This window comes from Actinomadura formosensis (assembly GCF_050948385.1).
Lineage (GTDB): Bacteria > Actinomycetota > Actinomycetes > Streptosporangiales > Streptosporangiaceae > Spirillospora > Spirillospora formosensis.
Map to the genome: position 1 here is coordinate 5,189,970 of NZ_CP192011.1, position 903,931 is coordinate 6,093,900.

The 903,931-nt window shown below is 71.3% G+C and carries 817 protein-coding genes, 5 tRNA genes, 1 other RNA gene, 13 pseudogenes and 2 riboswitches (2 of these 838 only partly in view); of the genes and pseudogenes, 349 read left to right on the forward strand and 487 right to left on the reverse strand.

What is annotated here, in order from left to right; genetic code table 11:
* On the reverse strand, window positions 1-449 hold the 5' end (the start) of the coding sequence (locus ACQP1N_RS24470; protein ID WP_433226844.1) for a SelB domain-containing protein. The gene continues 1,318 nt to the left of window position 1, outside the view; 449 of the gene's 1,767 nt are visible here — the first part of the coding sequence; its start codon is at window positions 447-449; its stop codon lies off the left edge, out of view.
* Complete coding sequence (gene selA, locus ACQP1N_RS24475) at window positions 446-1,765, reverse strand: L-seryl-tRNA(Sec) selenium transferase (RefSeq protein ID WP_433226846.1); 1,320 nt, start codon at window positions 1,763-1,765, stop codon at window positions 446-448. The genes ACQP1N_RS24470 and selA overlap by 4 nt, the downstream gene beginning before the upstream one ends.
* A 134-nt stretch (window positions 1,766-1,899) precedes the next feature.
* Between selA and ACQP1N_RS24480 the strand changes: the two genes are divergently transcribed.
* From ACQP1N_RS24480 to ACQP1N_RS24495, 4 genes are all read left to right on the forward strand, one after another.
* The gene (locus tag ACQP1N_RS24480) at window positions 1,900-3,090 is read left to right on the forward strand and encodes an MFS transporter (RefSeq protein ID WP_433226848.1); all 1,191 of its coding nucleotides are present in this window, start codon (window positions 1,900-1,902) and stop codon (window positions 3,088-3,090) included.
* 106 nt (window positions 3,091-3,196) lie between these two features.
* Window positions 3,197-4,903: an ExeM/NucH family extracellular endonuclease gene (locus ACQP1N_RS24485; RefSeq protein WP_433226850.1), complete on the forward strand. Its 1,707-nt coding sequence runs from the start codon at window positions 3,197-3,199 to the stop codon at window positions 4,901-4,903.
* A 101-nt stretch (window positions 4,904-5,004) separates the two neighbouring features.
* Window positions 5,005-5,289, forward strand: a complete 285-nt coding sequence (locus tag ACQP1N_RS24490) for a hypothetical protein (RefSeq protein WP_433226852.1) — start codon at window positions 5,005-5,007, stop codon at window positions 5,287-5,289.
* Between the two features lie 38 nt (window positions 5,290-5,327).
* Window positions 5,328-6,329 (forward strand): LLM class flavin-dependent oxidoreductase, encoded by a 1,002-nt coding sequence (locus tag ACQP1N_RS24495; protein WP_433226854.1) that lies wholly within the window; start codon window positions 5,328-5,330, stop codon window positions 6,327-6,329.
* A 22-nt stretch (window positions 6,330-6,351) separates the two neighbouring features.
* Here ACQP1N_RS24495 and gabT read toward each other — a convergent pair whose 3' ends face one another.
* Complete coding sequence (gene gabT / locus ACQP1N_RS24500) at window positions 6,352-7,713, reverse strand: 4-aminobutyrate--2-oxoglutarate transaminase (RefSeq protein ID WP_433226856.1); 1,362 nt, start codon at window positions 7,711-7,713, stop codon at window positions 6,352-6,354.
* A 91-nt stretch (window positions 7,714-7,804) separates the two neighbouring features.
* Here gabT and ACQP1N_RS24505 point away from each other — a divergent pair, with 91 nt between their 5' ends.
* Both ACQP1N_RS24505 and ACQP1N_RS24510 read left to right on the forward strand, forming a co-directional pair.
* On the forward strand, window positions 7,805-9,277 hold the full coding sequence (locus tag ACQP1N_RS24505; protein WP_433226858.1) for a PucR family transcriptional regulator: 1,473 nt from the start codon (window positions 7,805-7,807) through the stop codon (window positions 9,275-9,277).
* A gap of 5 nt (window positions 9,278-9,282) precedes the next feature.
* On the forward strand, window positions 9,283-10,710 hold the full coding sequence (locus ACQP1N_RS24510; RefSeq protein ID WP_067801043.1) for an aldehyde dehydrogenase family protein: 1,428 nt from the start codon (window positions 9,283-9,285) through the stop codon (window positions 10,708-10,710).
* Between the two features lie 3 nt (window positions 10,711-10,713).
* Here ACQP1N_RS24510 and ACQP1N_RS24515 read toward each other — a convergent pair whose 3' ends face one another.
* The gene (locus ACQP1N_RS24515; RefSeq protein ID WP_433226860.1) at window positions 10,714-11,754 is read right to left on the reverse strand and encodes an alpha/beta hydrolase; all 1,041 of its coding nucleotides are present in this window, start codon (window positions 11,752-11,754) and stop codon (window positions 10,714-10,716) included.
* 473 nt (window positions 11,755-12,227) lie between these two features.
* Between ACQP1N_RS24515 and ACQP1N_RS24520 the strand changes: the two genes are divergently transcribed.
* Window positions 12,228-12,704: a plasmid mobilization protein gene (locus tag ACQP1N_RS24520; RefSeq protein ID WP_067801008.1), complete on the forward strand. Its 477-nt coding sequence runs from the start codon at window positions 12,228-12,230 to the stop codon at window positions 12,702-12,704.
* 6 nt (window positions 12,705-12,710) lie between these two features.
* Here ACQP1N_RS24520 and ACQP1N_RS24525 read toward each other — a convergent pair whose 3' ends face one another.
* Together ACQP1N_RS24525 and ACQP1N_RS24530 are read right to left on the reverse strand one after the other, a co-directional pair.
* Window positions 12,711-13,325 carry a class I SAM-dependent methyltransferase gene (locus ACQP1N_RS24525; protein ID WP_433226863.1) on the reverse strand — a complete coding sequence of 205 codons (615 nt, stop codon included), beginning with the start codon at window positions 13,323-13,325 and terminating at the stop codon, window positions 12,711-12,713.
* 46 nt (window positions 13,326-13,371) lie between these two features.
* The gene (locus ACQP1N_RS24530; protein ID WP_433226865.1) at window positions 13,372-14,838 is read right to left on the reverse strand and encodes a carboxyl transferase domain-containing protein; all 1,467 of its coding nucleotides are present in this window, start codon (window positions 14,836-14,838) and stop codon (window positions 13,372-13,374) included.
* 101 nt (window positions 14,839-14,939) lie between these two features.
* On the opposite strand from ACQP1N_RS24530, the gene ACQP1N_RS24535 reads away from it, so the two are divergent.
* Window positions 14,940-16,373, forward strand: coding sequence for an amidase (locus tag ACQP1N_RS24535; RefSeq protein WP_433226867.1), 1,434 nt, complete (start codon window positions 14,940-14,942; stop codon window positions 16,371-16,373).
* A gap of 4 nt (window positions 16,374-16,377) precedes the next feature.
* Here ACQP1N_RS24535 and ACQP1N_RS24540 read toward each other — a convergent pair whose 3' ends face one another.
* Window positions 16,378-17,721, reverse strand: a complete 1,344-nt coding sequence (locus ACQP1N_RS24540; protein ID WP_433226869.1) for a sensor histidine kinase — start codon at window positions 17,719-17,721, stop codon at window positions 16,378-16,380.
* Between the two features lie 270 nt (window positions 17,722-17,991).
* Between ACQP1N_RS24540 and ACQP1N_RS24545 the strand changes: the two genes are divergently transcribed.
* Window positions 17,992-19,221, forward strand: a complete 1,230-nt coding sequence (locus tag ACQP1N_RS24545) for a protein kinase domain-containing protein (protein WP_433226870.1) — start codon at window positions 17,992-17,994, stop codon at window positions 19,219-19,221.
* Window positions 19,222-19,245: 24 nt separating this feature from the next.
* Here the strand turns inward: ACQP1N_RS24545 and ACQP1N_RS24550 are convergent, their stop codons facing one another.
* Window positions 19,246-20,364, reverse strand: a complete 1,119-nt coding sequence (locus tag ACQP1N_RS24550; protein ID WP_084263130.1) for a PP2C family protein-serine/threonine phosphatase — start codon at window positions 20,362-20,364, stop codon at window positions 19,246-19,248.
* 170 nt (window positions 20,365-20,534) lie between these two features.
* Between ACQP1N_RS24550 and ACQP1N_RS24555 the strand changes: the two genes are divergently transcribed.
* A complete protein-coding gene (locus ACQP1N_RS24555; RefSeq protein ID WP_067801028.1) occupies window positions 20,535-20,747 on the forward strand; it encodes a hypothetical protein in 213 nt (70 codons plus the stop codon).
* Window positions 20,748-20,780: 33 nt separating this feature from the next.
* On the opposite strand, the gene ACQP1N_RS24560 is transcribed toward ACQP1N_RS24555, so the two are convergent.
* From ACQP1N_RS24560 to ACQP1N_RS24595, 8 genes are all read right to left on the reverse strand, one after another.
* Window positions 20,781-21,251 carry a ribose-5-phosphate isomerase gene (locus ACQP1N_RS24560; protein ID WP_131732452.1) on the reverse strand — a complete coding sequence of 157 codons (471 nt, stop codon included), beginning with the start codon at window positions 21,249-21,251 and terminating at the stop codon, window positions 20,781-20,783.
* Between the two features lie 43 nt (window positions 21,252-21,294).
* Window positions 21,295-22,293 carry a hypothetical protein gene (locus tag ACQP1N_RS24565; RefSeq protein ID WP_433226873.1) on the reverse strand — a complete coding sequence of 333 codons (999 nt, stop codon included), beginning with the start codon at window positions 22,291-22,293 and terminating at the stop codon, window positions 21,295-21,297.
* Window positions 22,294-22,338: 45 nt separating this feature from the next.
* Window positions 22,339-23,298 (reverse strand): ATP-binding protein, encoded by a 960-nt coding sequence (locus tag ACQP1N_RS24570; RefSeq protein WP_433226875.1) that lies wholly within the window; start codon window positions 23,296-23,298, stop codon window positions 22,339-22,341.
* Between the two features lie 116 nt (window positions 23,299-23,414).
* Window positions 23,415-24,170, reverse strand: coding sequence for an energy-coupling factor ABC transporter ATP-binding protein (locus ACQP1N_RS24575; protein ID WP_084263135.1), 756 nt, complete (start codon window positions 24,168-24,170; stop codon window positions 23,415-23,417).
* Complete coding sequence (gene cbiQ / locus ACQP1N_RS24580; protein ID WP_067801151.1) at window positions 24,167-24,931, reverse strand: cobalt ECF transporter T component CbiQ; 765 nt, start codon at window positions 24,929-24,931, stop codon at window positions 24,167-24,169. Before cbiQ ends, ACQP1N_RS24575 begins: the two co-directional genes overlap by 4 nt.
* Entirely contained in the window at window positions 24,931-25,284 is a 354-nt protein-coding gene (locus ACQP1N_RS24585) for a PDGLE domain-containing protein (RefSeq protein WP_433226877.1), read from the reverse strand. The genes cbiQ and ACQP1N_RS24585 overlap by 1 nt, the downstream gene beginning before the upstream one ends.
* A gap of 13 nt (window positions 25,285-25,297) precedes the next feature.
* Window positions 25,298-26,011, reverse strand: coding sequence for an energy-coupling factor ABC transporter permease (locus ACQP1N_RS24590; protein WP_433226879.1), 714 nt, complete (start codon window positions 26,009-26,011; stop codon window positions 25,298-25,300).
* Window positions 26,012-26,119: 108 nt separating this feature from the next.
* On the reverse strand, window positions 26,120-26,737 hold the full coding sequence (locus ACQP1N_RS24595; protein WP_067801164.1) for a mycothiol-dependent nitroreductase Rv2466c family protein: 618 nt from the start codon (window positions 26,735-26,737) through the stop codon (window positions 26,120-26,122).
* Between the two features lie 177 nt (window positions 26,738-26,914).
* On the opposite strand from ACQP1N_RS24595, the gene pepN reads away from it, so the two are divergent.
* Both pepN and ACQP1N_RS24605 read left to right on the forward strand, forming a co-directional pair.
* Window positions 26,915-29,449: an aminopeptidase N gene (gene pepN, locus ACQP1N_RS24600; RefSeq protein WP_433226881.1), complete on the forward strand. Its 2,535-nt coding sequence runs from the start codon at window positions 26,915-26,917 to the stop codon at window positions 29,447-29,449.
* An 88-nt stretch (window positions 29,450-29,537) separates the two neighbouring features.
* Complete coding sequence (locus ACQP1N_RS24605) at window positions 29,538-30,536, forward strand: hypothetical protein (protein WP_433226883.1); 999 nt, start codon at window positions 29,538-29,540, stop codon at window positions 30,534-30,536.
* Here ACQP1N_RS24605 and malQ read toward each other — a convergent pair.
* From malQ to ACQP1N_RS24625, 4 genes are read right to left on the reverse strand one after another with little or no spacing between them, the layout of a single operon-like run.
* Entirely contained in the window at window positions 30,497-32,509 is a 2,013-nt protein-coding gene (gene malQ, locus ACQP1N_RS24610) for a 4-alpha-glucanotransferase (protein WP_433226885.1), read from the reverse strand. The two genes, ACQP1N_RS24605 and malQ, sit on opposite strands and share 40 nt — an antisense overlap.
* Window positions 32,510-32,537: 28 nt before the next feature.
* Window positions 32,538-33,602 (reverse strand): amidase, encoded by a 1,065-nt coding sequence (locus ACQP1N_RS24615; RefSeq protein WP_433226887.1) that lies wholly within the window; start codon window positions 33,600-33,602, stop codon window positions 32,538-32,540.
* A gap of 39 nt (window positions 33,603-33,641) precedes the next feature.
* A complete protein-coding gene (locus ACQP1N_RS24620; protein WP_433225973.1) occupies window positions 33,642-35,021 on the reverse strand; it encodes an IS701 family transposase in 1,380 nt (459 codons plus the stop codon).
* 56 nt (window positions 35,022-35,077) lie between these two features.
* Window positions 35,078-35,503: an amidase family protein gene (locus tag ACQP1N_RS24625; protein ID WP_433226889.1), complete on the reverse strand. Its 426-nt coding sequence runs from the start codon at window positions 35,501-35,503 to the stop codon at window positions 35,078-35,080.
* A 224-nt stretch (window positions 35,504-35,727) separates the two neighbouring features.
* Here ACQP1N_RS24625 and ACQP1N_RS24630 point away from each other — a divergent pair, with 224 nt between their 5' ends.
* The 3 genes from ACQP1N_RS24630 (at window position 35,728) to ACQP1N_RS24640 (ending at window position 39,149) form a co-directional block, all read left to right on the forward strand.
* Window positions 35,728-36,573 (forward strand): nuclease-related domain-containing protein, encoded by an 846-nt coding sequence (locus ACQP1N_RS24630; RefSeq protein WP_067801179.1) that lies wholly within the window; start codon window positions 35,728-35,730, stop codon window positions 36,571-36,573.
* A gap of 261 nt (window positions 36,574-36,834) precedes the next feature.
* Window positions 36,835-38,697: a dihydroxy-acid dehydratase gene (gene ilvD, locus ACQP1N_RS24635; RefSeq protein WP_067801184.1), complete on the forward strand. Its 1,863-nt coding sequence runs from the start codon at window positions 36,835-36,837 to the stop codon at window positions 38,695-38,697.
* Window positions 38,698-38,792: 95 nt separating this feature from the next.
* Window positions 38,793-39,149 carry a DUF1330 domain-containing protein gene (locus tag ACQP1N_RS24640; protein ID WP_067801189.1) on the forward strand — a complete coding sequence of 119 codons (357 nt, stop codon included), beginning with the start codon at window positions 38,793-38,795 and terminating at the stop codon, window positions 39,147-39,149.
* Here the strand turns inward: ACQP1N_RS24640 and ACQP1N_RS24645 are convergent.
* Both ACQP1N_RS24645 and ACQP1N_RS24650 read right to left on the reverse strand, forming a co-directional pair.
* The gene (locus ACQP1N_RS24645) at window positions 39,146-39,361 is read right to left on the reverse strand and encodes an FmdB family zinc ribbon protein (protein WP_067801192.1); all 216 of its coding nucleotides are present in this window, start codon (window positions 39,359-39,361) and stop codon (window positions 39,146-39,148) included. The genes ACQP1N_RS24640 and ACQP1N_RS24645 overlap by 4 nt on opposite strands.
* Window positions 39,362-39,385: 24 nt before the next feature.
* Entirely contained in the window at window positions 39,386-39,895 is a 510-nt protein-coding gene (locus tag ACQP1N_RS24650; RefSeq protein WP_067801195.1) for an HNH endonuclease, read from the reverse strand.
* A gap of 272 nt (window positions 39,896-40,167) precedes the next feature.
* Here ACQP1N_RS24650 and ACQP1N_RS24655 point away from each other — a divergent pair, with 272 nt between their 5' ends.
* Window positions 40,168-42,306 (forward strand): prolyl oligopeptidase family serine peptidase, encoded by a 2,139-nt coding sequence (locus ACQP1N_RS24655; RefSeq protein ID WP_433226893.1) that lies wholly within the window; start codon window positions 40,168-40,170, stop codon window positions 42,304-42,306.
* On the opposite strand, the gene ACQP1N_RS24660 is transcribed toward ACQP1N_RS24655, so the two are convergent.
* Both ACQP1N_RS24660 and ACQP1N_RS24665 read right to left on the reverse strand, forming a co-directional pair.
* A complete protein-coding gene (locus ACQP1N_RS24660) occupies window positions 42,282-42,881 on the reverse strand; it encodes a GNAT family N-acetyltransferase (protein WP_433226895.1) in 600 nt (199 codons plus the stop codon). The two genes, ACQP1N_RS24655 and ACQP1N_RS24660, sit on opposite strands and share 25 nt — an antisense overlap.
* A gap of 6 nt (window positions 42,882-42,887) precedes the next feature.
* Window positions 42,888-44,492, reverse strand: a complete 1,605-nt coding sequence (locus ACQP1N_RS24665) for an XRE family transcriptional regulator (RefSeq protein ID WP_242608673.1) — start codon at window positions 44,490-44,492, stop codon at window positions 42,888-42,890.
* 421 nt (window positions 44,493-44,913) lie between these two features.
* On the opposite strand from ACQP1N_RS24665, the gene ACQP1N_RS24670 reads away from it, so the two are divergent.
* From ACQP1N_RS24670 to ACQP1N_RS24685, 4 genes and pseudogenes are all read left to right on the forward strand, one after another.
* A complete protein-coding gene (locus ACQP1N_RS24670) occupies window positions 44,914-45,213 on the forward strand; it encodes a hypothetical protein (RefSeq protein WP_433226897.1) in 300 nt (99 codons plus the stop codon).
* 292 nt (window positions 45,214-45,505) lie between these two features.
* Window positions 45,506-46,549, forward strand: a complete 1,044-nt coding sequence (locus tag ACQP1N_RS24675; RefSeq protein WP_433226899.1) for a mechanosensitive ion channel family protein — start codon at window positions 45,506-45,508, stop codon at window positions 46,547-46,549.
* Between the two features lie 49 nt (window positions 46,550-46,598).
* A pseudogene (locus ACQP1N_RS24680) lies at window positions 46,599-46,976 on the forward strand (globin); the annotation flags it as partial.
* Window positions 46,977-47,014: 38 nt separating this feature from the next.
* A complete protein-coding gene (locus tag ACQP1N_RS24685; protein WP_433226901.1) occupies window positions 47,015-48,586 on the forward strand; it encodes a glycoside hydrolase family 13 protein in 1,572 nt (523 codons plus the stop codon).
* Window positions 48,587-48,667: 81 nt separating this feature from the next.
* Here the strand turns inward: ACQP1N_RS24685 and ACQP1N_RS24690 are convergent, their stop codons facing one another.
* From ACQP1N_RS24690 to ACQP1N_RS24765, 16 genes are all read right to left on the reverse strand, one after another.
* The gene (locus ACQP1N_RS24690; protein ID WP_242608674.1) at window positions 48,668-50,062 is read right to left on the reverse strand and encodes a S28 family serine protease; all 1,395 of its coding nucleotides are present in this window, start codon (window positions 50,060-50,062) and stop codon (window positions 48,668-48,670) included.
* Between the two features lie 180 nt (window positions 50,063-50,242).
* The gene (locus ACQP1N_RS24695; RefSeq protein WP_407642199.1) at window positions 50,243-50,665 is read right to left on the reverse strand and encodes an acyl-CoA thioesterase; all 423 of its coding nucleotides are present in this window, start codon (window positions 50,663-50,665) and stop codon (window positions 50,243-50,245) included.
* Window positions 50,666-50,713: 48 nt separating this feature from the next.
* Entirely contained in the window at window positions 50,714-50,959 is a 246-nt protein-coding gene (locus ACQP1N_RS24700; protein WP_131732453.1) for a hypothetical protein, read from the reverse strand.
* Between the two features lie 160 nt (window positions 50,960-51,119).
* Complete coding sequence (ettA, locus tag ACQP1N_RS24705) at window positions 51,120-52,784, reverse strand: energy-dependent translational throttle protein EttA (RefSeq protein WP_067801217.1); 1,665 nt, start codon at window positions 52,782-52,784, stop codon at window positions 51,120-51,122.
* A 62-nt stretch (window positions 52,785-52,846) separates the two neighbouring features.
* On the reverse strand, window positions 52,847-54,136 hold the full coding sequence (locus ACQP1N_RS24710) for a GGDEF domain-containing protein (protein ID WP_433226905.1): 1,290 nt from the start codon (window positions 54,134-54,136) through the stop codon (window positions 52,847-52,849).
* 347 nt (window positions 54,137-54,483) lie between these two features.
* Window positions 54,484-54,948 carry a single-stranded DNA-binding protein gene (locus tag ACQP1N_RS24715; RefSeq protein ID WP_084263140.1) on the reverse strand — a complete coding sequence of 155 codons (465 nt, stop codon included), beginning with the start codon at window positions 54,946-54,948 and terminating at the stop codon, window positions 54,484-54,486.
* Between the two features lie 83 nt (window positions 54,949-55,031).
* Window positions 55,032-56,744 (reverse strand): ABC transporter, encoded by a 1,713-nt coding sequence (locus ACQP1N_RS24720; protein ID WP_433226907.1) that lies wholly within the window; start codon window positions 56,742-56,744, stop codon window positions 55,032-55,034.
* Window positions 56,741-58,669, reverse strand: a complete 1,929-nt coding sequence (locus ACQP1N_RS24725; RefSeq protein WP_433226909.1) for an AAA family ATPase — start codon at window positions 58,667-58,669, stop codon at window positions 56,741-56,743. The genes ACQP1N_RS24720 and ACQP1N_RS24725 overlap by 4 nt, the downstream gene beginning before the upstream one ends.
* A complete protein-coding gene (cobA, locus tag ACQP1N_RS24730; RefSeq protein ID WP_067804716.1) occupies window positions 58,666-59,904 on the reverse strand; it encodes a uroporphyrinogen-III C-methyltransferase in 1,239 nt (412 codons plus the stop codon). Before cobA ends, ACQP1N_RS24725 begins: the two co-directional genes overlap by 4 nt.
* A 182-nt stretch (window positions 59,905-60,086) precedes the next feature.
* Window positions 60,087-61,241, reverse strand: coding sequence for a nicotinate-nucleotide--dimethylbenzimidazole phosphoribosyltransferase (gene cobT / locus ACQP1N_RS24735; protein ID WP_433226911.1), 1,155 nt, complete (start codon window positions 61,239-61,241; stop codon window positions 60,087-60,089).
* A gap of 10 nt (window positions 61,242-61,251) precedes the next feature.
* Window positions 61,252-62,265 carry an Rv2231c family pyridoxal phosphate-dependent protein CobC gene (cobC, locus tag ACQP1N_RS24740; RefSeq protein WP_433226913.1) on the reverse strand — a complete coding sequence of 338 codons (1,014 nt, stop codon included), beginning with the start codon at window positions 62,263-62,265 and terminating at the stop codon, window positions 61,252-61,254.
* Entirely contained in the window at window positions 62,262-62,858 is a 597-nt protein-coding gene (locus tag ACQP1N_RS24745; protein WP_067804712.1) for a precorrin-8X methylmutase, read from the reverse strand. The genes cobC and ACQP1N_RS24745 overlap by 4 nt, the downstream gene beginning before the upstream one ends.
* A gap of 51 nt (window positions 62,859-62,909) precedes the next feature.
* Window positions 62,910-64,166, reverse strand: coding sequence for a bifunctional cobalt-precorrin-7 (C(5))-methyltransferase/cobalt-precorrin-6B (C(15))-methyltransferase (locus ACQP1N_RS24750; RefSeq protein WP_433226915.1), 1,257 nt, complete (start codon window positions 64,164-64,166; stop codon window positions 62,910-62,912).
* A 19-nt stretch (window positions 64,167-64,185) separates the two neighbouring features.
* Window positions 64,186-64,677, reverse strand: coding sequence for a hypothetical protein (locus ACQP1N_RS24755; RefSeq protein WP_067804707.1), 492 nt, complete (start codon window positions 64,675-64,677; stop codon window positions 64,186-64,188).
* Window positions 64,674-65,309: a GNAT family N-acetyltransferase gene (locus ACQP1N_RS24760; RefSeq protein WP_067804704.1), complete on the reverse strand. Its 636-nt coding sequence runs from the start codon at window positions 65,307-65,309 to the stop codon at window positions 64,674-64,676. Before ACQP1N_RS24760 ends, ACQP1N_RS24755 begins: the two co-directional genes overlap by 4 nt.
* Window positions 65,310-65,404: 95 nt before the next feature.
* Window positions 65,405-65,977 (reverse strand): ATP-binding protein, encoded by a 573-nt coding sequence (locus tag ACQP1N_RS24765; protein WP_067804702.1) that lies wholly within the window; start codon window positions 65,975-65,977, stop codon window positions 65,405-65,407.
* A 191-nt stretch (window positions 65,978-66,168) separates the two neighbouring features.
* On the opposite strand from ACQP1N_RS24765, the gene ACQP1N_RS24770 reads away from it, so the two are divergent.
* The 3 genes from ACQP1N_RS24770 to ACQP1N_RS24780 all read left to right on the forward strand — a co-directional run bounded on the left by ACQP1N_RS24770 (window position 66,169) and on the right by ACQP1N_RS24780 (window position 68,342).
* On the forward strand, window positions 66,169-67,014 hold the full coding sequence (locus ACQP1N_RS24770; protein WP_067804695.1) for a helix-turn-helix domain-containing protein: 846 nt from the start codon (window positions 66,169-66,171) through the stop codon (window positions 67,012-67,014).
* Window positions 67,011-67,211 carry a DUF397 domain-containing protein gene (locus ACQP1N_RS24775; protein ID WP_067804692.1) on the forward strand — a complete coding sequence of 67 codons (201 nt, stop codon included), beginning with the start codon at window positions 67,011-67,013 and terminating at the stop codon, window positions 67,209-67,211. The genes ACQP1N_RS24770 and ACQP1N_RS24775 overlap by 4 nt, the downstream gene beginning before the upstream one ends.
* Before the next feature lie 111 nt (window positions 67,212-67,322).
* Window positions 67,323-68,342 (forward strand): LLM class F420-dependent oxidoreductase, encoded by a 1,020-nt coding sequence (locus tag ACQP1N_RS24780; protein ID WP_067804689.1) that lies wholly within the window; start codon window positions 67,323-67,325, stop codon window positions 68,340-68,342.
* Between the two features lie 33 nt (window positions 68,343-68,375).
* Here the strand turns inward: ACQP1N_RS24780 and ACQP1N_RS24785 are convergent, their stop codons facing one another.
* From ACQP1N_RS24785 to ACQP1N_RS24800, 4 genes are all read right to left on the reverse strand, one after another.
* On the reverse strand, window positions 68,376-69,167 hold the full coding sequence (locus ACQP1N_RS24785) for a methyltransferase domain-containing protein (protein WP_433226919.1): 792 nt from the start codon (window positions 69,165-69,167) through the stop codon (window positions 68,376-68,378).
* A gap of 112 nt (window positions 69,168-69,279) precedes the next feature.
* Window positions 69,280-69,498, reverse strand: a complete 219-nt coding sequence (locus ACQP1N_RS24790) for a hypothetical protein (RefSeq protein WP_131732455.1) — start codon at window positions 69,496-69,498, stop codon at window positions 69,280-69,282.
* Window positions 69,499-69,675: 177 nt separating this feature from the next.
* Complete coding sequence (locus ACQP1N_RS24795; protein WP_433226921.1) at window positions 69,676-71,673, reverse strand: FtsX-like permease family protein; 1,998 nt, start codon at window positions 71,671-71,673, stop codon at window positions 69,676-69,678.
* Complete coding sequence (locus tag ACQP1N_RS24800) at window positions 71,673-72,344, reverse strand: ABC transporter ATP-binding protein (protein ID WP_067804719.1); 672 nt, start codon at window positions 72,342-72,344, stop codon at window positions 71,673-71,675. The genes ACQP1N_RS24795 and ACQP1N_RS24800 overlap by 1 nt, the downstream gene beginning before the upstream one ends.
* A gap of 160 nt (window positions 72,345-72,504) precedes the next feature.
* Here ACQP1N_RS24800 and ACQP1N_RS24805 point away from each other — a divergent pair, with 160 nt between their 5' ends.
* The 4 genes from ACQP1N_RS24805 to ACQP1N_RS24820 all read left to right on the forward strand — a co-directional run bounded on the left by ACQP1N_RS24805 (window position 72,505) and on the right by ACQP1N_RS24820 (window position 75,581).
* Window positions 72,505-73,719, forward strand: a complete 1,215-nt coding sequence (locus ACQP1N_RS24805; RefSeq protein WP_067804677.1) for a sensor histidine kinase — start codon at window positions 72,505-72,507, stop codon at window positions 73,717-73,719.
* Between the two features lie 13 nt (window positions 73,720-73,732).
* Entirely contained in the window at window positions 73,733-74,380 is a 648-nt protein-coding gene (locus ACQP1N_RS24810) for a response regulator (RefSeq protein WP_084263347.1), read from the forward strand.
* A gap of 82 nt (window positions 74,381-74,462) precedes the next feature.
* Complete coding sequence (locus ACQP1N_RS24815; protein WP_433226924.1) at window positions 74,463-74,801, forward strand: hypothetical protein; 339 nt, start codon at window positions 74,463-74,465, stop codon at window positions 74,799-74,801.
* Between the two features lie 99 nt (window positions 74,802-74,900).
* A complete protein-coding gene (locus ACQP1N_RS24820) occupies window positions 74,901-75,581 on the forward strand; it encodes a DUF4328 domain-containing protein (protein WP_067804672.1) in 681 nt (226 codons plus the stop codon).
* Window positions 75,582-75,618: 37 nt separating this feature from the next.
* Here the strand turns inward: ACQP1N_RS24820 and ACQP1N_RS24825 are convergent, their stop codons facing one another.
* Window positions 75,619-75,894 (reverse strand): DUF6504 family protein, encoded by a 276-nt coding sequence (locus ACQP1N_RS24825; protein ID WP_131732456.1) that lies wholly within the window; start codon window positions 75,892-75,894, stop codon window positions 75,619-75,621.
* Between the two features lie 104 nt (window positions 75,895-75,998).
* On the reverse strand, window positions 75,999-76,271 hold the full coding sequence (locus ACQP1N_RS24830; protein WP_067804668.1) for a hypothetical protein: 273 nt from the start codon (window positions 76,269-76,271) through the stop codon (window positions 75,999-76,001).
* 318 nt (window positions 76,272-76,589) lie between these two features.
* Here ACQP1N_RS24830 and ACQP1N_RS24835 point away from each other — a divergent pair, with 318 nt between their 5' ends.
* The 4 genes from ACQP1N_RS24835 to ACQP1N_RS24850 all read left to right on the forward strand — a co-directional run bounded on the left by ACQP1N_RS24835 (window position 76,590) and on the right by ACQP1N_RS24850 (window position 81,491).
* The gene (locus ACQP1N_RS24835) at window positions 76,590-77,282 is read left to right on the forward strand and encodes a TetR family transcriptional regulator (RefSeq protein WP_433226926.1); all 693 of its coding nucleotides are present in this window, start codon (window positions 76,590-76,592) and stop codon (window positions 77,280-77,282) included.
* A gap of 76 nt (window positions 77,283-77,358) precedes the next feature.
* The gene (locus ACQP1N_RS24840) at window positions 77,359-78,321 is read left to right on the forward strand and encodes a quinone oxidoreductase family protein (protein WP_067804664.1); all 963 of its coding nucleotides are present in this window, start codon (window positions 77,359-77,361) and stop codon (window positions 78,319-78,321) included.
* Window positions 78,322-78,393: 72 nt separating this feature from the next.
* On the forward strand, window positions 78,394-79,695 hold the full coding sequence (locus tag ACQP1N_RS24845; RefSeq protein WP_131732457.1) for a DUF4389 domain-containing protein: 1,302 nt from the start codon (window positions 78,394-78,396) through the stop codon (window positions 79,693-79,695).
* 77 nt (window positions 79,696-79,772) lie between these two features.
* A complete protein-coding gene (locus tag ACQP1N_RS24850) occupies window positions 79,773-81,491 on the forward strand; it encodes a serine/threonine-protein kinase (RefSeq protein ID WP_131732458.1) in 1,719 nt (572 codons plus the stop codon).
* Here ACQP1N_RS24850 and ACQP1N_RS24855 read toward each other — a convergent pair.
* From ACQP1N_RS24855 to ACQP1N_RS24880, 6 genes are all read right to left on the reverse strand, one after another.
* Complete coding sequence (locus tag ACQP1N_RS24855; protein ID WP_433226929.1) at window positions 81,488-82,447, reverse strand: alpha/beta hydrolase; 960 nt, start codon at window positions 82,445-82,447, stop codon at window positions 81,488-81,490. The two genes, ACQP1N_RS24850 and ACQP1N_RS24855, sit on opposite strands and share 4 nt — an antisense overlap.
* 71 nt (window positions 82,448-82,518) lie before the next feature.
* The gene (locus tag ACQP1N_RS24860; RefSeq protein WP_433226931.1) at window positions 82,519-83,157 is read right to left on the reverse strand and encodes a LysE family translocator; all 639 of its coding nucleotides are present in this window, start codon (window positions 83,155-83,157) and stop codon (window positions 82,519-82,521) included.
* A gap of 102 nt (window positions 83,158-83,259) precedes the next feature.
* The gene (locus ACQP1N_RS24865; RefSeq protein ID WP_433226933.1) at window positions 83,260-83,886 is read right to left on the reverse strand and encodes a DUF1444 family protein; all 627 of its coding nucleotides are present in this window, start codon (window positions 83,884-83,886) and stop codon (window positions 83,260-83,262) included.
* Window positions 83,887-83,929: 43 nt separating this feature from the next.
* Window positions 83,930-85,459, reverse strand: a complete 1,530-nt coding sequence (locus ACQP1N_RS24870; protein WP_067804595.1) for a cobyric acid synthase — start codon at window positions 85,457-85,459, stop codon at window positions 83,930-83,932.
* Complete coding sequence (locus ACQP1N_RS24875) at window positions 85,456-86,361, reverse strand: cobalamin biosynthesis protein (protein ID WP_433226935.1); 906 nt, start codon at window positions 86,359-86,361, stop codon at window positions 85,456-85,458. Before ACQP1N_RS24875 ends, ACQP1N_RS24870 begins: the two co-directional genes overlap by 4 nt.
* Entirely contained in the window at window positions 86,336-87,127 is a 792-nt protein-coding gene (locus tag ACQP1N_RS24880) for a phosphotransferase enzyme family protein (protein WP_242608678.1), read from the reverse strand. The genes ACQP1N_RS24875 and ACQP1N_RS24880 overlap by 26 nt, the downstream gene beginning before the upstream one ends.
* Window positions 87,128-87,252: 125 nt before the next feature.
* Here ACQP1N_RS24880 and ACQP1N_RS24885 point away from each other — a divergent pair.
* Window positions 87,253-87,326, forward strand: a tRNA-Arg gene (locus ACQP1N_RS24885).
* Window positions 87,327-87,533: 207 nt separating this feature from the next.
* Here ACQP1N_RS24885 and ACQP1N_RS24890 read toward each other — a convergent pair.
* The 3 genes from ACQP1N_RS24890 to ACQP1N_RS24900 form a co-directional block, all read right to left on the reverse strand.
* A complete protein-coding gene (locus ACQP1N_RS24890) occupies window positions 87,534-88,058 on the reverse strand; it encodes a tyrosine-type recombinase/integrase (RefSeq protein WP_433226937.1) in 525 nt (174 codons plus the stop codon).
* A 577-nt stretch (window positions 88,059-88,635) separates the two neighbouring features.
* Complete coding sequence (locus ACQP1N_RS24895; RefSeq protein ID WP_067804608.1) at window positions 88,636-88,893, reverse strand: hypothetical protein; 258 nt, start codon at window positions 88,891-88,893, stop codon at window positions 88,636-88,638.
* Window positions 88,890-89,189 carry a DUF6247 family protein gene (locus ACQP1N_RS24900; protein WP_067634761.1) on the reverse strand — a complete coding sequence of 100 codons (300 nt, stop codon included), beginning with the start codon at window positions 89,187-89,189 and terminating at the stop codon, window positions 88,890-88,892. Before ACQP1N_RS24900 ends, ACQP1N_RS24895 begins: the two co-directional genes overlap by 4 nt.
* Before the next feature lie 222 nt (window positions 89,190-89,411).
* Here ACQP1N_RS24900 and ACQP1N_RS24905 point away from each other — a divergent pair.
* Window positions 89,412-90,208 (forward strand): IS5 family transposase gene (locus ACQP1N_RS24905; RefSeq protein WP_433232805.1). Its coding sequence is split into 2 segments (ribosomal slippage): window positions 89,412-89,754 and window positions 89,754-90,208, totalling 798 coding nucleotides; the frame shifts between segments, so codons are not numbered across the junction.
* Here the strand turns inward: ACQP1N_RS24905 and ACQP1N_RS24910 are convergent.
* Window positions 90,187-90,816: an MFS transporter gene (locus ACQP1N_RS24910; protein ID WP_433226940.1), complete on the reverse strand. Its 630-nt coding sequence runs from the start codon at window positions 90,814-90,816 to the stop codon at window positions 90,187-90,189. The genes ACQP1N_RS24905 and ACQP1N_RS24910 overlap by 22 nt on opposite strands.
* On the reverse strand, window positions 90,786-91,418 hold the full coding sequence (locus tag ACQP1N_RS24915) for an MFS transporter (RefSeq protein WP_433226942.1): 633 nt from the start codon (window positions 91,416-91,418) through the stop codon (window positions 90,786-90,788). The genes ACQP1N_RS24910 and ACQP1N_RS24915 overlap by 31 nt, the downstream gene beginning before the upstream one ends.
* Before the next feature lie 309 nt (window positions 91,419-91,727).
* Here ACQP1N_RS24915 and ACQP1N_RS24920 point away from each other — a divergent pair, with 309 nt between their 5' ends.
* The 4 genes from ACQP1N_RS24920 (at window position 91,728) to ACQP1N_RS24935 (ending at window position 96,524) form a co-directional block, all read left to right on the forward strand.
* A complete protein-coding gene (locus tag ACQP1N_RS24920; protein WP_433226945.1) occupies window positions 91,728-92,894 on the forward strand; it encodes a cytochrome P450 in 1,167 nt (388 codons plus the stop codon).
* 419 nt (window positions 92,895-93,313) lie between these two features.
* The gene (locus ACQP1N_RS24925) at window positions 93,314-94,687 is read left to right on the forward strand and encodes a M28 family peptidase (RefSeq protein WP_433226947.1); all 1,374 of its coding nucleotides are present in this window, start codon (window positions 93,314-93,316) and stop codon (window positions 94,685-94,687) included.
* The gene (locus ACQP1N_RS24930; protein ID WP_067804637.1) at window positions 94,684-95,745 is read left to right on the forward strand and encodes an aspartyl/asparaginyl beta-hydroxylase domain-containing protein; all 1,062 of its coding nucleotides are present in this window, start codon (window positions 94,684-94,686) and stop codon (window positions 95,743-95,745) included. Before ACQP1N_RS24925 ends, ACQP1N_RS24930 begins: the two co-directional genes overlap by 4 nt.
* Window positions 95,746-95,750: 5 nt before the next feature.
* Window positions 95,751-96,524: a class I SAM-dependent methyltransferase gene (locus ACQP1N_RS24935; protein ID WP_433226950.1), complete on the forward strand. Its 774-nt coding sequence runs from the start codon at window positions 95,751-95,753 to the stop codon at window positions 96,522-96,524.
* A 203-nt stretch (window positions 96,525-96,727) separates the two neighbouring features.
* Here the strand turns inward: ACQP1N_RS24935 and ACQP1N_RS24940 are convergent.
* Window positions 96,728-98,062, reverse strand: a pseudogene (locus ACQP1N_RS24940) (ATP-binding cassette domain-containing protein); the annotation flags it as partial.
* 150 nt (window positions 98,063-98,212) lie between these two features.
* Window positions 98,213-98,629, reverse strand: coding sequence for an ABC transporter permease subunit (locus ACQP1N_RS24945; RefSeq protein ID WP_433226952.1), 417 nt, complete (start codon window positions 98,627-98,629; stop codon window positions 98,213-98,215).
* Window positions 98,630-98,644: 15 nt separating this feature from the next.
* On the opposite strand from ACQP1N_RS24945, the gene ACQP1N_RS24950 reads away from it, so the two are divergent.
* The gene (locus ACQP1N_RS24950; protein WP_433232807.1) at window positions 98,645-99,118 is read left to right on the forward strand and encodes an FMN-binding negative transcriptional regulator; all 474 of its coding nucleotides are present in this window, start codon (window positions 98,645-98,647) and stop codon (window positions 99,116-99,118) included.
* Window positions 99,112-99,426 (forward strand): hypothetical protein, encoded by a 315-nt coding sequence (locus tag ACQP1N_RS24955; protein WP_433226954.1) that lies wholly within the window; start codon window positions 99,112-99,114, stop codon window positions 99,424-99,426. The genes ACQP1N_RS24950 and ACQP1N_RS24955 overlap by 7 nt, the downstream gene beginning before the upstream one ends.
* A 192-nt stretch (window positions 99,427-99,618) precedes the next feature.
* Here ACQP1N_RS24955 and ACQP1N_RS24960 read toward each other — a convergent pair whose 3' ends face one another.
* On the reverse strand, window positions 99,619-100,053 hold the full coding sequence (locus tag ACQP1N_RS24960; protein ID WP_067804652.1) for a pyridoxamine 5'-phosphate oxidase family protein: 435 nt from the start codon (window positions 100,051-100,053) through the stop codon (window positions 99,619-99,621).
* Window positions 100,050-100,328, reverse strand: a complete 279-nt coding sequence (locus ACQP1N_RS24965; RefSeq protein ID WP_433226956.1) for a hypothetical protein — start codon at window positions 100,326-100,328, stop codon at window positions 100,050-100,052. Before ACQP1N_RS24965 ends, ACQP1N_RS24960 begins: the two co-directional genes overlap by 4 nt.
* A 122-nt stretch (window positions 100,329-100,450) precedes the next feature.
* Between ACQP1N_RS24965 and ACQP1N_RS24970 the strand changes: the two genes are divergently transcribed.
* The gene (locus ACQP1N_RS24970) at window positions 100,451-101,380 is read left to right on the forward strand and encodes a LysR family transcriptional regulator (protein ID WP_433226958.1); all 930 of its coding nucleotides are present in this window, start codon (window positions 100,451-100,453) and stop codon (window positions 101,378-101,380) included.
* Window positions 101,381-101,502: 122 nt separating this feature from the next.
* Here ACQP1N_RS24970 and ACQP1N_RS24975 read toward each other — a convergent pair whose 3' ends face one another.
* Window positions 101,503-102,024, reverse strand: a complete 522-nt coding sequence (locus tag ACQP1N_RS24975; protein WP_433226960.1) for a YceI family protein — start codon at window positions 102,022-102,024, stop codon at window positions 101,503-101,505.
* Between the two features lie 441 nt (window positions 102,025-102,465).
* Between ACQP1N_RS24975 and ACQP1N_RS24980 the strand changes: the two genes are divergently transcribed.
* Both ACQP1N_RS24980 and ACQP1N_RS24985 read left to right on the forward strand, forming a co-directional pair.
* Complete coding sequence (locus ACQP1N_RS24980; RefSeq protein WP_067807297.1) at window positions 102,466-103,095, forward strand: ClpP family protease; 630 nt, start codon at window positions 102,466-102,468, stop codon at window positions 103,093-103,095.
* Window positions 103,092-103,694, forward strand: a complete 603-nt coding sequence (locus ACQP1N_RS24985; protein ID WP_067807300.1) for a ClpP family protease — start codon at window positions 103,092-103,094, stop codon at window positions 103,692-103,694. The genes ACQP1N_RS24980 and ACQP1N_RS24985 overlap by 4 nt, the downstream gene beginning before the upstream one ends.
* Window positions 103,695-103,705: 11 nt before the next feature.
* On the opposite strand, the gene ACQP1N_RS24990 is transcribed toward ACQP1N_RS24985, so the two are convergent.
* Window positions 103,706-104,071 (reverse strand): helix-turn-helix domain-containing protein, encoded by a 366-nt coding sequence (locus ACQP1N_RS24990; protein WP_067807303.1) that lies wholly within the window; start codon window positions 104,069-104,071, stop codon window positions 103,706-103,708.
* Window positions 104,072-104,316: 245 nt separating this feature from the next.
* On the opposite strand from ACQP1N_RS24990, the gene ACQP1N_RS24995 reads away from it, so the two are divergent.
* On the forward strand, window positions 104,317-107,562 hold the full coding sequence (locus tag ACQP1N_RS24995; RefSeq protein ID WP_433226963.1) for a S8 family serine peptidase: 3,246 nt from the start codon (window positions 104,317-104,319) through the stop codon (window positions 107,560-107,562).
* A gap of 181 nt (window positions 107,563-107,743) precedes the next feature.
* Here the strand turns inward: ACQP1N_RS24995 and ACQP1N_RS25000 are convergent, their stop codons facing one another.
* From ACQP1N_RS25000 to ACQP1N_RS25040, 9 genes are all read right to left on the reverse strand, one after another.
* Entirely contained in the window at window positions 107,744-109,054 is a 1,311-nt protein-coding gene (locus tag ACQP1N_RS25000; RefSeq protein WP_433226965.1) for a cation:proton antiporter domain-containing protein, read from the reverse strand.
* A 154-nt stretch (window positions 109,055-109,208) separates the two neighbouring features.
* On the reverse strand, window positions 109,209-110,456 hold the full coding sequence (locus tag ACQP1N_RS25005; RefSeq protein ID WP_433226967.1) for an MFS transporter: 1,248 nt from the start codon (window positions 110,454-110,456) through the stop codon (window positions 109,209-109,211).
* A gap of 165 nt (window positions 110,457-110,621) precedes the next feature.
* On the reverse strand, window positions 110,622-111,356 hold the full coding sequence (locus ACQP1N_RS25010; RefSeq protein WP_433226969.1) for a thioesterase II family protein: 735 nt from the start codon (window positions 111,354-111,356) through the stop codon (window positions 110,622-110,624).
* 16 nt (window positions 111,357-111,372) lie between these two features.
* Window positions 111,373-112,494 (reverse strand): cytochrome P450, encoded by a 1,122-nt coding sequence (locus ACQP1N_RS25015; RefSeq protein ID WP_433226971.1) that lies wholly within the window; start codon window positions 112,492-112,494, stop codon window positions 111,373-111,375.
* Between the two features lie 137 nt (window positions 112,495-112,631).
* Entirely contained in the window at window positions 112,632-114,455 is a 1,824-nt protein-coding gene (locus ACQP1N_RS25020) for a non-ribosomal peptide synthetase (RefSeq protein WP_067798494.1), read from the reverse strand.
* Window positions 114,456-114,573: 118 nt separating this feature from the next.
* Window positions 114,574-119,997 (reverse strand): amino acid adenylation domain-containing protein, encoded by a 5,424-nt coding sequence (locus ACQP1N_RS25025; protein ID WP_433226974.1) that lies wholly within the window; start codon window positions 119,995-119,997, stop codon window positions 114,574-114,576.
* On the reverse strand, window positions 119,990-124,495 hold the full coding sequence (locus ACQP1N_RS25030; protein WP_433226976.1) for a condensation domain-containing protein: 4,506 nt from the start codon (window positions 124,493-124,495) through the stop codon (window positions 119,990-119,992). The genes ACQP1N_RS25025 and ACQP1N_RS25030 overlap by 8 nt, the downstream gene beginning before the upstream one ends.
* A gap of 81 nt (window positions 124,496-124,576) precedes the next feature.
* Complete coding sequence (locus ACQP1N_RS25035) at window positions 124,577-124,789, reverse strand: MbtH family protein (RefSeq protein WP_067798503.1); 213 nt, start codon at window positions 124,787-124,789, stop codon at window positions 124,577-124,579.
* An 8-nt stretch (window positions 124,790-124,797) separates the two neighbouring features.
* Complete coding sequence (locus ACQP1N_RS25040; protein WP_084262923.1) at window positions 124,798-128,313, reverse strand: non-ribosomal peptide synthetase; 3,516 nt, start codon at window positions 128,311-128,313, stop codon at window positions 124,798-124,800.
* Between the two features lie 196 nt (window positions 128,314-128,509).
* Here ACQP1N_RS25040 and ACQP1N_RS25045 point away from each other — a divergent pair, with 196 nt between their 5' ends.
* Window positions 128,510-129,277, forward strand: coding sequence for a hypothetical protein (locus tag ACQP1N_RS25045; protein ID WP_067798509.1), 768 nt, complete (start codon window positions 128,510-128,512; stop codon window positions 129,275-129,277).
* On the opposite strand, the gene ACQP1N_RS25050 is transcribed toward ACQP1N_RS25045, so the two are convergent.
* Entirely contained in the window at window positions 129,243-133,859 is a 4,617-nt protein-coding gene (locus ACQP1N_RS25050; protein ID WP_433226979.1) for an amino acid adenylation domain-containing protein, read from the reverse strand. The two genes, ACQP1N_RS25045 and ACQP1N_RS25050, sit on opposite strands and share 35 nt — an antisense overlap.
* Before the next feature lie 657 nt (window positions 133,860-134,516).
* Here ACQP1N_RS25050 and ACQP1N_RS25055 point away from each other — a divergent pair.
* Genes ACQP1N_RS25055 through ACQP1N_RS25075 form a run of 5 tightly spaced genes read left to right on the forward strand, consistent with a single transcriptional unit; the run spans window position 134,517 to window position 141,147 of the window.
* On the forward strand, window positions 134,517-136,331 hold the full coding sequence (locus ACQP1N_RS25055; protein WP_433226981.1) for an amino acid adenylation domain-containing protein: 1,815 nt from the start codon (window positions 134,517-134,519) through the stop codon (window positions 136,329-136,331).
* Window positions 136,332-136,384: 53 nt separating this feature from the next.
* Entirely contained in the window at window positions 136,385-137,356 is a 972-nt protein-coding gene (locus ACQP1N_RS25060; RefSeq protein WP_067798519.1) for a chlorinating enzyme, read from the forward strand.
* Window positions 137,353-138,546, forward strand: coding sequence for an alpha/beta fold hydrolase (locus tag ACQP1N_RS25065; RefSeq protein ID WP_207393979.1), 1,194 nt, complete (start codon window positions 137,353-137,355; stop codon window positions 138,544-138,546). The genes ACQP1N_RS25060 and ACQP1N_RS25065 overlap by 4 nt, the downstream gene beginning before the upstream one ends.
* Window positions 138,543-139,943 carry an FkbM family methyltransferase gene (locus ACQP1N_RS25070; protein WP_067798522.1) on the forward strand — a complete coding sequence of 467 codons (1,401 nt, stop codon included), beginning with the start codon at window positions 138,543-138,545 and terminating at the stop codon, window positions 139,941-139,943. The genes ACQP1N_RS25065 and ACQP1N_RS25070 overlap by 4 nt, the downstream gene beginning before the upstream one ends.
* A gap of 49 nt (window positions 139,944-139,992) precedes the next feature.
* Window positions 139,993-141,147, forward strand: coding sequence for an acyl-CoA dehydrogenase family protein (locus ACQP1N_RS25075; RefSeq protein WP_433226984.1), 1,155 nt, complete (start codon window positions 139,993-139,995; stop codon window positions 141,145-141,147).
* A 72-nt stretch (window positions 141,148-141,219) separates the two neighbouring features.
* Here ACQP1N_RS25075 and ACQP1N_RS25080 read toward each other — a convergent pair whose 3' ends face one another.
* The 5 genes from ACQP1N_RS25080 to ACQP1N_RS25100 form a co-directional block, all read right to left on the reverse strand.
* Window positions 141,220-142,329 (reverse strand): nitric oxide synthase oxygenase, encoded by a 1,110-nt coding sequence (locus tag ACQP1N_RS25080; RefSeq protein ID WP_433226986.1) that lies wholly within the window; start codon window positions 142,327-142,329, stop codon window positions 141,220-141,222.
* A gap of 46 nt (window positions 142,330-142,375) precedes the next feature.
* Entirely contained in the window at window positions 142,376-143,467 is a 1,092-nt protein-coding gene (locus ACQP1N_RS25085) for an amidinotransferase (RefSeq protein WP_067798527.1), read from the reverse strand.
* A 67-nt stretch (window positions 143,468-143,534) separates the two neighbouring features.
* Complete coding sequence (locus ACQP1N_RS25090) at window positions 143,535-144,557, reverse strand: cupin-like domain-containing protein (protein WP_433226988.1); 1,023 nt, start codon at window positions 144,555-144,557, stop codon at window positions 143,535-143,537.
* Window positions 144,558-144,566: 9 nt separating this feature from the next.
* The gene (locus ACQP1N_RS25095; protein ID WP_433226990.1) at window positions 144,567-146,873 is read right to left on the reverse strand and encodes an AAA family ATPase; all 2,307 of its coding nucleotides are present in this window, start codon (window positions 146,871-146,873) and stop codon (window positions 144,567-144,569) included.
* Between the two features lie 255 nt (window positions 146,874-147,128).
* The gene (locus tag ACQP1N_RS25100; RefSeq protein WP_165488337.1) at window positions 147,129-148,043 is read right to left on the reverse strand and encodes a M28 family peptidase; all 915 of its coding nucleotides are present in this window, start codon (window positions 148,041-148,043) and stop codon (window positions 147,129-147,131) included.
* Between the two features lie 755 nt (window positions 148,044-148,798).
* On the opposite strand from ACQP1N_RS25100, the gene ACQP1N_RS25105 reads away from it, so the two are divergent.
* On the forward strand, window positions 148,799-149,782 hold the full coding sequence (locus tag ACQP1N_RS25105) for a cytochrome P450 family protein (protein ID WP_433226993.1): 984 nt from the start codon (window positions 148,799-148,801) through the stop codon (window positions 149,780-149,782).
* Here the strand turns inward: ACQP1N_RS25105 and ACQP1N_RS25110 are convergent.
* Window positions 149,762-152,002, reverse strand: a complete 2,241-nt coding sequence (locus tag ACQP1N_RS25110; protein ID WP_433226995.1) for a tetratricopeptide repeat protein — start codon at window positions 152,000-152,002, stop codon at window positions 149,762-149,764. The two genes, ACQP1N_RS25105 and ACQP1N_RS25110, sit on opposite strands and share 21 nt — an antisense overlap.
* 212 nt (window positions 152,003-152,214) lie before the next feature.
* On the opposite strand from ACQP1N_RS25110, the gene ACQP1N_RS25115 reads away from it, so the two are divergent.
* The gene (locus tag ACQP1N_RS25115) at window positions 152,215-152,451 is read left to right on the forward strand and encodes a hypothetical protein (RefSeq protein ID WP_131732467.1); all 237 of its coding nucleotides are present in this window, start codon (window positions 152,215-152,217) and stop codon (window positions 152,449-152,451) included.
* Between the two features lie 316 nt (window positions 152,452-152,767).
* Here the strand turns inward: ACQP1N_RS25115 and ACQP1N_RS25120 are convergent.
* A pseudogene (locus ACQP1N_RS25120) lies at window positions 152,768-153,202 on the reverse strand (PfkB family carbohydrate kinase); the annotation flags it as partial.
* Here ACQP1N_RS25120 and ACQP1N_RS25125 point away from each other — a divergent pair.
* From ACQP1N_RS25125 to ACQP1N_RS25135, 3 genes are read left to right on the forward strand one after another with little or no spacing between them, the layout of a single operon-like run.
* Window positions 153,121-153,435, forward strand: a complete 315-nt coding sequence (locus ACQP1N_RS25125) for a hypothetical protein (RefSeq protein WP_433232928.1) — start codon at window positions 153,121-153,123, stop codon at window positions 153,433-153,435. The pseudogene ACQP1N_RS25120 and the gene ACQP1N_RS25125 overlap by 82 nt on opposite strands.
* An 18-nt stretch (window positions 153,436-153,453) precedes the next feature.
* Complete coding sequence (locus tag ACQP1N_RS25130; RefSeq protein ID WP_433226996.1) at window positions 153,454-153,687, forward strand: hypothetical protein; 234 nt, start codon at window positions 153,454-153,456, stop codon at window positions 153,685-153,687.
* Window positions 153,611-153,934 (forward strand): hypothetical protein, encoded by a 324-nt coding sequence (locus ACQP1N_RS25135; protein WP_433226998.1) that lies wholly within the window; start codon window positions 153,611-153,613, stop codon window positions 153,932-153,934. Before ACQP1N_RS25130 ends, ACQP1N_RS25135 begins: the two co-directional genes overlap by 77 nt.
* Before the next feature lie 153 nt (window positions 153,935-154,087).
* Here the strand turns inward: ACQP1N_RS25135 and ACQP1N_RS25140 are convergent, their stop codons facing one another.
* Window positions 154,088-154,699 carry a TetR/AcrR family transcriptional regulator gene (locus ACQP1N_RS25140; RefSeq protein ID WP_067792428.1) on the reverse strand — a complete coding sequence of 204 codons (612 nt, stop codon included), beginning with the start codon at window positions 154,697-154,699 and terminating at the stop codon, window positions 154,088-154,090.
* A gap of 9 nt (window positions 154,700-154,708) precedes the next feature.
* Complete coding sequence (locus ACQP1N_RS25145) at window positions 154,709-155,497, reverse strand: IclR family transcriptional regulator (RefSeq protein WP_433227000.1); 789 nt, start codon at window positions 155,495-155,497, stop codon at window positions 154,709-154,711.
* A gap of 224 nt (window positions 155,498-155,721) precedes the next feature.
* On the opposite strand from ACQP1N_RS25145, the gene ACQP1N_RS25150 reads away from it, so the two are divergent.
* Complete coding sequence (locus tag ACQP1N_RS25150) at window positions 155,722-156,945, forward strand: NAD(P)/FAD-dependent oxidoreductase (RefSeq protein WP_433227002.1); 1,224 nt, start codon at window positions 155,722-155,724, stop codon at window positions 156,943-156,945.
* Between the two features lie 78 nt (window positions 156,946-157,023).
* Here the strand turns inward: ACQP1N_RS25150 and hcaB are convergent, their stop codons facing one another.
* From hcaB to ACQP1N_RS25170, 4 genes are read right to left on the reverse strand one after another with little or no spacing between them, the layout of a single operon-like run.
* The gene (gene hcaB, locus ACQP1N_RS25155; protein WP_433227004.1) at window positions 157,024-157,833 is read right to left on the reverse strand and encodes a 3-(cis-5,6-dihydroxycyclohexa-1,3-dien-1-yl)propanoate dehydrogenase; all 810 of its coding nucleotides are present in this window, start codon (window positions 157,831-157,833) and stop codon (window positions 157,024-157,026) included.
* Window position 157,834: 1 nt separating this feature from the next.
* Window positions 157,835-158,176: a non-heme iron oxygenase ferredoxin subunit gene (locus ACQP1N_RS25160; protein ID WP_242608773.1), complete on the reverse strand. Its 342-nt coding sequence runs from the start codon at window positions 158,174-158,176 to the stop codon at window positions 157,835-157,837.
* The gene (locus tag ACQP1N_RS25165; protein ID WP_433227006.1) at window positions 158,136-159,008 is read right to left on the reverse strand and encodes an aromatic ring-hydroxylating oxygenase subunit alpha; all 873 of its coding nucleotides are present in this window, start codon (window positions 159,006-159,008) and stop codon (window positions 158,136-158,138) included. The genes ACQP1N_RS25160 and ACQP1N_RS25165 overlap by 41 nt, the downstream gene beginning before the upstream one ends.
* Window positions 159,005-159,913, reverse strand: a complete 909-nt coding sequence (locus ACQP1N_RS25170) for a VOC family protein (RefSeq protein WP_433227008.1) — start codon at window positions 159,911-159,913, stop codon at window positions 159,005-159,007. Before ACQP1N_RS25170 ends, ACQP1N_RS25165 begins: the two co-directional genes overlap by 4 nt.
* A gap of 155 nt (window positions 159,914-160,068) precedes the next feature.
* Here ACQP1N_RS25170 and ACQP1N_RS25175 point away from each other — a divergent pair, with 155 nt between their 5' ends.
* On the forward strand, window positions 160,069-160,920 hold the full coding sequence (locus ACQP1N_RS25175) for an alpha/beta fold hydrolase (protein WP_433227010.1): 852 nt from the start codon (window positions 160,069-160,071) through the stop codon (window positions 160,918-160,920).
* A 50-nt stretch (window positions 160,921-160,970) separates the two neighbouring features.
* Here the strand turns inward: ACQP1N_RS25175 and ACQP1N_RS25180 are convergent, their stop codons facing one another.
* From ACQP1N_RS25180 to ACQP1N_RS25220, 9 genes are all read right to left on the reverse strand, one after another.
* Window positions 160,971-161,615 carry a DNA alkylation repair protein gene (locus ACQP1N_RS25180; RefSeq protein WP_207394020.1) on the reverse strand — a complete coding sequence of 215 codons (645 nt, stop codon included), beginning with the start codon at window positions 161,613-161,615 and terminating at the stop codon, window positions 160,971-160,973.
* A 189-nt stretch (window positions 161,616-161,804) separates the two neighbouring features.
* Window positions 161,805-163,310 carry a hypothetical protein gene (locus ACQP1N_RS25185; protein WP_433227012.1) on the reverse strand — a complete coding sequence of 502 codons (1,506 nt, stop codon included), beginning with the start codon at window positions 163,308-163,310 and terminating at the stop codon, window positions 161,805-161,807.
* Window positions 163,311-163,471: 161 nt separating this feature from the next.
* Window positions 163,472-164,308: an SAM-dependent methyltransferase gene (locus ACQP1N_RS25190; RefSeq protein ID WP_084262303.1), complete on the reverse strand. Its 837-nt coding sequence runs from the start codon at window positions 164,306-164,308 to the stop codon at window positions 163,472-163,474.
* Between the two features lie 184 nt (window positions 164,309-164,492).
* Window positions 164,493-165,233: a hypothetical protein gene (locus ACQP1N_RS25195; protein ID WP_433227014.1), complete on the reverse strand. Its 741-nt coding sequence runs from the start codon at window positions 165,231-165,233 to the stop codon at window positions 164,493-164,495.
* A gap of 44 nt (window positions 165,234-165,277) precedes the next feature.
* Complete coding sequence (locus ACQP1N_RS25200) at window positions 165,278-166,015, reverse strand: SDR family NAD(P)-dependent oxidoreductase (RefSeq protein WP_067792389.1); 738 nt, start codon at window positions 166,013-166,015, stop codon at window positions 165,278-165,280.
* Window positions 166,016-166,041: 26 nt separating this feature from the next.
* Entirely contained in the window at window positions 166,042-166,818 is a 777-nt protein-coding gene (locus tag ACQP1N_RS25205; protein WP_433227017.1) for an SDR family NAD(P)-dependent oxidoreductase, read from the reverse strand.
* 92 nt (window positions 166,819-166,910) lie between these two features.
* Window positions 166,911-168,245, reverse strand: a complete 1,335-nt coding sequence (locus tag ACQP1N_RS25210) for an MFS transporter (RefSeq protein ID WP_067792383.1) — start codon at window positions 168,243-168,245, stop codon at window positions 166,911-166,913.
* A gap of 226 nt (window positions 168,246-168,471) precedes the next feature.
* Complete coding sequence (locus ACQP1N_RS25215) at window positions 168,472-169,350, reverse strand: polysaccharide deacetylase family protein (protein ID WP_433227019.1); 879 nt, start codon at window positions 169,348-169,350, stop codon at window positions 168,472-168,474.
* Window positions 169,351-169,383: 33 nt separating this feature from the next.
* The gene (locus ACQP1N_RS25220; protein WP_433227021.1) at window positions 169,384-170,508 is read right to left on the reverse strand and encodes an asparaginase; all 1,125 of its coding nucleotides are present in this window, start codon (window positions 170,506-170,508) and stop codon (window positions 169,384-169,386) included.
* Between the two features lie 214 nt (window positions 170,509-170,722).
* Between ACQP1N_RS25220 and ACQP1N_RS25225 the strand changes: the two genes are divergently transcribed.
* Complete coding sequence (locus tag ACQP1N_RS25225; protein ID WP_067792366.1) at window positions 170,723-171,793, forward strand: LacI family DNA-binding transcriptional regulator; 1,071 nt, start codon at window positions 170,723-170,725, stop codon at window positions 171,791-171,793.
* Between the two features lie 281 nt (window positions 171,794-172,074).
* Here the strand turns inward: ACQP1N_RS25225 and ACQP1N_RS25230 are convergent.
* From ACQP1N_RS25230 to ACQP1N_RS25270, 9 genes and pseudogenes are all read right to left on the reverse strand, one after another.
* Window positions 172,075-172,515: pseudogene (locus ACQP1N_RS25230) on the reverse strand (alpha/beta fold hydrolase); the annotation flags it as partial.
* A gap of 148 nt (window positions 172,516-172,663) precedes the next feature.
* Entirely contained in the window at window positions 172,664-173,257 is a 594-nt protein-coding gene (locus ACQP1N_RS25235) for a biotin transporter BioY (RefSeq protein ID WP_067792363.1), read from the reverse strand.
* Between the two features lie 33 nt (window positions 173,258-173,290).
* Window positions 173,291-173,506, reverse strand: coding sequence for a biotin/lipoyl-binding carrier protein (locus tag ACQP1N_RS25240; protein ID WP_067792360.1), 216 nt, complete (start codon window positions 173,504-173,506; stop codon window positions 173,291-173,293).
* Between the two features lie 12 nt (window positions 173,507-173,518).
* Window positions 173,519-174,889 (reverse strand): acetyl-CoA carboxylase biotin carboxylase subunit, encoded by a 1,371-nt coding sequence (locus tag ACQP1N_RS25245; RefSeq protein ID WP_433227024.1) that lies wholly within the window; start codon window positions 174,887-174,889, stop codon window positions 173,519-173,521.
* Window positions 174,886-175,674: a LamB/YcsF family protein gene (locus ACQP1N_RS25250; RefSeq protein ID WP_433227026.1), complete on the reverse strand. Its 789-nt coding sequence runs from the start codon at window positions 175,672-175,674 to the stop codon at window positions 174,886-174,888. Before ACQP1N_RS25250 ends, ACQP1N_RS25245 begins: the two co-directional genes overlap by 4 nt.
* Window positions 175,674-176,666, reverse strand: coding sequence for a 5-oxoprolinase/urea amidolyase family protein (locus tag ACQP1N_RS25255; protein ID WP_067792349.1), 993 nt, complete (start codon window positions 176,664-176,666; stop codon window positions 175,674-175,676). The genes ACQP1N_RS25250 and ACQP1N_RS25255 overlap by 1 nt, the downstream gene beginning before the upstream one ends.
* A complete protein-coding gene (locus ACQP1N_RS25260) occupies window positions 176,666-177,628 on the reverse strand; it encodes a carboxyltransferase domain-containing protein (protein WP_433227028.1) in 963 nt (320 codons plus the stop codon). The genes ACQP1N_RS25255 and ACQP1N_RS25260 overlap by 1 nt, the downstream gene beginning before the upstream one ends.
* 11 nt (window positions 177,629-177,639) lie before the next feature.
* Entirely contained in the window at window positions 177,640-179,196 is a 1,557-nt protein-coding gene (locus tag ACQP1N_RS25265; protein WP_207394018.1) for a purine-cytosine permease family protein, read from the reverse strand.
* Window positions 179,197-179,351: 155 nt separating this feature from the next.
* Complete coding sequence (locus ACQP1N_RS25270) at window positions 179,352-180,869, reverse strand: PucR family transcriptional regulator (protein ID WP_433227031.1); 1,518 nt, start codon at window positions 180,867-180,869, stop codon at window positions 179,352-179,354.
* A 650-nt stretch (window positions 180,870-181,519) separates the two neighbouring features.
* On the opposite strand from ACQP1N_RS25270, the gene ACQP1N_RS25275 reads away from it, so the two are divergent.
* Complete coding sequence (locus ACQP1N_RS25275) at window positions 181,520-182,683, forward strand: CapA family protein (protein ID WP_433227033.1); 1,164 nt, start codon at window positions 181,520-181,522, stop codon at window positions 182,681-182,683.
* Window positions 182,684-183,230: 547 nt separating this feature from the next.
* Here the strand turns inward: ACQP1N_RS25275 and ACQP1N_RS25280 are convergent.
* The 3 genes from ACQP1N_RS25280 to ACQP1N_RS25290 form a co-directional block, all read right to left on the reverse strand.
* Window positions 183,231-184,238 (reverse strand): hypothetical protein, encoded by a 1,008-nt coding sequence (locus ACQP1N_RS25280; RefSeq protein ID WP_433227035.1) that lies wholly within the window; start codon window positions 184,236-184,238, stop codon window positions 183,231-183,233.
* 148 nt (window positions 184,239-184,386) lie between these two features.
* On the reverse strand, window positions 184,387-185,061 hold the full coding sequence (locus tag ACQP1N_RS25285; protein ID WP_433227037.1) for an RNA polymerase sigma factor: 675 nt from the start codon (window positions 185,059-185,061) through the stop codon (window positions 184,387-184,389).
* Window positions 185,062-185,215: 154 nt separating this feature from the next.
* Entirely contained in the window at window positions 185,216-186,052 is an 837-nt protein-coding gene (locus tag ACQP1N_RS25290) for an SAM-dependent methyltransferase (protein WP_433227039.1), read from the reverse strand.
* A gap of 208 nt (window positions 186,053-186,260) precedes the next feature.
* Between ACQP1N_RS25290 and ACQP1N_RS25295 the strand changes: the two genes are divergently transcribed.
* A complete protein-coding gene (locus ACQP1N_RS25295; RefSeq protein WP_433227041.1) occupies window positions 186,261-189,947 on the forward strand; it encodes a hydantoinase B/oxoprolinase family protein in 3,687 nt (1,228 codons plus the stop codon).
* 84 nt (window positions 189,948-190,031) lie between these two features.
* Here ACQP1N_RS25295 and ACQP1N_RS25300 read toward each other — a convergent pair whose 3' ends face one another.
* Window positions 190,032-190,916, reverse strand: coding sequence for a DUF4231 domain-containing protein (locus tag ACQP1N_RS25300; RefSeq protein ID WP_433227043.1), 885 nt, complete (start codon window positions 190,914-190,916; stop codon window positions 190,032-190,034).
* Between the two features lie 149 nt (window positions 190,917-191,065).
* Between ACQP1N_RS25300 and ACQP1N_RS25305 the strand changes: the two genes are divergently transcribed.
* The 4 genes from ACQP1N_RS25305 to ACQP1N_RS25320 all read left to right on the forward strand — a co-directional run bounded on the left by ACQP1N_RS25305 (window position 191,066) and on the right by ACQP1N_RS25320 (window position 197,500).
* A complete protein-coding gene (locus tag ACQP1N_RS25305; RefSeq protein WP_433227045.1) occupies window positions 191,066-192,343 on the forward strand; it encodes a hypothetical protein in 1,278 nt (425 codons plus the stop codon).
* 555 nt (window positions 192,344-192,898) lie between these two features.
* On the forward strand, window positions 192,899-194,284 hold the full coding sequence (locus ACQP1N_RS25310) for an MBL fold metallo-hydrolase (protein ID WP_067792444.1): 1,386 nt from the start codon (window positions 192,899-192,901) through the stop codon (window positions 194,282-194,284).
* A gap of 70 nt (window positions 194,285-194,354) precedes the next feature.
* Window positions 194,355-195,560, forward strand: a complete 1,206-nt coding sequence (locus ACQP1N_RS25315) for an FAD-dependent oxidoreductase (RefSeq protein ID WP_433227047.1) — start codon at window positions 194,355-194,357, stop codon at window positions 195,558-195,560.
* Between the two features lie 476 nt (window positions 195,561-196,036).
* Window positions 196,037-197,500: an MFS transporter gene (locus tag ACQP1N_RS25320; protein ID WP_433227049.1), complete on the forward strand. Its 1,464-nt coding sequence runs from the start codon at window positions 196,037-196,039 to the stop codon at window positions 197,498-197,500.
* A gap of 61 nt (window positions 197,501-197,561) precedes the next feature.
* Here the strand turns inward: ACQP1N_RS25320 and ACQP1N_RS25325 are convergent, their stop codons facing one another.
* Genes ACQP1N_RS25325 through ACQP1N_RS25340 form a run of 4 tightly spaced genes read right to left on the reverse strand, consistent with a single transcriptional unit; the run spans window position 197,562 to window position 202,069 of the window.
* Window positions 197,562-199,022, reverse strand: a complete 1,461-nt coding sequence (locus ACQP1N_RS25325) for an APC family permease (RefSeq protein WP_067792320.1) — start codon at window positions 199,020-199,022, stop codon at window positions 197,562-197,564.
* Between the two features lie 17 nt (window positions 199,023-199,039).
* Window positions 199,040-199,858: an alpha/beta fold hydrolase gene (locus tag ACQP1N_RS25330; RefSeq protein ID WP_433227051.1), complete on the reverse strand. Its 819-nt coding sequence runs from the start codon at window positions 199,856-199,858 to the stop codon at window positions 199,040-199,042.
* 34 nt (window positions 199,859-199,892) lie between these two features.
* Window positions 199,893-200,768: a FadR/GntR family transcriptional regulator gene (locus ACQP1N_RS25335; protein ID WP_067792314.1), complete on the reverse strand. Its 876-nt coding sequence runs from the start codon at window positions 200,766-200,768 to the stop codon at window positions 199,893-199,895.
* Complete coding sequence (locus ACQP1N_RS25340; RefSeq protein ID WP_433227054.1) at window positions 200,765-202,069, reverse strand: ArgE/DapE family deacylase; 1,305 nt, start codon at window positions 202,067-202,069, stop codon at window positions 200,765-200,767. The genes ACQP1N_RS25335 and ACQP1N_RS25340 overlap by 4 nt, the downstream gene beginning before the upstream one ends.
* Window positions 202,070-202,259: 190 nt before the next feature.
* On the opposite strand from ACQP1N_RS25340, the gene ACQP1N_RS25345 reads away from it, so the two are divergent.
* From ACQP1N_RS25345 to ACQP1N_RS25390, 10 genes are all read left to right on the forward strand, one after another.
* A complete protein-coding gene (locus tag ACQP1N_RS25345; protein ID WP_067792308.1) occupies window positions 202,260-202,466 on the forward strand; it encodes an alpha/beta fold hydrolase in 207 nt (68 codons plus the stop codon).
* Between the two features lie 192 nt (window positions 202,467-202,658).
* The gene (locus ACQP1N_RS25350) at window positions 202,659-203,870 is read left to right on the forward strand and encodes an RNA-guided endonuclease InsQ/TnpB family protein (protein WP_067792305.1); all 1,212 of its coding nucleotides are present in this window, start codon (window positions 202,659-202,661) and stop codon (window positions 203,868-203,870) included.
* 29 nt (window positions 203,871-203,899) lie between these two features.
* Window positions 203,900-204,409, forward strand: a complete 510-nt coding sequence (locus ACQP1N_RS25355; RefSeq protein WP_433227056.1) for a hypothetical protein — start codon at window positions 203,900-203,902, stop codon at window positions 204,407-204,409.
* Between the two features lie 596 nt (window positions 204,410-205,005).
* Window positions 205,006-205,701: a Crp/Fnr family transcriptional regulator gene (locus ACQP1N_RS25360; protein ID WP_433227058.1), complete on the forward strand. Its 696-nt coding sequence runs from the start codon at window positions 205,006-205,008 to the stop codon at window positions 205,699-205,701.
* Window positions 205,698-206,168: a hypothetical protein gene (locus ACQP1N_RS25365; RefSeq protein WP_433227060.1), complete on the forward strand. Its 471-nt coding sequence runs from the start codon at window positions 205,698-205,700 to the stop codon at window positions 206,166-206,168. Before ACQP1N_RS25360 ends, ACQP1N_RS25365 begins: the two co-directional genes overlap by 4 nt.
* Window positions 206,169-206,252: 84 nt before the next feature.
* On the forward strand, window positions 206,253-206,579 hold the full coding sequence (locus tag ACQP1N_RS25370) for a cyclic nucleotide-binding domain-containing protein (protein WP_433227062.1): 327 nt from the start codon (window positions 206,253-206,255) through the stop codon (window positions 206,577-206,579).
* Window positions 206,580-206,677: 98 nt separating this feature from the next.
* The gene (locus tag ACQP1N_RS25375; protein WP_433227064.1) at window positions 206,678-206,977 is read left to right on the forward strand and encodes a hypothetical protein; all 300 of its coding nucleotides are present in this window, start codon (window positions 206,678-206,680) and stop codon (window positions 206,975-206,977) included.
* Window positions 206,978-207,335: 358 nt separating this feature from the next.
* Window positions 207,336-207,680 (forward strand): ArsR/SmtB family transcription factor, encoded by a 345-nt coding sequence (locus ACQP1N_RS25380; RefSeq protein ID WP_433227066.1) that lies wholly within the window; start codon window positions 207,336-207,338, stop codon window positions 207,678-207,680.
* 2 nt (window positions 207,681-207,682) lie between these two features.
* Window positions 207,683-208,450, forward strand: a complete 768-nt coding sequence (locus ACQP1N_RS25385; protein ID WP_433227068.1) for a methyltransferase domain-containing protein — start codon at window positions 207,683-207,685, stop codon at window positions 208,448-208,450.
* Window positions 208,451-208,717: 267 nt separating this feature from the next.
* The gene (locus tag ACQP1N_RS25390) at window positions 208,718-213,457 is read left to right on the forward strand and encodes a hypothetical protein (RefSeq protein WP_433227070.1); all 4,740 of its coding nucleotides are present in this window, start codon (window positions 208,718-208,720) and stop codon (window positions 213,455-213,457) included.
* Window positions 213,458-213,512: 55 nt separating this feature from the next.
* Here the strand turns inward: ACQP1N_RS25390 and ACQP1N_RS25395 are convergent, their stop codons facing one another.
* Together ACQP1N_RS25395 and ACQP1N_RS25400 are read right to left on the reverse strand one after the other, a co-directional pair.
* Window positions 213,513-216,227, reverse strand: coding sequence for a tetratricopeptide repeat protein (locus ACQP1N_RS25395; RefSeq protein WP_433227072.1), 2,715 nt, complete (start codon window positions 216,225-216,227; stop codon window positions 213,513-213,515).
* 11 nt (window positions 216,228-216,238) lie between these two features.
* Window positions 216,239-217,465, reverse strand: a complete 1,227-nt coding sequence (locus ACQP1N_RS25400) for a hypothetical protein (RefSeq protein ID WP_433227074.1) — start codon at window positions 217,463-217,465, stop codon at window positions 216,239-216,241.
* Between the two features lie 98 nt (window positions 217,466-217,563).
* Here ACQP1N_RS25400 and ACQP1N_RS25405 point away from each other — a divergent pair, with 98 nt between their 5' ends.
* Window positions 217,564-217,941 carry a hypothetical protein gene (locus ACQP1N_RS25405; RefSeq protein ID WP_433227075.1) on the forward strand — a complete coding sequence of 126 codons (378 nt, stop codon included), beginning with the start codon at window positions 217,564-217,566 and terminating at the stop codon, window positions 217,939-217,941.
* Here ACQP1N_RS25405 and ACQP1N_RS25410 read toward each other — a convergent pair.
* The 11 genes from ACQP1N_RS25410 to ACQP1N_RS25460 form a co-directional block, all read right to left on the reverse strand.
* Complete coding sequence (locus ACQP1N_RS25410) at window positions 217,928-219,637, reverse strand: CHAT domain-containing protein (RefSeq protein WP_433227077.1); 1,710 nt, start codon at window positions 219,635-219,637, stop codon at window positions 217,928-217,930. The two genes, ACQP1N_RS25405 and ACQP1N_RS25410, sit on opposite strands and share 14 nt — an antisense overlap.
* Window positions 219,638-219,658: 21 nt before the next feature.
* Entirely contained in the window at window positions 219,659-220,990 is a 1,332-nt protein-coding gene (locus ACQP1N_RS25415) for a CHAT domain-containing protein (protein WP_433227079.1), read from the reverse strand.
* A 123-nt stretch (window positions 220,991-221,113) separates the two neighbouring features.
* Window positions 221,114-222,598, reverse strand: a complete 1,485-nt coding sequence (locus ACQP1N_RS25420) for an NADH-quinone oxidoreductase subunit C (RefSeq protein WP_433227081.1) — start codon at window positions 222,596-222,598, stop codon at window positions 221,114-221,116.
* A complete protein-coding gene (locus ACQP1N_RS25425; RefSeq protein ID WP_433227083.1) occupies window positions 222,598-224,076 on the reverse strand; it encodes a proton-conducting transporter transmembrane domain-containing protein in 1,479 nt (492 codons plus the stop codon). The genes ACQP1N_RS25420 and ACQP1N_RS25425 overlap by 1 nt, the downstream gene beginning before the upstream one ends.
* On the reverse strand, window positions 224,076-224,735 hold the full coding sequence (locus ACQP1N_RS25430) for a hypothetical protein (protein WP_433227085.1): 660 nt from the start codon (window positions 224,733-224,735) through the stop codon (window positions 224,076-224,078). The genes ACQP1N_RS25425 and ACQP1N_RS25430 overlap by 1 nt, the downstream gene beginning before the upstream one ends.
* Window positions 224,732-225,676 (reverse strand): respiratory chain complex I subunit 1 family protein, encoded by a 945-nt coding sequence (locus ACQP1N_RS25435; RefSeq protein ID WP_433227087.1) that lies wholly within the window; start codon window positions 225,674-225,676, stop codon window positions 224,732-224,734. Before ACQP1N_RS25435 ends, ACQP1N_RS25430 begins: the two co-directional genes overlap by 4 nt.
* Window positions 225,673-227,688, reverse strand: coding sequence for a proton-conducting transporter transmembrane domain-containing protein (locus tag ACQP1N_RS25440; RefSeq protein ID WP_433227089.1), 2,016 nt, complete (start codon window positions 227,686-227,688; stop codon window positions 225,673-225,675). Before ACQP1N_RS25440 ends, ACQP1N_RS25435 begins: the two co-directional genes overlap by 4 nt.
* Window positions 227,685-228,170 (reverse strand): NADH-quinone oxidoreductase subunit B family protein, encoded by a 486-nt coding sequence (locus tag ACQP1N_RS25445; RefSeq protein ID WP_433227091.1) that lies wholly within the window; start codon window positions 228,168-228,170, stop codon window positions 227,685-227,687. The genes ACQP1N_RS25440 and ACQP1N_RS25445 overlap by 4 nt, the downstream gene beginning before the upstream one ends.
* 90 nt (window positions 228,171-228,260) lie before the next feature.
* Window positions 228,261-228,620 carry an ArsR/SmtB family transcription factor gene (locus ACQP1N_RS25450; RefSeq protein WP_067792434.1) on the reverse strand — a complete coding sequence of 120 codons (360 nt, stop codon included), beginning with the start codon at window positions 228,618-228,620 and terminating at the stop codon, window positions 228,261-228,263.
* Between the two features lie 396 nt (window positions 228,621-229,016).
* The gene (locus ACQP1N_RS25455; protein WP_067792259.1) at window positions 229,017-229,454 is read right to left on the reverse strand and encodes a VOC family protein; all 438 of its coding nucleotides are present in this window, start codon (window positions 229,452-229,454) and stop codon (window positions 229,017-229,019) included.
* Window position 229,455: 1 nt separating this feature from the next.
* Complete coding sequence (locus tag ACQP1N_RS25460; protein WP_067792256.1) at window positions 229,456-230,028, reverse strand: DinB family protein; 573 nt, start codon at window positions 230,026-230,028, stop codon at window positions 229,456-229,458.
* 61 nt (window positions 230,029-230,089) lie between these two features.
* On the opposite strand from ACQP1N_RS25460, the gene ACQP1N_RS25465 reads away from it, so the two are divergent.
* Complete coding sequence (locus tag ACQP1N_RS25465) at window positions 230,090-231,049, forward strand: helix-turn-helix transcriptional regulator (protein ID WP_067792253.1); 960 nt, start codon at window positions 230,090-230,092, stop codon at window positions 231,047-231,049.
* A 62-nt stretch (window positions 231,050-231,111) separates the two neighbouring features.
* Here the strand turns inward: ACQP1N_RS25465 and ACQP1N_RS25470 are convergent, their stop codons facing one another.
* The 21 genes from ACQP1N_RS25470 to ACQP1N_RS25570 all read right to left on the reverse strand — a co-directional run bounded on the left by ACQP1N_RS25470 (window position 231,112) and on the right by ACQP1N_RS25570 (window position 261,083).
* Window positions 231,112-231,639: a VOC family protein gene (locus ACQP1N_RS25470; RefSeq protein ID WP_433227094.1), complete on the reverse strand. Its 528-nt coding sequence runs from the start codon at window positions 231,637-231,639 to the stop codon at window positions 231,112-231,114.
* Between the two features lie 173 nt (window positions 231,640-231,812).
* Entirely contained in the window at window positions 231,813-232,505 is a 693-nt protein-coding gene (locus ACQP1N_RS25475; RefSeq protein ID WP_067792247.1) for a vWA domain-containing protein, read from the reverse strand.
* Between the two features lie 31 nt (window positions 232,506-232,536).
* The gene (locus tag ACQP1N_RS25480) at window positions 232,537-233,670 is read right to left on the reverse strand and encodes a hypothetical protein (protein WP_433227096.1); all 1,134 of its coding nucleotides are present in this window, start codon (window positions 233,668-233,670) and stop codon (window positions 232,537-232,539) included.
* Window positions 233,667-234,545: a protein phosphatase 2C domain-containing protein gene (locus ACQP1N_RS25485; protein ID WP_067792241.1), complete on the reverse strand. Its 879-nt coding sequence runs from the start codon at window positions 234,543-234,545 to the stop codon at window positions 233,667-233,669. Before ACQP1N_RS25485 ends, ACQP1N_RS25480 begins: the two co-directional genes overlap by 4 nt.
* Window positions 234,533-235,684 carry a hypothetical protein gene (locus ACQP1N_RS25490; RefSeq protein ID WP_433227099.1) on the reverse strand — a complete coding sequence of 384 codons (1,152 nt, stop codon included), beginning with the start codon at window positions 235,682-235,684 and terminating at the stop codon, window positions 234,533-234,535. Before ACQP1N_RS25490 ends, ACQP1N_RS25485 begins: the two co-directional genes overlap by 13 nt.
* A 5-nt stretch (window positions 235,685-235,689) precedes the next feature.
* Window positions 235,690-237,852, reverse strand: coding sequence for a hypothetical protein (locus ACQP1N_RS25495; RefSeq protein WP_433227101.1), 2,163 nt, complete (start codon window positions 237,850-237,852; stop codon window positions 235,690-235,692).
* On the reverse strand, window positions 237,849-238,628 hold the full coding sequence (locus ACQP1N_RS25500) for a hypothetical protein (protein ID WP_433227103.1): 780 nt from the start codon (window positions 238,626-238,628) through the stop codon (window positions 237,849-237,851). Before ACQP1N_RS25500 ends, ACQP1N_RS25495 begins: the two co-directional genes overlap by 4 nt.
* Window positions 238,625-240,871: a hypothetical protein gene (locus ACQP1N_RS25505; RefSeq protein WP_433227105.1), complete on the reverse strand. Its 2,247-nt coding sequence runs from the start codon at window positions 240,869-240,871 to the stop codon at window positions 238,625-238,627. Before ACQP1N_RS25505 ends, ACQP1N_RS25500 begins: the two co-directional genes overlap by 4 nt.
* Complete coding sequence (locus ACQP1N_RS25510; RefSeq protein WP_433227107.1) at window positions 240,868-241,755, reverse strand: hypothetical protein; 888 nt, start codon at window positions 241,753-241,755, stop codon at window positions 240,868-240,870. The genes ACQP1N_RS25505 and ACQP1N_RS25510 overlap by 4 nt, the downstream gene beginning before the upstream one ends.
* On the reverse strand, window positions 241,752-242,618 hold the full coding sequence (locus tag ACQP1N_RS25515; protein WP_433227109.1) for a hypothetical protein: 867 nt from the start codon (window positions 242,616-242,618) through the stop codon (window positions 241,752-241,754). The genes ACQP1N_RS25510 and ACQP1N_RS25515 overlap by 4 nt, the downstream gene beginning before the upstream one ends.
* The gene (locus ACQP1N_RS25520; RefSeq protein WP_433227116.1) at window positions 242,615-243,466 is read right to left on the reverse strand and encodes a hypothetical protein; all 852 of its coding nucleotides are present in this window, start codon (window positions 243,464-243,466) and stop codon (window positions 242,615-242,617) included. Before ACQP1N_RS25520 ends, ACQP1N_RS25515 begins: the two co-directional genes overlap by 4 nt.
* Window positions 243,467-243,471: 5 nt before the next feature.
* Complete coding sequence (locus ACQP1N_RS25525) at window positions 243,472-245,223, reverse strand: hypothetical protein (RefSeq protein WP_433227118.1); 1,752 nt, start codon at window positions 245,221-245,223, stop codon at window positions 243,472-243,474.
* A gap of 1 nt (window position 245,224) precedes the next feature.
* Window positions 245,225-247,198: a hypothetical protein gene (locus ACQP1N_RS25530; protein WP_433227121.1), complete on the reverse strand. Its 1,974-nt coding sequence runs from the start codon at window positions 247,196-247,198 to the stop codon at window positions 245,225-245,227.
* Window positions 247,199-247,201: 3 nt separating this feature from the next.
* Entirely contained in the window at window positions 247,202-248,260 is a 1,059-nt protein-coding gene (locus tag ACQP1N_RS25535) for a hypothetical protein (protein WP_433227123.1), read from the reverse strand.
* Window positions 248,257-250,410, reverse strand: coding sequence for a hypothetical protein (locus ACQP1N_RS25540; RefSeq protein WP_433227125.1), 2,154 nt, complete (start codon window positions 250,408-250,410; stop codon window positions 248,257-248,259). The genes ACQP1N_RS25535 and ACQP1N_RS25540 overlap by 4 nt, the downstream gene beginning before the upstream one ends.
* Entirely contained in the window at window positions 250,407-253,553 is a 3,147-nt protein-coding gene (locus ACQP1N_RS25545; protein ID WP_433227127.1) for a tubulin-like doman-containing protein, read from the reverse strand. The genes ACQP1N_RS25540 and ACQP1N_RS25545 overlap by 4 nt, the downstream gene beginning before the upstream one ends.
* 24 nt (window positions 253,554-253,577) lie before the next feature.
* Window positions 253,578-255,881: a vWA domain-containing protein gene (locus ACQP1N_RS25550; RefSeq protein WP_433227129.1), complete on the reverse strand. Its 2,304-nt coding sequence runs from the start codon at window positions 255,879-255,881 to the stop codon at window positions 253,578-253,580.
* A gap of 309 nt (window positions 255,882-256,190) precedes the next feature.
* Window positions 256,191-257,537, reverse strand: a complete 1,347-nt coding sequence (locus ACQP1N_RS25555) for a tetratricopeptide repeat protein (RefSeq protein ID WP_433227131.1) — start codon at window positions 257,535-257,537, stop codon at window positions 256,191-256,193.
* A gap of 140 nt (window positions 257,538-257,677) precedes the next feature.
* The gene (locus ACQP1N_RS25560; RefSeq protein WP_433227133.1) at window positions 257,678-258,376 is read right to left on the reverse strand and encodes a Crp/Fnr family transcriptional regulator; all 699 of its coding nucleotides are present in this window, start codon (window positions 258,374-258,376) and stop codon (window positions 257,678-257,680) included.
* A gap of 103 nt (window positions 258,377-258,479) precedes the next feature.
* On the reverse strand, window positions 258,480-259,535 hold the full coding sequence (locus ACQP1N_RS25565; protein ID WP_131732990.1) for a tetratricopeptide repeat protein: 1,056 nt from the start codon (window positions 259,533-259,535) through the stop codon (window positions 258,480-258,482).
* Window positions 259,536-259,664: 129 nt separating this feature from the next.
* Window positions 259,665-261,083 carry an MFS transporter gene (locus ACQP1N_RS25570; RefSeq protein WP_433227136.1) on the reverse strand — a complete coding sequence of 473 codons (1,419 nt, stop codon included), beginning with the start codon at window positions 261,081-261,083 and terminating at the stop codon, window positions 259,665-259,667.
* Between the two features lie 239 nt (window positions 261,084-261,322).
* On the opposite strand from ACQP1N_RS25570, the gene ACQP1N_RS25575 reads away from it, so the two are divergent.
* A complete protein-coding gene (locus ACQP1N_RS25575) occupies window positions 261,323-261,901 on the forward strand; it encodes a snapalysin family zinc-dependent metalloprotease (RefSeq protein ID WP_242609026.1) in 579 nt (192 codons plus the stop codon).
* Window positions 261,902-262,034: 133 nt separating this feature from the next.
* On the opposite strand, the gene ACQP1N_RS25580 is transcribed toward ACQP1N_RS25575, so the two are convergent.
* On the reverse strand, window positions 262,035-263,003 hold the full coding sequence (locus ACQP1N_RS25580) for a suppressor of fused domain protein (RefSeq protein ID WP_433227138.1): 969 nt from the start codon (window positions 263,001-263,003) through the stop codon (window positions 262,035-262,037).
* 381 nt (window positions 263,004-263,384) lie between these two features.
* On the opposite strand from ACQP1N_RS25580, the gene ACQP1N_RS25585 reads away from it, so the two are divergent.
* Genes ACQP1N_RS25585 through ACQP1N_RS25600 form a run of 4 tightly spaced genes read left to right on the forward strand, consistent with a single transcriptional unit; the run spans window position 263,385 to window position 266,474 of the window.
* The gene (locus ACQP1N_RS25585) at window positions 263,385-263,810 is read left to right on the forward strand and encodes a hypothetical protein (protein WP_067806831.1); all 426 of its coding nucleotides are present in this window, start codon (window positions 263,385-263,387) and stop codon (window positions 263,808-263,810) included.
* On the forward strand, window positions 263,800-264,993 hold the full coding sequence (locus ACQP1N_RS25590; RefSeq protein ID WP_433227140.1) for a hypothetical protein: 1,194 nt from the start codon (window positions 263,800-263,802) through the stop codon (window positions 264,991-264,993). The genes ACQP1N_RS25585 and ACQP1N_RS25590 overlap by 11 nt, the downstream gene beginning before the upstream one ends.
* Window positions 264,990-265,586: a hypothetical protein gene (locus ACQP1N_RS25595; RefSeq protein ID WP_067806825.1), complete on the forward strand. Its 597-nt coding sequence runs from the start codon at window positions 264,990-264,992 to the stop codon at window positions 265,584-265,586. Before ACQP1N_RS25590 ends, ACQP1N_RS25595 begins: the two co-directional genes overlap by 4 nt.
* 3 nt (window positions 265,587-265,589) lie before the next feature.
* The gene (locus ACQP1N_RS25600) at window positions 265,590-266,474 is read left to right on the forward strand and encodes a hypothetical protein (RefSeq protein WP_433227143.1); all 885 of its coding nucleotides are present in this window, start codon (window positions 265,590-265,592) and stop codon (window positions 266,472-266,474) included.
* Window positions 266,475-266,676: 202 nt separating this feature from the next.
* On the opposite strand, the gene ACQP1N_RS25605 is transcribed toward ACQP1N_RS25600, so the two are convergent.
* Window positions 266,677-267,573, reverse strand: coding sequence for a hypothetical protein (locus ACQP1N_RS25605; protein WP_433227145.1), 897 nt, complete (start codon window positions 267,571-267,573; stop codon window positions 266,677-266,679).
* Window positions 267,574-267,726: 153 nt separating this feature from the next.
* Between ACQP1N_RS25605 and ACQP1N_RS25610 the strand changes: the two are divergent.
* Window positions 267,727-267,813: pseudogene (locus ACQP1N_RS25610) on the forward strand (IS5/IS1182 family transposase); the annotation flags it as partial.
* A 30-nt stretch (window positions 267,814-267,843) separates the two neighbouring features.
* Here ACQP1N_RS25610 and ACQP1N_RS25615 read toward each other — a convergent pair.
* Complete coding sequence (locus tag ACQP1N_RS25615) at window positions 267,844-269,091, reverse strand: M24 family metallopeptidase (RefSeq protein WP_067806815.1); 1,248 nt, start codon at window positions 269,089-269,091, stop codon at window positions 267,844-267,846.
* Between the two features lie 125 nt (window positions 269,092-269,216).
* Here ACQP1N_RS25615 and ACQP1N_RS25620 point away from each other — a divergent pair, with 125 nt between their 5' ends.
* Both ACQP1N_RS25620 and ACQP1N_RS25625 read left to right on the forward strand, forming a co-directional pair.
* Entirely contained in the window at window positions 269,217-270,896 is a 1,680-nt protein-coding gene (locus tag ACQP1N_RS25620) for an AAA family ATPase (protein WP_433227147.1), read from the forward strand.
* Window positions 270,779-271,933 (forward strand): helix-turn-helix transcriptional regulator, encoded by a 1,155-nt coding sequence (locus ACQP1N_RS25625; protein ID WP_433227149.1) that lies wholly within the window; start codon window positions 270,779-270,781, stop codon window positions 271,931-271,933. The genes ACQP1N_RS25620 and ACQP1N_RS25625 overlap by 118 nt, the downstream gene beginning before the upstream one ends.
* A gap of 284 nt (window positions 271,934-272,217) precedes the next feature.
* Here ACQP1N_RS25625 and ACQP1N_RS25630 read toward each other — a convergent pair whose 3' ends face one another.
* Genes ACQP1N_RS25630 through ACQP1N_RS25640 form a run of 3 tightly spaced genes read right to left on the reverse strand, consistent with a single transcriptional unit; the run spans window position 272,218 to window position 273,415 of the window.
* On the reverse strand, window positions 272,218-272,406 hold the full coding sequence (locus ACQP1N_RS25630; RefSeq protein ID WP_165488476.1) for a DUF397 domain-containing protein: 189 nt from the start codon (window positions 272,404-272,406) through the stop codon (window positions 272,218-272,220).
* Window positions 272,407-272,408: 2 nt separating this feature from the next.
* Window positions 272,409-272,603: a DUF397 domain-containing protein gene (locus ACQP1N_RS25635; RefSeq protein WP_067808085.1), complete on the reverse strand. Its 195-nt coding sequence runs from the start codon at window positions 272,601-272,603 to the stop codon at window positions 272,409-272,411.
* Entirely contained in the window at window positions 272,600-273,415 is an 816-nt protein-coding gene (locus ACQP1N_RS25640) for a helix-turn-helix domain-containing protein (protein ID WP_067808083.1), read from the reverse strand. Before ACQP1N_RS25640 ends, ACQP1N_RS25635 begins: the two co-directional genes overlap by 4 nt.
* A 178-nt stretch (window positions 273,416-273,593) precedes the next feature.
* On the opposite strand from ACQP1N_RS25640, the gene ACQP1N_RS25645 reads away from it, so the two are divergent.
* The 6 genes and pseudogenes from ACQP1N_RS25645 (at window position 273,594) to ACQP1N_RS25670 (ending at window position 278,313) form a co-directional block, all read left to right on the forward strand.
* The gene (locus tag ACQP1N_RS25645; RefSeq protein WP_165488475.1) at window positions 273,594-273,944 is read left to right on the forward strand and encodes an ATP-binding protein; all 351 of its coding nucleotides are present in this window, start codon (window positions 273,594-273,596) and stop codon (window positions 273,942-273,944) included.
* Window positions 273,945-274,079: 135 nt separating this feature from the next.
* Window positions 274,080-274,445: pseudogene (locus tag ACQP1N_RS25650) on the forward strand (hypothetical protein); the annotation flags it as partial.
* A 284-nt stretch (window positions 274,446-274,729) separates the two neighbouring features.
* Window positions 274,730-275,695: a nucleoside triphosphate pyrophosphohydrolase family protein gene (locus tag ACQP1N_RS25655; protein WP_067807658.1), complete on the forward strand. Its 966-nt coding sequence runs from the start codon at window positions 274,730-274,732 to the stop codon at window positions 275,693-275,695.
* The gene (locus ACQP1N_RS25660; protein WP_067807655.1) at window positions 275,692-276,273 is read left to right on the forward strand and encodes a hypothetical protein; all 582 of its coding nucleotides are present in this window, start codon (window positions 275,692-275,694) and stop codon (window positions 276,271-276,273) included. Before ACQP1N_RS25655 ends, ACQP1N_RS25660 begins: the two co-directional genes overlap by 4 nt.
* The gene (locus ACQP1N_RS25665) at window positions 276,273-277,238 is read left to right on the forward strand and encodes a TylF/MycF/NovP-related O-methyltransferase (protein WP_067807665.1); all 966 of its coding nucleotides are present in this window, start codon (window positions 276,273-276,275) and stop codon (window positions 277,236-277,238) included. The genes ACQP1N_RS25660 and ACQP1N_RS25665 overlap by 1 nt, the downstream gene beginning before the upstream one ends.
* A gap of 46 nt (window positions 277,239-277,284) precedes the next feature.
* Complete coding sequence (locus tag ACQP1N_RS25670; protein ID WP_165488474.1) at window positions 277,285-278,313, forward strand: nucleotide kinase domain-containing protein; 1,029 nt, start codon at window positions 277,285-277,287, stop codon at window positions 278,311-278,313.
* A 963-nt stretch (window positions 278,314-279,276) separates the two neighbouring features.
* On the opposite strand, the gene ACQP1N_RS25675 is transcribed toward ACQP1N_RS25670, so the two are convergent.
* Window positions 279,277-279,471: a DUF397 domain-containing protein gene (locus tag ACQP1N_RS25675; protein ID WP_067807653.1), complete on the reverse strand. Its 195-nt coding sequence runs from the start codon at window positions 279,469-279,471 to the stop codon at window positions 279,277-279,279.
* The gene (locus ACQP1N_RS25680) at window positions 279,468-280,283 is read right to left on the reverse strand and encodes a helix-turn-helix domain-containing protein (RefSeq protein WP_067807651.1); all 816 of its coding nucleotides are present in this window, start codon (window positions 280,281-280,283) and stop codon (window positions 279,468-279,470) included. The genes ACQP1N_RS25675 and ACQP1N_RS25680 overlap by 4 nt, the downstream gene beginning before the upstream one ends.
* Before the next feature lie 180 nt (window positions 280,284-280,463).
* Between ACQP1N_RS25680 and ACQP1N_RS25685 the strand changes: the two genes are divergently transcribed.
* Window positions 280,464-280,814, forward strand: a complete 351-nt coding sequence (locus ACQP1N_RS25685) for an ATP-binding protein (protein WP_165488472.1) — start codon at window positions 280,464-280,466, stop codon at window positions 280,812-280,814.
* Window positions 280,815-281,167: 353 nt separating this feature from the next.
* On the opposite strand, the gene ACQP1N_RS25690 is transcribed toward ACQP1N_RS25685, so the two are convergent.
* The 9 genes from ACQP1N_RS25690 to ACQP1N_RS25730 form a co-directional block, all read right to left on the reverse strand.
* Window positions 281,168-281,914: a DUF6069 family protein gene (locus ACQP1N_RS25690; RefSeq protein WP_433227154.1), complete on the reverse strand. Its 747-nt coding sequence runs from the start codon at window positions 281,912-281,914 to the stop codon at window positions 281,168-281,170.
* Between the two features lie 5 nt (window positions 281,915-281,919).
* Window positions 281,920-282,918, reverse strand: coding sequence for an RNA polymerase subunit sigma-70 (locus ACQP1N_RS25695; RefSeq protein ID WP_067808078.1), 999 nt, complete (start codon window positions 282,916-282,918; stop codon window positions 281,920-281,922).
* Between the two features lie 64 nt (window positions 282,919-282,982).
* Complete coding sequence (locus ACQP1N_RS25700; RefSeq protein WP_433227157.1) at window positions 282,983-283,282, reverse strand: hypothetical protein; 300 nt, start codon at window positions 283,280-283,282, stop codon at window positions 282,983-282,985.
* Window positions 283,283-283,346: 64 nt separating this feature from the next.
* Window positions 283,347-283,610: a hypothetical protein gene (locus ACQP1N_RS25705; protein WP_433227159.1), complete on the reverse strand. Its 264-nt coding sequence runs from the start codon at window positions 283,608-283,610 to the stop codon at window positions 283,347-283,349.
* Between the two features lie 2 nt (window positions 283,611-283,612).
* Window positions 283,613-284,995, reverse strand: a complete 1,383-nt coding sequence (locus ACQP1N_RS25710; RefSeq protein WP_433227161.1) for a hypothetical protein — start codon at window positions 284,993-284,995, stop codon at window positions 283,613-283,615.
* An 86-nt stretch (window positions 284,996-285,081) separates the two neighbouring features.
* Complete coding sequence (locus ACQP1N_RS25715) at window positions 285,082-286,188, reverse strand: SRPBCC family protein (protein ID WP_433227163.1); 1,107 nt, start codon at window positions 286,186-286,188, stop codon at window positions 285,082-285,084.
* 259 nt (window positions 286,189-286,447) lie between these two features.
* On the reverse strand, window positions 286,448-286,939 hold the full coding sequence (locus tag ACQP1N_RS25720; protein WP_433227164.1) for a hypothetical protein: 492 nt from the start codon (window positions 286,937-286,939) through the stop codon (window positions 286,448-286,450).
* A gap of 83 nt (window positions 286,940-287,022) precedes the next feature.
* Window positions 287,023-289,554, reverse strand: a complete 2,532-nt coding sequence (locus ACQP1N_RS25725) for a multicopper oxidase domain-containing protein (protein WP_433227166.1) — start codon at window positions 289,552-289,554, stop codon at window positions 287,023-287,025.
* Window positions 289,551-290,672 carry a hypothetical protein gene (locus ACQP1N_RS25730; RefSeq protein ID WP_433227168.1) on the reverse strand — a complete coding sequence of 374 codons (1,122 nt, stop codon included), beginning with the start codon at window positions 290,670-290,672 and terminating at the stop codon, window positions 289,551-289,553. The genes ACQP1N_RS25725 and ACQP1N_RS25730 overlap by 4 nt, the downstream gene beginning before the upstream one ends.
* Before the next feature lie 63 nt (window positions 290,673-290,735).
* Here ACQP1N_RS25730 and ACQP1N_RS25735 point away from each other — a divergent pair, with 63 nt between their 5' ends.
* Window positions 290,736-291,524 carry a DUF2249 domain-containing protein gene (locus ACQP1N_RS25735; RefSeq protein ID WP_433227170.1) on the forward strand — a complete coding sequence of 263 codons (789 nt, stop codon included), beginning with the start codon at window positions 290,736-290,738 and terminating at the stop codon, window positions 291,522-291,524.
* 73 nt (window positions 291,525-291,597) lie between these two features.
* Here ACQP1N_RS25735 and metH read toward each other — a convergent pair whose 3' ends face one another.
* Window positions 291,598-295,203 (reverse strand): methionine synthase, encoded by a 3,606-nt coding sequence (gene metH, locus ACQP1N_RS25740; RefSeq protein ID WP_433227172.1) that lies wholly within the window; start codon window positions 295,201-295,203, stop codon window positions 291,598-291,600.
* Window positions 295,204-295,431: 228 nt separating this feature from the next.
* Window positions 295,432-296,577, reverse strand: a complete 1,146-nt coding sequence (locus ACQP1N_RS25745; RefSeq protein WP_067793638.1) for a glycosyltransferase — start codon at window positions 296,575-296,577, stop codon at window positions 295,432-295,434.
* A 91-nt stretch (window positions 296,578-296,668) separates the two neighbouring features.
* Here ACQP1N_RS25745 and ACQP1N_RS25750 point away from each other — a divergent pair, with 91 nt between their 5' ends.
* From ACQP1N_RS25750 to ACQP1N_RS25780, 7 genes are all read left to right on the forward strand, one after another.
* Window positions 296,669-298,036 carry an N-6 DNA methylase gene (locus tag ACQP1N_RS25750; RefSeq protein WP_433227175.1) on the forward strand — a complete coding sequence of 456 codons (1,368 nt, stop codon included), beginning with the start codon at window positions 296,669-296,671 and terminating at the stop codon, window positions 298,034-298,036.
* The gene (locus ACQP1N_RS25755) at window positions 298,029-299,060 is read left to right on the forward strand and encodes a restriction endonuclease subunit S (protein WP_131732590.1); all 1,032 of its coding nucleotides are present in this window, start codon (window positions 298,029-298,031) and stop codon (window positions 299,058-299,060) included. Before ACQP1N_RS25750 ends, ACQP1N_RS25755 begins: the two co-directional genes overlap by 8 nt.
* A gap of 253 nt (window positions 299,061-299,313) precedes the next feature.
* Window positions 299,314-299,829 carry an ATP-binding protein gene (locus tag ACQP1N_RS25760; RefSeq protein ID WP_165488371.1) on the forward strand — a complete coding sequence of 172 codons (516 nt, stop codon included), beginning with the start codon at window positions 299,314-299,316 and terminating at the stop codon, window positions 299,827-299,829.
* A gap of 83 nt (window positions 299,830-299,912) precedes the next feature.
* A complete protein-coding gene (locus ACQP1N_RS25765; protein WP_169804027.1) occupies window positions 299,913-300,632 on the forward strand; it encodes an SAM-dependent methyltransferase in 720 nt (239 codons plus the stop codon).
* Between the two features lie 132 nt (window positions 300,633-300,764).
* The gene (locus tag ACQP1N_RS25770) at window positions 300,765-301,811 is read left to right on the forward strand and encodes a hypothetical protein (protein WP_067793643.1); all 1,047 of its coding nucleotides are present in this window, start codon (window positions 300,765-300,767) and stop codon (window positions 301,809-301,811) included.
* Between the two features lie 40 nt (window positions 301,812-301,851).
* On the forward strand, window positions 301,852-302,607 hold the full coding sequence (locus ACQP1N_RS25775; RefSeq protein ID WP_433227178.1) for a class I SAM-dependent methyltransferase: 756 nt from the start codon (window positions 301,852-301,854) through the stop codon (window positions 302,605-302,607).
* 31 nt (window positions 302,608-302,638) lie between these two features.
* On the forward strand, window positions 302,639-303,238 hold the full coding sequence (locus ACQP1N_RS25780) for a class I SAM-dependent methyltransferase (RefSeq protein ID WP_067793645.1): 600 nt from the start codon (window positions 302,639-302,641) through the stop codon (window positions 303,236-303,238).
* Here the strand turns inward: ACQP1N_RS25780 and ACQP1N_RS25785 are convergent.
* Window positions 303,235-304,053, reverse strand: coding sequence for an exodeoxyribonuclease III (locus ACQP1N_RS25785; RefSeq protein ID WP_067793646.1), 819 nt, complete (start codon window positions 304,051-304,053; stop codon window positions 303,235-303,237). The two genes, ACQP1N_RS25780 and ACQP1N_RS25785, sit on opposite strands and share 4 nt — an antisense overlap.
* 192 nt (window positions 304,054-304,245) lie before the next feature.
* Between ACQP1N_RS25785 and ACQP1N_RS25790 the strand changes: the two genes are divergently transcribed.
* The gene (locus ACQP1N_RS25790; protein WP_067793647.1) at window positions 304,246-305,391 is read left to right on the forward strand and encodes an FKBP-type peptidyl-prolyl cis-trans isomerase; all 1,146 of its coding nucleotides are present in this window, start codon (window positions 304,246-304,248) and stop codon (window positions 305,389-305,391) included.
* A gap of 237 nt (window positions 305,392-305,628) precedes the next feature.
* Window positions 305,629-308,232, forward strand: coding sequence for a transglycosylase domain-containing protein (locus ACQP1N_RS25795; protein WP_433227181.1), 2,604 nt, complete (start codon window positions 305,629-305,631; stop codon window positions 308,230-308,232).
* A gap of 21 nt (window positions 308,233-308,253) precedes the next feature.
* On the opposite strand, the gene ACQP1N_RS25800 is transcribed toward ACQP1N_RS25795, so the two are convergent.
* Window positions 308,254-308,625, reverse strand: a complete 372-nt coding sequence (locus ACQP1N_RS25800; RefSeq protein ID WP_131732591.1) for a hypothetical protein — start codon at window positions 308,623-308,625, stop codon at window positions 308,254-308,256.
* 50 nt (window positions 308,626-308,675) lie between these two features.
* Window positions 308,676-308,792, forward strand: a riboswitch (SAM riboswitch).
* A 41-nt stretch (window positions 308,793-308,833) separates the two neighbouring features.
* Between ACQP1N_RS25800 and ACQP1N_RS25805 the strand changes: the two genes are divergently transcribed.
* The 4 genes from ACQP1N_RS25805 (at window position 308,834) to ACQP1N_RS25820 (ending at window position 314,676) form a co-directional block, all read left to right on the forward strand.
* On the forward strand, window positions 308,834-309,094 hold the full coding sequence (locus tag ACQP1N_RS25805; protein ID WP_067793649.1) for a hypothetical protein: 261 nt from the start codon (window positions 308,834-308,836) through the stop codon (window positions 309,092-309,094).
* Between the two features lie 101 nt (window positions 309,095-309,195).
* Complete coding sequence (locus tag ACQP1N_RS25810) at window positions 309,196-313,149, forward strand: SseB family protein (RefSeq protein ID WP_433227183.1); 3,954 nt, start codon at window positions 309,196-309,198, stop codon at window positions 313,147-313,149.
* Complete coding sequence (locus ACQP1N_RS25815) at window positions 313,146-313,514, forward strand: hypothetical protein (protein WP_067793651.1); 369 nt, start codon at window positions 313,146-313,148, stop codon at window positions 313,512-313,514. Before ACQP1N_RS25810 ends, ACQP1N_RS25815 begins: the two co-directional genes overlap by 4 nt.
* A gap of 118 nt (window positions 313,515-313,632) precedes the next feature.
* Entirely contained in the window at window positions 313,633-314,676 is a 1,044-nt protein-coding gene (locus ACQP1N_RS25820) for a hypothetical protein (RefSeq protein ID WP_433227185.1), read from the forward strand.
* A 353-nt stretch (window positions 314,677-315,029) separates the two neighbouring features.
* On the opposite strand, the gene ACQP1N_RS25825 is transcribed toward ACQP1N_RS25820, so the two are convergent.
* The gene (locus ACQP1N_RS25825; RefSeq protein ID WP_433227187.1) at window positions 315,030-315,845 is read right to left on the reverse strand and encodes a TrmH family RNA methyltransferase; all 816 of its coding nucleotides are present in this window, start codon (window positions 315,843-315,845) and stop codon (window positions 315,030-315,032) included.
* Between the two features lie 204 nt (window positions 315,846-316,049).
* On the opposite strand from ACQP1N_RS25825, the gene ACQP1N_RS25830 reads away from it, so the two are divergent.
* The 3 genes from ACQP1N_RS25830 to ACQP1N_RS25840 all read left to right on the forward strand — a co-directional run bounded on the left by ACQP1N_RS25830 (window position 316,050) and on the right by ACQP1N_RS25840 (window position 321,808).
* Entirely contained in the window at window positions 316,050-318,326 is a 2,277-nt protein-coding gene (locus ACQP1N_RS25830) for a substrate-binding domain-containing protein (protein ID WP_433227189.1), read from the forward strand.
* A gap of 276 nt (window positions 318,327-318,602) precedes the next feature.
* Window positions 318,603-320,117 (forward strand): RNA polymerase sigma factor, encoded by a 1,515-nt coding sequence (locus ACQP1N_RS25835; RefSeq protein ID WP_433227191.1) that lies wholly within the window; start codon window positions 318,603-318,605, stop codon window positions 320,115-320,117.
* A 215-nt stretch (window positions 320,118-320,332) separates the two neighbouring features.
* A complete protein-coding gene (locus tag ACQP1N_RS25840; protein WP_433227193.1) occupies window positions 320,333-321,808 on the forward strand; it encodes an RNA polymerase sigma factor in 1,476 nt (491 codons plus the stop codon).
* Window positions 321,809-321,815: 7 nt separating this feature from the next.
* On the opposite strand, the gene ACQP1N_RS25845 is transcribed toward ACQP1N_RS25840, so the two are convergent.
* Window positions 321,816-322,901: a phosphotransferase family protein gene (locus ACQP1N_RS25845; RefSeq protein ID WP_433227195.1), complete on the reverse strand. Its 1,086-nt coding sequence runs from the start codon at window positions 322,899-322,901 to the stop codon at window positions 321,816-321,818.
* A gap of 438 nt (window positions 322,902-323,339) precedes the next feature.
* Between ACQP1N_RS25845 and ACQP1N_RS25850 the strand changes: the two genes are divergently transcribed.
* Window positions 323,340-324,020 carry a hypothetical protein gene (locus ACQP1N_RS25850; protein WP_433227197.1) on the forward strand — a complete coding sequence of 227 codons (681 nt, stop codon included), beginning with the start codon at window positions 323,340-323,342 and terminating at the stop codon, window positions 324,018-324,020.
* Window positions 324,021-324,025: 5 nt separating this feature from the next.
* On the opposite strand, the gene ACQP1N_RS25855 is transcribed toward ACQP1N_RS25850, so the two are convergent.
* Window positions 324,026-325,345, reverse strand: coding sequence for a PLP-dependent aminotransferase family protein (locus ACQP1N_RS25855; RefSeq protein WP_433227199.1), 1,320 nt, complete (start codon window positions 325,343-325,345; stop codon window positions 324,026-324,028).
* Between the two features lie 117 nt (window positions 325,346-325,462).
* Here ACQP1N_RS25855 and ACQP1N_RS25860 point away from each other — a divergent pair, with 117 nt between their 5' ends.
* The 5 genes from ACQP1N_RS25860 (at window position 325,463) to ACQP1N_RS25880 (ending at window position 327,736) form a co-directional block, all read left to right on the forward strand.
* Entirely contained in the window at window positions 325,463-326,113 is a 651-nt protein-coding gene (locus ACQP1N_RS25860) for a pyridoxamine 5'-phosphate oxidase family protein (protein ID WP_067793661.1), read from the forward strand.
* 52 nt (window positions 326,114-326,165) lie between these two features.
* Window positions 326,166-326,762, forward strand: a complete 597-nt coding sequence (orn, locus tag ACQP1N_RS25865; protein ID WP_067793662.1) for an oligoribonuclease — start codon at window positions 326,166-326,168, stop codon at window positions 326,760-326,762.
* 54 nt (window positions 326,763-326,816) lie between these two features.
* Window positions 326,817-326,892: transfer RNA gene (locus ACQP1N_RS25870), tRNA-His, on the forward strand.
* Window positions 326,893-327,013: 121 nt separating this feature from the next.
* Entirely contained in the window at window positions 327,014-327,580 is a 567-nt protein-coding gene (locus tag ACQP1N_RS25875) for a response regulator transcription factor (RefSeq protein ID WP_067793663.1), read from the forward strand.
* An 83-nt stretch (window positions 327,581-327,663) separates the two neighbouring features.
* A tRNA-Lys gene (locus ACQP1N_RS25880) sits at window positions 327,664-327,736 on the forward strand.
* 97 nt (window positions 327,737-327,833) lie between these two features.
* Here ACQP1N_RS25880 and ACQP1N_RS25885 read toward each other — a convergent pair.
* Window positions 327,834-328,223 (reverse strand): methyltransferase, encoded by a 390-nt coding sequence (locus ACQP1N_RS25885; protein WP_067793664.1) that lies wholly within the window; start codon window positions 328,221-328,223, stop codon window positions 327,834-327,836.
* Between the two features lie 27 nt (window positions 328,224-328,250).
* On the opposite strand from ACQP1N_RS25885, the gene ACQP1N_RS25890 reads away from it, so the two are divergent.
* The 4 genes from ACQP1N_RS25890 (at window position 328,251) to ACQP1N_RS25905 (ending at window position 330,877) form a co-directional block, all read left to right on the forward strand.
* The gene (locus ACQP1N_RS25890; protein WP_433227203.1) at window positions 328,251-328,535 is read left to right on the forward strand and encodes a hypothetical protein; all 285 of its coding nucleotides are present in this window, start codon (window positions 328,251-328,253) and stop codon (window positions 328,533-328,535) included.
* An 11-nt stretch (window positions 328,536-328,546) separates the two neighbouring features.
* Complete coding sequence (locus ACQP1N_RS25895; RefSeq protein ID WP_433227205.1) at window positions 328,547-329,026, forward strand: hypothetical protein; 480 nt, start codon at window positions 328,547-328,549, stop codon at window positions 329,024-329,026.
* Window positions 329,027-329,224: 198 nt separating this feature from the next.
* Window positions 329,225-329,845, forward strand: a complete 621-nt coding sequence (locus ACQP1N_RS25900) for a hypothetical protein (RefSeq protein ID WP_433227207.1) — start codon at window positions 329,225-329,227, stop codon at window positions 329,843-329,845.
* A gap of 471 nt (window positions 329,846-330,316) precedes the next feature.
* Complete coding sequence (locus tag ACQP1N_RS25905) at window positions 330,317-330,877, forward strand: sigma-70 family RNA polymerase sigma factor (RefSeq protein WP_067793667.1); 561 nt, start codon at window positions 330,317-330,319, stop codon at window positions 330,875-330,877.
* Window positions 330,878-330,932: 55 nt separating this feature from the next.
* Here the strand turns inward: ACQP1N_RS25905 and ACQP1N_RS25910 are convergent, their stop codons facing one another.
* The 4 genes from ACQP1N_RS25910 to ACQP1N_RS25925 all read right to left on the reverse strand — a co-directional run bounded on the left by ACQP1N_RS25910 (window position 330,933) and on the right by ACQP1N_RS25925 (window position 334,505).
* Window positions 330,933-331,712 carry an ABC transporter ATP-binding protein gene (locus tag ACQP1N_RS25910; RefSeq protein ID WP_067793668.1) on the reverse strand — a complete coding sequence of 260 codons (780 nt, stop codon included), beginning with the start codon at window positions 331,710-331,712 and terminating at the stop codon, window positions 330,933-330,935.
* Complete coding sequence (locus tag ACQP1N_RS25915; RefSeq protein WP_433227210.1) at window positions 331,712-332,773, reverse strand: FecCD family ABC transporter permease; 1,062 nt, start codon at window positions 332,771-332,773, stop codon at window positions 331,712-331,714. Before ACQP1N_RS25915 ends, ACQP1N_RS25910 begins: the two co-directional genes overlap by 1 nt.
* Window positions 332,766-333,839 carry an ABC transporter substrate-binding protein gene (locus ACQP1N_RS25920; RefSeq protein ID WP_433227212.1) on the reverse strand — a complete coding sequence of 358 codons (1,074 nt, stop codon included), beginning with the start codon at window positions 333,837-333,839 and terminating at the stop codon, window positions 332,766-332,768. Before ACQP1N_RS25920 ends, ACQP1N_RS25915 begins: the two co-directional genes overlap by 8 nt.
* Before the next feature lie 78 nt (window positions 333,840-333,917).
* Window positions 333,918-334,505 carry a hypothetical protein gene (locus ACQP1N_RS25925; RefSeq protein WP_067793670.1) on the reverse strand — a complete coding sequence of 196 codons (588 nt, stop codon included), beginning with the start codon at window positions 334,503-334,505 and terminating at the stop codon, window positions 333,918-333,920.
* Window positions 334,506-334,874: 369 nt separating this feature from the next.
* Here ACQP1N_RS25925 and ACQP1N_RS25930 point away from each other — a divergent pair, with 369 nt between their 5' ends.
* A complete protein-coding gene (locus ACQP1N_RS25930; protein ID WP_067793671.1) occupies window positions 334,875-335,750 on the forward strand; it encodes a hypothetical protein in 876 nt (291 codons plus the stop codon).
* 79 nt (window positions 335,751-335,829) lie between these two features.
* Here the strand turns inward: ACQP1N_RS25930 and ACQP1N_RS25935 are convergent, their stop codons facing one another.
* The gene (locus ACQP1N_RS25935) at window positions 335,830-336,294 is read right to left on the reverse strand and encodes a transposase family protein (RefSeq protein WP_433227215.1); all 465 of its coding nucleotides are present in this window, start codon (window positions 336,292-336,294) and stop codon (window positions 335,830-335,832) included.
* Between the two features lie 349 nt (window positions 336,295-336,643).
* Here ACQP1N_RS25935 and ACQP1N_RS25940 point away from each other — a divergent pair, with 349 nt between their 5' ends.
* From ACQP1N_RS25940 to ACQP1N_RS25970, 7 genes are all read left to right on the forward strand, one after another.
* The gene (locus tag ACQP1N_RS25940) at window positions 336,644-337,639 is read left to right on the forward strand and encodes a beta-ketoacyl-ACP synthase III (protein WP_433227217.1); all 996 of its coding nucleotides are present in this window, start codon (window positions 336,644-336,646) and stop codon (window positions 337,637-337,639) included.
* A gap of 40 nt (window positions 337,640-337,679) precedes the next feature.
* On the forward strand, window positions 337,680-337,940 hold the full coding sequence (locus tag ACQP1N_RS25945) for an acyl carrier protein (RefSeq protein ID WP_067793674.1): 261 nt from the start codon (window positions 337,680-337,682) through the stop codon (window positions 337,938-337,940).
* A gap of 32 nt (window positions 337,941-337,972) precedes the next feature.
* Window positions 337,973-338,830 (forward strand): (3R)-3-[(carboxymethyl)amino]fatty acid oxygenase/decarboxylase, encoded by an 858-nt coding sequence (gene scoE, locus ACQP1N_RS25950; protein WP_433227219.1) that lies wholly within the window; start codon window positions 337,973-337,975, stop codon window positions 338,828-338,830.
* A 120-nt stretch (window positions 338,831-338,950) separates the two neighbouring features.
* Window positions 338,951-339,442 (forward strand): FcoT family thioesterase, encoded by a 492-nt coding sequence (locus ACQP1N_RS25955; RefSeq protein WP_433227221.1) that lies wholly within the window; start codon window positions 338,951-338,953, stop codon window positions 339,440-339,442.
* A gap of 104 nt (window positions 339,443-339,546) precedes the next feature.
* Window positions 339,547-341,127 carry a long-chain-fatty-acid--CoA ligase gene (locus ACQP1N_RS25960; protein ID WP_433227223.1) on the forward strand — a complete coding sequence of 527 codons (1,581 nt, stop codon included), beginning with the start codon at window positions 339,547-339,549 and terminating at the stop codon, window positions 341,125-341,127.
* 12 nt (window positions 341,128-341,139) lie between these two features.
* The gene (locus ACQP1N_RS25965; protein ID WP_433227225.1) at window positions 341,140-345,873 is read left to right on the forward strand and encodes an amino acid adenylation domain-containing protein; all 4,734 of its coding nucleotides are present in this window, start codon (window positions 341,140-341,142) and stop codon (window positions 345,871-345,873) included.
* Complete coding sequence (locus ACQP1N_RS25970; RefSeq protein WP_433227227.1) at window positions 345,870-347,111, forward strand: MFS transporter; 1,242 nt, start codon at window positions 345,870-345,872, stop codon at window positions 347,109-347,111. The genes ACQP1N_RS25965 and ACQP1N_RS25970 overlap by 4 nt, the downstream gene beginning before the upstream one ends.
* Window positions 347,112-347,186: 75 nt before the next feature.
* Here the strand turns inward: ACQP1N_RS25970 and ACQP1N_RS25975 are convergent, their stop codons facing one another.
* The 4 genes from ACQP1N_RS25975 to ACQP1N_RS25990 all read right to left on the reverse strand — a co-directional run bounded on the left by ACQP1N_RS25975 (window position 347,187) and on the right by ACQP1N_RS25990 (window position 352,236).
* Window positions 347,187-348,614, reverse strand: coding sequence for a GntP family permease (locus ACQP1N_RS25975; RefSeq protein ID WP_067793679.1), 1,428 nt, complete (start codon window positions 348,612-348,614; stop codon window positions 347,187-347,189).
* Between the two features lie 75 nt (window positions 348,615-348,689).
* Complete coding sequence (locus ACQP1N_RS25980) at window positions 348,690-349,817, reverse strand: glycerate kinase (protein ID WP_067793680.1); 1,128 nt, start codon at window positions 349,815-349,817, stop codon at window positions 348,690-348,692.
* Between the two features lie 163 nt (window positions 349,818-349,980).
* Window positions 349,981-351,060: a CdaR family transcriptional regulator gene (locus ACQP1N_RS25985; RefSeq protein ID WP_433227228.1), complete on the reverse strand. Its 1,080-nt coding sequence runs from the start codon at window positions 351,058-351,060 to the stop codon at window positions 349,981-349,983.
* A 189-nt stretch (window positions 351,061-351,249) separates the two neighbouring features.
* Entirely contained in the window at window positions 351,250-352,236 is a 987-nt protein-coding gene (locus ACQP1N_RS25990) for a patatin-like phospholipase family protein (protein WP_165488372.1), read from the reverse strand.
* Window positions 352,237-352,512: 276 nt separating this feature from the next.
* On the opposite strand from ACQP1N_RS25990, the gene ACQP1N_RS25995 reads away from it, so the two are divergent.
* The 3 genes from ACQP1N_RS25995 (at window position 352,513) to ACQP1N_RS26005 (ending at window position 356,019) form a co-directional block, all read left to right on the forward strand.
* On the forward strand, window positions 352,513-352,644 hold the full coding sequence (locus ACQP1N_RS25995) for a hypothetical protein (protein ID WP_433227230.1): 132 nt from the start codon (window positions 352,513-352,515) through the stop codon (window positions 352,642-352,644).
* Window positions 352,645-352,773: 129 nt separating this feature from the next.
* Entirely contained in the window at window positions 352,774-353,730 is a 957-nt protein-coding gene (locus tag ACQP1N_RS26000) for a DUF5954 family protein (RefSeq protein WP_131732594.1), read from the forward strand.
* A gap of 348 nt (window positions 353,731-354,078) precedes the next feature.
* Window positions 354,079-356,019 (forward strand): ATP-binding protein, encoded by a 1,941-nt coding sequence (locus ACQP1N_RS26005; RefSeq protein ID WP_433227232.1) that lies wholly within the window; start codon window positions 354,079-354,081, stop codon window positions 356,017-356,019.
* Here ACQP1N_RS26005 and ACQP1N_RS26010 read toward each other — a convergent pair.
* The 3 genes from ACQP1N_RS26010 to ACQP1N_RS26020 are packed head-to-tail and all read right to left on the reverse strand — an operon-like array spanning window position 355,964 to window position 358,897.
* The gene (locus tag ACQP1N_RS26010; protein ID WP_433227234.1) at window positions 355,964-356,479 is read right to left on the reverse strand and encodes a hypothetical protein; all 516 of its coding nucleotides are present in this window, start codon (window positions 356,477-356,479) and stop codon (window positions 355,964-355,966) included. The two genes, ACQP1N_RS26005 and ACQP1N_RS26010, sit on opposite strands and share 56 nt — an antisense overlap.
* Window positions 356,479-357,720, reverse strand: a complete 1,242-nt coding sequence (locus ACQP1N_RS26015; protein WP_433227236.1) for a hypothetical protein — start codon at window positions 357,718-357,720, stop codon at window positions 356,479-356,481. Before ACQP1N_RS26015 ends, ACQP1N_RS26010 begins: the two co-directional genes overlap by 1 nt.
* A gap of 1 nt (window position 357,721) precedes the next feature.
* The gene (locus tag ACQP1N_RS26020) at window positions 357,722-358,897 is read right to left on the reverse strand and encodes a hypothetical protein (RefSeq protein ID WP_433227238.1); all 1,176 of its coding nucleotides are present in this window, start codon (window positions 358,895-358,897) and stop codon (window positions 357,722-357,724) included.
* A 254-nt stretch (window positions 358,898-359,151) separates the two neighbouring features.
* Here ACQP1N_RS26020 and ACQP1N_RS26025 point away from each other — a divergent pair, with 254 nt between their 5' ends.
* Window positions 359,152-362,283, forward strand: coding sequence for a tetratricopeptide repeat protein (locus ACQP1N_RS26025; RefSeq protein ID WP_433227240.1), 3,132 nt, complete (start codon window positions 359,152-359,154; stop codon window positions 362,281-362,283).
* 372 nt (window positions 362,284-362,655) lie between these two features.
* Window positions 362,656-362,769: pseudogene (locus ACQP1N_RS26030) on the forward strand (hypothetical protein); the annotation flags it as partial.
* A 57-nt stretch (window positions 362,770-362,826) separates the two neighbouring features.
* Here ACQP1N_RS26030 and ACQP1N_RS26035 read toward each other — a convergent pair.
* The 8 genes from ACQP1N_RS26035 to ACQP1N_RS26070 all read right to left on the reverse strand — a co-directional run bounded on the left by ACQP1N_RS26035 (window position 362,827) and on the right by ACQP1N_RS26070 (window position 367,695).
* The gene (locus ACQP1N_RS26035) at window positions 362,827-363,612 is read right to left on the reverse strand and encodes a protein-L-isoaspartate O-methyltransferase family protein (protein ID WP_433227242.1); all 786 of its coding nucleotides are present in this window, start codon (window positions 363,610-363,612) and stop codon (window positions 362,827-362,829) included.
* A gap of 398 nt (window positions 363,613-364,010) precedes the next feature.
* Window positions 364,011-364,247 (reverse strand): hypothetical protein, encoded by a 237-nt coding sequence (locus ACQP1N_RS26040; protein WP_433227244.1) that lies wholly within the window; start codon window positions 364,245-364,247, stop codon window positions 364,011-364,013.
* Between the two features lie 260 nt (window positions 364,248-364,507).
* A complete protein-coding gene (locus ACQP1N_RS26045; protein WP_433227245.1) occupies window positions 364,508-365,443 on the reverse strand; it encodes a hypothetical protein in 936 nt (311 codons plus the stop codon).
* The gene (locus tag ACQP1N_RS26050; protein ID WP_067807387.1) at window positions 365,440-365,649 is read right to left on the reverse strand and encodes a BldC family transcriptional regulator; all 210 of its coding nucleotides are present in this window, start codon (window positions 365,647-365,649) and stop codon (window positions 365,440-365,442) included. The genes ACQP1N_RS26045 and ACQP1N_RS26050 overlap by 4 nt, the downstream gene beginning before the upstream one ends.
* Window positions 365,650-365,727: 78 nt before the next feature.
* Window positions 365,728-366,096 (reverse strand): hypothetical protein, encoded by a 369-nt coding sequence (locus ACQP1N_RS26055; protein WP_433227248.1) that lies wholly within the window; start codon window positions 366,094-366,096, stop codon window positions 365,728-365,730.
* The gene (locus ACQP1N_RS26060) at window positions 366,093-366,512 is read right to left on the reverse strand and encodes a hypothetical protein (protein ID WP_433227250.1); all 420 of its coding nucleotides are present in this window, start codon (window positions 366,510-366,512) and stop codon (window positions 366,093-366,095) included. The genes ACQP1N_RS26055 and ACQP1N_RS26060 overlap by 4 nt, the downstream gene beginning before the upstream one ends.
* Window positions 366,509-367,345, reverse strand: coding sequence for an SAM-dependent methyltransferase (locus tag ACQP1N_RS26065; protein WP_433227252.1), 837 nt, complete (start codon window positions 367,343-367,345; stop codon window positions 366,509-366,511). Before ACQP1N_RS26065 ends, ACQP1N_RS26060 begins: the two co-directional genes overlap by 4 nt.
* A 56-nt stretch (window positions 367,346-367,401) precedes the next feature.
* Entirely contained in the window at window positions 367,402-367,695 is a 294-nt protein-coding gene (locus tag ACQP1N_RS26070) for a hypothetical protein (RefSeq protein WP_433227254.1), read from the reverse strand.
* 268 nt (window positions 367,696-367,963) lie between these two features.
* On the opposite strand from ACQP1N_RS26070, the gene ACQP1N_RS26075 reads away from it, so the two are divergent.
* The gene (locus ACQP1N_RS26075; protein ID WP_433227256.1) at window positions 367,964-368,704 is read left to right on the forward strand and encodes an XRE family transcriptional regulator; all 741 of its coding nucleotides are present in this window, start codon (window positions 367,964-367,966) and stop codon (window positions 368,702-368,704) included.
* On the opposite strand, the gene ACQP1N_RS26080 is transcribed toward ACQP1N_RS26075, so the two are convergent.
* Window positions 368,673-369,404: a haloacid dehalogenase-like hydrolase gene (locus ACQP1N_RS26080; RefSeq protein WP_433227258.1), complete on the reverse strand. Its 732-nt coding sequence runs from the start codon at window positions 369,402-369,404 to the stop codon at window positions 368,673-368,675. The genes ACQP1N_RS26075 and ACQP1N_RS26080 overlap by 32 nt on opposite strands.
* Before the next feature lie 536 nt (window positions 369,405-369,940).
* Here ACQP1N_RS26080 and ACQP1N_RS26085 point away from each other — a divergent pair.
* The 3 genes from ACQP1N_RS26085 to ACQP1N_RS26095 all read left to right on the forward strand — a co-directional run bounded on the left by ACQP1N_RS26085 (window position 369,941) and on the right by ACQP1N_RS26095 (window position 372,887).
* Complete coding sequence (locus ACQP1N_RS26085) at window positions 369,941-370,756, forward strand: SAM-dependent methyltransferase (protein WP_433227259.1); 816 nt, start codon at window positions 369,941-369,943, stop codon at window positions 370,754-370,756.
* Between the two features lie 104 nt (window positions 370,757-370,860).
* Window positions 370,861-371,991 (forward strand): acyl-CoA dehydrogenase family protein, encoded by a 1,131-nt coding sequence (locus ACQP1N_RS26090; RefSeq protein ID WP_433227261.1) that lies wholly within the window; start codon window positions 370,861-370,863, stop codon window positions 371,989-371,991.
* The gene (locus ACQP1N_RS26095; protein WP_067805640.1) at window positions 371,988-372,887 is read left to right on the forward strand and encodes an acyl-CoA dehydrogenase family protein; all 900 of its coding nucleotides are present in this window, start codon (window positions 371,988-371,990) and stop codon (window positions 372,885-372,887) included. Before ACQP1N_RS26090 ends, ACQP1N_RS26095 begins: the two co-directional genes overlap by 4 nt.
* On the opposite strand, the gene ACQP1N_RS26100 is transcribed toward ACQP1N_RS26095, so the two are convergent.
* Both ACQP1N_RS26100 and ACQP1N_RS26105 read right to left on the reverse strand, forming a co-directional pair.
* On the reverse strand, window positions 372,871-374,433 hold the full coding sequence (locus tag ACQP1N_RS26100) for a FadD3 family acyl-CoA ligase (protein WP_433227263.1): 1,563 nt from the start codon (window positions 374,431-374,433) through the stop codon (window positions 372,871-372,873). The two genes, ACQP1N_RS26095 and ACQP1N_RS26100, sit on opposite strands and share 17 nt — an antisense overlap.
* Before the next feature lie 49 nt (window positions 374,434-374,482).
* Window positions 374,483-375,874, reverse strand: a complete 1,392-nt coding sequence (locus tag ACQP1N_RS26105) for a GH1 family beta-glucosidase (protein WP_433227265.1) — start codon at window positions 375,872-375,874, stop codon at window positions 374,483-374,485.
* A 99-nt stretch (window positions 375,875-375,973) separates the two neighbouring features.
* On the opposite strand from ACQP1N_RS26105, the gene ACQP1N_RS26110 reads away from it, so the two are divergent.
* The 8 genes from ACQP1N_RS26110 to ACQP1N_RS26145 all read left to right on the forward strand — a co-directional run bounded on the left by ACQP1N_RS26110 (window position 375,974) and on the right by ACQP1N_RS26145 (window position 384,327).
* Window positions 375,974-376,594: a TetR/AcrR family transcriptional regulator gene (locus ACQP1N_RS26110; protein ID WP_433227267.1), complete on the forward strand. Its 621-nt coding sequence runs from the start codon at window positions 375,974-375,976 to the stop codon at window positions 376,592-376,594.
* Between the two features lie 83 nt (window positions 376,595-376,677).
* Window positions 376,678-378,366: a Coagulation factor 5/8 type domain-containing protein gene (locus ACQP1N_RS26115; protein ID WP_433227269.1), complete on the forward strand. Its 1,689-nt coding sequence runs from the start codon at window positions 376,678-376,680 to the stop codon at window positions 378,364-378,366.
* Window positions 378,363-379,580, forward strand: coding sequence for an MFS transporter (locus ACQP1N_RS26120; RefSeq protein ID WP_433227271.1), 1,218 nt, complete (start codon window positions 378,363-378,365; stop codon window positions 379,578-379,580). The genes ACQP1N_RS26115 and ACQP1N_RS26120 overlap by 4 nt, the downstream gene beginning before the upstream one ends.
* 10 nt (window positions 379,581-379,590) lie before the next feature.
* Window positions 379,591-381,360: a sulfatase gene (locus ACQP1N_RS26125; protein WP_433227273.1), complete on the forward strand. Its 1,770-nt coding sequence runs from the start codon at window positions 379,591-379,593 to the stop codon at window positions 381,358-381,360.
* A complete protein-coding gene (locus ACQP1N_RS26130; RefSeq protein WP_067805619.1) occupies window positions 381,357-382,148 on the forward strand; it encodes a formylglycine-generating enzyme family protein in 792 nt (263 codons plus the stop codon). The genes ACQP1N_RS26125 and ACQP1N_RS26130 overlap by 4 nt, the downstream gene beginning before the upstream one ends.
* Window positions 382,149-382,314: 166 nt before the next feature.
* The gene (locus ACQP1N_RS26135; RefSeq protein WP_084263407.1) at window positions 382,315-382,902 is read left to right on the forward strand and encodes a hypothetical protein; all 588 of its coding nucleotides are present in this window, start codon (window positions 382,315-382,317) and stop codon (window positions 382,900-382,902) included.
* A gap of 34 nt (window positions 382,903-382,936) precedes the next feature.
* Complete coding sequence (locus ACQP1N_RS26140) at window positions 382,937-383,734, forward strand: SAM-dependent methyltransferase (RefSeq protein ID WP_067805617.1); 798 nt, start codon at window positions 382,937-382,939, stop codon at window positions 383,732-383,734.
* Window positions 383,735-383,772: 38 nt separating this feature from the next.
* Complete coding sequence (locus ACQP1N_RS26145) at window positions 383,773-384,327, forward strand: HXXEE domain-containing protein (protein ID WP_433227276.1); 555 nt, start codon at window positions 383,773-383,775, stop codon at window positions 384,325-384,327.
* A gap of 68 nt (window positions 384,328-384,395) precedes the next feature.
* Here ACQP1N_RS26145 and ACQP1N_RS26150 read toward each other — a convergent pair whose 3' ends face one another.
* Window positions 384,396-385,157: a TioE family transcriptional regulator gene (locus ACQP1N_RS26150; protein ID WP_433227278.1), complete on the reverse strand. Its 762-nt coding sequence runs from the start codon at window positions 385,155-385,157 to the stop codon at window positions 384,396-384,398.
* 81 nt (window positions 385,158-385,238) lie between these two features.
* On the opposite strand from ACQP1N_RS26150, the gene ACQP1N_RS26155 reads away from it, so the two are divergent.
* The gene (locus ACQP1N_RS26155; RefSeq protein WP_433227280.1) at window positions 385,239-386,390 is read left to right on the forward strand and encodes an erythromycin esterase family protein; all 1,152 of its coding nucleotides are present in this window, start codon (window positions 385,239-385,241) and stop codon (window positions 386,388-386,390) included.
* 15 nt (window positions 386,391-386,405) lie between these two features.
* On the opposite strand, the gene ACQP1N_RS26160 is transcribed toward ACQP1N_RS26155, so the two are convergent.
* The 16 genes from ACQP1N_RS26160 to ACQP1N_RS26235 form a co-directional block, all read right to left on the reverse strand.
* Window positions 386,406-387,650: a DUF222 domain-containing protein gene (locus ACQP1N_RS26160; RefSeq protein WP_433227282.1), complete on the reverse strand. Its 1,245-nt coding sequence runs from the start codon at window positions 387,648-387,650 to the stop codon at window positions 386,406-386,408.
* An 818-nt stretch (window positions 387,651-388,468) separates the two neighbouring features.
* Window positions 388,469-389,098 carry an HNH endonuclease family protein gene (locus ACQP1N_RS26165; RefSeq protein ID WP_433227284.1) on the reverse strand — a complete coding sequence of 210 codons (630 nt, stop codon included), beginning with the start codon at window positions 389,096-389,098 and terminating at the stop codon, window positions 388,469-388,471.
* A gap of 366 nt (window positions 389,099-389,464) precedes the next feature.
* The gene (locus ACQP1N_RS26170; protein ID WP_433227286.1) at window positions 389,465-390,298 is read right to left on the reverse strand and encodes a MaoC/PaaZ C-terminal domain-containing protein; all 834 of its coding nucleotides are present in this window, start codon (window positions 390,296-390,298) and stop codon (window positions 389,465-389,467) included.
* Window positions 390,295-391,470: a lipid-transfer protein gene (locus ACQP1N_RS26175; protein ID WP_067806183.1), complete on the reverse strand. Its 1,176-nt coding sequence runs from the start codon at window positions 391,468-391,470 to the stop codon at window positions 390,295-390,297. The genes ACQP1N_RS26170 and ACQP1N_RS26175 overlap by 4 nt, the downstream gene beginning before the upstream one ends.
* Window positions 391,471-391,498: 28 nt before the next feature.
* Window positions 391,499-391,930: a MaoC family dehydratase gene (locus ACQP1N_RS26180; RefSeq protein WP_433227289.1), complete on the reverse strand. Its 432-nt coding sequence runs from the start codon at window positions 391,928-391,930 to the stop codon at window positions 391,499-391,501.
* Window positions 391,927-392,997 carry an acyl-CoA dehydrogenase family protein gene (locus ACQP1N_RS26185; RefSeq protein WP_433227291.1) on the reverse strand — a complete coding sequence of 357 codons (1,071 nt, stop codon included), beginning with the start codon at window positions 392,995-392,997 and terminating at the stop codon, window positions 391,927-391,929. The genes ACQP1N_RS26180 and ACQP1N_RS26185 overlap by 4 nt, the downstream gene beginning before the upstream one ends.
* Entirely contained in the window at window positions 392,997-394,043 is a 1,047-nt protein-coding gene (locus ACQP1N_RS26190; RefSeq protein WP_433227293.1) for a bifunctional MaoC family dehydratase N-terminal/OB-fold nucleic acid binding domain-containing protein, read from the reverse strand. Before ACQP1N_RS26190 ends, ACQP1N_RS26185 begins: the two co-directional genes overlap by 1 nt.
* A complete protein-coding gene (locus ACQP1N_RS26195; RefSeq protein WP_067806195.1) occupies window positions 394,040-395,203 on the reverse strand; it encodes an acyl-CoA dehydrogenase family protein in 1,164 nt (387 codons plus the stop codon). Before ACQP1N_RS26195 ends, ACQP1N_RS26190 begins: the two co-directional genes overlap by 4 nt.
* Before the next feature lie 32 nt (window positions 395,204-395,235).
* Window positions 395,236-396,906 carry an AMP-binding protein gene (locus tag ACQP1N_RS26200; RefSeq protein WP_433227295.1) on the reverse strand — a complete coding sequence of 557 codons (1,671 nt, stop codon included), beginning with the start codon at window positions 396,904-396,906 and terminating at the stop codon, window positions 395,236-395,238.
* Window positions 396,899-398,098, reverse strand: coding sequence for an NADH:flavin oxidoreductase (locus ACQP1N_RS26205; RefSeq protein WP_067806199.1), 1,200 nt, complete (start codon window positions 398,096-398,098; stop codon window positions 396,899-396,901). Before ACQP1N_RS26205 ends, ACQP1N_RS26200 begins: the two co-directional genes overlap by 8 nt.
* Window positions 398,099-398,187: 89 nt before the next feature.
* Window positions 398,188-398,541 (reverse strand): hypothetical protein, encoded by a 354-nt coding sequence (locus ACQP1N_RS26210; RefSeq protein WP_433227298.1) that lies wholly within the window; start codon window positions 398,539-398,541, stop codon window positions 398,188-398,190.
* A gap of 6 nt (window positions 398,542-398,547) precedes the next feature.
* Window positions 398,548-399,315, reverse strand: a complete 768-nt coding sequence (locus ACQP1N_RS26215; RefSeq protein WP_433227300.1) for an ABC transporter ATP-binding protein — start codon at window positions 399,313-399,315, stop codon at window positions 398,548-398,550.
* The gene (locus tag ACQP1N_RS26220; protein WP_433227302.1) at window positions 399,308-400,057 is read right to left on the reverse strand and encodes an ABC transporter ATP-binding protein; all 750 of its coding nucleotides are present in this window, start codon (window positions 400,055-400,057) and stop codon (window positions 399,308-399,310) included. The genes ACQP1N_RS26215 and ACQP1N_RS26220 overlap by 8 nt, the downstream gene beginning before the upstream one ends.
* Window positions 400,050-402,290, reverse strand: a complete 2,241-nt coding sequence (locus ACQP1N_RS26225) for an ABC transporter permease subunit (RefSeq protein WP_433227304.1) — start codon at window positions 402,288-402,290, stop codon at window positions 400,050-400,052. The genes ACQP1N_RS26220 and ACQP1N_RS26225 overlap by 8 nt, the downstream gene beginning before the upstream one ends.
* 95 nt (window positions 402,291-402,385) lie before the next feature.
* Window positions 402,386-403,795, reverse strand: coding sequence for an ABC transporter substrate-binding protein (locus tag ACQP1N_RS26230; protein ID WP_067797987.1), 1,410 nt, complete (start codon window positions 403,793-403,795; stop codon window positions 402,386-402,388).
* A 171-nt stretch (window positions 403,796-403,966) separates the two neighbouring features.
* Window positions 403,967-404,728: an SDR family NAD(P)-dependent oxidoreductase gene (locus tag ACQP1N_RS26235; RefSeq protein ID WP_067797990.1), complete on the reverse strand. Its 762-nt coding sequence runs from the start codon at window positions 404,726-404,728 to the stop codon at window positions 403,967-403,969.
* A 248-nt stretch (window positions 404,729-404,976) separates the two neighbouring features.
* Here ACQP1N_RS26235 and ACQP1N_RS26240 point away from each other — a divergent pair, with 248 nt between their 5' ends.
* Complete coding sequence (locus ACQP1N_RS26240; protein WP_433227306.1) at window positions 404,977-406,578, forward strand: class I adenylate-forming enzyme family protein; 1,602 nt, start codon at window positions 404,977-404,979, stop codon at window positions 406,576-406,578.
* 105 nt (window positions 406,579-406,683) lie between these two features.
* Here ACQP1N_RS26240 and ACQP1N_RS26245 read toward each other — a convergent pair whose 3' ends face one another.
* Together ACQP1N_RS26245 and ACQP1N_RS26250 are read right to left on the reverse strand one after the other, a co-directional pair.
* Window positions 406,684-407,898: an NAD(P)/FAD-dependent oxidoreductase gene (locus ACQP1N_RS26245; protein WP_067797996.1), complete on the reverse strand. Its 1,215-nt coding sequence runs from the start codon at window positions 407,896-407,898 to the stop codon at window positions 406,684-406,686.
* A gap of 58 nt (window positions 407,899-407,956) precedes the next feature.
* Window positions 407,957-409,126, reverse strand: coding sequence for a saccharopine dehydrogenase family protein (locus tag ACQP1N_RS26250; RefSeq protein ID WP_433227309.1), 1,170 nt, complete (start codon window positions 409,124-409,126; stop codon window positions 407,957-407,959).
* A gap of 195 nt (window positions 409,127-409,321) precedes the next feature.
* Here ACQP1N_RS26250 and ACQP1N_RS26255 point away from each other — a divergent pair, with 195 nt between their 5' ends.
* Window positions 409,322-409,966, forward strand: coding sequence for a TetR-like C-terminal domain-containing protein (locus ACQP1N_RS26255; RefSeq protein WP_084262882.1), 645 nt, complete (start codon window positions 409,322-409,324; stop codon window positions 409,964-409,966).
* A gap of 24 nt (window positions 409,967-409,990) precedes the next feature.
* On the opposite strand, the gene ACQP1N_RS26260 is transcribed toward ACQP1N_RS26255, so the two are convergent.
* The gene (locus ACQP1N_RS26260) at window positions 409,991-410,887 is read right to left on the reverse strand and encodes a LysR family transcriptional regulator (protein ID WP_067798002.1); all 897 of its coding nucleotides are present in this window, start codon (window positions 410,885-410,887) and stop codon (window positions 409,991-409,993) included.
* A 70-nt stretch (window positions 410,888-410,957) separates the two neighbouring features.
* On the opposite strand from ACQP1N_RS26260, the gene ACQP1N_RS26265 reads away from it, so the two are divergent.
* From ACQP1N_RS26265 to ACQP1N_RS26275, 3 genes are all read left to right on the forward strand, one after another.
* Window positions 410,958-411,974: a YeiH family protein gene (locus ACQP1N_RS26265; protein ID WP_433227312.1), complete on the forward strand. Its 1,017-nt coding sequence runs from the start codon at window positions 410,958-410,960 to the stop codon at window positions 411,972-411,974.
* A 34-nt stretch (window positions 411,975-412,008) separates the two neighbouring features.
* Window positions 412,009-412,518, forward strand: a complete 510-nt coding sequence (locus ACQP1N_RS26270; RefSeq protein WP_433227314.1) for a DUF4240 domain-containing protein — start codon at window positions 412,009-412,011, stop codon at window positions 412,516-412,518.
* 141 nt (window positions 412,519-412,659) lie between these two features.
* Window positions 412,660-413,838 carry a WD40/YVTN/BNR-like repeat-containing protein gene (locus ACQP1N_RS26275; RefSeq protein WP_433227316.1) on the forward strand — a complete coding sequence of 393 codons (1,179 nt, stop codon included), beginning with the start codon at window positions 412,660-412,662 and terminating at the stop codon, window positions 413,836-413,838.
* A 12-nt stretch (window positions 413,839-413,850) separates the two neighbouring features.
* On the opposite strand, the gene ACQP1N_RS26280 is transcribed toward ACQP1N_RS26275, so the two are convergent.
* Window positions 413,851-415,272 (reverse strand): AAA family ATPase, encoded by a 1,422-nt coding sequence (locus ACQP1N_RS26280; protein ID WP_433227318.1) that lies wholly within the window; start codon window positions 415,270-415,272, stop codon window positions 413,851-413,853.
* A gap of 133 nt (window positions 415,273-415,405) precedes the next feature.
* Here ACQP1N_RS26280 and ACQP1N_RS26285 point away from each other — a divergent pair, with 133 nt between their 5' ends.
* Window positions 415,406-416,044, forward strand: a complete 639-nt coding sequence (locus ACQP1N_RS26285) for a GNAT family N-acetyltransferase (RefSeq protein WP_433227320.1) — start codon at window positions 415,406-415,408, stop codon at window positions 416,042-416,044.
* 55 nt (window positions 416,045-416,099) lie between these two features.
* Here ACQP1N_RS26285 and ACQP1N_RS26290 read toward each other — a convergent pair whose 3' ends face one another.
* The 4 genes from ACQP1N_RS26290 to ACQP1N_RS26305 all read right to left on the reverse strand — a co-directional run bounded on the left by ACQP1N_RS26290 (window position 416,100) and on the right by ACQP1N_RS26305 (window position 421,712).
* Window positions 416,100-416,711: a PaaI family thioesterase gene (locus tag ACQP1N_RS26290; protein ID WP_433227322.1), complete on the reverse strand. Its 612-nt coding sequence runs from the start codon at window positions 416,709-416,711 to the stop codon at window positions 416,100-416,102.
* On the reverse strand, window positions 416,711-418,879 hold the full coding sequence (locus ACQP1N_RS26295) for an acyl-CoA dehydrogenase (RefSeq protein WP_433227324.1): 2,169 nt from the start codon (window positions 418,877-418,879) through the stop codon (window positions 416,711-416,713). Before ACQP1N_RS26295 ends, ACQP1N_RS26290 begins: the two co-directional genes overlap by 1 nt.
* Before the next feature lie 8 nt (window positions 418,880-418,887).
* Window positions 418,888-420,048, reverse strand: coding sequence for a steroid 3-ketoacyl-CoA thiolase (locus ACQP1N_RS26300; protein WP_433227326.1), 1,161 nt, complete (start codon window positions 420,046-420,048; stop codon window positions 418,888-418,890).
* 68 nt (window positions 420,049-420,116) lie between these two features.
* Window positions 420,117-421,712 (reverse strand): acyl-CoA synthetase, encoded by a 1,596-nt coding sequence (locus ACQP1N_RS26305; protein WP_433227328.1) that lies wholly within the window; start codon window positions 421,710-421,712, stop codon window positions 420,117-420,119.
* Between the two features lie 170 nt (window positions 421,713-421,882).
* On the opposite strand from ACQP1N_RS26305, the gene ACQP1N_RS26310 reads away from it, so the two are divergent.
* On the forward strand, window positions 421,883-422,803 hold the full coding sequence (locus tag ACQP1N_RS26310) for a 3-oxoacyl-ACP reductase (RefSeq protein ID WP_067798033.1): 921 nt from the start codon (window positions 421,883-421,885) through the stop codon (window positions 422,801-422,803).
* Between the two features lie 50 nt (window positions 422,804-422,853).
* Here the strand turns inward: ACQP1N_RS26310 and ACQP1N_RS26315 are convergent, their stop codons facing one another.
* The 3 genes from ACQP1N_RS26315 to ACQP1N_RS26325 are packed head-to-tail and all read right to left on the reverse strand — an operon-like array spanning window position 422,854 to window position 425,066.
* Window positions 422,854-423,630: an SDR family oxidoreductase gene (locus ACQP1N_RS26315; RefSeq protein ID WP_433227331.1), complete on the reverse strand. Its 777-nt coding sequence runs from the start codon at window positions 423,628-423,630 to the stop codon at window positions 422,854-422,856.
* Window positions 423,631-423,644: 14 nt separating this feature from the next.
* Window positions 423,645-424,394, reverse strand: a complete 750-nt coding sequence (locus ACQP1N_RS26320) for an SDR family NAD(P)-dependent oxidoreductase (protein WP_433227333.1) — start codon at window positions 424,392-424,394, stop codon at window positions 423,645-423,647.
* A 48-nt stretch (window positions 424,395-424,442) separates the two neighbouring features.
* Entirely contained in the window at window positions 424,443-425,066 is a 624-nt protein-coding gene (locus ACQP1N_RS26325; protein WP_433227335.1) for a TetR family transcriptional regulator, read from the reverse strand.
* Window positions 425,067-425,227: 161 nt separating this feature from the next.
* Here ACQP1N_RS26325 and ACQP1N_RS26330 point away from each other — a divergent pair, with 161 nt between their 5' ends.
* The 3 genes from ACQP1N_RS26330 (at window position 425,228) to ACQP1N_RS26340 (ending at window position 429,135) form a co-directional block, all read left to right on the forward strand.
* Window positions 425,228-426,727: an FAD-binding protein gene (locus ACQP1N_RS26330; protein WP_067798045.1), complete on the forward strand. Its 1,500-nt coding sequence runs from the start codon at window positions 425,228-425,230 to the stop codon at window positions 426,725-426,727.
* 32 nt (window positions 426,728-426,759) lie between these two features.
* Complete coding sequence (locus tag ACQP1N_RS26335; protein WP_433227338.1) at window positions 426,760-427,974, forward strand: alpha/beta hydrolase family protein; 1,215 nt, start codon at window positions 426,760-426,762, stop codon at window positions 427,972-427,974.
* A gap of 198 nt (window positions 427,975-428,172) precedes the next feature.
* Window positions 428,173-429,135 carry a ferritin family protein gene (locus ACQP1N_RS26340; protein WP_433227340.1) on the forward strand — a complete coding sequence of 321 codons (963 nt, stop codon included), beginning with the start codon at window positions 428,173-428,175 and terminating at the stop codon, window positions 429,133-429,135.
* A gap of 42 nt (window positions 429,136-429,177) precedes the next feature.
* Here ACQP1N_RS26340 and hsaA read toward each other — a convergent pair whose 3' ends face one another.
* Window positions 429,178-430,350 (reverse strand): 3-hydroxy-9,10-secoandrosta-1,3,5(10)-triene-9,17-dione monooxygenase oxygenase subunit, encoded by a 1,173-nt coding sequence (gene hsaA, locus ACQP1N_RS26345; RefSeq protein WP_067798051.1) that lies wholly within the window; start codon window positions 430,348-430,350, stop codon window positions 429,178-429,180.
* Between the two features lie 146 nt (window positions 430,351-430,496).
* On the opposite strand from hsaA, the gene ACQP1N_RS26350 reads away from it, so the two are divergent.
* The 7 genes from ACQP1N_RS26350 (at window position 430,497) to ACQP1N_RS26380 (ending at window position 435,198) form a co-directional block, all read left to right on the forward strand.
* On the forward strand, window positions 430,497-431,660 hold the full coding sequence (locus ACQP1N_RS26350; protein ID WP_067798053.1) for a Rieske 2Fe-2S domain-containing protein: 1,164 nt from the start codon (window positions 430,497-430,499) through the stop codon (window positions 431,658-431,660).
* Complete coding sequence (locus tag ACQP1N_RS26355) at window positions 431,657-431,899, forward strand: ferredoxin (RefSeq protein WP_067798056.1); 243 nt, start codon at window positions 431,657-431,659, stop codon at window positions 431,897-431,899. The genes ACQP1N_RS26350 and ACQP1N_RS26355 overlap by 4 nt, the downstream gene beginning before the upstream one ends.
* Window positions 431,892-432,689: an SDR family NAD(P)-dependent oxidoreductase gene (locus ACQP1N_RS26360; RefSeq protein WP_067798059.1), complete on the forward strand. Its 798-nt coding sequence runs from the start codon at window positions 431,892-431,894 to the stop codon at window positions 432,687-432,689. Before ACQP1N_RS26355 ends, ACQP1N_RS26360 begins: the two co-directional genes overlap by 8 nt.
* Window positions 432,686-433,474: an SDR family NAD(P)-dependent oxidoreductase gene (locus tag ACQP1N_RS26365; protein ID WP_067798062.1), complete on the forward strand. Its 789-nt coding sequence runs from the start codon at window positions 432,686-432,688 to the stop codon at window positions 433,472-433,474. The genes ACQP1N_RS26360 and ACQP1N_RS26365 overlap by 4 nt, the downstream gene beginning before the upstream one ends.
* Before the next feature lie 116 nt (window positions 433,475-433,590).
* Entirely contained in the window at window positions 433,591-434,118 is a 528-nt protein-coding gene (locus ACQP1N_RS26370; protein WP_433227344.1) for an RNA polymerase sigma factor, read from the forward strand.
* Complete coding sequence (locus ACQP1N_RS26375; protein ID WP_433227346.1) at window positions 434,115-434,984, forward strand: hypothetical protein; 870 nt, start codon at window positions 434,115-434,117, stop codon at window positions 434,982-434,984. Before ACQP1N_RS26370 ends, ACQP1N_RS26375 begins: the two co-directional genes overlap by 4 nt.
* 64 nt (window positions 434,985-435,048) lie before the next feature.
* Entirely contained in the window at window positions 435,049-435,198 is a 150-nt protein-coding gene (locus ACQP1N_RS26380; RefSeq protein ID WP_433227348.1) for a hypothetical protein, read from the forward strand.
* Between the two features lie 22 nt (window positions 435,199-435,220).
* Here the strand turns inward: ACQP1N_RS26380 and ACQP1N_RS26385 are convergent, their stop codons facing one another.
* The 9 genes from ACQP1N_RS26385 to ACQP1N_RS26425 all read right to left on the reverse strand — a co-directional run bounded on the left by ACQP1N_RS26385 (window position 435,221) and on the right by ACQP1N_RS26425 (window position 445,474).
* Window positions 435,221-436,801 carry an AMP-binding protein gene (locus ACQP1N_RS26385; RefSeq protein WP_433227350.1) on the reverse strand — a complete coding sequence of 527 codons (1,581 nt, stop codon included), beginning with the start codon at window positions 436,799-436,801 and terminating at the stop codon, window positions 435,221-435,223.
* Window positions 436,802-436,813: 12 nt separating this feature from the next.
* Complete coding sequence (locus ACQP1N_RS26390) at window positions 436,814-437,275, reverse strand: nuclear transport factor 2 family protein (RefSeq protein ID WP_433227351.1); 462 nt, start codon at window positions 437,273-437,275, stop codon at window positions 436,814-436,816.
* The gene (locus tag ACQP1N_RS26395) at window positions 437,272-438,153 is read right to left on the reverse strand and encodes an LLM class F420-dependent oxidoreductase (protein WP_433227352.1); all 882 of its coding nucleotides are present in this window, start codon (window positions 438,151-438,153) and stop codon (window positions 437,272-437,274) included. Before ACQP1N_RS26395 ends, ACQP1N_RS26390 begins: the two co-directional genes overlap by 4 nt.
* A complete protein-coding gene (locus tag ACQP1N_RS26400) occupies window positions 438,150-439,604 on the reverse strand; it encodes an FAD-dependent oxidoreductase (RefSeq protein WP_433227353.1) in 1,455 nt (484 codons plus the stop codon). Before ACQP1N_RS26400 ends, ACQP1N_RS26395 begins: the two co-directional genes overlap by 4 nt.
* A 70-nt stretch (window positions 439,605-439,674) precedes the next feature.
* Window positions 439,675-440,583: a VOC family protein gene (locus ACQP1N_RS26405; RefSeq protein ID WP_433227354.1), complete on the reverse strand. Its 909-nt coding sequence runs from the start codon at window positions 440,581-440,583 to the stop codon at window positions 439,675-439,677.
* A gap of 86 nt (window positions 440,584-440,669) precedes the next feature.
* Window positions 440,670-441,854, reverse strand: coding sequence for an acyl-CoA dehydrogenase family protein (locus ACQP1N_RS26410; protein WP_067798080.1), 1,185 nt, complete (start codon window positions 441,852-441,854; stop codon window positions 440,670-440,672).
* 22 nt (window positions 441,855-441,876) lie between these two features.
* On the reverse strand, window positions 441,877-442,896 hold the full coding sequence (locus ACQP1N_RS26415; protein WP_067798083.1) for a ferredoxin--NADP reductase: 1,020 nt from the start codon (window positions 442,894-442,896) through the stop codon (window positions 441,877-441,879).
* Complete coding sequence (locus ACQP1N_RS26420; protein ID WP_242608838.1) at window positions 442,893-444,608, reverse strand: FAD-binding protein; 1,716 nt, start codon at window positions 444,606-444,608, stop codon at window positions 442,893-442,895. The genes ACQP1N_RS26415 and ACQP1N_RS26420 overlap by 4 nt, the downstream gene beginning before the upstream one ends.
* On the reverse strand, window positions 444,605-445,474 hold the full coding sequence (locus ACQP1N_RS26425) for an alpha/beta fold hydrolase (protein ID WP_067798085.1): 870 nt from the start codon (window positions 445,472-445,474) through the stop codon (window positions 444,605-444,607). The genes ACQP1N_RS26420 and ACQP1N_RS26425 overlap by 4 nt, the downstream gene beginning before the upstream one ends.
* A 309-nt stretch (window positions 445,475-445,783) precedes the next feature.
* Between ACQP1N_RS26425 and ACQP1N_RS26430 the strand changes: the two genes are divergently transcribed.
* Complete coding sequence (locus tag ACQP1N_RS26430) at window positions 445,784-446,383, forward strand: flavin reductase family protein (RefSeq protein ID WP_067798087.1); 600 nt, start codon at window positions 445,784-445,786, stop codon at window positions 446,381-446,383.
* A gap of 14 nt (window positions 446,384-446,397) precedes the next feature.
* On the opposite strand, the gene ACQP1N_RS26435 is transcribed toward ACQP1N_RS26430, so the two are convergent.
* Window positions 446,398-447,321 (reverse strand): IclR family transcriptional regulator, encoded by a 924-nt coding sequence (locus ACQP1N_RS26435; protein ID WP_067798090.1) that lies wholly within the window; start codon window positions 447,319-447,321, stop codon window positions 446,398-446,400.
* Between the two features lie 176 nt (window positions 447,322-447,497).
* Here ACQP1N_RS26435 and ACQP1N_RS26440 point away from each other — a divergent pair, with 176 nt between their 5' ends.
* From ACQP1N_RS26440 to ACQP1N_RS26480, 9 genes are all read left to right on the forward strand, one after another.
* Complete coding sequence (locus ACQP1N_RS26440) at window positions 447,498-448,373, forward strand: TIGR03619 family F420-dependent LLM class oxidoreductase (protein WP_433227355.1); 876 nt, start codon at window positions 447,498-447,500, stop codon at window positions 448,371-448,373.
* Window positions 448,370-448,894: a nuclear transport factor 2 family protein gene (locus ACQP1N_RS26445; RefSeq protein WP_067798096.1), complete on the forward strand. Its 525-nt coding sequence runs from the start codon at window positions 448,370-448,372 to the stop codon at window positions 448,892-448,894. The genes ACQP1N_RS26440 and ACQP1N_RS26445 overlap by 4 nt, the downstream gene beginning before the upstream one ends.
* Window positions 448,895-448,991: 97 nt before the next feature.
* Window positions 448,992-450,497, forward strand: coding sequence for a protein kinase domain-containing protein (locus ACQP1N_RS26450; protein ID WP_433227356.1), 1,506 nt, complete (start codon window positions 448,992-448,994; stop codon window positions 450,495-450,497).
* Window positions 450,498-450,812: 315 nt separating this feature from the next.
* Window positions 450,813-451,349, forward strand: coding sequence for a hypothetical protein (locus tag ACQP1N_RS26455; protein ID WP_433227357.1), 537 nt, complete (start codon window positions 450,813-450,815; stop codon window positions 451,347-451,349).
* Window positions 451,350-451,392: 43 nt separating this feature from the next.
* Window positions 451,393-452,115, forward strand: a complete 723-nt coding sequence (locus ACQP1N_RS26460; RefSeq protein WP_067808121.1) for a vWA domain-containing protein — start codon at window positions 451,393-451,395, stop codon at window positions 452,113-452,115.
* 24 nt (window positions 452,116-452,139) lie between these two features.
* Window positions 452,140-453,201 carry a protein phosphatase 2C domain-containing protein gene (locus tag ACQP1N_RS26465; protein WP_131732668.1) on the forward strand — a complete coding sequence of 354 codons (1,062 nt, stop codon included), beginning with the start codon at window positions 452,140-452,142 and terminating at the stop codon, window positions 453,199-453,201.
* Window positions 453,185-454,297 carry a hypothetical protein gene (locus ACQP1N_RS26470; protein ID WP_067804362.1) on the forward strand — a complete coding sequence of 371 codons (1,113 nt, stop codon included), beginning with the start codon at window positions 453,185-453,187 and terminating at the stop codon, window positions 454,295-454,297. The genes ACQP1N_RS26465 and ACQP1N_RS26470 overlap by 17 nt, the downstream gene beginning before the upstream one ends.
* A gap of 16 nt (window positions 454,298-454,313) precedes the next feature.
* The gene (locus tag ACQP1N_RS26475) at window positions 454,314-456,638 is read left to right on the forward strand and encodes an ATP-binding cassette domain-containing protein (RefSeq protein ID WP_433227358.1); all 2,325 of its coding nucleotides are present in this window, start codon (window positions 454,314-454,316) and stop codon (window positions 456,636-456,638) included.
* A gap of 15 nt (window positions 456,639-456,653) precedes the next feature.
* Window positions 456,654-457,100, forward strand: coding sequence for a hypothetical protein (locus ACQP1N_RS26480; protein ID WP_067804368.1), 447 nt, complete (start codon window positions 456,654-456,656; stop codon window positions 457,098-457,100).
* 97 nt (window positions 457,101-457,197) lie between these two features.
* Here the strand turns inward: ACQP1N_RS26480 and ACQP1N_RS26485 are convergent, their stop codons facing one another.
* The 9 genes from ACQP1N_RS26485 to ACQP1N_RS26525 all read right to left on the reverse strand — a co-directional run bounded on the left by ACQP1N_RS26485 (window position 457,198) and on the right by ACQP1N_RS26525 (window position 465,657).
* Window positions 457,198-457,398, reverse strand: a complete 201-nt coding sequence (locus ACQP1N_RS26485) for a hypothetical protein (protein ID WP_131732667.1) — start codon at window positions 457,396-457,398, stop codon at window positions 457,198-457,200.
* A gap of 78 nt (window positions 457,399-457,476) precedes the next feature.
* Window positions 457,477-458,322, reverse strand: a complete 846-nt coding sequence (locus ACQP1N_RS26490; RefSeq protein ID WP_084263326.1) for an acetate uptake transporter family protein — start codon at window positions 458,320-458,322, stop codon at window positions 457,477-457,479.
* A gap of 173 nt (window positions 458,323-458,495) precedes the next feature.
* Complete coding sequence (locus ACQP1N_RS26495; RefSeq protein WP_433227359.1) at window positions 458,496-458,906, reverse strand: STAS domain-containing protein; 411 nt, start codon at window positions 458,904-458,906, stop codon at window positions 458,496-458,498.
* 144 nt (window positions 458,907-459,050) lie between these two features.
* The gene (locus tag ACQP1N_RS26500) at window positions 459,051-460,694 is read right to left on the reverse strand and encodes an L-lactate permease (protein ID WP_433227360.1); all 1,644 of its coding nucleotides are present in this window, start codon (window positions 460,692-460,694) and stop codon (window positions 459,051-459,053) included.
* A gap of 96 nt (window positions 460,695-460,790) precedes the next feature.
* Window positions 460,791-462,848, reverse strand: a complete 2,058-nt coding sequence (locus tag ACQP1N_RS26505; protein ID WP_433227361.1) for a xanthine dehydrogenase family protein molybdopterin-binding subunit — start codon at window positions 462,846-462,848, stop codon at window positions 460,791-460,793.
* Window positions 462,845-463,825 carry an FAD binding domain-containing protein gene (locus ACQP1N_RS26510; RefSeq protein ID WP_067804382.1) on the reverse strand — a complete coding sequence of 327 codons (981 nt, stop codon included), beginning with the start codon at window positions 463,823-463,825 and terminating at the stop codon, window positions 462,845-462,847. The genes ACQP1N_RS26505 and ACQP1N_RS26510 overlap by 4 nt, the downstream gene beginning before the upstream one ends.
* Window positions 463,822-464,352, reverse strand: coding sequence for a (2Fe-2S)-binding protein (locus ACQP1N_RS26515; RefSeq protein ID WP_242608842.1), 531 nt, complete (start codon window positions 464,350-464,352; stop codon window positions 463,822-463,824). The genes ACQP1N_RS26510 and ACQP1N_RS26515 overlap by 4 nt, the downstream gene beginning before the upstream one ends.
* A 53-nt stretch (window positions 464,353-464,405) precedes the next feature.
* On the reverse strand, window positions 464,406-465,272 hold the full coding sequence (locus tag ACQP1N_RS26520; protein WP_067804385.1) for a Cgl0159 family (beta/alpha)8-fold protein: 867 nt from the start codon (window positions 465,270-465,272) through the stop codon (window positions 464,406-464,408).
* Between the two features lie 13 nt (window positions 465,273-465,285).
* Entirely contained in the window at window positions 465,286-465,657 is a 372-nt protein-coding gene (locus ACQP1N_RS26525; RefSeq protein ID WP_433227362.1) for a phage holin family protein, read from the reverse strand.
* A gap of 149 nt (window positions 465,658-465,806) precedes the next feature.
* Here ACQP1N_RS26525 and ACQP1N_RS26530 point away from each other — a divergent pair, with 149 nt between their 5' ends.
* Both ACQP1N_RS26530 and ACQP1N_RS26535 read left to right on the forward strand, forming a co-directional pair.
* A complete protein-coding gene (locus ACQP1N_RS26530) occupies window positions 465,807-466,385 on the forward strand; it encodes an RNA polymerase sigma factor (RefSeq protein WP_433227363.1) in 579 nt (192 codons plus the stop codon).
* Window positions 466,382-467,314 (forward strand): hypothetical protein, encoded by a 933-nt coding sequence (locus ACQP1N_RS26535; protein ID WP_433227364.1) that lies wholly within the window; start codon window positions 466,382-466,384, stop codon window positions 467,312-467,314. The genes ACQP1N_RS26530 and ACQP1N_RS26535 overlap by 4 nt, the downstream gene beginning before the upstream one ends.
* A gap of 87 nt (window positions 467,315-467,401) precedes the next feature.
* Here the strand turns inward: ACQP1N_RS26535 and ACQP1N_RS26540 are convergent, their stop codons facing one another.
* From ACQP1N_RS26540 to ACQP1N_RS26550, 3 genes are all read right to left on the reverse strand, one after another.
* Complete coding sequence (locus ACQP1N_RS26540) at window positions 467,402-467,662, reverse strand: DUF397 domain-containing protein (protein ID WP_433227365.1); 261 nt, start codon at window positions 467,660-467,662, stop codon at window positions 467,402-467,404.
* Window positions 467,663-467,780: 118 nt separating this feature from the next.
* Window positions 467,781-468,008: a DUF397 domain-containing protein gene (locus ACQP1N_RS26545; protein WP_433227366.1), complete on the reverse strand. Its 228-nt coding sequence runs from the start codon at window positions 468,006-468,008 to the stop codon at window positions 467,781-467,783.
* A complete protein-coding gene (locus tag ACQP1N_RS26550; protein WP_433227367.1) occupies window positions 468,005-468,898 on the reverse strand; it encodes a helix-turn-helix domain-containing protein in 894 nt (297 codons plus the stop codon). The genes ACQP1N_RS26545 and ACQP1N_RS26550 overlap by 4 nt, the downstream gene beginning before the upstream one ends.
* Before the next feature lie 177 nt (window positions 468,899-469,075).
* Between ACQP1N_RS26550 and ACQP1N_RS26555 the strand changes: the two genes are divergently transcribed.
* The gene (locus ACQP1N_RS26555; protein WP_433227368.1) at window positions 469,076-469,828 is read left to right on the forward strand and encodes an ATP-binding protein; all 753 of its coding nucleotides are present in this window, start codon (window positions 469,076-469,078) and stop codon (window positions 469,826-469,828) included.
* On the opposite strand, the gene ACQP1N_RS26560 is transcribed toward ACQP1N_RS26555, so the two are convergent.
* Complete coding sequence (locus tag ACQP1N_RS26560; RefSeq protein ID WP_433227369.1) at window positions 469,773-470,411, reverse strand: NADAR family protein; 639 nt, start codon at window positions 470,409-470,411, stop codon at window positions 469,773-469,775. The two genes, ACQP1N_RS26555 and ACQP1N_RS26560, sit on opposite strands and share 56 nt — an antisense overlap.
* Window positions 470,412-470,614: 203 nt before the next feature.
* Between ACQP1N_RS26560 and ACQP1N_RS26565 the strand changes: the two genes are divergently transcribed.
* Window positions 470,615-470,740: a hypothetical protein gene (locus tag ACQP1N_RS26565; RefSeq protein WP_255218834.1), complete on the forward strand. Its 126-nt coding sequence runs from the start codon at window positions 470,615-470,617 to the stop codon at window positions 470,738-470,740.
* Between the two features lie 66 nt (window positions 470,741-470,806).
* Here the strand turns inward: ACQP1N_RS26565 and ACQP1N_RS26570 are convergent, their stop codons facing one another.
* The 4 genes and pseudogenes from ACQP1N_RS26570 to ACQP1N_RS26585 form a co-directional block, all read right to left on the reverse strand.
* On the reverse strand, window positions 470,807-471,559 hold the full coding sequence (locus ACQP1N_RS26570) for a hypothetical protein (protein ID WP_433227370.1): 753 nt from the start codon (window positions 471,557-471,559) through the stop codon (window positions 470,807-470,809).
* Window positions 471,560-471,573: 14 nt separating this feature from the next.
* Window positions 471,574-471,708, reverse strand: a complete 135-nt coding sequence (locus tag ACQP1N_RS26575) for a hypothetical protein (protein ID WP_433227371.1) — start codon at window positions 471,706-471,708, stop codon at window positions 471,574-471,576.
* Between the two features lie 107 nt (window positions 471,709-471,815).
* Window positions 471,816-472,796 carry a hypothetical protein gene (locus ACQP1N_RS26580; protein ID WP_433227372.1) on the reverse strand — a complete coding sequence of 327 codons (981 nt, stop codon included), beginning with the start codon at window positions 472,794-472,796 and terminating at the stop codon, window positions 471,816-471,818.
* 187 nt (window positions 472,797-472,983) lie between these two features.
* Window positions 472,984-473,173: pseudogene (locus ACQP1N_RS26585) on the reverse strand (hypothetical protein); the annotation flags it as partial.
* 390 nt (window positions 473,174-473,563) lie between these two features.
* Between ACQP1N_RS26585 and ACQP1N_RS26590 the strand changes: the two are divergent.
* The 4 genes from ACQP1N_RS26590 (at window position 473,564) to ACQP1N_RS26605 (ending at window position 477,380) form a co-directional block, all read left to right on the forward strand.
* Window positions 473,564-474,046: a peptidase inhibitor family I36 protein gene (locus ACQP1N_RS26590; protein ID WP_433227373.1), complete on the forward strand. Its 483-nt coding sequence runs from the start codon at window positions 473,564-473,566 to the stop codon at window positions 474,044-474,046.
* Between the two features lie 45 nt (window positions 474,047-474,091).
* Window positions 474,092-475,450: a NucA/NucB deoxyribonuclease domain-containing protein gene (locus ACQP1N_RS26595; protein WP_433227374.1), complete on the forward strand. Its 1,359-nt coding sequence runs from the start codon at window positions 474,092-474,094 to the stop codon at window positions 475,448-475,450.
* Between the two features lie 91 nt (window positions 475,451-475,541).
* Complete coding sequence (locus ACQP1N_RS26600; protein WP_433227375.1) at window positions 475,542-476,039, forward strand: hypothetical protein; 498 nt, start codon at window positions 475,542-475,544, stop codon at window positions 476,037-476,039.
* Window positions 476,040-476,786: 747 nt separating this feature from the next.
* Window positions 476,787-477,380: an IS110 family transposase gene (locus tag ACQP1N_RS26605; RefSeq protein ID WP_433232811.1), complete on the forward strand. Its 594-nt coding sequence runs from the start codon at window positions 476,787-476,789 to the stop codon at window positions 477,378-477,380.
* 94 nt (window positions 477,381-477,474) lie between these two features.
* Here ACQP1N_RS26605 and ACQP1N_RS26610 read toward each other — a convergent pair whose 3' ends face one another.
* From ACQP1N_RS26610 to ACQP1N_RS26620, 3 genes are read right to left on the reverse strand one after another with little or no spacing between them, the layout of a single operon-like run.
* Entirely contained in the window at window positions 477,475-478,107 is a 633-nt protein-coding gene (locus ACQP1N_RS26610; RefSeq protein WP_131732835.1) for a GTP-binding protein, read from the reverse strand.
* The gene (locus tag ACQP1N_RS26615; protein WP_067808211.1) at window positions 478,088-478,465 is read right to left on the reverse strand and encodes a DUF742 domain-containing protein; all 378 of its coding nucleotides are present in this window, start codon (window positions 478,463-478,465) and stop codon (window positions 478,088-478,090) included. Before ACQP1N_RS26615 ends, ACQP1N_RS26610 begins: the two co-directional genes overlap by 20 nt.
* Before the next feature lie 6 nt (window positions 478,466-478,471).
* On the reverse strand, window positions 478,472-480,937 hold the full coding sequence (locus ACQP1N_RS26620; RefSeq protein ID WP_433227376.1) for a sensor histidine kinase: 2,466 nt from the start codon (window positions 480,935-480,937) through the stop codon (window positions 478,472-478,474).
* A gap of 277 nt (window positions 480,938-481,214) precedes the next feature.
* Here ACQP1N_RS26620 and ACQP1N_RS26625 point away from each other — a divergent pair, with 277 nt between their 5' ends.
* A complete protein-coding gene (locus tag ACQP1N_RS26625; protein WP_433227377.1) occupies window positions 481,215-482,438 on the forward strand; it encodes an extracellular solute-binding protein in 1,224 nt (407 codons plus the stop codon).
* A gap of 77 nt (window positions 482,439-482,515) precedes the next feature.
* Here ACQP1N_RS26625 and ACQP1N_RS26630 read toward each other — a convergent pair whose 3' ends face one another.
* A complete protein-coding gene (locus tag ACQP1N_RS26630; protein ID WP_433227378.1) occupies window positions 482,516-483,181 on the reverse strand; it encodes a hypothetical protein in 666 nt (221 codons plus the stop codon).
* A gap of 301 nt (window positions 483,182-483,482) precedes the next feature.
* Between ACQP1N_RS26630 and lpdA the strand changes: the two genes are divergently transcribed.
* A complete protein-coding gene (gene lpdA / locus ACQP1N_RS26635) occupies window positions 483,483-484,886 on the forward strand; it encodes a dihydrolipoyl dehydrogenase (protein ID WP_433227380.1) in 1,404 nt (467 codons plus the stop codon).
* Between the two features lie 48 nt (window positions 484,887-484,934).
* Here lpdA and ACQP1N_RS26640 read toward each other — a convergent pair whose 3' ends face one another.
* The 3 genes from ACQP1N_RS26640 to ACQP1N_RS26650 form a co-directional block, all read right to left on the reverse strand.
* The gene (locus ACQP1N_RS26640) at window positions 484,935-485,540 is read right to left on the reverse strand and encodes a hemerythrin domain-containing protein (RefSeq protein WP_433227382.1); all 606 of its coding nucleotides are present in this window, start codon (window positions 485,538-485,540) and stop codon (window positions 484,935-484,937) included.
* A gap of 59 nt (window positions 485,541-485,599) precedes the next feature.
* A complete protein-coding gene (locus ACQP1N_RS26645; protein WP_067798671.1) occupies window positions 485,600-486,523 on the reverse strand; it encodes a DUF2637 domain-containing protein in 924 nt (307 codons plus the stop codon).
* Window positions 486,524-486,610: 87 nt separating this feature from the next.
* Window positions 486,611-487,864, reverse strand: a complete 1,254-nt coding sequence (locus ACQP1N_RS26650; RefSeq protein WP_067798674.1) for an NAD(P)/FAD-dependent oxidoreductase — start codon at window positions 487,862-487,864, stop codon at window positions 486,611-486,613.
* A 138-nt stretch (window positions 487,865-488,002) separates the two neighbouring features.
* On the opposite strand from ACQP1N_RS26650, the gene ACQP1N_RS26655 reads away from it, so the two are divergent.
* The 4 genes from ACQP1N_RS26655 (at window position 488,003) to ACQP1N_RS26670 (ending at window position 492,465) form a co-directional block, all read left to right on the forward strand.
* The gene (locus tag ACQP1N_RS26655; RefSeq protein WP_067798677.1) at window positions 488,003-489,538 is read left to right on the forward strand and encodes a helix-turn-helix domain-containing protein; all 1,536 of its coding nucleotides are present in this window, start codon (window positions 488,003-488,005) and stop codon (window positions 489,536-489,538) included.
* A gap of 149 nt (window positions 489,539-489,687) precedes the next feature.
* Entirely contained in the window at window positions 489,688-490,530 is an 843-nt protein-coding gene (gene ddaH / locus ACQP1N_RS26660) for a dimethylargininase (RefSeq protein WP_084262951.1), read from the forward strand.
* A gap of 61 nt (window positions 490,531-490,591) precedes the next feature.
* A complete protein-coding gene (locus tag ACQP1N_RS26665) occupies window positions 490,592-491,866 on the forward strand; it encodes a hypothetical protein (protein WP_433227385.1) in 1,275 nt (424 codons plus the stop codon).
* Entirely contained in the window at window positions 491,863-492,465 is a 603-nt protein-coding gene (locus ACQP1N_RS26670) for a hypothetical protein (protein WP_067798682.1), read from the forward strand. Before ACQP1N_RS26665 ends, ACQP1N_RS26670 begins: the two co-directional genes overlap by 4 nt.
* Here ACQP1N_RS26670 and ACQP1N_RS26675 read toward each other — a convergent pair.
* Window positions 492,425-493,729, reverse strand: a complete 1,305-nt coding sequence (locus ACQP1N_RS26675) for an MFS transporter (RefSeq protein WP_433227388.1) — start codon at window positions 493,727-493,729, stop codon at window positions 492,425-492,427. The two genes, ACQP1N_RS26670 and ACQP1N_RS26675, sit on opposite strands and share 41 nt — an antisense overlap.
* Window positions 493,730-493,848: 119 nt before the next feature.
* Between ACQP1N_RS26675 and ACQP1N_RS26680 the strand changes: the two genes are divergently transcribed.
* Window positions 493,849-494,862: a hypothetical protein gene (locus ACQP1N_RS26680; protein ID WP_433227390.1), complete on the forward strand. Its 1,014-nt coding sequence runs from the start codon at window positions 493,849-493,851 to the stop codon at window positions 494,860-494,862.
* Here the strand turns inward: ACQP1N_RS26680 and ACQP1N_RS26685 are convergent.
* The gene (locus ACQP1N_RS26685) at window positions 494,849-496,294 is read right to left on the reverse strand and encodes a WS/DGAT/MGAT family O-acyltransferase (RefSeq protein WP_433227392.1); all 1,446 of its coding nucleotides are present in this window, start codon (window positions 496,292-496,294) and stop codon (window positions 494,849-494,851) included. The genes ACQP1N_RS26680 and ACQP1N_RS26685 overlap by 14 nt on opposite strands.
* A gap of 256 nt (window positions 496,295-496,550) precedes the next feature.
* Between ACQP1N_RS26685 and ACQP1N_RS26690 the strand changes: the two genes are divergently transcribed.
* Window positions 496,551-497,228 (forward strand): uracil-DNA glycosylase, encoded by a 678-nt coding sequence (locus ACQP1N_RS26690; RefSeq protein ID WP_067798690.1) that lies wholly within the window; start codon window positions 496,551-496,553, stop codon window positions 497,226-497,228.
* 65 nt (window positions 497,229-497,293) lie between these two features.
* Here ACQP1N_RS26690 and ACQP1N_RS26695 read toward each other — a convergent pair whose 3' ends face one another.
* Window positions 497,294-498,151, reverse strand: coding sequence for a hypothetical protein (locus ACQP1N_RS26695; protein WP_433227394.1), 858 nt, complete (start codon window positions 498,149-498,151; stop codon window positions 497,294-497,296).
* Between the two features lie 135 nt (window positions 498,152-498,286).
* Here ACQP1N_RS26695 and ACQP1N_RS26700 point away from each other — a divergent pair, with 135 nt between their 5' ends.
* Together ACQP1N_RS26700 and ACQP1N_RS26705 are read left to right on the forward strand one after the other, a co-directional pair.
* On the forward strand, window positions 498,287-499,063 hold the full coding sequence (locus ACQP1N_RS26700; protein ID WP_067798697.1) for a lysophospholipid acyltransferase family protein: 777 nt from the start codon (window positions 498,287-498,289) through the stop codon (window positions 499,061-499,063).
* Between the two features lie 56 nt (window positions 499,064-499,119).
* Window positions 499,120-500,283 (forward strand): DUF5925 domain-containing protein, encoded by a 1,164-nt coding sequence (locus tag ACQP1N_RS26705; protein ID WP_306303166.1) that lies wholly within the window; start codon window positions 499,120-499,122, stop codon window positions 500,281-500,283.
* On the opposite strand, the gene ACQP1N_RS26710 is transcribed toward ACQP1N_RS26705, so the two are convergent.
* From ACQP1N_RS26710 to ACQP1N_RS26755, 10 genes are all read right to left on the reverse strand, one after another.
* Window positions 500,280-501,461: a trans-sulfuration enzyme family protein gene (locus ACQP1N_RS26710; RefSeq protein WP_433227397.1), complete on the reverse strand. Its 1,182-nt coding sequence runs from the start codon at window positions 501,459-501,461 to the stop codon at window positions 500,280-500,282. The two genes, ACQP1N_RS26705 and ACQP1N_RS26710, sit on opposite strands and share 4 nt — an antisense overlap.
* A gap of 357 nt (window positions 501,462-501,818) precedes the next feature.
* The gene (locus ACQP1N_RS26715) at window positions 501,819-502,817 is read right to left on the reverse strand and encodes a hypothetical protein (protein WP_433227399.1); all 999 of its coding nucleotides are present in this window, start codon (window positions 502,815-502,817) and stop codon (window positions 501,819-501,821) included.
* A 22-nt stretch (window positions 502,818-502,839) separates the two neighbouring features.
* The gene (locus ACQP1N_RS26720; RefSeq protein ID WP_433227401.1) at window positions 502,840-504,135 is read right to left on the reverse strand and encodes an MCE family protein; all 1,296 of its coding nucleotides are present in this window, start codon (window positions 504,133-504,135) and stop codon (window positions 502,840-502,842) included.
* Window positions 504,132-505,193, reverse strand: coding sequence for an MCE family protein (locus ACQP1N_RS26725; protein ID WP_067798707.1), 1,062 nt, complete (start codon window positions 505,191-505,193; stop codon window positions 504,132-504,134). Before ACQP1N_RS26725 ends, ACQP1N_RS26720 begins: the two co-directional genes overlap by 4 nt.
* The gene (locus tag ACQP1N_RS26730; RefSeq protein WP_067798708.1) at window positions 505,193-506,221 is read right to left on the reverse strand and encodes an MCE family protein; all 1,029 of its coding nucleotides are present in this window, start codon (window positions 506,219-506,221) and stop codon (window positions 505,193-505,195) included. Before ACQP1N_RS26730 ends, ACQP1N_RS26725 begins: the two co-directional genes overlap by 1 nt.
* The gene (locus ACQP1N_RS26735) at window positions 506,221-507,243 is read right to left on the reverse strand and encodes an MCE family protein (protein ID WP_067798710.1); all 1,023 of its coding nucleotides are present in this window, start codon (window positions 507,241-507,243) and stop codon (window positions 506,221-506,223) included. Before ACQP1N_RS26735 ends, ACQP1N_RS26730 begins: the two co-directional genes overlap by 1 nt.
* Window positions 507,243-508,322: an MlaD family protein gene (locus ACQP1N_RS26740; RefSeq protein WP_242608941.1), complete on the reverse strand. Its 1,080-nt coding sequence runs from the start codon at window positions 508,320-508,322 to the stop codon at window positions 507,243-507,245. Before ACQP1N_RS26740 ends, ACQP1N_RS26735 begins: the two co-directional genes overlap by 1 nt.
* Window positions 508,319-509,419, reverse strand: a complete 1,101-nt coding sequence (locus tag ACQP1N_RS26745; RefSeq protein ID WP_084262953.1) for an MlaD family protein — start codon at window positions 509,417-509,419, stop codon at window positions 508,319-508,321. The genes ACQP1N_RS26740 and ACQP1N_RS26745 overlap by 4 nt, the downstream gene beginning before the upstream one ends.
* Window positions 509,416-510,270, reverse strand: a complete 855-nt coding sequence (locus tag ACQP1N_RS26750) for an MlaE family ABC transporter permease (RefSeq protein ID WP_067798715.1) — start codon at window positions 510,268-510,270, stop codon at window positions 509,416-509,418. The genes ACQP1N_RS26745 and ACQP1N_RS26750 overlap by 4 nt, the downstream gene beginning before the upstream one ends.
* The gene (locus tag ACQP1N_RS26755; protein WP_067798717.1) at window positions 510,270-511,073 is read right to left on the reverse strand and encodes an MlaE family ABC transporter permease; all 804 of its coding nucleotides are present in this window, start codon (window positions 511,071-511,073) and stop codon (window positions 510,270-510,272) included. Before ACQP1N_RS26755 ends, ACQP1N_RS26750 begins: the two co-directional genes overlap by 1 nt.
* Window positions 511,074-511,397: 324 nt before the next feature.
* On the opposite strand from ACQP1N_RS26755, the gene ACQP1N_RS26760 reads away from it, so the two are divergent.
* The 4 genes from ACQP1N_RS26760 (at window position 511,398) to ACQP1N_RS26775 (ending at window position 514,208) form a co-directional block, all read left to right on the forward strand.
* Window positions 511,398-511,973, forward strand: coding sequence for a MarR family winged helix-turn-helix transcriptional regulator (locus ACQP1N_RS26760; RefSeq protein ID WP_084262955.1), 576 nt, complete (start codon window positions 511,398-511,400; stop codon window positions 511,971-511,973).
* A gap of 131 nt (window positions 511,974-512,104) precedes the next feature.
* Entirely contained in the window at window positions 512,105-512,743 is a 639-nt protein-coding gene (locus tag ACQP1N_RS26765; protein ID WP_067798724.1) for a lytic transglycosylase domain-containing protein, read from the forward strand.
* A 67-nt stretch (window positions 512,744-512,810) separates the two neighbouring features.
* Entirely contained in the window at window positions 512,811-513,455 is a 645-nt protein-coding gene (locus ACQP1N_RS26770) for a TetR/AcrR family transcriptional regulator (protein ID WP_067798727.1), read from the forward strand.
* Between the two features lie 105 nt (window positions 513,456-513,560).
* Window positions 513,561-514,208: a TetR/AcrR family transcriptional regulator gene (locus ACQP1N_RS26775; RefSeq protein ID WP_067798730.1), complete on the forward strand. Its 648-nt coding sequence runs from the start codon at window positions 513,561-513,563 to the stop codon at window positions 514,206-514,208.
* Between the two features lie 3 nt (window positions 514,209-514,211).
* On the opposite strand, the gene ACQP1N_RS26780 is transcribed toward ACQP1N_RS26775, so the two are convergent.
* Window positions 514,212-514,592 carry a nitroreductase family deazaflavin-dependent oxidoreductase gene (locus ACQP1N_RS26780; protein WP_084262956.1) on the reverse strand — a complete coding sequence of 127 codons (381 nt, stop codon included), beginning with the start codon at window positions 514,590-514,592 and terminating at the stop codon, window positions 514,212-514,214.
* A gap of 17 nt (window positions 514,593-514,609) precedes the next feature.
* A complete protein-coding gene (locus ACQP1N_RS26785; RefSeq protein WP_433227407.1) occupies window positions 514,610-516,073 on the reverse strand; it encodes a flavin-containing monooxygenase in 1,464 nt (487 codons plus the stop codon).
* 82 nt (window positions 516,074-516,155) lie between these two features.
* Here ACQP1N_RS26785 and ACQP1N_RS26790 point away from each other — a divergent pair, with 82 nt between their 5' ends.
* Window positions 516,156-516,818 (forward strand): TetR/AcrR family transcriptional regulator, encoded by a 663-nt coding sequence (locus ACQP1N_RS26790; RefSeq protein ID WP_433227409.1) that lies wholly within the window; start codon window positions 516,156-516,158, stop codon window positions 516,816-516,818.
* On the opposite strand, the gene ACQP1N_RS26795 is transcribed toward ACQP1N_RS26790, so the two are convergent.
* Complete coding sequence (locus tag ACQP1N_RS26795; protein ID WP_067798739.1) at window positions 516,754-517,443, reverse strand: TetR/AcrR family transcriptional regulator; 690 nt, start codon at window positions 517,441-517,443, stop codon at window positions 516,754-516,756. The two genes, ACQP1N_RS26790 and ACQP1N_RS26795, sit on opposite strands and share 65 nt — an antisense overlap.
* A gap of 191 nt (window positions 517,444-517,634) precedes the next feature.
* On the opposite strand from ACQP1N_RS26795, the gene ACQP1N_RS26800 reads away from it, so the two are divergent.
* Complete coding sequence (locus tag ACQP1N_RS26800) at window positions 517,635-518,498, forward strand: SDR family NAD(P)-dependent oxidoreductase (protein ID WP_067798743.1); 864 nt, start codon at window positions 517,635-517,637, stop codon at window positions 518,496-518,498.
* A 337-nt stretch (window positions 518,499-518,835) separates the two neighbouring features.
* On the opposite strand, the gene ACQP1N_RS26805 is transcribed toward ACQP1N_RS26800, so the two are convergent.
* Complete coding sequence (locus ACQP1N_RS26805) at window positions 518,836-519,576, reverse strand: hypothetical protein (protein ID WP_433227410.1); 741 nt, start codon at window positions 519,574-519,576, stop codon at window positions 518,836-518,838.
* 123 nt (window positions 519,577-519,699) lie between these two features.
* On the opposite strand from ACQP1N_RS26805, the gene ACQP1N_RS26810 reads away from it, so the two are divergent.
* A complete protein-coding gene (locus ACQP1N_RS26810; protein ID WP_433227411.1) occupies window positions 519,700-521,226 on the forward strand; it encodes an ATP-dependent DNA ligase in 1,527 nt (508 codons plus the stop codon).
* On the opposite strand, the gene ACQP1N_RS26815 is transcribed toward ACQP1N_RS26810, so the two are convergent.
* The gene (locus tag ACQP1N_RS26815) at window positions 521,223-522,401 is read right to left on the reverse strand and encodes a hypothetical protein (protein ID WP_433227412.1); all 1,179 of its coding nucleotides are present in this window, start codon (window positions 522,399-522,401) and stop codon (window positions 521,223-521,225) included. The genes ACQP1N_RS26810 and ACQP1N_RS26815 overlap by 4 nt on opposite strands.
* An 87-nt stretch (window positions 522,402-522,488) precedes the next feature.
* Between ACQP1N_RS26815 and ACQP1N_RS26820 the strand changes: the two genes are divergently transcribed.
* On the forward strand, window positions 522,489-523,586 hold the full coding sequence (locus ACQP1N_RS26820) for a PLP-dependent cysteine synthase family protein (RefSeq protein WP_067797241.1): 1,098 nt from the start codon (window positions 522,489-522,491) through the stop codon (window positions 523,584-523,586).
* On the opposite strand, the gene ACQP1N_RS26825 is transcribed toward ACQP1N_RS26820, so the two are convergent.
* Window positions 523,576-524,874, reverse strand: a complete 1,299-nt coding sequence (locus ACQP1N_RS26825; protein WP_433227413.1) for a M50 family metallopeptidase — start codon at window positions 524,872-524,874, stop codon at window positions 523,576-523,578. The genes ACQP1N_RS26820 and ACQP1N_RS26825 overlap by 11 nt on opposite strands.
* A 175-nt stretch (window positions 524,875-525,049) precedes the next feature.
* Window positions 525,050-525,145: riboswitch (glycine riboswitch) on the forward strand.
* 167 nt (window positions 525,146-525,312) lie between these two features.
* Here ACQP1N_RS26825 and gcvT point away from each other — a divergent pair.
* The 4 genes from gcvT to ACQP1N_RS26845 are packed head-to-tail and all read left to right on the forward strand — an operon-like array spanning window position 525,313 to window position 529,503.
* Window positions 525,313-526,416 carry a glycine cleavage system aminomethyltransferase GcvT gene (gene gcvT / locus ACQP1N_RS26830; protein WP_433227414.1) on the forward strand — a complete coding sequence of 368 codons (1,104 nt, stop codon included), beginning with the start codon at window positions 525,313-525,315 and terminating at the stop codon, window positions 526,414-526,416.
* A gap of 15 nt (window positions 526,417-526,431) precedes the next feature.
* Complete coding sequence (gene gcvH, locus ACQP1N_RS26835) at window positions 526,432-526,821, forward strand: glycine cleavage system protein GcvH (protein ID WP_067797234.1); 390 nt, start codon at window positions 526,432-526,434, stop codon at window positions 526,819-526,821.
* Entirely contained in the window at window positions 526,818-528,074 is a 1,257-nt protein-coding gene (gene glyA, locus ACQP1N_RS26840; protein WP_433227415.1) for a serine hydroxymethyltransferase, read from the forward strand. Before gcvH ends, glyA begins: the two co-directional genes overlap by 4 nt.
* Window positions 528,075-528,132: 58 nt before the next feature.
* Window positions 528,133-529,503 (forward strand): L-serine ammonia-lyase, encoded by a 1,371-nt coding sequence (locus ACQP1N_RS26845; protein ID WP_433227416.1) that lies wholly within the window; start codon window positions 528,133-528,135, stop codon window positions 529,501-529,503.
* Between the two features lie 110 nt (window positions 529,504-529,613).
* Here the strand turns inward: ACQP1N_RS26845 and ACQP1N_RS26850 are convergent, their stop codons facing one another.
* Window positions 529,614-529,985: a VOC family protein gene (locus ACQP1N_RS26850; protein WP_067797263.1), complete on the reverse strand. Its 372-nt coding sequence runs from the start codon at window positions 529,983-529,985 to the stop codon at window positions 529,614-529,616.
* Between the two features lie 346 nt (window positions 529,986-530,331).
* Between ACQP1N_RS26850 and ACQP1N_RS26855 the strand changes: the two genes are divergently transcribed.
* From ACQP1N_RS26855 to ACQP1N_RS26865, 3 genes are read left to right on the forward strand one after another with little or no spacing between them, the layout of a single operon-like run.
* Window positions 530,332-530,568, forward strand: coding sequence for a hypothetical protein (locus ACQP1N_RS26855; RefSeq protein ID WP_242608896.1), 237 nt, complete (start codon window positions 530,332-530,334; stop codon window positions 530,566-530,568).
* Window positions 530,569-531,087 carry a DUF6879 family protein gene (locus ACQP1N_RS26860; protein WP_067797228.1) on the forward strand — a complete coding sequence of 173 codons (519 nt, stop codon included), beginning with the start codon at window positions 530,569-530,571 and terminating at the stop codon, window positions 531,085-531,087. It abuts the gene before it with no gap.
* 5 nt (window positions 531,088-531,092) lie between these two features.
* Complete coding sequence (locus tag ACQP1N_RS26865; RefSeq protein WP_084262839.1) at window positions 531,093-531,398, forward strand: helix-turn-helix domain-containing protein; 306 nt, start codon at window positions 531,093-531,095, stop codon at window positions 531,396-531,398.
* A 13-nt stretch (window positions 531,399-531,411) separates the two neighbouring features.
* On the opposite strand, the gene ACQP1N_RS26870 is transcribed toward ACQP1N_RS26865, so the two are convergent.
* A complete protein-coding gene (locus ACQP1N_RS26870; RefSeq protein ID WP_174548849.1) occupies window positions 531,412-532,785 on the reverse strand; it encodes an XRE family transcriptional regulator in 1,374 nt (457 codons plus the stop codon).
* Between the two features lie 471 nt (window positions 532,786-533,256).
* Window positions 533,257-533,718, reverse strand: a complete 462-nt coding sequence (locus tag ACQP1N_RS26875) for a nuclear transport factor 2 family protein (protein WP_433227417.1) — start codon at window positions 533,716-533,718, stop codon at window positions 533,257-533,259.
* Window positions 533,719-533,807: 89 nt separating this feature from the next.
* Here ACQP1N_RS26875 and ACQP1N_RS26880 point away from each other — a divergent pair, with 89 nt between their 5' ends.
* Window positions 533,808-534,377 (forward strand): TetR/AcrR family transcriptional regulator, encoded by a 570-nt coding sequence (locus ACQP1N_RS26880; RefSeq protein WP_433227418.1) that lies wholly within the window; start codon window positions 533,808-533,810, stop codon window positions 534,375-534,377.
* Window positions 534,378-534,388: 11 nt separating this feature from the next.
* Here ACQP1N_RS26880 and ACQP1N_RS26885 read toward each other — a convergent pair whose 3' ends face one another.
* The 4 genes from ACQP1N_RS26885 to ACQP1N_RS26900 all read right to left on the reverse strand — a co-directional run bounded on the left by ACQP1N_RS26885 (window position 534,389) and on the right by ACQP1N_RS26900 (window position 538,179).
* On the reverse strand, window positions 534,389-535,552 hold the full coding sequence (locus ACQP1N_RS26885) for a thiolase family protein (RefSeq protein ID WP_433227419.1): 1,164 nt from the start codon (window positions 535,550-535,552) through the stop codon (window positions 534,389-534,391).
* Between the two features lie 152 nt (window positions 535,553-535,704).
* A complete protein-coding gene (locus tag ACQP1N_RS26890) occupies window positions 535,705-535,863 on the reverse strand; it encodes a hypothetical protein (RefSeq protein ID WP_157419180.1) in 159 nt (52 codons plus the stop codon).
* A gap of 46 nt (window positions 535,864-535,909) precedes the next feature.
* Complete coding sequence (locus tag ACQP1N_RS26895) at window positions 535,910-536,581, reverse strand: response regulator (protein ID WP_067797214.1); 672 nt, start codon at window positions 536,579-536,581, stop codon at window positions 535,910-535,912.
* Window positions 536,578-538,179 carry a sensor histidine kinase gene (locus ACQP1N_RS26900; RefSeq protein WP_067797210.1) on the reverse strand — a complete coding sequence of 534 codons (1,602 nt, stop codon included), beginning with the start codon at window positions 538,177-538,179 and terminating at the stop codon, window positions 536,578-536,580. Before ACQP1N_RS26900 ends, ACQP1N_RS26895 begins: the two co-directional genes overlap by 4 nt.
* A 296-nt stretch (window positions 538,180-538,475) precedes the next feature.
* Here ACQP1N_RS26900 and ACQP1N_RS26905 point away from each other — a divergent pair, with 296 nt between their 5' ends.
* Window positions 538,476-539,849, forward strand: coding sequence for a cation:dicarboxylate symporter family transporter (locus tag ACQP1N_RS26905; RefSeq protein ID WP_433227420.1), 1,374 nt, complete (start codon window positions 538,476-538,478; stop codon window positions 539,847-539,849).
* Between the two features lie 48 nt (window positions 539,850-539,897).
* Here the strand turns inward: ACQP1N_RS26905 and purU are convergent, their stop codons facing one another.
* The gene (gene purU, locus ACQP1N_RS26910) at window positions 539,898-540,746 is read right to left on the reverse strand and encodes a formyltetrahydrofolate deformylase (RefSeq protein WP_067797208.1); all 849 of its coding nucleotides are present in this window, start codon (window positions 540,744-540,746) and stop codon (window positions 539,898-539,900) included.
* 171 nt (window positions 540,747-540,917) lie between these two features.
* Between purU and ACQP1N_RS26915 the strand changes: the two genes are divergently transcribed.
* Genes ACQP1N_RS26915 through ACQP1N_RS26935 form a run of 5 tightly spaced genes read left to right on the forward strand, consistent with a single transcriptional unit; the run spans window position 540,918 to window position 545,358 of the window.
* The gene (locus ACQP1N_RS26915) at window positions 540,918-541,841 is read left to right on the forward strand and encodes an alpha/beta hydrolase family esterase (RefSeq protein WP_433227421.1); all 924 of its coding nucleotides are present in this window, start codon (window positions 540,918-540,920) and stop codon (window positions 541,839-541,841) included.
* Between the two features lie 41 nt (window positions 541,842-541,882).
* A complete protein-coding gene (locus ACQP1N_RS26920) occupies window positions 541,883-543,067 on the forward strand; it encodes an amino acid deaminase/aldolase (protein ID WP_433232813.1) in 1,185 nt (394 codons plus the stop codon).
* A 16-nt stretch (window positions 543,068-543,083) separates the two neighbouring features.
* Window positions 543,084-543,755, forward strand: a complete 672-nt coding sequence (locus ACQP1N_RS26925; protein WP_433227423.1) for an SIMPL domain-containing protein — start codon at window positions 543,084-543,086, stop codon at window positions 543,753-543,755.
* The gene (locus ACQP1N_RS26930) at window positions 543,752-545,026 is read left to right on the forward strand and encodes a glycoside hydrolase family 4 (protein WP_433227424.1); all 1,275 of its coding nucleotides are present in this window, start codon (window positions 543,752-543,754) and stop codon (window positions 545,024-545,026) included. The genes ACQP1N_RS26925 and ACQP1N_RS26930 overlap by 4 nt, the downstream gene beginning before the upstream one ends.
* Before the next feature lie 44 nt (window positions 545,027-545,070).
* Window positions 545,071-545,358, forward strand: a complete 288-nt coding sequence (locus ACQP1N_RS26935; protein WP_131732758.1) for an anti-sigma factor family protein — start codon at window positions 545,071-545,073, stop codon at window positions 545,356-545,358.
* Here the strand turns inward: ACQP1N_RS26935 and ACQP1N_RS26940 are convergent.
* Window positions 545,309-545,620 (reverse strand): DUF3618 domain-containing protein, encoded by a 312-nt coding sequence (locus ACQP1N_RS26940; protein ID WP_433227425.1) that lies wholly within the window; start codon window positions 545,618-545,620, stop codon window positions 545,309-545,311. The genes ACQP1N_RS26935 and ACQP1N_RS26940 overlap by 50 nt on opposite strands.
* A 151-nt stretch (window positions 545,621-545,771) precedes the next feature.
* On the opposite strand from ACQP1N_RS26940, the gene bcp reads away from it, so the two are divergent.
* On the forward strand, window positions 545,772-546,239 hold the full coding sequence (gene bcp, locus ACQP1N_RS26945; RefSeq protein ID WP_067797189.1) for a thioredoxin-dependent thiol peroxidase: 468 nt from the start codon (window positions 545,772-545,774) through the stop codon (window positions 546,237-546,239).
* Between the two features lie 34 nt (window positions 546,240-546,273).
* Here bcp and ACQP1N_RS26950 read toward each other — a convergent pair.
* Together ACQP1N_RS26950 and ACQP1N_RS26955 are read right to left on the reverse strand one after the other, a co-directional pair.
* Window positions 546,274-546,358, reverse strand: a tRNA-Leu gene (locus ACQP1N_RS26950).
* On the reverse strand, window positions 546,321-547,913 hold the full coding sequence (locus ACQP1N_RS26955; protein ID WP_084262837.1) for an MFS transporter: 1,593 nt from the start codon (window positions 547,911-547,913) through the stop codon (window positions 546,321-546,323). Before ACQP1N_RS26955 ends, ACQP1N_RS26950 begins: the two co-directional genes overlap by 38 nt.
* 41 nt (window positions 547,914-547,954) lie before the next feature.
* Between ACQP1N_RS26955 and ACQP1N_RS26960 the strand changes: the two genes are divergently transcribed.
* The 3 genes from ACQP1N_RS26960 to ACQP1N_RS26970 all read left to right on the forward strand — a co-directional run bounded on the left by ACQP1N_RS26960 (window position 547,955) and on the right by ACQP1N_RS26970 (window position 550,692).
* Window positions 547,955-548,572 (forward strand): TetR/AcrR family transcriptional regulator, encoded by a 618-nt coding sequence (locus ACQP1N_RS26960; protein WP_067797186.1) that lies wholly within the window; start codon window positions 547,955-547,957, stop codon window positions 548,570-548,572.
* A gap of 160 nt (window positions 548,573-548,732) precedes the next feature.
* On the forward strand, window positions 548,733-549,764 hold the full coding sequence (locus ACQP1N_RS26965) for an anti-sigma factor RsbA family regulatory protein (RefSeq protein ID WP_433227426.1): 1,032 nt from the start codon (window positions 548,733-548,735) through the stop codon (window positions 549,762-549,764).
* Window positions 549,765-549,795: 31 nt separating this feature from the next.
* Entirely contained in the window at window positions 549,796-550,692 is an 897-nt protein-coding gene (locus ACQP1N_RS26970) for an MEDS domain-containing protein (RefSeq protein WP_067797183.1), read from the forward strand.
* Between the two features lie 48 nt (window positions 550,693-550,740).
* Here ACQP1N_RS26970 and rdgB read toward each other — a convergent pair whose 3' ends face one another.
* The 11 genes from rdgB to clpS all read right to left on the reverse strand — a co-directional run bounded on the left by rdgB (window position 550,741) and on the right by clpS (window position 557,659).
* The gene (gene rdgB, locus ACQP1N_RS26975) at window positions 550,741-551,343 is read right to left on the reverse strand and encodes an RdgB/HAM1 family non-canonical purine NTP pyrophosphatase (RefSeq protein WP_067797180.1); all 603 of its coding nucleotides are present in this window, start codon (window positions 551,341-551,343) and stop codon (window positions 550,741-550,743) included.
* Window positions 551,340-552,059, reverse strand: a complete 720-nt coding sequence (gene rph, locus ACQP1N_RS26980) for a ribonuclease PH (RefSeq protein ID WP_067797178.1) — start codon at window positions 552,057-552,059, stop codon at window positions 551,340-551,342. Before rph ends, rdgB begins: the two co-directional genes overlap by 4 nt.
* 52 nt (window positions 552,060-552,111) lie before the next feature.
* A complete protein-coding gene (locus ACQP1N_RS26985) occupies window positions 552,112-552,861 on the reverse strand; it encodes an MBL fold metallo-hydrolase (RefSeq protein WP_433227427.1) in 750 nt (249 codons plus the stop codon).
* A 46-nt stretch (window positions 552,862-552,907) separates the two neighbouring features.
* Window positions 552,908-553,747: a glutamate racemase gene (gene murI, locus ACQP1N_RS26990; protein WP_067797249.1), complete on the reverse strand. Its 840-nt coding sequence runs from the start codon at window positions 553,745-553,747 to the stop codon at window positions 552,908-552,910.
* A 196-nt stretch (window positions 553,748-553,943) separates the two neighbouring features.
* Window positions 553,944-554,738 carry a thioesterase family protein gene (locus ACQP1N_RS26995; RefSeq protein ID WP_433227428.1) on the reverse strand — a complete coding sequence of 265 codons (795 nt, stop codon included), beginning with the start codon at window positions 554,736-554,738 and terminating at the stop codon, window positions 553,944-553,946.
* 151 nt (window positions 554,739-554,889) lie between these two features.
* Entirely contained in the window at window positions 554,890-555,837 is a 948-nt protein-coding gene (locus ACQP1N_RS27000) for a PLP-dependent cysteine synthase family protein (protein ID WP_433227429.1), read from the reverse strand.
* Between the two features lie 21 nt (window positions 555,838-555,858).
* Window positions 555,859-556,131 carry a MoaD/ThiS family protein gene (locus tag ACQP1N_RS27005; RefSeq protein ID WP_433227430.1) on the reverse strand — a complete coding sequence of 91 codons (273 nt, stop codon included), beginning with the start codon at window positions 556,129-556,131 and terminating at the stop codon, window positions 555,859-555,861.
* 94 nt (window positions 556,132-556,225) lie between these two features.
* Window positions 556,226-556,375 (reverse strand): hypothetical protein, encoded by a 150-nt coding sequence (locus ACQP1N_RS27010; RefSeq protein ID WP_433227431.1) that lies wholly within the window; start codon window positions 556,373-556,375, stop codon window positions 556,226-556,228.
* A gap of 16 nt (window positions 556,376-556,391) precedes the next feature.
* Window positions 556,392-556,811 carry a Mov34/MPN/PAD-1 family protein gene (locus ACQP1N_RS27015; protein WP_433227432.1) on the reverse strand — a complete coding sequence of 140 codons (420 nt, stop codon included), beginning with the start codon at window positions 556,809-556,811 and terminating at the stop codon, window positions 556,392-556,394.
* A gap of 20 nt (window positions 556,812-556,831) precedes the next feature.
* Window positions 556,832-557,359, reverse strand: a complete 528-nt coding sequence (locus ACQP1N_RS27020) for a DUF2017 domain-containing protein (protein ID WP_433227433.1) — start codon at window positions 557,357-557,359, stop codon at window positions 556,832-556,834.
* 3 nt (window positions 557,360-557,362) lie between these two features.
* Window positions 557,363-557,659: an ATP-dependent Clp protease adapter ClpS gene (gene clpS, locus ACQP1N_RS27025; RefSeq protein WP_067797156.1), complete on the reverse strand. Its 297-nt coding sequence runs from the start codon at window positions 557,657-557,659 to the stop codon at window positions 557,363-557,365.
* Window positions 557,660-557,765: 106 nt separating this feature from the next.
* Here clpS and ACQP1N_RS27030 point away from each other — a divergent pair, with 106 nt between their 5' ends.
* From ACQP1N_RS27030 to ACQP1N_RS27070, 9 genes are all read left to right on the forward strand, one after another.
* Complete coding sequence (locus ACQP1N_RS27030) at window positions 557,766-559,118, forward strand: nicotinate phosphoribosyltransferase (RefSeq protein WP_433232815.1); 1,353 nt, start codon at window positions 557,766-557,768, stop codon at window positions 559,116-559,118.
* Window positions 559,119-559,189: 71 nt separating this feature from the next.
* A complete protein-coding gene (locus tag ACQP1N_RS27035; RefSeq protein ID WP_433227434.1) occupies window positions 559,190-559,771 on the forward strand; it encodes an isochorismatase family protein in 582 nt (193 codons plus the stop codon).
* Window positions 559,772-559,785: 14 nt separating this feature from the next.
* Complete coding sequence (locus ACQP1N_RS27040; RefSeq protein ID WP_433227435.1) at window positions 559,786-560,289, forward strand: gluconokinase; 504 nt, start codon at window positions 559,786-559,788, stop codon at window positions 560,287-560,289.
* Window positions 560,290-560,405: 116 nt separating this feature from the next.
* Window positions 560,406-560,714 (forward strand): hypothetical protein, encoded by a 309-nt coding sequence (locus tag ACQP1N_RS27045; protein ID WP_433227436.1) that lies wholly within the window; start codon window positions 560,406-560,408, stop codon window positions 560,712-560,714.
* The gene (locus ACQP1N_RS27050) at window positions 560,711-561,256 is read left to right on the forward strand and encodes a DUF6879 family protein (protein ID WP_433227437.1); all 546 of its coding nucleotides are present in this window, start codon (window positions 560,711-560,713) and stop codon (window positions 561,254-561,256) included. The genes ACQP1N_RS27045 and ACQP1N_RS27050 overlap by 4 nt, the downstream gene beginning before the upstream one ends.
* Window positions 561,257-561,265: 9 nt before the next feature.
* The gene (locus ACQP1N_RS27055; RefSeq protein ID WP_433227438.1) at window positions 561,266-562,114 is read left to right on the forward strand and encodes a helix-turn-helix domain-containing protein; all 849 of its coding nucleotides are present in this window, start codon (window positions 561,266-561,268) and stop codon (window positions 562,112-562,114) included.
* A 117-nt stretch (window positions 562,115-562,231) separates the two neighbouring features.
* Window positions 562,232-562,438, forward strand: a complete 207-nt coding sequence (locus ACQP1N_RS27060) for a hypothetical protein (protein WP_433227439.1) — start codon at window positions 562,232-562,234, stop codon at window positions 562,436-562,438.
* A gap of 48 nt (window positions 562,439-562,486) precedes the next feature.
* Window positions 562,487-562,705: a hypothetical protein gene (locus ACQP1N_RS27065; RefSeq protein ID WP_433227440.1), complete on the forward strand. Its 219-nt coding sequence runs from the start codon at window positions 562,487-562,489 to the stop codon at window positions 562,703-562,705.
* Window positions 562,705-563,130 carry a hypothetical protein gene (locus tag ACQP1N_RS27070; protein ID WP_433227441.1) on the forward strand — a complete coding sequence of 142 codons (426 nt, stop codon included), beginning with the start codon at window positions 562,705-562,707 and terminating at the stop codon, window positions 563,128-563,130. The genes ACQP1N_RS27065 and ACQP1N_RS27070 overlap by 1 nt, the downstream gene beginning before the upstream one ends.
* 155 nt (window positions 563,131-563,285) lie before the next feature.
* Here the strand turns inward: ACQP1N_RS27070 and ACQP1N_RS27075 are convergent, their stop codons facing one another.
* The 3 genes from ACQP1N_RS27075 to ACQP1N_RS27085 all read right to left on the reverse strand — a co-directional run bounded on the left by ACQP1N_RS27075 (window position 563,286) and on the right by ACQP1N_RS27085 (window position 564,557).
* Window positions 563,286-563,471, reverse strand: a complete 186-nt coding sequence (locus ACQP1N_RS27075; protein ID WP_433227442.1) for a DUF397 domain-containing protein — start codon at window positions 563,469-563,471, stop codon at window positions 563,286-563,288.
* Window positions 563,472-563,568: 97 nt separating this feature from the next.
* Window positions 563,569-563,754, reverse strand: a complete 186-nt coding sequence (locus tag ACQP1N_RS27080) for a DUF397 domain-containing protein (protein WP_433227443.1) — start codon at window positions 563,752-563,754, stop codon at window positions 563,569-563,571.
* Window positions 563,745-564,557 carry a helix-turn-helix domain-containing protein gene (locus tag ACQP1N_RS27085; RefSeq protein ID WP_433227444.1) on the reverse strand — a complete coding sequence of 271 codons (813 nt, stop codon included), beginning with the start codon at window positions 564,555-564,557 and terminating at the stop codon, window positions 563,745-563,747. The genes ACQP1N_RS27080 and ACQP1N_RS27085 overlap by 10 nt, the downstream gene beginning before the upstream one ends.
* A 174-nt stretch (window positions 564,558-564,731) precedes the next feature.
* On the opposite strand from ACQP1N_RS27085, the gene ACQP1N_RS27090 reads away from it, so the two are divergent.
* Complete coding sequence (locus tag ACQP1N_RS27090) at window positions 564,732-565,118, forward strand: ATP-binding protein (protein WP_433227445.1); 387 nt, start codon at window positions 564,732-564,734, stop codon at window positions 565,116-565,118.
* A 92-nt stretch (window positions 565,119-565,210) separates the two neighbouring features.
* The gene (locus ACQP1N_RS27095; protein WP_433227446.1) at window positions 565,211-565,456 is read left to right on the forward strand and encodes a hypothetical protein; all 246 of its coding nucleotides are present in this window, start codon (window positions 565,211-565,213) and stop codon (window positions 565,454-565,456) included.
* Here ACQP1N_RS27095 and ACQP1N_RS27100 read toward each other — a convergent pair.
* The 3 genes from ACQP1N_RS27100 to ACQP1N_RS27110 all read right to left on the reverse strand — a co-directional run bounded on the left by ACQP1N_RS27100 (window position 565,453) and on the right by ACQP1N_RS27110 (window position 568,305).
* Window positions 565,453-567,195: a DEAD/DEAH box helicase gene (locus ACQP1N_RS27100; RefSeq protein WP_067797245.1), complete on the reverse strand. Its 1,743-nt coding sequence runs from the start codon at window positions 567,193-567,195 to the stop codon at window positions 565,453-565,455. The genes ACQP1N_RS27095 and ACQP1N_RS27100 overlap by 4 nt on opposite strands.
* 263 nt (window positions 567,196-567,458) lie before the next feature.
* Window positions 567,459-567,719: a DUF3039 domain-containing protein gene (locus ACQP1N_RS27105; RefSeq protein WP_174548848.1), complete on the reverse strand. Its 261-nt coding sequence runs from the start codon at window positions 567,717-567,719 to the stop codon at window positions 567,459-567,461.
* A 10-nt stretch (window positions 567,720-567,729) separates the two neighbouring features.
* The gene (locus tag ACQP1N_RS27110; protein WP_067797243.1) at window positions 567,730-568,305 is read right to left on the reverse strand and encodes a YqgE/AlgH family protein; all 576 of its coding nucleotides are present in this window, start codon (window positions 568,303-568,305) and stop codon (window positions 567,730-567,732) included.
* 160 nt (window positions 568,306-568,465) lie between these two features.
* Between ACQP1N_RS27110 and ACQP1N_RS27115 the strand changes: the two genes are divergently transcribed.
* Window positions 568,466-569,098: a hypothetical protein gene (locus ACQP1N_RS27115; RefSeq protein WP_433227447.1), complete on the forward strand. Its 633-nt coding sequence runs from the start codon at window positions 568,466-568,468 to the stop codon at window positions 569,096-569,098.
* 67 nt (window positions 569,099-569,165) lie between these two features.
* Here ACQP1N_RS27115 and ACQP1N_RS27120 read toward each other — a convergent pair whose 3' ends face one another.
* Together ACQP1N_RS27120 and ACQP1N_RS27125 are read right to left on the reverse strand one after the other, a co-directional pair.
* Complete coding sequence (locus ACQP1N_RS27120) at window positions 569,166-570,569, reverse strand: NAD-dependent malic enzyme (RefSeq protein ID WP_067797113.1); 1,404 nt, start codon at window positions 570,567-570,569, stop codon at window positions 569,166-569,168.
* 384 nt (window positions 570,570-570,953) lie between these two features.
* Window positions 570,954-571,904: a tetratricopeptide repeat protein gene (locus ACQP1N_RS27125; RefSeq protein WP_433227448.1), complete on the reverse strand. Its 951-nt coding sequence runs from the start codon at window positions 571,902-571,904 to the stop codon at window positions 570,954-570,956.
* Window positions 571,905-572,319: 415 nt separating this feature from the next.
* Here ACQP1N_RS27125 and ACQP1N_RS27130 point away from each other — a divergent pair, with 415 nt between their 5' ends.
* Both ACQP1N_RS27130 and ACQP1N_RS27135 read left to right on the forward strand, forming a co-directional pair.
* Window positions 572,320-573,297, forward strand: coding sequence for an ATP-binding cassette domain-containing protein (locus ACQP1N_RS27130; RefSeq protein WP_433232819.1), 978 nt, complete (start codon window positions 572,320-572,322; stop codon window positions 573,295-573,297).
* On the forward strand, window positions 573,290-574,627 hold the full coding sequence (locus ACQP1N_RS27135) for a hypothetical protein (RefSeq protein ID WP_174548887.1): 1,338 nt from the start codon (window positions 573,290-573,292) through the stop codon (window positions 574,625-574,627). Before ACQP1N_RS27130 ends, ACQP1N_RS27135 begins: the two co-directional genes overlap by 8 nt.
* Here ACQP1N_RS27135 and ACQP1N_RS27140 read toward each other — a convergent pair.
* Window positions 574,573-574,884 carry a DUF3817 domain-containing protein gene (locus ACQP1N_RS27140; RefSeq protein ID WP_131732859.1) on the reverse strand — a complete coding sequence of 104 codons (312 nt, stop codon included), beginning with the start codon at window positions 574,882-574,884 and terminating at the stop codon, window positions 574,573-574,575. The genes ACQP1N_RS27135 and ACQP1N_RS27140 overlap by 55 nt on opposite strands.
* Before the next feature lie 132 nt (window positions 574,885-575,016).
* On the opposite strand from ACQP1N_RS27140, the gene ACQP1N_RS27145 reads away from it, so the two are divergent.
* On the forward strand, window positions 575,017-575,712 hold the full coding sequence (locus ACQP1N_RS27145) for a DUF4230 domain-containing protein (RefSeq protein ID WP_067803048.1): 696 nt from the start codon (window positions 575,017-575,019) through the stop codon (window positions 575,710-575,712).
* 7 nt (window positions 575,713-575,719) lie between these two features.
* On the opposite strand, the gene ACQP1N_RS27150 is transcribed toward ACQP1N_RS27145, so the two are convergent.
* Window positions 575,720-576,946, reverse strand: coding sequence for an acetyl-CoA C-acetyltransferase (locus tag ACQP1N_RS27150; protein WP_207394152.1), 1,227 nt, complete (start codon window positions 576,944-576,946; stop codon window positions 575,720-575,722).
* Between the two features lie 107 nt (window positions 576,947-577,053).
* On the opposite strand from ACQP1N_RS27150, the gene mce reads away from it, so the two are divergent.
* The 3 genes from mce to ACQP1N_RS27165 all read left to right on the forward strand — a co-directional run bounded on the left by mce (window position 577,054) and on the right by ACQP1N_RS27165 (window position 580,687).
* A complete protein-coding gene (mce, locus tag ACQP1N_RS27155) occupies window positions 577,054-577,488 on the forward strand; it encodes a methylmalonyl-CoA epimerase (protein WP_433227449.1) in 435 nt (144 codons plus the stop codon).
* Between the two features lie 339 nt (window positions 577,489-577,827).
* On the forward strand, window positions 577,828-579,135 hold the full coding sequence (locus ACQP1N_RS27160) for a DivIVA domain-containing protein (RefSeq protein WP_433227450.1): 1,308 nt from the start codon (window positions 577,828-577,830) through the stop codon (window positions 579,133-579,135).
* Between the two features lie 154 nt (window positions 579,136-579,289).
* On the forward strand, window positions 579,290-580,687 hold the full coding sequence (locus tag ACQP1N_RS27165; RefSeq protein WP_433227451.1) for an AI-2E family transporter: 1,398 nt from the start codon (window positions 579,290-579,292) through the stop codon (window positions 580,685-580,687).
* A gap of 9 nt (window positions 580,688-580,696) precedes the next feature.
* On the opposite strand, the gene ACQP1N_RS27170 is transcribed toward ACQP1N_RS27165, so the two are convergent.
* The 7 genes from ACQP1N_RS27170 to ACQP1N_RS27200 form a co-directional block, all read right to left on the reverse strand.
* On the reverse strand, window positions 580,697-581,488 hold the full coding sequence (locus ACQP1N_RS27170) for an alpha/beta fold hydrolase (protein ID WP_433227452.1): 792 nt from the start codon (window positions 581,486-581,488) through the stop codon (window positions 580,697-580,699).
* Window positions 581,489-581,579: 91 nt separating this feature from the next.
* Window positions 581,580-582,302, reverse strand: coding sequence for an alpha/beta hydrolase (locus tag ACQP1N_RS27175; protein WP_433227453.1), 723 nt, complete (start codon window positions 582,300-582,302; stop codon window positions 581,580-581,582).
* Between the two features lie 39 nt (window positions 582,303-582,341).
* Window positions 582,342-582,656, reverse strand: coding sequence for an ATP/GTP-binding protein (locus ACQP1N_RS27180; protein ID WP_433227454.1), 315 nt, complete (start codon window positions 582,654-582,656; stop codon window positions 582,342-582,344).
* A 13-nt stretch (window positions 582,657-582,669) separates the two neighbouring features.
* On the reverse strand, window positions 582,670-584,241 hold the full coding sequence (locus ACQP1N_RS27185) for a 3-hydroxyacyl-CoA dehydrogenase family protein (RefSeq protein ID WP_433227455.1): 1,572 nt from the start codon (window positions 584,239-584,241) through the stop codon (window positions 582,670-582,672).
* A gap of 163 nt (window positions 584,242-584,404) precedes the next feature.
* Window positions 584,405-584,791 carry an SCO5389 family protein gene (locus ACQP1N_RS27190; RefSeq protein ID WP_433227456.1) on the reverse strand — a complete coding sequence of 129 codons (387 nt, stop codon included), beginning with the start codon at window positions 584,789-584,791 and terminating at the stop codon, window positions 584,405-584,407.
* Window positions 584,792-584,934: 143 nt separating this feature from the next.
* Window positions 584,935-585,114 carry a hypothetical protein gene (locus tag ACQP1N_RS27195; RefSeq protein ID WP_433227457.1) on the reverse strand — a complete coding sequence of 60 codons (180 nt, stop codon included), beginning with the start codon at window positions 585,112-585,114 and terminating at the stop codon, window positions 584,935-584,937.
* 127 nt (window positions 585,115-585,241) lie between these two features.
* Entirely contained in the window at window positions 585,242-587,362 is a 2,121-nt protein-coding gene (locus ACQP1N_RS27200) for an MMPL family transporter (protein ID WP_067803069.1), read from the reverse strand.
* Window positions 587,363-587,485: 123 nt separating this feature from the next.
* On the opposite strand from ACQP1N_RS27200, the gene ACQP1N_RS27205 reads away from it, so the two are divergent.
* Window positions 587,486-588,091, forward strand: coding sequence for a TetR/AcrR family transcriptional regulator (locus tag ACQP1N_RS27205; protein WP_067803072.1), 606 nt, complete (start codon window positions 587,486-587,488; stop codon window positions 588,089-588,091).
* 41 nt (window positions 588,092-588,132) lie between these two features.
* Complete coding sequence (gene nucS / locus ACQP1N_RS27210; RefSeq protein WP_067803074.1) at window positions 588,133-588,813, forward strand: endonuclease NucS; 681 nt, start codon at window positions 588,133-588,135, stop codon at window positions 588,811-588,813.
* 81 nt (window positions 588,814-588,894) lie between these two features.
* Here the strand turns inward: nucS and ACQP1N_RS27215 are convergent, their stop codons facing one another.
* Complete coding sequence (locus ACQP1N_RS27215) at window positions 588,895-589,302, reverse strand: helix-turn-helix transcriptional regulator (protein ID WP_433227458.1); 408 nt, start codon at window positions 589,300-589,302, stop codon at window positions 588,895-588,897.
* 3 nt (window positions 589,303-589,305) lie between these two features.
* Window positions 589,306-589,716 (reverse strand): VOC family protein, encoded by a 411-nt coding sequence (locus ACQP1N_RS27220; RefSeq protein ID WP_067803079.1) that lies wholly within the window; start codon window positions 589,714-589,716, stop codon window positions 589,306-589,308.
* A 198-nt stretch (window positions 589,717-589,914) separates the two neighbouring features.
* Here ACQP1N_RS27220 and ACQP1N_RS27225 point away from each other — a divergent pair, with 198 nt between their 5' ends.
* From ACQP1N_RS27225 to ACQP1N_RS27235, 3 genes are read left to right on the forward strand one after another with little or no spacing between them, the layout of a single operon-like run.
* Window positions 589,915-590,322, forward strand: coding sequence for a DUF3224 domain-containing protein (locus ACQP1N_RS27225; RefSeq protein ID WP_433227459.1), 408 nt, complete (start codon window positions 589,915-589,917; stop codon window positions 590,320-590,322).
* A gap of 30 nt (window positions 590,323-590,352) precedes the next feature.
* The gene (locus ACQP1N_RS27230) at window positions 590,353-590,937 is read left to right on the forward strand and encodes a TetR/AcrR family transcriptional regulator (protein ID WP_433227460.1); all 585 of its coding nucleotides are present in this window, start codon (window positions 590,353-590,355) and stop codon (window positions 590,935-590,937) included.
* A gap of 51 nt (window positions 590,938-590,988) precedes the next feature.
* A complete protein-coding gene (locus ACQP1N_RS27235; protein ID WP_067803088.1) occupies window positions 590,989-591,777 on the forward strand; it encodes a site-2 protease family protein in 789 nt (262 codons plus the stop codon).
* On the opposite strand, the gene ACQP1N_RS27240 is transcribed toward ACQP1N_RS27235, so the two are convergent.
* A complete protein-coding gene (locus ACQP1N_RS27240) occupies window positions 591,758-592,387 on the reverse strand; it encodes a TetR family transcriptional regulator (protein WP_433227461.1) in 630 nt (209 codons plus the stop codon). The genes ACQP1N_RS27235 and ACQP1N_RS27240 overlap by 20 nt on opposite strands.
* Before the next feature lie 72 nt (window positions 592,388-592,459).
* On the opposite strand from ACQP1N_RS27240, the gene ACQP1N_RS27245 reads away from it, so the two are divergent.
* The 3 genes from ACQP1N_RS27245 (at window position 592,460) to ACQP1N_RS27255 (ending at window position 595,533) form a co-directional block, all read left to right on the forward strand.
* A complete protein-coding gene (locus tag ACQP1N_RS27245) occupies window positions 592,460-593,281 on the forward strand; it encodes an NAD(P)H-binding protein (RefSeq protein WP_067803094.1) in 822 nt (273 codons plus the stop codon).
* Window positions 593,282-593,483: 202 nt separating this feature from the next.
* Window positions 593,484-594,983, forward strand: a complete 1,500-nt coding sequence (locus ACQP1N_RS27250) for an aldehyde dehydrogenase family protein (RefSeq protein WP_433227462.1) — start codon at window positions 593,484-593,486, stop codon at window positions 594,981-594,983.
* 55 nt (window positions 594,984-595,038) lie between these two features.
* Complete coding sequence (locus ACQP1N_RS27255) at window positions 595,039-595,533, forward strand: GNAT family N-acetyltransferase (RefSeq protein ID WP_067803100.1); 495 nt, start codon at window positions 595,039-595,041, stop codon at window positions 595,531-595,533.
* 347 nt (window positions 595,534-595,880) lie between these two features.
* Here the strand turns inward: ACQP1N_RS27255 and ACQP1N_RS27260 are convergent, their stop codons facing one another.
* Window positions 595,881-597,488 carry a GMC family oxidoreductase gene (locus ACQP1N_RS27260; protein ID WP_433227463.1) on the reverse strand — a complete coding sequence of 536 codons (1,608 nt, stop codon included), beginning with the start codon at window positions 597,486-597,488 and terminating at the stop codon, window positions 595,881-595,883.
* Window positions 597,489-597,559: 71 nt separating this feature from the next.
* Here ACQP1N_RS27260 and ACQP1N_RS27265 point away from each other — a divergent pair, with 71 nt between their 5' ends.
* Together ACQP1N_RS27265 and ACQP1N_RS27270 are read left to right on the forward strand one after the other, a co-directional pair.
* On the forward strand, window positions 597,560-598,192 hold the full coding sequence (locus ACQP1N_RS27265) for a cob(I)yrinic acid a,c-diamide adenosyltransferase (RefSeq protein ID WP_067803110.1): 633 nt from the start codon (window positions 597,560-597,562) through the stop codon (window positions 598,190-598,192).
* A 117-nt stretch (window positions 598,193-598,309) separates the two neighbouring features.
* The gene (locus ACQP1N_RS27270) at window positions 598,310-599,239 is read left to right on the forward strand and encodes a DUF4097 family beta strand repeat-containing protein (protein WP_165488433.1); all 930 of its coding nucleotides are present in this window, start codon (window positions 598,310-598,312) and stop codon (window positions 599,237-599,239) included.
* A gap of 13 nt (window positions 599,240-599,252) precedes the next feature.
* On the opposite strand, the gene ACQP1N_RS27275 is transcribed toward ACQP1N_RS27270, so the two are convergent.
* The 13 genes from ACQP1N_RS27275 to ACQP1N_RS27335 form a co-directional block, all read right to left on the reverse strand.
* The gene (locus ACQP1N_RS27275) at window positions 599,253-599,753 is read right to left on the reverse strand and encodes a DUF2550 domain-containing protein (RefSeq protein ID WP_242608951.1); all 501 of its coding nucleotides are present in this window, start codon (window positions 599,751-599,753) and stop codon (window positions 599,253-599,255) included.
* Window positions 599,754-599,769: 16 nt separating this feature from the next.
* A complete protein-coding gene (locus ACQP1N_RS27280; protein WP_067803120.1) occupies window positions 599,770-600,156 on the reverse strand; it encodes a F0F1 ATP synthase subunit epsilon in 387 nt (128 codons plus the stop codon).
* An 83-nt stretch (window positions 600,157-600,239) separates the two neighbouring features.
* On the reverse strand, window positions 600,240-601,670 hold the full coding sequence (atpD, locus tag ACQP1N_RS27285; RefSeq protein ID WP_067807137.1) for a F0F1 ATP synthase subunit beta: 1,431 nt from the start codon (window positions 601,668-601,670) through the stop codon (window positions 600,240-600,242).
* Window positions 601,671-601,672: 2 nt separating this feature from the next.
* Entirely contained in the window at window positions 601,673-602,569 is an 897-nt protein-coding gene (locus ACQP1N_RS27290) for a F0F1 ATP synthase subunit gamma (protein WP_067807134.1), read from the reverse strand.
* A gap of 5 nt (window positions 602,570-602,574) precedes the next feature.
* On the reverse strand, window positions 602,575-604,209 hold the full coding sequence (gene atpA / locus ACQP1N_RS27295; RefSeq protein ID WP_067807131.1) for a F0F1 ATP synthase subunit alpha: 1,635 nt from the start codon (window positions 604,207-604,209) through the stop codon (window positions 602,575-602,577).
* 40 nt (window positions 604,210-604,249) lie between these two features.
* Entirely contained in the window at window positions 604,250-605,071 is an 822-nt protein-coding gene (locus tag ACQP1N_RS27300) for a F0F1 ATP synthase subunit delta (RefSeq protein ID WP_067807128.1), read from the reverse strand.
* Window positions 605,068-605,625, reverse strand: coding sequence for a F0F1 ATP synthase subunit B (locus tag ACQP1N_RS27305; protein ID WP_174548913.1), 558 nt, complete (start codon window positions 605,623-605,625; stop codon window positions 605,068-605,070). Before ACQP1N_RS27305 ends, ACQP1N_RS27300 begins: the two co-directional genes overlap by 4 nt.
* A gap of 32 nt (window positions 605,626-605,657) precedes the next feature.
* Window positions 605,658-605,894, reverse strand: coding sequence for an ATP synthase F0 subunit C (gene atpE / locus ACQP1N_RS27310; RefSeq protein WP_067807125.1), 237 nt, complete (start codon window positions 605,892-605,894; stop codon window positions 605,658-605,660).
* A gap of 100 nt (window positions 605,895-605,994) precedes the next feature.
* Window positions 605,995-606,789, reverse strand: coding sequence for a F0F1 ATP synthase subunit A (atpB, locus tag ACQP1N_RS27315; RefSeq protein ID WP_067807122.1), 795 nt, complete (start codon window positions 606,787-606,789; stop codon window positions 605,995-605,997).
* A gap of 70 nt (window positions 606,790-606,859) precedes the next feature.
* Window positions 606,860-607,084, reverse strand: a complete 225-nt coding sequence (locus ACQP1N_RS27320) for an AtpZ/AtpI family protein (RefSeq protein WP_067807119.1) — start codon at window positions 607,082-607,084, stop codon at window positions 606,860-606,862.
* A gap of 84 nt (window positions 607,085-607,168) precedes the next feature.
* Entirely contained in the window at window positions 607,169-607,585 is a 417-nt protein-coding gene (locus ACQP1N_RS27325; protein WP_067807116.1) for a hypothetical protein, read from the reverse strand.
* A 231-nt stretch (window positions 607,586-607,816) separates the two neighbouring features.
* A complete protein-coding gene (locus tag ACQP1N_RS27330; RefSeq protein WP_067807112.1) occupies window positions 607,817-608,974 on the reverse strand; it encodes an MraY family glycosyltransferase in 1,158 nt (385 codons plus the stop codon).
* An 83-nt stretch (window positions 608,975-609,057) separates the two neighbouring features.
* A complete protein-coding gene (locus ACQP1N_RS27335; RefSeq protein ID WP_433227464.1) occupies window positions 609,058-610,152 on the reverse strand; it encodes a DUF2207 domain-containing protein in 1,095 nt (364 codons plus the stop codon).
* 226 nt (window positions 610,153-610,378) lie between these two features.
* Between ACQP1N_RS27335 and ACQP1N_RS27340 the strand changes: the two genes are divergently transcribed.
* On the forward strand, window positions 610,379-610,810 hold the full coding sequence (locus tag ACQP1N_RS27340; protein ID WP_131732858.1) for a hypothetical protein: 432 nt from the start codon (window positions 610,379-610,381) through the stop codon (window positions 610,808-610,810).
* A gap of 111 nt (window positions 610,811-610,921) precedes the next feature.
* Here the strand turns inward: ACQP1N_RS27340 and ACQP1N_RS27345 are convergent, their stop codons facing one another.
* From ACQP1N_RS27345 to ACQP1N_RS27360, 4 genes are read right to left on the reverse strand one after another with little or no spacing between them, the layout of a single operon-like run.
* Entirely contained in the window at window positions 610,922-613,096 is a 2,175-nt protein-coding gene (locus ACQP1N_RS27345) for a hypothetical protein (RefSeq protein ID WP_433227465.1), read from the reverse strand.
* Window positions 613,093-613,764 carry an ABC transporter ATP-binding protein gene (locus ACQP1N_RS27350; protein ID WP_433227466.1) on the reverse strand — a complete coding sequence of 224 codons (672 nt, stop codon included), beginning with the start codon at window positions 613,762-613,764 and terminating at the stop codon, window positions 613,093-613,095. Before ACQP1N_RS27350 ends, ACQP1N_RS27345 begins: the two co-directional genes overlap by 4 nt.
* Window positions 613,765-613,817: 53 nt before the next feature.
* Window positions 613,818-614,501 (reverse strand): hypothetical protein, encoded by a 684-nt coding sequence (locus tag ACQP1N_RS27355; protein WP_433227467.1) that lies wholly within the window; start codon window positions 614,499-614,501, stop codon window positions 613,818-613,820.
* Complete coding sequence (locus tag ACQP1N_RS27360) at window positions 614,498-614,860, reverse strand: PadR family transcriptional regulator (RefSeq protein WP_084263498.1); 363 nt, start codon at window positions 614,858-614,860, stop codon at window positions 614,498-614,500. The genes ACQP1N_RS27355 and ACQP1N_RS27360 overlap by 4 nt, the downstream gene beginning before the upstream one ends.
* 547 nt (window positions 614,861-615,407) lie before the next feature.
* Here ACQP1N_RS27360 and ACQP1N_RS27365 point away from each other — a divergent pair.
* Window positions 615,408-615,596, forward strand: a pseudogene (locus tag ACQP1N_RS27365) (histidine kinase); the annotation flags it as partial.
* Between the two features lie 359 nt (window positions 615,597-615,955).
* Here the strand turns inward: ACQP1N_RS27365 and ACQP1N_RS27370 are convergent.
* Window positions 615,956-616,129 (reverse strand): type II toxin-antitoxin system prevent-host-death family antitoxin, encoded by a 174-nt coding sequence (locus ACQP1N_RS27370; RefSeq protein WP_131732855.1) that lies wholly within the window; start codon window positions 616,127-616,129, stop codon window positions 615,956-615,958.
* A 53-nt stretch (window positions 616,130-616,182) separates the two neighbouring features.
* On the opposite strand from ACQP1N_RS27370, the gene ACQP1N_RS27375 reads away from it, so the two are divergent.
* Window positions 616,183-617,364, forward strand: coding sequence for an RNA-guided endonuclease InsQ/TnpB family protein (locus tag ACQP1N_RS27375; protein ID WP_433227468.1), 1,182 nt, complete (start codon window positions 616,183-616,185; stop codon window positions 617,362-617,364).
* Here ACQP1N_RS27375 and ACQP1N_RS27380 read toward each other — a convergent pair.
* The 14 genes from ACQP1N_RS27380 to ACQP1N_RS27445 form a co-directional block, all read right to left on the reverse strand.
* A complete protein-coding gene (locus tag ACQP1N_RS27380; RefSeq protein WP_084263367.1) occupies window positions 617,275-618,057 on the reverse strand; it encodes an L-threonylcarbamoyladenylate synthase in 783 nt (260 codons plus the stop codon). The genes ACQP1N_RS27375 and ACQP1N_RS27380 overlap by 90 nt on opposite strands.
* Window positions 618,058-618,087: 30 nt before the next feature.
* Entirely contained in the window at window positions 618,088-618,495 is a 408-nt protein-coding gene (locus ACQP1N_RS27385; RefSeq protein ID WP_084263368.1) for a type II toxin-antitoxin system HicB family antitoxin, read from the reverse strand.
* 102 nt (window positions 618,496-618,597) lie between these two features.
* Window positions 618,598-619,458, reverse strand: coding sequence for a peptide chain release factor N(5)-glutamine methyltransferase (prmC, locus tag ACQP1N_RS27390; RefSeq protein ID WP_067805057.1), 861 nt, complete (start codon window positions 619,456-619,458; stop codon window positions 618,598-618,600).
* Complete coding sequence (prfA, locus tag ACQP1N_RS27395; RefSeq protein ID WP_433227469.1) at window positions 619,455-620,519, reverse strand: peptide chain release factor 1; 1,065 nt, start codon at window positions 620,517-620,519, stop codon at window positions 619,455-619,457. The genes prmC and prfA overlap by 4 nt, the downstream gene beginning before the upstream one ends.
* 117 nt (window positions 620,520-620,636) lie before the next feature.
* A complete protein-coding gene (gene rpmE / locus ACQP1N_RS27400; RefSeq protein ID WP_067805063.1) occupies window positions 620,637-620,855 on the reverse strand; it encodes a 50S ribosomal protein L31 in 219 nt (72 codons plus the stop codon).
* Between the two features lie 192 nt (window positions 620,856-621,047).
* On the reverse strand, window positions 621,048-621,701 hold the full coding sequence (locus ACQP1N_RS27405; RefSeq protein WP_067805066.1) for a response regulator transcription factor: 654 nt from the start codon (window positions 621,699-621,701) through the stop codon (window positions 621,048-621,050).
* A 57-nt stretch (window positions 621,702-621,758) separates the two neighbouring features.
* Window positions 621,759-623,141: a sensor histidine kinase gene (locus tag ACQP1N_RS27410; protein ID WP_242609014.1), complete on the reverse strand. Its 1,383-nt coding sequence runs from the start codon at window positions 623,139-623,141 to the stop codon at window positions 621,759-621,761.
* Between the two features lie 186 nt (window positions 623,142-623,327).
* On the reverse strand, window positions 623,328-625,352 hold the full coding sequence (gene rho / locus ACQP1N_RS27415; RefSeq protein ID WP_433227470.1) for a transcription termination factor Rho: 2,025 nt from the start codon (window positions 625,350-625,352) through the stop codon (window positions 623,328-623,330).
* 455 nt (window positions 625,353-625,807) lie between these two features.
* A complete protein-coding gene (gene thrB, locus ACQP1N_RS27420) occupies window positions 625,808-626,749 on the reverse strand; it encodes a homoserine kinase (protein WP_131732968.1) in 942 nt (313 codons plus the stop codon).
* Window positions 626,750-626,751: 2 nt separating this feature from the next.
* Window positions 626,752-627,819 (reverse strand): threonine synthase, encoded by a 1,068-nt coding sequence (gene thrC, locus ACQP1N_RS27425; RefSeq protein WP_067805075.1) that lies wholly within the window; start codon window positions 627,817-627,819, stop codon window positions 626,752-626,754.
* A gap of 79 nt (window positions 627,820-627,898) precedes the next feature.
* Complete coding sequence (locus ACQP1N_RS27430; protein WP_433227471.1) at window positions 627,899-629,203, reverse strand: homoserine dehydrogenase; 1,305 nt, start codon at window positions 629,201-629,203, stop codon at window positions 627,899-627,901.
* Window positions 629,200-630,591, reverse strand: coding sequence for a diaminopimelate decarboxylase (gene lysA, locus ACQP1N_RS27435; RefSeq protein WP_067805078.1), 1,392 nt, complete (start codon window positions 630,589-630,591; stop codon window positions 629,200-629,202). The genes ACQP1N_RS27430 and lysA overlap by 4 nt, the downstream gene beginning before the upstream one ends.
* Window positions 630,588-631,148 carry a DALR anticodon-binding domain-containing protein gene (locus ACQP1N_RS27440; RefSeq protein ID WP_169804059.1) on the reverse strand — a complete coding sequence of 187 codons (561 nt, stop codon included), beginning with the start codon at window positions 631,146-631,148 and terminating at the stop codon, window positions 630,588-630,590. The genes lysA and ACQP1N_RS27440 overlap by 4 nt, the downstream gene beginning before the upstream one ends.
* Before the next feature lie 153 nt (window positions 631,149-631,301).
* Window positions 631,302-631,664: a response regulator transcription factor gene (locus ACQP1N_RS27445; protein ID WP_067805102.1), complete on the reverse strand. Its 363-nt coding sequence runs from the start codon at window positions 631,662-631,664 to the stop codon at window positions 631,302-631,304.
* A 128-nt stretch (window positions 631,665-631,792) separates the two neighbouring features.
* Between ACQP1N_RS27445 and ACQP1N_RS27450 the strand changes: the two genes are divergently transcribed.
* A tRNA-Arg gene (locus ACQP1N_RS27450) sits at window positions 631,793-631,864 on the forward strand.
* Between the two features lie 208 nt (window positions 631,865-632,072).
* Here the strand turns inward: ACQP1N_RS27450 and ACQP1N_RS27455 are convergent.
* Genes ACQP1N_RS27455 through ACQP1N_RS27465 form a run of 3 tightly spaced genes read right to left on the reverse strand, consistent with a single transcriptional unit; the run spans window position 632,073 to window position 633,544 of the window.
* On the reverse strand, window positions 632,073-632,693 hold the full coding sequence (locus ACQP1N_RS27455; RefSeq protein ID WP_067805084.1) for a dihydrofolate reductase family protein: 621 nt from the start codon (window positions 632,691-632,693) through the stop codon (window positions 632,073-632,075).
* Window positions 632,693-633,199 (reverse strand): SRPBCC family protein, encoded by a 507-nt coding sequence (locus ACQP1N_RS27460; RefSeq protein WP_433227472.1) that lies wholly within the window; start codon window positions 633,197-633,199, stop codon window positions 632,693-632,695. Before ACQP1N_RS27460 ends, ACQP1N_RS27455 begins: the two co-directional genes overlap by 1 nt.
* Window positions 633,200-633,202: 3 nt before the next feature.
* Window positions 633,203-633,544: an ArsR/SmtB family transcription factor gene (locus ACQP1N_RS27465; RefSeq protein ID WP_067805104.1), complete on the reverse strand. Its 342-nt coding sequence runs from the start codon at window positions 633,542-633,544 to the stop codon at window positions 633,203-633,205.
* 205 nt (window positions 633,545-633,749) lie between these two features.
* On the opposite strand from ACQP1N_RS27465, the gene ACQP1N_RS27470 reads away from it, so the two are divergent.
* The 4 genes and pseudogenes from ACQP1N_RS27470 to ACQP1N_RS27485 all read left to right on the forward strand — a co-directional run bounded on the left by ACQP1N_RS27470 (window position 633,750) and on the right by ACQP1N_RS27485 (window position 635,421).
* Window positions 633,750-634,373, forward strand: a complete 624-nt coding sequence (locus ACQP1N_RS27470) for a tyrosine-type recombinase/integrase (protein ID WP_433227473.1) — start codon at window positions 633,750-633,752, stop codon at window positions 634,371-634,373.
* A 43-nt stretch (window positions 634,374-634,416) separates the two neighbouring features.
* A pseudogene (locus tag ACQP1N_RS27475) lies at window positions 634,417-634,503 on the forward strand (hypothetical protein); the annotation flags it as partial.
* A 91-nt stretch (window positions 634,504-634,594) separates the two neighbouring features.
* On the forward strand, window positions 634,595-634,717 hold the full coding sequence (locus tag ACQP1N_RS27480; protein ID WP_433232931.1) for a hypothetical protein: 123 nt from the start codon (window positions 634,595-634,597) through the stop codon (window positions 634,715-634,717).
* Window positions 634,718-635,025: 308 nt separating this feature from the next.
* Complete coding sequence (locus ACQP1N_RS27485; protein WP_067805090.1) at window positions 635,026-635,421, forward strand: DUF4234 domain-containing protein; 396 nt, start codon at window positions 635,026-635,028, stop codon at window positions 635,419-635,421.
* 1,057 nt (window positions 635,422-636,478) lie between these two features.
* Here the strand turns inward: ACQP1N_RS27485 and ACQP1N_RS27490 are convergent.
* From ACQP1N_RS27490 to ACQP1N_RS27510, 5 genes are all read right to left on the reverse strand, one after another.
* Window positions 636,479-637,060, reverse strand: a complete 582-nt coding sequence (locus ACQP1N_RS27490) for a hypothetical protein (RefSeq protein WP_433227474.1) — start codon at window positions 637,058-637,060, stop codon at window positions 636,479-636,481.
* A 144-nt stretch (window positions 637,061-637,204) separates the two neighbouring features.
* Window positions 637,205-638,890 (reverse strand): SulP family inorganic anion transporter, encoded by a 1,686-nt coding sequence (locus ACQP1N_RS27495; protein ID WP_433227475.1) that lies wholly within the window; start codon window positions 638,888-638,890, stop codon window positions 637,205-637,207.
* A 76-nt stretch (window positions 638,891-638,966) separates the two neighbouring features.
* Complete coding sequence (locus tag ACQP1N_RS27500; protein ID WP_433232822.1) at window positions 638,967-639,248, reverse strand: hypothetical protein; 282 nt, start codon at window positions 639,246-639,248, stop codon at window positions 638,967-638,969.
* Between the two features lie 102 nt (window positions 639,249-639,350).
* Window positions 639,351-640,775: a DUF1254 domain-containing protein gene (locus ACQP1N_RS27505; RefSeq protein ID WP_433227476.1), complete on the reverse strand. Its 1,425-nt coding sequence runs from the start codon at window positions 640,773-640,775 to the stop codon at window positions 639,351-639,353.
* Between the two features lie 175 nt (window positions 640,776-640,950).
* Window positions 640,951-642,510 carry a DUF1254 domain-containing protein gene (locus ACQP1N_RS27510; protein WP_433227477.1) on the reverse strand — a complete coding sequence of 520 codons (1,560 nt, stop codon included), beginning with the start codon at window positions 642,508-642,510 and terminating at the stop codon, window positions 640,951-640,953.
* Window positions 642,511-642,661: 151 nt separating this feature from the next.
* Here ACQP1N_RS27510 and ACQP1N_RS27515 point away from each other — a divergent pair, with 151 nt between their 5' ends.
* On the forward strand, window positions 642,662-643,141 hold the full coding sequence (locus tag ACQP1N_RS27515; RefSeq protein ID WP_433227478.1) for a hypothetical protein: 480 nt from the start codon (window positions 642,662-642,664) through the stop codon (window positions 643,139-643,141).
* A 119-nt stretch (window positions 643,142-643,260) separates the two neighbouring features.
* Here the strand turns inward: ACQP1N_RS27515 and ACQP1N_RS27520 are convergent, their stop codons facing one another.
* Complete coding sequence (locus ACQP1N_RS27520) at window positions 643,261-643,722, reverse strand: hypothetical protein (RefSeq protein ID WP_433227479.1); 462 nt, start codon at window positions 643,720-643,722, stop codon at window positions 643,261-643,263.
* Window positions 643,723-644,542: 820 nt separating this feature from the next.
* On the opposite strand from ACQP1N_RS27520, the gene ACQP1N_RS27525 reads away from it, so the two are divergent.
* Complete coding sequence (locus tag ACQP1N_RS27525) at window positions 644,543-645,910, forward strand: glycosyltransferase (protein WP_067798188.1); 1,368 nt, start codon at window positions 644,543-644,545, stop codon at window positions 645,908-645,910.
* A 107-nt stretch (window positions 645,911-646,017) separates the two neighbouring features.
* A complete protein-coding gene (locus tag ACQP1N_RS27530) occupies window positions 646,018-647,517 on the forward strand; it encodes an ArnT family glycosyltransferase (protein ID WP_433227480.1) in 1,500 nt (499 codons plus the stop codon).
* 66 nt (window positions 647,518-647,583) lie between these two features.
* Here the strand turns inward: ACQP1N_RS27530 and ACQP1N_RS27535 are convergent.
* Window positions 647,584-647,851: pseudogene (locus ACQP1N_RS27535) on the reverse strand (transposase); the annotation flags it as partial.
* A 147-nt stretch (window positions 647,852-647,998) separates the two neighbouring features.
* Here ACQP1N_RS27535 and ACQP1N_RS27540 point away from each other — a divergent pair.
* Window positions 647,999-648,628: a class I SAM-dependent methyltransferase gene (locus ACQP1N_RS27540; RefSeq protein ID WP_433227481.1), complete on the forward strand. Its 630-nt coding sequence runs from the start codon at window positions 647,999-648,001 to the stop codon at window positions 648,626-648,628.
* An 11-nt stretch (window positions 648,629-648,639) separates the two neighbouring features.
* Here the strand turns inward: ACQP1N_RS27540 and ACQP1N_RS27545 are convergent, their stop codons facing one another.
* Complete coding sequence (locus ACQP1N_RS27545) at window positions 648,640-649,251, reverse strand: LuxR C-terminal-related transcriptional regulator (RefSeq protein WP_433227482.1); 612 nt, start codon at window positions 649,249-649,251, stop codon at window positions 648,640-648,642.
* A gap of 1,328 nt (window positions 649,252-650,579) precedes the next feature.
* Between ACQP1N_RS27545 and ACQP1N_RS27550 the strand changes: the two genes are divergently transcribed.
* The 3 genes from ACQP1N_RS27550 to ACQP1N_RS27560 all read left to right on the forward strand — a co-directional run bounded on the left by ACQP1N_RS27550 (window position 650,580) and on the right by ACQP1N_RS27560 (window position 654,892).
* Window positions 650,580-652,127 carry a methyltransferase domain-containing protein gene (locus ACQP1N_RS27550; protein ID WP_433227483.1) on the forward strand — a complete coding sequence of 516 codons (1,548 nt, stop codon included), beginning with the start codon at window positions 650,580-650,582 and terminating at the stop codon, window positions 652,125-652,127.
* Window positions 652,128-652,194: 67 nt separating this feature from the next.
* On the forward strand, window positions 652,195-653,460 hold the full coding sequence (locus tag ACQP1N_RS27555; protein ID WP_433227484.1) for a flavin-containing monooxygenase: 1,266 nt from the start codon (window positions 652,195-652,197) through the stop codon (window positions 653,458-653,460).
* The gene (locus tag ACQP1N_RS27560) at window positions 653,453-654,892 is read left to right on the forward strand and encodes an MFS transporter (protein ID WP_067798173.1); all 1,440 of its coding nucleotides are present in this window, start codon (window positions 653,453-653,455) and stop codon (window positions 654,890-654,892) included. The genes ACQP1N_RS27555 and ACQP1N_RS27560 overlap by 8 nt, the downstream gene beginning before the upstream one ends.
* Window positions 654,893-654,907: 15 nt before the next feature.
* Here the strand turns inward: ACQP1N_RS27560 and ACQP1N_RS27565 are convergent, their stop codons facing one another.
* On the reverse strand, window positions 654,908-655,480 hold the full coding sequence (locus tag ACQP1N_RS27565) for a site-specific integrase (RefSeq protein WP_433227485.1): 573 nt from the start codon (window positions 655,478-655,480) through the stop codon (window positions 654,908-654,910).
* Between the two features lie 165 nt (window positions 655,481-655,645).
* On the opposite strand from ACQP1N_RS27565, the gene ACQP1N_RS27570 reads away from it, so the two are divergent.
* Window positions 655,646-656,518: a hypothetical protein gene (locus ACQP1N_RS27570; RefSeq protein WP_433227486.1), complete on the forward strand. Its 873-nt coding sequence runs from the start codon at window positions 655,646-655,648 to the stop codon at window positions 656,516-656,518.
* An 8-nt stretch (window positions 656,519-656,526) separates the two neighbouring features.
* Here ACQP1N_RS27570 and ACQP1N_RS27575 read toward each other — a convergent pair whose 3' ends face one another.
* Window positions 656,527-657,717 carry a cytochrome P450 gene (locus tag ACQP1N_RS27575; protein WP_433227487.1) on the reverse strand — a complete coding sequence of 397 codons (1,191 nt, stop codon included), beginning with the start codon at window positions 657,715-657,717 and terminating at the stop codon, window positions 656,527-656,529.
* Between the two features lie 284 nt (window positions 657,718-658,001).
* Here ACQP1N_RS27575 and ACQP1N_RS27580 point away from each other — a divergent pair, with 284 nt between their 5' ends.
* Together ACQP1N_RS27580 and ACQP1N_RS27585 are read left to right on the forward strand one after the other, a co-directional pair.
* Window positions 658,002-658,655: a LuxR C-terminal-related transcriptional regulator gene (locus ACQP1N_RS27580; protein WP_433227488.1), complete on the forward strand. Its 654-nt coding sequence runs from the start codon at window positions 658,002-658,004 to the stop codon at window positions 658,653-658,655.
* A gap of 277 nt (window positions 658,656-658,932) precedes the next feature.
* Window positions 658,933-660,921, forward strand: a complete 1,989-nt coding sequence (locus tag ACQP1N_RS27585; RefSeq protein ID WP_433227489.1) for a carbamoyltransferase family protein — start codon at window positions 658,933-658,935, stop codon at window positions 660,919-660,921.
* A 68-nt stretch (window positions 660,922-660,989) separates the two neighbouring features.
* Here the strand turns inward: ACQP1N_RS27585 and ACQP1N_RS27590 are convergent, their stop codons facing one another.
* From ACQP1N_RS27590 to ACQP1N_RS27625, 8 genes are read right to left on the reverse strand one after another with little or no spacing between them, the layout of a single operon-like run.
* Window positions 660,990-661,220, reverse strand: coding sequence for an acyl carrier protein (locus ACQP1N_RS27590; RefSeq protein ID WP_433227490.1), 231 nt, complete (start codon window positions 661,218-661,220; stop codon window positions 660,990-660,992).
* A 23-nt stretch (window positions 661,221-661,243) separates the two neighbouring features.
* A complete protein-coding gene (locus tag ACQP1N_RS27595; RefSeq protein WP_433227491.1) occupies window positions 661,244-662,992 on the reverse strand; it encodes a fatty acyl-AMP ligase in 1,749 nt (582 codons plus the stop codon).
* Window positions 662,992-664,194 (reverse strand): acyl-CoA dehydrogenase family protein, encoded by a 1,203-nt coding sequence (locus ACQP1N_RS27600; protein ID WP_433227492.1) that lies wholly within the window; start codon window positions 664,192-664,194, stop codon window positions 662,992-662,994. Before ACQP1N_RS27600 ends, ACQP1N_RS27595 begins: the two co-directional genes overlap by 1 nt.
* 10 nt (window positions 664,195-664,204) lie before the next feature.
* The gene (locus tag ACQP1N_RS27605; protein WP_433227493.1) at window positions 664,205-665,344 is read right to left on the reverse strand and encodes an acyl-CoA dehydrogenase family protein; all 1,140 of its coding nucleotides are present in this window, start codon (window positions 665,342-665,344) and stop codon (window positions 664,205-664,207) included.
* A 16-nt stretch (window positions 665,345-665,360) separates the two neighbouring features.
* A complete protein-coding gene (locus tag ACQP1N_RS27610) occupies window positions 665,361-666,185 on the reverse strand; it encodes a thioesterase II family protein (protein WP_433227494.1) in 825 nt (274 codons plus the stop codon).
* A 7-nt stretch (window positions 666,186-666,192) separates the two neighbouring features.
* Complete coding sequence (locus tag ACQP1N_RS27615; RefSeq protein WP_433227495.1) at window positions 666,193-670,866, reverse strand: amino acid adenylation domain-containing protein; 4,674 nt, start codon at window positions 670,864-670,866, stop codon at window positions 666,193-666,195.
* Window positions 670,867-670,886: 20 nt separating this feature from the next.
* A complete protein-coding gene (locus ACQP1N_RS27620; RefSeq protein WP_433227496.1) occupies window positions 670,887-676,322 on the reverse strand; it encodes a type I polyketide synthase in 5,436 nt (1,811 codons plus the stop codon).
* 25 nt (window positions 676,323-676,347) lie between these two features.
* Window positions 676,348-676,608: an acyl carrier protein gene (locus ACQP1N_RS27625; protein WP_433227497.1), complete on the reverse strand. Its 261-nt coding sequence runs from the start codon at window positions 676,606-676,608 to the stop codon at window positions 676,348-676,350.
* Between the two features lie 365 nt (window positions 676,609-676,973).
* On the opposite strand from ACQP1N_RS27625, the gene ACQP1N_RS27630 reads away from it, so the two are divergent.
* A complete protein-coding gene (locus tag ACQP1N_RS27630) occupies window positions 676,974-677,960 on the forward strand; it encodes a beta-ketoacyl-ACP synthase 3 (protein WP_433227498.1) in 987 nt (328 codons plus the stop codon).
* A 29-nt stretch (window positions 677,961-677,989) separates the two neighbouring features.
* On the opposite strand, the gene ACQP1N_RS27635 is transcribed toward ACQP1N_RS27630, so the two are convergent.
* The 3 genes from ACQP1N_RS27635 to ACQP1N_RS27645 all read right to left on the reverse strand — a co-directional run bounded on the left by ACQP1N_RS27635 (window position 677,990) and on the right by ACQP1N_RS27645 (window position 682,670).
* Window positions 677,990-680,542, reverse strand: a complete 2,553-nt coding sequence (locus ACQP1N_RS27635; RefSeq protein ID WP_433227499.1) for a methyltransferase domain-containing protein — start codon at window positions 680,540-680,542, stop codon at window positions 677,990-677,992.
* A gap of 73 nt (window positions 680,543-680,615) precedes the next feature.
* Complete coding sequence (locus ACQP1N_RS27640) at window positions 680,616-681,905, reverse strand: aminotransferase class V-fold PLP-dependent enzyme (RefSeq protein ID WP_433227500.1); 1,290 nt, start codon at window positions 681,903-681,905, stop codon at window positions 680,616-680,618.
* A gap of 189 nt (window positions 681,906-682,094) precedes the next feature.
* Window positions 682,095-682,670 (reverse strand): helix-turn-helix domain-containing protein, encoded by a 576-nt coding sequence (locus ACQP1N_RS27645; RefSeq protein WP_067798118.1) that lies wholly within the window; start codon window positions 682,668-682,670, stop codon window positions 682,095-682,097.
* A gap of 138 nt (window positions 682,671-682,808) precedes the next feature.
* Between ACQP1N_RS27645 and ACQP1N_RS27650 the strand changes: the two genes are divergently transcribed.
* Window positions 682,809-683,498, forward strand: coding sequence for a Clp protease N-terminal domain-containing protein (locus ACQP1N_RS27650; RefSeq protein ID WP_067798115.1), 690 nt, complete (start codon window positions 682,809-682,811; stop codon window positions 683,496-683,498).
* Between the two features lie 126 nt (window positions 683,499-683,624).
* Here ACQP1N_RS27650 and ACQP1N_RS27655 read toward each other — a convergent pair whose 3' ends face one another.
* Window positions 683,625-685,979, reverse strand: a complete 2,355-nt coding sequence (locus ACQP1N_RS27655; protein WP_433227501.1) for an arylsulfatase — start codon at window positions 685,977-685,979, stop codon at window positions 683,625-683,627.
* A 494-nt stretch (window positions 685,980-686,473) separates the two neighbouring features.
* On the opposite strand from ACQP1N_RS27655, the gene ACQP1N_RS27660 reads away from it, so the two are divergent.
* Window positions 686,474-689,812: a type ISP restriction/modification enzyme gene (locus tag ACQP1N_RS27660; protein WP_433227502.1), complete on the forward strand. Its 3,339-nt coding sequence runs from the start codon at window positions 686,474-686,476 to the stop codon at window positions 689,810-689,812.
* Between the two features lie 236 nt (window positions 689,813-690,048).
* On the opposite strand, the gene ACQP1N_RS27665 is transcribed toward ACQP1N_RS27660, so the two are convergent.
* A complete protein-coding gene (locus tag ACQP1N_RS27665; protein WP_131732840.1) occupies window positions 690,049-690,315 on the reverse strand; it encodes a hypothetical protein in 267 nt (88 codons plus the stop codon).
* 656 nt (window positions 690,316-690,971) lie between these two features.
* On the opposite strand from ACQP1N_RS27665, the gene ACQP1N_RS27670 reads away from it, so the two are divergent.
* Window positions 690,972-691,481: an Lrp/AsnC family transcriptional regulator gene (locus ACQP1N_RS27670; protein WP_131732841.1), complete on the forward strand. Its 510-nt coding sequence runs from the start codon at window positions 690,972-690,974 to the stop codon at window positions 691,479-691,481.
* Here ACQP1N_RS27670 and ACQP1N_RS27675 read toward each other — a convergent pair.
* The 7 genes from ACQP1N_RS27675 to ACQP1N_RS27705 all read right to left on the reverse strand — a co-directional run bounded on the left by ACQP1N_RS27675 (window position 691,460) and on the right by ACQP1N_RS27705 (window position 700,074).
* The gene (locus tag ACQP1N_RS27675) at window positions 691,460-692,188 is read right to left on the reverse strand and encodes a gamma-glutamyl-gamma-aminobutyrate hydrolase family protein (RefSeq protein WP_067798775.1); all 729 of its coding nucleotides are present in this window, start codon (window positions 692,186-692,188) and stop codon (window positions 691,460-691,462) included. The genes ACQP1N_RS27670 and ACQP1N_RS27675 overlap by 22 nt on opposite strands.
* 38 nt (window positions 692,189-692,226) lie before the next feature.
* A complete protein-coding gene (locus tag ACQP1N_RS27680) occupies window positions 692,227-693,699 on the reverse strand; it encodes an APC family permease (protein ID WP_433227503.1) in 1,473 nt (490 codons plus the stop codon).
* A 25-nt stretch (window positions 693,700-693,724) separates the two neighbouring features.
* Window positions 693,725-695,002: a DUF1116 domain-containing protein gene (locus ACQP1N_RS27685; protein ID WP_433227504.1), complete on the reverse strand. Its 1,278-nt coding sequence runs from the start codon at window positions 695,000-695,002 to the stop codon at window positions 693,725-693,727.
* Window positions 695,003-695,012: 10 nt separating this feature from the next.
* Complete coding sequence (locus ACQP1N_RS27690) at window positions 695,013-696,356, reverse strand: hypothetical protein (protein ID WP_067798783.1); 1,344 nt, start codon at window positions 696,354-696,356, stop codon at window positions 695,013-695,015.
* A 382-nt stretch (window positions 696,357-696,738) separates the two neighbouring features.
* Window positions 696,739-698,040, reverse strand: a complete 1,302-nt coding sequence (locus ACQP1N_RS27695) for a hypothetical protein (protein WP_433227505.1) — start codon at window positions 698,038-698,040, stop codon at window positions 696,739-696,741.
* A 115-nt stretch (window positions 698,041-698,155) separates the two neighbouring features.
* A complete protein-coding gene (locus ACQP1N_RS27700; protein ID WP_433227506.1) occupies window positions 698,156-698,830 on the reverse strand; it encodes a LuxR C-terminal-related transcriptional regulator in 675 nt (224 codons plus the stop codon).
* Complete coding sequence (locus ACQP1N_RS27705) at window positions 698,827-700,074, reverse strand: ATP-binding protein (protein WP_433227507.1); 1,248 nt, start codon at window positions 700,072-700,074, stop codon at window positions 698,827-698,829. Before ACQP1N_RS27705 ends, ACQP1N_RS27700 begins: the two co-directional genes overlap by 4 nt.
* A gap of 142 nt (window positions 700,075-700,216) precedes the next feature.
* On the opposite strand from ACQP1N_RS27705, the gene ACQP1N_RS27710 reads away from it, so the two are divergent.
* Window positions 700,217-700,846 carry a hypothetical protein gene (locus ACQP1N_RS27710; RefSeq protein WP_067798797.1) on the forward strand — a complete coding sequence of 210 codons (630 nt, stop codon included), beginning with the start codon at window positions 700,217-700,219 and terminating at the stop codon, window positions 700,844-700,846.
* 116 nt (window positions 700,847-700,962) lie between these two features.
* Here ACQP1N_RS27710 and ACQP1N_RS27715 read toward each other — a convergent pair whose 3' ends face one another.
* Both ACQP1N_RS27715 and ACQP1N_RS27720 read right to left on the reverse strand, forming a co-directional pair.
* Window positions 700,963-701,754 carry an SAM-dependent methyltransferase gene (locus ACQP1N_RS27715; protein WP_433227508.1) on the reverse strand — a complete coding sequence of 264 codons (792 nt, stop codon included), beginning with the start codon at window positions 701,752-701,754 and terminating at the stop codon, window positions 700,963-700,965.
* A 320-nt stretch (window positions 701,755-702,074) separates the two neighbouring features.
* Window positions 702,075-702,269 (reverse strand): hypothetical protein, encoded by a 195-nt coding sequence (locus ACQP1N_RS27720; protein WP_433227509.1) that lies wholly within the window; start codon window positions 702,267-702,269, stop codon window positions 702,075-702,077.
* A gap of 172 nt (window positions 702,270-702,441) precedes the next feature.
* Between ACQP1N_RS27720 and ACQP1N_RS27725 the strand changes: the two genes are divergently transcribed.
* A complete protein-coding gene (locus ACQP1N_RS27725) occupies window positions 702,442-703,803 on the forward strand; it encodes a M28 family peptidase (RefSeq protein ID WP_433227510.1) in 1,362 nt (453 codons plus the stop codon).
* 126 nt (window positions 703,804-703,929) lie between these two features.
* Here the strand turns inward: ACQP1N_RS27725 and ACQP1N_RS27730 are convergent, their stop codons facing one another.
* The 11 genes from ACQP1N_RS27730 to ACQP1N_RS27780 all read right to left on the reverse strand — a co-directional run bounded on the left by ACQP1N_RS27730 (window position 703,930) and on the right by ACQP1N_RS27780 (window position 714,170).
* On the reverse strand, window positions 703,930-705,090 hold the full coding sequence (locus tag ACQP1N_RS27730) for an MFS transporter (RefSeq protein ID WP_433227511.1): 1,161 nt from the start codon (window positions 705,088-705,090) through the stop codon (window positions 703,930-703,932).
* 126 nt (window positions 705,091-705,216) lie between these two features.
* The gene (locus ACQP1N_RS27735) at window positions 705,217-705,498 is read right to left on the reverse strand and encodes a hypothetical protein (protein WP_131732843.1); all 282 of its coding nucleotides are present in this window, start codon (window positions 705,496-705,498) and stop codon (window positions 705,217-705,219) included.
* The gene (locus ACQP1N_RS27740; RefSeq protein WP_067798816.1) at window positions 705,458-706,345 is read right to left on the reverse strand and encodes a YdcF family protein; all 888 of its coding nucleotides are present in this window, start codon (window positions 706,343-706,345) and stop codon (window positions 705,458-705,460) included. Before ACQP1N_RS27740 ends, ACQP1N_RS27735 begins: the two co-directional genes overlap by 41 nt.
* A gap of 19 nt (window positions 706,346-706,364) precedes the next feature.
* Window positions 706,365-707,189, reverse strand: a complete 825-nt coding sequence (locus tag ACQP1N_RS27745) for an NAD-dependent epimerase/dehydratase family protein (protein WP_067798819.1) — start codon at window positions 707,187-707,189, stop codon at window positions 706,365-706,367.
* A gap of 715 nt (window positions 707,190-707,904) precedes the next feature.
* A complete protein-coding gene (locus ACQP1N_RS27750; RefSeq protein ID WP_433227512.1) occupies window positions 707,905-709,356 on the reverse strand; it encodes a glycine hydroxymethyltransferase in 1,452 nt (483 codons plus the stop codon).
* Between the two features lie 124 nt (window positions 709,357-709,480).
* Window positions 709,481-710,836, reverse strand: coding sequence for an aldehyde dehydrogenase family protein (locus tag ACQP1N_RS27755; RefSeq protein ID WP_433227513.1), 1,356 nt, complete (start codon window positions 710,834-710,836; stop codon window positions 709,481-709,483).
* Entirely contained in the window at window positions 710,833-711,390 is a 558-nt protein-coding gene (locus ACQP1N_RS27760; RefSeq protein ID WP_067798825.1) for a cupin domain-containing protein, read from the reverse strand. Before ACQP1N_RS27760 ends, ACQP1N_RS27755 begins: the two co-directional genes overlap by 4 nt.
* Complete coding sequence (locus tag ACQP1N_RS27765; protein WP_067798828.1) at window positions 711,387-711,641, reverse strand: indolepyruvate ferredoxin oxidoreductase subunit alpha; 255 nt, start codon at window positions 711,639-711,641, stop codon at window positions 711,387-711,389. The genes ACQP1N_RS27760 and ACQP1N_RS27765 overlap by 4 nt, the downstream gene beginning before the upstream one ends.
* A gap of 6 nt (window positions 711,642-711,647) precedes the next feature.
* Complete coding sequence (locus ACQP1N_RS27770) at window positions 711,648-712,013, reverse strand: Rieske 2Fe-2S domain-containing protein (RefSeq protein ID WP_084262967.1); 366 nt, start codon at window positions 712,011-712,013, stop codon at window positions 711,648-711,650.
* A complete protein-coding gene (locus ACQP1N_RS27775) occupies window positions 711,917-713,638 on the reverse strand; it encodes a hypothetical protein (RefSeq protein ID WP_433227514.1) in 1,722 nt (573 codons plus the stop codon). The genes ACQP1N_RS27770 and ACQP1N_RS27775 overlap by 97 nt, the downstream gene beginning before the upstream one ends.
* Window positions 713,625-714,170, reverse strand: a complete 546-nt coding sequence (locus ACQP1N_RS27780) for a hypothetical protein (RefSeq protein ID WP_131732845.1) — start codon at window positions 714,168-714,170, stop codon at window positions 713,625-713,627. Before ACQP1N_RS27780 ends, ACQP1N_RS27775 begins: the two co-directional genes overlap by 14 nt.
* A gap of 260 nt (window positions 714,171-714,430) precedes the next feature.
* On the opposite strand from ACQP1N_RS27780, the gene ACQP1N_RS27785 reads away from it, so the two are divergent.
* The 11 genes from ACQP1N_RS27785 (at window position 714,431) to ACQP1N_RS27835 (ending at window position 725,825) form a co-directional block, all read left to right on the forward strand.
* A complete protein-coding gene (locus ACQP1N_RS27785) occupies window positions 714,431-714,682 on the forward strand; it encodes an acyl carrier protein (RefSeq protein WP_067798837.1) in 252 nt (83 codons plus the stop codon).
* A gap of 1 nt (window position 714,683) precedes the next feature.
* Window positions 714,684-715,853, forward strand: coding sequence for a ferritin-like domain-containing protein (locus ACQP1N_RS27790; RefSeq protein WP_433227515.1), 1,170 nt, complete (start codon window positions 714,684-714,686; stop codon window positions 715,851-715,853).
* Window positions 715,834-716,622 (forward strand): hypothetical protein, encoded by a 789-nt coding sequence (locus ACQP1N_RS27795; protein WP_067798840.1) that lies wholly within the window; start codon window positions 715,834-715,836, stop codon window positions 716,620-716,622. Before ACQP1N_RS27790 ends, ACQP1N_RS27795 begins: the two co-directional genes overlap by 20 nt.
* 13 nt (window positions 716,623-716,635) lie before the next feature.
* A complete protein-coding gene (locus ACQP1N_RS27800; RefSeq protein ID WP_433227516.1) occupies window positions 716,636-717,646 on the forward strand; it encodes an alpha/beta hydrolase in 1,011 nt (336 codons plus the stop codon).
* Between the two features lie 19 nt (window positions 717,647-717,665).
* Entirely contained in the window at window positions 717,666-717,896 is a 231-nt protein-coding gene (locus ACQP1N_RS27805; RefSeq protein WP_067798846.1) for a phosphopantetheine-binding protein, read from the forward strand.
* The gene (locus tag ACQP1N_RS27810) at window positions 717,886-719,499 is read left to right on the forward strand and encodes an AMP-binding protein (protein ID WP_433227517.1); all 1,614 of its coding nucleotides are present in this window, start codon (window positions 717,886-717,888) and stop codon (window positions 719,497-719,499) included. Before ACQP1N_RS27805 ends, ACQP1N_RS27810 begins: the two co-directional genes overlap by 11 nt.
* Window positions 719,496-720,710 (forward strand): aspartate aminotransferase family protein, encoded by a 1,215-nt coding sequence (locus ACQP1N_RS27815; protein ID WP_433227518.1) that lies wholly within the window; start codon window positions 719,496-719,498, stop codon window positions 720,708-720,710. The genes ACQP1N_RS27810 and ACQP1N_RS27815 overlap by 4 nt, the downstream gene beginning before the upstream one ends.
* A gap of 47 nt (window positions 720,711-720,757) precedes the next feature.
* Entirely contained in the window at window positions 720,758-722,176 is a 1,419-nt protein-coding gene (locus ACQP1N_RS27820; RefSeq protein WP_433227519.1) for an MFS transporter, read from the forward strand.
* A gap of 18 nt (window positions 722,177-722,194) precedes the next feature.
* Window positions 722,195-723,193 carry an acyl-CoA desaturase gene (locus ACQP1N_RS27825; RefSeq protein ID WP_433227520.1) on the forward strand — a complete coding sequence of 333 codons (999 nt, stop codon included), beginning with the start codon at window positions 722,195-722,197 and terminating at the stop codon, window positions 723,191-723,193.
* Between the two features lie 39 nt (window positions 723,194-723,232).
* Window positions 723,233-724,843 carry an AMP-binding protein gene (locus ACQP1N_RS27830; RefSeq protein WP_433227521.1) on the forward strand — a complete coding sequence of 537 codons (1,611 nt, stop codon included), beginning with the start codon at window positions 723,233-723,235 and terminating at the stop codon, window positions 724,841-724,843.
* A 94-nt stretch (window positions 724,844-724,937) separates the two neighbouring features.
* A complete protein-coding gene (locus tag ACQP1N_RS27835; protein ID WP_433227522.1) occupies window positions 724,938-725,825 on the forward strand; it encodes a class I SAM-dependent methyltransferase in 888 nt (295 codons plus the stop codon).
* A 61-nt stretch (window positions 725,826-725,886) separates the two neighbouring features.
* Here the strand turns inward: ACQP1N_RS27835 and ACQP1N_RS27840 are convergent, their stop codons facing one another.
* Both ACQP1N_RS27840 and ACQP1N_RS27845 read right to left on the reverse strand, forming a co-directional pair.
* Window positions 725,887-727,182 carry a condensation domain-containing protein gene (locus ACQP1N_RS27840; protein WP_433232825.1) on the reverse strand — a complete coding sequence of 432 codons (1,296 nt, stop codon included), beginning with the start codon at window positions 727,180-727,182 and terminating at the stop codon, window positions 725,887-725,889.
* Window positions 727,183-727,248: 66 nt separating this feature from the next.
* Window positions 727,249-728,046, reverse strand: coding sequence for an AfsR/SARP family transcriptional regulator (locus ACQP1N_RS27845; RefSeq protein WP_131732846.1), 798 nt, complete (start codon window positions 728,044-728,046; stop codon window positions 727,249-727,251).
* Between the two features lie 1,003 nt (window positions 728,047-729,049).
* Between ACQP1N_RS27845 and ACQP1N_RS27850 the strand changes: the two genes are divergently transcribed.
* The 16 genes from ACQP1N_RS27850 to ACQP1N_RS27925 all read left to right on the forward strand — a co-directional run bounded on the left by ACQP1N_RS27850 (window position 729,050) and on the right by ACQP1N_RS27925 (window position 741,575).
* Window positions 729,050-729,487: a hypothetical protein gene (locus ACQP1N_RS27850; protein ID WP_433227523.1), complete on the forward strand. Its 438-nt coding sequence runs from the start codon at window positions 729,050-729,052 to the stop codon at window positions 729,485-729,487.
* Window positions 729,484-730,017, forward strand: a complete 534-nt coding sequence (locus ACQP1N_RS27855) for a hypothetical protein (protein ID WP_433227524.1) — start codon at window positions 729,484-729,486, stop codon at window positions 730,015-730,017. Before ACQP1N_RS27850 ends, ACQP1N_RS27855 begins: the two co-directional genes overlap by 4 nt.
* The gene (locus tag ACQP1N_RS27860) at window positions 730,007-730,375 is read left to right on the forward strand and encodes a hypothetical protein (protein ID WP_433227525.1); all 369 of its coding nucleotides are present in this window, start codon (window positions 730,007-730,009) and stop codon (window positions 730,373-730,375) included. The genes ACQP1N_RS27855 and ACQP1N_RS27860 overlap by 11 nt, the downstream gene beginning before the upstream one ends.
* Window positions 730,362-731,792, forward strand: coding sequence for a hypothetical protein (locus ACQP1N_RS27865; RefSeq protein WP_433227526.1), 1,431 nt, complete (start codon window positions 730,362-730,364; stop codon window positions 731,790-731,792). The genes ACQP1N_RS27860 and ACQP1N_RS27865 overlap by 14 nt, the downstream gene beginning before the upstream one ends.
* Window positions 731,777-732,028, forward strand: a complete 252-nt coding sequence (locus ACQP1N_RS27870; protein ID WP_084263482.1) for a hypothetical protein — start codon at window positions 731,777-731,779, stop codon at window positions 732,026-732,028. The genes ACQP1N_RS27865 and ACQP1N_RS27870 overlap by 16 nt, the downstream gene beginning before the upstream one ends.
* A complete protein-coding gene (locus tag ACQP1N_RS27875; RefSeq protein ID WP_131732848.1) occupies window positions 732,025-732,267 on the forward strand; it encodes a hypothetical protein in 243 nt (80 codons plus the stop codon). The genes ACQP1N_RS27870 and ACQP1N_RS27875 overlap by 4 nt, the downstream gene beginning before the upstream one ends.
* Complete coding sequence (locus tag ACQP1N_RS27880) at window positions 732,264-732,788, forward strand: hypothetical protein (protein ID WP_433227527.1); 525 nt, start codon at window positions 732,264-732,266, stop codon at window positions 732,786-732,788. The genes ACQP1N_RS27875 and ACQP1N_RS27880 overlap by 4 nt, the downstream gene beginning before the upstream one ends.
* Entirely contained in the window at window positions 732,773-734,299 is a 1,527-nt protein-coding gene (locus tag ACQP1N_RS27885; protein WP_433227528.1) for a V-type ATP synthase subunit A, read from the forward strand. The genes ACQP1N_RS27880 and ACQP1N_RS27885 overlap by 16 nt, the downstream gene beginning before the upstream one ends.
* Window positions 734,296-735,753, forward strand: coding sequence for a V-type ATP synthase subunit B (locus tag ACQP1N_RS27890; protein WP_433227529.1), 1,458 nt, complete (start codon window positions 734,296-734,298; stop codon window positions 735,751-735,753). Before ACQP1N_RS27885 ends, ACQP1N_RS27890 begins: the two co-directional genes overlap by 4 nt.
* Window positions 735,750-736,352, forward strand: coding sequence for a V-type ATP synthase subunit D (locus tag ACQP1N_RS27895; protein ID WP_433227530.1), 603 nt, complete (start codon window positions 735,750-735,752; stop codon window positions 736,350-736,352). The genes ACQP1N_RS27890 and ACQP1N_RS27895 overlap by 4 nt, the downstream gene beginning before the upstream one ends.
* The gene (locus ACQP1N_RS27900; RefSeq protein WP_433227531.1) at window positions 736,349-736,819 is read left to right on the forward strand and encodes a universal stress protein; all 471 of its coding nucleotides are present in this window, start codon (window positions 736,349-736,351) and stop codon (window positions 736,817-736,819) included. The genes ACQP1N_RS27895 and ACQP1N_RS27900 overlap by 4 nt, the downstream gene beginning before the upstream one ends.
* A 262-nt stretch (window positions 736,820-737,081) precedes the next feature.
* Complete coding sequence (locus tag ACQP1N_RS27905; RefSeq protein ID WP_433227532.1) at window positions 737,082-738,959, forward strand: hypothetical protein; 1,878 nt, start codon at window positions 737,082-737,084, stop codon at window positions 738,957-738,959.
* Window positions 738,956-739,906 (forward strand): hypothetical protein, encoded by a 951-nt coding sequence (locus ACQP1N_RS27910; RefSeq protein ID WP_433227533.1) that lies wholly within the window; start codon window positions 738,956-738,958, stop codon window positions 739,904-739,906. The genes ACQP1N_RS27905 and ACQP1N_RS27910 overlap by 4 nt, the downstream gene beginning before the upstream one ends.
* 218 nt (window positions 739,907-740,124) lie before the next feature.
* On the forward strand, window positions 740,125-740,628 hold the full coding sequence (locus ACQP1N_RS27915; RefSeq protein WP_084263001.1) for a COG4315 family predicted lipoprotein: 504 nt from the start codon (window positions 740,125-740,127) through the stop codon (window positions 740,626-740,628).
* A gap of 1 nt (window position 740,629) precedes the next feature.
* Window positions 740,630-741,151, forward strand: coding sequence for a COG4315 family predicted lipoprotein (locus ACQP1N_RS27920; RefSeq protein ID WP_067799219.1), 522 nt, complete (start codon window positions 740,630-740,632; stop codon window positions 741,149-741,151).
* Window positions 741,144-741,575, forward strand: a complete 432-nt coding sequence (locus tag ACQP1N_RS27925) for a hypothetical protein (protein ID WP_131732626.1) — start codon at window positions 741,144-741,146, stop codon at window positions 741,573-741,575. The genes ACQP1N_RS27920 and ACQP1N_RS27925 overlap by 8 nt, the downstream gene beginning before the upstream one ends.
* A gap of 60 nt (window positions 741,576-741,635) precedes the next feature.
* On the opposite strand, the gene ACQP1N_RS27930 is transcribed toward ACQP1N_RS27925, so the two are convergent.
* Window positions 741,636-744,119, reverse strand: a complete 2,484-nt coding sequence (locus ACQP1N_RS27930; protein WP_433227534.1) for an ATP-binding protein — start codon at window positions 744,117-744,119, stop codon at window positions 741,636-741,638.
* A gap of 67 nt (window positions 744,120-744,186) precedes the next feature.
* On the opposite strand from ACQP1N_RS27930, the gene ACQP1N_RS27935 reads away from it, so the two are divergent.
* Both ACQP1N_RS27935 and ACQP1N_RS27940 read left to right on the forward strand, forming a co-directional pair.
* Window positions 744,187-744,618 carry a rhodanese-like domain-containing protein gene (locus ACQP1N_RS27935; protein ID WP_433227535.1) on the forward strand — a complete coding sequence of 144 codons (432 nt, stop codon included), beginning with the start codon at window positions 744,187-744,189 and terminating at the stop codon, window positions 744,616-744,618.
* Window positions 744,615-745,016, forward strand: a complete 402-nt coding sequence (locus ACQP1N_RS27940) for a hypothetical protein (protein ID WP_067799207.1) — start codon at window positions 744,615-744,617, stop codon at window positions 745,014-745,016. Before ACQP1N_RS27935 ends, ACQP1N_RS27940 begins: the two co-directional genes overlap by 4 nt.
* A gap of 36 nt (window positions 745,017-745,052) precedes the next feature.
* On the opposite strand, the gene ACQP1N_RS27945 is transcribed toward ACQP1N_RS27940, so the two are convergent.
* The 10 genes from ACQP1N_RS27945 to ACQP1N_RS27990 form a co-directional block, all read right to left on the reverse strand.
* The gene (locus ACQP1N_RS27945) at window positions 745,053-746,981 is read right to left on the reverse strand and encodes an APC family permease (protein WP_433227536.1); all 1,929 of its coding nucleotides are present in this window, start codon (window positions 746,979-746,981) and stop codon (window positions 745,053-745,055) included.
* Window positions 746,982-747,083: 102 nt separating this feature from the next.
* The gene (hpnH, locus tag ACQP1N_RS27950; protein WP_067799201.1) at window positions 747,084-748,088 is read right to left on the reverse strand and encodes an adenosyl-hopene transferase HpnH; all 1,005 of its coding nucleotides are present in this window, start codon (window positions 748,086-748,088) and stop codon (window positions 747,084-747,086) included.
* 105 nt (window positions 748,089-748,193) lie between these two features.
* Window positions 748,194-750,059 (reverse strand): squalene--hopene cyclase, encoded by a 1,866-nt coding sequence (gene shc, locus ACQP1N_RS27955; RefSeq protein ID WP_067799199.1) that lies wholly within the window; start codon window positions 750,057-750,059, stop codon window positions 748,194-748,196.
* A 35-nt stretch (window positions 750,060-750,094) separates the two neighbouring features.
* Window positions 750,095-751,105, reverse strand: a complete 1,011-nt coding sequence (locus ACQP1N_RS27960; protein ID WP_433227537.1) for a polyprenyl synthetase family protein — start codon at window positions 751,103-751,105, stop codon at window positions 750,095-750,097.
* Window positions 751,102-752,463: a hydroxysqualene dehydroxylase HpnE gene (gene hpnE / locus ACQP1N_RS27965; RefSeq protein ID WP_433227538.1), complete on the reverse strand. Its 1,362-nt coding sequence runs from the start codon at window positions 752,461-752,463 to the stop codon at window positions 751,102-751,104. The genes ACQP1N_RS27960 and hpnE overlap by 4 nt, the downstream gene beginning before the upstream one ends.
* The gene (hpnD, locus tag ACQP1N_RS27970) at window positions 752,460-753,320 is read right to left on the reverse strand and encodes a presqualene diphosphate synthase HpnD (protein ID WP_433227539.1); all 861 of its coding nucleotides are present in this window, start codon (window positions 753,318-753,320) and stop codon (window positions 752,460-752,462) included. Before hpnD ends, hpnE begins: the two co-directional genes overlap by 4 nt.
* A 9-nt stretch (window positions 753,321-753,329) precedes the next feature.
* Window positions 753,330-754,187: a squalene synthase HpnC gene (gene hpnC, locus ACQP1N_RS27975; protein ID WP_067799187.1), complete on the reverse strand. Its 858-nt coding sequence runs from the start codon at window positions 754,185-754,187 to the stop codon at window positions 753,330-753,332.
* A gap of 270 nt (window positions 754,188-754,457) precedes the next feature.
* Window positions 754,458-755,339 carry a DUF5753 domain-containing protein gene (locus ACQP1N_RS27980; protein WP_433227540.1) on the reverse strand — a complete coding sequence of 294 codons (882 nt, stop codon included), beginning with the start codon at window positions 755,337-755,339 and terminating at the stop codon, window positions 754,458-754,460.
* A gap of 116 nt (window positions 755,340-755,455) precedes the next feature.
* Window positions 755,456-756,268 (reverse strand): SAM-dependent methyltransferase, encoded by an 813-nt coding sequence (locus ACQP1N_RS27985; protein ID WP_067799184.1) that lies wholly within the window; start codon window positions 756,266-756,268, stop codon window positions 755,456-755,458.
* A 245-nt stretch (window positions 756,269-756,513) separates the two neighbouring features.
* The gene (locus tag ACQP1N_RS27990; RefSeq protein ID WP_067799181.1) at window positions 756,514-757,554 is read right to left on the reverse strand and encodes a PucR family transcriptional regulator; all 1,041 of its coding nucleotides are present in this window, start codon (window positions 757,552-757,554) and stop codon (window positions 756,514-756,516) included.
* A 203-nt stretch (window positions 757,555-757,757) separates the two neighbouring features.
* Here ACQP1N_RS27990 and ACQP1N_RS27995 point away from each other — a divergent pair, with 203 nt between their 5' ends.
* Window positions 757,758-758,453 carry an SDR family NAD(P)-dependent oxidoreductase gene (locus ACQP1N_RS27995; protein ID WP_433227541.1) on the forward strand — a complete coding sequence of 232 codons (696 nt, stop codon included), beginning with the start codon at window positions 757,758-757,760 and terminating at the stop codon, window positions 758,451-758,453.
* On the forward strand, window positions 758,453-759,199 hold the full coding sequence (locus tag ACQP1N_RS28000; RefSeq protein ID WP_067799174.1) for an SDR family NAD(P)-dependent oxidoreductase: 747 nt from the start codon (window positions 758,453-758,455) through the stop codon (window positions 759,197-759,199). The genes ACQP1N_RS27995 and ACQP1N_RS28000 overlap by 1 nt, the downstream gene beginning before the upstream one ends.
* 10 nt (window positions 759,200-759,209) lie before the next feature.
* On the opposite strand, the gene ACQP1N_RS28005 is transcribed toward ACQP1N_RS28000, so the two are convergent.
* The 5 genes from ACQP1N_RS28005 to ACQP1N_RS28025 form a co-directional block, all read right to left on the reverse strand.
* The gene (locus ACQP1N_RS28005) at window positions 759,210-760,901 is read right to left on the reverse strand and encodes a bis-aminopropyl spermidine synthase family protein (RefSeq protein WP_433227542.1); all 1,692 of its coding nucleotides are present in this window, start codon (window positions 760,899-760,901) and stop codon (window positions 759,210-759,212) included.
* A gap of 246 nt (window positions 760,902-761,147) precedes the next feature.
* The gene (locus ACQP1N_RS28010; RefSeq protein ID WP_433227543.1) at window positions 761,148-762,203 is read right to left on the reverse strand and encodes an SRPBCC family protein; all 1,056 of its coding nucleotides are present in this window, start codon (window positions 762,201-762,203) and stop codon (window positions 761,148-761,150) included.
* Window positions 762,204-762,234: 31 nt separating this feature from the next.
* Window positions 762,235-763,038 (reverse strand): SRPBCC family protein, encoded by an 804-nt coding sequence (locus ACQP1N_RS28015; RefSeq protein ID WP_433227544.1) that lies wholly within the window; start codon window positions 763,036-763,038, stop codon window positions 762,235-762,237.
* Window positions 763,039-763,185: 147 nt separating this feature from the next.
* Window positions 763,186-763,644 carry an SRPBCC domain-containing protein gene (locus tag ACQP1N_RS28020; protein WP_433227545.1) on the reverse strand — a complete coding sequence of 153 codons (459 nt, stop codon included), beginning with the start codon at window positions 763,642-763,644 and terminating at the stop codon, window positions 763,186-763,188.
* A gap of 38 nt (window positions 763,645-763,682) precedes the next feature.
* Window positions 763,683-764,072 carry an ATP-binding protein gene (locus ACQP1N_RS28025; protein ID WP_433227546.1) on the reverse strand — a complete coding sequence of 130 codons (390 nt, stop codon included), beginning with the start codon at window positions 764,070-764,072 and terminating at the stop codon, window positions 763,683-763,685.
* Window positions 764,073-764,208: 136 nt separating this feature from the next.
* On the opposite strand from ACQP1N_RS28025, the gene ACQP1N_RS28030 reads away from it, so the two are divergent.
* The 4 genes from ACQP1N_RS28030 to ACQP1N_RS28045 all read left to right on the forward strand — a co-directional run bounded on the left by ACQP1N_RS28030 (window position 764,209) and on the right by ACQP1N_RS28045 (window position 765,610).
* Window positions 764,209-764,988, forward strand: coding sequence for a helix-turn-helix domain-containing protein (locus ACQP1N_RS28030; RefSeq protein WP_433227547.1), 780 nt, complete (start codon window positions 764,209-764,211; stop codon window positions 764,986-764,988).
* Window positions 764,979-765,155, forward strand: coding sequence for a DUF397 domain-containing protein (locus ACQP1N_RS28035; RefSeq protein ID WP_433227548.1), 177 nt, complete (start codon window positions 764,979-764,981; stop codon window positions 765,153-765,155). The genes ACQP1N_RS28030 and ACQP1N_RS28035 overlap by 10 nt, the downstream gene beginning before the upstream one ends.
* Window positions 765,156-765,231: 76 nt before the next feature.
* Window positions 765,232-765,408: a DUF397 domain-containing protein gene (locus tag ACQP1N_RS28040; protein WP_433227549.1), complete on the forward strand. Its 177-nt coding sequence runs from the start codon at window positions 765,232-765,234 to the stop codon at window positions 765,406-765,408.
* 25 nt (window positions 765,409-765,433) lie between these two features.
* Window positions 765,434-765,610 (forward strand): DUF397 domain-containing protein, encoded by a 177-nt coding sequence (locus ACQP1N_RS28045; RefSeq protein WP_433227550.1) that lies wholly within the window; start codon window positions 765,434-765,436, stop codon window positions 765,608-765,610.
* A 24-nt stretch (window positions 765,611-765,634) separates the two neighbouring features.
* Here ACQP1N_RS28045 and ACQP1N_RS28050 read toward each other — a convergent pair whose 3' ends face one another.
* The 5 genes from ACQP1N_RS28050 to ACQP1N_RS28070 form a co-directional block, all read right to left on the reverse strand.
* Complete coding sequence (locus ACQP1N_RS28050; protein ID WP_433227551.1) at window positions 765,635-765,880, reverse strand: hypothetical protein; 246 nt, start codon at window positions 765,878-765,880, stop codon at window positions 765,635-765,637.
* Between the two features lie 6 nt (window positions 765,881-765,886).
* Complete coding sequence (locus tag ACQP1N_RS28055; RefSeq protein ID WP_433227552.1) at window positions 765,887-766,789, reverse strand: hypothetical protein; 903 nt, start codon at window positions 766,787-766,789, stop codon at window positions 765,887-765,889.
* Window positions 766,786-767,862, reverse strand: a complete 1,077-nt coding sequence (locus tag ACQP1N_RS28060; RefSeq protein WP_433227553.1) for a hypothetical protein — start codon at window positions 767,860-767,862, stop codon at window positions 766,786-766,788. Before ACQP1N_RS28060 ends, ACQP1N_RS28055 begins: the two co-directional genes overlap by 4 nt.
* A gap of 26 nt (window positions 767,863-767,888) precedes the next feature.
* On the reverse strand, window positions 767,889-768,860 hold the full coding sequence (locus ACQP1N_RS28065; RefSeq protein WP_433227554.1) for a radical SAM protein: 972 nt from the start codon (window positions 768,858-768,860) through the stop codon (window positions 767,889-767,891).
* A 112-nt stretch (window positions 768,861-768,972) separates the two neighbouring features.
* The gene (locus tag ACQP1N_RS28070; protein WP_433227555.1) at window positions 768,973-769,839 is read right to left on the reverse strand and encodes a TauD/TfdA family dioxygenase; all 867 of its coding nucleotides are present in this window, start codon (window positions 769,837-769,839) and stop codon (window positions 768,973-768,975) included.
* 212 nt (window positions 769,840-770,051) lie between these two features.
* On the opposite strand from ACQP1N_RS28070, the gene ACQP1N_RS28075 reads away from it, so the two are divergent.
* Together ACQP1N_RS28075 and ACQP1N_RS28080 are read left to right on the forward strand one after the other, a co-directional pair.
* Window positions 770,052-770,471 carry an NUDIX hydrolase gene (locus ACQP1N_RS28075; protein ID WP_433227556.1) on the forward strand — a complete coding sequence of 140 codons (420 nt, stop codon included), beginning with the start codon at window positions 770,052-770,054 and terminating at the stop codon, window positions 770,469-770,471.
* Entirely contained in the window at window positions 770,447-771,655 is a 1,209-nt protein-coding gene (locus ACQP1N_RS28080; protein WP_433227557.1) for a helix-turn-helix domain-containing protein, read from the forward strand. The genes ACQP1N_RS28075 and ACQP1N_RS28080 overlap by 25 nt, the downstream gene beginning before the upstream one ends.
* Before the next feature lie 103 nt (window positions 771,656-771,758).
* On the opposite strand, the gene ACQP1N_RS28085 is transcribed toward ACQP1N_RS28080, so the two are convergent.
* Together ACQP1N_RS28085 and ACQP1N_RS28090 are read right to left on the reverse strand one after the other, a co-directional pair.
* Window positions 771,759-772,679: an NADP-dependent oxidoreductase gene (locus ACQP1N_RS28085; RefSeq protein WP_433227558.1), complete on the reverse strand. Its 921-nt coding sequence runs from the start codon at window positions 772,677-772,679 to the stop codon at window positions 771,759-771,761.
* Window positions 772,680-772,730: 51 nt separating this feature from the next.
* Window positions 772,731-774,612: pseudogene (locus tag ACQP1N_RS28090) on the reverse strand (ABC transporter ATP-binding protein).
* A gap of 117 nt (window positions 774,613-774,729) precedes the next feature.
* Between ACQP1N_RS28090 and ACQP1N_RS28095 the strand changes: the two are divergent.
* A complete protein-coding gene (locus tag ACQP1N_RS28095) occupies window positions 774,730-775,893 on the forward strand; it encodes an aminotransferase class V-fold PLP-dependent enzyme (RefSeq protein ID WP_433227559.1) in 1,164 nt (387 codons plus the stop codon).
* 74 nt (window positions 775,894-775,967) lie between these two features.
* Here the strand turns inward: ACQP1N_RS28095 and ACQP1N_RS28100 are convergent, their stop codons facing one another.
* The 3 genes from ACQP1N_RS28100 to ACQP1N_RS28110 all read right to left on the reverse strand — a co-directional run bounded on the left by ACQP1N_RS28100 (window position 775,968) and on the right by ACQP1N_RS28110 (window position 778,127).
* Window positions 775,968-776,387 (reverse strand): CBS domain-containing protein, encoded by a 420-nt coding sequence (locus tag ACQP1N_RS28100; protein ID WP_067799145.1) that lies wholly within the window; start codon window positions 776,385-776,387, stop codon window positions 775,968-775,970.
* 115 nt (window positions 776,388-776,502) lie between these two features.
* Window positions 776,503-777,513 carry an LCP family protein gene (locus ACQP1N_RS28105; protein ID WP_433227560.1) on the reverse strand — a complete coding sequence of 337 codons (1,011 nt, stop codon included), beginning with the start codon at window positions 777,511-777,513 and terminating at the stop codon, window positions 776,503-776,505.
* Between the two features lie 2 nt (window positions 777,514-777,515).
* Window positions 777,516-778,127, reverse strand: a complete 612-nt coding sequence (locus ACQP1N_RS28110) for an RNA polymerase sigma factor (RefSeq protein ID WP_433227561.1) — start codon at window positions 778,125-778,127, stop codon at window positions 777,516-777,518.
* Between the two features lie 52 nt (window positions 778,128-778,179).
* On the opposite strand from ACQP1N_RS28110, the gene ACQP1N_RS28115 reads away from it, so the two are divergent.
* The 3 genes from ACQP1N_RS28115 (at window position 778,180) to cutA (ending at window position 782,673) form a co-directional block, all read left to right on the forward strand.
* Window positions 778,180-779,559, forward strand: a complete 1,380-nt coding sequence (locus tag ACQP1N_RS28115) for an IS701 family transposase (protein WP_433225973.1) — start codon at window positions 778,180-778,182, stop codon at window positions 779,557-779,559.
* A gap of 307 nt (window positions 779,560-779,866) precedes the next feature.
* Window positions 779,867-782,173, forward strand: coding sequence for a hypothetical protein (locus ACQP1N_RS28120; protein WP_433227562.1), 2,307 nt, complete (start codon window positions 779,867-779,869; stop codon window positions 782,171-782,173).
* A gap of 164 nt (window positions 782,174-782,337) precedes the next feature.
* Entirely contained in the window at window positions 782,338-782,673 is a 336-nt protein-coding gene (gene cutA / locus ACQP1N_RS28125) for a divalent-cation tolerance protein CutA (RefSeq protein WP_433227563.1), read from the forward strand.
* On the opposite strand, the gene ACQP1N_RS28130 is transcribed toward cutA, so the two are convergent.
* A complete protein-coding gene (locus ACQP1N_RS28130; RefSeq protein ID WP_433227564.1) occupies window positions 782,645-783,925 on the reverse strand; it encodes a helix-turn-helix domain-containing protein in 1,281 nt (426 codons plus the stop codon). The two genes, cutA and ACQP1N_RS28130, sit on opposite strands and share 29 nt — an antisense overlap.
* A gap of 442 nt (window positions 783,926-784,367) precedes the next feature.
* Between ACQP1N_RS28130 and ACQP1N_RS28135 the strand changes: the two genes are divergently transcribed.
* The 11 genes from ACQP1N_RS28135 (at window position 784,368) to ACQP1N_RS28185 (ending at window position 791,873) form a co-directional block, all read left to right on the forward strand.
* The gene (locus ACQP1N_RS28135; protein ID WP_433227565.1) at window positions 784,368-784,562 is read left to right on the forward strand and encodes a hypothetical protein; all 195 of its coding nucleotides are present in this window, start codon (window positions 784,368-784,370) and stop codon (window positions 784,560-784,562) included.
* Window positions 784,559-785,401, forward strand: a complete 843-nt coding sequence (locus tag ACQP1N_RS28140) for an SAM-dependent methyltransferase (protein WP_433227566.1) — start codon at window positions 784,559-784,561, stop codon at window positions 785,399-785,401. Before ACQP1N_RS28135 ends, ACQP1N_RS28140 begins: the two co-directional genes overlap by 4 nt.
* A 58-nt stretch (window positions 785,402-785,459) precedes the next feature.
* Entirely contained in the window at window positions 785,460-785,789 is a 330-nt protein-coding gene (locus tag ACQP1N_RS28145; protein ID WP_433227567.1) for a hypothetical protein, read from the forward strand.
* A 45-nt stretch (window positions 785,790-785,834) separates the two neighbouring features.
* Window positions 785,835-786,359 (forward strand): hypothetical protein, encoded by a 525-nt coding sequence (locus ACQP1N_RS28150; protein ID WP_433227568.1) that lies wholly within the window; start codon window positions 785,835-785,837, stop codon window positions 786,357-786,359.
* Entirely contained in the window at window positions 786,299-787,069 is a 771-nt protein-coding gene (locus ACQP1N_RS28155) for a helix-turn-helix domain-containing protein (protein ID WP_433227569.1), read from the forward strand. Before ACQP1N_RS28150 ends, ACQP1N_RS28155 begins: the two co-directional genes overlap by 61 nt.
* A gap of 5 nt (window positions 787,070-787,074) precedes the next feature.
* Window positions 787,075-788,001, forward strand: coding sequence for an endonuclease/exonuclease/phosphatase family protein (locus tag ACQP1N_RS28160; protein WP_433227570.1), 927 nt, complete (start codon window positions 787,075-787,077; stop codon window positions 787,999-788,001).
* 89 nt (window positions 788,002-788,090) lie between these two features.
* Window positions 788,091-789,053 carry a CPBP family glutamic-type intramembrane protease gene (locus ACQP1N_RS28165; protein ID WP_433227571.1) on the forward strand — a complete coding sequence of 321 codons (963 nt, stop codon included), beginning with the start codon at window positions 788,091-788,093 and terminating at the stop codon, window positions 789,051-789,053.
* Window positions 789,050-789,355: a hypothetical protein gene (locus ACQP1N_RS28170; protein ID WP_433227572.1), complete on the forward strand. Its 306-nt coding sequence runs from the start codon at window positions 789,050-789,052 to the stop codon at window positions 789,353-789,355. The genes ACQP1N_RS28165 and ACQP1N_RS28170 overlap by 4 nt, the downstream gene beginning before the upstream one ends.
* A gap of 96 nt (window positions 789,356-789,451) precedes the next feature.
* Complete coding sequence (locus tag ACQP1N_RS28175; protein WP_433227573.1) at window positions 789,452-790,282, forward strand: radical SAM/SPASM domain-containing protein; 831 nt, start codon at window positions 789,452-789,454, stop codon at window positions 790,280-790,282.
* A gap of 5 nt (window positions 790,283-790,287) precedes the next feature.
* Entirely contained in the window at window positions 790,288-791,445 is a 1,158-nt protein-coding gene (locus tag ACQP1N_RS28180) for a methyltransferase domain-containing protein (protein WP_433227574.1), read from the forward strand.
* Window positions 791,446-791,558: 113 nt separating this feature from the next.
* A complete protein-coding gene (locus tag ACQP1N_RS28185) occupies window positions 791,559-791,873 on the forward strand; it encodes a hypothetical protein (protein ID WP_433227575.1) in 315 nt (104 codons plus the stop codon).
* 26 nt (window positions 791,874-791,899) lie between these two features.
* Here ACQP1N_RS28185 and ACQP1N_RS28190 read toward each other — a convergent pair whose 3' ends face one another.
* From ACQP1N_RS28190 to ACQP1N_RS28215, 6 genes are all read right to left on the reverse strand, one after another.
* Window positions 791,900-793,336, reverse strand: a complete 1,437-nt coding sequence (locus ACQP1N_RS28190; RefSeq protein ID WP_433227576.1) for a pyridoxal phosphate-dependent decarboxylase family protein — start codon at window positions 793,334-793,336, stop codon at window positions 791,900-791,902.
* Window positions 793,326-794,666 (reverse strand): MFS transporter, encoded by a 1,341-nt coding sequence (locus ACQP1N_RS28195; protein WP_433227577.1) that lies wholly within the window; start codon window positions 794,664-794,666, stop codon window positions 793,326-793,328. The genes ACQP1N_RS28190 and ACQP1N_RS28195 overlap by 11 nt, the downstream gene beginning before the upstream one ends.
* Entirely contained in the window at window positions 794,663-795,271 is a 609-nt protein-coding gene (locus tag ACQP1N_RS28200) for a TetR/AcrR family transcriptional regulator (RefSeq protein ID WP_433227578.1), read from the reverse strand. Before ACQP1N_RS28200 ends, ACQP1N_RS28195 begins: the two co-directional genes overlap by 4 nt.
* Before the next feature lie 106 nt (window positions 795,272-795,377).
* A complete protein-coding gene (locus ACQP1N_RS28205) occupies window positions 795,378-796,007 on the reverse strand; it encodes a LysE family translocator (RefSeq protein ID WP_433227579.1) in 630 nt (209 codons plus the stop codon).
* Between the two features lie 67 nt (window positions 796,008-796,074).
* Window positions 796,075-796,686 (reverse strand): TetR/AcrR family transcriptional regulator, encoded by a 612-nt coding sequence (locus tag ACQP1N_RS28210; protein WP_433227580.1) that lies wholly within the window; start codon window positions 796,684-796,686, stop codon window positions 796,075-796,077.
* 223 nt (window positions 796,687-796,909) lie between these two features.
* On the reverse strand, window positions 796,910-797,062 hold the full coding sequence (locus ACQP1N_RS28215) for a hypothetical protein (protein ID WP_157419210.1): 153 nt from the start codon (window positions 797,060-797,062) through the stop codon (window positions 796,910-796,912).
* Window positions 797,063-797,345: 283 nt separating this feature from the next.
* Between ACQP1N_RS28215 and ACQP1N_RS28220 the strand changes: the two genes are divergently transcribed.
* From ACQP1N_RS28220 to ACQP1N_RS28235, 4 genes are all read left to right on the forward strand, one after another.
* Window positions 797,346-798,260 (forward strand): cytochrome P450, encoded by a 915-nt coding sequence (locus ACQP1N_RS28220; RefSeq protein ID WP_433227581.1) that lies wholly within the window; start codon window positions 797,346-797,348, stop codon window positions 798,258-798,260.
* Window positions 798,261-798,345: 85 nt separating this feature from the next.
* Complete coding sequence (locus ACQP1N_RS28225; protein WP_433227582.1) at window positions 798,346-799,647, forward strand: sensor histidine kinase; 1,302 nt, start codon at window positions 798,346-798,348, stop codon at window positions 799,645-799,647.
* Entirely contained in the window at window positions 799,644-800,309 is a 666-nt protein-coding gene (locus ACQP1N_RS28230) for a response regulator transcription factor (RefSeq protein ID WP_067807465.1), read from the forward strand. Before ACQP1N_RS28225 ends, ACQP1N_RS28230 begins: the two co-directional genes overlap by 4 nt.
* Window positions 800,310-800,396: 87 nt before the next feature.
* Window positions 800,397-801,008 (forward strand): response regulator, encoded by a 612-nt coding sequence (locus ACQP1N_RS28235; RefSeq protein ID WP_067807468.1) that lies wholly within the window; start codon window positions 800,397-800,399, stop codon window positions 801,006-801,008.
* A gap of 154 nt (window positions 801,009-801,162) precedes the next feature.
* Here the strand turns inward: ACQP1N_RS28235 and ACQP1N_RS28240 are convergent, their stop codons facing one another.
* Genes ACQP1N_RS28240 through ACQP1N_RS28250 form a run of 3 tightly spaced genes read right to left on the reverse strand, consistent with a single transcriptional unit; the run spans window position 801,163 to window position 806,198 of the window.
* A complete protein-coding gene (locus ACQP1N_RS28240; RefSeq protein ID WP_084263493.1) occupies window positions 801,163-802,581 on the reverse strand; it encodes a serine/threonine-protein kinase in 1,419 nt (472 codons plus the stop codon).
* Window positions 802,582-802,605: 24 nt separating this feature from the next.
* The gene (locus ACQP1N_RS28245) at window positions 802,606-804,258 is read right to left on the reverse strand and encodes a protein kinase domain-containing protein (RefSeq protein WP_433227583.1); all 1,653 of its coding nucleotides are present in this window, start codon (window positions 804,256-804,258) and stop codon (window positions 802,606-802,608) included.
* Window positions 804,258-806,198, reverse strand: a complete 1,941-nt coding sequence (locus tag ACQP1N_RS28250; RefSeq protein ID WP_242608806.1) for a serine/threonine-protein kinase — start codon at window positions 806,196-806,198, stop codon at window positions 804,258-804,260. The genes ACQP1N_RS28245 and ACQP1N_RS28250 overlap by 1 nt, the downstream gene beginning before the upstream one ends.
* 185 nt (window positions 806,199-806,383) lie before the next feature.
* Here ACQP1N_RS28250 and lysX point away from each other — a divergent pair, with 185 nt between their 5' ends.
* The 6 genes from lysX (at window position 806,384) to ACQP1N_RS28280 (ending at window position 815,819) form a co-directional block, all read left to right on the forward strand.
* Window positions 806,384-809,689: a bifunctional lysylphosphatidylglycerol synthetase/lysine--tRNA ligase LysX gene (gene lysX / locus ACQP1N_RS28255; RefSeq protein ID WP_174548873.1), complete on the forward strand. Its 3,306-nt coding sequence runs from the start codon at window positions 806,384-806,386 to the stop codon at window positions 809,687-809,689.
* A 12-nt stretch (window positions 809,690-809,701) separates the two neighbouring features.
* Window positions 809,702-809,881, forward strand: coding sequence for a hypothetical protein (locus ACQP1N_RS28260; RefSeq protein WP_131732623.1), 180 nt, complete (start codon window positions 809,702-809,704; stop codon window positions 809,879-809,881).
* Between the two features lie 418 nt (window positions 809,882-810,299).
* Window positions 810,300-812,498, forward strand: a complete 2,199-nt coding sequence (locus ACQP1N_RS28265; RefSeq protein ID WP_067801562.1) for an AfsR/SARP family transcriptional regulator — start codon at window positions 810,300-810,302, stop codon at window positions 812,496-812,498.
* Between the two features lie 4 nt (window positions 812,499-812,502).
* Window positions 812,503-813,117, forward strand: a complete 615-nt coding sequence (gene wrbA, locus ACQP1N_RS28270; RefSeq protein ID WP_433227584.1) for an NAD(P)H:quinone oxidoreductase — start codon at window positions 812,503-812,505, stop codon at window positions 813,115-813,117.
* Between the two features lie 205 nt (window positions 813,118-813,322).
* Window positions 813,323-814,402: a methyltransferase gene (locus ACQP1N_RS28275; RefSeq protein WP_433227585.1), complete on the forward strand. Its 1,080-nt coding sequence runs from the start codon at window positions 813,323-813,325 to the stop codon at window positions 814,400-814,402.
* 100 nt (window positions 814,403-814,502) lie between these two features.
* Window positions 814,503-815,819, forward strand: a complete 1,317-nt coding sequence (locus ACQP1N_RS28280) for an NAD-dependent epimerase/dehydratase family protein (protein WP_067801553.1) — start codon at window positions 814,503-814,505, stop codon at window positions 815,817-815,819.
* Window positions 815,820-815,877: 58 nt separating this feature from the next.
* Here ACQP1N_RS28280 and ACQP1N_RS28285 read toward each other — a convergent pair whose 3' ends face one another.
* The 8 genes from ACQP1N_RS28285 to ACQP1N_RS28320 form a co-directional block, all read right to left on the reverse strand.
* Window positions 815,878-817,284, reverse strand: a complete 1,407-nt coding sequence (locus ACQP1N_RS28285) for a class II 3-deoxy-7-phosphoheptulonate synthase (RefSeq protein WP_433227586.1) — start codon at window positions 817,282-817,284, stop codon at window positions 815,878-815,880.
* A complete protein-coding gene (locus ACQP1N_RS28290) occupies window positions 817,281-818,768 on the reverse strand; it encodes an anthranilate synthase component I family protein (RefSeq protein ID WP_433232828.1) in 1,488 nt (495 codons plus the stop codon). Before ACQP1N_RS28290 ends, ACQP1N_RS28285 begins: the two co-directional genes overlap by 4 nt.
* A 2-nt stretch (window positions 818,769-818,770) precedes the next feature.
* The gene (locus ACQP1N_RS28295) at window positions 818,771-820,087 is read right to left on the reverse strand and encodes a cytochrome P450 (RefSeq protein ID WP_433227587.1); all 1,317 of its coding nucleotides are present in this window, start codon (window positions 820,085-820,087) and stop codon (window positions 818,771-818,773) included.
* Window positions 820,084-822,993, reverse strand: coding sequence for an aminotransferase class V-fold PLP-dependent enzyme (locus ACQP1N_RS28300; protein WP_433227588.1), 2,910 nt, complete (start codon window positions 822,991-822,993; stop codon window positions 820,084-820,086). The genes ACQP1N_RS28295 and ACQP1N_RS28300 overlap by 4 nt, the downstream gene beginning before the upstream one ends.
* Window positions 822,994-823,196: 203 nt before the next feature.
* Window positions 823,197-826,955: a hypothetical protein gene (locus ACQP1N_RS28305; RefSeq protein ID WP_433227589.1), complete on the reverse strand. Its 3,759-nt coding sequence runs from the start codon at window positions 826,953-826,955 to the stop codon at window positions 823,197-823,199.
* Window positions 826,956-827,099: 144 nt separating this feature from the next.
* A complete protein-coding gene (locus ACQP1N_RS28310; RefSeq protein WP_433227590.1) occupies window positions 827,100-827,303 on the reverse strand; it encodes a PspC domain-containing protein in 204 nt (67 codons plus the stop codon).
* 146 nt (window positions 827,304-827,449) lie between these two features.
* Window positions 827,450-828,199, reverse strand: a complete 750-nt coding sequence (locus tag ACQP1N_RS28315) for an HAD family hydrolase (protein ID WP_433227591.1) — start codon at window positions 828,197-828,199, stop codon at window positions 827,450-827,452.
* Window positions 828,196-828,846, reverse strand: coding sequence for an MBL fold metallo-hydrolase (locus tag ACQP1N_RS28320; protein WP_433227592.1), 651 nt, complete (start codon window positions 828,844-828,846; stop codon window positions 828,196-828,198). The genes ACQP1N_RS28315 and ACQP1N_RS28320 overlap by 4 nt, the downstream gene beginning before the upstream one ends.
* Window positions 828,847-828,954: 108 nt before the next feature.
* Here ACQP1N_RS28320 and ACQP1N_RS28325 point away from each other — a divergent pair, with 108 nt between their 5' ends.
* Window positions 828,955-829,155, forward strand: a complete 201-nt coding sequence (locus ACQP1N_RS28325) for a hypothetical protein (RefSeq protein WP_433227593.1) — start codon at window positions 828,955-828,957, stop codon at window positions 829,153-829,155.
* A gap of 91 nt (window positions 829,156-829,246) precedes the next feature.
* Here the strand turns inward: ACQP1N_RS28325 and ACQP1N_RS28330 are convergent, their stop codons facing one another.
* The 3 genes from ACQP1N_RS28330 to ACQP1N_RS28340 form a co-directional block, all read right to left on the reverse strand.
* Window positions 829,247-829,546, reverse strand: coding sequence for a Fe-S cluster assembly protein HesB (locus ACQP1N_RS28330; RefSeq protein ID WP_433227594.1), 300 nt, complete (start codon window positions 829,544-829,546; stop codon window positions 829,247-829,249).
* A gap of 95 nt (window positions 829,547-829,641) precedes the next feature.
* A complete protein-coding gene (locus ACQP1N_RS28335; protein WP_433227595.1) occupies window positions 829,642-830,601 on the reverse strand; it encodes an LLM class F420-dependent oxidoreductase in 960 nt (319 codons plus the stop codon).
* Between the two features lie 8 nt (window positions 830,602-830,609).
* Window positions 830,610-831,377: an SDR family oxidoreductase gene (locus ACQP1N_RS28340; RefSeq protein ID WP_067801524.1), complete on the reverse strand. Its 768-nt coding sequence runs from the start codon at window positions 831,375-831,377 to the stop codon at window positions 830,610-830,612.
* Window positions 831,378-831,567: 190 nt separating this feature from the next.
* Between ACQP1N_RS28340 and ACQP1N_RS28345 the strand changes: the two genes are divergently transcribed.
* Both ACQP1N_RS28345 and ACQP1N_RS28350 read left to right on the forward strand, forming a co-directional pair.
* Entirely contained in the window at window positions 831,568-832,017 is a 450-nt protein-coding gene (locus ACQP1N_RS28345) for a Zn-ribbon domain-containing OB-fold protein (RefSeq protein WP_067801521.1), read from the forward strand.
* On the forward strand, window positions 832,014-833,204 hold the full coding sequence (locus tag ACQP1N_RS28350) for a lipid-transfer protein (RefSeq protein WP_067801565.1): 1,191 nt from the start codon (window positions 832,014-832,016) through the stop codon (window positions 833,202-833,204). The genes ACQP1N_RS28345 and ACQP1N_RS28350 overlap by 4 nt, the downstream gene beginning before the upstream one ends.
* On the opposite strand, the gene ACQP1N_RS28355 is transcribed toward ACQP1N_RS28350, so the two are convergent.
* Window positions 833,205-834,836: a serine/threonine protein kinase gene (locus ACQP1N_RS28355; protein WP_433227596.1), complete on the reverse strand. Its 1,632-nt coding sequence runs from the start codon at window positions 834,834-834,836 to the stop codon at window positions 833,205-833,207.
* Window positions 834,837-835,325: 489 nt separating this feature from the next.
* On the opposite strand from ACQP1N_RS28355, the gene ACQP1N_RS28360 reads away from it, so the two are divergent.
* The 5 genes from ACQP1N_RS28360 (at window position 835,326) to ACQP1N_RS28380 (ending at window position 838,636) form a co-directional block, all read left to right on the forward strand.
* Window positions 835,326-835,925 carry an ATP-binding cassette domain-containing protein gene (locus tag ACQP1N_RS28360; RefSeq protein ID WP_433227598.1) on the forward strand — a complete coding sequence of 200 codons (600 nt, stop codon included), beginning with the start codon at window positions 835,326-835,328 and terminating at the stop codon, window positions 835,923-835,925.
* 23 nt (window positions 835,926-835,948) lie between these two features.
* Window positions 835,949-836,089 carry a hypothetical protein gene (locus ACQP1N_RS28365; RefSeq protein WP_433227600.1) on the forward strand — a complete coding sequence of 47 codons (141 nt, stop codon included), beginning with the start codon at window positions 835,949-835,951 and terminating at the stop codon, window positions 836,087-836,089.
* Between the two features lie 70 nt (window positions 836,090-836,159).
* On the forward strand, window positions 836,160-837,860 hold the full coding sequence (locus ACQP1N_RS28370) for a hypothetical protein (RefSeq protein WP_433227601.1): 1,701 nt from the start codon (window positions 836,160-836,162) through the stop codon (window positions 837,858-837,860).
* Between the two features lie 57 nt (window positions 837,861-837,917).
* Window positions 837,918-838,049: a hypothetical protein gene (locus ACQP1N_RS28375; RefSeq protein WP_433227602.1), complete on the forward strand. Its 132-nt coding sequence runs from the start codon at window positions 837,918-837,920 to the stop codon at window positions 838,047-838,049.
* 11 nt (window positions 838,050-838,060) lie between these two features.
* Window positions 838,061-838,636, forward strand: coding sequence for a TetR/AcrR family transcriptional regulator (locus ACQP1N_RS28380; RefSeq protein ID WP_433227603.1), 576 nt, complete (start codon window positions 838,061-838,063; stop codon window positions 838,634-838,636).
* Here ACQP1N_RS28380 and ACQP1N_RS28385 read toward each other — a convergent pair.
* Genes ACQP1N_RS28385 through ACQP1N_RS28400 form a run of 4 tightly spaced genes read right to left on the reverse strand, consistent with a single transcriptional unit; the run spans window position 838,633 to window position 843,503 of the window.
* Window positions 838,633-840,243 carry an AMP-binding protein gene (locus ACQP1N_RS28385; RefSeq protein ID WP_433227604.1) on the reverse strand — a complete coding sequence of 537 codons (1,611 nt, stop codon included), beginning with the start codon at window positions 840,241-840,243 and terminating at the stop codon, window positions 838,633-838,635. The two genes, ACQP1N_RS28380 and ACQP1N_RS28385, sit on opposite strands and share 4 nt — an antisense overlap.
* The gene (locus ACQP1N_RS28390; RefSeq protein ID WP_433227605.1) at window positions 840,240-841,211 is read right to left on the reverse strand and encodes a phosphotriesterase family protein; all 972 of its coding nucleotides are present in this window, start codon (window positions 841,209-841,211) and stop codon (window positions 840,240-840,242) included. Before ACQP1N_RS28390 ends, ACQP1N_RS28385 begins: the two co-directional genes overlap by 4 nt.
* A 19-nt stretch (window positions 841,212-841,230) precedes the next feature.
* Window positions 841,231-842,715: an aldehyde dehydrogenase family protein gene (locus ACQP1N_RS28395; protein WP_433227606.1), complete on the reverse strand. Its 1,485-nt coding sequence runs from the start codon at window positions 842,713-842,715 to the stop codon at window positions 841,231-841,233.
* Window positions 842,712-843,503, reverse strand: a complete 792-nt coding sequence (locus tag ACQP1N_RS28400; protein WP_067805967.1) for an alpha/beta fold hydrolase — start codon at window positions 843,501-843,503, stop codon at window positions 842,712-842,714. Before ACQP1N_RS28400 ends, ACQP1N_RS28395 begins: the two co-directional genes overlap by 4 nt.
* A 147-nt stretch (window positions 843,504-843,650) precedes the next feature.
* Between ACQP1N_RS28400 and ACQP1N_RS28405 the strand changes: the two genes are divergently transcribed.
* Complete coding sequence (locus ACQP1N_RS28405) at window positions 843,651-845,387, forward strand: acetolactate synthase catalytic subunit (RefSeq protein WP_433227607.1); 1,737 nt, start codon at window positions 843,651-843,653, stop codon at window positions 845,385-845,387.
* Window positions 845,388-845,399: 12 nt separating this feature from the next.
* Window positions 845,400-846,179 carry an IclR family transcriptional regulator gene (locus ACQP1N_RS28410; protein WP_433227608.1) on the forward strand — a complete coding sequence of 260 codons (780 nt, stop codon included), beginning with the start codon at window positions 845,400-845,402 and terminating at the stop codon, window positions 846,177-846,179.
* A gap of 57 nt (window positions 846,180-846,236) precedes the next feature.
* Here ACQP1N_RS28410 and ACQP1N_RS28415 read toward each other — a convergent pair whose 3' ends face one another.
* The 6 genes from ACQP1N_RS28415 to ACQP1N_RS28440 all read right to left on the reverse strand — a co-directional run bounded on the left by ACQP1N_RS28415 (window position 846,237) and on the right by ACQP1N_RS28440 (window position 853,172).
* Window positions 846,237-846,707 (reverse strand): MarR family winged helix-turn-helix transcriptional regulator, encoded by a 471-nt coding sequence (locus ACQP1N_RS28415; RefSeq protein ID WP_207393947.1) that lies wholly within the window; start codon window positions 846,705-846,707, stop codon window positions 846,237-846,239.
* A gap of 114 nt (window positions 846,708-846,821) precedes the next feature.
* Window positions 846,822-848,390 (reverse strand): acyl-CoA synthetase, encoded by a 1,569-nt coding sequence (locus ACQP1N_RS28420; RefSeq protein WP_067805985.1) that lies wholly within the window; start codon window positions 848,388-848,390, stop codon window positions 846,822-846,824.
* A gap of 42 nt (window positions 848,391-848,432) precedes the next feature.
* On the reverse strand, window positions 848,433-849,590 hold the full coding sequence (locus ACQP1N_RS28425; RefSeq protein WP_067805988.1) for a thiolase domain-containing protein: 1,158 nt from the start codon (window positions 849,588-849,590) through the stop codon (window positions 848,433-848,435).
* Window positions 849,583-850,635 carry a thiolase domain-containing protein gene (locus tag ACQP1N_RS28430; protein WP_433227609.1) on the reverse strand — a complete coding sequence of 351 codons (1,053 nt, stop codon included), beginning with the start codon at window positions 850,633-850,635 and terminating at the stop codon, window positions 849,583-849,585. The genes ACQP1N_RS28425 and ACQP1N_RS28430 overlap by 8 nt, the downstream gene beginning before the upstream one ends.
* Window positions 850,636-850,678: 43 nt before the next feature.
* Entirely contained in the window at window positions 850,679-851,623 is a 945-nt protein-coding gene (locus tag ACQP1N_RS28435) for a Zn-ribbon domain-containing OB-fold protein (protein WP_433227610.1), read from the reverse strand.
* Window positions 851,613-853,172, reverse strand: a complete 1,560-nt coding sequence (locus ACQP1N_RS28440) for an acyl-CoA synthetase (protein WP_433227611.1) — start codon at window positions 853,170-853,172, stop codon at window positions 851,613-851,615. Before ACQP1N_RS28440 ends, ACQP1N_RS28435 begins: the two co-directional genes overlap by 11 nt.
* 152 nt (window positions 853,173-853,324) lie before the next feature.
* Between ACQP1N_RS28440 and ACQP1N_RS28445 the strand changes: the two genes are divergently transcribed.
* Complete coding sequence (locus ACQP1N_RS28445) at window positions 853,325-854,137, forward strand: crotonase/enoyl-CoA hydratase family protein (RefSeq protein WP_433227612.1); 813 nt, start codon at window positions 853,325-853,327, stop codon at window positions 854,135-854,137.
* Between the two features lie 209 nt (window positions 854,138-854,346).
* Here ACQP1N_RS28445 and ACQP1N_RS28450 read toward each other — a convergent pair whose 3' ends face one another.
* Both ACQP1N_RS28450 and ACQP1N_RS28455 read right to left on the reverse strand, forming a co-directional pair.
* Window positions 854,347-855,456, reverse strand: a complete 1,110-nt coding sequence (locus tag ACQP1N_RS28450) for an NAD(P)H-dependent flavin oxidoreductase (RefSeq protein ID WP_433227613.1) — start codon at window positions 855,454-855,456, stop codon at window positions 854,347-854,349.
* Between the two features lie 158 nt (window positions 855,457-855,614).
* Complete coding sequence (locus ACQP1N_RS28455) at window positions 855,615-856,736, reverse strand: DUF3068 domain-containing protein (protein WP_433227614.1); 1,122 nt, start codon at window positions 856,734-856,736, stop codon at window positions 855,615-855,617.
* A gap of 244 nt (window positions 856,737-856,980) precedes the next feature.
* Between ACQP1N_RS28455 and ACQP1N_RS28460 the strand changes: the two genes are divergently transcribed.
* Window positions 856,981-857,754: a methyltransferase domain-containing protein gene (locus ACQP1N_RS28460; RefSeq protein ID WP_433227615.1), complete on the forward strand. Its 774-nt coding sequence runs from the start codon at window positions 856,981-856,983 to the stop codon at window positions 857,752-857,754.
* A complete protein-coding gene (locus ACQP1N_RS28465; RefSeq protein ID WP_433227616.1) occupies window positions 857,751-858,992 on the forward strand; it encodes an acyltransferase family protein in 1,242 nt (413 codons plus the stop codon). Before ACQP1N_RS28460 ends, ACQP1N_RS28465 begins: the two co-directional genes overlap by 4 nt.
* A 1,168-nt stretch (window positions 858,993-860,160) precedes the next feature.
* Here ACQP1N_RS28465 and ACQP1N_RS28470 read toward each other — a convergent pair.
* The 12 genes and pseudogenes from ACQP1N_RS28470 to ACQP1N_RS28525 all read right to left on the reverse strand — a co-directional run.
* A pseudogene (locus tag ACQP1N_RS28470) lies at window positions 860,161-863,277 on the reverse strand (alpha-(1->3)-arabinofuranosyltransferase domain-containing protein); the annotation flags it as partial.
* A gap of 35 nt (window positions 863,278-863,312) precedes the next feature.
* Complete coding sequence (locus tag ACQP1N_RS28475) at window positions 863,313-864,503, reverse strand: glycosyltransferase family 4 protein (protein ID WP_433227617.1); 1,191 nt, start codon at window positions 864,501-864,503, stop codon at window positions 863,313-863,315.
* Entirely contained in the window at window positions 864,500-865,333 is an 834-nt protein-coding gene (locus ACQP1N_RS28480; protein WP_433227618.1) for a glycosyltransferase, read from the reverse strand. Before ACQP1N_RS28480 ends, ACQP1N_RS28475 begins: the two co-directional genes overlap by 4 nt.
* A 13-nt stretch (window positions 865,334-865,346) precedes the next feature.
* Window positions 865,347-865,478, reverse strand: coding sequence for a hypothetical protein (locus ACQP1N_RS28485; RefSeq protein WP_255218801.1), 132 nt, complete (start codon window positions 865,476-865,478; stop codon window positions 865,347-865,349).
* Entirely contained in the window at window positions 865,478-867,178 is a 1,701-nt protein-coding gene (locus ACQP1N_RS28490; RefSeq protein ID WP_433227619.1) for a hypothetical protein, read from the reverse strand. Before ACQP1N_RS28490 ends, ACQP1N_RS28485 begins: the two co-directional genes overlap by 1 nt.
* Window positions 867,179-867,191: 13 nt before the next feature.
* Window positions 867,192-869,318, reverse strand: coding sequence for an acyl-CoA dehydrogenase (locus ACQP1N_RS28495; RefSeq protein ID WP_433227620.1), 2,127 nt, complete (start codon window positions 869,316-869,318; stop codon window positions 867,192-867,194).
* Window positions 869,319-869,372: 54 nt separating this feature from the next.
* Window positions 869,373-870,596, reverse strand: coding sequence for a hypothetical protein (locus ACQP1N_RS28500; RefSeq protein WP_067797591.1), 1,224 nt, complete (start codon window positions 870,594-870,596; stop codon window positions 869,373-869,375).
* A 75-nt stretch (window positions 870,597-870,671) separates the two neighbouring features.
* A complete protein-coding gene (locus tag ACQP1N_RS28505; protein ID WP_242608609.1) occupies window positions 870,672-871,520 on the reverse strand; it encodes an EI24 domain-containing protein in 849 nt (282 codons plus the stop codon).
* A gap of 11 nt (window positions 871,521-871,531) precedes the next feature.
* Window positions 871,532-872,398, reverse strand: a complete 867-nt coding sequence (locus ACQP1N_RS28510) for an SDR family NAD(P)-dependent oxidoreductase (protein WP_067797594.1) — start codon at window positions 872,396-872,398, stop codon at window positions 871,532-871,534.
* Window positions 872,399-872,446: 48 nt separating this feature from the next.
* The gene (locus ACQP1N_RS28515; RefSeq protein WP_433227621.1) at window positions 872,447-874,621 is read right to left on the reverse strand and encodes a hypothetical protein; all 2,175 of its coding nucleotides are present in this window, start codon (window positions 874,619-874,621) and stop codon (window positions 872,447-872,449) included.
* Window positions 874,621-875,370, reverse strand: coding sequence for a hypothetical protein (locus ACQP1N_RS28520; RefSeq protein WP_433227622.1), 750 nt, complete (start codon window positions 875,368-875,370; stop codon window positions 874,621-874,623). The genes ACQP1N_RS28515 and ACQP1N_RS28520 overlap by 1 nt, the downstream gene beginning before the upstream one ends.
* Window positions 875,371-875,415: 45 nt before the next feature.
* Window positions 875,416-876,072: a Crp/Fnr family transcriptional regulator gene (locus ACQP1N_RS28525; protein WP_242608610.1), complete on the reverse strand. Its 657-nt coding sequence runs from the start codon at window positions 876,070-876,072 to the stop codon at window positions 875,416-875,418.
* 64 nt (window positions 876,073-876,136) lie between these two features.
* Here ACQP1N_RS28525 and ACQP1N_RS28530 point away from each other — a divergent pair, with 64 nt between their 5' ends.
* From ACQP1N_RS28530 to ACQP1N_RS28545, 4 genes are all read left to right on the forward strand, one after another.
* Window positions 876,137-877,000 carry a TIGR03619 family F420-dependent LLM class oxidoreductase gene (locus ACQP1N_RS28530; RefSeq protein ID WP_433227623.1) on the forward strand — a complete coding sequence of 288 codons (864 nt, stop codon included), beginning with the start codon at window positions 876,137-876,139 and terminating at the stop codon, window positions 876,998-877,000.
* 25 nt (window positions 877,001-877,025) lie between these two features.
* On the forward strand, window positions 877,026-877,520 hold the full coding sequence (locus tag ACQP1N_RS28535; protein WP_433227624.1) for a nuclear transport factor 2 family protein: 495 nt from the start codon (window positions 877,026-877,028) through the stop codon (window positions 877,518-877,520).
* 118 nt (window positions 877,521-877,638) lie between these two features.
* The gene (locus ACQP1N_RS28540) at window positions 877,639-877,782 is read left to right on the forward strand and encodes a hypothetical protein (RefSeq protein ID WP_433227625.1); all 144 of its coding nucleotides are present in this window, start codon (window positions 877,639-877,641) and stop codon (window positions 877,780-877,782) included.
* Window positions 877,783-877,821: 39 nt separating this feature from the next.
* Window positions 877,822-878,577 carry an SDR family NAD(P)-dependent oxidoreductase gene (locus ACQP1N_RS28545; RefSeq protein ID WP_433227626.1) on the forward strand — a complete coding sequence of 252 codons (756 nt, stop codon included), beginning with the start codon at window positions 877,822-877,824 and terminating at the stop codon, window positions 878,575-878,577.
* A gap of 251 nt (window positions 878,578-878,828) precedes the next feature.
* Here ACQP1N_RS28545 and ssrA read toward each other — a convergent pair.
* The 6 genes from ssrA to ftsE form a co-directional block, all read right to left on the reverse strand.
* Window positions 878,829-879,201: a transfer-messenger RNA gene (gene ssrA / locus ACQP1N_RS28550) on the reverse strand.
* 310 nt (window positions 879,202-879,511) lie between these two features.
* Window positions 879,512-881,425 (reverse strand): penicillin-binding transpeptidase domain-containing protein, encoded by a 1,914-nt coding sequence (locus ACQP1N_RS28555; RefSeq protein ID WP_242608611.1) that lies wholly within the window; start codon window positions 881,423-881,425, stop codon window positions 879,512-879,514.
* A 9-nt stretch (window positions 881,426-881,434) separates the two neighbouring features.
* Window positions 881,435-881,941, reverse strand: coding sequence for an SsrA-binding protein SmpB (smpB, locus tag ACQP1N_RS28560; RefSeq protein ID WP_067797613.1), 507 nt, complete (start codon window positions 881,939-881,941; stop codon window positions 881,435-881,437).
* A gap of 26 nt (window positions 881,942-881,967) precedes the next feature.
* On the reverse strand, window positions 881,968-883,161 hold the full coding sequence (locus ACQP1N_RS28565; protein WP_433227627.1) for a S41 family peptidase: 1,194 nt from the start codon (window positions 883,159-883,161) through the stop codon (window positions 881,968-881,970).
* Window positions 883,162-883,222: 61 nt separating this feature from the next.
* Window positions 883,223-884,125 (reverse strand): permease-like cell division protein FtsX, encoded by a 903-nt coding sequence (gene ftsX, locus ACQP1N_RS28570; protein WP_067797620.1) that lies wholly within the window; start codon window positions 884,123-884,125, stop codon window positions 883,223-883,225.
* A 131-nt stretch (window positions 884,126-884,256) separates the two neighbouring features.
* Window positions 884,257-884,946 (reverse strand): cell division ATP-binding protein FtsE, encoded by a 690-nt coding sequence (gene ftsE, locus ACQP1N_RS28575; protein WP_067797622.1) that lies wholly within the window; start codon window positions 884,944-884,946, stop codon window positions 884,257-884,259.
* A gap of 409 nt (window positions 884,947-885,355) precedes the next feature.
* Here ftsE and ACQP1N_RS28580 point away from each other — a divergent pair, with 409 nt between their 5' ends.
* Entirely contained in the window at window positions 885,356-885,541 is a 186-nt protein-coding gene (locus ACQP1N_RS28580; RefSeq protein WP_067797625.1) for a hypothetical protein, read from the forward strand.
* Window positions 885,542-885,574: 33 nt separating this feature from the next.
* On the opposite strand, the gene ACQP1N_RS28585 is transcribed toward ACQP1N_RS28580, so the two are convergent.
* Window positions 885,575-886,633 (reverse strand): hypothetical protein, encoded by a 1,059-nt coding sequence (locus tag ACQP1N_RS28585; RefSeq protein ID WP_433227628.1) that lies wholly within the window; start codon window positions 886,631-886,633, stop codon window positions 885,575-885,577.
* A 147-nt stretch (window positions 886,634-886,780) separates the two neighbouring features.
* Here ACQP1N_RS28585 and prfB point away from each other — a divergent pair, with 147 nt between their 5' ends.
* Window positions 886,781-887,896: a peptide chain release factor 2 gene (gene prfB / locus ACQP1N_RS28590; RefSeq protein WP_067797632.1), complete on the forward strand. Its 1,116-nt coding sequence runs from the start codon at window positions 886,781-886,783 to the stop codon at window positions 887,894-887,896.
* A 277-nt stretch (window positions 887,897-888,173) separates the two neighbouring features.
* On the opposite strand, the gene ACQP1N_RS28595 is transcribed toward prfB, so the two are convergent.
* A complete protein-coding gene (locus ACQP1N_RS28595) occupies window positions 888,174-893,015 on the reverse strand; it encodes an NAD-glutamate dehydrogenase (protein WP_067797635.1) in 4,842 nt (1,613 codons plus the stop codon).
* 123 nt (window positions 893,016-893,138) lie between these two features.
* Window positions 893,139-894,725 (reverse strand): protein kinase domain-containing protein, encoded by a 1,587-nt coding sequence (locus ACQP1N_RS28600; protein ID WP_433227629.1) that lies wholly within the window; start codon window positions 894,723-894,725, stop codon window positions 893,139-893,141.
* Between the two features lie 339 nt (window positions 894,726-895,064).
* Here ACQP1N_RS28600 and ACQP1N_RS28605 point away from each other — a divergent pair, with 339 nt between their 5' ends.
* Window positions 895,065-895,721, forward strand: coding sequence for a Uma2 family endonuclease (locus ACQP1N_RS28605; protein ID WP_433227630.1), 657 nt, complete (start codon window positions 895,065-895,067; stop codon window positions 895,719-895,721).
* A gap of 3 nt (window positions 895,722-895,724) precedes the next feature.
* Here ACQP1N_RS28605 and ACQP1N_RS28610 read toward each other — a convergent pair whose 3' ends face one another.
* From ACQP1N_RS28610 to ACQP1N_RS28640, 7 genes are all read right to left on the reverse strand, one after another.
* Entirely contained in the window at window positions 895,725-897,680 is a 1,956-nt protein-coding gene (locus ACQP1N_RS28610) for an acetoacetate--CoA ligase (RefSeq protein ID WP_433227631.1), read from the reverse strand.
* A gap of 192 nt (window positions 897,681-897,872) precedes the next feature.
* Window positions 897,873-898,583: an HAD family hydrolase gene (locus ACQP1N_RS28615; RefSeq protein WP_067797646.1), complete on the reverse strand. Its 711-nt coding sequence runs from the start codon at window positions 898,581-898,583 to the stop codon at window positions 897,873-897,875.
* A gap of 120 nt (window positions 898,584-898,703) precedes the next feature.
* A complete protein-coding gene (pruA, locus tag ACQP1N_RS28620) occupies window positions 898,704-900,335 on the reverse strand; it encodes an L-glutamate gamma-semialdehyde dehydrogenase (RefSeq protein WP_067797649.1) in 1,632 nt (543 codons plus the stop codon).
* 131 nt (window positions 900,336-900,466) lie between these two features.
* On the reverse strand, window positions 900,467-900,976 hold the full coding sequence (locus ACQP1N_RS28625; RefSeq protein WP_433227632.1) for a DUF6912 family protein: 510 nt from the start codon (window positions 900,974-900,976) through the stop codon (window positions 900,467-900,469).
* A 24-nt stretch (window positions 900,977-901,000) separates the two neighbouring features.
* Window positions 901,001-901,648 carry an HAD family hydrolase gene (locus tag ACQP1N_RS28630; protein WP_242608612.1) on the reverse strand — a complete coding sequence of 216 codons (648 nt, stop codon included), beginning with the start codon at window positions 901,646-901,648 and terminating at the stop codon, window positions 901,001-901,003.
* Between the two features lie 265 nt (window positions 901,649-901,913).
* Entirely contained in the window at window positions 901,914-902,753 is an 840-nt protein-coding gene (locus ACQP1N_RS28635; protein ID WP_242608620.1) for an N-acetylmuramic acid 6-phosphate etherase, read from the reverse strand.
* 53 nt (window positions 902,754-902,806) lie between these two features.
* Window positions 902,807-903,784 carry a MurR/RpiR family transcriptional regulator gene (locus ACQP1N_RS28640; protein ID WP_084262860.1) on the reverse strand — a complete coding sequence of 326 codons (978 nt, stop codon included), beginning with the start codon at window positions 903,782-903,784 and terminating at the stop codon, window positions 902,807-902,809.
* Window positions 903,785-903,846: 62 nt separating this feature from the next.
* Between ACQP1N_RS28640 and ACQP1N_RS28645 the strand changes: the two genes are divergently transcribed.
* Window positions 903,847-903,931, forward strand: the beginning of a protein-coding gene (locus tag ACQP1N_RS28645; protein ID WP_242608613.1) for an N-acetylglucosamine kinase. The gene runs 1,169 nt beyond the window's last position; only the first 85 of its 1,254 coding nucleotides appear in the window; the start codon lies at window positions 903,847-903,849; its stop codon lies beyond the right edge, outside the window.

Sequence of the window (903,931 nt, forward strand, 5' to 3'; positions counted from 1 at the left end):
CCGCTCACCATGACGGACTCGACTTCGCCGAGCGAGGTGGCCGCGATGCGGGAGAGTGCCTCCTCCCGCGCCAGGTCCGCCATGCCGGCGCCCGCGAGGTCGCGGCGCGTCACGACGAGGAGCCCGTGCCGCACGCCGAGCGCGTCCAGCACCGCCAGGTGCTCCTCCGACTGCCGCTGCCAGCCCTGGTCCGCCGCGACCACGAACATGACGGCCGGGACGGGCCCGACACCGGCCAGCATCGTGGCGACGAGGCGCTCATGCCCGGGGACGTCGACGAACGCGAGGCGATCCCCGCCGGGGAGGGTGGTCCAGGCGAAGCCCAGTTCGATCGTCAGGCCGCGCCGCCGCTCCTCCTCCAGCCGGTCGGGTTCCATCCGGGTGAGGGCGCGGACCAGCGTGGACTTGCCGTGGTCCACATGCCCGGCGGTCGCGACGACGTGCATCATCGCGCCGCCTCCCGGACCGCTTCGGCCAGGTCGTCGTCCTGGCCGGGCGGTACCGAGCGCAGGTCGAGCAGGCATCGCCCGTCCTCGACCCGCCCCATCACGGCCGGGACGCCGCGCCGCAGCCGCGCCGCGAACGCCTCGGGCACCGCCACGGCCGCGCTCGGCAGGACGACACCGGGCGCGCCGCCGCCCCCGACCGCCGCCTCGCTCTCCACGGCCCTCGCGTCGATCCCCTCGCCGCGCAGGAGCGCGGCCAGGCGCCCGGCACGCTCCCGCAGCGTCCCGGCGGCGGCGTGCAGGGCCTGTTCCGTCGGGGTGCGCGGGCCCCGGACGGTGGCCTCCAGCGCGGCGAGCGTCATCTTGTCGACGCGCAGCGCCCGCGCCAGCGGATGGCGGGCCAGCCGCCGCACCAGGTCCCGCCGCCCGAGGACGAGCCCGCACTGCGGGCCGCCGAGCAGCTTGTCGCCGCTGGCGGTGACCAGGTGCGCGCCCGCCTTGAGCATGGACGCGGCGTCGGGCTCGTCCGGCAGCAGCGGTTCGGGCGCGAGGAGACCGGAGCCGATGTCGGCGACGACCGGGACCCCGAGGCCGGTCAGCTCGGCGACGTCCGCGGCCCGTGTGAAGCCGGTCATGCGGAAGTTCGACGGATGCACCTTGAGGATGAAGCCCGTGCCGGCGCCGACGGCCGCCGCGTAGTCGTCCGGCGACGTCCGGTTCGTGGTGCCGACCTCGCGCAGCCGGGCGCCCGTCGCGGCGAGCAGTTCCGGGATCCGGAAGCCGTCCCCGATCTCCACCATCTCGCCGCGGCTGATGACGATCTCCCGGCCGGGCGCGAGCGTGGCCGCGGCCAGCACGAGCGCCGCCGCGCCGTTGTTGACGACGTGCGCGGCCTCCGCCTGCGGGACCCGCTCCACCAGGGCCGCCAGCACGGACCGTCCGCGTCTCGCCCGCCGGCCCGTCTCCAGGTCGAGTTCGACGTCGGTCGCACCGGACGCCACCGCGACCGCGTCCCGGGCGGCGTCCGACAGCGGCGCCCGCCCGAGGTTGGTGTGCAGCAGGACACCGGTCGCGTTGATCACGGGGCGCAGCCCCGACGCGGTCACCGGCAGCGCCGCGGCGGCCGCGTCCGCCACCGCGTCCGGCGCGATCTCCCCCGTCCGGGCCCGCCGCTGTGCCGCGACGACGGCCGCCTTCACCACGCCGCGGCCGAGCCGCCCGGCGGCCTCGGCGAGCCGCGGGTCGGCGAGCAGCGTGTCGGTGCGGGCGATCCGCCGCCGCCCGTCCTTCCCCACGACGGGCACGGCTTCACGATCCATCAGGCGACCTCCGGGAGACACCGCTACCCGTCAGCATCGCACGCAAACGGCCGGCCGTGGCGGCGTGATCCTTCGCGTAGCCGGTGGCGGACTCGAAGGCCGGAATGTCTGGTCGGTCGCCTAGTGTCGCGGTCATGAGCGAGTCACTCCGGCACGCCGAGCACCCCCGGGCCGAACGGCCGCGCCTGGTCACGCGGCCCGTGGCGCAGGTGTTCGCGGCCACCTTCACGAGCCTGTCGGGTGTGTTCCTGCTGATGTCGGTCGTCCCGATGTACGCGGTGGCCGGCGGGGCGGGCCGTACCGGCGCCGGTGTCGCCACGGGCGCGCTGATGCTGACGACGGTGCTCGCCGAACTCGCCCTCCCCCGCCTGCTCACCCGGTTCGGGTACGTGCCGGTGCTCGCGGCGGGGCTGCTGCTGCTCGGGCTTCCGCCGCTCGTGCTGACCGCCTCGTCCGGCATGGCGGCGATCACCCTGGTGAGCCTGGTGCGCGGGCTCGGCTTCGGGGTCGTCGTGGTCGTCCCGAACGCGCTGGTGGCGGCGCTGGCCCCGGCGGGGCGGCGCGGCGAGGCGCTCGGCGTGTTCGGCATCACGGCCGGCCTGCCGGCGGTGCTCGCGCTGCCGTTCGGGGTGTGGCTCGCCGAACGCGTCGGCTACCCGCCCGTGTTCATCGCCGCCTCGGTGATCCCGCTCGCCGCGCTGGCCACGCTCCCCGGCCTGCCGCGCCGTCCCGCGCCGGCGTCCGCCCAGGAGTCCTTCGGCATCGTCGCGGGGCTGCGGTCGCCGGCGCTGCTCCGCCCGGCGGCGGCGTTCGCCGCGACCGCGATGGCGGCGGGCATCCTGATCACGTTCCTGCCGACGGCGGTCCCGGCCGGGGGCGTCGCCGCGGCGGCACTGTTCGTCCAGGCGGCCGTGACCACGCTCACCCGCTGGTGGGCGGGACGGATCGGCGACCGGCACGGCACCGCGCGCCTGCTGATGCCCGCCATGGCCATGGCGGCGGCCGGCATCGCCCTGCTGTGCCTCGTCCCGCACCCGGCCGCCGTCTTCGCCTCGATGCTCCTGTTCGGCGCCGGTTTCGGCGCCACCCAGAGCGCGACCCTGCCCATCATGTACGAACGGGTGCCCGCCTCGGGCTACGGCACGGTCAGCGCCCTGTGGAACGTCGGCTACGACGGAGGCATGGGCATGGGCAGCGCCGCCTTCGGCCTGGCCGCCACCCATACCGGCTACCCCTGGGCGTTCGCCCTGACCTCCGCCGTCATGGTCCTCGCGCTCCCGCTGGCGGCCGGAGCGGCGGGGAGGAGGCCGGAGGTCTCCAGGTAGTGGCGGCCGCGGGGGGTGATGCTCGAATCTGACAAGCCGTTGCAAATTGGTGGAGTCTTCATTAATGGTTCGCCGGGCCGGCGACGCGCCGCCCTACCCTCCCGCCATGCGCCGAACAGCAGCAGCACTCGCGACCGTCCTGACCGCCGGCCTCGCCGCCGGCGTGCCGCCGGCCGCCGCGGCGGAGCCGTCCACCTGCGGCACCCCCGCCGACCACCAGATCGCCGACGTCCAGGGCAGCGGGACCGCGAGCCCTCTCACCGGGCGGACCGTCCGGGTCGAAGGCGTCGTCACCGCCGACTTCCAGCGGCCCGACCAGCTCAAGGGCTTCTTCATCCAGGACCCGACGCCCGACCGCGACCCCCGGACGTCCGACGGGTTGTTCGTCTACTCCACCGAGGAGGTCGCGCCCGGTGACCGGGTGCTCGTGACCGGCACGGCCGTCGAGTACAACGGGCTCACCGAACTGTCGCCCGTGTCCGCCGTCGACGTGTGCGGCACGGGGCGGATCGCTCCGGCCCGCGTCCGGCTTCCGCTGCGCGACGGCGCGGACGCTCCAGGCGTCCCGCCCCTGGAGCGGTACGAGGGCATGCTGCTGCGGTTCGGGCAGCGGCTCACCGCCACCGAGGTCTACCGGCTCGGACGGTACGGGGAGGTCACGGTCTCGGCGGGCGGCCGGCTCTTCCAGCCGACCGACGGCCACGGCTCGACGCAGGCGGGCAACGACGCGCGCAGGCTGCTCGTCGACGACGGCTCGAACGTCCAGAACCCGGACACGATCCCGTACACCGACCCGCGCGTCCTGCGGATCGGCGACTCGGCGTACGGGCTGACGGGCGTCCTCGGTCACGGGTTCGGCGAATACCGGCTGGAGCCCACCAGGACGGTGCGTTTCGCCGCCACCGACCCGCGACCGGAGAAGCCCCGGCATGTCGGCGGGGACGTGCGCGTCGCGAGCTTCAACACGCTCAACTGGTTCACGACGCTGAACAGGCGCGGTGCCGACACGGCGGAGGAGCAGGAGCGGCAGCTCACCAAGCTGGCCGCCGCGCTCAAGGGGCTGGACGCCGACGTCGTCGGGCTCATGGAGGTCGAGAACAACGGCGACACCGCCGTGCGGGCCATCGTGGACCGGCTGAACCGGGACGCGGGCGCCGCGACGTACGCGTGGGTGCGGCACCCGTACCCGGGAACGGACGAGATCCACGTCGCGCTCATCTACCGGCCCGCGCAGGTCGCCCCGGTCGGCGCGGCGCGCTCCTCGCAGGACCCGGTCTTCGACCGCCCGCCGCTGGTGCAGACGTTCCGGCCCGCGTCCGGCGGGACGGCGTTCACCATGATCGTCAATCATTTCAAGTCGAAGGGCTGCGGCGGCGCCACCGGGCCCGACCGGGACCAGGGCGACGGCCAGGGCTGCTACAACGCCCGCCGCGTCGCCCAGGCGGAGGCGATCGGCGCGCTCGCGGCGGAGTCGGAGAACCCGCTCGTCGTCGGCGACCTCAACGCCTACACGGCCGAGGACCCGGTGAAGGTGCTCACCGGCGCGGGGCTCGTGTCGCAGACGCAGCGGTTCGTCCGTCCCGGTGAGCGGTACAGCTACGTGTTCGACGGGCAGTCGGGCGAGCTGGACCACGCGCTGGCCGGAGGGTCCCTGTCGCAGCGCGTGACGGGCGCGACGATCTGGCACGTCAACAGCGACGAGCCCGTGTTCCTCGACTACAACACCGAGTACAACCCGCCGCGGTTCTACCGGCCGGACGCGTTCCGCTCGTCCGACCACGACCCCGTGCTGCTGGGTCTCGATCTGCGCTGACCCCGTGCCGGGCCGGCCGCCGGAGAATGGCGGCCGGCCCCTCGCGCACTGCGGGCACGAAGCGTATGATCCGGGTCACATTTCTAGAGATCGGTGCTGAGATGACCGGAACCGTCGCTGCTCCCCCGCTCGCCTTCGGTATCGGCCCGGACGGAACCTACACCCGGTTCGGGCAGGTCGCCGCGTTCGTCCTCGGGCTCCTCACGACGTTCGTGTTCCTGCCGCTGGTCGTGGTCGCCGCGCTGCTGTACACCCGGGCCGAGACCCGGTTCGCCGAGGACCCGGCGCGGGCCCGCGCGCTCGTGAACTGGTCCTGGCTCTGCGTCACGGCCCCCATCGTGATCGCCGCCGTCGCCATCGCCGCCCTCCTCGCGCTGAAGGGCTGACGGGAAGAGGACCCGCACCGGGCGGGTTGGCACACGGTATGAGCGTGCGCTTCTCCGTCCTCGACCTCGCCCCCGTCGTCAGCGGCTCCACATCCGCCCAGGCCCTGCGCAACACCCTCGACCTGGCCCGGCACGCCGAGCGGCTCGGCTACCACCGGTACTGGCTCGCCGAGCACCACGCGATGCCCGGCATCGCGAGTTCGGCGACGGCGGTGCTGATCGGGCAGGTCGCGGCGGTCACCGCCACGATGCGGATCGGGTCCGGCGGGATCATGCTGCCGAACCACGCGCCGATGGTCGTCGCCGAGCAGTTCGGCACGCTGGAGGCGCTGTATCCGGGCCGCATCGACCTCGGCCTCGGCCGCGCGCCCGGCACCGACCAGGCCACCGCGCTCGCGCTGCGCCGCTCCCCGGACGCACTGTCGGTGGACGACTTCCCCGAGCAGGTCATCGAGCTGCGGAGCTACTTCGGCGCGGACGGCAAGGTGACCCCGGCCGCCGGCAACGAGCCGCCGGTGTGGCTGCTCGGGTCCAGCGGCTACAGCGCGCGGCTCGCCGGGCTGCTCGGGCTGCCGTTCGCGTTCGCGCACCACTTCAGCGCCGCGAACACCGTGCCCGCGCTGACGCTGTACCGCGAGTCGTTCCGTCCGGGCGCGCTGGACGAGCCGTACTCGATGATCGGCGTGTCCGTCACCGCCGCGGACACCGACGAGCGGGCGCGCGAGCTGGCCGCGCCCCAGGCGCTGGCGTTCCTGCGGCTGCGGCAGGGCCGTCCCGGGCCCCTGCCGACGCCGGCGGAGACCGCCGCCCACCCGTACACGCCGCTGGAACGGCAGATGATCGACGAGCGGCTGGCGGACCAGGTGGTGGGCGGCCCGCAGACCGTCCGCGCGCAGATGGACGCCCTCATCGAGCGGTCGGGCGTCGATGAGGTCATGGTGGTGACGCAGGTGTTCGACCACGCCGACCGGCTGCGGTCCTACGACATCCTCGCCGACCTCTACAAGGACGACTTCGCGGCAGGGCCGACGACGGAGTGACGCGCTTCGCGGCCGGGCCGGGTCAGTCGGCGAACGCCTCCTCCAGGACGTCCAGCCCCTCGGACAGCAACTCCTCCGGGATGACCAGCGGGGGCAGGAAGCGCAGCACGTTCCCGTACGTACCGGTCGTCAGGACGAGCAGGCCCCGCTCGTGGCAGCGGCGCGCCACCCGCGCGGTCAGCTCGGGATCGGGGTCCTTCGTGCCGGGCCGGACCAGCTCGATCGCGATCATCGCGCCGCGTCCCCGGACGTCCCCGATCGAGGGGTGCCGCTCGGCGAGCGCCCGCAGCCGGGGCAGCATGATCTCCCCGATCCGGCGGGCGCACTGGGTGAGCTTGCCGTCCTCGATCTCCTCCAGGACGGCCAGCGCCGCCTCGCAGGCCAGCGGGTTGCCGCCGTAGGTGCCGCCGAGCCCGCCGCCGTGCACCTTGTCCATGATGTCCGCGCGTCCGGTGACGGCCGCGAGCGGCAGCCCGCCCGCGATGCCCTTCGCGGTCGCGACCAGGTCAGGGACGATCCCCTCGTGCTCGCAGGCGAACAGGTCGCCCGTCCGCGCGAAGCCGGTCTGCACCTCGTCGGCGATGAACAGGATGCCGTTGGCGCGGCAGAACTCGGCGAGCGCGGGCAGGAAGCCGGGCGCGGGCTCGATGAAGCCCCCCTCGCCCTGGATCGGCTCGATCAGCACGGCCGCGACGTTCGTCGGGCCGATCTGCTTGGTGATCTGGTCGATGACCTGCGCCGCCGCCTCCGGGCCGCAGTTGTCCGGGCCGGTCGGCCAGCGGAACGGATACGCCAGCGGCGCCCGGTACACCTCGGGCGCGAACGGGCCGAACCCGTGCTTGTAGGGCATGTTCTTGGCGGTCAGCGTCATCGTCAGCAGCGTCCGGCCGTGGTAGCCGTGGTCGAACACCACGACCGCGTCCCGGCCCGTCGCATAGCGGGCGATCTTGACGGCGTTCTCCACGGCCTCCGCGCCGCTGTTGACCAGGAAGGACCGCTTCTCGTGATCGCCGGGCGTGAGCCGGTTGAGGTGCTCGCACACCGCCACGTACGACTCGTAGGGCGCGACCATGAAGCAGGTGTGGGTGAAGCGGTCGGCCTGCGCCTTCACCCGCGCGGCGACCCGCGGGTTGGCGTTGCCCACGTTCGTGACCGCGATACCGGAGCCGAAGTCGATCAGCGAGTTGCCGTCCGCGTCGACGATCACTCCGCCGCCGGCGTCCGTCACGTATACCGGGAGGACGCTGCCGACGCCCGGCGGTACCGCCGCGACGCGCCGTGCTTGCAGCTCCCGGGAGCGGGGGCCGGGGATCTCGGTGACGACACGGCGTTCCTGCGGCAGACGTCCGCCGCTTGCCCCAAGGGCAGTGTCCTGGCTGGTCATGGCCTGAACATAAGCCGGGTCCCGCCTACGATGAACCGTACGGGGCGGCGAAATCCGCCCAGCGAGGTAGACACTTTGCACAAGGATTGCGATGCCGCCGACGCTGGCCACCGTGGCCGCCCTCCCCCAGCTCGGCCTGCGGTCGCTCACCGGGCCGCTGCCGGACGCGCCGGTCGTGTGGGTCGCCGTCAGCGAGCTGGAAGACCCGACACCGTTCCTCGAAGGCGGCGAGCTGGTGCTGACCACCGGGATGCGGCTGACCCCGGCGAACGCCGCCGCGTATGTGTCCCGGCTGGTCGGACGGGGTGTCGCCGGGCTCGGTTTCGCGGTCGGGGTCATCCATGAGGACGTCCCGGCGGAGCTGCTCGCCGCCGCCCGCGGCCAGGGGCTCGTGCTGCTGGAGGTACCGCGCCCGACCCCGTTCATCGCCATCGGCAAGGCCGTGTCGCGGATGCTCGCCGCCGAGTGGTACGAGGACGTCACCCGCGCGTTCCAGGCCCAGCGGGAGCTGACCCGTGCCGCGCTCGCCGGGCCCGGCGCCCTGGTCACCCGGCTGGCCCGGCTGCTCGGCGGGTGGGCGCTGCTGCTGGACGCCTCCGGGGCCGTCCAGCACGCCGAACCCGCCGGGGCAGGCGGCCGGGCCGATGCCCTGGCGCCCGAGCTGGCCCGGCTGCGGCGCCGGCCGGGGAGGGGCGGCCCGGCGGCGAGCGTGGCGCTGGCCGGCCCGGACGACCACATCGCGGTGCAGCGGATCGGGCTCGGCGGACGGCCGCGCGGGTTCCTCGCGGTGGGAACGGACACGCCGCTCCCCCCGGCCGCGCACACCATCGTGGGCGCGGCGGTCGCGCTGCTGACGCTGCAGTCGGAGACGCCGCGCACCGGCCGTGAACTGCGCGCCTCGCTCGCGGCGCTGCTGCTCGGACGGCCGGGCGAGGCGCCTTCGGCGCCGCGCGGGCCGGTCCGGGTACTGGCCTGCACGGGCGGGACCGCGGTGCTGGACGCGCTGGAGTCCGATCCGGCGGGGGCGCGCTGCCTGGCCCTGCCGCTGGGCGGGCACAGCGCCGTGATCGTCCCGGCCGAGCTGAGCGGGACGGTCGCGGCGCTGCTGACCGGCCCGGTCGGCGTCAGCGACCCGGCATCGGGCGACCTGGCGGCCGCGCTGCGGCAGGCCGAGGAGGCCCTCGCGGCGGCCGGGCGGGCGAAACGCGACGTCCTCCACTACTCCGAACTCCCGGGACAGGGCGTTCTCGGGCTGCTGGAACCCGGCCTCGCGCACGCCTTCGCCGACACACTTCTCGCACCACTCCGCCAGGAAGGTCTGGTGGAGACCGCCCGGGCCTATGTCGCGGCCAACGGGCAGGGTGAGGCGGCGGCGCGGGCGCTGGGCGTCCACCGGCACACCCTCCGGACCCGGATGCGCAAGGTCGCCGGTCTTCTGGGACGCGACCCGGACGACCCGGCCGTCCGCGCCGAACTGTGGTTCGCGCTCGCCATCACGTCCAAACAGGGCGACGGGATTGGACACCGTGGAGACTCGCAATCGGGGCCGCCGGGGCTAGCGTGAGCGCCATGAACGTGACCCCATTCTGGCTGGCCGGCCGGCCCGAGACCGGTGACGGTGAGCTGACCGTTACGCATCCCTACGACGGCCGTGTGGTCGGGACGGCGGCCGTCCCGACGCCCGCGCAGGTGGAGGAGGCGATCGCCGCCGCGGACGCGATCCGCAAGGAGGCCGCCGCGCTGCCGCTGCACGTGCGGGCCGAGGCGCTCGCGCACGTGTCCGCGCGGATCGCCGAGCGGTCCGCGGAGATCGCCCGGCTGATCACGGCGGAGAACGGCAAGCCGCTGCTGTGGGCGCGCGGCGAGGTCGCCCGCGCGGTCTCCACGTTCCGGTTCGCCGCCGAGGAGGCCCGCCGCTTCAGCGCCACCACGCAGCGGCTCGACACCGACCCGGCCGCCGAGGGCCGGATGGCCTACATCACCCGCGTGCCGAAGGGCCCGGTGCTCGGCATCTCGCCGTTCAACTTCCCGCTGAACCTCGCCGCGCACAAGGTCGCGCCGGCGATCGCGGCGGGCACCCCGATCATCCTCAAGCCCGCACCCGCGACGCCGCTGTCGGCGCTGCTGCTCGGCGAACTGCTCGCCGAGACCGACCTGCCCGCCGGCATGTTCTCGATCCTGCCGGTGCCGAACGAGCGCGCCTCGGCCCTCGTGGACGACCCGCGCCTGCCGATCGTGTCGTTCACCGGCTCGGTTCCGGTCGGCTGGGCGATCAACGACCGGGCGCCGCGCAAGCACGTCACGCTCGAACTCGGCGGGAACGGCGCGGCCGTCGTCCTGCCGGACACCGACCTCGACTGGGCCGCCAAGCGCATCGGGCTGTTCTCCAACTACCAGGCCGGGCAGAGTTGCATCGCCGTCCAGCGCGTCTACATCGACCGGTCGGTGTACGAGGAGTTCGTGCCGAAGCTGGTCGACACCGTCTCCTCGCTCGTCACCGGCGACCCGTGGGACGACAAGACGCAGGTCGGCCCGCTCGTCAGCCAGGAGGCCGCCGAGCGCATCGAGTCCTGGGTGGACGAGGCCGTCGCGGCGGGCGCGAAGGTCCTCACCGGCGGCACCCGGGAGGGCGCCGCGTACGCGCCCACGGTGCTGGCCGACGTCCCGTCCGACGCCAAGATCTCTTGCGAGGAGGTCTTCGGCCCGGTCATGCTCGTCCAGCCCGTGGACGGTGTCGACGAGGCGTTCGCCCTGGTCAACGACTCCAAGTTCGGCCTGCAGGCGGGCGTGTTCACCCGGAACCTCGACATCGCGTTCCGCGCCTACCGCGAACTGGACGTCGGCGGTGTCGTGATCGGCGACGTTCCGTCCTACCGCGCCGACCAGATGCCGTACGGCGGCGTGAAGGACTCGGGCGTCGGCCGCGAGGGCCTGCGGTCGGCGATGGCCGACTACACCGAGGAGAAGGTCATGATCTTCACGGGCCTGCCGCTCTGACCCTCACCTCCCGGGCCCTGCGTACAGCCCGGTGCGCAGGGCCCCGGCCGCCTCGGACAGCGCCTCCCGGAAGCGCCCGCCCAGCGACCACATGTTCGCGAATCCGTGGATGAGGTCCTCCTGCCGCCGCAGCGCGACGCGCACCCCGGCCTCCGCCAGCCGCCTCGCGAACTCCTCCCCCTCGTCCCGCAGCGGATCGAACCCCGCGGTGACCAGGTACGTCGCCGGGAAGCCGCGCAGGTCACCGGCGAGCAGCGGCGACGCCTTCGGCTCCGCGCGGCGATCCAGCGGGCAGTAGTGGTCGCTGAACCAGGTCATGTCCTCGTCGGTGAGGTAGAACCCCGCCGCGAACAGCTCCCGCGACCGCCGCCGGACGGATATGTCGGTCACCGGGTAGAACAGCAGGGCGAAATCCGGTGTGCGCTCGGCGAACCTCCCCACGACCGCCGCGAGGTTGCCGCCCGCGCTGTCGCCGCCGACCGCGATGGCCGACGGATCGGCGCCCAGCTCCCGGGCACGCGCGACCGCGTACCCGTACGCCGTGAGCGCGTCGTCCGCCGCCGCCGGATACGGATGCTCCGGGGCGAGCCGGTAGTCCACCGACAGCACCCGCACCTCGGCATGCACCGCCAGATACCGGCACACCGTGTCGTGCGTGTCGAGGTCGCCGATCACCCATCCGCCACCGTGGTAGAAGACGAGCAGCGGCGACCCGTCCGCGAGCCCCTTCGGCGTGTAGAGCCGCGCCGGCACGCCGTCCGCGTCGACGTTCCGTGTCGCCACCGGCCGCGCGGGCACCTTCGGCAGATACACCTTCGCCCTGGCGAGCCCCCGCCGCGCCTCCTCGGCCGTGCTCCCGCCGAGGCGCTGCCCCTCCAGCCGCGTCATGAGCAGCAGCAGCTGCGCGTCCAGCGCCAGCTCCTGCCCGTCCCGCCGCACCGGCGCACCCGCGATCAGCCGCTTGACCGGCTCCGGCAGCGTGAACAGCCCCCGCAGCACCCGCCCCGCCGCCGAAGGCGGCACCCTCTCGACGATCGACGCCACACAACCCTCCAACCCTGCGATTCCGGCCACCGTACTCCCCGGTAGCCGCACAGGAGGCGCATGACCTGCCATCACCGCCGGTCGATCGCGACTCACCCATCACATCCCGAGTGACCACCCGGTCGACTGGGTAATCTGTGTCATACATCGTGCCTACGATGTATGACGTGATGGAGGCATGAAGTTCGAGCTTCGCTCGACTGGGACGAGTCCAACACCTGGCATTCGGGCGGTCATGGAATCACCCGCACCGAGGTCGAACAGGCGGCACGCAACGACCATGAGATCTTTCGGTTACCCGGCGGCGGCCATGACGAGGACCGCTACCTTCTGCGCGGCACGACGGACGGCGGGCGGCGGATCATCGTGATCTTCGCCTATCCGGTCTTCGTCCGGCGTGACTGGGGCGTGCAGGAACTGGACATGGCGCGACCGATCACGGCCTACGACAATCCGCGAAAGGAGTGAGCACCATGGCGGAGAAGAACGAGGTCAAGTCCTTCCGGGGCATGACATCGGCGGAAGAGGCCGAGTACCACCGGGCCAACGCCGACCGGTACGCCGAGTACATGGAGACCGCCGAGCCGGTCCAGCTCGACCGGGTGGTCTCCACCCGGTTCGCCTCCGACGAACTGGAGCAGGTGAAGGCGGCGGCGAAGGCCGCGGGGGTCAGCGTGTCAGAGCTGATCCGCAGGGCCACCGTCGCCTACTTGGCTCCCGCCGGACGCGACGCGGCCGACAGAGAGCCCGCGGTGCCGGCCAGCGCCGTCATCGATCTACTCGGCGACTACGGCGTCACCGTCAGCGAAGTGGAGGTGACGTCGAGACGCCGTCGGCGGGGGAAGCTCTCCGAAATCCGGAATTGGGCCCAGCGCAACCATGTCGTCCTCAAAGAGACAGACGGCACGGAGACCGGCGGATTTGAGGGCGGGAAGGCAGCGGACGCCTGAGGGCGGTCAGGGTTTGCGGACGATGAGGTTGCCCGCCGGGAAGCGTTCGATCTCGCTCGGGCGGCGCAGGAAGCGCGCGACCTCGGTGAATCCCGCCTCGCGGGTGAGGGCGGCGATGTCGTCGATGGGCCAGCGATAGGCGAGGGCGACCTTGTGGTCGAACGCCTCCGGCCCGCCTTCGCCGGACGACTGGAAGGCGAGGAACAGGTGGCCGCCGGGGGCCAGGACCCGGTGGAGTTCGGTGAAGACCGCCGGGAGTTCCGGCGGGGCCATGTGGATGATCGAATACCAGGCCAGGACGCCGGCGAGGGCGGCATCGGGAAGGTCCAGGGACCTCATGGAGCCCTCGGCGAAGCGCAGGTGCGGGTGGTCGGCGCGGGCCTGGGCGATCATCCCGGGCGACAGGTCGATGCCGGACACGTCCACGCCGAGGGCGTGCAGGAACGCCGTCAGGTGGCCGGGGCCGCAGCCCAGGTCGGCGACCGGGCCGGGACGGACGAGTTCGGCGAACGCGGTGAGCAGGGAACGGTCGAGCGGCAAGTCGTCCAGCACGTTGCGGAAGGTGTCGGCGTAGAGGACGGCGACGGCGTCATAGGCCGTGCGGGTGGCGGTTTCGGTCACGGGAGACGACGGTAGTGCTCCTCCGGCGGCGCCGCGGCCGAACGGGTCACCGGTACCGGGCCTGGCGGGCGGCCGGTCCGCCCGGTGCCAGCCCGGACAGGCCCGCCTCGATCGCGGCGGCGGCGCGGCGGCAGAACTCCTCCGGCTCGTCGGCCGCGTCGGGGCGCTCGTCCACCAGCGCGTCGGCCACACCGTCGCGCAGGAGGTCGGCCGACCGGACGCCCTGGGAGGCCGCCATCTCGTCCGCCCGGGAGGGGACGCGGTGGACGATCACCGACGCACCCTCGGGCGGCAGCGGTGAGAGCCAGGCGTGCCGGGCCACAAGGACGCGGTCGGCGGGCAGCAGGGCGAGGGCCGCGCCGCCCGTCCCCTCCCCGAGGAGCAGGCACAGCGTCGGCGCGGGCAGCGTGATCAGGTCGGCGAGGCAGCGGGCGATCTCGCCGGCCAGCCCGCCCTCCTCCGCCTCCGCCGACAGGACCGCGCCGGGCGTGTCGACCACGGTGACCAGCGGCAGGCCGAGCTGGGCGGCCAGCCGCATACCGCGCCGCGCGACCCGCAGCCCGGCCGGGCCGAGGGGATGGCCGGTGCGCTGGCTGTGCCGGTCCTGGCCCACGAGGACGCAGGGCGCCGCACCGAACCGGGCGAGCGCGAGCATGAGCCCGGGATCCGCCTCGCCCTGGCCGGTGCCGGAGAGGAGGGTGACGTCCGACGCGCCGTGCCTGAGCAGGTCACGGACGCCCGGACGATCGGCGCGCCGGGACCGTTCGATCGACTCCCATGCCGTCCCGGACGCGGGCGTGCCCGCGGGGAGCCGAGCCACCGTCGCCGGCGGCGGTTTCCCGCACAGCACGTTCAGTGCCCGCGACGCCACCTCGGCGAGGTCGTCGATGCCCACCACGGCGTCCAGCAGCCCCTTGGCCGCGAGGTTCTCGGCGACCTGCACGCCGGGCGGGAACGGCTCCCCGTACAGCCCCGCGTAGACGCGCGGGCCGAGGAAACCGATCAGCGCGCCCGGCTCGGCGGCCGTGACGTGGCCGAGCGACCCCCACGAGGCGAACACCCCGCCGGTCGTCGGATGCCGCAGGTAGACCAGATAGGGCAGCCCGGCCGCGCGGTGCGCCGTGACCGCCGCGGTGATCCGGGCCATCTGCACGAACGCGGCCGTCCCCTCCTGCATCCGGGTACCGCCCGAGGCCGGCGCCGCCAGCAGCGGCAGGCGTTCGGCGGTGGCGCGTTCCACGGCCGCGACGATCCGGTCGGCGGTGGCGAGCCCGATCGAGCCCGCGAGGAAACCGAACTCCGACACCACGAACGCGACCCGGCGGCCCCGCAGCAGCCCCTCCCCGGTGAGGACGGCCTCGTCGCATCCGCTGCGCTCCCCGGCGGCGGCCAGTTCCCGGCCGTAGGCGGAGTCCGGGGCGGGTCCCCCGCGAGGCGGCGTGTCCCAGGACGCCCGGCCGCCCTCGTCCAGCACGCGGCGCAGCAGTTCCCGCGCCCCGACCCGTTCCGCCACGCCGCCCCTTCCACCGGTCTTCCCAGCATGATGACCTCAAGGCGGGGCCATCCGGCATCCGGGGGTGGCCCCTGGGGGAACCCGGAGAAAGGGGAACGCACGTGTCCGAGGAGATCTGCTTCGCGTCCGCCCGTGACCTGGCGCGCCGGATCCGCGCCCGCGAACTGTCGGCCCGCGAGGTCGTGCAGGCGCATCTCGACCAGATCGAGCGGACTGATCCGCAGGTCAACGCGATCGTCACCCTGGTCGCGGAGCGCGCGCTGGAGCAGGCGCGCGATGCCGACGAGCGGCTGGCGGCCGGGGAGCGGCCGGGCCCGCTGCACGGCCTGCCCGTCGCGCACAAGGACACGCACGCCACCGAGGGCGTCCGCACCACGTCCGGATCGCCGATCTTCGCCGACCACGTCCCGGACGAGGACGAACTGATCATCGAGCGGATGCGGGCCGCGGGCGTCATCACGCTCGGCAAGACGAACGTGCCGGAGTTCGCCGCCGGGTCGCACACGTTCAACCCGGTCTTCGGCCTCACCCGCAACCCCTACGACCTCTCCCGGTCGGCGGGCGGCAGCAGCGGCGGCGCGGCCGCCGCGCTCGCGTGCGGGATGCACCCGCTCGCGGACGGCAGCGACATGGGCGGCTCGCTGCGCAACCCCGCGTCGTTCTGCAACGTCGTCGGGTTCCGCCCATCGCCGGGACGGGTGCCGTCCTGGCCGGTGCCGGCGGGCTGGGCCACGATGGGCGTGCAGGGCCCGATGGCCCGCGAGGTCGCGGACGTGGCGCTGCTGCTGTCGGTCCTCGCCGGCCCCGACCCGCGCAGCCCGATCGCGCTGGAGACGCCCGGCTCGGCGTTCGCCGGGCCGCTCCACCGCGAGCCCGGCGGGCTCCGCCTGGCCTGGTCCCCCGACCTCGGCGGGACGGTCCCGGTCGATCCGGCCGTCACCGGCGTCCTCGAACCCGCCGTGCGGGTCTTCGGGGAACTGGGCTGCGCGGTCGAGGAGGCGTGCCCCGACCTGGCGGGCGCCGACGAGGTGTTCCGGACGCTGCGCGCCTGGCACTGGGACATCGCCCTGCGCCCCCTCCTCGACGAGCGCCGCGGCGATTTCAAGCCGTCCCTCGCCGAGAACATCGACGCGGGCCGCACCCTCACCGGCGCCGACCTCGGCCGCGCCGAAACCCTGCACACCGCGCTCTTCCACCGGGTCCGGGAGTTCTTCGAGCGGTACGACGCGCTGCTCCTGCCGGTCAGCCAGGTCCCGCCGTTCGACGCCGGCATCGAGTATCCCGAGCAGGTCGCGGGGCGGCCGATGCCGGACTATCTGGAGTGGATGCGGTCGTGCTTCCTCATCTCGGCGACCGGGTGCCCGGCGCTGTCGGTGCCCGCCGGTTTCACCCCGGACGGGCTGCCGGTCGGCCTGCAGATCGTCGGCCCCCACCACGCGGACCTCGCCGTCCTGCGGATCGGGTACGCCTTCGAGCAGGCGACCCGGCACGCGGCACGGCGCCCGCCGCTCGCCCTGCGGGACTACGGGCCCTGAAGGGCTACGGCTCGGCGAGCGGGATGCGCAGGACGAACCGGGCGCCCCGGTCGCTGTCCGCCGCGACGAGCGTCCCGCCGTGCGCGCGGGCGATGTCGCGGGAGATCGTCAGCCCGAGCCCGGTGCCGCCCGCGTCCCGCGCCCGGGCCTCGGGCAGCCGCTGGAACCGCCAGAAGATCCGCTCGCGGTCCTCGGGGGCGATGCCCGCGCCGTCGTCGAGGACCTCCAGCACGGCCTCCCGCCCCTGCGCCGCCACCGTCACCCAGACCCGTGACTTCGCGTGCCGCTCGGCGTTGTCCAGCAGGTTCGTCAGCACCCGCACCAGATGGTGCGGGGCGATCCGCACCATCACGCCCGCGGCCGCGTCGATCTCGATCGGGATGCGCCGGACCCGCCGGGACGTCTCCGCGCGCACCAGCTCGCCGAGGTCGACCCGCTCCCGCTCGACGTACACGCCCGCGCCCAGTTTCGCCAGGACCAGCAGGTCGCTGACGATGCCCTGCAGCCGGTCGGCGTCCGCGAGCGCCGCCCGCGCGACCGCCGGCCAGTCCTCGTCCTCCGGATGCTCCAGCGCGACCTCCAGCTCGGCGCGCAGCCCGGTCAGCGGGCTGCGCAGCTCGTGCGAGACGTCGGCGACGAACGCGCGCTGGCGGTTCAGGACGTCCTCCAGCCGGTTCAGCGTCACGTTCACCGACTCGGCCAGCCCGGAGACCTCGTCGTTCGGGCCCGGAACGGTGACCCGGCGGTCCGCCCCGCCGGTGATCTCCGCCAGCTCGGCGCTCATCAGCCGTACCGGCCGCAGCGCCCAGCGCACCGACAGCGACACGGCCACCGCGAGCGCACCGACCGCGGCCAGCACCGACGCCACGAGCAGGCCGACCAGCAGGCCCTTGTACCGGGTGTACCGGGTGACGGGCGCACCGACGTACACGATCCGCACGCCCGCGCGGGTGTTCAGCTTCTCCGAGATGAGGTAGACGTCCCTCTCCCCGTTCAGATGGACGACGCGGTACTCCGGCCGGTTCGGCACGTGCGGGAGCGGCGCCTGCAGCGGGCCCTGGCCGTACAGGGACTCGCTCGACGCCAGGACCTCCCGGTCGCCGCTGATGACCTGGAGCAGCGTGAAGTCGGGATCCTGGACGTGCAGCGTCCCGCGCGGGTCGGTCTCGCGGACGATGGTGGCCAGGTCGGCGGTGACGAAGGCCCCGCGGTCGTGCAGCCCGCTGTACACCGTCTGCCGGACGGCCGCGTAGAAGAAGACGGCGCCGGCCGTGAGGAGCAGCGCCACGATGAGGGTCGCGGCGACGGTCACGCGGGTCCGCACCGACCAGCACGACGGTGACAGCAAACCCCCGAGTCTCCGCACTGCGGCGGCCCTCCCCCTTTCCGGCTCGCATGCGGGCCGTCCGGCACGCGCGCCGTCCGGCGCCGGGGGGTTGGCGCAGAAAGGGTTGTTACCTGGTCATTGCCCTGCGAAACCTCGCCGCGCCAGGCCGCCGGAGTGTCACGTCGGCCGCCCTGGATCGCGTTTCCGCACTTCCTCGGCGAACCCGCCATAATCCGCCGCCGAACGGGGATGGACGGGACGGCAGAGATCCGAGGGAGCCAGGAACACCGCATGGACGGAGACATCAGACCGCTCGAACCCGCCGACCCGCGCCAGGTCGCCGGGCACCGGCTGCTGGGCCGCCTCGGGTCGGGCGGCATGGGGACGGTCTATCTCGGCGCCGACCCGGTGTCCGGCGGGCGCGTCGCGGTGAAGACCATCCACCCGCACCTGGCCGGCGATCCGCTCTACCGGCGGCGGTTCACCGAGGAGGCGCACCTCGCGAGCCGGGTCGCGTCGTTCTGCACCGCCCGGGTCATCGCGCACGGCGAGGAGGACGGCCGGCCCTACCTCGTCACCGACTACGTCGGCGGCATCTCGCTGCACAACCGGCTGGTGGCCGAGGGGCCGCTGCCGCCCGCCGACCTGCACGGCGTCGCCGTCGGGGTCGCGTCCGCGCTCGCCGCGATCCACGCCGCGGGGCTCGTGCACCGCGACATCAAGCCCGCCAACGTGATGCTCACCCTGTCCGGCTGCCGTGTCATCGACTTCGGCATCGCCAGCGGACAGGACTCCCCGGACGCGGCGGGCGCGTCCGGCCAGGTCCTCGGCACGCCCGGCTGGATGGCGCCGGAGGTCCTCCTCGGCGGGCCCGCGACCCCGGCCGCCGACATCTTCGCCTGGGGCTGCCTCGTCGCGCACGCCGGGACGGGCCAGATGCCGATCGGCGGCGACCCGGCGACGCTTCGCATCGGGGATCCCGACCTGTCCGGGTTGCCGGATTCGCTGGTGCCCGCGGTCCGGTCCGCGCTCGCGCCGGACCCCGCCGACCGCCCGACCGCGTCCGAACTGCTGCTCGCGCTCGTCGAGCAGCAGCAGCCGCACGCCGGGGGACGGCCGGCGGTCCCGGCGCGCTCGGAGCGGGCCGGGCCGGCGGGCTGGGAGGAGACCGACACCCAGGCGTTCACGCCGCCCGGCATGGCCGGCACCGCGCCGTCCACGCGCACCCGGCTGCTGGCGGGCCTCGGTGCCGCCCTCGGCACCGTCCTGATCGGGGCCATCATCATGGGGCTCGCGCAGGGCGAGGACGACACGCGGTCGGCGCCGTCCGTTCCCGCGCCATCGGCGCCCGCGGTCTCGGCCACGCCGACGAAGAAGGCGAGCGCCATCAGACCGGGAACGTCCAAGCGGCAGCCGCCCAAGGCACACAAGTCCCAGCAAAAACCCAAGTACACCCCTAAGTACCAGCAGAAACCTCCGCCGAAGCACGGCAAGAACAGGGGCAAGCGCAAGCGCGGCTGAGCCCGCCCTCGCAGACGCGGCCCGTCAGGTGCGCCAGATCAGCACGAGCGCGCAGTCGTCGTCGCGGGCCGCCGCCATCGTCTCGACCAGTTTCCGCGCCCCGGTGCCGAAGCCCTGCGGGACGAGCCGCTCGGCCTCCCCGAGCAGCCGGTCGATCCCCGCGTCCAGATCGGAGCCGGGAGACTCCACCAGCCCGTCGGTGTAGAGGAGCAGCGCGTCGCCGGACCGCAGCTTCCCCTGCTCCGGGACGCAGTTCAGGTCGGGTACCACGCCCAGCACCACGCCCTTGGCGGAACCGACCCGCCAGACCCCGCTGCCCGCGTCGAACTGGACGGCGGGCGGATGCCCGGCAGACTCGACCGTGTACTCCCCAGTCTTGAGGTCGACCACGACGTGCACGGCCGTGACGAACCCCTCGTCCCAGCCCTGCCGGTGCAGGTAAGCGTTGCAGGCGGGCAGGAAACGATCAGGCTGGACCGATCCAAGAAGGCCACCGAACGCGCCCGACAGCATCAGCGCGCGGGTTCCGGCGTCGGTGCCCTTGCCGGAGACGTCGACGAGCGCCACCTCCAGCGTGTCACCGTCGCAGGACGACACCACGAAGTCGCCGCCGAACGACGACCCGCCGGCCTGGAGCATCACGACCTGCGATCTCCAGCCCTCCGGCAGCTCGGGCATCTCGCTCTGGCGGCGCAGCCGGTCGCGCAGCTCCAGCAGCATCGAGTCGCCGCGCAGGCCCTGCACGCCGAGCTGCTGGCGCGTCCGGGCCAGGGTGAGCGCGAGCACCGCGGTGATCGTCAGCGTGGCGACCATGCCGGGGCCGATCGTGGGCACGTCCTGGGAGGCGTTGTAGGCGGCCATCGCGACCACGACGCCGAGCAGCAGGACCAGGCTGCGCACCTTCAGCAGCAGCCCGCCGCCCAGCACGATCAGCACCAGCGCGCCGGACGGGGCCAGCCCGCGCGAGTCGCCGGTGGTGGCGAGCCCGATCGCGATCGCGAGGAGCGCCAGCACCGCGAAGACGTGGCGCTCCCGCGTCAGCTTCCCCTGCCGCGCCCATCGGTACAGCGCAACGAGCAGCGGGATCCGGCGCAACACGGCGCGGACCCGCGGCGGAAGGAGCTGCACAAGTCGTTGAAGCATGACCCCGGCACTGTATCGAGCAATCACACCGGACGGTCGGTATCCCGGGCGCCGGAAACTCCTTGCAACGGTCCAGGACCGTTTCATACGGGTACATGTCACCGGGAGGACACCTGGCGCGCCGGTAAGGATGAGCTGCGGGGAGAGCCTCCGGATGAGAGGAGCGGCGGATGGTCCAGTCCGGCATGCGGATCACGGTGGACGCGGCGATGCGCGCGCGGGACGTCTCCCGGCCCCGGCCCGAGGGCGGGGAACCGCCGGCCGCCCGCCCGGCGCAGGGCGGATCCGCCGAACCCGCCCGGCGGACGAAGGCCGCCAAGAACGAGCGGCGCCGCCAGGGCAAGCGCGGCGGCGCCCGCAAACCCCCGGAGAACGGCCTGTGAGCCGGCGAGCCGGGCGTGTCGCGCGTGCCCGCTCTAGTGCGGGAGCGGCGGGAGCTCGCCCGTGTGCTCGTACTCGCTGAGCATCCTGATCCGGCGGGTGTGCCGGGGCTCCTTGGAGTAGGGCGTCGTGATGAACAGCTCCACGAACCGGGTCGCGGTGTCCAGGTCGTGCTGCCGCGCGCCCAGCGCCATGACGTTCGCGTCGTTGTGCTCGCGGGCGAGCGTGGCGGTGTCCTCGCTCCACACCAGCGCGGCGCGGACGCCCCTGACCTTGTTGGCGGCGATCGCCTCGCCGTTGCCGGACCCGCCGATCACGATCCCCAGCGCCCCCGGCTCCGCCACCGTCCGCTGCGCCGCCCGCAGGACGAACGGCGGGTAGTCGTCCACGGCGTCGTACTCGAACGCACCGCAGTCGACGGCCTCGTGCCCGTTCTCCTTCAGCCAGGAGACCAGGTGCTCCTTCAGCTCGAAGCCGGCATGGTCGGATCCAAGAAACACGCGCATGTGCCCGATTGTCGCAGGCCCGCGGACGGCGTGTGCGCGCGGGTCAGCTCTCGCCGGCGTCCCGCTTGCGGTCGATGACCGTCCGGTCGGCGAGGTCGAGGTCATCGTCCGCCGAGTCCTGCGGTGAGTCCTGCGGCGCGTCCTGGGCCGCGTCCTGCGGGGGCTCCTTGGGCTCGGCCTCCGGGGCCTCGTCCTTGTCCTCGGGAGCCGCCGGAGGCACCTGCTCGGGCGGCGGCGCGGACGGCTGCGGCGGGATCGGCGGCGCGGACGGCTGCGGCGGGATCGGCGGCGCGGGCTGCTGCGGCGGGACGGGCTGCTGCGGCGGGTACGGGCCGGGCTGCTGCGGAACGGGCGGGCCGGCCCAGGCGTGCTGCTGCGGCTGTCCCTGCGGCGGAACGTACGGCGGCTGCATCGGCATGCCCGGCTGCATGGGCTGCATCGGCTGCTGGGCCATCGGCTGTCCATAGGGCGGCTGCATCGGCATGCCCGGCTGCTGCGGCGGATACGGGCCGGGCTGCCGGCCGGCCACGCCGCGCGTCCGGGTGATCAGATAGCCCAGCAGCATGCCGAGGCCGGCGAGCCAGCCGTACCCGAGGCCGAAGGACGCCCCGTGGGAGACCGCCTCGAAGACGTTGGGGCCGCCGTTGGGCAGGTCCAGCGCCCAGTTCAGCAGGGCGCCCTGGACGAGGCCGGCCACGCCGCCCGCGACGGTCGTGGCCCACCAGCCGGTCACCAGCGCGCCGAACCCGCCGCGGTTCGGCTCGACGGCGCGGGCGCCCGCCGTCCCGAGCAGGATCAGCAGGACGAAGAACAGCACGGTGGTGAAGTCCAGCGCCACGGTGAACTTCCAGCCGACCGGCCCGCCGGTCAGCCGCCAGTGCGGGAACTGCAGCCACCACAGCGGCGGCGCGAGTCCCTCGTCATAGTGCAGCCCGGTGTCGTTGATCGCGTCGACGACCCATTGGTTGTCGAGGAGGAGCGAGAGAAGGGCGATGGGAAGCACCGCACCGCCCGCCATGACCAGCATCCGCCGCATCGTCATGGCGGGCAGAGTAGTGCCGATCGTTGTCCGCCGGTAGGGGCCGGACTACCCGGCGTAGGCGCCCGCCATGGCGGGCGGGAAGCGGAAGTCCGGATCGACCTGGGCTTCCAGGTCCTCCCCCGCCGCGCGGCTCGCCCAGCTGCGCGCGTTCTTGACGTGGAATTCAACGGCCTGCCGCTGGAACCCGTCCCAGTCCTTGACGCGTCCGTCGACCTCGGCGCGCATGCGGTCGAGGGCGGCGACGTTGCCGTCCTCCAGTTCGATGCCGTGCCGCCCCTGCTCCAGCGCCCGGACGGCGGCGGACTGGCCGAGCCACGTCAGCAGGTCGTCACCGACGTGCTCGCGCAGGTAGGCGACATCCTCCTCGCTCTGGACCTTGTTGCCGACGACGCGGATGGCGACCTCGTAGTCGCGGGCGTACTCGGTGTACTGCCGGTAGACGCCGACGCCCTTGCGGGTGGGTTCGGCGACCAGGAACATCAGGTCGAACCGCGTGAACAGCCCGGAGGCGAAGGTGTCCGCCCCCGCCGTCATGTCGACGACGACGTACTCCCCCGGACCGTCCACAAGGTGGTTGAGGTAGAGCTCCACCGCGCCGGTCTTGGAGTGGTAGCAGGCCACGCCGAGGTCGTCGTCGTTGAACGGACCGGTGGCGAGCAGCGTGACGCCGCCCACCTCCTGCCCGGCCTCGTGGAACGGGTCGTCGCCGCGGAACCGCAGCAGCCGCGACCCGCGTCCCGGCGGGGTCGTCTTCACCATCGCGGACGCGGACGAGATGCGCGGATTGTCGCCGCGCAGGTACTCCTTGATCTCGGGGAGCCGGCCGCCCAGCGCGGGGATCTCGGCGGCGCGGGCCTCGTCCAGGCCGAGGGCCACACCGAGGTGCTGGTTGATGTCGGCGTCGATGGCCACCACCGGCAGTCCGCGCCCGGCCAGGTGCCGGACGAACAGCGACGACAGGGTGGTCTTGCCGCTGCCGCCCTTGCCGACGAACGCAACCTTCACGAATGCCTCATTTCGGATATGAAAACCGTTACCAGTGTCGGGACATCCGAGTCTGGCGAAGGGTGGCCGGCGAGGCAAGCGGAATGGCCGAACAGCCCGTGGATCAGGGCCGTGGATCAGGGGCGGGCTGCGGCGGCCGGGTCGAAGCCGAACGGCAGTTCAAGGCGGTGGGCCGCCAGCAGGTCGGCGTCCATGAGCAGGTCCCGGGTGGGACGGTCCGCCGTGATCACGCCGCCGGACAGGATCACCGAGCGCGGGCACAGCTCCGCCGCGTACGGGAGGTCGTGCGTGACCATCAGGACCGTCACGTCCAGGCTCAGCAGGATCTCGGCCAGCTCACGGCGGCTCGCCGGGTCCAGGTTGGAGGACGGCTCGTCCAGCACGAGGATCTCCGGCTCCATCGCCAGGACGGTGGCGACGGCGACACGGCGGCGCTGCCCGAAGCTGAGGTGCTGCGGCGGGCGGCCCGCGACATGCGCCATGCCGACCCGCTCCAGGGCGTCCATGACACGGCGGTCCAGTTCGGCGCCGCGCAGCCCGAGGTTGGCGGGCCCGAACGCGACGTCCTCGCGGACGGTCGGCATGAACAGCTGGTCGTCGGGGTCCTGAAAGACGATGCCGACACGGCGGCGGATCTCGCGCAGCGCCTTCTTGTCCTTCGGGTCGACCGCCAGGCCGCCGACCCTGACCTCGCCCAGGCCGCCGTGCAGGATGCCGTTCAGGTGCAGGACGAGCGTGGTCTTCCCGGCGCCGTTCGGCCCGAGCAACGCGACACGCTCACCGCGCTCGATCGTCAGGTCAACGCCGAAGAGGGCCTGTGTGCCGTCCGGATAGCCATACGCGAGGCCCTCCACCTCTAGCGACGGGCTCATGGGGACATCCAGGCAGCCAACGCGACCAGGGCGGCGGCCAAGGGCAGCACGGCGGCGAGCGTCCACTGCATGGCCGTCGCGCCGACGTCGTACAGGACGGGCATGCGGCCGTCGTAGCCGCGGCTCACCATGGCCAGGTGGACGCGTTCGCCGCGCTCGTACGAGCGCAGGAAGAGCGCGCCGACCGACTTGGCGAGCACGCCCGTCGCGCGGATGTCGCGTGCCTCGAAACCACGGGACGCGCGCGCCACCTTCATCCGGCCCAGTTCCGCCGTGACGACGTCGCCGTACCGGAGCATGAACGTGGCGATCTGGGTGATGAGCGACGGCATCCGCAGCCGCTCGATGCCGAGCAGCAGCAGCCGGGGCTCGGTGGTCGCGGCCAGCAGGATCGAGGCGACCACGCCGAGGGTCCCCTTGGCGAGGATGTTCCAGGCGCCCCACAGCCCGCTCTCGCTCAGCCGCAGCCCCAGCACGGTGATCTTCTCGCCCTCCGCGACGAACGGCATGAGGAAGGCGAACGCGACGAACGGCACCTCGATGACGATCCGCCGCGCGACCGTCCGGAACGGGACCCGCGCGGCCACCGTGACGGCCGCGAGCAGCAGCGCGTACACGCCGAACGCCCAGATCCGCTCGCGCGGCGTGGCGACGACCAGCAGCACGAACGCCAGGACGGCGACGAGCTTGCACTGCGGCGGCAGCCGGTGCACCGGTGACGCGCCCGGCAGGTAGAGCCGGTGCGCGTGCCCCGCGCCCATCAGCCCTTCCGCGCCGGCTCGGACGGCGCCCGCTCGTCCCGCCCGGCGGCCTGCTCCGGCTCGGTGCCGCGCCGTCGGACGCCCCAGAACAGCCCGCCGCCGACGAGCAGGACGGCGCCCACGCCGATCACCCCGGACAGCCCGCCGGACAGCCGCGCGTTGCCGACGCCCTTGACCCCGTAGTCACCCAGCGGGGAGTCCTTGAGCGAGTGGTCCTTCTCCTTTGCGCTGATGCCCTTGTCGGCGGCGATCTTCTCCAGCCCGTCGGGGTGGCTGGACGCGTAGTAGCTGACGAACCCGGCGAGGACGAGCGACACGAGCAAGAACCCGGCGAGGAAGCGCTTGGTGGTCATGTGAGTTCCCCTCTCACGCGCGGGACGGCTCGGCGGGGCCGTCCGCCTTCCGCGCGGCGACGCGCAGCTCCAACGGCTTCATCAGCCCGCGCGCCCCGTACACGAGGTCGGGACGGACGGCGAGCACACTGGACACGGTCGCGGCGGTGATCAGCGCCTCGCCGATGCCGATCAGCACGTGGACGCCGATCATCGCGGTGGCGACCTTGCCGATCGAGACGTCCGCCGTCCCGCCGGCCGCGTAGATGATCGTGAACGCGGCGGCCGCCGCGGGCACCGACACGAGGGCGGCCACGAACGACGCCGCCGCCACCGACGCCCGCGTCTTGGGCAGCATCCGCAGCAGGAGCCGGAACAACCCGTAACCGGCGAGCACCGTGACGAGCGCCATCGTGGTGATGTTGACGCCCAGCGCGGTCAGGCCGCCGTCCGCGAACAGGAGCGCCTGCATGAGCAGGACGACCGAGACGCACAGGACGCCCGTGTAGGGCCCGACGAGGATCGCCGCGAGCGTCCCGCCGAGCAGATGCCCGCTCGTCCCGGCCGCGACCGGGAAGTTGAGCATCTGCGCGGCGAACACGAACGCGGCCGTCAGCCCGGCGAGCGGCGCGGTCCGGTCGTCCAGCTCCCGCCTCGCCCCGCGCAGGGCGATCCCGATCCCGGCCACCGCGACCGCACCGGCCGCGATGGACACCGGGGCATCGATGAATCCGTCCGGTACGTGCACGCCCCACTCACCGTCCTACCTGGATGTATCGGCAGAACCAGTGTGATGCCATATCCTCGTAGTTGCAAGATATTCGCAACAGACGAATGTCACGGAGGGTGAGCAGGCTCAGTCGAAGACCGGGTCGCGGTCGCGAGTGCGCTTCAGCTCGAAGAAGCCGTCCGTCGAGGCCACGGCGACGACGCCGTCCCACAGCTTCGCGGCGGCGTCGCCGCGCGGGATCGGGGACACGACGGGGCCGAAGAACGCGCTGCCCTCGACCTCGATGACGGGGGTGCCGACCTCCTGCCCGACGCGGTCGATGCCGTCCTTGTGGGACGCGCGCACGGCCTCGTCGTAGTCGGTGGAGTCGGCGGCGTCCGCAAGCATCGGGTCCAGGCCGGCCGCGGTCAGCGCCGCCTCGAAGTAGGCCCGGTCGAACTTCTGCCCCTCGTGGTGGCGCCGCGTGCCGAGCTCGGTGTAGAGACGTCCGAGTACCTCGGGGCCGTACTTCTGCTCCGCGGCGATGCACACGCGCACCGGCCCCCAGGACCCCTCAAGGCCACGCCGGTACTCCTCCGGGACGTCCTTGTCCTCGTTGAGAACGGCCAGGCTCATCACGTGCCAGCGCACCCGGATGGGACGCAGCTTCTCCACTTCCAGGATCCAGCGGGACGTTATCCACGCCCAGGGGCACAGGGGATCGAACCAAAAGTCCACCGGGGTGGGGGCGTTCTCAGCCAACATCGCCTCCAAGAGCGTGAAACGGGATGCCTGAAGGCGACAACCGGCATGTACCCGCCCCGATTCCCCATGCCGGAAGATGATCGAAGCCGGTGTCAAAGCCCGTGGCGGGCGGACCGGGACGGCGTCCGGTTGGTAGACATGACTTCACCAAGCGAATAAGCCGACCAAGGAGTACATGTGGCAGGCAACCTCACGCGCGACGAGGCGCGGGAACGGGCCCGGCTGCTCACCGTCGAGTCATACGCGGTCGAACTGGACCTCACCACCGGTGAGGAGCGGTTCGGTTCCACCACCGTGGTCAGGTTCGGCAGCGCCGAGGCCGGCGCGTCCGCGTTCATCGACCTGCACGACGCCGTCGTGCGGGAGGTGACGCTGAACGGCAAGGCGCTGGACCCCGCCTCCTATGACGCCGAGAAGGGCCGGGTGCCGCTGCCGGACCTGGCCGCGGACAACGAACTGCGGGTCGTGGCCGACTGCGCGTACACGCGGTCGGGCGAGGGCCTGCACCGGTTCGTGGACCCGGTGGACGGCAGCGTGTACCTGTACTCGCAGTTCGAGACGGCGGACGCGCACCGCATGTTCACCTGCTTCGACCAGCCCGACCTGAAGGCGACCTTCGAGTTCACCGTCAGGGCGCCCGAGGACTGGCAGGTCGTCACGAACGAGCCGGCCGAATCCGCCGAGGGCGGGACATGGCACTTCCTGCCGACGCCGCAGATCTCCACCTACATCACCGCGCTCGTCGCCGGGCCGTACCACGTCGTCCGGGACGAGTACCGCCGCGACGACGGCACGGTCATCCCGCTCGGCGTGTTCTGCCGGGCGTCGCTGGCCGAGCACCTCGACGCCGACGCGATCGTGGACGTGACCCGGCAGGGCTTCGCCTACTTCGAGAAGGTCTTCGGGCGCCCGTACCCGTTCACCAAGTACGACCAGCTGTTCGTCCCGGAGTTCAACGCGGGCGCGATGGAGAACGCGGGCGCCGTGACGTTCCTGGAGGACTACGTCTTCCGGTCGCGGGTCACCGACGCCGCCTACGAGCGGCGGGCGGAGACGATCCTGCACGAGATGGCGCACATGTGGTTCGGCGACCTCGTCACCATGCGCTGGTGGGACGACCTGTGGCTGAACGAGTCGTTCGCCACGTACGTGAGCGTCCTGTGCCAGGCCGAGGCCACCAAGTGGACGGGCTCGTGGACGACGTTCGCGAACCTGGAGAAGGCATGGGCGTACCGGCAGGACCAGTTGCCGTCCACGCACCCGATCTCCGCCGACATTCCCGACATCCGCGCGGTGGAGGTGAACTTCGACGGGATCACCTACGCCAAGGGCGCGTCCGTCCTGAAGCAGCTCGTGGCCTATGTCGGTCTCGACAACTTCCTGGAGGGCGTGCGGCGCTACTTCGACCGGCACGCGTGGGGCAACACCGTCCTGACGGATCTGCTGGGCGCGCTGGAGGAGACGTCCGGGCGCGATCTCGCGTCGTGGTCGAAGGAGTGGCTGGAGACGGCCGGCGTCAACACCATGCGGCCCGAGTACGAGCTGGACGGCGAGGGGAACTTCTCGTCGTTCGCCGTCTTGCAGGAGGCCAAGGCCGACTACCCGACGCTGCGGTCGCACCGCCTCGCGATCGGCCTGTACGACAGGACGGCGGAGGGGCTCGTCCGGCGTGAGCGGGTCGAACTGGACGTGGTGGGCGCCCGGACGGAGGTTCCGCAGCTCGTCGGCCAGAAGCGGCCCGACCTCGTCCTGGTCAACGACGACGACCTCACCTACGCCAAGATCCGGCTGGACGAGCACTCGCAGCGCACCCTGATCGAGAGCATCGGCGACGTCAGGGAGAGCCTGGCGCGCGCGCTGTGCTGGTCGGCGGCGTGGGACATGACGCGCGACGCGGAGATGGCCACGCGCGACTACATCCGGCTGGTCGCGAAGGGCATCCGCGGCGTCACCGACATCTCGGTCACCCAGACGCTGCTGCGGCAGGCGCGCACCGCGATCCAGCAGTACGCGGACCCGGCCTGGCGCGAGGAGGGCCTCGCGCTGCTCGCCGACACGCTGTCGGGGCTGGCGCGCGAGGCCGAGCCCGGCTCGGACCTCCAGCTCGCCTACACGCAGGCGTTCGCCGCGTCCGCCGTGAGCGAGGAGCACCTGGCGTTCGTCCAGGCCCTGCTGGACGGCTCGCAGGTCCTCGACGGCCTCACGGTCGACACCGACCTGCGCTGGGCGCTGCTACGCCGCCTGGTCGTCACCGGGCGGGCGGGCGAGGCCGAGATCGACGCCGAGCACGAGCGGGACCGCACTGCGGCCGGCGAGCGGCACGCCGCCGCCTGCAGGGCCGCGATCCCGACCGCGGAGGCCAAGGCCGCCGCGTGGGAGCGGATCGTGTCCGGCGACCTGCCCAACGCGGTGTACCGGGCGACGCTCGGCGGCTTCGTGGAGCCCGACCAGGCCGAGCTGCTGCCGCCCTACGTCGACCGCTACTTCGCCGAGGTCGGGCGGATCTGGAAGGAGTGGTCGAGCGACATGTCGCAGACGTTCGCCGAGGTCGCCTACCCCTTCCTGGTGATCGAGCAGTCCACGATCGACCGGACCGAGTCCTACATCGCCGAGCAGAACCCGCCGGCGGCGCTGGCCCGGCTGCTGTCGGAGGGACGCGACGGCGTCGCCCGCGCGCTGCGCGCCCGCGCGAAGGACGCCGCGTCGGCCTGATCCGGCCTGACCGCCCCTGTCCCCGGCCCCCGTGACCGTGGGATCGTTGCACGGTCATGGGGAGGGGGCGGCCACGGGGAGGGACGGTATGGAAACGGCTCATGACGTGCTGATGGCGCTCGCGCGGCGGTACGCGTTCGGGGATCTGGCGGCGCTGATCACGCAGGGCACCCTGGCCGCGGACGGCCGCCCGGCGCGGATCGCGGCGCTGTGCGCGTTCGGGCAGCGCGTCCTGGACCTGGACGCCGAGGACTTCGGCATGCCGGAGGACGCCGGGGAGGTCCCGCGCGACCTGCTCGACCGGGCCCGCGCCAGCCGGATGCCGCAGACACCGTGGGAACGGCCGCGCGGCGCCCTCGCGAGCCTGCGTCCCGCCTACTCCCTCCTGCTGGAGGTCATCGCGATCCGCTGGCATCGCCGCGACATGGCCGCGCTGGTCGCCGCCGTCCACATCGCCGCCGAATACCTGCCGATGCTGGCCTGGGAGCCCGTCCTCGGCCACGCCGGCGATCCCGCGCTGATCGGCGCGTCGGTGTGCGGGGAGGGCAGCCGGTTCGGCGTTCCCGTGGAGCCCGGCTCGGCCCGGATGTGCGACCACACGCGGGCGGAACGTTCCGCCTGCGAGCGGACGCTCCGCGTCGCGAAGGAACCGGGGCCGGGCTGGCGCGCCTACCTGGACCGGCAGCACAGCCAGGTCGCGTCCGCACTCGGCGACTGCGCGGCCCGCTGCCGGACGCCGTGCACGGTCATGACCCGCCTGGACGGCCTCGTCCGCGCCGACCTGTCCGACCGCTGCAGGCTCGCCTGCGACTTCACCGACGGCGCCCTCGTCAAGCTCCGCCATGCGGCGCCGGTCGGGCACGGGTTCGGCGTCCCGTCCCCCGAAGAGGTGCAGACGGCGTGGAAGCGGGCGCTGAGGTCGCTGTCCCGCCACCCGCTCGGCCATAAGGCGCTGGCGGGCGCCGACGACGACCCCTACCCCCTGCGGGGCCTGCCCGCGCTCTTTTCGGCCATCGCCGGGGCCGATCTGCATCCCGACACGCTGCTTCACGACGTGACCGAGCGCATCGCGTCCACCCTCGCCTGAAGGTCCTCCAGGAGGACGGGACGTCCTTCGGCGTCGGCGAGCGGGACGCGCCAGTTCGGGTACTCGTCGATGGTCCCGGGCTGGTTCTGGGTGCGGCGTTCGCCGACGGCGTCGGTGAGAGAGATGCCCCTGAGCCGGGCCGGGGTGCGGGCCAAGAAGGTGTGCAACGCCGTCACGATCTGCTCGTCATAGGTGGTCGCGCCCTCCGCGAGCGCCTGCATGACCTCGTCGGGCGGGGCCGCCAGCAGTTTTTCGTCGTGCAGGAGGGCCAGCCAGTCGTTGAGCTGACGGCGGTGGTCGTTCTCCTCTTCGGAGCGGGGACGGGCCAGCAGGCCGAGACGGTCACGGAGGGCGATGTGGTCGCCGTGGACGAATCCGGTGATCGGCGGCATGTCGTGGGTGCCGACCGTGGCGAGCGACAGTTCCCGCCACTGGGCCGCGGGCTTGGGGCGTCCCTTTGCGTCGCGTTCGAACCAGAGGAGGGACGTGCCGAGGATGCCGCGGTCGGCCAACCGGTCGTGGAACTCGGCTTCCACGGTGCCAAGGTCCTCGCCGACCACGACGGCGTCCGCACGTTCGGCCTCCCAGGCGAGGCAGCCGAGAAGCGCGTCCCGGTCGTAGCGGACGTAGCAGCCGTCGGCCGGGGAACCGCCCTCGGGCACCCACCACAGCCGCGACACCTGCATGGCGTGGTCCAGGCGCAGGCCGCCCGCGTGCCGGAGCACGGCGGCGAGCATCTCCCGGAACGGGGCGTAGGCGGCGCCCGCGAGGCGCCGCGGGTGCCAGGGCGGCTGCCCCCAGTCCTGGCCGCGCTGGTTGAACTCGTCCGGCGGCGCCCCGACGCTCATGCCGGGCGCGAACAGGTCCCGGTAGATCCAGGTGTCGGCGCTGCCGTGCGCGACCCCGACCGCCAGGTCGTGGACGATCCCGACCGGCATCCCGGCGTCGCGGGCGGCCCGCTGCGCGGCCGTCAGCTGGCCGTCCAGGCGCCATTGCAGCCAGGAGTGGAAGTCCACGCGGCCGGCGAGCCGGGCGGCCTCGTCCGCGACGGCCCGGCTCCCGGCGTCGCGCAGTTCGGCGGGCCAGCGCCGCCAGTCCGGGCCGTGCTTCTCGGTGAGCGCGCACCAGGTGGCGAACGCGGTGAGGTCGCCTCCCTCGCGGGCGCGGAACGCATCGAGCCCGCGCTGCGCCTCGGGGCCGCGCGGCAGCCGGTGCAGGGATTCGAGGGCCTGGAGCTTGGCCGTCCACACCGCGTCCCGGTCCAGGGCGCCGCCGGGGACGCGCAGCGGCTCGGCGAGGGCGGCGAGCCGGTCGCGGTCGCCGGGCGGCAGCGCCGCGTACTCGGGCAGGTCCTCGACGCGCAGGTAGATCGGCGCGGCGAAGCGGCGGCTCGTCGGCGAGTACGGCGACGCCGTCACCGGCGGGACGGGTTCGGCCGCGTGCAGCGGGTTGATCAGCGTGAACCCGGCACCCAGCTCGCGCGCGCTCCACGACGCGAAGTCGGCGAGGTCGCGCAGGTCCCCGAGACCCCAGGACGCACGGGAGCGCACCGAGTACAGCTGGGCGGTGAACCCCCATCCGCGCTCCGGCGTGCGGAGCCTGCGCGGGGCGACCAGCAGCGGCGTGCTCCGCGACCCGGCGCGCAGGCGGTGCCAGCCGAGCGGGAGTTCGGCCGTCGCCGGGAGGGTCCGCCCGGTCGCGAGTTCGACGGCCGCGTCCTCCGGGAGGGCATTCGGGAGGACGGCCGGGAGGGCGTCGCCGCGGCGGATGACGACGACCGGCGGGAGCCCCGGCTCCCGGGCGCGGTCCAGTTCCGCCCGGACGGCGGCCGGGGTGGAGGCGTCCACCCCGAGCGCCGACAGTACGGCGACCAGCGTGTCCGGTGCGACGGCCACCTTCCGCCCGCGCCAGTCGGTGTACCGGGCCGCGGCCCCGTGCCGCTCGGCCAGCCTGATCAGTTCGTCGTCGCCCACGCCCGCACCATGCCCGGTGCGGGCGGGGTCACGCCATCCAGATCTCCGGCTTGCGGCCGATCCAGGGGCGCGCCTCCTCCAGCTGCGCGGACAGCGAGATGAGCGTGCCCTCGCCGCCGAGACGCCCGGCGAGCATGACCCCGATCGGCAGCCCGTCATCGTTCCAATGCAGCGGAACGTTCACAGCGGGCTGCCCCGAAACGTTGTACACCGCCGTGAACGGGGTGAAGTGCGTCTGGCGCCGGAAGTTCTCCTCCGGCTCCTGGCCGTGGAAGTAGCCGACGGGGACGGGCGGCATCGCGAGCGTCGGATGCAGGATCGCGTCGAACTCGTCCATCAGGGGGAACGCCGCACGCAGCGCCCCCTGCAGCGCGGCCTGCGCCTGGAGCAGCTGCGGCGCGGTAGTGGCCTCGCCCAGGCCGCGGAGCCAGCGGGTCAGCGGCTGCAGGAGGTGCTCGTCCTCCTGCGGGACGGGGGTCATCGTCGCCATCACGCCCCAGAGGGTCGCAAAGTGCGGGAGCAGATCGGAGCCGAGCACCGGCGGCAGCTCCACGATCTCGTGGCCCAGTTCCTCCAGGAGCGCCGACGCCTCCTCGTAGGCGGCGACACAGTCCGGGTGGACCTCGACACCGGGCACCGGAGGCTCCGCGCCCCGCGCGATCCGCAGCCGGCCCGGCGCCCGGTCGGCGTAGGACGAGAACGGTTCACCGGCCTGGGGCGCCCTGTACAGGTCTCCGGGCATGGGACCGGACATCACGTCCAGCAGCAGGGCCGCGTCGCGGACGGTCCGGGCGATCGGCCCGTTCGTGGCCAGCCCGAACAGGTCGGGGAAGATCGGGCCCTGCGAGACGCGGCCGCGGGTCGGCTTGATCCCGAACAGCCCGCACGCGCTGCTCGGGATGCGGATCGAGCCGCCGCCGTCGCTGCCCTGCGCGACCGGCGCCAGCCCGGACGCGACCGCCGCCGCGGCGCCGCCGCTGGAACCGCCCGCCGACCTGGACAGGTCCCAGGGCGTCCGGGCCGGGGGCGCAACGTCACTCTCCGTGTAGCAAGGCAGCCCGAACTCGGGTGTCGTCGTCTTGCCGATGAGCACAGATACGGCAGCTGTAATTTCGGCTCTGACCTGCTGTGATCATGGGGTGGTTTCGGCGTAGGTGTGCCAGGCGTGGTGGCAGGCTCGGGCTCGTTGCTGGTGGCGTCGGCGCCATAGTGACCATGCGTGTCGGTGCTGGGGGTCGGTGCGGGGCGGGGGTACGACGGTCCCCCGGATGAGCCGTAGCAGTTCGGGGACGGTGATGGGGATCAATTCGGGGTCGCCGGGGTGGCGTTCGGTGGCGGTGGTGACGGCGAGGTAGGTGTAGGCGAGCAGGGCCAGGCAGGTCCAGCGGTGCCAGGAGACCCAGCGGGTGGTCTGGCCTTTGTCCAGGCCGCAGGCCTGTTTGGCGAGCTGGTGGTCTTCTTCGATCTTCCAGCGGACGGTGGCGATGGCCACCAGCCGGGCCAGCGGCACCGGGGTCGGGCTGTAGCAGCGGTAGTAGGACAGTTTGCGGGTGTAGCGGTGCCGGCGCACCAGCAGGACCGTGCATCCGGCCTGGTCACCGGCCTGGTGGCTGTCGGGGGTGTCGTCGGGTGTGATGGCGAGCATGGCCCAGTCGTAGGAGCGGACGCCTTTGGTCCCGGTGCCGGTGCGCATGCGCTGCCACCCGCCGTCACTGATCAGCCGGACGGCCCTGCGGGCGGTGGTGGTGTGCGGGCCGAGGGCCACGGTGTGGTCGTGCTTGACGGCCATCACATAGCCCATGCCCAGGCTCCGGACGCAGGTGCGCAGGTCTCGGCCGCCGTAGACCTCGTCCCCGGCCACGAACCCGGCGCCTATCCCGCGGCCGCGGGCGCGGGCGAGCATCGCGGCGGCCAACTGCGGTTTGGTGGCGAACTCGACCTGTTCGGGGACACCGGCCAGCTCGCGGCGTTCCTCATCGGCCGCCCAGTCTCTGGGCAGGTACAGGCGGCGGTCGATGATGGTGTGGCCATGGCCGGTGGCGTAGGTGAGATTCACCGTCACCTGGCACAACGCGACCCCGCCCAGGCTCCCCGAATACTGGCGCGCCGCCCCGACACAATCGGTGGAGGATTTGGCGTCGCCGGTCTCGTCCACGATGAACACCGCGTCCTGGTCACCGTCGGCGCCACCGTCGCCGCCGGTCAAGTGTTCAACGGCCCAGGCCGCGACCTCGTCCAGGACCTGCCGCTCGTCCCATTTCGCCCTCGACAGCAGGTGCTGCAGCCGGTGCGGGCCTGTGTGCCCGAGCGCCTCGCCCAAGGTCCAGCAGTTGTGGTCCTCCAGCTCCATCAGCAGGCCCAGCACGAACTCCCGGGCCAGCCGTCGCGGCTCACACCTGCGGAAACACCCCGCGATCCGGGTCATCACCGCGTCCAGAAACCGGGCCCGCCGCTGCTGTTCGGCATGCGCTATCGTGCCCCCGACGGTCGTCGGGGTTTTGGTTTTCGTCACACAAAGCAAAGATCACGGCGGCCGTCCCGCATGTCCGGGACTCCACCCGATCGTGATCATCTCAAGCTGCCCCGCTGACCAGCAGCGACATCCCCAAATTCACGATCTACAGCTGCCGTAACAGATCCCGCTTGCGCCAGCTTTGACACGACATGGTCGTCCGCGAACCCGGTCAGTTCGGAGAAGGCGGACGAGCCGCAGGTCATCCGGACCCCGTGCACCATGTTCAGGTCCTTGATCGGGACCGGGACGCCGTGCAGCGGCGGCAGGTCTGCCGGGTCGGCCGCGCCCAGCACCGCCTTCTCGGCCTGCCGTGCCTCCTCCAGAGCCCGCTCGGCGGTGACCGTCACATAGGCACCGACCTGCGGGTTCAGCCGTTCGATGCGGTCCAGGTAGTGCTCGGCGAGCTCGACCGGAGATACTTCCCCGGTGCGGACGGCGGCGGCCATCCGGGTGGCGCTGAGGTCATGGGTTCGTGTCACAAACCGGAACGCTAGACGCCATGTACACGGGTATCCAAAAGGACAGGGACACTGCGGGGGGAAGGGAGAAGAGTATCGGCGTACCCCTCCGTACCGTAAGTTACCCACTGTCCTGATGGCAACAAAACTATTAACCCTGCATGACTAGTCGCCGACCGGCCGGATGATTACTCTGCGCACGGAGGATCATGCCCCCGATAGGAAAGGAATACGGAGCGTCACTTATGGCGATCACGGAGCGGGGCAACACGCAGGGATCCGGGGGCCGGCCCCAGGCCGAATCCGAGGAGACGCGGGCGGACGAGGCACGGCCGGAGGAAACACGTGAGCACCATCACCCGGCGCCGTTGAAGGAACGGCCCGACGAGCGCGCCGCGGCCGCGCTCGACGACCCCCAGGTACGCCGGTGGCTGTGGCGCGCCGGCGCGGCCGTCGCCGCGGGCATCGCCGTCACGCTCGTGACCGGCTGGCGGCTCGGGCTCGCCGTGGCCGTCCTGGTGGTCATCGGCGACGTCGTCCGGACGTCCCGCAGGAGTTCCTCCGTCACCGCCTGGCAGAAGTCCTCGGCCGCCGAACGGCGCACCGAGCGGCAACTGAGGTCCCTGGAGCGCAACGGGTACCTCGTGCTGCACGCGCGGGCCGTTCCCCGAGACGACGAGGGCGTCAGCGACGGGCGGATCGACCACCTGGTGATCGGGCCGAGCGGCGTCTACGCCATCGACTCCGAGAAGTGGGACAAGCGTCTCCCCGTGCGCACCATGTCCCACCTCAAGCTCTTCCACGGCCCCTTCAACAAGAAGGACCGGCTGGACGAGGCGCGCTGGGAGGCCCAGATGGCGAGCAGCATCCTCGCCGAACGTGTGGGCTTCGACGTGCCCGTGCAGCCCTCCGTGGCCATCTACGGCCCGTCCATCCCGTGGAAGGTCATGCGGGTGCGGGACGTCGACGTCTACGCGGGCAACCGGGCGCGCGCGTACCTGCGCCGCCGCCCGAAGATCCTCACCGACAGCGACGTGCAGCGCATCTTCCAGGCGGCCGAGAAGGCCCTGCCGCCGAAGTACCCCGACTGAGTCACCGCGAGGGCCGCGGGCGGCCTGCTTCCCCGGGCCGCCCACCCGAAGGCTCAACGACGAGCCCCGGCAGCGCCGGTGTCCGCCCCCCGGAGACCGGCGCTTTTTCCATGCCCTCCCGGCGGTTGGTAGCATCGAGGGTCACCGGCCGGCCCATGCGCGACCTCCGCAGCGCCGGCGGCAGCGTCGCGATCCGCCGCTGCGAACGACGCTCCCGGAACAACTCGCCGGCACGGCATGTCACAGGTTGGAGAGGTCTCGATGCCACCGCTCAGGTCACGCACGGTCACGCACGGCAGGAACATGGCGGGCGCCCGCGCGCTCATGCGGGCCAGCGGCGTCGAACGCGAGGACTTCGGCAAGCCGATCGTCGCGGTGGCCAACAGCTTCACCCAGTTCGTGCCCGGCCACGTCCACCTGAACGAGGTCGGCAAGGTCGTCGCCGGCGCGGTCCGCGAGGCGGGCGGCGTGCCCCGCGAGTTCAACACGATCGCCGTGGACGACGGCATCGCGATGGGCCACGACGGGATGCTGTACTCGCTGCCGTCCCGCGAGGTGATCGCCGACGCGATCGAGTACATGGTGAACGCGCACTGCGCCGACGCCCTGGTCTGCGTCTCCAACTGCGACAAGATCACCCCGGGGATGATGCTGGCCGCGCTGCGCCTCAACATCCCGGCCGTGTTCGTCTCCGGCGGCCCGATGGAGGCCGGCAAGCCCGTCGAGGGCGTGATGGGCGGCAACAAGCTCGACCTGATCGACCCGATCATCGCGTCCGCGGACGGGTCCGTCGCCGACGACACGCTGCTGGCGATGGAGGAGAGCGCCTGCCCGACCTGCGGGTCCTGCTCCGGCATGTTCACCGCCAACTCGATGAACTGCCTCACCGAGGCGATCGGGCTGGCGCTGCCGGGCAACGGCACCGTCCTCGCCACCCACACCGCCCGCCGCCGCCTCTACGAGGACGCCGGCCGCACCGTCGTCGAGATCGCCAAGAGGTACTACGAGGGCGACGACGAGTCCGTCCTGCCGCTGAACATCGCCACCCGCGACGCGTTCGAGAACGCCATGGTGCTGGACATCGCCATGGGCGGTTCCACGAACACGATCCTGCACCTGCTCGCCGCCGCGACCGAGGGCGGCGTCGACTTCGGCCTCGCCGACATCGACGCGCTGTCCCGCCGCGTCCCGTGCGTCTGCAAGCTGGCCCCGGCGACCGGCAAGTACCACGTCGAGGACTGCCACCGCGCCGGCGGCATCCCCGCCCTGCTCGGCGAACTGAACCGGGCCGGGCTGCTGAACAGCTCCGCCCACTCGATCCACTCGGCGTCCCTGGACGAGTTCGTCGCCAAGTGGGACATCCGCTCCCCCGGCGTCCTGCCCGAGGCCGTGGAACTGTTCCACGCGGCGCCGGGCGGCGTCCGCAGCACCTCCGCGTTCTCGCAGAGCGCCCGCTGGGAGGAACTCGACCTCGACCGCGAGAACGGCTGCATCCGCTCCGCCGAGCACGCCTACACCGCCGACGGCGGCCTCGCCGTCCTGCGCGGCAACATCGCCCCCGACGGCGCGATCGTCAAGACCGCCGGGGTCGAGGAGGAGCTGTGGACCTTCACCGGCCCCGCCGTCGTGTTCGAGTCGCAGGACGACGCCGTCGAGGGCATCCTCAGCGGCAAGGTCAAGGCGGGTGACGTCGTCGTGATCCGCTACGAGGGCCCGAAGGGCGGCCCCGGCATGCAGGAGATGCTGTACCCGACGAGCTTCCTCAAGGGCCGCGGGCTCGGCAAGGCGTGCGCGCTGATCACCGACGGCCGGTTCTCCGGCGGGACGTCCGGGCTGTCCATCGGGCACGCCTCTCCCGAGGCCGCGAGCGGCGGCATCATCGCGCTCGTCGAGGACGGCGACCGCGTCGTGATCGACATCCCGAACCGGCTGCTGGAGCTGGACGTCCCGGCCGACGAGCTGGGGATCCGCCGAGAGAAGCTGCTCGCCGACCTCGGCGGCTACCGCCCCCGCGACCGGCACCGCCCCGTCAGCGCCGCACTGCGCGCCTACGCGGCGATGGCCACCTCCGCCTCCACCGGCGCCGCCCGCGACGTGTCGCAGCTCGACCGCCTCAACGGCTGAGCATTACCCGGCGGGTAATCGCCTTCGTTCTCACTCCGCACGAGAGTGGTGGGTGCAGGGCCGCCCTGCACCCACACCTGCCGAAGGAGCCCGCGATGACCGCCTACGCCCTCGCCCACCTGCACCCGCAGCCGCCCCTGCACGACGACGTCTTCACCTACATCGAGCGCATCCAGGACACGATGGACCCGTTCGGCGGCCGTTTCCTCGTCCACGGAACGACCCCCGAGGTCATCGAGGGGCCGGTGGACGGCGGCTACGTCCTGATCGAGTTCCCCGACATGGAAAAGGCCCGCGCCTGGTACGAGTCGGACGCCTACCGGGCGATCCTGCCCATGCGCACCGACAACATGGAGGGCACCGCCGTCCTCCTGCAAGGCGTCCCCACGAGCTACGACGCCGCCGCGACCGGCCGCGCCATGCGCACGGCCCAGGAGGCTCAGACCGGCTAGGAGCAGCAACCCCCGCCGCAGCAGCCGCCGCCGGCGGGCTTCGGCGGGGGCGCCGTGGCGCGGGACGTGCCGGTGACGGCGATCGTGGACAGCAGTTTGACCGTGTCGTCGTGGCCCTCCGGGCACGGGGCCGGATCGGATGCGTTGATCATCGGGCGGGAGACCTCGAAGGTCGACCCGCACGCGCGGCAGCGGTAGTCATAACGAGGCACGTCACCAGGATACGGGGTCGCCGGTCACGCCGCGGGTTCGGTGACGTAGGCGGCCCACTGGGGATCGCCGTCGTGGACGAGGCCGATGAGACGCCAGTGCGCCCCGCGCGGGACGGCGGGCGTGACGCTGAGCGTCCAGCCCAGCTCGGACAGGAGACGGTCGGCCTTGCTGTGGTTGCAGGTCATGCAGGAGGCGACGCAGTTCTCCCACACGTGCTTGCCGCCCCGGCTGCGCGGATGGACGTGGTCGATGGTCTCGGCGCGGCGCCCGCAGTAGACGCAGCGGAAGTTGTCGCGGCGCATCAGGGCCGCGCGGGTCAGCGGGACCCGGGTCCGGAACGGGATGCGGACGTAGCGGCGCAGCCGGATGACGGACGGCACCTCGATCGTCATCGTGGCCGAATGCAGCTCGGCGCCGGAGGTGTCATGGTGGACGATCTCCGCCTTCTCCCGGAGCACGAGGCAGACCGCCCGCCGCAGCGGCAGCGTGGTGAGTGGTTCGTACGTCGCGTTCAGGAGGAGGACCTGCCGCATCAGACGGCCTCCACCGGGTTCTGCCGGTCGTTCGCCTCGGCGGGCGCGGCCGACCGCGCCTCGAACCGAGGCCCGAGTATTGTCTCCGGTTCCTGCGCACTCGCCATGAGGACCTCCCCAGGGGCGAACCGACCCACCTCAGTGTGGCGTCTGAGGAGCGCGTCCGCTACCCCAATATTCCCCCATCGGAGGCCGGATCGAACGCGACCGCGCGTTCGGGCGGGTCGGAATGTACGGGACAGGCAGGGCGGCGGGGCCAATACAGTGCATCCATGACGCCGTACCCGCCCGCGCCGCGCCAGGACATCGTCGAGACCATCCACGGACACCGGGTCGCGGACCCGTACCGCTGGCTTGAGGACGCCGACGGCGACGAGACCAAAGAGTGGCTCGCCACCCAGGACACGCTTTTCCACAAGGCCGTGGACGCGCTGCCCGGGCGGGACGTCCTGCGCGAGCGCCTCGGCGAACTGCTCGGCGCGGGCAGCGTCGGCTCCCCCGTGTGGCGGGGTGAGCGGCGGTTCTTCACCCGCCGCGCCGCCGACCAGGAGCATCCCGTCCTCTACACGGCCGGCCCGGACGGCACCGAACGCGTCCTGATCGACCCCATGGCCCTCGACCCCGGCGGGACGACCACGCTCGACGGCTGGCAGCCCGACAAGGAGGGACGCCTCCTGGCGTACAAGATCTCGACCGGCGGGGACGAGGAGTCGCTGCTCTACATCATGGACGTCGCGACGGGCGAGCGCGTCGAGGGGCCGATCGACCGGGTGCGGTACTCGTCGGTGGCGTGGCTGCCCGGCGGTGAGGCGTACTACTACGCGCGCCGGCTGCCCGCCCGGGACGTCCCGGAGGGCGAGGAGCAGTACCACCGGCGCGTCTACCTGCACAAGGTCGGCAGCGAGCCCGACACCGACGACGTGCTGATCTTCGGCGAGGGGCTGGACAAGACCAACTACTACGGGGTCGGGGTCAGCCGGGACGGGCGCTGGCTGACGATCTCCTCCTCGCAGGGCACGGCGCCGCGCAACGACCTGTGGCTGGCCGACCTGTCCGCCTCCTCGCCCGAGGCACCCGACCTGCGCGCCGTCCAGGAGGGTGTGGACGCCGGCACCGGCCTGCACGTGGGACGCGACGGCCGCGCCTACGTCTTCACCGACCGCGACGCGCCCCGATCCCGCCTGTGCGTCGCCGACCCCTCCGACCTGTCCTACGACCGGTGGCGGGACCTCATTCCGGAAGACCCCGAGGCCGTCCTCACCGACTTCGCGATCCTGGACGCCCTGGACCGCCCCATCCTGCTGGCGGGCTGGACGCGGCACGCGATCAGCGAGATCACCGTCCACGACCTGGAGACCGGCGAACGTGTCGGAACCGTCCCCACCCCCGGGCTCGGCTCGATCGGCGGGATCATCGAGCGGCCCGAGGGCGGGCACGAGGCGTGGTTCGGCTACACCGACAACGTCACGCCGTCCTCGGTGATGCGCTACGACGCGCGCACCGGCGAGACGACGCTGTGGGCGTCGGCTCCGGGCACGGTCTCCGTCCCCGAGATCGAGACACGCCAGATCACCTACACCTCGCGGGACGGAACCGAGGTGCGGATGCTGGTCGCGTCCCGTCCCGGCCTGTCCGGGCCGCGCCCCACGGTCCTGTACGGGTACGGCGGCTTCAACGTCTCGCTCACGCCGTCCTACTCGGCGAGCATCCTGGCCTGGGTGGAGGCGGGCGGCGTCTACGCGGTCGCGAACCTGCGCGGCGGGTCCGAGGAGGGCGAGGAATGGCACCGCGCGGGCATGCGGGAACACAAGCAGAACGTGTTCGACGACTTCCACGCCGCCGCCGAGAAACTGATCGCGGACGGTCTGACGACCCCCGCCCGGCTCGCGATCTCCGGCGGCTCCAACGGCGGCCTGCTCGTGGGCGCGGCGCTGACCCAGCGTCCCGACCTGTACGCGGCGGTGGTGTGCTCGGCTCCGCTGCTGGACATGGTCCGCTATGAGAAGTTCGGCCTGGGCCAGACCTGGAACGACGAGTACGGCACCGTCTCCGACCCCGAGGAGTTCGGCTGGCTCATCGGCTACTCCCCGTACCACCACGTCCACCCCGGCACCGCCTACCCGGCCGTCCTGTTCACCACGTTCGGCAGCGACACCCGTGTGGACCCCCTGCACGCCCGCAAGCTCTGCGCCGCTCTCCAGCACGCGACGGCGTCCGACGCGCCGATCCTCCTGCGCAACGAGGCGGAGGTGGGCCACGCGGCCCGCTCGGTGAGCCGCTCGGTCGACCTGATGGCCGACACCCTCACCTTCATGGCCGCCCGGACCGGCCTGACCTTCGGCTCTTCGGCGGAGGAGGCCGCGGTGGGGGCACCGCGGCCGGCGGGTCAGGGCAGGGGCTTTTCCAGGTAGACGTTGACTATGCCGCCTATGGTCTCGCGGCGGGTCTCCGTCCAGCCGAACTTGCGGTAGAGGGCCAGGGCGGGGGTCTGGAGTTCGGTGGTGTCCGCGCGGAGGACGCGGTAACCGTATTCGGCGGCGCGTTCCTCCAGGGCCTGGACCAGGGCGGCTCCGTAGCCGCGGCGCTGGACGGCGGGCAGGACGCGCAGGCGCACCATCTCCACGGCGTCCAGGGCGGAGGGTTCGGGAGTGTAGGCGCCGAAGGCGCGGGCGTGGCCGCCCGGGATGAGGTCGGCGCGGCGCAGGCCGCCCATCGCGACGATCCGGTCGCCGAGTTCGCCGACGAGGAACTCCCCGTCGTTGCGGAGGTAGATGTCCTCCATGCGGAAGAAGTCGTGGTCGTAGTAGACGCCGTCGCCCGGGCGCAGGCCGACCTGTGCGAGGCCCTCGCGGTGCAGGGCCAGGACGGTGGCGTGGTCGGCAGCGCGGTAGCGGCGGAGCCAGAGGTCCCCGAACCGCCATATCGGGGGTTCGGCCTGGACGCGGACGAGGTGGCTCTGCCAGGAGGCGCTGTCGGGCGGACCCATGCCGGGTCAGACCTGCTCGGCCGGGGGCATGGGGGCGGGGCTCGTCACCGAGGGGCCTGCGAGCGCCTCGTAGAACTCTTTCAGCGCCGGGATCTCGCCGTGCTTGGCCGCGACGGCCGCGCCGATCTGGCGGGCGCGGTGCACGAGGATGTCGGAGCGGTGGTCGGCCGGCAGGTCGAGGATGGCCTCCTGGCCGGCCGCCAGCGCGGCGTCCGGGTGGCCGGCGTGCAGTTTGCACATCGCACGGTCGAGGCGCACCAGGGTCAGGTCGACGCGGTCGGTGGGCGAGTAGAGGGTGAGGGCGTGGCTGAGCACCTCGTCACCGTGCTTGTGGTCGCCGAGGTTGGTGAAGGTGTCGCCCTCGTAGAAGGCCATCTGCCGGTCGGTGAACCCGAACACCAGGTCACTGGTATCGGCCTTGGACAGCTGGTCGAACACCGAACGGCCGCGGACGAGCGCGCGGCGGGCGCTGGGGGCGGCGTCGCCGCGTCCGCGCAGCGCGAGCATGCCGAGCGCACGCGCCTCCACGGCGGGTGCCATGGCGGCGGCGACGCCGGGGGTCCGGCCGGCGAGGTCCTGGGCCTTGCGGGCCAGGTGCAGCGCCTCGCGCGGGTCGCCGTAGTACATCGGCACCAGCGACTCGCGGACGGTCACCCAGGCGCGCAACTGCCGGTCTCCGGTCTCGTCGGCGGCGGTGCGCGCGGTGCGGAAGAACGAGCGGGCCAGCCGGTGGTCGCCAAGATTGATCATGATCAGCCCGGACAGCCCGGCCAGTTGCGCCGCGATCCGGCACAGCCGCTCCTGCAACTCGACCGGCTGCCGCTTGTCGCACATGCGCCGCACCTCGCTGAAGTCCAGCAGGACGTCGCAGAGCATCCGGAGGGACGGGGTCGCCTGGTACTGCCGGCCGTAGCCGTAGGTCGTCTCCTCCCACTGGTCGAGCATGGTCGGCGAGACGGTCGCGCCGACGAGCGTGTCGTCCATCTTGCGGCGCAGGCCGTCGACGGCCCCGAGGAACTGACCGTCGAGCGCCACGCCCGCCCCGGCCAGAAGTTGCAGAAGGGTCCTACGAAGCACGATGTCCTCCTCACCCACGTCAATGGTCAGGGGGCCGTCGGCACGGGCGGGGCCCCGTGCGTCGTTCACGGTCGCCCAGGGACGCTCCTCGGCCCTGGGCACGATCGCCCCGACGAGCGCGTCGGGGTCGGGCGCCGGACGCCGATCCGCGGCGCGCGGCTGGGGGACGCCGGGGGCGCCCGTACGGCCCGCGTGACCGCGGCCGCAGATGCAGGGCCCCTGGTAGTCGAGCGCGTCGGGCTCCACCCAGTACACGGCGCAGAGGTAGTGCAGGTACTCGGGACCGGGTCTTTTGTACCCGCTCTCATAGGCGGACAGCAGCGTCTCCCCGAGCCGGGGCGGCGGCTTGCCGTCGACCTCGTAGAGGGCCCGGACCTGCGCCACGATGTCGGACAGCGCGACCCCGTGGGCAAGGCGGTGCGCCTTGATCCGGCTGGTGCCGAATAACGGCCCGCACTGCTCATGGATGTCCTGCGCGATCCGGACCGGCCCGTGACCTCGCGCAAGGCCGTGCGCACGGATGCGGCGAGCCACGTCCGTTTCTTTCGGGGGGGGATCCGACATCGACTCCGGCCTCCTCATCGTCGTGCCGGGACGCCGTGCCCTGGGGGGAAGAGCGGCCGGCCGTCCCTGCCACGGCGACCGGTCACTGGTTGGCCACGACAGATAATCTCTCGCGCACGCAGCGTAACCCTCGTCACAGTGGCCGCCAAGCGGTTTCGGCGAAGAGGGGCCGACGGGGCGGTCTCCCGCCCCTCACGGGTAGAGATTTTTCCCCCGGGGGAGAGACCCCTTCCTCTGAGGTGGGGCAATCCGGTACCGCGCGGGCCGGACGGGCCCTTGACTCACCAGTGTGAGAATTGCAATTCTCGCTGGGAGTGACCGGACGGATTCAGAGAGTCGATCATATCGGTCGGCACATGGTCGGTGCTCGCTCATGGAGGGGGTGGTGAAGGTGGCCAGCGACAGACGCGTCAGCCACCTGGAGGAGCTGGAGCACGAACTCGACACGCAGGGGCTCGTCGCCCGCGTCGTCCGGACCCGCTCGGGCCCGGCCTTCTTGCGGGTCGTCAACCCGGAGGCCGCGAGCCTCGCGGAGGACGTCACCTGCGCGCCGGCCCCCGAGGGCAAGGACCACTACTTCTGGTGGTCGTGGGGGGAGCGCATGCACCGCGTGGACGACGTCGGCGGCGCCGCCATGAAGCTGGCGCACGTCCTGCAGCCGCTCGGTCGCGAGGCGGGCGGCCACCGCTGAACACGACACCTCCTCGATCGAGCACCACCGCACCGGGCTCTTCCTGAGACCGGCGTCCGTCCTGCGGACGCCTCCTCGGCCGGGCGTGTCCCGCGGGCCGTGGCCGGAACGGCGTGGCAGCCGCGGGCCGCGGGGCACGTTCGCCGGACCATCCTCTCCCCCACCGGTCAGCGTCATCTCACCCGGGTGCCGTACGAACCGGTCCGAGCCGTCCCTTACGATCAGGCTCGTACCCGCCGCGAGTCCACTGTGAGGCGGCAAGGCAGCACAATGGCCGGGGAGGGGCTGCACCATGTCACTGGCCGCGTCGTCGATCGCCGCGTCGCTCACCACGTCCACCACGGCACTCGCCGGCAGCCCGCTGCTGCCCTGGGCCGAGAAGGGCACCCCCGAGCTGGCCTGCAAGGACCAGACACCGACCACCGCGTGCCGGCTCGTGTGGAACGTCTCGCACAACACCGGCTTCACCGGGTTCTTCGCGACATGGCTCGACAAGCCCCTCACCACCCTCCTGTGGATCATCATCACCTTCGTGGTCGCGCTGATCGTGAAGAACATCGCGCACCGGATGATCACCAAGGTCACCCTGCGGATGGCCGAGGGGACGATGTCGGAGCGGGCCCGGGAACGGTCCCGGACGATCTTCGAGGGCAGCCCCGTCCTGCTGAACAAGCGGCGGGCCCAGCGCGCGCAGACGCTCGGCTCGGTGCTGCGCTCGATCGCGTCCGTCCTGATCATGGGGACGGCCCTGTTCAGCATCCTCGGGTCGCTCGGCCTCAACCTCGCCCCCATCCTGGCCAGCGCGAGCGTCATCGGCGTCGCGGTCGGCTTCGGCGCGCAGAACATCGTCAAGGACCTCCTCGCCGGGCTGTTCATGCTGCTGGAGGACCAGTACGGCGTCGGCGACCTCATCGACGTGGGCAGCGCGAAGGGGACGGTCGAGGCCGTCACGCTGCGGGTCACCCGGATGCGGGACGTCAACGGCATCGTCTGGTACGTCCCGAACGGCGAGATCAAGAAGGTCGGGAACGAGTCGCAGAACTGGGGCCGCGCCGTCCTCGACATCCCCGTCGACATCCGCGAGGACACCGAGAAGGTCAAGGAGATCCTGCAGACCACCGCCGACGAGATGGCCGCGGACTCGCCGTGGCAGGACCTCGTCCTGGAGAAGCCGTCGGTGTGGGGCGTGCAGGCCCTCGCCGGTGACGCCATCGTGATCCGCATGGTGCTGAAGACCGCACCGGGCAAGCAGGGCGACGTCGCCCGCGAGCTGCGCGAACGCGTCAAGCGCGCGTTCGACGATGCGGGCGTCATGGTGGCCACCCCGGCGCCGTAACCGATCAAGGTGGGGATCGGGGGGCATCTCACATAGGGTGGGGAGCGCTATGGCTGAACAGGTGACGTTCTACGAGGCGGTCGGCGGCGAGGAGACCTTTCGCCGGCTGGTGCACCGCTTCTACCGGGGTGTCGCGAGCGACCCCGAGCTTCGTGCCATGTACCCCGAGGAGGATCTCGGGCCCGCCGAGGAGCGGCTGCGGCTGTTCCTGATCCAGTACTGGGGCGGCCCGAACACCTACAGTCAGCGGCGCGGCCATCCGCGGCTGCGGATGCGGCACGTGCCGTTCGTCATCGGCGAGGCCGAGCGGGACGCGTGGCTGCGGCACATGCGGGTCGCGGTGGAGGAACTGGAGCTGCCCGAGCCGCTGGAGAAGCAGCTCTGGGACTATCTCACGATGGCGGCGCGCAGCCTGGTGAACTCCCCCACGTGACCGGCGCGGGGTAATCGGGTAGATCGGCGTGTATGACGCGAATCCCGTGGTGGCGCCACGCCGTCGTGTACGAGGTCTACGTCCGCAGCTTCGCCGACTCCGACGGCGACGGTGAGGGCGACCTCCAGGGGATCCGGTCCCGGCTCGGCCACCTGCGCGACCTCGGCGTGGACGCGCTGTGGCTCACCCCCTTCTACACGTCCCCGCTGGCGGACGGCGGCTACGACGTGGCCGACTACCGCGACGTGGACCCGCGCTTCGGCACGCTTCACGACTTCGACGCCCTGGTGGCGGACGCGCACGCGCACGGGTTGCGGCTGATCATCGATATCGTCCCGAACCACTCGTCCGACCGGCATCCCTGGTTCCGGGAGGCGTTGGCCGCGCCGCCCGGGTCACCTGCGCGGTCGCGTTACATTTTCCGCCCTGGACGGCCAGGGGAACGTCCCGGCGAGATACAGCCCCCGAACGACTGGCCGTCGGCGTTCGGCGGCCCGGCCTGGACGCGAGTGGACGACGGCGAGTGGTACCTGCATCTGTACGCGCGCGAGCAGCCGGACTTCAACTGGCGCAACCCGGAGGTCCGTTCCGAGTTCGAGGAGATCCTGCGGTTCTGGCTCGACCGCGGCGTGGACGGGTTCCGCATCGACGTGGCCGCCGGCCTGGTCAAGGACGAATCGCTCCGCGACCTCAACGGGCGGGACAGCCGCGCCCTGAACGGCCCCGTCTACAGCCGTCCCGAAGTCCACGACGTGTACCGCGGCTGGCGCCGGATCCTGGACGAGTACGACGGCGACCGCATGGCCATAGGCGAGGTGTGGACGGACGGCCCGGAAGACCTCGCGCTCTATCTGCGTCCCGACGAACTGCACCAGGTGTTCCAGTTCGACCTGCAACTGGCCCCGTGGTCGGCGGCGGCATTCCGCGAGGTGATAGACGCCGCGTTGAAGGCCGTCGCGCCCACCGGCACCGCACCCACATGGGTGCTGTCCAGTCACGACTCGATCCGCCACGTGACCCGGTATGAGCGGCCGGAGAGCGTCCCTGGGATCGGACATGCGCGGGCCAGGGCGGCGCTGCTGCTGCTCTTGGCGCTCCCAGGATCGGCCTACCTGTACCAGGGTGAGGAACTCGGCCTGCCCGAGGTGACGGACCTGCCGGACGAGGCCCGGCAGGACCCGATCTTCGAGCGCACGAACGGGGAACTCGCCGGACGGGACGGCTGCCGCGTCCCGCTGCCCTGGTCGGGCGACACCGAACCGTACGGGTTCTCCCCGGGCGGTGTCCGGCCGTGGCTGCCGATGCCGGCGCGGTGGGCGCCGATGACCGCGCAGGCGCAGGCGTCCGACCCGTCCTCCATGCTGACGTGGTATCGCGACGCGCTGGCGCTGCGCCGCCGCCTCCTGGACGACCTGCCGGAGGACATCGACTGGCTCGACTCCCCCGGCACGGCGCTCTGCTTTCGGCGCGGCCCGCTCATATGCGCGCTGAACTGCGGCGAGAACCCGGTGCGCCTCCCGCCCGGCACCCCGCTGCTGACCAGCACGCCGCTCTACGGCGACCTGCTCCCCGGCAACTCCGCCGCCTGGCTCACGCCCTCCTGAGACGCTCACGCGGTGCGCCGGTGCGGGCCAGGGGTCGGGACGCGCACCGGCACACCGCGGGCATTCGGCGGCGGTCTCCGGCTACAGCGGCGGACGCTGGAGCTGGAGCGGGTCGTCGGCGCGCGGAGCCTGCTTGAGGGCCTGCACGCCGGCCTCGACGTCCGCCCAGCGCCGGACGTCCGCCATCGCCTTGGCCTGCTCGTCCGCGGGCAGCCTGGCGATGAGGCGGGCGCTGTGGTTCATGCCGGGCGCCACGTAGACGGCCGAGTCACGGGCGCCCTTGCCGAGGCGGAACGGCTCGGCGCCCCACGGGTCGTTCGCACCGTAGAGGAACAGCATGTGGTTCGAGTTCTGGCGGACCCAGCCGTCGATGTCGCGCATGGCACGGCCGCGGTCGAACCGCATCGGGATGTCACGCGGGACGTAGGTGCGCGGCTGGTAGCTGCTCTCGTAGCGCAGCAGCGGCCGCAGGTGCTTGAACTTGGGCGACGGCCAGCCGAGCTGGGTGCCCGCCTGGTAGTAGTACGGGATGTACGGCTCAAGCCCCTGGTCGCTGTAGAAGGACAGCCCGGAGACGGTGTCGAGCGACTCGTAGAGCGCGTCGTCGGAGGCGTCCACCGGCGGCAGGGACGCGCAGTCGGACTGCAGGCTGTACTGCCAGAAGCCCCACTCGTAGTCCATCACCGAGTTCTCGAACGCGCGGTCCTGCGTACGGAGGATGGTGAACGTGAGGCCCTGCCTGTCCGCGGCGGCCTTGAAGCGCTTGAGCATCTCGGGGCGGCGTTCGAGGAACTTGCGCGCGAGCGCCTTGAGGTGCGCGCGGCATCCGGGGTCGCTGCCGACCGTCTTGAAGAACTTGTCGTAGGCGATGTCGTCGTTGTTGTCGACGTCGTTGGGCGCGACGTACACGACGCTGCCGTCCACGTCGTGCGGGTAGAAGCGCTTGTGGTAGACGGCCGTCATGCCGCCCTTGCTCGCGCCCGTCGAGATCCACTTGCCCTGGTAGATGGTCTTGAGTGCGCCGATGAGGCGGTGCTCGTCGGTGGCGGCCTGCCAGATCGTGTCCTTCTTCCAGTCCGCCGGCTCGGGACGGGACGGGGTGAAGTACCGGTACTCGACCGAGATCTGGTTGCCGTCGACCAGTGCCGTCGGCTCGGAGGTGAACATCACTTCCGGCGTGTGGTAGCCGCTGGTGTAGAGCACCATGGGCTTGTCCGCCGACTTGTGCTGCAGCATGACGCGCTGCTCGAACCACTGCCCCCCGGGGTTGCGGTGGTCGACGGGCTGCCGGTATTCGAGCCAGAACCAGCGGGTGCCGGGAATCTTCGAGGTCTTCTCCGTCACCTGCATTCCGGGAATCGCCTTGAGCTGGGCGAGAATGTCGCCCGCCTCGGCCGCACCCGCCCGCGCGGTGACCGCCGCCTGCGCCGCGGTGGCGCCGGCTCCGGTCATTCCCGCGGCGAGCAGCAGTGCCATCGCTCCTCGTGAGACGCGCCGCATTGTGCCCCTTTCACGTGGGTTCTCCACATTCGCGTCGCGACACTAGAGGAAAAGGGGGCGGAAAGCGGATTGCTGTCGCGCTTGTTACCTATCCGTGACGGCTCGGCTGTCGCCGGGCTGATCAGGACGGGGCACCGTTTACCCCGGCGAGCGCCGTCATGCGGTGGGCGCCACGTAACGCCCGATGAACTCCCGCTCCTCCGGGGTGAAGCGCCGCAGCCGGTTCGACTCGACGTCGAACGCGACGAGCGTCGAGGTCGCCTCCGCGTACACGTTCTCGTCGTCCCGCACCTCGTAGGCCAGCTTGAACGAGGCCGCGCGGGCCTCGGTCACCCACGTCTCCACGCGGATCGGGTAGACGGTCGGCAGCAGCGGCAGCCGGTAGTCGATCTCGTGCCGCGCGATCACCATGCCGCGGACGGGCTTCTCGCCCTTGCGCACCGGGTCGCCGTGGAACATCTCCAGCCGCGCGTCCTCCAGGTAGCCGAGGAACTTGACGTTGTTCACATGGCCCTGGGAGTCGATGTCACCGAACCGGATGTTGAACTCGTAGACGTGCCGGTACTCGGCCGGAGGCATCCGCTGCATGTCCTCGCCCGGGGTTTGGGAACAGGGGTCGGCCCGATGTTACCCGTCGCGGAAGGCGCCCGGTGGGAGGCCGGCGGCGGCGGTCCTGAGCAGGGCGACGAACTCCGCCAGGCAGGTGATGCACTGGGCGGCGTGGCGGCTCGACTCCTGGATCTGCGTGTCACTGAGGACCCCGTCCGCGGGGACGGTCTCCCGGACGTGCGTGCACCGATCCTTCCCCGTCCGCCCGAGGGCGGGGGGACGCGGCGGCGACTCCCGCCGGCCTGCACTGATACGGCAAGTCAAGATCGAAACAGAATGGAAACTCTCGAAACAGACAACCATTCAAAATCGCCACGAACCAAATTCGGCTCGCTCGCGTCAGGGGTGCGCGAAATACGCGCGTGCTCAGCGCGACGGCCGCGTGATCGGCGGGATCACGCGGCCGTCGGGGAAGCGGGGGCGGTCAGTCGCGGGTGAGCTTGCGGTGGGTCACCCGGTGCGGACGGGCGGCCTCGGCGCCGAGACGCTCGATCTTGTTCTTCTCGTAGTCGGCGAAGTTGCCCTCGAACCAGAACCAGTTCGAGCCCTCCTCCCACGCGAGGATGTGAGTGGCGATGCGGTCCAGGAACCACCGGTCGTGCGAGGTGATCACGGCGCAGCCGGGGAATTCGAGGAGCGCGTTCTCCAGGCTGGACAGGGTGTCGGTGTCCAGGTCGTTGGTCGGCTCGTCCAGCAGGAGGACGTTGCCGCCCTGCTTGAGGGTCAGCGCCAGGTTGAGGCGGTTGCGCTCACCGCCCGACAGGACGCCCGCAGGCTTCTGCTGGTCGGGGCCCTTGAAACCGAACGCCGCGACGTAGGCGCGGGACGGCATCTCGACCTGGCCGACATTGATGTGGTCGAGACCGTCCGAGACGACCTCCCACACCGTCTTCTTGGGGTCGATGCCACCGCGGCTCTGGTCGACATAGGAGACCTTGACGGTCTCGCCGAGGCGCAGTTCGCCCGCGTCCGGCTGCTCCTCCCCGACGATCATGCGGAAGAGCGTGGTCTTGCCGACGCCGTTCGGGCCGATGATGCCGACGATGCCGTTCGGGGGCAGGTTGAACGACAGGTCGTCCATCAGGAGGCGGTCGTCGAACCCCTTCGTGAGCTTGTCGGCGACGATCACCGTGTTGCCGAGGCGCGGGCCCGGCGGGATCTGGATCTCCTCGAAGTCGAGCTTGCGGTGCTTGGCGGCCTCGGCGGCCATCTCCTCATACCGCTCCAGACGGGCCTTGCTCTTGGTCTGCCGCGCCTTGGGGTTGGACCGCACCCACTCCAGTTCGTCCTGGAGTCGCTTCTTGCGCTTGGCGTCCTTGTTGCCCTCGACCTTGAGCCGGTCGGCCTTCTTCTCCAGGTAGGTGGAGTAGTTGCCCTCGTAGGGGTAGCAGCGGCCCCGGTCGAGCTCCAGGATCCAGGTGGCGACGTTGTCGAGGAAGTACCGGTCGTGGGTGACGGCCAGGACGGTGCCCTCGTACTTGGCCAGGAACTGCTCCAGCCACTGCACGCTCTCCGCGTCCAGGTGGTTGGTGGGCTCGTCCAGCAGCAGCAGGTCGGGGGCTTCGAGCAGGAGCTTGCACAGCGCGACGCGGCGGCGCTCACCACCCGACAGCTTCGTCACCTCGGCGTCCGGCGGCGGGCAGCGCAGCGCGTCCATCGCCTGTTCGAGCTGGCTGTCGAGGTCCCACCCGTTGCGGTGGTCGAGCTGCTCCTGGAGCTTGCCCATCTCCTCCATCAGCTCGTCGGAGTAGTCCGTCGCCATCTTCTCGGCGATCTCGTTGAACCGGTCGAGCATCGCCTTGGTCTCGGCGACACCCTCCTGCACGTTCCCGAGGACGTCCTTCTCCTCGTTCAGCGGGGGCTCCTGCTGGAGCATGCCGACGGTGAAGCCCGGCATGAGGCGCGCGTCGCCGTTGGAGGGCTGTTCCAGACCGGCCATCATCCGCAGCAGCGTCGACTTACCGGTGCCGTTCGGCCCCAGGACGCCGATCTTCGCGCCCGGAAGGAAATGCAGGGTGACGTCGTCCAGGACGACCTTGTCGCCATGTGCCTTGCGCACACGCTGCATCGTGTAGATGTACTCGGCCATGCCTTAAGACTAGGGGGTCCGCGAGGCTGTTTTTCGCGTCGCCCCAGCCCGGCCCGCCGGTTTCAGGCGCCGGACGCCGCGGGACCGTCCAGAGCGGGGAGGCACACCCGGTCACGGCCGGACGACTTGGCGCGGTACAGAGCCAGGTCGGCGGCGGCCAAGAGCTCGAGAAGGTCCTGGCCGTGGGTGCGGAACAGGGCGACCCCAACGGAGACCGTGACCGTGACCGTGCCCTCCTCCGTGGGGACGGCCAGCCTGCGGACACGGCCGCGCAGGCGTTCGGCCACCCGGCACGCCTCCACCGTGTCGGCACCCGGCAGCAGGACGACGAACTCCTCCCCGCCGAACCTCCCCACCACGTCGTAGTCGCGGAGCTGGTGGCAGAGGGTGCTGGCCACCCCGACCAGGACCTGGTCGCCGATCAGGTGGCCGTGGGTGTCGTTCACGCGCTTGAAGTGGTCGATGTCGATCAGCAGCAGGGCCACGGCGCCGTGGCCGCGCTGGGCCCTCGACAACTCGGTGTCGGCCTCCCGCTGCCAGGCCGCGGCGTTCAGGAGGCCCGTCTTGGCGTCCGTCCGGGCGGCGGCCTGGAGCTGCTGGTACATCAGGCTGCGCTGCAGGAGCACCACGGGGGGCAGCGCGAGGAGCAGGAGACCGAGGGACAGCGCACTGGTGATCGCCACGAGGACGCCCACGCAGAGTTCCACCACGTCCAGCAGCAGGCTTTCCCGGGTCCACAGGACGTCCCGCCACCGGCTCTCGGGGTTCGCCGCGTGGGCCGCCACGGCGACCAGCGCCGCGTTCACCACGGTGAACAGGGCCGCGCAGCCCAAGGCGGCGGGGATGCCCGGATAGGCCTCGACGACCCAACGCGGCGCCCCCTCCAGCGGATCGGGCACCACCAGATGGAACACCACGGACGCGCACGCGCCGGCGATGCCCAGTGCCGCGGCGACCAGCGCCCGCCGGTAGGCCAGCGTGCGGCGCACCCGGAACTGCAGCAGCGCCTGAAGCGGCACCGGGATCAGCAGGGCGTACACCGGCGGCAGCAGCAGCGCCACCGGCAGCCACCAGGCCGACAGCAGGTCGCGGGCGACACCGGCGGGCATGCCCAGCCGCCGGGTCGCCTCGATGCACACCGCCCCGCACGCCAGCAGGGCCGCGAACGTCATCAGGTCATCGCCCCGGAACGAGGTCGTCAGCAGCCCCGCCACGGTGAGCCCCAGATGAACGGCCACGACCACCGGCACATAGACCACGAGCAGGGACGGACGCCCCCATCGCGCCCGGCGACCCGGCCTGCCGGCCAGCTCCCCACCACGGTCCTCGGCGGACGACTGCACAGCCGTCATCCTTCCCCCTTACGCGCCTCACGATGTGTAACACGATAGTTGCAACGCGTGCGGAACGGACGTGAAACGGGTACCTTCGGGACGGCACATGCCGGCGACCGACCGGTCACCGGCATCGGGACCGCGAAATCGCGGTGCTCAGCACGTCCGCGGGGGAATCCGAGGGGGAATCGCCATGCGCGCCGTCTCCTGGATCTGACCGGAGCGTACGCCCCTGACCGCCCCGCCCCTGGCGGCGGGGGCGCCGACCGCCACCGGCCCGCCGGCCGCAACCCGCCGAACCGGCCTCGCCGGGACGCCGCGGGCAGGCGGCACTCCGCCGGTATCGCGGCATCGGCGGTGCCGGGTCAGGCGGCCTTGGGCTCCTCCTCTTCCGCCGGAGCCGTCAGGGCCCACTGGTCGGCGGTTTCACGGGCCAGCCTGCGGTCTTCGTCGGTGAGGGGGCCGCTGCGCTGGGCGGGGCGGAAGTCGACGGTGCCGCGGTTCAGGTCGGGCCCCACCGTCGTGGCCTCGACCTCGGCGGAGAAGCGCCACTGGTCGTCGCGCTCGTACTGGCGGACGCGCAGGCGGCCCGTGACCAGGACGGGGGTGCCCCGCTGGAGTTCGGAGGCGTTGACGTTGTCCGCGAGGTGCCGCCAGCAGTTGACGGTCACGAACAGTGACTCGTCGTCCTGCCACTGGTTGGTCTGCCGGTCGAAACGGCGGGGCGTGCAGCCGACCCTCAACGACAGGAAGGGCGTTCCGTTGGCAGTTACGGCGTAGCGGGGCTCCGCGGCGACCCAGCCGGTGATGGTGACATGTGCCTCGTTCACTGCGACCTCCATCGTCTCGCTTACGCGTCAACGGTGGCGCGGCGCGGGCGGGCGGCGAAGGTCTTCGTGGAACTGTGGATAACTCAGCGGCCCAGAGCCACGTCCACGTCCTGGCGGAAGCGGGCGTAGACCTCCAGGTCGTCCTCGATGGGCTCGATGACCTTCTCGAACGCGACGCGTTCGATGCCCTGGCGCATGTGATGTTCCATCTTGTCGCCGTGTTTGGCGGACGACAGCGCGACCAGGTTGCGGCAGGCGGATGCCGTGAGCCACCCCATCCCGAGCGTGCACACCACGAGGACGGCCACGTACGGGATCAGGCCGGCCTGCCCGATGAGGCCGCTCCGGTCCTCGCCGTCGGCGCCCAGCAGGCCGTAGGCGACGAGGAAGCCGATCCACACGACGCTGAGGACGGCCACCAGGACGAGGAAGTACTGCCAGGTCTTGACCAGCCACCACCAGCGCGGCACCGCGTTGAACGCGGGCAGCGCCCCCTTCAGCGACTCGCCGAGCGCTTCGGGGATCTCGGTCGCGTGGGAGCGGGCCGCCGCGCGCACGGACCGCCCCCAGTGGGCCGGCAGTTCGGTGGCCACTCCCCCGGTGACGGCCTGCAGCGCGTTGTCGACGTCGCCCTGCTGGGCGCCGACCGGGCCGGTGAAGGCGCCCCGGAGTTCCTCGCGCAGTTCGGTGAGGCGCATCCGGCGCAGGGGGTCCGACCGCAGCCGGGCGATCATGGCGGCGACGGGCCAGCCGACGAAGTCGGCGGCGCGCAGCTCGTAGGCGCTCTCCATGGCCTCGGCGACGGCGGGCGCGCCGGCGGCGTCCGTCAGGGCCTGGATCAGCTCGGCGCGGCGGTTCTCCTCGACGGTGGTGGGCGGCTCGGCGTCGAAGCGGTAGGCGGTGAAACGCTCGGCGACCCGGTCGACGTCGGCGGAGAGGCGCTGGGCACGGGCGCGGCGGGCGGCGACGGTGTCGATGAGGACCTCGCGGAAGCCGTGGACGCCGTCCTCGGCCACCGCGGACGCCGTCACGATCCGCGGGTCGGCGAGGCCCTCGGCCTCCAGGAGGCGGCGCAGGTCGGCGACGCAGTCCTCGATCTCGTGCGGGGCGAGCCGGTCGACCTGGTTGAGGACGATCAGGGTGACGCCGGTGTGCCGGGCGAACGGGACGATGTAGTTGCGGTGCAGGGCCGCGTCGGCGTACTTCTGCGGGTCGACGACCCAGACGAGCAGGTCGGCGATGGCGACGAACCGGTCGACCTCGGCACGGTGCACGGCCTGGATGGAGTCGTGGTCGGGCAGGTCGATCAGGACGAGGCCCTGCAGGCCGGCGTCGCCCCGCTCCAGGTCGAGGGCGCTGGCACGGGCGTAGCGGTGCTGCTTGTCGACGTCGAGCCAGTCGAGCAGCGGCCCGGCACCGTCCAGCCCCCAGACGCAGGAGTGCGCCTTGGACGTCATCGGGCGGCGCAGCCCGGTGGGTGACAGCTCCAGCCCGCAGATGGCGTTGAACAGGGACGACTTGCCGCTGCCGGTGCCGCCGGCGAGGGTGACGACGGTGTGCTCGCCGGACAGCCGCAGCCGCTGCCCGGCCCGGTCGAGCAGCGCGCCGGCCTCCTCCAGGACGGGCTGGTCGAGCCGCCCGACGCCGGCCCGGACGAGCCGTTCGAGGCCGCCCAGCCGGTCGACCAGCCCGGGCGGGCCGGCGGACGCCGCGGCGGGCGCGGACCCGTTCGCGCCGAGGGACGGAACGCCGCCGGTTCCCGCCGGCGAGTTCGCGGGGAGGGCCGAGGTGGTCATCGGGCAACCTCAAGGTTGTAGGTGGCCTGGTACAGCTGTACGGGGACGGTCTCGTCGGGGATGCCCGCGGAGTCGAGCACCTGCCCGAACCGGATGGCCTCCTCATCGAACAGCATCCCGATGCGGCTGCGCAGGTCGGCGCGGGCCTTGGCGCCCATGCCGCGCAGCGACTCGGCGCCGAACAGCGCCTTGAGCAGCCGCTGCGGGACGGCGCTGTTGCCGCCCTCGACCGCGACGTCGGACGTGCCGTAGCCGAGCAGGCCGATCATCAGGACGAGCGAGACCGCCTCGGTGTCGAAGGAGACCAGCTTCGCGACCGAGCGCTTGGTGACGCCCTCGGTGCGGATCAGCTCCTGGACGTGGTCCTGCCAGGAGCTGACGGCCCGGGTGACGCGGCGCGACAGCTCCGGGGAGACGTGCGCGAGGTCGCCCTCCATCCCGGCGAGGACCTGGGCCCCGGCCGGGTGGGCGCGCCAGCGCTCCAGGACCTGTTCGGCACCGTGCTCCGCGGACGCCATGATCAGTGATTCGAGCCCGCTGCGCAGCGCCGCCTTGAGCGCGCGCACCCGGGCCGGGCTGCGGCGGGCGGCCCGCCGGCTCGCGGCGCGGCCGCGCCGGGGCCGCTGGGCGTGCAGCGAGCGCAGCAGGTCGCCGGTGCCGGCGAAGTCCTGCCAGCGGGCGAGGACCTCGCCGCGCAGCAGGGAGCCGTTGCGGGTGGCCTCGTCCAGTTCGGCGAGGGCGGTGCCGTATCCGGCCTCGACCTCGCGGGCCAGCTCGGCGCGCTGCTCGACCTGCGCCTCGACCTGCCGGGCGAGCTCGGGGACGCGGGTGCGGAGGCTGTCCAGGACGGCGGCGAGCGTGTCGCTGATGACGATCTCGCGGTCCTCGACGTCCTCGGCGACGCCGATCAGCCACTCGCGGATGTCCGCGACGGCCTCCTCGGGGAGCCGGCTGTTCTCGATACGGGTCTCGGGAATGGTGAAGCGCTGCGCGTCGCCGACCTCCTGCTCGTCCAGCATCTCCCCGAAGTGCTCGACGATCTCGGCCCCCGCGCCGTCCGGCACCCGGGACAGGACGACGCCGATCGTGGCGCCGTTCTCCTTGGCGCGCTGGAGCATCTGCCACACCTGCGCGTCGGCGTACCGGGCGGCGGTGGTGACGCACAGCCACAGGTCGGCGGCGGCCATCAGCTTGGTCGCGAACTCGTAGTGGTCTTCGAAGACGGAGTCGAAGTCGGGGCTGTCGAGGAGCGCGAGACCGGGCGGCAGGGCGTCGCTGCCGATGACGACCAGCTGGTCACCCGCGATGGCGTCGGGCGCGGGGCCCCGGACCCGTCCCATGCCGGGCAGCAGCGGCCCCTCCATGAACCACCGCGTGTGGTCGGGGTGGCAGACCAGGATCGGGCTGCTCGTGGTGGGCCGCAGCACGCCGGTGGCGCTCACCCGGGCGCCGACGAGCGTGTTGACCAGCGTGGACTTGCCGGCGCCGGTCGATCCGCCGAGGACCACCAGCATGGGGGCGCCGGCGGCCTGGATGCGCGGGAGAACGTAGTCCGCCAGCTGGCCGCGCAGCTCGTCGCGGGCCTCGCGGGCCTGCTGGACGCCGGGAACGTCCAGCAGCAGGTCGAAGGAGCCGAGCTGCTCGCGCAGCGCGGTCAGGGCCCGGATCAGCTCGGCCTTGCGGACGGTGCCGCCGCCGGCCGCGCCGCCGCCGCGGGGGGCGCGGCGCCGGCCGCCCTTGGCCCTGCCGGGCTCGGCGGCCTGCTCGGGAGCATCTTCCCGGGGCGTCTCAGGGGAGTCTTTCTCGGACACGGCGTCCTTCTCGGGCACGGCATCCCGGCCGGGCGCCGCGGAGTCCTCGACCCCGCGTTCCGGGCCGGCGGCCTCCTCATCGTGGACCGCGCTTCGCTCTGCCGGGGGTGTCACGGATCCCGTCCCATGTCCGCTCGAATCATGTCGATCTCTCGTGCCACATTGACGACGTCGCCCACGACCACGATCGCCGGGGGCCGGACCTCACCGGCGGCCATCTCACCCGCTACTGTGCCCAGCGTCGCCGTCAGCGTCCGCTGGCCGGGCAGGGTGCCGTCCTGGATCACGGCCACCGGCGTGTCGGACGACCGACCATAGCGCATGAGGGCCGATGCGATGAGTGCCATCCGTTCCACCGCCATGAGCAGGACGAGCGTGCCGTTCGCGCGGCCCAGCACCGCCCAGTCGACGGTCGAGTCGGGATGGTCCGGCGGGACGTGCGCGGAGACGACGTGGAACTCCTGTGACACGCCCCGGTGGGTGACCGGGATGCCGGCGGCGGACGGCACGGCGACCGCGCTGGTGATGCCGGGGACGACCGTGACCGGCACGCCGTGGCGGGCGCAGTACAGCGCCTCCTCGCCGCCGCGGCCGAACACGAACGGGTCGCCGCCCTTGAGCCGGACGACGAAGCGGCCCCGCCGGGCGTGCTCGACGAGGCAGGCGTTGATGTGGTCCTGGGCGACGGTCCGCCCGTAGGGGATCTTGGCGGCGTCGATCACCTCGACGTCGGCGGCCAGCTCGTCCAGCAGGCCGCCGGGAGCGAGCCGGTCGGTGACCACGACATCGGCCATGGCGAGCAGCTGCCGCCCGCGCACGGTGATCAGGCCGGGGTCGCCGGGGCCGCCGCCGACGAGCGCGACACCGGCGGGCTTGCGCCGGGAGTGCCGGGATTCGAGCGCGCCGTCGCGCAGCCCCTCCACGACGGCGTCCCGGATGCCGGCGGCCCGGCGGGGATCGCCGCCGAGCAGGACCCCGACGGTCGCATCGCCCGCGTGCCCGCTCGCCGGCGTCCAGGCCGGGGACGACTCGGCGTCGTCGGCCCGCACGGACCAGATCCGCGCGGCGTCGGCCTCCGCCACCACGTCCCCGTTCACCTTGGCGTCGTCGGTGACGGCCTGCACCAGCCAGGCGCCCGCGCAGTCGCCGGGCTCGAAGGGGCGCCGGTGCCAGGTGATCCGGCCGCGTTCGGCGAGGCCCTCCAGGGTGGCGGTGACGTGCGGCGAGACGACGACGACGTCGGCGCCCGCGTCCAGCAGCGCGGGCACGCGGCGCTGGGCGACCCGGCCCCCGCCGACGACGAGGACGCGTCGCCCGCCGAGTCGCAGGCCTAGCAGGTACGGGGGCACGTGGTGGTTCTCTCGATCGGGTGACTGGTGGGGGACGCGCGGGCTGTTCGCTTGCGGACGGCTTGCGGACGACGGTGACCGGCAAGTTTCTTTGTGGAACAAAGGTACTCGGGTTGCGGAGTCCATGGAGAGGGGCCGCGCCCAGTCGATAGCCGAGCGTGACTCAACCCGTGATCACGTCGTTACGGCCGCCCGGCGTCCTTCTCGCTGACGCCCGCCGAGTCGAACGTGGCGACCTCGTGCAGGACCCGTACCGCACCCTGGACCAGCGGCAACGCCAGCAGCGCGCCGGTCCCCTCGCCGAGCCGGAGCTCCAGGTCGACGAGTGGGCGCAGGCCGAGGGCCTCGATGGCGGCGGTGTGGCCCGGCTCGGCCGAGCGGTGCCCGGCGACGCACCCGCCGAGGGCGTCCGGGGCCAGCGCGGCGGCCACCAGGGCGCCGGCGCCGGCGATCACCCCGTCCAGCACGACCGGGACGCGCAGCGCCGCCGCGCCGAGGACGAATCCGGCGATCGCGGCGTGCTCCAGCCCGCCGACCGCCGCGAGGACCTCCATGGGCTCCTTGCCGTGCCCCGGGAGGAGGCCGTGCCGGGTCAGGGCCTCACGGACGACCTCGACCTTGTGGGCGTGGGTGGCGTCGTCGATGCCGGTCCCGCGGCCCGTGACACGTTCCGCCGGCAGGCCGGTGAAGGCGGCGATCAGCGCGGCGGACGCGGTGGTGTTGGCGATCCCCATGTCACCCGTGATCAGGCAGCGCGCGCCTCCGGCGCTGTTCGAGGGGGGACCCCCCACACCCCCGGCCTCAGCGGGGGCGCCTTTTGTGACCAGCTCACGGGCCACCCGGATACCGGCCTCGACGGCGCGGCGGGCCTCGTCCGCGGTCATCGCGGGGCCCCGCGTCATGTCGGCGGTGCCGGGCGCGATCTTGCGCCGGAGCAGGCCGGGGGCGGCGTCCAGGTCGGTGGCGATGCCGACGTCGACCACGGTGACCCCGGCGCCGACCTGGGCGGCGAACGCGTTGACCACGGCGCCGCCGGCCAGGAAGTTCGCCACCATCTGGGCGGTGACCTCCTGCGGCCATGGGGAGACGCCCCGGGCGTGGACACCGTGGTCGGCGGCGAACACGGCGACGGCGGCGGGCTCGGGCAGCGGCGGCGGGCACTGCCCGGCCAGCCCGGCGAGCCGCACCGGCACCTCTTCCAGGACGCCGAGCGACCCGGGCGGCTTGGTGAGCCGGGACTGGTGGTCGCGGGCGTCCCGCATGGCCGCCTCGTTCAGCGGGCCGATGGCGGCGATGGTCTCCTCGATCAGGTTCACAGGGTCCTCTCCGAAGTTCACATGCCGAGGGTCATATGCCGAGCTCACCGAGCACTTCCAGCAGCCGGTCGTTGGACTGGCGGTCGCGCACGGCGATCCGTAGCCAGTCGGAACCGAGTCCTGGGAACGTGTCGCCGCGCCTCACGGCGTAACCACGCTGCCTTAGCAGGGCCCTGATGCCGAGAGCGTCCGGCACGCACAGGCACAGGAAGGATGCTCGTGCCTCCGGGACGACATAGAGGCCGCGTGCGGTCAGTTCCGCGGCCAACCGGTCGCGTTCGGCGCCGAGTTCGACGGCCCACGCCTCCGCTTCGGCGACGGCCTCCGGCGTGGAGCACGCTTCGACGGCGACGAGCGCGGGGGTGGACACCGCCCAGAGCGGCTGCGCTTCTGTGAGCCGTCCCACCAGATGAGGATCGGCCAGGACGTACCCGGCGCGGAGCCCAGCGAGGCCCCATGTCTTGGTCAGGGACCGGATGACCACGACCCCCGTCGGCAGCCGGCCTGCGAGGGACTCCGGTTCACCTGGGACGCAGTCCATGAACGCCTCGTCGACGACGACCGTCCGGCCTGGCTTGGCGAGGGCGGTGATGGCGCCGGACGGGTGCAGGACCGAGGTCGGGTTGGTCGGGTTGCCGACCACGACGAGGTCGGCGTCGTCCGGGACCAGGCAGGGGTCCAGGGTGAAGTCCTTGCTGAGGATGACCCGCTCCACCTCGTGCCCGGCGGCCCTCAGCGCGGCCTCGGGCTCGGTGAACTGCGGGTGGACGACCACCGCCCGGCGCGGCGTGAGGACCCGCGCGAGCAGCACGAACGCCTCCGCGGCACCGGCGGTGAGCAGTACCTCCTCGGCGGATCTGCCGTGCCGGCGCGCGACCGCCCGGCGGGCGGGACGCGGGTCGGGGTAGGCGGCGAGGCCCGCGACGGACGCCCTGATCCGCTCGGCCAGCCATTGCGGCGGCGTGCCCGTCCGGACGTTGACGGCGAAGTCGGCGAGCCCCTCGCCGACCTCCGCGTCTCCGTGATGACGCAGACCGGGGTTCATGCGCGTCCCACCTCGTAGTACAGCAGCGCGTTGACGGCCGCCGCGGCGACCGCGGACCCGCCCTTCTCCGAGACGTTGCTGAGCTGCGGCAGCCCGCTGGCGCGCAGCGCCTCCTTGGCCTCGCAGGCGCCGACGAAGCCCACCGGCATGCCGATGACCAGCGCCGGGTCCACCCGGCGGGCGATGATCTCGAAGATCGCCTCGGGCGCGGAGCCGACCACCCAGACCGCGCCCGGCCCGACCTCGGCGTACGACAGCCGGACGGCCGCGGCGGACCGGGCGATGCCGGCGGCGCGCGCCATCCGGGCGGCGGCCGGGTCGGCGGTGTGGCAGATCGTCTCCCGGGCGGTGATCCCGGCGGCGACCATGCCCTCGTCGGTGACGATCGGCGCCCCGTCGCGCAGCGCGGCCCAGCCCCGGGTGAGGGACTCCTCCGTGGTCAGCAGGTCCACCGCGTACTCCAGGTCGGCGGTGGCGTGGATCACCCGTTCGGTGACGGCCCGCCACAGCGGCGGCATCGGGGACAGGTCGACGCGGGACCGCAGGATCTCATACGACCGGACCTCGATCGGGTGGGGCTGACGGACGGTCAACTGCGCTCCTCCAGTGCACCGGATGCTTGTCCCGGACGGGGTACCAGGGTGTCACGCCTTGCGGGGAGGTATGTCCGCCTCGCCGGGCAGGGCGGGGATGGTCTCGATGGGACGATGCGTCCGGGACGGCCGCGCCGCGGCGCTCCGAGCGTCCCGGCTTCCCCAGACGACGATCACCGGGTCTCCGGGCGGTTCCGGCGGGTTCAGGCGCGTGGCCTGGAGCCGGATGGCATCGGGGAGGTAGCCCCGCTCGTTCAGGACGTCCAGGACCGCCTGAACGTCGCCGGGCGCCACGACGGCGACCATGCGGGCGGGTTTCAGGGCGGCGCAGACCCGGACCTTCTCCGCTCCGCCCTGCCCCAGGAACACGGCGTCGGGTCTGGGCAGGTGCTCGGCGGTGGACCGGACGTCCCCGGCCGCCAGCGCGACCTTGACCCCGTACAGGCGGACGTTCTCCCGAACACGCTCACACGTCGCGTAGTCGCGGTCGACGGCGACCACGGCGGCGCCGAAGCGCGCGCACTCGATGCCCACCGAGCCGTCGCCGGACTCCACGTCCCACACCATGTCGCCGATTCCGGGGCCGAGCTTGGCCAGCACAAAGGCCCGGACGTCAGGACGCAGGCCGGGGCCGTCACCGAAGGCGTCCTCCGGCAGCGCCCAACCGGCGGGGGCGCGCGGGGGCCCCGAACTCCAGCCCGCCTCCCCCAGCGCGCGACGATTGTCCAGGACGAGCACCACATCGGGGTTGTTCCAAGGACGAGTGGTCGCCTCCGCCGGACGGACGTAAACGACCCGCTCCCCAGGCCCGCCCAAGTTCTCGCAGACCACGAACGAGCGCGGAGTGACGGGGAACAGCGCGCGCGCCAGTTCTGCCGGCCCGGCGCCGGGCCCGGTCAGCACGGCCACCTTCGGATGAGCACGGCACGCGTTCACGGCCTGCCTCAGATGCCCGTCCCTGGCAGAGACGACCAGGGCGTCCTCCCAGGGCAGTCCCGCTTGGGCGAAAGCCCGCGCCACCTGGGGCGTGGCCGGGAAGGCTTCCGGCGCGTGCCCCTGTTCGAGGAGTTCGCGGACGACACCGAAGTAGCCCGGATCACCGTCCACGACGAGCACGACATCCTGCTCGACGACATCGACCCCTTGCAGCGCTTCTATGACGTCCGTGGTGGCCACCCGGCGAACATTCGGCGGTAGGGGCAGGCCGTCCAGCAGGCCAGGTTCACCCACCACCAGGTCAGCGCTCTCCACAGCCGCCTGGGCCGCCTGAGAGAGCGGCGAACCATCGCGGCCGACGACCGTAAGCATCGTCCTGCCCGCCCATCATCTACCGGGCCATGCGCCCGTACATGCCGACCATGCGCTCGCCCGACGCGTCCACCAGAACGACCTGGGCGGCGACCGGGCTGTGCGGCACGCCGGCCGCCTCGGCGGTGAGGCGCTCCAGCGCTCCGGCCGTCCGGCGGCACAGTTCCCGTCCGCACGGCCCGAGCCTGCCCGCGCCCTCCCACAGCCTGTAGGCGTCCTGGACCGACGCGGCCCGCGCCACCGCACCGGCCAGCGCGACCCCGCAGTCCATGTCGAGCGTGATCGACTCCAGCAGGCCCGCCGCGCCGCCCAGCACCGCGACCAGGTCGTCCATGCCGGCGACCAGGACGACCTGCGTGAGCCCGTCCTTGGCCGCGTTCCCGGCCGCCGCACGCACGCGCTCCGCGCCGGCCGGGACGAAACACGCCTCCGGCAACTTCGGCAGCATCCGGCGGGCGGTCTCGCGCGCGCCCTCCCCGTACAGAACGAGCGTCCGGTCCGTGGCGGTCACTGGTGCCCTTCCCCCTCTTCGTCGGCGACGAGCCTCGCGGAGGCGCCGTCCGGGCGCGGACGCGGCACGCCGCGGCACGGCGGATCGGACGCGATCCGGCTGAAAACGATCATGTCGCGGCTGATGCCGTCCGCGTCGCGTTCGGCACCGCGGGCGACCCCCTCACGCAGGTAGCCCGCCTTCTCGGCGACGCGGATGGAGGCGTGGTTGGTGACCATCGCGCGGAGTTCGATGCGGAACAGCCCGCAGTTGTGCAGTGCCCAGTCGGAGACCAGTGAGAGCGCCTCAGTGGCGTAGCCGCGCCCGCGCGCGCTTGGCCGCATCCCGTAGCCGACCTCTGACGTCAGATGCGTCCAGTCCACTTTGAACAGCCCAATGGTGCCGACGAGGTCGCCTGTGTAGCGCTCTGTCACGGCCAAGTGGATGCCCATCCCGAACTGCTGAACCTTGTGGACGCCCTCCCGCAGGAACCATGCGATGGGCTCGGCCTCAAGGACGGCCGGGAAGTTGGGCGGCAGGAAGTCCTCCTTGGCACGGATGACCTCGATCAGCGCGGCGGCGTCGTCCAGGCCGAACGGGCGGAGGACGAGCCGGCCGCCCACCAGGCGCACGGTCCCCTCGAAGGCGTTCACGCGCGCTCCCCCTCACCTCGCCCGCGCCGCGCGGGCCGCCCGCACAGAATAGGCCGTCGAGGTGAGCCACCGGCGCCCGTCCCCGGGGGACGGCGCTATGCGGGCCCCGCCGCCGGGCGAGCGGCGCCGGGGACGGCGAACCAGACGGCCTTGCCGCGGACGGGCGGGCCGAGCCGGGACAGCGTGCGCCGCAGCCCCCAGCGTCCCCCGGACAGTTCCCGGACGATGCTCAGCCCGCGCCCGCAGTCGCCGGACGTCCACGAGTAGCCGGGCAGCGCGGCGTCGGCGAGCGCGTCGAAGACCGCGCAGCGGACCTCCCGGGTCTCCCCTTCGTCCAGGTAGAGCCACAGTTCGTGGGGGCCGTGCGCGCCCGCGTGCTGGTGCGCGTTCGTCGCCAGCTCGCTCACCATGAGCTGCGCGTCGGCGATCGCGTCCGGCGGCACGTCCAGCGAGGCGAGCGCGTCATGCAGGACGCGCCGGGCGTGGCCCGCGCAGCCGGGGCCGCCCGGCAGCGCCCACGCCCATCCGGGCCCGCGGCCGGCCGGAGCCTCCGCGCGGGTCCCCGCCGCCTCGGCCGCGGACGCCGCGTCCGCCATGGTCCTCACGTCGGTCTCGGTGGTCGCGTCGGCATGGGTGTCCGCCGTAAAGTCGGCCGGCGTACTTTTCACGGGTCCTCCCGCGGTCTACGTGCCCGGTGCGCGACCGCCCGCTGTCACTGTGCGTCCTCAGCCGGTCACTCGTTCCAGACTCTCGTGAGATTCTCACGATCGCAACCATCTCCGTGGAATTCCCCCGTCCTACCTGCCGTGTTTCCCAATCGCGTTGTGACGCGGGTCAAGAGTCGTAAGACTCCACTGCCATGACCTACCGCCCCACCGTCCGCGGTCGCCGCCTCGCGCGGGAGCTTCGCAAGCTGCGCGAGGAGCAGGGCCTGACCCTGCAGGAGGTGGCGGACCGGCTGGACTGGTCGCGAGCCACCGTCTCCCGCCTAGAGACCAGCCAGACCCGCCCGAAGCCCGGCGACATCGCCGACATCCTCGACCTCTACGGAGTCCCGAGCCCGGATCGCGACGCGCTCATCACCCTCGCCCGACAGGCCGGCCAGCGCGGCTGGTGGACGGCCTACCAGGACGTCTTCGCCGGCAGCTACGTCGCGTTGGAGGACGAGGCGTCCCATATCCGGACCTGGGACCCGCAACTCGTCCACGGGCTGCTGCAGACCGAGCCGTACTCCCGCGCCGTGATCACGGCGGGCCGGCTGCTGCCCGCCCAGGAGGACATCGAGCGCCGCATCGCCGCCCGCAAGATCAGGCAGTCGCTGCTGGACCGCGCCGACGCGCCGCGGCTGCACGTCATCTTCGACGAGGCGGTGCTGCACCGCCCGATCGGCGGCGAGAAGGTGATGCGCGGCCAGCTGGACGCCCTCGCAACCGCCGCGAAAACCCACCCAACCGTGATGATTAAGGTACTTCCGTATACGGCTGGGGAGCATGCGGGCCTAGACGGACGTTTCACCATCCTGTCGTATCCGGACCCCGCAGACCCCGATATCGCCTACGTAGAGGGCACCATGGGTGACGTTTACCTTGAGAGTGCCGAGGCAATAGCAAAACATAGGGACCGCTTCGATCGGATCGAGGCGGCAGCCCTGTCCGTCGAGGAATCCGCGCACCTCATAGCCGAGGTAGCAAGGAGTAGCCCGTGACCAACCTGCAGCGCGCCCTCACCGGCGCCGTCTGGCGCAAGTCGTCCCACAGCGGAAGCGGCGACCAGTGCGTCGAGGTGGCGCCACTGTCCCACCATCTTCGCGCGGTGCGCGATTCCAAGGACCCAGGCGGCCCGGCCCTGGTGCTGACGCCGTCCGCATGGCGGGGCCTGCTGGACGCGATCAAGGAAAGCTAGCAATCGGCCGGGGGCCGCGGCGAGCCACGCCGCGGCCCCTCACCGTGTCCCCTTCCAGAAAAATAGAACGTGTTCTAGTATCGCCGTGCGTCGACGACCGGAGGGTGGACCGTGACCGCGGAACTGAAGCTCGGCATCAATGTCGGCTACTGGCAGCGCGACCCCGACGACCAGACCGAGACGGTGCTGGCCGCCGAGCGCTGCGGCTACGACTCGGTGTTCACCGCCGAGGCGTACGGCTCGGACGCGTTCACCCCGCTGACCTGGTACGCGGCCCGCACGTCCCGGATCAAGCTGGGTACCGCGGTCGTCCAGATGTCGGCGCGGACCCCGGCGGCCACCGCGATGCACGCGCTCACCCTGGACGCGCTGTCGGGCGGGCGGATGATCCTCGGTCTCGGGGCGTCCGGCCCGCAGGTGGTGGAGGGCTGGTACGGGCAGCCGTTCCCCAAGCCGCTCGCCCGCACCCGCGAGTACCTCGACATCGTCCGGCAGGTGTGGCGGCGGGAGGCCCCGGTGACCAGCGCCGGGCCGCACTATCCACTCCCCCGTCCCGGCGGCGCCGGGCTCGGCAAGCCGCTGAAGTCGATCGTCCATCCCCTCCGGCCGGAGATCCCCGTCTACCTGGGCGCCGAGGGCCCGAAGAACGTCGCGCTGTCCGCCGAGGTCGCGCAGGGCTGGCTGCCGCTGTTCGTCGACCCGTCCCAGATCGAGCCGGTGTTCGGCGAATCCCTCCGGAACCGGCCGGACGGCTTCGAGATCGCCGCGACCGTCACCACCATCGTCACCGACGACCTCGACTCGGCACTGGCGTTCGCCAAGATCCCGCTCGCGTTCTACATCGGCGGGATGGGCGCCCGGGAGCGCAACTTCCATCTCGACCTGATCGGCCGGCTCGGCTACGCCGAACAGGCCGAACGCGTCCAGGAGCTGTTCCTGGACGGCCGCCGCGACGAGGCGGTCAGGGCCGTCCCGGACGAGCTGGCCGACGCGATCTCCCTCCTCGGCCCGCTCGGCCGCATCAAGGAGCGCCTCCAACTCTGGCGCGACAGCCCGGTGACGACCCTCCTGATCGCCGGTGTGAGGGACGAGCCGACCCTGCGCGCCCTCAAGGACCTGGCCGACTCCTGACGCGCGCCGGGGCCGGGCGAGGTGAACCCCCGGTCAGGCGCGGCAGAGGATTTCGCCGTGGGTCACCGAGTACCAGCCGTCCTCGGCGGCGGCCCACCGCTTCCAGCCTTCGTAGATGTGCTGGAGTTCCGCACGGGTCGCGTGGCCGCCGGCGATGGCGTGGTCGGCGACGGATGATCTGAGCAGGCGGCCGCCCCAGGATTCGCTCCACCATTCGCGTTCCTCGGGGGTGGCGTAGCACCAGGCGGAGGCGGACGCGGTGATGTCGGCGAAGCCGGCGGCGCGGGCCCAGGAGACCAGGCGGCGGCCGGCCTCGGGCTCGCCGCCGTTACCGCGGGCCACCTTGTAGTAGATCGGCAGCCAGGAGTCCATGCCGGGCGGGTTCGGGTGCCAGATCATGGCGCCGAAGTCGACCTCGCGCACGGCGACGACGCCGCCGGGCCTGGTGACGCGGCGCATCTCACGCAGGGCCTGGACAGGGTCGGGGACATGCTGCAGGACCTGGTGGGCGTGGACGATGTCGAAAGCGCCCTCCGGAAAGTCCAGGGCGTGGACGTCCGCCACCGCGAACTCGACGTTGTCCAAGGTCGCGGTGTTCTTGCGGGCCTCGTCCAGGACGCTCTCCGCGGAGTCGGCGGCGACGACGCGGCCCGGTGCGACACGTGCGGCCAGGCCGGCGGTGATCGTGCCGGGGCCGCAGCCGACGTCCAAGACGCTGTGCCCTGGGCGCAGGTGCTCGATCAGGTAGGCGGCGGAGTTCTCCACCGTCCGCCACTGGTGCGCGCTCAGGACGGTCTTGTGGTGGCCATGGATGTAGGGCGACATGGCCACCACGGTACGAGCCTTCTCGCAATTTGAGAAGGATGTATCAATATATGAGATGTATGGACGCGAAAAAGGGGATCGAGATGGCTCGATCCCCTGTTCGGTGTTCGGGTCAGGCCGCGACGGCGACGTGGCTGGCGGGGCGAGGCCGCGAACGGACGGGCCGCGGGACGGGCAGGGCCTCGACCGGGGCCAGCGGCGGCGTGGGCTCGGCATAGGCGTTCAGCGACGCGTGGGAAAGTTCGGTGAGCCACGGCTCCACCACGGTCCGCTCAGCGGGCCCGTCCAGCCGTGGGCGGGAGAGATGGAACGTGTCGGTCACTGCGCTCATGCCAACACCCCTTCCTTGAACCCCGGTGGGCCGCTCCAGTACGGGTACCACCGGTATGCCACATACCCTAAGTACGTGATTACAAGCCACTTGGTTCGACGCGTGTTCCCAGGTGTCTCCTAAATCACGTGGTCAACGCTACGCCGCACCTCTGACATTTTCGAACGTTCATTCGGCTCAGTCGGGGCGCGGGGCCGGGTCGAGGGTGACCGCGCGGAGCAGCGGACGGCTCAGCGCGCTCGCCCCGAGGACGCCGCCGAAGCCCAGCACGGCGAACGCGGCGAGCCCCACCAGCCCGGAGAAGCCGAAGCCCCGCGCGAACGGCAGCCCGAAGAACAGGCCCGTGAGGAGGGAGCCGCCCCCCATGACGACGAGCGGGATCAGCGTCTCCTGGCGTCTCGCCCGGTCCAGGACGGACAGCGGGGTGCCCGCCAGGCGCAGCATCGCGTAGGCCTGCCGGCGGTCCAGGACGGCGGACGCCCCCGTGATGCCCGCGCTGGTGATGGCGATCAGGAACGAGACGACGAGCACGGTGAGCGCGCCCGTCCGCAGGTCGGCGAGCAGCCGGTCGCCCGGCACGCCGTCGTCCGCGGGGGTGGTGGCGACCTTGCCGGGGACGAGGCCGGTCAGCGCCGTGCGGGCCCGGTCGACGGCGGCCGTCCCCCCGGGGACGGTGATCGTCACGACACCCGTAGTGGTGACGGGGCTGTGCGCGGCCGGCGGGTCGTCCTTCGTCTCGATCTTCCGCACCGAGACGGCGGCGGCCAGGCCGGTGAGGCGTTCGCTCGCCTGGTCCGCGACGGTCGCGGAGTTCACGTACGGGACGTCCACCCGCAGTTCGTCCGAGCGGCCGGACACGCCCGGCGGCGCGTTCAGCAGGGCGAGGAAACCGGCGATGAACCCGGTGAGCGCGACGCCGGCGACCGTCCGCCAGGCCGAGCGCGGGTCGTCCACGAGCCGGCGCCCGGCGAGCAGCCGGGCCGGGCGGCGTGCCATGCCGACGGTGAGGCGGCCGATCAGCGACACCGCGAACGGGCCGGCGAAGTTGATCGCGAGGAAGGCCGACACGAGGAAGACCATCAGCACGATCATTCCCGCCCGGCCCATGTCGATCAGCCCGCCGCCGGCCACGGCGAACGCGACCACGACGGCGAGCAGCACCACGATCCGGACGGCCCGCAGGCCCGGCGGGGTCTCCCGGCGCGCCACGCCGAGCGGGCTGACGACGATACGGCGCAGGCCGATCACGGCGCTGACGCCGACGAGGACGGGCACCGCGGCGAGGACGGCGGCGGCGAGCGGCAGGCCGGGCCACAGGTCGGCGGCGAACCAGCCGCCGCCTGCGATCGTTATCCGGGTCAGCGCCGGGATCGCCGCCGTGTACAGCAGCAGCCCGGCGACCGCGCCCGCGACGGCGGTCAGCACCGCCTCGGCCGTGGTGATCGCGACGACCTGGCCGGGGGTGGCGCCGACCAGCCGGAGGGCGGCGAGCCGGGCGTCGCGCCGGGCCACGGTGAGGCGTGCCGCCGCGCCGCCGAACACCAGCAGCGGGACGACCATCAGCACCGAGGCCAGTCCGGCGAGGAGCAGGTAGATGTCCGCGGCCCAGGAGGCGTCGGTCTCGAACCGGTCGATGCGGGACGGGGCGCCGGTCGTCCCCATGTGCTCGTTCTCGTCGCGGTGGGCGGTCATGGCGGGATCGTCCGCGGTCCGCCCGATCACGGCGACGAGTTCGCCGGGGTGGACGAGGGCGTCCCGGCCGAGCGTCCCGGCCGGGGGCGGGAACCGCCTGGCGAGCCGGTCGGCGGGCAGGTCCTTCATCAGGCGGGCCAGCGCGGGCGATGTCCAGGTCTCCCCCGGCCTCGGGAAACGCGGCATACCGGGAGGAACTGGAGCATCACCGTTGAGGGCCGCCAGCTCGACGATCGTGATCGGTTCGCCCCGGACGTAGTCGGTGGACAGCGCCTCAATCGCGGTGGGATTCGCGACCGATGCCCCTGGATGCCGCCAAGCGTCGGCATGGGCGCGCTGCAAGAACGCGTGGTCGGCGCCCACCGCGAACAGCAGCAGCCCCGTGGAGACGGCGACGGCGGCCAGGGTGAGGAGCGATCCCAGCATGCCGCGCCGACCCCCGCCGCGAAGCAGCCGCCAGGACAGCCCCAGTGCCGTGCGCATCAGGCCGCCCTTCCCAGCACGCGGCCGTCCCGGACCTCGATGATCCGGTCGCACCGGCCCGCCACGGACGGGTCATGGGTGACGACGATCAGCGAGGCTCCGTTGCGCCCGGTCGCGTCGGTGAGCAACCGCATCGTGTCGTGACCGGTCGCCTGGTCGAGCGCGCCGGTCGGCTCGTCGGCGAACACGACGGCGGGACCGGTGACGAGCGCGCGGGCGATCGCGACCCGCTGCGCCTGGCCGCCGGACAGCTCGCCCGGCCGCCGGAGCTCCATCCCGGCCAGGCCGAGCGGCGGGAACCACGTGCGCGCCGCGCGCACCGCATCCCGGCGGGCCGTGCCGTTCAGCATCAGCGGCAGCGCGACGTTCTCCACGGCGGGCAGTTCGGGGAGCAGCTGCCCGAACTGGAACACGAAGCCGAACCGGGTGCGGCGCAGCGCGCTGCGGCGCCGCTCGCCCAGCGTGTCGATCCGCTGGCCGAGCAGGTGCACCTCCCCCGTGTCCGGCTTCATGATCCCGGCGAGGCAGTGCAGCAGCGTCGACTTCCCCGAGCCGGACGGACCCATGATCGCGACGGCTTCGGCGCGGCCCACGGCCAGGTCGACACCGTCCAGCGCGACGGCCGTCCCGAACCGCTTCACCAGCCCGCGCCCGATGAGGACGCTCTCCATCATGTGCGGGGAGCCGTGCGGGGAACAGAGATCAGGTACATGCCCCCAGCCTGCGCCGGACGGCCGGCCGCCCACATCGGACACAGGTTCGGACGGGACCGGGCGGGATCGTCCGAATGGCCGATCCGCCGGTCGGCCAGGGGTCGTACGCTGCCTTGACGTGAGCGACATCGGGGCCCGGCTGGACCGCATCCACTCGGTGGGCGGCTGCGTGGTGCGCGCCGCGTACTCGGCGTTCGCGGCCCTGTACCTGCTGGTCAGCCTTGTCGCCGCCGCCCGGGCCACCTCCGGCGTCGCCGCCAACCTGTGGATGGTGCTCGTCGCCGCGGTCGCGAACATCGCCGCGGTGTCCGGACGCCTCGTCCCCTGGGCGGCCGCCGCCGGGACGCTGTCGGCGTTCACCACCCTGTACCTCGGGATGGCGGTCCGGCCGCACTTCAACGCCCCCAGCCTGTTCGCCGAGATCGGCGGCCTGCTGATCGTCATCGCGCGGGTGGTGTGGAAGGCGCGCCGCGAGCAGCTCGTCCCGCTCACGTTCCTGCTCGGCACGGCGGTCCTCGCGATACCGCTGCGCTGGGCCGTGTTCGGCGCGGTCCTGTACAGCGCGCCGCTCGGCATCACCGTGGCGATCGCCCTCGGCATCGGCCTCTACCTGCGGGCGCTGGACGCGCGGCGGTCCCGTTCGCTGGCGGCGGCGCGGCGGGACGAGCGGCTGGAGCTGGCCCGCGACCTGCACGACTTCGTCGCCCACCATGTGACGGGCATCGTCGTCCAGGCGCAGGCCGCCCGGTTCGCCGCCCAGGCGGGGGCGGGGCAGTCGCCGGAGCAGCTCGACACGATGTTCGGCGGGATCGAGAAGGCCGGCACCGAGGCGCTGACCTCGATGCGCCGCATGGTCGGCCTGCTGCGCGACGCCCAGAACGTCAACGCCCCGGACGGGGAGGCCGTCGCGGACGGCGGCGCCACGACCCGTCCCGTCGGGGACCTCGCGCAGCTGCGCGCCCTGGTCGAGGGGTTCGCCCATCCGCCGGCCGCGCTGACGCTCGCGCCCGGCCTCGGCCCGCTGCCGCCCGAGGTGGTGGCGTCGGCGCACCGCGTCGTGCAGGAGGCGCTGACCAACATCCGCAAGCACGCCGCCGACGCCGCGACCGTGCGGGTGACGCTCGCGCGGATCGGCGGCGACGTCGAGGTGGCGGTGCGCGACGACGGGCGGGGACGCGGCCGGCGGCTGCCGTCCGGCGGGTTCGGGCTCCCCGGGCTCGCCGAGCGGGTCGGCGCGCTCGGCGGGCGGCTGCGCGCCGGTCCGCGCCCGGAGGGCGGCTGGGAGGTCGTCGCGTGGTTGCCCGCCGGAGGGACGCCGGGCCGGGAATGCTGACAGAATCGCTCTCGTGGCCATCCGCGTACTTGTCGCCGACGACCAGGAGATGGTCCGGACCGGATTCCGGATGATCGTCGATTCACAGCCCGACATGGAGGTGGTCGGGGAGGCCGCCGACGGCGCCGAGGCCGTCGCGCTGGCCCGCCGGCTCCGTCCCGACGTGTGCCTGTTCGACATCCGGATGCCGAAGGCGGACGGGCTGGAGGCGACCCGCGCGCTGGCCGGCCCGGGCGTCCCCGACCCGCTCCGCATCGTGATCGTCACCACGTTCGACATGGACGAGTACGTGTACGGGGCGCTGCGCGGCGGCGCGGTCGGGTTCCTGCTGAAGGACAGCGGGCCCGCACTGCTGGTGGAGGCGGTCCGCGCGGCGGCGACCGGCGGGTCGCTGGTGTCGCCGTCCATCACCGTCCGGCTGCTGGAGCGGCTCGCGAGACCGCGGCCGGCGCCCGTGCCGCCGCGCGAGCCGCTCACCGACCGGGAGCTGGACGTGGTCAGGCTCGTCGCCCGCGGCCGGACGAACGAGGAGATCGCCGGGGAGCTGTTCGTGTCGCTCTCCACGGTCAAAACGCATCTCGGGAGCGTCCACCGCAAGCTGGGCACCCGGAACCGGGTGGAGACGGCCGCCTGGGCGTGGGAGTCGGGCCTCATGACCTGACCCGCGGCGAACGCACGGGAAGACGGGATACGGGGCACTCGGGGGAAGGAACACGGCACTGGCACCGGAGTCGCTGAACGGCATGCCCGTGACCGTCCTGGTCATCTGGGGTCTGTGCGGCATCGGCTGGGGCGTCGTCCTCCTGCGGCTGCGCAGCGGCCTGCACGGCCCGGCCCGCGGGGCCGCGCTGTTCGCGCACACCGCGACCCCGGTCGCCGTCGTCCTGTTCTTCTCGCTCATCGGGTTCGGTTCGCTGTACGCGACGATCGCGCTCACCGCGCAATGGTGGGCGCTGCTCGCGGTGACCGGTTTCCGCCCCGAGCGGCTGGTGGCCACGGGCGGCCTCGGCAGGCTCGCCGCCTGGGCGGCCGTCACCGCCGGCTTCGCCTGTTCGGCCGCGGAGTTCATGTTCCGCGTGTGACGATCGGTGGGCCCCGTCCGCGAACCCTCGTGAGGCCGCGGCAGTCAAACGTACGTAGTATCCGAAGCAGCTAGGCGCAAAGGCCGAGGGAGGCTGATCATGCCGTGTGCGTTGTGCGGCGACATCATCCCGACCGAGGTCGACCGGTGCCCGGCGTGCGGCGCGTGGGCGCGGCGCCGCGACTTCCGCGCGGTCGGCGTGGCCGTGTTCATGCTGCTCGGCTTCAACGCGTTCGTCGCCCTCGGTTCGGGGATCAGCCTGCTGAGGATCGCGCATCCGCTGCGCGGGGCGACGCACGACAGCTATGACGCGGTGACCACCGGCAAGGCCCTCGCCCCCTACACCGACGTGTTCACGATCGGGACGATCATGGCCACGGTCACCGGGCTGCTCTACCTGACCTGGCTGTGGCGCGCGTTCCGGCAGTCGCCCGGCCCGCACCGGCACCACCGCGCCTGGGTGCTGCTCGGCTGGTTCATGCCCGTCGTCAACCTGTGGCTGCCGCCGCGGATGGTGTACGAGGTGTGGGTCAACAGCGGCCGGTACCGGATGACCGAACGCCACGCCGCCGGGTTGGTCGTGGCGGGCTGGTGGGTGTGCGCCCTTCTCGGCCTGCTCCTCAGCCACATGTTCGCCCACGGCAGCGTCGACACCCTCGCCGACGCCCGCTTCGACGTCCACGTGGGCGTGGCGGCGGCCGCTCTCCAGGCCCTCGCCGCCGCCCTCTGCATGGCCACCGTCTTCCAGATCACCCGCCTCCAGCTCGGCCGCGAAGGCTAGGGGCGGCGCCGGAGCCGCGGCCCCGGGGACGCACGCGTCAGTCCCACATCCGGGAGAGCAGCCAGGCGCCCGAGGCCGCGTCATGGCGCAGTTCGTAGACGCCGATCTCGCTGTCCGGGGTCGCCTCGACCCGCCAGAACTCCCGCTCCCCGGCGGCCTCGCCGGCGGGCTGCTGCTCCCGCCACCAGTCACGGGTGGTGACCCAGTGCTCCAGCACCCTCCGGACGGCGTAGAGCCGGCCGCGCCAGACGAACCGGACCGGGCGGCCGTCGTTCGTCCAGACGTCCACCGGATCACCGAACACGCGTGTCATCCGCCTCACCCTCCCGCTCACCGCACGGGGGAAGGGCATGCGGCTTCGAACAAATGTTCGCATCAAAGTCTAGGGAAGCCGCCGCTCCGGGAGCAAGGCGGGGGTCAGTCCAGCAGAGCCTTGATGCGGTCGGCGGCCAGGAGGAGGTCGGTCACGTCGGCCATGCCGCCGTTCGCCCACAGGTACGACCAGCCCTCGCCGGTCGGGGTCGCGACCACCATGAGGCGGCGGCGGGTCCGCGGGCCGTAGACGACCAGCAGGGCCTGGCCGGGCCCCGCGAATCTGCAGGGCAGGCCCCGGGCCTCGATCTCACGCGCGAGCGCCACGAGGTGACGCCGGCGCACCTCGGCGATCTCTTGTCCACCGACTACAGACATCAGCCGCCTCACCGTGGTCCGAGCCGCCCCGATGACCTTGGGCGATCATCCGGCGACGAATGGTGACCGGTTCTCAGCATGACTCGAAAAACGCGGTTGTGCAGGGAGAATCCGCAGAGTGGGACGGCCGGTACGGCATTCTCACGATCCTGGTGCCCGGAATGAGAGTGAAGCGTGTTCTCCCGGTGCGCCAATTACCGTGGAAGGTGTCTTCCGGTGGCCGGAACCCGCCCTGCATGCGGAGGCTCCGTCCGTGATAGAAGCCTCTGTGAGCCGGGCGGCCCGTGCCCGTGTCAGGCGGATAGAAGGAGCGAGCCGATGAGCGCCGTCTCTGCCGGCGACCCGTCAGGCCCCACATCAGGCCGCACGTCAGGCCGCGTCCCGGCGCCGGACCGCGCGCTGGCCGGGCTTCGCGAGCGCAAGAAGCAGCGGACCCGGCTCGCGCTCATCGACGCCGCCCTCGAACTGTTCCTCGCCAAGGGCTACGAGGCCACGACGATCGACGAGATCGTGGCGGCGGTGGAGGTGTCGCAACGGACGTTCTTCCGTTACTTCGCCACCAAGGAGGATGTGGTCACGAGTTTCCTGACCGAGCACGACCAGATCCTCGCGGACGCGCTGGCGGCCCGCCCGCCCGGGGAGCGGCCGTTCACCGCGCTGTTCGAGTCGATGCGCGTGGTGCTGCAGACCATCGCGGAGGGCGCCCCCGCGGACGGCGTCCGGTTCCGCCGCGTCCGCCAGGTGATCGAAAGGACGCCGTCGCTGATGGCGGCGCAGATGGCGCGGTACTCGGCGGCCGCGGAGGCGCTCGCCGCGCAGATCGCGCGGCGCGAGGGCGTCGACCTGGAGCACGACCTGCGACCGCGGATCGTCGTCGCGTTCTACCTGGCCGCGGTCAAGGTCGCGTTCGAGGACTGCGCCCGCCAGGACATCTGGGACGCCGGGACGGTCGCGGCCCGGGTGGAGGAGGCCGTCGCGCTCGTCGGCCGGACGATGCGCGACTGGGTTTGACCGCCGCGCGGGTGGAATAACCGCCGCCGGCCCCCGGTTTTTCGAGATCGTCATTTCCGAGCCGCAGGAGGACGACATGCGCGCGATCGTCATCACCGAACACGGCGGACCCGAGGTCCTGACGCCGGCGGACCGTCCCGACCCGGAGCCGGGCCCCGGCGAGGTGCTGATCGACGTGGCGGCGGCCGGCGTCAACTTCATCGATGTCTACTACCGGACGGGCGCCTACCCGCAGGAACTCCCGTACACGCCGGGTGTGGAGGCGGCGGGGACGGTCGCGGCGGTCGGCGGCGGCGTCCGCGAGTTCTCGGTCGGCGACCGCGTGGCCTGGGCCAACATCCAGGGCGGCTATGCGGAGAAGGCCGTCATCCCGGCGGACAAGGTCGTCCCCGTGCCGGGCGGCGTCGGGCTTGAGGACGCGGCGGCGTCGCTGCTGCAGGGCATGACCGCGCACTACCTGACCCGTTCGACCTATCCCGTCCAGGCGGGCGACACCGTCCTCGTGCACGCGGCGGCGGGCGGGATGGGCCTGCTGCTCACCCAGACGGCGAAGGCCCTCGGCGCCCGCGTCATCGGGACGGCGTCCACCCCGGAGAAGGAGAAGCTCGCCAAGGACGCGGGCGCGGACGTCACGATGGGATACGACGGTTTCGCCGCCCGGGTCAGGGAGCTGACCGGCGGCGAGGGGGTCGCCGCCGTGTACGACGGTGTCGGGGCACCCACGTTCGACGGAAGCCTGGCGAGCCTGCGGCGGCGCGGCACGCTGGCGCTGTACGGGTCGGCGGGCGGCGCGGTGCCGCCGTTCGACCCGCAGCGGCTCAACAAGGCCGGTTCGGTCTACCTGACGCGGCCGTCCCTCGTCCACTTCGTCGAGAAGCGCGAAGAGCTGCTGGAGCGGGCCGCCGAGGTCTACGGCTGGATCGGATCCGGCGCGGTGAAGCTGCATGTCGGGCACCGCTACGACCTCGCCGACGCCCGCACCGCGCACGCCGATCTGGAGGCGCGGCGCAGCACCGGCAAGCTCCTGCTGATCCCCTGACCGGCCCACCGGGGCCCGCCCGCTCCCTTAGGCTGGACGGCAGAGACGATCTTCCAAGGAGTGCCGCCCCCCATGACGACGACCGCCGCCGGACCGCTCGAGCGCGACGAACCCCGCGTCCTCGGCCCCTACCGCCTGCTCGGGCGGCTCGGCCGCGGCGGCATGGGGACCGTCTACCTGGGCGCCGAGCCCGACGGGCGCCGGGTCGCGGTGAAGGTCGTCAACCGGGACCTCGCCGGGGAGCCCGCGTTCCTCGACCGGTTCCGCCGCGAGGTGACCGCCGCACGGCGCGTCCACCGGTTCTGCACCGCGCCCGTGATCGACGCCGAACTCGACCAGGACCCGCCCTACATCGTCACCGAGTACATCGACGGGCCGAGCGTGGAGCGTGCCGTCGCCGAGCGCGGCCCGCTGCCCGGCTCCGACCTGGAGGGCCTCGCGGTCGGGGTCGCCACCGCGCTCGCCGCCATCCACGGCGCCGGGATCGTCCACCGCGACCTCAAACCCGCGAACGTCCTGCTGTCGTCCACCGGACCGCGCGTCATCGACTTCGGCATCACCCGCGCACTCGACGCGCCCGGCGGCCCGACCCGCACCGGGCAGTTCACCGGGACGCCGAACTACATCGCGCCGGAGGTGCTGCGGGGCGAGCCGGTCGCGCAGGCGTCGGACGTGTTCGCGTGGGGCTGCGTCGTCGCCTACGCCGGGACGGGACGTCCCCCGTTCCAGGGCGGGACGGTCGCGGAGACGTTCCACCGCGTCGGCCACGAGGAACCCGACCTCACCGGCCTCGACCCGCGGCTGCGCGAGATCGTCGCCGCCGCGCTCGGCAAGGAGCCCGGGAGGCGGCCGACCGCGCGGGAACTCCTCACCCGGCTCGTCGGTCCGGAAAAGGCCGAGTTGGAGCGCGCCACCGAGACGATCTCGATGTCCTGGCGGGGGCCGGAACCGGTCCGGGCATCGGTGCCCGAGCCCGTCCCGGACGCTCCCGCGGTGCACGCGGAGGCACCGCGACCGGGCCCCGTCCCCGAGCCGGCCCCCGCACGGGAGCCGGCGCCGGACGGGCGGGCCGTCACGGTCGACCTGCCGTTCCCTGCCGCCTGGCGGGGCCCGAGACGCTGGCTCACCCCGCTCCGGGGGCTGCTGGTCATCCCGCACCTGGTCGCGATGCTGCTGATGTACGCGGCGCTGGTCATCGTGATGCCGCTCAGCTGGCTGGTCATCCCGTTCACCGGCCGCTACCCGCGCCCCCTCTACGCGCTGGCCGTCGGCTGCCAGCGCTGGTCGAGCCGCGTCGTGGCGTACGCGTTCGGACTCACCGGCGAGAAACTGCCGCCGTTCCGCACTCTTGCGCGGGCACGGCGAACCTCCTGACGACTTGGCGCGTCCGAATGACGGCAGGCCGCTAGGGTGCTGCGAAAGACTCCCCCCGACTCCCTTCCAGGATCACGATGACCACGCACGCAGGACAGAACGGTGAGGCCCTGCGCCCCGAGGACCCCGCAGAGCTCGGCCCGTACCGGCTGATCGGGCGTCTCGGCCGGGGCGGCATGGGAACGGTATACCTCGGTGAGGACGCCTCCGGGCGCCGTGTCGCGGTGAAGGTGATCAACCGGGAGCTGGCCGGGGAGGGCGCGTTCCGGGAGCGGTTCCGCCGCGAGGTGACCGCCGCGCGGCAGGTCCGCCGGTTCTGCACCGCGCCCGTGATCGACGCCGAACTCGACCAGGACCCGCTGTACGTCGTCACCGAGTACATCGAGGGGCCGAGCCTGGAGAGCGCGGTCGCCGAGCGCGGCCCGCTGCCCGGCTCCGACCTGGAGGGCCTCGCGGTCGGGGTCGCCACCGCGCTCGCCGCCATCCACGGCGCCGGGATCGTCCACCGCGACCTCAAACCCGCGAACGTCCTGCTGTCGTCCACCGGACCGCGCGTCATCGACTTCGGCATCGCCCGCGCACTCGACGCCTCCGACGGGCCGACCCGCACCGGGCAGTTCGTCGGGACGCCGAACTACCTGCCGCCCGAACTGCTGCGCGGCGAGCAGGTGACGCCCACGTCCGACGTGTTCTCGTGGGGCTGCGTCGTCGCCTACGCCGGGACGGGGGCCGCGCCGTTCGCGGGCAACACCGTCCCGGAGATCTTCTACCGCGTCGTGCACGAGGAGCCGAAGCTGGACGGGCTCGACTCCGGCCTGCGGGACGTCGTCGCCGCCGCGCTCGACAAGGACCCGCGCCGCCGCCCGTCCGTCCAGGAGGTGCTCGGGCGGCTCGTCGGCAACGGGACCACGGACCCGGCGACGCTCGCCGAGACCGTCCAGGCGGGCTGGCACCGGCCCGCCGCCGGACCCGCCACGCAGCCGGCCGCCGCGCCCACGGCGTTCCAGCAGCCGGCCGCCCCGCACGGCACCGACACCACCCGCCGCGACACCCGCCCCGGTCCCGGCCCCCGGCCGGGCGGCGGGAGTCTTCCCCGCCGCCCGCTGCTCATCGGGGGCGCGGCCGTCGCGGTGCTCCTGCTCGCCGTCGTCGGGCTCACCGTCCTGCGTCCGGACGGCCCGCCCGACGACCTCGCGACCGCGTTCAGCGACGCGTTCTCCAACACCGGCTCCAACTGGGGCGACATGTACGACAACACCTACGGCTACGAGAACGGCAAGTACCGCATGCAGACCAGCACCACCGCCGGTGAGGTCGCGCGCTGGGTGCCGAAGGCCAGGGTGGAGGACTTCCCCGACCCGATCCTGGCGACCGTGACGGTGTCCGTCGAGCAGGGTGCCGCGGACAGCATGTTCGGCCTGCTCTGCCGGGCGACCGGAGAGGACAAGAACAAGAAGCAGTACATGTTCCTCGTCCGCCACGACGGCAAGGGCGCGGTGCTCCGCAAGGTCAACGCGGACCGCGGCACGAAGGACCTCGCGACCCCCGACTCCGTTCCCGGCTTCGACGCCAAGGGGCCGAACAAGGTGCAGGCCGCCTGCGAGGGTCAGGAGAAGGACGGCCCGAAGGTCCGGCTGCGGCTCTGGGTGAACGGCGAGAAGGTCATCGACGAGACCGACACCGACCAGCCGCTCCCCAACGGGTGGGTCGGGCTGCAGATCCAGCGGGGCGGCAACGCGGCCGAGCAGATCGTCGCCGACTTCGACGACTTCGACATGTCGAAGATCCGCGGCTAGGCCCCGGCGGGCAGGTAGCCGTTCGTCCAGCGGGTCAGCTCCTCGAACACCCGGGTGCGGGCGGGTTCGGCGGACAGCACCAGGTCGTGCAGGCCGCCCTCGATCCGGACGAGCGTGACATGCCATCCGATCCTGGGCGCCCAGCGGGCCATGTGCTCGACGTCCAGGACGGCGTCGGCGCCCGTCACGTCCAGCACCCTGCGGGTCGGGCGGATGCTGCGCGCCGACGCCATCACGAGGACCGGCACGTCCACGTCCAGGCCCCGGTGCAGGCGGAGCTGACCGCGGCGGACCGCGGCGAGCCACGCCGCCCGCACCGGGAACCCGAGCAGCGGCTTCCAGCCGAGGTCGAAGTCCCACTCGCCCTCGTGCTCGCGGTGCAGGCTGCGCGGATACAGGTCGGACACGCCCGCCGGCAGCTTGGCCTTCGGGAACCGTGACCGCAGCGCCCGCGCGAGCCCGGCGCCCGCCTTGCGCATGAGGAGCGGCTCGGCGAGGTCGAAGAACGGGCTGTTGAGGAACAGGCCGTCCACCAGGCCCTTGCCCCGGACCCTGTCGGCCCACAGCACGGCGATCAGGCCGCCGGTCGAGTGGCCGTTCAGCAGAAGCGTGTCGTGGCCGTCCACGTCCCGGATGATCCGGACCGCCTCGTCGATCTCCGGGAAGTAGTCCGACAGGCTCTCGACGTAGTTCGGCGTCTGGTGCGGACGCAGCGACCGCCCGTACTTGCGCAGGTCGAGCGCGTAGAAGTCGAAGCCGAGGTCCATGTAGAAGTCGGCCAGGTGCTTCTGGAAGAAGTAGTCGATGAAGCCGTGCACGTACAGCACCGCCCGCCGGGACGGGTCGGTGCGGCGCCGCCGCACGAGCGTCGCCACGACCTCGCCCTCGGCGTCCCGGCCCATCGGCAGCTCGATCGCCTCGTATCCGGGGCCGAGCACGTCGTCCGTCACGTCCACGCTTCCTCCCATCCGCAGAGTCCCAGCGTACGGGTGGAGGGCCGGCGTCCCACAGCCGGGCGAGGCGGGGTTCAGTCCTTGCGGCCGGTGGCGGCGATGGTGACGCCGAGGCCGATCATCATCAGGCCGCCGGTGCCGCCGAGCACGGCGAGGCGGCGGGGCGAGCGGGCGAGCCAGTCGCGGGCCGTCCCGGCGGCGATGCCCCACACGCTGTCGCTGAGTAGCATGATGACCGCGAAGACCGCCCCGAAGACCGTCATCTGGAGCGGGACGTGCCCCTGCTCGCGGACGACGAACTGCGGCAGCACGGCCGCGAAGAACACCGTCGTCTTCGGGTTCGTGACGCCGACGACGAAGCCCTGCCGGAGCGCCCGGCCACCGGCGGCGCCCGGACCGTCCGCGCCGATGGCCTCCCGCAGCGAACGCCGGTGCCGGATGGCCTGGACGCCGAGGTAGACGATGTAGACCGCGCCCACGATCTTCAGCGCGGTGAACACGACCACGGAGCGTTCCACGAGCGATCCGATGCCGACCGCGACGGCGACGGTCAGCACGAGCGCGGCGAGCACCCCGCCGACGACACCGGCGAGTGCGGTGCGGCGGCCGTGCGCCAGCGCCCGGCCGACCACGAACAGGACGGACGGCCCGGGGATGACGATGATGGCCAGCGCCACCGCCGAGAAGGCCAGTAGCTGATGCAGCGAAACCATGTCGGCACAAACTACGCCGCATGTCCGGCGTTCCCCACCGGTTATCCGAGCGAGCGGAGCGGCATGCCGGCACGGCGCGTGCCGCCCCCTCCGTGGTGCCCTTCAGCTCGGGAGGACGTCCCACACACCGCCGCGGCGCACCATCAGGTTGTGGGTGAGCAGGTTCCCGGCGGGCACCTCCCACGCGGGGTCGGCGGCGTCGCGGTCCTGGGCCCACACCTGCGCGACCGCCCAGCGCAACCGGTCGATGCCGTCCGGATGGCCGGTTCCGGACGCCACGAACACATCGCGCGCGGGCACCGCGACGACGAGATCGCCCTCCACGTCCTGGGCCAGCTTCTCCAGGAACCCGTCGTCCAGCAGAAGCCCCGACTCCAGGGTTCCGCGCCCGGCCGCCCCACCGAGCGACACCGTCACGGCGCGGACGTCGGGGTACCAGCTGAGGCCCAGCTCCGGCCGCAGGTCGCGCAGGTTGATCACCGCGCGGCGGCGCAGCTCGCCCGGCGCCACGCCCAGCTCGGCGCAGTGCCGGCGGGCCACATGCTCGTAGCGGCGGCCGGACGGGGCGCCCTCGTCGGCGATCTCCAGCGCGTAGGTGATGTAGAGGTCACCGGCGAACGGGTCGCGGATCGGCTCCTCCTCCGCGGGCAGCGGGAACTCCAGCTGGATCTCGGCCGGCACCCGTGCCTTCAGCAGCGGGACGATGAGACTGGACCGCGGCTCGGTCACGGAACGTTCCTCCTGATGCCTGTTGCGGCCTGAGTGGCTCACCCTACCGCCGCGGCGGGGACGTCCGTGCGTGACCGGACGGCGCCTCCGGTGCCCCGCCGGGAGGGACTACCGGCAGGCCCGGCGGCGCGCCCCGCTCGATGATCCGCCACACGGCGCCGGTGTCGAGGTGCTCCTCGACGAGATCGCCGAGCGCGTCCAGGGTCGCCTCCCGCAGCGCCGCGAACGACACGCCGGGCGCGGGGGTGAAGTCCCTTTCCGCCCGCTCGGCCACGTCCTTGAGGAACGCCCTTCTGAACCCGTCGTTCTCCATGGCGCCGTGCCAGGTCGTCCCCCACACGGCGTCCTTCCGGCAGCCGTCCAGGAAAGGTTCTCCCTGCGCGGTCACGATTCCGTGGTGGATCTCGTAGGCATGGACGTCCTCGCCATAGGCGCGTCCCGTGGGCCGCCCGAGGGTCTTCTCCTCCCCGAATTCGACTCGCGCGGGCAGGAGCCCGAGACCTTGGACGCGTCCGGCCCTGCACTCGACGTCGTCCACGATCTCTTCGGCGAGCATCTGGTAGCCGCCGCAGATACCGAGCACGGGCCGCCCCTCTTTGGCCCGCTTCTCGATCTCGTCGGCCATTCCCCTGTCGCGAAGCCAGGCCAGGTCGTTCACCGTGGCCCTGGTGCCCGGCAGGACGACGAGGTCGGCCTCGGCCAGATCCCCCGCGCTCGCCGCGTACCGGACGACGACCCCCGGTTCGCAGGCCAGGGCGTCCATGTCCGTGAAATTCGAGATGCGCGGGAACCGGACGACGGCTATTCGCAGCGTCTCTCTCCCGTACGGCCCCTTCGCGTCCGGCCTCGGCGCATCCAAGGCCAGGGTGTCCTCGGAGTCGAGATACAGCCCGAGCTTCCACGGCAGCACGCCCAGCGTCGGGCGCCCGGTCAGCATCCGCAGCTGTTCCAAGCCCGGCTCCAGCAGTTCGTGCGCGCCCCGGAACTTGTTGATGACGAACCCGGCGACGAGAGCCTGATCCGCGGGCTCCATCAGGGCGACCGTCCCGTACAGGGACGCGAAGACACCGCCCCTGTCGATATCGCCGACGACGACGACCGGCAGTTCCGCCGCCCGCGCCAGCCCCATGTTCACGATGTCGCCGGCCCGCAGATTGATCTCGGCCGGGCTCCCGGCGCCCTCGCACACCACGACGTCGTACTCGGCGCGCAACTCGGCGAGACTCTCCAGGACCACGCCCTTGAGCCGTTCCTTGTGCCGCCCGTACTGCAGCGCATCGACCTCCGCCACCGGCCGCCCCAGAAGGACGACCTGACTGCGCCGATCACTGCCCGGCTTGAGCAGCACGGGATTCATGACGGCCCTGGGCTCGACCCCCGCCGCCTGGGCCTGCATGTACTGCGCCCGCCCGATCTCCGCCCCGTCCCCCGTCACCATCGAATTCAGCGACATGTTCTGGGCCTTGAACGGCGCGACCTTCACCCCCTGCCTGGCCAGCCACCGGCACAACCCCGCCGTGACGACGCTCTTCCCCGCATCGGACGTCGTCCCCGCCACGAGGAGCCCGCTCACCGCAGCACCCCGATGACGGCCGCCGCCGCGAACGTGACCGCCGCCGACAGCCGGACGGCCCTCCTGATGTCCCGCACCTCGGGAGCCCTGCCGTCCCCCATCTCGGGCCGCCGCTCGACCCGCCCCCCGTAAGCGTTCACGCCCCCGAGCCGCACACCGAGCGCCCCGGCGAACGCCGCCTCGACCCGTCCGGCATTGGGACTCGGATGCTTCCTCCCGTCCCTGCGGAGAACCCGCCAGGCCCCGCCCCCCGAGCAGGCCACGACCAGCGCCCCGGTCACCCTCGCGGGAACCCAGTTGGCGGCGTCGTCAAGCCGGGCCGCCGCCCACCCGAACCGCTCATACCTCGGATTCCGGTACCCGACCATCGCGTCGAGCGTGTTCACCGCCCGGTACATCAGCAACCCGGGAATGCCCGCCACCGCCCCCCACAGCAAAGGAGCCACCGAAGCGTCCGACGTGTTCTCGGCGACCGACTCCACAACCGCCCGGCTCACCCCGGCGGCGTCCAGCCCGTTCGGATCCCGTGCGCACAGATGCGGAAGCCGTTCCCTGGCCGCCTCCAAATCCCCCCGCTCCAGCACCCGGGCCATGACGAGCCCCTCACGCCCGAGCGACGTCCCCCCGAGCACGGCCCAAGTGACCCCGGCCGTGGTGAGAGCGTGCACGACAGGCCGCCGGCTCACCTTCTCCAACACGACACCGACCGCACCCGCGCCCCCCACGAGAACCCCGGCATGGACGATCCCACGCCACCGGGAATCCGCGTAAACGCACCGCTCGACGACCCCGGCGACACGCCCGAACCCCGCGACCGGATGCCACCGCCGCGGATCCCCCAGAAAGGCGTCGAGCACGGCCCCCAGCACGAGCCCCTCAGCAGAGACACGCATCAAGCTCATCCCAGTGCCTCTCCAGCCAGTCCTGCGCCCGCCGAATCCGCGGCCCCGCGCCGCCCTGCCAGATCCGGGCCCATCCCCCACCGCGCTCCGCCCTCTCCCTCATCGCCCGATACGACCGCTCGAACCTCACCCGCGCCGCCGGCAGCACGTCCCGCCGCAGCTCACGCTCCAACCCGTACGCATCACAGAAGACCCGCAGCCTCCGCCCCACATCGGCCCGGTACAACAGCGCATCCCGATCGGCCGGATCCTCGATGGGCCCCCAATGCCGCAACGCCGTGACCACATCGAACAACCGCGTAGTGGGCCGCGCCAGATCGAAATCGATCAGCGCCGCGGGCACACCGGCCCGGAAGACGACATTCTCCGGGGTCACATCGCAGTGCCCGACGACTTCGGGCTCCCCGTCCATATTGGAGGTGTCCTCGTCCCAGTACGTCCCCTCCGGCACCTCATAGGACGCGACCGCCTCGTGGTACCGCCGCAGCAGCCGCCCGACACCCCGAAGCGCGTCCTCCGAAACGACATACGCCGCGAGCGGCCGATGCGGTACCTCCCCCGGCACCCAGCTGAGCACCTCCCGCCCCCGCTCATCGACCCCCAGCACCCGCGGCGCCGCGTCGAACCCCACCTTCTCCAGATGCCGCAGCAACCCGTGCACGGCCGGGCTGTGCGCCCGCAACGGCCTCCGCACCGTCTCCCCGACCCGCACCACACCCTCCGACACGTCCCCGCCGGAGAGCGGCACCTCAATGTCCACCGCCACAGCACCCAAAGATAGATCCCCAACCCCATCCCCACGGCCCGTTCACCCATGGTGGTGGCGTGATAGATGTGGAGCTGAAGGACCCGCACCCTTACACTGTGTCCCGGCGTCCCGCCGGGCGCCGGGCGCCCGTAGCTCAGCTGGACAGAGCATCGGACTTCTAATCCGACGGTCGCGGGTTCGAATCCTGCCGGGCGCGCCCCTCTTATCAGCCGATCAAGGCTTTGACCTGCGAGGATCTCTCTCGCGCCGGTTCCGCCGGATGCAGCCGGATGCCACCGAAGGCAGCCGCGCGGCACCGCTCCCGGAATATACGCGGAATGACCTGGGCCGCGTTTGCCCAGGTCAGCACACAAGAGAAGAGAGGCCCCGAAACGCCCCGGAGCCTCTCCACCACAGTTGCCGATCATGCCGCCAACGGGGACTCGATCTGTTCGGGCATGAGGGCCAGGGCGCGAGCCCGCTTCCAGACCTGCGCGTAGGCCGAGCCAGAGAACGACCGGCCGCTACTGGTGACGAACAGCCGTCCGTCCTCGGCCGTCCCGAAGGTGTCGAGGTGTTCCCGGAGAATCGCCACCAGCTCAGGCGGGATCGGGACCGGCCGGACGATGTCATCGTCCCGATGCTTGAGGCCCCGATCGTCGAAGGTCTCCCCCGAGTCGGTGTACCGCTTGTTCGTCTGGGGCCGGGTCTTCTTGAGGTTGATCAGGCCCCAGCCGGTTGCCGGAAGTTCGCAGTCCTGCCGCCGCAGGCCCGCCGCCTCAGCCGGACGAAGGCCGGCGAAGTACATGCACGCGAACATCGTCCGCAGCCGAGGGCCGCGCAACCGGCCGACATAGGACACCGCCGTCAGCAGTTCCCGAGCTTGGGCCGGGTTCACCACGACGCGCCGGTCAACGGCCCCGTTCTGCTTTGGCGGACGCCACTTCACGCGGTCAAGGGGCGGCGGCGCTCAGACCGCTGCGCGGCCCCGCGCGAGGCCGCCCGGAGCGTGCGGCGTGGGCGCCGGTCACCGGACGGCCGCGCCGGACCGCGCATCGCGCCACGCCCGCCGGCCCCGCCCCGAACGGCCAACGCGGGGGCGCGCCGCCGCCACTCATTCAGCGAAGCCACCTGCGCCAAAGAACCCATGTGCACCACAACAGAGCTGCCCCGATGAGAGCCTCCAAGCAGCGCACCCACCACAGCGCTTCCCCGGCCAATGCCAAGACCAGCACCAGAACCAACCCCAGCCAGCCGACCAGCACAACCGCTATGCGTCGAAGCACGCGAGACAGCATTCCGGGAGCCTAACCCGCGGCAGCGCATCGTTGATAGCCGAGCTGGAAGGGTGCGGGGCTCCCCCCGACCCGGGGTGTTGAGGATGGCGGCGGCCGGAACCTGTCAAGGGCGCCCTTCGGGCGTCACTACGTGATGGCTACGCCACCCTTGACAGAACCCGTCCGCCGCTAGGTACAGGTCTCGACGGGTCGGGGGAAGGAAGGTGGGGAAGAACAGCGGCTACGCCGCTACCCCATCCACAGGATGTCGATGATGCGCAGCGTCTCAGCCTCGTCGTCGACCAGCAGCGTGAGCATGCCCTCGCCGTTCGCGCTGAAGAAGGCGTGTCGGATGGCTGTCTGGCCTGGCCGTTCAGGCACCGCATCCCATGGCGTTTCCAGGAGGTCAAGGAGGCGCTCAAGTAGTGGGCCGTCGCGGACTTCGTTGGGGAGCCCGTTCAGCTCGTACAGCGCGCGTCCGTGGAAGCCGTCCCAGCGGTACGTCACACCCGGCCTTCCCAGCCCGGAGGGGTGTAGCGGACGAAGCTGTCTTCCCTGCCCTGTAGGGCGTCCTGCACCGCTTCTTCGTAGCCGGGACGGTCGTAGGCGATGGCCCGCAGGCGCCACCGGCGCAGCAGGGCTTGGACCTGCTTGAACCGCGCCAGGTCGTGAGCCGCGTCGAGCGCCTCGTCATACTCGGCCCGGAACTGGTCACGATGCGCCGGCGGGAGCGCATCGAAGATCGCGGCCGGATCCTCACCTGGATCGCGCGGCGCGGTCGGTTCCTCGGGCTGAGCGGTCATGATGTCCAATCTACCTGTGAGCCCGGCAGGGCGTGGAGACTCCCGCGGAGCAGAGAGTGGCCTCACGAGCAAGATCCGGAACATGCACGAATGATCTTGCGTGGCGCACGGTACTGCCGGAGAGTACGCGCAGGTGGGCGCGGACACGGAGCCACCGGAGAGCTTCGGACTTCTAAGACGTCATCTCATTTGGTTTGGTGGCGGTAGCCTGCGGTCGTGGAGATGGTCGAGCGGCTGGTGCCCGAGGAGTTGTGGGAGCTGTTCCAGCGGGTGGTGCCGCCCGCTCCGACGCGGCCGCAGGGGGGTGGCCGGCGCCGGTACGGGGATCGTGAGGTGCTGGCGGCGATCATCTTCGTGGCCACCACGGGTTGTACGTGGCAGCAGTTGCCGCCGGTGTTCGGGCCGTCGGGTCCTACCGCGCACCGGCGCTTCACCGAGTGGACGGCCGCGCGGGTGTGGGGCAAGCTGCATCGCCTGGTGCTGGACGAGCTGGGCGCGCGCGGAGAACTCGACTGGTCGCGGTGCGCGATCGACTCGGTCAGTGTCCGCGCCGCCAAAGGGGGGAGCTGACAGGCCCGAATCCTGTAGACCGCGGCAAGCGTGGGGCGAAGATCCATCTGCTGGTCGATCGTGCCGGCCTGCCGCTGTCTGTCGGGATCTCGGCGGCCGGCACCCACGACAAGCTCGCGCTGGAGCCGCTGGTGCGGGGCATCGCGCCGATCCGCTCCCGGCACGGGCCGCGCCGGCGCCGCCCGGCCAAGCTGCACGGCGACAAGGGCTACGACTACGCCGACCTGCGGCGCTGGCTACACAGGCGGGGCATCACCCCGCGCATCGCCCGACGCGGCATCGAGTCCTCCGACCGGCTCGGGCGGCACCGCTGGGTGGTGGAACGGACGGTGTCCTGGCTGAGCGGCTGCCGCCGACTGCACCGCCGCTACGAACGCAAACCCGAGCACTTCCTCGCCTTCGTCGGCATCGCCGCCACCCTCATCTGTCACCGCCGCCTCGCCAAATGAGATGACTTCTTAGTGCCCGGCGAGCGAACCGAAGGCTCAGGTTTTCGGGGTGCCGGGTCGAGGTCTTTGCGCGGAGGGTCCTGCGGCTCGGTTTCGGCCGGTACGTGTACCAGCCAGATGGCGCACACGGCGGTGACCGCGGCCATGAGGACCAGCAGGACCCGGTAGTCGACGACTAGGGGCAGTGCCGTGCCGAGGGCGATGGAGACGGTCTGCGGAGTGCTGACGACGCCCATCGCCGCGGTCAGTGCTCGGCCGCGCAGGGCGTCGGGCGTTCGTCGCTGCACCGCCATGACCAGACCGACGGTCGTCCAGCACATGCCGAAGCCGAAAAGGAACGCCCCCACCGCCACCGGGGGGATGGCGGGCGCCAGATAGACCAAGGACGCCACCGTGACCAGGGCGATGCCCAGCATCACCGTGCGCAGGTCGCCTACGCGGCGGATGGCGGCGCCCGCCGCCAGGCCGGCACAGATCGCGCCCGCGCCCTGCACACTGCTCAGCACGCCGACGAACACGGGAGCGCGGTGAAGCCCGTCGTCGACGATGGAGAAGATGAGAGTCTGAGAGAAGCCCGTCACCAGCATGGCAAGGCCCAGTGCGCCCACCAGCGTGCGCAGTGGCGGGACCGGTAGATGTGGCGCAGGCCCGACAGCACCTCTTCGCGCAACTCCAGTGCACCGGTGACGTGACGCTGGTCACCGAGCGCCCGGATGAGCCACACGCATACCGCGGCCACCAGGAACGTCGCCGCGTCCAGCAGAGCCACTGCGTGGCCGCCCACCACTGTGAACAACGCCGCGCCGAAGAGGGGAGCCAGCAACTTCACTCCGTCGGCGGAGGTCTGCAGCGGGCCGTTGGCGTCGGGGAGTGCGTCCTCGTCCACGATCGCCGGAACGAGGGCGGCCTGGGTGGCGGTGATGATCACAGCGGCGATGCCGTAGCAGAGGATGGTCGCGTACAGCAGCCAGACCTGGCCCTCGCCGCGCACCAGCAGGCCGAGCAGCATGACGCCCGCCATCGCCAGGTTGGTCACGATGAAGATCTGGCGCCGCGGGAACCTGTCGATGGGCACCCCGGCGAACGGGGCGAACAGGAACGGCAGGGCGACGAAGAAGAACGCGCCACCCGCCGCGGCATTGCTGCCGGTCAGCTCTTTTACCCAGATGCCGAAGGCAATGATGAGTGCCCGGTCACCCAGGGTCGACAAGGACTAGCCGATGATCAGGAGCCGGAACCCACGATTGGTCAGCAGAACCCTCACAGGCGACCTCCTCGGCGGTGAGGCGGAACTACAAGATCATGCCATAGCGGAGCGTGCGGGGATATGGAAGGCCGGTGGCCGGATCCGGCACTCGGCAATTCCGCCTTGCCCATTTACCATCGGTAAAGATCATGTTTCGGATGATCTATCGGAAACCTGAGCGACAGCGCCGTCGCCCTCTCGGCAACCCCGTCCGGGATGCGACGAACGGGCCTGAGGCCGCTCGCCGGTAGCCGTCCGTGCGAGGAGGTCGATATGTCGGAGGCGCCGGCCGCAGACCCGGCCGCGGGACTCGCGGAGCCCGCGGCGCTGCTGGATCCCTACTCCCTCTTCGGCCGCCTGCGCGAGAGCGCGCCCGTCTACCGCAGCGCCTTCCTCGACTCCTGGGTGGTGACCCGGTACGACGACTGCGCCGCGGTGCTGCGCGACACGGAATCGTTCGCCTCGGACTGGCGCCGGATCGGCGAGGTCGTACCGGAGCCGTTGCTGAGCATCCAGTCACTCGACCCGCCCGAGCACACGGCCATCCGGCACTTCATGGTCGACGCGGTCCGCAGTCTCGACCTGGGCATGCTGCGCGAGCGCATCGCCGCGCAGGTCCGCGCCCGAGCCGAGCGGCTGCGCGCGGCCGGGGAGTTCGACTGCGTGTCCGACCTCACCGCGCCACTCGCACTGGACACCATCACCGCGGTGCTCGGGGCGCCGCCCATCGACGCCGCGTGGTTCCTGCCCGTGTCGCAGACGATCGTGAACGGCATGGACGCCGGGATCTGGCCGGAGACCGCCGGACCCGCCGTGCGAGCCCGCGCTGAGCTGGCCGAATACACCGGCCGGTGGCTGGACGACCCGCCGGCGGACGGGCTGGTGGCGCATGTGGCGGCCAAGGCGCCCGGCTCCGGCATCGCGCGCCCGGTGCTGCTGAACACGCTGCGGGCCGTCCTGCACGCCGGGTTCGAATCGGCGGGGCGGCTGCTCAGCAACGCTCTGGTCGTCCTGCTGAACGCGCCGGACATTTTGGCACGTTTCACCCGGGCTGACCTGTCACTCGCAGTGGAGGAACTGGTCCGGTACGTGACGCCGGTGCAGGCCGACGGGCGGGCGTGTGTACGGAGGACGCGCGTCGGCGGCCATGTCATCGCGCCCGGCGAAGCGGTGACGCTGCTGCTGGCCGCCGCGAACCGGGATCCGGCCAAGTTCGCCGAGCCCGACGAACTGGACTTCACCCGCCATCCCAACCCGCATCTGGGGTTCGGCCGGGGCGCCCACTCGTGCCTCGGGCAGTCGCTGGCGGTCCTCCAGGCACAGGTCTTCCTCGGCCTGCTCGCGACCGAGTTCCCAGGCATCCGCCTTGCCGACGAGCCCGTCTACCACCGGAACCTCACGCTGCGAGGCGTGGCTCGACTCAGAGTCCGCCTCAGCTGACCGACCTCAGATCCGTCTTGGCAGAAAGGAGGTGGCACGGATGCGTTACCTCCACTGAGTGACATAGAGGGTGCCCGGCATATCGGGGCACGCTTCCCACCCGCCCCGATATGCCGGGCATTCATTATTCACCGCGCGGCCAGCCTCAGAGACTATCTGCGCATATCAGCATGGTTTCTGTTTCTTGGCATTACATGTCTTCCTCTGGAGCGCTGATGAGGGTGTTCGTTCGCACAAAATCCGTATTGGTGACCGGCCTCGTCACCATAACCGCCACCATCCTTTCGGTCGCTCCACCGTCCGCCACCCCCCATGCCGCCGCAACCTCACCCCACGCGACATCGGCCCACGCGGCGTCCGCCCACGTGGCGGCAGGTCGTTCGGGCGGTAGGTCTGGGGAGCTGTGGCTGGCGCGGCTGTTGGCGGGGTCCACCCGTGGCGGCGACGCCTGGCGGCACCTGCGTGTCCTCGACCAGATCGCCGCACGGAACGGCGGGGTGCGCGCCACCGGCACGCCGGGGTTCGAGGCCTCCGCGCGCTACGCCGCCCAGGTGCTCACCGCCGCCGGCTACCGCGTTCACCAGCAGCAAGTGCCGTACACCGACTATCGGGTCGACGCGGAGAGCGCGACGGTGACCGCGCCCGCCGCCCGGCAGGTGCGCGCGCTGGTCATGCGCTGGTCACCCGTCACCCCGCCCGGCGGTCTCGACGCCCACCTCGTCGTGCCCCGGGCCACGACGGGCGACACCGCCGGATGCTCCGCCGCCGACTACGACGGGCTGCCCGTGGCCGGATCCATCGTGCTCGTACAGCGCGGATCCTGCGGCTACACGGCACAGCAACGCGTTGCCGCCGGGCTCGGCGCGCGGGCGATGCTGATCTACCTGTCCACGCCGAGTCCGAACAACATCTACCGGCTGCACGCGTTCAACCCGCAGGCGTTCACCATCCCGGTGGCCAGCGTCACGCAGGCGCAGGCCGAACAGCTCGCCCAGGAGGCCGCGCAGCACCAGGTGCGGCTGCGTCTCGACCTACGCGGGCACGAGGTCGCGGGAGTCACCACCAACCTGTTCGCCGAGACGCGCGGCGGCAGCGACGACCGCACCGTCATGGCCGGCGCCCATCTGGACAGCGTGACCGAAGCACCCGGCATCAACGACAACGCCGCCGCGGCCGCCGCGCTGATGGCGACCGCGCTGCGGCTGGCTCCCCATCAGGACAAGGTGCGCCACAAAGTACGGTTCGCGCTGTGGGGGGCCGAGGAGCTCATCGACATCGGCTCCAACTACTACGTGCGCAACCTGCCACCGGCCGAACGCGCCAAGATCGCGCTCTACCTCAACTTCGAACTGATCGCCGCGCCGAACGGGGTGCGGTTCGTTCTCGACGGGGATGCGAGCGAGCAGCCGCCGGGCACCCCGCCGGGCCCGGCGGGTTCGCAGGTCGTGGAGAAGGTCTTCAAGGACTACTTCGACCGCGCCGGCCTCCCCTACGAAAGCCACGACCTGCGGGCCGTCGGCTCCGACCACGAGCCGTTCATGGCCGCGGGCATCCCGGTCGGCGGCCTGAACGGCGGCGTCCTCGGGGTCAAGACCGCCGCGCAGGCGGCGCGGTTCGGCGGGACGGCCGGGCAGCTGTACGACCCCTGCTACCACCAGCCATGCGACACGATCAGCAACCTCGACCGCCGGGCTCTCGATGAGAACGTGCCCGCCATCGCGTGGGCCGTGGGCCGCTTCGCCCTCGACGTCTCCGATCTGCCCGCCGGCGGCGCCCAGGAGCAGCGACCATGACGACGTACCACCAGGCCATCGAATCGCTGGCGGATCCGCCCGCCGCCTACCCGCCGTCGTCGCCGATGCGGCTCAGCTTCGACGTCGACGCGCTGCGCGCCGACCTCGACCTGCTGCGGCACCGGCGGTGGCGCGCCCAGCGCGCTTACAGCCAGGACGGCGCCGCCACAGAGTCCGGCGTGGACTGGCGCATCCTGCCGCTGCGCAGCGTCGGCGGCGATCCGGTACGGACCGACCCGGGCGGCGCGGGCCTGACCGACTTCGCCGACACCCCGTGGCTGGCCGGCGCCCCGGCCCTCGCACAGGTCATCGACGCCCTGCCGGCGCCGGTCCGGGGCGTACGGCTGATCGCCCTGGGCGCGGGTGCGACCGTGCACGAGCACCGCGACTACAAGTACGGGTTCGAACGCGGGCTCCTGCGGCTGCACGTGCCGATCGACACCAACCCGGACGCCGTCGTGGTCATCGACGGCGTGTCCGAGCACTGGACGGCGGGACGGTTGTGGTTCGGCGACTTCGGCCGAAGGCACTACGTGGCGAACGGCGGGGACCGCCCTCGGGTGCACATGGTGCTCGACTGCCTGGTCAGCCGGGAGGTCGTCGGGTTGTTGCCGGACGAGTTCCGGGAGCTGCTGCCGCTGAGCGAGGTGATGTTCGCCCGCGATCCGGTGCCGCTCACCGCGTCCGAACGCGACCGGCTGTGCTGCCGGTTCCGGCTGCCAGGCGACTTCGCGCAGTGGTCAGAGGAGGAGGTCGAGGCCAGGCCCGACAGCGACGCCGCGGTCCTCGTGCACGAGGACCGGCTCGTCCTCGCCATCGACGGCGAGCCCGCCTTCGGCCTGGTGCATCTCGGGCTGGGCGAGTTCCGCCTCAGCGGCTGGAGCGAGGAACGCACCATCGCCATCGAGTCCACCGGCCAGGTGCGGATCAGGGAACGCGCCGGCCGCGCTCTCCGCGAGTGGACACGCCCGGCGCAGCCCACCCATGGCGGTCGGACGACGACGGCCACGCACGATCATCTGACGACGCGCCCGCGTAACGACCAGACAGGCAGGTGACTCGCATGTCCTCCCCCGCCCGGGTCGCTCCGCTCGGCACCGACCCGTACGCCTTCCAGCCCGGTTACTACGATCTCTTCCGCGCCTCCCGCGGAGAGGGCGCCCTCCCCGACCCCCGGTTCTTCGCCGGCCGCGCACCCCAGGGTGGACACGCGCTGGAGATCGGCGCGGGTACCGGCCGGATCACGCTGGCCGTGGCCGAGCGAGCCGCCACCGTACTGTGCCTGGAGCGGTCCGCCACCATGCGCGCGGTGCTGCTGGCCAAGCTCGCCGAACGCCCGCACCTGCGCGCCCGCGTCACCGTGCTCGACCGCGCGGCGCCCCACTTCGACCTGGCCCGCCGCTTCGACTTCGTGTACCTGGCGGGTGTGCTGGAGCACGTGCCGCACCCCGAACGGCCTGCTCTCTTCGAGGCGATCGCCGAACATCTGGCCGAGGACGGCGAGGTGGCGATGGACATGGTGCTGTCAGAACCCGTACCGGACTGGCCCGAGCACGTCGCCGACGAGGCCACCCTCGGCGACTGCCGGTACGAGATGTCATGCGAGGCGCGGCCCGACGGCGACGACCAGGCGCACCTGCGGTTCGTCTACCGCACGTACCACCGAGGCGATCTGGTGGCGACCGAAGTGGTGGAACGCGCCCACTACCTGCACCGGCCGGACGCCGTCGCCGCCGACCTGGCGGCGGCCGGGCTGACCCCGACGGCCGGAACCGCCCTCCACCCCGTCGCCAACGGCGAAGACCCCGGCACTCTGGTCGCCCGCCGTACGACCTGACCGACCCAAACGTCATCACGCTTCATCCTGAGGAGAGTTCGCGTGCAGGTCATCGGCGTCGGTTCCAGCAGTTCGCATACCAGCCGCCGGTGCTCGCCGCGCGGGGCGACGTCGCGGTGGATGAGGAGCGGTTCCCGGACGATCGCCTCCGCCGTCATCCGCGGGTCGAGCGAGGTGTACGGGTCCTGGAAGACGAGCTTGATGTGCCTGCGGGCCCGCCGCAGTTGCCTGCCTCGCATGTGGTCGATCCGTTCACCGAGCACCGAGATCTCCCCGGAGGTCGGGTGGTCGACGGCGGTCAGCAGGCGGGCGAGGGTCGATTTTCCGGAGCCGGACTCTCCCACCACGCCCAGCGTCTCACCGCGGCGCAACTCCAGGTTCACGCCGTCAACCGCTCGGACGGTTCCGGTGGCACGCCGGAAAAGGCCGCCCTGGGTGACGTGGATGTGTCTGACGAGGTCACGCGCCTGAAGGACCACGGGTGCGCCGCTCATCGGACGGTCACCTCCGTCCAGCGGTGACAGGCGCTGGAGCGTTCGAACGCCACCTCGTACAGTGGCGGGTCCGTCGCGCAGGACGCGTCCGCCAGCGGGCACCGCGGCTGCAACGCGCACCCGGCGGGCCGGTTCGCGGGATCGGGTGGCGCGCCTTGGAGGGACGGCCAGTGGCCGCCCGCGGGAGCCGCGTCCGGGGATGGCGTTCAGCAGCGCTCTGGTGTAGGGATGCGCCGGTGCGGTGCACAGGTCGCGGGCGGGGGCCCGCTCGACCACGCGCCCCGCGTACATGACCATGACCCGGTCGGCGACGTCGGCGACCACGCCCATGTCGTGAGTGATGAGCAGCAGGCCGATTCCGTGCTCGGCCTGGAGGTCGGCGAGAAGTTCCATGATTTGTGCCTGGACGGTCACATCGAGGGCCGTGGTCGGCTCGTCGGCGATGAGCACGTCGGGGTTGAGCGCGAGCGCCACCGCGATCATGACGCGCTGCCGCATCCCGCCGGAGAACTGGTGGGGATGGTCGCGGACGCGCCGTGCGGCGGCCGGAATGCGCACGCGCTCGAGCATCTCGATCGCCTTCCGGTGCGCCTCCCGGCGGGACATCCGCCGGTGCACCCGGAAGACCTCGGCGATCTGGTAGCCCACCGGCAGCACCGGGTTCAGCGCGGACAGCGCGTCCTGGAAGATCATCGCGATGCGGTCGCCGCGCAGCCGCCGTCGCCGCCGCCGGTCAAGCCCCAGCAGGTCGACGCCGTGCAGCCGGATCGCTCCGGCCGCGATCCCGGCCCCGGGCGGCAGGATGCCCATGACCGCGCGGGCGGTGATGCTCTTGCCGCAGCCGGATTCGCCGACGACGGCGAGAGTCTCGCCGGCCGCGACCGCGCAGTCGACACCGTCGACAACGCGGATCCGGCCGTCCCGATCACCGAACTCGATCTGCAGTCCCGCGAGTTCGAGCACCGCGGCATCGGCGTCATAGCCGGGGAGCGTGGTCAGCGGATCGGCCCGCACGGACGGAGTGGCGGACGGAATGGTCGTCATGGGTCACCGCAGCTTCGGGTCGAAGACGTCGCGGAGGCAGTCACCCAGCAGCACGAAGCTGAGCACCGCGACCGAAAGGAATAGAGCCGGGAACACGAGCAGGTGGAGGTCGGACGAGAAGTACTGCTGGGCCGTGTTGAGCTGGACGCCCTACGAGATCGCGGGCGCCCTCAGCCCCACGCCGAGGAACGTCAGCGCCGCCTCGGCGGTGATGACGCTGCCGATGTGCAGGCTCGTCAGCACGGCCACCGGCATGATCGAGTTCGGCACGACGTGCCGCGTCAGCACGCGGATGGGGCCGGCCCCGAGTTCGCGCGCCGCAGTGACGTAGTCCAGATTGCGGGTCACCAGCACCGAGGATCGCATGATCCGGGTCAGCACCGGCCAGGAGAAAAGCGTCAGCACCAGCGAGACGCTCAGCACACTGCGCACGTCGAAGGTCTGGAGCACCACGATCATCCCGACGAGCATCGGGAAGCCGAAGAAGACATCCATGACGCGGCTGACCACCACGTCGACGACGCCACCGGAGTATCCGGCGACGGAGCCGAGGACGACAGCGACCACGAGGCTGTGGTCATCGTGGCCGGCCCGAACGGATACATTTCACCGTCCCTGTACAGGGCCGGCCCATACGTGCCGACCTGGAACTTCGTCGTCGTGCACCTGCGCGGCCGGCCCGAGCCGCTCGGTCCGGAGGAGACCTATCGGGTCCTCGGTCGTACCGTCGAGCATTTCGAGGGGGCCCGGCCGCACCCGTGGCGGATGGACACCGTGGAAGGCTATGCGCGCTCCATCGCCCCGCACACCGCCGGTTTCCGGTTGCGCCCCACGAGGGTGGTGGGCGATCACAAGCTCAGTCAGGACAAGCCAGCAGAGATCGTCCAGCGGGTTATCGACGGTCTGGGAAGCACCGACTCGCCCGGGGACACCCGGCTGGCCCGGGAGATGCGGCGCGTGCACACGCCGGGTGCGGTCGTGAGCCGCGGCATGCCCGGAGCGCTGCTGCTGCGCGAGGTACGGTTGGCTCGCGCGGACCGGTGGCGAACGTGCTGATCAGCAACGGCCGCATCGCGGCCATCACCGAGGACCTCCCACCCGGTCCCGTCGATGAGGCCGTTGACACCGGCGGCTGCACTCTGCTGCCCGGGTTCTGGGACGCCCATGTGCACATGACGCAGTGGGCGAGCGCCCGGCGCCGTGTCGATCTGTCCGGCGCGGTCACCGACGAAATCTGGACCAAGGCCGCAAGGCACCACGACGAACGGCAACTGGGAGCCCCGGTGCTGATGGTGGCGATCACCAACTTCCTCAACCGCATCAACACCACCCTCCGGGTGCCCGCCGGAACCAGCTGGCACTGACACCAGACCCGCGACCCGCCACATCGGCGGCACACGAAGCAACAGCAGTCGGCCCACCCCAGACGTCGGTGCACCGGCCTGGTCGGTGTGCTCGCCGCGGTACGGGCCGGGCTTCGAAGACCATTTCCCGTTGACCTGCCGCCCAGCCCGGCGAGCGGTCGTGCGGCCGGCCTCCGTTGCGCGCAGTGTGTCTCAGGCCGAGGTGGCAGTGGTGAGGGCTCGAACACGGGCGGCGAGGGCGTCCCTCTGCTCGGTGTCGATCCATCGGCGGTCGATGCCGGCTTCGACGACGAAGCCGGGTTGGCGGTGGTCATCGATGTCCGTGGCGGTGATGGCCACCGAGACATAGTCGGGGTCGGCCGCCATGGGCTCGTCGACAACCCGCGCCGTGCCGCGAACCGTGAACGCGATGTCGTTCTCGGCGAGGACGGTCAAGGCGACGTGTGGACGCTCACGCAGCCGGGCGAGGGAGCCGCGGGTGCGGTGCAGGGCCAGCAGGACGGTGTGGTCATCGGCGCGGACGGGCGCGGAGACCGGGATGGCGTGCGGGCCGTGGTCGGGCGGACCGCTCAGGGTCGTGAGGATCGCGATGGTGCGAGGCGGCCAGGACGGCAGGGTGCCGGTCATGGACGGCTCATTTCGGGCCCGGGTTTCCTGGTTCCCGACCGCCTGACGCCGAACCGTTCGTGCAGCCGGCGCAACCGCGGCATCACCACCAGCATCACGATCGGCACCACAACGGTGGCGACGATCATGGGCCGCACTATCGCCGGAAGCCGGCCGAGCACATGTCCGAGGGACATCTGGACGGCCGTGAGCGTGGGCAGGACCGCGGCCCACACCATCAGCGTCTGCATTCCCGTCGATGGCGGCGCCGCCTCATCACGGTGTACTTCGGGCATTCGGCCTGCTCCCGTCCGGTGTCGGTGAGCGGCCGGGTCCGCCGCTCCTGCATCGCAACCTTGCCTGCCTGCCTCGCAAAAGTCCAAGATATGAACGCTATGGCGTTAGATAAGGGAAACTTATGGAGCTGCGGCAACTCGCCTACTTCGTCGCCGTTGTCGAGGAGTCGAGCTTCACCCGCGCGGCAGCCCGCGTCCACGTGGCGCAGCCGGCCATCAGCCAGCAGATCGCTCAGCTCGAACGCGAACTCGGCCACCGCCTCTTCGACCGTTCCGACCGGCCCGTCCGCCTCACCCCCGCGGGCGAGGCCTTCCTACCGCACGCCCGAGCGGCCCTCGACGCCACCACCGCAGGACAGGACGCGGTCGCCACCCTGCACGGCCATCTCGCCGGACGCCTCGCCGTCGGCACCATCCCGTGCCCACCCGAATGGCTCACCACACGTCTCGGCGACTTCCAGCACCACTACCCCAAGGTCCGCCTCGTCCTGCACACCGGCGACCCCGAAGCCCTCACCGACGACATCTCCTCAGGCGCCCTCGACGCCGCCCTCATCAGCCTGTCCGCCGACCGGCTCCCCGCCGGACCCGCCGGCCGGCACCTCCCGCACGTGCTGGCCTCCCAGACCGTCGGCACCGAACCCCTCGTCCTGGCCGCCGCCCCGGACCATCCACTCGCCCAGTCCGCCACCACCACGCTCTCCGATCTCCGCGACCAGCCCTTCCTCACGCTCACCCAGGGCACCGGCCTGCGCGCCGCTCTCGAAGCCGCCTGCGCCGACGTCGGCTTCACCCCTCGTGTTCAGGCCGAGACCAACGACCTCAACACCCTCACCGACCTGCTCCGCCACAGCCGCGCCATCGCCCTGCTACCGGAGACCGCCGTCGCCCGCGCCGGCACATCCCTCCGGACGATCCGCCTCACCCGGCCTGCGATCCACCGGCCCCACGTCCTCATCTGGCACCGCCAGCACATGACCGCGCCCACAAAGGCATTCCTCCGCCACGTCCAAGCCCACGACGAAGCCATCCCACCGACGACCGAGCGATGACCTCACCACCCGGCCGGCCGGATGCGGGCTCTTCCGCGGGGGTTCGCCCAGCTCACCAGGTTCCACCAGGAGAGCCGCACCCGTGCTCGCCGGCGGTCGCTGGTCGGGTAGAGGCGGGCCTGTCAGGACCGCCGGATCGCCGCGGCCTCGAAATCCACGACCACTCTCGGGCTGATCATGACCTTGGTCGCCGCGTTCCCGTTCACACCCCAGTCGTTGCGGTCGATCGTGACGCCGCCCTTGAAGCCGACCCGCACGCCGTTCTCGCTGCCGGTCACCTCCACGTTGACGGTGACCGATCTGGTCACGCCCCGCATGCTGAGATCACCGGTGACTTTGAAGGCGGCGTCGGTCTGCTCCACCTCCGTCGAGATGAAGGTGATGACCGGGTGGTCGGTCACGCCCGGGAACTTGCCGCGCAGGAGGTCGTCGCGCTGCGCGCTGCGGGTCTGGATGCTCTGCGTCCGGATCGTGAGCCGTACGCCGGACTTCGACGGGTGGTCGCCGTCCAGGTACACCTCGCCCTCGAACTCGTCGAATCGCCCGCGCACCCTGGTGGCCATCGTGTGCCGGGCGACGAACCCGATCCGAGTGCGGACGGTATCGAGGACGTAGTCGCCCGTCAGCCCGCTGAGATCGGTCATGCTCGGTCACTCCCGTAGGGAAAAGAGGTGGTCGGGACTTCAATCTCCGGGCCGGATCGCGCTTCGTCCGAAGTTCGGTACGGCGGTGCCGACACCGGAGCACGTGGTGCCGCCTCTGCTCACGGTTCAGCGGTCCGACGACACAGCCACCCGGAATGTGAGGCGGGCACGCCGACCCCGCACTTGGTTGCGATGTCCCGCCGGACGAGTGGAAGCAGACGCGACCGAGGGAGCCGGGCTCATCGGACACGCCCTAGTGGGCGTCTGCGGACCGGGTGCCTTCTTCGGCGAGCGCCAGCGCGGCCCGTTCGGCTTCGCCTCGGCCTGGTCGAGTACCCCGGGCCGGGTCGGTGGTGATCGTCGTGGTTCTGCCGCTCTGGGCGGATCCGCCGTGGGCAGATCGGGCTGTGGCCGGTGCGCACGGTGGCGCAGAGTGAAGGCATGAGCGAGGAACAGAAAGTCCCGTTGTTCAACGAACGAATGCGGCGTGAGCTCTACCAGGAACGTGTTCTCGTGCTCGACGGCGCACTCGACGACGACAATGGCACGCTGCTGGCAACGCAGCTGATCACCCTGGCGAAAGAGGATTCGTCGTCCGATATCGCGCTGTGGATCCATTCCCCCGGCGGATCGGTGCCGTCGATGCTCGCGATCCGCGATGTCATTCGGCTCGTCCCGTGCGACGTGTCCACGATGGTGCTCGGCATCGCCTACAGCGCCGGCCAGTTCCTGCTGTCGTCCGGAACCCGCGGCAAGCGCCGTGCCATGCCGCACGCACGCGTGCTGATGCACCAGGGCTCCGCCGGCATCGCCGGCGCCGCCGTCGACATCGAACTGCAGGCGGGCGACCTGCGCCACACCCGCGACACGGTGCTCGGACTCATCGCCGAAGACACCGGCCAGCCCCTCGAACGGGTCTTCGAGGACTCGCTGCACGATCGCTGGTATACGGCGCAGGAAGCGCTCGAATACGGGTTCATCGACGGGATCGTCAGCAGTTTCGACGAAGTCATGCCCACCAGTCATCGACCCATCGGGCTCGGCTTCCCGTCCGAAGGAGCCGTCCGATGAGCACCTACACGATTCCGAACGTCATCGCGCAACATCCTCGCGGTGAACGGATCATGGACGTCTACTCGCACCTGCTGACGGAGCGGATCATCTATCTCGGCACCGCCATCGACGCGGGTGTCGCGAACGCTCTCGTCGCGCAGTTGCTGTACCTGGAATCCGACAGTCCCGACCGCGATATCCAGCTGTACATCAACTGCGAGGGTGGAGACCCGAGCGCGATGCTCGCCGTGTACGACACGCTGCGCTACATCCGTCCGCAAGTGGCGACGACGTGCGTGGGGCAGGCGGTCGCGGTCGGCGCCGTGCTCCTTGCCGCGGGCACTCCCGGCAAACGCGCCGCGCTGCCCCACACCCGCGTCGTCCTGCACCAGCCGGTGGGGCAGGGGCGAGGAGCGATCCCGGACCTCATTCTCCAGGCGGACGAGGTCGTCCGCGTGCGCGCGGACATCGAGAGCATCCTCTCCCGGCACACCGGGCGGGACGTGGCGACGCTGCGCGCCGACACGGATCGCGATCGTGTGTTCACCGCGACGGCGGCGCTGGACTACGGTCTCATCGACCATGTGATCGAGGAACGGCAACCGACCGCCGGGTAGGGAGAACCCGCCTATGCGGCCAGCGCGTAGGCGGCCCGGCAGGTCGGGGCCGCCGGAGCGGTTCCGATCGGCGCGGCCCGCAGGCTCGTGGCGACCTCAAGCGTCAGCTCACCGAGCGTCACGTCCAGGGCGCCGGCGACCGCGGCGATCATCTCGCTCGAAGGCTCCTTGACACCGCGTTCCATCTCGGAGAGGTACTGCGGCGAGACCCCGGCACGGCGGGCGGTCTCGATCAGTATCTCGCCGCGTTCGAGGCGCAGGCGCCTCAGGCACTGGCCGAGCGCGTCACGCCACAGCGGCTCCGCCGGCCGGCGGGGCGCGGTCGGCTCGTGCGGCGTCTCGCCGGCGGGTACGGGCGGGCGGGTGGTGTCGGGCATGCGCACATCGTAGGTCGGTGGCGCGGTCCGTTCCCATGCGTTCCGCCCACCGCAGAACAAGGGACGCCGTAGCAGCGGCCCTGGCCCTCGCCTGTCTTCGCCGTTCTGACGCGCGAGCGGCGGAGGGGTTGTCCCGCAAGCCACGACCGGCCACCGCCGAACCCTCCCCGCAACCGAACGGGTCCTAGTGATCAGGAATGTTCGGATATCGGAGGCGCATGGGGAGAAGATGGACAACTCTCGGGGTGATCGGCGTCGTGACCGTGGTGAGCGCGGTGGGCGGTGCGGGAGACCCGGCGGGGGCCGAACCGGGGCCGGGCGGTGCGCCGGCGCGAAGCGGGACGGCCCGGTCGGTGACGCTGCTGACCGGTGACAAGGTCTTACTGCGGCGGGCGGCGGACGGGACGGACGCGGTCGAGGTGCGCCACGGCCCCGGACGGGACCGGATCCGGTTCGGCATCACCGCTTACGGCGGCCAGGGCACCATGGTCGTCCCGTCCGACGCGCGGGCGCTGCTCGCGTCCGGCCGGCTCGACCCGCGCCTGTTCAACGTGACCCGGCTGCTGGCCTGCGGGTACGGCGACGCGTCCCGCGCCGACCTGCCCGTCCTGGTGCAGGGCGCCGCGCCGCGGGCCGCCGGCGGGACCGTGCGGACGGCCGAGGCGCCCGGCCTGGGCTTCACCGGGCTCAAGGTCGCCAAGAACCGGGCGCCGGACGTCTGGCGGTCGCTGACCGGCGGAACCGCCGGCATGCGCACGCTCGGGCCCGGCACGGCGAAGATCTGGCTCGACGGGAAGGTGCACGCGCTCGACGACAAGAGCAACGCGCAGATCGGCGCCCCGGCCGCCTGGCGGGCGGGCTATACCGGCAAGTCCGTCGGGGTCGCCGTGCTCGACAGCGGATACGACCCCGGCCACCCCGACCTGAAGGGAGTGGTGACCGCCTCGAAGAACTTCACCTACGAGGCGGACGTCCGGGACCATCTCGGCCACGGCACGCACGTGGCCGCCACCGTCGCCGGTTCCGGTGCCGCCTCCCACGGCCGCTACCGGGGCGTGGCGCCCGGCGCCCGGCTGGCGATCGGCAAGGTGCTCGACGGCGAAGGCGTGGGCTACGACTCCGGCATCCTGGCCGGAATGGACTGGGCGGCCAGGACCGTGCACGCGAAGGTCGTCAACATGAGCCTCGGCGGAACGGACGAGCGCGGCCTCGACCCGGTCGAGCAGGCCGTGAACACGCTCAGCCGGCGGACCGGCACGCTGTTCGTGGTGGCGGCCGGCAACGAGGGTCCCGCCGCGGCGACGGTCGACTCCCCCGCCAGCGCGGACGCCGCGCTCGCCGTGGGCGCGGTGGACGGCCGGGGCCGGCTCGCCGGATTCTCCAGCCGCGGTCCCCGCAAGGGAGACTCGGCGGTCAAGCCCGACATCACCGCACCCGGCGTCGGCATCATCTCCGCCTGGGCCAAGGGCACCCCGGCCGCCGACCCGGTGGGCACCTCCTACCGGCGGGCGTCGGGCACGTCCATGGCCACGCCGCACGTCGCCGGGGCCGCCGCGATCGTGGCCCAGCGGCACCCCGGCTGGACGGGCGAGCAGATCAAGGCCGCGTTGATGAACACCGCCAAGCCCACCGCGGCGCCGTTCCTGCGGGGCGCGGGCCTGGTGGACCTCGCGCACGCGGTCAGCGAGCCGATCAGCACCTCCCAGGGTTCGCTCAACGCCTACCTGCGCTGGCCGCACACCGCGGGGCAGAGCACCGTCCGGACCCTCACCTACCGCAACGATGGGACGAGTCCGGTGACCCTGTCCCTGAACGTCCGGGCCGCCCGCCGCGGCGGCGGCGCCGTGCCCGCCGGCATGTTCGCCCTCTCGGCGAGAAGGCTGGCGGTGCCCGCACACGGGCAGGCTCAGGTCCGGCTGACGGTGAGGGCCGGCGGCGCCCGTGCGGGGGCCTACGCGGGCGCGGTGACCGCCACGCACGGCGGAGCCGGTACCGCGGTGCGGACCATCGTCGGCGCCTACGTCGAGCCGAAGGCCACCGACCTCACGGTGACCATGCTGGACCGGCGGGGCAAGGCGCCCCTCGACGACGGCCAGCAGACGATCGAGCTGACGAACATGCGGTCCGGCGAGGTCGACGAGGTGCCCCTGCGCAGGGGGAAGGCCCGGGTCCGCCTGCCGTCCGGCCCCTACTTCGTCGGCGCGACCGGGGAGAACGCCGCCTCCGACGGGTCACTGGTGCTGTCCCGGCCCCTCGACGTCCGCCCGGGGACGCAACGGCTGCTCCTGGACGGGCGCAAGGCCGTCCGCACCGGCCTGACCGTGGACGCTCCCGGCGTGACCATCTCCGACAGGGGCCAGTTCGTGCAGCTCGCCTACCGGCGGGGGAAGGTGCGCGCGGAGATGTACTTCGGCGGTGACCCGCTGTACGTCCTGCCGTTCCGCGCCGCCGGGACGACGTTCCTCGCGGAGTCCGACTGGGCCAAGACCGGCGAGTGCTACGCCGTGGCCGACGTGCATACCGGCGGGGTTCCCGCCAAGCTCGTCCGCAAGGTCGCGCGGAAGACCATGGCGGTCGTGCCGTCCGTCTACCGGGCTCCCGACAACGGGAAGGCGCAGCAGTACGCCACGCTCCTGCACGGCGTCCAGCTGCCCGGCTCCGCCGGCATCGTCCCCTACGACCCCTGCGCGACCGGCACCCTTCCGGCGAAGGTCAGCTACTACTTCTCTCCGCTGCCCGCCGGCGCCTCCTGGTGGCGGATGGCCTATTTCAACCACGCGGACCAGCGCAAACAGAGCGTTCAGCTCGCCCTGCCACGGAATTTCACCGGCCGCCGCCACCCGGTCGAAGTGTGGGGCGGCGCCGTGGCGGGGCCGTCGATCGCGATGGCCGGCGCCCGCCGCACCGGCAATGAGATGAACATCCCGCTGCCGTCCATGTTCTCCGACGGCGGCGGGCACCTCGGCGACAGCGACGGCCCCCACACGATCACCCTGGACGCCGACGGGCGGCGGATCGCGCAGGCGGCTGACACCTACGGGCTGACGGCCGGGGTGCCGGCCCGGGACGCCCGCTACACGCTGACCGTCGACCACCGCCGCGCGCTCCCGATGTCGACCCGCGTCACGTCGGTGTGGACGTTCCGTTCCGGCCCCGCCGGCCCCGCCGGGCGGGCGCTCCCGCTGCAGGCGGTGCGGTTCGCCCCGCCCGGACTGGACGGCCGCAACCAGGCGAAGGCGGGCACCACGCTGAACGTCCCGGTGCGCGTCGAGGGCACGACGACGGCGAAGGTGAAGCGGCTGACCGTCCAGGCGTCCTTCGACGACGGGCGGACGTGGACGCCGCTGCGCGCGCGCCCGGCCGGCGGCGGCTGGCAGGTCGCCGTCACCAACCCGGGACACGCCGGATTCGTCTCCCTGCGCGCCACCGCGCAGGACCCGGCGGGCGACACGGTGACGCAGACGATCCTGCGCGCTTACGCCGTGACCTGAGGTCTGGCCAGTCGAGCTCGCGGCCCATGCCCGCGTAGCACCACTGACGGCCCGCGCCCGGGGGGAGGGACGCCCCCGGGCCGGGCTCGTGGGGCCGTGCATTGTCAAACCTCGTCCGTGCAGGTCAGGCGGCCTGCCGGATCGGGCCGCGGTGATCGTGCGGGGCCGGTCCGGGCGCGGCTCATCCGGCAGGTCCTCTGGCCGGCCGGCCGGGAACCGCGAACGCCGGTCGACCGGCTTGTCGGGGGGAGGCCGGGGGGTTCGGCAGGAGCGGGCCGGCCAACGCCGTCGTGATGACGGCCATCAGCACCATCATGGTGAACATCTGGTCGTCGAGGATCCCCAGACCGACGCCCGCGTTGAGGATGATCAGCTCTGTCAGGCCGCGCGTGTTCACCAGCAGGCCCAGGGTGCCGGCCTCGCGCCACGGCATCCCGGTGAGCCTTCCGGGGATCGCCGCGCCCAGTATCTTGCCGGCACAGGCAACGAGAACGATGGCGACCAGTTCGACGGCTCCGAGGCCGGAAATGGCGCTGATATCTACGTTCAGGCCGGTCACGATGAAAAAGACCGGAAGCAGTACCATGCTGATTCCGTCGAACGGCTGCTTGACGCCGTCGGCCAGTGTCTCGAACGGCTTGCGCGGCATGATGAAGCCGAAGGCGAAGGCACCGAAAACGGCATGGATGCCGATCCACGTGGTGGCGTACGACGACAGGAAGAGCCCGGCGACGAGTACGATGACATAGACCGGCGGCATCCGGTTACGGACCATCCGGCGGGTCAGGTAGGCCAGCAGCGGGCGCATGACCAGCGCCATGACGGCCACGTACAGCACCGACAGCGCGCCGATCTGCACCATGTCCTTCACGGTGCCGCCCGCGGTGACGATCGCCGCGGTCAGCGCAAGCAGGCACCACGCCAGCACGTCGTCGAGGGCCGCGCTGGCCAGCGCGAGAGCGCCGACGCGCGTGCCCATCATCCGGTGTTCGGTCAGCATCCGGGCCAGCACGGGAAACGCCGTGATGGACATCGCCGCACCCATGAACAACGCGAACGCGGTGAAGGGGACATGGTCGCCCTTCACCGTGTCGTGGTAGGGGTACAGCAGCGCGGCGAGGCCGGCACCCAGCCCGAAGGCGAGGGCAGTGGAGCTGATCGAGATCGCGCCCGCCGCCCCGCGCCGCCCCCGCAGAAGCCCTTTGTCGAATTCCCAGCCGATTTGGAACATGAAGACGAGCAGGCCGACCTGCGCGATCGCCGACAGGTACGCCCGCGTCTCAGCCGGGAAGATGTGCGCGGTGAGGTCGCCCGGAAGCAGCCCGAGAAGGCTGGGGCCCAGCGCGATACCGGCGACGATCTCACCGACGACCGGCGGTTGTCTCAGATACCGGGCCAGCCGGCCGAGAACGGCGCCGGTCAGCAGGACGATGGCGATATCGGCCATCACGACCGCAATCACCAGATCGGAATGCTGAGCGAGACTCTTCATCAAAGGCTCCCCGGAAATGCCTGCCGATACTGCGCCTAACGTGGCGCACGCCAGGTCCGTCAGCGTGATGATGTGCTGGTGATGCCACTCCCACGATCGGTTCCGTGGAGGGTGAGATCGTCCGCGAAGCGGCGGATGGGCCTCGTGAAGCAGGTCATCCAGGGGACGCTGTGGATCCGGGGACGACCGCGCTGTCCCGGTCGGTGAGTACGTCGTCCTCGGCACGGGCTCTCGACCGGCCCGCGGCGAGGTAGAAGGCCGACGCGGCGAAGACGGCGATCATGGCGAGGAGGATGAGGCGGTAGTCGATATAGGCGACCATCGCGGCGCCATACGCGATGGACAGCATCTGCGGCGTGTTGGTCAGGACGTCGAACGCCGCATAGGTCCGGCCGAGCAGCTCACTCGGCGTCCGCCGCTGGAGCAGCGTGGTGAACCCGACGATCGCCCACGGCAGGCCGAAGCCGACGAGCAGGACCCCGGCCAGGACGGCGGCCGTGGCCGACGGGATGAGCAAGGCGCTTCCGACAGCGAAGGCGCCGAGGGCGAGGGCCGTGGTGACCGTCTCGCCGAACCGGTTCACCGCGCGGCCGGCGACCGGGCCGGACAGCACCGAGCCCAGGCCCTGGACGGTCATGAGCACGCCGAAGAAGGTGGGCGAACGGTCCAGGCCGTCGCCGATCACCGCGAAGAGCAACGACTCGAAGATCCCCCAGACGGCCATCGCGACGGAGATGGCGATGAGCATCCGCCGGAGTTCGGCCCGTCCCACCAGGTACCGGAATCCCGTCGCGACCTCCGCTCTCCAGGAGGACTGCTCGGTGCGCCGGGGAGGCCGCTCCTTCAGCCGCATCAGCAGCAGGGCGGCGGCGGCGATCAGGAAGGTCGCGCAGTCCAGCGTGATCACCGACTCGGCACCCCAGGCGGAGAACATGCCCGCTCCGATCAGCGGGGTGATCAGGCGCAGGGCCTGGCGGCAGGTCTGCAGCAGGGCGTTGGCGTCGGGCAACTGGTCGTCCGACAGGAAGGCCGGCATGAGCGCCGTCTGACCGGCGTCGAAGAGGCTGTTGAACGAGCCGTAGACGAACAGCACGACATAGACGAGCCACAGATCGGATTCGTCGCCGACCGCGAGCAGCGCCAGAATGTACACGGCGCTGAAGAGATTGGCGGCGATCAGCAGCGGACGGCGCCGGACCCGGTCGATCAGATGGCCCCACAGCGGACCCATCAGGGTGCCGGCCATGAACGCGAAGAAGACCAGGCCAGCCTGGGCGTTGCTGCCGGTGATGACCTTCACCCAGACGCCGATCGCAAGCCAGAGCGAACTGCTGCCCGTGATGGAGAGGCACTGGGCCATAATATAGAGCAGGGCATTGCGGTTGCGAAAGACTTCCCGCATGAAATCTGACCTTCATTGTCAGAGGCGATTCGCCTGTAGTGGATGATCCTGATTGCCGGAGCGCAATTCCAGCCGTGCTGGAACTAAGAAATATGGATCACGACAGCCCGGAAAAGACTCTATGACTCCACTCCGACTTTCTGCTGTCAGGGGCGTTCTACGCTATCACACCACCGCGCCCATCCCGCGGCGCAGCTCGTCCTTGAGTGTTTCGGGCGCGGAAATGAACCGGTAATGGCCGCCCTCAAGTTCCCGGAAGGCGACCTCGCCGCATTCGCTCCAGCCGCCCATCAGCGCGCCGGGCACCTCCTTGTCTTCCCGCCAGCTCAGCGCGGTGATGGGAACGGGCAGGACAGTCGGCTCGGCGGGCTTGTAGCGACGGTTCGCCGCGATGTCCGCGAGGAGAGTGCCCATGGCCACATCGATGATATCGGGACGCGGATTCCCGCCCATCTCGGTGATCAGCAGGGAAAGCTCGTCCGCGAGCTGCTCATCGGTCATGTCGAGGAATCTCCCATGCGGGCCCTGGTGCGGAGCGACCTGCGAGGAGACGAACAGCCGGGTGGGCAGCGGCAGCCCTCTTCCCAGCAATTGGACCGTGACCTCGTACCCGACCAGCGAGGACGCGCAGTGCCCGAAGAAGGCGAAGGGCCGGTCGAGGTAGGGCAGCAGTTGCGGGATGAGCGCCTCGGCGAGTTCCTCGTAGGTGTCGAAGGCGGGCTCGCGCAGCCGGTTCTCCCTGCCGGGCGGTTGTACCGCGCACATTTCGACGCCGTGCATGACTTCGGGCCACTGCCGGTACATGCTCGCGCCGCACCCGGAGTAAGGCAGGCAGAACACGTAGGCGTGAGAGTTTGGTTTGGGTTCGCGGGCGAACCAGCGGTTTCTGACAGCGGCCACGGCGCTCTCCGCCTCTCTATTCGGACCGGCCGGCGGCGTCCGGCCGGACACTCATCTTCATGGGAAGGCGTTTGATCCCCGCGACGAAGTTCGAGGCCAGATGCTGTCCGGGTTCGAGCTGCTCGAAGTCGCAGAAGGTACCGAGCAGCTCGGTGAACAGGATGCGCAGGGAGAGCCGCGCGACGGTGTGGCCGATGCAGTAGTGCGGGCCGATACCGAAGGCCACATGGCGGTTGGGACGGCGCGTGATGTCGAATTCGAACGAGCGCTGGAAGACGTCCTCGTCGCGGTTCACGGAACCGAGCCAGACCACGACCGCGTCGCCGGAGCGGATCGACTTGCCGCGCATCTCCACGTCGCGGACGGCATACCGCATGAAGTGGTTGGCCGGCGACGCCCAGCGCAGCGCCTCCTCGGTCCCGGTACTGATGAACCGCGGGTTCGCACTCCATTTCTGGGCCAGCTCGGGTGAGGCCAGCATCTGCTCCATGGCGGCGATCGGCGGGAAAGGTGTGGTGACATTGGCGCCGAGCAGCAGGCTGTAGCAGTTGGAGAGCACCTCTCCCAGGGTCAGGTTCTCTCCTTCGACTTCCATCGTGAGCAGGGTGCTGATGAGGTCTTCTCCTGTATTTTTCCGGCGCGCGCTGACCATGTCCTGGAAATAGCTGAACAGTTCTCGGTGCGCGGTCTGGAGTGTGGCCTCCGGACCACCGGGACCGACGTAGTCGTTGTCGTCGGGACATACCGCGGCCATGGTCAGGGAGGCCAGCCGGTCCCAGTCCTCCTCGGGGAGCGCCATCATCGTCCCGGTCACCGCCATGGGCAGCTTGATCATCGCCTGTGCGAAGTCGAACGGCTCGCCGGTGGCGCCGGGCGCCAATATCTTCTTCACCTGTTCCTGAATCCGCCCGGCATAGCGCTCGACGTTCTTCTTCGCCAGGACCCGCTGCAGCGGCTCGCGCATGCGGGTGTGGCGCGGCGGGTCGGTCGCGGCCATCTGCTTGCCGCCGGCTGGATCGTCCTTGCCGAGCAGGTTGAGCAAAGTGCCGCGCTGCGAGGTGAAGGCGGTGTGGTCTCGCAGCACGAAGTCCGCGTCGTCGAGTTTCGTGATGGACCAGAATCCGATGTCGCTGGCCACCTGATGCCAGTGGACGGGGTCGTTGGCCCTCATGTACCGCCATACGGTGTGCGGGTTCCCGGTCTGCTGCCAGAACGGGTCGATCATGTCGACCGCGTCGAGGTCGACGGCCGCGTCAGTGTTCGGTGCCGACATTCTCATCCTTGTGAGCCACCTTCGTTGTGCTCGGTCGTGCCCTGGGTCTGCGCGACGATCTGTGCCGCGAGTTCGCGCACCGTCGGGTTGAGATACAGCGTCCGCGCCGGGATCAGGATGCCGAAATCGTGCTGTACCGCGTCGAGGAGCTCCGCGGCGACCAGCGAGTGTCCGCCGAGGTCGAAGAAGTCGTCGTCGATGCCGACGTGCTCAGTCCTGAGGTATTGGGCCCACAGGCGGGTCAGCCGCGGTTCGGGCCGCCGGGAAGAGGCGTTCTCCAGGACGCCCGTCGCCGTCTCCGATTGGAGGGGATCGGCTTCGTCCGTTCTCTCCAGGGCCGCGAGGCGGTCATGGTCGATCTTGCCGGTGGGGCCGAGCGGGAAGGCGTCGACCAGCGTGATCGTGGCCGGGACCATGTAGGGCATGAGCGTCCGCGCGACACGGCCGCGGAGCCCGGCGGCCGCCCGGGCCGAGCACGGCGCGGCGCCGGCCGGGACCGCGAACGCGGCGAGCCGGACGTCGCCGTCCGCGCCGCGCCGCGCCATGACGAGCGCCTCGCGCACCTCACCGGTCCTGAGCAGCGCGGCTTCGATCTCCGCCGGTTCAACGCGATAGCCGCGAATCTTGATCTGCCGGTCGACGCGGCCGAGGAACTCCAGGTCCCCGCCGGCCGTCCACCGTCCCAGGTCGCCGGTGGCGTACATGCGCCCGCCGGGACCCGGGGAGTGCGGGTCGGGGACGAACCGTTCGGCGGTGGCCGCCGGAGCGTTGAAGTACCCCCGGGCCAGGCCGTCGCCGGACGCGTAGATCTGGCCGGTCTCCCCGGGTCCGCACACGGTGAGGTCGTCGCGCAGGAGCTGGACGCGGGTACCGCTGATGGCTCGTCCGATCGGCAGCGCCTCCAGGTCCTCGGCCGGCGGGTCCAGCGTCGTCCAGCAGGTGGTGAACGTGGTGTTCTCGGTCGGCCCGTAGCCGTTGGTGAAGGTCATTCCGGGATGCCGGTCGAGCACCATGCGCACGTGCCGCGGCGAGACCACGTCGCCGCCGACGAGGAGGTGGCGCACCGAGCCGAGCGCGTCCAGGTGCCGGTCGGCGAACCTGCTGAACAGGCCCGCCGACAGCCAGAGGACGGTGACGCGCCGCTCGGCCAGCGTCGCCGCGAGTTCGGCGAGGTCCAGCGGGCCGGGCGGCATCACGACGAGCCGGGAGCCGGTGGTCAGCGGCGCCCAGATCTCCAGGGTCGAGGCGTCGAACGCCACCGGCGCCAACTGCAGGAAGGTGTCCTCGGGGCGAAACCGGCACCAGTCCGGATCGCGCACCAGGCGGACCACCGCGTCGTGCGGTACGCAGACGCCCTTGGGCTCGCCGGTGGAGCCGGAGGTGAAGCTGACGTAGGCGAGCCGGCCCCCGAAGGCCGCCGGCGCGGCGCGAACGCGGGCGCCGTTCTCGGCGGGCGGCCGTCCAGCGTCGGCGGGGGCGTCGAGCGGGATCACGGTGTCGTAGCCGTCCAGCAGGGCGGACGCGCCGCCCGGGCTGAACGCGGCCCGGCGCTGGACGTCCTTCAGCATCAGCGTGGCCCGGCTCGCCGGCAGCTCGGGTTCGAGAGCGAGATAGGCGGCGGACGCGGTGAGGACGCCGAGCAGTGTGACCACCAGGCCGACGCAGCGTTCGGCCACGACGGGCACCACGTCGTCCGGCTGCACGCCGAGTTCACCGAGCCGCGCGGCGACCTGTCCCGCGCTCTCGACCAGCTCCGCGTAGGTGATCGCCTCGGAGCCGCAGGACACGGCTATGGCGTCAGGTGTGCGGGCGGCCTGCTCGGCCACGAGTTCATGAACGCCCGTGGCCGTCCGGCCCGGGCCGGGCTCAGGTGGCCGCGCAGCGAGATGCCGAGTTTCTCCATGCACCCTTCCACTCCCATCTCTTGCGCTTCTCAGATCCTCTTCATCGCCCTTCGGCGCTCCTGCCCAGGAGTGCGGCGGTCTCCTCCGCCGACATGGCGCGAAGGCGCGCCAGCGCGCGGCGCAGTTCCTCCGGCCGGGCGCGCTTCATCTGCCGCTCCACGACGAGCCGGGCGATTCCTCTGGCGGTGGTGTGCCTGACGAGCAGGTCCGCGGGATCCAGCTCGACGCCGAAGCTCTCGCGGATGCCGGCGATGATCTGGATGGCGAGCAGCGAATGGCCGCCGAGCTCGTAGAAGTCGTCGTCAGCGCCGACGGCGTCCACGCTCAGGTGGACGGAGAAGAGCCGCACGACCCGCTGCTCGACCGGGTTCGACGGAGGCGCGGGCGCGCGCTTCCCGCCCGGGCGCGCGGACGCGAAGTCCGGCAGGTCGGAGTAGGAGACCTTCCCGGTGGAGCCCAAGGGCAGTTCCGGCAGGAACATGTACTCCACCGGGACCATGTGGCGGGGAAGCTTGGCGAACAGGTAGGCGCGCACGTCGGCGACCGAAGGCTCGGCCTGGTCGCAGACGATGTAGGCCCCGATCCGGACGCCGCCGCGGTCGTCGCTGACACCGCGAACGGCGCAGGACGCGACGGCGGGATGTCCGTTGAGGACGCTTTCGATCTCGTCCGGCTCGACCCGCTGTCCGCGGATCTTGAGCTGGCGGTCGGCACGGCCCAGGTACTCCAGGTTCCCGTCCGGCCGCCATCGGGCCACGTCGCCCGTGCGGTAGATCCGCGCGCCCGCCTCGAACGGATGCGGCAGGAACACCTCCGCGGTCGCGCCCGGACGGCCCAGATAGCCGAGTGCGAGGCAGACGCCCGAGATGTAGAGGTCGCCGGCCGTGCCGGCCGGAACCGGGTTGAGCGAGCCGTCGAGGACGTAGACGCGCGCACCGGGCAGCGCACGCCCGATGGGGACGCGCCCGCCGCCGGCTCCGGGCTCGACCTGGTGCGCGGTGACCGCGATCGCCGCCTCGGCGGGACCGTAGTGGTTGTGCAGCCTGCTTCCGATCAGCACCCGCTCGAACTTCGCGGCCACGTCGGCGGGGAGCTGCTCGCCGATGCAGATCACGTCGCGCAGGGTCCCGGCGCACGTCCCGGCGTCCTGGTGGGAGAGGAACAACCGCAGCGTGGACGGCACGAACGTGCACGTGGTCACCCGCTCAGCGGAGATCAGCTGAGCCAGGTACTCCGGTTCCTGGATCCGGGACGCCCGCGGCAGCACGAGCTTCCTGCCGCTCACCAGCGGCCACAGCAGTTCGCCGACCGACACGTCGAACGCGATCGGCGTGTTGTGCAGCACGGCGCCGTCAGGGTCGTCGCCGAAGAGGCCGGTCAGTCCGGCCAGATAATTGGCGAGGCCCCGGTGCGTGTTCACCACGCCCTTCGGAGTACCGGTCGATCCGGAGGTGAAGATGACGTACGCGGGGCTGTCGGGGTGCGCGGTGCTCGGCAGCGGATCCGCCGCGTTCCGTGCGATGGCGTCGGCCGCGGCCTCCAGGTCGACGACCGGAACCCCGGCTTGTGCGGCCCCTTCACGCCAGCTCTGCGGGGCGCCGGGCTCGGCGAGAGTGCCCGCCGACGTCAGGACCACGGCGGGACGCGCGTCGCGGACGACGGTTTCGAGCCGCTCGGCCGGATACTGCGGGTCGAGCGGAAGGTAGGCGGCCCCGGCCTTGAGGACGGCCAGCGCGGCCGTCGGCAGCAGGAGGGAGCGGTTCAGGTGGACGCCCACGATGTCGCCCGGCCGTACGCCGAGGCCGAGCAGATGCCGCGCCAGCCGATTGGCATCCTCGTCGAGCCGCCGGTAGCTGATCGCCGCGTCGCCGAAGACGGCGGCCGTCGCGTCGGGTGCGGCCGCCACGCGGCGTCCGAACTGGACGTCGACGCAGCCGTCGAAGACGGCCGCACCGCGGGCGCCGCTCAGCTCGTAGACGATCCGGTCCCGCTCCGAAGCCTCGACCGCGGTCAGCGCCGAGAGCCGTTCGGCGGGCGCGGCCACCGCCGCCGTCAGGACGCCGAGCAGACTCGTCCGCAGGGACTGCGCGGAGATCTCGCCGAACAGCGCGGTCGAGTACGACATGTTGCCCGACAGGCCGCCCGTCCCGGTCTCGGTCAGGTGAACCGCCAAGTCGCAGATGGTCCCCGGCAGGTCCGAGACGAAGGGCTCCGCGAGCAGGCCGCGCTGGTTCCATGGCTCCAGGTCGTGGCCGTTGTAGATGAGCATGGCGCGGATCAGCGTGTCCTGGCGCGTTCCGGTCCGCGCGGCGCGTTCGTGGACGATCTGCTCGAACGGTGTAGCGGCGTGCCTGTACGCGCTCAGCGCGGCCGTCCGGACCCGGGCGAGCAGGTCCAGGTACGTCGGGTCGCCGGAGGTGTCCACGACGAGGGGCAAGGTGTTGACGTTGTAGCCGACCTCGTCGTCGCCCGGTGCCCGCAGCGAGTACGGGATGCCGACGACGAACCGGTCCTGGCCGCTGCGGCGGGACAGCATGGCGGCGAAACCGGCGAGGAAGACCATGAACGGCGTGACCCCGGCGGTCCGCGCGAGGCGGCGCACGCCGTCCATCAGGTCCGTGCCGATCGGGAGCGGCAGCCGGTCGCCCGCGTGGGACCGCTCGGCGGTCCGAGGCGTGTCGGTCGGCAGGTTCAGGTCCGGGACGCCGTCCAGGGTCTGCGCCCAGTAGTCGAGGCCCGTCCGCGGGATGGCGTCGTCGTCGCCTGTCCGGGTTCTGGCGGACGCCGGGCCGTCCGCTGCGACGGGACGGCCCGGCGATGCGGAACCGGCGTCCGCGCCTTGGGCGGCCAGTTCGTATTCGTGTTCCATCTGGCGGACGATCCGGCTGACCGACCAGCCGTCCACGGCGATGTGGTGGAAGACGACGCAGAGCACGTGCTCGTCCTCGGCGAGCCGCGCGAGGGCGTACCTGAAAGGCTCCTCCCGCCCCAGGTCGAAGGGCCGCAGCGCCAGCCGCTCGCACCAGGCCGTCACCGACTTCTCGTCCGCGGTGCCGTCGTCGCCGGACAGGTCGACGGGCTCCAAGGGCCGCTCGGTCCACGGGCGCACGACGCACTGGAGGACGGCTTTCCCGGTGTCGGCTCCGCTGAACTCGAAGGTGGTGCGCAAGGAGGGGTTGCGTCGGCGGATCGCGCCGAGAGCGCGGTCCAGCGCATCGAGATCGAGCCGGCCGCGGAACCGGATCCCTCCGGCCAGATGGTAGGCGGCCGATGCGCCGAGCCGGTTGAGCGTGAACAAGCGCTGCTGGCCCGGCGAGGCGGCGGCGTGCCGGCCGGTTTCGGCGCCGCCGCCGTCCTCCGGTGACCGGTCCGTGGCGGCGCCCGCGCCGGCGGCTTCCCCGATGCCCGTCCGCCCGCCGCGGCCCGCCGGTTCCCCGGCGACCCCGCGGAGGACGTCGCCGAGCGGATCCATGCTGAACAGAGCCTCGAACTCCAGCCTGAACCCGAACTCCGCGTCGAGGACGGCGAGCAGTTCGGCCGCGCGCAGCGAGTCGAGCCCCTGCGCCACGAGCGGGACGGAAAGCCTCAGCTCGGAGGCGTCCCGCAGCCGCAGGACGGCGGCCACCCGCGCCCGCAGCTCCTCGGCCCGCGCCGTGGACGCTCCGGCCGCGGACGTCCCGGCGGTCTTCAGCGAGGCGAGTACGGGCAGCTCTCCGGACAGGTAGCGCGCCTTGCACGCCGCCCGCCGCACCTTGCCGCTCGACGTGCGCGGCACCTTGCCGCCGCCCACGATGACCACGTCGGCCAGCCGCACCCCGGACTCGGTGGCCACCGCCCGGCTCACCGCGTCGAGAATGCCGTCCCGGTCGCGCGCTTCGGGTCCGGCGGCCTCGCAGACGAGCACCACCTGCTCGCCCGCCCCCGGCTCCTCGACACCGAATGCGATCAGGCGGTTGGGCCGCAGCGCGGGGTGGGCCTTCTGGGCGATCGCCTCCAGGTCCTGCGGGTACAGGTTGCGGCCGCGCACGACGATCAGATCTTTGCTCCGTCCGGCGATGTACACGTCGCCGTCGTGCTCGAACCCGAGGTCGCCCGTGCGCAGGAACGTCCGTTCGTCGCCGGCGAGGCGGGCGCGGAAGAGCCGGTCGGTGTCGGCTGGGCGTCCCCAGTAGCCGCGGGCGACCGTCGGGCCGTTGACCCATATCTCACCGACCGTGCCGGGCTCGACCGCGCGGCGCGTACGCGGGTCCACGATGAGGACGGAGTCGGGGTCCCGGACGTGACCGCAGGCCACCAGGGTCTGGACGGCGGACGAGTCGTCCTGGCGATCTTCGGGGGCTTCGGTGGTGGCGTGCGCCTCGACCGCTCGTCCGGCCGCGAGCGCGTCCTTGGCGAAGGCGGTCGCCCGCGCTCCCGTCCCGCGCTCCGGGCCGGTGACGAACAGCGTCGCCTCGGCCAGGCCGTAGCAAGGAAAGAACGCCGAGCCGTCGAACCCGCAGGCGGCGAAGCGCCGGGCGAAACGGCCGAGCGTCTCCGCGTGCACCGGCTCGGCGCCGACCAGCGCGTGGTGCCAGCGGCTGAGGTCCAGGTCGTCCAGCGCCTCGTCGGGGACGCGCCGCACGCATTCCTCGTAGGCGAACGTCGGCGCCGTCGAGATGGTGGTCCCCGTCCGGCTGATGGCCCTCAGCCAGGCGGCGGGGTCGCGGAGGAAGGCCATCGGCGGCATCAGCGCGCCGGGAAAGCCGCTGTAGAGCGGTTGCAGGATGCCGCCGATGAGGCCCATGTCGTGGTACGGCGGCAGCCAGCTCACGCTGCGGTCCTGCGGCCCGAGGCCGAACACGCGGGCCACGACCGCCGTGTTGTGCAGGAGGTGGCGGTGGTGGAGGACGACACCGCGCGGGGTCGCCGTGGAACCGGAGGTGTACTGCAGGAAGGCCACCGCATCCGCGTCCTCCGCGGGCCCGGTCCACAGGTCGGCGTCGGCGTCGCTTCCCTCGTCCGCGGCTGCCCGGGGCAGATGCGCGAACGCGGCGCCGGCCGGACCGTCCGGAAATTCCGGTGCGCCGCCGGAACCATGGACCACCAGGGCCGGGGTGCAGTCGCCGGCGATGCCCGCGACACGCTCGGCGTCCCGCGCGCCGCGGGGCGGGTACGCCGGCACCGCGATCAGGCCGGCGTACAGGCAGCCGAAGAAGGACTCGACGTACTCGCGTCCGGGCGGGCACAGCAGCAGGGCCCGCTCCCCGGGGTCGGCGCAGTCGCGGAACCGGACGGCCAGCGCACGGGCCCTGCGGTCGAGCTCCCGGTAGGTCACGGAATCCTCAGCGTCACCGGCACCGAGGAAGACGTAGGCGATGCCGTCCGGACGCTCCGCCGCACGGGCGCGCAGCAGCGACGGGAACCCGGCCGGCCCGTCCGCGGGTGGGCGGGTGGACGCGTCGGTGTCGAAATCGTGCTCAGCCATCGCCGCTCACTTTCGGGTTTCTCGGAGTGCGGGAGGGACGGTCGAGCCGGCGGATCCGTGAGCGTGCCGGCGGCGCCGCCGGTTCCGGCCGCCGCTCCTCGATGAAGCCGGCGACCGCGGCGATGGTCGAGGACTCGAAGAGGCGGGCCAGCGGGAGGTTCACCGAGAACCGCTCCTCGATGCGGTCCACGACCAGCGTGCCCAGCAGGGAGTGGCCGCCGAGCGCGAAGAAGTCCTCGTTCACCCCGATGTTCTCCAGGCCCAGCACCTCGGACCAGATGGCGGCCACCTCGCGCTCGGTCTCGTTGCGCGGCTCCTGCCGTGGCGCGTCCTCGGCGGGGGCCGGTGAGTGGGCCTGCGTCCTCGGCAGTTCGCCGACCGCGATCCGGTCGTCATCCAGCAGGGGCCAGTGCGTGACCACGGTGACCTCCGGGACGAGCGACTCGGGAAGCTCGTCGAGCAGGTGCGCCCGGACGCGCGGCACCGCCGCCCGGGCGGCGCGTGCGCGGAGCGGGTCGTTGGCCAGAGGCGCCGTCACGGTACTGGGCCTCCGGGTCTCGGCCCGCGCCCTCGGCGCGGTCGGCGCCGCGATGTGGTCGCCGGTGCGGGTGAAGCGGATGTCCAGGTGACCGGGCGGGCAGTCCGCGCGGAGCGTCTCGTGCGCCGTCCATCCGCAGGAGCGCGCGATCTCGCGCACGGCGTGCACGTCCGGGACGGGCGCCGGCGTCTTGGCCATGGCGCGCAGCTCCGCGACGTCCGCGGCGCCCGCCTTCGCGCCGTTCCAGGCGGCCGTCTCGGCATGGATCCTGGCGTCGGGATAGTGACGCAGCAGGAGCGTGTCCCCGCCCGCCGCCGAGAGCAGGCCGCGCAGCGCCTCGTCGCCGGAGCAGCCGGTGTCCTTCCAGATGAGGGACTCATCGGCCCGGTGCGCGATCCCGCCGGCACGGCCGTCGGGCGTACCTTCGTCATCGTGCCGTCGTCTCTGGATGACGACGTCGTAGCGGAACTGGGCGAGTTCGTTGCGGCCCGTCTCGCGTTTCGGGAGCGGCTCGACGTGGGCGACGTCCGGCAGCACGTCGGCGAGTTGGAGGAAGTACTCGGGGGCGATGGCCAGCTCGTCCTCCTGCGTCGCCTGGCGCTCCACCAGGCTGACCAGCCTGGACGCCGGAGTCTCGGGCGGCAGCGTCTCCAGCAGCGTGGAGCAGTGCAGCACGTGGAGCATCGGCAGGCTGCGGACGTCGCCGACGAAGACCCGGCCGCCCGGCCGTGTGCGCCGTACCGCCTCGGAGAGGACGGTGAAAAGGTATTCGACGTCCGGGAAGTACTGCGCCAGCGAGTTGACGACGACGACGTCGAAGGCCGCGTCCGGGAAGTCGTCCAGCTCGTCGGCGGCCCGTTTGAAGAGCCGCAGGCCGGACGCCTTGAGCGCGAGGCGGCTCTGGTTCTGTCGCACGTAGTCGAGTGCGCGGTCGGACGCGTCCGTGGCGCTGTAGGAGGCGCAGCGCGGCGCGATCCTGAAGAGCAGCGGGCCGTTCCCGCAGCCGATCTCCAGTACGTCCTCCGGCTCGAAGGCCAGGATGCGGTTGACGGTGCCCGAGAGCCACGCCCGCATGTCCTCGGCGGACACGTAGCGTCCGGTGTAGGCGCTGTTCCAGCCCGTCAAGTTGAACTCCGGAACCTTGGCGGCGGTACGCGAGGAGTAGGTCTCGACGAACGAGGCCCGGCGCCGCGCGGCGAGGTCGTCCGCGTCCTCCCGCAACGAGACGTACAGCTTCGACCTCTCCTGGCCTCCGTCCGGCCCTGGCACGACGAGCGCCTGCTCCACCGACGCGTCCGTCGCGATCACGCCGAGCACGTCGTCGGTGTGGGCGGACGCGTGCGACTCGGGAGCGAGCAGGTCCAGTTCCCCGCCGGGCAGGAGGCGGCCGCGGTCGCCCGTCGGCACCGCTGCCCGGTCTCCGCCCGGCCCGGTGGGGCCGCAGAGCGGCGGTGTCAGGTGGATGCGGCCCGCGACACCGACCGGAACGGCGTGCCCGTACCGGTCGAGGACGCGCAGTCCGACGCCCGGCAGGACCGGGCCGACCGGCACACCGCCGGAGGCCGTGCCCGTCCGTGCCGCGGCGCCGGAGCCGTCGTCGCACACCGGACGCGCGGCGACCGGGCCCGCGGCATCGTCGAGCATGTACGCGTGGATGAGCGACGCCTCCGGGAACCGCCGGTGGAAGCGCCCTGCCAGCGCGGGCGTGAGCCTGTCGCCGGTGACCACCGCGCGGCGCAGTGAGCCGCACCCTGCGCCCGTCCCGTCCACATGGTCGAGGAAGGCGGCCAGCGCGGCCGGTCCGAAACGGCAGACGGACACCCGGTGGCGCTCCACCAGAGACGCCAGGTACGCCGGGTCGTGCCGCCGGGCCGGATCCGTGATCACCGCCGGCGCACCGGACACCAGCGGCCGGATGAGCTCCAGCAGCGACGCGACCCTCCAGAACGGGGCACGGGACAGCACGGGCCCGCCCGCGTCCAGGACGGCATCGATGCGGTCGAGGGCCGCGGCGACCTCGCGGTGGCTGAGCATGGTGTGGCGCGGCGGCCCGGGGCGTCCGGTGCTGCGCAGGACGATGGCACAGGCGTCCGGCGAGACCACGGCGGCGCCGTCCTCCGGCGGCCACGCCTCGCCGTCGCCGCTCTCTCCGGCAGCGCCCCCGTTGACGGCGAGCACGCCGGCGGAGTCCGTCACCCGGTGGCCGGCGGCGTCCCCGGTGAAGTCCGGCGGGGCCACGGCGCAGCCCGTTTTCCATACGCCGAGCAGCGCCGTGGCCAGATGGCGCGGTTGCGTCACGTCGACGCGGACGAAACCGCCGGGCCGTGCTCCGGCGGCGTGCAGACGTGCGGCGAGCGCGCGCGCCCGGGAGTCCAAGTCCCGGTAGGCGATCTCGTACCCGGTACCGGTGGCGGCGACCGCGTCCGGCGTCCGGCGAGCCTGCTGCTCGATCAGCTCGTGGAGCAGGGGTTCGGAGCGCGGCGCGACGGCCTGCTCCCGCGACGGCGCCGGAGCGGACTCGTCCTCGGCGACGAGACGGTGGCCGGAGATGGCGGCGTCGGGCCGCTGGACGCCCTGTTCGAGCACCCGCCGCAGCGCGTCGACGATGGCCTCGGCCAGTTCCGTGCTGAAGAGGTCGGTGGCGAAGTGCATGGCGCCGTCGAGCCGCCCGTCGGGGACGGGCGTGAACTCGAATTCCAGGTCGAACCTGGCCATGCCGGTCGGCGCCGTCGCCAGCTCCGCGGTCAGGCCGGGCAGCCGCAGTTCCGGGCGCGGCGTGTTGTGCAGGCCGATCATGTGGCGGATGAGCGGGGTCCGGGAGCGCGCGTCCCGTTCGGGGTTGACCGCCTGGACGATCCGTTCGAACGGCACGTCCTGGTTGGCGTACGCGGCGAGGCATGTCTCGCGCGCGTGCTCCACGAGCTGCCGGAAGGTCTGTCCTTCCCGCACCTTCAGGCGCAGCGGCAGCGCGTTGATGAAGCAGCCGAGCATCGCTTCGGTCTCGGGATGGTTCCGGTTGGCGACGGGCGTGCCGACGACGAAGTCGTCCTGTTCGGCCCAGCGGGAGGCGATCACGCTGAAGGCCGCCAGCAGTCCCATGAACAGGGTGCCGCGCACCGAGTCCGCCACCTGCCGCAGGTTCGCGACGAGGCCGGGGTCGAGTTCGAAGCCCAGCGTCTTCCCGTTCCAGGTACGGGCCGCCTGAGCGGAGAGGTCTCCGGGGAAGTTCAGCGGCCTGGCGCCGTCCAGCGCACCCTTCCAGAACTCCAGTTGACGGTCGGAGATGCCTCCGGCCTGCTCGCGTTGCCACAGCGCGAAGTCCGCGTACTGGAGGTCCGGTTCGGGCAGCGGTGACGGGGCGCCGCCGGTGTAGGCGGTGTACAGCACGCTGAACTCATGCAGCAGGACGCCGAGCGACCAGCCGTCCGCCGCGATGTGGTGCTGGCTGAGCAGGAGCAGGTGGTCGTCGTCGGCCAGGTGGAGCAGCACCGGCCGCAGCATCAGGTCGCGTTCCAGGTCGAACGGACGCCTGGCCTCCCGCGTCTTCGCCGCCCGCACGGCGGCGTCGCGGGAGCCGGGGTCGCCGCCGCGCAGGTCGTGGATCTCCAGCGGCAGGCTCGCCGCCGCGCGCACCACCTGCACGGGCTCGCCGTCGCGCAGCGCGTAGGTGGTCCGCATGACCTCGTGCCGCCGGACGATCTCGTCCATGGCGCGGCGCAGCGCGTCGACGTCGAGCCGCCCGCGCAGCCTCGCCGTGCCGACCACGTTGTAGAGGGCCGAGGTCGGATCGAGCTGGTTGAAGAACCAGATCCGCTGCTGGGCGTAGGACAGCGGCACCGCGTTCCGGTCCAGGTCCCTGACCGGACGCGGCCCGTGCGCCGGGGCGCTGCCGGGAAGGCGTTCCGCCAGCAGGGCGTCGAGCCGCTGCCGTTGCCCCGCGGTAAGGATGCCGATGTCCATTTCCCGATCCGCTCCTTTTGACCCTTGAGACTTGCTGCAGACAGGCCGAGACGGGACCGGAAAGGCCGCCTCGGCGCCGGTTCAGGAATCTCGTATCGCGCGGCGCAGACTGGCCGGCCGCATGTCCGTCCACTGCTCCTCGATATAGGCCAGGCATTCGTCCTTCGGGCGGGGCCGGCCGACGGCGTGCCACCCGGCGGGCAGTTCCATGCCGGCCCGCCAGATCGAGTACTGCTCTTCGTCGTTGATGACGACGTGATAGGCCGCTGACGATTCGTGTGATTCGTGCGCCATGGGGCTCCTTACCTTGCTTTATCGTGGGTCCGTTCCTGGTCATCCGTAAGATCGGGATCGGCCGCGGCGTTCCCGGCGGCGGGCGCCTCCGCGTCCGTGGTCTCCAGGACCTCGAGGATCACTCCGGCCACGACGTCGACGTCCATGTCCGCGCGCTCTCCCGCGGTCCGCATGTACCCGGCGAGCTCGCGGACCGTGCCGCAGCCGATCATGTCGGGGATCGACAGTGGGACGGCGAACATGTCCCGGAGCCGCGAAACGGTCTGCGTGGCGAGCAGTGAGTGCCCGCCGAGCAGGAAGAAGTCGTCCTGGACTCCGAGCCGCTCGATGCCGAGGACCGAACTCCACACGCCGCAGAGGACCCGCTCCAGGTCGTCCTTCGGCGGGACCAGCTCATGGTCCAGTGCGGAGCGGTCGGACTCGGGCAGGGGCAGGGACAGGGCCGACCTGTCCAGTTTCCCGTTCGGGAGCAGCGGCAGCCGGTCGACGATCACGAACGCGCTCGGCACCAGGTGCCCGGGCAGGCGGCGGCCGAGGAACGCGCGCAGTTCGCCGACGCCTGGCGCGGTGTCGCCCGCGACCGTCAGATGCGCGCAGAGCAGCGGCCGTCCCAGGGGGCCGGTCTGGACGGAGACGAACGGTTCGTCCACGGCGGGGTGCGCAGCCAGCGCGAACTCGATCTCCTGCGGCTCGATCCGCAGTCCGCGGATCTTCATCTGGTGGTCGATCCTGCCGAGGAACTCGACGGTGCCGTCCGAGCGGAACCGGACCAGGTCGCCCGTGGCGTACAGCCGGCCGCCGGGTTCGTTCGCGAACGGGTTGGGCACGAAACGCTCCGCGGTCAGCGCGGGCCTGCGCCAGTATCCGCGGCCGGGCGCGGCGCCGCCGACGTGCAACTGCCCCGGGACGCCTTCGGGCACCGGACGGCCCAGCCGGTCGAGGATGTACACCTCGTGATTGGGCAGAGGACGTCCCCAGGCCGTGTCCGCCCGCCCGGCCGCGTCCATGGTGACGTCGTAGGACAGCGTGCAGTACGAGCTTTCCGTCATCCCGGCCAGGTTGATGAGCCGCGCCCCGGGCACGAGGTCGCGCAGCCGCGCGGGCAGCGCGGGCGGTATCCGGTCGCCGCCCAGCCCGACCGACCGAAGCACCAGCGGCGGCGGGTCGGGCCGGCTCGTCCCGTAGCCGACCAGCAGGTCCAGGAACGCGGGTGCCGAGCTCCAGCAGGTGATCCGCTCGTCGTGGACCAGCCGGTACAGCCGCTCGGGATCGGTCGAGGTTTCCTGGCCGCAGACGACGACCGTGGCGCCGGCCGCGAGCGTGCCGAAGATCTCGTAGACCGACATGTCGTAGTTCAGCGAGGAGATGGCGAGCATCCGGTCCGCCGGCCGCGTCCCGTACACGTGGTCGAGGCCCTTCAGGGTGTTGGCCACGCGGCCGTGCTCGTTGACCGCGCCTTTCGGCATCCCGGTCGATCCCGACGTGTAGAGCATGTAGCAGGCGTTCGGCTCGCCGGCCGCGGCCGGCGGCCGGTCCGGCGGACGCTCGGCGATCAGCTCCTGCTCGGTGTCCAGGCAGAGCAGCGGCACCGGGCGGCCGTCCTCGGCGCGCAGCACCGGCCGCGGGCCGGACGCGCCGCCGTCCTCGGATGTCTCCGGCCGCAGGATCGAGGAGCGGGTGATGATCAGGGGCGTCCCGCTGTCGGCGGCCATGTAGGACAGCCGCGCCAACGGGTAGGACGGATCGAACGGAACGTAGACCGCACCGGCCTTGAGGATGGCCATCAGCGCGACGACGGCCTCCGCGCCGCGGGGCAGGCAGACCCCGACGAGGTCCTCCGTGCCGACACCGGACGCGCGCAGATGCCAGGCCAGCCGGTTGGCGCGCCGGTCGAGGTCGGCGTAGGTCAGCCGCTCCTCCGCGCAGACCAGCGCCTCGGCGTCCGGGCTCGCGTCGACGGCCCGTTCGAACAGCCCGTGGAGCGTCCCGGACGTGCGCGCGGCCTCCGGGTCCGATCCGCCGCTCCAGCGGGTCGCCAGCTCGGCGAGCCGTCCGGCCGAACCGATGGGCAGGTCGAACGCGGGCGACTCCGGCCGCTCCGCACCGGCCTCCAGGAGCACCTGGATCCCGTCGCGCATCGCGGCCACCACGGCCGGGTCGAGCAGCTCCGCGTTGAACTCGATGCGGCCGCCGACACCGCCCTTGGAGTCGACGGCGAGGTCGAGGCAGATGTCGAACTTGGTGGAGACGCTCGGATGGTCCAGCAGTTCCAGCGACAGGCCGCCGGGCAGTTCGAGCACCGGCATCGGCACGTTGCGCAGGGCCACCATCGCCTGCAGCAGCGGACCCGAGCCCAGCGCGTGCTCGGCGCGCAGATGGCGGACCATCTGGCCGAACGGGAGGGCCTGATGGTCCAGCGCCCCGACGCAGGCGTCCCTGACCCGGTCGATCACCTCTGCGAAGGTCGGGTCGCCGTCCAGGCGCAGCCGCAGCGGCAGCGTGTTGACGAACAGTCCGACGAGTTTCTCGGTCGCGGGGTGGTCGCGGCCCGCCACCGGCATCCCGATGAGCAGGTCGCGCTGCTCGGTCCAGCGGGCCAGGACGACCGCGACCGCAGCGACCAGCACCATGTACGGCGTCGCCCGCGCGGCGGTGGCGCGGCTCTCCACCAGCCCGGTGAGGTCCGGGCCGAAGTCCAGCGGGACGGACGACCCGCGCCACGATCCGGCCGTCGCGCCCGGCCGCCGCGCCGGCAGGTCGAGCACCGGGATGCGGTCGAACTGCTCACGCCAGTACGCGAGCAGGCCGCCGGTCCGCCGATCGTCGAGCGCGGCGCGCTGCCAGGCCGCATGGTCGGCGTACTGGACGGCGAGCGGCGCCGGCTCGGGCGCGCCGGGAATCGTCTCACGGGCATAGAACGCGGCCAGATCGCCCAGGAAGACGCCCATGGACCAGCCGTCCGCGACCAGATGGTGGAAGGTCACCAGAAGGACGTGGTCACCGCCGGGCAGGACCATCAGCCGGGCCCGCAGGAGCGGGCCTTCGGCGATGTCGAACGGCCGCTCGGCCTCCTCGCGGTGAGCGGCCGCCACCGCCGCGTCCGCGGCGTCCGCGCCGAGCGCGGAAAGATCGGTGACCGGCAGCGGGACCGCCGCCCGCTCCGCGACGCGGAGCCTCGGCCTCCCGTCGATGTCGGCGAAAGTGGTGCGCAGGCTCTCGTGCCGGTCGACCACGGCGGTGAGGGCCCGCTCCAGCGCGCCGGGTGACAGGTCGCCGCGAATCCTGATGCCGACGGGCATCACGTATGCGGTACTGCCTGGATTCTGCTGCTCCAGATACCACATGCCCTCCTGGGCGAAGGACGCCCGTGGGGCGGAACCGTCACTCGGCAGGCACGGAATTTCGTCGCTACGGCCGTTATCCGAAAGCTCCAGCGTCAGCAGGGCGCGCTGCTCGTCGGAGAGGCTTTCCAGATCGGCAAGTAGATCGGCGTTGACTTCTCCACCATCGGGCACTGTCGTCATCGCTGTCCCAAGAATCGATCGCCGGGTCCGCCACTGCTCTGTCAGGGTCCAGCGCGGCCCCGATGCGCTCAAGTCAGGCTTTTTCCGGACCCGGAGCGGATTGCACGCGGCCGGTGTCCCGACTCCAATGAAGTGGTCCGCGTAGATGTCCTCAAGACGTCTGCCCTTTAGCCCCAGCGACGAGGATCAGGCAACCATGCACAATACGGCCGGACCACGGGACGCGGATGGGCGTGCCGCCGACGGGCCGCTGTACCTGCCCCGCCGGTTCAACGGCCCGCGGGACAGCGCGCAGGGCGGTTACGCGTGCGGTCGCATCGCCGCGGCGACGGGACTGGACCAGCGGGCGGGCGTGGCGGTGACGTTGCTGCGTCCGCTGCCGCTGGACGCCGGCCTGGCCGTGCGCAGAGCGGGCAGGCGCTGGCACGTCTGGCATGGAGCCGACCTCGTCGCCAGCGCCGAGGCCGCGCCGTCGGACGGGCCGCCCGTACCGGCGCTGGGCGGTCACGACACGGTGGAGGGACCGGCCCCCGGCGGCGGGAGCCCGATCTTCGCGACCTGCTTCGTCTGCGGCACCGAGCGCACCGGGGACGACGGGCTGCGCCTGTCCGCACGGGCGGTGCGCGGCCGGCCGGACACGGTCGCCGTCACCTGGACGCCCGCGGCGGAGCACTGCGACGGCGAAGGGTTCGCGCGTTCCGAATTCCTGTGGGCAGCGCTCGACTGCCCGGGTGGCTGGGCGATTCCCGCCGAGCACCGGAAGCCGCTCGTCCTGAACAGGTTCAGGACGGCGGTGTACGTCCGCCCGCCGGCCGGCACGCGGATCCAGATCGTCGGCCGCCTGGACGGACGGGCGGAACGGACGGTTACGGTGAGCACCGCGGCCTACGCCGATGGCGTCCTGTGCGCCCGCGCCCGGGCTCAGTGGGTCATCGTGGACGCCGCTCAGTTCGGACCCGGCTGAGGTGGGCCGCCCCGCCCGGGGCGGCACCGTCCTGGCGCGGCATCCCCGGGGACGCCGCGGCCTTCCCGCTCTGGCCCGCCAGCACGCTCAACTCCCAGGACCACTCCCGCGCCAGCTCGCGGACGTCCTCCTCGGCGAGCACGCGCGACGCCCACTGCCAGGTCGCCGACAGGGCCGGGCCGGCCGCGAGGTTCTCGACCACGGCGGTGACCTGCAACGCGTGCGGCAGAGGCGTGTGCGCGCTGAGCCCGCTTCCCATGGCCGTGGTCAGCTCGACGTCCAAACCCCAGCCATCGGCTCCGGCGTCGCCGGAGCCGATCCGGCCGAGATGGTTGAACCCGATCTGCGGGCCGGGCGTCCTGGTCAGGACGCCCGCGGTCTCCGGATTGAGATACCGCAGAAGGCCGTACCGGATCCCGTTGTCCGGGATCGCGCGCAGTTGCCCGGCGACCCGGCGCACCGCGGCGGCGGCCTCGGAGCCCGCGTCCGTCCCGCCCGCGGGGTCGGCGCTCCCGGGATCCAGCGCGACGGGAAACGAGCTGGTGAACCAGCCGACCGTCCGCGACAGGTCGGCGCCCGCGACGATCTGCTCCTCACGGCCGTGGCGCTCGATCTGCAGAAGGACGGCGGACCCGTGCCCGCCCCGCCGGGCCCGCCATGCGCCGACGGCGCGGGCCAGGCCGGTGAGAAGCATCGCGTCCGGACCGGGCCGGCCTGCGGACGCCGGCGTGCCGGACAGCAGCGGCGCGGCCACCTCCGGAGGCACGGTCACGGTGAAGTATCGGGACGTGTCCTCGGTGTCCAGCGCAGGGTCCAGTGGGCGCGTGCCGAGCAGTGGGTCGGGCGTCCGGACGATGTCCTGCCAGATCCCCAGTTCGCGGAGGGCCGACGGCGATGTGGCGACGTCCGCCATGTCGTGCGCCCATTGCCGGAAGGACGTGCCGACGTCCTGCAACTCCCCCGGTTCGCCACCGCCGGTCGCGCCGTAGGCCAGGGCGAGATCCGGTAGCAGGATCCGCCATGACACCCCGTCGACGGCCAGGTGGTTCAGCATGATCATGAGACGGCCGGCGTCCTCGCCCGCGTCGAACCACACGAGCCGGCCCATCCCGGCTTCGGGCGATTCGAGCCGCCGCCGGGCCCGCCGCGCCTGCTCGATGACCGACTCGCGCAGTCGCCGCGGGGGAAGGCCGGCCACGTCCGTCCGGGAGAACCAGTCCGCGGCGTGGACCGTCCCGGGTTCGGCGATCTCAGTCTGCCAGGTGCCCCCGTCCACGATCATGTTGGTCCGCAGCGCGTCATGGTGGTCGATGACGCGCTGGAGCGCACGGATCAGCCGTTCCTTGTCCAGGTGGGGCGGAACCTTCAGCACCATCGCCTGGCTGACCACGACTCCAGCCGTCCCCGACGCCGCGCCCAGTTCGGCCAGCCACGCCGCGGCCGGGGTGAGAGGCATCGGGCCCACCGGCGCGACGACGTCCGCGCGGGCCGCCGCCCCGTCCTCGGCGGCCGCCGCGAGCCTGGCGGCGGTGCGGTGGGTGAACACGTCCCGCGCGGAGATCGGCAGCCCGGCCGACCGGGCCGAGGACGCCAGCTGGATGGCGGTGATGCTGTCCCCGCCCATGGAGAAGAAGTCGTCCTCGGCGCCGGCCCGCTCGATGCCCGCCACTTCCGCGAACAGGCGGCACAGCAACTCTTCCCGGGCGGTGGCGGGTGCGCGCGACGGCTTCCACGCCGGAGCCTCGATCTCCGCCAGCGCACGGCGGTCGATCTTGCCGCTGGACGTCATCGGCATGGCGGCGACGACGACCACGGCCGGGATCAGGAACTCGGGCAGGTTCGTGCCGATGAAGGCGCGCAGGGCCTCCGGATCGAGGTCGGCTCCGGGCACCGGGGCGGCATAGGCCACCAGCCGCTTCCCGCCGTTGCCGTCCCGGGAGAGCACGGCCGCCTGCGCCACGTCCGGATGGCTTGCGACGGCCTCCTCGACCTCGCCGGGCTCGACCCGGTGCCCGCGGATCTTCACCTGGTGGTCCACCCGGCCGAGGAACTCGATTCCGCCGTCGCGCCGCAGCCTGGCCAGGTCGCCGGTGCGCAGCATCCGTGACCCGGGCGCCCCGAACGGGTCCGCGACGAAACGCTCCGCGGTCAGCGCCGGGTCGTTCAGGTAGCCGCGCGCCAGGCACGCGCCACCGATGTGGATCTCGCCGACGGCGCCGGGGGCCACCGGGCGGAGGCAATGGTCGAGCACGTAGACCCGCGCGTTGGCGAGAGGTGTTCCGATCACGGCGGGCGGCGGCTCGCCGCCCGCCCTGTCCCCGCCCTTGTCGGACACCGTCGCGGTCACGGTGGTCTCGGTCAGCCCATAGACCTCGATGAGGCCGGTACCGAAGCGCAGCCATTTCTCGACCGACTCGGGCAGCATCCGGTCACCGCCGACGACCGCGAGGCGCAGCGGGTCCGGCGGACCACCTCGTCCGGCCAGTTCCCGGGTCCATTCGTGCCAGTAGGCGGGCGTCAGGTCCACCACGGTGATCCGCTGCCGCTCGACGTGGGCGGTCAGGTCGGCGCCCGACGCCAGGATCCGCTCCCCGGGCAGGACGACCGTCGCACCGGCGACCAGCGGCGCGAACAGCTCCTCCAGAAACGTGTCGAAGCCGATCGATGAGAGCTGGAAGTACCGGTCCCGCTCGGTCAGGCCGAACTCGCGGCCGATGTGAACGGCGAAGTCGGCCAGCGCGCCGTGCTCGAACATCACCCCTTTGGGCCTGCTCGTCGAGCCGGACGTGTAGAGGACGCACGCCAGCCCGGCGGCGTGCGGCAGGCTCCGGTCGACGGCTCCATCCGGGCCGGGGACGACCTCGTCACGGTCGAGGCGGATCACTTCGCAGCCGCCGAACACCTCGTCCAGCTCGCCGCTCAGCGCCTCCTCGGTCAGCACGACCCGGGCGCACGCGTCCCGTGCCATCTCGGCCAGCCGCCGCGGTGGCAGGCGCGGATCGAGCGGGACGAAGGCACGGCCCGACTTGAGGGTGCCGAGCACCGCCACCGCCAGGTGGACCGACGGATTCATCGCGATCGCCACGGCGGGTTCGTGCGGAGCGTCGCCCGTCGGGCACGACCGCAGGAATGCGGCGAGTTCGTCGGTCCGCCGCCTCAGCTCCGCGTAGCTCAGCGCGTCCCGCGGGTCCTCGACGGCGACCGCCGCGGGCCGGCGCTCGGCCTGCCGGTCGATGAGTTCGTGGACGAGGCCGTCCGGCCGCTCCCGTCCGGTCGCGTTCCGAGCGTGCAGGGCCTGGAGCCGGTCACGGTCTCCGCGGAGCTCGATCCGGTCCGTCCGGCGCCGCGGATCCATGACGAACGCCTCCAGCACCTCCACATAGGACCGCCCGAAGAGATCGATCGTCTCCCGGTCGAAAAGGTCGGTGCTGTATTCGATGAGGACCGTCTGGCCGCCGCCTTCCGCGCCTTCGACCGTGATGCTCATGTCGAGCATCGACGTCCGGCTGTCCAGCCTGATCGGCTCGAACACCAGATCGCCGGACACCCACGGCTCCGTCGGCATGTTCTGCAGGACGAGCATCGCCCGCACCAGCGAGTTTCCCGCCGCGCCGTCCGCGTGCGCGGGCTCGACGCCGTCCAGCACCTTGACGAGCGGCATGTCCTGATGGGCGTAGGCGCCCAGGCACGTGTCCCGGCAGCGGGCGATCAGTTCGGCGACCGTCAGCTCGCCCAGAACCTCGGTGCGCAGGACCAGCATGTTGAGGAAGTCGCCGATGACATTCACGACCTCGGCCCTGTTCCGGCCCGCGACCGGCGTCGTTATCACGATGTCGCGCTGTCCCGAGTATCGCGAGAGAAGCGTTTGCAGCGCCGCCAGCAGGACCATGAACAGCGTGCCGCGCTGCTCCCGGGCGAGCCGCTCAAGGGCCGCGACCAGCTCGGCCGGTATGCCGAACTCGGCGGTTTCACCGGCGCTGGACCGAACGGCGGGCACGGGGCGGTCCGCCGGCAGGAGCAACGGCTGGGCGCCGGCGAGCCGGCCGGTCCAGTAGCCTTCCAATTCGGCCAGTTTCGCGCCGCTCAGTTCCTCGCGCTGCCAGACGGCGTAGTCGGCGTACTGGATCTCCAGCTCCGGAAGATCGGGCTCCGGCCCTCCGACGAAGGACTCGTAGAAGGCGGACAGCTCGCGGAACATGAGCGCGGCCGACCAGCCGTCCATTACGAGATGGTGCATGACCAGGACCAGGACGTTGTCGTCCCGGCCGAGCTCGAAGACGTGCATTCTCAGCAGCGGTCCGCGCTCGACGTCGAAGGGCGTCTCGACCAGGCGGCGCGCCGCCGCCCGCACGTGCGACGGAGGAATCTCGCTGACCGGCATGGGCAGTTCCAGCCGGTCCTTGACGACCTGCATCAGCACGCCGTCCTCCATGCGGAAGGTCGTCCGCAGCGATTCTTGCCGGTCGATGATGGAGTTCAGCGCCCGATGCAGCGCGTCGGTCCGCAGCGGGCCGCGGACCCGCGCGGCGGCCGAGATGTTGCAGGTGGGCTGATCGGGGTCCAGTTGGTGTTGCAGCCACATGCCTTCTTGGGCGAAAGAGGCCTCAACCACGAAAGCATCGTCTGTCACAGCACGCCTCGCTGGTCCCTGTAAAGGTCTCCGCATATCTAACGGAAGCCGACAACAGAGATATGGTCAGGATCGCGGCGGCGGGCCACAAGTCAGGAAAATCATTGACCACGCGCACCGGCGCGCCCTTCGTGCCTCCCGCCGGGCGGCCACGCACCGTCGCGTAGCCGCCGCCCGCCCGCGAACCCGCGAACCCGGTTCGATCACACGCGACGCCACCTGCGGCACCCTGCCTTCGGCCCGTCGCGCGGCGCGCCCGATGCGCGTAAGGAATTTTCCGGACTTGTGCCGCACTAAGCGGCTATCGACTATGTCACATTAGCGGTGTGCTGCGTTAGTTCGGCGGGCCGGCGGAAGGGAACCAATGCGTATGATCATGAAACGGCGGCGACGGCCGGTCCTGGAAGTCTCCGCGGTCGGACGAGGAAAGTCTTTCCTTGTACTTTCAGTTCGGTCATCCGCCATTCCGTCCGTTGCCGAAGCCCCCCGACACCGGACCCGGCGTCACCAGCCGGAGAAGCCTGACATGCCGTTTCGTCGTCGCTGGACCGTACCGATCGCCGGTACCCGTGGTCATGTCAGTGAGCTGAAGCGGGAGGCTGGATTCAGATGAGGACCACAGCGAACACGCTCGCGCACGCATTCCGGGAGGTGGCCGCGCGTTTCCCGGAAAGGACGGCGGTCACCGCCCCCGACGGGGAACTCACGTACCGCCGGCTCGACGAACGATCCGACGCGCTCGCCGGCCGTCTCGCCGGCCGCGGAGTGCAGCCCGGCGATGTGGTGAGCCTCCTGGCCCCGCGCGGGACGGGGCTCATCGTGGGAATGGTGGGAATCCTCAAGGCCGGCGCGGCCTACCTGCCCATCGATCCGGAATATCCGGAGACCCGCGTTTCCTGGATGGTCCGGGACAGCGGCTCGCGCGCACTGGTGTCCGTCTCGGACGTCATCGCCGGGCTGAGCCGGCCGGTCGACGCGAAGGTCGTCCTGCTCGACCCCCCGTCCGCCGAGGCCGGGACGGAACCCCCGGCCGGGGTGCCCGGTGACGCCGACAGCGTGGCCTACGTCATCTACACCTCCGGCTCCACCGGCGAGCCCAAGGGCGTGCAGGTGGAGCACCGCAGCGTGCTGCACCTCTTCGAGGCCACGAAGGACATGTTCAAGTTCCGCGAGACCGACGTGTGGAGCGTGTTCCACTCGGCCGCGTTCGACTTCTCCGTCTGGGAGATCTGGGGAGCGCTCCTCTACGGCGGACAGATGGTCCTGGTGCCGCGAGAGACGACGCGCTCGGACCGGGCGTTCCACGGGCTGCTCCGCGAGCACGGTGTGACGGTCCTGAACCAGACGCCGTCCGCCTTCCGCCTGCTCTCGGTGGCGGACGAGCACGCCGAGCACAAGCTGGACGCGCTGCGCCTGGTGATCCTCGGCGGCGAGAGACTCGATCCCCCCGCGCTCCGGCCATGGCTGGAGCGCTACGGCGACGAGAACCCGCGGCTGGTCAACATGTACGGCATCACCGAGGCGACGGTGCACGCGTCCTACCGGCCGCTCGGGCACGCCGACCTGGCGGGCGACGGGCCCAGCCCCATCGGGTCCCCGCTGCCCGGCATCACGTTCCACGTCCTGGACGACGACCAGGCGCCGGTTCCTCCCGGAGTGCCCGGCGAGCTGTACATCGAAGGACCGCAGATCGCCCGCGGCTATCTCAACCGGCCGCACCTCGACGCGGAGCGGCTGCGCGGCCCGGACGGCCCGGACGGTGTGCCGCGCCGGAGGCTCCGCACCGGCGACCGGGTGGTCATGGCACCGTCCGGCGATTACCGCTACCTGGGCCGCGTGGACGACCAGATCCAGCTTCGCGGCTACCGGATCGAGCCCGGCGAGATCGAGTCCGTGCTGAGCGGCTTTCCCGAGGTCGCGCAGGCCGCGGTCGTGCCCCGCGACTACGGCGAGGGCGACGTGCGGCTCACGGCCTACGTGACCGGCCCCGGCGCCGGACCGGCCCTCGGCACCGCGCTGCGGGAGCGGGTCGCCGCCACGCTGCCGCAGCACATGTGCCCGTCGCACTACGTCGTCCTCGACGAACTGCCGCTCACCGTGAACGGCAAGGTCGACAGGGACCGGCTTCCGGATCCGGAGCACTTGGACGGCGACGACCGCGCCGCCGGCCACCGCGGCACCGAGGAGCGGGTCTCGGAGATCTGGCGAACGATCCTGAACGTGCCGGAGATCCCACTGGACGCCGATTTCTTCCATCTGGGAGGCAACTCGCTGTCCCTGCTGCGCATGTTCACCAGGGTGAATACGGCGTTCGGCATCGACATGGACATCACCGTGCTCGTCGGCGGGGCCACGGTCCGCAACCTCTCGGCCCAGATCAACCTGGTGACGGCCGAGACGGCCGGCGCGCAAGCCGCCGGCTGAGCCGCTCACCGGGCCGCCGAGACGACATCCGATCGCGCAGAAAGGCGATAGCCATGATCTCAGAGCCGTCCGCTTTCTCCCTCAGTGCCGAGGAGCTGGCCACCTTCCACCGCCGCGGCTATATCGGGCCCTTCACCCTCTACGAGCCGGACGAGATCGCGGAGAAGTGGGGACGCACGCGGCTGGAACTGCTCGACCGCCGGGACGCGGTGTACCGCGACGACACCGCGATCTCGAACACGACCAATATCTCCAATTACGACCGCCATCTGGACCACCCGTTCCTCGCCGAGCACATCACCCGGCCGCAAATCGTGGACCGGGTGGCGAGCATTCTCGGACCCGACGTGCTCTGCTGGCGCACCGAGTTCTTCCCGAAGCATCCGGGGGACGAGGGAACCGACTGGCACCAGGCCGACACCTTCGCCAACGCCTCCGGAACGCCGCAGATCCAGTGGCCGAACGGATCGGACTTCGGCGGCACCATCACCGTGTGGTGCGCGCTCAGCGAGGCGACCGTCGACATGGGATGCCTCCAGTTCATCCCCGGCACGCACCGTACGATGTTCTACGACGAGACGAAAAGGATGCACTACCTGCCGGAGAGGAACAGCAGCGTTCTGAAGGACGGTGTAAAACGCGGCTTTTTCGGTTACGACTACCGGGAACTCCAGGTCGATCCGGACTGGAAGCCCGACGAGTCGCAGGCGATCTCCATGGAAATGCGGGCGGGGCAGTTCATCGTCTTCTGGTCCACGCTCATGCACGCTTCCCATCCGCACACGGGCAAGAGCCGGGAGATGCGCATGGGCTACGCCGCCCGGTACGTGCCCACGCCGGTGGAGATCTATCCCGGCACCTCGGTCATCGAGGAGTACGGCGGCACCGTGAGCCTGGAACGCTATGGCGCCGTCCTGGTGAGCGGCGAGGACACCTACGGCCACAATCGCCTGGCGACCCACACGACCCGCGGCGTGCCGTTCAAGAACCGCTCGGCCGCCGAGGCCACCGAGGCCCGGCGGTGACACCTCGCGTGGCCGACGCGCCCGAACAGGGCGAAGGCTCGCTGGTCAGGCTCGGGATGCGGCTCAATGACGCCGGGTCCCTCATCCGGGCCGTCCCGCATCCCCTCAAGGTGGCGGCCACCGCGCGGGCGGGCCTGCCGCTCACGGCGGTCCAGCGGCGGCTGGACCTGCTGACGCGCGGTCTCGGGCTGCCGAGACTCGACGTGGTGGCCGAGCCGGGCGGGCTGTGGGCGGTGGAACTGGCCGTCAGCAGATGGCTGGCACTGGAGGCGGACGACGCCCTAACCGACGACGGGCTCGGCGACGTCCTGCACACCGCGCTGACGGCCCTTCCCGGAGCGCCGACGCTCGTACGGTCCCACGACGGCAGTCCATTGCGATGCTGGACGGCCGGTCCCGAAGACGCTCCGGCCATCGTCCTGGTAGGGCCCTGCGGGATGCCGGTCGGGCTCATGGTCCCGTGGATGCGCGCGCTGTCCCGATCCTTCCGCGTCGTGACGTGGGAGAGCCGGGGGCTGTTCACTGGCACCGACCGTGACGCGGCGGTACGGCCCGAAGCGTGCAGCCTGGCGGCCCAGGCGGGCGACCTGGCGGCCGTACTGGACGGCTTCGGCATCGGGCGCGCCCACGCCATCGGGTTGTGCGGAGGCGCGACCGTCGCGCTGGCGGCCGCCGCCACCTCCGGCGCCGAGCGGATCACGTCGCTGAGCCTGTGGCACGGCGACTACGAGCTGGGGTCCGCGGCGCCGAAGACCGTCCACCAGCAGGACATGACGGCGTTGCTGAAGATGGCGTCCCGCAGCGTGAGCGCGGCCTCGGGACTCCAGCGGATGATGCGGCGTCCCGAGGCGCTCGACAACCTGCGTCCCGACATCGCCCACCACCTCATCTATCCGTACGCGACGCCCGAGATCCTGCACCGTTACGGCCTGCTCAACGGATCCATCATGGCCGCCGACTCCGGCGCCTTCCTCTCGGCCCGGCAGCCGGCGCTCGTGGTCACCAGCCGCGAGGACTCCGTCGCGCACCCCGCCGGCTCCGAGCATGTCGCCGCGCGTCTCCCGCGGGCCACGCTGGCGTTCCGGCCGGACGGCGACCACCTCAGCGCGTTCGACGCGGCACCCGGCCTGGTGGCGATCGAAGAGCGGTTCCTCCAGACGGTCGGCACGGGCGAAGGGAAGCAAGCATGACCGCACAGGTGGAGAGCAACCGGGCGGCCGCCGCCGTCAGCGCGCTGTGCGCGCATCCCGCGGTCGCGGACGCCGCCGTCAGGGACGGCGTCGCCTACCTGGTCCCCGATCCGGACCATGCGCCGATGCTGCACCGCGCGGCCGGGATCGAGGCGGACGGAGGGCTCGGCACGCTCGCCTGGCACGAACCGTCCGACGATCTGAGGGTGGCCGGCGTCAACCGCGCGGAGAGCGACTTCCTGTACCGGGAGATCTTCGCCGACGACACCTACTTCCGCTCCGGTGTCACGCTTCCGCCCGGCGCGGTCGTCGTGGACGCCGGAGCGAACATCGGCATGTTCACGCTGCGCGTGGCCCGCCGCGTCCGCGGCGCGCGGATCATCGCGGTCGAGCCGGTCGCCGAGCTCGCCGCCGCGGTCGAGGTCAACGCCCGCCTCCACGGCCTGGAGGTCACCGTCGCCGCGCTCGGGCTCGGCCGCGCCGAGGCCGACGCGGACTTCACCTTCTATCCGAAGAACACGGTGATGTCGGGCGGATTCGCCGACTCCGCCGAGGACCTCGCCGTGCTGCGCGCCTACTTGCTGACCGATGACCGGGCCGAGTCGGGCCGCCAGCTGGAGCGGCTCGCCACGGACCGCCTTTCCTCGGTGCGCCGGTCGATCCGCACGACCACGCTGTCCCGCCTCGCGCGCGAGCACGGCCTGGACCGCATCGACCTGCTGAAGATCGACGTGGAGAAGGCGGAGGTCGAAGTCCTGGAGGGCATCGACGAGGCGCTGTGGCCGCGCATCGACCAGATCGTCATGGAGGTCCACGACCTCGGCGGGCGGCTCCGGTCGGTGGTCGGGACATTGCGCGCGCGGGGGTTCGAGGTCACGAGCGACCAGGACCGGCGGCTCGTCCGGACGCCGTGCTTCAACGTCTTCGCCCGCCGCCCGGCGGCACCGGTCTGGGACGCCGCCACGGAGGACACCGGGCCTCCGGCGCAGGACGGGCCGACTCAGCGGATACTGGAAGTCCAGCTCAAGGAGATGCTCCGCGACCGGTTCCCGGGAGTCGAGCCGCCCGCTCGGTTCGAGGTCGTCTCCGCGGTCGGCCACGTCGTGGACCCGGCCACCGCGCCCGGCGGGACGGTCGTCCGCACCCACCGCACGCAGGCCCTGGCCGCGATCTGGTCCGACCTGTTCGGCCCGGACTCCGTCAGGCCGGACGCGAACTTCTTCGACCTCGGCGGCGACTCGCTCACCGCCGTCCGCATGCTCGGCCGCCTGGAGGACGCGCTCGGCGAGGACACGCTCGCCCCCGACATGATCTTCACGCTCGCCACCTTCGGCGCGCTGGCCGACGCCGTCGAGGCATCGGTGCCCACCGGCCCGCACCCCGACGACCCCAGCTGATCGCAGCGCAGGCGCGACCTGCGTCCCGAGCGGACAGGACGGCCGACCAATGCAGTCTCCGTACTTCACCCAGCACCACGAGGATTTCAGGAAACGCGTCCGCGATTTCCTGGAGGCAGAGATAGCGCCGCATGCGGCGGAATGGGAGGAGGAGAACGGCCTGCCGCGCTCGGCGTGGCGGCTCCTCGGCCGGGAAGGCTGTCTCGGTCTCTTCCATCCCCGGCGGGCAGGCGGCGCCGAGGAGGACATCTTCACCTCCCTGGTCTTCCTGGAGGAGCTGGGACGGCTCGGGTTCGGCGGGGTCCGGGCGGCCGTCTCCGTGCACGCCTACATGGCCACCCATTACCTCGCCAGATCGGGCGGCGCCGAGTTGCAGTCGGAATATCTCGCGCCGGCCGTCCGCGGCGAGCGCATCGCCGCCCTGGCGATCACGGAGCCGAACGCCGGCTCCGATCTGTCCCGGCTGGCGACGGCGGCGGAACAGGACGGCGACCACTTCGTCGTCAACGGCGAGAAGACCATGGTCAGTAATGGAATGGTCGCCGATTTCCACGTGGTCGCGGTCCGTACCGCGCCGTCCGGTCCTCGGCCGTGCGGGACGACGGGCCTGTCGCTACTCCTCGTCGACGCCCGTCTGCCCGGCGTGAGCACCGCCCCGGTCCAGACCCTGGGCTGGCGCGCGGCCGGCACGACCACGGTGACGTACGACCGGGTGCGGGTTCCGGGGAACCGGCTGATCGGGAAGATCAACAGCGGCTTCTACCAGCTCATGCGGGGCCTGCAACTGGAACGGCTGGTAGCGGCGACCCTCGCGCTCGGCGGGATGGACGCCTGCATGGACGACCTCCGCGGCTTCCTGGCGCGGCGCGAGGTCTCCTCCGGCCCCCTTGCGAGGATGCAGGTGCTCGCCCATCGCATCGCCGAGCTGGCGACCGAGCTGGCCGCGGCCCGGCAACTCGTCCACCACACGGCCTGGCTGTTCCAGGAAGGCGAGATTCCCACCACCGAATGCTCGATGGCCAAGCTCTACACGACCGAACTCGCCTGTCGGCTGGCGGAGGCGAGCCTCCAGCTCCAGGGAGCCCACGGCTATCTCGCGTCATCCGCGGCGTCCCGCTTCTACCGGGACGCGCGCGCCGCCACCATCGCCGCGGGCCCCAGCGAAGTGATGCGGGATCTCATCGGCCGCGCCGTCCTCAGATAGGTCGTCCGCGGAGGTCGTCCTCAGATGGGTCCGCGCCGGACGGGAGGCCCGCCGGCGGGACCACCGCGATCATCAGGTGGAGGAGCGTCCGGGGTCTCTGACGAAGCGCGGGCACAGCTCGGCCTCGTCGTAGTACCGGTGGTAGACGGGGGTGAGGCCGCCCGAGACCGGCGGGACGATCCAGCTCCAGTCGGCCGGGCAGGTCCGGCCCGACCGCTCCTCACGCTCAACGAACTCGATGAACCGCCGCGACTCGGTGTGGTGGTCGGTGATGGTCACGCCCTGGCTGTCATAGGAGTGCAGGACGGCCCGATTGAGTTCGATCATCGCCCGGTCCCGCCACAGCGTCCGTTCCGAGGACATGTCCAGGCGCATCCGCCGGCCGATCTCGGGAAGGACGTCGTACCGGTGCCGGTCGACCAGGTTCCGGGCGCCGATCTCGGTGCTCAGGTACCAGCCGTTGAACGGAGCCGCGCCGTAGTGGACGCCGCCGACCTCCAGGGTCATGTCGGCCTGGGTGGGAATGGCGTGCCAGCGCAGCCCGAGTTCGGAGAACCAGGAGAACTCCGGGTGGACGATCTCGACCTCCTTCAGCGCGTCGGTGGGCAGCGGATGCGCGCTGAGGCCCTCCCCGGTCTCGACCAGCAGCGGGAGGACATCGAACCGTCCACCGCTCCCGCGCCAGCCCAGGGACTCGGCCAGCCGGGTGATCTCCAGGTACTGGCCGTCTCCGATGAGCGTCCCGTCGGCCGCCTCGTATCCGGCGTACCGGACGAGCTGGTCGTTCAGGATTCGCGCCGTCGGGCCGTCCGGGGTGTCCGGTGCGAAGATGGTGATCATCGGGCGGAGGCGCCCGCCGCGCCAGGAGCTCCGCAGATGCTCAAAGCACTGCTCGGCGATCTCCTCGCCGGTCCGCAGGTCCCGCCGGTCCCGGACGTGGAGGCTCTGCCAGTAGAAGCGTCCGATGCACTTGGATGCGTTGCGCCACGCCGCCCGCGCGCCCCAGACGAGTTCGCGCTTGGTGTGGCGGTAGGTGCCGGTCCGCTCGATCTCCTCGGCCACGAACCGTATCCGCTTCTCGCGGTCCTCGCGCAGGCGGGGGTTCTCCTCGAAGAAGCCGTGCAGGAACTCCGTCGCGTCCTGGACCTCCACCGTTCTGCGCCGCGTTGTCGACTCGAACAATGATCCGCTCCCTTCCCAGCGTTTCCTGCCCGCTTGCCGGCGAATGTCAGTTCAGGTACCGCCGCCGGTCACCGCGCCGCCGCACGTCGAGCGTCACGCAGTGGAACGACCCGCCGAAGCTGTAGACGTGCCGGAAGTCGACGAGGACGCACCTGAAGCCCCGCTGGGTGAGCACCTCGATCAGCGGCTCCTCCTGCCGCTCGACGACGACGGTCCGCTCGTCCAGCGACAGCAGGTTCATGCTGACCCAGGAACTGCAGAGGTACATCGGCCAGCCCTCGGGAAGCGTCGGCTTGGGCGCCTCGATGATCTCCCAGTCGCGGAAGAGCGGGCTCGGCCGGTAGCGGTCCGGGTTCACCAGCAGGACGCCCGGAGCGAGCGGGCAGATCGTGGCGTCGATGTGCATCGCGTGCGGATCGTTGACGTCCAGGCAATGGATCCGGTAGTCGCTTCCGAGAGCGCGGCGAAGCCAGTCGATCCCGAAATCATTGGTCGTATGGCTGCGCTGGACGATGATGTCCTCGCCGAAGCGCATGAAGTCGGCCGCGTCGAAGACGGGCTCGAAATCCGTGATGCTCCAGCCCTCCTGCCGGTCGGTCGCCTGGAAGAGCTCGTCGGTGAGCTGCGGGTGCGGAGCGGGCAGCCAGCGCGCGCCGCCGCGGAAATAGGACTTGATGAGCGACCGGAAGGGGGCGGTCTCGTGCGCGCGGCAGCGCCACGACATCGGCGCTTCGACGATCGTGTCCCCGATGACCGTCAGGCAGTCCCGCGGCATCGCCGAATAGAGGCCGCCGCGGCTCGTCCAGTCCGGGGTCGAGAAGGGCGCCGAATGGTCGCACGGGTCCGGACGGACGACGGTGACGCCCTCGTCCCGCAACACCGCGGCGAACCCGTCCAGTTCCTCCTCGGCGGCCGCCACCAGGTCCGCGGGAAACGGAGAGCCGCCCTTCTCCCGGAACAGCGCCCAGGAGCTTTCCGGAACCGTCGGGTACATCGAGGACTGCCAGGTCGGGAAGACCGCTCCTTCCATGCGTCCGACCACGACCTCTTCAAGCGCCTCCCACTCGGTGTGCGAATTCACCGCCCCGGTCCGCTCGGCGGGTGGAACCGTGGTCGTGGACTTACCGGTCGTGGACATGGTTACCTGCTTTCTCGAATATCGATTGCGCGGCCTGTGCTCGGAACAGGGCGGTTCCGGCCGGTCGTCACCCGGTCGGGTCGTTGCCTCGTGAGAAGTTCCCCCAGCGCACCAGGTCGTAGAGGCGCTTCCCCGTGGAGGGCGGGCTGAAGAAGAAGGCGGTCTTCTCGGGCCGCCGCAGAACCCCGTGGACCACGAAGTCCCGCGCGACGGGCGTCCAGTAACGCGGGCCGAGGCTCAGCAGCAGGCGAATGTAGTCCCGGGCCCGGACGGACGGCCCGTACCAGTGGTTGATGGAGATCGAAGGCGTCAGCGCCGTGAAGTCGTGCCAGCAGCCGCGCGGTATCAGGATCACGTCGCCGGGCCGGACGATCTGCGCGTACAGTACCGCGGAGCGGAGCAGCGGATAGCCGTCGAGATCTAGGTCCATGAAATCGATCCGGCTGTTCACCAGGTTGTCGGGGAACGGGTAGGCGGCCGCACTGTCCTGCCAGCCGAGAAGGATGACGAGCTTCTCGCCCCATATCTGGCAGAACAGGTTGTCCTTCAGGTCCGAATGGAGCGCCGAGCGCGTTCCGGCCGATCCGACCCAGACCCTGGTGTCGGTGTCCGCGTCCGCCCCGGTGCCGAATATCGAGAAGTCGTAGTCGTCCTCCGGGAACAGGCCCTCCGGACGCTTGTAGGCGAGATAGCACGGGCTGTCCGCGGGGCTCGCCTGCATGGCGTCGAGGAATTCGCCGAAGGACAGGCAACGCTCGTAGGCGGCCTGGTCCTGGGGCAGCAGGACGCCCGTCGACGGCAGGTCCATCAGAGCCGTGACCTCTTGGTCGCCGTGCGCCTCCCGCAGCAGGCCGGGACGCCACCGCCGACGCGCGGGCCAGCCGTTCACGGCGCCGCGGAACACCCTCGGGACGGCGGAGGTCCCGCCGAGGTGGCGGACGTCAGTGTGCGACGGCCCGGCGGGGATCGGGCGGATGTCGAGGCCCGCCGCGGTCAGCCGCCCGATCAGCTCGTCACCGTCGAGGACACTGGTCTGCTTGGCGGAGTCGTAGGCCATGGAGGAGCCCTTCGGATACGGGGTACTGGGCATGGCGGGCGGCTACCGGCCGGACCGGCCGACGATGGTGGCGATCTCCGCCCGGCAGGCGACGACCAGCTTCTTCCGGATGCGGACGAGGTAGGTCTCGACCGTCTTCGGACTGAGGTCGAGCTTTCGGGCGATCTGCTCGTTGGTGTGGCCGTCGCTGACCAGGAAGGCGATCTGCAGCTCGCGTCCGCTGAGCAGGTCCAGCTTCAGCCGGGCCTCATCGGCTTGGGCGTGCTCCATCGGCACGGCGGCCCGCCCGCTGGTGCCCGGACGATCCGCCTGCCTGAGGCCGGGCAGCGACGCGCGGTCGCCTTCGATCCCGGCCGCGGCCGCGGCCGCGAAGGTGGCATGGCGGGCGGCGCCGGCGGTGTCGCCCAGGCAGAGCTGGAGTTCGCTGAGCGCCATCGCGAAACGCGGCATCGCCAGGTACAGGCCGCACGACTCGGACACGCGCAGCCCGCGTTCGCACCGTGCCGCCGGTGTCTCGATGCCTCCCGCCGCCTGCTCCACTCGCGCGAGCCAGTAGTAGCCGTCCAAGAACGGAGGCAGCTCGTCGTCGGTGAGCCGGTCGAACCCCCGTGCCGCCGCGGCCTGGTGGAGGCGGGCGTCGGCCGGGCGGTCCGTGCGCAGCGCCGCGGCCAGCAGCGCCGACATGTCGGCGGCGCGGCCGCCGGGCAGGTCGGGCAGGCACCGGCCGAGCGCCGCCACGTCCTCCGCGAGAGCAGGGGTCCTGGTCTCCAGGTGGATCAGCAGCCGGGCCCGGCGCAGGTTCCACTCGGCGTCGGTGCACATCGCCTTGGCCGAGAGCGCCGTGATCGCGGCGTCCAGGTCCGCGCGGGCCTGCTCGGGCTCGCCCAGGTGGTGCCGGGCCAGCGCCTGCCAGGCGATTCCATCGGCCCTTGCGCGCGGGTTCACGCCGTCCGCCATCGTCAGGCCGTCGAAGGTGGCGAGGGCCGTCCGGCACAGACCCGCCAGCACCTCGGCCTTGCCCCGGAGCAGGAGTTCCGACGCCTGCTCCGATCGGTGGGAGCCGGATCGCAGCTCCACCGCCGTCCGGACCCAGGAGGCGGCCCGCAGCGGATTGGTCCAGATGCTCTCGGCCGCGGCGCCGAGCAGCAACAGCGCGCCCGTCTCGTCGCCAATGGACGCGGTATAGGCCACGTGCGGAGCGAGCAAGCCCGAGCTCTTACCACGCTCCATGAGGAATTCAAGGGCGCGGGCGTGTGCACCCATCAGCCACCCGGGTCCCGCCGCCTGATACGCCGTCTGGCGGAGCAGGCGATTGGCGAATCTCAGCCGGGATGATGCGCGCTCGGAACGGAAGAGGTCCTCGCCGACGAGTTCGTCAATGGCGGACCATAGCTCGGCCTCGTCCACCCGTGCGACATACCGCAGTTCGTCCGGCTCGAAGGGCTCGCCGAGCACGGCGGCGGACTGCGCGACGAGCCGGGCGGCCGTCGACAGCACACGGAAATCCCGCAGGCAAGCCGTCAGGAGATTGGGCGGCAGGCAGGCCGAGCCCTCACTGGACCGGCCTGCGGCGCGCGCCGTGTTCAGCGCCACGAGCAACCCGGGATTTCCTTCGGACTCGCGGAGCAGGCGCGCGCAGCCGGAACCGCTCAGGTCGTCGGGCAGCAGGTCCAGCGCCTCGCGCTCACGCAACGGGCCGAGCGCGATACGGCGGACCACGCCGCTCCCGGCCGCCGTGTTGATCAGGCCGCTGAGGACCTTGTCGCCCTGCCGGGGACGGTGCGCGACCACGAGCACCAGGCGGTTCTCAGGAGGATGGCGGAGCAGATGTCTCAGCAGGTCCAAAGAGCCGGGGTCAGCCCAATGCATGTCGTCCATGAGCAGTACGAACCCGCACGGTGCCCCGAGGGTCTCGATCAGCTGCCGGACCCCGCGGAAGACGCCGTACGTTCCGCCGAGGCTCCTCGGCCCGGACGCGGACGCCGGCCCCAGGGACGGGAAGATCTCCGCCAGGCCGTAGTCGCCGCCGGGGCCGCGCAGGGCCGGCGACGTGTCCGCCAGCCCGCCGAGCGGCCCGTCGAACGCGTCGATCAAGGCGGCGAACGGTATGCGCGACGTGGACGCCGACCCTGCCGCCACCGGCCATCCGGCCTTGGCTGCGGTCAACGCGAAGTCCTTCAGGAGCGTGGTCTTCCCGCTCCACCGGTCGCCGCGCAGCTCTATGGCCGACAGCCCGCCGGACCGTTCGGTCAGAATACTTTCCAACTCGGCAAGCGCATCGTCATGACGATAGGTCGAGACGTCGGTCGCCGCTTCGAGATCCAGCGGTAGCATCACGTCCAGCGCCATAGCAAGGACACCCTCTTCGGTTTCTGCAATGCCTGCTTCAGTTCTCACTCGCCGCGAGGCGGCCATTGACTTCCTGGATCGGTTCTCGGTGGTTATCGGAAGCTTGTGGCAGGGCCGTCCAGGACGGGGCGTCAACCCGCCTCATTCAGAAAGTCCACATCGGTAATCTTCGGAAGAGATGCAGAAAATGAGGCGCCGCAAGTATTTCGTCGGTGGCGGCGGGCCATCAGGTCGGCCGGTCCTCATCGCGCAGGATCACGGAACGGTTCGTGCGTCGCCTCCTCGCACGCGCCCCGCTGGGGAGGGGCGCTCGGCCCGTGCCGCCACGACGGCCGCGACTCCCGCGACGACCCGGGAGAGGAAGCCGTAGTCGAGGCGATCCGGCAGATCGTCAGATGTGTGATAGGCCGCGTCCCGGAAGTTCGCGGTGTCGGTGAGGCACACCGCCGGGATGCCGAGCTCCCAGGCGTCGCTGTGATCGCTGCGCGCCAGGTTGCGCAGCGCCGGGACCAGGACGCGCAGGACGGGTCCGATCACCGCGCGGCCGAGCGGGTCGCACAGCAGGTGCGCGAAGTGCGGTCCGCCCGCCTCGCGCAGCGCCGCACGCAGGCTTTTGGCGAGCCGGCGGCTCGACGGGCGGAACAGGACCGAGATCCAGTCGGCTCGCCGGCCCCGCCGCCGGACGCTCGACACGACTCTCGGGTAGACCAGGCCGAAGGGGAAGGGAACCTGCTGCGTGCCCGGCTCGTCATGCGTCATCGCCACGCACTCCAGGACGATGACTTCGCGGATCTCCTCGTGGTGCTCCGTGAAGAAGGCCCGCGCACCGAACCCGCCGAGTTCCTCCATGTCCAGCGCCACCAGCAACGGCGGCGCGGCCAGGTCGAACTTGGGAATGACTCGCGCCAACTCCAGGAGCGCCGCGAGGCCGGACGCGTTGTCGTTGGCTCCGGGAGAGCCCGCGACGCCGTCCAGATGGGCGGCCACGGCGGTCACCGGACCGGACCCGTCACCGTACCGGGCCACCAGATTCGCCCCCGGCAGATCCCGGTACTCCGTCCAGTATTCGCCGTCGGCCCCTATCTCACGCGGATCACGCAGGCCACGGCCTGACGCGGTGAACGGCTGCGCCGAAACGGTCCAGCCGCATTCGGCCAATGATGCCTCCACAGAATTGCGGACCGTCCGAAGTCCGTCGGCCTCATGCACCGCTGAACGCGGCAGGGACAGCCTTGCGACGTCCTCGCGCAGTCGCCGGGCACTGACCAGCTTCAGTATCTCCGAAGCATGACCACGGGTTGCCGTCATCACAAGCCACCATCTGCTCCCGGGCCGGATCGTCAAGGCCCATTCAACAAGAAGTCATCATGATCATTTTTTGGTCGCAATCAACAAATTATCCGAACACCGTCCGAGTGCAAGAGTTGATGTGTTGACTACCCGAGGAAACTCTTTGTGCGCTAAGTGACGACACGCTTACCGTGAGTAAAAGCGAGCAGTCCGAAATCCAGTGACATCCTGCCCGAATCGCGACAAATGAAGGTCGGGAGGAGCGCCGGACCACCCGTTTCATCGGCCGCCGGCCCGCAGAAGGCCCTCTCGGCCGGGCGTCCGGTGCCATAATCCTGGCACGGCACCGCAATGACCGCGCCGCCAATCTGGCGAAACTAACCGAGAACGCCGCCCACAACTGACCGGGTGGATGCACAGAAATCTAAGGAGATCTCTTGAGAGAAAAGAAGCGTCAGCTACTCGGACCGGGATCCGATATCGACCCCTATCCTGCCTACCGGCGTCTTCGAGAGGAGGCCCCGATCCATCGGATGCACCTTCGCGACGGTCTCTACTGCTGGTGGATCTGCCGTTACGAGGAGGCCCGGTGGGCGCTAGCGGATCCGAGGCTCAGCCGGGACCCGCGAGCCGCGGTGGCCGAGTGGAGAGCGGCCGACCGCGGCAGGAGGCTGGAGGACGAATCGGCACTCGGCACCCATCTGCTCACCTTGGAGCCGCCCGACCACACGCGGCTTCGCCGGCCCCTCTCCAGGGCTTTCTCGGCCCGCACCGTGGAACGGCGGCGCGCCCGCGTCCAGGAAATCGCCGACTCGCTGATCGACGGCTTCCGGAGCCGGGGCTCGGCCGAGATCATCGGAGAATACGCCTATCCATTAGCGATCTCCGTGAACTGCGAGATCCTCGGCGTTCCGGCCGAAGACCATCACTATTTCCGGCAGTGGACGTCCAACGCGCTGGCGAACGTGCCCGCGCCGCGGCCCGACGCCTACCTGAGGGAGCTCATCGCGGGGAAACGCCGGACCCCGGGAACCGACCTCGTCAGTGAGTTGATCCAGGGGGACCTGAGCGAGGGCGAACTCCTCTCGATGATCTTTCTCCTGCTGGTGGCCGGCCACGAGGGTAGCGTCGCCCTCATCGGCAACGCGGTCCTCGCACTGCTCCGCCATCCCGGCCAGCTGGCGCTCCTGCGGTCCCGTCCGGAACTGCTCGACTCGGCTGTCGAGGAGGTGCTCCGGTGGGACGGGCCCATGGAGCTGGCAGCCTGGCGCTTCCCCACCGAGCCGGTGGACATCGGCGGAACGGTGATCCCCGCGGGCGAGCCGGTGGTGATCTCGCTGGCGGCCGCGCACCGCGATCCCGCCCGGTTCAGAGCTCCGGACGAGTTCCGGATCGACCGCGCCGACAACCCGCACCTGGCGTTCGGACGGGGCGTCCATTACTGCCTCGGCGCGCGGCTGGCCCGCCTCGAAGGAAGGATCGCGGTCGGAACGCTGTTCGACCGGCTTCCCGACCTCGCGCTGACGGCTCCCGTCGAGGAGATCCGCAGGCAGCCGAGCTTCATCGTCCGGGGCGTCCACGCGCTCCCGGTCACCTTCTCACCAGGCGGGCACCGATAGCGTCCCGGCGACGACGTGCGCACCTTTCCCGTCCAGGTACGCACGGATGTCGTCGGCCCGCGCGTCATCGAGTTCCTCGTACAGCTCAAGCGCCGCCTCCCAGGATGCTCGGGCCCGCTCGGCGCAATCCAGCGCCTCCAAGGTCCGGGCCCGCCTGGACAGGCAGTCCGCCTCGCCCCACCGGGAGCCGGCGGCCCGCCGGGCCTCAAGGGACTGTTCCAGGCAGGACAGCGCGATCTCATGCCTGCCGTGCTCGCCGTGGAGTCCCGCCAGTTTCGCCAAGGCCAGCCCGCGACCATCGTGGTTCTCGATCCGCTCGAAGGTCGCCAACGCCTCGGCCAGCGTGCCCTGCGCCTCCTCGTAGCGTTTCCGTCCGCGGCAAGAATCGGCGATGGTGAGCAGGCATGACGCCAGTCCGTGGGCGTCGCAGACCACGGTGAAGATCGTCATGGCCTGCTGTGCACGAGCACGCGCCTCGGCCCAATGCGCCTGATCGACGGCGAGGAAGCCGAGCCCCGCCAACGTCCATGCCTCCCCGTGACGGTCCCCGACGCTGCGGCGCACCGCCAGAGCATGCTCGAAAAGCCGCTGGGCCCGGTCATAGCGACGCAGCCAGCGATATCCCTCCGCAAGGCTCGTCTCCACCCAGCCTTCGGCGTAGCGGTTGCCGATCTCCTTTGTCGCTTTGAGAGCGAGTGTCGTGGTGGCGAGCCAAATGCCGCCGGGCTTGCGGAGAAGGCGAAAGTAGTCGAACAGGGCGACCGCCAGTTTCCAGGCCGCCTCGTGCAAGCCGTGCTCGATGGCGAGTCGGGTCACCGCGACGAAGTTCGCCGCCTCCATGTCGTACCAGCGGAGCGCGCTCTTGCCGTCGCCGAACCGCAGCGGTGTGACGCCGGGCTCGGCCTCTGGCATCACCAGCGGATTGAGCCGGAAGGGCGCCAGCGACCGTCCGCCCGCGGCGGCGGTGAAGAGGTACCAGTCGATGAGGCGACGCGCCGCCGCCGCCCGGTCTTCGGGAGAATCATCGGTCTCGACCCGTTCGGCCGCGAAGAGCCGCAGCAGGTCGTGAAAGCGGTAACGGCTGACCTCTACCCCTTCAAGCAGATGGACCTCATGGAGCTTCTGCAGTATCCGTCGTGTCTGCACCACCGGCGTGCCGGTGAGCGCGGCCGCCGCCTCGACGCTGATGTGCGGGCCACGATGCATCGCGAGGTAGCGGAAGGCACGGGCCTCCGCGTCGCCCAGATCGTGATACGACCAATCGAACGCCGACCGGACGTTCGCTGAATCGTGGATGGCCAGCCCGTCGAGCCGCTGGCGCTCGGCGGCCAGTTCGTCGGCGAGGTCGCTGACCGGATGGTGAGGATGGGCCGCCACCCTCTCGGCGGCGATCCGGAGTGCCAGCGGCAGCCGCCCGCACAGATTGGCGAGCGTCGTGACGGAGTCCATCTCGGCTTTGGCGCGTTCCGCTCCGAGGGCCGAGCTCAGTACCGCCACGCTCTCGGCCTTCGACAAAGGACGCAGTTCGCCTCGCTCGACATTGACGCGCATCGCCAGCGCGCCGAGCCTGCGGCGGCTGGTGATGATGACCGCGCTACCCGCCGCTCCGGGCAGCAGAGGCTCGACCTGGCAGGACGAGGCGGCGTTGTCCAGAATGATTAGCAGACGCCGCGAAGACAGCAGCGACCGGTACAAATTCGCGCGCTGTTCCGTACGGGGCGGAACCTCCTGGACGGGAACGCCGAGTGATACCAGGAATTCCTCCAGCACATCTGCCGGACGAGACGGTTCGCCGTCAGGCGAATAACCTCTGAGATCGGCGAAGAGCTGCCCGTCGGGAAACACGTCCGGTTCGGCTCGGACGATCTCGTCCGCACAGCGGAGGACCGCGGTGGTCTTGCCGATACCAGGCGGACCTTCCACGGCCACAATGGGTGAGCTGCTCGCGCCCCTCCCGCGCATGAGAATTTTCTTAATCCATGATAAAAAGTCTTCCCGCCCGACGAAACCCGCAGATGATGCGGGCAGCTGTGCGGGCCGCGACAACGATTTCACCTCCGCGAGGGAGATGAGCTTGCCTTGCGCCTTCAGGACCTCGTCACAACGCCTGACGAGGTCGGCGGAAGGCGGAGCACCGTGCCGCACCTTGCTCAGCCAGCTGGGATGGTAGCCGGTCAGATCCGCGAGTTGCCGCCATGACAAGCGGCGTTGGGCGACCAAGCGCCCCAGCTCCTCAACGAAAGGGGACGTCAACTTGCCTTTCCCTGCACCCACGAGCGCCTCACCGATAGGCGGAGCAATGTCTACCGTCCGATGATAATGCTGTACCTATAAGATCACCTACACATACTTTCTGATAGCAGACCGGCACCGGCAGCGCTAGTACTACGGCCTGATTTCGTGATTGTTCGGGTGTGGCGTGCCGTCTTGTGGTGACTGCAGATGATCTGCGGGTGTGGGTGCGGGGGCTGTTCGCGCGGATGGCCGGCCGCTTCGGGCGGGCGAAGCCGCGCCGTCAGACGCGGGCGTATCTGACGGGCCTGCTGGCTCCAGTGGAACACGATGACCTGCGGTCATCGCTGACCTGGGACCCCGGAATCTCGCTCGCCGCCCTACGCCGCCGGGCCGACATCGCACCGCTCGACCTCGGTGCGCTCGCCGTCCCCTAACCCGTCCCCGACCGGATCGACTTCGCGCCAGAGCCGCCGCGTGGGCTGGCGCGAATGCTGGGCGGTCGGCAACGCCACGACATGGATTTGCGGGCGGCCGAAGACGCCTTCGCCAGGGCACAACATGAGTACCGCGAACGCGCGGCGTGCAGGCCGACCGCAAGAGGGATCTCTCCCTGGACGCTGAGCACGTCCCCGTGGACCAGGTGGGTGAGCGACCGGTCGACGTCAAACGGGCTGAGGGCGTCGGCGGCGCCGGCCACGTGGCGACGACCTGGTTCGCGTCGTCGGCGACGAGGATGAAGCTGCGCCCGGTGGCCGCGCCGGGAACGCGGACGACTCCCTTGGCGCCGACGCCTTCCCCGCGGAGGAGTTCCAGTGCATGATCCCCGACGGGATCGTCCCCAACCGAGCCGATGAAGCGGACGGGCATCTCCAGCCGGGCGGCCGCGATCGCCTGGTTCGCGCCCTTCCCTCCGCCGCTGTCGGCGAGCGTATGCGCCGCCACGCTTTCCCCGTCGCGGGGGGAGAGCGCGGCAGTACATACTGCTTCCACGCGCCGCCATCGGTGATCAGGTGCAACTTCCGGGCCGACAGGATCTCGCTCATGCCGATGGTGACGGCCATGCGCGGGATGGTCTGCGTGTAGCCGCCGGTGGTGCGGTGCGAGTGCGCGACGATCGTGTCCTCCAGCAGCGGCACGACGCGGGTTCTGGACGCCTTGAACTCCTCGACCGTGTAGCGGTGCCACCGGGTGGTGGGCGGTTCTGCGGAGCCGGGCTGCGGGCCGGGGCGGCCCGCGTCAGGGCCGCCGGCAACCACACCGACGTCCGCCTGATCGCGTGCGCCGAACGGGATCTGCCGATCGACGACACGGCGATGGACGCCTTCATCACCGCGTGGGAACTGGGCTTGATCGTCGGCGTCGATCGCGTCGGGCCCGAACTCGGCCACCCGGCCGCGACGCACGCGGAGCAGTTCTAACGCGCGTTCCGAGCGGGCGTGCCGGCGACGATCCACGCGGGCGAGGCGAATGGCACCGCGTCGATCCGGCAGGCGATCGAACTGCTGCACGCCCGGCGCGTCGGACACGGCGTGTCGCTCGGCGACCGAGGTGCCCGAAGGCACCGAACCGGCGGACGGCCCGGTCGCGAAGCTCGTGCGCGACCGGGGCGTCACCGTCGAGTGCTGCCCGACGTCCAACGTGCACACGGGCGGGGTGGCGACCGTCGATGACCACCCCGTCCTCCGGATGGCGCGTTGCGGGATCAGCGCGACGGTCAACACCGGCAACCGGCTCACGAGCCGGACCAGCCTGAGCCAGGAGACGGAGCTGCTCGCCACCACGTTCGCTGCCGGGCCCGACGAGATCCGCGACTTCCATGTGCGGGCTGCGGAGGCGGCCTTCCTTCCTCCCGCTGAACGCCGGCGCCTGGTCGCCCGGATCGTTCAGTTCGACGGCGGGGCCGTACCGCATCGGTGACGTGCTCATCGGAGTGACCGTCCTCGACCGCGGGCCGCCGCGCACGCTCCGGTCCGGGACGGTCGAACTCCGCTGAGGCCGATCAGACCAAGGACAGCCGCACGACCGGCGCACGATGGACGGCGGTCGGACGACCGCGGCGGGACCCGGCGGTCAGCGGGTGCCGCGAGAAGCGGCGGCGCGGTCGCGGATCGATGCCAGGACGAGCCGATGCAGGTCCTGCATTCCGGCCCTGATGTCGTCCTCGGAGCAGCCGGCGGTGGCCACGACGCCGGTGGTGTACACGATGTTGAGCGCCGCGAGTTCCCTGGCGCAGGCGGCCGCGTCGGCGACACCGTAGCCGCGGGCCACCGGTTCGATGAACTCGGCCATGAGCGCCAGGCCGCGCTGATCGACCTCGCGCATGATCGCCTGCGCCTCGTCGTTGCCGTCGTCGTGCAGCCGCAGTGAAGTGAACAGCCGGAACAGTGCCCGGCGCTTGGCGACGAGATCGGCGGCCGTCCCGTAGTAGGCGGCCAGGCGCTCGCCAGGTGAGCCGGACGGCTCGTCGGCCGCCGGCAGGCCGGCGAAGAACGCTTCGTTCCCGCGTATGAGCACTGCCCGCAGGACTCCCGACTTGCTGCCGAAATGATGGTAGATCGAGCCGACGGGAGCACCGGACGCGGCACAGATCTGGCTGATGGTCACACTCGCGTAGCCTCGCGAGCCGAACAGCCGCTCCGCCGCGTCGATGATCTGGTCACGGGTACCTTGCGGGTCGACCATGCCGGGAGCCTAACGGACCGTCGCCGTGACGCCGGCGTCGCAGAACTGCGGCATCGCCGGTGACCTGGAGATCGCCGCGGCCGCCTGGCGAAGCGGGCCGACCAGCACCTGGCCGCTGCCCGCGGACGCCGGGAACGCCACCGAGAGCGCCGCGACGGCGCGGCCGCGGACCAGCACCGGCACCGCCACGCATGCCAGCCCGTCCGCGGACTCCTCGCGGTCGACCGCGAAGCCGGCGGTCCTGATGGCGTCCATCTGGCGGCGTACCTGCTCCGCCGATGCCAGTGACGAGGCCGTCCGGCGGCGCAGCGGCTCGGTGAGGGCGCCCGCGGCGCTGCCACCTGCGGAGAAGGCCAGCAGCGCCTTGCCGACCGCGGTGCAGTGCGCCGGGAACCGGCCGCCGACCGCCGCCGGCGTGGGAACGGACCTGCGGCTGAGCAGCTTTGCCAGGTACACGACATCGGCGCCGCGCAGGACCGCCAGGTGCAGCGTCTGGCCGGTGTACCGGTGCAACTCCTCCAGGTGCACGAGCGCGGCCTCGCGCAGCGCGGCCTCCGGCGGCAGCGTCCCGAGCGAGAACATGCGAAGGCCGACGCGGTACCCGCCGTCGGCCTGCTCTATGGCGCCGATGTCGACGAGCATGGCCAGCACCCGGTGCGCGGTGGACTTCGGCAGGCCGCTGTAGCGCACGATCTGGGCCAGTGTCAGCACCCGGTTCCGGTGGCTGAACGCGCCCAGGACGGCGAACGCCTTCCAGAGCACGGACGGCGTGCCGCTGGCCGACGACTGGTCGATCATGAGTCGACCTCCAGGGTGAGCTGCTAGAACGAGCGCTCTAGAATAGATATTCCAGATGGTACGGCCGCGAGAACCGTCCGCGCAACGATCCGTTTCCGCGGCGGAGCGGGTTTCGGAAGGAGCCGTCCCGGTGCCCGGAACGGCGGGGAGCCGCCGCCGGACGGCGGCCGTAGCCTCACCGCACATCCGTCCGGCGTGGCGGCGAGCTCGTTACGGAGGTCTCAGTGGCGGCCCGGGAGCACTACCTCATCGTGGGCGGCAGCGCGGCCGGAGTGGCCGCCGCGTTCGCCCTGCGGCGAAGCGGCTTCGAAGGACAGGTGACCGTCGTGGAGGCGGGCGCGGAACTTCCCTACGAGCGCCCTCCCCTCTCCAAGGCGCTCGGCACCGGAGAGGCTGCGTCGCTCCGGCCCATCGTGCCCGCCGAGGACTACCGGGCGGCAGCGGTCGGCCTGCGCCTGCGGAGCCGGGTGGACAGGCTCGACCCGGCGCGACGCACGGCATGGCTTTGCGACGGGAGCGCGCTGCGCGCCGACCGGATCCTGCTCGCCACCGGCGCGTCCGCGAGGCGGCTGACCATCCCGGGCAGTGATCTGCCCGGCGTCATGACCCTGCGGGACGCCGACGACGCGCGACGGCTGGCGGTCGCGATCAGCGCCGGTGGGCCGGTCGTCGTCATCGGCGGCGGGTTCATCGGCATGGAGGTCGCAGCCGCCGCGCGCGCGGCCGGATGCGCCGTGACCGTGGTGGAAGCGGCCGCGCTGCCGCTGGTGGGCGCACTGGGGCGGCCGCTCGCCGAGCTGGTCACGGCATTGCACCGCGAACACGGGGTGCACGTGCGCACCGGCGCGTCGGCGGAGGCGTTCCACGGCTCCGGGACGGTGGGCGAGGTACGGCTGTCCACCGGGGAGCGGCTGCCCGCGGCCGCCGTCGTCGTGGGAGTGGGAGTCGTCCCCAATGACACGCTCGCGGCCGCGGCCGGAATCCGTTGCGACGGCGGCATCGTCGTTGATCTTCAGGGCCGGACGTCGCACCCGTGGATACGGGCGGCCGGTGACGTCACCGTGCAGCCGCACCCGCACCTGGCGACGGCCGGACGCATCGAGCATTGGGACAACGCCCTGCGGCAGGGCGCCGTGGCGGGCGCCGCCATGGCCGGTGGCCTGCGTGTCCATGACGGTTTGCCGTACTTCTGGTCCGAGCAGTACGGCCTGACCCTGCAAGTGCTCGGCAGGCCCCGCACGGGTGACGAACTGCTGCTGCGTCCGGGCGCCGGCCCGCGGCGCTTCCTGGCGCTGTGGCGACGCGGCGGAGCCGTCGTGGCGGCCGCCGGCCTGGACACCGTGCGGGACCTGGCCGCGGCCAGGAAGCTCATCGAGACCAGGACCATGGTGTCCGCCGGGAAGCTGCTCGACCCCGCGACGGACCTGCGCCTCCTCGCACGATCGTGAGCCGCCCCCGGCGCGATCGCCACGGATGCCGATGGCCGGCGGCGTCGCCGCCGGCCATGGCCAGGTGCTGCTCGCGCGTCATCGCGTGCCCGCGGGATCCGCGGGACGGGCCGGTGTACCGAAGCCGCTGACGTCGATCACGGTGCCGGTGACGGTGGCGGACTCCTGCCGCGCCGCGAGCAGGACGTAGGCGCCGACGTAGTCGGCCGGTCGCGGCGCCCGGTGCAGCGCGGAGTGCCGCCGGAGCATCTCGTCGATGGGAACCGCGTCCGAGATGGAGGTGCGATCCATGCCCAGCGCCTCCGGCCCCCGCAGATCGGTGGCCATGCCTCCGGGAGCGACGCCGTTGACGCGGATGTCGGGCGCCAGCTCGTACGCCAGTTGCCTCACCAGCCCCAGGCCCGCGTGCTTCGAGGCCACGTACAACGGCCCTCCGCCGGCGGGGTAGAGCGCCGCGTTCGACAGGGTGAAGATCATCGATCCGCGGGACGCCGCCAGCGGCGGCTGCGCGGCCTTGGCGCCGAGGAGGTACGCCTTGACGTTCACCGCGAACAGCTCGTCGAATCCGGTGGCCAGCGACGACGCGGGGGTGCCGGCCAGCGACTCGTTGAAGTCCCAGATGCCGGCGTTGCCGATGAAGGCGTCCAGCTTGCCGTACCGCTGGACGGCAAGCTCGCAGGCACGCTCGTTGTCGGCGTAGTCACGGACGTCACCCGTGATCGTGGCGATCCTTTCGCCGGCCCGGGCCTGGAGTTCCGCCAGCTTCGCCGCGGACTTGTCGATGGCCACGACCGAGGCGCCCTCCGCGGCGAACCGTTCGACGATGGCGAGGCCCAGCCCGGAGCCCGCCCCGGTCACGACGACGGAGGTGTCCTCGAGCCAACCCATATCAGCCCCCGTTCCGTTTCAGGTAGTCCTCCGGCAGCGCGGCGTACAAGTACTCGCCCACGACCGCCACACGATGCACCCTGACCGGCGCCGTCGCCGGAGGGGCGATGACCGCGCCGGTGCGCAGCGAGAACTTGGCGCAGTGCAGGGCGCACTCCACGACACCGTCCTCGGCCCAGCCGCCGGCCAGGGAGTAGTCCTGGTGGGTGCAGGTGTCGTCGATGCAGAAGAACTCGGTGCCCTGCCGGAACGCCGAGACCGGGGGCACCGTGTCGATCCGGTGCCCCTCGTCGTCCGGCACCTCACTGACCCGGCAGAGCCGCACCCACCGCCTGCCGCTCACCGACGGCAGGTCCGCGGGCCCACCGGCGCTGACGTCGGTGGTCACAGGAAGATGCTGATGCTCGGGGCCAGCAGGACGGAAGCCAGTTGCCGCCCGAGCCGTGCCCGTTGCCCGCGAACTGGCGTCCGGGCGCCTCGTAGGGCGGAAAGACCTGGAAGGCCGGATCCTCGGTGAGCGCGAGCATCGCCGACGCGTGCGCGATCGGCGCGTGGTACATGTCGCTGGCGAACTGCTCGGAGGCGAACTTCCAGTTGCAGTCGATGACCCATCTGCTGGTGCCCGGGACCAGTTCCAGCCCGCCGTCCCACCGGTCGACGACCGCGTCGAAGTAGAAGGCCATGTCGCCGAGGTAATCGGTGAACTCCGGCGTGGATTCGGACCAGCAGCCGAAGTAGAAGCCCTTGTAGTTCGCGATCCGGGGGACCTTGTGCGCGCTCCAGCGGGCCTTGTCGATTTCCCCGTGGTATCCGGCGTCCTCGGCGGGGACGTTGATCAGGTTGCCCTGCAGGTCGTAGGCCCAGCCGTGGTAGCTGCAGGTGAAGGTCTTGGCCGTGCCCGCGTCGGCGCGGCAGATCCGCATTCCGCGGTGCCGGCATTGGTTCAGGAACGCCTTGACCGACCCGTCGCGCTGCCGCACGACCAGGACCGGGTCCTCGGCCATGTAGGTCTGGACGAAGCTGCCCGGCTTGGGCAGTTGGCTGTCGTGAGCCAGGAACAGCCAGCTACGGCCGAACACGTTCTCCAGTTCGAGCTGGTACAGGTCGGGGTCGGAGTAGATGGCCGGTGGAACGATCCCGCCGCGGATCTCGGCGATGCCGTCAAGGTCGATCATGAGGTCACCTTCCCGGCGGCGGGGTCCGCGCCCGGCATGGCCGACATGTTGAAGTGGTGCCCCCACACACTCGGGGCGTCGTAGTGAGCCACCTTCCAGTCCGCGGCGTCCACCAGCCGGCCATTGCACCCGTACTCGACGGCGAATCCGGACGGGGTCACCACGTAGAAGGAGGTCATGTGGTCATTGGTGTGCTCGCCGAGACTCATCTGGATCGGGTGGTTCCCGGCGGTGGCGATGTCGAGGGCGCGGCCGACGGCCTCCAGCGAGTCGACTTCGAGCATCAGGTGCCCCAGACCGGGCGGCGGCCCGGGGATCGAGGCGAACGCGATGCTGTGGTGCCGGGGGTTGCAGTGCAGGAAGTAGCCGTTCTCCGGGCCGAGCGCGATCGTGTCGGACAACCTGAACCCGAGGTCGTCCTGGTAGAACCGCGCGGCGGCGGCACTGTCCCCGCTCAGCATGAAGACGTGCCCCAGACCCAGGTCGCCGCACACGAACCGCACCCCACGCGGGGAGATGAACGGCGCCTTGCTCAGCTCGGCGCCGACGAACATCTCGATCCGGTTGCCGTCGGGGTCCTTGAAGGCCACCACGCGCCGGACCCGCCGGGCTTCCGCCAGCCCGTCGTCTTCGGTGACGGTGACGCCCCGTGCCGTCAGGCGGCGGACGACCGCCTCGAGATCCTCCTCGTTGGCCACCTCGAAGCCTATGGCGATCAGCGTGTCCGGCCAGGGAGGGCCGTCCTGGACCTCGATGCGCCACACCCGCTCGTCGGTGCGGAACCGGGCGGGCCCGGACCCGCCGTCTCCTGCAAGCTGTGCCCCGAGGATCTGGGTGCCGAACTCGTGCCATCGGTCGAGCGGGCCGCGGACCACCAGATACCCCAGCGCCGACACTTTGTTCATCAGTGCCTCCGTTGTGGTGTTCGCCGCAGTGTGAGATGCCGGGCGCGCCGCCGCACGGATCCGTTCCGGCCAACGGAACGCCACCCGGCGTGCGCGCCAGCGGTCCATTAGGACAAAAGGACCCCGGCACCCACATTGCGAAAGAGGGATGAACCATGACCGGCACGGTGACCGAGGCGCCCGCAGAGCGCGTCATCCACCTGAAGAAGTTCCGTGTCCGCTACCGGGAGGCGGGCACCGGGCATCCCGTGGTCCTCCTGCACGGCAGCGGCCCCGGGGCCACCGGGCTGACGAACTTCAGCCCCAACATCGGCCCGCTCGCCCGCCGGTTCCGCGTCCTCGCAATCGACATGCCCGGCTGGGGAGACAGCGACACGCAGACCGCGGAGACCGGATACGACCATGCCGGGGTGCTCGTCGAGTTCCTGGACGCCCTGGGCATCGGCACGGCCGCGCTCGTCGGCAACTCCATGGGCGGCATGACGTCGATCGAAGCCGCCACGCGGCACCCCGACCGGATATCGCACCTCATCACGATGGGCGTGCCGGCCCCCGTCCACCTCGTGTTCTCCCCCGGCGACGGCCCGTCGGAAGGGCTGGCGGTGCTCTTCCAGGCATACCGGGACCCGAGTCCCGCCAATATGAGGCGGCTCGTCGAGGTAATGGTCTACGACAACTCGTTCGCCACCGACGAACTCGCCGAAGCACGGTCCCGCGCCGCTCTGGACAAGCCGGAGCATCTCGCAAGCTGGAACGACCGGATCGACGCCCAGCAGGGGTTCCCGTACTTCTCCCTGGGAACCCAGGTCCGAGGGATCACCGCGCCGACCCTCCTGATCCACGGCCGCGATGACCGCGTCGTCTCCTACGAGAACAGCCTGCACCTCGTCTCGCTCATCCCGGACAGCCGCCTCGTCCTGCTCAACCGCTGCGGGCACTGGGCCCAGATCGAGCACGCGGCCGAGTTCAACCGCACGGTGGAGTCGTTCATCGCCGCTACCGGCTGATTCCGATGCGGGAAAATTGCAAGCTGGGCTGGAAGAGTGCGGATGCGGGGTTAATCATCGTGCTTTCGGCGCACCATCTCGGTGATCCAGATGGGCGCGAACGGAGACGTGCAGTTCGGGGGGGTCGGGTAGTCCTTGAGCACCTGCAGGCGCTCACCGATGTCGATTGCACGGGCGCGGTGCTCGGCGTGCTCGATCCCGATCTGAGCCAGGCAGTGGTTCATCGCCCACTGCAGGCGATCCGGGGCGTCTTTCATCTCCGCCTCGATGACGTCGAGCAGTCCTGCGAGGTCGAGGCCCTCGGGCTTCTTCGCCACGCGCGCGGTGGTGAGCACCCAGCCGGCACTCGCGACCACCGGATCCGGATCGGCGGACCAGGCCAGGCGCAGCTCTTCGGAGTGCGGGTTCTTCTTCACCACGTAGTTCACGAGCCAGTCGTGCACCTTGGGTGTGCGCGCCTCGCGCACCATGGCGTCCAGCTCGTCACGCTCGAACGCCTTCGGGCGGCAGATCAGGATCGCCAGCAGTCTCGCCGCGGTGTCACCGGTCTCCCAGAGCCGGCACGCGAGTTCCTGCTGCGTCTTCAGCCGCTTCGCGAGCGCGCGCAGCTTGCCGAGGTTCACACCGTGATCGTCACCGTGTTTCTCGTTCACCTCGCGTATCTTCGGGTCCTCAAGCTCCGCCAGCTCGGCCATCACCCCGGCCACCGTCGTCTCGGCCACCTCAGCCCCCTTCCCGTCCCGTGCGAGATTCAGCCACGGAGACCACATATCACGCGGCGGCAGCCCCGGCATCAGGACACCATTACCCATGTCCGTTTGCGATTTTGGGCGACCGGCCGGGTGGCCTCTCTTCTCCGGGAGAGCCACCCGGCCGCGTACCGGCTACGAGTTGTCGGCGACCGCGTGGATGAGGTTCCCGCCCTGCGCGACGATGGCCGTACGCCATGCGTTGAAGGTCGGGTCGCTGACGTTGAAGGCCGTCTCGAAGTGCTGCATGTCGGGCGTGTGGATGTGTCCGGCGGGAATCTTCAGGCCCATCCGGTCCCGCAGCAGGGTGTTGCGGTAGGCGCTCTCGTTGGACAGGTAGTTGCCTCCGCCGCCGCTGTGGGAGCACGAGCCGGCGTCCGGTGGCGTCGGCGGGGCCGGTGGCGGAAACTCGGTGGGCGGCGGGTTGTTGCGGGTGACCCGGGTGGTCGATGTGCAGTCGGGGAACTCGGTGTAGTTGGTGTGCCAGACGACGCCGAAGGCGACCGAGGTGTCCGGCCAGGTGTCCCCCGGTGGGCGGGGGATCGAGGCGCCCGTGTCAGCCTTGATCATCGGGCCGACCGGCAATGTGGCCGTCGTCCACTGCGGCGGGGTGTTCAGGTCGAACGCGGCGGGTCCTCCCCAGCGGGTGACCACGCTGGTGTTGCAGCCGTGGTTGCCGACCGCGAGTTGCGGTACGCCGTTCTGGCTCGGGCACGGCTGGGACAGGTCATTGCCCGGGTAGGCGCCGTGGTACCGGCCGTTCCACTGTTCGAGGTTGAAGACGGACCCGCCGGCCTGGCTGACGGTGAGCGACGCGTCCACCCGTCGCGGACCGGGACGCATGAACGGCCCGACCGTGTCCTCGAGATAGCCCGCGGCGAACTCGGTGTAGTTGACCGGGAGCACGTACATCTCGATGTAGGTGACCTTGCCGTCGGCGGCGCGGTAGCGGGTGCCGTCCAGGGCCAGCGCGGTGGCGCCCGACGGGTTGCCGTGCCGGATGTTGTTCCCGGCCGAGCCGGGTGCCGGACCGGTCTGGCCCCCGTCCAGTGTGTAGGGGTCAAAGCCGCTGGCGATGACCCGCTTGACGCCTTTCCCGGCGGGGAAGTCGATGTCGGACATCCCCCGGGCGGCGCGGTCGAACGCGGTGATGAGCGATGCGCGGGCCCGTGAGGACAGCGAGAAGGCGGGGGTCCACTGGCGCAGCGCGGCCGTGGCCTGCAGGCGGGTCCAGTAAAGCGGCCGGTCGTCACTGGCGGGCAGGCTCCCGCGTACGTCGCCACGGTGCTGGGCGCGGTCCACGGCGGAACGCCAGAGTTCCTCGCCGGTCTGCTTGACGAGCCGGGTGGCCGCGGCCGGCGACCGGACGCGGCACAGGTGGCGGGCGAGCGCGGGGGCGACGTCGCCGAAGCCACCGCCGTCCACCATCTGCCGGGCGAAGGTCTCCGGTTGCAGGACGTCGGGGTTGTCGTTATCGGGCAACGTGTAGCCGAGCCGGCTTTCCTCGACCGACAGCGGGATGCTGCGATCGAAGCAGTCGGCCCTGGCCTGGGCGGGAGCGGCGGCCGCCACGCCCAGCCCGGCCGTGAGCAGAAGGGCGGCGCCTCCTGCGGCAACGGACCTGCGGGTGGGTCTGTTCATCCTGCTCTTCCTGGGGGAGCGCCAGCGCCCTGGGGCGGCGGCTGGGTCGAGAGAGCGGGCACCTTCCGGGTAGGCGGAGGTTCGGTTGGCGTGAACGTAGAAGTCGTAGAACAATCCGTCAAGACCACGATCATGTTGATCGTTGCCCTATCGGCAAATCCTTACGGCGTATCGACCTGTCCGACGCCACCGAAAACCGAGGCGGTCTTGAGCGAAGACTCACCATCCGGCCGCCATTCGTGAAGGCGTACGAGCCCGGGGTCGACAAGGCGGTAACCGGCGAAGATCTCCCGGACCTCCTCCTTGTCGCGGAAGACCATCGGCGAAGTGGAGTTCGCGAACGCCGCACTCCAGCCGTCCTGGATCTTCTGCGGCATGTCCTCCGTGGTCAGATGCGAGATCGCCAGGTAGGAGCCGGGCGCCTGGCGCTCCCGGAAGGCCGCCACGATACGTGCCGGGTCGTCGGCCCGGGAGATGAAGTGGAACACCGCGATGAAAAGCACCGCCACCGGCTGATCAAAATCGATCAGCTCAAGCGTGAGCGGGTTGTTGAGGATCGTCTCCGGCTCTCGCATGTCCGCGGTGACGATCCTGGTGTTCCCTCCGGACAGGAGCGCCCTGCCGTGCACGGCGACGATCGGGTCGACGTCGACGTAGACCACCTTCGAGTCGGGATCGGCCTCCTGCGCGATCTCGTGCGTGTTCCGCACGGTCGGCAGACCGGAACCGACATCGATGAACTGGCGAATGCCGCACTCTTTCGCCAAGAACTTCACCACTCGGCCGAGGAAGTGACGGTTCGACATTGCGGTGGACCGGGCGACCTCCTCGCCGACCACCTCGTACAGCTTCGCGACCGCCGTCCGATCTACCGCGAAATGGTCTTTGCCGCCCAGCGCCTCGTCATACATCCGTGCCGGAGTCGGCACCCCCAGGGGGATGTGGGAGGGAAGCTTCGGGTCACCCTTGCTCGCTGCGGAAGACTGTCCGTCCGACATTGGATCTCCTCAGGAGCGCGCCGACTTTCCGTGTTCACCCGGTCACTGTCGCGCGCTTCGAACTACAAAGGCAGCCGACTCCGATGAGGCGGGCCAAAGGTAAAAATATCAGATATACGGATCATTGCGGCAGCACGATCGGCGAACGGTGCAGCCTTTCGCGGGCGCCCGCGCGCAGCTTCGGTCACGGCCGGCTCACCGTGCGGGCCCGCACGACATGGCCGTCGCGTACCTCGACAACCAGCTCCGACCCGGACCCCAGCGGGCAGCGTACGGCCGTCGCCTCACCGTCCAGGCGACCGCTCTGGCGCACCCACTCCAGCCGTACGACGACGTCCGCCGCGAAGGCGGCGTCCGGCCCGGGACGCTCTGTGCCGGGCGGAAGGCACCCGGGCGGGAAAGCCGCAGGTGAGGGGATCGGGCGAGCCCAGCGGGCGCCGGTGCCCTCCACCCGGAGCAGCTGGCAGCGCGGTAGCCACACGGGCGAGGCCAGCGCGGCGAGCACCGCACGGGCCCGCGGCGGGCTCGGCACCACCGCCTCGCCCGTACCGGCCATCGCCCTCTCCAGCGCCGCATCGGCACCGTCGTCCGGCGCACCGTCCGGGTCGACGCGCAGGACGATTCCGGGCCGGTGGTCGCGCGGCGGCACGCAGAGCCGGCCGGCCGGGCGCTCGGGGTCGATCGGGACGGCCGGCCCGGACACCCGGGCGCGCACCTCGGCGACCAGAGTGGTCAGGCCGTCACAGGCGACCGCCGCGCCGGTCGGCCCGGTGACCAGCCATCCGCCGGCGCCGGCGGAGATCCGCAGGCCCGGCGCGGGCACGACCCGCGCGACGGCGGCCGCCACCGCGCACCGGGCCGCGAGGTCGCCGATCCAGGGACGGGCCCAGTCACCGGTCCCCCGCTCTCCGCATGCACCGCACATCCGATCGCTCCGTTCGTTCGGGCGGCCCCTACGGGCCGGCGCCATCACGGCATGACGTCGCCGGAGTTCGGGCCGAGTGTCTGGCCGACGTAGAGGTTGCCGCCGGGGTCGCTGGCCAGCAGGACGGCGGTCGGCGCCACCTCCGCCGGGGTGCCGAACCGCCCGAGCGGCAGCTCGGTCCGCTTGGCCGCCTTCCACTCCTCGGTGATTCCCGCGACCATCGGCGTCTCGATCGGCCCCGGCGCGATCGCGTTCACCAGGACGCCCTGCCCGGCCACCTCCAGCGCCAGCGACTTGGTGAACCCGATGACGCCGGCCTTGGCGGCCGCGTAGTGGGTGAGCGACCGGCCGCCCTTGATGCCGAGCTGCGAGGCGATGTTGATCACTCGTCCCCACCCCCGCTCCACCATGAGCGGCACGGTGTACCGGCAGCACAGGAACACGCCGATCAGGTCGACCGCGATGGTCTCCGCCCACATCGCCGGGTCCATCTCCACCAGCGGCGACTCGGTCAGGATGCCCGCCGAGTTCACCAGCACGTCGATCCGCCCGAACCTGCGCGCGGTCTCGGCGACCCCCGCCTCCACGCGGGCGGCGTCGGTGACGTCGATCTCCACGCCGCCGTCCGCGCCGATCTCCGCCGCGACCGACGCCGCACGAAGGGCGTCACGGTCGGCGATCACCACGTGGGCGCCCTCCCGGACGTACGCCTCGGCGATGGCCCGGCCGATGCCGCTGGCGCCGCCCGTGACGAGGGCGATCCGGTTCTCAAGAGCGCGCATATGTGTCGTCTCCTCGCCGGGCATGGTCAGGCGGGCATCCGCACAGTGAGCCCGCCGTCGACGACGAGGCTCTGGCCGGTGACGTACGCGGCGTCTGGGGAGGTGAGGAAGGCGATCGCGGTCGCGACCTCCTCCGGCCGGCCGGCCCGGCCCCACGGGATGTCCTTGCCGGCACGGGCGAGACCCTCAGGGCCCAGGGAGTTCACCGGGTCCGAGGACTGGGGAGTGACGATGAGCCCGGGGATGAGCGCGTTGACGCGGATGCCGCGCGGCGCGAGCTCCACCGCGAGGCTCCGGCACAGGCCGAGCACACCGGCCTTGGCCGCGGCGTAGTGGGCATGGTCGCCCCAGCCGTACACGCCACCGGCGATGGAGGAGACCGCGACCATTGCACCGCCCTCGCCCATCCGCCGGGCGGCGGACCGCAGCGTGCGCAGCACGCCGGTGAGGTCGACCTGCAGCATGTCGTCCCAGGCCTCGTCGGTGAGCTCATCGAGCGGGGCCCGGCGCAGCACCCCGGCGTTGGCCACGGCGATGTCCAGGCGCCCGAACTCCGATACGGCCCGCTGCGCCAGCGACTCGACCTGGGCGGAGTCGCGGACGTCCACCTCGTGCACGACGCCTTCGCCGCCGGCCTCTCGTACCTGGCGGGCGGTCTCCCCGGGGTCGTGCGGGTCCCCGGGATAGGTGCCGATCACCGTGCGCACGCAACGGCGCGCGTACTCGACGGCCAGGGCTCGGCCGATGCCGCTCGCCGCGCCGGTGATGACGGCGACCCGGCTCGGCGACTGCTGGGTTTCCACTGTTTCTCCTGTCGCTCCATCGCCCCGGGACGGGCGAGCCCGTCCCGGGGCGGCACTGGTGGAAGGCGCTCGGCTGCGATCCGGCGGGGCGCTCAGCCCTCGACCGTGTCCACCTTGCGCGCGGCGAACATCACGAAGCCGGAGACGATCGTGCCGATCGCGCCGACGATGAGGGCGGAGTGGCCCCAGTTCGAACCGGCGGCGAGCATCGCGGTGATGATCGCGCCGGCCGCGATGGCGCCCGGCTGGCTGAAGGCGTTGATGAAGGACGCCCCGGTGGCGCGGCAGCGGGTGCTGTAGCACTCGCCCATGTAGAACAGCATCGCCGAGTACGGGCCGATCAGGAAGAACATCCCGAGCGAGTACATGGCGACGACCGCGAAGGTGCCGTGCGCGGCGGTCAGCATCAGGGCGAACATGATGCCGGACAGGATCCAGCCGAAGGCGATCACGTTCCGCCGGCCGATCTTGTCGCCGGCCCAGCCGTGGAACAGGTAGCCGCAGTAGCCGACGGCGTTGATGATGATGAACAGCAGCAGCGAGTTGGCGAAGCCGATGTGCTTGCCCTTGGTCAGGATCGTGGTGCCCAGCACGCTGAACACCTGGATGCCGAACCAGTTGATGAACCACGCGATGCTCAGCACGATGGTGTTGCGCAGCGCGCTGCCACGGAAGATGTCCGCCAGCGGGGCGCTGTCAGAGTGGTCGACGCCGTACTCGGCGGCGAGCTGCCGCGCCTCGTCGCTCTTGCCCTCCTTGCGCAGGGTCCGCAGCTTCTGCTCCAGCTCGAACTGCGGGCTCTCCTTCAGGGTCCGCCGGAGCAGGGCGATCACGATGGCCGGGAAGGTGGCCAGCAGGAAGCAGCCGCGCCAGCCGACGATCGGCAGGAAGATCGCGACGAACGCGGCGGCCAGCAGCGTGCCGAGCGGCCAGCCGCCCTGCACCAGGCTGTAGACGAAGCCGCGGCGCTTCTTGATGGCCTCGTCCTCGGTGACGGCGAAGACCTCGTTGAGGTAGGTGGTGTTCACCGCCTGCTCGGACAGGCCGACGCCGCCGAGCGAGCGGACGCCGACCAGGTAGCCGGCGTTGACGGTCCCGGCCGTGGCGGCCGAGGCCAGCGCCGTTCCGGAGACGGTGAGGATCATGCCCTTCCGGCGGCCCATGCGGTCGACCAGCGGGCCGATGACGAGGACCACCACGGCGGTGCCGACGGAGATCAGCGTGGAGATCAGCGAGGCGCGCTGCTCGCTCCAGTGGAACTGTTTGGTCATCTCGGGCAGCAGCGTGCCGAACAGGATGAAGTCGTAGACGGCGAAGACCCACGCGAAGAAGGCGATCACCGTCGCCTTCCGTGTGTCGCGCTTTCCGACACGGGGCAGTTGCCGGGTGGCACCGCCCCCGGTCACATCGGGTGAGACTGCGGTCATGACAGGAGGACCCTTCTCATGAAACGGGGTGGGACGGGTGCGCCGCTCCGTTGCGGCTCTGGGGGTGCGGCTCTGAGTTGCGGAGAGGGAGGGGATGGCTCCGGCCGGGTGTGGCCGGGGACCCGCCGACGCGGTCCGCCTGTCGGGTTCTGCCGTTTCCGGGCGCGGGGTGGCCGCGAACCGGATGTGCCGCGCCCGGCCGGCGGCCGGGCGCGGACCGGACGGATCAGGCCCGTGGGGTACGGGCCTTGAAGTCGCCGGCGATCTCGTCGAACGTCGCCCAGCGGACGCCGTCGTGGCCGTTGATGTGTTCGATGAGGCGTTCGAGCATGAGCAGCGTCTGCGGACGCCCGGAGACGTCGGGGTGGATGGTCATGGTGAAGGCGGCGTAGTCCATCTCGCGGTAGACCCAGTCGAACTGGTCGCGCCAGAGCGTCTCCAGGTCACGCGGGCTGACGAAGCCGTGGCTGTTGGGGCTCGCCTTGATGAACATCATCGGGGGCAGGTCGTCGAGGTACCAGTTGGCCGGGATCTCGACCAGATCGGTCTCCTCGCCGCGCACCAGCGGCTTCATCCACTCCTCGGCCGGACGCGAGTAGTCGATCTTCGTCCAGCTGTCGCCCACCCGGACGTAGTACGGCGTGAAGTCGTTGTGCATGAGCGAGTGGTCGTAGGCGATCCCCCGCTCCAGCAGCAGTTCGTTGGTGACGCGGGAGAACTCCCACCACGGGGCGACGTATCCGGTGGGCCGGCGTCCGGCGACCCTCTCGATCAGATCGATGCTGCGGTCCAGGACGGCGCTCTCCTGCTCCCGTGTCATCGCGATCGGGTTCTCGTGCGAGTAGCCGTGCACGCCGACCTCGTGACCGCCATCGACGATCATGCGCGTCTGGTCCGGGAACGTCTCGATGGAGTGGCCCGGGACGAACCAGGTGGTGCGCAGGTCGTACTTGCCGAACAGGCGGAGCAGCCGCGGGGTGCCGACCTCTCCGGCGAACATCCCCCGGGAAATGTCGCACGGGGAGTCCTCGCCGCCGTACGAGCCGAGCCAGCCCGCGACCGCGTCCACGTCAACGCCGAATGCGACGAAAATCTCTTTGGGCATGATGCTGGTCCTTCCTTCGGGATTTCTCTCCGGTCATCCGGGCCCGTCGTGCGACCCGGCTCGGTCTTCCGGTGGGGACGGGGCGTGGCCCCGGTAGGGCGCGCCTTCGGACGCGCCGGACGGCGCCCCCGGCCGGTCGTGATCCTCGGACGGCGTGCCGGCGAATGCGCGTACGGCGCCGGTCCGGGCCCGCAACTCGGCCCGGACCCGGGCCGGGTCCCCGTAACGGCCGAGCAGCGCGATCAGCAGCATCCGAGCCTGGGAGGGGCGCAGTGTTCCGGTCGGCACGGCGCCGGCCGCGACCAGGTCGACGCCGCCGCCGTTGCCGTACAGGGCCGCGGTCCGCCCCGCGTGGACGCGTGTGGACAGCGCCACGACGATGCCCGCCGCGGTGAGCCGGGCGACCTCCTCGACGATGCCGGGGTTGGCGTTGCCGGCCCCGGTGGCCTCCAGGACCACGGCGCGGGCGCCCGCGTCCACGACCGCGCTCAACGCCGACGTGTCGGCCCCGGGATAGCAGGCCACGATGTCGGTGCGCGCGCCGTCCAGGCGGAACGCGCTCAGATCCATCGGCTTGTGCCGGACGGGGGTCGCGGTGATGGCGACGTCGCCCTCGCTCACCTGGCCCAGCGCGCCGCCGTCGGGCGCAGAGAACGCCGCGGACGCGACCGTGTGCGTCTTGCGGGTGCCCCGGGCGGCGTAGACCCGGCCGTCGAAGGCGATCAGGACACCGAGATCGCGGCTCTCGGCGGAACGCGCCACCGTGATCGCGTCGGCCAGGTTGCGGGGGCCGTCGGTGTCGGGGGCGTCGGCCGGGCGCTGGGCGCCGGTGAACACGATGGGGCGCGGATCGGCGTGGAACAGGTCCAGGAAGTACGCCGTCTCCTCCAGGGTGTCCGTGCCGTGTGTGACGACGACGCCGAGCACGCTCTCGTCGGTGAGGGCGTCGTGCGCGGCCTCCGCGATCTGCCGCATGTCCGCCGGGGTCAGCAGGTAGCTGTTGACGCAGAACACGTCCCTCGGCTCCAGCGGCACGCCCGGGTCGCCGGGCAGCCGCCGGAACAGCGCGCTCGCCTGGTCGGTGGCCCGCGCGGTCCCGTGGGCGTCATGGCGTGTGGCGATCGTGCCGCCCGTGGACAGGACGACGACTCTGCTCATCCACGCCTCCTCTGAACGTTCCGCCTGTGCACGAAAGGACGTGCCTACCTGCCGAAAGATTAAACCCAAACGTTTGGGCCAATCGTTTGGGTAGCATCGTCCACAACGTCGGGGCTGTCAAGGAATGACTGTTACGATCGCGCTACATCACTTGCCCGGGTCCTGCGGAAACACCGCTGGCCACGGGCACGAACTGCCGGAGGCCGGGCGAACAGTGGGTACGGAAGGTACGCGGCCGGTCACGCTGCAGAGCATCGCGGACCAGCTCGGGCTGCACGTGTCGACGGTCTCGCGCGTCCTCAACGCCAAGCGCGGCGAAAGCGGACGCGCGGCCTCGCCCGCCACCGTCGAGCGCATCCGCCGGCTCGCGGACGAACTCGGCTACCAGCCGAACCCGCACGCCACCAGCCTCCGCACCCGGCGCAGCAACCTCGTCGGCGTGCTGGTCCCCCGGCTGTCCGACATCGTCCTGGCAACGATCTACGAAGGGATCGAGGAGGCCGCCGCCGAGCAGGGCCTGTCGACGTTCGTCACCAACACCGGTGACGCGCCCGAGGCGCAGCGCGCCCGGACGAGGATGGTCATCGGCCGCCGCGTCGACGGCATGATCTTCGGTGACGCCCACGCCGACTCGCATTTCCTCGACGAGGTCGCCGGCCGGGGCGTCCCGTTCGTGCTCGTCAACCGGCGAGCCGGCAAGCACCCCTCGGTCACCTGCGACGACTACCTCGGGGGACGCCTGGTCGCCGAGCACCTCCTCGCCCTCGGCCACGACAACGTCGCGGTCATCGCGGGCGAGCCGTACGCCAGCACCGGCCAGGACCGCACCAACGGGTTCGTCGACCGCTACCGCGAGGCCGGAATCGATGTGCCGGGCCGGCGGATCGTGCACTCGCCCTTCGACGCGGCCGGCGGCCACGCCGCCGCCGAGCGGCTGCTGGACGACGGCGCGCGCCCTTCGGCGATCTTCGCGGTGAACGACTTCGCCGCCATCGGAACGATCGGCGCGCTGCGCGACCGCGGCATCCGAGCCGGCTCGGACGTCGCGATCGTCGGCTTCAACGACACCCCGCTGGCGGCGGAGCTGCCGCTCCCGCTCACGACGATCCGTTCGCCCATGCACGAGATGGGGCGGCGAGGCATCCAGATGCTCGCCCGCCTGCTGGCCGGAGAGCCCGTCGAACCCGAACTGCTCCGGCCCAGGCTCATCGTGCGCGCGTCCAGCGATCCCGCGCTGTACGCCCAGCTCGGCCTGGTCACCGAGGCGGCGAGACCGCGGGAATGATCCTCCGCCCGCAGGCCGGCAGCGTGCCGGCCGGGCCGCACGGCGACGTGCGCGTCCTCCCACGCGCACCAGTCACGCGCGGCCTTCTCGCGCACGGCGGGATCGGGATCGTGCAGCAGCCGGCCGTAGGCGTCGGCGAGGCCGCCGTCCCGATCGGCGGCCGGAACACCGTCGCGGAACCGTGCCCACTCGGCGGGGAAGAGCCGGCCGACGTCGCGGGTGATCCACTCCACTTCGCGGCGCCGTGTGTTGGTGACGGCGAACAGGACCAGCTCGCCGACCCGCTCCGGGTGCCGTTCGGCGTAGGCGAACCCGAGGGTGGCGCCCCAGGACCCGCCGAGCACCAGCCACTCCGCAACGTCCAGGTGGCGCCGCAGGACCTCGATGTCCGCGATCAGATGGGCGGTGGTGTTGGTGCTCAGATCGATGACCGGGGCGCCGGCGTGGGGCGTGCTGCGGCCGCACCCGCGCTGGTCGAACAGCACGATGCGGTAGGCGCCGGGATCGAAATACCGGCGCCATGCGGGCGTGCACCCGGAACCGGGACCGCCGTGGAGCACGACGGCCGGTTTGCCGTCCGGGTTCCCGCACACCTCCCAGTAGACGAGCTGCCCGTCGCCGACATCCAGCATGCCGTGTTCGTGGGGGTCGATCTCCGGATAGAGCTCGGACATTCCTTCCTCTCCCGACCGGTTCCCGCGCCCCGGTCGCCGCGAGCCCATCCGGCCTCATCGAGCCGGATGGGCGCCGGCCGCGAGTCGGGCGAGTCGAGCCTGTCGGACATCGTAGGAGGGCGGAATGAACCGGCGCGACACCGTGACGGCCGGGACGCTCATGAGACGGGCCGCAGGTCTGACGCGGCCGTCACGGTCAGTGCCGGGACTGGCCGGTGCCGGTCCAGCGCCAGGCGAGGGGGAGCATGCCGGCGGCGATGGCGATCTTGAGTCCGTCGGTCAGCAGGAACGGGGTGACGCCGGCCGCGATGGCCTTTTCGGCGCCGAGGCCGAGGGACAGGGCGAGCCAGACCGTGCCGATCAGGTAGATCAACGCGTTGCCCGCCGCCATGAGACCGACGGTGCTGAGCGCCCTGCGGTCGTTGCCGCGGCGGGCGAGTTCTCCGACGAGCGCCGCGGCAAGGACGAATGCCACGATGTAGCCGAACGTGGGACCACCGAGGCCATGCGTGTGACCGGCGTACCACGGCACGCCGGCCGCGCCGGCGACGAGGTAGAGGAGCATGGCCGCCGCTCCTCGAACCGTCCCGAGCGCGGCCCCGGTGACGAGCACCGCGAGCGTCTGGAGGGTGAAGGGCACCGGGCTGAGCGGGGTGTGGATCGACACCTGGGCGGCCAGGCCGGTGAATCCCGCGCCGGCCGCGATGAGGATCGCGTCGCGGACGATGGAGCCGGGCACGCGGTCGGCGAGGACACCCGGGCGCCGCAGCGAGACAGTGGTGGCGGTCATGGTCGTACTTCCGTTCTGGTCATCGGGTCGTTCTCAGGAGATCTCGGCGATCAGGTCGCCCTCTTGGAGGACGCCGCCTTCGCTGACGGCGAGCTTGCTGACGGTGCCGGCGGTCTCCGCCTCGACCGGGATCTCCATCTTCATGGACTCCAAGATCACGAGGGTGTCCCCGGCGGCGACGGGGCTTCCCTCCGCGACCAGGACCTTCCAGACGTTGGCGGCGAGTTCGGCGACGATCTGCTGGGCCATGGGGGGTCTCCTTCAGCTGACGGGCTCAGGGCCGCGCGCCGCGCGCATGCGCGTGAGCACCGCGGTCGTGTACGTGCCGGCGGCGAACGACGGCTCATCGAGAAGTTCGCCGTGGAAGGGCAGGTTGTGCTTGGGGCCGCTGATCGTGAACGACTCCAGCGCGGCACGGGCCCGGGCCAGGGCCGCCTCGCGGGTGTCGGCGTGCACGATCAGCTTGGCCATGAGCGAGTCGTATGACGGGGTGACCGTCGTTCCATGGGCATAGCCCGCGTCGATCCGGACTCCTTCCCCGGCCGGCTCGTTCCATTCAGTGATCGAACCGGGGCCGGGCAGGAAACGGATCGGGTCCTCGGCGTTCACCCGGAACTCCACGGCATGCCCCCTCGGCCGCAGCGCGGCGAGGTCCACGGACGGCGGCAGGCCGGACGCGATGCGCAACTGCTGTTCGACCAGGTCGAGGCCCCAGACCGCCTCGGTGACGGGATGCTCGACCTGCAACCGGGTGTTCATTTCGAGGAAGACGTAGTCCTGCTCGCCCGGCTCGCCGTGGACCAGGCACTCGACGGTGCCGGCGCTGCGGTAGCCGACGGCCTTGCCGACCTGGATCGCCGCGGCGATCATGCGCTCGCGCAGGCCCGGGTCGAGGCCGTGCGCGGGGGTCTCCTCGACGAGCTTCTGGTTGCGCCGCTGGACCGAGCAGTTGCGTTCGCCCAGCGCCGTCACGGTGCCGTCGGCGAGCCCCAGAAGCTGCACCTCGACGTGCCGCGCCTCGGGGTAGTAGCGCTCCAGCAGGATGCCGGCGTCGCCGAACATGCGCTCGGCGAAGCCGCGCACGGTCCTGACGTGCTTGCGCAGTTCCTCCTCGGTGGTGGCCACGGCAAGACCCATCCCGCCGCCTCCGGCCGCGGCCTTGACCATGATCGGGTACCCGATGCCGGCCGCGGCCGAGACCGCGGCGGCCTCGTCGGCCACCGGCTCGGTGGTGCCGGGCGCGACGGGCATGCCGGCCGCGGCGGCGGCGTTCCGGGCCCTGATCTTGTCGCCCATCAGGTCGATGACGTCCGGGTCGGGTCCGACCCAGGTCAGCCCGGCGGCGTGCACGCGGCGCGCGAAGTCGGCGTTCTCGGACAGGAAGCCGTAACCGGGGTGAATGGCGCGCGCGCCGGTGCTCTCGGCGGCGGCCAGGATCTTCTCGGCGTTACGGTACGACTCGGCGGGGGCGGCCGGTCCGAGCGGCACCGCCTCGTCGGCCTCCCGTACGAAAGGCAGCTCCGCGTCGACATCGCTGTGCACGGCGACGGTCCGGACGCCCAGCCGCCGGGCCGTCGCGATGACGCGCCGCGCGATCTCTCCCCGGTTGGCGACGAGCAGCGACTCGATCATGACCGGCGCTCCCCCTCGTCCTGGGTCACGAGCATGTCGGCCAGGGGGACGACGTCGATCCCGCTGTCGTCGAGCGCCCGCCGCACGGCTCTGGCGATCTCGGGGCCGTTGGGAGCGTCCCCGTGCAGGCAGAGCGACAGGGCATCGACCTCGAGGTCGGTGCCGTCCTTCGCGGCGACCTTGCGCTCCAGGACCATCCGGACCGCGCGGTCGGCGACGAGCTCCGGGTCCCAGGCGAGTTTCACCGGCTCGATGATGAGCTTTCCGGCGCCGTCGTAGTGCAGGTCGGGAAAACCCTCGGGGACCAGGCGCACGCCCTCCGCCGCCACCGCGCCGGCGGTGTCGCCGTGCAGCAGCATGAGGGGCAGCCCCGCGTCGACCTTGGCGATGGCCCGGGCGACCGCCGCGGCCAGGGCCGGGTCTTCGGACGCCATGACGTACAGCGCGCCATGCGGCTTGACATGCGCCAGGCGGCCGCCCGACGCGCGGACGAACGCGTCCAGGGCGCCGATCTGGTAGAGGCAGTAGTCCTCGACGTCGTCCGGTGGGATGGTCATCCGCCGCCGGCCGAACCCCATCAGGTCCGGAAAGGCGATGTGCGCCCCGATGGCCAGGCCGTGCTCCACGGCGCCCTCGACGGTACGCCGCATCGTCGCGGGGTCGCCGGCGTGATAGCCGGTGGCGATGTTCACCGACGAGACGTGCGGCATCATCCCGAGGTCGTCGCCCAGCCTCCAGCGGCCGAAGCTCTCCCCCATGTCGCAGTTGACGTCGATCCGCGGCATCACAGCTCCTCGAAGTGGTGCGGGTTCGTGGTGTAGTCGGTGCGTCCGGCGAGGGCGAGCGCCTCATCGAGGGAGACCTCCCGGAACCGGATGGTGTCGCGGCCGGGCCGCAACTGCCCCACCTTCCACAGGCCCGCGTGGACGACGGTGCCGATCACGGTGAACCCGCCCGCGGTCGGACCGTCGGGGCCGAGGATGACGGGGACGTCTCCATTGGTGTTGATCCCGCCGAGCGGGTAGCTGCCGTCGAGGACGTTGGACGGGTGGCCGCCGGCCACGCCGCCGGATGCGCGCGCCCATCCGAACCGGTGGCTTTCCAGCCGGGTGCCGACGCGGTTGGAGTTGAGATCGACCTTCCACTGGCGGCCGACGAAGTCCTTCCAGTCCTGCTCGGTCAGGTAGTCCGGGTCGGCGTGCGGGCCCCGCATCACCTCGATCTCCCAGTCGTTGACGAGCGGCGGCCGCAGCGCCATCGGAACCCGCAGCCGCGGCGGCGCCGCGGCCTTCCATCCGTGCAGGACGTCCCCCTTGGAGAGCGCCCGGCCCTCGACGCCGCCGATGCCGCCCATGGTGTAGGTGGCCCGCGAGTGCATCACCACCGGAACGTCGATGCCGCCCGCGACGGCGAGGTAGAGCCGGAAGCCGGGACCCTTGATGATGGAGCAGGCGATCTCGTCCCCGGACACGACGCGCACGGTCTCCCACATCGGGAGGGGCGCGCCGTTGAGGGTGATGCCCGAGCCCTCGGCCCCGGTCACCGCGACGGAGGTGTCGGCGAGGACGCGCAGGCGCAACCGGCCCATGGGGATCTCCAGCCCCGCGGCACCCGGGTCGTTGCCGACGAGGGCGTTGGCGATGCGGAACGCGAGATGGTCGACCGGCCCGGCGGGAAAGAAGCCCTTGGACTGCAGGCCGAGGCGTCCCGGGTAGTCCTGCACCGATGTCTGCAGGCCCGGCGAGACCACATCGAAAAGCGCGTGTCGGTCGGACATTACGGCACCTCCACCTTCTCCGCGGCGGCCTCGCGGGCGATGCGCAGCCTCTCGGCCTCGGCCTGCATGGCCGAGGTCTCCGCGAGGTAGCCCGCGACCGAGAAGGGATCGTCCTCGATCGCGTACTCGTATCTGTTCTCCAGCACGTCCGTGCGGAGGTCGAGCAGTTCCTCCTCGCTCACCCGCTCGAAGCGCACCCGGTCTCCGGGACGGATGAGGATCGGGTCGTCCTGGAAGACGCCGTGCCGTGCCAGGACGTCATAGACCGTCAGCGTGCGGCCGAACAGCTGGTATCCGCCGGGCGCCTCGACGGGGTAGATCGCCACGCACGGCCCGCCGATGCCGACCGCTCCCTCGGCGGTCCAGGTCCGCGTCGGGTTGTACTTCGGCACGGTGATGGCGTTGCGCGGATCGAGGGGGAACATGAAGGGAAGGCCGGGGAAGAAGCCGGTGTAGGCGTTCCACCACTCGGTCCCGGTCACGGTGGCGTACAGCGCCTCCCGATCGGGCAGCCCGTTGTAGTCGACGATGTAGTCGATATTGGAATTGTCGCGGATGTTCGGGGCGTCCTGCCGGATGGTGGTCCGGTAGCGGCGCACCGCCTCGCGGCCCTCGGAGTCGTCGAAGGCGATCGGCAGCGTGATCAGCCGGCTGGGGATCACCAGCGATCGCACGGACTGCTGCGCGTCGTGGACCTCCTCCACCGCGTCGACGAGGTCGCCGCGGCCGATGGTCGCCGGATCGTACTGCAGCAGGAGGGAGCGGAACCCCGGGGCCGCCTCGACCAGTCCCTTGATCGGCGAGGCGGCCAGGTGCGCCGCCATCGACGTGACGAAGAAGTTCAGCTCCAGGTCGAGCTTCATCTCCCCGTACTCGATGAGGACGTAGCGGTCTCCGGCGGCGCGCCACGTGATGGCGGGCCGGTCGCCGCTGGCCGGGCGAGCCGTGATGATCGCATTCATTGATGAGCCTCTCAGCGTTCCGCGCTCACGGCGCGGGCCAACTCCGGTGATTCGGCGGCGCAGGCGGAGCAGATGGCGGCACCGGCCGCGCTCGGGTCCCGGTCCATCTCGACGGCGACGTAGGACCGGTCACAGACGTGGCAGGCGATGCGGGCCTCCCAGACGTCCTCGACCTCGTCGCGGGGGTCGTCGCCGCGGACCCGCAGGGCGCTGGGTGCCAGTTTGAGCGCCGCGTAGTACAGCACCGCGGCAAGGGCCACGGTGATCAGGGGCGCCAGTTGCGCCAGTGTGGGATCGGCCTTCTGCTCGGTCAGCGCGATACCGGCCGCCGAGGCCGCCAGCCAGGCGCCCGCACCGGCGGACAGCGGGGCCAGCCGCCCGGGGCGGAACTCCGGCAGGCCGTCGCGGTCCGCGCCGCGCACCGCGATGTGCACGAGCGCGATCGCGACCCAGGCGGTCACGAAGACGCCCTGCCAGGCCAGCGCCCGCAGCAGGTAGCTGAGCACGTCCGTGAGCATGAGCAGGTACGCGATGCAGCCGGCCACGGCCACCCACACGGCGCGGGGCAGCCGCAGCCGGAACACCCGGGCGGCGAACGACTCCAGGTTCGTCGAGGCCAGGTAGTAGTTCGCCGTGTTGATGCGGGTCTGCGAGACGAAGATCAGCAGAACGCCGAAGAACCCCAGGGACTTGATGACGGCCTCGACCACACCGGTCTCCGACCCGCTGATGTTCCAGGCGCGCAGCAGGTAGATGCCGATCAGCCCGTTGACGCCGAAGGTGAAGGCGTAGAAGACCCACCCGAAGGTGACCGTGCCGTGGAAGCGGGCGTCCTCGACGCGGCCCAGCCGGGCATAGTCGATCGTGTACATCATCATGATCCACACGCCCATGTAGATCAGGTACGACGTCAGCCATCCCGGCAGCGAACCGTGCGCCGCGGCCGAGTGCAGCCAGTCGGTCGGATACCCCTGCTTGACGGTCGCGGCGATGACGACCGCGATCAGGCCGAGGACGTAGAAGGGAAGCAGGACGCCGTTGAGCTTGTCCAGCCAGGCGCGCACTCCGCCGATCACCAGCGGAAGCGCGTAGAGCACGGCGAACAGGTACCAGAGCTTGAGGTTTCCGCCGAAGTACTGCTGGAAGGTCACGGCGACGATCGAGCCCTCGAAGACCCCGTAGTACAGCGCGGTGGCGGCGAAGATGAGCGGCGCCAGGGCCGCACCGAGCGTTCCGAACAGCCGGCGCGACAGAAGCGCCACGGTCAGTCCGGTGCGGGCGGCGTAGCGGGACAGGACGAGGTTGACGGCCCCGTACGTCGCCGTCGACAGGACCATCCCGGCGATCGTCGCGGGCGCACCGACCGCGTCGGCCGAGGCCACGGCGACGTACAGCCAGAACATGGCGGAGAACAGCGCCCACCATGCCATGGCCAGCGACCAGCGTCCCGCCCGCCACGAGCGTGGGACGACGTGGGTCGAATAGTCCTCGGTCGCCGCCTCCTTGACGACGCGCGGATCATCCTCGAAGGACAGGTCGAGTTCCGCGGGCTGGGACGTCACGGTCATGCGGGCCTCCCGGGTCGGTACTTGCGGTACCCCGATCGCCCAAGACTGAGGGTGGGAAAACCCTGATCAGAATGCGCGATCCGCGCAGTGCCGACCCGTCGTCTGCGCATTTCGCGGACTGGCGCACCGTCGCTCTCCGTAGGCCGCGTCCGCCGTCAGTCACCGGTGCCGCTATCGATGATCGTCAACGCCGTCCACAGCTCCGCCCGCAGCCCCGGGTCGGAGAACCGCCTGCCGAGCAGTGCCTCGGCGCGTTCGAGCCGGTATCCCAGCGTGCGGCGGTGAATCCCGAGCGCGGCTGCCGCCGCCTCCGCGTGCCCGTTGTGGGCGAGATAGGTCCGTACGGTGCCGAGCAGGTCGATGCGGCACGACTCCGCAGCCGCCAGCGGCGCCAGCAGCGCGCTCGCCCAGGCGCGCGCGGTCCCCGGGTCGACGTGCGCGAGGAGCCCCAGAGCGGCCACGTCGCCGACCGTCAGCAGCCGGTGCACGGCCGCGGGGGGCAGCGTGTCGGCGAGCGCCGCGATCCGCGGCCACACCCGGGGGATCTCCGCTATGGAGAGCGGGTCGCTGACGGCGCCGCGGCTCCCGCCCACCGAGCTCAGCGCCGACTGCAGCACGCCGATGTCCCCCTCCACGGTGGGCACCACCGCCACGACGCGTCCCCGGGGATCTCCCGCGACCAGCGCCGAAACGATCTGCAGGCTGCGATTGTTCTCCAGCACCTCCAGCAGGTCACCGCGCAGTTCCGGCTCGGTCGTGAGCACCGCGAGCCGGACCGGCTCCTCGGGCAGCGGAAGACCCAGCTGGGCGGCCACCCGTTCGGCCAGCTCGTACTGCCCCGCGAGAACGAGTCCGAGCACGGCGGCCCGCTCTCGCCGCTCGCTGTCCAGGAGGTCGGCGGCACGGGCGACGTCCAGGCCGAGCAGCGCGACCGCCGCATCGATCACCCCGCGCTCGTGGGCGCTGCACGGGGCCGACCTGCCGACCGCGAGCACCCCGGAGGGCCGCTCGGCTCGCCCGACCGGGAGCACCGTCACCTGTGCGTCACCGATGTCGAACGCCGCCGCGCGCCACGAACGCTGGCGTTCCACCGCGAGCCGGACCCGCTCGGTGTGCCGCCGGGCATTGTCCGGGGCGCCGGCGAGCAGATCGCCGTTCCGTGACAGCAGCAGCACCCAGGCGTTCAGCTGCTCGGCCAGCACGACGACCAGCGAGCGATGGGCCGGCGGCGTCGCGGCCGCGCGCAACAGCGCCCGGTGCCGCGCCAACGCCAGATTCTGCTGGGACCTCTCGTCATACGTGAGGCCGTCGGCCACGGCGCGCACCACGCTGCTGAACCGCGTGTCCGGGGGCACCTCCACCACGGTCAGGCCGTGCCGTCCGGCCGCGGCCAGGAGTTCCTCGGGCACACGGCCGTGCGTGAGCCCGACCCCGAACCCCAGCGCCGGAACGCCCGCCCGCGTGATCCGCTCGGCATAGCCCGCCCAGCGCCCGGTCCCCCCCGGGGGGAGGCTCAGCCCGGTCGTCAGCAACATGGTGCCCGGTTCGAGGAACGGCGTGGGGTCCTCCTGCTCGCTGATGTCGGCCCAGTCCACTTCCACGTCCGGGCTTCCGTTGCACAGCCTGAGCGAGAGGTCCCGATTGTTCAGCAGCTTGGCAAGACTGACCGACACATAGGCAGATTACGGCACAAATCACACTCATTGCCGCAGCGGTACCATGCCGGACACCACCGAGTCGACAGCCGAGACCGCACGTGGCGGCGACGACGAAACGCGGGCCCTCGGGTAGCCACGGGGCACACAGCGGAGCGTAGAAGGCCGAGGTGGGTGGACACCGGATCGGACCCGGAACACCTCAATCCCGAACCGGGGACGCGCACAGTGGCGGATCACTGGCCGCACTGTCGCATCCGGCTCTCCCCTCAAGGTTCACAGCCGACGATGAAAGCTCGCGAGCCGCCGCCGAGTCGTGTCAGACCAGCAGGAACGGCACCCGAGCACCCCATTTCCACGTCAGGGCTACCACCGAATCATCGGCACCCGTACTCATAACCCCGTTTAGCCCGGCACAAAAGACCCAGAACCCAACAGACACGACCGCCCAGAAGATGCGCGCCGTCAGCCCCTCCGAACCGATGCGCGCGTCACCGTACCGGCGATATGCACCTTCGGTATTCGCTCTACACAATACCAACAAAAGCATTATCAACGATGATCAACCTTCCAGTAAATTACTGTTTCAAGTGGCATGAGATGTCAATAAAGCAACTATGCGAACTTCGGCATCAATTCCAAAACTCCCGAACGGGCAACGGCCCACCATGGGCAGGCTCGCGACAAGCGCCCTGTTGATCGGCGCGCTCGGGCTCGCCACAGTGACCGGCTGCGACGACGATGACCACCATTCCGCGAGCCTGCAGCGGGCAGCTAAAACGGACGGCCACAAAACGGATCGATTTACCGTCGCGGCGACCGGCGATTTTCTTCTGCACCGAGTACTGATCGATCAGGCGGCCTCCGACGCGCGCACCAAAAGACAGGGCGGGTACAACTTCATGCCGATGCTCGCCCAACTCAAGCCCGTGATCAGCCAAGCGGATCTGGGGGTCTGCCACATCGAGACGCCGTTGGCCTCACGATCGGGCCCCTTCCTCGGCTACCCGGTGTTCAACTCACCACCACAGATCGTGGACGCGATCCGCGGGCTCGGCTACGACACCTGCTCCACCGCCTCCAACCACTCCATCGACCAGGGGGAACCGGGCGTGCGCCGCACGCTCGACACCCTGGACAAGGCGGGCATCAGGCATGCCGGCACGGCCCGCGGCGCGGAAGAGGCGAAGAAGATCAACATCCTGGACGTCAAAGGGGTCAAGATCGCACATCTTTCCTACACATACGGCACCAACGGCATACCGGAGCCCCCTGGAAAACCCTGGCTCGTGAACGACGGGCTGAACCCCCACAGGATCCTCGCAGACGCGGGCAGCGCCAAGGGATCCGGTGCCGACGTCGTGATAGTCAGCCTCCATTGGGGCCAGGAATACCAGCACGAAGCCACACCCGAGCAGCGGCACCTGGCAGCAACGCTGCTACGCTCCCGCAATGTCGACCTGATCCTCGGCGACCACGTACACGTCGTTCAGCCTTTCGAGCAGATCAACGGCAAGTGGGTCGCCTACGGAATGGGCAACCAGGTCGCCAATCCGACCGCGAACGCCCAAGCCACCCACGAAGGGCTCGTCGCCCGGTTCACCTTCACCTGGAACTCCCGCGAACGGCGATGGAAAGAGCAGCCCTCTTTCGTCCCCACCCTCGTCGCACCTGGTCCGCCCATCAGACTCCAGACTCTGATCCGCGGCGATTCGGCGGACCAGGCAACCATTAACGACACGACACGAGTCGTACGCAGCCTCGGATACGACGTTCCCGACGCTTCGGATCAGGTCACCTCAATGAACCTTCAACGCCCTGCGGGGCAGTGAACCTCGAATCAAGAGAATCCTTCTCCCGGCAACAGACCGGCGGTTGGTTTCTCGTTGGTGCCGCACTCCCCCGCGAGTGCGGGTGGACGCATCACCCGGCAGGCCGGCCCTGAGGGTGATCGCGGCGTGTTCGGCCATCTCGGCACCGCAGTCCCAGGTTGAGCTTCACGTCCGCGCACCAAGCTCGTCCCTTGCCGGACTGCCACACAAGCTGACCGATGACATCGCAGCCAAGGCCCCGCGCGGAGTGCGCCCGCAGTCCGTCCTGGGCGTCGCGCTGCACATCATGGCCATCACCCAGATCCGCCGCCAGACCGCGACTTCTACCGGCGCAAAGCACCGAAGGCAAGAGCCACACGGAAGCCCCTGCGCAGCCTGAAACGATGCCTGTGCGACGTCGTCTGCCGAACCATGATCCGCGACACGGATACCTCACTGCTCACCGCCGCTTGACACGGAGTGGTGCCCTTAACTGGACAGCCCCCAGCATCGCTGCACAAGGTCCACAGGGGCGAAGATCTATCACTTCTAGTCGACCGCCTGAGTATTAATTGACTGGGGGACCCCAGTTCGGGTCGGTCAGCGACCTCGGCAGCAGGCTGGCGGTGGGTGCGTTGGTCCATTCGGCCTTCTTGACGACCTCGAAGAACTGCCGGGTCCCCGGGCGCAGGTTCGCGTTCTTGTGTCCGGGGGTGACCACGATGCCCTGGCTGGCGGTGAGCCTGCCGGTGTCGGGATCGATGAGCAACTGCCACTCGATCGTGCCGTAGTCGCGTGTGGTCTGTCGCATGGCGACGCCCTTGCCGGGGTGTCCCGAGGCGTCGGTGGCAGTGATCATCCGCACCCCTTTCACACCGGCGAGGATCCGGTAGGTCGCGATCCGCACCCGATCGTTCACGAGTCGGTCGACCAGGAGGATGGGGGCGTTCGTGAACAGGTAGAGGTCCGGATCGCGCAAGCGCTTGTGGTCGAACTTCGTGGCGTAGTTCAAAATCCAGGCGCGCAGCTTCGGCGGGTCGGCGGGCAGGTTGAAGGCGTCGTCGAGGGTGAAGTCCAGTTCGGCTCCCTCCTGTTTGAAGGGGCCTCGTTCCTCGTCCGGTTCCTGGAGGCCGAGTTCTTGTGCGCCGGGCTGGAGGTCCGCGGTCCAGGCCGCCCTGTCGGCGCGGGTTGCCGGGTGGACGGTGACCTCGTCGCCATTCCAGTGCACACCGGTCTGGTCTTTTGGGCCGTAGCCGGGAAGTTTCCCGAAGTCCTTGGCGGACTTGGCGCCGACGGAGTAGGCGTCCTGGGTGATCTGCACGGTGTAGTGGACGCCAGGGCGCAGCTTGGACGACGCCAGGACCGTTTCGCCCACGACCCGGTGCACGTACCACAGCCGTCCGTCAGAGGCGTGCCGGGTTCTTGCGTCCGCAGCCGCCAGAAGGAACCTGGAGGCGGGGCCGCTCTGTCCGGCCAGGGGTTCGGGACGGTAGAGCGGCCGGGTCTCCCACTTGTAGGCCGTCCACAATCCGGCGGCCAGTGCGCATGCGGTGGCTCCCGCGACAAAGGTCGTCATGCGCGCCGATCGCGGTAGCGGCGAAGGGCGGCGGCTCCGCCGGGACCGGGCTCTGGCGGTCTCTTCCAGCAGGCGGCGCCGAGCGGCACCGGTGGTCCGGGGGGACGGTGGCCGCTCGGTGGGGTGCATCCGCTTGACGAAGGCCAGGTCATCCACGGTCGTCCCCCTCATCGATGTGGCCGGCGGCGCGCAATGCCGCACGGACCTGCTTGCGGGCGCGGCTCAGCCGAGAGCAGACCGTGCCGTAGGCGATTCCGAGGGCTTCGGCGACCTCGGGGTAACTGAGTTCGGCCAAGGCCACCAGCAGCAGGACGTCACGGTCGCCATGTTTCAGCCGGGCCAGTACCGGGCCTAACCCCGAACTCTCCGCCGTCACCGCGCCGGCGACGCTGTTCTCGTGGCTCTCCACGACGTCATCGGTGTGCATGCGAGCCAGCGCACGGTAACGGCGCAGTTCGTCACGACGGTGACGGCTGATCAACCGCGTCGCGATGCCATAGAGCCAGGGCCGCGCGGAGACACGCGCGGTGTCGAACACTCCACGACGGCGGAACGCGATCAGAAAGGTCTCCGCGGCTATGTCGTCCGCGGCATCCGCTCCGAGCCGCCTGTCGACGTAGCGGTGTATCTCCCCATAGTGACGGTCGAAGAGGATCGCGAACCGTTCGGGATTACGGCATGCCGCGGCGATGACGTCGGCGTCCGATGGTTCTTCCGGCTGCGTTGACGTGTCGACCCCGGAGGGTGCGCCCGTCATGGCTTGACCTGCGGCGTTGGAGGGATGGCCATGCAGGACCCTTCCGGAGGCATAGAGGGTGGTCACGCTCTCTATCGCCCGAAGCCCGCACATCCCTTCTCGGGACGGAGGCCACGCCCAGGTAGATGGTGTATGAGAAAGCCACTTGCCTGGACGCAGCGCTTGCAATCCTGACGAGGGTGCTCATCGGCGGCCGTGCTGCCGTGCCTTGTCCTGTATGTCAGGCCGGTTTGTGGCCGACTCCGCACATGGAATCCACGTTCGCCGGTGTGTCGCCGATATCGGGCAGGTCCGGCCGCCACATGGAGGTGGGGACCACGCCGGGTTCCACCGGTTCCAGCCTGTCGAAGAATCGGGCTATCTGGTCGGGGCTGCGCAGATGGTAGGAGCTTGCGGAGTTGGCGTTGTAGGTCTCGATGGCGTGGTTCAGCGTCGCATTGGTGTTGGTGCCGTCGCTGAGGGCCAGGTAGCTGCCGGCCGGGAGCGCGTCCAGCAGATGTTCCACGATTCCCCACGGGTCGTCGGAGTCGGGAATCTGGCCCATGATGCCCAGCAGGGTGAGCGCGATCGGCCGGGTGAAGTCCAGGGCCTTGGCCGCCTTCCTCAGGATCAGTTCCGGGTCGCGGACGTCGGCGTCGATGTAGTCGCAGGCGCCCTCGGGGGTGCTGGTCAGCAAGGCTTGGGCGTGCACCAGGACGAGGGGGTCGTTGTCGACGTAGACGATCCGGCATTCGGGTGCCACGCGCTGGGCGACTTCGTGGGTGTTGTCGACGGTGGGCAGCCCGGCCCCGATGTCGAGGAATTGCCGAATCCCTGCTTCGCCGGCCAGGAAGCGCACCGCGCGGGCCAGGAAGTAGCGCTGCACGCGCGCCAGCAGCGCGATGTCGGGGAACATCTCCTGGATCATGTCGCCGACCTGGCGGTCGGCGGGGTAGTTCTCCTTGCCGCCCAGCAGATATCCCCAGACCCGAGCCGAGTGCGGTCGATCGGATCGGATCCGATCGGACGGCCCGTCCTGCGGGGTGTTTCCGGTGTTCCCGGCGGAATGATCGGTCACGATCTGAGTGTCACACGGCCGGGCGGACCGGGGAGCGAACCGGCCCAATATGGCCGGGCACGGTAAGGGTCGCGCAAGCGAGGCGGAACCGGACCATCATCGGCCGGCAGCCGCGTCAGTACACACGCACACCCGCGAGGGTGACGGTCTCCGGGAAGCCGCGTGCCGGTCTCCTGCCGCCCGTCCGCCGGGGTGGTAGACGTTGAGTATGGCGCTTGACGACGCGCTCAGCCCGTCTCCATCCGGGGACGCCGTTTCGGGTGCGCCCGGGTCGCCTGTCGCGCCGCCCTCGTCCGGCTGGGAGTTCTGGATCGATCGTGGCGGCACGTTCACCGATGTGGTGGGCCGGCGGCCGGACGGCGTACTCGTCACCCACAAGCTCCTCTCGCAGGACAGGGAGCGCTATCAGGACGCGGCCGTCGCCGGGATCAGGCACCTCCTCGGGGTCTCGCCCGGTGAACGTATCCCGACGGAGCAGATCACGGGCGTGCGGCTCGGTACGACGGTGGCGACGAACGCCCTGCTCGAACGGACGGGCGAACCGACCGTGCTGGTCATCAGCGAAGGTTTCCGCGACGCACTGCGGATCGCCTATCAGAACCGGCCGCGCATCTTCGCCCGGGAGATCGTGCTGCCCGAACTTCTGTACACGCGGGTGATCGAGGCGAGAGAGCGCATCGACGCGCACGGACGGGTCCTCGTCCCTTTGGACGAGGACGCGGTCGCACGTGATCTGCGCGCGGCCTACGACGACGGCTTCCGTTCGGTCGCCATCGTGTCCATGCACGGCTATCGCCACTCCCGCCACGAGGTCGCCATCGGGAAGATCGCGCGGAGGATCGGCTTCACCCAGATCTCGGAGTCGCATGCGACGAGCCCGCTGATGAAGCTGGTCTCGCGCGGCGACACCACCGTCGTCGACGCCTACCTCTCGCCCATCTTGGACCGGTACGTCGACCAGGTGTCCACTGAGCTGGACGGCGTGCCGATGATGTTCATGCAGTCCAACGGCGGGCTCACCGAGGCGCACGGCTTCCGGGGCAAGGACTCGATCCTGTCCGGCCCTGCGGGAGGCATCGTGGGAATGGCGCGCACGTCAGCCGCCGCGGGCTTCCAGCGGGTCATCGGTTTCGACATGGGCGGCACGTCCACCGATGTCTCGCATTTCGCCGGCGAGTTCGAGCGCCAGTACGAGACCCAGGTGGCGGGGGTGCGGATGCGGGCGCCGATGCTGAGCATCCACACGATCGCGGCCGGCGGCGGATCGGTGCTGCGCTTCGACGGCGGCCGGTACCAGGTGGGCCCCGACTCCGCCGGTGCCGATCCCGGTCCGGCCTGCTACCGCCGCGGCGGTCCGCTCACCGTCACCGACGCCAACGTGATGCTGGGGCGGATCCGGCCCGAGCACTTCCCGCACGTCTTCGGCCCGACGGGCGATCAAGCCCTCGACGCCGGCGTCGTCAGGGACCGCTTCGCCGCCCTGGCGGCCGAGATCGGCGACGGCCGTCCGCCCGAGGACGTCGCGGCCGGATTCCTGGAGATCGCGGTGGCCGGCATGGCCGGCGCGATCAAGAAGATCTCCGTCCAGCGCGGTTACGACGTCACCGAATACGCGCTGGCCACCTTCGGCGGTGCCGGCGGCCAGCACGCCTGCGCGGTCGCCGACGCCCTCGGCATGCGTCAGGTGCTGATCCATCCGCTGGCGGGGGTGCTGTCGGCGTACGGCATGGGGCTGGCCGACGTCACGGCCATGCGGGAGGCCGCGGTGGAGGCGCCACTGAACGAGGAAGTGCTGCCCGAACTGAGCGCGATACTGCAGAGGCTGGAGCGTGACGCACGCGATGAGCTGCGGGACGAGGGGACGAGCACAAAGCGCGTCCTGCACCGTGCTCACCTGCGCTACGCGGGTACCGACACCGCCCTGCTGGTCCGGGTCGACGCCGTGGAGGCGATGGTCGCCGAGTTCGAGGAGATCTACCGGCGGCGTTTCTCCTTTCTCATGCGGGACAGGCAGATCGTCGTGGAGGCCGTGTCGGTCGAGGCCGTGGGCGACATCGACCGGGCGGCCGAGACGCCGGTCCCGGGCGGCCGCCGAGGGGCGCCCGAGGCGGCGCGCGTCCGGATGCACGTCGACGGCGCATGGCGCGATGTCAGCCTCCACCGGCGGGAACGGCTGCGGCCCGGCGACATGGTGACGGGCCCGGCGATCATCGTGGAGGCCAACGCCACGACCATCGTCGATCCGGGCTGGCGAGCGGCGGTGAACGACCTCGGCCATCTGCTTCTCACCCGGGTGGCGGCCCGGTCCGGCGGGCACGCCATCGGCACCGACGCCGACCCCGTCATGCTGGAGATCTTCAACAACCTGTTCATGTCCATCGCCGAGCAGATGGGCGTCCGGCTGCAGAGCACGGCGCACTCGGTCAACATCAAGGAGCGGCTGGACTTCTCCTGCGCGATCTTCGACGCGGGCGGCAACCTCATCGCCAACGCGCCGCACATCCCCGTGCATCTCGGCTCGATGGGGGCGTCCATCAAGGAGCTCATCAGGCGGCGGCGAACCGCCGGGGGCATGCGGCCGGGCGAGGTGTACGTGCTCAACGACCCCTACCACGGCGGTACCCACCTGCCCGACGTCACCGTGGTCACCCCGGTCTTCGTCGGGGACGTGGAGTCCGCGCCGGCCCGGGGCGAGCACGCCGAGATCTCCTTCTTCGTCGCGTCCCGGAGCCACCACGCCGAGATCGGCGGCATCACACCGGGGTCCATGCCCGCCTTCAGCACGAGGGTGGAGGAGGAAGGCGTCCTGATCGACAACTGGCTCCTCGTCGAGGGCGGCAGGATGCGGGAGGCCGAGACCGTCGAGCTGCTGCGCTCGGCGGTCCACCCGTCCCGCGACCCGCTCGACAACCTCGCCGACCTGCGCGCCCAGATCGCCGCCAACGAGAAGGGCGTGCGCGAACTGCGCGACATGGTCCGTCACTTCGGCCTGGACGTCGTGCACGCCTACATGCGTCACGTCCAGAACAACGCCGAGGAGGCGGTCCGCCGGGTGATCACCGCGCTGCGCGACGGGTCCTGCACCTACGAACTCGACAGCGGGGCGGTGATCGCGGTCGCGGTCCGCGTCGACCGCCGCGCCCGGACGGCGGAGATCGACTTCACCGGCACCTCCCCCCAGTCGGCCGGCAACTTCAACGCGCCGTCGTCGGTGGCGATGGCGGCGGTGCTGTACGTGTTCCGCACGCTGGTGGCCGAGGGCATCCCGCTGAACGCCGGCTGCCTCACCCCGATCCACGTCACGATCCCGCCGGGCACGATGCTCTCGCCGGAGTATCCGGCGGCCGTGGCCGCGGGCAACGTCGAGACCTCACAGGCCGTGACCGGCGCGCTGTACGCCGCGCTGGGAGTGATGGCGGAGGGCTCCGGCACGATGAACAACGTCACGTTCGGCAACGAGCGCCACCAGTACTACGAGACGGTGGCCAGTGGCTCCGGCGCCGGGGACGGCTTCAACGGCGCCGATGCCGTCCAGACCCACATGACCAACTCCCGGCTCACCGACCCCGAGGTGCTGGAGTGGCGTTACCCCGTCCTTGTGGAAAGCCATGAGATCCGCCGCGGCAGCGGCGGAGCGGGACGCTGGCGCGGGGGCGATGGCGGCCGGCGGCGCATCCGGTTCCTCGAACCGATGACGGTGACCACGCTGAGCAGCCACCGGCGCGTCCCGCCGTACGGGATGGCGGGCGGCCGGCCCGGCGCGGTGGGGCGGCAGTGGGTGGAACGCACCGGCGGGACCGTGACGCCGATGAAGGGCTGTGACTCGCTGCCCGTCGGCACCGGAGACGTCTTCGTCATCGAGACGCCGGGCGGTGGCGGCTATGGCGCGGGGTGAGTCACGTCCTCGGCACCGGCGGCCTCCCCCGGCGAGCGCCAGGACGCCCGTGAACCCGGCCGCGCGGCGGTGGCAGCGCAGAGCCTATGCTGCCGACCATTTCGCCATCCACCCTTCATTCTGCGCCGAAATCACGTCCTCGCAATTGCCGACGAAGGCATCATCGGCCTCCGCCTCGGATTCACATTCGGTTTTATACCGTGCCAGCAGGCTGTCCAACTCCGCGGCGGTGCGGGAAAACTCGATTTCCTGATAGGCGTAGCGAGAGGCCGCCGCATGGGCGGTGACGGCGGCGACCATCGTGGTGAGCGTCGGAACCCAGGCGGAGGCCCGTTCCGCACCGAAGGCCGCCCCCGCCGCACCCAGCGTCGCCGCCGCGGCGGCAAGGGTGAACTCGATGCGGCGCATGAGGATCGTCCGCCGGCGCATGAGGTCCGCACGCGGCCGGTAATAGTCGTGAATCTGCCCGGCCAGGCGGACCGTTGCGTAGGAGTCCACATCGGAGACCGCCGGAATCGGACGCGCCACGGGTATGAAGGCAGTCGTGAGATACGTCAGATCAGCCGCGTCCATGACGATACGGTCGGCGCGGTCCAGCAGCGCCCGTGCCGCGTCCGCTGTGCGGTAGACGCCGACACAAGCCAGGTACATGTAGAGTTCGCTCTTCAGCGCCTCGCTGACCGACCGCAGTCTGGTCCAGTTCTGCAGTGACGTCGGGCCTGAACGGGCCGCGGCCAAAGGCGCGAGGCCGGCCGAGGCTGCGCCCAAGAACACCAGGGACCTGCCGACGGCCGCATTCCATGTCATGGCCTGAACACCGGCCGTGGATAACCCCGCGGCGGCGATCCCCAGGAGCAAACCGGCCATCCGGGCCCTGGCGATCGTCCGCTTGGCCGCGTCGGCCGCCTGCGACCACATGCTCTGCGACTCCCAGACCTGTTGCCCCGCTGATGCTCTCACCTTCTCCACGCCGACACATTTTGTCATGCTTATGGTGACCGTTGGTCACGACTGGACAAGAAGGGGAAGGCGACATGACCGGAGATCGGCAACGACCGCCGAACGCGCGCCCGCCGCGATCGGCTGCTCGGATTCGCCAGCGATCTTTATGGGGATACATGCTGCAGATCATCGGCTGGGCGGCCATGGCGGCCGGCTTGATCAGCGGCAGCGTCGCCTATACGGCCATACGGAACCCCAACTCCGCGTTGAGGCAAGGCTGGCCGGCAACGGCCATCGAACTGGTGATGATGACCGTTCTGCTGGGCGGCGGACGCTGGTTGGGCCGTCAGGGGCGGCGGAACCGGACGCAGGCCATGGAGCCTCTTGACGCACTCCCCGACAGCGAAAAGATCGTATTGTTCTTGCGCGCGTTCGCCGACGACGATGGGTTCGCGGCCGTTCAGGAAGGTCCGTCGAAAGGTCCATGGGCGGCGACGATGGACACCGAGGAAGAGCAACTGGCTCTCGCCGTGGCCCCGTTCGGCACGATGGTGGCGCTCGGCAAGCCCAGCGACACCCTGCCGCAGGTGGGCGCCAACAGGCACTACGCCTCGGATGAGGACTGGAAAGCCCAGGTGCTGGCCGGTCTGGATCGGGCCGGCCTCATCCTGCTGGCCTGCGGACCTGGGCGAAGCCTCCGTTGGGAGGTGGAGCAGGTGGTCTCCAGGAATCGTCCCGAGGAACTCGTGCTCATCAGCGTTCGCGACACCGAGCAGTACGAGTCGTTCAGGGCCGCGACACGGGACCTTTTCCCCAAGGGCCTGCCTCCCCATCCCGATGATCCGGTCAGTTTCACAGAGCCACCGCACAGTCACATCCAAGCGGCCATCTGGTTCGATGCCGACTGGACACCGCATCTGACCGTTCTCGGCCAGGACGATCCCGAGGTGCACGTGCACAAATTGGTCAAGTACTCCGCCTGGGTCAAGACCGCGTTCCCCCTCGCCATTTGGCCGGTCTACCAGCGAGCCGGCCTCGCCGTGCCAGGACTGCCCGCCGCACCGCGCGCCCGCCCCTGGACGGTCAACGTGAGCGTGGCGTTGACCGCACTGTTTGTGGGATCACTTCAGGCGTCCTTTATTCCCATGGACGGTGATGAGCAGATGACAGGATTGTTGCTCGTCACGCTCCCGTTCACCATGATGCTCTACGGCACATGGCGGGGCGCGTGGGTCGCCGTCCAACTCCTGAAGGGGTTGGGAGGAATTCTTTGTTTTGCATTTCTCCTGATAGCGTCTCTGTCTTTTGATTACGGCCTGCCGAACCCCCTTCTGGCCGTGCCTCTGCTGGCGTTGTGCGCCGGGGTCCTCCTGCTATTCCGCCGAGACGTCGGCGAATGGGTCGCATCCCGAGCCTGGAAGGCATCGCACGATTCGGAAGTGAGCGAGCGGTAGGGGTCCCGCCACGGAAGCCGGTGTGGTCGCCGCGGAGACCGTGGCCCGCGCCGCCGGGACCACCGGCCGGCCCGCACGACCGCAGGCGGACCCCGACTGCCCGGCATCGGCCCTGACCCGGCCTCCTCGGCCGGGGGCGCCGACGATCCAGGGCTCCGGGGAGTATTTGCCAAATCCTCCCTCGTCGCCTACCGTGCCAGACATACCCCCAGGGGTATACCATCGACCCATGAGGACCACAGATCCGCGGCCTGAGGACCGTGGCCCCTGTACCGAGGTAAAGGACCGTCGATGCTGGACACCTCCACGAGCCTGATTCTCGTGAGCCTGCGCGCCCGACTCGGCAGACCCGTCCCTGGAGGGCGCGGCGGGCGGCCCGGTCGGCGTGGGCGGCGGATTCCCGGTCATGCCGACCTCGGCCCTGCTGGGCGGGTCGCCGATGCCGGTCGCCCGCAGCAGGGCGACCACCTTCACCGTCAGGCGGTCCACCGCGTGGGGACCGCCGCTTCCCGACCCCGTACCCCACGAAAGGACACCTGAGCAATGGAGAGCCGCATGTACTTCGCTCAGCACTACCTGGAGTGCCTGTCCCAGGCTTCCTATCTGATCGGCGACAAGCAGACCGGACGCGCCGTCATCGTCGACCCGCGCCGGGACATCTCCGAATACCTCGACGACGCCGCGGCCAACGGCCTGCGGATCGAAGGCGTCATCAACACCCACTTCCACGCCGACTTCCTCTCCGGCCACCTGGAACTGGCCGCCCGCACCGGGGCGTGGATCGGCTACGGCGCGCGGGCCGAGGCCGAGTTCCCGATTCGGGAGCTGCACGATCGCGAGCGCATCAGCCTCGGCGACGTCACCCTGGAGATCCTGGAGACCCCGGGCCACACCCCCGAGTCGATCAGCGTCCTCCTCTTCGAGCACTCCGACGACACCGTGCCCTACGGCGTCCTGACGGGGGACGCCCTGTTCATCGGCGACGTCGGCCGCCCGGACCTGCTGGCCTCCATCGGCGTCACCGCCGACGAACTCGGCAAGATGCTCTACGACACCGTCCAGCACAAGCTGATGGCCCTGCCGGACCAGACCCGGGTCTTCCCCGCGCACGGAGCCGGCTCGGCCTGCGGCAAGAACCTCTCGACCGAACTGCAGTCCACCATCGGCGCGCAGCGGCTGAGCAACTACGCCTGCCTCCCCATGAGCGAGCAGGAATTCGTCGACATCGTCACCGAGGGCCAGCCCCCGGCCCCGAAGTACTTCGTCTACGACGCGCTCCTCAACCGCAGGGAGCGGGAGCTGCTGCAGATCGAGACGCACCTGACGAAGCTGTCCCTCACCGACGTCCTCGCGCGCCGCGACACCGGTGCGGTCGTCGTCGACGCCCGCGACCCGCAGGAGTTCGCCGCCGGCCACCTCACCGGTTCGATCAACATCCCCGCCGACGGCCGGTTCGCCGAGCAGGCCGGCATGGTCATCGAGCCCGGGCAGGAGATCATCGTGGTCGCCCCCGAGGGGCGCGAGGAGGAGTCCATCGTCCGCCTCGCCCGGATCGGCCTGGACACGGCCGCCGGCTACCTGGCCGACCCCGAGGACGCCTTCACCCAGGCACCCGAGCAGATCTCCCAGGCCGAGCGGATCACCTTCACCGACCTGCGCGAGGAGCTCGACGGCGCCGAGCCGCCGCTGCTGATCGACGTCCGCAACGCCGGCGAGCTGGCGAACGGCAAGATCGAGGGGGCGGTCAACATCCCGCTGGCCCAGCTGCCCGGGCGGCTGGACGAGGTCCCGGCCGACCGGCGGGTCGTCGTCCACTGCGCCGGCGGCGCCCGCTCTTCGGTCGCCGCGAGCCTGCTGCGCCGAGCCGGCCGCACCGAGGTCGCCGACCTGCTCGGCGGCTACAACGCCTGGGCCGCGGCCTACGCCCCGGCCGAAGCCTGATCCAGCCCGGCGCGCCCTGCATGGGACCTATCCCAGGCAGGGCGCGCCCCTACTTCGGGGGAAGTAATCCATGTCCACCACCTCGAACCACCACCATGTTCTGATCATCGGCGGGGGCACCGCCGGGATCACCGTCGCCGCCAGGCTGCGCCGCAAGGGCGTCAGCGGCATCACGATCCTGGACCCCTCCGACACCCACTGGTACCAGCCGCTGTGGACCCTGGCCGGCGGCGGCCAGGCAACCGTCGAGCTCTCCCGCAGGTCCGAGCGGTCCGTCATCCCGCCCGGCGTGGAGTGGATCCGCGACGCCGCGACCGCCGTCGACCCCGACGCCCGGACGATCACCACCGCGAGCGGCACCGAACTCCGCTACGAGCACCTGGTGCTGGCCCCCGGTCTCCAGCTCGACTGGGCCGCCGTCCCCGGCCTCGCCGAATCGGTCGGCCGCGACGGCGTATCCAGCAACTACTCCCCGGAGTACGCCCCGAAGACCTGGGATTTCATCCGGAACCTCAGGTCCGGCACGGCCGTGTTCACCCACCCCGCCGGCCCGATCAAGTGCGGCGGCGCCCCGCAGAAGATCGCCTATCTGGCCGCCGACTACTGGCGGCGGGAGGGCAGGCTGAACGACATCCGCATCGTCCTCGCCCTTGCCGAGCCGACGATGTTCAAGGTCGAGACCTACGCCCGCGAACTGGAGAAGGTCGCCGCCCGATACGGCATCGAGACCCGCCTCCAGACGGAACTCCTGTCCCTCGACCCCGAGCGCCGCGAACTGACACTCGCCGACCACATCACGGGCGGCAAGGAAACGATCTCCTATGACCTTCTCCACGCCACCCCGCCGCAAAGCGCCCCGGACTGGGTGAAAACGAGCTCCCTCGCCGACCCGGCCAGCCCCCACGGCTACGTCGAGGTCGACCGCCACGCCCTCGTCCACCCGCGTTACCCGAACATCCACGCCCTCGGCGACGTCGCCAACCTGCCGACGTCCAAGACAGGCGCGGCCGTCCGCAAACAGGCCCCCGTCGTCGTCAGGAACCTCATCGCCGGCATGGCGGGCCACTCCCCCACCGGTGGCTACGACGGCTACACCTCCTGCCCGCTCGTCACGGCACGCGACAAGATGCTCCTCGCCGAATTCGACTACGACCTCGCTCTCGCTCCTTCCATCCCCTTCATCAACCTGAAGAAGGAGCGTCGCGACATGTGGTACCTCAAACGTTACGGACTGCCCGCCCTCTACTGGCACGGCATGCTCAGGGGCCGCGCCTGACCGGCGGCTCAACAGCGGCACCAAGGTCGTGGACGGGTGAGCGGGCCGGCGTACCGACATCGCCTTGGCCGGTACGCCGGCCCGCCGGCCGTCCGGCGTCAGAGACGCCACGCCGCACCATCGCAGGCCACCAGTGGCGGCACCACCGTCACAACCGCACAGGCGCCGCCGTGCGGGAGCCCGCCGATCCAAGCATCGCGGTGCCCCGCCTGCCAGCCGCCGGCTGCGGCGCGCACCGGTCCTCACAGTGAGGGCGCTTACCCGTACGGGGTATAGCCGCACCTCGCGTCGCAGCATGTGCAGGTAGCAGCCGCCCTCCTCCCCCGGTCGCGGCTACTCCGGATGGCCCACGCCAAAGCAGACTCCACCGCGACACCCGCCCCTGGCGCATCGCGTCGATGCCGAGGGCTTGGCAATTGATACCCCCTAGGGGTACATTCCTCGGCAGTCGATACCCCCCAGGGGTAGGAGTGATCATGTCTGTTTCGTCCGCGGCACCCGCCGCCCGCCGCTGGTGGGCGCTGGCGCTGATAGCCCTGGCGCAGTTCATGGTGATCATGGACACCTCGATCATCGGGGTGGCGCTTCCCCGGATCCAGGAAGACCTCGGGTTCTCCCAGGGGGACCTGTCCTGGGTCTTCAACGCCTATGTCGTCGCCTTCGGCGGTCTGCTGCTGCTCGGCGGCCGCCTGTCCGACCTGTTCGGCGCCCGCCGGCTGTTCGGCGCCGGCTGGCTCATCCTGCTGGTGGGCTCGGCCGTGGCCGGAGCCGCCGGAAACGTGGCGGTCGAGCTGACCGGCCGCGCTGTGCAAGGGGTGGGCGCGGCGCTCATCGCGCCCTCGGCCCTGACCCTGCTGATGATGCTGTTCGGCGCCAACCCGCGCGAACTCACCAGGGCCCTGGCCCTCTACGGGGCGGCGGCCCCCGCCGGAGGCACCGCGGGCGTCTTCCTGGGCGGCGTCATCACCGAGTACGTGTCCTGGCCGTGGATCTTCTACCTCAACATCCCGATCGCCGTCCTGGCGCTGGTCGCCGCGCCGGTGCTGATGCCCGCCGGCGGCGCCGGGGCACGCGGCTCCGTGGACGTGCTGGGCGCGCTGACCGTCACCCTCGGCCTGGGCGGCGTGGTCTACGCGATCGTCCGCGCCCCGGAGGTCGGCTGGGCCTCGGCCCGGACGTGGGGAGTGATGGCCGCCGGTCTGATGCTGCTGGCGGTGTTCCTGGGGTTCCAGGCGGCCCGCCGTGAACCGCTGATGCCGCTGTCGATCTTCCGTACGCCCAACCTGGGCGCGGCCAACCTCGCCCAGTTGCTGCTGGGCGGCGCGTGGATCCCGATGTGGTTCTTCCTGAACCTGTACTTGCAGCAGGTGCTGGGCTACAGCGCCTTCCCCTCGGGTGCGGCGCTGCTGCCGATGACCGTGCTGATCATGATCGGGATGGTCGCCCTGGCCCCGCGCGCCATCGGCCGGTTCGGCCCCAAGGCGATGACCGTGGCCGGACTGGTGGTGCTGGCGGCGGGCATGGGCTGGCTGTCGTTCGTCCGGCCCGACGGGAACTTCCAGGTCGACGTCCTGCCCGCCTCGCTGGTGGCGGCGCTGGGCATGTCACTGGCCTTCATCCCCTCCCTGGGGACGGCCATCTCCTCCGCCCGTCCCGAGGAGGGCGGCCTGGCCTCCGGCATCGTCAACACCAGCTACCAGGTCGGTTCGGCGCTGGGCCTGGCCGCGATGACCGCCATCGCCGCAGTACAGGGCGCCGACGAGCCGGGGAATCTGCCCGCGCTCACCGACGGCTTCTCCGCCGCCTTCCTCGGCGCCGGCCTCATCGCCCTGGCCGGTGCGGTGCTGGCCGCCGTCACCCTGCGGTCCGCCCGCCCCGGGTCCGGCCCGGCGGCCCCGTCCGGCCTCCCGGCCGAACACGGCTCCAAGGCAGGGCGTTGATCAATCACGGCACCGGAGGATCGCAACGATCCTCCGGTGCCGTGCCGGCGGGCCGGCCGGGTCAGTCGATGACCGCGGCCGGTTTCTCGTCGGGCTCCTCTCCACTGAGGAGGGCGGCCGCCCGAGCCATGACGTGGGGCTTGCGGCTGCGCAGCACCCACATGTAGACGAACCCGGCGAGAATCAGCAGGACCGTCAGTACGGGCAGGTAGCTGTAGGGCGCGGCCTGACCCGGCTGGAAGTCGCCCCAGAAGGGGATGATCAGCACCAGGGCTCCGACGATCGGCGAGATCAGCCGGGAGAAGACGTGTCCGTGTTCCCCGGCACGGCGGTCCTTGAACCACTCGACGGCCAGCGCGACGTTGGTCACCACGTACATCAGCAGGAAGCCGATGGTGCCGTAGGTGCCGAGGAAGCCGGCCGCCGTGCCCGGGTCGGTGAACAGCGTGGACAGCGCGCCGATCGCCACGCTCGGCACCACGAAGCCGACGACCGCCACCCAGGGCGTGCCGAACTTCGGGTGCAGCCGGGACAGGCCGCCCCACCACAGGCCCCCGCGCGCGCCGGCCGCGATGACCCGGGAGGTCTCCAGGTTGGCGGCGATGTAGGAGCTGGTGATGCTGGACATGAACACCCAGCTGACGGCGACCGCCACGAAGGGGACGAAGGCGTGGCCCGCGGTCACGAACGGGTTGGGGTCCTTGGTCATCGTGTCCATGTGGTCCACGCCGAACGCGAGCACCAGGGCGTAGGAGCCGAGGACGTAGATGAGCCCGCTGATCGCGACGTTGGCGAGCAGGGCGATCGGCACGTTGCGGCGAGGGTTCGCGGTCTCCTCGGCGAACGGTGCCGCGGCCTCGAAGCCGCCGTAGGCGAGCACGGTGAGGGACAGCGCCAGCGCGAGGCTCTTGGGATCGGCGACTCCGTGCAGGGTGAGGGGAAGGAGGCTGAGGCCGTCCTTGCCGCCCTGGACCAGGACGCCGATCACGAAGATGGCCAGCACCACGATCTCCACCACGTAGAGGGCGATGGTGGTGCGCATGCCGAACGAGAGACCGAGGATGGCCGGAAGGAGCACCAGGACGCCGTACACGATGGTGATCAGTGCGGTGGCCCCGGTGAAGTGGACGTCACCGAGCAGGTTCTGGCGTATGTAGTCGCCGACGAAGGCGTAGATGCCGCCGAAGGCGATGATGTAGCCGAGCATCGCCACCACGCCCGTCACCACACCGACCGGGGCGCCCAGGGCCCTGGTGATGAAGGTCACGAATGATCCGGAACTCGGGTACTTGTGGGAGAACTGTGCGAAGCTGTTGGCCGTGGCGCCGATCCCGAACATGGCGATGAGGTAGACCAGGGGGGTCGAGACGCCGACCAGGCCGGCCACGAGGACCGTGCTGAAGAGGATGTTGAAGAAGGGCCCGACCTGGGCGAGGCCGGGCATCATCACGCCCAGAAGGCCGAGTTTTCCGAGCGCGGTCCCATTGCTCCCGTTGTCACCGGGGGTGCTGTGCTGCGGCAACGTGGTGCTCCTTGCTTTCAGCCGGCCGGTGAGGTGGCGCGGCGGTGTCTGGCCCAGAATTCGAGAAGAGTCGTGTTGAAGTGGTCGGGGTGCTCCCAGAGGCAGGCGTGTCCGCCTCGGGTGGTGGCCCACTCCGCGTCCGGGATGGCCTGGTGCAGCCTGCGGGAGAGCCTGACCGGGATGAGGATGTCCTCCTCACCGGCCTGGACCAGGGTGGGGACGGTGATCTGGGACAGCCGGTCGGTGGTGTCGTGCTCGCGGATGACGTTGAGCTGGGACAGGTATGCCTCCACCGGCCAGGGCATGGCGGCCATCTCGTCCTCGAAGGCCGCGAGATCGGCGCCGCGGGTCTCGAAGAAGTCCTGGGTGAAGGCCCAGAGCGTCACCTCGCGCATGATGAAGGGGACGCCCTGGGTGGGCGCCAGCTCGGCCCAGACCGTGAACAGCCGGGAGCAGAACGGGCCCGGGGCGGCGTAGGTGCAGGACAGCACCAGGGAACGCAGGTCGCTCCCGTAGTTGATGGCGTACTCCTGGGAGATCATGCCTCCCATGGAGGTGCCCATGAGGTGGAAGTCGGTGATGCCGAGATGGTCCACCAGCGCCTTGGCGTCGTCGGCGAGCATCCGGCTGGTGTAGGGGCCTTCCGGCTTGCCGGTCTCCCCCACACCGCGGTTGTCGAAGCGCAGGACGCGGTAACCGGCCTCAAGGAAGGCGGGCACCTGGTAGTCCCAGGTGTTCAGGTCGTCGGCCAGGCCGTTGACGAGGACGATCGTCTCCGGGCCATCGCCTTCGAGCCGGTAATTGATCTGGATGTCGTTGACCGCCGCGATGGGCACGAGGCTTCCTCTCTCTGTGGGGATCGACTGGTTGTCAGTCGTGGTCGGGGGCGGGCGGGGTGGTCTCTCCTTCCGGGGCCTGCCCGTCCTCACGGATCCGCGCGACCAGGTCGCGCAGGGTGGATTCGGTGGTCAGGGTGAAGTGTCCGGCGGCGATGGCCCCGGCCTCCCCGTCCCGCCCGCCGATGATCGCCTCGGCCAGCGAGGCGTGCTGGTGCAGCGCCGTCCGGCGCAGTTCCCGGCTGTACGGTTCGCTCCGGAAACCGAGGTTGACCACATGCCGTAGCCGCTGGCTCAGCTTGACCAGGTACACGTTGTGGGTGGCGCGTACCACGGCCAGGTGGAACGCCTCGTCGGCGGCCCGGGACGCCTCCCGGTCGTCGTCGGCGGCACGGTACGCCTCCAGCGCGTCCTGGATGGCGGTGACGTCGTCGTCGGTGCGGCGGCGGGCCGCCATGCCGGCGATCATCTCCTCGGTGCAGGCCCGGCAGTCCAGTACCTGCTCCATCGCCTTCCAGGTCGGCAGCAGCGTCCTGCGGATCTTCTCGGCGGAGTTCGGGCCCCAGGACGTGGTGACGAAGACGCCCCCGGTACGTCCCCGCCGGACCGTCACATAGCCCTCGGCGCCGAGCCGCTGGATCGCCTCCCGCACCGAGGAGCGGCTGACCTCCAGCATGGCGGCCAGATCCCGTTCGCTCGGCAGCCGCTGCCCCGGCACGAAACCGCCCAGCGCGATCGCGGTGACCAGCCGGTCGGCGATCAGCTCCCCGGCGGACGGCATCTGCAGCGGCTGGAACAGCGGGTGCAGATCCGGCGATTCGTCTTCGGCGAATATCTCGGCGAACAGGTCGGGGGTGCCGGTGGGCATGGCGGGGGCGGTGTCCTCACCGGCGGGAGGGTGGTCGGTCACAGAATCTCCTCGTACTCGGGGGCAGGAGAACCGGATTCGGCCAGCAGTGCGGGGATCACCCGGGCGAGGGTGCGTGCTCCGGTCACGATGCTCGCGAGTTCCACGGCCTCGTCGACTCCGTGCATGTTGCGCACCCTCGGGCCGTAGCACAGCGCGGGGCGGGCGAACTGGTTGAGGTAGAACCGCGCATCGGTGGTGGAGCCCACCACGTAGGTCCCCGGGGTGGCGCCGTGGGCGTCCCGGTGCGCCGCCGCCACCGCCTCGACCAGCGGGTGGTCCGGGTCCAGGGCGTAGCCCTCCGCGCGGAAACCGGAGGCGCGCACCGCCGGGGGATGCACCGCGAGCACGGGGTCGGCCGCCGCCTCCCGGGCGATCGCCTCCCGGACCTCGCGCTCGGCGCGGGCCGGTGACCAGGACCGGGGAAAGCCGATCCGGACCGAGGCCCGCGCCCGGGCGGGCACGCTGGAGGTCCAGTCGCCCGAGGACATCCGGCCGATGTTCACGTTGTAGGGGTGGTCGATCCCGGCGAACACCGGGTCGCAGTGCTCGTTGAGCGTGCGCTCGAAACCGCGCAACCGCTCCAGGACCCGGTTGAGGAGGAGCACGGGATTGCTGGAGCGGTCGGCTCGCTCGGCGTGGCCGCCGCCCGAGGTCACCTCGATGTCGACCCACAGCACGCCGCTGCCGCCCAGCAGGATGTCCAGGTTGGTGGGCTCCATCAGCAGGACGTTGTCGCCGAGGATGCCGGCCCGGCCGGCGGCGAGGGTGCCGTGGCCGGTGCATTCCTCCTCGACCACGCTCAGGAACCCCAGCGGGCGCGCGAGGTCGACACCGGCCGCCCGCAGTCCGCGCAGGGCCAGGACCGCCATGGCGAAACCGCACTTCATGTCGGCCGCGCCGCGTCCGTAGAGCCACCCGTCGCGCCGGGTGGGGACGAACGGCGGGGAGGACCACAGTTCCCCGTCCTCGGCGGGCACCACGTCGATGTGCCCGTTCAGCAGGAGCCCGGGGGTGTCGGTGCCGCCCCCGAGCGTGCCGTAGACGTCGTATCGGTCCCGGTAGGGCAGTTGGGGGATGCCCGCCAGCGGGTCGTCCGCGATCGCCTCCGGGATCTCCACCCGCCGCACCTCGAAGCCGAGGCCGGTGAGTTCTTCCGCGATCACGGTCTGCGCCGCCGCCTCCCGCCCCAGGGTGCTCGGCGCGGCGACCAGTCGCTCAAGGAAGACGAACGCCTCCTCCGCCTGCTCGGCGATGGCGTCGTCGATCCGCGCCGTGTCCTGGCCGGAGAGCACACCCGTCATGGGCTCACCCTTCCTAAATGGTCTAAAGCTCGGCCCATTAATCCATTGACACCCGAGGGGTGTCAAGGAGTCGGACCGCACGAATTCACGGTGATCTCCCAGGTAGCGGCGGGCCGGGTCCCGGATCGCCCACCGTTCGGGAGGGCTCACCCGTCCGTCCCGATGAGTTTTCGGCGCGGAGGAGGTCGACATGGTCATGACTACGCACCTACTCGAGACTCCCGGGGCCGACCTCGCCTACGACGTCCACGGTCCGCTGCCGACCGCCGATGGACGCCCGCCGCTGGTCATGATCGGCCAGCCCATGGACGCCGGCGGCTTCGGCACGTTGGCGTCGCACTTCCCCGACCGCACCGTGGTCACCTATGACCCGCGCGGCCTCGGCCGCAGCACCTGACTAAAGGCTCGGGCGCGGGCATGGCGGCCTTCATCTGGATGCCTCCGTGGATGCCCCGGTCTTCAGGCCGGGGAGGAAACGGACTTCTGCGGAGCAGGGCGGGGAAAGCGGGATCGCCGCCAGGGCGATCCGGTGTCTGCCGGCCACCGGCCGGCGCCTGCTGCTCACAGGGGAACGGATAGGATGTGAGGCATGGCGCGGCAGGTCAAGCGGGCGTTCAAGTACCGCTTTTACCCCACGGACGAGCAGGCGGCGGAGCTGTCGCGCACGTTCGGCTGCGTGCGCCTGGTCTACAACAAGGCGCTGGAGGAACGAACGCGGGCCTGGTACGGCCAGCGGCGCCGGATCTCCTACGTGCAGTCGTCGGCCGCGCTCACCGAGTGGAAGAAGACCGAGGAGCTGGCCTTTTTGGCCGAGGTGTCCTCTGTCCCGCTTCAGCAGGCGCTTCGTCACCTGCAGACGGCGTTTGCGAACTTCTTCGCCGAGCGCGCGAAATACCCGCGCTTTAAGTCCAAGAAGAGGTCTCGCGCATCGGCCGAGTACACCCGCAGCGCCTTCACCTGGCGCGACGGGCGGCTCACGCTGGCCAAGACGACCGGGCCCCTGGACATCCGCTGGTCGCGTCCTCTTCCAGAAGGTGCCGAGCCCACGACGGTGACGGTGTCCTGCGACAGCGCGGGCCGCTGGTTCGTCTCGATCCTGGTCCAGGACATCGTCACTCCGGCTCCCGCCACGGAGGCGGCGGTCGGCCTGGACGTCGGGATCACCTGCCTGGTGACCCTGTCCACCGGGGAGAAGATCACCAACCCCCGGCACGAGCGCCGTGACCGCGAGCGCCTGGCCAGGGCGCAGCGGGACCTGGCGCGCAAGGCCGAAGGGTCGGCCAACCGGGGCAGGGCCCGCCGCAGGGTGGCGCGGATCCACGCCCGCATCACCGACCGGCGCCGCGATTTTCTGCACAAGCTGTCGACTCGGCTCGTCCACGAGAACCAAGTGGTCGTGATCGAGGACCTGAACGTCGCGGGCATGGTCAAAAACCACTCGCTGGCCCGCGCGATCTCGGATGCGGCGTGGCGGGACCTGCGGACGATGCTGGAGTACAAGGCCGCCTGGTACGGCCGCGAGCTGGTCGTGATCGACCGGTGGTTCCCCTCCACCAAGACCTGCTCGAACTGCTGGACCGTCACCGAGCAGTTGCCCCTCAACGTGAGGGTATGGACCTGCGGCGGGTGCGGGGCCCGGCATGACCGGGACGTCAACGCCGCGAAGAATGTTCTGGCCGCCGGGCTGGCGGTGTCGGCCTGTGGAGCCGGTGTCAGACCTCAACGGGAGTCCTCCCGGACGGGGCGGTCGGCAACGAAGCAGGAAACCCAGCGGGTGACCGCTGGAATCCCCCGCCTTTAGGCGGGGGAGGAAGTCAACATGATGACCTCGTGGCGCGGCGCGGCGAATTCACCGGCGGCTACTTCGCCCGGCCCGCACCGGATCCCGCCATGTTCGGGATGCCGACCGACGACGACGGCACCCGGGACGACCCGCTTCTGTCCGACCGGTCCTGGGCGGTCAGCGGCTACCGGCCCGACGTCGCCGCGCTCACCGCGGCACGGACGCGGGTCGTGATCGCGGTGGGCGAAGAGTCCCTGGACGTCTTCACCGGACGCACCTCGGTGGCGACGGCCGCGCTGCTCGGCCGGCGGCCGACGATCTTCCCGAGCCACCACGGCGGCTTCCGGGGGGGGCGAGCACGGCTATGCCGGGCAGCCCGAAGCCTTCGCGCGCAAGCTGCGCGAAGTCCTCGACGACGCCGGCTGACGGTCGCCCTCGTCACACGGTGTTCAGCCGGCTCCCCAGCACCCGGCCCCGGCGACCCGACGGCCACGAGCAATCGTGGACAGCCGTCATCGGTGGCCGAGAACATCCGTCTGCCCGCGGCCAGCGGATAGGTAACCATCACCGCACCAACGCTCATCGGCCGCACCGACCGATAAATCACGGCGCAGCAGGTCGAGTACCGCCGAAGTCGACGGGTGGGTCCGGTAGTGCACCGGCGCCGCGGCTGGTGCCAGCCGACGATGCCACCAGCAGAACCCCGAACGCGGAACCTTCAGGATCCGGCACAGCCGCTTGACGCCGAAGGCGCGGGCGTGGTCCTCGACGAAGTACAAGCGGCTCACCAGCGCGTCTCTTTCGCGAGATACGCGGCCGCCTTGCGCGGGATCTTCCGCTCTTGCTTCGGCCCGGCAACCTCTCTGCGCAGCCACGCCGGCTCGGCGTCCTCCCTGCCCTATCAGGTCGAGTTCGTCTGGTCGTGGTCAGCGCCGGGTGTCGGCAGCCACGTTATGAGAAGCCCTGCCCGAAGAGGGCGGCCCGGTCCTTCACTGCGGGCGGGCAGGGACACCCGTGAGAGGCAGTTAGGACCTGCAGCAGGAGCGCCAGGACTACCTTGCAAGCAGAGGCTATCCCGAAAGATCTAGCCCCTAAGACATATTCTTGTGGGTAGCTCTTGCGCTTCCCTAGTGGTAATTATACCTTCTGGAACATGGCAGCAGAGCGGTACAAGCCTGGGGAGCCCATCTTCACCGAGGAGCAACTGGCCATCTTGAAGAAGGAGGGCCAGATCCTCCAGCGTCCTCCCAAACACCTGTTCTTCAAGGAGGGCGAATGGACCAACTTCGTGCTTGTGCCTCTCAAGGGGCATCTGAAAGTGACGAAGGGCGCGCCCGAACGGCTCATCGGGATCCGCAACGGCCTCCAGCCCGTCGGCGAGTCCTCAGCACGGTACGGCTCGCCGCGTTCGGCGAACGTCCTGTCCATCCGCGACGTCGAGGTCCTGCATCTATCAGCCAACCAGTGGAACAACTTCGTCGACGACAACCCTCGGGTCCTCGACGCCTTGAACTACATGCTGACCAGGCGCTTGGGCGAAGCCGATGAGCGGCTGGCTCATACGGAACTCGCCGCCGAGCCGCGCCTGGCCCTGGCGCTTCAGGAACTCATCGAGAGCGGACTGGGCGATCACACTGACGCCGGCGTGCTGCTGGAACTCGACCATGAAGAGCTTTCGCAGGTCTCCGGCCTGTCGGTGGAGTCAGTGAAGAAGATCATGAAGATCTTCCGAGACGGCAACCTTGTTCGCACTGGGCGCCGCCGGGTCATCGTCCAGGACGTCCCGTTTCTCCGCAAGATCGCTACAGGCGATCGGACCGCCTCCGCTCGAAGGGCGACGGCAGAGTGACCCATTACAGAGGCTCGCCTAGCGGACTGCTGGAGCATCCGCTGATCAGGCGGCTCACCGCCATGCACCTTGACCCCAACGACTATGTCATCTTCGGCAGTGGGCCGCTCTTGGCCCACGGTCTACGCCATAGCGTCAGCGATCTGGATGTCGTGGCCCGGAACCGAGGCTGGGACCGTGTTCACGACCTTGGGCATCACGGACGAGGACGCTACAGCGGCCACATGATCGTCTCGTTGTGGGGCGGACGGCTCCAGTTCTCCCAGCAGTGGATCCCCGGGGCCCGCCAAGCCGATGAACTCATTGACGACGCCGACATTTTCGCCGGCCTGCGGTTTGCCCGATTGCAGGATGTGCTGGCCTACAAGATGCGCCTGCGCCGCCCGAAAGATCTTTTGGATCTCCCCACACTGCTGGGACGGCTGCAAGAGGAGGCCAGCTATGGCACGTATGCCAGCAGCCAATGATCAACTTCTTGTTGATCTCCCTGATTCCTCACACATGTTCTCCAGGACCGAACGCGCCGACCTGCTGAAACGAGCACGGCGAAGGTGCTGGCCAGCTCGGACGCCGCTGTTCCGGCAGGGCGAAGAAGACACCACGGTAATGATCGTTCTCTCAGGGAAGTAGAGGTCGGCTCGGGTGACGATGACCAACTCACACACGTCCGGGGTCCTGGCTCCCTGCTGGGAGCAGCTTCAGCAATCGGACGCAAACCTCGCTCGGCCACCGCCAACGCGATAACGTCTGCGCAAGTGGCCGTGCTGCCCGCGGAGGAGTTCGAGAGGTTCCTGCTGAGCCAGCGCAGTGACATCGCATTCCGGCTCTTACGGATCTTCTGTGAACGATCCACCCATGCAGATCCGCAGCCGTTGTAGCCCACAACCGCCGAGGCGGCCTCTTGTGGTCAGCAAGAGGCCGCCGTAACGGCTACCCTCACCCATCCCATGCGACAGAATGTCTGAGAGTCCCGCCCATGAGCGTACAACGAACGCCCAGCGAAGACACTCGCCCTAATGGTGACGTGGCCGTGAACCCGCCACCAGACCAGGAGCAACGCACTGCCGCTGCCGACCAGAAGCCGATCGAGCCACAGCGGCCTGGCGTGTTCATTCCGATGCGTGTGCTGCTGCACACAACAGTGATCATCATCGCCGTCTTGGTGGCCGGGCTCGTCGCTTTCATCCCCGGCAGTGGCGCCCCGATAGGTGCGGGCATCGCCGTGGCGGCGCTCCTCTACACGATGCGAAGCCCCTGGAGACGCGACCACCCCTAGGAACGCTCTAAATGCCTTGGTGTGAGGATCTTGGGAGAAGGAGCCCGGCGGGGTCCCTCGGCCATGATCAGGGCGTGATCGGTGGGAGCGTCCAGCCGGTGTGGCGGTGAGTCCGAGGCTGGTCAGGGTGCGGAGGCCGAGGATGGCGGCGCAGTGGTGGAGCCGGCGTTCGGGCCCGCCTGCCACCTGACCTGCCTCAGTCGCGGCGGCCCGGTCGGCCCCAAGGCGAGCGTGGTCGTGTGCCGGGGCGGGCCGGCCCCGTCCGCTCCGGCACGCAACACCGTTCTCGCGCCGCCGACATTTCGGTACCCCCGCGTTCTTCCGTCCGGCCCTATTCATCGTTTATCGTCGATGGACGATGAATGGGGAGAAGGGTCCGCTCGACCGGGCCACCGCCGCCGAGTACGCGTCCTGGTTCAAGGCACTGGCCGACGCCACCCGCATCCAGATCGTCTCCCTGCTGGCCCGGCAGGGCCGGCCCATGACGGTCGGAGAGATCGTGGAAGAGGTCGAGGTCGGCCAGTCCACCGTCTCGGCGCACCTGAAGGTGCTGGCCGAGGTCGGCTTCGTGCTGGCCGAACCACGCGGCACCGCCAACCTCTACCGGATCAACGCCACCTGCGTGTCCTGCTTCCCGACCGCCGCCGACGTCGTCATGGGCCGCCCCGCGCCGGCCGCCCCCACCCGCCCGGAGGAGTCCTGACCATGACCGGCACCGCTGACCTGCCCGAAAACCTCCACCCGCGGCGCGAAGCGGTCATCGACCGCTACTCCGGCCTGGCCCGCCTCGCCCAGCGGGGCGGCACCCCCGTCGACTGTGACGGCGACGAATCCGACGGCTGCTTCGGCGCCGCCGCCTACACCGGCGGCGACCGAGCACCCGCGGGCGCACTGCGGGCCAGCCTCGGCTGCGGCAACCCGCTCGCCGTCGCCGACCTGCGCGACGGCGAGACCGTGCTCGACCTGGGTTCCGGCGGCGGGCTGGACGTCCTGCTGTCGGCCCGCCGTGTCGGGCCCACCGGGACGGCCTACGGCCTGGACGCCAGCGAGGACATGGTCGTCCTCGCCCGCGCCCACGCCGCCCAAGCCGGGGTGACGAACGCGGAGTTCCTGGCCGGCCACATCGAGGACATCCCCCTGCCGGACGAGGCCGTGGACGTGGTGATCTCCAACTGCGTCATCAACCTGTCCCTCGACAAGGCCCGCGTCCTGGCCGAAGCCTGCCGCGTCCTGCGCCCCGGCGGACGGCTGGGCATCAGCGACGTCATCGCCGACGACGGCTTGGACCCCGCCCAGCGCGCCGAAGCCGAGAAGCGCGTCGGCTGCACCAACGGCACCCTCACCGCAGCCGAATACCGCCACCTGCTGCTCACCGCCGGATTCACCGACCCCGCCGTCACCCCCGCCGCGGACGCTGGCGGAGGTCTGCACTCGGCCATCGTCCAGGCCGTCAAACCCCACCCGAGGTCATGACAGGGGCCAACGCGCTCCTCACCGAGGGGAGCGCGTGGCGATCATGGTCACTCGCGGGCGGCGGACGCGGCATCCCGGGAAACCGGGATGCTGACCGTTTCCGGTCGCGGCGGTTCCGGGGCCGAATCGGGGGGGACGCGTCTGCATAGCATTCCGGAACATGCCGGCCCGCCGGGGCGGCCGGGACGCCTGCCCGTCCCGTCGTGTCCGGAGCCGGGCCGGATACCCGCCAAGTCCCTGGAACACCATCGCCGGAAGGGGTTCGTCATGACGGTGGTCGAAGGGGACTGGGAAGAGGCGCGGGAGGCGCTCGAAGACATCGCGTCGGTACCGGGCGAACGGCAGTGGGCCGAGGCACCGGACCACATCACCATCGGCGAGCCGCTCGCCGGCGGCAGGCACGGCGCCGATGTCTTCGAGATCACCGCAAAGTGGGGCACGCTGGTCCAGCGGTACGTCGTCAAACTCGGCCCGCTGGAGGAGATGCGGACGGAGTGGCGGGCGTTTCGCGATCATCTCCGTTTCGAGAACGCCCTGTGCGCCCCGATCGTGAACGCCTCGCCCGCGGTGCGTGATGCCGAAGCCCCGGCCGACCCCGGCCGGCGCGAGGCCGTCGTGTACGGGCACGCCGGGGATTTCGCCGCGACCCCCGGCAGGCCGCTCAGGTCGCTGGAGAAGCTGGCCGTGGACGCCTGCCGGGAAGGCGGGGAGGCGGCGGACCTTCTTCTCAAGCTCATCGCCGACTTCGGTGAGAAGGCGCAGAGCGTTCTGTACGGGCAGGCCGACCGTTACGAGGAGCGTTCATCCCTGCGCCCGCTGGCGGGGACGCTGGGCGACTGGCTCACCCTTCGGGTCGACGGCATGGACGGTCCGCGCCTCGTCGCGGGCACGCCCACCGACGAGGAGCTCGCGGACCTGCGCCCGACGAGCGATGACCTCATGCGGGCACTGCTCACACCGGACGAGGCGTCCCCCCGCGAGTTCGTCTACCTGGGCTCGGTGCCCGTGCGGCGGGACGGGACGGCGCTGCGGGCCCGCCGGGGGCACCTCAACGTGCGGATCGAATCGCGCGACGGGGTGCCGGACCTGCGCGGGCTCGACCCATCGCGGGAGCACCAGATCCACGGCCGGATCGTCGGCCGGTTCGCCTCGTCCCGCCTGGAGCTGATCCGCAGGCGGCTCCCGGGCGCCGCCGTGGAGGACGACCAGATCACCGTGGCCGGCGAGCGCACCTTCCTCCCGTTCGCCCGGCTGGCGGCGATGCTGACGGCCGAGGCGCCGAACCGGCCGCGGACGCTGGCGCACGGCGACCTCAATCCGCGCAACATCATGGTGTCCGGCGACCAGCCGTGCCTCATCGACTACGCCAAGACCGCCAGGGACCTGCCGCTCGCGGCCGACCACACGTGGCTGGAGCTGATGCTGCTGCGCGACGTGCTCGGCGAACGCCTGGGCTTCGGCGACCTGCTCACGCTCCAGCGGCTGCTCGCGCTGGCGGGCCGGGCCGCCGGCGCCGTGGCGGGCGTGGAGAAGGTGATGCTCGGCGTCCTCTCCCGGACGGCGCCCGGCCTCGCGTTCCCCTTCCGGATGCTCTGGGCGGTGCGCGTCCAGTCGATGCGGAGCTACCGGTGGGACGACGGCCCGCAATGGTGGCACGACTACCTCGTGCACATGGTGATCTCCGCCAACCGGACCTTGAAATGGGCGGACGAGGCCCACGGGCGCGGGGCGGTCGCCGCCTCGGTGGCCGCCGCCGGCGCCGCCACCGAGGAGTGGCACCGGGACGCCCCGTACCGGTTCTGGCCGGAGTCCCTTCTCCGCGAGGCCGCCGTCCGGCTGCTGGAGAGCGCGGATCACGGGCGGCCGCCGGCGGTGGAGGTGGTGGCCGGCCTCGTCGCGGAGTCCGATCGGCGCGGCCGCCGCGATGCCGGGCTGGAGCGGCTGGCCTCGGGGTTCGCTCAGGGCGTCGCCAGGACGGCGTTCCGCGGGCCGGCGGAGACGATCGCCGCCCAGGCGCGGGAGAGGACGTACTTTCCGCTGGAGACGGTGACCGGGGCCGGGTCTTCGCCGGTCTGGGCGTTGCCCATGCTGGCGCGCGTCCCGCACGTGGTGCTGCTGGGCGGGCCCGGCAGCGGCAAGACCACCGTCCTTGACGAACGCCGCCTTCAGCTCGCCCAGGCCATCGCGAAGCGCGAACCAGGGCCGGTCCGGGTTCCGCTCATGGTGCGGGCCCGTGACGCCGTCGATGACGAGGACCGGCTCCGGGACGCGTGGTGCCGGGACAAGATGCTGCCCGGGGAGTGGGCCGGCCATCTCCCGGCGCTGCTGCGGCTCGGCGTCCTCTGTGTCCTCGTGTACGGCTTGGAGGAGCTGCCCGGCCAGGAGCACCGGGAGGAGATGCTGAGCTGGATGCGGGGGCTGGCGGCCGGCACGCCGCGTGCCGCCGTCGTCGGGACGGCGCGTCCCCGCGACCTCTCCGGCAGGCCGGACGGCCTGCCGGGATTCGAGGTGCACACCCTGCTGCCTCCGGACCCGTCCCGGTTCCGGAGCCACCTCGCCGGGGTCCTGCACCGCCGTGGCGTGTCCGATCCCCATGACCTCGCCGAGAGCCTGACCAGCCGGATCGACGGCGAGGAGCCCGGGTCCGCGCGGACGCTGCTGCGCCTGCTCTCCATGGTCCACCTCGTCGACGCGGCCCGGCTGCCGTCCCGGCTCACGGAGGCGGGACTCACCGACCTCGTCGGCGATTACCTGCGGGACAAGGCCGGAGGGAGGCGCCGCACACCGCCGGGCCACCCCTACCCCGACAAGGAGACCGTGCTCGGCATGCTCGCGGGCGAGTCGATCGAGCGCGGGGGCCATCCGCTGCCCGACGAGGACCTGCCCGCCGTGCTCGGCGCCGCCGATTCCGGGATCGTGCCCGAGCTTCTGGAGGACGGTTTGCTCGGCTGGGACGACAACGGCCTGGTCTTCGCCTCGCGGCTGGTGCGCGACTACTGCGCGGCGCGCCGGCTGAACACGCACCCGCGGGCCGCGTCCCGGCCGCTCGCCCCCCTGGTGTCCGACAGCGCGTGGCATGGGGCGTGCCGGATGCTCCTGGCCATGCCGGACGCCGACGCGGATCTCGCGGAGGCGTTGCTGAAGGCCGCCCTGGACTTCGATCTGGGCCTGGGCGCGGACTTCCTCGCGGCGGCCCGTCGCGTCCCGGCGGACGCCGCCGCCCGGTTCGCCGCCCAGGCGCGGGAGCTGCTCACCGGGCCCGGGATGCCGGACCATGTGCGGCAGGGCGCGGTGGCGGCCCTGGCCGGATACGGCGGAGCGCTGGCCCGCGACCTGTTCGGGGAGGTCGCCCGCGATTCCGGCGCGGTGCCCGAGGCCCGCATCACCGCCCTGTCCGCCCTGGCTCGGATGGAGGCCGGCCGCGGCGACCTGCGGGAAGCCGCCCGCGCGATCCTCGCCCGTGACGACGACGCCCGGGTGCAGGCGGCGGCCCTGGAGTCGGCGGGACGGGCCGGGCTCACCGGCCTGCTCCCCCGCATCGCGGAGCTGATCGGCCCGGCACGCCCGTGGCCGGTGACCAGGGCGGGCATGGAGGCGTTCCGGCTCCTGCGCGCCGATCCGACCGAGGCGCTGAGCGCGCGGTGGACGGCGGCCTGCGCCGACCGGCTGGCCGGGAGCTGGGACGATCTCACGGCCGCCGCGACGGCCGCCGTCCAGGACGGGCTGATGGAGGAGCGTCGCCGGCTCGTCGCGGAACTGGCCGAGGCGGGGCGCGGGGATCTGCTGCTGGGCCACCGCTTCCGGATCGACATCGCCGGCGCGGTCGCCGACCGGCTGGACGAGACCACCGCGGCCATGCCGTCCGAGGCCCGGGACGTCCTGACCGGCCCGTACGGCACCTCCGAGCTGCTGGAACGGTTCGCGCGGGGACGGGAGCCGGTGGCGGCCGCCGCCGCCCACCGGCTGCTGCGGACCGAACCGGCGGCGGCCGAGGCGCTGGTGGCGGCGGTGCCCGCGGCCGCACCCGCCTACCGGCTGCTGGCCGCCGCCGCGGCGGTCGTCGAGCCCGCGCACGTCTCCACGGCCACGCTCGACGGGGCGGCCGCGCTGGCGTCCTCCACCGCGCTGCACACCGCCGGCCGGGTGGAGGCGCTGTCGGCGCTCGTGGACGCCGTCTTCGCCGTCGACCGTGCCCGGGGCGTGCGGCTCGCGCTGCGGGCCGGCCGCGCGCTCGCACGCGACGACGTGCCCGAACGCCGGTGCTGGCCGTGGTCGGACGTGTTCGGCCGGGCGAAGGGGACACCGGCCGACCTGGAACGGCTGCTGCTCGAAGACGGTGAAGGCCCGGCGCTGGCGGTGTTCGGGTTGAGCGCGACCTCCTTCGTGCTGGACGCGTCGCCGGGCCCCGGGCACCGGATGGGCCGGGAGGCCCGAAAGCGGTTCCTGGCGGCGCGGCCCGCCCCCGACTCCCCGGACGCCGGCCCCTATGTGCTGGCCGCCGCGTCAGCGGGTGCCGGTGAGGCGCTGCCCTTCGCCCACACCCTGCTGCGGCGTCCCGGCTTCGGGCTCACCGAGTTCGCCTTCACCGCGGGCAGGCTCGGCCGGATCACCGAGACCGATCTCGGGGGCACGCTGGCCGCCGCCGGATACCTCGGGCGGCTCGCCGCGCGTCGCGGGGACCGGGCGTCCGCCGGGGAGACGGCGGCGCTGCTGCGCGGCTCCGACGTGCCGGACCCGCATCCGAGCGTGCGGCTCGGACGGCTGGCGGGGCTGGCCTACCTGGGCGAATGGCGGCCGGTCCTGGACGCCTACGCCGCCGCCGGCGGCGGCGACCCGCGGCTGCACGCCATCGCCGAGCACGCCCTCACGCTATGGCGCTCCGATCCGGGCGCGGTCGCGGCCGGGATCTCCGAGCGGCTTTCGGGGGCCGGGCTCTCGGCCGATGTCCGGTTCACGCTGAAGCGGTGGCGGCGGTCGTGCCTGGCCGAGGCCCGAAGAACGTCGTAACACGGCCGGAGGACGCCGGATGCGGGGGCCGGCGCTGGCCGAGGCCGGACGGTCTTCACCCGGCGGGGCGGGCGAGGGCGTTCTCCCGCCGCATGCGGTCGGCGGCGCGTTCGTAGCGGTCGGCGAGGTCGTGGTGGCCGCCGGCGCGCAGCCGGTCGGCCACCATCCGGCCGTCGAGGGTGGCCGACAGCCGGAGCGCGCGGCCCCCGTCCAGGGCGGCGACCGCGTCGCGCAGGGCGCCCAGCCGGACCCGCGCGTACGCCTCGGCGGCGTTGAGGTCCTCCCCCTGTTTCAGCCAGGCGTCCCCGTGGTCGTGTGCGCGTTGCGCGACGAACAGGGCCCGCCGCGCCCGGTCGGCGAGGCGGAAGGCGTCGGCGGCCGGCTGCCACAGCCGGTGCTCCAGCGCCCAGGTGCCCAGTGCGCGGGCCGCCTCCAGCCGGAGGACGGCGGCCCCCTCGCTCGCCTCCACCGCGTTCCGCAGGGCGCGCAGAACCGCGGCCCGGTCGCCGCCGGGGAAGCGGTCGTGGCGTTCGGCGAGCGCCTCCGCGTAGTCGAGCAGCAGGCCGGGCCTGATCGGCTGCGCCGGGCGCGTCCGGCGCAGCGCGGACCGGAGCAGCTCCACCGACCGGCCGAACTCCGCCCGGTCGCCGCCCGCGCGGGCGCGCAGCCGGAGCGCGGCGGCGAGGCTGCCGAGCAGGGAGGTCCGCTCGGGGGCGGACGGGCCGAGCATCGCGAGGCCCCGTTCGTAGAGGTCGATGACCCGGTCGAGGTCGGCCGGGCGGGTGTCGCGCTCGTAGCGGAGCAGGAGCGCCGCCGCGAGCGTGCTCATCAGGCCGGGCCGGTCGGGTGCCTGCTCCGGGGAGGCCGCGACCGCCCGTTCGTGGACGTCGACCGCCTCGTCCAGGGCGGCGTGGTCGTCGCGGTAGAGGTACCTGTCCTGGAGGGCGAGGCCCAGGTTGCTGAGGAGTTTCGGGTAGCCGAGCACGGTGGGGAGTTCCGCATTCGCCGCCTCACGGTGCCGCTCGATCGCGGCGTCCAGATCATCGAAACTCCCGTCCAGGACGAACCGGTCGTGGATCGCGGCCGCGGCGTTCGACATCAGGTGCGGCGCATGGTCCCGGTGGTCCAGGTCCACGGCCCTGCCCGCGAGCGCGACGGCCTCCTCGTGGGCGGCCGGGTCCCCGTCGTGCTCGTACCGTTCCATCAGGAACACCGCCAGGTGGGTGAGCTGGTCGGACGCGATCTCCTGGTCCTGCCCGGCGGCGACCTCGACCACCTCCCGCATCAGGCCGATCGCACGGTCGAGGTCGCGGCGCCGCCCGTCCCGCCGGTAGCGCATGTGCAGGAGCTGGGCCAGCCGGGTGACCCGCGAACTCCACGGCATCGAGCGCGGGTGGACCCCGGCGAGGCCCCGGCGCGCGGCGGCGATCGCGGCGGCGAGGTCGGCGGGCCGGCCGAGCATCTGGTAGCGCATGGACAGGGCGCGGGCCAGCGACGCCTCGATCCCCGTGCGGTGGCCGGGCGGCAGCGTCCGCCGGGCGAGCCGGCCGAGCCACTCGATCGCGCGGTCGATGTCGGCCGGGTCCCCGAGCACCTGGAAACGGGACAGCAGCACCTGGGCGAGGTTGGCGATCAGTGCGGGGGCCCTGGCGCCCCGCTCGTCCACCACCTCGCCGAGGACCCGGACCGCCTCGTGCAGGTCCGCGGGGTCGCGGTGCACCTCCCAGCGCTCCTCCAGCGCGTCGGAGAGGTGGTTGGCGTACACCGCGGCGTCGTTCGCGCCCGCCCCCTCGCGCACCGCCGTCCGGCCCAGCTCGATCGCGATGTCGAGATCGTCCTCCGCGCGGTCGCCGGACTCGGCGCGGGTGACGTGGCCGAGCGCCAGCCGGTCGAGGAACGCCGGCCGGTACGGCGACCCGGCGGGCAGCGCGTCCAGCGCGTCGCGCCAGCACCGCAGCGCCCGGTCGAGATCGCGCGGATCACCGTGGTATTCGTACCGGACCTGCAGCGCGGTCCCCAGGTTGACCAGGTGGCACGCCGCGTCCGGGCCGTGCGGGACGGTCCGGGCCGCCTCGTCGGCGAGCGCGACGGCGCGCTCGATGTCCGCCGGGTCCTCGTCCTCGGTGAAGCGGTCCTGGAGGGTCGTGCCCAGCTCGGTCAGGATCATCGGCCGGGGAAGGGCGCCGGGGGCGAGGAGGCCGAGTGCGTCCTCGTAGCCGCGGATGGCCCGGTCGAGCATCGGCCGCCCGCCGCCCAGCAGGTAGATCTCCTGTTCGCAGGCGGCGAGCAGCGCGAGGCAGGCCGCCCGGACGAACGGGTCGCCGGCGGTTCCCGAAGCCGTGCGCGCGATGCGTTCGGCGTCGGAGAGGTCGTCTTCGGAGCCGGTGAGCCGGTAGCGCTCAAGGTGCGCGCGGCCCAGGTCGAGGGCCTGCCATTCCCCGGTCTGCCAGAGGAATCCCTGGCCGGAGACCTCCGGTGGTTCCGTCGCGATGGCCCTGTCGAGATGCGTGACGTCGCCGTCGCGTGCCGTCCGCCGCAGCGCCGCGGCGACCCCGAGCCGGCCGGCGCCGGCGCGGACGACCTCGTCCAGGTCCCGGTCGTCCCCGTGGCGGTCATAGCGCAGGAGCAGCAGCCACAGCCGGAACTCGGCGGCGTACGGTTCGCCGCCGAGTTCGCCCTCGACCAGGGCCCGGGCGCGTTCGAGGGCGTGCTCGTCGCCGCGCTCCTGGTAGGCGCGCTCGGCCGCCCGCAGTTCCGCCACCGCGTCCATGACCACTCCCGTCATCCGGCCGGCACGTGGACCCATGCCTGTTCGGCGAAGTCCTTGTCCGGAAGTTCGGCGGTGACCTCGGTGAACGCGTCCGCCGGGAGCCGGCCGTAGCCGTGTGCGAGGACGTCGCGGTAGATCGTCCCGGAGACGATCAGCGCGAAGTCGGCCTCCGGGTGCGCGGTCAGGGCCTCGCGTGCGGGCGCCGAGTCGAGCAGGCGGTGGACGGCGATGGTGGAGTCGCCGATCCACCCGTTGACGCCGGGCGCCACGTACCCGCGGTGCAGCGCGACGCGGAGCCGGATGCGGGCGTGCTCGTTCAGGTCGTGGTTGACCTCGGCGAGCGACGTCCGCAGCCCCTCGATCAGCAGCGGTATCGCGGCCGACTCGTCCAGGGCGGGCGGAAGGATCGCGAACTGGCCGTCGCCCGACCGCTGGAACACGACCTTCCCGTCGTCGATGCCGGCGCGCCGGCGCGCGTTCTCCAGCACCGCGAGGAACCGTTCCTGGGCGCGCACCGCCTCGGGGTTGCGGAAGCGGCTGAACCGCTCGATGTCGGCCGCCATGCACAGCCGGACGGTCCCCGCCGCGGCGGCGGCGCTGCGGGGACCGGCCGTTCCCGGCACGGCCACCCGCTCGGTGACCGAACCGTCCGGCTTCATGGCGAACACCGGGACGGTCTCGCTGCGGGCGTGCACGATCCGGGTGCGGTACCGGCCGCGTTCGATCGACGCGTCCACCCGGATCGACCCCGACACCTCGGGCAGGTCGCCCGGTGCCCTGACGATCGCGTGGATCGCCAGCTCGGGCGGGAGCACGGCACCGCCGCCGACGTCCCCGAACAGCCAGCCGGGCGCCGCTTCCCCCGCGTCGGAGAACGCGACGGGCGGGGCCGCCGCACCGGACGGGTGGTCTCCGGCGTCCATATGGACCACCGCCACCCGCCGGTCGTCGAAGCACAGCCGCAGGAACGCGGCGGTGTAGCGGGCGCGGCGGGGCAGGTCCGCCAGCCTGAACCGGGCCCGGACGTCGAGATGGTCGTGCTCACCGCCGGGCATCGCGTCGCGGATCGGCTCGGGCAGGGCGCCCGGCGCGATGCGCCGGACGGCGGGCCGCCCGACGGTGACGCCGCCGACGGGGCGCGGCCGCTCTCCCGTGACGAGTCTTGTCTCGGCCAGCACCCCGTCCGGGGGCGGTCCGGCGGATGCGGCGTCCCGGCCGTGCACAGACCGTGTCACCACGTCCCCTCCTCGGGGTCACCTTCGCATACCGATCGCGGGACGGTCCACCGGACGGCTAGAGTCGACGGGCATCGCGAGCGGCCACGAGGGGGACGACGATGCCGGACGGACCGCAGCGGCTCCCGTCGTCGTGGGCCGAGGTCTGCGCGCTGAAGGACCGCCTGCGCGCACTGGCGAAGCGGAGCGGCCACCTCACCGAATGGCGGAACCTGGACGAGGCCGCCCGGCGGCGGGCCGACACCCTGCGGGAGTGGCGGGCGCTGGCCGCGAAGATCACCGAGCACGGCGTCCTGTACGGGTCCTACGGGATCCGCGACGGCCTGGACGGTGCGGACGAGCCCGTCTACCGCTGCCCCGGCGAACGGCACTGCGACCGCATCGCGCGGGCGGACGACCACGGCCGAGCCCCGATGTGCCATCTGGCGGGCACGCCGATGACCCGGGCGCCCAGCCCGGATCGGCCTAGCCGGGACTAGCTCCGCCCGTCCCCCCGGCCACGGTCGCGGCGGGGTTGCCGTACACCGAGTAGGCCAGCCATGTGGGGTCGCCCGCCTCCTCCTTGATCGCCATCCGCGCGAGTTGCGACGCCCTGCCCAGTGGCTGCCGCCGCTCGTGGAAGTGGTCGTAGAAGTGGTCGGCGAACCTGCGGGCGGACGAGGAGCGCACGGCCCACAGCGACCCGATGAACGCCCCCGCGCCGGCCCGCATGAACTGCTCGGCCCAGCCCGTGGTCCGCACGAGCCGCGGCGCCTGCCCGGCCGTCCGGCAGCCGTTGAAGAACACCAGCGGACTGTTGCGCCAGGATCCGCGCTGCACCGCCGTCTGCAGGTCGCCGGGGCAGAACGCCCCGCCGTGCAGCCGGACGAATCCGCCCGTGCCCGCGTCGAAGCCGTGATGGCCCGCGAAATGCAGGATGCCCGCCGGACCGTCGTCGATCATGTCCTGCAGGTCGTCGAGGTCGTCGATGACGCCGCCGTCGTCCAGCCCGCAGAGCCGTGCGCGGACGGCCGCGACCTCCTGCCGGTACACCTCGTGCTCGTCGCCGGGTGCCGTCCCCGGCGGCGGCACGACGTACGTGGCGCGCGGCAGGGCGAGCCTGCGCACCCGTTCCTGGCCGTAGACCCGCCGCACGATGGGCACCCACTCGGCGAGGAAGCCGTTCTCGTTGTCGCCGTTCACCGGGTAGAGGAGTTCCCAGGGAACGTCGTCGACGTTGCTCGCGACGGTGAAGGACGTGATCCGGTCCGCCTGCCTCCAGAACTGGTCGTGGACCGCTTCGGGCACGACGTCGCTCCACAGTGCGGCGCCCAGGTTCCGCAGCCGGCGGCGGACCCGCGCCGGGCCGTCCAGGTCGGCTTCGCCCGAGGCCATCCGGCCCAGTTGCCGGGTGAGCCGCTCGATGAACGCCGCCGGGTCCCCGGCGACGCGCCCGGACCGCTGCGGGGAGTGCAGCGCGTCGCCGAGAAGCTGGAACTCGTAATGGTCCGACTCCCGGCTGACCTGCAGTGTCACCTCGCCGGGCTCGACGGCCATGGACGTGATCTCGGCGGTGTGGACGGTCTCCTCCCGCGACCCGGCCGCCTCGCCGGCCGACAGCTGCACGGCCGTCTCGCCGAGGAACGTCCCGCCGCGGAAGGCCCGCACCAGCACCCGGTGCAGGCCCGCCACGGGGGCGATGAAACCGAACTGCACGGGTTCGGAGTCGGCCTCGGCCGGAACCGTGAGCTCCTGCATGAGCTCGCCCACCGCGATCAGGTCGGGCGCCCACACGGCGATGACGACCTTCGCCCCCTCCGGCGGCACGTCGAGGGACTTCAGCGGGGCCAGGCCGTCGGCGGGGCCGAGGACGATCCGCACGAACATCGGCACCCGCCGGCCGACCGTGATCTTCTCGGCCATCGCGGCCTCAAGGAAGCGCTCGGCCGGCACCGGGGCGGCACGGTAGCCCTGCTCCCGCTCGTTCTGCGCGCGCAGCCAGCGCCGTAGCTCCGGCCTTCCGGTGAGCATCCTGCGCAACCGTGCCTTGGCCGACCCCGCCGGTAGCGCGAGGGCGCGGTCGATCTTCCGGCGCAGCTCGGCCGCCTCGCCGGGGTCGGGCAGCAGCGTGCCGAGCAGCGGGCTGATCTCCTCGGCGAACCTGCGCCACTCCCCCTCGTCCCGTCCCGCACTCATCGAACCGGTCCCCCGTTCAGGTCACACGCCGACATGCCCGAACCCCGCCCACGCGGGGATGGACGCCTCGTCCCGGTCATCGGGCTCGCGTTCCAGGACGTGGTCGAGCAGGGCATCGGCCACCTCGCCCGGCGGCCAGCCGGAGTCGCCGTCCAGGGCCCGCTCCCAGACGGCGGCCTTCTCACCGTTCGTCGTGTCGCGGACCCAGATCTGCGCGTCGCGGAGGGCGCGCGCGGGCGGGTGGCCGTCGCGCCGCCAGCGCCGGTAGAACTCCGCGGCCACCATGGCGGTCACCATGTCGGGGACCGCCCACAGGGACGCGACCACCCCGGCGGCGCCCGCCTGGAGCAGCCCGGTCGGCAGGGAGACGACCTCGTCCGGCAGTTCGGTGCCGGGCAGCGAGGTCTCGCACGCGGACAGGAACGCCAGCCTCAGCCGCAGGTTCATCGCCATCAGGTCGCGCACCCGCAGGATCTCGCCGCCGGCGAGGACGAGGCCGCTGTCGAGCGGACGGTCCAGGTCGGCGAATCCGTGGCAGGCGAGGTGCACCACGTCGGCGCCGGCGATCCCGCGCTGGACGGCGGCCAGGGTCGCCGCCTCACCGTCCAGCGTGCGCGGCGCGTCCGGGAGGGCGTGCCTCGCGACGGCCGCCTCCAGGGCGGTGAACGGCATGCGCGGATAGCGGGCGGGCAGCGGCCTCGGTTCGGTGACGGTGAGCAGCGCGCGCCCCGTCCGGTCCGCCGCGATCGCCCGTGCGGCGGTGAGCGAGCGGGCGTTCGGCGCGTAGCCGATCGTCGTCGCGTCCAGTGCGTACCGGCGGCCGGTCGGGGCGCGGGCGTCCTCGGTCCAGGCGGCGTGCAGCGGCAGCAGCCCGAGCAGGCCGCCCGGCACGAGCGTCACCGCGGGTGCGCCCGGCAGGTGCCGCAGGACGTCGCCCATGGCGGCCTCCCAGGCCCAGCGGGTGACGGCGTCCAGATCGGCGGCCCAGGCCGCGTGGCCGCCGGCGCCGCGGGCGCGGAACTCGCCGTACGAGGCGAGCAGCGAGCCCACCCGGTCGTGGACGGCCGCGGCGGTCAGCCCCGGCAGCGGAACATGCTCGACATCGGCGTCCCCGTCCGCCGTGGCGCGGACGATGAGCGCGAGCCCCTCGGCGTCCGCCGCCGCGATGTAGCACAGCGGATGCTCGGCCGCGGCCGCCACGTCGTCGAACGTGGGCGCCGCCATGAAGTCCCGGTGGCCGGGGAGCCGGCGGATCTCCTCGACGACCTCGTTCAGCTCCCGCCATGCCGCGCGCAGCTCTTCGAGATCGACGCCCGCGGACGGGCCGGGGCGCGGCCCCGCCGGATCGGCCATGGCGACGATGCTACGCGTCCCCCGGCCCGGAATCGCGGCGGCCGGGCCGGCCGCGCCGTGCGGCCCGCGCGGGGCCGTGGCGTGCCCGAGCCGTTCCGGGCGGGGTTCGGGGCCGGGCGGGGGTCAGAGGTCGTTGCCGGCGTAGGAGAGGTTGAAGCTCTTGTTGACCAGGGGGAAGTCGGGGACGATCGCGCCGGTGAGCGCGACCGGGAGGGCCGGCCAGTTGAAGAAGGACGGGTCGACGATCTTCACGCGGGACAGCGTCCCGTCGGGGGCGAGTTCGACGCGGTGGACGATGGTGCCGCGCCAGCCTTCCACGATCCCGATGCCGGACGGCATGCCCCCGGTGCGGGCGGTCGGGGGCCAGGAGGAGACCAGGCCCGGGTTCATGCCGTAGGTCAGATCGCGGATGATCTCGATGGAGGTGGCGATCTCGCGGGCGCGGATCTGGAAGCGGGCCAGCACGTCGCCGGTGCCGGCGGTGGCGACGGTGAGCGCCGGGCGCAGGTCGGTGAAGGGGTGGTCGCGGCGGGCGTCGGCGGAAAGGCCGCTGGCGCGGGCGACCGGGCCGAGGACGCCGAGGTCGCGTGCCGCGCCGGCCGGAAGGGGCGCGGTGCCGGTGAAGCGGTCGGCGACGACGGTGTGGCCGAGCGCCAGGCCGGCGAGTTCGGCGATGTCGGCGCCGATGGCCTTGAGCGCGGCCGGGCCGGGCAGGGTGCGCAGGACGGCGCCGCCGAGCAGGACGCCGCCGCGCAGCAGCCGGTGGCCGGTCAGGTCGGCGTTCAGCCGCAGGAGCTGCTCGCGGACGCGGCCGAACTGCGCGTTGAGGACGGAGTGGCCGACGTCGTTGCACAGCGCGCCGAGGTCGGTGACGTGGGTGTAGAGGCGTTCGAGTTCGAGCAGCACGGCCCGCATCCGCTGGGCGCCGGGTGAGACGACGCAGCCCGCGGCGTCCTCGACGGCGAGGCAGTAGGCGAGGGTGTGGCCGACGGTGGTGTCACCGCTGACGCGTTCGGCCAGCGCGAGCCCGTCACCGGGGACGCGCCCCTGGAACAGCTTCTCCAGCCCCTTGTGCACGAACCAGAGCCGTGCCTTCAGCTTGAGGATGCTCTCCCCGACGACGGAGAACCGGAAGTGCCCCGGTTCGATCAGTCCCGCGTGCACCGGCCCGACCGGGATCTCGTACACGCCGGGCCCGTCCACCTGGACGAACGGGTAGGGGCCCTCGGGGTCGCCGAACGGGGGCGGCGGCCCGGCGTCGGCGCGCATCGGGTACCAGCCGCGCGGCCAGTGGTGGTGGCGGACGAGCCGGCGCGGCAGCGGATGATCGGCCGGGACGATCCCGTACAGGTCGCGCATCTCGCGTTCGAACCGTCCCGCCGGGAAGCTGAGCGCGGCCAGGCTCGGCACCGCCGGGTCGGCGCGGTCGAGGCGGACGTGCAGTTCGGTGCGGCGGTCCCGGTCGCCCGCGGTGAACAGGTAGACGACGCGGAGCCCGCCCGGGTCCTCATGGGCGGCGGCCAGGGCGAGGCGGTGCCCGTCCTCCAGCAGCTCCGCGGCGTGCTTGGGCAGGTGGGCGGCGTCGATGTCGCTGACGGTCGTGGTCATCAGTGCGCTCCGAGGACGGCGGCGGCGTCGAGCAGGAGGTCGTGCAGGGGGCCCAGGCCGATCCCGAGCACCGCGCAGGCCGACAGCCCGAGCAGCAGGCCGGCTGCGGCTCCGAGCGGCGGCCGGGACGGCAGCGTCGCGGCGCCCGGCCCGGTCCCCGGGGCGCCGAGCAGCATCCGGGCCGTCCCGGACGCGACGGCGGCGGTGATGACCAGCAGCAGGACGAGCGCGGCGCCGACGGCCCAGCCGAGCCCGGCGGTGAACCCGGCGCGGAAGATGGCGAGTTCGCTGGCGAACAGGCTGAACGGCGGGAAGCCGAGCAGCGCGAGCACGGCGGCGCCGAACCCGCCGCCGATCAGCGGCGAGCGGGCCGCGAACCCGCGCACGGCCGCGATCCGGCTGGTGCCGGCGGCCTGCTGGATGTGCCCGGAGGTGAGGAACGCGACCGACTTGGCGAGCCCGTGCCCGAGGACGTGCAGGAGGACGGCGGTCATGGCGAGCGGTGTCCCGATCGCGGCGCCGAGCGCGAGCAGACCCATGTGCTCGATGCTGGAGTAGGCGAGCATCCGCTTGTAGTCGCGCTGGCCGAGCAGCAGCGCCGCGGCGAGCGCGAGCGACGCGAGCGCGGCGGTCAGCAGCAGCGCGCGGGCGAACCCGGCCCCGAGCGCGGCGTCCGCGATCACCTTGACGCGCAGCACGGCGTAGAACGCGACCGACAGCAGGACACCGGACATGAGCGCGGACACCGGCGCCGGGGCCTGGCTGTGCGCGTCCGGCAGCCAGGCGTGCAGCGGCGCGAGCCCGGCCTTGGCGCCGAAGCCGAGCACGAGCAGCGCGACGGCGATCCGGGTGACCTGCGGGTCGAGGCTCCCGGCGTGGGCGGCCAGTTCCGTCCAGTCCAGGGAGCCGGACGACGGTACGTGCGCGTGCTGCGCGGCGAAGTGCAGCAGCGCGACGCCGAGGAACGCCAGCGCGATCCCGGCCGAGCAGATCACGACGTACTTCCAGGCGGCCTCGGTCGCGTTGCGGGTGCGGCGGTGCCCGACGAGGAACGCGGTCACGATCGTGGTCGCCTCGATCGCGACCCACAGCGTCCCGAGGCTCGCGGCCAGCACCGCCAGCGCCATCGCGGCCACGAACGCCTGGGTGAGGACGCCGTACCGGCGCGTGTCACGGGCGGTCGCGTGCCCGGCGGCCTCCTCGGCGGCCAGGTAGGCGGGGCTCGCCAGCATCGCGAGCAGCGCGACCGCGCCGATCACGATGAGCATGAACGCGCTGAGCGAGTCGGCGCGCAGCAGGCCGTGCAGCCCGGTGCGCGGCCCGCCCGCGGTCTGGACGGCGAGCACGATCCCGGAGGCGAGCACCGCGGCGGCGGACAGCGCGCCCGGCCAGGACGTCCCGCGCCGCCGGCCGGGGACGGCGTGGGCTCCGGCGGCCAGCAGCGGCGCCCCCAGCGGGGCGATCAGCAGCAGGGTCATCAGTCGCGCAACTCCCGCAGATCGTCCAGGTCGGTGTCGCCGAAGGCGGCCCGCATCCGCGCGGTCAGCACCTGGAGCACCAGCACCGCCAGCAGCACGTCGAGCGAGACGCCGAGTTCCACGATGAGCGGCACCCCGGAGGTGGTCAGGAACGCCACCGCGGTGATGCCGTTGTCCATGAGCAGGAACCCGACGATCTGCGACAGTGCCCGCCGCCTCGTCACCAGGACGAACAGCCCGATCAGCAGCACGGTCAGCGCGATCGGGACGGCGTGCGTCGCGGGCGTCGGGTCGAGCCGGACGATGGGGCGGCTCACCGCGTAGGCGAGGAGGCCGAGCAGCGCCGCGATCGTGAGCGAGGTCGCCACGTTGACCAGCGGCTGCGTCTCCCGGTTCGCCGCGCCCCCGGCCAGGGCGCGGCGCAGCAGCCACGGCAGGACCAGCGCGCGCAGCGCCCCGATGCCGAGGGCGAGCGCGACGACCTCGGCGTCCCCCTCGTGGACGCCGAGGACCGCGATGAGCAGCGCGAGCGCGCCGCCCTGCAGGGCGAACAGCCGCACGATCGCGGCGAGGTCGCGGCGCCACAGCACCAGCACGCCCGCGAGCAGGAAGGCGCCGCAGGCCGCGTCGAGGAGCTGGACGTAGGTGCTGTGGTTCATGGCGCGACCAGGAAGAAGGAGGAGGCGACGGCGAACAGCGCGAGCACGAACGAGCCGGCGAGCAGTTCGGGCACCCGGAACATGCGGAGCTTGGCCATGAAGACCTCGGCGGCGGCCAGCGCGGCGCCCGCGACCGCGACCTTGGCGGCGATGGCCGCGGCGCCGACCGGCAGCATCGCCGGGGAGTCCACCGCGATGCCCCAGGGGGCGAACAGGCCGGCGAGCAGGCCGAGCAGCACGGTCAGCCGCATCGCCGACGCCCACTCGACCAGTGCCAGGTCGGGCCCCGCGTACTCCAGCACCATCGCCTCGTGGATCATCGTGAGTTCGAGGTGCGTGGACGGGTTGTCCACCGGTATGCGCCCGGCCTCGGCGATCACGACGACCACGAGGGCGACGAGCGCCAGCAGGCTCGCGGGGAACACGACCTGCTGCGGGTCGTCGAGGACGGAGGTGACGATCGCGCCGAGGTTCGTGGAGCCGACCCGGACCGACATCGCGAACGTCGACAGCAGGATGGTGGGCTCCACCAGCGCGAGCACGACCATCTCGCGGCTCGCGCCCATGCCGCCGAACGCGGTGCCGGTGTCGAGTCCGGCCAGCGCGAGCGCGACCGTGCCGAGGGCCAGCAGGGCGGTCACGGCGAACAGGTCGGCGGCGCCGTCCAGCGGGGACCGCGTCGTGACGAGGGGGATCACGGCCGCGACCACGAGCGTCGTGCCCGCGAGCAGCAGCGGCGCCATGCGGAACAGCGGGCCCGTGCCGTGCGGGGTGATCGGCTCCTTGCGCAGCAGTTTGCGCAGGTCGCGCCAGGGTTGCAGGATTCCGGCGCCGGCTCGTCCCTCGGCTTTGGCCCGCACCTGGCGCATCAGCCCGACGAGCAGCGGCGCCCCGGCCGCCACCAGGACGACCTGCAGGACGGCCCCGATGATCCCGGTCACCGGATCACCGCCAGGGCGATCAGCAGGCCGGTGAAGGTGTAGAAGCCGTACCCGACATAGCGGTGCACGCTGCCGTTGGCCAGCCCGCGCGCCGCCTCGCCCGCCCGCGCGGCGGCGGTCAGGACGGGGCGGTACAGCCGATGTTCGATCCGGTCGCCGACTCGCGTCCGGTAGGTCACGCTGTTCACGAGATAGGCCGACTCCTTCAGGGGCGTGACGTCGAGGTCGGTTTCGGGTGCGAGGACGTCGTCGAAGACGCGCTGCAGCGGTTCGGCGAACGACGTCGCCGTGTACTCCATGCGCGCCGACATCGGGCCGGCGCCGCAGTCCCACAGCCGCGCCCGGCGGCGGGCCGTCCGGCGGGTCGCGGCGACGCGCAGCAGGGCGAGCAGCCCGACCACGGCGACCAGCAGGAACGCGGCGATGAGCAGCGGCGACATGGTGCCGGCCAGCCCGGCGAGGTGCAGTGTGACCGGCCCCGTCACCGCGTCCGGCCCGGGAGCCGCGACGGCGACGGACCGGGCGAGCGCCGGCAGGACGGCCCCCGGGGAGATCGCCGGCAGGACGCAGCACAGCGCGGCCACGGCCATCCCGGCGAGCATCGGTGCCGGGGCCTCGCGGGCACGTTGCGCGGCGGAGCTGCGGGGCCGCGCCAGGAACCCGACGCCGAACGCCTTCACGAACGTGGCGATCGCGAGGCCCGCCGACAGCGCCACGACGGCCACCGCCGGCGGCATCGTGACCGCCGTCAGCGTCCCGCCGGAGGGGAGCGCGTGGATGAGGCTCTGCAGGAGCAGCCACTCGCTGACGAAGCCGTTGCCCAGCGGGAGCGCGGAGGCCATCAGGGCGCCGACGCCGAAGAGCGCCGTGGTGGCCGGCATCGTCGTCCGCAGGCCGCCGAGGGCGTCCAGGTCCCGGGTGCCGGTGCCGTGCAGGACGGAGCCGGCCGCGAGGAACAGCAGCGTCTTGAACCCCGCGTGGTTGACGATGTGCAGCAGCGCGGCGGTCAGCGCCAGCGCCGACAGGGCGCGCGCGCCGGACACCGCGAACAGCCCGGACGCGCCCACGCCCACCAGGACCAGGCCCATGTTCTCGCAGGTCGAATAGGCCAGCAGCCGCTTGAGGTCGCCGGCCACGGCCGCCTGGAGGATGCCGTACAGCGCCGACGCCCCGCCCGCCGCCAGGACGAGCAGCCACCACCAGGCCGCCCCGCCGCCCAGCAGGTCGAAACCCACCCGGACGATCCCGTACACGCCGAGGTTCACCATGGCCGCGCTCATCAGCGCCGACACGTGGCTCGGCGCCTCGGGGTGGGCGCGCGGCAGCCACACGTGCAGCGGCGCGATCCCGGCCTTGGACGCGAAACCGGCGAAGACCGCGAGGAACACGGCGCCGCGGCCCGCCGCCGGGAGCCCGTCCGCCGCGGCGCGGAGCCCCTCGAACGACTCGCTGTGCGCGGCGGCCGCGAACCCGGCCAGGCCGCCGAGGATCACCACCAGCCCCAGGTGCGTCATGACCGCGTACCAGAGCCCCGCCGCCCGGACCTCGTCCCGGCTCCGGTGCTCGGCCACGACCAGCAGCAGCGACGCCAGCGCCATCAGCTCCCACGCCAGCAGGAACGTGCTCACGCTCGCCGCCGCCGGGACCAGCGTCATCGCCGCGAGGAAGACGGGCACCATCGTCTGCGGCACGCGTCCGTCCAGGCCGCCGTGGCGGGTGTAGCCGATCCCGTAGAGGGCGGCGCAGACGGCCACGGCTCCGGTGACGGCGAGGAACAGCCCGCCGAGCGGATCCAGCGCCAGCCGGGCGCCCGCGAGCGGCAGCAGGCCGGGCAGCCGCGCGCTCCAGTCCCCGCCCCGCATCGCCGCGGCGCCGGCGACGACCGCGGCCGCTCCACCGCCCGCGGTGAGGACCCCGGCCGTCACCCGCCTGGGCCCGCGCGGCAGGACGAGCCCCGCGACGGCGGCCAGCAGGGTCAGCCCGAGGGCGGCCGGGAAGGCGACGGACGTCATCGGCCGGTCAGCCCGCGCAGCGCCGCGACGATCGCCTCCGGCTCGGGTGGGCAGCCGGGGATTTCGAGGTCCACCGGGACGACGTCCCCGACCGCGCCCACGACCCCGTACGCCTCGGCGAACACGCCGCAGTTACGCGCGCAGTCGCCCAGCGCGATGACGACCTTCGGCTCGGGGACGGCCTCGTAGGTGCGGCGCAGCGCCATCTCCATGTTGCGCGTGACCGGGCCCGTCACCAGCAGCGCGTCCGCGTGCCGGGGCGAGGCCACCTGCCGCGCGCCGTACCGTTCCGCGTCGTACACGGGCCCGAACGCCGAAGCGATCTCCACCTCGCAGCCGTTGCACGACCCCGCGTCCACGTGCCGGATCTGGATCGATCCACCGAGGTCGCGGGCGCGCTCGGGAAGAACCGGTTCGGGCGCTCGGGGCGCGTCCTGCGCGACGCGCCCGGTCTTGCGGATCTTGCGGAACAGGTCTCTCACGCGGGTCCCCGAAACTCGATACTGACATGCGCAATTGCAAATTTTAGCAACTAATAAGGATGCTAGAGCCGCATCCCCGACGGCGGGCGGTCAGGCGCCCTCGCGGCCCCGCCCGCCGGCGGGACCGGAGGCGCGCATCTCGTCCAGCAGTTCCGCCTGCCCGGACAGCACCCCGGTCAGGATCTCCCGCGCCACCGCCAGCAGTTCCGCGAGCCGCGGGCTGGTCAGCGAGTAGATGACCGTCGCCCCCTCCTTGCGGGAGACGACGAGCCCCGCCCGCCGCAACACCGCGAGCTGCTGCGACAGGTGCGCCGGCTCGATCCCGACCTCCGGCAGCATCTCGGCCACCGCGTGGTCGCGCTCGCTCAGCAGCTCCAGCACCCGTATCCGCGCCGGATGGCCCAGCGTCTTGAAGAACTCCGCCTTCAACTGGTACAGCGGCGTGCTCACCGCGCCCACCCACCGGTCATCCGTGGCACCATTCCCCTAGCGTACCCGCCGAAGTAGCAACATTAGCAATTGCTAAGACTAGCAACTCCCCCGCCCCCACCTGTACGGGCGGCCCGATGACGAAGATCGGCGCGCAGGCAGCCTCCAGGGAGTGATGTTTCCGGAACTTCTCCGGGGTGGTTCGGCCCATCAGCAGGAGTGGTCGAAGAGAGCGGCGAACGGACCCCAGGTCAGGCATCGACCAGCGGAACTGGGAGTTCACCAAGATCACCGCCGGTTTCCGACCCGTCCCGCGCGGCCCGCGTCCCCCTTCCCGGACGCGGGCCGCCCGGCAGGCCCGGCCACCCGATCGATCACACGATGACCACGCACCCGGCCCCGGCGGGTCCTCGTGGATCAGTCGAGGCAGAACTCGTTGCCTTCGGGGTCGGCCATCACGATGTGGCCGGCGCCGAGCGGCGGGGCGGGGTCGTGGCGGCGGAGCCGGGTGGCGCCGTGGGAGACGAGCCGCTCGGCCGCCGCCTCCAGGGCCGCCATCCGCGCGTCGCCCGTGAGGCCGGGGGCGGCTCGCACGTCGAGGTGCACGCGGTTCTTGGCCTGTTTGGGTTCCGGTACCCGCTGGAAGAACAGCCGCGGCCCGGAGCCCTCGGGGTCGACCAGCGCCGAGGCGTCGTTGCGGTTCCCGGGGGGTACGCCCATCGCCTCCAGCGCCTGATCCCACGACTCGAAGCCCGCGGGCGGGTCCTGCAGCCGGTAGCCGAGGGCCTCGGCCCAGAACGCCGCCAGCCCGGCGGGGTCGGCGCAGTCGAAGGTGATCTGGATGTCGCGGGCCATCTCAGCTCGCCTCCCGGTCGGTGTGCAGGTACAGGTCGCGCAGCAGGCACACCTCGGCCAGATGGTGGATCAGCTCGCGGTTGATGTGCAGGACCAGCGCCGCCAGCGGACGTTCGGCGTACGGTCCCTCCGCCTCCCCGCACGGGCGGGCGAGGCCGGTTTCGCCGAGGGACTCGACCCCGGCCAGCCACGCGGCGTACTCCGCGTCGAGCTGGTCCAGCGCCGCGGCCGCGGTCGGGGCGTACTCGAACGACTGGTAGTCGGCGGGCGCGCGGCCGAAGTGCGCGGCGTTGCGCGCCGCGAGCACGCCGACGATCACGTGCCCGAGCCGCCAGGCGATCGTCGTGAACGGCGGCGGGTCGGGCACCGGCATCGCGAAGTCGATGGTCACGGCGCCGGACCCGGCCTGCACCGGGGCGGTGCCGGTGCCGCGCGGGCGCACGTTCCAGCAGCCGGGCACCGGCTCCCAGAAGTACTCGTCATCGGTGAGCCCGTCGAGGCGATCGCGCAACTGGCTGGTCCAGTGCCAGGCGAGCTGCTCGCGGAGCAGGGAGTTCCAGGTCTGGTCGGTCATGTTCCCACCCTGCCGCCTATAGCGGACAGCATCGTTCCTTGATTCGTGGAACGATGAACGCGTGACCGTCGAGGGGACGATCGAGCGGGTGCTGCGGTTGCTGGCACTGCTGCAGCGCCGGCCGTCCTGGACCGCCGCCGAACTGGCCGCCGAGCTGGGGGTCACCGACCGCTCGGTGCGCCGCGACGTGGAGCGGCTGCGCGCGGTCGGCTACCCCGTGCACGCTGCGGCGGGCGTCGGCGGCGGCTACCGGCTCGGCGCGGGCACCCGGCTGCCGCCGCTGCTGCTGGACGACCAGGAGGCGATCGCGACGGCGGTGTCGCTGCGGCTGGCGTCGGGGGGCACGGTCGCCGGGGCGGGCGAGGCGGCGCTGCGGGCGCTCGCCAAGCTCGACCAGGTGATGCCGCCCCGGCTGCGTGCGCAGGTGCGGGCAGTGCACAGCGCCACCGAGACCCTGGTCGGCCCCGGTGTCGAGATCGACCCGGAGCTGCTGGTGACGCTCGCCCGGGCCTGCCGCGACGCCGTGCGGGTGCGGTTCCGGTACGCCGGCCGCGGCGGCGAGGAGCGCGAGCGCACGGTCGAGCCCGTGCGGATGGTCGCCACGGCCCGCCGCTGGTACCTGATGGCCTGGGACGTCGACCGCGACGACTGGCGCACCTTCCGGCTGGACCGGATGCGCGAGGTGGTGGCGACGACCTGGCGGTTCCGGGCGAGGGAGCATCCGGACCCGGTCGCCTACGTGCAGCGGTCCGTGACCCAGGCGCCGTACCGGTATCTCGCCCGGGTGCGGGTGCGCGCCCACCCCGACCGGGTGCGGGAGCTGGTGCCGCCCCAGGTGGGGCGCGTCGAGGACGATCGCGACGGGTGGTGCGTGCTCGTCGTCGGCGGGGACGACCTGAACTGGCTCGCCATGCACGTGGTCCGGCTGGGCTTCGAGGCGGAGGTGCTGGAGCCCCCGGAGCTACGAGAGGCCGCCGCCCTGCTCGCCCGCCGCCTCGCCGCGATGGCGGGCACCGGCTGATCGGCGCGTCCTTCCACGGCCGTCCCGCAAGCGGTGTCGTCGTGGTGCCCTCGCCTCTGGGGTCACTCCGTTTCGGTGATCGGGTTCAGGAACACCTCCTTGGCCTCCCGGGGGGTGATGCCGGTGCGTCCGGTGAGGTCGTTGCGCGGGTCGGTGAACCGGAAACGGTAGCCGCCCGGCGGCAGGTGGCCGATCTCCCACCAGTTGCCGTCGAGGTCCTTGAGGTAGAAGGAGTAGACGCCGTGCTGGCGGACGGGCCTGTTCAGCTCCTTGACGCCGTACTCGTCGGCCACCTCCGCGATCCGGTCGTACGCCTCGTCCACCTCGGCGTCGCTGCCCACGTCGAGGCCGTTGTGGTAGAGCAGCGGCATGTCGGGCCGGTCCGGTTTCGACTCCAGGCACACGTAGGTGTGGTCGCCGCCGAGCCGGATGTAGAGCGCCGCCATCATCGGCTGGACGACTTCGAGCCCGAGCACTTCCTCGTAGAAGCGGCGGGTCGCCGTCACATCGGTGATCTTGAGCGTGCCATGCGAAAGGAAACGGGACTTGATCGCGGGCTCTTTGGTCGAACGGTGCGTGATCGCAGGCATTGACCCTCCAATTCGGCGCCTTTGTGGCGCCGGAACGGCGACCACCTCCACCATTTCACGGCAAATAGCCCTTTCAGGGAACCCTCTTTTCCGGGGCAGTTCGGGGGCGAGTGATCAGCCCGTCGGAATGGTCGCCGCTTCGCGCCGCACGGCGGGGCGCCGGCCCGCTCGCTTCACTGCTCCACGTACTCCTCCGACAGGACGCGGTATCCCGCCACCTCGTTCGGCAGCATCAGCCGGCGCGCCTGCACCGAGGCCACCATGCTGCTCAGCATGCCGTTCATCGCCTCGGGGAGGGCGCTCGTGGCGTCGCCCAGCGCCGGGTCCGCCATGTAGGTCTGGACGGTGGACATGGCGCGCAGGATCTCCTCGACGGCCTCCCCGAAGCCGAAGGAGATGATCCGGGGATGCCGGCGCCACTCCCTGTCCACCAGGGCGCGGTGCGGTTCCCGCCACGCGTCGGTCGGCCGGTCGGTCGGCGCGCCGTCGGTCAGCAGGAAGACGACCGGCCGCAGGACGCTGTAGCCCTTGTCCTGCAGGAGCGGGACGTCGAGGTCGATCCGGTCGCGGAGCAGCTCGAACAGCGGCCCGAATCTGGTGCCGCCGTGGCAGCGCAGCACCGGCATCTGCCGCATCCGCGTCAGCTCCGTCATCTTCACCACGACCGTGGGCGCGGACGAGAACGCGATGATCGACAGGTGCACGAACTCCGAGACACGGGGGTTGAGGTACAGCTCCTTGATGATTTTGGCGAGGGTCTCGTTCAGCAGGCCCTCGTGCTTCTGCATCGACTTGGAGACGTCGAGCGCGATGTAGGTGGGCATGCCCTTGCCGAGGCCGGGCGCCGCTTCGGCGGGGTCGGTCATGATGTCCTCGATTCGTCGGGGCGGGAGCGCGTCAGAGCAACGCTGAGACGATGCCGCTCACCAGCAGCAGGGCCAGCGCGCCCAGGCACGCGATGATCAGCGGGATGACGTACCGTTCGAGGCCGGCCCGGCCCGGTGCGCCGGGGTCCCGCTCGAACGGGTCGTCCTCGATGTGCGGCGCGGCGGCCGGGGACGACGGGGCGGCCGTGGAGGGCGGAGCCGGCACGGAAGGCGAGGCCAGCACGGAGGGTGGGGCGGCCGGGGGCGGCCTCTCGGTCCCCGCCGGGCGGGCGTCCAGGTCGCTCTCCAGCAGTTCCAAGAGCTCCCCGCAGCTCGGCCGCAGCTCCGGCGGGTCGTCGAGCGAGCATTGCAGGGCTTCCCCGAACGCGCCGGCGCGCAGCCGGGCGTCCAGCGCGTCCAGGGCCGGATGCGGATCGCGGCCCCGGACGCCGGTGAGGGCGCGCAGCACCGTCACCGCGACCTTGTAGCGGTCGGTGTGGACGGTGAGGCGCTCGCCCGGACGCACCGCCGGGTCGTCCCACGAGTTGCACTCGACCCACGGACGGGACGACAGGCCGCAGCTGTCCATGTCGATGAGGAAGATCCGGCCCGTGCCGCGCGCCCAGAACAGGTTCGCGTACGACCAGTCCCCGTAGACGACGCCATGGCGCTCCAGAAGCGCCGCGACGCGCAGGACGTTCCGCGCCACGCGCAGCCGCTCCCGCGAGTCCGGGACGGCCATGTCGCGGGCCTCGTAGAACTCCCGGCCGGTCTGGACGAGCTGGTCCAGGCTGAGCGGAACCGATTCGGGCGGCCCGAACGGCGTGTGCACCCGCACGGAGAACTCGGCGGGCGCCTTCGCCAGCACGACCCCTGCCGTCGTCCCGTCCGACACGACGCGGCTGACCGGCCAGCAGGTCGCCTCGTCCACCAGGGCGCGGTCGTGCGGGGTCATCGCGGCGGGCAGCCCGATCAGCCGGTCCAGCACCTCGGGCGGTTCCTCCGGGGAACCGGGCTTGTAGCGCTTGACGAGCCAGCCCGGGTGGGCCGCGCTCTCGTACACCGCCGTGGACTGGCCGTTCTCCCCGGCGATCCGCGCCCCGGCCGCGGCGACCTCCGCCAGCTCGGTGACCGGCCCGAACGGCCGGTCCGACCAGGCCCTCACCGGTCGCACCAGATCACGACGGCGGTGCGGTCGTCGAGCCGGCCGCGGGCGTCGTAGCCGACGTCGGTGACGAACGAGGCGATGTGCGGCGGCCCGGCCCAGCGTTCGGCGAACCACGGCGCGGCCCCGTCGGCGAGCATGTCGCCGATCCCGTCGGTGGCGAACGCCAGCACGGCGCCCCGCTGCACGGTGACCCGCGCCGTCCGCGCCCGGTCCGGGTGGAACGGCAGGAACTCGGTCAGGACGTCGCGGTCGAGCCCCGTCTTGTCCGCGCCGGCCAGCCGGGTCCAGCCCGCGTCCACGCGGAGCCACGCGCCCACGTCGGCGATCCACGCCAGCCACACCTCCCGGCTGCCGTCGGGGGCGGGCTCCACGGGGACCGCCACCGCGAGCGCCGCCGCCCGCACGTCGTCCTCGGTCACCTTCTGCTGGACCGCCATGCCCGACATCTGCCGCGCCGCGTCCAGGAAGAGGGCGGGCGCGTCCGGTTCCGCGCCGCGCCCGAGGTCGGCGCGGAGCCGGCCGATCAGCGCGGTGACCGCGACGTTCGCGCCGAGGTGGGAGCGGCTGCTGTCGGACATCCCGTCGGCGACGGCGACCAGCAGGTACCGCCGGTGGGGGTCGCGGCCGAGCCGGTAGGCGTCCTGCCGGTGCTGGGCGGGCTCGGCGCAGCGATGCCCCGGGCCGACGAGCGAGGCCGCCCGAACGGTCAGCGGCCCGACGCTGACCGCGTCGGCGGCGATCCCGGAGATGGCGGGCTCGTCCGGCAGCCGCCACGGCATCCGGGACTGCCGCGCGCCCGTGCCGAGCGGACGCGGGAAGTCGATCTGCGCGGGGCCGGGCGGCGCCGGCCGCAGGCGGTTCAGGAATCCCACGGCATCGGCCTCCAGTCGACCTTGGGGGTGTCGGCGCGCCCGCGCAGGTCCTCCGGCATGACGTCCTCGTCGTCGCCGTCGTCGCCGTCGTCCACGTCGCGGACCGGCTCGCCGGGCAGTGCCGGGGTGGCGTACGCGGCCGGCGGGATCGCCGGCTGGTCGAGGATGCCCGACCTGCTCTCCGGTTGGAGCAGGTCCGTCATGGACCCGCGCAGCTGCTGGAGCATCTCGTTGACCTCGGCCGGCTGGATGATCCGCTGCTCGATGGCCTGCCGGTAGAGCTCGATGATCCGTTCCTCTTTGATCTCCTCGTGCCGGCGCATGTCGAGGATCAGGGTGCCGACCCGGCTCGGATCCTGCGCCAGGTAGCGCAGGAACAGGTCGGAGCTGGTCCGGATGGAGACCCGCAGCGCGCCGACCTCCTCGTCGGTGAGCTGGCGGTTGACCCTGGCGATCTGGAACCGCTCCTGGAAGTGCCGGGTCCGCTCGTCGGGGATGGCCTTGACGTAGCAGCGGTGGACGGTGATGCCCTCGTCGTAGGTGCGGGGCTCGGCGCGGAACCGCTCGGCGAGCGCGGTCTCCATCTCGGCGACCTGCTCGATCTGGAACCGGTGGCCGACGGTCCGGGCGATGTCCAGCAGCCGGGCCCGGACGATCTCGGCGGCGTCGCCGAGGCCCCGCCTGACGACCGCGGCCGGGTCGGTCACCGACCACTCCGCCTGCACCGTCAGCTCGAACCGGGACAGCTCCGTCCGGCTCGGGACCGAGTCCACGAAGGTGTTGCGGCGCAGGGTCGTGTCCACCTCGAAGCACCACTCGTAGCGGGGGCCGCCGAAGCCGAGCATCCCGCGCTGCGGCGGCGCGGACAGCCGCACCAGCCCGCCCTCCCGGTCGGAGAAGACGAAGGCCCGCCCGGGTTTCGCCGCCTGCCGCGGCACCTCCCCGGCGGGCAGCACGGTGATGATGACCGGCTCGGACGACCCGGACTCCGCCGAGGCGAAACGTGCCGGGAAGGACTCGGGCGGCGACGGATCCGGCCCGCCGGCGGGCGGGGCCGCCTGCGCGGGCACGGGACGCATGCCCTCGGGGGACGGGGCGTCATGCCGGGCGTCTTCGGCGTTCTCGGCGTTCTCGGCCACGGAGGTCACCTTCCGTTGAGGGCGGTCAGTACGTCGGCGGAGCTTCTCCGGGTGTGCTCGTCCTCGGCCCAGCCGCGGGCCGCGTAGCGCAGGCGTCCGGCGATCAGGGAGTCGCTCGCGACGGTCCAGGCGAGGCGCGCCAGCGAACGCCGCACGAGCGGTGTCCCGTCGGCGGTGCGGGCCCACTCGGCCAGCACGTCCCAGGCGGGGTCCTGGACGGCCGTGTCCTGGAGCACGTCCCGCCAGAGCGCGGCGATGTCCCGCATCCGGTCGGTGTCCATCGCGGCGATGTGCAGCAGGCCCGGCCAGTCGAAGCCGTCGCCCGGCAGCCGCCGGACGAGCTGCGCGGCGGCCAGGAGGAACGCGAGCCGCGCGGTGGTCGCGCGGACCTCCTCGCTCCCGGCGGCCCAGGCCAGCAGCCGCTCCGGGATCCGCGCGCCGTCCCACTCGGTCTCCCACAGCTCGGTGACGGACTCGCAGACGGCGGCGGTGACGCCGATGGCGTCGTCGGAGGCGTGCTCCTCCAGCCGGTCCAGCGCGGCGGACGCCCCGCCGGCCTCGTGGGCCACCCGCCAGGCGCGGGCCGCGGTGGCGCGCAGCTGGACCGGTTCGCCGGGCCCGCTCCAGCCGCGCAGCAGGTCCTCGATGGGTTCCCGCAGGGCCGGCCGCTGCGTCACGGTGGCGTGCAGGGCGGCGGCGGCGACCGTCCGGTACCGGGGGTCCCGGGACCGCGCCATCGGCTCGATCACGAGGGCGCGGACCAGGTCGAAGCCGCGGGCGGCGAGGAACCCGGTGGCGACGGCGGTCCGGGTCCGGACGCTCTCCAGCGGATGCTCGGCGCACCAGCGCAGCCAGTCCAGCAGGTGGGGACGCTGCTCGTCGAACTCGGCCCAGAAGTACCCGAGCACCTTGCCCTGCGCGTAGGGGTCCAGGTAGCGGATCACCTCCGTGGGTGCGGTCGCCCCGTACCTGAGCCGGACCGTGGAGGGGACGGTGCGCGCGCCCAGCCTGCTCAGCCAGGTGCGCTTGGTCGGCTTCAGCGGCTCGTCGAGCCCGCGCAGCGAGTCGGCGTGCGGGTTGTCGGTCTCCAGGTCGTTCTTCAGCCGCATGGCGGCGAGCGCCACCGTCTCGTACGGCTCCCCGTTCAGCACCGCGGTGGACACCGCCATGCACTGCAGGGAGAGGCTGTCCAGGCTTTCGAACCACTCGGTGCGCTGCTCGTCGTCGCGCAGCCGCAGCGCCTGCTCGGCGGTGCGGGCGAGCGGAAGCGACTGCCGATGCGCGCCGAGCAGTTCCCGTACGACCGTCCGCGCGTGGCGGGGCGGGCCGTCCTCAGCGAGCTGCGCGTCGATGAGCTCCGGCACGCCGGGCTCGGCGAGGAGCACGCCGGCCCGCTCCTCGCCGAGCTCCAGCGCCAGCAGCCTCCGCGCGATCTCCCTGCGGTCGCCGACCCGGCCGAGCCGCAGCACGCACTCCGCCGTGCGGGGGCCGGTGAGCGTCCACGCCGGGTCCACCGTGATCACCAGCCGGGCGCCGGCCTCCTCCAGCAGCCCGCTGACCTTGTCGAGGCCGAACTCGGTGATCGCGTCGGGCCGCGCCGGGTCCCGGTACACGTATCCCGCGCCCTCGGTGAGGTCATCGCTCGTCAGCTCGTCCAGCCCGATCTCGGGGTCCACGCCGAACAGCGCCCGCTCGGGCGCGTCCCCGGTGAGGAGCCACAGCAGGCGCCGCGCCGCCGCGAACCGGCCGGAGTGCCGGCCGGCCTGGAGGATCACCACCCGGCGGTCCCCGGCGCGGCGGCACAGGTCGGCGAAGTCCACGGGCTCGACGAAGGCCCGCTCGGCCTCCGCGATGTCGTGCGGCCGGAGCCTGACGACCCGGCTGCGCCGCCCGCCCGCCGGGGCGAAGTTGTAGATGTGCTGGTCGCGGCCGACGAAGCGCTCGGCCCGCACGTATCCCGACAGCGCGTCCCGCTCGGTGCCGATCCGGTCCTGGATCGTGCCGCGCCGGCCCTGCTCGGTGAGGACGTCGGTGCGGGACGGCGGCTTGTCCTCCGCGGCCTTCTCCTCCCGGTCGCCGCGGGCCTCCGGACGCTCGGGGGCGTCGTCCGCGCCGCCGTCGCTGTCCCTGGCGGGCGCCCTCTCGCCGGCTCTGTCCGGTTCGCTCACGACCGGCCTCCGAAGTTGTAGTTGACCTGGTCGCGGCCGACGTAGGTGCGGGCGTTGATCGTCGTCGCGTGGACCGAGCCGGACGGCGCGCCCTCGGACGGCGGGGTCCCGGACGGCGCGCCCTCGGACGGCGGAGGCTCGGACGGCGGGGCGGTGGGCGGGCCGGCCGGTGGCCGCCCGGCCAGGCCGTCGGGGAAGTCGAGGGTGTGCGGGTCGGGGCCGCCGGGGAACCAGACCCAGCCGTCCCCCTCCTCGGCCGGGCCGGGCACCCGCACCCGGCGCAGGGCCGCCGGGTCCAGCGATGTCATGCCCGCCTCGACCGACCCGCGGAAGACGAACGCGGACACGATCACGCCGAGATCGGTGCCCGCCGCGTCCAGCGCCGCCCGCAGCGGATCGGCGTCGCACAGCCGCCGCACGACGACCGGCGCGGTCCCGCTGTACCCGCCCGCGGCCGGGGCGGCGGGCCCGTGATGGATCGCGAGCCGCATCCGGGTCCGGGCCTGCGCGCTCGCCACCCGGTTCCGGCCGCGCAGCTCGGCGTTCAGCTCGCGGACGAACCGGCCCACGAGCACCTCGGCCCGGACGTCGTGCGGAAGCACCATGAGCCTCCCGTCGCCGCCGCTCTGCTCCTCCCATCCCGCGGCGTCCAGCCCGGCGTTCCCGGCCGCGTCCCGCAGGCACTCGACCAGGTTCGCCTGCAGCACCGCCTGCACGTTCTGCGGCCTGGACCCGTATCCCTGGAGGTCCACGGCCATGACCGTCCGGTAGCTCATGTGCCGTCCTTGGGGTCGGGGGCGACGACGGCGCTGTAGACGGTCGCGCCGAGGCCGCCGAGATACTGGTTGAGCAGGGAGCGGTTGACGCCCAGCACCCGCATGACGAGGTCCCGCTCGTCCTGGTACTCGCCGGGGAACATGCTGATCACCTCGCGGAGGGTGTGGTCGAAGTCCCGGTGCAGAACTTTCAGCTCACCGCGCAGGTCGCGCATCGTCCTGCCCTCGTCGGCGAGCAGGTCGCGGACCCGGGCGGCGAACTCCCCCACCGCGCCCTCAAGGAGCGCCAGGGCGCCGAGGGCCTTGAGGACCGACAGGGAGCCGAGGTCGCCCAGCGCCACGTACCGCTCGCCCGACGCGGCCGCCCGCGGCAGCGCGACGCCCTTGCCCTCGACCTGGAAATAGTCGCGCCAGAACCGCCGGGTCGTGGCGTCGGCGGCCGCGATGCCCTCCAGCGCCCGCCGGCAGAGCAGGTCCGCCCGCTGGAAGCGCCACCGCCGGTCCGGGTCCGTCCACACCACCGGCTCCGGCGCGGCGGCGGCCGCGCCCGGCAGCGTCCCCAGCTCGCGGAGTTCCCGCAGTTCCCGGCGCATCTCGGCGACCAGCTCGTACAGCCCCGCATCATCGCCCGCCGCGACACAGGAACGCAGTGTGGCGGCGAGATCGTCGCGGAACGTGTCGCCGTCCCAGTGCAGGACACGCGTGAACACGTCCTCGACATGGCGGGTGAAGGTGGCGGCCAGCTGTCCCGCCATCACCAGCACGACGTTGCGCGGATGCGCCCGGCTGTTCCCCACCAGCGTGGTCGCCCGGTTGCGCAGCGCGGTCAGCTCCTTCTTCTCCAGCACCGGGCCGCTCACCACGATGGCGCACTCGCCGTCGCCCCGCCGGGACCCCACCCGCAGGTCCGGCTCCCACCGGGACCGGCTGGACGGGGGGAAACGCCGCACGTGGTAGCCGAGTTCGACGCACAGCCCGGCCAGCTTGCCGCGGACGTGGTCGGGGTTGTCGGGCGCGCAGAGGGAACGGCTCGCCTCCCGGACCTGGCGGGGGCCGATGAGCCGCGTCCCGGAGGTCAGCTCGTAGGTGTGGTGGCATAGGGTGAGGGTCCGGCGCGGATGCCCCTCGGTGATCCGCCACAGCTCCTCCACGGCTTCGGGGCCGAAGGGGTACAGGTCGGCGTCCTCGGCGCCGTCCGGGTGCAGCGCGGCGCGAATGTACTCCTTGATCTGCGGCTCGGTGAGCCCGGACGGGACGATCTTGGTCTTCACCCGCTCGTGGACGCTCTGCGGCAGCGCCTCCCAGAAGTCGAGCAGCCCGCACACCGCGAGCAGCGCCCCCGTCTCGCCCGCCCAGCCGACCAGTTCCATCAGCGTCGCCGCGACCTCCGCGGGCCCGTCGCCACCGCGCGAACCGATCTGGTGCAGCTCGTCCAGTACGAGGGCCATCCGGCCCCCGTTCCAGCCGCACAGCCGGGCCAGCGTCCGCAGCACCCGCAGCGCCCGCGCGTCGCTGTCGACGGGCGGGGAGTGGACGCCGCGGTCGGCGAGCAGCCGCGCGTCCTCCGCCGAGCGCGACGCGGCGCCGCGAAGCCACTGCCAGGCCGCCGTCCCGGCCGTTCGGTGCCAGACCAGGCTGACGACGGTGGCCAGTTCCTCGTCGCCCTCAGCGATCTCCGTCAGCCGCTCGTGCAGCCGCCACATCTCGTCGACCGGCAATTCGTCGGACGCGGCGGGCGGCGGCGCGTCCGGCTCCGCCCCGGCGGCGTGCCGCAGCCCCGCGTACACGTCCTCGACCATCCGCTCGACGGTGCTGAACAGCAGCACCCCGGCCGCGGTGTCGAGCGGCCGGATCCGGCCGTCGACGCCCGATCCCGGCGGGGCGAGGAGCCGCCGGTGGATCGACAGGACGGTGTCCCTCGGCTGCCCGGACGCCACGAGCACGACGGGCCGGGTGCCGGCGATGCGGACCAGCTCGTCCATCAGCGTCCACGCGAGATGGCTCTTGCCGGTGCCGTACTCACCGAGGATCGCGGCCACCCGCCCGGAGTTGCCCGGGTCGCCGCCGTCGTCGGCCCGGGAGGTGAGGAAGTCCAGGGCGAGCCGCCGGACGGCGCGGACGGCGCCGGTCTCCACCTGCACGGTGACGCCGGTGCCGCCGAGCCTGATCTCCGGCACCTTCGGGAACGGGTTGCGCGGCCGGGCGCCTGCCACGGGCCGGGCCGTGGCGCGCGTCTCGTTCATGGTGCACCGATCCTGACCGCCGCGGCGAGGTAGTGGTGGATCGCGACCTTGGTCGCATCCGACTCGATCGCGGCCTCGAACGCCTGCCGGCAAAGGACGTGGAACCAGGTCAGGTTGTTCGGGCTGAGGCTGGCGCGGTGCCGTGCCAGCGACCGGAGCAGCACCGCCGGGTCCAGGTCGAACAGTTCGTTGAGCGCGTCCGTCCCGCCGACGCGCGCCCACAGGAACTCCATCAGCTCCCGGTCGCTGAACGGTTCCAGGGTGATGCACGTGACGAGCCCCTCGTCCGCGCTGCGCGCGATGCCCTCCCGCACCTGCCCCCAGTCCCGCTCCAGCCAGAAGGGGAACTCGAACAGGTACACGCCGGCGTTCGCGGTGGCCGCGGCCCGCGCGTACTCCAGGACCCGGGCGGCGATCGTGGGCGGACGCAGGCTCGGGTCCGGGCGGGGCAGCCGGACAACGAGGCGCCGCCCGCCGAGCGCGCGGCCGAACTCGTGGTGGCCCTCGACCGGCTCCGCCGCCCGCACCTCCCGCAGCGCCGCCCGCACCTCGTCCGGCAGCGAACGGATGTCGCGCATCCGTGCGAGGCATTCCACCGGGCCGCCGATGTCGTCGACGGCCCGGCCGGAAAGATCGACCAGCACGTACCCTGCCGCCGCGTAGCGGTGCAGGCAGCGGTGGGCCAGGACGGACTTGCCGAGATGCGGGCGTCCCCCGATGAGCACGACGCCGCCACCCGCGACGTCCGGCGGGTTCGGACGGCCCGTGAACGGGATGTACCCGTCCTGCCGTTCGGGCCCCGGGCAGGCCGGGTCGTGCGTGCCGAGGTCGGGCGGCCGCACCGGGAACGGGTTATCGGCCAAGGGGGCGGCGCCGGCGTTCATGCCGCCTCACCCCCGATCCGGATGACCTCCGGCATCAGATGGTTCAGGGTGACCTTCGGGCTCGGCTCGGCTATGGCGTTGTTGAAGATCCGGCGCATGAGCCCGTGCACGCTCTGCGGGTGCAGCGAGCACTGGCCGAAAATGTACTTCAGCCATTCGGCGACATCGGTGTCCAACGTGATCTGCTTGTGCGGGGAGCTGTCCATGACGCCCTTCACATACGTCCACAATTCGTTCGGCGTGACCGGATCCACGACGCAGCTGCGCACCTTGACGTCACGGCTCAGCTCGATCTCCTTGCGGAGCTTCTCCCAGTCGCCGGGCCAGGCCCTCGCGTTGTACTCGTAGATGAAGACGCTTTTGCTCCGCTGCGCGGCCATTCCGTACTGGAGGATCTCCCAGCCGATCCGGGCCTCGACGTCGGAGGTGTCCTGCATGATGCAGGGCAACCGCACGACCAGTTCCCCGCCCGCGCCGCACATGACGTTGCGCAGCTTGGCCGCCCAGCCGGCGTCGTCGACCTGCGCGTTGGCCATGTCCTCCTCGTCCAGGGGGCCGTTCTTGCTGCGCAACTTGAGCAGTACCTGCCGCCGCCGTGCCAGGCACTGCTGGAAGGGCCCCTCGCCCAGCAGGTCGAACGGTTTCATTCCTTGGGCGCCGTATTCGTGGAGCAGCCGATGGCCGTAGACGGACTTTCCATGGCCGGACGAGCCCGCGAGGAGCAGGACGCTTCCCCGGACCTGCTCAAGCGGGGGCGGTTCCGGCGCGTTGTCGAACAGGAGGAAGTCGTGCGCCGAGTAGGGGCAGCTTTCGCTGTTCCAGCAGGGCTCCATCCCGTCGAAGCCGCCGGCGAACGGGTTCATGGCCGGCCCCCCGCGCTCTGCTCCGCCGGCTCGGTGTCCGCTCCGGCCGGCGCGTCGCCGGGGACAGGTTCGCCGCGGACCGCCCTGCCCAGCCCGGTCTCCAGCAGGCGGAGCCGCTTCTCGGCCGCCTCCCGGCGGAACTCGTCCCGGATCAGCGTCTCGTGCGCCTGGCTGAGCAGCGCACCGAGGCGGTGCCGTTCGGCGCCCGGCAGCCCGGCCCGCAGGATCGCCGTGCCGAGGTCGACCCGGCGGCCCTCCAGCCCCGCCTCGTCCGACGGCTTCTCACGCGCGCGGGCCAGCCGGACCGCCTGCGCCGCCTTGAGGTATTCGGCGGCGGCCGTGACGAGCTGGTCGGTGAGGGTCTGGCGGCGCGCGGTCCGGGCGGCCGACCAGGTGGTGGCGAAGGTGAGGGCGGAGCCGAGGAGGAGGGTGACCACCGGGTTGGTCAGGATCCGCCGCCACAGCGGCGGTTTCGGCGCCGGGTCCTGGAGCGTCTTGGCGGCGGTCAGCGCGGCCAGCGGCTTGCACGCACGGGTGAACGCCCCGGGGGATTGCTCGCTCCACCTGTCGAGCGTGGTCACCGCCTTCACCCGGCCGTCGCGCACCGGGCGGAACGCCGTGTCGGTGCTGCCGGGCGCCGCCTCGCCGAGCCGGATCGCCGTCTTCACCAGCGCCGGGCGCTGCCTGTCGGACAGGCAGTGGACCAGCCGCGCGTTCGCGCGGACCGCGTCGGCCGGGTCGCCGCCGCCGGTCTCCCCGAGCACGACGGCGGAGCCGAGCAGGCCGGCCAGTCCGGCCACCGCGAGCGGGACGCGAAGAACGCGGAGTTTCTGGAACCTTCCGGGCATCGGCGTCAGACCATGAGCAGCAGCAGGACCGCGAGCAGCACCGGCGACAGCCAGGTCAGCGCGCCGGCCACGTCGGCGGGCAGTATCCGGCCGGGCAGCCGCAGCACGGCCTGCACGGGCGCCTCGCGCCGGGGCGGCGCGTGCGCGTCGCCATCGAAGGAGTCGGGCGGGCTCTGCCCCACGGTGTACTCGATGCAGTGCTCCGCCAGCCAGTCGGCGCGGTCCGGCTCCAGCCGCGCCGCGAGCAGGCCCAGCGCGTCCGCGATCACCGGCGGCAGCCCTCCGTTCAGGTGCCACCGCCTCAGCTGGTCCTCAAGCTCCCGGTCGCCGGTTCCCGCGGCGAACAGCGGGCGCATCAGGTCGGCCATCCGGTGCGGCCCGCCGGCCATGCCGTCCAGCCGGTCGGCGAACCAGCCGGCCTCGCCCATGGTCCGCAGGACGGAGGAGAAGCCCTTGGCGTCGAGCACTCCGCCCCGCTCGGTGCGCGCGGCGATCCAGTCCATGATCCGCAGCGCGCCGGGACCGTCCTGGGTCTCCTTCAGCATCTGGTAGAGGCGCGCGAGGTACGGGTCACCGCGCGGTGGCGCGGGCGGCTCCTGGACGGACGAGACCCAGGCCGCGGCCGTCTGCCCTGCCGTGTCCTGCCCTGCCGTGTCCTGCCCTGCCGTGTCCTGCCGTGCCCACGCCCGCTGTGCCGGGGGCTGCCGGGTCAGGGGCCGCTGCGGGGGTGTCCGGTGCACCGGGGCCGGATCGGAGTCGATGGCCTTGGTGATCGCGCTGCTGCACGCGACGGCCTCGATCTTCTCCTGGAGGGTCCGGCAGCCGCCGACCGCCTGCGAGATGAGCTTCTGGCAGCTGTCGCCGTACGCCCGGTAGGCGTCCGCGAGCAGACCCGCGGCGGTGGACAGGTGGTCTCCCCGCCCGACGATGGGATCGTCGGGACGGACCTCGCGGGGCGCGTCGTTGAGCGGCGGCCGGTCCAGACCCCGTTCACGGCACGCGAGCGCGAGTTCCTGCCGCCCGTCCCCACCGCTCAGCGGCGCCTCACAGGTGGAGAACGTGGCCCGCCACCCGTCGGTGGCGGAGCCGGTCGCATCGGTGAGCATCATCTTCAGGACGCGCCGCGCCGCCCACAGCAGCGCGAGCGCCCGGCTCTCCCGGAGGGGGCTGCGGATATCGTCCTCTGGCAGCACCAGTGTCACGGGCCGGGCCGGGTCGGCGAGCACCGCCGCGACCAGCGGCGCGAGACCGCGCACGGTGCGCGCCCGCTCGCGCATCTCCTCCTCCCCGGACGCCGACCTGTCCCGCAGGAACGAAAAGCTCAGCGGATCCATCGGCGCGCCGTACCCGACCTGCCCGAGGGGTTCGGGGAACACCTGGCGGGGGTCGGTCGCCGCGATCCCCATCGCGACCTCGGCGGTCAGCAGGCTGCCCGGGCCGACCAGGGCGCGCGCCACCACATCCAGCCGGCCGGCGCCGGCGCCGCGCGCCGGGCCGCGGTCGGACTCGACGCGCAGCGCGTGCGGATCGACGGAGCGCAGGATCAGCGCCGCCCGGTCCCCGAACGTGAGGTACACGGCACTGGACGGCGCCTCCGCGGCGGCGGCCCCGCCCCGCCCCGAGACCCCCGCGTACGGCTTCAGCAGGCCGTTCCACCCCCGGAAGTCCTCGTTGGAGCGGAACGAGGAGGCGATCCCGGTGAGGTCGTAGTCGTGGTCCCAGCGGAACTCGATCTGCTCGATGAATTCCTCGGTCATCTCAGATTCCTATGTTCTGGGCTTCGGCGGTGGTCAGCAGGCCGGTCATCGCCATCAGCGCGACGAGCGGACGCAGCACGCGCAGCGGCCGGACGCCGCGTTCGATCGCGTCGGTCCCGGTCGCCGACACGACGTGCAGGGTGGCCCGCTCGCATTCCTGGTAGGGGCGCGTCCACGCCTCCGCGTCCCGCTGGTGCAGGTAGCCGAACACGTCGGCGCTCTCCTCCAGCACCTCTGCGGAGTCGAGGACGGCCGCGTCGCGGCTCAGCCAGTGCGCGATCGGATCGTCGAACCGGAACAGGTCGGCCTTGTTCAGCGCGATCGCGGCGCTCACCTTCGGCAGCCGGCCCGACGCCCGCAGCAGGCTGAGCACCGTGTTGAACGCCGGGTCGCCGAGGCTGCCCGGCGTGAACCGCTTCGGGTCCGCCACGAAGATCAGCCCGTCCGCGATGTCGAGGAAGCGCTTGGCGTCGCCCACGTTGCTCAGCTCGCCGCCCGCCACGTCGAACAGCGCCACCGCGCGGGGCCGGTCGCCGCAGGACATCACGAAGGCGTCCGCGAAGGCGACCTCGCCCTCCCGGGTCGGCGCGAGCCGGGTCGACTCGCTGAACAGCGGGTGGACCATGTCGCGCAGGAACGCCTGGTGCCGGTCCAGGTCGACGGGCTGCGCGGTGATCCCGTAGGCGCCGAGCGCGCCGCGCTCGATCGCCGCGACCATCGCGGCGGCCAGGTGCGTCTTCCCGGACGTGGTGCCGCCGATGAACCCGAAGACCGCCGGGGACCCGTACCGCCCGTAGCCGGCGGGCAGGTAGTGGGTGCCCGTCATGTCGCCCGGATTGGGGCAGCGGACCGCGGCCGTCCGCAGCAGGCGCGCCCGCTGCTCGGCGTTGGCGTCCTTCGGGAGGTTCAGCCTGACGTACTGGGCGAGACTCTGGTCGAAGGTGTAGAGGGGGAGACCGCCCCAGTCGAGCTTGCCCAGGCAGATCGGGCAGGAGACCCGCTCGCCGGTGCCGGTGCCGGTGCCGGTGCCGGTGCCGGAGTCGGGACGCCCGGTGCCCGGTGAGGGGGACGAGGGCGGTGCGGGTGCGGCTTGCGCGGACGGGCGGGGCCGTCCCGGCGCGGAAGGGGGGACGACCGGCCCGGCGACCGTGCTGAGCAGCCGGGCGACACGCGCGGCCATGGTGTCCAGCCCGTTCAGGCCCTCGGTGGAGCGGAGCCTCCGCAGCGCGTCGGTGCCGCCCCGCCCGTACATGCGGGCGAGGAACAGCGCCGCCGTGTGGGTGCGGGGCTCGGGCGCCGGTGCCGGCGCGTCCGGCAGGAACCGCAGGAACAGTCCCGGCGGGCCGGGCACCTCGCGCCGCTCCGCGAACGTCTCGAACCCGGCCGACCATTCGGGCCAGTCCCGCAGCCCCGAGCCGAGCACGGTGCAGATGTCGTCGATCGCCCACAGCAGCGCGAAGGCGTCGCCGGTGGCGGGGGCCTCGATCGTCCCCGGCCCGGTCAGCACGTGGGACAGCAGGGCGGCGAGCGGCTCCTGCAGCGCGTCCGAGCGCGCCTTCTCACCGAGGGGGGACCGGTGCGCCCGCAGCGTGTTGGGGTTGACCATCGGGGCGCGGGTGGGCAGGTCGGGGGGCGCCCACGTCCACTCGCGCAGCTCCAGCGCCAGCCGGGGGGTGAGCACCCCGGCGGGCCCCAGCAGCAGGTGCGCGGCGGCGGTGCGGGCCGCGCCCGGCCGGACCCGCCTGATCAGCACCGCGTCGTCGCCGAACGCGGCGTAGAAGTGGCTGGACCGCGGCCTGCCGCCCGCGCCGGCGCTCAGCCACGGCTTGACCCGCTCGTGCCAGTGGCGCAGCTCGTCGGTGGACGCGGGGTCCAGCGAACTCGCCACCGGCCAGAGACCCACCTCGCTCATGTCGCCGAACCGGCCGGTCTGTCCCCACCGATACAGCGTCTGATGCAGCAGTGACGTGGCCACGGGTCACCGCCCCACGATCAGGTAGACGGCGACGACGGCCAGCGCCGCGACCCCGGCCCACAGCAGCCAGGGGCCGCCGGGCAGCCGGGGGGCCGGGGACTCGGCCGGGCGGGCGGGGGCGGAGGCGGAGGCGGACGGCGTGCGGGCCGCGGGCGCGGAGTCCCGGGCGGTGTGCGGGTGCTTGCGGTGCCGCTGCGCGAAGAACTCGGCGCGGCCCCGGGCGAACGCCGGGTCGGGCGCGAGCGGACGCGGCGGCGGGTCCGCCTCCCCCAGCCTGCGCAGCAGTGCCTGCGCCCCGGGCCGGCGCTCCGGCGGGTCGATGACCCCGGCGAGCAGCGTCTCCAGCTCCGGCCGGCCGGCGAGCCTGGCCCGGTCGTCGAGTTCCTCGCCGGTGAGCACGTAGAAGATCAGCAGCCCGGCCGCCCAGATGTCGTCGTTCGGGCCGATCACGCCGCGGTCCCAGCCGGGCGGCGTCTCGGGCCGCTGCTCGGGCGCCTGCCACGGCAGCGCCCCGGCGACGGTGCGCGGCGCCCCGATCGGCGCGGCCTGCGAGAAGTCGGTGATCTGCACGTCGTCGCCGTCCCACCGGACGGTGCCGGGGCCGATGGCGCGGTGCGCGATCCCGGCCGTGTTCAGCAGCCGCACCGCGCGCAGCAGCCCCACCTGGAAGCGCCGCCGCTGCTCGGTCGGCAGCGTCCCGGCGAAGGATCCGGCCTCCGCGCCGCGCAGCGGCTCCAGCAGCGCGAACGGCTCCGCGGCGTCCGCGTCGTAGCCGACGAGGCGGGACACGCAGCGCGGATAGGGGCGGCCGTCGCACAGGCGGGCCAGCCGCAGCCCGGCGAGGATCTCACCGTCCAGCTGCCGGTACCCCGCGGCCAGCCCGCCCGGCCCGCGGTCGACCGGGTGGACGCGGCGGACCGGGACGACGCGGTCGGGCATCTCCAGCCGGAGCCGGACGGCCTCCAGCGGCGGCCGCAGCGGCGGCTCGGCCTCACCCGTCTCGACGGCCTTCGTCTCGACGAGCGTCCCGTGGACGTCGCGGTAGTTCAGCCGGACGCTCACGCCGTACCTCCCGCCACGCCTGCGCCGTGACCGGGCTCGTCCCCGGCGCCGTCCTCGACCCAGGTCCACTCCACGACATGCGGGCTCAGCGGGACGAGCCGCAGCACCCCGCAGTGCGCCGACGACGACACGAGCACCGTGTCGGGGGGCAGGTCCCGGCCGCCCGCCGCCGACCTCGGCCCGAACCGGACGGTGCGCGGCCCCGGCGAGGTGTCCAGCAGCCCGAGGTCCTCGGGCGCGCACAGCTGCCACATCTCCCCGGCCGGGTCGTAGGACAGCTGCTCGATGAGGAAGGCCAGGTCCTCCCCGTCGACGGAGGCCACCGGCCGGGGGTCGGTGACGAACCGCACCGTCTCCACCGGGAGGCCCTGCTCCACCACGCTCTCCCAGTCGTCGAGGAACCGGCCGGCCTCCCTGCGCGCGTGCCGGTCGGCCGCGTCGCCGGGCGTGCCGCGCGACGCGGGCCGCACCGCCTCCCCGACCAGGTCGCCGAGCCAGAACCGCACGGTCTCGGCGTAGGACTCGAACGACCTGGACGGCTGCCCGAGGTCCTCCTTGTCCAGGTCGGTGGCCCGCTCGTCCAGCTTCTCCCGGACCCCGCCCAGCCCCTGCCGCAGCACGTTCAGCTCGTCCACGACGTCGAGCCGCCGGTTCAGCCGCGCCCAGCCGGTCACCGCGTGGCCGAGGAGCTGCTGCATGTCCTGGAGGGCCTTCTCCGCCTCGTCCAGGCCGTTGCCGTCCGCCCACCGGATGGCGCGTGACCGCCAGGACTGGACGACGGCGGCCAGCGCGCCGGCGACGGCGGCGGCCAGCGCGGCGGACCAGCCCGCGGCCGGCAGCCCGGCGGCACCACCGAGACCGCCGCCGATCGCGCCGGCGAGCGCGCCGAACGCGTTCAGCCCGAGCTCCCGGGAGCAGGCGTCGAGCCGGCCGCCGGGACCGCGGATCACCGTCAGCGCGACCAGCGCCGTCCACAGCAGCGCCATCACCAGCCCGCCCGCGACCCCGAGCGGGGTCAGCCCGGCGAGCGCGGCGCAGGCCGCGCCCGCCACCGCCAGCCACCACCGCGGCGGCGGCATCGGCGCCGGGTTCCCCAGCCGGTCCAGCAGCTCGTCGGGGCAGATCCGGCGCAGGCGCCGCAGGTGCGCGGCGCTGCCCTCCGGCGCCTCCGCCCAGTCCCCCAGGTGGTGATCGATGCGGATCAGCGAGGCGCCCCCGGCGAGGCTTTCGCGCAGCCACGCGTGCAGTTCCGCGCGGAACGGTCCCGCCTCGAACGGCTCCATCGGCGGCGGCTCCACGCCGTGCGCGGCGATCGCGCCCCGGCGCTGCTCAGTGATCCGGTCGTCGCCGGGCACCGCCTGGAACAGCTCGGTGAGCCGGGCCCGCACCCCCGCGAGCCGGTCCCCGGCGGCCCGCACCGGCACATCCGCCGGCACCTCCCGGAGCAGAGCGCGCGCGCTCGGCAGCTCCACGGCCGCCTCCTGGGCGTCCTCCAGCGCGTATTCGGCGTCGTCGAGCGCGCGCCGCAGCACGCCGTCGCCGGTGAGCCGCAGCGGCACCCGTCCTCCGGAACGTTCCTCCTCGCGCGGCACGGGCGGGGGCGAGACCGGGGCCAGCATCCGGCGGATCGCCGACCGCAGCGCCAGCAGGAAGTCCTCCTGCCCGGACCCGCCGGTCCCGGTGAGCCACAGGCCCGGGACGGCGACGCCGAACGGCACCTCGCCGAGCAGCCGGCAGGTGCGTTCGAAGACGCCGGGCAGCCGCAGCAGCTCCGACAGCCGGCCGAGCCCGGTGCCGTCCCGGCCGTCGCGGCGGCGGGCGCGGGCGGCGGCGCGCAGCGGCCAGTCGACCCCGGTCTCCTCGATCACCCACAGGGTGCGCCGCTGGATGTTGCCGGGCAGCCGGAGCACGGCCGGCCCGGCGCCGACGTCGCGCGCCTGCCGGCCCACCACCAGGCACAGCAGTTGCCCCACCTGCCGGGAGGCGTCCAGCGCCTCGAACGCGGCCCGGTGCCGGACGACCGCCGCGGCGGTGTCTTCGACCAGCAGCATGCCGAGGTCCTGGGACGTGCGCAGCAGCTCCGCCACCCGGGCCGCGGCCTGCTCGGCGTCGCAGTCCCTCAGGTCGAGCCGGACGACACGCGGGCTCACCGTTCACCCTCCGGCTCCTGCATGGCGGGCTTCTCCAGGGCGCGCAGGTTGGCCCGGACGGCGGACACCTCGGTGAACTCGGCGTCCAGGGCGGCCGGGTAGGTGCGCGCCCAGAAGTCGCGGAGCTGCATGGCGCGGGCCCGGCTGGAGGAGTGCAGGTCGCTCAGCATCGCCTCGATCCGGCGTATCTGGCCCTCGGCCATGTCGCGCAGCAGCAGGTACAGGTCGCCGGGCCGCTTCGGCAGGCTGCCCACCCCGTACGGCGCCTCCTGCATGAGCTGCGCGCAGAAGTCGCGGCGGATGCCCGCGTTGTCGGCGAACGTCCACAGCTCGTACGCCTGGAGCAGGCTGCCCCACGACGACGCGTGCTCCAGCGGCGTCAGCTCCAGGGTCATCGACACGCCGCCCGACAGCCTGACCGACACGCTGATCGGCGAGGCCGGGTCGCCGTCCACGGTGACCTTGTCGTTCCACATCGCGCACAGCAGCCGGTGCAGGATCTGCACGCGGTGCTCCTCGTGGGTGGCGAGGTAGCCGAAGTCGTAGCCGAGCCGCTGCCGCCACTTCAGGTAGTCCTGCCGCTGCGGGCGCTCCACCGCGTCCGCCCAGGTCCGCAGGACGTCCCGCACCTCGCGGACGTCGGTGATGCCCATCGAGGAGCGGAACAGCACCACCGCGATCGACTCGGCGGTGGTGTGCGTGAAGTCGTAGACGAGGTCGGGCCCGGCCGGGAGGTTGACGGCCTCGCGCAGGTAGGACTCGATGGCCGGATCGTCCGCCCCGGCCGGGTACGACACCAGCACCTTCAGCCGGCCGCTGCCCTGCGGGCTGAAGTTCGCGGGCACCAGCCCGGCGAGCTTGCCGCGGAACTCCTCCAGCTCGGCCTCACTGAGTTCGGCGGAGGTCTGCCCGGCGGCCTGCGCCAGCAGGTCGTGCAGCGTCGGAAGCAGCGGCGCGCGGTCCTGCCCCGCCATCCGGAAGTAGGTCTTGACCTCGGCTTTCACCCGTTCACGCAGCTGCGAGACTGCCGCCTCGGGCTTGCTGTCCCATGCCGTCCGGTAGGCGTCCCGCCAGCCGTCGGCGCCGATCAGCACGGTGAGCAGGTCCGCGCCGGTCGCGCTCGGCTGGAGCTGGCCCTTGCCGACCAGGTCGTCGGTGATGCGGCGGAGCACCCGCGTGTAGAACCGCTCCAGGTCCCCGCCGGGCGGCAGCAGGTACGACACGCCGACCCGGGCCTTGGACAGGTCGGCGGCCCGGTCCCGGAACCGGTCGCGGTCCTGCGCGGCGTGCTCGACCAGCGCCCGCGTCACCCCGCGCAGCGCCGCCTCCACCTGGTCGAGCGGCTTGCGCCAGCGCGGCGCGAGCTGCGACCACGGCTCCGTCCACTGCACGTTGGTCCGCCAGCGGTACCACCCGTCCTGGCGCTCCCGCGCCTCCACCGGATCCGGGTCGGTCCACTTCACCTTCACCATGCCGAGGGAGCGGTCCCGCAGGGTCGGCAGCGACGGCGGGTTCACGCCGAGCCCCTCCGGCGCGGGCGGCTCGACCCGGCGGCGCTGCATCAGGCCCATCGCGCCGCCCCGCTCCGCCTCGTCCGCCGAGTCGGGGTTGCCGAACAGGACCCGCACCAGCCGGAACGGGTCGACCTTGCCGAGCATGCGGGGGACGGCGTCGCGGGGGTCGAACCCGCCGACCTTCTCCGGGATCTCCCGATCGAGCCGGGTGCGCAGCCGCGACAGCGCCACCCGCATCGCCTCCGCCCGGTCGTTGAGCGCCGCGGTGACCTCCTTCGCGCCGTTGACCGGCTCCGGCTCGGCGTGCTCCTGCGCGGGCCGGGTGAAGATCTCGGAGATGTTCGCGACCGCGAAGAACTCCTGGATCAGCGCCCGGTTCGACTCCACCCCGGGCAGCGGGCCGCGCAGGTCCTCCACCCCGGCGCGCAGCAGCCGCCCGGCGACGAGATCGGCCAGCTCGTCCACCGGCACCGTCAGCGACGCCACCAGCGCGGTGGACACCCCGCGGTTGCCGATGCCGTTCTCGGCGGGGATCTGCCGGTCGACGCTGGCGTTGATGAAGCTGTCGGCGAACGACTGGTGCTGCTCGGCGCCCTTCGCGGCCCGCTGGTCCAGCTCGGTGCCGAGCAGCGACAGCATCAGCGACACCACCGAGCGGCGCAGGTCGCCCGGCTCGGCGCCCACCGGCCGGCAGAACAGGAACCCGGTCTGCGCGGTGCCGGGCCGCAGCGTGATCCGCCCGCCCGCCGGGTAGTGCACGGCCACCTCGTCGGGGTCGACGGCGGTGCGGGCGGTGTGCCCGCGCAGCTCCCGCCGCGCGCCGCCGCCGTTCTGCTGGTCAACGAGCCGGAACAGGTCCAGCAGCGCCCGGCCCGCGTTCAGCTGGGCGGGGCGGCCGCCGCCGAGCCCGTCGACGAACGCCGACGGCATCAGCACCAGCGGATAGATCTTGGGCCGCAGGTCCGTCCGCTCGAACAGCTCCCCGATCAGGTGCAGGTAGTCGTAGAAGATGCCGGCGCCGGTGCCGCCCGCCACGGAGAACGCGACGAACACGTCCACCGCGTTCTTGTTGCTCGACCGGCCGCCGATCTTGTAGAGGTCGGTGGCGGCCTGCGGACCCGAGAGCCGGCCGATCGCGGTGTTCAGCTCCGCGGTGGCGGCCTCGGCACCGCCGCGGAACGTCTCGAACAGCGCGGCGCGGCCGATGGTCGGCAGCTGGCCCGCGCCGCGCTGCAGCGGCGTCACCCGCGGCTCACCCGGGTCAGGCGGCAGCCAGGCCGCGACCTCCCGCTCGGCGGTCAGCCGCAGGTTGCGCGCCACCTCCGGATAGGTGTCCACCCGGGGCACCAGGCCCCTGACGTAGTGCGCGGTGCGCTGGACGGCGGGCACGTGCTGCGGGCCCGGCACCACGCCGGTCTGCAGCCGGTCGAGGTCGGCCTGGTTGACGTCGGCGTAGACGAACTGGACGCAGTCGGGCAGCTGGTAGGGCAGGGCGTCCTCGCGGACCCGCTGGATCGCGGTGCCGTCGGGGCCGCAGAACTCCTCGCGGAGCCGGCGCTCCAGCTCCGCCCCGATCAGGCAGCCGGTGCCGCCGAGCCCCACGAACAGGACTGGCTGGTAGAGCTTCATGGGGGTCTTCTTTCTGACCGGCCGCTAGAGCCAGGGGTCGTCGTGGTTCGGCGGTGCGGGGGTGGCGGAGGGCTCCGGCCGCTCCTCGCCGGGCCGCGTCCCGTTCCGGCCAGGGGCGGCGGAAGGGCGCGCGGCACGGCGCGACCAGGCGGACCGGCGCGGGCGCACGTCGGTGAACGCGAGCAGCAGGCCGGTCTCCCCGAACGGCTCGCCCTCCCCGCCGATCGCGACCTCGTAGCGCGGCCCCTCCGGGGGCTGGACGACGACCTTTCCGGGCGCGCCGCGCCTGACCCGCACCGGCCGGTGCCCGGTCCGCGGATAGTCCAGGCCCGGGTAGCCGTCCGCGGAGTCGTGCACGACGAGCCGGAACTCGTTCGACGGCTTCGCCGGGGCCTTCAGGACGGCGAGTTCCTCGCCGTCCCGCCGCAGGGACGCGCGGAGCCCCCGCACGTCCGCGCGGGCACGGCGGGCGCCGCGGCGCAGCAGGAGCAGCAGCCCGAGGGCGAGCAGCAGAAGGGCCGCGCCGAGGAGCTCCCACCAGTGCCGCTCGAGCCAGCCGGGCTTCGGCTTCACCGTGACGGTGAGCTGCCCGTTCGCGTACGTCTTCGACAGGTCGGCGGTGTCGGCGACCTTGACGATCAGCGAGGTGCCGCCGAGCCCGGCGTCCGCCGGGAACCGCACCGTGAACGGGGACGTCGTGGTGCCCTGCCCGATGTTCAGCTCGGTGCCGCCGCCGAGGGACGCGCGGGCGCGCCCGGACCCCTCCAGCACCAGCCGGCCGCGCACCGGGGCACCGCTGTTCTCCATCGTGACCTTGCCGCGGACCTCCTGGCCCGGATACACGACCGCGCCCGAGGAGAACTCGACGCGGCCCCGCAGGGCGGGGGGCTCCGCGCTGACCGCGACGGTCACCGGGAGTTTTTCGGCGCGGACGCCGTAGCCGCTGACGACCCCGGTGAAGGTGAGGTCGCCGGGGCGCGGCGGGGCGGTGAACGTCCCGGCGTACCGGCCGTCGCCCGCCCGGTCGTCGGGGGCCTTGCCGTCGTCGCGGATGACGATGTTCTGTGGCGCGGGCAGCGACGGCCCGGCGGCCTGGACGGTGAAGTTCAGGCCCGCGAGCGCCTTCGCGTCGGTGATCGCGCCACGCCGGGTGACCAGCGAGAGCCACACGGTGAGCCGCTGACCGGTCTGCGCGCTCTGTGGTCCCACCACCAGCGAGGAGCTCACCGCGCCCTGCCAGATCGCCGTGGCGCTGACCAGCTGCCTCTCCAGCCGGTCCGGCGCGGTGAGCCGGACCTTCCAGGTTCCGTTGCGCGGGTTGACGATGTTGAGGGTCTCGACGGTCCCGTTCTCGCCGGCCCGCCGGAACTCCGAGTCGCCGCTGCGCCCGTTGCCGGGCACGGTGTTGCCGTCCGGGTCGCGGAAGTCGACGCGGACCCGGGGGTCGCCCTTGGCCACGGTGATGCTGCCGTCGGTCGCGATGACGGGGATGTCGATCTTCAGCTCGCGGGTCTGGCCGGCCCCGAGGGTCGTCTCGTCGCTGCGGCTGACGCCGAGGCAGCCGGCCGCGGCGAACGCCTCGGCGAGCGAGCGCAGCACGTCCCCGGAGTCGTGGACGACCCGGGCCTTCGGCTTGGAGGCGGACCGGCCGTCGCACCCGCCCTGGTAGCCGCCGGTCGCGAAACCGTCCAGTGCCGTCCGGTCGATATCGTCCCCGAAACCGAGTGGCCATACCTGGACATGGGAGGAGGAGGCGAGCGCGAGTTGCGTGTCCACCTGCTTTTGCGCCTCCCGGTTCCGGTCGGATTCGACACGTCCGTAATTGGGGCTCTGGTGGACGTCGAGGCGCCCGTCGGTGAGCAGGAAGACGACCTTGAGCGCGCCTTCCGGTCCCCCGCCGCCCAGCGCTCCGAGCGCCTTGGCCAGCGCCGCCGCGTGGTCGGTGTCGGCACCCTCGTTCTCGGCGCGGCGATGCAGTTTCCGGACACAGGACGCCAGTGCGTCCTTTTTCACAGAACTGTCCAGGACGACGGGCGGGCACGCCTCGGTGATCGCGTTCTGCCCGGGCTTGTTCTGGCTGCCGAATCCGTAGATCGACACGCGGCTGCGGGAGTTCAGGCCGCCCAGCGCGATCGTGCCGGCGGCCTTGATCTCCTCGCGGACGTCGGCCTCGCTGAGGCTTGCCGACTCGTCCACCAGGATGGACACGTCCATCAGCGTCGGCTCGGGGTCCGGGGCGCGGAGCCCCGCGGCGGCCGGAACGGCCCTGCCGGCCGTGTTCGCGGCATTGGCCGCGGCGGACGCGTGCGCGCCCGTATCGGAGGTCACGAGCGGCCACATCTGGGCGGCCAAGATCGTTATTACCACGGCGATCCGCCGCGCTGGGCACGCGAAAGCGCGGCCCGTTCTTTGCATCATTCTCCAGAACCCCTGTGCAATGGCGAGTTGACCACCCCGTAGCCCCACCTTTCCCGATGATCGCCGAAGTACAACATCGGAATCGACGTCAGTTATCCGACTGTTACCAATTGCCGATCGACATTCGCTTTTAGAGTGACAATTGCCAGATGTCCGAATTGACCTACTTAGGGAGGTGATTGACCTGTTTTAAGTAGAGCCGGTTTTTAGAATTGTCTTTTAGATTTGGCTGCTCGGGTGCCGGGCGTCATCGCCGGCGTCCTCGGCCGCGGCCCCGCCCGCACCGTCCCCGGACACCTCGTCCCCAGGCGGCCCGGCCCCCGGCGGGCAGCCTCCGGACGGCTCGCCTCCGGACGGGTCGCCTTCGGGCGGGTCGTCCGCGACGGGGAGCGCCGCGAGTTCCCGGAGGAACTCGTCCAGCAGCCGGTCCGCCGCGGGCCGGTCCGCCGGAGGCTCCGCCCGGACCAGCCGCAGCCCCTCCACCAGGTAGTTCTGCGCCGTGCCGTACCGCTGGGCCCGCCGCTCCAGCCGTCCCAGCTCCAGGTGGGCCTCCACCGACGCCGGCCGGTGCTCCAGCAGGAACATCCACGTCTGCCGCGCCTCCTGCAGCGCTCCAAGCGCGGTGTGGCACCGGCCGAGCCGCAGCAGCGCCGCCGGGCCGGGCGGCGACACCGGATCCTCCGTCATGCCGAGCAGCTCCTCCAGGTCCAGCCGCGCCCGCGCGAACTGGCCCAGCCGCATCAGCGTCTCGGCCCGCGCGTCCAGCAGCGCCGTCCAGCCCCGGGGGTCGTCCGGCGCGACCTCGTCCAGCAGGCGCATCGCGTCCTCCGGCCGCCCCTGCCGGAGCAGCGCCCACGCCTCCGCGACCTTGCCGTCCGGCTCGCCCTGCGGCCTCGTGCCCGGCCCGTGCTCCGGCCCGTGCTCCGGCGCGGCACCGGCCGCGTCACCGGGGGCGGGACCGGACGCGGGGCCGCCGGTGCGGTCGGAGACATAAAGCCAGGCGTCCATGGAGAACCCCTTGGCGGGCAGCGAGCTGCGCACCCGCCAGAAGTCCTCCGCCCGCAGCGACCGGAACCCGTTGCGGATGACGTCCTGGAACAGGTGATCCGACACGATCACCGCGAGCTGCGCCTGGGGGAAGTCCTCCAGCGCGGCCTTGACCGGCGGGCCGTCCAGCAGCCGGAAGCAGTCGATCACCGCGGCCCCGTTGAAGCCCGCCGGGCCGGGAATGACGAGCCCGCTCGTCAACGCCAGCCGCAGCCGGATCCGCGCGGCCCGCGCGAGCAACCGGTTCTCCTGCCAGAGCGCGACCTCCAGCTCCGCGACCAGCGCCGGGATGACCGCGGTCTCGTCGATGTCGCTCGGCGGCAGGATCAGCACGCCGTCGCCGCTGCTCTGCACGATCCGCTCGGGCAGCCCCGCCTCCCGGCACGCCGTCATCGCCACGCTGACCAGGGCCTGCTGCGCGCGGATCTGCTCGGGGACCAGACGCCCGCTCCACCCCTTGATGTCCAGTGCCGCGCACAGCGACCGCCGTGATCCCGGCCCCCGTGATGCCGACCCCATCGCCACCCCTTCCCGTCGTGGCCTGGAGTCTCCCGGCACAGGGGGCATCACAACCCGCATCAGTACGGACAACGGGAATTCGGCTCACAAGCCGCCGTATTCGCGGGCGCTCCACCGCGGCCCGCGGGGAGCGGCGGCGGTCAGGGGCACAGCTCGGAAGGCGGTTCCATCTCGGCCAGCCGCGCCAGGCCCGGCACGTCCAGCAGGAGCACCCGGCCGCGGCCGCACAGGACGAGGTCGCGCAGCGCCGACCCCCGCAGGGCCTTCTGCACGGTGCCCTCCTGGGCGCCGATGAGCATCGCCAACTGCTTCTGCCGGAGCTTGACGACGAGCCGGCCGTGTTCCCGGTCGAGCGAGCGCCGGGCCTGGTACAGCAGGGCCCGCGCCAGCCTGACCTCGACCGCGTACGCGGCCGCGTCGGCACGGTAGATGTTGGCCAGCGTGAGCCGGTCGCCGGTCATCGCGCTGAGCGCGAGCATCGCCTCGGGGTGCTCCTTGAGGCACGTCAGGAACGACGACGCCGGGATCACCGAGACGACCGAGCGGTCGAGCGCGGTCACGGTGGCGGTGCGCACACCGTCGTCGATCACCGCCATCTCGCCCACGAGATCGCCTCGGTGCCGGATGCCGAGCAGGGACAGGGCTCCGTTCTCCACCACCCTCGTCACGGCGACCCTGCCGTCGACCAGCACGTACACCGCCGTGCCCGGCTCGCCCTGCCGCATGAGCGGCTCGTCGCGCTGCACGGTCTTCGGCAGCCCGAGCCGCAGCACCGCGTCGCGAGCCGATGGTGACAGCCTCCCCAGGAAGGAGAGGTGATGCCAGCCGGAGCTCGTCATGGACGTCTCCTCAGCACACGCGCGCGTCGCCGCACCGGCCCGAGGGGACCGGACACCGCCGGACGGGGACCAAGTATGGCAGCGTCCGCGGCGTGCAACAGGGTCACGGGACACATGTCCGGGACGTCCCGGGCGTCCGGGCGAGCGCGGCGGCCAGCAGCCCGCGCGCCCCCTCCCGGTCGCCGCGGCGCAGCGCCTCGACGGCGAGCACCCGCAGCGGCGCGCCGCCCGCCGGGTACGCCTGCGCCGCCTCGTTCACCAGCCGGTCCCCCTCGCGGCGCTCGCCCCGCCGGTAGGCGCGGGCCGCCAGCGCGAGCAGCAGGTCGTGCTCCAGCCGCTCCGGCTCGGCCGCCAGGGCCGGGCGCGCCCGGACGATGCGGAGCCCGGCGGTGAGAAACCCCCTCGCCACGTCGTCCTGCTCTTCGAGGTCCATCAGCGGATACGCGTCCGGCGTCAGCGGATAGCGCCGCAGCAGGTACCGGCACGTCTCAAGCGCCGCCCGCCGCCCGCCGAGTTCCAGATGGCACCGCCCGAGGGCGAGCAGCGGCTCCGGGCCGGGCCGGACGGCGAGGAGGTCCACCAGGACGTCCATCGCCGAGGCGTGATCGCCGCGGTGCATCAACCCGCGTGCCCGCCGCCACAGCGCCGGAACCCGCCTCCCGCCCGGTGTCTCCGCCGTCGTCCCGTCCGCCGGCCAGGTCCAGTGGTCGGGGCCGAAGGCCGTCCCGCGGACCCGCTGGAACGGTGGCAGGGACGAGGCGGTCCGGGCGACGTGCCAGTGCAGCAGATCGCTCAGCAGGATCGTGACGGGCACCTCGCTCTCGCCCGCCCGCGCCAGCAGCCGGACCGCCTCCGCGACCGCCTCGGCGCCCGACCGCGGGCCCGCCGAGCCGCCGGTGACGCTGACCCGCGTGCCCGGCCGGCCCGCGCCGTGCCGGCGCAGCGCGTCCACCAGCGTCACCGCCGCCGCGGCGGGTTCCACGCGGTGCACGAACACCAGCGTCGGGCCGGCGGCGAGCATCGCCTCCGGCCGCCCGTGCCCGATCCGCCCCATCCTCCGGGCGGCCTCCGCCCTCGCCCGTATCCGCTCGGGGGTGTTCAGCCGTTCCCACCCTCCGATCCCCAGCGCGACACAGGTGATCTGCGCACCCTCACCCAACCCGGCCTCCCGATGACGTGCCCTCCCCGCGACCTTCTCCCGGCGCGGGCCCGCGCACCCCGTTCTAGTGCGGGTTGCGTGCGGAGGCGTGCGCCCGGCCGCGCCGGCCGCCGACGCGGGGGCGGTGCGTCATCCGGCCGCCTCGGCCCGCGCGTCCCGGCGCGGGCGGGGGAGGAACGCGACGATGGCCGTTCCCGCGGCCGTGACGGCGGCGGCGGTGCGGAACGCCGTCGCGTAGCCGTCCACGAGGTCCGGGCCGGCGGCGGCCGCGGCCGCGCCGAGGACGCTGAGGCCGATCGCGCCACCGATCGTGCGGGAGGTGTTGACGACGCCCGCCACGGTGCCCGCCTCGGAGGCGTCCACGCCGCTTGTCGCCGTCTCCACCAGCGGCGTCATCAGCAGGCCGAAGCCGAGGGCCATGGTCGCGCCGGGTCCGAGGATGGAGCCGAGGAACGTCCCGCCGGCGTCCAGCACGACGCCCTGCCAGGCGAACCCGGCGGCGGCCATGAGACCGCCGGCGCCGGCGAGGAGACGCGCGTCGACGCGGGCCATGAGGGTGGGCGCGAGCCGGGAGCCGATGATGATCCCGATGGTGTGCGGGAGGAACGAAAGGCCGGTGCGAACCGCGCTGTAGTGCAGGACGTTCTGCATGTAGAGCGACAGGAAGTACCAGAGCGCGAACCCGCCCGTCATCACGACGAGCGTGGCGAGGTTGCCGACCGCCACGCTGCGCAGCCGCAGCAGCCCGAGCCGGACGAGCGGGTGCGGGGTCCGCGCCTCGACCCCGACGAACAGGACGAGCAGGACGAGCCCGGCGGCGAGCGGGATCAGGGACGCCCAGCCGTGGTCCTCGGTCTGGCCGATGCCGAAGGCGAGCAGCCCCACGCCCGCGGTGACGAGGACGGCGCCGGGCACGTCGAGGCGGACGCGGCGCGCGGTGGCGCGGTCGTCGCGGAGCCGGCGGGCGGCGATCACCGCGACGACCGCGCCGACCGGGACGTTGATCAGCAGGACCCAGCGCCAGCCCAGGTAGTCGGTCAGCAGCCCGCCGGCGAGGCCGCCGGTGGCGCCGCCGGCGGTGCCGACGGCCGTCCACATCGCGATCGCCCTGGTGCGGGCGGGCCCGGCCGGGAACGTCGCGGTGACCAGCGACAGCGTGACGGGCGCGAGGATCGCGGCGCCGAGCCCCTGCGCGGCGCGGGCCCCGATCAGCATGGCGCCGTCCTGCGCGAACCCGCCCGCGAGGCTGGCGAGGGTGACCAGGCCGAGGCCCGCCATGAAGACGCGCTTGCGCCCGTAGAGGTCGGCGGCGCGCCCGCCGAGCAGGAGGAATCCGGCGAACGTCAACGAATAGGCGTTGACGACCCATTGCAGGCCGGTGGCGCCGAGGCCGAGGCCGGCGCGCATGTGGGGCAGGGCGACGTTGACGACGGAGATGTCCAGGACGACGAGGAACTGGCCAATGGACGCGACGAGCAGCACGGCCCAGCCGGGCGTCCTCCCGGCCCGGTGCTCTGCCTCCGCACCGGCGAGGTCGGTGGTGGTCATGCCGCCCATGGTGTCTTCCCGCGCGGTGCTTGCGCGTCGGGCGGCCGAACCAGACCGGGACGTCCCTTCGACCTAGGACCACCCGGCGGTGGAAAACCGCCGTCCGTTCAGTTTCGGCGGCGGGCGAACAGAAGGGCGGCAGGTGGACGCTCTTTTTCGGCCAGAAGGAATTTCGATTACGGCGGCGCAGGACCGGACCGGCATTGACGGTTTCGTCATCGGTACCGATAGTCGGCCCAATGAAAGCTCCCATGGTTGCCCGAAGATTTCTGCGGGTCTGCGCCACGCTGCTGCTCGGCCTGGCCTTCCTGACCGGCACGGGGCTCGCGGCCTCGGCCTCGTCCGACCCACAGCCGTCCTTCGTCGTCCGCACGGTCACCTACGACGCGAGCGGCGCCGCCGAGTTCCGGGCGGCGGTCGACGAGGGCGCGCAGATCTGGAACCAGCACGTGCGCAATGTCCAGTTCGTCCCCGGAACGCCCGCCGACGTCGTCATCTACGCCGACAACGGCTGGCCGCGCGCCATGCCCACCGGCCTCGGGAGCGGCTACGTCTGGATGGGCCGGCAGGCCGTCCAGCAGGGCCACTACCCGGTCCGGATCGCGGCCCACGAGCTGGGGCACATCCTCGGCCTGCCGGACCGGCGCACCGGGCTGTGCTCGGACCTGATGTCGGGTGCCAGCGCCGGCACGTCCTGCCGCAACCCGGACCCCAGCCCCGCCGAAGCCGCCGAGGTCGAGTACAACTTCCAGAACGGCCGCACCGCGCTCGTTCCCGGCGTCACGCTCGCCGACTCGCCCGCCCGCACCCGCCACTGAGATTCCCGCCGAAGGCGCCCGCTCTTCCCGAGGCGGGCGCCTTCGGCATGCCGGAGACCGGCCGCCATCCAGCCAGCAGAAACCCGTGGTCGCGTATTTGCCGGCGCGCCGCCCGAACGGCGGCCGACCCCGGTTAGGGCACGACGTTCACGGTCAGGGGGCCGACCCGGTACGTGCCGGGCTGCGGGCGGACGGTCTCGGCGACGGCCCGGCTCACCTCGTCCGGCAGCGTGATCTCCAGGGCCTCCTGCGTCCGGTCATGGCCGAACCGCTGCCCGGGAAGCAGCACGACGGGCGTGCCGGGGCCCCGCAGGATCAGCGGATTCCCGTGCGGCACGCGGGCCGGCAGCACCCGGGTGAACTGCGGGATGTGCCGGGCGCCGATCTCCAGCGTGACACCGTCGGAGGTGTCGGCGTCCAGCTGCTGGAAGAACAGGAAACCGGTCCCGGACCCGTCCCGCCGCGACCCCTCCTGGACGGTCCTGGCGACGCCCGGCACATCGGCCAGCGACATCCGGTCCAGGTTCGTCACCAGGACCGGCAGGTGCGGCTCGATGGCACCGATGAGCCCCTGGACGTTCCACGACTGCGCCGCGTGAAGCTCATCGGTGGTGATGCCGACGAACTGCAGGAACGCCACTTCCCCCAGCGGGGTCCGCGCCCGCCCCAGCTCCGGGTCGAGCACCAGGGCCCCGGCCCGGATGGCCGACCCCGGGCGGTCCGGGTCGATCGGATCGGGGAACTCGATGTAATGCCCCGCCTTGAAGTCGTTTCCGCTCTTCGCCACGTACGACGCGAGGTTCTCCAGGTGGCCCATCGCCCAGTTCGGCGGCGCCTGCTCCTGCGGCCCGCGCGGCACCCGCAGGGTGAACTCGTAGCCGCGCTCCTCGAACGGCGCGGTCAGCGCGTACCCGACGAGATGCCAGTGCGGCACCGGCTCGTCCCGCGGATAGACCGCGATCGTGTTGGTGACGAACTGCCCCATCGGCATCGGCCCCATGGGCCGGTACGGCATCGGCGCGTCCCACACCAGCCGGTCCGCGTCCCCGTACCGCGCCCCGAGCACCCCGTCGATCGCCTTCCACCCGTCCAGATTCTGCATCTCTCCCCCTTCACGGACTGGGTCACTGCCACTTACCGACGCACCACCGCCGATCTTGGTTCAGCCCCATCCGATCCGGTCGAGGGTATCGGCGCCCTGGTCGCCCAGGCGCGGCGGCGGGCGTGGTGCCGGGGGAAATGCACCGGACACACCGTTTCACGAGAATTGCAGTGGATGTGATCTTTCTCGCGAAAAGCGATATTCGGTTCCGGGCTCACCAAAACACCACCGCAGACCAGCCCATTTACGGCCGATTTCCGGCGTCCATCCCTGTTGACCTCTTCCGGAATGCGCAAGCCCCTGGAAGAGCGCCGATGACCGCCCCATAATGTTCCCGAAATCCAAGACTCATGAGCGGCGGTCGACAGGAGAGGTGGGCGCATGGATCCCGCGCTGGCAGGGCTCGCCGGTGCGGCGGGCGCGGCCCTGGTGGAGGCCATGGCCACCGATTTCTGGGGCACGGTGAGGGCGCGGTTCACGCGAATCGTCGGCCGTGGCGCGCACCCCGCCGAAGAGGGTCTCTCCCGGCGGCTGGAGGAGTCGGCAAGCCGGTTGGGCCGCCTGTCCCCGCCGGAACGGACGGCCGTCGCGGCCGAGCAGGAGAGGTGGACGGCCATCCTGATGGCCTTCCTCGTCGAGCACGCCGAGGCGTCGGCCGAGCTCCGGGACTTCGTCGTCCAGGTGCGGCGTTCCCTCGCCGAAGTGGAAACGGCTCCCGTAGTACAGAACATCACCGCCGGCCGCAACGCCTACATAGCGGGCAGAGACCAGCACATATCGACGCCTCTGGACGGCGATGGGCGATGAACCGGAACGTCCCGCCCCCACCCAGCAGGTGTGGGCGAGACGAGACGCGTTCGTCGCGGCCCGCGACATCTACGTCACGGCGGTACTGAGCAGGACGGCGACGCGGACGCCTTTCCCGGCGGGCGGCGGCTACCGCCCCGACCGGCCGGTGTTCGTCCAGTACACGAACCCTGAAATCCTCGCCTGCTACGGCATCGACGCCAGAGAAAGACACGCCGCCCTCACCCTGACCCGGGCGTTGGAGGCGACACGGCTCGCGCTGCTGCTGACCGAACGGCACCTTCTCATCCCCGCGTCCTACATCTTCGAGATCCCCTGGTACCGGACCTTCCTCGGATGCCTGGCGCCACTGGTGCGGGCGGGCGCCCTCCGCTACGTCTCCCCCGTCCCCGACCTGGCCGACTACCGGGAGATGAAGGTCCACGAGTACCGGCGGGACCGGCTCAACCCCTATCGGCGCACCGGCGTGCGGGGGATCTGCTCCGATCCCGACTTCACATGGGCCCCCCGGCACGGCGGAGGAACGGCCGCCGGAATCGGCGACCTGTGGCGGGACGCGCTCCAGCCCGGCGGTGAACTGCACGGGATCGTCCGTGGCACCGCACGCCGATGGCACCGGCCCCGGGGACGCGCCGAACGGCTGCTCGGGAGAACCCCCGAACGGCTGGACGGCCAGGCGTTCATCGCGCGGTTCGTGGAACGCGCGTTACCGGTTCCGCTCACCCCGCCCGAAAGCACATCGCTCGCCTTCTTCCTCTCCCGCGCATATCTGCGCAGTTACCTCCTCGACCTGGACGCCGCCGTCCTGTCCGACCTTCCCGCGGGTGATCTGACCTGCGGACTGTCCCGCAGGACGCCCGGCATGGACGGCAGGCTGCTGCCGGCGCGGCGCCTCGACTCGGTACTGCACTGGCTCGGCATCCGGGACTTCGTCCACCGCGCCGCCCGCTGGGACGAACTGCTGCGGCTGCGGTCCCTGCCGGAATTCGGCCTGGTCATCGACCGGGTGTACGACGACTCCGCAGCGGACGCGCTGCGGATCGCCGTCCTGGAGGCCCGCAGATCCCACCGCTTCCGGCACGCCGGCACCTACGCCGAAGCGAAGTCGAACGTGCAGGCCGTGGCCGGCACCATGGCCGATTTCACCTTCACCGACAGAAAGACATGGAGCGACGACCCATGACCATTTCCGTGTACTGCTCCGGTTCCATCATGAAGGGCGCGGGGGACGAGAAGAAACTCTGCTGGTCGGACATCGAGAGGCTGGAGGTCGCCAAGGGCGCCGCGCCGCGCGAGGTCGTTTTCCTCAACCCGGACGACCCCATCACCGACCCGTCCAACACGCTCGGGCAGTTCGGCCGCGACATGTACCAGGTGATGGTCGCGACGGCGGTCATCGTGGACGCCCGGGAACGCCGCGGAATCGGCATCGGGGTGGAGATGACCGCCGCCACCCTGCTCGGCACGCCGATCATCGTGGTGGCCCCGCGCAACTCCAAGTACCGGGCCGACGAACTCGAATACCGCGGCGTGGTCGTCCGCGACTACGTCCACCCCCACGTCGCGGCGCTGGCCTCCGCGGTCGTCGACGACTTCCTGACCGCCGGGGAACTGCTCCCGGAACTGGCGTCGCGGAAGGCGCGCGAAGCGCCCCACATGCCCGGCTGGCTCGACGAGGCGATCACGGAGTACCGCGACAACGTCCTGCCCGGCGACCCGCCCATGCTCGCCGCGCTCGAACGCCTGCGCGGGCGGCCATATGCGGAAAGCAGATGAGAGGTGATAACCGACTCGGCGCACAGCGTCGCGGAACTCATCGGCGACGGCCAGGACGGCCCCCGCGTTTACCTCGTCCACAACACCGCGCTCGAAGGGCTGCTCTTCGACCGCAACCTCACGGGAGCCGATTTCCGCCGGGCCTGCCTTGCCTGCAGCCGGCATTTCGTCGCGCACCTGGCGGACGAGCTTCCTCCCGGCGACACCGCCGAACTGATGATCCTCAGCAAGGGCCTGATCTACCAGCTCGGCGAGGCGATGGCCGAGGAGACCGGCCGCAACCTGCCCACCAACATGATCGCCACGTCCCGGGCGGCCGTCGCGCACGGCACCGCGCGGATCGAGGTGCCCTACACCTGCTTCGACGCGCCCGCCGGAACCCTGCTCATCGGGGACACCGTGGCGTCCGGCGCGACCATCGTCGCGGCACTCCGCCGCTACCTGGAGACCTATCCGCTCCAGCGTGTCCACGTGGTCTCCTACGCCGGGACGCTCCTCGGCGCCACCAGGATCGCGGAGTTCTGCTCGGAACGGGGCATCGAGGCGACGTTCCTCTACGGGCTGGCCGCGTTCGGCCTCGGCGACAACGGCTTCGACCTGTCGTTCCTGCACCCGGAGACCATCGCCCGCGCCCGCTACGTCCAGCGGGCGCGGGAGCAGTTCTCCGGCAGGGCGGTCTCGGCGGTCGGCTGGGACTTCGGCTCCCAGTGCATGGCCCCGCGCAAGTACCGCCACCTGACCTGGGTGGAGGCCGAAGTGTGGGGCCTCCGTGACGCGGACTGCTTCACCGCCGCCGAGGAACCCGGCGACTGGTCGCAACTGGCCCACGAGCGCGCCGCCTACGAGGACGCCCTCCAGCGGTTCACCGGCGGCACACGCGAGCCCTGATCCCCCGGCCGGAGGGCGGCTTCCACGGCGGCCGACCGGCCCAGCCCGCCCGCGCCGCCGGATCGCCGGTGGTCATGCGGCGACCGGGCCCCGCCGCTCCCCCGTCTCCGGGAATCACTCGGGTCTGTCGCGAACGCCGACGGCCCAGGCCCCCGGACGGGGGCCTGGGCCGTCGGCGATGTTCTCGATGGGCTCCGGACCGTCAGTCGAGAAGATCTTCGGCCCTGTCGATGACTGCGGCGCGCTGGACCCAGCGTTCGAGCTGGTCGGTGTCGGTGCAGTTCGTGACGTGCTCGCGGACGTCGTTGGGGACGGTGATCCCGCGGGCGTCCAGCACGAGCAGGACCGCCTTCGCCTCGCCCTCGGCCTCGCCCTCCGCGCGGCCCTCCGCCCGGCCCTCGGCACGGTGGGTCTTGGCGAAGTCCGACTGCCACTCGTAGCCTGCGGTCTTCACGATCTCCTCCAGGATCTTGCGGGCGGCTTCGGAGAACCGGGTCGTCAGATAATCATGGTACAGACGGCCGGCGTCACTGCTCCTGGTGTCACCGGTCAGGGTGTCAATCGCGGCGGCCACGCTGGTCAGGACGGCTTCGCCGTCCGGGCCGTCGGCGTGAACGGGGGCGCTGAGGACCGCCAGTTCGGGAAGCCGGCGGGCCTGGTCGGGGTCGGTGATGGGAGGCAGCATCCCGGGGTGGACCGTCAGGGGCTTGAGCACCCATTCGGGGTGCCCCATGTCGATCGGCCTGGCGCAGGCGCGGGCGGCGGCCCGGTCGGGGCAGAGGACCAGCAGGGTCACCGGGCATCTGTGCCGCTGCCGCAGCAGGGACAGGTAGCTGGGCCAGCTGAAGAGCTTCCCCTCGTCGTAGCGCAGCTGCGATTCCACGATGACGCCGCACTCGGGCTTCTCGGGGTCGCCCAGAAGGACGGTGGCGTCGCAGCGCAACTCGGCCGGGTTCAGGCCGGCGAAGGACTCGGAGACCAGCGTGGCGTCTCCACCCCCGGGCATCTCCAGGTCGAAGACGGCCCGCAGGATCGCGGGGACGAGCTGCGGCCGGTTGCGGACCAGCTCCAACGGCAGCTCATGATCGATTGACGGCACGCCGGCAACACTAGGGGCAATCATTTGCTTACCAAGTGTGTTCAGCGAATCTGGATACAGCAGTGGCCCGCATGACCCGCATGACCTGGGGTCCCGCGCGGGAGCAAGGCAAGGGTTACGACTACGCCGACCTGCGGCGCCGGCCTGGGCGGGCGGGGTATCACCCCGCGTATCGCCCGCCGCGGCATCGAGTCCTCCGACCGGCTGGGCCGGCACCGCTGGGTGGCAGGGCGGCATCACCGCCGCGGACTCACCAAATGAGACGACGTCTTAGGCGCGGAGTAGGTCGGTGGTGAGGGTGTTCAGTTCGACGGCGCCGTCCTCACCGACGACGACGGTGCCGCCGAGGTTGGCCATGCGGCCGTTCAGCACGCAGTTCGGCTCGAAGGCGAACGCCATCCCCGGGGCCAGGGGGAGGTCGCTGCCGATGGTCGGCACCTCGGTGATCAGGCCGTACTCCGCGGCCTCCGGCAGCTCGCGCAGGCCGCCGCCGAAGCCGCAGACCGTCCCGTAGGGGTCGATGCCGTGCACGAGCGGGTGAACGTTCCAGCCTCCCGCGTCCTCCATGGGCCGCTTCATCGCGGCGACGACCTCGCCGAAGGTGGCACCGGGCCGCATCGCCGCGACGCCCGCGTCGTAGGAGGCGCGCGCCACCTTGGCGGCCTGCTCGACGTCCGGGTGGACATCGCCGACCGCGATGGCGACCTGGTGCTGGGACTCGCGCATCCCGTAGGAGCTGAACACCTCGGCCAGGATCACGTCGCCGTCCTCGATGGTCCGCGGTGCCTGCGGCCGGTAGGACCACACCGGCGGACCCCAGCAGGCGAAACCGGGCCCGGACTGGATCAGCATGCCCGGGGCGGCGACGCCGAGCCGGTGCCCGGCGGCCATGCCGGCCGCGTACACGTCCGCCTCGGTCACGCCGGGCCGCGTCGCCTCCAGCATCGCCCGCGCCATCGCCTCGCCGGCGTCCGCCGCGCGGCGGAGCGCGGCGAGCTCCTCCTCGGACTGGACGAGCGTCCGGAGCAGGAAGCTCAGCCAGACGGGTTTGAACGTCGCGTCCGGGAGCTGCTCCAGGACCGCTGCCCACAGCCCGTGCGGCATGATCGGGTTGAAGTGGAACGGCGGGTACGGCTCCAGGCCGATCACGCCGATCGCCGCGCGGTCCAGGCCGTGCTCCCTGAGCACCTCGACCACGCCGGGCGCGTGCTTGGCGACCCGCATGTTGCGCGGCTCGGTCCAGCACGCCTCGCCGCGGCGGCGCGCCTCGATGTGGTCGGCGACGTGCATCGGCGACCACACCAGCGAGACCGGGTCGGCGTCTCGCGGGAACACCACGATCGCGCCGGGCCGCTCGTTGGTGAAGAACACGTCCGGCGCGAACGGCGCGGGGCCGCTCGACTCGTGCTCGCCGTACACGACGAGCGCCTCGACGCCTTCGGCGTCCATCAGCTCGCGCGCCAGCGCCCAGCGCCGGTCCCGCTCGGCGGTCGAGTAGCCGGGAAATCCTCCGGTCATCCTGCTCTCCTTGTGTCGCTCTTCTCGCTGGTCAGAACGCTACGGAGCGGAACGATGCCGAGGAATCGGTCGGATTACCGGTGCCGGGATCGCGGGGACCAGCGCGACATCAGTACCTTCCTTCCATGATTGTCGGTCGCGAGGCGGAGCAGGCCGTCCTCGGCGAGCTGCTCGACGAGGCCCGCGCGGGACGCAGCGGCGCCCTCGTCCTGCGCGGTCAGCCGGGCATCGGCAAGTCCGCGCTGCTGGAGCACGCCGTGGCGCGGGCGGACGGGCTGCGCGTCCTGCGCACCGCCGGGATCGAGTCCGAGGCCGAGCTGCCCTTCGCCGGGCTGCACCTGCTGCTCGGGCCCGTCCTCGACCGCGTCGACGCCCTCCCCGAGCGGCAGGCCGCCGCGCTGCGCAGCGCGTTCGGGCTCGGCCCCGCCGGGCAGGACGGTCCGCTGCTCGTCGGCCTCGCGGTGCTCTCACTGCTCGCCGACCTCGCCCCGCTGCTGTGCGTCGTGGACGACGCCCATTGGCTCGACCGGGCCTCCACCGAAGCGCTCGCCTTCGCCGCACGGCGGGTGCAGCGCGAAGGCGTGGCGCTGCTGTTCGCCGTCCGCGGCGGCGCCCGCGCCCGGCTGGACGGCATGCGGGAGCTGCCGCTGTGGGGCCTGGACGGCCGGGCGTCGGCGGCGCTGCTCGCTCAGCACGCCCCGGACCTCGCGCCGCCCGTCCGGGACCGGGTCCTCGCCGAGTCCGAGGGCAACCCGCTCGCGCTCATCGAACTGCACGCCTCGCTCACGGCCGAGCAGCGCGGCGGCGCGGTCCTGCCGCTGGCGTACCACCTCGGCGCGTTGCCCCTCACCGACCGCGTGCGCCGCACGTTCGGCGCACAGGCCGCCCGGCTGGACGAGGGGAGCCGCACGCTGCTGCTCGTCGCGGCCGTCGAGGAGACCGGCGACCTCGGTGTCGTGCTCCGCGCGGCCGAGGCCCTCGGTGCCCGGCCGTCCGCGCTGGAGCGGGTCGAACGCTCGGGCCTGCTGTCGTTCTCCAGGACGTTCGCCGCCTTCAAGCACCCGCTCGTGCGGGCGGCGGTCGTCCAGGAGGCTCCGCTCGCCCGCCGGCTGGCCGCGCACCGGGCGATCGCCGAGGCGCTCGGCGAGCAGCACCCGGACCGCCGGGCCTGGCATCTCGCCGCGGCCGCGACCGGGCCGGACGAGCGGATCGCCGCCGGGCTCGCGGACACCGCCGAGCAGGCCGCGGCACGGGCCGGGTACGCCGCGCAGACCGCCGCGCTGGAACGCGCGGCCGAACTCACCCCGACCCGGCCCGGCAGGCCGGCCGGCTCGTCGGCGCGGCCGAGGCCGCGCTCATGGCGGGCGACCTCGCGCGGGCGGCGCAGATCGCGCGCCGCGCGGGCCGGGCCACCCGGGACGCCGCGCTCACGGCGCGCCTCGCCCACGTCCGGGCCGGGGTGGAGTTCGAGCGCGGGTCACCGCTCGCCGCGGCGGCGATCCTGCTCACGGCCGCCGACCCGATCGCGGATCGGCAGCCGGCCAAGGCCGCGCGGATGCTGGCGGAAGCCGTCCGGAACAGTTACTTCGGCGGCGATTCGGCGCTCGCCCGGCAGGCCGCCGACCGGCTGCTCGAGGTGGCCGGCGAGACGCCCGGCGCGGTGGCGCTCGGCGGCCTCGCCCGGCTCATGGCGAACGATCCGGCCGAGGCGATGCCGCGGATGCGCGCCCTGCTCGCCGCGGCCCGGCGCGGCGGGGTGCCCGGCACCGCGGAGCGGGTCATCGCCGGGGCGATGGGCATGCTGACCGGCGACGACGAGGCCGCGTTGGAGATCTACGAGCCGCTCGTCGCCGATGCGCGCGACACCGGGCAGATCGGCTGGCTGCCGAACGCGCTGGAGCATCTGGCGGTGACGGAGATGTTCCTCGGCCGCCGCAGGGACGCGATCGTGCACGCCGAGGAGGGCATGCGGCTCGCCGAGAGCACCGGGCAGCTGCACCGCGTCGACCATCTGCGCTGCGTGCTGGCCTGGGCGGCGGCGTTCGCGGGGGACGGGGACGCCTGCCGGTCGCTCGCCGAACCGGCCGTCGCCCGCGCCCGGACGGCCCGGATCGCCCGCACCGCGGCGTGGGGCTCGATGGCGCTCGCCCTGCTGGACCTCGGCGGCGGCCGGTACGACCGCGCCCTCGACCGGCTGGAGGCGGCCTCCCGCGGCGCCGGGGACACCCCGCTCGGGCTGATGAACCTGATCCACTTCGCGGGCGACCATGTCGAGGCCGCCGTCCGAGCCGGGCGGCCGGAGCGGGCGGACGGGGCCATCGAACGCTTCGAGGGCTGGAGCATCGCGTCGGAGCAGCCGTGGGCGGCGGGCGTCCTGCTGCGCTGCCGCGCGCTCCTCACCACGGGAGAGGAGGCCGGACGGCTTTTCGTCGAGGCGGTGCGGGCGCACGCCAAGGGCGGCCGCCCGTTCGAGCGGGCGCGGACCGAGCTGCTGTACGGCGAATGGCTGCGCCGGGCGCAGCGCAAGGCCGAGGCGCGCTCACTGCTGCGGCCGGCGCTGGAGACCTTCGAGGGAATGGGCGCGGCACCGTGGGCCGAACGCGCCCGGGCCGAACTCCGGGCGACCGGCGAGGCGGGCGCGAGCACCCGCGACGACTCCGTCGCCGACCGGCTCACCCCGCAGGAGCTCCAGGTCGTCCGGCTCGCCGCCCAGGGCCTGTCCAACCGCGACATCGCGGCGCAGCTGTTCCTGAGCCCGCGCACCATCGGCCACCACCTGTACCGCGCCTACCCGAAACTAGGCGTGTCCTCCCGCGGCGAACTCGCCAGCCTCGGCCTCTGACCTCGGCTTGATCGCCGGCAGGCACATTGCCCGATCCAAGCCCAAGCGCCCGGGACGGGGGTGGGACGTGTTCGGAGGTGGACGTCCGGAGGCGGGAGGCTCGGGGGCCGGGTGGGCGCGGATTGGTGCTTGCGGGCGATCGAGAGGCGGCGTCCCGGGCAGCGGACCTCGATGAGTGATCGCCACCCCAGGACGAATGATCCGCCCGAAGCCCCGGGACGTGAGCCGGTCCAAGGATGAGAGGGCCGTACCGAGGGCGAGGGTTCGGCTGGACGGGAGGACGGTCAGCGGGCCGGGTACCGCTTGACCCGCTCGATCAGGCTGGCGAACTCCACAACGGACAGAGTGAGGTGGCCACCGTCCGGATCCTTGCTGTCCCGCACTCCGATGCCCGGCGAAAGACGTCCCAGCTCAACGCAGTGCTCATCATTTGCTCCGCCGCTGTGAGTGCTCTTACGCCACTGCACGATCATGGTTACCGCTCCGGGTGCTGCTTGATCTGCTCTACCAGACCGGCGAACTGGGCAACGGAGAGGGTGAGGTGGCCACCGTCCGGGTCCTTCGAATCCCGCACCCCGATCCCGACCCCTGGCGCAAGTCGTCCCAGCTCAACGCATACCTCGTCGGTTGCTGTGCCGCTGTAAGAGCTCTTGCGCCACTGGACGGTCATGGGCACCTCTCCAAGTAATGCTTGATCATGTCGCGCGAAGCGTCCTGAGATTCGGCCTTTGCGCCGATACGTTCGAAAGTAACAGCAAAGTCCTTGATCTCGTCGGGCATTTCGATCAAGCGACCGCCCTTCTGCGCTCCTGCGTATGCGATGTCGCGGTCCTGCAAGCCGATGAGCTGGAAGAATCCGTCCGCGCCAAGGTGTTCACCCGCCGAAAACGGCACGATCCGAAGGATGACGTACCAGCGTTGTGACAGCTCCAGGAGATACTGGAGCTGTGCCTTCATGACCTCTCGGCCACCGACCGGACGTGCGAGGACTGCCTCGTCCAGAAGCGCCCAGATGTACGGGGGATCCTCTCGCTCCATCACAGCCCGCTTGCGGCTGACCCGGCCAGCCAGCATGCCTTCGACGTCCTTGGCCGTGTTCATGCGGACGTAGGCCCGCGTGTAGTCGTCGGTCTGGAGCAGCAGCGGGACCGCCTGCCCGTGGAAGACTTTGATCTCGACCGCCTGTCGCTCGTGCTGGCTGTACTGCTTGAACCAGTTCGGGTCGTGCGCCATGCGGGCGTACCAGAGCAGCAGTTCGAACAGCCCGCCGGTCTCGAACTTGACGTCGAGCCGCCTCGCGTAGTCGACCTGGAGCTTCGCGCGTCCGGCTTCGATGTTCGAAACGCTTGACCGCGCCATCCCGATGATCTTGCCCCACTGGGCGAGCGACAGCCCCTCCTTCTCCCGCATAAAGCGCAGGTAGTACGCGAGGAAGTGCCACATAGAGATCTTGGGGTCGAGCGGGTCTCGAACGATCACCATTGCCCCTCCATGTTTTTGCTTTTCGCTGATACAAGCAAAGTTAGGACATGGCCGTGATCCTTGTCACAGGAAATCGGAATCTCAGGCAAGGACGGGGACGATGGTGATGACGGCGACCGGAGACTTGATCCTCTCCCTTATGGGCACGCCGGCCTCAGTAGGGCTCGCACGCACCCTCGTGGACGCACGAATCCGCAAATGGGACTATTTCCACATTCTCGACAACGCGCTTCTCATCGTCTCGGAACTCGTCACCAACGCGGCCCGCCAGACGCCACGCGAGGAGATCCGCCTCCAGCTCAGCCGGGACTCCTACGGGATCACCATCGCCGTCTGGGACGCGGCCCACGAACTGCCCCGCGCCAAGCCGAAGACCGAACTCACCCTCGAAGACCTCGACCTCTCCGAGGAGGCGTTCGACGACAACGGCGGCTGGGGCCTCCACATCATCCAGGCCCTCTCCACCAAGTGCGGCGTCACCGGCGACCCCGCCGGGGGCAAATGGATCTGGGCCCGCATCCCCTCGTGACCGGCCTCCGGCAACGGTCCACACGCGCACCGACCTGCGGCGTGTTGTCATCATGCAGAGGGGGCATGACGACAACACGCCGCTTCCCATGAATGCAGGAACGCGCCCCTACGCCCCCCCAAGCCCGACCCTGAACGTCTGTACGACTGGGCCATGGCCGGCCTGGGGCCGCATCCCGGCGACGACCTGGCGCACCCGAGGCATTCCAGCGCTGGCCGTTGGTGCGCCGCAGCCTCGCCGCCCAACGGACAAGGCGAACTCGAACTGGCCTTCTAGCAGTACTTCGGCCCCGCCGGCACCCCAATGCAGGAACTGGTCCGCGTCGCCGGTGTCCGCCACATCACCCTGGCCATGCTCGCCCACGCCTACCTCGCCGTCACCGCCGCCCACGCCCCAAAAGCAGCCGCGGCTTGGTCCCTGCTCCGCCGCACCCGCCAAGCCCGCGCCCGCAGCACCCACTACTGGAAACGCCGGCTCCGCCACCACCACATTCAGGTCTAGATCACAGACCCTGATAGCAGTACTAGGAGGTAGCGCGCCAGGAGTTTGCGGTTCCAGACGTCGAAACCGTTCGAGAAGGGTGATCGAGGGCGGTCGTCCGCCCGACGTGGTGTCCCCGACGAGAATCGCGTGATGCCCTGATCCTTTTGCCTTGGGCACGTCAGGTGTTCGTGGCCTATGTGGGACAAGTGTGATCAGTGAAACAAATAGGCGGTAATGCGCCAGCTAGACTCCAGCGTGTCCGCTCGTCTAGATAACCGCTGATTGCCTGGTCGGGGGCGCTCATGGACTTCGCGTCCTTTCAACTCGCCGCTCATGAAACCAGCCGCCTCAAGCTCGGCGGCCCGCAGGCGGCGATCGCTCCAATGCTCGGCCTCGCCAGCGAGACGGGCTCAATTCTCAACGTTTATCGCAAGTACTTGCGCGACGGCTTTGATTTGGCCGCGAACCGGGAGTTCTTGCGCGAGGAGCTGGGCGATCTGCTGTGGTACACAGCGGCCGTCGCCACCGCGTTCAACCTTGACTTGGAGGACATTGCAGCGGCCAACCTTCAGCGCACACGCGACCGCTATCCATCACCATCGCTTGGCGAGCCGCTGACCGGCCTTCCGGTATTTGACGCTGAGTTCCCTGAACAAGAGCGCTTCCCCAGGCGTTTGGTTCTCGCCTTCGCCGAACACCCCACCTCATCCGGTCGTCAGACGGTCCTGCTCACCTTGGTGTCCGCTGAGCCCAACGCTTTTCCCGATGGCCCGGTACGGTCCGACGGCGACAAGGTGATCGGCTATCAGGTTGGCGACACCATCGGCGATCCCTTGACGGACAACACCCGACGTACCGACGCCTACCGCTACCACGACGCGATCCATCTCGGCTTCATGGCCGTCTTGAACTGGTCTCCCAACATGCGGTCGCTGCTGCGCGTGAAACGCAAGTCCAACTCGACGACCGATGAGTGTGAAGACGGGGCACGCGCCATCTTTGCCGAGGAAGGCCTGGCGGCAATGCTCTCGCGCCTGGCGGTCCGCCGGTCCGCCTTCCAGAGCGAAACCGGCATCGACGGCGAGGTGATCGACGTGGCCAAGGCCGCGGCAGCTGATCTCGAAGTCGAGACGCTGCCCGTCTGGCTGTGGCGACGAGCCATCCAGCAAGGCTTCGGCGCGCTTCACCAGCTCGCCGCAAATGAGGGTGGTTATCTGGTGGCTGACCTCGACACCCGCACGCTGACGTATCAGAAGGTGCTGGCGTGAGCGAGGACGTCCGGTTCAAGGTGGCGGTCCGCAGCCTGCATCGTGAGAAGAACGCCGCTTACGGTCCCGCCTGGAAGCGGCGAGGCGAGCTGATCTCTGTTCTCGCGAACATCGCGCGCAAGGTGGATCGACTGGAACAGGCGGCAGCCGGTGCCCCAGCCACACGTGACGAAAACCTGCTGGACACCGTGGTCGATCTCCTCGTGTACAGCCTGAAGTATCAAACGTACTTGGCCGACCAGGACGAAGCCGTTGGTCGCGGCCTGCTGGGTGGCCGGGTTCAACCGCCCTACAGCGACGGCCGCGGTGGGTTCGAGGGGCTGCTGGAAACGCTCGACCTTACCGTGCTGGACGATCCGGACGTTACGCCTTCCTTGGCTGAAGCCGCCGGTCACGTGATCACGTCCTTCAGCGAGGTGGAGCAGTGCTTCATGGAAGCACTGCCGCCGGCACCCGTTCCTGAGCGGTTGACGCGGGCGATCAATCTCACGTACGCCACTACCGAGGTTGTTGGAGTCCTGCGGCGTGAGGCACCTGCCCTATACGTTGACTTCCTTGCCACATGGGAGGGTGAGTGATGCGCGCCGAAGACTTCGCCAAACTGCGCGAGGATCTTGAACGCGAGCTCTTCAGCGGCGCACGGTCCGTTGGCATCCTCGGCTTGACCGACGTTGCACTACGCCTACTCGATGGTTTGGCCGTCTCCGGCTTCATCGCCGCTGTCGGCGGCATCTTCACCCCGTCGCCCGAAGAGCCGCCGATCACGCCGCATGTGCCCGTGCTCCCCATGGAGGGGCTGAGCCGCGCCAACCCGGACGCGTTGGTGGTGGCGTCCGACGAAGCCAAGCAAGATCTGCTGCTTGCGGCGCTGCCGTACATCCAAGGCACACCAAAGGTCATCGTCGCCGGGTATGGGCACCTGGATTTCCGTGACCAGGTGTACGACGAAGAACGAGCGCAACTTCTGGTACCGAGCCTGGCCAATGGGTATCCGAACAGCTTGCCGCACCTGTACCAGTGCCTCATGAACGCCGCTCGACTCGACCTTCAAGGTGTCGTGGCCGAGTTCGGCATGTTCAAGGGCGGAACAACCATGTTCCTGTCCCGCGTGGCCGAACGCCTCGGCATGAGCTGGCCCGTTATCGGTTTCGACAGCTTCGCCGGATTCCCACCACGTCGAAGCCCTCTCGACATGTATGACCACCCTGATTGCGTGTTCACCGATCTGCCGGCTGTACGCCGCTATCTCAACGGCCGTAACGTCGAACTGGTTCCTGGTGACATTGTGGAGACAGCCGCGCGCCTGGAACACGAGGACGTAGTGGTGAGCTTCGTGGACACCGACAACTACAGCTCGGCACGGGCAGCGCTGGAAGTCGTCCAGGAGCGCACTGTGGTCGGCGGAGCCATCGTGTTCGACCACTTCACCGGAGTTGACCGCTTTCGGTACACCATCGGCGAACGCATTGCGGGACTGCCGCTGCTGGATGACTCGCGTTACTTCCACCTGCACGGTACTGGCGTGTTCTATCGTCAGCGGTAAGACCCGTGCCGCTTGTAATGATCATGAGATTGTAAGACAGAGAGTGATGATGCGACCACCTAAGCCCCGATCCGGCATATACGAATATTACTGGAACTTCGCTTCTAAGCGGCAAGCAGCATTTGAGCGTCGTGTTGCCGGCGCTCCTGCACCATGGACAGATGACCCGATTCTGCAGACCTTCAAGTTCTGCAACGTCTTTCGAGCCGCCGACCGCGTGAGCCAGTATATGATCCGTGACGTGTGCTACCACGATGAGGACTGCACACCAGAAGACCGGCTGTTTCAGATCCTGGCCTTCCGCACTTTTAGCAAGATAGAGACGTGGCGGAGTGTCCGCACTTTCCTCGGCCGCTACCCAACCCTCGATGACCTCGGTGACGGCTCGTTCACCGAGGCGTTAGAACGGGCCAAACAAGAAAACGGTGGCCTATATACCGGAGCGTTCATCCTGTGCGCCACTGACGCTTACGGTCAGGGTCTCAAGCACCTGAATCATGTCGAACTGTTCCGCCACATGTTCCTTAGCGACGCTCTCGGGGAGCGTCTGCTCGAAGCGACGTCGCTGCGTCAGGTCTACGATCTGCTTCATGGCTACCCGCTCATGGGTGACTTCATGTCGTACCAGACAACCATTGACCTGAACTACTCCGATCTCCTCGCCTTCTCGGAGAACGAGTTCACTCAAGCAGGCCCCGGGGCACTGCGCGGGATCAAGAAGTGCTTCGAGGATCTGGGCGACTACAGGCCTGCCGACATCATCCTCTGGATGGTCGACAACCAAGAGAAGGAGATGGAGCGGCTCGGGCTGCCGTTCAATGGTCTATGGGGGCGACCACTGCACGCAATTGACTGTCAAGGGCTGTTTTGTGAGACCGACAAGTATTGCCGGGAAGCGGCACCAGAGCTGACCAGCGCCCGCAAGCGCATCAAAGCCAGATTCACCCAGTCAGCCGAACCAATGGCGTTGTTTTTCCCGCCCAAGTGGGGAATCAACGACAAGGTGCCGTCCGGCAACGTGTTCAGCGCACCCTCTCCAGTGGATGCCGTAGTCGAACAAGCGTCGCTGTTCTAATGCGTCAAGGTGATCTGGATCAACCCCGATCCACCGATGGTGAATCGGGGGTTGATCTTTCGGCCATTTTGGTGAGGTTGTCGGGTGCTCGCGGGCAGGGGTGATCGGCTGGCCTGTCCGGCTTTCCACGTGTTCGGCCCTGGCGGGCGCGAGGGGCAGGGGCGGTGAATCAGAGTGCGCGGTGTCCCCGGAAGAACCGGCCAACTACCGTCCAGCCGGCACCATCAGCCACAAGCGTGGCCGTCCCGTGAACCGTCGCCTGCGAGCACAGCCTGAGTAAGGACCTGAGGGGTCTCTCAGCCGTAACTCAGGGGAAGGAGGTCTATGAGGACGGCCGCAACACCGCATTCAGGTGGGCGCAGTCCCTCGTAGATGAGGAACGCGACATTGATTACGACCGTAACGAGCCTCCCAACGAACTGAGTCGGCAGGGCGGATTCTTCCTATAGAGGCAAGCCCCTGATAACTGGCGCCTGAAGAAGGTTCTCGACCGAGCCGAGGCAGGTGTCCTCAAGCACGAGCTTCAGGAATGACAACGAGGCCATTCTGTAAACGGCGGCCGAAGTTTTCACCCGTCGACACCCGGAACGGGACGGGACGCACGGCGCTGATGCCGGGGCCTGGACGGGCGCCGGAGTCCGGGACGGGGATGGGACGTGTTGGGAAGTGGACGTCCGGAGGCGGGAGCCTCGGGGCCAGATGGGCGTCGATCGGTGCTTGCGGACGATCGAGAAGCGGCGTCCTGGGCAGCGGACCGCGATGGGCGACCGCCACCCCAGGACGAATGATCCGCCCGCAGCCCCCTGGAAATGAGCAGGCAACGGTGTGGTTCACCCCCGGACTCCGGAGGCTCAGGCGCAGGGGCGGGTGGACGCAGAACGCAACGCGCCCCGGGATGTGAACCGGCTCAAGGATGGGAGGGGTCCGTACCGAGGGCGAGGGTTCGGCTGGACGGGAGGACGGTCAGGGGGCCGGGTACTGCTTGACCTGCTTGATCAGGCTGGCGAACTCCACAACGGACAGGGTGAGGTGTCCCCCATCTGGGTCCTTGCTGTCCCGCACCCCGATCCCGACCCCTGGCGCAAGTCGTCCCAGCTCAACGCACTGCTGGTCACTAATGCCGCCGCTGTAACTGCTCTTCCGCCAATGGACGATCATGAGTACTGCTCCAAATACTGCTCGATGAGGGCACGCGAGGCGTCTTCGGGGAGGGCCTTCGCCCCGATACGTTCGAACTTAGCCGAAAAGTCCCTCGCCTCGATGGGTCCCTCAATCAACCGTCCCCCGTTCTGGGCACCGGCGTAGGCAACGTCCCGCTCTGGAAGACAGATGACCTGGAACGGCCCGTCGAACCCGTGGTGAGCGCCCGCCGCAGTCGGCACGATCCGCATGATGACGTTCGGTCGGCTCGCCATGTTGAGCAGGTGGTTGAGTTGGTGCTTCATAACCTCGCGTCCCCCGACAGGACATGCCAGCACGCTCTCATCAACAAGCATCCACAGCATGGGCGCGTCCGAACGCTCCAAGATCAAGCGTTGCCGCTCCACCCGCGTGGCAATCTCGGCCTCGATGTCCTTGGTCGCCTCCGTTTCGAGCATCGCGCGAATGTACCCCTCGGTCTGGAAGGGGCGCGGTATCGCCTTCCCGTGGTAGGTCTTGATCGCAGTGGACGTCTTCTCGTACTCCATGCACTGACGCGCCCAGTCCGGGTCGTGCGCCATTCGGGCAAACCAGAGGATTAGCTGAAAAAGCAGACCTGTCCCATAGTGCTTGTCGAGCAGCCGCATATGGTCATCCTGGGGGCGTCGCCTGCCCGCCTCCATGTTGGAAACAGTCGAGCGTGCGACCCCGATGATCTCGCCGCACTGGGCGAGCGATAGACCAGCCTTCTCCCTCATGAAACGCATGAAGAAGGCCAGGAACTGCCACATCGAGACCCGGGGATCCAGAGGTTCACGGACGGGGGGCATCGCGTCTCCCTAGTTTTCAACTCCCGTGGGTACGCCAAAAGACTAGGCATCTCGGGTGATCCTTGTCACAGGAAATCGGAATCTCAGGCAAGGACGGGGACGATGGTGATGACGGCGACCGGAGACTTGATCCTCTCCCTTATGGGCACGCCGGCCTCAGTAGGGCTCGCACGCACCCTCGTGGACGCACGAATCCGCAAATGGGACTATTTCCACATTCTCGACAACGCGCTTCTCATCGTCTCGGAACTCGTCACCAACGCGGCCCGCCAGACGCCACGCGAGGAGATCCGCCTCCAGCTCAGCCGGGACTCCTACGGGATCACCATCGCCGTCTGGGACGCTGCCCACGAACTGCCCCGCGCCAAGCCGAAGACCGAACTCACCCTCGAAGACCTCGACCTCTCCGAGGAGGCGTTCGACGACAACGGCGGCTGGGGCCTCCACATCGTCCAGGCCCTCTCCACCAAGTGCGGCGTCACCGGCGACCCCGCCGGGGGCAAATGGATCTGGGCCCGCATCCTCTCGTGACCGGCCTCCGGCCACAGTCCACGCGCACACCGACCTGCGGCGTGTTGTCGTCATGTAGAGGGGGCATGACGGCAACACGCCGCTTCCACGTCCGGTGCCGCCGCGCACCGCGTGGGAGGCGTGCGACGGCGAGGTCGGCCAGGGTGAACGCGACCGGGTACCCGATGCGTCCCGCCCGAAGCGGATGGCGTTTGGTCTTCATCCCGCAAGGTGCCCGGTGCTTCTTCGCACGCGCGACTCGGCTTTCGAATTGACCAAGAAAAGGGACCTGGAATGGAGGGTGGCAGCACCGGGGGCCGTGTTAGTGCGCTCGCGCACGCCCTTGCGCCGCGCGTTGTCCTGTTGCGGGATCGTCAATCGGTCCGGGTGCGCAGGCTCCGCGCCAGGGTGGGGATCATCACCGTCGCAGGGACGAGGTGCAGCCCGAGGAGGGCGGTGATGGTGGCGGTGTTCGCCCCGGAGAGGAAGGGCGGGACCAACGAGATCGCGGTCAGCGACACTGCCGTCCACACGAATCGCGCGGCGGGGCGAGCGCTCCAACGAAGAAGAGCGACGGCAATGACGACGCCCACGACCGAGAAGAAGCCGGTCACCACGGCGAACCCGGGCAACGGGATCGACTCGCCACCATCGGGGACCTCGAAGTTGACGCCGACGGCCTGGGCAAGCGCAGCGGCGAGGGTGGTGGCCACCATCGCCGCGAGCGTGGCAACGAAGCCGGTGCCGGCGAGCCCGCGGAGTCGGTGGGTGTGGCTGGTCTGGCCCGATGCCGGGCCTGCGGCGACCCCGGTGTCATTCATGCTGTTCATGTCTTCCTCCATCATTCGGTGACTGGCGTAGGGGCGCGTTGACTGGCATGTGACGGTCCTGGCCCTGGGGGTGACGATGCGCACCCGCGCCGTGCGACGGCCGGGGTTCCGCAGGGCGCGGACGCCGGTGCCGCGGAGCCAGAACCCGGCGTCGCGTCCGAGGACCGGCCCGGGCTCGCCGTCGCGCAGCTCCAGCTGCACCCGCCCGCGGGTGACGACGCCGAACGCGTCGTACCACTCGGCGGCGACCACCGCGACACGCGCGCCACCGCGTAGCGCGAGCGTCCGCACCGGGACTACTCCGTGCCGTCCGCCGGCAGGCGCTCCGGCAGCCCGAGCCGCGGGAACTGGTCGTCGTGGAAGATGACGATCTCGGTGATCGTCCCGCCGGTGACGCGCAGGACGTCGATCGTCAGCGGCAGGTACGCGCCCTCCCGCTCCCGCCAGAGGTAGAAGGCGACGGCGGGCTGCCGGTTCACGGAGGTGGGGACGGCGCGCAGGCCCTTCAAGCGCTCGAAGCCGTCCTCGACCCAGTCGTTCACCACCGTGTCGCGGCCGACCTGCAGGCCCGGCGTGGGCGGCATCGAGCAGCGGACGTCGTCCCGCAGCAGTGCGGCGAGCCCGTCGATGTCCGTGGCCACACTGGCGTCGGTAAAGCGGCGCACCAGCTCGCGCGTCCCGGCGTCCTCCTCGCCGCCGGTCCAGTCCTGCCGCTCGGCGGGCAGGTGCTCCCGCATGCCGGCGCGGGCCCGCTGCAGCGCGCTGTTCACGGAGTTGACCGAGTCCCCGAGGAGCTCCGCGACGTCCTTCGCCGGCCAGCCGAGCACGTCCCGCAGGATCAGCACGGCCCGCGTGCGCGGTGCGAGGTGCTGGACCGCGACCAGGTACGCCAGCTCGATCGTCTCCCGTGCGACGGCGACGGTCTCCGGCTCGTCCGCGTCGCCCGCGGGCAGCTCGTCGAGCAGCCGGTCCGGGTAGGGCTGCAGCCACGGCACCTCGCCGCCGGTCGCGGGCTCCGGGCGGCGCTTGGCGAGCAGGTCCAGGCAGGCGTTGGTGGCGATCCGGTACAGCCAGGCCCGGACCGTTGACCGCCCCTCGAAGGTCTCCCGCCGCCGCCAGGCACGCAGGAACGTCTCCTGCACGGTGTCCTCGGCGTCCTCGAACGACCCGAGCATCCGGTAGCAGTGCACGTGCAGCTCCCGCCGGTGCCGCTCCGCCAGCCCCGAGAACGCCGGCTCCTCGACCTCGCCCAGACCGCTCACGCCCAGCTCCTCCAGCCGCGTGTCCGCCCTCATCGCGTCATCCTTCCGCCTCGTCGTGTCCCGTCATAGTTGTGACGGGTGCGGGCGCGACAACTCATCACTGGGGCCGGTCGATGAGCCTGCAGATGTCATTCTCGTCCACCCACACGCGCTTGCCGTTATAGATCTCGGCCAGCTCCCGCATCTCGGTGGCGGCCGTCGCGGTCGAGGCGATGCGGACACCCTCCTGCCGGGTGAACGGGGCCTGCGCGAACGAATGCCCCTCCATCATCAGCCACCAGGCGTCCATGATCAGTTGTAGCGGGAACGCCTTGTGGCTCGGGAAGCGTGCGGCGTCCGGGTGGCGCAAATTCACTCGCCCGGTCAGCGTCCGGTCGTCGCGTTCGTCGAGCGACACCGTGACGCGAGAGTGCGACAGGCTGCTGCGGCACGGGCTGCGCCGTCTTCCCTGCCCTAGGTGGTCACCTGTCCGGTGGGTCGGGGGGCAGCTTCGCGGCGATCGCGTAATGGATCTGGACGTCGTGGTAGGTGACGTTCTCCTCCACCTCGTCCGGCAGGTTGGTGCGCACGCTTCCGGACGTGGACTCCTCGGCGGCGTCCTCGGTGAACACCACCGAGGTTTCGGGGACGGCGTTGAAGCGGAGTTCGTCGGCCTTCACCTTCGCCGTGAAGAGGATGTCCGCCGTCCGCCGGAGCTCCTCCCCGGGATACTCGTCACGGCCCACGATCAGTCGCCTCCCCCGCGGGACGAGCCAGGCTGGTGGGAGACCATCCGGAGCAGCGCCCGCCCCAGGTCGCGCACGGACTCCTCGGTGTCCTGAAGAGCGGACTGGAGCGCCGTGATCTCCTGGTCGCCGCCGGCCGCCTCCCCGTCGCCAGGGTTCGCGGCCTGGTCTTTCTCCGGTTCCTCGGCAGGCTCGTCTTCTGAGCCGTTCCCATCACCGCCGGCCTGGTCGGATTCTGCGTTCCCCTCGTCCGTGGTGCCGCCTTCGTCCGCTGCGCCGGTGACGCCTTCGGCGGTCTTGCCGGCCGTCTCCGCCGTCTCCGCGACACCCTCGCCGGCCGTCTCCGCCGCACGGCCTGCGCCCTTGCCGGTGGCCTCCGCCGCCTGCCCGGCACCCTTACCCGTGGCCTCCGCCGCCTGCCCGGCACCCTTACCCGTGGCCTCCGCCGCCTGCCCGGCACCCTTACCCGTGGCCTCCGCCGCCTGCCCGGCACCCTTACCCGTGGCCTCCGCCGCCTGCCCGGCACCCTTACCCGTGGCCTCCGCCGCCTGCCCGGCACCCTTACCCGTGGCCTCCGCCGCCTGCCCGGCACCCTTACCCGTGGCCTCCGCCGCCTGCCCGGCACCCTTACCGGTGGCCTCCGCGGCCTGGCCTGCGCCCTTGCCGACGTCTTCGACCGCACCGCCCGTGCCCTTACCGACGTCGCGGACGCCCTCACCGGCGCCCTTGCCCACATCCTCGACCGCACCCCCGGCGCCCTTGCCCACGTCCTCGACGGCGCCCCCGGCACCTTCACCGACGCTCTCGACCGCGCCCCCGGCGCCCTTGCCCACGTCCTTGACGGCACCTCCGGCGCCCTCGCCGACGCTCTCGACCGCGCCCCCGGCGCCCCGGCCGACCTCCTCGACGGCACCCTTGGCGCCCTTGCCGACCTCACCCACCGCGGTGCCGGTTCCGGCGCCGATGTCGCGTGCCGCCGCCTCCACGCCGCGTGCGAGGTGCCGGAGTATCTCCGGGTTGCGGTCGAGGGTGGTCAGGACACGGTCGAGGATCACGGCCACGTTGTCGAGCCGGACCTTGAGCTGCGCCTGCGCCTCGACCCCCTTGATCTCCAGGTTGACCCTGCCGAGGAAGACGTCGGCGCCGACGTTCAGCTTGAGCAGATCGAGGACCTGGGCGACGAGGGACACGTGCGCCTCAAGGTTCTCCAGCTCGAAGGAGATCTCGTCGACCTTGAGCAGGGGGACGTCGAGATAGACGTCGGGTTCCTCGCTCGGCCTCGGCCGATCGTCCGGAGTCAGGGTCCTGCCGGTCAGGCCCTCTTCCTCCGGGTTGTTCTGCTCACGGTCAGGCTTCTTCGGCTTGCCAGACGCGGTGTCGCCCATCGTTCCCCCCGAGGCTCGCAGGCGTACATGCCCTCGCTACCCGTCGCCGATCAGCGAAAACGTCGTGGTCGGGCCTGGTGCGGGAATCAGGTGCTCTTGGCCTTCTCCTTGGGCCGCTCCTCGGATTCGGTCTTCTCGCCGCCCTCCTCGGCTTCCTGCTCCTCGCCGCTCTCGGCCTCCTCCTCGGGCTTCTCTTCGCCCTTCTCGGCCTCCTCTTCGGGCTTCTCTTCGGGCTTCTCTTCGGGCTTCTCTTCGGGCTTCTCGGCCTCCTCTTCAGGCTTCTCTTCGCCCTTCTCGGCCTCCTCGGGCTTCTGTTCCTCGGCCTTCGACGCCTCCTGCTCCTCCTTGAGGGCGTCCTCGTGGGTCTTGACCACCTCGCCGTCGCGGATCTCGCCGCGCCAGCCCTCGATCTCGTCCTGCCTCAGGATCGCCTGCGTCATCATGTGCCGCTTGATGTGCTTGAAGTCCAGGCGGAGGCGGCGTCCCTGGGCGCGCCACAGGTTCGCGGTCTTCTCGAAGAAACCGTCCGGGTGGTACTCGGCGACCAGCAGGATCCGCGTCATGTTGGGCGACAGCTCGTGGAACGTCACGGCACCGTCCACATAGCCCTTGGCGCCCTTGGACTTCCAGATGATCCGCTCGTCGGGCACCTGCTCGATGATCGTGGACTCCCAACTGCGGTGGGACAGGAAGATCTTCGCCCGCCAGTTGAGCTTCTCGTCGGACTCCTGTTCGACGCTCTCCACCTTCTTGGTGAATTTCGGGTAGTCGGCGAACTGCGTCCACTGGTCGTAGGCGACGCGGCGCGGCAGTCCGACGTCGAACTCCTCAAGGATGTTGGTGACCTTGGGGCCGCCGCGCCCTCCCTCCTTCTTGCCGCCGCCTGCGCCGATGGTCTCCTTCACCTTCTCCTTGGCGCCGGTCATACCCGCGCTGAGGCCCGCCTTGAGCGGGGATTCGCCCTCGGCGAGCTTCTTCACACCGGCGGCCGCCATCTTCGTGCCGGCTCCCGCGCCGGCGGCGTCCGTGGCGTCGTTCAGCCGCTGGGTCACCCCCTGGATCTTGCCGCTGGCCCCCGCGAGGGTTCGCACCATGAGCGCCTGGAGGAGTTCCCGTCCGGCTTCCTTGAGCTGGTCGATGGGGAGGTCCTGTACCTGGCCCTGGCCAGGGGTTCCGCCACCCGTTTCCGTCATGGTCATCACTTCGCTCGGTCGATGATGGTCCGGCTGGGAGGAGCCGTTGGGACGCGACCCTGCCGTCCCGAACGGCTTCCCCCCGCTACTGGCATAGCCCCATAAACCGACACGAAACGACCACAAAAGGCGCTGACCAGCGAAAAGTGAAGATCTACCGCCCTTTTCCGAAGCTGGAGGGGCCCTTTCCCCTGTCCCGGCCCAGCGGCCGAGATCCGGGTTCAGATCCGGCGATCGGCGTGATCCTCCTCCAGGAGCGTCAGTCCAGAAGGTCTTCGACCTTGTCGATGACAGCGGCACGCTGAAGCCAGCGCTCAAGCTGATCGGTGTCAGTGCAACCCGTGACCCGCTCACGGATGTCATTCGGAACAGCGATCCCACGAGAGTCCAGCACCAGCAGAACCGCCTTCGCCTCGCCCTCCGCACGGCCCTCGGCGATGTGGGCCTTGGCGAAGTCCGACTGCCACTCGTAGTTCGCGATCGGCATGATCTCCGCCAGAAGCGTGCTGGCGGCGGCAGAGAACCGCGTCATCAGGTAATCATGGTACTGCCGTCCGCTGTCGCCGGGGAGGGCGTCCAGGGCGACGGACACGCTGGTCAGGACGGATTTGGCGTCCGGTCCGTCGGCGTGGGCGGGGGCGCTGAGCACCGCCAGCTCGGGGAGCCGGCGGGCCTGCTCGGGGTCGGTGATGGCGGGCAGCATCCCGGGGTGGACGGTCAGGGGCTTGAGGACGAACTCGGGGTGTCCCATGTCGATCGGCTCGCCCCATCCCCCTGTTGATCAGCACTTCGGGGGGCGGCGAGCACGGTTTTCGGATGGCGGTCATGGGTGCGTCAGCCGGTGACCTTCAGGATGCCGTGGGCGCCGGCTTCGCCGTGCCGCATGTCGTGGTCCACGAACGGGTAACGGCCCGCCTCCGGAACCACCGTCTCCACGAACCCGCCCTGGCCCGGCGCCAGATCCAGGATCTGCGCGCCACCCGGATCACCCCGGCGCAGCAGATACGCCCCCTCCTTGTAAAGCGTGTCGAACTGGGCGCCCACGACATGGAACGCCGTCCCCGACGAAGGCCCGGCATCCACCACCCACACCCGCACCCGATCCCCCGCACGAGCGGTCAGCGGGGCACGGTCATAACCCGAGGCGGTGCCGTTGAACATCCACCCGTCCGGGCGGCCCCCGGCCATCTTGGCCACCTGCCCCGCCGACCCCGGCACCCCGAGATACAACTCCCCCTGCACCAGCACATACTCACGATCCACCCGAGACAGACCCGGCGGATCAATGATCACCGCGCCGTACATCCCATTGGCGATGTGCTGCAACATCGGCATCGTCGAACAGTGATACAACCACGCCCCCGCCCGCCCAGCGGTGAACCGGTACGTCAACCGCTCCCCCGGCCGAATGGTGCGCATCGGCACATCGGGCGCCAGCGTCCCGGCATGAAAATCGATCCCATGCCCCATCGCGCCGTCGTTGACCAGCGTGATGACGAACACATCACCCACCCGGCCGCGCAGCACCGGACCCGGCACCGTCCCACCGAACGTCCACATCGTCTGCCGCACCCCCGGCGCCACCTCCAACCCCCGCTCCGAAGCACGCAACTCCACCCGATGCACCCGACCCCCGGGCGCGGGCTTGAGCGCCGCGTCATAGGGCCTCCACCCCGCCGACATCGACCCCATGAAATCGATCGGACCCGGCCCCACCGCCCGATGACCCATCGACGGCATCGACGGCGCACGCCCCGCATGCCCCTCGTGCCCCGTGTGCCCGCCGACCGTCTTGATCTGCATCGTCATACCGGCGGCACGATGACCGGGCACCGTGCACCAACCCTCAACCGTCCCCCGCACCGACGGCACCGTCAGCGTCGCCGACTCCCCCGGATCCAGCATCGAAGTCGCCTGACCCGACGCCAACCGCAGATCATGACGCATCCCATCCCTGTTCGTCACCCGCAACACCACACGCGCACCAGGCGCCACCTCAACCGTCCCCGGACGAATACGCATCCCGACCAAACTCACCTCCACCACGCGAGTACCCGAGGCGGCGACCGTCTGAGGGGATGAGTCGCCGCCGCCCGCCGTCACCCCGACGGCCAGGGCGGTGAGGAGGACACCGGCGGTGATGCCCGCGACGACCGGGGACGGGCGGTGGGACCGGAGAATCGTCGCGACCGCCAGCAGGACGAACGCGGTCAGCGCGGCGAGGACAGCGATCCATCCGGCCCGGTCCGCCCATTCGGGCACCGGGAGGACGAGCAGCGGCACCGCGACGTTGATCGCCGCCACGCGGACCGGCCAGCCGCGTTCGATCAGGGCGGCGTTGGCCTTCAGCGCGGCCGGTCCGCCGCCCAGGACGACGGGCAGCAGGAACGTCAGGGCACCGACCAGGATCTGCCCCACGAACCCCACCAGGATGAGCGGAAGCAGCCCGGACAGGCTCTGCCGGGACGCGTCCGCGACCAGGGTGACGGCGAACCAGGCCGTTCCGGCGGCGAGCATCCAGGACGCGGCCGTGTGCGGGCGGCGCCGCCTGAGCGTCCGGACGAAGGGCACGAGGGCCAGCGCGGCGGCACCGGCGTACACCAGGAGACCGGCGGCGACGGCCCACCGCGACTCGGTGAGCAGGCCGCCGACCGCGAGTCCCAGTCCCGGCACGGCGGCGCGGAGGGACCAGCGCGCGATCCGGCCCGTCCCGTCCACCATCCGGGTGCGCAGGACGGTCGGCCAGAGCGTGAACAGCGTGCCGAGCACGGCCAGCCCGATCCAGCCCAGGATGTTGACCTGCTCGTGGGCGGCGTGCATCGGCTCGTGCCGGCCGGGCGGGACGCGGCCGGAGGCCATCAGCCCGCCCAGCGTCCCGCCGATGATCAGCGCGACGCCGGCCCACAGGTACCAGGCGATGACGTGCGCGAACCGTCCGCTCAGGGCGCCCCGCCCGCGCAGCGCCAGCACGGTGATGTGCGCGGCGACGGCGGCGACGACCGTCACGGCGCCGCCGGCGGCGAGCGCCGGGAACCCTTCGGAAACGCCGCACAGCACCGCGGCGATCCCCGCGTTCAGCACCGCCAGCCGGGTCAGCGGCCACCAGGGCGGGGCCGCCGGGACGCGCAGCAGCGCGGCGGCGAAGTGCTCGGTCCAGGTCACGATGGCGTTGGTCACCGCGCCCAGCAGGAACACGTGGATCAGCAGCCACCGCGGCGCGGGCAGTTCGTGCCGGGCGAGGGCGGCGGCGACGGTCAGCGCCAGCCAGCCGAGCACCACCCCGTTGGCGACGGCGTGCCACACCGACCGCGAGCGGCGCGGTGCGGGGGACGGGCCCACCTTCGGGCGGGTGCCGATGGACGTCATGACCGTTCCCTTCCGGCCAGGCGGGTCGCCGCCACGGCGCAGCCACCGAAGAGCAGGAGCGACACCTCGCCGAGCACGCCCCCGGTCGCCCGCGCGGGGGTCACGCCGGACAGGTCGCCCGCGACCCGGAGCAGAAGCGAGGCGTGCAGCAGGACGAGCGGCGCGTACAGGACGGGGTGGTACGGAAACCGGATGCGCAGGACGGCGGGCAGGATCACCGGCGCGTGCCCGAAGACCATCGACATCACGAAGCCGAGGAACACCGCGTGCAGGGCGGCGTCGTAGGCGCCGGTCGCGGACGGGCGTCCGGCGGCGAGCCAGATCGTCCCGGCGGCGGCGAGCCAGGCGTATCCGGTGAGGAGGCAGGCGGCGGCGAAGCGGGGCAGGCCCGTCCCGCGGATCGTGCGGCGCGCGACGTCGTGGCGGGCGAGCCAGCCGGCGAGCGCGACCATGCCGAGGCCGGTGAGGCGCCAGCCCGGTTCCGGCCACCAGACGGAGACGGCCGCGCCGGCGGCCAGGACGGCCGCCGCGGCGACCAGGCCGTCGGAGGCGCGGCGGCCGAGGAAGGCGACGCGGGCGAGTTCGAGGCGTTCACCGGCGATCGTGAGGATGAGGAACGCGGCGAGCCAGGGAACGATGTCGCCGACCGTCCGGCCGCCGATCCACAGCATTCCGCCGGTGTACCAGGCGATGGCGCCCGCGATCTGGACGGTGAGGTCGCGTCCCGTCCGGCGGCCGAGAACCGTGATGTATATCGCGATGAGCCAGCCGCCGGCGGCGGTGAGGAGCAGGCGTCCGGGGACGGTGAGGCCGGCGGCGGTGACGAGGGCGCCGAGGCCGGCGAGGGCGGGGGACGCGTAGGCCCAGGGGCGCCCGAGGGCGACGGCGCGTTCCAGCGCGATCAGCGTGCCGAGGAAGCCGAGGGCCATCAGCGGGCCGTGCTGCTGGGCGAACGACGTGCGCGGCAGCGGGACGGCGAGGTCCAGCAGGCCGAGCGCGCCCCACAGCCCGGCGACGAGGGAGAGCAGCGCGCCGACCACGAGCGGAAGTCGGCGCGCCGCCGGGCGGGGCACGGCCCGGGGGCTTCGGCCGCGTACCCCGGTGACCTGATTCTCCATGTCAGCTATTATAAATACAAGTAGTGTTGTGAAAAACAGTCCGGCACGAGGAGTGCAGTGCTCATGACCACATCGACCGCGGACCCGCAGCAGGAGACGGTGCGGGCCATCCTGGACCATCACGAGCGGCTCGGCCGGGCCCTGGCCGACCACACGCTCACCATCGCCCGCGCCGCCGACCAGCTCGCCGCCCCCTTCGAGCGGCGCGACAAGCTCGTCGCGTTCCTGAAGGAGGAGATCGTCCCCCACGCCGCGGCCGAGGAGGAGACGCTCTACAAGGCGGCGCAGGACGTGCCGGAGGCCCGGCTCCTGCTGCGCGCGATGCTGCGCGAGCACGTCGTCCTGCGCGAGAAGGTCGCCGAACTGGAGGCGGCCCGGACGCCCGCGGAGGCGGTCGGCGCCTCGGCCACCGTGAACGCCCTGTTCCAGACGCACCTGGAGAAGGAGAACGAGCTGATCCTGCCAGCGCTCGTGGGCGCGGGCGTCGACCTCGGCGCGCTGCTCGCCGGGATGCACGACATCCTCGGCGAGGGGGCGTCCCACGGCGAGGCGCCCCCGGGCGAGGGGCACCAGTGCACCTGCGGCGGCCACGACGAGGCCGGCGAGCCGGGCGGCACCGCCGAGGTGACGGACGGGGAACTGGACGTGCGGGTCATCGCCCACGGGCAGCGGCACCCGCAGATCTTCGCGACGTTCGAGGCGCTGACCGCCGGGACGTCGTTCGTCCTCGTCAACGACCACGACCCGAAGCCGCTCTACTACCAGTTCGCCTCCCAGTACCCCGGCGAGTTCAGCTGGGACTACGAGGAGTCGGGCCCGGAGGTCTGGCGCGTCCGCATCGGCCGCCCCTGACCTCGCGCGAAGACACGCCTGACGGCCGCGGCGCGGTGGCCGTCAGGCGTTTTCTCCGTTACGCGGGTCTCCGTTACGCGGGGTCGTAGGCGAGGTTGGGGGCGAGCCAGCGCTCGACCTCGGCGACGGGCAGGTCGCAGCGGCGCGCGTAGTCCTCGATCTGGTCCCTGCCGACGCGCCCGACCGTGAAGTAGCGGGACGCGGGGTGGGCGAAGATCAGGCCGCTGACGCTGGCGGCGGGCGCCATCGCGTACGACTCGGTGAGCTTCATGCCGAGGCGGCCGGCGTCCAGCAAGTCGAACAGCGCCCGCTTCAGGCTGTGGTCGGGGCTCGCCGGGTAGCCGAGCGCGGGACGGATGCCGCGGAACCGCTCGGCGTGCAGGTCCGCCAGCGCGGGGTCGGCGTCCGGCTCGAACCAGGCGCGGCGGGCCTCCAGGTGCGCGTACTCGGCGAACGCCTCCGCCATCCGGTCGGCGAGCGCCTTCACCATGATGGCCTTGTAGTCGTCGTGCTCCGCTTCGAACTTCGCGGCGAGGTCCTCGGCGCCGAGGATCGTCACCGCGAAACCGCCGAGGTGGTCGCCGGACGGGGCCACGTAGTCGGCGAGGCAGCGGTTCGGGCGGCCCTCCGGCTTGGCCGTCTGCTGCCGCAGCATCGGGAAGCGCGGCCCGCCCTCCAGGACGATGTCGTCGCCCTCGGAGTGCGCGGGCCAGAAGCCGTAGGCGCCGCACGCCTCGAACGCGCCGTCCTCGATGATCTGGTCGAGCAGCCTGTTGCCGTCGTCGAAGAGTTCGCGGGCGACCGGCTGGTCCAGGATCGCGGGGTACTTGCCCTTCAGCTCCCAGGCCAGGAAGAAGAACTGCCAGTCGACCATCTCGCGGATCGCGGTCAGGTCCGGCCGGATGACCCGGACGCCCTCGAACGCGGGCGCCGGCAGGTCGCCGAAATCGACCCGCTCCCGGTTCTCCCGCGCCTGCCCGATGGTGAGCAGCGGGCGGCGCTGCTTCTTCTCGTGCTGCTCGCGCAGGCGGGCCTGCTCCTCGCGGTTGGCCTCGGCGAGGGCGGCGGCGCGGCCCTCGTCCAGCAGGTCGGAGACGACGCCGACGACGCGGGAGGCGTCCAGGACGTGCACGGTCGTCGCCTCGTAGGCCGGGGCGATCTTCACCGCGGTGTGCTGGCGGGACGTGGTGGCGCCGCCGATGAGCAGTGGCAGCCGCATGCCGCGGCGCTCCATCTCGGCGGCGACGGAGACCATCTCGTCCAGCGACGGGGTGATCAGCCCGGACAGCCCGACCGCGTCGGCGTTCTCCGCGATCGCGGTGTCGAGGATCTTGGCGGCCGGGACCATCACGCCGAGGTCCACGACGTCGTAGTTGTTGCAGCCGAGGACGACGCCGACGATGTTCTTGCCGATGTCGTGCACGTCGCCCTTCACCGTCGCGAGGACGATCTTGCCCTGGCCGCGGTCCTGCTGGACGCGCCCGGCGCGCAGGGCCTCCTCCTTCTCCTTCTCCATGAAGGGCTCCAGGTAGGCGACGGAGCGCTTCATCGCGCGGGCGCTCTTCACCACCTGCGGCAGGAACATCTTGCCGGACCCGAACAGGTCGCCGACGATCTTCATCCCGTCCATCAGCGGGCCCTCGATGACGTCGAGGGGGCGGGCGGCCTTGCGCCGGGCCTCCTCGGTGTCCTCCTCGATGAAGTCGACGATGCCGTGGACGAGCGCGTGCGACAGCCGCTGCTCGACCGGCGCGTCCCGCCAGGACAGGTCCACCTCGCGGACCGTGCCCCCGCCCTTGACGTTCTCGGCGAACGCCACGAGCCGGTCGGTCGCGTCCGGGCGGCGGTCGAACAGGACGTCCTCGACGAGTTCGAGCAGGTCGGCGGGAATGTCCTCGTAGACGGCGAGCTGCCCGGCGTTCACGATGCCCATGTCGAGTCCATTGCGGACGGCATGGAACAGGAACGCCGAGTGCATCGCCTCACGGACGACCTCGTTGCCCCGGAACGAGAACGACAGGTTGGAGATGCCGCCGCTGGTGCGGGCACCGGGGCAGCGCTCCTTGATGAGGGGCAGCGCGTCGATGAACGCCTTCGCGTACCCGTTGTGCTCGGCGATGCCGGTCGCGACGGCGAGGACGTTCGGGTCGAACACGATGTCCTCGGCGGGGAACCCGGCCTTCCGCGTGAGCAGGTCGTAGGCGCGCCCGCAGATCTCGACCTTGCGCTCGGTCGTGTCGGCCTGCCCCGTCTCGTCGAACGCCATGACGACGACGCCCGCACCGAAGTCACGGATGCGGCGGGCCTGCTCGAGGAACGGCTCCTCGCCCTCCTTGAGGGAGATCGAGTTGACGACGCCCTTGCCCTGGACGGTCTTGAGCCCGGCCTCCAGCACGCTCCAGCGCGAACTGTCCACCATGATCGGGATGCGGGCCACCTCGGGCTCCGTCGCGATCAGGTTCAGGAACGTCGTCATCTCCCGCTCGCTGTCGAGCAGGTCGGCGTCCATGTTCACGTCGAGGAGGTTCGCGCCGCCGCGCACCTGCTCCAGCGCCACGTCCACCGCGGCCTGGTGGTCGCCCGCCTCGATGAGCTTGCGGAACCGCTTGGAGCCGGTGACGTTCGTCCGCTCACCGATCATGATGAAGCCGGTGTCGGGGCCGATCTCGAACGGCTCCAGGCCGCTGAACCGGCTGGCCTTCGCGGGCCGCACGACCTCGCGGGGCGCCATGCCCCGGACGGCCGCGGCGATCTCGGCGATGTGCGCGGGACTCGTCCCGCAGCAGCCGCCGACCAGGTTGACCATGCCAGCCGCGGCGAAGTCGCGCAGATGGCCGCTCGTCTGCGCGGGCGTCTCGTCGTAGCCGCCGAACGCGTTCGGCAGGCCCGCGTTCGGGTGGCAGGCGGTGTAGGTGCCGGCGATCCGCGCCAGTTCCTCCACGTGGGGCCGCATCTCCTCGGCGCCCAGCGCGCAGTTCACCCCGACGACCAGCGGCTCGGCATGCTCGATCGACCGCCAGAACGCCCCGACGGTCTGCCCGGACAGCGTCCGCCCGGACAGGTCGACGATCGTCACCGAGATCCACAGCGGCAGGTGCGGGGCGACCTCGCGGGCCGCGGCGATCGCGGCCTTGGCGTTCAGCGTGTCGAAGATCGTCTCGATCAGCAGCAGGTCGACGCCGCCCTCCGCCAGCCCGGCGATCTGCTCGGCGTAGGCGTCCTTGACCTGGTCGAAGGTGACGGCGCGGTAGGCCGGGTCCTCGACACGGGGCGACAGCGACAGGGTCACGTTGAGCGGCCCGACGGAGCCGGCGACGAACCGTCCCCCGTACTCGTCGGCCGCCTGCCGGGCCAGCCGGGCGCCCTGCACGTTCATCTCGTGCACCAGGTTCTCAAGGCCGTAGTCGGCCTGGCCGATGCTCGTCGCGGTGAACGTGTTGGTCGTGGTGATGTCGGCGCCGGCGTCGAGGTACTGCCGGTGGACGTCCAGGACCACGTCCGGCTTGGTCAGGTTCAGCAGGTCGGGGTCGCCGGTGACGTCCTTGGAGTGGTCGCCGCCGACGCGGTCGCCGCGGTAGTCCTCCGGGGTGAGCCCTGCGCCCTGGAGCATCGTGCCCCAGGCGCCGTCGAGCACCGCGATCCGCCGGTCCAGAAGCTCGCGCAGATTGTTCTGAGTCATATTTCTTCGAGCACCTCCCATTCGCGTGGGAGGCGCCCTTGCGGAAGTCGGTGTCGGGGGCCGAGCGTGGCGGGCTCTCGCCCGTTGCAGCGCCTCTCGGCCTCGCACCGAGGTTACCTTCCCCGGCTCCGCGATGTCAGTCATGTCCCACCATGCGGACCGAAACGCCTTGCCCGTAAGGCTTTCCGGCGGCGCAGCCGCCGGACGGGTCAGTGCTTTCGATGCGGGTCATTTCGCATCGAGCCGGGCGGTCGCCGTGCGGCCTTTCCATACGCCGCCGCGGCCGGTGTGGTGCCTGCGCGCGGAGTCGACCGTCATGGCGGCGTAGAGCAGCGCCACGAGCGGCAGACCCAGAGCGCGCAGGGGCGACAGGGCGTAGAAGCGGAGCATGGGGACGTAGGTGAGCGTCATGAGCCCCCAGGCGAGGGCGCCCGCCGCGAGGGCGATCGGGTCGCGGCCGATGAGGCCGGTGAGGGTCGCGGCGGGCGGTATCGCGTAGAGGAGGAGCAGGCCGAGGACGGTGCCCGCCAGCAGGACGGGCGAGTAGCGAAGCTGGTGGTAGGCGCTGCGGACGATCATCATCCACAGGTCGGCGAGGCGGGGGTAGGGGCGGCGGCTGAGCACGTCCCGGCCGAGGTCGAGACGGCAGCGTCCGCCGGCGCGCTTGATGAGGCGCCCCATCGCGACGTCGTCGATCAGCGCGTCGCGGATCGCGGCGACGCCGCCCGCCTTTTCGAGGGTGGTGCGGCGGACCAGCATGCAGCCGCCGGCCGCGGCGGCGGTGCGCGTCCCGTCCCGGGTGACCCGGCGGAACGGGTAGAGCTGCGCGAAGAAGTACACGAACGCGGGGACGATCACGCGTTCCCAGCGGGTCCGGGTGCGGAGCGTCGCCATCTGCGACACGAGGTCGCGCCGGCCGGTCACGGCCTCTGCGACCAGCCTTTTCAGGGTTCCGGGCCGGTAGGCGACATCGGCGTCGGTGAAGAGGAGGAAGTCGGGCCGGCCGGCGGCCCTGACGCCCTCCGCCATCGCCCAGACCTTGCCCGCCCATCCCCCGGGACGCTCTCTCGCGGATATGACCTGCGTGTCCTTGGCGAGGCCGGTGGCCGTTTCGGCGGTGCCGTCGGTACTGCCGTCGTCCACGAGGACCACGCGGAATTCACCCGGATACTCCTGGCCGAGCAGCGTCGGCAGGGTCTCCGGGAGGACGGCCGCCTCGTCACGGGCCGGGATCACGGCCACGACGTCGGGCCATCCGGGCGGCTCCCGGCCGTCCGGGAGGCCGGGCCCGGTCCGCCAGAAACCGCCGTGGGCGAGGGCCAGGTAGAGCCATCCCGCCAGTGCCACCAGCGCCAGGACGTCCATGACCACCATGGTTCGCAGGGTCGCACCGCGCCGTGCGGTCCGTCCACGGGACGCGTCGCTGGGCTAGAGTCTCGCGGCGTCGAGCGTGAGGGGGCAGGCGATGAAGGAGGTTCTCTGGAAGGCCGCCGACAAGCTGCGGGGGTCGGTCGACGCGGGCCAGTACAGGGACTTCGTTCTGGGGCTGGTGTTCCTCAAATACGTGTCGGACTCGTCCGGCGGAGGGGCTTTCCAGGTACCGGACGGGGCGCGGTGGGAGGATCTCACCGCGGCGCCCGGGTCCCTCGGTGAGCGGATCGACTCGGCCATGGACGCGGTCATGCGGGCCAATCCGCCGCTCGACGGCGCCCTTCCGAAGATCTTCAGCGGGGTCGACCAGCGGCGGCTCGGCGAACTCGTCCAACTGATCGGCCAGGTTCGTTTCGGCGGAAAGGCCGCGCGGGACGTGCTGGGCGAGGTCTACGAGTACTTCCTGGAGAAGTTCGCTCGCGCGGAGGGGAAACGCGGCGGCGAGTTCTACACGCCGCCCAGCGTGGTGCGGCTGCTCGTCGAGATCCTGGAGCCGTACAAGGGCCGGGTGTACGACCCGTGCTGCGGTTCCGGCGGCATGTTCGTGCAGGCGGAGAAGTTCGTCCTGAGCCACCGGGGACGGCTGGACGACATCGCGGTCCACGGGCAGGAGGCGAACGAGCGGACGTGGCGGCTGGCCAAGATGAACCTCGCCGTTCACGAGATCGCCGGGGATCTGCGCTGCTCGGACACCTTCCATGCGGACGCCCATCCCGGACTCCGGGCCGATTACGTGCTGGCCAATCCCCCGTTCAACATGTCGGACTGGTATCGCGACCCCGGCGACCCGCGCTGGAGATACGGCGTCCCGCCGGCCGGGAACGCCAATTTCGCCTGGATCCAGCACATCCTCTCCAAGCTCGGCCCGGACGGCCGCGCGGGCGTCGTGATGGCGAACGGGTCGATGTCGTCCCGCCTGTCGGGGGAGGGCGGGATCCGCGCGGCCCTGGTGGAGGCGGGCCTTGTGTCGTGCATGGTGGCGCTGCCGGACCGGCTCTTCCGCAGCACCCCGATTCCCGCGTGCCTCTGGTTCCTCGACCGGGCCCCGCGGGACCGTGTGCTCTTCGTCGACGCCCGGAGCATGGGGACGATGATCGACCGCACCGAGCGCGTCCTCACCGAGGACGACATCGCCCGGATCGCCGGCGCGTACCGTTCCCGGCGCGGCTCCGGCCATGCGGACGTCCCCGGGTTCTGCCGCTCCGCCGGCCTGGACGAGATCCGGTCCCACGACCATGTCCTCACGCCGGGCCGGTATGTCGGCGCGGCCCGGACGAGCCCCGACGGCGAGCCCATGGCCGACAGGGTCGAGCGCCTCACGAAGGAACTCTTCGCGCATTTCGAGGAGTCGGCGCGGCTCGACCGGGTCGTCCGGGACGAACTGGGGCGCCTGGATGGCTGACGTGACGCTCGGCGAGATCGTCACCTTCTCGAACGGGCGGTCACGCCCCGCCGAGGGCTCCGCCTACCGGACGTACGGCGCGAACGGCGTCATCGGGACGGCCGGTGACTTCAACGCCGGCCCCCACAGCACCATCGTCGGACGCGTGGGGTCTTACTGCGGCGCCGTCCACTACAGCGCCGAACCGTCCTGGGTCACCGACAACGCCATCATCGCCGCCCCGAAAGAGGGGGTGAACCCGCGCTACGTCTACTACCTGCTCACAAGGCTCGACCTGAACCGGTACCGCATCGGGTCGGGGCAGCCGCTGCTCACCCACGGGATCCTGAACCGCCTCACCACCGGGCGCCTGACCCGGGCGCGGCAGGACGCGGCGGCGTCCGTCCTCGGGGCCCTCGACGACAAGATCGCCGTGAACGACCGCATCGCCGCGTGCGGCGACGAACTGATCCGCGCCCGCTACGCATCGTCCGGCGCCCGGGGCGCGATACGGATCGGTGCACTCGGGGATCTCGTCCGGGCCGGCGTTCCGGCCGGCCGGATCGGCCACGGCGAGAACTACATCGCGCTGGAGCACATGCCGAAACGGCACATGTGGCTCTCGACATGGTCCGACGCGTCCGGCGTCACCAGCGCGAAGAGACGCTTCGCATCCGGCGACATCCTCTTCGGCAAGCTCCGCCCCTATTTCCACAAGGTCGGCCTGGCCTTCGTGGACGGTGTCGCGTCAACGGACATCCTCGTCGTCCGCCCGAAGGACCCCGCCCACCGGGGCTGGCTGCTCGCGGCCCTGGCGAGCGACGAGGTGGTCGCCCACGCGTCCGCCATCGGCGACGGCACCCGGATGCCCCGCGCGAAATGGCCGGACATCGCCGCCTTCCAGATCCCCTGGCCCGGCACCACCCGCGCCCGCGCCTTCAACGACTTCGTGACCCCCCTGGCCGCCCGCGTCCAGGCCGCCACCTCCGAAACCAGGGCCCTGACCGCCCTCCGAGACACCCTCCTCCCCCACCTGATCCCCTGACCAGGTGAGACCGGTGCCCGGCTTCACCGTCCGCTGTGTTCGCGAGCAAATCCGCGTTCAGTGACAACCTGAGGGCACAGAGCAATGGTGCGCAGGTCGCGGTAAGGCTCTTGCATGCGCGCAAGCCTTGGTGACTCCGCTGCGGGCACTGCGTCAGAGTGTGTGTTGTTTCACTTCCACGTCCGACTTCGACCAGGCCGAAGAGCACATGTTCGCTTACAGCCCGACACGGAGACGTGAAGCCGACGCCGCCATGAACCCATCAGACGCGTGGTGCGGGTCGCCCGCGCTATTGCCCGCTCCCTCACTCGAACTTGGAATCCCGTCCGCCTGGCCCAACGGCAAGTCGTCCGGACGGCTCATCGGAGAGATCGAACTCGCCGCCACGGCACCGGCCGTGCGGCTCGCCCGGTCCTACGTCCGGGAACTGGTCGGCCAGCACTTCGTCGCCGACCGGTCCGAACTCGTCGACCTCGAACTGCTGACCAGCGAGGCCATGACCGACTCGGTGCTGCACGCGCGGCCGCGCCGGGACGGGACGATCATGCTGGCCGTCCTGCACCTCGACCGGTACGTCCAGGTCGAGATCACCGACGGCGGCGCCGCGCCCGGGCAGCCGCGCCCCGCGGACGGGGCGCTGCCCCTGCACGGGCGGGGGCTCTCCCTGATGAAGGCGCTCGCCACCGACTTCGGCACCCGCGAGGGCAGGAACGGGACGTCCACGTTCTGGTTCGGGGTGGGCGTCCCGGAAGGATGGCGGCTGCCGTGACGCCGGGGTCGACCCTGAGCCCGGCCCCGCGGGCGGAACCGCCCGCGGCCGGGACCGGGACGTCGGCCCCGAACATCGCGAGGATGTGCGACTACCTGCTCGGCGGCAAGGACAACTACGCCGCGGACCGGGAGTCCGCTGAACGGGCACTGCGCAGGTGCCCGATCGTGCCGCGGCTCGTCCAGGCGAACAGGGGCTTCCTGGACCACGCCGCCGCACGGCTCGCCGGGGACGCCGGGCTGCGCCAGTTCGCCGACATCGGCTGCGGGCTGCCCGCGTCCGTCAACGTCGGTGACGTGGTCCGGCGAACCGACCCTGCCTGCCGCGTCGCCTACCTCGACAACGACCCGATGGTGCTCGTGCACGCGCGGGCCCTGCTCGCCGTCGACGAGAACACGGGCGTGGTCGAGGCGGACGTCCGCGATCCCGCCGCGCTGCTCGCCGACCCGGCACTGCGGCGGCTGATCGACCTCGCCGAGCCCGTGGGGGTGTTCCTGCTCGGCGTGCTGGACTTCGTCGCCGACGAGGACGACCCGCGCGGCATCGTGGACGCGCTGGCCGGCGGCCTCGCGCCCGGCAGCCACATCGTGATCAGCCACACGGAGCGGTCGCCGGAACTGGACCCGATCTCCCGGCCGCACCCGCGGCTCGGCACCCCGTTCCGGCCGCGGAGCATGGAGGAGATCACCGGCATCTGCCGCGGCCTGCGGTTGATCGAGCCGTATCCCGTCCGGCTGCCCCACGCCTCGCACGTCACCCGCCCGATGCCGCTGATCGGCTGCATCGGGCGCGTGCCGGGGTGACGCGCGGCCATGCCCACCGCAACGCTCGCCGCCATCGGTGACGGGACGGACACATCCGCGGATCGTCCGGCTCGGACGTTCGGCGCTTCGCTAAGATCAAGGCGTCGACGACTGCCGCATCGAGGGCGAGTGATGACAGCGGACGGTGAGCCGAAGTCTCTCTCCGACATCACCAGGGACATGGGCCTGAACATGTCCGACGTCGCGGCCTTCTCCGGGCTCGACGAGAGCACGATCTTCCGGTTGTGGGACAACGTCGAATGGCTCGACCGGGTCAGCGGACGGTCGCTGCAGAGCCTGATGTCGTCCGTTCCGGGGATCGCCGAGTACTCGATGGCGCACGCCGTCCGCAAGAGACGCGACGGGCTCGTCGACAACCTGCACCGCGAAGGGCTGGCCGTCGACCTGGGCGCCCTGGAGAACTCGACCGTCCCGCAGCAGCACCTGCTGAACGCCCTTGAGGCGGCGCTGCACATCGTCCGCGGGCAGGCGACGCAGAAGACGTCCTCCTTCATCGCCCGGTTCTGGGGACGCGACCAGGACCGCGCGCTCTCCGCGCTCTACTCCACCGACGCCGGCCACGGCCTGCTGGTGGACCCGCAGAAACTCTTCGACTCCTCGGTCGACCTGGCCCCCCGCCTGAACCGCAAGACGTACTCGTTCCACTCGATCCTGGCGCTCAACATCCTCACGCACCAGGTCAGCAAGGTGACCGGGACGCTGGAGACCGACCTCGGCTTCGAAGTGCCCGGACGGCAGGCCGCGTTCATGATGCGCGGCGTCGTGATGGGAACCCTGATCGGCTCGAACGACTTCGAACTCGCCGAGCGGTACCGCAGGGAACTCGACGCCACGCCCGTGTACGCGGCACTGGAGGAATGGGCGTTCCCGACCTACACCAGAGACGGCCGCATCAGCAGCGACTTCACCTTGCCGAGCTCCCTGTCGCTGCGCAACACGGCGACCGAGGTGCTGCGCGAGATAGCGGTCTACAACGACGCCTACCTGTACTACCTGGTGTCGACGTACATTCCGCTGGCGTTGAAGCGCGACCCCGCGTTCGGTGGCAAGATCACCGAGTTGATCCAGGCGCTGGAACTGCGCGGGGCCGACTGCCAGGACAGAAGGACACGACAGGCCTGTAACACGCTGGTGCGGCGGCTGAAGGTCAGCGCCTGAACCGGTGTGGGACACGGCCGCACGGAGAAATGGGGAGCCGGTGGAGGACACGGCGCAGGCCATCGCGAATCTGACCCGCGAAAGGTGGGAGGCCAACGCGCAGTATTGGGTCAAGGTGATCCGGGAGCGCCGCGACCGGTACCGGACCGAACTGACCGACGCCGCCGTCCTCGACGCCGTCGGCCCCTGCGCGGGGCTGCGCGTCCTGGACGCCGGATGCGGCGAAGGCTACCTCTCCCGCACGCTCGCCTCCATGGGCGCGGACGTCACCGGCGTGGACGCCGCGCAAGGGCTGGTCGACGCGGCCTCGTCCCATCCGTCGCCCGGCGCCGAATTCCTCCGCGCCAGTGTCGAGGACCTGCCCCTGGACGACGATCAGTACGACCTCGTCCTCTGCAACCACCTGTTCAGCCACCTGCAGGACCCGTCCCGCGCCATCGGCGAGTTCGCACGCGTCCTGAAGAGCGGCGGGCGGCTGATCCTGCTGACCCTGCACCCGTGCTTCTACGTCGAGAACTCCGAGCAGGGCGCGATGAACAGCGTCCCGGCGGCGCAGTACTTCGCCCCGCGCGGCATCGACCAGCGGTTCATGGTGGACGGCATGGAATCCCCTTCGATGATCACAAGCTGGCTCCGGCCGCTGGAGTACTACGCTGGAACGCTCCGAGACGCCGGATTCGTCATCGCGGACCTCCGCGAACCGCATCCAACGGAAGAGCAACTGCGGGACGACCCGTGGTGGCGCAAGGGCTTCCCCACGGCGATGTTCCTGCTCCTGATCGCGGAGCGCCGCTAGGGTCCTCCCCCGTGCCGCTAGGGTCCTCCCTATGGAGGACGTGCCATCCGGGCTGGCCGGGCATCCGGACAGGCTCCGGTGGAACAGCAAGTACGAGGCCGCGCCCGGCCTGTCCCCCGTCCATCCGCTGGCGGAACGGGCGCTGGCGCTGCCGATGCCGGACGGCGGGGTGCTCGACCTCGCCTCCGGGCCGTCCGGCAGCGCGCTGCTGGCCGCCGCCGCGGGACGGCACGTGACGGCCGTCGACATCTCCGAGATCGCGCTCGGCCGGCTCGGCGCGCAGGCCCGGCGGCGCGGCCTCGGCTCGCTGATCACGCTCGTCCAGGCCGACCTCGGCGGCTGGCGGCCGGAGCCGCCGGGATACGCGCTCGTCCTGTGCACCGGGTTCTGGGACCGCGCCGTGTTCGGGCGCGCGGCCGGCGCCGTCCTGCCGGGCGGGCTGCTGGCCTGGGAGGCGTTCACCGAGGACGCCCGCCGCGACCGGCCGCGGATGCCCGCCGAATGGTGTCTCGCGGCCGGCGAGCCCGCCTCTCTCCTGCCCGGCGGCTACACCGTCCTCTCCCAGGCCGACGACCCGGCCACCGCCAAACGGCACCTCCTGGCCCGGCGTCACTCCGGGCCGGCGCGTTAATCCAGATCGACCACCACGGGGGCATGGTCGGACGGCCCCTTGCCCTTGCGGGCCTCCCGGTCGACGTAGGCGGAGCCGACCCGCTCGGCCACGGGGGCGCTCGCATAGAACAGGTCGATGCGCATACCGAGGTTCTTGTGGAACATCCCTGCCCGATAATCCCAGTACGTGTAGGGGTGGGGGCCCTTCATCGGGGTGGGGACGACGTCGTCCAGGCCCAGGGCGCGCAGGTCGGCGAGTACCCGGCGCTCGGCGGGCGTGACGTGGGTGGAGCCGGCGAACGCGGCCGGGTCCCAGACGTCGTCGTCGGTGGGCGCCACGTTGTAGTCGCCGCACGCGACCAGCGGCGTCCCGCCGGCCAGTTCGGCGGCCAGCGCGTCGCGGAGGGCCGCGAACCAGTCGAGCTTGTAGGCGTAGTGGGCCGACTCCGGGGTGCGGCCGTTCGGCGCGTAAAGCGACCAGATCCGTATCCCGCCGCAGGTGGCGCCGATCGCGCGGGCCTCCGGAGTCAGCAGGACCGGCTCGGTCAGCTTCGTCTGCTCCTCCGCCTCGCCCTCGTACACGGGTTCGCCGGGAAAGCCGTTGGAGACGTCCTCGATGCCGACCCGGGAAAGAATCGCCACCCCGTTCCACCGGCCGTCGCCGTGCGCGGCGGTGGTGTAGCCGAGTTCCGCGACATCGGCGGACGGGAACATGTCCGCGGGGCACTTGGTCTCCTGCAGGCAGAGGACGTCCGGCTTGGTCTCGTCCAGCCAGGAGAGAAGGCGCGGCAGCCGGGCCTTGACCGAGTTGACGTTCCACGTCGCGAGTCGCATCCCCCCAGCCTGCCATCCGGCGGCGCTATCCTGGCGGCTTCCCCTGTCCCCTGCCGGACGGCACCGTAGACGTCGCGTGACCGGTAGATTGCGGGTCGGCCTCCTTTACACGGTTTTCACGCTGTGCTTAGCCCGGCCCTGGAAGGGTGGTCACGTTCTTGATGTCGTCAAACCCGGAGCAAGTGAGGAACCATGTCCGAGGATGACAAGCCCCGGGGCAAGCCGGCGGTCAAGGCGAAGGCGAAGATCCCGAACGCCCAGAGCATCCGCAGCCCCGAGTTCACCCCCCACGGCATCAGCGCGGGCCGCGGCAGCGGGCTGAACCGGCCGTCCGCGCTGACCGCCAAGCAGGCGCGCAAGCGGCGGCTGATGATGATCGCCGGAATCGTCGTGGCCGCGCTGGCGATCTCCGGGGGCGTGGCGTGGTGGGTCACCCGCCCCGGCCCCAGGCTTGAGGTGAGCGGCAAGTTCGGGGCCGAGCCGAAGGTGGAGATCCCCACCAAGCTGGAGCCGGCCAAGACCCTCAAGGTGACCACCCCCATCCGGGGCACCGGTCGCGCGCTCGCCGACGGCGACACCGTCTACGTCCAGTTCGCCACCTACAAGTGGGCCAAGGACAAGGACGAGGAGAACTCGCGCGTCAAGAGCAGCAGCGAGAAGGTCAGCTCCACCTATGAGCAGCAGGCGCAGCAGCCGAGCGGCCCGCGGCCCCTCGTCGTCGGCAAGAGCGGCCTGAAGGACATCGACAAGAACCTGGTCGGCAAGACCGTCGGCAGCCGGGTCGTCCTGCAGCTCCCGCCGTCCAAGGACCTCAGCCAGCTGAGCCCGCAGCAGATCGGCAAGACCGACGCGGTCATATTCATCCTGGACATCCAGGCCGCCGTGCCGAAGGACCCGCAGCCGCAGGGCACCGAGAAGAAGCTGGACGACAAGAACCTGCCCAAGGTCGAGGACAAGGGCGCCGGCAAGGAGCCCAAGGTCACGATCCCGGGCCGGGACGCGCCGGACAAGCTCCAGGTCAAGACCCTCGTCGAGGGCACCGGGCCCGCGCTCGCCAAGGGCGACGACGCCATCGTGCACTACGTGGGCAAGATCTGGAAGAGCGGCGACAAGTTCGACTCCAGCTGGGACAACAAGCAGCCGGCGAACTTCCCGATCGGCACCGGCGCGACCATCCCCGGCTTCGACAAGGGCCTCACGGGCGCGAAGGTCGGCAGCCGCGTGCTGCTCGTCCTGCCGCCCGCCGACGGCTACGGCAAGCAGGGCAGCCCGCCCAAGATCAAGGGCGACGACACCCTGGTGTTCGTCGTGGACATCCTCGCCAAGATCCAGAAGTAGGCGGGGGCGCGGCACGGCCGCGGGCGGACTCGCCGGAGAACGGGAGAGCGGCGGGGGACCCGATCGGGACCCCGCCGCTCGGCGTTTGCGAAAAGTCGCGTTGCGACATCCGTCACGACAACCGGCGGAGCCGATCGCCCGTCTCCCTATTGGGAGGCCATGGGTTGCGCATTGGGCGGCCGGCGCACGGATCCCCTCCAGGTATCGTCCGGTGAAAGAATTGATCACGGGGGGCTTGTGAGCGACAGCGGAAAGACCCCGGAGGGCGGCGCGCCCACCGGGCCCGGCGAGGCGGACCTGCCCGACACCCAGGTCGGGGCGCCGGCCGGGGCGGACGGTCCGGCGATCGGCACGCTGACCGCGCAGACCGAAGAAGCCGCCCAGAAGCCGGAATTCCCGGCCGAGGACGACATATCTCAGAACGGCGGCAAGGACCGCGAAGCGCGCGAGTCCGCCGGGGACGCGGCCGAATCGTCCGGCACCGAAACGGCGCACGAAGCATCCGGCGGCAAAGCGCCCGAGGCCGAAGCGACCGACGCCGAAACGGCCGGAACCGAAACGGATGAGGCGGGTGAAGCCGCGCCCGCCGGGGTTGAGGCACCGAGCACGGGTGATACCAAGGCCATGCCTGCCGCCTCGTCCAAGCACGGCTCCGAGCACGGCGGGCCGCCGCCCGGAAGCGGCGGGCCCGGCGGTGGCGGCGGACGGGGCCGGGGGCCGCGCAAGCCGCGCAGCCGCAAGGCGCGGTTCCTGCGCCGGACGCTGTTCCTGCTGTTCGGGCTCATCGGGTTCTGCATCGCCGCGTTCGTCCTCGCCTACGTGTTCACCCCCGTGCCGTCCCCGCAGGAGAAGGCGATCGCGCAGGGGCCGACGTTCTACTACTCCGACGGCAGGACGGAGATCGCGAAGACCGGCATCAACCGGGACGCGGTCAAGCTCGACCGGATCCCGAAGAGCACCCGCAACGCGGTCATCGCCGCGGAGAACGGCAGCTTCTACGACGACCCGGGCGTGTCGGTGGCGGGTACGGCGCGGGCCTTCTGGTCCACGGTGACCGGGCGGCAGTTGCAGGGCGGGTCGACGATCACGCAGCAGATGGTCCGCAACTACTACGGCGGCATCGGCAAGGAGCGGTCGCTCACCCGCAAGCTCAAAGAGATCATGGTCGCGCTGAAGGTGGACCGGGAGAAGCCCAAGGACTGGATCCTGGAGCAGTACCTCAACACGATCTACTTCGGGCGCAACGCCTACGGGGTGCAGGCCGCCGCCCACGCCTACTACGACAAGGACGTCTCGGACCTGACGCCCGCCGAGGGCGCCTACCTCGCCGCCGCCATCCAGCAGCCGAGCAACTTCTCCGACCCGACCGGCGACCAGCGCGTCCGCGCCGAGCAGCGGTGGCGCGCCGTCCTCGGCAACATGGTCCGGGACGGGTTCCTGACGTCCGCCGACGCCGCGTCGATGAAGTTCCCCCTGCCGGTCAAGCAGAAGATCACCGACGTCCTCAAGGGCCAGAAGGGCTACATGGTCAACGTGGCCAAGAAGGAGCTCACCGAGCGCCGCGGCTACAGCGAGGACGAGATCAACCGCAGCGGGCTGAAGATCACCACGACGTTCGACAAGCGGCTGATGGACGCGATGAAGCAGGCCGTGGCGGGCAACACCCCGGACGGGATGAGCAAGAAGATCCGCACCGGGGCGGTGTCGGTCGATCCGTCCACCGGGCAGGTGCTCGCCTTCTACGGCGGCCGCGGCTATCTGGAGGAGGCGCTGAGCAGCGCCTTCGGCGACCACGCGCAGGCCGGGTCGGGGTTCAAGCCGATCGCGCTCGCCGCCGCGCTGCAGGACGGCCGGTCGCTCGACGACACCTACGACGGCAGCTCACCGCAGACGTTCGCCGGCTCGCCCATCCACAACGACAGCGACGAGAACTTCGGGATGGTGGACCTCGTCACCGCCACCCAGCACTCGATCAACACCGCCTACGTCAACCTCGGCCAGGACATCGGCAACGAGAAGATCGCCGAGATGGCCGAGAAGATGGGCATCCCCCGGTCGCAGATGACCGCCGACCAGCGCCACGCCGCGACGTTCCCGCTCGGCATCGTGTCGCTGCATCCCGTCCAGCAGGCGGGCGTGTACGCGACGTTCGCGTCCGAGGGCGTGCACCGGACGCCGTTCGTGGTGAAGTCCGTCACCGGCGGCGAGAACGAGAAGCGCACGTTCACCGAGGAGGGGGAGCGGGCGCTCAGCGTGCAGAACGCGCGGGACGCGACGTATGCGATGCAGCAGGTCGTCCAGGGCGGTACCGGGACGAACGCGCAGCTTCCCGACGGCCGTGAGGTCGCGGGCAAGACCGGCACCACCGACGAGGGCCGGGCGATCTGGTTCAACGGGTTCATCCCGCAGATGGCGACGTCGGTCGCGATGTTCCGCAGCGACGGCAAGCCGCTGAACATCCCCGGCTACGGCGCGTACGGCGGGCAACTGCCCGCACAGATCTGGCGCTCCTACATGTCGGACGCCGTCAACATCAAGGACTACGCGCCCAAGTCGTTCGGGTCGCCGTCCACCACCCCGGGCGGCGGCTACGACACGCCGCCCCCGCAGGACTCGCCCGGCACGCCGGAGCCGCCGCCCACGACCGTGCCGTCCGAGCCGCCGCCGACCACCGAGCAACCCGACATCCCGCTGCCGCCCACGCCGACCGTGCCGCCGACCATCGTCCCGCCCGAGCCCGGCGGGGGCGGCGACCAGCCCGGCGGCGGAGGCGGTGACGGCGGGGGCGGCGGCACCGGCGGTGGAGGCACCGGCGGAGCCGGCCCGGTCTCCTCCAGGTAGCAAGCCCGGTCGCGGGCCGGCTCAGTCGCAGGCCGCGCCGATACTGGCCGGTGTCTCCTTCATCACCGTGTTGAGCTGGGAGACGTCGCCGGTGCCGACGGCGGGCGCGGCGGCGCGCAGCCTGTCCGCCTCCGCCGTCAGCGCCTTCCGCAGCGCACTGTCGTCGGCCTTCTTCGCCAGCCCGTCGACCCGTCCGGCGAGCTGCTCGGTCGCCTGCCGCCACTGCACGGGCTCGGCCGCCGGAATGCTCCTGACCTGGGTGATGTACTGCTGGAACACCTTCTTGGCGTCGGTGCACACCTGGCCGGAGTTGCCGCCCAGCATCCCGCACCCGCTCAGGGCGCCGAGCATCACCACGCCTCCGGCCAGCGCCCGAACCACCCCGTACCGCATCGCACCCTCCCGCTTGATCCCCGACCGGACCCGCATATGATTCCGCACGAGGTCATGAGCGCCAGTGTCAAGCCCCGGCTTGCCGGCCGGCAAGCCTTCGCCCGCGACGGAGTGCCCCGGGTGAGGACCTTGCCGGACGCGGTACCGCGTCCCGGCAAGCGCGGATCCCGACCTTCGCCCGGGGTCCCTGACCCCGGAAGGATCCGGCATGCCCACGCTGCTCGCCCATTCCCTCATCACGCCTGCTGTGACGCACCCCGAGGGGGTCCGGGTTCGCCGCATCCCCCGCGTTGTCGGGGCGGGCCTCCCCGTCCCCCTGCGGGCCGCCGCCCCCTGTCCGAGGGGTGGCGGGGCCGGCGCATCGGCCGGCTCGACGACGCGGTGGGCGGCGTCCGCCGAGCAGCGGCACGAGGCCGGGTCGCCGAACGTCCTCGGCGCGATCGCGCTCGCCGGGCCGGCGGCCCGCTGACCTGCGAACCACCGCGGACAGTCAGGTGAATATGCTTTTTGGTCCTGTTCGCCCATGTAGCGTAAGCAGTCGCGCGGGGACGAGCACGGAGGAAACAGGGGGTGGCGACCGTGGCCGACGCGTGGCGACCCACGTCGGAGCTTGAGCACCGGTTGCAGGAGACCGTACGGGCCGGGGACCAGGAGGGCTACTTCCGCCTCCTCGCGGACAGCGAACTCGTCGTCCCCGTCGCGCCCGATCTGGTGGACGGTGTCCTCGCCAACGAGACGCAGCCGCCATGGCCGACCCAGGAGGAGGACGGCCGTGTCCACGTCCTCGCCTACACCTCGGCGTCGGCGATGCGCGCCTGTCTCGGACCGTCCTACCGGCACTTCATGACGCTCCGGTTCGGCGACCTCGCGGAGACCTGGCCGGACGCCCGCTGGTGGCTCGCCGTGGACGCGCCCGCCCACGGCGCCGGCACCGTCCTGCCCATCGAGGCGCGGCTGCCGGCCTGGTTCGTCCGCCAGGTCGCCGAGGGCGACGGCCGCCCGCCCCGGGTCGGCCGCGCGCCCGCCCCCTGGGAGGAACTCCGCGACCAGCACCGCGACCTGCCCCGCCGGTCGCCGCGCCCCGAGTTCCAGCCCGCCAACGACGTCGAACGCGAACTGCTGCGGGCCGCCGCGAACAACGACCACGACCTGTTCCTGCAGACGCTCGCCGACACCGACGTCCTGCTGCCCGTCCCGGACGACATGGACTACGCGCTGCGTCCGGGCCGTCCCGGTTTCCCCTGGCAGACCCGGGAGGTGGACGGCGCCACGGTCGTGCCGGTCTTCACCTCCCCCGAACGCCTCACCGAGGCGTCCGGCCCGGGCGCCGAGTACATCAAGCTGCCGTTCACCGTCGCCCTGCGCTACTGGCCGAACCACGACTGGCTGCTCGCCATCAACTCCGGCTCCCCCGCCGGCGGGACCGTCCACGCCCAGCAGCTTCCCGGCCTCGCGACCTGGGCCGACCAGCGCGCCGCCCAGCGCATGACGGACCGCTTCGAACCGCAGAACGACATCGAACAGCGCCTCTTCGAGGTCGCCCGCCGACGCGACACCGACACCTTCTACACGCTCCTTCTCGGCGCCCAGGTCCTGGTGCCCGCCGACGCGGACACCCCGTGGGGCATCGTCCCCGGCGACCCCGACTTCCCGTGGCGCCCCGTCCCCGTCCACGGGCGGACGTCGATCCAGGTCTTCACGTCCCTGCGGTGGATGAACGAGGCCATCGGCTCGTCCCGCTTCATCATGCCGAGCCTGCACGAGATGATCGCCGCCTGGCCGGACACGGACTGGACGCTCGTCCTCAACCCCGGGACCCCGATCGACGCGTCCATGCCGGGCGACCAGATCCGCACCCTGCGCGGCCCGGCGACCCCGCCGTCGGCGTCCACGCCCCCGCCCCCGGAGACCCCGGCGGTCCCGGTGGCCCCCGCCGTCCCCTCGGCCGGCGACGAGCGGCACGGCACCCTGGGACGCCACGCGGGCACGCCGCACGAGGACGCTCCGAGCGATGCGGGCCCGCCCCCCGTACCGAGCAGCTCGGGTCCAGCCGGCGGGCCGGGCCTTGAGCCCACGACGCCTCCGGGCGGAGTGCCCCAGGCGGAACACCGCGCGCCCGACCTGCCCGGCCCGGCCCGGCCCGGCCGCCACGCTGGCCTCCCCGCCGAAGAAGCACTGGGCAGCGGTACACCCGATGGCCCCGCCCCAGCGGAGCCCGGTCTCCCGCCGGCCGGCGCCGAGGGCGTTTCCAGCGAGCCGATCGATCTCGCAAACCCCGGTTCAGGCGATGAGCCTGCGGCAGGACGTGAACCCACGGCCCACCCCACCCCGCAAGCGTCCGGCGGGCCGCAGAACAGCGCCCCACCTGTCGAAACGGAAGATCCCACCGGTACCACCGGTGAGCCCTCCAGCCTCCCCCCAAGCACTCCTCACGACCCCGCTTCGGGCGGCACAGGCACATTCCACACGCAGGGCCTCGCCAGTGAGCCCGATAGCGTCCCGAACGCCGCTCCAGGCGGGGAGCCTGGAGCGAGCCCTGAACCCACGGCCCACCGCGACCCCCGCCCGTCCGGCATGTCCGGCGCCCCGGAAGAACCAGGCCGCCACACGGGCATGCCCGGCCGACCGCATGGCAGCGCCGCACCCGCCGGAACGGGCGACCCCACCGGCGAACTCTCCGCCCCGGGCACAGCCCACGAAGCCGCTCCGGGCGGCGCAGGCGCGTCCAGCCCGCCGCAGGATCTTGCGGGCGGCGCGAACACCGGTCCGGACGTCCGGCACGGCACGAGCCCGGAAGCCGCGGCGCACGACGCGCCTCTGGCGCCTGACCCGTCCAGTACGACGGAAGACATCGGCATACCGGGCGTTCCCCAGGAAGGCGTGCCGATCAGCGTTATCGCCACCGAGGCGGCGGGCGGGCACGGCGCAGCAGACCTCGGAGGCCGGCACGGAAGTGAGCCGGGCGGTTCGGGCGCGTCCCCCACGCAGGACATCGGCGGCGAGCCGGGCGCGGGACGTGGACCGGTGCCGCACACCGGCCCTCGCGCGCCTGACACACCGGGAGCGCCGGAGCCGCCCGCGGGCATGCCCGGCTCGCCGCACACAGGTGCGCAGGGCAGCATCGCCGGCACGCCCACCGGCCCCGGCACGGAGGACCTCAGCCGCCGCCCGGGCTCAGCACACGAGCCCGCTCCGGGCGGCGCGGGCGCGGCCGGGACGGGGGACGTTGACGCCGATCCCGACGGTGAGCCCGGTGCGGGCCTGGAAGCCCCGGCACAGGACGCCCCACGCACGCCCAGTGCGCCGCACGAAGGCCCGCAACCCGGCGAGGCCGGTGAACGCGGCACGGACGAGTTCGGCCGGCACCCGGGCGCACTCCATGACAGCGGACCCGGCGACGGCGCGGGCAACGCGCGGAGCGTTGGCGGGGCCGGCACCGAACATCCCGGCGAGGCCCGGCAGGAGGGGGCCGCGGCCGTGCCCGGCCCGCGGGCCCTGCGGGCCGTCGAGGAGCCGGAGCCGGTGTTCGAGCCGGGCAACCGGGTCGACCAGGAACTCTACGAGGCCGCGCTGAGCGGGGACCCCGACGCGTTCCTGCGGGTGCTGCTCAACGCGAACGTGCTCGTGCCGATTCCGGATGAGGCGCCGCTCGAAGTGACGCCGATGCAGCGGGAGTTCCGGTGGGACGCGGCGCTGCGCGGGGAGTCGGCGGTCCAGGTGTTCACGTCGCTGGTGCGGCTGCGCGAGGTGCTGCCGCAGTCCCGGTTCGTCTACGCGGACTTCCGGGAGCTGATCGGCGCATGGCCCCGGGACGACTGGGCGATGCTGCTCAACCCGGGGACGCGCATCGGGGCGTCGCTGCAGGGCGACCAGGTGCGGGCGCTCAGCGAGTGGGCGATGCGGATCGGGCTCGTCCCGGCGCGGCCCGAAGTGCCGCTCCCGCCGCCGCGGCCGGAGCCGTCCGCGGCGCAACTGCCGTCCGACCCCGACGACCGCGTCTCGGCCCCGACGATCATGCAGAAGGTCGTCCCGCACGGGCACGTCGCCTGGTACCTGGAGCAGGGCTACGACCGGGTCGGCGGCTTCGTCCACTCGACCGCGGACGTCGCCGAACTGCAGACGCCCGTCCAGTTGTACGAGGCACTGGGGCTGCTCTACGCCGACTCGTCGTTCTCACTGGCCGACGAGGGCGTGTACGTCATCCGGTGGCCCGCGTACTGCCCTGATCTGTACCGGGTTCCGTTCGGCGGACAGGACGAGGCGGAGATGGCCGCCTGGGGCGAGGCCGGCTGGGTCATCGAGCGGCCGCCGTTCCTGGGCGGCGGCTTCGCGCCGGGAAGCGCCGGGTCGATCCGCGAATACAAGGTCGACAGCGTCCGGCTGCCGTACGGCGCGGAGATGTACTACCTCGGCCGCGACCGTTCCGAGCGGTTCGTGGCGATGTACGACCCCGACCGGCTCGCCTGGCTGCGGCCGGAGCCGAGTCCGGAGGTCCGGGACGGGTGGACGGAGGCCACGCAGTGATCCGGGACGGGTACGTCGCGCGCTGGCTCGGACGCGACTTCGAGGCCGCGCCGGGCGCCGACGGCGAGGTCAGGCTGTACGCGCCCGGCCCGACGGACGGGTTCGAGGAACTGCGGCCCGGACGCTTCCGCCGCATCGTCCCCGCGTCCGAGGTCGAGGACCTCCGGTACGTCCGGACGACGTGCCGCTGGCGCGGTGAGCGGTTCGTCATCGTCGGCGAGCACGAGACCTGGGTGCGCGTCGAATACATGGGCGGGCGGGCCCCGGTCGCCGAGGCTCTCGGGCTCGACCGCGTCGACCAGGGCATCTGGCAGGCGTGGGCCCCCGGCGCGGAGATCGAGGACGTCCGGGAAGAGTTCATCTGACCCCGGATGGACTTGCTTTGCCCCGGTGATCCGTGTTCGCATGATTCCCGAGGCGATCCCTCAGTAGTGAATATCTGGCACAGGCGCTCAACGGCGAGGCGACGGAGGTGCTACGGCAGTGCTCTGCCGATCGGCGGTCAAACCGGTGTTCATCGGTCTCGGTGCGGCGGCCGTCCTCGCCGCCGGCGGCACATCAGCCATAGCCGCACCCCCGTCCCCCTCAGGCTCGGCCTCACCGTCCGCCTCCCGGCCGGCCACCACGGGCAGGCTCGCGGTGAGCATCAGCCCGCATGCTTCCGAGGCGGGCCCCGGTGACAGGGTGACGTTGCGGACGCACATCGAGGCCGTGGACGGCAGAGTCTCCGGCATCAAGGTCGAGCGCATCGTGGCGACCCCGCAGTCGGCGGACGCGACGGTCGAGAGCAGGTGCCTCTCTCCGTTCCACGCCTCCGACTGCACCATCGAGAAGCTCAAGAGCGGCGAGTCCGCGAACGTCGAGTCGACGGTGTCCGTCCCCAAGTCCACGAAGAAAACGGTGACGGTGACGGTCACCGTGATCGTGAGTGCGACCGGGCTGAAGGACTCGACTCCGACCGCCACCGTCACCTACGTCGTGCCGGAGCAGTCCCCGACCCCGACCCCGACCAAGTCGCCCACCGCCTCACCGACGAAGAAGCCGACGCCGACGCCGACCAAGAAGCCGGCCAAGCCGTCACCCAGTCACACGTCGTCGTCCGGGACGTCCCACGGGGGCTCGGGTGGCGGCGGCGGGTCCTCGTCCAGTGGCGGGTCGTCGTCCACCGGGACGGGGACCAGCACGAGCGGATACGTTCCGCCGACACCGAACTCCTCATTCGACGCCAAGCCCCCCGAGGTGGCGTTGCCGCAGATCCAGGCGCCCAGCCCGTCGGTCGCACCGAGCCCGGTGCCCGGGTCGGGGACGCCGCAGAGCCGGTTGCAGGGCAACAAGGCGCCCGTCGCGCAGGACCTCACGTTCGAGCGGATGGCGAGCACGCAGATCGCCTGGCTCGCCGCCCTGCTGGTCGCGTTCTCGCTCCTGCTCACCCAACTGCGGCTCGGGCGGCGGCACACGCCGGCCGCCGCCGCGAAACGCGTGCGGGGAACCCACCGCCGCCCCCGCCGCGGCATGTTCGGCAAGTAACCGCACCGCGTCACGTTCGCACCGTTACCTGGCCCATCCGTCACGGGAGTCCCGGGTACACACAGGAATGACGACCGGCCCACGACGATGGTCTCTTCACCGTTGTCAAGCAATGCCAATCCAGCCAGACCAATTTCTCGGGTGGACAGGAAAGGCCGGGGGCACGCAAATCGCCTTGCGGGTCTTCGGGGGCGGTCCAGGAGAGTCAAGCCGCGGGCGCGGACACGGGTGTTCCCGGTGCTGGTCACCCCACCCCTCCATCAGGGCGAAATGACTGGTGGATGCGCCCGGCCGGCCGGGCGGAGAACGGAGCGAGTGCGTATTATCCGCTTTTCAAAAATGCCCTCAGTTGATCAATCTTTGGTGAGGGTGTAGCAGGCTATTGCGGCGGCGGCCACGACATTGAGGGAATCGACGCCGCGGGCCAGGGCCGTTTCTTTCATGGGAATGCGGACGCGGTGATCGGCCTCGTTCAGCCAGCGGGACGAAAGACCGTCCCCCTCGGCGCCCAGGAGCAGCGCCCGGCGATCGGCCGTTTTCACCTCGTCGATGGGTTCCGCGTCCGGGGACGGAGTCAGGGCGAGGAATTGGAACCCGGCGGCGCGGATCAGGGCCAGGTCGTTGTGCCAGTCGGTCATGCGGGCGTACGGGAGGGCGAAGACGGCGCCCATGGAGACCTTGACCGCGCGGCGGTAGAGGGGATCGGCGCAGCGGGGGGCGAGGACTGCGGCGTCGACGCCGAGGGCCGCCGCGCAGCGGAAGATCGCGCCGATGTTGGTGTGGTCGACGATGTCCTCGCAGATGATGAGGCTGCGGGCGGTGGTGAGGACGGTGCTCAGCGGGGGCAGCGGGAGGCGTTCGAGGGACGCCAGGGCGCCGCGGTGCACCTGGAAGCCGGTGATCGACTCCATGGTGGCGTCGTCCGCGACGTAGACGGGGGCGTCCAGGCCGTCCAGGACGTCCGCGAGAGGGGCGGCCCAGCGGCGCGCCATCAGCAGGGACCGGACGGGGTGGCCGGCACCGATCGCGCGGCGGATCACCTTCTCGCCCTCCGCGACGAACAGGCCGTGCTCGGCCTCCAGGCTCTTGCGGAGGTTCACGTCGCGGAGCCGTACATAGTCGGCGATCCGCGGGTCGGCGGGGTCGGAGACGGGGATCAGATCGGCCATGCCCCCAGTCTGCCGCCGCCGGGCCACCGGACGGTTCGTACCAGCTTGATCGCAGGATGTGAGAGCTGAGAGTAATGCCAGGATCGTCAGGCCATACGGTGATGACCTGCGTCATTATCACTTTTGATCTCTTTGTAACCTCTGGTTCGTACTACTACAGTGCCGGGGAGCATCGGCGGGTTTCGGGTGAATCGAGGGCAGGGCATGAGCGGACGTCATCGCAATGACTTCCCCGAGGGGATGGACGGCGGCTACGACCCGTCCAGACCCGTCTTCGGCCCGGCCAACGATGGGTCGTCCGACTGGTTCGGACCGCGGGACGGCCAGAGCGGGCCGCTCGCCCAGCCCCCGGCCGGGCCGCAGGGCGCGCCGCCCGGCGCGCCGGGTGAGGCGCCGGAGTGGTTCACGCCGCGCCAGTCGTCCGAGGAGCCGGTCTACGGTTCCGGCGGCACCTCCGATGCGGGCGGCTACGGGCTCGGACGGTCCGGTGGACACCCCCAGGGTGAACCGCGCTCCGCGTCCCCGCAGGGCCCCCCGCCCGAATCCTCGCCGCTCGCCGGCACCGGGTACAGCGAGTACGACTCGATCCGGAGTTCGGACGGCGGCCCGCCCGGTGCCTTCGGCGGTGGTTCGGGCGGCTCCGGCGGTTACGGCGGCGGTCCCGGTGGTCCGGGGCGTTCCGGCGGCTATGGCGGGGGCGGTTCGGGCGGCTATGGCGGGGGCGGTTCGGGCGGCTACGAGTACGGGCGCCGCAGGCGCAAGCGCAGCGCGACCGCGCTGATCGGGCCGATGGCCGGGGCGGTGGGTCTCGCGGTGCTGCTCGGCGTCGGCGTCTACGCGTTCGCCGAGAGCGGCGGCGGCTGCTCCGGCGACGACGCGATGAACCTGTCCGTCGCGGCGGCGCCCGACATCGCGCCGGCCGTGGAGAAGGCCGCCGGACGCTTCAACGACACCAAGCACAAGGTCGACGGCAAGTGCGTCAAGGCGACGGTGAAGAAGACCGAGTCGTCGGCGGTGACGACCCTGCTGTCCGGGCAGGCCGTGACGAACGAGCGCCCGGACGTGTGGATCCCCGACTCGTCCATGTGGATCTCGCTGGCCCAGTCGAACGCCGAGAAGGGCGCCGACCAGGGCGGCGTCGTCTCCACCAAGACCTCCGTCGCGACGAGCCCGATCGTCATCGGGCTGCCGCGGTCGCTTGCGATGCAGTTGAAGCAGCAGGGCATCACCGCCAGCCCGTCCTGGGACAACCTGCTGAAGGCCGCCGGCGGTGTCGCGGGCGGCGCGGTGACCAAGAACCAGATGATCCCGGCCGGTTCGGTGCGGCTGGTCGTGCCCGACCCGATGAGGAACGCGGCGGGCATGGGCTCGCTCATGGTCACGAGCACGCTGCTGGCGAACGACCCCAACCGCGACTCGATCTTCACCGGCATCGTCCGGACGGTCCGGGAGAGCACCGTCCCCACGGTGGAGGCGGAGTTCGCGGCGTTCCGCAAGGAGGGCGGCGGCAAGAAGCCGATCTCGCTGTCGTCCGAGCAGTCGCTCTTCCAGTACAACAGGACGAAGCCGGACGAGCCGGCGGTGGCGCTGTACCCGATCGAGGGCACGCTGTCGATGGACTACCCGTTCGCCGTCACCAGCAAGGATTCCGGCAAGCAGAAGGGCGCCCGCCTGCTGGAGCAGGCGATGACCACCGAGGCCACCCGCAAGGACGTCCACGAGCTGGGCTTCCGCACCCCGGACGGCAAGGCGCCGACCGGCTTCACCCAGGCGGCCGGGGTCAGCCCGGCCAGGCCGCGGCAGTTGCCCGCGCCGAAGCGCGAGGACGTCGCGAAGGTCATGCAGGCGTGGGCGAAGCTGTCGCTCGGGCTGCGCATGGTGACGCTGGTCGACGTGTCCGGCTCGATGGCGGAGAAGGTCGGCCCGAACGTCGACCGGCTGCAGGCCATCGCGCAGGTGTCGCAGGGCGGCCTCAGCATGATGTCGAACGACACCGAACTCGGCCTGTGGCTGTTCTCCACGAACATGAACGGCGACCTGCCGTACAAGGTGGCGGTGCCGATCGGCTCGCTCGGTGAGCGGATCGGGTCCAACACCCGGCGCGGCCTCGTCCTGTCGGCGCTCAACCAGATGCGGCCGAAGGCGACCGGCGACACCGGCCTGTACCGGACGATGCTGGCCGCGTACAAGGAGATGAACAAGACCTACAAGCCGGAGTTCGGCAACTCGATCCTGCTGCTGACGGACGGCAAGAACGACGACGACGGCGGTCCCACGCTGGCGGAGACGCTGAAGCAGCTGAAGGCCATGCAGGACCCGAACAAGCCGATCCAGGTCAACATGATCGGGTTCGGCAAGGGCGTGGACCGGGGCGAGCTGGAGCAGATCGCCGCGGCGACGAACGGCAACGTCCAGGTCGCGCAGACCCGGCAGGAGATCTCCAGGATCTTCCTGAAGATGCTGTCCCGCCGGATCCAATGATCACTCTCCGGTGATCTTACGGATGCGTCAGGTAGTTTCTGAATTTTTCCTGCCGGTCGCTGTGAACCCGGCACGGGAGTCGATCGTCAATCTAGTGGAGGCCCGACGGGGAGCGGGGCCGTCGGGCCTCCGACCTACTTTCCCACCCGGCTCGTCACGGGGAAGTGGCCGCCGGTGCGGCGGCGGGAAAGTCTTGTCGCTCCCTTTTCTTGGATCTTCCAGCCCGTCCCTGATGATGCGGACGCGGAATCCGAACACAGCCCGCGGGAGGACCTTGTGTCCGGTTGGCCCACTCTCGATCGCGCGGACGACGAACGCCTGGCACGGTCGCTGGCCGCAGGCGATCCCAGCGCGCTCATCCAGGTCATGGACCGCTACGCGGCGCGCCTGTACGACTACTGTCACGCGCTGCTGCGCGACCAGGAACAGGCGGCCGGCGCGCTGCACGACGCGCTCATCGCCGCCTACGCGCACGTGCCCGTCCTGCGCGAACCCGAGCGTTTCCGCGGTTGGGTGTATGCGCTCGTCCGTAACGAGTGCATGCGGCGGCTGCGCGACCCGGACCGTCCCCCGACGCGGCACGAGGCGCCCGAGGTCGAGGACGGCTTCCTGGACGAGGCCGAACGCGCCCGGCGGGAGGACGCCCGCCGGCTCGTGCACGGCGCCCTGTCGGGGCTGCGCGGCCGCGAGCGCGAGTCGCTCGACCTCATGCTGCGGCACGGCCTGGACGTCCTCGAAATCGGCGGCGTCCTCGGCCTCGGCGCGCAGGAGGCCGCGGATCTGACCGAGGCGGCCCACGCCCGCCTCGACGACGCGCTCGCCGCCGCCTACATCGCCCGCGCGGGGCAGGACTCCTGCCCCGCCGTCACCGCGATCGCCGGCGGCGGGGAGTGGCCGCTGCCGCCGCAGGTCGTGCGCGACCTCGTCCAGCACATCGAGTCCTGCCCGGCATGCGGGGCGCTGCGCGACCGGTCGGTGTCGGCGGCACGGCTGCTGCAGGTGCTGCCGGTCGCGATGATGCCGACCGACCTGCGCGGGCACGTCATGGCCACCGCCACCGATGCCGCGCTGGCCGCGGACATGGCCCACATCGCGAACCGTGCCGGACCTCTGGACGAGTGGGGCTGGCCCTACACCGCCGACCGGACACCCGCCCGGGAGCCTTCCGAACGGCGCACTCCGCGCGCGCTCTGGCCGGCGCTGGCCGCCGCCGCCGCGGTCATCGTGGTCGTGGCGGGGGCCTTTTATGTGATGTCGGGCTCGCCCAGTAGAGGGGCGAGCGCGCAGGGGCCGACCGACAGGACGTCGGCGACGGTGCTCGACCCGTCCTCGCCGCCCGAGTCCGAGGAACCGTCGGATACGCCGACGCCCACGAAGAGCGCCACCCCCACGCCCACACCCACGACGACCTCCCCGACCCCGACGCCGACGGTGTCGCGCACACCGTCGTCCCGCCCGCCCGAGCCGCGCCCGACCACGAAGAGGCCAGCGGCCGGGCATCTCAAGGTGGGCTCCTGCACGATCGAGGGAGCAGGCCAAGGCTCATGCAGAATGTGGGTACGGGCCGTAGACGGGACGGTGACCTGGGCGGTCACGGGCGCGTCTGCCGGGCTCCAAGCCTCCGGCGGCGGGACCCTCCGCAGTGGTCAGGCGAGCTACGTCCAGGTGACCGGGGACTGCGCTCCCCCCGGCGGCAGCGGGACGGTCTTCTTCTCCACCGGCGATCGCGGCAGCGTGACGCTGTCGTGCCCGTCGGACGGGGGAGGACCGGGCAACGGCAACAACTGGTGATCAAGTGTGGCCTAGATCACTTTTGAGCGGGCGAGTGCCGTCCGACTAGGAGAGACAGACACGCCGCGTACCGGATCCATCACGGAAACCCGCCCATCAGGGAGAAATTCCAGAAACTTGGTGGCAAGATCAGGCAACCAGAGTCGGCCGACAGGCGTCGGGGCTCACCAGGGGCATGATCGACAACACCACCGAATTCGACTGGGAGGGTTCCCGTGGCCGGTGAGCCAGGGGCCGGGCGGAACGACGACCTCAGGCTGGCGGAGACGCTGCGAGCCGGGGACGTCATCGCTCTGAGCGAGGTCTACGACACCTACGCGCCGTTCCTCTACGACTACTGTCACGGCCTGCTCCGCGACCGGGTCGAGGCGACCGGCGCGCTGCGCAACGTCATCATCGCCGCCCGCGAGCACGTGGAACGGCTCACCGAGCCGGACCGGCTGCGCGGCTGGCTGTACGCGATCGCGCGCAAGGAGTGCATGCGGCGCCGCGACAGCCCGAACCGGCACACCGGCCAGGAGGCGCCGGAGGCCGACGACGACCTGACGCCCGAGCAGCTGGCCCGCCGCGAGGAGCGCCGGCTGCTCGCCTACAGCGCGGTCGCCGCGCTGAACGGCCGGCAGCGCGAGGCGATCGACCTGTCCGCCCGGCATGAGCTGGACGAGGTCGACCTGTGCGGCGTCTTCGGGATCCCGCTGGAGGAGACGCTCGCGCTCGTCGAGAAGGCCCGCGCGGACCTCGCCACCGCGCTGCGCGCCGCCATCATCGCGCAGAACCACTGGAAGGACTGCCCCACCGTCGCGTCGCTGGCCGAGTCGTGGCCGCTGTCTCCGCAGACGGCCGCGTCGCTCGTCCGGCATGTGGCGAGTTGCCCGGTGTGCGAGCGGCAGGAGACGCCGCCGCTGCCGCCGGACCGGCTGCTGACCGTGCTGCCGATCGCGGCGATCCCCACCGACCTGCGGCTGGACGTGCTGACCGCCGCGACCGCCGAGGACCGCGCCGGCAACCGCCGCGCGATCGCCGCGTGGATCGAGCCGTTCGACGAGTACGGCTGGCCGCTCCCCTACGAGCCGACCGCCCCGCGCGCCCGCGACCGGGCGCCCCGGCGGCGCGCGCCGCTGCTCGCGGCCGCCGCCGTGGGCGTCGGGCTCCTGGTGCTGTTCGGCGGCGCGATGTCCTGGCTGAACAGCGGCAACAACGGGTCGAACGCCGCGGCGACCGGTCCGCGGACACCCGGGGACAGCGGCTCGCCCGAGGACTCGCGCGTGCCCGAGGAGACACCGACCGACCCGTCCCCCACGGTCACGTCCCCGTCCCCGACCGAGTCGAAGACGCCGTCGAAGTCCCCGTCGCCGTCGAAGTCCCCGTCCAAGACGCCGTCGACCAGCCCCCCGGCCTCACCGACGACGCGGGCGCCGAAGCCCTCGAAGCCGGGCACCCTGCGGGTGACGGGGTGCGACATGGACGACGAGGACTCCTGCACGGTCAGGTTCACCGCGGTCGGAGGCCCGGTGAACTGGCGGGTGACCGGCACGTCCGGGCCCGTCCGGGCGGGAGGCGCCGGTCATCTCGACGCCGGGGAGACGGGCGGCGTGTCAGTGTCGCGTTCGTCCGGCTTCTGCCTCGGCCGCCAGAGCGGTTCCGTGACGGTCTCGCCCGGCGGATCCGTGACGGTGTCCTACAGGTGCTGACGGGCCGCTAGGAGAAGGCGCCCGCGTCCAGGGTCCGGTGGGCACGGTCCAGCAGGAGGGGAACGGCGCCGCCGATCTGGTCGAACCCCTCGCCGACCGTCGCGTTCTGCAGGAAGCGGGCGTGGATGCCCTCCAGGATGACCGCGAGCTTGAAACACGCGAACGCGACATAGAAGTCGAGGCCGGCGAGGTCGAAGCCGCTCAGCGCCGCGTACCGGTCGGCGAACTCGCGGCGGGTGAAGAAGCCCGGCGCCGAGGTGATCGTCGCGCCGACCGGCAGTTCCTCGGCGTCGGTGGCCTCGGCCCAGTAGACGAGCGTCAGCCCGAGATCGGACAGCGGGTCGCCCAGGGTCGACATCTCCCAGTCGACGACGGCCGCGATCTCGGGACGCGGCTCCAGCCGGGCGAGCGCGTTGTCGAGCCGGAAGTCGCCGTGGACGAGCCGGGCCGGGGAGTCCGCCGGCAGCCGTTCGGCGAGCCGCGTGCCGAGCCGGTCGTACTCGGGCAGCTCACGGGTGGCCCCGGTGGCGCGGATCGCCTCCTGTGAGCCGTTCCACTGCTTGCCCCAGCGCTTGAGCTGACGCTCCATGTAGCCGCTCGGGCGGCCGAAGTCGGCCAGCCCGACGGCCTTCACATCGACGGTGTGGATCGCCGCGAGGGCCTCCGCAAGCGCGTCGCCGAGGCCGCGTGCCCGCTCGGGCGTGATGTCCGCGGCGTCCTCGCGGGTGCGCAGGACGCGGCCCTCGACGAAGTCCATGAGGTAGAAGCGGGCGCCGATGACGTCCTCGTCGTCGCAGAACGCCAGCGTCGCCGGCACCGGCACGGCCGTCCCGCCGCCGAGCGCGGACAGCACCCGGTACTCGCGCCCCATGTCGTGCGCCGTCGGGAGGACGTGCCCGAGCGGCGGCCTGCGGAGCACGATGCGGCGGCCGCCGTCCAGGGTGATCCCGTACGTCAGGTTCGAACGTCCGCCCGCGATCAGGTCGACCGCGGTGATCCGTCCCGTACCGGGCAGTTCCCGGGCCAGCCAGGCCGCGAGGCGGGGGACGTCGATACCGGGGACCCCGGCCGGGAGTTCTGCGTCAGCGGTCATGACGTCCTATTAGAACGCCGCTCGGTCCGGCTGTGAACCCCGCACGTGCACCTGCGGTCCCGGCCGGTGCGCACGCTCCCCCCGGCCACTTCCGGCCGACTTTCAGGAAGGCTTCACCCTGTCTCCAGGGACGCGATTGACCTGCGTGAACATCGCGACGTCCGGACCTGGGCGCCCGATTCGCCGAAACTTCCAGAGGAAAAAGGTGACACAAGGTGGAATCCTCGTACACCACGGGTATGCGTCTGCGGCGACACCTTCCGCAGGGCGGGGCTCAACCTGTCCGGTGTCGGCAGCCGTCATCCCGGCCCGTGAGACGGCAGGCTGGACTTATGAGTCTCGCTGGGCTAAGAGAATAGGACTAGACCATTCGGGACTAGATCGCCCGATTTGGGGGGACACACCGTGGCAGACGCATGGCTGCCGGGAGCCGGCCGCATGCCGGCGCGACAGGACGGCGGAGCGTTGCAAGGAGGTGCTCCCCGCGCCGTCTGGTGTACCGGAGAACACGATCCGCGTACCGTCTCCGCACGCTCCGTCGCCGCCGACCTCGTCAAGGAGGACCGGCCGGCGCACCTGGTGTGGCATCCCGGCACCGGCGAGATCGTCCAGCTCGTCCCGATCACCCGCGCGGCCCGGCTGCTCGGCCGCGTCGGCCGGGAGGGCCGCGTCTGCGCGCAGATCATGGTGATCGGCCAGGCCCGGACGCCGTTCACCGGCTCCCTGCTCAGCGGCGTCGACGCGATCGTCCAGTGGCTGGACGCGTGGGACGTCGCACGCCGCTGGCCCGCCGGCCCCCCGCTGCCGTCGCCGCAGTCCTACCACGCGCTCCGCGTACGCAGGGACTGGGCGCGCGGCGGGCACTACGGTGTCTCCCAGGTGCCGACGCTCGACCGCCCCGACCCGGGCGGCATCGACATCCGGCGCATCACCGGGCCCGACACCCCCGTCGCCCCCATCCCGAAGCCGCGCGCGCCGAACGCTCCCGGCGGGGCCCGGCTGCTGCCGCCGCGCCCGCGCACGCCCGACGACGTCCGGTCGCCACACGACCCGACGCCCGTGCCGTTGCGGCCCGCCTCCGAGCCCGTGACGGTCGGCCAGTCCGCCATGTCGCGCTGAGCGCGTCAGGCGCCGAGGCTCCGCACGATCTCGCAGCCCCTGCGCAGCTGGGCGGGGGTCGCGGCCGAGCCGTAGCCGATCACCAGGCCGGACGCACGGTTCTGCCCCATATGGTGGCGTTCCAGGGTCTCCACGAGCACGCCCCGTTCGGCGGCCTCCGCCGAGATCCGCCGGGCGTCGGACGCCGGGACCTCGACCACGAGATGGAGGCCGGCCGTCTCGCCGCGCAGCGCGAGCCCGTCCAGCGCCCGCACCACCACGGCGCGGCGGCGGGCGTACTCGGCGCGCATCCGGCGGACATACCGGTCGAGATCGCCTCGTTCCAGGAGGAGCCGCAGCGCGTCCTGCGGGACGGCGGCCGTGCGGTCGTTCAGCTCCTCCCGGCGCAGCGCGACCTCGCCGACCAGGCCGGGCCGGCCCACCAGCCAGCCGACGCCCATGTCCATGGTGAGGATCTTCGCCGTCGTGCCGAGATAAACGACGACCTCCGGGTCGAGGCCGTACAGGGCAGGCAGCGGGGCGACATCGAACCGGAACTCGCCGTCGTAGTCGTCCTCGGCGATGAGCGTCCCGGTGCGCCTCGCCCACGCCAGCAGGGCCTGCCGGCGCGGAACGGGCAGGACGCCGCCCATCGGGTACTGGTGCGACGGCGTCGCGTAGACGATGCGGAGATCGTCGGGAAGACCGTCGACGATGAGGCCGTGCTCGTCGACAGGGCACGGCACAAGCTCCGCACCACGTCCCTTCAGAACGGCGCGTGCCCTTCCGTAGCCGGGTTCCTCCACCCCTACGCGGTCACCTGGGCGAAGCACGGTCGCGGCCAGCAGATCAAGCCCGTTCGTCGCCCCGCGCGTGATGAGGAGGCCGTCCGCAGGGCAACTCACGCCGCGGCTACGTCTGATGTAGTCGGCGAGCGCCTCTCTCAGGCCCGGGAGACCATGAGGATCTTGGCGCTGCTGAGGAGGCATTCCCGCCGCCAGCCGCCAGGCCCTCCGCCACGCGGGCGTGTCCAAGGCCCCGATCCAGGCGAGCCCCGGCCTCAGATCGATCTCATGTGGGGCCGCCGCCCTTCGCGCCGGTCTCGTCTTCGTCTTCTGCGGTCTCGGCGTAGGTGCAGCGGCCACACCTTCGGTTACGTACGTGCCGGACCCGTGCCGTCCTTCCAGCCAGCCCTCCGCATAGAGCTGCTCGTAAGCCTCCGTCACCACCGTCCGGCTGACGCCCAGCAGACCCGCCAGCGCCCTGCTGGACGGAAGCCGTTCGCCCGCGGCGAGTCGCCCCTCCCCCATCGCCTCCCGCAACTGGCCCACGAGCTGGGCGCTCATCGGCTCCTTGGCATCACGGTCAACGACGAGAGGAAGCTCGATCGGCAAAGTGGTCTCCGGCTATACGCGCCAAGTGGCCATACCGACCAGGCCACTTTCCTCCTAGCGTAAACGGACATGACCCCACTCTCTTCGACCACCCGCACGCGCCTGGGCCGGCACGCCGAACGCTCCAGCACCGACCGTTCCGTCCTGTACGAGATCCTCGACGCCGGCATGATCTGCCACCTCGGCCTCATCCTGGACGGCACACCACGCGTCATACCCACCGGCTACGGCCGCTTGGACGACACCCTCTACATCCACGGCTCGACCGGTGCGAGCAGCCTCCTGGCAGGGCCGTCCCAAGAGGTCTGCGTGACCGTGACCCACCTGGACGGGATCGTCCTAGCCCGCTCCGTGTACCACCACTCCATCAACTACCGCAGTGCGGTCATCTACGGGACGCCCCAGGCAGTGACCGACCCCGACGCGAAGCTGACCGGACTCCGCGTCATCACCGAGCAACTGGCCCCCGGCCAGTGGGACGTGGCCCGTGAACCCACCCGCAAGGAACTCGCCGCAGTGGCCGTACTGGCGATCCCCCTGTCCGAGGCGTCCGTCAAGATCCGCCAGGGTCCGCCCAGCGACGAGGACTCCGACTACGCCCTGGACGTCTGGGCAGGCGTCCTCCCCGTCCAGCAGACGTTCGGCCCCCCGTCCCCCGACCCGCTGCTGCGCCCCGGCATCCCCGTCCCGGGACATATCGCCCATCGCGTGACCTCCTAAATCGAACGGACTCCATGCCCCGCACAGTCGTTCATGGTCGTAGGGTGAAGCCATGAACGAGCGGCTGGTCTGGATCGACTGCGAGATGACAGGACTCGACCTGCGCAACGACGCGCTCATCGAGATAGCCGCACTGGTCACCGACAGCGAGCTCAACATCCTCGACGAGGGCGTCGACGTCATCATCAAACCGCCGCCCGAGACGGTGACCCAGATGTCCAAGGTCGTCCGGGACATGCACACCACGTCCGGCCTCCTGGAGGCCCTGCCCGGCGGCATCACCCTCGCCGAGGCCGAGGACATCGTCCTGACCTACGTCCGGAGCCACGTGAAGGACGCCAAGAAGGCGCCCCTCTGCGGCAACTCCATCGCCACCGACCGGTCGTTCCTCGCCCGCGACATGCCCGCACTCGACGACCACCTCCACTACCGCATGGTGGACGTCTCGTCCATCAAAGAGCTGGCCCGCCGCTGGTACCCGCGCGTCTACTTCGCCAGCCCGGAGAAGAAGGGCGGCCACCGCGCCCTCGCCGACATCACCGAGAGCATCCAGGAACTGCGCTACTACCGCGCCGCCGTCTTCGTGGCGCAGCCCGGACCCGACTCCGACACGGCCCGCGCCATCGCCGCCAAAGTGTCCTCCGGCTGACCCACCCGCTCGGAGCCGCTACACTACTGGGAGCCGGGAGCGATTCCGGCCGTGGTGGGTGTAGCTCAGCTGGCAGAGCACTTGGTTGTGGTCCAAGATGTCGGGGGTTCAAGTCCCCTCACTCACCCCAGTGCAAGGCCCCGGTCACTCGGCCGGGGCCTTCGTCATGTGCGGCGCGGTCCATCGACTCTCGGAGATCGGCCGGTTATGCTCCGTTCCTATAAATGTCAACGACACGCCAAGGGCAACGGATGAGTGTCGACGAGAGGGCCCCGCTGCGCGTCCTCGTGGTGGACGATGATCCCCGCGTCCGCGCGGACGTGATCTCCCTGCTGGACGCCAGCGACGAACTCCAGGTCGTCGCCGACACCCCCGACCCCGCGGCCGCCGTCACGCTGGCCGAGCGCCTGCGCCCCGACATCGTCCTGCTGGACGCCGCCTCCGCCGGCCACACGCGCCCCCTCAGCGGCACGTCCCGCGTCTTCCTCCTCTCCGACGACCCGGCCGCCGCCGAGACCGCCCTGCGCGCCGGCGCCTGCGGCCACCTCGCCCCGGGCTCCTTCACCGTCCCCGAACTCATCCGCCGCGTCCGCGACGCGTCCCGCACCACGCTCGGCCTGTCCGCCCGCGAATCGGAGGTCATGGACCTCATCGCCACCGGCCGCTCCAACGGCGAGATCGCCCGCCAGCTCTTCCTCAGTGAGAAGACGGTGAAGAACCACGTCAACCGCATCTACGCCAAGCTCGGCGTCAGCTCCCGCGCCACCGCCATCGCCCTCTGGCGCGGCATGGTGAGTGTCCTCCCCGTCCGGGACTAACCGATTCGCACTGCTCCGCAGGTCCTGATACTGTTCTTCCTGTCGCAAGGGACCCCGGCCCCGGCCGGGTGCCCCACAGACAGGCGCCGTTAGCTCAATTGGCAGAGCAGCGGACTCTTAATCCGCGGGTTCGGGGTTCAAGTCCCTGACGGCGCACCCCACAACCAGCAGCGACGGTATCCTTCGGGGCCGTCGCTGTCGCCTTTCGGGCAACACGCCGCATCACTCCGCACCCGGCGTCATGCGGGGACGCTCACTGTGGGTCGTCGTGCGGGGCGCATTCGAGAAGACAGACACCGTCCGGGTTGCGGCTCGCGGAGAGCATGCGCATTCCGGCGGCGTGGATCACACTCTCGAACTGGTGCACGGTGCGCGCCCGCCCGCCGACGAGCAGCAGGATGCGCAGGTCCTCGTCGGCCGCGGCGGCCCCGTCGGGGGCTCGCTGCTCGGCGATGACGACACGGCCGGCCGGCCCCGCCGCCTCGGCACAGCGGCGCAGGATCGCGGTGGCGTCGTCGTCGCTCCAGCCGATGAGGACGCCGCTGAGCATGTAGACGTCGCCTCCCGGCGGGAGCGGGTCGAAGAAACTCCCCGGAACCACCTCCGCACGATCCTCGACACCGGCGCCGGCCAGGGCCTGCACGCCGCCGGATTCGGCGGGGACCCGCGGTTGCGGCCGACCATCGACTGGATCAAGTCATCGCAGCGCCGGGAGCCGCTCTTCGCGACGGGCTGCCCCGCGGGCGGCTGGGGCTGGGCGATGCCCTCGTCCTGGCCGGACGTCGACGACACCTCGCTGGCCGTGGCCACACTGGCCCGGTTCGGCGTCCCCGCGGACGATCCGCATCTCCGCGACGGCGTGTCCTGGCTGCACGCGATGCGGAACGGCAACGGCTCCTGGGGCTGCTTCATCCGCAACGGCCGGACCATGTTCGACGCACCCGCTCGGCGCTGACGGCGCACGCCATGCTGGCCCTGGACGCCGTCGGCGGGCGGGAGCACCGGCTGGACCGGGCGGTGCGCTGGCTGGGGCGGCGGCAACGGCCGGACGGCTCGCTGTCCTGCGTCTGGTTCCGTGACACGGTGGCGGGCACGGCTCACGTGCTGGAAGCCCTTGGGGAAATGGGGCTGAACGACCATCCGGTCGCCCTGGGCTGCGCCCGCTGGCTGCTCGATCACCAGTCGCCCGACGGCGGATGGGGCAACGGGCACGGGGCCGCGTCGTCGGCGGAGGAGACGGCCTGGGCACTGCTCGGACTGGTCTCGGCGGGGATCACCGGCGAACCGGCCGCGGCGGCCGCACGCTGGCTGGCCGGTCACCAGCGTGAGGACGGGCTGTGGAACGGCGGCCAGGTCGGCTACTACTACAACGGGCTGACGTACTGGTGCGACGCCATGGCCAACGGCTACGCCCTGCGGGCCTTGGCCGCCTACCAGACCCGATAGCCGATACGAGGCACCGCCAGGGGGCGGACGGGGCGGGCGGATCCGAGCGGGACCGGATGGGACGCGACCCGAGCGCGCTGGAGCGGCCTGGGCTCACCGAATAGACTCGCTGCGTCGACATCGCATGGACGAAGACATCGATCAGCCGCAGTGCAGGAGTGACGCCGCTGATCGGGCCTGTGGAAGGATCCACACGTCATGGAGCTGTGGTCGGTGGTGCGCCCGGTCCGCGCGGCGATGTTCGCCACGACCTGCACCGGGCTCGCAGCCGGCGGCCACCTGGCCGCGGGCGGGACGGTGGAACCGCTCATTCTGGTCGCCTGTTTCGTCATGATGTTCGTCCCGGCGCTGGCGCTGACCCACCGTGAGCACTCGATCGTCACGATTCTGCCCGCCGTCGCTTCTTGCCAGGTGGTCCTGCACCTTGTGCTGTCCCGATGCTGCGTCATGCATGGGATGAGCACAGCCCCGGACACCGTGGCAGCGCATGGCGCTCTCCCGGGTGAGATGGCCGCGCACGGCATGCCCGCCGAAGCGGATGGTTCGCCGGGTTTCAGCATGTTGCTGATGCATGCGGTCGCGGTGCTGGTCACCTCATGGTGGCTCGAACGCGGTGAAGCGGCGCTGTGCGCCTTCGTCTCCTGCGTGGCCTCCTGGGCGCTGCGATCGCTGGTCTGGCTGCGGCCCGCCGCCGCGCACGGCCCCGCGCGGCCCAGGCCGGTCCTCTGGGCGCGCCACCCTCTTCCCGCCCAGGTGCTGCAGCACGTCATGGTGCGCCGGGGGCCTCCAGCGGTGACCGGCACCCTCGTCTCGGTCTGACCACGGCCCGATTCTCTTGGAGCGCGCACGCCGTGCCCGTGAAGGCACGGGTACCTGTACGGCGCTCGATCATGGCCGGTATCTCGATCTCTTCGATGGTCAGGGCGCTCCGATGCCCCGATGAGGATGCATCACGCCACCGGCCGGCCTCGCCACCCGGCCGTCCGCCGTGTCCCTTTTCCTGGAGCCGTTGATATTTCCCTTGCCTGCCCGCCGCCGTGGCGGCGCCCTCATGGGGCGGTCCTTCCGTGCCGATGAGATCGGGCGATACCCGCAGATCTGCAGCAGAGGGTCCAGGCGAGCCCGGGGTGCGGATGGAGCCGGGCGCGCAGGTGACGCCAGTGGCGGGCCGCACGCCACTTGCGCACCGGGCGGTCCCGCCGGTGATCCCCGCCGTTCCCGGCCGGTTCGCGGGGCCTCCTTCCCGGCCCCGGCATCCGGCCGTGCCGATCCCGCAAAGGAACGAACAGCATGAAGTCCGTCATCGACGACCAGCAGCTCACCCGGCTCGCCCTGGCCGCGCGCCAAGGGGCGCCCGCGGACGTGGAAGCGTTCACCCGAGCCGTCTACGCCCACGTACAGCGCTTCATCTCCTTTCTGGACGGCGCCCACCGGGCGGAGGACCTCACCCAGGAGACCTTCGTGCGCGTGCTGCGCAGCCTGCCCGCGTTCGCCGGGCGCTCCTCTGCCCGCACCTGGCTGCTGTCCATCGCCCGGCGGGTCGTCATCGACCAGCACCGGTCGGCCGCCCGCCGGCCGGCGATCACCGACCTCGACAACTGGCAGCGGACCGTAGAACTACGTCAGCCCGGAGTGCCTCCCGGCTGGGAGGAGGGCGTCGCGTTGACCGCCCTCCTGGCGGAGGTTCCGTGGGAACGGCGCGCTCCCTTCGTACTCACCCAGGTCTTGGGGCTGTCCTACGCCGAGACCGCCGACGCCCTGCAATGCCCGATCGGAACGGTCCGCTCCCGCGTGGCCCGAGCCCGCGCCCAGCTGGTCGGTACCATCCGCGCGGCCGAGCGGTCGGCCTGACCGCGGTCTCCCGGGCGCATCCCTGGTCAGGGTGACATGACGCCGGGACGCTCTCCTATGGCCTTGGTGACTCAAATGAGGCCACGGCGATGTGGGGCCGCCCGGTGATCGGGTGGTCACCGATGTGCGCGCGGACGCCGAAGACTTCGCCGACGAACTCGGGGGTGAGCACCTCCAGCGGCGCGCCCGCGGCCCTGACCCGTCCGGCCTGCAGCACGACCAGGTGGTCACAGTAGGCGACCGCGTGGTCCAGGTCGTGCAGCGCCGCCAGAAGGGTCAGACCGAGTGACCGGATCAGGTCGAGCAGCCCGAGCTGCGTCCGCACGTCCAGGTGGTTGGTCGGCTCGTCCAGCACCAGAAGCGGCGCTTCCTGGGCGAGCGCGCGGGCCACCAGGACACGCTGGCGTTCGCCGCCTGACAGCGTGGAGAAGAGCCGGTCGGCCGCCCAGAGCATGTCCACGCGTTTGAGGGATTCGTCGATGACGGCGCGGTCGGCGGCGTCATCGCGGTCGAACAGGCCCTTGTGCGGGGCGCGGCCCATCGCCACGACCTCGCCGACCGAGAACTCGGCGCCCAGGTCGCCGTGCTGGGTCAGGACGGCACGGTGCCGGGCGGCCTGCTTGGCGGGCATCCGCCACAGGTCCCGCCCGTCCAGGGACACCACCCCCGTGGACGGCCGCAGTGCCCTGTAGACGGTACGGAGCAGCGTCGACTTACCGCTCCCGTTGGGGCCGACGAGCCCGACGAACTGGCCGGGTTCGGCGGTCAGGTCCACGTCGGAGATGATGGGCTTGGCGTCGATCTTGGCCGTCAGGCCCGCGATGTCCAGCCGCATCAGGAGCCTCCCGTCGCACGCCGCCGCAGCAGCCACAGGAAGAACGGCACGCCGAGGGCGGTGGTGAAGATGCCCACCGGCAGCTCGTTCGGCCGGTCCACGGTGCGGGTGGCGATGTCCACGGCGACCAGGAACACCGCCCCGAGCAGCATCGCCACCGGCAGCACCCGCCGATGGTCGCCGCCGACGAGGAACCGCGTCGCGTGCGGCACCATCAGCCCGACGAACCCGATCCCGCCGACCACGCTCACCGCCGTCGCGGTGAGCAGCGATCCGACCACCAGCAGCGCGATCCGCAGTGCCCGCACCGAGGTGCCGAGCCCGGCCGCCGCGTCGTCGCCGGCCATCAGGGCGTTCATGTTCCGGCCCTGCAGCAGCAGGAACGCCGTGCAGACCGCGATGACGGCGGCCGGGACGCCCACGTCCGACCATGTGGCGCCTGCGATGCTGCCCATCAGCCAGAACATCAGCCCGTGCAGTTCGGTCGGACTCACCCGGAGCTGGATGTAGCTGGTGGCGGCCGAGGCCAGATAGCCGACGGCGACCCCGGCCAGGACCAGCCGCGAGTCCAGCAGCCGGCCGCCGCGCTGCGCGAGCACGTACACCAGCAGCACGCTCAGCACCGCCGTCAGGAACGCCGCGCCCGTCACGCCGAGGCCCCCCAAGGCGGTCGCTCCGAACGCCACGGTGAGCACGGCGCCAAGGGAGGCCCCCGAGGAGATGCCGAGGATGTACGGGTCGGCGAGCGGATTGCGCACCAGCGCCTGGAGGGTCACGCCCGCCACGCTCAGCCCGGCGCCGACCACCGCCGCCACCAGCACGCGCGGTGTACGGATGTCCCACACGACCTGCTCGCGCAGCGGGTCGCCGGAAGCGGAGCCGGTGAGCCGCGCGCCGACCACGTTCCAGACCGACCCGACCGGCAGGTTCACCGAACCGATCGAGATCGCCGCCATCGAGACCGCGATCAGGGCCACGACGAGGCCCGCGACGAGGAACCAGGTCATCGTGCCGGACACCATGTGCGGGCCGGGCCTTCGCAGGGTGTGACGGTCAGGCATCCGGCTGCACCACCCTGGCGAGCTTCTCGGCGGCGACGGCGTTCAGCGGCCCGAGGAAGACTCCCTCGGCCACCGTGGCGTAGGTCCGGGTCTTGGACGCCCGCCATTGCGGGTAGCCGGCGAACAGCCCGCGAGCCGCGGCCGCCGGGTCCTCGTTCGGCTGGAACACGCCCACCACCAGCACGTCCACCTGGGCGGCCGCGAGCTGCTCCTTGTTGATCGTGTTGACCGCGTCCGGGGATCGGCCCTCGAACGCGTTGACACCGCCGGCCGCGCGGACGACCTGGTCGGCGACCCGCCCGGTCCAGACCGCGGGCAGGCCGTTCGCGTTCATCGCGGACATGCCGGGATAGGCGATCAGCACCCTCTTCGGGGGCCGTCCCGCCGTGCGCGCCCGCACCGCGTCAAGGCGGCGCCGCAGATCGGTGGTGACCTGCGCGGCCCTGTGCTGGACGTCGAAGATCCGGCCGAGCAGCCGCAGGAACTCGAACGACGACTCGATCGACTTCTTCTCGTAGGCGCGCTTCTCCCCGGGCGTGGCCTCCGGTTTCCCATAGGCGCAGTTCACCGGGTTGACCAGCGTATTGATCCCGGCCGCGGCCAACTGCTCGCGCGTGGCCAGTCCCTTCCTGGCGTCGAACCCGCCCGACCAGTGCGAGACCACCAGGTCGGGCTTGGCGGCCAGCACCTGCTCGGCGGGCACCTCGAAGTTCCGGTTCGGTTTCAGGCCCCCGGTGGGGAGCGCCTTGATGGCCGACGCCATCGCGGGGTCGTCGGACACCCCGTACGACTGCGCGTTGGCGAGGATGTGCCGCTGCAGGCCGAGCATGATGAAGCTTTCGACCTCACCGACCGAGGTTCCGTTGAGGATGAGCACCCGCCGCGGGGGCCTGGTGAAGGCCACCTTCTGGCCGCAGTTGTCCAAGGTGAGCGGATACGACGTCTTGCCGGGCGTGGCGTCGGCTTCGACTCGTGCCGGCCCGGCGGCGGTGGTGCCGCACCCTGTGGCCGCCAGAGCGAAGACGGCGGCGCTGACCGTGGGCAGCATGAACTCGCGATCGAACATGGGAGACTTCCCTGTTTCCGGTGGTGGTCAAGGAGTGCGCGAAGGCACACCGGGCCCGCCCACCGGCTCACGGTGGGATCAGGCGGCGGCGTGCGGTCGCACCACCGGAGGCCCGCGGCGCCGTACGGCGCGGGCCAGCACGCTGCCCGACCGGGGCGTGACGGCGTCGGCCACCACGGGAGCCCACGGCGGCCGATGGGCCGAACCGGTCCGCAGGAGCGGCCAGCCGAACGCGATCGCGAAGATCGCGCCGAGCAGCCACCACAGGGCCCGCTCGGCACCCGCCAGGAGCACGGCCGCCGCGACCGCCGCCAACGCGTGGGCGAGCAGCATCGCCGGGCCGAGACTCGGCGCGGCCGCGGGCGCGGGGGCCGCGCCCATGTGGTGAGCCGTGCCGGAGGCCGTCATCGTGAAGGAGAGATGGAAGGCCGCCTGCGCCCAGCCGAGCACGATGAGGATCTTCCAGAACGAGAGCATCCGGTTCGCCAACGCGATGCTCAGGCCGCCCACGACGGCGCCTGTCAGTACCACGGCCCAGAGCGGTGGCAGGTGAGCGGGCGCCCCGCCCCCGCCCAGCGCGTGACCGGCGAGCGCGAGCGCCGTGCATGCGGCCGCGAGGAAACCGCCTCGCGCGCATTGCAGCATCACCGCATCCGGACCGATCACGAGGTAAGCCTAAATGGTGGTCACCGAAGACCCTCCGGCGATACCGGCCGTTGATCACGCCGCGACCGCGATCCAGCCTTCCGAATGACGAAATCGAAGATACCGTCGCACGCGCGCTTGTGATTCGTGCGTTTCCGCGGGAACAGGCGTCCGACCCGGGCCATACCAAGGTTGCCGAGATCTGTGTGAGTGCTGTGGGTATCATTCGTTCTCGTGTGAGCAGGGCCCGGGCAAGAGATAGCGAGAGCCCCGCACCAGGCGGTGCCGTCCCATATCTTCTGAGAAGACGAACCTATGAGTGAACGTATCCGCGTGTTCTCGGCGGCAAAGCCGAGCGCAGCGATTAAGGTCGGCGCTTTCGTACTGGTCTTGACGGCCGTCTTCACCTCGTCCTTCTGGACCGGCCGCACGGTCGGACCGATCGGCCGGGTCGCGGGCACCTACGACGGGGACCCGGCGCCGGCGGGTTCGGCACCCTCGATCCCCTCGGGTCTGCAGATCTCGGAAGACGGCTACACCCTCGCCCGGACGATGTCCGAGATCACCCCGGGCGAGCGGACCGATTTCCGGTTCGCGATGATCGGACCGGACGGCCGGCCGGTGTCCCGCTACAGCCCGGTGGACGGGGCGCGGCTCCACCTCCTCGTGCTGCGCCGGGACCTGACCGGCTTCCAGCACCTGTATCCGGCCTACGCCGGCGGAGGGCAGTGGTCCGCCAAGCTCACCCTGGCCGAGGCCGGGACCTACCGGTTCCTCGTCCACGCCAGGCCCGAGGCGGCCGCGCGGCCGCTGACCCTCGGGACCGACGTCTTCGCACCGGGAACCGCCCGGGCCCACCCGTTGCCGCGACCCGAACCGGTCGCTCGCGTGGCCGGCTACGAAGTCCGGTTGACCGGATCAATGGCCGCCGGACGGGCGCGGACGCTCACGTTCTCGATCTCCGAACACGGCCGCCCCGTCACCGGCCTGCAGCGCCATCGCGGAGGGCTGGCGGTGCTGCGCGCGGGCGACCTCGCCCTGTTGCGCACGCGGCGCGGACAGGCGCTCGGCGAGGACCGGGGCGGCACGGGCCCGGACCTCCGCTTTCGCATCGCGCCCCCCAGCCCCGGGGCTTATCGGGTCTACCTGGAGTTCCGGCACCGCGATGTGAACCGCACCGCGGAGTTCACCATCCCCGCGGAGCAGGCCGCCTCCAGCTCACCGGACGGCCCGCTCCCCGGGGAAGACGCCCCTCACGACCACTGATCGCGGCGGTGACGGGGTGACGACGCCGCGGCCAGTCTCGTAACACGGTGACCAGTCCCGGAACGCCGAGCCTCGCGTGTCATCTCTGGGGCAGCGGAACCCGCAGGACCAGCCGGGTGCCGACGTCCACGCGCACGCGGACCGCCCCAGGCGCGCTGTCCCGCCCCTCGCCGTCCGAGACGCCGCCGGTGACGAGCGCCAGCCCCCCGCTCGTGATCAACACTCTCTCGGTCTGCAGACGCCGCTGAGGGAGCGGCTGCAACGCCAGCAGCGGGCTCAGCCGGGCCAGGATCCGGGCCGCGGCCGAATGGGTCACGGCGAACAGCGAGGCAAGTCGCCGGACGGTCGCGTCCGTCCGGTAATAGCAGGCGACCAGCAGTACGCGGTCCGCCAGCGGCAGAGACCACTGCCGGCCCGGCAGGCCATCGGCGACCTCCTCGCCGGCGCCGTGTTCCAAGTCGGCCATGAGCTCGGAGAACTCATCGCCGGACAATCCGGTGAAGAGCTCGATCGCCTGAGGGTTCGCTGCGCTGACCAGATGCATATAAAGAGGGTCGGCCGCAGGTCACGCCTAGTTCCCGACCCGCGGGAATCCTGCCGAAGGACGTTCCCAGCAGGCACCCATCAGATTCCGGTCGGCATGCAATTCCTCGTTGCGAGACAAGCCGTTGAGGTGCCTTGACACCGTCTTACTGCTCCTGTTTTGATCACCTTCGTGGCATCTCATTGCCAATCAATACGATTCATCCAAGGCCAGTTTCGGGGGTGGGTTTGTGGCCAGTGCGGGGGCGATCGAGCAAGATTCGCGTGATCCGGGAACCTTCCAACCGGGGAAACGAAGCCGCGAACGGGCGGCGGTGTTGTGCGGGGTGGGCGCCTATATTCCGCCGTCCGTGGTCACGAACGCGGACCTGACCGTCCGTTTCGATACCTCGGACGAGTGGATCCGGACTCGGACGGGCATCGTCAAGCGGCATGTCGTGGACCGGGGAACGGCCACCTCCGATCTCGCCGAACGCGCGGGAGCCGCAGCGCTCAAGGCGGCGGGCGTGCGGACCGTGGACGCGGTCGTCCTCGCCACGACCACGCCCGATCACCCCTGCCCGGGAACCGCTCCCATGGTCGCCGAGCGGCTCGGGATGAGCGGCACGCCCGCATACGATGTCAACGCCGTCTGTTCCGGCTTCGTCTACGGCATGGCCACCGCCGCCGGCCTCATCGCGGCGGGAGTGGCCGACGATCTGCTGCTGATAGGCGCGGACTCCTTCACCACACTGCTCAATCCCCATGATCGCGACACCGTCACGATCTTCGGAGACGGAGCCGGCGCGGTGGTGCTGCGCTCCGGTGGGCCCGATGAGCCGGGGGCGGTACACGCATTCGATCTGGGCAGCGACGGTGCTCTCGCCGACCTCATCATGGTGCCGGCGGGCGGCTCCCGGCGCCCGCCGCGCGCCATGGCGCACGGCGCCGACGACGCTCGGAGCAGCGCATACGACGATGCCTGGTTCTCCATGCAGGGCAGGGCCGTCTACCGGCACGCGGTCCGCCGGATGACCGGCTCCTCAAGGACCGCACTGCGCCGGGCCGGCTGGACGGCTGATGACGTGGATCTGTTCGTCGGCCATCAGGCCAACGTCCGCATCCTGCAAGCCGTGGCGGGCGAGTTGGGGATTCCGGACGACCGCGTCTGCGTCAACGTCGATCAGGTGGGCAACACCGCCGCCGCCTCGATCCCTCTCGCCCTGGCGCACGCGGTCTCGTCCGGTCGGCTGCGAGAAGGCGACAAGGTCCTGCTCACGGCATTCGGTGGCGGTGCAACGTGGGGATCGTGCGCGCTGACGTGGCCGAAGACCGATCCCCCGTCCGAAGGCCCGACGTCCTTCTGAGACCTGTCACATCCAGGCGCCGACCCCGGAGGGGACCGACGTGGACAAGAACCATGTGCTTTCGATCGTGACCAAGCTGATCCGCCGGGAGGCCCCGGAGATAACCGCCCCCATCCCGCCGGCGGCGAGTTTCGAGGCGCTCGGCGTGGACTCGATGACGGTAATGGACATCGTCACGACCGTGGAAAACGAACTCGGCATCCAGATCCCCGACGACGAACTGGCCCTGCTCTCAACCGTCGAGGTGCTGGTGGATCTGGCGCTCGCGGAGCTGCCGGCGGAGCGCCCCTCCACCACTTGAACCGTTCCAAACGTCCGCCCGAAGGAGCGATCTTGATCATCGAAGCGCAAGAGGGAAAGAAGCTCGGCATGGTGGTCCGGGGGTTCACCGCCGGCACCGCGTCCGACGACGACATCGCGCGGCTCAAGGAGATCGTCTACCGCGAGAAGATCCTTCTGCTGAAGGGCCAGGATCTGAGCCCCCGGGCGTTTCTCGAACTGGGCCGCCGGTTCGGGCGTCCCGAGCCCTATTACCAGCCCATGTATCACCACCCGGAGGTCAGGGAAGTCTTCGTCTCCTCCAACATCGAGGAGCAGGGGCAGCAGATCGGTGTTCCGAAGACGGGGAAGTTCTGGCACTCCGACTACCAGTTCATGCCGCGGCCGTTCGACATCACGCTGATCTACCCGCAGGTCGTCCCGTCGAAGAACCGCGGCACGTACTTCATCAACATGGCCCAGGCGTACGAACGCCTGAGCGACGATCTGCAGAAGGCCGTCGAGGGCACACGGGCGCGGCACAGCGTGCGGCGCTACTTCAAGATCCGCCCTTCGGACGTCTACCGCCCGCTGTCGGAGGTCGAGGCGGAGGTGGAGAAGGAGACGCCCCCCTCGACCCATCCGACGGTGCTCACCCACCGGTTCACCGGCGAGCGGGTGCTCTATGTCAGCGAAGGCTTCACCTATGCCGTCGAGAACGGCGATGGCGCGGCGCGCCCCGACCTGCTTCAGGATCTTTTCGCGGCCACCGGGCAGCTCGACCTGACCTTCGAACACGACAACATCCATCTGCAGACCTTCGACAAGGGAGACATGCTGATCTGGGACAACCAGAGCCTCGTGCATCGTGCGCTGCACACCGCCACCCCGGAACCCGCCGTTTCCCATCGCGTGACCGTCTATGACGACTGAGCAGGGCGGTTCCCCGCGGCCCGTACCTGGAGCCGCGACGAAGCGGGGGCGTACAGAATGACGACACTGACCCATTCGATATACGGCGGAGACGTCGACCACGACTGTGATCACGTCATCTTGACCGAGGCACTTCGCTGCTACAAACCGCATTGCCGATACGTCACCTCGATCACCACCCGGGTGCGCGACGGCCGGCTGTCGGCAATCGCGGAGCTGCGGATCCCCGAATCCTGCTATATCGATGACACCGGCCACCTCAACGCGGTAGAGGTCAACATCTGCTACAACCAGATGCTCTACTACGTCATCGCCAAGTGCATCAAGGAGGGGCTGGTCCCGGAGTTCGGCGGCTGGACACTGCCGGACTACTGGAAGCGTCGGCTCGGCGCGGTCCTGATCGTGCGGCTGCAGAGCGCCTTCCAGCGGCCCATCGATCCGCGGCATTTCTTCGGCGAGTTCTCGCTCGGCCGCGTCCGAAGATTCCGGCCGCCCGGGCGGGCAGCCGGGGGAGACGAGAAATTGATCTCCATGGACACGTCCTTCCACTACTGGGATGAGAACAACGGCCGCTGCACGGGTCAGGTCAAGGTCTCGGTGATCGAGTCCTGACGCCCGGACCGGCGCTGCCGCCCGAAGGCTTCGAGACCCGCGGCGGTCTGGAGCCTTCGGGCGGGTCGAAGGGAGATTCCGTGTACTTCCCGCAATTGCGGACAGTGACGAACGCCATCGAATTTCATGCCGGGCGCATCCCCGATCATCCGGCGATCGTATGCGCGGGCCGGCGGTTCAGCTATGCCCGGCTATATCGAGAAGCCTGCCGGATCGCCCATGGCCTCCGCGCCGAGGGGCTGGGGACCCGCGCACGCGTCGCCTATCTGGGGCAGGAGTCCGTCCACTATTACGAGGCGTTCTTCGGGTGCGCGTTGAGCGGAACCGTCCTGGTTCCCATCAACTGGCGGCTGACCCCGGTCGAAGTCGAGCACATTCTGCGCGATTCCGGCAGCGAACTGCTGTTCGTCGACCGCGCCCTGCTGAGAACGGCCGGCAAGGTCGCGGCCGCGTCTCCGCAACTGCGCACGGTGGTGGTCTTGGACGGCACCGCCGGCGGCCGGGACGAAGACGCCGAGCAGGGCTTCGGCGGCGTCCAGGACTTCGGCGCCTGGAAGGCGGCGCAACCGGAGGGCGCTCCAGAAACCGTCACCGGTTCCGAGGATCCGATCGTGCAGCTCTACACGAGCGGCACGACAGGACTGCCCAAGGGTGTCGTGCTGGCGCAGCGCAGTCTTTTCAAGATCCGGGACGCGCTGGCCGAGGAGGGGCTGGACTGGATCGACTGGCGCCCCGGGGACGTGAGCCTGATCGGGATCCCCGGCTTTCACGTCGGCGGGATCTGGTGGGCGATGCAGGGGTTCAGCGCCGGTGTCACCAACGTGGCCATGCCGCGCTTCGACAGCAGGCGCGCGGTCGGTCTCATCCGGGATCTGGGCGTCACCACCGCGTGCATGGTCCCGTCCATGCTCCGGCTGCTCCTGGGAGAGCCGGCCGGCGGCCCGGACGCCTTCCGCGCGCTACGCAAGATCGTTTATGGCGGCTCCCCGATCTCCGAGACGCTGCTGGCCGAGTGTCTGGAGGTCTTCGGCTGCGAGATGGCCCAGATCTACGGCCTCACCGAGACCGGCAACACCGCGGTCTGCCTCCCGCCGGCCGATCACGTCCCGGGCAACCCGCGGATGCGCGCCGCCGGCCGCCCCTACCCCGGCGTCCAGCTCAAGATCATCGACTCCGGCGGGGCCCCGGTTCCCACGGGAACGGTCGGTGAGGTCTGCCTGAACAGTCCCGCGAACATGCTGGAGTACTGGCGGCGGCCGGAGGCCACGGCCGAGACGCTGGTCGACGGGTGGATCCACACCGGGGACGCGGGCTATCTCGACGCGGACGGCTACCTGTTCATCCAGGACCGGATCAAGGACCTCATCATCGTCACCGGGGAGAACATCTATCCCGCGGAGATCGAGAACGTCCTGGTCAAGCATCCCGCCGTCGCCGACGCGGCGGTCGTGGGCGTGCCCGACGACCGCTTCGGCGAGGCGGTGCACGCCTTCGTCGCGCTGCGTCCCGGCGCTCAGGCGGGGCCGCGGGACATGCTGGAGTTCCTGCGGGACAGGATCGCCAGTTTCAAGATCCCCAGCCGATTCGAGTTCGTCGACCGGGTGCCGCGCAATCCCAGCGGAAAGATCCTGCGCCGCGAGCTGCGCGACCGGCACTGGCGCGGCCGTGACCGCAGGGTGAACTGAGAAGGGTGGATCGTGGCTCAGAGCATGGACGCGGCGGACCTGCGTCGCGACGTGGCGGAACTGCTCTACCTGTCGCCGGACGAGCTCGCCGAAGATCAGGACCTGTTCGCCATGGGCCTCGATTCGGTCCGGCTGCTGGCACTCGTCGAACGCTGGCGCGAACACGGGGTGGACGTCAGCCTCATCGACCTGGCCGAGCGCCCCACCCTCGCGGCATGGTCGCGGCTGATCACCGGAACCCGGAGGGAGGCAGGCCGGGAACCCGACCGGGGCGGCGACGCGCGGTGGCCGCTGACCGAGGCCCAGCTGGGAATCTGGACGGGCCAGCAACTCGATCCGGCCAGCCCGGTCTACAACACGGCGGAGTACGCCGAGATCCGCGGGCCCGTGGAGGCGCCGGTCTTCGAGGCGGCGGTCCGCCGCGTGGTGGGTGAGACCGAGGCGTTGAGCGCCGGTCTCACCGCCGATGACGAGGGACGGCCGTGGCTGGTGCCGGGCGAGGCTCCGGCCTGGCCGTTTCACGTGCTGGATCTCAGCGGCGAAGGCGACCCGATGGCCGCGGCGCGGGCATGGATGAACGAGGACGTGGCCACGCCGATCGACCTGACCGCGGATTCCCTCTTCGGCCATGCCCTCCTGAAACTCGCCCCTGACAGGTACGTCTGGTACCACCGGGTGCATCACATCGCGCTCGACGGCTTCGGCCTGGCGCTCGTCGCCCGGCGGGTCGCGGCCGTCTACACGGCCCTGGCCGGTAGAGAGCCCCCCGGCGAGGCGGACTTCGGTTCCCTGCGCGCCGTGGTCGAGGAGGACGCCGCCTACCAGTCGTCGAGCCGGCGGGAACTCGACCGCGCGCACTGGCTGGAGCGCTGTTCCGGCGCACCGGAGCCGGTGACGCTCGCCGGCCGGCCGGCCAAGCAGTCGGCGACCTTCCTGCGCACGGTCTTCGACATCGCCCCGGCCACCGCGGAGAGCATGCGCACCCTGGCCCATGCGGCCTCGGTGGCCTGGTCCGATGTGTTCCTCGCGGCCTGCGCGGCCTACACCCACCGCTTGACGGGCGCGCGGGAGGTGGCGCTGGGCCTGCCGGTCATGGGCAGGCTCGCGTCGGCATCGCTGCGCGTGCCGGGCATGGTGCTCAACATCGTTCCCCTGCGCGTGCCGGTGGATCCCCAGGCCGGCCTGCGGGAACTCGCCGCGGCGGTCGCCTCCCGCATACGGGAGGACCGGCCGCATCACCGCTACAGGTACGAGCATCTCCGGCAGGACCTGGGGCTCAGCGGTGAACGGGGCAGGCTCTACGGCCCGGCCGTGAACATCATGCCGTTCGACTACGGCCTGGATTTCGCCGGCAACCGGGCCACCGTCCACAACGTTTCCGCAGGACCGGTGGAGGACGTCTCCATCAACGTCTACGACCGGGCGGACGGCACCGGCCTGCGGATCGCCATGGACGGCAATCCCGCATGCCTCGACGAAGCGGAACTGGCCGCGCACGGCAGTCGGCTGCTGGCGTTCTTGGGCTCTGCTCTCGCCGAGCCGGAGCGTCCGCTCCGCGATCTGGACCTCCTCCTGGCCGATGAACGGCACCGGTTGCTGGTGGAGTGGAACGACACCGCACGGGATGTGCCGCCCGAGACCGTCACGGAACTGTTCGAGCGGCAGGCCGCCCTCACCCCCGAGGCGATCGCTCTGGTCTGCGGTGAGGTCGCGCTCTCCTACCGGGAGCTCAACACGCGAGCGAACCGGCTGGCCCGTCTGCTCGTCGAGTACGGCGCGGGGCCGGAGCAGTACGTCGCCCTGCTGCTGCCCCGTTCGGCGGAACTCGTGATCGCGGTCCTCGCCGTCCTGAAGGCCGGAGCCGCCTATCTCCCCCTCGATCCCGGGCTCCCCGCGCGGCGGCTGCGCTACATGCTCGACGACGCCCGGCCCGCGCTGTTGCTCGCGCCCCGGGACATGGCCTCGGACGTGGCGGAGCCGGACGCCGTGCGCACGGTACTCCTGGACGACCCAGCGGTCAGGGCGGCCCTCGACGGCCGCGCCTCCCGTCGCCCCTGTTCCGCCCGCCCGGAACTCGACCTCACCGATGAGGATCGACGCGCCCCGCTGCGTCCGGCCGGTCCCGCTTATCTCATCTACACCTCGGGCTCGACCGGGCGTCCCAAGGGAGTGGTCGTTCAGCATGACGGTCTGAGCAGCCTCTACCACCACCACCGCCGGGAGATCTATCTCCGGGAGACCGCCGCGGCGGGAGCGGACCGCGTCCGGGCCGCGCTCACGGCGCCCCTGTCGTTCGACACCTCATGGGAGGGCCTGTTCTGGATGGTCGCGGGGCACGAGCTGCATCTCATCGAGGACGAGGTGCGGCGGGACCCGGAAGCGATGGTGCGCTATGCCGCCGACCACGCCATCGGTTTCCTGGACGTGACGCCGTCGTACGCCGAGGAGCTCATCGCGGCGGGCCTGCTCACGCCGGGGCGCCGGGCGCCGAAGGTGGTCGCGCTCGGCGGGGAGGCCGTCGGCAGAGCCCTGTGGGATCGGCTGCGCTCCACGCCGGGGACCGTGGGATACAACCTGTACGGCCCCACGGAGTGCACCATCGACACACTCTGGTGCCGCCTGGAGGAAAGCACCACGCCCATCGTGGGCAGGCCGGTCGCCAACACGCGCGCCCACGTGCTGGACGCCTCCCTGCGCCTGCTTCCGCCGGGTGCCGCCGGCGAGCTGTACCTGTCCGGGATCGCGCTCGCCCGCGGCTATCACGGCAGGCCGGAGCTGACCGCCGGCCGGTTCGTCGCCGATCCCTACGGCCCGCCGGGCTCAAGGATGTACCGGACGGGGGATCTGGCCCGCAGGCGGTTCGACGGAACCCTCGAATATCTCGGCCGCGCCGACGAGCAGGTGCAGATCCGGGGGTTCCGCGTCGAACCCGGCGAGATCGAGGCCGTCCTCCTGGAGCATCCCGGCGTTTCCCAGGCCGCCGTCGTGGTGCGGGAGGACACGCCGGGTCTCGCCCGCCTGGTCGCCTACACGGCTTCCACGGACGACCTGGATCCGGCGGCGCTGCGCGCCCATGCGGCCGACCGGCTCCCGAGCTACATGGTGCCGGCGGCGTTCGTGAACCTGCCCAAACTGCCGCTGAACGCCAACGGCAAACTCGACCGCAAGGCCCTGCCGAAGCCGGACCACGCTCTCGACACGCCCAGACGACGCCCCCGCACACCCCTGGAACAGCGTCTGTGCGAACTGTTCGCGGAGACCTTGGGGCTCGCCGAAATCGGCATCGACGACGACTTCTTCGACATGGGCGGTCACTCGTTGCTGGTGACCCGCCTGGCGGGCCGAATCCGGCGGGAACTGGGCGTCGACCTCCGCGCCGGGGCGGTGTTCGACAGACCCACCGCCTGCCGCCTGGCAGAACTGCTGGCCGACGGGCGTACCGAGGCGGAACCTCCCGTCCCCGCGGATCTGGAGGCCGAAGCCGTCCTCGATCCCGCCATCAGGGCCGGCGGCACGACGCCCGGCGGCCCCCTCGCGGCGGGCGGCGTACAACGCGTCCTGCTGACCGGGGCGACCGGCTTCCTCGGCGCCTTCCTGCTCCACGAACTCCTCGAACGGACAACGGCCGAGGTCTGGTGCCTGGTACGCGCGGCGACCCCGGGCGAGGCCCGCGAGAGGATTCACCGGGCGCTCCGGCACTACCGCCTGACGGACGCTCCCGCGGCCCCGAACCGGATCATCGCGGTGCCGGGCGACCTGGAACGCCCACGGCTCGGCCTCGACGAGCCGGCCTTCGAGCGGATGGCCGAGCAGATCGACGTCATCGTGCACAACGGCGCCACGGTGAACCACCTCGCCCCCTACTCGCGCCTCAAGGCGGCGAACGTCGCCGGCACCCAGGAGATCCTGCGGCTCGCCGCCTCCACCCGGACAAAGCCCGTGCATCACCTGTCCACCTGCGACGTCGCGGCCGACGCGAACGGCGGCCCGCGGACGCTGCCCGAGGACCGGCTCGCTCCCGCCCCGGCCGTGCTGCCCAACGGCTACGTGGCCAGCAAGTGGGTGGCGGAGCGGCTGGTGCGGGCGGCGCGCGACCGCGGCCTGCCCACCTCGATCTACCGGCCGAGCCGGGTCGGCGGCCACAGCCGCACCGGGGCCGGGGGAACCGAGGACGCGCTCTGGAACCTCATCCGCGCAATGATCGTGCTCGGCGCCGTCCCCGCCGAGTTCATGGCGGACACGGCCTTCACCGTCGACCTCGTCCCCGCCGACTATGTGGCCGGCGCCGTGGTCCATCTGGCGCTGCGGGCGCCCGGCGGCCGCAGCTACCACCTGACCCATCCGCGGCCGGCGAGCATCGCGGCGGTCGTCGGCCGGCTCCGGGATCTCGGGTACGACCTGCCGCCCGTCTCACGACGGGAGTGGGATCGCAGGCTCGCCGAAAGCGCCGAGCGGGGAGCGCTTGCGGGTGACTACTCCCTGGCCCGAGCCTCGCTGACCAGCGCGAACTTCGGCGGGGCGCCACCGCGACGTCATTTCGTCCGCGCCAATGTGCGCAACGGCCTGGCCGGATCCGACATAACCTGTCCCCCGATCGACGGCATGCTCCTGGGGCGGTACGTCGACTTTTTCGTGGAATCGGGATTCCTTCCGCCCGCCCCGAAGGCCCCCGGCGAGGCGCATGCCCCATCCGACGGGCGGACGACCGGCGACACCGGCGCGTCCGAGGGGCAGTCCCCCGCATGACGAGCAGGACGGGCTCCGCGGAAGACGCCGTCGACGCCGGTGATGCGCGCCGGCGCGCGGTGCGCGCCTGGGTGACCATCGTCGCGCTGTCGTTCGGCTCGTTCCTGTTCGTGACCTCTGAGACGTTGCCGATCGGGCTGCTTTCGGAACTGTCGGCCGATCTGCGGGTCAGCGAAAGCGCGGCCGGGCAGCTGGTGACGGCCTACGCGTTCTGCGTCGCCGTCGGCGCCCTCCCGCTGACGATGCTGCTGTCTCCCCTGAACCGCCGATCGTCGCTGCCGGCCGTGCTGACGGTCTTCGTCGTGGGCACCGCCCTGTCGGCATGGTCGCCGGGCTTCGAGTTCCTGCTGCTGGCCCGCACGGTGGTCGCGATGGCCCAGGCGGCGTTCTGGGCCCTGGCGGTCTCCCTCGCCGCGCGGCTGGCGCCGTCCGGCCGGCAGGGGAAGGCGATCGCCCTGGTGTACGCCGGCATCTCCTTCGCCCAGCTTCTCGGCGTACCGGGAGCAGCCGCCCTCGGTCACTGGCTGGGCTGGCGCAACGCGGTGCTGGTCCTGGCGCTGGCCGGGCTGCTGACACTGCTGGTGCTGGCCGTGAACACTCCTCCGCTGGACGGGCGGTCCGCCGTCAGGCCACGGCAGGTGGCCGGGCTGGCAGCGCGGGGCCGCGTCAGCGCGGCGGTCGTCGCCATGGGGGTCTCCTTCACGGGAGCCTATGTGGCCTTCACTTATCTCAGCCCGCTCCTCCAGCGCATCGGCGGCGTCGAGGCCGGCATGATCTCCCTGTTCCTGCTCCTCTTCGGGATCGCGGGCGTCGCAGGCAACGCGCTGGCCGGGATGCTGGTGGACCGGCGGCTGAACTGGGCGATCTTCCTGGCCGTGGGCGGCCTGTTCGGCACGCTCGCGCTCTTCGGCCTGGCCGCGCGGTGGCTGCCCGTCGCCGTCATCTCGGTCGCCCTGTGGGGGCTGTGCGGATCGGCCATGCCGACGACCTTCACGGCATGGGCCCTCCGGCTCGCACCGGCCGACCATGAGGCGATGACCGCGCTCCTGGTGATCGCCGTGAACGCCGGCCTCGGTACCGGCGCCCTCCTCGGCGGCCGGATCCTGGCGGGGCCGGGCGCACACGCGGTCGTCTGGGGGGCCACCGCGCTGCTCGGGACAGCGCTCGTCGCCGTGACGCTCGTGATGCGGTGTGAAAGAACGCCGGGGGGCCGCTCTGCCGCGGGGCCGCATGATTGACGGTTCCCCGCCGCTGCTCACCGAACACCGGGCCGGTTCCTCATGCCCGGTGTTCGGTGAGCAGCGGCGGGCGGATCAGAGCAGGAACACGCCCATGCCGAGGACCACCGCTATCGCCACGAGGCCCTGCACGAGGGTCGCCGCGGTCTGGGCACGGTAGGCCGTCGAGATGCTCATGCCGGAGAACTGGGTGACGACCCAGAAGTAGGAGTCGTTGACGTGGCTGACCACCATGGCGCCCGCACCGATCGCCATGACCGCGAGGACCTGGCCCATGGGAATCCCGCCGAGCATGGTGTCCAGGCCGAGCGCCGGCAGCAGGGGCTGCGCCAGCGTGGAGGTGATGATGAGCGAGGCGGTGGTGCTGCCCTGCGCGGTCTTCAGCAGCGCGGCCAGCGCGAACAGCACCAGGAGCGCGAGGGGCCCGGCGACCGAGGAGCCGTCGCCGATGAGGCTCTTGACGTAGTCCGCGATGGGCGTCTCCTTGATCACCGAACCGAACGCGCCGCCCGCTCCGGTGATCACCAGGATGATGGCGGCGTCCGACAGGCCCTCGCCCACCCAGGTCGTCAGCGTCTGCGCGTCCCAGCGCGCCGGCAGCAGGGCCAGGGCGAGGACGACACCGATCAGCAGGGCGTTGACCGGCGAGCCGAGATCGGTGAGGACGTCGCCCAGCATGCCGCTCACCAGAGTGCCGTCACCGGAGGGGAACGCCGCGACCGACCCGATCGCCATCAGCACGATCGGCACCACGATCGGCGTGAGCGCGCGGCCGAGACCGGGGATGCGCTCGAACTGGGCCTTGTACTCCTCGAACGTTTCCTCGGCCTTGTCCAGGCCGCTCTCCAGGTGCGCTGTGCGACGCAGCGCCCAGACAAGGCCGGCGCCGGCCGCGGCCAGCGAGACCGGGATGCCGAACAGGATCACCCAGATCAGGCCGTTCGCGCCGATCCCGATGTTCCCGGCGGCGGCGATCGGGCCCGGTGTCGGGGGCACGAAGGTGTGCGAGGCGTACAGGCCGGTGGCGAGCGCGGTGCCGAGGACGACCGGGTTCTTGCCGGTCTTGCGGGCGATCGACCGCTGCAGCGGCGAAAGGACCACATAGCCCGAGTCGCAGAAGACCGGGATCGAGACGACCCAGCCCATCAGCGACATCGCGATCGCCGGATGCCGGCGGCCGACGAGCTTGAGCACCGCGTCGGCCAGCGTGACGGCGGCGCCGGTGCGCTCCAGCACCTTGCCGATCACCGTCCCGAAGACGATCACCAGCCCGATGCTCTTCAGGATGGTCCCGAATCCCTCGGCGATCGTCCCCCCGAGGTCGTCGACATAGGGCTTGTCGGATCCGGCGATGGCCCCGATGCCCATCGCCGCCAGCCCGAACGCGTAGGTGGACAGGACGATCGCCAGGAACGGGTGCAGCTTGAACCGGCCGCTCAGCAGGATGATCAGGCCGATGCTCGCGGCGAGCGCGAGCAGCAGGAAGGGACCGGAGGTTTCCATGGGTCTCCTTGACTTTCGTCAACCGGGGGTGGGGATGGCGCTGCCGCTCGGGACGGCACGCACCGTTGGGGCCGGTCAGGACGTGCGCAAGCGCACGACGTGCCCGGCGAGATCGGCCAGCAGGGGACCGGCCGAGCCGATCAGCTCATCGAGTGTCCGAGGGCCGTCGGCGATGCTGAACGCGGCGGTCAGCCCGAGGTCGTACAGGTCGTCCAGCGGGGGCAGGACGGAGCCCGCGAGCGCCACGACCGGCAGGCCGCGCCGCCGGGCCAGCTCGGCGACCACGGACACGACCTTGCCGCCCGCGCTCTGGCCGTCCAGCCGCCCCTCCCCGGTGATCACCAGATCGGCGTCCGCCAGCGCCGCCGGCAGTTCGACCAGGTCGGCGACCAGGACGGCGCCGCGGGCGGGTTCGCCCCCCAGCGCGGCGACCAGGCCCCCGCAGGTGCCGCCGGCCGCACCGGCTCCGGGCAGGTCGTGGACCCGGACGCCGTAGTGGTCCGCCAGGACGTCGGCGAACCGGGCGAGTGCGGCGTCCAGCTCCCGCACCTGGCCCGGGGTCGCGCCCTTCTGCGGCCCGAACACCGTGGCCGCACCGGACGGCCCGATGAACGGATTGGTGACATCGCAGGCGACGCGGAACCGGGTCCGGCGCACCGCGTCCGGGATCCCGGAGTCGTCGATCGCGGCCACCTCGGCGAGCGCGCCGCCTCCGGGCGGCAGCGCCACGCCGTCCGCGTCGAGGAACCGCATCCCCAGCGCGCGCAGCAGACCGGACCCGCCATCGGTGGTCGCGCTGCCGCCGAGGCAGACCAGCACGTCGCGGGCACCGCGCCCGATGGCGTCGGCGATCAGCTCACCGGTCCCGTAGGTGTCGGCCCGCGTCGCCGCCCGCTCCCCCTCGGCCAGCAGCGGCAGCCCGGACGCCGCCGCCAGCTCCACCACCGCCGACCGCCCGTCATCGGCGATCGCGTACCGGGCCTCGACCGGCCTTCCCAGCGGGTCCGCGACCGTGCGGACGATCTCGGAGCCGCCGCGGGCGCGCAGGAAGCAGTCCACCGTGCCCTCACCGCCGTCGGCCATCGGCACCGCGGTCACCGTCGCGCCGGAGACCGCGCTGTGGACGCCCGATTCCACGGCCGCGCAGACGGCGGCCGCGCTGAGGCAGCCCTTGAACGAGTCGGGTGCGACGACGATGCGCACGGGTCGTCCTCCTATGGTCTTCGCTGGTCACAATGGGTGTGGGGAGACCATAGGAGCGGCGGGCCGGGCCGATCATCGGCTGGACGACCAAAGTCCGCCCGGTGCGGGGCCCGCATTTTTGTGCGGGCCGCCAACCGTCCCGCCGGGAGGCGCGGGACGATCGTCAGCGAAGGTCCGACAGGTACAGCGCGACCCGGAGCACGACCGCGTCCTCGAATCTGCGCGGATCCCGCCCGGTCAGCTCGGTGATCCGGCCGAGCCGGTAGATCAGGGTGTTGCGGTGCACGTTCAGCTCCCGCGCGGCCTCGGTGGCATGCCGGTCGTGGGCGAAGTAGGCCGCCAGGGTCCGGCGCAGTTCGCCCGGCAGCCGCCCGAGGATGCGGTCCACGGCCGCACCGCCCACCTCGCGCGGGACCTCGGCCAGCAGGACGCTCACCTCCTCCTCGGGCAGGGTCGTCTCCGGCGGCAGCGTCCGGCGCCGCAGCGCGAGCCGGCCGAGCCGCACCTTCTCCAGCAACGCGTCGAAGTCGGTGGCGACACCGGCGTTCAGGAGACATGCGCCGGGCAGGTCCTGGCGCAGCTCCAGCAGCGGCCCGCGCAACGACGTGGCCGCCGGCGCCCCGGCGACCGCCCACAGGGTCCCGGTGACGTCGGGCGCCGCCAGCACCTGTTCCGCGGGGCGCCCCAGCTGCCGGTAGAGCAGGTCGGCGGCCCCCATCACCTCGGGGGAGGTCTCGTGTCCCAGGCGGAGCGCGAACACCGAGTACGGGGCCGCCGGCCGCACCCCGGCGAGGCGCAGGCGCTGCTGCCACTGCGCGGCGGTGAGGCGGCCCGCGAGAAGGTCGGCGACGATCTGGACGCGGGCGCGGGCGCGCCACTCGGCCTCGGCCCGCATCGCCTGCTGGGTGATCATCAGCTCGGTCATCAGGGCGACGGCGCCGGCCATGTCCCCGACCTCGTCGGGTTCCCCCGTCACGCCCACCACACCGACGATCTCCGCGCCGATCCGGACCGGCAGGTTGACCCCGGCGCGGGTTCCTCGCATGCGGCGGGCCTCGGCGCCGGTCACCGCGAGCGGCGTCCTGCTGCGCAGCACCTGCACCGCGCCGTCGTGCGTCTCCCCGATCCGGCTCCGGTCCCCGCTGGCGATGATCACGCCCTTGCCGTCCATCAGGTTGACGTTCCGGCCCAGCCTCCGCATGATCTCGTCCACGATCGCCTGGGCGTCGGCGCTGACGATCACGACACCATCCTCAACGGCTCCCGCCACAGGTGACCCCCAGTCCGGCATCCTGCCCGCCGACCAGCCCGATGGAGGCAGGCTAGTGTCCCGATGCCGGCGGAGCGGGTGCTACGCGGTGATCCGGTGAGCCGTTCGCGGCGGACGATGCCCCCGATGGCGAGACTCCGCCGGGTGGGCGGGCGCGGCGCTTCACCGGCGCGGTTGGCGGTGGGAGCGGTATCCGGCCAGGTAGTCGGGGTGGCTCCAGCGGTCCAGGAAACGCGCGGCGGCCTCGCGGCCGGCGGCGTAGAGGCGGTCGCGGGTCTGCGCGTCGAGATCGAAGTCGGTCGCCAGGACACCGTCGGTGCGGGCGAACATCGTGCGGGCCACGATGGACGGCTCGTCCATCTGCACCCGGTCGGGCGCCTCCGCCATCGTCGAGACCAGCGCCCGCCCATACCCGACGGGGCCGCGGACGGCGCGCCACTGGCGGAACACGCCGTCGGACGCCGGAGGCCCGGACAGCTTCACGCCGAACGTCGGCCAGCGGGGCTCGCGGTCCTCCCGGTCGAAGATGGTGATCGGGTAGTTGGACAGCATTCCGCCGTCCACCTGCACGCATCTGCGGCCGTCCTTGCGGCATATGCGGCGCGGGCGGAAGAAGACCGGGATGGACGCCGAGGCGCGCACGGCGTCGGCCACGGACTGGTCGTCGGCGTTCAGGCCGTAACGGTGGTACTCCCATGGCAGGCGCACCATGCGCCCGCTGCTGATGTCCGAGACGACGACCACCAATGCGTACGAATGCTCGGGCGGCAGCGCGGAATCCGGGTCGTGCAGTTTGAGCTGCCCGAACGTCTCGACACCGCATTCGCGGAGCCGCGCGGAGATCCAGCGGTGCAGGGCGTCGCCCTTGTGCAGGCCGAGGGTGGTGAGGAGCGACAGGCCGCGGACGACCGCGAACCGGGATCCGTCCTGGAAGGAGCGGTAGTCCAGCGCGCGCATCACCCGGACCATCTCGGGGACCGGCATGCCGGCCGCGAGGAGCGCCCCGACGATCGCGCCCGCGGACGTGCCGGCGATACGGGCGGGCGCACCCATCCGGTAGCCCCGCGCCTCCATTTCCGCGATCGCGCCGACCAGCGCGATTCCCTTTACTCCCCCGCCTTCCAGGACGAGGTCCGCACAGCCGTTCATGGTCATTTCACCTCCGCCGATGGCGCACGGTTATTCGGCAGAGGAACGAGACGACCCCCAGGCATATGTTCCGCTTGCCTTCCTACTAGATGCCCACTGCACGCCCACGGCAAAAGACCTGCCGGAAAATTCTGACGGCCGGGATGGAGATCCACTATCACGAGTGGCCGGAGTAAACGGAAAATCATCCGCCGGGGGCACGTTCCGGCGCTCTCGGGCGGCCTGGGCACGCGGCGCCGGGGCGGCCACGACGGCCGGTGGATCGAGGCGACCGGCGTGTCCCGGCTCGTGCTCGCACGCGGCGCACCGCGCCTCGTACGGGCTCGTGCGCTGGACGGGGATCGCCGGCCGCCGAGGGCGGACGTGGACGCGGGCGGACTCAACCGCGACATCACGCTGGACGAGTGACCACAATCGGACCGCACAAAAAAACCATCCGCAATAAAGGCGAATAAGTCGGGGCAAGGTGGACGGGTCCCGCAGGTGAATGAAGGAAAAGCCGTGCGCGGGATCGGGCTCTGCGGCCAAGATGCGGGCATGACCTTCGCGTTGATGCGCGGGTACGACCACATCAACGTGGCGTCCTGCCCCGATCCGGTCGCGGCGGTCCGCGACCGGGAACTCGCCGAGCGGATTCTGCGCTATCCAAAGATCTTCCCCACCGGATCCCCCGATTTCGGTCACGCGGTGCAATTCGGAGAAGAATGGCGTATCGGGTCACTGGGGGCGGACGACCCGTCCTCGGCCCGGTACGGCCTCGCCATGGACCTGCGGACGGCCGCCGCCGGCGAGCCGGACCCGGCCACCGCCGAGGCGATGCTGAGGGCGGCCGCCCGGCTCGACCCGGAGGACGGCGAGCAGCTCGCCAAGGACGAGTGGGAGATCGGCGACCGCCGGTACCGGATCATCCGGGTCACGAAGTACATCCAGTGCGGGGACCGGGTACTGGAGCCGCCCCGGTCGACCGACGCCGGCCTCGCCGGGGACGGCCTGCTGCGCGGCCACCTGATCGACCCGTCGGCGCCGTGCGGGCGGTGGGAGGCGCAACTGCGGCTGAACCTCGTCGGTTTCCTGGCGGTCGCCGAGGACGTTCCCGGCATCGTCCGGACCGAGGCGCGGCACGCGCTCCAGGCGCACCCCGGCGTCGTGCTGCTTCCGCCGACGTTCATGGTGGTGGAACTCGACGGCGACTCCTGGGGGCCGCTCGTCTGCGGGGACGATCCCGACGACGCCCGCAAGCGGCTGGCGCGGCACTTCACCGGCCTGCTGCCCCGGATGCGGAAGCTCCATGGCGATCCCCCGTCCGCCGAGGAGTGCGCCGAGTGGACGGCGATGGCGGAGGGGATTTTGGCCACGCCCGGCCACTCGTTCAGCGTCCGGGGCCGCGAGTTCCGCACCGTCCGGGTGTCGCGCATGCTGCGCCTCGGCCGCGACGGCCCGGAGGCGTCCCGCCCGTCCGACCAGGAGCGCTACGACCTCACGACGGGCCGCTGAAACATTCCCTTTCCCGGTGACGGGCAATAACTGACACCCTTATTTGACCAACTTCGTCACAAGTATCCGCTCTTATTTCGCATGCCCGGCGCGGGTAGGTTGAGAGGTGAATCAGGGCGTGTTCTGCGCCCGCCACCGTATCGATGGAATGGATGGATCGTGCAGTCTCCCGACGAACGGGACGGGTGGATCAATGAACTGTCCGGGACGATAGCAGGATCCAGCGTCCAGGCCAGGTCCATTGCGGGAGGCGTACATATCAACATGCCGCGGCAGCCGCCGCTTCCCGCCCCCGCACAACTCCCGGCGCCCGGCCTGTTCGTCGATCGCCGCGGTGAATTGGCGGAATTGCAGACACTCACGGAACGGACGGGGCTCGTGGTGCTCACGGGACCGGCGGGCATCGGAAAGACCACCCTCGCGCTGCACTGGCTGCACCGGCTGAAGGACGGCTTCGAAGGCCAGCTCTTCGTCGACCTGCGCGGGTTCTCCGGGACCGGGCCGCTCCCGCCGGACGAGCCGCTGGAACGTTTCCTGCGGGCGCTCGGGACCGGCGCGGAGAGCATCCCGCCCGGCGCCGACGAGCAGGCCGCGCTGTTCCGGTCGATGACCACCGGGCGCCGGCTGATCGTCATGCTCGACAACGCGGTCTCGGCGGCGCAGGTCCGGCCGCTGCTGCCCGGGGCGGGGGCGTCGCTGGTCGTGGTGACCTCGCGGCTGCGGCTGTCCGGGCTGGTGCTGGACGGGGCGCGTTTCCTGGACGTCCCGCCGCTCGGGGAGCCGGGAGCGCTGGAGCTGCTGGAGCACCTGGTCGGCCCCGACCGGATCGGGGCGGAGCGCGAGCACGCCCTGGCCCTGGTGGCGCTGTGCGGGACGCTGCCGCTCGCGATCTGCGCGTCCGGCGCCCGCCTCGCCGCCAGGCGGCGCTGGCCGATCGCCCGCGCGGTGGCCGAACTCGACGATGAGGCGCGCAGGCTCGCGGCCCTGCGCACCGGGGAAGGGGACATTTCGGTGGACGCCGTGTTCAACGCCTCCTATCAGGCGCTCGCCGACGCCCATGCGCGGGCCTACCGGCTGCTCGGCGTCCATCCGGGACCCGACTTCGACCTCGGCGCGGCGGCGTCCCTCCTCGAAACCGGCGAGGAGCGGGCCGGGGAGCTGGTGCACGCCCTGGTGGACGCGAGCCTGCTGCTGGAGGATGCGGACGAGCGCTACCGGTTCCACGATCTGGTCCGGCTGCACGCGCGCGACAAGGCCGCGCATCCGCGGTTCGAGGCCGATCGAAGACCGGCGCTCACCCGGCTGGCCGACCGGTACCTCAGCACCGCCGTCGCCGCGGACCTCGTCCTGATGCCGGGGCGGTGGCGGCTCGGCGACCGGCACACGACCGTGCGCGGGGCGGACGTGTTCGACGGCCGGCCGGCGGCGCTGGCCTGGCTCGACCGGGAGCGCGACAACCTGACGGCGGTGGTGCGGGAGGCCCACGGCACCGGGCTGCACGCCGTCGCCTGGCAGTTGTGCGAGGCGATGTGGCCGCTGTTCCTGCAGCGCAAGCACTACGCGTCGTGGATCAGGACGTACGAGCTGGGGCTCGCCGCCGCCGAGAGCGACGCCGACCCGCGCGCCCAGGCGCGGATGCTGGAGGGGCTCGGCGTGGCCCATCTCAACCTGGAGGACTTCGGCACGGCCCGCGAACGGTACGAGGCCGCGCTCGTCCTGGAGCGGCGGTCCGGTCACCGGCTGGGCGAGGCGGCGGCGCTGGAGGGGCTCGGCAGCGTCGCGCTCGGCGGCGGCGACCTGTCCCGGGCGATCGACCTGTTCGGCGCGGCGCGGGACGTGCACGCCGCGCTCGGCCGTCCGCGCGGGGTGGCGCTGATGGAACGGCACCTCGGCGACGCGCTCAGCGCGGCAGGCCGGCACGCCGAGGCGGACGCCGCGCTGTCCGGCGTCCTGGAGACGTTCAGGCACCTCGATGAGCCGTACCACCTGGCGCGCACCCTGACGTGCCTGGGACGGGCCCGGCTGCGGGCGGGACGTCTGGACGAGGCCGCCGCCGCCCTGCGGGAGTCCCTCCGCGTCGCGCACCACACCGGCGCGCCCCACGTGGAGGCGGGCGCGCTGGACGAACTGGCCCGCGTGGCGGCGCGGCGGGGCGACCCGGACGGCGAGCGCCACCACCTGGAGCAGGCGCTCGCCATCTACACCCGGCTGGGCTCCCCGCAGGCGGCGCCGGTCAGGGAACGGCTCGCCGCGGCCAGTCCCGCGCCGTCTCCCGATCCTGGACCCTGACCCGGGCCACCGTGTTCGCCCGGACGAGGGTGAGCCGGGTGAACGCGGTGAGCGGGTGTCCCGCCACCAGCCAGGCGTGCACGGCCGACGCGTACGCCGCCGCGTCGTCGTCCGCGCACGTCCCGCCGAGGACGGGGACGAGCCGCACCGCGCGGTCGCCGGCCGCCACCAGGCATCCCCGCCGGGTGTTCACCGCGATGACGAGGCATCCCGGATGGTCCGCCCGGAGCCGGGCCGGTTCCCCGCCGCGGCGGACGATCACGTCCGCGCAGGAGAGCCGGGCCCGGGACGTCTCCTCGACGCCGGCCACGAGATGCTCGTCGCACGGTGTCCGGGCCGGGCCGCCGGCGGCGGACGGCGAGCGCCACAGCACCAGAACCCGGCCGCCGACCAGCACGCGTTCCGTGCCCGGCGGGGCGGGGTCGCCGGGGTCGTCCCAGACCCGCACCAGCGTGATCATCACGCCGCCCGCAGGTCGCGGGGTGCCGCGCACGGCGCCGGGACGGGTTCCACGTCCGGCGGGTGCTCCCGGTCCGGCAGCCGCATCAGCCGGTACATCTCCGCGCGGATCAGCCGGGCCGCCTCCCCCGGGCGGGAGCTGAGGTCGTCCCGGACGGCGTCGTGCACCCGCGGGGTGAAGGCGTGCGCGGCGTCGTCGAGCTGGGGGACCAGCGGCCGGTCCCAGTCGACGTGCGGGGCCAGCGCGCCGAGCCGCGCGGGATGCGAGCCGGGCGCCACGCTGTCCTCCGGGAACGCGCCGAGCAGCACCGGGACCCCCAGCGCGGCGGCGTAGCAGGTCACCGAGCCGTGGTCGCCGATCACCCGGTCGGCGGCCACCAGCGCGGCCCGCCATCCCTCCTCGGGAGGCAGCAGCCGGACGCCGAGCCGCAGCGCGTCGGCGTGCCACGCCCTTATCTGGCGCCTGCCGTACCAGGTCCAGATGTGCGGGTGCAGCGCGGCGACGACCTGGTACCTCTCGCGCGGCAGCCCGGCCGCCACGCGCAGCGCCAGGTCGGGGCGGCGGCCGAGCAGCGAGTCCCGGTCCCAGGTGGAGCTGAGCACGACGAGCCGCCGTCCGGGCCGGACGCCGAGCGCCCGCCGGTACACCTCCCGGTGGGGCAGGCTCGCCACCAGCCGGTCCAGGCAGGGGTCGCCGCCGACGAACGCCACCGGCAGCGCCTCGGGGCACTCGCGGGCGAGCGTCTCCAGGTGCCGGTCGTGCGCGAGGACGAGCGAGGACGGCACGACCCGCCCCGCGGCGACGAGCCGTTCCCTGATCAGCCCGGTGACGGGGCGGGCGGCGGGCGGCCCGGCACCGCGGAGCCGGGCGAGCAGCTTGCCGGGGCCGGCGCCGTGCGCGACCGTCAGCACCGGGCCGTGCAGGTTCTCCAGCATGCCGTGGCTCGCCGCCACGATGAGGTCGAACCGCGTGGCGGCGGCCTGCCGCCAGGGCAGCACGAGGCCGCCGAGGTCGCGCAGATGCGCGTCCAGCCCGCCGGTGAAGGCCGAGGCGGGGGCGGCCGTGTACGCGACGGCGACCCGCCGGTCGCTTTCCAGCAGCGGCATGACGTCCGCCAGCCGCGTCGCCGCCGTCAGATGGTGCGCGACGGCGAGGACCGTGCGCGGTGCGGGCACGGTCGCGCCCCGGTCGGCGTCCAGCCCGAACGGGCCCCGCACCCACGCGTCCGCTGAGCAGTGCATCTCAGCCTCCCCGGCACGCGTTCGCCGGCCGTGCGGCCGGGCTGGGGAGGCGGAACGGCGGTGAGACCGGGTCCGCGACGGGGATCGTGGCGGGCTGCGGCAGCCGCAGCAGCCCGTACATCAGCCGGCGCACGGCCCGGTTGAACCGTCCCGGCTCGGAGGTGATCCGCGCGACGACCGGCCGGACGCGGTCCGGCCGCCACCACGCGGCCGCCTCGGTCAGCTGCGGCAGGACGGGACCGGACGGCGCGAGCCGCCCGGCGCAGCGCAGCAGTCCCGGCCGGTCCCCGGCGGTGCGGGCGGCGTCGTCCGGCAGGGGTTCGGTGAGCAGCACCGGGACGCCGGTGATCGTGCCGTACCGGGTGACCGGGCCGGGCGGGCCGAGGATCCAGTCCGCGGCGACGAGGGCCGCGCGCCAGTCGGCGTCCGGCGGCATGAGCCCGAGACCGCCCCGCAGGTGCACGGCCAGGTCCGCGCCGCCGGTGCACGGGCCGGGCCCCGGTTCGGGAACGCCGAGGATGTGGTAGCCGCGCGGCGGCAGCTCGGTGAGCAGCCGGCGCAGGACCTCCCGCCACCGGCAGCGGGCACCGCCGCACGCGGCGGCCTCCGGGAGCGCCACGAGGACGAGCTTGCGATGCCGCCCGACGCCCAGTGCGCGCCGGTAGAAGTCGCGGAGCGGGAGGCTCGCGACAAGACGGTCGTGGGTGGAGTCGCCGACGACGGTGGCCGCCGGCCCGGTGCCGTCCCCCGCCGGCGCGGGACGGTCCGCCGCGTGGGCATAGGTGAACACGACCGGCGCCCCGGCGGGCTCGTCCGCGCCCGGGGCGCGTTCCGGGCCCGTCCCGGGCAGGACGATCAGCGGCGCCCCCACCCGCCCGGAGACCGGGGTCGCGGCGACGGCCAGGCCGAACCCGCCGCCCTCCGCCTCACGCCAGGGCAGCGGCGCGATGCCCGCGTCCCTGAGCAGCGCCTCGACCGCGGCGGCGCGGGCGCCCGGAGCCGCAGTGAAGATCACGTGCAGCCGCGGGTCGGTGCCCGCGAGCCGCGCCACGTCCAGGACGGGCTGCCCGGTGCCGGGCGCGCCCACCATCACCAGCACGGTGCGCCGGTCCCCCAGGCCGCCCCACCAGCCGGGGTCGAACCCGCTCAGGGCCCGACGCCATTCGAAGCCGGTCATCCCCGTCAACGAACCTCCTTTGACCGCGGATGCGAACATCCGTTCCTCCGTCACAGGTCGAAATGACCTATCCCTTCGGATTCGAGTGTCGATCGGGGAACTTGACGAAAACTTGCAATCGTCCTGACTTGCCGAGTAGTGGCGTCCCATGGTGGCCAAGTGAACGGTGACTCGACACTGGCCGATCAGGGCCGGTGATGCAAAAATGCCTTCAGGAGGAGATTGCCGAAGAGAGTCCCACAAAGGCGGCGGCGGTGGAGTTCCGCGTCATAGGTCCCGTTGAGCTGTGGATTGACGGCCGACGGCGCGATCTCGGAACGACCAAGGAACGCTGCGTCCTCGCCGTCCTGCTGCTCAACCCGCGGCAGCCGGTGCCCGCCGAGGCCCTCATCCGGCGGGTCTGGGACGACGCCCCGCCGGCGAAGGCCCGGCAGAGCCTCTACTCCTACATGACGCGGCTGCGGCACCGGCTCGACGGGGTGGACGGCGCCGAGCTGGTCTCCCGGCAGGGCTCCTACCTCATCGACGTCGCGGACGAATCGGTCGACCTGCAGCGGTTCCGGCTGCTGCGCGACCAGGCGCGGGCGATCGCCGAGAGCGGGGACGAGGAGTACGCCCTCGACCACTACCGCAGGGCGGCGGCGCTCTGGCGCGCCGAGCCGCTCGCCGACCTCACCGGGGGCTGGGCGGCGCGTGCCCGGCACACCCTGGAGCAGGAACTGCTCACCGCCGCGTTCGAGCGCATCGACGTGGAGCTGCGCCGCGGCCACCACGCCGACCTGGTGCACGAGCTGTCGGACCTGGCCGAGCGTCATCCGCAGGATCAGCGTCCGGTGGAACGGCTGATGGTGGCGCTCTACCGCTGCGGGCGGCAGGCCGAGGCGCTGGAGGTCTACCGGCGCACCCACGACCTCTTCGTGCAGGAGTCCGGAACCGATCCCGGCCCCGGGCTGCGCGATCTCCAGCAGCGCATACTGCGGACCGATCCGGCGCTGCTGCGGGTGCCCGGCACCCAGCTGAACGTCGACCGGCCCCCGCACAACCTCCCGCACGACTCGCGCGCGTTCGCCGGACGGGACGCGGAGCTCCGGCAGCTCCTGGACATGGTGCCGAGTGCCCGTGAGCCCGGATCGGGGGTGACCGTCATCAGCCTCGACGGGATGCCGGGGGTCGGTAAGACGGCGCTCGCCGTCCGCCTGGCGCACCGGCTCGCCGAGCGGTTCCCGGACGGGCAGATCTTCCTCGAACTGCACGCGCACGACGCCCGGCGCGACCCGGTCGATCCCGCCGAGGCGCTCGACACGCTGCTCCGCATGATCGGGGTGCCGGCGACCCGTGTTCCGCGGACCCTCGGCGAACGCGCCGCGCTGTGGCGGTCCCAGCTGGCCAGCAGCCGCGCGATCCTCGTGCTGGACGACGCCGCCGGGCACGACCAGGTCAGGCCGCTGCTGCCCGCGTCCGCCGGCTGCCTGGTGATCGTGACCAGCCGGCGGCGGCTGACCGGGCTGCACGACTCGTTCCCGCTGTCGCTGGACGTCCTGCCCGTCCGGGACGCCGCGGCCCTGTTCACCGGCATCGCCGGGGCCGGGCGGGCCCGCGGCGGCGCCGACGTCACCGCGGTGGTCGAACGCTGCGGCCGGCTGCCGCTCGCGGTGCTGATGGCGGCGAGCCGGCTGCGGCACCGCCGCGCCTGGGACGTCGGCGACCTGCTCGCCCGGCTGGACGCCGACGACCGGCGGCTGGACGAGCTGCGGGACGAGAGCCGCGAGATCACGGCGGTGTTCGAGGTGTCCTACCGCGGGCTCCCGGCACCGCTGCGGGACGCGTTCCGCGTGTTCGGGCTGCATCCCGGCCCGGACCTGACCGCCCACACCGCCGCGGCGGCGCTCGCCCGTCCCGTCCGGGAGGCCGAGCGGGTGCTGGAGGAACTCCTCGACCGGCATCTGATCACCGAACCCGTCGGGGGCCGCTACCGCTTCCACGACCTGGTGCACGACTACGCCCGGCGCCTCGCCGGCGAACTGGACCCGCCCGACGCGCGGCGCGGGACCGTCCACCGCATCCTGGACTTCTACCTCGCCGCCGCGGACCTCGCGAACCGGCGGCTGTCCAGGTCCGGCGGGACCCCCGCCGGGCGGCCGCCGGCGGACCTGCCGCCGCTGGCGGACGAGGCGGCGGCCGCCGCGTGGTTCTCCGCCGAGCACGACTGCCTGCTGAACGCCGCCGCCGAGGCGGAACGGACCGGCCTGCCCCGGCACGTCACCGGGTTCGCCCGGCTGCTCGCCGGCCACCTGGAGTCGCGGGGGCGCTGGGACGAGGCGGAGCGGCTGCACACCCGCGCGATCGCCGTCCTGCGCACGCAACAGGACCGCCGGGGCCTCGCCCGCGCCCTGGCGGACCGCAGCCTCGTCCGTTTCCGCAGCGGCGAATACGACCTCGCGCTGGAAGACGCCGAAAAGGCATTGATGATCTTCCGGTCGCTCGGTGAACGGCGGGGCGAGGCCGATATTCTCGGGCATATCAGCCTCATCCACTGGCACCGGTCCAGGCTCCCCGAAGCGCTGGCCCGCTGCCGGGAGGCATTGGACATCCGCCGCTCCATCGGCGACCGGCACGGCGAGGCGCGCAGCCTCGACCACGCGGCGATATTCCTGGAGTTCGCCGGCGAATACCGGGAGGCCGAGCGGCTGCGGCTGCGCGCACTCGCCATCTTCACCGAGCTCGACGACCCGCGCGGCCGGACGATGGCGCTCAACAACATGGGTGACCTGGTCCTGCGCATGGGCAACGTCGAGACGGCCGTGGAGTACTACGAGCGGACGGCCGCCGCCGCCGCGGAACTGGGCCGCCAGCACCAGGCCATCGTCCTGATCAACCTGGCGAATGTGAGCCGCCACACGGGCGACCACGAAAAGGCACTGGAGAACTACCGCAAGGCACTCGCCATAGCGATGGAAATAGGCGACCGGAGAAACCAGGTAGAGACCCTGATCGGCATCGGCGCCACGTTCCACGACATCGGCCGCCATGGCGAGGCCCTCATTCACTACGAGCGCGCACTGGCCATTTCCCGAATGATCAGTGAACGCTACGAGGAAACGCTCGCCCTCCGCCATCTGGGCGAGACCCTGGCCGCCTCGGGCCGCTACCCGGCGGCCGTCGACCACTTCCGCCAGGCTCATGATCAAGCCGCTCGGATCGGTGTCCCCTACGAGCTGGCCAAGGCCCTGGAGGGCCTCGGAGCCGCGTTACTCCACGTCCAGGGCAGGGACAAGGCCCGCGCCTGCTGGCAGCAGGCCGTCCGCGTGTTCGATTCCATCGGCCTCCCAGAAGCCGAGACCCTCCGAACCCGCCTACGCGAACTGGACAAGGCCACCGGAACCTAGTCGCGTTTGCGCTATTCTGCCCTCTTCACGACGGGCACGGCTTCTATCCCAAGCCGTTGAGAGTTGCAGCCCGGCGAAAGTCTCATTTCTGACACGAAGCGCCGCGGTCTGCATATACGCGGCACATCGGACTCTCCGCCATCGATAGGTTCTTCACCAGATTCCGGGAGATCCCGGTTCGTAACGTATGAAAGAGATGTCGATGACGAAGCGTTTCCTCACCGTGGTCGCAGTGGCCGCCGCATGCCTGGCGCTGAACGTCGCGCAGGCGAGTGCAGCGGTTCTGGTCCACATGACCTAGGTGGAACGTTCGAGGGCCGGGTGAGGTCAGGGTCCGCCCACCTCACCTGCCACTTCTTCCAGGGGCGCCGCGTGAGCGGCGCCCTCTTCCGTACCTGGGCGCCGTGGGGACGAGCAGACCCGCGCCGGCCATCTCCGGGACCGGCTCGACGAGAACGCCCCGCCCCCTGCTGGTGCGTCTCCGCCCGCAAGTACAAGAAGTGCTGCGGCTCCCCGCCAACCGCTGACGAGAGCGGCGGCCCGTCAACCGACCGGGTTGTCCGGCGAATCCAGCCAGACCCGTTGACCCGCAGGCGTCACCGTGACTCCGAACCGGGAGGCTTCCGGCTTACCGGCCGCCGCCCACCGTTCCTCGGTTTCCTGAAGCGCCGTTTGCGGTAGGCGCTGGCCGCGTAGCGGCATGAACCGGACCGGGGCCGTGAATCGCCCCTCAGCACTCCCGTCCGCCCGGACCGCGAGCACCGCCAATGGCCCGGCCGGATGGAACGTGGCCGCCCAGGGCACCACGATCAACCCGCCTGCCTCCGTCTGCTCAATCCACGCGTAGGGGACCGTGTGAGCCGCCGCAGTGGCGAGCACCCGATCAAACGGTGCGTGCGATGGCGCACCGCGCTCCCCGTCCCCAGTGATGACGACCACATCGGGATGGCCCGCGGCGCGCAGAGCCCTGCGGGCATGGTCGGCCGCCGCGCGCTCGATCTCGACCGACACCACCTCGGCCCCCAGCGCTGCCAGACACGCGGCGTTGTACCCGGTGCCCGTCCCCACCTCCAGCACGCGCATGCCGGCCTTGAGCTGCAAGGCAGTGATCATCTGAGCCATCACCGACGGAGCGGACGAGGAGGACATGGGCCACATCCCGTCCTTTACCTGCGTAGCAATCGCCTCATCCGACGTCACCAGCTTTTCCCACTCTTCCGGCGCGTCAGTCCGCGAGAGCTCTACGAACCGGCCGTCCCGGACCCCCCAGACCGTTTCGGGGACGAACAGCCGCCGATCAACGGGCGGGAGCCCGGAGAACTCACTCATCCTTCCCCGGATCCGTTGCACGAGCCACAGGTGATCTTCTCCTCCTTGTTGTCCAGATTGACCTTCACCCACCCTTTCCCGCCACACGCCCCACAAGACTGCTTCTTGTCATGCTTTCCCATTTTCAGCCCCTTCCGGCCGATCCGGTGCCCTCTACATTGACAGGATGGCTGCGGCCATTCAATGGTCGCAGCGTATTGGACGCTTTGAGTGGATTACGTTAGTTCGCTCCTCTCAACTCGCGCTCGGCCCGAGCCACCGCGATCACCATCATGGTGACCGGAGGCCCGTCCACTCCGGGAACCCTTGTCGTGTTTCAAGGGTTGGCGCAAGCATGGCTCGGGCACGTGGCCGGATCGCCCGCAGACCCCGACACCGCCACGCCCACGCCCACGCCGCTATTTCCACCCCATTCCGCCCTTGCGCCGACGCCGCAGCCTCCCCGCCGGAGCGGGCTTGGACATCGCCCCCGTGATGTGGAAGCACCCGCAGATCTCGCAGTCCTGCACCTGCAGGGGCAGCCGCTCGAACCCCGCCGCGTCCGCGTCGCGCTTCTGCCGGTAGCGCCGCAACTCCCTTTCGGCCTCCTCCCGCGTTTCGAACGGCTTCTTACGGCACACTCGATCCTGACTCACCCGCCGCCCGCTCCCGGTCTGACCGCCCCACTTCTGCGCACGCCTACGCCTGCCCATATGACCCTCTGGTCCTCTCACTCGATTAATGTTCGCCACCCCAGCACCGGAGCAGCGCGGGACAGTACCGGGCAGCGCCGGGCAGCGGCCCCCACGCCGACGACGCTTGAGACGGAATTTCCTGTGGCGGCGCCGGCCCTGCCCGGCACGGACCCGGGGCCGCGGCCCTTCACCGCTGCGGCCGATCCCGGCGTCCCGGCCTCTCAGATGTCGACGGTGAGCGATATGCGCTTGTGGTCGGAGTCTGGCCGCTGGGGGTCGCGGAAGTCATGGACGCGGTATGAGCCCGCCACATAGGCAGCGGCCAGCGGCTCGTTGAGCAGGATCGCGTCAATCGGCAGGCATTGGCGGCCGTTGGGCCGTTCGATCTGTGTCGGGGTGTAGTCCCCGGCCAGTTCGGCGGAGTGACTGAACCCCAAACCGCCTTCTCGCTTGTGCGTGGCGGGGTTCCACCAGCCGCACAGGGCGTCCAGGGCCCGGGTGTCGTAGACGTGCGGCCCGGCCAGCGACGGCCCGCCCTTCCACTGGACCCGGTAGTTGATCTGGCGTGGGTTGTGCACGCCGGGGGTGTTCAGGTCGGTCGGCTCGAACTGGGGGCCGCTGGGGACGGTGTTCCAGTCGCCCAGCAGCGCGCACGGAATGTTCGGAGCCGACAGCCGGTCGAACCGGCGGGCGTCGGCCAGCCGGTCATCCCCGCTGTAGATGTCGCCGTGCCAGGCCACCAGCCGGACCGGGTCGGTGCGGCCGGGCAGGGTGAACACCATCAGGTTGCGGTTGCGGGCGGTGAAGTCGGGCAGCCGGTGACCGTAGAACCGGCGTACCATGACCTTGTGCGGGTCGATGTAGATCACGGGTGCGAACATTCCGCCCTCGCGCGGCAGCGAGCACGGGTGCGGGACGTAGGCGGGGCCGCCCGCCTCCCGCAGCGCGGCGGCGGCCTCGTAGGCGCCTTCCATCCCGTTCAGCTCGTACCGGTCGCCCTCGCCCACCACCAGGATGTCGGGCCAGTCCCCGTCGTGCAGCATCCCGGTGACCCGGCCGAAGTCGTAGGGGCCGCCGTCGCCGGAGTAGGCGGAGTATCCCGAGCCGGTCCGGCCGCCGTGTTCGACGTTGACGTAGCTGAGCCGCAGGTGCGTCATCGTGCGTCACCGCCGCGCATCAGGTGTTCGATCTGCTGGCGGCTGAACCTGCGCCTGCCGCCCGGTGTGCGGACAGAGGCCAGGTGACCGGCATCGGCCCAGCGGGCCACGGTCTTGGTATCGACGCGGAACATCCTGGCCACCTCTGCGGGGGTGAGAAGCTGCTCAGGGCTGAAGTCCCATCCGTGCAGGATCGTCTTGCTCACTTGGGGGGTCCGTCTCGTTGAAGGTGGCTTCGGCAGGCGGGGGGCCTTTCACCGTTGCGGCCCCCGTTCCGTGCTACTTCACGTCTCGCCCTGTTCCACCTTCACTATTTCCGCGAGCCCCACCGCCAGCAGAGCCCGAGCCGCCGCCAGCCCGTCACGCCCATACGACAGGTGCAGCCCCGCGTCCTCCAGCAGCGCACGGCCCGACTCGCCCGGCCGCTCGGTCAACTCGCGTTCGCTGATCTGCTCCACCCGGTCCATGACCGGCCCGAGCATCTGCCCGGCCAGATCCCACACGTCCAGGACCACGTCCAGCGCCGCCGCAATCTGCGCCAGGGTCAGCCCGGCCGCCGCACCGCTGGTCACCCGCGAGGCGTCCCCGGCCCGCTCCACCAGCACATCAAGCGCCCGTTGCATCCGGCCCGTCTCCGTCTCCGGCTTCGTCATCGTGCGCACCCTCCCGTGACACCGGGTCCATCTGAGCCGGACGCGTCCCGGTCCGGGACGGCGGTCAGCTGCCATTTCAGCCGCGCGTCCACCGCGGCAGCCGCGCCCGCCCGGTCCGAGCACAGCCCAAGGAACCGCTCCCGCAGATTCCCGGCGTCGGCGTAGTACCACCCGCCACGCGACGCCAGCACGGTCACCGCCAGCCCCGCATCGGCGTCCCCGCCGCCGTGCACCCACAGCACCGGCACCGGCCCCACCTCCAGCCGGTACAGCCGCACGCACCGCCAGCCCATCGCCTCAAGCGTGACCGCCAGCAGATCCAGCGCCAGGACCCGCACCCGCACGCCCCGCAGCGTGCGCCACCGCAGCACGGCCCGGCCCACCTGACCCGGCACCCGGCCCGGCCGGCCCATCACGACCGCACCTCACAAAGCTCGGGCACCATCCCGACGCCGCCAAGAACCGGGATCGCGGTCAGCGGCCCCACCTCATGCGGCCAGTGCTGCACCGGCACCAGCCCCGGCGGGACCAGCTCCAGCCGCCGCCCGAACAGGCCCGCGATCTGCTCACGGGTCCGCGCCACACCCGGTGCACTGGCACCCTGATAGACCTTCTCCACCTGCGCGAGCGCCGCCGGGTCCGCGCCCGTCGAGCACCCGTGCGACAGCGCCACCACCGAGCCCGGCACCATCCGGCCCGTGAACGCCCGCACGATTCCCGCCGGGTCGTAGTCGTCGGTGACAAAGTGCAGCACCGCGATCAGCAGCACCGCCACCGGCTTGTCCCAGTCGATCCATTCGTCGAGATCAGCGATCAGCGCGTCCACCTCGCGCACGTCCCCGCGCACGATCGGCATCCCCTCCAGCAGCGCCCGATCATGCGCCAGCACCAGCGGATCGTTGTCGACTCCGATCACCACCGCGTCCGGACGGTGCTCCCGGGCGATCTGGTGCGGGTTCGGCTCGGTCGGGATACCGGTCCCCACGTCCACGAACTGGCCGATGCCATGCCGCGCCGCCCACGCCACCACCCGGTGCATGAACGCCCGGTTGTCCCGCGCCGCCTGCGGAACCGACGGCGCCGCCGCCGCGACCCGCTCCGCCGCCGCCCGGTCAACCTCCCCGTTGTCCTTGCCCCCAAGGAACACGTCGTACATCCGCGCCGGGGACGGGACATCGGGGTCCCACGGCCCGTCCTCCCCCCGCACCGGACCGGCCGAGTCCCCTCCGGCCAGGATGCGCCACAGCACATCCGCAACCGAATCCTCATCGAACGCCCCGTCATCGCCATCGAAGCGCCGTGCCATCACGCCCGCGCCCCCCGCCCGGCCACGCGCCCCAGCACGCCCGCCAGCACCGCCGGAGCGCCCTCGACCTCATCGACCGGCACGACCCCCTCACCGGAGTCCGCCAGCACGAACCACCACCGGCCCCCCACCCGGTCGCAGCCCACCGCCACCGACCCCGAGCCGTCCGCCGCGCCGCCCACGTTCAGCACCGGCGCACCACCACGCCAGCCCATCAGCCCGCACACCAGCCCCGACCCCGGCCCCCCGACCACCGCACCCAACGCCGCCAGATGCAACCGACGCGCCCCCACCGCCGCCACCAACCGCCCCGATGGCCATTCGCCCATTTCAGTCGGTGTTGCCTGCATCTCCTGCCACTCCTTCGGTGGATCGGTTGCCTTGTGCACGGTCAATCCGACACCCGGCCGAGGCGCATCAACACCGCGTTCACAGGACTTTACGGAACGTTAGCTACATGCTAGAAACGTCCCCTAACGCCCCCTCGTGGATTGGGTTCTTCCGATGGCGAACGAGAGACTGCGGAGCACACTGATCAGCAGTGGCTATACCGAGCAAAGCTTGGCCGAGGAACTCGGCCTCGACCCCAAGAGCGTCCAGCGCTGGATAACAAGGGACATAACGCCACGCAGGACGGCCGCCTACCGGGCGGCGAAACTTCTCGAAGCCCCCGCCGCCTGGTTATGGCCGGCCTTGGAGGGGGACCATGAGGCGGTCTCACAATCTGAGATCGTCGCTCACTACGCGCATCGGGCCGACACGCCCCGTCAACTGTGGGCTGACCTGCTGGCCAGCGCCACAAGAGACATCTGGCTTCTTGCCAACGCGAGTCTTTTCCTGCCGGAGGAGAACCCGGACTCCATCGAGATCATTCGCACCAAAGCGGAGAGCGGCGCACGCGTCCGCATCATCATGGGCAACCCCGATAGCCCCCAGATGGCACTACGAGGCGTCGAAGAGCGTCTCTACGATGCCATCCCCGCGCGCATTCGCATGGCGCTCACCTACTACAGTCCGCTAGTGGGCGCGCCAGGCATCGAGTTCCTGCTTCACTGCACGTCCCTATACAACTCGATCTTCCGCTACGACGATCAGATGCTGATTAATCAGCACCTCTATGGGACGTATGGGTACATTGCGCCGGTTTTGCACCTTCGCCGCATCGAGGGCGCGGACCTCTTCGATACCTACCTCACAAGCTTCGAGAAGGTCTGGGCTACCGGTGACCCAATCGAGGAATCCAACTTCTGGAAGCAGTGGACCCAAGACGCTACGAGCCCGCCACCTGCCGGGCAGCCATGACGGCTGCAACAACCGCCGCCGTGTCCGCCAAGTCCGGAAGCACGACGTCAGGTTCCTCGGCCCTCAGCCGTTCAATGCTGTCACTGCCCGACGCCACCGCCACAACGTAGGCGCCGCCCAAACGCCCAGCCTGAACGTCCCGAGGAGTATCGCCGATCACCACCGTGTTTCCTGCGTCAAGCCGCACGCCATACTTTGCCGAGGCCCGTTCCCGGGCAATGCCGACCAGGTTGGCTCGTATGTGGTCGTCGGAGCCGTAGCCGCCAACCTCGAAGTCAAGCCCGTGGTGCAGATCGAACGTCGCCACCTTGGTGAACGCGTTCGCCCGAATATTGCCAGTCACGACCGACTGAATCACGCCCTCTTGAGCGCTCAGCGCCGCAATGGCTTCCCGCGCACCTGGCAGGGCGAAGCCCACTTCCCGTAGCCGATCAGCCCGAGACGAGAGCGCCGCCGCAAGCACCTCTCCGAACCGCTCTTGGTACTCAGCCGTCACAGTGAGTCCGTGTCGCTCGACCAGATCCGCCATGATGACCGGGTCGGTCCGGCCGTCCGTCCTGGCTCGGAGTTCAGCCTCCCGTCCCGTGAGCAACCCGAATGCTGCTGCGTAGGTCTCTTTGCTGACGCCGCTGTTCTCGATCAACGTGTGATCGACATCCCACAGCACCAGCAACGGACACCGTGCCGAGTCTTCAGTCACGCGATCAGCCTACGGGGGCTGACCCCGGATGTGTTAGCCGCTCGCGGTTTGCGTTCGATCGAGTGACGGAGCTGGCGAGGGCTCTCCCTCTTGTCGCTTCGGCCAGGGTCAACACACGGGCCGCTGAGATCTTGAGGATGTCGACCCACTGGACCCGGGTACCTGAGATTCGCGAGGCATGCGAACACTTGCAGGCCGTCATGCCCGCTGACAGTCACGACGCGCGCTAGCCCACAACCCGCAGGTTCAGCGTGTGAGGATTTCTCTGCTTAGGCGCACAGTGGTTGATCGTGCGCGCGGGCGGTGGTTCGGGGTCGCGGGAACGGGTCTTCACCGCCCGTCCGCTCCTCACGCGCGCCTTCTTCTGTACGTTGGCGAGATGAGCACATCCGCCTATTACCTCGATGCTGAACGCGGCTCTGTCCGCAAGTCCAAGAAGTGCTGCGACCTCCCTCACTGAAGAGGGTCGCTAGACCGTCATATCGTCCGCAGGACGCGATATCCCCCGCACAATCCCCCACACAGAAGGGCCTCATATGGCCGGCAACGCAAGGATCGACTCGTCCGTTCCGCATTCGGCGCGGATCTGGAATCACTGGCTGGGCGGCAAGGACAACTACCCCATCGACCAGGAGGTCGGGGACGAGTTCGTCCGCATCTTCCCCGGTCAGGTGGACATCGCCCGGCATTCGCGGGCCTTTCTCGGGCGCGCCGTCCGGTGTCTGGCGGGCGAGGCGGGGATACGGCAGTTCCTGGACATCGGGACCGGGCTGCCCACGGTCGACAACACGCACGAGGTCGCGCAGCGCGTCGCACCGGACGCCCGCGTCGTGTACGTGGACAACGACCCGCTCGTCCTCACGCACGCCCGCGCGCTGCTCACCTCGACGCCCGAGGGCGCCACGTCCTACATCGACGCGGACATCCGCGATCCCGACACCATCCTGGCCGGGGCCACCGAGACGCTGGATTTCGGCCGTCCCGTGGCACTGCTGCTGCTCGGCATCCTGGGCCACCTCACGAACGAGGAGAACCCGGAAGGCGTCCTCGCACGGCTGGTGGCGCCCCTCGCCCCCGGCAGCCACGTGGTCGTCTGCGACGGCACGGACGTGTTCGGCACGCCGAGCGGGGACGGCGACGACACCGCCCGCGCCCGCGCGATCGCCCTCTATGTCGAGGCGGGCGGTGTCGCCTACAACCTGCGCTCCCCGGAGCGGATCACCGGGTTCTTCGACGGCCTGGAACTGCTGGAACCGGGTGTCGTCCCGGTGTCGCGCTGGCGTCCCGAGCCGTCGCCGTTCGGGGAGCCGCCGGCGGTGGACGCGTTCTGCGGCGTGGCCCGCGTCCCCTGACGGCCGGGCACCGGGAGGCCGTGAGGATCTCACTGGGCGGAAGGGGAGGCCGGGGGCGCGGGCGACCGGTTACCCTACCAAACAGTTGTTAGAAAGAGGTTCTCATGGATCTTGAGTTCGGGACGGCGGACGAGGCGTTCCGCGCGGAGGTGCGCGAGTGGCTGCGCGCGCACCTCCCGGCGGAGCCGCTGCCCTCGCTGGAGACCGAGGAGGGGTTCGCGGCGCACCGGGAGTGGGAGCGGACGCTCGGCGAGGCGCGCCTCGGGGTGGTGTCGTGGCCCGAGGAGTACGGCGGACGGGGCGTATCCATACTCCAATGGCTGATCTTCGAGGAGGAGTACTACGCGGCGGGCGCCCCCGGGCGGGTCAGCCAGAACGGCATCAACCTGCTGGCGCCCACGCTCATGAAGCACGGGACGCCGGAGCAGCTCGCGCGGATCCTGCCGCCGATGGCCGCCGGTGCGGTGATCTGGGCGCAGGCGTGGTCGGAGCCCGGCGCGGGCAGCGACCTGGCGGCGCTGCGCTCGACCGCGACGCGGGCGGACGGCGGCTGGCTGCTGGACGGCCAGAAGACCTGGAGCTCGCGGGCCGCGTTCGCCGACCGGGGTTTCGGGCTGTTCCGGTCCGACCCGGAGTCGTCCCGGCACAAGGGCCTCACGTATCTGATGTTCCCGCTGGACGCGCCGGGCGTGACCGTCCGCCCCATCGGGCGGCTGGACGGCAAGCCCGCGTTCGCCGAGCTGTTCCTCGACAAGGTCTTCGTCCCGGACGAGGACGTCATCGGCGCGCCGGGCGAGGGCTGGCGGGTCGCGATGGCCACCGCCGGGAACGAGCGGGGGCTGACGCTGCGCAGCCCCGGACGGTTCACGGCGGCGGCCGAGCGGCTCGTCGAGCTGTGGAGGGAGCGCGCCGACCCGTCCGGCACGGCGCTGCGGGACCGGGTCGCGGACGCGTGGATCAGGTCGCGCGCCTACCGGCTCAAGGGCTTCGAGACGATCTCGCGGAGCGACGACATCGGCGCCGAGTCCAGCCTCAACAAGGTCTTCTGGTCGGAGCTGGACGTGGCCCTGCACGAGACGGCGCTCGACCTGCTCGGCCCGGACGGCGAACTGGAGTCGCAGTGGCTGGAGGACTACGTGTTCTCGCTGGCCGGCCCGATCTACGCGGGCACCAACGAGATCCAGCGCAATGTGATCGCCGAGCGGCTGCTCGGCCTGCCGAGGGGGGCGCGGTGAAGTTCGTGCTGGACGCCGAGCAGCGGATGTTCGGCGAGACGCTGCGCAAGCTGCTGGCCGACGCGGGCACGGCGAAGGCCGCCCGCGCCTGGGCGGCCGGTGACTCGGCGCCGGGGCGGGCGCTGTGGTCGGCGGTCGCGGAGGCCGGGGTGTTCGCGGTGGCGGTGCCGGAGGAGTTCGGCGGCGCCGGGCTGCTGCCGGTCGAGCTGGCCGTCGCGGCGGAGGAGCTGGGCCGGGCCGCCGCTCCCGGCCCCTACGTGGAGACCCTCGCCGCCGCCGAGGCGCTGGGCGAGTCGCCGTGGCTGCCGCGGATCGCGGAGGGCGAGGCGCTTGTGTCGCTGGCCGTCCCCCACGCGCTGGACGCCGATGTCGCCGACCTCGTCCTCACGCCCGACGGCGTGGAGCGGCGGGCCGGCGAGGCGCTCGCGTCGATCGACCCGGCGCGGCGGCTGTTCCGCGTCGCGGAGGGCGGGGGGTTCACCGACTTCGGCGCGCTGCTGTGCGCGGCGCAGCAGATCGGGCTCGGCCAGGCGCTGCTGGAGGTGTCGGTGGAGTACGCCGGGACGCGGCAGCAGTTCGGGCGTCCGATCGGCGAGTACCAGGCGATCAAGCACCATCTGGCGGGCGCGATGGTCGAGCTGGAGTTCGCGCGTCCGCTCGTGTTCGGGGCGGCGCTGTCGTACGGGACGCCGGACTTCGCGCGGGACGTGTCCGCCGCGAAGGTCGCCGCCTCCGAGGCGTCCTACGCGATGGCCAAGACCGCCTTGCAGGTGCACGGCGCGATCGGCTACACCGACGAGTACGACCCGTCGCTGTGGATCCGCAAGGCGCGCGCGCTGTACTCGGCGTGGGGTTCGGTGGCCGAGCACAGGGCGCGGGTCATCGCCGCTCTTTGAGTTCCACGCGCCTGACCTTGCCGGACGCGGTCTTCGGGAGGTCGTCCACGACGACGACCTCCCGGGGGACCTTGAAGTTCGCGAGCCGCTCCCGGCAGTGCGCGATCAGCTCGTCCTCGGTGGCCGTCCTGCCCGGGCGGAACCGGACGTAGGCGCGTCCCACCTCGCCCATGCGCCTGTCGGGAACGCCGACCACACCCGATTCGGCGACCGCGTCGTGGCGGGCGAGCACGTCCTCGACCTCGGCCGGGTACACGTTGAAGCCGCCGACGACGAACATCTCCTTCGTCCGCCCGGTGATGGCGAGGTTGCCGCGTTCGTCGAGCCGCCCGCGGTCGCCGGTGTCGAGCCAGCCGTCGCGGATCGTCCCGGCCGTCGCCTCGGGGTCGTCCAGGTAGCCCTTCATGACGTTGTAGCCGCGGACGAGGACCGCGCCGTCGGTGCCGGGCGGGACCTGCTCGCCCTTCTCGTCCACGATCTTGATCTCGACGTCCGCGATGGCCTTGCCGCAGGTGGTGGCGATGGTCTCGTCATCGTCGTCCACCGAGCACGCGGACACCGTGCCGGACGACTCGGTCAGCCCGTAGGCGGTCACGACCTGCGGGAACAGCTCCGCGCGGATGCGCCGCACCAGCGCGACCGGCACGTCCGCCGCGCCCGTCACCGCGAGCCGGAGGGAGGACAGGTCGTGGTCCTCCTTTCCCGGGGCGTCGAGCAGCGAGGTGTAGATGGTCGGCGGGCCCGGCAGGACGGTGATCTTCTCCTGTTCGATGAGCCGCAGCGTCTCCGGGACGTCGAACGTGCGTTGCAGCACCATCGTGGCGCCCTTCAGCACGCACGCCAGCACGCCCGCCTTGTAGCCGAACGTGTGGAACATCGGGTTCACGATGAGGTACCGGTCGCCTGCCCGCACGCCGGTGCGTCCCGTCCACGCCGTGTAGGTGCGGACGTTCTGCTCGTGCGTGCACATCACGCCCTTGGGCTTGCCGGTCGTCCCGGACGTGAACAGGATGTCGGCGATGTCGCCGGGCTGGACGCTCGCGGCCCGCGCGTCCGCCTCGTCCGCGGGCGCGGCCGTGGAGACGAACTGCTCCCAGGTGCCGACGCCCGGACGCGCCGGCCCGTTGAACGTGACGACGGACTCCAGCGCGGGCAGGCCGGGGACGGCGCCCGACTCGTCCAGCCCGAGCATGCCGGGGTAGTCGATGCCGAGGAAGCCGTCCTCGACGAACAGCACCTTCACCTTGGCCCTGGTGAGCGGCCAGCGGGCCTCGTCGCCCTTGAAACGGGTGTTGAGCGGGACGAGCGTCGCGCGCGCGCCCATCGCGCCCAGCACGGCGACGATCCACCGCAGCCCGTTGGGCGCCCAGATCGCGATGCGGTCACCGGGCCCGACACCGGCGCCGACGAACGCGGCGGTGGCCTCGCGGACCCGGTCGCGCAGCCCCGCGTAGGTGACCCGGACGTCGCCGTCCACGACCGCCTCCGCGTCCGGGAACTCCTTCGCGGCCCGCGCCAGCAATGCCGGAATCGTCAGCTCGCTCATAACCCTCCATGATGAGCGCGCCGGGAGATGCGGGGCCGCGGCGTCCCGCTCACCGGTACCGCGCCAGTTCCTCCCGCAGCCAGTGGTAGGACGCCTTGGGGGTGCGCTTCTGCGTGGCGTAGTCGACGTGGACGAGACCGAACCGCTGGTCGTAGCCCTCGGCCCATTCGAAGTTGTCCAGCAGGGACCAGACGAAGTAGCCGCGGACGTCCACGCCGTCGCCGATGGCGGCGTGCAGGGCGCGCAGGTGGCCGTCCAGGTAGGCGATCCGGTCCCGGTCGGGGCGGCCCGGCTCGTCGCGCGCCGAGCAGCCGTTCTCGGTGATCAGGATCGGCGGCAGCGCGGCGGCGTAGGTGTCGCGCAGGCCGGTGAGCAGTTCGCGCAGGCCGTCCGGGACGACCGGCCAGCCGAACGCGGTGACGGGGTGGCCGTCGATGGGGACGTCCTCGAACGGCAGCCCGGCGTCGTCGAGGTGCTCGCTCACCTCGCGCAGGACGGACGCGCCCGGCGCGGGGACGACCCCGGTGGTGGCCCGCCCCCGCGGGGCCGCCACCCGGGTCGGGCTGTAGTAGTTGACGCCGAGCAGGTCCAGCGGCGCGGAGATGACCGCGAGGTCGCCGTCCCGGACGAACGGCGGTTCGTCCGGGACCCCGTAGGCCGACAGGTCGGGCAGGCGGCCCAGCAGGACGGGATCGGTGAAGAGCCTGTTCTGGAGGGCGTCGAACGCGGTCGCGGCGGCCCGGTCCGCCGCCGAGTCCGTCGCGGCCCATACCGGGCTGTAGTTGTTGGTGAGCGCGATCTGCCCGGCGGTGCGCTCGCGGAGGGCGGGCACGGCGAGGCCGTGGGCGAGCATCAGGTGGTGCGCGACCGGGAACGCCTCCAGCAGGAGCGCCTCACCCGGCGCGTGGGTTCCGATGCCGTAGCCCTCGGTCATGTGGACGAACGGCTCGTTCAGCGTGATCCAGACGCCGACGCGGTCGCCGAGCCGGTCGGCGACGAGGCACGCGTACTCGGCGAACCTGTGCGCGGTGTCGCGGTGCGTCCAGCCGCCGGCGTCCTGGAGCGCCTGCGGAAGGTCCCAGTGGTAGAGGGTGAGCGCGGGCGTGATGTCCTGTTCGGCGAGGGCGTCGACGAGCCGGTCGTAGAAGTCGAGCCCCTTGGCGTTGGCGGGGCCGCGGCCGTCCGGCTGGATCCTCGGCCACGCCACCGAGAACCGGTAGGCGTTGACGCCGAGGCCGGCCATCAGCGCGACGTCCTCCGGCCAGCGGTGGTAGTGGTCGCAGGCGACGTCGCCGGAGTCGCCGTTCTTGACGCGGCCGGGCTCGGCGCAGAACGCGTCCCAGATGCTCGTGCCGCGTCCGCCCTCCTTCACCGCGCCCTCGATCTGGTACGCCGCGGTGGCCGTACCCCAGAGGAACCCGTCGGGAAACCGGGGAAGCATGCGTCACCTCTCTCGCCTGGCCGAGCCCTCGTACGCGAGCTCTAACATGAGTGCGCGTCACATTAAAACATGAACCAGTGTCACGTTTGCGAGGGGACCATGGCGGACGGAGTGCGCCGCAGACCGGCCCAGCGCCGCAGCGCCGAGCGCTTCGAGCGGCTGCTCGACGCCTGCGCGGAGCTGCTGGCCGAGCACGGCTTCGAGGCGCTGACCACGCGGGAGGTCGCGCGGCGGGCCGGCGTGCCCATCGGGACGCTGTACCAGTTCTTCGACGGCAAGTCGGGCCTGCTGTACGAGCTGGCCATGCGGAACCTGGCGATCCTGGACGCGCGGGTGCGCGAGCGGCTGGCGGAGCGGGAAGGGGACCGGCCGGTGCGGACATGGGCGGACGCCGCCGTCCTCGTCTACGAGGAGAGCCTCGCGCTGCGCCGCACCGTGACCGCCTTCTTCGTGGCGGACTTCCGCGACACCGGCGCCATCGACGCGGGCCTCGTCCGGCGGATCGACACCGAGATGGCCGCGCGGATGTACGAGCTGGGCACGAAGGCGGGGCTCGCGCCGCTGCCCGACCACGAGCGCGTCCTGCTCGTCGCCATCACCGCCTCGGACGGGCTGCTGCGGCTCGCCCACCAGACGGCGGAGGACGGCGACCCGGCGGTGATCGCGCTCGGCGCGCGGCTGCTGCGCGCGTACTTCGCGGAGATCATCGGCCCGAAGTGAACATGAGCCTTGTTCACTTTTTGCCGGATCGGTGATATCACTGCGCTCAGACCGTTGCCCTCTCCCCCCGGTCGAGGTGCTCCATGCTCTTCCGTCGCTCCCCCCGGCGTCCCGTCGTCGCAGCGGCCGCCACCCTGCTCGCCCCCCTGCTCGCCGCCGCGCTCGCCGTGGCCTGCCCCACCCCGCCCGCGCACGCCGCGGCCCCCCGCGACGCCGGCACCGGCATGACCGGCGGCCCGGCCACGGGGACGGCCGCGGGGACGGCCGCGGGCGGCGAGGTGCGCGGCTACATCGACGCCCACAGCCACCTCATGTCCTACGAGGCGTTCGGCGGGCAGCTGCTCTGCGGCAAGCCGTTCGACCCGCGCGGCATCCGGGCGGCGCTGGCCGACTGCCCCGACCACGCCGGGAACGGCGCGCTCGCCTGGTTCGAGAACTTCACCCGGCACGGCACCCCGCTCGGCACGCACGACCCCGCCGGCTGGCCGGCCTTCAAGGACTGGCCCGCCTGGGACTCCCGCACCCACCAGCAGGCCTACTACGCGTGGCTGGAACGGTCCTGGCGGGCCGGGCAGCGGATCCTCGTCAACCAGCTGGTCGCCAACCGCCAGCTCTGCGAGGTCTACCCGCTGAAACGCACCGCGTGCGACGAGATGACGATCATCCGGCTCGAAGCGCGGCGGACGCGCGAGATGCAGTCCTACATCGACGGGCTGAGCGGAGGCCCCGGCCGGGGCTGGTTCCGGATCGTGCGCGGCCCGGCGGAGGCGCGGCGGGTGATCCGGGACGGAAGACTCGCCGTCGTCCTCGGCGTCGAGACGTCCGAGCCGTTCGGCTGCCGTGAGATCGGCGGCGTCCCGCAGTGCACCCGCAGCGACATCGACCGGGGCCTGGACGAGATGCGGCGCCTCGGCGTGTCCTCGATGTTCCTGTGCCACAAGTTCGACAACGCGCTCTGCGGCGTGCGGTTCGACCCGGGCACGACCGGGGCGGTCGTCAACGCCGGCAACCTCCTCGCGACCGGGCGGTTCTGGCAGGCCGAGACGTGCACCGGGCCCGTCCACGACAACACCATCGCCCCGGCCGGCGCGGTGAGCGGCCAGGTCGCGCAGATCCTGCGGCTGCTCGGGCGGGCGGGCATCACGCTGCCGCTGTATCCGCCCGCGCCGCACTGCAACGTCAAGGGGCTGACCGGCCTCGGCGCCCACATGGTGCGGGGCCTGATGAAGCGGCACATGCTCGTCGAGATCGACCACATGAGCGCCAAGGCCGCCGGGCAGACCCTCGGCCTGCTGGAGCGGGCGGGCTATCCGGGCGTCGTCTCGTCCCACAGCTGGGAGGACCCGGCCTACGCGCGCCGCGTCTACCGGCTCGGCGGCATGGTCACCGGCTACGGCCACTCGGCACCCGCGTTCGTCGCGGAGTGGCGGCGCAACAAGGAGTCCCGCGACCCGCGCTACACGTTCGGCTACGGCTACGGCCTGGACGCCAACGGGATGGGGCCGCTGCCCCCGCCGCGCGCGGACGCCCGCGAGCACCCGCTGCGCTACCCGTTCGCGTCCCCCGTCGACCCGTCGGTGAAGCTCGGCCGGCTGCGCACCGGGCTGCGCACCTGGGACCTCAACGCCGACGGCGTCGCGAACTACGGGCTCGTCCCCGACTGGATCGCCGACATGCGCGCCTACGGCGGCCAGGAGATCCTGGACGACCTGGCGCGCGGCGCGGAGGCGTACCTGCGGATGTGGCGGCGCGCCGAGACGGGCGGTCGATGAACGAGCTGACGACCGCCGAGCGCGGCGCCACCGGCGAGGTCGGGCGGACCTGGCTGCTCGGGTACGGGGCGGCCTGGTTCGGCTACTGGCTGGTGATCCTGCTCCCGCCGCAGTTCATGACCCCGCACCTCATCGGGACCATCGCGGCGGAGCACAAGGTGGACGTGCTGTCCTACCTGATGGTCCAGAACTCGCTGGTCGTGGTGGTCTGCGTGCCGCTCGCCGGGATGCTGTGCGACCGGACCCCCGCCCGCCTCGGCCGCCGCCGCGTCTGGGCGCTCGGCGGTTTCGGCCTCGCCACCGTCCCGTACGCGCTGGTCGGGACGCAGACGAGCTGGCCGGTGGTGGCCGGGCTGATGGTCGTCGTCTCGATGGGCGCGGCGGCGGTGCTGGCCTCGCTCAGCGCCGTGATCGCCGACCGGGTGCCGCCGGACCGGCGCGGCGCGGCGTCGGCCGCGATGGGCGTCCCGCAGGTGATCGCGCTGGTCGTCGGGATGGTGCTGGTGACGATGGTGGTCACGTCCATCCCCGGAAGCTGGGCGCTCATCGCGGCGCTCGCCGCCGCGTCGGCGCTGCCGTTCCTGCTGATCCGCACCCGCTCCCGCCCCGCCCTGCGGGCCGCCGCGCCCGGGGACGGGACACGCGTGCCGTTCCCGCGGAACGCCGACTACTACTGGGCGCTGCTGTCCCGGGTGCTGATCAACGCGGGGAACCTGGCCGGGACGACCTACCTGCTGTACTTCCTCACCGACGTGCTGCACCGCCGCGACCCCGACGGGTCGCTGCTGATCCTCACGCTAATCTACCTGGTCTGCTGCGCGACGACCGGCTACCTGGGCGGCCGGGCGTCGGACCTGCTCGGCCGCCGCCGCGACCTCATCGCGGTCGCGGGGGCGCTGCAGGCGGCCGCCGCCGCGCTGCTCGCGGTCGCGCCGACGTGGCCGTCCGCCATGGCGGGGGCGGTGCTGCTGGGCGCGGGCTACGGGGCGTTCCTGTCGGTGGACCAGGCCCTCGTCACCGACGTCCTGCCGGACCAGCGCAGCCGCGCCCGCGACCTCGGCGTCATCAACGCGGCGCAGAACGTCCCGCTGGCGTTCGGCGTGGCCTGGTTCGTGCTCACCTTCGTGGGCGGCTACCGGGTCCTCTACGCCGTCTCCGCGGTCATCATGCTACTGGGCTCCGCGGCCGTCTACCGGATCAGAAGCGTGCGTTGAAAGGCGTGCCATGAAAGCGATAATGGTCATGTTCGACACCCTCAACCGGCGTTTCCTGCCGCCGTACGGGGCCGCGGACGTGCACGCCCCCAATTTCACCCGGCTCGCCGAGCGGACCGCCACCTTCGACAACTGCTACGGCGGCAGCATGCCGTGCATGCCGGCGCGACGCGAAATGCACACCGGCCGCTACAACTTCCTGCATCGCGGCTGGGGGCCGCTGGAACCGTTCGACGACTCGGTGCCGGAGATCCTGAAGGAGAACGGCGTCCACACCCATCTGGCCACCGACCACCAGCACTACTGGCTGGACGGAGGCGCGACCTACCACCCGCGCTACAACACCTTCGAGTTCTTCCGGGGCCAGGAGGGCGACGAATGGAAGGGGCATGTCGCCGACCCCGACATTCCCGACTCCGTCCCGCATTCGGCGAACCCGCTGCGCCGCCAGGACTGGGTGAACCGCCTCTACATGAAGGACGAGGCCGACCATCCGCAGACGCGCACGTTCGACGCGGGCCTGCACTTCATCAGGACCAACCATGCCGAGGACAACTGGTTCGTCCAGATCGAAACGTTCGATCCGCACGAGCCGTTCTTCAGCTACGACCATTACAAGAAGCTCTACCCGGACGACTACGGCGGCCCGCACTTCGACTGGCCCGACTACAAACGCGTCACGGAGACACCCGAGCAGGTCGCCCATCTGAGAAACCAGTACCTGGCGCTGCTGTCGATGTGCGACCGCTCCCTCGGACGCGTCCTCGACATGATGGACGACCTGGCGCTCTGGGACGACACCCTCCTCATCGTCTGCACCGACCACGGGCTGCTGCTCGGCGAACACGACTGGTGGGGGAAGAACGCGCCGCCGTTCTGGGACGAGACGATCCACACCCCCCTGTTCGTCTGGGACCCGCGCAGCCGGGTCGCGGGCGAACGGCGGTCGAGCCTCGTCCAGACGATCGACTTCGGGCCCACCCTCCTCGACTTCTTCGGCGTCCCCCGGACCGCCGACATGCAGGGCGTGCCGCTCCGCGAGGTCATCGAACGGGACGCACCCGTCCGGGAGGCGGGCCTGTTCGGCTGTTTCGGCGGCCACGTCGGCGTCACCGACGGCCGGCACGTCTACATGCGGGCCTGCACGGAACCGGGAAACCGGCCGCTCGCCGAATACACCCTCATGCCCACGCACATGCGCGGCCGCATTCCCGTGGCGACACTCCGGGACGCGACGCCGGCCGAGCCGTTCCCGTTCACCAAAGGGGTCGCGCCATTGCGGCTTCCCGGTTACGCCTATACCGACCCCTACGCCTTCGGCACGCTCCTTTACGACCTGGAGAACGACCCGGAGCAGCTCTCCCCTCTCCTCGACGACGAACTCGAACTGCGCATGGCGACGCTCATGGCCGGCCTGATGCGCGCCAATGACGCGCCCCCGGAACAGTACGAACGCCTGGGCCTGCCGCCCTCGGGTCCGGTGACGTCCTCCCACCTGCTCGCCGGAAGGCAATGGGACCAGGTGGTCGCGTCCGAACACCCGCCGCTGACCGCCGCCGAGTTCCCCCGGTCGCGCCTCTCCGTGACGACACCGACCCGCCTGCTCGTCGCCGAACCGGCGGCCGAGACCGTCCTCCGCAAGCATCTGGGCGCCCTCATGGACAGCCCGCTGCTGCCCGAGGCGATGCCGTTCTCCCTCCTGGAGATCGCCGGAACGGCGGTGGGCGTCATCAGCCGCGAAACCCTGCACGCCATCGCCGACGACCTGAAGGACCTGTGAAAACGCTACGTCTCCCGGGCGGCCCGTTCCTGATGGGCAGCGAGGACCCGGACGTGAACCCCGGCGACGGTGAAGGCCCGATCCGGCGGGTCACCGTCACGGAATTCGCCATCTCCCCCTGCACCGTGACCAACGACGAATTCGCCGCGTTCACAGAAGCCACCGGTCACCGCACCGACGCGGAACGATTCGGCTGGTCCCACGTCTTCGCGGGTTTCCTCCCGGGCTCCCTCCGCCGGATCTCACCCCGAGCCGGCCGCGCGCCGTGGTGGTGCGCCGTCCAGGGCGCGTGCTGGCGGCACCCCGAAGGCCCGGGCTCCTCCCTGGACGGCCGGGGCGACCACCCCGTGGTCCACGTCTCCTGGAACGACGCCACCGCGTTCTGCCGCTGGGCCGGCGGCCGTCTCCCCACCGAAGCCGAATGGGAGTACGCCGCACGCGGCGGCCTGACCGGCGAACGCTACCCGTGGGGGGACGACCTCACCCCCGGCGGCGAGCACATGTGCAACATCTGGCAGGGGCATTTCCCGACCCGCAACACCGCCGAGGACGGCTACCGGGGAACGGCCCCGGTCACCGCCTTCCCGCCCAACGGATACGGCCTCCACAACATGGCCGGGAACGTCTGGGAATGGTGCGCGGACCCCTGGGGCGACGGCAGATCCCTGCGCGGCGGCTCGTACCTGTGCCACGAGTCCTACTGCAACCGGTACCGCGTCGCCGCCCGCACGAACAACTCCCCTGACAGCTCGTCCGGCAACACCGGATTCCGCTACGCGGCGGACTGAGCCGCGGTACTCCGCCGGGCGTACCGGCCGCGCCCGCCTGCGCCACGCGGCGTACACGCGATGCCGCCGCGCAGGGGACGACGCGCGCCGCGCACAGCCGCCATCGTCGGTCGTGGTCAAGGACGGCACGACCCGAGCCGTCCCGAGCACGGGAGGGACCGCGCAGATGGCGGCGGCAGACGTGAAGGACCGCGCGGGAACCCGGGCCCGGCCGGACGCCCGGTTCCGGCTCGGCAGGAGATGGCGGAAGACGACACTGATCGTGCACCTCGTGTCCGCCGGAGCGTGGATCGGGATCGACGTCATGGTGGCGGTCCTCGTCCTGACCGGACACTTCGGCGCCACCGCCGATGTGCGCGGCCTCGCCTACCGGGCACTGGCGACGTTCGTCGTGTGGCCGATGCTGACGTCCGGTCTCATCTGCCTGGTCACCGGGCTGATCCTGGGCCTCGGCACACGCTGGGGGCTGCTGCGCCACTGGTGGGTCGCGATCAAGCTCGTGCTCAACCTCGTCCTGTGCGCGCTCATCCTGCTGCTCCTGCGTCCGGGCATGGACCAGGTCGGCGACTACGGCCGGACCCTGACCCCCGGCGCACCCGAACCGGAGTTCATCTCGAAGCTCTTCTACCCGCCCGCCGTGTCGCTCACGGCACTGACCCTCGCGACCGTCCTCTCCGTGGCCAAACCGTGGGGACGCGTCCGGGACCGGCATCCCGGAAAGCGGGACAGGTACCCTGCGCCCCGGCAAGACTGAACACGGCAGTGATCAACACGCACGGGAGCAGTCCATGGACGAGAAGGCGCCGCCCAAGATCGATACGACCGTGCCCCACCAGGCCCGGGTCTGGAACTACTTCGTCGGGGGCAAGGACCATTACGACGTGGACCGGGCGTTCGCCGAGCAGCTCCTCCAGGCGTATCCGGGGTTCGACGCGGTGCCGCGGTACTCCCGCGTCTTCCTCGGACGGGCCGTCCGGCACCTCACCGGGGAGGCCGGGATCAGGCAGTTCCTCGACATCGGGACCGGGCTGCCCACGCACGACAACACCCACGAGGTCGCGCAGCGGGTCGCGCCCGACTGCCGGATCGTGTACGTCGACAACGACCCCCTCGTCCTGACGCACGCCCGCGCGCTGCTGACCAGCACGCCGGAGGGCGCCTGCGACTACATCGACGCCGACGCCCGTGACCCCGAGAGCATCCTGCGGGCCGCCGCCGCGACCCTCGACTTCGGTGAGCCGGTCGCGCTGATGCTCCTCGGCGTCCTCGGCACGATCCGCGACGACGAGGAGGCGCTCGCGATCCTGCACCGCCACCTGGACGCCCTCGCGCCGGGCAGCTACCTCGTCCTGGAGGACGGCACCAGGACGGTCCGGCCGGACGCCGCCGAGGAGGCCGACCGCGTCCGGGACGAGTCCGGCTACGACTACGAACTGCGCACCCCGGAACGCATCGCCCGCTTCTTCGACGGCCTGGAACTCCTCGACCCCGGCGTGGTCTCGGTGTCACGCTGGCGCCCCGAGCCGAGCCCCTTCGAAGAGCCCCCCGAAGTCGACGCCTTCTGCGGCGTGGCCCGCAAGCCCTGACCCGGCCCCGCGTGATCGTTTCTGCCAGACTCGACGGCATGATGCGAGACGCCGGAATCGGGCTGCTGATCGCGTGGATGGTGCACGACGCGGAGGAGGTCGCGGTCGGGCCGCGCTGGATCCGGGCGCGGCTACCGGAACTGCGCGAGCGCTTCCCGCAGGCGCCCGCCGGCGTGTGGCGCTGGATGGAGTCCGTCGACGAACGCGAGTTCGCCATGGCCGTCGCCGTCATGGGAACGCTCGTCGCAGGCGCGGCGGCCGACGGGCAGCGCACGGGCGGTCGATCGGCCATGTACCAGGCCGCGCTCACCGGATTCGGGCTGCACGGGCTGGTGCATCTCGGGCAGGCCGCCGCACTGCGGCGGTACACCCCCGGCTCGGTCACGTCGGCGCTGGTGGTCATCCCCTACACGGTGTGGGCACGCGCGCAGTTGCGGCGCCGGGGCATCCTCCGCCCCACCCGGCCACGGGACGTCACGCGGGGCCTGGCACTCGCCGTGGCCGGTGTCGCCGGCGCCCACCTGCTGGCCCACCGCCTGACCGCCCGCCCGGGTGCGGCCCGCACTGCCGGGGACCACGCGCGCATCTCATAGGCTCCCGCAGTGCGGACTCCCGCGCCCCTACCGGCGAGGCGAGCGGGGGGCGAAAGGTTTCACGGCCATCACTTAGCGGACGGCCGTGACCGGTGGCCCGCGCCCTGCTGGGGCACGGCACGGTCGAGCAAGCTCAGATAGTCGCTGAGCTGTGTGGCCGCGTTGAGCATGGCGAGACCTCGCGCGGTCAGCTTTCGCTGCCACTCGTCCAGGGCACCGGACAGCGCGTCGGTGCCGCCGGCCGTCCGGATCTGCTGGACCACGGTGGCTATGTAGCCGAGCAGGTAACCTCCGCGCCGGAGCAGGTGGGCGAGCTCGGCGTCGCGGATGTCGCTCGCGCGGAAGACGCGGTACCCGGTGGCCGGGTCCCGCGCGGGGGCGAGGATGCCGGCCTCCTCCCAGTTGCGCAAGGTCGCCGGGGTGACACGGAGCCGGTGTGCGAGTTCGCCGATGGTCCGGGCAGCGGAGTCCGCCGGCTGCTCCGGAGCGGCGCCGGGCTCCGCCGTCAGGTGGTCCACCGCCTGCCTCACCGCATTGAGGGTCTCCCGGTCCCGGAGCAACTGCCCGTGACCACGGTCGATGACCGACAGGGCGGCGTCGAGGCCGTCCTCGTGAAGTGCGTTCATGATCTGCCCTCCGGCCGCGTGCCCGTACGCCGGGACGAGCGAGAGGTAGGCGCGGAGGGCCGCCGCATGAACCTCGGTGTAGATCCGGTAACCGCTGCGTGTGCGCTCAGCGGGCGGGATGAACCCGTCCCGCTCGTAGTTACGGACCGCCTGGGTCGAGATGCCGTGCTCGCGCGCGAGGTCGGTTGGCCGCAAGGTAATCACCCGTTTGAGACTTTACAGCAATAAACTCCACCCAGAACAGCCAAAGTCTCAATCGACCTTTCAGAGATACGATTGAGACTCATGATTCACCACATCCGCGACTTCGTCACCCCGTCATGCGCCCTCCTGGCGCTCGGCGAGCCGACGCACCGGGCCCCGGCCTTCGGGTGGGCCCGCAACGAACTGTTCGCCCAACTGGTCGACCACGGCTTCCGGTCGATCGCCCTCGAAACCGATCGCGTGGCCGCGCTCACCGCGAACGACTTCGTCCAGGAGGGAGCCGGAAGCCTCGACACGGCGATGAGCCAAGGCTTCTCCCACGGCTTCGGCGACCTGGACGCCAACAGGCGGCTGATCGCCTGGATGCGCGACTACAACGAAGGCCGGCCCGCAGAAGAACGACTGGCCTTCCACGGCTTCGACGCCCCGATGGAGACCCTCAGCGCTCCCAGCCCGCGGCCCTACCTCGAACACGCCCGCGACTACCTGAAACTCGACCTCGACCTCACGAGCCTCGTCGGCGACGACGAACGGTGGAGCCGCTCGGAGGCGATCTTGGACCCGGCCATGTCACCCGGCGCCACCCCCGAGGCCGAGAGGCTGCGATCGATCGCCGACGACATGCTCGTCACGCTCTACGCGCGCACGCCGGAACTGATCGCAGCAACATCACGCGCCGAGTGGTTCAGGGCCAAGACACACCTCACCGCGGGTCTCGGCCTGCTGCGGTATCACAAGCAGTCGGCACAGCGCCTGGAGCAGAGCGCGCGGGTGTCCCGCCTGGCCGCCACCCGGGATGCGCTCATGGTCCAGAACCTCCTGGACATCCGAGACATCGAGGCCCGGCGGGGCCCGACCCTGCTCTTCGCCCACAACGCCCACCTGCAGCGAACCCCGTCCAACATGCGCATGGCGGACATGGACCTCACCTGGTTCGGCGCCGGCGACATCGCGGGGTCCCTGCTGGGCGATCAGTACATCTTCATCGCCGGCAGCCTGGGCCGCAGCGAACCCATCGGCCTTCAAGAGCCCGAACCGGACACCTATGAGGGCCATCTGCAGCGCCACATCACCACCTGGGGCCTGACGACGCCCACCATGGTCACTTCCGCACGCACGCGCACCGACACCACCCCGGAGCAGGGATACTTCCCTCTCGACCAGGCGATCCTCGACGGGGCTGACGCGGTCCTGCACATCAGCGACGGCACGACCATCGTCACCCGCTCATAGGACGGCCCCCGCCGGTCACGCGGCCTGGAGCCAAGGCGGCGGACGTCCGCCTGCGGCGATCGTTCTTTCTCGGGGCGCGGGGACGCGGTAGGTGTAGCGGCCGTTCGCGTCTTTGGCTATGTGAAGCCGGTCGGGCCGAGCGTGCTTGAACCTGTTGTGCCATCCGCAGCACAGGGCGAGCCGGTCGATGTCGGTGGGGCAGCCGAGGACCCAGCCGTCCACATGGTCGACCTCGCACAGCGTTCCCGGAACCTCGCACCCCTGCACGGCACACGTCGGGTAGAGGGTTTCGAGGACTTGGCGTTGGGCACCGCTCGCGAAGCGGACCCGGTATCCGAGGTACAGCGGGACGTTGCCCGGACCGAGGAGGAGGGGTGAGACTCCGGCGTTGAGGGCGATGCGGCGGGCCTGCTCGGCGGGAATGGGGGTGCCGTCGGTCAGCCTGGCCGGGGCATCTCCGCCGGTCAACGTCTCCAGGTCGCAGATGACGGTGACCTTGGTGGCCTTGTGCCCGCCCGACAGGACACTCGTCAGCGCCGCCGCCGTCCGCTCGGACAGGTCGCGGTGGTCGTCGGCCCCGGCGGGTTTGGCCAGCGGCCCGAGCGTCCCGTCCCAGACGGCGGCGTCTTCGGCGTTCAGCCACCCCTTGATGTAGCGGCCACCGTCCAGCGAGCGGGTGGAGTCGATCCAGGAACGCTCGTACCCGCGCCGGGTGTCGGCATCGGGAACGGCTTCGGTGCCGTCGCGCTCGGCAATCACATCACGGATGCGTTTACCGAACGTGGCGACCTTTCCGGCCGAGAAACCCTGCTCCACCATGCCCAGCAGAATGTCCTCGGCCGCCCGGCAGTCGGTGTCGTCCAGCCGGGCGATCGCATCGGCGATGGTCGCGGCGTACCCGAAGGACAGGTCACCGGTGGCCCAGCGGTCCGACACCTCCGCAAGACGGTGCCGTTGCCGTGCCAACGTCAGCCGCTCCTTGGCGCGGGCCTCGCGCATCCCAAGCCGGGAGCGCAGCCAGCTGCGGGTGGAGGGATAACCCCACCGTTGCACTTCCCGGCCGGCGTCAACGACACCGACGAATCCGGCAAGGGCGGCCTCTTGCATGTCACCGGCGGCGGCGAGGGTCTCGGCGAGTTCCATGCAGGCCGCCGGAGATTCCGGCGGAGTGCGGCGAGCGAGCTCGGCCGCAATCGCCGACGCGGCGTTCACCAATTCCATGGTGGACGCCTTCGCCAGGTCGATCGCAACCGCTTCCATACCCCCATTTTATCCACCCACCCCCACCCCCGCATTCCAAATAAGGCTTGAATTTTGTCACCACAAAGACACACCAAAATTTGACGACATCCAACAAAACGGCAAATAAGAAAATTCGGACACCGGTCACCACTTCGATAACCACGGACTCGACAGCAGACGAGTAACGACCACCCCGGCGATCGGGACATCAGGTCGTTAACGAGAGGCGCAATGACACCGGTCATTCAACGGTTCTTGGCTGGCGGTGGGGGCGGCGCGTCGGGCAGGGGGCAGGCGGAGCCTGCCCGACGAAAAGCTGCACCCAGGGGCCGCAGAGGCTCCAAAGTCAAGGGTGGGACGAAGTCCCATCGCGAAGCGACGCCGAAGGCGCCCTTGACTTTGGAGGGGCGGCCCCGTACGCAGCGCCGCCCCCACCGCACGACAACGAATATGCCTTGCACGATCAGGCCCACAGCCCCAGACGAAACCAAAAAGAAAGCTCTCCATCAATCCGACCGTATCGCCACCCCAAAAGACAACACCGTCTCATGACCACCACCTTGCGCACCTACGACAACGGAGCCGTCCAGCCAGAAGAAATTGATCCAATATTGCATGGCCAGACAAGCGAAAATCACACATGCGATCTACACCCCGGTAAGCGAGCCGCGACACGAGATCAAGGCGACGGCGGTGAACGGGCACCGGATCGGGGGACGCCCGGCTCGGCCGCCGCCAGCCCCGGCAGAGGCATCCGGCCTCGTAGACGCGACGACCACCGGATGGCCGGTCGGCCGCCCGGTGGTCGCCTCACCGGACGGTGCGGCGCGGCGATGTCAGCAGGTGCCGAGCATCGAGGTGAGGGCGCTCTTCTCGGCGCTGTCGACGGTGAGGCCGTAGTACCACTTCACCTGGACCCACGCGCGGGCGTAGGTGCAGCGGAACGCGCTGCGCGGCGGCTGCCACTCCGCGGGGTCCTTGTCGCTCTTGGCCTGGTTGACGTTGTCGGTGACGGCCCACAGTTCGGGGCCGCCGAGGTCGTTGGCGTACGCCTGGCGGCGGGACGTCGTCCAGGCCCAGGCCCCGGACGCCCACGCCTCGGCGAGCGGCACCATGTGGTCGATGTCCAGGTCGGACGCGGCGGTCCAGGTGGCGCCGTCGTAGGGCGAGTACCAGCGGCCGGACGTCGGGTAGCAGGAGGAGTCGGTGACGACGTTCGTGCCGTCCCGTTTGAGCACGGTCTCCCGGGTGTTGCACGTCCCGGAGATGGTGATCCAGTGCGGGAACAGTGTCCGATCGTAGGTGCTGGCGTGCGATTCGGCGGCGACGGTGAGTTCGGCCAGGCGGCTCGCGGCCGTGGCGGCGGACGGGATGTTGGGCGGGGTGGCGGACGCCGGCACGTCCAGGACGGCGATCAGCGCCGCGCTCAAGACGGCCGGGAGCAGGAACCGCAACAGACGTCGCATCGGGGGGAGCCCTTCCGCGACCGTTCCGGCCAGGGCGGGGGGCGCCCCGAGGGGGGACCGGAAACGGCGACACTGCGACGGTGACATTTACGGCAAACATGGATAAATATCACGCTTTGCCCAGATAGGGACCCGCCGTTGGTCGGATGCTGCCGTACGTCCCGCCCCTCATCCCCCGCGACCTGCGACGTCATTGCCGGTGATGCGGCGGATATCGCCGGCGGCGCGGCAGAGGAAAAAGCGCGCACCGGTCTCGCGCCCATCAGCAGACGCGAGACCGGTTCTGCCGGTCAGACGAACCCTCAGCCTGCCGGCCAGGCGAAACAGCCTCGGCCTGCCGACCAGGCGAAACCCTCGGCCTGCCGGTCAGGCGAAGCGGACCCGGCCCGCGGAGATGACCGTCTTTCCGTCCACCGCCGCTTCGAAAAGGGTCGCCTCGGCGTCTTTCCAGGTGTCGATCTGCAAGGCATCACCAGGGAACACAGGGGCGGCGAAGCGTCCTTCCAGTTCGGTCAAGTCCGCTGGGTGCGCACCCAGAGACGACGCCAAGGGGAGGGTCATCGCCGCCAGGGTGCACAGGCCGTGCATGATGGGGCGCGGCATTCCGGCCGTCTTCGCCGCCTCCGGGTCTATGTGCAGGTGATGGCGATCGCCCAGAAGGCGGTAAAGAGCCGCCTGATTGGGGGCCGTCCGGACGGCCAGTGAGCCGGTCGGGGACGTTTCGGGACGCCGACGGGCGGAGGGGCCCCGGTCACCGCCGAAACCACCGCGGCCGGGGGCGAACAGCGACCAGGTCGCTTCGAAGTATTCGCTTTCCACCGCCACGTCGAAGACCGCCGCCGAGCCCTTGTCCCAGACTTCGGCCACCCGGGCCTTCATCTCCACCGAGCCTGAGCGCGGGAGGGGTTTCAGGACGCGGAGACGCTGAGTTCCGTGGACGGCCGTCCGGATGTCGAACGCGCCGGCCGAGCCGAGAGCGTCCGGGGCCCACTGGGCGAGGGTCAACGCGAACGTGGGAAGGACGCGAAGGCGCTCCTCGAAGACCAGGTCCAGGTCGGAGGCGTCCGCGCCCACCGCGAGCGCGTAGAGGATGGGACGCGTCTCGTCGTAGGTGACGGTCTTGGTGCCGAGCTCTCGGCCGCGCCATTCCCCCGTGCTCCCCATGGAGGGGCCGCCCACCGGCTCGCTCCGCCCGCTCACGCGTCCGCTCCCAGGATCAGGCCGCTGGTGGGGACGCCCGTCCCGGCGGTGACCAGCACGTTGTGGACGTCACCCGGCTGGTTCACCGAGGTGCCGCGGATCAGGCGGACGCCCTCCGCGATGCCGTTCATCCCGTGGATGTACGCCTCGCCGAGTTGCCCGCCGTGGGTGTTGAACGGGAGCCGCCCGCCCAGTTCGAGGTTGCCGTCCGCGACGAAATCCTTGCCTTCACCCTTCGGGCAGAAGCCCAGCTCTTCGAGCTGCGGCAGCACCAGAGGCGTGAAGTGGTCGTAGAGGATGGCGGCCTGGACGTCGCCCGGCGTCAGGCGTGACTGCGCGTAGAGCTGCCGTCCCACCAGCCCCATCTCGGGGATGCCGGTGATTTCGGAGCGGTAGTAGCTCGTCATCATGTGCTGGTCGTTGCCGGACCCCTGCGCCGCCCCCCAGATCAGCGCCGGAGGATGCGGCAGGTCGCGGGCCCGGTCGGCGGAGACGACGACGAGCGCCTGCCCGCCGTCGCTCTCCTGGCAGCAGTCCAGCAGCCGGAGCGGCTCGGCGATCCAGCGGGACGCCTGATGGTCCTCCAGCGTGATCGGACGCCCGTAGAACCACGCGGCGGGGTTCTTCGCGGCGTGCGCCCGGTCGATGACGGCGATGCGGCCGAAGTCCTCGCTCGTCGCGCCGTATTCGTGCATGTAGCGGCGGGCGAACATGGCGACCCACTGGGCGGGGGTCGACAGCCCGAACGGGGTCATCCACGAGTAGGCGGCGCGGTCCGCACTGACGTCGACGGGCCGGTCCGCCTGGCCGAGGCCGTACCGGGTCCCGGACCGCTCGTTGAACGCGCGGTAGCAGACGACGACGTCGGCGACGCCGGTCGCGACGGCCATCGCGGCCTGCTGGACGGTGCCGCAGGCCGCGCCGCCGCCGTGCCCGATGCGGGAGAAGAACTTCAGCTCGCCGATGCCGAGGTTCCGCGCGATGTGGATTTCGGAGCTGGTGTCGGCGGTGAACGTCACCATCCCGTCCACGTCGGACGGCTGGAGACCGGCGTCGGTGATGGCGGCGAGCACCGCCTCGCAGGCGAGCCGCAGTTCGCTGCGGCCGGACTCCTTGGAGAACTCGGTGGCGCCGATCCCGGCGATCGCCGCCGCCCCCGGCAGGACGCTCATGCCGCGCTCCCTCGCAGTTGCAGGACGCTCATGCCGCGCTCCCCTGTGCTCGTTCGGCGGGCAGTTGGACCACGACCGCGCCGGTGACGTGCGGCCCGATCCGGTTCACGCCGCGCACGGCGATCTCGACCCGGCCGCCGGACCGCTTGCCGGTGACGGTGCCGGTCAGGACCATCGTGTCGCCCGGGTAGTTGGGCGCGCCGAGCCGGATCTTGATGGCCTTCACGACGGCGGCGGGCCCGGCCCAGCTCGTCACGTACCGGTCGACGAGGCCGTTGGTCGTCAGGATGTTCATGAAGACGTCCTTGGAGCCGCGTTCGACCGCGAGCGACGGGTCGTGGTGGACGTCCTGGTAGTCGCGGCTCGCGATCGCGGTCGCGACGATCATCGTGCGGGTCAGCGGGATGCTCAGCTCGGGGAGCTCCTCCCCCACCGCCACGTCCTCGTACCGCCGGTTCACAGGGCGGCCCCCAGCAGGTCGAGGTCGAACGACGCGCCGCCGAGCGTCCCGGAGATCTGCTTGCCCCACAGGAAGTGGCGGTGCACCGGGTAGTCGACGTCCACGCCGATGCCGCCGTGCAGGTGCTGGACGCGGTGGACGACGTTCAGCCCGCCCTCGTCCGCCCACCATTTGGCGACCAGGACGGCGGTCTCGGCGTCCTCCCCGGCGGCGATCAGGGAGACCGCGTGCCAGAGGCAGACGCGCAGCGCGTCGATCTCGATGTAGCAGTCGGCGAGCTGGTGCTGCGCGGCCTGGAAGGTGGCGAGCGGACGGCCGAACTGCTCGCGTCCGGCCAGGTAGTCGGCGGCCATGCGCAGCGCGCCGTCGGCCACGCCGACCTGGAGCGCGGCCAGCGAGACGCGGACCGCCCGCAGCACCGATTCCAGCGCACCGGGGCCGAGTGCCTGCGCCGGCGCGCCGTCGAGGGTGAGGTGCCCGGCGACGTCCCGGCCGGTGGTCTCGGCGCGCTCCCAGGACCCGGCGGACGTCTCGACCAGGAACAGGCCGGGCCCCTGCGGGGACGACGCCGAGACGAGCACGTGACTCGTCCCGAACGGCGTGGGCACGACGGCCTTCGTCCCGGTCAGCAGCCACCCGTCGCCGTCGCGGACGGCCGCGCACCGCGGCGCCGCCGGATCGGACGGCCCGAACTCCTCCAGCGCGACCGTCAGCCGCGCGGTCCCGTCCAGAACGGAGGGCAGGACCTCCTGCCGCACCGCCGGCCCGTGCGAGGCGAGCGCCAGGGCCGCGACGACGGCCGGCCAGATCGGGACGGGTGCGACGGTGCGCCCCTGCTCCTCCAGCAGGACGGCCAGCCCGGCGATCCCGAGCCCGGCCCCGCCGGCGGATTCGGGCGGCGCGACACCGAGCAGGCCCGTTTCGCCCAGTTCCGCCCACAGGCTCTCGTCGAAGCCCCGCTCGGACTCCTCCGCGGCCTTGATCCGCGCCTGGGTGGCCCGGTCGGTGAAGATCTGCCGGGCCAGGTCCCGGACGGCCTCCAGTTCCTCGCCGAGGGTGAAGTCCATCAGCGCTCCTTAGCGTCAGCGTCGGCCGGACGGAACGCCGGCAGGGACAGGTCGGGGTCCGGGTCGATCCAGTCGAGGACGACGGCCATGCCGATCTCCACGTCCGCGGGCTCGACCCCGGTCAGGTTCGTGATCAGCCGGGTGCCCTCGGTCAGCTCGACCACCGCGATGACCAGCGGGTAGCCGAACGCCGGGTGGCGGGGGTGGTGCGCGACGACGTAGCTGTAGACGTGGCCTTCGCCCTTCGCCTCGACGGTGTCCCATGCGAACGAGCCGCACTGCGGGCAGCAGGGGCCGGGCGGGTGCCGCAGCGACTTGCAGTCGGCGCAGCGCTGGATGACGAGCCGGTGCTCGCGCGCGGCCTCGAACCAGAACGCGTTGTCGTGATTGATCGCGGGCCGGGGCCGCAGCGGCCTCGCCTCCGCCTCCTCGCCCTCCGGCTTCCCGGCGGGCTTCCCAGCGGGCTCCTGGGCGGGCTTCTCGGCGGGACGGAAGCGCAGCAGCCGCCACCGCTGCGTCGCGACGACCTCGCCCGCCGCGTCCCGGTAGGTCCGGACGGTGGTGATGAAGCGTCCCGCGCCGAGCCCGGTCTTCTTCTCCGGGGAGATCGCCTCGACGACCTCCTCGACGCTGACGCGGTCGCCCGGCACCAGCTCGCGCTCGAACTCGAACTCCGAGTCGGTGGCGACGACGGAGGTGTACCCGCCCTCGGCGAGCAGTCCGGTCAGCTCGTCCATCCCGGTCGGCTCCCCGTCCGGGCGGACGGACGCCGCGTATCCGCGCATCGTCCATGCCTGCGCCATCGACGCGGGCGCGACGACGCCGTCCCGCCCGGCCTCCCGGGCGGCCGACTCGTCCAGGTAGATCGGGTTGTCGTCCGCCATGGCCTCGACCCAGTGCCGGATCATGGGGACGTTCACCGGGTCCTGCCCGAAGCGCCGGGTCAGCAGTTCCCGCCCGACCCACGCCTGGAGCCTGTCCTCGTACTCACCGGAGCGCGCACCGGAGCGCGCATCGAAGTGCCCACCGGAACCGTGATCGCTCATGACCGCCTCGACCTCGGCAGACCCAGCCCCTGGACGGCGACCATGTCGCGCAGCACCTCGTTGACGCCGCCGCCGAACGTGTTGACGATGCCCTGCCGGGACAGTTGCTCGATCTGCCCGTGCAGCACCGCGCCCGGCGATTCGGGCCGGATCCGCCCGGCCGCCCCGAGGATGCCGGTCAGCGTCCGCTGGACGTAGATGTGCGTCTCCGTCCCGTACGCCTTGGCGGCCCCGGCCTGCGCGCCCGTCAGCGTCCCGGCCTCGACCGCCATGGTCATCTTCCAGTTCATCAGCCGCATCGCCTCAAGCCTGGCGTGCGTGCGGGCGAGGTCGGCGCGCACCCAGGGCAGGTCGAGCGCGCCGTTCTCGCGGGCCCAGTCCCGGACGTCCTCCCACAGCCGGATCATCCGGCCGCCGAGCGCGGCGAGCCCGATGCGCTCGTGGTTGAGCTGCGTGGTGATCAGGTTCCAGCCGCCGTCGACGTCCCCGACGACCGACGACGCGGGCACCCGGACGCCGTTGTAGTACGTCGCCGTGACGACCATCCCGCCGACCGTCGGGATCGGGCTCCAGGAGAACCCCTCCGCGTCCGTCGGGACGATCAGGATCGAGATGCCCTTGTGCTTCGGCGCGTCCGGGTTCGTGCGGGCCGCGAGCCAGATGTGGTCGGCGGTGTTGGCTCCGCTGGTGAAGACCTTGCTGCCGTCGATGACGAAGTGGTCGCCGTCCCGGACGGCCTTGGTCCGCAGCGAGGCGAGGTCGGTGCCGGCGTCGGGCTCGGTGTAGCCGATCGCGAAGACGACGTCGCCGGACAGGATGCCGGGAAGGTACTTCTTCTTCTGCTCGTCCGTCCCGAACCGCATCAGCGTCGGGCCGACCGTGTTGACGGTGACGAACGGGAACGGCAGCCCGGCCCGCTGCACCTCGTCGAAGAACACGTACTGCTCGGCGACCGACCTGCCCTGCCCGCCGTACTCCTCCGGCCAGCCGTAGCCGAGCCAGCCGTCGTTGCCGAGCATCTTGACGATCTCGCGGAACTGGTCGCCGCCCACGCCCTGCTCGCCGGCCCGGCGCCGCACGTCCTCGGGCAGCAGGCCCGCGAAGTACGCCCTCAGTTCCGCGCGCAGCTCGCGGTGCGCGTCGGACTCACGCAGATCCATACCTGCCCTTTCGTGAACTCACGGGAGAAAACTCACGGGAGGAAACGGCGGCGGCCGGCGGCGATGAACTCCGCGCGCAGCGCCGCCTTGTCCGCCTCGGTCATCAGGACGTATTCGGGCGCCCCCGCCCCTTTGACCGCGCGCCCGGCCCACCGGAACACGGGATCGGTGGTGCGCCAGCCGTCGAGCTGCAGTTCCTTCTTCTTCAGCTTGCCCGAGCCGGTCGTCGGCAGCGCGTGCGAGACCCGCACGAACCGCGGCGCGCCCTTGGTGCCGAGGTCGTCCTGGACGGCGAGGAACGCCGCGAAGTCCAGGTCCTCGAACGCGACGCCGGGCGGGATCTCGATCGCGGCCATCACCTGGTCGCCGGAGCGCGGGTCGGGGACGCCGAACGCGACCGCGTCCACGATCTTCGGGTGGCGGCGGACGACGTTCTGGGTGAGCAGCGCGGAGATGTTCTCCGAGTCGACCCGGATCCAGTCGCCGGACCGCCCGCCGAAGTACAGGAACCCGGCCTGGTCGATGTAGCCGAGGTCGCCCGTCCAGTACCAGCCGTGCCGCACCCGCTCGGCGTCCGCCTCGGGGTTGTTGTAGTAGCCCTCGAACCTGGCGGCGCCGTGCACGTCGACGATCTCGCCGACGGCGGCCTCGGCGTTGGTGACGCGGCCGTGCTCGTCCAGGATCGCGGGCGCGCAGGTCTCCAGCGTCTCGGGGTTGACGATCCGGACGCCGTCGTGGGCGGGGCGCCCGAACGCGGTCGGCGGCGCGTCCGCCGCCCGCTTGATCATGCCGGCGCTCTCGCTGGAGCCGTAGCCCTCCATGAGCGTCGCACCGAAGCGGCGCAGGAACTCGGCCTTGTCCTCGGGGGACGCCTCCGTGCCGAACCCGTGCGTGAGCGTGTTGTCGCCGTCGTCCGGGCGCTGCGGCGTGGCGAGGATGTAGCCGATCGCCTTGCCGACGTAGTTGAAGAACGTCGCGCCGTAGAACCGGACGTCCGGCAGGAACCCGGAGGCGGAGAACCTGGGCGCCAGCACGACGGTCGCGCCGGCCGCGAGCGACGGCGCCCACAGCGCCATGAGCGCGTTGCCGTGGAACAGCGGCATCGAGCAGTAGCAGACGTCGTCGCGTTTGATGTCGTACTTGGCGCTGTTGTTGCGGCCGAGCTCGGCGAGCCTGCCCTGCGAGCAGCGCGCCGCCTTGGACGCGCCCGTCGTCCCGGACGTGAACAGCAGCAGCATCTGCGTCTCGGGGGTGACCGGCTCGCCGGCCGCGGGCTCGCAGGCGTGGGACGCGACGAGCGCCGGATAGCCGTCATCGTCGATGAGGAGGAAACGGTCGCGCGGGACGCCGATGTCGAGCCCGTCCAGGAGCTTCAGCCCGGCCCGGTCGGTGACGAGGAGCTGGAGGTCGGTGTGGCGGACCTCCTGCTCCAGGTAGGCGCCGGTCCGGGTCGAGTTGATGCCGACGATCGTGGCGCCGCTCAGCGCCGCCGCGCCCAGCCACAGGACGTACTCGGGGACGTTCTCCAGCAGCACGCCGATGTGGAACGGGCCGTCCCTGCGCAGCTCGCGGGCCAGTGCCCCGCGGGCCGCGCTCTCCCGGACGACCTCGTCCCACGTCCACGTCCGCTCGCGGCTGCGCAGCCCGGGACGGCCGTCGCCCAGCCTGGCCAGCAGCAGCGCCGCGATCGTCTCGTCACGCACTCGCGCTTCCCCAGGCCGGTTCGGTGGACAGGACGCAGTGGGTGCCGCCGTAGATCGCGGTCATGCACTTGTTGCAGTGGATGCACAGCGACCTGGTGTCCGGCTCGTCCTTGATCCGGTTGATGAGGTCGGGTTCGCGCAGCAGGGCGCGGGCCATCGCGACGAACTGGAAGCCCTCCGCCATGGCGGTGTCCATGCCGGCCCTGTCGGTGACGCCGCCGAGCAGGATCATCGGCAGCTTCACCGCGGCGCGGATCTGCCGGGCGTCCTTGAGCAGGTAGAGGTCCTCGTAGGGGTAGGACTTCAGGAAGTGCCTGCCGACGAGCTTGATCCCGAGCTTGGTCGGCTGCTTCATGACGGAGGCGAACTCGTGCAGCGGGGCTTCGCCCTTGAACAGGTACATGGGGTTGAGCAGGGAGCTGCCGGCGGTCATCTGGAGGGCGTCGACCGAGCCGTCGGCCTCCAGCCACCGCGCGACCTGGACGGCCTCGTCCAGCCAGAAGCCGCCGGGCACGCCGTCGTCCATGTTCAGCTTCGCGGTGATCGCGATGCGGTCGCCGACGGCGTCGCGGACGGCGCGGCCGATGTCGCGCGCCAGCCGGGCGCGGTTCTCCAGCGACCCGCCGTACTCGTCCTTGCGGTGGTTGACCTTCGGGCTGAGGAACGAGCTCGTCAGGTAGTTGTGCCCCATGTGGATCTCGACGGAGTCGAACCCGGCCTCGATCGCCATCCGGCCCGCCCGGCCGTGCGCCTCGACGACGCGCGCCAGGTCCGCGTGCGTGGCGGCCTTCGCGACGGTCTGCGTGGTCAGGTGGAAGTGGCGGCTGGGCGCGAGCGCGGGCAGCTTGTTGCTCTTGGGGTTGGCGACCGGACCGGCGTGCCCGATCTGCGCCTGGGCGGCCGCTCCTTCGGCGTGCACGGCGTCGGTCAGCTTGCGCAGGCCGGGCAGCGCCTCGTCCCGCCAGTGGATCTGCCTGCGGTCGGTGCGCCCCTCCGGCGCGACCGCGCAGTACGCCACGGTCGTCATCCCGACGCCGCCGCGCGCGTGCCGGACATGGAAGTCGATCAGCGCATCGGTGACCTGGCCGTCCTTGGTCAGCCCCTCGTACGTCGCCGCCTTGATGACGCGGTTGCGCAGCGTGACGGGCCCCAGCTTCGCCGGTGCGAGCACGTCGGGCTTCGGGTCGTTCATTCAGAGTCCTCCATCCGGACTAGACGTTAATCAGCGGGATGTCCGGGCACTCCGGACATCCCGCTGACCGGGAGCGTCGACCGCCGTGGCTATCCCCTGTCGCGCAGCGCGGCGGCGATCTGGTCGGCCTGCGCCTGCTGCTCGACGAGCTGGCGCAGCAGCCACAGCCGCAGGACGCGGGTGACGGCCGCGGCGAGGTACAGGGCCGCGCCGAGGACGGTCACCGCCAGGAACCCGACGGCGAGCGTCTGCAGCGAGCCCACGTCCCGCATGTCGTCCTTCGTGAGCGAGACGTTGTAGGCGATGAAGACGCCGGCGACACCGGCGACCATCGCGACGATCCCGGCGATGCGGAGCATCCCGTCGTGGCGGGACTGGTCGGTCTTGAGCTTCTGGTTCGCCACGTCGTCCTTGAACCGCCGGCGTCGTTCCTCGGTGAGCATGCGGGGTCAACCTCCCAGGTAGTCGCTGGACAGCCGGTCTTCGATCTCGCCGGGCGGGCCGGCCGCCACCACGCGCCCGTGCAGCATCAGCGCGGCGGTGTCGGCGATCGGCAGGATGGCGCGGGCGAACTGCTCGGCGACCAGCACCGACAGTCCGCCCTCGACCAGCTCGGCGACCGTCTCGTACATCCGGGAGACGATCATGGGCGCGAGGCCCATGGACAGTTCGTCGAGCAGCAGCACCGCCGGATCGGTGCCGAGCGCGCGGGACAGCGCGAGCATCTGCTGCTCGCCGCCGGACATCGATCCGGCGAGCTGGTGGCGGCGCTCGCCGAGGATCGGGAAGCGGGCGTACGCCTTCTCCTCCAGGTCCTCCAGCCGGGCGCCGGTTCCGGTGGCGGCCCACAGGTTCTCCCGCACCGTCAGGTTGGGGAAGATCCCGCGGCCCTCGGGGATGGAGCACACGCCGAGGCGGGCCGCGTCCTGCGCCGAGATGCCGTTCACCTTGCGTCCCGCGAACCGCAGTTCCCCGCCGGTCGGCGGATGCAGGCCCGCGCAGACGCGCATCGTGGTGGACTTCCCGCCGCCGTTCGGGCCGAGCAGCGCCAGCAGCGAACCCGGTTTCAACGCCAGGTTCACGCCGTGCAGGACCTCGATGGCGCCATAGCCCGCGCGGACGTCCACCAGTTCGAGCAGCGGCACGGCGTCCTGCGCGGTGCCCCGCCCGGCGGTGTCGTCGCCCGCCGTGCGCGGCTCCGGAATCACCTCACTCATGTGACGCCTCCTCTGTGCCGATGTAGGCGGCGATGACCTCCGGGGAATCCTTGATCTCCGCCGGCGTGCCGGACGCTATGAGCGCGCCGTAGTCGAGCACGTGGATGGTGGAGCACAGCTTCATGACGAGCGGCAGATCGTGCTCGACAAGGCAGATCGCGAGACCCTCGCCGGCGAGGCCCGCGAGCATCTCCGCGAACGCCTCTGTCTCGCGTTCGGTCTGGCCGGACGCGGGCTCGTCCAGCAGCAGGACGCGCGGTGAGGTCATAAGCGCACGCGCCACCTCCACGACGCGGGCCCGTCCGATGGGGATGTCGGACACATCGCGGCCGGCGATGTCGGTGAGCCCGGTCCGTTCGAGGATCTTGTCGGTCTCCTCGTCCAGGTCGAAGCGCTTGCGGGTCGAGCTGCGCAGGATGTCGCCCGCGACGCGGACGTTGTCGCGGACTGAGAGCGACAGGAACAGCTCCATCCGCTGGAACGTCCGCGCCATGCCGCGGCGCGCGCGCTTGGCCGGGGACAACTTGGTGATGTCGGCTCCGTCCAGCATCACTTGGCCGGACGCGGGCTTCTGCAAGCCGGTGATGGTGTTGAACATCGTCGTCTTGCCGGCGCCGTTAGGGCCGATCAGCCCGGTGATCTGCCCTTCGGTCATGGCGAGGCCGACATCGTTCACGGCGGTGTTGCCACCGAACCGGACGGTGATGCCCCGCGTTTCGAGCAGGGGGTCGCTTTCAGGCACGGGCCACCCCTCCCTTCTCAAGGGCCGGCAGGCCGAGTTCGCGGTCGAGCCGTGCGCGCAGTTCGTCGGTGTAGGGCTCGTCCACGCCGATCAGTTCCAGCGGCGCCGGACGGGCGCGCCGCTCCCCGTCCCCGCCCCGCTCCTCCAGGTACATGCGCCCGAAGACGGGGAGGAGCATGATCACCGACAGGGCGGCGAGCGCGAACGTCCAGGTCCCGATCACGCCGGTCAGCGCGAGGACGTACAGCACCGCGCCGAGCGCCCCCGCCCCGTACAGGACGGGTCCGGCGCCGCGGACCGCCCGGTAGCCCTCGATGAGGTCGTGCACGAAACCGCTCGGGTTCTTGCCGACGCCCATCCCGAGCAGCGCCGTGCTGACCACGATGAGGTGACCGAGCGTGGTGTAGACGGTGGCCATGCCCGCGTTCTCCAGCGCGAGGTCGTTGAACGTCGCCACCAGGACGGTCGCGCCGACGCCCGCCATCAGGCCGCCGAACAGGGCACCGCTGATGTAGCCGGTGCCCGCCACCACGACCAGCATCAGCAGGGACAGGCTGCCGACGAACGAGAAGTTCTCCTGGGCGACGGTGCCGGTCGCCGCCGACATCAGCACGCCGCCGAGTCCCGCGATCGCCGCGGAGATCATGAAGACGCTCAGCTTCAGCCGGACGAGGTTCTGCCCGAGCATCGCCGCCGCGGCCGGGCTGTCCTTCATCGCCGCGAGCCGCCGCCCGTATCCGCTGCCGCGCAGGGCGGCCAGCCCCACCGCGATCAGCACGAAGAGCACGGTCGCGGTCATCAGGGACGTCGTCCCGTCCCGCAGGTTGAGCGGGCCGATCCTGAGCGGCGGGACGACCAGCGACCCGCCGGGGAAGAGGGTGAACTTCATCCCGAACAGCTCGTGCTCGGTGGTGTCGCGCAGCACCATGTTCGACAGGAACTCGCCGAACGCCATCGTGGCGAGGGCCAGGTAGAGGCCGCGCAGCCGCAGCGCCGGCAGCGCGACCAGCCCGCCGATCAGCGCCGCCGCGGCCACCCCCAGCAGCACGCCCTGGATGCTCATGTAGGACGCGAGGCCGGTGCCCGCCACGCCGACGTGGAACGCGACCACGGTCGCGACCGCGCCGAACGCCAGCGGCGCGAGGTTCAGCTCGCCCGCGTAGCCGGTCAGCACGGTCAGCGACAGCGCGATGATCGCGAACGTCATGCCGAGCGCGAACGTGGTGACGGCGCCGTCCGACAGCAGCAGGCTGTACAGGTACACCACCGCGATCAGCACCGCGCCCCACACCGCCGCCGAGCGGACGGTCGGCACCCGGTACCGCTCGCGGGTCCGGATCGCGGCCCCGCGCAGCCGGTCCTGCGGCAGCACCACCAGCACCACGAACAGCACGATCATCGGCAGCGAGACGCGCAGGTTGCCGGTGAACGTGCCCGCCGACGGCAGGTAGGCGAGCACGTAGTTGGCGGCGAGGCCGAGGACCATCGCCCCGGCGAACGTGCGGGGGATGCTGCGCAGCCGGCCGAACATCGCCGCCGCGAACGCGTCGATCACCAGCAGGGTCAGCGCGTTCGCGTCCAGCCCGCCGCCGCTGATGGGCACGATCAGCACCCCGGCGAGGACGGCGAGCGTCGAGCCGAGCGCCCATGACAGCATCGCGGCGCGCTCGGGGTCGTGGCCGCTCAGGCGCAGCAGGTCGGGGTCGTCGACCGAGCCGCGCATCACCACGCCCGTCCGGCTGCGGGTGAACAGCACCCGCAGCCCGACGGCGATCGCCACGGCGGCGACCAGGCAGACGATCTCGTGGTACCGGACCACGACGCCCGCCACGGTGATCTTCGCGCCCGCACCGAAGAACATGTCCACGGTGTGGGCCTCGTCCGGGTTCCAGATCCACTGCGCCAGGTACACGGTGCCGAGCAGCACCGCCACCGTCACGATGATCTTCGTGACGTCGGCGGTGCCGCGCAGCCCCCGCATGATGGCGGTGTGCAGCGCCGCACCCATCGCGGGACCGACGAGCCCGACCACGACGATCAGCGCCGGCCAGACCGGCCAGCCCCACCGTTCGGTGAGGTGCCAGTACAGGAACGTGCCGAACATCGCCTGCGCACCATGGGCGAAGTTGAAGATGCCCGAGGTGTTGTACGTCAGTACGAGCCCCGAGGCCGCGATGAAGTACACCGATCCCAGGACCAGGCCCAGGGTGGTGTAGGTCAGGAACGTCGTCATGTGTTCACCGTCATGTGGTCGCCGTCATGTGGTCGCCGTCATGTGGTCGCCGTCATGTGGTCGCCGTCATGTGGTCGCCGCCTCCGGCGGTCGGATCAGGAGGACTGGGGCTTGATGACGTCGCCGGTCAGGAACTTCGTCGCGATGCGGTCGTCGTTCAGCTTCGTCCCCCAGCTCTTCGGGTCGGTCTTGACCAGGTACTCGTCGCTGCAGTCGAACTCACCGACGTTCTTCGGGTAGACCTGCTCGTACTTGGTCTTGTTGAGCTTCACCATCAGCGAGCAGGAGCCCGGCTTGTTGGCGCCCGGGTCGGTCGGCGTGTGCAGGCCGCCGCCCGTCCACTCGTGCACCTTCGACAGCTCGTTGATGACGCACTGCCGGGTCAGGTCCGAGCCGCACTTCTGCGCGGACTGCGCCCACAGCAAGAACGCGGAGGTCGCCTGCATGCCGAGCATCGCGACCTTGCCCTTCCTCGCGTTGACGAGGTCCATGTACTGCTTGACCGCGGGGATCTTGCCGGCGTTCTCCAGCGGCTGGAAGAACATGCTCACATGGAGGTTGTCACCGGCGCCCGCGGTGTTCCACTGCGCGACCTGCCGGCTGTACCAGGTCGACTCGAACACGTACTTCGGCTTCGCGCCGACCCGCTCGATCGACTCCAGCAGGCTGAACTGGCCCGGGTCGGGCGAGTCGGACGACCACAGGTAGCCCGCCCCGCACTTCTTGATCTTCTCGGCGAACGGCATGTAGCTGCTCTCGCCCTTGTCGTTCAGCCGGACGCCGCACTTCAGCGGCTTGACGCCCATCCCCCGCAGGGCGCTCTCGATCTTGCTGGTGCCGGTGCTGACCGCCGGGGAGGTGGACAGCAGGATGTCCGTCTTGTCCTTGAAGTCGGGGAACAGCTTCTCCGCGATGCGCAGACCGCCGATGTTCATCAGGTCCACCGGGTACGGGACGGCCTCGTACTTCATCGGGCCCATCGTGGCGTTCGGGCCGACCGTGAACCCGGCGACCGTCGGCAGCTTGCAGCCGACCCGGTACTGCTCGGCGGCCTCGTCCATCGCGAAGCCCTGCCCGACGAGCATGAAGTCCTGCTTGCAGGACTCCTGCATCACCTTCGCGGACTGCATGTAGGCGGCGTCGTACTGGTTGCCCTTGATCTTGCGCCCGTTGATGCCGCCCTGCTTGTTGCACCAGTCGATCATCGCGGCGACGGCGTCGCCCATCTCCTTGGACAGGCCGGGCGCGGCGGTGAAGCCGCGGTCGTCGCCGAACCCGATGCTGATCTGGTCATCGGTGACGCCCTGGTCGGTCTTGCCCTTGGCGTCGCCGGGGCCGCACGGGGACGGCAGCGTCCCGAACGACTTGCTCGCCCCGGCCTGGCCGCCCGAGCCGTTCCCGCCGGACGTGCCGTCCGTGCCCGAACGCTCGCTGGAACAGGACGCGGTCACGAGTGCGACCGCCAGGGCGCCTGCCGCGAGGCGCCCGATCTTGTCGACCTTCATCGGTCGTACTCCTTTCACCGCACAGCGGTGCTGTTTCAAGCAGGCGGGGGACGGGGTTGTGGGTACGGTCCAGCACCGGCGGTCCTCTGGTGACGCCGGCCGGTGGTGGTGACGGGAGGCGGTGACGGGAGGCGGTGACGGGGTGTGGTGAAGAGGTGAGGTGGGACGGGGTCAGCCGAAGTTGGCCTGGCCGCCGTCCAGCGGGATCGTCGCGCCGGTGAGGTAGCGCATGGCCGGCTGGACGAGCGCCACCACGGCCCGGCCGATGTCGGTTTCGCAGTCGCCGATGTAGCCGAGCGGGATCGTCTTGCGGAACTCCTCGGCCGCCTCGGGGTTGTTCTCCGCCCACCACTTCAGGCCCGGTGAGAGCGCGTGGGGGGCGATGTTGTTGGCGCGGATGCCGTCCGGGCCCCATTCGGCCGCGGCCGTCCGGGTCAGCGAGCGAAGGGCCTGCTTGGCGGCGGCGTAGGCGCCGTACGTGGCCGGGTCCCAGCGGACCATGGCGGACGTGACGAGGTTGATGATGCTGCCTCCGCCGCGCGCCTTCATGTGCGGGTGGCACGCCTTCATGAACGCGAACGCCGCGAACGGGCCGGTGACGAACCCCTTCTGGAACTTCGCGTCGCTCATCTCCAGCAGCGGGCCGTAGGAGCCGGAGTAGGCGTTGTTGACGAGGATGTCGATCCCGCCGAAGGTCTCGGCGATCCGCTCGACGACACCGGGGATCGCCTCGGTGCCGGCGATGTCGCACACGAACGGCTCCGCCTTCGCGCCCCGCTCGCGGATCAGCGCGCAGGTCGCGTCCAGTTTGGCGGCCGTCCGGCCGAGGACGGCGATCGCGGCGCCCTCGGACGCCAGCGCGAGCGCGATGCCCTGCCCGACGCCCTGGCCCGCTCCGGTGACGATGGCGACCTTGTCGCTGAGACTCTCCATGGGTACTCCTACTCAGTCCTGCTTGCGCGCCCAGCCCGGTCCGCCGGGTCATGCCCGGCCGGTCCGGTCTGCTCAGTCCTGGTGCGGTCATCGTGATGTGACGCGGCGCACGTAAAAGGTTCAGTCCCGCTCAGCGGGAACGCGTTCGTCACGGGACGCTCCGTGACGGTCCCGCTGAGCGGAATGCCCTGGTGAAGCCGGGGATGCGGCGGCCGACAATGAGCCGTCCGGCGAGGAGGAGGGGTCCGATGGAGACGATTCGGAAGCTGACCGGTCCCGGCGGCGAGTTCGAACTGAGGGAGGAGGACGTGCTCGGCGCGCGGCTGCCCATGTTCGCGGGCCGCGCCCGCAGCCTCGGCGAGGTGCTCACCCGCTCGGTGTCCTACGGCGACCGGGACTACCTCGTCACCGCGTCCCGCCGGATGAGCTTCGCCGAGCACGCCGCCGCGGTCGCGTCCATGGCCAAGGCGCTACGGGACGATCTGGGCGTGCGCCCCGGCGACCGCATCGCGATCAACGCCGCCAACAGCCCCGAGTGGATCGTGTCGTTCTGGGCGACGATCGCCGTCGGCGGCATCGCGGTCGGCTACAACGCCTGGTGGGCGCCGCGCGAGATCGAGTACGCGCTCGGGCACACCGACCCGAAGGTCGTCATCGCCGACGAGAAGCGGGCCGCGCTGATCTCCGAGGACGTGCTGACGATCGAGAAGGACGTCCCGTCCCTGATGGCCCGCTACCCGGACGCCCGCTTCGAGATACCGGAGGTCGCCGAGGACGACCCCGCGGTCATCCTGTACACGAGCGGCACGTCGGGACGGCCCAAGGGCGCCGTCCACTCGCACCGGAACCTCACCTCGGTGATCGAGTACCACCGGTTCAACGACGCCATGATGGCCGCGTTCGGCATGGACCCGTCGACGCGCCGCTACCTGCTCGCGCTGCCGCTGTTCCACATCGCGTGCCTGCACAACCTCGCCGTCCCGCGGCTCGCCACCGGCACCGCCGTGATCCTCCACGAGGGCGGCTTCGACGTGGACAGGGTGCTCGGCCTGGTCGAGAGGGAACGCGTCACGAACTGGGGCGCCGTCCCCACCATGGCGCACCGCATGGTCGAGCACGGCGACCTGTCGAAGTACGACCTGTCATCGCTCACCGCGTTCTCGCTGGCCACGGCGCCGTCCTCGCCCGCGTTCAAGGCGCGGCTCCAGACGGCGTTCCCGCCCGCGAAGGGCGGCCTCGTCGACAGCTACGGGCTGACCGAGTCGTGCACCGCCATCTCCACCGCCACCCCCGCCGATCTCGCCGAGGCGCCCGGGACGCTCGGCCGTCCCACGATCGGCGTCCAGCTGGAGATCCGGGACGCCGGCAACAGGCCGGTTCCGGAGGGCGTGGAGGGCGAGGTCTGCGTCCGCAGCGCCTACAACATGATCGGCTACTGGCGCGATCCCGAGGCGACGGCGCGGGCCTTCGACGAGGACCGCTGGATGCACACCGGCGACATCGGCGTGATCGAGCAGGGCCGGCTCCGCCTCACCACCCGCCGCTCCGACCTCATCATCCGCGGCGGCGAGAACGTCTACCCGGCCGAGATCGAGAACGTCCTCGCCGAATACACCGGGGTCCGGGAGTGCATCGTCATCGGCGCCCCGCACCCGGACCTCGGCCAGGAGGTCGCGGCGGTCGTGGTCGCCAACGGCCCGCCGCCTTCGCCGGAGGACCTGGCGGCCTTCGCCCGCGAGCGGCTCGCCTACTTCAAGGTCCCGACCCGCTGGCACATCACCGCCGACCCGCTCCCCCGCAACGCGACCGGCAAGGTCCTCCGCAAGCAGGTCGAGGAGGCGGTGTCCTGACCCTTCAGGACCGGCCGCGAAGGCCCCGGGCGAGTTCACCGACGACCGCACGGTCCTCGCCCGGGACCTCCCCGCCGGGGGGCCGGCCGGCCTCGACCGGGCGGCCTACAGCCATTCCGCCTGGAAGAGCTGGTGCGGGATGCCGTCGCTCCAGCGGCCGGTCGAGGCCAGGGACGCGGTGAGGCGGCCGAGTTCGTCGGCGGCCATGACACCGCGTTCGCCTTCGACGACGACGATGAGGTTCTCGTCGGCGTGGTCGATGTACGGGTGGCCGGTGTGGTTGCTGGAGACCAGGCATGGCCTCACCCGGGCCTGGCCGAACGCCGCGGCCGTTTCCGCGGGGAGCAGTTCCCGCAGGAGGGTGAGCGTCGGTGCGATGTCGTCGGTGGAGCCGCCGGTGCGGACCCACGCGGAGATCTCGTCGCGTGTGGTGAGGGGGTTGCCGAGCAGGCTGTCGCCAGAGCACTTGATGTACCAGCGGCCGTCGGGGTAGCGCAGTGGCGACATGACGATGCCGCCATAGAGGAGCTTCTGGCCGCGCTGCTTGAAGTACATGATCGCGGGCAGCTCGACCGCCGCCGGGTCGGGGACCTCGACCAGGACGACGGTGGCGCCGAAGGTGTCCATGGCGAGCCTGCGGGGCAGCAGGCCGCCCGCGTTGGTCGACGCTCCCGTGGCGACGACCACCGTGTTCGCGGTCCACGACGAGCCGGACCGGGCGGTCAGCCTCCGGCCGGGTCCCTCGGCCGTGATCGCGGTGATCTCGTCGCGGACGAGGGTGGCGCCGGCGGCCGTGGCGGCGGTGAGTTCGGCGGCGGTCAGGCCGCGCGGGTTGACGATCAGGGCGTCCCGCTGCACCACGCATTCGTGTCCCGGCTCGAAGGTCAGGCCCGGGTACCGGTCCCGGAGCCGGGCCGCGGAGAGGTGTTCGACGGGGTGCCCGACGTCCTCGGCGTTCCGCTTCAGCCTGCCGAGGTCGAACCACTCGGACGGCTCGCGGCCGTCGAGGGCGGCGGGCATGACGGCGAGCGAGTGGACCGGATGGGTGAACTCCACACCCGTGCGTTCCGTGAGTTCGCCGAACCGCCGTATCGAGCGGGCGGCGAGCAGCGAGGCGACGAGCGGGACTTCGAGGATGTGCCCGAGCCTGCCCTGGTCGTAGTGGCCGGACCACACGCCGTCGTGGCCGGCGTAGTCCGGGGGCTCCGCGGGGCCCACGATCAGGACGTGTGCGCCTTGGTCGGCGAGGTGCCGGGCGGTGGCGGCGCCGATGGGGCCGGCACCGACCACGGCGACGTCGAATCCGGTGGGTTGCTGCACGGGAATGCCTTTCGTTAGGGGGCGCCGGAGCACGGATCGGGGCTCTCGGGCCCCGGGCTCAGAACACGCGGCGGGTCTGGGCGGTGGTGTGATGCAGGGCGAGGCCGAGCCGCGGCATCACCTCGTGCAGGAACGGCTGCGGGTCCACGCACGCTTCGGGCGCGAGGACGCCGGTGCGGTCGATCTCGCCGTCGACGAGCCGCCGCAGGAAGGCCGCGGCGGGAATCGCGGTCATGTCGGCGCCGTCCTCCAGAACCCGGTTCGCCATGTCGTGGTGCGTCTCGATGACCACGGACGCGGCGGCGCCGTCCTTCTCGCCTTCGGCGCGGATGTGGAAGACCGAGCCGATCGGGGCGTCGGAGACGTCGATCTGGACGGCGCGCCCGCCTTCCGGTGTGCAGAAGTGGCGGGCGAGGAAGGACTGCGGCGACATGGGGAGGTCACCGCGTTCGGAGCTCATCAGGCCGAGTCCGGCAAGCCGCCGGTAGATCTCGTTGCCTTCGCTCTGCCACCAGGTGAACCGGCTGGTGGCCTCCTTGAGGCCGGGGATGAACCGGGGCAGCGTGATCGGTTCGGCGTGTCCGAAGTAGCCGAACTCGCGGCGGCCGTACGGGGCGAGCAGCTCGAACGTCTTTGGATCGCTCCAGGCGGGCACCTTGCGGTACTCGCCGTCGAGGAACTGGGTGATCTCGCCGCTGAGCGAGTGGAACATGTGCTCCAGGATGGTCGGCCCGAGGTTCGCGACGAACGGGAGGCCCATGACCACGTGGACGGCGTCCGCGCGGTCGAGCCCGTCGCACGCCCAGCGCGCCATGAGGTTGGTGGCGCCGGGCGCGACGCCGCAACCGGTGAGGACGGCGACGCCCGCGGCCTTCGCCCGCTCGTCGTACGCGGGGTCGGTCACCAGAGCCTCGGCGACGTCGAACTCGTCGCAGATGTCGATGTAGTGCGCTCCGGCGTCGATGGCGGCGCCGACGATCGGCAAAGCGAAGCGGTAGAACGGGCCCACGCCGTTGAAGACCACGTCGGCGTCCGCGACGACCGCGGCGATGCTCTCCGGGTCGGTCGCGTCGAAGCGTGCGTGCCGGGCGCCGATGGCCTCGCCGAGCGCCTTCGCGCGGCCGGCGTCGAGGTCGGCGACCACCAGGTCGCCGACGCCGTCGAACGCGGCGGCGCTGCGGGCGACCCGGCTCGCGACCGAACCGCAGCTGAGAATGGCGACCTTCATGTTTCCTCCGTGGAAAGGGCGATGGGGGCGGGGCCGGCGGGTGGCCGGGCATAAAGCCGCGCGTATAACCGTGGCCGTGGAACAGCCCCGAAGGCGATGCCGATCACGTCCCTGCGGCCTGGCCACCACGGGGCGTAGTTCATGATGGGACCAGGACAGCGCTAAAGTCAACAGTGAGACCCTTTAGGGGATGAGATGAGCGACGGCACCACCCGGCGGGCAGCCCCGCCCTCCCGTCCAGAGGGCGCGGCGCCAAGCGACGCCGCCCAGACGCCGCGTGAACGCGTTCGCACCGGCGGACGCAGCGAACGGGTCCGCCAAGCCGTCGCGCAAGCCGTCCTCGACCTGCTCGCCGAACGCGTCGTCGACTTCGGTCCCAGCGAGGTCGCCGCCCGCGCGGACCTCAACCGCAAGACCATCTACCGCTGGTGGCCCACGTTCGCCGACCTGGTCCGCGAGGGGCTCAACGCCCATTCACGCGGCGTCGAAGTGCCCGACACCGGCTCGTGGGAGCAGGATCTCCGCGAACTGGCGCACCGCCTCGCGCTGTTCTTCGCGAGCCCCGTCGAGGTCAGCACCAACGCGATCATCGCCTCGCGCCGCACACCCGAGTTGAGCGCGCTCATCTTCGAGCACTTCGAGCCGGTCCAGGAGTCCTGGCGCGCCGTCGTCACCCGCGGCATCGCCCGCGGCGAGGTCCACCCCGGCTGCGCGCCGGGGACGGTGCTGAACATGCTGGTGAGCCCGCTCATCCTCACCCCCCTCACGCTCCATCGAGCCGCGACGCGGCAGGAGGTCGACACCCTCGTGGACCTCGTTCTCCGCGCGACCCGTCCCTGAGCGACCCGTCCCCGAGCGGACCGTTCAGGGACGGCGGGTGTGGGACAGGAGCGCGGCGGCCGGCCCGGACGGGGTGGTGCCGGTCCGCCAGACGGCGCGCAGCGACCGCTCCAGCGTCACCCCGTCGATGGGGATTTCGGCGAGCACGCCGGTGGCCAGGTCGGCGGCCACGACGAGTTCGCTGATCAGCGCCGGGCCCGCGCCCGCGACGACCGCGTTCCGCACGGCGGTGCCCGAGCCGAACTCCAGGAGCGGCGGGGCGAGGCGCAGACCGTGCGCGGCCATCGCCTGAAGGGCGGCCTGCCGGGTGCCCGAGCCCGCCTCCCGGCTGATCAGCGGGGTGGCGGCGACCTCGGCGGGCGGGACGGGACGGTTCCGGCGCGTCCAGCGGTGGCCGGGCGGCGCGACGAGGACGAGCCGGTCCCGCGCGACGGTCCGGGAACGCAGCCCGGCCGGGCGGCCCGGCGACTCGATGAAGCCGATGTCGACCTCGCCCCGCCGCGCGAGCTCGCAGACGTGCGCCGAGTTCGTCACCCGCATGCCGACGTACAGGTCCGGGTCGGCGCGGCGCAGGTCCCCGATCCAGGCGGGCAGCAGGTGCTCGGCGATGGTGAGGCTGGCCGCGACGGTGAGGTTGCCGGTGTGCTCGCGGCGGAGCGCCTCGACGCCGTCGCCGAGCGCGTTCAGGGCGTCCAGGACGCGCTGCGCCCACCCGGTCACCAGCGTCCCGGCGGGGGTGAGGGACGAGCCGCGCCGGGTCCGCTCGACCAGCCGGACCCCGAGCCGGCGTTCCAGCCGGGCCAGCCGCTTGCTCGCGGACGGCTGGCTGATCCGCAGTTCCCCCGCGGCGGCCGTCAGGCTGCCCCGCTCGGCGACCAGGACGAGCAGCCGCAGCGAGTCGATGTCGGGGTGATAGGTCATGCCCGCAGGCTATGACGTAAGGCCGAACCGGCCGGTACCGGGACCGCGGACGGCGCGCAAGCCTCGAAGCATGAGCACAGTGGAGGCGGCTCGCCCGGAACGGGCGAAAGCATGGTGGGACCGGACGGGGCCCGGGATCGCGGTGGCGGCGGGCGGCGCGGCCGTGGCGATGGCGATCAACCGGCTCGTCCCCGCGCTGAGCGCACTGACCGTCGCGGTGCTCCTCGGCGTGCTGGCCGGCGGGGCGCTGCCCGCGGTGCTGTCCCACGGCCTGCGGTGGGCGACCCGCGCGTTCCTGCGCGCCGGCGTGGTCCTCCTCGGCCTGCAACTCAGCCTGACCGAGGTGGTGCGGCTCGGGCCCGGCATGGTCGCCGTGGTCGTGGCCACCGTCCTGCTCGCGTTCACCGGGACGCTCGCGCTCGGCCGGCTGACCGGCGTGCCGCGCGGCCTGGGGCTGATGGTCGCGACCGGGTTCTCGATCTGCGGGGCCTCGGCGATCGTGGCCATGGACAGCGTCGCCCGCGCCAGGAAGGAGGAGGTCGCGACCGCCGTCACACTGGTGACGATCTACGGCAGCGCCGCCATCGCCGCCGTCCCGTTCCTCGGTTCCCGCGTGTTCGGGCTGGAGCCCGAGACGCTCGGCATGTGGGCCGGGCTGAGCGTCCACGAGGTCGCCCAGGTCGTGGCGGCCGCGTCCCCCGCGGGCGCGGCGGCGGTCGGCACGGCCGTGATCGTGAAGCTGACCCGGGTGGTGCTGCTGGCGCCGATGGTGGCGGGGATGGGCGTCCTCGAACGCAGGGCCGGCCGTACCGCCGCCGGGAAGCGCCCGCCGATCATGCCCCTGTTCGTCGCCGGCTTCCTGGTCATGCTGCTGCTGCGCAGCGCGGACGTCGTGCCCGTCCCCGCCCTGACGGGGGCGAAGGACATCTCGACGGTGCTGCTGGCGGCGGCGATGTTCGGGCTGGGGACGTCCGTCCGTGTCGGCGCGCTGCTGCGCACGGGCCGGCGCGGCCTCCTCCTCGGCCTCCTTGCGACCCTCCTGGTCGGCGCGGTCTCCCTCACCGCCCTCACGATCATCGGCCGCTGAGAACTGTCGGAGGCGGATGGTCGACTGGTCGGCCATGAACGAAGAACACTTCTGGGACGTGATCGAGGCGGCCTGGGCGCCGCTGGGCGGCGGGGTGAACCGGGCGCGCCGGGCCCTCGCGACCCGTGACCCGGGCGGCGACGTCTGGGAGATGCCGGAGTTCGCCCGCGTCGAGAGCTCGCTGAAGGAGTTCCTGGAGAACCTCGCGGCCGCGACCGGGGACCTGTCCTCGGCGGAGCTGACCGACCTGGACCGGGTACTCGAACGCAAGCTCCACGACATCGACCGGGCCGACATCCACGCGGTGACGGACGGCTCCGACGACGGCTTCCTCTACGCCCGCGGCCTGATCGTCGCCCTCGGCCGCGCCTTCTACACCGCGGTGGCGGCCGACCCCCGCATGGCGGTGCCGGACGGCGAGTGCGAGGAGATGTGCTACCTCTTCGACCGCCTGCACCGCGAACGCTACGGGACGCACACCGAGACGGGCTCGGGCATCACCCGCGAATCATGCTCGAACCCGTCCGGCTGGCCCACCTCCTGATCGAGCCCCGCGAATTACAGTGCTGACTACCCGCTCGGGTCGAGTTTCCAGCATCCGGCACGGGCGACCCACGACTCCGACCATCCGATCGCTGGGAGGGAGACCGTCCGCTGAGGCGGTCTCCCGCATGAGAGGAGAACAATGCGTGCCTCACGCGCATGTACGCGCATCATGGCCGCGGGCACCACGGCGCTGGCCGTTGGCGGCCTGACCGGCGCACCCGCGCTGGCCGCGGACGCGCACCCGCCCGGCCGGGGCCGTCCGGTTCCCGCGGGCTTTCGCGCGCAGTCCACCACGTGGCCCTTACCTCGGTACGGCTGGGTGCTCGGCAGCGCGCCGTGTCCGACCGGGCAATGCACCACCGTCGTCACCACCCGGGACGGCGGCGGCACCTGGTCGGCGGTCGGCGCGCCGGCCGCGCCGCTCGCGCCACCCGGCGAAGCCGGCGTCACGGAGATCAGGTTCGCGGACCCCCGGCACGGCTGGGCGTTCGGGCCGTCCTTCTTCCGGACGTCCGACGGCGGACGCGACTGGCGCGAAGCCCCACTGCCCGGGAACGGACGGCGCGTGCTCTCCCTCGCCGCCGGCGCCGGAACCGTCTACGTCGCGGTCTCACCGTGTGCGCCGGGCGAGGAACCCTCGGCGTGCCGCAAGCCGCCCTCCGTCTGGCGCGCCGGTGTGCGTCACGGAAAGTGGCGGCGCGTCCCGGTGAAGCTGCCGGTCGGGGCCGCGGACGGCGTCGTCATCGCGCTGCACCACCGCACCGCCTACATCGCCGTGCCCGGTCCGGCGGGACAGCCCGACACGTTCTTCGCGAGCGTCACGGGACGCCGCTGGTCGCCCCGGCCGTCACCGTGCGACAAGCGGCAGGCCGAGGCGCTCGTGGACGTCGCGCCGATGCCGCGCGGCCGGGTGGCGTTGCTGTGCGTCGGCGACGCGGGCTTCTCGAAGGCCACCAAGCACGTCTTCCGCTCCGCCGACACCGCCAGAACGACGTCGGACGCGGGCACCACACCGCGGTTCGGCATCCAGTCCGGGCTGGCGGCCACCCCCGCGGGCACCCTCGTGGTCAGCTCCGTGTCCTCCGGGAGCTGGCTCTACCGCAACACCCGCGGCCGGAACTGGGGCACGGTCCTGGACATGGCCGACGGGGGCAGCGGCTGGAACGACCTGCTGTTCACCACCGGCAGGGACGGTTTCGTCGTGTACGGCCCGGCCGCCGGATCGGACCGGGCCGGCGTCCTGCTCGCCACTCACGACGCGGGCGGGCACTGGGCCCCGGTGAAGATCGGCCCCTCCGCGGCCGGAGGCGGCCGGTAGCCGCGGCTTCGATCATCGGCGCCAGGCGGCCATCACGTCGGCCGGGGTCCAGGTCAGGGCGACGCTGTCGGTGATGTCCGTACCGGAGAGCGAAACCACGACGAGCCCTGTGGTCGCCGGGTCCAGGCCGGGCACCTCGGTGGCGGCTCGGCGGAGGTTCGCCAGGTCGTGGTCGTCGAACGGGCCGTTGAGCCATTTGATCGAGCCGACGAAATGGATCCGGTTCGCCACGGGGGCGCGGTCGGCGCCGACGAGGTCGATTTCGGGATCGAAGCGGCGGTTCCACCAGCCGCCGACCGCTCCGACGTCCGGCCAGGGCAGGTCCGCCAGTTCCAGAGCCTGGCGGATCAGTGGTTCCACGGCCCGGCCGCGCCAGGACGTCCAGCGGCGTTCGATCAGCCGGAAACCCGCTTCCGGCCGTCCTCGGCGGGCCTGCTCGTGGGCCGCCCGGAGGACCGCCAGGTAGAGGCGCATGTTGCTGTCGGCGATCCGGTACAGGGCGGGTTTGCCCGGCTTCGTGGACAGGGGCTGGTCCGCGACGACGACGTGTTTCTCCCGGGTGAGCCGGCGCAGGAGAGGCGACAGGGTCCCCGACGGGAGCGCTTCGCCGCGGCCGCCGGCCGCGGCGGCGATGTTCGCGTGTGTCCGGTCGCCGGCGCCGATGGCCTCCAGGACGCGCCGCGCCGTGTCGGGGTTGGGGAACTCTGCTAGAAGGGACGCCTCCGGGACGCTGAACAGGGCCGCGGCCGGGTCGGCGCACTCGTCCCGTATGAAGTCCAGGGCGGGCGTGCCGTGGGGCCAGGTCCGGACGATGCCGGGCAGCCCTCCGGAGACAAGGTGCGCGTCGATGGCGTCGACGGCGTCCAGACCGAGCGCCTGACCCACGTCGGCCGGGTTCAGCGGGCCGAGCACCAGGTTGTCGGCGCGCCCGTAGAACGGGCGGTCGTAGGCGGTGAGGCGCTCCATCATGTGCAGATCGCTGCCGAGGAGCAGGAGCAGGACGGGCTTGGCCGACAGCAGCCGGTCCCACGCGGTCTGCAGTGCGCCGTCGAACACGGGGTCCTGCTCGGCGAGCCACGGCAGTTCGTCCAGCACGACGATGGACGGAGTGTCCGGCAGCGCCGACGCCAGGACCCTGAACGCGTCCGGCCAGTTGCCGCTGTCCAGCCGGGGGACGAGTTCGGGCTCGCTCGGCAGCGCCGACTCCTTGAGGTCGCGTGTGAACGCGGCCACCGCCTCGACGGGCGACGCCCCCTTGGTGGCGGCCGAGAAGAGGTACGGCACCCCGGCACGGTCGCAGAACTCCTGGACGAGCCGCGACTTGCCCACCTGGCGCCGCCCGCGCAGGGCGACCGCCGTCCCGGCACCCGTGGCCGCGACGCGCTCCAGGCGCTTGGCCAGGAGCCCCAGTTCGGTCTTCCTGCCGATGAACACTGCCGCACCCCAACTATGTAGCTCGAATCTACGTAGATTCAGTCTACATAGACCGTGGCGGCCCCGGACCGGGCCTGAATAATCGTGAGAAACTGTGCGATCTGACTGGTAGAGGCCGGGTACGGAGGATGTGGTGGAGGTCCGCTCTTTCACGGAGGCTGATCGCGGGGAGCTGCGTGAGCTGTTCGGCCGCGCCGGCGAAGGGTCCCCAAGCGCTTCCCTGTGGGGCCACGAGGATTCCGAAGCGGCCATCTACCTGAACCCGTACATGGACCTGGCACCGGATTCGCTCTTCGTCGCCGTGATCGACGGAGCCCTGGTCGGTTACCTGACGGGATGCCTGGACGGCTCGAAGTTCCCCACCGAGAGCGAGCGCATGAGCAAGGCCATTCGGGAGCACCGGCTGTTCTTCCGGCCCGGGACCGTCTTCTTCTTCGCCCGCGCGATGCTCGACACGGCGTCGGCCGCCCTCCGGCGGGAGCCCACCGCAGGAGACTTCCACGATGCCCGGTGGCCGGCGCACCTGCACATCAACGTGGCGCCGGAGGCGCGGGGCACCGGTGCCGCCGACGCGCTGATGAACCGGTGGTTGGACCGGCTCAGGGAAACCGGTTCGCCCGGATGCCACCTGCAGACCTTGACGGAGAACACCCGTGCCGTGCGGTTCTTCCGGCGCATGGGGTTCGCCGAACACGCTCCGACTCCGCTGGTCCCGGGCATCAGGTACGGCGGCGAGCGACTCCACCAGCAGACAATGGTCTGGAATCCGTAACCGGCTCCTGCCGGTCGCTCCGCCACCGCAACCCCCGCCCCCGCTGATCACTTGTTCAGCGGGGGCGGGGCGGGTTTTTGGCTATGAAGAGCCCCTCGGCCGTCACGCAGGTTCTGCCCGCCGCCTCGATGGCGCCCACCGTGCGGATCTTGCGGCCGTGCACGGAGATCTGGCGGGCGCTGATCATGAGCGGTTCGAAGAGGGGCGTCAGGTGGTGGTAGCGCAGGGTCAGCTCCGCCGTCACTCCCGACGCGCCGGCCCAGCCGTTCGCCACGCCCAATGTGTGGTCGAGCAGGAGGGCCGATATGCCGCCGTGGACGCTGGACGGCGGCCCCTGGTAGGGCAGGCCCAGCGTCGCCGTTCCCTCGATGCCGTGGGAGTCGACGGCGGTGTAGGCGAGGGGCGGGGCGATCGGGTTCTCCGGGCCGGTGACCGGGTCGTGGCGGGTCATGCCGTCGCCGCGCCACATGTCCACCAGGCGGTCGTGGACGGGCGGGGCCGCCGCCTCAAGGTCGTCGGCGACGGCGTTGAGGCGGTCGGCGATGGCCGACATGTCGGTGTCCGTCATGTCGCCGGCGCGGACGAGGGCGTCGATGACCCGGCGGGCCGCCTCGGCGGCGGCGTCCACGCCGGTCGGACGGGTGTCGGACTGCAGGTCGATCGTCATCACGCCACCGGGTCGCGGGGCAGGCCGAGGATGCGTTCACCGATGATGTTGAGCTGGACGTCGGTGGTGCCGCCCGCGATCGACATGTTCCGGGAGTTCAGGAACATCCAGGTCGGGTCGCTCATGCCGCCCCTGCCCCGGCCGGAGAGGGCGTCCGGGCCGCTCCAGTCCACGGCGGTCTCCCACACCTGCTGGATGTGCTCGACGCCGATCAGCTTGCCGATGCTGGACTCGGCGCCCGGCTGGCCGCCCGCCAGGGAGCGCAGGGTGGTGCGCAGGCCGAACAGGCTGCTGGACTGGGCGTCGCAGAGGATGCCGCCGAGGGTGGTGAGGCGCTCGTCGTCCGCGCCTTCGGCGGCCAGTTCGAGGAGGGCCTCGCCGCCGCTGCCGAGGGACGAGTCGTTGGAGAGCGAGACCCGCTCGTTCGCGAGGGTCGTGCGGGCGAGTTTCCAGCCGTCGCCGGGGCCGGCCACGAGAAGGTCGTCCGGGATGAACACGCCGTCGAGGAAGACCTCGTTGAACAGGGTGTCGCCGGTCAGCTCGCGGAGGGGGCGGATGTCGATTCCCGGTGACTTCATGTCCAGCAGGAAGTACGACAGTCCCTTGTGCTTCGGGACGGACGGGTCCGTCCGCGCGAGCAGGATGCCCCAGTCGGCCTCCCGGGCCATGGACGTCCACACCTTCTGACCGGTGATCTTCCAGCCGCCCTCGACCTTCTCGGCGCGGGTGGACAGCGCGGCCAGGTCGGAGCCGGCGCCGGGCTCGGAGAACAGCTGGCACCAGCGGATGTCGCCACGCAGCGAGCCGGGCAGGAACCGCTCGTGCTGGGCGGGCGAGCCGTGCGCGATCAGCGTCGGGACCACCCAGTTGCCGATGATCATGTCGTGGGCGCGCAGGTCGGCGGCGCGCATCTCCTCGGCGATGACGAGCTGGGTGACCGCGTCCGCGCCCTTGCCCCACGGGACGGGCAGGTGCGGGGCCGTGTAGCCGCGGTCGGCGAGGTAGCCGGCGCGTTCCCGGCCGGTCAGGACCTTGGCCGGTTCGAGTTCGGCGCGGACCTCGGCGCGGATCCGCGCGGCCTCCGGCGGCAGCTCGACGCGGAGTTCGCGGCGGACGCCGTCCAGGGTGAGGCATGCGACGCGGCGGTGCCACGACGCGGTGGAGCCGAGCAGGACGCGCAGGGTCTGGGCTCGGCGCAGGTAGAGGCTCGCGTCGTGTTCCCAGGTGAAGCCGATGCCGCCGAGGGTCTGGATGCAGTCCTTGGCGGTCTGGAACGCGGCCTGGACGCTGGTGGCCCCGGCGACGGCGGCGGCGAGCGACGCCTCCCGCGGGTCGGTGCCGGGCTCCTGCGCGCGGGCGGCGTCCCAGGCGCAGGCGCGGGCCTGCTCGGCGTGCGCGAGCATCCGGGCGCAGCGGTGCTTGACGCCCTGGAACCGGCCGATCGGGCGTCCGAACTGCTCGCGGACCTTGGCGTACTCGGCGGCGGTCGCGGTCGCCCAGTCGGCCAGTCCGGACGCCTCGGCCGCGAACAGCACGGCGGCCAGGTCGCGGACGGTCTGGTCGTCCACGTCCAGCACCGACGCGACGACGCCCTCGCAGGAGATGGTGGCGAGGCGGCGGGTCAGGTCGTGGCTGGGGAGTTCGTCGACGCCGACCGGGCCGCGGGGCAGGACGATCCAGGCCGTCCCGTCGCCGTCCTTCGCGGGGAGGACGAGGACGTCCGCCGGCGGAGCGCCCAGGACCGGGCCTGAGACACCGGTCACCGTGGTCTCGGAGCCGCCGCGCGACAGCGCCAGGCTCCCCGCGTCCAGCCCCACCGCGCCGGCCTTCGTGCCGTCGGCCAGCAGCGGCAGAAGCTCGGCGTGCCCCGCGCGGTGCAGCACGGCGCTCGCGAGGACGGTCGGCAGGAACGGCCCCGGCGCGATGGCGCGGCCCAGTTCCTCCAGGACGACGGCCAGTTCGGTCAGGCCGTAGCCCGCGCCGCCCGCGTTCTCCGGAAGGTGCAGGCCGAGCAGGCCCTGCGCGGCGAGGTCGTCCCAGAAGGGGGGTGTCTTCTCCCGGTCGGCGTCCACGGCGGTGCGCACCACCGCCGGCGTCACCTGCCGATGGGTGAAGGCGCGCACGGCGTCGCGGAGGTCGCGGTGCTCCTCGGTGAGCCCGATGGTCATGGATGTCCTCAGATCCGTTCGATGATGGTGGCGGTGGAGTGCGCGCCGCCCGCGCACATCGTGACGAGCGCGGTCGACCTGTCGGAACGTTCCAGTTCATGCACGGCCTGCGTGATGAGGCGGGCGCCGGTCGAGCCGACCGCGTGGCCGAGCGCGATGGCACCGCCGTTGACGTTGACCTTGTCCATGTCCGCGCCGAGCACGGACGCCCACGACAGGACGACGGACGCGAACGCCTCGTTGATCTCGACGATGTCGATGTCGGACAGCTTCATGCCCGCCCGGTCCAGGACATGCCGCGTCGCCTCGATCGGCCCGTCCAGGTGGTAGTACGGGTCGGAGCCGACCATCCCGGACGCGACGATCCGGGCGCGCGGGCGAAGCCCCAGCTCGGCGGCCCGGTCGGCCGACATCAGCAGCACGGCGGCGGCGCCGTCGCTGATCTGGGACGAGTTGCCGGCGGTGTGGATGCCGTCCGGGATGACCGGGTTCAGCCCGGCGAGCGCCTCGGCGGTGGTGTCGCGCAGGCCCTGGTCGCGGGTGACCGTGGCGGTCTCGCCGGTCGGGCCCTCCTTGGTCATGACCGGCGCCTCGACCTCGATGATCTGGCCGGCGAAGCGGTCCCGCTCCCACGCCGCCTTGGCCTTGGCCTGCGAGGCGAGCCCGAGCGCGTCGGCGTCCTCGCGGGTGATGCCGCGCCGCTGCGCGATGCGCTCGGCGGCGGTGAACTGGTCCGGCATGTCGAGCCGCCAGTCGTCGGGGACGGGGCCGCCGGTCTCGGGGGTGAGCGCCTGCCCGAGGAACACCCGGCTCATCGCCTCGACGCCGCAGCCGATGCCCGTGTGGATCGTCCCCGCCTCGATCAGCGCGGCGACCAGGTGCACGGCCTGCTGGGACGATCCGCAGGCGCAGTCGATGGTCGTGCACGCCGCCTGGTAGGGCAGCCCGGCGTGCAGCCACGCGTTGCGGGTCACGTTGTTGGACTGCTCCCCCGCCTGCGTCACGCAGCCGCCGACGACCTGCCCGACCGTTCCCGCGTCGACGCCGGCGCGGTCGAGCAGGCCCCGCTGCGCCAGGCCGAGCAGCTGGGCCGGGTGCAGCCCCGACAGGGCGCCGCGGCGCTTGCCGACCGGCGTCCGGACGGCGTCGACGATGACGGCTTCAGCCATGAGAGATGTCTCCTTGTCTCCAGCGGACCGTTCCCAGCCGGCCGTTCCGGCCGGCTGGGAGGACCGGGTCAGTTCTCCGTCAGGACCCGCTTGGCCCAGCGGTAGTCGGCCTTGCCGCTCGGGGACCGGACGATCGTGTCGGTGAAGGTGACCGCGGCGGGAATCTTGTAGCCGGCGAGCTGCGCGCGGCAGTGCGCCCGCAGGTCCTCGGCGGTCGCGGACGCACCGGGCCGCAGCTCCACGACGGCGGCGACGCGTTCGCCGAACCGGTCGTCGGGGACGCCGGCGACGAGCGCGTCCATCACCGCGGGGTGCGACTTGAGCGCCTGCTCGACCTCCTCGGGGAACACCTTCTCCCCGCCGGTGTTGATGCAGCCGGAGCCGCGTCCGAGGACGACGACCGTCCCGTCCGCCTCGACCCGGGCCATGTCGCCGAGGATCGTCCAGCGCCTGCCGTCGATGACGGGGAACGTGCGGGCCGTCTTGTCCGGGTCGTTGTGGTAGCCGAGGGGGACGTGCCCGGAGCGGGCGACGTACCCGACCTCGTCCGAACCGGGCGGGATCGGCTTCATGTTCACGTCGACCACGGTGACGCGGGGGTCGGCGGCGAGCCGCATCAGGCCGTCGTCGCCGATGCTGATGTTGCCGTCCACACCCGACTCGGACGCGCCGAAGGCGTTGTTGATGTAGATGTCGGGGATCAGCTCGGCGAACTCCGCCTGCACGCTGCGCGACAGGATCGCGCCGCCCGAGCCGAGCACCTTGAGGGAGGACAGGTCGTACTCCGCGCCGTGCGCGCGGATCGCGTCGGCGAGCGGACGCGCGATCGCGTCCCCCACCACCGCGACGATCATGGGCTTCTCCCGGTCGATCGTGCGGAGCGCCTCGATCGGGTCGAAGCGCCGCATCAGGATCGTCTTCGAGCCGGTGAACATCGCCATGAACATCGTGTAGGACGCTGCGCCGTGCATCAGCGGCATCGTCAGCAGGTAGCTGAGCTCGAACCCGGTCTTCGCGCCCTCGGCCAGGTCCTCGGCGGTGAGGCGCGGGTCGCCGTAGGGGTTCCCGCCCTTCAAGGCCGCCATGTAGAAGTCCTCTTGGCGCCACACGACGCCCTTGGGGTTGCCGGTGGTGCCACCGGTGTAGAGGACGTAGTGGTCGTCGGCGCTGCGGCCCTCCCGCAGGGACGGGTCGGGCTCGCCGGGCTCGGACGCGTAGTCGCCGACGCTGATCCGCGACGGCCATTCCGGCTTCCTGGCCGTCTCCCCCGTCCGGACGACCGTGACGGTGCGCAGCCCGGGGCAGTCGCCGGCGACCCGCGCGGCGGCCGGGGCGAACTCGTCGTCCACGACCAGGCCCGCGAGCCCGGCGTCGGTGTAGAGGTAGTGCAGCTCCCGGTCGGTGTACCGGTAGTTGATGTTGACCGGGACGGCCCGCGCCTTCAGGCAGCCGAGCAGCGTCTCGACGTACTCGGTGCCGTTCAGCATGTGCAGGCCCACATGCTCGCCCGGCGCGATGCCCGCCGAACGCAGCCGCAGCGCCACCGCGTCCGCGCGCGCGTCCAGCTCGGCGAAGGTCAGCCTGCGGTCGCCGCAGACGATGGCCACGCGGTCGGGGACGGCCGCCGCCACCGCCTCGAAGAGGGTCGCCAGATTCAGCGTCATGCCCGTGAGACTAGAATTCGTTCTCATTCGAGCACAAGGGGGGTCCCGCTCAGTGGTCTTCGTTTCTCGCGCCACCTGCACATACCCGCTCAGCGGGACGGTACCCCAGGTGGAACTAGAATTCGTACTAGCCTCCGGCGTGCGACCGAACATCCGATCCGGAGGCTCCGATGAACGCTGACCTCTCCCTGGCGGGCCGCACCGCCATCGTCACCGGCGCGGGCGCCGGGCTGGGCCGCGCCGAGGCCCTCGCCCTGGCCGCGCGGGGCGCCAATGTCGTCGTCAACGACATGGGCCCGGCGGCCGACGACGTCGTCGCCGAGATCAAGAAGGCGGGCGGCGAGGCCGTCGCGGTGAAGGGGGACGTCGGCGACTGGTCGATGGGCGACACGCTGGTGTCCGCCGCCGTCGACACGTTCGGCTCGCTGGACGTCCTGGTGAACAACGCGGGCGTGCTGCGCGACAAGATGCTGTTCAACCTGTCCGAGCCGGACTGGGACGACGTCATCCACGTCCACCTGAAAGGCCACGCGTCGGTGTCCCGCGCCGCCGCCGTGCACTGGCGCGCCGCGAGCAAGGCCGCCGGCGGCCCGGTCTACGGACGGGTGGTCAACACGGCGTCGGAGGCGTTCCTGTTCGGGTCGGCGGGCCAGCCGAACTACTCCGCCGCCAAGGCGGGGATCGTGGCGCTCACGCTGTCGACGTCCGCGGGGCTCGGCCGCTACGGGGTGCGCGCCAACGCGATCTGCCCCCGCGCCCGCACCGCGATGACCGAGGAGACCTTCGCCGAGGGCACCGCCCCCGGCGGCCTGGACGTGATGGCGCCCGAGCGGGTCGGCACGTTCGTCGGCTACCTGGCCTCCCCCGCGGCGGAGAAGATCACCGGGCAGGTGTTCATCGTCTACGGCGACATGGTCGCGCTGATGGCCGCGCCGACCGTGGAGCGCAAGTTCACCGCGGCCGAGGGCGTCTTCTCCGCCGAGGAGTTCGGCGAGCAGATCACGCCGTACTTCGAGGGCCGCGACCCGCACCAGACCTACGCCGCCTACAGCGTCGCCGCGCTCGACAACACCGGCACCGGCAAGTACTGAGCCGCGCCGGACGGCCGCCCCTCCACCGGAAAGGGGCGGCCTTTCGGTGTTCAGAAGACGGACGGGTCGCGGAGGCTGGCCTCCGCGCCGCCGTCCACGTAGATGACCTGGCCGGTCATGTGGGTGTTGGCCGGGGAGATCAGCCAGCGCAGCGCCTCGGCGATCACGTTCGCGTCGGCGTAGCCGTGCAGCGGCATCGGGACGGCCTCGTTCATGATCTTGAGCATGTCCGCGTCCGCGAACAGCGGCTCGGTCATCGCCGTCCGGACCACGCCGGGCGCGATCGCGTTCAGCGGGATGCCCGCGCCCGCCCATTCGGGGGTCGTGCAGACACGGCGGAGCCACTGGGCGACCGCCGACTTCGACGACGAGTACGTCTGGTTCCCGGCGCCCGCCTCGACGACCCTCTCGGCCGCCAGCAGCGCGGCGGGCTCGTCGCCGTCCAGGCAGGCGCGCACGATGGCGTCGTCCACGGGATGGGTCCCGGCGATCGAGCCGACGACGGCGGCGCGCGGCGCCTGCGCGCGGGCCAGGGCCGGGCGCAGGCCGTCCAGCAGGGCGACGACGCCGAAGTAGTTGACCTTGACGGGGAGCGGGGTGAAGTCGGAGACGCCCGCGCAGGCCACGACACCGTCCAGCGTCCCGCCCGCGCGGTCGAGCACCTCCGCGACCGCCCGCGACCGGCCTTCGGGCCCGCCGAGGTCGGCGCATACGTCGGCGTCGCGCAGGTCGATGCCGATGACCGTGTCGCCCTGGTCGCGCAGCAGTGCGGCGAGGGCCGCGCCTATGCCGGACGCCGTCCCGCTGACGGCGATGGTGCGTGCCATATGCCAAGTCCCTTCTAGGTGTGGGCACCGCCGTCGACGCGGAAGTCGGCGCCGGTGAAGTAGGCGGCGTCGGAGGACCCGGCGAACGCGATCGCGGCGGCGATCATCTCCGGGTCGGCCGCGCCGAAGTAGGAGCGGATCTTTGAGAAGTACCCGAGGTCGAGCCCCGCGGGGAAGATTCCGGGGTTCCTGGTCAGCGGGGTGTCGACCGCGCCCGGGGAGACCGGCACCACCCGGATGCGGCGCGCGGTCAGCTCGGCGGCGAGGCTGAGGGAGAACGCCAGCACCGCGCCCTTGGACGCCGAGTACGCCGTCATGAACGGGCTGCCCTGCGTCGCCGACAGCGACGCCGTGTTGACGATCACGCCCGTCCCGTCCGGGAGGTGCTTGAGCGCCTCGCGACAGAACAGGGCGGTGCCGACGAGGTTGACGGAGAACAGCCGGTTCAGGTCGGCCACGGTCAGCGTCTCGATCGGGGTGGTCTTGTGGACGCCGGCCACGTTGACGAGGACGTCGATGCCGCCGAGCGTCTCGGCCGCGGCCGCGACGGCGGCGATCACGGCGGGCTCGTCGGTCACGTCGACGGTGCGGGTCGCGAGGGTGCCCGGCCCGGTGACCGCGGCGGCGGTCTCGGCCAGGCCCTCGGCGGACAGGTCCACGGCGTAGACCGCGGCTCCCTCGGTGGTGAGCCGGATCGCGGTGGCCCGTCCGATGCCGGACGCGGCCCCGGTGAGCAGCACTTTCACGCCGTCATAGCGGTTCATGGCGGCACGCTAGCCGCGGCCCCGGGCCGTCCACCGGGACCATCCCGATCACCGGGAGGTCTGCGGCGCGTTCGAGCGGGGGGCCAGCAGCAGCCGGCAGGCCAGGCGGATGTCGCTCTCCACGTCCGCCATGGACGCGCGCCCGTTCAGGCTCGACTGGAGCACCCCGTACCAGCACTGCATCAGCAGCCGGACGAGGGTGACGTCCTGCGCGGTCGGGACCTCGATGCCCACGGCGCGCAGCAGGATGTCCCGGAACGTGTTGTCGATGTGGATGGTGTCGGCGACGGTCGCGACATGAGCGGTGTTCGACGCGTGCAGCATCGACGCCGACAGCACGGGCTGCGCCATCAGGCTCCGGCTGGCCTGCACCAGCAGGTCGGCGACCGCGTCCTCGGGGCTGACGCCCGGCGCGGGCGCCGACACCTGCTCGCGGAGCCGGTCGACCTGCGCCGCCATCACCGCGGTGAACAGGTGGACCTTCGACGGGAAGTACCGGTACAGGGTGCCGATCGCCACCCCCGCGGCCTTCGCCACCTCGTGCATCTGGACGCGTTCGAGGGACTTCTCCGTGCCGATCCGGGACGCGGCGCGGAGGATGCGCTGGCGCCGGTCGTGCTGCTCGGGTGAGCTCGGCTCGGCGGACATCCTCGCCGCTGCGATCCTCGCCACGGTCCTCCCCTCGGCTCCGACTCCGGTACTGACAGGAACAATATCCAGGCCCCCGGCCCTGCCCGCGATCGGCGATACCGGTCAGTGGGACGGCCTGCCCCGCCACGGCACGGGCCGCGCTTACGTTGTGCGCGCGCTGATCCCGAGGGAGGGGACATCACATGACCTGGGACGACGAGTACGACGTGGTGGTGGCCGGCTCGGGGGCCGGCGCGATGACCGGGGCGCTCGCCGCCGCCGCGAGCGGGCTGCGGACGGCCGTCCTGGAGAAGACGAAGGTGCTCGGCGGGACGTCCGCGTACTCGGGTGCGGCGATCTGGCTGCCCGGGACGCGGGTGCAGGAGCGGGCCGGGATCGCGGACTCGACCGAGTCGGCGCGCACCTACCTGCGGGCGCTGCTCGGCGACGACGGCGCGGCGCACCGCGAGGCGTTCCTGGAGACGGCGCCCGAACTGGTGGAGTTCCTGGAGAAGGACCCGGCGCTGGAGTTCGAGTGGCGCGCCTTCCCCGACTACTTCGCCGCGCCGGGCCGCCTGGACATGGGGCGCTCGTTCGTCCCCCTCGACCTGCCCGCGGACCGGCTCGGGGACCTGGCCGGGCTGGTGCGCCCGCCGGTCGACCGGGACAGGGCGGGGCGCGGGCACGCGGCGTCCAGGCCGCTGGCGCAGGGCCGGGCGCTGATCGGCCGGCTGCTGCTGGCGCTCACCGCGACCGGCAACGGCGTCGTCCGGACCGAGACCCCCCTGACCGGGCTGATCGTGGCGGACGGCAGGGTCGCCGGCGTGCGGGCCGGGCCGCTGCGGCTCCGGGCGGCGCGCGGCGTGCTGCTGGCCGCGGGCGGGTTCGAGGCGTCCGCCGGGTTGCGGGCCGCACGCGGCGTGCCGGGCGGCGCGGACCAGACGATGGCGCCGGACGGCGCGAACACCGGCGACGCGATCGAGGCGGCGGCGCGGATCGGCGCGTCCACCGGCCTGCTCGACCAGGCGTGGTTCTGCCCCGGGCTCCGCACCCCGGACGGCCTGCCCGCGTTCACGCTCGGCTTCCGCGGCGGGCTCATCGTGGACGGCTCGGGACGCCGGTTCGCCAACGAGTCGCTCCCCTACGACCAGATGGGGCGGCGGATGGCCGCCGCCGAGGGCCCCTTCCACCTGATCTGGGACGCGCGCTCGGGCGGGCTGCCGGCGATCTCCGTCCCGCCCCTGGCGGCGGACGGGCAACTGGCGTCGGGCGCGTGGGTCCGGGCGGACACGCTCGCCGGCCTGGCCGCGAAGACCGGCCTGCCCGCGGGCACGCTGGCCGAGACGGTCGAGCGGTTCAACGGCTTCGCCGAGAAGGGCGTGGACGACGACTTCCACCGCGGCGAAGACCCCTACGACCGGTACTTCTCCGGCGGCAGGCCGTGCGTCGTCGCCGTCGGCGAACCCCCGTACTACGCGGCGGAGGTCGTCCTCAGCGACCTCGGGACGAAGGGCGGGCTGCGCACCGACCCCGACGGCCGCGTCCTGGACGGCTCGGACCGTCCCATCCCCGGCCTCTACGCCGCGGGCAACACCAGTGCGTCGTTCACCGGCCCCGTCTACCCGGGGCCCGGCATCCCGATCGGGTCGGCGATGGCGTTCGCCTACCGCGCCGTGCAGGACATCAGAAGGAACCACACGTGAGACCCCTCGCAGGACATCAGGAGGAACCACGCATGAGATCCCTCAGAACACGCACCGTCACGGCGATCGCCTGCGCGGGGGCGATCGGCCTCGCCGCCGTCGCGGTCGGCGCCGGCCCCGTGAACGCCGACGCTGTGAACGCCGGCCCCGTGAACGCAGGCGCCGTCCCGGCGGGGCAGCGCGGGACGCTGCTCGGCCAGCGCCCGCTGACGAACGCGGCGGCGCTGCCCAGCGCGTCCGCCAACCGGTTCATCACCTACACCTCCGAAGGCGTGGGCGGGAAGCGGATCACGGTGTCGGGCACCGTCGCCGTCCCGAAGGGCAGGGCGCCGCGCGGCGGCTGGCCGGTGCTGAGCTGGGCGCACGGGACGACGGGGACCGCCGACATCTGCGCCCCGTCCGCCGACGCCGCGGACGGCCCGGCGCACGACTACCTGTCGGTCACCGAGGCGTACCTGGACAAGTGGGTCGCGCACGGGTTCGCCGTCGTCCAGACCGACTACGAGGGCCTCGGCACGCCCGGCGGGCACCCGTACATGAACGGCGTCAGCGAGGCGAACACGGTCACCGACATCGTCCGCGCCGCCCGCAGGGCCGACCCCCGCATCGGACGTGACTGGTTCGTCGCCGGGCACAGCCAGGGCGGCCAGGCGACGCTGTACACGGCGGCGGCCCGGCAGAAGCCGCGCGACATCCGCCTCAAGGGCGCCGTGTCGATCGCGCCCGGCTCCAACATGAGCCAGACGGCCGTCTACGTCAAGGCGCAGTACCCGGGTGCGGAGGTGGCGCTGCCGTTCCTGTTCGTCCTGCTCAACGGCGCATACGCGGCCGACCCGTCGATGGTCCCCGAGGACCTGCTGACCGACGAGGCCGGGGCGGTGGCCAAGGCCGGACGCACCGGCGCGTGCCTCGCCCAGCTCAAGCGGCTCAGCGCGGACCTCCCGCTGCACAAGGTGTTCCGTCCCGGCGCGGACCTCACCGCGTTCGAGACCTACTACAACTCGCAGGAGGCCCTCGGCCTGGAGCTGGAGGTCCCGACGCTGGTCGCCCAGGGCACCGCCGACCGCGAGGTCTCCCCCGCCGCGACGCGGAACATCGTGAACGACCTCTGCAAGCGCTACGGGGGCATCACCTACCGGACGTTCGACGGCGCCGATCACCGAGGCGGCATCGGCGCCTCCTTCGAAACGTCCCTGAAGTTCGCCCAGGACATCCGCGACGGCCGGACTCCTCAACCGACCTGCTGACCGGAGTGCGCGGTCTCGTCCCCGCGGTCGGACGAGACCACGCACCGGCCGCCTCCATGCCATGGCATCGGCTTGGCCGAATCCGGGCTCGAATCGGGTGGTAGCGATGACCAGGGATCACTACATGTAGTAGCTGATCAACTGCATGGAGTGACATACAGTCCTGGTGTCTGCCGGGCAATCGAGGAGGAAGAGAAGATGACCGCAGCAAGGTTCACCCGAACCTGCGCCGGCCTCGCCTGTACAACGGCGATGCTGATCGGGACGTTAGTGCCGGCCGCGTCCGCGGGAGAGGAGACCCCCGCCAAGACCCGGCGCAACACGCTCACCGCGATGCACGGTGAGGCCATGGCGCACGCGAGCTACCACTTCTACGCCCAGCAGGCCGGGCGCGAGGGGCTGGGCAAGGTGCGGGTCCTGTTCGCGAAGACCGCGCACACCGAACTCCACGACCACTTCACCGGCGAGGCGGGCCTCATCCACTTCGTCCGCGGCGACGCGGCCAACCTGCGCGAGAGCATCAGGGGCGAGCGGGAAGAGGCGACGTACATGTACCCGCGGTTCGCCAGGGAGGCGTGGCAGGACAAGGACTACAACGCCGCCCGCCTGTTCATGGAGATCGCCCGCGACGAGAAGCGGCACGCCCGCCAGTTCGAGAAGGCGCTGTACGCCATCACCTACCACCGCGGGCGCATCCCCGAGGGATTCGCTCCCGAACCCGTCCAGGTCCCCGCGGGCAAGCCGAAGGTGCGTTCGGCGAGGACGCTCCGCAACCTCGAAACCGCCATGCGCGGCGAGGCGTTCGCGAACGCCAAGTACACGCTCTACGCCGAGCACGCCGAGGCCCGCAGCCCGGAGCTGGCGCGGCTGTTCCAGCGCGCCGCCGCGGTGGAGCTGACCGAGCACTTCGCCGGGGAGGCCGTCCTCGCCGGGCTCGTCCACCGCACCGCGGACAACCTGCGCAGAAGCATCGCCGGCGAGACCTACGAGGCCACCACGATGTACCCCGGGTTCGCACGCGTCGCCCGGGCCGAGGGCGACTGCAAGGCAGCGGAGCTCTTCACGGAGATCGCCGGGGACGAGGCCGCGCACGCGCGGGCGTTCCTGCGGGCGCTCCGCCATCTCCACCACTACCGCCACATGGCGCGCACCGATTCCTGACGGGCGCACGGCGCACGCCGCCGCCGGCGGCGTGCGCCGTGGTCACACCAGGTTGTCTTCGACCTTGAGGCCGAACACGCCCCGGCCCCACATGGAGAGGGCGTGTTCGACGTCGTTCGCCACGTGGACGCTGCCGGCGTGGGCGTCGCGCCAGGCACGCTCGATGACGTTGCCGCGGTGCAGGGAGTTCCCGCCGGCGGTCTTGAACAGGATGTCGATCGCCTGGATGGCGCGCTCGGTGCCGCGGACCTGGTCGCGGCGGGCGCGCAGCCGCAGTTCCATCGGGATCTTCTCGTTGCGCGCCGCGTACTCGTAGATCTCCCGGATGTTCCGGTCCGTCTGCAGGATCGCGGCGTCGATCTCGGACGCGGCGCGGGCCACGGCGACCTGGGCGTGCGGGTCCTCGACGAACCGGCCGCCGCCGAGGCTCAGCCGGATCCGGTCGCGCATCTTCGCCACGTACATCGCGTGGCAGCCGGCCGCCATCCCGATCACGCTGGCGGTGACGGTGCTGGTGAAGATCGTCCCGAACGGCATCCGGTACAGCGGGCCGGTGTTGACCTTGCGGCCGGGGTTGCGGAGCTGCGCCTGCTCGAAGTTGCGCATCGCCCGGTGGGACGGGACGAACGCCTTCTCCACGACGATGTCGTCGCTGGCGGTGCCGCGCAGGCCCATCGAGTCCCACACCTCGCGGACCTCGAAGTCCTGCCTGGGGACCAGCACCGTCATGAAGTCGACCGGGCGTCCCTCCGCGCCGACGACGAGCGCGCCGAGAAGGGCCCAGGAGGCGAACTCGACACCGGACGAGAACGACCAGCGTCCCGTCACCTCGTAGCCGCCGTCGACCGGGGTCAGCCGGCCGATCGGCGCGTAGGACGAGGAGATGAGCGTGTCCGGGCCGGCCCCCCACACCTCGCGCTGCGCCTCGTCCGCGAACAGGCCGAGATGCCAGGAGTGGACGCCGAGGATCGCGGCGACCCAGCCGGTCGAGCCGCAGGCCCCGGAGATCTCCCGGACCACCTCGTAGAAGGCGACCGGGTCGGTCTCGGCGCCGCCGTACCGGGTGGGCTGCAGCATCCGGAACACCCCGGCGGCCGTCAGCTCCCGCATCGTCTCGGCGGGAATGCGCCCCTTCTCGTCCACGGACCGGGCCCGCTCCGCGATCCCCGGCAGCAACCCGCGCACGGCGTCCAGGACCTCTTCACTCCCGCTCATCCCCGCCCTCCCTTTCCTATTGCGGCCTTTGCAGGAGACCATGCTCGCGTATCGCCGCGGACCCCCGCGTCCCGGCCACCGGGACTCGCCGGTCGGGACGGTGACCTGCGTCCTAACGTTCGAATCACCCATCCATCGCCGAAGGGATGATCCACGTGACCGCAACCGAGTCGGACGCCGTCCGCGCCATCGAGGCGGAGGCGATCTCCCGCCGTTTCGCCCGGGGATGGCACTGTCTCGGGCTCGCCGACAAGTTCAAGGACGGCAAGCCCCACACCGTCCACGCGTTCGGGCAGAAGCTCGTGGTCTTCACCGGCGCGGACGGGAAGACGAACGTCCTGGACGCCTACTGCCGGCACATGGGCGGCGACCTGTCCCAGGGCACGGTCAAGGGCAACGAGATCGCCTGCCCGTTCCACGACTGGCGCTGGGGCGGCGACGGGCGCTGCAAGTCGATCCCGTACTCGCGCCGCGTCCCGCTGCGCGCCCGCACCTCCGCGTGGCCGACGCTGGAGCAGGACAAACTGCTGTTCGTCTGGAACGACCCGGAGGGCAACAAGCCGCCGGCGGACGTGACGATCCCGCAGATCGAGGGCGCGACCCGCGACGACTGGACCGACTGGCGCTGGACGGAGACGGTCGTCCACACCAACGCGCGCGAGGTCATGGACAACATCGTCGACATGGCGCACTTCTTCTACATCCACAAGTCGTTCCCGACGTACTTCAAGAACATCTTCGAGGGCCACACCGCCACGCAGATCATGAAGGGCCGGAGCCGGGAGGACGCCCGCCAGCAGCGGGAGGGTAGCGGGGGCGGGCCGCGGATGCTCGGCAACACCTCCGTCGCGGCCTACCACGGCCCCTCCTTCATGATCGACGAGCTGACGTACCACTACGAGGGGTACGACCTCAGCTCCATCCTGATCAACTGCCACTACCCGATCGACGAGAAGTCCTTCTCGCTGCACTCGGGCATCATCGTCCAGCACAGCGACGCGCTGCCGCCCGAGGCGGCGGAGGCGACCGCGCAGAAGCTGTCGGACTTCATCCTGGCCGGTTTCGAGCAGGACATCGAGATCTGGCGGAACAAGACCCGCATCGACAACCCGCTGCTGTGCGAGGAGGACGGGCCCGTCTACCAGCTGCGCCGCTGGTACGAGCAGTTCTACGTGAACGCCGCCGACGTCAAGCCGGAGATGACGGACCGCTTCGAGTACGAGATCGACACGACCCGCCCGGTCGAGTCGTGGGAGAAGGAGGTCGCCGAGAACCTCGCGCGCCGGGAGGCCGAGGGGGCCTCGGCGTGACCTCCCGCCAGGACGAACGCCTCCTGGACGGTCCGCTGGTGCCCGTCTCCTGCCGCCGCTGCGCCGCCGGGGTACTGGTGCGCAAGTCGAGCTGGGAGCAGACGAGCATCCAGTGGAGCGCCGCCGCGCGGGCCGCGTGCGTGAACCTCGACGAGGACCCGCACGAGACCTGCCCGGCGCTGCGCTCGGCGATCCAGGAGGCGGCGCTCACCGGCGCCCTCAAGGTCGTCGATGGGTGAGCTCGCCGGGCGGGTCGCGGTCGTGACCGGCGCGGGCGACGGTATCGGACGAGGCGTCGCCCGCCGCTTCGCCGCCGAGGGCGCCCGCGTCCTGGTGGCGGAGCTGGATCCGGACGGCGGTGCCCGGACGGCACGGGAACTGGCCGACGAGTTCGGGGCGGAGGCCCTGTTCGTCCAGACCGACGTCACCGACAGAACGCAGGTTCTGGGCATGGTCGCGGCGGCCGTCGAGACGTGGGGGTCGGTGGACGTCCTGGTCAACAACGCCTGGGGCGCCGGGACGGTGAGCCGCGTCGAGACCAAGACCGACGACCAGCTCGCCCGCGGCTTCGCCATGGGCTACTACGGCCCGTTCTGGGCGATGCGGGCGGCGTTTCCCCACATGAAGGCGCGCGGGTGGGGACGCGTCATCAACATGTGCTCGCTGAACGGGGTCAACGCCCACATGGGGACCCTGGAGTACAACTCGGCCAAGGAGGCGCTGCGGACGCTGACCCGCACGGCCGCCCGCGAATGGGCGCCGGCGGGCGTCGTCGTCAACGCGATCTGCCCGGGGGCCAAGAGCGCCGCGTTCCGGCGGATGGCGGCCGGGCATCCGGAGATCGAGGCCGCCGCCGACCGCGCCAACCCGATGGGCCGCCTCGGCGACCCGGAGACCGACATCGCACCGGTGGCGGTGTTCCTGGCGTCCGAGGGCGCCCGCTACCTGACCGGAAACACCCTGTTCGTGGACGGCGGCGCGCACATCAACGGCGTCGCCTGGACCCCGGACCTGGACGGAGAACAATGATCGACGAATACGGCCCGTGGGCCGTCATCGCGGGCGGCTCGGAGGGGGTCGGCGCCGCGTTCGCCCACCGGCTCGCCGACGCGGGCCTGAACCTGGTGCTGATCGCCCGCAAGCCCGGCCCGCTGGCGGAGACCGCGGCGGCCGTCCGGGCGAAGGGGGTGCGGGTCCGGACCCTGGAACTGGACCTGGTCTCCCCCGACCCGCTGAAGAAGGTCCGCGAGCTCACCGACGGCCTGGACGTCGGCCTGCTGATCTTCAATGCGGGCGCGAACAGCTACGGCCACGAGTTCGTCACCGGCGACCTGGAGCGCTTCCAGGGCGTCATCGACCTCAACATCACCGCGCAACTGGCCTTCACGCACCACTTCGGCGGGCTGATGAAGGAGCGCGGCCGCGGCGGCATCCTGCTGGTCGGCTCGCTCGCCGGCTACATGGGCCAGCCGCAGATCAGCATCTACTCGGCCGTCAAGGCGTTCGGCCGGATCTTCGCCGAAGGGCTCTGGCTGGAGCTCCGCGAGCACGGGGTGGACGTGCTGGAACTCGTCCTCGGCGTGACCCGCACCCCGGCAATGGAACGCGCCGGCCTCAACATGGACATGCCGGGCCTCAACGTCGCCGAACCCGACGACATCGCCCGCGAGGGCCTTGAGCACCTGAAGGACGGCCCGGTCTGGGTCGCGGGCGGCAACTACGAGATGGCGCGGAAACGCGCGGGCTTCCCCCGCGACCGCCTGGTCGCCGGCGCGCACGCCGCCATGCGGAGAATGCTGCCCAAGCCGTCCTGATGCCCCCGGCCCGTGCCTGGTAGAGGCGGCGGCGCGGACGGGATGAAAGATTCGGGGACGTCCCGACATGAGCAGGTGACCACCGACTCCAGGAGGCCACATGCCAAGGATCCCCGATGATGGATGAGGACGAGTTCGCGGCCGTCTACGCCGCGACCTACAAACCGCTGCTCGGCTACGCGCTGCGCCGCTGCGACACCCCCGAGGACGCCGCCGACGTCGTCGCCGAGACCTTCGCGACCGCCTGGCGGCGCGCCGCCGACATGCCCGCGGGCGACGAGGCCCGGCTGTGGCTGTACGGGGTGGCGCGCCGCGTCCTCGCCAACCACCGGCGCGGCGTGCTGCGCCACTCGCTGAAGACGGCGGCACTGCGCGCCGAACTCGCGTCGATCACCCCGGCACGGGACGAGACACCCGTGGCGGACGTCTTCCGCGCCCTGCCCGGCCGCGACCGGGAACTGCTCGCCCTCGTCGCCTGGGAGGGCCTGTCCGTCGCCGAGATCGCCACGGTGCTCGGCTGCTCCCACAACGCGGTGAGCATCCGGCTGCACCGCGCCCGCCGCCGCTTCGCCCGCGCCCTGCGGGCCGCCGGCATCGACCGTCCCGGGCAGGTCACGCCCGCCCTGCAGAGGAGTGCGACATGATCGACGACCTCGTCGCGGGCCTGAACCCCGTGCACGACGACGACATCACGAGCGAGCCGTCCGGCCCGGCCGGGCGGGAACTGCTCGCCGGCGTCACCGCCCTCGCACCTCGCCGCCACCGCCGCGTCCCCCGCCTCGCGATCGGCGCGGTGGCCGCCGCCGGCGTCGCGGCCGCGGCCGTGTTCGTACTGCCCGTCCAGGACTCGGGCCCGCTGCGCAGCTACGCCAACGCCGCCGTGCGGGTCGAGGTCAAGGGCGGCGAATACGAGGTGGAGGTCAAGGACGCCTACGCCGGCCAGCGCGAGTTCCGGGAGGCGTTCGCGAAGGTCGGCCTCGACGCCAGGCTCAGCATCGTCCCGGTGTCCCCGGGCCGCGAACGCACCGTGATCCGGACCGGTTCGCTGCACGCGACCCGCGAGGGCCAGATCCCGCCCGGCGGGGTGACCGGCACGGAGACCACCGTCCTGCAATGCCCGCCCGGCCAGGCGGCCTGCCCGCTGAAGGTCCGGCTCGGCGGCGCGCTGTTCCAGCAGGAGGGCGCCGACATCGTCATCGGCCGCAAGGCCCGCCCCGGCGAGATCTACCAGGACGCCACTCCGGCGCGGGGCGACCGCCCGGCGAGCCTCCACCTCACCGGCCGGACCGTCGGCCAGGCGCTCGCGGACCTGCGGAGCAGGAACCTGACCTGGGCCTTCTTCCTCGGCGAGTTCAAGCCCGACGGGTCGGGCGGGGGGTGGAACCCGCCCGAGTCCTGGCGTCCGGCCGACGGCCGCCGCGTCACCGGCGCATGGATGCGGAGCTCCGATTCGGTCGGCCTCCTGGTCACCCCGGTCAAGAACGACCCGCAGCCGACCCCGGACGGCTGAGCTTGACCTCAAGTTCGGTTGAGGCCCTGGCGTCCCGCATGACCGACGACGAAGGGGGTCGATCATGCGGGCCGCGGGATTCGATGAGCCGGGTGGACCGGAGGTTCTCCAGGTCCTGGACGTTCCGACGCCGGAGCCCGGCCCCGGGGAGGTCCGGGTCCGGGTGAGGGCGGCCCGGGTGCAGCCCTTCGACCTGGCCGTCCGCGAGGCTTGATCACACCCGGTGGTGCGGACGATCAGGGGGTGCGGAGGGTGTAGGTGCCGGCGTGGTGTTCGTAGATGGGGTCCGGGGTGTGGTGGGCGGTTTCGCGGAGGGTTCGTTTGATGACCTTGTTGGTGGGGGTGCGGGGTAGTTCCTCGACCAGGCGGATGTAGCGGGGCGTCCACTTTGTGCCCAGGTCGGGCTGGGCCTTGAGGAACTCGGTGAAGTCGGCGGGGTCGAAGGTCCGGCTCGGCGCCATGGTCACGGCCGCCATCACCTGGTCGCCCACGTGGTCGTCCGGGACGGCGTAGACGGCCACGTCCGTGAAGGGTTCGTAGCGGGCCAGGAGGCGTTCCACGGGGGCCGCGGCGAAGTTCTCGCCGTCCACGCGCAGCCAGTCGTCGTTGCGGCCGGCGAAGTACCAGTAGCCGGCCTCGTCGCGGTAGGCGAGGTCGCCCGACCACGTCCAGCCGTTGCGGACGCGTTTCGCCGTCGCCTCCGGGTTGTTGTAGTAGCCCTCGAATTTGGCGGCGCCCATGGTGTCGACGATCTCGCCTATGGCCTCCTCGGCGTTGAGCAGCGCGCCGTTCTCGTCGAACTTGGCGCGGGGGCACTCCTGGAGGGTTTCCGGGTCGATGACGACCGTGCCGGCTTCGGCCACGCCCAGGGAACCGGGGGGCGTGCCCGGGACGCGGTTGAGCCGGATCTCGCCTTCGCTGGAGCCGTACGAGTCGATGACGGTGCAGCCGAAGCGGCGGGCGAACTCGTGGATGTCACGCTCGTTCGCCTCGTTGCCGAAGGCGATGCGGAGCGGGTTGTCGGCGTCGTCCGGCTTCTCCGGGACGGCCAGGACGTAGCTGAGGGGCTTGCCGACGTAGTTGAAGAACGTCACGCCGTAGCGGCGGACGTCCGGGAGGAAGCCCGAGGCCGAGAACTTGCGGCGGAGCGCGATGCGGCCGCCCGTCGCGACGGCGGGCGCGATTCCGGCCATCAGGGCGTTCGAGTGGAACATCGGCATGACGACGTAGAACACGTCGTCACGGGTGAGGCCGCGGCGGTCGCGCTGCTGGACGGCGATCCGGCCCAGCCGCCCCTGGGAGCAGACGACCGCCTTGGGGGCCGATGTCGTGCCCGACGTGAACACCAGGGAGAAGATCGTCTCCGGCCCGACCCGGGGGAGGCCGGCGGCTTCGACGGCGGCCGGGCGTTCGGTGTGGGCGGGGGTGTCGACGGTCAGGGACGGGACGTCCGCCAGCCCTTCGAGCAGCGGCGTACGCGAGGTCTCGGTGACCAGCAGGGCGCAGTCGGTGTGGGTGATGTCGCGGGCCAGTTCGGCGCCCCGGCGGGTCGGGTTCAGTTCGACGACCGGGACGCCGGCGAGGGCCGCCCCCAGGAGCCAGAAGAGGTGCTCCGGGCCGTTCTCCAGGAAGAGTCCCACGTGGCCGCCGGCCGCTCGGGCCAGGGTCGCCCGGCGGCGGGCCTCGGCGATGACCTCGCGCCACGTCCAGGAGGAGTCCTCGAAGCACAGGGCCGTCCGGTCGTCATCGGCGCGGGCCGCGACCAGTTCGGCGAACGTGACCTCGTGGGCGGGACGGTCGTCGTGCAGCGCTGGCATGGCACTCCCTTGTCAGGCATCGCGCCACCTCCGGACGGGGCGGGTCTCGATGAAGTCGATCTGGAGGGCGCGGCTCGCGAACCGCCAGCCGCCGGCCGAGCGCCGGTAGGTGTCGGTGTAGCGCAGGTGCCAGGCCAGGTCGGACGGCTTGCCGGGCTCGCGTTCGGTGAGGTGGTGGGCGACGCAGGCGATGTGCCCCGTCGCCGCGTCCGGGCCGGCGGCGTCGAGGACCTGCCCTGCGAGCTCGTGGAAGGTGAGCGGGATCGCGTTGAGGGACGACAGCGCGCCGGCGATCTCGTCCCGTCCGGTGAAGGTCCGCGCCGGGTGCAGCTCTCGGGGCGCGTCCGGCAGGACGAGGACGGCGTCGGCGGTGAACAGCCCGGCGAGGGCGGGCAGGTCGCGGCGGTCGGCGTACAGCGCGTACCGGGCGACGAGGTCGAGCAGTTCGACCCGGTCGCCCGTTCCGAGCGTCATGGCAGGCCCAGGCGCTCGGCGCACGCCGAGAGTTCGTCCTTCGCCTCGTTCAGGTCCTTCGTCGGCTTTCCGCGCAGGACGAGACGGTCCGCGCCGAGGCCCCGCAGTTTCTCCGCCTTCTCCGGTGTGACCGCGGAGAGGGAGTGGCCGAGGGTGAGTTCGAGCGCGTCCGGGTCGCGGCCGTTCCCGTCCGCCTCCTCCCGCATCAGCGCGACCAGCGACCGGAGCTCGTCACCGGCCACGCCGAGCGGCTGGAGGCCGTCGCCGTAGCGGCCGGCGCGGCGGGCGGCGGCCCTGGTGTGGCCGCCGACGTGGATCGGCACCCCGCCCTCCTGGACGGGTTTCGGGTAGCTCATCGCGCCCTTGAACCGGAAGAACTCCCCGTCGTGGGCGGCGCCCTCGGGGGCGGTGTCGGCCCACAGCTTGCGGAGCACCTGGAGCTGCTCGTCGCCGCGGCGGCCGCGCGAGCCGAAGTCGGCGCCGCACGCCTCGATCTCCTCGCGCATCCAGCCCATGCCGACGACGAGCCGCAGCCGCCCGCCGGACAGCGCGTCGATCGTGGCGAGCCGCTTGGCGAGCACCACCGGATGGTGGTTGGGCAGGACGAGCACGCCGGTGGCCAGGCCGATCCGGGACGTCCGGCCGGCGAGGAACGCCAGCAGGTCGAGCGGGTCGGGGATGTCCAGGTCGTCGGCCAGTTCCATGCGGCCCGACGCGTCGTAGGGGTAGACGCTGGCGTAGCCGCTCGCCACCACCGCGTGCTCGACCGCGCCGACCGACTCGAAGCCGCACGCCTCGGCGTGCCGGACGTACCCGCCGATCCACGCCGGATCGGCGGTGACGCCCGCGGCCACGGGGAGCAGGACGGCGTACTTCACTCCGATCCCTTCCCGCGTGCGGCGGCGCGTCCGGCGCGGCGGCCGAAGAACGTGCCGTCGCCGAGGGACGTCCCGCTGACGTAGCCCTCGCCGTGCATCCCGGACGCCGCGCGGCCGGCCGCGTACAGGCCGGGCACCGGGTCGCCCGAGTGGTTCAGGACCTCGCCGTCCACGGACGTGTGCAGCCCGCCGAGCGTGAACCCGGCCGCGCCGGTGCCCTGCCCGGCGCCGCCGCCGAAGAAGCCCGCGGCCGGGTCGATCGCCGCGAACGGGGACTTCAGCGGACGCAGCCACTTGGCGTCCTTGTGGAAGTAGGGGTCCTCGCCCTTCTCCGCGTGCCGGTTGTACGTCTCGACCGTGGTCTCCAGGGCGCCGGGGGGCATGCCGAGCGACTCCTCCAGTTCGGCCAGGGTCTCGGTGACGTACTTGGGGAGGACGCCCCACCGGTCCGCCTCCGCGACGGACTCGTACCCCTCCTCGTCGATGATCGTCCAGTAGGGGCCGGGCTGGTGCCTGACGGCGTGGACGCTGTAGTGGCCGGGGTAGACGTCCTCGTTGACGAAGCGGCGGCCGAGGCCGTCCACGAGCATGCCGCGGCAGACCATCGCGGGCAGCGCGGTGAGCGCGATCTCGACCACCGACATGCGGCGGGTGGCGGCGCCGGTCGCGGTCGCCATCCGGATGCCGGAGCCGTCGTCGAGGCCGTCGCTGACCTTGCCGTGCCCGAGCAGCACCGGGGCGTGGTGGGCGAGCATCTCCTCGTTGTCGACGAATCCGCCGGTCGTGAGGACCACCGCCGTCCGGGCCCGGTAGGTGACCCGCTTGCCGTACCTGCGCGCCACCAGACCGGCGACCCGGCCGGTCTCGTCCAGGACGAGGTTCGTCGCCTGCGTGTCGACGTGCGCGCCGGCGCCCGCCCCGGTCGCGGCGGCCGACAGCCTCTCCATCAGCACGCCGCCGCCGAACCCGCGCGCCGCCGGGCGGTGCCCGCGCGGCACGGGGCGCGCGAGGGTGTTGTACGGCCAGGAGTTCTCCCCCAGCCACATCAGCCCGTCCTCCGACATGGGCATCCATGTCGGCGAGTCGTGCAGGCTGTGGTTGAACGCGACCCCGCACTCGCGGAACCACGCGAAGTGCTCGACGCTCCCGTCGCAGTACAGCCGGATCTTCTCGGTGTCGGCGTTCGGGCCGAGCGCGGCCTCCAGGTAGGCGTACATGTTGTCGGGGTCGTCGTCGAACCCGCACGCCTTCTGCACCTCGGTGCCGCCGCCGAGGTACAGCTCGCCGCCGGACTGCGCGGACGAGCCGCCGGGGCCGCTCGCCCGCTCCAGCACCAGGACGTCCGCGCCGGCGCGGGCGGCCTCGAACGCCGCCGCCGCGCCCGCGCAGCCGAACCCGACGACGAGCACGTCGCACGCGTGGTCGAACTCGCCGATGTCGCTCAGCGCCACCGGCTCGACGGAAGAACGCCTTCGGTCGATTGATTGGTGGTGGGTGGGGGCTGGAGGACGGGACACTCGATCACTTCCCGGGCGGGGTGAACGCGGCCAGCGGCTCGGAGCCGGACCAGTCGTGACCCCAGTAGCTGTCCCTGGTGATCTCCTCGGCGGTGTAGTACGTCTCGTCCACGAGCAGGCCCTCGCAGCCGTACTCGATGTCCCAGCCGCCGGGCGCCCGGACGTAGAACGACACCATCTTGTCGTTGGTGTGCCGGCCCAGCGTGGACGAGATGGAGAAGCCCTTCTCCTTGACGGTGTCGAGCGCGATGCCGACCGCGTCCAGGGTGTCGACCTCCACCATCAGGTGGACGAGCCCGGGGTCGCCGTCGTGCGGGGCCGGGCAGACCGCGAGGCTGTGGTGCCGCTCGTTGACGCCCATGAAGCGGATCCGCACCGCACCGCCGCCGACCTTCATCGCGCCGCGCGGCAGGAACCCGAGGACCTCGTTGTAGAACGCGGCGGTCTCGGCGAAGTTCGGGGTCGGCAGGACGACGTGGCCCATGCCCAGCGGCCCGGTGACGAACTTCTGCGCGAAGGCGGTGCGGACGGGGCCGTGGTCGAGCACCGGGCCGAAGAACACCTCGACGGGGGTGCCGCCGGGGTCGGTGAAGGCGATGACCTCCTCGGCGTCCCGTTCGGCCGCCTCCTTGGGGGTCAGCGCCGTCACGGCCGTCCCGGACTTCTCGACGGCCTCGCGGACGGCGGCGAGCGCGTACTGGTCGCGCACCTCCCAGCCGACGGCCAGCACCCGGTCGCTGTCGCCGGGCAGCACCTGGAGGCGCGACCTGCGCTCGTCCATGCGCAGGTACAGGCCGTCCGGGTCGGGGCCGCCGCCCTCGGCGAACCCGAGCCCGTCGAGGGCGAACTCGCGCCAGCGTTCGATGTGGCGGGTCTGGACCTTGAGATAACCCAGCCCTCGGATCTGCGTCACTATCCTCGATCCCTTCTGCTTCGTTGAGTTGCGGCGTGTCGGGGTTATGAAGGCGCCCATGACCCCGACACGCCGCAAGTGAACGTCTAGATCATCGACCGCAGCGGACCCTGCGGGGGCTCGATGTCCAGGTCCGTCAGCGCGGACACGTGGTAGACCGAGCCCGGCACGTGGATCGCGTGCGCGAGGCCGACGTGCGCGTCCCGCCAGAACCGCTGGATCGGGTTGTCGGTCCGCATCGCGTTGCCGCCGGACCGGACCACGATCTCGGTCATCGCCTGCACCGCCCGCCACGCCGCGCGCACCTGGGTGCGGCGGCCGGCGGCGCGCTCGGCGAACGTCGGCACGTGCCCGGAGGCGACCATGTCGTACATGCGCGAGCAGTTGTCGAGCAGCGCCGTCCGGGACGCCTTGATCTCCTCGGCCGCCTCGCTGATCGCGTACAGCACGTACGGGTCGTCCTTGATCTTCGTGCCGGTGATCTGGACGCGGTTCCGCTGGTAGGCCAGGTGGTGGTACAGCGCGCCCTCGGCGATGCCGATCACCGCGGAGGTGATGCCGAGCGGGAACACGCAGGAGAACGGCATCAGGTAGGACGGGTTGGTCAGCCCGGCCTCGCGCGGCGCGGTCCCGTCCACGACCTTGGTGTACTCCAGCGTCCGGTACGCCGGGACGAAGGCGTCCTTGACGATGATGTCCTTGCTGCCGGTGCCGCTCAGCCCGGTGACGTTCCAGGAGTCCTCGACGATCTCGTAGTCGGAGCGGGGCAGGATCAGGTGCAGCGACCGGGGCGGCTGCGCCATCTTGCCCTCCTCGTCGCCCAGCATTCCGCCGAGGAAGATCCAGTCGCAGTGGTCGGTGCCGGACGAGAACTGCCAGCGGCCGTTGAAGATGTAGCCGCCGTCCACCGGCCGGGCGATGCCCATGGGCGCGTACGGGGACGCGATCCAGGTGTCGGGGTCCTCGCCCCAGACCTCCTGGCGCACCTTCGGGTCCGCGTAGGCCATCTCCCACGGGTGGACGCCGACGATGCCGGCGATCCAGCCGGTGGAGCCGTCGAGGGAGGCGGTCCCCATCACCGTCTCGGCGAACTCGCGGGGGTGCGCCTCAAGACCGCCGTGTTCCTTCGGCTGCAGCAGCCGGATCGCGCCGGACTCGCGCAGGATCGACGCGGCCTTGTCGTCCAGCCGGCCGAGGGACTCGTTGGCCGGGCCGAGTTCGCGGATCTGCTCCGCCCGCTCCATGATCGTGTCAAGCACGCGGTTCGCCATCGCCTGTCTCCCGTGGTGTGTTTCAGCCGTCGTAGGTGATCTTCAGCCGGTCGGTGACCGGCCTCGCCTGACAGGCGAGGATGAGGCCGTCGGCGAGATCCTGCTCGTCGAGGACCGTGTTGGCGTCCATGACCGCCTCCCCCTCCACGACCACGCAGGCGCAGGCCGCGCACGACCCCTCGCGGCAGGAGAACGGGGCGTCGACGCCGGCGCGCCGCAGCGCGTCGAGCAGCAGTTCGGACTTCGGCCACGGCACCGTGCGGGTCTCGCCGTCCATCTCGACCTCGATCTCGCCGGCGTCCCCGCCCGCGGCGGGCTCGTCGGCGGGCTCGGGCTCCTCGAACGGGTCGCCCTCCAGCGAGAAGAAACGCTCGACATGGACGCGCATGCCGAGGCCGGTGAAGGTGTCGGTGACCAGGTCCATGAAGACCCCCGGCCCGCACACGAACGCCTGCCGCCCGGTGTACGGGGCGGCCAGGGACCGCAGGACGGCGGGCGTCGGAAGGCCCTGCACCGACTCCAGGATGTGGACGACCGTGAGCCGGCCGGGGTGCCGCTCGGTCAGCGCCCGCAGCTCGTCCGCGAAGATCACCGACCTTTCGTCCCGGTTGGCGTAGAGCAGCGTCACCGTGCCGCTCCCGCCCGCCAGGCACGACTTCAGGATGGACATCACCGGGGTGATGCCGCTGCCGCCCGCGACGAGCAGCAGGTCGTCGTCCAGCGAGGACGGCGTGAACGTGCCCGCCGGGCGCAGCACCTCCAGCACGTCGCCCGCCGTGACGTTGTCGCAGATCCAGTTGGATCCGAGACCGCCCGCGACCCGCTTGACCGTCACCTTCAGCCGGTCGTCGGTGAGCGGCGAGCTGCACAGCGAGTAGCAGCGCGCCGCCCAGCCGTTCTCGACCGGGACCCGGACGGTCAGGAACTGCCCGGGCCGGTAGGTGAACCGGCTCCGGTCGCCCTCGGCGGGTTCGAGGACGAGCGAGCGGGCGTCGGCCGTCTCGTGGACGACCTCCACCACCCGCGCCTTCAACGCCGTCATGAGGGTCCCGCGGCCTTCCCGGCGGCGTGCCGCGCGGCGATGTAGCCGAACACGATGGACGGGCCGATCGTCGCGCCCGGTCCCGCGTACTCGTTGCCCATCACCGACGCCGCCGAGTTGCCCGTCACGTACAGGCCCTCGATGACCGTCCCGTCCTCACGCAGGACGCGGGCGTGCTCGTCGGACACGAGGCCGCCCTTGGTGCCGAGGTCGCCGACCTCCATCCGGAACGCGTAGTACGGGGCGCCGTCGATCACGTCGAGGTTCGGGTTCTTCAGGTTGGGGTCGCCGTAGTAGCGGTCGTAGGCGGAGTCGCCGCGACCGAACTCGGGGTCCTTGGCCGCGCGGGCGTACTCGTTGAACGTCTGGACGGTCTCCGACAGGGCGTCCGCCGGGACGCCGATCTTGCCGGCCAGTTCGGCGAGCGAGTCCGCCCTGAACGCGATGCCCTTGTCGTAGAACGCCTTCGGGATCGGCGCGCCCGGCAGGATCTGCGCGAACGGGTAGCGGGCGCGGGCCTTCGCGTCCATCACGAACCAGCAGGGGACGTGCCCGCCCGCCAGCTGGTCGTGGACGAAGTTGACGTACGGCGCCGACTCGTTGGTGAACCGCCTGCCCTCCTGCGACACGATCACCGACCGCGGGATGCACCGCTCCGACAGCAGCGGGATCGTCGCCCCGGCCGGGTGCCGGACCGCCGGCATCCACCAGGCGTCGTCCATCAGGTCCAGGGCCGCGCCGACGCGTTCACCGGCGCGGATGCCGTCGCCGGTGTTCTCGCGGGCGCCCATGGCGAAGTCCTCCTGGCCGCCCTTCGGCAGGTACCTGTCGCGCATCTCCTGGTTGTGGTCGAACCCGCCCGTCGCGAGCAGGACGCCCTTGCGGCCGCGGATGCGCACGGTCTCGCCGTCGCGGGTGGCGACGATCCCGATGACGCGGCCGTCCTCGCCCGTGACCAGCTCGGTCATGGTGGTCTTGAGCCAGAGCGGGACGCCGGCGTCCTTGAGCGCCATCCGCAGCCGCGCCGCGAGCGCCCGGCCGCCCGTCGCCATGTGCCGGCGGCGGATCATGTTGGACGATACGCGCCACGCCGCGACCAGCGACGCGCGGCGGCCCGTCCAGGTGCGCTTGGCCATCGCGAGGTCGTGGTAGTCCTTCGCGGTGATCCACAGGCCGAGCGGGCCCTTCAGGTTGTTCGGCCGCTGGTAGCGCTCGTCCTCGCCGAGCTTGCGGGTGTCGAACGGCTTGGCCTCGATGGACCGGCCGAGCGCGCGCCCGCCCTCGTACTCGGGGTGGTAGTCGGAGTAGCCCTTCGTCCAGAAGAACTTCATCCACCTGCTCCGGCAGATGAGTTCCATCGCGGCGGGGCCGTTGTCGACGAAGGCGTCCAGGCGCGCGGCGGGGACGCGGCCCTCGGTGAGCCGGTCGAGGTAGGCGCGGATCGACTCGCGGCTGTCGTCGTGGCCGAGCGCCTTCAGCGTCGGGTTGTTCGGGATCCAGATGCCGCCGCCGGAGATCGCGGTGGAGCCGCCGAACCTCTTGCCCTTCTCGACGATCAGCGCGGACATGCCGGTGTCGTGCGCGGTCAGCGCCGCCGCCATCCCGCCGCCGCCGCTGCCGACGATGACGAGGTCGTACTCGTGGTCCCAGTCGCTCATGGGGGCCTCCGGCGAGGCGGCGGCCTCCCGCGCCTCCTGGTTCGCTTCGCTCATTTCGCGTCCTCGGCGGTCAGGAAGGCGAGGACGGCGTTCTCCCAGGCGGCCTTCTGCTCGATCATCACCCAGTGGCCGCAGTTCGGGAAGATGCTGACCTGGACGTCCGGAATCGTCCGCATCGGGATCAGCGCCATGTCGACGGGGCTGACGCGGTCGTCGCGTCCCCAGGTGATGAGGGTCTTGGCCTTGAGCTTGTGGAGCATCGCCCAGTAGGGCGGCTCGTCGGAGGCCGCCATCGCCTTGGCGCGGGCCGCCATCGCCTTCGATCCGTACATGCGGCGGGCGCTCGCGAGCGTGTCGGGGTCGGTGGCCTGCCGCCAGCGCTCCTCGATCATCTCCTCGGTGATCGTCCGCGGGTCGTGGACCATCGAGTTCAGCCACCGGACCAGGCCCTCGCGGGTCGGGTCGTCGGTGAACTCCGCCAGCAGCCTGATGCCCTCGCCGGGCGCGGGGCTGAACACGTTCCGCCCGATCCCGCCGATGGTGACCAGCCGCCGGACGCGGTCCGGGTGCCGCAGCGCCACCTGCGTCCCGATGATGCCGCCCATCGAGTTGCCGATCACGTCGACCCGGCTCAGGCCCAGGCCGTCCAGGAACCGGACGGCCGCGCCGCCGGCCGCCATCATCGGGTGCTCGTCGGTCGGGTCGCTGACCCCGAAGCCGGGGAATTCGAGGACCAGGCACCGGAAGTGCCCGGCGAACCGGGAGAGGTTGCCGCGGAAGTTCCGCCAGCCGGTGACGCCGGGGCCGGACCCGTGCAGCATCAGCAGGGGCGGGCCCTCGCCGGCCTCGTGGTAGCGCAGGACGCCCCGATCGGTGGCGAGCTCGCGCAACGTCGACTCGTAGGTCAGCTCCGCAGGCATGATCTCCCAGTCCTTCGACGGTGGCTTGACGGGAACGTAATCTTCGGGGGGACAAGGTCACCCGGGACATCCCGATCAGCGGGACGCGGGTCTCATCCGGGTTCGGCGGGGCCGGTCCGGGACGCGCTTCCACTCATCGGGATCGGCGCGTACCCGGGCGTCCGGGCCGTGTCTACGGTTCCGGCGAACCGGTCACTTGACCGGCACAACGTCCCCCTGCTCACTGGACATTGCGGCTTATTGGGCATTGTTGAGGGAGATGTTGTCGTTGAACAGACCGCGTCCCGCACCGAGCCCCGAGGTGAACAGATGCCAGCCGAGCCCGCGCTCACCGCAGACACCGGCGTGACGCCGTCCGATGCCGCCGCTCCCGAGCCGGCGGAGTTCCGGAAGGCCATGGCGGAGTTCGCCACGGGCGTCACCGTGGTCACCGCCCTCGACGGCGGCGAACCCGTCGGCTTCGCCTGCCAGTCGTTCGCGTCGGTGTCCCTCGAACCGCCGCTGATCCTGTTCTGCGCGGACAAGCGCGGCCGGTCGTGGCCGCGGATCCGCGCGGCCGGGCGGTTCTGCGTCAACGTGCTGGGCGAGGAGCAGCGCGACCTGTGCGAACGGTTCGGGTCCAGCCGGGGCAGGAAGTTCGAGGAGCTGGACTGGGAAGTGTCGGAGTGGGGCACGCCCACACTGCCGGAGGTCCTGCTCGCCGTCCACGCGGTCGTCCACGACGTGCACGATGCCGGCGACCACGATGTCGTGATCGGGCGGGTCCTGGAGGTGGAGCGGCACGAGGTGCGCGACGGCGCCTGGCGGCGTCCGATGGTGTTCTTCCGCAGCCGGTTCGGCGTCGGCGAGCCGGACGCGCCGATCGCCCCGGACCCGTGGGGCCTCGGCGACCGGTGGGGCTGGGGCTGAGGTCCGCCCGGCGCTCACATCCAGTCGCCGCGTCCGTCCACGGCGAGCAGCCGGTTCATCGTCTCCGGCGACCACGTCGTCTCCTGGCTCGCCCGGGAGACGGCGCGCCGGCCCCGCGGGCGCCCGGCGCCCGGCGCCGACCCGGGGAAGAGGATCTGCGAGGTCTCGCGGGCGGCGGTGACCACCAGCGGCGCGACGTTCTCCAGCGGCGTGCGGATATCGCCGACCAGGGAGATGCCGGCGACCGGCCCCTCCGCGCCGCGGATCGCCGCGGCCACGCAGGCGATGCCGGGGAACGACTCGCCGCGCTCGAACGCCAGCCCGCGCCGCTGCCGGATGCGGTGCAGCTCCTGGTGCAGGGTGCCCAGCTCGCCGATGGTGCGGTTGGTGAACCGGGTGATCTCGGTGCCGAGCAGCGCGTCCACCTGCTCGGGCTCCAGCCATGCCAGCATCGCCTTGCCGAGCGCGGTGCAGTGCGCCGGGGCGCGCCCGCCGACCCGGGACGGGACGGACGTGGCGAGCCGTCCGCCGAGCTTGTCCAGGTAGAAGACCTCGGCGCCGTCCAGCACGGCCAGGTGGGCGACGAGCCCGGTGGTGACCTGCAGTTCGTGCAGCAGCGGCGCCGCCGCCTCGCGGATCTTGCCCTGTCCGCCGTCCTGGCCGCCGAGGCCGAGGGCGCGCTGGCCGAGGCCGTAGCCGAACGAGTGGTGCGCGAGCCAGCGCTGCCGGACGAGCTGGTCGAGGATGCGGTGCGCGGTGGAGCGCGGCAGCCGGGTGCGGCGTGCGACGTCCTCCAGGGTCAGCCGGGCCGTCGGCCCGTTGAACGCGTCGAGGATCAGCGTCATCCGCTCGATCATCGACGGCGGCGACTCCCGCCGCGCGGGCATCGCCGTCATGGCCTCCGGTGTCGCTGCCCCGTGCGTCATCACCTCGGTCATCGCACCTCCAGAACATGACTGAAATGAATTCTTGTTACCTGGAATGTAGCAACCGCTTGGTGCTATGGGAAGAGGCAAGTAAGTCCAGGTCAGCGGAGGCTATGACGCTCAGACCGGCATCCGGGCCGTCCGAGGTGCCGTGATAGAACGTTTTCCTGCCGAAGAAGGGAGCAACGATGCGTGTCGGCATCGTCACGCCGGTGGTGGCCCAGCCGCCGCCCGGCCACGCCGCATGGGAGCGGGACGCCGGAATCGAGGAGATCGCCCGGATCGCCGAGACCGCCGACCGGCTCGGCTACCACCACGTCACCTGCAGCGAGCACGTCGCCGTCCCCGCCGAGGCGGCCGAGCAGCGCGGCGGCGTCTACTGGGACCCGCTCGCCACGTTCGGCTACCTCGCCGCCCGCACGTCCCGCATCCGGCTCGCCACCCAGGTCCTGGTGCTCGGCTACCACCACCCGCTCGCGATCGCCAAGCGGTACGGGACGCTCGACCGCGTCAGCGGCGGCCGGCTCACGCTCGGGCTCGGCGTCGGGAGCCTGAAGGAGGAGTTCGACCTGCTCGGCGCCCCCTTCGCCGGGCGCGGCGCCCGCGCCGACGACGCCCTCGCCGCCCTCCGGGCGTCGCTGGGCCGCCGGACGCCGGAGTACCACGGCGCGCACTACGGCTACTCCGGCCTGGTCGTGGAGCCGCACGCCGTCCAGGAGCACGTCCCGCTGTGGATCGGCGGCCGCTCGGCACGCTCCCTGCGCCGCGCCCTGACGGCCGACGGCTGGGTCCCGTTCGGCCTCCCGCTGAAAACGCTGGCCGGGATGCTCGCCGACGCCGACACCCCGCCGGGCTTCGAGGTGGTGCTGGCCCCGTCCCGTCCCCTGGACCCGCTCGGCGCCCCGGAGGCCGCCGGGAACGCCCTCGCCGGGCTCCGGGAGGCCGGAGCCACGATCGCGGGCGTCACGTTCACCTCCACGTCCCCCGAGCACTACTGCGACCAGCTGGCCGCGCTGCGCGACCTGGCCGGCGCCCATGGGCTGACCTTCGAGGAGAAGCGGTGACCGTCGAATCCCGCCTGGCCGCCCTGGAGGACCGCCTCCGCGCCCTGGAGGACGAGCGGGACATCACCCGGCTGATCCTCTCCTACGGCCCGCTGGTCGACAGCGGCTGCGCCGCCGGCGTCGCCGCCCTCTGGGAGCCGGACGGCGTCTACGACGTGGACGAGCTCCTCATGACCGGCCAGGCCGAGATCGAGGCGATGGTCCGCTCCGCCGGCCACCAGCGCTGGATCACCGGCGGCTGCGCCCACGTCGTCGGCCCGCCCCACATCACCCTCGACGGCGACGAGGCCACCGCCGTCGGCTACACCCTCATGATCGTGAAGAGGCCCGACGGCTTCGTCCTGCGCCGCGCCACCGCCAACCACTGGCGGCTGCGCCGCACCCCCGCCGGCTGGCGGGCCGTGACCCGCACCAACCGGGTCCTGGACGGCCGCGAAGAGTCCCCGGACCTCCTGGCCTCCCACTTCCCCCGGGCCATCCGCTTCACCGGCGAGCCTGAGGAAGGCGGAATCGGCTCATAGTGAACGCTGCCATTGCGTGCACGCGTCCAGGCGGTCTATGGGATTTTTGAAGGCGATTGCCGGGTGCTGGAATGGCGGGCGGGTGGGAATGGATCCGTTGCGTTCTGACGACCCCAGTCGGGTCGGCTCGTATCGGCTGCTCAGGCGGCTGGGCGGCGGTGGGATGGGGCAGGTCTATCTGGGCCGCACGGCCGGTGGCCGCAACGTCGCGATCAAGATGGTGCGCGGCGAGTACGCCGCCGACCACCAGTTCCGGCTCCGCTTCCGGCGGGAGGTCACCGCGGCGCGCCAGGTCAGCGGCCCGTGGACGGTCCCGGTCCTCGCCGCCGACACCGAGGGCCCGCGCCCGTGGGTGGCCACCGGTTTCGTTCCCGGCCCCTCCCTGTCCTCGGCGGTCCGCGAATTCGGCCCCCTGCCGGAACCGACCGTCCTGGCCCTGGGCGTCGGGTTGTGCGAGGCGCTGTCGGCCATCCACCGCCTGGGGCTGGTGCATCGGGACGTCAAACCGTCCAATGTCCTGCTGGCCCTGGACGGCCCCCGGCTGATCGACTTCGGCATCGCCCGGGTCCTGGACGGCACGGCGGAACTCACGCGGTCGGGGCTCATCCTCGGCTCGCCCGGTTACATGTCGCCCGAGCAGGCCCAGGGCCGCGAGGCCGGAGCCCCCACCGACGTCTTCTCCCTCGGCGCGGTGCTGGCCTACGCGGCCACCGGGACCGCTCCCTTCGGCGACGGCGTCAGCGCGGCCACACTGCTGTACCGGGTGATCCACGAGGAACCGGACCTGGCGGACCTGCGCGGTGATCTGCGCGAATTGGTGTCGGACTGCCTGGCCAAAGACCCCGCCCGGCGCCCCGCTCCGGGCGACGTGCGCCGCCGGCTGCTCGCCCTCGACGGCGGCACCGCGCACCTCGGCAGCGAGAACTGGCTGCCACCGGCGATCTCCGACTCGGTGGGACGCCTCGCCGTCGAACTCCTCGACCTCGACGACGCCTCCACCGAGCCCCCGGTCCGGCCGCCCACGGCCCCGGCCCTCGGCCCGCCCGCGGCGCCCGTCCCGCCCCCGGCGTCGCCGCCGCGGCGCACCCCGTGGCCGCTGCCCGCGCTGGGCGCGTTCGTCGCGTTCGGCGCCCTGGCCCTCGCCGGGACCGGCCTGTGGTTGTCGCGGCACCCCGATACGTCCCCCCCGTCCCCCTCCCAGACGGTCGGCACCACCGCGCCGGCCACCGGCGCCCCCTCGTCCACACCGGCGGCACCCGCGGCGAGCGACGTGCCCGGCAGGTTCCTGGGCGCGTGGACGGATTACCTGGCCTCACCGCAGCTTCCCGGTGTCAGGCTCTATTTCAGGATCTCCATCCGTCCCGGTCGTATCGGCGCCGTCGTCGCCTCCATTCGCAACCAGATCAGCGCCACCGGTTATTGCAACGGCACCGCCGCACTCCAGTCCGCCGCCCCTGACCGGCTCGTCCTCCAGACCAGCAGCATCTCGGGCCTCGGCTGCATCGCCGAGACGGCGCCCCAGACGTATACGCCCGCCTCCGCCGCGTCCCTGCATCTGGAGGTCAACGGCATGGCCGGTGACCTCCACAAGTCCGGATCATGAGGGGGCGCCCGCCCCGGCCCGCGGGCGATCGCACGGGTGCCGGCCGGGCGTTCGCGGGTGACGGCGGAGGGGTGTACCGGTTGTCGGCAGGGCAAAATTCGCAAATTTCCGGGCACCGGAATAAAAGTGCGGCCTAATGTGGTCAGCGAGCCAACTCATCGGAGGTCGTGAACGACTGGGGCGGCGGTCGTTCGAGTGTGCACAATTACTGCTTTCCGTTGCGGAATGAGCACTTCCCACGGGTCGGCGGCGGACCCATAATCTTCGGCACGCGCATCGCCACGGGGGTGGGCACGGTGCCGGACGGAGGGATCAATGGGGCGTGCCATCGGATCGCCGCGCGCAACGATGGCTTCGATCCTGCTCGGGGTTTCCCTGCTGAGCGGGCTCGCCGCGGCGCTCAAGGAGGGCTCCGGAGGACCGGCACCATCCGCGTCACCGGCCACGGAACCGAAGAAACCGGAAAAATCCGACGAAAAGCCGGACGTCGCCGCGGCAGGCGTGGTCTGGCAGCGCGTCGTGCCGGGGGGCGGGCCAGGGATCGACGGACGGCCCGGCCAGGGGTGGTTCGACGCGATGAACAGCCGCGACTGCGCGGCTCTCCCGGGCCTCGGAGGCGAGGGGGTGCGGGCCGTCTACCGGGGGCTCGGCCAAGCCTGCCTGGCGGTCACCCAGGGGGCCGTCCAATCCTGGGGTCCGGCGGCGCGTGAACTCGCGAATGTGGAACAGGCTCCCGCTTCATGTACCGACGGTTTCGCATACCGGCTTCTCCGCGATCTGGTGATCGCACATCTGCTCCGGCCCGACCGGCCCCCGGTCATCACCGGCGAGAAGACCGTTCACATGTGCTGACGCACACCGGTGATGCGCGACCCGATGCCTTGAGAGGAAAACGGTGCTGGACTACGGCGGGCACGAGCAGGCCTTCCCGTTCTACATCGTCTGCGACGTCTCGCAGACGATGTGGGACCCTGATTTCAACACGTCCGAAAGGATCCCCCTGGACGTTCTCCAGGACGCCGTTCCCGAACTGATATACCGCGCGGAACTGGACCCCACGATCAATGACGCCGCGTTCATCAGCGTGATCGAATTCTCCAGCCGGGCGGAGGTGATCCTGCCGCTCACCCGGCCGGCCGACACCCGGGACATCCGGCCGTTCACCAAGGGCGACCAGACCGACTACGCGGTGATCTTCGAACTGCTGCGGCGGCGCATCGACGAGGACTGCCGGCGGCTGTCGGCGACCTACGCGCTCAAGCAGCCGGCGGTGTTCTTCCTCACCGACGGCATCCCGTACGTCGGCGACCACGAGCAGCCGCAGAGCATATGGTTCCCGGCCCGCAACCGGCTCCTCGCACCGGACTTCATCTACCGCCCGCAGGTCGTGGCCTTCGGGTTCGGGCAGGCGCGGCCGAAGGTGCTGTGCAGGGTGGCGTCCGAGCAGGGCGGGCGGCGGCTCGCCTTCATCGCCGACCGCGCGGTGGACGTCAGCGCGGTGCTGACCGCGCTCATCGACACCCTGTTCATCAGCATCTCCGCCTCGGTCGCCCAGGGCGACCTGGCGATCCGCGTCCCGGAGGGCATGTCCTGGGCCTGCCCGCTGGCAGCCGGCTGACCGCCGGGGAACGGAAGGGAACAGGTGTCGTTCGGACAGTTCGTCCTGGTGTACGTGAGCGGAATGTGCGGCCTGGCGGGACTGCGGCAGCTCGTCCTGGCGCTGCCCGCCCCGCCGTGGCACAGGCCGCGCGCCGCCCGGCCCGTCCGGGAGATCGAGGCGGCACCGCCCGTGGACGCCCGGCCCGCGCCCCGGACGGCGCCCCGGCCGGCGGGGGCCGATCCGGATCTCGTGCGGTACACCGGGCGCAGGCCCGCGCCCGTGTCGGTGCTGCTCCCGCGGACCGTGCTCGCGGGCCGCGCCAGCGTGCAGGCGGACGGCGGTGGCGCCGGCCGGGTGACGGTCCGGGCCGCGTCCTGCCGGGGCAGCGGGCACATGCGGGAGGGCCTGCCGCGGCAGGACGCGTTCCTCGTCGGCGCCTCCGCCGACGGGCGCTGGGTCATCGCCGCGGTCGCGGACGGGGTGGGCAGCACCGCGCACGCGGAGGTCGCCGCGCAGGCCGCCGTCGCCGCCGCGGTCCGGCACACCGAGCGGGCCCTCGAACGCGGCGGGATCGGCCCGCGCGCCTGGGCGAGGATCTTCGGCCGGGTGGCGGACGAGGTCGGCGAGCGGATGCGTCCGCTGGGCGGCACGGGCGGGCCCCGGCCGCCGGGACGCACGACGCTGACGATCCTCGCCGCCCCGGCGGAGCAGCGGCCGGGCTGCACGGTGCACGTCGCCGGCGTCGGCGATTCACCGGCGCTGCGGCTGCGTCCCACCGCGGCCGAATGGTCGCTCGTGCTCGGGCCGGACAGGCCGCCCGGGAACGTCCGGGACGACGTCACGGCGGCGCTGCCGCCCGGCCTGGACGACCTGCGCACCACGACCTGCGAATGGAGGCCGGACGAAGTGCTGGTGCTCGCCACCGACGGTTTCGCCAACGCTCTCGGAAACCGCAGCGAACTGTCGATGGCACTCGCGGACGAGTGGGCACGGCCGCCCGACCTGCTCGGTTTCATCCGGGACGTCGACTTCCGCCGCGCCACGTTCACCGACGACCGCACCGTCGTGGCCCTCTGGCCGGGCACCCATGACCGCCGGCACTAGCGGCGGCGCCTGGGACGCCCTCCCGGGATTCGTGCAGGCGGACCGTCTCGTCCACGTCGGCGCGTACGCGTCGGCGGGCGGGCAGTCGACCCGGCTGACACGGTGCGTCGGCCCGGACGGCGGCGAGTACGTCTTCAAGTCCTACACGCCGGAGGTGCGCGAGTCGGTCCGGCCGGACGCCCTCGCGGCGATGACGTCCTGGCGGCTCGGGCTGAGCGCCGCGGACCGCGCGGAACTCGACCGCCGCTGCGCCTGGCCGCGGGCCGTCGTCATGGACGGCCGCGAGGTCCAGGGCGTGCTCATGCGGCCGGCGCCGGTCGCGATGTTCGAGGTCGCGAACGGCAGGACGAGAACGTGGTCGCTGCCGAGGCATCTCGACGCGCTCGCGCGGTCGGAGGGCCAGGCCCGGAAGCTGGGGTTCGACTACTACCCGGCGCCGGTGAAGCTGGCGGTCCTCGGCCGCATGCTGCGCACGATGCTGTGGCTGCACGAGCGCGGCTACGCGGTGGGGGACCTCCAGCCGCGCAACGCCCTGTTCTCGTTCGACGGCCGGGCGGCGGAGGTGCTGCTGGTCGACTGCGACGCCTGCGTCCCGCTGTCCGGGGAGCCCGCGCACGCCCCGCGCGACCCGGAGGCGTGGAAGGCGCCCGGGTCCGGGCCGTTCGGGGTGCGGACGGACATGTTCAAGTTCGCGTGGCTGGTCGTCCGGTCGCTGCAGGAGAACACGGTGAGCACCGCGCTGGACCCCGGACGGCTCAGGGCCGTCATGCAGAGCCGGACCTGCGACGTGCTCGTCGAGCTGTGCGCCGGACGTCACCCCGCGGACGCCGTGGCCCTGCTGCGCGACAAGGCGTCGGTGTGGCCGGCGCTGGTCACGCCGCACGCGCTCTATGTGCAGACCGACGACAGCATGCGGCGGCAGTGGCGGCCGGACGGGGCTCCGCCGGCCACGGCACCGCCGGCCACGGCGGCGCGGGAGGAATCCGCCGCGACGGCCGCCGCGGACGTCTCGTCCGGTACGGAGATCCCGGCCGGGTTCGTCGCCGCCGTCGTGCTCGCCGTCGTCTTCATCGCCCTCGTCCTCCTGCTCAGCTGAATCCGGAAGGCCGTTCATGCCCGAAACCCTCTATGTCGCGGTCCGCGGCTCGGTGACCCGGCTCGCGCCGTCCGGCGAGCACTCCATCGGGGACGACGCGGGCGCGGACGTGCGCGTCGACCTCGGCGGCGCCCCGGGCCCGGTCGCGTGGCTGCGCTTCCTCGGCCACTGGATCCTGCGGCCGGCCCCGCACGTCGACGAGACGCGGGTCAACGGAACACCCCGGACCGAGCAGCTCATCCACCTCAGGGACGCCGACGAGACGACGGTGACGTTACGGCTGGGTTCGGTGCGCACGGAGTTGGTGCTCGGCTTCACCGAACCGGCCCGGGTCCCCGCTCCCCCGCGGCGGGACGAGCCCGGCCACCGGCTCCACCGGCTCACCGCCGGGGAGACCGTGCTCGGCAGCGGGCCGGACGCGGACATCATCGTCCCCGACCTCGGTGTGGCGGCCCGGCACGCGACGCTCCGGCGGCGGCCGGTCACCGGGCTGGAGATCCGCGATCACGGGCGCGGCGACGCGACGTACGTGCGGGGCCGGCGGGTCATGTGGGCCCGGCTCGGCGCGGGCGAGTCGTTCACGATCGGGAACAGCGCCTTCACCCTCCTCGACGAGGAGACGCTCAGCGAGACACGCCGGGAACGGGGCGCTTCGCTGGTGGTCAGCGGGCTGTCCGCCACCTACCGGACGGGCTGGACGCCCCGGCCCGGGCCGCGTGAACCGGCGCTGCGCGACCTGTCGATCGTGCTGGGCCCCGGCGAGATCCTCGCGATCATCGGTCCGTCCGGCGCCGGGAAGTCCACGTTCTTCCGGGCGCTGCTCAACGAGATCGAGACGTCCGGGCGGCTGCTGTTCTCGGGCCTGGACCTCGCGACCGAGGGCGAGCAGATCCGGGACATGGTGGCGCTCGTCCCGCAGCAGGTCGACCTGCACGAGAGCCTCACCGTCGGCCAGGTGCTGCACCATGCCGCGCGGCTGCTGCCGGGGGCCGGCACCACCGCCGCGGAGCGCCGCGCCAGGATCACCGAGATCGCCGGCCATCTCGACCTCGGCGGGCTGCTCGGCAAGCGGATCCGGGCGCTGTCGGGCGGGGAGAAGCGGCGGGTCTCGATCGGCGTGGAGATCCTCGGCGGGCCGCGGCTGCTCATGCTGGACGAGCCGACCTCGGCGCTCGACGCGGGACGGGCCCGGTCGGTGATGCGGCTGCTGCGCGACATCGCGGACGGCGGCTGCACGGTCGCCGTCATCACCCACGCGACCGACCAGCTCGACGGCGTCGACAAGGTCCTGGTGGTCGGCGCCGACGGCCGTCCGCTGTACTACGGCGAGCCGCGGGCCGTGCTCGGCGACCTGGGCGAGCGCGGATTCGCCGACCTCATGCAGACCGCCCGGCACGCCCCGGACGGCGCGGCGGCCCGTTTCCTTGCGGGCCCGGTCCCGGCGGAGGCCGCCCGGCTGGCGGCGGCCTCCGCCGGTCCGCCGCGCCCCCCGCGGGAGCCGCCGATGCGCGAAGAGCCGGGCCGGCAGCGCGCCCTCCGGCAGTTCCCCGTCCTGGTGGCGCGCGAGGTCGCGCTGCTGCGGTCGCGGGGCGTGCTCGCGCTGGCCCAGATCCCCGCGATTCCCGCGCTGGGCGGGCTGCTCGCCGCCCTCGGCGCGTCCGCGGCCGGGCTGGGCGGCCCGGACCTGAGCAACGAGCACGCCGTCCAGGCCCTCACCCTGCTGATCACCGCCTGCGTCTTCGCGGGGCAGTCGATCACCTACGGGGACATCGTCGCGCAGTTCCCGGTGCTGCGCCGCGAGCGGCGCGCGGGCGTGTCCCCCGGTGCGGTCATCGCGGCGAAGGGCACGGTGTTCGGCGTCCTGGCGGTGCTGCAGGCGCTGATCGCCGCCGGCGGGTTCCGGCTGCTGCGCCCGCCCGCCACCGAGTCCCTGCTCGTGAACCCCGACGTGGACATGGCGATCTGCCTGGCGGGCGGCGCGCTGGCCGCCATGGCGGCGGGACTGCTGATCTCGGCCGCCGCGCCCACCATCGAGCGGGCGGTCGGCTGGGCGACCGCCGCCGCGATCTGCCAGGTCGCGCTGAGCGGAAGCCTGCTGGATCTGTCCGAGCGTCCCGTCCTGGCGGCGGTCAGCAGGCTGCTCCCCTCCCGGCTGGCCACCGCGGCGCTCGCCGCGTCGTCCGGCGTCGAGCACGTCGCGATCCACCCCCCGCGGGACGACCTGTGGACGCACCGCCCCGCCGTCATGATCACCGAACTGTGTGCGCTCCTCGCCCTGACCATCGTTTACGGCTGCGCGGCCTGGTGGGTGCTGCGGCACCGGCTGGCGCGGCGCTCATGACCCCCGGAGAAGACAATGCGGCAGGCGAGCAAGAAGAAGATCAAGGTCGCGGGGATGGTGTCGTTCGCGCTCTCCCTCGTCCCCATCGGCGGCTGGCTGCTGCCCAACCCGTTCGGATTCCACGGCGAGGACGAGCGCGGGGAGTTCGACGGCCGGTGGCGGGGCACGATCGTCCATTCGTCCGGCGAGCGCTGGGACCTCGACATCACGATCGACGTCGCGCGCAAGACCGGCCACTTCTCCCTCGCGTCCACCACGATGCGGTGCGCGGGCGACCTGACGGTGCTGGCGGACTCGGCGGGGCGGCTCCGCGTCCTCGAACGGCTCACCCGCACCGACCTCGGAACGTGCACGCCGAGCGCCTACATCACGCTCTCCCCGGAGAGCGGACACGTCCATGTGACCTGGCAGGACGCGGCCGTTCCGAGCGTCACCGGCGGCGGCGACCTCACCCGCGGCTGACCGGCCGGGGGTGCGGGGCGGCGGCAGGACACCGGTCGCGCCCGTCCGGTCTCAGAAAGACCGGTCTCAGAAAGACCGGCGTCGGGAAGTGCGGTTCTCAGCCCGCAGGGGCGCCGGGGTGTTCGGTGCGGAGGTGGTGGTAGAGCGCGGACAGCTCAAGATGGGGCTGGTGACAGCGCACGCAGGCCCAGATGCCGTCGGGGACGGTGTATCCGTGCTTGGCGGCGTCATCGCGCGCACAGAGCGTGGTGTAGGTGCGGACGAGGCGCCGCCAAGTCCCGCGAACCGCCGATGACATTCCCGCTCCCCTCCGAACCGGTCTCTACGGTCCGGCCCAGGATATGGCAACGGGAATGTCAAGGCGAAACGCCGTGGCTCACTGTCCGATCTTCACCCCCGGTTCGCCGTACTTGTACTCCAGGGGCCGCACGCCGCGGCCACCGGGGACGTTGGCGCTGACGCGGTACTTGCCGGTGGGCAGGATCGTCCGCCCGTAGGTGTTCTCGAACATCATCGAGGCGGCCGCGTACAGGGCGATCGCCGCGGACACGACCAACAGCCAGCCGCCGACGTGCAGCGACCAGGTCGCCGGAGCCCAGAATCCCGCCGAGGTGAAACCCGCGCCCACGGCGAGGACGGTCAGCAGCGCCGCCAGCACCAGGTTCTCGCCGAACGCCGCGAGTGCGCCCAGGCCGGTGATCACCGCCAGGGGGACGAACCAGAACGCGAAGCCCTCCCGGACGGTGCCGATCACCGGCGCCAGGGCCAGCGGGGCCGCACCTATGCTGATCAGCATGAACAGCAGGCCCCAGCCGAGCCAGAACGCGCCCCACATGCCGTGTATCGCGGTGGCCAGGCCGTCGCGCGCCCGGTAGGCCCACATGCCCGCCAGGAACTGCGCGAGGCCGCCGAAGGTCAGCACGAACGGCCACAGGATCAGCGGCGTGCCGGCGTTGCCGAACCACTCGGCCTGCCAGGCGCCGACCATCATGGTCGCGCCCGCGAGCCCGAACAGCCCGAGGATGGACGGGGCCGCGAGGGGCTGCAGGAAGACACGCGTCCGGTCCTCCCAGAGCGCGTGCTCTCCGCGTTCGACGGCGCCCTGGCCCGGTGCGCCCGCGGCGGCGCCCTGAGCGGGGGTGGCGGCACCCGGAGTGGGCGTCACCGCTTCGGCGCGCTCGCCGGACGTCGGCGATTGCGCGTGCTCTCTTCGCCTTGCCATGAGATCCCTCCTCTGGAATCGGAGAGCTGTAAATCCCTCCTAACCGCGCTTTGTTGGGTCAAACAGCCCCAGACAGGGATCTATCCGGAAGCATCCAGCGAAAATGCCATCATTTGCCGCGGGCGGACACGCAGATGGTGAAGCGATGACGATCCGCGAACCCGCCGCCCGGATCAGGTACGGGGACGGCAGTGGATGACCAGGCCCGGGGCGGAGTGCCAGCCGATCAGTTTGAACAGCCTGTCGATGTGGGGCGAGACCGTGTGCAGCACGAGCAGGCGGCCCTCCTCATGGAGGTCACGGGCGGCGAGGGCGAAGGCGCGCAGGGCGGCGGCGTCCATGAAGATGAGCGCGGACAGGTCCACATGGACGTCGCCCGGCACGCGGGCCTGAGCGGCCTGGAGGGCGCGGCTGACGCCCTGGGCGTTGGACACGTCGATCTCGCCGGTCATCTGGACCCAGGGCGTGGACGATGCCGCGGCGATGCGCAAAAGCCTGGAGTCATAGTCGACGATGTCGTACCGGGGGGCCGCACGCTCCCCTGCCCCGGGACCCTCACCGCCGGTAATCCGCCAGATCGTCATCCGCACCTCGCCCCTTGGACGGAACGCCGCTACCGTTCATGCCAGGCTCTCACCTGTCGGCGTCTTGTGAACCCCACAGGCCGGATTTCGTGGGGCAGAAGCCGGTTTCGGTCCGCCACAAAGCGGGCCACGGGCAGCGGGCCGTCACGGAACCATCCAGCCGAGGACGCCGGTCGACTGGAGACCGGACAGCAGGCACATTCCGGCCAGGAACAGCAGGCTCCAGAGGATGACTCGGCGGAAGATGTCGCCCTCGCGTCCGTCCAGGCCCACGGCGGCGGCCGCGATGGCGAGGTTCTGCGGGGACACCATCTTGCCGAGGACGCCGCCTGAGCTGTTCGTCGCGGCCATCAGCACCGGCGACAGGTCCGCCTTGTTCGCCGCGGTGATCTGCAGGGCGCCGAACAGCGAGTTGGACGAGGTGTCCGACCCGGTGACGGCGGTGCCGAGCCAGCCGAGGACCGGCGAGATCAGCGCGAACGCGCCGCCCGCCCCGGCCATCCAGGTGCCGAGCGTGACCGTCTGCCCGGACGCGTTCATCACGAACGCCAGCGCTAGGACGGCCATGACCGTGACGATGGCCCACCTGAGCTGGACGAGGGTCGCCCAGTAGGCGCGGAGGGCCTTGCGGAGGCCGACGCCCAGCGCGGCCATGGTGATCAGCCCGGCGACGAGCATCTGGGTGCCGGGGGTCGTGAGGTAGTTGAAGGTGAAGGTGGTCAGCGTCAGCGGCTTGCCGGTCGGGCCGGTGAGGTGGAGTCTGGGCCAGGAGAACGTCCGCGTGGCCTTGTCGAGCTGGTCCTTGACCTGGCCGATCTGGCAGATGACGAAGACCGAGATGATGATCGCGTAGGGGGCGTAGGCGCGGGCGGTCTCGGCACGCGGGTCGCGCCCGCCGGACTCGACGCGGCCGGCGAACTCGGGGGTGGGCTCGTCGGCGGCACCGCCGGCGACCGGCGCGGGCCGGACGGCCGCCCGCCGGGGGCGCAGCCGGACGGCCAGGACGACGGCGGCGGCGGAGACCAGCGAGGCGATGACGTCGGCGAGCGGCACCGAGATGAAGTTCGCGGTGCCGTACTGGGCGGCGCCGAAGGCGGCACCGCAGAGCAGCGCGACGGGCCAGGTCTCGCGCAGGCCGCGCCGCCCGTCCACGATCGCGACCAGGACGAGCGGGACGAACACCGCGAGGATCGGGGTCTGCCGCCCGACCATGGCGCCCAGCGTGTCGCCGGACTCGCCGGTGACCTTGCCGAGGGTGACGATCGGCGTCGCCATCGCGCCGAACGCGACCGGCGCGGTGTTGGCGGTGAGCGCGAGGACGGCGGCCTTGATCGGCCGGAAGCCGAGCGCGATGAGCATGACGGAGGTGACCGCGACGGGCGTGCCGAAGCCCGCGAGCGCCTCCAGCAGGGCGCCGAACGAGAACGCGATCAGCACGGCCTGGAGCCGGTGGTCGTCGCTGACCTGCGCGAACGAGCGGCGGAGCACGTCGAAGTGGCCGGTCGTGACGGTGATGTTGTAGACCCACAGCGCGTTGATGACGATCCACAGGATCGGGTAGAAGCCGAACGCGGCGCCTTCACTGCCGGCGAGGAACGCCTGGCCGGCGGGCATGCCGTACGTCCAGATCGCGACGGCCAGGGAGACGGCCAGCGCGATCAGGGAGGCCGTCCACGCGCGCATGCGGACGCCGCCGAGCAGGACGAACAGCACGGCGAGCGGCAGCGCGGCGACCAGTGAACTCCAGCCGAGCGAATCGGCGACGGGATCGAGGACCTGCTGGTACACGGGCGATCACCTCGCGGGTTGGGAGCGCCCCCCGAGCACGTGATCGATACCCGGTAAAGTGACGTGAGTCACCTTGATAGTGAGCTTTTCACAGGGTCAAAAGTTATCGAGGAGTCTGGCCGGGGTGATGGGCAGGTCGCGGACGCGGACGCCGGTCGCGTGGTGGACGGCGTTGCCGACGGCCGCGGCGGCGCCCACAAGGCCGATCTCGCCGATGCCCTTGGAGCCCATCGGGTTCAGGTGCGGGTCGGACTCCTCCACCCACGTCGCGTCGATGTCGCGGACGTCGGCGCAGGCGGGGACGTGGTACTGGGCGAGGTCGCGGTTGAGGTAGCCGCCGAACTCGGCGTCCATGACGCTCTCCTCCATCAGCGCCATGCCGATGCCCATCGTCATGCCGCCGATGAACTGGGAGCGTGCCGTCTTGGGGTTGATGATGCGCCCGGCGGCGAACACGCCGAGCATGCGGCGGACACGGACCTCGCCGGTGTCGGCGTCCACCTCCACCTCGGCGAACTGGGCGCCGAACGCGTGCCGGGCGTACTTCTCGCGTGCCCTGATCTCCTCGGCGGTGTCGGCGGACGCCTCCAGCCCCTCGGGCGGGACCGACCCGTTCAGCATGCCGCGCAGGGCCTCGCAGGCGCGGACGACGGCCGTCCCCCAGCCGGCCGTCCCACCTGAGCCGCCCGCGACGGACGCCTTCGGGAACGAACTGTCGCCTATCTCGACCCTGACCTGGTCGAGGTCGGCCTTGAGCGCCTCGGCGGCGATCAGGGTGAGGGCAGTGCGGGCGCCGGTGCCGATGTCGGCGGCGGCGATCCGGACGGTGAACGTCCCGTCGGGCTCGGCGCGGGCCGTCGCCTTGTTGGGAGGCATGTACGCGGGATAGGTGGACGCGGCGACGCCCGTACCGATGAGCTTGCGTCCCTCCCGGCGGACGCCTGGGGCGGGGTCACGTCCGGCCCAGCCGAACCGGTCGGCGCCTTCCCGCAGGCACGCGACGAGGTTGCGGGAGCTGAACGGCAGGCCGCTCTCCGGTTCACGGTCGGTGTCGTTGCGGACGCGCAGCTCGATGGGGTCGATACCAGCGGCGATGGCCAGCTCGTCCATGGCCGATTCGAGCGCGTACATGCCGGGCGTCTCGCCTGGGGCACGCATCCAGGACGGTGAAGGGACGTCCAAGCGGACCAGACGGTGGGACGTGCGGCGATGCGGGGCCTGGTACATGACGCGGGTGGGCGTCGCGGTCTGCTCGGCGAACTCCCGGACGGTGGAGGTCTGCTCGAACACCTCGTGGACGATGGCGTTCAGCCGTCCGTCCTCGTCCGCGCCGAGCCTGAGCCGCTGGATCGTCGGCGTGCGGTAGCCGGTCGTGGCGAACATCTGCTGCCGGGGAACGGCGAACTTGACGGGACGTCCCACGGCGCGGGCGGCCATCGCGGCGAGGACGACGTTCGGCCTGGGCGTCCCCTTGGACCCGAACCCGCCGCCGACATGCGGGGACACGACGCGGACCTGGGCCGGGTCCAGGCCGAAGAGCTTGGCGACCGTGGCCTGGACGGTCGATGCGCCCTGGTTGGAGTCGTAGAGCGTGAGGGTGCCGTCGTCGTTCCACTGGGCGAGCGTGGTGTGCGGCTCCATCGGATTGTTGTGTTCGGCCGGGGTCGTGTAGGTGACGTCTACGCGGACGGCCGAGTCCCTGAACGCATCCTCCGGTTCGCCTTGCTCGGTGTCGGCGGGGAAGACGGGATTCACCTTGGCGGGCTTGTAAAGGCCGGGATGGTCTGCGCGGAGCCTGACATCGGGTGTCTCCTCCGTGTACTCGATGTGGAGGAGACGGGCCGCTTCCCTCGCGGTTTCGAGTGTCTCGCCCACCACGGCGGCGACGAACTGCCCCCGGTAGGAGACCTTCGGTGACTGGAAGAGGGCCAGTTCGCCGTCTGATACTTCGCCGAGCTTCGGAGCGTTCTCCCAGAACAGGACGGCGAGTACGCCGGGCAGCCTCAGCGCGGCCTCGGTGTCGACGGCCGCGACCTCGCCTTTCCCTACGCTCGCCTGGACCGCAGCGGCGTACGCGACGTCTTCGGCGGGATACTCGAACGCGTACTTCGCCTGCCCGGTGACCTTCTCGCGGCCCTCCACCCGGTCGGTCATGATGCCCCCCGTTCCGCCAGTTCCGTCAGCGTCCGGACGATCAGGTTGCGCACGAGCGGCACCTTGTAGGCGTTGTCGCGCAACGGCTCGGCGACCCCGAGCTCGACCTCGGCGGCGCGCTGGAACGACTCCCCGGTCATTTCGGCGCCGCGCAGCGCGTCCTCGGTGTGCCAGGCCCGCCACGGCTTGTGGGCCACGCCGCCCAGGGCCAGCCGGACGTCGCGTACCACGCCGTCGTCCACGTCCAGGGCCGCCGCCACGGAGACCAGCGCGAAGGCGAACGACGCGCGTTCCCGCACCTTGCGGTAGCGGGACGGCATGCCCAGCGGCGGAACCTCCACGGCGGTGATGAGGTCCCCCGGTTCGAGCGTGGTGTCGCGTTCCGGCTCGTTCTCGGGCAGCCTGTGCAGCTCGTCGATGGGGATGGTCCTCTCCCCCGCACGCCCTTGGATCCGGATGGACGCGCCCAGGGCCGCCAACGCCACCGCCATGTCCGACGGGTGCGTCGCCACGCATTCAGGAGAATGCCCCATGATCGCCAGGTTGTGATGCTCGCCTTCCCTGGCCGGGCACCCACTTCCCGGGTCCCGCTTGTTGCAGGGCTTGGAGGCGTCCTGGAAGTAGGGGCAGCGCGTGCGCTGGAGCAGGTTGCCGGCGACCGTCGCGAGGTTGCGGACCTGACCCGATGCACCCGCGAGGACGGCCTGCGCCAGCATGGGATGGCCTTCGCGCACCGTCCGGTCCGCGGCGAGCGCGCTGTTGCTCACGGCCGCACCGATGACGAGGCTTCCATCGGGGCGAAGCTCGATCTGGTCGTGCGGAAGGTGCGCGACGTCAACGAGCCTGGCCGGCTCCTCAACACCGAGACGCATCAGATCCACGAGGTTGGTTCCGCCGCCGAGGTAGACGGCCCCGTCGCTGTGCCGCTCTAGGGCGTCCTGAACGCTGGTGGCGCGCTCGTATGCGAAGGGTCTCACGTGCCCGCCGCCTCCCTGCGCTGGGCGGCCTGCCGGACGGCGGCCACGATCCCGGCGTACGCGCCGCACCGGCACAGGTTGCCGCTCATGCGCTCACGTATCTCTTCGTCGTCCAGCACGGTGTCGGCGCCGAGGTCACCGGTCACGGCACTGGGCCAGCCCTGTTCGGCTTCGTCCAGCATCCCTGTCGCGGAGCAGAGCTGTCCTGGCGTGCAGTAGCCGCACTGGAAGGCGTCGTGCTCGATGAACGCCTCTTGCAGGGGGCTCAGCCGTCCGTCCTTTGCCAGCCCCTCCACCGTGACGACCTCGGCACCGTCGTGAGCGACGGCCAGTGCCAGGCACCCGTTCGCACGGCGCCCGTCCAGCAACACCGTGCAGGCACCGCACTGGCCGTGGTCGCAGCCCTTCTTCGACCCCGTCAGCCCGAGATCCTCGCGCAGGACGTCCAGCAAGGACGCGCGGGTGTCGACGCTGAGCCGATGCCCCGTCCCGTTCACGACCAGGGTGATCTCGGCATATATGGGCATGTCCATGATCCGGCCCCTACCCCGGAATCGCCGGGCCGAGTCAGCGTCTCCGGCTAGAGGATCCCGGCGGCCGCGTCCACGGCGCCCCGGACGTCGCCGTCCGGCGGATACAGCAGCGACCGGCCCGCGACGAGACCCCGCACACCCGGCAGCCGCATCGCGCGCCGCCAGCCGTCCAGCACCGCGCCGACGTCGCCCGCGACCTCGCCGCCGAGCAGCAGCACGGGCAGCGTCGTCGCCGCCGTCACCCGCTCCATCTCCGGCACGACCGGGAGCTTCAGCCACGTGTACGCCGACGTGACGCCGAGCCCGGACGCGACCGACACCGCCCGGATCATCGCCTCCGCCGTCAGCAGGTTCCGGACGTGCCCCTCGATCCGGTGCGCGACGAACGGCTCCACCAGCGCCATCAGCCCGTGCCGGGCGAGCCCCGACACCGCGTGCGCGCACCCCTCCAGCGTGTTCGCGGTCGCCGGGTCCTCGTCATCGATGCGCAGCAGCATCTTGCCGCCGTCCAGCCGCGCCGCCGCGATCGCGTCCGCGTCGTAGGCGGTGAACCGGTCGTCGATCTCGAAGACCGTCCCGGCGAGGCCGCCCCGGTTCATCGACCCGATCGCGAGCCGGTCGTCCAGCACGCCGAGCAGCATCAGGTCTTCGAGGACGTCCGGGGTGGCGAGGACACCGTCCACGCCGGGCCGGCCGAGCGCGACGCAGAGCCGTTCGAGCAGGTCCTCCCGGCGGGCCATCGCCACCGGGTCGCCGCCCGCCCCGAGCGCGCCCCGCGCCGGATGGTCCGCCTCGATGATCAGCACTCTGCCGGCCGCGCCGGGCGGCGTTTCCCGGCGCCGCCGTGCGTCCGCCGCCTCGGCGATCGCCCCGGGCCGCGCCGCCCGCACATCGCTCAGCTCACCGATGCGCACCCCTGATCACCGATCAGCCGGAGTCGGTCAGGATCTCCACGACCTGGCGGGCCGTCTCGGTCGGCAGCGGCGCGGGCAGCCCCTTCCACCTGCGGGACGCCGCCACCGCCGCCGCGCCCGCCCCGCCGCCGTACACGGCCGCCGCCACGAAGGACGCCAGTTCGGGCGGGAGCTTCTTCTCCAGCAGCAGCACGTTCATCCGGTACGTGGCGGCCGTCGCGAGGACCCCGAAGGCCCCGGCGACGGCGCCCAGCCGCAGCGCGGGAACGCGCTGCCGGGCCTTCTCCAGCATCTCCTGTTGCGCGGCCTCGACCACCCGCCGGGCGAGCAGAAGGTTCTGCTCCAGCGGCTCGTCGACCTCCGCCGGTTCGCGCGACTCGGTCATGACCTCGCTTTACCCCGAACCGGACAAAAGAACCCGGAGAACGATCCGTCACCGCGAGCGCCGGGACGAAATGCTGGGCGAGGTGCGGACATGTGGCCGGTGTCAGATCAATCGCCGCGCCCCCATGGCGTGCGACGAGAGGAGAGGGCTTGCCATCCCTTTCAGACGACCCCCATCCGCCGGGTGACCGGCGCCGCCGTTTCGAGGAGGTCTACGCGGCCAACCGCGCCCGGATACTCGGGTACGCGCTGCGCCGGACCAGCGACCCGCAGGACGCCGCCGACGTCCTCGCCGAGACGTTCCTGACGGCCTGGCGGCGGCTCGACGACATCCCGCCGGGCGCGCAGGCGCGGCTGTGGCTGTACGGGGTGGCCCGCCGGGTGCTGGCCAACCACCACCGCGGCGAACGCCGCCGGTCCGCGCTGGCCGCCGACCTCGGCTCCCGGCTCCGCGACGTCCCGGCCGCCCACGACATGGCCGGGGGCGACCTCGCGGGCGTCGCCGCCGCGTTCCGGGGCCTCCCGGAGGGCGACCGCGAACTGCTGTCCCTCGTCGGCTGGGAGGGCCTGGACCACGGCGAGATCGCCACCGTCCTCGGCTGCTCCCGCAACGCGGTGCGGATCCGCCTGCACCGCGCCCGCCGCCGGTTCGCCCGCGCGCTGGAACGCGCGGACGTCCCCGCCCCGTCCCGCACCGCCACGCCGATCCCCCACGGAGAGCACGCATGAACCGTGACATCGACACGCTGATCGCCGGGCTCGCCCCGGTCACCGACGTCCGGGCCGGGGAACTCCTGCCGGACGAGGCCGCCGCCGCCCTGGCCGACCGCATCACCGCCACCACCGCCACCGCCCCGGCCCCCGCCCCGCGGCACAGGCGGCGCCTGCTCATGGGCATCGGCCTTCCCCTGGCCACCGCGGGCCTGGCCGGCGCCGCCGTGGCGGTGACCGCGCTCGCGCGGGACGACGGGAGGACGCCGAACCCCGTCCAGACCAGGCCGAACCCCCACGTCGCGCTCGCCGCGGCGCTGAGCTTCACGCCCAAGGGCGACTACATCGACGTGCGGGTCCGCGACCCCCTGGCCGACCCGGAGCGATACCGCGCCGAGTTCGCCGCCCACGGCCTCAAGGTCAACCTGTCGCTGGTGCCCGCCTCACCGTCCATCGTCGGCACGGTGGTGGCGACCAGCACGAGCGAGGGCACGACGGAAGACGACATCACGACCATCACCGCCAAGGGCGAGTGCGAGACCGGCGGCGGCGGCGCCCTCTGCCCGGTCGGCGTCCGGATCCGGACCGGCTACAAGGGCACCGCCGACATCACCTTCGGGCGCGCGGCCCGTCCGGGCGAGCAGTACTCCAGCACCGCGTCGGCGACCGCGCCGGGCGAGGTCATGCACGGCATGACGTTCCGCAAGCACCGCGTCGGCGAGGTGCTCGCCGCACTGAAGCAGCGCAACGTGACAGTGCCGGAGTACCGCTTCGAGGACGGGAACCAGAGCAAGATCCGGCGCCCCGACCAGATCCCGGACACGTGGTACGTCCACGACGCGGTGCCGTGGGCCAAGAACCAGGTCCTCCTGTTCGTAGGCCCCACCCCCACCTCCCCCGAATCCAGCACCTCCGCACCGCCCGTCCTGCCCAGCCCAACGCCCTAGCCCTACTCCCCAGGCCCGCATAAACACCGCACGCCGCACCTCGCTCCAAGGTGCGGCGTGCTGCGGCCCGGCGGGCACCGGTCTGGGTCAGAGGTCGAACACACCCCGCTTGATCTGCGCAACCAAGGCGGACCACACGTCCAGCTCCAGGGTCAGGACGCCGCCCTCCGGAGCCTTGGAGTCCCGCACGGCACTCACACTCCCGAGCAACGCCACCTCTACACATTCGCCACCCGAGCTGCCGCTGTGGGAGCTCTTGCGCCACGTGACGCGAGTCGTGCCATCCAGCTTCACCCGCGACTCTGCATGTGGGCGATCGGTTTCGCGTCTGGGCTCGATCAAGGGCATAGACCTACTCCTCACCTCTTCCGCTTGCACCGTCCTTCAAGCAGGGTCGCATAACGCCGCGCGCCGCACCTCGATGCGAGGTGCGGCGCGCGGCGGACCGGCAATCACCGGCTCGGGCTCAAAGGTCGTACGTGCCTCGCTTGATCTGCGACACCAATGAGGCCCACACATCCCGTTCCAACCCCAAGTAGCCACCCTCCGGGTTCTTAGAGTCACGCACAGCCCTGTGGTCACCGAGCTCGGCGACCTCTACACAGTCACCACCCGTGCTGCCGCTGTGGGAACTCTTCCGCCAGATGGCGCGAGATAGACCACTGTCTTCCATCAGCTCAGCCTTTCTACTCATTCCAGCTCCGCAGCAACCTTTTCAATCATGGCAATCGAGTCGCGGGGACTCAACGCCTGAGCTCGCAAGGAGTCAAATGCCAGCCTATGAGTCTCAACCTCGGGCACCTTGTCCATGAGCAGCATCCCCGCCCGATTCTCGACGTAGACGTACTCCGACACTGCGGCCTCCCCCAGATCCAGAGTGAGCAAGGTGAACGAGCCGCACGTCCCGGGATGGGCGCCGATCGAGAAGGGCAGGACCTGCAACTTGATGTTGCGTTGACGGGCTCGGGTTGCAAGGACGCTCAGCTGCTCGGCCATAACCTCGGAGCCGCCTACGGCCCGACGTAGGACGGCCTCGTCAAGCACGACCCAGTACTGGAGGGGAGCGTCTCCGCTCAGAATTGTCTGACGGGCGAGACGAGCTTCCACGCGGGCCTGGATCTCCTCGTCCGAAGGCGGACGAGGCTCGACGGACAAGACCGCGCGAGCGTACTCCGCAGTTTGAAGAAGGCCGGGTACCCACTCACTGACGTAGGCGTGCATCTCCGTGGCCTCAGCCTCAAGGCCGAGGTAGAGCTCGAAGCCGGGGTGCAGGACCTCGCCGTAGCGCTGCCACCAGCCGCGTTGTCGTGCGGCCTTGGCCAGTTCGGTCAGTTGCGCCGTCTCGTCCGGCGTCGCGCCGTACAGCTCCAGGAGCCGTTCGAGGACGCGGGCGGGCACGGAGCTCTGCCCGGTCTCCATTCGGCTGATGGTCGAGTCCGTGCGGGCGATGTGGCGTGCCGCGTCGTCCGCCGTGACGCCGGCTCGGGTCCGCAGGGCGCGGAGCCGGATACCGAGCATGATCCGGCGGACGGTCGGGCTCTCAGGGCGTGGCATGGTGGCTCCTCCTCGCTCGTCGGTCGCCATTCTGCCCTCCCAACCTCACCTTGCGTATCGAAATCAGCACACACAGTCCAATTCGGTCACTTCATATGAGTTTTTCAAACGGGATTGCATCGTAGCGTTGCATGAGCCAGTATCGAGCCGTCCATACAACGTGTGACTCGATGCACACACATCGTGATCATTGAGCGGGGAGGCTCGATGGAGAGCAGGGGTGCGCGGGTGCTGGTGGCCGGTGGGGTGGGGATATGGCAGTTGCCACGGGGGGAGACGGGGCCGGGGGCGGCGCGGCGGCTTCTCCATGAGGCCATGGCGGGGCTCGGGGTGGACCGGGACGTGATCGAGGACGGGAAGCTCGCCGTGTCGGAGACCGCGACCAACGCGCTGCGCCACGGCCGCACGCCGGACGGCCGTCCACCCGTCGCGCCGGAGCTGTGGATCTGGGCGCGCACCGTGCCGGCGCCGCAGCTCATCGTCTCGGTGTTCGACGGTGCACGAACCGATCTCCCGCACAGGTCCGGCGCGGGGCTGCTGGACGAGCACGGCAAGGGTCTCGGCCTGCTCGGCGAGTTCACCGCCGCGTGGGGCTGTGCCTTAACACGGTCCCGGGTCACGGAGACGCCGCTGCCGGGCAAGGCGGTCTGGTTCGCGCTCCCGCTCCCCGACGACTGGCCGGGCCGGACGCTCAAGGTCCACCCCGGTACGGCGGCGCAATGCCTCCTGTCCGCCGTCACGCGGCGGGGCTTCCCCGGCATGCGCACCAGCGACGAGCGCGGCATGTCGGTCGTGGTGCTGCCCGGTCTCAACGTGTGGGTGTACCCGCAGCACTTCTGCTGGCGGGAGGGGCCGGGCCGCTATCTCCGGCGCCCGCACGTCGACCTCCAAGAGACCACCGAACTCATCGTCCGCCACCTGGACGCCATCCCCACCCGCCCCTGCTCCCCCACCCCCTGAGCGCTCCGTCCTCCCGGCGCATCCTGCCTCTGGCGGGCGAAGCAGAAGAGGGGGTCAGGGGGGTTAGGGCGGTGCGGGTGGTCATTAGGGCGAAGCCCAGGAGGTTCTGGCCCTGCCAGGCGGTGACGTCTTCGGCTCGGGGGTCGTCGGCGGCCAGACCCATGCCCCAGACGCGGTCCACGGGGCTTGCCTCCACCAGGACCCGGCCGCGGGTGCCGAGGAGGTAGTCGCGGAGGTCTTTGTTTTGGCCGAACTTCGCCTCATTGCCTCTTGTGACTATCGCCACACGATTGGCCCGCCATGTTCGCTCGTCGAAGTTCCGGACTCGGCGGCCCAGGTCTTTCGCGCGGTTGGGATGGGACGCGGCGATGATGGCGGCGGCCGTTTCCTCGTCGCCGAAGAGGCGGGCTTTCTCGGCCATCATGTAGTGCTCGGCGGTCGCGTAGGCGGTGCCGTCGAGGGTGAAGGGGGACGGCCACCACTGGCTGAGGTAGCCGGGACCTGGGGTCCGGTGGCCCCAGAAGAACAGGAACTTCAGGCGGGTGCCCCCGTTCTGGAGGCGGGTCAGCTCGGCTACGTCCATGGGGAAGAAGGGTGCCAGGCGGGCGGGATCGGGGGCCAGTGGGTTTCCCGGGCGGGAATGGTTGATCGATTGGCGGTGTTAAGGGTTGTGCCGCGCGCTCTACGGGGGAGGGACGCGGTCTAGACCATTTTGCGGAAGTGGGCCCGTCGCCGAGAAAATCGCCCAACTGGGCCCCGGCTCGAACTGGGAGGACAGCAGTAACAATGAACGATGCCCTGGCGAACCCCCGTCGCACCAAGATCGTCTCCTGGCCGGAGCCGCGGCCGATGGACGCCGACTCCGAGCACCCCGCGGAGTCCGAGGCCAAGGACGATCTCGCCGTGCGCTGACCGGCCCTCCGGCCGACAGGTCGAAGCCCGTCCGGATCGATCCGGACGGGCTTTTCGCGTCCGGGCTCACAAGCGGGTCGTGTAGAGGCCGTCCTCGGTGGCCGCCAGGAGGGTGCCGTCCGAGGCCAGGGCGAGGTCGTTGACCGGGGCCGGGACCTTGACGCGGCAGTGCGGGCGGGAGGCGGCGGCGTCCCAGGCGAGGAGCACACCGGGCTCGTTCTGGAGGGCGGCGGCGACGAGGAGGCGGCCGTCCGCCGTGGCCGCCGCGACGTGGTCGCAGGGGGCCGGGGCCTCCAGGGTCGCGAGAGGGGCGCCGTCCAGGCCGCGGACGCACAGGCCGGACGGGGCCGGCTGGACGAGGACCAGGCCGTCCGGTGACGGGGCCAGCACCGCGTAGGCGGCGGGCAGGGTGGCGATCTCCTCGCCGCGCTCCACGTCCAGGATGCTGACCGCGGAGTCGCCGGGCAGGCCGATGAGGGGACCCGTGGCGGGGGTGGCGTGCAGGATCCAGCGGTCGATGGCCGAGCCGTGGCCGAGCCAGAGGGTGAACTCGGCCAGGCGGTCGCCGGTGCGGGCGTCCCACACGATCACCTCGGCGTCGTACGCGGGGCCGAAGACGGCGACGACGGCGCCGCGGCCGCGGTGGACGGCCAGGCCGAGCAGGTCGGGCCGGCCGTCCAGCGTCAACTCATCCCCGCTCCCCAGGTCGTGGACGTGGATACGGTCGCGGTGGTCCCAGACGACGGTCGGCGAACCGGCGAGGACGCCGAACGCCCACTCGGCGCGGTCGGTGGGAAAGTCGGGGATCGGCGCGCCCACCGCCGCGCGGGCCGTCAGATCCCAGAGCCGGCCGGTGTTCTCGCCCGGGACGCCTGGGAGGAGAACGCCAGCAGCGCTCCTTCGGCGGTGACGGCGACGCTGTCGAACGGTCCCTGCGCCAGCGGTTCCACCTGCACGCTTTCCGGCATGCGTCGGAGATTAGGCCACCCGGCTGGGATCGTTCCATGCCCTCATCGGAACTCGGCCGCCCTGTGACAATTCCCTTCTTTTTGGTGCTGTAGTGGGGACACGGTCATTAGGGCACCCTCTTCCTGGTGGGCATCGGTGCGGTGCTCACTGTTGGGACTCGGCGGGAGCCGGGGTGACGGTGATGTGCCCCGCCTTCCGTGATGTCACTTTGCTTGACTGCTGTGCCATCGCCCCCACGAGAGAGGCCAGCATGCCGCGCAAGGGCTACCCTCCGGAGTTCCGTCGCAAGGTGCTGGATCTGGTCGAGGCCGGACGTCCCGTCCGTGTCGATGTCGTCGCGGGCGCCGGCGCGTCTGGTCGAGTCCGCGCCGGTAGCCCAGCGGTACTCCTGCGCGTCGGGGTCCCAGATCAGATCGGCGGGGCCCTGTCGCGGTAGGTGACCCGGATGTGCTCCTCCGGGTCGCGCACGTGGGCCGCCAAGATCTGGGGGGGCTGCGGCGCAGCCCGCAGTACAGGGCGTCCAGGGGACCGAACGGGCGGACCAGCAAATCGGTGCTGTTGGTCCTCGGGCGAGCGTCCGCACAGGGCTGGACTCACTGGGTTCGGCGGACGTTCGTGCGGCCTTGAGCGTCTGGCGCAGCAGGCAGGCGGTGACCACCCCGCCTGCCGAGATCATGGTCAGGGCGTAGTGGCCGGGCATTCCGCCGAACACCGTCACCGCGTTGTAGATGGTGCGGCCCGCGATGATCGGCCCGATCCGGCGGCTGCTCTGCCACACACGCAGGGAGAAGACGGCGAACACGATCACCACGATGGCGGGGAGCCCGAAGTACAAGTGCGGGATCACTCGGATCACGCACACCGCGGCGAGCATCTGCCAGTTCGGGCGCCGCGCCGCCGTCATCACCGCGGCGACGAGCGCGAGCAGGGGGACCTCTTCGCGGACACCGGCGGCGAGCGCGCCCGCAGCGAACTCCAGGTCCGAGCCGATCCGCATTGCGGCGGCCTGGTCGCCGGTGCCGTCCGGGCCGGGCAGCGCCGACAGCACGCCGGTCAGGGCGTCGGTGGCCACGTGCCCGCCGATCACGACCGCGCAGCACACGATGGCCCGCGTGCTGGACCCGAGCGAGGGGCGGCCGGGCGGACGGCGGGCACGGATCAGCAGCCAGCCCCCGGCCGCGATCGTGCTGGGGTGGAGAAGATGTCCGGGAGGATGCTCAGATCGATGTCGGCCCCGGCCAACTCGGCGAACTGTGCCAGGGCAGTGCGGTCCCCTCGGTCTCCAACGCGCGTTCCAGCACGGCCTTGACCAGCTCACCGAGCGTGGAGCCCGCACCGGTCAGCCGCAGCCCGCCGTCTTGGTCGCGGGGGCCAGGCCAAAAGCTCGTCCAGCAGCCGGTCATCCACCAACTGCCGGATCGGGCGCCGTGTGCTCTGCTGCTCGGGCTCACTCACCCTCGCCACGGTAGCCGGAAGATCACTTACGTTAGTTGAGGTTGTGCCGTCGACACGGTCAGTCATGGACATGACGTGTGCCCCCTTTTCAGTGGCAGTGACACACGTGCCGATCTACGCCGCCAGCCCAATATGGCAACTAAATGTGACCAATCCATTGCGCGCCGTGCCAAACCTGCAACACATGGACGCCTCAAGTCGGCCATGGGTTCACCCGATCGATCGACAAGTTTTTGTCAATCCCGATAAAAGTCGCGAGTAAAATATTATTTACTGCATTTTACCTTGATCATTAAAATCCAATTGGGTTACCTTTTCGACGCAGGAGCAAGGGAAAGTGCGCGACGACGGGAAATGTATATGCGCAAAACGAAACTCCATGTCCTCGCCATGACGAGTGTGACCATCGGTTCGCTGACAACCAGCCTGGCTATCACACCCTGGGCCGTCGCAGCCCCTTCGCCGGACCTGCTCGTTCAACAGCAGGTCGACGACCAGATCCGCAGCTACGGGGGTATTCAGACTGGCCCCAGTGAAGTGAGCTACAAAGGCGGGGACGTCAAGCTGATCATCGCGAAAAAGCAGGCGGCCGGCACGGCCAACTGCCCGAGCGGTTGGTACTGCTTCTACCAGTACAAAGATTGGGGTGGCCGCAGGCTCCAATTCAAAGACTGCGGAAGCAACCAGTCCCTCACCGATTACGGGTTCGGAAACCTCACCACGTCCTGGCACAACAACTCCAAGAACACCGTTGAGGTCTACGACAAGAGCGTAGATCCGTTCGAGACGCTGTGGCGCGAGTTGCCGCACTCCCATTCTCAGTTCGTCGGAACCCTCGCGGACAACCGAGCAGACTTCTTCTACGCCTACTGCGGAAAGTGACTCATGCGCGGATCCGCGACAGCCGTCCTCACGGCGTTAGCTCTCATGTTCGGTCTCGTTCCCACCGCAGTCGCCTCGCCCACCCCACGGCCCTTCAAGGGCGGGATCAAGGTGTCAGAGGCGACCATGCACTGGCTACACGATGACGGAACCGGCCGAAAACTCCCCGACAAGCCACTGACACCCAAGCAAGTGGAACAGGAAGCCCACCGCAGGGGTACCACCTACACCGCCGACGCTGACAAGTATGCCTCACCGCGTTCACCGCGGAGAGCCGCCGACTACGACTACATTAGTCCGCAGGAATGTCGGGCCAACACGGCCGAATCCGGAAAGCCCGGTGGCTGGGTCAAGAACCACTTCGCCTGGTGCGGGCGACTAGCTATAGGTCACCGGGCCAAGGTCTGTGACCCGCAGAACCAGAATAACTGCCGCATCGATGGCTTGTTCGAAGCCGTCTACACCGTCATCGGCTATGGGGCACACACCCAGGTGGGCGATAAGCCTTCTAAGACCGACCGGTATATCAACTTCGCTATCTGGGTCGACGAGATCAGACTCCGATCCGGGGTCTACCAAAATCCTCAGTCCACGATGGACATGGGGATCCGCTGCATCACCCAGGACGCTCCACGCAACTGCCACTCCAATGGCGCCAATGGCGCCAAGCGCACACTCGACCAGTGGCAGAACCAAAAGGACACATATGTCGAACTGATATCGCCCGGCCTGGAACCGATTCCGGCCAATGGCGAACAGTTTCGTCACGCCGATATCGCGCCGGTCTCCATAGGAGAGACGCCTGGCTACCCACCGTCGACGGGGGAACAGGTGGGCACCAGCATCCGCTTCGACTCGATGTGGTACAACCAGAAGGCGAAACGCGGATCGATCTTCACCGTGGTCGAGCCGTTCCTGCGGTTCAGCCGCGCCGGCAACACCGGTTACAAAGCGGTCGCAGAGCATCTGTGGACTGCCTTGAACCGGCCCCAGGACACCAAACCGCCGTTTACCGATAAGCAGCTCCCCGGGAAGAGCATCGGCAACCCACTGCATCGACTAGTCCCCAGTTATTCCAAGGAGAATGAATCGCGGAGCAACTCCAACAGATATTACGCCAAAGCATGGGGGTGCAACCCCTATTTCCCTGGCTGGAACAGTGCCATCGAGTATCCGCCGGAATACCCGCAGGGGCGTCCGGTCAACGAGTGCGACGAGTATCCGTTCGCCTCAACATATGAGGGGGCCGCGCGGTGGAAGACCGACGGCGCAAAATACAAGAACATGTTTTCTGCCAGGCCTGTGTACTGGCGAGAGAATGGAGCGGCCGGCAACGTGCTCGCAGCCTGGTATGACTGGGACCGTATAGCCGAGAAGGAGGCGTACTACATCAAGGTCGAATAGAGTAGGCCGATCGCGCTGATGCCAGACCAGCCGGGGCGGTGCTCGGTACCCCGCTCCGGCTGGTCTTCGGTCGTCTTCGAAGGAGGAGTTCATGGCGTCGTTGCTCGCTTCCCATGACTGGCTGGTACAGCCTTGGTACTCCCAGGTGACGATCACCGGTGCTGATTCACTAGCAGACCGAAACCTGACGGCCGAACCGCGGTCCTCCAGCGCCTGCGAGGGAACAACGCTGGCGATCTTCCCCAGCGGGAGCGATCTGAGGATCCACCTGCGCGCCGAGTCATGGACAGCCGAACCACTCACCGGTGATCCTCGTCTCGATACCGACGCGGTCACCTGGACGCTGCAGGTGCCAGCCGGACAGATCACCGTATCGGACTTTGAAAGCGCCGCCCCCTGTGCGTTCGAACTGCCTGGCCCCGGTCGCTACCAGGTACGGGTCAACGCCTTTCACACCGACACCCGGAAGCTGTACGACGACGCGCTGACACGATCCAGCGACTTCGACGACCCGGTCTTCCAGAACGAAGTCGCCATGCTGACCGGACGAGAGCTGTGGCTGCTGCGTCTCTGGCCGACTGACGGATGAGCCCTATGACCGGTCGACCTCGCTGATAGACAACCCGGATTCATGAATCGCTCGGCACCACGACCCCGACGGGCGGCAGAGCGCGGTGCGCAGCGACTCGGCAAAGCGCGTTGTTGCCGGCCAGCAAAGCACGGGGGTTTCACATCTCCGGCCGTCGGTGCGGCCGCCATTCCGGGCTACACCTTGGAGCGACGTCCCGGGCCACATTGCACGGTGTGTCGCCTGGCAAGGGCGCGGTGATGTCGCGGCCAGATACCGCCCCGGACGCGATGTGCGCCGCCGGGCTCGGTGACAAGTCCAGCGAAGCAGACAGGGGTGACTGGGGATTTCGTCGCGCTCGTGCTCGGCGGCCAGCGCGGGCAGGTCCTTGATCGGGAGGGGTAGCGGCCGCGGCGGTCGGCGCCAAGGGTGGCCTGGCTGCCGCCGGCGTGCCGGGCCTGCAACCGGGTCCCGGCCAGGCGCGGCGTGCGCCACCGGCGCGGGTCGTGCCGCGCCGCAGCACGTCTTCGTCGTCCAGGCGCCACTCCTGGTCGAGCCCACGGGTGGTCCGCCCCCGGCTCTTCCGAGGCCACGGACCGGCAACAGGGAGATGCGCCGCAGAGCGCCGGTTAATGCCCACCCGGGAACTGGCCTCGTCGCCGCCGGGTCGTCGCTGCCGCTGTGAGGAGTCGTGTTGTCGCTTGCGCTGCCCCCGCGCACCTGTTCGTCGGGATCGGCTGGGCCGCCGCCGTCCATGCCGTGTGTGTGGTGGACGCCGCCGGGAGGATCGTGGCGAGCTTCACCGTCAAGCACCCGGCCGACGGGATCGCCGGGTTGATCCGCCGGCCGGCCGGGCTGGGTGAGGCGGGAGACATCCCGATCGGGATCGAACGGCCCAGCGGGCGGCTGGTGGACCTGTTGCCGGAGGCCGGGCATCCGGTGGTGCCGGCCTCCCCGAACGCGATCAAGACCTGGCGGGAAGGTGAAGTGCCGGCGGGCGCCAAGTCCGACGCGGCCGACGCCGCGGTGATCGCCGAGTACCTGCGGCTGCGGCAACACCGGCTACGGACCGCCACCCCGTCCTCGGGCCAGACCAAGGCCCTGCGGACTGTGGTGCGCACCCGCGACGACCTGGTCGTGTTGCGGGTCGCGGCCGTCAACCAGCTCGCCGCGCTGCCGGGTGCGCACTGGCCGGGCGCCAAGGCCATCTTCGCCGACAACAGCTGGCACGCCGGCCCCTGGGCCGCCCAGATCTGCAACAACGCCCGCAAGGCAGGCAAGGACCACCCGCACGCCATCCGCGTCCTGGCCCGCGCCTGGATCCGTGTCATCTGGCGCTGCCGGCACGACGGCGCCCCCTAGGGCCCCGCCAAACACGGCGCCGCAGTAGCCCTCAACGAACCCGTCGCCGCCTGAGGTTGGCACAGGGAGTGTCACTGCAGGTCCGCGACGGTGGTCATGCGAGGGAGACGCCGGCCGGGTTCTGCGCCTGATGGACGGTCAGCAGGTGCTTCACCAAGGTCGTCAGGACCTCCTTCCCGGACGCGCGTTCCCGGACGTCGCAGAGCACCACGGGGGTGTGGTCGCCGAGGTCGAGCGCCTCCCGGATCTCCTCGGGGGTGTAGTCGTAGCCGTCGTCGAAGCAGTTGACGGCGATGACGAACGGCAGCCCGCGGTTCTCGAAGTAGTCGACGGCGGGGAAGCAGTCGGCGAGCCGGCGCGTGTCGGCGAGGACGACGGCGCCGAGCGCGCCGAACGACAGCTCGTCCCACATGAACCAGAAGCGGTCCTGGCCGGGCGTGCCGAACAGGTACAGGACGAGGCCGTCGCGGATCGTGATGCGGCCGAAGTCCATCGCGACCGTGGTGGTGGTCTTCTGCTCGACGCCCTCGGTGTCGTCGACGCCGAGGCTCTGGTCGGTGAGCAGTTCCTCGGTCTGCAGGGGCCGGATCTCGCTGACGGCGCCGACCAGCGTCGTCTTGCCGACCCCGAATCCCCCGGCGATGAGGATCTTCACCGCGACCGGGGTCGCCGGGGCGTGTCCCCCGTTCCCCTCGGCGACCGCGTTCTCAGAGGGCTTGGAGACCATGGAGCACTTCTCTCAGCAGACGTTCCTTGGAGAGCGGGCTCTCCTGTTGGGGGCGGGCGGCGGTGATGAGCCGGTGGTGCAGCAGGTCGCCGAGCAGGACGCGCACGACGACCAGGGGAAGTTTCATCCGTGCCGAGATCTCGGCCACCGGCTGCGGCTGCCCGCACATCTCCAGGATGTCGAGATGCTCGGGGCCGATGCCGGGCGTGCCCGCCCGGGGCCGCGCCGCCGTCGTCACGATCGTGATCATGTCGAAGGGCTCGCCGGTCGCGGGCCGGGCGCGCCCGCGGGTGAGCGCGTAGGACCGGACGATCGGGCCCGCCTCGTCATCGAGCCATTCGCTGCCGGAACCGGTCATGGTCCGTCACGATTCCTCGTTGTCGAGGGCATCGGCGCGCCCGCGCCGGGTGCCCTGCTGGATGGACGACATCATCGACCGCAACTCCTCGGGCGACCGGCCGGGACGCGGTTCGGGGGCGGACCTGGGCTCGGCGGCGGGGTCTTCGCGCAGTTGGGACACCATGTTCTCCTGCCGGACGCGTTTCGGCAGCGCCGGCCGCCCGGCCGACCCGGACGCGCCGGCGGGCCGCCGCCGGACCTCCCGCGGCGACCGCGGGATGCCCGGTTTGGGGGGCGGCTCCCGCCGGGCGGGCGGCTCCGGCCGGGCGGCCGATTGCGGCTGGACGGGCGACGGCGGCGCGGGTTCCGCCGGTGCGTCGTCCCAGGGCGACGGCGCGGACCGCGGCGTGGGCGCCGGCCCCTGCAGGGGCTCCTCGAACACCGGGACGGGCCCGGTCCCCACGTCCGGCTCCTCGGTCACGGGCATCGGGACCGGCGCGGGCCGTACGAGCGGTTCCTCCGGCGCGGACGACGCCGCGGCATGCCGTCCCGTCGGAAGCCGCACCACGGAACCGGCCGGGACGAGGGCGTCCTCGGCGCGCCGCGTGGTGAGGGCGGGCGGGCCGCCCGCGGGGGCGCTCTCGTCCGGGACGACGAGGCTCTCCGGCAGCAGGACGATCGCGGTCATGCCCCCGTACGGGGACGTGCGCAGCGTCACCTTGATCCCGTGCCGGCGGGCGAGGCGGGCGACGACGAACAGGCCGAGCTGGGCGCTGTCGGACAGGTCGAACTCGCCGGCGGAGGCGAGCCGCTCGTTGGCGGCGGCGAGGTTCGGCTCCTCCATGCTGAGCCCGCGGTCCTCGACCTCCAGCGTGAAGCCGTGCGCGACGGCCTGCCCGTGCACCTGGACGGTGGTGTGCGGCGGCGAGAACGCGGTGGCGTTCTCGACCAGTTCGGCGAGCAGGTGGATGACGTCGGCGACGGCGGGCCCGACGACCGCGGCACGGGTCATCGGGGCGACGTTGACCCGGGTGTAGTCCTCGACCTCGGACGCGGCGGCGCGGGCGATGTCCACGATGGCGACGGGGCTGCGCCAGCCGCGGCCGGGCGCCTGCCCGGACAGGATGATCAGGCCCTCGGCGTGCCGGCGCATCCGGGTGGCGAGGTGGTCGACGCGGAACAGGTCCTCCAGGTCGTCGGGGGTCTCGATGCGCCGTTCCATCGCGTCCAGCAGCTTGAGCTGGCGGTGCAGCAGCGTCTGGCTGCGGCGCGCGAGGTTGACGAACACGTCGCTGACGTTGCGGCGGAGCGTCGCCTCCTCGACCGCGCCCTGGATCGCGGTGCGCCGGGCGGCGTTGAACGCCTCGCCGACCTGGTGGATCTCGCGGGTGCCGAAGGCGAGCGGCGGCGCCTCGGCGGCCACGTCCACCTCCTCGCCGTGGCGCAGCCGGCGGATCACGCCGGGCAGCCGGACGTCGGCCAGGTCGATCGCCTCGCGGCGCAGCCGGGCCAGCTCGCGGATGACGGACCGGGCGACCCAGATCGCGAGGACGAGGGACGCGGCGACGGCGACCAGGCCGAGCGCGCCCGCGAGGACGACGCGGGTGATGATGCCGTCGGCGATCGGCTCGGCGCGCTTCTCCGCGCCCTCGGACACGTGCAGTTCGAGCCCGCGCAGCCGGGTCAGGTTGGAGTCGGCGGTGGTCTTCCACAGCACCCCGGAGCCGCCGGCGTGCTTGGTGAACCGGGTGGACACCACGAACCGGTCCTCCAGCGTCCGGAACCGGCTGTACTCCGGCATTCCGACAAGGCGCTGGTAGTAGGACTCGTCGGCGGAGCGCAGCTCGGACGCCGCGTACTCGTAGAGGGTGCGCTGCGTCCCGACGAGCTTGACGAACTGGGCGTGCTCGGCGGGCGTCATCGCGCCCGCGGCGAGCGCGCCGGCGAGCAGCGCGTCCTCCTGCGCGAGGACCTCGCGGGCGCGGTGCAGCGACGCCTCGTTGCGGGCGTCCTTGGCGACCTCGGAGTTGTCCAGCGTGGCGAGGGAGCCCTGCAGCACCCCGACGTCCCCGAGCAGGGTCGTGTAGTCGGCGAACGCGCGGCCGCGGTCGAGGGCGCCGGTGTCGATGGCGCGGCGCCTGGCGTCCAGCCCGTCCAGCCCGGTGAGGATCTTGGCGGCGAGTTTGCGGGTGGTCTCGGGCGCGGCCTCGCGTGCGCCCGCGTCCTTCGCGAGCCGGCGGAACAGGGCGGCCTGCCGGTCGGTGACCAGCCGGCCGGACTCCATCGAGGCGCGGTCCCCCTCCGCGCGGCTCCCGAGGTAGACCATCGACAGCCGCCGCTCCGCCTGCAGTGCGCTGCCGAGCGCGCCGGACGGGTATCCGTAGTGCTCCTGGACGGTCTTGACGTGGCGGAGGTTCAGCCCCTCGCCGAGCGCGATGCTCGCGGCGAACGCCCACAGCACGCCGAGGGAGACCACCGAGACGGTGACCATGAGAACGACCTTGAAGCGGATGGACCGGAATCGCGCGGCCTTGGGAGCCTGCCGGTGACCGGCGGCTGAGTCCGTGGTGGTGCGGCCTCGGTTTGGCACTGCGGCTGAACTTTCACTCGGCGGAGGGGCGGGGTGACGTCTGGGGCTGATGGGCGGTTTGGGCCTCGGGGAACGCTGGAGAGCCTAAAACCCACCGCCGCCGTGTGTCGACAGTTTCCGGATCATCACGTTTTGTGCACGCGCACCGTCCCGAATACCTCTACGCTGCTTCAGCGTGATGGCTCGTACTCGAAACGCGACGGTAACCGCCAGGTCGGCCGTCCGCGCGCGCCGGTCGCGGACCGTGCTCGCCGCGGGCGCGCTGTCCACGGCCGCGGCGCTGGCCGGCGGATGCAGCGGCGGCTCCGCGGACGCCGCCACGCCGCCCGACGTCCCGATGATGCAGCAGCTCGGCACCCCCGAAGGGCGGCTCGACCTCGTCGCCTGGACGGGTTACGCCGAGGACGGCTCCAACGACAAGCACGTGAATTGGGTCACGCCGTTCACCAAGGCGACCGGTTGCAGGGTCCACACGAAGGTGGCGGACACATCCGACTCGATGGTCGAGTTGATGAAGACCGGCCAGTACGACGGTGTGTCGGCGTCCGGCGACGCGAGCCTGCGCCTCATCTACGGCGGACTGGTCGCGCCGGTCAACACCGGCCTGCTCGGCAACTACGACGACATTGCCGGCTATCTGAAAAATCAGCCCTACAACTCCGTCAGCGGCCAGATGTACGGCGTCCCGCACGGCTACGGCGCCAACATGCTGATGTACCGGACCGACAAGATGCCGCGGCCGACCTCGTGGAACGTCGTGTGGGACACGAACTCGCCCGCGGCCGGGCACGTCGTCGCCTACGACTCCCCCATCTACATCGCGGACGCGGCCCTCTACCTGAAGGCGCACCGTCCCGACCTCAAGATCACCGACGTCTACGAGCTGGACGACGAGCAGTTCAACGCCGCGGTCGAGCTGCTCAAGCGGCAGCGCCCGAACGTCAACCAGTACTGGGCGAACTACCTGGACGAACTCCAGTCGTTCAAGAGCGGCTACAACTACGCGGGCACCGCGTGGCAGGTGACCGCGAACCTGGCCACGGCGGACCTGGCACCGGTCGCGACCACCCTGCCGTCCGAGGGCGCGACGGGCTGGTCCGACACGTGGATGGTCTCCTCGAAGGCGCAGCATCCGACCTGCATGTACAAGTGGATGAACTGGATCACCACACCGAAGGTGCAGGCGCAGGTCGCGCAGTGGTTCGGTGAGGCCCCCGCCAACCCGAAGGCGTGCCAGTACACCGACAGGGGGTTCTGCTCGGTGTACCACGTGGGCGATCCCGTGTTCTACAAGCGCCTCGCCTTCTGGAAGACGCCGGTGAAGAACTGCGGCGACGACCGCGGCAACAAGTGCGTCGACTACACCCGCTGGGCCCAGGCCTGGATGCAGATCAAGGGATAGGAGCGGGCCGGCCTCCCCGGTGGGGCGGCCGTGACCGCCCCACCGGGGGAGGTCACGGCGCCCCTGGGAAGGACGCGTCAGGTCTTCCGCGTCCTCTTCTTCGCCGTCGTCTTCTTCGCCGGCTCCTTGGACTTCGCCGTGCGGGACGTCTTGACGGTGTCCTCATCGTCCGCGGGGTCGTCGTCCGCGGGGTCGTCCGGCGGCCGCGGCAGGACGGTGGTGCGCTGCGGGTCGCCGTCCGGCGGCGCGGGGCGCGCCGGCGCGGACTCCGCGGCGGACGGCGTGCCGGGCTCCTCGCCCGGCAGTTCGTCGGTGGTCTGCGGGTCGCCGCCGAGGAGTTCGTCGAGGGCGACGGTGCGCTGCGGGTCGGCGACCGGGCCGGCGCCCAGATCGTCCTCCAGCAGGTCGTCCTCGGGGATCGCCACGAGCGCCTGCGTCTCCTGCGCCTCCCGGGTGATCACACCGCTGGCGAGGACGGTGTTGCGGTGCCGCAGCGCGCCGTTCTCGCGCAGCAGGTTGTCGTTGTCGGCGCGGGCCCGCGCGAGACGGCGGCTCATCCGGATGTGCACGAGGAAGCCGCCCACCGCGACACCGAGGATGAACCCGGCGACCGGGAAACCGACCGCCGTGGGCGCGAGCGTGGCCACCAGCGCGACCACGACCAGCGTGACGACCACGCCCAGCGCGACAAAGTGCTGTTCCATCCAGTCCAGGACGGCGTTGACGCGCTTGGGGATCCTCACTCCGCGACTCCTCCATTCATTCGGGTGGGCGATGACGGCCCACTGACCGGCCCGCGGCGCGCTGTCCCACCGCCGCCGCGCTGCTGTCCGGGTGCACCGCCCGGCTCCCTGGCCTGGGCGGTCCGGGCTCGCGCCTGCCGGCGCACCGCCCCGATGCTCTCAACACGCCTCCCGCGAATGGTGACCGCCGGGAGGCCGCCCGAAACACTAACAGTAGGCGACGCCCGCCCGCCGGGGCGTCCGTCACACCGCGTCACATCGGGATGCGAACACCCGGCCGCGGCGAATATCGTCCATGGATATGAGCGAACACTTTGACGTCGTGGTCCTCGGCGCGGGCCCGGGTGGATATGTCGCCGCGATCCGGTCGGCACAGCTCGGGCTGAAAACAGCGATCATCGAGGAGAGGTACTGGGGCGGGGTGTGCCTCAACGTGGGCTGCATCCCCTCGAAGGCGCTGCTGCGCAACGCGGAACTGGCGCACATCTTCACCCACCAGCAGCAGACCTTCGGGATCAACGTCGAGGGACGGGTGTCGTTCGACTACGGCGTCGCGTTCCAGCGCAGCCGCCAGGTGTCGGACAAGCTCGTCAAGGGCGTCCAGTTCCTGATGAAGAAGAACAAGATCACGTCCTATGACGGGCGCGGCACGTTCACCGACCCGAACACCTTGCAGGTCGCCAAGCCGGACGGTTCCACCGACACCGTGACGTTCGACAACTGCATCATCGCGGCCGGCGCGCACACCAAGCTGCTGCCGGGCACGTCGCTGTCCGAGCGGGTCGTCACCTACGAGGAGCAGATCCTCAGCTCCGAACTGCCGGAGAGCATCGTCATCGCCGGTGCGGGCGCGATCGGCGTCGAGTTCGCCTACGTGCTGCACAACTACGGGGTGAAGGTCACGATCGTCGAGTTCCTCGACCGGATGGTCCCGAACGAGGACGCCGACGTCTCCAAGGAACTCGCCAAGCGGTACCGCAAGCTCGGCGTGGAGGTCCTCACCTCCACCCGCGTGGACGCGATCGACGACTCGGGCGAGAAGGTCAAGGTCACGGTCACCGGCAAGGACGGCGCCCAGCGGGTCCTGGAGGCCGACAAGGTGCTGCAGGCCATCGGTTTCCAGCCGAACGTGGAGGGCTACGGGCTGGAGAAGACCGGTGTGCAGCTCACCGACCGGGGCGCGATCGACGTGGACGGCCGCTGCCGCACGTCCGTCCCGCACATCTTCGCCATCGGCGACGTGACCGCCAAGCTGATGCTCGCGCACGCCGCCGAGGCCATGGGCATCGTCGCGGCGGAGACCATCGCGGACGCCGAGACGATGGAACTCGACTACATCATGATCCCGCGCGCCACCTACTGCCAGCCGCAGGTCGCCTCGTTCGGCTACACCGAGGCGCAGGCGAAGGAGCAGGGCTTCGACGTCAAGACCGCCAAGTTCCCCTACAGCGCCAACGGCAAGGCGCTCGGCATGGGCGAGGGCGACGGCTTCGTCAAGGTGATCAGCGACGCCAAGTACGGCGAGATCCTCGGCGCCCACATGATCGGCCCCGAGGTCACCGAGCTGCTGCCCGAGCTGACCCTGGCCCAGCAGTGGGACCTGACCGTCCACGAGGTGGCCCGCAACGTCCACGCCCACCCGACGCTGGGCGAGGCGATGAAGGAGGCCGTGCACGGCCTCGCCGGTCACATGATCAACCTCTGACGGATCATGGCGTGTTCGCCCTGCGGCAGGGCGAACACGCCGGATGGGTCAGCAGGCCGGCCAGCGGGTCAGGGCCTCGTAGGCGGGACGCCACTCGGATTCGAAGGCGCCGCGGACCGGTTCCGGGAGCGGCGCCAGCAGCACCGCGGCCGTCTTCTCGTCGACGCCGTCCAGGATCCAGGGGAACAGGCGCGGGGCGTCGGGGCCGATGCGGCTGCCGTGGAGCCGGCCGAAGTTCTGCCACTGCTCGGGGGTCACGGTGGCGTCGATCAGCGGGAGCGCCTCCCTCTCCTCGTGCTCAAGATGGACGTTCAGGGCGGTGGCCAGGGCGTCCGCCAGGTCGCCGATGGGGTCGGTGCCCTTGTCGACGGCCTCGATGATGGGGTCGATGGCGGCGTGCTCGGCCTCCATCGCCTCCAGGAGGGCGAGGTCGCCCGGACGGGACGCGAGGGCCTCGCGCATGGGCGGCCAGAGTGCGTCGTCCTCGGTGGTGTGGTGGACGTGCAGGGCCTTCTTGAACAGCTCCCAGCCGACGGCCGCGGCCAGGACGCGGCGGGGGTCGTCACCCATGCGGGCGGTCGCCTTGGCCAGGTGCTCCACTTCCCGGCGCAGCGCGTTGTGCATCGCGTACATCGGGGTCATGTCGTAGTTCACGATCTCTCCTTCTTCCAGGTTCACCCCATTGACGATGCAGAAGAAGAAAAGGTGACATCTCAGGATGTCGGTGCCGGGCTGGACAGGCGGCTCAGGAGGCGCTGGCCCTGCCGTGCGCTGATGTTCAGGCGGCGGCCCAGTTCGGCGCCGGTGATGCCGGGTTCGGCGTCGATGATGGACAGGGCGCGGGCCTCGTTGTCGGTGGCCACGCTCCGCGGAACGGCCGGTTCCTTCTTCGGCGGCGCCTTGCGCTGCGGCGCCTTCCTCGGCTTCGGCGGGGCCTTGGGCTCGGGGGGCGGCGGCTCGGGCGTCGTCAGTTCCGTGACGCGGGTCAGGGCCTGGTCGAGCATCACGCCGTCCTTGAGCATCCAGACGACGTCCGCGGGGGCCTTGGACTTCCACTTGCGGCCGTAGTGGCCGTCCAGGAGGGCCAGGGCATGGCGGCGGCGCTGCTCGGCGGTCAGGGCCTGCGGGTAGGACGTGATCTGCCACAGGACCATGCGGCGCCACAGGCGGAAGGTCGAGAACGGCGCCAGGAGCCAGCGGGCCACCGGGATGCCTTCGCGGACGGTCCCGGAGGCGATTCCGGCGCGGCGGCGGATCGCGTGCCGGACCGCCTCGATGAACGTGATGAACAGCACGGGCATCGCGGCGTGCATGACCATGCCGGTGATGTCGCCGTGCGCGGCCGAGACGTTCAGCCAGACGGTGGCGGCGGTGAACAGGAACGCCGTCCAGCGCAGGGCCGGCATCGGCATGGCCAGCCATTCCAGCAGGAGCGCGACCGAGACCAGGGCGAGGATGCCGAGGTCGACTCCGGCGGGGACGATCCACGCCTGGCCGCCGAACCAGGGCTCGGCGACGTCCCGGACGGAGGCGAACGAGCCGTAGCCGCCGAGCCCGGCGAGGCCGGCGAAGAACAGGCCGCCGACCCCGGCCAGGACCCGCTGGGCCCGGGTCAGCGGCATGGTCGTCGGGTCCATCGGTGCGCGCCTCCGTCACGGGGTGTCTAGATCACCCCGTGACGGTAGCGCGCCTTCCCGGACGAAACCGGCAATATCCCCCACTCGTCAGCGGAGCGGGTCGAAGGGGTCGAGTTCCCGCGGGCGGTGACCTGTGACGATCTGCTCGGCGAGGAGGCGCCCGGTGGCGGGGCCGAGGGTGATGCCCCACATGCCGTGGCCGCCGGCGGCGAAGACGCGGGGCGAGCGGGTCGCGCCGATCAGCGGCAGGCCGTCGCGCGTGCAGGGCCGGGAGCCGACCCACTCGTCCTGCCGGGAGTCCAGGTCGGCGCCGTGCAGCAGCGGCCGGGCGGCCTCGACGATCGCCTTGATCCGGCGCTGGTCGAGCGGGGCCTCCGGGCGGCGGAACTCCATCATCCCGGCGACGCGCAGCCGGCCGCCCATCGGCGTGCAGGCGACGCGCTGGGCGGGGAAGTACACCGGGCCGGACGGGACGCGCTCCACCGGCACGCTGAAGCTGTAGCCGCGGCCCGCCTGCACGAGCGCGCGGACCCCGAACGTCCGGGCGAGGTCACCGAGCCACACGCCGCTCGCGACCACCACGGTGTCGAACGTCTCGAAGTCGCGGCCGGTGGTGCGGACGGCGACGCGGTCCCGCTCGTCCCGGATCCCGGTGACGGCCGCGCCCGCGCGGATCTTGCCGCCGCGGGCGCGGACGGAGTCGGCGAGGGCGTGCACGAAGCGGCCCGGATCGATGAACCGCTGGCCGCGCAGCAGGATCGCCGCGCCGATCTGCGCGGAGAGGGCGGGCTCGACGGCGCGCGCCTGGTCCCCGGTGAGGACCTCGTACTCCAGTTCCTGCCCGGCCGCGCGGATGTGCTCGATCTCCTCCAGCAGCACGCGGCGCTCCTGCGCCGTCCGGTACGCGGCGAGGAAGGTCTCGGCGTCGGCGGTGTCGGCCTTGACGCCGCCCTCGATCAGCGCGTCGAAGCTCGGCAGCGCCCGGCCGTTGATCGGCACGAGCGACTCCATCGAGCGCCGCCACCGGGCCGCCGTGCTGTTGCGGGCGAATCCGGCGAGGAACCGCAGGAGGCGCGGGTTCGCGCTCGGCGGGACGTAGACCGGCGAGGACGGGCTCAGCACCGCCCGCACCCCGTAGGACAGGACGGCCGGCTCCGGCAGCGGCGTCGCCAGGCCGGGGGTGAGCCAGCCGGCGTTGCCCCAGGATGCTCCGGCGGCGACGTCCCGGCGGTCGAACACGGTCACCTCGGCGCCGTGCTCCTGCAGGAACCAGGCGGTGGACAGGCCGACCATCCCGGCACCCACCACGGCGATGCGGCGCGGTCGCGCGTCGAGAGCCATGGCCACTCCATTTCATTCCTCGTCAAGGGCGATATTCCGATGGTGCGTCGGCCGGGCACGGGAGTCTCTGTCCGGTTCCGCCAACCGGGACCGGGCGCATCGTGCGATCCGCACAAACGATGGGCCAGACTGGAAGCCGTGATCGATGTGGCCGACCTGGTCGGATCGCTCGGTGCCGGGCTGCTGCGGCTGGTGGCGCCGGGCCGGGGCGGCGGGCAGGTGCACGACGTCGTGCTGGCGGAGCCGGGCGAGGCGGCCGGGCGGCCGGGCGAGATCGTCCTCGGCGTCGGCGTGTCCGGCCCGGCGGACGCCGTGGCGCTGCTGGAGCGGGCCGACGCCGCCGGGGCGGACGGCGTCGTCCTGAAGGCTCCGCTCGCCGCCGATCCCGGGGTCGCCGAGGCCGCGCGGCGGTTGAGGCCCGCACTCGTCGAACTCCAGCCCGACACCTCCTGGACGCACGTCATCTGGCTGGTGCGCGGCGCCATCGACCGCGCCTACGCGCCGGTCGCCGGGCCGTCCGGCGCCCACGACGACCTGTTCGCGCTCGCCGACACCGCGGCGGAGATCGCGGACGCGCCGGTGACGCTGGAGGACGCCCGCTCCCGGGTGCTCGCCTACTCCGGACGGCAGGACAGCACCGACCCCGCCCGCGTCTCGACGATCGTCGGACGCCGGGTGCCGCCGCAGGTCATCGCCCATCTGCGCGCCTGCGGCGTGTTCCGCAGGCTGGCCCGGTCCAGCGAGCCGATCATCGTCCCGGCCGGGCCGGACGACATGCTGCCGCGGCTCGTCATCCCGGTCCGCGCGGGCGGCGAGTGGCTCGGCTCGATCTGGGTCGTGGCGCGGACGCCGATCCCGCAGCACCGGGTCCGGCGGCTCACCGACCTCGCGTCCGTCCTCGCGCTGCATCTGCTGCGGCTGCGTGCGGAGGCGGGCGTCGCGCGGCGGGTCTCGGCCGACCAGTTGCGCGCCGCGCTGCGGGAGGGCGCCCCGGTTCCCACGCCGTCCCCGTGGCGGGTCGTGATCCTGGGCGGCGGCGAGGGCGGGGACATCCGCCGGCGGCTCGACCTGTGGGAGGCGATCACGCACCGGTTCGGGTGGCACCGGCCGCTGCTCGCCGACCTGGACGAGACGGTCTTCGCCGTGCTGACCGAGCCGCCGCGCACCGCACGGGAGGCGGACGCCGGGTCGGTCCCCTGGCTGCGCACCGTCCTCGGCGAGGTGCGCTCGCACGACCGGACCCTGTACGCGGCGGCGGGCGGCCTCGCGCACTCCCCCGCCGAACTGCCCCGCTCCCGGTCGCAGGCCGCCGAACTGGACGCTCTCGTCGCGTCCGGCCGGCTCGATCCGGGGCCGATCCTCCTGGAGGACGTCTGGGACGCCGTCATCGTCGAACGCGCCAGGAAGGCGACGGGGATCGACGCCGGCCTCCTCGGCGGCCCGCTCGCCGGCCTCCGGGCCCATGACGAGGCGCATGGCACGGCGTTCCTGCCGACGCTCGCCACCTGGCTGGACCACTACGGCGATCCGAAGGGCACCGCGCAGGCCCTCCGGATCCATCCCAACACGCTGCGGTACCGGCTGCGGAGGATGACCGAGGTGGCCCCCGTCGATCTTTCGTCGCCGCGCGTCCGGCTGGCGCTGCGCCTGCAGTTGAGCGCGCTTCTGGGGTAGCGGGCCGGGGCGCAACGAATCGCCGCAGAACGCAAGAAATGCGCAACGAAATGCCAGGTAACAGCAATATCGGCGCATTGGAATGCGGTGGCCGCGCTCTTAGAGTTTCGCTCAGTCGATCCCCCCTTCGGATGTCCGTGGAGACACCTATGACCGTGATGCCCGCAGCGGAGCCGAGCACCGCCGACCGCACCGCGCTGCGGCGGCACTTCCTGATGTGCCGCCCCGAGCACTTCGCCGTCACCTACGCGATCAACCCGTGGATGGACCCGGCGGCCGGTGCCGACGCCGCGAAGGCCATCGACCAGTGGGAGGCGCTGCGCGCCGCCTACCGGGCGCTGGGGCACGAGGTGAGCCTCATCGACCCGATCGAGGGACTGCCCGACATGGTGTTCGCGGCGAACGGCGCGCTGGTCGTCGGCGGGCGTGTGTACGCGGCGCGGTTCACGCACCCCGAGCGGCACGCGGAGGGCCCGGCGTACGCCGGGTGGCTGCGCGAGAACGGGTTCCCCGAGGTGCTGGAGCCGGAGCACACCAACGAGGGCGAGGGCGACTTCCTCACGCTCGACCACGTGATCCTGGCCGGGACGGGTTTCCGGACCGACATCGCCGCCCACCAGGAGGCGCAGGAGTTCCTCGGACGTCCCGTGGTGACGCTCCGGCTCGTCGACCCGCGCTTCTACCACCTGGACACGGCACTGTTCCCCCTCGGCGGCGGGAACGTCGCCTACTACCCGGGCGCGTTCTCGTCCGGCAGCCGGGCGGTGCTGGAGCGGCTGTTCCCGGACGCGGTCCTCGCGACCGAGCAGGACGCGGCGGTGCTGGGCCTGAACGCGGTGTGCGACGGGCGCAACGTCGTCGTCAACGCCGAGGCGGCCGGGCTCATCGAAACGCTGAAGATCCATGGCTATGAGCCGATTCCGGTGGACATGTCCGAGCTGCGTAAGGCGGGTGGCGGCCCCAAGTGCTGCACGCTGGAGCTGCGAGCCTGACCCACCGCTGGACAGCCCCGAGACGCCCCCGCGATGACGCGGCGCCCACTAGGTTTGCCAGGTGAACGTTTGCACCATCCCCGCCTGGTGGAACGAACTGACCGGGCAGCGGCTCGGGGTCGTCTGGCTGGACCCCGCCGACTGGGAGCCGGCCTGGCAGCACGCCGAGGAGTCCGGGGCGATGTCCCCGGGCCGCCTCGACACCGACGACGAGCTGCTGCGCAAGGGCAGGCTGCTGGTCGGCACCGGGCCGGAGACCGTCCGGCGCTGGACCGGGCAGCGGCTCGCGGCGGCCTGGTTCCTCGACCCGGACGAGCCGGACGTGCTGTGGTGCGCGCTCGGCGGCTTCTACCCGGCGTGGCTGTGGATACCGGTCGAGCCGACCGCCGCCGGGATCGGGGACGCACTCGGCGAGCCGTTCCCCCGCCCGGCGGCACCCCGCGTCGAGCTGACCGGGTTCACGCGCGGGTTCATCGGGTTCCGGCACCTGGTCACGGTGCCGGACGTGCTGCGGGAGGACGGCGTCCCGCCGTGGGAGCAGGCCCTGGGCGACGACCTCGTCCCGATGGACGGGCCGTCCCTGGACCGGTACGCCAAGGTCGTGAAGTTCCTCGATCCGCAGGCGTGGGGCAGCGCGCGTGAAGAGGACCCCTACCCGGAGCATTTCGACGCGGAGCACCACGACCCGGCGCCGTCCCGGATGGACGTGGTGCCCATCCGGGACGGGCACCGGCTGCAGCGGCTCGGGCGCGTCCCGTCCATGACGTGGCGGACGCTGCACTCCCGCTCGCACCTGTCGATCGAGATCCACACGCGGGAGATCGTCTGCGCGGCGGTGCGGTACCGGCCGTCGCCGCCCGCCCACCGGGTCGTGGCGCGGCGGCTCAACGAGACGCACGGCGAGCACTACCCGGAGGACCTGCCGCTCGACGTCATCGGCGTCCTCGCCGGCTGGGACTGGAACATCGAAGCCGACCTCGCCCCCAGCCTCGCCGACCCGGACGACACCGAGGCCGTCAGCGTCGGGCTGCGCTGCCTCGCCGCGCTCTGGCACGGTGACCTGCGCAGCACGCTGCGGCTGCGGGAGTGGGCCACGGTCCCCGATCCGGCCGTCCGCGCCAACCTCGCCGTGATCGCGTACCTGTACAACCACCAGTTCCTCATGCAGGAGCTGATGCTGAGCGAAACCGACGCGGCGGAGCTGGCGCGGCTGGAGGAGCTGCTCGACCACGCGCCGAGCCCCGACGCGTTCAACGCGTTCCGCGACGACTTCGGCGGCGCGGCCGTCATGGTGGACGACAGCGGCGCCCCGGTCGCGGAGTGGGGGGACGAGTGAGCGGCGGCCACGAGGGCACGGTGCTGCTCGCCGACCGCGCCGAGCGCGCCGTCCTGGAGGCGCTCGCCGCCGAGCGCGGCTGGTCCCGGGCGGCGATCAGCACCGCCGGATTCGACGAGATGGAGCAGGTCGCGTGGCGGGCGGACGGCCTGTTCGTCCTCTACAGCGAGCTGCACCCCCAGGGACACCGCGTCGTGCGGGTCACCGGCGAGCACGAGGCGATGGTGGACGAGGCGCTCGGCGTCGTGCGGTCCGCGCTCCCGACCGTCCCGGTGGACGCGCTGCTCGACGTGCTGCTGGCGGTGCCGCCGGCGGACGCGCGGGCGGCCGTCCGGGCGCTGAACGGGCTGCGCGCCGCCGACGTCTGGAACTGCGCGGACGGCAGGCCCCGGCCCGAGGACCCGCGCTACCGCGCGGCCGTGGAACGATCCGCGCGGCATCCGGAGCGGCAGGTGGTGCGGGCGCTCGTCTACATGGTCGGCGACCTGATGACGATCAGGCCGGGCATCGCGGAGCCGCTGCTCGCGCTCCGCGGCACGGGCGGCCCGGCCGCCGACATCATCGACGACTTCGCCGACTTCTGCGGGCGGCGGGCCTGAGCCCCGTGTGCCGGCGGGCCAGCGCGCGGGTCCGCAGCACGCCCGCGATGCCGATCGCCCAGATCCCGGTCTGGACCGTCCACGCCGCCCGGAACGCTCCAGGCGTGAACTCCCCGTCCGGTGACAGGGCGTCCAGGACGACCCCGATCAGCAGGATCGTGACGAGCGTCGCGATGAAGCCGCCCACGTTGACGATGCCGGTCGCGGTGCCCTGCCGTCCGGGCGGGTTGAACGTCCGGGCGTAGTCGAAGCCGATCAGCGAGCCGGGACCGCCCGGCGCGATGCACAGGACCAGCAGCACGAGCAGCCAGGCGGGGGTGGGCGGCGGCCAGGCGAGGACCGCCGCCCACGCCGCCACGCTGAGCGCGACGATGCCGAGGACCAGCCACGACCGGCGCAGCGGATGGCGGGCGACGAGCCGCCCGATGAACGGGCCCGACACGACGGTGAACAGCACGAACAACGTCAGCAGCGTGGACGCCGCCGCCGGGCGCATCCCCTGCCCCGACACCAGGTACGGGTAGCCCCACATCAGCGCGAACGTGTTGGCCGGGAACTGCGTCACGAAGTGCGACCAGAACCCGAGCCGGGTGCCGGGATGCCGCCAGGCCCGCACCAGGTTGGCCCCGGTCTCGCGCAGCGTGGGGACACCGGCGCGGCCCGGCCCGTCCCGCAGGAAGGCGATGGCCAGCACCGCCATGAGGAGGCCGAGCGCGGCGGCCGACCCGAACGCGGTGCCCCAGCCGGGCCCGTGCAGCAGCGCCACGAACGGGATCGCGCTGAGCACCTGGCCGAACTGCCCGAGCTGCCCGGTGAGCTGCGTCACGATGGGGACGTGCCGGCCCGGAAACCAGGTCGCGACGATGCCGAGGACGCTGATGAACGTCATCGCGTCGCCCGCGCCGACCATGACGCGGGCGACGACGGCCGTGCCGATGCCGGTGGACACGGCCATGAGCGCCTGCCCGGCGGCCATGAGCAGCGCGCCGCCCGCGACCATCCGGCGCGGGCCGACGCGGTCGAGCAGCAGGCCGACGGGGATCTGCAGGCCCGCGTAGACGAGCAGTTGCAGGACGGTGAAGGAGGCGAGGACGCCGGCGGACGCGTCGAACCGGCGGACGGCGTCCAGCCCGACGACGCCGAACGACGTCCGGTGCAGGACCGCGACCGCGTAGGCGAGGACGCCGAGGCCCCACAGCGTCCACGCGATCGGGGCGGCCTTCTGGTTCTCCGGGCATTCCTGGGGAGTTCGGGCGGTCTGCACGGATGACCAACTTATGTCACTTCTGCCGGGGTCTGCCGCGCAGGGGAGCCGGCCGTCCGGCACGTGCCTCCACGCGTGGCCGAGGAGGTCGGCGGAGGCCCGCCGTCTAGGGTGGCGGCATGGACGAGCGGCGGTGGCGGGACGACCGGGCGGCGCTGAACGCCGCCCGCGGCCGGTTCGGTGAGGTCGCGAGCGCGCTCTACCCGGACGCGCCGCGCGTCGCCGGGAGGCCGCTGCTCTGCCGCGCGGGATGGATCCCGGACGCGCCGATCCCGCTGGCGGACATCCGGCTGGAGTGGGACGAGCGGCCCGCGCCGCCGCCGGTCGCCGATCCCCCGGACGGGCTGCCGCCCGGTCACCGCACCTACGCCGAGGCCATGGGCGCGCTCGCACCGCCGAAGGTGTTCGAGGACCGCCCGTCCTACCGGCTCCTCGACGCCCGCCCGCCCGTCCTGCGCCTCGGGCCCGCCCGCTACTTCGACGGCGTGAACGTGGGCGAGTCCGCCGCGCATGAACTGGCGGCCGGGACGCCCGGCCTGCCGCTGCGGACCCGGATCGGCGACCCCTGCGACCTGGCCCGCCGCCCGGCGCTGCCCGCGATCACCACGCTGACCGTCACGACGTCCGGTTCGTTCCCCGGTGCGGGTTCGTACGTGCTGCACCGGCGCGACCCGGCGAAGGTCGCGCACGCCGGCGGGCTGCACCAGGTGATGCCGGTCGGGGTGTTCCAGCCGCTCGGCGGCGAACGCCCCGACATGTGGCGGTGCATGGTGCGCGAGTACGCCGAGGAGTTCCTCGGGATGGGCGAGGACTACGGCGACGGCTTCGTCCAGGACGACTGGCCCTTCCACCGGGCGATGACCGCCGCCCGCGAGGAGGGCCGGCTGCGGGCGCACTTCCTCGGGCTCGGCATCGACCCGCTGACGTTCGCGCTGGACCTCCTCACGGTCGTCGTCATCGAACACGACCTGTTCGACGACCTCTTCGGCGGGCTCGTCGCCGTCAACGACGAGGGCACGGTGGCGATGGCGCCGTTCGACGGGACCGTCCCGCGGCCGATGCAGCCCGCCGGTGCCGCCGCGCTGATGCTCGCATGGCGGCACCGGGAGACGCTCGGCCTCACTCGCGGCTGAGCGCCTTCAGCTCGTCCAGTGCGTCCACCAGGTGGTCCACGATCTCGGACGGGTCGGGGATAAGGTCGCGGCAGGCGACGATGCCGACGTTCACCCTGCCGTCGTAGGAGAAGACGGTGATGTTGAGCCCGCCGCTGACATCGGTGACGACGGAGATCGGGTAGTAGCCGAGCACCTTCGCCCCGCACAGGTACAGCGGAAACTGCGGCCCCGGCACGTTGGAGATCATCAGGTTGACCGGGCGCAGCGACAGCGCCGGCGCCGCCTGCAGCGCGAGCCGGGTCACGGTGCCGGCGACGGGCGCGGGGAGGAGCCCGCTCACCTCCCGCACCCAGTCGCCCGACGAGCGGGTGAACCGCCGCTTCGCGGCGTCCATGTCGCGCCGGACGGCCGCGTACCGCTCCACCGGGTCCGGGACGTGCGTGGCCAGCGGGACCGTCATGATCGAGACCTGGTTGCCCGGCTCGGCCTGCGCGCCGCCGCGCCGCAGCGACACCGGGACGGCCGTGACCAGCGGACGGTCGGGCAGGTCGCCGCGCTTGTCGAGCCACTGCCGCAGCGCCGTCGCGCACAGCGCCATCACCGCGTCGTTCACGCTGCCGCCGAGGCCGCGCCTGATCTGCTTGATCTCCTCCAGCGGGAGGTCTCCGCAGGCGACGGAGCGGCGGCGTCCGATCGGGAGGTTGAACGGGGTCGGCGGCGCGCTCAGCCGGGGCGCCTTCTGCGTCACCGGCCGGCGCAGCGCGCCCTGCATCACCGACGACACCAGCCCCACACCCGGAACGGACGAGAGGCCGGGGATCTCGTCCAGGTAGGGGGCGGCGCGCGCGACCGAGACGGCCGAGCGGAGGGGATACAGCGCGGCCCGCAGCAGCCCGGTGCCGAGCATGTCGATCAGGCCGGGTGCGCGGGCGGGCGCGGCCTCGTCGGCGGGCACCTCGCGCGGCTCGGGCGACAGGTCGAGCAGGGCGGCGAGCGTCTCGGCGGCCATCACGCCGTCGATGGCGGCGTGGTGCACCTTCACGTAGACGGCGGTCAGGCCGCCCTGAAGTCCCTGGATGAGCACCATCTCCCAGAGCGGGCGGGTCCGGTCGAGCGGCTGCTCGTGGAGCATCCCGACGAGGTCGGCGAGCTGCCGTTCGGTGCCGGGCGCCGGGAGCCCGAGCTCGGTGATGTGCCGTTCGGGGGCGAAGTCGGGATCGTCCTCCCAGTACGGATGGTCCAGGCCGAGCGGCACCTGGACGAGCCGCTGCCGGAGCGGCCGGGCCGCGAGGTGCGCGCGGCCGCGGATCAGCTCGGCGACGAGCGGGACGCTGAGCCTGCCGCCGGGGCACGACGCCGGATCGACGATGCCCAGCCCGGCGATGTGGGCGTGCGTGGTGCTGCTCTCGGCGTGGAGGAAGGTGGCGTCCACGGTGGTCAGCTGGCTCATGCTCTCGTCCCGTCGGCTCGTCCTGCGCCTGCCCTGCCTTCTAGGAGTTATGCGTTCCTGGGCGGTAGGTCAACGAGGGCCGCCAGAAAGTAACAGCGACTTAACGGGGCGTTTCAGGCAGTTCACCCAGCACTTTCCGGGGGGCCGGACAAGATTTTCCCCCGGCTCGACCTGATCTGGTCAGAAGACTTCACAAGCTGATCAACCAGGGCGTTCCACCGGCGACATCATGATCATCACACTAGGCTGGTCCCCCATGACGGCACGACCACTCTCGGAGATCGTCGAAGCGGGATGGGCGACCGCGCTGCAGCCGGTCGCCGGGACGATCGCGGCGGCCGGCGACTGGCTGCGCGCCGAGGTCGCCGCCGGCCGCCGCTACCTGCCCGCCGGGAACCTCATCCTGCGCGCCTTCACCCAGCCGTTCGACGACGTCCGCGTCCTCATCGTCGGCCAGGACCCCTACCCGACCCCCGGGCACCCGGTCGGCCTCAGCTTCTCCGTCGCCCCGGACGTCCGGCCGCTGCCCGCGAGCCTCATCAACATCTTCCGCGAGTACTGCAGCGACCTCGGCCACCCGCAGCCGTCCACCGGCGACCTCACCCCGTGGACGGAGCAGGGCGTCTGCCTGCTCAACCGGTCGCTGACCGTCATGCCCGGCAAGCCCGGCTCGCACCGGGACAAGGGCTGGGAGGAGGTCACCGAACAGGCCATCCGCGCCCTCGCCGCCCGGAACCGCCCGCTGGTCGCCATCCTCTGGGGCCGCGACGCCCGCAACCTCAAACCGATGCTCGGCAGCGTCCCCTGCATCGAATCCCCGCACCCGAGCCCCTACTCGGCCGACCGGGGCTTCTTCGGCTCCCGCCCGTTCTCCCGGGCCAACCGGCTCCTCGAAGAGCAGGGCGCGCCCCCCGTGGACTGGAAACTGAGTTAGCCCAGGGGCGACCCCCTGGAACCCCGTCGGCGACGCGCCCCCGCCCGTGTTCCGGTGACCGGGTTCTACTCGTCGGGGAGGTGGCGCAGGAGGGTGGCGAACTCGCCGGTGCCCTCCGTGGGGGCGTCCGCGGCGAGGGGGGTCAGTCGGCGTGCGCCGTGGCTCCAGTAGACGCCCGGCGCGCACGGGTCGTCGGCGCCGGCGTGCATCTCCCGGACGACGTCCGCGAACACCGGCAGCACCGCGCGGACGGCCGTGGACGTGATCGGGTACAGCAGCAGCGTGCTGTGGCAGGGGGCGCCGACCAGGGCGCCGTGCTCGTTCGGCCACGGCAGGAACTGGTCGACCTCGCTGAGCAGCGCCGACACGTAGCGGCTGCCCGCTTTGCTCACGACGCGGACATCACGTCCCGGCAGGAGCGGCTGGTCGTGGACGGAGACGTCCGCCAGTTCCCGGTCGTGGGTGTTCGTCATCACATAGCCGAGCTTGTGCAGGCCGAGCAGCCCGGCGCGGGCCTTGGTGAGGGGGCCGCCGTAGCGCGGGTGCTCGATCATCACCATCGCATCGAAATGGTCGCCGGCCGGGACGACGACGAGGCCCTCCCGGTCGCGGGGCGCGAGCTTCGGCACGATGCGCAGCCGCAGCAGTTCCCGGACGTCGCCGAACAGCTCCATCTCGCCGACCGCGAGGAACGCGCGGTCGCCGACCTCGCGGACCCACTCGTCCACCACCCGGGGCCATGCCGAGCGCGGCTCGCGCGCGCACCGCTCCAGCACCGTCCAGCTGGAGGCCCGTGCCTCGGACCGGCCGACGGGCAGCACCACCTCGGACGTGCCGGGATCGAACCAGGCGCTGGGCGCCAGGGCGGGCAGCACGTCGCGGATGAGCGCGTGCACGTCCGCCGCCGCGTCCAACGGTTCCATGAAAGCTCATCCTCCCTCAGCCGTCGGCGAATCACTTCACACCCCAACCTTCTCAGAGTTCGGCCCCGTTGTGTGATCCATCGCGATCCCCGCCGGATACTCGCTGATCACCGGCCGCTCAAGTACGGTGCCTACATGCGCGAACTCGTGTACCCGCCAGTGATCAAGACGGCTGTCGGTGTGTTCAAAGCCCTGAACATCAAGTTCCGTCTGGAGGGGACCGAGCATGTCCCCAGCACCGGCGGCGCGGTGCTCGTCAGCAACCACGTCAGCTACCTCGACTTCATCTTCGCGGGTCTCGCCGCCCACCCGGCCGGGCGGCTGGTGCGGTTCATGGCGAAGAAGGAGATCTTCGACAACCGGATCGCCGGGCCGCTCATGCGTGGGATGCACCACATTCCCGTCGACCGGAACGCGGGCGCCTCGTCTTACGCGGCGGCGCTGAAGGCGCTGAAGAGCGGCGAGATCATCGGCGTGTTCGCGGAGGCGACGATCAGCCGGTCGTTCACGGTGAAGGAGATCAAGAGCGGCGCGGTGCGGATGGCGGTGGCGGGCAAGGTGCCGCTGATCCCCGTCGCGCTCTGGGGCCCGCAGCGGATGTGGACCAAGGGCCGCAAGCGCCGGCTGCTGCAGCGCAACGTCCCCGTGACGATCCTCGTCGGCGAGCCGATGTACCCCAAGCGCGGCGACGACTACGAGCAGGTCACCCTGGAGCTGCGGGCCCGGATGGCGGAGCTGCTGGAGAAGGCGCAGCGCGAGTACCCGGAGGTCCCGCGCTCGGACGAGACCTGGTGGCAGCCCGCCTACCTCGGCGGGACGGCGCCGACGCCGGAGGAGGCCGCGAAGCTCGACCTGGAGGAGGCGGAGGCCCGCAAGGCGGCCCGCGAGGCCCGGGAGGCCGGCGGCTCCTGACGGGGCCCGGCTAATTCATTGGACGGCGTCCGGCACGGCGCGTGATCATGCTGGTCATGACCATGTCGCAGGAGAGGCCGCAGGAGGTCCTGCATCTGATCGAGCCACTGGAGAACGTCACCGACCCCGGGCCGGAACCGGCGCTGCCCGTGGTCTTCAACCTGTCCGACAACAACTCGCCGGCCGACGTGATGGACGTGCTGTCCCTGCGCCCGTTCGCGTCCGGCGAGCAGCCCTGGTCCCGGTCGACGCGGCTGGAGAACGTCAAGGCCGACGCGCCGCTGCGCCCGGACGGCGCCCGGCTCGTGCGGGTCGCGCACGAGAAGGGCAAGGAGTCGGTGCTGGCCGAGGGCGACGGCTGGACGCTGCTGACGAACCGCTGGAAGAGCGGCGTCGCCTACGTCGCGGTGTCCGCGGTCACCGACGCGCTGGCCGAGTCCGTCCTCGAAGCGTCCGTGCAGGACGCGACCGAGCCGCCGAAGACCGACGAGACCAGCGTCGAGATGGGTTTCTGGCACATGGGCTCGCACGGCCCCGTGCGCAGCGAGCGCGCGATCACCGCCGACGCGTGGGCGGACATCCGGCGCAACTACACCGCACCGGTCGCCGAGGCGCTCGACGCGGTGATGAAGCTCACCCGCGACGAGGTCGCCGGGCGGCTGCTGCTCCTGCACGGCCCGCCCGGCACCGGCAAGACCACCGCGCTGCGCGCCCTGGCCCGCGCCTGGAGCGACTGGTGCCAGGCCGACTGCGTCCTCGACCCGGAGTCCCTGTTCGGCACCCCCAGCTACCTCATGGAGGTGGCCGTCGGCGACGACGAGGACGAGAACCGCCGCTGGCGGCTCCTCATCCTGGAGGACTGCGACGAGCTGATCCGCGGCGAGGCCAAGCAGTCGACGGGCCAGGGCCTGTCGCGGCTGCTCAACCTCACCGACGGAATGCTCGGCCAGGGCCGGGACGTCCTCGTGGCCATCACCACCAACGAGGACCTGGCGATGCTGCACCCGGCGGTCGTCCGGCCGGGCCGCTGCCTGGCCCAGATCGAGGTCGGCCGGCTGACCCGCGCGGAAGCGGTGACCTGGCTGGACGGCTCCGGCGCCCCGCCCGCCGAGATCGGCGCCGACGGCGCCACCCTCGCCGAACTGGCCGCTCTCCGCAAGGGCGAGAAGCGCCCGCAGGGCGAGGCCGCCCCGGCCACCGCGACCGGTTTCTACCTTTAGGTCGCCTTCCGCAGGGCCTGCTCGATGTCCGCCCAGAGGTCGTCCGGATGCTCCAGGCCGACCGAGAGGCGGACGGTGCCTTCGCCGATGCCGGCGGCGGCCAGCGTCGCGGCGTCCATCTGGCGGTGGGAGGTGCTCGCCGGGTGCATCACCAGGGACGCGACGTTGCCCAGGGACGGGCCCAGGGAGATCAGTTCGACGGTCTCGGAGAAGACGCGGCCCGCCTCACGGCCGCCGGCGAGTTCGAAGGCGAGGACCCCGCCGGCACCGTCCGGGAGGAGCCGGCGGGCCACCTCGTGCTGCGGGTGGTCGGGCAGGTCCGGATAGTGGACGCGGGCGACGGACGGGTGCGCGGCCAGGCGGCGGGCGAGGTCGAGGGCCGACTCGCTCTGCCGGGCCACCCGCATCGGCATCGTGGCGAGGCCGCGGACGGTGAGCCAGGCGGCGAACGCGTCGGCGGTCGGGCCCAGTTCGAGGGCGTGCTTCCAAACGCGGTGATGGACGGACGGGTCGGCGAAGACGGCGACGCCGCCGATGATGTCGCCGTGCCCGCTGAAGTACTTGGTCGCGGAGTGGACGACGACGTCGACCCCGTGGTCGAGGGGTTTGCACAGCAGCGGCGCGAAGGTGTTGTCGACGACGGTCAGCACGTCCGTCCCGCGCACGGCCGCGGTGAACGCGGGCAGGTCCGTCACGTGCGTGGTGGGGTTGGCGATCGTCTCCAGGTAGAGGAGCCGGGTGGTGGGGCGCAGCGCGCCGTGCACCTCGGCCGGGTCGTCGCCGGGGACGAAGGTGACCTCGACGCCCCAGCGCTCGGCGAGGTTCTGGAGCAGCGCGTAGGTGCCGCCGTAGAGGGCGGTCTGCGCGATGACGTGGTCACCGCTGCGGAGAAGCCCCATCAGCACCGCGTTGATCGCGCCCATGCCGGACGCGGTGGCGAGCGCCCCGGCGCCGCCTTCCATTTCGGTGACGGCCCGTTCCAGGGAGCGGACGGTCGGGTTGCCCATCCGGGCGTAGAAGAACGCCTGGTCCGGTCCGGCGAAGGCGGCGGCCAGGTCGTCGGCGGCGTCGAAGGTGAACAGATGGCCCTGGTAGATCGGGACGGTGAGCGGCCGGCTGCCGTCGGGCGCGATCACGGGCGGGTGGACGGCGCGGGTCTGCGGATGGTGTCCGGTCATGTCTCCAGCCTGCGCCGCGGCTGCGGACCCGGAAACGGCCAATTGCGACCAGTGGCCCGGACCACGCCCCCGTGCCATGCGCCGCGGCGCCGGACCACCGGTCCGGCCGGGACGCGGGCGCCCTGGCCGGACGGTTCCCGTCGCCGGCCCGCCCACCCCGCGAAGGCGGGCCGGCGATCGGGATCGTCCCGGTCGAAGGTGCCGTTCCCGGCGTCCCCCGACCGACGTTCTGAGCATCTCCCGGCGAGCCCCCTGCCCGCCATCCGGGAGATCACGGCCAAATCGCCGTGTTGTTCCGGATACGGGTCCGTACGTACTACGTGTCGGCCACGAGTCGCGCGGACGCCGGACGCCGGGCTAGTTCTTCGGTTTTCCGCTCTCCCCCGCCTTCGGCGACTTCGACGCGCCGCCGCCCGGAACGCCCGGAAGCGAGTTCTGCAGTTGGCTCTTGTTCTCGTCGTTGACACCGGACGGGTACTGCTGGGTCACCTTCCACTCGCCGCCGACCTTGCTCAGCGACAGCCGCAGCAGCGTCGCCGGCTGGTTGACGGCGCCGTCCTTGGTCTTGAGCGAGACGTCCGCCATGACGACCGCCGTGGCGAACCTGCCGTTGACGGTGCCGACGAAGACCTGGTTGGTCTTGGACGACAGCACCACCTGCGCGTCGGACTGGAAGGCGCTGGCCAGCGACGGCAGCGTGTTCTTCGTGTAGTCCTCCAGCAGGTCGCCGGCCATCAGCTTCTGCGCCTTGGCCGACTGCGTCTGGTAGTTGGACGCGTTGTAGCTGAAGGCCAGGTCGCCGTACTCGGAGGCGACCTCGCCGATGGCCTCCCTGTCGTCCCGCTCGGACGACAGGGAACTCGCGCTCGTCCACTTCCAGATCGCCAGGCTCGCCAGCAGCGCGACGAGGACGACGATCACCACCGTCGGCACGAGACCGAGGCCGAAGGCGCCCGGCCGGGGCTCCGCGGCGGCGGCGCTCGCGCGGGCCGGGGTCTTCTTCGGGGCCTTCTTCGGGGCCTCGTCCGCGGGCTCCTCCTCCGCGGCCTCCTCCTCCGGCGGTTCGAGCCGGGTGGGACGCGGCTTGGCGGCCTTCGCGGCGGCGGCCTTCACCGCGGGCTTGGCGGCGGGCTTCGCGGCGGGCTCGGCGGGCTCGGCGTCCGCCTCGTCCTCGGCGTCGAGGGCCTCCAGGACCTCGTCCAGGTCCTCGTCGTCGATGACCTCGATGACCCGCACGCGCCGCTTGCGCCTGGCGGGCCGCGCCGGCCGCGCCGCGGCCTCCTCGGTCTCCGCCTGCTCCTCGGCCGGGACCGCCTCGACCTCGGCGGCCTCGTCCTTGCCGGTCTTGGCTGTCACTTCGGTACTCCTCGGGGTTGAGTCAGTCCTTGCGCCGGCGGAGCCGGTTCAGGCGGGACACCACGGGCACCGAGCCCATCATGACCCTGATCAGCACCAGCAGGGCGATGATCGGGGGAACGCACACCAGCCACACCGGCGGCCCGGAAGAGTCGTCGGCGTTGTTCGCCGCGTTCTTGGCCCGCACGTTCTGCCGGTCGAGCGAGGGATCGTGGGTGGGAATCGTCTCGCCCGGGTTCTTGGCCGGGTAGCGCTTCTGCTCGGCCTGCGCCGGGGTCCGCCCGCCGGGGCAGGTCAGGAACCCGTTCACCGCCGGCTGCGGGAGCGGGTACTTGTACTCCAGCGTCGCCCGGTGGTTCATCGTGACCTGGAAGACGACGTTCAGGACCGGCTTGCCCTGGTCGATCCCGATCACGTTGTCCAGGACGACCTTCAGCGCCGGTGCCACCGCGAGCGTGTTCCGCAGGTCGGTCAGGTAGCCGGGGTTGTAGGACGCCAGGCCCATCGTGCCGAGCGAGTCCACGGCGCACCCGAAGTCCGGCTCGGTCTTGTCGAGCAGGCCGTTGACCGTGCCGAGCAGGTCCGGGCCGCGGTCGCGCAGCTCGGCGATCCGGCCGCGGACCTGGCTGAGCGCCGCGGTGAGCGCCGCGATGTTGTCGACCCCGGCGCCGAGCGAACCCCGGTTCCGGTTCAGCACGTGGGTGATGCGGCCGAGGTCCCTGGTCAGCCCGTCGAGCAGCTCGGTGTTCTGCGCGAACGTCTGGGTGAGGTCGTCGCCGCCGTTGATGATCTGGCGGAGCGAGTCCTCGCGTCCGGACCAGCCCTCGGCCAGCTCGTGGGTGAGGACCTTGGCGTCCTCGGGGTTGATCGCCTTGAGCGTGTCGAGGACCGCGCCGAACAGGTCGCCGTACTTGGGCGGGACCTTGGTGTGCGACACCGGGATGACGGCGCCGGGCTTCATCGGCGGCGCGCCGGCCCTGCCGGGGCCCGGCGTCAGCTCGACCACCGGCTCGCCGACCGCGGACTTGCGGGCCGCGGCGGCGGTGACGCCCTGCGGGATCTTCACGCCGCGGTCGATGTCGAGCCGGACCACGACCCTGTCCTTCCGCAGCCGCACCGAGTCGATCTTGCCGATCCGCAGGCCGAGATAGTCGACCTCGAAGTTCGGGTGCAGGCCGGGCGAGGACTCGAACTCCACCGAGATGTGGTACGGCCGGTCGATGAAGTCGAACCGGACGACGTTGTTGAACGCCCACACCACCATCACCACGGCGAGGACGCCGAAGGCCAGCAGGTTGATCGTCAGTCGCCTGGTCATCCGTGCGGCTCCAGGATCTTCTCAAGGTCCGGCAGGGCGCCTTCGAGCTGCTTCGGAATCTGGGTGGACGACCGGGTCTTCCTGGGCTTGTCGCTGAGGCCGGGGAAGATCGGCCGTCCGTCCGGCCAGGTGATGCGGACGATCGGGTAGAGCAGCAGCTGGCCGTCGTAGGTGGCCTTCGGGATCTTGTAGGAGAACGACACCAGGCTGTTCACCAGGCCGGTGAGCCGCTTGCGGTTGCCGCCGAGCTGCTGCAGGACGGGGTCGAGGTCGGCGAGCAGCTTGCGGAACCGCAGGATGCGCCCCTCCAGGACCTTGTCGTTCAGCTCCCGGGCCATCCGGGTGAGCCGGTCGACGGTCTTGATGATCTTGTCTTTGTCCTCGTTCAGCATCCGCGTGGTGCGTTCGAGCTGCCCCGGTGCCTCGTTCAGCGCGTCGCTGCCCTTGGCGAGCGACCGGCCGAGCCTGGCGAACCGGTCCACCGACTCGCCCAGCTCGCGGCGCTGCTCGGCGAACATCTTCACGAGGTCACCGGTCTGGGCGATCGTCTTGTTGAGCTTCTGCCCGTTGCCGTCCAGCGCGGTCGCTCCGGCATTGACGACGGTGGCCACATCGTCCCCGGCGAGCGCCTGGATCAGCGGCCCCGCCTGCCCGACGACCTGCTCGAACGCCGGCTGGACGCTGGTGTCGGTGATGGTGGCGCCGGTGGCGAGGAACGGGCCGCGGTCCATGCTCGCGCCGGGCGGCATCCGCAGGTCCACGTAGTTCTCGCCGAGCAGCGACGTCACCTTGATCTCGGCCCGGGTGCCCTTCGGGATCTTGATGCCGTCCTCGACGGACAGCGTCACCCTGGCCTTGTAGCCGTCCAGCCGGACCTTGGTCACGCTGCCGATCGTGATGTCGGACATCTTCACGCTGTGCCCGGCGACCAGGCCCTGGACGTCGTCGAACGTGGCGGTCAGGGTCAGGTGCCCCTTCGGCGCGCCCGCCGTCCGGTAGGAGCAGCCCGAGACCGCGAGGACCATGACGGCGACCAGCAGCAGGAGCTTCCGGCTCATCAGTTGCCTCCCCTCTTCTGCCAGGGGCAGTTGGAGTTCGGCTCGGGCAGCGGGCAGCCGACATCGTCGGTGTTCTGCAGGCCCTGCAGCCACGTCCGCAGGAACGCGTCCGTCGCGAACCGGATCTGCAGCGACTTGTTCTTGGGGTTGTAGCCGTTGATGAGCGCGCCGCTGATGCCGGGCAGCACGTTCAGCAGTTGCGCGAGCTGCTTGGCGTTGCCCTTGAGGATGAGCGCGGTCCGGGTGAGGACGGCGAGGTCGTACGGCAGGTTCCCCTTGTACTTCTGCAGCAGTTCGTCGCCGTTCTTCGCCAGGTCGAGGATCCCGTTGATCAGCTGCTGGAGCTCGCCGCGCTCGGAGCTGAGCACCTGGCTCGCGGTGCCGAAGTCGCGGATCACCGCGCCGAGGACCTCCTCGCGCCCGCGCACCACCCCGGCCAGCCGGTTCAGGTTCCGCGCGACCTTGATCAGCTCCTCGTCCTGCCCGGCGACGTTCTCGATGAGCCGGGCGCTCTGCTCCAGGGTGGCGTTGAACTCCTTGCCGTTGCCCCGCACCGTGCCGGCCGCGGTGCCGAGCGCGTTCTGCATCTTGGTCGGGTCGAGCGCGTTCGCGAGGTTGGTGAACGAGCTGAGTGCGTCGTCCACCTCGACCGGCACGTGGGTGCGCTCGATCGGGATGACGTTCGAGGTCTCCTTCGCCTCCCCCGGCTTCCACGCCGGGTGCAGGACGAGGTTGCGCTCGCCGATCAGGTTCAGCGGGACGATCGACGCCTGCACGCCCTTCGGCAGCGGGACGTCACCGCGCAGGTGGAAGGTGACCTTGACCTTGTCACCCTGGTTCTCGACCTTGTCGACGAGGCCGACGTCCGCGCCCATCACCTTGACCCTGGACTGCTTGTAGAAGGAGCGGGCCTTCGGGACGTAGACGACCATCGTCCGCTCGCCGGGGGCGGGGGCGAGCGAGCAGCCGCCGAGGGACGCGGTCAGCGTGAGGCCGAGCGCGAGGGCGATTCCCTTCCCCCTCCTCATCAGTTGCCTCCCTTCGAGCGCCGCGTGGAGATCGGGCCGGGCGGCTGCAGCGGGCCGAGCCCGGTGAGCACGCCCTCGATCCAGGGACCGTTGCCCCGCAGGTTCGCGACCTGCTGGAACGTCGGGCCGAGCAGCGAGAAGTCGGTGTTCAGCGCGTCCATGTTGGGCGCGAGCCGGGTGGTCAGCAGGTGCAGGTCGTCCAGCAGCGCGTCGAGCTGCTTCTGGTTCTTGGAGATCACGTTGTCCAGCGTCCGGACGGTCCGGTTGCCCTGCCCGATCGTCGCGGCCAGCTCGCCGCGGCGCCGCACCAGCGCCTGGAGCAGCACCTGGCTGGCGTCGATGATCCGGCGGAGTTCCGCGTCCTTGCCGGCCAGCGTGCCGGTGATCGTCTTGCTGTTCTCGATCAGCCGCTGGATCTGCGGGTAGGAGTCGTTCAGCGTGCGGGACACCTGCTCGATGTCGACCAGGATCCGGCGGAGCTTCTGCGCGCCCGGCGACTTGATCTTGTTGACCTCGGTGAGCAGCTTGTCGATGCTCTTCTGGTCGAGCTTGCCGACGATGTTCTGCGCGCCCTCCAGCGCGTCCGGGACCGTGAACGGGACGCTGGTGCGCGACAGCGGGACCCGCCGCCGCGCCTGCGGCACGTCCGCCATGTAGGGCTTGGTGACCGGGCCGGACAGCCGCAGGTACCGGCCGCCGAGCAGCGTGGTCGTCTGGATCTCCGCCCGGGTCTTCGGCCCGAGGTCGATCCCGGCGTTGACGTGCCAGGTCACGATGACCTTGCCGTGTGCGAAGTCCGGCTGCACGGAGGTGACCCGGCCCGACTTCACGCCCGCGACCCGCACGTCCTGGCCCTTCTTCAGCCCGGCCGCGTCGCTGAACTCGCCGCTCATCGTGTAGCCGCGCTCGAACAGGTGCATCTGGCCGACGGAGAACGCGAACACGCTGGCGGCGCCGAGCGCGGTCACGGTGACGATCGCGACGATCTTCTGGTTGACGTCCCGCAGGGACTTCAGCGCCATCAGCCGCCACCTCCCGCCAGCATCTTCCGCAGCTCGGCGAGGTCGTCCTTGGACGGCTGGCCCGTGCCGGGCGCCTTTGGCAGCTCCATCGGGAACGGGCACGGCCCCTGCATCACGTTCAGGCACAGCGCGTTCGTGCGCAGGTAGTGGCCGCCGTTCGCGGTGGAGAACAGCTGCCGCAGCGTCAGCGGAAGCTGCCGCACCATCTTCTCCAGCTCGTCCACGTTCAGCCGGAACGTCTCGCTGAATTCGCCGAGGTTGCCGATGATCCGGTTCAGCTGGGCCTCGTTGCCGCCGAGCACCTGGTTCAGGTTGGTGGTCACGCCCGAGATCTCCACGACCGCGTTGTCGAGCAGCTTGCGGTTGTTCGCGAACACCCTGGTGAGCGACTCCAGGTTGTCGATGCTCGCCGCGATCTGCCGGTCCCGGGTCGCGATCGCCTCGCTCACCGTCTCGTAGTCGTCGATCATCCCCTGGATCGTCTTCCGGCGGGCGGAGAACGTCTGCAGCAGCAGGTCCAGGTTGTCGGTCAGCAGCGAGATGTTCTGCTCGTTGCCGTCCAGCGCCTGGGAGAAGGCGAACAGGATCTTGTTGAGCTGGTTCGGGTCCAGGTTGCGGGTGAGCGGGCCGAGGCTGTTGACGATGTCGCCGAGGTCCACCACCGACCGGGTGTGCGGGACCCGGTCGCCGTCACCGAGCCGGCTCTGGCTCGTCCCCGCCTCCAGGTAGACGACCCGCTGCCCCATCACGTTGCGCCAGCGGATCGCGGCCGTGGAGTCGGACGGGACGCGGACGTCCCTGTCGACCTCCATCACCACCACGGCCTTGCCGCGCACCACCTTGATGCTCTCGACCTGCCCGACGGGCGTGCCCGCGACCTTCACGTCATCACCCGTCAGGAGGCCGGTGACGTCGTCGAACGTCGCGGTCAGCTTGTAGCGGGCCCGGAAGCTCGTGCCGAGGATCTGCTGGCCGATGTAGAGCGTGAGCAGCCCGGTCACCGTCACGAACACCAGCGTCTTCAGCATCGTGCCGTATTCGGGCCCGCGCGCGGCCTTGGCGCGCCTGCGCGGGCTCATGGCCTGGCCCCCGTCGCCGCGCCGCCGGTCTTGCGCGCCCCGCCCGCCCCGGGCAGCGGCACGTCGAAGGCCGTCGCCTTCGGCTTGACCGGGCAGACGTCGATGAAGATCTGGCACATGTCCAGGGGGAGGTCGTCGCGTGCCTGGGCGATCAGGGTGCCCTCCGGGCCGGGGATGCGGATGATCTGGGCCAGCAGCCCGAAGAAGCCGTTCAGGCTGTCCAGCAGCACTGGGATGTTGCGGCGCTGGTCGTCGACCACCGACACGATCGCGCCGCCGGTGTCGATGATCGTGCCGAGGTTGCGGCCGTGCCGCTGCAGGTTCGTGCCGACCGTGTCACCGAGCCGGGCCGACTCGTCCAGCAGCCGCGACACCTTGTCGGGCCGTGCGTTGATGACCTCGGAGAGCCGGTTGAAGTCGGTGGCGAACCCGGTGATCGTGTCGCCGCGCGACTCGAACGTGCCGGACAGGCCGTTGATGTCGTTCAGGAGCGACTGGATCGCGGCCCGGTTCCGGTGGGTCGCGTCGACGACGATCGCGCCGTTGTCGATCGTCCGGCGCAGCGCCGGGCCCTGCCCGGAAAGTCCGGCGCCGAACGTGTGCAGGATGGTCGCCACGTCGTCGGGGTTGATCGCCTTGGTGAGCCGGTAGGTGGGCCAGGCGGTGTCGGACAGTTCCTGCGGGTCGTTGGTCTTCGTGATCGTCCCGCCGTCCTTGAGGTACGGGCCGCTCAGCTCGTGCGCGCCGAGGTCGAGGCCGATGTCCTTCGGGCCGAACACCGACACCGGCTCGACCGTCGCCACCGCCGTGTCGGCGATCCTGACGCCCTTGTCGACCCGGAGCCGGACGGTGACGCGGCCGTCGTCGTCCAGCTTGAGGCGCTCGACCGTGCCGACCGCGATCCCGCGGATCTTGACGTCGGACTTGCCCGGGTCGAGGCCCTGCCCGGCCCGGCCGAACGTCGCGTCGTAGTAGGTGGATCCCGCGTGGGACGGCATGGAGCCGACCGCCACGAACGCCGCGGCGGCCGCGATGACCCCGGCACCGACCAGCCCGAAGAGCGTCCGGGAGCGGGTGGACAGTGTCTCCTCGCTCATCCGGTCAGCCTCACCGTGCCGCCGTGGCCCCAGAAGATGTACGACAGGACCAGGTTCATCAGGATCATCAGGATGGTCGACTCCCGGATCGCGCGGCCCGCGGCGACGCCGACGCCGACCGGGCCGCCCGCCGCGTAGTAGCCGCGGTAGCAGTGAATGAACATGATGATGAAGGCGAACACCGCGACCTTGACGGCGCTGTAGAACACGTCGATCGGCGGCAGGTAGAGGTGGAAGTAGTAGTCGTAGATGCCGGGCGAGAGGCCGAAGTACTGGATCGTGATGAACCGGGTGGCGAAGAACGCCATGAACAGCGACACCAGGTACAGCGGCACGAGCGCGATGACGCCGGCGGCGACGCGGGTGCTCACCAGGTAGGCCAGCGAGTTGATGCCCATGACCTCCAGCGCGTCGATCTCCTCGGAGATCCGCATCGCGCCGATCTCGGCGGTGAACCCGGTGCCGACCTGCGCGACCAGCGCCACGCCCGCGATGATCGGGGTGACCTCGCGGACGTTGGAGTAGCTGGAGACCAGCCCGCTGAACGCCTCCGCGCCGATGCGCTCCAGCCCGGGGTAGCCCTGCAGGCCGACCATCGCGCCGGTGGCGAGCGACATCGTCGCGATCACGAAGATCATGCCGCCGCCGATGACGAGCGCGCCGACGCCGACGGTGATGTCGCTGACCTGCTTGGCGAGCGTCTTGCCGTACTTGCGCCGCAGGACGATGTCGAAGAACAGGTGGTAGAGGACCCGGCCGAGGAAGATCGGCAGGTTGGCCGACGCGGCGAGGCCCGCGGTCCGGCCCCTGACGGCACGGCCCAGCTTGCGGACGGGGGAAATGGCGACCATCAGAACCTCGGGGGGAAGAGGACCTGGTAGATCATGGTGAGGATGTAGTTCGTCGCGAACACCACGATCGAGGTGACGACCACCGCCTTGTTCACTGCGCGGCCGACGCCGACGGGGCCGTAGTCGCAGTTCATGCCCATGTAGCAGGCGACGGCGGCGGCGATGAAGCCGAACACCCACGCCTTGAACAAGGTGATCATCAGGTCCGAGAACTGCAGCAGGACGGTGGCGCCGTCGAAGAACGCACCGGGGCTGACGCCCTGCTGGATGACGTTGAAGTAGTAACCGCCGATGATGCCCGCCAGGATCACCACCGAGCACAGCAGCCCGGACACCATGCTCGCCGCCCACAGCCTGGGGGTGACCAGGCGGTGGATCGGGTTGATGCCCATGACCTCCATCGCCGCGAGTTCGTCGCGGATGTTGCGGGCGCCCATGTCGGCGGTGATGGCCGATCCGCCCACGCCGGACACCAGCAGCGCGGAGGCCAGCGGCGCCACCTGCTGGATCATCGCGGCGGTCAGCATCGCCCCGGTGCCCGACTGCGCGCCGAGCTGCCGGGCGATGTCGCCGACCTGGAGCGAGATGGTGGCGCCGAGCGGCACCGCGATGAGCATGACGGGCACGCTGGTGACCCGCGCCAGGAACCAGCACTGCTCGATGAACTCGCCCCACCATTGGCGCAGGTCCCAGGAGCGGCGCAGCCCTTCGAGCAGGGTCACGCACAGCAGTCCGGTCTCGTCGAGTGCGCGCCCGAGGCGTCTGCGTGCCAGGTCCGGGGCCTTGGTCAGGCTCAGGGCCATCAGCCGGTGACCTTCCCCGGAGGGGCCGCGTCTTTCCGGGGGGGCCACCCACCGAACCCCCCGGAGGGGGGTGCGAGAAGGTCCATGCCAGCCTCCTTCTTCTCGGACGTCGGCGCCCATCCGATGCTCCGGATCCGCCGTCCCATAGGCGGCGCCCTCGTCCTGCTCGTCTGCGCGCCACCCTGGTCTCGGCAGAGACCGGGATCACCTGGGCACCCAAGCAAGCACTCGGGTACCGCCTGTGATCTGAGGCACTCTATTGGAAGAAGGTCTAAGAAGCGAGTACTTACTTTGTGATTTGTCCGAAGCTACGATCGGCGGACGATGATCGAGGCGCCACGAGAGGCGGAAGACGGCATGGACGGCGGCATGGACCCGCTGGTCATGGGCGTCCGGGACCGCTGGGAGAAGCAGGGGCTGCGGGGCGAGCCCTGGCCGTTCATGGCGGTCTGCTCGGTGGGACGGCTCAACCAGTTGCTCAAGAAGGCGCTCGACATCGAGCTGAAGCGGCTGGAACTCACCCGGACCGGCTATTTCCTGCTGACCACCCTGGCCCTCACGCCGCGCGGCGGCGCGCGGCTGAGCATGCTCGGCCGGTTCCTGATGATGCATCCGACGACGGTGAAGCTGACCGTCGACCAACTGGAGGCCGCCGGGCTCGTCGGCCGCACCCGGCATCCGCGCGACCGGCGCGCCACGATCGTCGCGATCACCCCGGCCGGACGCGCCCGCGTCAACGACGTCAGCCTGGCGCTGGAGGCGCCCGGCGGCGCGTTCGCCGCGTTCGCGGGCATGCACCGCGACATGTTCGACGCGCTGCAGCCGGCTCGCCTCGCGGCGGGTGATGTGGAGTCGCTCGATCCCGGCGCGCAGGAAGGCCCGGAACCCCGGCGGGGGTGAACCGCGTACGATACCGCCGCGGACCCTCACTTCGACAACACGACACCCGGGCGATAAGGCAGTCTTCTCCTATGCCACAGAGTCACGGCAGTCGCAGACGTCCCGGCGCCGGTGGGCGGCGGGTACGGCGGATGCTCACCAGCAACGTCACCATCACCATCGTCGCGATCGGGGCGCTCGGCACGGCGGTCACGCTGGTCGACCTCGGCGGCATAGGCGGCGACGACACCAAGCCGCCGAAGGCCGCGGCCGCCGGCCTGTCCACCAACGACATGCTCGCCAACCTGACGTCGTCGTCCGACATGGACAAGGTCGCCGCCGACGCGATCGCCCACGCCAAGAAGCGCGCCTACGAGGAGCACCAGCGGGAGCTGAAGCGGCTCAGGGAGAAGGCGAAGCGGGACGCGGCGGCGCGGGCGAAGCTGAAGGCGCAGCAGGAGCGGGAACGGCTCGCCAAGTCGAACCCGAGCGCCGCGCAGAACAAGGCGTACGGCAAGAAGATGAACGCGCTCAAGGGCTGGGACCGCTGCTGGCCGTCCCTGCTGACGCTGTGGAACCACGAGAGCGGCTGGAACGAGCGGGCCGTCAACCCCTCCAGCGGCGCCTACGGCATCCCGCAGGCGCTCCCCGGCTCCAAGCTCGCCAGCGCCGGACCCGACTGGCGCACCAGCTCCCCCACCCAGATCGCGTGGGGGCTCGGCTACATCAAGGCCCGGTACAAGGACCCGTGCGGCGCCTGGGCCTGGTGGCAGGCCCACAACTGGTACTAGTCCACACAACCGGGGCCGGTCGCCGCTCCGCCCGGTTCCCGCGTCCGCGGCCTGGCACCATGGAGTGATGCGGACGAGCGGCACGCGGCAGACGAACGGCGGGGGCGAGGGAACCGGCGGCGGCCGGCAGTGGGCCCGCGCCGACGCCACCCGGCAGGCGCTGCTGACCGCGGCGCAGCAGGTCTTCGCCGACCGCGGCTACGCCGACGCGGGCATCGCCGAGATCGTCGAGCGGTCCGGGATCAGCGTCGGCAGCCTCTACCACCACTACGGCGGCAAGGCCGGGCTGTACGTCGCGCTGTGGGAGGAGCTGACCGCCGAGCAGGAGGCGAGCGCCGCGCAGGCCGTGTCCGCCGCCCGCAAGGACGGCGAGTCCGACCCGATCGCGCTGTTCATCGCCGGCGCCCGCGCCTACCTGCGGGTGTGCTGGGAGCGGCGGGAGGCGGCCCGGCTGTTCCTCGGCGGCGAGGGCCCGTCCGGGTCGTCGCTGATGCGCCGCAGCCGCGCCCAGCACTGGATCGCGCAGAACACCAGGCTGCTGCGCGGCCCCTCGTCCGGCGAACCCGCCGGCCGCCCCGAGCAGGTGCTGAGCCTCGTCCTCACCACCGTCATCGGCGAGGCCGGGCGGGAGATCGCGACAGCGGAGAGCGAGTCCGAGGCCACCGAGATCATCGATGAGGTCTGCCGCATTCTCATCCGGCTGGCCCGCTGACCAGCGCTCCGGGGCGCGGGTGGTGTCCGCGGTCACAGGGGACGGCGGGGACCCGTTATCCTGACCTCCTGGTTACCGGATCCTGACGGAAAGTCGAAGGAGTCCATGCCGACGTCGACCTGGTTCCGCCTCAACGTCGCCAAGCGCGAGCGGGTGCTTGAGGTGGCGATGCGCGAGTTCGGGGAGCACGGGTACTCGACCGGCAGCCTGAACACCATCGCGCGCGAGGCCGGCATCGCCAAGGGCTCGCTGTTCCAGTACTTCAGCGACAAGCTGGAGTTCTTCGCGTTCGTGTGCGACGAGACGTCCCGCCGCATCCGCGAGGAGATGGAACGGCGCATCGAGCGCGTCGACTTCGACCAGGCCTTCGACGAGTGGCTGTTCGACGTCCTGTGCGACTGGACCGAGTACATGGCGGACCATCCGCTGGAGCGCGGCGTCACCGCGGCGACCAACTTCGAGCTCGACAACAGCGTCCGGTCCGTCGTCCGCGACACCGCGAACCAGCACTATCTGCAGGTCATCCATCCGACGCTGGAGCTGTGGAAGGCCGAGGGCGCCATCCGCGAGGACGCCGATCTCGACGTCCTCGCCACGTGGCTGATGACCCTCCTGCCGTTCCTGGCGCTCGCGCCGTACTACGACGGCCTCGACCCGATCCACCGGCTGCGCGGCCGGACGCCCGCCGAGCAGCGTCCGGTGATCCGGCAGCTCATCGCGGGCTTCCGCCCCATCTTCGCCCCCATCAAGTAAGGGTCAATCCTCGATGTCCGCGACCAGGACGTCCATGTAGCGGGCGGCGAAGCGGCCGGGCAGGGGGAGGTCCCCGGCCCCGGCCGCGGTCAGGACGCGCGGGTCGCCGATGCGGCGGGCGCGGCCGAGGCGTTCCACGCCGCCGCGTCCCTCGGCGAGCAGGTTGCGGACCCAGTCGCAGTCCCGCCCGTACGGGAGCCCGACGATGAGCCGCCGGCCGCTGCGGAACGCGATCACGGGCGTCCGGTACGCACGGCCCGACCGGCGGCCCCTGTGGACGATCACCGCGAACGGCGGCAGATAGGGCGCGTAGACGCCCTGGATCCGGTTCGTGACGACCTTGTTGAAGCGGGCGACCGATCTCGGCATCAGCGGCTTCGGCATGCCCCATGGGTAACACGTCAGCGGGTGAGGAGGTACTCGTCCGGGTCGGCTTTGCGCGTCGTCGCCCAGAACTCGAAGGTGTGGCCCGGCCACAGGGTGCGGTTGACGCCCTTGTCGTCGAGGTACCAGCTGCTGCAGCCGCCCTCGTTCCAGACGGCGCGCCGCAGCCGCCTCTGCATGCGGTCGTTGAAGCGGCGCGCGGCCCGCGGCTTCGGCTCGATCGCGTCGGCGCCGTGCTCCCGCAGCAGGCGCAGGCAGCTCAGCACGTGCTGGATCTGCACCTCGATCATGAAGACGACGGAGTTGTGGCCGAGGCCGGTGTTCGGGCCGAGCAGCATGAAGAAGTTCGGCATGCCGGGGATCGTGGTGCCGCGGTGCGCCTCGATGCCGTCCGCCCAGATCTCCTGCAGCTTGGTGCCGTCGCGTCCGGTGACGCGCAGGTCGGTGAGGGCGTCGGTCACCTTGAAGCCGGTGCCGTAGATGATGCAGTCGACCTCGTGTTCGCGTCCGTCCCCGGTGACGATCGAGTGCTCGCGGACCTCGGCGACGCCGGAGGTCTCCACGTGCACGTTGGGACGCGTGAGCGCCGGATAGTAGTCGTTGGACAGCAGGATCCGCTTGCAGCCGATCGTGTAGCCGGGCGTCACCTTGGCGCGCAGGACGGGGTCGGCGATCTGCTTCTCCAGGTGCCGGCGGGCGATCTTCTCCTGCGGCGTCGACAGCCGCGGGTCGATGGTGAAGCCGACGGCGCGGGCCTCCAGCGCCCAGTAGACGCCGCCCCGGAAGGCGCGGGCGGCGCCCGGCACCTTCTCGAACACCTTGCGCACCGGCGCCGGGATGGCCACGTCCGGCTTGGGCTGGATCCACGGCGGCGTCCGCTGGAAGACGACGAGGTCGCTCGCCTGCTCGGCGACCCGCGGGACGAACTGGATCGCGGACGCGCCCGTCCCGATGACGGCGACGCGCTTGCCCGCGGGGTCATAGGAGTGGTCCCACTCGGCGGAGTGGAACGCGGTCCCCTTGAACCGCTCGATGCCCGGCAGGTCCGGGAAGGACGGGACGTGCAGGGCGCCGATGCCGGAGACGATGGCCTTCGGGGTGAGGACGCCCCCGTCCGCGAGCGTCACGTTCCAGCGGCGCGCGCCGTCGTCGTACTCCATGGAGTCGACCTTCGCGCCGAAGCGGATGTGGTCGCGCACCCGGTACTTGTCGGCGGTGCGCTCCATGTAGGCGCGGATCTCGGGCTGCGGCGCGAACATGCGCGTCCAGCCGGGGTTCAGCTCGAACGAGAAGGAGTACATGTGCGAGGGGACGTCGCAGGCGCACCCGGGGTAGGTGTTGTCGTGCCACGTCCCGCCGAGCGCCTCGCTCTTCTCCAGCACGACGAAGTCGTGGAAGCCGGACTGCTTGAGCCGGATCGCCATGCCGAGGCCGGCGAAGCCGGAGCCGATGATGACGATCGCCGGGCCGCGCTCGCTCATAACCCATCCTTCCGCGTAACCTACTTTCAGTAAGTTACCGGGAGTAGCTTACTGACGATAGGTCCAACAGAGGGGTTCTCCTGTGAGTGGCGCCACACCTCCGCCCCCGTCCCGCCGGCGGCGGATGGCCCGGGCCGAGCGCGAGCGGCAGATGCTGGACGTGGCCGAGGAGGTGTTCGGCGAGCGCGGCTACCAGGCCACCTCCATGGACGAGATCGCCGAGCGCTGCGGGGTCTCCAAGCCGATGCTCTACGAGTACTTCGGCTCCAAGGACGGGCTGCTCGTGGCGTGCGTGAGCCGGTCCAAGGCGGAACTGCTCGACGTGACCCAGAAGGCCATGGCGGGCGCCACCACCGCCGAGGACATCCTGTGGCGCGGCATGGTGGCCTACTTCTCCTTCATCGACTCGCACAGCAAGTCGTTCGCGATGCTGCTGCGCGAGCCGATAGCCGCGTCCGCGGAGACCGCGGAGGCCGTCGAGGCGACCCGGCGGCAGCAGAGCACGCTGATCGCCGGGGTGCTGGCGATGTTCGCCCCGTCCGCGCCCGGCGACGTCATCGAGGCGTACACGCAGATCATCATGGGCGCGAGCGAGCGGATGGCGCTGTGGCAGACGAGCCGTCCCGACGTGTCGGCGCAGGACGCGGCCCGCTACATGACCGGCTTCTGCCGGCAGGGCCTCAGCCCCTATCTGGCCCCGCCCCCTCCGCCGGCCGGCGGGGAAGTGCCTCCAGAGCTCCGATGAGCAGGTCGAGGCCGAACTCGAAGTCGGTCTCGGCATCGTGCGCGGCCAGTTCGGGCCCGTAGGCGATGACGTGCCGGAACTCGTCCGGGTCGAGGCGGTTCCACGACTCGGCGCCGGTCTCGGCCAGGTGCCCGAGCATCTTCTCCACCCCGGCCTCGCGCATCTGGGCGCCGATCGCGTAGGCGAGCAGCGCCCGCATGATCCGCACGGCGGTGCCGCCGTCGAACCCGGCCGCGTCCGCCAGCGCGAGCGCGCGCTCCACCGGCCGCAGCCCCGCCGAAGTGTCGACCTTGTGGGTGAGGACGATCGCCATGCAGCGCGGGTTGTCGCGGGCGACCTTCCGGAACGCCCGGACGAGGGCGCGCGCACGCTTCTGCCACGGCTCGGACGGGTCGTCCTCCAGTTCCATGCCCGCGACGACGTGCTCGGCGACGCCCTCCAGCAGCGCACTCTTGTTCGGGACGTGGTTGTAGAGCGACATGACCGCGACGCCCAGGTCGGCCGCGACCCGGCGCATCGACAGCGCGTCCGCGCCCTCCCGCTCGATCAGCGCGACCGCCGCCCGCACGATGCGGTCACGGGTCAGCGCGGGACGCACGGCGTCGGAGGTCACCCGCCTCGCCATCACGGCCGCCTCTTTTCCGCCGTTGACATCGGTAAGTGTCCCATGACACCGTACGTACATTGTACGTGAGACGTACACCGTACGTCCGCGCTTCGGGGAGGAGCGCAGGCCGAAGTGGACGCGGTCATCGCCGATGCCGCGGCGGGCTGAGTACGTTTGGATCACTCGACCCGAACACCTCGGAGGTTTGCATGCCCCTCGCGCACTTCGACGGCGCGCTCGCCGTCGTCACCGGAGCCGGCAGCGGGATCGGCCGGGCCACCGCCCTCGCGCTGGCCGGGAACGGGGCGAGCGTCATCGCGGCCGACATCGACCTGGCCGCCGCCGAGCGGACCATCGTCCGCGCCAAGACGGTCGGGGCGGGCGGCACCGCCTACGAGGTGGACGTGGCGGACGCCGCCGCGATGGAGACGTTCGCCGCCGAGGTGAAGGAAGCCCACCGCGTCCCCGACATCGTGGTCAACAACGCGGGCATCGCGCTCGCGGGCTCGTTCCTCGACACCGGCCTGGACGACTGGGACCGCATCATGGGCGTCAACCTGTGGGGCGTCATCCACGGGTCCCGGCTGTTCGGCCGGCAGATGCGCGACCGCGTGCACGCCCTGCCCAACAAGCCCGACAAGCCGAACCTCGGCGGCCACATCGTCAACATCGCGTCCGCCGCCGCGTACTCGCCGTGGCGCGCGATGCCCGCCTACTGCACGACGAAGGCGGCCGTCCTGATGCTCAGCGAGTGCCTGCGCGCGGAACTGGCCGGCAGCCGCATCGGCGTCACCGCCGTCTGCCCCGGTTTCGTCAGCACCGACATCGTCAGGAACGGAATCTACGCCGAGGGGGACATCAGGTCCGCCGAGAGGCTGCGGCAGCGCGGCCAGAAGGCCATCCGGCTGCGCAACTACCCGCCGGAGAAGGTCGCCGAGCGGGTCGTCAACGCCATCATCAAGAACAAGCCGGTGGTCCCGGTCAACTTCGAGGGCCACCTCCTGCACGCCCTGTCCCGGGTCTCCCCCGCCGCCCTGCGCCTGCTGGCCAAAATCCCCACCCCCCAGGGCTGACGCAGTCGCTTCGGCGACCGTTTATCTTGATGTCGAAGCGCTTTTAGAAAATGGTTCTTGAATGCCGGACGCATTGGTCTCAACGGGGGGAAGCAAAAGGGCCGCGGAGCGGGGTCCACTCCGCGGCCCATCGACGAACATGGGCGCTGTCCTGGAGTTATCTCACCCAGGACACTCCTACTGATTGCACGGTCACGTCGTCGACCTCCTCCTCCACGGCGCCACCAGCACGCCGATCCGACGCCCGATACGGGGGCATGATCGGCATACCGCCTCCCCTTTACTGGATCACCCTAGAGGTATTGACAGAAAACGTGCCATGCTCGGCCGAATCAGGTCAGAAATGATTTAGCGCCGCGAGCACTTCGCGGGCGGCGGTGGTCGCCTCGGCGAGGCAGCCGCGCTCCCGCTCCGCCCGCTCGCCCTTGGCGGGCGCCCGCTCGCTGTAGCTGACCGTGAAGACCGCGTTGCGGACCCGGACGGTGACCTGCCCGACCACGGTCGGCTGCCCCGCGTCGGCTTTGAACCAGCGGAACGCCTCGTCCCCGACACCGCCTTGACGCTCCAGCGTGATCGTCTGGACGAGCGGGGCGGCGTGCGCCTGGGCCCACTGCGCGTCGTAGTAGCTCTCGGCGTCCCGCACCGGGGTCCCGGTGTTGGCGGGCGCGTACAGCCGCGTCTCCACCCGCAGCCAGCGGAACTCCGACCCCGTCGAGGAGTACGTGCACGTGGTGAGCGTCGAGTTCGCGCTCTGCCGTCTGGTCGCCTTGGGCACGGCACGTTCGACGGTGCCTTCGGTCACCGTCCCGCACGGCGGCGGCAGCGCCGTGACGACCCGTGCCCGCTCCGCGGGCTCGGACGGCGGCGTCCGCGGCGGGACGCTCCGGCGCGGCGTCACCGACGCCCTGTCGGTCCCGCCGCCCTTGCCGGGCGCCACCAGGAAGACGGCCACCGCCGCCACGGCGAACGCGACGCCCGCGACCAGCAGCACGAGCCGCCTCGGCCGGCGCGCCGCGGACGGCGGCTCCGGCCCCGAGTACGGCCGCTGGAACGGTTCGACCGGACGCCGAGGCCCCACGTCCCGCTCCTCACTCCCCCGACTCGTCATGGCCCGCACTCCCGTCAACGTAGTCAGGCGCGCCGCCCCTGACCAAGCCCCCGGACGGTGTGGATTGTCAGCCCCCATGGTCACACTGGAGGGGTGCTGATAGCGGAGATCGCGCGGACGTCGGGGGCGGTGGCGGGCACCTCCGGCCGGAAGGCCAAGGTATCCGCGCTCGCGGAGTGCCTGCGCCGGGCGGGCGCCGGGCAGGCCGCGACCGTGGTCGCCTACCTGTCGGGTGAGCTGCCGCAACGCCAGATCGGCGTCGGATACGCATCGCTTCGCGAGGTGCCGCCGCCGGCCGCCGGGCCGTCGCTGACCGTCGCGGAGGTGGACGCGGCGTTCTCCGGGATCGGCGCGGTGTCGGGGGCGGGGTCGGTCGCGCGGCGGCGGGAGCTGGTCGCGGCGCTGCTCGGCCGCGCCACCCGCGACGAGCAGGATTTCCTCATCCGGCTGCTGGCGGGCGAGCTGCGGCAGGGCGCGCTGGACGGGGTGATGGCCGAGGCGATCGCGGTGGCGGCCGGGGTGCCGTCCGCGCAGGTGCGGCGCGCGTTCATGCTGCGCGGCTCGCTGGGGCCGGTCGCCACGGCGGCCCTCGCGGACGGGGCGGACGGCCTGCGCGCGTTCACGCTGGAGGTCGGCCGGCCGGTCAAGCCGATGCTGGCCGCGTCGGCACCGTCCATCGACGAGGCGTTCGGCAAGCTCAAGGCGGAGGCGGCCGTCGAGTGGAAGCTCGACGGCATCCGCGCGCAGGTGCACGTCTCCGGCGGCGAGGTACGGGTCTTCACCCGGACCCTGGACGAGATCACCTCCCGGCTGCCCGAGGTTACCGAGGCCGTGCACGGCCTGCCCGTCCGCGAGGCGGTGTTCGACGGCGAGCTGATCGCCCTGCGCCCGGGCGGCCACCCCCACCCCTTCCAGGTCACCGCCGCCCGCACCGCGACCCGCACGGCGAAGACGGCCGATCCGGTACCGCTGAGCGTCTTCCTCTTCGACGTCCTTCATCTCGACGGGAACGACCTGCTCGACGCGCCGGGGGCCGAGCGGAACGCGGCGCTCGCGCGGGTCGTGCCGGCGGAGCTGCGGATGCCCCGGATCGTCACCGGGGATCCGGCGCGGGCCAAGGCGATGTTCGACGAGGCCGTCGCGCGGGGGCACGAGGGCGTCCTGGTCAAGTCGCTCGACACGCCCTACACGGCCGGGCGGCGCGGCGCCGGGTGGCTCAAGGTCAAGCCGCGGCACACCCTCGACCTGGTCGTTCTCGCCGCGGAGTGGGGGCACGGGCGCCGCCAGGGGCTGCTGTCCAACCTCCATCTCGGCGCCCGCGACCCCGAGACGGGCGGGTTCGTCATGCTCGGGAAGACGTTCAAGGGGCTCACCGACGAGCTGCTCGCCTGGCAGACGAAGAAGTTCCGCGAACTGGCCGTGCGGGAGGACGGCCGGACGGTGCACGTCCGTCCCGAACTGGTCGTCGAGATCGCGTTCGACGGCGTCCAGCGCAGTCCCCGCTATCCCGGCGGCATCGCGCTGCGGTTCGCACGCGTCCTGCGGTACCGGCCCGACAAGTCCGCCGCGGAGGCCGACACGATCGGCACCGTCCGCGCCGTCGCCCCGGTCATCGACTAGGGCTGCGGGTCGTCGCCCTTGCCGGCGGCCGGCTCGCCGAGCCGAGCCGGCTCGGCGGGCTGAACGGGCTCGGCGGGTTCCGGTGGCGTCGGCGGGAGCCGCCCGCCGGGCCGGACACCGGGTGGGAACTCCCCGCCCCGGCGGGAGCGGCGGCCCCGCCTTTCCAGGGCGCGGGCCCGCATACGGGACGTGGTCCGGCGGCGGACCTGGGACAGCGTGCGCGCGGCGGCCTTGCGCTCGGCGCGGGCGGAGGCCCGGCGCCGCGTCCCGTCCTGCGCCTGCCGTGCGGCGCGGCGCGCCGCTCGCCGCGCGGCCCGGCGCCCGGCGGCGGTGCCGCGTTCGGCGCGGGCCGCCATCCGCGCGCCGCGCAGCCGGCGGCGGGTCCGCTCGGCGGCCTCGGCGCGGCGTTGCAGGAGCTCGGGCGGGATGAGGTCGTGCCGCCCCGCGATGAACTCCTGCACCCAGATCTTGCCGCGGATCAGCGGCCGGCGGAACTGCTTCTCCCGCCGGACGGCCCGCCGGTACTTGCGCGAGTCCGGGCCGTAGCGCCACCGCGACCACGGCGAGCCGGGCCGCGCCACCCGGATCGCACCCACGATCAGCAACGCGGGCACGAACAGCCCGATGAGGCCCGTCCAGATCTTGCCCTTCATCAGCGTGATCACCGCGAAGACGAGGTTGACGACGAGCGACACGGCGTAGACGCGGGTGAGGATGCCGGTGCCCGGATCGGGCGCGATGCCCTCGTAGCCGAGCGGGCGGATGCCGAGCAGCAGCAGCCCGGTCACCGCGATCGCGACGAACACGGCGTCGACGGACGCGCGGCCCTTCTCCGTCCAGTACACGTCGCTGAGGTGCAGGATCAGCGCGAACTCGTCCAGGACGAGGGCGGAGCCCATGCCGAACACGACGGCCGCACCCACCTCAAGGCCGACATAGGCGTCCGGGACGGCGAAACTCCCCACCCCGCCGAGCAGCATCAGCACGACACCGAACACGACATGGTGGATGTGGAGGTCGCCCACGGTCACATTGCGGAACCACCAGCGGACGTCCGCGCGGATCAGCCGGACGTTCACCCGCGTCAGCACGAACGTGATGATGAACGCCACGAAGAACCCGAACAGCGGCAGCCGCCCGGTCGCCAGGATCCGCTCGTCGAACATCTCGATCATCTGCCCCCCGCATCCTCCATAATGCACCGTGAAGTGCGCGGATATCGTGGACCCGGCCGATCAACGACGATCGAGGAGAACACTGCCGTGAGCCGCACCGTGGACCGCTGCGACCCTGGATACCGCGCATGGATCGCCGAGGCGATCCGCCTGGTCGACGCCGACGCCAACCGCAGCGCGGACACACACCTGCATGTGTTCCCGCTGCCGCCGGAATGGGGCATCGACCTCTACCTGAAGGACGAGTCCGTCCACCCGACGGGTTCTTTGAAACACCGGCTCGCCCGCTCGCTGTTCCTGTACGGGCTGGCGAACGGCTGGATCCACCGGGACACCACGATCATCGAGGCGTCCAGCGGGTCGACGGCGGTGTCCGAAGCGTACTTCGCGCGGCTGCTCGGCCTGCCGTTCATCGCGGTGATGCCGGCGTCGACCAGCCCGGAGAAGATCCAGCTGATCGAGTTCCACGGGGGCCGCTGCCATCTGGTGGACGACCCGTCCGCGATCTACGACGAGTCGCGGCGGCTCGCGGCCGGGTGCGGCGGCCACTTCATGGACCAGTTCACCTACGCCGAGCGGGCCACGGACTGGCGCGGCAACAACAACATCGCCGAGTCGATCTTCGAGCAGATGCGGCTGGAGCGGTTCCCCGAGCCGTCCTGGATCGTGGTCGGCGCGGGCACCGGCGGGACGTCCGCGACGATCGGCCGGTACGTGCGGTACCGGAGGTTCCAGACGCGGCTCGCGGTCGTCGATCCGGAGGGGTCGGCGTTCCACGGCTCGTTCGCCGACGGCGACCCCGGGCGGACGGCGGCGGGCTCGCGGATCGAGGGCATCGGACGGCCCCGCGTCGAACCGTCGTTCCTGCCGACGGTGATCGACCGGATGATCCGGGTGCCGGACGCGGCGTCCATCGCGGCGATGCGCTGGACGACCGGGGTCAGCGGCCGCGCCGTCGGCGGCTCGACCGGCACCAACATGTGGGGCGCGGCCGAGCTGATCGCGCAGATGCGGGCGCGCGGCGAGCGCGGCAGCGTCGTCACGCTGATCTGCGACGGCGCCGAACGCTACGCGGGCACCTACGGGTCGGACGCCTGGCTCGCGGAGCAGGGCCTCGACATCGCGCCCTGCCTGGCCGCGCTGGACGGCTTCCTGAAGACCGGCGAGATGCCCGCTATCCAGTGAACTTCACCGGGTTGACGAGGTCGGCGTAGATCAGCAGGCCGCCCATCACGATCAGCACGATGGCCATCACGTACGTCACCGGCAGCGCCTTGGCGACGTCCACATAACCGGGGTCGGGCCGGCGGAAGATCCTGGCGAACGCCTTCTTGACCGCCTCCAGCAGCGCGCCGGCGATGTGGCCGCCGTCCAGCGGCAGCAGCGGCACGAGGTTGAACAGCCCGACCGCGAGGTTCAGCGAGCCGAGCAGCATCACGAAGAACGAGACCTTCTCGGTGCCGCTGAGCTTCTCGGACGCGGCCACGTCGCCGCCGATGCGGGACACGCCCACGACGCCGATGGGCCCGTTCGGGTCGCGCTCCTCGTCGCTGAACGCCGCGTTCCAGACGCCGACCATCTTCTGCGGCATCCGCAGCAGCGCACCCGCGGTGCGCGCGGTCATATCGCCCATCGTGCTCGCGACCGCGCCGGGCCCCTGCCGCTCGATCGCGCTGGCGGGGGTGATGCCGAGGAACCCGACGTTGACGATCTTCTTCTCGTCCTTGAGGTCGTACATCTGGTTGCGGGTGATCGGGACGGTCAGCCGCACGTCCCGCCCGTCGCGCCGGACGGTCATCGGGACGGTCTTGCCGCCGTCCCTGCGGATCAGCTCCTGCAACTGCGCGTAGTCGTCGATCTTCTTGCCGTCGAACGAGACGATCCGGTCGCCCGCCTTCAGCCCCGCCTTCGCGGCGGGCGTCGGCGTGGCGTTCGCCGGGCAGTCCTTCACCTGCGACTGGCTCGCGGGCACCATGCAGGCGAGGACCTCGTGGATCACCGGCTGCGGCTGCTTCGTGCCGATCCCCATCAGCAGGATCGCGAAGAACATCACCGAGAGCAGCAGGTTCATCGCGGGCCCGCCGAACATGATGAGCAGCTTCTGCCACCACTTCTTGGCGTAGAACACGCGGTCCTCGTCGCCGGGCCGGACCTCCTCCAGCGCGGCGCCGCGCGCCGACTCGATGAGCCCCTGCCACGGGCCCGTGCTGACCCGCCGGACCTGGCCCGGGGCGTCGCCCCTGCGCGGCGGCAGCATCCCGATCATGCGGATGTAGCCGCCGAGCGGGATCCACTTGACCCCGTACTCGGTCTCGCCCTTGCGCTTGGACCACATCGTCGGGCCGAACCCGACCATGAACTGGGTCGTCCGCACCTTGAAGAGCTTGGCGAACGAGAAGTGCCCGAGCTCGTGCAGGGCGATGGACACCAGCAGGCCGAAGAACAGGATCAGCATTCCTGCCAGATAGACCATGCGGCTTGCCCCTCAGCTCGTGCTCCCGCCCACCGCGGGTGATCTCCAGCAACCAACTCAGGGTACGTGATCTGCTCCGCTTCGGTTGCCCAAGATCGGCATCGCCGCTCCGCAAACCCGGGCCGACCGTGGGTGGTCGCACGGCATGGCCGCTGCTAGATTGACGTCCAGCCGACGATCCCGTGCGGGAGAGTCCCTCGTAGCCGGCGAGGGACGCCGAAGGAGCAAACCCTCCCCGGAACCTCTCAGGCCCACGGACCGCACGGACTAGGCGACCTCTGGAAAGCGGGGACCCCGTTCCCCCGCCGAAGGTGAAAGCCCGCCGCCCGGCGGCGGGTGAAGCTCTCAGGCGCCGATGACAGAGGGGGAGGCACCGACACGCCCGGTGCGCGAGTGGGACGATGGACCACGCGTGCCCGTGACGAAGGAGCCGAACCCATGCCCGCCGATCCGACCGCGAAAAACGCGAAGCAGACGCCGCTGCACGACGTCCACCAGGACCTCGGCGCGAACCTCGTCGACTTCGCCGGCTACCTGATGCCGCTGCGCTACAAGAGCGAGACCGCCGAGCACGAGGCCGTCCGTACCGGCGCCGGGCTGTTCGACCTCTCGCACATGGGGGAGATCTTCCTCTCCGGGCCGGCCGCGGGCGCCGCGCTCGACTTCGCGCTGGTCGGCAACCTGTCGCCGATGCCGGTCGGCAAGGCCCGCTACACGATGATCTGCGCGCCGGACGGCGGCGTCCTCGACGACCTGATCGTCTACCGGCTGGAAGACGAGACGTGGATGGTGGTCGCGAACGCGGCGAACGCGGCCGTCGTCCGGGACGCGCTGATCGACCGGGCCGCGGGCTTTGACGCCGAAGTCGAGGACCGTTCCGACGCGTACGCGCTGATCGCCCTGCAGGGCCCGCGTGCGCAGGAGATCCTCGAAGGGTTCACCGACGCGCCGGTGGCGGGCCTCAAGTACTACGCGATCCTCGCCGGGCGGGTCGCCGGCCTGGACGCGCTGATCGCCCGCACCGGCTACACGGGCGAGGACGGCTTCGAAGTGTTCGTGGCCGCCTCCGACGCCGTCGCGCTGTGGCGGGCGTTCGCCGGGGTGGAGGGGGTCGTCCCGGCGGGGCTCGCGGCGCGCGACTCGCTGCGCCTCGAAGCGGGTATGCCGCTGTACGGCAACGAGCTGACCGCCGAGACGTCGCCGTTCGAGGCGGGCCTCGGCCGGGTCGTGAAGCTGGACAAGGCGGTCGATTTCGTGGGTAAGGCCGCTCTGGCGGAGCGGGCGAAGACCCCACCGGGCCGTAGGCTCGTGGGACTGGTCGCGCGGGGGCGTCGCGCGCCCCGCAAGGGGTACCAGGTCGTCACGTCCGGCGGCACGCCGTGCGGGGTCGTGACGAGCGGCGCGCCTTCGCCCACACTGGGCAAGCCGATCGCCATGGCGTACCTCGACAGCGGCGTTGAGGGGACGGACCTGGCCGTGGACGTCCGCGGCCGCCCCGAGCCGGTGGACGTGGTCGACCTGCCGTTCTACAAGCGTTCCTGAAAGAGAGAAGAGATCGTGAGCGTTCCGGAGCAGCTCCGCTACAGCGAAGAGCACGAGTGGGTGTCCGGCCTCGGCGGCGAGGACGGCATCGTCACCGTCGGCATCACGGCGCACGCCGCCGACGCCCTCGGGGAGATCGTCTACATCGAGCTGCAGCCGTCCGAGGGCGACACCGTCGAGGCGGGCGAGCCCTGCGGCGAGGTCGAGTCGACCAAGTCGGTCAGCGACCTGTACTCCCCCGTCAGCGGCGAGATCACCGCGATCAACAGCGCCGTGGTGGACGAGCCGAAGGTCATCAACGACGACCCCTACGGGGAGGGCTGGATCTTCAAGGTCCGGATCTCCGAGGAGCCGGGCGATCTGCTCGACTCCGTCGCCTACGACAAGCTGATCGAGGAGTCATGAGCCTCTACGATTCGCTCGCCGCGGCGGACCCGGAGGTCGCCGAGGCGGTCGCCGCCGAGCTGCGGCGCCAGCAGTCCACCCTTGAGATGATCGCGTCGGAGAACTTCGCGCCGGTCGCCGTGCTGGAGGCGCAGGGCTCCGTCCTGACCAACAAGTACGCCGAGGGGTACCCGGGCAAGCGCTACTACGGCGGCTGCGAGTACGTCGACATCACCGAGCAGCTCGCCATCGACCGGGCCAAGTCGCTGTTCGGCGCCGAGCACGCGAACGTCCAGCCGCACAGCGGCGCGCAGGCCAACACGGCGGTGTACTTCGCGCTGCTGCAGCACGGCGACACGATCCTCGGGCTCGACCTCGCGCACGGCGGTCACCTCACCCACGGGATGCGGCTGAACTACTCCGGCAAGGTGCTGAACGTGGTGCCGTACCACGTCCGCGCCGAGGACGGCCTGGTCGACATGGACGAGGTCGCCGCGCTCGCGGCGGAGCACCGCCCGAAGATGATCGTGGCGGGCTGGTCGGCGTACCCGCGCCAGCTCGACTTCGCGGCGTTCCGGGAGATCGCCGACTCGGTCGGGGCGCTGCTCATGGTCGACATGGCGCACTTCGCCGGGCTCGTGGCGGCCGGGCTGCACCCCTCGCCCGTCCCGCACGCCGACATCGTCACCACGACCACGCACAAGACGCTCGGCGGCCCGCGCGGCGGGCTGATCCTCGCCCGCGAGGAGTACGGCAAGAAGATCAACTCCGCGGTGTTCCCCGGTATGCAGGGCGGCCCGCTGGAGCACGTGATCGCCGCCAAGGCCGTCACCCTCAAGATCGCCGCGTCGGAGGAGTTCAGGGCCCGGCAGGCGGTCACCATCGAGGGCGCGCGGCTGCTCGCCGAGCGCCTCCTCGCCGAGGACTCGGCCAAGGCCGGCGTGAAGGTCCTCACCGGCGGGACGGACGTCCACCTCGTCCTGGTCGACCTGGTGGACTCCGAGCTCACCGGACGCGACGCCGAGGACCGGCTGCACGACATCGGCATCACGGTCAACCGCAACGCGGTGCCGAACGACCCGCGTCCGCCGATGGTCACCTCCGGCCTGCGGATCGGCACCCCGGCCCTCGCCACCCGCGGCTTCACCGCCGAGGACTTCACCGAGGTCGCCGACATCATCGCGCTGGCCCTGCAGCCGTCCTTCGACCGCGACGCCCTCGCGGCCCGCGTGAAGGCGCTGGCGGACAAGCACCCCTTGTATCCGAACCTGTGACATCGACGCGCCCCCTCCCCTTTCCCGGGGGAGGGGGCGCAGCTACAACGAGGTAGCAATGGCCATCAGCGTTTTCGACCTGTTCAAAATCGGCATCGGCCCGTCCTCCTCCCACACCGGCGGCCCCATGGCGGCGGCGCACCGCTTCGCCCGCGGCCTGGAACGCGACGGGCTCCTGGAGAAAACGGCGACGGTCCAGGTCGTCCTCTACGGCTCGCTCGGCCTCACCGGGAAGGGCCACGGCAGCGACAAGGCCGTCATCCTCGGCCTCGAAGGCGACAAACCCGAACTGGTCGACGTGGACCGGGTGGACGAGCGCCTGGCCGCCATCCGCGAACGCGGAGCCCTCCGCCTCTTCGGCGACCACGACATCCCCTTCGTGGTCAACGAGCACCTGCACTTCGAGCGCAAGAAGTCGCTCCCCGGCCACCCCAACGGCATGCGCTTCGCCGCGTTCGACGCCTCCGGCGACGAGCTGCGCTCCAAGGTCTACTACTCGGTCGGCGGCGGGTTCATCCTGGACGAGAACGCCACCGGCGCCGACCGCATCAAGCCGGACGACACCGTCCTGCCCCACCCGTTCGACACGGCCGCCGAACTCCTCGACCGCTGCCACGAGACGGGCCTGTCGGTCTCCGCCCTGATGCTGGAGAACGAGGAGGCGTTCGGCCGCACCGCCGCGGAGGTCCGCGCCGGGCTCCTGGACCTCTGGCAGGTGATGCGCGCCTGCGTGGCCCGGGGCTGCGCCCGCGAGGGCCTGCTGCCCGGCGGCCTGAAAGTACGCCGCCGCGCCCCCCAGCTCCATCGCCAGCTTTCGGCGGAGAAGGCCTCCGACCCCCTCCACGCGATGGACTGGGTCACCCTCTTCGCCCTGGCCGTCAACGAGGAGAACGCCGCAGGCGGCCGCATCGTCACCGCCCCCACCAACGGCGCCGCCGGCATCATCCCGGCCGTCCTGCACTACTACGACCGTTTCCTGCCCAGCGACGACGACGGCATCGTCCGCTTCCTGCTGACCGCCGGCGCGATCGGCGTCCTGTTCAAGCAGAACGCCTCCATCTCCGGCGCCGAGGTCGGCTGCCAGGGCGAGGTCGGCTCCGCCTGCTCCATGGCCGCCGCCGGGCTCACCGAGGTCCTGGGCGGCACCCCCGAACAGGTCGAGAACGCCGCCGAGATCGGCATCGAACACAACCTGGGTCTCACCTGCGACCCCGTCGGCGGCCTCGTCCAGGTCCCCTGCATCGAACGCAACGCGGTGGGCGCCATCAAGGCCATCAGCGCCGCCCGCATCTCCCTGCGCGGCGACGGCCGCCACTTCGTCTCCCTCGACAAGGCCATCAAGACCATGCGCGACACCGGCCGCGACATGCTCGACAAGTACAAGGAGACCTCGCGCGGCGGCCTCGCCGTCAACGTCATCGAGTGCTGATCACCTGGCCAGGGCCTTCAAGCCCTGGCCAGGACAGCACGCCTAACCCCGCCGAACTCGTCTTACGCCTTCCCGTTTCCCATGGCTTCCCCGGAAGCGGATGCGGCTCCTCAAGAGACGCGGGCTCGCAGGAGGCAGAACTCGTTGCCTTCCGGGTCGGCGAGCACGTACCAGGACTCCTGGCCGCTCTGACCGACGTCGGCGCGCTGCGCACCCGCGGCAAGAAGGCGTTCCAGCTCGGCGTCCTGGTCACGGTCGGTGCTGTTGACATCGAAATGCAGGCGCAACTTGCCGTTCTTGGGCTCCTCGGTCCGGCTGAACACCAGAGTGAGCCGGCGATCGTCCTCCCTGTCCGGGGAGCCGATCTCGACGTCGTCCCCCTCTTTCCCCAGCACGACAAAGCCCAGCACCTCACACCAGAAGCGGGCAAGGTAGTCCGGATCCCGACAATCCACCACGAGCTCGGTGATACGACAGGCCATGATCTTCTCTACCACATCCCGCTCTCAACCACTCCGCGATCGCAGTCACGCTCAGCGAGTACGGGGATCACTGGGACAACGACGCCCCCAGGGATTCGACCCCGGGCACGCAGCCACCCAGTGCCGGCGCCGAGCACCTCCACAGAGCGCACAAGCACTGTGGCGGGAGCAGGCTTGGGAGCGGTTCCGAGGCAACACGGCAGCACATACCAACACGAGGTCGGCAAATCAGCGGCCACCGAAGGGTGTAGCCGTGAAACTTCCTGAAACATCATTGACTCACCCACCGATATCCCATGAGCCTCGGGTGATGCAACACCGTGAAATACCGGCCTGGGAGGCGCCGATGATGCGTATCCGCAAGATCGCTCAAGACCCCGACTCTCGCCCCAACGGCTCACCGACGCTCTACCGGACGGACAGAGGCTCATGGCTCGTTCAGGGCTGGGACGTCACCGACCCCGACGTGCTCGCGGAGATGAACATCCCCGAGGGAGAATCCGCCGTTGAGATCCCGGACAGGATGATCCCCTTCTTCCAGAACCAGGCGGACCATGACGGAACCGAGGAAGAGGGCAGGTAAATGGCGGCACTCGGCCGCGAAGCATTCGACGCCCTCTTCGAAGGGTTCAGCAGCGAGGTCCTCCATCTGGAGATGAGGGACGCCTACGGAACCGAGACAGAGATCCCGCAAATGGCAAAATGGAAGGCCGGAGAGCCCGACGACTTCGTATGGCTGCAAGGCTGGTGTGACACGCTGCGACGCGGAACCGCAGCCGGGAAGACCTTCCGGCGCGCATTGGTGGTCTCGGAACCCCTGAGCGAGTATCAACACTGGGCGCACTCCACTACACAACCACTCGTGGACGCAGGGGAAGATATTCGCTGGATTCCCCGGCGTCGCATCTCGTCCATACCGCTCCCCGGAAATGACTGCTACATCATTGACGGCTCTCTTGTGGTCTGGATGCACTATTCAGGCGAAGGCGCCTCAACCGGAATAGAGACGTCAACAAACCCGGCCCATATCGACCTCTGCCGCTCCGCCTTCGCGGCCGTGTGGCAACTGGGCACCCCGCATAGCGAGTACGAGCCCGTCTAGGCCAGATGTCGAGTCAGGTCCACAAGGCCAAGGAAGCGTTCGGGGCACGTCTCCGTGACCTTCGCAAGGATGCGAACCTGACGGGACGTGCCCTGGCCACCGCTACGGGACTTCACTTCACCAAAGTGTCCCGCATCGAACATGCGAGACAGAATCCATCCGAGGATGACATCCGGCTTTGGTGTCGGGCCTGCGGTGCCGAGGATCAGATTCCCGAAGAAACGACGTCTCTTCGTAGCACCCGAACAGGGAAACTACAGAGTACCGGAGTGGGCGAACCCCACACCGAAGAACACGGCAGAGCCACGTAGGCGAATGGACTAGCTAAACGGCGTCCGACAGAGCATGGATTTCGCGCACTTCCGGCAGAGCGCGAGCTTGCCCAGGCAAGAGACCAACGATAGATCTAGCCAGCAAACGCCCCCCGGCACTACCACGTGTCTGCACTTGAAGCGTATCCAAAGCCAATTGAAGACCGTTCGCAATCTCGCACTCTTTTACCAGCGACACCGCTTGCATAAGTGCAAGATTTGCTTGTGGAGCAAAAGCAGTCACCGGATAGAGTGCACGGGCTTGAGTCAGAGATGATTCGGCACGTTTATCCCCAATATGCACATAGGCGTAAGATTCGGCCCAGAGTCGTTGAGCCTCTCGGTACTCAAAAACCGACTGCCCGATAGAAGAATTGGACATGCTTTCACAAGTACGGTTCAAATCCGCCAACGAGACGCGAACACCCTCATTGTCGTTTTGGTGAACCGCAAGGCAAGTACGTGCAACATAAGCACGCGCCAGCCCAAAAGAGGGTGCCCCGCCCGCTATTTGTACGGCTTCATCCACCAATTTTGCGACAACCGAGGGAGAGCGTCCAGCGAAGAATGCGTCTTGAGCGGCTCGTCCTCGCGTCCAGATCTGCATTTCCCGATCACCGGACGCGTCCGCTGCACGAATGGCGGTAGCCCATACGATGCGCGCCGAACGCTGGTCATTGGCGTCCACGAACTCAATAGCCAATAAGCCGGAAAGCGCTGCACACACTCGCAGTAATCCCGCTTGCTGCAAAGGCGGAAGGCGACGCTTGAACAATTCGCCCATGGCCACAAGGTCGGAAGTCAAGTCACCTACCATCGCGCCCGCCGGCGAAATGTGGAGCCGATAATCATAATCAGATACCAGGCGTTCCCACTCGGCAACGTCCAGGGGGTTACCAAACGCCTCCTCAACCCCGGAGAGTGCCGTTTCAATGGTTCCCGGTGGAATCGCGACCCCTGCGCTGAGCGCGGCGATCACCTGTAGTGCTGCGCGGCGTCTCACGTCGTCCTCCTGGTTGGGAGCAGGACTCCCAACCAGCGTACCCGCGAGGGACGTGTTTCGATCTCCCCCCTGCTTCCGATCGGGGACGAGCCCGGCAAGCTCGCCGTCAGCACTCAGAGCGGCGGCCGGGGTCGGGCCGAGTAGATCCGATTCGGGGATGCCCAGCACGCGGGCATACGCGGCTCGGTAACGCGCGTCGGTGATCTCGACGGCTCCGGACTCCCACCGCTTGACGTACGTCACGAACGACGGTAATTCCGGCTTTTGATGGTCATCCACGGCATCGCGCAGGAACCGGGCCATTCTACGCACGCCCCAACCGCGCCGTTCGCGTTCGGTCTTCAAGCGCACCGCTTGTGCGCGCCGAGCATCGTCGGTCGTCATGAGGGACACGCACCTTCCGCTATCCCGTTGTCAGCAGCCCCAGGCCAATCCTTTTCACAGTAACCTCAACATGGCTCCCATGCCGACCTGTTAGAGCAGATCAAGCACGGGCATCCGACAACAAAGACACGAACACCTTTGCCCACCCGTTGCCGGGAGGCTCCTACCCGGCAATGGGGAGCCGGAGAGGGAGCCAACGCCCCCGGACCAGGCCGGACCACCGCCGACCCAACACGACACGCACTCGGCGCATCCCCAGGTCAGAGGGCAGACGGGAGTCTCCGTCAAACTCCTTGACGGCAATCCTTGTGTCCCTGTCCGGCTAGGGCGTCCAGATCGCGCTCGCCCGGCTCAAGGTCCTGGACGAGCGCATCGCCGCCCAGACCGAGGCACGCAACCGTCTCGCGGTCGCCCTGCGCAAGGCGACCGGGCACCCGGGCGGTTGAGTTCCGCGGGTGGTGTCGCGGGATGCTAGTGGAGCGGGATGTCGATCCCGTGCTCGGCCGCGGGGCGCGGGCCGTGGATGCGCCGGTCGGCTTCGCCGATCGGCAGATCGTTGATGCTCGCCTCGCGGCGCCGCATCAGGCCGTGCTCGTCGAACTCCCACAGCTCGTTGCCGTAGCTGCGCCACCACTGCCCGTCGAGGTCGCGGCACTCGTACTGGAACCGGACGGCGATCCGGTTCTCGCGGAATCCCCACAGGCTCTTGCGCAGCGCGTAGTCGAGCTCCCGCTCCCACTTCTCGGTCAGGAAGGCGATGATCTCCTCGCGGCCGGTGACGAACCGGTCCCGGTTCCGCCAGACCGAGTCGGGCGTGTAGGCCAGCGCCACCCGCTGCGGGTCGCGGGTGTTCCAGGCGTCCTCGGCCGACTGGACCTTCTGCAGGGCGGTCTCCAGGGTGAACGGCGGGTAGGGCGGACGGGCTTGCGCCATGACGGCCTCCTCATGTTGAGAACGTACGTTCTCTACCAACGTCCACTAACGTAGGGAACGACCGTTCTCAACGTCAAGCGGGAGCCCCCATGCCGGCCGCGATCACCGAGGAGCAGCAGGCCCTGGACCGCCGGGCGCTGCTGGACGTCGCAGAGAGACTCTTCTACGGGCAGGGCGTCCAAGCGGTCGGCATGGACGAGTTGCGGGCCGCCTCGGGCCTGCCCCTCAAGCGCATCTACCGGCTCTTCCCGACGAAGGAGGCCCTCGTCGTCGCGATGCTGGAGCGCCGCGACCGGCGTTGGCGCGGGAACCTGGCGGCCCATCTGGACAAGGTGCCCGACCCCCGGGAGCGGGTCCTCGCCCTGTTCGACTGGCTCGGCGAGTGGTTCGCCGAGCCCGGCTTCCGCGGCTGCGCCTGGGTCAACGCGCACGGCGAACTCGGCTCGTCGTCCCCGGCGATCGCCGCCGCGGCGCAAGCGCACAAGCACGCCTTCCACGACCAGGTCGCCGTGCTGGTCGCCGCCGTCGACGCATCCGCCGCCGAACCGATCTACCTGCTCGCCGAGGGAGCGATCGTGGTGGCCGGCATCCATGGCGACCCCACCGCGGCCGTCCGCGCCCGGACCGGCGCCCAGGCCCTGCTGGACGCGGCCCCCTAGCGGCCCGCCGGTCAGAGCCGTTCGACGATGGTGGCGTTGGCCATCCCGCCCGCCTCGCACATGGTCTGCAGCCCGAACCGTCCACCGCGGTCTTCGAGGGCGTGCAGGAGCGTCGTCATGAGGCGGGCACCGCTGGCGCCGAGCGGGTGGCCGATCGCGATCGCGCCGCCGCGCACGTTGACCCGCGCGAGGTCGGCGCCGGTCTCCCGCTGCCAGGCGAGGACGACCGGGGCGAACGCCTCGTTCACCTCGAACAGGTCGATGTCGTCCAGGGTGAGGCCGCCGCGCCGCAGCACCTTCCCGGTCGCCGGGATGATCGCGGTGAGCATCAGCAGCGGGTCGTCCCCGGTCACGGCGAACGCGTGGAACCGGGCGCGCGCCCGCAGCCCCAGCCGCTCGGCGACGTCCGCGCCCATCACCAGGACGGCGGCGGCACCGTCGTTGACCGGGGAGGCGTTGCCGGCGGTGATCTTCCACCCGATCTCGGGGAACCGCTCGGCCGTCCGCTCGTCGTAGTAGGCGGGCCTGAGGCCGGCGAGGACCTCCGGTGACGTCCCGGGGCGGACGGTCTCGTCCCGCTGCCCCGCCCAGGCGACCTCCCGGTCGAATTCGCCGTTCTTCCACGCCTCGGCGGCGCGCCGGTGCGACTCATGGGCGTAGGCGTCGAGTTCCTCGCGTGCGAAGCCCCAGCGGGCCGCGATCAGCTCGGCGCTGACGCCCTGTCCCACCAGCCCGCCCGGGTACCGCTCGCCGAGCATCGTCCCGAACGGGTCGCTCCCGGGCAGGACGCTCGACCCCATCGGCACCCGCGACATCGACTCGACCCCGCACGCGATCGCGATGTCGTAGGCGCCGCTCTGCACGCCCTGCGCCGCGATGTGCAGCGCCTGCTGGGACGAGCCGCACTGCCGGTCGACCGTCATGGCCGGGACGCTCTCGGGGAACCCCGCGCCGAGCACGGCCGTGCGGGTGATGTTGAGCGCCTGGTCGCCGGCCTGGGTGACGACTCCGCCGATGACGTCGTCCACCTCCCCCGGGTCGATCCCGGCCCGCTCGACCAGCGCCTTCAGCGTCCGGGCCAGCAGGTCGGCCGGATGGTCGCCGTGCAGGGCCCCGTTCGCCTTCCCCCTGCCCAGCGGCGTCCGCACCGCCTCCACGATCACCGCGTCCCGCATGGCGTCCTCCTCGGTTGGCTTTTCCAACTAACAGTGCCAGTATCCGCACCTCAAGTTGGAAAGCACAACCGACCCCGGACGTGCGCCCCCTCACATCCGTGGCGCTGGAAACGCCTGGACTCGTGTCCGGGCGTCCGGGGTGGGACGGGCCGCTAGCCGCCGCCCTTGAACATCTCGCGCATCTTGCGGGCGGCGTCGCCCGGTTTCTTCTTCTGGGGCGCGCCCTTCGCGTTCTCGGTGCGAGGCGGGCGCTCCTCGCGCTCCGGTTCGGTGTCCGGCCTGTCCTTGGGCTTGCCAGGCTTGTCGCTCACGACAACTCCCCGATGTCGCTTCACTGTCGTCCCCTAGGTACCCCGTCTACCGCGGGTAGAAGCGCACTTCCGGGCGGCCTACCTGGCCGTAGTGGGGTTTGCGGCGCGCCAGGCCGCTCTTCGCCAGGTACTCCAGGTAGCGGCGCGCGGTGACGCGGGAGACGCCGGTGAGGTCGGCGGCAGCGGCGGCGGACAGCCCGTCGGACGCACGGGCCAGCACATCGGTGACGGCCTGGAGCGTCTCCTCGCTCATCCCCTTCGGCAGCACGCGGCGGTCGGGAGTGCGGAGGGTGGCGAGCATCCCGTCCACGTCGGCCTGGCCGCTGACCTCACCGGTGCCCACCGTCTGCTCGCGGAAGCGCGCGTAGCTGACGAGCTTGTCCCGCAGGGAGGCGAAGGTGAACGGTTTCAGCAGGTACTGGACGACGCCGACCGACACGGCGGAGCGGATCACCGCGAGGTCCCGGGCGGAGGTGACGGCGATGACGTCCACGTCACGGCCCCCGGCGCGGAGCGCGCGGCAGACGGTGAGGCCGTGGGTGTCGGGCAGGTAGAAGTCGAGGAGGACGACATCGACGAGGGTGCGTTCGCAGAAGCGGAGGGCGTCCGCCCCGGAGTGGACGACGCCGGCGACGGTGAATCCGGCGACGCGTTCGACATAGACGCGGTGCGCCTCGGCGGCGACCGGGTCGTCCTCGACGACGAGCACTCTGATCATGGCCGGTCCAGGGGGAGTCGGACGGTGAACACGGCGCCGGAGTCGTGCCCCACGCGGACGTCACCGCGATGGCGCCGGACGGCCTGGCCGACCAGCGCGAGGCCGAGGCCGTGCCCGACCAGGCCGCCGGAGGTCTTGGTCGTCCACCCGCGCCGGAACATGTCGGGCACGGCGGCCGGGTCGATGCCCGGTCCGCTGTCGGACACCCGCAGCAGCAGCGTCCCGTCCTCCACGCGGGCGGTGACGACGACGCGGGGCGGCCGGGCGCCGGCGTTCTCGATCGCGGCGTCCACCGCGTTGTCGATGAGGTTGCCGAGGATCGTCACGAGGTCGCGGGCCTCGACGGCGCCCTCGATCGCGGTGTCCTCGGTGATGACGAGTTCGACGCCGCGCTCGGCGGCCTCCGCGGACTTGCCGAGCAGCAGCGCCGCCAGGACGGGTTCGGTGACGGCGTCGACGACCCGGTCGGTGAGCCGCTGCGCGGTGGCAAGCTCGGCGGTGGCGAACTCGACGGCCTGCTCGGGACGGCCCAGCTCGACCAGCGAAACGACCGTGTGCAGGCGGTTCGCGGCCTCGTGGGCCTGGGAGCGCAGCGACTCGGCGAAGCCGCGCACCGTGTCCAGCTCGCCGGTCAGCCCCTGCAACTCGGTGTGGTCGCGGAACGTGACGACGTTCCCCATCGCGCGGTCGCGGGAGCGGACGGGCGAGGTGTTCACCACGAGGACGCGGGTGTCGCCGACGTGGATCTCGTCCGGACGCGGTTTGCGGGACACAAGGGTCGCGACCAGCTCGTCCGGCAGGTCCAGCGCGGTGACCGGCCGTCCGCGCGGCTGCTCGCGCAGGTCGAGCAGGTCGAGGGCGGCGTCGTTGCAGAGGACGACGCGTCCCGCCCGGTCGAGGATGAGCAGGCCCTCGCGGACGGAATGCAGGATCGCCTCGTAGTACTCGAACATCTCGCGCAGCTCGCCGGGCGCGACCCCGCGCGTCTGGCGGCGCAGCCGGGCGGAGACCAGGTAGCTGCCGGTCATCCCGGCGGCGAGCACGACGCCCGCCACGGCGGCGAGGAAGAGCAGCCGCTGCCGCAGCTCGGCGGAGATCACCCGGACCGTGATGCCGGCCGCGACCAGCGCCACCACGCGGTGCCGGTCGTCGAACACCGGCGCGACGGTCCGGACGGACGGGCCGAGCGTCCCGGTGTAGGTCTCGGTGAACGTCCGGCCGGCGACGGCGGGCGCGGTGTTCCCGACGAAATGCCCGCCGATCCGGGCCGGGTTGGGATGGGTGTACCGGATCCCGTCCGGTGTCATGATCGTGATGAAGTCGACGCCGGTGTCGCGCCGGACGCGTTCGGCGTACGGCTGCAGCAGCCGGCTCGGGTCGGGGGTCGCGAGCGCCGCCCGGACGTCCCGCGCGTCGGCGATGCTCGCCGCGACCGCCGTCACGGTCTGCGCCGCGCTCTCGTTGGCGACCCGCCCGGAGTCCAGGTAGGCGAGGACGGCGCCGGCCACGACGAGCAGCCCGACGACCGCGGCCTGCAGCACCAGCAGTTGCCGCGCCACGCTCCAGTTGCCGGGCATCGCCCAGCGGGGACGCCGCATCGGTCTTTCGTACCTCTTCCTCCGGTCACGTCGTGAACGAAATGTACACAAGCGTGACCGTCGTCACAGAACCCCGCATAGTGACGGTTGCAAGCATTCCACCCCCGCCCGACCACGCTCCCGACCTGCGGCTTCCCCCCACAGCGGGCGCCCACCGTGTGCCTGCGCCGCCCGTCCCGGCGCAGGGGCGACCGCCGGGCAGCGGGCGCCCGTCCCGGATCCTCCCGGGACGGGCGCCGCTCCTCCCGCCGCGCCCCGCGTGTTCGTTCCCGGTGATCAGAGCCGAGGAGTTCACCATGGCCGACCCGACCAAACCCGATTCGCCGCAAAGACCGGAACGCTCTGAGCGCGACCGCATCCATTACCTGTATCTCGCCGTCCTCGGGGCCGTGGTCGCGGGCGCGGTCGTCGGGCTGATCGCCCCCGACTTCGCGAAGGAACTGAAGCCGATCGGCTCGGGGTTCGTGAACCTGATCAAGATGATGATCTCACCGATCATCTTCTGCACGATCGTGCTCGGCATCGGCTCGGTCACCAAGGCGGCCAAGGTGGGCAAGGTCGGCCTCGTCACGATCGGCTACTTCATGGTGATGTCGACGTTCGCGCTGGCCATCGGGCTCGCGGTCGGGAACGTCCTGCATCCGGGCGAGGGCCTGCACCTGGATCCGTCGTCGGTCACGGCGGCGAAGGAGCAGGCGGCGGGCGGCGAGGGCACCACCGAGTTCCTGCTCGGGATCATCCCGGCCACGCTGGTGTCGTCGCTGACCGAGGGCCAGGTGTTGCAGGCGCTGCTGGTCGCGCTGCTGGTCGGATTCACGCTGCAGGGCCTCGGGCCGGCGGGCGAGCCGGTCCTGCGCGGCGTCGAGCATCTGCAGCGGCTCGTCTTCCGCGTTCTCTGGATGATCATGTGGGCGGCACCGGTCGGCGCGTTCGGCGCGATCGCGGCGGTGGTCGGGTCGAGCGGCTGGGCGGCGCTGAAGAGCCTCGCGGTGATCATGCTGGGCTTCTACGCGACCTGCGTGGTGTTCGTGTTCGTGGTGCTCGGCGCGGTGCTGTGGGCGGTCAGCCGGATCGGCATCCTGTCGCTGCTGCGCTACCTGGCCCGCGAGTTCCTGCTGATCCTGTCGACGTCGTCGTCGGAGTCGGCGCTGCCGCGGCTCATCGCGAAGATGGAGCATTTCGGGGTGAGCCGGCCGGTCGTCGGCATCACCGTCCCGACCGGCTACTCGTTCAACCTGGACGGCACGGCGATCTACCTGACGATGGCGACGCTGTTCATCGCGTCCGCGCAGGACCAGCCGCTGTCGTTCGGCGCGCAGCTCCCGCTGCTGCTGTTCATGATCGTCGCGTCCAAGGGCGCGGCGGGCGTCACCGGCGCCGGGCTCGCCACGCTCGCGGGCGGCCTCCAGTCGCACAAGCCCGAACTGGTGGACGGGGTCGGCTTCATCGTCGGCATCGACCGGTTCATGTCGGAGGCCCGCGCGCTGACGAACTTCGCGGGCAACGCCGTCGCCACGGTGGTGATCGGGTCGTGGACGAAGGAGTTCGACGCGGACAGGGCCCGCGCCGTCCTCGCCGGTGAGGACCCGTTCAACGAGGACACGCTGCTGGACGACCACGCCCCCGTCCCGAAGCCGGCCACTGCGGAACCCGCGCCGGCGACGGCGTGAGGACCGGCCGTCCGGTGCCGGGCCGCCCCTCCTGGCACCGGACGGCCGTCAGCGGAAGACGACCGTCCGGTCGCCGTTGAGCAGGACGCGGTGTTCGGCGTGCCAGCGCACGGCGCGGGCGAGCGCGAGGCACTCGACATCGCGTCCGACGGCCACCAGTTCCTCCGGGCTGTGGGTGTGGTCGACGCGTGCGACCTCCTGCTCGATGATCGGCCCCTCGTCCAGGTCGGCGGTGACGTAGTGCGCGGTCGCGCCGATCAGCTTCACGCCGCGCGCGTGCGCCTGGTGGTAGGGGCGGGCACCCTTGAAGCTCGGCAGGAACGAGTGGTGGATGTTGATGATCGCGCCGGGCAGCTTGGCGCAGAAGTCGTCCGAGAGGATCTGCATGTACCGGGCGAGGACGACGAGGTCGGCGCGGTAGTGCTCGACCAGCGTGAGGACCTCCGCCTCCTGCGCCGGCCTGCCGCCCGGCCCGACCGGCAGGTGGTGGTAGTCGATCCCGTACGACTGGGTGAGGGGCCGCAGGTCGGGATGGTTGGACGCGACGGCGACGATGTCGATGTCGAGCAGGCCCGACCGCGTCCGGTAGAGCAGGTCGTTCAGGCAGTGCCCGCCCTTCGACACCATGATCAGTACGCGCGGCCGGTCGGCCAGCGCGTGCAGCCGCCACTGCAGCCCCAGCTCCGGCGCCAGCGCCGCGAACGCGCCGCGCAGCTCGTCCGGGTCGGCGCCGCCGGGCACCGCGAACTGCACCCGCATGAAGAACGTGCCGGACTCGCCGTCCCCGAACTGCTGGCTCTCCACGATGTTGCACCCGCGCTCGGCCAGCAGCCCCGAGACGGCGGCGACGATGCCGGGCCGGTCGGGGCATGACAGGGTCAGGACGAATTCGTTCACGGGTCTCACTCTTCATCGCAACGCGGCAGCTCAGAATGGGTCCCATCGAGCTTACGCGTCCCGTCCCCGTCCTTCGCGTGGCGACACGTGAGACGGCGTGCCGGCTCACGTGCGAGGACCTGTCTACTGGTGAGTAGTTTGCGGGGGTTCATTGGGGTTACGTTTGCCGGCATGCGGCGGATCCTGCTCGTGGCCCTGACGACCGTCCTCGTCGTCGCCGGCTGCACCCAAGAGACCGGAGACGAGGGCGGCAAGCGTCCGGCGAAGGTGGACGGCATCCCCACCTCCGCGGGCACGCACAAGCAGAAGCTGGACGTGGGGACGGTCGGGCACCGGGAGTTCCTGCTGCACGTCCCGCCGAAGGTGGCGGACGGCGTGTGGAAGGACGGCAGGCCGGCCGAGCCGCCCGCGCTCGTCATCGCCCTGCACGGCGGGCTCGCCGACATGAACAAGATGGAGGACCTGACCGGCTTCGACGAACTGTCGGACGAGCACGGCTTCCTCGTCGCCTATCCCGACGGGTTCATGACCACCTGGAACGCGGGCGCCTGCTGCGGCCCCGCGAAGATCGGGGACATCGACGACGTGGGGTTCCTGACCAAGCTGATCGACACGCTCACCGGTGCCGGGCTGGCCGACTCCAGGCGCGTCTACGTCACCGGGTTCTCCAACGGCGCGGGCATGGCCTACCGGATGGCCTGCGAGAAACCGGACAGGGTGGCGGCGATCGGGGTCGTCGAGGGCGCCCTGGTGACCGAGTGCGATCCCGGCCGGCCGGTCTCGGCGATGATCTTCCACGGGACGGCCGACCGGAACGTCCCGTACTACGGCGGCGGGAACCGCGACCTCAACGACAGGCGCCCGTTCCCGCCGGTGTCCGAGGCGGTCGAGTTCTGGCGTAGGCTCGCCGGTCTGCCGAAACCCCGCCGGAAGGTGAAGGCGCCGGACGCCCGCACCGAGTGCGCGAGCACGGGGAAGGGCGAGCAGGGCGTCGCGGTGACCTTCTGCAAGATCAACGGCGGGACGCACGCGTGGCCGGACAGGGCCACCCCGATGCTGTGGGACTTCTTCGCCGCACATCCCCGCAGTACGTGAGGACTTTTCACATTTCCCGCTAGTGTGGCAGTGTGACGACCATGAACCTCCGGGACCGCTATGACGCCGCGACCGCCGGAATCGAGGCACCGTTCGCCGTCGTCGACCTGGCGGCCTTCCGCGCCAACGCCGCCGACCTCGTCCGCCGCGCCGCGGGCAAGCCGATCCGCGTCGCGAGCAAGTCGGTGCGCTGCCGGGCCCTCCTGGAGGAGGCCCTCGCCATGGACGGCTTCGCCGGGATCATGGCGTTCACGCTCCCCGAGGCGCTCTGGCTGGCCGCCGAGGGCGTCAGCGACGACATCCTCGTCGCCTACCCGACCGCGGACCGGACGGCCATCGCCGCCCTCGCCGCCGACCCCGAAGCCGCCCGCACCATCACGCTCATGGTCGACTGCCGCGAGCACCTCGACCTGATCGAGGCCGCCGCCGGCGACCGGAACATCCGGGTCTGCATCGACATCGACGCCTCCTACCGTCCGCTGGGCGGGCGGATCCGGATCGGCGCGCTGCGCTCCCCGCTGCGCACCCCCGCCGAGGTGCGCGCGTTCGCCGAGCGGATCCTCAAACGGCCCGCGTTCGACCTCGTCGGGCTGATGGCCTACGAGTCGCAGATCGCCGGCGTCGGGGACGTCCCGCCCGGACGTCCCGCGCGGGCCCGTGCCATCCGCGCCATGCAGCGGCGGTCCCGGATCGAGCTGGCCCGGCGGCGGGCCGCGATCGTCCGGGCCGTCCGGGAACTGACCGACCTGGAGTTCGTCAACGGCGGCGGCACCGGCAGCGTCGAGAAGACCGCCGCCGAACGCGCCGTCACCGAGATCGCGGCGGGCTCCGGCCTCTACCAGCCGCACCTGTTCGACCAGTACTCCAACTTCACCGGGCGTCCCGCCGCGCTGTTCGCGCTGCCCGTCGTCCGGCGTCCGGGCCCCGGCGTCGCGACGTGCCTCGGCGGCGGCTACCTGGCGTCCGGACCGGCCGACGCCGCCCGCCTCCCCCAGCCGTACCTGCCGACCGGCCTGTCCTACGACACCGACGAGGGCGCCGGGGAGGTGCAGACACCGCTGCTCGGCCACGCCGCCGACGTACTGGCCATCGGCGACCGCGTCTGGTTCCGCCACACCAAGGCCGGTGAGCTGTGCGAACGCTTCGACGCCCTGCACCTGATCGAAGACGCCCGCCACATCCGCGCCGTCCCGACCTACCGAGGCGAGGGCCGGACGTTCCTGTAGCGCGTAGGTTGGGGGGATGAGCGATGCTCCCCTGATCTGTGTTCGCGGTGAGGCGGTGGTGGAGGCCGAGCCGGAGATCGCGCGGCTTTCGGTGCACGTCCAGTCGCAGGAGTCCGACCGGCGCGCCGCGCTGGACCGGCTCACCGAGCGGAACCGGCAGTGCCTCGACCTGGTCGAGTCGTTCGGCGAGGCGGTGGAGAAGGTCGAGACCGGCGGGCTGTCGATCATGCCGCTGCTGAAGTACAAGCGGCGCGAGGGCGATATCCGGGGCTACCGGGGCACCGTCTGGATCAAGATCACGGTGCGCGACTTCCCGGTGCTCGGGGAGCTGGTCGCCCGGCTCGGAGATCTGGAGCGGACGTACGTCAACGGCCCGGATTGGGAACTGCGGCCGGGCAGCGAGGTGTACGAGCGGGCCGCGCGGCAGGCGACGCACGAGGCCGTCGCCCGTGCGCGCGGCTACGCCGAGGCGCTCGGGGCCCGGCTCACCGGGCTGGTGGAGCTGTCCGACGAGGGGGTGGGCCGCACCCCGGAGGTCCCCGTCGCGCTCGCCGCCGCGTACGGGGCGGGCAGGGGCGGGGTGGAGGAGGAGCCGGAGCCGATCGACCTGGAGCCCGAGACGCAGATCGTCCGCGCCGCGGTGGAGGCCCGTTTCACCGCGACGCAGCCCGATCTGGAGCCGCGGTGAAGATCGCGATCGTCGGGGCGGGCAGCGGGTACATGCCCGGGATCATCCGCGGGCTGCTGCACCGCGCGGACGACCTCGCCGGCACCGAACTCGCCTGCCACGACATCGACGCCGCGCACCTGGACGTCATGACGCGGCTCGCGCGGAACATGTTCGCCGCGCGGGGCGCCGCGTTCGCCGTGTCGTCGCACACCGTCCTGGAGACGGCGCTGGACGGCGCGTCCTACGTGTTCACCACGTTCCGTCCCGGCGGGCAGGCGGCGCGGCACCTGGACGAGTCGATCCCGCTGAAGCACGGCGTGGTGGGGCAGGAGACCGCGGGTCCCGGCGGGTTCCTGATGGCGCTGCGGTCGGTGCCCGTCCTGCTGGAGATCGCGGCCCGCGCCGATCCGGGCACATGGATCGTCAACTACACGAACCCGACGAACGTGGTCACCGACGCCGTCTCGCGGCACACCGACGCGCGCATCATCGGGCTCTGCGACCAGTTCATCGGCGACACCGAGATGTGGGCCGACCTGCTGGGGCTGCCGTTCGACGGGCTGGAGGCCGACTGGATCGGGCTGAACCACGCCACCTGGGCGCAGCGGCTCCGGCTCGACGGCCACGAACTCGACGTCCCGCTGCTGCTGGACGATCTGGAGGTCCCCGCCGGCGGCGGCGCGACCCCGTGGCGCGACCCGGCCCGGATGGCGGAACTGGCCAAGGCGCTCGGCTTCCTGCCGAATTCGTACTCCAAGTACTACTTCTTCCACGATGAGGTGGTCGAGGAGCTGCGGAGGAAGGGCACGACGCGGGCGCAGGACATCCTCGCGATGCTGCCCGGCTACTACGAGCGGGTCGCGGCCGAGGCCGGCAGGGCGGACCCCGACCCGCCCCGCGAGCGCGGCGGCGGTGAGCACGGCGAGTTCGCCGTCGACGTCATCTGCGCCCTGCACCGCGACGAGGGCCGCCGGATGATCGTCAACACGCGGAACAACGGGGCGATCCCGTCGCTCGACGAGGACGCCGTCGTGGAGGTCCCGGCCCTGGTGGGGCGCTCCGGCCCCGTCCCGCTGACGATGGGGCCGCTGCCCGGCCCCGTGCGCGGCCTCACCCAGGCGATCCACGCCTACGAGCGGCTCGCGTCCGAGGCGGCCGTCACCGGTGACCGCCGCACCGCGCTGCAGGCCCTCATGGCGCACCCGTTCGTCCGCGGCAAGCACACCGCCGAGAAGATCCTGGACGAGGGCCTCGCCGCCCACCGCGACCATCTCCCCCAGTTCGCCTGAACGGCACGCGCCCCGGCCCCGTACTGCATGACGTGGGAGGAGACGTGGGAGGAACTGACTGCGGGGCGTACCGGCTCGGCCTCGGCATCTACGCGATCGGACGGCTGGCGGGCGCCGAGGCCGCCGAGCTGTCGGCACACCTGCGCGGCTGCCCGCCCTGCCGCGCCGAACTCGCCGAGCTGCGGGCCGTCGCCGAGCTCCTCGCCCACTCCGTGCGGAGCAGCGGCCCGGCACACGAAAGCGCCGGCCGCGGACCGCGGACCGGCGCCTTCGGCAGGGGCGTCAGCGGCGCCTGCGCTTACGGCGCCAGAGGATCAGGGCGGTCACGGTGACGGCGGCCCCGGCGCTCACGAGCAGCAGCCGCCTGTCGATCCCGCCGCCCTGACCTTCCTCGTCCGCGCCGGACGGCCGCACCATGGTGCCGACGGCCTTGGCGACGTGGTCCGCCTCCTCCTTCAGCCGCTCGATGCCCCGGTGCGCGACGTTCTTCGGATTGACCCGGTCGGCGAGCTCGTCGATGGTGCGCGCCAACTCCTGGCGGGCCTGCTCTATCTCGCGTTCCAGCGCCTCCGGGTCGCGGCTCCTGTCAGCCATGCCGTGTCCTTATCTTGTCGGGCGAACTCGCGGTGGAGCGAGACCACGAGGGAAGCATGATCCGAACAGTGTTGCAGGTCTTGCCCGCGGGCGCCCGTCACACCCCGGCCGGTAGCGTTGGACCCACCATCCGAGCGAAAGGCGGGACAGGGTGTCCGAGCGGCTGCAGCCGGGCGATGTCGCCCCCGATTTCGAGCTTCCCGACGCCGATGGGTCACCGGTGTCGCTGGCCTCGTTGCGCGGCAAGCGCGTGATCCTCTACTTCTACCCCGCGGCCATGACTCCGGGCTGCACCAAGGAGTCCGTCGACTTCGAGAGCAGCCTGCCCGAGTTGGAGGCGGGCGGCGTCACCGTGGTCGGCATCTCCCCCGACAAGCCGGCGAAGCTCGCGAAGTTCCGGGAGAAGGAGGGGCTGACGTTCCCGCTCCTGTCCGACCCGGACGCGGAGGTCCTGCGGGCGTACGGGGCGTACGGGGAGAAGAAGCTGTACGGGAAGGTCGTCGTCGGCGTCATCCGCTCGACCTTCGTCATCGACGCCGACGGGGGGATCGAGAAGGCGTACTACAACGTGAAGGCGACCGGGCACGTGGAGCGGCTCCGCCGCGACCTGGCGGTCTAGACGCCGGACGGGCCCGCGCGCCGCGCGGGCCCGGTGCGGGCGGGGGGATTCGAACCCCCACGGTGTCGCCACCAACAGGACCTAAACCTGCCGCGTATACCTGATTTCGCCACGCCCGCCGGTGCTTCCGCCGGGAAGCGGGTTCAGCTTATCGGCTTGATCCGCCGGCTCGGCAATGGATTCGGCGGCGTCGGCGCGGGACGTCCGGTACAGGGCCGCGACGATGACGGCGGCGACGACGAGCGCGCCGGACGCGGTGAGGAACGCGGCCTGCACACCGTCGCTGAACGCCGTCCGCGCCTGCTCGGCGACCTGCGGGCCGAGCCGCATCGCCGTCGCGAGGGACGTCCTCGCCTGTTCGGCGGCCGGGCCGGGCACCCCGTCCAGGTCCAGGTTCGCGCGGTAGGACGACTGGAGGATGCTGCCGAGGACGGCGATGCCGAGCGCGCCGCCGAGTTCGCGCGCCAGGTCGTTCATCGCCGAGCCGACGCCCTGCTTGTCGGGGGGCAGCGCGTCGGTGATGGAGGCGGTGGCGGGCGTCATCGCGAGGCCCATCCCCGCACCGAACGGGATCAGCCCGGCGAGCAGCAGCCAGTAGGTGCTGTCCCGGTCCAGCAGGGAGAAGATCAGCATCGCGACGCCGACGAGCAGGAGGCCGGCCGTGATGACGCGGCGCGGGCCCAGCCGGGCGGCGAGCCGGGGCGCGGCGCCGCGGGCGAACGGCATCATCGTGAGCGCCATGGGCAGCAGGCTCAGCGCCCCGACGAGCGCGCTGTCGCCCTTCACCAGTTGCAGGTACTGCAGGACGATGAACACGAACCCGAAGAAGGCGAAGAACTGGAGGGTGATCGTCAGGGTGCCCGCCGAGAACGCCCGGATGCGGAACAGCCGCGGGTCGAGCAGCGGGTCGCGCCGCCTCAGCTCCCACAGCACGAACCCGGCGAGCACGAGGAGCGCGGCGGCGAGGCCGAGCAGCGTCCGGGCGCTGCCCCAGCCCCGCGTCGGCGCCTCGATGATCGAGTAGACGCCGATCCCGAGCCCGGCGACGGTGATGGCCGCGCCGGTCAGGTCGAGTTTCGGGGCGTCCGGCTCGGCGGATTCGGGGACCACCGCCAGCGTCGTGACCAGCGCGATGACCGCGAGGACGACGTTCATCCAGAACACCGACCGCCACGACCACACCTCCAGCAGGCTGCCGGAGGCCAGCAGCCCGAAGATGCCGCTCGCACCGGCGACGCCCGCCCACGCGCCGACCGCGCGGGTGCGCTGGCCGGGCGGGAACGTCGAGGTGATCGTGGACAGCGTCGCGGGCATCACCAGTGCCGCGCCGACGCCGAGGACCCCGCGCATCGCGATCAGCCAGCCGGGGTCGCTGGACAGCGCGGCGGCGGCCGAGCCCGCGCCGAACACGACGAGCCCGGCGGCGAGCGCGCGGCGGCGCCCGTACCGGTCCCCGATCGCGCCGCCGAGCAGCAGCAGCGCGGCGAAGACGAGCGCGTACGCGTCGATGATCCAGGCCAGCTCGGTCAGCCCGGCGCGGGTGTCGCGGGCGATGGACGGCACCGCGGTGTTGAGGGACGCCACGGCCGAGACGACGGTCGCGAGGGAGAGCATCACAGCCGGCAGCACCGCGCGGTGGACGGTGCCCGGCCCCTCCGGAGTCATGGTGGTCATGGGTCGAATGTCGCTCCCGCCCGGCCTATATTTCAACTGTGATGAATAAATCCGGAGGGGCGCCGCGCGGCCGGCGCCGCGGCAGCCCCGACACCCGCGAGGCGATCCTCGGCGTGGCGCGCCGCCGCTTCCTCGCCGACGGCTACGGGCCGGTCACCCTGCGGTCCATCGCCGCCGAGGCCGGGGTGGACGCCGCGCTGATCAGCTATTTCTTCGGCTCGAAGAAGGGCCTGTTCGGCGCCGTGCTGGGCTTGGCCGTCAACCCGCCGGAGGTGCTCGCCGGGGCGCTGCCCGGCGACCCCGCCACGCTGCCCGAACGCGTCCTGCGGGCGATGCTGACCGCGTGGGACGACCCGGAACGGGCCGCGCCGCTGCTGTTCATGGTGCGGGCGGCGGTGCAGGAGCCCGAACTCGCCCGGCTGGTGCGCGGCATCCTCGAACAGGAGATGATCACCCGTATCGCCGAGCACGTCGGCGGTCCCGGTGCGGGGGCGCGGGCCGGCGCGTTCGGCGCGCAGCTCGCCGGGGTGATCTTCGCCCGCTACATCCTCGCCGTGGAACCCGTCGCGTCGATGCCGGCCGATGAATTAATCGAGCACCTCGCGCCCGGGCTCCGGGCCGTCCTGTACCGGCGGGCTCCGCGGCCGCACGTCCGGTAAGGGACGTGACCCCGCAGGGATTCCGGACAGGTGATTTGACAAAATGTCGTGGTATATGGAAAGGAGCCTCGGCAGGGCGGGGGCGGAGGGCCTATGCTGGTCTGGTCCATCCGGCACGCACATTCGGTGACATCATGATCACAGAAGCGTCGGGATCTCCGTGAGCGACCACTTCACGCATCGCGTACTGCCCTACGACGGGGTGGAGGAGTTCCTCGGCGGCACCGTGCCGTTCCTGTCCGCGGGCGTCGAGGCGGGCGACCGCGTCCTCGCCGTGTGCGGGACCGCCCGGGAGACGCTGCTGCGCGATGCGCTCGGGTCCGCCGCGTCCGCCGTGGAGTTCACCGACGCGGCGACCTGGTACGCCCACCCGTCCCGGACGCTGGCCGACTTCCTCGGCGCCGCCGGCCGGGCCGCCGGCCGGGGCCGCAGGTTACGCCTCCTCGGCGAGCCGGTGTGGGCGTCGCGGTCCCCGCTGGAGGTCGTCGAATGGCAGCGGACCGAGGCGCTGCTGAACATCGCGCTCCTCGATACGGGCGCGTCCGTCATGTGCCCGTACGCGGCCACACTGCCCGCCGCCGTCATCGCGTCCGGGCGCAGGACCCACCCGGAGACCGTGCGCGGCACACGCGCCCTCGCCAATCCCGGTTTCGTCGACCCGTGGACGTTCTGCGCCCGCTGCGACGCCGAACCGCTGCCCGCCCCGCCGCCCGACGCCGACACGCTGCCGATCGACGCGCGGCCCGACCTGTACTGGCTGCGCGCCTACGTCACCGAATGCGCGCGGCAGACGCCGCTGCCGGAGGAGGACCTGCAACGGCTGCTGGTCGCGGTCACCGAGGTCGTGACGAACGCGCTCCGGCACGGCGAACCGCCGCTCACCCTGCGCATGTGGACGGACGCCGCGGACGGCGCCTCCGCTCTCGTCTGCGAGGTCACCGACGAGGGACGGTGGCCGCCCGGCGCGGGCCACGGCCTGCTCCCGCCGCGACCGGCCGGCACGGCGTCCGGCGGACGGTTCGGGCTGTGGGCCGTGCGGCTGCTGTGCTCCGCCGTCCAGATCCGGACGGGCGAGGGCGGCACGGCCGTCCGGCTACGGCACGACCTTCCCCGCACGGACCGATCCACCTGCACAGAGCGTGAGGATTTCCATGCGCCGGGCTTCCACCACCTCCCCTGCGGCGTACGCTGACCAGATCCGTCTTGAACCCGGCGGGCACGCCATGGGCACATCCTGGGTCGCCGAACGTTCCGTCGGCGCCATCCTGCCCGGAGACCACGGCTGGCTGGCCTACAGCGGCCCGGAAGAACGCGGCCGGGTCATCGGGCCGTTCGTCCATGAGGGGCTGCTGACCGGCGAGAAGGTCGTGTACGTCACCGACACCCCCGCCGGCCGGCTCCCCGGCCTCGGGCACCGCATCGACGTGCACGACCACCTGCGGGCGGGCCGGCTGCGGGTCATCTCGCGGGAGGACGCCTGCCTCGACCGGAGCGGCGCCTTCGAACCGGCCAGGATGCTGGACACCGTCGAGCGGGAGATCGGCGAGGCGTTCGGGCAGGGCTTCCGCGCGGTACGCCTCACCACCGACTACACCTGGCTGCTGGACGAGCCCGGCCGGATGCTGGGGTGCGAACACCGGCTCGGCGGCGCCGTCGCACCGAGCACGATGGCGATGGCGATCTGCCAGATCGACCGGCGCGCGTGCCCGCCGGATCAGCTCATCGCCCTCCGCGACCTCCACGAAGTCCTCGTGGAGGTGGACCCCGAGTTCGATGACGGAGTCCTGAGGATGGTGCGCACGTTCGCACCGGCCGGGCTGCGGCTCGAAGGCGAACTGGACGCCACCCGGCACGGGGCGGTCGCCGCGCGGCTGGCGCAGGTGATGGCGCGGCACGGTGGCGTCCATCTCGACCTGTCCCGGCTCGGCTTCATCGACCTGGGCGGGCTCGACCTGCTGGCGCGGCTCGCCGCCCGGCTGCCCGCCGGCGGGACGCTCGTCCTCGACCATCTCCGGCCGTCCGTGCTGAGCGTCATCGAGACGGTCGGCTGGCACCGGCTGCCCGGCCTCGTCCGCGGTGCCGGGCGGGGCCTCCCGGAGACGGAGGGCATCGCCCGCTGACATCGGAGCACGGGGCGAGGACGGCACGCTCGCACAGGTGAGGGCGAGTCAGCCCAGCGGGAACCCCTCCTGGGTCAGCAGGGTGAATGCCTTGCCCCGGTGGCTGATCGCGTCCTTTTCCGCGGGGGTCATCTCCGCGTTGGTGCGGGTTCCGCCGTCGGGGACGAAGATGGGGTCGTAGCCGAAACCGTTCACGCCCCGGGGTTCGCGGATGATCGTGCCGTGCATGCGGCCCTCGACGCAGCGTTCGGTGCCGTCCGGGGTGACGAGGACGGCGGCGCAGACGAAGGCGGCGCCGCGGTGCTCATCGGCGACGTCGGAGAGCTGGTCGAGGAGGAGCTGAAGGTTCGCGGTGTCCCGGTCGCCGGTGGCGGCGCCGAAGCGGCCGGACCAGCGGGCGGACAGGACGCCGGGCATGCCGTTCAGCGCGTCCACGCACAGGCCGGAGTCGTCGGCGACGGCGGGCAGGCCGGTGAACGCGGCGATCGCGCGGGCCTTGAGAAGGGCGTTGCCCTCGAACGTCAGCTCAGTCTCGGGCACGTCGGGTGCGCCGGGGAACTCGTCGAGGCCGACGACGTCGAGGCCGCCGAGGATGCGGTTCAGCTCGGCGATCTTGCCCTTGTTGCGGGTGGCGAGGACGATCCGGCTCATCGGCCGAGGGCCTCCTTCTGCAGCCGGGTCAGCTCGGCGCAGCCGCCGGCGGCGAGATCGAGCAGCGCGTCCAGTTCGGCGCGGTCGAACGGGGCGCCCTCGGCGGTGCCCTGCACCTCGACGAACCGGCCGTCACCGGTGCAGACGACGTTCATGTCGGTGCCGGCGGCGGAGTCCTCCTCGTAGCAGAGGTCGAGGCGGGACTCTCCGTCCACGACCCCGACGCTGACCGCGGAGACCGAGGTGATCAGCGGGTCGCCCCTGAGGAGTTTGCGCTCGCGCATCCAGGTCACCGCGTCGGCCAGCGCCACATAGGCACCGGTGATCGCGGCGGTGCGGGTGCCGCCGTCCGCTTGCAGGACATCGCAGTCGAGCTGGACGGTGTTCTCGCCGAGCGCCTTGAAGTCGAGGCACGCGCGGACCGAACGGCCGATCAGCCGGGAGATCTCGTGGGTGCGGCCGCCGATCCGCCCCTTGACCGACTCGCGGTCATTGCGGGTGTTCGTGGCGCGGGGCAGCATCGCGTACTCGGCGGTGACCCAGCCGAGGCCGCTGTCACGCCGCCAGCGGGGCACCGAGTCCTGCACGGACGCGGCGCACAGTACCCGGGTCGCGCCGAACTCGATGAGCGCCGACCCTTCCGCGTGGTCGAGCCATCCGCGCTGGATCCGGACGGGACGGAGCTGGTCTGAAGCGCGAGCATCGGGGCGGGCCATGCGCCCCACCCTAGCGGCCGGGCGGGCGGGCGGGGGGACGGGTCCGCGGCGCTCACAGGTCGTAGACCGCGCCGACCTCGGCGAGTTCGATGGGGCCGCCGAAGCCGCTGTCCTTGGCCTCGGCGAGCGTCTCGGCCGGGTCGTTCCACGGCAGCAGGTGGGTGAGGACGAGCCTGCCGACACCGGCGCGTTCCGCGTGCTCGCCCGCCTCCCGGCCGGTCAGGTGCATGTTGGGCGGCAGGTCGGGACGCTGCGCGAACGCCGCCTCGCAGAGGAAGAGGTCGGAGCCGCGGGCGAGCCGGACGAGGGCGTCGCTGTGCCCGGTGTCGCCCGAGTAGGTCAGCACGCCGCCGCCGTGCTCGATCCGCAGCCCGTACGCCTCGACGGGATGGTTCATCAGCGCGGTGGTCACGGTGAACGGGCCGATGCGCATCGGCCCCGGCTCCAGCGTCCGGAAGTCGAACGTGCCGGTCATCTCCGGGTTCGGTGCCAGCTCGTACGCCTTGATCATGTGCTCGGCGGTGCCGTGGGGGCCGTAGACCGGGATGCGGGGCGCGGGACCGTCCGGACAGTAGGTCCGCGCGATCCAGTACACGGTGAGGTCCAGGCAGTGGTCGGGATGCAGGTGCGAGATGCAGATGGCGTCGATGTCCAGCACGTGGTGGAAGCGCTGGAGGGTCCCGATCGCGCCGTTGCCGATGTCGAGGAGCATGGAGAACCCGTCCGCCTCGACCAGGTAACTGGACGCGGGGCTGTCCGGCCCGGGGAAACTGCCGGAGCAACCGATCACAGTGACCCGCACGCTCACTCCTCCTCTGGTGTCCCTGTCCTTCGGTGTCCCCGGGATGTCAGGTGGTCAGGGCGTCGTTCAGCGTCGTCTCCACCGAGCCGATCTCCGGCCCGAGGAAGCGGCGGCCGAGCTCGGCGAACACGGCGGGGTCGCCGGTGGCGCGGAACCGGTGCCGCGGCCGGGGCGTCGCCTCGATGCGGGCCAGTCCCCGGTCGTGCAGTACCCGGTACACGTCCTTGGCGGTCTCGTCGGCGCTTGAGACCAGTGTGACCCCGTCCCCCACGACATACGAGATGACGCCGGTCAAAAGCGGGTAGTGGGTGCAGCCGAGGATGAGCGTGTCGCAGCCGGCGTCCACGATCGGCCCCAGGTACTCGCGGGCGGCCTCCAGCAGTTCGTCGCTCATCGTCACGCCCGCCTCGACGAACTCGACGAAGCGGGGGCAGGCGGCGCTGACCAGCTCGATGTGCGGGGCGGCGGCGAACGCGTCGTCGTAGGCCCGGCTGGTCACGGTGGCCTGCGTGGCGATCAGCCCGACCCGGCCGGTGGAGGTGGCGCGGGCCGCGCGCCGGGTGGCGGGGTTGATGACCTCCACGACCGGGACGTCGTAGCGTTCGCGGGCGTCCCGCAGCATCGCCGAGCTGGCGCTGTTGCAGGCGATCACCAGCATCTTCACGCCCTCCTCGACGAGCCGGTCGAGCATTTCGAGGGCGTACGCGCGGACCTCGGCGATGGGACGCGGGCCGTAGGGCTGGCGGGCCGAGTCCCCCAGGTAGATGATCGGCTCGTTCGGCAGCTGGTCGAGGATCGCGCGGGCCACGGTCAGCCCGCCGAAACCGCTGTCGAAGATCCCGATGGGAGCGTCTGGGAGGCCGCCCCCCCGGGATGGATCTGACATGGTGTCCAAGGCTAGGCGACCGGGCCCCGTCCGGGTGCGTCATGCGTCGGACATCACACCCCCATGCGCCGGAAAACCGTCCAGGTCACGTACCTCGCGCGCGATCCTGTCGGTTACCCGGGCGAAACGCCGGTGAATCCGTTCACAAGCCCCCGGGGGCGCCCCCCACGCAGAAACGCTTCGCAAGCCTCCGGGGTCAGGAGCGGGTGCGGGGGACGCGGGCGATCTGGCGGCTCTGCGCGACGAGCCGGCCGGCGCGGTCCCACACCTCGACCTCCTCGTCGAACCAGCCGTCGGCGAGGAGCCGTCCGGTGCCGTGGACGGCGAGCCAGCCGGGCGCGGGGACGGCCCGCATGTGCCAGGTCAGCTCGACGGTCGGCGCCCAGCCCAGCGCGCCGAGGTTCAGCGCGACGGGCGGCAGCGCGTCCACGGCGAGGGCGAGGGAGAACGCGTCCACCTCGTAGCCGTCGCGGTGCCGGAACCAGGCGCGGATCTCGGGGCTGCCGCTCGGCTGCCCGTCGAGCCAGCCCATCGTCGCCCGGTCGAAGCGCATGTCGATCTGGTCGGCGAAGCCGCGGCTGCCGGTGGGCGGCTGGAACTCGGTGCACTCCGCCAGCGGCGGCACCGGCGCGGGCGCCGGCCCGGCGTACCCGGGCTCGGCACCGGCGTCGAGGGTGCCGGTGGTGATCAGCGCGTCCACGACGGGACGGTCGTCCTGGACGAGCGTGACGAACGCCGACGCCGCCGTCCGGCCCTCCTTGCGGGGCTGGACGATCACCTGGGCGGGGCCGGGCTTGGCGACGCGGTGGAAGTTGGTCGCGGTCGAGACGGGGTGCGCGTGCGGGGAGGCGTCCACGGCGGCGCGGCCGAGCAGGGCCATCAGGTAGCCGCCGTTGAGCGCCTCGGCGAACCCGAAGTCGCCGTCCAGGACGGCCTCGTACCGGCCGTCGCCGACCCGCTCGACGGCGGTCGCCTCGCCGAACCCGCTCATCCGCACACCCCCACGCCGGCCGGGGCGGCGGCCGCCCCGCCGGCCCGATACTAGAATCACGTTCGAAAACGCACTCTACCGTGCCGGGCGGGACGCCGTACCCGCCGGGGCGGGCCCAGAACCGGTCAGGCCAAGCCCGGAGCCGGCCGGGTCAGGCCCAGAGCTGGCCTTCGAGACGCGCCTCGGCCTCCTCAAGCGTGCCGCCGTAGGCGCCGGTGGACAGGTACTTCCAGCCCCCGTCCGCGACGACGAACACGATGTCGGCCCGCTCGCCGGCCTTCACCGCCTTGCGCGCCATGCCGATCGCCGCGTGCAGCGCGCCGCCGGTCGAGATGCCCGCGAAGATGCCCTCCTGCTCCAGCAGCTCGCGGGTGCGGCGCAGCGCGTCCTTCGAGGTCACCGAGAACCGGGTGGTCAGCACCGAGTCGTCGTACAGCTCGGGGATGAAGCCCTCGTCGATGTTGCGCAGCCCGTACACGAGGTCGCCGTACCGGGGCTCCGCCGCGACGATCTTCACGTCCGGCACCCGCTCGCGCAGGAACCGGCCGACGCCCATCAGCGTGCCCGTGGTGCCGAGCCCGGCGACGAAGTGCGTCACCGTCGGCAGATCCGCCAGGATCTCCGGGCCGGTCGTCTCGTAGTGCGCGAGCGCGTTGGCCTCGTTGCCGTACTGGTAGAGCATCACCCAGTCGGGATTCTCCTCCGCCAGGCCCTTCGCCACCCGGACCGCCTCGTTCGAGCCGCCCGCCGCCGGGGAGGAGATGATCCGGGCGCCCCACATCTCCAGGAGCTGCCGGCGCTCGGCCGAGGTGTTCTCCGGCATCACGCACACCATCCGGTAGCCGCGCAGCTTGGCGACCATGGCCAGCGAGATGCCGGTGTTGCCGGACGTCGGCTCCAGGATCGTGCAGCCGGGCGTCAGCAGCCCGTCCTTCTCCGCCTTCTCGATCATGTAGAACGCGGGGCGGTCCTTCACCGAGCCGGTGGGGTTGCGGTCCTCCAGCTTGGCCCAGATCCGCACGTCCCCGCCCGGCGACAGCCGCGGCAGGCCGACCAGCGGCGTGCGGCCGAGCGAGTCCAGCAGTGAGTCGAAGCGCATGAGCGGCCCGTCCAGCGCGGCTCAGCCGCCGGCGACGGCCGGCAGGACGGTGACGTTGTCACCGTCGGCGACCTGCGTGTCCAGCCCGCCGAGGAAACGGACGTCCTCGTCGTTGAGGTAGACGTTGACGAACTTGCGCAGGCCCTTGTCGTCCACCAGCCGGTCGCGCAGGCCGGGGTGCCGGCTGTCCAGGTCGGTGAACAGCTCGTCCAGCGTGTCGCCCTTGCCCTCCACGGCCTTCGCGCCGTCGGTCAGGTTGCGGAGGATCGTCGGGATCCGGACCTCGATCGCCATCGCGGTGATCTCCTTCTACGTTCGTACGGGGGCTTCCCGCCCTCTGCGTCACAACCGGACGGGCGGCGGGATGATTCCAGGCGAGATCAGCGCGTCAGCGACAGTCGTAGACGACTTCGGCGCGCGAGTGCCCGAACAGGAAGCTCTGCACGGGTGGCACGGCGGCGGACCCGGCGCGGCGTCGCACGTCGTCCGCCTCATGCCCGCTCGTCCACATGTCGACCAGTTTACCGGCCGCGACCATGCCGATCCGTGCCGCCTCACGCCTCGAAGGCGTCGACGATGGTGACCTCTTCCTCGGTGACCTCGCCGTCCACGATCCGGAACGACCGGAACTCGGTGTCGTCCTCCTCGCGGGTCGACACGAGCACGTAGTGCGCGTTCGGCTCGGACGCGTAGGTGATGTCGGTCCGGGACGGGTACGCCTCCGTCGCCGTGTGCGAGTGGTAGATCACCACCGGCTCCTCGTCCCGGTCGTCCATCTCCCGCCACACCGTCAGCTGCTCCTGGGAGTCGAACCGGTAGAAGGTCGGGGAGCGCTCGGCGTTCACCATGGCGACGTACCGGACGGGACGGTCCGAGCCGATCGGGCCGGCGATGATCCCGCAGGCCTCGTCCGGGTGGTCGGCGCGCGCGTGCGCGATGATCTTCTCCACGAGGGCGCGCTCGATCGTCAGCATGCTCCGAGCTTATGGAACGGTCACCAGAGGACGCGAACCAGGCTCTCCTGGAGCATCGTCAGCCAGTCGTAGGCGGCGAACATGGGGGTGCGGGAGTCACGCGGGTCCATGTGCTCCGCCTCCTCGTACCAGTCCTCGGTGATGTCGAGCCGGGTGCCCAGCGCCAGCCGGACGTCGTTCAGCGCGCGCAGCCAGCCCTGCGCCTGCTCGTCGTCCAGGACGATCTTCCCGCCCTCGGCGCCCAGCGCGTCCAGCACCATCCCGGCGGCCGCGCGCTTGCCGTCCCGCAGGCCCATCTCGGTGTAGCGGCGGAACTCCCCGGCCGCCTCGCCGTCGTCGCGGTAGGCGTCCGGGAACAGCCGCGCCAGCACCGGGTCGTCCGGGGTCGCGGCGTTCTCGGCGATGCCCAGCGAGGCCAACTCGTCGTCCCCGCCGGGCGCCTCGCCCAGCAGCGCGAGCAACTGCTCCATCAGGGCACGCAGCAGCGCGGCCTCCTCCGGCTCCAGCCGGATCCTGATGCCCTCGCGGGTCTTCTTCACGTGGCTCATCGCTCAGTCGTCCCGCTTCACCGTCGCCCACAGCCCGTAGGAGTGCAGGATCTCCACGTCCCGCTCCATCTCCTCGCGGGTGCCGTTCGCCACGACCGCGCGGCCCTTGTGATGGACGTCGAGCATCAGCTTCTCCGCCTTCGTCTTGGGGTAGCCGAAGACGGCCTGGAACACGTACGTGACGTACGACATCAGGTTGATCGGGTCGTTCCAGACGATCGCGAGCCAGGGCCGGTCGGCGCTCACGTCCTCCGCGGCGTCCGGCCGTTCCAGCTCGACCGGTGCGGGCGCCGTGCTCATGGCGCTCATTGCCCGGTTCGCCCCCTTTCTTTCGGTGATGACGGTCCGCCCACCGCACCCGATGCTATGCGCCGATTCCCCTCCGGGTGTGCGGGCCCGCACACCCATGGTGCCCATAGTCGCCCGTAAGGTTCCACTTGTGGACCTTGGTGACGGCACCGCCCTGCTGACCGACCGGTACGAGCTGACCATGCTGCAGGCCGCCCTGCGCAGCGGGACCGCCGGCCGCCGCGCGATCTTCGAGGTGTTCGCACGGCACCTGCCGGCCGGACGCCGGTACGGGGTCGTCGCGGGCATCGGGCGGCTGCTGGACGCGATCGAGGCGTTCCGCTTCGACGCGGCCGAACTGGAGTTCCTCACCTCCAACGACATCGTGGACGAACCCACCGCGCACTGGCTGGAGGAGTACCGGTTCAGCGGGAACGTCTGGGGCTACGCCGAAGGAGACTGCTACTTCCCGGACTCACCGATCCTGGTGGTCGAGGGGACGTTCGGCGAGGCCGTCCTGCTGGAGACGCTGGCGCTGTCGATCCTGAACCACGACTGCGCGATCGCGTCCGCCGCGTCCCGGATGGTGCAGGCCGCGCAGGGGCGCCCGCTCATCGAGATGGGGTCGCGGCGCACCCACGAGCGCGCCGCCGTGGCCGCCGCCCGCGCCGCCTACATCGCCGGGTTCACCACCACGTCCAACCTGGAGGCGGGCCGGCGCCACGGCGTGCCGACCGCCGGGACGAGCGCGCATTCGTTCACGCTCCTGCACGACGGGGAGCGGCACGCGTTCGAGGCGCAGCTCGCCTCGCTCGGCCACGGCACGACGCTGCTGGTCGACACCTACGACGTGGAGCGGGCCGTGCGGACGGCCGTGGAACTGGCCGGGCCGTCGCTGGGCGCCGTCCGGATCGACAGCGGCGACCTCGGCGTGATGGCCCGCCGCGTCCGCGACCAGCTCGACGCCCTGGGCGCACGCGACACGCGCATCGTGGTCACCGGCGACCTGGACGAGTTCGGCATCGCCGCGCTGGCCGCCACCCCCGTCGACGGGTACGGCGTCGGCACCTCGCTCGTCACCGGCTCCGGCGCCCCCACCGCGTCCCTCGTCTACAAGCTCGTCGCCCGCTCCGACGGCCCCGAGCCGGGCGCGCCCATGCGCCCGGTCGCGAAACGCTCGACGGGCAAGCCGAGCCGCGGCGGGCGCAAGACGGCCGTGCGCCGCGTCGACGGGCACGGCGTCGCCTACGCCGAGACCGTGTCCACCGGCCAGCTCGTCCCCGGCCCGCGCGACCGCCTCCTCCAGGTGCCGCTGGTGCGGGACGGCAAGGTCATCGGACGCGAGGCCCTCCGGGAGGCCAGGGAACGCCACGCGAGGGCGGTCGCGGAGCTGCCGACGACCGCGATCCAGCTCTCCAGGGGCGAGCCCGCGATCCCCACCGAGTTCATCAACGGAGGCCCGCGCCCGTGACGCGGTATCCCCGCAGCTCTGCGGGTACGGTCAAGGGTGATCCGGCGGGGCAAGTGGGACAGGGAGCGGTCATGGGCACGAAGGCTCTGATCATCGTGGACGTGCAGAACGACTTCTGCGAGGGCGGCTCGCTCGCCGTCGCCGGCGGCGCGGACGTGGCCGCCGCCATCTCCGAGTACGTCGCCGGGCACCGGCCCGAGTACGCGCACATCATCGCGACCCGCGACTTCCACCTCGACCCCGGCGACCACTTCTCCGACGAACCCGACTTCGCCGACTCGTGGCCGCCGCACTGCGTGATCGGCACGCCCGGCGCCGACTTCCACCCCAACCTGACCCTCGCCCCCATCGAGGCCGTGTTCAGTAAAGGGCGCGAGACCGCCGCCTACAGCGGCTTCGAGAGCGACTCCGACGACGAGACGCCCCTCGCTGACTGGCTCACCGCCCGCGACGTGGACGCCGTGGACATCGTCGGCATCGCCACCGACCACTGCGTCCGGGCCACCGCCGTGGACGCCGCCCGCGCGGGCCTGCGCACCACCGTCCTGCTCGACCTCACCGCCGGCGTCAACAAGGCCACCGTCGACCAGGCCCTTGAGGAACTACGCGCGGAAGGCGTCACCCTGTCCGGCACCCCGGTAGTGAACGCCTGAACACGGCACCCCCCGTGGTCATCCTGGTCACCGGTGTGTCCGGCAGCGGCAAGACCACCATCGGCACCCTCCTCGCCGAACGCCTCGGCTGGGACTACGCCGAGGCCGACGCGTTCCACTCCGAGAACAACATCGCGAAGATGCGCTCCGGCCGTCCGCTCACCGACGCCGACCGCCTCCCCTGGCTCCAGGCGATCGCCGCGTGGATCGACGACCGCCTGGCCACCGGCCGCCCCGGCGTCGTCACCTGCTCCGCCCTCAAACGCAAGTACCGCGACATGCTGACCGGCGGCCACCCCGAGGTCGCGACGGTCCTGCTGGACGGCGACCGCGACACCATCGCCGCCCGCATGAAGGCCCGCACCGGCCACTTCTTCAGTACCGCCCTCCTCGACACCCAATTCGCCGACCTCGAACCCCCGGCCCCGGACGAGAACGTCATCACGGCCCCCATCACCGGCACCCCCGACGAAACGGCCACCCACCTCCTCAACTCCCTGAACCTGGCTCCCCACTGACCGCCCGCCCTCACCCACGCAACCGACCATGCTGATCGGCTCACGGTTTCGACCAAGACGGCCGGGCTGTGAGAGCTGATCGCCCTTGGGCGGCTTTGGGCAACGGTGAGTTCCTTGTGGCCTTCGTGATCCTTGACGCCGTCGAGTGCAACGCCCACGCTCCCAATACGAGCAAGTTCCGGCAAGTAGGTGGAGGGAAGATCATGCGGTTACGGTTCCTCGGGACGGACTCCGACCAGGGCGGGTGTCCGGCGATGTACGCCACCGACCACGGGACGTACGTGGTGCAGGGGAAGATCGTCACCGATGCTGTCGCGCTCGGGGATGTCCGCGACCTCGCCGACGACGAGACCGTCGTGGAGATCGAACCCGCGCTTGTCCGACACCTGATCGAGCACTACAACGACCATCACGCGAAGAGGTGACCGTGGCCGACCTGCTGACCGGCGACCGGTTCGGCGCGCTCTTCCACGCCGCCCGCCGCTCGGCGTTCCGGCTGGAGACGCGAGACCGCTACAACGTGCCGTCCGAGCAGGAGCGGATACGGCGGTTCCTGGCCGGTGACCCCGACGAGGACTACCTCCTGGGGGCACACGAGTGGGGGGCGATGACGCGGGCGGCCGCGGCCGAGGGCCGCCCATTCCGGCGCGTCCGCGTGGTGACTCTGCCGCTCAGCGACTACTCCCGCTACGCCCTGTGGTCCGCGCAGGGCAACCTCGGAGCCGGAGAGGAGATCCGCTACCTCGACCGGGACCGGGCCGACGCGCTCGGCCTGCCGGTCCGGCCGCCGCATGACGCATGGCTGCTCGATGACGAGAGGGTCGCCGTCTTGCGCTTCGACGACGAAGACCGGCTGCTCGGCGCCGAGTTGCTCGACGCCCCGGCCATCGTCGAGCAGCACCAGGCATGGCGGGACATCGCATGGAAGGCGTCCGCCAGCCGCGACGAGTTCCTGCGGAGCCTGTGACCGCCGTTCATGTCCACGTCCCCTCAGCAGGCACGAGAGGCGCTCGGGGCACGCCTGCGCGAGCTGCGGCAAGATGCGCGGCTCGCGCAGCGCCGTCTCGCCGAGCTGGCCGGCTGGCATGAGTCGAAGGTCTCCAAGATCGAGCACGGCAAGCAGACGCCGAGCGAGGGGGACATTCACACCTGGTGCCGTCTGGTCGGGGCCGAGGACCATGTCCCCGACCTGATCGCGACCGTCCGGAACATCTCCACCGCGTACCGGGAGTGGCGGCGCGAGTGGCGCGCCGGTGCACACCGGCGGCAGCAGGCCATCGCCACGCAGGAGGCTGAGACCACACTGTTCCGGATCTTTGAGCCGATGGTCATTCCCGGCCTGCTGCAGACCCGCGAGTATGCCGCGCAGCGGTTCGCCGACAACATCGCCTTCCACGGCACCGGCGGCGATGCAGAGACCGCTGTGCAGGCCCGCATGGACCGCCAGGACGTCCTTCGCCGCGGCGATCGCGACCGGCGGTTCCACATGGTGATGTGCGAGGTCGCGTTGACGATCGGTCTCGCCGACGACGACGTGATGATCGCGCAGTTGGAGCGGCTGCTGACACTGTCGATCCTGCCGCGCCTGAGCCTCGGCATCATCCCGACGCGAGCCCGGCACCGGCGGGCGCCGCACCACGGATTCTGGGTGTTCGATGAGCGCCTGGTCCTCGTCGACACGGCCGCGGCCGAGCTGGCGATCACGCAGCCGCGGGAGATCGCGGTGTATATCCAGGAGTTCTCCTGGCTCGCGTCGTCGGCCGTCTACGGTGCCGCCGCCCGCGAACTGATCAACGCGGCAATCCGGACACTGCAAGCAAGCTGAAGCAAGTTCCTGGCCGGACGATCGCCCCGGTGGTCACTGTGAGGGTGTCCCTTCAGTAAACGGCCCTGGCCGGCGCGCTAACGCCGCGAGGTGCCGAGACCTCACCGGGAGGTACAGATGACCGTCATCCTCAACCAGGCGGCGCAGGCCGCCAGAGATCCGCGCGACCTCATCCCGCCGCAGGTGTTCGACCTCCTGGTGGAGGACATCCGCCGCTACCACCACGTCACCCGGTCCTACGCCGAGCGGATGATGGGCCAGGCCCTGGTCTTCCTGAAGGCGCAGGCGAACGTCGTCCGGGCCCGGGCCGAGGGAAAGCCGTGAGTGCGGATCGTGCCCACAGTTCCCGTTGACCCCGCGTGGCACGCGTTCATGATCCGCTCTCAGGCGTATGCCGAGTTCTGCAACACCCACGCCGGCCGCTACATCCACCACGTGCCGTTCCAGGACGAGGCGATCCTGTCCGGTGACACGCTCGAAGTCACCATCCCGGAACTCCACAAGACCGGTTACAAGGTCGACCTGGAGTTCTGGCACGGCGAGCGCAAGCCCTGCTGCCCGCCGGAGTGCGCCTCGCCGGAGACCGCCTGATGCCGGCCCACTCCATCGCCCCCGACGGCACCAGGCGGTCGGGCGTCCAGCCGACGCACTACCACTGCTACCGGTGGTCGGGCAGCGGGCAGGAGTGGGACCGTTTAGGCCGCACCGACACCCTCGACCTGAACAGCCCGGACCGTCCGCCGGTCCGGACTCAGGACTGGCTGATCAAGTCGGCGCGGTTCATCGCGGCCGTCCACACCGACCCGGCAACCGCCCGGGACTGGCTGATCGCAGAGTGGGGGGCGTCGCGGGCGAAGGCGCTCAACCCGGTCCCCGCCTGGATGAGCGGTCAGGCCCGTGCGGAGCGGGCGCTGAAGGCGATCGAGACGGGCTGCTGGCCGTCCTGTGGTCAATGGCTGGTCGGCGGAGTGATCATGTTCTGGTCCGTCGTCGGCACGGACCAGGTGTGCCACTAGCCCGACCTGGCAGAGAGAAGCACCCTCCTTCAAGGAGAGACCGCCTCGCTGTGACTGGACGTAAACGACATCGAGATCACGCGGCCCATGGAATCCCATGGCGGCAAGGATCTCGACACGGAAGGCCCTTCCATAGAGGGGCGTCCCTTGTTCCGCTAGGCGTTCTTGATGATCTGGGTGAGGTCGCGGAGCGCTTGAGGGGTGATGAGGAGCTTGGGGCCGTGGGGGTTTTTGCTGTCACGAATCGCAACGGCGCCGTTGATACGCGCGAGTTCGACGCAGTTGCCGCCGTTGCTGGAACTGCGGCTCGCCTTGCGCCATGCGACGGCGTTCGTGTTCATTTCCCGTGACCGCCTTCGGGACGTAGTACTCGGGCGCTCAATACTACTGCGGGGCGCCCTCTCTGGTCGTGAAAGAGAGGGCGCCCCTTCTGCTCTGCTAGGCGTTCTTGATGGTCTGGGTGAGGTCGCGGAGGGTCTGGGGGGTGATGAGGAGCTTGGGGCCGTGGGGGTTTTTGCTGTCACGGATGGCAACGGTGCCGTCGATGCGTGCGAGTTCGACGCAGTTGCCACCGTTACCGGAGCTGCGGCTCGCCTTGCGCCATGCGGCGGTGCTCAGGTCCATTTCTCCTTCGCCACCTTTGCTATCAGTTCGAGGGACTGGTCCACAGGGTACGCGGTGGACTGAATTGAGGCGAACAGCCCGGTGAGCCGTTTGATTTCGAGGCGATCGGTGGTCGTGTCGCCGCTGATCGCGTTGTCTTTGTACCCTACTTCGTCTCCATCCGGAAGCGTTCCGATGGCGAAGGCCCCTCTGGTGCCTTCGTGCAGGCGGAGCGGGGCGATCTGGATGCGGATGCGGCGGGAGGAGAGCGCCAGGAGGTGCTGGAGCTGGTCGCGCATCACCTCGGGGTTTCCGGTGCCGCGGTGCAGCACGCTCTCGTCGATCACGTACATCAGGTGCGGCGTCGTGTCGCCGGTCAGGATGTCCTGCCGTGCCAGGCGGGCCTCGACGGCGGTCTCGTCGTTGTCGAGCAGGTGGGCGGCGTAGGCGGGCACCTGGAGGAGGCCGGGGACGACCAGTGGTTCGTAGCCCCGGATGGCGTCGAACTTCGGTTCCTGCACGGCCCAGTCGGCGAACCACGCCGGGACGGCGTTGGTCCCCTTGAACAGGCCGTCCCACAGGTGGGTCAGCGCCTCGCGGGTGTCGAGGACGCGGTCGGCGTGGACGGCGAGGATCCGGTCGGGGCGGGACTCGCCGCGCTCCACGGCGCCGATCGTGCTTTTCGAGTACGGGGCGCTGTCCTGGATCAGCTCGCAGAAGGCCGCGATGCTCAACTCGGCGGCCTCCCGGTAACGCCGCAGTTCAGAGCCGAAAAGGGCGTTCGGCGACTCCCAGGGGCGCAGATCGTTCGGACGCTGTCCCATCGTTCCCTCTCCCTTGACCATGAATGACCGGGGAATGACCGGCCATGGGCGGTGACTGACTCGGGCATGCGCGAACCATGGATACTCATCGCGCTTTTTGCATCACATAGAGTGACACATGCCTGATGATTCGACCACCGGATTTCACAGACGAAGTTCTGGAGGTGGTCTTTCATGATCGATTCGGACGCGGCGGTCGGCGCGATCTTGATCAGATCGTCCGCGCGGGCGCCGCAACTGGCGCGCACCTGGCTCGCCGGGGTATTCGGGCAGTGCGACCTCGGCGACGACTATGCGGCAAGGACCGTGGTCACGGAATTGGTCACGAACGTCCATAGGCACACCGACACGGAAGTCATTCCCGTACGTCTTCTCTTGGAAGACGGCTACACCGTGGTGGAGGTGGAGGATAGGTCCGACGAACTCCCGGTCGTCCAGAACGAGGACGACACGGCGGAGTCCGGGCGGGGACTGCTCATGATGTCCATGCTCGTCGAAGAATGGGGCGTCCGAGCACTGGACGAAGGCGGGAAGGTGACGTGGGCGCGGCTCGGCGCGTGAAGGTCGCGCGCGGCCGGTTCGTCTTGTGGTGGTGGCGTGTGCGGTATGGGCACACCACAGCCCAAAGGCATCTCGATGTGCTCGCGGAGGCGGTGTCCGCCCGTGGCTGGTCGCACGTCAAGGTCTACATCGAGTCGCCGCCGGTGCTGTGGGTCCTTTCCGAGGACGCCGAAGACCGCGCATTGAGCGTCAGTGCGGAGAGGCTCGGCGGGCGCTGGTTCTACCGGGTTTCGCGGTCGATGCTGTACCCGTGCGATGCCGTGCAGCGGGTGGCGGCCGTCCTTGACGACGTCCTGCGGGATGGCTGGGGGTGCCGCGGCTTCGCCGGGAGGCGTTAGTGGCGGCGTTTGGCGGCCCATTCTCGGATCTTGGCGATGCGTTCGCGGATTTCGGTGGCGGTGGCCTGGGGGACGGGCGGGCCGCCGCAGGAGCGGCGCAGTTCGTTGTGGATGACGCCCTGCGGCTGGCCGGTGCGGTGGTTCCAGGCGTTGACGAGGCCGTTCAGCTCGCGGCGCAGGGACGCCAGGTCCTCGGCGGCGGTGCGGTCGGCGCGGGGGTCGCCGGTCTTGCGCCTGCGTTCGTTGGCGAGCTGGTCGGCCTGTCTTTTGCGGAGCAGGGCCGACACCTGGTCGGGTTCCAGCAGGCCGGGGATGCCGAGGAACTCCTCCTCCTCGGCGGAGCCGGGCTCGGCGTGCATGCCGAACTCGCCGCCGTCGTACAGGACGCGGTCGAACGTCGCGGACGCCTCGACGGTCTCGAACGGCAGTTCCTCGCCCACGTCGGGGGTGTCCTGCTTGCGGTTGGCCTCGGCGAGGAGCTCGTCGTCCAGGCCGTCCTCGCGGACGGGACGGTCGAGGACGTGGTCGCGTTCCTCTTCCAGTTCGGCGGCGTGGCCCATCAGGGTGGGGACCGACGGCAGGAAGACCGACGCCGTCTCACCGCGCTTGCGGGCGCGGACGAAACGGCCGATGGCCTGCGCGAAGAACAGCGGCGTGCTCGTGGACGTCGCGTAGACGCCGACGCAGAGCCGCGGGATGTCGACGCCCTCGGACACCATGCGGACCGCGACCATCCAGCGGTCGTCGGTGCCGCCGAACTGCTTGATCTTCTTGGACGCGGACGGGTCGTCCGACAGCACGATCGTGGCGCTCTGCCCGGTGACCGCGCGCAGCATCCCGGCATAGGCGCGGGCGGTCTCGTGGTCGGTGGCGATGACCAGGCCGCCGGCGTCGGGGATGACGCGGCGCAGTTCGGTGAGCCGCCGGTCGGCGGCGGTGATGACCTGCTTGATCCAGTCGCCCTTCGGGTCGAGCGCGGCGCGCCACGCCTGGGCGGTCTGGTCCTGGGTGAGCGGCTCGCCCAGGGTGGCGGTGATCTCGTCGCCGGCCCGGGTGCGCCAGCGCATCTCCCCCGCGTACGCCAGGAAGATCACCGGGCGGACGACGCCGTCGGCGAGGGCGGGGCCGTAGCCGTAGGTGTAGTCGGCGCTGCTGCGGCGGATGCCGTCCGGCCCCTCCTCGTACCGGACGAACGGGATCGGGTTGATGTCGGTGCGGAACGGCGTGCCGGAGAGGGCGAGGCGCCGCGTCGCGGGCTCGAACGCCTCCCGGACCGCGTCGCCCCAGGACAGGCCGTCGCCCGCGTGGTGCACCTCGTCGAAGACGACCAGCGACTTGCGCGCCTCCGTGCGGTTGCGGTGCAGGGCCGGGCGCGCGGCGACGGTCGCGTAGGTGACGGCGACGCCGTGGAAGTCCTTGCCGACGGGCCCCTGCCCGTTCTGGTACTCGGGGTCGATCCTGATGCCGACACGGGCCGCGGATTCGGCCCACTGCCGCTTGAGGTGCTCGGTCGGGCACACGATCGTGATCGCCTGCACGGCGCGGCGCTCCATCAGCTCGCGGGCGAGGCGCAGCGCGAACGTCGTCTTGCCGGCGCCCGGGGTCGCGACGGTGAGGAAGTCGCGCGGGCCCGGCTCGGAGCCGTCCGTTCCGAAGTAAGCCTCCAGCGCCTGCTGCTGCCAGGCACGCAGGGACGACGCGGTCCCCCAGGCGGCCCGCTCGGGGAATGCGGGGGGCATGCTCGATGCGGCGAAGGTGCTCACGGTCATCGAAGGCTACCGAGCCCCGCCGACAGATCGCACCGCGGCACCGCCTCCGCGGGACGGGCACGACCGGATGAGACGGCCCTGACCTGCGGAAAAGGCGCGCGGACAGGTGTAGTTCATGATGTTGCGCACCCGTGTGTCACGGGGCCGCGGCCCCGCGGTATCCGCCACCGCGGGACCTGGCGGCGCGCGGCCGGGCACGGCGGCGCGCCGGAACGCCGCGTCTCAGCGGCGGGTCACTCGTCGCCCTCGCGGCCCGGCTTCATGGATTCGTAGATCTCCTTGCACTCCGGGCAGACCGGGTACTTCTTCGGGTCCCGGTTCGGCACCCACACCTTGCCGCACAGCGCGATCACCGGCGTGCCGGTCACCGCGCTCTCGGTGATCTTGGCCTTCTTCACGTAGTGGGCGAACCGCTCGTGGTCGCCGTCACCGTGCGAGAGGTCTGGCCGGACATCGCTCTGGGTGTCGCTGTCAGGAAGGATCTTCGTACTCACGTCGTCCACCTTAGTTCAGCGTGGGATCGTCGGGAAAAGTGGAAACGAACGCCAGATCGCCCCCCTGCCTGCGCAGAACGTCCCGCCACAGCCGATCCGGGGCGGCGGCGAACACGTCCCCGGCCTCGGCCGGCACCAGATACCACGAGCCCTCCTCGATCTCCCCGCGCAGTTGTCCCGCCGACCATCCGGCGTATCCGGCGAACACCCGCAACTGCAGCAGTTCGGCGGCCAGCAGGCCGGGCGGGGCCTCCAGGTCGACCACTCCCACCCGGGCGACCTCGGTGCCGCCGTCCAGGGCGCGCCAGCCGAGCGGCTCCTCCTCGCCGGGGAGGCGGGCCAGGGCCAGCGCCTGCTCCAGCGCCACCGGACCGCCCTGGAAGACGACCGCCGGCCCGGTGACGAGTTCGGCCCACGGCGGCAGGACGCGGTCCACGGGAACGTCGGTCGGCCGGTTGAGGACAACCCCCAGCGTGCCTCCGCCGGTCTCGTGCTCGACCAGCAGGACGACGCTCCGGCGGAAATTCGGATCCTCCAGTTGGGGGGTCGCCACCAGCAGGAGCCCCACTCTGATGCCGTCTTCCATGGGTTCCATCATGCGTTGCGCGGACCTCCGGCGGCACGTCTCCCGGCTCGTTAGCCTGTTACGCATTCCTATCGATGGGGATATCGGCACCACAAGAACCTAGGTTAAGAATGATCTAGGAACATCGGGCACCCGTTTGGTGCGCGCCGGGAGGACAGCGATGCAGTTGCCCAGGGTCGTCATCGCCGCCGTGTTCGTCGTGATCGCAGCGCTGTTCGGGATCCAGGCGCTGTTCAAGTCGAACGGGAACGCGGCGCCGGCCTCGGCCTCCGCCTCGGCCTCGGCGAGTCCCAGCGCGTCCGGGACGTCGCCGGCGCCGACCTCGGCCAAGCCGACCCGGCCGGGGACGCCCGAGCAGCCGGTGACCGCGAGCATCGGCGCGGTCTCCTGCCCCGAGCGCACCGTGAACGTCAAGATCCGCAACACCGGGACGCAGACCGAGGACTTCTCGATCGAGCGGGACGACGGCGGCGCCGCGATCCCCGGCCAGATCCGTCCGAACAACACCCGGACGGTCCCGGTCAGGCTGCGCGAGGACCGCCGCACCGCCCTCAGCGTCACCTGGGCCAACAAGCGCATCGAGTCGCAGGCGGTGAAGGCGAACTGCAAGAAGGCGGGCGCGGCGCCGTCCGAGACGCCGCCGGCCAAGCTGCCGCACACCGGCCCGGACACCGTCCTGTGGGCGCGGGCCGCGACCGGCGCCGCAATCGTCCTCACCGGCGCGATCATCTTCTGGTACGGCGGGATCTGGCCTCGCCGCCGCGAGCGGATGTTCGCGGACAAGAAGGACTGACCCCCGCCTTTCGGGGGGTCGTCCCCCACACGAACCGCGCCTTATCCGGGGGCGCCCCCGCGGTGACTCAGGCTTCGGTGCGGGGGCGGCCGCCGGCGGCTTCGCGGACGGCACCGGCGACGCGGGTCGCCACCTCCGGGTGGAAGACGCTCGGGACGATGTAGTTCGGCCCCAGCTCGCCCGGCGTGACGACCTCGGCCAAGGCCGTGGCGGCGGCGGCGAGCATGTCGAGGGTGACACCGTCGGCCTGGGCGTCCAGCAGGCCGCGGAAGACACCGGGGAACGCCAGCACGTTGTTGATCTGGTTGGGGTAGTCGCTGCGGCCGGTGGCGACGACGGCGGCGTGCTCGCGGGCCTCGTCCGGGGACACCTCGGGCTCGGGGTTGGCGAGCGCGAACACGATCGCGCCGTCGTTCATCGTGGCGATGTCGTCACCGGTCAGGATGCCGGGCGCGGACACGCCGATGAACACGTCGGCGTCCTTGACGGCGCCGCGCAGGTCGCCCGCGTAGCCGGCCGCGTTGGTGTGGTCGGCGATCCAGCGGAGCGAGTCGTCCAGGTCGTCGCGGCCCTTGTGGACGGCGCCCCGGTAGTCGCACACGACGAGGTCGCGGGCGCCCGCGTGCATCAGCAGCTTCAGGATCGCGGTGCCGGCGGCGCCCGCGCCCGCCATCGTGATGCGGACGGACCCGATCTCCTTGCCGACGACGCGCAGCGCGTTGGTCAGCGCGGCCAGCACGCAGATCGCCGTGCCGTGCTGGTCGTCGTGGAACACGGGGATGTCGAGCAGCTTGCGCAGCCTGGCCTCGACCTCGAAGCAGCGCGGCGCGGAGATGTCCTCCAGGTTGATGCCGCCGAACGCGGGCGCGATGATCTGGACGGTCTCGACGATCTTGTCGGTGTCCTGCGTGTCGAGGCAGATCGGCCACGCGTCGATCCCGGCGAACCGCTTGAACAGCGCGGCCTTGCCCTCCATGACGGGCAGCGCGGCCTCCGGGCCGATGTTGCCCAGGCCGAGCACCGCCGACCCGTCGGTGACGACGGCGACGCTGTTGCGTTTGATCGTCAGCCGCCGGACGTCCTCGGGGTTGCGGGCGATCGCGAGCGACACCCGGGCGACGCCGGGCGTGTAGGCCATGGACAGCTCGTCGCGGTTGCGCAGCGGCACCTTCGACTGCATCTCGATCTTGCCGCCGAGGTGCATCAGGAAGGTCCGGTCGCTGACCTTGTGGATCTTGACGGCCTCGATCCGCTCCAGCGCGCCCGCGATCGCCTGGGCGTGCTGGGTGTCGCGGGTCGCGATCGTGACGTCGATGCGCAGCGTCTCGTGGCCCGCGGTGTTGACGTCGAGGGCCGTGACGATGCCGCCGGCGTTCTCGACCACATGGGTGATCTGGCTGACGGCCTTGCCGCCGGCCGGGACCTCCAGCCGGACGGTGATGGAGTACGACACGCTCGGCACGCTCGCCACGACGACTGCTCCCTATGTTCCGCGTTGTTTCCGTCCCGCGCGCGCCGTTCCCGGGGGGACTGCGCGTCCGGGGGCCGCGGCCCGGACGCGTGCCGCGGCCCGGTGAGCCCACGCCGCGACGACGGTCGGTTCGACGGTCGCGGGCCCGGGTGACCTCGTGGTGTCGGTCACGAGGCGGCAGAGCCGCGGATCGGCGGGGGCGACCCCGTGGAAATGCTGCACGTAGGCCGTCCGGGCACGGTCATTGCATTGAGCATACGCGCAACATCGCGGCCGGGTGCCCCGATTGCCCAGGCTTGCTCCGCTTGCCGGAGTCACCGCGCGCCACTTCCGTCCCATCCCCGGCCGCGCGGGGCCGGGACGCTCCCGACCAGGGCGGACGGCTCAGAACAGGGCGGACTGCAGGGCGCGGCGGGCCTTGCCGACGCGCGGGTCGTCCGGCGGCAGCAGCTCGAACAGCGACAGCAGGTGCTTGCGGGCCGCGTCGCGGTCGTCGCCCGCGCTGCCGCGCACCGCGGCCAGCAGCCGGTCGAGCGCCGCGTCGATGCGGCCGGACACCATCTCCACGTCGGCCGCGCTGATCTGCGCCTGGACGTCGCCGGGCTTCTCGTTCGCCTCCTGGAGGGCGCGCTCGGGGTCCAGCGAGCCGACGCGCAGGCTCAGCTCGACGAGCACGAGGCCCTGCTTGGCCTGGGCGTCCCTCGGGTCGCCGGCGAGGATGCGCTCGAAGGACGCCTTGGCGGCGGGCAGGTCGCCGCGCTGCAGGGCGTCCTCGGCCTCGGCGTACACGGGGTCGACGGCGGGCGCGGCCCCGGCGGCGGGCTCCTCGCCCGGCGGGACGTCCGGCAGGATGCCCTCCTTGTGCAGCGCCTCGAAGAGCTGGTCGATGGCCTGGCGCACCTGCGGCTCGGGCGCCGCGCCGTTCAGGAACGGCAGCAGCTGCCCGGCGACGACCGCCGCCACGAACGGGATGCCGCGCACGCCCATCTGCTGCATGTACGCCGCGAGCTGCGGGTTGGCGTCGATGTCGACCTTCGCCAGGATCCACTTGCCGGCGGCCTCGGCGGCGAGCTTCTCCAGGATGGGGCCGAGCTGTTTGCACGGTCCACACCAGTCGGCCCAGAAGTCCACGAGGATGGGAACGGACTGCGACCGCTCCACGACCTCGGTGTTGAAAGTCTGGTCGGTGACGTCCACGACGTACTGGCCCGTGGCCCCGCCCGCCCCCGACGGCGCACCGCCGCCCTGGGCCCGGCGTTCCTGCTGCTTCCTTGTGGCCGCCTGGCGCGCCCCCAGGTCGATGGCCCCGTGCAACGAAAAGTCCCGAGAAGGCATAGGTCCATCCTGCCCCATGACCGCACCCGGCCGTACGCCCGTACGCTCCCAGCGGAGCGCGCCGCCGGGGCCGGCCGTCCGCCCCACCCCGCTCCGTGGCTATAAATCGGCAACTGTCCGCCTTTTACGAATTCTCACCTTCAACGCGGTAGGCAAAGAATCCAGGCGTCCTGCCGTAAAGGCAATAAGATTGCTGACAGCCATCACCAAGCCCGGTTATAGTCATGATGTCGATGCATCGCGGCTCGGCAAAAGCGGCCGGTGCCCGCCGAACGGCGGCCCGGCGCGCAGTCACCGTGTGGCGGGTTGGGGGACCCGGAGCCACCGGAACGTCCAGGCCGGCGCCGCGGCCGCATGACGAGCAACGGGGGGAACACTTGTGATCGCGGAGCATTCCGTGATCGTGGCCCGAGGAATGGGTGTCCGCCGCGGGGGGCGGTGGCTCCTGCGCCCGGTGACCTTCGGCGTATCCGAAGGCGTGGTCGGCCTGGCCGGTCCACCTGGTGCCGGTAAATCCACTCTGCTGGCCACGTTCGCGACCTTGCGCAGACCGAATACCGGCCTGCTGCACATTCTCGGACATGACATATCGAACGCCGCCGGGCTGCGCGCCGCGCGGGCCGGGATCGGCTACCTGCCCGCCCGGTTCTCCCGGACGGAGAACATGACGGCCGGCGAGTTCGTCGCGTACGCGGCGTACTACAAGCGGACGAGCGCGTCCGCCGCCCGCTCCATGGTGAAGCGGCTCGACCTCGCCGACGCCGCCGGGACGGAGCTGGCGCTGCTGCCGCCGGACGTCCGGCTGCGCGCCGGGCTCGCCGCCGCGTGCGTCCACGAGCCCGACCTGCTGCTCCTGGACGACCCGTTCGGCGAGCTGTGCGCCGCCGCCGAGCCGTGGCCCACCGGCGCCGCCGGTCCCGGCCGGGGCGCGCTCACGGCCGCCATGGCGGAGCTGATCCCGGTGCTGCGCTCGCTGGCGCCGGCGGTGATCGTCACCGCCGACGCCACCGACACGCTCACCGGCTGGTGCGACCGCCTGTTCACGCTGGCCCGCGGCAGGCTGAGCGAGCAGCCCACGCACTCGGCCGGCGCGCGGCGCGGCCGGTCCGCCGCCGACCGGCGCGGCGTCGGCGCCCGCGGACCGCGGGCCACCGACCCGCTGGGCCGCCGCCGCGACGATCCCACCGGCCGGCTGCGGGTGGACGTCGCCGAGCGCACGCGGGCGCGCCGTCCCGCGTCGCGGACCGTGCGGCCCGGCCCGGCCCGGCGGCGGCCCGCGCGGCTGCAACTGCCGCAGCTGCCGCAGCTGTCCCTGCCGCAGATGACGCAGATGAGGCAGCTGACAGGGCTGCGGGCGAGGCGCCCGCCCGCCGGGAGCGCCACCGGTGTCTGATCTCGGGCGGGTGCTCCGGCTGGACGCCCGCCGCACCGCGCTGCTGATCGCGGTGCCGGTCCTCATCGTGATCGGGGCGGCGGCGGCGATCCCGTCGCTGTACCCGTCGGCCGCCTACTGGGACAACACGGTCATCGCACTGGTCAACGCCGTCCGCTTTCTCGGCCCCGTCGCCGCGGGGCTCGCGGCGTGGGCGGCGGTCCGGGAACGCCCGCTCGACTACCTGCGCGACCTCACGGCCCGCTCGCCCGCCACCGGCGTGCTGTTCGACCTGCTGCTGCTGTCGTCCGCCGCGCTGGTCTCCTACGGCGCGGTCACGGTCCTCGTCGTCGCGGTCACCCTGGCGCAGCAGGAGGCCGGGCAGCCGCACCCGCTGGGCATGATCGCGGGTGCGGGCGCGCTCGTCCTGCACGTCGTCGTGGGCTATCTGATGGGGCGCGTCATCCCGAACCGCGCGACGGCCGCCCTGGCGTTCGGCATGACGTTGCTGTGGGCGGCGCTGCGCCTGCCCGGCGTGTCGTGGTGGAGCCTGCTGCCCCCCGCCGCGTTCCCCCGCATCGACCTGTTCACCACCCTGCGCCCCCGGGTGTTCGCCGACCAGGTGCTCTGGACGGCCGGGCTGACGGCCGTGCTGATCCTCGGCTACGTCCTGTGGGTGACGCGGCGGTTCCTGCTCGTCCTCCCCCTGGTCACCGCGCTGGCCGCGACCGTCACCGCGACGCTCGGCCTGCAGGGCTCCGGCGGCGGGACGGTCCGGGCCCTGCCCGCGCAGCCGGTGTGCAGGCAGTGGCCGGTGGTGGTCTGCGTGCACCCGGCGCTGCGGGAGGCGCTGCCCAACCTGATGGAGGCGGTCGTCCCCCTCGCCGCGCGGCTGAGCGGGACGCCCGGCGCGTTCACGAGGGTGGAGCAGCGTCCGTCCTGGATGCCCGTCTCAGTGGCGCACGGCGTCGCCTTCATCCACCTCGACGAGGACCTCTCCCCCGGCTACGCGGCCCGCGCGGCCCGGCAGATCAGCGACGCCCTCAAGGACTCCGGCACCTGCGCCGACGGCTACCGCGCGCTGGTCGACGCCTGGCTCCTCGGCGACGAACCCCCGTCCATCACCGACACACGCGCGGCGCGCCTCTTCGCGTCCTTGGGCGAATACCGCCGCCGCGCCTGGCTGAACCGGCACTTCACCGAGTACCGCACCTGCACCCTGGGCCCCGGCGACTTCCGGCCCGCGCCCTCCCGGCCGGCAAGGGGCAGCGCCCGCGGTCGCGGAGTCTCAGGCCGTCACGTGGCCGAGCCGGCGGCCGAGGAGGCCGCCTCCGCGGGCGTGGTCCAGTAGCGCTCCACCAGGAAGGGGGCCACGGGAAGGACGGCGGCGCCCAAGGCCAGGACGGTGCGCTTGAGGTCCCAGCCGAGCTGGTCGCGGACGATGAAGACCAGGCCGACGTAGGCCATGAACAGGACTCCGTGCACCGGGCCCAGCAACTGGACGCCCGCGGGCGCGCCCGCGCCGTACTTCAGCGGCATCGCGACCAGCAGCAGGAGAAGGAACGAGATCGCCTCGCCGATAGAGGCGAACCGGAAAACACGAATCATGTCCACGTCCCGTCAACGCCCGGTCTCCGGCCTGGGGTTTCGTCCCGCGCTATGGCCTTGATCACACCGGAGTCCACGCCGACCTCACCGGATCGGCAGATAGCGGACGGAGAAGCCGGGAAAGTGTCGGACATGGCCCGACCGAAGAACGACGCTCCCCGTACGTCGCCCCCCGAACGGTCCCGCGCCCCCCGGCGCGGCCTGCTCACCCCGGCAGTGCTGATCGTCGCGACGGTCGCACTGGTGCTGGTGGCGCAGCAGGCGCTGCGCGGGCTGCCGGGCTGGCTCGACCCGTTCGGCGAGGAGACGAAGGACCGCAGCGGGCCCGTCCTGCTGAAGTCGATCCGCGACCTGCACCGCTACGAGGCGGCGAGCGGCAGTTTCCAGGTCATCGTGGACCTGGAGAAGGACGCCAAGTTCCTGCCCGGGTCGCTGCGCGGCAAGCGGACGCTGTTCGTCGGCAACGGCACCGTCGACGCCTACGTGGACTTCTCCGGGCTCGCCGGCGGCGCCGTCAAGGTGAACAAGGACCGCACCGCCGCGACGATCACGCTCCCGCACGCCCAGTTGGAGAAGACCAACCTGGACCCGAAGACCAGCTACGTCTACGCCACCGAGCGGGGCCTCATCGACCGCTTCGGCGACTTCTTCAGCAGCAACCCGAACAACCAGCAGCAGCTTTACGTCCTGGCGTCCCAGAAGATCCAGACGGCCGCGGCCCAGAGCGGCCTGCAAGCGCGCGCGGACGCCAACGCCAAGACGATGCTGGAGAACATGCTCAAGGCGCTGGGCTTCACGACGGTGACCGTGCAGCCCAGCGGCCAGTGAGATTCGGCTAGGCCCTCGGGACGCGGAGGATGAGCGCGTCGCCCTGGCCACCGCCGCCGCAGAGGCCGGCGGCGCCGGTGCCGCCGCCGCGGCGCTTCAGCTCGTGGACGAGGTGCAGGACGATGCGGGCGCCGGACATGCCGACCGGGTGGCCGAGCGCGATCGCGCCGCCGTTGACGTTGACCTTCTCGGGGCCGACGCCGAGGTCGCGCATCGACTGGATGCCCACCGACGCGAACGCCTCGTTGATCTCGATGAGGTCGAGGTCGTCCACGGTGAGGCCCTCCTTGCCGAGGGCGTGCTCGATCGCGTTGGACGGCTGGGACTGCAGCGAGTTGTCCGGGCCGGCGACGTTGCCGTGCGCGCCGATCTCGGCGAGCCAGGTGAGCCCCAGTTCCTCCGCCTTGCTCTTGGACATCACGACGACGGCCGCGGCGCCGTCGGAGATCTGCGAGGACGACCCGGCGGTGATCGTCCCCTCCTTGCTGAACGCGGGGCGCAGCCGGGCGAGGCTCTCGGCCGTGGTGTCGCCGCGCACGCCCTCGTCCTTGGCGAACACGATCGGGTCGCCCTTGCGCTGTGTTCCGCCCCCATGGCTACGCCCCGCCACCCCCCAGGGAATCTCCACCGGGGCGATCTCGTCGTCGAACACGCCGTTCTTGATGGCCTCGGCGGCGCGCTGGTGGGAGCGGGCGGAGAACTCGTCCTGCTCGGCGCGGGAGATGCCCAGCTTGGCGTTGTGGCGCTCGGTCGACTCGCCCATGGAGACGGCGTCGAACGCGTCCGTGAGCGCGTCGTGGGCCATGTGGTCGAGGACCTCGACGGAGCCGTACTTGTAGCCGCCGCGCGACTTCGGCAGCAGGTGCGGGGCCTGGGTCATCGACTCCATGCCGCCCGCCACGACGATGTCGAACTCGCCCGCGCGGATCAGCTGGTCGGCGAGCGCGATCGCGTCCAGCCCGGACAGGCACACCTTGTTGATGGTGATCGACGGGACGCTCATCGGGATGCCCGCCTTGACCGCCGCCTGCCGGGACGGGATCTGGCCCGCGCCCGCCTGCAGCACCTGGCCGAGGATCACGTACTGCACCTGGTCGCCGGACACTCCGGCCCGCTCCAGCGCCGCCTTGATCGCGTGCGCGCCGAGATCGGCGGCGGAGAAGTCCTTCAGCGAGCCCATCAGGCGTCCGATGGGGGTGCGCGCTCCGGCGACGATCACGGAAGTGGCGGTCATATGGGGGCCTCCAGGGTGGTGCTGCGGCGACGTTTGCCACCATACCCAGGGGAACGTCGTTCGGTTCCGTTCGCCCCCGCCTGGCCGTCCGAGTAGGGAGAAAGCCCATGCTGACCCGTATCGACCACATCGGTATCGCCTGCCGCGATCTGGACGCGACCGTCGAGTTCTACAAGGCGACCTACGGTTTCACCGACGCGCACTTCGAGGTGAACGAGGAGCAGGGCGTCCGGGAGTGCATGCTCAAGATCAACGAGACGGGGGACGGTGCGGCGAGCTATCTGCAGCTCATCGAGCCGATCCGGGACGACTCGGCGGTGGCCAAGTGGATGGCGAAGAACGGCGAGGGCGTCCACCACATCGCGTTCGGGACGGACGGGGACGTCGCCGGGGAGGCGGCCGGCATCGCGGGCAGGGGCGTGCGGGTGCTGTACGACGCGCCGCGCCGCGGGTCCATGGGGTCCTTGATCAACTTTCTGCACCCCAAGGACTGCCACGGCGTGCTGACCGAACTCGTGCAGAAGCGCGCCGAGACGGATTGATCTTGCAGGTCCGGCGCTGCACGGAAGCGACCGGATCGTGACGTGTTCGATATCACGGCGGGCGGCGGCGGGGCACCGACCGCCGCTCTGTGACCGTTCCGCCACATTTGGTGCATTTGTGCCTCCGCACCTGGGCACCCGCAAACCTGTTACGTGTTCCAATAAAACGGACATTCCACGCAGCGCGTCCAGATGAGCCCCCAACACGGCAGCGTCCGGAGTACGCTTCATTCGCCGGAAGAGGTCTGAAGAGGTCTGGGGCACTGCGCCCGTTCACGCCAGGCGATCAACCGGTCCCCGGAACCCACCCGTAGCCCCGTCACATCAGGATTGAGCCACATGCAGTCCGACATCGACGCCCAGCTCAGCAACTTCTTTGAAGACACGCCCCCGCGCGAGTTCGACGTGGTGCTTCGCGGCTACGACCGGCACCAGGTCGACGAGCACATCAAGCAGCTCGACAACGAGGTGCGGCAGACCCGCGAGCAGACCCAGGCGCTGCAGCGAGAGCTGTCGGACGCCCATCGTCAGCTGCAGGAGCAGGAACGTCCCACCTACTCCGGCCTCGGCGCCCGCATCGAGCAGTTGCTGCGGCTCGCCGAGGAGCAGGCGACCGAGCTGGTGCAGGCCGCGCGCTCGGAGGCGAACGAGATCAAGGCCGCGGCCAAGGTCGACGCCGCCGAGCAACGCGCCACCGCCGAGAACGACGCCGCCGAGCTGCGCGCCAACGCCCAGCGTGAGGGCGACGACATGCGCAACGCGGCCGAGCGCGAGGCCGAGGAGGTGCGCACCTCCGCCCGCCGCGAGGCCGACGAGCTGACCTCCACCACCGAGCGCGAGGTCGCCAAGCTGCGCGCCACCGCCGACCACGAGGTCGCCGAGAAGCGGGCCAGCGCCGAGCGTGAGATCGCCAAGCTGCGCACCACCACCGAGCGCGAGGTCGCGCAGCTGCGCGCGTCCACCAAGCGCGAGCGGGACGAGATCCTCACCACGGCCAAGCGGCAGGCCGACGAGATGCGCGCCCAGGCGCAGCGCATCCTGGAGGAGAGCGAGGCCCAGCGCGCCCAGGCCGAGGCCGAGTTCGAGATCCAGCTCGCCGCCCGCCGCGAGGAGGCCGACCGGCAGGACGCCGAGCGCCACGCCGCCGCGCAGGCCGCGACCCAGAAGCTGGTCGCCGAGGCCGAGCAGCGCGCGGCGTCCGCCGAGCAGCGGGCCGCGAAGGCGACCCAGCAGGCCGAGCAGACCCGGCGCGAGGCCGACTCGCACGCCAAGCAGCTGATGGCCAACGCCCGCAAGAACTCCGACAACGTGATCGCCGAGGCCAAGGCGCAGGCCGAGCAGCTGCTCGCCGAGACCAAGGCCGAGGCCGACCGCGTCCGGACGGCGGCGCAGCGCCAGGTCGACGAGCTCACCCGGCAGCGCGACAGCATCACCAGCCACCTCAACCAGCTACGCCAGCTCATCGGCGGTGTCGCCCCGACGATGGGCGCCGAGCCCGAGCTGCCCGCGGCCCCGGAGAAGCCCGCGATCCCGGCGGCCGAGCCGAAGCCGGCCCCCAAGCAGCAGCCGGCCGCGAAGGCGGCGCCCGCCAAGCAGGCCCAGGCCAAGAAGTCCGAGGAGGACGACGAGGACTGGTGGCAGGAGTGACCCACTGAGATCGGCGTCGGGGAAAGCCTGGAGGCGGTGAACGCCTCTAGGCTTTCCTTCGTCTCACCACCGTGGAGCGGGGTCCGGCGGCCCCGCTCCGCGACAGGTGGGCGACCACGTCGCTTGGACGAGGCGGACGACGAAGGAGAGCGCCGTGCCCGACGAGACCTCCCGCGAGGACGAGCCGGAGACGGCACCCGGCCCGGACCGGCCGGAGACCCGCCACGGTGTTCCCGCCCCCGCGCCCCCCGCGGACGATGACGAGAGCGGCGGCGACGGCGAGACCGCCGGCGGTGCCGGGAGCGTCGCGCCGAGCGGTGCGCTGCGGCCCGAGGAGCAGGACGAGCCCGTGGGGGAACGCGACCCCGCGACCGGCGCGCCGGTCAGCCTGCCGCCGACACCGGCGTTCACCGAACGGGTCCCGCCCGAGCCCGGCACGCCCGACCCGGCGCACGACGTCGAGCAGCGCCGCCGCGAGGCGGGCGTCGACCACCGGTTCCCGTTCGGCCGGCCCGGGCAGCCGCTGGGCCGCGCCCACCCGTTCGTGTTCGGGTTCACCGCCGCCCTCGGCGTCATCACCGCGTGGATGCTGGTGAAGGCCGCCACGAACGCCAAATCGGTGATCGTGATGATCATCGTGGCGATGTTCCTCGCGGTCGGGCTCAACCCGGCGGTGGAGCGGCTGCGCAGGTTCGGGCTCCCGCGCAGCGCGGCGGTCGCCTCGGTGTTCCTGGTGGTGATCCTCTTCTTCGCGGGGTTCGTCGCCTCCCTCGTCCAGCCGGTGTCGGAGCAGGTCACCGAGCTGCGGCACAACATCCCCGAGTACGTCCAGCAGCTACAGGACAACCGGACGCTCGCCGACTGGGACAAGCGCTACGGGCTGCTGGACCGCGCCGAGAAGGCGGTGACCAGTGAAGACTTCCAGAAGAGCCTCACCGACACCGCCACCGGCATCGGCAAGGTCGCGATCAACGGCGTCTTCCAGACGATCACGATCCTGATCCTGACGCTGTACTTCCTCAGCTCGCTGCCGCAGATCAAGACGTTCTTCTACCAGCTCGCGCCGCGCTCCCGCAGAGCCCGCGTCGCCCTGCTCGGCGACGAGATCCTCGACCGGATCGGCGGATACGTCGCCGGGCAGTTCACGATCGCGTTCATCGCGGGCGTCTGCTCGTACATCTTCCTGTCGATCGTCGGGGTGAAGTACGCCCTCGCGCTGGCGCTGATCGTCGCGGTGACCGACCTGGTCCCGCTCGTCGGCGCGACGGTCGGCGCGGTGGTCGTGTGCCTGGTCGCGTTCCTGACCGGGGACCTCACCGACCTGATCGCCTGCGTGATCTTCTACGTGATCTACCAGCAGGTGGAGAACTACCTCGTGTATCCGCGGGTCATGAAGCGGACGGTCGACGTGCAGCCCGCGGTGACGATCGTGGCGGCGCTCGTCGGCGCGGCGCTGCTCGGCGTGATCGGCGCGCTGCTGGCGATCCCGACGGCGGCGGCGATCTCGCTGCTGATCCGGGAGGTCGTCATGCCGCGCCAGGAGACGCTCTAGCCGGACGGCTCAGCGGGCGGTCCGGGCGAGGGCGGCGGTGAACTCCGCCACCGCCTGGTTGAACAGGTCCGGCTGCTCGACCGCGCACAGGTGCCCGGCGCGCGGGAGGACCAGCAGTTCCGCGTCCGGCAGCGCGTCCGCCATGGCGCGGGCCTCGTCCTCGGTGGCGAGCGCGTCCTCGTCCCCGATCATGACGAGGCCCGGCACCCGGAGGCCGCGGAGCGCGTCGAACGCGTCGGCGCGGCCGGCCATGGCGCGCTGCGCCCACGCGGCGGCGGACGGCGGCGTGGCCTGGACGAGCCCGCGCACCCGCCCGTAGATCAGCGCACGCTGCCGGTGCGTGGTGGGGCCGACGAGGCCGGGCAGCACGTCGTCCACGAGGACCTGCGGGCTGCCTTCGCGGTCGAGCCGTTCGGCCTGCCGGAGCCGGTTCGCCCGGGCTGCCTCGGTGTCGGCGGCGGCGCGGGTCGCGGCGAGCACGAGGCCGAGGACGAGATCGGGGTGGCGGCGGCACAGCGCCATCGCGACGTACCCGCCCATGGACAGGCCGCAGACGACGGCGCGCCGCACGCCGAGGTCACGGAGCATGCGGGCGACGTCGTCGGCCATCACGTCGATCGAGGGGGCGTCGTCGCCGAGCACGGAGCCGCCGAAGCCGCGCATGTCCGGGGTGATGATCCGGAACCGCCCCGCGAGTCCCTCCCGCTGGGCGAGCCACATCGCCGAGGACAGCGGGAAGGCGTGCAGCAGAACAAGCGGCGTGCCGGTGCCGACATCCCTGGCGTACAGCTGCACGGTCATGGGCGGTCCTCCCGGTGGGCATCCACGAAGAGAATCCTTACCCGCTACGGTGCCGGGTGGGACGGGAGTGGCCGCGATCGGCCGCGTGAGGTTACCTGTCCGGTTCGTCCCATTCGGTGGGGAGCGGGTAGGCGGCGGGCGCGACCCGCCGGACGATCTCGTTCAGGACTCTCCGGACATACGGCTCACCCACCCAGAGATGCTTGGCGTTGTCCACCGCGACAACCTCGGCCTGCGGGACGCGCTTGAACCGCTCCCACGCCTCCGCCGGACGCAGATAGTCGTCGAACTCGGGGACGAGCGCGATCACGGGGCGCCCGTCGGCGGCCCACCCGTCCAGGTCGGCGTCGCCGGCGCGTTTCAGCGGCGGGGACAGCAGGATCACGCCCTCGACGAGCGGGTCCCGGCCCCACTTGAGCGCCAGTTCGGTGCCGAACGACCAGCCGAGCAGCCAGGGCCGCGGCAGGTCGTGGTACTCGGTGAACTCCAGCGCCGCCGCCACGTCGTACCGCTCGGTCTCCCCCTCGCCGAACTCACCCTCGCTGGTGCCGCGCGCCGAGGTCGTCCCCCGCGTGTTGAACCGCAGCACGGCCAGGTCGGCGAGCGCGGGCAGCCGGTAGGACGCCTTGCGCAGGACATGGCTGTCCATCATGCCCTCGGCGGTCGGCAGGGGGTGCAGGCAGACCAGCGTCGCGACCGGCGGCCGCTCCGGCGGCAGCGCCAGCTCCCCGACCAGCCTCAGCCCGTCGGACGTGTGCAGCGTGATCTCCTCGCGCCGCGCCGGCAGCACCGTCGATGCCCTGATCTCCGCCATGGGTCTCCTTCGAGTCGTTCTGGGGGTGCCCCGCCGCGGCTAGTACCGGGGGGCGTTGCGCGACCGCATGACGCGGGGCGCCCGGCGGGCGCGGGCCTGCCAGCAGGGCCGGTGCCAGTGCCGCCGGTCGTCGCCGCCCCCGTCGTCGGCCCGCCAGGCGACGACGTGCGCGACGCCCGGCGGGATCTCCTGGTCGCATCCGGGACACCGGTACGCCTTGGTGGCGGCCGCCCCGGCGATGGCCCGGACGATCCACTCGCCGTCCGGCCCCTCCTCGGTCCGCTGAGCCCACGACCCGCCGCCGCCTTTGGACGGACGTCCGGACGCGGCACGGCGGTTCTTGCGGGGGCTCATGCTCAGAGGATATTCAGCGCAGCGGCCTTCCCGCGGTCACGTGCTCGACGAGCAGGGGCGCGGGGGCCAGGGCGGGCTCGCGGGTCTCGGCGTGCAGGGCGCGCAGGACGGTGACGGCGCGGCCGAGGCCGAGGCGGTCGAGGTCGGCGATCGGGCCGGTGGGGTAGCCGCAGCCCAGCATCATCGCGGCGTCGATCGAGTCGGCGTCGGCGTAGCCGGCGCCGAGCATGGCGGCGGCGTCGTTCAGGTAGGGGAAGCGCAGGGCGTCCACGATGAACCCGGCGCGGTCGCGGCACCGGACGACGGTGAGCCCGAGGCGTTCGAGCAGGACGGCGGCGCGGTCGGCGACGGCCGGGCCGGTCGCGACCGTGGCGGCGAGTTCGGCGAGCGTGCCGGCCGGGTCGGGCAGGTGCAGCCCGACGACGTCGGCGGGACGTCCGACGGCCATGGCCTGCTCGATCACCGAGCCGCCCACGGAGGTGACGGCCAGTACCGCGTCCGGCTTGGCGGCCTGCGCGGCGGCCGGCAGCAGCGCCCGCGCGGCCTCGGCGTCCTCCGCCGCCTCGATGATCAGATCGCATTCGGCGAGTGCGGCGGCGGAGTCGCGGACCTGGCCGCCCGCGCGGTCGCACAGCGCGGCGATCGCGTCCGCGAGCGGGCCGACGCCGACGACGCCGACGACCGGCGGCGTCCCCTCCGCCGTCCGGGCCTCGGCGGTCCCGGACCTGTCGTAGGAGTAGAAGCCGCGGCCGGACTTGCGTCCGAGCAGCCCGGCGGTGACGAGTTCGCGCAGCAGCGGGGAGGCGGCGTGGCGCCGGTCACGGGACTCGGCGTAGATCGCCTCCAGCACCTCAAGGCAGGTGTCGAGGCCGATCAGGTCCATGAGGGTGAACGGGCCCATCGGCAGGCCGGCGCCCGTCTTCATCGCGGTGTCGATGTCGTCGCGGGTCGCGTGCCCGGACTCCAGCATGCCGGCGGCCTGGTTCAGGTAGCCGAACAGCAGCCGGTTGGCGACGAACCCGGCGCGGTCGCCGATCGTGACCGGGGTCTTGCCGAGGCCCTTCACCAGGTCGGCGACGCGGGTCACGGCCTCCGGCTCGGTCAGCACGGTCCCGATGACCTCGACCAGCTTCATCACCGGCGCCGGGTTGAAGAAGTGCACCCCGACGATCTTGGTGGGACGTCCGGTGGTGGCCGCGATGTCGGTGACCGACAGCGACGAGGTGTTCGTGGCCAGCACGGCGTCGTCCCGGCACACCCGGTCCAGCTCGGCGAAGACCTTGCGCTTGAGGTCGAGCCGCTCGGGGACGGCCTCGATCACGAGGTCGCAGCCGCCCAGATCGGCGAAGTCGGTGGAGAGCGTGATCCGGCCGAGGATCTCCCGCTGCGCGTCCTCGGTGAGCTTGCCGCGCTTGACCGCCCGTCCGGTGGAGCCCGCGAGGTTGCCGCGCCCGCGCTCCAGCGCGTCCTGGTTCACCTCGATGCCGACCACCGCGAGGCCGCCGCGCGCCAGCACCTCGGCGATGCCCGCGCCCATCGTGCCCAGTCCGACGACCCCGACCCTGCTGAACGAACCCTCAGTCATGCTTGGCAGTCTTGCAGAGCGCTCACGCACCGCCGATGCCGGGTACGACGGGGGAGAGCGCCTCCGGACAGGACGCCGCCCCGGAGAACATGCCCGCCCGGACGCCGCCGCTCGGCGTGTTGCCCAAGGGCATTCCGCATGGGCAACACGCCGCGGGTGGAGGTCAGCAGTCGCGGAGTTCGGGTGACTGGTTGAGGATCTGCTCGCGGGGGGTCACGAAGGTGCGGTGGGCGGCGGAGCCGGCGGCGGGGAAGACGGCGACGCGGTGGCAGTTCTGGAACGCCAGCCGCACGCCGAAGTGGCGCTCCAGCGCGCCGCGCATGGCGTCGCTCGCGAGGACGCGGAGAAGCTGGCCGCGGGCCTGCTCGTCCGGCGGCGGGGTGAGGTTGTCGGCGAAGTCGCCGCCGTCCACCTGGAGCCGGGCCACCAGGCCGCTGATCATGTCCCACGCGTACGGGAGGGACGTCCTGATGCACTCGACGAAGGCCGCGTCGCCGACCTCGCCCTTCTGTGCCGTCTCTAGCAGTTCCGGAGTCACGTCGAGAGACATGCGTGGGGATCCTTTCGCCGGTGGAGGATGAACACCCACCGGCGACGCTAATCACGGCATCCGCGGAATTCCAGACTTGACAAAGATTATCATTCCGCTAGGCGCGGGCCCCCGGCCGATCCCCGCCCGGCCGGGGGCCCGCGTCATCGCGCGGGCGCCGCTCCGTGGCGGCGCGGCCGGTGCACGGCGAAGCGCTCGGCGCGCTCGGCCCAGAACTCGCGGGCCCTGCGGGCCAGCCGGGCGTCCCGCTCGACCCCGGCCCGCGCCCGCATCTCCCGGGCCCGCTCGTTCATGATCGACTGCATGATGTCGTGGTGGTACACGGCCCCTCCTGGATGTTCCGGGCCGATCGGCACGGCCCGACATCCAACAGACTCGCTCTAAGGTCCGCGGCCCCACATCGGCAGCACGCCTTAGTTCTCGGGCGGACACGTCTTAGCCTTGGCACCGTCACACCCGGACGGTCTTAGGCCCCCGCTCGTCCCCGGGCTCGGGAAGGGCTTCGCCCTCCAGGGCCACATGCGGGACGGCACGGTCGAGCACGCGCGGGAACCACCAGGCGGCGCGGCCGAGCAGCGCCATCACGGCGGGGACGAGGCCCATCCGCACGACGAACGCGTCCACGGCGACGCCGACCGCGAGCGCGAACCCGATCGGCTGGACGATCGGGTCGTGCCCGGCGACGAACCCGCCGAACACCGCGATCATGATGAGGGCGGCGGCGGTGACGACGCGTCCGCCGGCGGCGAACCCGGTGACGACGGCCTCGCGCGGCCCGGCGCCCCTGGCGTGCTCCTCCCGCATCCGCGACACCAGGAACAGCTGGTAGTCCATCGCGAGACCGAACAGCACGCTGATCAGCAGGATCGGCAGGAAGCTGACGATCGGCCCGGTCTTCGGGACCGGGACGACATCGGTCAGCCATCCCCACTGGTAGACGGCGACGACGGCGCCGAGGGACGCGGCCACGCTCAGCAGGAACCCGGCGACGGCCTTGACCGGCACCAGCACCGACCGGAACGCCAGCGCCAGCAGCAGCAGCGAGGCGACGGTGATCGCCGCGACGAACGGCGGCAGCGCGTCGCCGAGCTTCTGCGAGATGTCGATGTTCGCGGCGGTCGTGCCGGTGACGGCGACGCCCGGGACGTCCCGCATGGCCTCGACCAGGTGCTGCGTGGCCTCGGTGTCGGGGCCGTGCTTCGGGATGACGGGCAGCGCGGTCGTCCGCCCGTCGGCGGACGTGCTCGGCGGCAGGAGGGTCGCGACGTCCGGCAGCGCGCCGATCCGCCCGGCGGCCCGCCGCGCCTCGGCGGGACCGCCGTTCACGACGGCGATCAGCGGGCCGTTGAAGCCGGGCCCGAACCCCTCGGCCGTCAGGTCATGGGCGCGGCGGGCGCTGGTGTCGCCGGCGTAGGAGCCGCCGCCGGGCAGCCCGAGCCGCAGGTCCTGTGCCGGGACGGCCATGATCCCGGCGACGGCGAGCCCGGCCAGCAGGACGGGCAGCGGGCGCCGCACGACGAACCGGGCCCAGCGCCGGCCGGCGCCGCCGTCCCGGACGTCCCCGCGCAGCCCCGGCACCCGCAGCCGGGTGACGGCGCGGCCGGCGAAGCCGAGCAGCGCGGGCAGCAGCGTGAGCGCGGCCAGCACCGCGACGATCACCGCGCCGGCCGCCGCGAGGCCCATGACGGTGAGGAACGGGACGCCCGCGACCGCGAGCCCGGCCAGCGCGACCACGACCGTGGCGCCGGCGAACACGACCGCGCCGCCCGCGGTGCCGACCGCGAGCGCGGCGGCGTCCTCGGGTTCGTGGCCGGCGGCGAGGTTCTGCCGGTGCCGCGACAGCACGAACAGCGCGTAGTCGATCCCGACGGCCATCCCGATCATCAGCGCGAGCACCGGCGCGGTCGAGATGATCTCCAGCGGACCGGCGAGCAGGAAGAGCCCGGCCATTCCCACGCCGACGCCGGCGAGCGCGCTGAGCAGCGGCAGCCCGGCGGCGACCAGCGATCCGAACGTGATCAGCAGGACGACGACCGCGACACCGACGCCGACGGTCTCCGCACCGCCGACCTCGACCTTCGGCGTGAACGCGTCCCCGCCGAACTCGACCTGGAGCCCGGCGTCCCGGGCGGGGGCCGCCGCGTCCCGCACCCCGTCGAGCGCGGCGTCGTCCACCTCGCCCTTCGGGTGGGCGAACACGACCTGGACGAGCGCGATCCGCCCGTCCGGCGACACCGCCCGCGCGGCGAACGGGTCGACGGCCCGGGCCACGCCCGGCACCTGCCCCGCCCTTTCCACGACCGGCCGCACGCCCCCCGGGTCGAGCCGCTGTCCCTTGGGGGCGGCGAGCACGACCGTCCCGGACGCGTCCGCGTACTCGGGCAGGGTGCCGGAGATGCGGTCGAGCGTCTTCTGCGCCTCCGTGCCGGGTACCCGGAACTCCTCGCTCGGCGTGCCCGCGAAGGCCGCGGCCGCTCCCCCGAGCGCGGCGAGCAGCGCCAGCCAGATCGCCAGCACCGCGACGCGGCGGCGGTAGGCGAGCCGTCCGGTCCGCTGCAGCAGGTTCGTCATGTGGTCGTCCCCCTCGGTTTCGGCACAACGGAAACGACTGTACGACCGACTTTGTCACTTGAACAAGTCGATCGACAAAGTTAGGTCCGCCGTCCCGCCGCGGCCTCGGTATCCTTGGGCGCCATGGCGCACGTCCCCGCCGCCGAGCGGCGTCCCCAGCTCATCGAAGCCGCGATCGACCTGATCGCGCGCAAGGGGGTGGAGGCCGCCAGCACCCGGGCCATCGCGGCCGAACTGGGGGTCGCGCAGGCCACCGTCCACTACACGTTCGGCACCAAGCGCGAGCTGTACGGCGCGGTCATCGACCGGCTCGCCGGCGAGATGATCGACCGGGTCTGCGCCACCGCCCCCGACGAGGCCGCCCCCGGAAAGGAGGGCTTCGCCGAATCCGTGCGGCTCATGGCGTGGGCGCTGTGGGACGCCTGCAACGAGCGTCCCGGCCGCTACCAGGTCTTCGACGAGCTGATGAGCTACGGCCTGCGCGACCCCGACATCCGCGAGACACTGCGCGCCCACCAGTACGCCATGGAGCGCACCGCCGCCGACCTGGTGACCGGGCTCGCCGAGCGGACCGGCGTCACCCTCGCCACGGGCACCGAGGCGATCGCCCGCTTCTTCCTCAACGGCTTCGACGGCCTGGTCACCCGGCACCTCATCGCCGGCGACGACGTCTACCGCGCCGACCTCGACCGCCTGATCGACGCCGTCATCATCCTGGCCTTCGGCTGAGCGCCCGCGCCCCCGCGCTCCGCGCACTAAGGTGAGGCAGCGTGCGTCTCGTTATCGCCCGCTGCAGCGTCGACTACGCCGGCAAGCTCACCGCCCACCTGCCGATGGCTCCCCGCCTGATCCTGATCAAGGCGGACGGGAGCGTGAGCATCCACGCCGACGACCGCGCCTACAAGCCCCTGAACTGGATGAACCCGCCCTGCTCACTGCGCGAGGAGAGCCACGAGGAGAACGGCGCCATCGCGCGCTGGACGGTCACGCACGGCAAGTCGGGCGAACGGCTCATCCTCACGATCGAGGAGATCCTGCACGACACCAGCCACGAACTCGGCATCGACCCCGGCCTGCGGAAGGACGGCGTGGAGGCGCACCTCCAGGAGCTGCTGGCCGAGCACATCACCACGCTCGGGGACGGCTACACCCTGATCCGCCGCGAGTTCCCCACCGCGATCGGCCCGGTCGACATCCTGTGCCGGGACGCCGACAGCGCCACGGTCGCGATCGAGATCAAACGCCGCGGCGAGATCGACGGTGTCGAGCAGCTCACCCGCTACCTGGAGCTGCTCAACCGGGACCCGCACCTCGCGCCCGTCCGCGGCGTGTTCGCGGCCCAGGAGATCAGGCCGCAGGCCCGCGTCCTCGCCACCGACCGCGGGATCGACTGCGTCACCCTCGACTACGACGCCCTACGCGGAATCCAGCACGAGGGCACCCTCTTCTGACGTGCCGTCAGAAGAGGGTGCTCATCCAGGCCGGCAAGCTCCGGGCGCGGCGTCTCGGCGTCGATGAGTGCGACGCGCCCGTCAGCCGAGCCAGTGGCCGTCGCGCCCAGCGCCTACCGTCGCCGCGCGGCGACGGTAGGCGCTGGGCGGCATGCCGACCAGCTCGGTGAAACACGTGCTGAACGTGCCCGGCGACGAGCAGCCGACCGCGAAGCAGACCTCGGTGACGCTGAGGTCGTCGCGCCACAGCAGCGCGGCGGCGCGCTCGATGCGGCGCGCCATCAGGTACGCGTACACCGACCCGCCGTACGCCTGCCGGAACCGGCGGCCCAGCTGCCCGGCCGACATGTGGACGCCGCGCGCGAGCGCCTCGACGTTCAGCGGCCGCGCGTACTCGCGGTCGATCCGGTCGCGGACGCGCCGCAGCCGCGCCAGGTCGTCCAGGCGCCGCGCCTCGGTGCGGGCGCGGCCCCACTCGGGACGGCACATGGCTCAGCCGACCTCTTGGATGCGGACCATGTTCCCGGCGGGGTCGCGGAAGGCGCAGTCGCGGATGCCGTACGGCTGCTCGGTCGGCTCCTGGACGACCTCGACATCGTGGGCCTGTACCTTCTCGAAGGTCTCGGCGAGGTTCCGGGTGGCGAGCAGGATCCAGCCGTAGGTGCCCTTGGCCATCATCTCGGAGATCACGCGGCGCTCGTCGTCGGTGATCCCCGGGTCGGCGAACGGCGGCGCCAGCAGGATGCACGTGTCGGGCTGCCCGGCGGGGCCGACCGTGATCCAGCGCATCTTGCCCTGCCCGACGTCGCTGCGGACCTCGAAGCCGAGGACGTCGCGGTAGAAGGCCAGGGACGTGTCCGGGTCGTCGTGCGGCAGGACGCTGGTGTGAATGGTGATGTCCATGACGATCAGGCTAGGCGCGGTCCGGTGACCTGCGCTTCTCGATTCCTGACCGACTCGGCCGGCGGGCGCGGCGCGGCATTCGTCGAGCAGTGCGTTGAACCGCCGTCCCGGCGGCGGCGCGGCCGGGCTGACGTTCGGGCGCGTGGCCGCTCTTCTGAGCGTTCGCCTCCGGGGGACGGGACGGGCATCATGGCGGGCATGACGTTTCAAGCCACAGGCAGTTTCAACATCGAGGCATGGGACGCCGAGAAGCCCTACGAGGAGCAGGACGGCACCAGGCTGACCCGCGTCCACGTCGGCAAGCACTTCCACGGCGACCTCGTCGGAACGAGCACCACCGAGCTGATCACCGTGGAGACGCCCGGCGGCCCCGCCGCCTATGTCGGGATCGAGCGCGTCCAGGGCATCCTGCACGGCCGCGAGGGGACGTTCGTCCTGCAGCACAGCGCGGGCAGCGAGGACGGGACGACCGACACCCAGTGGTTGCGGTGGCTGATCGTCCCCACGTCGGGGACCGGGGAGCTCTCGGGCATCCGCGGCCTCGGCCAGATCACCGTCTCCGAGGACGGCGGGCACACCTGGGCACTGGAGTACACGCTGGACTGACGGATCGCGGGCTGCCGGTAATGTTCAGGCATGCCCCCGGTCACCACCGACGCGACGCGCGAGCGGATCATCGACGCGGCCGAAGAGTGCTTCGGCCGCGTCGGCGTGGCCAAGACGACGGTCGAGGACATCGCCGCCGCGGCGAAACTGTCCCGGGCGACCGTGTACCGGAGCGTCACCGGCGGACGGGACGAGCTGATCCTCGCCGTCGTGCTGCGCGACCTGCACCGGTTCCTCGACCGGCTCACCGAGCGGCTGCGCAGCGAGCGGTCGGTCTCGGCGGCGGTCGTCGAGGGCACGCTGGACGCGGTCGAATACGTCCGCGGCGCGCCGGCCATCGCGCACTTCCTCGTGCCGGAGGCGGCGGGCCACATGCAGGCGGCGGTCGCGGGCGCGGCCGAGCACGTGCTCGCGCTGTGCTGCGACTACGTCCGGCCCTATTTCGAGCGGGCGCAGCGGCAGCGGACGCTACGGGCCGACATCGAGGTCGAGGGGACGGTGGAGTTCCTCTTCCGGATCATCACCTCGCTGATCGTGATGGACCGGGACCGGGACGCCGACGGGCTGCGCCGTTTCCTGCGCACCTATGTCGTCCCGGTGATCGCGGCGCCGTGACCCGGGCCGGGAGAGGGTTTCCAAGGTGAGGATCGAGAGGGGCCGGGAACGATGACCGGGACTGCGCACGAGAAGCGGGGAAGCGCGGCCGTGCGGCCGAGCCCGGTGTTCCTCGCGGTCGTGGCGGCGACCGTGCTGTGCGGCCTGCTCGCCTGGCGGTACGAGGACAATCCCGCCAAGGAGGCCCGGATCGCGGTGTTCGGGTTCGTGATCGCGGCGTGGATCGTGTCCCTGTCGCTGCACGAGTTCGGGCACGCGTACACGGCCTACCGGTCGGGTGACCGCAGCGTCGTCGCCAAGGGCTACCTGTCGCTGAACCCGCTGAAGTACTCGGACATGATCCTCAGCTTCCTGATCCCGGTGGTGTTCATCATCCTCGGCGGGATCGGCCTGCCCGGCGGGGCCGTCTGGATCGACCGGCACGTGATCCGCGGCAGGCTGCGGCACAGCCTGATCTCGGCGGCGGGCCCGCTGTCGAACGCGCTGTTCGCCGTGATGCTCGCCGTCATCTACAAGAACTTCGCCCACCAGGACCACGGCGTCTTCTGGCTGGGCGTTGCATTCCTGGCGTTCTTGCAGGTGACGGCCGCCATTTTGAACCTGCTACCGATTCCGGGCCTGGACGGCTTCGGCATCATCGAGCCCTATCTGCCGCGCCGGTGGGCCGACCAGGCGAGCGCCTACGGCGGCTATGTCTTCCTCATCCTGATCGCCCTGCTGTGGCTGGGGCCGATCAACGAGGCGTTCTTCGGCTTCGTCTACCACATCACCGGCGCGCTCGGCCTGGGCGAGCTGCCGATCCGGGTCGGGCACTCGCTCTTCATGTGGTGGAACGACTAGCGTCCCCGGCGAGGTGGCGGAGGATGCGGCGGAGCTGCTCGGTGTAGCGCTCGCGGAACTCGGGCGAGCCGGGGTCGAGGTCGAACACGCGGCGGACGGCGAGCGGCATCGTGACCGGCGCGGCGACCATGGCCATCACCGCCAGCATGACCGCGGCCGGGTCCAGGTCGCCGGCCAGTTCCCCTTCGGCCTGGCGGCGCCGCAGGTCGGACAGGTCCTCGCGGTCGCCGGGCGAAGGCTCGTCCAGGTTCCCGGTGAGGCCGCGCCAGGCGCTCAGCCGCGTCCCGCGGGGGTCGTCCAGGACGTGCCGCAGGTACCGGGCCGCCACCTCCTCGAACGGGACGGACGGGTCGTTGAACGTGGCCTCCCGCTCCCGCCAGCGCTGCAGGAGCGCGGCGTGCAGCCCCTCCTTGCCGCCGAAGTAGTAGTTGATCAGTTGCTTGTTGACGCCGGCGCGGTCGGCGATGTCCTGCACGCGGGCGCCCGCGTAGCCCTTGGCGGAGAACTCGTCCAGCGCGGCGTCCAGCAGCAGCCGCCGGGATCGCTCGGCGTCGAGCTTGCGCTCGTGCGGGGCGGGGGTGCGGCGCGTCCGCCTCGTCGTGTCCGTCACGGCCTCATGGTAGCCCCTTCTTCAACCAACCGGCTATTTGACATTGTCATCCGCTTGGTTGAACCTGGACGCATGTTCCTCATCACCGGAGCCACCGGAAACGTCGGACGCAACGTCGTCGGCGAACTGCTCTGCGCGGGCGCCAAGGTCCGCGCGCTGACCCGCGACCCCGCCACCGCGCACCTGCCCGGCGGGGTCGAGGTCGCACGCACCGGCGAGATGCCGCTGGACGGCATCACCTCGATCTTCCTGAACCCGGTCGTGTTCTGGGGCGGCGCGGACGGGCTGCTGTCCCGCGCGGCCGACCACGGCGTGCGGCGCGTCGTGCTGCTGTCGTCGGCCGCCGCGCTCGACGACGATCCGGCCAACGAGCTGGCCGCGCCCCACCTGGAGATCGAGCGGGCGATCGAGGCGTCCGGGATGGAGTGGACGTTCGTCCGTCCCGGCGAGTTCGCGGCGAACACGCTGGCCTGGCGGGAGGCGATCGGCACCGGGGCCGCCGTCCGCGGGCCGTACGCGGCGGCGCGCAGCACCCCGATCCACGAGCGCGACATCGCGGCCGTGGCGGCGAAGGCCCTGCTCACCGACGCCCTCGTCGGCACCAGGCCCCTGCTGACCGGCCCGGAGGCGCTCACGCAGCCGGAGATGGTGCGGCTCATCGGCGCGGCGAGCGGCCGGCCGGCCCGCTTCGAGGAGATCGGGCCGGAGGAGGCGCGGGAGGAGATGCTCAAGCGCCCCTACATGCGGGAGGGCCTGGTGGACGCCCTGCTCCGCCTGCGCGCCCACGCCGTCGAGCATCCGCCCGAGCCGTCCCCGGAGGTCGAGCGCATCACCGGCCGCCCCGCCCGCACGTTCGCGGAGTGGGCCGCCGACCACGCGGGCGACTTCCGCTGATCCGCACGGGCCGTGGCCCCTCCTCGGCCACCTCGATCAGCCCGGCGCCGGTGAGCTTGCCCAGAACGTCACCGGTGGACCCGCCGCCCGGCCGGATTCCACGGGAGTTGGATCCCCGGCTCCCCCACCGGGGATTAGGCTGATTTACTAGCCGACATCCAGCGCAAGCGTTCACTTACCAGGCTCCTGCCGGGAGGTTCCCATGTCCGTGGCCACGGAGAACACCGAGACGTTCGCGTCCCTGAACCCGGCCACCGGCGAGGTCGTCGCCGAGCACCCCGTGCAGGACGGGGCCGCCGTGGCCGCGGCGATCGAGCGCGCCCGCAAGGCCGCCGAGTGGTGGCGCGCCCTCGGCTGGAAGGAGCGCCGGCTCCGGCTGCTCAACGTCAAGGGGTCGCTCACCCGCAACCTGAACCGGATGGCCGAGCTCATCCACCAGGAGACCGGCAAGCCGGTGCAGGACGCCCAGCTTGAGACGATCATGGCGATCACCCATCTGGACTGGGCCGCCCGCAACGCGCACAAGACCCTCGGACCGCGCAGCGTCTACCCCGGTCTCATGGCGATCAACCAGCGCTGCGTGCTGGAGTACCAGCCGCTCGGCGTCGTCGGCGTCATCGGCCCCTGGAACTACCCGATCTTCACCCCGATGGGCTCGATCGGCTACGCGCTCGCGGCCGGCAACGCCGTCGTGTTCAAGCCGTCGGAGTTCACCCCCGGCGTCGGCGTGTTCCTCGCCGAACTGGTCGCCGCGGTGATCCCCGAGCATCCCGTGCTGCAGACGGTCACCGGGTTCGGCGAGACCGGCGCGGCGCTCGCCTCCTCCCCGCACGTCGGCAAGATCGCCTTCACCGGCTCGACCCGCACCGCCAAGCGGGTCATGGCCGCCTGCGCCGAGAACCTCACCCCGATCGTCGCCGAGTGCGGCGGCAAGGACGCCTGCATCATCGACGCCGACGCCGACCTCGACGCCGCCGCCGACGCCGCACTGTGGGGCGCCATGTCCAACGCGGGCCAGACCTGCATCGGCGTCGAGCGCATCTACGTCGTGGACGAGGCGTACGACGAGTTCCTCGGCAAGCTCACCGAGAAGGCCCGCGACCTGCGTCCCGGCTTCGACCGCGAGGCCGCCTACGGCCCGATCACCATGCCGGCACAGCTCGACATCATCGAACGGCACATCAAGGACGCGCTGGCCAAGGGCGGCAAGGCGGTCGTCGGCGGCCCCGAGTCCGTCCGCAAGCCGTACGTGGAGCCGGTCGTGCTGACCAACGTGCCGGACGACTCGGCCGCCGTCTGCGAGGAGACATTCGGCCCGACGATCACCGTCCACCGCGTCAAGAGCCTGGACGAGGCGGTCGAGAAGGCCAACAAGACCGGCTACGGCCTCGCCGGGACGATCTTCTCCGGCGACCGGTCCCGCGCGATGGACATCGCCCGCCGGATGCGGTCGGGCATGACGGCCATCAACGCGTTCGCCGCGTTCGCCCAGGTCGCCGCGCTGCCGTTCGGCGGTGTCGGCGAGTCCGGGTTCGGCCGCATCCACGGCGCGGACGGCCTGCGCGAGTTCGCCCGCCCGAAGGCCATCACCCGGCAGCGGTTCGCGACGATGAACCTGACCACGTTCGGCCGCAGCGAGAAGGAGATGGCCCGCGTCCTCGGCCTGATCAACATGATCCACGGCCGCCGCTACAAGCGGTGACGCCGTGCTCGCCCCCCGCCGGATTCCGGCGGGGGCCGCGCCTAGACTCGAAACCATGACATCCGGGACGTTCGGCGCACCCGTGCGCAGCCGCCTTCAGGTGACGCTCGGCGCGACACCTCCGCCCGCGCCCGGCCTGCGACCATTCGCCGACGCCGACGTCCCCGCGCTCGCCGCCGTCATGTGGGCGGCCTACCGCGGCACCCCCGACGAGGCCGACGTCGGCAACCTCGTCGGCGCGGCACGCGAGATCCAGCTCACCCTGGACGGCGAGTACGGCACGTTCCTGCGCGACGCGTCGTTCGTCGCCGATCACCACGGCCGTCCGGTAGGGGCCGCCTTGGTCACCCTCTATATGGACGTGCCGCTGCTGGCCTTCCTCTTCACCGACCCCTCCCACGCCGGGCAGGGCCTGGGCAAAGGGCTGATCCACGCGGCCATGCACGCCCTCGTCCAGCAGGGTCACGACACCCTCACCCTGGCCGTGACCCGCCGCAACCGCCGCGCGCGCCGCCTCTACGACCACCTGGGCTTCATCGAAGTCGCCTGACCCACCGAACCGGCCCGAAGGCGCTAAGCGGCCGGCTCAGGTTCTTTCGGTGCGGCCGCCGCGGACTAAGGCGGTCTGAGGCGGTGAATATAAGGCGTCGTCCCAATGTGGGGGGCGGGGGCTTAGGACGAACCTTGTACATGTCGGGCCAAGAGGGCCCGGCGGGAACAAGGAGAACGACATGATCCGCCCGGAGTTCAGCAGCGTCATCATCAGCGACCGCGTCAGGGTCCTGCGGAGCGAGGTGAAGAACGCACGCCGCGCCCGCATCGCGAAGGCGCTGAAGCGGTGACGCCCGCGGCCTGTCCGCACGGCCCCACGCCCCCGTCAGCTGACGGGGGCGTTCCTCATTTCCGGGCGCCGGCCGTCCGGGCGCCCGCCGGCTGCAACGGGGTCCGGCCGCGGATCAGGTCGGCGGCGCGTTCGGCTATCGCGATCGTGGGGGCGTTGGTGTTGCCCCGGGGGACGGCCGGCATGACCGAGGCGTCCACGACGCGGAGGCCCTCGACGCCGCGAACACGCAGGTCGAGGTCGCAGACCGAGTCGTCGCCGCCCATCGCACAGGTGCTCGTCGGGTGGAACAGCGTCGCGACGTCGCGGCGGATGAAGTCGATGATCGCCTCATCGGACTCGACCTGCTCGCCCGGCGCCCACTCGCCGCCGATCAGCGACGCGAGGGGGCCCGACGCGGCGATCTCGCGCGCCTGCCGGACGCCCGCGACCAGGATGTCCAGATCCGCCTTGTCGGCGAGGTAGGCGGGGTCGATCAGCGGCTTGGCGTAAGGGCTGGCGGACCGGAGGGTCAACGACCCGCGGCCGGCGACCGCGATCGCCGTGACCAGGACGGACAGCAGCCGCTCGGACGACTCGGTGAGCCCCTGGTCGACGAACGGCGTCGGCAGCACGTGGTACTGCAGATCGGGGGCGGGCAGCCCCTCGACCGTCCGGACGAAACCGCCCGCCTCGGCCACGTTGGACGCGTAGGGCCCGCGCCCCAGCGCCTGGTACAGGGCCAGGGAGCGCACGTTCGCCTGCTCCCCCAGGACCTTCGTGTGGGGCGTCGCGAACATGACGTTGACGAACGGATGGTCCTGAAGGCGTTGCCCCACCGGCGCGTCGGCCACGACGTCGATGCCGAGGGAACGCAGGTGGTCGGCGGGGCCGATGCCCGACAGCATGAGAAGCTGCGGGCTGTTCACCGCGCCGCCGGACAGCAGGACCTCCGCCTCCGCGCGGGCCGAGTGGATCTCGCCGCGCGCCTCGTAGCGGACGCCGGTCGCCCGCCCGTCCTCGATCACGACGCGGGTGGCGAGGGCGTCGGTGACGACCGTGAGGTTCGGCCGGTTCTCGATCGGATGCAGATATCCGTCCGCCGTCGACCAGCGGCGGCCGCGCTTGTGGGTGACCTGGTAGAAGCCCACGCCGTCCTGGTCGGCGCCGTTGAAGTCGGGGTTCGCGGCGAGGCCGTACGCCTTCGCCGACTGCACCCAGGCGCGGGTCAGCGGGTGCCTGTAGCGGAGGTCCTCCACGCGGAGCGGGCCGCCGACGCCGTGGTAGGGGACGTCGCCGCGCTGCTGGTCCTCGGCGCGGCGGAAGTAGGGCAGGAGATCCTCATAGCCCCAGCCTTCGCAGCCGTAGGAGTCGCGCCAGGTGTCGTAGTCGTGCCGGGCCCCGCGAATGTAGATCATCGCGTTGGTGGACGAGCTGCCGCCGAGCGTCCGTCCCCGCGGCCAGTACACGCTGCGTCCCGCCGCGTGCTCCTGCGGGACGGTCGCATAGTCCCAGTCGTACGGGCCCTTGATCATCGTCGCCACGGCCGCCGGGATGTGGATCTCCGGCGCGTCGTCGGGCGGCCCTGCCTCCAGCAGCAGCACCTGCACGGAGGGGTCCTCGGTCAGTCGGGCGGCGAGAACGCAGCCCGCGCTGCCCGCACCCACGATGATGTAGTCGTACACGGCGGCCTCCGAGGTCTTTCCGGAACCCTACCGAAGGGGCTTCGACCTGCGGCAGGGCTAGGCTGCTCGGCATGGCGAAGAACAGGGACAACCCCGTCGTGCTCTCCCGGATCTACACCCGCACCGGCGATGACGGCACCACCGCTCTCGGCGACGCGTCCCGGACCCGCAAGACCGATCCGCGCCTCGCCGCCTACGCCGACGTCGAGGAGGCCAACGCCGCGATCGGCGCCGCCCTCGCGCTCGGCTCGCTGCCGGAGGACGTCGCCGCGCTGCTGATCCGCATCCAGAACGACCTGTTCGATGTGGGCGCCGACCTGTGCGCCCCCGTCGTCCCCGATCCGAAGTATCCGCCGCTGCGTGTCGAGGCGTCCTACATCGAGCGGCTGGAGGAGGCGTGCGACGAGCACAACGCCGCCCTTCCGGCGCTGCGCAGCTTCATCCTCCCCGGCGGGACGCCGGGCGCCGCGCTGCTGCACCAGGCCCGGACGGTGGCCCGGCGCGCCGAACGCTCCGCCTGGACGGCGATCGAGGCGCACAACGGGCCGCCGGCCGCAGACGGCGAAGACGGCGTCCCCGAGGGCGGCGTCAACCCGCTGACCGCCAAGTACCTCAACCGGCTGTCGGACCTGCTGTTCATCCTCTGCCGCGTCGCCAACGCCGAGCACGGCGACCTCCTGTGGAAGCCCGGCGGGGAACGCTGACCGCTCCGGGGGTGGGGCTAACCCCACCCCCGGATGACCGGCTCCCCACCTGGTGACGCCGTCCCGACCACGCCAGGCTGGTGCTGTACGGGGCATGGCGACAACGGGAGAGACCACGTGAGGACCTTGACGGGCACGGCCGTCCTGGCTGTGGCGGCGACGGCGCTGACCGGCTGCGGCAACCTGAGCTTCGGGACCCACCACGAGGACCGCTCCTACACCGTCCCCTCCGGCGTCACCGCGCTGAAGATCCGGGCGGCCGGGAGCCGGATCGAGGTGACCGCGTCCGACTCCCCCGGCATCCGGGTCGGCGAACGGCTGCGCTGGTCGAACGAGAAGAACAGGCCGCGGGCGAAGCACGTCACCGAGGGCGGCGTCCTGAAGCTCACCTCGAAGTGCGGCACCCAGGTGATCGGGGTCGGCGCGTGCGGGGTCTCCTACCGCGTCCAGGTTCCGCGCTCCACCCCCGTGGAGATCGACAACGCGGACGGCACGATCATCGCCTCCGGGCTCGCCGGGGCGGTGCGGCTGCACAGCGGCAACGGCGCGATCACCGCGACGGACCTGCGCGCCTCCACCGCCTCCCTCAGCACGCGGGACGGGTCGCTGCGCGTCTCGGGCCGCGTCGCCACCGCCGACCTGCGCACCGACAACGGGTCCGTGGACGCGACCGGGCTCACCGCCGGCAAGGTCACGGCCCGCTCCCGCGACGGCCGCATCCGCGTCGGCGGCAGCATCACCGCCGCCGACCTGCGCACCGACAACGGCACCGTCGAAGCCCGCGGGCTGACCGCCGACCGGATCACCGCCAGGTCGAGGGACGGCGCCATCACCCTGCGCTTCACCGCGCCGCCCGCGGACGTCCAGGCCGGGACCGACAACGGCTCCATCCACCTGCGTCTCCCCGCCGGTGAGGGCTACGCGATCAACGCGTCCACCGGCAACGGCAGCAAGTGGATCGACCCGGCCCTCCACCAGGATTCCCAGTCGAAGCGGCACATCAAGCTCACCACCAGAGACGGCGGGATCTCCGTCACGGCACGCTAGCGGTCCGGGCCCGTCACTCCGGACGGCGCGGCTCCGGGTCCGCCGGCTCCGGAGGGTGCAGGTCGACGGGAAAGCCGGGCGGGGCCGCCTCCAGCCACGCCAGGAACCCCGTCAGCGCCGCCGCGCCCATCGCCAGCTCGACGGTCAGATCACCGTCCCGCACCTCGATGACGCTCACGTCCGGCAGCAGGCTCTGCGCCTCCTCCGGACCGGGACTGCGCCGGTTGGAGACGACAAGGCCCCGGCGGTGGATCACCTGCCGGGGCCTCCTGCGGAAACCGAACACGCGGTGCCAGTGCAGTACATCGCCCTTGTACCGGCCGATGCCGAGCCGCCACACTCCCGGGGCTCCGCCCTCCGGGGACAGTTCGCGCAGGCTGCACTCCACGGCGCCGCCGCGGCGTGTGAACAGCCAGCGGCGCACCGCCATGCTGACGAACAGCAGCGCCGCCACGAGGACGAGCGCGGCGAGCACACCGCCCACGTCCAGTGCCAGGTGCTCGCCCAACTCCACCGCCGTCCGTCGACCTCTAGGCCTCGATGCCCGCCGCGCGCAGCCGGGCCCGCGCCCGCCGCTCCGGCGTCGAGTCCTCGCTCTCGGCCGCGAGCGCCGCCTCCAGCGTCTGCCGCGCCTCCGGCACGTCGATCTCGTCGCCCAGCTCGGCCTGCTCCGCCAGCACCGACACCTCGTCGGCGGCGATGGAGAAGAACCCGCTGCCGACCGCCGCGGTGACCGGCTCGCCGCCGTCCGCCGGCTCGATCTTCACCACGCTACCGTCCAGGAGGACGCCCAGCACCGGGGCGTGACCCGGCAGGATGCCGAGCGAGCCCTCGACGGTCTGGGCGACCACCATCTTGGCCTCGCCGGACCAGATCTCGCGCTCCGGCGAGACCAGCCCGACCTTCAGGGTTGCCACGTCTGTCTCCTCCGACTAACTGGAGCGGTTCCGGCGGGGCCGCCCCCGGACGCACGGTCCCGGGGCGGCCCCGCCGGAGCGGACTACTTCTCCAGCTCCTTGGCCTTCTTCTCGACGTCCTCGATGCCACCGCACATGAAGAACGCCTGCTCGGGCAGGTGGTCGTACTTGCCCTCGGCCAGCGCCTTGAAGGAGGCGATCGTCTCGTCCTTCGGCACCGTCACACCGGGCTGGCCGGTGAACTGCTCGGCCACGTACATCGGGTGCGACAGGAAGCGCTCGATGCGCCGCGCCCGCTGGACGGTGACCTTGTCCTCCTCGGACAGCTCGTCGATACCGAGGATCGCGATGATGTCCTGCAGCTCCTTGTACTTCTGCAGGATCCGGATGACCTCCTGGGCGACCTCGTAGTGCTCGTTCCCCAGGATCTGCGGGTCCATGATCCGCGAGGTGGAGTCGAGCGGGTCCACCGCCGGGAAGATGCCCTTCTCGGAGATGCTCCGCGCCAGGGTCGTGGTGGCGTCCAGGTGCGCGAACGTGGTGTGCGGCGCCGGGTCGGTGATGTCGTCGGCGGGCACGTAGATCGCCTGCATCGAGGTGATCGAGTTACCGCGCGTCGAGGTGATCCGCTCCTGCAGCACACCCATCTCGTCGGCCAGCGTCGGCTGGTACCCCACCGCGGACGGCATGCGCCCGAGCAGCGTGGAGACCTCCGAACCGGCCTGCGTGAACCGGAAGATGTTGTCGATGAACAGCAGCACGTCCTGGTTCTGGACGTCGCGGAAGTACTCCGCCATCGTCAGCGCGGACAGCGCGACGCGCAGCCGGGTGCCCGGCGGCTCGTCCATCTGGCCGAACACGAGCGCGGTGTCCTTGAGGACGTCCGCCTCGTCCATCTCCACCCAGAGGTCGTTGCCCTCACGGGTGCGCTCGCCCACGCCGGCGAACACCGAGGTGCCGCCGAAGTTGCGGGCGACACGGCGGATCATCTCCTGGATGAGGACGGTCTTGCCCACACCCGCGCCGCCGAACAGGCCGATCTTGCCGCCCTTGACGTACGGGCACAGCAGGTCGATGACCTTGATGCCGGTCTCCAGCATCTCGGTCTTGGACTCCAGCTGGTCGAACGCCGGCGCCTTGCGGTGGATGCCCCAGCGCTCGTTGACCTCCAGCGAGGCGGTCGGGACGTCCAGCGACTCGCCGAGGGCGTTCCACACGTGGCCCTTGGTGATGTCACCGACCGGCACCGCGATGGACTCGCCGCTGTCGAACACCGGGGCGCCGCGGACCAGGCCGTCCGTCGGCTGCATCGAGATGGCCCGGATCATGTTGTCGCCCAGGTGCTGGGCGACCTCGAAGGTCAGGGTCTTCTCCTCGCCGCCCAGCGAGACCTGCGCGTTGAGGGCGTTGTAGATCTCCGGGAGGGCGTCGGCGGGGAACTCCACGTCGACGACCGGGCCGATGACACGGGCGACGCGCCCGGTCGCGGTCGCCGTCTCTACCTGTGCAGTCATTATCACTCCCCGCCAGACTCGGCGAGCGCGTCAGCGCCACCGACGATCTCGCTGATTTCCTGGGTGATCGCGGCCTGCCGCGCCTGGTTCATCTGGCGCGTGTAGACCCCGAGCAGTTCGTTGGCATTGTCGGTCGCCGACTTCATGGCCCGCCGGACCGACGCCTGGAACGACGCGGCCGACTGCAGCAGCATGTGGAAGATGCGGCTCTCGATGTAGTTGGGCAGCAGCAGGTCGAGCGCGGCCTGCGCGGACGGTTCGAACTCGTACGCCGGCGGGACCTCGCCGTCGTGGCTGTCCTCGATCTCCAGCGGCATCAGCCGCTTGACCCGGACCGTCTGGGTCAGCATCGAGACGAACTCGGTGTAGACCACGTGGATCTCACCGACCCCGCCCTCGGCGTCGGTCTTGAGGAAGTCCTCGGTGAGCCGGCGCCCGATCCGCTCCGCGTTCGCGAAGTGCGGACGGTCGCTGAACCCGTGCCAGGTCTCCGCGACCTCCCGGCCGCGGAACCTGTACCAGGTGATCCCCTTGTTCCCCACCACGTACGGGACCGGCTCGCGGCCCTCGTCCCGCAGCGCCCGGATCAGCGACTCGGCCTCGCGGATCACGTTGGCGTTGTAGGCGCCGCAGAACCCGCGATCACTCGTGACGATCAGGACGGCGCTGCGGGCGTCGGCCGGCTGCTCCTGCAGCAGCGGGTGGTCGATCCCCACGCGGTGGCTCACCAGCGCGGTCAGGGCCCGCGTGATCTGGTCGGCGTACGGCTTGGACGCCGCCACCGCCTGCTGGGCCTTGACGATCCGCGACGTGGCGATCATCTCCTGGGCACGCGTGATCTTGGCGGTCGACTTGACCGTCTTGATCTGCTGCCGGAGTTGGCGAAGCTGTGCGGCCATGGCCGTCAGCCCTTCTTGACGCGGGTGATCGTCTCCTGCTTGACGTCCTCGGCATCGATCGCCTCGACGGGCTCCTCGGCCAGCAGCTCGCCCTCGCTGGTCTGGAAGCCCTTCTTGAACTCCGTGATGGCGTTCTTGAGGCTGGTGAGACCGTCGTCGGAGAGCTGACCCGTCTCGCGGATGGAGGTGAGCAGGCCGCCCTCCTCGCGCTCGATGTAGTCGAGGAACTCGCGCTCGAAACGGCGGACGTCGGCGACGGGCACCTCGTCCAGCTCGCCGGAGGTGCCCGCCCACACGGACACGACTTCCTTCTCCGCCGGGAACGGCGCGCCCTGCGGCTGCTTCAGCAGCTCGACCAGGCGGGCACCGCGCTCCAGCTGGGCGCGGGACGCCGCGTCCAGGTCGGACGCGAACGCGGCGAACGCCTCCAGGTCGCGGTACTGCGACAGCGCGAGGCGCAGCGTACCCGCGACCTTCCGCATCGCCTTGATCTGCGCCGAGCCGCCGACCCGGGACACCGAGATACCGACGTTGATCGCCGGCCGGACGCCCTGGTTGAACAGGTCCGTCTCCAGGAAGCACTGCCCGTCGGTGATCGAGATGACGTTCGTCGGGATGTAGGCCGACACGTCGTTGCCCTTGGTCTCGATGATCGGCAGGCCGGTCATCGAGCCGCCGCCCAGGTCGTCCGACAGCTTCGCGCAGCGCTCCAGCAGGCGCGAGTGCAGGTAGAAGACATCACCGGGGTAGGCCTCGCGGCCCGGCGGGCGGCGCAGCAGCAGCGACACCGCGCGGTACGCCTCGGCCTGCTTCGACAGGTCGTCGAACACGATCAGGACGTGCTTGCCCTGGTACATCCAGTGCTGCCCGATCGCGGACCCGGTGTAGGGGGCGATGTACTTGTAGCCCGCCGGGTCGGACGCCGGGGCCGCCACGATCGTGGTGTACTCCAGCGCGCCGGCCTCTTCCAGGGCGCGGCGCACGTTCGCGATCGTGGAGCCCTTCTGGCCGATCGCGACGTAGATGCAGCGGACCTGCTTACTCGGGTCGCCGGTCGCCCAGGCTTCCTTCTGGTTGATGATGGTGTCCACGCAGACGGTCGTCTTGCCCGTCTGCCGGTCACCGATGATCAGCTGCCGCTGGCCGCGGCCGATCGGCGTCATCGCGTCGATGGCCTTGATGCCGGTCTGCAGCGGCTCCTTCACCGACTGCCGCTGCACGACCGTGGGGGCCTGCAGTTCGAGCGCGCGGCGCTCGGTCGTCTCGATCGGGCCCTTGCCGTCCAGCGGGTTGCCCAGCGCGTCCACGACGCGGCCGAGGAAGGCGTCGCCGACCGGCGCCGACAGGACCTCGCCGGTCCGCCGGACCTTCTGGCCCTCCTCGATCTTGCTGAAGTCACCCAGGACAACGGCGCCGATCTCGCGCACGTCCAGGTTCAGAGCCAGGCCACGGGTACCGTCCTCGAACTCAAGGAGTTCGTTCGCCATCGCGGAGGGCAGACCCTCGACGTGGGCGATACCGTCGCCGGAATCGACGACGGTGCCGACCTCTTCGCGCGCGGCGGCCTCGGGCTCGTACGACTGGACGAAGCGCTCCAGCGCGTTCCGGATCTCATCCGGACGGATCGTCAGCTCCGCCATGATTCCTCTCTTGCTCCCTAAAAGGTCAGCTCTACCGGCCTCAGCCGGCGCCGAGCCGCCGGCGAACGTCGTCCAGGCGTCCGGCGATCGTGCCGTCGATGATCTCGTCCCCGATCTGGATCGACAGGCCGCCGATCGCGCTCGGGTCGATCTCGATGTTCAGGTGTACTTCGTGCCCGTAGGCCGCGGCGAGCACCGCTGCGAGCCGTGTCCGCTGCTCCGCCGACAGCTCGGTCGGCGTCCGGACGAGCGCGACCAGCCGCTGCCGGCGCTGGGCGACGAGCTTGCCGTACTCGGCGAGCCCACCCTCCAGGCTACGTCCTCGCGGACGCAGCACCAGCTCGGTGACCAGGGTCAGCGTCGCCGGAGTGACCTTGCCCTCCAGCAGCGCGCCGACCAGGCCGGCCTTGCGGTCGTCCGGCAGCCCCGGTGCGGCGAGGGCGCCGCGCAGCGCGGCGTCCCCCTCGACGACCCGGGAGAACCGGAACAGCTCGTCCTCCAGGTCGTCGATCTGCCCGTCCGCCTCGGCGCGGGCGGCCTCGGCGGTGACCGCGAGGGTCTCCACCGCGTCCGCCAGCTCCGACGGCTTCGACCAGCGCAGCCGGACGACGTCGGCGACCAGCCCGAGAGCGGCCGGCGACACCTTGCCCTCCAGCAGGATCTGGACGAGCTGCGCCTTGTCGGCACCGTCGCGCGACGGGTCGGACACCGCCCGCCGCAGGCCGTGCTCGCGGTCGACCAGGTGCAGCACCGCGAACAGGTCGCCGCCGAGCGCGGCCAGGTCGGCGGAGGGAAGCACGGCCTCCAGCCGCTCCTTGGCCTCGGCCAGCGACGCCCTGCTCACCGCTCCCGTGATGGTCATGATGTGATCTGCTCCTGCGTGCGAGCGCGGCTTTCGAGCTCTTCGAGGAACCGGTCGACGACCCGGCTCTGCCGCGCGCTGTCCTCAAGGGACTCGCCCACGACACGCCCGGCCAGCTCGACCGACATGGCGCCGATCTCGGCGCGCAGCGACTGCAACGCCTGCTGCCGCTCGGCCTCGATCTGCTTCTTGGCGTCCTCGACGATCTTGCGCGCCTCCGCCTGGGCCTTCTGCTTGGCCTCGGCGATGATCTGCGCGCCCTGCTCCTCGGCCTTGCGCCGCTCGTTGGACGCCTCGACCGCGGCGGCCTTCTGCTGCGCCTTGTACTGGTCGAGGACCTGCTGGGCCTCTTTCTGCGCCTGCTCGGCCCGCTCGAGACCGCCCTCGATCGCCTGGGTCCGCTCCTCCAGCGTCTGCTGCAGGCGCGGGACGAGGATGCGGCCCAGGACGACCATGACGACGACGAACGAGAAGATGCCGACGACCAGCTCGTACGGGTGCGGGACGAGAGGGTTGTTCTCCTCCGCCGCTAGGACGGAAGCTGCTGTGATCATGTCTGCAGCCCTTCCTCAGATGGGACCCGTGGTCAAATGCCCTTGAAGATGAACGGAGCGACCAGACCGATCAGGGCGAGCGCCTCGGTGAGGACGAAGCCCAGCAGCATGTTGGTGCGGATCACGCCGGTCAGCTCGGGCTGGCGCGCGATGGCGTTCACGCCCTGGCCGAAGATGATGCCGATGCCGATGCCGGGGCCGATGGCGGCGAGGCCGTACCCGATCGCGGTGACGTTACCGTTGACGGCGGCGAGAACTTCTCCCGTCATGGGGTCATTCCTTTTCTGTCGGCCGGCGGAGGCTCCGCCGGTCTGGGCTAACGAGGTTGTCGATGGGCCTCGGCGCCGGGGCGCCGCGGCCACTTGGGGCTTAGTGGTCCGCTTCCAGGCCGCTCTGGATGTACATGGCGGCCAGCATCGCGAACAGGAACGCCTGCAGGAACTGGATGAGCAGCTCCAGCGCGGTCAGGACGATCGTGACGAGGACACCGACGATGCCGACGCCGAAGCCGAGCGCGGTGGGCTTCTCGAAGAGGAACCAGAAGCCGACCAGGCTGAAGAACGCCAGGATCGTGTGACCGGCGAACATGTTGGCGAAGAGCCGGACCGCGTGGGTGAAGGGGGCCAGGATGAACGTCGAGAGGTACTCGATCGGCACCAGCAGGAAGTAGACCGGCAGCGGCAGGCCCTTGGGGATCATGTTGGTGAAGTACTTCACCGGGCCCTGGTGCTTGAAGCCCAGGTACACCTTGACGACGTAGACGAACACCGCCAGGACGATCGGGAACGCGATGTGCGACGCGATCGGGAACTGGATGATCGGGACGACCGCGAAGATGTTCCAGATCCAGATCAGGAAGAACAGCGACATCAGCATCGGCATCCACCGGTCGGTGTTCTTGCCGAGGAACGGGCGGGCGATCTCGTCCCGCACGAACATGTAGCCGATCTCACCGATGTTCTGCATGCCGCGCGGCACGAGCTTCGGCTTGGCGAAGGCCGTCCAGAACAGGACGCACGTCACCAGCGCGCCGACGACCGCGAACACGACGGGTTTGGTCAGCCACGCGGGGCCGCCGGCGAACAGGGGCGGAAAGTCGAACAGCTCCGGGCCCGGGGCTTGGAACGTATCTCCCCCGGAGGCGAGGACCGTCAGCGCGTTCACGCGGCGTTCCCTTCATCAATGTGGTGATGTTTCACGAAGGCTTCCTCGGCGGCTTCCTTTGCTGGGCCGCTCAGGAGGAGTGGCGACCGTACTTCAGGTAGACCAGGTAGACGGCGAGCCCGGCACCGATGACCAGGCCGATCGGGATCAGCCAGGCCTGGTGCGTCCACTTGGACAGCAGCCACCCGAGCCCGCCCCAGATGAGCATCCCGGAGAGAAGGTAGCTGGGCACGGACCAGGCGACGTCGGCGAATTCCCGCTGACCGTCCTCCGGCCGGCGTTTCTGCTCGCTCATCGCGCTCCGGACGATAGCAGGCCACCCGTGCGGTGGTCATATTGGAGTAGTCCTTGGGGGCAGGCACCGTCCGCAGGGCCTGCATCACGGACTCCGGTCAAGGGCGTCCTCGGCGTCGTCAATGTAGGGCCTCCGCTGCAGCGCGATGCGGAACTCGGCGGCGATCCAGAGCAGCGCGAGCGCGATGACCGTCCAGCCGAAGACCGTGGTGTTCCAGATGGAGACGCTGTCCATCGCCGTGACCAGCACCATCACCGCGAGGATCTTGACCATGTAGCTCGCGAGGGCGGCCAGCATCATCGTCTGCGCGGAGTACCTGGCGGCCCACGAGACCACCAGCGCGCTCACCGAGAAGAAGGCGATCACCACGACGGAGGCCAGCGCCGCCGCCAGGGCGCCCTTGGCGCCGGCGGTCAGCAGGCCGATCAGCACGGCGCCCACCCCGACCGCCGAGGTCGGGATCGCGGCGCCGCGGAGCATCCGGGCGTCGGAGGTATGCATGAGGGCTCCGGCTGGTCACGTTGAGTGTTCGTCTCTTGTTCGTGAAAGGTATCACAAGCGTCCGGAATGTCCACAATTACCCTAGAGGTAATGCCGATCCAGGGTCCGGGAGGCTACGCCCGGTAACGCTTGTACCTGGACTTTAGCCCAGCTCATCCCATGCATGGCCCAGTTCCGCCGGGACGGGCGTCCCGCTGGATCGTTCCTCGTCCGGCGGGACGGCGGCGCAGGTCAGACGTGCATCTGGGGGCGCTGTGCGGGCCGGCCGCCGGTGCCCGGATCGCCGGCGGGTTTCTTCCGGCGGCCGGGCTTGCGGAACATCAGCACGACACCGCCGATCGCGACCAGCAGCGTGATCCCGAGGGTGAGCCACGCGGCATCGAACAGCGCGAGCCCGACCAGGCCCGAGGCCAGCAGCCCCACCCAGAAGTACATGATCAGCACCGCGCGGCGGGTGGAGTGGCCGAGCTCCAGCAGCCGGTGGTGCAGGTGCTGCTTGTCCGGAGAGAACGGCGACCGGCCCTGGCTGGTGCGCCGCAGCACCGCCAGCAGCATGTCCATGAACGGCACCGCGGCCACCGCCGGGATCAGCAGCACCGGGACGAAGAACGGGAACAGCCCGTTGGCGAGGAAGGCCGCGTCGAACTGGCCGGTCAGCATGATCGTGGACGCGCTGAGCAGCAGCCCGATCAGCATCGAGCCGGTGTCGCCCATGAAGATCTTGGCGGGGCTGAAGTTGTGCGGCAGGAAGCCCGCGCACATCCCGAACAGCACCGCAGCGGTGAGCGTCGCGCCGGTCAGCGTGGACAGCCCGTGCGCCTTCGACAGCAGGTAGGCGTAGGAGAACAGCGCGAGCCCCGCGATGCCGACGACGCCCGCCGCGAGCCCGTCCAGGCCGTCGATGAAGTTCACCGCGTTGATCGTGGCGACCACGATGAAGACGGTCAGCGGCACCCCGTAGGCGGGCGGCAGCGACAGCGACTCGCCGTTCGGCAGCGGGATCGCGTAGATCTGGATGCCCTGCATGATGAAGATCCCGGCGGCCGCGACCTGCCCGGCGAACTTGGTGAGCGCGTCCACCTCCCAGCGGTCGTCGGCGATGCCGATCAGCACGATCAGCCCGCCCGACAGCAGCAGCGCCTTGGCCACGCTGATGTTGCCGTCCGCGAGGACCTTGCGCATCTCCGGCAGCCCGGTCGCGACCACCAGCGCCGCCACCATCCCGCCGAACATCGCAAGACCGCCCAGCCGGGGCGTCGGGATGACGTGCACGTCGCGGTCGCGCGGCACCGCCTGCGCGCCGAACCAGATGGCGAACCGGCGCACCGACGGGGTCAGCAGATAGGCGACGAGGGCGGCGACGAGCATCGTGAGCAGGTACTCCCGCACTCCCCTGCGCCTCCCTCACCCATCGCCGCTGGCGTGTTACCCCGTCCGGCACGCCCCATCCACGGGCCGCCTTCACAGGTGTGTCATCGTCGTAGACGACCGGCCGATGCGATGTGTTCACGCCGCGACCGACCAACTGTAGACCCACCCGGGCGCCGTCCGCTGCCGATCACACCGTCCGGACCCGGTGCGCGCATGATCCCGGCGCCGACGATCAGCAGCGCGAGGCCGGCGAGGCACCGGTCGCCCATCGAGAACGCCCACGGGCCGCTCGCCACGACCTCGCCCCCGGCGTCCGCGACGATCAGCAGCAGACCGGCCGAGACCAGCCCGGCGCCGACCCCGCGGCGCGGTGCCGGACGGCGCGCGACCAGGGCCACGGCACCGAGCGCGAGCGCGAGCAGGGCGGTGCCCGGCCAGCCGCCCGTCCAGCGCGGCGCGACGTACCGGGGCGGCGCGACGGCGATCGCGTGCTTCGGCAGCCGCACCCGGATCCGCATGCCCTCGTGCGGGGCGAGCATGGTCTGGATGAAGTCCACGGCGTAGGGGCCGTCGCGGTCGCGCAGGCAGCGGGTCGTCGCGCCGGGGGTGCCCGCCCGGCAGGTGGCGTACCGCAGCGGGACCGGCGCCTCCACCCGGACGGCGGCGTTCCCGATCGGAACGGCCCAGGACGTGCCGATCGCGTCCCACACCAGTTCGTCGTGGTCGCTGTGCGGGGTGAACGCCCGCCCCACCTCGTACTCGATCACGTACGCCTGGCGGCCGCGGACCTCGCGGTGCCGGTCGCCGACGCTGATCCGCACGTCGCGCAGGAACCGCGTCATCCGGGCGCGGGACGGCGCGCCGGTGGAGGAGCTGGTGCGGACGTTCCGCACGTCGAAGACCCGGTCGCCGCGGCGGAACGGCACATGCCGGACGATCCCGTGCTCGCCGCTCTGGTCGAAGTCGTAGGTGATCGTCTCCCGGACGTACAGGACGCCGTCGGTGCCGATCGTGAGCACGACGTCGTAGGTCGGGATGTTCTCGCCGACGGCCGGTTCGGGCGGCTGGACGGTCCCGGGGACCCCGGGCACGGGCTCCGCGGCATGAGCGGGGGCGGGCAGCACGAGCACGAGGATCAGCAGCAGGAGACCCGCGCGAACCGCGGACCTCCGGATACGGCCACGCACCTCAGGCATGGTTTCACTGTTGCCATGATCGTGTCGGCGTAACACGGCCCATGCTCCGTCCGGCCGGGCGCGAACGGCTTCCTGGACGTTGGACGCGTCCAAAGTCCGATCGGTTCGCCACCCCCGAAGAACGTCCGGCCCTGGTCAGCCTGTAAGCCCGACATAAAGATGACCATGCGGACACTGCTAAGTTATCGGCTGCTAACCCCCGAAACACAAGAGCCTGGAGGGACCTATGCGGCGAATCGCTGCACTAGCCCTGGCCGCAGGCACCGTGATGGCCGGTATGGCCGTCGCGGGCGCCCCCGCCGAGGCGGCCGCCAGCTACGGCTGGAAGCCCTACGACTCCTACCCGTACATCAACGCCTGGGGCACCTACAGCCGCAGCGGTGGCAAGACCTACGTCAAGGGCTACCTGCAGGACACCAAGAAGAACGGCTGGACCGCCTGCGTGCGGTTCCTGTTCACCGAGGGCAGCTACCGGTACTGGTCGCGCTTCAAGATCGTCGGAGTGACCTCCGGTGGCACGAAGTACAACTACGACGGCGTCGCCAAGGTCAGCATCAGCACGAGCTCCAGCTACAGCAGCCACCTGTACGTGCAGGAGTGCGGCCGGAGCAAGTCGACCGGCAAGTACGTCTACGGCAAGGGCAAGAAGCTCTTCTGAGCCGTCCTCGCGTCGCCTGACGACGGTGTCGCCTGACGGCACAGGCCCCGCCCGGCCCGGCGGGGCCTTCCCGAGCGCGATCACGATGCCGGCGAATCATGTGTGCCGGAGTCAGTCGTTCGCAGGGCGCCACATGCCCGCCGCCCGGGCCGCGCCCACACCGCCGGTCACACCGATCGCCAGGGCCAGAACCGCGGCGGCCGTCATGGCACCGCCGAGGACTCCCCACGAGAACCATCCCTCCTGGATCTGGGCGACGAAGAACAGCCCGTGACAGGCCGTGACGAGGCCGCCGATGAGCGTGGCCAGCCACAGCGGCACGGTGAGGTTCCAGAGCGCCACCCGCAGGTAGACCGACCGCCGTTCCGTCTGCACGGCGAGCGGCGCCAGCGCGGTGCCGAACTGCAGGAATTCCGCGGCCGCACTCGTCGCCGCGGCGGGCAGCAGGACGAGGATTCCCGCGCCACCGAACAGCACGATCCAGTCGCCGAGCCGATTGAGCGTCGCCGCCGCACCGCCGTACTCGATGCCGAGCCCGTCCGCGGGCACGCCGAAAACGGCGAACGAGAGCTGCTGGACGCGCCATCCCTCGCCCCGCTGCGAGCCGATCAGGACCAGAGAGCCATCGCGCATCTTCGCGTAATCGGCGTCGGGAACGGCCCTGATCCGCAGTCCACGATCATCCTCCGCTCGCCAGCGGACGAGTTCCTGAATCCGGGCGTCACCGGTGTTCAGGGACGCCGGCCAAATTTGCGCTCCGCAGTTCAGCCGCACGCTCATCAGGACCGCACACGTCCCGGTCAGCGTGACAGGCCCGCCTTCCCCGCCGGTCAGCCGCAACGTCTCGAAGCCCTGCGGCACACCCTGCAGAAACCGCTGCACCTGGGCCCCGCTCGCGCCGGCGGGGTCGACGATGAGCACCTGGTCCCCAACCCGCTTGGAGGTCTCGACGGCCGCACGTGCGGGCTCATTGAGGCGGCTTGTCCACACCTGGATCTGCGTGATCAGTCCCAGCCCGATCACGAGCGCGGTGGCCAGCCGGACGATCACCCCGGGATGGGCGGCGATCCACCGTCCGGCGATCAGCCGCTCCGCCCGTCCGCGACGCAGGCCGGCCGTGGCGAGGCGGCCCCCGAACCGGCGGCCCACCGCGGCCGCCGCCGACGGCAGCGCGGACCACATCACGACCGTGGCGGCGATGTAGAGCATGAGACCGGTCGTCCCCGGAACACCACTGCTCGCGACGATGCCGGACACGGACACGGCGAAGACGGCGAGCCGCCATTTCGGCACACGCGAGGCGAAGCTTCGAGGACGCGTCGCGCGCCCGGTGCGGTCCACCTTGTGCAGGCCGACGGCCAAGAGCAGGATGATGACGAACGCGCTGATGAGCACGGGCGGAACGGCCCACGCCCAAGCTCGGATGTCGAACGCGCCCATGACGTAGCCCGTGACCGGAAGCGGGACGTCCACGAACATCATCGGAACGATCAGCGCTCCGCCCGCGAGCACGCCGAGTAGCGCGGGAGGCGATGCCTCCCCGATGGTCATCAGCGCCCGGTGGCGTCGCCCAGCCCCCAGCGTCTCCAGCAACGCGCTGCGGCGGTCGCGGGCGGCCGAGCCGCACCGCGCCGCGACCACGACCAGCGCCAGGCACGGCAGTCCCGTCAGGCCGCCGACGGTCGCCAGCACCTGCGCCAAGGGCCAGGCGTTGAGCCGCTCGCCCAGCGGCGACCAGGTGTGCCCGCCGAAACCGGCGATCTTGATCCAGCCGTCTCCGTGCCGGTCGGCGTTCGCGGGTTGCACGTAGGCGAACAGTTCGGACGGGGAGGCGATTCCTGCAGCGCCGATCCGGCCCGCGTACCGGCCGTAGCGCGTCCTGACATGCTCGTACGCCGGACGGTCAGCCAGGGCCGGCGACAGGAACACCTCTCCCGGGCCGGGCCAGCGGCTCAGGCCGGGGGGCGGTGCTGCGGACGCGTCCAGCGGAACGACCTGGACGATCGTCACGGGAGTGCCGCCCAGCGTGTCGCCCCCCTCTGCCCACAACCCCACGGCCGCCGCCGTACCGGCCTCGGCCGGGAGCGGGCTGCGCGCGAGGTCCCGCCGCTCTCGCCCGTCGTAGACCGCCGCCGTGCAGGCCAGCGCCAGCAGGCCGACCGTCAGCACCAGCGAGGCGAGGGTCAGCGCGACGAATCGCACTCGGCCGCCGTGGGCCGCCTTGCCCGCCGCCCAGCCGACCTTCAGCAGCCGCCCCGCCAGCCGCGGAGCACCCCAGCCGCTCATGGCTGCTCCACGAGACGGCCCGCGTCCAGCGACACCCGCGCGTCCGCCCGCGCCGCGATCACCGGATCATGGGTGGCCACGACGAGCGCGCATCCCCGGCTCCCGGGCATGTCGAAGAGGATGTCGGCGACGGTGTCCCGGGACCGGTGGTCCAGCGCGCCGGTGGGCTCGTCCGCGAGGACCACGGCCGGCTCGGTGACCAGTGCCCGGGCGACGGCCGTGCGCTGCCGTTCCCCGCCCGAGAGCAGCCCCGTCGTCCCCTGCGGTGGCACGCCGAGCCACCGCAGCAGGTCGTGCGCCGCGCCGTAGGCCCTCCGGCGATCGGTGCCGGCGAGGAGCGCGGCGACGGCGACGTTCTCCAGCGGCGACAGTTCGGGAAGCAGTTCCCCGAACTGGAAGACGACACCGATGTGGCGGCGCCGATGGGCCGCGAGCGCCCGTGCCGTCATCCGCGTCACATCACCGCCCGCCACCGTGATCGTCCCTGCATCGGGTGCGACCAGCCCGAGCGCACACATGAGCAGTGTGGATTTGCCGCTCCCGCTCGGACCGGTCACCGCGAGCGACCGGCCGCCCCGCACCTCGGCATCCAGCCCGTCGAGGAGCACGCGGTCCCGCAGGACGTACCGCAACCCTTCAATGCGCAGCGCCGTAGCGTGATCGGCCACGCTTCTCCTCCTCATCCAGATACCCGGAAACCGGCTCGGCGGTGTCGGGGGGCTCAGGCCGGGACGGCGTCCCACAGGGAACCGGCGGGTTCGGCCGAGGGGCGGAACCGGCGGACGATGACCACGCGGGTGACCCCGACGAGCCCGGTCATGATCGACAGCGGCGCGGTCACCTCGGCGACGACGGCAAGGCCGTAGGGATAGCCGTACAGACGCGCCACCATGGCCGTGCCGACCACCGCCGCGACCGCGAAGAACGGGAGCAGCACCGCGAGCGCCCCGACGGTCGCCCGCCGCGCCGCATCGGCGTGGAACCTGAGCACGGCGGACACCGCCGCGAGGACGCCGGCCCAGACGAACACCGCGCTGGCCGTGTAGAGGATCATCACCAGCCATGTCGGCACGTCCACCGTCCGTCCGAGGACCTGCTCCAACTCATCGCTGGACGTGCCGAACACCATGAAGAGCCCCGCGAACAGGCCCGGCAGCGCGCCGAGCAGGGACGCGGCCATCAGCCGCCCCGTCCGGTAGCGCAGCGGGACGACGCCGCGTTCGGACGCCCAGGCGCGGGCGAATCCGGCCGGGTCGCCGCCGACGTAGGACTGGGGGTCCCGGCCGTCCGCCAGCGCGACCCGCAGGTCCGCCGCCAGTTCACCGGCCATCTCCGCGCCGTCCTCGCGGGAGACACCGATGCGACGCCATGTCCGCTTGCATTGCCTGACGACCTTTTCGCTCATCGCGTGGCACCTTCCTCCCTGTGCGCCGAACCGGCGAGCACGGCGGAGACGCCTTCGGCGAGCAGCCCCCACTCCCTGGACCAGACGGCGAGCGCGCAAGCCCCCTCCGGCGTCGGCCGGTAGTACTTGCGGGCGGGGCCGCCGCCGCTCTCCACCAGGTACGACTCCACGAGGCCCTCGCGCTGCAGGCGGCCGAGCGCGGGATAGATCGACCCTTCGGCGACCGCGTCCAACCCGGCGGCGGCGAGCCGCTGCACCATCTCGTAGCCGTAGGCCGGCTCTTCGGCGACCACCGCGAGCAAGCACAGATCGAGGACGCCGCGCAACCACTGGCTCCTGCGCCGGGCCATATCTGTCATGCAGTGCATGGTACTGGGTGGCTACCTTGCAAGGCAAGATAGACAAGAGCGCACAGACCACCCATAGGGTCTCCGTATGCGCGCGGACGGGGACCTAGGGCGGTGGCCGCGCCTCGCGGACTTCGGCGTACCGCTGCTGCTGTTAGGCGTCCAGTTATCCATCACCTGGCTGCTGGCCGACTACAGCGCCCAGCGCTGGACGGTCATCACGATCCTGGACGTCCTGTCGGCGGGCGCGCTGGTGTGGCGGCGGGTCGTACCGGGGCCGGTGCTGGCGGTGACGGTACTGCTCAACGCGGCCGCCGTACCGGCGGCCGGCGCCGACGCGATCAGCGGAGTGTCCGATGCGGTCGCGCTGTACTCACTGGCGGTGCACCGCGGGCGCAGGCCGGCGGTCATCGGCTGCCTGGCGGCGTTCTCTGTCGCCTTCGCCGTGCAGGCGCCATATGCCAAGGGCGCCGGAGACCTGCTGGCCGGCGAGGTGCTGGACGCCTTCTCCTACCTGGTCATCACCGCCCTGGGCCAACTCCGGCGGCACCAGAAGGCAATGCGGCGCGACCTTCGAGCCCGGATCGAACAGGACAACCGGGCGGCGGCCGAGGCGGAACGCGAACGCCTCGCCCGGGACGTCCACGACATCGTGGGGCACAACCTGAGCGCCGTGGCCGTGCACAGCGGCGCCGCCGTCCGCCGTGCCGACCCGGAGCTGACCCGCCAGGCCCTCACCATCGCCGCCGGCACGGGCCGCGAGGTCCTGAAGTCGTTGAGCCGGCTGGTGGACGTGGTGGGCCCGCAGGCCGAGGGCGGCGAATTGAAGGCGCTGCTTCCGCCGCTGTGTCACGGTCTCACCAGGTTGGGGGTGCCCGTTTCCCTGACGGTGAAGGGACGCGTGCGAAGGCTGCCCGCCGAGGTGACCGCCACCGCGTACCGGATCGTCCAGGAGTCGCTCACCAACGCCATGCGGTACGCCTCCGGCGCCCCCGTGCAGGTCGCGGTCCGCCACCGATGTGCGGGCCAGTGCTCCGGCCTTCAGGCCGGGGGTGAAGGCCCGCGCGGGAGGGCCGCCGGGCCCGGGCGTGCGCTGACCGAACCGGCTCAGTGGGGGTCGTGGTCTTGGTCGGCGGTTTCGGCGATGGGGACGGGGACGATCGCGGCGATGCGGCGGCCCCGGTTGGTGATGTAGGTGATGCGTCCTCGGACGGCGGCGTCGTTGAGGACGTCGGCGAACTGGCGGCGTGCGTCGGCGACGCTCATCTCTTCCGACTCCATGCGCGTCAGTGTACAAGCACGAACTTCTATGTACATGGATGTACGATTCACGAGTGCGGCTCAGGTACAACTTCCGGCTCTACCCGACCCCTGGCCAGCAGCAGGCGCTGGCGAGGGCGTTCGGGTGTGCGCGGGTGGTGTTCAACGACGCTCTTCGCGTCCGCGGGGATGCGCATGCGGCCGGGCTGCCGTACCTGCCGGACGGGGATCTGTCCAAGCTGGTCATCACGCAGGCGAAGAAGACCACCGGGCGGGCGTGGCTGGGCGAGGTCTCGGCCGTGGTGCTCCAGCAGGCCCTGGCGGACCTGAACACCGCCTACCGCAACTTCTTCGCCTCGGTGTCGGGCAAGCGCAAAGGCCGCCGGGTCGCACCACCCCGGTTCCGGTCCCGCAAGGACGGGCGGCAGGCGATCCGGTTCACCCGCAACGCCCGCTTCACGGTCACGCCGGGCGGGAAGCTGCGCCTGCCCAAGATCGGGGACGTGCGGGTGCGCTGGTCCCGTCCGCTGCCGTCGGAGCCGTCGAGCGTGACGGTGATCAAGGACGCGGCCGGACGGTACTTCGCCTCCTTCGTCGTCGAGACGACGGGCGAACCCCTGCCGGAGGCGGCGGCGGAGGTCGGGATCGATCTGGGGTTGACGCATTTCGCGGTGACCTCCGACGGCCGGAAGATCACCAGCCCGAAGTTCCTGCGCCGCGCCGAACGCCGGCTGCGCAAAGCCCAGCAGGCGCTGTCGCGCAAGCAGAAGGGCTCGGCGAACCGGCGGAAGGCCGCCGCGAGGGTCGCGCGGCTGCACGCCCGCGTGGCCGATGTGCGGCGGGACCATCACCACAAGCTCTCCACACAACTGATCCGCGACAACCAAGCGGTCTACGTGGAGAACCTCGCGGTGAACGGTCTGGCCCGCACCCGGCTGGCCAAGTCCGTGCACGACGCGGGCTGGTCCCAGTTCGTGTCGATGCTGGAGTACAAGGCCGAACGGTACGGCCGCACCTTCGCGAAGATCGACCGCTGGTTCCCCTCCTCCAAGCTCTGCTCGGCGTGCGGGACGGTCACCGAATCCATGCCGCTGAACATCCGCGAGTGGGCCTGCCAGTGCGGCGCGGTCCACGACCGCGATGTCAACGCCGCTTCTGACCGTCGCTCAGTCGTCCTGCGGCGGCTTGATCAGGGACGGCTTTTCCGCGGGCTCAGCGGGTGCGTCGGAGGCTTTCGGGGGCTCGTCCTTGGTTAGGGACGGCTTCGGCGTCTCGGGCTCTGAGGGGGCTTCTGCGGGCTCGTCCTCGTCGGTGAGGAGGACGCCGACGACGGAGCGGATCTTGTCCTCGGGGATGGCGCCCGCGCGGAGCAGCCGGGGGACCGAGCCGGTCAGGTCCACGATCGTGGACGGGTCGGCGTGGCCGGAGACGCCGCCGTCCAGGTAGACCGACACCTTGTCGCCGAGCATCTTCTCGGCCTCGCCGGCGTTGCGGGCCGCGGGCTGTCCGCTCAGGTTCGCGCTGCTCACGGCCAGCGGGCCCGTCTCCTTGAGGAGTTCGACGGCCAGCTCGTGCATCGGCATCCGGATGGCGACGGTGCCCTTGGTCTCCCCGAGATCCCACACCAGGCTCGGGTTCGCGCGGCACACCAGCGTCAGCGCGCCGGGCCAGAACTCGTCGATGAGGTCCTGCCCGTAGATGCCGAGATCCTCCACGAGCGCCGCGGCGGCCCGCACGGAGCCCACCAGGACCGGCGGCGGCATCTCCCGGCCGCGGCCCTTCGCCTCCAGCAGCGCGGTCACGGCGGGCGGCGTGAACGCGTCCGCGCCGACCCCGTACACCGTGTCGGTCGGCAGGACGATCAGCTCACCGCGCCGCACGGCCGACATGGCCTCCGCGATCCCGCGTGTGCGCTCCATCGGGTCAGAGCAGTCGTAACGTCGGCTCACGGACCCATTTTCCCACGCCGCCCGCCAGGCTCAGGCCGCTTCCACCATGACGGCGACAGTAGACGGCTCGGGGATCGCCTCACCGTCCTCCCGCATACCTTCCAGATGGAACTCGATCGCCTCCTGGATGAGTTCGATGGTCTCCTCCAGCGTGTCCCCCGCCGCCACACAGCCAGGGAGGTCAGGGACATATGCGCCGTAGTTACTGCCCTCGGCCCACTCGACGACCACCGCGTACTTGCTCATCACGGCCTCCTCAGCCCCGCCTGCCTCAGGGATGCTTTGCTGGGTGGCCGGGTGCAAGTCACTCCCCGGCGCGCCCGCCACCGTCACGGTGCCCGGTTCGGTGGGACGTTTGAACTGCCGGTGGCTGCCTTTCGTCCTGGCCAAGCGCCGACCATCGGCCTCTACCAGCTTGATGATCTCCCGAACCTTCATGGGCACGAGAACTTCACCGACTTTCCGTCAATGATCAGTCACGGAAGGCAACGATAGAGGTGATCGCGTTCAGTGCGCGGGTGATCGCAGAAAGTCGGGAGGTCAGTCGGTGGCGAGGCGGGCGGTGACGAAGCGGTCCCGGTTGGTGAGGTCGCGGCGGTTGCGGACGTCGCGCCAGCCGTTCTCCTCGGCGAAGATCCAGTAGACGTCGTTGCCCTGCAGGTCGCTGTGCTCGACCGCCACGTAGCCGCCGGGACGCAGGAGGCGGCGGGCGGTGTGCTCAACTACGCGGATCGCGTCCAGGCCGTCGTCGCCGCCGCCCCACAGCGCGTCCGCCGGGTCGTGGTCGCGGACGTCCGGCGGGACGTACTCCCACTCGCTCATCGGGATGTAGGGCGGATTGCTGATCACGAGATCGACGGTGCCGTCCAGTTCGGGCAGCGCGGTCGCGAAGTCGTCCAGATGCAGGCGGACGCGGCCCCGCTCGTCCAGTTCCTCGACGTTGCGGGTCGCGTGGACGAAGGCCGTCGGGTCCTTCTCGACGGCATGGACGCGGGCACGGGGGGCCTCAAGGGCGATGGACAGCGCGATCGCGGCCGAACCGGTGCCGAGGTCCACGACGAGGGGGTCGCGGACGTCCATGTCGCGAAGGGTCTCCAGGGCCCAGCCGACCATCACCTCGGTCTCCGGACGCGGGACGAACACGCCGGGCCCGACCTTCAGCTCCAGGTAGCGGAAGTACGCCCGGCCGGTGATGTGCTGCAGGGGCTCCCCGGCCTCGCGGCGCGCGACGAACTCCCAGAACCGGGCGTCGAACGCGCTGTCGGGGACGCCGTGCAGCTCAGAGCGCCGCACCCGGTGCACGGCGGCGGCGAGTTCCTCGGCGTCGGCGCGGGGGGAGGCGGCCCCCGCGTCCGCGAGCCGGGCGGTGGCCCGGGCGATCTCGTCGAGCAGCAGGTTCATGATCCTTGGGCTTCGGCCAGACGGCGTTCCATGTCGGCGTCGACGAGCGCCTGGGTGACGTTGTGGAGGTCGCCGTCCAGCACCTGGTCGAGGTTGTAGGCCTTGTAGCCGACGCGGTGGTCGGAGATCCGGTTCTCCGGGAAGTTGTAGGTGCGCACCCGCTCGGAGCGGTCCACGGTGCGGACCTGGCTCTTGCGCTCGGCCGCCGCGGCGGCGTCGGCCTCCTCCTGCGCCATCGCCAGCAGCCGCGACCGCAGGATGCGCAGCGCCTGCTCCTTGTTCTGCAGCTGGCTCTTCTCGTTCTGGCACGAGACCACGACGCCGGTCGGCAGGTGCGTGATGCGGACCGCCGAGTCGGTCGTGTTGACGCTCTGCCCGCCCGGACCGGACGAGCGGTACACGTCGATGCGCAGGTCGTTCGGGTCGATCTGGACGTCGACGTCCGCGGCCTCGGGCGTCACCAGCACGCCGACGGCGCTGGTGTGGATGCGTCCCTGCGACTCGGTCGCGGGCACCCGCTGCACCCGGTGGACGCCGCCCTCGTACTTCAGCCGCGTCCAGACCCCCTCTTCGGCGGAGCCCTTGGCCTTCACGGCGACCGTGACGTCCTTGTACCCGCCGAGGTCGGACGGGTGCGCGTCGATGATCTCGGTCTTCCAGCCGATGCGCTCGGCGTACCGCAGATACATGCGCAGCAGGTCGCCGGCGAACAGCGCCGACTCCTCGCCGCCCTCCCCCGCCTTCACCTGGAGGATGACGTCCTTGGAGTCGCTCGGGTCGCGCGGGACGAGCAGCCGCCGCAGCCGCTCCTCCAGGTCCGCGCGGCGCCGGTCGAACTCCTCGGCCTCGGCGGCGAACGCCGCGTCCTCACCGGCCAGCTCGCGGGCGGTGGCGAGATCGTCCTGCGTGGACGCCAGCTCGCGGCGCGTCTCGACGATGGGCCGCAGTTCCGCGTAGCGCTTGCCGAGCTTGCGCGCCAGGGCCTGGTCGGCATGGACGGACGGGTCGGCGAGCCGCTCCTCGATGTCCGCGTATTCGCTGATCAGTTCGTCGAGATTCACGCTGTGTCCTGACCCGTTCCGGCCCGGAGCCGTCGCCGGCCCCCGGTCGCCGACTTCGAAAGACCCGGGGACGGCGAGTGTCCCCGGGCCGTTCCTGATATGTGTGCGGCGCTCGTCCTACTTGCCGGCCTTCTTCTTGCCGAAGCGCTGCTCGAAGCGCGCCACCCGGCCGCCGGTGTCGAGGATCTTCTGCTTGCCCGTGTAGAACGGGTGGCAGTTCGAGCAGACGTCCGCGTGGATCACGCCGTTCTCTGCGGTGCTGCGGGTCTCGAACGTGTTGCCGCACGTACACGTCACGGTCGTGACGCCGTAGTTCGGGTGGATGTCGGACTTCATGGGTTCTCCTCGCTTCGGGCGATCGCCGGGCGCCTCCGCGCTCGCACGGCCCTCATCTCACGCGACAGGGCCAGCGAAGGTGTGGGGGCGTGAACCGGTACCGCAGCGGTTGCACCTCAAGTGTGCCAGATACCCGAACGTGCGGAGGTCACCGGGCATTCCCGATCACGGACCGGCGGCGCCGTCCGGGGATCATCCGCCCGCGCGTCCCAGGTAGGCCAGGACCGCCATCACCCTGCGGTGCCCGCCCTGCGCGGGCTGCAGGTCCAGCTTCATGAAGATGTTCGAGATGTGCTTCTCCACGGCGCCCTCGGTGACGACGAGGTCCTCCGCGATCGCCCCGTTCGAGCGTCCCTGCGCCATCAGCCCGAGCACCTCGCGCTCGCGCGGCGTCAGCGACTCCAGCGGGTCGCCGGCGCGGCGCCGGCCGAGCAGCTGCCCGATCACCTCCGGGTCGATGACCGTCCCGCCGGCCGCGATGCGGCGGACCGCGTCGATGAACTCGGCGACGTCCGACACCCGCTCCTTCAGCAGGTAGCCGACGCCCTCCGCGCCGCCGCCGATCAGGTCCGTCGCGTACCGTTCCTCCACGTACTGCGACAGGACGAGGATCGGCGTGCCCGGACGCCGCGCCCGGACGGCCAGCGCCGCGCGCAGCCCCTCGTCGGTGAACGACGGCGGCATCCGGACGTCCACGATGGCGAGGTCGGGGTCGTGCTCCTCGACGATGCCGAGCAGCCCGGGACCGTCCCCCACGGTCGCCGCCGTCTCGATCCCGGCGTCGTCGAGCAGCCGGACGAGCCCTTCGCGCAACAGCACCGAATCCTCGGCGATCACAACCCGCATCCGCCCATTCTCGCCTCCCGCCCGCGCCCGTTCCAAAAGATCACCACCGGCGCGGGATCACCAGGAGCAGGGCAGGTCGGCGCGGATGATCGTGGGGCCGCCGGGCGGGCTGTCCACGATCAGCATGCCGTCGATCGTCGCGGCCCGGTCGGCGAGACCGGCGAGACCGCCCCCGGGCCGGGCGACCGCGCCGCCCGCCCCGTCGTCGATCACCTCGACGACCACCCAGCGGTCCTCGCGGGCCACCCGGACGGACGCCCGCGTCGCGCGGGCGTACTTCGCGATGTTCGCCAGCGACTCGGCGACGATGAAGTAGGCGATGCTCTCGACCGCAGCCGGCGGACGTTCCGGCAGGTCGACGTGCACCTCGACGGGCACGGGCGCGCGGCCGGCGAGCCCGGACAGCGCCGGGTCCAGGCCACGGTCGGTGAGGATCGCCGGGTAGATCCCGCGGGCCAGGTCGCGCAGCTCGGAGATCGCCTCCCTGGTGCCCGCGTGGGCCTGCTCGATCAGCGCCCGCGCGCCCTCGGGGTCCTGGTCGAGCTTGGCACGGGCACGCCCGATGTCCATCGCCACGGCCAGCAGCCGCTGCTGCGCGCCGTCGTGCAGGTCACGTTCGATGCGGCGGCGTTCGAACTCGGCGGCGTCCACCCCGCGGGCGCGGCTGGCGCGCAGGTGCTCGGTCCGCCTGCGCAGCTCGACGTTCTCCGCCTGCGCGGGGCTCGGGCCGAGCAGCAGCGCCGCGAACACGGTGTGCCCGACCGCCATCGCCCGCGTCACGTACATCGCCAGGACGAGGAACACCAGCCCCAGAGCCATGACCGGGACGGCCTCCAGCGGGTCGCCCGCCCAGTACGAGACGAACCCGAAGCCGACCTCGGCTCCGCCGTTCACCGCGACGACCAGCGGCAGGAACAACGTCATGCCCGTCGCCGCCCAGACCGCCGTGGACACGACGAACTCGACCAGCGTGACCGGGAACAGGACGGCGAGGTAGGCGAGGTCCTTCCAGGTGGCCGGGTCCGCCGCCATGCCCTTGAGCTTGACCAGCGGGTTGCGGGTGCCCGGCAGCCGCCGGTACGGGTCCGGGACGCGGACGCCGAACGCCGCCAGCACCAGCCTGCGCTCCAGCATCGCCCCGAACCGCCACGCGACCATCAGCAGCGCCAGCAGCGGCACGCCCACCCAGATGATCAGCAGCCCGAGGGACAGCGACAGCCCGACGGCCAGCACCACGAACCAGCCCAGCCCGAGCGCCATGCTGAACGCCAGGTAAAGCGCGGAACGCCAGGTCACCGACGACCGCACCATCGCGAGCGGCGCCCAGGAGCCGTTCAGGACGGACGGCGCGCCCCCGCCGCCCCGTGTCGCCGCGGCCCACCGCGCCGCCGCCCACTCCACGGCGCCCCCGCCGCCGGGTTCTCTGCTCAGCTCGCCCACATCGTCCTCCGTGCCCTGTCCAACCTACGGTCCAAGCGTGCCGGTCGGGAGGACGGGACGACCATGACGTGCGCCGCCGGATCCGGGGTGGGGCTAACCCCACCATGGGCCCGGACGCGAACCGGGACCCGGACGCGGAACGCCCCCGCCCGGTCACCCGGACGGGGGCGTTCACGCTTCGCCCGTTCAGCGATCGTCCGCCACCGTGGTCTTCTGCACCTGGAGCAGGAACTCGGCGTTGGACTTGGTCTCCTTCATCTTCTCGATGAGGAGCTCCAGCGCCTGCTGCGTGTCGAGCGCGTGCAGCACCCGGCGCAGCTGCCAGACGACCCGCAGCTCCTCGGGAGCCATGAGGATCTCCTCCTTGCGGGTGGACGACTGGTCGACGTCCACCGCCGGGAAGATCCGCTTGTCGGCCAGGCTCCGGTTGAGCTTCAGCTCCATGTTGCCGGTGCCCTTGAACTCCTCGAAGATGACCTCGTCCATGCGGGACCCGGTCTCCACCAGCGCGGTCGCGAGGATCGTCAGCGAGCCGCCGTTCTCGATGTTGCGCGCGGCGCCGAAGAACCGCTTCGGCGGGTACAGCGCGGTCGAGTCGACACCACCGGACAGGATCCGGCCGGACGCGGGCGCCGCCAGGTTGTAGGCGCGGCCCAGGCGGGTGATCGAGTCGAGCAGCACGACGACGTCGTGGCCCAGCTCCACCAGCCGCTTGGCGCGCTCGATCGCCAGCTCCGCGACCGTCGTGTGGTCCTCGGCGGGACGGTCGAAGGTCGAGTGGATGACCTCGCCCTTCACCGTCCGCTGCATGTCGGTGACCTCTTCGGGACGCTCGTCCACCAGGACGACCATCAGGTGGCACTCCGGGTTGTTCTTGGTGATCGCGTTGGCGATCGCCTGGAGCACCATCGTCTTGCCGGCCTTCGGCGGCGACACGATCAGCCCGCGCTGGCCCTTGCCGATCGGCGACACCAGGTCGATGATCCGCGTCGTCAGGATGCCCGGGTCGGTCTCCAGCCGCAGCCGCTCCTGCGGGTACAGCGGGGTCAGCTTGGTGAAGTCGACGCGGCCCTTGGCCTGCTCGGGCTCCATCCCGTTGACGGTGTCGAGCCGGACCAGCGCGTTGAACTTCTCGCGCCGTTCGCCCTCGCGGGCCTGCCGGACGGCGCCGGTGATGACGTCGCCCTTGCGCAGGCCGTTCTTGCGGACCTGCGCCAGCGACACGTACACATCGTTCGGGCCGGGCAGGTAGCCGGTCGTGCGGACGAACGCGTAGTTGTCGAGGATGTCGAGGATGCCCGCGACCGGGATGAGGACGTCGTCCTCGGTGATCACCGGCTCCTCGTAGCGCTCGCGGCCGCGGCCCCGGTTGCGCTCGCGGAACCTGCGTCCGCGCCGGCCCCGGCCGCCGCCGTCGTCCTCGTCGTGCTGGCCGCCGCCGCCCTGGCTCTGGCCGCGCTGACGGCCACCGCCCTGGTCACCCCGGTCGCCGCGGTCACCCCGGTCGCCGCGGTCACCCCGGTCACCGCGTTCGCCGCGTTCCCGGCCGCCGCGCTGGCGCTGGCGTCCGCCGCCCTCACGGCTCTCCCGCCCGTCGCGGCCGCCATCACGGCCGCCATCGCGTCCGCCCTGGGACTCGCCGTCCTCGGCGTTCTGGTCCCGGCCCTGCTCACGGCCCTGACGCTCGCCGGTCCCCCGGTCCTGCCTGTCGCCGCGCCGGCCGCCGCCCTGCCGGTCCGCCCGGTCGGTCTTCTCCGCCTTCTCGGCCTTCTCCGGCTTGTCGGCGGCCTTCTCCGTCTTCTCGGACGCGTCGGCCTGCTTGCCGGGCGCGGCCTGCTCGGCGGCCGGCACGGCGTCGGAGATGGTGACCTGGTCGTCGGAGACCTCGCGCTTGGCGGTCGCGGTGCGGGTCCGCCGGGGACGCTCGGTCTTCGCCGGGGCAGCGGCTCCCTGCTCGCCCCCCGCGGAGCCCTGCTCCTGGCCGCCGCCCTGCTTCTCCTGGATGGCGGCGATGAGCTGGCTCTTGCGCATCCCGGTCACGCCGGTGATGCCGAGGCTGGACGCGAGCGCCTTGAGTTCGGGCAGCACCATCGCCGAAAGGCCGGTGCCCGTCCGGCGGCGCCGGGGGGTGGCGGGCTCCGCGCCGGCCGGGGCGGCGTCGGCGGGTCCCGTGCTGGGTGCGTCCGTAAGGAGTTCGCTGGATTCGCTCACTAAGGGTCCTTCCCAGGGAGCGGGCGTTGGCCGGCGTTCGGCCAGTCGACCCGGTGGTGCGGCCCGGCGGGGGCGCCGGGACGGGCTCCGCTGATCACGATGGAACCGGGATCTGCGTGTTCTGGGCACAGCCAGATGGTGGACGGGACGTTCAGCTCGTGCGTGTCCCCGGTACCGCCACGTCCGAAGTTGTTTCGCTGGTATGCCTGACAACGGGATGTCACGGTGTCGGGGAGCCTAGTACGCGGGACCGACACGGCCGAAGGGCCGGACAGGCGACGCGTGGCTGACGAGCACGCTGCCCCGAACGGGGCATCTGGTGCGGCATTCAGCCTAACATCACCAGGGCACACTGCTATTCCCCAGAGGTCGAGGTCTTCGCATTTTACCTAGCCGGATCATGCCGGCACCGGCACCGGCCGGAGCGCCGCGAGGCCCCGCCCCCGGCGCCGCGATCAGGCCCGGACCTCGGGTTCTCCGGTCATGACGCGTGCGCCGCGGGTCGCGACGTCCAACGGGTGTATGTGCCACCCTTTACCCACTTCGGGAACTACTGAATCAACCCGTGATGCGTTTGTGAAGGCGAGGACAGTGGGTCCCGCCCCGGAAATCACCGCGGGCACGCCCGCGTCCCGCAGCCTGCGGACCAGGGCGGCGGACCCGGGCATCGCGGGCGCGCGGTAGTCCTGGTGGATCCGGTCCTCGGTCGCGTCCAGCAGGACGTCGTCGCCCAGCCCCGCCGTGAGCGCCGCGATGAGCAGCGCGGCACGCCCGGCATTGGCGGCGGCGTCCCCGTGCGGGACGGTCCCGGGCAGCAGCTCGCGCGCCCGCTCGGTCGCCAGCCGCTGCTCGGGGACGATCGCCACGACCCGCGTGACCTGCGACTCCAGCCGGACGAGCCGCGGCCCGGCCGGCGTCGTCCAGGCGACGGTCAGGCCGCCGGCGAGGCACGGCGCCACATTGTCGGGATGCCCCTCGATCTCGGTGGCGAGGCGCAGCGCCGCGGCGTCGTCGAGAAGCTTGCCGTCCGGGTGCAGCGCGCGGGCCGCGACGATCCCGGCGACGATCGCGGCGGACGAGGAGCCCAGGCCGCGGCTGTGCGGGATCCGGTTGCGGCAGCGCAGCCGGACGCCCTCCGGCCGGGCGGGGCCGGATCCGGACAGGCCGTCGAGGACGTCGAACGTCCGGCGCAGCACCCTGACGATGAGATGGCGCTCACCCCGGTCGGCGACCTCGGCGCCCTCGCCGTCCACCTCGATGGACACCCCGCCGCCGGTCAGCTCGACCTCGACGTCGTCGTACAGGGTCAGCGCCAGGCCGAGCGAGTCGAAGCCCGGCCCCAGGTTGGCGCTGGTCGCCGGGGCCCGGACCAGCACCGGGCCTTCGGCCCAGCCCACGCTCACGCGAGGCCGAGTTCGGCGGCGGCGGAGTGCGCGTCCACCTTGATGACGGTCGGTGCGGGGGCACCGGAGATGGCCCAGTCGGGGTCCTTGAGGCCGTTGCCCGTCACCGTGCAGACGACCCGGGAACCGGGCGTGACGACGCCCTGCTCACTCGCCTGCAGAAGGCCGGCGACGCTCGCCGCGGAGGCGGGCTCTACGAAGACCCCCTCTTCCCTGGCGAGGAGCCTGTAGGCGGCGAGGATCTGCCGGTCGGTGACCGAGTCGATCGCGCCACCGGACTCGTCGCGCGCCGCGACGGCCAGGTCCCAGGACGCGGGGTTGCCGATCCGGATCGCGGTCGCGATCGTCTGCGGCTTCAGGACGGGCTCGCCCTTCACGAACGGCGCCGCACCGCTGGCCTGGAAGCCCAGCATGCGCGGGGTCCTGGACGCCTCCTTGTCGGCCGCGTACTCCTTGTACCCCATCCAGTACGCGGAGATGTTGCCGGCGTTTCCGACGGGCAGGCAGTGGACGTCGGGGGCGTCGCCCAGCGCGTCCACGATCTCGAACGCCGCCGTCTTCTGGCCCTGCAGCCGGTACTTGTTGACGGAGTTGACCAACGCCACCGGGTAGTCGACCGACAGTTTCCGGGCCAGTTCGAGGCAGTCGTCGAAGTTCCCGTCCACCTGGAGCAGCCGCGCGCCGTGCACCAGCGCCTGCGCCAGCTTGCCCATCGCGATCTTGCCGTTGGGGACGAGGACCGCGCAGGTCATCCCGGCCCGGACCGCGTACGCGGCGGCGGACGCCGAGGTGTTGCCGGTCGAGGCGCAGATCACCGCCTTCGCGCCGTCCTCGGCGGCCTTGCTGATCGCCATCGTCATGCCGCGGTCCTTGAAGGAACCGGTCGGGTTGGCGCCCTCGACCTTGAGGAACACCTCGCAGCCGGTCAGCTGGGCCAGCCGGGGGGCGGGCAGCAGCGGGGTGCCGCCCTCCAGCAGCGTGACGACCGGTGTCGCCTCCGTCACCGGAAGCCGGTCGCGGTACTCCTCGATAAGACCACGCCACGCGCGGGCGTTCGGGTTCACGTCGGTCTCCCTGAATGACCTGGGATGTTGCCCGAAGTCTACCGGGGCCACGATCGCCGTTCTCCGCCCCGGTGGCGGCTCATTCGTCGCCCTCGACGCGCATGACGCTCGTCACCTCGCGGACGATCTCCAGCCTGCGCAGCCCCTCCACCGTCGCGGCCAGAGCCGCGTCCGGCGCCCGGTGCGTCACGACCACGAGCTGCGCCTCCGCGCCAAGCCCGACCTGCCGGACGGCCTGAATCGACACCCCCTGCCTGGCGAACTCCTCGGCGACCGTGGCGAGGACACCGGCCTCGTCGGTCACGTCCACCTCGACGTAGTAGCGCGTGACCGTCTCACCCATCGGCAGGACCGGAAGCTTCGCGTACGTGACCTCCACGGGGCCCGGTGTGCCGCCGACCACGTTCCGCGCCACCGCGACCAGGTCGCCGAGGACCGCGGACGCCGTCGGAGCGCCGCCCGCGCCCGCGCCGTAGAACATCAGCGAGCCCGCGGACTCGGCCTCCACGAACACCGCGTTGTACGCCTCGCGGACGCTCGCCAGCGGGTGCGACCTCGGAATCATCGCCGGATACACGCGAACGGACACGCCGCGGCCGTTGCGCCCGTCCGCCGAGGGGACGCGCTCGCAGATGGCCAGCAGCTTGACCACGCAGTCCATCCCCTTGGCGCCCGCCACGTCGGCGGCCGTGACCTCGGTGATGCCCTCGCGGTGGACGTCCGCGGCCGTGACGGGCGTGTGGAAGGCGAGCTGCGCCAGGATCGCCGCCTTGGCCGCCGCGTCGAAACCCTCCACGTCCGCCGTCGGATCGGCCTCCGCGTAGCCGAGCGCCTGCGCCTCCTCCAGCGCGTCGTTGAACCCGGCGCCGTGCGTGTCCATCTGGTCGAGGATGTAGTTGGTGGTGCCGTTCACGATGCCGAGCACCCGGTGCACATGGTCGCCGACCAGGGAGTCCCTGAGCGGCCGCAGCAGCGGGATCGCGCCCGCGACGGACGCCTCGTAGTACAGGTCGGCGCCGTACTCGCGGGCCGCCGCGAACAGCGTCGCGCCGTCCTCGGCCAGCAGCGCCTTGTTCGCGGTGATGACCGACTTGCCGGACTTCATCGCCTCCAGCATCAGCGTCCTGGCCGGCTCGATCCCGCCGATGACCTCGATGACGATATCGACGTCGTCCCTGGTCACCAGCGCCTGCGCGTCCGTGGTCAGCAACTCGGGCGGGACGCCCGCGCGCACCCGGTCGGGCCTGCGGACGGCGATCCCGGCCAGTTCCAGCGGCACCCCGACACGCGCGGCCAGATCCTCCGCCTGCTCGTTCAGCAGCCGGACGACCTCCGTGCCGACCACCCCGCATCCGAGCAGCGCAACGCGCAGTCCGGGTTTCACGCTTCGACCTCCGCATCGAGCCGGAGCAGGTCCTCGGCGCTCTCCCGGCGGACGATCACGCGCGACCTGCCGTCCCGCACCGCCACCACGGCCGGCTTCGGGACGAAGTTGTAGTTGCTGGCCATCGACCGACAGTACGCACCCGTCGCCGCCACCGCCACCAGGTCACCCGGCGCGAGATCTTCGGGGAACCACAGGTCGCGCACGACGATGTCACCGCTTTCGCAGTGCTTGCCGACAAGCCTACTGAGCATGGGCGATGCCTCGGACGACCGGCTCGCGAGCACCCCGGTGTACTCGGCGCCGTACAGCGCGGTGCGCAGATTGTCGCTCATGCCGCCGTCCACCGACACGTACGTGCGCAGGCCCTCGACGTCCTTGACCGTGCCGACCTCGTACAGCGTGATGCCGCCCGGCCCGATGATCGCCCGGCCCGGCTCCACGGTCAGCCGCGGCATCGCCAGCTCGTACGCCCGGCACTCGCGGGCGACGATGGCCCGCAGGCCGTCGGCCATCGACTTGGGGTCGTGCGGCTCCTCGCCCGGCACGTACGCGATGCCGTAGCCGCCGCCCAGGTCCAGCTCCGGAAGCTCGATCCCGTGCTCGTCCCGGATCGCCACGAGCAGCTCGGCCAGCCGGTGCGCGGCCACCTCGAACCCGTCCACGTCGAAGATCTGCGACCCGATGTGGCTGTGCAGCCCCACCAGTTCGAGCTGCTTCAGCTCCAGCACCCGCCGGACCGCCTCCAGCGCGGCCCCCGAACTCCGCGAGAACCCGAACTTCTGGTCGTCATGAGCGGTCGCGATGAACTCATGGGTGTGCGCCTCGACCCCGGTGGTGACACGCACCATCACCTTGGGGTGGACCCCCATCTCCTGGGCCAGATACCCCAGCCGCGCTATCTCCTCGAACGAATCGAGCACGATCCGCCCGACACCGACCTCCAGAGCCTTCTCCAGCTCCCAGGGCGCCTTGTTGCTCCCGTGCAACGTGATGCGCTCCGTGGGGAAGCCCGCCGCCAACGCCACGGCAAGCTCACCCCCACTGCACACGTCCAGCCCGAGGCCCTCCTCCTTGAGCCACCGGGCGACGGCGGTACACAGGAACGCCTTGCCCGCATAGTGGACGTCCCCGTCATGGAACGCCGCCGCGTACTCCCTGGCCCGGCTCCGCACGTCCTCCTCGTCGTAGACGTACAGAGGCGTCCCGTACTCCCTGGCCAGATCCCGCACATCGACGCCACCGACCGTGAGGACGCCCTCCTCCCGCGTGGCGCTCCGCGGCCACACGATGGGCTCCAGCGCGTTCAGATCGTCCGCCGGCCCGGCCGGATGGTCCTCAGGCAGGACGTCCGCGTGCCGCGGTCCGGCTGGATGTACTCGACTCATATCCGCTCTCTAGGGGTCTCACCGATCATGTTCAGCCCATTGCCGAGGACGACCTCGACCGCCCGCGCCAAGCCCACCCGTCCCGCATGAACCGCCGTAGGCTCCTCATCGCCCCGGGGCACCGCGGGACATCGCTCGTGCACGTCGTGGTACGCCCCGGCCACCTTCTCCAAACAGAACATCAGCGGCCCGGCATCCCGTTCCCGCTCCGCCTGCTTGGCCCGCCCCGGCACATCCCCCAAGGCCCACACGAGCTCGGCCTCCAGAGCCCCGGCGTCCAGCGGCCCCTCGCGGACCCCGAACTCCCGGGCCCACCGCCGCACCCAGCAGGCCCGCGCATAGGCATAACGCACCGAAAACCCGGGATTGGCGAACGTCCGGGGCCACTCGTCCCACCGCTCCGCCGGCACCCGCGCGCCCCCGTACCCGGGGTCACCGAGAATCCCGTCCACCAACTCCCCCGCGGACACGACGACCCGGACGAACCCGGGCCCGGCCACCACACCCCCGACCCGCCGCGCTATCACCGCCGGATCAACGCCCAACCGCAGCGCCACGGGACTCTCGAAAACCCCGCCACCCCGCCCGAAGACCACGGCACTCTCAGGCACGGCGACATCGAACTCACCCTCGGCCACAGCATCCCGCACCGCGGCCACAAGGGCATCGCTCACACCGGCTGGAGTCACCCTGGTGAGACTATCCGACCACTATTTGGACACCACAGCGAGTTTCCGCACCGTCTGGATCAGCTGATTCGGATCGAACGGCTTGGTCACGTAGGCGTCGACACCGATCTCATACCCCCGCCGCACATCATGCTCCTGCGCCCGCGCAGTGATCATCACGACCCGGATGTGCGCCGTCCCCGGATCCTCCCGCAGCCTGACCGCGGTGACCCACCCGTCCAGCCTGGGCATCATCACATCCAGCGTGATGACGTCCGGCCGCACCTCGGCAACCTTGTCCAGGCAGTCCTGACCGTCCACCGCGGTCGACACCTCGAACCCCTCCAGTTGCAGGTTCACGGCGATGAGCTGGCGGATCACCTCGTCATCATCGACGACCAGCACGCGTCCCAGTGGCTCGGTCACGGCTCGAAGTTAGCCCACTCCACACCCCGCGCGCACGGCGAAATCCCACGTGCACGTCACCCCCCCAACCCTGGTAACCTTCTACCGCGCCACAACAAGGGCGCAGGGCCCCCTTAGCTCAGGGGATAGAGCAACGGCCTCCGGAGCCGTGTGCGCAGGTTCGAATCCTGCAGGGGGCACCGACTCGTCACCAGCGGAAACGTTCGCTGACCTGCCCGAACAACACCAGGCCCCGCCCGGGTGCGTGTGCGGCCAGGTGCCACCGGATTTTCCCGGCTCCTTCCTGGCCATCCAGCAGGTGGGCTGGTCACCCCGGCGGGAGATGTGTCTGCGTGCCAACCGCGTGGGGTTCCGTCCGCCGTCCGCCGTGTGTCGTCCGCCGTGCGCCTACCGCTCCCGGACGGCGTAGGTCAGGTGCGTCACCCTCGGGGAGGACTCCGCGCGGACCTGCTCCAGGGCCACGCGGCCCGCGTCCACGCCCTCGAACAGGCGGATGCCGGAGCCGAACAGCACGGGTGACAGCGCGATCGAGAACTCGTCGATCAGGCCGGCGTTCACGTACTCCAGGATCGTCGCGCCGCCGCCCGCGATGCGGACGTCGCGGTCACCGGCGGCCTCGCGGGCCAGGTCGAGCGCGTGCTCGATGCCGTCGTTGACGAAGTGGAAGGTGGTCCCGCCCGGACGCTCCCAGGGGTCGCGCTTCTCGTGCGTCACGACGAAGACCGGAGTGTGGAACGGCGCCTCCTCCGGCCACGCCTGCTCGCCGACGTCGAACATGCGCTTGCCCATCACGCTCGCGCCGGTGCGCTCGAACGTCTCCCGCAGGATGTCGTTGTCGCGCCCCTCCTCGCCGCCCTCTCCGAGCTTCAAATTCTCCCGGAAGAACCGCTGCGGGAAGACCCACCGCTGCAGTTCCATCCACTGCCGCCCCATCAACTCCTCGGGAGACTCGGGCGCGATGAACCCGTCCAGCGACATCGACACGCTGAAGAACACCTTCCCGGCCATCAGCCCTCCGCTCCCTTCCGAACGATCTCGGTGACGTAGCCGGCCAGGTTGCTCAGGGTCTGCCGGCCGCCCTCGATCGCGTGGTACTTCTCGACCGCCTCGTCGCGCAGCCCCCTGGTGGGGAACACCGTGCGCATCTCAAGCCGGGTCGCCGCGCCGTCGGGCTCGAGCGTCAGGACCGACTCGAAGGTGTTCGGGTCGCCGCGGGACTCACCGTGCAACAGTGCGATCCGCTCCGGCGGGGCGATCTCGGTCCAGGAGATCCACTCGGCGTAGTCCGTCCCGTCCGGTCCGTGCATCACGAAGTCCCACTCCCCGCCGACACGGAACTCGAACGACCGCGTGGTGGTGGTGAACCCCTCCGGTCCCCACCACCGCGACAGGTGCCGGACCTCGGTGAACGCCTCGAACACCAGCTCTGGTGGGGCGTCGATGACCCTGGAAATAACGATCTCGCGGTCGGCGGTCGCGGACTGCGCCGACGCCCCTCGTCCTGTTGCGCTCATCAGCTACTCCTCCTGCGTTGCCTGCTTCAGGTCCTGCACGTACGCGTCCAGCCGGTCGAAGCTCTCGTTCCAGAACCGCTCGAACCCGCCGGTCCATTCGTGGACCGGCCGCAGTCCGTGAGCGTCGAGGCCGTACAGGCGCTGCTTGCCCGCCTTGCGGTCCCGCACCAGCCCGACCTCCCGGAGCACCCGCAGGTGTTTGGACGCCCCCGGCTGGGTCATCCCCAGCTCCCGGGCCAACTCGGTCACCGGCCGCTCACCCGCCCGCAGCAGCACCAGGATCTCCCGGCGCTGCGGCTCGGCGATCGCGTTGAAGACGTCCGACGTCGTCGCTGCTCGTGCCATGTCCGCCATCATATTCCCATATCGGCATACGTTCAAGCCGACAGAGGCGGGTCTTGTCAGATGACGATCGTGACCCTTGCCACCCGAACAAGGCACCCGACTGAGCGCCACCCTTGAGGTAGGAGGCCGACGCACCTGGCCAACGCCCTCTTATGCCGTGTGGTCGGTCTGGTCTTGCGCCTGAAGCAGGCGCAGCGTCGCGGGTATGACTTCGTTCGATGAGCTTCTTGGAGCGACGCCCGGCGCTGGGACCGTCGGTGGGGACGTCCTGCGGTCGGCGACACTCGCCTACCTGGCCCGGTACAAGGGTGACTCGCGCATGCACACCGAGTCGGATCTGCGGATCTACCTGACCTGGTGCGCCGAACGGCACCTGGAGCCCTTGGCGGTACGGCGCGCGCATGTGGAGATGTACGTGCGGTGGCTGCAGGAGGTCTGCCGGTTCCGGCCCTCGACCGTGTCCCGGCGACTATCGGTGGTGGCCGACTTCTACCGCACCTGCGTGATCGACGGGATCCTGGAACACTCGCCCGCCGACCACGTCCGACGCCCCAACGTCCCACCCGAATCGCCCACCCTCGGGTTGTCACATCTGCAGTTCGAGGCCCTGCTGTCGGCCGCACGTGCCTCAGCCAACCCCAACGACTTCGCGCTGGTCGCGATGCTCGGGCTGCGGATCTTCGAGGCCACCAGCGCTGACATCGACGACCTGGGCGAAGAACACGGCCACCGAGTCCTGCGCGTCGTCGGCAAGGGCACCCGGACCGTGCTGATACCTCTCCCGCCGGCAGCCGGCAGCCGGCAGAGCCATCGACCACGCCACGGGTGAACGGAGGGCCCGGCCGATCCTGCTCAACACCCGCGGGGCCCAGATGCATCGGCACGCCGCCACCCGCCGCCTGCGCCGGCTCGCCGCCAAATCCGTCGTCCGGTTGCCGCGGATGCACCCGCACATGCTCCGCCACACCTTCGTGACCACCATGCTCGACGTCGGCGTCGACCTGCGCGACGTGCAGGTTCGCAGCACGCCACGCAGACCCGCGCACCACCATGCGCTACGACCGAGCCCGCAACAACCTCGACCGCCACCCCAACTACATCCTCGCTACCTACATGGCCTCCGGCACCCGAACCAAGAAGAAGCTGCCCCGTATGTCCCGGTCCACCGAATAGCAAAAGAGCTGCCATTGCTGGAGCAGCGGATTATACAAGGAGAGGCGAAACCACCCAAAACGGCAAATCGTTACAGCGGCTTCGACAACTCGGTCAGCGCCGCTCGGCTCCCACTGCGGCCCCGGCCGTTTGGCGCAATGCGTCCCTTGGTCGTTGCCGCGCCGCCGGTCGGCCAGGAAGTGACCGTGAGCCCGCCGTAGCGGCACCCGTTGGCGCCGACGACTACCACGGAGACAGTCGACAAGAATCTTGTGACTCTTCATGCCTACAGTGCAACTCAATGGGAAATGACCGAATATGTTTGTGGTATGGATGAGGAGCGTGTGACGGCAGTTAAGCGGCGCAATCCGGTCCTGACCTGGTTGGTCTGGCCGCTCATCACTCTTGGGATCTATTACTTTGTGTGGTGGTACAAGATCAACCGAGAAGCACGCGACTCGAGCGTGGAGGTAAGCCCAGGCCTGGCCCTACTGGCTGTCCTCATCGGGTGGGTCATCATCGTGCCGCCCTACATCTCCATCTTCCGGACGGGTGAGCGGATTGCGCGCATGCAGGACTCGGCCAACCAACGGCCCTCCTGTAACGGCTGGATCGGGCTGATCTTGTCGTTCTTCTTCGGGCTCCATGCGCTCTACTACCAAATCGAGCTGAACCGGATCTGGGAGCACGAATCCAAGCATCCATCCCCTAGCAAGCAGCACTGACGCAGGGGCAGCACCGACCGGTGACGGCCAGCATGACGAGCAGGTCTCGAGGGCCCCGTTGAGCCGCATGGCAGGCCGGCGCCGCCGGCGCGTTGGTGTCAGCGACGGCCCCCAGCGCCAGCATCGGCAGCGACGTTGGACGACGCGTCGGCACGGGCCCGGACGAGCCGCCGCGATCGCTCCCCACTCTCCACGCGATCAAGTGTGCTCTCACCCTCGTCGTCGACACCAACCCAATCCGAGCCGGGCCGAGACGCCCGGATTGCGCATGTAGCGCGTCAGATGGGTCCTCAGCATGGCCGGGACAACCGTTGGGTCGACGCCGGACAGCTGCGAGTACTGGTCACCAGCATGGAGATCCGGGTCTCTGGTGGCTGCCTCGGCTTGTTCGCCGGGGAAGGTCGGCTTCGGAAATGTCAGAGCCGTCGTCGATGCTGGGAAGGTAATCAGTGGCTCGTGCCCATCCATCTCGCGAACGCCGTCGTACCGTAGCGTCGCTGACCGCCGAGTTCCCCTGGGCGCAGTACGGCGTGTAAGAGTTCATGGGCCTCTGGGATCTCGTTGCCGTTGCACCGGTGCGGGCGTCCTCTTCTGCCGCAAATGGAGCGTGCAGCTTCCGCTTGTGCCGCATAGTGCAGTGGAGTGCTGCACTGGCGGTTGTAAAAGATCTTTAACAGATCCCCTGTTCACAACGTTGTCGCCACCGATGGGAGGACTGCGGTCCCAGCTCTGTTCACGGCGTGTGACACCGCGTGTTCCTCGGGGGTGGTGCGCGTCACCGGGTCGAGAAGCGCATTTCCGGCGTCGGCTTTGCTGGTTGCGGCTGCCGCAACCCCCTGGTTGGCGGACAGGCCCGCGTTCGCACGTAACACGTCCAGGACAGCGCGCCGCGCGCGTCAGACAAGATCCCGGGTTGAGAGCGGCCAGGCGGCGCAGGACGCGGTTGGTCACGTTGTCGGCGTACAGGCAGACGTGCACATCCGCGTGCGGATGAACACGTACAACGCGATGGGCGTCCCGGTGCTCGCCGACCTTGGCTTGCGACGGACTCAGCCGGTCACGGGCCGCCGGCGTCCACACCGGGGAATGACGGCCGTCCGCTCTCGTAGGGGATCCACCGGAAACCGTCGGTGAAGCGGACGAAGGCGTTCATCGGCACGCCGAGCCGGACGTCCTCGGCCACGACCAGGCCGGGCAGCGCGCCCGCCGCGAGTTCTTCGGACCACTCCCGCCGCAGCTCGACCGGATCGACGAAGACCTCCGGATCCCAGCCGACTCGCGCGGCGCGGTATCCGGTGAGCGTGGCCAGGAGGGTGTACAGGCCGGAGCCCAGCTCGCTCAGTTCTTCCGACGTCAGCCGCAGCTGAGGCCGGTTCCCGTCAAGCGCTACCTTGCATCCCTCTCCCTGCCGAAAACCTCGTCCGTGCAGGTCAACCCGTCCGGAACCGTCCAAGCCCGGCGCCACTGCCTGCCAGGCACTACGTCTCTCACCTGCACGGACGTAGTTTTCGGCAAGCACAACCTGGTTCTGGTGACGGAGCACCAGCAACTCCACGTCCTTGGACAGATCAGACCGGACCACAATCACCAGCAGTCCCAGCAAGCTCCGGACCACCCGGTACAGCACCGACAACAACACCTCGAGATGGTCACAGTGACTGCGATGGCCCCGCAGCAAAATCCCAGCTCAGAGCACGAAACCGAGTATCCGAGCGGTACACGGTGTCCGTGCGGGGAGATGGCGTCCTGCCAGGTCGTGTAGGGGAACAAGGCATCGGTTGCGTCATGTGCCGGTCCTGGCCGCGTCGACCGCCGCTTGCACGGTGGGATAAACGTGCCTCAGCTCCGTCTTGGCTTCGGCGGTGCGCAACACGTCCCGAACCTGACCCACGTCGCGGGCAAGCAGGAGCCGGACTCCGCGGGCCTCCAGTTCCTCGGCCAGCTCGTCGAGCATGCGTACCGCGCTGACGTCGATGAAGGGGACCGTCTCGGCGTCGATCACGACCACCGTCGCCCCTTCCCGGCCGACGGCACTTCGTACCGTGGACCGGATCCGCTCGGCGTTGGCGAAGTAGATGCCCGCCTCGACGCGCAGCACGATCACCCCCGGGATCCTGCGGCTGTCCGTGTGCCTGTCGAGCGCGGCGAAGTGTCCGTTCCCCGGCAGTTGCCCCAGCTCGTTGATGACCGGGCGCGAGGAGCGGTAGAGGAGCAGGAGCAACGAGGCACCGATGCCGATGAAGAGGCCGGGCAGCGTGTCGAAGATCATCACCCCGAGCATCGCGGCGACCGCGGTGACGAAGTCGGGTCGCGCGGCGACGCCGTAGTCCTGGCCGAGCCTGCGGGTGAAAACGCGATAGAGGGCGACCAGGGAGGGGATGTCGACCAGTTCGACCACCGCCGCGACCACCACCCCCGCGAGCACCGCCTCGGGGAGCTTCTCGAAGAGGCCGGTGAAGAAGAGCAGCGTGATCACGGTGAGGAGGGCGACGAAGACCCCGGACAGCTGGGTGCGTGCGCCCGCCGACCAGTTGACGGCGGTCTTCGAGAGGCTGCCGTTGACGGCCATGCCGCTGGACAGGCCGGCGCCCAGGCCGGCGGCCCCGAGCCCGATCAGCTCGCGGTTGGCGTCAACCTCGTAGTGGTCGCGGGTGGCGTAACTCTTCGCCGCCCCGAGTCCCTCGGCGAAGGCGACGAGCAGCACGCCGACACTTCCGGCGGCGAGGCCGCCGAGGTCGTCCACCGAGACATCGGGGAAGCCGAACGAGGGCAGCCCGGTCTCGATCCTGCCGACGACATCGACCCCATGGTCCTCCAGGTCGAAGGCCGCTGCCGCCGCGATCCCCAGCGCCACCGCGATCAGCGAGCCGGGCACGAACGGGGTGACCCGCTTGAGGACGAGGATCAGCAGGAGGCTGCCGACGCCGACCAGGACGGTGAGGCCACTGGTTCCGCCGAGGGCGCCGATCAGGGCCCAGATCTTCTCGAAGAAGTCCCCCGACGCGCCCTCGACGCCGAACAGCTTCGGCAGCTGGCCCGCGATGATCGTCAGCGCCAGGCCGACGATGAAGCCTTTCAGCACCGGCTCGGAGATGAAACCGGCGAGGAAGCCGAGGCGCAGCAGTCCGGCAAGGAGCGCCGCGATGCCCACCGTCACGGCCAATGCCGCCGTCATCGCAGTGCGGAAGTCCGCACTCGAACCGCCTGCGGCCTCACCGACGATCGCCGCCGAGAGCGCCGCCGTCGCCGCCATCGGCCCGACCACCAGGTGCTTGGAGCTGCCGAAGGCGGCGTAGAGGATCAGGGCGGCGGGCGCGGCGTAGAGGCCGACCACGGGCGAGACGCCGGCGATCGTCGCGTAGGCGAGCGCCTCGGGCACGAGAACCGCCCACACCGTCACCCCGGCCAGGGCGTCCCGCCCCAGCCATTGCCGCCGGTATCCCCGCAGTGAAGGGAACAGCCCGAGCATGCTCGGCCTCATCAGGAGGAGAGATCACTGATGGCGTTGCCCACCAGCTTCGCGGCGAGAATCAGGCAGATCACGGTCATGATCGCCGAGTTGTTCCTCTCCATCCAGAGCTTGAGGCCGTCGAGGATGTGCTTGGAGCGCTCCTTGAGGGCGAAGTAGAGCACGACCGGCGCTCCGGTCCCGAACGCCCGATCACAACGAAGACCGCGAGTGCCGCGGCCTGTGCGCCGGCTGAGGTGTCCGTGCGCGCGATCGCCGCCGCGGCGATCACGAGCAGCAGGTTCTTCGGGTTGAGAGCGGACGGCGCGATCCCGAGTGCTCCCGCCGTGACGGGTGGGAAGGAGTCGACCGTGTGCATCCACTTCGGCAACGACACCTCCTCGTCGCCGCGCGCCCGGCCGCGCCGCTCCGACGCCGTACGACGGAATCTGACCGATCGCCTCGCCCACGGCCGTCTACCTCACGCCGGTTCGACCTCGCCCGGCCGCCAGCTCTGGTCGAACCAGCTTTCCAGCGGACCGTAGAGTCGCAGGACGACGAACCATCCCTTGCCGGGGACCGTCTGGATCCAGTTCGCCTCCCTGCCCGGTGGCGCGGTCGGGCCGAAGTGGATGACCGTGTCGCCGCTGTCCTCGGCCTGCACGGCGTCCGAGAGGCTGTTCACGCTCGGGTAGGGGTTGTCGGTGCGCAGCAGCGACCGAGTCTGGGGGTCGTAGACGTCAACGGCCCAGAAGTTCTTCGCCGGGACGCCCTTGGGAAGGGTGAGCGTGTAGCTCTTCTCGCCGTCGAGCCAGGCGCCGGTGGTGTCCTCTGCCGTGTAGGCGTACTGCGATCCGGCCCCGACCGCCGCCGTCGCCATCGCCGGCGTGATCACGAGCGCCCCATGGTGGAACACGGCGCGAGCGTCCAGCAGGCGCGCACCCTGCGGCGAGAGGAACTCGTGGCTTCCGGAGGGGAACATGTTCTTCCACGAGCTGCCCGGGTAGTAGTAGAAATCCGGGTCGCGCGGTTTGAAGGTCAGCGTCCGCACGAGGCCCGATCCGACCCGCGCGGCGGTGTCGAGGATCGAGCGCATGCGGTCGTCCGGTCGAAAGGGCTTGCCGGGCACGATGCCGATCGAGGCGAGCTGTCCCGCGCGCTCGGGGTCGAGTGCCTCGGGCGGTTCCTGCTGAACGATCTCGTCGACCTCCCCGAAGAACGAGAAGTCGTTGGCGGGGACCGCATTGAAGACGGAGTCGGCAAAGTTGACGAAGCGCTGCTCGGGCGGGTCGGCCGCGGCCGAGAGCGGGTACATCCGCGTCTTGAGCAGGCTCTCGACACCCCCCAGCACGCGGAGCGCCGCCCAGCAGGAGAAGGTCGGCGGCCGCGAGACGAAGTAGCCGTCCGGGACGTCGCCGTCATGGCCGGGGGGCAGGAAGAGGTACTTGCCTCCTTTGCCCTCGTCGGGTCCGGCGATCCCCATGTCGGCGACGTAGCGCTGCCACAGGTCGTCGACGACACTCAGCGAGCCCCCCGGCACTTCGATCACTGTCGGGCCGTCCTGATCGAGCGCCAGGAAGGCCAACCCGTACGCGGTTTCGGTGTTCGGCGTGAGCATCAAGGGTGCCGAACTGCACCGCGGGGCCGTGTAGCCGATCGTGCGGGAGCCGATACCGAGGCTCCGCAGCCCGCGCCGCATCGCCACCATCGCGGCGCCGGGCAGGCAGTTGAGGAAGACCTCGATCCCGCGCAGCAGGTCGAGCGCGTCATAGCTCCGGGTGACCGTGTCGGGCAGGGGCAGGCCGTCGAAGAAGTCCATCGCGCCGAAGACCGCCTCCAGCCGGTCCGGGACGCTGATCGACGCGAGGGTCTCAGCTGATATGCCCGGGCTGGGCGCGTCGCTCACGTGAGGCACCGCGTTCCCTCCTAAAGGGTCCTTCCTTGAGAACTGCGTTCCAGTCGTTCTTCACGCCGACGATCGTCCGCTTTGCGGCACCGCCGTTCCAGCTCCCCGGCGGGCTCGTGCTCATGGCCACCTCACCGTCCGGACCGTCACTCCTTCGGATCGCCGCCACGCCAGGTCAGTCCACCGCCTCGACCTCGCCCGGCCGCCAGGTCTTGTCGAAGAACGGCCGCAGAGGGTTGTAAAGCCGCAGGACCACGAACCATCCCTTGCCCGGCACGGTCTGGATCCAGTTGCCCTCCGGCACGCCGCCCGGCCGGTCGGGTCCGAAGTGCACCGTAGTCGTGCCGTCCGCGTCGGCGGCCGCCGCCGGGGTCGGATAGTCCTGGCTGCCGGCCCGGGGGAAGCGTTGCGGCGTGGAGAGCATCGAGCGGGTCTGGTTGTCGTAGACGGTGCACGACCAGAAACGGGCGGCGGGAATGTCCGGCGGAAGCACCAGACGGTAGTGCCCGCCCCCGTCGAGGGCCCGGTCCTGCCGGTCCGCGAACGCGAACAGGTACTGCGAGCCGATGCCGGGCAACGGCGCGGTGAACGCCGGGCTGATGCCCACGCCCAGGTACCACCACCAGGTCCGCAGGTTGAGCTTGCGGGCGCCGTCGCTCGTACGGAGCTCGACGCCCCGGTCGGTGATGTCCGGGGGCGGTGTCATGAAGTCGTAGCCGGACACGAGCAGGCCGTTGATCCACTGGGAGGACGCGCCGTAGAAGTGCGCCCCCTCCTCCGGGCGCGGGTGGCAGGCGAGGGTACGGGCCGTCGCGTTCCCCACCGCGGCCGCCTCGGCGAGGATCTTCCGCATCCGCGGATCCGGCTGGAAGGGGCGGCCCTTGACGATCCCGATCGCGGCCAGCGCACCGGCGATCTCGGGATCGAGCGCCTCGGCCGGCTGATCGTGCACGAGCTCACTCGCGAGGTCGAAGTATGTCGAGTCCCCGGGTGGGACCGTGTTCACGGCGAACCCGGTGCCCTCGACGAAGCGCGGCGGGTCGGGCCTGCGGAGCGCGGCGGTCCACGTCTGAGCGGTCCACGGCAACGGCGGGGCCGTTCCCCCTGTGACGATCTCCCCGATGCTGGTTCCGAAGAACCCGGGGACGTAGCGGTGGATGCGCAGCCTCTCCTTGATGCGCTCGACCGCCGGCTTCGGGTCGTCGCCCTCCAGGAACGCTCGCCCGCCCAGGACGAGCCGCGTGGTGCGGGTCGGCTGTGCGAAGAAGCCGCCCTCCGGAAGAGGACCCTCATAACCGGGCGGCACGAAGAGGTATTTGCCGCCGGCCCCGCGATCCGGCCCGGCCATACCGGGATCCGCGACCCAGCGAAACCACATGTCATTGACGAAACAGAGGGAGAGGGGCGGCATTTCCACTACCAGTGGCCCCTCAGTCAGGTCGAGGAACGTCACGAAATAGACGGTGTCCGCGTTCCCTGTCAGCAAGAGCGTCTCGGAATCCATGAACTCCGAGAAGAGCAGGACATCGTGGTCTCTGATCCCGGCTTCAAGGAAGCCCTTGCGCGCCGCCCACGCATTGACCCCGGAGTACGCGTCGAGGAACCCGCGGACGGCGTGCACATAGTCCAGATGGTCGTAGACGCGGTCGGCGGTCTCGCCGGTGGGCCTGCCCAGCGGGAATTCCAGAGTGCCCAGATGCGTCTCTACCCGCTCGGGAGTCGAGAGCGACTTCATGACCTGAGGCGAGATCCGTCCGGCTTGCTGCAAGGCATCGCTCCGTTCTCGGGAGAGGTCTCCTCTCGACCACGAGCCGTACCTGCCGCAGACCACCACTAAACGTAATTTCCTCAGTCATTAGTTTCATATTACTCGGCAGGCTGTGGGGATGCCGAGCCCGAAGCTTGAGCCAATGGTGTTGTCGGAAGAAGAACGCTCGGAGTTGACCGAGTGGGCCAGCCGGCGGAAGACCGCTCAGGCGCCGGCGCTGCGGGCACGGATCGTGTTGCCGTGCGCGGGAGGCGGCACGATGGGACGGGTCGCCGAACAGGCGGGGACCTCGCTGGAAGCCGTCCACCCACCCGCAGTTCGTGGACAGAGTCGGCGATGTGGCCGGGCTGTCTCACATCTGCCGGTCATGCCCGCCGCACCCGCGCGGATGACGCACGATTCTGTGCGGCACGGCACCACCGGCTTGTTCGCCGCGATGGACATCGGGACCGGCTCGGTGATCGCCTACGCCACCAACAAGACCGAGGCCGTGGACAAGTGGCTGATCCGGCGCCCCGCTTCCACCTGCACGGCGTATGGTCGGACGGCGGCGACCGGTCCAGTTCCAGGGATACCTCGGCAGGCGGAATTTGAGTGATAGCCGGTTGGTCAACGCGCCGGTCGCTCCTGGACCCGCTCGTGCGTTCCGGCCCCCGGTGTCCGGGGGCCGGAACGCACGAGGAGTCTGGTGTCGCCGACTGTCTGAGGAGCGCTTGTCTACCGGAAGAGGGAGACCGGCTCGGTCGTGAAGTAGTCTCCATTCGGGTCTGCCGCATTGTTGAGATCGACGAAGACGTGGGTGGCGCCTGGGAGCACGTTCTCCCTGACATTGGCCTCGCCATTACCGTATTCGTCGGTGGTCACCGTCCCGGCGCTCCCCTGGCAGTCGGATGTCCCGAGAGACGGCCCCAACTGGATGAGCCTGATGGTGTAGGTGGCGTTGGGTGCGGCTCCCTGGAGCACGACCGTGGTCACGATCATGTTCGAGCCGGTCCTCCTGACGACGGAGAACCCGAAACTCTGGGTCAGCGTGGGGCCGATGGGCATCCCCAGACAGTCCCTGTTCTGGCGGGTGAGCGCGACTTTTTGGGCCGGGACGGCGCCGTTGTCAGGGTCTTCGGCGGGACCCAGTGCGGGGGCGGTCCGGGAGACCTGTGCCTTGGACGCGCTCAGCGGCACGGAGGTGGCCCCCAGGCCGGGGAGACGCCCCCGGCAAGTCCGAGTGCGAGCGCCAATCCCGGCACGAACATGAACCTTCTGGCACGAGCTTGATACATGACCTTCCTTTCTTCCCAAAGAATCCGCTGTCGTCAGGGGAGGGCACGTCGAACCCGCTTCTGGATTGATGTCGCCTCACCTCACCTCCCACCGTACGAGTGGCCAAATTACTTGACAACCAAGATTGCCCCCTTGTTTTACATAACTCGGCGGCTATGTCCACATCCAAGGAGCCCCGCACGGACGTCCTAGATCAGCAAAAGCCGGCGGAAATACCTCACGATAATCCGATTGAGGTATTTTTGAGCATTCGTGGCGAAATTCGCGTTCTGCGGGGTCGCCGCACGTGAGGCGGGGGTGGCGCCAGGGGCGAAAATTCTCGCCCGACTGTTCGCCCGCAGCCCCGTGTGCGGCCTACCGGGCGACGGATCGTTCGGGACCACAGCGGGCAGGATTATGGCATCTCTCAGCCTGGAGGAATCAAATTCCTTTTTGCCTTCTCCCCAGAGTGGTCGAGCATCCAGCAAATAACGATCTTTGATTTCGCGATTCCATCGGGTCCGCTGGTCCCGTCGGCTTGTCCGATGGAAGGGTGAGCAGGCGCCGGGCGGCCTGCCCGGCTGCGTGTCATGTTCCGGATCGCCGTCTGGCCGGCGTGCCGGCGGGGGTGGGGAGGCGCCGTCGCAGCCTGGAGGCGGGGGCGCCGCCGACGGTAGTGCCGAAGGGCTGGACGCCCGCTCGTCGGTACGACCGCGAAACCGCGTTTGCGGAGGAGACGCGGATGATCGAGGCGCTTGTGGCGGCGGTCGCCCTGGGGTTGCTGGGCCATGTCCTGCTCACCCTGTGGCTGATGACGTACACGTGGAACCATCCCGAGCGGATGGCGGCTACACGGGGGCCGAGGTGTTTTCGTGCGCCCGAGCTGGGTTTCACGGTCCTGCTGCCCGCGCGGGATGAGGAGGCGGTGATCGCCGAGACGGTGCGGAAGGTGGCGGCGGTCCGCTATCCGAGCGGCCTTCTGGAGGTCCGGGTGATCTGCCACGCGGACGACGAGTCCACCATCGACGCCGCCCGCGCCGCGACGGCCGGCTGCGAGCTGGTGAACGTATCCGTTGAGACGTTCGGCGGGACTCCGGTGAACAAGCCGCGCGGTCTCAATGTGGGTCTGGCCGTATCAGAAAATGAGGTGGTATGTGTCTTTGACGCCGAGGACGACATCCATCCCGACATCTTCAATGTCGTCAACACGGTGATGCTCGACGAGCAGGTCCCCGTCGTCCAGGGAGGAGTCCAACTGGTCAATATGCTGGACCGCTGGTTCTCCATTCACAACTGCCTTGAGTACTACTTCTGGTACAAGAGCCGGCTTCACTTCCACGCCGGAGTGGGAATGATCCCGCTTGGGGGGAACACCATCTTCCTGCGGCGTGGCCTCGTGGAGCGCGTGGGGGGCTGGGACGACAGATGCCTCACCGAGGACGCCGACATCGGCATGCGCATCAGTGCCCTCGGCGTTCCCATCCGCGTCGCGTACGACCAGGAGTGGGCCACTCGGGAAGAGACACCGGTCACCGTGGGCGCCCTTGTCAGACAGCGCACCCGGTGGCATCAGGGATTCCTCCAGGTGCTGGGGAAGGCGGACTGGCGGCGGGTCCCCGGGTGGCGGCGCCGCGCCCTCGCGCTGTTCACCTTCGCCCAGCCGCTGATCGACGCGGCCGTGATGTGCACCCTGCCACTGGCCATCGTGGGCCCCTTCTTCGGCGGCCCCTTCCTCCACAGACCGCCCGTCTATGTCGCGCTGCTGTCCTTCGCGCCGCTGTACGGGCTTCTATTGCAGATGGTGACGCACATGGTGGGAGCGCGCATGTTCGCCCGGGACTTCGGGCTCAAGCTGCCCGCGACCACCCTTTGCCGATTCCCCCTCACCCATCTGCTCTACCAGTTCCTGCTGGGTGCCGCCGCTGTACGGGCAGTGGCCCGCCACCTTTACCGGCGGACGGACTGGGAGAAGACCGAACACGTGGGAGCCCACCGTTCGCAGACCGTGCCCGTGTGCCAGGCCCCCGGTCCCGCTGTGGAAGGACCGGCCGACGTTCCCATACCCAGCCTCCCCTCGGCCGCCTCTCCCCGCTTGGAGAGCGACGCATGACCACCGTTCCCTCGTCTGGCGGCACCGACCTGATCCCACGACGGCCGACGGGTTCCCCCCAGCGGCGCGGCCGTACGGCGCCACTGCAAATCACCGCCGTCACGGCCGTGGTCGTACTCAATGTCGCGGTGCTGGGCTACAACGCTCTGCACTACCCGTACCTTGAGAACGACGAGGGGACCTACGTTTCCCAGGGCTGGGCCGTGTTCGCCCAGGGGCGCCTGAGCCCCTACACCTACTTCTATGACCATCCCCCGGGTGGATGGCTCCAGATCGCTGGATGGCAGGTGCTCACCGGCGGGGCGGACGGCCTGTTCGGCCATGGGATCGCGTCGGGCCGGATCTTCATGCTCGCCCTGCACGCGGGGTCGACCCTCCTCGTCGTCGCCACCGGCCGCAGGCTTACCGGCAGCCTGGGGGCCGGCCTGCTCGCAGCCCTGGTCTTCGGTCTGTCCCCCTACGGCATCGAGTTCCACCGCCGTGTGCTGCTGGACAACATCGCGGCCTTCTGGATGCTGGCCGCCTTCCTTCTGCTGCTCTCCATGCCTCTGCGGCTCAGCCGGGTCTGGCTGAGCGCCGTGGCGCTCGCGGTGGCCGTCTGGTCCAAGGAGATCGCCGTAACCGTCCTTCCTGCGCTGGCGGTCCTGACCGCCCGGCGGGCCGCCCCCCATGCTCGGTGGCTGTCCTTCTGGACGTGGCTGACCCTGTGCCTGTCTCTGATCTCCCTATATCCGCTGATGGCCCTGCTGCGCGGAGAGCTGTTCCCCTACGGGGAGCTGCTGGGCGGACGCCGTCCCCATGTCAGCTTGCTGTGCGGCCTGCAGTGGCAGGCCAGCCGGAGCACCGACGGCGGCATCGCGGACTTCGGCAGCGGGTTCTGGCAGAACGCCATCCACTGGGCGTCGGAAGACCCCGTCGTCGTTATGGGCGGCACAGCCGCAGCCCTTGCCTGCGTCGTCCTTGTCCGCCGGGACCCTGGACTGTCCATGCTGGGGTGGCTGATCTTCTCGTTCTGGCTCTTCCTGGGCAGGGGCGGGCTGACCCTCGGCTTCTACCTCGTCCCGCTGCTGCCCTTCCTCGCCCTCGCCCTCGCGGCGGTCACCTGGCGGGCTGCCAGAGCGGCGGGAGACCGGGTGCCCCGCCAGAAAGGCCCGGTCACGGCGGTCCTGCGCTCGGTCGTGGCACTCGGTTGCGCAGGGCGCTCGTCCTCCAGATCGCCCGGCCGGGGAAACGGGAATGGTGGCACGCTCAACCCGCAGATGGGCAGCAGGCGGCCGTCGACTGGGTCAAGACGCACATCCCACCGGACAACAAGATCATCATTGACATGTACATGTACTCCTACCTCCACGACCCGCACGACCCCGTACAGCGGCCTTTCCCCCAGGCCCACTACTACTGGAAGGCCGAGTTGGACCCCGCCGTCAGGCAGGTCTTCCACAACGACTGGCGCGAGGTCGACTACATCATCGCCACACCCCAGCTCATGCAAGACACCCAGGAGATGGGTTTCCCTCTCGTCCGCCAGGCCCTGGACCACTCCCGATCGGTCGCCCGCTTCGACACGGGGCTGCCCGTCGACGTCCGCGAGGTCGATCCTGGGGTAACGACAAGCGGGTTCACCTGGAAGAAGCCGGCCCCTCCACATGAGCCTGGGTGCATGAGTCGCACGTGACGCCGACCGAGTCGATCGCGCGGCACGACCAGTCCAGCTCACCGCGCGTCCAGCTCGTCCAGCACCAGGCGGTGCGGCTTGGCCCACACCCGCGCGGCCGTCCACTCGGTGAAACGCCGGTGCGCGGTAGGGCCCGGCGGCCCGAACACCGGCGGCATCCGCGGCCAGGTGCAGCCGGTGGTCGCCATGAAGATGATCGCCGCCAGCACCGCACGATCCCCGCACCGGCGCCGATCACCGCCCTGCGGCCGCCTCGGAGCGGACGGTCTCGCGGCGCACTTTCGGGCGGTCGATCGTCCGCGCTCTCGCGGCCTGTCCGCGTGGGGCGGTGCCAGCGAACCTGGTGCCACGAGTCCGCGGCAGGACGGAGCGTCCGCCGGAGGGAGATGGCCCCAGTGAATGTGAAGGAGAACGTGAAACTGGCCATTGTGCGCCAGTTCGGCCACCCGCGGGGGGCGGTCGGGAGCATCGCAGGCTGGGTGATGGCGCACCGCGGCTCCAACGTCGAGCGCAATCGGTGGGTCGTCTCCCTGCTGGACGTTCAGCCGGGGCAGCGGATCCTCGAAGTCGGATTCGGGCCGGGCGTGGCCATCGCCGAGACGGCGCGCCGGGTGGGATCCACCGGGCACGTCTACGGCATCGACCGCTCCGAGGTGATGCTCCGGCACGCGTCCCGGCGCAATGCCGCCGCCGTCCGGTCCGGCCGGATCACGCTCGCTCAGGCGTCGGTCGAGGCGCTGCCCTCCGGCTTCGAGGGCCCCTTCGACGCCGTGTACGCCGTCAACTCCATGGGGTTCTGGACGTCACCGGCCGAACGGCTCACGGAACTGGGGCGGCTGCTGGCACCGGGCGGACGCATCGCCATCGCCACGCAACCGCGCGGCGCGGATGGCACGCGCGACCCCGTCCTCGCCGCCTGCGAGCGGATGGAGATGCTCGAACAGGCCGGGCTCACCGGCATCAGGTCCGACACGCTCCCGCTCGACCCGCCCGTGGTCTGCGTCATCGGCGTCAAGCAGACCGCCGCCGGTTCCGGCGGCTGATACGAGCCCGGTCAGCCGTCGCGGAGCATCTGGGCGACGAAATGCGCGCGGCTGGGCGAGTTCACCTTGTGCAGGATGGCCGAGACATGCCGTTTCGCGCTGTGCAGGGAGATCCCCAGCCGGACCGAGATCTGCCGGTTGCTGAGCCCCTCCAGGAGCAGGGCGATGACGTCGTGCTCGCGCGGGCTGAAGTAGGGCTGGACGCGCGGCGGCGGCGCCTCGGTCGTCCTGACGCGTTCGAGCAGGTAGTTGCCGACCTGCAGCGGCATCGGCAGCTCGCCGGACATCACGGCGTGGAGCGTGCCAACAAGCGTCGTCGCCGTGGTGTCGTGCAGCATGAGGTAGCCGTCGGCGTTCGTCCTGGCGGCCCGCTCCAGGTCCTCCGGTTCCGCGCTGGCGACCAGGCCCAGAAGGCGGCAGGAGGGGAACCTGCTCCGCAAATGCCGGGCGACGTCGGCGTCAGAGCCGACGATGCAGATGTCGGGTTGCCACTCGCCGCCGCGCACCTTCGGCGAGACGAGCAGCTCGTCCAGGTCGCAGTGACATTCGAGATCTTGAATCCCACCGAGCCGTTCGAGTATCGCTGCCAGGCCACTGCGGATGAGTTCACGCGGTTCGACCACGGCGACATCCACTGGATCCCCCTCCCGTACCTTGCCCTCCTGAACTCGATCGTGCACTTTCGTAATCACCCGTGTCAAGAGCGATCTACATCGCGTTCGCGGCAACCGGCGACGATTCCTCAGCGTGTCCGGCTTCGTCACTTTCCGTTATTGCGGTCGAGCTGTTTTCGCCACCCGAAATTCGCCATTTGGAAACAGGGTCCGGGGGCGCCGGATTAATTGCGTCCAAGCCCGAAACCCCCTCCGGGACTCTCGTTATACCAGATGGAATGTCAGCGCCACCGAGAGGCCCCCATGGGTGAGCGGCCGCACGCGCGGCCTCACCGGGCCGCCGGCCGGGAGGAGACTGCGTCGCGGGACGAGCCGGTGTCGTCGCATCCGATGAGTTCGTGCCGGTCATCGGCCTGTCCCCGCGGGACGACCCGCCCGGGCGGGCCGCGTTGGCCGCGGCGATCGGGAGGGCGTGCGAAACCCCGGATTTTTCACCGCCGTGGGTCACGGGGGGCCACGCGAGTTCGCGGAAGAATGTTTCAGACAAGCCGTGAATTATTCAGGGCCTCCAAAGCTGAGCAGGCACGCAGGGCGAACAGGGCCGGCGTGTCAGGACTCCGCCGCATGGGTCTGCACGACGCCTTCGGGGCACACACGACGGGCGGTTTGAGTGAGGCGGAACGCGCGAACTCGGCGACTATCCGTCCACCTGGAAAGTCGCCGATATATGACTGGAAGAACCCACCGGATTCACCGCGACATAGTATGAGCGAATGGCCGCGATAGCACGGCCGTCAACCGACATCATGCGTTTGTTCGCGCTCGCACCGGAGTTGCCGGGGGGCTTCTTCGACGACAAGTTCGACAACCATGTGTCGTGCTTCTCGCGAACTATTACCAGCCTCAGTTCGAGGCACCGCCGCCGGGACGTGTCCGGCGGGAGGCGCACGCCGGCTGGGGCAGCCTGGCGCGGTGACCGGAACGCCGGACGTCGACTGCGACACCCCGCACTCGCCGAAGCGCCGCACCAGGTCGGCGACAACGGCCTTCGCCGCCCCGCTGCGCAGGTTGAACTGCGAGTCGGCGCCGAAGGCCCCGCCGACGAATGTGTCGCCGTCCCATACGCCGCGCCGGTCGGCCCGGTGTGGCGGTTCTGGGCGGGACCACCCCCTGGTGGCGGGCGGCGTCCTCGTGGCGGCCGCGAGCGCCCTGGCCCTCCCGGTCCCCCGCGTCGTGACGTTCGGGTCCGAAGCTCTGACCGGCCACGGCCGCCCCGTGTTTGCCATTCCCGCAAGTTTTGTGGCCCCTCCCGCTCACGGGAACCGATCGTGGTTTCCATGACGCAGAAATTCGATGTCGCGGTGCTCGGCGGCGGTGCCGCCGGGCTGAGCGGGGCAGTGTCGCTGTGCCGGGCTCGGCGTTCGGTGGTCGTGGTCGACGCGGGGCCGCCGCGCAACGCGCCCACCGACGCCGTGCATGGGTTCCTCTCCCGCGACGGGATCAGCCCGTTCGAGCTCGTCGAGATCGGGCGTGCGGAGGTCAAGCACTACGGCGGGCTCATGCTGCGTACCACGGCCGTCGCGGCGCGCCGTACCGACCGTGGGTTCGAGGTGACCCTCGACGACGGCCAGATCATCACGGCGCGGCGGTTGCTGGTGACCACCGGCCTCACCGACGAGCTGCCCGGCATCCCGGGGATGGCGGAGCGCTGGGGACGCGACGTGGTGCACTGCCCGCACTGCCATGGCTGGGAGCTGCGCGACCGGTCCGTCGGCGTCCTCGCCACTCACACCGAGTGGGCCGTGCGCCAGGCCCTGATGTTCCAGCAGCTGACACCGGAGGTGACCTTCTTCCAGCACACCGCGCCGGCGCTGACCGAACAGCAGGTGGCCCAGCTGAGCGCCTGGGGCATCCGCGTGGTCACCGGGCCCGTGGAGTCGCTGGAGGTGGCCGATGACCGGATCACCGGCCTGCGGCTGGCCGACGGGACGGTCGTGGCCTGCTCGGCGGTGACCGTCGCGCCGCGGCTGGTGGCCAACTCGGCGGTGCTCACGGGCCTCGGTCTCAAACCGACCGCACACCCGATGGGCGTCGGCGAGTCGATCGCGGCCGACCCGGCAGGGCTGACGGAGGTGCCCGGCGTATGGGTCGCCGGCAACGTCACCGACGTCATGGCGCAGGTGATGAGCTCGGCCACCGGCGGGGCATCGGCGGCCGCCGCGATCAACGCCGACCTCATCGCCGAGGACACGAAGCTCACCCTCCGCGTGCTGTCGCAGGACTACTGGGAGGAGCAGTACGCGTCGGGGAAACGGGCCTGGAGCGGCAAACCCAATCCGCAGGTGGTCGCCACAGCCACCGGCCTCCCGACCGGCACGGCACTGGACGTCGGCAGCGGCGAAGGCGCCGACTCGGTCTGGCTCGCCTCGCGCGGATGGACGGTCACCGGCGTCGACGTTTCCCAGGCCGCGCTGGACCGAGCCGCCCGGCACGCCGCCGAGATCGGCGTGGACATCACGTGGCGGCAGGCCGACGTCACGGCATGGGATCCCGTACCAGCGCAGTTCGACCTGGTGTCGGCGCAGTACCTGCAACTGCCCCGGCCCGCGCGCGATGCGCTGATCCGCCGGCTGGCCGCGGCCGTCCGCCCGGGCGGGACGCTTCTCATCGTCGGCCACCACCCGGCCGACCTGGAGGTCCCGACGCTGCGGCGCCCGCGCCTCCCCCACCTGATGTTCACGGCCGAAGAGATCGCCGCCGTGCTGGACCCGTCCGAGTGGGACGTCACCGCCTCGGCCCCGGAGCGCCCGGCCACCGACCCGGACGGACAGCAGATCACGCTCACCGACGCCGTCCTGCGCGCGGTACGGCGCGCCACCGGCTGACGGCCGCGACGACGAACGCCATGAGGACGATGACGAAACGCGCAACGGAAGGCGGGAGGAGTCGATCATGATGGACAGCGGGGCGGTAGAGCGGATCGACACGCTGGTGATCGGGGGCGGCCAGGCGGGGCTGGCCACGAGCCACCACCTGACCGAGGCGGGAGTGGACCACCTCGTCGTGGATCGGCGGGACCGGCTCGGCGGGGGCTGGCTCGATCGATGGGACGAATTCTGCCTGGTCCTCCCGAACTTCACGCTCCTGCTGCCGGGGATGCCGTACGACGGCGACGACCCGGACGGCTTCATGGCGCGCGACGACGTGGTGAAGCATCTGTCGCAGTACGCGTCCGTCATCGGCGCCCCGGTCCGGTTCGGCACCAACGTGACCCGGCTGGCCGCCACGGACGAGGGCCTCGTGGCGCACGCCGACGGTACGACCTTCCGGGCGCGCAACGTCGTGCTGGCGACCGGACCGTACCCGCGGCCGAAGATCCCGGCCGCGGCCGGAAAGATCTCCGGTGATATCCAGCAACTGCACTCCAACGACTACCGCAGGCCCGGGCAGCTGGCCGACGGGGCCGTGCTCGTGGTCGGCTCCGGGCAGTCCGGCGTGCAGATCGCAGAGGAGCTGCACCGGGCGGGCCGCGAGGTCCACCTGGCGGTCTCGAAGGTCCCCGCCGCTCCCCGCCGTTACCGGGGCCGCGACCTCGGCTGGTGGCTGCTGAAGGTGTATCGGCACGGCCCGGAGGTGGGCGTGGAGATGAAGCTCCCGTCGCCGGCCGCACGGTTCGCCCCCAACCCGATCGTGTCCGGCCAGGGCGGCGGCCACAGCATCGACCTGCGGCGGCTCGCCCGGGAGGGCATCCGCCTGTACGGCCGGCTGGAGTCGGCGGACGGCACGACGGTGCGTTTCAGCGACGACCTCGCCGACCGGCTGGTGTTCATCGAGACCCAGTTCGACAAGACGCAGCGGCGGCTGTTCGAGGCCTACATCGCGGCGGCCGGGATCGACGCGGCGACCGACGACCGTCCCCCACCCGGCGACTCGCCCGCCCCGGCCACCAGCACGGAACTCGACCTCGCCGCCGCCGGAATCGGTTCCGTGGTGTGGGCGACCGGCTACCGGCTCGACTTCGGCTGGGTGGATCTGCCGGTGTTCGACGAGTGGGGGTACCCGCAGCACACCAGGGGCGTCACCACCCACCCCGGGCTCTACGCGGTCGGGCTGCCCTGGCTGCACTCTGCGGGGTCGTCGGTGTTCGCCGGGGTCGGCCCCGACGCCGCGCATGTCGTGAAGCACATCGTCGACCGTCAGGAGCCCTGTGATGCATGACTCGTATGAGGCCGCGAACCCTCGCCGCTGGAAGGCGCTCGCGGCGATATGCATGGCGCAGTTCATGCTGATGCTGGACACCACCGTGATCAACGTGGCCCTGCCCGACCTCAGCGCCGACCTGGGCCTGAGTCGTGTGGCCTTCACCTGGTCGGTCAGCATCTACGTGCTGTTCCTCGGCGGGCTGCTGCTGCTCGGCGGCCGGCTCGCCGACATCTTCGGCGCGCGTTCCATCCTCCTGACCGGCCTGGTGGTCTTCACCCTCGCCTCGCTGGCCAGCGGCCTGGCGCAGGACGAGAACCTGCTGATCATCGGCCGTATCTGCCAGGGCGTCGGGGCGGCGATGATGTCCCCTGCCGCGCTGCGCGCCGTCACCGGCCTGTTCACCGGCGCCGAACGCAACAAGGCGCTGGGCGTATGGTCCTCCCTCGGCGGCATCGGCTTCGCCACCGGGCTGCTCGTCGGTGGTCTCCTCACCAGCGGCCCCGGCTGGCGCTGGGTCTTCTTCATCAACATCCCGATCGGCGTCGCCCTGCTGGGCGCCATCCGGGCACTGGTGCCAGAGCGCCGGATCGAGGGCGCCGACCGGCACGTCGACGTGCTGGGAGCGGTGACCGTCACCGCCGCCACCGGCTCGCTCATCTACGGCATGATCAACGCCGGTAACCACGGCTGGGCGGATCCCGGCACGCTGGTGCCCATCACGGTCGCCATCGTCTTGTACGGGGTGTTCACGGCCGCCGAACGCATCGTGCGGAACCCCCTGATACGCCCGGGGATGCTGGCGCGCCGTCCGGTCGCGACCGGCACGTTCCTCATGCTCATGGCGGCCGGCGTGGCCGGCGGGGACCTGTTCATCACTTCGCAGTACCTGCAGCACCTTCGCGGCTACAGCGCGCTGGAGAACGGCCTGTTCTTCCTGCCCGCAGCCCTGGCCACCGTGGTCGGTGCCATCACGGGCGGCCGCCTGGTCGGCACCGCCGGCACCCGCCACGTCGCCTTCGCCGCCCTGTCCCTGGTCGCCATCGGCAACGGGCTTCTCATCGGAATGCTGCCGGCGCACGGCAACGTCTACGCCTGGGCTCTTCCCGGCGTCGTCGTGTTCTCGCTGGGCGCCGCCGCGGTGTTCGTCACCGCGACCACCACCGCCCTCGCCGGCGTCGCTCAGCACGAGGCCGGGTTGGTGTCGGCCATCGTCTACACCTGTAATCCGACCGGTGCCGCCATCTTCGTCGCGGTGGGCTCCACCGTCGCCGCCGCGGGTCTCACCAGCACGCCCTCGATCGATGGGTTCACCAACGCCTACACGTTGTTCGCCGCGGTCGCCGCCGTGGCCGCGGTGGTCTCGCTGGTCCTCGCGCCGTCCATGAAGCCGCAGAAGGCCGGCGCCCAGCCCGCGGGCCAGGCCGGGGTCTCGCCGTCCCGCCAATAGGGCTCTTGGCGCAGGTCATGCCCTCGGCCGCCGCTGGATACGCGAAAGCCCGCGCTGCAGCCGCCAGTTGAAGGTGCGCACGTCGACGCCGGCGGCGATGAGCTCGGTCGCGGAGTAGTGCGGTAGCCGGTCAAGGTGCATGTTCCAGCCGAGGTTCGCGCACATCCGAGCGTAACGCTCCGTGGCCATGGCGGGCTCCGGCGCGGTTCCGCCGTCCGGCGCGGGCGAGAAAACGTAGGCGTCGGGGCGCCGCTCGATGCCGAGCATGGCGGCTTGTGCGGCGCAATGGCCCAGATATGCGCGCAGCAGAGTGATCGTCTGTGCGTCGAGCTCGATGCGACGCTGCCGGACGGTGAGCACACCGGTCTCGAAGTCGACATCATCCCAGCGCAGGGCGCACAACTCACCGCGCCGGGCGCCGACGGTCAGGAGGAGCCAGACGAACATGCCCCAGCCGGGGTCGTTTGATGCTTCCATCACGATCGTCGCGGCCTGGGGCCGCGTAGGGGATGACGGGCTTGGCGCAGGCTGCCTGGGGGTCGACATGGAGGCATCGTAAGCAGCGCTCCGCTCCACGTTGAGCTCCATAAGAGCGGAGCTACGCGCGCCATGGTGCGCACTTTCGCGCGGTACATCGTCCGCACCCCCAGGGCTTGTCCACGCTGGGCATGTGTCGTGAACATCGGCCTGACGGCGATCTCGGCGGGAAACGTCGCGATCTTGATGCCACTGCGGAACGAGCCGGAGGTACCGATGACGGACGGCCCCGCGGCCGCGGCACCGACCACCGATGTCATCGTGCTCCCCGGAGCCACGTCTGCCCAAGGCATCGCCAAGGGGGCGGGCGACACCTTCTACTGCGGCGATCTGTACCTTGGCCACATCTTCCGGGGAGACCTCAAGCGCGGAACCGCCGAGCTGTTCATCGAGGCCCCGGAAGGCCGGATGTCCATGGGCCTGTACGCCGATCTCCGGCACGGGTGGCTGTTCGTCGGCGGTGCTCTCGGCTGGGCGTACGTGTACGACATCCAGACCGGCGCGACCGTCGCCACCTACCAGCTCGGCACGATCGGTGATCTGAAAACGACGGTGGTCAACAAGGTCTTCGTCACCCGGCGGGGTGCCTACTTCAGTGACACGTCGAGCGCCGTCCTGTATTTCGTGCCGATCAGCCCGGCCGGGGAACTCGGGCCGGCCAGGCCCTTGCCGGTCACCGGCCCGGCGGCCGACCTCAGCGGCGAGTTCAATCTGAACGGGATCGCCGCACCCGACGCCGGAGAGCCATTGATCATGTCGCACACGGCCAACGGCAGGCTCTACACCGTCGACCCGGCGACCGGTGCCAGCCGGATGATCGAAGGTCTCGACGTGCCCAACGCGGACGGCCTGGTGCTGGAAGGCCGGCGGCTATGGGTGGTGCAGAACTGGTCCAACCAGGTGTCACGGATCCGGCTGAGCCACGACCTGATGTCCGGGACGGTCGAAAGCGTCATCACCCACGACGCCTTCCAGTTTCCGACGACCGCCGTCCCCTTCGGCGACCGGCTGGCCGTCATCAACGCCAAGGCCGACACGGGCGTCCGGCCGACCGCCGACGAGTACGAGGTCGTCATCGTCGACCGTTGACCGGCACGTCACGCGGCACGGACCCGCAGGGGCAGCTCGGCCAGGGATCTGAGGATGTTGTGGGGGCGTGGGCGTAGCGGGCCGGCCAGTTCGAGGGTGCGAGCCTGCCGGGCCAGCGCGTTGAGCAGGATCTCCGCCTCAAGCCGGGCGATCGCCGCGCCGACGCAGGCGTGGATGCCCGACCCGAACGCCAGATGGTTCACGGCCCTGCGCCGAATGTCGAAGCGGTCGGGGTCGCCCCATTCGCGAGGGTCGCGGTTGGCGGCGCCGATAAAGCAGAGGACCTTCTCCTTGGCCGGGATCACCGTGCCGGCCAGCCGCACTTCGCGGGTGGTGGTGCGGAAGAAATGCTGGACGGGAGAGTAGTACCGCAGGGCTTCCTCGAAGGCCGGACGGGCCAGTGCCGGGTCGTCGTGCAACGCCGCCCATTCCCCGGGACAGGTGGCGAGCAAGTACAGCGTCCAGGCGATGGCGTCCATGGTGGAATCAAGGCCCGCCATCACCAGCGAGCGCACCAGCAGACCCGCCTCCTCCTCGGTGGCCTCACCGCGGTCGACGGCGGCGTACACGGCCGCGCCCAGCCCGCCGGCGGCCAGCGAACCGCGCCCGCACTGCTCGATGAACCACTCGTGCAGCGGCATGCCCGCGGCCATCGCCTCCTCGGAGAGCCGATTACGCGGGCCGAACAGGTTGAACGCCATGTCCCCGTACCGGAGCAGCTTCTCCCCCTCCCCCGGGTCCAGCCCGAACGCCTCCGGGAACGCCCGCACCAGATACGCCTGCACCAAATCGGTGACCCCGTCGAACCGCCCGCGCGCCACGACCGCGGTCACCGCCTCCTCGGCGTGTCGCTCGAACTCCGGCCGGAAACGCTCGATCGCCCGTGGCGACAGCGCCCGCGCGGTGATCCGCCGCGGCCGGGCGTGCGCCGGCGGATCCGCTTCCACCAGCAGGCTCGGGGGCCGCCACGGCTCCTCGTTCCAGAAGTTGGCGAGCCCGACCCCCGCGGCCGAACAGAACCTTTCATGGTCCCGCAGCACCTCGTGCACCTCGGCGTACCGGGCCACCGCCCACGCGCGGTAACGCTCCAGGAAGACCACCGGGCCGGCCTTCCGAAGCCGCTCATGGAACGTGTCGGGGTCACGTCGAAAATCCTCGGCGAACGGATCAATGTCCAGGACTGGAACTTCAATCGGCATGGAATTCGACATGACAATAGCGTCGGACACCCCGAAGATGATGTCAATATATGCATGGGCGCGCCGTTCAACCTCAAAAGTGTGAACGATTTACCACTCGAAAGTGCGGACCATGGAGCGCACCAAAGTGTGGTCACCCGCAACCCAAAGTCACACTTCCACCACCTGAGCCACCCGCTTCACACCGCCGCGCCAGAGCGGCGCAAATGCCTCTTTCATTCCAGTTCCATCGCGACTAATCTAGTTACGTCCGGTGGGTGACGGAGGTCAGGAGAGACACGGGGATGGATGTCGCCGTACTTGAGTCGCTGGAAGTCCTTCGCCGCGGACTGGAGGCCATGCTGCGACAACTCGACCGGATCGGCAGGATCGAATGCCATCGCAGCATGGAAGAACTGCTACTCATGGCAAGTAAGGCATACGGCGGCGAATGGAACCCCGACGTCATCATCGTCAGCTGTTGCGCTCCCGACGATATCTCCACCCATGTCCGGACCGCATTCCCGGCGAGCCGCATACTGGAATTGGTCACCAGAGCCGATCCCGAGCACCTCGCCATGGCCGCGAGGACGCACGCCGACGGCTACCTCATGGTGCGCGACATCACGGAGACGACGCTGGACGTCACGCTGCAGGCCCTGATGCGCGGGGAGCTGCCCATACCCGCGCCGATCGCGAGCTACCTCCTTGAGCGCGCCCGGTCGAGTGAGTTTTCACCATCGCCGCACCAGCCCTATTTCAGCCCCCGCGAGCGCGATGTCATTTCCCTGCTCCTGGAAGGACTCAGTAATCAGCAGATCGCCAGCAAGCTGGGGATCTCCGTGCACAGCGCCAAGCGACACGTCTCGGCCGTGCTCAACAAGGTGAACTCACCGAGCCGCGTCCACTTTGTCACCCAAATGCTCCGCGACGACCGGGCGCCGGCCCAGAGATTCTGACAAAATCACGGCTCCGCCCGTGCGGAGATCCCCGCAGCAACAAGGCGGAAGGCGGTGGGAGCCGGGTGGCACCGCAACGGCGAACAGCCCCACCGCCCACCAGCCGGGGTTAACGCCGGCGCGTCATTGTCCGCACTTTTGTGCGGTAGATCGTCCGCACCCCTGGGGCTTGCCCGCACCGGCGTGGTCTCGGAACGTTATTCGTGGGTTCACTATCGCGACTACCGTCCTACGCCCCTCGACGATGGACACCTTCAAGGAAAAATAGGAGCTCCACATGCTCGTACTGGGCCTGGCCGGGCACTTTTCTCCCCCAGACATCGAGCTGGCGCCCAACCTGGGCTACGGATACGCCCATGACGCCGCGGCATGCCTGATCAGGGATGGCGAGCTGGTGGCCGCCGTCGAAGAGGAACGACTCAACCGGGTCAAGAAGACGACCAAATTCCCGATAAATGCGATTCGCGCGTGCCTTGCCACCGCAGGGGTCAAGCCGTCCCAGGTCGATGCCGTGGGACACTACGTACGGGAAGACTTCCTGGACATCGCACTCGGCAATGTGTATGCCGAGAACCCGCGGCTTCCGCTGCGCAGCTCTCGCGAGCTCATCACCGGCCACCTGTCGGGCGAGCTCGGCATCGAAGTGCCGTCCGACCGGCTCCTGTACAGCGAGCATCACGTCTGCCACGCCTTGTCCTCCTTCATCAGGTCGGGCATGAAAGAGGCACTGGTCGTGGTCATGGACTTTCGCGGGGAACTGCACTCGACCACGATATTCCGAGGGCAGAACGAGCGGCTCGAAAGGCTCGCGACCTACAACCTTGAGCAGTCGCTCGGGAGATTCTACGAAAATCACATCAAGCTGCTCGGTTACCGGCTCGGTGACGAGTACAAGGTCATGGGCCTGGCGCCGTACGGCGACCCCGCCACCTACCGCGACCTCTTCAGCTCGATGTACACGCTGCGGGACGGCGGCGATTTCGACCTGCGCACGGATCCCAACACCTTCCTGCTGAACGGCTTCCTGCCGCGCCGAGAAGGCCAGGAGTTCACCCGGCAGCACCGTGATTTCGCCGCCGGCCTCCAGCACGCCCTGGAGGAACTCGCGATGCACGTGATGTGCCACTGGGCGGAACACACCGGGCTGGCCCGCCTGTGCTTCGTGGGCGGGGTCGCGCACAACAGCAGCCTCAACGGCCTGCTGCTCCGGTCGGGAAGGTTCGAGGAGATCTTCGTCCATCCCGTATCGCATGACGCCGGCGCGGCCGAGGGCGCCGCGCTCGGGGCCGCCCACCTGCTCGGGCCGTCCCGGCCGCAGCCGCGCCTGCGGTCCGCCAGTGTGGGTCCCGGGCTCGGTACCGCCAGCGAGATCGAGAAGCAGCTGGCGGCCTGGGGCGGGCTCGTCGAGTACTCACAGCCCGCGGACATCGTCGCGGAGAGCGCGCGGCTGCTCGCCGGCGGATCCGTACTGGGCTGGGCACAGGGACGCTCCGAGTACGGGCCCCGGGCGCTTGGCAACCGCAGCATTCTCGCCGACCCGCGGCCGGCCGAGAACAAGCAGCGAATCAACTCCATGGTGAAGAAGCGCGAGGCCTATCGCCCCTTCGCCCCAGTGGTGACCCAAGAGGCGGCGGCGGAATACTTCGACATACCGGCACAGACGAAGGCCAACTACGAATTCATGTCCTTCGTGGTGGACGTGCGCGAGAGCCGGCGGGCGGAACTCGGGGCGGTCACCCACATCGACGGCAGCGCACGGCTGCAGATCGTCGACCCGGACGCCAACCCCCGGTTCCACCGCCTGGTCCGCGTGTTCGGCGAGCTGACCGGGACGCCGGTGCTGCTCAACACCTCGTTCAACAACAATGCCGAGCCGATCGTGCAGGACGTGCGCGACGCGCTGACCTGCTTCCTGACCACCGGAATCGACGTCCTGGTCGTCGAAGACTTCCTGGTCTGCCGGCGGCGGGACCGGGAGCCCGCGTTCGACAACCTGATTCCCGAGTTCCGGCCGGTGGCCCGGCTCGTCAAGCGAGTCAGGAACACGGTCTCCCGGACGCGGGACGTGGTCTACGAAATCTTCATGGACGTTCCGTTCGGCGCTGGAACGGAGATGTCCGCCGACGCCTTCGCCGTCCTGGAGGCCGCGGACGGGGTGCGCTCCCTGGCATCGCTCGCGGAGGCGGTGGGCGGCCTCGACGCGGACATCAGGGGCGAGCTGTACCGGCTTTGGCAGGGCAGGTTCTTCCTGCTGCGGCCCGAGTGACCTGACCCACGGCGGCTGATGGCCTCCCGTCCCGGAACGGGAGGCCGTCCTCGTGCTTACCGATGAGCTCAGCCGTTGTTGCGCCGCTGCTCGACCATTCGGTCGATCTCGCCGACGCTGGCAGCGGACTGGAGATCCTCCTCGCTGATCGCCAGACCGAACCGCTCGAACAGGCTCATGGACAGCTCTACTATCGTGAGCGAGTCGAAGCCCGCGTTCTCCAAGCTGATTTCGGGACGCAAGGCCGCTTCCTCCAGCTTGAGCTCGTCCACCAGAATCCGCTTGAGCTCCTCGTTCACCTTGGCTCCCTTTCCGTGTCCCGTTACCCGGTGCCCTCCGGCGAACCAGAACCATCACCGGCGGCGATCAATGTGCCCCGCTGGTACCGGTCGCGGCAGTTGCGGCGTTGCAGTTTTCCGCTTGACGTCTTCGGCATGGTGCCGTGGCGCAGGAAGACCACCTCGTGGACATACACGTCGTGGTGCGCTGCTACAGCTCGGCGTACCATGGCTCGCAGCCTGCCGAGATCCGCGTTCTCGTCCCGCCGTATCTCTGCGACGATCACGACCTGCTCTTTCTCGCCGGTGTCAATCGAGAACGCGACGACGTTGCCTGATCTAACCGCCGGAACCTCTTCTTCGACGGTCAACTCGATATCGGTCGGATAATGGTTGCGCCCGTCGATGATGATGAGGTCCTTACGCCGACCCGCGATGAACAGCGAATCACCGTAGACGAAGCCGAGATCCCCTGTACGCAGCCAACCTTCGTCTCCGTTGAGAACCGCGTCGAAGACTTCTTCCGCGCGCTCGTCCTGTGCCCAGTAGCCGGCGCAGACGTTTTCGCCGCGCACCCAGATCTCGCCGACGTCGTCCGGTCCCGCCTGCCGTCCAGTCGCCGCGTCCACGATCCGGACGTCCTGGCCCACGGGGCTCCCGCAGCCCACCATGGTGAGGCCCCGCGTGTCTGTGTCATCGACCCGCCGGACCCGGCCGGCGTTCAACTCGGCGCGGTCGAACGAGCAGACGGGCGGCTCCCGGTCCACACGGACGGCGGTCACTATGAACGTCGCTTCCGCCAAGCCGTAGACAGGGGTGTGGGCGGAAGCCCGGAAACCACACGGCGCGAAGGCTTCGGTGAAGCGGGCCAGCGAACGTGCCCGCACCGGCTCGGCACCGTTGCCGGCGTAGAACAGCCGAGACAGGTCCAGCCCGGCGCGCTCCTTCACGGGGATCCGATCCACGCACATGTCGAACCCGAAGTCGGGGCACAGCATGTGCGTTGCCGCGTAGTCACTCAGTAGCCGCAGCCAGCGTCGTGGCTCCCGCACGAACGCAAGGGGTGTCATGTGAACGGCCGGGAACCCGATCGCCAGCGGCAGGATCACCCCGAAGACAAGCCCCAGGTCGTGAAAGAACGGACTCCAGCTCACGATCGTGGAGTGCTCGTCGAGGCGCAGACCGGTGACGCTCTGGCTCGCCGCCGCGGCCATGTTCCGGTGGGTCACCCGGACGCCCGCAGGACGCCTCGTCGAGCCGGACGTGTACTGGAGGTAGGCCGTCGCCCCGGGCTGGGGACGTACCGGAGCCCACGGCGCCGCCGGGTCGGGTTCGGCCTCGTCCGGGCAGATGATCCGTACCGGTGCGGCCAGTGGAATCTCGGCCACCGTTTCGCGGACCGCCCGCGGCGTGATCGCCACCTCGCACCCGCAGTCGTCCATCGCCAGCGCCATCCGGTCGTTGTGGCGGTACGAGGCCGGCGCGGACAGCGGCACCGCGATCACCCCGGAGTAGAGGCAGGCGACGAACCCGACGATGAAGTCCACGCCGGTCGGGCAGAGGATCGCGGCCCGCGCGCCGGGACGGGTGATCCGCCGCAGCCGGGCGCCGACGGCGCGGACCCGCGCGTCCAGTTCCCCGTAGGTCAGGTCTCGGGTCCGTCCCTGCGGCTCGGTGGAGTAGTCGACGAACGTCATCGCGATCTGCTCGGGATCGGATTCGGCGCGCCGCCGGACGGCCGCGGGAACCCCGCCGGCCTGTCCGGTCCAGGCGGTTTCCGAGATGACGCTCACTATCGGCTTCCTCCCGCGGTGCGGGGGCGGCGAGTGTCGAGAATCTGGCCGGCGATGGTACGCAGCAGGATGTTCGATGTTCCCTCGTAGATCTGGCCGATCACCGCGTCCCGGTAGAACTTCTCAACGGGATACGCGTTGCTGAACCCGTTGCCTCCGAAGGTCTGGACCGCCTGCGCCGCCGCCCGCCCGGCCACCTGCGAAGCGAAGTACTTCGCCATCGCGCACCGCGACAGGAGCTCGGGAACGTGGCCGCCACCGTCGGCGAGGCGCGCCGCGTCGTCCACCAGCAGGCGCGCCGCCTCGATCTCCGTCGCCACCTGCGCAAGGGGAAGCTGCACGCCCTGGAAGGTGGCGACGGGCTGACCGAACTGCCGGCGTTGTCCGGCGTACGCGACAGCCGCGTCGAGGGCGCCGGTGGCCAGACCCACCATCTGCGCGCCTATGCCAATGCGGCCGATGTTGAGCGTGTCGATGGCGATGTCGTAGCCCTCTCCCTCCTCTCCCAGCCTGTGGTCCTGAGGGACGCGCACGCCGTCGAATTGGAGTTCGCATGTGGAACTCGCCCGGATCCCGAGCTTCCCCTCGTTGGGCCCGACGACCAGCCCGGGTGTGTCCCGCGGCACCAGGAAGGCCGTGATGCCGTACACACCGTGCTCGGGCGCGGCGTTGGCGAACACGACGAAGACGCCGGCCTCCCGTGCGTTGGTAGTCCAGACCTTTCGCCCTTCCAGCACGTAGTCGGTGCCATCGCGGCGTGCCCGTGATCGCAGGGCGAAGGCATCGCTGCCGGACTCGGGCTCGGTCAGCGCATAAGCACCGACGAGGTCGCGCGCCAGCCGTGGCAGGTACCGCTCCTGCTGCGCGGGACTGCCCCAGCGGATGAGCGCCGTATTGACCAGCACATTCTGTACGTCGACACAGACCGCCACCGATGGATCGACCCGCGCGATCTCGGCGATGGTCAGCGCGCTCATGAAGATCGAACCGCCGCCACCGTCATAGCGCTCCGGGATCTGGATGCCCATGAGACCGAGGGCGAAGAGTTCGTCTATCAGGTCGCGCGGCATACGGGCGTCGCGGTCCATCTGCTCCACCCGTGGCCGGAGCTTCTCCTCCGCCCACTTGCGGACGGTGTCACGCAGCGATTCTTCTTCATCCAGGAACTCGGCGGGTCGGCCCCGGCCGGACGAAGCTTCCATGACGTACCCCTCACTGGAATGCGGAGAGCCCCAAGATCGACCGGGCCACCACCAGTTTGTGTATTTCAGTCGTCCCCTCTGCGATCGTCAGTGCCCGGGCATCCCGGAAATGGCGTTCGAGCGGGTAGTCCGGCGACAGTCCGTTGGCGCCGTGGATCTGGATCGCCTCCGATGTCACCCGCACCGCCATCTCGGTCGCGTACGCCTTGGCCATGGACGCCTCCCGGTCAGCACGCCGGTTCTCCTCGATCGAGGTCAACGCGCGGTGAATGAGGAGGCGCGAGGCATCGATCTCCGTGGCCATGGTGCAGATCTTGTCCTGGATGAGCTGGAATTCCCCGATCAGCCGGCCGAACTGGCGGCGCTTCCTCGCATAGGCCACCGAGGTCTCCAGCGCCGCCCGGGCGATTCCGAGGGATACGACCGCCATCCGGCAGCGCGCCCATTGCAGTGTCTTGAAGACAAGCCGCAAATTCTTGAGCGCGCCTGCCGGACCTACGCAGTTCTCCCGCGGGACGCGGCAGTCCTCGAAGATCATCTCGGAGGTCACGAAGGCCGTGAGCCCGAGCTTGGGCAGGTCCCTGGTCTGGTAGGGCGACCGTTCCCGCTCGACGATGACCGGCCTGATCTCCTCCTGCCCGTTGTCCGCGACGACTCGGCACAGGACAATCGCATAGTCGGATATGTCGCCGTTCGAGATCCAGCGTTTCCGCCCGTTGATGACGTACTCGTCGCCGCGCGGAACCGCCCGGGTCTCGACCGCCGCGTTGTTCGACCCGTGATTCGGCTCGGTGGACGCCAGGCAGCCGATCCGCTCGCCGCGCAGCAGCCCGGGCGCCGCCCGTTCCCGCAGGTCCGGCGGGCCCGCCGCCATGATGTAGCGCGCGCAGGCGTACGAGATCATCAGGCAGCCTTCGAGCGAGGGGAACACCCTGGCCAGTTCCTCGCTCGCCAGGGCGAAGGTCACCTCGTCCGGCGGATCTTCCATCGGATAGCCGTGCCCGCGCAGCGTCTTCACGATCTCCGGCAGCATGTCGAGCGGCAGCCGGTCGTCGGTGTAGCGGTCGCCGAGCGGCCTGATGTCCTCCTCCAAGCCCTTGCGCAGGGAGGTCAGCCAGTCGTCCGGCGCCGTCACGAGCCCTGTCCCCATGCTGGCAAGCCCTCTTTCAGATCATCTCGTCAAGGCGTTTGATCTCGGCGGTCAGTGCCTCGGCGAACAGCCCCCGCGACGAGTCGAGGAAGAAGTGGCCACCGGGCAGAGTGGTGGCCGAGAAATCGCCGGTGGTGTGCTCGCGCCACGCCTCCAGACTGGGTCGCGACACGGTCCAGTCCTCGCTGCCCCCGAAGGCCGCGATCGGGCAGTCGAGCGGGCTTCCCGGCTCGCGGGCGTAGGTCTCGTCGAGGCCCAGATCCGCGCGGAGCACGGGCAGCATCACATCGACGAGTTCCTCGTTGTCGAGCAGTTCGTTGTGCCGGCCGGCCAGGCGGTGGAGCCCCTCGACCAGCTCGGCTCGGGACAGCTCGTGCAGCGGGGGGCGTGGCGACCGCAGGTGCGGGGCTCTGGCCGCGGCGACGAACAGCGCGTTCGGCCCGGGTCCGCCCCGGCGGACGAACGCGCGTGCGGTCTCGAAGGCGATCAGCGCCCCGACGCTGTATCCGAGCAGCACGAACGGCGGACGAATCCGCGCGGCGATGACGTCCGCGAGCTGTTCGACGAGCGGCCGCAGGCGGGTCATCGGCGCCTCGCCGAGCCGGCGGCCGTGGCCGGGGAACTCGATGGCGCACACCTCGACGTCGCCGGGAAGTTCCGCCGCCAGCCACGTGAAGACGGACGCCCGGCCACCGGAGTAGGGCAGGCAGACGAGGCGCAGGCTCGCGTCCGGATTCGGACGCGGACACTGAATCCATTTCCGGGGGTCCGGCCGGCTCGCGAGGTGGGCCCGCCGGCCCAGATCGCGAGCCCGACCGGTCCGCTCCTGTGGCTCCTGCATGGGAGTCCTAGGACGTCGCCTTGGCGTTCTGCTTGCCGACCCCGCCGAACTGCTCGACGAAGCGGGCGATCGACTCCTCGGGAATCATCATGCCGTCGCACTGCGGGGGCCCGCCCACGTAGCCGTTCCGGCGCAGGACCTCCAGATGCCCAGCGGCCCGCTCCGGCTGGGACGGCCCCGTCACCGGCCCTATGCCCTCCTGTGCGACGAGCACGTTGGACAGGACGGAACTGGTGATCTGCGTCGTGCTGAAAGCGTCAGGGGTGTTGGCCGCGAACCAGCTGACGCCCTCTTCACCGGCCAGCTCGTACATCATCGGCGGCCAGCCGAATATCTTGTGCATCGGCGCGGCGCCCTCGATCACGTCGCCCTGGCCGAATAGCAGGTCGCCCTTCTCCTCGATCCTGGCCATCGCGGCGTCCCGGTCGTAGCAGGGCGGAATCGAGTCGTCGACCAGCATGGCGCCGGGCCTGAGCCTGGCCACGTCGACGATGTCGGGCGCGTTGGTGTCCGCGCTGATCACGGTCGCCTCGTAGAACTCCTCCGGCAACGTGGACGTCCCGCCGATGATCTGGATCTCGCCCGTGTAGCCGATCACGTCGCGCACCTCGTCGGCGGCCTTCTTGAGCCGGCTGGGGAGCCCCGCCGCAGGGCCTCTGGGGCTGTCGCTCGTCGCGGCGTAGGGGTCGCACAGGATGAGCTTGCGCGGGTGCGGCAGGTGCGTCAGCAGCAGATGCATGGACGCCTTGCCCACCGAACCGACCCCGAGGATGCCCATCACCTCGTTCTCCATGCTGCGCCCGGACATGCCCAGCATGTTCTCCACATTCAGCAGCACCGCCGCGGAGGTGGTGTCGTGGCCGCTGGTGACCGGAGGAAGATCCGTACGGTCCTTGATGGCGTCCGCGACACCGCGGCCGTAGTCCGTCGCCGTCACCAGCAGTCCGCTGAGGGAGATGTTCTTCGCCCCGAGCCGGGCCCCCATCTCGATCCCGCCGACGATCGTCTCGACCAGCCTTTCCCGGTTCAGGTACAGCTCCGCCGTGTCGAGGCGCGGAATCATGATCGTGGCGATGCGGCCCAGGTTGGTGTCGATGATGCCGCACAGATGGGGGGTGTCCATGGCCATGAGCCTGTGCGCGACGTCGCCGGGGTTGATGCCCGCCCGCTCGAACAGGCCCGCCGGCGTGGCCAGCACGCCCGCCCCGTCCACCTGCGGGATCTTGCCGCTCGCGTACAGCGTCAGCAGGTCGCGCCGTTCGGTGGTGACGCTGCCTTTGACCTCGCCGTTGCCCGACGGGCCGCCTGCCCGCCCCTCCGTCGCCCGGTCTTCGGCGTCCGGCTTGCCGAGCACGGCCGAAAGCTCGGCGATGGTGGGGTGGGCGAACAGGAAGCGCACCCCGAGCTGCTTTCCGACCGTGTCGGATATCTTCGACACGAGGTTCACGGCCTGCAGCGAGTCGTCGCTGAGGTCGAAGAAGCTGTCGTAGATGCCCACTTCCTCGATCCCCAGCACGTCGCGCCAGTGCTCGCACAGCTGCGCTTCCAGCCGCGTGCGCGGCGCGGCCAGCCGGGGGGCGGCGTCGAGCTCGGGGATGTCGGACTCGGCCAGGGCCTTGCGGTCGACCTTGCCGTTGGCCGTGAGCGGCAGCCTGTCGCGCAGGACCACCGTCTTGGGAACCATGTACTCGGGCAGCTTGTCGCGGATGAACGTCCGCAGTTCGCCCGTCTCAGGCGGGGTCCCGCCGTCCGCGACCACGTACGCCACCAGCCGCTTGCCGTCGCCCTCGCCGTCCACGGCGAGGACGACCGCCTCGCGCACCGCCGGGTGCTCTCGTATGGTGCTCTCGATTTCGCCGAGTTCGATTCGGTAGCCGCCGATCTTCACCTGGAAGTCCTCCCTGCCCAGTATTTCGATGCTGCCGTCGGGGAGACGGCGTCCGATGTCACCGGTCCGGTACAGGCGCTCGCCGCTCTCCGGATGGATGATGAAGGCGGCATCCGTTGTCTCCTTGTCATGCCAGTAGCCGTCGGCCACTCCCATGCCGCCTATGTACAGGCCGCCCGGCACCCACGTCGGACGCACGTCGAGTTCGCGGTCGAGGACGTGGATCCGCTGGTTGGCCATCGGCTTGCCGTAGGGGATGCTGGTCCAGGCCGGATCCACCCGGTCGATCTCGTGCATGATCGACCAGATCGCGGCCTCGGTCGCGCCGCCGAGGCTGATCACCCGCACGTCGCGGACCAGTCGCCGCAGGCGGTCGGGAAGGGCGACGGGAATCCAGTCGCCGCTGAGCAGGGCCAGCCGGAGCGAGGCGGGAATGTCCGCCCGGACGCCTTCGGCGTACTGGACCAGCAGGCCCATGAAGCCGGGCACGGAGTTCCAGATCGTGACGCCGCCCTGCCGCATCATGTCGAGCCAGTGGGCCGGGTCGCGCAGCCCGGACTCGTCGGGCAGCACGAGGCGCCCACCGGCCGCGAGCGTCCCGAACACGTCGTAGACCGAGAGGTCGAAGCTCAACGAGGACAGGCCGAACACGCCGTCGCCGGGACCGACCCCGAACCGCCGGTTGACGTCGAGGATCGTGTTGAGCGCGCTCCGATGAGAGATCATCACGCCCTTCGGCACGCCCGTCGAGCCCGAGGTGTAGATCACATACGCCAGGTCGTCCGCGCGCTGGACCGGTTCGAGCGGCTCCTCGGAAATGTCGTCGAGGAGCTCCCTGTCGACGGGCAGGCACCGGATGTTCTCGGGCCATTCGATGCGCTTGCGGGCGCCCTCCTGCGTGAGCACGATCCCGACCTCGGCGGCCTTGAGGATGCGGTGCAGCCGTTCGCGCGGCAGCGATGCGTCGAGCGGCAGGTACGCCGCCCCCGACTTGAGCACGCCGAGCACGGCCGGCACCTGCGCCCAGCCCTTGTCCATCACCACGCCCACCAGCGTGTTGGGCCGGACGCCCTGATCGCGCAACCAGCGGCCGAGCCGGGTCGCGTGCCGGTCGAGTTCCCCGTAGGTGATCGTTCTGGTGGTCGACACGACCGCCGGCCGGTCCGGCCGGTCCGCCGCCCGTGCCACGAACGGGGCGTGCAGGAGTCCGGCGGGTACCGGCGCCGCCGTGGAGTTCACCTCGGCCTGCCGCGCCCGGTGGGCCGCGGGCACGATGTGCCGGCGGCTCCGCTCGTCCCAGCTGCCCGGCACCTCGGCGAGCCGGCGCACATGCCGCACGAAGGCGTCCAGCATGTCCTGGGCGAGTCCGGGCGGGAACACCGAGTCCAGGACGTCCCAGGTGAACTCCAGCCCGCCCTTGCGCACGGCGCTGCGGACCTCCAGGTACACCTGCGGGGTCTGGCTGACGGTGTAGCCGAGCTCGCCGATCCCCGACATTTCGACACTGCTCATCTCGACGCTGTTGAACACGACGTAGGTGTTCCGGCGGGGGGTCCCGCCGTATGCCTTCGCCAGCTCGCGCATCACCTGGACTCCGCTGACGTAGCGGCAGTGCTCCAGGTCCTCGATGAGCTGCCGCTGCAGGCGCCGGGCACGCTCCAGGAAGGTGGATCCGGGAGACGCCAGCACGCGCAGGTGGTTCGGCAGGGCGAAGCTGCCGACGATCGAGCCGACGTCCCCGTGCACCGGCAGCCGATCCCAGAACGGCGCGTTGATGCTGAACTCCTCGGTCTTGCTCCAGAGCGCGGCGACGTCGCAGAAGGCGGTCAGCAGCGCGGCGCCCGGCATCAGGCCGGCCTCCTGCACCCGCGCCTTGAACCGTGTCCAGGACTCGGGTTCGAGGATCCGGACGGTCAGCGCCTTCGACACCGGGGGGCCGTCGGTGCGTGCGACCTGGATCGGCAGCTCGGGCGGCGGGGGAAGCGTCGGCAGGCGCCGCCGCCAGTAGTCGAGCGCCCGTTCGTAGATGGGCGTGCCCTTCAGATTCGTCTTGGCGACGACGTAGTCCCGGGTCGTCAGCTCAAGCGGCGGCAGCTCCTCACCGCTGTTGAGCAGCGAGAGTTCCCGCAGGATCTGCATCAGGCTCAGCGAGTCGGCGACGAGGAGGCTGAAGCCGAAGTGGAGGCGCGTACGGTCGCCGTCCAGCAGGGTCGCGCGCATCCGGAACAGCGGCCAGGTGTCCCGGGCGAACATCTCCCCCGGCATCTCCTGGCGGAACGCCTCAAGCCGTGCCGTCACCTCGTCGGCCGGCCGGCCGCGCAGGTCGAGCACCTCGATCTCGTAGTCCGGCACCTCCGGCAGGATCTGGTTCCGCCCGTCCGGAAGCACGATGGCGCGCATCATGGCGTGCCGCTGGATCAGCCGGCGCCAGACGTCCGCGAAGCGGTCCAGGTCGAGGGCGACCGTGTCGATCTCGGCGTAGCCGTTGCCCGCGAGGTTGCCGATCTCGAACGCGTCGCGTCCGCCGGCCCAGATGGCCTGCTGCATGTCCGTGAGCGGGAACGGCTCGTGCAGCTCCTCGGGCGCCGGGACGATCTTCGGGATGGCCGTCGGCCGTGCCGAGGCGCGCTCACGGAGCGTGGCGATTATCTCGGCCTTGTGTTCCCGCAGCGCGCTGCGCAGCTCGTCCGTGAGGGCGTTCCTGGGGGCGCGAACGCGGAGTTCCTCTCCGTCGGCCCAGAGGGTGACACCCCGTCGTGAGAGGTTCGCAATCAACTCCTGCGCGGTTCCCATTGCTTTGCCTCCAGGTGACTTCACAGAACTTCGAACTCTTCCCAGGACTCTTCCGAGCCGTCATCCCGCGGTGGCGCGGTGCCGGTCGTGGCGCCGGCCAGCATCTGCGCGGCGAGTTGCCGCACGCTGGAGCCTTCGAGCGCGGCGGCCAACGGCAGCGATATGCCGAGTTCCACTTCGACCTGGCTTTTCATGCCGACCCCGACCAGGGAATCCAGACCGATCTCGTTGAGCGGCTGGTCGGCGTCCAGTTGCTCCGGCTTCATTTCGAGCGCTCGCGCGATCGCGCCGTGCAGGTACGACTCGAGCAGCCCTTGACGATCCGCCGGATCGGCGGCGAACAGATCATCGGCGGTGAGGCCGCCGGGGCGCGCGGGCGTTTCGGCGGCCGCCGGCGCCGGCCCGGCGCCGGCCACGAGCTCGGAGATCAGCGGGGAGCCCGCCGCCTCGGCCCAGCGCCGCCAATCCACCAACCCGACGGCGACCTGCGCCGCCTCGATGCCGAACAGCGGTCCCAGCCACCCGGCGCCGCTGGACGGCGCGATGCCCTTGATCCCGGCGCGTTCGACGAACCGGCCGGCGCCCGCGCGCCGCACCGACAGCCCCGTGTTCTCCCACGCTCCCCAGGCGATGCTCAGAGCCGGCCGGCCCTGCGAGGCCCGCAACGAGGCGAGTGCGTCGAGGAACGCGTTGGCCGCCGCGTAGTTTCCCTGCCCCGGCGACCCGAGCACCCCCGCGAGCGAAGAGAACATCACGAAGAGGTCCAGTGGCAGGTCGGCCGTCAGATTGTGCAGGTTCCACGCCCCGGCGACCTTCGGTTCGAGGACGGCCAGCAGACGCGCCGGGTCGAGGGTGCCGAGGGTGGCGTCGTCGAGGACGCCGGCGGCGTGCACGACGCCGCGGATGGGCGGCATGGACGCCGCCGCGTCGGCGAGGACCCGCGCAAGGGCCTGCTCATCGCTCACGTCGGCACGCGCCACGCGGACCTCGGCGCCCGCATCGCGCAGCGACCGCAGTTCCCGGTCGGCGCCGTCATCAGGATCCCCGCGGCCGACGAGCACGAGGTGGCGCGCACCGTGCTCGACCAGCCAGCGTCCCACCAGCAGTCCCAGCGCGCCGAGGCCGCCGGTGACGAGGTAGGTCGCGTCCCGGCGCACGACATCGGTGCGTACGGTGCGCGGTGATGCTCGGCGAACCAGCCGCGCCACGTGCCGCACCCCGTCCCGGACCGCCACCTGGGTGTCCGCGTCGTCAGCCCGTAGCTCGTCGGCGATCCACCGCGCGGCCGCCGGATCCGGGGAGGGATCGAGGTCCACCAGTGTGGGCCGCAGCTCGGGGTGTTCGAGCGCGGCCACCCTGCCGAGCCCCCAGATGGGCGCGTGAGCCACCGACACCGGGGACGAGCCGTCCACGCCGTGGACGCCGCTGGTCAGGAGCCAAAGACGAGGGTCCGAATCCGCCGTATCCGCCGTCGCACCTTCTGCGAGCGCTTGCACCAGGTGCAGCACGTTGACGACGCCCCGCTGTTGTGCGGCGCGGAGCGACACGGCGTCCAGGCTCCAGAGGTGCACGACACCCCTCAGCCCTCCCATCCGCTCCCGCGCCGCGCCGACCGCCCGGCGCATCTCGTCGCCATGATCGGGGCGGATCACGAGCCGGCCGGGATCCGAGTCGTCATAACCGTCTCCGGCGACCACCAGGACGGCTCGCTCGCCGTCCTCGGTGAGACATGCCGCCAGAGCCGCCCCCACACCGCGGCCGTCGGCGAAGATCAACCAGCCGCCGCCGGGCCGGCTCGATCGCTGGGGGGCGCCACGCCCCCGGCGTTGCCACCGCACTTCGTAGAGTGCGCGATCGAGCGCCATCGACGCGGGCATCCACGCGTCACCGTCGAGCCGCCTGACATGGACGCCCTCAAGGATGGCAACGGTCGTTCCGTCGGCGTCGGCCAGCCGGACGTCCCCGACCACGCCGGCCGGAACGGTTTCGCTTCCCGGGCGGATGCGGGCATGGGCCCAGAGGCGATCCTGCTTGCCCGTCCCCGGAGGCCGCGCCACCATTCGTTCGATCGCGAGAGGGACAAGAGGGCGCCGGTCGTCAGCATCGGTATCGCCTTGGAAGGCGACGACCAGGGCTTGAAGAGCGGCATCAAGGAACACTGGGTGGATGCCATGGGAACCGGTCTCGGGCGCCACCTTGGCGGGCGGGACGACGGCGACAAGCGCCTCTCGCTCACCCTGCCAAAGCTGTTCGATCGCCTGGAACGCCGGGCCGTACTCAAGGCCCCGCGCTTCCAGGTCCCGATAGAAGTCAGCGGGTGCGAGCGAGTTCGGGCAGCGCGCGCGGACGGCGTCCAGGTCCAGTGCCGGAAGATCCGCTTCGGCCGGTGTTCCGGGCTCGATGGTCCCGGTCATATGCAGCGTCCACTCCGGCCGGCGGCCGGAGTCGTCCGCTGGCCGTGCATACGCGCGCACGCTCGCCCCACCGCCGTCCGCGGCGGACACCCTCAGCTGGATCGTGGCCGTGTCGGCGTCGTCCAACGCGAGCATGCGTTGGAACTCGACCGCCGTGAGAACACCGGACCTTCCGCCGAACACCTGGGCCGCCGCCGTCCGCGCCATCTCGAGCCAGGCGGCGCCAGGAAATACGGCGATGCCCTGGACCCGGTGGTCGTCGAGGATGGCTTGGGACTCCACGTTGACGGCGCTCTCCCAGACATGGCTCCCCGCCGCGTCGGCGAGCTGCAGGTGGTGCCCGAGCAGGGGATGGCCGCCGGCCTGGCCGGGGAGGTACGGCAGGGCACCCGGCGAGGGCAGCCAGCAGCGCTCGCGCTGCCAGGGGTAGCCCGGCAGCCGCACCGGGCGCCGAGGCTCGGGATGCAGCGCGGTCCACTCAGGCTCGAAGCCGGTGGCGTACAGCACGCCGAGCGACGTCAGCATGACGTCGCGCGGCGGTTCGTCGCGGCGCAGCGAGGGCACGAGCACGGTCTCCCGGCCCCCGGCCTGCGCGCTCTGGGCGATCGCGGGCAGCAGTCCAGGGTGCGGCGACAGCTCGACGAACACGTCATGACCGCCGTCGAGGAGGCCGTCGACCGCCGCGGCGAAGAGCACCGGGGTCCGGATGTTCTCGGCCCAGTACCCGCCGTCGAGGGCGCCTCCGTCGACCAGCTTGCCCGTCACCGTCGAATACATCGGCAGTCGCGGCGACGTCGGGCTCAGGCCGGACAGGGCACCGGCGAGGTCGCCCATGAGGGGTTCCATCTGCGGGCTGTGCGACGCGAAGTCCACCGACTGCAGAATTCGGACGAAGACCCCGCTCGCCTGCAGCCGGGCCGTGACCTCCTCGACGGCGTCCGCGTCTCCGGAGATCACGGTCGACGTCGGAGCGTTGACCGCCGCCACCGAAACGCGGTTCTCCAGGCCGCGCAGCTCGTCCCGGACGGCGTCGGCGTGGAGTTCGACGACGGCCATCCGCCCCCGGCCCGAGACGGTGCGGATCACTCGGCCGCGCCGGCAGATGACGCGCACGGCGTCCTCCAGGCTGAGCGCGCCCGACAGGTGCGCCGCCGCCACCTCTCCCATGCTGTGGCCGACCACGGCGTCCGGCGCGATGCCGTGCGACCGCCACATGTTCGCCAGCGCGACCTGAACGGCGAACAGCGCCGGCTGGCAGAAGTCGGGCTCGTCGAGGCGGGACGCCTGCTCATCGGCCCAGAGCTGATCGAGCAGCGACCAGCCGGCCTCGGCCCGGACCAGGCGGTCGCACTCCTCCAGCGCGGCGAGAAACGCCGGCTCCTCGCGCAGCGCCGGGCCGAGCGGCCACCAGACCGGCCCCTGTCCTGGGCAGACGAAGGCCAGCCGGCGACGACGACGCCGGCCCGCGTCGCCCGAGATCATGCCGGGACTGGGTTCACCCGCCAGGAAGGCCCGCAGCTGGTCCGCTGCCTCATCGCGGGAGCCGGAGATGAGCGCCAGGCGGTGGCGGTGGTGTGAGCGGCGGGTGCTGGCGGTATGGGCCAGGTCGGTGAGGTCGTGCCGGGCATCGTCCTCCCCCGTGAGCACGCCCAGGAATCGTTCCGCCGCCTGCCGCAGCGATTCGGGGCTCCGGGCCGAGAGGGGAAGCAGGACGGTTCCGTCCTCGCGCGGCCGGCCATGACCGCCGTCGGAGCGGCGGGGCGGGGCCTCCTCAAGCACGAGATGGGCGCAGGTCCCGGCGAAGCCGAACGAACTGACACCCGCCCGAAGCGGACCCTCGTGCCGCGGCCACGGCTCGCCGGCACGCGCGACCCGCAGCCGCAGCGACTCGAAGTCGATCTGCGGATTGGGGTTCTCGACGTGCAGGCTGGCGGGGATCTGGCGATGCTCGAACATCAGCACCGTCTTGATCACGCCCGCGATCCCGGCGGCGGCCTCCAGGTGGCCGATGTTCGACTTGACCGATCCGACCAGGCACGGCCGCTCAGGCGGGCGGTCATGCCCGGTCACGCGCCCCAGGGCCTGGGCCTCCATCATGTCGCCGAGCAGCGTCCCCGTGCCGTGCGCCTCGACGTAGCCGACATCGCCCGGCGCGACGCCGCTGTGCCGGTACGCGGCGCGCAGCAGATCCTCCTGTGACCGCCCGTTCGGCGCCATCAGCCCATTGGTGCGCCCGTCCTGCCCGACCGCGCCGCCGCGGATCACCGCCCGGATCTCGTCGTGGTCGGCGAGCGCGCGCTCCAGTGGCTTGAGCACCACGATGCCCGCGCCCTCACCACGGACATAGCCGTCAGCCGAGGCGTCGAACGTCTTGCAGCGTCCGTCCGGGGCCAGGACGCCGGCCTTCGTCAGGTTGATCCCGAAGGCGGGCGACAGGACCATGTTCACGCCCCCGGCGATCGCGAGGTGCGACTGCCCGCTCCACAGGCTCTGGCATGCGGTGTGCAGGGCCACCAGGGACGACGAGCAGGCCGTGTCGACGGCCAGGCTCGGGCCGCGCAGATCGAGCATGTACGAGATCCGGTTGGCCGCCACGCTGAGGGCGACGCCCGTGCCCCAGTACGCGTCGATGCCTTCCAAGCGGGGCGCCTGCAGCAGGGCGTAGTCGTAGCTGCTGATGCCGATGAAGACTCCGGTGTCGGTGCCGGCGAGCGCCGTGACCACCTGGCCGGCGTCCTCAAGCGCCTCCCAGGCGACCTCCAGCAGCAGCCGCTGCTGCGGGTCGATGGCACTCGCCTCGCGCGGTGAGATGCCGAAGAACTCACGGTCGAAGCGGTCGACATCGTCCAGGAAACCGCCCCAGCGCGTGATCATCTTGCCTGGAGCGGCGGGGTCGGCATCGTAGAGTTCGTCGGCCTTCCAACGATCGGGCGGCACTTCCCTGATCGCGTCCACCCCGTCAAGCAGAAGCCTCCAGAACTCGTCGGGGCCGTCGGCACGGGGAAACCGGCACCCCATGCCAATGATCGCGATGGGTTCCATGCGACACGCACTCCTGTTTGGATCGTCAGTCGTCGTGCGGACTCGCGCCGATACCGGCAATATGCTCAGCCAGCGCAGCGATGGTGGGGTACTCCCAAGTGAGCGTCTCCGACAGCGTGACACCCAGCACTTTCGCGAGATCACCTATCAGCGCGACGCTCGAACTCGAACTGAGGCCATTGGCGATAAAGGACTCGTCCACGTCGACCTGCTCGGGTTCGATCCTCTGCATGCTTGCGATCTGGGCGACCAGCCAGTCCTCGATCCGCTGCCGGTCGACGAGCACGGCGGACCTGCTTTCCGTGGAGCGCACACTGCGTGGTGTCATGAGGATGATGCGGTTTTGTGGTCGTGGGCCTTTAGTGATCGTTGACAAAGCGGCTTCCGACTTAAAATTCACGGGACCGGCCGATGCGGGCAAGCCCCGGCGGAGCGGACGATATACCGCGCGAAAGTGCGCACCATGGCGCGCACGTCCGGCGCCCGATAGAAACGCAGTCCCCAACTAGCATCGAAGATCTCGGCGATCCTCGTCGAACCTTCGGGCGGAAGGGTGACATGGACGAAACAACCGGTAGGCGGCGGGGATCCGGCTCGGTTCTGTGCGGGCTGGGCGTCTGCCTCCCCCGGCGCGAAGTCGGGAACGACGAGATGGGCGCGAGGCTGGGAGTCACTGATGACTGGATCGCGCAGCGCACCGGAATCCGGCGGCGCCGCGTCGCGGCCCCCGGCGTCAGCACCGGCGACCTCGCCGCCGAAGCCGGGCGCAGAGCGCTGGAGGCGGCCTCGGTCACGCAGGTGCAGGCGGTGGTCCTCGCCACGACGACACCGGACCACATCGTTCCCGGCAGCGCCCCCTGGGTGGCCGCCCGTCTGGGACTGGACGGCGTCGCCGCCTTCGACCTCAACTCCGGCTGCAGCGGCTTCGTTTACGGGCTCGCCGTCGCCCACGGTCTCATCAGCGCCGGTGTCGCCGAGCACGTGCTGCTGATCAGCGCGGACACCATCACACGGGTGGCCGACCCCGATGACGCCCAGACCGCGCCCCTCTTCGGGGACGGTGCGGGAGCCGTGGTCCTGCGTCCGGGAACACCCGGCGAGAGCGGAGCGCTCGGTCCGTTCGACCTGGGCAGTGACGGGACGCACGGCAGTGTGGTGCACATCGCGGCCGGCGGGTCCCGGCATCGCGCCGATCACCACGCCGCGCCCGGCGGGGCCCCGTTCCTCACCATGTCGGGCCGTGACCTGTTCCGCCATGCCGTGCAACGCATGGTGGCCTCCTCCAGGCGTGCGGCCGAGCAGGCCGGCTGGGCGCTCACCGAGATCGACGCGGTCGCCCCCCATCAGGCCAACGAGCGCATCTCCGCCGACGTGGCCCGCCGGCTGGGCGTCCCCGAGCAGCGCGTCCTGTCCGACATCGCCGACGTCGGAAACACCGCGGCCGCGTCCATCCCCCTCGTCCTCCACCACGCCGTGCACGCGGGGGCGCTGAAACCGGGCATGCGCGTGCTGCTGACCTCGTTCGGCGCCGGACTCGCCTGGGCCTCCACCACCCTGACCTGGCCTGATATCCCCGTACCCGCCCCGGCCCCGGAGCCCGCCCCGCCGGCGGGGGCCTCGCCCTCCCCCGCCGGCTGAGCGCCGAGATCACTGCTTCGGCGCGGACATCACCTCGCGGTGAACCGGCCGAGCTTCCATTCCACGTTCACTCCGTGCGCGGTCCCCGCCGGGCCGCTCATCATCTCGGGCAGCACCCGGTCCAGCATCAGATGACGGATCACGGCCTCCCGCAGCCGACGGTCGGATATCTCCGCGAAGTACTCCCGCTGATTCGCCGGGACGAGGGCGCCCAGCAGACACTCCTCGGCCAGGAACTCGTACGTGCGCCGTTCGATGGCCCCTTCGAAGTACGGCGCCAGCGCGGCGGCCACCACCTCGCCGTGCACCGGCGCCGGCAGGATCCTGCGGTCCGCGCGCCGCTGGGCGTCCGCGCGCAGCGGCCGCCGGACCGATGCCGCCGCCTCGCGGAGGACCGGTGCGAGCCCGCCCGGGTCGTCGGTGTCGAGCGCGGCCAGCCAGTACCGCCTCACCAGCCGGTTGGCGTCGTGGAACAGCACCGAGTCCGCCCGCCGGTCGGCCAGGTCGGGTGCGCTGAAGGCGAGCAGCCCGCCGGGACGCAGCACGCCGGCGATGGACGCCGCCGCCCGCCGCATGGCCCTGGCGGGGAGAAGGTGGAAGACCATGTTGGCGAGTACGGCGTCGGCCTCCTGCCCCGCCAGGACCTCACGCAGTGGGCGGAAGCTTCCGCCGCCGGGCCGGCGGAGGGCGTGGAAGCGGGTCCAGGGGACGTCCCGCAGCAGCTCGTACCCCTGCGCGAACCACCCGCCCGGAATGTCCACGAGATGCAGCTCGAACGTCGCGTCGCGTTCGGCCAGGCGTGGTACGACGTTCCGCTCAAGGCACGCCTTCGTCAGCTCGATGGAGGCGAAGCCGGTGCCCGCGCCGTAATCGAGCACCCGGACGGCGTCGCCGGGGCGGGCGTGTTCGATGCGCGCCTCCACCGCCTCGAGCACCTGGTGGACGACAATGCCGGTCGGGCCGGAGCACCAGGTTCGCGGGCGGGCGAGGTCGCCGCCGGTGAACAGCAGCCGGTGCAGGGCGGCGCCGTCGGCCAGATCGTCCTCCGGCCCCGGCGACCAGGTGTCGTGCCGCGCCCGCGGCGGGCCGACCGGCATCGGCCGTTCCGTCACGAGGTGGTTCGCGGAGACCGCGACGAACGGTTTGTTCCTCGGATACCGGCGCTCGAGATGGCCGACCGGTTGCAGTCCGGCGAGTCCGCAGCAGCGCAGAAACGCGGAGTACTCGACGAGGTACTGGTGCGACAGGGCGTGGTAGGTGTCGAGTGCCGCGGAGTGCGACGCGCCGACCTGGTGGCGGGCCACCTTCGGGGCCACGCTGTGGGCCTCGATGACGACCAGCCCGAATCTGCCGACGTGCCGCCGCCAGCGCCGAAGGTGGGCCACGAGGTCCGATTCGACCTCGCGGGCGCTCAGCGGGCTCCCGTCGGACGCGAGATGGACGCCGGCGGACCAGCCCGGGCCGTCGTCGCGCGGGTCCACACCGAGGTAGGTGCGGTCGTGGTCGAGGAACGATCTGATGTGCAGCCCGTCGTCGATCGCGAGGCCGTGCTCGGCGAGCCGCGTGCGCAGGGCGTCGGGGTCGGTGACGTCGCCGATCAGCAGCAGCGGGTCGGGCACGCCCGCCGCGCTCAGCACATCGCGGGCTCGGTCGAGGGCCACGGGGCTGGCGTCGATGCCGACGTACCGGACGCCGTCCCCGAGGAGGGCGTGCAGATGGGCGAGCCAGGTTCCGTCTCCGCAGCCCATGTCGGCGACGAAGGACGGGCGGGGCGTGCGGCGGAATATCTCCTGGATGATCGAGTCCGTGTCCGAGAAGTACCGCCGGTGCGCGGCTGAACTGGCCTCCACGTTGATTCGTCGCTGGCAGTGCCATTCGTCGTGGCCGGGTGTGACCACCAGTTCCCCGCGGAACAGCCGCTGCAGCCGGCTCAGCATGGGCAGATACGAGCCGACGAGACCGCAGTGGCCGGAGAAGGCGAGGCAGGCCCTTCCGAGTCCGGTCCAGCCGCCGTCGCGGTCGAGCCACCCGAGGAGGACGAACAACCGTGCGAAGTCGCCGGTCGGACGGTGCAGGCCGCCGGTGCCGCGCAGGGTGAGGATCGCCGGCACGGCAAGGGTCGCGTCGAGGTAGGTCGTGAGCGGGTCGGCCGGGTCGGCGCCGGCCCGCCACCGCTCGTGCTCACGGAGCAGGTCGGCGAAGGCCGCCCGGGTGGCGGCGTCCCAGGGAGCAGCCCAGCAGTCGGGGGCGTTGTCGTCGAAGCGGGTGAGGAACGCCCCGCCCGCGACGAACCGCGCACGGTGCCGCAGCGCCCCCAGGCCCCGCTCGGTCCATGCCGCGGGGTCGGATTCGATCCAGCCGGCCGCGGCCAGGCAGTGCCAGGCCGCACCCAGGTACCCGGTGCCGGGAAGGCCACCGGTGTTGTACGGCTTTCCGTCCAGCAGGCCGAGCGCGTCGAACGCCGAGACGGCCGCGGCGAGCAGCACCCCGTCCTGAAAAAGAAACGCGATACGACGCGCCTCGGCGCGCCGATCCGCCGCTTCCGTCGTGGCGACGGCCACGGCGGATCGGTGCTCCGGCATGACGGTTCTCCTTGGTGATGTGTGGCGAAGGGCACCCCTCGCCATCCCCGGGCTTCCGCGGCGCTCCGCCAGGTCAGCCGCTGTCTCGGCCGGGGGGCAGGAATCGCTCGTTCGGGTGGTTCGTCGACCAGAAGCCCTTCTCCGACGTCTTCACCGCCTCGATGAGCAGCTCGACCTCGTCCATCGTGTTGTACACACCGAACGAGGCACGGACGGATCCGACGAGCCCGAGGCTGTCCATGAAGGGAGACGCGCAGTGCACGCCGGTACGGGTGGCGATGCCGAAGGTGTTCAGATGGCCGCCGACGTCATGCGGATGTACGCCGTCCACGTTGAAGGAGAGGATGCCGCCCCGCGGCGCCTGGGCCCCGTACACGGTGACGCCGCCCAGGGCGCGCAGCCCCTCGGCGGCGCGCGCGGCCAGCGCCGCGTCGTGCTCGTGGACCGCGTCCCGGCCGAGGCCGTCGAGATAGTCCATCGCCGCCGCGGTGCCCACCATGCCGGCGATGTTCGGCGAGCCCGCCTCGAACCGCAGTGGCGGCATGGAGATGAGCGGGCCGTCGTACGAGGCGATCGGCGCCATGCCGCCGCCGAGGAGCACCGGCTCCATCCGCTCGAAGTGCTCGGCCTTGCCGTACAGCACCCCGGTGCCATGCGGGCCGTACATCTTGTGCGCCGAGAAGCAGTAGAAGTCGGCGCCGATGTCCCGCACGTCCACGCTCCGGTGCGCGACGGCCTGGGCACCGTCCACGAGCACGAAGATGCCGTGGTCGTGCGCCGCCGCGGTGATTTCGCGTACGGGGTTCACGGTGCCCTGGACGTTGGAGACGTGGGCCACCGCGATCAGCCGCGTCCGTTCGGTGATCTGCGCGCGGAAGGAGTCCAGGGACGGCTCGCCGTGCTCGTCGACGGTCGCGACCTTCAGAGCGGCCCCGGTCTGCTCGCACAGCCGCCGCCACGGGAGCAGGTTGGAGTGGTGCTCAAGCCCGCTGATCAGGACCTCGTCGCCGTCCGACACGACCTGGCGCCCGAAGCTCTGCGCCACCAGGTTCACCGACTCGGTCGTGCTCTTGGTGAACACGATCTCACTTGCCTGGGCGGCGTTCAGGAAGGCACGGACGCGCTCACGTGACCGCATGAAACGATCCGTCGCCCGCATGCCGAGCGTGTGGACGCCACGTCCGACGTTGCTGTTGTCGTTGCTGTAGTAGTCGTACATGGCGTCCAGCACCTGACGCGGCATCTGCGTCGTCGCGGCGTTGTCCAGATATACGGGCGGCTTGCCGTCGAGGTCCGTTACGAGAATCGGGAAGTCGGCCCGTACGTCGCGGGAGAGCCCGGACGAGGTCTGCTCAGCTGTCATCAGCGCACCTAACTGAGAGAAAAGATGGCGTTCACAAACATCTCAAGAATTAGCGATACCAGACCCACGAATCACGTTCCGAGACCACACCGTTGTGGACAAGCCCCGGGGGTGCGGACCATATGCCACACGAAAGTGCGGACGATGGCGCGCGCCGACGTTCACCCGATCCGCCGGCGTGGCCGGCCGTTATCGCGGTACGGAGCGCGCGCGGAGGTGGACGCGTTCGCCCTGATGACCGAACAGGATGAGCACCTCGACCGGGGTGGGATCGGCGCTGTCGAACCAGTGCGGCACCCGGGTGTCGAACTCGGCCGCCTCACCCTCGGTCAGCACCAGCTCCTGGTCGCCCAGGAGCAGCCGGAGACGACCGCGGAGCACGTACATCCACTCGTAACCCTCGTGGGTCTTCTGCTCGGGTGTGCGGCGTTGCGGCGGAATGATCACCTTGTGCGCCTGCACGCCCCCGACCTGGCGGGTCAGCGGGATGAACGTCATGCCCTTGTGCTGCACCGGACGCAGGTGGATACGCGGATCACCGGTCGGCGGCGCACCGATCAGCTCATCGATCTGCACCCCGTACGCCTGCGCCAGCGGCAACAGAAGCTCCAGCGTGGGACGGCGGCGACCGGCCTCCAGCCGCGACAGCGTGGACACCGAGATACCCGTCTCGGCCGCCACGTCGGCAAGGGTCGTCCCACGTTGCCTACGGATCGCGCGCAGCCGCGGCCCGACCATGGCCAGCACCTCGTCCGTGTTTGCCATTCTCGCAAGTTTAGTGGCCTCTCCCGCCGAAGGAACCGATCATGGTTGCCATGACACAGAACTTCGATGTCGCGGTGCGGGGCTCTGGGCCGGGCCACGGTCATATCGCCTCATATCTGTCATTTTCAGGTTGACAGCATGGAAGAACCAGTGCGACTCGATGACCTGATAAACCGCGTGACCGCGTCTCACCCGGATGGCGGCGCGCTCGTGCACCTCTCCGACGCGATAGCCATGTCCGGGATGCTCGACGACGTCTCCGATCAGCTCGTCGGGCATTTCGTGAACGCGGCGCACAACGCCGGGGCGACCTGGGCCGAGATCGGCAGAACGATGGGAATGACCAGACAGGCCGCCCAGAAGCGGTTCGTCACCAAGCCCGCGGACGTGGCCGCACTCGCGCGGGCCCACGATCGGTGGACTCCCCGTGCGCAGGCGATCCTGGTCGCCTGCCAGGACGAGGCGCGCGCCGCCGGGCACAACTACGTGGGTACCGAGCACATCGTTCTCGCCCTGCTGAGCCAGCCACAGGGCCTGGCGGCGAAGGCCCTCGCCGAGAAGACCACGCCGGAACGGCTGCGCGCGGCGATGAGTGAGGTCTTCGGGCCGCGGTCTGACGACCTGTCGGGAGAATTCCCTTACACCCCGCGAGGCACGAGGGCCATCGAACTGAGTGTGCGGGAGGCGCAACGGCTCGGTCACGACTACGTCGGAACGGAGCACATCCTGCTCGGAGTCCTTGCCGAGCAACACGGCGTCGGCGCGCAGGTCCTCCGTCGTCTGGGCGTCGACCAACGCGGCGTAGAGGAATGGCTGGCCGCTCAGTGACACCGGACGACGGGTCGGTGCCGTACCGCCCCGGCCAGGAGCGATGCTTCAGCCCCCGGGCTGCCACCGCGGTGCCGTCGAGCGAATGACCCCTTGCCCGGGCGGACGCCGATCGCCGGCAGGCGGTCAGTCGACCATCAGCCAGCCGCGCACCTCGGCCACGTGGTCGATGAAGCGGTCGCCGGAGACGTCGACGGCGACCCGGTCGATGGCGCCTCCGGTGAACCGGAACGGCGGCCGGTAGCCGGGGGCGACGGGCGAGCCGTCGTCGCGGCCCACGCAGATCCCGTCTCCGACGGGGCAGAAGTAGCTGGGCTGGGTGATGATGCGGGCGCCGGCCACCCGCTGCTCGTTCACGTACAGGGTGAGGGATCCCGTGGTGCCGGGCATCTCGGGGTCGGTGCTGCGTTCCTCGGCCCTGAACTCGGCCGTGAACGTGTGCCTGCCACGCTCAAGGGACAGGTCGGCGGCCACGAGCTGCAGGCGGCTGCCCACCCAGTTGTAGGCGTAGTGCAGGCGGCCGTCCTTGATGTAGAGGCTGTGCCCGCCGGAGACGCCGCCATGGGCGAACAGGACGCCCTCGACGTCGTCCGAGTGGACGTCGACCCCGGCGACGATGGTGTACGACCGGCCGTTGGTCATGACGCCGGACTGCTCGGGCACCGGCGCGCAGTCGGGGTAGTAGATGTAGCGGTCCCGGGCCGGGGTGCCCTGCGGGCGCTCGGCGAGGGTCTGCTCCAGCGCGGTGCGGTCGTCCAGCGGCAGCCCGCTGTAGTTGCCCGCGTAGTAGTACCACAGGCTCTTCATCCGCTCGAGCCGGCCGGGCTCCCGGTCGGCCAGGTTCTTGGACTGGGCGCGGTCCCGGGAGAGGTCGTAGATCTCCCACTCGTCGTCCTCGAACCTGCCCCAGCCGCTCAGCGGGGGGTGGACGGTGCAGGCCAGCCACCCGTCGTGGTAGATCGCGCGCTGGCCCAGCATCGTGTAGAACTGGGTCCGCTTCCCCGGCGCCGACGGGTCGGTGATGGAGGCCGCGAAGCTCTCGCCCTCGATCGGGTTCTGCGGGCGCCCGCCGAGCACTTCGGGCGGCTGGACGCCCAGCAGGTCATAGAGCGTCGGGGCCACGTCGACGGCGTGGACGTACTGGTGGCGCACCTCGCCCCGGGCCTTGATCCTGCCGGGCCAGGCGACCAGGCACATGTCGGCCACACCGCCCTCGTAGCCGGCCCAGCGCTTCCAGTACGGGAACGGGGTGTCGAACGCCCACGCCCATCCGGTGTTGTAGTGGTTGTAGGAGGAGGGGCCGCCGAGTTCGTCGATGTGCTCCAGGGACAGTTCGGCGGGGGTGGGCAGGCCGTTGAAGAAGCGCCACTCGTTGAACGTCCCGTCCGGGCCGCCCTCGCCGCTTCCGCCGTTGTCGGAGACGGCCACGATGATCGTGTTGTCGAGCTCGCCGGCCGACTCCAGGAAGTCGATCACCCGGCCGAGCTGGTCGTCGGAGTAGGAGACGTAGCCGGCGAAGACCTCGGCCATCCGGGCGAACAGCCGCCGCTCGCCGGCGCTGAGCGAGTCCCACGGCCGGACCGTGTCGAGCACCGGCCACGGCTGCCCGTCCGGTCCGGTGGCCTGCGGCTCGCCGTGCGGGTTGATCGGGGAGAGCTCGGTGTCCTCGGGCAGCAGGCCGAGCTCCTTCTGGCGGCGCAGGATCTCGGGCCGGATCGCCTCGTAGCCCTGGTCGAACACCCCCTTGTACCGGTCGGCCCATTCCTTGAAGACATGGTGCGGCGCGTGGGCCGCGTCGAGCGCCAGGTACATGAAGAACGGCTTGTCCGGATCGACGGCCTTGGCGTCCCGGATGAACTGGATGGCCTTGTCGGACAGGTCCTTGGCTATGTGGTACCCCTCCTCGGGCGTCCCCGGCGTGGCGACCTGGTGATTGTCGTGGACCAGGCTCGGGTACCAGGAGCTCGATTCGCCGTTGAGGAAGCCGTAGAACCGCTCGAACCCGCACCCGAGAGGCCAGCGCCCCTTGTACGCGGCCATGCCGGTCTCCCACCCGGGAGTGAGGTGCCATTTGCCGACGCAGTAGGTGTTGTAGCCGCGTTCGGCGAGGACTTCGGAGATGAACCCGTTCCCCGCCGGGATGCGGGTGGAGATCCCGGGGAACCCGGCGCTGAACTCGGCGACCGTGGCCATCCCGTTCGATGTCGCGTTCCGCCCGTTCAGCAGTGACGCCCTGGTCGGCGAGCACAGCGCGGTGGTGTGGAAATTGGAGTACCGCACGCCGAGATTCGCGATCCGGGTCATCGTCGGCGTCTTCACCGGCCCGCCGTAGCAGTCCATCGTCCCGTACCCGACGTCGTCCCACACGATCACCAGCACGTTCGGGGAGCCCTTCGGGGCCCACGGCGACAGGAACGGCTCCCAGTCCGGCTCCGAATCCCGGATGTCCAGAGCGATCCTGCCCTTGAAGCCCTTCGCCATGATCTCTCTCCCCCAGCGGGCCGAACCGGAAGCGGGCACCCGTGTTCCGGGAGCGCGACGTCCTGCCGTCACCGTCGCGCACGGCGGCGTGCGCTTCCTGCGTGTGCTGTCACCGCGTACGTTCCCTCCGCGGGCGGCGGTGGCACCCGCACCGCGTCAAGGCCTCGCGATGAAATGGTCACCTCCGGGCGGCATTTCATGCGCTCGGCAAATGCCAGTGCTCGACGCGGGTCACGGTCCAGACGACCGCACGGCGCCCGGTAATCCGGGTTTCATCGGCTGGATGCGGCTCAAAGCCGCACGGGCCCGTTGCGATAGGCCCCCTCCTTGATCAGCACGTATGAAAACTCCGGACACGTTTCGCGGCTCAGCGAGGTATGTCCGGCGTGACGGGCTGAGCCGGATGTGGCCAACAGTGCAGATGCGACCCTCCAGCGACTTGATGAAGTCCGAAACAGCGCTCACGGTGAGGGCGGTGCCGCTCTTCTCTGGAGGTGGGCGTGACACGGTCCTCCAAGCCCGAGACCAGGGCCGCCGCACAGGCGATCGTGGCAGAGTTCGGCCGGACGGTATCCCAGAAACGGGGGCTGGGAGGAGCAGAGGAGGACCAGCTACGAGGGCCGCTAGAGATACTCCTGCGGAAACTCGGTTCCCTCATCGGCGTAGAGGCCGTTCCCTATGGCGAGGTGAGGCTCGGCCCACTCCGCGCGCGGCCGGACTACGCCGTGAACATCGGGCAAGTACGAGTCGGCTACGTCGAGTTGAAAAAGCCTGGCAAGGGTGTCCCCGGAGCGGCGGAGTGGCGCCCGACGAAAGGCGACCAGGAACAGTGGAGCAAGCTCTGCTCGCTCCCGAACGTGGTCTATACCGACGGCGTAACGTGGGCGCAGTACTCGTACGGCGAGCGGATCTCGTCGATCGTCAGGCTCGCCAACACGATCTCTGACCTGCGCCGCCCCTCGGAGCATGCCGTCACCGAACTGGTCGGCGTCCTTCGGCGCTTCCTGCTCTGGGAGCCGGAGTCCCCGCAAACGCTGACCTCGCTGGTGAAAATCATCGGGGGCCTGTGCGGACTGTTGAAGGAGGAGGTCCACGCCGCGATCACCGACCCGCTGAAGAAGCGGTCGCAGATGCGGCTGGCATTGCTCGCCGACGACTGGCGGGACCTGCTCTTCCCCGGTCTCGACAACGAACGGTTCGCCGACGCGTTCGCACAAACGATCACGTTCGCGTTGCTCCTGGCCCGTGTCGACGGCATCGACCTCCTCGGCGAGACCTACCACGAGATCGCCCAGAAACTGGGGAAGCGGCACCTGCTGATGGGGCAGGCGTTCGCCGTGCTCACCAGCGGCGTGGACGATGAACTGGACACGATCGAGACCCTGCGCCGTGTCATCAACGTCGCCCGCCTTCATGATCTCGACGTCAGCCCGGCGGACGCCTACGCCTACCTGTACGAACGCTTCCTCGCGACCTACGACCCCGTGCTGCGCAAGGACACCGGCTCCTACTACACCCCTATTGACGTCGCCCGCCATATAGTCAGATTTGTCGACGAGGTACTGCAAGAACATCTCGGCAAGGAGTGGGGCTTCGCCGACGACGACGTCGTGATCGTGGATCCCGCGATGGGCACCGGGACCTTCCTCGTCGAGATCATCAGCGCCGTGGCCGACCGCGTCGGCGACAAGCTCGGTCCCGGGACACGCGAGGACTTCGTCCATGACCTGGTCTCGAAAAGGCTCATCGGGTTCGAGATCCAGGTCGCCCCGTATGCGGTCGCCGAACTTCGCATCCACGGCTCCTTCAAGACCCGGTTCCAGGTGGAGACACCCCCCAAGGCGCGGCGATTCCTCACCGATGCGCTGGCCGACCCGAACCACGTGCAGCGAAAGCTGGGCGCCCCCTACCGGGTGATGGAGGAAGCGCGCGACGAGGCGAACGACATCAAGCTCAAGGTTCCGGTGATGGTGGTCATCGGCAATCCACCGCACGTGGAAAACGCGAAGGGCCGCGCCCCATGGATCGAACATCCGCGGCGGGGAGCATCTGGGTCCCGGTCCGTCTCCAAGCGCCCTTCCATCGACGAGTTCAGAGCCGACGGTCTCGGCCGCTACGAGTCCGACCTGCACGGCACGCCCTGGTACTTCCTGCGCTGGGCGACCTGGAAGGTGTTCGAGGCCGAGCAGCGCATGCCGGCGGGCATAGTCGCCTTCATCGTCCCGTCCAGTGTGACCAGAGGCCGTGCCTTCAGCGGTCTGCGTGAGTATCTGCGACGCAAGTGCAAGGTGGGCTGGGTCATCGAACTCACCCCCGAGGGCAACCGTCCACCGATGCCCACTCGCATCTTCGGACCCGATGTGGGCCGGCAACTCAGCATCCTCATCTTCGCTAACGCCGCCTGTTCCGATGAGGAGGAAGCAGCCGACGTCCGGTATCTCGAATTGACCGGAACGCGCGAGGAGAAGCGCTCCGCACTGGAGGGGCTGAAAACGACAGATCCACGTTGGCTGCGCTGCAGCCGCGAATGGCAGGACGCCTTCCTCCCCGCCGGCGACCCAACATGGACGGCCTTCCCTTCACTTAGTGATCTCATGCCTTGGCGCTCCCGAGGCATCACCCCAGGACGGACCTGGGTGTACGCACCCACAGCCGACCTGCTACGAGACCGCTGGCGCGCGTTTCTGGCCGCTCCGGCCGGGGAGCGCCGCGAACTCTTCCGGGAAGGCCGGGACCGAACCTTGCACAGCAAGGTCAAGCCGCTGCCCGGCTTCCCGCGCCCCCTTCGACCGCTGGCAGAAGAGTTCGGCTCCTGTCCCGAACCGGTCCAAGTGGCCTACCGCTCATTCGACCGGCAGTGGCTCATCCCCGACAACCGGCTCCTGGCCAGGGGCCGCCCCCCGCTCTGGCAGGTCCGATCCGAGCAGCAGATCTATGTCTCCGAGCAGGACGCCCACCAGATCGAGGACGGCCCGGCATTGACCTTCACCGGACTCGTACCAGACCTCCACCACTACTGTGGCTGGGGTGGCGGAGGGGTGCGCCCGCTCTGGCGCGATCCCACAGGCAACGTTCCCAACATGACCGGCAAGTTGCTCAACCATCTCAGCGGCGTATTGGGGCTCTCCGTCTCCGCGCCGGATGTGCTGGCCTACATCGCGGCTGTGACCGCCCACCCCGGGTACACCCACCGGTTCAGACAACAGCTACGACAGCCAGGCGTACGAGTCCCGATCACCGCGGACCCGGCGTTGTGGGGCGACGCACTGACCATCGGCCACGAGGTCCTCTGGCTCCACACGTACGGCAGCCGCCTCAGTGATCCCGCCATGACGCTTAAACGCTCTGAGCGTGCCATCGTCGAGCGCTTCGGCATCAAGTGCCTGGCTCCCGTGAGATCACTCCCCGAGCGGCTTCCCGAGCACCTCGCCTACGATCCGGATGCACAAACGCTTTACGTCGGCAGCGGGGCCTTCGCACCCGTGCGGCAGGAAGTCATCGACTACACGGTCTCCGGTCGGCGTGTGGTGTGGCGTTGGTTGAACGACCGGACCACCCGCCCCCGGAACAAGCGCAGGTCGTCAGGGCTCGACGACATCACGCAGACCGCCTGGAGCCGTACCCTCACGTTCGAGTTCCTGGCACTTCTCTCCGTCCTGACAGGATGCGTGCTCCTGCACCCGGAACAGGAACGACTCCTAGACGAGATCTGTGCAGGTCCGCTGATCAGCAACAGCGACCTCAACGACGCCGGAGTCCTCCCCGTCCCCCTCGCCGCCACAAAGCCACCGACATCAGCACCACCCAACTCCTCTCCCCTCCCCGGCAGCTGACCTCGGTCCTCGCCTCACCGCATGGTTCCCCGCCCGCTGTGACCCACTTCGTCCTCACGCCCCGGTGGTGGAGCCGGGCCGCACGATCATCAGCACCACCACGACCGCCCAGAGCAAATTGAAGATTCCCGTCAGCATGGTCAGTCGCGTCGCTGCCGCACGCGCCGTCTCGCCGGCGACTCCGCCAGCCGCTCGGTGGGCCTCGATCTGGGCGAGCAGCCGCCGCTGCTACGAGCTCACCGACGCGGGACGCCGCCGCCGACTTGCCCCCCCGACAGCCCTCCGGCGAGCGCGCCGCCCGCCAGGCCATCGGCCAGTTCGGCACGGTCGCCGAGCTCGCACCGCACTTTCAGCGCGAGCTCACCATCGCCCAAGCCCGGCACACCGCGGGCGCCATCGCGGTCCTGGTGCCGTTCCTGTTCGCCTGCTGGCACTCGGCGGAGCTCGCGGACGGCTCCGCCGACGGGCGGCTCCCCGAGCTCGTCCAGCTGACGGCCGCGCACCTGGGAGGCGTGGCGGCCACCACCGCGCCCGACTCTCGCCGCGCGGTGGCGTCGCGGGGAAGCAGGGCGAAGCTTGACCGAACCCCGCCGGCCCGCCGATCTCGCTTTCAATCCGTAGGCTGTGGGCTTGAGCCCCACGCGAACAGCTTGGGGTTGGTGTTCCTCTGCTGGGCCCAGGCGCGGACGCCGGCTTCGAGGGCTTGGACAACTCGGCCGCGCGGTGCCGGCGGTGCAGATCTCTCTTGAGCCCACTCTCGCCGGCGGCTGCGGCCGGCACGCACGCCGGTGAATGAGCCAGCCGGAGGGCGGCAGGTGCAACTGGAGCGACCCCGGCCACAGCCTTATTGATCTTGGCTGCAGACCGCGATCAACGCCACCGATCCAACAAGTTGGATGCCTCTCCGCTCGCCGCCGCTTGACGCAGAGAGGTGCCTTTAACTGGGCAGGCCACTGCAGTTGGTCAGACCGAGGGCGGATCGCAGGGGACCGGCGTCGGACGCTTCGCAGCCGAATCTGTTTGGGTGCAGTTCCATGAAGTGAGCACGGTGATCAGACGGTGAGTGCGTACTCGTCCTGGTGGCGGGTGCGTTCATGCTCGCGGCGCACGTGGAAGGCCCAATAGTGGTCAAGGTCGTTGTTGGCGATACCCTGGGCGAGTGGGTGGCAAGGAGGATTCTCAGGGCGGCATGAGGCCGGGACATATCGCCCCTTCACTGTCAGTGCTGGACAGCACCGATCGTGAGATCCTTCGGATCCTCCAGAAAGACGGGCGCACGTCGAACTCCGCGATCGCGAGGCGGCTGGGGATCACCGAGACGACCGTGCGTAAGCGCATCGCGGCGATGCGCGACCGGGACCTCATCGAAATCGTCGCGGTGCCCACTCCCCGGCTGGCCGGGTACAACATCTCGGCGATCATCGGGCTCTCGGTGAGCCTCACTCACCTTCGCGAAGTGAGCCAGAAACTGGTCGAAGCGCCGGAGGTCCGCTATTGCGGTCTGTCCACGGGGCGTTTCGACGTGATGATCGAGGCTTTCTTCTACGACAAGGAGCACCTGCTCCGATTCACCACCGAGGTACTCGGAGCGCTGCCGGGAATCACCGCCGTGGAGACCTCGCTCATCCTCAAGATCGAGAAGTTCTCCTACGAGTGGGAACTCGGCTGAGCGGTCCGGCGCACGGCCGCCACACCGACGAACTGCTCGAACAGCCCGGTCATTCCGCTCTCCTCCGCGTGGCCCTGCACCCCGCAGGCGAAGGTCCGGTCACGAACCTCGATACCCTCGATGATCCCGTCCTCGGCCCACGCCGACTCCACCACTCCCCGGCCGAGGTCACCGACCGCCTGATGGTGGTGGGTGGCGATGTCGGCGCGTTCCCCGAGCGCGGCGTGCAACCTGCTGCCGGGCCGGGTGGTGATCGGGTGCTTTCCGAACCCTGAACGGACCGGCAGATGCGTGTCGGTATGGACGACATCGGGAAGATGCTGGATCAGGGTGCCGCCGCGTACGACGTTGAGCAATTGCATGCCCCGGCAGATGCCGAGGATGGGCAGGTCGGCGGCCAGGGCGAAGCCGGTGAGCCGGATCTCCCACTCGTCCCGCAGCGCGTCCGCCGCGCGCACGGACGGATGCGGTCGCGCCCCGTACCGCCGGGGGTCGATGTCCCCTCCCCCGGCCAGCACCAGGCCGTCGAGCTTCTCGACCACGTCGGATGCCGCCCCCAACTGGGGAGGGAGGACGGCGGCGAGCCCGCCGGCGGCCAGGACCTGCTCGTGGTAGGCCACCGGAAGCACGACCGCTCGCCGCCGCCGGACATCCCATGCGGATTCAGCCAGGTCGGCGCTGATGCCGATCAGAGGCTTGCCCGTCACGACTACCTCGCGGTTGGCGTTCCGTACCGGCGGAACGCTCAGAAGACCTCGGTCTTGGTCAGCCGGGCGTAGACATCCGGGCGGCCCTGTTTGAGCTGCAGCGACCGCACGGTTCCGGCGAGGAACGCCAGCGGAATGAAGCTGAGAAGGAGGAAGTTCACCCAGTCGGTGCGGCCCGACAGCAGCTCGAAGTTGCGCGCCACCAGCCACGACGCGACGCCCAGTCCGGCGAGACTGAGAAGTGGCGCCACCGTTGTGCTCCACACGCTCAGCCCATGCGTGGTGTTCACCCGGTTGAAGTAGACCGCGATCGCGAGGGAGCACAATGCCTGCAGGACGATCACGGCCAGCACGCCCGGCGCCACCAGCAGCAGGAACACCTGAAGGTAGGGGTCGGCTCCCGCGAGCACGAACGCGGTGACCGCCACCAGGCCGATGGCCCCCTGGACGGCGCTGGCCACGTACGGCGAATGGTGGTCGGGGTGGACACGGGCGAGCTTGCCGGGCAGCATCTTTTCGCGTCCGAGTGTGAACAGGTACCGCGACGCGGTGTTGTGGAAGGCCAGCGTGGACGCGAACGCACTGGTCACCAGCAGGATCTCCATCACGACCACCGCACCGTGCCCGACGTACTTCTCCGTCGCGGCGAACACCAGCCCGACCGGGTCGGCGGTGGCGGCGTCCACGATCGACGCCTTGCCGTAGGCGACGTAGACGATCCATGCCATGAACGTGTAGAAGAGGGCCAGGAATCCCACGGCCAGGTAGACGGCCCGGGGGACGGTCCGCTCGGGGTCGCGGGCCTCTTCCGAGTAGATCGCGGTCGACTCGAACCCGATGAACGCGCCGAACACGATGGCGAACATCGCGCCCGTGCCGCCGCCCGCGAAGATCGCCGATGGGGAGAAGGAGCGCAGGTCGAGACCGTCCGCGCCGCCCTGCCAGAGCACCGGCGCGGCGAGGACCAGCAGGATCGCGGCCTCCGACAGCAGGGCGACGCCGAGCACCTTCGCGCTGAGCGAGATCTGCCGGTGGCCCAGGTAGACCACGATGGCCAGCGCGGTGAACGAGAACACCGGCCACGGCACGTCGATCCCGAGGGCGTCCCGGACCGGCACCGCGGCGAAGGCCCCGACCGCCCCGAGCTGGCCGATGGCGATCACCGAGTACGCCGCCATCGCCAGCGTGGCCGCCCCGCCGCCGACCGGCCGGCCGAGGCCCTGCCCGATGTAGGAGTAGAAGGCGCCGGCGTTCTTGATGCGCAGCGCCATCCGGGTCAGGCCGACCGCGAACAGCAGGAGCACGATGCCCGCGACGAGCTGGGCGCCGGGGGCTCCGATCCCGCCGATCATGAAGGCCAGCGGGGCGAAACCCGCCACCACCAGGAGTGGCCCGGCCGCGGCCACGACGAAGAAGGCCAGCTCGAAGGGGCCCATTCGGCCCTGGATCAGGGGCGCGGACGCGTTCGCCGCTCTGCCGCCGACGGTGTTCGCCTGCTCCGGGTTCGTCATGGCTGTCTCCAGGGGTGCATCGTGGTCAGGAAGCGATCGAGGTCGGGTAGCGCTCCGCGTAGGCGGCGGCCGCGGCGGTGAACGCCTCGATGCGGGGCCGCAGGACGCCGGCGCCGATCTGGCCTCCGGACCGTCCGGCCAGGCCGCCGTCGATCAGCGGAGTGACGCCGGTGGCGACGACGGCGTGCAGGTCGATGCCCACCGGCGTTCCGCGGAAGTCGAACGCCGGGATCCGGTAGGTGGGATGCTCGGCCGAGGTGATGGCGTACATCGCCTCGTTGTTGGCCATCATCGCCTGGAAACTGCCGCCCTGGTAGTCCATCAGCGACGGGGCGCACGCCTGTGCCATCCCGCCGAGGCCGATGGTCTCGGTGACGCAGCTCTCTCCGCCGATCCATTCGGCGTCGGCCGCGGTGAAACCGTCGAAGAACCGTCCTTGAAGCTCGGGGTGGCCGCCGCGGAACCACTCCTGGCCCAGACCGCTGACGCGGATCGCGAACTCGCGGCAGTTGATCGCCATTCCCGTGACCAGGCTGCTGTGCTCGACGCCGTGGGCGGCGTCCGCGGTGGCCTTGGCCGCGGCCATGCCGAGTCTCAGGAAGGTGTAGTCGTTCGCCAGGAAGAAGTCCATGACCTCCTCCACCCGCGTCCGCCACTCCGCCGCCGTGGCCAGTGCGAACAGCCGCGGGGTCAGCTCCCGCTGCAGCAGCAGGGTGGCCGCCGTGTTGCGGCTGTGCAGCTCGTCGCCCAGCCGCAACGCCCGGGCCATCATCGGCTTGAGCGGGATCGGGTCGCCGGCGAGGCACTCGGCCAGCACCGGCGCCATGGTCGACTCCAGCCACCGCAGCCCGTCGGCGACTTCTTGGTCGTAGGACCCGTAGTTGAGCCGGTAGCGGCTCTTGCCTTCGTAGAAGTTGCAGAAGGCGAGGTTGCCGTGGACGTCGTCGCGGACGATGAACACCGGCATCGAGGCGGTGTAGATGCCGGCGACCGAGCCTATGCAGTCGTGCTGCTGGGTGGAGCGCACCTGGATCTCGCCGCGATCGAGCTTGGCCTCGGCGTCCTCGGCGCTCCCCGCCAAGCCCTCGTAGACCGCGCCGTAGAGGATGGCGCGACGCTGGCCGCCCGTGTACTCGGGCCATTCCAGCGGTGCCCCGGAGGTCAGGATGGTGGTGGGCGTCATCCCGGGCACGACGTCACCGGCCGCGGCCACGCCCACCAGCACGGGCTCGGCGCCGACCATTCTCGCCGATGCCTCCGTGTTGGCCCGCAGGCGGCGCGCTTCGGCCGAGGTCTCGTTCACGGTGGGCATCTCAAAGCCTCTGCAGGTAGTTCCGGGTCTCCCAGTCGGTGACCACCGATCCGTACTCGCGGCACTCCGCCCGCTTGTAGTCCAGGAAGGTGCGGTGGAACTCCTTGCCCATGACCCGCTCGGCGAGGCCGTCGGCCTCGAACAGGTCCAGCGCCTGCTCCAGCGAGCGCGGCAGCGCGAGGTCGCCGTATCCGGCGAGTTCCTCCGCGCTCATCCGATAGGTGTCGCGGTTGAGCGGCTCGCCCGGGTCGAGCTTGTTGGCGACGCCGTCCAGCCCGGCGGCGAGGATCAGCCCGATGCCGAGGTGGTAGTTGACCGAGGCGTCCACGGTGCGCACCTCAAGGCAGTACCGGTTCACCGGCATCCGGCACATCAGGGTCCGGTTGTTCTCGCCCCAGCCCCGGTAGACCGGGGCCCAGGAGATCTCGTCCATGAACCCCTTGCTGGTGAACCGCTTGTAGGAGTTGACCGTCGGCGACGTCACCGCGCAAATGGCGCCCGCGTGGGCCAGCACGCCGGCCACGAAGTGGCGGGCGGTGTCGCTGTAACCGCCGCCGGACCCGGCCTCGAAGACGTTCCGGCCGGTCTCCTTGTCGGCCAGGCTGATGTTCACGTGCGACGCGGAGCCGAAGTCGTCCTGGAACGGCTTGGCCATGAACGTGGCGATGCAGCCGAGTTCGCGAGCGACGTGCTTGGCCATCAGCCGGAAGATCACCATGCGGTCGGCCATGGTGAGCGCGTCGGTGTAGTCGAAGTTGAACTCGTACTGCCCGTCGCCGCCCTCGTGGTCGAAGGAGTAGACGCCGTAGCCGAGCTGGTTCATGTACTCGACCATCGGCCCCAGGAAGGGCTCGGCCAGCACCGTGGTCTCCAGGTCGTAGCCCCGCGTCGGCGCGTCCAACCGGTCCTGCGGCACCAGCGGCTCCCACCCCTGGCCGGTCTCGCGCACGACGTAGAACTCCGGCTCGATCCCCACGTTGGCGACGAAGCCCATCTCCGCGGCCTCGTTGACCTGGCGGAGCAGGAAGTTGCGCGCCTCCTGCGGGTAGAGCCCGCCGTCGAGGTGCAGGCTGGTCGGCACCACCGCGAACTCCGGCTTCCAGGGCAGGATTACCAGCCGGTCCAGGTCGGGGATGCCCGCGCACTCGTCCTCATGCGGGCCGAGGTCGCCCATGCCCTCCAGCGCCCCCACGGTGTACAGCTCCGAGCCCTTCGCCATGGAGGGCAGCGACTCCACCGGGACGCACTTGCTCTTCGGCACCCCATGGATGTCCACATAGAAGCCGAACACGTACTTGACGCCCTGCTCGATCAACCGGTCTCGGAGGACTTCCAGCTGTGACACAAACCACTCCTCTGCTTGATTTCGACCCATAGTGGGGTTCTGTGGATCGAATGTCAACACTTCAAGGCCGCATGAGTGCATGATTTCGATTCCAGGCGTCAGGGCGTTGGGACGACGGAGGGCATGCCTGATACCGCCTGAGGCTTCGGTAAGCCCCTGCGGACGGTGCGCGATCGGGGTGGCGGCGGGGTCCACCGCTCACCGTGCGCGGCGACGCCTCATCGAGGACACGACTCACCGCGAACTGCTGACGCCTGCCTGCGAAGTACCGGCCGGAAGGTCTACGTGATCAATCCACTCGCCGGCACCGGCTATCGCGAACGGCGCACCACCGTTCGCCCCAGGGCGATCCCCCTGACACATGCGGGTTTCGGCCGGCGGCTCAGCGTTTGAGGAGGTAGGCCAGCATGGCGGCGGTCGTGAAGGCGACCAGGATGTAGAACATGACGTAGGCCATCAGCGCGACCGCCGCCAGGACGAGGACCGCGAACACGACGATCGAGATGACGGCGACGGCGGCGCTCCCCACGATGAAGGCCGACACGTTGGCGGCGGTGCCGTGCGCCAGCGTCAGCGCGGACGTGCCCGGCATGCCCCGGGGCGCGGGCAGCAGCACGGACACGAGGGCGAGCGCGCCGAACGAGACCAGGCCCGCCTGCGTGGCGAAGAACTCCAGGACCGTCCACAGCACGGACACCGGCCACTGCAGCGACCAGGTGTGCACCGCGTCGTTGAGCCAGTGCGTTTTCACCGCGAACGGCCCGGCCGCCACGGCGGGCGCGTGCTTGTAGATCTCCCCCCAGATCACCAGGACGGCGAGCACGGCGCCGAACAGCCCGGCCCGGCCTGGACGGCCGTGCGGCATGACGTCCGCCCGCATCAGCCTGGCCATGAGGAATGGGTAGCCGATCATCAAGGCGATGCCGAGCAGCAGGACGAGCAGGTACAGCGGGTACAGGAACGTGACGAGGATGGCGTTGTGCTCCATCCCGACACGGGGGATCGCATAGCCGAAGGCCAGGTCGGCGAACAGCGGGACCCAGGCGACCAGGCCGATGACGGCCGCCGCGGCGCGCACCTTCTTGGGCAGCGCCACCGCGCCCCACACCAGCAGTGCGGCGCCGCCGAGGAAGCACAGCACCAGGACGGCGGCGAGCCAGGTGGGCGAGGTGTGGGCGTCGTCGTTGCTCGCGCACTGGTCGCCGGCGGAGTCGAAGCAGGTGAAGAACGTCCTGCGGTTGCCGGTGGCGTCACCGCGGACCCAGCGCCGGTCGACCGACTCGTACCGGACGCCGAGCTTGAACTCCTTGGAGAGCCTCCGGCGCCCATCGCCCGACAGTACCGCCCGGTACGTCTCGTCACCGTCAACGCGGTCGAGGTGGAAGGCGAACGAACCGCCCTTTCGCGTCGTGGTCGACGCGGCAGGCTCCCATTCACCGCCGAACATGCCGCCCTCCCGTTGCAGCAGGACGTCCAGGCCCGAGGCGGCGCCCTGGAACCTGCCGCTGATCGTCACGGGTTCGCGGTTGGTCGGGTGTGAGGGGGTGGCGTGCAGCGACGGGGCGTCGGCACGCGCGCCCGGTGCGAGGACGCACAGGAACGCGACCACGAGCGTCGCTACGGCGAGAAGACCGCGGAAGCGGGCGGTGCCGGGCTGCGAACAGGGAGGGGCGGAGAACGGCATGCGGCTCCTTGTGCGATCACGGTCCGCGCAGACGAGTCGGTGGCGGTGGCGGTGGCGGTGGCGGTGGCGAACGGGTGGGAGCCGGTGGACGAAGCGGTCGGGGCGCTGCGGTGGGTCAGGGAGGTAGGTCGCGCGGATACCGGTCAGTGAGCCCGGCGGGTTCCAGCCCGAGCGCGCGCTCCAGATCCGCGGGCGAGTGCCCGCGCAGGTAGGCGGCGAACTTATGCTTGACCTGGTCCATGTATCCGGACGCGGTCTTCTCGGTGATGAACAGGCGTCGCGCGATGCTGCGGAACGATTCGCCGCGGGCTCGTCCCGCCAACACGTCCCGTTCCCGGGGTGACAGGCCGGGCAGCCGGCCGCGCCGTCCGGCCAGCTCCGCCAGCCCGGTCAGGGCTTGGGTGATGACGATCCGGCCGGCCGCGACATCGGCGGCGGCATCGGCGAGCACGGGCAGCGGCTCGGCCTTGTGCACGATGCCGCGCGCCCCCGCGTTCAAGCATGCGACCAGGACGGCGCGGCGCCGCTCGTTGGTGTAGACGAGGACGCGCCACCCGTCCGCGGCGAGCGCCGCCACCGCGTCGGGCCCCTGGAGGACGGGATCGGTTCCGGTGCCGGTCAGCGTGAGGTCGAGCAGGACGACCTCCGCGTGTGGGCGGACGGCCAGGAACGCCGCCACGTCCTGGCACGCGGCCACGACGTCCAGGCCCGGCACCAGGACCCGGAGGCCGTCCCGGATGAGGGTGTCGTCGTCGATCGCCGCCACCCGCACGCGGGGCTCGCCCGTCACGACGCGACCTCCGGCTCGACGGCCCCCCGCAAGGCGGGTCCGCCGGGCAGGGGTCCGCGCAGCGTGACCCGCGTACCGTCGCCGGGGACCGAGTGCACGTGCACGGCGATCCCGTGGGCGGCCAGAGCCTGCTCGACCTGGACGCGCAGCCCGAACCCGCGCGGCGTGGCGGCCGGGTCGAACCCGCGGCCGTCGTCGGCGACGGTCACCTCCCATTCGCCTTCGGCGGGATCGGCGTCGGCGTGCACGACGACGTTCGAAGCGTCCGCATGCACCCGCACGTTCGCCAGCAGGGTGCCCACGGCCGCGCGGACGGCCCCGGCGGCGGGTTCCGGCAGGCGGACACCGCCGGCCAGGTCCACGCTGGCCTCCACGGGCAGGTCGCGGTAGTCGCCGACGGCCGCCCGCAGCACCGAGACCAGTGACGGGTCGCCCGCGTCCGCGTCCACCGGCGGGTCGGCCGCCGGGTCGTCCAGGAACGCGCGGACCCGGTTGGCCAGCGCCATCGCCTGCGCACGCAGCGGCCCGTCCAGCTCCTCGGGGACGCCGCCTCCGGCGAACAGCCGCAGCACGCTGATGTTGTCGTGCAGCAGCAGCCGCTGCCGTTCCCGCTCCCGCAGCCGCGCCGCCTCGGCCGCCGCCCGCGCCGCCTCCTCCCGCGCGCGCTCGACGTCGCCGGCCAGCCGCCGCAGGTAACCGATCAGCAGCCGGGCCAGCACCGCGAACCCGGCATAGGCGAACGCGTTGCCCAGCGCGGTCGCCGCCGCGCCGTCCGCTGCCCCCGGCAGGGTCGCGGCCAGGTAGCACCCGGCGAGGACGGCGACCGCGGCCGCAATGTGCCGCCGCCGCGTGAACACGACCGCCGCTCCCACGGCGGAGCTCAACGTGCAGGCGAACCCCCACGCCGTCCAGCTCCCCGTACGGTCGGACGCGGCGGTGAACAGCGGCTGGGCCAGCAGCACCGCACCCGCGGTCACCGTGTCGGCCCAGCCCCAGCGGCGGTCACGGTAGGCGCGGGCACCGACCACGACCGCGCCGACCGCCACCGACTCGGCCAGGTAGCCGCCGAGGACCACCAGCAGCAGGACCGGCGAGGTCGCGTGCCGCAGGGCGACCGGCGACGCGACGGCGAACTGCGCCAGGTTCACCGCGCGCACGCCTGCGAACACCGCCACCGCGCACAACTCCACCCCCGCCGGAGTCGTCGGCAGCGCGGGCCGCCGCAGCCCGCCGATCAGCTTCATGCCCGCATGATCCCCGACCCCGTTCCGTCCGCACCACCCGGCATTTCCCGGGATTGTCCCGCCTTGATCGCGTGTGCGATCGTCTAGGGGCGGCCGCCGTGCACGCGGTGCTCCCAGGCCCGCGGCAAGGCAGGACGGTGACGTGTCCGACTTCGATGATCTGGTGTCGGCCGAGCGGCGCAGGCTCGACGAGCAGGCGGCGGCGCGCGCCGCGAGCGAGAACGCCCGGCGGCACGGCGAACTGCCCGAGTGGCAACAGGTCGTGGCCCGCGTCCAGGATCTGCTGTCGGCCTCGGCGCGCCACCTTCGGGACGCCGCCGTCCCGTCCGTCCCCGTGCTGGAGGCGCGCAAGCCCAACGAGCGGTTGGAGCTCTGGGGGTTCGTGCTCGCCGGCCGCGTCATGATCGTCGGCCGCCGCTGGCCGCTCGGGGCTTTCGCCCTGGACCCCGAGGGCCACGCCTACCCGATGGCCCGTACGGAGCCGCTGGTGCCCGCCTACCCGCTCTCGCAGAGCCCTCCGCGCAACAAGAAGCTGCGCAAGGCGCGGCTCCGGACGGGCCTGGCGGCCGACCAGCAGGTGATGTGGGCGAACAAGGATCCGTACATCCTCGACCCGGTCATGGGCGTCGAAACCGGTCGCATCGCCTGCTTCGGCAAGGGCGAGGACGGCACTCCGCTGCTGCTTTCGGCCGACACCGCCGTCGGCCAGCCCCTGGAGCCCTTCCTCGCGAAGGCCGTCGCCCGATGCGTCGCCCAGAACGGCCGCCGCTGACGCGGGAGTCGCAGACCTTCTTCCGGACGCGGGCGCCGCCGGGACACCCGCCTTTCTCCATCAGTGCGGAAAGGAGTTGGCCGGCACCACCGGGTTCGCCGGGGAAGCGAGGGTGGTCACGGCTTGCGCCCGATACCGGCGTACCCGTCGACCGGGTCGCCGGTCAGGGCCGAATGGACGGGCCTCCACTGGGTGATCTCGACCAGGCCCGGATCCACCGGCTCCAGCCCGCGGAAGAACATGGCGATCTGCTCCACCGAGCGGGCCGTCATGGGGGCGGTGCTCTCGGCCTGGTTCCACATCTCGATCGCCCGGTCGGTGCGCTCGCCGTGCACCACGTTGGTCGTGGCGTACAGCGCCAGATACGACCCCGACGGCAGTGCTGCCACCAGACGGTCGACGATGCCGAAGGCCTGCTGGTCGTCGGGGATGAACTCGGTGACGCCCATGAGCATCAGCGCGATCGGCTCAGTGAAGTCCAGCGTCCGGCCGGCCTGTTTCAAGATCGTGTCGGGGTCGCGCAGGTCGGCGTGGATGTAGTCGCAGGCGCCCGCGGGATGGCTGGTCAGCAATGCCCGGGCGTGCGCCAGCACCAGGGGGTCGTGGTCGACATAGACGATTCGCGCCTCGGGCGCGGACCGTTGCGCGACCTCGTGGGTGTTGTCGACCGTGGGCAGACCCGTTCCGACATCCAGGAACTGCCGGACCCCGGCCTCTTCGACCAGGTAGGACACCGCCCGGTTGAGGTACTGGCGGGACTCGCGGGCCAGCCGGGCCACCTCCGGCAGCATCTGCATGGCCTGATCACCGGCCTCCTGGTCGGCCGGGTAGTTGTCCTTGCCACCGAGGATGTAGTTCCACACGCGCGCGGAGTGCGGGACATCCGGGTTGATGCTCGGTTTGTTCATCAGGGCCTCGATATGAGAGGAATATATCGGTTTACACCGTAGGAGCCGCTGAGGGCAGTAGAGAGCGGAACGGGGGCACCGGACCCGGCCAACTGTGGTCATGACGGGACGCGGACCATTGGTCAGAGTGCCCCTGGCCGGGAACGTCCCCAAGGATCATCCGCAACCGGCGCCTGCGTCTCCACCATCGCGGTGACCGAAGTGGACCCACACGCGAAGCTCGGACTGAAGGTGACGTACTACCCGCAGAGACAACCAGTGGAGGCCAGGCAGTCCCGGCTTCACATGTGCCAATGGTTTGTTCTGAGGTCGGTTCAAGACTAAAAACTCAAATCCAATTCCATTACACGCTGTACCGCAGCCGCATAGCGGTGGTCGCGCACATGCGCGGTCGACGCCGTCGAGAGCCGGGACGAGCGAAGACGTGCTGTCACCTCCCTGACGTGCTTGATCATCGCACCGTCCAGGGAAGGGGCGCACAATGTGACGCCGGTCCACTCGCTCTCGATCAACATGATCAACATTTATCACGATTCGGTTGCGGAATGTCGGGCCATTATTGTCGGTGTTGAGGTGATTTCGTAGATTCGCGCGAACGGGGGCATAGTTCCTTGCCGCGCCGTCGTTCGCCACCGGCTCGCGATCCGAGCTCGGCGGGCACGGCCTCTATCTCCCTGAGGAGACGCCATGTCCGAGGTCAAACGCCGTGACCTGCTGGCCGGAGTCGCGGCCTTCGCCGGGTTCGCGACCGTCGGCCTGCTCCCCGGTACCGCCGCCGCCGCGACCCGGCAGCGCCCCGGTGCCACCCTGCCGCCCTCCCTCACCGCCGGCGACAAGGCCGTGGTCGCCCGCGTCGACGCCCGCCGGGCGCTGCGGCACCTGGAGGTGCTCAGCAACGAGATCGGCTGGCGCGTCGCCGGCACCCCGGCCGAGCACCGCGCCGCCCGCTACATCGCCGAGTATCTGCGCGACCTCGGCTACAAGGTCGAACTACAGCCCTTCCCCGTCGCCGACAAGTACCTGGCGGAGATCCACGCCCGAGGCGAGCGGCCCTGGCAGTGCAGCGCCTCCCCGCAGGGCGCCGTCGCCTCTGTGCACGGCGAGGTCGTGGACGTGGGCCGGGTCACCGAGGTCACCGGCGATGTGCGCGGCAGGCCGGTGCTGTTCGACCGCGTGGTCGGCATGGAGACCGAACAGGCCAAGGCCGCCGCGGACGCGGGCGCCAGCGCGGCGCTCATCATCAACGCACGCTCGGTCACCTATCCCGAGCGCAAGCCCGGCTCTTTCACCCCGAACCTGAAGGCGCCGGTCGCGATCCCGGTGCTGGGCCTGGCCGAATACCACGGCGAACGGATCCGCGCGGGCGCCCGGCAGCTGTCCTTCGAGGTCACCCATCACTCCGGGCTGACCTCGTACAACGTCCTGGCCGAGCGGAAATCGTCGCTGCCCAACCCCGAGGGCAAGGCCGTCATCGTCAGCGCACACTACGACAGCGTCCCCGGCTCGCCCGGCGGCAACGACGACGGCAGCGGAACCGCACTGTGCCTGGAGTTGGCGCGCGTTCTGAAGCGGCTCCCCACCCAGCAGGCGATCCGCATCTGCCTGTGGGCCTCGGAGGAGTACGGCCTGATCGGCGCCCGGCACTACGTGAAGCAGCTCGACGAGGCGGGCGTCAAGCAGATCACCGGCTGCTTCCAGAACGACATGGTCGCCACCAGCCATCCGCCTGCGGAAACGTACTGGCTGCTGTCCGTGGACGGCGCGGACAACACCACCACGGCCGCGGTGAACGCCGCCGCGCGCCGGCTCGGCTACGTCGACCAGACCGAGGGCCCCACCGCCCGCGGCTCCAGCGACCACGAGGCCTTCCACGAGCGCGGCATTCCGGCGGGCAACTTCAGCTGGCGCGGCAATGAGGCGCCCAGCCAGCTCGAACCGCTCTACCACACCCCCGAGGACACGATCGCCCAGAACGTCAGCCTGGAACGGCTCCAGGTGTCCCTCGAACTGATCGGCTGCGCCGCGTACGACGTGGCGCGCCGCAAGTAACAGCGGACGTGTGCCCGCCGCCCGCGGGCCTGCCTCCGGGCGGCGGGCACCCCGCGTCCCCGAAACGGATCCGCCGTTCGTCGGCGCCCTCGTCGGTGTGGGGTGTCCCCGGGTGAGGTGGCGTGGTCACCGGCGAGTCGACGGCGCCGACCGCCATGCCCAGGAGGCTGCGGCTATGGAGAGGACGCCGACCGCGGAAAGGACCAGGGGAATGGTCGCGGGCGCATGAGTGACGGGCCAGTTGATCAGGATCGGTAGCAGGGTACTTCCGACCATCGACGACGCTGACGCCATGCCGACGGCACGCCGGTCTCCGCCGAGCCGGACCAGCCAGGCGAGGCCCGTCGGAAAGACCGGGCCGAGTGCGAGGCCCGTGGCGGCGTAGGCGATGACGGATGCGTGTGGCACCGCGGCCAGAGCCAGGGCCATCGCCGTGCCGACCAGCCCGAGGAGGATGATCTTTCTCTCCGGGGTCCTGGCCGCGTAGCAGGGAACCGCGAACTTGGCGACGGCGGTTCCCGCCCAGAAGGCGGCCAGGATCCGGGCGGCGTTCGCCGCGGAGAATCCCTGGCTCTGGAGATGGGTGGCGGCCCATCCCCCGACGCCCGTTTCCAGAACTCCGTAGCAGAGGTAGAGCAGCAGGAACGGCGCGATGAACCGCGAGATGGAGGTGCCGGACGAGGCACCGGGCGGCCGCGATTCCCCGCCCGCAGGCCAGCTATGCAGGCGCGAGATCCGGTAGCAGAAAATCACACCGAGCGTCACCGCCAGGAACCCGTACGGTCTTCCCGTGCCGATCGACCAGCCCGCCGCCAGCGGGCCGACGATCGTCCCCGCGGCGAACATCCCGTTGAGCAGGTTGATCAACGACACGCCCCGCTCCTGCCGGGCGAAGGCGGTGTTGGTGTACAAGGCCAGACCGCCCGACGCGAAGCCGGTCACCGAGGCGGATGCCACCGCGGGCTCCAGCCATGGCGAGAGGAACAGTCCCGCGTTTCCGGCCGCGTAGAGCGTCAGGGAGAACGGGAAGAACCGGCGTCCGGGCAACCGGATCAGCGACGCCATCAGCATGACCAGCAGTGACCCGGTGAAGTACCCGGTGATGAGCAGCGAGGACCGCGGGGTGTCCACGCCGAACCTGTCGTTGTACAGCGGCAACAGCGGGCCGAAACTCGCCTGCGAGACGCCGATGAGGAACAAGATCATCAGAGCCGGTGCGAACCCGGGCCGGCCGCCGGACCGCCGGCCGCCCTCCGCCGGGCGCGCCATGGCCGCTGGTTCGCCCATGGTCACCCCGTGACCAGCTCTCCGGCGGAGATGTCCTCGGCAATCACCAGGCAGTTGGGCATGGGCGGGGACACCGCGCCCAGCCCTCCCGTGACGGCGGCGCGCACCTTGGCGGGCACCACGGGCCTACCGTCCGGGTGGCACGGCGTCGCGGAGAGCGGCGGCGCCCGGGGTCGGACGCAGCCCGGCGAAGTCGTGTTCCTCGCCCTCGGCATCCAGGCGCGGCGCCACCAGCGGGACGGCATCGATGTCGCGGCGCCCGCGCAAACCGGCGAAGGGAAGGTCGGTGTCGGCGGGCCGTTCTGCAGCCCACGTCCGCCGGTTGCACTCGATGGGCGGCAGCGAGTCGGCGAGCACACCGCCGAGGTCAAAGAGGGGGTGGGCGCAGTACATCCGGGTCGTTTGCATGACCGGGGCGCCTTTCGAGTGGGGTCGGCAGGAAGTCGGGACCGAAAAGCAGGGTGGCCGCCACAGTTCGGGCCAGCGCCTCGGACTCGTGATCGGAGAAGGTCTTCTGCCGTTCTGCGGGCAGCTCTGAATGCTGGACTGCCACCACTCGGCATTCCGGAAGGACCAGCTTGGCGATGTAACGCACTCGGTCCGCGTGGTAGGCGGAGGTGATCAGGTAGGCGTCCGCGAAATCGTGATAGTCACGCAATTCCCGCAGGAAAAGAAGGTCGTCGTAGGTGTGGCGTGTCTCCAGGCAGGCGAGGATGTCACTCAGGAGGACACCCTGCGGTTCCAGCCACCGCAGGCAGTGTTTCCAGTGTGGTTCGCGGGTCGTATTGAACTGCCGGCCGAATCCCCCCGTCAGGACGATCCGGGCCCCCGATGTCCGGCGTGCGACGTCGACGGCCGTTCGTGTCCGGTCCTTCGCCATGACGCTGAGGCCGCCCCGGTCGTCGTTCGGAGCCGCCAGCACGACGACCACCGCCGGGATCCGCCCCGCGGCGACGGCCCCCTCCGCCGCGGGAGGCGACATGGTACGGGCCAGGCACGGCCGGAAGCCGGGGCCGCCCACCGCCCGGGTGAGCGCCGCGAGACCTCGCCGGTCGCCCTCGATGGCGACACAGCCGGACATCACGACCGAGGTCCCGGTGGCCTTGCCCGCGCGCACCAGACCGGGGACCGGCTCGGGAACGATGATCCGCACGTCCGCCGACGCCGGATGGTCCGTCCGCCAGTGCGCCGAGCAGGCGCCGTCGACGACCAGGGTGCAAGCGCGAGACGGACCGCCGTCGCGCTCGACGACCACACCTACCGTGAACAATGTGTCAGGCTTCTGAGAACTGCCGGTAGTGCACGATGGTGCGTTCTAACTCCTCCGCGCGGAACTCCGGATGCCAGCCCAGGGCGTCCCATCCTTCGCCCTCTGCCACGAGATCCGATGACGCGGTCTCCCCCTTGCGCATGGGAAGGTACTCGACTCCCGCCCTGGACCCTGTCACCTCAAGGACCCACTCCGCGACCTGGTTCACCGTGAAGGCCCGTCCCGTGCCGCCGTCGAAGACCTGCCGGTCACCGAAGCCCAGGGCATCGACGAGCATGCGGCCGAGATCCGCCGAGTGAACCAGGTCGATGGTCTGGGTGCCGTCGCCCCAGATCGGGATGGGCCGTCCGCTCCAGGCGCGGACTGCGAACGTCGGGACGATCTTCTGGACGCCGTAGTGCTTCTGGCCCGGGCCGAACGCGTTGAACGCCCGGACATGACTCACCGGCACCCCGAAATTGACATTCCACGCATAGGCAAGGTCCTGCCCGCACCGTTTGGTCGCCTGGTACACGTTGTTCCACACCTGCGGCATGGTGATGCCGACGAACCTGGCGCCGTTGTCACGGCATGCTTCAAGAACCCGGTACGTGCCCTTGACGTTGACGTCGACGGCCGCCTCGGTCGATCCGAACAGCTCTTCGGTGCCCAGGATTCCGGCCAGGTGGATCACTCCGTCCGTCCCACGCACCGCGGGGCCCAGCTTGTCCTCCAGAATGTCGACACCGGAGGCACGGTCGATCGAGAAGGCTTCATGGCCGCGGTCTCGGAGATATTGAACGGCGTAACGGCCAATGAATCCGTCACCGCCGGTCACGGCGTATCGCATTTCATTTCCTTCCGGGTCGGGTTCAGCTCGCGCATTGGCCAGGAGGAGGCTGCCCTATTCATGGGAAGGGAGCTGCTCATGTCGATGAAACGATGGGGGCACATCTTGCCATCGCCGTGTCCGAGCGCTGGAACGCATAACCCGGCACGATGTCCCCGTCGCCGGGGCCGACATCCAGTTCGGCATCGCGATACTTCCGTCGCTGGCCGCCAATGACACAGAACGAGACTAGTAGTCAATATCTTGTAGACAAGATGTGCCCGTGTCCGGAATCGGCCACTTAGGCACGCAAAGGCCGACGAGCTGCGCAGATCACGGAGAGTTTCCACGGGTATCGTTGACGATTGGGCGCACCCGCCAATAGCTTCGCCGGCCAGGCGGCCAGACTAGTTGCAGCCAAACAACATTCGGACACTTACCAGCATGCACTAGTCACTTCGTCGACCGTATGCCGATAAATTTCATCTGAAGCATTCAGTCCACTTCTACCGAGGGATCACGCCTTTCGGCCGCTCCCCCGGCCATGATGACCGGGGCAGCGCAGCCGGCAGCATCCGGTCCCCGTCGTCCGGATCAGGCCGGTCGATCTGACGGCGCAGCACCGCGGTCTCCGGTTCCCTCGCTCGGTCACCGCACCCGAACTCCGCACCCCGCAGGCTCATGCAGTGCGTGGTGCGCCCGGAGCCCGGCCGGGCTCCGGGCTCGCGTTGACGGTCTACCGGCCGCCCAGATCGACCTCCGGGTAGAGCGGGAAGCCGGCGAGCAACTCGGTGACACGGCCGCCGACCTCGGCCGCGACGCCCTCCTGCATCACGTAGCGCACCTTGGAGGGTGTTCCGTCCGTGTCGGTCCCCGGGGCGGTCTGCCGCAGGACGGTGTCGATGAGGTCCGCGATCTCGGCCATCTCCGCCGTGCCGAAGCCGCGGGTGGTCAGCGCCGGGGTTCCCAGGCGCACACCTGAGGTGTACCAGGCGCCGTTGGGATCCTGCGGGACCGTGTTGCGGTTGGTGACGATGCCCGCGTCCAGCAGCGCCGCCTCCGCCTGCCGGCCGGTAAGCCCGTAGGGGGTGACGTCGAGCAGGACAAGGTGGTTGTCCGTTCCACCGGTGACGGGCCTGGCACCGTGGCCGAGCAGCCCTTCGGCGAGGGCGACGGCGTTGTCCACGACCTGACGTGCGTAGGCGCGGAACTGCGGCTGCCGCGCCTCCGCCAGCGCGACGGCCTTGGACGCCATGACGTGCGGCAGCGGCCCGCCGAGGACCAGCGGGCAGCCTCGGTCGACGAACGGGGCGAGGTCGTCGTCGCACAGCACCATGCCGCCGCGCGGGCCGCGCAGGGACTTGTGCGTCGTCGTGGTGACGATGTTGGCGTGCCGCACGGGGTCGAAGTCGCCTTCCATGACCTTACCGGCCACCAGCCCGGCGAAATGCGCCATGTCCACCATGAGGGTCGCGCCGACCTCGTCGGCTATCTCGCGCATCACCCGGAAGTTCACCAGTCTGGGGAAGGCCGAATATCCGGCGACGAGGATGAGCGGCCGGAATTCGCGGGCGATCTCACGCACCTGGTCGTAGTCGAGCAGTCCCGTCTTCGGGTCGGTCCCGTAATTACGCTGGTGGAACATCTTGCCGGAGATGTTCGGCCGGTAGCCGTGGGTGAGGTGACCGCCGGCGTCCAGCGACATGCCCAGCAGTCGCTGATCGCCGAGGGAGGCGCGCAACGCGGCCCAGTCCGACTCACTGAGGTCGTTCACGTTGCGGACACCGGACCGGATCAACGCCGGCCGTTCCACCCGCTGCGCGAGAATTGCCCAATACGCAACGAGATTGGCATCGATACCGGAATGTGGTTGCACATAGGCATGTCCGGCACCGAACAGTTCGCGGGCGTGCTCGGCGGCGATCGTCTCCACCGAGTCGACGTTGCGGCAGCCCGCGTAGAACCGCCGGCCCACCGTGCCCTCCGCGTACTTGTCACTGAGCCAGTTGCCCATGGCCAGCAGCACGGCGGGCGATGCGTAGTTCTCGCTCGCGATCAACTTCAGCGAATTGCGCTGACCATGGAGTTCACTCTCGATGGCATCGGCGATACGAGGTTCGATTCGCTTGATCACCTCTAGCCCGCTGCGGAAGGCGAGTGACTCCGGCAATTGTCCGGATATGGTCATGAGCGTCCCCTCTCAACCTGACTGGCGCGGTCACCACAGTAGCGGTCATCACGATCGGTCCGCCGAGTGAAGGGTGGGCGACTTTCCCGGACGAGTCCCGTCCGAGTTCCGAACGAGGCGTTCTTCACGGAAGAGGTGACGTCACCGACAAATCGACGGTGACCGTCTTGGGCCGCTGATATTCCGCCAGGGCGAGCACGCTCAGATCCGTGCCGTTGCCTGAAGCGCCACGCCCGCCGTGGGGGAGTTCGGCACTCTGCACCAGGTGGCAGTTGACCCATACCTCCCCGGCCCGCAGGCCACGTGCGGTGAGCAGCGCCGAGGAGATGTCCGCGGACCAGACACTGGCGGCCAGCGCCTGGGGCATGCCGTTGGCCAGTTCGAGCGCCTCGGCGGCGTTCGAGGCGCGCTGCACGGTCAGCACCGGCGCGAACACCTCCTCCGTGATCGCCGGGTCGTCCGCCGGCAGATCGGCCAGCACACATGCCGGTCGCCAGAACCCGCCGCCCGGTCCGGCGACGGTGCCGGCCTTCCGGATCCCCGCCTTCGCGCCACCGACGAGCCGGTCGTAACGGTCCGCCTGGTCGGGGTTGTTCAGCGGTCCGAAGTCGCGACCCGCGGTCCGCTCGGCCAACGCCGCTGAGAGCTGCTCGACGACGCCGTCATAGGCGGAGCCGATCGCGATGACCCGGGCCGGGGCGGCGCAGCTCTGGCCGGCGTTGTAGGTGACCGCGTCGGCGAGCGCATCCCATGTCCGGTAGGGGGCGTCGGGGAAGACGATCACGGGGCAGTTGCCGCCGAGTTCGAGGCTGATCCTGCGCAGGCCCGCCCGCCGCGCGACGTCCGCGCCTCCCCGCACACTGCCGGTGAAGGCGATCGCGTCCACGTCCGCCTCGACGAGGAGCCGGCCGCACTCCCGTCCGCCGGTCACCGTCCGCAGTACGCCTGGCCCGAGGCACTCGGCCGCGTCCTCGGCCAGCAGCAGGGCGGAGTCCGGGGTGGTCTCGGCGGGTTTCAACACGACCGTGTTCCCGGCGGCAAGCGCCGGAGCGCACCGCCATGCGGCCATCAGCAGCGGGTAGTTCCACGGAACGATCGCGGCGACCACCCCGCACGGCTCCCAGCGAACCCAGCTCTCATGGCCCGCTATGAGCTGGCCACCGGCAGGAGCGAGATCACCGCGGATCGCGCCCCCGTAGAAACGGAACAGGTCGGCCGCCTGACTGATCTCAGGCAGCGCCTCACCGCCGGGCTTGCCGGTGCCGGCCCGCTCCGCATCGCCGTAGGCGGCGGCCCGCTCCGCCACACGTGCCGCCAGCCTGGCCAGCCGCTCCGCCCGTTCCCGTGTGGTCAGCGCCGACCATGTGGTGGCCGCCCGGCGGGCGGCCATGACCGCCTCCGCGACGGCACTCGCGTCTCCGTCGGGGCAGGTTCCGCGTACCGAGCCGGTGCATGGATCGATGAGGTCGAACGTCGTCACGTCACCCCCACGCAGGCTGCGCATGGGCAGTGCACGCAGCGCAGAGTGTGCAGCCGCTCCGGGAGCCTGGCCGACACACCGCAGATCGTGCAGTCCAGATCGCCCTCGGGCGCCAGGACCTCGGTGTAGGGAACCAGATCCATTCGCTCGGCCGAGTCGACCCTCTTGTGCGGGGCGCCGACGGCCAGGATCAGATGGTCACTGATCGCGCCCACCGCGTGCGGGACCGAGCCCTCGATGAGGAAGATCTGGCCCGCCTCGGTGCGGTAGACCCGGCCACCATAGGTGATGGTGCCGACACCTCCGATGACGGCGAGCACATGGTGGCCGGGGTGGGTGTGCGGCGCGAATCCGGCTCCGGCCGCCAGCCTGATCACGTCGGCACCGATGGTCCCGTTGGACACCAGGGCCTGCCCGGTGGCATTGACCGCGCCGACCATCTTGACGGCCCGCTCGTCGTGCGGGATCGACAGGCGGGTGAGGTCCGCGCCGATGTCACCGTCCGCCCAGGACAAAATGGCGAGTTCGGGCCGGTCAGTATTCGCCGTCGTCATTCGGCCCCCTCGGGGAGAAAGAAGTCCGCGTTCTTGGTGACGTAGGGCCGCCACTCCTCGGGCACCTCGGACTCGGGATAGATCGCATCGACCGGGCAGACCGTGACGCAGACGTCACAGTCGATGCACCGCTCCGGGTCTATGAAGTACTGGTTCGCGGCATCGTCGGTCTCGATGCAATCGGCGGGGCAGACATCCACGCACGCCCCGTCCTTCACTCCCTCGCAGGGCTGGGTAATGACCAACGCCATCAGCTGTTACCTTTCAGATTCGCCACTCGACCCCGATTGGCTGAGATCGGCTTGGAAGAGATCCGGCTGAGGGAGATTCGGGCAGGCGGGTCCGCGCAGCCGCTCGCCCGTGCGAACGTCGAACGTCGCCCCGTGCCAGGGACACCGCAGGAACGGTCCGTTCACATATCCGTCGGCAAGCGGCGCGCCACGGTGCGGGCACGCTTTGGGGATCTGGTAGTCGCGTCCCTCATGCCGGACGATGAGGCGGCCGTCGGGCAGGCGCTGCGGCGAACTCAACGGTGCTCCTCCAGTTCGGTCAGCTTCTTGCCATACTTCGCATCGAATTGCAGGTTCCGTTCGTACACGGCGTCGGCGATCCATCCGAGCCATTCGGCGAGCCGGTTGGCCAGCGGCACATCGGACGGCCGGAACTCCTGGTGCTCCCGGTAGAACGTGCGGTTCAGCCGGATGTCCGCGAGGCCCTTCCAGGTGATTCCCTCGTGGTGGACGTACGTGGGGACCCGGCAGCTCATCCGGATACCGGCGGCGCGGTGGCCTTCATGGTTGGCGTCCTCGGCCACCGCGATGTCGGGCAGGTTGAACGACTGCGCCTTGAAACGGCGCACCAGCGTGTAGTTCTGCGCCTTCTTCACCACGTTGTAGCGGAGCCGCTGGCCGATCGCATTGGCGATCCTGACAAAGTCGAACGGCACGCCCTCCGCTCTCCAGTCGAACTGGTCGCTGAAGGCGGTGTAGCAGAAGACATCCTCGTAGTTCAGGGTCCAGGGCGCGTCCAGTTTGGCCGCCGACATGGGCGCGGTGAAGATGGCGTAGTCGACCGGCAGCGCACTGTCCTCGGCCGCCCAGCGGCCCAGCGTCTTGATGACGTCGGTCGGGGTCCGGCCGGCCGCCACGGCGTTGTCCACGGCCCTCGCCCACGCCTTCGGCCCCTCGCCGACGATCGGGGCGTCGAAGGCCACCTCCAGTTCGCGCCGCAGGCCCGCGGGCAGGGGCACCAGTTCGGTGCACGCCGGCCTCGGGACCAGGAACTCGCGGCGTTCCCAGTTGCTCCCGTCGAACTGCAGGCAACGCAGATGGCCGAGTTCGACCGCGCACCGCAACCGGGCGTAGAGCCGCCCGAGTTCGGCCGGCCTGTCCGGCAGGGGGGCCGGGGCCTCGCCGAGCAATTCCTCATACGAGCGAAGGCGGCGGACCACGAAGTCGACCACCAGCGGCAGCGAAATGATCGACTGGTTCAGTTCCTGGATGCAGAACCCGGCCTCCCGCCACAGCAGCACCGCCGTGACGACACCGAGCGCGGAGTCGCTCCAGGTGCCCGGATCGCTGCGTGCACACCCGAGCAGGACGGCTCCGACCTGGCGGTTGCTCACCAACTCGCCGCCGACGAAGAACCTGACCTGTTCGAGAGCTTCCATCCGCTCCTTGAACTCCAGCAGCAGCGTAGGGCGCTCTTCTTCGCGCATGCCGCTCCACACCGCGAGCGCCCGCCGCCGCAGGTTCGCCCGCCAGGGTCGCGGTTCGGCGCACCAGAACGGCGCCTTCTCCAGCACCGCCGTCATGAACACCCGCTCATTGCCGTCGCGGATCGGCCCGCTGAGCCCGAGTTCGGTGAAGACGTTCTCGGGGTCCTCGGTTTCCAGCCGCTGAAGCAGGTCGGCGTGCAGGTCCACCGCCGCGGACAGGTCGCCGGAGGTACGGCCGAACGCAAGCGCCAGGATGTACCAGGACCCCAGATCCGCGTCACCGAACGGAATCTTCAGGCGGTACCACGCGTCGTACATGACCGCGCGGTGCTCACCGGCCGCATCGAGCACCCGATCGATGGCCGCACGGTCCAGTTCGGGTCCCGCCCGCTCCGGGAGGTCGCACAGGCCGGCGGCCAGCAGGCCCAGGGCCACCGCCAGGTCGTCGTGCAGGGCGTCGCCACGGATCAACCGGAGGCGGTACGCCACATCCGTGTCCACGCCGGCCAAGGGCAGTTCAGTCTTGATCACCGCTCGCCTCCGCAATCAGCGTCTTGATGATGACGGTGTCGAGGTAGAACACCGAGAACTCACCGGCACCGGCCAGGCCGTCCGGATTCTCCAGATATCCGGTGAACCTGGGCTGCAGGCCGCTGCTGCGCACGACCTTGTTGATCCCGATGTTGCGCGTACGGGTCTCAAGGACCAGTCCGTTGATCGGGTATTCGGCCAGCACGTGGCCGGCGATCACCGGCAGGCTGTTCCAGAGAACGGCGCTGAGAATTCCCTGCTTCCTCGCCGACGGATCGGTCAGATGGACGTGCACGTAACCATCCGGCCGGCCCAAAATGTTGATATTGGTGAAGCCGATGATCGCGCCGTTGCGGCAGAACGTGAAGCCCACCGCGACATCGCGTGGCCCGTGCCGCCGGCAGAACTGGCGGAATCGCGCACGCGTGTCATCCCGGCTTCCCAGCTTGGCCCGGTCGATGCCGAGGAAGTCGAGGTCGGCGATGCCGTCGTGCCAGTAGGACACGAAGGTCTCGATGTCCTCCTCGATCATGTCCCGGACGGTCAGCCGATCGCCCCGCAAGTCAAATCCAAGCAGCTCCATGTCGTTCCGCAGTCCCCGCCTTCTCAATGGACCGATCCGTACGCCACACCCGGCGCTTCCAGTTTTCGGCATCGCGGTCCGCAGCCGGTCCTAGGGTGATCCAGCCTCGATATACCGCCGGTACACGCCGATCCGGACAGCCTTGTCCGCCTCGGGCGGGCTCCCACATACTCGCTGCAGACAGCGCGGGCTCCGAACAGGCGGTTGATGTGATCACGGTCGACGAAGTGCTGGAAATGATCCGGAAGAAGATGCGCAACAAGCTGCCGGCCAGCCTCGTATTGGACGGTGACACGGAAGTCGATCGCCTCGGCCTGTCCAGCCTGCAGATCGCCGACATCGTGTTCACGATCGAGGACAGGTACGATTTCGAGTTCGATCTTGAGCGGGCGTTCGACGTCGTCACGGTCAAGGACATCGTCGATGTGATCAACGATACGCTTTCCGAATTCCAGAAATAACATGGCGGACTCCACGGGCGGCACGGAGCACTCCACGGGCAAAACGGAGCGACCAGACGGGAAGAAGCCTGAGGAGCCGGCACGCCTCGCCGGCCACTGGGCCATCCCGGTGACCGGCGACTCCCTGTTCACGTGGGATTACGCCTCGGACTCCGACCGGCTGCTGCGCCTGTACGACAAGGGCAAGCGCCTGCAGTGGGATGCCGCCACGGCACTCGACTGGAGCCGGCCGGTCGATCCAGGAGACCCGCTGGGAATGCCGGACGAGCTGATCTGGATCGCGGACTCCGAGCTGTGGGACCGGTTGCCCGAGTCCGAACGGGCCGTGGTCCGACGCCATACGGCGGCCTGGATGTATTCGCAGTTCCTGCACGGAGAACAAGGCGCCCTGATATGCGCTGCGCGGGTGGTGCAGACGGTGCCGGGAATAGACGCCAAGTTCTTCGCCTCCACGCAGGTGATGGACGAGGCACGGCACGTCGAGGCCTACGACCGCTACCTGCGGGAGAAGATCGGTGTCCGGTACGACATCACGGCCTCACTGCAGGGTCTGCTCGACTCGATCGTGCGCGACAGCCGCTGGGACATCACCTATCTCGGCATGCAGGTGCTGATCGAAGGGCTGGCGCTGGCCTCGTTCGGCATTCAGCGGGATCTGATGAAAGATCCCCTGGCGAAAGCGTTCAACGCCTATGTGCTGAAGGACGAGGCCAGGCATGTCGCGTTCGGCCAGATCGCGTTGCGCGACCACTACCGCGACCTCACCGACGCAGAACGGCGCGAGCGGGAGGAGTTCGCGCTTGAGGCGTGCTGGGTTCTGCACGCGCGTTACAACGGCGAGGAGCTTTGGCGCAATCTGGACTATGGCGCGGAGGAGTGCATCGAGCTGACCAAGCGCTCCGCGTCGCTGCGGGTCTTCCGGTATCGGCTGTTCTCCCGGATAGTGCCCGCGCTGAAGAGCATCCACCTGTTCGGTCCCCGGATGCGGGACGGGCTGGAGAAGCTCGGCCTGCTGCGTTTCGCGGCGATGGACATCAACGCGATTATGGAGGCTGACAGCCGGGCCGCCGACGAGATCGAGCTCGCCATGCGACGGCAGCAGATCGAGGCGGCCATCGAAATCGGCCGATCCGGCCGGACAGGGGTGCAGGATGACCGACCCGCAGGTTGAATCCCCGGTACTGCGATCGGCGGACGAGCTGACCTATTTCGGGATTACCGGACGCGGCACGCTCCAAGCCAAGGAGCTCTACCGTTTCATGGAGCACACCGGCCCTCAATGGTGGCTGCCGATGTCCGGAATGACTCGCGAGGAGTTCTGGCGGTCCCGGCAGCACGCGCTGGTGGCCCGCAGCACGGTCGTCCGGATACTGGCGGGCGGCTGCCGCCCGAGCGACCCGGTGAGCGTCGAGCACGCGATCACGCATGGCCGGCGGGAACGGCGTGGCCGCGGCGACGCCGAGTACGGGTTCCTGGACGTGCTCTCGGTCCGCAGGGACTCCGACGGGGCCGTCCTCGCCGACCTGGCCACGCACACCGTGTGGGTCGACTTCCGCGGCGGTGGCCGCAAGGTGGCGGCCGCGCCGCCCGACGGCCTGGCCTGCCCGCTGGAGGAACTGCCACCGCTCGAACCGTTCCCGCGGCTCGGTGAGCCGGCGGCGGTCGCGGAGTTCACCTGGACCGCGCGGGAGGCGGAGGTCACCAACAGCCACGTATCGTTTCCGAGCTATGCCGAGCGGGCGGAGAACGCGCTGTTCGACGCCGGTCTCCCGATGCCCGAGCTCCCGCGGTGGCAGGGGTGGTACCGCCTCGACTTCCTGACCGGTGACCGGGCCGCGGTGAAGGTCTGCCAAGACGCAGACGGATACCTGTTCGGGTTCTGCCCGGCGGACGATCACCGGCCGCGGGTCTGCCTCCGGCTGAGCAACGCCGGGGCATGAGCGGGGCCGGGGCATGAGCGGGGCCGGGGACGTGATCGAGCGGGAACGGCCGCTCGATCCCGTCGTGAAGGCGATCCTGATGCTGGCCGGCCGGTCGCCCGCACCGCCGGGGCCGGGCAGGACCGGTTCCGCCGGCGAGGACGGGTTCACCCCGGAGCAGGCCCGCGCCGCCTTCCACGCGTTGACGGTCACCGCGCGGTCGGCCGGCTCGGTGGCCCCGGTGGGTGCCGTCGAGGAGGTCCGCGCGGCGGGGTTACCCGCCCGGGTCTATCGGCCGGCGGCCGCCGGGCCCGCGCCGACGGTCGTGTTCTTCCACGGCGGCGGCTTCGTGACAGGGGATCTGGACACCCACGACAACCACTGCCGATGGCTGTGCCGGGAGACCGGGGCGGTGGTGGTCAGCGTCGGTTACCGGCTGGCGCCCGAAGCGCCCTTCCCCGCCGCCGTGCACGACTGCCTCACCGCGATCCGGTGGGCCGCCGGCGAGATCGCCGGGCTCGGCGGCCTGCCGGAACGGCTGGCGGTCGCCGGTGACAGCGCGGGCGGCAATCTCGCGGCCGTGGCGGCGCAGGTGTGCCGGGACGAGGGCGGCCCGCCGCTGTGCGCCCAGCTGCTGGTGTATCCGGTGGTAGATCTGAGCGCACACCCCTATCCGTCCCGGCTGGAGTACGGCGAGGGCTATCTGCTCACCGCCGACACCATGCGCTGGTTCGTGTCCTGCTATCGGCCGGACGAACGGTCACCGCTGGCCTCCCCGCTGCGGGGAACGCTGACCGGCCTGCCGCCGGCGGTCGTCGTGACGATGCAGTACGACCCGCTCCGTGATGAGGGCGAGTCCTACGCCGCCGCATTGGCGGCGGCGGGCGTGCCGGTCGCGGCGCACCGCTTCGGCGGTCTCGTGCACGGCTCCTTCGAACTGCCGATCCTCGGGCCCGCCACCGTCGAAGCGATGCGGACCGCGTTCGGGTCGTTCCGGAAGCTGCTGATTCCCACCTCGGAGCTGTCGCGTGAACCTCTTTCGTGAACGTGGAACCCGCCGGCGGGTGACGAAGCTGCTCGCCCAGATACGGCCCGACGTCGCCGCCATGCCGATCCACGGGGGCCTGCGGCTGGAGCAGGAGCTCGGCCTGGACTCGCTCGCCATGGCCGCGCTGGCGGTACGGCTGCACGAGGAACTGAAGGTCGACCTGATGGCGCTCGCCGAGCGGCGCCAGCAGATCCAGACGATCGACGATCTGGTCAAGGTCGTGGAGGAGCTGACCAATGGCGCCTGACACCGGTTGCCGGCGGCTGGCGGACCTGGTGCCGAGGCTGGCGGAACTGCCCGATGCCGCCATCCTGCATCTCGCCGGGACCGAGCTGGTGCGCACACCGTTCCCCGAACTCGGCGCCGATGTGCGCCGGGCCCAAAAGAGGCTGACGGACGCGCAGGTCGAGCCCGGGACCAGGGTCGGCATCTGGGGCGGCAACTCGTACGAATGGGTGGTCTACGAGCTGGCGCTGCTGGACCTCGGCTGCGTCACGGTCACCCTGCCGCTGGCGGAGTTCGCCGGCGGCTCCGCGGCGGAGCTGGCCGACAGGTACCGGCTCGAACTGCTGCTGGCCGACCCGGACCGGTGCGCCGAGCCGGCGGGCTGGCTGGTTCCGCTCGCCTTGGACTGGCCCGGCGATCGTGAGATCCGGCTGCGGCCCCGTCCGGCCGGGCTCGACCCCGACGTGTTCTCGATCGTGTTCTCCTCGGGCACGACCGGTGCGGTCAAGGCCATCCAGATCAGCAGAGCGGCCACCGAGGACTGCCTGGCGGAGTTCGCCGATCATTACCGGTTCAGCGCCGACGACAGGATTCTGGTCGCACTGCCGTTGTCCACCTTCCAGCAGCGCATCATGCTGTACTGCGCGATCTGGTACGGGTTCGACGCGGTCGTGGTGGACCCGTCCCCGCTGATGCTGGTGGTCATGAGGCAGGCGAGGCCCACCATCATGGGGGGTCCGCCCGCCTTCTACGAGCTGCTCGAGAACCGCTTCGGCAGCCTCTCCGCCCCGAAGAAGGCGCTGCTTCGGCTGCTGTCACGGCTGATCCGCTCCGTGCTGCCCGCCGGCCTCGCACAGCGCGCGCTGCGCTTGGTGTTCCGCCAAGCCCATGAGGCCTACGGCGGGCGGATGCGCCTCATGCTCAGTGGCTCGGCACCGCTGCGCAGATCCACCGCCGCCGTCTTCGCCATGGTGGGGTTGCCGCTGTTCCAGCTCTACGGCCTGACCGAGTCGGGCTTCATCGCCTGGAACCGGCCCGGGGCCAACCGGATCGGGTCCGTGGGCCGGCCGGTCTTCAAGGGCTCCGTCACCATCGCCGGGGACGGCGAGGTCCTCGTCCGCTGGCCGCGCCCGCAGAGCCCCGGCTACCTGGGCGAGCCGCCCGAGGTCGAGCGGGCGACCTACCGCGGCGACGGCGTGATCGCCACCGGCGACCTCGGCCGATTCGACGACGACGGCTTCCTGTACCTGATCGGCCGCAAGAAGGACGTCATCATCACCCGCGCCGGCTACAAGATCGCCCCATCGCCGATCGAACAGCGGATCCTCACCGACACGGCCGCCGACCAGGCCGTGCTCATCGGCGGCGGCGACCTGGACTACGTCGGGGTGGTCATCGCGCTGCGGGCACACGCGGACGAGGACGCCGCGGACCGGATCGACAAGCACATCGAACAGATCAACGCCGGGCTTCCCGAGGCGTCGCGCATTCTGCGGGTTCTGTTCACGAGGGAAGCCTTCACCAGGGAGAACGGGCTCATGACCACCACACTGAAGATCAATCGCAATGCGGTGGCACAGCGTTATCGCCCTGCTCTCGACAGGGGCGAGCGTTGGTCCCGGTGAATCCCGCCACGCCGTTCAAGACGATCCGGCGGCACATGTCCCCGGGGGTCGCCGCCGTGTACCGGGCGGCGGGCCGCGGTTCCCACGAATCCGAGGCCGCCGGCGCGACCGTACGGCTGGCCGACGGCCGCGAGGTGGTCGACTTCGGTTCGTACGGCATGGCGCAGCTCGGCCATCGCTGCCCTCGCGTCGTCGAGGCCGTGGCGGCCCAGCTGCGCACGATGCCGACGGCGACCCGGGCGCTCGCCAACCCCGCGGTGACCGAATTCGTCCGCGAACTCACCCGGCGATGCGGCCCCGATCTGAACCGGGTGTGGCTGGGCAGCGACGGCGCCGACGCCGTCGAGGTCGCCACGAAGCTGGCGATCCGGGTGACGGGCCGCACGCGCCTGCTGGCCGTGCGGGGCGCCTTCCACGGAAAGACGCTCGGGGCGCTGGCGCTCACTCACGCGCCGATGTTCCACGAGGGGCTCCAGCCCCTCCTCGGCCACGTCACCCATCTCCCGCCGGAGGATCCGGACGCGGTCGCGCGGGAAGTCGCCGAGGGCGACGTCGCCGCCCTCGTCTTCGAACCGATCCGCGGTGAAGGCGGAGTCCACCCGCTGGCTCCCGATGTCGCAGCCCGGTGGGCGGCGGACGCGCAGGCCGCACATGCCTTTGTGATCAGCGACGAGGTGCAGGTGGGGCTGCGCCGCTGCGGCGAGTTCTCGATCGCGGTGGCGCGGGGCTGGAATCCGGACGCCGTGCTGTTCGGGAAGGCGCTCGGCGGCGGCGTCATGCCGATCTCGGCGATGGTCGCGACGTCAGCGCTGTTCCAGCCGCTGGCCCAGGACCCGAGCTGGCACACCTCCACAGCGGGCGGCCATCCGCTCGCCTGTGCCGCGGCGACCGCGGCGCTGGCCGCCATCGACGAGCACGAGGAGCGGGCCCGCGAGGTGAGCGCCGGTGTTCAGGCCGGGCTGCGGACGCTGAGCAAGACGCATCAGGACCTGGTCGCGGAGGTCCGCGGAACCGGACTGCTCTGGGGGGTCGATCTCCGGTTGCCGAGTGCCCACGGGGTGATCGCCGAGCTCGCGGCGGCGGGGCTGCTGGTGTCGCCCTGTCTCAGCTCTCTGCCGACCATCCGGCTGCTCCCGCCGATGGTGGCGACCGACGACGAGATCACCCGCGCGATCGAAGTGCTCGACACGGTGCTGACCGAAGCGAAGTGATCATGGATACACAGGAGTCCGCAGGAGAAGGCCGGAGGGGCGACGTCATGCGAACCGGTGCCGCGCAGCGAGAAACCACCGGGATCATCGTGTCGCTGGTCGCCGTGGGCGCGGCGTTCCTCGCGATGTTCGACGCGACCGTGATCAACCTCGCGATCCCCGCCCTGGGCGAGGACTACACGTCGTCGTCGGTCGCCGCCCTGACGTGGACGATCACCATCTACGCCATCATCTTCGCGGCGCTGCTGGCGCCGGCGGGCCGGGCCGGCGACGTCCTCGGCTGCCGCGTCACCTATCTGGGCGGGATCGGGCTCTTCACGGTCGCCTCGGTGGTGTGCGCGGTGTCCCCGAACCTGCCGGTGCTGTTCGCCGGCCGGGGGCTGCAGGCGGTGGGGGCGGCCGCCATGGTCCCCGCGTCGCTGGCCATACTGTTGCGCAACAGCAGGCCGGAGCACCATGCGAAGGCCATCGGCATGTGGGGTGCGGCGAGCGCGGCGGCGGCCGCGATCGGCCCGAGCGCCGGTGGCCTGCTGGTCGACAGCCTGCACTGGCGCTCCCTTTTCTGGATCAATCTGCCGATCGGCCTGGCGCTGATCTGGTGCATCCGGGCAATTCCCCGCACGGGCGGCGCGGGCGGGGCGTGGCCGGACCTTCCCGGGACCATCCTGCTCGCGGCGGGGATCGGCGCCATCGTGCTGGGTGTGGGCGAGGGACCGGCCTGGCACTGGACAGACCCCCGCACCATCGGGTCGATCGCCGCCGGTGGACTGATGCTCACGGTGGCGTTGCGCCGATCCGTCCGTCATCCGGTTCCCGCCGTCGAGACCACGCTGTGGCGCAGCCACCGGTACGTGCTGGCCAACCTCGCATCGTTCTGTTACGGCGCCGCACTGTTCCCCTGGCTGCTGGTCGGCATCCTCTACCTCACCCAGGTGTGGCACTACGACGAGTTCGAGGCAGGACTGGCGCAGAGCCCGGGGGCGATCACGGCGGCGCTCAGCGCCATGCTCGCGCCCCGTCTCATCAGAAAATACGGTCCCCAGGCAGCGATCATCGCCGGTGCGCTCATCATGGCCGTGGTGGTGCTCTGGATCCATTTCGGGCTGACCGTCCACCCCCGGTTCCTCGCGTTCTGGCTGCCGACCGGTCTCCTCGTGGGGGTCGGGATGGGAGCGCTGGCCAACGGGGTGGCCAGCGCCGCCGCGATGTCGGTCCACCCGCGGCAGTTCGCGGGGGCGGTCGGCCTCAACACCGCGGCCCGGCAGGTCGGTGGCGCCCTGGGCGTCGCCGCCCTCGCCGCGATCATGTCCGTCAGCGCGCCGGCGGTGCTCGGCGACTACCTGAACGTCTACCTGTTCTGCGGGGTGTCGGCCCTGGCCGCCGCGGCGGCGGGCGTCGCGATCGCCGCCCGCGGCTCCGCCGGCAGCTCCGCCGGCGGTTCCACCACCGAGACCGTCCAAGGCTGAACGACAGAAGGGTTCGCCATGAATGGCAAGGAGCACCGGCTGTTCATCGTGGCGGCCTCGGTGGTCCCGCTGCTCGGGACGGTCGCGGCGATGGCCATGCTGTGGAACCGGGCGTTCGGTGTCACCGACCTTGTCGTCCTGGTGGTCATGTACACGATCGCCGGACTCGGCATCAGCACCGGATTCCACCGGCTGCTGGCGCACCGGTCGTTCAGGACCTACCGGCCGATCTACGACGCGCTCGCCGTCGCGGGCAGCATCGCGGCCCAGGGGCCCGCCATCATCTGGGCCGCCCATCACCGCCGCCACCACCGGTTCGCCGACCGCGACGGCGACCCGCACAGCCCCTACCACGGGGGAAGGCAGACCCGGCTGGCGGTCCTCCAAGGGCTCTGGCACGCACACCTCGGCTGGCTGCTGGACGAGAAGCTGACCTCAGAGCCGATCCGCTACTGCCCGGACCTGGTCCGAGACCGCCACCTGCGCTGGATCAGCGAGCATTTCGTCGCGCTGGTCCTCACCGGGCTGGCCGCTCCCGCCCTGCTCGGCTACCTGCTCAGCGGCGGCCGGCCGATGGCCGCGGCCACGGGTTTCCTCTGGGGAGGGCTGGTGCGGATCTTCCTGCTCAACCACACCACCTATGCCGTCAACTCCATCGGGCACGCCTACGGCCGGCGCCGGTTCAGCACGGCCGACGAGTCGCGCAACCTCGGCTGGCTGGCCCTGCCGACCTTCGGCGACTCCTTCCACAACAACCACCACGCCTTCCCCCGGTCGGCATCGCATGGGATGCGCTGGTACGAGATCGACCTGAGCGCCCTCTTCGTCCGCGCACTGGCCGCCGCAGGACTGGCCTGGGACGTGATCCACGTCGATCGGGAACGGCAGGCCGCCCGGGCGGCGGGACTCGCCCGGGTCGGCGGCGGGCGCGGCGTCCCGCACGCGCCCCCGGCGCCGCTCGGCGAAAGCCGGAGGGGCAAAGCGGCGCAGGTCGCCGACGCCGGTGACATCGAGTAGGTGAGTCGAGCGGGCGGAGGAGCAGATGGGGGGCGACACATGAGCACACTCTGGGAAGCGCTGCTAGCGGCCCGGAACGGCCGGTTCCGCTGCTGGACGGGGGACGGCTTCACCGAGGTCGGCTGGGCGGAGGTGGTCACCGGCGCGCGTGAGACGGCGGCGGGGCTGCGGACGCTGGGCGTACGCCCCGGCGTGCGGGTCGGCACCATCCTCACCAACACGCCACTGGCCGTTCGGGGGACGCTCGCCATCTGGCTGGCCGGCGGCACAGTCGCCTCGCTGCCGGTCCCCGCACGAGGCATGGGCGCGGACGAGTACGCCGAGCAGATCGTCGGGCTGTGTGATCTGACCGGTACACCGATCCTGCTCACCGATGCCCGGGTACTGCGGGCGCTGCCCGAGCGGCTGCGGAGTCGTGGCACGGCCTGGGAGTCGGTCCCGGCCCGATCGCCGGGGGCGGAGGAACCGCCCGGCCCCGACGAGCCGGCGTTCATCCAGTTCTCCTCCGGGAGCACGAGCATGCCGAAGGGCAGCGTGCTCACTCCCCACGCCATCGCGGCGCAGCTGGACATCATCCTCGATATGACCGACGCGGTCCCCGGCGCGGAGGTGGTCGGTTCCTGGCTGCCGCTCTCGCACGACATGGGGATGTTCGGGTGCCTGCTGTTCCCGTGGGCGTTCGACATGTCCCTCGTGCTGTCCACCCCGGAACGGTTCGCCTTCGGCGGACGGAGCTGGTTCGGTGACCTCTCCGCGTTCGGCGCGACCATGACGGCGGGCACCAACACGGCGCTGCGACTCGCCGCGCGGGCTCAGCGCGGGCGGCTCGGCAAGCCCCTGAACCTCCGTACCGTGATCATCGGCGCCGAACGGGTCGAACGCGGATCGATGCTCGCGGCGGTGGACGCGTTCCGGGATTTCGGCCTGTCCCCGGCGAACCTGATGCCCGCGTACGGCATGGCGGAGGCGACGCTGGCGGTGAGCGCCGCCGCACCCTACGAGGAGCCGCGCTTCCTCGCGGTGGACGGGATCGCGCTCGCCGACGGTCGTGCCGTCCCGGCGGATCCGGACTCCCCTGCGGCGACCTGGCTCATCGGGTGCGGGAAGCCGTGCCGTGGGGTCGAGGTGACCTCCTCGGATCCGGACGTGGTGGGCGAGTTCGTCGTTCGGTCGCCGAGCCTGGCCACCGGCTATTTCGGCGAGCCGGAACGTACGCGGAACCACTTCACTCCGGACGGGCTGCGCACCGGCGACCTGGGGTTCGTCCACGACGGGGAACTCTTCCCGGTGGGACGCCTGGACGATGTGATCTCCGTTGGCGGCCGCAACGTCAACACCCGCGAGATCGAGCTGGCGGTCGACGCCCTCGAACCGGTGCGGACCGGGTGCTCGGTCATCGTCAACACCGGGCGCCTGGTGCTGGTCACCGAGCTGCGCAGGCACAACGCCGACCTCGGGACCATAGCGCGCGCAGCCGGCCGGGCCGCCATGGCGAAGGCGGGCATCGCCCTGGACGAATGCGTCTTCGTGGAGCGCGGCTCGGTGCCCAAGACGCCCAGCGGCAAGATCCAGCGTTACCGGACCCGGCAGCTGATGCTCGCCGATCGGCTGCCGACGATCGCGACCGTCAGCGTGGACGGCGCGTCGTGACCGGCCGCCGAACGAATCCCACGCGTCGCTCCGCCGCCGTCCGGCCGTCCTTCCGTGCTCATCCCCACCGAACCGAACGCAAGGGAGACAGCCCGTGACACTGTCCGCCCGGACTGCCGAGCAGGACCGCTACCAAGGCGCGTCCGACACCGCCATCCGGCACCACTACGACCTCGGCAACGAGTTCTACGAGCTGTGGCTGGATCCGAGCAGGACGTACTCCTGCGCGCTCTGGGAAGGTCCGGACGACGACCTCTTCAGCGCGCAGCAGCGCAAGCTGAACTACATGGCGACGGGTGCCGGGGCCACCGGCGCCGGGCGCGTTCTGGACATCGGCTGTGGCTGGGGCAGCATGCTCCGGCATCTCGTCGAGGTGCAGAACGTCCGCCAGGTGGTCGGGCTCACGCTCAGTCCCGCTCAGGTGGAGAGCATCCAGACCTGGGCGGACGACCATTACGACGTACGCGTGCAGAACTGGGCGGACCACGGGGACGGCCGCTACGACGCCATCGTCTCCATGGGCGCTTTCGAGCATTTCGCTCAGCACGGTATGAACCGTGAGCAACGGCTGGCGGCCTACCGGACATTCTTCAAGCGTTGCCACGACTGGCTGCCGCCCGGCGGCCGGCTCGCGCTGCAGACGAACATCGCCGGCCGGGCTCGCGCGGTGGACCGGCGAACGGTTCAGGAGATGCTCTTCATCATCGAGCGGATCTTCCCGGAGTCGGTGATGCCGCCGTTGAGCGAGATCATTCAGGGCGCCGAACGGGAGTTCGACGTGGTAACGGTCCGTAATGACCCCGACCACTACGCCCGGACCTGCCAGACGTGGTACGACACCCTCTCGGCCCGGCGGGAGCAGGCGCGCACGGTGGTGGGCGATGAGGTCGTCGACGACTACCTGCAGTACCTCGCGGCCTGCGTGCGCCAGTTCGAGCGCCGCAACCTGGGACTGGCCCGGATCATCTTCGAGCGGGTCTGACCTGCCGAAGGACCCGGGTCGCGGGCGAAAGGGCCTGATCGGCGGGGTGATCCGGCACCGATCAGGCCCATGCCGGCTCGACCGGTTCCTCAAGGTCGGACGCGTACGCCCGCAGGCAGCGGATGAACCCGTCGTGCAGCCGCTCCATCTGGGCCGCCGCCCAGCGCCGCCTGTCGAACATCAGCTCCACGGCCAGGCCGTCACCCACGTCATCGACGCTGAACAACGCCATCCCCGGCCAAGAGCAGCCCAGCATCGCGCGAGGTCCCGGGGGGAAGCTCAACTCGACGCCGTCGATCACATGCTCCAGCCCGGCCCCGATCCGCTGCGGCCGGAACTGCAGGAACATGCTCCGGAAGTGGAGATCCCGGTAGAGCCGGCCGACTTCAGGGACCCGGTCGGCCAACTCCGACAACCTGATCCCCTGGTGCATGTGGGTGATCCAGGCGTCCGTGGCGACCGCAGCCAGGTACCGCCTGCGGCTGGGGGCGCGCACCTGCCTTCGGAACGCGATATCGCAGATGAGCATGCCGACGGTGTTCTGGAGGTCGCCTTCCCCGCGGCCGTGGACCATGCACATGGTGGTGATGTCGGGCTCAGCGGTCTGCGTGGCGACCGCTTCCTCGAACGCCGCCAGGGTCAGGTGGAAGAGCGAACAACGTTCCTGCACGCACACCTGCTGGAGCCGAGACCTCAGGTCGCCGTCGATCCGCTCGCGCAGGAACACCGTCCGGTCGCCCTCGGGCCGTCCTCGGGGCGGCCGGTCGAAGGGCGGGGGCCGCGAGCCGGAGAGCTTGCCGCTCCAGAAGGCCGCCGCGCGACTCCCGGTCCCGTCCTCGCGCCAGGTCGCCGGATCCGCGCAGACGAGGTCGCGGCGCCGGAGGTGGTCGGCGTGCTGCCGGGTCACCGGCAGGGCGGGAGCCTCGCCCTTGAGCAGTGCCGCGTAGCTCGTCATCAGCTCACGCATGACGATCTCGATGGCGGAGATGTCGGCCACCGCATGCGGCAACGAGAGATGCAGGGCCATCCGCCGTGCCGATTCGACGACGGCCAGCAGCCGGAAGACCGGCAGTGTGGCCGGGTTCAGCGGTGTCCTGGCGAGCCGGTCGACGGTCGGCATCAGCCCATCCGTGCTCGCTCGGTGGACGTGGAATCCCACGGCGTCGGCCCGGAACCCGTGGACCGTCTGCCGGTTCTCATCGAGGTCGACCGTGGTACGCGTCGCGTCGTGCCGGCGGCACACGACGTGTGCGGCCGCTTCGAGGACGCCGAGGTCGTACGGGCCATCGAAGATCACCGTGGCGTCGGTGACGATCGTCGGATCGGTGACCATCCGCTGCGTCAGCGAGATCGGCATTTCCACTGGCACCGCACCATCTCCCAGGTCGAGATTCCGCATGTCGATATGCCGCATGGAGCCGCGTCACGCTCGGCCCGCTCGCGGCCCCCGCGAGAACCGTGCGAGGCCATCGGGCGGGATCGCCTCTCCCGTGAGGATCTTCTGGTGCAGTTCGCGGAGCGCGCGTCCGGGTTCGAGTCCCATGGTGTCGACCAGCATCGTGCGGTACTTCAGATAGGCCGACAGCGAATCCGCCTGGCGGCCGTCGCGGTGCAGGGCGATCATGAGCAGCGACCATGACCGTTCGCGGAGCGGTTCGCGGCTCAGCGCCATCCGCAGGTAGTCGATCGCCTCGTCGTTGCGGTCGAGCCGCATCAGCCCCGCGGTGAGGTCCTGAAGCACCGAGACGAACTTTTCGTGCATCCGCGTGGCGGCGTCCAGGAGCGGCCCGCGGCCCGACGGCAGGTCTTGGAGCGCGTCTCCGCGCCAGAGCCTGATCGCCCGTTCGAGATACTCGACCTGGAGTTCGTCGTCACCCTCCCGCGCGGCCCGCGTCCCCAGGTGCACGTATTTGTCGAACAGCAGCTTGTCCACCGAGTCGGGATCGACCAGGAGCTGGTAGCCGCGGGGGACGGTCTCGATACGGCCGCCGGCGGTGGCGACAAGGGGCCGGATCGCGGAAACATAGGTCTTGATATTCGCCTTCGCGGAGTAGGGCGGGTTGTCCGGCCACATGCCGTCGACCAGCTGTTCCATCGAGATCGCATTGTTCGCCTGCAGGAGCAGCAAGGCCAGCAGTTGGCGGTGTTTCGTGCGGTTGAGCCGGATCCATGTTCCATCATGACCGCGCAGTTCAAGGCTGCCGAGTAGGAGGAATCTCATGCCCGCCCGTTCCAATCAACATCCATGCGAACAGCAAATGCATGTTCGGCACCCATGAGGAACCTGACCGCAAGAGTCACCAGACACAAGAGAAGAATATTCCGAAACGAATTCAGACATGGCCCCCTGCTCACCATTTTCTCAACTCAGTGATCTGTACGAATATTCACCCGCGCCCCTCCGCCGTCCAGCAGTCAACCGCAAAATTACAGTGTGACGAAGGCCGCCGTGTCCGCAAGGATCGCCCGGCCGCCGCGATGCGGACCGGCGTCAAGCCGCGGCCGGCGGTCATCCCGCCGCCCCACCCCGTGAGCCCCGTTCATCCCCGTGACCCTGCTCACCGGGCCGAATCAGGATCTCGGCGGTGGTGACAGCGGTCGAGCACTCACAACCGGGCTTCCGGTGGCCAAGTCCATGACGGACACTGCGGTGACCGGCAAGCGCGATTGGGAATTGACGAAACCTCCATGATCGATAATGGCCTGTAATCATCGTAGTCAAATCAACCTGACGATGGCAACGGGTAAGTCCCGGGTTACCACCGGAATGCGGCGCCTTCCCTCCGCGCCGGAGCCCTCCGACGGCGCCGCCCCCGGCTCCCCCGCGCACTTCAACACCCCCGCCGCCACGTTCCTGGCCGCCATTCCTGCTGGCGTTGCAGGTCGTCACATCTATGGCAGCGCGTCTACGGCACCGCGCCCCGGGACCAGCCGGGCTGGAGCGATCTCCTAACGGTCCTGTCCGGTTCCGGACAGCGCAGAGACGTCGACCACGCCGAAAAGGCTCGGTCCATGACCGGGCAGGCCGCGTTCGACGAAACCCAGACCGATGCCGGCCGGCGCCCCGAGCGGCTGACCAGCGCTGAGCGGGAGGAGCCCAAGCGGCTGCGCAGGCCGGTGGCCTCATCGGGACTTTCGTCCCCTTCGGGGCGGTCGTCCGGCTCTTGGGACGGACGGCGGGCGCCGCCGAGCATGGAGGGTGAGCGCGATCCCTGGGAGGCGCCGTGCCCGACATACGTGTTTTTCTGGAGCGGTTCCGCCCGGCGGGGGCGCCGGGGGCGGCCGCCGCCGCCGTGCCCGCCGACCGGCGCACCGCACTGGCCGCCGAACTCGAACCGGTGTTCGCCCTGCTCGACGATGCCGAGGAGGAGTGCCGGCGCCTGCTGGACGAGGCGGAGACGCGGGCGCAGAGCATCCGCCGGGCCGCCGGGGACGAGGCAACGGCCCTGGTCGAGCGGGCGCACGCCGACGCCGCCGTGGAGCGGGCGGCGGCCGCGGCCGCCGTGCGCAAGGCGGCGGAGGAGGACCGGGAGGCCCTGGTCGCCGCAGCCGAGGAGGAGGCACGGCGCATCGACGCCGTCGCCGGGGAGCGGCTGCCTGGCCTGGTCGCGCGGGCCCTGCGGTCCGTGGACCCGGGCGAGCGGACCGGGGAGCGGGCGTGAGCGCCAAATGGGTCGCCGGGCGGGTCCGGGCCCAGGCGCTGGCGCGGCGCCGGCTCGGCCCCGGCCGCGCCCGGATGCTCGCCGGGTCCGCCTCGCTGCCGGACGCGCTCGCCTCCCTCGCGGCGACCCCGTACGGGCATGCGGTCACGCGCGACCAAGGGCTCGCCGAGGCGCAGCACGCCGTGGCCGCCACGCTGCTGTGGCATCTGCGCGTGCTCGCGGGCTGGCTGCCGCGTGACGGCGTGACCGTCCTGCGGGCGGCGGCCGGGTGGTTCGAGCTCGCGAACGTGGACGGCCTGCTCCAGCGGATGGAGGGCCTCCCGCAGGAGGAGCCCTATGCGCTGGGAGCACTGGAGGCGTCCTGGGCACGGCTGAGCGACGCACCGGACGCGGCGGGCCTCCGCGACCGCCTGGCCGCGACGCCATGGGGTGATCCGGGGGCGGCCGACCCCTACGCGATCCGGCTGTTCCTGCGGCTGTCCTGGGCGTCGCACGTGTCCGCGCGCGGCGGCGGCGCTGGTGGCGGGTGAGCGGTTCGGCGCCGGGCGCGACCTTCCCGCGGCGGCGTCCGCGCGGGCGGAGCGGCTGCTCGGCGCCGCGCCCATGGACGCCTCCACGCTCCCGGTCATGGCCGCCCGGCTGGGCCGGGACGCGGGCTGGGCCCTCGACGGCGCCGACGACCCCGCGGAACTGTGGCGGGCGGAGGCGCGCTGCTGGAGCCGCGTGGAGCGGGACGGCGAGGCCCTGCTGCGCGGCTCGGAGTTCGGCGCCGGACCGGCCCTCGGCGCCGTCGCCGTGCTGGCGGCGGACGCCAGGCGGGTCCGGGCCGCGCTGGAGACCGCGGCACGCGGCGGCGGACCGGCGGGAGCCTACGATGCGGTGGCCTGAGACGCTGCGGCCGGTGCGGATGGCGCGGGTCGCCATCGTCGCGCCGCTGGACGGGCTGCGGGACGCGCTGGCCCGCGTCGCGGACGCCGGAGTGGTCGAGTTCGACCTGCCCCCGACGGACGGGGGCGGGCAGGGGAAGGCGGCGCGGCTGCTGCAGCGCGCGGGCGGGGAACGTCCCGAACCGGCGCTCCTGCCGTCCGCCCCCGATCTGGACGAACTGGCCGCCGCCGGGCGGACGGACCTGCTCGCGGGCGAGGCGGAACTGGAGGACCGCGCGGCGGCGGCGTTCCGGCGGGGCGAGGTCGCCGCGCTGGCCGGCTGGACGCCGCAGACCGCGCGTTCCGGCCTGGCCGCGCGGCTCGCGGACGCGGGCGCCGCCGTGGTGCCGCTGCCGCATCCGCGCGGCGCCGAAACGCCGACCGTGCTGCCGGGGGGAACGCCCGAGCAGAGCCTGCGCGGCTCGCTCACCCCGCTCGTCGAGACGTACGGGACCGTCCCGTACGCCGACATCGACCCGACGCCGCTCGCCTGGGCCGCCTACGTGCTGATGTTCGGGATGATGTTCGGCGACGCGGGTCAGGGGCTGATGCTGCTCGCGGGCGGCATCGCGCTGTGGGCCGGGTACCCGCGGCGCCGGCCCCGGCTCCGGCGCGCCTGGCCGTTCGTCGTGGGCGCCGGGGTCACGAGCACGGCCTTCGGGCTGCTGTACGGGGAGTTCTTCGGGCCGACGGGCGTCGTCCCGGTGCTGTGGCTGGCGCCGCTCGACAGCCCGGTCGAGCTGCTGGTCGCCGCGGTGGGCGTGGGGTCGGTACTGCTGGCCGCGGCGTTCGCGCTCGGCATCGTCAACCGGTGGCGTGAGGGCGGCTGGGCGGTGGCGCTGTACGAGCCGTCCGGGATCGCGGGCGCCTCGGCCTTCCTCGGCCTCGGCGGGCTCGCCGCCGGCGCCTACCTGGACGCGCCGCCGCTCGCGGTCGCGGGCGGGGCCGCCGGGGTGCTCGGCCTGGCGCTGGCGTTCACCGGGTTCCTCGCCGGGTCCGGGGGCGGCGGCGCCGGGGTGGTCGAGGCGGTCGTCGAACTGTTCGACCTGGTCGTCCGGCTCGGCGCGAACGTCGTGTCGTTCGCGCGGCTCGCGGCGTTCGGCCTGACGCACGCCGCGCTCGCCGGGATCGTCTGGGCCGGGACGGCCGCGCTGTGGGGCCGGGGCGGTGTCCTCGCCGTCCTCGCCGCCATCGCCCTCTTCGTCGCCGGGACGGCCGTGACGTTCGCGCTGGAGGCGCTCGTGGCGGGCGTCCAGGCGCTCCGGCTGGAGTACTACGAGCTGTTCTCCCGGCTCTTCACGACCCAGGGCAGGCCGTTCCGGCCCTGGCACATCCCGCTGACCGCACAGGAGGTGGACGGACCATGTCCGCAGAAGTGATCACGGCGGCGCCCGCGGCGGCCGCGAACTGGGCTCCCTTCATCGGCGCGGGGGTCGCCGTCGGCGGGGCCGCGATCGGGGCGGGGATCGCGGTCGCCTACGCCGGCGCGGCGGCGCTCGCGGCGATGAGCGAGCGGCCCGAACTGTTCGGCCGCGCGATGGTCATCGTCGGCCTCGCCGAGGGCATCGCCATCTACGGGCTGATCATCGGCATCATCCTCATCGGGAAGGCGTGACCGCCGTGGCCGCCGAGGGTGCCCGCATCGCCGTGCTCGGGGAACGCGCCCGGGTCGAGGGGTACGCCCTCGGCGGCGCGCTGGCCGTCCCGGCGGACGGTCCCGAAGAAGTCGAGGCGCGCTGGGACGGCCTCGGCGCCGAGGTCGCGGTCGTCGTGCTGACCCGCGCGGCGGCCGAGGCCCTGGGCGACCGGACGCGGCGGCGTCCCGGCGTGCTGACGGTGGTGATGCCGCCGTGACCGCCGCCGCGGAGGCCGCGGCGGCGGTCGCGCCCGTGCGGGACGCGCTGCTCGCGCGGGCCCGGGGCCGCGCCGGGCGCCTCGTCGAGGACGCCGAACGGGACGCCGCGGCCGTCGTCGAGGCGGCCCGCGCCGAGGCGGACCGGATCGTGGACGACGCCCGGGCGGCGGGCCGCGCCGACGGGGAGGCGGCGGCCGCCGCCGAGCGTTCCCGCGTACGCGGCCATGCCCGGGAGGTGGTCCTCGCCGCCCGCAGACGCGCCTACGACGAGCTGCGCCGCCGGGTCGCGGCGGGGACACGGGACCTGTGCACGGGGTCGCGCGGCCCGGGCACCGTCCGGAGGCTGACGGCGACGGCCGAACGGCTCCTCGGCCCCGGCGCCGCGGTGCAGGAGGTCCCGGGCGGCGGCGTCGTCGCCCGCAAGGACGGCGCGGAGCTGGACCTGTCCGCCGGCGTCCTCGCCGACCGCGCGGTGGCGGCACTCGGAGCGGAGGTGACACGGCTGTGGGACCTGAGGTGACCCGGGTCAACGGGCCGCTCGTGGAGCTGACGGGGCTGCGCGGCGCCGCCATGGACGACGTGGTGGAACTGGGCGCCGACCGGCTGCCCGGCGAGATCGTCGCCCTCGACGGCGCGGACGCCACCGTCCAGGCGTACGAGTACACGGGCGGGCTCGCGCCGGGCGCCCCGGGCGGCACGGTGGGCCGGCCGCTGTCCGCGCCGCTCGGCCCGCACCTGCTCGGCGGCGTCTTCGACGGGCTCCTGCGCCGGCTCTCGACCGCGGACGTGTGGCTGGACCCGGCCCGGCGGCGGGCGGCCGGCCCGGGCGGCGGGACGGCGGACGAGCGGCCCGCCGAGTACTGGCCGGTGCGGCGGCCCCGGCCCTACGCGGAGCGGCTGGACGCGGACGTGCCGCTGCACACCGGGCAGCGGGTCATCGACCTGCTGTTCCCCGTGCCGCGCGGCGGGACCGTCGCCGTCCCGGGCGGCTTCGGGACGGGCAAGACCATGCTGCTGCAGCAGATCGCCAAGTGGTGCGACGCCGACGTGATCGTCTACGTCGGCTGCGGGGAGCGCGGCAACGAGATGGCCGACGTCCTCGCCGAGCTGGCGGAGCTGGACGACCCGCGGACCGGGGGGCGCCTCGCCGACCGCACGGTCGTCATCGCCAACACCTCGAACATGCCGATGATGGCGCGGGAGGCGGGTGTCTACAGCGGCGTCACCGTCGCCGAGTACTTCCGCGACCGGGGAAAGGACGCCGTCGTCATCGCCGACTCCACGTCCCGGTGGGCCGAGGCGCTGCGCGAGTTCGCCTCCCGGGGCGGGGAACTGCCGGGCGAGGAGGGGTATCCGGCGGCGCTGCCGTCCGCGCTGGCCGCGTTCTACGAGCGGGCCGGACGGGTCCGGACGCTGGACGGCGCCGAGGGGTCGGTGACCATCATCGGCGCGGTGTCCCCGCCCGGAGGGGACATGACCGAGCCGGTCACCGCCTACACCGAGCGGTTCGTCCGGGCCCGGTGGAGCCTGGACAAGGACCTGGCCTACGCACGCCACTATCCGGCGGTCTCGTGGTCGAACTCGTTCGCCCGCGACACGGCGGTGCTCGCCCGCCGCCACGCCGCCGCGGGAGACCCCGGGTGGGAGGGGCGGCGCACCCGCACGGCGGGCCTGCTGGCCGAGGCGGAGCGGCTGGCCGTGCTCGCCGAACTCGTCGGGACGAGCACCCTGCCGGGGCACGAACGCATGGTCCTGCTGGCCGGGGACCTCCTGCGGCAGGGGGTGCTCCAGCAGAGCGCGCTCAGCCCGGTCGACGCGTCGTGCACGGCGGAACGCGGCGCGGCCCTGGTCGAGGCGGTGCTCGCGGTGGTGGACCGCTGCCAGGAACTCGTCGGCAGGGGCGTCCCCGCCACGGCGATCGAGGAGCGGGACTTCTCCCCCATCGTGCGCGCCCGCGAGGAGGCGCCCTCCGTCGCGGACGTCGCCGCCCGCCGCGAGGCGATGCTCCGGCGACTTGGAGACCTGACATGACAGAGCGCACCACCCGAACCGGGCAGGCCGGGCGCACCGAGCCCGCCGGACGGGACGTGCGGGCCGCTCCCGACCGGTGGACCAGGCCCGCGTACACACGCGTGGCGCGGATACGGGGCCCGCTCATGACGGTGCCCGGCGCCGAGGAGGTCGGCTGGGACGAATTCGCCGACATCCGGCTCAGCACCGGGGAGGCGCGGCACGGGCTCGTCCTGGACACCGCCCGGGACCGGGTGCTCGTCCAGGTGCTGGAGGGCACCGGCGGGATGCGCGCCGAGGGCACCCGGGTCACCTTCAGGGGCGCGCCGCTGCGGATCCCGGTCGGGACGGGCTGGCTGGGACGGGTCTGCGACGGCCTCGGGGAACCCCTGGACGGCGGCCCGCCCGTCCTCGGCGCGGACGAGGCGCCCGTCGCGGGAGTCCCGCTCAACCCGGTGCACCGGGAACCGCCCGCCGACCCCGTCCTGACCGGCGTCTCGGCCATCGACGCGCTCACCACGCTCGCCCGCGGCCAGAAGCTGCCGATCTTCTCCCGGGCCGGGCTCCCGCACCTGGAACTGGCCGCGCAGATCGCCGCGCAGGCGTCCGCGGGCGGCGAGCCGTTCAGCGTCGTGTTCGCCGCGATGGGCCTCACCCACGCCGACGCCGCCGCCGTCCGCGGCACCCTGGAGGAACGGTCGGCGGCGGGCGACCTCGTGCTGCTGCTGAACCTTGCGGACGCCCCGGTCATCGAGCGGATCCTGACACCCCGGATCGCGCTCACCGTGGCCGAGCACCTGGCGTTCGAGGAGGGGCGGCACGTCCTGGTCGTCATGGGCGACATGACCGCCTACTGCGAGGCCCTGCGGGAGGTGTCGGCGGCGCGCGGGGAGATCCCGGCACGGCGCGCCTACCCGGGCTACCTCTACAGCGACCTGGCGTCGCTGTACGAGCGGTGCGGGCGCGTCCGGGGCCGTCCCGGCTCGGTCACCCTCGTCCCGGTGCTGACGATGCCCGGCGGCGACATCACCCATCCCGTCCCCGACCTGACCGGGTACATCACCGAGGGGCAGATCGTCCTCTCCGAGGGCCTGCACGCGCGGGGCGTGTACCCGCCGGTGGAGGCGCTCGACTCGCTGTCGCGCCTGATGCGCAAGGCCGCCGGTCCCGGCCGGACCCGCGCGGACCATCCGGGCGTCGCCGCGCAGGTCCTCGCGGCCCTCGCCCGCGCCCGCCGCGCCCGCGAGCTGGGGGAGCTCGTCGGGACCGCGGCGCTCAGCGAGACCGACCGGCGCTACCTGGACTTCGAGCGCGCCTACCTGCGGACGCTCGTCGCCCAGGGAACGGCGGAGCCCCGCTCGCTGGACGACACGCTGGACCGGGCCTGGCGGGCGCTCGCCGTCCTGCCGAGGCGCGAGCTGACGATGCTGCCCGGCGCGGCGCTCGACGCCCACTATCCGCGGGAGGAACGGTGAACGGCCAGGTCCAGGGGCGTGCCGGACGGCTGTGGCTGCGGCAGCGGATCGACGTCGCCGAGGGCGCCGTGGAACTGCTGCGGCGCAAGCTCGCCATCCTGCGGGACGAGCAGGAGCGGATGCGGCTGCTCGTGGCCCGCACCGAGGAGCGCTGGAACCGGCTGTGCGCGGCGGCCGACCGGCTGCTGCTCCAGGCCACGCTGCTGGGCGGGCGCAGGGTGATCCCGCTGGCGTCCGGCGGGCGCCGCGCGACGCTGCGGACCGAGCAGACCGTGACCATGGGGGTCGTCTACACCGCCCGGATCGTTCTCGACGCGCCCGCCGGTCCGCCCCGCACGACGGGCGGCACCGCGCTCGTCCCCGCCGAGCGGGCCTGCCGGGCGGCCCTGGAGGCCGCCTGCGCGCACGCCGCCGCGACCGCCGCCGCGGCCACCATCGACGCCGAGGTGTCGGCCACGCGGCAGCGCGTCCGCGCGATCGAGCGCCGCCGGCTGCCCCGGCTGCGCGCCGCGCTCGCCGGGATCGAGTTCGCGCTGGAGGAGCGGGAACGCGAGGACGCGGCCCGCCTCCGCCGCCGCACCGCCCGGGAGCGACCATGACCCCGTTCACGGACCACTGCCTGCTGCTGGTCGTCGAGGACTCGCCGGCGGCGCTCACGGCCGCCCGCTACACGACGGAACTGGCCCGGCTGACCGGCGCCCCGATCAGGGCGGTCAGCGTCGTGTCCGACGGCGTCCTCGCCGACGCCATGGCCGAGGCGTCCGGCCGCCCGGACGTCCGCGGGCGCCGCGACCTCGCCGTCCGCTCGATGCTCCGGCACGTCGAGCGCCTCGCCGGGCCGGCGGAGGTGCCGCTGGAGACCGTCCTGCTGTCCGGGGACACCGCCGAGCAGGTGCTGGACGAGGCGCGCCGCGTCCGGCCGGAGATGATCGTCCTCGGCCGGGACGAGATCCCGCAGCCCGGCGGGCCCGTCCTGGTCCCGTGGGCGGCGCGGATCCTGGAGTTCGCCGAACAGCCCGTCCTCGTCGTCCCGGCCGGGTGGAGGGCAGGCGGCGAGCGGCCCTGAGACGCCGCGAGGACCGGCGCGGCTCGGGTCGCCCGGATCCCGGACGCATGCCGCAGCGTGATCGTCCGCGTACTACGTGTTCGCACGGATGTCGCTGCGATGCCTCTTCGCTGGGAGTCGGCGTTCTCCCGGATGGCCCGGGGTCGCCTCGCGTGATGTGGTTTTCGAGGCGGGTGCGCTCCCAGGTCGATCGCAGGTCGGCCGCCCTCCTGGTATCGGAACCCGGAAGAGAGCCGGGTCCGTTCGATACGGAGGTATCACAGTGGCCGACCCGATGATGCAACTCGATCCCCAGGGCAAGGCACCGATTCTCAGCTACAACGTCGCCGAGCCCACCTCGTACACCGGCCGGAACGGGATCGCGCTGGAACTGCCCGGGGCCTCGCAGGACTGGTTCGTCGAGGCCGCGCTCGACGAGGTGGAGCAGGGACGCGTCCCCATCGAGGAACTCGCGAACGTCACACCCGCGCAGGTGGCCGAGGCGCTGCGCACCGGGGACGAGCGGATCTTCCCCGGCATCAAGAACCCGGCGGCGACCCACAGCGGGCTCTTCCACGCCCAGAACGCGGTGCAGCGCAGCGGCGGGCTGCTGGACACCGAGACCACCAGCGTGCTCGGGCAGGGGCTGCGCGACCGGGCCGTGCGGCCGGACCTGCACGACTTCGTCACGCAGGAGGCCCCGCAGGCCCCGGCTCCCACCCCCACCCCGGTGCCGCACGTCGAGGCCGCCGCGGCGGCCCCGGCCGAGCGGACCAACCTGCCGCTGGCGGTGCGCGGCTCGGTGCTCGCGGAGGCGGCGCTGGCCGACCGGCCGCTCACCCCGAAGTTCACCGACCTCGACATCGAGCACGTCGCCGAGCGGCTGCGCAAGGGCCGGCGGCTCAACGTCTACCGGAGCATGTGGGGCGAGTACAACTACGGCTTCCTGCCCGAGCCGAAGGTCAGGCACCCGCAGATCGTGCTGATCGAGACGTACCGGATGTCGTCCTTCCTGGGCCAGTACGGTGCCGGCCGTACGCTCAAGACCTTCAGCCTGCTGCCCGGCGAGAAGACCACGATCAGCGTCAAGACCTTCCGCAAGAGCGAGCAGGCGGCCAAGTCCGCCTCCAGCGTGCTGGACTCCTTCACCAAGGAGAGCGCCGACGACTTCGAGACCTCGGTCCAGCAGGAGCAGTCCGACAAGCAGGCCGAGCAGGAGAGCTTCGAGTACCACGCCGAGGCCGAGGCGTCGGCCAGCTGGGGCTGGGGCAGCGCCAAGGTCAGCGGCGGTGTCAAGGGCGGTACGGCCTCCCAGCGCGAGCAGTTCGCCAAGAACGTCAGCAACGCGCTCAACAAGCACTCGGCCAAGGCCTCCAGCAAGCGGGACGTCCAGGTCGAGACCTCCAACGAGGTCCGGCAGGAGGAGGGCGAGGAGACCTCGATCACCCGCCAGCTGGAGAACATCAACGTCGGGCGGACGCTCAACTTCGTGTTCCGGCAGATGAACCAGGAGCACATCACGCTGCTGCACCTGGTCGACGTGCGGGTGGCGTACTGGACCGGCCAGGCCGAGTCGGTCGAGGAGGTGCCGCTGTCCAAGCTGGCCGTGCTGCTGGAGAAGTACGTCAAGCCGGCCAAGCACAAGGAGCTGACCGACATGATCATCGAGCAGCTCTCCACCGTCCTGGACCACCGGGACGAGGTGGTGAACCCGCCGTTCATCGAGAAGAAGTCGCTGAGCGCCACCGACTTCTACTGGCGCGTGCGCAAGGACATGACCTCCACCTACCAGGACGAGACCGGCAACAAGTTCACCGTGCCGGGCGTGATCGTGGCGGCCAACAAGATCGTGATGCGGACCGAGGGCGTCATCGTGGACGCGCTGCTCGGCCAGGGCAACGCGCTCGACGACTACTCCAAGGGCCTGCAGGAGGCGGCCGTCAAGCAGCGCGAACTCGCCAACGCGGCCGCGCAGGCCCGGCTGGACCAGGAGGCGCTGGCCCGCGAGATCGTCAAGAACAAGGACAACGACAAGGCGAAGATCTTCCGTCAGGTGTTCGCCGACTCGGTGGCACTGCCGGGCAAGATCTCGGTCTCGGCCGCCGACAACGGCGCGGTCACCGTGTCCTCGACCGCCGACGGCGCCGAGGCGCCGGCGTGAGCGAGCCCGCACTGCGGCCCGGCGAGGCCGTGACGCCGCTGACCCCGCTGCCGGCCCGGGCGCTGGCCGGCGACGGCGCGGGAGCGCTGCCGGCCGGCCCGGTCACCGCCGGCTCGGGCGCCATCGGCATCCCGCTCGCGGGGCGGCCGAAGCCCGCCGGGGCCGCCTCCGACGACGAGCTGAGCCCGTACACACCGGCCGAGGTGGCGGCCTGGTACCGCCGCCTGGCCGGCCTGATCAAGAAGAAGCAGAGCGACTCGCTCTCCGCCCTGATGCTGCTGCACTGGCTGGACGGCAAGGGGGCCAAGCTGACGTTCCCGCACGCCCGGGTGGAGAAGCTGAGCTTCGTCGTCGAGCACCTGCGCAGCGAGGTCCGGCCGATCCTGCTGACCGAGCGCAAGGCCAAGCTCAAGGGCGGCGACAAGTGGGTCGGGGTGCTGCCCCGGATCAAGAAGATGCCGGGCTTCCCGGCCTGGGACGGCACCTCCCCCATCCCGATGGAGTTCACCGGGCAGTCGGTCAGCGTTCCGCTGAGCGTGCAGGCCAAGGCCGCCCTGGGCCTGGCCGATCCCGACGAACTGGACGTGCTGATGTCCCTGCACACGTTCGGCCTGAAGTCGAACGTCGTCGTGACGGCCACCCCCGTCCCGAAGTCCGCCGACTACACGGTCAAGTTCACGTCCTGGAAGACCCACGCCTTCGACCGCTACGACTGGGACCCGACCAAGCACCTCACCGTGCCCAACCCGGACTTCGGCAACCCGGACAAGGTGGCGGACCCGATCGCGCCGGCGCAGGAGAAGATCCGGGTCTACCACAGCAACGCCAAGCGCGTGGAGGCCGCCGGCCTCGCCGCACCCTACGACGCGGAGTCCACCGAGTGGACGCCGGCGGACCCGGACACGGTCAAGGACGCGGTCGTCGACGCGGCACGTTCCCTCACCTGACCACCATCACGCGGAAGGGGAAAGAGCAGGTCACGGTTGGGATGGAGGCAGTTCGCACACCGATCGCGGGGGTAGGCGGCGCCGAGGAAGGGGTATCGGGCCGGCCGGTACCACGCCCTTCGGGGGAAGGACGTTGTGCGATGTCTCAAGCGAGTCCGACCAGCACGATTCGATCATCCGATCCGGTTCTCCCGCCGCGACGGCGCCCCGGACCGCGGATGGCGGCGCCCGCGGCGGCCCTGGTGGCCATGGCCGCCGCGGTCACCGCATGCGGCGGGGGAGGCGGAGGAACGGCCGGCCAGTCGACGACGCCGAAAACGTCGGCCCCCACCGGCGGCACCGCGTCCAGCGAAACGATCAAGACGGCGACCGTGGGGAAACTGGGGCAGGTCCTGGTCGACGGCGAGGGCCGGACGGTCTACCTGTTCGAGAAGGACACGGGAGGCAAGTCCTCCTGCTCCGGAGCGTGCGCGGGGGTGTGGCCGCCGGTCACCACCGGCGCCAAGCCGAAGGCGGGCTCGGGGGCGAACGCGTCGCTGCTGGGCACCACCAGCAGGAGCGACGGCACGACGGAGGTCACCTACGCCGGGCATCCGCTGTACTACTACGCGCCCGACGGCACCACCAGCGGCAGCGCCAAGGGCGAGGGTCTCAACCAGTTCGGCGCCGCGTGGTACGTGGTGTCCTCGTCCGGCAACAAGGTCCAAATGGGCGGCTACTGACATGCGCCGCCCTCGGCCGTCCCGGCTCCCGGGGGTGCTGTCCGGGATCCTGGTGGTGGTGTTGCCGGTCACCGGTTGCACGACCGCGACGAACTCGCTGCATCCCGGCCGCACGCAGATCCGCTCGGCCCAGTCACCGCTCGGAGAGATCCTGGTGAACGGCAGAGGACGCACCCTGTACCTGTTCGTCGCCGACCCGCCGAACCTGTCGGCCTGTTCCGGTGCGTGCGCGAGCATCTGGCCCCCGGCGACCACCCAGGGCCCGCCGAGCGCGGCCGGTGCGGCGCAGGCGGCCCAGATCTCCACGATCGCCCGCTCCAGCGGGCCTCGGCAACTGGTCTACGCGGGCCACCCGCTGTACTACTACCAAGGCGATACCGGGAGCGGCGAAACCCGCGGCCAGGGACTCACCCAGTTCGGCGCCGAATGGTACGCCGTCTCGCCGCAGGGACAGCAGGTCCAGACGAAGGCGGGCTCGGACGGCGGCTCCCGATCTCGGACACGCCGTGATCGCCGTGCGTGACACGTTGCGCCACGTGGGCGTGCTCCTGCTGTTCGGCATCGGCGCGGTCCATCTGTACGTGTACTTCGCCGACCACTACAGCGTCATCCCCATCATCGGTCCGCTGTTCCTGGTGAACTTCGCCGGCGCGGTGCTGCTGGGACTCCTGCTGGCGATCCCGCTGGAGTCCCTTCCCCTGGTCGGGTCCATAACGGTCGCCGGCCGGACGCCGCACGCGTTCGTGGCACTCGGAGCGATCCTGTTCGCGCTCGGCACGATCATCGGCCTGCTGATCAGCGAGGCCGGCACGCTGTTCGGCTTCCACGAATACGGCTACCGCACGGTCATCGTGCTCACGCTCGGCCTGGAGTTCGCCGTCATCGTCGTGCTCGGGGGCTTTCTGGCGCTCGAAACACGCCGGATGCGAACGCGGCCGGCCCGCTGAGCGGGACCGCGGCCGAGGACGCGCCGCCCCTGCCGTGAGGAACGGGATTCGCGCGCAAGATCACTGGTCCGGCCGGTGCTCCGGGGGCCCCGCGGACATGAGGGTTTCGAGCAGGGTGGCGGGCGCCGTCCGGCGGCCGGCCGCGAGCGCGGCGGCGAAGGCCGCCTCGCCGAGCCGGGAGCGGAGCGCGAGTCCCAGCCGGCTGTCACCCGGACCGCCGCGGCCGTCGGGCGTCGCGGCGCCCAGCAACTCGGCGGACCGGGCCGCGGATCCGGCGGCGTGCTCGGTCTCGGCGAGCAGCCGCAGGCCGGTGACGATGAGGTGGTGGTCCTTGATGGCGATCGCGATGCTCGCGCCCTCAAGGAAATGGCGTCGCGCGTGCCGGTGGCGGCCGTGCGAGGAGGCCGCGCGGCCGAGCCCCAGAAGGCAGTGGGCCGCGCAGCGGAGATCTCCGATGCGGCGGAACTCCGGGAGGAGGTCGGTGAGAAGCGCCGTTGCCGCCTCCTGGTCGTTCCGGTGCCGGGCCAGGCCGGCGCGGTGGAGTTGGGCGTGGAGGCGTTCGTGGTCGTTTCCGGTGCGCAGGGCGAGGTCGAGCGCCTCGTCCAGGCATGCCTCGGCCTCTGCCAGGCGGACCTCGTCGCGGATCAGCCGGCCCGCGAGATGGTTGAGGCAGTTGGCGCGTTTCACGTGGTCGCCCAGCCGTCCGAACAGGGCCGCCGCGGCGCGCTGCCGGTCCACCGCGGTCGCGGTGCCGGCCGTCATGATGCCGCGCAGGGACAGCGCCAGTGCGTGATGCCAGTCATCGCCCAGCCGCGCGAAGACCGCGGCGGCGCCGTCGAGGGCCCGGGCCGCTTCGGCGTGATCGCGCCGGTGGGTGGCCGCGCAGCCCGTCGCCAAGGCGGCCAACGCGTGTTCCTCCTCGGTCGCCGCGCGCTCCGCCGCCCGGCCGGCCAGCTCCAGCGCTTTGTCGGTGTCCTGGTAGCAGAGCAGAAAGCAGGAGGTGACCGCGGCGCGGACGCCCGCCGGGCCCTCCGGGAGCGGGCGGTCCAGCAGCGTGTCCAGCCAGGTGAACAGTTCGCCGCGTGCCCCGAGCGTCTCCCATCCGGTGCCGACTCCGGCGATGAAGGCCCAGGCCGCGGTGGTGTCGTCGGAGTCGAGGGCGCGTCCTACGGCGGCCCTCAGATCGGTCCAGCGGTCGGTGAACCAGCGCAGGGCCGCCGCCTGGTTCCCTCCCCGCAGCGCGGGGACGATCGACACGGCGTGCGTCAGATGGTGGCGGGTGTGCCGGTCGAGGATCTGCTCGTGCTCCCGCCGTTCGGCCAGCCTGTGGCGGGCGAACTGGCGGACGCTGTCGAGCAGGCGGTACCGCGTGGTCCCGCCGTGCCGGCGGATGGAGATCATCGAGCGGTCCAGCAGGCGCGGGAAGACCCGGGTGAGGCCGGCGCCGCCGAGCAGAGGGGCGGCCAGCACCTTCACCGCGGTGTCGTAGTCGAACTCGCCGGGGAACACCGAGCAGCGGTCGAGCAGGAGACGTTCGTCGTCGTCCAGGAGGTCGTAGCTCCACCGCAGGGCCTCCTCCAGGGTGCGGTGGCGGTTGGGACGCGGCCCGCCGGTCAGCAGCGCGAAGCGGTCGTCGAGGAGGCGTAGCAGTTCGGCGGGTGAGGCGAACCGGGTGCGGGCGGCGGCGAGTTCGATGGCCAGCGGCAGCCCGTCCAGGCGCCGGCAGATCATCGCGAGCACGGCCGCGTCCGCCGGCGTGGTGGTGCGGCCGGGTGCGACGGCGGCGGCGCGGTCGGTGAACAGCCGGACGGCGGCGCAGCCCAGGATCTCGGCGGAATCGGCGGTCTCGCCCGGAACCGGCAGCGGCGCAAGCCGGTAGACGGCCTCGCCGCTCACGCCCAGCGGACCATGGCTGGTCGCCAGCACCCGCACGCCGTCGGTCGCCGCCAGCAGATCGGCCAGCAGGGCCGCGACGGCGTCGGCGACATGTTCGCAGTTGTCGACCAGCAGCCAGTGCGGGCGTGCCCGGATCGCGGTGATGATCTGCCGGCCGAGGGTCCTGCCGTCGCCGCCCGCGCCGAGGGCGTCGGCGAACGCCCGGTCGACCTGCCCGCCCGGCGGGACCGAGGCCAGATCGACCAGGACCGCGGGAGGCAGCCCGGCGGCCTCGTGGGCCAGGCGCAGGGCGAGGCGTGTCTTCCCGATGCCCGCGGGCCCGGTCACGGTCACCATGCGGTCACCGGCGACCAGCCCGGCGAGGTCGCGGAGCTCACGCTCCCTGCCGACGAACGACGACAGCGGCCTGGGCAGGGTGTGCACCCGGCGCCGGAACCGTGCCGCGTCCTCGACCAGGTCCCGCCTGGCCGCGTGGCCGAGCTTGCGCAGCAGGGACGACACGTGGCTCTCCACGGTCCGCTCCGACAGCCCGAGCCGGTCGGCGATCTCCCGGTTCGTCAGCCGCTCGCTGACCAGCCAGAAGACCTCCGCCTCCCGCCTGGTGACTCCGGCGTCCCGCAACGGCCCCGGCATCGCGGCGTCTTCCATGACGCGATCGTCCCCCAGAAAGATTCCGTACTGAGCACGGATGCGCTCGCTTCGAGAAGGAAGTGTGATGGTCGGGAACCCGAGGAAAGGACCGACGATGGCAACCTCCGTCACCGATATGATCGCCCACGCTCGCACGCAGGTTCGGAACCTGTCGGCCGCGGAGGTGACCGCGGCCCTGGAGTCCGGCACCGTGACCATGATCGATCTGCGTGAACCCGGCGAGGTCACCCGCGACGGCGGCATTCCGGGTGCCGTGCTCGCTCCGCGGGGGATGCTCGAGTTCTGGGCCGATCCGGCCAGTCCCTACCATCGGCCCGAGTTCGATCCCGCCGTCACGACCGTCCTGTACTGCGCATCGGGCGGCCGTTCAGCGCTCGCCGCCCTTGCGCTGCAGGAACTCGGCTACACCGACGTCGCCCACCTCGATGGGGGCATCAAGGCATGGAAGGAGCGCGGCCTTCCCGTGACCTTCCAGGCGGAGGACGACCCTCGGTGACGGGACACGCACTCGGCGAGAAGTTCGCTCAGGCCCTTGCCGCCAAGGACCGCGCCACCCTGCGCGCCCTGCTCGCCGACCGGGTCGACTTCAAGGCCCTCACCCCCGGAACCCACTGGGACGCCGACAGCCCCGGCGAGGTCGTCGACCGGATCATTCTCGGACACTGGTTCGAACGGGACGACGAGATCGAACGTCTCCTGCACGTCGCCACCGCCCGCATGGGCGACCGCGAACACCTCGCCTACCGCTTGCAGGTCCGTACCGGATCCGCCCGTTATCTGGTCGAACAGCAGGCCTACTACAGCGTCGCCGACGAGCGGATCGTATGGATGCGCATCCTGTGCTCTGGTTTCCGGCCCATTCAGGCCGGGGACCCGGGCCAGCCTGATCTCTGACGACGGCCCCGGGCCGCGAGACCGCTTACGGTGCCGTCAACGGCTCGGGGGCCGGGGAGCGGCGGCTACCGCGGAGCCCTGCCAGGGGACGGTGATCACCATTATCCCCGGACGGAAAAGGAGCCTTGCCTCCAGGCGCAGTGCGCTCTGGTTGTGGAGCAGCTGTTCCCACCAGTGGCCCACCACGTATTCGGGGATGAACACCGCCACCAGGTCGCGGGGGCTTTTGCGGCGGATTCCCGCCACATAGGACAGGACCGGGCCCGTTATGTCGCGGTAGGGGGAGTCGAGCACGGTGAGTGTCACCGGGATCTCGCGCTCCGCCCATTCTCGTTCCAGGGCCTCGGTCTCCCCGGCGGAGGTGCGGACCGTCACCGCCGTCAGGGTGCTCGGGCGTGTGGCGCGGGCGTAGGCCAGGGCCCGGAGTGCGGGGGTCTGGAGTCTGGACACCAGGACGACGGCGTGGACCCTGCTGGGGAGGGCCATGGCGTCGCCGGTGGGCTGGAGTTCGGCGGTTATCCGGCCGTAGTGGCGGTGGATGCCCTTCATCATCAGGAAGATCAGCGGCATCGCGATCACCACGATCCACGCGCCGTGCCGGAACTTGGTGACCAGGACGATGATCAGCACCAGGCCGGTGGCGGCGGCGCCGACCGCGTTGATCGCCCGGGCCCGGTGGATGCGGCGCCTGTCCTCGGGCGGTGCCGTGCGCAGTTCGCGGTTCCAGTGCCGGATCATCCCCGTCTGGCTGAGCGTGAACGAGACGAAGACGCCGATGATGTAGAGCTGGATCAGCCTCGTCGTGCTGGCGCTGAACACCCAGATCAGGATTCCCGCGAGGAGCGCCAGGATGATGATGCCGTTGCTGAAGACCAGCCGGTCGCCGCGGCGGGCGAACTGCCGCGGCAGGTAGCCGTCCTGGCCGAGGATGGACGCGAGGATGGGGAAGCCGTTGTAGGCCGTGTTCGCCGCCAGCACGAGGATCGCCGCGGTGAACCCGGCCACCAGGTAGAACAGGAACGAGCCGCTGCCGGTGACCGCCGCCGCGACCTGGGTGATGACCGTCTTCTGCTGGTATCCGGGGGGTGTGCCGGTCAGCCGCGCGCCGACCCGCACGCGGGATTCGATGGCGAGCACGGTGATGCCGGCGAACATCGTGACGGTCAGCGCACCCATGATCGTCAGGGTGGCGGCGGCGTTGCGGGACTTCGGCGGTTTGAAGCTCGGGACGCCGTTGCTGACCGCCTCCACGCCGGTCAGGGCGGTGCAGCCCTGCGAGAAGGCCCGCAGTATCAGGGCGGCGCCCAGCAGGCCGGTCGTGCCGTGGGTCGCGGCGATGCCGAAGTGGGCCGATTCGGCCCGGGGCGTGCCGCCGGTGGCCAGGCTCAGCGCGCCCCAGATGATCACGATGAAGACCACGACCGCGAAACCGTAGGTGGGGATCGCGAAGATCGTCCCGGACTGCTTGATCCCGCGCAGGTTCAGCAGCGCCAGCAGCGCCACCCCGGCGAGGGAGATCTGCACGGCGTAGGGGCCGAGCGCCGGCATCGCCGAGAGGACGTTGGCGACGCCGGCCGCCACCGAGACCGCGACGGTGAGGACGTAGTCGACCAGCAGCGCGCTCGCGGCGGTGAGCGAGGCGTTCACCCCGAGGTTGGCGCGGCTCACCGTGTAGGCGCCGCCGCCGCTCGGGTAGGCGTGGCAGGTCTGCCGGTAGGACAGGATGACGACCACCAGCAGGACGATCACCGCCAGCGCCACCCAGGGGGCCAGGTGGATCAGCGCGAGCCCGCCCAGGCTCAGCCCGAGCAGGATCTCCTCGGTCGCGTACGCGTTGGACGAGAGCAGGTCGCTGCAGAACACCGGAAGCGCCAGCTTCTTCGGCAGCAGGGTCTCCCCCATCCGCTCGCTGCGCAGCGGACGTCCCAGGAGGAGGCGTTTCGGTGTCGCCAGGCGATGGGGCACAGTCCCATGGGACAGGCTCGTGCCGGCCGATCCCAGCTGCGTTGACCGGTTCTTGGGGACCCCGCGAACGATATTGGCCGGCTCTTAACGCGGGAGGTTCGGTCAGGCGGAGCGGACGGCCCTGATGGATTCCTTCAGCGAGCCGACGGTGGCCATGACCGCCGTCGGCTCGTAGCCGCAGTGGGCCATGCAGTTGGCGCAGCGCGGGTCGCGGCCACGGCCGTAGGAGTCCCAGTCGGTCTCGTCCAGGAGTTCCCCGTAGGTCCGCGCGTAGCCGTCCGACATCAGGTAGCAGGGACGCTGCCAGCCGAAGAGGGAGTAGGACGGGATCGCCCAGGCCGTGCACGGGAAGTCGGCCTTGCCCTCCAGGAAGTCCAGGAACAGCGGGGAGTGGTTGAGCCGCCAGCGTTTGCGGTTCCCGTCCGCGAACGCCTTGCGGAACAGCTCCCGGGTCTCCTGGACGCCGAGGAAGTGCTCCTGGTCGGGCGCCTTGTCGTAGGCGTACCCCGGCGAGATCATCATTTCGCCGACCTGCAGATCGTCGTTGAGGTAGTTCATGACGTCGATGACGGTCTGCGGGGTGTCGGTGTTGAAGAACGTCGTGTTGGTGGTGACGCGGAATCCGCGCCGCCGGCATTCCCTGATGGCGGCGACGGCGTCGTCGAAGACGCCTTCCTTGCAGACGGACGCGTCGTGGCGTTCCTTCAGGCCGTCGATGTGGACCGTCCACGCGAAGTACGGCGACGGCCTGAACTTGTCGATCTTCTTGGGGATGAGCAGCGCGTTCGTGCACAGGAAGACGAACTTCCTGCGCTTGACGAGTTCGTCCACGATCTCGTGGATCTGCGGGTGCATGAGCGGCTCACCGCCCGCGATGGACACCATCGGGGCGCCGCACTCCTCGACGGCGGCGACCGCCTGCTCGACCGGCATCCGCTTCTTCAGGATGTCGGCGGGATGCTGGATCTTCCCGCAGCCCGCGCAGGACAGGTTGCACGCGAACAGCGGTTCCAGCTCCACGATGAGCGGGAACTTCTCCCTGCCGCGCAGCTTGTTGCGGAGGATATGGGCGCCGATGCGGATGCTCTGGCGGAGCGGCATGCTCATGATGTTCGAACCTCCTTGGGCAGGGTGAATTCGGTCGTCTCCACCGTGACCGCGTGTTCCTTGTTGTCGACCGGGCCGAGGCCGCGCAGGGCGTCGACGACCGCGTCACGTGGCACCCCGCAGATAGCGGCCCAGGGCGCTGATCGGGAACACCAGCCGGTAGAGGTGGTAGTTGATGTAGAAGTCGCCGGGGAATCCGGTGCCGGTGAACTGGTCCTCGTCCCACGTCCCGTCCGGGCGCTGGCTGCGGACCAGCCACCGGACGCCGGCCTCGACCGCGCCGGAGCGTTCACCGGCGGCGAGCAGGGCCAGCAGTGCCCAGGCCGTCTGGGACGCGGTCGACTCGCCCCGCCCGATCCACGCCGGGTCGTCGTAGGAGCGCAGGTCCTCACCCCAGCCGCCGTCGGGGTTCTGGTGCTCCTCCAGCCAGGCCACGGCGCGGCGGATCGCGGGCTTGCCGGGGCGGACGCCGGCGGCGATGAGCGCGGGCACGGCACTGCCCGTCCCGTAGATGTGGTTGGCGCCCCAGCGGCCGAACCAGGAGCCGTCCGCCTCCTGCGCCTTCAGCAGCCACACGACGGCGCGTTTGACGACGGCCGTCTCCGCGAGGCCCTCCTTGGCGAGCGCTTCGACGACATGGGCGGTGACGTCGGCGGACGGCGGGTCGATGACGGCGCCGAAGTCGCAGAACGGCAGCTTGGTGCACAGTTCGCGGGTGTTGTCGGCGTCGAAGGCCGCAAAGCCGCCGTCCCGCGAGGCCATGCCGGTCAGCCAGCGGACGGCGCGCTCGATCGGCGCCGCCGCCTCCGGCAGGGCCACCCGGCGCAGCGCCATGATCGCCTCGGCGGTGTCGTCGGTGTCGGGATAGATGTCGTTGTCGAACTCGAACGCCCAGCCGCCGGGCGGGACGTCCGGCCGCCGCACCGACCAGTCCCCCAGCCCTCTCACCTCCTCCCGCACCACCCAGCGCGCGGCCCGCAGCAGCGCGGGATGGTCGGGGGCGGCCCCGGCGTCGGCGAGCGCGATCATGGCGAGGACGGTGTCCCAGACCGGCGACTGGCACGCCTCCAGCCGGCGGCCCCTCTCGTCCCGGATCGTGAACCGTTCGAGCCCGGCCAGCCCGCGCTTGATGACCGGGTGGTCAAGGTCGTAGCCGAGGACGTTGAGCGCCATCAGCGAGTACACCCAGGGCGGCTGGATGCCGCCCCAGCAGCCGTCCGCCTCCTGCCGCGCGATGATCCAGTCGGCGGCGCGGCGCAGCGCGGCGGTGCGCAGCGGGCGCACCGGGCGCTTGCCGTACACGTGCAGGACGCGGTCGAGCGCGTTGAACACCCGCCCCCAGCCCTTCGCGTCCGCCGCCGGGGCGCCGCCGCCGCGCAGTTCCGCCAGGTCGAACGGCAGCGCCCGGACGGGACGCAGCGACCCGAGGATGGTCAGCGGGACGATCGTCTGCCGCGCCCAGCACGCCCAGTCGTACACGTTCAGCGGAACCCGGCTCGGCAGGAACATCAGCTCCGGCGGCATGACCGGCAGGTCGTCCCACGACCACTGGCCGAACAGCGCCAGCCAGACCCGGGTGAACACCCGGCTGCCCTCGATGCCGCCCGCGTCCCGCACGTACCCGGCGGCCCTGCGCATGTGGCCCGCGTCCACCGGGTCTCCGGCGAGCCGGAGCGCGACGTACGCCTCGATCGTCGTGGACAGGTCGGCGGGGCCGCCGTGGAAGTTCGCCCACGTCCCGTCGGCGCGCTGCCGCGAGCGGATCCAGCGGGCCGCGTCCGCGGTGTCGGCGGCGGAGCGGATGCCGAGGAACTGGCGGAGCAGCAGGTCCTCGGCGTCCATCGTGACGTTGGTCTCCAGTTCGGCCTTCCACCAGCCCTCGGGCGCCTGCATGCCGAGCAGGTGGTCGCGGGCCGCCTCGACGGCGGCGGCCGCCGCGCCGGTGAGTCCCGGTACTTCGGTCGTGGTCATTCGGCGCTCTCCTTCTCGCGCGGTGCCGGGACCGGTCAGTGGTCCCGGGAGGTGACGAAGAGGGCGATGTCGCGGAACTCGGCGGCGACCCGGTCGTCCATCCCGGAGTGGTCGAGGTGGCGCTCGGCGGACGCGATGCGGCGGTCGGCCTCGGCCGCGGCCCAGTCCCGTCCGCCGGCCGCCTCGACCAGCCGCGCCATCTCCCGCAGGACGTCCTCGGACGGCTGCTCCGCCCGGCCGTACAGGTCGGCGAGGCGCGCGGAGTCAGGCGTGCCGGCGTTCAGCGCGTACACCACCGGCAGCGACTTCTTCCGGGCCCGCAGATCGGACAGGACGGGCTTGCCGGTCGTCTCCGGCCTGCCCCAGATGCCGAGAAGGTCGTCCACGAGCTGGAACGCGAGGCCCATCTCGGCGCCGAACCCGGTCAGGTCGGTGACGAGCCGGGTCGGCCCCTCGCCGAGCATCGCGCCGATCGAGCAGGCGCAGGCGATCAGCGCGCCCGTCTTGTCGGCGGCCATGGTGAGGCACTCCTCCAGCGACACGTCGTCGCGCTGCTCGAACCCGAGGTCGAGCGCCTGCCCCGAGATGAGCCGCTGGGTGGCGGCGGCCAGGGCGCGCGCCGCCCAGTGCGCGCCCCGCGAGTGCTGGTCGAGCAGCAGTTCCTCGGCCAGCGCGAGCAGCGCGTCACCGCCGAGGATCGCGGCGGACGGGCCGAACACCGTCCACGCGGCGGGACGGTGCCGGCGGGTCCGGTCGCCGTCCATGATGTCGTCGTGCAGCAGCGAGAACGCGTGCACGAACTCGACGGCGACCGCGCCGGGCAGCGCCGTCTCGCAGGGCGCCCCGGCGGCCCGCGCGGACAGCAGCGCCAGCGCGGGACGCAGCGCCTTGCCGCCCGCCTGGGCCGGGCGGCCGTTCTCGTCGGTCCAGCCGAGGTGGTAGGCGACGACGCGGCGGGTCCACGGGTCGAGCCGGTCGGCCGAGGTCCGCATCGCCTGGTCGACGAGCGCGCGCCCGTCGGTGATCGGGGTCGGGACGGTGGTCATCGGCCGCTCACCTCGTCCGTGGTCTTCTCCCGCAGGTGCCGCCGGACGAGGCGGGCGGCGGTGAGGCCGCTGCGCACGGCTCCCTCCATCGTGTCGGGCCAGCCCGTGTCCGTCCACGCGCCGGCGAGGAAGAGCCATGGCAGCCGGGTCGCGGACGCGGGGCGCAGCGCGCCGCTGCCGGGGCTCTGACGGAATGTGGCGTGCCGTTCCCGCGTCACGAAGAAGTCGGTGACGCGGGCCCGGCGGGCGGCGGGGAACAGCCGCTCCAGCGCGGCGAGGTACACCGCGCGCAGTTCGGCGGTGGGCGTGTCGATCCAGCGGTCGGCCGCCGAGACCGAGACCGCGAGATACTGGCCGCCGCCGGTCAGGCCGCTCACCCGCGTGCGGTCGAACACCCACTGGACGGGCGAGCCGATCGCCGCGACGAACGGCTCGTCCAGGACAGGCCGGTCATAGACGACATGGATGTTGACGATGGGGCTGGAGCCGAGACCGTCCCATGACGCCCGGCCGGGGGACGCCTCCGCTGGGACGAGCGACGACGCCGCCCGGTGCGGGACCGCGACCACGACGGCGTCCGCGGCCACCGGGGAGCCGTTCACGACGAGCTTCGGCCCGGCGTCGATCGCCGTCACCTTCGCGCCCAGCTCGATCCGCCCGCCGGCCCGCTCGATCCTCGCCGCGGCGAGGGTGCCGTGCAGGTCGCCGAGCGGGATCGCGGGCACGCCGATGTCGGCGGCGTCCGGGCGGCGAAGCAGCGCGGTCTGGCAGACCATCGCCGCGGGGCCGAGCGCGGCGTCGTCCAGCCGGATGTTGAGCGCGGCCGTGACGAACAGGTCCCAGAGCGCGTCCCGGGCCTGCCGCCGCTGGCCGCGGCCGGCGAGCCAGCCGCCCATGGTGCGGCCGTCGAGCGCCGGGTCGTCCGGGTCGAGCCGGTCGAGCGCCAGCGACGCGCGGACGGCGCGCAACCGGTCGGCGGGCGAGAGCAGCCGGTAGCCCGCGAGTGCGGGCAGCAGGTGCAGCGGCCCCGGGGCGCCCGCGCGGCGCAGCCGCCCGCCGGGGCCGTCCGGGGTGAGGACGCGGACGTCGAAGCGGTCCTGGACGCGGACCCGGTCCAGCGCGCCCAGCCGGGCCAGCAGCCCCCGGTACGCCGCGCAGCACTTCAGGAAGATGTGCTGCCCGTTGTCGACCGTCAGCCCGCCGCGGCTGAAGGAGTGGGTGGCGCCGCCGAGCCGGGGCCGCGCCTCGTAGATCGTCGCCCGCACCCCCGTCTCCTGGAGCGCCAGCGCGGTCGTGATCCCGGCGAGACCGCCGCCGACGATGGCGACGTCCCCGGAGGGGCCGGCGGCGCCGCTCATCGGTGGACCCCCGCCAGCGCCATCGCCGACACGGCGGCCTTCTCCCAGACCGGCAGGGAGGTGCGGGTGGCGAGCGCGGCCAGCGGGTCGGCCCTGATGCGTTTCAGCAGACGCCGGTAGATGCCCGCCATGGCCCCCGCGCACGCGGCGCTGCGCCGGTCCAGCATGGGCAGCAGTTCGAGCCCGGTCTCGTACCATTCGTCCGCGCGGTCCGCCTCGAACCGGACGAGCCCCGCCAGCCGCCCGGGGTCGTCGGTCAGCCGGCCCGCCCCGTCCCGGCCCAGCGTGCACCCGAACCGGGCGAGGTCCTTGGCGGGCAGGTAGACGCGGCCGCTCAGCCCGTCCTCCCGCACGTCCCGCAGGATGTTCGTCAGCTGCAGCGCGACGCCGAGGGCGTCCGCGCGGGGGACGGCCGTCTCCGGGTCGGACGTGCCGAACACGCCTAACGACAGCCGGCCGACGGCACCGGCGACGCACCGGCAGTACCAGAGCAGGTCGTCGAAGGTGTCGTAGGCCGCGCCGCGGACGTCGGCCTCGCACCCGTCGATCAGCTCGCCGAACGCCTCCAGCGGGATCGGGAAGCGGCGCGCGGCGTCCGACAGCGCGACGAGCACCGGGTCGGCCGGGTGGGCGCCGGCGTCGGCGAGGCGTTCGCGCTCGTCCGCCAGCCTCGCCAGTCGGCCGGCGGGCGGCGCGCCGTGGTCGTCGCCGATGTCGTCGATGCGGCGGGCGAACGCGTAGACGGCGCTGAGCGCACGCCGCTTGGGCGCGGGAAGCAGCCGGATCCCGTACGAGAAGTTGCGCGCCTGCGAACGGACGACGTTCTCACAGTGCCCGTAGGCGCCGAGTGCGTCCATCTGGACTGCTCATCTCCTTCCCAGTGTCCGCGACCACTCGGCCAGCAGCCGCGCCTTCCTCGGACGTGACGGGCTCCCGAGGACGTCGTAGGCGCCGCGCTCCAGGGCGGCGAGGGCGCTGCGGCCACCCGCGATGTATCCGGCGACGGCGACCCGGGCGAAACCCCGGAGGCTTGCGGTGAGCGCGGCGCCCTCGTCCAGCAGCCGGCCCGCGCGCCCGGCCTGGAGGGCCACGACGCCGCGCAGCCGGGTGGGGGTGGCCGCGGCGGTCAGGTCGTCCTCGGTGCAGCCGAACCGCCGCAGGTCGTCGCCCGGCAGGTAGACGCGCCCGTTGCGGTGGTCCTCGCCGACGTCCTGGCAGTGCTCGATGATCTGCAGGGCGGTGCACACCTTGTCCGACAGCCGGAACCGGTCGGGGGTGGCGGCGCCGAACACGTGCAGGACGATGTGCCCGACCGGGTCGGCGGAGTACGCGCAGTACTCGACCAGGTCGTCGAAGGTCGCGTACCGGGTGACCTCCTGGTCGCGGCGGTTCGCCTCCAGCAGGCGGCGGAACGGCTCCGCCGGGATGCGGCACGCGTCGATGGTGCGCGCCAGGTCGCGCATGACGGGCAGTTCCGGGCGGGTGCTCGCGTACACCCGGTCGAGGTCGCGTTCGACCAGGTCGAGCAGGTCGGCGCGGTCCCCCGGCGGCGCCTCGTCCCCGATGTCGTCGACCAGCCGGGCATAGCCGTACACGTTCAGCAGGTGCTCGCGGTGGCGCACGGGGAGCAGCCGGGTGGCCACCGGGAAGTTCTCCCGGGCCTGCAGTTCGATCCGGGTGCGGCGTTCCTCGGTCTCGTTCCACAAACGCTCGCTGACGGACATGGCGTTCCTTCGAGGCGGCGGCGGCGCGGGACGTTCATTGATGCCCGATAACCGGGCGCCCGCCCGGTAAACATGGCCATCATGAGGCCCCTGTGGCGTACGTCCCCGAACCGCCGCGAGAAACCTCCCAAGAATCCGCTGTTCCGGAAGATAGGCCGGAAGTGGTCAGCTGGGAATGCGTGATCGACACGGCCGGCGAGCACCGCCGGCCGGCACATTTCCCCGGTTCTGATCATGGACCGGTTCCGGGCCGGTGCGGACGGGTCAGGGTCAGTAGGTGGTAAGCATTCCGGCAAGGATCCGCGGGGTGCGCTCGGGCGGCGCGGCCTCGGTGACCAGTGTGTTGAACACATGCCAGTGCCATTCGATCTCCGCGCGCCGCCCCGGGTAGACGGCGCCGTTGGCGCGTTCTAGGTACACCATGTCGGGCAGGCCCTGCTGCGGAAACCGGATGAGGGTGAGCGGCCCGTCCCCCGCGACCCGCCCGCAGATCCCGAACGGCGCGATCTGGACGGTGACGTTCGGCCGCCCGCACAGCTCGATGATGTGCCGGATCTGGCCGCGCATCGTCTCCGCGCCGCCGATGGGACGCCACAGCGCCTGCTCGTCCAGCACGACCCACAGGTTGAGCGGACGCGGCCGGCGGCGCAGCACCCGCTGGCGCCGCATCCGGAACTCCACCCGCCGCTCGACCTGCGGCTCGGGGTTGACGCGGCGGATCAGCGCGCGGGCGTAGGCCTCGGTCTGCAGCAGGCCGGGCACGAACTGGGCCTCGAACGTGCGGACCAGCTTGGCCGCCTGCTCGGCGCTCAGGTAGGGACGCACCCAGGCGGGGACGATGTCGCCGTCGTCGTGCCACCAGGCGCGCGTGGCCGTCTGCTCGGCGAGGGCGAGGAGGGTCGTGCGCTCGTCGTCGGCGCCGTAGCGGGTCAGCAGCGCGGCTATGTCGCGCGGCCTGCTCGCGGAGCGGCCCAGTTCCAGCCGGGTGATCTTGGACGCCGATCCGCCGATCGCGCGGGCCGCCTCCCGCCGGGAGAGCCCGCGCCGTTCGCGCAGTTCGCGGAGCCGCCTGCCCAGCAGCATCCGGGGGACGAGCGGGTCCCCGTGCGCGCGTGTCGACTGCCTGCTGCCGGTGATCGTGACGGAGGCCAACGGGACTCCTCGTCGAGGGATCGGCGTGGAAGGGATCGGCGTGAGATAACGACCGATTTCACTATATCTTCACGCGCTGCGCTGAGGAGGAGACGGTGCGCTACCTTACTTCCGCGTCAGGGTTTGCGCGCCACCCCGCACAGCGTCGGAAGATCTTCGACGTCGATCGAGTCCACCTCGGGACGCCACGCGCCGCCCGTCACGATCCCGGGCTCCTCGATCTCCAGGTCGTCGAAGTAGCCGCGGATGAACTCGGGGCTGCGCAGCCGGAACGGGATGGCGCCCGTCGCGTCGTACGCGCGCTGCGCCGCGTTGAACGCCTCATTGGCGTCGGTGGAGTCGTGCAGGACGAGGTAGCTGCCCGACGCCAGCGGCTCCATCAGCCCGCGGACGACGCCGAGCGCCTCGTCGGGGTCCACGATGTGCCCCATGACCGCGATCAGCATCAGCCCGACCGGCTGCGACAGGTCGAGGACCTCCGACGCCCCGTCCATGATCGATTTGGGGTCGTGCAGGTCGGCGCCGATGTAGGCCGTCCCGCCCGCGGGGGTGCCCGTCATCAGCGCGCGGGCGTGCGCGAGGACGAGCGGGTCGTTGTCGACGTAGACGACCCGCGCGCCGGGGGCGGCGCGCTGGGCCATCTCGTGGGTGTTGTCGACGGTCGGGAGCCCGGTCCCGCAGTCCATGAACTGGCGGATTCCGCGTTCGAGCGCCAGATGGCGGATCGCGCGGTCCATGAAGTAGCGGCCTTCCCGAGCAATCTCCACGATTCCGGGGTACAGCGCGACATACTCATCGCCGGCCACCCGGTCGACCTCGTAGTTGTCGGTCCCGCCGAGCCAGTAGTTCCAGATCCGCGCCGACTGCGGAACGTCCGTATTGATCTTTACTTCCGCCCCTTGCTCCGGGCCTTCAGCGGTGTTCGTCATCGGTCGGGCGCTCCTTCCGGGAGTCCGGCGCCGTATCTCGGCATGCGTCCTGCAAACCTAGACCCACCCCTCCCGGAGTGACCAGGAGTGACCAGAAACCCGAAATTCGGCCCTGTCCGCCTTACCATTCAGGGCATCGATTAAAGCGCCGGCCAACCGGCCGTCATTCGCGACAATTATCTCATTTCCGGCATCAGTTTCGTCCGTCCGGAAAACCGGGCCGGCGGAAGCCGGGGCGACGCGGGTCAGCGGGCCGCCCATACCGCGATCGCCAGGGCCACCCGGTCCTCGAAGCTGAGCGGGTCCTTGCCGGTCAGGGACTCGATGCGGGCCAGCCGGTGGCGGAGGGTGTTCGGGTGCAGGAACAGGGCGCGGGACGTCGCGCCCACGGCACCGCCCATGTCGAGGAAGGTGCGGAGCGTCTCGACCAGGCGGGTGCCGTGCACGTTGTCGTACTCGTTCAGCGGGCGGGCGATCTGCTCGACGAACGGGGCCAGCTGTTCCTGGTCGAGGCGGCCGAGCAGCGCCTGGAAGGTGGCGAGGTCGGAGGCGTGCACGACGCCGCCGGCACGGCGCGCGGCGTCCAGCGCGGCAAGGCTCTCGTTGAGGGAGACCGGCAGGTGGCCGAGAGGACCGGGGCTGCCGACGCCGGCGGGCTCGGTCCAGGCGTGCGCGTCGTTGGTGATGAGGAGCGCGGTGTCGCCGTCCAGGCCGAGGATGCCCGGCAGTTCCTCATCGCCGGCGTCCATCGCGATCACCAGCAGCGACTCGGGGTCGAGCCCGGCGTCGTCGATCCGCTCGCGGAGCACCTCGGCGGACGCGAGGCCCTGCCGGATCATGCGCAGCAGGCGCCCGGTCTCCTCCCGTTCGTGCCGTTCGTCGCGGGTGAACGCGACCCGCTCGGCGAACCACTCGGTGAAGCCGAGGAACGGCACCTCGGGCGGCACCTCCAGCAGCGGCAGGCCGAGCCGGTCGCAGGACTCCCGCAGCGCCTCCGGCACCTCGGCGGCCACGTCCCCGACGCCGAAGCCGATCGCGCTCGCCCGGCCGGCCCGCACCGACTCGGCGAACGCGGCGCACGCGCCCGGATCCCGCAGCGACGCGCCGACCGTCAGGACGATCTCGTAGCCGCGCAGGTAGGGGCCGGGGTCGAGCAGTTCGGTGGAGTGCGCCCAGCGAACCTGCCGGTCGAGGCCCCGCTCGCCCGCGACCAGCCGCAACCGGAAGCGCGGCACCTCGATGAACTGCCGGACGGTGAGGTGCGGCGGCGCGGGCTCGCTGGTCACAGCCTCAGCCTCTCACCCCGGCCGCACCCCGGCGCGGGGATGCCCCGGGGCCGTGACCGTGTTTTGGCAGAACCGTACGTTGGAGAAGGGCACAACCGCCCGGGCGCGGCGCGGTGCGATCGGCCAACAAATCACCCGCCCCCTTGTCACCTCGGGTTACGCGGGGTTTGCCTGGGAGCTTCGGAGCGATTCGGGGTGGTCAGATGGGCGGGCGAGTCGCCCTCGTCGCCGGCGCGGCGGGCGGGATCGGCGCCGCGATAGTGCGTGAGCTGGCCGGGCGCGGCTGGCGGACGGCCGGTCTCGACCTCGGCCCGGTGCCGGACGCCGATCACGCGGTGGGCGTGGACGTGTCGGTCCCGGAGCAGGTGCACGCCGCGGTCCGGCGGATCGAGCGGGAGCTCGGGCCGGTCGAGGCGGCGCTGTGCGCGGCGGGGCACTACACGATCGTCCCGGTGTCCGACATCGCCTGGTCCGACTGGACGCGGATGCTGCGGGTGCATCTGGGCGGCGTGGTGAACGTGTGCAGGGCCGTGACGCCGGGAATGGTGGAACGCCGGCGGGGCGCCGTGGTCGCGGTCACCTCCGGCCTGGCCATCGGCGGCGGGGAGGCCGAGGCGCACTACACGGCGGCGAAGGGCGCGGTGATCGGGCTCGTCCGGTCGCTGGCGGCGGAGCTGGCACCGTCCGGCGTGCGGGTGAACGCGGTGGCACCCGGCCCGACCGACACGTCGCTGCTGCCGTCCGACTCGCCGTGGCGCCGGCCCTCCTTCCTGCAGACGCTGCCGACCGCGCGGCTGACGTCCCCGGAGGAGGTCGCGCTCATCTCCGCCTACCTGGTGGAGGAGGCGACGTTCTGCGTCGGGGAGATCCTGTCGCCCAACGCGGGAGCGGTGATCTGATGACGGTCGCGCTGGTCACCGGGGCGGGCGGCGGCCTCGGCACGGCGGTCGCGCGGCGGCTGGCGGCGGGCGGTCACCATGTCGCGCTCAACGACCGTCCCGACCGGGACGTGACGGCGCTCGCCCGCGAACTGGGCGGCATCGCCGCACCCGCCGACGTCGCCGATCCGGTGGCGGTCACCGCGATGGTCGAGGACGTCGAGCAGCGGACGGGCTCGCACATCGCGATCCTCGTCGCCGCCGCCTCGCACATCAGCTGCGGCACCTTCGGCGAGCACGACCTGGACGACTGGTGGCGGGTCATCGACGTCGACCTCGGCGGGGCGTTCGCGTGCGCGCAGGCCGTCATGCCGGGGATGGTGGAGCGCGGCGGCGGCCGGATGGTGCTGGTCGCGGCGGAATGCGGGCTCACCGGAGAGGCGGGGGCGAGCGCCTGCTCGGCCGCCAAGGCCGGGATCGTGGCGCTGACCAAGTCGCTCGGCCGGGAACTGGCGCCGCTCGGCATCGCGGTGAACGCCGTCGCGCCGAGCGTGATCGACACGCCGCAACTGGAGGCCAGGGCGCAGGCCGCCGGGGTGACGGCGGAGGAGCTCCGGGCCCGGGAGACCGCGCGGGTGCCGCTGGGCCGCATCGCGACGCCCGAGGAGATCGCGGCGGCGGTCGCGTTCCTCACCGATGAGCGGCTCCCGACGCTCGTCGGGCAGATCCTGCTCAGCAACGGCGGAACGCTCCGCTCCCGCGCCTGACCCGGATGGCTCAGCCGGGAAGGGCCGCCACCGAACGTCCGACATCCTCCGCGAGGACGGCGAAGAGATGCAGCGGCAGTTCCATCAGCGATCGTCCCAGCAGTTCCGGACGGCTCACGGACGCCTCGATCACGGCCCGGCTTTCGCTTTTGGTGAGCGTACGCCCGGCCTCCTTCTGGAGTTTGATGAGCCCTTCCCGCCAGGAATTGCCGAGCTTTCCGTGAGCGCGCGCGTACATGTACCCGAGGACGCGCTCGGTGCCCGTCCACCCGTCCGGCCGCGCCTTTTCCGCGAGGACGAGGGCCTGGTCGGGTCCGGGTGTGCTGCGCAGCAGCCGGACGATCCGGTACCCGGGTCCGATGAGCCGGGCGAACTCCCGCTGGCCCGCGGCGTCCTTGAGGAGGGGAAGGTCGCTGCGGCAGACGAGCCCGGCCCGGCGCGAGTTCGCGGCCAGCAGCGCCCGGACGGCCGACGCGCCGAATCCCGGATACAGGTTGACCAGCGTCGTCCCGTGATCCTGCAGGTTCCGGGGCAGGGGCGAGCCCAGGAAGGCGGGCAGTGAGAGGCGGTGGCCGGGGGCGTCCGCGGGCCAGCCGTCGCCGACGAGCAGGGTCCCCTCCCCCGGGTCGCCGCCGCCGAGTTCGAGAATCCGTGCGGCGGCCTCGCGTTCCAGGCCGCCGGTCGCCTCCACCGCCTGGGACCCGTGCGTGTACAGGGCGGCCCGGGAATCGACGGCCCGGACCGCACCGGCCGTCCGCCGGGTGGGGCGCAGCACGTACAGCGCGGCGGCGCTGCCGATGGCCTGCGCGCCCACATACCGGTTGAACGCCGGCAGAACCGCCTCGTAGACGAGGTGGAGCGGGCCGAGCGCCTGCTGGACGGCGAGCCCGAGCGCCGGCTGCCGCTCGCCGAACCCGTAGGCCAGCAGAACCCGGCCGTTGCGATGATCCCCCATGCCCTGGAGGCCGCGGGCGACGAAGAGCCGAACGCCTTCCGGGGTGTACGGCGGGTCGGTGAACACCAGACCGCACGACTCCCGCAGCACGGCGGGCAGCCCCAGCCGCAGGTCGGCGAAGTGGCAGCGCACGTCCCAGCCCCGGCGCCCGGCCTCGGTGTCGATGAACGCGAGCAGCCGCTCGTCGATGTCCACCACGCTCGCCCGCAGGCCGGGCGCGCCCCCGGCGAGGAACAGGCCGAGCGAGGTCAGGTCGTGGTCGCCGGCGAAGAGGACGTGCGCGCCGGTCAGGTCGAAGCCGCCGAGCATGAGCCGGGCCCGTTTGACGACGGTCTCGGCGGTGGCGGGCACGTGGTCGAGCGCCTGCACCGGCGCCGGCGCCGCGTCGATCAGCCGGGCCATCTCGGCGATGACGTCCGGGTCACCGGCGAGTCCGGCCCACGGGTCCCGGGCACCGAACGGCTCCCCCGCACCGAAAACGCCGCCGTACTTCCCGGCGTGGCGTCCGGCGATGCGTCTTCCGTCTCCGGACGATTCGAGATCCGGCTCCAATGCCCGGAAGACCGCCTCGACCGTACGCCGCGATGTCCCGGTCCGGGAGACGACCTCCTCGATCGAGCGGAATTCCCCGGCCGCCAGCAGCCGGCCGATCTGGTCGACGCGCACGGCATCGATCCCGAAGTCGTCCCGCAATTCCCGGAGGGCCTCCAGCGGATTCTCCGGCCGGGGCCGCTCGCCATTCGTCATGTGTGGTCTACTTCGCTCGGCGGGACGGGTTGCCCACCGATCCTATGAGCCCCGCCCGGAGGCGTTGTGGTACTCGCGCGGGCTCATCCCGCCGGAGCTTTCTCCCGGAACGCCGCCCGTCCCCCGGGGTGGGTGCGGGGACGGGCGGCGAGCGGGGTCCCGGAGGGGGCCGCCGCGCGGGTCCGGGGGCCTCGGCGCGGACGGTCGACCGGCGTCTTCGCCCGGCTCAGGCTCCGCTCACGCGGGTCAGACCTCCTCGTACTCCTCCTCGCGCTCCTTGGCGTTCTTGGAGGTCGTCTTGCCACTCCTGGAGTTCTTGGAGGTGCCGGACGACGACTTGGAGTTCTGCGGCCGGCCGTTCTTCCCCTCGTCCTCCACGGCCTCCTCGTGCGTCCGGACGACCTCGCTGTCGCGGATCTCGCCGCGCCAGCCCTCGATCTCGTCCGCGCGGGTGAGCGACTGCGTCATCACGTAGCGGCGGAAGTGCTTGAGTTCGAGGCGGGCCCGGCGGCCCTGCGCGCGCCAGAGGTTCCCGGTCCGCTCGAAGAAGCCCTGGGGGTGGTATTCGAGGACGACCAGGACGCGGGTCAGGTTCGGGGCCAGCTCGTGGAAGCTGACCGTCCCGTCCACGTGCCCCTTCGGCCCCTTCGAGCGCCACACGATGTGGTCGTCGGGGACCTGCTCGATGATCGTCGACTCCCACGTCCGGGCGGACCAGAAGATCTTCGCCTTCCAGTTCAGCTTGGTCTCGTCGGCCTGGTCGACGCTGACGACCTTCTTCATGAAGGACGGGTAGTCCTGGAACCGCGTCCACTGGTCGTAGACGAGACGGCGCGGCGCACCGATGTCGATGTGCTCTACGATGTTGGTGACCTTCACCTTCTTGCCGCCGCCCTGGCCGCCCTTCTTGTCCCTGCCCTCCTTGCCGCCGGGCAGGGCGCCGCCGACGGTGTCCTTGAACCGGCCGAGCACGCCGCCCTGGCCGTTGCTCTTCGCGTTCTCGCCCTCGGCCTTCTCGTTCTTCTTGGCCTCGGTCTTCTCGGGGGCCTTCTTGGTCTGCTCGTCCGTCTCGGACGCGTCCTGCTCGCCGCCGCGTCCGGTGAGGACCCGGCTCGCCGCGACGGCCGCGCCCGCGCCGAGCAGGACGCCGCCCGCGGTGCCGACGGCCCGCCCGCCCGGCAGGCTCTTGGGGAGATTCTTGGAGATGCGCCCCAGGTCGGGCATGCGCTGACGGCGCCCGCCGGGGAGATGCTTCGTGATCTGTCCGATGGGCGTCCTGCCCATCAGGGTTCCGCGTGCCATGTGCTTCTACCTCACTAGGGGTTGGGGCGTTCTACTCGGGGGTTGCGACGACCTCGCCGCCGCGGATCTCGCCGCGCCAGCCCTCGACCTCGCCGGGGGCGATGAGCGACCGCGTCATCACGTGACGGCGGAAGTGCTTGAGTTCGAGGCGGGCCCGGCGGCCCTGCGCGCGCCAGAGGTTCCCGGTCCGCTCGAAGAGGCCGGCGGGGTGGTACTCCAGGACGAGCAGGACGCGGGTCAGGTTCGGGGCCAGCTCATGGAAGCTGACGGCCCCGTCCACGTGGCCCTTCGGCCCTTTCGAGCGCCACACGATGTGGTCGTCGGGGACCTGCTCGGTGATGGTCGACTCCCACGTCCGGCTGGACCAGAAGATCTTCGCCTTCCAGTTCAGCTTCTCGTCGGACGCCTGGTCGACGCTGACGACCTTCTTCATGAAGGACGGGTAGTCCTGGAACCGCGTCCACTGGTCGTAGACGAGACGGCGCGGCGCACCCACGTCGATCTGCTCGACGATGTTGGTCGGCTTTCCCCTCCGTCCCCGTCCGAAGATGCCGGCGAGGGTCTCCTTCAGCGCCGTCCACCCGAAGCTCAGCAGCGCGCGGAACGGGGACTTGCCCTCCCGCAGCGCCTTGACGCCGGCCACCGCGGCCTGGCCGAGCGGTCCCGCCTGCTCGGCCTTCGCGACGAGACTCCGGGTCTCGCGCTCCAGCCGCCGCTCGAACCGGGTGACGAGCCCGCGCAGGACGCGGCGGCCGAGGCGCCGGGCCGACAGGGCCGCCACGGCCCCGCCCGCGCCGGCCGCCGTGCCGAGGGCCGCGCCGGTCCGCGTTTTCATGTCCTGTCCACCTCGTCGTCCACTCGGGTACTGCGCCGGGTTACCCGGTCAAGAGGCGGCAAAACAGGACACGGCACAATGACAAAGCAGGTGGGCACGGCTAACCGCGTCAGAACGCGCCCTGATCATGGGCTGCGAGAACGCCGGTTAGGCCGTCTCGACGAGCTTGGCGAGGTTCTCCAGCGCCATCCGCGTTCCGGTCTCGTTGTCGGCGGCGGGCACGCTGTCGGGGATGCCCTCGTGCACGATGAGGACGTCGGTACCGCCGTCCGCCTCGGTGAGGGTGGTGGTCATCGTCATCTCGCCCCGCAGGCCGGGCTCCGCGGTCTCGAACTCGAAGACCTCGACCACCTGCGCGTCCGGCACGAGCTTCACGAAGCGGCCGTGGTAGGTGTCGGTGTGCGCCGCCGACTTCCCGGTCCCGGTCGGCGCGTCATAGGTGAGCGAGATCCGGAACGAGCCGCCTTCCCGGGGATCGAACTCGTGCACCCGGCTGCTCATGCCGTCCGGCACCCGCCACTTCGCGAGCGCGTCCGCGTCGAGAAGCGCCCGGTAGACGACCGAAGGCCGGGCCCGCACATGCCGAGAAACCCGGGTCGAATACACCCGCCCACCTTACGCCGCGCCAGAGAAACACCCCACGTTCACGCGGGCACCGGCTCGATCTCGGCCCACACGACCTTGCCTCCCTCGCTCAGCGGCCTGGTCCCCCACCGCCGGACGAGCGCCTCCATGAGCAGAAGCCCCCGCCCGCACTCGGCGGCGTAATCGACGGGCCGCACCACCGGCCTGACATCGGACCGGTCCCAGGCTTCCACCACGGGAAACCCGTCCTCCCTCCGATAGGCCCGCACGACCACCAGGTCCCCGTCCCGGGACCCGTGCACGATCGCGTTCGTCGCCAGTTCGCTGACGACCATCCGGGCCACATGGTCCTCCAGCCCCCACGCCCCGAAGACCAGCCCGACGAACTCCCGAACCTCCCGGACGGCCCCCACGTCCGGCTTGATCACCATCGTCGCCGGCTCCGCCACGAGCGATCACCTCCACGTCTTGTCGTGACTTAACGCAAAGGGTTGACCACATGGCGTAATATCAACAGCAAAGCGTGGCAATGCAGTGCCGCCGCTTGCGCCTGCTTGCAGCCATCTCCGAAAGGTGGACGCTCCCATGCCGTCACGGAAGCCCACGCGCCAGACCATTGCCTTCGGCATCGCGCTGACCGGCCTTCGCGAAGATGCCGGACTTTCCCGACTCGAACTGGCAAACCGGATACCGGTCACCCGCAGTTACATCGGCCAGGTGGAGACCGGAACCACCCGCTGCACGAGGGAGTTCGCCACCGAACTCGACAAGGCCCTCGGCGGCGGGACCGAAATGGCGGACGCCTGGGACGACCTCCTCAAGTCCAGCCGGTACCCGCCGTGGTTCGCCGACTACCCGCTGGCCGAGGACACCGCGTCCTTACTGCGCGCGTTCGAGACCATGTTCGTCTACGGCCTCTTCCAGACCGAGGCGTACATCCGTGCTCTGCTACTCGATGACACCGCCATCGAAGGGCGACTCCGTCGCCAGGAAGTGCTGCGGCACAAGAATCCACCGATGCTCAGCATCGTCCTGCTCGAAAACGTCCTATGGACGTGCATGGGCAGCACAGAAGTGATGCGGGAGCAGTGCGAACACCTGCTGACCGTCTCCGAGTGGAGCAACGTCACCCTCCAGATCGCTCCCACCGGCTACTACCGGGGACTTGAGGGACCGTTCAATCTCGCAACCCAGCCGAACGGGGAGGAACTCCTTCACATGCCAGCCGCCAGAGGCGGCATTACATCGAACGATCGAGAGGATATCTTGCACATAGTCGGCGCATTCTCGGCGCTACAGGCTCGCGCCCTGAGCGTGGACGACTCCCGCGAGTTCCTACGGAAGGCGGTTGTTCGGTGGACCTGACCAAGTGGCGCAAGGCACGGCAGAGCGACGGCCAGGGCGGCGCGTGCGTAGAGGTCGCACTGTTCCCCGAAGCCGTGGCCATCCGCGACTCCAAAGACCCCAACGGCCCCAGACTCCTCCTCACCCCAGACACCTTCCAAACCATCCTCAACAACCTCAAGCACTAAACCACGCCAGAGCGTCTGGCCCTCATCGGGGCCAGGTGCCTCATCCCAGCCCGACCATGCAGAGGGGCTTACAAACATGCGCACACCCACATGGCGAAAGGCTCGGCGAAGCGGCGGCCAGGGGGACGCCTGTGTGGAACTTGCCCCCCTTCCCAACGGAATCGGCGTTCGCGACAGCAAAGCCCCTGATGCCGGCCACCTCACCCTCACCCCCCCCGCATTCCACACACTCCTCAAAAATCTCAAACGCTGAACCCAAACCAAAGGCAGTTTGTTCGGTGGGCCTGACCAAGTGGCGTAAGGCGCGGCGAAGCGGCGACCAGGGTGACGCGTGCGTGGAGGTCGCACGGTTCTCCGAAGCCGTGGCCATCCGCGACTCCAAAGACCCCGACGGCCCCAAACTCCTCCTCACCCCAGACACCTTCCAAACCATCCTCAACAACCTCAAGCACTGATCCCCAGCCCTTGCCAGCCGTGTGTCAGGGACATCGGCCCGAGCCGGGAGGAATCCGCAGGGCCGGTGTCTCGGCCGGAACGAGCATGCGCATGGCGGTCCGGCGGGTCAGGGGATGATGCATGAAGGGGCTGTGGCGGGCGGCTTCTCCGGTGGCGGTGACGTGGATGCCCTGTTCGCGGTAGTGGCTGGTCAGGGCATGCACGAGGGTGGTCTTGCCGGAGGCGTGGGGGCCTTCGACGGCGATGACGGCGCAGTTGCGGATGGGCACGTGGCCTCACAACAGTTGCTGGAATGTGGGGGTGGCCAGCCACTCGAACCGGCCCGCGAGCTGGTCGTGCAGGACTCGGTTGACGTTGAGCGGTTGATCCAGGCGCAGGTATCCGCCGGCGTGTGCGGCGGCGTAGGCGGCCGACAGCCCGTGGCGCAGGTTGAGGACACTGATGCGTTCACGGGCCTCGGGGTCGTGCTCGTTGAGCCAGATACGGTGCAACGCGGTCATGGAGTGGCGGGCCAGTTCGGGCTGGGTGACGTTCAAGGCCAGTTCGGTGCAGACGTCGACCAGACGGCGGCTGGTGCCGGTGACCACGGTGTCGACGTCGTAGCGCGAATCGATCACCCGGGGGCCGGTGCCCGGTGGGGGGACTGGCGTGGCCTTGCGGGCGTGCCAGCGGTCCCGCAGGGCTTGGACGCATTCCAGCGGGCGGGCGCTGGCGTTGCGCAGGACGGCCAGGTCGCTGGATACCTGGTGGCCGATGATCACGTCGGCGTGGGCGAGCATGGCGCCGACGGCCAGGTCGGCGGAGTCGATGAGGTCCTGGGTCTGCCCGGCTGCGGAGACATAGGCGCTGGTGCAGGCGAACGACTGCGGCGGTGTGCCGGGTTCGGTCGAGGTTTGCAGCCAGGTGATCGACCAGCAGAAAGGCACGTTCCCGTTCTTAATCTTGTAGTTCTTGGTCCATTCGACGTCCAAGGAGGCGATCAGCAGATGCCCCGGCCGCCGCTGCGGGACTGCCGCTGCGGCGGTGAGATCCTCGGTCGCCGTGGGGTGGCTGGCGGCGCCGTCGGCGGACGTGCCGGACAGGGCAGCAGGGGAGGGTGTGACCGCACTCGGTCGAGCCGTCTGAGCCGGGGTGGCATCGGTGGTGTTCGGCTCGCCGATCGTGGTGTGGATGATCACCCTGGAGATCCTTGGGCGGTGTCGTACGCCCGCCGGCGGCGGGGCGCATCTGGCGGTTGGTGGGCTGGCTCTGCTGGACCAGGCCCGACCGTACCGGGCTGCTGGGTTGGGAAGCAGCCGGAAACGCAGCTCGCGACGGCGGCGCCGACGTCCAGCGGCATGGCCCAGGTGTAGCGGTGCAGGTGCCGTGCCGCGATCAGGGCGTGCAGCAGTGCCCGCTCGGTGGCGCAGACGGCCAGCCATTCTGCCGCTTGGTGCCGGGGCGGTTCTCCCGGTGGCGCGGCAGGGGGCGAGCCGCCGGTCTGGGTGGGGTCGGCTGCCCGGTCGATGAGCCCAGCGGCCTGGTCGATCACCTGCTGCGGTATCAGCCCGTGCCGTACACCGTCGATGTTGAGTTGGGCGTCGGCGGCCAGTTGCGGCAGCGTCGCGCCGCCGGCCCGGCGGCCGGTATCGGCCTTGTGGCCGGTAATGCCGGGTTCGCAGGCGATGTCGTGGGCGATGTCGAGTCGCAGCGCTGTGCCGCGCGGGGTGGCGTAGCGGCGCGGCCATTCCTCGGCCATCGCGATGAGCCCGCGGCCGAGCGGATCGGCCGCCCGGGGATCAGCCCGGTATCCGTCCGTGTGCGCGTCCCGAGGAGCTCCCGTGGCGGCATTGACTGCGGTGACCAGGGCGCGTAGGTCGTCGGCCAGGGCGTACCCGGTGACGACCTTGGCCAGCCGCCGGGCCCGCAGCACGTCCAGGTCCGCCAGGCGCAGCAGTTCGGGCAGCCCGGCCGGTTCGGGTGCGGCCACCGCACGGAACCCGAACTCCACGCCGCCGTCGGCGTCGATCGGGCGGGTGCGGTGCAGAGGCAGGTACACCACGGCGTGCGCCACGGGAACGGGCTGCTGGCCGTCCCCGCGGCGCACGCCGGCGCAGCAGGTCGCCAGGCCCGCCAGCAGGTGCGGTTCGGCTCGCCACAGCTGGCCGGTGCCGTAGGGGTCTTCTGGCCAGGCCAGGTTGGTATACGTCTGCGCCTGCCGGGCGCGGGCACGGAGGGAGGCGCGGACGGGGACGCCATCGGGGGTGTTCACCGGAACGGTGGAGGGCTTAGGCGCGGTCATCGGGTGGCCCGCTCGCGGGTCAGGATGCTGGTGCCCAGGTACTTGGCGGCGTGGTTGGCCTTGTAGGGGTAGCGGTCCCAGATGGCGGTGATCGGCTCCTGGAAGATGTTGCCGAGCGGCAGCCACAGGTCGGGCCGGTCGTAGACGGGCCAGGCATGGGTGTGCCCGTTGGGTTCGACGACGATCATGTGGCCTTCGGTCTCGGGTGTCCAGGGCGTCATCCGGATGGCCGGTGTCCACTGGTGCACGGTCCGCAACTCCACCAGCCGCTCGAAATGCTCGCGGGCCTCGGCGACAGTGATGAATTCCGACTCGTCCAGGTCTAGGGCGTTGCCCTTGCGCAGTGGAAGGATCAGCTTGACCTTGCCCGCGCCCAGGACGTCGGCGATCTGTGTGAGGTAGGGCAGGCCGTGCAGGGTGGAGCGCAGCACGACGGCCGAGAAGGAGACGGGGATCCCGGCTTGGCGGAAGCCCTCCACGCCGGCCAGGACCTTGTCGTAGTCGCCGCGGACGCGTTGGAAGATCCCGCGGGGGCCGTCGAACCCGATGTTGGCGAAGGTGATCTTCCCGGCCAGCTCGGGCGCCATGTGCATGCCGCGGGTGGCGTTGGTGGGCAGCCCGATGATGAAGTCGCCGAACACACCGACGATGTCGAGCAGATCGCGGCGCAGCAGAGGCTCACCGCCGGACAGGAACACCCGCCGCACCCCGGCCAAGTTCGCCGCGGCCGTCTCCAGGTCCCGCAGGGACGGGTCGGGCACCTGGAGGGTCTCGCTGCAGAAGCTGCAGTCGAAGTCGCAGCGCTTGGTGATCTGCACGATCACCGACAGGGGCGTGGTGAGCTCACCGGCGACACGGACGGCGTCAGCGTCGGGGCCGAGGGCGAAGTGGTGGCCGTCGGTGAACTGGACTGGTCCGGTGTCCTGCGGGCGGCGGGCCGGGATCGGAGGCATTCCGAGCAGGGACATGATGAACCTCTCCTCCTGCGGGATGGGCTATGCAAGGGCTCTGTGTGCAGCAGGCTGGTGATCGCGGTGGGCGGCGATCGGGCCAGAGCGGGTCCTGGCCCAGGCGAAAACGTCATGGGTACGGGGTTGGCCAGCTGCGAGCAAGGTCGCTGAAGATCGGTGTGAGCGCGAGCGGGGACCAGCCGGAGGTGTGGCCGGCACCGGCGCGGGGTGGGTCCGCGCCGGCGAATCCTGGAGGGAGGGAGAACCTTGGCTCGCCGAGGGCGCGCCAGCACAGACGCGAGCCGGTGAACGCGGCGCGGGCATGCAGCCATCGCGTGTTGTCCAGCAGGTAGCCCTGGCCAGATGTCAGGCGGAGGGAAACCTGGTGAGCGGCCACCGCGGTGCGCAGCGTCGGCAAGTAGGGCTGCGTCAGGGGGCTCCATCGCGCCAGCTCGTCGGTCCGCAACCGCACTGACCAGCGGCCACCCGGATGCTTGGTGAAGACCTGGGTGGCGTGGCCGCCGCCCGCCCCGTCGCCCGCGCCAAAGAACGCAGTACGCGGCTGGGAGAAGGCGCGGGCAGCCTCGGGATGATGGGCCCACAGCTCGTCGTGAACCGCGCGGCCGTCGGTCAGCAGGCAGTCCCCGCCCTGGTCGGCCACGTGGCCGCACACCAGCAGCATCAGGCGGGGCGGCGCCGGAATCCCGGAACGCTCGGTGTGTGGGGCTAGCTCATCGCCGGTGAATCCGCCGAACCCCGGGCGCGCCCCGCGATATCCGGTGTTGTGGAGCGTGGTCAGCCCGTCCAGATCGCTGTCGCGGTGCGCGATGATGGTCATGATGCCCGACGCCAGGTCCACGACGGCGGCCCGGGAGGACAGCCCTTCCAAGACGATCAGCCCAGTGCGGTGCAGCCGCTCCTGGATGACCCCCGGTGTGCCGGGGCCGACGCGGTGGGGCGCGAGCAGGCCATTCCCATCCGGGAGAGCAGGGCCCATCTCCTGGCTCCTTCGATTGACAGCTTGACTCAACTGTTCTTGGGCTGTGGGCGGGGGTAAAGCGACAGATTGTCGATTCGGGCATCTCTACCGGATCGCGGCCGGGGCCGAGGAGTCGTGCTACGTTCCGCATCATCACAACCGCCCTTTCGCGCGCCCAAGGGCACCAGCGCCCCGGTGCGCGCCCGACACGCCGACTGCGAGGATCCCTGGTGAGCACGCCTCCGACCTGGCCTGTGTCCGTCAAAGGTGTCGCGGTCGCCCACGGCTACGTCGTGCTGTTGAAGAACGAGCGTGATGAATGGGAGTTGCCCGGCGGGCGCCTGGAACCCGGTGATATCAGCCCCGAGGCGACCGTGGAACGCGAGATCAAGGAAGAGACCGGTTGGAGCGCCGCCGCCGGACCGCTCTTGGACGTGTGGATCTATCAGCCGCTACCGCGGACACGGCCCGAGCGGCGCGTCCTGATCGTGACCTACGGCTGCACCGTCCTGACCCCCGACGCCGAACCTGTGGTGAGTGACGAGCATCGACAGATCGGCCTGTTCACCGCCGATCAGATCCCCGAACTGCTCATGCCCGACGGCTACAAGCGATCGATCGCGGCATGGCTGCGTCGGAGATCACCATGAGCGGTGCGACACCGCACCCATCAAGCCTCGGCCGCCGAGCAGGCCCATCGGCCCGATATGCGACCTGGTGGTGGGCCACTCCCCAAGCCCAAAAGATCCTCGCCACGGGTGACCTGGGAACGATCCTTCGGTTTCACCGGGACGTGCACGGCCTCAACCAGACCGCGCTCGGTCAGATCCTTGGCTACGACAAGACCTATGTGTCGGCATTGGAGCTCGGCAAGCGGACACTGGACGACGTGGGCTCGCGACGCCGGATCGCAGACGCCCTCCGTCTGCCCCCGCATGTGCTGGGCATCACCGACCCTGCCGACACCGACCATCGGGCGATGCTCCAATTCGGTGAATCCACCGTCCGCCTCGGCGAACTCGCCCGCCAAACCGGTCACGCCTGCGAAGCAGTCGCTGAATTGTGGCCGCTGGTCGCCAGACTGGAATCTCGCGTCGAGGCCGGACACACCGAACGGGACGTGCTGCGTCTCCTCGCCCGCGCCCGCGCCGGACTGGGTGTCGCGCTGGGCAACGTGCTGCCCGAGGAACGGCTCAGCACCGCAGCGCACTGGACCGCCAAGAGCCTGCACATCGCGTTGTACTTCCAGGACTCGGCGTTCTCCTCCGACGTCCTACGCCTGCACGGCAACGAACTGCGCAAAGCCGGACTCCATGGCGCCGCCGTCCACCGACTCCAGCACGCGGTCGCGTTAGCCCCCACCCTGGCCGCCCGGGCCGCCGCTCTCCCATTGCTCGCCCGCGCCGCAGGAACCCTCGGCAACGCCGAACTGTTCGACTCGGTGATGCGGGAGGCCACCGAATTGCTAGACCAGGTGGACCGTACGTCCCTGTTCAACCCCTACGCGCTCCATGAGATCCAGCTGCGGGGCCTGGTAGCGACCGGCCGTATCGACCGCGCCTCCCGCCTCGCCGACGACCCGCCGGCCGCAACTACCGTAGTGGCGCCACAATGGCAGGTCATCGGACAGATAACTGTGGCTGGCGTGCGACTACGAGCGGGCGACCGCCACGGCGCCCGTGAATGCCTGGACCTAGCCGTCTGTGAGGCAGTCAGCCAACGGCTCCCCCACCAGCTTCAGCGGATCATGCGCACCGCCGACCAGGCTCTCCCGGAAATCCACGCCAATGCCGAGCGAGCCCTCGCCCAACTTCGTCAGGAACTAGCTGCCTAAGCGGCTTGCCAGCCGTGTGTCAGGGGCATCGGCCCGAGCCGGGTAGGAAGCCGCAGGGCCGGTGTCTCGGCCGGAACGAGCATGCGCATGGCGGTCCGGCGGGTCAGGGGATGATGATGAGCTTGCCGCGGGTGTGGCCGCTGCGGCTGGCGTCGAAGGCGGCGCCCGTCTCCTCCAGCGGGAACGTGCCGGCGACCTCGACCGTGAGCGCGCCCCGGTCGGCGAGCCGGGCCAGCTCGGCGAGCTTCGCGCCGTCCGGGCGGACCCAGATCCAGTGGCCGCCGTGCTCCTCCACGGTGTTGTCGGCGGCGGACACGTGCCGCCCGCCGGGGGCCAGGACGGCGAGCGTCGTGTCCAGCTGGCCGCCGACGAAGTCGGCGACCGCCGTCACCCCGCCGGACACCAGGTCCCGGACGCGCTCCACCAGCCCGTCCCCGTAGGCGACCGGCTCGGCGCCGAGTTCCCGCAGGTAGTCATGGTTCCTCTCGGACGCGGTGCCGATGACGCGGGCGCCGCGGTCGCGGCCGATCTGCACCGCGAGGCTCCCCACCCCGCCCGCCGCCGCGTGGACGAGCAGGACGTCGTCCTTGGCGAGATCCAGCCGGTCCAGGGCGCGCTGCGCGGTCAGCCCGGCCAGCGGCAGCCCGCCGGCCTGGTTCCAGTCGAGCGCGGCGGGCTTGGGCGCCACGTGGTCCGCCGAGACCGTGACGTACTGCGCGAACGTCCCGGCGCCGACGACGTCCTTGCGGGCGTAGGACATGACCTCGTCGCCGGGGGCGTACTCCGGTGTGTCGGGACCCACCGCCCGGACGACCCCGGCGACGTCCCAGCCGGGGATGACGGGGAAGACCGCGTCCATCATCGCGTCCAGGCCGCCGGCCATGACCTTCCAGTCGACCGGGTTGACCCCCGCGGCGCGGACCTCGATCAGCACCTGGCCTGGGCCGATCTTCGGGTCGGGGACGTCCCCGACCGTCAGCCGCGAGTTGTCGGAGGTATACGAGTCATAGGTGACGGCGCGCATTCCCCCACCCTGCCACCGCGCCCGCCCGCTAAACCCGCCCGGCCGCGCCGGTCAGCCGACCGGTTCCAGGGGCGGCTCGTCGGCGAACTGGGTGTTGTAGAGGGTCGCGTATCGGCCGCCCGCGGCCAGGAGGACCTCGTGGGTTCCCTGTTCGGCGATGCGGCCCTCTTCGATGACGAGGATCTGGTCGGCGGCCCGGACGGTGCTCAGGCGGTGGGCTATGACGATGGCGGTGCGGCCGTCGAGGGCTTCGGCGAGGGCTTCCTGGACGGCGGCCTCCGAGGTGGAGTCGAGGTGGGCGGTGGCCTCGTCCAGGATGACGACGCGCTGGCGGGCCAGCAGGAGGCGGGCGATGGTAAGGCGCTGGCGCTCACCGCCGGACAGCCGGTAGCCGCGTTCGCCCACGATGGTGTCGAGGCCGTCCGGCAGGCCCTCGATGAGGGCGTCGAGGCGGGCGCGGCGCAGGACGTCCCACAGTTCGTCGTCGGTGGCCTCGGGGCGGGCCAGCAGGAGGTTCTCGCGGATCGACTCGTGGAACAGGTGGCCGTCCTGCGTGACCATGCCGAGCGTCTCGCGGATGGTCTGGAAGGACAGGTCGCGGACGTCCACGCCGCCGAGCCGGACGGCGCCGGACCCGACGTCGTAGAGGCGCGGGAGGAGCTGGGCGATCGTCGACTTGCCCGCGCCGGACGAGCCGACCAGCGCGATCATCTGCCCGGGTTCGGCGCGGAACGAGATGTCGTGCAGGACGTCGACGCCGCCGCGGGTGTCGAGGGTGGCGACCTCTTCGAGGGAGGCGAGGGAGACCTTGTCGGCGGACGGGGTAGGCGAAGCGGACGCCCTCGAACTCGACCGCGACCGGCCCGTCCGGGACGGCACGGGCCTCGGGACGCTCGGCGACCAGCGGTTCCAGGTCGAGGATCTCGAAGACGCGCTCGAAGCTGACGAGGGCGCTCATCACCTCGACGCGGGCGCTGGCGAGCGCGGTCAGCGGCGCGTAGAGGCGGGTGAGCAGGAGGGCGAGGGCGACGACGGCGCCGGCGTCGAGGTGGCCGCGCAGCGACAGGTAGCCGCCGAGCCCGTAGACGAGGGCGAGCGCCAGGGCGGACACCATGGTCAGCGCGGTGATGAAGACGTGCTGCACCATCGCGGTGCGGACGCCGATGTCGCGGACGCGGCGGGCCCGCGCGGCGAACTCGGCGGACTCGCGGGACGGGCGCCCGAACAGCTTGACCAGCGTCGCGCCGGGGGCGGAGAACCGCTCGGTCATCTGCGTGCTCATCGCGGCGTCGTGCGCGGCGGCCTCGCGTTCCAGGCGGGCGAGGCGGGTGCCCATGCGGCGGGCCGGCAGGACGAAGACGGGCAGCAGGACCAGGGCGAGCAAGGTGATCTGCCAGGAGATCCGGACCATCACCGCGAAGGTGAGCAGCACCGTGACCAGGTTGCTGATCACACCGGAGAGGGTGTCGCTGAAGGCGCGCTGGGCGCCGATCACGTCGTTGTTGAGCCGGCTGACCAGGGCGCCGGTGCGGGTCCGGGTGAAGAACGCGACGGGCATCCGCTGGACGTGGTCGAAAACGGCGGTGCGCAGGTCGAGGATCAGCCCCTCGCCGATGCGGGCGGACAGCCACCGGTTGGCGAGCCCGAGCCCGCCCTCGGCGAGCGCGAGCACGGCGATGAGCACGGACAGCCGGACGACGGTGGACGTGGCGGCGTGGTCGACGATCGCGTTGACGACCCATCCGGCGAGGACGGGCGTCGCGACCGCGATGACCGCCATCACCACGCTGAGGAAGAGGAACGCGGCCAGCGGGCGGGCGTGCGGGCGGGCGAAGCCTCTGATCCGGTGCAGGGTCGCCTTGGAGAAGGGCCTGCCGTCCTGCGCGTTCATGGCGTGGTGCAGCGACATCCACGCCGTGACTTCCATGTCCATGGAGCCCCCTGTGATCGTTAGCCTGGAACGGCAAGCATGTGACCTCAAGGAAGGTTGAGGTCAAGCCGTCGCCGCGCCCAGCATCGCGCGGGGGTACGACATTTCCGGAGGGCGACCGTGGACATCGAGAAGATCCGGACCGACACCCCCGGCTGCGCGAAGGTGGCGCACTTCAACAACGCGGGCGCGGCGCTGCCGCCCCGTCCGGTCATCGAGGCCGTGTCCGCCCACTTCGCGCTGGAGTCGACGATCGGCGGCTACGAGGCGGCCGAACAGAACGCGGCGGCACTCCAGCACTTCTACGACGCCGTGGCTAGGCTCATCGGCGCGCGCGCAGACGAAATCGCCTACGTGGAGAACGCCACCCGGGCATGGGACATGGCGTTCTACTCGATCCCCTTCGCCGAGGGCGACCGCATCCTGACGACCACGAGCGAGTACTCCAGCAACGCGATCGCCTACCAGCAGGTGGCGGCGGCCAAGGGCGCGAAGGTGGACGTCGTCCCGGACCAGGCCGACGGCACGCTCTCGCTGGAGGCGCTGGAGGCCGAACTCGTCAAAGGCAATGTCCGCCTGGTGGCGCTCAACCACATCCCCACGCACAACGGGCTCGTCAACCCGGCGGCGGAGGTCGGGAAACTGTGCCGTGAGCACGGCGTCCTCTATCTCCTGGACGCGTGCCAGTCGGTCGGCCAGCTCGCCATCGACGTCAGCGAGATCGGCTGCGACATGCTGTCGGCGACCGGCCGCAAGTACCTGCGCGGACCGCGCGGAACCGGGTTCCTGTACGTGCGCCGGGGAATCGTCCGGACGCTCGTGCCGCCGTTCATCGATCTGCAGGCCGCCACCTGGAAGGCACCGGACGGCTTCGACCTGCGCGACGACGCCCAACGCTTCGAGACATGGGAACGGTATGCCGCCGGTCAGATCGGCTTGGGCGTGGCCGCCGACTATGCAGCCGACCTAGGGATGACCGACATCGAGACCCGTGTGACCGGGCTCGCGGCCAAGCTGCGTGAGGAACTGTCCGCGCGTCGTGGGGTGACCGTCCTCGACAAGGGCGCGCGGCCGTCCGGGCTGGTCACGTTCACCGTGGACGGCCACGACCCCGCCGCCATCAAGGACGCCGCAAGGGAACGCGCCGTCAACATCAACGTCACGTATCCGCTCTCACACGGATATGACCCGCACGTCCTTCCCACGGCCGTGCGGGCCTCCGTGCACTACTACAACACCGAAGAGGAACTCGACCGGCTGCTCTCCGCCCTGCCCCGGAAGTGAGCGCGCCCGGGACCGGGAGATGGGGCACCGACGGCGGCCTCCGGACGCGCCCACCGGTCGGGTGCCGGCCGACGTCAGGTGGTGGGACGCGCCGCGCTGATGTCGGCGAGCGCCGACGTCGAGCCCTCCTCCATCGCCAGGTCACCGATGGACACGATGCCCACCAGGCGGCCGTCCTCCATGACCGGGAGCCTGCGCACCGCCCGCTCCCGCATGATCTGCGCGGCCTTGTCCAGCGTGTCATCCGGTCCGACGGTCGCGGTGACCCTGCTGGCGATGCCGCCGATCCTCGCCTGGGCCGGGTCGCCGCCGGCCGCGAGCCCGCGGATCACCAGGTCGCGGTCCGTGACGACCCCCTGCAGGTCGTCGCCCTCCGCCACCAGCACGGCACCGATGTCCTCGTCGCGCATCGCCCGCGCCACCGTCACGATGTCCAGTTCCGGGGACACCGATGTCGGGGAGCCGGTCATGACTTCGCGGACCTTCGTGGCCATCGCACACTCCTTGAGCCTCGTGGATCGTTTCTGCGGGCCCGGGGATGACTCGCCCCTACCCGACGGAAACGGGGTCACTCATGGCGTCTTGACCATGGAGGGCGCCTTGGCTCACTCATGACGTCTTGAACGTGGCGAACAACCGTGCCGCGCCGGCCCGATCCCACTCCAGGCGGTTCGGGTCGCTGCGCGCCGGATGGACCGGAACCGTGCTGAACTCCACCGAACCCCCCTTCCCGAATGCGCGGGCGAGCGCCTGCAGCCTGCCCGCGTCCAGCCTCGGCGCCGTCTCGAACGAACCGGTCACGACCATGAGGAACTTGGCGAACCGAACGGGGTTCCCGCCCATCTGCTCCTTGGCCTCCCGCACGAGCGCCGCCATGAACTGCTGCTGCCGCTTGATCCGCCCCAGGTCCGAGCCGTCCCCGAGAGCGCGCCGGGCCCGGACATAGGCGAGCGCCTGCGCCCCGTTCAGCCGCTGCTCGCCCTGGGGCAGTCTCAACCCGGCCGCAGGGTCGACGACCGGGTGGCGCAGCGTCATCCGGACCCCGCCGAGCGCGTCCACCGCCTTCCGGAAGCCGTCGAAGTCGATCATCACGGTCTGGTCGATCCGGACGCCGGTCAGCGACTCCAGCGTTCTCACCGTGCAGTCAGCGCCGCCCAGCGAGAACGCCGCGTTGATCATTCCCAGCTGGGCCGGGACCGTCTTTCCACCCCCGGTCGTGCACGCGGGGATCCGGACGAGCGAGTCACGGGGGACGCTCACCGCGCGCAGGTCCCTGCGGTCGGCCGGAACGTGCACCAGCATCAGCGTGTCCGAACGCGGCGGGCGGGCGGCCACCCGCCTGTCCACCCCGATGACCAGCACGTTCATCGCCCGTCCTGCCACCGGCTCGGCCGAATTCGTCGCGACCGGCCTCGCGTGCCGCCCCTGGAGGATCGTCACCGGGACGAGAATCGCCGCCGCCGTGACGGCCGCGACCACGCCGAGGAGCGCCCAGCGTCCCGGGCCGCGGCGCCGCCGCCGGGCGGCGTCCAGCAACCGGCTGCGCTGCCGGGCGAACGAGGCCGGCGGCTCGTGCTCCAGGTCCCGGCCGAGGTCACGGATCAGGTCCAGGTCGTCCATGCTCACGCCTCCTCACGCGTCGGGTCGATGTCGCCCAGCGCCGCGCGCACCTTGCGCCGGGCCCGGTTGAGACGGGAGCGGACCGTGCCGACCGGAATGCCGAGCGCCCGCGCCACCTCCTCGTACGCCAGATCGCCCCACGCCACCAGCAGCAGGACGTCCAGGTCCCTTCTCGGCAGGACGGCCAGCGCCTCCGCCAGCCGCGGACGCGACGCCGACGCGGTCACACCCGCCGCCACCCGGTCGGCGGGCCCCTCCACCGGGCCGTCCGCGGGGCTGCGGCGCAGCGCCCGGTAGCGCGCGGCCTCCGTCCGGTGATGCCGCGCGACCAGCTTGGTCGCGATGCCGAACAGCCACGGGCGCGCGTCCCACTGCGCCAGGTCGTAGCGGTGCCGCTTGCTGAACGCGACGAGGAACGACTCCCCTACGACGTCCTCTGCGGCCTCCGGCCCCAGCCTGCGCGAAACATAGCGGTACAGCATCGCGGAGTAACGGTCGAACAGCGCGGCGAACGACTCAGGATCGATGAGCGAACCCTCGATGAGATACGGCAGCTGTAGATCGTGAATTTGGGGATGTCGCTGCTGGTCAGCGGGGCAGCTTGAGATGATCACGATCGGGTGGAGTCCCGGACATGCGGGACGGCCGCCGTGATCTTTGCTTTGTGTGACGAAAACCAAAACCCCGACGACCGTCGGGGGCACGATAGCGCATGCCGAACAGCAGCGGCGGGCCCGGTTTCTGGACGCGGTGATGACCCGGATCGCGGGGTGTTTCCGCAGGTGTGAGCCGCGACGGCTGGCCCGGGAGTTCGTGCTGGGCCTGCTGATGGAGCTGGAGGACCACAACTGCTGGACCTTGGGCGAGGCGCTCGGGCACACAGGCCCGCACCGGCTGCAGCACCTGCTGTCGAGGGCGAAATGGGACGAGCGGCAGGTCCTGGACGAGGTCGCGGCCTGGGCCGTTGAACACTTGACCGGCGGCGACGGTGGCGCCGACGGTGACCAGGACGCGGTGTTCATCGTGGACGAGACCGGCGACGCCAAATCCTCCACCGATTGTGTCGGGGCGGCGCGCCAGTATTCGGGGAGCCTGGGCGGGGTCGCGTTGTGCCAGGTGACGGTGAATCTCACCTACGCCACCGGCCATGGCCACACCATCATCGACCGCCGCCTGTACCTGCCCAGAGACTGGGCGGCCGATGAGGAACGCCGCGAGCTGGCCGGTGTCCCCGAACAGGTCGAGTTCGCCACCAAACCGCAGTTGGCCGCCGCGATGCTCGCCCGCGCCCGCGGCCGCGGGATAGGCGCCGGGTTCGTGGCCGGGGACGAGGTCTACGGCGGCCGAGACCTGCGCACCTGCGTCCGGAGCCTGGGCATGGGCTATGTGATGGCCGTCAAGCACGACCACACCGTGGCCCTCGGCCCGCACACCACCACCGCCCGCAGGGCCGTCCGGCTGATCAGTGACGGCGGGTGGCAGCGCATGCGCACCGGCACCGGGACCAAAGGCGTCCGCTCCTACGACTGGGCCATGCTCGCCATCACACCCGACGACACCCCCGACAGCCACCAGGCCGGTGACCAGGCCGGATGCACGGTCCTGCTGGTGCGCCGGCACCGCTACACCCGCAAACTGTCCTACTACCGCTGCTACAGCCCGACCCCGGTGCCGCTGGCCCGGCTGGTGGCCATCGCCACCGTCCGCTGGAAGATCGAAGAAGACCACCAGCTCGCCAAACAGGCCTGCGGCCTGGACAAAGGCCAGACCACCCGCTGGGTCTCCTGGCACCGCTGGACCTGCCTGGCCCTGCTCGCCTACACCTACCTCGCCGTCACCACCGCCACCGAACGCCACCCCGGCGACCCCGAATTGATCCCCATCACCGTCCCCGAACTGCTACGGCTCATCCGGGGGACCGTCGTACCCCCGCCCCGCACCGACCCCCAGCACCGACACGCATGGTCACTATGGCGCCGACGCCACCAGCAACGAGCCCGAGCCTGCCACCACGCCTGGCACACCTACGCCGAAACCACCCCATGATCACAGCAGGTCAGAGCCGAAATTACAGCTGCCGTATGAGAGCGGCATCACTGTCCTGAGCCGTCGGAGGTACGGTCATCGCGACCACCATGGCATGCGCACCGGGCCTTCCCGTGCGGGGACGTTGTCAGCGATGTATCTCCGCAACGTCCCCTCCGGGTTCACGCCCGCCAGGGAACACGGGGATCGCGCTTGCCGATCGGCGCGAACCTTCCCGATAAACTGCGCATCCTTCACTATGCACGGGGTTGTCGGGGGAGACCGCTCCGCGCCTGCCTGTCGGGCTCAAGTCGAGAGGGTCGGGGACGTGGACGACGACGAGCGGGAACCGGACACGCCCGGCATCGAGGACGAACATGACTCCTCCCGCACCGCCACCGCCGAGTTCCGGGTCCCCAAGGTCAACCTGACCAGGCCGGACATCGCGGTCCGCCGCCCCAAGCCGGCGGCGGAGCGGCCGACCACCGCGTCGGGGACGTGGTACGTGGAGTTCCCCTCGCAGGACGGGCGGGCCGGCGCTCCGCAGGCCCCCGCGGAGGAGGATCCCGACGACTCCCTTGCCCCGGACGACGAACCCGCCCCACCCCCGCAGGACGAGCCCGCGGAGGAGGAGGCCGCACAGGACGAGCCCGCGCAGGACGAGGCCACGGCGGACACCGCCCCCGAAGACGACGACCCGGAAGACGAAGAAGCAGCCGCGGCGCGGCCCGAGGCCCGGCAGGACCGTCCTGACGAGGACATCTCGGACACGCCCGCCGAGCCGCCGCAGCCCGCGCCCACGCAGGGCCGCCACCGGCGGGAGCCCCCGGCCGAGGACCCGAGCGCACGAGACGAACGGCCGCAGGCCGGCACCTCGGACACGCGCACGGACTCCGCACAGCCCGCGTCTCCGCGAGGCGAGCCGGAACGCGCCGCGCACGCGCGGGGAACCGCGCGAGAAGAACGGCCGCAGGGTGGAGTCCCACCGGCGGGCGCTCAGGAGCAGGACCGCGACGGCGTCTCCGAGACGCGCACGGACCACCCGCAGACACATGACGGACCGGGACGGCGCCCGCCCCACGGCGGCCCTTGGCACGTCACCCCACCACACGCCGCCCAGCCGCAGGTCGCCCCACCGCACGGCGCACCGCCGCACGGTGGTCCTGCGGCGAATCGTTCGGTCAGCGATGCCGGAGCGCCGCAGTACGGGGCCTGGCAAGGGGCTCCGCCGCAGGACGTCGCGCCTGCGCGGCTGGACGATCGGGCCGGGCCCACGCGGGTCGAGCGGTTGCCGGTGCCGCTGCCGCAGGGGCCCGGGGAACAGCCGGGGGCTCGGCCATCCGAGCAGTGGGGCATGCCGTGGGACGGCGCCATGCAACCGGCACACCCACAGCACCCACAGCAACCCGTCCAGCCCGCACAGGCGGCGCCCCAGGAGAGTGCCAAGCGGGGGCGGCGCTGGCTCGTCGTGCTCGTGGCCGTGCTGGTGCTGGTGGCCGGGGTCGTCACGGGGCAGCTCGTCCGGCCCGTGCCGCAGCCGACGATCAGGCTGGCGCTCGCGTCCAGTCACGCGTTCCCCGGGCAGGCGCCCGCGCTGCCGTGGCCGACGGCGGGGCAGTCCGTCGTGTACGTGGAGGGGCTCGGGACGATGGGCGCGGCGGGCGGGTCGGCGCCGATCCCCACCGCGAGCGTCGCGAAGGTGATGACGGCGTACGTGTATCTGCGCGCCCATCCGCTGCGGCCGGGTGCGGCGGGGCCGGTGCTGACGGTGTCGCCGCAGGCGGCGGCGCAGATCCCGATGCGCAAGAAGCGGGGCGAGTCGCTGCTCGGCGTCACCGCGAACCAGCAGCTGACGCAGCGCAAGGCGCTGGAGGCGCTGCTGGTCATCTCGGCGAACGACGTCGCGCACGAGCTGGCGCGGTGGGACTCGGGGAACGAGCAGGCGTTCGTGGCGAAGATGAACGCGGCGGCGGCGGAGCTGGGGATGACCAGCACGCGCTACACCGATCCCAGCGGCTACGACTCGGGCACCGTGAGCACGGCCCAGGACCAGGTCAAGCTGCTGCGGGCGGCGATGGCCATCCCGGCGTTCACGGAGATCGTGAACAACCGGGCGTATGTGCCGGACAACGGCGGCGCCCCGCGGGCGGGCGGCAACTTCCTCCTCGGGCAGTACGGCATCGTCGGCGGCAAGACCGGGTACACGGACGCGGCGGGCGGCAACTTCGTGTTCGCGGCCCGCAGGAGCGTCGGCGGTGCGCGGACGCTCATCGTGGGCGCGGTGATGGGGCAGCGCTCGCCGAGCGCGGCGGGCGCCGTCGACGCGGCGGGGCGGCTCGTCACCGCGGCCGCGGGGGCGCTGACCGCGGTGACGCTGGCGCCGAAGGGAGCCGCCGTCGGGCGGGTCGACGACGGGCTCGGCGGGACGACACCGCTGCGGGCCGCGGCGCCGGTGACGGTGGTCGGCTGGTCCGGGCTGACCGTGCCGGTCGGCGCCACGGGCCGTCCGCCGCACCGGGGGGACGGCGGTGAGCGGGTCGGCGCCGTGCGTGCCGGTGCGGCGACCATCCCGCTCGAACTCGGCCGGCCGCTGGACGAACCGTCCTATCTCAAGCGGCTGATCAGGCTCGCCTAGTGCGTTGACCACGAGCAGTGAAACCACGCCAAACCCCCGCCGCCTGACCCGCCCGAGGCCAGGAAACGCGAGCGCCCCGCCGGCGAAAAGCCGGTGGGACGCCCGGGGCGTCCGGTGCAATGAACGCCGATACCAGCGTAGACCTCGCCGATAGAGTGCGCCGCATGAACGAACCTCAGCCGCAGGCCCTACTGGTCTTCACCGCCGCCCCTGACCGTGAAGCGGGGATGCAACTACTCAAATCAGCGGTAGTCCAGCACCTCGCCGCGTCGGGTCAGGTAATCCAGGCCGGGAATGTCTTCTGGCACCTGGGGGAACTCGGGACAAGCGAGGAATGGCAAGTCACCCTCCGAACCACCCGCGACCGGTACCCCGAACTTGAGGCCCACCTCCTGGCGAATCATCCATGGGACAACCCCGAGGTCATGTATGTGACCATCGGCGGCGGGTCGCCGGAGTACCTGGACTGGCTCAAACGTGAGGCGGCCACATCGTCCTAGCCTGCTCCATCACGTCCCGGACGGCGGCTGCGGACGCGTGCGGACGCAGCCGCGCCACCACCACCTGGACCCGCTTCCTAGGCCGGGCGGATGCGATGTCGACACCCAGGTCGATCGACCGCGACAGAGCCTGAGCAGCTGCATCGAAGTCCAGTTCCTCAATGTGCGCTTCCGCCAACCACGACAGGTACAAGCTCTTGTCTCTGGCGTATGTGTCGTCGAACCGCTCTAGCGCCCACTTCAATGCCGGAACCGCTCGATCAGGCCGCCGCAGGATCGTCCAGCATCGTCCGGTCATGATCTGGAGTTCGACGTCATCGACCCACCGCGCCCAATCAGGGTCGTGACCTTCTTCGCCGACGTTGCCGGCGAGTGCCTTGGTGGCAGCGCCGAGCGACTCTTCAACCTGACGTGTGTGGGACTGTCCAGCCATCGCGTGCGCCCAGGCCGCTCGTTCGTGCAGGAGGGCGCGTACCGCCGAGGGTGTTTCTGGGCCTACCACCCGGCAGGCGGCATCGGCCTCGTCGGTGCCGCGTTGCCCAGCCGTGACACGCTGGTAGGACATCAGCGCCAGCGCGTTTCCTAACAGGGAGCTGTTTCCCGCCTCTGCGGCGGCGGTCATGCTTTCGCGGTACAGGGCTCGGGCCGCGGTCATCTGCCCCGCATCGAGCGCCGCCCATCCCGCCTGCTGGGCCTGTTCGGCCACGACGGCCAGCAGTGCCCGACCTGTCGTCTCGGAGTAGGTCGCTGCCGCCGTCAGATTCCGGGTGGCGCTGAGTTCTGATGCGTAGAGCCGGTAGGTGTCCGCGCCGCCCAGGACATCGTCCAGGCGCCGGAGCCGAACGGTTCGCCGTTTCAGCTGTGCGACAACATCAGCGCCGATGCGCCGCCGTTGTTGAGCTTCAGGGTGGCCGACTGGGGTCCAGGGACTGACCGTTAGCCCAACGGCTGCCGTCGTGACGCCCAAGAATTGCCTACGTTCCACTGGGTCATCCTCCCCATCGCCGGGGTCAAAAAGCTGACGCTGGGGGATGCCGAGGACATCAGCCAGGGCCTGCCGATAGCGGGGGCTGAACCCCGTGCGGCCACGTTCCCACCGCTTGACGTAGTCGGTGAGCGTAACGATATCCGTCGTGAGCTGCTCGCCCATGGCCTCGGCGATCATCTCGGCGAACTCGCGTTGCTTCCAGCCACGCGCGGTTCGCTCGGCTTTCAACCGCGTACCGATGCGGAATTTCTCTGCAGGCGTCATATGTGCACCTCATGTGTCGCCGTGCCCCCTGGGGGGCACGCAGATGCCCCCCATTGTGCCTCTGCCACGACGACTCTGCGTGATGTTCGCTTACTGTGACCGATTCGCCACCACTACGGGGAGGGAGTCATGCAGGACCGCAAGCCCCAGCGGGGGGCCATTATGAGCGCGCCCCTCGCCGTTCCCCTCCCCTACGAGCGCTCCCCCTGAACGGCGCCGGTCCCCAGCGCCTCACTCTGGAAGGCCGTCGCTCAGGGGATGCGGGCTACCCCTGGCCGGATGGCCCGCGTCCCCGCCGCGGACGTGCACGCAGGCTCGTTAACGCCCCGCCTGCGTGCACGTCCGCACCCCTACCAGGCCGTACCGGCGGAACCACTGGCAGCGTCACCGACCCCAGTGCGCCGACGACTGCCCTCTGATCACCGACGAAGGACCCGTCGTCATGCCCGAAAACGCTTCCCCGTCCCTGGACGACCTGAAGGCCAGGTACCCCGAGTGGAACATCATCCGCACCAGGCAGGGCGGCTGGTGGGCGCAGAGATTCCCGGTGCCGCCCGAGGAGTTCAACCGCCCCAACATGGTCGACGCCCGCACGCCCGAGGAACTCGCCGTCAAGATCGACAAGGTGATGGAGTGAAGGACCGCGCCGAACGTCAGGAGACCGGCCCCCACCTCACCGCCCAGATCGACACCACGGTGCCCCAATCCGCTCGGATCTGGGCCTACTGGCTGGGCGGTAAGGACAACTACGCCATCGACCGGCAGGCCGGTGACCGGGTCGCCGAGATCCTCCCCGGGATCGTGGACGCCGCCCGCCATGACCGGGCGTTTCTGGGCCGCGCGGTCCGCTACCTGGCCGGCGAGGCCGGGATCCGCCAGTTCCTCGACGTCGGCACCGGGCTGCCCACGGTCGACAACACCCACGAGGTCGCCCAGCGGATCGCGCCCGACGCCCGGATCGTCTACGTCGACAACGACCCGCTCGTCCTGTCCCATGCCCGCGCGCTGCTGACCAGCACCCCCGAAGGGGCTTGCGACTACATCGCCGCCGACGCCCGCGACACCGGCCTCGTCCTGTCGCAGGCGGCACGGACACTCGACTTCGACCGGCCTGTGGCGTTGATGCTGCTGGGCATCCTCAACCATCTGGTCGATGACGGCGAAGCGCACGCGGCCGTCGAGCAGCTCGCCGCGCCGCTGGCGCCGGGCAGCCATGTCGTCATCGCCCACCCCACCGCCGAACTCCACGGCGAAACGCTGCACGAGGCGATGCGGCTGGTGATGGACATGGGCGGCACCCCGGTCGTGGCCCGGACCCCCGCCCAGATCGCGGCGTTCTTCACCGGCCTGGAACTGCTGGACCCGGGCGTCGTGTCCTGCTCCCTGTGGCGGCCCGACCCCAGCCCCTGGCCCGATCCGCGGCCGGTGCTCCAGTACTGCGGCGTCGCCCGCAAAACCGCCCCGGCCTGCAACTGATCAGCGGAGGAACGCATTGGCCGCGCATTGGCACTTCTACCGGGTGCGAGCCGGGGCAGTGACGAAACAACCCAACGGCCTGGACCTCGACCTTGACCTGTTCTTCGCCACGAACCGGTTCCCGACCCCCGCCACGGCCTGTGACGCCCTCGCCAACGACATCGTCACGCAGTACCCGGCCGCCAAACGCCTGAGCTCGCTCGACCAGGTGCGGACCGTCTTGCCCTATCACCCTGCCGGCGGCTTCCAGTACCACAGCCCCGCCGACGGGCCGGTGCTCTGGCAGCTCGCCGAGTGCGGCGGCCGATGCCGCCGCACCCGCCGCGCAACCAAGCAGATGCTCCTCCAGAACGTGAACGAGCAGCTCAAAGCCCATTTCAGCAGGTAAGCCCACGAAGACCTGCTCCCCACCCCACCGACCGAGAAAGCACCCATGACCTCATCACTCGATTCGTCCGGTGGCCCCGCCGATCACACGGCCCCGGACGCAGACGCCCCGCTGGATGACCCACTGGACGTGGCCATCCAGCGCTGGGCGGAGGTGACCGTCGAGATCGAGCTGCACCCGCTGCTCATCCCGGCCATCGGCGCCGGCCTGCACGCGGTCTCGCAAGGCCCGGCGGTCAACCCGCGCATGCGGGAGCTGCTGATCGCCGAGAGCGCCCGGCTGCAGCAGTTGGCCGGCGCTCTGTCCCCCGCCCCGGGGCCGCACGCCGTGCCGCCGGTCGCCGTCACGGTGTCCTGGCAGGTCGCCTTGGCGATCGTGGGCGTCCTGCAATGTATCTCCCGCGCCCCGGACACGCCCCACGACATAGGGGAGCTCGTGCGGACCGAGGGCCGCCGCCTGCAGAACCTGGTGTGCGACGACGACCAGCTCCGCGCACTGGTCGACACCGGATGGCGACAGCCCGCCCCTTCGGCGGCCCGGCCGAAGAAGACACCCCCGAGCACTCGATGACCTCACCAAAACACCCGCGCAGCCCACAGCCCGCGAAGGACGGCACGGCGCCGCGGCTGGAGATGTCGGTCGGGGTGCTGCGGGAACGGTACGAGGCGGGCGACTCGGTTCCCAAGATCGCCGAGGGGATGGGGCTGACCCCGCGTCAGGTCTACGCATGGATGCGGCACGAAAGGATCAACCGGCGGCCACCCGGCGCGCCGGACTGGGAGGCGTTTCCGATCGACCTCGCCGAGCTGCGGGAGTGGTACGAGGCGGGCGAGTCGATCAGGGGACTGGCCAGGGCGCTCGGGGTGTCGAGCAACGCGGTGAAGATGCGGCTTGCCCAGGCGGGCACCACGTTGCGATCGCGGGAGCAACCGCACAGGCGGCGGATGGTGCTGCCGGTGCCCTCGCCGGTGCTGCGTAGGCGTTACGAGGCGGGCGAGTCGCTGTACGACCTGGCGGCGGAGCTGGGGGTGGTGCCCGCCACGGTGAAACTGCGGCTGCTGGAAGCGGGAACCACGATGCGGCCGGTCGGCGGCCCGCCACGGTCACGCCAGGTGGCGTTGCCGATCCCGCCGCAGCAACTGCTCCAACGGCACCAGGCGGGCGAGTCGCTGCACGACCTGGCCCTGGAGTTGGGAGTGCCCCGCAACACGCTGCGCGGGCAACTGGAGGCGGCGGCCAAAGCCCACCCGTCCCCCACCACACCCGGAGAAGACGAATGACCCCGATGAGCACAGCGATCCGGGTGGCCTCGGTCAACTGGAACTACGGCGGCATCGACGCCGACGGGTCGGACGCACGCTGGCACCAGACCGTTGAAGCGCTCCGGCGGGCACGCCCGCAGGTGGTGCTGTGCCAGGAACTCGGAGTGCCGCAGCCGGCGCTCCGGCAGTCACGGCATGTGCGGCGGACCGCCAACGCGCTGGAGATGGAGCCGGTGCTGGGGCCGGTCGTGCCCGCGGCGCGCAGCGCCCTGCACACCGCGATCCTGGTCGACACGCACACCACCGGGTGGCGCATCGTGGACGACGGCCCGTATCCAGGGACCGACCCCAGCACGGCGCACGCCTGGTGCATGGTCGAGCTGCACATCCCCGGCCTGGACCGGCCCTTGTGCTGCTTCAGCGTGCATTTCCCGGCACGGTCGGCGGTGGCTCAGCTCTCCCAGGCGCAATACCTCGGCGCCTTGGTTGCCCTGCGGCCCCAGCTCGCCCTCATCGGCGGGGACTTCAACTGCTACCCGCGCGGCGGTCCGTCCGTCACCGCCGACGAACTGGAGCGACTCCCCCGCCATCTGCAGGTGACCCGCTGCCGCCAAGACCCACAAGGCCGGCCGGAGGCCAACTACGACGTCGACGACACCTTCGCCCGAGCGGGCCTGATCGACATCGCCGCACACCTGCCACCTACCCGCCGCGACCCTCCGCACCTGCGCCCCACCGGGCGCGGCGGCGCGCGCGTCGACCGGGTCTACGGCTCACCCGAACTCGCCACCGCCGCCACCCTCTACCGGCACATCACCACCGGCAGCGACCACGACGCCCTGGTCCTCGACCTCGACCTCGTCTGTGTTGCAGACGCACCCCCGGTGGCCACCGCCCCCACACCAGCCGTGCCCCGGGCGACCCCGACTCCGATCACGAGCACATCGTGACGGTTGAGGTCTGACCAGCATCACCAATCGCAAGTTCACCCACCCCGCACCTTCCCGTATCGCAACCCCCACGTTAGAAAGACCGATCCGTGTCCCAACCCGGCAATCCCCCACACGGCTGGCGCCTGACGGTGCGTGTCCTCGGCGTCCTGGCCGTGCTGTTCGGCCCGCACGCCGTCTACTCCGTGGCCCAATGCATCGAACTGGCCGGCGTGGACGTCCGGCTGCCTGGCCTCCCCGGCAATTCGTCCGCGCCCGGCGTGATCGCGGCCGGGGTCTGGCTGCTGGTCCGCGCCCGCTCACGCCACGACATCGCCCCGGCGTGGTGCGCGGCCGGGCTCGTCCTGGCCGCGCTCGTGCTACTGCCTCACGACGGCGGGGCCGCCGAAGCGGTCGCAGTGGTGCTGCTGACCGTCGCGGGGACGTGGCTGTCGGCCGTAGTCGGGAAGGACACCGGCGTGCGCCTGTGGGCGCGGTGGGGCGGCCTGTCGCGTGACTCGGCCGTCCAAGCCGCTGTGGCCTTCGGGCTCGTGGTCGCCGGGCACACGGCCAGCAGGCTCCTGGGCGACCAGATGTCGCGGCTGCCCGGCGCCGACGGTGCGGCGTCGGACGACTCGGTCCTCCAGTTCGGCGTGACCGCGCTGGTCGCCGGTGCCCGCGAGGAGATCCCCATGCTCGCGCTGGTCGCCGCCCTGATGGCGGCGGCGCGGCGGCCCACCTGGCAGATCCTCGCCGCGGTGTGCGTGATCCGAGTGCTCCCGCACCTGTACTACGGGATCTCCGGCCTGGCGACCCTGGTGTTCGCCGGGGTCTCGCTGTGGGCCTACCAGGTCAGCGGGCGCCGTATCGGACCGATCATCGCAGGCCACACCGCCTACAACCTGCTGCTGGTGTTCGGTGGTCTCTACGGGGAGCAGGCCCTGGCCGTATTCGCCTCCTGCGGGTTCGTCGTCGCCCTCGCCTACCCCAACACGCTCCGCGCGCCGTCCACCCCATCCACCCCACCCGCCTCGTCCACCTCAGCCGACCCCGTGAGGACCCCTGTCCGATGACCGCCCCCACCCTCCAGGTCCGTCCGTTCAGCCCCTTGGACGCCCTGTACTGCGAACTGCGCCGCCGCCTCCCCCAGATCATCGCCGCCCACGTGCACGAGCCGGAGGAGTACATCCGGGTCACCTACCGCGACAGGGGCCCCGCCGATCTGATCTGGGACCCCGACGCGCAGGAGTACCGGTGGGCCACCGGGCCGGACCAGACCAGACGCGTCGGCACCCGCGACGACATCGAGGAGACCGCCCGGAACATCGCCTCGTACCTGGGCGCCGGTCCCGGCCGCCTCCCCCTCACCCAGTAGTCGGGGTTCCCCGGCCAGAACTCCGCGGCCTCGGGTCAGCAGGCGCGCCCCCGAGGCCGCGGCTCCACACCGATGAAGCGCGCCATGGAGGTCGCCATGACCATCACCGTCCCCACCTCGCCCCAGCCCGCGAGCGAACCGGTCACGTTCCTGGAGCTGGAGATCACCCGCGCATGCGAGCTGCGCTGTAGCCACTGCTACAGCAACTCCGGCCCCGCCGCCGGCACCGGCGCCATGACCCTGGCCGATTGGATGCACATAATCGAGCAGGCCGCCGGCCACCCCGACATCACGACCGTCCAGTTCATCGGCGGTGACCCCCTGGACCACCCGGCGTTCGCCGAGCTGGTGGAATACGCGCTGCTCCACGGCCTGCGGGTCGCGGTGTTCACCAACCTCTACCGCGTCAGCGACCGCCACTGGGGTGTGCTGGCCCGCAAGGGCGTGCGGGTGTCCACCTCCTGGTACAGCGCCGACCGCACCCAGCACGACAGCATCACCGGCGTTCGCGGCTCGTTCGACGCGACCTGGGCCAACATCGCCGCGGCGCGCCGCATGGGGATCGAGGTGAAGGTCGGCATGGTCCAGGTCATCGAGGGGCAGGACGTCGAAGGCGGAGCCGAGCTGCTCAAGGTGCTCGGCGTCACCGACATCTCCCTGGACCGGGCCCGCCCGGTCGGCCGCGCCGCGCCGCGCGGTGTCGCCGCGACCGACGATGACCTGTGCGGCCGTGGCCGCGCCGCGATCGACACCGATGGGCGGCTGATGCCGTGCGTGCTGGGCCGGCACCACTCGGCCGGGGACGTCCGCGAAGTCCCGCTCGCCGACCTGCTCGACAGCCCCGGCTGGAAGGGCATGGTGTCCTCGATCCACGGGCACGGGTCGTGCACTCCGGCGGACAGCAACGACTGCGACCCGTCACGCTGACCGGCATGGACTGGGAACTCTACGCAGAATGGCTTGCCCAGCACGTCGCCCACGCCCGGTCGCGGTGGCGGAACGTGGTCGCGGCCGTTCCCCGGCACACGTTCGTGCCGCGCTGGTGGACGTGGGCTCAGGCCGCGCCCGGCCCGTACGGATCCGCGGTGTGGGAGGCGTGCGCGGGGCCGTCCGATCCGGACGCCTGGGCCGCGGCCGCTTACGCCGACCGGTCCCTGGTCACCCGGGTCGGCCCCTGCCACGCCGACGATGCCCGCCCGGGTGGCACGACCACCGGGTCGCCGACGTCGTCGGCGACGCTGCCGGGCCTCCTGGTCCAGATGTTCCGGCACGCTGTCGTGGATGAGGGGCTGGACATCCTGGACGTCGGCACCGGGTCCGGGTACGGGGCGGCACTGTTGGCCATGCGGTTCGGGGACGACCAGGTCACGTCCGTGGACGTCGACCCCTACCTCGTCGCTGCCGCTGCCGACCGTCTCGACCGGGCCGGGCTGCGCCCGCGTGTGACGGCGGTCGACGCCACCGGGCCACTGCCCGGCACCTGGGACCGGATCATCGCGACGGTTTCGGTGCGGCCCGTGCCGGTGTCGTGGCTGAAGGCGCTGCGGCCGGGCGGCCGGCTGGTGACCACGGTCGCCGGGACCGGGCTGACCCTGGTGGTCGACGCCACTCCGGACGGGGGCGCGGAGGGCCGCATCCCCTGGGACCGTGCCGGGTTCATGGCCGCCAGGACGGGGCCGGACTACCCGCCCAGTGTGGCCGCGGCGATCGAGGCCGCCCACAGTGCCCAGGCAGAGCACGTTACGGTCGGCCGCTACCCGGTCGTGAACGTCATGGAGGCGTGGGAGCTGTGGTCGATGCTCGGGGTGACCGTGCCCGGCATCGAACACGACTACCGCGAGGAGGGCGGTGTGCGCACTGCCGTGATGGTGCATGCCGACGGGTCGTGGGCCCGCGCCACCAATTCCAGTCCGGACGGTCCCGCCTACGTTCACCAGGGTGGTCCGCGGCGCTTGTGGGATGTGCTGGACGATCTGCGGGCCCGGTGGCTGCGTGACGGGTCGCTCCCCGTCTACGGCGCCACGGCGCGCGTGGCCCCCGACGGCACGATCCATCTGCGGCGCGGCACCTGGACAGCCACTATCAGATGACTGCTGGAGAGCCGACGGCTGTTCTGACGCCGCTGCAGCCGCGTACTGGCGTGGCGACGTGCGTTACATCCTGGCCCGTCGACATCAGCCGTGACGCAGAAGGAGACGCGCGCATGGACCGGACATGGGCGACCATCGGCGGGCTCGTGACGTGGCTGGACACCGAGGCCGCCGCGACCGGAGACACCGCGCGGCTGCTGCGCATCCTGAAGATGTACGAGGAAACCGGTGAGGTCTGCGGGGCCCTAGAGGACGTCACCGCCCCGGCCCACGGCCCCGGCAGGCACACATGGGAAGACGCGCAGAACCGGCTCGGCGACACGATATTCCGGGCGATGATCGTCCTGACGCTCCTGACACCGGACGCGGAGAAGCTCTTCACCTCACGGCTCGCGCGCATCGCCGAGCGCTCCGGCATACCCGCCTAGACGTAGCGGACGCGGGCGCGGCGCGCTCAGGTGTAGAGGGCCGACAGGAAGCGGATCAGCAGGGCCTCGCGGGTGGCGGGCGGCAGGCCGTCCAGGATGGTGTTGACGACGGCCATCTCGGGTTCGCCGCCGCCGGCGAGGTCGACGCCGACGGAGGCGAGGAGTTCGGCGAAACCCGCGTCGTCGAGGCTGTCGAGGTCGAGGTCGGCGAGCGCCTCGACCAGTCCGGACGGGACGCCCGGCGGCCCGGCGGCGCGGGCGGCCTTCGTGGCGTCGGTCAGCGCCGCAAGGAGCGCGCCGACGTCGCTGACGCCGGTCAGCGTGAAATGCAGGTTCGGCGGGATGCCCTGGTAGGAGAGCTGCGGCTGGAAGAACCAGCCGCGCCGGCGGGCCTCGTCGGCGATGACGAACACATCCAGCGCGGGGTCGGACGACGCGACGGCGACGAGCGGCGCGACGGGTTCGCCGAGGACCCGCAGACCGGGGATGGACGCGACGCCCGCGATGAGACGTTCCGCCGCCCGCATCGCGTTCTCGGCGAGGTCGCGGTAGCCCCGTGCGCCGACCGCGTTCAGCGTCGCCCACGCGGCGCCGAGCGGGCCGGCGCTCTTGCTGCTCTGGACGGTCGCGTTGATGACGGTGTAGCCGGGCCATTGCGCGGACGCGAAGTAGGCATGCCGGCGCAGCGCCTCGTCCGCGAACAGCACGACCGACGCCCCCTTCGGCGCGTACCCGTATTTGTGCAGGTCGCAGGAGAGGGACGTCACCCCGGGCACGGACAGGTCGAACGGCGGGACGTCGCGTCCCGCGTCCCGCAGCCAGGGCAGGACCCAGCCGCCGACGCACGCGTCCACATGGCAGGGGACGCCGGCGGACGCGGCGAGCGCCGCGATCTCCGGGACCGGGTCCATGACGCCCTGGGGATAGGAGGGGGCCGAAACGACGACGAGGGCGGTGCGGGCGGTCAGCGCGGCGGCGGTCGCGGCGGGGTCGGCGCGATACGCGGCGTCCACCGGCACGTGCACGACGTCCATGCCCAGGTAGTGCGCGGCCTTGTGGAACGCGGGGTGCGCCGTCGCCGGCAGCACGATCTGGGCCCGTCCCTCCACCGGGTGGGCGTCCCGCGCCGCCTTCACCGCCAGCATGATCGACTCGGTGCCGCCGCTGGTGAAAACACCGGAACCACCGCCGAGCTCGGCCGCGACGGACCCGATGATCTGCCGTTCCAGCGCGACGATGCTGGGGAACGCGGTCGGGTCGAGGCAGTTGACCTCCAGCATCTCCCGGTAGGCGGTGGCGGCGAGGTCGTGCACGGCCTCGCGTCCGGTGTCGTAGACGTAGGCGGTGACCTGGCCGCCGCGCACGGGCAGGTCCGCCTCCCGCAGCCGGGCGAGTTCGGCGAGCAGTTCGGCGGCCGGGCGGCCCTCTTCGGCGAGCACGGCGGAGGGGGTGTCAGACGGCATGTTCCTGTGCTTCCTCGGGGCGGCGGTGGAGGGCGGCGAGCCGGCGGTACGCCAGCAGCAGGGGAACGCTGAGCAGCAGCAGCGCCGCCGGGGCGAAGGTGAACCCGGCGGACATCCCGGTCAGCGCCGAGTCCGGCTGGACGACGGGAGTCTCGAAATCGGACGAACTGAACGACGACGCGGCGAGGATCAGCGCGAAAATCCCGGGTCCGAGGGCCAGCGCGCCTGTTTCGGCGGCGGTCCACAGTCCGGTGAACGCCCCGGACTGGGCATGCCCGGTACGTCCGGTATCGGCGTGCACGGTCTCCGGCAGCAGGGACAGCGGCAGCAACTGGACGGCCGCGTAGCAGACCCCGATCAAGGCGCTGAGCAGCAGCACGCCCACCGGCGACGTGATCAGGGGGAACAGCGCGACGGTCGCCGCGCAGAACAGCACCAGCGCCGCCACATAGCACCCGACCAGCCCGTACCGGCGGGCCAGCCGTCGCCACAGCGGCACCGCGAACGCGCTCGGCCCGACCATGCAGACGAACATCGCCGAGGTCAGCCCGTAGTCGTCCAGCCGGTACGCCGCGACGTAGGGCGCCCCCGCGAGCATGATCGCGACGGCGAGGGTGTGCGAGACGTACGCGCCGAGCAGCATGAAGAACGGCCGGTTGCCGCGTGCGGTCCGCAGCGCCGCGGCGAGCCCCAGCGGGCGGGGTCCGGGACGGGAGGCGATCCACCGGTTCGCCAGCGTGCTCGCCACCATCGCGGTGCCCATCACGAGCCCGATCACGCCGCCCATCAGGGCGTATCCCGCGCGTCCGCCGCCCGCGGCGTCCGTGAGGGCGGGCGCGACACCGCCCGCGACGAGGATGCCGAGCGTCAGGCAGACGACGCGCCACGCCATGGCGCGCCCGCGCTCGGACGGGTCGGCGGAGATCTCGGCGGGCAGCGCCACGTACGGCACCTGGAAACAGGCGAACGCGCTCGCGGCCAGCAGGAACGCGACCCCGGCCCAGGCGGCGGCGAGCCCCGGCGAATCGGCGGGCACGGCGAACATGGCGGCGAACAGGAACGGCAGCGTGCCGGCGCCGAGCAGCAGCAGCCGGGTGCGGCGGCCGGTCCGGACGGCCTCGCGGTCACTGGCCGCGCCCACGATCGGGTTCAGCAGGACGTCCCACGCCTTCGGCACGACGAGGACGGCCCCGGCGACCGCGGCGGAGACACCGAGGACATCGGTCAGGTAGTACAGGAGCAGCAGGCCGGGAACGGCGGAGAACACGCCCGTGCCGACCGAGCCGACGCCGTAGCCGAGAAGCCGCCGCCGGGGCAGCGCCGTCGTCATCCGGCGAGCCGGTCGGTGAGCCCCAGCCCCAGCGCGACGGTGCGGCGCATGTGGCTGCGGAACCGCGCGACGGCCTCCGGATCCTCCCGGCCGCGGCGCTGCCCGTCGACGCTCAGGACACCGCCGCACCCGAACCCGTGGGTGGACCAGATGACCGTCCACACGGCGTATTCGATGTCGATGCCGTCGGGGACGACCTTGCGGGCCGCGTCGACGACGATCTCCATCAACGGCCGGACGTACTGTTCCTCCAGGTGGGCGACGTCGCTGGCGTCCGACAGCCAGCGGTGCATCCACAGTGCCGGGATCTCCGGCCGCGACAGGCAGAAGTCGATGTAGGCGTCGAGGAGGGTGAGGATGCCCTCCGCATCGAAGGTGATCTTGGCGAGCGCGCCCTCCAGGGCCGCACGTTCGGCCAGGTGGGCACGTTCCATCACGGCGAGGTACAGATCGCGCTTGCCGCCGACGTGGTAGGCGACGGTGGCGACGTTGAGCCCGGCCGCCTCGGCGATCATCCGGGTGGACGTCCCGTCGTAGCCGAGCGCGGCGAACAGCCGGGTGGCCACGTCCAGGATCCGCTCCCGACCCGATTCGTTGCCGGTCATACCCTCACGCTAGGCGGCGGCCCGCATTCGGTCAATCGCTTGATTGATCACGCGCGGAGCCGGTGCGCCCGCAGCGGCCTCCGGCACGCGCCGGCCGGGCGGCGGGTCAGGCGCGGCGGGCGCTCGGCCCGGCGAACACGGCGACGGCGCCGAGGCCGAGGTAGATCAGGCCCGTCAGATACCGCTGCCGCCGCCGGAAGACGGGACGGGCCCGCAGCCACGAGCCGATCGAGCCGGCGGCGAGCGCGTAGCCGAGGTCGCTGAGCAGGCCGATCAGCGCGGTGGCCAGGCCCATCACGGCGATCTGCAGCGGCACCGCACCCGCGCCCTGGTCGGCGAACTGCGGCAGGAACGCCAGGAAGAACAGCACGACCTTCGGGTTGAGGACGTTCACGAGCACGCCGTCCAGGTAGACGCGGTGGAGCGGCTGCGGCTTCAGGTCCATCTCGCCGAGATCATGGCGGCTGCGCAACGTCCGGTACGCGAGGTAGACGAGGTATGCGGCACCGGCGTAGCGGAGGAATCCGAAGGCGGTCGCGGACGCGGCGACGACGGCGGACAGCCCGGCCGAGGCGGCGGCGATGTGGACGAGCGTGCCGGTCTCGACGCCGAGCGCGGAGACGACGCCGGCCCGGCGGCCCTCACCGATGCTGCGCGCGGTGATGTAGAGGTGGTTCGGGCCCGGGATGGCGACCAGCGTGAACGCGGCCAGCAGGAACAGCAGGGGGTTCGTCACGCCAGAACGCTACGGACGGCGATGGTCCTCACGAAAGGTCCAATCGACCCGCTGGAACATGGACCAATCAGGTGCGTGCGGGGGCGGACAGCGCGCCCGCCAGCACCAGGCGTCCGGCCGTCCGGACCATCGCGGCGACCTCCTCGACCGGCTGCCGCAGCGAGGCCAGGCTGATCAGCGCGGCGAGCAGGATGTGCCCGAGAACGATCTCGACCTCGTCCCGCTCGGGCACCGGGTCGCCGATCGCCGTCGAGAGCCGGTCCCGCAGGAACAGGAACAGCACGGTGCGGGCCTCGTCCACGCTGGAGTCGTCCGAGGTCACCGCCTGGATGATCGCGGACGTGAGGGTGGGCTCCTGCGCCGCCACATGGACGATGCGCTCCAGCAGCGCGGTCAGCCGCTCCAGCGGGGTGTCACCGACCGCGAGCGCGTCGATGTCGTCGGTGACGTGGTGCGCCCACGCCGACGCGACCTCGGTGAGCAGGTGGTCCTTGGTGGCGAAGTACCGGTAGACCGTCGCGCGGGCGACCCCGGCCCGGTCCGCCACGTCGTGCATGGTGACGGCCGGGTAGCCGCCCTCCAGCGCGAGTTCCCGCGCCGAGTCGATCAGCCGCTCCCGGCGCGCCTGCTGATCCTTGCTCAGCGTCCGTGTGACGGTGAACCGCGCATCGCCGCTCAAAAACGCCTCCTCGCTTGGCCACCCCCATTCTTTCGCACATTGGCCCCAAACGCGGGCGTTCCAGGCGTTGGTGATGCCGGTGCAGCTCAGCCCCCTGGAGGGAACGGCGGATGGCGACCCGGCAGAACGGGCCGTCCGGCAGTTCGGGCACGACTCGAGGGTCTACGGCTGGCACCTGACGGACGAGCCGAACACCGGCGACCGCCCCGGCGTCGACACGGAACTAGTGCTCACCCGGATTGTCGGCGACGGCCGGATGCTGTGAGCCGGGCGGCACCGGGAACTCCAGCGACCCGATCCGCAGGACCGCGACTTCCAACACACCGACGACCAGAATGAACGCGACGGCCAGCAGACCGAGCCTCTTGCGGTTCAACCCCGCACCCCTTCAACCCCCAGATACGCAGGTCAAACCTTACCCAAGTTGATCTACCTCCCAGGCCCCATCACCCCCACCCACCCCAGAAGCAACCCCTTTGTTACCCGCCACACCACCCCAAGCTGGACGCGCCACACCCCACCCCCCGCCCGGCTCGCCGTAACGGGGGTTCCAGGGGGCGCCCCCGGACCGACAGGCGACACTGTCCGGGACGGCCGAATCCGGCCCTTCATGGTTCGGCCGGGACGCGTTAGCGTCTGCCTCGGAGAGGAGGTCTCCCATGCCGCAACGGCGAGGCGCGCCACCGATCTCCGACGCCTGGGCCCTCGACTGCGCGGACACCTATGCCCGCGGGGTCCCCCATGACCGGCTTGAACGGCTGCGGGCGCGGACACCGGTGGTGTGGCTGGACGGACGCACCGCGGGACGGCCGGGCGCCTGGGCCGTGCTGCGCTACGCCGACGTCCACCACGCCCTCGTGCATCCCGAACTGTTCTCGCCGCAGGCGGACGGCATCCTGCACGGCCCGGCGAGCGACGCGGACGCGTTCCGCGACGATGCGGGCCCGGGCGATGCGGGCCCGGACGATGCGCACGACGCGGCCCTCATCGACATGGATCCTCCGGCGCGGGCCATGCTCGCCCGCATCCCGTCCCGGGAACCGGTGGACTTCGTCGGAGAGGTCGCCCGCGACCTGCCCGAAACGCTGCGCAACACCCTGGCCGGCGGCCTGTACGCGCTGCTGCGCCATCCCGCCGAGTACGTCCGGCTGCGGGAGGAGCGGGCCGACGACAAGCTCGTCGACAGCGCCGTGGAGGAGATGCTGCGCTGGTGGACGCCGGTGCTCCAGGTGTGGCGGACCGTCCGGCGCGGGACGGTCATCGGCGGTGTGCCGCTGCTGGCCGGTGAGCAGGTCACGCTGTGGCTCGTGTCCGCGAACCACGACGAGGAGGTGTATCCCGAGCCCGGGCGGTTCGTCGCGGACCGCTTCCTCCAGGGCGCCTGGCCGCACCTGTGCTTCGGGTTCGGGCGCCGCGCCTGCCTGGGCGCGCGGCTGGCGCGCGTGCACCTGCGCGCCATGCTCGTCGCGCTGCTGGAACGTCCCGGCCTGCCGCGACCGGCGGGCGAGCCGGTGCCGCTGCGGTCCAGCGCCCGGCACGGCTTCGCGCACCTGCCCGTCCGCTGGTCCTCCTGACGGTTCCGGGTACCTCCCGGGGAGTAGGGACACCCACTCCCCGGGGCCGACGTGGAGCCCGGCGCCGATGACCTACCGTCCAGATATGAGCACCTCACCGCCCGGGCCGGTTCAGCCGCGCTGGTCGCGACCCGGCGCGTGGCCGGTGTGGATCGTCCCGCTCTTCCTCGCGTTCTTCCAGGTCATGGGGTCGCTCGGCGCGCAGCGCGGGGGGCCGGGGGACGGGTCGTCCGGCGGCCCGCCCTGGGAGCACGGGGGCGGCGGCACGTCCGGGACCGGGCACACCGACCTCGACGCGTTCGGGTTCGCGCTGCTGCTCGGCGGGCCGGCGCTGCTGCTGCTGCGCCGCCGGTATCCGGTGTTCACGGTGTGCGCGACGGCGGCGGTCACCGCGCTCTACTTCCTGCGCGCCTACACCTACGGGCCGGCGCCGCTCGCGCCGGCCGTCGCGATGATGGCCGCGATCGTCTCCGGGCACCGGCTGGTGACGTGGGCCGGGACGGGCCTCGGGCTCGCGGCGTTCTTCGGCCTCACCGCGCTGATCGGCGGCACGGCGGCCGAGCGGGGGCGGCACGGCCTGTTCCCGGTCCAGGAGCCGACGCTCGGCGGGTCCGGCTTCGTCGTCGGCTGGGCGCTGGTGGTGCTGATCGGCGCGGAGCTGATCCGGATGCGGGCGCAGCGGGCCGCCGAGACCGCGCGGACCCGCGCCGAGGAGGAACGCCGCCAGGCCAGCGAGGAGCGGCTGCGGATGGCCCGTGAACTGCACGACGTCCTCGCCCACAACATCTCGATGATCAACGTGCAGGCCGGGGTCGCGCTGCACCTCATCGACCAGGACCCCGGGCAGGCCCGGACCGCGCTCGCGGCGATCAAGGAGGCGAGCAAGGAGGCGCTCACCGAGATGCGCGGGGTGATCGGCGCGCTGCGGGCGCAGGACGAGACCGCGCCGCGCGCCCCCACCGCCGGGCTCGACCGGCTGGACGAGCTGCTCGGCCGGGCGCGGTCCGCCGGGCTGGAGGTCGAGGCGGAGATCACCGGGGAGCGGCGGCCGCTGCACGCGGGCACCGACCTCGCCGCGTTCCGGATCGTCCAGGAGTCGCTGACGAACGTGACCCGCCATGCCGGTTCCGGGCCGGTGACGGTGCGGGTCCGCATCGCCTACGGTGAGCACGAGATCGTGGTGCGGGTCGAGGACGACGGCCGGGGGGCGCCGCTGCTGGACGACCGCCCGGGCGGCAGCGGCATCCGCGGGATGCGCGAGCGGGCGACCGCGCTCGGCGGGACGTTCGACGCCGGGCCGCGGCCGGGCGGCGGCTTCCGGGTGCGGGCCGCGCTCCCGCTGGACGAGGGGACCGAACCGGCCGGGCCCGGAAGGGGGACGCAGTGATCAAGGTGATGCTGGCGGACGACCAGGTGCTCGTCCGGGCCGGGTTCCGGGCGCTGCTGGACGCGCAGCCCGACATCGAGGTCGTCGGTGAGGCGGGCGACGGCGAGGAGGCGGTGGCGCGGGCACGCCGGCTGCGTCCCGACGTCATCTTGATGGACATCCGCATGCCGGTCCTGGACGGTCTCGCCGCGACCCGCGCGATCGCGTCCGACGAGCGGCTCGGCGGCGTGAAGATCGTGATCCTCACCACGTTCGAGCTGGACGAGTACGTGTTCGAGGCGCTGCGCGGCGGGGCGAGCGGGTTCCTGGTGAAGGACACCGAGCCGGTGGAGCTGATCCACGCCGTGCGGGCCGTCGCGGACGGCGACGCGCTGCTGTCGCCGAGCGTGACCCGGCGGCTGATCGCCGAGTTCGCCACGCGGGCCAAGGAGCCGGCGCCGGCGCCGCGGCTGAACGCGCTGACCGAGCGGGAGCGGGAGGTCATGACGCTGGTCGGGGAGGGATTGTCGAACGAGGAGATCGCGGCCCGGCTGGTGGTGAGCCCGGCCACCGCGAAGACGCATGTCAGCCGGGCGATGGTGAAGCTCGGCGCCCGCGACCGCGCCCAGCTGGTGGTGCTGGCGTACGAGTCGGGACTGGTCAAACCCGGCTGGCTGGCCTAGAAATTACTCTGCGCCGGTTCATTGTTGCCGTTCACGGCGGCATGACAGGGTGGACGGCGCAGGCCATGACCGAGGTTGAGGAGTCCGGTGCCGAACGACGCGAGGATCCTGGCCGTCGACGACCGTGTGGAGAACCTGACCGCGCTCACGGCCGTGCTCGACGCGCTGCCGGTGGAGGTCGTACCCGTCACCTCCGGGCAGGCGGCGCTGAAGGAGCTGCTGAACCACGACTTCGCGCTGATCCTGCTGGACGTCGTGATGCCGGAGATGGACGGTTTCGAGACCGCGGAGCACATCAAGTCCCGGCCGCGGACCCGCGACATCCCGATCATCTTCCTCACCGCCGCCGGCAGCGCGGGCGAGCAGGCGTACCGCGGGTACGCGGCCGGCGCCGCCGACTACCTCACCAAGCCGTTCGACCCGTGGCTGCTGCGCGCCAAGGTGTCGGTGTTCGTCGAGCTGCACCACCGCACCCGGCGGCTCCGGCAGCAGGCGCAGCTGCTGCGCCGGACGCTCGGCGGGGACGGCGCCGGGGACGCCCTCGCGGGCTGCGACGGGCTGCTGGCGGCCCTGGACGAGCGGCTCACCCGGGTCGAGGAGGACGTCGCCCGGATCGGGTCGGGCGAGCCCACCGACGACCTCGCCGAGCACGTCGGCGCGCTGCGTCTCGCGCTGGACGCCTTCTCCGCCGGCGGCTGACACTCCACGCCATCCGTTTCGGGACCTTCGGCCCGGTGAGCCGGGGATCTATGGCCCGTGACGATTACTCTCGGTAGCTGATAGTGGCCGGCCTCAAGCTGTTGGGGATTCCGATGACGTTCACCCCGGCGAAGCCACCGCCGCCGACGCCGTCCTACACGGTGATGACGGACGTCGTCTCCGAGCAGCCGGCGGTCACGGCGAACGGAGCACAGATCGCCGGGCTCAGCGTCACCGGAGCCTGAGCGCCCGTGCGGAGTTTGCCGCGCAGGATGAACGCGCCCAGCAGCACCGCCGCCACGACGAGGACCACCGCGACCGTGACGACCAGCACCGTCCGGCGCCGTTCCCCGCCACCGGGAACCGGCTGCGGCTGCGGCGGCTGCTGCCAGTTCGAGTACCGCTGCGGCTGCTCCCACGGCGGAGGCGTCCCCGAAGGGCCCGGCGGGGGACTCGGCGGGGCGGGAGGCGGCGACCACTCGGTCTCCAGCAGCGTCCGGGCCTCCCGGTCATGCCCGGAGCGTCCGGGCGGCGGGCGATGCGAGCCGCCCCGCTCCGGGAAACCGCCGGGGTCGCTCCGCGTCACCGGGGCGGGCTCACCCGGGTCGCGGCGCGTCACCGGCTCCAGCTCGGCCGGGTCCAGGACGGTCTCGGAGGCCACCTCGACCCGGCGGACCGGCAGGTGGCTGGCCGGCGGCTCGTCCGTCACCGTCTCGCTCGCGGGCGACGGACGCCGCACCGGCGGCGGCGAGAACACGGAGGGCATCGCCGCGACCTGGGTGAGCAGCGGCTGCGCCTGCGCCGCCGTCATCCGGCGCGCCGGCTCGCGCGCGAGCAGCCCGTCCAGCACCCGGGTGAGCGGCCCGGCGTTGCGCGCCGGCGGGACCGGCTCGGTCAGCGCGGCCTGCAGCGACGACATCGCGTCCGACCGCTCGTAGGGGGACCGGCCCTCGACCGCCGCGTACAGGGTCGCGCCGAGCGCCCACAGGTCGGACGCCGGCACCGCCCGCTCGCCCTGCACCCGCTCGGGCGGGATGTAGGCGGGCGACCCCATGACGAGGCCCGTCTGCGTTAGCGTCGCGTCACCCTCCACCTGCGCGATGCCGAAGTCGGTGAGGACGACCCGCCCCGAGTCGGTGATCAGCACGTTGCTGGGCTTGACGTCGCGGTGCAGGATGCCCTTCTCGTGGGCGTGCCGGAGCGCGCCGAGCATCTGCAGGCCGATCTCGGCCACCCGGCGATGGTCCATCGGGCCGCGTTCGATGATGTCCTGCAGCGACGGGGCGAGGACCAGTTCCATCACGATCCAGGGCCGGCCGCCCTCCTGGACCACGTCGTGGACGGTCACCACGCCGGAGTGGTTCAGCCGCGCCGACGCCCGCGCCTCCCGGAACGTCCGCTCGTACAGGACGGCGCGTTCGTCGTCGTTCAGGCCCGGCGGGAACACGACCTCCTTCACCGCGACCTCGCGGTCCAGCATGACGTCGAAGGCCCGCCACACGGTGCCCATGCCGCCCCGGCCGACCACCAAGTCCAGCCGGTAGCGGTTACCGAGCAGCCGTCCCTGTGCCATGTCCGAACAATCCCCCCGATCGGGTCATCCCACCCCAGAGGGACGGAACGAGTCGAGGACATTCTTCACGAGTTTCTCGCTGTCGTTCCACTGGGACGCCGGGAGCGCCACCACCACGGCGTACGGCCGCCCGCCGGCGATCACCCCCCGGTCGCGGGCCCGGGTGACGCCCGCGCGGGTCCAGGTGAACTCGATGTCGGCGGCGGGGTACCCGGCGGCGGACGTCCGGGTGATCTCCCCGACCCGCCGGAAGTCCTTCAGCTTGCCGTCCGCGATGGCCTCCTGCTCCCAGGTCACCCAGTGGTCGTAGGGGTCGCCGGTCCAGATCGTCCGGTCGACCTGCACGTAGGCGCTGGACACGGGGTCGGTCCACACGACGCTGTTGCCCTGTACCGAGCGCCGCCAGCCGCGCGGGACGCCGATCGTGTATCCGGGGCCGGACGCCGGGATGAGCCCGTCCGGGAGGGGCGTCGCACTGGAGACCGGAGAGGTCGCGGGCGTGCTGGGCGTCGTGTCCTGTGCGGCGGGCGTGGACTGCTTGGCGACCACCGTGGGCGGCGGGGTGGTGGTGGGCGTGTCAGGGGCGGACGGGCCGGAGTTCATCCGGAGGACGACCCCGGCGACGGCCAGGATCACCGTCGCCGCGGCGACACCCCCGAGGATCGGCAGGATCGGCGGCCGCCTCCGCGGCGGCGGGGGCTGGGTGTGGCCGGGCGTCCACTGCTGCCCGGGTCCCGGCGGGAACGGCGAGGTCATGTCCGGAGGCGGTACCGGGATCTGCTGGTGCGGGGGCACGGTCTGCGCGGCACCGCCGTCCACCGCCGTCCGGCCCGACGCGATCTGGACGGCGGCCAGGCTCGCCGCATGCCCGGCCGCGACCGCCTTGAGCGCCTCCTCGGCCTGGTCCCCGCTCATCCGCCGGACCGGGTCGCGCTCCAGCAGCGCGGTGAGCACGGGCGCGAGCGGGCCCGCGTTCTTCGGCGGCGGGACGTCCTGCGTCATCACGGCCGCGAGCACCGCCATCGCGTCGCCGCGGTGGTGCGGCGCCCGGCCCTCCGTCGCCGCGTACAGGGTGGCGCCGAGCGCCCACAGGTCGGACGCGGGGATCGCCGGGTCGCCGTTCACCCGCTCCGGCGGCATGTACGCCGGCGACCCCACGATCAGCCCGGTGCCGGTGAGCGTCGCGTCACCCGCCATCTGCGCGATGCCGAAGTCGGTGAGGACGGCCCGGTCGTCGTCGGTGACCAGCACGTTCGCGGGCTTGACGTCCCGGTGCAGGATGCCGATCGCGTGCGCCGCCCGCAGCGCGCCCGCGATCTGCCGGCCGATCGTCGCGACGCGGCCGGGCGGCAGCGGGCCGTCCTCGTCCAGGAGGTCCTGGAGCGAACGGGCCCGCACCAGTTCCATGACGATCCACGGCCGGTCGTCCTCGTCCACGACGTCGTGTACGGTCACGACGCCCGGATGGTTCAGCCGCGCCGAGGCCCGCGCCTCGCGGAGCGTCCGGCGGTGCCGGTTCTCCCGCTCCTCGTCGCTCAGGCCGGCGGGCAGGAGGACCTCCTTGACCGCGACCTCGCGGTCGAGGGTCTCGTCGCGGGCGCGCCACACCGTGCCCATCCCGCCGCGTCCGACCACGGATTCGAGCCGGTAGCGACCGGCCAGGAGGCGGCCGTCCATCAGCCCTCCGCGGGCTTGAAGAAGCGGTAGACCGGCTGCAGGTCGGAGTACACCCTGTCCCAGTCGTCGTCGGGGGCGCGGAGCAGGATCGCATAGCCGTGCCCGTGCGTCACGAAACCGCGGTTGAGGATGTGCACCCGGCCTCCGTCACCGTCGTAGGTGAACTCCCAGTCCGCGGAGTCGTCACCGTCGCCGGTGTCGGGGACGGGCGGACGGTCGCCGGTCGGCGCGATCCTGATCTTCTTGTAGCCGGGGAAACCGGAGCCGCCCCGCTCCTGGCGCCGCCAGTCGTCGATCGCGCTCGGACCCGGGTCGCCGGTCTGGTCGATCTGCAGGTAGGCCGCGCGGTCGGGCGAGTAGAAGAAGTCGCCGCCCTGCTTGCGCTCGGGTCCGCTCCAGCCCTTCGGGACGGGCACCGAGTAGCCGCTGCGGTCCTTGTGCATCGTGAACCCCGCGGGCAGCCCCGTGCCCGGCTTCGGGGACGTCGCAGGGGCGGACGGTTGCGCGCCGCCGCCCGGCGAGGCGGTGGGGGTGCCCTTGCGGGCCTTCCCGCCCTTGTTCTCCTCCCCGCCGCTCGCGAGGGCGATGCCCGCGACGAGCACGATGACGGCCAGCACGATCGCGGCGACGATCAGCACGTTCCGGTTGTCGGCCAGCGTGGGACGCGCGACCGGGTGCGTCGTCGGCGGGAAGTGCGTGGCCGGGCCGTGCTCGGGCGGCGGGGCCTGCGGCTCGACGGCGCCGGCGGGTTCGGTGCGCGGGCCGGACCGCCACGACCTGACCCGGTCGGGGTCGGGCCTGGTCTCGCCGGGGTCCGCCGCGTCCGCCGCACCGGCCTTGGCCGCGGCCGGGAGGTCGAGGCTGGTCAGCTGGTCCGGGCGCGCGCCGGGGCCCCGCGGGGCGGTGGCCGCGCCGGACGCGGCGGCGCCCGTCCGGCCGCCGGAGGTCTCCATCTCCTCCGGCAGCGGGTGGTCGGGCGCGTACGTCTCGGGATACGGCTCGGCGTACGCCTCCCCGTACGGCTCCGGCGTGGTGGTCTGGGGGCCGGGGTACTCCTCCGGGGAGAACTCGACGGCCATCGTCCGCTGCGTGTCGATGGTCTCCTGCCGGACGATGTCGTCCAGCAGCGCGCCGGCCTCGATCGCGTCCATCCGCTGGTCGGGGTTCTTGCGCAGCAGCCCCTCGATGACCGGGATCAGCCGGCCGCCCTTCTCCGGCGGATCGGGCTCCTCGGAGATCACCGCGACCAGCGCGGCCATCGGCTCGGGCCGCTCGAACGGCGACCTGCCGTGCAGCATCGCGTACAGGGTCACGCCGAGCGACCACAGGTCGGACGCCGGGCCGGCGACGCGGCCCCGGGCGCGTTCGGGCGCGATGTAGGCGGGCGAGCCCATCACCAGGCCCGTCTGGGTGAGCGTGGCGTCGCCGGCCGCGGTCGCGATGCCGAAGTCGGTCAGCACGGCGCGCTCGCCCATCCGCCCCGTGCCGGTGATCAGCACGTTGCTGGGCTTGACGTCGCGGTGCAGGACGCCGGCGTCGTGCGCGGCGTGCAGCGCGGCGAGCATCTGGCGGCCGATCTCCGCGGCGCGGCGGGGCTCCAGCGGCCCCTCCTGCTTGATCACCTGGTCCAGGGAGAGCGCCCTGATCAGCTCCATGATGATCCAGGGCCGGTCGTCCTCCTCGACGACGTCGTAGACCGTCACGACACCGGGGTGGCCGAGCCTCGCGGCGGTCCGGGCCTCACGGAACGTGCGCTTGTGGTGCACGGCGCGTTCCTCATCGGTGAGACCATGCGGGAGGATGACCTCCTTTACCGCCACGTCACGACCGAGGACCTCATCGTGCGCCTGCCAGACCGTCCCCATGCCGCCCCGGCCGACCTGGGTCACCAGGCGGTAGCGGCGGGCGAGCAACCGCTCACCGGTGGGTTCATTTGGCATATCCGCGACCATATCGACTTTTGCTGACAACCTTGGACCGAGCTTGCAAGCCACATCCCCCTACCCGTACGACGTCCGGCACCATCCCGAGGTTCGCGGCCGGGCGGACGTCCGCGGACGAAAGCGTGATGGACGTGACACCCGGTAAAACTAAGAGAGCCACACCATGCGGCGACTGGGGGATCATGACGGAGAAGGACCCGCAACGCGAAGGCCGCCTGCGGGGCGAGTGGGGACGGCTGATCCAGGCCGCGCCGACGATCTTCTTCTGGTACACCCGTCTCTCCGGGATCCTCTCGCTGCTCGCGTGGGTCTCCTATGGTCTCATCCTTGAGATAGCCGAAGTCTGGGCGTTGCGCTGGATCGGCTACCTCGGCTGGTTCCCCAGCGTCCCCGTGGGGCTGCTCTGGATTCTGCTGTCGATGGGCGTCCGGCGGCGCAAGAAGGCGGCGTGGCGCATCCTCGTCCTGATCTTCTGCCTGCCCACCGCGCTCGCCGTCACCGCCGTCCTGACGACGCTGTTCACCCCGGGCAACCCCACCCCCGTCGGGCTGATCGTCACCGCCGGGGTGTACCTCGCCGTCCTCGGGCTGCTGATCGCCGCGCGCGGGCAGTTCACCACGCTACCCGACCGGGCCAACCGGCGGCTCGCCACGATCGTCTTCACCAGCCTGCTGATCGTGACCGGCGGAATCGGCACGTTCCTGGTCACCGTCACCGACCGGAACCCCAACGGGGGCTTCTGGACGCACCCGCTCTACGCGATCTCCCAGACCGTCCTCGGGCCGCGCGTCACCGGCAAGCCGATCAACGTGTCCGTGCCGTTCTGGGTGGACGCGATCCTGTGGGTCCTCGGCACCGGACTGCTGATCGCCACGTTCTGGGCGCTGTTCAGACCGGGGCGGCGTGACCCCGTCCTCAGCCCCGGCGAGGAACTGGCGGCACGCGCGCTGCTCGCCGAGTACGGCGACCAGGACTCGCTCGGCTACTTCGCCCTGCGCCGCGACAAGGACGTCATGGTCGCACCCAACGGTAAGGCGGCCATCGCCTACCGGGTGGAGGGTTCGGTCTCCCTGGCCAGCGGCGACCCGCTCGGCGACCCCGAATCCTGGGACCAGGCGATCGAGGCGTGGCTGGAGGAATGCCGCGCCCACGCGTGGATCCCCGGCGCGGTCAGCGTCGGCGAACGCGCCGCCCACATCTACAGGCGGCACGGTTTCGACGCGCTCGAACTCGGCGACGAGGCCATCATCGACCTCACCGAGTTCAACCTCGACGGGCGTGAGATGCGGCAGGTGCGGCAGGCCGTCCGGCGGGTCGAACGGGCCGGGTACACGATCCGGATCAGGCGGCACTCGCAGATCCCCGGCTGGGAGATGGCCAAGCTCATCCGCAGCGCGGACGCCTGGCGCGGCGAGGAGACCGAACGCGGCTTCTCCATGGCCCTCGGCCGCCTCGGCGACCCCACCGACGGACGCTGCGTCATGGTCGAGGCGTTCGACGCCCACGGGGAACTGCGCGGGCTGCTCAGCTTCGTCCCGTGGGGGCGGAGCGGGCTCTCCCTCGACCTGATGCGCCGCGACCGGCTCGCCGAGAACGGCCTCAACGAGTACATGGTGGCCAAGCTCGCCGAGAAGGCCGCCGCCGTCGGCGCGCAGCAGCTCTCGCTGAACTTCGCGATGCTGCGGTCGGCGTTCGAGCGCGGCTCGCAGATCGGGGCCGGGCCCATCGCCCGCCTCTACTACAGGTTCCTGTCGTTCGCGTCGAAGTTCTGGCAGCTCGAATCGCTGTACCTGGCGAACGCGAAGTACCTGCCACTGTGGCGCCCGCGTTTCATCTGCTACACGCAGGGGCGGCACCTGATCCGGCTGGGCCTCGCCTACGCGCGCGCCGAGGGGTTCCTGCCGAGCTTCAACCGCCCGAAGCTGGACCGGGCCGCCGCGATGGTGCCCTCCACCGGCCTCGTCGACAAGATCAAGGAGATCGAGGAGGCGGCGGAGGCGGCACGGGCCCCGCAGCGGCGGCTGTCGGAGCAGGAGCGCGTCCGGCACGCCAAGCTCGACCAGATCCGCGCCGCCGGGCTGGAGCCCTACGCGCTCGGCTGCGAACGCGCCGACTTCGCCGCCGACATCCGGGCGCGGTTCGGCTCGCTCGCCCCCGACACCCATACCGGCACCGATGTGGCGATCGCGGGACGGGTCGTGCTGGCCCGCGAACACGGCCGGCTGATCTTCGTCACACTGCGGGACGAGACCGCCGACCTGCAGGTCATGCTGACCGTGGACGCCGTCGGCGAGGAGTCCCTGCGGCGCTGGAAGACGCTCATCGACCTCGGCGACCAGGTGGGCGTGCGCGGCGAGGTCGTCACGTCCCGGCGCGGGGAGCTGTCGGTGCTCGCCTCCTCCTGGACGCTCGCGGCCAAGTGCCTGCGCCCGCTGCCGAACAAGAGCGCGGGGCTTTCCGACCCGGAGGCGCGCGTCCGGCAGCGGTACGTCGACTTCATCGTGAACGACGAGTCCCGCCGGATGCTGCGCATGCGGGGCGACTCCATCGCCGCCATCCGCGACGGGCTGCGCGCCCGCGGCTACCTCGAAGTCGAGACGCCGATGCTGCAGCCGGTGCACGGCGGCGCCACCGCCCGGCCGTTCACCACCCGCATCAACGCCTACAACATGCAGCTCTATCTGCGGATCGCGCCCGAGCTGTATCTGAAGCGCCTGCTGGTCGGCGGGATCGGGCGCGTCTTCGAGCTCAACCGCAATTTCCGCAACGAGGGCGTCTCCCAGAAGCACAACCCCGAATTCACGATGCTGGAGGCGTACGAGCCGTACGGCGACTACGACACGATGGCGGAGCTGACCCGCTCCCTGGTCGTGGACGCCGCACGCGCCGCCCTCGGCACCACGGTCGTCGTCCGCGACGGCGTCGAATACGACCTTTCCGCCCCCTGGCATGAGATAACCGTCTACGCGTCCGTCTCCAAAGCGCTGGGCGAGGAGGTCACGCCCGACACCCCGCTCGCGACCGTGCAGCGCCACGCCGAACGCCACGGGCTGAACTTCGACCCGCAGTGGGGCCAGGGGAAGATCGTCCAGGAGCTGTTCGAGGCCCTGGTCGAAGAGCACCTGACGGCACCGACGTTCGTCCGCGACTACCCGGCCGAAACGTCCCCGCTGACCCGCCCCCACCGAGCGGACCCGCGGCTGGCCGAGAAATGGGACCTGATCGTCTTCGGTCTCGAACTGGGCACCGCCTACTCCGAGCTGATCGACCCGATCCTGCAACGCCGGCGCCTGACCGAGCAGTCCCTGCAGGCCGCGGGCGGCGACCCGGAGGCCATGGAACTGGACGAGGACTTCCTGCGCGCCCTGGAGTACGCCATGCCCCCCGCGGGCGGCATGGGCATGGGCATCGACCGCCTGCTGATCACCCTGACGGGCCGCAGCATCCGCGAGACGATCCCCTTCCCGCTGGTGCGCCCGGGCTCCTAGAAACTCCGCGGGGTGGGGATATCGGGCCGCCGTACGCCGTACCCGGCCGGAGCCGTGACGGCGGTGGTGCTCGCGGTCATCTGCGCGATCATCGGCGGCGTGGGGCCGGGCACGGCGGACCGGGGCGTCGAGCGGCGGTCCGCGGTGGTCGCCGGGGTGCCCATGGAGACGGTCCGGCCGCTCTCCGGATAGCCCCGTGGAGAACGCGCGGAGAGCGACCGGAGAGCGACCGGAGAGCGACCGGAGAGCGGCGTGGCCGCGAATAACCCGCCCTCCGGCCTGATCCAATAACCACATAAGTTGTGTCAAGAAAGTTATGGCGTCATCATAACCGGCGGGCCAGAGTGACCAAATAGCGGGTTTCGGACGTACACGCTCGGTGATCATCCGAGATTAAAGCGGATTCAATCAGAATTCACCGGCCCCGGTTATCGCTTTGAAATACGGACACGATGACTTCGCGGATCCTCCTGTTATAGTTTGCGCCAGTCGATCGATCAGTAGAGTGACCGATTGGTTGATCTCGTGGTTAACTCCGCGCCGAGCCGGCTGGATGCTGGACCGCCGTGTGGGCCTTGCAGTTGTTTATGAGCGAGGAGTGTCGGCACCTATGTTGTTCAGCGTTCTCGGTCCGCTAGAAGTGTCGATCCAGGGCAAGGCGGTGAGCGTGGGCAAGAACCGCCAGCGCATCATCCTGATCATGCTCCTGGCCAACGCGGGCCGCACGGTCACGGTCGGGAAGCTGACCGAAGCGCTGTGGGGCGGCCGCCCGCCGCGTACGGCCGCGGAGCAGGTGCAGACCTGTATCTGGCGGCTGCGCCGCTCGTTCGCCCTGGCGGGCGCGCCCGGCACCCTCATCGAGACGACCCCCTCCGGGTACGCCCTGCGGGTCGAGCCGGAGGCGGTCGACGCCCACCGCTTCACCCGCCAGGTGGAGGAGGCGCGCGCCCTCACCGCCAAGGGAGACAAGTCCCTGGCCGCCGCCCATTTCCGGGCCGCCCTGGCGCACTTTCGTGGACCGGTCCTGGCGGAGGTGGACAGCCCGACCGTGCAGGCATACGCCGCCAAGTGGGAGGAACGGCGCCTGGCGGTCCTGGAAGAGTGCATCGACCTGGAGATCGAGTGCGGCCTCGGCCGGCAGCTGATCGACGAGCTGACGGTGCTGGTCGAGCAGTACCCGCTCAACGAGCGGCTGCGCGCCCGGCTCATGTTCGCCCTCTACTGCGCCGACCGCCGCGCCGACGCCCTGGAGGTCTACGCCGAGGGCCGCGAGCGTCTGGTGGACGAACTGGGCCTGGAGCCCGGCCACACCCTGCGCGACATGCAGCGGCGCATCCTTGAGGGCGAGCCCGTCGCGAGCACGCCCATGCACCCGCCCGCCCAGCTCCTGTCCGACCTTCCCGACTTCGTCGACCGGCCCGAGCACGAGCAGCGGATTCGCGCCGCGCTCACCGCCCGCAATGACGCCGTGCGCATCTGCGGCGTCTACGGCAACTGCGGGGCGGGCAAGTCCGCTCTCGCCATCCACGTCGCCCATCGATTGCGCGAGGAATTCCCGGGCGGTCAGCTCTACGCCGACCTGCGCGCGTCCCGGCCCGACCCGGTCGACGTCTCCGACGTGCTGTCGCGATTCCTGCACGCGCTGGGCGTGCCCGACTCCGAAGTCCCGGCCGGCCGCGACGAGCGGTCGGCGCTCTACCGGAGCCTGCTCGACGGACAGCGTGTCCTGATCGTCCTCGACGACGTGCCCGGCTCGGACTCGCTGTGCCCGCTGATGCCCGCCTCACCCGAGGTCGCGGTCCTGATGACCAGCCGCTCCAACCTCACCGAGGTCCCCGGCATCGTCCCGGTGGAAGTGGGCGTGTTCACCGTCGAGCAGTCGGTGCGGCTGCTGAGCAACGTCGTGGGCGCCCATCGGATCACCGCCGAGCAGGCCGCCGTCAACCTGATCGTGCACGCCACCGGCAGGCTGCCGCTGTCGGTGCGCGCCGCCGCCGCCCGGCTCGCCGCCCGCAGCCACCTCAACGTCGGCCAGCTCGCGCAGCGGCTCAGCGACCCCGAGGGCCGGCTCGATGAGCTGTCCTACGGCTCGCTGGACATGCGCGCCTACCTCGGTCCCAGCGTCGACCTGCTGGACGGGACGACCCGCCGGGTGTGGTTCGCCATCGGCCTGCTCCAGGTGCCCGACTTCGGCGCCTGGATCGTCGCCGCGGCGACCGATACGCCCACCCCCGGCGTGGAACCGGTCCTCGACCACTTGGTCGACCGCGGGTTGCTCGAAGTGGTGGGCACGGACCACATGGGCGTGCTGCGCTACCGCATGCACCGCATCATGGGCCTGTACGCCCGCGAGCGCGGTCTGCGGGAGCTGAGCTGGGCCGAACGCGCCGGCCTGCTCGACCGGGCCGCGGACTGCTGGCTCGGCCTGGCCCGGTGGGCCGAGCAGTTGCTCAGCGGCGTGCCGGAGGACTCCGAACTGCTGGAGCACCCCGACGGCCCCTCCGCGCAGATGCTCGACATGGTCCGCTCCGACCCCGGGGGCTGGCTGACGCTGGAGGTCGAAGGGCTGCGTTTCGCCGCCCGCCAGCGCAGCGACCTCCCGGGAATGCGGTTACCCGACGCCGAGATCGGCCGTGGGGACCACGAAACCGATGCGGGGCCGCACCGAGCCCCCGAACCGAGCGTTCTCCCCCGCCTCACGGCACCGCCCCCCGTCCCCCCGCTCACCAACGGCGCCCCTCGATGGTCGCCGTCGGTTCGGGCCGCGTCGCGGCCCAGGTCCGTCCGCTCCCGGATATTCAAGAGGTGAACCGATGCCCGCTCGCATCACGGTGATCTACTACTCCTCCACCGGCAACGTCCACTCCATCGCGGAGGCCGTCGCCCGCGGCGCCGAGTCCGCCGGCGCCGAGGTACGCCTGCGCCGCGTACCGGAGCTGGCCCCCGACTCGGTGATCGACACCAATCCCGCCTGGCGCGCGCACATCGAGGCCACCGCGCACATCGAGGAGGCCACGCTGGACGACCTGCGCTGGGCCGACGGCTACGCCTTCGGCACCCCGACCCGCTTCGGCAACGTCGCCTCCCAGCTCAAGCAGTACCTCGACACGACCGGCGGCCTGTGGCACGAGGGCGTGATGGTCGGCAAGGCCGCCACCGGCTTCACCAGCAGCTACGAGACGCACGGCGGCCAGGAGACGACGCTCGTGGCGCTCTACAACGTCATGCACCACTGGGGGAGCATCATCGTCCCCACCGGCTACGCGGACTACGAGGTGATCCACGCCGCGGGCGGAAACCCGTACGGGCTGAGCATCAGCGACAGCGACGAGAGCGCCGTCAAGTACGTCCAGGCCGCCGCGGAGTTCCACGGAGCCCGCTTCGCCAAGGTGGCCGAGGCGCTCAGGCCGCTGCAGGCCGCTGCCTGACCGCCTTCCCGCGAGAGGCCGCCGAGGACCCCTCGGCGGCCTCTCCATCCGCGAGGCGACGGGCTGTACGAGCGTCCCGGGCGTTTCCGCCATGACGGCGAGAGACGACGGAGAGGGCGCCGAGAGCCGCCGCCCGTAGCGTTGCGCACGGCGGTGCATCCCCACCCGGCACGCCGTCGGACGTGCCGTGACCCAAGGAGACCCGGTGCCCAACCGTAAGATCCGCTCACGCGAGGATCTGGCCGGGCCGCTGTTCGGAGCGGCGGCCTTCCAAATGCTCAACGCGGGCGTCGAGCTGGGCCTGTTCGCCCTGCTCGACGGCAAGGACGAGCTCAACGCCGCGGACATCGGCGCCTCGCTGGGCCTGACCCCGCGGGCGACCCGCATGCTGTTGCTGGGCGTCACCGCGCTGGGCCTGACCGAGGCGCGCGACGGCCGCTACCGCAACGGCGAGGTGCTCCGGACGATGTTCCGCGACGGCACCTGGGAGATCTTCGCCGACATCGTGGCGTTCGAGGCCGAACTGGTCTACCTGCCGCTGGCCGACCTGGTGACCTCGCTGCGCACCAACACCAACGCGGGACTGAGCCGGTTCGAGGGCGAGGGAGAGGACCTCTATCACCGCCTCCCCCATACCCCGGAGCTGGAGCGGTTGTTCTTCCGCTGCATGCGGTCCTGGTCGCGGCTGACCAACCCGGTCCTGGTGGCCAAGGCCGACCTGACCGGGGTGCGGCGGCTGCTCGACGTCGGCGGCGGGGACGCGGTGAACGCCATCGCCCTGGCCCGCGCCAACCCGGGCGTGCGGTTCACCGTGCTGGACCTGCCCGGCGCGGTGGAGATCGCCCGCGGCAAGATCGCCGAAGCCGGCCTGGCCGGCCGTATCGAGGCCAGGGCGTGCGACATCTTCAACGACCCGTACCCGCCGGGCCACGACGCGGTGCTGTTCGCCAACCAGTTGGTGATCTGGTCGCCGGAGCAGAACCTCGCCCTGCTGCGGCGCGCGCACGCGGCCCTGCCCGAGGGCGGCAGGGTCCTGGTGTTCAACGTGATGTCCGACGACAGCGGCGACGGGCCGCTGTACGCGGCGCTGGACAACGCCTACTTCGCCACGCTCACCGCCCCGCGCAGCATGATCTACCCCTGGGGCGCCTACGAGGAGTGGCTGGCGGAGGCCGGTTTCGGTGACGTGCGCCGGGCTCCCGGCGACACGTGGACCCCGCACGGCGTGATCAGCGGGGTCAAGGGCGCCGGTGCCCTGGAAGGCGCGTGGAAAGCGACGGCGTGACGAGCGAGCCGGTCGCCGGCCGGGGCCGGCAGGACAGACGACTCGTCCGGCCCCCGCCGGCGCGCGGGTGCCGGCGCACCGTACCCGGGGGGATCACGACGTGAGTGCCGCACCTGACCTGAAACAGGTCCTGGAAGAGATCAAGGCGCTCGCGCCCGCCGACCGTGCCCCGGTGACCGCGGGCACTCTGGCCCGGCTGCGCGTTCTCGCGCGGGAGCTGGTGCTGGCCCATCCCGGCGCCGCCGGGGAGTACCACCGCTTTCTGGCGGTGTCGCGCCGGACGCTGCGGGTGCCGCGGGCGCGGCTGCGGGAGCTGGTCGCCGACCGGACGGTGCTGGTCACCGGCGCCTGCGGCCGGGTCGGCGCGGCGCTGATGGCCGAACTGGCCGCCCTCGCCCCGGCCAGAGTGCTCAGCCTCGACCGGTCGCCTGTGCCACCGGTGCCGTGGGCGGAGCACCACGTGGTGGACGTGTGCGACGGGGACGGTGTCGCCCGCGTCGTCCACGGTGCCCGCCCGCACCTGGTGTTCCACCTGGCCGCCCGGCATGCCCCGGCGCCCGCCCACGCGTGCGATCCGGTCACCACCATCCTGGGCACCCGCCACGTGGTGGAATCGGCGGTGTCGGCCCGGGCCGGCATGCTGGTTCTCGGGTCGGACGAGCATGCCCTGCTGCCCTACGCCCGCGACACCCTGGCCGCCAGCGAGCGCATCGCCGAGCTGATCGTCGCGGACGCCGCCACCCGGGGGCTGCTGCCGACCGCCATCGCCCGGTCGGCGCACGTGGTCGAGGGGTCGGCGCCGGTGGCGCGCTTCCAGCGGTCCTGCCGGGACGGCGCGGTGCTGTGGCTGCCGTTGCCCGCCGTGCCGTTCCACGTCCAGTCCGTCCGGGAGACGGCCCGGCTGCTGCTGGTAGCCGCCCTCGGAGCCCGCGACGACGGCACCGGCCTGCACGCGGTGCGCTCGCTGCCGCGGCCGGTCACCGCTTTCGACCTGGCCGTGGGCGTGATGGCCGAGGAGGGCGTGACCGCGGTACGGGTCGCCGAGGACACCGGGGACGGGCAGCGCTGCCCGGACCTGTCCGGCCAGATGGGGACGGCGGACCGCAGCGCGGTCCTCAACGCCTTCGAGTCTCCGCTCGCCGGTGCGTCGGCCTCGCCCGACGCCGACGTGGTGCCCGTACGGTTCCGCCTGCCCGAGGTGGTGCACCGCCAGTTCGACCGCGTGGCGCGGCAGGACGCGGCCGACGTGCTCGACACGGTGGACGCGCTGGCGAGAACCCTGTTGGAGGGCATGCTCGTCCAGTCCCCCCGGCCGCTCGTGCGGCGCGTGGCGACCCTCACGTGGCCCAAGCGGGCGGCCATGACCGCCACCGATCGGATGGTGGACGACCGGGTCCGCTGGTGGGCCGAGCGATGAGCCGGGCGGCGGGGGCGGCACCACCGGGCCGCACCCCGCTTCCCCTTTCCCGCGGAGGTCAGCTCGCCCGGTGCCGCCGCAGCAGGTCCGCTATGTGAAAGGCGAGCTCGATGGACTGGCCGGCGTTGAGCCGGGGGTCACAGGCCGTCTCGTAGCGGCGGGAGAGGTGGGTGTCGAGGATCTCTTCGGCTCCGCCGAGGCACTCGGTGACGTTGTCGCCGGTGAGCTCCAGGTGGATGCCGCCGGGGAAGGCCCCCTCGGCGCCGCAGACGGCGAAGAAGCCGTCGATCTCGCGGATGATGTCCGCCAGCCGGCGGGTCTTGTAGCCGCTGGCGGAGCGGAAGGTGTTGCCGTGCATGGGGTCGCAGGACCACACCACCGGGCGGCCGGTCGCGGCGACCTCCCGGACCAGGGGCGGCAGCAGGTCGGTGATCCGGTCGGCGCCCAGCCGGGAGATCAGCACCAGCCTGCCCGGGATGTGGTCGGGGTCCAGCCGATCGCACAGTACGCGCAGGTCCGCCGGGGTGAGGCTCGGGCCGACCTTCACCCCGATCGGGTTGCCCAGGCCGGAGAGGTACTCCACGTGCGCGCCGTCGACGTCGCGGGTGCGGTCGCCCACCCACAGCATGTGGGCGCTGGTGCCGTACCACGCGCCGGTGGCCTCGGCGCGGCGGGTGAGCGCCTGTTCGAAGGCGGGCAGCAGGGCCTCGTGCGAGGTGTAGAGCTGCACCTGGCGGACCGCCTGCATCCGGGCCGTGTCCGCGCCGCAGGCGGCCATGAAGCGCAGCGCCCAGGCGATGTCCGCCGCGGCGGCCTCGTACTGCTGCCCGGCCGGGCTGCGCCGGACGAACTCCTGGTTCCAGGCGTGCACCCGGTTGAGGTCGGCGAATCCCTCCTTGGTCAGCGCACGCAGTACGTTCAGCGTCGCCGACGCATGGTGGTAGGCCATGCGCAGGCGTTCGGCATCGGGCGTGCGGGCCTGCGGGGTCGGGGCCGGGTCGTTGACGTTGTCACCGCGGAAGGCGGGCAGTTCCACGCCGTCGACCACCTCGGTCGGGCTGCTGCGCGGCTTGCCGAACTGGCCCGCGATCCGGCCGACCTTGACCACCGGCAGGCCGGAGCCGTAGGTGAGCAGGATGGCGAGCTGGAGGATGACCCGCAGCCTGCCGCGTACGCCGCTCTCGGTGCAGGAGGCGAACCGCTCGGCGCAGTCACCGGCCTGCAGCAGGAACGCGCGGCCCTCGGCGACGCGGGCCAGGGTGTGCCGCAGGTCCTCGATCTCGCCGGGCAGCACGAGCGGCGGCAGCAGCGCGAGGTCCTCCAGTACCTCGCGCAGCCGCCGCGGGTCGGGCCAGCCGGGCTGCTGGGCGATGGGGCGCGCCCGCCAGGAGTTCGGGCTCCAGCCCGGGGGCGGATGGTGTGGGCCGCCGTCGGCGGCGCTCCGGCGGGCGGCCGGGGCGGTCACGACGCCGCGCCTTCCGCGCCGGGGCACGCCTCCTCGGCCCCGCACACGGCCGCGAACATGGCGTTGGCCTTGTGCAGGGTCTCCAGGTACTCCGCCGTCGGGTCGGAGCCGGCCACCACACCCGTGCCTGCCTGCACATGTACGAGGCCGTCGGCGATGACGACGGTGCGCAGCCCGATGGCGAAGTCGGTGGTGTCGCCGAACCCGACGCGGCCCAGCGCCCCGCCGTAGACGCCGCGCCGGTCGGCCTCCAGTTCGGCGATGATCCCCATGGCCCGGATCTTGGGCACGCCGCTGTGCGTGCCGGCGGGGAACGCCGACCGCAGCGCGTCCAACGCCCCCGCATCCGGGGCCAGCTCGCCCGCCACTGTCGAGGACAGGTGCATCACGTGCGGGAACCGCTCGACCTCCATCAGCCGCTCGACCCGTACCGTGCCCGGCCGGCAGACCCTGCCGATGCTGTTGCGGCCCAGATCGACCAGCATCGCGTGTTCGGCACGTTCCTTGCCGCCGGCCAGCAGGTCGCGTTCCATGGCCAGGTCGGCCGCCCGGTCCGGGCCGCGCACCCGGGTCCCGGTCAGCGGCCTGGTCCGCACGGTGCGCCCGTCGGTGCGCATCAGCAGTTCGGGGGAGGCTCCGATGACATGGCGGCCCGCGCCCAGGCTCACGTGGTACATGTACGGCGACGGGTCGACCGCCCGCAGGTGCCCGTAGATGTGCAGCGGGGACACCCGCAGCGGCCGGGTGAACCGCTGCGACAGCACGATCTGGAACACATCACCCGCGGTGATGTACTCCTGCGCGCACCGCACCCGGCGCTCGAACTCCTCCCGGGTGACGTTGGAGGTCCACCCGTCGTCCCGCCCCGGGCCGTCCGGCCGGGCCGGGTGCGCCGCGCCCGGCAGGCCGGCGGGGGGAGCCGCCCGCAGCCGCCGCCGCATCTCCTCGAGCCTGCGCAGGGCGTCGTCGTAGGACTCGCGGTCGCCCCGGTAGAGCGTCAGCAGCACCAGGGTGCGGGTCGCGTGGTCGAACACCACCAGATCCTCGGCGGCCAGGAACGCCGACTCGGGCACGCCCGGCGCGGGGCCGGCGGCCCGGGGCAGCCGCTCGAAGTGCCGCACCGCCTCCCAGCCCAGGTAGCCGACGACGCCGCCGTGGAAGGGCGGCAGCCCGCCCACCGGGGCCGTCCGCTCGGCCGCCGTGCGGGCCAGCACCGGCAGCGGGTCCCCGCCGGGCAGCTCCACCGGCCTGGGGCGGTAGCCCAGGTAGGAGTAGCGGCCCACGTCACCGCCGATGGGGACGCTCTCCAGCAGGAACCCGGTGTCGCCAGGGCCGCAGAGCCGGGCGAAGGCCGTGACCGGGGTCAGCGCGTCGGCCGGGAACTCCCGGTACACCGGCACCATCCGGTACCGCCGTGCCAGCTCATCGGCCTTGACCCGCCCCGGGACGGGGTCGGCGGTGGTCGCCGGGCGCATGTGCGGCATGGTCACCGCTCCTCCACCCGGCAGAGCGTCCGCGCCGGGGCCATGAAGATGCCCTGCCGGCCGGCGGGCGGGATCTGTTCGACCGCTTCCAGGTTCACCGAGGACAGGACGAGGGCCAGAATCATCCGCATCACCGCCCGCGCGTAGCCGCGGCCGACGCAGGTGCGCGCGCCACCGCCGAAGGCGCCGAAGAGGTACGGGTCGGCCGTGGTGCCGGCGAACCGCTCCGGCCGGAACACCAGCGGGTCCGGGTAGCAGGCCGGATCGCGTTGAAGCAGGTGTGCGCAGTGCACCAGGACCGTGCCCGGCGGGATCAGGTGGCCGTCGAGCGGCAGGGGCGCGGTCACCATCCGCACGCCGTTCAGCGCCGACACCGGGTGCAGCCGCAGCGCCTCGGTGATCGTCGCCTCGGCGTAGTCCAGGTCGCGGAAGCCGGCCGCGTTCAGCGGCCGGGCCCGGAACCGGTCGCCGAGCTCGCGTTCCAGTTCCCCGCGCACCCGCTCGTCGTGCAGCACGTGCAGGAACGTCCACGCCAGGGTGTTGGCGGTGGTGGAGAACCCGGTGTAGAGCAGGCTGAACACCTCGTCCCGCACGACCTCGTCGGTCAGGGCCTCGTCGCCCTCGGCGGCGTGCCGCAGCAGCGCGGCGAACACGTCCTCGCGTCCCTGCTCGGTGCATCGCTCCAGGTGGCCGGGCAGCCGCCGGTCGACGAACTCCCGGATGACCCGGTCGGCGGCGAGGATCTCCTCGCGTCCGTTGGTGGCGTCCTCCATCGGCGGAAGCAGCCGCGACAGCTCCGCCTTGTCGGCGGGGGCCATCGCCCCGCAGACGACCTCGACGATGATGTCGCCGGTGAGCGCCTGCAACGCCCGGAACAGGTCGAGCGTCTTCCCGCGCGGCCAGCGAGCGACGTGGTCGTCCACGGCCGCGGCGACGATGGCGGCGTAGTCGCGGCCGCCGCTGAAGGCCGGATGGAGTTGCGCCCGCCGGCGCCGGTGCAGGGCGCCGTCGATGTAGCCGACGGACTCCTCCTCGGTGCCGAAGAACAGCTTGTTCGCCAGCGCGCCGCTGGTGGAGCCGTCCGAGCCGTACATGACCCGCAACTGGTGCGGGCGGGTCAGGAAGACCCACGCGCCGTTGTGCTCCACGTCCACCAGGTCCTCGTTGCCCAGCCCGCCGAGCCGCAGGGTGAACAGGTCGCCGTAGCGGCGCCTCATCTCCTCGACGCAGCCGAACGGGTCGCGTTCGAAGGCGGCCAGCTGCTGCGCCGCCGGGGAGTCCGGGCCCGGGGGGAGCCGCCGCGCGGTCGTGGTCGTCATCGTTTCCCGACCTCCATGCCGAGCCCCCGCAGGGCCCACTGCACTTCCACCATGAACTGGTCGATCACCAACTCGTCGGTCCGGTGATGCATGATGCAGGCGCGCACCACCCGTCCCTCACGGGGCAGCGTCGTCGTGGCCACGTAGACGTTGCCGCGTGCGCAGATCCGTTCGCACAGCCGTTCGGTGTTCAGGTCGGCCTCGGCCGGGTCCTCGGCGCGTATTCGGAACGCCACGGTCGGCAGGTGCGGTGCGCCGCGCGGGACCACCTCCACCCCGTCCACCGCCGCCAGCCGCGCGGCCAGCTCGTCGGCCAGCTCCATCCGGCGGTCCAGGCACCGTTCGAACGCCTCGATGCCGTGCATGCGGATGGGCAGCCAGGCGGTCAGGCCGCGGAACTCCCGGGTCACCTCCGGGCCGTAGTCCATGAAGTCGGCCCGCTCCTCGTCGTCGGACAGCTCCGGGATGTAGGCCGCGGCGGGGACGGCGAACGCCGCCTTGAGCGCGGCCTTGTCCCGTACGAGCAGCGCCGAGCTGCCGTGCGGCAGGAACAGCGACTTGTGCGCGTCGACCGCGATCGAGTCGGCGGCCTCGATGCCCGCCAGCAGCGCCCGGCCGCGCCCGGTGAGCCGGAAGAAGCCGCCGAAGCAGGCGTCGACGTGCAGCCAGACTCCGTGCTCGCGGCACAGCCGCGCCGCCGCGCGCAGGTCGTCGACCGCGCCGGTGTTGGTGGTCCCCGCGGTGGCGACCACGCACCCGGGCGGCGCGCCCTCCCGCAGGTCACGCGCGAGCATCTCGCGCAGCCGCCGCATGTCCATGCGGTACGCGCCGTCGGTGGGGACCGCGCGCACCCGCGACGAGGCGATCCCCGCCAGCCGCGCCGCCTTGCTCACCGAGAAGTGCCCCTGTTCGGACACGTACACCGTGGCCTCGTGCCGGCGTCCTTCGGGCACCCGTTCCAGGGCGCAGCGCAGCGCCATGAAGTTCGCGATCGAGCCGCCGGTGGTGAGGTAGCCGAAGGACCCCTCGCCGTACCCCAGGGCCGAGCAGAACCAGCCGATCACGTCGGCCTCGATGCGGGCGAACCCGGGTGCGGCGGCCCACGCCCCGGCGAACCGGTTGAGGCTGCGCGTCACGAACTCCCCGACGGCGGCCTGGAACAGCCCGCCCGAGGGCACGTGCGCCAGGAACCCGGGGTGGGCGTGCATCATGCCGCTGGGCATGGCCTCCTCGAACACCTCGTCCAGCAGCGCCTCCAGCGGCGTCCCGGTACGCGGCGGCAGCCGCCGCGTCAGGTCCGGAACGCCGCCGGAGGCGGAGCGGGCACCGGGGTAGGAGGCGGGAAAGTTCCGTTTGGCCAGCTCCTCGTGGTAGTCGGCGAGCCGCGCCGAAACCGCCTCCAGCAGGTCCCGCTGCTCGGCCGGGGACAGCTCCAGTTCGCCGCCGGCCCCCGCGGCCTGCGCGCCCGTACACCCGCGAGCGTCGTCGCCCGGGGCGTCCGCGCCGACCGCCGCGGCGTACTGGGCGACGATCAGCTCCTCCTGGGTGGCCGGGTCGTACCGGCGGCACAGGTCGTCGAGCACCGCACGGTGGCGCTCGTGCCTGGCCACCACCTCGTGGTAGGGCGTGCCGGTGAACGCGATGGCCTGGTACAGCGGCACGTACAGGTCCGGGTGTCGTTGGTGCAGGCGCTTTTCCAGCCGCTTGCGCGTGTGGAAGGCGGCGTCGTCGCTGTGCTGTTTGAGCTCGGCGGCCATCGCCAGCGACAGGTCGGCGATGGTCTCGCCCGCGGGCCGGCGCCGCTCTGTGTACTCGGGCAGCGTCGCCGCGACCGCCTCCTCCGGTTCCCGGTCGGCCAGGTTGCGGTCGAGAATGGCGAAGAACGTGCGGACGTCCTCGAAGCTGCAGTTGATGCCCTGTCCGAAGAACGGCACCAGCGTGTGCGCGGAATCGCCGAACAGTACCGCCCGGCCATGGTGGTACGGGCCGCAGCGGACGGTCTTGAGCGGGGCCGGCGGGGCCTTGAGCACGTCGTCGGCGTAGGACGGCGCCAGGTCCGCCAGGTCGGCGAAGTGCTCGCGGAACAGCGCGTGCACGTCGGCCGGCGTACGCAGCATGTCCCAGCACGGGTGCGTGCGGTCCCCCGGTTCCCAGGGCATCCACAGTCCCGCGGTGTACGTGCCGTCGATATTGGGCTGGGCGAGCAGCATGAACTCCCCGCGTGGCCACACGTGCAGCCCGTGGCGCAGGCTTTCCGGGCGCGTCGGGTCGCGCAGCCGCTCCAGCAGGCAGTGCCCGCCGCCGGGCGCGGCGGGCACCAGGATCTCCACGAAGCCGTCGTGCACGTACTCCTGGGAGAGCCGCATCCGGGCCCCGCGCCGCGACATCTCGTGCCGTACGGTGCTGTTGGCCCCGTCGCAGCCGATGAGCAGGTCCGCCTCGGTCCGGGTGAGGCTCGCGCCGCCGGCCACGAACATGGCGCCGCCGGTGACCGGGTCCGCCGCCACGCACTCGTGCCGGAAGAACAGCCGGGCGCCGCGGCGCTCGGCCTCGTCCAGCAGCGCCCGGTGCAGCAGGACGCGCGGGATCGACAGGAGGTGGTGGTCGGGATCGACGCTGTAGGGCTGGTAGGAGATCGAGCCGTCGGCATGGTGGATCACCCGCTGCGGCAGCGGGATGCCGTTGCGGTAGAGCAGCTCGACCAGATCCGGCTCCAGTGAGTCGAGGCCGCGCTTGGTCAGGGTCAGGTTGAACGAGTGGCCGCGGACTCCCGTTACCTGGCGGATGTCCGGTCCGCGCTCGTAGAGACTCACCTCGAACCCGCGTTCACGCAGTTCGATCGCTACCAGGCAGGCGACAGGCCCGGCGCCGACGACCGTCGCCCGCGTGCCGTGAAGTCCCGACATCGCTGGCTCCTCCCATCCGATGTGACTCGCGTCATGGCTGGGACGGATGCTAAGAACGCGATCTCTCGCCGCACTCTCCCCGCACTCTCCGACGGGTGCGGACCGCGGTGAGAGCGGACCGAGAGCGGCGAGGACGCGGGGCCAGGGCCCCGCTTGTGGTCGATGAAGCCCATCGGGCACACCGCGAGTCCGCCGGGTGACCGTTACTCGGGCTGTTCCCGGTACGCCGTCACGGCGTAGCGGAGCCGGGCACCGACGAGGAGGGCCTCGTCCTCCGGGCAGCCGAGAAGGCGCGCGACCAGCTCGATGAGCTGCTCGTCGGTGAGGTCCGGCTCGCGCTCGGCGATGTGCCCGACGATCTCCACGAGCTCGGACCGCTTGTAGCCGACGATCGACTGGCCGCGCCGGACCTTCGCGGGCCCCGCCGGCGCCTCCTCCGGTTCGGGTCCCGCCGGTGCCTCCTCCGGTTCGGGCCAGGGTGGCGCCTCCTCCGGTTCGGGCGAGGGCGGCGGCTCCGGCCGGGAGCCGGGCCTGCCCCAGACGGCGGGGATGTCCGGCTGCGCGGCCGGTGGCCTGCGCTCCGCTTCGGGACGGCGCGGGTCCTGTCCCCCGGCGTCCAGCCGCCGTGGCGGCGGACCCGCCTCCGCACGCCCGGGCGGCGTCTCCCGCCCCGCTTCGGGGCCGCGCGGCTCAAGCCGCGGCGCGTCCAGCCTGCGCGGCGGAACGTTCGCGGCTCCCGTTCTCTGCGCCGGGCCACGCTCCCCCTGCTCGCCGCTTCCCGGACGCCGGGGCGCCGCAGGCGGCTCACCCCCGGTCCCGTTCCCGCCGGCGCCGGGGCGGGGAGGTGACCCGCCCGGCTCCCAGCCGGGGATATGGGGGGCGTCCAGCCGCCGAGGCGGGACACCCGGCCGCCGATCCGGAATCCGCGGCCCGCGGCCGGAGGCGTCCTCCCCCGGGCTGCCGGGCCCGGGGGGCTGCGGCTGCACCGCGCCTGTAGCCGGTTTGGGGACGCGCGGCTCGCGGCTCACCGGGCCGGGAGTGTCCGCTTCCTCGTCCGGGGTGCCCGGACCGGGCGCTTCCGGACGCGGCTGGGCGGGGCGAGGTGAGCTTGGGGCCGGTTTGTCCGAAGGGCGGTCGTGGTCCGCGGCAGGACCGGTCAGGGCCGCGAAAAGGGAGGCCGTGGGTGTTATCGCCTCGTGCAGGTGGGCCGGGAGCCGGGTGGTGGGGGGCGGGCCCTCGGGGGGCGGGAGTTCCGGGCCGGCCGGGCCGACCAAGATGGCCCGGGGTGCCTGCCACAGGATGAAGAGGGCCTCGGCGCCGGCCCCGTGCTCGCCGTCCACGATGACGACGTCGAACGAGTCCGGGGCCGGCGGAAGGGCGTCCGGGATGCGCCAGAGCGGGAGGATCCAGGCGGGGACGTCGGCGAGGACGGCGGCGGTCGTCCAGGCTCGGGCGGTGGTGAGGTCGGCGCGGGCGGCGCGCAGTTCCTCCTCGGCGGCGGCCAGTTCGGCGCGCAGGCGGTCGGCCGGGGGCGGGGCGGCCGCGGTGGCGGCGCGGCGGGCCCAGGCCCAGGCGTCGTCCCAGTGGCGGGTGCGGGCGTGCCAGGACTCGTCGCCGTCGGTGGCGACCATGAGGTTGGCGAGGTCCGGGTGGACGGCGCGGACACGGGCGAGGAGTTCCTCGCAGCGGATCTGCAGGGAGCGTTCGCGGCGGGCCTCGGCCAGGGCGCCGAGGGCACGGCCGTAGGCGGCGGCGTCGCGGGCGTCGATGGCGGCCACGGCGGCGCGCAGTTCGGAGGGATCGTCGTCGGCCGGGCCGATCGAATCGCGGAGGGCGTCGAGGTCGGCGGTGGCGCGGCCGACACCGAGGCTCTCCAGGGCGCTGCGGAGGGCGGCGGCGTAGGCGTGCCACTGGACGGGGTGGCCGAGCGGGACGCCGATACCGTGCCGGCCGAGGATCTGGCGCGTCGAGTCGACGGCGCGCATCGCCTCGCCGATGCGGGCGAGGCGGGCGTGGGCGCGGACGAACCGGGCGACGCGTTCGGCGGGCGGGAGGTCCGCGGGGAAGGAGATGCCGGCGGCCTCCCACACGTACTGGAGTTCCCGGCAGGTGATCCGCACCATGAGGTCGGTGTGGAGGACGCCGAGCAGGTCGGGCGTGGTGGGCACGGCCCCGTCCACGGTCACGGTGGCGAGGAGGGATTCGGCCTGGCGCTGGGCGGCGGGGCGGAGGGGTCCGCGTTTCAGGGTGCCGCCGTCGGCCAGGTAGGCGCGAAGGTCCTGGGCGGCGGCGGCCATGCCGCGCAGGTCGGCGTCGGCGGGCAGTTCGATGCGGTGGGCGCCGAGTTCGGTGAGGGCGCGTTCGGCCCATCGGGCGCGGGACGTCATCTCCGCGACGCGCGACCAGATGAGCGGACGGCGTTCGGCGAGGGCGTCGCTGAACGCGCGGACGGCGAGGTCGGCGGGGTTCCAGCCGCCCGGATGGCCGTCCAGGCCGAGGTCGTGGAGCGCGGCGGCGACGATGGACGCGTCGCCGTCCAGGCGGGCGAGGAGGGTGGCGTCGCTGTCGAGCAGCCGCTCGGACAGGAGCGTCTTGGAGCGTTCGGCCCGTTCGGCGGCGGCGGCCTCCGCGTCGATCAGGGTGTGGACGTAGGCGGCGCTCGGCAGCGCGCCCGGGTCGACGTCCCGCTGCTTGGCGCGGGCCTTGCGCTCCGGGCTCTCCTCGGCGAGGAGGACGACGAGTTCCGCGGCCTCGGAGCGGGAGATCGGCGGAGCCGGCGGCAGGTCCGGACGGACGGGCAGCCACGACAGCTCGGGCGCGTCGGCGCGCCGGTCGGGTGGGCGTTCGGGCTGCTCGGCGCCCGCGCGCAGGCGTGCGGTGAGGTCGGCGACGCGCTCGGCGGCGGCCTTCTCCCGCTCGGTCGGCGCGGTCAGGTCGGGGGTTCCGGCGGCGCGGATCGCCTCCAGGACCCGGGCCGCCGTGGGCGGGTCGATGGCCGTCAGGGTGGCCAGGCCGCGCGGGAGGGCGGCGCGGAGCGCGGCGGACGCGGCCGGGCCGGAGGTGGCGACGAGCACCCGGTGCCCGCGGGCGAGCAGCCCGGCGAGCAGGTCGGGGACGGTGTCCGGCGTCCGCTCCGGAATGTGCATGACCTGCGGTTTCCTGGACGGTGACACGAGCCGTGCCAGGCCGTCCGGGACACCGTGCGGCAGCAGGGTCAGCAGCCTCGCGTGATGGTCGGCGGTGGCGGCACGGCCCGGCGGGCGGACGACGAGGGCGGGCGCGAGCCGGATGCGCGGGCTGGATGCGGAGGTGTCGGTGTCGGGCGCCCAGTCCTCGCGGTAGTCGGCGGGGCCGGTGAGCGCGGCCTGGCTCCATTTGCGCAGGACGTCCCCGACCGAGGGGTTCAGCCCGAACGCCTGCCCGGCCTGCACCGCGTCCGCGAGCCAGGGGGCGGGCCGGAACCCCGGATGCCCGGACAGCAGTTCGCGGTCGCGCAGGCTCGTGTGCCCGGTGAGGACGACGTCGATGCGCTCGGTCCGGTCGTCCACCACGATCCGGACGGGCGTGCTCAGCAGATGGTCGTGGACCGCCGGACGCCACGACAGCAGGCCCGTCGCCAGCACGGCCTCCTGCCCGGACAGCTCCCGCAGGATGCGGTACCAGTTGCGGAGGGCGAGCCACCCGTCGAACTCGTCCAGCACGACGGGCGGCGTGAGCGGGATGACGGGGACGCTGAACAGGACGTCGCCGGGCCCGGCGTCCGCCTCCACGTAGACGTCGCCGGGCAGATCGGCCAGCCAGTGGACGTGGTCGTGGTCGGCCAGATCCCGGGACGGGCGCCGCCGGGCCCGCGCCAGGTCGCGCAGGTACCCCAGCAGCCGGGCCGCGTGCTCGGCCTCGCGCGCGGCGGCTCCGTCGTCGGGCCGGCCGGGCCGGCCGGGACCCCGGGCCTCGTCAGGCACCGCGGCTCCTTCCCTTCCCACGGCGGGGCGGACCCCTGCGTCCCCCGCGGTCCCCCGCGACCCGGACGGCGAAAAGGTCCGATGGTAGTGCCCCGATCTAACACCCAAGGGCGGGCCCGGTCGAGCACAATCGGTGATCTTGAGCTAGCGGGCCCCCGCCATGTGGCGGTCCTCGTTCGGCATCATGACCCACAGCACCAGGTAGACCACGAACTGTGGCCCCGGGAGCAGGCACGACAGCAGGAACAGGAGCCGGACGGTCCACGGGGTCATGCCGAACCGGCGCGCGAGGCCGGCGCAGACACCCGCGATGACCCGGTCATCACGCGGACGGTAAAGGCCGTTCATGGGATCTTCTCTCCCCGATTCGTCGGGCGGTGAACACGGCCGCGGGTTCCCGCGGCCACGTTCCTCACGCTACAAACCGGACAGAGCACCTCACATCCGCCATTGGTCCTGTCCTTTCCCCATACCGTGGGATTAGGGGTCGTCCCTTAGGGGCCGTTGTGCTCGGCGACGAGATGGGGGAGGCCGGCCAGGTCGTCCAGGACGAACAGGCAGTCGCGGAGCGCGTCGTCGTCCTCCTGGATGTGCCCCCAGGGACCGCGGCGCAGGAAGGCCACCCGCATCCCGAACTCCAGCGCGGGCCGGACGTCGTTGTCGATGCGGTCCCCCACGTACAGGACGTGCTCGGGCAGCGCGTCCGCGAGCTGGGCGCAGCGCTCGAAGAACTCGTGGGACGGCTTGCGGACGCCCCACACGTCGGAGATGCCGACCACGTCCGCGTCCAGGCCGAGCGCCGCCATCTGCGCGGCCGCCTCGACCGGCTGGTTGCCCGCGATCCCGACGTAGAGCCCCTGGTCGCGCAGTCCGGACAGGCACGCCCGCGCGTCCGGATACAGGTCCTGCGGCCCGAACCCGTTCGGCACGCCCGCCTCCGCGCGGCGCCGCTCCTCCTCGGCCAGGTCGAACCCCGGACGGAAGTACTCCAAGACGTCCATGTGGTCGCCGCCGGTCGCGAGCAGCGCGCCCAGCTTGGTGAGGAACGTGTGCCTGGGCACACCCAGCCAATCGGCCCAGCGCCCGTAGATCTCGCCTTCGCTGATGAGGGTTTCCCCGATGTCGAAGAACACGGCCTGAATGGAGCGGGGAGTGGCGACGCGCCCCTCCCCGTCCAGCGGCTCGGCCGCCGGCGGTACCGCGGTCCCGGCCTCTGGAGCAGCGTGCTGGGGGGATCGGTTCACTTCGTGGCCAGCTCTACTGAGGTACCGGGGGTCAGGCGGCGGAATTCCCTGCCCAGTTCTTCGCCCGCGCTCGTCAGGACTCGCTCCATGACGCTCAGGCCGATGTCGTTGAGGAGGCCGTCGTGGATGGCGAAGGCGCGTTCCGGGCGGACTTCGCGTGTGTAGGTGTAGAGGTCGAGCGCGCGCATCCAGGGGGCGTTGCCGGGCAGGCACAGCGTCGGGACGGGCTCGGACGGGACGGTCAGCGTGTCGCCCGGGTGGAAGACTTCGCCGTCCACGAGGAAGCCGACGTTCGGGACGGGCGGCAGGTCGGGGTGCATGAGCTCGTGGTCCTCGCCGTAGACGTGGACGTCGAAGCCGGCGATGGTGACGGCGTCGCCGTGTCCGACCTGGTGGACGCGCCCGCCGAGGTCGGCGAGGTTCCCGGCGACGGCGCGGGACGTCCACACCTCCAGGGCCGGGCGGGCGGCCATCGCGGCGCGGAGCGCGTCGGCGTCGAAGTGGTCGAAGTGCTCGTGGGTGATCAGGACCGCGTCGGCGGTGGCGAGCGCGCCGGACGCCTCGCTGAACGTGCCGGGGTCGATGAGGATCGTGCGGTCGTCCCTGGTGATCTGGACACATGCGTGCCCGAGCTTGGTGAGACGCATCCGACGATTTTTTCACGGCGGCCACCGCGGCCCATCGACCACCCCGGCCCATCGTCCCCGGCCCGCATCCGTCCTTCCCCAAGTGAGCGGTCTGCCAGACTGGCGGGCGTGACGACCCCGCCCTCGCCCGACCCCCCGGACGGGGGACGGCCGTCCCGGGAAGAACTGGACCGGCGGGTGCGCGAACGCCACGGAACCTGGCGCGACCAGCCGCGCGGCGTGGCCTGCGCGGTGATCGGCGCCTTCCTGGTCCTCACCACGGCGGCGTTCGTGTTCGCCGTGGTCGCCGTCGTCATGGCCATGCGCTGACGCCGGCACGGCCCCGTCACGGCCATGCGCCGAGGCCCGGAACACCGAAGCCGGGGCGGCCCGGTCGGCGCGCCCCGGCTTCGTCCTCACGTCAGGTAGGGGCCCCTCCGGTCCCCTCGGCGATGGTGAACGCCACGTCGCCCTGCGGGTCGACCTGCGCGTCGAGGGTCTTGTCGTCGAGCATCTCGGCGACCGTGGGCTCCAGGTACACCTTGGCGCCCTCCTCCTCGACGATCTGGTCGCCGGCCTCGGGCGCGGGGGCGACCGAGAGCCGCAGGGCGTCCGAGCCGTCGAGCCCGGACTCGATGCGGATGCCGGTCTCGGGCGGAAGCTCCGGGTTCGCGGTCACAGTGCGTATGACCTGCACGGCACCGTCGGTCAGGGTGAGCACGATCAGCTCCTCACGTCTCTGTCGTTAGCGTGTCGGATCTGCCCCACCCTCCCCGCTCGCCGGACGGGCAAACATCGAGACGTGACCGCGAGGTGTCAGTCCGCGTTCGGGGCCAGCGCCCGCACCGCCGCCGCCTGCGAGAGACCGCCACCGGGCACGATGGCGAGGACGGGCGTGGTGAGCCCGTTGTCCACGTACTCGCGGACGCGGGCCCGGCACACCTCGGGCGGACCGTGCACGATCAGGTCGTCGACGACCTCGTCCGGGATGACCTCCAGGGCCTTCTTCCGGTCGCCGGCCGCCCACGCCTCGTTCATCGGGCGCAGCGCCTCGCCGCGTCCGAGCCACTCGTGGAAGGCCCGGTAGACCGGGACCGTCAGGTACGCGGCGATCATCCAGCGGCCGATCGCGCGGGCCTCCCGCGCGTCGGCCGTCGGGCAGACGAACAGCCGCGCGATCAGCTCGGGCTCGTCGCCCAGCGCGCCGCGGACCGTCCGGACGTCCTTCGGCGCCAGCCAGTTCGTGATCGCGCCGTCGGCCTCCCGCGCGGCGAGCCGCAGCATGCCGGGGCGCAGCGCCGCGAGGACGATCGGCGGCGGCGTCGCGGGCGCGTTGTCCAGCTTGAAGCCCTTGACGGCGAAGGTGTCGTACTCCTCCTTCACCTTCTCCCCCGCGAGCGCCTTGCGCAGGAACCGCAGCGTGTCACGGACGCGCTTGTACGGCTCCTGGAACGGGATCGCGTTCCAGCGCTCCACGATCGTGTCGGAGGAGGTGCCGATGCCGAGCACGAAGCGTCCGGGCGCGAGGCCGGCGAGCGTCGCGGCGTGCTGGGCGAGCAGCGCGGGCCCGCGCGTGTAGACCGGCACGATCGCGGGGCCGAGCCGCAGTTCCGGGCCCCATTGGGAGGCGAGCGCCAGCGGGGTGAACGCGTCGGTCCCGTTCGTCTCGGCGGACCAGGCGTCGGTGTAGCCGAGCCCGGACAGCCCGGCGACGATCTCGCGGTGCTCGGCCAGCGGCAGCCCGGCCAGCGGGATGGTCAGTCCCCAGCGTGACATGCGGCCTCCTAGGCGATCGACGGGCGGATGGTGGCGCCGCCGTCCACGACGAGGGTCTGCCCCGTCATCCAGGACGAGGCGTCGCCCGCGAGGAACACGGCCGCGTTCGCGATGTCCTCGGGCTCGCCGATGCGGCCGAGCGGCATGTACTTGCTGATCTCCGCCTCGTTGTTCTCCCACAGCGCGCGGGCGAGGTGCGTCTTGACCAGTCCGGGCGCGATGCAGTTCACCCGCACCCTGGGCGCCAGCTCCATCGCGAACTGCCGGCTCAGGTGGATCACCGCGGCCTTCGAGGCGTTGTAGTAGCCGATGCCGTGCTCGGTGACCAGGCCGCCGACCGACGCGATGTTGATGATGGTGCCGCCGTGCTCGGCGAGCGACGCGCGCAGCGCGAGCCGCGTCCACTGGACGACCGCGAACTGGTTGATCTCGACGATCTTCGCGGCGGCGGCGGGCTCGATGTCGGCCATCGGGCCGAAGTAGGGGTTCGTCCCGGCGTTGTTGACCAGGATGTCGAGGCGGCCGAACTCGGCGGCGGCCGCGTCCACGCACGCGGCGGCCTGCTCGGCGTCCCCCACGTGCGCCGCCTTCGCCAGCACGCCCGCCCCGGGGTGCGCCGCGCCGATCTCCTTCGCGACCTCGTCGAGCGCCTCCTGCCTGCGGGACGAGATCACCACATTGGCGCCCTCGGCGGCGAACGCCATCGCGATCGCCTTCCCGATGCCCCGCGACGCCCCGGTGATCAGGGCCGTCCTTCCCTCAAGACCAGTCCGCATCCGCACGCTCCCTACCTGCTCGCACCCCTGTGGGCGGCATGGGCAGAATCCGACTCGGTTCACTGTAGCGAAGTGACTGACGAGTCAGTTAGCTGCCCCGGGCAACGGCCGTCCCGCTCATCGGACCCGCATTCTTTCTAACGATCGTTTGGTTGTTACGCTGCGCCGAGACGACACGAGGAGGGGCCGCGTGACCACGACCAAGGAGCGTCGTCCCGCCGTCGAGGGCTGGTTCACCACCGCGGACGGCGACGTCCGGCTGCTGGGCACCCGCTGCTCGTCGTGCGGAACGCCGTACTTCCCGCGCAACGAGCTGGCGTGCCGCAACCCCGTATGCACGGGACCGAAGGACGGCTCGGAGCTGGAGCCGTACGCCCTGTCCGGGCGCGGGCGCATCTGGTCGTACGCCGACTCCCGCTACAAGCCGCCGCCCCCGTACGTCTCCCCCGACCCGTTCGTCCCCTACGCGGTCGCCGCCGTCGAACTGGAGGCCGAACGCATGGTCGTCCTCGGCCAGGTCGCCCCCGGCCACACCGTCGACGACCTGGAGGTCGGCATGGAGGTCGAACTGACCGAAGGCACCCTCTACGAAGACGACGAAGCCGAATACACGGTCTGGATGTGGAGGCCCGTGCGATGACGCGCGAGATCGCTGTTCTCGGGGCGGGGATGCACCCGTGGGGCAAGTGGGGACGCAACTTCGTCGAGTACGGGCTCGCGGCGGCGCGGGCGGCGCTCGCCGACGCCGGGCTCTCCTGGACGGACGTCCAGTACGTGTCGGGCGCCGACACCATCCGGAACGGGTATCCGGGGTTCATCGCGGGCGCGACGTTCGCGCAGGCGCTCGGCTGGTCGGGCGCACGGGTGTCGAGCTGCTACGCGGCGTGTGCCTCCGGGGCGCAGGCCATCAACACGGCACGCGCGCAGATCCTCGCGGGGCTGTGCGATGTCGCGCTGGTCGTGGGCGCCGACGCCGCGCCGAAGGGGTTCTTCAAACCCGTCGGCGGTGACCGGCCGGACGATCCCGACTGGCTGCGGTTCCGCCTCCTGGGCGCGACCAACCCGATCTACTTCGCCCTGTACGCGCGCCGCCGCATGGCCATGTACGGGGCGACGCTGGACGACTTCGCCGCCGTGAAGGTGAAGAACGCGCGGCACGGGCTGTCGAACCCGTACGCCCGGTACCGCAAGGAGGTGACCCTGGCGGATGTGCGGGAGTCCGCCGTGGTCGCCGACCCGCTGCGGCTGCTGGACATCTGCGCGACCAGTGACGGCGGCGCCGCGCTCGTCCTGACGTCGATGGAGTTCGCGCGGCGGCACGGCGCCGCCGACCCGGTGCGCATCCCGGCGATCTCGACGGTGACGCCGACGTTCCCGAAGACCGTCGTGGACCTGCCCGACTTCGCGACCGATTCGGCGATGGCGGTGCCGGAACCCGAACGTCCGTTCCGCTCCGCGATCGCGCACGCCGCCTACGAGGAGGCGGGCCTCGGCCCCGAGGACCTGTCGCTCGCCGAGGTGTACGACCTGTCCACGGCCCTCGAACTCGACTGGTACGAGGACATCGGCCTGTGCGAGCGGGGCGGCGCCGAGGAGCTGCTGCGATCCGGCGCCACCGCGCTCGGCGGGCGCGTCCCGGTCAACCCGAGCGGCGGGCTCGCGTCCTTCGGCGAGGCGATCCCGGCGCAGGCGATCGCGCAGGTGTGCGAGCTGACCTGGCAGCTGCGCGGCCGGGCCGAAGGCCGCCAGGTCGAGGGCGCGCGGGCCGGCATCGCCGTCAACCAGGGCCTCTTCGGCCATGGCTCGGCGGTCATCGCCGTCCGCTGATCACACGACCGTGAAACCGTCGCAGCCCATGTAGTACGCGTCGCCGTTCGGGTGGACGTGCATCCAGACGACCGTCCAGACGCCGGACCGCAGCTCCGTGGCGGCCCCGGCGCCCGAGCCGTCCCACCTGAAGTCGGCCGGGAAGGTGAGGTCCAGCCCGCCGGAGCCCGGCGGGTACAGATGCGGTTTGCTCTGCACCCAACCGGGCCCGGCGCTGCCGTACGGCCCCGGCGGCCGGACCTGGGCGGCCAGGTAGTAGCCGGACGGGCTCTCCCACTTGAACCGCATGCCGAGCCGGACGGATTTCCCCGTGTACGGCCGGCGCGGCGCCGAGACCTGCAACTGGCCGGCGAGCTTCTGGTCTTCGGGGCGGACCGCGGGCAGGCAGGTGAAATCCTTCTCGGAGTACGCCACTTCGCGGAAGCTCGCGGTGGGCTCCTTCACCAGGATCACGTCCGGCGGGCGGCCGTCAGGGCCGGGAGTCCGCCCGGCCTGCGCGCCGCCCGGCGTCGCGGACGAGCCGCCGTTCGCGCCCTGGCCGCCTCGGGTGCCGTTCCCGCCGGTAGAGCCGGGCGAGCCGGTGGCGCCGAGCGCGCCGCCCGGGTCGTCGTCGTTGAGGGCGACCCGCACCACGACGGCGGTGGCCAGGACGACGGCGGCCACCCCGGCGCCCGCCGCGATGACGGCGGCGCGCGACCGTCCGCGCGCCCCGCCGGGCACGGTCCTGGTGCGCTCCAGCGGGACGAGACCGGACGCGACCGCGTCCGCGACGCCGGCGGGCACCGGCTGCGGGACGCCGACCAGCCGCCGGTAGGCCGGGTCCGCGGCGAGGGGGACCGAGTCCGCGGCGTGTTCGAGCAGCCGCTCCAGCGTGATCCGGGCCTCCGCCTCCTTCTCGGCGCACTGCCGGACGAGCCCGGCGAGCCGCGGGTCGACCCCGTCCAGGTCGATCTCGCCGGTGAGGGTGCGGTGGATGATGGCCTCCAGGCGGCCGCCGCCGAACGGCGGGCGCCCCGTGGCGGCGTAGGCGACCGTGCCGGCGAGGGAGAACACGTCCGACGCGGGAACGGGCTGCTGCTCGCGGACGGCCTCGGGCGCGACGTAGCCGGGGGTGCCGTTCCACGCCCCCGTCTGGGTGATCTGCGTCTGGTCCTCGCCGCGCGCGATGCCGAAGTCGATCAGCCGGGGCCCGTCCGGGGCGAGGATCACGTTGCCCGGTTTGAGGTCGCGGTGCTGGACGCCCTGCCGGTGGATCTCCAGCAGCCCCTGTGCCAGCGCGGTGAGCAGCCGGAGGCAGGTGCCGGCGGGAAGCGGCCCGGACCGGGCGACGGCCTGCCGGAGCGTCGGGCCGGGGACGTACTCGGTGGCCAGCCAGTACGGCGGCGCGTCCAGCCCGGCGCCGACCATCGCGGCGGCGAACCGGCTGCGCACCCGCTCGACGGTCGCGACTTCCCGCCGGAACCGGGCGAGCGCCTGCGGCCCCTCGAAGTCCTCGCGGATCACCTTGAGGGCGATGTGCCGCCCGGCGCCGGTGACCCCGAGGTAGACCTGCCCCATGCCGCCCGCGCCGAGGCGTCCCAGCAGGGGGTAGCCGCCGATCTCGACAGGATCCTCCGGACGCAGTGGTTCCACGGTTCACCGGCCTCTCGTCGTCGCGTACCGCCGGAAAATGATCTCACCCGGTGAGGGTGCGGCGGCCCGGCGGCCCGGCCCGGTGGCGCTGCCGGCCGCGGCGAGCGCACCCGCCGCACACCGGCGCGGCGATGTGACCGAAGTCACTGTGCCGAACCCGTGTGACCTGGGATGTGGCGGTCACGTGTCCGATGTCACCGTCTCGGCGGGTTCGCGGCTTCGGCGGAGCTAGATTTGCACTGACCAGTCAGTTCAAATTTCTCCCGAAGGATCGCGATGACCCCCGAGCAGCAGACTCCGGGGACGGCCGCCGCGGCCGGGGGGACCGCCGCGGCCGTCTCCGGACCCGGCCGGGCCGGCTCCGGGACTGGCGGGGGCCGTCCCGGAGCCGCGGGCCCGCCTTCCCCGTCCGCGGCGAAGCCGCCGGCACCGGGAAAGGCTCCTTCCGGGGCGTCGCGGGGCGCGAGCGTACGGGCGCGGGGCCTCGGCGTGCGCGGGGCCCGCGGATGGGTGTTCCGCGAGGTCGAGCTCGACGTTGCGGGCGGCGCGCTGGTCGCCGTCAGCGGCATCGCGGGGACCGGGCGGACCGCGCTGCTCCTCACCCTCGGCGGACGCATGCGGCCCGCCGAGGGCACGGTCGCGGTCGGCGGATTCACCGGGCTCGCGGAGATCCAGCAGGTGGCGGCGCTCGGCATCGTCCCGGGGGTGACCGAGCTCGATCCGGCACTGACCGTCCGCGAGCACCTGAACGAGGCGCTCGCGCTGCGCGAGGGCGTCTTCGGCAGGTTCCGGGGGCGGGAGGCACGCAGGCGCCGCGCCCTGGAGCGGGCCGGCCTCGATCTCGATCCGAGGACGCTCGCCGCGGAACTCGCGCCCGCGGAGGAGCAGTTGCTCGGGGCCGCGCTCGGCCTGGTCGGCGAGCCGGGCCTGCTGCTGCTCGACGACGTCGACGAGGGCCTGGACGCCGGCCGGCAGCGGGCGCTGTGGCGGCGGCTCGCCGAGATCGCGGCCACCGGGGTCACCATCGTCGCCACCTGCCATGACCCGGCGCCCGCCGAGGGCCTGGCCACGCACGGCCTTTCCCTTTAGCCAGTCAGCCAGGAGATCCCCCCATGAGACTTCCCGCGTTGACGCCGGGCGGCCTGGAGCTGCGCCGCTTCCAGCGCAACCGGCTGACCCGCATCGCGATCGTCGGGCTCGTACTGCTCCCGCTGCTGTACGCGGGGTTATACCTTAGATGTAACCTGCTGTAAGCAGTACAGACCTCCAGAGAGGCGGGCACCCGTGGCGACTTGGTCCAAGTGGGAACTTCACCCGTCTCTCATGGCCGCACTGGCGAACGGCCAGACGTTCGAGGAGTGGCTCGGCAGGCGCAAGCCCGCCGCGTCATACGCCCGCATCTCCCGTGACATCCGGGACGCCATCGGTGTTGCCCGCCAGCACGACAACAACGATCACTTCGCCAAGGCCCACGACATCGCCATAGTGGTCCGCTACACCGACAACCACATCACCGCAGCGAACCCCGACATTGGACGGCCCGCATTCCTGCGCCTGATCCGGGACCTGCGGGCCCGGCGGTGCGAGGAGGGTTACCCCATCCACGGGCTCATGGCCGTGGAAGACAAGCGGGTTGCGCGGCTCCCGGAAGACCACCTGCGGCTCTACCGTGCTCTGACGGTTGATGAGCTTGGCTTCCTGGGCCTGTACGACAACAAGCAGCTCATGAACGTCCAGTCCGACGCTGAGATGATCCGGGGCCTGCTTCAGGCGGCCCTCGGCGAGATCGAGGTTCGGACGATCAAGAAGCGCAAGACACGTAACGCACAAGACCTCGCCCGCGAAGGAGCGCCCTACGGTCCCCGTCGCTTCGGGTGGCTCCCCAAGGACGTCGCGTTGGGCCGGATGGTGAATGAGGTCCTATGTCCGGTTGAGTCACCGATCCTCCGCGATCTGATCGGCATGCGACTGGAGGGAGCCTCGTGGCGCTCACTCCACCGAGAGCTGATCACCCGGTGCCGTGAGGCTGCCGTGAAGCTCGAAAATGAGCTGGAGCCCTCCTGCAGCCTTCCTGCGAAGGGCGCCCAGGAGAAACGAGACCACATCGAACGTCTCCGGAAGATCGGGGTGAACTCATCACCTAACGAGGCGATCAAGTACATGGTCACCAATCCCGCCAATTGCGGGTATCGCATCCTCGACGATGAGCTGGTGGCGAATCGGCACACAGGTGAGCCCGTCATCGGCCGCTGGCAGACGATTTGCACTCCCGAAGAGTGGAAGAAGCTGATCGCGGACACTCCGGTCTTCTGGACTCTGGGGGGCGCCCCGAAGCGGAGCAAGGCCAAGAAGTCCAATCGCACTCGACAAGAGTTCGCCGACCAGACGCGAAAGTACCTCGGATCAGGTCTACTGCGCTGCGGTGCTACCAACAGTGAGGGAGAGCAGTGCCTTTCTCGTATGACCGGAAGCATCACCGCCCGGCAGTCCAACTATCGCTGTACAGCGGCTAACTGCCACAAGATCGGGCGCAACATGAAGTGGGTCGACCTGATGATTGAGGAGATCGCCGTCAAGGTCCTGATGAAGAACCACCAGAACAAGAAGCCAAAGAAGGCCGAATGGTATGGCGAGGAAACCCTTCGGAAGCTTAGAGAGAAGAAGACGGAAATGAAGTCCCGATTCACAGAAGACCCTCTCGCAAATCCGGACATCTTCGATATGCTGGACGACCTGAACACCAAGATCAAGGATGCCGAGGCGGACAAGGCGAACTTCTACCAGGAACAGGACACCGAGAATTTCCTTTCGGAATTCTCCGAGGAGAAATGGAAGTCCTGGGATCTCCGACAGAAGCGGATCGCGATCGACACGGCTCTGTCATCGATCGTGGTACTTCCCCTCCCGAAGGGGCGCTCTCGGCGGGCACCATTCGACCCGAACCTGCTGGTGCCGTACTTCCGCAAGAAAGAGGACGCTTCAGTGGCCGAGGAGCCCACGGATGACGCCGAGCCAAGCCTCTGACATGGGCGGAGCCTTCTCCGCCCTTGTCTCTGCGTAAGCCTCAATGGCGGCGGGGAGATGACGGCGGTATGGCAGGGTTGTGCGGTGCTGGTCGCCTTCCTGGCCGGCGGGCTCGCGCTCACCGCCCTGGCCGTCCGGCACAACCGGGTGTGGACGATGAAGCGGCTGCATCCGGCGCTGAAACTCTAGGAGGAGCGGACGTGGCCCGCAGCGCGACCCGGGAGAGGCTGTTCACCGCGGCGATCGAGCTGATCGCCGAGAGCGGGCTCGCCGCGACCACCGTCGACCAGATCGCCGAGCGGGCCGGGGTCGCCAAGGGCACCGTCTACTACAACTTCGGCAGCAAGGCCGCGCTGTTCGCGGCGCTGCTGGAGTACGGGGTCGACCGGCTCGCGACCGCGCTGCGCGACGCGGCGGGAGGCCGGGCCCCGCTGGACGCGCTGGAGGCCGTCGTCGCCGCCGAACTGGCCTACATCGGCGAGCACGAGTCGTTCGCCCGGCTGCTGATCGCCGAGACATGGCGGTCCGGCGGCGACTGGCAGCACACCGCCCGGCTGATCCGGGAACGCGCCATCGGGGTCGTCGCGGACGTGCTGCGCGACGCGGTCGCCGCCGGGGACCTGCGCTCCGACCTCGACACGGGCACCGCCGCGTCCGCCGTGTTCGGGATGGTGCTGACGGTCGCGCTCGACTGGCGCGCCCTCCAGCCCGGACGGTCGTTCGCCGACGTCCAGGCGACCCTCATGGACCTGCTGCGCGGCCGCCTCGCGGGCTAGCCCGCCAGGTACTTCTCCCGGAGCACCACCTTCTGGATCTTCCCGGACGCGGTCTGCGGCAGCTCGCTCCGGAAGTGCCAGCTGCGCGGAACCTTGTAGGAGGCCAGCCGGGCGCGGCAGAAGGCGTCGAGTTCGTCCTCGGTGAGCCGTGCCCCGCCGGCCGCCACCACGAATGCGGCCACGGTTTCGCCCCATTCGGCGTCCGGCAGTCCGATCACCGTCACCAGGCTGATTCCGGGGTGGGTGTAGAGGACGTCCTCGATCTCGCGCGGGAAGATGTTCTCGCCACCGCGGATGATCATGTCCTTGAGCCGGCCCTGGACGCTGACGAGCCCCGACGCGTCCATGGTCCCCAGATCGCCGGTGTGCAGCCAGCCGCCGGCGTCGATGGCCTCGGCGGTCGCCGCGGCGTTGTCGAAGTACTCGGTCATCACGCAGATGCCGCGGGTGCATATCTCACCGAGTTCGCCGACCCCGGCCACCTCACCGGAGCCGAGGCTGATGATTTTGACCTCGGTTCCGGGCAGCGGCCGCCCCACGGTGGCCAGCGTCTCCGCATCCTGATCCCCGCCGGCGGTGTGCGTGATGTACGGCGACGCCTCTGTCTGGCCGTACCCGATGCCGACCTCGACCCCGAGCTCACGCTGGGCGCGCAGGACCAGATCGAGCGGTACGGGCGCGCCCCCGAGCGTGGTCAGCCGCCAGCTCGACACATCGCGCGGCCGGTCCGCCCGCCGTTCGAGCATGCGGATCAACATGGTCGGCACGCTCAGCATGATGGTGCCCCGCTCGGCTTCGAACAGGTCCAGCATGAGGTCGGCGTCGAACCCGGCGGGGATCACGTGGCAGCCGCCGGTCTGGAGGGCGCCGAGCGTCACCAGCCCGCAGCCCGCGGTGTGGAACAGGGGCATCGGGTTGATCCACACATCGTCCGGACGCGCGCCTGTGACGGTCGCGTACCGCCGCCCGTTGGCGGCGAGCCCACGGTGACTGAGCAGCGCTCCCTTCGGCCGCCCGGTGGTCCCCGAGGTGTATTGGATCTGAGCGGGGTCCTCCGGCGCGACATACGGCAGGCCGTCGCGCGCGCTGCTCTCAGCGGCCCGGAATTCGTCCCAGTCCCCGAGAGAGATCACCTCGCGCACCTGGGTGCCGGCCCGCGCGGCATGGGCCGTCGGCAGCAATTCGGTCGATCGGTACCGCGGTTGCACGACGATGCCCGACGCGCGGGACTGCTCCAGCACATACGCCAGTTCGGCCTGCCGGAAGGCGGGATTCACCGTGACCAGGGTCAATCCCGCGAGCGCGGCACCGAATTCGAGGTGAATCCACTCCGGGCCGTTTCCGGCCCACACCGCCAGGCGCTCACCGGGACTGAATCGCCGGAGCAGGGCCCGGGCGACGCGGATGGACTCCTCCAGCAGTTCGTCGAAGGTCCAACGCCGCCCATGCTCCCCCACGACACCTTCGACGAGTGCCGTCCGATCCCCCCACCGTGCGGCGGCATGGGTCAGGACGTCCCCGATGGTGCTGTCCGAGTGGTCGGGGTCGGGAGCCGCGTGCCAGAGGGCGGCGGACAGGGCCGGGTGGCGGTCCTTCGCCGCGGTCATGCCCCCGCCCCCTCGAAGTACCGGCGCGGGTTGTCCACGAGAATGGTTTCGATGGTGCGGTCAGCGACACCCGCCTCGCGCAATGCGGGGATGACCTCCGTGGGTAGAAGGCGGTAGTTCCATTTCTCACCCAGTTGGGGGCGTTCCTCCACCGAGACGAAGTCCATGAAGCAGGACGCATCATGCGAGACGACGATGCTCTCCGCGTAGCCCCGGCGAACGAGACCCACGAGGGTGTCGATCCGCTGCTTGAGCGGCAGGAACGCGTCGAGCCCGAAACGGTCGAGACCCAGCAGCGAACCGGCGTCCGCCAGGCGGCAGAGATAGTCCAGATCGGTGCTGTCACCCGCATGGCCGATCACCACCCGGCTCAGATCGGCGCCCTCTTCCGCGAGAACCCGCTGCGCGACCAGTCCGGCCTCGGATCCGGCGTGCGTGTGCACGGTGATCGGAGCCCCGGTCTCGACACCGGCCCGCGCGACCGCCCTCATCGTGCGCTCCACACCGGGAGTGAGACCCTGGGCGTCGATGGCGCACTTGAGGAAGGCCGCGCGCACGCCGGTGTCGCCGATCCCCTTCGTCAGGTCCTTGACGAACAGTTCGGTCAGCGGTTCCTCGATGTCGATGAGCAGGCCGGGCCCGCGGCTGAGGAACTGGTGCGGAAGGTCGTTGAAGGTGTAGAGCCCGGTCGCGACGATGATGTTCAGGTCCGTTCGCGCGGCGATGCGCTCGATGCGCGGGATGTACCGGCCGAGCCCCAGAACCGTGGGATCCAAAATGGTGTCGATGCCGAGGGACTTGAGCTCGTTCAGGTCGCGGACCGCCTGCTCGACCTTCTGGTCCTCGTCCCAATCGTCCTGGTAATTCTGCCGGTACTCCTCACCGAGCACGAAGACGTGCTCATGGACGAGTGTCCGGCCGAGCTCACGGGAATCGACAGGCCCGGCGGCCGTCTGTATTTCGGTCATGCCTGCCCATCCTCGGATTTCACAGCGCCACGACGACGGACTTGGTTTCGAGGTACTGCTCCAGCACGGCGTCGCCCTTCTCCCGGCCCCAGCCGCTCTGCTTGTATCCGCCGAAAGGCAGCTCGGAGCCGAAGACGTGATAGGTGTTGACGTGCACGGTTCCGGCCTTCAGCCGCTTGGCCAGCCGGTGCGCTTTCGACAGGTCGCGCGTCCACACCCCGGCCGCGAGGCCGTAGATGGTGTCATTGGCCTGCGCGGCCAGATCGTCGATGTCGCTGAACGGCAGGGCCGTGACGACCGGGCCGAAGATCTCCTCCCGGACGATCGGATGGTCCCGGTCGGGCCGCGCGATCACACTGGGCTGCACGTAGTATCCGTCGCGGTCCAGCGCACCGCCCCCGGCCAGGGTCCGGCCCCCGGACTCCTTGCTCAGGTCGAGATATCGGCCGACCCGTGCGAAGTGCTCCGCCGACACCAGGGGGCCCATGTCGGTGTCCGGATCGAGGCCGTAGCCCACCCGGATGCCGCGCGCATGCTCGGCGAGACCTTCGACGACTCGGTCGAATTGGGACTCGTGCACGTAGAGACGGCTGCCGGCGGAGCACACCTCGCCCTGGTTGTAGAAGATCGCCAGCGCGGCTCCCGCGATCGCGGCATCGACGTCCGCGTCGTCGAGGACGATGTTCGGCGACTTGCCGCCCAGCTCCAGTGAGACGCGCTTGAGGTTGCCGGCCGCGGCCCGCACGATGCTGCGGCCGACCTCGGTCGAGCCGGTGAAAGCGATCTTGTCGACGCCTTCGTGCGCGGCCAGATGGGCTCCGGCCCGTTCCCCGGGTCCCGGCACGATGTTGACCACGCCCGGCGGGACGCCGGCCTCGATGAGGAGTTCACCGATCCGCAGGGCGGTCAGCGGCGTCTGCTCGGCGGGCTTCAGGACGACGGTGTTGCCGGTGGCCAGTGCGGGGGCGAGCTTCCACGCGGCCATCAGGATCGGAACGTTCCAGGGGATGATCTGCCCGGTGACGCCCAGCGGTTCGCGGGTCGTGTAGGCGTGGAACTCCTGGCCCGGCATGTAGGGCACCGACGGCGTGACCGTCGTCCCGGTGATCCGCCGTGCCGCGCCGGCCATGTACCAGAACATGTCCGCGGCGAGCGGGATCTCGACGGCCAGCGCCGCACCGGCCGGCTTTCCGCTGTCGAGCGATTCCAGTTCCGCGAGTTCTTCGGCGTGCTCGGCGATCAGGTCGCCGACGCGGTGCACGATGCGGCCCCGCTCGCTGGGCGACATGGCCGCCCATGCGCCCTCGGTGGCGCGACGGGCCGCGGCCACCGCGCGATCGACGTCCCGTTCCGATGCTTCCGCCACCGTGCCGAGCACTTTGCCGGTGCCCGGATCGATCGTCTCGAACGTCCTGCCGTCGAGGGCATCGACGAACTCGCCGCCGATGAACAGCCGGTGCGGCCGGGCGAGGAAGTCCGCCGCAAGCCTGGGGGGAGGGGTCATGTCGCCTTCTCCGTTCCGCGCCGGGCGAGAAATTCGAGGACGCGCGGGATGACGGCGTCCGGGTCTTCGAGACAGGGACTGTGACCCGCGGTCTTGATGCGCCAGAGTTCGGCGTTCGCAATCGCCTCGAACATCTCGTCCGACCAGGCCGGCGGGCGGGCCCGGTCCTGGGTCCCGGAGATGATGAGCGTCCGCGCGGTGATCAGCGGCAGCAGGGCGAGCGCGCTCTCCCGCTGGACGACGCCCCGTGCGGCATGGGCGAGCCTGGGGGAGAGTTCGCCGAGACGCCTGGTCCACGTCTCGTGGATGTCGGAGCGAGCCGGGTCGTTGAGAACGGTCGCCGCGAACAGGATGCCCTTGACGAAGTCGACGACCTCCGGGGTGAATCCCTCCCGCTCGAACCTGTCGACGAACGCCCCGAACAGGTCGCGGTTCTCGTCGGTCTCGGCCCCCGCCGACGAGCCCATCAGCACCAGCTTGCCGACCAGCTCGGGCCGGCGAGCCGCTATGCGGACCGCGACGTCGCCGCCCATCGACTGCCCGACGATCGACACGGAAGTGAGACCGAGCCGGTCGACCAGGGCGAGCACGTCGTCGGCGCACTGATCCATGGTCACGGTCGCGTCGGCTTCGTCCAGGCGGCCGGCCTGCCCGGGGAACTCCGGCGCGATGAACCGGAAGCGCCCGGCTCCGGCGGCGACGAGGCCGTCGAAGGAGCGCGGATCGAGGAACAGCGAGTGCAGGCAGAGCACGGGGCTCAGCTGCGATTCACCCGTGTCGATGGTCATGGGACCTCCAGATCCTTCGTGGCGAGGGGCGCGCTCACCCTCCGACGGTATGAGCCACGTCACCACCGTGTCAATATCTGAACCTTGCTTCAAATATTGAAATATTCGATATTTGACATGCGGTTCATAATTTGCAACGGTGCGGACATGACCACTGTTTCCGACGTCATCGCAGGTGCACTGGCCCGTCACGGGGTCGAGACGATCCTCGGCCAGAGCAATCCGACCGAGTTGATGCTCGCCGCCGAGCGCATCGGAATCCGCCAGATCCTGTACCGGACGGAGAACGCGGGCGGCGCGATGGCCGACGGGTTCGCCCGGATCTCCGGCCGGATCGGGGTGGTGGCGGCCCAGAACGGCCCCGCCGCGACCCTGCTCGTCGCCCCGATGGGAGAGGCACTCAAGGCGTCGATACCGATGCTCGTGCTGGTGCAGGAGGTGCCGTCAGGCAGCCGCGACCGCAACGCCTTCCAGGAACTGGACCACTTCGCGCTGTTCGCGAGCGTCTCGAAGTGGACGCGGCGCATCGACGACCCCGCGCGGGTGGAGGACGCCATCGACCAGGCGTTCACCATGGCGAACAGCGGACGGCCCGGGCCGGTCGTCCTGCTCGTCCCCCGGGACGTCCTCGGAAGGCCCGCCGCGGCGGGGCGATTCGCGCGCACCGCGGATCTCGGGGCCTTCCCGCTCGACCGTCCCCGGCCGGACGCCGCCGCGGTGGCGCGGGCGGCGCGGCTCCTCGCCACGGCGCGGTCACCCCTGGTCGTCGCGGGCGGCGGAGTGCACGGTTCGGGCGCGGTGGCCGAACTGGCCGCGCTGCAGGAGATCGCCCACCTGCCCGTGGTCACGACGAACATGGGCAAGGGCGCCGTGGACGAATCGGGTCCGCTGTCACTGGGGGTCGCCGCCAACATCACCGGCGAGCGCGGACCCGCGCACTTTCACCTCCCCCTGATCGCCGGAGCCGATGTCGTCCTGCTGGTCGGTACCCGGACGAATGAGAACGGCACCGAGGGCTGGACGCTGACGTCCCCCGACGCCACCTATATCCACATCGACGTCGACCCGCTTGAGGTGGGACGAAACTACGAGTCCGTACGCCTGCTCGGCGATGCGCGGGCCGCGCTCGGGGACCTCACGGCCGCCCTGGCGGCGACCGATCTCTCCCTCCGCGCCGCCCGGTCGCAGGAGCTCAGAGCCACCATCGCCGCCGGCCGCCGGCAGCACTTCGAGGCCGTCACCCCGCTGCTGGAATCCGGTGAGACCCCCATCGCCCCGGAACGCCTTTTCGCCGAGCTCGGCCGGCTCCTGGACCCCGACGACATCGTGGTCGCCGACGCCAGTTACTCCTCGTTCTGGATCGCCGGCCACCTCCTGGCGAAGCGGCCCGGTCAGCGCTTCCTCATGCCACGAGGTCTGGCCGGCCTCGGGTGGGGGCTGCCGCTGGCCCTCGGCGCGAAAATCGCCGCGCCCGGACGGCGTGTCATCGCGGTCGTCGGCGACGGTGGCTTCGCACACGTCTGGTCCGAGCTGGAAACCGCCGTGCGAGAGCGCCTTCCGGTGACCGTCGTGGTGCTCAACAACTCGGTCCTCGGAGCCCAGCGGCATGCCGAGAACGCCGTGTTCGGCGAAACGACCACCGGTGTGGAGTTCGACCCCGTGGACCACGCCGCCATCGCGACCGCCGTGGGAGCCACGGGGATCGTGGTGGATCGCCCGGACGCCGTCGCCCCCGCATTGCGGAAAGCGCTGGACTCCGGCCACACCACGGTCATCGACGTGATCGTCGACCCCGACGCCTATCCGCCCGTCCGGGCGTTCGACGCGTTCACCGACCGGCTCAACGCCCCGCTGCATCGGGCGGCGCCCGCCTCACAAACCTGATAATTTCAGATAGTGAACAGCACTTCGAATAAGCCCGCCCAGCAGACGCTGCAGACAGTCGAGCGAGCACTGAGCTTTCTCGAGTACGTGGCCGCCGCCGAGTCCGCGCCGACGGTGCAGCAGGTCTCCGCCGGCCTCGGCCTGAACATCACGACCTGCTACCACCTGATGCGGACGCTGCTCGCGCGTGGCTACCTCGAACGCCGGGCCGACGCCACACTCCGGCTCGGAGCCGGCGTGGGCGCCCTGTTCCGGACCTACCAGCTCAGTTTCAACATCAACGACAAGCTCGCGAGCATCATCGGCGAACTCGCCGACACGACCGCCGAGACCTCGTTCCTGTCGACTCTCGACGACAGGAACGTGATCCTGAAAGTCCTGGTCGAAGGGTCGCAGCCGCTGCGTGCCAGCGGGCTCTACATCGGCCTCACGGGCAACGAGCCGCACCGCGCAGCGGGCAAAGCGGTACTCGCCCACGCCGATGCCACGCTGCGGGACGAGATCATCGCACGCAACCTGACCGGCATGGCCCCGACCGCCCAGCGGCGTTTTCGCACGGCTCTGCTCCAGGAACTCGAAGAGGTCCGGGCAAGGGGGTGGGCCGTTGACATCGACTCCAGCCCCGGCATCACGGCGATCGGTTCCCCGTTCTTCAAACATGACGGTTCCATAGTCGGTGCCGTCGGCATCGTCGCACCGACATCACGGTTCAGCGAAGCCCGGGACAAGCTGGTCGGCACGGTGCTCGACGCGGCGAACAAGGCGACGGCAGTCCTCGGCCTTGCGCCATGAGGCCGCACGCCGCATCCCTGCGCGTGGCCAAGTGCGTCCAACGGGCCGGATGCGGGGCTAGGGCAGGTTCCGGATCTCCTCGATGATTCCGGGCATCGCCGCGCCGGTGCGGCGGAACCAGTCGAGCAGGGTGGCCACCTGCTCGTCGGAGTAGGCGTCGAGGTTCGCGTGGAAGGCGCGGGCGATCGGCTCGAAGTAGCGGGCGAACTCGGCGACGTTCTCCTCGACCAGCTCGACGATCACGCGCCGGCGGTCGTCGGGGTCACGGGTGCGCTTGACGTAGCCGGCGCGCTCCAGCCGGTCGATGACGGCGGTGATCGCGCCGCCGGTCGTGATGCCCATGAGCTGCGCGAGCCGTCCCGGCGTCTGCGGCCCGTCCAGTTGCAGCGCGTTCACGCACTGCGCGTCGGTGACGTTCAGGCCCGCCTTGCTCGCGGTGGCGTGATGGAGCAGCACCGTGAACATGGTGCCGCGCTGCATCGCCGCCTGCAGCTCCCCGACCATCCGCTCGCGCTCCGGGGTCGACACGCCCACCTCTCCCTCTGCATCTGTGCAGATAAAGCCTAGTGGCCGGTTCTGGACAGAGCCACCACGGGGGCGGTGTGTGGCGCACGAGACACCGCTCTTACCGTGCCTCCTCTCTTACTGCGCCTCCTCCGCGATCTGCTTGGCCCACCGGTAGTCGGCCTTGCCCGCCGGGGAGCGTTTCACCTCGTCCACGAACGCGTAGACGCGCGGCACCTTGTAACCCGACAGCTCCCTGCGGCAGTGCGCGTCCAGATCGGCGGAGGACGGCGTGTCCCCGGACGGCTGGACGACCGCCGCGACGCGGCTCCCCCAGCGCTCGTCCGGGACGCCCGTCACGACCGCGTCGTACACGGCCGGATGCCCCTTGAGGACGGCCTCGACCTCCTCCGGGAACACCTTCTCGCCCCCGGTGTTGATGGCCTGCGACCCCCGCCCGTAGACGGCGATCGACCCGTCCTCCTCCACGGTCGCGATGTCTCCGGTGAGCAGCCAGCGCCTGCCGTCCACCACCGGGAACGTCCTCGCCGTCTTCTCCGGGTCGTTGTAGTAGCCCTGCGCGATGTAACCGGTGCGGGCGACCTGGCCGATGACACCCGAACCCGGTTCGACCGGCCGGAGCGCATCGTCCAGGACGGTGACGTCCTCGACGTCCGGCGCGAACCGCAGCCCCTTCTCCGGGGTGGAGCCGGCGACCGCCGCGGCCGTCGAGCCCGACTCGGTGGACCCGAACCGGTCGAGGATCATCGTGTTCGGCAGCAGCCGCTGGATGCGGTCGCGGACCGTCCCGGTGAAGATCGCGCCGGTGGAGACGTAGGCGAGCAGGGACGAGGTGTCGTAGGTCCCGCGCTCCAGCTCGTCGGCCATCGGGATCGCCATCGCGTCCCCGGTGATCGTCAGCGAGTTGACCTTCTCCCGCTCGATCGTCCGCCACACCTGCGCCGCGTCGAACTTGCGCGTGTAGACCAGCGTCGCGCCCATGAACCAGGCGATCCACGTCGCCATCTGCGCGGCGCCGTGCATCAGCGGCGCGACCGGCATCATCACCATCGGGCCGCCGCCCCGCGCGTTCTCCACGACGTCCTCGGGCTTCGCGGGCGGCGGGTACGCCGGGTTCCAGAACGCCAGGAGCATCTGCTCGGTCGACCACATGACGCCCTTCGGCATCCCGGTCGTCCCGCCCGTGTAGATGATGTAGCGGTCGTCGGCGGACCGCGCCGGGAAGCCGCGGGTTCCGTCCGCGTTCCGCAGCGCCTCGTCGTAGCCGACCGCGCCCGGGATGGACGGGGCGCCGCCCACCGCGATCAGATGCCGCAGCTCGGGCGCCCGCGGGGCGACGGCGGCGACCCGGTCCTCGAACTCGGCGTCGTACAGCAGCGCGACGCTGTCGGAGTCCCGGTACACGTAGAGCAGTTCGCTCTCCACGTACCGGTAGTTGACGTTGACCGGCACCGCGCGGATCTTCAGCGCCGCCAGCAGCGCGGCCGCGTACTCGACGCCGTTGTAGAGCTGGATCGCGACATGCCGGCCGGGCCGGACACCCGCGTCCTGGAGATGGTGCGCGAGCCGGTTCGCGTGCTCGTCCAGCTCGGCGTAGGTGAGCCGCCGGTCGCCGCACACCAGGGCGACACGCTCCCCGATCGCGTCCGCGACTCCCTCGAACAGGTCAGCGTGGTTGAACTCCATCGGGGATCCTCCGGAGGGGTTTGCGCGCCTTGGCCAGAGTTTTCAGGGTTTGTCGCTGCCGACGATCCACATCGCGAAGAACTGGGCGCCGCCGCCGTAGGCGTGGCCGAGCGCGCGGCGCGCACCGTCCACCTGGTGCTCGCCCGCCAGGCCCCGCACCTGCAGCGCCGCCTCCGCGAACCGGATCATCCCGGACGCACCGATCGGGTTGGACGACAGCACGCCGCCGGAGGCGTTCCACGGGATGTCGCCGTCCAGCGCCGTCGCGCCCGCCTCGGTGAGCTTCCAGCCCTCGCTCTCACCGCAGAACCCGAGGTTCTCCAGCCACATCGGCTCGTACCAGGAGAACGGGACGTACACCTCGGCGCAGTCGAGTTCGCGGCGCGGGTCGGTGATGCCGGCCTGCCGGTACACGTCCGCCGCCGCGTCCTTGCCGCCCTGCGGGCTGACACTGTCGCGTCCGGCGAACGTCATCGGCTCCGAGCGCATCGACGTGCCGTGCACCCAGGCGGGCGGGGACGGCGCCTTCTTGGCCGCGTCCTCCGAGGCCAGCACCATCGCGCACGCGCCGTCCGAGGACGGGCACGTCTCCAGGTAGCGGATCGGCTCCCACAGCATCGGCGTCGACTCGACCATCTCGCGGGAGATGCCGGGGATCTTCAGGTGCGCGTACGGGTTCTTCAGCGCGTTCTGCCGGTCCTTGACCGCGACGAGCGTGCCGATGTGGTCGGGCGCGCCGGACCGCCGCATGTAGGCGCGGATGTGCGGCGCGAAGTACCCGCCCGCGCCCACGACGAGGGACGTCGTGAACGGCGAGTTCACGGTCAGCGCCCACGTCGCGTTCGACTCCGACTGCTTCTCCCACGCGATCGTGAGGACGCGCTCGTGGACGCCGCCCTGGATCAGGCCCGCCGCGACGATCGCCGTGGACCCGCCGACCGAGCCCGCCGTGTGCACCCGCATGATCGGCTTGCCGGTGGCGCCGAGCGCGTCCGCGAGGAACGTCTCCGGCATCATCACGCCCTCGAACAGGTCGGGGGCCTTGCCGACGACGACCGCGTCGATGTCCTTCCAGGTCAGCTGGGCGTCCTCCAGCGCCCGCTTGGCCGCCTCGCGCAGCAGCCCGGCCATCGACACGTCCAGCCGCTTCGTCCGGTACGCCGTCTGCCCGACGCCGATGATCGCGCAACGGTCAGCCATTCTTCTCTCCCGACAGGACGCAGACGAGGTTCTGCTGAAGGCAGGGACCGGACGAGGCGTGCCCCAGCGTCCGGGACGCCGTCCCGTCGTGGATGCGGGCCGCGGCCTCGCCGATCCGGATGAGGCCGGCCGCCATCATCGGGTTCGCCGACAGCGCCCCGCCGGACGGGTTGACCGTCACGTCGTCGCCCAGGCCGAGGGCCTCCCGCAGGATCAGCTCCTCGTGCGTGTACTGCGCGTGCAGCTCCGCCACCTCGATGCCGTCCGCGCCCGCCTTCTCGCCCGCGAGGCGCGCCGACTCCGAACGGGTCAGGTCGCGCACGCCCGGCGCGTGCGCCTCGGTGCGGTGGTCGATCCCGGTGATCCACGCGGGACGTTCGCACAGCTCGCGCGCCGTGTCGCCGGCCGCGAGGACGATCGCCGCGGCGCCGTCGGTGACGGGCGCGACATCGTAGGGGTGCAGCGGGGCCACGTCGTAGTCGTGGTCGGCGGCGGAGCCGTCCGGGTCGGGAAGGTGCAGCGCGAACGGGTTGCCGCGGCCGGCGGCGCGGGACCGGGCGGCCACGGCGCGCAGGTCGTCCTCCTTGGCGCCCGACCGTTCCAGGTAGGCGCGGGCCTGGAGCGCGGCCAGCGACACCGCGTCGATGCCGAGCGGCGCCACCGTGTACGGGTCGAGCTGCTGCGTCAGGATCGCCCGCAGGTGGCCCTGCGTCGACTTTCCGAACCCGTACACGAGCGCGGTGTCGATGTCGCCGTGCAGGAGTTTCACCCACGCCTCGTACAGCGCCCACGCGCCGTCCATCTCGACGTGGCTCTCGGAGATCGGCGGCCACGCGCCGACCGTGTCCAGCGCCGACACGAACGCGAACGGCGCGCCGGCGAGGTAGTCGCAGGAGCCGGAGCAGGTGAAGCCGAACCGCCGCCGGCCCGTCTTCTCCTTGATCTCGGTGATGACGGGGGCGAGCATCTCGATCTCCGCCAGCCCCAGATCCTCGCCGCTGTGCCTGGTCTGCGCGAAGGCGACCACCGCGATGTCCCTGCTCATCCGCCTCCCTCCGTCCGGCGGCGAGCAGCCGCCCTCCCGCGCGTCACATGAAGTCCTTGATCTCTTCGAAGGGGACGTCGGGCTCGTCGATGGGCTCGAACCATTTGATGTTGGCCATCGTCCGGTCCCATTCCTCGCGGGGGCGCCACGCCGCCTTCACCCGCATGCCCATCCGGACCTGGTCCGCCGGGATGCCCGCGACGAGCGTCAGCATCGTCAGGCCCGCCCCGTCCAGCAGGACGTAGGCCGACACGAACGGCACCTCCGGGGCGCGCGGGTCGGGGATGTTGTTGACCGCGAACGTGGTGACGGTGCCGGTGTCCGGCAGCTCGACCTCCTCGCTCGTGGCGACGCCGTCGCGCGGGCACAGGCCCTTCATCGGGACGATGACCTGCTCGCACACCGGGCACCGGTGACCGAGGATCCTGCCCTGGGAGATGCCCTCCAGGAAGCGGCCGAGCGCCCGCCCGCCCTTGAGCTCGTACTCCAGCCGCGTCGGCGCGTTGATCGTCGTGACCTCGGGCTGGAAGCACTCGATGTCGCCGATGCCGCCGGAGCGGTCCGGACGCCAGCGGGGCCGCACCCGCATGCCCGACTTGAGGAACCGCGGAGGCTTCGCGCCCTCCTCGAAGACGCCGACGTCGAGCGCGTGCAGGATCGCGGTGTCGGCGCCGTCCGGCCTGATCAGCGCCCACGCGAACGGGCGGCCGAGCGGGTGCTCCTTCGCCGGGCGCGGCACCCACGACCATGTCGTGACCGTCCCGGCCGGGCCGACCTCGACGAACTCGTCCGTCACGTCCTCGCCGGTGTCCGGGTCGTACTCCGACGGCGGGACCAGCACCTTCCCGGCCGCCGTGCGGACGCCGACCAGCCGGCCGTCGCGCAGCTCGCTGAGGAACCGTCCGATCACCGGGCCGACCGAGCGCGTGTAGCCGCCCGGGAACCCCAGGACGTGGTTCGGCTCAGATGGCCCCGTGTCAGATGGCACTGGCGCGGTCCTCCCAGTACGGGTCCCGCAGCTTGCGCTTGAGGAGCTTGCCGTTGGGCTCGCGCGGCATCGTCTCGATGAAGTCGATGGACCTCGGCCACTTCATCTTGGCGAGCCGTCCCTCCAGCGACGCGAGGATCTCCTCGGCGAAGGCGGGGCCCGGCTCGACGCCCTCGGCGGGCTCGACGACGGCCTTGATCTGCTCGCCCCACTCCTCGTCCGGGATGCCGAACACGGCCACGTCCGCGACCTTCGGGTTCAGGATGATCTCGTTCTCGATCTCGGCGGGGTAGATGTTCGCGCCGCCCGAGATGATCATGTCGGCCTTGCGGTCGGACAGGAACAGGAACCCGTCGTCGGTGAGGTAGCCGATGTCGCCGACGGTGAAGTAGTCCTTGAGCCGGTTCTTCTCCGTCTTCTCCTTGTCGCCCTTGTACTCGAACTGGACGCCGGCCATCTTCATGTAGATCGTGCCGTGCGTGCCGTTCGGGACGGGGTTGCCGTCGTCGTCCACGATCAGCAGCTCGCTGATCGGCCACGCGCTGCCGACGGTGCCGGGGTGGGCGCGCCAGTCGGCCGGGCTCGCGATGGTCCCGCCGCCCTCGGTCGCCGCGTAGTACTCCCAGATGCAGTCGCCCCACCAGTCGAGCATCTGCCGCTTGATCGGCACCGGGCACGGCGCCGCCGCGTGGATCGCCCACTTCATGCTCGACACGTCGTACCGCGACCGGACGTCCTCGGGCAGCGCCAGCAGCCGCTTGAAGTGCGTCGGCACCATGTGGGTGTTGCTGACCCGGTGTTCCTGGATCATCCGCAGGGTGTCTTCGGCCTCCCACTTGTCCATGTAGACGAGCGTGTGGCCCATGTGCAGGGCGGTGCCGCCGAACTGGGTGACGGCCGTGTGGTAGTTCGGCGAGGTGATCAGATGGGCCTGGTGCTCGCCCCCGGCCGGACGTCCCGGCGGGATGCCGAACATGCCGGGCAGGAACGTCATCAGCTCGGCGCTGTCGTCGGGGTCGAAGCCGGCCAGCGCCCGCTTCACGCCCTTCGGCCGTCCCGTCGTCCCGGACGTGTAGTGCATGGTGGCGCCGTTGCTGCGGTCGTCCGGAAGCGTGTCGGGCCGCCCCTCGACCAGTTCCTCGTAGGGCCGGAAGCCCGCGACGTCGCCGAACGAGAACCGCCGGTGCGCCTCGATCTCCTCGCCCGCGCGCACGCCCTCCTCGGCGTACCGCTCGTGGACGAAGAACGCCTTGGCCTCGCTGTCGGCGACGATGTAGCCGATCTCCGGGCCGGTCAGGTGCCAGTTGATCGGCGTGTAGTACCAGCCGGCCTGCAACGCCGCCAGGTACAGCACGAGGCCCTCGGCACCGTTCGGGACGAGCCCGCAGATGCCGTCGCCTTTCTCCAGGCCGAGCGCGCGCAGCCCGTGAACGAGCCGGTTCGAGCGGGCCAGCAGATCGCCCGCGGCGTGTTCCGTTCCGTCCGGATCAACGGCGGCGATCCACTCGGGATCGGCCTGCGCCAACCGCCAGAAGCCCAATGACCCCATCGGTTCTCCCTACGTGATCATAGTGAGCACCGTCACACCGCGGCACCCGAAGTCCAAAGTAGATCACGTTCTCGTTTTGCAGTTCAAGACCTACCGGGAGGGCGGCGGCTTAACTAGAATCTGTTCTCGTTTTATTTCGAGCTGGAGGAACCATGGCGGAACGGCTGCCGATCAGCACCGAGCACTGCATCGTCGAGCGCGACGGCCACGTCGTCATCGTCACGATGAACCGGCCCGAGGCGCGCAACGCGCTCAGCTCGTCCATGCTGGTCGGCCTCGCCGACGCCTGGGCCTACATGTCCGACACGCCGGAGGTGCGGGTCGGCATCCTCACCGGCGCCGGGGGGACGTTCTGCGCCGGCGCCGACCTGAAGGCGATGGGCCGGCAGCCGTCGGACCCGCGCGTCCAGGAGCGCATGGCGCGGATTCCGAACTTCCACTGGAAGGGCCTGCTGCGCGAGGGCCAGCCGACCAAGCCGCTGATCTGCGCCATCGAGGGCTACGCGGTCGCCGGCGGAACCGAACTCCTGGTGGGCACCGACCTGCGCGTCGTGGCCGAGAGCGCGACCCTCGGCCTGTACGAGGCGAAGCGCGGCCTGTTCCCGATGGGCGGCTCGGCGATCCGGCTCCCCCGCCAGATCGGCTACGCCAACGCGATGGACATCCTCCTGACGGCCCGCTCGGTGACTCCGCGGGAGGCGCTGGCGATGGGTCTGATCAACAAGGTCGTCCCGGACGGCACCGCGCTCGCCGCCGCCCGCGAACTCGCCGACCAGATCGCCGGATGCGGCCCGCTCGCCGTCCAGGGCATCCTGCGCACCTACCGCGAGACCGCCCACCTCCCGGAGGAGGAGGCCCTCAAGGTCTCCGACGAGATCGGCTGGCCCGTCATCGGCTCCGAGGACGCCAAGGAGGGCTCCCGCGCCTTCAAGGAAAAGCGCCCCGCCGTCTACCACGGCAAGTAGCACCTTTCCGGCACAGGAGACGCCCTCCGCACAGAGCCGGTGTCCCGTCTCCGCCGCGCTGGACGAGTGGGAGGCCGCCGGGCGCCCCGGTGCACAATCTCACGAAGGGTTCATGGCGGAGATCCTCGGCGGCGCCGAGAACTGAGTGCGGCCCGAGGTCCGGCCGGCGCCGGGGGGACAGCGCCGGCCGGGGGCCTGGGGGCGGAGCGTCAGGCTTCGGTGATGGTGTTGAGGCGCTCGATGGCCTCGACGTACTCCTCGATCAGGTCGTAGACGACCTGGGCGGCCGGCTTGACCCGGTTCATCGAGCCGACGATCTGGCCGACCGGGAAGGTGACCAGCTCGCCGTCGCCCGAGCGCTGGATACGGGGCAGGGCGTCCGCGATCAGCATGAACTGCAGCGGCATCGGAAGGTAGCCGGGGGACTTCTCGCCCTCCCACGCCTCGGTCCACGCGGTCTTGAGGAAGCGCGCGGGCTTGCCCGTCCAGGCACGGGACCGGACGGTGTCGCGGGAGGTGGCGCTGAGCAGCTTCGGCAGGGCCCGCTCGGGGGTGTCGGCCTCCTCGACGGTCAGCCAGATCGAGCCCGTCCAGACGCCGTCCGCGCCGAGCGCCATGCCCGCGGCCATCTGCCGGCCCCGGCCGATGCCGCCCGCGGCGAGCACGATCGTCTCGTCGCCGACCGCGTCCACGACCTCGGGGATCAGGACCATCGTGGAGACGTCGCCGGTGTGACCGCCGGCCTCGGTGCCCTGCGCGACGATGATGTCCACGCCGACCTCGACCTGCTTGCGGGCGTGCCGTGCGCTGGACGCCAGGCCCGCGACCTTCACGCCGTGCTCGTGGGCCTGCTCGACGACGTCCGCCGGGGGCGGGCCGAGCGCGTTGGCCAGCAGCGCGATCGGGTGCTTGAGCGCGACCTCGACCTGCGGGCGGGCGGTCTGGTCCGTCCAGCCGAGCAGCGCCTTCGTCGCGGTGCCGGTGGACGGCTCGACGCCGTGCTCGGCGAGCAGGTCCTCCAGGAACCTCCGGTGCTCGGCGGGGATCATGCTCTGCAGCTTGCCGAGCATTTCCTCGGCGTCGCCCAGGTCGGCGCCCTCGTACTTGGCGGGCATGACCACGTCCACGCCGTAGGGCTTGCCGCCGACATGCTCGTCGATCCACTTGAGCTCGAGTTCGAGCTCCTCGGGAGTGAAGTGCAGGGCGCCGAGGACGCCCATGCCGCCGGCGCGGCTCACCGCCGCGACCACGTCGCGGCAGTGACTGAACGCAAAGATCGGGTACTCGATGCCGAATAGCTCGGTGACTCGTGTCCGCACAGCTTCGACCCTAGGCGCGCACCCGAAAAACTGCAACAGGTTCTACTTACGAACCTCGTCATTAATGGGTCTTCATCGCTCATCTAGAACACGTATCACCGAGATCTTCGGCGGGCACGCGAAAAGGCCCGCGCGGTGCGCGGGCCTTTGGCGGGGTGTCAGCGGCGTTTGGGCGGGCCGGCGGCGCGGCGCCGCTGGCGCTGGCTGCCGGGTGCCGGACTGCGGGCCGGGGGCGGCGAGGCCGGCGGGGCGGCAGGGGCGGGCGGTTCCGGGGGGTTCGGCGGATCGGGCGGGGTCATGTCACCGAACTTGCCGTCCGGGCGGCGCGGCGCCTCGATCGGCGGAGGGTCCCGGCGGGCGAGCCCGAGGAAGCCTCCGACGAACAGCAGGATCAGCCCGAAGAGGATCGAGCCGGCCGGGATGTAGCCGCGCACCAGGTCGATCTGCAGGGCGTTGTCGTCGGCCAGCTCGACCAGGCCCTTCTGGTCCTTGTCGACGGTGATGAGGTCGGCCTGGGCGACGATCATGCTGCCCTTGCCGTCCGGCGTCCGGACGGTGCTGCGGATGTTCTGGCGGTGCTTGACCGGGATGCCGGTGCGCGGGTCCACCCAGACGGTGTTGTACGCCTCGGTGTAGCGGTCCACCTTCTGGTTGCCGGCGTCGTCGGGCAGCCCCAGCATCCGCGGGGGCAGTTTGGTGTCGAGCGCGGCCGTCTTGGTCAGCGGGATCGTCTGGGTGAACCGGTACGCGGTGAGCCCCTGGACCTTCTCGACGGCGTTGAACTGCATCGGCGCCGCCTGCTTGGTCGTCATGTCGAAGAACGGGTAGTCGCGCTTCCGCACGTTCGCGAGCGGGAACAGCAGCCCGTACCCGGACATCCGGACGCTGTTGTCGCCGTCCACGTTGACGCCGCAGCAGTTGACCAGCACGCTCGTCCGGCGGTCGAACGCGATGCGGTAGCCCTGGATCTGGACGGGCTTGTCCGGCTTGGCCTCGTCGTAGATGTTGGTCGTGGAGTCCCAGACCGCGATGTCGTCGTTGCCCTCGTTGGCGCGGACGTCACCGCGGACGGTGTTCTTGGCGAGCAGGGTCACGCCGGTCTTGAACTTCAGGTCGGCCTGGTCGAAGTAGGTGGAGTCCTTCGACTCCAGCAGGGTCACCTGGTAGCGGTTCAGCGGTGCGACGACCACCTGGTCGGCCACGTAGAAGCGGACCAGCGGCGCGAGTGTGAGGAAGAAGGCACCCAGGCCGATCAGGACCAGGCCGATCGGTCGCCGCATGAACACCTCCGGGGGCTGCCGTCGCACTCAACGGCCGAGGGGCCGGGTCCGGCATGTCCGGGTTACCCTACAGTACCCGTGAAACCGACCGTCCAATAAGACTAGCGATCCCGCGGTGAGCGCCGTGGAAGGCGCTCCGGACACCGGCCGTGTCCGGCCGCCCGGCCGAATGCCTCCCCCCGTGCTCACGTACCGGCCGGTAAGCTCCCCGTTACCCCGGCGTCCCGACACAGTGAGGTGGCCCTTGGCCTCGGCTGCACGCGGTCAGGACGGGCTGTCTCCCGTCCCCCGGCACTGTGCGACGCTGGCGCGGTCGGTGCGGCTGCTGGCCGCGTTCCGGCGCGAGCGGAGCGAGCCGGAGTACTTCTACAGCCTGATGGCCCGTGACACCGTCGCGCTGCTCGGCTCGTACACCGGCCTGCGGGGCGCGACCGTCATCGACGTGGGGACGGGGTTCGGGTTCTTTGCGCGCGCGCTGACCGCGGCGGGGGCGCGCTGCGTCGGCATCGACCACGACCTTGGTGAGTTGACGGCGCACAACGTCCGTGAACCGAACCGGCTTGTCGCAAGCGCGCTCGCCCTTCCGTTCCGGACGGGGTCCGCGGACGTGTGCTTCTCGTCCAACGTGCTGGAGCACGTGCCCGACCCGTGGCGGATGGCCGACGAGATGGTCCGCGTGACGAGACCCGGCGGGACGGTCTTCCTGTCGTTCACCAACTGGCTGTCCCCGTGGGGCGGCCACGAGACCTCGCCGTGGCACTACCTCGGCGGTGACCGGGCCGCCCGGCTCTACGAGCGCCGGAACGGACGCCCGCCGAAGAACCGGTACGGCCACAACCTGCACCCCGTCTCGGTGTCGTCGGCGCTGGCATGGGCCAGAGGGCACAAGGACGTGCAGGTCCTGGACGCTTTGCCCCGCTACCATCCGCGCTGGGCGGAGGGCATCGTCCGCGTGCCGGGCCTACGGGAGATCGCCACCTGGAACCTCGTTCTCGTCCTGCGGAAGAACGGCTCGTGAGGCCCGCCACGCGAACCGCCCGGCCGGCACCGCCGCCGATCTCCGGCCATCAGGACACGATCGACGGCCTGCGGGCGGTGGCCGCGCTCGCCGTCCTCGTCTTCCACGTCGCCAGCGCGGCCGGGTCCATCGTCAACCCGGACGGCCCGCGATGGCTGTTCAACGGCGGCCAGGTGGGCGTGCCCGTCTTCTTCACGCTGTCGGGGCTGCTGCTCTACCGTCCGTGGGCCGCGACCGTCCTGGACGGGCGATCCGCCCCGCGCACCGTCGAATACCTGCGCAAGAGGGCGTTCCGCATCGTGCCCGCCTACTGGGCCGTGATCGTCGTCTACATGGCCACGGCGGGGCGAGACCACATCGGCGACCCCGTCACGTGGGTCTCCCTGCTCACGCTCACCCAGACCTATCTGCCCGACCCGTGGTGGAACGGCCCCCTGGGGCCCGCGGAACTCGGGCAGTTCTGGAGCCTCGTGGTGGAGGTCTCCTGGTACGTCACGCTGCCGTTCACCGCGGCCGTCCTCGCCTGGTACGCGCGCCGGGCGCAGACCCACGACGCCGGTGTCCGCGCCAAACGGCTGCTGACCGGCATCGGCGTGTACGCGTCACTGTCGTTCCTCTGGACGGCCGCCATGTTCGTCCCGGACCGGCACTCCCATCTGGGGCTGTGGCTTCCGCGGTACTTCGTCTGGTTCGCGATCGGGATGGCGCTCGCGGTCGTGACGGTGTGGGCGCGGCTGGACGAGCGGCGCCCGGTGGCGGCGCTGTGCCGGGCCGTGTCGGACTCGTGGGCGGCGTGCTGGGTCGCGGCGGCGGCGCTGTACGTCGTCGCGGCGACACCCGCCGCGGGCCCGCTCAGCCTGCAGACGCCGGACGCGTTCTGGACGTCCGCCCTGCACCTCGTCGTGTTCGGCCTGTGCGCGGCGGCGCTGGTCGCGCCGGTCGCGCTCGCCCCGGCCGGGCAGCCCGCGCTCGGCGCGATCCTCGGCAACCGGGTGATGCGGTTCCTCGGCCGGATCTCCTACGGCGTGTTCCTGTGGCAGTTGCTGATCATCGTCTCCTGGTACGACGCGACGGGCCGGGGTTTCCAGGGGGACGTGGCGACGGATCTGCCGCTGATGGCCGCGGCGTCCATCGCAGCGGGGACCCTGACCCACTACCTGGTGGAGTGGCCGGTGGGGCGGCTGACCCGGCGCCGGGACCGGTCCCGGCCGGCCCCTGCCCGGGCGCCGTCCAGCTGAGCGGGATCCGCCCGCCGGACTCGCCGCCGCCGGGCGGTTTCGGCCGCCACAGTTCGACGGCGATGCGCCCGACGGCGACGAGCCCGAGCAGTTGGGGCGCGATGTCGCCGAGCGGGCCGGACGGTTCGGCGGGGTTGTCGAGCAGGTCGAGCCACATCGCGGCGGCGAGGCAGCCGGTACCGGCGAGCAGCGCGATCGCCGCCGGCCACGGGGAGGCGAGCGCGCGCGGGACGGCGGAGCGGCGGGTGCGCGCCCAGCCGCACAGGGCCGCGACGGCGAGCGTGACGGCGACGCCGGGAAGGCCGGCGATCCAGCCGCCGAGCGCGGCGGCGAGCCCGATGGCCGCCCACGCCGGCCAGCCCGTCCCGGCGGTCAGCGCGCGCGGGGCCGGGCGCCGCCCGCCGGACCGGGCCGGCCAGAGCGCGGCGAGCAGCAGGACGAGGAGCAGGAGGAGGCCGGTGACGACGGCGATCCGCTGGGCCCGGTCGGGCGTGTAGGTCAGCTCGACGGCGCCGCTCGTGCCCGCGGGGACGAGCCAGCCCTGCTTCCATCCGTCCAGCCGGACGGGCCGCAGCACGGTGCCGCCGGCGGTCGCGCGCCACCCGGTGTTGAAGTTCTCGTTCACGGTGAGGAATGAGGCGGTGGCGGCGTCCACCTCCAGCCTGCGGGAGCCGGACCCCCAGTCGATGACCCTGACCTGCCGCGGCGGCGGCCGTCCGGTGGCGTCCGCCCCGAGCTTGGTCCCGACCGTCACCGTGTCGATCCGGTAGGCGTCGAGCGGGACGGAGGTCAGGTGGTTCTGCCCCTCGGTGAGCACGGCCTGCTTGCAGGCGGCGAACCGCAGGGGGCGACCGGCGAGCAGGTCGCCGAGGGTGCCGGTCACCTTGGTCTGGATCGTCCCGCCCTGCCCGCTCCCTGTCCGCACGGCATCTGCCTGACCGGTGCCGGTCAGGTCACCGCCGGACGGGTTCGCGGACGCCGCGACCCGGAGCTTCGGCCCGAAGCCGCACGGCAGTTCCAGCGGGTACGCCCGCACGTCCGGGAACGGTTTCACGCCGGGGACGGTCAGCTCGGCGAGCTGCACCGGCTGGGGCCGGCCGTCCCGGAAGAAGGTGATCGTCAGCCGGTCGGTCGTCATCGGGGCGAACGACAGCCTGCCCTCGCCGTCCGTCAGCCCCTCGCGGATCCGGCCGTTCCCGCCCCGGACGCGCAGCCGGATCGGGCCGGACGCGCCGGGCGGACGCGTGACCGTCACCGTGGACACCCGCTTGCGGCCCTTCCAGCGGACGGTGTACGCGGGCGCCTCGTCCTTCTCCGCCGCGATCCAGGACGTCGCCGGGTCGCCGTCGAAGCCGGATCTGGGCTGGTCCGCCGGGTGGCCGGACAGCGTGGAGCTGGCGGCGACGAGCGGCTGGCGGCGGGCGGCGGTGTACCGGTCGATGAGCCGCCGGTCGGTGAGGACGGCCGTCCCGGTGACGGGCGCCTTGCCGGTCACCGCCGAGGTGAACGTCCGGTCGAAGCCCGTACCCTCCTCGTCGCCGGAGCCGAGGGACGGCGAGCACACCCACCGCCGGCTGCCCTTCATGCATTCGTCCGCCGCGCCCGGCGCCCGGCTCATCACGTACGTGGCCGGCCCGCCGATTCCCGGCGGCGCGGGCATCGTGTAGGTGCGTGCCGGTTTCACGCCGCCGATGGACACCTCCGCGATCGCCGCGCGCGCGAACGCGGGAACGACCGGCTCGGCGGAGAGCCCGGTGATGCGCAGCCGCAGCCAGCGCGCCGGCCCGTCCGGTGCCCGCAGCGCCTGCGGGTTCGCGCTCTGCCGGACGTCCTGCTCCACCCTCCCGTTCTCGGTCTCGACGGCGACACGCGACACCGGCGGCCCGAGGGCGGGGTCCGGCGCGAACGTGGCGGTCAGGTTCCGGACGTCGCGGGCCCGGTCGAAGTCGACGCGGAGCCACTGCCCGACCGGCCCGCTCCAGCCGCCCGTCTGCCACGCGGTCAGCCGGTCGCCGTCGAGCGCGGCCCACGGGACCGCCTCCGGTTCGCGGGCCTGCGGGATCGCGTCGTCACCGGCCGCCGACGCGGACGCCGTGACGTCCCGGACCCCGCCGCCGTAGGTCACGTGCGTGGTGTACCGCTTCCAGCCCTTGTCCAGGACGTCGGTGGCCTCGCCCCGGTGGGCGGCGGACATCGTCGGCGACGTCTGGTGCAGCTCACCGAAGTTGCGGCGCAGCAGCCGGGGCGAGTCGGTCACGACCGGGGTGCCCTTGAGGTCGGCGGCGTCGTCGTCGAGCAGGACGGGACCGTCCGGCAGCGCCTTGTCGTCGGCCATGGCGAGCAGCGACTCCGGCCCCCCGTACACGCGGACGGGGTTCGACGCGCCGGCGAGGTTCACGACGTCAGCGGCGCCCTCGACCTCGTAGACCTCCAGTGGCGGGTACTTCTGGTCGACCGCCGACACGGCGTCGTCGTTGTCGCCGCCGACGGGCCCGCCGAACGATGCGACCCTGCGCAGGCCGGGTGAGGCGTCCATGGCCTGGTGGAGGCGGGTGGGCCAGGCGCCGCGCAGCGTCTCCCGCCGCAGGTCATTGCGGACCAGGACGTACCGGACGCCCATCCGGCCGAGGAAGCCGCCCAGCCCCGGCGATCCCTGCCCGGAGCGCACCTGCTGGTCGATCGCGTCCAGCGCCCGCGTGTAGCCGGGCGACCCGGCCGGGACGAGCTGCCGGACCCCCCACCGCGCCACCAGCAGCGGCTGGACGATGTCGTCCATCGGACGGCCCCACAGGTACTCGCCGAACGGCGCCCCCGGAATGGCGAGCACGCCCTGCCGGCCCGCGCGGGCGTTGAGCCAGGACGCCGCGTCCCGCCAGTACTTCGGCACCTGCGTGAAGTCGCCGGGCCCGGTGAGGCCGTGCGAGACGGCGGTGAGCCCGATGCCGCCGAGCGCGACGGCAGCGGCGACCGGCAGGCTGAGCAGCGCCCTCGGGGTGAGCTTGAACGCCGGCCCGGCTCCGTCGCCCAGCCCGCGCACCCGGGCGTCCTGGGCGTGCCGGGCGGCGGCGACGAGCACGTGGGCGAGGCCGAGCGCGAGCGGCAGCCGGACGACCGCGTCGAACTTGTGCAGGTTGCGCAGCGGCGCGAGCGGGCCGTCCAGCAGGTCGCGGAGCTGGGCCGCGAACGGGCCCGGGATGTCGCTGATATGGCCCATCGACAGGATCGTCACCCCGGCCAGCAGCGTGAGCAGCAGGAACGTCCGTTCCGGCAGCAGTCGGCCCAGCAGCCCGGCGAGGCCGAGGGCCGCGACGACACCGGTGCAGATGATCGGGACGGGGCTGAGCGAGAGGCCGTGCCCGACCGGCCACCAGACCTGCCCGTCCACGATCAGGTAGTTGACCCAGCGCTCCGCGCCGCGCAGCACGTTGATCAGGCCGGTCGGCCCGGTCGTCGTGTCGGCCTTCTCGGTGTAGGTCAGCCAGGAGAACCCGTACGTGCCGGTGAGCAGCAGCGGGACCAGCCACCAGGCCGTCGCCGCGCCCGCGCCCGCCGACCACCACGCGAGCATCCGGGCGCGGAACGACCCGCGCGGCCTCGTCACGATGTACAGCAGCGGGACGACGAGGACGGCGGCGGTGGCGGTCGCGTTGATGCCGCCGCAGCAGGCGATCGCGAGCCCCGACCGGGCCGCGGCCCGCAGCCGTCCGCCCTCCCCGGACGCCGCGGCGACCAGCGGCAGCACGATCCACGGCAGCATCGCGACCGGCAGGTACTCCGCGGAGATCTGCCCCAGCGTGGCCAGCCCGTTCGGGGCGAGCGCGTACGCCATCGCGGCGAACAGCCGCGGGCCCGGGCCGCCGATGCCGAGCCGCCCGGCCAGCCGCCACATGCCGGTGCACGCCAGGCACATCAGCAGCGCCAGCCAGAACCGCTGGGTGATCCAGGCGGGCATCCCGAGGACGTCGCCGAGCGCGAAGAACGGGCCCATCGGGAACAGGTAGCCGACGGCCTGGTTCTGCAGCTGGCCGAACTGCTCGGGGTCCCACAGGTGGAGGGCGCGGCCGAGGAACCCGAGCGGGTTCACCGCCATGTCGATCTTGGTGTCGGCGAGGATGGCGCCGGGCCGGGTGCCGAACGCGAGCGCGGTCAGCGCCAGGCAGCCCGCGAGGACGCGCAGCCTCTCCCGCAGCCGCTCGGCGGCGTCCGGGCCGTCCGGCCCGTCCGGCCCCTGGACGGGCGGACGGGACGCGCCGGCGCGGGGCGGATCCGCCTCTCCCACGGCCATGCTCGCCCTCTGCCCCTCTCTGTGCTCCCCCGGCGTCAGCCTGGGTGCTCGTCACCGTACCCGCGTCCGCCGGGGGCCCGGACGCCGGTGTTCCCGGCGCCCGCGCCCCGGACGGCGGCGGTCACGAGGCCGCGCATCCGGCCTGCGGTGCGCGCCCAGTCGAAGCCTGCCGCCCACCTCTGACATTCCGTGGCGAACCGATCGCGCACCGTGCGGTCGGCCAGCTCCTTGAGGGCGCGTTCGACCACGCCGGCCTGGTCATCGCCCTCATGGACGAGCCATCCGGTGGTCCCGTCGCGGACGGCGTCGCGCAGGCCGTCCACGTCGTGGGCGACGGTCGGGACGCCGAGCGCGGCGGCCTCGATCACGCTGAGGCCCCACCCCTCCCCCTGCGACGTGCTGAGATGCAGGTCGGCGCGGGCGACCAGCGCGGCCTTGACGTTCTCGGGGACATAGCCGTGCGCGATGACGACGCCGTCCAGGCCCCGCGCGCCGATCGCGGTTTTCAGCGCGGGCGCCTCCGGCCCGTCCCCGATGATGTGGAGCTTGAGCCCAGGGCGGGTCGCCGTGAGGCTCTGCGCGAGGTCGAGGAGCAGGTGGAGACGCTTGTGCGGGACGAGACGGGTCACGCACACCAGGTCGGGGTCTCCGCGAGGCTCCGCGACCACGCCATCGGGTTCGGCGACGGACGATCCGTTGTGAACGACATGGGCGGGCCCCGTCCACCCCAGCCGTTCCCTGACGGCGCGCAACGTGGACGGCGAGACGACCACGAACGTGTGCCGCCGATACGTCCAGCGGCTCACCGGCCCCTCCAGGACTTGCCCGACCCAAGCCAGCCACCTGGGAAAGTACAAGTCGAACTGGGCGTCGTGCACATGGTGGACGACGCAGAACACCGGTACTCGCCGGGGCAGCACCCAAGGCGTGAAGAACGGGATGCCGTTCTGGCAGTCGATGACGGCATCGAACCGCAGGCGGCGCCCCAGCATCCACAGCAGCACCAACGGGTAGACGGTGAACCGGCCACCGAGACGGACGAATTCCACGTCCTCGACCCGTTCCCTGCGCTTCTGCCCGGGGACCCTGCACGTCACGTAGTGGACGCGGGCCCCCTCACCAGCGAACCTGCGCGCCAGCTCCCAGGCGTAGCGTTCGGCGCCTCCGGCGGCGGGATGCCAGGGATCCCGCCAGTTGACTACCGCCAGCCGCAGATCCGCGCTCATCCCGACTTGGCGCTCGGCGCCCGCTCCGGGAGAGCGACGGGCACCGGGCGCGGCTCACGCAGCATCGTCCGGACGGGCACGACGGGGGTGATCGGCGTCGCCGGCACGCGGAAACCGGCGCGCACGCGGATCCGAGCGAGGTCCAGCATGCATTCCAATGAATGACGCGTCACGGAGAACGTCGAGCCCGGACGGTCGCGCCAGACCACCGGGATGGCCGTCACGGACGCCCCTCGCCGTACGCAGTGGGCCAGAAGCTCGACGTCGAACGAGAAACCGGCGGTGCGCAGTTCCCCGGCGGCGGCCCGTCCGAGCGGCCCGTCGAAGAACTTGAATCCGCACTGGGTGTCCTGGATGCCGCCTACGAGGTCGCGGACGATCCGGTTGAACGTGATGGCCCCGAGCCGCCTGACCGGCAGCGCGTACCCCTGGACCACCGACCGGCGGTGGCGCCTTGACCCGACCACGACCGGGCGGCCCTCGCGCAGCAGGGCGATGGCTTCGTCCAGCGCGGCAAGGTCCGTTGCCATATCGGCGTCCATGAATCCGACATACGGGGCGCGCGTCTCCAGCAGTCCGGCCCGGACCGCCGCCCCCTTGCCCCTGCGTTCGCAGTGCACCAGCCGCACCGGCACCGGACCGCCCCAGGAGCGGACGATGCCGGCCGTCCCGTCGGTGCTGGCGTTGTCGACGACGATGATCTCCGCCCGCAGCGGGAGGCCGGCCAGCTTCGCACACAGCAGATGCAGTCCCGCCGGAAGCCGGTCGGCCTCGTTGTGGGCGGGAACGATGATCTCCAGGAGGGCGGTGCCGTCATGCCAGGTCCCCATCAGGGCCTACACGTCACCGGGAGCCGTAGTTGTACAGCGGCTTGATGACGGGGTCCTTCTGGGAGGCGTTCGCGAGCTGGACCGCGCCGAACGACGCTCCGGTGGCCAGCAGGGCGCCGACCAGTGCGGCGATGGCGATGCGCATCAGGGGGTCCTTCGTCGGTCATCGGGGCGGCGGGGCTTGATACTGCCGAGTAATGAAAGGCTCAGAGTAGTACCTGGGGCCGGGATTGACCAGAAAACGAGCAGGCTCGCAATGCCCCACCCGACCACCACGGGCGCCACCGGCACGCCGTCCCCGGCGGCGGACGCGGCTCCGCCGATCCGGTAGACGACGAGGTCGGGGCCTCTCAGCATCTCCGCCACCTCGCCCTCCGGCCGAACCGAACCGGTATCCGCGTCGACCACGACATACCGGATGCCCTCGGCACGGAGCATCGCGGCCGGCGGTGCCCCGGTCTTCGCGGCCGGCGCGAGCCTGACGGACCTCGGATCCTCGGGCGGGACGGTCGTCTCCCCCACCGTGACCGCGTCGTCCACGATGACGCGCCGATGCAGATAGCGCGGCAGCGGATCGAGCACCCGCCGCCCGTGGTTCCACGGGTAGCTCCGGTACGAGGCCCACGGCAGAACCAGCACGTCACCCTGCTCAGGGTCACCGTTGATGATCTGCCGCGCGCGCGCCCAGTCGTCCGGGTAGCGGACGGCCCGCAGTTCACCCGCCGCCCCCCAGGCCAGCGTCGGCAGCAGGAGCACCGGCGCGGCCATCGCTCCCGCGGCCACGCCCGGCCACCGCGCCTCGGCGGCCCGGTCGGCGGCCAAGCCGAGCCCGGCGGCGACCACGACGGCCAGCGGCGCCACATACTGCTGCCCGTCCCGCACCACGGCGAACCCGCCCCACAGGCCGATGGCCCCTTCGAGGACGGGAGCGGCCACCGCCCCCAGGCCCGCGATCGCGAACCCGGCGATCCCGGCGACCGCCGCGCCCCGCCACCAGGGGAGCCCCCGCCCCCACTTCCCATAGGCAACGAGCGCACCCACCACGACGATCAGCCAGATGGCCGCGGTGACCGGCGCCCCATATCCGCTGGGCACCGTCTCCCCGTTCCACACCCCGCCGAGCAGAAGCAGGCTCCCCGCCGCCCCGAACGGTGTATCCGCCCGAGCCGCGAACAGCCCGACGGCCGTCCCCTCCCCGGGCACCCCGCCCGCCCGCGACACCCCCGGCACCAGCCAGGGGAGGCTCAACGCCCCCACGACCCCGGCAACGCGAAGGCCACCGCGGGGACGGCCGCTCACCAGGGCGACCGTCAGGGCCGCTATGGCGGTGACCGTCAAGGCCGCGAAGCCGCCGATGGCGGCGGGGAGGAGGGTCCGGGTCAGGCGGCGGGTGCCGCCGGGTTCGTCCGTGCGAGCGGCGGCAGCCACGACCCAGGGCAGGGCCGCGTAGCCGAGGAGGAGCGCCCATTGGCCCAGAAGGAGCCGTTCGGCGACGAAGGGGTTCCAGGCGTAGCAGACGCCGGCGGCGAGGCGGGGCAGGAGGCGGCGGGACGGCACCAGGGACGCCGCCGATGTGCACGCCATGACGAATATCGCCAGAAGGACGAGCTTCTGCGCGATGTCCGCCGGGACGGCGGCGGCGAGGGCGGTGACGAACGCGTCGCTCGGGACGTGCCGGGGGACGACCCCCGTCAGCCCGAACGTCATGGACGTGAACGCGGGGTCCGGCACGAACACCATGTCGTACGACAGGACGAACCCGGGCGCGAGCCCCGGCCCGAGTGCCGCAAGCCCGAGCCCCAGCCCGGTCAGTGCGGCCACCAGGTGCCGCGTCCGCTCCCCCATGTGAGCCTGGACGCTACCCCACCGGCTCTGGGTCGCGCGGCAGCCCGAGGATGCGCTCACCGATCACATTGAGGTTGACCTCCGTGGTGCCTCCGCCGATGGTCATGGCGCGGGACGCCAGGAGGTAGCGGGTCCAGCGGGCGCGCAGGTCGTCCTGCCGGCCGCCGGTCAGCGCGCCGTCCTCGCCGAGGAGCGTGAACCCGAACTCGGTGACCTGCTGGCCGTGCTCCATCGCCACCAGTTTCCGGACGTTGGCGGTGGCGCCCGGGTCCGTGCCGGAGAGCTGCTTGAGCGTGGCGCGGAGGCCGAGGAGGTTGAACGAGTGCTCGTCGCAGGCGAGGCGCCCGAGTCCGTCGCGGACGACCGGGTCGCCGTCCAGGCCCAGTGCGGCGGCGAGGTCCAGCAGCTTGGGCAGGTCGCCGCCGAGCTGGAAGGTGCTGGTCAGGCCGACGCGCTCGTTGGCGAGCGTGGTGCGGGCGACGCGCCAGCCGGCGCCCACGGGGCCGACGACGAGGTCGTCCGGGACGAACACCCCGTCCAGGAACACCTCGTTGAAGACGGCGTCACCGGTGCATTCGCGCAGCGGGCGGATCTCGATGCCGGGCGCGGCCATGTCCACGAGGAAGTAGCTGATCCCGTCGTGTTTGGGCCGGTCGGGGTCGGTGCGGGCGATGCAGATGCCCCACTGGGCCTCGCGGGCGAGGGACGTCCAGATCTTCTGCCCGGTGAGCGTCCAGCCGCCCTCGGCGCGTTCGGCGCGCGTCCGCAGCCCGGCGAGGTCGGAGCCCGCGCCCGGCTCGGAGAACAGCTGGCACCAGATGATCTCGCCGCGCAGCGTCGGCGGCAGGAACCGCTCCCGCTGCTCCGGCGTCCCGTACTGGACCAGCGACGGGACGACCCATCCGGCGATCATCAGCGGCACCGGGCGCACCTTCGCCGCCGCCAGTTCCTGCTGGATGACGAGCTGCTCCAGCGGCCCGGCGCCGCGTCCCCACGGCTTCGGCAGGTGCGGCGTCACCCAGCCGCCCTCCGCCATCGCCGCCCGCTGGTCGAGGAGCTCCATCGCGGCCAGTTCGGCGACGCGGGCGCGGATCTCCGCGCGGACCGGCGCGGCGTCTTCGGCCAGTTCGACGCTCATCGGCCGCCGGACGCCGCGCACCGCCAGCGCGGCGACGTCGGCCAGGTGCTTGCCGGCTCGCCCTAGAAGCGCCCGGAGCGTCAGCGCCCGCCGGTAGATGAGGTGGGCATCGTGCTCATAGGTGTAGCCGATTCCCCCATGGATCTGGATGTTGCCCTCAGCACAGGCGACCGCGGCGTCCGCTGCCAGTACCGCGGCGACTCCCACCGCGTAGGCACGCTGTTCTTCTGGTTCGGCCAGCGCGCGCGCCGCGTCCCATACGGCGGCCCTGGCGCGCTCGACGGCGATGAGCATCCGGGCGCACTTGTGCTTGACGCCTTGGAACTGGCCGATCGGGCGTCCGAACTGCTCCCGCAGCTTGGCATAGGCCACGGCGTCGTCCAGGGCACGTCCCGCGACACCACATGCCTCGGCACCGAGCAGGACGGTGGCGAGGGCCTGCGCGTCCGCTCCGCTCAGGAAGCGGTCGACGGTCACGCCCTCGACGGTGACCGATCCCACCGGACGCGTGATGTCGAGCGACTCCAGCGGCCCCACGGTGACGTCATCCCGGTCAAGGACGACCCAGCGGTCACCGGCCGGGAGCACGAACAGATCGGCCAGCGGGGCGCCCAGCACAGGTCGAAGCGTGCCGGAGACCGCCGAGCCGTCCACCTCCAGGCTGCCCGACAGCGCCACCGCCGCGGTCCGCGAACCGTCGGCCAGGCCGGTCACCTCGGCCCCGCACGCGTGCAGGACCGCGGACGCCAGGACGGTCGGCGTGTACGGGCCGGGGGCGAGCACCCGGCCGAGTTCCTCCAGCGCGACGGCCTGCTCCAAAAGCCCGAAGCCCTGCCCGCCCGCGTCCTCGGGCAGGTGCAGGCCGGGCAGTCCCTGGGCGGCGAGCGCGGGCCAGAAACCGGCGTCCGCCGCACGTGCGACCCGCGGCGCGATGTTCCGCTCCGCGAACCCGCGTACCGACGCCGCCAGCGCCTCGTGCTCCTCGGTCAGCCCGATCGCCATGGCCACCCCTCTCCTCGGACGTGGCCACACCCTATTAGAACGTCGTTCGGTCTGTCAGGGGGCGACCTTCAGCCCGCCGAGAAACTCGTTCACATCCGGCAGCCGCTGCTTGTGCGTGTTCGGCATCGACGCGAACACCACCGCCGGCGTCTTGCGGCCGGTGTCGATCACGGCGGTCGCGACGACCTCGCCCGTGGCCCGCACGCCGCTGCGCTGGTAAGTCAGGTACGAGGCGATCACCCAGCCCTCGTGCCCGTCCACGCGCAGCTCCTGCGACGCCAGCGGCGCCGTCTTGTGCGGGAACGCGTAGTACTGGGCCTCATATCCCTGCGCGACCAGGCCCGCGACGTTCTTCACGCTCTTCGGCCCCTGGTAGGCGCTCATCATGCCCGGGTGCAGCGTCCCGGTGAGCAACTGGCCGTACCAGAGCTGCCCGGCGTGCCGCTCCGTCACCAGGATCTGCTGCCCGGACCATCCCGGCGTGCCGAGCCTGTTCTTCTTCGTCGGCACCTGCCAGGGAGCCGCCAGCCGCGGATATGACAGCCCGGAGTGCGCGTCGTTCACCCGTCCGAGCACCTTGCTCGGCTTCCCGGCGAACTTCGCGAGCGGCTTGTCCGGCGGCAGGTCCGCCTGCGCCGCCTCCGACTGCTCCGCCGCGGCCCGCTTGTCGGCGTTGCCGACCGGCTCCGCGGGCTCGTCGCCGCCCTTCAGCAGGTAGACGGCACCGGCCGCGATCAGCGCGGCCACCAGCAGCCCGATCCCGCCGAACAGCACGAGCCCGGACCGGCCGCCGCCCTCGTCCAGCATGTCCCGCGACGGCCTCGGCGACCCGCCGAGCTTGGCGTCGGCGGACGCCTCGTCCGCCATCCACTCCGGCATCTGCCAGTTGCCGCTGCTCGGCTTGCCCGGCTTGGCGGGCTGCCCCGCCCCGGTCGGGACGGCCGGCACGTAGTTGTCCTGGTCACCCGAGTCCTGGTCGCCCGGCCCCTCCTCGAAGAGCGACCCCTCCCACTGAGGTGCCTCCTCCTCCGGGACGGGCGCGACCTTGACGTCGTCGGAGTCGCGCCCCGCGGGCTCCGCCGCCTCGCCCCGCGCACCGCGCGGCCCCTCGTCCGCATCGGGGTCCGCGGGCATGAAGCCCTCCGGCGCCTGGGGCTCGCGGAAGGCCGCCTGCGGTCCGGTCGCGCTCTCTGCGCCGGATTCCTGCCGGGGCTCGTCCCACGGCTCGCTCTCGCTCATCTCGGTCCAGCGCACACCGCGCTCCCCCTGATCGGACATGCGGCACACGTTACGCGAAGATCAGGAGTGGGAATCCGACCCACAATCACGCTCAGGACACATCTTTCTCACACCTCAATGACGCTTTGCCGCACCATCGTCACCATGCGCCACCAATGGGTCGTCTGCCAGGCGTTCTCTGGCCAGGAGCGTGGCTCCCGCCACCGCACCCGGCATGGCGAGCACCGCGCCCAGCGGAATGAGGAACACCACAAAAGTCGCGGCGCCGAACCCGACGACGAGCGGCCGGTCGGCCTTCAGCCGCGTGAACCGCTCCCTGCGCAGGATCCCGCGCCGCTCCAGCGCGATCGAGGTCAGCTCGCCCGCGAGGAAGTAGCCCGACACCAGCGCCGCGATCACCGGGACGACCGTCTGCCCCACCACGGGCAGGAACCCGCACGCGAAGAACACGACCGCGAACACCAGCGCGACGGCCCCGACGATCAGCGTGTCCTTGACCGCCCGCCCGATCTGGACGAGCAGCGGGACGTCCGGCTCCGCCGGCGCACCCCCCTGCGACTCCTCCACCCGGACCGCGATCGCCTCGTAGAACGGGTCCCCGACCAGCAGCGTCACCGCGGTGAACGTGATCACGGCCAGGAACAGCGCGGACCCGTAGAGCGCGAGGCCCGCGACGACCCGCGCGGACGTCCGGGCCGCGTCCGGCCAGCCGTCGGCGAACCCCGTCACCCACCCGGCCAGGTCGTCGAGCTGGAACGCGAGGAAGATCAGCGCCGCCGTGTACCCGGCCAGCACGACCAGCGCCGGGATCAGCCCGAACAGCCACTGGGCCGGATGCCGCGCCATCCAGCCGATGCCGCGCATCAGATAGCCGGCGCCGCCGAACAGGTCCTTGAGCGCGGAGGGTTTCGGGGGCGGCTGCGGGGGGTTCCCCGTACCGGGCGGGATGTGCTGTGGGTTCACGCACCCAGACCCTATAGGGCAGGCAGCCCCACAAGGCGGGCGGAACAGTCCCAAACCGCCCGCTGTAGCTCGGGATTCTTCAGCGCCCCCGCCGTCGGCAGCAGCCCGGCGCCCGGCGTCGAACTGTAGAAGCCGCCGCTTCGTCCCTCGAACTCCTCGTCCAGGGCAAGCCGCAGCGCCATGCGCGCCCCTTGCGCCGGCGTCCGCAGCACCGGGGTGCGGGCCAGCAGCGCCGCGGCCCGTCCGCTCCCCGGCACGTCCCTGAACAACCCCGTCGCGACGGCGCCCGGGCACATCGCGTTGACCGTGACCCCGCTGCCCTCCATCCGCCTCGCCAGTTCCTGCGCGAACAGAATGTTGAGCAGCTTGGACCGCCCGTACACGCGCAGCGACCCCGCCGGGCCGTAGGACCCCGGCTCGGCCAGCCGTTCCACCTCGAACCGGTCCGCCTGCCGGTGCGCCTCGGACGCCACGACCACCACCCGCGACGGCGCGCCCTTCTCCAGCAGCCCCAGCAGCAGGTTCGTCAGCAGGAACGGCCCCAGATGGTTCGTCGCGATCATGCGGTCATAGCCGTCCGCGCTGACCTTGGCCCGCAGCAGATGCACGCCCGCGTTGTCGACGAGCACGTCCAGCTGGTCGAACCGCTCCTCCAGCGAGGCCGCGACCCGGCGGACGTCCATCAGCACCGACAGGTCCCCGATGAACGTCTCGACCCGCGCGCCGGGCACGTCCCGCGTGAGTTCCTCGACGGTGGCGGCGCCCCGCATCTCGTTCCGGCAGACGATCCCCACCAGGAACCCCGCCCGCGCCAGCCCCCGCGCGATCTCCTTGCCGATCCCGGACGTCCCCCCGGTGACAATCGCGATCTTCCCCATCCCTCCACCGAACCACCCCCCACCCCTCCGGGCAAGGCGCCCCCGCGCTCACCCGCCCCCCGCGAGCGTCCGCCGGAGCGACACCCACAGCACCAGCAGCAGCCGCCGCCACTCGGGCATGAGCAGTTCCATCAGGACGTCGTCGCGGACGTCCCGGCGATCCCGGCGGGCGTCCGCCCACCCGCGGACCAGGTCCACCAGCAGGGACCGGTGCGCCGGATCGCCGCCGGCCGCCGTCGCGAACAGCCGGACGATCCCCGGCCGCAGCCCCGGTCGCGCGACGGCCGTGTCCAGCCACAGCCCGGCCACATCGAGGAATGCGTCGCCGACGGTCGCCTTCCCGGTCTCGGCCGCGACCGCGACGCACCACGCGGGCGCGCACACCGCGGGCCGGACCGCGGCGGGGCCGGTCAGCGTCACCGCGAGCCCGTCGGCGTCCCGTTCGGCGGCCAGGCGCAGGAACAGCGACGTCGCCAGTTCCGCCCGGGGCATCGCCTCACCGTACGGACGGCCGTCGGCGTTGCCCGCCCAGGCCAGCGCCGCGCCGAGCACCGCGCCGCGATGGTGGCGCGCCATCTCCAGCGCGGCCTCCAGCGCCACCGGGCGCAGCCGCTCGCCGCCACCTCGCGCGAAGTAGCCGATCCAGTCCAGCACGTCCCGCGGATACGGCCCGCCGTGCGCGGGCCCGCCCGGCAGCAGGTCGAGCAGCAGCCACAGCCCCGCCTGCGCCCGCCGGAGCCCGTCCTGCTCCGCTCTCAGCCGCGGGGCCGTCCGGCACCACTCCGCGGCGGCGGCGGCGACCTCCCGCGGATGGATCCCGGCCAGTGCGCGCGCGACGTCCAGCACCTCGTCCCGCACCTGCTCGTTGCCGTGGGTCACCAGGTGCTTCAGCCGGGTCAGCGCGATCGTCACGTGGGTCTCGCCGAGCACCTCGCAGACCCGCGCCACCGTCAGCTTCAGCGTCTGCGGCGCATACCGGAGCCTGGACCACTCGTAGAGCATTCTGCGCACCCGGCCCCCGACCAGCGGGTGCAGGCAGGTTCGCGCCAGTGCGACGTAGGCCAGGTCGGCCTCCCCGTTCCCGGCCCACGCCTCGGCCATCCGCACGATCTTCTCCACCGCCCCGTGCTCGGCGGCGAGGTCGGCGAACACCTCGACGAGCTTGCGCCGCAGCCCCGGATCGAGGACCACGACGCCGTCGGTGGGCAGCGACGACAGCCACGACAGCAGATCGCCCCGGGCGAGCGGGTAGTCGTCCCAGACGTGCCGCAGCACCGAGGCCGCGTACCCGGGCCGGCGGAACACGAGCCGGCCGTCCTCCCGCTCCGCGCCCAGCAGGCCGAGCAGCCCCGGGGACGGGCACCACACCAGGCCGCCGCCCTCGATCCTGATCCCCAGCTCCCGGGCCAGCGAGAGCGCGGCGCCGTAGACGCTGGTCTCATCGGCCGGCGCGATCGTCGCGGCCGCGATGAACAGGCTCTGATCCCGCAGTTCCCGGTGCTCGGTGAACCAGCCGCGCAGTTCCTCCTTCCAGCCGAGGTAGGCCCGCTCGACCTCGCGCGGGATACCGATCTCCGTGACGAGGTCGGCGAGGCGGCGGGCGTCTCCCGGCGACGCCTCCTTCAGCAGCTCCACGGCACGCGGCCAGTCCGGCCAGTGCGTACCGCCGAGACCGAGCCGCTCCAGCCGGCGCCGGTAGACGGCGTCCGCGGGCGGCGGCTGCACCCGGATCGCCGGGAGGAACCCGGCGAACCGGCGCTGCTCCGCCTCGGTGCCCACGACCAGGAGGAAGCCCCCGGACGTGCGGACCGCCTCCAGGCAGGACCGCAGCCGCGACTCCTCCTCGTCGGCCGCGCGGATCAGGTAACCGTGCTCCGCTCCCGAGATCTCCTCCACATCGTCCTCGCCGGTGGAGAACAGGCGGATCGGCAGGCGCGGCCGCAGCTCCCGCAGTGCCGCGATCGCCGTGGTCGTGACACCGGCGCCCGCGGGCCCGGCGAGCGCCACGACACGGTCGCGCTGGAGGACGTTCATGATCACGTCGTGGTTGCGGGCGGGCACGTAGCCCGCCGCGCGGTCGTCGATCTCACCGCGGGACAGGACCATCGACGGACGGGCGCGCACGAAGCTGAGCTGGTTGAGGACCAGGTCGCGGGAGACCGTGTTGCCGAACGCGTTCTGGGAGCCGTCCCCGGTGATCGTGACGTCGTCGATCGCCGTCATCACCCCTCCTGCCGGAAGTCGCCGCCGACGGTGTTGCCGAACGCGTTCCGGGAGCCGTCTCCGCTGATCGTGATGCCGCTGATGGACGTCCCGGGCACCGGAGGCGGAGGCCCCTCGCCGTCTTTCGCCACCATCCCGGCACCGTCCCCCCGCCCCTTCCCGGAGGGAACCGGCACGTAGAGGTAGGCGGGCTTGTCGTAGCTCTTCACCTGGACCTTCACCTCGGTGAACTGGCTCTCCCTGAGACCGCTCCGCCCGCCCGCCACATAGGCGGTGAACAGCTCCGAGGACAGCAGCAGGGCCGCGAAGGTCACCTCGGGATCGCTCTGCTCAAGGGCGTCGCGCAGCGGCCGGCTGTCGAGAAGCCGGCAGGCGTCGATGACGGCCGTGGAGATGCCGGGCGCGTCGGGGCGTTCGTCGTCCACCAGCCCCACGTGCAGCGCGACCCGCAGCCGGAGCCGCAGCCCCCGCGCCCGCAGCCGCGGGGCGCTCTCGGCCAGCGCGTCCTGGAGGCACCGTGGGAAGGGGTCGATGAGCGCGGGCACCGCCTTGTGCGGGAGGACGGCGAGGACACCGTCCCCGGTGCTCTCCATGAATCGGACGTTCTCCCAGGTGTCACCGAGACCGCCGGCCGCGCAGGCCGCCGCGAGGACGCGCCGGATCTCCAGGTGGACGTCGGTCAAGTCGGCATCACGGTGGGCGCTGAACTTCTCGGCATCGACGACGAGAACGGCGCGGAACTCTTCCATGGGCCACAACCCTGGAGGATGACCGCGCCACGGCACTGTCAGATATCAGACAGATCCGCGGCCCGATGCGGCCAATGCGCGCAGCCGGGGAGGGTCGGTGATCACCGTACGCCCGCGCTCCGTCGAGACGACGCCCAGCTCACGAAGGTGCGCCAGCTCGGCCGCGACGACACCGCGGGACAGGCCGACGGCCTGGCCGATCTCCAGCTGACCGAGCCCCACGTCCAGCGGGCCGTCTCCGCCCGGCACGGCGAGCCGCAGCAGCGCCCGGACGACGCGGGGCCCGGCGGGCAGCGCCGCCGTCTCGGCTCGCCACGCCTCCCCCTCACGCAGCCGCCGCATCGCGCGCCGCAGCAGCTCCGTCTCCGCCCCGGACGAACGCAGCAGCGCGCGGAAACGGTCCGCGGCCAGCACCCGGGTGACGCACGCATCGACCGCGATGACCGTCGCGGACCGGTCCTCGCCGCCCAGCACCGCGATCTCGCCGAGAAGTTCCCCCGGCCCGCGCACGGCGAGGAGCAGCACCTCACCGTCCGGAAGAGTGAGCAGCGCCTTCACCCTGCCCGCCATCAGGAGAAGGACGTACTGCGGCGGATCGCCCTGGCGCAGCAGGACGTCGCCCGCGCGGAACCGCCGCTCCACACCTGCCGCGACGAGCGGCTCCCACGTCCGCACCGAGACACCGACGGGATCCGGGATCACCCGCCCATCATGCTCCCCACCCACCACCTGGCACAAAACTGAAACGCGTTCTACCATCTCGGCCATGAGGTTCACCTACGCCGAGGCCATGACCGACCCGTCGTTCTACGCGCCGCTGGCCAGGGCCGCCGAGGACGCCGGGTACGCGAGCATGTCCATCGCCGACTCGCTCGTCTACCCGAAGGAGTCGGACTCGGCCTACCCGTACACCCAGGACGGCGGCCGGGAGTTCCTTGAGGACAAGCCCTTCATCGAGCCCTTCACCCTGATCGCGGCCCTGGGCGCGGTGACCGCCAGGATCCGCTTCACGCCGTTCGTCCTCAAACTCCCCGTACGCCCGCCCGTCCTGGTCGCAAAGCAGGCGACCTCCGTCGCGGCCCTGACCAACGGCAGGCTCGGCCTCGGCGTCGGCATCAGCCCCTGGCCCGAGGACTTCCAGGTGATGGGCGTCCCGTGGGAACGGCGCGGCAAGCGCATGGACGAGGCGATCGACATCGTCCGCGGCCTCAGCACCGGCGAGTACTTCGAGTTCCACGGCGAGTTCTTCGACGTCCCGGCCATCAAGATGACCCCGGCACACCCCTTCCCGATCCTCGTCGGCGGGCACAGCGAGCCGGCCCTGCGCCGCGCCGTCGTCCGCGGGGACGGCTGGATGCACGCCGGCGGCGGCGATCTGGACGCACTCCTGACCAGGCTGAACAACATCCGGGAACAGGAAGGCAAGGCCGCCGCCCCCTTCGAGGTCCACGTGATCTCCATGGACGCCTACACACCCGACGGCGTGAAGCGCCTGGCGGACAAAGGCGTCACCGACGTGATCGTCGGCTTCCGGACGCCCTACGCCAAGGGCCCCGACACCGAACCCCTCGCCAAGAAAATCGAGCACCTGGAGCGCTTCGCCGAGACGGTGATCACCAAGGCCCAGTAAACGAGAACACGTTACAATTTGCCTCATGGACGCGATCAGCTGGAACGCTCCCGACGCGGACCATCCGGCCCGCCGTGCCGCCCGAGCCTCCATGACCGCCGTGGCCGAAGGCCGCAAGGACGACTGGCTGAACCTCTTCACCGAGGACGCCCTGGTGGAGGACCCTGTGGGCCCGTCCTTCCTGGACCCCTCCGGCAACGGTCACCGGGGCCCGGAAGCCATCGGGGCCTTCTGGGACGGCTTCATCTCCGCCATCGCCGGCTTCCACTTCACGATCGCCGGCTCCTTCGCCAACGGCCCCTGCTGCGCGAACGTAACGACGATCACCACGACCACCCCCGACGGCTCCACCATGACGATCGACTGCGTCCTGATCTACACGGTGAACGAAGAGGGCCGAATCACCTCCCTGAGAGCCCACTGGGAACCCGACCGGGCCCTGAAGACCCTCACACCCCCACCGCACGGTGAACCACAGGCCCAGCCGGGAGGGAATGCGGCGAACACGACGAAAGAGTGACGGCCCGCGCTCCCCGCCGAGTGCGATGCCGGCCACCGAGAGGCGCCGTTTTTGTGATCACAAGAACACATAACGCGACCATCCCCGGGTACGGTCCGCCCTCTTGGGAGGAGATGAGGTGATCAGAACAGCCGAGGTCCTGGCGGTGCTCGCCGCAGCCCTCGGGTGCCTCACCGTCCTCGCGACCCCGCACGTCCACCGCCCCGCAGACGCCTCGCCGACCATCCCGGCCGTCTCCTTTCCCGCGGGACGGCCCGCCTGAGAGCGTCTGCGTCGCAGGACCCACGGAAGGAAGCGACTCATGAGTTCTCTCGGCCTGCAAGGCAAGTCGGCCATCGTCACCGGGGGCGCCAGCGGCATCGGCGGCGCCATCACGAAACTGTTCGTCGCACGCGGCGCCCGGGTCGTCGTCGTCGACCTGCAGCAGGAGGCCGGGGAGGCGCTCGCCCGCGAACTGGGCGACGCCGTGGTCTTCCTGCCCGGCGACGTCTCGGACCGGGCCATCGCCGACCTCGCCGTCGCGACGGCCGTCGAACACTTCGGGACGCTCGACGTCCTGGTGAACAACGCGAGCGCGTCGCGCCAGAAGCCGTTCGAGGAGCAGACGGACGACGACTGGAGCCTCGCCATGGACACCAGCCTGTACGCCACCCGCAACTTCATGCTCGCCGCTCTCCCGGAACTGAGGAAGACGGGCAACGCGTCGATCATCAACTTCGGCTCCGGCGCCGGGCTCGACGGCCAGCCCAACCAGGCGTCCTACGCGGCGGCGAAGGAGGCCATCCGCGGCCTGAGCCGAGTCGTGGCCAACGAGTGGGCACCGCTCAACATCCGCGTCAACGTGGTCTGCCCCATGGCCCTGACGGCCGGCGTGGTCCAGTGGGCCGAGGCACGCCCCGAACAGTACGCGCAGTCCGCCGCCAAGGTACCCCTGGGCCGCTTCGGCGACCCCGATCGGGACGTCGCCCCGATCGTCGCCTTCCTCGCGAGTGACGACGCCCAGTACATGACCGGACAGACCCTCATGGCCGACGGCGGAGCAATCAAGCTTCGCTAACGCATCCCTCCGGGATCGGCCACCCATCCACACATGAAAAAGGAGCGACCACCCGCACATCTCGCGGACAGCCACTCCTAGACGTTCCTCACAACCGCACCCCGCACCAACCCGCACGGTGACGACAAGCCCAGCCGGGAGGGGGCGTGGGGGCGGAGCCCCCACACCGGGGGTCTGGGGGTCGCCCCCCAGGCAAGCACGGCGAAGGAGTGGCGGCCCACGCTTTCCGTGGGCACACCACTCCCAACTCCGAGTGGAGGTGGCGGGAATCGAACCCGCGTCCTTCGGTGATGGGTCAGGGCTTCTCCGGGTGCAGCCTGCTTGGCGTTTTCTCAGTCCCGGCGCTCACGCAGGCGTGTCGCCGACGGGCTCAGTCGCTGTTCGGTTTCCCTACAGGCCCCGCGACCGGGCTTGCAGGTGGAGTCTCCTTACGATGCCAGGCCCCGGGTCGGAGACGCTCCCGGGCTGACAGAGTTCGCTCCTCGCTCAGGCGGCGAGGGCGAACTCGGACTGCTTCTTGTTGGCAGTTATTGGTTTGCTGTCACAGGATTTACGAGGTCACGACAGCAACCCTCGACCCGCTTCCCCTGGCTCGAACGACCGAAGTCGAAGCCGGTCACCCCCATGTTCAGTTGTCAAAGCGGGCGTCCAGGACGTCCGCACGATGACGTTACAAGAATAACGCGTGGAGGGGCAACGTAATTCCCGTCTGCACGCGTGAACCCCGGTGGGCGCGTGCAATGTCGCGCCCACCGGGGTCGACCGGCAGGGTCGGGCCGGTCCGGACGGCAGAGCCTCCCCCGAGACGAGGCTCTGGTCTCATCACGGCGACTGAGTCCCGCAACCCCCCAAGCGGGTGGCTCAGTCACCCGTAAAGACGCCGGGGAGCGGCGGGTTGGTTGCGCTCCGGCCGTAAAGAGCTGACAAAGCCGGGTCAGGCGTGGCCGGTCAGGAACCGGGCGGCGAGTTTGGCGGTGTTGACGGGGCCTTCGACGGCGATGGCGAAGGCACGGTCGCCGCTGGAGCCGACGAACCAGGAGACGGGCTTCTTGCCGTTGCCGCCTTCCACGAGGGCGGCGACGCCGACGACGTCGCCGGAGACGCGGGCGGCGTGGGCGTTGCCTTGGGTGGCGGTGCGGGTGAGGACCTTCTTGAGGCTCGCGATGGATTCGGGCGGCAGGCTCAGCGGCGGGGGCGTCTGGCCGGGCGCGGTGACGTCCTTGAGGACGTACGGGGGCCGCCAGGTGCCGCTCTGCGCGGCGGCGGCCACCAGGGCCATGGTGAGGGGGCTCACCTCGACCTTTCCTTCGCCGACCATGGCGGCGGCCTTCTCGCCGTCGTCGCCGGGAGCGGGTACCGACCCGGTGAAGGCGGGGATGGACAGCCCCCAGTCCTTGCCGATCCCGAACTGCGCCGCCTGGCGGACGAGTGCCTGCCCGTCCAGCTTGCCTCCCAGCTGCGCGAGGGTCGTCTTGCAGGACCCGGCGAACGCGTTGGCGAAGCTGGTTTCCCCGCGGGCCTGGCTGGTGAACGTCTTGCCGCCGACGGTGACGCTGGCGGGACAGGTCGTCTCGGTGGCCTGGTTCATCCCCCCTTGGGAGAACAGCGCCTCCGCGGACACGATCCCGAACGTCATGCCGGGCTGGTAGCGGCCCTCGAACGCGCGGTTCTCGCCGTTCGTCCCACGGTTGGACACGGCGAGCACCTGGCCGGTGCTCGGCTGCACCACCACCATCGACGCCGGATACTGCAGTCCCTGGAGTGCGAAGTCGGTGCGCCTCTGGTAGGCGGGGTCGAGGGTGGTCTGGACGTCCTGCGGCGGCTGGCCCGGCCAGGACCGCAGCTCCTCGCTGTTCGCGCCGGACTCGTCCTGCGCCACGACGCGGACGGTGGGCGTGCCGGCGAGGCGGCGCTGCTGGAGCAGCTGGATGCCGCTGACGCCGATCGTGTCGCCCGGCTGGTAGGGCGCGCCGACCTGCTGCAGCCGGTCGGCGGTGGCGGGGCCGAGATGGCCGATCAGCTCGGGCGCGTACGCGGGCGCGATCGGCGCCTTGATCTCGTCGAACCGCAGCCCGGGAATGGCGCTGAGCCGCCGGAGGAGCGCGTTGTGCGTGGGCACCTGGAGGGTGAGCAGCGGCAGGAACGTCTGCGGCGGGGCGGACCGGACGCGGCCGAGGAGGCGTTCGGAGTCCAGCCGGCGGCCGCCGTCCATCTTGGTCTGCTTGGAGAGCTCCTCCAGCGTCTTCTCCGGGTCGGAGAGCTGCCCGGGGTACACGCCGACGTTGTAGGCGCGGACCTCGCTCAGCACGGGGCGCCCCTGCGCGTCGGTGATCGGGGCGCGCTTGGGCACCTCGGTCACGACGGCGAGCCGCTGTCCCGGCTTCAGCTTCGTGTTGATGATGGTCTGGTTCCAGACGATCTTCCACGTGCCGCCGACGCGCCGCAGGTGCATCAGCCCGGGATACTCCCACGGCTGGCCGTTCTCACCGAGGTCGATCTTGACGGTGAAGCGCGCGTCGGCCTCGTCGCCCTTCTTGACGATCTGGTCGACGTCGCTGCCCTCCACCTCGGTGCCGAGGGACAGCCGCAGCGACGCGGCGTCGAGTTGCTGGCGGACGCGGCTGAGGGCGTCGGCGACCCGCACCCTGTCCGCGCCGACCGTCCCGCGGGCGGCGGCCTTGTAGTTGCCGACCTGCCAGGCGATCAGGAAGTCGCGGACGGCGGGCATCGCCGACTGCTCGGCCCAGCATCCCGTGGTCATGGTCCCGACCAGGGCGGCGCAGGCGGTCATCGCCACCGCCCGGCGCGGCGTCCCGTGCGGCCCCCGCCTCCGGCCTCGGTTCGTCATCGACACCCTTCACCGTCTCCTGAACCGGGCCGCCGCCGCCTTCTGCATCTCCCGCTCGGCTTCCCGCTTGGCGATGGCCTGGCGCTTGTCGTAGGACTTCTTACCACGGGCGAGGCCGATCTCGACCTTGGCCTTCCCGTCCTTGAAGTACAGGGAGAGCGGGATCAGCGTCCAGCCGGGTTCCTCCGACTTCGCGATGATCTTCTGAATCTCGCGCTTGTGCAACAGCAGCTTGCGGCGCCGGCGGGGCGCGTGGTTCGTCCAGGTGCCCTGCGCGTACTCGGGGATGTGGATGTTCTCCAGCCACACCTCGCCGTCCCTCACGTGCGCATAGCCGTCGGCGAGGGATGCGCGTCCGGCGCGCAGCGCCTTCACCTCGGTGCCCATGAGCACCATGCCCGCCTCCCACGTGTCGTCGATGTGGTAGTCGTAGCGGGCTCGCTTGTTCTGGGCGATGAGCCTGCGCCCAGCGTCCTTCTTCCCTGTGTCCTTCTTGCGCCCGGTGTCCCGTGCCACGTCACTCAGTCCTTGTCCGGCCGTCGTCAGTCTGTGCCCGGCATCGTCGCGTGCAGGCCGTGCAGCACCGTCCGGGCGCGCCGCTCGGCCACGTCGGGCGGCCGGTCGGCCGACACCGCCACGTCGGGCTCGATCCCGACCCCGTCAAGGTCGCGGCCGCCGGGGGTGCGATAGCGGCCGACGGTCAGTTCGATGACGGACCCGTCGGCGAGCGTGATCGGTTCCTGGACCGAGCCCTTGCCGTACGTACGCGATCCTACGATCACCGCGCGGTCGCGGTCGCGCAGGGAGCCCGCGACGATCTCCGCGGCACTGGCGGTGCCGGCGTCGACGAGCACCACCAGCGGGGTCTTCGCGTCGCCGGGCGCGCTGACCGTGCGCCGCTGGACGGGCCTGCCGCGCGGCTCGTACGTCACGACGGGGCCGCCGGGCAGGAACGCCGACGCCGTCTCGACCGCCTCGTCCAGCAGCCCGCCGGGATTGCCGCGCAGGTCGAGCAGGACGCCGCCGGTGGGCCGCCCGGACGGCGTCCGCCCGGTCACGGCGTCGCGGACGTCCCGTCCCGTCCCGCGGGTGAAGGCGCCGACGCGGATGAGGCACGCGTGCTCCGGAAGATCGGTCACCGTGACATTTCCTCCAGGAACCGGTGCGCGGACGAGATGGAACCGTTTGGTTCGACGGTCGCGCCGCACGGTTAGTTCGACGGTGTCGCGCGGACGTCCGCGTAGCGCCTCGGCGACCCGCGAGATGTCCCAGCCGTCCACGGACGTGGTCCCTACGGCGGTGACGACGTCCCCGGCCCGGACGCCGGCGCGCGCGGCGGGCGTGCCCGGCTGGACGCTGGCGACCAGCACGCGGGAGCCGCCGTCGCCGCCGAGCCACAGCCCGACACCGCTGTACCGTCCGGTCAGGCGCCCCTCGGCGTCGTCGAACTCGCGGGCCGAGTAGTAGTGCGCCCACCTGTCGCCGAGGCCGCGCAGCATGCCCTCGATGGCGGCGCGGTCGAGTTCGCCGCGGTCGACCGGCGTCGCGGCGCGCCCGCGGATCTGCGCGGCGGCCTCGTCCAGCACCGAGCCGCCGCCCGCGACGGCCGTGTGCCGCTGCGAGCCCGAGCCGCTCACGACGCCGGCGCCGTACGCGCAGACGATCGCCGCCGCGACGGCGGTCCCGCGCAGCGCGTGCCCCGGCCGCCTCCTCAGCGGCGGCACGGACCGGAACATGCGGCAAGTGTAGGGCCGCCGGACGGACCGGTTCCGGCGTCTCGCCCTCGCCCGGACGGCATCAGATCTTCAGGTATCTGCGCAATGTCAGGAACGACGAGGCGGCACAGAGCAGGACACCGAAGGAGATCGACACGATGATGACGGCGATCACCTTGCCCCAGCCGAGCTGGCTGACGAGCTGGACGTCCCCCGCCAATCTGTCGACCAGCAGTTTCTTGCTGAACACCAGCAGGATGGAGGCGAACAGGCCGCCGATCAGGCCCGCGATGGCGCCTTCCAGGATGAACGGCATCTGGATGTAGGTGTTGGACGCGCCGACCAGCCGCATGATGCCGGTCTCCCGGCGCCGGTTGAACGCCGACAGCCGGACGGTGTTGCCGACCAGCATCACCGCCGCGATCACCTGGATCAGCGCGATCGTCAGCGCGGCCACCTGCAGGCCGTTCAGGATCCGGAAGAACCGCTTCAGGATCTCCTGCTCGTTGATGACCGTGTCGACGCCGGGCTGGAGCATCGCCTGCGCGACCGCCTTGTACTCCTCCGGGTTCTTCAGCTTGACCCGGAACGAGTCGGGGATGTCGCCCTCACGGGTGCTCTCCACGAAGCCGGGCGAGCCGGAGAAGCGGTCCTTGAACCGCTCGTACGCCTGCTGCTTGTTCTCGTACTCGACGTGGGAGACCTGCGGCATCTTGTCCAGGGTCGCCTTGAGCGTCTGCCGCTGCTGGTCGGTGACGTCCTGCTTCTGGCAGCTGGGGTTGGAGCTCGTCTTGGTGCACAGGAAGACCGAGACCTCGATCTTGTCGTACCAGTAGCTCTTGGAGGCGTCGACCTGCTGTCGCAGGAGCAGCCCGGTGCCGAAGAGCGCCATGGCGATGGCGACGGTGATGACGAGGGAAATCGTCATCGTCATGTTCCGGCGGAGACCGATCCAGATCTCCTGGAGAACGAACTGTACGCGCATGCCTCGCTGTCCTTGATCGCCTTTGGTCCGCCCCCGGCTCCGGGCGGCCTCGTGGGGAAACACGGCCCGATGCGGGCGGCCCCCGCCTCCGGGCCCTCATGCGCCCCGGCGGGAATCGATGGTTCAGATGGTCAGTACGCCTGGCCGTACACGCCGCGGGACTGGTCGCGGACGATCCTGCCGTCCTCCAGTTCGACGACGCGCTTGCGGAACGCGTCGACGATAGCGGCATCGTGGGTGGCCATGACGACGGTGGTGCCGGTCCGGTTGATGCGGTCGAGCACCTTCATGATGCCGATCGAGGTGGCGGGGTCGATGTTCCCCGTGGGCTCGTCCGCCAGCAGGATCATCGGCCGGTTGACGAACGCCCGCGCGATCGCGACGCGCTGCTGCTCGCCGCCGGACAGCTCGTCCGGCATCCGGTGGGCCTTGCCCTCCAGGCCGACGAGGTCGATGACCTCCGGGACGACCTTGCCGATGAAGCGCCGCGGCTTGCCGATCACCTCAAGGGCGAACGCGACGTTCTCGAAGACGTTCTTGTTGGGCAGGAGGCGGAAGTCCTGGAAGACGCAGCCGATCCTGCGGCGCAGGTGCGGCACCTTCCAGTTGCTCAGCTTGCTCAGGTCCTTGCCCGCCACGTGCACGTGACCCTGGGAAGGACGCTCCTCCTTCAGGACGAGGCGCAGGAAGGTCGACTTACCGGAGCCGGACGGGCCCACCAGGAACAGGAACTCGCCCTTCTCGATGGCGACGTTCACATGCTGCAGGGCGGGCCGGTTCTGGCTCGGGTAGACCTTGGTGACGTTGTCGAAATGGATCACGGCTGCATCACGGCGGTTCGCTGTAGGGGTTGGGAAGCGGCCCGGCCCGCGGCCACGGACGCATCCGTGAGCACTTGCCTGCGCCGCCCGGCTTCACGACCGGGTGGGACGCGGAGCCTTCGAGCAGTGTAGAGGGGACGGGGAACTACCTCGTCCCACTCGGCGCGGTAGGGGCGTTCGGGGGCATCACTCGGCTCGACCTGTGTGTTCGTTCCGATCAGTGCCATGTGAACCGTCTCCCGACGTCCGGCCGTTTCGTACCTTCCGGCTCCCGGACTTGCCGGAACGACCATACAGTCCGGCTACGCTGGATGACGGCGAAAGATACCTAATAAGTGACGGACACCGTAGAAGCGGACGCTTCCTCGCACGGACCCACGTGCCGACCACGGAGATTGGGGCCCCCGACATGAGCTGCGAACATCTGATCTGCGCTCGGTGCTCGAACCCGGTGGTCGAGGGGCGCTGCCCCACCTGCCGGGAGGCCCGGTCCGAGCTGCACCGGCACGGCCCGGTCGTCCCTCCGGCGCTGGTCCTCGCGGCGCTCGTCGCCCTGCTGTTCGTCGCCCTCGTGCTGCGCCGCGTCTACGGCTAGCGACAATGCCGGCCGGCCAGGGCCTCGTGAGCGTCAGGGCTTCTTGAGCGGCGGTGTGGCGGCCTTCGTGACGGCGCCCTCATCGGCGATCATGTGCGCCTTCGGCTGCGGTTCGCCCTGCTTCGCCTTCGGCGGGTCGAACGCGGCGAAATGCAGGGTCGCGGTCGTGTCGACCTCGTTGCCCTCGACCGTCCCGTCCAGCAGGTGCTCGGCGTCCTCGGGGATCTCCGGCTCGGGGGTGCCGGAGTCCTTGGCGATGAGCGAGGTGTTGCGGAACAGCGAGTAGACGACCAGCCCGCCGCCGCCCTTCGCCCGCAGCCCGAAGTAGGGGAACGGCGTCGCCGTGTAGACCACCTGAAGCGTGAGGTCCTTCTTCTTCGCCTTCTTCTTCTCGCGCCTGGCGTCCTGGTAGAAGCCGGTCGTCACGGCGTTGGACTTCATCACCTTGGCGGCGACGCTGCCGTCGCCCTCCGCCGCGATCGTCGCCTGGATGCCGCCGACGTCGCGGGGACGGATCAGGACGGACGGGTCGTTCGTGCTCAACGCGGTCGCGTACCCGTCGGCGTCGATCGCGACCTTCGGCTCCTTGGTCTTCTCCTGAAGGAACGTCGCGAGCGTGAGCTTCCAGTGGTCGGAGCGCCCGCGCAAGATGAACGCCATCAGCGCCCTGCGCTCGCTCTTGGGCTTGCCCAGAACGGAACGGTCGACGGACACCACGAACCACTGCGGGTAGGCGGCGTCCTTCAACCTCGGCACGTACAGCTCGGGTTTGCCGTAGACAAAACGCCGCACGGGGTCGCCGTCGTAGGCGGCCTTGCGGAACTCGGCGGCGGTGAGCTGGGACTGGCCGTCGGACGTCCACGTCAACGCGAGCCGCTCGTCGCCGGCGGCGCGGGCCACGTCCTCGTCGGTGACATAGGTCTGGAACGCGCGCGCCGCGACGTCCGGGGTCAGCGGCACCGGCGCCGGCGGGGACGTCTGGGGCACGGCGACGGTGGGCCGCGCCTCCGTCTCGCCCTCGGCGCAGCCCGCGACCGTGAGCGCCAGGATGAGCGGCACCCCGGCCGCGATCACCCGCAGGAACCTGTGCAAGACCCGTCCCCCGGACCGAACTCCGTGCCGGCCGTCGTCGGCCGACCTCCTCGGCCCGTGATTCTGCCACCGACATGATATTGGTCCCGCCCCCGGGCGGCGCCCGCGACGCGGTGAGCACTGCCGGGACGACGATAAGCTCGGACCGTGGCAGGCATCGAACCCGAAGAGCAGCTCAAGGAGCTCGGCGCGACACTGACCGGCATCGAGCAGGTGCTGGACCTCGACAGCATGCGGCGCGACATCGCCGAGCTGCGCGAGCAGTCCGCCGACCCTGACCTGTGGAGCGACCAGGAGCGCGCCCAGTCGGTGACGCGCCGGCTGTCGCACCTCGAAAGCGAGCTGGGCAGGGTGGAGGGCCTGCGGCAGCGGCTCGACGACGTCGCCACGCTGTACGAGCTGGCCCAGGAGATGGACGACGCCGACACGCGCACGGAGGCCGACGGCGAGCTCGCTTCGCTGCACAAGGCCGTCCAGCAGCTCGAAGTGCGCACGCTCATGTCGGGCGAGTACGACGCCCGGGAGGCGCTGGTCACCATCAACGCGCAGGCCGGCGGGGTGGACGCGGCCGACTGGGCCGAGCAGCTCCAGCGGATGTACCTGCGCTGGGCCGAGCGGCACGGCTACCCCACGGAGGTCTACGAGACGTCCTACGCCGAAGAGGCCGGCATCAAGTCGACGACGTTCACGGTGAAGGCCCCCTACGCGTACGGGACGCTGCGCGGCGAGCACGGGACGCACCGGCTGGTGCGGATCTCCCCGTTCGACAACCAGGGCCGCCGGCAGACGTCGTTCGCGGGCCTGGACATCGTTCCCGTGGTGGAGCAGAGCGACCACGTCGACATCGACGAGAACGACCTGCGGGTGGACGTCTACCGGTCGTCCGGTCCGGGCGGGCAGGGCGTCAACACCACCGACTCGGCGGTGCGGATCACGCACATCCCGACCGGGATCGTGGTGTCCTGCCAGAACGAGCGCAGCCAGTTGCAGAACAAGGCCACGGCGATGAACGTCCTGCAGGCCAAGCTGCTGGAGCGCAAGCGGCAGGAGGACGCGGACAAGCTCTCCGAGCTGCGCGGCGACACCACCACGAGCTGGGGCACGCAGATCCGCAACTACGTGCTGCACCCGTACCAGATCGTGAAGGACCTGCGCACCGGCGTCGAGGCCGGCAACCCGTCCGCGGTCCTGGACGGTGAGATCGACGAGTTCATCGAGGCCGAGATCCGCTGGATGCGCCAGCAGGAGCAGGAGCCGGCCTGATCCGGCTGCCGCCGGGAAGGACGAAGGCGTACTTCACCCCGAAACGGGCAGGTTGGGTGAGCGAACCGCGACGGCGGGTACCGCAGACCGTGGCCGTCCACGGTCCTTGATCTCGCCGGGTGCCGGGTGGTCCCGCTCCTCTGACCGCTGCAGCAGAATCGACCCGGCATCCGGCGACCTACCCCTCCGCACTGCCTCTCTCCGCACTGCCTCGGGCGGCCGCTGAAAAGCGTGCCGCCCGCCCCGGAGCGGGGCGGGCGGCACGGCATGACACGTCCTAGCCTTCGCTGGAAGGCAGGGAACTGGTGGTCACCAGGGTGCGGATCGCGCCCAGGGCGACCGAAAGGGTGGCCAGGTCGAAGCTGTCGCTCTCCCAGATCTCACTCAGGGTCTGCTGCGCGCGCTGGACGGCCGTCTTGTTCTTCTCCGCCCAGTGGATCAGGCGTTCCTCCGGCTGAGCACCCGGTTCGCTGGTGATGAGGACGTCCCGGGTGAGGGCGGAGTGCGCCGCGTACAGGTCGTCGCGGAGCGCGGAGCGGGCCATCGAGCGCCACTTGTCGTCACGCGGCAGCGAGATGATGCGTTCCCGCAGCCGGGACAGCTGGAGACGGTCCGCGAGGTCGAAGTAGACCTCGGCGACCTCCTCCACCGGACGTCCCGTGTCGTGCGCGACGCCGACCAGGTCGAACGTGGAGTAGGCGGGGACGAACGCGGCGCACTGCTCGGCCAGCTCGCTCGGCACCCCCAGTTCGGCGAAGCCGTCACGGCGCTGCTCGAACGCGGCGAGGTCCAGCCCGGCCAGCAGCTTCGGCACCTGCGCGCCGAGCGTCACGGCGCCGCCGCTGAAGAAGTCGATGCTCTCCCGGATGTCGAACGGGGGACGCCGGTTGTGCAGCAGCCAGCGGGCGCCGCGCTCGGTCAGCTTGCGCGCCTCCAGCAGCATCGCGATCTGCGTGGACTCCGTCACCTGGTGGGAGAGACCCTCCACCGCCCGCCAGAACCGCGGCATCTCGAACACGTCGCGCGCGACCAGGTAGGCGCGGGCGATGTCGGACGAGGACGCGCCGGTCTCCTCGTTCATCCGGAACACGAACGTGGAGCCGCTGGCGTTGACCACGTCGTTCACCACCGCCGTCGTGATGATCTCGCGGCGGAGCGGGTGCCGGTCCATGTGCGGGCGGAACCGCTCGCGCAGCGGCGTCGGGAAGTAGTCGACCAGCCACGACTCCAGGTAGGGGTCGTCGGGGAGGTCGGACGTGACGATCTCGGCGTCCAGGGCGAGCTTGGCGTAGGCGAGCAGGACGGAGAACTCGGGGCCGGTCAGCCCGAGCCCGGACTGCCGCCGTTCCGCGAGCGCCTTGTCGTCCGGCAGGAACTCCAGGCGCCGCTTCAACCGGCCGTCGCGTTCCAGCTTGCGCATGTACCGGGCGTGGACGTGCAGCATCGCGGGCGCCTGCGCGCGGGCCGCGGCGAGCACCGCGTTCTGCGCGTAGTTGTCGCGCAGGACGAGCCGGGCCACCTCGTCGGTCATCTCGTAGAGCAGGCCGTCGCGCTGCTTGCCGGTCAGCTCGCCGTCCCGCACCACCTGGTCGAGCAGGATCTTGATGTTGACCTCGTGGTCGGAGGTGTCGACACCGGCGGAGTTGTCGATGAAGTCGGTGTTGATGATCCCGCCGCCGCGTGCGAACTCGATGCGGCCGAGCTGGGTCACGCCGAGGTTGCCGCCCTCGCCGACGACCTTGCAGCGCAGCTCGGAGCCGTCCACCCGGACCGGGTCGTTGGCCTTGTCGCCGACGTCGGCGTTGTTCTCGATGAACGACTTGACGTAGGTGCCGATGCCGCCGTTCCACAGCAGGTCGACGGGCGCCTTGAGGATGGCCCGGATCAGCTCGTACGGGGTGAGCGTCTTCACCCCGTCCCCGATGCCGAGCGCCTCCCGGATCTGCGGGGTGATCTGGATCGACTTGACGGTGCGCGGGAAGACGCCGCCACCCTTGGAGATCAGCGCGGTGTCGTAGTCGGCCCAGCTGCTGCGCGGCAGCTCGAACAGGCGGCGGCGTTCGGCGAACGAGGCGGCCGCGTCGGGGTCGGGGTCGATGAAGATGTGCCGGTGGTCGAACGCGGCGACGAGCCGGATGTGCTCCGACAGGAGCATCCCGTTGCCGAACACGTCCCCGGACATGTCGCCGATGCCGACGACCGTGAAGTCCTCGTTCTGGACGTCGACGCCGAGCGAGCGGAAGTGGTACTTGACCGACTCCCAGGCGCCGCGTGCGGTGATGCCCATCGCCTTGTGGTCGTAGCCGACGGACCCGCCGGAGGCGAACGCGTCGCCGAGCCAGAATCCGTACTCGGCGGCGACGCCGTTGGCGATGTCGGAGAACGTCGCGGTGCCCTTGTCGGCCGCGACGACCATGTAGGTGTCGTCGCCGTCGTGGCGGACGACGTTCGGCGGCGGGACGACCTTGCCGTCCACGAGGTTGTCGGTGAGGTCGAGCAGGCCGGAGATGAAGTCCTTGTAGCAGGCGATTCCGGCCCGCTGCCACGCCTCGCGGTCGACGGACGGGTCGGGTAGCTGCTTGCCGACGAAGCCGCCCTTCGCGCCGGCCGGGACGATGACGGTGTTCTTCACCGCCTGCGCCTTGACCAGGCCGAGGATCTCGGTGCGGAAGTCCTCGCGCCGGTCGGACCAGCGGAGCCCGCCGCGCGCCACCGACCCGAACCGCAGGTGCACGCCCTCGACCTTCGGCGAGTACACGAAGACCTCGTACACGGGCTTCGGCTGCGGCAGGTCGGGGATGCGTTCCGGGGCGAACTTCATCGCCAGGTACGGCTTGCCCTGGTAGTGGTTCGTGCGCAGGGTCGCCTGGACCAGCGCCAGGTAGGCGCGGAGTATGCGGTCCTCGTCGAGGCTGGCGACGTCGTCGAGCTTGCCCTGGATCTCCTCGGTGATCCCGGCGCTGCGCTCCTCCTCGCCACCCTGGATGGACGGGTCGAGGCGGCTCTCCCACAGCCGGATCATCAGCCGGGTGAGGGCCGCGTTGCGCAGCAGCACCTGCTCGATGTACCGCTTGGAGAACGTCGTGCCGATCTGCCGCAGGTACAGGGCGTAGGCGCGCAGGATCATCGCCTCGCGCCAGTTGAGGCCGACGTGCAGGACGAGCGCGTTGAACCCGTCGTTCTCGATCTCGCCGCGCCACAGCGCCATGAACGCGTCCTGGAAGAGGTCCTTGATGGCCTCTTCGGGGACGTCCTCCGGCGGGACGTACCGCAGCCCGAGATCGTAGATCCAGAACCGGCGCTCGTCGTTGGCGCGGATCTCGTACGGGCGCTCGTCGACCACCTCGACGCCCATGTTCTGCAGCAGCGGCAGGACGCGCGACAGCGAGATCGGATCGCCCAGCCGGTAGATCTTCAGCCGCCGCTCGCCGGGCTCGGCGCTGTACGGCTCGTACAGGTTGATCGAGGTGTCCTCGCCGCCGGACAGCTCGTCGAGGCGGCGCAGGTCGGCGACCGCGGTGCGGGCCGGGAAGTCGGCCTTGTACCCCTCCGGGAACGCCTCCCCGAACACGCCGCCGAGCGTCCGGGACCGTTCCTCCCCGCACTGCTCGACGATCGCCTCGGCGAGGTCGTCCTCCCAGGATCGGGTGGCGTTCGCGAGCCGGTCCTCCAGCTCGGACACGTCCACGTCCGGTAGCGGACGGCCGCGCTCGCCGCGGACGACGACGTGCAGCCGGGCCAGTATCGACTCGGTGACGTTCGCGCTGTAGTCGACGCTGACGCCCTCGAACGCCTCCTTCAGCAGCCCCTGGATGCGCAGCCGGACCTTGGTGGTGTAGCGGTCGCGCGGCAGGTAGACCATGCACGACATGTAGCGTCCGTACAGGTCCTTGCGGAGGAACAGCTTCAGCTGGCGGCGCTCGCGCAGCCGCAGCACGCCGAGCGAGATCTTCAGCAGGTCGTCCACCGAGATCTGGAACAGCTCGTCGCGCGGGTAGCTCTCCAGGATCTCGATGAGGTCCTGGCCGTCGTAGCTGTCGGGGGTGAAGCCGGCGCGCTCCAGCACCTCCTCCAGCTTGCGCTTCAGGACGGGCACGTGCGCGATCGAGGCGCTGTAGGCGACGTGCGTGAACAGGCCGAGGAACCGGCGCTCGCCGATGACCTCGCCGGACTCGTCGAACTTCTTCACCCCGATGTAGTCGAGGTAGAGGGGGCGGTGGACGGTGGAGCGGGAGTTCGCCTTCGTGAGCACCAGCAGGTGCTTCTCCGTCGCCCGCTCGCGGACCTCCGGCGGCAGCGCGGCGAAGCTGTCGGACTCGCGCTTGTCGCTGCGCAGGATGCCGAGGCCGGTGCCCGGTTCGGGACGCAGCGCGGCACCGTCGTCGATCAGCGTGTAGTCCCGGTAGCCGAGGAACGTGAAGTGCCCGTCGGCCAGCCAGTCGAGCAGCTCGACGCCTTCGGCGAGCTCCTTGTCCGGCAGCGGCGGCCGATGCTCCCGGATCGCGGCGGCGATCTCACCGGCGCGAGCGCGCATCTTCGGCTCGTCCTCCACGGCGACCCTGACGTCCTGCAGAACGCGCACGAGGTCCTTCTCCAGCGCTTCCAGGACGGCCTTGTCGCTGGTGCGGTCCACCTCGATGTGGATCCAGGACTCGTCGACGTCGGTGCCGCTGTCGAGCTTGTGGCGGAACGCCTTCAGGTGGCCCGCGACGTCGCGGTCCACACCGAGCAGCGGGTGGACGATCATGTGCGTGGTCAGCTGGTGCCGGGTCAGCTCCGCCGTCACCGAGTCGACCAGGAACGGCATGTCGTCGGTCACGACCTGCACGACCGTGTGGCCGGGGTCCCAGCCGTACTCCTCCAGCGTGGGGGTGAAGACGCGCACCTTCGGGCGTCCCTGCGGCCGCTCCTCGCCGAGCGCCCGGTGCGCCATCGCGGGGCCGCAGATGTCCGCCGGGCTCCGGGCCAGCAGGTCCTCGTGGGCGACCTGCCGGTAGTACAGGCGGAGGTAGTCGAAGACCTCCGCCGTGTCCCCGCCGCGGGCCCCCGGACGCTGTGCGCACGTCTCAGCGGCCCGCCTGAGCAGGTCGTCCTTCGCTTGATCGAGCATGCCGCTCATGCAACAACTCCCTTGAGACCTTCGCCACCTCTTTGTGGCGCCGCTCACTGCACGACCTTAGCCGGGGAATACCGCAAAGCGGCCCCGCTCTACGGAGCCGTAAACGTGGCCTGCGCCACCCTGTCAGCCGGTGCCGCCGCCGGCGCCCCCGCTCCCCGTCCCGGAGCCGGGCGGCGGGTTGGACGGGTCGGGCGGCGGGTTGGACGGGTCGGGCGGGGTGTCACTGGGCTTCGTCGTCGGCTTCGTGGTCGCCGGATCGGTCGGAACGCCGGTGGGCGTGGGCGTGCCGGACGGCGACGGGCTCTCGGTGGGCGTGGGCGTGCCGGACGGGGCCGGCCCGCGGGAGGGGGCGGTGGTCTGCTGCACGGGCCGGTGCGTCGTCGGCCGCGCCGTGCTCGGCTCGACGCTCAACGCGGGCGACGCGCTCGGGTCGCTGACCTTCTGGCCGGCCTTGCCCTTGTCGCCGGGGCTGAGCACCAGCACGGACGAGACCACCACGATCGCGACGAACAGCGCGGCGGCTCCGGCCAGCAGCGCGGACCGTCCGGACCCGGCGAGGGTGCGCCGCAGGCCGCCACCGCCGGCGCCGCCCGCGACGAGATCGCGGGGCAGCGTGGTGTCGGCGCCCCATCCGGCCGGTGCGGCCGGCCCGTCGCCCCCCGGGTCGGTGCCGTCCGGGGCCGCGCTGTGGAAGGCCGCCGCCGCCGCGGGCGCCTCCGGGTCCCGGAAGACGGCCTCGTCGGCCGGGTCGGCGGCATCATCGAAGACGGGGTCGTCGCCGAACACGGGGTCGGGGTCGAAGACGTCCTCGCCCTCGGCGGCCTCGGCGGCCAGCACGGACCCGGCGGCCAGCATCGCGGTCTCGTCGGTGGCGCCGGACCGGGCGGCGGGACGTCCGGCCGCCTCCTCGTGCCCGAGCAGCCGCATCAGCACCTGCCGCGCGCCGGGCCGCCGCTCCGGGTCCTTCTCCAGGCAGTCGAGCACCAGTTCGCGCAGCGCGCCGTCGAGGTCGCCGAGGTCCGGCTCCTCGTGCAGGATCCGGTTGATCACCGCGGGGATGGTGTCCTGCCCGAACGGGGCCTGCCCGGTCGCCGCGAACACCAGTGTCGCGGCCCAGCAGAACACGTCCGCGGGCGTGCCGACCTCGTCGCCGCTGATCTGCTCGGGCGCCATGTAGGACGGGGTGCCGATCACCCGGCTGGTGAGCGTGGTGGCGCCGCTGATCGCGCGGGCGACGCCGAAGTCGATGACGCGCGGGCCGTCCGGGCCGATCAGCACGTTGTGCGGCTTGAAGTCACGGTGGACGATCTTCGCCTGGTGGATCGCCGCGAGGGCCGTCGCGGTGCCGACCGCGAGCCGGTCCAGCGCCGCGCCGCCGAGCGGGCCGTCCGCCTGGACCTGCTGGTTCAGCGACGGTCCGGGCACGTACTCGCTGACGATGTAGGGGCGGTCGCCGGTCGCGTCCGCGTCGATCACCTGGGCCGTGCAGAACGGCGCGACCTGCTTGGCGACCTCCAGCTCCCGCAGGAACCGGGCGAGCGCCTTGTCGTCCGACGTCAGCTCGGCGTGCAGCAGCTTGATCGCGACCTGCCGGCCGTCCTCGGCCACGCCGAGGAACACCGTGCCCTGCCCGCCCTCGCCCACCCGGCCGATCAGGGCGTACGACCCCAGCCGATCCAGGTCACCGGACCGCAGCGCCCCAACCTCCATGCGTGGAACCGTCCCTCTCTCGATCGACGGGCCGTGCCCCCCAGCCCGGATCACCCCTTCGAGTATGTGACGCCCGAAACCCGAGGGAAGTTCACCCGATCCTGCGACTCTACGACGCGATCTAGCAGGAGAACTACCCTAATACCAGCGCTTCTCACAGCGGTACGGCCGAGTAGGGTGTCGCCGAAGAGGAACTGACCGCATGGCAACGTCCGGCGGACGCCGCGCCCGCACCGGACGCCGCGCCCGCACCCGCTGATCTTTCCGCGTTCTCGGTACGATGAGGCCGTCTTCACCCTTACGATGTCACGATCCGTTGCCAACAGGGAGCCCAGTGTCATGGCCGTTGCAGCCGTTGCGCATTACACGCTGTCGGACACTCCTTATGCCCTGTGGGTCCGGGGAGAACTCGCCGACGAGATCAACCTCCCGAACGACGGCAGCCGGGTCGAGGTCATCGGAGGAGAGATCGTCGTGTCACCCGCTCCCGCCTTCCGCCACAATCGCGTGGCAAAGGCCATTGACCGTGCAATGTACGCGGCAGAGACGGCCGATCCGGGGTTCCGCTGGGAAAGCGTGCAGACGAACGAACTCAATCTGGTACCGGTCAGAGACGGCTGCGTGCCCGACCTCATCATCATGGACAAGCAGGTCGCCGAGAGGGTCGACGATGAGGATCGCAGGCATGTGCTGCCCCACGAGGTAAAGGTGGTCGTTGAGATCACCTCACCGTCGAACGCCGGTTACGACCGCCCCCCGCGGCTTGTGCAGGCGCCCGGCACCAAGTGGAGTGCCTACGCTCAGTCGGGCATCCCGTTCTACCTGCTCGTCGACCGTGACCCGCGGGTGCCCGGAGTCACCCTCTACGGTGAGCCGGACGTCCAGGCGGGAACGTACGAACCGCTCCACACGTGGAAGTTCGGCGAGATCATCCGGCTTCCGGAGCCGCTCGGCTTCGAGATCGACACCGAGCGGTGGAAGCCCTGGACGGAGTAGCTCCTACGGGGTGAAGTGGGGGAGGACCTCCGGGTTGGCCATGGAGTCGCGGTTGGCGGCCTTGTCGACCGGGGTGCCCTGGAGGATCCTGCGGACGGGGACCTCCAGCTTCTTGCCGGACAGGGTGCGGGGGATGCCGGGGACGGCGGTGATCTCGTCCGGGACGTGCCGGGGCGACAGCGCGGAGCGCAGTTCGCGCCGCAGGCTCCGCACCAGGTCGTCGGTGAGGGACGCGCCCTCGGCGAGCTGGACGTAGAGGAGCAGCCGGCCTTCCTCGCCGAGCCGGCCGGTGTCGATGACGAGGCTGTCGGTGATCTCGTCGAACGCCTCGACGACGCGGTAGAAGTCGGACGTGCCCATGCGGACGCCGCCGCGGTTCAGGGTGGAGTCGGAGCGGCCGTAGATGACGCAGCCGCCGTCCGGGAGGATCTTGATCCAGTCACCGTGCCGCCACACGCCCGGATACATGTCGAAGTAGGAGTCCCGGTAGCGTTCGCCGTTCTCGTCGTTCCAGAAGAACACCGGCATGGACGGCATGGGCTCGGTGATGACCAGCTCGCCGACCTCGTCCACGACCGGCTTGCCGTCCTCGCCGAACGCCTCGACCTTGGCGCCGAGGCCGCGGCACTGGATGACGCCGGCGCGCAGCGGGAGCAGCGGCGACGGGCCGACGAAGCCGGTGCACAGGTCGGTGCCGCCGGAGAAGGAACCGAGCAGCAGGTCCTTGCCGACCGTGTCGTACACCCACGCGAAGCCTTCGGGCGGGAGCGGCGAGCCCGTGGAGCCGATGCCGCGCAGCCCGGACAGGTCGACTTCCTCGCCGGGGCGGCGGCCCTCCTTGGCCGAGGCCATGATGTAGGGCGCGCCCACGCCCATGTAGGTGACGCCGTTGTCGGCGGCGAGCCCCCATAGGTCGAGTGGGGCGCCGTCGTACATGACGATGGTGGAGCCCACCAGGAGGCCGCCGATGAGGTAGTTCCACATCATCCAGCCGGTGGTGGTGAACCAGAAGAACACGTCCTCGGGGCCGAGGTCCTGGTGGAAGGACAGGGCCTTGAGGTGTTCCAGGACCACGCCGCCGTGGCCGTGGACGATCGGCTTGGGAAGGCCCGTGGTGCCGGACGAGTAGACGACCCACAGCGGATGGTCGAACGGGACGTCCTCGAACTCCAGCGTGTCGCGGCCGGGACGGGGCAGGTCGGCGTAGTGCACCCCCACGCGCAGGCCCTCGGGGGTCGCGGCCGGGTCGAGGTAGGGGATCAGGACCGTGGCGGCCAGGCTCGGCAGCGCGGCCTCGATCTCGCCGACGATCCCGCGGCGGTCGAACCGCTTGCCGTTGTAGGCGTAGCCGTCCACGGCGATCAGGACCTTCGGCTCGATCTGCGCGAACCGGTCGATCACCGAGGAGGACCCGAAGTCGGGAGAGCACGACGACCAGATCGCGCCGAGCGACGCCGTCGCCAGGAAGCAGATCAGCGCCTCGGGGATGTTCGGGATGTAGGCGGCGACCCGGTCGCCCTTGCCCACGCCCAGGCCGGCCAGGCCCGCGCGGACCTCCGCCACGTGCAGCGCCAGCTCCCGGTAGGTCAGCACCCGGTGCCCGCCCGCCTCCGACCGGAAGACCACCGCCGTCTCGTCGGGTGTCTCCCGCGCCCTGCGCAGCGCGTTCGCCGCGTAGTTGAGGGTCGCGCCCGGGAACCACTTCAGGCCGTCCACCGGCATGGGGCCGCCCGTCCGGACGGGGCCGTCGCCGCGCTCGCCGACGACCTCGAAGTACGACCAGATCGCGTCCCAGAACGCGTCGACCTCCGTGACCGACCAGCGCCACAGGTCGTCATAGGACTCCGTGAGGACGCCGCGGTCCCGCAGCCATCGGGCGAAGCGGGTCACCCGCGCCTTGGCGACGACCTCCTGCGACGGCTCCCACAGCGCCGAACCTTCGGAAACCTCACGGGCCATCTCTCTCCCTCCCCGCCGCGCCACGGTGCGCGGCCATCCCAATATCGGCCCCGCTCCGCGTACCGCGCAACCTGCCCGATCCGCCCGCGGCTACGCGCCGGAGCACCGCCCCGCCCCAGGTCAAAGCCCTGCCGGCGGGCGACCTCGCGCGCCCGCGCCTCGCCCTGCCCGCTCATCCCCGGCGCCCGGCGGTCACATCCGGGTGAGGTCGGCCACGGCGGCCACCACGGCGTTCGTGTCGGCGAGGGTGGCGAGGACGGTGCCGGCGCCGGCGGCGCGGAGTTCGGCCTCGGTGGCGCTGCCGGTGGCGACGGCGATGATCGGGGAGCCGGCGATGCGGGCCGCCTGGACGTCGCGGGGCGAGTCGGCGATGTAGACGGCCGCGGACTCGGGGTAGGCGGTGCCGTGGCGTTCGCCGGCGCGGCCGCGGGCCAGTTCGAGGAGGGCGGCCTTGCTGTAAACGCCGTTCTCGTAGCCGCCCGCGTCGAGGTCGAGGGGGTCGGCGAGGCCCAGCTCGGTCACCTTCAGCACGGCGTTCGGCTGCACCGAGCCGGTGAGGACGGACTGGACGACGCCCGGGACGTGCGCGAGCGCCCGTACCGCCTCGCGGGCGCCGGCGAGGACCCGGCCGTGGGCGCGCAGGTCGGCGCGGCGGGCCGCGAACGCCTCGGTGAGCGCTTTCACGAAGGCGGGCAGGTGGTCGTCGGTGGTGACGACGTCGTTGAACGCGAGGGTCTCGAAGATGATCTCGGACTCGGTGCGGCCGGGGGTCGGGGCGAGCCGGACGAGCGGCCGTCCGATGGTCCGCTGGAACGCCTCGGCGTAGGCGTCCCGGGTGACCCGCCCGACGTCGACCAGCGTGTGATCGATGTTCCACAGCACCAGGCGGTTCAGCGTCGACATCCCGTTCCCATGCGCGGTCGGAGGGGCGTGGGCGGGCACCGGTCCCGGTACCCGCGGCGGTCAAGCGAGCCTATCGTCCGGCCTGCCGCCCACGACCGCAACCGTCCGCGCGGGAGTGCGTCAGGGACCCATGTGGGGGTAGCGGTAGTCGGTCGGCGGGACGAAGGTCTCCTTGATGGAACGGGCGCTCGTCCAGCGGGTGAGGTTGAAGACGGAGCCGGCCTTGTCGTTGGTGCCGGACGCGCGGGCCCCGCCGAACGGCTGCTGGCCGACGATCGAACCGGTCGGCTTGTCATTGATGTAGAAGTTGCCGGCGGCGAAGCGGAGCCGGTCGGTCGCCTCGGCGATGGCGGCGCGGTCGTCGGCGATGATCGCGCCGGTGAGGCCGTATTCGGACACGCTCTCCATCTGGGTGAGGACGGCGTGGTAGTCGCCGTCGTCGTAGACGTGCACGCCGAGGATCGGGCCGAAGTACTCGGTCGTGAAGATCTCGTCGGCCGGGTCGGACGACTCCAGGACCGTGGGCCGGACGAAGTAACCGCGCGAGTCGTCCAGTTCGCCGCCCACCAGGATCTTCATGGTGTCGATGCCGCGGGCGCGTTCGATCGCGCGGCGGTGCTTGGCGAACGCGCGGGCGTCGATGACGGCGCCCATGAAGGCCGACAGGTCCTCGGCGACGTTGCCCATGGTGAGGGACTCGGCCTCGGCGCAGAACTCGTCGCGCATCCCGTCCCAGACCGAACGCGGTATGTAGGCGCGGGACGCGGCGGAGCACTTCTGCCCCTGGTATTCGAAGGCGCCGCGGACGAGGGCCGTCTTCAGCACGGCCGGGTCGGCGGACGGGTGCGCGACGACGAAGTCCTTGCCACCGGTCTCGCCGACGATCCGCGGATGGCCCCGGTAGCCGGTGATGTTCTCGCCGATCGCCCGCCAGAGGGTCTGGAACGTGCCGACGGACCCGGTGAAGTGCAGGCCGGCGAGGTCGCGATGGCGCAGCGCCACGCCGGAGACGGCCCGGCCGTTCCCGGTGACCATGTTGATCACGCCGGGCGGGAGGCCGGCGGCCTCCAGCAGCCGCATCGTGAAGTGCGCGGCGAGCTGCTGCGTCGGGGACGGTTTCCAGACCACGACGTTGCCCATCAGCGCGGGCGAGGTCGGCAGGTTCCCGGCGATCGCGGTGAAGTTGAACGGGGTGATGGCGAGGACGAACCCCTCCAGCGGACGGTACTCCATCCGGTTCCACACGCCCGGCGGCGACAGCGGCTGCTGCTCGTGGATCTGCCGCGCGTAGCCGGCGTTGAACCGCCAGAAGTCGATCAGCTCGCAGGCGGCGTCGATCTCGGCCTGCTGCACCGACTTGGACTGGCCGAGGATCGTCGCGGCATTCAGCGTGGCCCGCCACGGCCCGGCGAGCAGTTCGGCGGCGCGCAGGAAGATCGCGGCGCGGTCCTCGAACGCCATGGCGCGCCACGCGGGCGCCGCCTCCCGCGCCGAGGCGATGGCCTCGGTCACGTCCGCCTCGGTGGCCTCGCCCATGCGGCCGAGGACGTGCGCGTGGTTGTGCGGCTCCACGACGTCGATCGGCGTGCCGGCGCCCATGCGCCGCTCGCCGCCGAGCGTCATCGTCAGCTCGGTCTGCGCCCCGCCGAGCTCCTTGATCCTGGCCTCCAGCGCGGCGCGCTCGCCGCTGCCCGGCGCATACCCCTTCACCGGCTCGTTCGCCGGTACCGGCACGGTGGTGACGGCGTCCATCTGGCGACTCCCTGCGATCCGACGGCGTTGTCGACGTGCCGAAGGACCTACCCGCCCACCCGCGAGCGAAATACCGGCCGCGCCGGCGTCATTGTCGGAGGCGACCCCGCACCCCCGGCCAGGGCACTGGGCTAATCGAGCAGATGCGGGAGTTCCTGGGTGGCGTACCAGAGGAGTTCGTGGCCCTCGGCGCCGTCCACGGTGAAGCGGGCGTCCTCGTCGCCGGCGTCGGCGGCGGTGAGGGCGGCCACGGCGGCGGTGATGTCGGGGACGGCGGCAATGTCGTCCACGTGGCCGGAGGCGATCTTCTTCCAGGAGATGGGGGCGGACAGTTCGACCAGGGAACGGTCGCCGTTCGCGGGGCCGGCGGCACCGCGGGGCCGGCCGGCCGCGGCGTCGGGCACCTCGGCGGCGAGCACGACCCGGCGGCGCGGGGCGGACGGGTCGGCGGCGAGCAGCCGGAGCGAGGCGCGGGCGGCGGCGGACATCGCCGCGTACTCCAGCTCCTCCAGGTCGCCGCTCGCGTACCACTCGCGGAGCGCGGGCGTGACCGCGTGGGCGGCGAGCGGCGCGGGGCCGATCTCCCCCGCGGCGTGGACGCCGGCGAGGAGCGTGAGCGTGGACGGCAGGTAGACGCGCATGACGGTCAGCAGTCTGCCAGACCGTCAGGGCAGCAGGGCGAGGTCTCGCAGTTCGGCGATGGTGGTGTCGGGATCGGTGTGGTGGATGCCGCGGATGCCGAGTGCCTCGGCGGCGCGGATGTTGTGCTCGATGTCGTCGATGAACACGCATTCGGCGGCGTCCAGGCCGAGCAGGCCGAGGGCGTGCCGGAAGATCTGCTCGTCGGGCTTGCGCATGCCGACCTCGGCGGAGATCACGACGGCGTCGAAGAGGTCGGCGAACAGGTCGTGCGGGTACTCGTTGCCCCACGAGTTGGACAGCAGCGCGGTGCGGTTCCCGGCGGCGCGGACGGAGCGGAGCGCGTCGTACATCGGCTCGACGGGGGTGAACGCGCCGAACATGCGGGCGATGAGCCCGGTGGCCTCGACGGTGCCGCCGTCGACGGTGAGCAGTTCGGCGGCGAGGAGACGTTCGAACTCCCCGGTGGAGAGCGAGCCGTCCTCCAGCCCGTGGATCGGGTTCGTCCCGGCGCCGTCGTAGGCCTCCTTCACCCAGGCGCGCATCACGTTCTTGTAGTGCTCGGCATCGATGCGGTCGGCGGCGAGCCAGACGGCGATGGCGTCGGCGAGCGGGGAGGTGAGGACGCCGCCCCAGTCGGTGATGACGGCTTTCACGGGTCGTTCGGAGGGCACCCCCCGATGGTAGGCGATCCCGCCCAGATCAACCGAATCCCATTCTGCGTACACGTGGGTCCGCGCCATGCGGATCTTCGACGGCCCGGGCGAGGTGCACGTGCGCACCGTCGCCCGCGGGGAACTGCGCCGCTACGAGAACTGACCGGCGCCGTGGCTCGCACGGCGCGGACCCCCCATCGGCCGGCGTCTCCCCCCGCCGGTCCGTCCCTTCCGGTGCGCCGGCCGCCCGCCGTCGCCCCCCGGTTTCACCTGCACGGTCCTTTCAGGCGGACCTCAGCCTCTGCAGTGCCTCGCGGACGCCGCCGTCCGCCTCCTCCAGCACCGTCGTCGCCCGTGCCGCGGGCACCTCGCCGAGCAGCGAGACCAGCGCGACGCGCGTGTTCCCCCCCGCCTCGGCCAGCGCGTTCTCGCAGGTACGGGCGTCCATCCCCGTCGCCTCGGTGAGAATGCGCACCAGCCGGGCGCGCAGCTTGGAGTTCAGCGCGTTCACGCTGATCATCAGGTTGGAGTAGGTGCGCCCCATCCTGATCATCAGCGTGGTGGAGAAGGAGTTGAGCACGAGCTTGGTCGCCGTGCCCGCCTTCATCCGGGTGGAGCCGCTGATCACCTCGGGCCCGGTGGCGAGCCCGATGTGCACCTCCACCTCGTCCCCGTACGGCGTGTGCGGGTTGCAGCTGATCAGCGCCGTGCGCGCCCCGACCGCGGCGGAGGCGCGCAGCGCCCCCACCACGTACGGGGTGCGGCCGCTCGCCGCGATGCCGACGGCGATGTCGCCCGGCCGGACGTCGCGGGCGTCCCGGCGGCCGAGGTCGGTGTCGTCCTCGACGCCCGAGACCGCCTGGGACAGCGCGCCCGGCCCGCCGGCGTGGTGGGCCACCACCCGGCCCCAGATGCCGAACGTCGGCGGCAGCTCGGCGGCGTCGATCACCGCGAGCCGGCCGGACGTGCCGGCACCGAAGTAGTGCACGCGGCCCCCCGCGCGCAGGGAGTCGACGGCGAGGTCCACCAGCCGGGCGATCTCGGGCAGGACGGCGGCCACGACCGTCGGCACGGTCGCGTCCTCTGTGTTGATCAGGCGCAGCACCTCCATGGTCGGCAGCATGTCGACATCGAGGGTCCGGGGGTTCCGGCCCTCCGTGGGGAGCTCGCAATCGATCACCGACGCCTCCGGTCGGGTCGCACGGTCCGTCCGCGGACCGCCTCGTACGTGGCTTCCAGGGCCTTGCGGGTCGGCCCGTAGGTGCGCTGCGCCACTCCGACGAAGACGCAGTCGACCACCGTGAGCTGCGCCAGCCGGCTGGCGGTGGCGCCGGAGCGGAAGGTCGTCTCCCGCGCGGCCGTCGTCAGGATCAGGTCCGCCACCTCCGCTATCGGGGACTTGGGGAAGTTGGTGAGCGCCACGGTCGTGGCGCCCCTGGTCTTCGCGACCTCCAGCGCGTCGATGGTCTCCACCGTCGCGCCGGTGTGCGAGATGCCGATCGCCACGTCGCCGATCCCGAGGACGGCGGCGCTGGTCAGCATGATGTGCGCGTCCGACCAGGCCGAGCAGACCCGGCCGATGCGGTGCAGCTTCTGCTGGAAGTCGGCCGCGACGAACGCGCTGGCGCCGACGCCGTAGACGTCGACCCGGTCCGCGGCGACGACCGCGTCCACGACCTGTTCGAGCATCTTGATGTCGAGCTGGGAGGCGGTCTCCTCCACGGCGCGGGCGTCGGCGAACGTCACCTTCTCGACGATCTGCTCAAGGGAGTCGTCGGGGCTGATGTCGCTGCCGATGATCCGTCCGCCGGCGGCGCTCTGGGCGCGTCCCGCCTCGGTGGCGAGGGTCAGCCGCAGCTCCGGGTACCCGTGGAACCCGATCGCGCGGCAGAACCTGATGACGGTGGTCTCGGACGTGCCGCAGGTCTGGGCGAGCTCGGTGATGGTGGAGTTGGCGACCCCCTCGGGGTCTTCGATGACGCGTTGCGCGACTCGTCGCTCGGCGGGGGGCAGCGAGGGAAGCAGGGAGCGGACCCGCACCACGGTGCTCAGCGGTGTGGCGTCCCTGCCGGGCGCCGCCTCCTCCGGCGGCGCTCCGGGATCCCCCGTGATCCCCCGCTCAAGGCCCTGTTCGGGGCCGATGGGTTTCCTCATGGAGGAAATTTTCTTACGTGCAGGATGTCCCGTCAACGGTAGAAAAGGCTACGGTCGCCCATGTGTTGACCCATTTGGCCGGTCCTTACGTGGTCGGTATCGACGCGGGTGGCACGAAAACCCGCTGCGTCGTGCTGACGCTAGGGG

What these genes read in the sequence shown, in the direction of transcription:
- ACQP1N_RS24785 (WP_433226919.1), bottom strand. Translation starts at nt 69,167, where the DNA reads ATGTCGCCCTACATCCATGGCCACCACAAGACCGTCCTGAGCGCGCAC.
- ACQP1N_RS28310 (WP_433227590.1), bottom strand. Translation starts at nt 827,303, where the DNA reads ATGAACGGCCTTTACCGTCCGCGTGATGACCGGGTCATCGCGGGTGTC.
- ACQP1N_RS25395 (WP_433227072.1), bottom strand. Translation starts at nt 216,227, where the DNA reads ATGGACGCGGTGGCGGAACTGCGGGCGGCCGAGCGCGCCTACCAGGAG.
- ACQP1N_RS28405 (WP_433227607.1), top strand. Translation starts at nt 843,651, where the DNA reads ATGACCACTGTTTCCGACGTCATCGCAGGTGCACTGGCCCGTCACGGG.
- ACQP1N_RS26440 (WP_433227355.1), top strand. Translation starts at nt 447,498, where the DNA reads ATGCGTGTCGGCATCGTCACGCCGGTGGTGGCCCAGCCGCCGCCCGGC.
- ACQP1N_RS28175 (WP_433227573.1), top strand. Translation starts at nt 789,452, where the DNA reads ATGACCATCACCGTCCCCACCTCGCCCCAGCCCGCGAGCGAACCGGTC.
- ACQP1N_RS26315 (WP_433227331.1), bottom strand. Translation starts at nt 423,630, where the DNA reads ATGGCACGCACCATCGCCGTCAGCGGGACGGCGTCCGGCATAGGCGCG.
- ACQP1N_RS28150 (WP_433227568.1), top strand. Translation starts at nt 785,835, where the DNA reads ATGACCTCATCACTCGATTCGTCCGGTGGCCCCGCCGATCACACGGCC.
- ACQP1N_RS28490 (WP_433227619.1), bottom strand. Translation starts at nt 867,178, where the DNA reads ATGGGGGAGCGGACGCGGCACCTGGTGGCCGCACTGACCGGGCTGGGG.
- ACQP1N_RS25675 (WP_067807653.1), bottom strand. Translation starts at nt 279,471, where the DNA reads ATGATCGTCCATTGGCGGAAGAGCAGTTACAGCGGCGGCATTAGTGAC.
- ACQP1N_RS27140 (WP_131732859.1), bottom strand. Translation starts at nt 574,884, where the DNA reads ATGATTCGTGTTTTCCGGTTCGCCTCTATCGGCGAGGCGATCTCGTTC.
- ACQP1N_RS26620 (WP_433227376.1), bottom strand. Translation starts at nt 480,937, where the DNA reads ATGGTCACCGTCTCGGTGGTCTCCCTCGGCGTGCTGTGGGCGTTCGCC.
- ACQP1N_RS27305 (WP_174548913.1), bottom strand. Translation starts at nt 605,625, where the DNA reads ATGATCACAGCAGCTTCCGTCCTAGCGGCGGAGGAGAACAACCCTCTC.
- ACQP1N_RS25195 (WP_433227014.1), bottom strand. Translation starts at nt 165,233, where the DNA reads ATGTGCGGTGCATGCGGAGAGCGGGGGACCGGTGACTGGGCCCGTCCC.
- ACQP1N_RS28170 (WP_433227572.1), top strand. Translation starts at nt 789,050, where the DNA reads ATGACCGCCCCCACCCTCCAGGTCCGTCCGTTCAGCCCCTTGGACGCC.
- ACQP1N_RS24550 (WP_084263130.1), bottom strand. Translation starts at nt 20,364, where the DNA reads ATGCTTCAACGACTTGTGCAGCTCCTTCCGCCGCGGGTCCGCGCCGTG.
- ACQP1N_RS27825 (WP_433227520.1), top strand. Translation starts at nt 722,195, where the DNA reads ATGAATGGCAAGGAGCACCGGCTGTTCATCGTGGCGGCCTCGGTGGTC.
- ACQP1N_RS26505 (WP_433227361.1), bottom strand. Translation starts at nt 462,848, where the DNA reads ATGACCGACCGGGTGGAGGGCCGCGAGAAGGTCACCGGGCAGGCGAAG.
- ACQP1N_RS26000 (WP_131732594.1), top strand. Translation starts at nt 352,774, where the DNA reads ATGACCTTCGCGTTGATGCGCGGGTACGACCACATCAACGTGGCGTCC.
- ACQP1N_RS26720 (WP_433227401.1), bottom strand. Translation starts at nt 504,135, where the DNA reads ATGACCAGGCGACTGACGATCAACCTGCTGGCCTTCGGCGTCCTCGCC.
- ACQP1N_RS28475 (WP_433227617.1), bottom strand. Translation starts at nt 864,503, where the DNA reads ATGAGCGCGGATCTGCGGCTGGCGGTAGTCAACTGGCGGGATCCCTGG.
- hpnH (WP_067799201.1), bottom strand. Translation starts at nt 748,088, where the DNA reads ATGAGCATGCCGCTCCGCCAGAGCATCCGCATCGGCGCCCATATCCTC.
- ACQP1N_RS26865 (WP_084262839.1), top strand. Translation starts at nt 531,093, where the DNA reads ATGTCGAGTCAGGTCCACAAGGCCAAGGAAGCGTTCGGGGCACGTCTC.
- ACQP1N_RS24800 (WP_067804719.1), bottom strand. Translation starts at nt 72,344, where the DNA reads ATGGAGAGCGTCCTCATCGGGCGCGGGCTGGTGAAGCGGTTCGGGACG.
- ACQP1N_RS27030 (WP_433232815.1), top strand. Translation starts at nt 557,766, where the DNA reads ATGGTGCCCATAGTCGCCCGTAAGGTTCCACTTGTGGACCTTGGTGAC.
- ACQP1N_RS26730 (WP_067798708.1), bottom strand. Translation starts at nt 506,221, where the DNA reads ATGAGGAGGGGGAAGGGAATCGCCCTCGCGCTCGGCCTCACGCTGACC.
- ACQP1N_RS26115 (WP_433227269.1), top strand. Translation starts at nt 376,678, where the DNA reads ATGCTCTTCCGTCGCTCCCCCCGGCGTCCCGTCGTCGCAGCGGCCGCC.
- ACQP1N_RS28400 (WP_067805967.1), bottom strand. Translation starts at nt 843,503, where the DNA reads ATGACCATCGACACGGGTGAATCGCAGCTGAGCCCCGTGCTCTGCCTG.
- ACQP1N_RS27750 (WP_433227512.1), bottom strand. Translation starts at nt 709,356, where the DNA reads ATGACCATATCCGGACAATTGCCGGAGTCACTCGCCTTCCGCAGCGGG.
- ACQP1N_RS27495 (WP_433227475.1), bottom strand. Translation starts at nt 638,890, where the DNA reads ATGCTCGGGCTGTTCCCTTCACTGCGGGGATACCGGCGGCAATGGCTG.
- ACQP1N_RS26960 (WP_067797186.1), top strand. Translation starts at nt 547,955, where the DNA reads ATGAATAAATCCGGAGGGGCGCCGCGCGGCCGGCGCCGCGGCAGCCCC.
- ACQP1N_RS25390 (WP_433227070.1), top strand. Translation starts at nt 208,718, where the DNA reads ATGACGGTGGTCGAAGGGGACTGGGAAGAGGCGCGGGAGGCGCTCGAA.
- ACQP1N_RS27340 (WP_131732858.1), top strand. Translation starts at nt 610,379, where the DNA reads ATGCGGCGAATCGCTGCACTAGCCCTGGCCGCAGGCACCGTGATGGCC.
- ACQP1N_RS26135 (WP_084263407.1), top strand. Translation starts at nt 382,315, where the DNA reads ATGGCGGCGGCAGACGTGAAGGACCGCGCGGGAACCCGGGCCCGGCCG.
- ACQP1N_RS26970 (WP_067797183.1), top strand. Translation starts at nt 549,796, where the DNA reads ATGGGCACATCCTGGGTCGCCGAACGTTCCGTCGGCGCCATCCTGCCC.
- ACQP1N_RS24660 (WP_433226895.1), bottom strand. Translation starts at nt 42,881, where the DNA reads ATGGGTCCGCCCGACAGCGCCTCCTGGCAGAGCCACCTCGTCCGCGTC.
- ACQP1N_RS25215 (WP_433227019.1), bottom strand. Translation starts at nt 169,350, where the DNA reads ATGCCCAAAGAGATTTTCGTCGCATTCGGCGTTGACGTGGACGCGGTC.
- ACQP1N_RS25075 (WP_433226984.1), top strand. Translation starts at nt 139,993, where the DNA reads ATGCAGTCTCCGTACTTCACCCAGCACCACGAGGATTTCAGGAAACGC.
- ACQP1N_RS26195 (WP_067806195.1), bottom strand. Translation starts at nt 395,203, where the DNA reads ATGGATCTGCGTGAGTCCGACGCGCACCGCGAGCTGCGCGCGGAACTG.
- ACQP1N_RS25005 (WP_433226967.1), bottom strand. Translation starts at nt 110,456, where the DNA reads ATGCGGGAAGTCTTTCGCAACCGCAATGCCCTGCTCTATATTATGGCC.
- ACQP1N_RS26410 (WP_067798080.1), bottom strand. Translation starts at nt 441,854, where the DNA reads ATGGCGAACCGCGTGCTTGACACGATCATGGAGCGGGCGGAGCAGATC.
- ACQP1N_RS25250 (WP_433227026.1), bottom strand. Translation starts at nt 175,674, where the DNA reads ATGCCGCGGATCGACGTCAACTGCGACATGGGGGAGAGCTTCGGCCGC.
- ACQP1N_RS26205 (WP_067806199.1), bottom strand. Translation starts at nt 398,098, where the DNA reads ATGAACGACCCGAAGCCCGACGTGCTCGCACCGGCGAAGCTGGGGCCC.
- ACQP1N_RS26755 (WP_067798717.1), bottom strand. Translation starts at nt 511,073, where the DNA reads ATGGCCCTGAGCCTGACCAAGGCCCCGGACCTGGCACGCAGACGCCTC.
- ACQP1N_RS24555 (WP_067801028.1), top strand. Translation starts at nt 20,535, where the DNA reads ATGGTCCAGTCCGGCATGCGGATCACGGTGGACGCGGCGATGCGCGCG.
- ACQP1N_RS24510 (WP_067801043.1), top strand. Translation starts at nt 9,283, where the DNA reads ATGAACGTGACCCCATTCTGGCTGGCCGGCCGGCCCGAGACCGGTGAC.
- ACQP1N_RS26020 (WP_433227238.1), bottom strand. Translation starts at nt 358,897, where the DNA reads ATGACCGGCTTCGAATGGCGTCGGGCCCTGAGCGGGTTCGACCCCGGC.
- ACQP1N_RS27205 (WP_067803072.1), top strand. Translation starts at nt 587,486, where the DNA reads ATGGCGCACGTCCCCGCCGCCGAGCGGCGTCCCCAGCTCATCGAAGCC.
- ACQP1N_RS26490 (WP_084263326.1), bottom strand. Translation starts at nt 458,322, where the DNA reads ATGGCAAGGCGAAGAGAGCACGCGCAATCGCCGACGTCCGGCGAGCGC.
- ACQP1N_RS24850 (WP_131732458.1), top strand. Translation starts at nt 79,773, where the DNA reads ATGACCACGCACGCAGGACAGAACGGTGAGGCCCTGCGCCCCGAGGAC.
- ACQP1N_RS24860 (WP_433226931.1), bottom strand. Translation starts at nt 83,157, where the DNA reads ATGGTTTCGCTGCATCAGCTACTGGCCTTCTCGGCGGTGGCGCTGGCC.
- ACQP1N_RS26595 (WP_433227374.1), top strand. Translation starts at nt 474,092, where the DNA reads ATGTTCGGTCTCGTTCCCACCGCAGTCGCCTCGCCCACCCCACGGCCC.
- ACQP1N_RS27730 (WP_433227511.1), bottom strand. Translation starts at nt 705,090, where the DNA reads ATGGGCGAACCAGCGGCCATGGCGCGCCCGGCGGAGGGCGGCCGGCGG.
- ACQP1N_RS26600 (WP_433227375.1), top strand. Translation starts at nt 475,542, where the DNA reads ATGGCGTCGTTGCTCGCTTCCCATGACTGGCTGGTACAGCCTTGGTAC.
- ACQP1N_RS28340 (WP_067801524.1), bottom strand. Translation starts at nt 831,377, where the DNA reads ATGCGGACTGGTCTTGAGGGAAGGACGGCCCTGATCACCGGGGCGTCG.
- ACQP1N_RS27190 (WP_433227456.1), bottom strand. Translation starts at nt 584,791, where the DNA reads ATGTCTCTCGACGTGACTCCGGAACTGCTAGAGACGGCACAGAAGGGC.
- ACQP1N_RS24520 (WP_067801008.1), top strand. Translation starts at nt 12,228, where the DNA reads ATGGCGGAGAAGAACGAGGTCAAGTCCTTCCGGGGCATGACATCGGCG.
- ACQP1N_RS25380 (WP_433227066.1), top strand. Translation starts at nt 207,336, where the DNA reads ATGAATGGGGAGAAGGGTCCGCTCGACCGGGCCACCGCCGCCGAGTAC.
- ACQP1N_RS26870 (WP_174548849.1), bottom strand. Translation starts at nt 532,785, where the DNA reads ATGACGACCGACGATGCTCGGCGCGCACAAGCGGTGCGCTTGAAGACC.
- ACQP1N_RS26240 (WP_433227306.1), top strand. Translation starts at nt 404,977, where the DNA reads ATGGAGACGATTCGGAAGCTGACCGGTCCCGGCGGCGAGTTCGAACTG.
- ACQP1N_RS25440 (WP_433227089.1), bottom strand. Translation starts at nt 227,688, where the DNA reads ATGACGTCCGTCGCCTTCCCGGCCGCCCTCGGGCTGACCCTGCTGGCC.
- ACQP1N_RS26265 (WP_433227312.1), top strand. Translation starts at nt 410,958, where the DNA reads ATGAGCACAGTGGAGGCGGCTCGCCCGGAACGGGCGAAAGCATGGTGG.
- ACQP1N_RS25245 (WP_433227024.1), bottom strand. Translation starts at nt 174,889, where the DNA reads ATGATCGAGTCGCTGCTCGTCGCCAACCGGGGAGAGATCGCGCGGCGC.
- ACQP1N_RS28375 (WP_433227602.1), top strand. Translation starts at nt 837,918, where the DNA reads ATGACGGCGGTATGGCAGGGTTGTGCGGTGCTGGTCGCCTTCCTGGCC.
- ACQP1N_RS27405 (WP_067805066.1), bottom strand. Translation starts at nt 621,701, where the DNA reads ATGCGGGTTGTGATCGCCGAGGATTCGGTGCTGTTGCGCGAAGGGCTC.
- ACQP1N_RS25340 (WP_433227054.1), bottom strand. Translation starts at nt 202,069, where the DNA reads ATGACGGGTGTGCTCTCCGGCCAGGACACGGCGCGGATCGACGACGCC.
- ACQP1N_RS25085 (WP_067798527.1), bottom strand. Translation starts at nt 143,467, where the DNA reads ATGTCCACGACCGGTAAGTCCACGACCACGGTTCCACCCGCCGAGCGG.
- ACQP1N_RS25035 (WP_067798503.1), bottom strand. Translation starts at nt 124,789, where the DNA reads ATGGCGCACGAATCACACGAATCGTCAGCGGCCTATCACGTCGTCATC.
- ACQP1N_RS25780 (WP_067793645.1), top strand. Translation starts at nt 302,639, where the DNA reads ATGGAGGACGTGCCATCCGGGCTGGCCGGGCATCCGGACAGGCTCCGG.
- ACQP1N_RS28555 (WP_242608611.1), bottom strand. Translation starts at nt 881,425, where the DNA reads ATGACGAACCGAGGCCGGAGGCGGGGGCCGCACGGGACGCCGCGCCGG.
- ACQP1N_RS27070 (WP_433227441.1), top strand. Translation starts at nt 562,705, where the DNA reads ATGCCGGCCCACTCCATCGCCCCCGACGGCACCAGGCGGTCGGGCGTC.
- ACQP1N_RS25425 (WP_433227083.1), bottom strand. Translation starts at nt 224,076, where the DNA reads ATGACCCTGCTGCTGATCGCCCCGCTGGGGGCGCCGCTGCTGGCCGCC.
- ACQP1N_RS26190 (WP_433227293.1), bottom strand. Translation starts at nt 394,043, where the DNA reads ATGAGCGATCACGGTTCCGGTGGGCACTTCGATGCGCGCTCCGGTGCG.
- ACQP1N_RS24655 (WP_433226893.1), top strand. Translation starts at nt 40,168, where the DNA reads ATGACGCCGTACCCGCCCGCGCCGCGCCAGGACATCGTCGAGACCATC.
- ACQP1N_RS26860 (WP_067797228.1), top strand. Translation starts at nt 530,569, where the DNA reads ATGGCGGCACTCGGCCGCGAAGCATTCGACGCCCTCTTCGAAGGGTTC.
- gabT (WP_433226856.1), bottom strand. Translation starts at nt 7,713, where the DNA reads ATGACCAGCCAGGACACTGCCCTTGGGGCAAGCGGCGGACGTCTGCCG.
- ACQP1N_RS25790 (WP_067793647.1), top strand. Translation starts at nt 304,246, where the DNA reads ATGTCCGAGGATGACAAGCCCCGGGGCAAGCCGGCGGTCAAGGCGAAG.
- ACQP1N_RS26735 (WP_067798710.1), bottom strand. Translation starts at nt 507,243, where the DNA reads ATGGCGCTGAAGTCCCTGCGGGACGTCAACCAGAAGATCGTCGCGATC.
- ACQP1N_RS26090 (WP_433227261.1), top strand. Translation starts at nt 370,861, where the DNA reads ATGGATCTTGAGTTCGGGACGGCGGACGAGGCGTTCCGCGCGGAGGTG.
- ACQP1N_RS26495 (WP_433227359.1), bottom strand. Translation starts at nt 458,906, where the DNA reads ATGACGATCTGGCGGATTACCGGCGGTGAGGGTCCCGGGGCAGGGGAG.
- ACQP1N_RS28420 (WP_067805985.1), bottom strand. Translation starts at nt 848,390, where the DNA reads ATGGAGTTCAACCACGCTGACCTGTTCGAGGGAGTCGCGGACGCGATC.
- ACQP1N_RS27320 (WP_067807119.1), bottom strand. Translation starts at nt 607,084, where the DNA reads ATGAGCGAGCAGAAACGCCGGCCGGAGGACGGTCAGCGGGAATTCGCC.
- ACQP1N_RS27560 (WP_067798173.1), top strand. Translation starts at nt 653,453, where the DNA reads ATGCATGACTCGTATGAGGCCGCGAACCCTCGCCGCTGGAAGGCGCTC.
- ACQP1N_RS27550 (WP_433227483.1), top strand. Translation starts at nt 650,580, where the DNA reads ATGACGCAGAAATTCGATGTCGCGGTGCTCGGCGGCGGTGCCGCCGGG.
- ACQP1N_RS26420 (WP_242608838.1), bottom strand. Translation starts at nt 444,608, where the DNA reads ATGAGCGAAGCGAACCAGGAGGCGCGGGAGGCCGCCGCCTCGCCGGAG.
- ACQP1N_RS24695 (WP_407642199.1), bottom strand. Translation starts at nt 50,665, where the DNA reads ATGCCTCCGGCCGAGTACCGGCACGTCTACGAGTTCAACATCCGGTTC.
- ACQP1N_RS25975 (WP_067793679.1), bottom strand. Translation starts at nt 348,614, where the DNA reads ATGGAAACCTCCGGTCCCTTCCTGCTGCTCGCGCTCGCCGCGAGCATC.
- ACQP1N_RS28015 (WP_433227544.1), bottom strand. Translation starts at nt 763,038, where the DNA reads ATGAAAACGCGGACCGGCGCGGCCCTCGGCACGGCGGCCGGCGCGGGC.
- ACQP1N_RS26375 (WP_433227346.1), top strand. Translation starts at nt 434,115, where the DNA reads ATGATCGACGACCTCGTCGCGGGCCTGAACCCCGTGCACGACGACGAC.
- ACQP1N_RS26225 (WP_433227304.1), bottom strand. Translation starts at nt 402,290, where the DNA reads ATGACGACGTTCCTGACCTACACCACCCTGGGCCTGGTCCTGGGATCG.
- ACQP1N_RS27060 (WP_433227439.1), top strand. Translation starts at nt 562,232, where the DNA reads ATGACCGTCATCCTCAACCAGGCGGCGCAGGCCGCCAGAGATCCGCGC.
- ACQP1N_RS26800 (WP_067798743.1), top strand. Translation starts at nt 517,635, where the DNA reads ATGCCCCTCGCGCACTTCGACGGCGCGCTCGCCGTCGTCACCGGAGCC.
- ACQP1N_RS26785 (WP_433227407.1), bottom strand. Translation starts at nt 516,073, where the DNA reads ATGAGCGAGCGCGGCCCGGCGATCGTCATCATCGGCTCCGGCTTCGCC.
- ACQP1N_RS25920 (WP_433227212.1), bottom strand. Translation starts at nt 333,839, where the DNA reads ATGTTCGATCGCGAGTTCATGCTGCCCACGGTCAGCGCCGCCGTCTTC.
- ACQP1N_RS24830 (WP_067804668.1), bottom strand. Translation starts at nt 76,271, where the DNA reads ATGTCTGTAGTCGGTGGACAAGAGATCGCCGAGGTGCGCCGGCGTCAC.
- ACQP1N_RS27360 (WP_084263498.1), bottom strand. Translation starts at nt 614,860, where the DNA reads ATGACAGATATGGCCCGGCGCAGGAGCCAGTGGTTGCGCGGCGTCCTC.
- ACQP1N_RS28390 (WP_433227605.1), bottom strand. Translation starts at nt 841,211, where the DNA reads ATGACCGAAATACAGACGGCCGCCGGGCCTGTCGATTCCCGTGAGCTC.
- ACQP1N_RS27245 (WP_067803094.1), top strand. Translation starts at nt 592,460, where the DNA reads ATGTTCCTCATCACCGGAGCCACCGGAAACGTCGGACGCAACGTCGTC.
- ACQP1N_RS28385 (WP_433227604.1), bottom strand. Translation starts at nt 840,243, where the DNA reads ATGACCGCGGCGAAGGACCGCCACCCGGCCCTGTCCGCCGCCCTCTGG.
- ACQP1N_RS26160 (WP_433227282.1), bottom strand. Translation starts at nt 387,650, where the DNA reads ATGGAAGCGGTTGCGATCGACCTGGCGAAGGCGTCCACCATGGAATTG.
- ACQP1N_RS26905 (WP_433227420.1), top strand. Translation starts at nt 538,476, where the DNA reads ATGGCCGACCCGACCAAACCCGATTCGCCGCAAAGACCGGAACGCTCT.
- ACQP1N_RS27020 (WP_433227433.1), bottom strand. Translation starts at nt 557,359, where the DNA reads ATGAGCCACGTGAAGAAGACCCGCGAGGGCATCAGGATCCGGCTGGAG.
- ACQP1N_RS27830 (WP_433227521.1), top strand. Translation starts at nt 723,233, where the DNA reads ATGAGCACACTCTGGGAAGCGCTGCTAGCGGCCCGGAACGGCCGGTTC.
- ACQP1N_RS25745 (WP_067793638.1), bottom strand. Translation starts at nt 296,577, where the DNA reads ATGGTGGTCATGGACGTCCTGGCGCTGGTGGCACTGGCGGGATGGCTC.
- ACQP1N_RS26845 (WP_433227416.1), top strand. Translation starts at nt 528,133, where the DNA reads ATGGCCATCAGCGTTTTCGACCTGTTCAAAATCGGCATCGGCCCGTCC.
- ACQP1N_RS25915 (WP_433227210.1), bottom strand. Translation starts at nt 332,773, where the DNA reads ATGCCTGACCGTCACACCCTGCGAAGGCCCGGCCCGCACATGGTGTCC.
- ACQP1N_RS27100 (WP_067797245.1), bottom strand. Translation starts at nt 567,195, where the DNA reads ATGCCCCCCGCATTCCCCGAGCGGGCCGCCTGGGGGACCGCGTCGTCC.
- ACQP1N_RS26210 (WP_433227298.1), bottom strand. Translation starts at nt 398,541, where the DNA reads ATGCTCACCGAGGAACGACGCCGGCGGTTCAAGGACGACGTGGCGAAC.
- ACQP1N_RS27265 (WP_067803110.1), top strand. Translation starts at nt 597,560, where the DNA reads ATGGCGAAGAACAGGGACAACCCCGTCGTGCTCTCCCGGATCTACACC.
- ACQP1N_RS28515 (WP_433227621.1), bottom strand. Translation starts at nt 874,621, where the DNA reads ATGACGGCGATCGACGACGTCACGATCACCGGGGACGGCTCCCAGAAC.
- ACQP1N_RS25910 (WP_067793668.1), bottom strand. Translation starts at nt 331,712, where the DNA reads ATGCGGCTGGACATCGCGGGCCTGACGGCCAAGATCGACGCCAAGCCC.
- ACQP1N_RS25570 (WP_433227136.1), bottom strand. Translation starts at nt 261,083, where the DNA reads ATGACCACCACCGACCTCGCCGGTGCGGAGGCAGAGCACCGGGCCGGG.
- ACQP1N_RS25695 (WP_067808078.1), bottom strand. Translation starts at nt 282,918, where the DNA reads ATGAGGGCGGACACGCGGCTGGAGGAGCTGGGCGTGAGCGGTCTGGGC.
- ACQP1N_RS25140 (WP_067792428.1), bottom strand. Translation starts at nt 154,699, where the DNA reads ATGGTCGACCCGCAAGGTACCCGTGACCAGATCATCGACGCGGCGGAG.
- ACQP1N_RS26695 (WP_433227394.1), bottom strand. Translation starts at nt 498,151, where the DNA reads ATGGAACCGTTGGACGCGGCGGCGGACGTGCACGCGCTCATCCGCGAC.
- ACQP1N_RS27005 (WP_433227430.1), bottom strand. Translation starts at nt 556,131, where the DNA reads ATGGCGATCGAGGTCCGGATCCCGACGATCCTCCGCAACCTGACCGAC.
- ACQP1N_RS27185 (WP_433227455.1), bottom strand. Translation starts at nt 584,241, where the DNA reads ATGACTGAGGGTTCGTTCAGCAGGGTCGGGGTCGTCGGACTGGGCACG.
- ACQP1N_RS26015 (WP_433227236.1), bottom strand. Translation starts at nt 357,720, where the DNA reads ATGCACTGCTCAGCGGACGCGTGGGTGCGGGGCCCGTTCGGGCTGGAC.
- ACQP1N_RS27585 (WP_433227489.1), top strand. Translation starts at nt 658,933, where the DNA reads ATGCTCGTACTGGGCCTGGCCGGGCACTTTTCTCCCCCAGACATCGAG.
- ACQP1N_RS28290 (WP_433232828.1), bottom strand. Translation starts at nt 818,768, where the DNA reads ATGCCGCACATGCGCCCGGCGACCACCGCCGACCCCGTCCCGGGGCGG.
- ACQP1N_RS25320 (WP_433227049.1), top strand. Translation starts at nt 196,037, where the DNA reads ATGTCTGTTTCGTCCGCGGCACCCGCCGCCCGCCGCTGGTGGGCGCTG.
- ACQP1N_RS27180 (WP_433227454.1), bottom strand. Translation starts at nt 582,656, where the DNA reads ATGAGCCCCCGCAAGAACCGCCGTGCCGCGTCCGGACGTCCGTCCAAA.
- ACQP1N_RS25665 (WP_067807665.1), top strand. Translation starts at nt 276,273, where the DNA reads ATGCGCGCCGAAGACTTCGCCAAACTGCGCGAGGATCTTGAACGCGAG.
- ACQP1N_RS26055 (WP_433227248.1), bottom strand. Translation starts at nt 366,096, where the DNA reads ATGACGAAGCCGGAGACGGAGACGGGCCGGATGCAACGGGCGCTTGAT.
- ACQP1N_RS26615 (WP_067808211.1), bottom strand. Translation starts at nt 478,465, where the DNA reads ATGACCGGTTCCGGCAGCGAATGGCTCGATGACGAGGCGGGCCCGATC.
- ACQP1N_RS26995 (WP_433227428.1), bottom strand. Translation starts at nt 554,738, where the DNA reads ATGAGCGGGTTCGGCGAGGCGACCGCCGTCGAGCGGGTCGGCGACGGC.
- ACQP1N_RS24505 (WP_433226858.1), top strand. Translation starts at nt 7,805, where the DNA reads ATGCCGCCGACGCTGGCCACCGTGGCCGCCCTCCCCCAGCTCGGCCTG.
- ACQP1N_RS28580 (WP_067797625.1), top strand. Translation starts at nt 885,356, where the DNA reads ATGAGCTGCGAACATCTGATCTGCGCTCGGTGCTCGAACCCGGTGGTC.
- ACQP1N_RS26900 (WP_067797210.1), bottom strand. Translation starts at nt 538,179, where the DNA reads ATGCGGCGTCCCCGCTGGGCGATGCCCGGCAACTGGAGCGTGGCGCGG.
- rdgB (WP_067797180.1), bottom strand. Translation starts at nt 551,343, where the DNA reads ATGAGCCGGATCGTCCTCGCCACCCGCAACAAGGGCAAGATCGCCGAG.
- ACQP1N_RS25210 (WP_067792383.1), bottom strand. Translation starts at nt 168,245, where the DNA reads ATGACCGCAGTCTCACCCGATGTGACCGGGGGCGGTGCCACCCGGCAA.
- ACQP1N_RS25770 (WP_067793643.1), top strand. Translation starts at nt 300,765, where the DNA reads ATGACAGCGGACGGTGAGCCGAAGTCTCTCTCCGACATCACCAGGGAC.
- ACQP1N_RS26275 (WP_433227316.1), top strand. Translation starts at nt 412,660, where the DNA reads ATGCGTGCCTCACGCGCATGTACGCGCATCATGGCCGCGGGCACCACG.
- ACQP1N_RS24935 (WP_433226950.1), top strand. Translation starts at nt 95,751, where the DNA reads ATGTCCTCCCCCGCCCGGGTCGCTCCGCTCGGCACCGACCCGTACGCC.
- ACQP1N_RS24845 (WP_131732457.1), top strand. Translation starts at nt 78,394, where the DNA reads ATGACGACGACCGCCGCCGGACCGCTCGAGCGCGACGAACCCCGCGTC.
- ACQP1N_RS28190 (WP_433227576.1), bottom strand. Translation starts at nt 793,336, where the DNA reads ATGCCGTCTGACACCCCCTCCGCCGTGCTCGCCGAAGAGGGCCGCCCG.
- ACQP1N_RS25520 (WP_433227116.1), bottom strand. Translation starts at nt 243,466, where the DNA reads ATGCCCGGAAGGTTCCAGAAACTCCGCGTTCTTCGCGTCCCGCTCGCG.
- ACQP1N_RS26380 (WP_433227348.1), top strand. Translation starts at nt 435,049, where the DNA reads ATGCGGGCCGCGGGATTCGATGAGCCGGGTGGACCGGAGGTTCTCCAG.
- wrbA (WP_433227584.1), top strand. Translation starts at nt 812,503, where the DNA reads ATGCCCGCTCGCATCACGGTGATCTACTACTCCTCCACCGGCAACGTC.
- ACQP1N_RS25310 (WP_067792444.1), top strand. Translation starts at nt 192,899, where the DNA reads ATGTACTTCGCTCAGCACTACCTGGAGTGCCTGTCCCAGGCTTCCTAT.
- ACQP1N_RS25900 (WP_433227207.1), top strand. Translation starts at nt 329,225, where the DNA reads ATGGAGCTGTGGTCGGTGGTGCGCCCGGTCCGCGCGGCGATGTTCGCC.
- ACQP1N_RS24985 (WP_067807300.1), top strand. Translation starts at nt 103,092, where the DNA reads ATGAGCACCTACACGATTCCGAACGTCATCGCGCAACATCCTCGCGGT.
- ACQP1N_RS27695 (WP_433227505.1), bottom strand. Translation starts at nt 698,040, where the DNA reads ATGCCGTTCTCCGCCCCTCCCTGTTCGCAGCCCGGCACCGCCCGCTTC.
- ACQP1N_RS27010 (WP_433227431.1), bottom strand. Translation starts at nt 556,375, where the DNA reads ATGGTCGCGGCCGGTAAACTGGTCGACATGTGGACGAGCGGGCATGAG.
- ACQP1N_RS24875 (WP_433226935.1), bottom strand. Translation starts at nt 86,361, where the DNA reads ATGAGCTTGATGCGTGTCTCTGCTGAGGGGCTCGTGCTGGGGGCCGTG.
- ACQP1N_RS25875 (WP_067793663.1), top strand. Translation starts at nt 327,014, where the DNA reads ATGAGTGTCGACGAGAGGGCCCCGCTGCGCGTCCTCGTGGTGGACGAT.
- ACQP1N_RS27760 (WP_067798825.1), bottom strand. Translation starts at nt 711,390, where the DNA reads ATGACGACGGCGAATACTGACCGGCCCGAACTCGCCATTTTGTCCTGG.
- ACQP1N_RS25595 (WP_067806825.1), top strand. Translation starts at nt 264,990, where the DNA reads ATGACCATTTCCGTGTACTGCTCCGGTTCCATCATGAAGGGCGCGGGG.
- ettA (WP_067801217.1), bottom strand. Translation starts at nt 52,784, where the DNA reads ATGGCCGAGTACATCTACACGATGCAGCGTGTGCGCAAGGCACATGGC.
- ACQP1N_RS24650 (WP_067801195.1), bottom strand. Translation starts at nt 39,895, where the DNA reads ATGCGGCAGGTCCTCCTCCTGAACGCGACGTACGAACCACTCACCACG.
- ACQP1N_RS27090 (WP_433227445.1), top strand. Translation starts at nt 564,732, where the DNA reads ATGATCGATTCGGACGCGGCGGTCGGCGCGATCTTGATCAGATCGTCC.
- ACQP1N_RS27555 (WP_433227484.1), top strand. Translation starts at nt 652,195, where the DNA reads ATGATGGACAGCGGGGCGGTAGAGCGGATCGACACGCTGGTGATCGGG.
- gcvT (WP_433227414.1), top strand. Translation starts at nt 525,313, where the DNA reads ATGCCCGCCGATCCGACCGCGAAAAACGCGAAGCAGACGCCGCTGCAC.
- ACQP1N_RS26140 (WP_067805617.1), top strand. Translation starts at nt 382,937, where the DNA reads ATGGACGAGAAGGCGCCGCCCAAGATCGATACGACCGTGCCCCACCAG.
- ACQP1N_RS26300 (WP_433227326.1), bottom strand. Translation starts at nt 420,048, where the DNA reads ATGGCTGAAGCCGTCATCGTCGACGCCGTCCGGACGCCGGTCGGCAAG.
- ACQP1N_RS27780 (WP_131732845.1), bottom strand. Translation starts at nt 714,170, where the DNA reads ATGATCGAGGAGGACATCGAGACCTTCGTGTCCTACTGGCACGACGGC.
- ACQP1N_RS27630 (WP_433227498.1), top strand. Translation starts at nt 676,974, where the DNA reads ATGGGCGCGAGGCTGGGAGTCACTGATGACTGGATCGCGCAGCGCACC.
- ACQP1N_RS26535 (WP_433227364.1), top strand. Translation starts at nt 466,382, where the DNA reads ATGAACCGTGACATCGACACGCTGATCGCCGGGCTCGCCCCGGTCACC.
- ACQP1N_RS27325 (WP_067807116.1), bottom strand. Translation starts at nt 607,585, where the DNA reads ATGCATACCTCCGACGCCCGGATGCTCCGCGGCGCCGCGATCCCGACC.
- ACQP1N_RS28335 (WP_433227595.1), bottom strand. Translation starts at nt 830,601, where the DNA reads ATGTCACGCTGGGGACTGACCATCCCGCTGGCCGGGCTGCCGCTGGCC.
- ACQP1N_RS26435 (WP_067798090.1), bottom strand. Translation starts at nt 447,321, where the DNA reads ATGACCGAGGTGATGACGCACGGGGCAGCGACACCGGAGGCCATGACG.
- ACQP1N_RS27575 (WP_433227487.1), bottom strand. Translation starts at nt 657,717, where the DNA reads ATGCCGATTGAAGTTCCAGTCCTGGACATTGATCCGTTCGCCGAGGAT.
- ACQP1N_RS24970 (WP_433226958.1), top strand. Translation starts at nt 100,451, where the DNA reads ATGGAGCTGCGGCAACTCGCCTACTTCGTCGCCGTTGTCGAGGAGTCG.
- ACQP1N_RS28510 (WP_067797594.1), bottom strand. Translation starts at nt 872,398, where the DNA reads ATGGGGAAGATCGCGATTGTCACCGGGGGGACGTCCGGGATCGGCAAG.
- ACQP1N_RS27015 (WP_433227432.1), bottom strand. Translation starts at nt 556,811, where the DNA reads ATGCTGACGATCGAGCGCGCCCTCGTGGAGAAGATCATCGCGCACGCG.
- ACQP1N_RS27370 (WP_131732855.1), bottom strand. Translation starts at nt 616,129, where the DNA reads ATGGAGTCGGAAGAGATGAGCGTCGCCGACGCACGCCGCCAGTTCGCC.
- ACQP1N_RS25580 (WP_433227138.1), bottom strand. Translation starts at nt 263,003, where the DNA reads ATGCAGAATCTGGACGGGTGGAAGGCGATCGACGGGGTGCTCGGGGCG.
- ACQP1N_RS28455 (WP_433227614.1), bottom strand. Translation starts at nt 856,736, where the DNA reads ATGCGGCGACCGATCGGCCTGGTCCTGATCGGCCTGGGTGCCTTCTTC.
- ACQP1N_RS26010 (WP_433227234.1), bottom strand. Translation starts at nt 356,479, where the DNA reads ATGATCACGCTGGTGCGGGTCTGGGACGACCCCGGCGACCCCGCCCCG.
- ACQP1N_RS28350 (WP_067801565.1), top strand. Translation starts at nt 832,014, where the DNA reads ATGACGCGCGAGATCGCTGTTCTCGGGGCGGGGATGCACCCGTGGGGC.
- selA (WP_433226846.1), bottom strand. Translation starts at nt 1,765, where the DNA reads ATGGATCGTGAAGCCGTGCCCGTCGTGGGGAAGGACGGGCGGCGGCGG.
- ACQP1N_RS24770 (WP_067804695.1), top strand. Translation starts at nt 66,169, where the DNA reads ATGACCTACCGCCCCACCGTCCGCGGTCGCCGCCTCGCGCGGGAGCTT.
- ACQP1N_RS27960 (WP_433227537.1), bottom strand. Translation starts at nt 751,105, where the DNA reads ATGACCACCGTCCCGACCCCGATCACCGACGGGCGCGCGCTCGTCGAC.
- ACQP1N_RS28005 (WP_433227542.1), bottom strand. Translation starts at nt 760,901, where the DNA reads ATGACGAATGGCGAGCGGCCCCGGCCGGAGAATCCGCTGGAGGCCCTC.
- ACQP1N_RS27930 (WP_433227534.1), bottom strand. Translation starts at nt 744,119, where the DNA reads ATGGAAGACGCCGCGATGCCGGGGCCGTTGCGGGACGCCGGAGTCACC.
- ACQP1N_RS27515 (WP_433227478.1), top strand. Translation starts at nt 642,662, where the DNA reads ATGCCGAGCCCGAAGCTTGAGCCAATGGTGTTGTCGGAAGAAGAACGC.
- ACQP1N_RS25680 (WP_067807651.1), bottom strand. Translation starts at nt 280,283, where the DNA reads ATGCCCCCCGTCCGTGAACCTCTGGATCCCCGGGTCTCGATGTGGCAG.
- ACQP1N_RS25830 (WP_433227189.1), top strand. Translation starts at nt 316,050, where the DNA reads ATGAGCGGACGTCATCGCAATGACTTCCCCGAGGGGATGGACGGCGGC.
- ACQP1N_RS28595 (WP_067797635.1), bottom strand. Translation starts at nt 893,015, where the DNA reads ATGAGCGGCATGCTCGATCAAGCGAAGGACGACCTGCTCAGGCGGGCC.
- ACQP1N_RS25405 (WP_433227075.1), top strand. Translation starts at nt 217,564, where the DNA reads ATGCCGGACGGACCGCAGCGGCTCCCGTCGTCGTGGGCCGAGGTCTGC.
- ACQP1N_RS27865 (WP_433227526.1), top strand. Translation starts at nt 730,362, where the DNA reads ATGCGGTGGCCTGAGACGCTGCGGCCGGTGCGGATGGCGCGGGTCGCC.
- ACQP1N_RS24960 (WP_067804652.1), bottom strand. Translation starts at nt 100,053, where the DNA reads ATGACCGGCACCCTGCCGTCCTGGCCGCCTCGCACCATCGCGATCCTC.
- ACQP1N_RS26855 (WP_242608896.1), top strand. Translation starts at nt 530,332, where the DNA reads ATGATGCGTATCCGCAAGATCGCTCAAGACCCCGACTCTCGCCCCAAC.
- ACQP1N_RS26085 (WP_433227259.1), top strand. Translation starts at nt 369,941, where the DNA reads ATGGCCGGCAACGCAAGGATCGACTCGTCCGTTCCGCATTCGGCGCGG.
- ACQP1N_RS27705 (WP_433227507.1), bottom strand. Translation starts at nt 700,074, where the DNA reads ATGAAGCTGATCGGCGGGCTGCGGCGGCCCGCGCTGCCGACGACTCCG.
- ACQP1N_RS27075 (WP_433227442.1), bottom strand. Translation starts at nt 563,471, where the DNA reads ATGAACACGAACGCCGTCGCATGGCGCAAGGCGAGCCGCAGTTCCAGC.
- ACQP1N_RS28100 (WP_067799145.1), bottom strand. Translation starts at nt 776,387, where the DNA reads ATGGCCACGAAGGTCCGCGAAGTCATGACCGGCTCCCCGACATCGGTG.
- ACQP1N_RS26545 (WP_433227366.1), bottom strand. Translation starts at nt 468,008, where the DNA reads ATGAGTAGAAAGGCTGAGCTGATGGAAGACAGTGGTCTATCTCGCGCC.
- ACQP1N_RS25625 (WP_433227149.1), top strand. Translation starts at nt 270,779, where the DNA reads ATGGCGAACGATCCGGCCGAGGCGATGCCGCGGATGCGCGCCCTGCTC.
- ACQP1N_RS27355 (WP_433227467.1), bottom strand. Translation starts at nt 614,501, where the DNA reads ATGAGCGAAAAGGTCGTCAGGCAATGCAAGCGGACATGGCGTCGCATC.
- ACQP1N_RS28425 (WP_067805988.1), bottom strand. Translation starts at nt 849,590, where the DNA reads ATGGCTGACCGTTGCGCGATCATCGGCGTCGGGCAGACGGCGTACCGG.
- ACQP1N_RS28440 (WP_433227611.1), bottom strand. Translation starts at nt 853,172, where the DNA reads ATGGGGTCATTGGGCTTCTGGCGGTTGGCGCAGGCCGATCCCGAGTGG.
- ACQP1N_RS27225 (WP_433227459.1), top strand. Translation starts at nt 589,915, where the DNA reads ATGACGTTTCAAGCCACAGGCAGTTTCAACATCGAGGCATGGGACGCC.
- hpnE (WP_433227538.1), bottom strand. Translation starts at nt 752,463, where the DNA reads ATGAGCGGCGCCGCCGGCCCCTCCGGGGACGTCGCCATCGTCGGCGGC.
- ACQP1N_RS27820 (WP_433227519.1), top strand. Translation starts at nt 720,758, where the DNA reads ATGCGAACCGGTGCCGCGCAGCGAGAAACCACCGGGATCATCGTGTCG.
- ACQP1N_RS25385 (WP_433227068.1), top strand. Translation starts at nt 207,683, where the DNA reads ATGACCGGCACCGCTGACCTGCCCGAAAACCTCCACCCGCGGCGCGAA.
- ACQP1N_RS28635 (WP_242608620.1), bottom strand. Translation starts at nt 902,753, where the DNA reads ATGCTGCCGACCATGGAGGTGCTGCGCCTGATCAACACAGAGGACGCG.
- ACQP1N_RS24690 (WP_242608674.1), bottom strand. Translation starts at nt 50,062, where the DNA reads ATGGCACTGCTGCTCGCCGCGGGAATGACCGGAGCCGGCGCCACCGCG.
- ACQP1N_RS25630 (WP_165488476.1), bottom strand. Translation starts at nt 272,406, where the DNA reads ATGATCGTGCAGTGGCGTAAGAGCACTCACAGCGGCGGAGCAAATGAT.
- ACQP1N_RS25410 (WP_433227077.1), bottom strand. Translation starts at nt 219,637, where the DNA reads ATGAGTGCGGGACGGGACGAGGGGGAGTGGCGCAGGTTCGCCGAGGAG.
- ACQP1N_RS27160 (WP_433227450.1), top strand. Translation starts at nt 577,828, where the DNA reads ATGCAGTCCGACATCGACGCCCAGCTCAGCAACTTCTTTGAAGACACG.
- ACQP1N_RS27455 (WP_067805084.1), bottom strand. Translation starts at nt 632,693, where the DNA reads ATGGCCGGGAAGGTGTTCTTCAGCGTGTCGATGTCGCTGGACGGGTTC.
- ACQP1N_RS26645 (WP_067798671.1), bottom strand. Translation starts at nt 486,523, where the DNA reads ATGGACCCGACGACCATGCCGCTGACCCGGGCCCAGCGGGTCCTGGCC.
- ACQP1N_RS26310 (WP_067798033.1), top strand. Translation starts at nt 421,883, where the DNA reads ATGAACGCTGACCTCTCCCTGGCGGGCCGCACCGCCATCGTCACCGGC.
- lysA (WP_067805078.1), bottom strand. Translation starts at nt 630,591, where the DNA reads ATGAGTCGAGTACATCCAGCCGGACCGCGGCACGCGGACGTCCTGCCT.
- ACQP1N_RS28245 (WP_433227583.1), bottom strand. Translation starts at nt 804,258, where the DNA reads ATGGACGGCCGCCTCCTGGCCGGTCGCTACCGGCTCGAATCCGTGGTC.
- ACQP1N_RS25825 (WP_433227187.1), bottom strand. Translation starts at nt 315,845, where the DNA reads ATGGCCGATCTGATCCCCGTCTCCGACCCCGCCGACCCGCGGATCGCC.
- ACQP1N_RS27300 (WP_067807128.1), bottom strand. Translation starts at nt 605,071, where the DNA reads ATGACCATCACGGGAGCGGTGAGCAGGGCGTCGCTGGCCGAGGCCAAG.
- ACQP1N_RS27110 (WP_067797243.1), bottom strand. Translation starts at nt 568,305, where the DNA reads ATGGAAGACGGCATCAGAGTGGGGCTCCTGCTGGTGGCGACCCCCCAA.
- ACQP1N_RS26920 (WP_433232813.1), top strand. Translation starts at nt 541,883, where the DNA reads ATGAACCTCCGGGACCGCTATGACGCCGCGACCGCCGGAATCGAGGCA.
- ACQP1N_RS26350 (WP_067798053.1), top strand. Translation starts at nt 430,497, where the DNA reads ATGATCCACGTGACCGCAACCGAGTCGGACGCCGTCCGCGCCATCGAG.
- ACQP1N_RS25750 (WP_433227175.1), top strand. Translation starts at nt 296,669, where the DNA reads ATGAAGGAGGTTCTCTGGAAGGCCGCCGACAAGCTGCGGGGGTCGGTC.
- ACQP1N_RS26915 (WP_433227421.1), top strand. Translation starts at nt 540,918, where the DNA reads ATGCGGCGGATCCTGCTCGTGGCCCTGACGACCGTCCTCGTCGTCGCC.
- ACQP1N_RS24675 (WP_433226899.1), top strand. Translation starts at nt 45,506, where the DNA reads ATGTCACTGGCCGCGTCGTCGATCGCCGCGTCGCTCACCACGTCCACC.
- ACQP1N_RS25220 (WP_433227021.1), bottom strand. Translation starts at nt 170,508, where the DNA reads ATGAGCAGAGTCGTCGTCCTGTCCACGGGCGGCACGATCGCCACACGC.
- ACQP1N_RS28155 (WP_433227569.1), top strand. Translation starts at nt 786,299, where the DNA reads ATGGCGACAGCCCGCCCCTTCGGCGGCCCGGCCGAAGAAGACACCCCC.
- ACQP1N_RS25070 (WP_067798522.1), top strand. Translation starts at nt 138,543, where the DNA reads ATGACCGCACAGGTGGAGAGCAACCGGGCGGCCGCCGCCGTCAGCGCG.
- ACQP1N_RS25190 (WP_084262303.1), bottom strand. Translation starts at nt 164,308, where the DNA reads ATGTCGGACGGACAGTCTTCCGCAGCGAGCAAGGGTGACCCGAAGCTT.
- ACQP1N_RS26710 (WP_433227397.1), bottom strand. Translation starts at nt 501,461, where the DNA reads ATGACCGGACACCATCCGCAGACCCGCGCCGTCCACCCGCCCGTGATC.
- ACQP1N_RS25500 (WP_433227103.1), bottom strand. Translation starts at nt 238,628, where the DNA reads ATGAGCTACCGGACGGTCATGGCCGTGGACCTCCAGGGATACGGGTCC.
- ACQP1N_RS28135 (WP_433227565.1), top strand. Translation starts at nt 784,368, where the DNA reads ATGCCCGAAAACGCTTCCCCGTCCCTGGACGACCTGAAGGCCAGGTAC.
- ACQP1N_RS27065 (WP_433227440.1), top strand. Translation starts at nt 562,487, where the DNA reads ATGATCCGCTCTCAGGCGTATGCCGAGTTCTGCAACACCCACGCCGGC.
- lysX (WP_174548873.1), top strand. Translation starts at nt 806,384, where the DNA reads ATGACGGAGAAGGACCCGCAACGCGAAGGCCGCCTGCGGGGCGAGTGG.
- ACQP1N_RS24825 (WP_131732456.1), bottom strand. Translation starts at nt 75,894, where the DNA reads ATGACACGCGTGTTCGGTGATCCGGTGGACGTCTGGACGAACGACGGC.
- ACQP1N_RS27985 (WP_067799184.1), bottom strand. Translation starts at nt 756,268, where the DNA reads ATGACGAACACCGCTGAAGGCCCGGAGCAAGGGGCGGAAGTAAAGATC.
- ACQP1N_RS26780 (WP_084262956.1), bottom strand. Translation starts at nt 514,592, where the DNA reads ATGCCGAAGCCGCTGATGCCGAGATCGGTCGCCCGCTTCAACAAGGTC.
- ACQP1N_RS25375 (WP_433227064.1), top strand. Translation starts at nt 206,678, where the DNA reads ATGAGCGTACAACGAACGCCCAGCGAAGACACTCGCCCTAATGGTGAC.
- ACQP1N_RS27170 (WP_433227452.1), bottom strand. Translation starts at nt 581,488, where the DNA reads ATGACCGTGCAGCTGTACGCCAGGGATGTCGGCACCGGCACGCCGCTT.
- ACQP1N_RS27920 (WP_067799219.1), top strand. Translation starts at nt 740,630, where the DNA reads ATGCGCCGCCCTCGGCCGTCCCGGCTCCCGGGGGTGCTGTCCGGGATC.
- ACQP1N_RS26270 (WP_433227314.1), top strand. Translation starts at nt 412,009, where the DNA reads ATGAACGAAGAACACTTCTGGGACGTGATCGAGGCGGCCTGGGCGCCG.
- ACQP1N_RS24900 (WP_067634761.1), bottom strand. Translation starts at nt 89,189, where the DNA reads ATGACCGCTCAGCCCGAGGAACCGACCGCGCCGCGCGATCCAGGTGAG.
- ACQP1N_RS24975 (WP_433226960.1), bottom strand. Translation starts at nt 102,024, where the DNA reads ATGACCGATCTCAGCGGGCTGACGGGCGACTACGTCCTCGATACCGTC.
- ACQP1N_RS25175 (WP_433227010.1), top strand. Translation starts at nt 160,069, where the DNA reads ATGACCGGCACGGTGACCGAGGCGCCCGCAGAGCGCGTCATCCACCTG.
- ACQP1N_RS28600 (WP_433227629.1), bottom strand. Translation starts at nt 894,725, where the DNA reads ATGGAGGTTGGGGCGCTGCGGTCCGGTGACCTGGATCGGCTGGGGTCG.
- ACQP1N_RS27935 (WP_433227535.1), top strand. Translation starts at nt 744,187, where the DNA reads ATGGTCGGGAACCCGAGGAAAGGACCGACGATGGCAACCTCCGTCACC.
- ACQP1N_RS25760 (WP_165488371.1), top strand. Translation starts at nt 299,314, where the DNA reads ATGAACCCATCAGACGCGTGGTGCGGGTCGCCCGCGCTATTGCCCGCT.
- ACQP1N_RS25505 (WP_433227105.1), bottom strand. Translation starts at nt 240,871, where the DNA reads ATGAACGAGACGCGCGCCACGGCCCGGCCCGTGGCAGGCGCCCGGCCG.
- ACQP1N_RS26925 (WP_433227423.1), top strand. Translation starts at nt 543,084, where the DNA reads ATGAGCGATGCTCCCCTGATCTGTGTTCGCGGTGAGGCGGTGGTGGAG.
- ACQP1N_RS26480 (WP_067804368.1), top strand. Translation starts at nt 456,654, where the DNA reads ATGCGGCAGGCGAGCAAGAAGAAGATCAAGGTCGCGGGGATGGTGTCG.
- ilvD (WP_067801184.1), top strand. Translation starts at nt 36,835, where the DNA reads ATGCCACCGCTCAGGTCACGCACGGTCACGCACGGCAGGAACATGGCG.
- ACQP1N_RS25165 (WP_433227006.1), bottom strand. Translation starts at nt 159,008, where the DNA reads ATGATCGACCTTGACGGCATCGCCGAGATCCGCGGCGGGATCGTTCCA.
- ACQP1N_RS27655 (WP_433227501.1), bottom strand. Translation starts at nt 685,979, where the DNA reads ATGGCGAAGGGCTTCAAGGGCAGGATCGCTCTGGACATCCGGGATTCG.
- ACQP1N_RS27465 (WP_067805104.1), bottom strand. Translation starts at nt 633,544, where the DNA reads ATGGCACGAGCAGCGACGACGTCGGACGTCTTCAACGCGATCGCCGAG.
- ACQP1N_RS25560 (WP_433227133.1), bottom strand. Translation starts at nt 258,376, where the DNA reads ATGACGAGCTCCGGCTGGCATCACCTCTCCTTCCTGGGGAGGCTGTCA.
- ACQP1N_RS24795 (WP_433226921.1), bottom strand. Translation starts at nt 71,673, where the DNA reads ATGCGCACGGCACTGGGGCTGTCCTGGCGGCTGCTTCGCGGCGGGGGT.
- ACQP1N_RS26680 (WP_433227390.1), top strand. Translation starts at nt 493,849, where the DNA reads ATGGACGAGCGGCGGTGGCGGGACGACCGGGCGGCGCTGAACGCCGCC.
- ACQP1N_RS24595 (WP_067801164.1), bottom strand. Translation starts at nt 26,737, where the DNA reads ATGTTGGCTGAGAACGCCCCCACCCCGGTGGACTTTTGGTTCGATCCC.
- murI (WP_067797249.1), bottom strand. Translation starts at nt 553,747, where the DNA reads ATGTCAGATCCATCCCGGGGGGGCGGCCTCCCAGACGCTCCCATCGGG.
- ACQP1N_RS28535 (WP_433227624.1), top strand. Translation starts at nt 877,026, where the DNA reads ATGGACGCGATCAGCTGGAACGCTCCCGACGCGGACCATCCGGCCCGC.
- rpmE (WP_067805063.1), bottom strand. Translation starts at nt 620,855, where the DNA reads ATGAAGTCCGACATCCACCCGAACTACGGCGTCACGACCGTGACGTGT.
- ACQP1N_RS27600 (WP_433227492.1), bottom strand. Translation starts at nt 664,194, where the DNA reads ATGGAAGCTTCGTCCGGCCGGGGCCGACCCGCCGAGTTCCTGGATGAA.
- ACQP1N_RS26525 (WP_433227362.1), bottom strand. Translation starts at nt 465,657, where the DNA reads ATGACCGAGTCGCGCGAACCGGCGGAGGTCGACGAGCCGCTGGAGCAG.
- ACQP1N_RS27605 (WP_433227493.1), bottom strand. Translation starts at nt 665,344, where the DNA reads ATGGGGACAGGGCTCGTGACGGCGCCGGACGACTGGCTGACCTCCCTG.
- ACQP1N_RS24585 (WP_433226877.1), bottom strand. Translation starts at nt 25,284, where the DNA reads ATGACCACCAAGCGCTTCCTCGCCGGGTTCTTGCTCGTGTCGCTCGTC.
- ACQP1N_RS27290 (WP_067807134.1), bottom strand. Translation starts at nt 602,569, where the DNA reads ATGGCCGCACAGCTTCGCCAACTCCGGCAGCAGATCAAGACGGTCAAG.
- ACQP1N_RS26370 (WP_433227344.1), top strand. Translation starts at nt 433,591, where the DNA reads ATGATGGATGAGGACGAGTTCGCGGCCGTCTACGCCGCGACCTACAAA.
- ACQP1N_RS25350 (WP_067792305.1), top strand. Translation starts at nt 202,659, where the DNA reads ATGGCGCGGCAGGTCAAGCGGGCGTTCAAGTACCGCTTTTACCCCACG.
- ACQP1N_RS25255 (WP_067792349.1), bottom strand. Translation starts at nt 176,666, where the DNA reads ATGTCCGACCGACACGCGCTTTTCGATGTGGTCTCGCCGGGCCTGCAG.
- ACQP1N_RS26175 (WP_067806183.1), bottom strand. Translation starts at nt 391,470, where the DNA reads ATGAGCGTCCTGCCGGGGGCGGCGGCGATCGCCGGGATCGGCGCCACC.
- ACQP1N_RS25755 (WP_131732590.1), top strand. Translation starts at nt 298,029, where the DNA reads ATGGCTGACGTGACGCTCGGCGAGATCGTCACCTTCTCGAACGGGCGG.
- ACQP1N_RS25710 (WP_433227161.1), bottom strand. Translation starts at nt 284,995, where the DNA reads ATGGGCGACACCGCGTCTGGCAAGCCGAAGAAGCCTGACCGTGAGCAG.
- ACQP1N_RS27890 (WP_433227529.1), top strand. Translation starts at nt 734,296, where the DNA reads ATGACAGAGCGCACCACCCGAACCGGGCAGGCCGGGCGCACCGAGCCC.
- ACQP1N_RS25145 (WP_433227000.1), bottom strand. Translation starts at nt 155,497, where the DNA reads ATGATCGACCAGTCGTCGGCCAGCGGCACGCCGTCCGTGCTCTGGAAG.
- ACQP1N_RS28605 (WP_433227630.1), top strand. Translation starts at nt 895,065, where the DNA reads ATGGCCGTTGCAGCCGTTGCGCATTACACGCTGTCGGACACTCCTTAT.
- ACQP1N_RS25260 (WP_433227028.1), bottom strand. Translation starts at nt 177,628, where the DNA reads ATGAATGCGATCATCACGGCTCGCCCGGCCAGCGGCGACCGGCCCGCC.
- ACQP1N_RS26145 (WP_433227276.1), top strand. Translation starts at nt 383,773, where the DNA reads ATGATGCGAGACGCCGGAATCGGGCTGCTGATCGCGTGGATGGTGCAC.
- ACQP1N_RS25180 (WP_207394020.1), bottom strand. Translation starts at nt 161,615, where the DNA reads ATGGCCGAGCTGGCGGAGCTTGAGGACCCGAAGATACGCGAGGTGAAC.
- ACQP1N_RS26165 (WP_433227284.1), bottom strand. Translation starts at nt 389,098, where the DNA reads ATGCGACGTCTGTTGCGGTTCCTGCTCCCGGCCGTCTTGAGCGCGGCG.
- ACQP1N_RS27085 (WP_433227444.1), bottom strand. Translation starts at nt 564,557, where the DNA reads ATGGGACAGCGTCCGAACGATCTGCGCCCCTGGGAGTCGCCGAACGCC.
- ACQP1N_RS26740 (WP_242608941.1), bottom strand. Translation starts at nt 508,322, where the DNA reads ATGAGCCCGCGCAGGCGCGCCAAGGCCGCGCGCGGGCCCGAATACGGC.
- ACQP1N_RS27650 (WP_067798115.1), top strand. Translation starts at nt 682,809, where the DNA reads ATGGAAGAACCAGTGCGACTCGATGACCTGATAAACCGCGTGACCGCG.
- ACQP1N_RS26430 (WP_067798087.1), top strand. Translation starts at nt 445,784, where the DNA reads ATGCCAGCCGAGCCCGCGCTCACCGCAGACACCGGCGTGACGCCGTCC.
- ACQP1N_RS25240 (WP_067792360.1), bottom strand. Translation starts at nt 173,506, where the DNA reads ATGGCCCAGCAGATCGTCGCCGAACTCGCCGCCAACGTCTGGAAGGTC.
- ACQP1N_RS26470 (WP_067804362.1), top strand. Translation starts at nt 453,185, where the DNA reads ATGACCGCCGGCACTAGCGGCGGCGCCTGGGACGCCCTCCCGGGATTC.
- ACQP1N_RS24490 (WP_433226852.1), top strand. Translation starts at nt 5,005, where the DNA reads ATGACCGGAACCGTCGCTGCTCCCCCGCTCGCCTTCGGTATCGGCCCG.
- ACQP1N_RS24980 (WP_067807297.1), top strand. Translation starts at nt 102,466, where the DNA reads ATGAGCGAGGAACAGAAAGTCCCGTTGTTCAACGAACGAATGCGGCGT.
- ACQP1N_RS25420 (WP_433227081.1), bottom strand. Translation starts at nt 222,598, where the DNA reads ATGACCACGACCGTCAGCGACATCGACGCCGCCCACCTGCCCAAGCAC.
- ACQP1N_RS26110 (WP_433227267.1), top strand. Translation starts at nt 375,974, where the DNA reads ATGGCGGACGGAGTGCGCCGCAGACCGGCCCAGCGCCGCAGCGCCGAG.
- ACQP1N_RS27255 (WP_067803100.1), top strand. Translation starts at nt 595,039, where the DNA reads ATGACATCCGGGACGTTCGGCGCACCCGTGCGCAGCCGCCTTCAGGTG.
- pruA (WP_067797649.1), bottom strand. Translation starts at nt 900,335, where the DNA reads ATGGACGCCGTCACCACCGTGCCGGTACCGGCGAACGAGCCGGTGAAG.
- ACQP1N_RS27565 (WP_433227485.1), bottom strand. Translation starts at nt 655,480, where the DNA reads ATGGAGCTCAACGTGGAGCGGAGCGCTGCTTACGATGCCTCCATGTCG.
- ACQP1N_RS24835 (WP_433226926.1), top strand. Translation starts at nt 76,590, where the DNA reads ATGAGCGCCGTCTCTGCCGGCGACCCGTCAGGCCCCACATCAGGCCGC.
- ACQP1N_RS26290 (WP_433227322.1), bottom strand. Translation starts at nt 416,711, where the DNA reads ATGACGATCGACCTGCAGTCCGACACCCGTCCGACCGGCGTGGACGCC.
- ACQP1N_RS25785 (WP_067793646.1), bottom strand. Translation starts at nt 304,053, where the DNA reads ATGCGACTCGCGACGTGGAACGTCAACTCGGTCAAGGCCCGGCTGCCG.
- ACQP1N_RS26035 (WP_433227242.1), bottom strand. Translation starts at nt 363,612, where the DNA reads ATGAGTGAGTTCTCCGGGCTCCCGCCCGTTGATCGGCGGCTGTTCGTC.
- ACQP1N_RS25590 (WP_433227140.1), top strand. Translation starts at nt 263,800, where the DNA reads ATGGGCGATGAACCGGAACGTCCCGCCCCCACCCAGCAGGTGTGGGCG.
- ACQP1N_RS28395 (WP_433227606.1), bottom strand. Translation starts at nt 842,715, where the DNA reads ATGACCCCTCCCCCCAGGCTTGCGGCGGACTTCCTCGCCCGGCCGCAC.
- ACQP1N_RS27610 (WP_433227494.1), bottom strand. Translation starts at nt 666,185, where the DNA reads ATGCAGGAGCCACAGGAGCGGACCGGTCGGGCTCGCGATCTGGGCCGG.
- cobC (WP_433226913.1), bottom strand. Translation starts at nt 62,265, where the DNA reads ATGAACCCCGGTCTGCGTCATCACGGAGACGCGGAGGTCGGCGAGGGG.
- ACQP1N_RS26955 (WP_084262837.1), bottom strand. Translation starts at nt 547,913, where the DNA reads ATGACCACCATGACTCCGGAGGGGCCGGGCACCGTCCACCGCGCGGTG.
- ACQP1N_RS24485 (WP_433226850.1), top strand. Translation starts at nt 3,197, where the DNA reads ATGCGCCGAACAGCAGCAGCACTCGCGACCGTCCTGACCGCCGGCCTC.
- ACQP1N_RS25860 (WP_067793661.1), top strand. Translation starts at nt 325,463, where the DNA reads ATGACCCCACTCTCTTCGACCACCCGCACGCGCCTGGGCCGGCACGCC.
- ACQP1N_RS24790 (WP_131732455.1), bottom strand. Translation starts at nt 69,498, where the DNA reads ATGAGCGCAGTGACCGACACGTTCCATCTCTCCCGCCCACGGCTGGAC.
- ACQP1N_RS24720 (WP_433226907.1), bottom strand. Translation starts at nt 56,744, where the DNA reads ATGACCACCTCGGCCCTCCCCGCGAACTCGCCGGCGGGAACCGGCGGC.
- ACQP1N_RS27915 (WP_084263001.1), top strand. Translation starts at nt 740,125, where the DNA reads ATGGCGGCGCCCGCGGCGGCCCTGGTGGCCATGGCCGCCGCGGTCACC.
- ACQP1N_RS27790 (WP_433227515.1), top strand. Translation starts at nt 714,684, where the DNA reads ATGGCGGACTCCACGGGCGGCACGGAGCACTCCACGGGCAAAACGGAG.
- ACQP1N_RS28495 (WP_433227620.1), bottom strand. Translation starts at nt 869,318, where the DNA reads ATGGCGATCGGGCTGACCGAGGAGCACGAGGCGCTGGCGGCGTCGGTA.
- ACQP1N_RS27840 (WP_433232825.1), bottom strand. Translation starts at nt 727,182, where the DNA reads ATGCCGATCTCGCTGACGCAGCGGATGGTCACCGATCCGACGATCGTC.
- ACQP1N_RS27125 (WP_433227448.1), bottom strand. Translation starts at nt 571,904, where the DNA reads ATGCCTTCTCGGGACTTTTCGTTGCACGGGGCCATCGACCTGGGGGCG.
- ACQP1N_RS27720 (WP_433227509.1), bottom strand. Translation starts at nt 702,269, where the DNA reads ATGTTGATCGAGAGCGAGTGGACCGGCGTCACATTGTGCGCCCCTTCC.
- ACQP1N_RS25470 (WP_433227094.1), bottom strand. Translation starts at nt 231,639, where the DNA reads ATGCCTGCGATCACGCACCGTTCGACCAAAGAGCCCGCGATCAAGTCC.
- ACQP1N_RS25295 (WP_433227041.1), top strand. Translation starts at nt 186,261, where the DNA reads ATGGCGCTTGACGACGCGCTCAGCCCGTCTCCATCCGGGGACGCCGTT.
- ACQP1N_RS25265 (WP_207394018.1), bottom strand. Translation starts at nt 179,196, where the DNA reads ATGACCGTGACGTCCCAGCCCGCGGAACTCGACCTGTCCTTCGAGGAT.
- ACQP1N_RS27250 (WP_433227462.1), top strand. Translation starts at nt 593,484, where the DNA reads ATGTCCGTGGCCACGGAGAACACCGAGACGTTCGCGTCCCTGAACCCG.
- ACQP1N_RS28070 (WP_433227555.1), bottom strand. Translation starts at nt 769,839, where the DNA reads ATGGGCCCTGCTCTCCCGGATGGGAATGGCCTGCTCGCGCCCCACCGC.
- ACQP1N_RS25415 (WP_433227079.1), bottom strand. Translation starts at nt 220,990, where the DNA reads ATGGCCGATCCGGCGGGGCCGCGCCCCGGCCCGTCCGCGGGCGTCGAT.
- ACQP1N_RS26385 (WP_433227350.1), bottom strand. Translation starts at nt 436,801, where the DNA reads ATGCCAGCGCTGCACGACGACCGTCCCGCCCACGAGGTCACGTTCGCC.
- ACQP1N_RS25095 (WP_433226990.1), bottom strand. Translation starts at nt 146,873, where the DNA reads ATGGCGCTGGACGTGATGCTACCGCTGGATCTCGAAGCGGCGACCGAC.
- ACQP1N_RS25620 (WP_433227147.1), top strand. Translation starts at nt 269,217, where the DNA reads ATGATTGTCGGTCGCGAGGCGGAGCAGGCCGTCCTCGGCGAGCTGCTC.
- ACQP1N_RS25990 (WP_165488372.1), bottom strand. Translation starts at nt 352,236, where the DNA reads ATGAACGGCTGTGCGGACCTCGTCCTGGAAGGCGGGGGAGTAAAGGGA.
- ACQP1N_RS24630 (WP_067801179.1), top strand. Translation starts at nt 35,728, where the DNA reads ATGGCGATCACGGAGCGGGGCAACACGCAGGGATCCGGGGGCCGGCCC.
- ACQP1N_RS28320 (WP_433227592.1), bottom strand. Translation starts at nt 828,846, where the DNA reads ATGCGTCTCACCAAGCTCGGGCACGCATGTGTCCAGATCACCAGGGAC.
- ACQP1N_RS25090 (WP_433226988.1), bottom strand. Translation starts at nt 144,557, where the DNA reads ATGCCCAGTACCCCGTATCCGAAGGGCTCCTCCATGGCCTACGACTCC.
- ACQP1N_RS26340 (WP_433227340.1), top strand. Translation starts at nt 428,173, where the DNA reads ATGACCGCAGCAAGGTTCACCCGAACCTGCGCCGGCCTCGCCTGTACA.
- ACQP1N_RS27570 (WP_433227486.1), top strand. Translation starts at nt 655,646, where the DNA reads ATGACGGACGGCCCCGCGGCCGCGGCACCGACCACCGATGTCATCGTG.
- ACQP1N_RS26365 (WP_067798062.1), top strand. Translation starts at nt 432,686, where the DNA reads ATGATCGACGAATACGGCCCGTGGGCCGTCATCGCGGGCGGCTCGGAG.
- ACQP1N_RS26105 (WP_433227265.1), bottom strand. Translation starts at nt 375,874, where the DNA reads ATGCTTCCCCGGTTTCCCGACGGGTTCCTCTGGGGTACGGCCACCGCG.
- ACQP1N_RS28615 (WP_067797646.1), bottom strand. Translation starts at nt 898,583, where the DNA reads ATGTCGACGCTGAACCGCCTGGTGCTGTGGAACATCGATCACACGCTG.
- ACQP1N_RS26610 (WP_131732835.1), bottom strand. Translation starts at nt 478,107, where the DNA reads ATGGTCTCCAAGCCCTCTGAGAACGCGGTCGCCGAGGGGAACGGGGGA.
- ACQP1N_RS27055 (WP_433227438.1), top strand. Translation starts at nt 561,266, where the DNA reads ATGTCCACGTCCCCTCAGCAGGCACGAGAGGCGCTCGGGGCACGCCTG.
- ACQP1N_RS25640 (WP_067808083.1), bottom strand. Translation starts at nt 273,415, where the DNA reads ATGGTGATCGTTCGAGACCCGCTCGACCCCAAGATCTCTATGTGGCAC.
- ACQP1N_RS27500 (WP_433232822.1), bottom strand. Translation starts at nt 639,248, where the DNA reads ATGCACACGGTCGACTCCTTCCCACCCGTCACGGCGGGAGCACTCGGG.
- ACQP1N_RS26575 (WP_433227371.1), bottom strand. Translation starts at nt 471,708, where the DNA reads ATGCCGGAAAGCGTGCAGGTGGAACCGCTGGCGCAGGGACCGTTCGAC.
- ACQP1N_RS28195 (WP_433227577.1), bottom strand. Translation starts at nt 794,666, where the DNA reads ATGACGACGGCGCTGCCCCGGCGGCGGCTTCTCGGCTACGGCGTCGGC.
- ACQP1N_RS28520 (WP_433227622.1), bottom strand. Translation starts at nt 875,370, where the DNA reads ATGGAAGAGTTCCGCGCCGTTCTCGTCGTCGATGCCGAGAAGTTCAGC.
- ACQP1N_RS25475 (WP_067792247.1), bottom strand. Translation starts at nt 232,505, where the DNA reads ATGACCGACCCCGCCGAAGCGGCGCCCGGCCTCGGCAAGGGCATGCCC.
- ACQP1N_RS26750 (WP_067798715.1), bottom strand. Translation starts at nt 510,270, where the DNA reads ATGGTCGCCATTTCCCCCGTCCGCAAGCTGGGCCGTGCCGTCAGGGGC.
- mce (WP_433227449.1), top strand. Translation starts at nt 577,054, where the DNA reads ATGCTGACCCGTATCGACCACATCGGTATCGCCTGCCGCGATCTGGAC.
- ACQP1N_RS25280 (WP_433227035.1), bottom strand. Translation starts at nt 184,238, where the DNA reads ATGACGACCTTTGTCGCGGGAGCCACCGCATGCGCACTGGCCGCCGGA.
- ACQP1N_RS26705 (WP_306303166.1), top strand. Translation starts at nt 499,120, where the DNA reads ATGACCATGTCGCAGGAGAGGCCGCAGGAGGTCCTGCATCTGATCGAG.
- ACQP1N_RS26255 (WP_084262882.1), top strand. Translation starts at nt 409,322, where the DNA reads ATGAGCGACGGCACCACCCGGCGGGCAGCCCCGCCCTCCCGTCCAGAG.
- ACQP1N_RS27220 (WP_067803079.1), bottom strand. Translation starts at nt 589,716, where the DNA reads ATGGACATCACCATTCACACCAGCGTCCTGCCGCACGACGACCCGGAC.
- ACQP1N_RS26895 (WP_067797214.1), bottom strand. Translation starts at nt 536,581, where the DNA reads ATGATCAGAGTGCTCGTCGTCGAGGACGACCCGGTCGCCGCCGAGGCG.
- ACQP1N_RS26850 (WP_067797263.1), bottom strand. Translation starts at nt 529,985, where the DNA reads ATGGCCTGTCGTATCACCGAGCTCGTGGTGGATTGTCGGGATCCGGAC.
- ACQP1N_RS26335 (WP_433227338.1), top strand. Translation starts at nt 426,760, where the DNA reads ATGAGATCCCTCAGAACACGCACCGTCACGGCGATCGCCTGCGCGGGG.
- hcaB (WP_433227004.1), bottom strand. Translation starts at nt 157,833, where the DNA reads ATGGGTTGGCTCGAGGACACCTCCGTCGTCGTGACCGGGGCGGGCTCC.
- ACQP1N_RS27175 (WP_433227453.1), bottom strand. Translation starts at nt 582,302, where the DNA reads ATGGCGGAGATCAGGGCATCGACGGTGCTGCCGGCGCGGCGCGAGGAG.
- ACQP1N_RS26770 (WP_067798727.1), top strand. Translation starts at nt 512,811, where the DNA reads ATGCGGACGAGCGGCACGCGGCAGACGAACGGCGGGGGCGAGGGAACC.
- ACQP1N_RS26515 (WP_242608842.1), bottom strand. Translation starts at nt 464,352, where the DNA reads ATGCCCATATATGCCGAGATCACCCTGGTCGTGAACGGGACGGGGCAT.
- ACQP1N_RS25025 (WP_433226974.1), bottom strand. Translation starts at nt 119,997, where the DNA reads ATGGCTGAGCACGATTTCGACACCGACGCGTCCACCCGCCCACCCGCG.
- ACQP1N_RS26100 (WP_433227263.1), bottom strand. Translation starts at nt 374,433, where the DNA reads ATGAGCGAGCTGACGATTCCGGCATTGCTGGCGCGGGCCGCGAAGGAG.
- ACQP1N_RS27130 (WP_433232819.1), top strand. Translation starts at nt 572,320, where the DNA reads ATGGGTGTCCGCCGCGGGGGGCGGTGGCTCCTGCGCCCGGTGACCTTC.
- ACQP1N_RS26540 (WP_433227365.1), bottom strand. Translation starts at nt 467,662, where the DNA reads ATGCCCTTGATCGAGCCCAGACGCGAAACCGATCGCCCACATGCAGAG.
- ACQP1N_RS27510 (WP_433227477.1), bottom strand. Translation starts at nt 642,510, where the DNA reads ATGAAGTCGCTCTCGACTCCCGAGCGGGTAGAGACGCATCTGGGCACT.
- ACQP1N_RS25655 (WP_067807658.1), top strand. Translation starts at nt 274,730, where the DNA reads ATGGACTTCGCGTCCTTTCAACTCGCCGCTCATGAAACCAGCCGCCTC.
- ACQP1N_RS24575 (WP_084263135.1), bottom strand. Translation starts at nt 24,170, where the DNA reads ATGAGCCCGTCGCTAGAGGTGGAGGGCCTCGCGTATGGCTATCCGGAC.
- ACQP1N_RS26415 (WP_067798083.1), bottom strand. Translation starts at nt 442,896, where the DNA reads ATGACGGCGTTGAAGGCGCGGGTGGTGGAGGTCGTCCACGAGACGGCC.
- ACQP1N_RS26260 (WP_067798002.1), bottom strand. Translation starts at nt 410,887, where the DNA reads ATGACCTATCACCCCGACATCGACTCGCTGCGGCTGCTCGTCCTGGTC.
- ACQP1N_RS25850 (WP_433227197.1), top strand. Translation starts at nt 323,340, where the DNA reads ATGCCGGCGCGACAGGACGGCGGAGCGTTGCAAGGAGGTGCTCCCCGC.
- ACQP1N_RS27215 (WP_433227458.1), bottom strand. Translation starts at nt 589,302, where the DNA reads ATGTGCCGTCCCGAGTGGGGCCGCGCCCGCACCGAGGCGCGGCGCCTG.
- hpnC (WP_067799187.1), bottom strand. Translation starts at nt 754,187, where the DNA reads ATGTCCGTCAGCGAGCGTTTGTGGAACGAGACCGAGGAACGCCGCACC.
- ACQP1N_RS26295 (WP_433227324.1), bottom strand. Translation starts at nt 418,879, where the DNA reads ATGACCATCGGGCTCACCGAGGAGCACCGCGACCTCCGCGACGCCGTG.
- ACQP1N_RS25030 (WP_433226976.1), bottom strand. Translation starts at nt 124,495, where the DNA reads ATGGACATCGGCATCCTTACCGCGGGGCAACGGCAGCGGCTCGACGCC.
- ACQP1N_RS25430 (WP_433227085.1), bottom strand. Translation starts at nt 224,735, where the DNA reads ATGAACCACAGCACCTACGTCCAGCTCCTCGACGCGGCCTGCGGCGCC.
- ACQP1N_RS25000 (WP_433226965.1), bottom strand. Translation starts at nt 109,054, where the DNA reads ATGAAGAGTCTCGCTCAGCATTCCGATCTGGTGATTGCGGTCGTGATG.
- ACQP1N_RS25045 (WP_067798509.1), top strand. Translation starts at nt 128,510, where the DNA reads ATGCACAATACGGCCGGACCACGGGACGCGGATGGGCGTGCCGCCGAC.
- ACQP1N_RS28365 (WP_433227600.1), top strand. Translation starts at nt 835,949, where the DNA reads ATGAGACTTCCCGCGTTGACGCCGGGCGGCCTGGAGCTGCGCCGCTTC.
- ACQP1N_RS28240 (WP_084263493.1), bottom strand. Translation starts at nt 802,581, where the DNA reads ATGGCACAGGGACGGCTGCTCGGTAACCGCTACCGGCTGGACTTGGTG.
- ACQP1N_RS25305 (WP_433227045.1), top strand. Translation starts at nt 191,066, where the DNA reads ATGCTGCAGATCATCGGCTGGGCGGCCATGGCGGCCGGCTTGATCAGC.
- ACQP1N_RS24710 (WP_433226905.1), bottom strand. Translation starts at nt 54,136, where the DNA reads ATGACGGCTGTGCAGTCGTCCGCCGAGGACCGTGGTGGGGAGCTGGCC.
- ACQP1N_RS28480 (WP_433227618.1), bottom strand. Translation starts at nt 865,333, where the DNA reads ATGGGGACCTGGCATGACGGCACCGCCCTCCTGGAGATCATCGTTCCC.
- ACQP1N_RS27000 (WP_433227429.1), bottom strand. Translation starts at nt 555,837, where the DNA reads ATGCGCTTCGACTCACTGCTGGACTCGCTCGGCCGCACGCCGCTGGTC.
- ACQP1N_RS24990 (WP_067807303.1), bottom strand. Translation starts at nt 104,071, where the DNA reads ATGCCCGACACCACCCGCCCGCCCGTACCCGCCGGCGAGACGCCGCAC.
- ACQP1N_RS28610 (WP_433227631.1), bottom strand. Translation starts at nt 897,680, where the DNA reads ATGGCCCGTGAGGTTTCCGAAGGTTCGGCGCTGTGGGAGCCGTCGCAG.
- ACQP1N_RS28485 (WP_255218801.1), bottom strand. Translation starts at nt 865,478, where the DNA reads ATGCGCATCGCCATCGCCGCACTGGTCGGCGCCCTGCTGGCCACCGGA.
- ACQP1N_RS25315 (WP_433227047.1), top strand. Translation starts at nt 194,355, where the DNA reads ATGTCCACCACCTCGAACCACCACCATGTTCTGATCATCGGCGGGGGC.
- ACQP1N_RS26155 (WP_433227280.1), top strand. Translation starts at nt 385,239, where the DNA reads ATGATTCACCACATCCGCGACTTCGTCACCCCGTCATGCGCCCTCCTG.
- ACQP1N_RS27870 (WP_084263482.1), top strand. Translation starts at nt 731,777, where the DNA reads ATGTCCGCAGAAGTGATCACGGCGGCGCCCGCGGCGGCCGCGAACTGG.
- ACQP1N_RS27470 (WP_433227473.1), top strand. Translation starts at nt 633,750, where the DNA reads ATGACTTCGTTCGATGAGCTTCTTGGAGCGACGCCCGGCGCTGGGACC.
- ACQP1N_RS26880 (WP_433227418.1), top strand. Translation starts at nt 533,808, where the DNA reads ATGCCGGCCGCGATCACCGAGGAGCAGCAGGCCCTGGACCGCCGGGCG.
- hsaA (WP_067798051.1), bottom strand. Translation starts at nt 430,350, where the DNA reads ATGAGCGGGAGTGAAGAGGTCCTGGACGCCGTGCGCGGGTTGCTGCCG.
- glyA (WP_433227415.1), top strand. Translation starts at nt 526,818, where the DNA reads ATGAGCCTCTACGATTCGCTCGCCGCGGCGGACCCGGAGGTCGCCGAG.
- ACQP1N_RS28295 (WP_433227587.1), bottom strand. Translation starts at nt 820,087, where the DNA reads ATGACGACCACGACCGCGCGGCGGCTCCCCCCGGGCCCGGACTCCCCG.
- ACQP1N_RS26045 (WP_433227245.1), bottom strand. Translation starts at nt 365,443, where the DNA reads ATGACGCACCTGCGGCTCAGCTACGTCAACGTCGAACACGGCGGCCGG.
- ACQP1N_RS25235 (WP_067792363.1), bottom strand. Translation starts at nt 173,257, where the DNA reads ATGACCGCCACCACTGTCTCGCTGCGGCGCCCGGGTGTCCTCGCCGAC.
- ACQP1N_RS24750 (WP_433226915.1), bottom strand. Translation starts at nt 64,166, where the DNA reads ATGCTTACGGTCGTCGGCCGCGATGGTTCGCCGCTCTCTCAGGCGGCC.
- ACQP1N_RS25460 (WP_067792256.1), bottom strand. Translation starts at nt 230,028, where the DNA reads ATGACCGACCAGACCTGGAACTCCCTGCTCCGCGAGCAGCTCGCCTGG.
- ACQP1N_RS28185 (WP_433227575.1), top strand. Translation starts at nt 791,559, where the DNA reads ATGGACCGGACATGGGCGACCATCGGCGGGCTCGTGACGTGGCTGGAC.
- ACQP1N_RS24815 (WP_433226924.1), top strand. Translation starts at nt 74,463, where the DNA reads ATGCCCGTGACCGTCCTGGTCATCTGGGGTCTGTGCGGCATCGGCTGG.
- ACQP1N_RS25615 (WP_067806815.1), bottom strand. Translation starts at nt 269,091, where the DNA reads ATGACCGGAGGATTTCCCGGCTACTCGACCGCCGAGCGGGACCGGCGC.
- ACQP1N_RS25935 (WP_433227215.1), bottom strand. Translation starts at nt 336,294, where the DNA reads ATGCATCTGGTCAGCGCAGCGAACCCTCAGGCGATCGAGCTCTTCACC.
- shc (WP_067799199.1), bottom strand. Translation starts at nt 750,059, where the DNA reads ATGACCACGACCGAAGTACCGGGACTCACCGGCGCGGCGGCCGCCGCC.
- ACQP1N_RS26475 (WP_433227358.1), top strand. Translation starts at nt 454,314, where the DNA reads ATGCCCGAAACCCTCTATGTCGCGGTCCGCGGCTCGGTGACCCGGCTC.
- ACQP1N_RS26745 (WP_084262953.1), bottom strand. Translation starts at nt 509,419, where the DNA reads ATGAGCGAGGAGACACTGTCCACCCGCTCCCGGACGCTCTTCGGGCTG.
- ACQP1N_RS26685 (WP_433227392.1), bottom strand. Translation starts at nt 496,294, where the DNA reads ATGAGCCAGCTGACCACCGTGGACGCCACCTTCCTCCACGCCGAGAGC.
- ACQP1N_RS24605 (WP_433226883.1), top strand. Translation starts at nt 29,538, where the DNA reads ATGGAAACGGCTCATGACGTGCTGATGGCGCTCGCGCGGCGGTACGCG.
- ACQP1N_RS27735 (WP_131732843.1), bottom strand. Translation starts at nt 705,498, where the DNA reads ATGCAAACGACCCGGATGTACTGCGCCCACCCCCTCTTTGACCTCGGC.
- ACQP1N_RS27645 (WP_067798118.1), bottom strand. Translation starts at nt 682,670, where the DNA reads ATGGCAAACACGGACGAGGTGCTGGCCATGGTCGGGCCGCGGCTGCGC.
- ACQP1N_RS25585 (WP_067806831.1), top strand. Translation starts at nt 263,385, where the DNA reads ATGGATCCCGCGCTGGCAGGGCTCGCCGGTGCGGCGGGCGCGGCCCTG.
- ACQP1N_RS27235 (WP_067803088.1), top strand. Translation starts at nt 590,989, where the DNA reads ATGACCGGGACTGCGCACGAGAAGCGGGGAAGCGCGGCCGTGCGGCCG.
- ACQP1N_RS27635 (WP_433227499.1), bottom strand. Translation starts at nt 680,542, where the DNA reads ATGCCGGAGCACCGATCCGCCGTGGCCGTCGCCACGACGGAAGCGGCG.
- atpD (WP_067807137.1), bottom strand. Translation starts at nt 601,670, where the DNA reads ATGACTGCACAGGTAGAGACGGCGACCGCGACCGGGCGCGTCGCCCGT.
- ACQP1N_RS27230 (WP_433227460.1), top strand. Translation starts at nt 590,353, where the DNA reads ATGCCCCCGGTCACCACCGACGCGACGCGCGAGCGGATCATCGACGCG.
- ACQP1N_RS26725 (WP_067798707.1), bottom strand. Translation starts at nt 505,193, where the DNA reads ATGAGCCGGAAGCTCCTGCTGCTGGTCGCCGTCATGGTCCTCGCGGTC.
- ACQP1N_RS25275 (WP_433227033.1), top strand. Translation starts at nt 181,520, where the DNA reads ATGGGCAGGCTCGCGACAAGCGCCCTGTTGATCGGCGCGCTCGGGCTC.
- ftsX (WP_067797620.1), bottom strand. Translation starts at nt 884,125, where the DNA reads ATGCGCGTACAGTTCGTTCTCCAGGAGATCTGGATCGGTCTCCGCCGG.
- metH (WP_433227172.1), bottom strand. Translation starts at nt 295,203, where the DNA reads ATGACTCAGAACAATCTGCGCGAGCTTCTGGACCGGCGGATCGCGGTG.
- ACQP1N_RS25575 (WP_242609026.1), top strand. Translation starts at nt 261,323, where the DNA reads ATGAAAGCTCCCATGGTTGCCCGAAGATTTCTGCGGGTCTGCGCCACG.
- ACQP1N_RS28080 (WP_433227557.1), top strand. Translation starts at nt 770,447, where the DNA reads ATGGCTGCGTCGGAGATCACCATGAGCGGTGCGACACCGCACCCATCA.
- ACQP1N_RS26550 (WP_433227367.1), bottom strand. Translation starts at nt 468,898, where the DNA reads ATGGCGACCGACGAGCGAGGAGGAGCCACCATGCCACGCCCTGAGAGC.
- ACQP1N_RS28530 (WP_433227623.1), top strand. Translation starts at nt 876,137, where the DNA reads ATGAGGTTCACCTACGCCGAGGCCATGACCGACCCGTCGTTCTACGCG.
- atpE (WP_067807125.1), bottom strand. Translation starts at nt 605,894, where the DNA reads ATGACGGGAGAAGTTCTCGCCGCCGTCAACGGTAACGTCACCGCGATC.
- ACQP1N_RS27145 (WP_067803048.1), top strand. Translation starts at nt 575,017, where the DNA reads ATGGCCCGACCGAAGAACGACGCTCCCCGTACGTCGCCCCCCGAACGG.
- ACQP1N_RS26825 (WP_433227413.1), bottom strand. Translation starts at nt 524,874, where the DNA reads ATGGTCTATCTGGCAGGAATGCTGATCCTGTTCTTCGGCCTGCTGGTG.
- ACQP1N_RS25730 (WP_433227168.1), bottom strand. Translation starts at nt 290,672, where the DNA reads ATGGAGAATCAGGTCACCGGGGTACGCGGCCGAAGCCCCCGGGCCGTG.
- ACQP1N_RS27620 (WP_433227496.1), bottom strand. Translation starts at nt 676,322, where the DNA reads ATGGAACCCATCGCGATCATTGGCATGGGGTGCCGGTTTCCCCGTGCC.
- ACQP1N_RS27640 (WP_433227500.1), bottom strand. Translation starts at nt 681,905, where the DNA reads ATGACAGCTGAGCAGACCTCGTCCGGGCTCTCCCGCGACGTACGGGCC.
- ACQP1N_RS27745 (WP_067798819.1), bottom strand. Translation starts at nt 707,189, where the DNA reads ATGCGATACGCCGTGACCGGCGGTGACGGATTCATTGGCCGTTACGCC.
- ACQP1N_RS25635 (WP_067808085.1), bottom strand. Translation starts at nt 272,603, where the DNA reads ATGACCGTCCAGTGGCGCAAGAGCTCTTACAGCGGCACAGCAACCGAC.
- ACQP1N_RS28500 (WP_067797591.1), bottom strand. Translation starts at nt 870,596, where the DNA reads ATGTCCGATCAGGGGGAGCGCGGTGTGCGCTGGACCGAGATGAGCGAG.
- ACQP1N_RS25970 (WP_433227227.1), top strand. Translation starts at nt 345,870, where the DNA reads ATGACGAGCAGGACGGGCTCCGCGGAAGACGCCGTCGACGCCGGTGAT.
- ACQP1N_RS26360 (WP_067798059.1), top strand. Translation starts at nt 431,892, where the DNA reads ATGGGTGAGCTCGCCGGGCGGGTCGCGGTCGTGACCGGCGCGGGCGAC.
- ACQP1N_RS27770 (WP_084262967.1), bottom strand. Translation starts at nt 712,013, where the DNA reads ATGGCTCGGATGGATCGCCGACGCCGTGTACGAACGGAACCTGCAATT.
- ACQP1N_RS27525 (WP_067798188.1), top strand. Translation starts at nt 644,543, where the DNA reads ATGATCGAGGCGCTTGTGGCGGCGGTCGCCCTGGGGTTGCTGGGCCAT.
- ACQP1N_RS27725 (WP_433227510.1), top strand. Translation starts at nt 702,442, where the DNA reads ATGTCCGAGGTCAAACGCCGTGACCTGCTGGCCGGAGTCGCGGCCTTC.
- ACQP1N_RS27200 (WP_067803069.1), bottom strand. Translation starts at nt 587,362, where the DNA reads ATGACGAACCTGCTGCAGCGGACCGGACGGCTCGCCTACCGCCGCCGC.
- ACQP1N_RS24930 (WP_067804637.1), top strand. Translation starts at nt 94,684, where the DNA reads ATGACGACGTACCACCAGGCCATCGAATCGCTGGCGGATCCGCCCGCC.
- ACQP1N_RS27035 (WP_433227434.1), top strand. Translation starts at nt 559,190, where the DNA reads ATGGGCACGAAGGCTCTGATCATCGTGGACGTGCAGAACGACTTCTGC.
- ACQP1N_RS28000 (WP_067799174.1), top strand. Translation starts at nt 758,453, where the DNA reads ATGACGGTCGCGCTGGTCACCGGGGCGGGCGGCGGCCTCGGCACGGCG.
- ACQP1N_RS26455 (WP_433227357.1), top strand. Translation starts at nt 450,813, where the DNA reads ATGGGGCGTGCCATCGGATCGCCGCGCGCAACGATGGCTTCGATCCTG.
- ACQP1N_RS26775 (WP_067798730.1), top strand. Translation starts at nt 513,561, where the DNA reads ATGCCGACGTCGACCTGGTTCCGCCTCAACGTCGCCAAGCGCGAGCGG.
- ACQP1N_RS26330 (WP_067798045.1), top strand. Translation starts at nt 425,228, where the DNA reads ATGACCTGGGACGACGAGTACGACGTGGTGGTGGCCGGCTCGGGGGCC.
- ACQP1N_RS24920 (WP_433226945.1), top strand. Translation starts at nt 91,728, where the DNA reads ATGTCGGAGGCGCCGGCCGCAGACCCGGCCGCGGGACTCGCGGAGCCC.
- ACQP1N_RS28200 (WP_433227578.1), bottom strand. Translation starts at nt 795,271, where the DNA reads ATGACCGGCAACGAATCGGGTCGGGAGCGGATCCTGGACGTGGCCACC.
- ACQP1N_RS25725 (WP_433227166.1), bottom strand. Translation starts at nt 289,554, where the DNA reads ATGACGTCCATCGGCACCCGCCCGAAGGTGGGCCCGTCCCCCGCACCG.
- ACQP1N_RS24545 (WP_433226870.1), top strand. Translation starts at nt 17,992, where the DNA reads ATGGACGGAGACATCAGACCGCTCGAACCCGCCGACCCGCGCCAGGTC.
- cbiQ (WP_067801151.1), bottom strand. Translation starts at nt 24,931, where the DNA reads ATGGGCGCGGGGCACGCGCACCGGCTCTACCTGCCGGGCGCGTCACCG.
- ACQP1N_RS28030 (WP_433227547.1), top strand. Translation starts at nt 764,209, where the DNA reads ATGCCGTCACGGAAGCCCACGCGCCAGACCATTGCCTTCGGCATCGCG.
- ACQP1N_RS26305 (WP_433227328.1), bottom strand. Translation starts at nt 421,712, where the DNA reads ATGACGCTGAATCTGGCGACCCTCTTCGAGGCGGTGGCGGCGGCCGTC.
- ACQP1N_RS27080 (WP_433227443.1), bottom strand. Translation starts at nt 563,754, where the DNA reads ATGGACCTGAGCACCGCCGCATGGCGCAAGGCGAGCCGCAGCTCCGGT.
- ACQP1N_RS27615 (WP_433227495.1), bottom strand. Translation starts at nt 670,866, where the DNA reads ATGGGAACCGCGCAGGAGTTGATTGCGAACCTCTCACGACGGGGTGTC.
- ACQP1N_RS26625 (WP_433227377.1), top strand. Translation starts at nt 481,215, where the DNA reads ATGGCTCGTACTCGAAACGCGACGGTAACCGCCAGGTCGGCCGTCCGC.
- ACQP1N_RS28430 (WP_433227609.1), bottom strand. Translation starts at nt 850,635, where the DNA reads ATGAGCAGGGACATCGCGGTGGTCGCCTTCGCGCAGACCAGGCACAGC.
- ACQP1N_RS25720 (WP_433227164.1), bottom strand. Translation starts at nt 286,939, where the DNA reads ATGGGACACCCCGAGTTCGTCCTCAAGCCCCTGACCGTCCACCCCGGG.
- ACQP1N_RS25545 (WP_433227127.1), bottom strand. Translation starts at nt 253,553, where the DNA reads ATGAAGCTCTACCAGCCAGTCCTGTTCGTGGGGCTCGGCGGCACCGGC.
- ACQP1N_RS25510 (WP_433227107.1), bottom strand. Translation starts at nt 241,755, where the DNA reads ATGAACGCCGGCGCCGCCCCCTTGGCCGATAACCCGTTCCCGGTGCGG.
- ACQP1N_RS26650 (WP_067798674.1), bottom strand. Translation starts at nt 487,864, where the DNA reads ATGGCTCTCGACGCGCGACCGCGCCGCATCGCCGTGGTGGGTGCCGGG.
- ACQP1N_RS26875 (WP_433227417.1), bottom strand. Translation starts at nt 533,718, where the DNA reads ATGGCGCAAGCCCGTCCGCCCTACCCGCCGTTCACCCTGGAGACCGCC.
- ACQP1N_RS26885 (WP_433227419.1), bottom strand. Translation starts at nt 535,552, where the DNA reads ATGCGGGACGCGGTGATCGTGGAGGCGGTGCGGACGCCGCTGGGCAGG.
- ACQP1N_RS26700 (WP_067798697.1), top strand. Translation starts at nt 498,287, where the DNA reads ATGCGCGAACTCGTGTACCCGCCAGTGATCAAGACGGCTGTCGGTGTG.
- ACQP1N_RS26230 (WP_067797987.1), bottom strand. Translation starts at nt 403,795, where the DNA reads ATGAAGGTCGACAAGATCGGGCGCCTCGCGGCAGGCGCCCTGGCGGTC.
- ACQP1N_RS25515 (WP_433227109.1), bottom strand. Translation starts at nt 242,618, where the DNA reads ATGAACCCGTTCGCCGGCGGCTTCGACGGGATGGAGCCCTGCTGGAAC.
- ACQP1N_RS25905 (WP_067793667.1), top strand. Translation starts at nt 330,317, where the DNA reads ATGAAGTCCGTCATCGACGACCAGCAGCTCACCCGGCTCGCCCTGGCC.
- ACQP1N_RS25345 (WP_067792308.1), top strand. Translation starts at nt 202,260, where the DNA reads ATGGTCATGACTACGCACCTACTCGAGACTCCCGGGGCCGACCTCGCC.
- ACQP1N_RS28300 (WP_433227588.1), bottom strand. Translation starts at nt 822,993, where the DNA reads ATGTCGGGACTTCACGGCACGCGGGCGACGGTCGTCGGCGCCGGGCCT.
- ACQP1N_RS28160 (WP_433227570.1), top strand. Translation starts at nt 787,075, where the DNA reads ATGAGCACAGCGATCCGGGTGGCCTCGGTCAACTGGAACTACGGCGGC.
- ACQP1N_RS26560 (WP_433227369.1), bottom strand. Translation starts at nt 470,411, where the DNA reads ATGGACGTAGCCGAGCTGACCCGCCTCCAGAACGGGGGCACCCGCCTG.
- ACQP1N_RS24480 (WP_433226848.1), top strand. Translation starts at nt 1,900, where the DNA reads ATGAGCGAGTCACTCCGGCACGCCGAGCACCCCCGGGCCGAACGGCCG.
- rph (WP_067797178.1), bottom strand. Translation starts at nt 552,059, where the DNA reads ATGGCCCGCCCCGATGCTCGCGCTTCAGACCAGCTCCGTCCCGTCCGG.
- ACQP1N_RS26485 (WP_131732667.1), bottom strand. Translation starts at nt 457,398, where the DNA reads ATGTCATCGGCGGTTCGCGGGACTTGGCGGCGCCTCGTCCGCACCTAC.
- ACQP1N_RS26940 (WP_433227425.1), bottom strand. Translation starts at nt 545,620, where the DNA reads ATGGCTGACAGGAGCCGCGACCCGGAGGCGCTGGAACGCGAGATAGAG.
- ACQP1N_RS25200 (WP_067792389.1), bottom strand. Translation starts at nt 166,015, where the DNA reads ATGCGCGCTCTTGAGAACCGGATCGCCCTCGTCACGGGCGGCGCCAGC.
- ACQP1N_RS26250 (WP_433227309.1), bottom strand. Translation starts at nt 409,126, where the DNA reads ATGAAGGTCGCCATTCTCAGCTGCGGTTCGGTCGCGAGCCGGGTCGCC.
- ACQP1N_RS25050 (WP_433226979.1), bottom strand. Translation starts at nt 133,859, where the DNA reads ATGTGGCTGCAACACCAACTGGACCCCGATCAGCCCACCTGCAACATC.
- ACQP1N_RS27715 (WP_433227508.1), bottom strand. Translation starts at nt 701,754, where the DNA reads ATGAACAAACCGAGCATCAACCCGGATGTCCCGCACTCCGCGCGCGTG.
- ACQP1N_RS24840 (WP_067804664.1), top strand. Translation starts at nt 77,359, where the DNA reads ATGCGCGCGATCGTCATCACCGAACACGGCGGACCCGAGGTCCTGACG.
- ACQP1N_RS27995 (WP_433227541.1), top strand. Translation starts at nt 757,758, where the DNA reads ATGGGCGGGCGAGTCGCCCTCGTCGCCGGCGCGGCGGGCGGGATCGGC.
- ACQP1N_RS24820 (WP_067804672.1), top strand. Translation starts at nt 74,901, where the DNA reads ATGCCGTGTGCGTTGTGCGGCGACATCATCCCGACCGAGGTCGACCGG.
- ACQP1N_RS26320 (WP_433227333.1), bottom strand. Translation starts at nt 424,394, where the DNA reads ATGAACCGCTATGACGGCGTGAAAGTGCTGCTCACCGGGGCCGCGTCC.
- ACQP1N_RS27480 (WP_433232931.1), top strand. Translation starts at nt 634,595, where the DNA reads ATGCGCTACGACCGAGCCCGCAACAACCTCGACCGCCACCCCAACTAC.
- ACQP1N_RS26555 (WP_433227368.1), top strand. Translation starts at nt 469,076, where the DNA reads ATGGAGAGCAGGGGTGCGCGGGTGCTGGTGGCCGGTGGGGTGGGGATA.
- ACQP1N_RS25715 (WP_433227163.1), bottom strand. Translation starts at nt 286,188, where the DNA reads ATGACGGAAACGGGTGGCGGAACCCCTGGCCAGGGCCAGGTACAGGAC.
- ACQP1N_RS28010 (WP_433227543.1), bottom strand. Translation starts at nt 762,203, where the DNA reads ATGGCACGCGGAACCCTGATGGGCAGGACGCCCATCGGACAGATCACG.
- ACQP1N_RS27845 (WP_131732846.1), bottom strand. Translation starts at nt 728,046, where the DNA reads ATGAGATTCCTCCTACTCGGCAGCCTTGAACTGCGCGGTCATGATGGA.
- ACQP1N_RS28565 (WP_433227627.1), bottom strand. Translation starts at nt 883,161, where the DNA reads ATGTTCCGGTCCGTGCCGCCGCTGAGGAGGCGGCCGGGGCACGCGCTG.
- ACQP1N_RS25040 (WP_084262923.1), bottom strand. Translation starts at nt 128,313, where the DNA reads ATGACGACAGTGCCCGATGGTGGAGAAGTCAACGCCGATCTACTTGCC.
- ACQP1N_RS28445 (WP_433227612.1), top strand. Translation starts at nt 853,325, where the DNA reads ATGGCGGAACGGCTGCCGATCAGCACCGAGCACTGCATCGTCGAGCGC.
- ACQP1N_RS28370 (WP_433227601.1), top strand. Translation starts at nt 836,160, where the DNA reads ATGGCCGCACTGGCGAACGGCCAGACGTTCGAGGAGTGGCTCGGCAGG.
- ACQP1N_RS28225 (WP_433227582.1), top strand. Translation starts at nt 798,346, where the DNA reads ATGAGCACCTCACCGCCCGGGCCGGTTCAGCCGCGCTGGTCGCGACCC.
- ACQP1N_RS26185 (WP_433227291.1), bottom strand. Translation starts at nt 392,997, where the DNA reads ATGGACTTCACCCTCGGCGAGGAACTGGAGGCCGTCCGGGACCTGGCC.
- lpdA (WP_433227380.1), top strand. Translation starts at nt 483,483, where the DNA reads ATGAGCGAACACTTTGACGTCGTGGTCCTCGGCGCGGGCCCGGGTGGA.
- ACQP1N_RS27115 (WP_433227447.1), top strand. Translation starts at nt 568,466, where the DNA reads ATGCAGTTGCCCAGGGTCGTCATCGCCGCCGTGTTCGTCGTGATCGCA.
- ACQP1N_RS28250 (WP_242608806.1), bottom strand. Translation starts at nt 806,198, where the DNA reads ATGCCAAATGAACCCACCGGTGAGCGGTTGCTCGCCCGCCGCTACCGC.
- ACQP1N_RS25055 (WP_433226981.1), top strand. Translation starts at nt 134,517, where the DNA reads ATGAGGACCACAGCGAACACGCTCGCGCACGCATTCCGGGAGGTGGCC.
- ACQP1N_RS26815 (WP_433227412.1), bottom strand. Translation starts at nt 522,401, where the DNA reads ATGATCGAGATGTTCGACGAGCGGATCCTGGCGACCGGGCGGCTGCCG.
- ACQP1N_RS25765 (WP_169804027.1), top strand. Translation starts at nt 299,913, where the DNA reads ATGTGCGACTACCTGCTCGGCGGCAAGGACAACTACGCCGCGGACCGG.
- cutA (WP_433227563.1), top strand. Translation starts at nt 782,338, where the DNA reads ATGAACGAACCTCAGCCGCAGGCCCTACTGGTCTTCACCGCCGCCCCT.
- ACQP1N_RS25170 (WP_433227008.1), bottom strand. Translation starts at nt 159,913, where the DNA reads ATGAACAAAGTGTCGGCGCTGGGGTATCTGGTGGTCCGCGGCCCGCTC.
- ACQP1N_RS26760 (WP_084262955.1), top strand. Translation starts at nt 511,398, where the DNA reads ATGATCGAGGCGCCACGAGAGGCGGAAGACGGCATGGACGGCGGCATG.
- ACQP1N_RS26215 (WP_433227300.1), bottom strand. Translation starts at nt 399,315, where the DNA reads ATGAGTGAGGTGATTCCGGAGCCGCGCACGGCGGGCGACGACACCGCC.
- ACQP1N_RS26425 (WP_067798085.1), bottom strand. Translation starts at nt 445,474, where the DNA reads ATGCCTGCGGAGCTGACCTACGAGTCGACGTTGCGCGAGCTCGCCACC.
- ACQP1N_RS27795 (WP_067798840.1), top strand. Translation starts at nt 715,834, where the DNA reads ATGACCGACCCGCAGGTTGAATCCCCGGTACTGCGATCGGCGGACGAG.
- ACQP1N_RS28105 (WP_433227560.1), bottom strand. Translation starts at nt 777,513, where the DNA reads ATGGACGACCTGGACCTGATCCGTGACCTCGGCCGGGACCTGGAGCAC.
- ACQP1N_RS25800 (WP_131732591.1), bottom strand. Translation starts at nt 308,625, where the DNA reads ATGCGGTACGGGGTGGTTCGGGCGCTGGCCGGAGGCGTGGTGATGCTC.
- ACQP1N_RS28065 (WP_433227554.1), bottom strand. Translation starts at nt 768,860, where the DNA reads ATGTCCCTGCTCGGAATGCCTCCGATCCCGGCCCGCCGCCCGCAGGAC.
- ACQP1N_RS28040 (WP_433227549.1), top strand. Translation starts at nt 765,232, where the DNA reads ATGCGCACACCCACATGGCGAAAGGCTCGGCGAAGCGGCGGCCAGGGG.
- ACQP1N_RS25895 (WP_433227205.1), top strand. Translation starts at nt 328,547, where the DNA reads ATGCTGGCCCTGGACGCCGTCGGCGGGCGGGAGCACCGGCTGGACCGG.
- ACQP1N_RS24495 (WP_433226854.1), top strand. Translation starts at nt 5,328, where the DNA reads ATGAGCGTGCGCTTCTCCGTCCTCGACCTCGCCCCCGTCGTCAGCGGC.
- ACQP1N_RS28180 (WP_433227574.1), top strand. Translation starts at nt 790,288, where the DNA reads ATGGACTGGGAACTCTACGCAGAATGGCTTGCCCAGCACGTCGCCCAC.
- ACQP1N_RS27765 (WP_067798828.1), bottom strand. Translation starts at nt 711,641, where the DNA reads ATGGCGTTGGTCATTACCCAGCCCTGCGAGGGAGTGAAGGACGGGGCG.
- ACQP1N_RS26390 (WP_433227351.1), bottom strand. Translation starts at nt 437,275, where the DNA reads ATGACGCTCGGAACGGGCGACCGGGTCGAACTGCTCGACCTCGTCGCC.
- ACQP1N_RS27335 (WP_433227464.1), bottom strand. Translation starts at nt 610,152, where the DNA reads ATGCCTGAGGTGCGTGGCCGTATCCGGAGGTCCGCGGTTCGCGCGGGT.
- ACQP1N_RS27580 (WP_433227488.1), top strand. Translation starts at nt 658,002, where the DNA reads ATGGATGTCGCCGTACTTGAGTCGCTGGAAGTCCTTCGCCGCGGACTG.
- ACQP1N_RS25845 (WP_433227195.1), bottom strand. Translation starts at nt 322,901, where the DNA reads ATGACCGCTGACGCAGAACTCCCGGCCGGGGTCCCCGGTATCGACGTC.
- ACQP1N_RS27680 (WP_433227503.1), bottom strand. Translation starts at nt 693,699, where the DNA reads ATGACGAACCCGGAGCAGGCGAACACCGTCGGCGGCAGAGCGGCGAAC.
- ACQP1N_RS25735 (WP_433227170.1), top strand. Translation starts at nt 290,736, where the DNA reads ATGACCACATCGACCGCGGACCCGCAGCAGGAGACGGTGCGGGCCATC.
- ACQP1N_RS28625 (WP_433227632.1), bottom strand. Translation starts at nt 900,976, where the DNA reads ATGCGCGTCTACCTGCCGTCCACGCTCACGCTCCTCGCCGGCGTCCAC.
- ACQP1N_RS27900 (WP_433227531.1), top strand. Translation starts at nt 736,349, where the DNA reads ATGACCCCGTTCACGGACCACTGCCTGCTGCTGGTCGTCGAGGACTCG.
- hpnD (WP_433227539.1), bottom strand. Translation starts at nt 753,320, where the DNA reads ATGGACGCACTCGGCGCCTACGGGCACTGTGAGAACGTCGTCCGTTCG.
- ddaH (WP_084262951.1), top strand. Translation starts at nt 489,688, where the DNA reads ATGACCGTGATGCCCGCAGCGGAGCCGAGCACCGCCGACCGCACCGCG.
- ACQP1N_RS26120 (WP_433227271.1), top strand. Translation starts at nt 378,363, where the DNA reads ATGAACGAGCTGACGACCGCCGAGCGCGGCGCCACCGGCGAGGTCGGG.
- ACQP1N_RS25555 (WP_433227131.1), bottom strand. Translation starts at nt 257,537, where the DNA reads ATGGGGTCGGCATCACGGGGGCCGGGATCACGGCGGTCGCTGTGCGCG.
- ACQP1N_RS28640 (WP_084262860.1), bottom strand. Translation starts at nt 903,784, where the DNA reads ATGAGGAAACCCATCGGCCCCGAACAGGGCCTTGAGCGGGGGATCACG.
- ACQP1N_RS26765 (WP_067798724.1), top strand. Translation starts at nt 512,105, where the DNA reads ATGCTCACCAGCAACGTCACCATCACCATCGTCGCGATCGGGGCGCTC.
- prmC (WP_067805057.1), bottom strand. Translation starts at nt 619,458, where the DNA reads ATGAACCTGCTGCTCGACGAGATCGCCCGGGCCACCGCCCGGCTCGCG.
- ACQP1N_RS25855 (WP_433227199.1), bottom strand. Translation starts at nt 325,345, where the DNA reads ATGAGCGCCCAGCTCGTGGGCCAGTTGCGGGAGGCGATGGGGGAGGGG.
- ACQP1N_RS25185 (WP_433227012.1), bottom strand. Translation starts at nt 163,310, where the DNA reads ATGAACAGACCCACCCGCAGGTCCGTTGCCGCAGGAGGCGCCGCCCTT.
- ACQP1N_RS25670 (WP_165488474.1), top strand. Translation starts at nt 277,285, where the DNA reads ATGATGCGACCACCTAAGCCCCGATCCGGCATATACGAATATTACTGG.
- ACQP1N_RS24565 (WP_433226873.1), bottom strand. Translation starts at nt 22,293, where the DNA reads ATGACGATGCGGCGGATGCTGGTCATGGCGGGCGGTGCGGTGCTTCCC.
- ACQP1N_RS25060 (WP_067798519.1), top strand. Translation starts at nt 136,385, where the DNA reads ATGATCTCAGAGCCGTCCGCTTTCTCCCTCAGTGCCGAGGAGCTGGCC.
- ACQP1N_RS25525 (WP_433227118.1), bottom strand. Translation starts at nt 245,223, where the DNA reads ATGACCGAGGAATTCATCGAGCAGATCGAGTTCCGCTGGGACCACGAC.
- ACQP1N_RS27485 (WP_067805090.1), top strand. Translation starts at nt 635,026, where the DNA reads ATGGATGAGGAGCGTGTGACGGCAGTTAAGCGGCGCAATCCGGTCCTG.
- ACQP1N_RS24685 (WP_433226901.1), top strand. Translation starts at nt 47,015, where the DNA reads ATGACGCGAATCCCGTGGTGGCGCCACGCCGTCGTGTACGAGGTCTAC.
- ACQP1N_RS28220 (WP_433227581.1), top strand. Translation starts at nt 797,346, where the DNA reads ATGCCGCAACGGCGAGGCGCGCCACCGATCTCCGACGCCTGGGCCCTC.
- ACQP1N_RS27810 (WP_433227517.1), top strand. Translation starts at nt 717,886, where the DNA reads ATGGCGCCTGACACCGGTTGCCGGCGGCTGGCGGACCTGGTGCCGAGG.
- ACQP1N_RS26690 (WP_067798690.1), top strand. Translation starts at nt 496,551, where the DNA reads ATGACGGCACGACCACTCTCGGAGATCGTCGAAGCGGGATGGGCGACC.
- ACQP1N_RS28085 (WP_433227558.1), bottom strand. Translation starts at nt 772,679, where the DNA reads ATGCGCGCCGTCACCTATGACTCGTATACCTCCGACAACTCGCGGCTG.
- atpA (WP_067807131.1), bottom strand. Translation starts at nt 604,209, where the DNA reads ATGGCGGAGCTGACGATCCGTCCGGATGAGATCCGGAACGCGCTGGAG.
- ACQP1N_RS27385 (WP_084263368.1), bottom strand. Translation starts at nt 618,495, where the DNA reads ATGAAGGTTCGGGAGATCATCAAGCTGGTAGAGGCCGATGGTCGGCGC.
- ACQP1N_RS27150 (WP_207394152.1), bottom strand. Translation starts at nt 576,946, where the DNA reads ATGACCGCCACTTCCGTGATCGTCGCCGGAGCGCGCACCCCCATCGGA.
- ACQP1N_RS26795 (WP_067798739.1), bottom strand. Translation starts at nt 517,443, where the DNA reads ATGGCGAGGCGGGTGACCTCCGACGCCGTGCGTCCCGCGCTGACCCGT.
- ACQP1N_RS25805 (WP_067793649.1), top strand. Translation starts at nt 308,834, where the DNA reads ATGCCCACGCTGCTCGCCCATTCCCTCATCACGCCTGCTGTGACGCAC.
- ACQP1N_RS27800 (WP_433227516.1), top strand. Translation starts at nt 716,636, where the DNA reads ATGAGCGGGGCCGGGGACGTGATCGAGCGGGAACGGCCGCTCGATCCC.
- ACQP1N_RS24560 (WP_131732452.1), bottom strand. Translation starts at nt 21,251, where the DNA reads ATGCGCGTGTTTCTTGGATCCGACCATGCCGGCTTCGAGCTGAAGGAG.
- ACQP1N_RS24965 (WP_433226956.1), bottom strand. Translation starts at nt 100,328, where the DNA reads ATGCCCGAAGTACACCGTGATGAGGCGGCGCCGCCATCGACGGGAATG.
- ACQP1N_RS28130 (WP_433227564.1), bottom strand. Translation starts at nt 783,925, where the DNA reads ATGACGCCTGCAGAGAAATTCCGCATCGGTACGCGGTTGAAAGCCGAG.
- clpS (WP_067797156.1), bottom strand. Translation starts at nt 557,659, where the DNA reads ATGAGCACGGCGCCCGCACCGGTCGAGCTGGAACGGCCGGACGCCGCG.
- ACQP1N_RS25360 (WP_433227058.1), top strand. Translation starts at nt 205,006, where the DNA reads ATGGCAGCAGAGCGGTACAAGCCTGGGGAGCCCATCTTCACCGAGGAG.
- ACQP1N_RS28545 (WP_433227626.1), top strand. Translation starts at nt 877,822, where the DNA reads ATGAGTTCTCTCGGCCTGCAAGGCAAGTCGGCCATCGTCACCGGGGGC.
- ACQP1N_RS27460 (WP_433227472.1), bottom strand. Translation starts at nt 633,199, where the DNA reads ATGAGCGCAACAGGACGAGGGGCGTCGGCGCAGTCCGCGACCGCCGAC.
- ACQP1N_RS25455 (WP_067792259.1), bottom strand. Translation starts at nt 229,454, where the DNA reads ATGGCCCGCGACATCCAGATCACCTTCGACTGCGCCGACCCCGCCGGG.
- ACQP1N_RS26235 (WP_067797990.1), bottom strand. Translation starts at nt 404,728, where the DNA reads ATGGAGAGTCTCAGCGACAAGGTCGCCATCGTCACCGGAGCGGGCCAG.
- ACQP1N_RS27345 (WP_433227465.1), bottom strand. Translation starts at nt 613,096, where the DNA reads ATGAGCGGCTGGGGTGCTCCGCGGCTGGCGGGGCGGCTGCTGAAGGTC.
- ACQP1N_RS26125 (WP_433227273.1), top strand. Translation starts at nt 379,591, where the DNA reads ATGAAAGCGATAATGGTCATGTTCGACACCCTCAACCGGCGTTTCCTG.
- ACQP1N_RS24640 (WP_067801189.1), top strand. Translation starts at nt 38,793, where the DNA reads ATGACCGCCTACGCCCTCGCCCACCTGCACCCGCAGCCGCCCCTGCAC.
- ACQP1N_RS28265 (WP_067801562.1), top strand. Translation starts at nt 810,300, where the DNA reads ATGTTGTTCAGCGTTCTCGGTCCGCTAGAAGTGTCGATCCAGGGCAAG.
- orn (WP_067793662.1), top strand. Translation starts at nt 326,166, where the DNA reads ATGAACGAGCGGCTGGTCTGGATCGACTGCGAGATGACAGGACTCGAC.
- ACQP1N_RS26565 (WP_255218834.1), top strand. Translation starts at nt 470,615, where the DNA reads ATGAACGATGCCCTGGCGAACCCCCGTCGCACCAAGATCGTCTCCTGG.